834 protein-coding genes, 11 tRNA genes and 1 pseudogene (2 of these 846 only partly in view) are annotated in these 922,746 nt (G+C 33.2%); 380 read left to right on the forward strand and 466 right to left on the reverse strand.

The window, feature by feature from the left end:
• A protein-coding gene (gene folK, locus BTO05_RS07060; RefSeq protein ID WP_087491982.1) for a 2-amino-4-hydroxy-6-hydroxymethyldihydropteridine diphosphokinase crosses the window boundary here: on the reverse strand, positions 1-65 show its 5' end (the start). It extends 1,078 nt beyond the left edge of the window; only the first 65 of its 1,143 coding nucleotides appear in the window; it begins with the start codon at positions 63-65; its stop codon lies beyond the left edge, outside the window.
• Positions 66-136: 71 nt separating this feature from the next.
• Here folK and BTO05_RS07065 point away from each other — a divergent pair, with 71 nt between their 5' ends.
• The 4 genes from BTO05_RS07065 to rpsU all read left to right on the forward strand — a co-directional run bounded on the left by BTO05_RS07065 (position 137) and on the right by rpsU (position 4,851).
• Positions 137-841, forward strand: a complete 705-nt coding sequence (locus BTO05_RS07065) for a queuosine precursor transporter (RefSeq protein WP_087491983.1) — start codon at positions 137-139, stop codon at positions 839-841.
• Between the two features lie 108 nt (positions 842-949).
• Complete coding sequence (locus BTO05_RS07070; protein WP_087491984.1) at positions 950-3,583, forward strand: AsmA-like C-terminal region-containing protein; 2,634 nt, start codon at positions 950-952, stop codon at positions 3,581-3,583.
• Between the two features lie 104 nt (positions 3,584-3,687).
• Entirely contained in the window at positions 3,688-4,551 is an 864-nt protein-coding gene (locus BTO05_RS07075; RefSeq protein WP_087491985.1) for an RNA polymerase sigma factor RpoD/SigA, read from the forward strand.
• 105 nt (positions 4,552-4,656) lie between these two features.
• Entirely contained in the window at positions 4,657-4,851 is a 195-nt protein-coding gene (rpsU, locus tag BTO05_RS07080; protein ID WP_087491986.1) for a 30S ribosomal protein S21, read from the forward strand.
• Positions 4,852-4,932: 81 nt separating this feature from the next.
• Here rpsU and BTO05_RS07085 read toward each other — a convergent pair whose 3' ends face one another.
• Positions 4,933-5,187 carry a hypothetical protein gene (locus tag BTO05_RS07085; RefSeq protein WP_087491987.1) on the reverse strand — a complete coding sequence of 85 codons (255 nt, stop codon included), beginning with the start codon at positions 5,185-5,187 and terminating at the stop codon, positions 4,933-4,935.
• Between the two features lie 104 nt (positions 5,188-5,291).
• Between BTO05_RS07085 and BTO05_RS07090 the strand changes: the two genes are divergently transcribed.
• Positions 5,292-5,921, forward strand: a complete 630-nt coding sequence (locus tag BTO05_RS07090) for a LysE family transporter (RefSeq protein ID WP_087491988.1) — start codon at positions 5,292-5,294, stop codon at positions 5,919-5,921.
• On the opposite strand, the gene BTO05_RS07095 is transcribed toward BTO05_RS07090, so the two are convergent.
• Positions 5,918-6,709, reverse strand: a complete 792-nt coding sequence (locus BTO05_RS07095) for a DUF2797 domain-containing protein (RefSeq protein WP_087491989.1) — start codon at positions 6,707-6,709, stop codon at positions 5,918-5,920. The two genes, BTO05_RS07090 and BTO05_RS07095, sit on opposite strands and share 4 nt — an antisense overlap.
• 102 nt (positions 6,710-6,811) lie before the next feature.
• Here BTO05_RS07095 and BTO05_RS07100 point away from each other — a divergent pair, with 102 nt between their 5' ends.
• Positions 6,812-8,326, forward strand: a complete 1,515-nt coding sequence (locus BTO05_RS07100; protein ID WP_087491990.1) for a GH3 auxin-responsive promoter family protein — start codon at positions 6,812-6,814, stop codon at positions 8,324-8,326.
• Positions 8,327-8,542: 216 nt separating this feature from the next.
• Here the strand turns inward: BTO05_RS07100 and clpX are convergent, their stop codons facing one another.
• The 7 genes from clpX to BTO05_RS07135 all read right to left on the reverse strand — a co-directional run bounded on the left by clpX (position 8,543) and on the right by BTO05_RS07135 (position 14,719).
• The gene (gene clpX / locus BTO05_RS07105; RefSeq protein ID WP_087491991.1) at positions 8,543-9,775 is read right to left on the reverse strand and encodes an ATP-dependent Clp protease ATP-binding subunit ClpX; all 1,233 of its coding nucleotides are present in this window, start codon (positions 9,773-9,775) and stop codon (positions 8,543-8,545) included.
• Positions 9,776-9,828: 53 nt separating this feature from the next.
• Positions 9,829-10,503 carry an ATP-dependent Clp endopeptidase proteolytic subunit ClpP gene (gene clpP, locus BTO05_RS07110; RefSeq protein ID WP_087491992.1) on the reverse strand — a complete coding sequence of 225 codons (675 nt, stop codon included), beginning with the start codon at positions 10,501-10,503 and terminating at the stop codon, positions 9,829-9,831.
• Between the two features lie 88 nt (positions 10,504-10,591).
• Positions 10,592-11,914, reverse strand: coding sequence for a trigger factor (tig, locus tag BTO05_RS07115; RefSeq protein WP_087491993.1), 1,323 nt, complete (start codon positions 11,912-11,914; stop codon positions 10,592-10,594).
• Between the two features lie 76 nt (positions 11,915-11,990).
• Entirely contained in the window at positions 11,991-12,341 is a 351-nt protein-coding gene (locus tag BTO05_RS07120) for a phage holin family protein (RefSeq protein WP_087491994.1), read from the reverse strand.
• Between the two features lie 27 nt (positions 12,342-12,368).
• On the reverse strand, positions 12,369-13,229 hold the full coding sequence (locus tag BTO05_RS07125) for a class I SAM-dependent methyltransferase (RefSeq protein ID WP_087491995.1): 861 nt from the start codon (positions 13,227-13,229) through the stop codon (positions 12,369-12,371).
• Between the two features lie 12 nt (positions 13,230-13,241).
• On the reverse strand, positions 13,242-14,009 hold the full coding sequence (locus BTO05_RS07130) for an alpha/beta fold hydrolase (protein ID WP_087491996.1): 768 nt from the start codon (positions 14,007-14,009) through the stop codon (positions 13,242-13,244).
• On the reverse strand, positions 14,006-14,719 hold the full coding sequence (locus BTO05_RS07135) for a pyridoxine 5'-phosphate synthase (RefSeq protein ID WP_087491997.1): 714 nt from the start codon (positions 14,717-14,719) through the stop codon (positions 14,006-14,008). The genes BTO05_RS07130 and BTO05_RS07135 overlap by 4 nt, the downstream gene beginning before the upstream one ends.
• A 91-nt stretch (positions 14,720-14,810) precedes the next feature.
• Here BTO05_RS07135 and BTO05_RS07140 point away from each other — a divergent pair, with 91 nt between their 5' ends.
• From BTO05_RS07140 to murI, 8 genes are all read left to right on the forward strand, one after another.
• A complete protein-coding gene (locus BTO05_RS07140; protein ID WP_087491998.1) occupies positions 14,811-15,467 on the forward strand; it encodes a CBS domain-containing protein in 657 nt (218 codons plus the stop codon).
• Positions 15,468-15,470: 3 nt separating this feature from the next.
• Complete coding sequence (locus tag BTO05_RS07145; protein ID WP_087491999.1) at positions 15,471-16,349, forward strand: NAD kinase; 879 nt, start codon at positions 15,471-15,473, stop codon at positions 16,347-16,349.
• A 98-nt stretch (positions 16,350-16,447) separates the two neighbouring features.
• Positions 16,448-17,137, forward strand: a complete 690-nt coding sequence (locus tag BTO05_RS07150; protein WP_087492000.1) for a DUF6089 family protein — start codon at positions 16,448-16,450, stop codon at positions 17,135-17,137.
• A gap of 1 nt (position 17,138) precedes the next feature.
• The gene (locus tag BTO05_RS07155) at positions 17,139-17,879 is read left to right on the forward strand and encodes an isoprenyl transferase (RefSeq protein WP_087492001.1); all 741 of its coding nucleotides are present in this window, start codon (positions 17,139-17,141) and stop codon (positions 17,877-17,879) included.
• Complete coding sequence (locus BTO05_RS07160; protein WP_087492002.1) at positions 17,851-20,430, forward strand: outer membrane protein assembly factor; 2,580 nt, start codon at positions 17,851-17,853, stop codon at positions 20,428-20,430. The genes BTO05_RS07155 and BTO05_RS07160 overlap by 29 nt, the downstream gene beginning before the upstream one ends.
• 151 nt (positions 20,431-20,581) lie before the next feature.
• Entirely contained in the window at positions 20,582-21,661 is a 1,080-nt protein-coding gene (locus BTO05_RS07165; RefSeq protein ID WP_087492003.1) for an OmpH family outer membrane protein, read from the forward strand.
• Between the two features lie 36 nt (positions 21,662-21,697).
• Entirely contained in the window at positions 21,698-22,234 is a 537-nt protein-coding gene (locus tag BTO05_RS07170; RefSeq protein WP_087492004.1) for an OmpH family outer membrane protein, read from the forward strand.
• Between the two features lie 66 nt (positions 22,235-22,300).
• Positions 22,301-23,080, forward strand: a complete 780-nt coding sequence (gene murI / locus BTO05_RS07175) for a glutamate racemase (protein WP_087492005.1) — start codon at positions 22,301-22,303, stop codon at positions 23,078-23,080.
• 28 nt (positions 23,081-23,108) lie between these two features.
• Here murI and BTO05_RS07180 read toward each other — a convergent pair whose 3' ends face one another.
• The 5 genes from BTO05_RS07180 to BTO05_RS07200 all read right to left on the reverse strand — a co-directional run bounded on the left by BTO05_RS07180 (position 23,109) and on the right by BTO05_RS07200 (position 32,988).
• Entirely contained in the window at positions 23,109-23,624 is a 516-nt protein-coding gene (locus tag BTO05_RS07180; protein WP_087492006.1) for a gamma carbonic anhydrase family protein, read from the reverse strand.
• Between the two features lie 24 nt (positions 23,625-23,648).
• Entirely contained in the window at positions 23,649-24,383 is a 735-nt protein-coding gene (locus BTO05_RS07185) for a LytR/AlgR family response regulator transcription factor (RefSeq protein ID WP_087492007.1), read from the reverse strand.
• Between the two features lie 4 nt (positions 24,384-24,387).
• Positions 24,388-26,505, reverse strand: a complete 2,118-nt coding sequence (locus tag BTO05_RS07190; RefSeq protein WP_232459717.1) for a histidine kinase — start codon at positions 26,503-26,505, stop codon at positions 24,388-24,390.
• Positions 26,506-26,780: 275 nt separating this feature from the next.
• Positions 26,781-27,791 carry a type IX secretion system membrane protein PorP/SprF gene (locus BTO05_RS07195; protein WP_087492008.1) on the reverse strand — a complete coding sequence of 337 codons (1,011 nt, stop codon included), beginning with the start codon at positions 27,789-27,791 and terminating at the stop codon, positions 26,781-26,783.
• Between the two features lie 4 nt (positions 27,792-27,795).
• Positions 27,796-32,988, reverse strand: a complete 5,193-nt coding sequence (locus BTO05_RS07200) for a choice-of-anchor L domain-containing protein (RefSeq protein WP_087492009.1) — start codon at positions 32,986-32,988, stop codon at positions 27,796-27,798.
• A 134-nt stretch (positions 32,989-33,122) separates the two neighbouring features.
• On the opposite strand from BTO05_RS07200, the gene BTO05_RS07205 reads away from it, so the two are divergent.
• From BTO05_RS07205 to BTO05_RS07215, 3 genes are all read left to right on the forward strand, one after another.
• Positions 33,123-34,025 (forward strand): NifU family protein, encoded by a 903-nt coding sequence (locus BTO05_RS07205; protein WP_087492010.1) that lies wholly within the window; start codon positions 33,123-33,125, stop codon positions 34,023-34,025.
• Positions 34,026-34,224: 199 nt separating this feature from the next.
• Positions 34,225-34,899, forward strand: a complete 675-nt coding sequence (locus BTO05_RS07210) for a hypothetical protein (protein WP_087492011.1) — start codon at positions 34,225-34,227, stop codon at positions 34,897-34,899.
• 70 nt (positions 34,900-34,969) lie between these two features.
• A complete protein-coding gene (locus tag BTO05_RS07215; protein ID WP_087492012.1) occupies positions 34,970-35,782 on the forward strand; it encodes a mechanosensitive ion channel family protein in 813 nt (270 codons plus the stop codon).
• Here the strand turns inward: BTO05_RS07215 and tsaB are convergent.
• The 15 genes from tsaB to cyoE form a co-directional block, all read right to left on the reverse strand.
• Complete coding sequence (gene tsaB / locus BTO05_RS07220; protein ID WP_087492013.1) at positions 35,779-36,453, reverse strand: tRNA (adenosine(37)-N6)-threonylcarbamoyltransferase complex dimerization subunit type 1 TsaB; 675 nt, start codon at positions 36,451-36,453, stop codon at positions 35,779-35,781. The two genes, BTO05_RS07215 and tsaB, sit on opposite strands and share 4 nt — an antisense overlap.
• A gap of 3 nt (positions 36,454-36,456) precedes the next feature.
• A complete protein-coding gene (locus BTO05_RS07225) occupies positions 36,457-37,761 on the reverse strand; it encodes an efflux RND transporter periplasmic adaptor subunit (RefSeq protein WP_087492014.1) in 1,305 nt (434 codons plus the stop codon).
• A 2-nt stretch (positions 37,762-37,763) separates the two neighbouring features.
• Positions 37,764-39,203 (reverse strand): TolC family protein, encoded by a 1,440-nt coding sequence (locus BTO05_RS07230; protein ID WP_087492015.1) that lies wholly within the window; start codon positions 39,201-39,203, stop codon positions 37,764-37,766.
• 49 nt (positions 39,204-39,252) lie between these two features.
• On the reverse strand, positions 39,253-40,422 hold the full coding sequence (locus BTO05_RS07235) for an efflux RND transporter periplasmic adaptor subunit (protein WP_087492016.1): 1,170 nt from the start codon (positions 40,420-40,422) through the stop codon (positions 39,253-39,255).
• A gap of 26 nt (positions 40,423-40,448) precedes the next feature.
• Positions 40,449-41,708 (reverse strand): ABC transporter permease, encoded by a 1,260-nt coding sequence (locus tag BTO05_RS07240; protein ID WP_087492017.1) that lies wholly within the window; start codon positions 41,706-41,708, stop codon positions 40,449-40,451.
• A 1-nt stretch (position 41,709) separates the two neighbouring features.
• Positions 41,710-42,954, reverse strand: coding sequence for an ABC transporter permease (locus BTO05_RS07245; protein ID WP_087492018.1), 1,245 nt, complete (start codon positions 42,952-42,954; stop codon positions 41,710-41,712).
• Entirely contained in the window at positions 42,947-43,648 is a 702-nt protein-coding gene (locus BTO05_RS07250) for an ABC transporter ATP-binding protein (RefSeq protein ID WP_087492019.1), read from the reverse strand. The genes BTO05_RS07245 and BTO05_RS07250 overlap by 8 nt, the downstream gene beginning before the upstream one ends.
• A gap of 135 nt (positions 43,649-43,783) precedes the next feature.
• A complete protein-coding gene (locus BTO05_RS07255) occupies positions 43,784-44,014 on the reverse strand; it encodes a hypothetical protein (protein ID WP_087492020.1) in 231 nt (76 codons plus the stop codon).
• A 2-nt stretch (positions 44,015-44,016) separates the two neighbouring features.
• Positions 44,017-44,562 (reverse strand): DUF420 domain-containing protein, encoded by a 546-nt coding sequence (locus BTO05_RS07260; protein ID WP_087492021.1) that lies wholly within the window; start codon positions 44,560-44,562, stop codon positions 44,017-44,019.
• A gap of 15 nt (positions 44,563-44,577) precedes the next feature.
• Positions 44,578-45,345 carry an SCO family protein gene (locus tag BTO05_RS07265; RefSeq protein ID WP_087492022.1) on the reverse strand — a complete coding sequence of 256 codons (768 nt, stop codon included), beginning with the start codon at positions 45,343-45,345 and terminating at the stop codon, positions 44,578-44,580.
• Between the two features lie 3 nt (positions 45,346-45,348).
• Positions 45,349-46,056, reverse strand: a complete 708-nt coding sequence (locus BTO05_RS07270; protein ID WP_087492023.1) for a hypothetical protein — start codon at positions 46,054-46,056, stop codon at positions 45,349-45,351.
• Positions 46,057-46,122: 66 nt separating this feature from the next.
• On the reverse strand, positions 46,123-46,569 hold the full coding sequence (locus BTO05_RS07275) for a cytochrome C oxidase subunit IV family protein (protein ID WP_087492024.1): 447 nt from the start codon (positions 46,567-46,569) through the stop codon (positions 46,123-46,125).
• A gap of 19 nt (positions 46,570-46,588) precedes the next feature.
• Complete coding sequence (locus BTO05_RS07280) at positions 46,589-47,590, reverse strand: cytochrome c oxidase subunit 3 (RefSeq protein ID WP_087492025.1); 1,002 nt, start codon at positions 47,588-47,590, stop codon at positions 46,589-46,591.
• Positions 47,591-47,626: 36 nt separating this feature from the next.
• Positions 47,627-48,217, reverse strand: a complete 591-nt coding sequence (locus tag BTO05_RS07285; protein ID WP_087492026.1) for a heme-copper oxidase subunit III — start codon at positions 48,215-48,217, stop codon at positions 47,627-47,629.
• Position 48,218: 1 nt separating this feature from the next.
• Positions 48,219-49,082 (reverse strand): heme o synthase, encoded by an 864-nt coding sequence (gene cyoE / locus BTO05_RS07290; RefSeq protein ID WP_087493307.1) that lies wholly within the window; start codon positions 49,080-49,082, stop codon positions 48,219-48,221.
• Between the two features lie 182 nt (positions 49,083-49,264).
• Here cyoE and BTO05_RS07295 point away from each other — a divergent pair, with 182 nt between their 5' ends.
• Complete coding sequence (locus BTO05_RS07295) at positions 49,265-50,143, forward strand: MBL fold metallo-hydrolase (RefSeq protein WP_087492027.1); 879 nt, start codon at positions 49,265-49,267, stop codon at positions 50,141-50,143.
• A 121-nt stretch (positions 50,144-50,264) separates the two neighbouring features.
• Here BTO05_RS07295 and BTO05_RS07300 read toward each other — a convergent pair whose 3' ends face one another.
• The 18 genes from BTO05_RS07300 to BTO05_RS07385 form a co-directional block, all read right to left on the reverse strand.
• On the reverse strand, positions 50,265-52,379 hold the full coding sequence (locus BTO05_RS07300) for an energy transducer TonB (protein WP_087492028.1): 2,115 nt from the start codon (positions 52,377-52,379) through the stop codon (positions 50,265-50,267).
• A 113-nt stretch (positions 52,380-52,492) separates the two neighbouring features.
• Positions 52,493-53,278, reverse strand: a complete 786-nt coding sequence (locus BTO05_RS07305; RefSeq protein WP_087492029.1) for an energy transducer TonB — start codon at positions 53,276-53,278, stop codon at positions 52,493-52,495.
• A gap of 115 nt (positions 53,279-53,393) precedes the next feature.
• Complete coding sequence (locus BTO05_RS07310; RefSeq protein ID WP_087492030.1) at positions 53,394-54,119, reverse strand: energy transducer TonB; 726 nt, start codon at positions 54,117-54,119, stop codon at positions 53,394-53,396.
• A 59-nt stretch (positions 54,120-54,178) separates the two neighbouring features.
• The gene (locus BTO05_RS07315; RefSeq protein ID WP_198295209.1) at positions 54,179-54,577 is read right to left on the reverse strand and encodes a VanZ family protein; all 399 of its coding nucleotides are present in this window, start codon (positions 54,575-54,577) and stop codon (positions 54,179-54,181) included.
• Positions 54,549-54,929 (reverse strand): glycine cleavage system protein GcvH, encoded by a 381-nt coding sequence (gene gcvH, locus BTO05_RS07320; RefSeq protein WP_087492032.1) that lies wholly within the window; start codon positions 54,927-54,929, stop codon positions 54,549-54,551. The genes BTO05_RS07315 and gcvH overlap by 29 nt, the downstream gene beginning before the upstream one ends.
• 60 nt (positions 54,930-54,989) lie before the next feature.
• On the reverse strand, positions 54,990-62,282 hold the full coding sequence (gene sprA, locus BTO05_RS07325; RefSeq protein WP_087492033.1) for a cell surface protein SprA: 7,293 nt from the start codon (positions 62,280-62,282) through the stop codon (positions 54,990-54,992).
• A 5-nt stretch (positions 62,283-62,287) separates the two neighbouring features.
• On the reverse strand, positions 62,288-62,869 hold the full coding sequence (gene ruvA / locus BTO05_RS07330; RefSeq protein ID WP_087492034.1) for a Holliday junction branch migration protein RuvA: 582 nt from the start codon (positions 62,867-62,869) through the stop codon (positions 62,288-62,290).
• 76 nt (positions 62,870-62,945) lie between these two features.
• Entirely contained in the window at positions 62,946-65,234 is a 2,289-nt protein-coding gene (locus BTO05_RS07335; RefSeq protein ID WP_087492035.1) for an NADP-dependent malic enzyme, read from the reverse strand.
• Between the two features lie 51 nt (positions 65,235-65,285).
• Positions 65,286-66,212 carry a tRNA epoxyqueuosine(34) reductase QueG gene (gene queG / locus BTO05_RS07340; protein WP_087492036.1) on the reverse strand — a complete coding sequence of 309 codons (927 nt, stop codon included), beginning with the start codon at positions 66,210-66,212 and terminating at the stop codon, positions 65,286-65,288.
• A 35-nt stretch (positions 66,213-66,247) separates the two neighbouring features.
• Positions 66,248-67,270 (reverse strand): Holliday junction branch migration DNA helicase RuvB, encoded by a 1,023-nt coding sequence (gene ruvB / locus BTO05_RS07345; protein WP_087492037.1) that lies wholly within the window; start codon positions 67,268-67,270, stop codon positions 66,248-66,250.
• A gap of 112 nt (positions 67,271-67,382) precedes the next feature.
• Positions 67,383-69,179 carry a cbb3-type cytochrome c oxidase subunit I gene (locus tag BTO05_RS07350; protein ID WP_087492038.1) on the reverse strand — a complete coding sequence of 599 codons (1,797 nt, stop codon included), beginning with the start codon at positions 69,177-69,179 and terminating at the stop codon, positions 67,383-67,385.
• A gap of 40 nt (positions 69,180-69,219) precedes the next feature.
• Positions 69,220-70,281, reverse strand: coding sequence for a cytochrome c oxidase subunit II (locus BTO05_RS07355; RefSeq protein ID WP_087492039.1), 1,062 nt, complete (start codon positions 70,279-70,281; stop codon positions 69,220-69,222).
• Between the two features lie 25 nt (positions 70,282-70,306).
• Positions 70,307-71,665: a quinol:cytochrome C oxidoreductase gene (locus tag BTO05_RS07360; protein WP_087492040.1), complete on the reverse strand. Its 1,359-nt coding sequence runs from the start codon at positions 71,663-71,665 to the stop codon at positions 70,307-70,309.
• Between the two features lie 21 nt (positions 71,666-71,686).
• Positions 71,687-72,238 (reverse strand): c-type cytochrome, encoded by a 552-nt coding sequence (locus BTO05_RS07365; protein ID WP_087492041.1) that lies wholly within the window; start codon positions 72,236-72,238, stop codon positions 71,687-71,689.
• Position 72,239: 1 nt separating this feature from the next.
• A complete protein-coding gene (locus BTO05_RS07370; RefSeq protein ID WP_087492042.1) occupies positions 72,240-72,782 on the reverse strand; it encodes a DUF3341 domain-containing protein in 543 nt (180 codons plus the stop codon).
• Between the two features lie 5 nt (positions 72,783-72,787).
• Positions 72,788-74,524, reverse strand: a complete 1,737-nt coding sequence (gene nrfD / locus BTO05_RS07375; RefSeq protein ID WP_087492043.1) for an NrfD/PsrC family molybdoenzyme membrane anchor subunit — start codon at positions 74,522-74,524, stop codon at positions 72,788-72,790.
• Positions 74,525-74,551: 27 nt separating this feature from the next.
• Complete coding sequence (locus tag BTO05_RS07380; RefSeq protein WP_087492044.1) at positions 74,552-77,641, reverse strand: TAT-variant-translocated molybdopterin oxidoreductase; 3,090 nt, start codon at positions 77,639-77,641, stop codon at positions 74,552-74,554.
• A 25-nt stretch (positions 77,642-77,666) separates the two neighbouring features.
• Positions 77,667-78,983 carry a cytochrome c3 family protein gene (locus tag BTO05_RS07385; protein WP_087492045.1) on the reverse strand — a complete coding sequence of 439 codons (1,317 nt, stop codon included), beginning with the start codon at positions 78,981-78,983 and terminating at the stop codon, positions 77,667-77,669.
• A gap of 211 nt (positions 78,984-79,194) precedes the next feature.
• Here BTO05_RS07385 and BTO05_RS07390 point away from each other — a divergent pair, with 211 nt between their 5' ends.
• On the forward strand, positions 79,195-79,572 hold the full coding sequence (locus BTO05_RS07390; protein WP_087492046.1) for an SPOR domain-containing protein: 378 nt from the start codon (positions 79,195-79,197) through the stop codon (positions 79,570-79,572).
• A 142-nt stretch (positions 79,573-79,714) separates the two neighbouring features.
• Here the strand turns inward: BTO05_RS07390 and BTO05_RS07395 are convergent, their stop codons facing one another.
• The 6 genes from BTO05_RS07395 to BTO05_RS07420 all read right to left on the reverse strand — a co-directional run bounded on the left by BTO05_RS07395 (position 79,715) and on the right by BTO05_RS07420 (position 85,897).
• Positions 79,715-80,398, reverse strand: a complete 684-nt coding sequence (locus tag BTO05_RS07395; RefSeq protein ID WP_157662554.1) for a T9SS type A sorting domain-containing protein — start codon at positions 80,396-80,398, stop codon at positions 79,715-79,717.
• 7 nt (positions 80,399-80,405) lie between these two features.
• Positions 80,406-80,990 carry a phage tail protein gene (locus BTO05_RS07400; RefSeq protein WP_087492048.1) on the reverse strand — a complete coding sequence of 195 codons (585 nt, stop codon included), beginning with the start codon at positions 80,988-80,990 and terminating at the stop codon, positions 80,406-80,408.
• A gap of 113 nt (positions 80,991-81,103) precedes the next feature.
• The gene (infB, locus tag BTO05_RS07405; RefSeq protein WP_087492049.1) at positions 81,104-83,848 is read right to left on the reverse strand and encodes a translation initiation factor IF-2; all 2,745 of its coding nucleotides are present in this window, start codon (positions 83,846-83,848) and stop codon (positions 81,104-81,106) included.
• A 62-nt stretch (positions 83,849-83,910) separates the two neighbouring features.
• Positions 83,911-85,143, reverse strand: coding sequence for a transcription termination factor NusA (nusA, locus tag BTO05_RS07410; RefSeq protein WP_087492050.1), 1,233 nt, complete (start codon positions 85,141-85,143; stop codon positions 83,911-83,913).
• Positions 85,144-85,154: 11 nt separating this feature from the next.
• Positions 85,155-85,619 (reverse strand): ribosome assembly cofactor RimP, encoded by a 465-nt coding sequence (gene rimP / locus BTO05_RS07415; RefSeq protein WP_087492051.1) that lies wholly within the window; start codon positions 85,617-85,619, stop codon positions 85,155-85,157.
• A gap of 205 nt (positions 85,620-85,824) precedes the next feature.
• Positions 85,825-85,897: transfer RNA gene (locus BTO05_RS07420), tRNA-Gln, on the reverse strand.
• A 152-nt stretch (positions 85,898-86,049) separates the two neighbouring features.
• Between BTO05_RS07420 and BTO05_RS07425 the strand changes: the two genes are divergently transcribed.
• A complete protein-coding gene (locus tag BTO05_RS07425) occupies positions 86,050-89,478 on the forward strand; it encodes a protein O-mannosyl-transferase family (protein WP_087492052.1) in 3,429 nt (1,142 codons plus the stop codon).
• 35 nt (positions 89,479-89,513) lie between these two features.
• Positions 89,514-90,188 (forward strand): polysaccharide deacetylase family protein, encoded by a 675-nt coding sequence (locus tag BTO05_RS07430; protein ID WP_317041887.1) that lies wholly within the window; start codon positions 89,514-89,516, stop codon positions 90,186-90,188.
• Here the strand turns inward: BTO05_RS07430 and BTO05_RS07435 are convergent.
• From BTO05_RS07435 to BTO05_RS07455, 5 genes are all read right to left on the reverse strand, one after another.
• Positions 90,185-90,481, reverse strand: a complete 297-nt coding sequence (locus BTO05_RS07435) for a thioredoxin family protein (RefSeq protein WP_087492054.1) — start codon at positions 90,479-90,481, stop codon at positions 90,185-90,187. The two genes, BTO05_RS07430 and BTO05_RS07435, sit on opposite strands and share 4 nt — an antisense overlap.
• A 134-nt stretch (positions 90,482-90,615) precedes the next feature.
• Complete coding sequence (locus BTO05_RS07440; protein WP_087492055.1) at positions 90,616-91,863, reverse strand: metallophosphoesterase; 1,248 nt, start codon at positions 91,861-91,863, stop codon at positions 90,616-90,618.
• Between the two features lie 43 nt (positions 91,864-91,906).
• Complete coding sequence (locus BTO05_RS07445; protein ID WP_087492056.1) at positions 91,907-94,375, reverse strand: beta-mannosidase; 2,469 nt, start codon at positions 94,373-94,375, stop codon at positions 91,907-91,909.
• The gene (locus tag BTO05_RS07450; protein WP_087492057.1) at positions 94,365-95,054 is read right to left on the reverse strand and encodes a copper homeostasis protein CutC; all 690 of its coding nucleotides are present in this window, start codon (positions 95,052-95,054) and stop codon (positions 94,365-94,367) included. The genes BTO05_RS07445 and BTO05_RS07450 overlap by 11 nt, the downstream gene beginning before the upstream one ends.
• Before the next feature lies 1 nt (position 95,055).
• Positions 95,056-97,344: a beta-N-acetylhexosaminidase gene (locus BTO05_RS07455; protein WP_087492058.1), complete on the reverse strand. Its 2,289-nt coding sequence runs from the start codon at positions 97,342-97,344 to the stop codon at positions 95,056-95,058.
• A 38-nt stretch (positions 97,345-97,382) separates the two neighbouring features.
• Here BTO05_RS07455 and BTO05_RS07460 point away from each other — a divergent pair, with 38 nt between their 5' ends.
• Genes BTO05_RS07460 through BTO05_RS07470 form a run of 3 tightly spaced genes read left to right on the forward strand, consistent with a single transcriptional unit; the run spans position 97,383 to position 103,121 of the window.
• Complete coding sequence (locus BTO05_RS07460) at positions 97,383-100,397, forward strand: GH92 family glycosyl hydrolase (protein WP_087492059.1); 3,015 nt, start codon at positions 97,383-97,385, stop codon at positions 100,395-100,397.
• Positions 100,398-100,422: 25 nt separating this feature from the next.
• Entirely contained in the window at positions 100,423-102,102 is a 1,680-nt protein-coding gene (locus BTO05_RS07465; RefSeq protein WP_087492060.1) for an MFS transporter, read from the forward strand.
• Positions 102,103-102,113: 11 nt separating this feature from the next.
• Positions 102,114-103,121 (forward strand): N(4)-(beta-N-acetylglucosaminyl)-L-asparaginase, encoded by a 1,008-nt coding sequence (locus BTO05_RS07470; RefSeq protein ID WP_087492061.1) that lies wholly within the window; start codon positions 102,114-102,116, stop codon positions 103,119-103,121.
• On the opposite strand, the gene BTO05_RS07475 is transcribed toward BTO05_RS07470, so the two are convergent.
• Positions 103,118-104,530: an aldehyde dehydrogenase family protein gene (locus BTO05_RS07475; RefSeq protein WP_087492062.1), complete on the reverse strand. Its 1,413-nt coding sequence runs from the start codon at positions 104,528-104,530 to the stop codon at positions 103,118-103,120. The two genes, BTO05_RS07470 and BTO05_RS07475, sit on opposite strands and share 4 nt — an antisense overlap.
• A gap of 173 nt (positions 104,531-104,703) precedes the next feature.
• On the opposite strand from BTO05_RS07475, the gene BTO05_RS07480 reads away from it, so the two are divergent.
• Positions 104,704-104,961, forward strand: a complete 258-nt coding sequence (locus BTO05_RS07480) for a hypothetical protein (protein WP_157662555.1) — start codon at positions 104,704-104,706, stop codon at positions 104,959-104,961.
• Positions 104,962-105,072: 111 nt separating this feature from the next.
• On the opposite strand, the gene BTO05_RS07485 is transcribed toward BTO05_RS07480, so the two are convergent.
• Positions 105,073-106,617 carry a ribonuclease E/G gene (locus BTO05_RS07485; RefSeq protein WP_087492064.1) on the reverse strand — a complete coding sequence of 515 codons (1,545 nt, stop codon included), beginning with the start codon at positions 106,615-106,617 and terminating at the stop codon, positions 105,073-105,075.
• A 323-nt stretch (positions 106,618-106,940) separates the two neighbouring features.
• The gene (locus BTO05_RS07490; RefSeq protein WP_087492065.1) at positions 106,941-107,231 is read right to left on the reverse strand and encodes an HU family DNA-binding protein; all 291 of its coding nucleotides are present in this window, start codon (positions 107,229-107,231) and stop codon (positions 106,941-106,943) included.
• Positions 107,232-107,368: 137 nt separating this feature from the next.
• On the opposite strand from BTO05_RS07490, the gene mutY reads away from it, so the two are divergent.
• From mutY to gldD, 4 genes are all read left to right on the forward strand, one after another.
• Positions 107,369-108,409 carry an A/G-specific adenine glycosylase gene (gene mutY, locus BTO05_RS07495; RefSeq protein ID WP_087492066.1) on the forward strand — a complete coding sequence of 347 codons (1,041 nt, stop codon included), beginning with the start codon at positions 107,369-107,371 and terminating at the stop codon, positions 108,407-108,409.
• An 80-nt stretch (positions 108,410-108,489) separates the two neighbouring features.
• Complete coding sequence (locus tag BTO05_RS07500) at positions 108,490-108,927, forward strand: single-stranded DNA-binding protein (RefSeq protein ID WP_087492067.1); 438 nt, start codon at positions 108,490-108,492, stop codon at positions 108,925-108,927.
• Positions 108,928-108,949: 22 nt separating this feature from the next.
• The gene (locus tag BTO05_RS07505) at positions 108,950-110,260 is read left to right on the forward strand and encodes a gliding motility-associated protein GldE (protein WP_087492068.1); all 1,311 of its coding nucleotides are present in this window, start codon (positions 108,950-108,952) and stop codon (positions 110,258-110,260) included.
• Positions 110,261-110,305: 45 nt separating this feature from the next.
• A complete protein-coding gene (gene gldD / locus BTO05_RS07510; protein ID WP_087492069.1) occupies positions 110,306-110,878 on the forward strand; it encodes a gliding motility lipoprotein GldD in 573 nt (190 codons plus the stop codon).
• A 67-nt stretch (positions 110,879-110,945) separates the two neighbouring features.
• On the opposite strand, the gene BTO05_RS07515 is transcribed toward gldD, so the two are convergent.
• From BTO05_RS07515 to uvrC, 10 genes are all read right to left on the reverse strand, one after another.
• Positions 110,946-114,173 carry a TonB-dependent receptor domain-containing protein gene (locus BTO05_RS07515; RefSeq protein ID WP_087492070.1) on the reverse strand — a complete coding sequence of 1,076 codons (3,228 nt, stop codon included), beginning with the start codon at positions 114,171-114,173 and terminating at the stop codon, positions 110,946-110,948.
• A 138-nt stretch (positions 114,174-114,311) separates the two neighbouring features.
• Positions 114,312-115,952 (reverse strand): glucose-6-phosphate isomerase, encoded by a 1,641-nt coding sequence (gene pgi, locus BTO05_RS07520; RefSeq protein ID WP_087492071.1) that lies wholly within the window; start codon positions 115,950-115,952, stop codon positions 114,312-114,314.
• A 2-nt stretch (positions 115,953-115,954) separates the two neighbouring features.
• Positions 115,955-117,250, reverse strand: coding sequence for a peptidoglycan DD-metalloendopeptidase family protein (locus tag BTO05_RS07525; RefSeq protein ID WP_087492072.1), 1,296 nt, complete (start codon positions 117,248-117,250; stop codon positions 115,955-115,957).
• Between the two features lie 14 nt (positions 117,251-117,264).
• On the reverse strand, positions 117,265-118,197 hold the full coding sequence (locus BTO05_RS07530) for a tryptophan 2,3-dioxygenase family protein (protein WP_087492073.1): 933 nt from the start codon (positions 118,195-118,197) through the stop codon (positions 117,265-117,267).
• Positions 118,198-118,199: 2 nt separating this feature from the next.
• Positions 118,200-118,991, reverse strand: a complete 792-nt coding sequence (locus BTO05_RS07535; protein WP_087492074.1) for a DUF3108 domain-containing protein — start codon at positions 118,989-118,991, stop codon at positions 118,200-118,202.
• Positions 118,992-119,135: 144 nt separating this feature from the next.
• Entirely contained in the window at positions 119,136-120,296 is a 1,161-nt protein-coding gene (hppD, locus tag BTO05_RS07540; protein WP_087492075.1) for a 4-hydroxyphenylpyruvate dioxygenase, read from the reverse strand.
• 3 nt (positions 120,297-120,299) lie between these two features.
• Entirely contained in the window at positions 120,300-120,776 is a 477-nt protein-coding gene (locus tag BTO05_RS07545) for a CCC motif membrane protein (protein WP_087492076.1), read from the reverse strand.
• Between the two features lie 33 nt (positions 120,777-120,809).
• The gene (locus BTO05_RS07550; protein ID WP_087492077.1) at positions 120,810-121,967 is read right to left on the reverse strand and encodes a homogentisate 1,2-dioxygenase; all 1,158 of its coding nucleotides are present in this window, start codon (positions 121,965-121,967) and stop codon (positions 120,810-120,812) included.
• 170 nt (positions 121,968-122,137) lie between these two features.
• Positions 122,138-124,378, reverse strand: coding sequence for a patatin-like phospholipase family protein (locus tag BTO05_RS07555; RefSeq protein ID WP_317041889.1), 2,241 nt, complete (start codon positions 124,376-124,378; stop codon positions 122,138-122,140).
• Positions 124,368-126,173 carry an excinuclease ABC subunit UvrC gene (uvrC, locus tag BTO05_RS07560; protein ID WP_087492079.1) on the reverse strand — a complete coding sequence of 602 codons (1,806 nt, stop codon included), beginning with the start codon at positions 126,171-126,173 and terminating at the stop codon, positions 124,368-124,370. Before uvrC ends, BTO05_RS07555 begins: the two co-directional genes overlap by 11 nt.
• A gap of 88 nt (positions 126,174-126,261) precedes the next feature.
• On the opposite strand from uvrC, the gene BTO05_RS07565 reads away from it, so the two are divergent.
• Genes BTO05_RS07565 through BTO05_RS07580 form a run of 4 tightly spaced genes read left to right on the forward strand, consistent with a single transcriptional unit; the run spans position 126,262 to position 129,104 of the window.
• Entirely contained in the window at positions 126,262-126,684 is a 423-nt protein-coding gene (locus tag BTO05_RS07565; RefSeq protein WP_087492080.1) for an ATP-dependent zinc protease, read from the forward strand.
• Position 126,685: 1 nt separating this feature from the next.
• The gene (rimK, locus tag BTO05_RS07570; protein ID WP_087492081.1) at positions 126,686-127,561 is read left to right on the forward strand and encodes a 30S ribosomal protein S6--L-glutamate ligase; all 876 of its coding nucleotides are present in this window, start codon (positions 126,686-126,688) and stop codon (positions 127,559-127,561) included.
• A 14-nt stretch (positions 127,562-127,575) separates the two neighbouring features.
• Entirely contained in the window at positions 127,576-128,544 is a 969-nt protein-coding gene (locus BTO05_RS07575; protein ID WP_087492082.1) for a succinylglutamate desuccinylase/aspartoacylase family protein, read from the forward strand.
• Complete coding sequence (locus BTO05_RS07580; protein ID WP_087492083.1) at positions 128,544-129,104, forward strand: 5-formyltetrahydrofolate cyclo-ligase; 561 nt, start codon at positions 128,544-128,546, stop codon at positions 129,102-129,104. The genes BTO05_RS07575 and BTO05_RS07580 overlap by 1 nt, the downstream gene beginning before the upstream one ends.
• 3 nt (positions 129,105-129,107) lie before the next feature.
• Here the strand turns inward: BTO05_RS07580 and BTO05_RS07585 are convergent, their stop codons facing one another.
• The 16 genes from BTO05_RS07585 to panC form a co-directional block, all read right to left on the reverse strand.
• Positions 129,108-129,866 (reverse strand): phosphoribosyltransferase family protein, encoded by a 759-nt coding sequence (locus tag BTO05_RS07585; RefSeq protein ID WP_087492084.1) that lies wholly within the window; start codon positions 129,864-129,866, stop codon positions 129,108-129,110.
• An 11-nt stretch (positions 129,867-129,877) separates the two neighbouring features.
• Positions 129,878-131,332 carry a nicotinate phosphoribosyltransferase gene (locus BTO05_RS07590; protein ID WP_087492085.1) on the reverse strand — a complete coding sequence of 485 codons (1,455 nt, stop codon included), beginning with the start codon at positions 131,330-131,332 and terminating at the stop codon, positions 129,878-129,880.
• 88 nt (positions 131,333-131,420) lie between these two features.
• Positions 131,421-132,095 (reverse strand): NUDIX hydrolase, encoded by a 675-nt coding sequence (locus BTO05_RS07595; protein ID WP_087492086.1) that lies wholly within the window; start codon positions 132,093-132,095, stop codon positions 131,421-131,423.
• A gap of 27 nt (positions 132,096-132,122) precedes the next feature.
• Positions 132,123-132,737, reverse strand: coding sequence for a lipoprotein signal peptidase (locus BTO05_RS07600; RefSeq protein WP_087492087.1), 615 nt, complete (start codon positions 132,735-132,737; stop codon positions 132,123-132,125).
• Between the two features lie 14 nt (positions 132,738-132,751).
• Complete coding sequence (locus BTO05_RS07605; RefSeq protein ID WP_157662556.1) at positions 132,752-133,414, reverse strand: hypothetical protein; 663 nt, start codon at positions 133,412-133,414, stop codon at positions 132,752-132,754.
• Between the two features lie 8 nt (positions 133,415-133,422).
• Positions 133,423-133,806: a TraR/DksA family transcriptional regulator gene (locus BTO05_RS07610; protein WP_087492089.1), complete on the reverse strand. Its 384-nt coding sequence runs from the start codon at positions 133,804-133,806 to the stop codon at positions 133,423-133,425.
• Positions 133,807-133,810: 4 nt separating this feature from the next.
• Positions 133,811-137,215 (reverse strand): isoleucine--tRNA ligase, encoded by a 3,405-nt coding sequence (gene ileS / locus BTO05_RS07615; RefSeq protein ID WP_087492090.1) that lies wholly within the window; start codon positions 137,213-137,215, stop codon positions 133,811-133,813.
• A 104-nt stretch (positions 137,216-137,319) separates the two neighbouring features.
• Positions 137,320-138,000, reverse strand: coding sequence for a response regulator transcription factor (locus tag BTO05_RS07620; protein ID WP_087492091.1), 681 nt, complete (start codon positions 137,998-138,000; stop codon positions 137,320-137,322).
• On the reverse strand, positions 137,990-138,685 hold the full coding sequence (locus tag BTO05_RS07625; protein ID WP_232459718.1) for a sensor histidine kinase: 696 nt from the start codon (positions 138,683-138,685) through the stop codon (positions 137,990-137,992). Before BTO05_RS07625 ends, BTO05_RS07620 begins: the two co-directional genes overlap by 11 nt.
• Before the next feature lie 68 nt (positions 138,686-138,753).
• A complete protein-coding gene (locus tag BTO05_RS07630) occupies positions 138,754-139,401 on the reverse strand; it encodes a hypothetical protein (RefSeq protein WP_087492093.1) in 648 nt (215 codons plus the stop codon).
• Between the two features lie 10 nt (positions 139,402-139,411).
• On the reverse strand, positions 139,412-139,828 hold the full coding sequence (locus BTO05_RS07635; RefSeq protein WP_087492094.1) for a hypothetical protein: 417 nt from the start codon (positions 139,826-139,828) through the stop codon (positions 139,412-139,414).
• An 89-nt stretch (positions 139,829-139,917) separates the two neighbouring features.
• A complete protein-coding gene (gene radA / locus BTO05_RS07640; protein ID WP_087492095.1) occupies positions 139,918-141,279 on the reverse strand; it encodes a DNA repair protein RadA in 1,362 nt (453 codons plus the stop codon).
• Entirely contained in the window at positions 141,279-142,427 is a 1,149-nt protein-coding gene (locus BTO05_RS07645) for an alpha/beta hydrolase (protein ID WP_087492096.1), read from the reverse strand. The genes radA and BTO05_RS07645 overlap by 1 nt, the downstream gene beginning before the upstream one ends.
• 42 nt (positions 142,428-142,469) lie before the next feature.
• Positions 142,470-143,429, reverse strand: coding sequence for a lysylphosphatidylglycerol synthase transmembrane domain-containing protein (locus tag BTO05_RS07650; protein ID WP_087492097.1), 960 nt, complete (start codon positions 143,427-143,429; stop codon positions 142,470-142,472).
• Positions 143,430-143,436: 7 nt separating this feature from the next.
• On the reverse strand, positions 143,437-143,787 hold the full coding sequence (panD, locus tag BTO05_RS07655) for an aspartate 1-decarboxylase (RefSeq protein WP_087492098.1): 351 nt from the start codon (positions 143,785-143,787) through the stop codon (positions 143,437-143,439).
• Between the two features lie 13 nt (positions 143,788-143,800).
• Positions 143,801-144,664, reverse strand: coding sequence for a pantoate--beta-alanine ligase (gene panC, locus BTO05_RS07660; RefSeq protein ID WP_087492099.1), 864 nt, complete (start codon positions 144,662-144,664; stop codon positions 143,801-143,803).
• A 98-nt stretch (positions 144,665-144,762) separates the two neighbouring features.
• Between panC and BTO05_RS07665 the strand changes: the two genes are divergently transcribed.
• The 7 genes from BTO05_RS07665 to BTO05_RS07695 all read left to right on the forward strand — a co-directional run bounded on the left by BTO05_RS07665 (position 144,763) and on the right by BTO05_RS07695 (position 155,743).
• On the forward strand, positions 144,763-145,572 hold the full coding sequence (locus tag BTO05_RS07665; RefSeq protein ID WP_087492100.1) for a glycogen/starch synthase: 810 nt from the start codon (positions 144,763-144,765) through the stop codon (positions 145,570-145,572).
• A gap of 11 nt (positions 145,573-145,583) precedes the next feature.
• Positions 145,584-147,305 (forward strand): DUF4270 domain-containing protein, encoded by a 1,722-nt coding sequence (locus tag BTO05_RS07670; RefSeq protein ID WP_087492101.1) that lies wholly within the window; start codon positions 145,584-145,586, stop codon positions 147,303-147,305.
• A 7-nt stretch (positions 147,306-147,312) separates the two neighbouring features.
• Positions 147,313-149,160, forward strand: a complete 1,848-nt coding sequence (glmS, locus tag BTO05_RS07675; RefSeq protein ID WP_087492102.1) for a glutamine--fructose-6-phosphate transaminase (isomerizing) — start codon at positions 147,313-147,315, stop codon at positions 149,158-149,160.
• 183 nt (positions 149,161-149,343) lie between these two features.
• On the forward strand, positions 149,344-152,175 hold the full coding sequence (locus tag BTO05_RS07680; protein ID WP_087492103.1) for a TonB-dependent receptor: 2,832 nt from the start codon (positions 149,344-149,346) through the stop codon (positions 152,173-152,175).
• An 18-nt stretch (positions 152,176-152,193) separates the two neighbouring features.
• Complete coding sequence (locus tag BTO05_RS07685; protein ID WP_317041890.1) at positions 152,194-153,750, forward strand: G-D-S-L family lipolytic protein; 1,557 nt, start codon at positions 152,194-152,196, stop codon at positions 153,748-153,750.
• Between the two features lie 191 nt (positions 153,751-153,941).
• Entirely contained in the window at positions 153,942-155,450 is a 1,509-nt protein-coding gene (atpD, locus tag BTO05_RS07690) for a F0F1 ATP synthase subunit beta (protein ID WP_087492105.1), read from the forward strand.
• A 17-nt stretch (positions 155,451-155,467) separates the two neighbouring features.
• Positions 155,468-155,743 carry a F0F1 ATP synthase subunit epsilon gene (locus BTO05_RS07695; RefSeq protein WP_087492106.1) on the forward strand — a complete coding sequence of 92 codons (276 nt, stop codon included), beginning with the start codon at positions 155,468-155,470 and terminating at the stop codon, positions 155,741-155,743.
• 77 nt (positions 155,744-155,820) lie between these two features.
• On the opposite strand, the gene BTO05_RS07700 is transcribed toward BTO05_RS07695, so the two are convergent.
• From BTO05_RS07700 to BTO05_RS07725, 6 genes are all read right to left on the reverse strand, one after another.
• Entirely contained in the window at positions 155,821-156,261 is a 441-nt protein-coding gene (locus tag BTO05_RS07700) for a LexA family protein (protein ID WP_087493308.1), read from the reverse strand.
• 39 nt (positions 156,262-156,300) lie between these two features.
• The gene (locus tag BTO05_RS07705) at positions 156,301-157,557 is read right to left on the reverse strand and encodes a Y-family DNA polymerase (protein ID WP_087492107.1); all 1,257 of its coding nucleotides are present in this window, start codon (positions 157,555-157,557) and stop codon (positions 156,301-156,303) included.
• A 45-nt stretch (positions 157,558-157,602) separates the two neighbouring features.
• Entirely contained in the window at positions 157,603-160,431 is a 2,829-nt protein-coding gene (locus BTO05_RS07710; protein WP_087492108.1) for a lectin-like domain-containing protein, read from the reverse strand.
• A gap of 106 nt (positions 160,432-160,537) precedes the next feature.
• Positions 160,538-160,744 (reverse strand): helix-turn-helix domain-containing protein, encoded by a 207-nt coding sequence (locus BTO05_RS07715; protein WP_087492109.1) that lies wholly within the window; start codon positions 160,742-160,744, stop codon positions 160,538-160,540.
• Positions 160,745-160,747: 3 nt separating this feature from the next.
• The gene (locus tag BTO05_RS07720; protein WP_087492110.1) at positions 160,748-161,272 is read right to left on the reverse strand and encodes a DUF2975 domain-containing protein; all 525 of its coding nucleotides are present in this window, start codon (positions 161,270-161,272) and stop codon (positions 160,748-160,750) included.
• A gap of 3 nt (positions 161,273-161,275) precedes the next feature.
• Positions 161,276-161,785, reverse strand: a complete 510-nt coding sequence (locus tag BTO05_RS07725; RefSeq protein WP_087492111.1) for a DUF2975 domain-containing protein — start codon at positions 161,783-161,785, stop codon at positions 161,276-161,278.
• A 96-nt stretch (positions 161,786-161,881) separates the two neighbouring features.
• Here BTO05_RS07725 and BTO05_RS07730 point away from each other — a divergent pair, with 96 nt between their 5' ends.
• Both BTO05_RS07730 and BTO05_RS07735 read left to right on the forward strand, forming a co-directional pair.
• On the forward strand, positions 161,882-162,412 hold the full coding sequence (locus BTO05_RS07730) for a hypothetical protein (RefSeq protein ID WP_087492112.1): 531 nt from the start codon (positions 161,882-161,884) through the stop codon (positions 162,410-162,412).
• A gap of 5 nt (positions 162,413-162,417) precedes the next feature.
• Positions 162,418-162,834 (forward strand): putative signal transducing protein, encoded by a 417-nt coding sequence (locus tag BTO05_RS07735; RefSeq protein ID WP_087492113.1) that lies wholly within the window; start codon positions 162,418-162,420, stop codon positions 162,832-162,834.
• Here BTO05_RS07735 and BTO05_RS07740 read toward each other — a convergent pair.
• Complete coding sequence (locus tag BTO05_RS07740; RefSeq protein WP_198295210.1) at positions 162,824-164,320, reverse strand: PLP-dependent aminotransferase family protein; 1,497 nt, start codon at positions 164,318-164,320, stop codon at positions 162,824-162,826. The genes BTO05_RS07735 and BTO05_RS07740 overlap by 11 nt on opposite strands.
• A gap of 85 nt (positions 164,321-164,405) precedes the next feature.
• Here BTO05_RS07740 and BTO05_RS07745 point away from each other — a divergent pair, with 85 nt between their 5' ends.
• The 6 genes from BTO05_RS07745 to BTO05_RS07765 all read left to right on the forward strand — a co-directional run bounded on the left by BTO05_RS07745 (position 164,406) and on the right by BTO05_RS07765 (position 170,125).
• Positions 164,406-166,235 (forward strand): TonB-dependent receptor plug domain-containing protein, encoded by a 1,830-nt coding sequence (locus tag BTO05_RS07745; RefSeq protein ID WP_198295270.1) that lies wholly within the window; start codon positions 164,406-164,408, stop codon positions 166,233-166,235.
• 341 nt (positions 166,236-166,576) lie between these two features.
• A complete protein-coding gene (locus tag BTO05_RS07750; protein WP_087492116.1) occupies positions 166,577-167,197 on the forward strand; it encodes a hypothetical protein in 621 nt (206 codons plus the stop codon).
• A 31-nt stretch (positions 167,198-167,228) separates the two neighbouring features.
• Positions 167,229-168,659 carry a flotillin family protein gene (locus BTO05_RS07755; RefSeq protein WP_087492117.1) on the forward strand — a complete coding sequence of 477 codons (1,431 nt, stop codon included), beginning with the start codon at positions 167,229-167,231 and terminating at the stop codon, positions 168,657-168,659.
• 53 nt (positions 168,660-168,712) lie between these two features.
• The gene (locus BTO05_RS07760; protein ID WP_087492118.1) at positions 168,713-168,925 is read left to right on the forward strand and encodes a hypothetical protein; all 213 of its coding nucleotides are present in this window, start codon (positions 168,713-168,715) and stop codon (positions 168,923-168,925) included.
• A 104-nt stretch (positions 168,926-169,029) separates the two neighbouring features.
• On the forward strand, positions 169,030-169,185 hold the full coding sequence (locus tag BTO05_RS13995; protein WP_157662557.1) for a hypothetical protein: 156 nt from the start codon (positions 169,030-169,032) through the stop codon (positions 169,183-169,185).
• A gap of 79 nt (positions 169,186-169,264) precedes the next feature.
• Positions 169,265-170,125 carry a cupin-like domain-containing protein gene (locus tag BTO05_RS07765; RefSeq protein WP_087492119.1) on the forward strand — a complete coding sequence of 287 codons (861 nt, stop codon included), beginning with the start codon at positions 169,265-169,267 and terminating at the stop codon, positions 170,123-170,125.
• On the opposite strand, the gene BTO05_RS07770 is transcribed toward BTO05_RS07765, so the two are convergent.
• Positions 170,122-170,736, reverse strand: a complete 615-nt coding sequence (locus tag BTO05_RS07770) for a hypothetical protein (RefSeq protein WP_232459719.1) — start codon at positions 170,734-170,736, stop codon at positions 170,122-170,124. The two genes, BTO05_RS07765 and BTO05_RS07770, sit on opposite strands and share 4 nt — an antisense overlap.
• Before the next feature lie 7 nt (positions 170,737-170,743).
• Entirely contained in the window at positions 170,744-171,217 is a 474-nt protein-coding gene (locus BTO05_RS07775; protein ID WP_087492120.1) for a regulatory protein RecX, read from the reverse strand.
• Positions 171,218-171,280: 63 nt separating this feature from the next.
• Here BTO05_RS07775 and BTO05_RS07780 point away from each other — a divergent pair, with 63 nt between their 5' ends.
• A complete protein-coding gene (locus tag BTO05_RS07780; RefSeq protein ID WP_087492121.1) occupies positions 171,281-174,274 on the forward strand; it encodes a T9SS type A sorting domain-containing protein in 2,994 nt (997 codons plus the stop codon).
• Between the two features lie 51 nt (positions 174,275-174,325).
• Here the strand turns inward: BTO05_RS07780 and BTO05_RS07785 are convergent, their stop codons facing one another.
• The 4 genes from BTO05_RS07785 to gdhA form a co-directional block, all read right to left on the reverse strand.
• The gene (locus BTO05_RS07785) at positions 174,326-176,740 is read right to left on the reverse strand and encodes a TonB-dependent receptor domain-containing protein (RefSeq protein WP_087492122.1); all 2,415 of its coding nucleotides are present in this window, start codon (positions 176,738-176,740) and stop codon (positions 174,326-174,328) included.
• 25 nt (positions 176,741-176,765) lie between these two features.
• Positions 176,766-177,488, reverse strand: coding sequence for a DNA repair protein RecO (gene recO, locus BTO05_RS07790; protein WP_087492123.1), 723 nt, complete (start codon positions 177,486-177,488; stop codon positions 176,766-176,768).
• Between the two features lie 11 nt (positions 177,489-177,499).
• The gene (locus BTO05_RS07795) at positions 177,500-179,884 is read right to left on the reverse strand and encodes a two-component regulator propeller domain-containing protein (RefSeq protein WP_087492124.1); all 2,385 of its coding nucleotides are present in this window, start codon (positions 179,882-179,884) and stop codon (positions 177,500-177,502) included.
• A 114-nt stretch (positions 179,885-179,998) separates the two neighbouring features.
• Entirely contained in the window at positions 179,999-181,342 is a 1,344-nt protein-coding gene (gene gdhA / locus BTO05_RS07800; protein ID WP_087492125.1) for an NADP-specific glutamate dehydrogenase, read from the reverse strand.
• Positions 181,343-181,564: 222 nt separating this feature from the next.
• Here gdhA and BTO05_RS07805 point away from each other — a divergent pair, with 222 nt between their 5' ends.
• Complete coding sequence (locus BTO05_RS07805; RefSeq protein WP_087492126.1) at positions 181,565-182,386, forward strand: THC0290_0291 family protein; 822 nt, start codon at positions 181,565-181,567, stop codon at positions 182,384-182,386.
• On the opposite strand, the gene BTO05_RS07810 is transcribed toward BTO05_RS07805, so the two are convergent.
• Positions 182,383-183,522 carry a cystathionine gamma-synthase gene (locus tag BTO05_RS07810; RefSeq protein ID WP_087492127.1) on the reverse strand — a complete coding sequence of 380 codons (1,140 nt, stop codon included), beginning with the start codon at positions 183,520-183,522 and terminating at the stop codon, positions 182,383-182,385. The two genes, BTO05_RS07805 and BTO05_RS07810, sit on opposite strands and share 4 nt — an antisense overlap.
• A 189-nt stretch (positions 183,523-183,711) precedes the next feature.
• Between BTO05_RS07810 and BTO05_RS07815 the strand changes: the two genes are divergently transcribed.
• Entirely contained in the window at positions 183,712-184,422 is a 711-nt protein-coding gene (locus BTO05_RS07815; protein WP_198295211.1) for a DUF3298 and DUF4163 domain-containing protein, read from the forward strand.
• Here BTO05_RS07815 and BTO05_RS07820 read toward each other — a convergent pair.
• Together BTO05_RS07820 and BTO05_RS07825 are read right to left on the reverse strand one after the other, a co-directional pair.
• Positions 184,415-185,665, reverse strand: coding sequence for a cation:proton antiporter (locus BTO05_RS07820; protein WP_087492129.1), 1,251 nt, complete (start codon positions 185,663-185,665; stop codon positions 184,415-184,417). The two genes, BTO05_RS07815 and BTO05_RS07820, sit on opposite strands and share 8 nt — an antisense overlap.
• 4 nt (positions 185,666-185,669) lie before the next feature.
• Entirely contained in the window at positions 185,670-186,125 is a 456-nt protein-coding gene (locus tag BTO05_RS07825; RefSeq protein ID WP_087492130.1) for a DinB family protein, read from the reverse strand.
• 81 nt (positions 186,126-186,206) lie between these two features.
• Between BTO05_RS07825 and BTO05_RS07830 the strand changes: the two genes are divergently transcribed.
• The 3 genes from BTO05_RS07830 to BTO05_RS07840 are packed head-to-tail and all read left to right on the forward strand — an operon-like array spanning position 186,207 to position 188,581.
• Entirely contained in the window at positions 186,207-186,566 is a 360-nt protein-coding gene (locus BTO05_RS07830) for an arsenate reductase family protein (protein ID WP_087492131.1), read from the forward strand.
• On the forward strand, positions 186,553-187,446 hold the full coding sequence (locus BTO05_RS07835) for a DMT family transporter (RefSeq protein WP_087492132.1): 894 nt from the start codon (positions 186,553-186,555) through the stop codon (positions 187,444-187,446). Before BTO05_RS07830 ends, BTO05_RS07835 begins: the two co-directional genes overlap by 14 nt.
• A gap of 1 nt (position 187,447) precedes the next feature.
• Positions 187,448-188,581 carry a peptidogalycan biosysnthesis protein gene (locus tag BTO05_RS07840; RefSeq protein ID WP_087492133.1) on the forward strand — a complete coding sequence of 378 codons (1,134 nt, stop codon included), beginning with the start codon at positions 187,448-187,450 and terminating at the stop codon, positions 188,579-188,581.
• Between the two features lie 2 nt (positions 188,582-188,583).
• On the opposite strand, the gene BTO05_RS07845 is transcribed toward BTO05_RS07840, so the two are convergent.
• Together BTO05_RS07845 and BTO05_RS07850 are read right to left on the reverse strand one after the other, a co-directional pair.
• The gene (locus tag BTO05_RS07845) at positions 188,584-189,159 is read right to left on the reverse strand and encodes a hypothetical protein (RefSeq protein WP_087492134.1); all 576 of its coding nucleotides are present in this window, start codon (positions 189,157-189,159) and stop codon (positions 188,584-188,586) included.
• Between the two features lie 26 nt (positions 189,160-189,185).
• The gene (locus BTO05_RS07850; RefSeq protein ID WP_087493310.1) at positions 189,186-189,665 is read right to left on the reverse strand and encodes an acyl-CoA thioesterase; all 480 of its coding nucleotides are present in this window, start codon (positions 189,663-189,665) and stop codon (positions 189,186-189,188) included.
• Between the two features lie 88 nt (positions 189,666-189,753).
• Between BTO05_RS07850 and BTO05_RS07855 the strand changes: the two genes are divergently transcribed.
• The 3 genes from BTO05_RS07855 (at position 189,754) to nadD (ending at position 191,919) form a co-directional block, all read left to right on the forward strand.
• A complete protein-coding gene (locus tag BTO05_RS07855; protein WP_198295212.1) occupies positions 189,754-190,614 on the forward strand; it encodes a YicC/YloC family endoribonuclease in 861 nt (286 codons plus the stop codon).
• A 1-nt stretch (position 190,615) separates the two neighbouring features.
• Positions 190,616-191,206, forward strand: coding sequence for a guanylate kinase (gene gmk, locus BTO05_RS07860; protein WP_087492135.1), 591 nt, complete (start codon positions 190,616-190,618; stop codon positions 191,204-191,206).
• A gap of 134 nt (positions 191,207-191,340) precedes the next feature.
• The gene (gene nadD, locus BTO05_RS07865) at positions 191,341-191,919 is read left to right on the forward strand and encodes a nicotinate (nicotinamide) nucleotide adenylyltransferase (RefSeq protein ID WP_087492136.1); all 579 of its coding nucleotides are present in this window, start codon (positions 191,341-191,343) and stop codon (positions 191,917-191,919) included.
• 107 nt (positions 191,920-192,026) lie between these two features.
• On the opposite strand, the gene BTO05_RS07870 is transcribed toward nadD, so the two are convergent.
• A complete protein-coding gene (locus tag BTO05_RS07870) occupies positions 192,027-192,386 on the reverse strand; it encodes a YraN family protein (protein ID WP_087492137.1) in 360 nt (119 codons plus the stop codon).
• 221 nt (positions 192,387-192,607) lie between these two features.
• Here BTO05_RS07870 and BTO05_RS07875 point away from each other — a divergent pair, with 221 nt between their 5' ends.
• Both BTO05_RS07875 and BTO05_RS07880 read left to right on the forward strand, forming a co-directional pair.
• Positions 192,608-193,666: a helix-turn-helix domain-containing protein gene (locus BTO05_RS07875; RefSeq protein ID WP_232459720.1), complete on the forward strand. Its 1,059-nt coding sequence runs from the start codon at positions 192,608-192,610 to the stop codon at positions 193,664-193,666.
• Between the two features lie 69 nt (positions 193,667-193,735).
• Positions 193,736-195,847, forward strand: coding sequence for a serine hydrolase domain-containing protein (locus BTO05_RS07880; RefSeq protein ID WP_087492139.1), 2,112 nt, complete (start codon positions 193,736-193,738; stop codon positions 195,845-195,847).
• 10 nt (positions 195,848-195,857) lie between these two features.
• Here BTO05_RS07880 and BTO05_RS07885 read toward each other — a convergent pair whose 3' ends face one another.
• Positions 195,858-196,706: a winged helix-turn-helix domain-containing protein gene (locus BTO05_RS07885; RefSeq protein ID WP_087492140.1), complete on the reverse strand. Its 849-nt coding sequence runs from the start codon at positions 196,704-196,706 to the stop codon at positions 195,858-195,860.
• A gap of 115 nt (positions 196,707-196,821) precedes the next feature.
• Between BTO05_RS07885 and BTO05_RS07890 the strand changes: the two genes are divergently transcribed.
• The gene (locus tag BTO05_RS07890; protein WP_087492141.1) at positions 196,822-197,397 is read left to right on the forward strand and encodes a YceI family protein; all 576 of its coding nucleotides are present in this window, start codon (positions 196,822-196,824) and stop codon (positions 197,395-197,397) included.
• Here BTO05_RS07890 and BTO05_RS07895 read toward each other — a convergent pair.
• Positions 197,387-198,301, reverse strand: a complete 915-nt coding sequence (locus BTO05_RS07895; protein WP_317041891.1) for an LD-carboxypeptidase — start codon at positions 198,299-198,301, stop codon at positions 197,387-197,389. The genes BTO05_RS07890 and BTO05_RS07895 overlap by 11 nt on opposite strands.
• A 184-nt stretch (positions 198,302-198,485) precedes the next feature.
• On the opposite strand from BTO05_RS07895, the gene metG reads away from it, so the two are divergent.
• The 8 genes from metG (at position 198,486) to BTO05_RS07930 (ending at position 207,666) form a co-directional block, all read left to right on the forward strand.
• A complete protein-coding gene (metG, locus tag BTO05_RS07900) occupies positions 198,486-200,534 on the forward strand; it encodes a methionine--tRNA ligase (protein ID WP_087492143.1) in 2,049 nt (682 codons plus the stop codon).
• 52 nt (positions 200,535-200,586) lie between these two features.
• Positions 200,587-202,995 carry a hypothetical protein gene (locus BTO05_RS07905; RefSeq protein ID WP_087492144.1) on the forward strand — a complete coding sequence of 803 codons (2,409 nt, stop codon included), beginning with the start codon at positions 200,587-200,589 and terminating at the stop codon, positions 202,993-202,995.
• Entirely contained in the window at positions 202,996-203,898 is a 903-nt protein-coding gene (locus BTO05_RS07910; protein ID WP_087492145.1) for a histone deacetylase, read from the forward strand.
• Positions 203,899-203,953: 55 nt separating this feature from the next.
• On the forward strand, positions 203,954-204,796 hold the full coding sequence (locus BTO05_RS07915) for a helix-turn-helix domain-containing protein (protein WP_232459721.1): 843 nt from the start codon (positions 203,954-203,956) through the stop codon (positions 204,794-204,796).
• Positions 204,797-204,887: 91 nt separating this feature from the next.
• Entirely contained in the window at positions 204,888-205,043 is a 156-nt protein-coding gene (locus BTO05_RS14000; protein ID WP_157662558.1) for a hypothetical protein, read from the forward strand.
• Positions 205,044-205,182: 139 nt separating this feature from the next.
• Positions 205,183-205,731, forward strand: coding sequence for a carboxymuconolactone decarboxylase family protein (locus BTO05_RS07920; RefSeq protein WP_087493312.1), 549 nt, complete (start codon positions 205,183-205,185; stop codon positions 205,729-205,731).
• A gap of 33 nt (positions 205,732-205,764) precedes the next feature.
• Complete coding sequence (locus tag BTO05_RS07925; protein ID WP_087492147.1) at positions 205,765-206,169, forward strand: cupredoxin domain-containing protein; 405 nt, start codon at positions 205,765-205,767, stop codon at positions 206,167-206,169.
• Positions 206,170-206,292: 123 nt separating this feature from the next.
• Entirely contained in the window at positions 206,293-207,666 is a 1,374-nt protein-coding gene (locus tag BTO05_RS07930) for a T9SS type A sorting domain-containing protein (RefSeq protein WP_087492148.1), read from the forward strand.
• A 75-nt stretch (positions 207,667-207,741) separates the two neighbouring features.
• On the opposite strand, the gene BTO05_RS07935 is transcribed toward BTO05_RS07930, so the two are convergent.
• The gene (locus BTO05_RS07935) at positions 207,742-208,074 is read right to left on the reverse strand and encodes a single-stranded DNA-binding protein (protein ID WP_087492149.1); all 333 of its coding nucleotides are present in this window, start codon (positions 208,072-208,074) and stop codon (positions 207,742-207,744) included.
• Positions 208,075-208,324: 250 nt separating this feature from the next.
• Here BTO05_RS07935 and BTO05_RS07940 point away from each other — a divergent pair, with 250 nt between their 5' ends.
• The 3 genes from BTO05_RS07940 to BTO05_RS07950 all read left to right on the forward strand — a co-directional run bounded on the left by BTO05_RS07940 (position 208,325) and on the right by BTO05_RS07950 (position 209,928).
• Complete coding sequence (locus tag BTO05_RS07940) at positions 208,325-208,828, forward strand: GNAT family N-acetyltransferase (protein ID WP_262508179.1); 504 nt, start codon at positions 208,325-208,327, stop codon at positions 208,826-208,828.
• Positions 208,825-209,175, forward strand: a complete 351-nt coding sequence (locus tag BTO05_RS07945) for a hypothetical protein (RefSeq protein ID WP_087492151.1) — start codon at positions 208,825-208,827, stop codon at positions 209,173-209,175. Before BTO05_RS07940 ends, BTO05_RS07945 begins: the two co-directional genes overlap by 4 nt.
• Before the next feature lie 63 nt (positions 209,176-209,238).
• Positions 209,239-209,928 (forward strand): hypothetical protein, encoded by a 690-nt coding sequence (locus tag BTO05_RS07950; RefSeq protein WP_087492152.1) that lies wholly within the window; start codon positions 209,239-209,241, stop codon positions 209,926-209,928.
• Between the two features lie 8 nt (positions 209,929-209,936).
• On the opposite strand, the gene BTO05_RS07955 is transcribed toward BTO05_RS07950, so the two are convergent.
• Positions 209,937-210,416 carry a CBS domain-containing protein gene (locus BTO05_RS07955; protein ID WP_087492153.1) on the reverse strand — a complete coding sequence of 160 codons (480 nt, stop codon included), beginning with the start codon at positions 210,414-210,416 and terminating at the stop codon, positions 209,937-209,939.
• 109 nt (positions 210,417-210,525) lie between these two features.
• On the opposite strand from BTO05_RS07955, the gene BTO05_RS07960 reads away from it, so the two are divergent.
• Positions 210,526-211,338 (forward strand): NAD(P)H-binding protein, encoded by an 813-nt coding sequence (locus BTO05_RS07960; RefSeq protein WP_087492154.1) that lies wholly within the window; start codon positions 210,526-210,528, stop codon positions 211,336-211,338.
• Positions 211,339-211,406: 68 nt separating this feature from the next.
• Positions 211,407-212,099, forward strand: a complete 693-nt coding sequence (locus tag BTO05_RS07965; RefSeq protein ID WP_087492155.1) for a hypothetical protein — start codon at positions 211,407-211,409, stop codon at positions 212,097-212,099.
• 74 nt (positions 212,100-212,173) lie between these two features.
• Here the strand turns inward: BTO05_RS07965 and BTO05_RS07970 are convergent, their stop codons facing one another.
• A complete protein-coding gene (locus BTO05_RS07970; protein ID WP_087492156.1) occupies positions 212,174-212,704 on the reverse strand; it encodes a hypothetical protein in 531 nt (176 codons plus the stop codon).
• Between the two features lie 181 nt (positions 212,705-212,885).
• Between BTO05_RS07970 and BTO05_RS07975 the strand changes: the two genes are divergently transcribed.
• Positions 212,886-213,857 carry an NAD-dependent epimerase/dehydratase family protein gene (locus tag BTO05_RS07975; protein ID WP_087492157.1) on the forward strand — a complete coding sequence of 324 codons (972 nt, stop codon included), beginning with the start codon at positions 212,886-212,888 and terminating at the stop codon, positions 213,855-213,857.
• Between the two features lie 143 nt (positions 213,858-214,000).
• On the opposite strand, the gene BTO05_RS07980 is transcribed toward BTO05_RS07975, so the two are convergent.
• Both BTO05_RS07980 and rseP read right to left on the reverse strand, forming a co-directional pair.
• Positions 214,001-214,074, reverse strand: a tRNA-Asn gene (locus BTO05_RS07980).
• Positions 214,075-214,166: 92 nt separating this feature from the next.
• Entirely contained in the window at positions 214,167-215,507 is a 1,341-nt protein-coding gene (gene rseP / locus BTO05_RS07985; protein WP_087492158.1) for an RIP metalloprotease RseP, read from the reverse strand.
• A 188-nt stretch (positions 215,508-215,695) separates the two neighbouring features.
• Here rseP and BTO05_RS07990 point away from each other — a divergent pair, with 188 nt between their 5' ends.
• The 5 genes from BTO05_RS07990 (at position 215,696) to BTO05_RS08005 (ending at position 219,067) form a co-directional block, all read left to right on the forward strand.
• Complete coding sequence (locus BTO05_RS07990) at positions 215,696-216,376, forward strand: SCO family protein (protein WP_087492159.1); 681 nt, start codon at positions 215,696-215,698, stop codon at positions 216,374-216,376.
• A gap of 76 nt (positions 216,377-216,452) precedes the next feature.
• Positions 216,453-216,680 carry a ferrous iron transport protein A gene (locus tag BTO05_RS07995; RefSeq protein WP_087492160.1) on the forward strand — a complete coding sequence of 76 codons (228 nt, stop codon included), beginning with the start codon at positions 216,453-216,455 and terminating at the stop codon, positions 216,678-216,680.
• A complete protein-coding gene (feoB, locus tag BTO05_RS08000) occupies positions 216,673-218,772 on the forward strand; it encodes a ferrous iron transport protein B (protein ID WP_087492161.1) in 2,100 nt (699 codons plus the stop codon). Before BTO05_RS07995 ends, feoB begins: the two co-directional genes overlap by 8 nt.
• A gap of 2 nt (positions 218,773-218,774) precedes the next feature.
• Positions 218,775-218,933: a hypothetical protein gene (locus BTO05_RS14005; protein WP_157662559.1), complete on the forward strand. Its 159-nt coding sequence runs from the start codon at positions 218,775-218,777 to the stop codon at positions 218,931-218,933.
• Positions 218,930-219,067: a FeoB-associated Cys-rich membrane protein gene (locus BTO05_RS08005; protein ID WP_087492162.1), complete on the forward strand. Its 138-nt coding sequence runs from the start codon at positions 218,930-218,932 to the stop codon at positions 219,065-219,067. The genes BTO05_RS14005 and BTO05_RS08005 overlap by 4 nt, the downstream gene beginning before the upstream one ends.
• A gap of 1 nt (position 219,068) precedes the next feature.
• On the opposite strand, the gene BTO05_RS08010 is transcribed toward BTO05_RS08005, so the two are convergent.
• From BTO05_RS08010 to BTO05_RS08025, 4 genes are read right to left on the reverse strand one after another with little or no spacing between them, the layout of a single operon-like run.
• Positions 219,069-219,497: a hypothetical protein gene (locus BTO05_RS08010; protein WP_087492163.1), complete on the reverse strand. Its 429-nt coding sequence runs from the start codon at positions 219,495-219,497 to the stop codon at positions 219,069-219,071.
• Positions 219,498-219,547: 50 nt separating this feature from the next.
• Positions 219,548-220,213 (reverse strand): metal-dependent transcriptional regulator, encoded by a 666-nt coding sequence (locus BTO05_RS08015; protein WP_087492164.1) that lies wholly within the window; start codon positions 220,211-220,213, stop codon positions 219,548-219,550.
• The gene (locus tag BTO05_RS08020) at positions 220,210-220,683 is read right to left on the reverse strand and encodes a thioredoxin family protein (RefSeq protein WP_087492165.1); all 474 of its coding nucleotides are present in this window, start codon (positions 220,681-220,683) and stop codon (positions 220,210-220,212) included. The genes BTO05_RS08015 and BTO05_RS08020 overlap by 4 nt, the downstream gene beginning before the upstream one ends.
• The gene (locus BTO05_RS08025; RefSeq protein ID WP_087492166.1) at positions 220,684-223,035 is read right to left on the reverse strand and encodes a TonB-dependent receptor domain-containing protein; all 2,352 of its coding nucleotides are present in this window, start codon (positions 223,033-223,035) and stop codon (positions 220,684-220,686) included.
• 103 nt (positions 223,036-223,138) lie between these two features.
• Here BTO05_RS08025 and BTO05_RS08030 point away from each other — a divergent pair, with 103 nt between their 5' ends.
• The 5 genes from BTO05_RS08030 to BTO05_RS08050 are packed head-to-tail and all read left to right on the forward strand — an operon-like array spanning position 223,139 to position 227,764.
• Positions 223,139-224,050 carry a metal ABC transporter solute-binding protein, Zn/Mn family gene (locus BTO05_RS08030; protein ID WP_087492167.1) on the forward strand — a complete coding sequence of 304 codons (912 nt, stop codon included), beginning with the start codon at positions 223,139-223,141 and terminating at the stop codon, positions 224,048-224,050.
• Positions 224,050-224,787, forward strand: coding sequence for a metal ABC transporter ATP-binding protein (locus BTO05_RS08035; protein WP_087492168.1), 738 nt, complete (start codon positions 224,050-224,052; stop codon positions 224,785-224,787). Before BTO05_RS08030 ends, BTO05_RS08035 begins: the two co-directional genes overlap by 1 nt.
• Positions 224,787-225,914, forward strand: a complete 1,128-nt coding sequence (locus BTO05_RS08040; RefSeq protein ID WP_087492169.1) for a metal ABC transporter permease — start codon at positions 224,787-224,789, stop codon at positions 225,912-225,914. The genes BTO05_RS08035 and BTO05_RS08040 overlap by 1 nt, the downstream gene beginning before the upstream one ends.
• The gene (locus BTO05_RS08045; RefSeq protein ID WP_087492170.1) at positions 225,907-227,067 is read left to right on the forward strand and encodes a metal ABC transporter permease; all 1,161 of its coding nucleotides are present in this window, start codon (positions 225,907-225,909) and stop codon (positions 227,065-227,067) included. Before BTO05_RS08040 ends, BTO05_RS08045 begins: the two co-directional genes overlap by 8 nt.
• Before the next feature lie 31 nt (positions 227,068-227,098).
• Complete coding sequence (locus tag BTO05_RS08050) at positions 227,099-227,764, forward strand: hypothetical protein (RefSeq protein ID WP_087492171.1); 666 nt, start codon at positions 227,099-227,101, stop codon at positions 227,762-227,764.
• 60 nt (positions 227,765-227,824) lie between these two features.
• Here the strand turns inward: BTO05_RS08050 and BTO05_RS08055 are convergent, their stop codons facing one another.
• Complete coding sequence (locus tag BTO05_RS08055; RefSeq protein WP_087492172.1) at positions 227,825-228,616, reverse strand: TerB family tellurite resistance protein; 792 nt, start codon at positions 228,614-228,616, stop codon at positions 227,825-227,827.
• A 286-nt stretch (positions 228,617-228,902) separates the two neighbouring features.
• Between BTO05_RS08055 and BTO05_RS08060 the strand changes: the two genes are divergently transcribed.
• The 3 genes from BTO05_RS08060 (at position 228,903) to BTO05_RS08070 (ending at position 230,765) form a co-directional block, all read left to right on the forward strand.
• Complete coding sequence (locus BTO05_RS08060; protein WP_087492173.1) at positions 228,903-229,313, forward strand: BrxA/BrxB family bacilliredoxin; 411 nt, start codon at positions 228,903-228,905, stop codon at positions 229,311-229,313.
• A 215-nt stretch (positions 229,314-229,528) separates the two neighbouring features.
• Positions 229,529-230,113, forward strand: a complete 585-nt coding sequence (locus BTO05_RS08065) for a lysophospholipid acyltransferase family protein (RefSeq protein ID WP_410529713.1) — start codon at positions 229,529-229,531, stop codon at positions 230,111-230,113.
• Between the two features lies 1 nt (position 230,114).
• Positions 230,115-230,765 (forward strand): HD domain-containing protein, encoded by a 651-nt coding sequence (locus tag BTO05_RS08070; RefSeq protein ID WP_087492174.1) that lies wholly within the window; start codon positions 230,115-230,117, stop codon positions 230,763-230,765.
• A gap of 1 nt (position 230,766) precedes the next feature.
• Here BTO05_RS08070 and BTO05_RS14120 read toward each other — a convergent pair whose 3' ends face one another.
• The 4 genes from BTO05_RS14120 to BTO05_RS08085 all read right to left on the reverse strand — a co-directional run bounded on the left by BTO05_RS14120 (position 230,767) and on the right by BTO05_RS08085 (position 236,904).
• Positions 230,767-230,940: a hypothetical protein gene (locus BTO05_RS14120; protein WP_198295213.1), complete on the reverse strand. Its 174-nt coding sequence runs from the start codon at positions 230,938-230,940 to the stop codon at positions 230,767-230,769.
• An 11-nt stretch (positions 230,941-230,951) separates the two neighbouring features.
• Entirely contained in the window at positions 230,952-231,824 is an 873-nt protein-coding gene (locus BTO05_RS08075) for an AraC family transcriptional regulator (RefSeq protein ID WP_087492175.1), read from the reverse strand.
• 393 nt (positions 231,825-232,217) lie between these two features.
• A complete protein-coding gene (locus BTO05_RS08080) occupies positions 232,218-235,589 on the reverse strand; it encodes a VCBS repeat-containing protein (RefSeq protein WP_087492176.1) in 3,372 nt (1,123 codons plus the stop codon).
• Between the two features lie 4 nt (positions 235,590-235,593).
• Positions 235,594-236,904 (reverse strand): vanadium-dependent haloperoxidase, encoded by a 1,311-nt coding sequence (locus tag BTO05_RS08085; RefSeq protein WP_087492177.1) that lies wholly within the window; start codon positions 236,902-236,904, stop codon positions 235,594-235,596.
• A 239-nt stretch (positions 236,905-237,143) separates the two neighbouring features.
• Here BTO05_RS08085 and BTO05_RS08090 point away from each other — a divergent pair, with 239 nt between their 5' ends.
• A complete protein-coding gene (locus BTO05_RS08090; RefSeq protein ID WP_087492178.1) occupies positions 237,144-241,103 on the forward strand; it encodes a T9SS type B sorting domain-containing protein in 3,960 nt (1,319 codons plus the stop codon).
• A gap of 35 nt (positions 241,104-241,138) precedes the next feature.
• On the opposite strand, the gene BTO05_RS08095 is transcribed toward BTO05_RS08090, so the two are convergent.
• The 7 genes from BTO05_RS08095 to BTO05_RS08125 form a co-directional block, all read right to left on the reverse strand.
• Positions 241,139-241,921, reverse strand: coding sequence for an enoyl-CoA hydratase/isomerase family protein (locus BTO05_RS08095; protein ID WP_087492179.1), 783 nt, complete (start codon positions 241,919-241,921; stop codon positions 241,139-241,141).
• Between the two features lie 55 nt (positions 241,922-241,976).
• Positions 241,977-243,431: a sensor histidine kinase gene (locus tag BTO05_RS08100; RefSeq protein WP_087492180.1), complete on the reverse strand. Its 1,455-nt coding sequence runs from the start codon at positions 243,429-243,431 to the stop codon at positions 241,977-241,979.
• Between the two features lie 43 nt (positions 243,432-243,474).
• On the reverse strand, positions 243,475-244,038 hold the full coding sequence (locus BTO05_RS08105) for a CopD family protein (protein ID WP_087492181.1): 564 nt from the start codon (positions 244,036-244,038) through the stop codon (positions 243,475-243,477).
• Positions 244,038-247,124 (reverse strand): WD40/YVTN/BNR-like repeat-containing protein, encoded by a 3,087-nt coding sequence (locus BTO05_RS08110; protein WP_087492182.1) that lies wholly within the window; start codon positions 247,122-247,124, stop codon positions 244,038-244,040. Before BTO05_RS08110 ends, BTO05_RS08105 begins: the two co-directional genes overlap by 1 nt.
• Before the next feature lie 56 nt (positions 247,125-247,180).
• Positions 247,181-248,527 (reverse strand): MATE family efflux transporter, encoded by a 1,347-nt coding sequence (locus tag BTO05_RS08115; protein ID WP_087492183.1) that lies wholly within the window; start codon positions 248,525-248,527, stop codon positions 247,181-247,183.
• Positions 248,527-249,564, reverse strand: a complete 1,038-nt coding sequence (gene hemH / locus BTO05_RS08120; RefSeq protein WP_087492184.1) for a ferrochelatase — start codon at positions 249,562-249,564, stop codon at positions 248,527-248,529. The genes BTO05_RS08115 and hemH overlap by 1 nt, the downstream gene beginning before the upstream one ends.
• Positions 249,565-249,662: 98 nt before the next feature.
• Complete coding sequence (locus tag BTO05_RS08125; protein WP_087493314.1) at positions 249,663-250,562, reverse strand: helix-turn-helix transcriptional regulator; 900 nt, start codon at positions 250,560-250,562, stop codon at positions 249,663-249,665.
• 199 nt (positions 250,563-250,761) lie between these two features.
• Between BTO05_RS08125 and hemA the strand changes: the two genes are divergently transcribed.
• From hemA to BTO05_RS08210, 17 genes are all read left to right on the forward strand, one after another.
• The gene (hemA, locus tag BTO05_RS08130; RefSeq protein ID WP_087492185.1) at positions 250,762-252,012 is read left to right on the forward strand and encodes a glutamyl-tRNA reductase; all 1,251 of its coding nucleotides are present in this window, start codon (positions 250,762-250,764) and stop codon (positions 252,010-252,012) included.
• The gene (hemC, locus tag BTO05_RS08135; protein WP_087492186.1) at positions 252,005-253,582 is read left to right on the forward strand and encodes a hydroxymethylbilane synthase; all 1,578 of its coding nucleotides are present in this window, start codon (positions 252,005-252,007) and stop codon (positions 253,580-253,582) included. The genes hemA and hemC overlap by 8 nt, the downstream gene beginning before the upstream one ends.
• 3 nt (positions 253,583-253,585) lie before the next feature.
• Complete coding sequence (gene hemE, locus BTO05_RS08140; RefSeq protein ID WP_087492187.1) at positions 253,586-254,611, forward strand: uroporphyrinogen decarboxylase; 1,026 nt, start codon at positions 253,586-253,588, stop codon at positions 254,609-254,611.
• 84 nt (positions 254,612-254,695) lie between these two features.
• Entirely contained in the window at positions 254,696-255,484 is a 789-nt protein-coding gene (locus tag BTO05_RS08145) for an EI24 domain-containing protein (RefSeq protein ID WP_087492188.1), read from the forward strand.
• Positions 255,484-256,023 carry a GNAT family N-acetyltransferase gene (locus BTO05_RS08150; RefSeq protein ID WP_087492189.1) on the forward strand — a complete coding sequence of 180 codons (540 nt, stop codon included), beginning with the start codon at positions 255,484-255,486 and terminating at the stop codon, positions 256,021-256,023. Before BTO05_RS08145 ends, BTO05_RS08150 begins: the two co-directional genes overlap by 1 nt.
• A complete protein-coding gene (gene hemF / locus BTO05_RS08155; protein ID WP_087492190.1) occupies positions 256,013-256,915 on the forward strand; it encodes an oxygen-dependent coproporphyrinogen oxidase in 903 nt (300 codons plus the stop codon). Before BTO05_RS08150 ends, hemF begins: the two co-directional genes overlap by 11 nt.
• 93 nt (positions 256,916-257,008) lie before the next feature.
• Entirely contained in the window at positions 257,009-257,998 is a 990-nt protein-coding gene (gene hemB, locus BTO05_RS08160) for a porphobilinogen synthase (protein WP_087492191.1), read from the forward strand.
• A gap of 375 nt (positions 257,999-258,373) precedes the next feature.
• On the forward strand, positions 258,374-259,768 hold the full coding sequence (locus BTO05_RS08165; protein ID WP_087492192.1) for a sensor histidine kinase: 1,395 nt from the start codon (positions 258,374-258,376) through the stop codon (positions 259,766-259,768).
• Positions 259,769-259,864: 96 nt separating this feature from the next.
• On the forward strand, positions 259,865-260,551 hold the full coding sequence (locus BTO05_RS08170) for a response regulator transcription factor (RefSeq protein WP_087492193.1): 687 nt from the start codon (positions 259,865-259,867) through the stop codon (positions 260,549-260,551).
• A 107-nt stretch (positions 260,552-260,658) separates the two neighbouring features.
• Positions 260,659-261,303 (forward strand): hypothetical protein, encoded by a 645-nt coding sequence (locus BTO05_RS08175; RefSeq protein WP_087492194.1) that lies wholly within the window; start codon positions 260,659-260,661, stop codon positions 261,301-261,303.
• 114 nt (positions 261,304-261,417) lie between these two features.
• Positions 261,418-262,536 carry a CNNM domain-containing protein gene (locus BTO05_RS08180; RefSeq protein ID WP_087492195.1) on the forward strand — a complete coding sequence of 373 codons (1,119 nt, stop codon included), beginning with the start codon at positions 261,418-261,420 and terminating at the stop codon, positions 262,534-262,536.
• Positions 262,536-263,009, forward strand: coding sequence for a methylated-DNA--[protein]-cysteine S-methyltransferase (locus tag BTO05_RS08185; RefSeq protein WP_087492196.1), 474 nt, complete (start codon positions 262,536-262,538; stop codon positions 263,007-263,009). Before BTO05_RS08180 ends, BTO05_RS08185 begins: the two co-directional genes overlap by 1 nt.
• Positions 263,009-263,530 (forward strand): DUF4442 domain-containing protein, encoded by a 522-nt coding sequence (locus BTO05_RS08190; protein WP_087492197.1) that lies wholly within the window; start codon positions 263,009-263,011, stop codon positions 263,528-263,530. The genes BTO05_RS08185 and BTO05_RS08190 overlap by 1 nt, the downstream gene beginning before the upstream one ends.
• Positions 263,531-263,542: 12 nt before the next feature.
• A complete protein-coding gene (locus BTO05_RS08195; protein ID WP_087492198.1) occupies positions 263,543-264,697 on the forward strand; it encodes a serine hydrolase domain-containing protein in 1,155 nt (384 codons plus the stop codon).
• A 3-nt stretch (positions 264,698-264,700) separates the two neighbouring features.
• Complete coding sequence (locus BTO05_RS08200; RefSeq protein ID WP_087492199.1) at positions 264,701-267,121, forward strand: penicillin acylase family protein; 2,421 nt, start codon at positions 264,701-264,703, stop codon at positions 267,119-267,121.
• A gap of 1 nt (position 267,122) precedes the next feature.
• Positions 267,123-267,476 (forward strand): hypothetical protein, encoded by a 354-nt coding sequence (locus BTO05_RS08205; protein WP_087492200.1) that lies wholly within the window; start codon positions 267,123-267,125, stop codon positions 267,474-267,476.
• A gap of 13 nt (positions 267,477-267,489) precedes the next feature.
• Complete coding sequence (locus BTO05_RS08210) at positions 267,490-268,203, forward strand: 3'-5' exonuclease (protein ID WP_087492201.1); 714 nt, start codon at positions 267,490-267,492, stop codon at positions 268,201-268,203.
• A gap of 77 nt (positions 268,204-268,280) precedes the next feature.
• Here BTO05_RS08210 and BTO05_RS08215 read toward each other — a convergent pair whose 3' ends face one another.
• Both BTO05_RS08215 and BTO05_RS14125 read right to left on the reverse strand, forming a co-directional pair.
• Positions 268,281-272,915 carry an immunoglobulin-like domain-containing protein gene (locus BTO05_RS08215; RefSeq protein WP_087492202.1) on the reverse strand — a complete coding sequence of 1,545 codons (4,635 nt, stop codon included), beginning with the start codon at positions 272,913-272,915 and terminating at the stop codon, positions 268,281-268,283.
• Between the two features lie 212 nt (positions 272,916-273,127).
• On the reverse strand, positions 273,128-279,001 hold the full coding sequence (locus BTO05_RS14125) for an immunoglobulin-like domain-containing protein (RefSeq protein WP_198295214.1): 5,874 nt from the start codon (positions 278,999-279,001) through the stop codon (positions 273,128-273,130).
• A 166-nt stretch (positions 279,002-279,167) separates the two neighbouring features.
• On the opposite strand from BTO05_RS14125, the gene BTO05_RS08235 reads away from it, so the two are divergent.
• Complete coding sequence (locus BTO05_RS08235) at positions 279,168-280,859, forward strand: ABC transporter ATP-binding protein (RefSeq protein WP_087492203.1); 1,692 nt, start codon at positions 279,168-279,170, stop codon at positions 280,857-280,859.
• Positions 280,860-281,188: 329 nt separating this feature from the next.
• Here the strand turns inward: BTO05_RS08235 and BTO05_RS08240 are convergent, their stop codons facing one another.
• The 7 genes from BTO05_RS08240 to BTO05_RS08270 form a co-directional block, all read right to left on the reverse strand.
• A complete protein-coding gene (locus BTO05_RS08240) occupies positions 281,189-281,842 on the reverse strand; it encodes a CoA transferase subunit B (protein ID WP_087492204.1) in 654 nt (217 codons plus the stop codon).
• A gap of 2 nt (positions 281,843-281,844) precedes the next feature.
• The gene (locus tag BTO05_RS08245) at positions 281,845-282,546 is read right to left on the reverse strand and encodes a CoA transferase subunit A (protein ID WP_087492205.1); all 702 of its coding nucleotides are present in this window, start codon (positions 282,544-282,546) and stop codon (positions 281,845-281,847) included.
• Between the two features lie 88 nt (positions 282,547-282,634).
• Positions 282,635-284,992: a penicillin-binding protein 1A gene (locus BTO05_RS08250; RefSeq protein ID WP_087492206.1), complete on the reverse strand. Its 2,358-nt coding sequence runs from the start codon at positions 284,990-284,992 to the stop codon at positions 282,635-282,637.
• A gap of 2 nt (positions 284,993-284,994) precedes the next feature.
• Positions 284,995-285,492 (reverse strand): gliding motility lipoprotein GldH, encoded by a 498-nt coding sequence (locus BTO05_RS08255; protein ID WP_087492207.1) that lies wholly within the window; start codon positions 285,490-285,492, stop codon positions 284,995-284,997.
• Complete coding sequence (locus tag BTO05_RS08260) at positions 285,476-286,663, reverse strand: stage 0 sporulation family protein (RefSeq protein ID WP_087492208.1); 1,188 nt, start codon at positions 286,661-286,663, stop codon at positions 285,476-285,478. The genes BTO05_RS08255 and BTO05_RS08260 overlap by 17 nt, the downstream gene beginning before the upstream one ends.
• A gap of 155 nt (positions 286,664-286,818) precedes the next feature.
• Positions 286,819-287,373 carry a hypothetical protein gene (locus BTO05_RS08265; RefSeq protein ID WP_087492209.1) on the reverse strand — a complete coding sequence of 185 codons (555 nt, stop codon included), beginning with the start codon at positions 287,371-287,373 and terminating at the stop codon, positions 286,819-286,821.
• Between the two features lie 50 nt (positions 287,374-287,423).
• Positions 287,424-288,488 carry a rhodanese-related sulfurtransferase gene (locus BTO05_RS08270; protein ID WP_087492210.1) on the reverse strand — a complete coding sequence of 355 codons (1,065 nt, stop codon included), beginning with the start codon at positions 288,486-288,488 and terminating at the stop codon, positions 287,424-287,426.
• A 381-nt stretch (positions 288,489-288,869) separates the two neighbouring features.
• Here BTO05_RS08270 and recA point away from each other — a divergent pair, with 381 nt between their 5' ends.
• The 4 genes from recA to BTO05_RS08290 all read left to right on the forward strand — a co-directional run bounded on the left by recA (position 288,870) and on the right by BTO05_RS08290 (position 292,494).
• A complete protein-coding gene (recA, locus tag BTO05_RS08275; protein WP_087492211.1) occupies positions 288,870-289,877 on the forward strand; it encodes a recombinase RecA in 1,008 nt (335 codons plus the stop codon).
• A 103-nt stretch (positions 289,878-289,980) separates the two neighbouring features.
• The gene (locus tag BTO05_RS08280; protein ID WP_087492212.1) at positions 289,981-290,388 is read left to right on the forward strand and encodes a hypothetical protein; all 408 of its coding nucleotides are present in this window, start codon (positions 289,981-289,983) and stop codon (positions 290,386-290,388) included.
• Between the two features lie 25 nt (positions 290,389-290,413).
• On the forward strand, positions 290,414-290,956 hold the full coding sequence (locus BTO05_RS08285) for an RNA polymerase sigma factor (RefSeq protein WP_087492213.1): 543 nt from the start codon (positions 290,414-290,416) through the stop codon (positions 290,954-290,956).
• Between the two features lie 2 nt (positions 290,957-290,958).
• Positions 290,959-292,494, forward strand: coding sequence for an outer membrane beta-barrel protein (locus BTO05_RS08290; protein ID WP_087492214.1), 1,536 nt, complete (start codon positions 290,959-290,961; stop codon positions 292,492-292,494).
• A 99-nt stretch (positions 292,495-292,593) separates the two neighbouring features.
• On the opposite strand, the gene BTO05_RS08295 is transcribed toward BTO05_RS08290, so the two are convergent.
• Positions 292,594-293,340: a lysophospholipid acyltransferase family protein gene (locus tag BTO05_RS08295; protein WP_087492215.1), complete on the reverse strand. Its 747-nt coding sequence runs from the start codon at positions 293,338-293,340 to the stop codon at positions 292,594-292,596.
• A 104-nt stretch (positions 293,341-293,444) separates the two neighbouring features.
• Here BTO05_RS08295 and trpS point away from each other — a divergent pair, with 104 nt between their 5' ends.
• The 3 genes from trpS to BTO05_RS08310 all read left to right on the forward strand — a co-directional run bounded on the left by trpS (position 293,445) and on the right by BTO05_RS08310 (position 295,803).
• A complete protein-coding gene (gene trpS / locus BTO05_RS08300; RefSeq protein WP_087492216.1) occupies positions 293,445-294,416 on the forward strand; it encodes a tryptophan--tRNA ligase in 972 nt (323 codons plus the stop codon).
• Positions 294,416-294,727: a hypothetical protein gene (locus BTO05_RS08305; RefSeq protein WP_087492217.1), complete on the forward strand. Its 312-nt coding sequence runs from the start codon at positions 294,416-294,418 to the stop codon at positions 294,725-294,727. The genes trpS and BTO05_RS08305 overlap by 1 nt, the downstream gene beginning before the upstream one ends.
• Positions 294,728-294,789: 62 nt before the next feature.
• The gene (locus BTO05_RS08310; RefSeq protein WP_087492218.1) at positions 294,790-295,803 is read left to right on the forward strand and encodes a hypothetical protein; all 1,014 of its coding nucleotides are present in this window, start codon (positions 294,790-294,792) and stop codon (positions 295,801-295,803) included.
• A gap of 20 nt (positions 295,804-295,823) precedes the next feature.
• On the opposite strand, the gene dprA is transcribed toward BTO05_RS08310, so the two are convergent.
• The gene (gene dprA / locus BTO05_RS08315) at positions 295,824-296,927 is read right to left on the reverse strand and encodes a DNA-processing protein DprA (RefSeq protein ID WP_087492219.1); all 1,104 of its coding nucleotides are present in this window, start codon (positions 296,925-296,927) and stop codon (positions 295,824-295,826) included.
• A 100-nt stretch (positions 296,928-297,027) separates the two neighbouring features.
• Here dprA and BTO05_RS08320 point away from each other — a divergent pair, with 100 nt between their 5' ends.
• From BTO05_RS08320 to BTO05_RS14255, 3 genes are all read left to right on the forward strand, one after another.
• Complete coding sequence (locus BTO05_RS08320; protein WP_087492220.1) at positions 297,028-297,966, forward strand: SPOR domain-containing protein; 939 nt, start codon at positions 297,028-297,030, stop codon at positions 297,964-297,966.
• Between the two features lie 84 nt (positions 297,967-298,050).
• Positions 298,051-298,560 carry an acyl-CoA thioesterase gene (locus BTO05_RS08325; protein WP_087492221.1) on the forward strand — a complete coding sequence of 170 codons (510 nt, stop codon included), beginning with the start codon at positions 298,051-298,053 and terminating at the stop codon, positions 298,558-298,560.
• A 57-nt stretch (positions 298,561-298,617) separates the two neighbouring features.
• Positions 298,618-298,833: a DUF6515 family protein gene (locus BTO05_RS14255; RefSeq protein ID WP_317041892.1), complete on the forward strand. Its 216-nt coding sequence runs from the start codon at positions 298,618-298,620 to the stop codon at positions 298,831-298,833.
• Here BTO05_RS14255 and BTO05_RS08335 read toward each other — a convergent pair.
• From BTO05_RS08335 to BTO05_RS08450, 24 genes are all read right to left on the reverse strand, one after another.
• The gene (locus tag BTO05_RS08335) at positions 298,830-300,050 is read right to left on the reverse strand and encodes a murein hydrolase activator EnvC family protein (protein ID WP_087492223.1); all 1,221 of its coding nucleotides are present in this window, start codon (positions 300,048-300,050) and stop codon (positions 298,830-298,832) included. The genes BTO05_RS14255 and BTO05_RS08335 overlap by 4 nt on opposite strands.
• 1 nt (position 300,051) lies before the next feature.
• Positions 300,052-300,843, reverse strand: coding sequence for a DUF4292 domain-containing protein (locus BTO05_RS08340; protein ID WP_087492224.1), 792 nt, complete (start codon positions 300,841-300,843; stop codon positions 300,052-300,054).
• Between the two features lie 2 nt (positions 300,844-300,845).
• Positions 300,846-302,207: a tetratricopeptide repeat protein gene (locus BTO05_RS08345; RefSeq protein WP_087492225.1), complete on the reverse strand. Its 1,362-nt coding sequence runs from the start codon at positions 302,205-302,207 to the stop codon at positions 300,846-300,848.
• Between the two features lie 93 nt (positions 302,208-302,300).
• Positions 302,301-303,320, reverse strand: coding sequence for a sugar phosphate nucleotidyltransferase (locus BTO05_RS08350; protein ID WP_087493316.1), 1,020 nt, complete (start codon positions 303,318-303,320; stop codon positions 302,301-302,303).
• A gap of 69 nt (positions 303,321-303,389) precedes the next feature.
• Positions 303,390-303,824: a dUTP diphosphatase gene (gene dut, locus BTO05_RS08355; protein WP_087492226.1), complete on the reverse strand. Its 435-nt coding sequence runs from the start codon at positions 303,822-303,824 to the stop codon at positions 303,390-303,392.
• 2 nt (positions 303,825-303,826) lie between these two features.
• A complete protein-coding gene (locus BTO05_RS08360; RefSeq protein WP_087492227.1) occupies positions 303,827-305,254 on the reverse strand; it encodes a polysaccharide biosynthesis C-terminal domain-containing protein in 1,428 nt (475 codons plus the stop codon).
• An 85-nt stretch (positions 305,255-305,339) separates the two neighbouring features.
• Positions 305,340-305,831, reverse strand: coding sequence for a hypothetical protein (locus BTO05_RS08365; protein WP_087492228.1), 492 nt, complete (start codon positions 305,829-305,831; stop codon positions 305,340-305,342).
• 50 nt (positions 305,832-305,881) lie between these two features.
• Positions 305,882-306,574 (reverse strand): hypothetical protein, encoded by a 693-nt coding sequence (locus tag BTO05_RS08370; protein WP_087492229.1) that lies wholly within the window; start codon positions 306,572-306,574, stop codon positions 305,882-305,884.
• 4 nt (positions 306,575-306,578) lie between these two features.
• Complete coding sequence (locus tag BTO05_RS08375; protein WP_087492230.1) at positions 306,579-310,598, reverse strand: thrombospondin type 3 repeat-containing protein; 4,020 nt, start codon at positions 310,596-310,598, stop codon at positions 306,579-306,581.
• A gap of 234 nt (positions 310,599-310,832) precedes the next feature.
• Positions 310,833-311,693 (reverse strand): ATP synthase F1 subunit gamma, encoded by an 861-nt coding sequence (gene atpG / locus BTO05_RS08380; protein WP_087492231.1) that lies wholly within the window; start codon positions 311,691-311,693, stop codon positions 310,833-310,835.
• A 55-nt stretch (positions 311,694-311,748) separates the two neighbouring features.
• A complete protein-coding gene (gene atpA, locus BTO05_RS08385; protein WP_087492232.1) occupies positions 311,749-313,329 on the reverse strand; it encodes a F0F1 ATP synthase subunit alpha in 1,581 nt (526 codons plus the stop codon).
• 57 nt (positions 313,330-313,386) lie between these two features.
• Positions 313,387-313,923 (reverse strand): ATP synthase F1 subunit delta, encoded by a 537-nt coding sequence (gene atpH / locus BTO05_RS08390; RefSeq protein WP_087492233.1) that lies wholly within the window; start codon positions 313,921-313,923, stop codon positions 313,387-313,389.
• A 5-nt stretch (positions 313,924-313,928) separates the two neighbouring features.
• The gene (locus BTO05_RS08395; RefSeq protein WP_087492234.1) at positions 313,929-314,429 is read right to left on the reverse strand and encodes a F0F1 ATP synthase subunit B; all 501 of its coding nucleotides are present in this window, start codon (positions 314,427-314,429) and stop codon (positions 313,929-313,931) included.
• Positions 314,430-314,502: 73 nt separating this feature from the next.
• On the reverse strand, positions 314,503-314,697 hold the full coding sequence (atpE, locus tag BTO05_RS08400) for an ATP synthase F0 subunit C (protein WP_087492235.1): 195 nt from the start codon (positions 314,695-314,697) through the stop codon (positions 314,503-314,505).
• Positions 314,698-314,735: 38 nt separating this feature from the next.
• The gene (atpB, locus tag BTO05_RS08405; protein WP_087492236.1) at positions 314,736-315,923 is read right to left on the reverse strand and encodes a F0F1 ATP synthase subunit A; all 1,188 of its coding nucleotides are present in this window, start codon (positions 315,921-315,923) and stop codon (positions 314,736-314,738) included.
• A gap of 83 nt (positions 315,924-316,006) precedes the next feature.
• Complete coding sequence (locus BTO05_RS08410; protein ID WP_157662560.1) at positions 316,007-316,408, reverse strand: DUF6168 family protein; 402 nt, start codon at positions 316,406-316,408, stop codon at positions 316,007-316,009.
• On the reverse strand, positions 316,398-316,640 hold the full coding sequence (locus BTO05_RS08415; RefSeq protein ID WP_087492238.1) for an AtpZ/AtpI family protein: 243 nt from the start codon (positions 316,638-316,640) through the stop codon (positions 316,398-316,400). Before BTO05_RS08415 ends, BTO05_RS08410 begins: the two co-directional genes overlap by 11 nt.
• Entirely contained in the window at positions 316,591-316,980 is a 390-nt protein-coding gene (locus BTO05_RS08420; protein WP_232459723.1) for a polymer-forming cytoskeletal protein, read from the reverse strand. Before BTO05_RS08420 ends, BTO05_RS08415 begins: the two co-directional genes overlap by 50 nt.
• Positions 316,981-317,018: 38 nt before the next feature.
• Positions 317,019-319,604 carry a tetratricopeptide repeat protein gene (locus tag BTO05_RS08425; RefSeq protein WP_087492240.1) on the reverse strand — a complete coding sequence of 862 codons (2,586 nt, stop codon included), beginning with the start codon at positions 319,602-319,604 and terminating at the stop codon, positions 317,019-317,021.
• A gap of 177 nt (positions 319,605-319,781) precedes the next feature.
• On the reverse strand, positions 319,782-320,507 hold the full coding sequence (locus tag BTO05_RS08430; RefSeq protein WP_198295215.1) for an ABC transporter ATP-binding protein: 726 nt from the start codon (positions 320,505-320,507) through the stop codon (positions 319,782-319,784).
• Positions 320,508-320,529: 22 nt separating this feature from the next.
• Positions 320,530-322,008 carry a DUF5687 family protein gene (locus tag BTO05_RS08435; RefSeq protein ID WP_087492242.1) on the reverse strand — a complete coding sequence of 493 codons (1,479 nt, stop codon included), beginning with the start codon at positions 322,006-322,008 and terminating at the stop codon, positions 320,530-320,532.
• Between the two features lie 48 nt (positions 322,009-322,056).
• Positions 322,057-322,746 (reverse strand): hypothetical protein, encoded by a 690-nt coding sequence (locus BTO05_RS08440; protein ID WP_087492243.1) that lies wholly within the window; start codon positions 322,744-322,746, stop codon positions 322,057-322,059.
• Positions 322,743-323,465, reverse strand: coding sequence for a hypothetical protein (locus BTO05_RS08445; protein ID WP_087492244.1), 723 nt, complete (start codon positions 323,463-323,465; stop codon positions 322,743-322,745). Before BTO05_RS08445 ends, BTO05_RS08440 begins: the two co-directional genes overlap by 4 nt.
• Position 323,466: 1 nt before the next feature.
• Positions 323,467-323,799, reverse strand: a complete 333-nt coding sequence (locus tag BTO05_RS08450; RefSeq protein ID WP_087492245.1) for a PadR family transcriptional regulator — start codon at positions 323,797-323,799, stop codon at positions 323,467-323,469.
• 134 nt (positions 323,800-323,933) lie between these two features.
• Between BTO05_RS08450 and BTO05_RS08455 the strand changes: the two genes are divergently transcribed.
• The gene (locus tag BTO05_RS08455) at positions 323,934-324,989 is read left to right on the forward strand and encodes a ferredoxin--NADP reductase (RefSeq protein WP_087493317.1); all 1,056 of its coding nucleotides are present in this window, start codon (positions 323,934-323,936) and stop codon (positions 324,987-324,989) included.
• A 23-nt stretch (positions 324,990-325,012) separates the two neighbouring features.
• On the opposite strand, the gene BTO05_RS08460 is transcribed toward BTO05_RS08455, so the two are convergent.
• The gene (locus tag BTO05_RS08460) at positions 325,013-326,035 is read right to left on the reverse strand and encodes a glycosyltransferase family 9 protein (RefSeq protein ID WP_232459724.1); all 1,023 of its coding nucleotides are present in this window, start codon (positions 326,033-326,035) and stop codon (positions 325,013-325,015) included.
• A gap of 131 nt (positions 326,036-326,166) precedes the next feature.
• Positions 326,167-326,775 (reverse strand): DUF4254 domain-containing protein, encoded by a 609-nt coding sequence (locus BTO05_RS08465; RefSeq protein ID WP_087492247.1) that lies wholly within the window; start codon positions 326,773-326,775, stop codon positions 326,167-326,169.
• Between the two features lie 70 nt (positions 326,776-326,845).
• Here BTO05_RS08465 and upp point away from each other — a divergent pair, with 70 nt between their 5' ends.
• Positions 326,846-327,505, forward strand: coding sequence for a uracil phosphoribosyltransferase (gene upp, locus BTO05_RS08470; protein ID WP_087492248.1), 660 nt, complete (start codon positions 326,846-326,848; stop codon positions 327,503-327,505).
• Here upp and BTO05_RS08475 read toward each other — a convergent pair.
• A complete protein-coding gene (locus BTO05_RS08475; RefSeq protein ID WP_087492249.1) occupies positions 327,494-328,411 on the reverse strand; it encodes a DUF6427 family protein in 918 nt (305 codons plus the stop codon). The two genes, upp and BTO05_RS08475, sit on opposite strands and share 12 nt — an antisense overlap.
• Positions 328,412-328,452: 41 nt before the next feature.
• On the opposite strand from BTO05_RS08475, the gene BTO05_RS08480 reads away from it, so the two are divergent.
• A complete protein-coding gene (locus BTO05_RS08480) occupies positions 328,453-328,680 on the forward strand; it encodes a DUF6341 family protein (RefSeq protein ID WP_087492250.1) in 228 nt (75 codons plus the stop codon).
• On the opposite strand, the gene purD is transcribed toward BTO05_RS08480, so the two are convergent.
• Positions 328,675-329,946, reverse strand: coding sequence for a phosphoribosylamine--glycine ligase (purD, locus tag BTO05_RS08485; protein WP_087492251.1), 1,272 nt, complete (start codon positions 329,944-329,946; stop codon positions 328,675-328,677). The genes BTO05_RS08480 and purD overlap by 6 nt on opposite strands.
• A gap of 84 nt (positions 329,947-330,030) precedes the next feature.
• On the opposite strand from purD, the gene BTO05_RS08490 reads away from it, so the two are divergent.
• Complete coding sequence (locus tag BTO05_RS08490) at positions 330,031-331,341, forward strand: phenylacetate--CoA ligase family protein (RefSeq protein WP_087492252.1); 1,311 nt, start codon at positions 330,031-330,033, stop codon at positions 331,339-331,341.
• A gap of 3 nt (positions 331,342-331,344) precedes the next feature.
• Positions 331,345-332,496 (forward strand): glycosyltransferase family 4 protein, encoded by a 1,152-nt coding sequence (locus tag BTO05_RS08495; protein ID WP_087492253.1) that lies wholly within the window; start codon positions 331,345-331,347, stop codon positions 332,494-332,496.
• Here the strand turns inward: BTO05_RS08495 and BTO05_RS08500 are convergent.
• The 12 genes from BTO05_RS08500 to BTO05_RS08555 form a co-directional block, all read right to left on the reverse strand.
• Complete coding sequence (locus BTO05_RS08500) at positions 332,493-333,902, reverse strand: exopolysaccharide biosynthesis polyprenyl glycosylphosphotransferase (protein ID WP_087492254.1); 1,410 nt, start codon at positions 333,900-333,902, stop codon at positions 332,493-332,495. The two genes, BTO05_RS08495 and BTO05_RS08500, sit on opposite strands and share 4 nt — an antisense overlap.
• Before the next feature lie 2 nt (positions 333,903-333,904).
• A complete protein-coding gene (locus tag BTO05_RS08505) occupies positions 333,905-334,900 on the reverse strand; it encodes a UDP-glucuronic acid decarboxylase family protein (RefSeq protein ID WP_087492255.1) in 996 nt (331 codons plus the stop codon).
• Positions 334,900-336,198, reverse strand: a complete 1,299-nt coding sequence (locus BTO05_RS08510) for a UDP-glucose dehydrogenase family protein (RefSeq protein ID WP_087492256.1) — start codon at positions 336,196-336,198, stop codon at positions 334,900-334,902. Before BTO05_RS08510 ends, BTO05_RS08505 begins: the two co-directional genes overlap by 1 nt.
• 12 nt (positions 336,199-336,210) lie before the next feature.
• Positions 336,211-338,166 (reverse strand): polysaccharide biosynthesis protein, encoded by a 1,956-nt coding sequence (locus BTO05_RS08515; protein ID WP_087492257.1) that lies wholly within the window; start codon positions 338,164-338,166, stop codon positions 336,211-336,213.
• A gap of 82 nt (positions 338,167-338,248) precedes the next feature.
• On the reverse strand, positions 338,249-339,385 hold the full coding sequence (locus BTO05_RS08520) for a DegT/DnrJ/EryC1/StrS family aminotransferase (protein WP_087492258.1): 1,137 nt from the start codon (positions 339,383-339,385) through the stop codon (positions 338,249-338,251).
• Positions 339,375-339,992, reverse strand: coding sequence for an acetyltransferase (locus BTO05_RS08525; protein WP_087492259.1), 618 nt, complete (start codon positions 339,990-339,992; stop codon positions 339,375-339,377). Before BTO05_RS08525 ends, BTO05_RS08520 begins: the two co-directional genes overlap by 11 nt.
• On the reverse strand, positions 339,985-340,593 hold the full coding sequence (locus BTO05_RS08530; RefSeq protein WP_087492260.1) for a sugar transferase: 609 nt from the start codon (positions 340,591-340,593) through the stop codon (positions 339,985-339,987). Before BTO05_RS08530 ends, BTO05_RS08525 begins: the two co-directional genes overlap by 8 nt.
• Positions 340,583-341,779 (reverse strand): glycosyltransferase family 4 protein, encoded by a 1,197-nt coding sequence (locus BTO05_RS08535; protein WP_087492261.1) that lies wholly within the window; start codon positions 341,777-341,779, stop codon positions 340,583-340,585. The genes BTO05_RS08530 and BTO05_RS08535 overlap by 11 nt, the downstream gene beginning before the upstream one ends.
• A gap of 14 nt (positions 341,780-341,793) precedes the next feature.
• On the reverse strand, positions 341,794-342,936 hold the full coding sequence (locus BTO05_RS08540) for an N-acetyl sugar amidotransferase (protein ID WP_087492262.1): 1,143 nt from the start codon (positions 342,934-342,936) through the stop codon (positions 341,794-341,796).
• On the reverse strand, positions 342,937-343,692 hold the full coding sequence (locus tag BTO05_RS08545) for an AglZ/HisF2 family acetamidino modification protein (RefSeq protein ID WP_087492263.1): 756 nt from the start codon (positions 343,690-343,692) through the stop codon (positions 342,937-342,939).
• 2 nt (positions 343,693-343,694) lie between these two features.
• On the reverse strand, positions 343,695-344,303 hold the full coding sequence (hisH, locus tag BTO05_RS08550; protein WP_087492264.1) for an imidazole glycerol phosphate synthase subunit HisH: 609 nt from the start codon (positions 344,301-344,303) through the stop codon (positions 343,695-343,697).
• On the reverse strand, positions 344,296-345,498 hold the full coding sequence (locus tag BTO05_RS08555; RefSeq protein WP_087492265.1) for an O-antigen ligase family protein: 1,203 nt from the start codon (positions 345,496-345,498) through the stop codon (positions 344,296-344,298). The genes hisH and BTO05_RS08555 overlap by 8 nt, the downstream gene beginning before the upstream one ends.
• A 98-nt stretch (positions 345,499-345,596) precedes the next feature.
• Between BTO05_RS08555 and BTO05_RS08560 the strand changes: the two genes are divergently transcribed.
• The gene (locus BTO05_RS08560) at positions 345,597-346,733 is read left to right on the forward strand and encodes an O-antigen ligase family protein (protein WP_087492266.1); all 1,137 of its coding nucleotides are present in this window, start codon (positions 345,597-345,599) and stop codon (positions 346,731-346,733) included.
• Positions 346,734-346,766: 33 nt separating this feature from the next.
• Here BTO05_RS08560 and BTO05_RS08565 read toward each other — a convergent pair whose 3' ends face one another.
• The 20 genes from BTO05_RS08565 to BTO05_RS08660 form a co-directional block, all read right to left on the reverse strand.
• A complete protein-coding gene (locus tag BTO05_RS08565) occupies positions 346,767-347,915 on the reverse strand; it encodes a glycosyltransferase family 4 protein (protein ID WP_087492267.1) in 1,149 nt (382 codons plus the stop codon).
• Positions 347,905-349,089 (reverse strand): glycosyltransferase family 2 protein, encoded by a 1,185-nt coding sequence (locus tag BTO05_RS08570; protein ID WP_087492268.1) that lies wholly within the window; start codon positions 349,087-349,089, stop codon positions 347,905-347,907. The genes BTO05_RS08565 and BTO05_RS08570 overlap by 11 nt, the downstream gene beginning before the upstream one ends.
• Positions 349,080-350,594 carry an oligosaccharide flippase family protein gene (locus tag BTO05_RS08575; RefSeq protein ID WP_157662561.1) on the reverse strand — a complete coding sequence of 505 codons (1,515 nt, stop codon included), beginning with the start codon at positions 350,592-350,594 and terminating at the stop codon, positions 349,080-349,082. The genes BTO05_RS08570 and BTO05_RS08575 overlap by 10 nt, the downstream gene beginning before the upstream one ends.
• Before the next feature lie 40 nt (positions 350,595-350,634).
• The gene (locus BTO05_RS08580; RefSeq protein ID WP_087492270.1) at positions 350,635-351,144 is read right to left on the reverse strand and encodes an acyltransferase; all 510 of its coding nucleotides are present in this window, start codon (positions 351,142-351,144) and stop codon (positions 350,635-350,637) included.
• Positions 351,145-351,180: 36 nt separating this feature from the next.
• Positions 351,181-351,693 (reverse strand): GNAT family N-acetyltransferase, encoded by a 513-nt coding sequence (locus tag BTO05_RS08585; protein ID WP_087492271.1) that lies wholly within the window; start codon positions 351,691-351,693, stop codon positions 351,181-351,183.
• Entirely contained in the window at positions 351,677-352,765 is a 1,089-nt protein-coding gene (locus tag BTO05_RS08590) for an aminotransferase class V-fold PLP-dependent enzyme (RefSeq protein WP_087492272.1), read from the reverse strand. The genes BTO05_RS08585 and BTO05_RS08590 overlap by 17 nt, the downstream gene beginning before the upstream one ends.
• A gap of 5 nt (positions 352,766-352,770) precedes the next feature.
• On the reverse strand, positions 352,771-353,862 hold the full coding sequence (locus BTO05_RS08595; RefSeq protein WP_087492273.1) for a DegT/DnrJ/EryC1/StrS family aminotransferase: 1,092 nt from the start codon (positions 353,860-353,862) through the stop codon (positions 352,771-352,773).
• 7 nt (positions 353,863-353,869) lie between these two features.
• Positions 353,870-354,886, reverse strand: a complete 1,017-nt coding sequence (locus tag BTO05_RS08600) for a polysaccharide biosynthesis protein (RefSeq protein WP_087492274.1) — start codon at positions 354,884-354,886, stop codon at positions 353,870-353,872.
• Positions 354,887-354,902: 16 nt separating this feature from the next.
• Positions 354,903-355,466 carry a hypothetical protein gene (locus BTO05_RS08605; RefSeq protein ID WP_157662562.1) on the reverse strand — a complete coding sequence of 188 codons (564 nt, stop codon included), beginning with the start codon at positions 355,464-355,466 and terminating at the stop codon, positions 354,903-354,905.
• A gap of 16 nt (positions 355,467-355,482) precedes the next feature.
• Entirely contained in the window at positions 355,483-356,451 is a 969-nt protein-coding gene (locus BTO05_RS08610) for a Gfo/Idh/MocA family protein (protein ID WP_087492276.1), read from the reverse strand.
• Positions 356,448-357,029 (reverse strand): acyltransferase, encoded by a 582-nt coding sequence (locus BTO05_RS08615; RefSeq protein ID WP_087492277.1) that lies wholly within the window; start codon positions 357,027-357,029, stop codon positions 356,448-356,450. The genes BTO05_RS08610 and BTO05_RS08615 overlap by 4 nt, the downstream gene beginning before the upstream one ends.
• 14 nt (positions 357,030-357,043) lie before the next feature.
• Positions 357,044-358,315, reverse strand: coding sequence for a nucleotide sugar dehydrogenase (locus BTO05_RS08620; protein ID WP_087492278.1), 1,272 nt, complete (start codon positions 358,313-358,315; stop codon positions 357,044-357,046).
• A 97-nt stretch (positions 358,316-358,412) separates the two neighbouring features.
• Positions 358,413-359,273, reverse strand: coding sequence for a dTDP-4-dehydrorhamnose reductase (rfbD, locus tag BTO05_RS08625; protein WP_087492279.1), 861 nt, complete (start codon positions 359,271-359,273; stop codon positions 358,413-358,415).
• The gene (rfbC, locus tag BTO05_RS08630; RefSeq protein ID WP_087492280.1) at positions 359,270-359,815 is read right to left on the reverse strand and encodes a dTDP-4-dehydrorhamnose 3,5-epimerase; all 546 of its coding nucleotides are present in this window, start codon (positions 359,813-359,815) and stop codon (positions 359,270-359,272) included. The genes rfbD and rfbC overlap by 4 nt, the downstream gene beginning before the upstream one ends.
• Positions 359,816-359,817: 2 nt before the next feature.
• On the reverse strand, positions 359,818-360,681 hold the full coding sequence (rfbA, locus tag BTO05_RS08635) for a glucose-1-phosphate thymidylyltransferase RfbA (protein ID WP_087492281.1): 864 nt from the start codon (positions 360,679-360,681) through the stop codon (positions 359,818-359,820).
• Complete coding sequence (rfbB, locus tag BTO05_RS08640; RefSeq protein WP_087492282.1) at positions 360,681-361,694, reverse strand: dTDP-glucose 4,6-dehydratase; 1,014 nt, start codon at positions 361,692-361,694, stop codon at positions 360,681-360,683. Before rfbB ends, rfbA begins: the two co-directional genes overlap by 1 nt.
• A 5-nt stretch (positions 361,695-361,699) precedes the next feature.
• On the reverse strand, positions 361,700-362,806 hold the full coding sequence (locus tag BTO05_RS08645; RefSeq protein ID WP_087492283.1) for a hypothetical protein: 1,107 nt from the start codon (positions 362,804-362,806) through the stop codon (positions 361,700-361,702).
• A 3-nt stretch (positions 362,807-362,809) separates the two neighbouring features.
• Positions 362,810-364,501 carry a DUF6909 family protein gene (locus tag BTO05_RS08650; protein WP_087492284.1) on the reverse strand — a complete coding sequence of 564 codons (1,692 nt, stop codon included), beginning with the start codon at positions 364,499-364,501 and terminating at the stop codon, positions 362,810-362,812.
• Positions 364,502-364,527: 26 nt separating this feature from the next.
• Positions 364,528-366,030 (reverse strand): GH3 auxin-responsive promoter family protein, encoded by a 1,503-nt coding sequence (locus BTO05_RS08655; RefSeq protein WP_087492285.1) that lies wholly within the window; start codon positions 366,028-366,030, stop codon positions 364,528-364,530.
• Positions 366,030-366,896 carry a M23 family metallopeptidase gene (locus tag BTO05_RS08660; RefSeq protein ID WP_087492286.1) on the reverse strand — a complete coding sequence of 289 codons (867 nt, stop codon included), beginning with the start codon at positions 366,894-366,896 and terminating at the stop codon, positions 366,030-366,032. The genes BTO05_RS08655 and BTO05_RS08660 overlap by 1 nt, the downstream gene beginning before the upstream one ends.
• A gap of 117 nt (positions 366,897-367,013) precedes the next feature.
• Here BTO05_RS08660 and BTO05_RS08665 point away from each other — a divergent pair, with 117 nt between their 5' ends.
• On the forward strand, positions 367,014-367,196 hold the full coding sequence (locus BTO05_RS08665; RefSeq protein WP_087492287.1) for a twin-arginine translocase TatA/TatE family subunit: 183 nt from the start codon (positions 367,014-367,016) through the stop codon (positions 367,194-367,196).
• 65 nt (positions 367,197-367,261) lie between these two features.
• Here the strand turns inward: BTO05_RS08665 and BTO05_RS08670 are convergent, their stop codons facing one another.
• The 3 genes from BTO05_RS08670 to BTO05_RS08680 all read right to left on the reverse strand — a co-directional run bounded on the left by BTO05_RS08670 (position 367,262) and on the right by BTO05_RS08680 (position 371,194).
• Positions 367,262-368,239, reverse strand: a complete 978-nt coding sequence (locus BTO05_RS08670) for a DUF4837 family protein (protein WP_087493318.1) — start codon at positions 368,237-368,239, stop codon at positions 367,262-367,264.
• A 22-nt stretch (positions 368,240-368,261) separates the two neighbouring features.
• Positions 368,262-369,935, reverse strand: coding sequence for a LysM peptidoglycan-binding domain-containing protein (locus BTO05_RS08675; protein WP_087492288.1), 1,674 nt, complete (start codon positions 369,933-369,935; stop codon positions 368,262-368,264).
• 71 nt (positions 369,936-370,006) lie between these two features.
• Entirely contained in the window at positions 370,007-371,194 is a 1,188-nt protein-coding gene (locus tag BTO05_RS08680) for a phosphoglycerate kinase (RefSeq protein WP_087492289.1), read from the reverse strand.
• 112 nt (positions 371,195-371,306) lie between these two features.
• Here BTO05_RS08680 and BTO05_RS08685 point away from each other — a divergent pair, with 112 nt between their 5' ends.
• On the forward strand, positions 371,307-372,470 hold the full coding sequence (locus BTO05_RS08685; protein ID WP_087492290.1) for an ATP-binding protein: 1,164 nt from the start codon (positions 371,307-371,309) through the stop codon (positions 372,468-372,470).
• A 31-nt stretch (positions 372,471-372,501) separates the two neighbouring features.
• Here the strand turns inward: BTO05_RS08685 and BTO05_RS08690 are convergent, their stop codons facing one another.
• From BTO05_RS08690 to BTO05_RS08710, 5 genes are all read right to left on the reverse strand, one after another.
• A complete protein-coding gene (locus tag BTO05_RS08690) occupies positions 372,502-373,041 on the reverse strand; it encodes an OmpH family outer membrane protein (RefSeq protein ID WP_087492291.1) in 540 nt (179 codons plus the stop codon).
• A gap of 224 nt (positions 373,042-373,265) precedes the next feature.
• Complete coding sequence (locus BTO05_RS08695; protein WP_087492292.1) at positions 373,266-374,117, reverse strand: class I SAM-dependent methyltransferase; 852 nt, start codon at positions 374,115-374,117, stop codon at positions 373,266-373,268.
• An 80-nt stretch (positions 374,118-374,197) separates the two neighbouring features.
• On the reverse strand, positions 374,198-376,069 hold the full coding sequence (mnmG, locus tag BTO05_RS08700; protein WP_087492293.1) for a tRNA uridine-5-carboxymethylaminomethyl(34) synthesis enzyme MnmG: 1,872 nt from the start codon (positions 376,067-376,069) through the stop codon (positions 374,198-374,200).
• 82 nt (positions 376,070-376,151) lie between these two features.
• Complete coding sequence (ybeY, locus tag BTO05_RS08705) at positions 376,152-376,562, reverse strand: rRNA maturation RNase YbeY (protein ID WP_087492294.1); 411 nt, start codon at positions 376,560-376,562, stop codon at positions 376,152-376,154.
• Positions 376,555-380,121, reverse strand: a complete 3,567-nt coding sequence (locus BTO05_RS08710; protein ID WP_087492295.1) for a DUF4175 family protein — start codon at positions 380,119-380,121, stop codon at positions 376,555-376,557. Before BTO05_RS08710 ends, ybeY begins: the two co-directional genes overlap by 8 nt.
• A gap of 153 nt (positions 380,122-380,274) precedes the next feature.
• Here BTO05_RS08710 and BTO05_RS08715 point away from each other — a divergent pair, with 153 nt between their 5' ends.
• From BTO05_RS08715 to gltX, 3 genes are all read left to right on the forward strand, one after another.
• The gene (locus BTO05_RS08715; protein WP_087492296.1) at positions 380,275-381,318 is read left to right on the forward strand and encodes an alkane 1-monooxygenase; all 1,044 of its coding nucleotides are present in this window, start codon (positions 380,275-380,277) and stop codon (positions 381,316-381,318) included.
• A gap of 101 nt (positions 381,319-381,419) precedes the next feature.
• Positions 381,420-384,020, forward strand: a complete 2,601-nt coding sequence (locus tag BTO05_RS08720) for a hypothetical protein (RefSeq protein WP_087492297.1) — start codon at positions 381,420-381,422, stop codon at positions 384,018-384,020.
• 97 nt (positions 384,021-384,117) lie between these two features.
• Positions 384,118-385,632 carry a glutamate--tRNA ligase gene (gltX, locus tag BTO05_RS08725; RefSeq protein WP_087492298.1) on the forward strand — a complete coding sequence of 505 codons (1,515 nt, stop codon included), beginning with the start codon at positions 384,118-384,120 and terminating at the stop codon, positions 385,630-385,632.
• A 69-nt stretch (positions 385,633-385,701) separates the two neighbouring features.
• On the opposite strand, the gene BTO05_RS08730 is transcribed toward gltX, so the two are convergent.
• Positions 385,702-386,367, reverse strand: coding sequence for a hypothetical protein (locus BTO05_RS08730; protein WP_087492299.1), 666 nt, complete (start codon positions 386,365-386,367; stop codon positions 385,702-385,704).
• Positions 386,368-386,508: 141 nt separating this feature from the next.
• Here BTO05_RS08730 and BTO05_RS08735 point away from each other — a divergent pair, with 141 nt between their 5' ends.
• A complete protein-coding gene (locus BTO05_RS08735; protein WP_087492300.1) occupies positions 386,509-387,438 on the forward strand; it encodes an SPFH domain-containing protein in 930 nt (309 codons plus the stop codon).
• Between the two features lie 73 nt (positions 387,439-387,511).
• On the opposite strand, the gene BTO05_RS08740 is transcribed toward BTO05_RS08735, so the two are convergent.
• Both BTO05_RS08740 and BTO05_RS08745 read right to left on the reverse strand, forming a co-directional pair.
• The gene (locus tag BTO05_RS08740) at positions 387,512-388,000 is read right to left on the reverse strand and encodes a DUF1761 domain-containing protein (RefSeq protein ID WP_087492301.1); all 489 of its coding nucleotides are present in this window, start codon (positions 387,998-388,000) and stop codon (positions 387,512-387,514) included.
• Between the two features lie 96 nt (positions 388,001-388,096).
• A complete protein-coding gene (locus tag BTO05_RS08745) occupies positions 388,097-390,100 on the reverse strand; it encodes a glutamine--tRNA ligase/YqeY domain fusion protein (protein ID WP_087492302.1) in 2,004 nt (667 codons plus the stop codon).
• Between the two features lie 89 nt (positions 390,101-390,189).
• On the opposite strand from BTO05_RS08745, the gene BTO05_RS08750 reads away from it, so the two are divergent.
• The 3 genes from BTO05_RS08750 to BTO05_RS08760 all read left to right on the forward strand — a co-directional run bounded on the left by BTO05_RS08750 (position 390,190) and on the right by BTO05_RS08760 (position 390,935).
• Positions 390,190-390,390, forward strand: a complete 201-nt coding sequence (locus BTO05_RS08750; RefSeq protein WP_087492303.1) for a zinc ribbon domain-containing protein — start codon at positions 390,190-390,192, stop codon at positions 390,388-390,390.
• A gap of 61 nt (positions 390,391-390,451) precedes the next feature.
• Positions 390,452-390,823, forward strand: a complete 372-nt coding sequence (gene folB / locus BTO05_RS08755) for a dihydroneopterin aldolase (RefSeq protein ID WP_087492304.1) — start codon at positions 390,452-390,454, stop codon at positions 390,821-390,823.
• A 41-nt stretch (positions 390,824-390,864) separates the two neighbouring features.
• Positions 390,865-390,935: transfer RNA gene (locus tag BTO05_RS08760), tRNA-Cys, on the forward strand.
• Positions 390,936-391,005: 70 nt separating this feature from the next.
• Here the strand turns inward: BTO05_RS08760 and BTO05_RS08765 are convergent.
• The 7 genes from BTO05_RS08765 to rnr all read right to left on the reverse strand — a co-directional run bounded on the left by BTO05_RS08765 (position 391,006) and on the right by rnr (position 398,286).
• Complete coding sequence (locus BTO05_RS08765; RefSeq protein WP_232459725.1) at positions 391,006-391,467, reverse strand: VOC family protein; 462 nt, start codon at positions 391,465-391,467, stop codon at positions 391,006-391,008.
• A gap of 143 nt (positions 391,468-391,610) precedes the next feature.
• The gene (locus BTO05_RS08770; RefSeq protein WP_087492305.1) at positions 391,611-393,845 is read right to left on the reverse strand and encodes a hypothetical protein; all 2,235 of its coding nucleotides are present in this window, start codon (positions 393,843-393,845) and stop codon (positions 391,611-391,613) included.
• A gap of 102 nt (positions 393,846-393,947) precedes the next feature.
• Complete coding sequence (locus tag BTO05_RS08775) at positions 393,948-394,631, reverse strand: LysE family translocator (protein ID WP_087492306.1); 684 nt, start codon at positions 394,629-394,631, stop codon at positions 393,948-393,950.
• Positions 394,632-394,687: 56 nt separating this feature from the next.
• Entirely contained in the window at positions 394,688-395,359 is a 672-nt protein-coding gene (locus tag BTO05_RS08780; RefSeq protein WP_087492307.1) for a head GIN domain-containing protein, read from the reverse strand.
• Between the two features lie 62 nt (positions 395,360-395,421).
• Positions 395,422-395,721 carry a heavy metal-binding domain-containing protein gene (locus BTO05_RS08785; RefSeq protein ID WP_087492308.1) on the reverse strand — a complete coding sequence of 100 codons (300 nt, stop codon included), beginning with the start codon at positions 395,719-395,721 and terminating at the stop codon, positions 395,422-395,424.
• A gap of 8 nt (positions 395,722-395,729) precedes the next feature.
• Positions 395,730-395,981, reverse strand: a complete 252-nt coding sequence (locus tag BTO05_RS08790; RefSeq protein ID WP_087492309.1) for a hypothetical protein — start codon at positions 395,979-395,981, stop codon at positions 395,730-395,732.
• A gap of 64 nt (positions 395,982-396,045) precedes the next feature.
• Positions 396,046-398,286 carry a ribonuclease R gene (gene rnr / locus BTO05_RS08795; protein ID WP_087492310.1) on the reverse strand — a complete coding sequence of 747 codons (2,241 nt, stop codon included), beginning with the start codon at positions 398,284-398,286 and terminating at the stop codon, positions 396,046-396,048.
• 975 nt (positions 398,287-399,261) lie between these two features.
• Between rnr and rpiB the strand changes: the two genes are divergently transcribed.
• The 3 genes from rpiB to BTO05_RS08810 all read left to right on the forward strand — a co-directional run bounded on the left by rpiB (position 399,262) and on the right by BTO05_RS08810 (position 401,305).
• Complete coding sequence (gene rpiB / locus BTO05_RS08800; protein WP_087492311.1) at positions 399,262-399,696, forward strand: ribose 5-phosphate isomerase B; 435 nt, start codon at positions 399,262-399,264, stop codon at positions 399,694-399,696.
• A gap of 3 nt (positions 399,697-399,699) precedes the next feature.
• Positions 399,700-400,620, forward strand: coding sequence for a cation diffusion facilitator family transporter (locus tag BTO05_RS08805; protein WP_087492312.1), 921 nt, complete (start codon positions 399,700-399,702; stop codon positions 400,618-400,620).
• 238 nt (positions 400,621-400,858) lie between these two features.
• Positions 400,859-401,305: a GNAT family N-acetyltransferase gene (locus BTO05_RS08810; RefSeq protein WP_087492313.1), complete on the forward strand. Its 447-nt coding sequence runs from the start codon at positions 400,859-400,861 to the stop codon at positions 401,303-401,305.
• 5 nt (positions 401,306-401,310) lie between these two features.
• On the opposite strand, the gene BTO05_RS08815 is transcribed toward BTO05_RS08810, so the two are convergent.
• From BTO05_RS08815 to BTO05_RS08825, 3 genes are all read right to left on the reverse strand, one after another.
• Entirely contained in the window at positions 401,311-402,135 is an 825-nt protein-coding gene (locus BTO05_RS08815; RefSeq protein ID WP_087492314.1) for an OmpA family protein, read from the reverse strand.
• A gap of 83 nt (positions 402,136-402,218) precedes the next feature.
• Positions 402,219-403,853, reverse strand: coding sequence for a S41 family peptidase (locus tag BTO05_RS08820; RefSeq protein ID WP_087492315.1), 1,635 nt, complete (start codon positions 403,851-403,853; stop codon positions 402,219-402,221).
• Positions 403,834-404,226 carry a ribonuclease P protein component gene (locus BTO05_RS08825; protein WP_087492316.1) on the reverse strand — a complete coding sequence of 131 codons (393 nt, stop codon included), beginning with the start codon at positions 404,224-404,226 and terminating at the stop codon, positions 403,834-403,836. Before BTO05_RS08825 ends, BTO05_RS08820 begins: the two co-directional genes overlap by 20 nt.
• Before the next feature lie 139 nt (positions 404,227-404,365).
• Between BTO05_RS08825 and BTO05_RS08830 the strand changes: the two genes are divergently transcribed.
• Entirely contained in the window at positions 404,366-406,216 is a 1,851-nt protein-coding gene (locus tag BTO05_RS08830; RefSeq protein WP_087492317.1) for a glutamate-cysteine ligase family protein, read from the forward strand.
• A 3-nt stretch (positions 406,217-406,219) separates the two neighbouring features.
• The gene (locus tag BTO05_RS08835) at positions 406,220-407,434 is read left to right on the forward strand and encodes a succinylglutamate desuccinylase/aspartoacylase family protein (protein ID WP_087492318.1); all 1,215 of its coding nucleotides are present in this window, start codon (positions 406,220-406,222) and stop codon (positions 407,432-407,434) included.
• A 17-nt stretch (positions 407,435-407,451) separates the two neighbouring features.
• Here the strand turns inward: BTO05_RS08835 and BTO05_RS08840 are convergent, their stop codons facing one another.
• From BTO05_RS08840 to BTO05_RS08850, 3 genes are read right to left on the reverse strand one after another with little or no spacing between them, the layout of a single operon-like run.
• Entirely contained in the window at positions 407,452-409,254 is a 1,803-nt protein-coding gene (locus BTO05_RS08840; protein WP_087492319.1) for a M1 family metallopeptidase, read from the reverse strand.
• A 26-nt stretch (positions 409,255-409,280) separates the two neighbouring features.
• The gene (locus tag BTO05_RS08845; RefSeq protein ID WP_087492320.1) at positions 409,281-410,870 is read right to left on the reverse strand and encodes a S8 family serine peptidase; all 1,590 of its coding nucleotides are present in this window, start codon (positions 410,868-410,870) and stop codon (positions 409,281-409,283) included.
• A 12-nt stretch (positions 410,871-410,882) separates the two neighbouring features.
• On the reverse strand, positions 410,883-411,740 hold the full coding sequence (locus BTO05_RS08850; RefSeq protein ID WP_087492321.1) for an MBL fold metallo-hydrolase: 858 nt from the start codon (positions 411,738-411,740) through the stop codon (positions 410,883-410,885).
• Positions 411,741-411,838: 98 nt separating this feature from the next.
• On the opposite strand from BTO05_RS08850, the gene BTO05_RS08855 reads away from it, so the two are divergent.
• Together BTO05_RS08855 and BTO05_RS08860 are read left to right on the forward strand one after the other, a co-directional pair.
• Positions 411,839-414,043, forward strand: a complete 2,205-nt coding sequence (locus BTO05_RS08855; protein ID WP_087492322.1) for an amino acid permease — start codon at positions 411,839-411,841, stop codon at positions 414,041-414,043.
• A gap of 49 nt (positions 414,044-414,092) precedes the next feature.
• Positions 414,093-415,931 carry a cation:proton antiporter gene (locus BTO05_RS08860; RefSeq protein ID WP_087492323.1) on the forward strand — a complete coding sequence of 613 codons (1,839 nt, stop codon included), beginning with the start codon at positions 414,093-414,095 and terminating at the stop codon, positions 415,929-415,931.
• 28 nt (positions 415,932-415,959) lie between these two features.
• Here the strand turns inward: BTO05_RS08860 and accC are convergent, their stop codons facing one another.
• The 6 genes from accC to pdxA form a co-directional block, all read right to left on the reverse strand.
• Positions 415,960-417,309: an acetyl-CoA carboxylase biotin carboxylase subunit gene (gene accC / locus BTO05_RS08865; protein ID WP_087492324.1), complete on the reverse strand. Its 1,350-nt coding sequence runs from the start codon at positions 417,307-417,309 to the stop codon at positions 415,960-415,962.
• An 81-nt stretch (positions 417,310-417,390) separates the two neighbouring features.
• Positions 417,391-417,876 carry an acetyl-CoA carboxylase biotin carboxyl carrier protein gene (gene accB / locus BTO05_RS08870; RefSeq protein WP_087492325.1) on the reverse strand — a complete coding sequence of 162 codons (486 nt, stop codon included), beginning with the start codon at positions 417,874-417,876 and terminating at the stop codon, positions 417,391-417,393.
• A gap of 28 nt (positions 417,877-417,904) precedes the next feature.
• Positions 417,905-418,900: a beta-ketoacyl-ACP synthase III gene (locus BTO05_RS08875; protein ID WP_087492326.1), complete on the reverse strand. Its 996-nt coding sequence runs from the start codon at positions 418,898-418,900 to the stop codon at positions 417,905-417,907.
• A gap of 178 nt (positions 418,901-419,078) precedes the next feature.
• Positions 419,079-419,282, reverse strand: a complete 204-nt coding sequence (rpmF, locus tag BTO05_RS08880; protein ID WP_087492327.1) for a 50S ribosomal protein L32 — start codon at positions 419,280-419,282, stop codon at positions 419,079-419,081.
• Between the two features lie 8 nt (positions 419,283-419,290).
• Positions 419,291-419,833: a YceD family protein gene (locus BTO05_RS08885; RefSeq protein ID WP_087492328.1), complete on the reverse strand. Its 543-nt coding sequence runs from the start codon at positions 419,831-419,833 to the stop codon at positions 419,291-419,293.
• Positions 419,834-419,912: 79 nt separating this feature from the next.
• Positions 419,913-420,953 carry a 4-hydroxythreonine-4-phosphate dehydrogenase PdxA gene (pdxA, locus tag BTO05_RS08890; RefSeq protein WP_087492329.1) on the reverse strand — a complete coding sequence of 347 codons (1,041 nt, stop codon included), beginning with the start codon at positions 420,951-420,953 and terminating at the stop codon, positions 419,913-419,915.
• 93 nt (positions 420,954-421,046) lie between these two features.
• On the opposite strand from pdxA, the gene BTO05_RS08895 reads away from it, so the two are divergent.
• A complete protein-coding gene (locus tag BTO05_RS08895) occupies positions 421,047-421,637 on the forward strand; it encodes a riboflavin synthase (protein ID WP_087492330.1) in 591 nt (196 codons plus the stop codon).
• 4 nt (positions 421,638-421,641) lie between these two features.
• On the opposite strand, the gene BTO05_RS08900 is transcribed toward BTO05_RS08895, so the two are convergent.
• The 3 genes from BTO05_RS08900 to mce form a co-directional block, all read right to left on the reverse strand.
• On the reverse strand, positions 421,642-421,872 hold the full coding sequence (locus BTO05_RS08900) for a hypothetical protein (protein ID WP_087492331.1): 231 nt from the start codon (positions 421,870-421,872) through the stop codon (positions 421,642-421,644).
• A gap of 299 nt (positions 421,873-422,171) precedes the next feature.
• A tRNA-Ile gene (locus BTO05_RS08905) sits at positions 422,172-422,245 on the reverse strand.
• 85 nt (positions 422,246-422,330) lie between these two features.
• Positions 422,331-422,735: a methylmalonyl-CoA epimerase gene (gene mce / locus BTO05_RS08910; protein WP_087492332.1), complete on the reverse strand. Its 405-nt coding sequence runs from the start codon at positions 422,733-422,735 to the stop codon at positions 422,331-422,333.
• A gap of 62 nt (positions 422,736-422,797) precedes the next feature.
• Here mce and rbfA point away from each other — a divergent pair, with 62 nt between their 5' ends.
• Both rbfA and BTO05_RS08920 read left to right on the forward strand, forming a co-directional pair.
• A complete protein-coding gene (gene rbfA / locus BTO05_RS08915) occupies positions 422,798-423,190 on the forward strand; it encodes a 30S ribosome-binding factor RbfA (protein WP_087492333.1) in 393 nt (130 codons plus the stop codon).
• A gap of 63 nt (positions 423,191-423,253) precedes the next feature.
• Positions 423,254-424,459 (forward strand): FtsX-like permease family protein, encoded by a 1,206-nt coding sequence (locus BTO05_RS08920; protein WP_198295216.1) that lies wholly within the window; start codon positions 423,254-423,256, stop codon positions 424,457-424,459.
• A 5-nt stretch (positions 424,460-424,464) separates the two neighbouring features.
• On the opposite strand, the gene dusB is transcribed toward BTO05_RS08920, so the two are convergent.
• A complete protein-coding gene (dusB, locus tag BTO05_RS08925; RefSeq protein WP_087492335.1) occupies positions 424,465-425,457 on the reverse strand; it encodes a tRNA dihydrouridine synthase DusB in 993 nt (330 codons plus the stop codon).
• A 70-nt stretch (positions 425,458-425,527) separates the two neighbouring features.
• On the opposite strand from dusB, the gene BTO05_RS08930 reads away from it, so the two are divergent.
• Positions 425,528-426,049, forward strand: a complete 522-nt coding sequence (locus tag BTO05_RS08930; RefSeq protein WP_087492336.1) for a hypothetical protein — start codon at positions 425,528-425,530, stop codon at positions 426,047-426,049.
• On the opposite strand, the gene BTO05_RS08935 is transcribed toward BTO05_RS08930, so the two are convergent.
• Positions 426,033-426,410: a DUF4345 domain-containing protein gene (locus BTO05_RS08935; protein ID WP_087492337.1), complete on the reverse strand. Its 378-nt coding sequence runs from the start codon at positions 426,408-426,410 to the stop codon at positions 426,033-426,035. The two genes, BTO05_RS08930 and BTO05_RS08935, sit on opposite strands and share 17 nt — an antisense overlap.
• A 1-nt stretch (position 426,411) precedes the next feature.
• Entirely contained in the window at positions 426,412-427,635 is a 1,224-nt protein-coding gene (locus BTO05_RS08940; protein WP_087492338.1) for a M28 family peptidase, read from the reverse strand.
• Positions 427,636-427,680: 45 nt separating this feature from the next.
• Here BTO05_RS08940 and BTO05_RS08945 point away from each other — a divergent pair, with 45 nt between their 5' ends.
• Positions 427,681-428,796: a TolB family protein gene (locus BTO05_RS08945; RefSeq protein ID WP_087492339.1), complete on the forward strand. Its 1,116-nt coding sequence runs from the start codon at positions 427,681-427,683 to the stop codon at positions 428,794-428,796.
• Position 428,797: 1 nt separating this feature from the next.
• On the opposite strand, the gene BTO05_RS08950 is transcribed toward BTO05_RS08945, so the two are convergent.
• Positions 428,798-431,197, reverse strand: coding sequence for a TonB-dependent receptor domain-containing protein (locus BTO05_RS08950; RefSeq protein WP_087492340.1), 2,400 nt, complete (start codon positions 431,195-431,197; stop codon positions 428,798-428,800).
• A 156-nt stretch (positions 431,198-431,353) separates the two neighbouring features.
• On the opposite strand from BTO05_RS08950, the gene lepA reads away from it, so the two are divergent.
• The 13 genes from lepA (at position 431,354) to BTO05_RS09015 (ending at position 444,130) form a co-directional block, all read left to right on the forward strand.
• On the forward strand, positions 431,354-433,150 hold the full coding sequence (lepA, locus tag BTO05_RS08955; protein WP_087492341.1) for a translation elongation factor 4: 1,797 nt from the start codon (positions 431,354-431,356) through the stop codon (positions 433,148-433,150).
• A 64-nt stretch (positions 433,151-433,214) separates the two neighbouring features.
• Positions 433,215-434,345, forward strand: coding sequence for an NAD(P)/FAD-dependent oxidoreductase (locus tag BTO05_RS08960; protein WP_087492342.1), 1,131 nt, complete (start codon positions 433,215-433,217; stop codon positions 434,343-434,345).
• Positions 434,346-434,381: 36 nt separating this feature from the next.
• Positions 434,382-434,831: a 3-oxoacyl-ACP synthase gene (locus tag BTO05_RS08965; RefSeq protein ID WP_087492343.1), complete on the forward strand. Its 450-nt coding sequence runs from the start codon at positions 434,382-434,384 to the stop codon at positions 434,829-434,831.
• Positions 434,832-435,071: 240 nt separating this feature from the next.
• Positions 435,072-435,587, forward strand: coding sequence for a YceI family protein (locus BTO05_RS08970; RefSeq protein ID WP_087492344.1), 516 nt, complete (start codon positions 435,072-435,074; stop codon positions 435,585-435,587).
• Positions 435,584-436,714 (forward strand): NAD(P)/FAD-dependent oxidoreductase, encoded by a 1,131-nt coding sequence (locus BTO05_RS08975; RefSeq protein WP_087492345.1) that lies wholly within the window; start codon positions 435,584-435,586, stop codon positions 436,712-436,714. Before BTO05_RS08970 ends, BTO05_RS08975 begins: the two co-directional genes overlap by 4 nt.
• Positions 436,714-437,424 (forward strand): methyltransferase domain-containing protein, encoded by a 711-nt coding sequence (locus BTO05_RS08980; protein WP_087492346.1) that lies wholly within the window; start codon positions 436,714-436,716, stop codon positions 437,422-437,424. The genes BTO05_RS08975 and BTO05_RS08980 overlap by 1 nt, the downstream gene beginning before the upstream one ends.
• Positions 437,425-438,477, forward strand: a complete 1,053-nt coding sequence (locus BTO05_RS08985; RefSeq protein WP_087492347.1) for a type III polyketide synthase — start codon at positions 437,425-437,427, stop codon at positions 438,475-438,477. It begins immediately after the preceding gene.
• A 58-nt stretch (positions 438,478-438,535) separates the two neighbouring features.
• Entirely contained in the window at positions 438,536-439,333 is a 798-nt protein-coding gene (locus BTO05_RS08990) for an enoyl-ACP reductase (RefSeq protein ID WP_087492348.1), read from the forward strand.
• Between the two features lies 1 nt (position 439,334).
• On the forward strand, positions 439,335-439,769 hold the full coding sequence (locus BTO05_RS08995) for a 3-hydroxyacyl-ACP dehydratase FabZ family protein (protein WP_087492349.1): 435 nt from the start codon (positions 439,335-439,337) through the stop codon (positions 439,767-439,769).
• On the forward strand, positions 439,766-441,040 hold the full coding sequence (locus tag BTO05_RS09000; RefSeq protein WP_087492350.1) for a beta-ketoacyl-[acyl-carrier-protein] synthase family protein: 1,275 nt from the start codon (positions 439,766-439,768) through the stop codon (positions 441,038-441,040). Before BTO05_RS08995 ends, BTO05_RS09000 begins: the two co-directional genes overlap by 4 nt.
• Positions 441,041-441,061: 21 nt before the next feature.
• Positions 441,062-441,313 (forward strand): acyl carrier protein, encoded by a 252-nt coding sequence (locus BTO05_RS09005; RefSeq protein WP_087492351.1) that lies wholly within the window; start codon positions 441,062-441,064, stop codon positions 441,311-441,313.
• Positions 441,313-441,876, forward strand: a complete 564-nt coding sequence (locus BTO05_RS09010; protein ID WP_087492352.1) for a 4'-phosphopantetheinyl transferase superfamily protein — start codon at positions 441,313-441,315, stop codon at positions 441,874-441,876. Before BTO05_RS09005 ends, BTO05_RS09010 begins: the two co-directional genes overlap by 1 nt.
• 1 nt (position 441,877) lies before the next feature.
• Positions 441,878-444,130 carry an efflux RND transporter permease subunit gene (locus BTO05_RS09015; RefSeq protein WP_087492353.1) on the forward strand — a complete coding sequence of 751 codons (2,253 nt, stop codon included), beginning with the start codon at positions 441,878-441,880 and terminating at the stop codon, positions 444,128-444,130.
• Between the two features lies 1 nt (position 444,131).
• Here BTO05_RS09015 and BTO05_RS09020 read toward each other — a convergent pair whose 3' ends face one another.
• The 6 genes from BTO05_RS09020 to BTO05_RS09045 form a co-directional block, all read right to left on the reverse strand.
• On the reverse strand, positions 444,132-445,043 hold the full coding sequence (locus BTO05_RS09020; RefSeq protein WP_087492354.1) for an ABC transporter ATP-binding protein: 912 nt from the start codon (positions 445,041-445,043) through the stop codon (positions 444,132-444,134).
• Positions 445,044-445,111: 68 nt separating this feature from the next.
• The gene (locus tag BTO05_RS09025; RefSeq protein ID WP_087492355.1) at positions 445,112-447,277 is read right to left on the reverse strand and encodes a prolyl oligopeptidase family serine peptidase; all 2,166 of its coding nucleotides are present in this window, start codon (positions 447,275-447,277) and stop codon (positions 445,112-445,114) included.
• 97 nt (positions 447,278-447,374) lie between these two features.
• Positions 447,375-448,364, reverse strand: a complete 990-nt coding sequence (locus BTO05_RS09030; protein WP_087492356.1) for an aspartate-semialdehyde dehydrogenase — start codon at positions 448,362-448,364, stop codon at positions 447,375-447,377.
• Between the two features lie 142 nt (positions 448,365-448,506).
• A complete protein-coding gene (gene mscL, locus BTO05_RS09035) occupies positions 448,507-448,911 on the reverse strand; it encodes a large conductance mechanosensitive channel protein MscL (RefSeq protein ID WP_087492357.1) in 405 nt (134 codons plus the stop codon).
• Between the two features lie 87 nt (positions 448,912-448,998).
• On the reverse strand, positions 448,999-450,105 hold the full coding sequence (alr, locus tag BTO05_RS09040) for an alanine racemase (protein ID WP_087492358.1): 1,107 nt from the start codon (positions 450,103-450,105) through the stop codon (positions 448,999-449,001).
• Entirely contained in the window at positions 450,098-450,745 is a 648-nt protein-coding gene (locus BTO05_RS09045) for a thymidine kinase (RefSeq protein WP_087492359.1), read from the reverse strand. The genes alr and BTO05_RS09045 overlap by 8 nt, the downstream gene beginning before the upstream one ends.
• Before the next feature lie 84 nt (positions 450,746-450,829).
• Between BTO05_RS09045 and BTO05_RS09050 the strand changes: the two genes are divergently transcribed.
• From BTO05_RS09050 to BTO05_RS09065, 4 genes are read left to right on the forward strand one after another with little or no spacing between them, the layout of a single operon-like run.
• Complete coding sequence (locus BTO05_RS09050; protein ID WP_087492360.1) at positions 450,830-451,576, forward strand: hypothetical protein; 747 nt, start codon at positions 450,830-450,832, stop codon at positions 451,574-451,576.
• 3 nt (positions 451,577-451,579) lie between these two features.
• Positions 451,580-451,936, forward strand: coding sequence for a DoxX family protein (locus BTO05_RS09055; RefSeq protein ID WP_087492361.1), 357 nt, complete (start codon positions 451,580-451,582; stop codon positions 451,934-451,936).
• Positions 451,937-452,608: a 16S rRNA (cytidine(1402)-2'-O)-methyltransferase gene (rsmI, locus tag BTO05_RS09060; protein ID WP_087492362.1), complete on the forward strand. Its 672-nt coding sequence runs from the start codon at positions 451,937-451,939 to the stop codon at positions 452,606-452,608.
• 17 nt (positions 452,609-452,625) lie between these two features.
• On the forward strand, positions 452,626-453,198 hold the full coding sequence (locus BTO05_RS09065) for a uracil-DNA glycosylase family protein (RefSeq protein ID WP_087492363.1): 573 nt from the start codon (positions 452,626-452,628) through the stop codon (positions 453,196-453,198).
• A gap of 51 nt (positions 453,199-453,249) precedes the next feature.
• Here the strand turns inward: BTO05_RS09065 and BTO05_RS09070 are convergent, their stop codons facing one another.
• Positions 453,250-453,852, reverse strand: coding sequence for a carboxymuconolactone decarboxylase family protein (locus tag BTO05_RS09070; RefSeq protein WP_087492364.1), 603 nt, complete (start codon positions 453,850-453,852; stop codon positions 453,250-453,252).
• Between the two features lie 66 nt (positions 453,853-453,918).
• Between BTO05_RS09070 and BTO05_RS09075 the strand changes: the two genes are divergently transcribed.
• Genes BTO05_RS09075 through BTO05_RS09090 form a run of 4 tightly spaced genes read left to right on the forward strand, consistent with a single transcriptional unit; the run spans position 453,919 to position 458,483 of the window.
• Positions 453,919-454,350: an OsmC family protein gene (locus tag BTO05_RS09075; protein WP_087492365.1), complete on the forward strand. Its 432-nt coding sequence runs from the start codon at positions 453,919-453,921 to the stop codon at positions 454,348-454,350.
• Positions 454,351-454,380: 30 nt separating this feature from the next.
• Positions 454,381-456,072 carry a single-stranded-DNA-specific exonuclease RecJ gene (recJ, locus tag BTO05_RS09080; protein ID WP_087492366.1) on the forward strand — a complete coding sequence of 564 codons (1,692 nt, stop codon included), beginning with the start codon at positions 454,381-454,383 and terminating at the stop codon, positions 456,070-456,072.
• Between the two features lie 11 nt (positions 456,073-456,083).
• The gene (locus tag BTO05_RS09085) at positions 456,084-457,211 is read left to right on the forward strand and encodes an OmpA family protein (RefSeq protein ID WP_087492367.1); all 1,128 of its coding nucleotides are present in this window, start codon (positions 456,084-456,086) and stop codon (positions 457,209-457,211) included.
• Positions 457,212-457,214: 3 nt separating this feature from the next.
• Positions 457,215-458,483: an MFS transporter gene (locus tag BTO05_RS09090; protein WP_087492368.1), complete on the forward strand. Its 1,269-nt coding sequence runs from the start codon at positions 457,215-457,217 to the stop codon at positions 458,481-458,483.
• Between the two features lie 4 nt (positions 458,484-458,487).
• Here BTO05_RS09090 and BTO05_RS14130 read toward each other — a convergent pair whose 3' ends face one another.
• The 7 genes from BTO05_RS14130 to BTO05_RS09115 form a co-directional block, all read right to left on the reverse strand.
• Positions 458,488-458,643, reverse strand: a complete 156-nt coding sequence (locus BTO05_RS14130) for a hypothetical protein (protein ID WP_198295217.1) — start codon at positions 458,641-458,643, stop codon at positions 458,488-458,490.
• A gap of 19 nt (positions 458,644-458,662) precedes the next feature.
• Complete coding sequence (locus tag BTO05_RS09095) at positions 458,663-459,802, reverse strand: sulfatase-like hydrolase/transferase (RefSeq protein ID WP_198295218.1); 1,140 nt, start codon at positions 459,800-459,802, stop codon at positions 458,663-458,665.
• Positions 459,803-459,868: 66 nt separating this feature from the next.
• A complete protein-coding gene (locus BTO05_RS09100) occupies positions 459,869-460,621 on the reverse strand; it encodes a UDP-2,3-diacylglucosamine diphosphatase (protein WP_087493320.1) in 753 nt (250 codons plus the stop codon).
• A gap of 10 nt (positions 460,622-460,631) precedes the next feature.
• A complete protein-coding gene (locus BTO05_RS09105) occupies positions 460,632-461,084 on the reverse strand; it encodes a 6-pyruvoyl trahydropterin synthase family protein (RefSeq protein ID WP_087492369.1) in 453 nt (150 codons plus the stop codon).
• A 98-nt stretch (positions 461,085-461,182) separates the two neighbouring features.
• On the reverse strand, positions 461,183-461,359 hold the full coding sequence (locus BTO05_RS14135; protein ID WP_198295219.1) for a hypothetical protein: 177 nt from the start codon (positions 461,357-461,359) through the stop codon (positions 461,183-461,185).
• Between the two features lie 26 nt (positions 461,360-461,385).
• Positions 461,386-462,720 carry an MATE family efflux transporter gene (locus tag BTO05_RS09110; RefSeq protein ID WP_087492370.1) on the reverse strand — a complete coding sequence of 445 codons (1,335 nt, stop codon included), beginning with the start codon at positions 462,718-462,720 and terminating at the stop codon, positions 461,386-461,388.
• A complete protein-coding gene (locus tag BTO05_RS09115) occupies positions 462,717-463,217 on the reverse strand; it encodes a GNAT family N-acetyltransferase (RefSeq protein WP_087492371.1) in 501 nt (166 codons plus the stop codon). The genes BTO05_RS09110 and BTO05_RS09115 overlap by 4 nt, the downstream gene beginning before the upstream one ends.
• Before the next feature lie 36 nt (positions 463,218-463,253).
• Here BTO05_RS09115 and BTO05_RS09120 point away from each other — a divergent pair, with 36 nt between their 5' ends.
• Positions 463,254-464,051 carry a universal stress protein gene (locus BTO05_RS09120; protein ID WP_087492372.1) on the forward strand — a complete coding sequence of 266 codons (798 nt, stop codon included), beginning with the start codon at positions 463,254-463,256 and terminating at the stop codon, positions 464,049-464,051.
• A gap of 5 nt (positions 464,052-464,056) precedes the next feature.
• Positions 464,057-464,130: transfer RNA gene (locus BTO05_RS09125), tRNA-Ala, on the forward strand.
• Between the two features lie 4 nt (positions 464,131-464,134).
• On the opposite strand, the gene BTO05_RS09130 is transcribed toward BTO05_RS09125, so the two are convergent.
• The 5 genes from BTO05_RS09130 to BTO05_RS09150 all read right to left on the reverse strand — a co-directional run bounded on the left by BTO05_RS09130 (position 464,135) and on the right by BTO05_RS09150 (position 473,647).
• Positions 464,135-464,974 carry an alpha/beta hydrolase family protein gene (locus BTO05_RS09130; protein ID WP_087492373.1) on the reverse strand — a complete coding sequence of 280 codons (840 nt, stop codon included), beginning with the start codon at positions 464,972-464,974 and terminating at the stop codon, positions 464,135-464,137.
• Entirely contained in the window at positions 464,974-467,718 is a 2,745-nt protein-coding gene (locus tag BTO05_RS09135; RefSeq protein WP_087492374.1) for a PD-(D/E)XK nuclease family protein, read from the reverse strand. The genes BTO05_RS09130 and BTO05_RS09135 overlap by 1 nt, the downstream gene beginning before the upstream one ends.
• Before the next feature lie 64 nt (positions 467,719-467,782).
• Positions 467,783-469,171, reverse strand: a complete 1,389-nt coding sequence (locus BTO05_RS09140) for an OmpA family protein (RefSeq protein ID WP_087492375.1) — start codon at positions 469,169-469,171, stop codon at positions 467,783-467,785.
• Between the two features lie 123 nt (positions 469,172-469,294).
• Positions 469,295-470,488, reverse strand: a complete 1,194-nt coding sequence (gene kbl, locus BTO05_RS09145) for a glycine C-acetyltransferase (RefSeq protein WP_087492376.1) — start codon at positions 470,486-470,488, stop codon at positions 469,295-469,297.
• A 27-nt stretch (positions 470,489-470,515) separates the two neighbouring features.
• Positions 470,516-473,647, reverse strand: a complete 3,132-nt coding sequence (locus BTO05_RS09150) for a UvrD-helicase domain-containing protein (protein ID WP_087492377.1) — start codon at positions 473,645-473,647, stop codon at positions 470,516-470,518.
• A gap of 116 nt (positions 473,648-473,763) precedes the next feature.
• Here BTO05_RS09150 and BTO05_RS09155 point away from each other — a divergent pair, with 116 nt between their 5' ends.
• Positions 473,764-474,372 carry a superoxide dismutase gene (locus BTO05_RS09155; protein WP_087492378.1) on the forward strand — a complete coding sequence of 203 codons (609 nt, stop codon included), beginning with the start codon at positions 473,764-473,766 and terminating at the stop codon, positions 474,370-474,372.
• Between the two features lie 849 nt (positions 474,373-475,221).
• Here BTO05_RS09155 and BTO05_RS09165 read toward each other — a convergent pair.
• The 5 genes from BTO05_RS09165 to BTO05_RS09185 form a co-directional block, all read right to left on the reverse strand.
• Positions 475,222-477,120, reverse strand: a complete 1,899-nt coding sequence (locus BTO05_RS09165) for an amidophosphoribosyltransferase (RefSeq protein WP_087492380.1) — start codon at positions 477,118-477,120, stop codon at positions 475,222-475,224.
• Positions 477,121-477,205: 85 nt separating this feature from the next.
• On the reverse strand, positions 477,206-478,135 hold the full coding sequence (locus BTO05_RS09170; protein ID WP_087492381.1) for a PfkB family carbohydrate kinase: 930 nt from the start codon (positions 478,133-478,135) through the stop codon (positions 477,206-477,208).
• A 68-nt stretch (positions 478,136-478,203) separates the two neighbouring features.
• Positions 478,204-479,652, reverse strand: a complete 1,449-nt coding sequence (locus tag BTO05_RS09175) for a flavin-containing monooxygenase (protein WP_087492382.1) — start codon at positions 479,650-479,652, stop codon at positions 478,204-478,206.
• Positions 479,653-479,660: 8 nt separating this feature from the next.
• Positions 479,661-480,302, reverse strand: coding sequence for a viroplasmin family protein (locus BTO05_RS09180; RefSeq protein ID WP_087492383.1), 642 nt, complete (start codon positions 480,300-480,302; stop codon positions 479,661-479,663).
• On the reverse strand, positions 480,295-480,861 hold the full coding sequence (locus tag BTO05_RS09185) for a phosphoribosylglycinamide formyltransferase (RefSeq protein ID WP_087492384.1): 567 nt from the start codon (positions 480,859-480,861) through the stop codon (positions 480,295-480,297). Before BTO05_RS09185 ends, BTO05_RS09180 begins: the two co-directional genes overlap by 8 nt.
• 180 nt (positions 480,862-481,041) lie before the next feature.
• On the opposite strand from BTO05_RS09185, the gene BTO05_RS09190 reads away from it, so the two are divergent.
• The 5 genes from BTO05_RS09190 to pyk all read left to right on the forward strand — a co-directional run bounded on the left by BTO05_RS09190 (position 481,042) and on the right by pyk (position 485,337).
• Positions 481,042-481,275 carry an acyl carrier protein gene (locus tag BTO05_RS09190; protein WP_013750595.1) on the forward strand — a complete coding sequence of 78 codons (234 nt, stop codon included), beginning with the start codon at positions 481,042-481,044 and terminating at the stop codon, positions 481,273-481,275.
• A gap of 12 nt (positions 481,276-481,287) precedes the next feature.
• Complete coding sequence (gene fabF / locus BTO05_RS09195; RefSeq protein WP_087492385.1) at positions 481,288-482,538, forward strand: beta-ketoacyl-ACP synthase II; 1,251 nt, start codon at positions 481,288-481,290, stop codon at positions 482,536-482,538.
• Between the two features lie 7 nt (positions 482,539-482,545).
• Entirely contained in the window at positions 482,546-483,289 is a 744-nt protein-coding gene (rnc, locus tag BTO05_RS09200) for a ribonuclease III (protein WP_087492386.1), read from the forward strand.
• Between the two features lie 123 nt (positions 483,290-483,412).
• Entirely contained in the window at positions 483,413-483,892 is a 480-nt protein-coding gene (locus BTO05_RS09205) for an IPExxxVDY family protein (protein ID WP_087492387.1), read from the forward strand.
• 5 nt (positions 483,893-483,897) lie between these two features.
• Positions 483,898-485,337 (forward strand): pyruvate kinase, encoded by a 1,440-nt coding sequence (gene pyk / locus BTO05_RS09210; protein WP_087492388.1) that lies wholly within the window; start codon positions 483,898-483,900, stop codon positions 485,335-485,337.
• 61 nt (positions 485,338-485,398) lie between these two features.
• On the opposite strand, the gene BTO05_RS09215 is transcribed toward pyk, so the two are convergent.
• From BTO05_RS09215 to dinB, 3 genes are all read right to left on the reverse strand, one after another.
• Entirely contained in the window at positions 485,399-486,013 is a 615-nt protein-coding gene (locus tag BTO05_RS09215; RefSeq protein WP_198295220.1) for a hypothetical protein, read from the reverse strand.
• 124 nt (positions 486,014-486,137) lie between these two features.
• Positions 486,138-486,500 carry a glyoxalase/bleomycin resistance/extradiol dioxygenase family protein gene (locus BTO05_RS09220; RefSeq protein WP_087492389.1) on the reverse strand — a complete coding sequence of 121 codons (363 nt, stop codon included), beginning with the start codon at positions 486,498-486,500 and terminating at the stop codon, positions 486,138-486,140.
• Between the two features lie 19 nt (positions 486,501-486,519).
• Entirely contained in the window at positions 486,520-487,629 is a 1,110-nt protein-coding gene (gene dinB / locus BTO05_RS09225; protein ID WP_087492390.1) for a DNA polymerase IV, read from the reverse strand.
• A 90-nt stretch (positions 487,630-487,719) separates the two neighbouring features.
• On the opposite strand from dinB, the gene BTO05_RS09230 reads away from it, so the two are divergent.
• Entirely contained in the window at positions 487,720-488,190 is a 471-nt protein-coding gene (locus BTO05_RS09230) for a CYTH domain-containing protein (RefSeq protein ID WP_087492391.1), read from the forward strand.
• Between the two features lie 50 nt (positions 488,191-488,240).
• Here the strand turns inward: BTO05_RS09230 and BTO05_RS09235 are convergent, their stop codons facing one another.
• The 4 genes from BTO05_RS09235 to BTO05_RS09250 form a co-directional block, all read right to left on the reverse strand.
• Entirely contained in the window at positions 488,241-490,154 is a 1,914-nt protein-coding gene (locus BTO05_RS09235) for an OmpA family protein (protein ID WP_087492392.1), read from the reverse strand.
• 19 nt (positions 490,155-490,173) lie between these two features.
• On the reverse strand, positions 490,174-491,076 hold the full coding sequence (locus BTO05_RS09240; protein ID WP_087492393.1) for a type IX secretion system membrane protein PorP/SprF: 903 nt from the start codon (positions 491,074-491,076) through the stop codon (positions 490,174-490,176).
• Between the two features lie 42 nt (positions 491,077-491,118).
• Positions 491,119-493,482 (reverse strand): gliding motility-associated C-terminal domain-containing protein, encoded by a 2,364-nt coding sequence (locus BTO05_RS09245; RefSeq protein ID WP_087492394.1) that lies wholly within the window; start codon positions 493,480-493,482, stop codon positions 491,119-491,121.
• A gap of 115 nt (positions 493,483-493,597) precedes the next feature.
• Positions 493,598-494,542, reverse strand: a complete 945-nt coding sequence (locus tag BTO05_RS09250) for an endonuclease (protein ID WP_087492395.1) — start codon at positions 494,540-494,542, stop codon at positions 493,598-493,600.
• Positions 494,543-494,614: 72 nt separating this feature from the next.
• On the opposite strand from BTO05_RS09250, the gene hflX reads away from it, so the two are divergent.
• The gene (hflX, locus tag BTO05_RS09255; protein WP_087492396.1) at positions 494,615-495,826 is read left to right on the forward strand and encodes a GTPase HflX; all 1,212 of its coding nucleotides are present in this window, start codon (positions 494,615-494,617) and stop codon (positions 495,824-495,826) included.
• A 51-nt stretch (positions 495,827-495,877) separates the two neighbouring features.
• Here hflX and BTO05_RS09260 read toward each other — a convergent pair whose 3' ends face one another.
• The 18 genes from BTO05_RS09260 to BTO05_RS09345 all read right to left on the reverse strand — a co-directional run bounded on the left by BTO05_RS09260 (position 495,878) and on the right by BTO05_RS09345 (position 511,815).
• Positions 495,878-496,786 (reverse strand): DUF3078 domain-containing protein, encoded by a 909-nt coding sequence (locus BTO05_RS09260; RefSeq protein ID WP_087492397.1) that lies wholly within the window; start codon positions 496,784-496,786, stop codon positions 495,878-495,880.
• Positions 496,787-496,883: 97 nt separating this feature from the next.
• Positions 496,884-497,393: a DUF2480 family protein gene (locus tag BTO05_RS09265; RefSeq protein WP_087492398.1), complete on the reverse strand. Its 510-nt coding sequence runs from the start codon at positions 497,391-497,393 to the stop codon at positions 496,884-496,886.
• The gene (locus BTO05_RS09270; protein WP_087492399.1) at positions 497,393-497,719 is read right to left on the reverse strand and encodes an iron-sulfur cluster assembly protein; all 327 of its coding nucleotides are present in this window, start codon (positions 497,717-497,719) and stop codon (positions 497,393-497,395) included. Before BTO05_RS09270 ends, BTO05_RS09265 begins: the two co-directional genes overlap by 1 nt.
• Before the next feature lies 1 nt (position 497,720).
• Positions 497,721-498,143 carry a SufE family protein gene (locus tag BTO05_RS09275; protein ID WP_087492400.1) on the reverse strand — a complete coding sequence of 141 codons (423 nt, stop codon included), beginning with the start codon at positions 498,141-498,143 and terminating at the stop codon, positions 497,721-497,723.
• Between the two features lie 34 nt (positions 498,144-498,177).
• On the reverse strand, positions 498,178-498,693 hold the full coding sequence (locus tag BTO05_RS09280) for a hypothetical protein (RefSeq protein ID WP_087492401.1): 516 nt from the start codon (positions 498,691-498,693) through the stop codon (positions 498,178-498,180).
• Between the two features lie 104 nt (positions 498,694-498,797).
• Complete coding sequence (locus BTO05_RS09285) at positions 498,798-499,871, reverse strand: zinc metalloprotease (protein ID WP_087492402.1); 1,074 nt, start codon at positions 499,869-499,871, stop codon at positions 498,798-498,800.
• A gap of 160 nt (positions 499,872-500,031) precedes the next feature.
• Positions 500,032-501,270: an aminotransferase class V-fold PLP-dependent enzyme gene (locus BTO05_RS09290; protein WP_087492403.1), complete on the reverse strand. Its 1,239-nt coding sequence runs from the start codon at positions 501,268-501,270 to the stop codon at positions 500,032-500,034.
• Positions 501,271-502,584, reverse strand: coding sequence for a Fe-S cluster assembly protein SufD (sufD, locus tag BTO05_RS09295; RefSeq protein ID WP_087492404.1), 1,314 nt, complete (start codon positions 502,582-502,584; stop codon positions 501,271-501,273).
• Between the two features lie 77 nt (positions 502,585-502,661).
• Entirely contained in the window at positions 502,662-503,414 is a 753-nt protein-coding gene (sufC, locus tag BTO05_RS09300) for a Fe-S cluster assembly ATPase SufC (protein ID WP_087492405.1), read from the reverse strand.
• Between the two features lie 4 nt (positions 503,415-503,418).
• On the reverse strand, positions 503,419-503,838 hold the full coding sequence (locus BTO05_RS09305) for a hypothetical protein (RefSeq protein WP_232459726.1): 420 nt from the start codon (positions 503,836-503,838) through the stop codon (positions 503,419-503,421).
• Positions 503,838-504,719, reverse strand: coding sequence for an N-acyl homoserine lactonase family protein (locus BTO05_RS09310; RefSeq protein ID WP_087493323.1), 882 nt, complete (start codon positions 504,717-504,719; stop codon positions 503,838-503,840). The genes BTO05_RS09305 and BTO05_RS09310 overlap by 1 nt, the downstream gene beginning before the upstream one ends.
• A 13-nt stretch (positions 504,720-504,732) precedes the next feature.
• Positions 504,733-506,181 carry a Fe-S cluster assembly protein SufB gene (gene sufB, locus BTO05_RS09315; protein WP_087492406.1) on the reverse strand — a complete coding sequence of 483 codons (1,449 nt, stop codon included), beginning with the start codon at positions 506,179-506,181 and terminating at the stop codon, positions 504,733-504,735.
• 44 nt (positions 506,182-506,225) lie between these two features.
• The gene (locus BTO05_RS09320) at positions 506,226-506,555 is read right to left on the reverse strand and encodes a HesB/IscA family protein (RefSeq protein ID WP_087492407.1); all 330 of its coding nucleotides are present in this window, start codon (positions 506,553-506,555) and stop codon (positions 506,226-506,228) included.
• Positions 506,556-506,713: 158 nt separating this feature from the next.
• Entirely contained in the window at positions 506,714-506,932 is a 219-nt protein-coding gene (locus tag BTO05_RS09325; protein WP_087492408.1) for a hypothetical protein, read from the reverse strand.
• A gap of 108 nt (positions 506,933-507,040) precedes the next feature.
• Positions 507,041-508,099 carry a cytochrome-c peroxidase gene (locus tag BTO05_RS09330; RefSeq protein ID WP_087492409.1) on the reverse strand — a complete coding sequence of 353 codons (1,059 nt, stop codon included), beginning with the start codon at positions 508,097-508,099 and terminating at the stop codon, positions 507,041-507,043.
• 2 nt (positions 508,100-508,101) lie between these two features.
• The gene (locus tag BTO05_RS09335; RefSeq protein WP_198295221.1) at positions 508,102-508,872 is read right to left on the reverse strand and encodes an MbnP family protein; all 771 of its coding nucleotides are present in this window, start codon (positions 508,870-508,872) and stop codon (positions 508,102-508,104) included.
• Between the two features lie 4 nt (positions 508,873-508,876).
• On the reverse strand, positions 508,877-510,211 hold the full coding sequence (locus BTO05_RS09340) for a hypothetical protein (protein ID WP_087492410.1): 1,335 nt from the start codon (positions 510,209-510,211) through the stop codon (positions 508,877-508,879).
• 11 nt (positions 510,212-510,222) lie between these two features.
• Positions 510,223-511,815 (reverse strand): choice-of-anchor B family protein, encoded by a 1,593-nt coding sequence (locus BTO05_RS09345; protein WP_198295222.1) that lies wholly within the window; start codon positions 511,813-511,815, stop codon positions 510,223-510,225.
• A 110-nt stretch (positions 511,816-511,925) separates the two neighbouring features.
• On the opposite strand from BTO05_RS09345, the gene thiL reads away from it, so the two are divergent.
• Complete coding sequence (thiL, locus tag BTO05_RS09350) at positions 511,926-512,984, forward strand: thiamine-phosphate kinase (protein WP_087492411.1); 1,059 nt, start codon at positions 511,926-511,928, stop codon at positions 512,982-512,984.
• On the opposite strand, the gene BTO05_RS09355 is transcribed toward thiL, so the two are convergent.
• Positions 512,985-513,248 carry a hypothetical protein gene (locus BTO05_RS09355; RefSeq protein ID WP_087492412.1) on the reverse strand — a complete coding sequence of 88 codons (264 nt, stop codon included), beginning with the start codon at positions 513,246-513,248 and terminating at the stop codon, positions 512,985-512,987. It abuts the gene before it with no gap.
• 61 nt (positions 513,249-513,309) lie between these two features.
• A complete protein-coding gene (locus BTO05_RS09360) occupies positions 513,310-514,086 on the reverse strand; it encodes an alpha/beta fold hydrolase (RefSeq protein ID WP_087492413.1) in 777 nt (258 codons plus the stop codon).
• A 98-nt stretch (positions 514,087-514,184) separates the two neighbouring features.
• Here BTO05_RS09360 and BTO05_RS09365 point away from each other — a divergent pair, with 98 nt between their 5' ends.
• Together BTO05_RS09365 and brnQ are read left to right on the forward strand one after the other, a co-directional pair.
• Complete coding sequence (locus BTO05_RS09365; protein WP_087492414.1) at positions 514,185-515,735, forward strand: serine hydrolase; 1,551 nt, start codon at positions 514,185-514,187, stop codon at positions 515,733-515,735.
• A gap of 2 nt (positions 515,736-515,737) precedes the next feature.
• Positions 515,738-517,021, forward strand: a complete 1,284-nt coding sequence (gene brnQ / locus BTO05_RS09370) for a branched-chain amino acid transport system II carrier protein (protein ID WP_087492415.1) — start codon at positions 515,738-515,740, stop codon at positions 517,019-517,021.
• Here the strand turns inward: brnQ and BTO05_RS09375 are convergent.
• On the reverse strand, positions 516,999-517,652 hold the full coding sequence (locus BTO05_RS09375; protein WP_087492416.1) for a hypothetical protein: 654 nt from the start codon (positions 517,650-517,652) through the stop codon (positions 516,999-517,001). The two genes, brnQ and BTO05_RS09375, sit on opposite strands and share 23 nt — an antisense overlap.
• 103 nt (positions 517,653-517,755) lie before the next feature.
• Here BTO05_RS09375 and BTO05_RS09380 point away from each other — a divergent pair, with 103 nt between their 5' ends.
• Positions 517,756-519,084, forward strand: coding sequence for an aspartate kinase (locus BTO05_RS09380; RefSeq protein ID WP_087492417.1), 1,329 nt, complete (start codon positions 517,756-517,758; stop codon positions 519,082-519,084).
• Between the two features lie 60 nt (positions 519,085-519,144).
• Here BTO05_RS09380 and BTO05_RS14225 read toward each other — a convergent pair whose 3' ends face one another.
• From BTO05_RS14225 to BTO05_RS09400, 5 genes are all read right to left on the reverse strand, one after another.
• The gene (locus tag BTO05_RS14225) at positions 519,145-519,276 is read right to left on the reverse strand and encodes a hypothetical protein (protein ID WP_262508166.1); all 132 of its coding nucleotides are present in this window, start codon (positions 519,274-519,276) and stop codon (positions 519,145-519,147) included.
• 170 nt (positions 519,277-519,446) lie between these two features.
• On the reverse strand, positions 519,447-520,391 hold the full coding sequence (locus BTO05_RS09385) for a tetratricopeptide repeat protein (protein WP_087492418.1): 945 nt from the start codon (positions 520,389-520,391) through the stop codon (positions 519,447-519,449).
• 40 nt (positions 520,392-520,431) lie between these two features.
• Positions 520,432-520,731, reverse strand: coding sequence for a DUF2188 domain-containing protein (locus BTO05_RS09390; protein WP_087492419.1), 300 nt, complete (start codon positions 520,729-520,731; stop codon positions 520,432-520,434).
• Positions 520,731-522,023, reverse strand: a complete 1,293-nt coding sequence (locus tag BTO05_RS09395) for an aminopeptidase P family protein (RefSeq protein ID WP_087492420.1) — start codon at positions 522,021-522,023, stop codon at positions 520,731-520,733. The genes BTO05_RS09390 and BTO05_RS09395 overlap by 1 nt, the downstream gene beginning before the upstream one ends.
• Positions 522,024-522,125: 102 nt before the next feature.
• On the reverse strand, positions 522,126-522,425 hold the full coding sequence (locus BTO05_RS09400; RefSeq protein WP_087492421.1) for a hypothetical protein: 300 nt from the start codon (positions 522,423-522,425) through the stop codon (positions 522,126-522,128).
• Between the two features lie 204 nt (positions 522,426-522,629).
• Between BTO05_RS09400 and BTO05_RS09405 the strand changes: the two genes are divergently transcribed.
• From BTO05_RS09405 to BTO05_RS09445, 9 genes are all read left to right on the forward strand, one after another.
• Positions 522,630-525,473, forward strand: coding sequence for a VPS10 domain-containing protein (locus tag BTO05_RS09405; protein ID WP_087492422.1), 2,844 nt, complete (start codon positions 522,630-522,632; stop codon positions 525,471-525,473).
• A gap of 180 nt (positions 525,474-525,653) precedes the next feature.
• Complete coding sequence (locus BTO05_RS09410; RefSeq protein ID WP_157662563.1) at positions 525,654-526,904, forward strand: hypothetical protein; 1,251 nt, start codon at positions 525,654-525,656, stop codon at positions 526,902-526,904.
• 98 nt (positions 526,905-527,002) lie between these two features.
• On the forward strand, positions 527,003-527,677 hold the full coding sequence (locus BTO05_RS09415; protein WP_087492424.1) for a succinate dehydrogenase cytochrome b subunit: 675 nt from the start codon (positions 527,003-527,005) through the stop codon (positions 527,675-527,677).
• An 11-nt stretch (positions 527,678-527,688) separates the two neighbouring features.
• Complete coding sequence (locus BTO05_RS09420) at positions 527,689-529,686, forward strand: fumarate reductase/succinate dehydrogenase flavoprotein subunit (RefSeq protein ID WP_087492425.1); 1,998 nt, start codon at positions 527,689-527,691, stop codon at positions 529,684-529,686.
• A gap of 3 nt (positions 529,687-529,689) precedes the next feature.
• Positions 529,690-530,244, forward strand: a complete 555-nt coding sequence (locus tag BTO05_RS09425; protein ID WP_087492426.1) for a hypothetical protein — start codon at positions 529,690-529,692, stop codon at positions 530,242-530,244.
• On the forward strand, positions 530,237-530,614 hold the full coding sequence (locus BTO05_RS09430) for a hypothetical protein (RefSeq protein ID WP_087492427.1): 378 nt from the start codon (positions 530,237-530,239) through the stop codon (positions 530,612-530,614). The genes BTO05_RS09425 and BTO05_RS09430 overlap by 8 nt, the downstream gene beginning before the upstream one ends.
• A 15-nt stretch (positions 530,615-530,629) precedes the next feature.
• The gene (locus BTO05_RS09435; RefSeq protein WP_087492428.1) at positions 530,630-531,376 is read left to right on the forward strand and encodes a succinate dehydrogenase/fumarate reductase iron-sulfur subunit; all 747 of its coding nucleotides are present in this window, start codon (positions 530,630-530,632) and stop codon (positions 531,374-531,376) included.
• Positions 531,377-531,481: 105 nt separating this feature from the next.
• Entirely contained in the window at positions 531,482-532,375 is an 894-nt protein-coding gene (locus BTO05_RS09440) for a M28 family peptidase (RefSeq protein ID WP_087492429.1), read from the forward strand.
• A gap of 63 nt (positions 532,376-532,438) precedes the next feature.
• Complete coding sequence (locus BTO05_RS09445) at positions 532,439-534,211, forward strand: MutS-related protein (RefSeq protein ID WP_087492430.1); 1,773 nt, start codon at positions 532,439-532,441, stop codon at positions 534,209-534,211.
• Between the two features lie 148 nt (positions 534,212-534,359).
• Here BTO05_RS09445 and rpmA read toward each other — a convergent pair whose 3' ends face one another.
• Positions 534,360-534,620, reverse strand: a complete 261-nt coding sequence (gene rpmA, locus BTO05_RS09450; RefSeq protein WP_087492431.1) for a 50S ribosomal protein L27 — start codon at positions 534,618-534,620, stop codon at positions 534,360-534,362.
• Positions 534,621-534,660: 40 nt separating this feature from the next.
• Positions 534,661-535,359 (reverse strand): 50S ribosomal protein L21, encoded by a 699-nt coding sequence (gene rplU / locus BTO05_RS09455; RefSeq protein ID WP_087492432.1) that lies wholly within the window; start codon positions 535,357-535,359, stop codon positions 534,661-534,663.
• 288 nt (positions 535,360-535,647) lie between these two features.
• Between rplU and BTO05_RS09460 the strand changes: the two genes are divergently transcribed.
• Together BTO05_RS09460 and BTO05_RS09465 are read left to right on the forward strand one after the other, a co-directional pair.
• On the forward strand, positions 535,648-536,964 hold the full coding sequence (locus BTO05_RS09460; RefSeq protein ID WP_087492433.1) for a M16 family metallopeptidase: 1,317 nt from the start codon (positions 535,648-535,650) through the stop codon (positions 536,962-536,964).
• A 1-nt stretch (position 536,965) separates the two neighbouring features.
• Positions 536,966-539,053 (forward strand): M16 family metallopeptidase, encoded by a 2,088-nt coding sequence (locus BTO05_RS09465; protein ID WP_087493326.1) that lies wholly within the window; start codon positions 536,966-536,968, stop codon positions 539,051-539,053.
• Between the two features lie 55 nt (positions 539,054-539,108).
• Here BTO05_RS09465 and BTO05_RS09470 read toward each other — a convergent pair whose 3' ends face one another.
• Positions 539,109-539,987 (reverse strand): DMT family transporter, encoded by an 879-nt coding sequence (locus BTO05_RS09470; RefSeq protein WP_087492434.1) that lies wholly within the window; start codon positions 539,985-539,987, stop codon positions 539,109-539,111.
• A gap of 93 nt (positions 539,988-540,080) precedes the next feature.
• Between BTO05_RS09470 and BTO05_RS09475 the strand changes: the two genes are divergently transcribed.
• A complete protein-coding gene (locus BTO05_RS09475) occupies positions 540,081-540,605 on the forward strand; it encodes a cation transporter (protein ID WP_087492435.1) in 525 nt (174 codons plus the stop codon).
• Positions 540,606-540,693: 88 nt separating this feature from the next.
• Here BTO05_RS09475 and BTO05_RS09480 read toward each other — a convergent pair whose 3' ends face one another.
• From BTO05_RS09480 to BTO05_RS09490, 3 genes are all read right to left on the reverse strand, one after another.
• The gene (locus BTO05_RS09480) at positions 540,694-541,056 is read right to left on the reverse strand and encodes a hypothetical protein (RefSeq protein ID WP_087492436.1); all 363 of its coding nucleotides are present in this window, start codon (positions 541,054-541,056) and stop codon (positions 540,694-540,696) included.
• Positions 541,057-541,119: 63 nt separating this feature from the next.
• The gene (locus tag BTO05_RS09485) at positions 541,120-542,520 is read right to left on the reverse strand and encodes a DUF5689 domain-containing protein (RefSeq protein ID WP_087492437.1); all 1,401 of its coding nucleotides are present in this window, start codon (positions 542,518-542,520) and stop codon (positions 541,120-541,122) included.
• A 29-nt stretch (positions 542,521-542,549) separates the two neighbouring features.
• Positions 542,550-545,411 carry a TonB-dependent receptor gene (locus BTO05_RS09490; protein WP_087492438.1) on the reverse strand — a complete coding sequence of 954 codons (2,862 nt, stop codon included), beginning with the start codon at positions 545,409-545,411 and terminating at the stop codon, positions 542,550-542,552.
• Between the two features lie 136 nt (positions 545,412-545,547).
• Here BTO05_RS09490 and BTO05_RS09495 point away from each other — a divergent pair, with 136 nt between their 5' ends.
• On the forward strand, positions 545,548-546,609 hold the full coding sequence (locus tag BTO05_RS09495; protein ID WP_087492439.1) for an endonuclease: 1,062 nt from the start codon (positions 545,548-545,550) through the stop codon (positions 546,607-546,609).
• Between the two features lie 67 nt (positions 546,610-546,676).
• Here BTO05_RS09495 and BTO05_RS09500 read toward each other — a convergent pair whose 3' ends face one another.
• The 6 genes from BTO05_RS09500 to BTO05_RS09525 are packed head-to-tail and all read right to left on the reverse strand — an operon-like array spanning position 546,677 to position 556,747.
• Positions 546,677-547,138, reverse strand: coding sequence for a hypothetical protein (locus tag BTO05_RS09500; RefSeq protein WP_087492440.1), 462 nt, complete (start codon positions 547,136-547,138; stop codon positions 546,677-546,679).
• A 25-nt stretch (positions 547,139-547,163) separates the two neighbouring features.
• Positions 547,164-547,589 carry a hypothetical protein gene (locus BTO05_RS09505; protein ID WP_087492441.1) on the reverse strand — a complete coding sequence of 142 codons (426 nt, stop codon included), beginning with the start codon at positions 547,587-547,589 and terminating at the stop codon, positions 547,164-547,166.
• A gap of 55 nt (positions 547,590-547,644) precedes the next feature.
• Entirely contained in the window at positions 547,645-549,945 is a 2,301-nt protein-coding gene (gene pbpC, locus BTO05_RS09510) for a penicillin-binding protein 1C (protein ID WP_087493327.1), read from the reverse strand.
• 50 nt (positions 549,946-549,995) lie between these two features.
• Entirely contained in the window at positions 549,996-550,304 is a 309-nt protein-coding gene (locus BTO05_RS09515; protein WP_087493328.1) for an antibiotic biosynthesis monooxygenase family protein, read from the reverse strand.
• Positions 550,305-550,309: 5 nt separating this feature from the next.
• Complete coding sequence (locus BTO05_RS09520) at positions 550,310-555,883, reverse strand: alpha-2-macroglobulin family protein (protein WP_087492442.1); 5,574 nt, start codon at positions 555,881-555,883, stop codon at positions 550,310-550,312.
• A 42-nt stretch (positions 555,884-555,925) separates the two neighbouring features.
• Positions 555,926-556,747 carry an SH3 domain-containing protein gene (locus BTO05_RS09525; protein WP_087492443.1) on the reverse strand — a complete coding sequence of 274 codons (822 nt, stop codon included), beginning with the start codon at positions 556,745-556,747 and terminating at the stop codon, positions 555,926-555,928.
• Positions 556,748-556,983: 236 nt separating this feature from the next.
• Between BTO05_RS09525 and BTO05_RS09530 the strand changes: the two genes are divergently transcribed.
• The 3 genes from BTO05_RS09530 (at position 556,984) to BTO05_RS09540 (ending at position 561,204) form a co-directional block, all read left to right on the forward strand.
• Positions 556,984-558,537 carry an aldehyde dehydrogenase family protein gene (locus BTO05_RS09530; protein ID WP_087492444.1) on the forward strand — a complete coding sequence of 518 codons (1,554 nt, stop codon included), beginning with the start codon at positions 556,984-556,986 and terminating at the stop codon, positions 558,535-558,537.
• 109 nt (positions 558,538-558,646) lie between these two features.
• Positions 558,647-560,014 carry a DUF1800 family protein gene (locus BTO05_RS09535; protein WP_087492445.1) on the forward strand — a complete coding sequence of 456 codons (1,368 nt, stop codon included), beginning with the start codon at positions 558,647-558,649 and terminating at the stop codon, positions 560,012-560,014.
• A gap of 2 nt (positions 560,015-560,016) precedes the next feature.
• Positions 560,017-561,204 (forward strand): DUF1501 domain-containing protein, encoded by a 1,188-nt coding sequence (locus BTO05_RS09540; RefSeq protein ID WP_087492446.1) that lies wholly within the window; start codon positions 560,017-560,019, stop codon positions 561,202-561,204.
• 190 nt (positions 561,205-561,394) lie between these two features.
• Here BTO05_RS09540 and BTO05_RS09545 read toward each other — a convergent pair whose 3' ends face one another.
• The 3 genes from BTO05_RS09545 to BTO05_RS09555 are packed head-to-tail and all read right to left on the reverse strand — an operon-like array spanning position 561,395 to position 564,170.
• Complete coding sequence (locus BTO05_RS09545) at positions 561,395-562,528, reverse strand: ATP-binding protein (protein ID WP_087492447.1); 1,134 nt, start codon at positions 562,526-562,528, stop codon at positions 561,395-561,397.
• A 5-nt stretch (positions 562,529-562,533) separates the two neighbouring features.
• On the reverse strand, positions 562,534-563,286 hold the full coding sequence (locus BTO05_RS09550; protein WP_087492448.1) for an SDR family NAD(P)-dependent oxidoreductase: 753 nt from the start codon (positions 563,284-563,286) through the stop codon (positions 562,534-562,536).
• 17 nt (positions 563,287-563,303) lie between these two features.
• Entirely contained in the window at positions 563,304-564,170 is an 867-nt protein-coding gene (locus BTO05_RS09555) for an aldo/keto reductase family oxidoreductase (protein ID WP_087492449.1), read from the reverse strand.
• A gap of 193 nt (positions 564,171-564,363) precedes the next feature.
• Here BTO05_RS09555 and BTO05_RS09560 point away from each other — a divergent pair, with 193 nt between their 5' ends.
• From BTO05_RS09560 to BTO05_RS09615, 12 genes are all read left to right on the forward strand, one after another.
• On the forward strand, positions 564,364-565,365 hold the full coding sequence (locus tag BTO05_RS09560; RefSeq protein WP_087492450.1) for an AAA family ATPase: 1,002 nt from the start codon (positions 564,364-564,366) through the stop codon (positions 565,363-565,365).
• A 95-nt stretch (positions 565,366-565,460) separates the two neighbouring features.
• The gene (locus BTO05_RS09565; RefSeq protein WP_087492451.1) at positions 565,461-566,327 is read left to right on the forward strand and encodes a DUF58 domain-containing protein; all 867 of its coding nucleotides are present in this window, start codon (positions 565,461-565,463) and stop codon (positions 566,325-566,327) included.
• On the forward strand, positions 566,328-568,025 hold the full coding sequence (locus BTO05_RS09570) for a hypothetical protein (RefSeq protein ID WP_087492452.1): 1,698 nt from the start codon (positions 566,328-566,330) through the stop codon (positions 568,023-568,025).
• Positions 568,025-569,029, forward strand: a complete 1,005-nt coding sequence (locus BTO05_RS09575) for a vWA domain-containing protein (RefSeq protein ID WP_087492453.1) — start codon at positions 568,025-568,027, stop codon at positions 569,027-569,029. The genes BTO05_RS09570 and BTO05_RS09575 overlap by 1 nt, the downstream gene beginning before the upstream one ends.
• Positions 569,022-570,059 carry a VWA domain-containing protein gene (locus tag BTO05_RS09580; protein ID WP_087492454.1) on the forward strand — a complete coding sequence of 346 codons (1,038 nt, stop codon included), beginning with the start codon at positions 569,022-569,024 and terminating at the stop codon, positions 570,057-570,059. Before BTO05_RS09575 ends, BTO05_RS09580 begins: the two co-directional genes overlap by 8 nt.
• Positions 570,060-570,106: 47 nt before the next feature.
• Positions 570,107-570,964, forward strand: a complete 858-nt coding sequence (locus tag BTO05_RS09585; RefSeq protein ID WP_087493329.1) for a hypothetical protein — start codon at positions 570,107-570,109, stop codon at positions 570,962-570,964.
• A 15-nt stretch (positions 570,965-570,979) separates the two neighbouring features.
• Complete coding sequence (locus tag BTO05_RS09590; protein ID WP_087492455.1) at positions 570,980-572,755, forward strand: BatD family protein; 1,776 nt, start codon at positions 570,980-570,982, stop codon at positions 572,753-572,755.
• Between the two features lies 1 nt (position 572,756).
• On the forward strand, positions 572,757-573,515 hold the full coding sequence (locus BTO05_RS09595) for a tetratricopeptide repeat protein (protein ID WP_087492456.1): 759 nt from the start codon (positions 572,757-572,759) through the stop codon (positions 573,513-573,515).
• Between the two features lie 24 nt (positions 573,516-573,539).
• Positions 573,540-573,857: a hypothetical protein gene (locus BTO05_RS09600; RefSeq protein WP_232459727.1), complete on the forward strand. Its 318-nt coding sequence runs from the start codon at positions 573,540-573,542 to the stop codon at positions 573,855-573,857.
• Positions 573,858-573,946: 89 nt separating this feature from the next.
• Positions 573,947-575,527, forward strand: a complete 1,581-nt coding sequence (locus BTO05_RS09605) for a SulP family inorganic anion transporter (protein WP_087492457.1) — start codon at positions 573,947-573,949, stop codon at positions 575,525-575,527.
• Positions 575,528-575,547: 20 nt separating this feature from the next.
• Positions 575,548-576,177, forward strand: a complete 630-nt coding sequence (locus BTO05_RS09610) for a carbonic anhydrase family protein (RefSeq protein WP_087492458.1) — start codon at positions 575,548-575,550, stop codon at positions 576,175-576,177.
• A 65-nt stretch (positions 576,178-576,242) separates the two neighbouring features.
• Positions 576,243-577,898: a SulP family inorganic anion transporter gene (locus BTO05_RS09615; protein ID WP_087492459.1), complete on the forward strand. Its 1,656-nt coding sequence runs from the start codon at positions 576,243-576,245 to the stop codon at positions 577,896-577,898.
• A 32-nt stretch (positions 577,899-577,930) separates the two neighbouring features.
• Here BTO05_RS09615 and BTO05_RS09620 read toward each other — a convergent pair whose 3' ends face one another.
• On the reverse strand, positions 577,931-578,449 hold the full coding sequence (locus tag BTO05_RS09620; RefSeq protein ID WP_087492460.1) for a CvpA family protein: 519 nt from the start codon (positions 578,447-578,449) through the stop codon (positions 577,931-577,933).
• A 204-nt stretch (positions 578,450-578,653) separates the two neighbouring features.
• Between BTO05_RS09620 and BTO05_RS09625 the strand changes: the two genes are divergently transcribed.
• From BTO05_RS09625 to BTO05_RS09635, 3 genes are read left to right on the forward strand one after another with little or no spacing between them, the layout of a single operon-like run.
• Positions 578,654-579,010 carry a hypothetical protein gene (locus tag BTO05_RS09625; protein ID WP_087492461.1) on the forward strand — a complete coding sequence of 119 codons (357 nt, stop codon included), beginning with the start codon at positions 578,654-578,656 and terminating at the stop codon, positions 579,008-579,010.
• A gap of 35 nt (positions 579,011-579,045) precedes the next feature.
• Complete coding sequence (gene pheS, locus BTO05_RS09630) at positions 579,046-580,065, forward strand: phenylalanine--tRNA ligase subunit alpha (RefSeq protein WP_087492462.1); 1,020 nt, start codon at positions 579,046-579,048, stop codon at positions 580,063-580,065.
• A 3-nt stretch (positions 580,066-580,068) separates the two neighbouring features.
• Positions 580,069-580,464, forward strand: coding sequence for a hypothetical protein (locus BTO05_RS09635; RefSeq protein ID WP_087492463.1), 396 nt, complete (start codon positions 580,069-580,071; stop codon positions 580,462-580,464).
• A 156-nt stretch (positions 580,465-580,620) separates the two neighbouring features.
• Here the strand turns inward: BTO05_RS09635 and BTO05_RS09640 are convergent, their stop codons facing one another.
• Positions 580,621-581,622 (reverse strand): NAD(P)H-dependent glycerol-3-phosphate dehydrogenase, encoded by a 1,002-nt coding sequence (locus BTO05_RS09640; RefSeq protein WP_087492464.1) that lies wholly within the window; start codon positions 581,620-581,622, stop codon positions 580,621-580,623.
• A 130-nt stretch (positions 581,623-581,752) separates the two neighbouring features.
• Between BTO05_RS09640 and BTO05_RS09645 the strand changes: the two genes are divergently transcribed.
• Positions 581,753-582,700 carry a nicotinic acid mononucleotide adenyltransferase gene (locus BTO05_RS09645; protein ID WP_087493331.1) on the forward strand — a complete coding sequence of 316 codons (948 nt, stop codon included), beginning with the start codon at positions 581,753-581,755 and terminating at the stop codon, positions 582,698-582,700.
• 135 nt (positions 582,701-582,835) lie between these two features.
• Here the strand turns inward: BTO05_RS09645 and BTO05_RS09650 are convergent, their stop codons facing one another.
• The 4 genes from BTO05_RS09650 to mfd all read right to left on the reverse strand — a co-directional run bounded on the left by BTO05_RS09650 (position 582,836) and on the right by mfd (position 589,034).
• A complete protein-coding gene (locus tag BTO05_RS09650; RefSeq protein ID WP_087492465.1) occupies positions 582,836-583,297 on the reverse strand; it encodes a hypothetical protein in 462 nt (153 codons plus the stop codon).
• Between the two features lie 70 nt (positions 583,298-583,367).
• Positions 583,368-584,666 (reverse strand): TlpA family protein disulfide reductase, encoded by a 1,299-nt coding sequence (locus tag BTO05_RS09655; protein WP_087492466.1) that lies wholly within the window; start codon positions 584,664-584,666, stop codon positions 583,368-583,370.
• A gap of 58 nt (positions 584,667-584,724) precedes the next feature.
• On the reverse strand, positions 584,725-585,588 hold the full coding sequence (locus BTO05_RS09660) for a DMT family transporter (protein WP_087492467.1): 864 nt from the start codon (positions 585,586-585,588) through the stop codon (positions 584,725-584,727).
• A 113-nt stretch (positions 585,589-585,701) separates the two neighbouring features.
• Positions 585,702-589,034, reverse strand: coding sequence for a transcription-repair coupling factor (gene mfd, locus BTO05_RS09665; RefSeq protein ID WP_087492468.1), 3,333 nt, complete (start codon positions 589,032-589,034; stop codon positions 585,702-585,704).
• Positions 589,035-589,139: 105 nt separating this feature from the next.
• On the opposite strand from mfd, the gene BTO05_RS09670 reads away from it, so the two are divergent.
• Positions 589,140-589,571, forward strand: coding sequence for a TerB family tellurite resistance protein (locus tag BTO05_RS09670; RefSeq protein ID WP_087493332.1), 432 nt, complete (start codon positions 589,140-589,142; stop codon positions 589,569-589,571).
• A 52-nt stretch (positions 589,572-589,623) separates the two neighbouring features.
• Here the strand turns inward: BTO05_RS09670 and fbp are convergent, their stop codons facing one another.
• Positions 589,624-590,628 (reverse strand): class 1 fructose-bisphosphatase, encoded by a 1,005-nt coding sequence (gene fbp / locus BTO05_RS09675; protein ID WP_087492469.1) that lies wholly within the window; start codon positions 590,626-590,628, stop codon positions 589,624-589,626.
• A 128-nt stretch (positions 590,629-590,756) separates the two neighbouring features.
• Between fbp and BTO05_RS09680 the strand changes: the two genes are divergently transcribed.
• Genes BTO05_RS09680 through BTO05_RS09695 form a run of 4 tightly spaced genes read left to right on the forward strand, consistent with a single transcriptional unit; the run spans position 590,757 to position 595,323 of the window.
• Entirely contained in the window at positions 590,757-591,233 is a 477-nt protein-coding gene (locus BTO05_RS09680) for a GNAT family N-acetyltransferase (RefSeq protein ID WP_087492470.1), read from the forward strand.
• Positions 591,234-592,484 carry an aspartate kinase gene (locus BTO05_RS09685; RefSeq protein ID WP_087492471.1) on the forward strand — a complete coding sequence of 417 codons (1,251 nt, stop codon included), beginning with the start codon at positions 591,234-591,236 and terminating at the stop codon, positions 592,482-592,484.
• Between the two features lie 21 nt (positions 592,485-592,505).
• Positions 592,506-594,335, forward strand: a complete 1,830-nt coding sequence (locus tag BTO05_RS09690; protein ID WP_087492472.1) for a GNAT family N-acyltransferase — start codon at positions 592,506-592,508, stop codon at positions 594,333-594,335.
• Positions 594,325-595,323, forward strand: a complete 999-nt coding sequence (locus BTO05_RS09695) for a carboxypeptidase-like regulatory domain-containing protein (protein ID WP_087492473.1) — start codon at positions 594,325-594,327, stop codon at positions 595,321-595,323. The genes BTO05_RS09690 and BTO05_RS09695 overlap by 11 nt, the downstream gene beginning before the upstream one ends.
• 48 nt (positions 595,324-595,371) lie before the next feature.
• Here BTO05_RS09695 and BTO05_RS09700 read toward each other — a convergent pair whose 3' ends face one another.
• The 14 genes from BTO05_RS09700 to BTO05_RS09765 form a co-directional block, all read right to left on the reverse strand.
• Positions 595,372-595,881 (reverse strand): YtxH domain-containing protein, encoded by a 510-nt coding sequence (locus BTO05_RS09700; protein ID WP_087492474.1) that lies wholly within the window; start codon positions 595,879-595,881, stop codon positions 595,372-595,374.
• 59 nt (positions 595,882-595,940) lie between these two features.
• Positions 595,941-596,327, reverse strand: coding sequence for a VOC family protein (locus BTO05_RS09705; RefSeq protein ID WP_087492475.1), 387 nt, complete (start codon positions 596,325-596,327; stop codon positions 595,941-595,943).
• A gap of 4 nt (positions 596,328-596,331) precedes the next feature.
• Complete coding sequence (locus tag BTO05_RS09710; RefSeq protein ID WP_087492476.1) at positions 596,332-596,790, reverse strand: DUF1801 domain-containing protein; 459 nt, start codon at positions 596,788-596,790, stop codon at positions 596,332-596,334.
• Positions 596,791-596,809: 19 nt separating this feature from the next.
• Positions 596,810-597,316 (reverse strand): DUF4199 domain-containing protein, encoded by a 507-nt coding sequence (locus tag BTO05_RS09715; RefSeq protein WP_087492477.1) that lies wholly within the window; start codon positions 597,314-597,316, stop codon positions 596,810-596,812.
• A 104-nt stretch (positions 597,317-597,420) separates the two neighbouring features.
• On the reverse strand, positions 597,421-597,831 hold the full coding sequence (locus BTO05_RS14260; protein ID WP_087492478.1) for a response regulator transcription factor: 411 nt from the start codon (positions 597,829-597,831) through the stop codon (positions 597,421-597,423).
• A 9-nt stretch (positions 597,832-597,840) separates the two neighbouring features.
• Positions 597,841-598,818, reverse strand: coding sequence for a 2-hydroxyacid dehydrogenase (locus BTO05_RS09725; RefSeq protein WP_087492479.1), 978 nt, complete (start codon positions 598,816-598,818; stop codon positions 597,841-597,843).
• A complete protein-coding gene (locus BTO05_RS09730; protein ID WP_087492480.1) occupies positions 598,815-599,180 on the reverse strand; it encodes a cupin domain-containing protein in 366 nt (121 codons plus the stop codon). Before BTO05_RS09730 ends, BTO05_RS09725 begins: the two co-directional genes overlap by 4 nt.
• A 27-nt stretch (positions 599,181-599,207) precedes the next feature.
• A complete protein-coding gene (gene mgtE / locus BTO05_RS09735) occupies positions 599,208-600,596 on the reverse strand; it encodes a magnesium transporter (protein WP_198295223.1) in 1,389 nt (462 codons plus the stop codon).
• Positions 600,583-601,359 (reverse strand): 16S rRNA (adenine(1518)-N(6)/adenine(1519)-N(6))-dimethyltransferase RsmA, encoded by a 777-nt coding sequence (rsmA, locus tag BTO05_RS09740; protein ID WP_087492481.1) that lies wholly within the window; start codon positions 601,357-601,359, stop codon positions 600,583-600,585. The genes mgtE and rsmA overlap by 14 nt, the downstream gene beginning before the upstream one ends.
• Before the next feature lie 5 nt (positions 601,360-601,364).
• Positions 601,365-601,688, reverse strand: coding sequence for a DUF4286 family protein (locus BTO05_RS09745; protein WP_087492482.1), 324 nt, complete (start codon positions 601,686-601,688; stop codon positions 601,365-601,367).
• A 54-nt stretch (positions 601,689-601,742) separates the two neighbouring features.
• Complete coding sequence (locus BTO05_RS09750; protein ID WP_232459728.1) at positions 601,743-603,548, reverse strand: tetratricopeptide repeat protein; 1,806 nt, start codon at positions 603,546-603,548, stop codon at positions 601,743-601,745.
• A 100-nt stretch (positions 603,549-603,648) separates the two neighbouring features.
• Positions 603,649-604,920, reverse strand: coding sequence for a serine--tRNA ligase (gene serS / locus BTO05_RS09755; protein WP_087492483.1), 1,272 nt, complete (start codon positions 604,918-604,920; stop codon positions 603,649-603,651).
• Positions 604,921-605,071: 151 nt separating this feature from the next.
• A complete protein-coding gene (locus tag BTO05_RS09760) occupies positions 605,072-606,382 on the reverse strand; it encodes an HTTM domain-containing protein (RefSeq protein ID WP_087492484.1) in 1,311 nt (436 codons plus the stop codon).
• A complete protein-coding gene (locus tag BTO05_RS09765) occupies positions 606,376-607,290 on the reverse strand; it encodes a bifunctional riboflavin kinase/FAD synthetase (RefSeq protein WP_087492485.1) in 915 nt (304 codons plus the stop codon). Before BTO05_RS09765 ends, BTO05_RS09760 begins: the two co-directional genes overlap by 7 nt.
• 228 nt (positions 607,291-607,518) lie before the next feature.
• Between BTO05_RS09765 and BTO05_RS14200 the strand changes: the two genes are divergently transcribed.
• Both BTO05_RS14200 and BTO05_RS09775 read left to right on the forward strand, forming a co-directional pair.
• A complete protein-coding gene (locus tag BTO05_RS14200) occupies positions 607,519-610,800 on the forward strand; it encodes a thrombospondin type 3 repeat-containing protein (protein WP_087492486.1) in 3,282 nt (1,093 codons plus the stop codon).
• A gap of 29 nt (positions 610,801-610,829) precedes the next feature.
• Positions 610,830-611,741, forward strand: coding sequence for a type IX secretion system membrane protein PorP/SprF (locus BTO05_RS09775; protein WP_157662564.1), 912 nt, complete (start codon positions 610,830-610,832; stop codon positions 611,739-611,741).
• Between the two features lie 48 nt (positions 611,742-611,789).
• Here BTO05_RS09775 and pth read toward each other — a convergent pair whose 3' ends face one another.
• The 3 genes from pth to BTO05_RS09790 form a co-directional block, all read right to left on the reverse strand.
• The gene (pth, locus tag BTO05_RS09780) at positions 611,790-612,410 is read right to left on the reverse strand and encodes an aminoacyl-tRNA hydrolase (protein ID WP_232459729.1); all 621 of its coding nucleotides are present in this window, start codon (positions 612,408-612,410) and stop codon (positions 611,790-611,792) included.
• An 83-nt stretch (positions 612,411-612,493) separates the two neighbouring features.
• Positions 612,494-613,135, reverse strand: coding sequence for a 50S ribosomal protein L25/general stress protein Ctc (locus BTO05_RS09785; RefSeq protein ID WP_087492488.1), 642 nt, complete (start codon positions 613,133-613,135; stop codon positions 612,494-612,496).
• Between the two features lie 110 nt (positions 613,136-613,245).
• Positions 613,246-614,187 carry a ribose-phosphate pyrophosphokinase gene (locus BTO05_RS09790; protein WP_087492489.1) on the reverse strand — a complete coding sequence of 314 codons (942 nt, stop codon included), beginning with the start codon at positions 614,185-614,187 and terminating at the stop codon, positions 613,246-613,248.
• 136 nt (positions 614,188-614,323) lie between these two features.
• Here BTO05_RS09790 and BTO05_RS09795 point away from each other — a divergent pair.
• The 5 genes from BTO05_RS09795 (at position 614,324) to BTO05_RS09815 (ending at position 619,118) form a co-directional block, all read left to right on the forward strand.
• A tRNA-Leu gene (locus BTO05_RS09795) sits at positions 614,324-614,403 on the forward strand.
• 110 nt (positions 614,404-614,513) lie between these two features.
• Positions 614,514-616,382, forward strand: coding sequence for an FG-GAP-like repeat-containing protein (locus BTO05_RS09800; RefSeq protein ID WP_087492490.1), 1,869 nt, complete (start codon positions 614,514-614,516; stop codon positions 616,380-616,382).
• 10 nt (positions 616,383-616,392) lie between these two features.
• On the forward strand, positions 616,393-616,962 hold the full coding sequence (locus BTO05_RS09805; protein WP_087492491.1) for a HupE/UreJ family protein: 570 nt from the start codon (positions 616,393-616,395) through the stop codon (positions 616,960-616,962).
• A 110-nt stretch (positions 616,963-617,072) separates the two neighbouring features.
• Positions 617,073-617,507: a deoxycytidylate deaminase gene (locus tag BTO05_RS09810; protein ID WP_087492492.1), complete on the forward strand. Its 435-nt coding sequence runs from the start codon at positions 617,073-617,075 to the stop codon at positions 617,505-617,507.
• Positions 617,508-619,118, forward strand: a complete 1,611-nt coding sequence (locus BTO05_RS09815; RefSeq protein ID WP_087492493.1) for a S41 family peptidase — start codon at positions 617,508-617,510, stop codon at positions 619,116-619,118.
• On the opposite strand, the gene BTO05_RS09820 is transcribed toward BTO05_RS09815, so the two are convergent.
• Genes BTO05_RS09820 through BTO05_RS09830 form a run of 3 tightly spaced genes read right to left on the reverse strand, consistent with a single transcriptional unit; the run spans position 619,111 to position 620,522 of the window.
• On the reverse strand, positions 619,111-619,722 hold the full coding sequence (locus tag BTO05_RS09820; RefSeq protein ID WP_087492494.1) for an FAD-dependent oxidoreductase: 612 nt from the start codon (positions 619,720-619,722) through the stop codon (positions 619,111-619,113). The genes BTO05_RS09815 and BTO05_RS09820 overlap by 8 nt on opposite strands.
• On the reverse strand, positions 619,722-619,922 hold the full coding sequence (locus BTO05_RS09825; RefSeq protein WP_087492495.1) for a hypothetical protein: 201 nt from the start codon (positions 619,920-619,922) through the stop codon (positions 619,722-619,724). Before BTO05_RS09825 ends, BTO05_RS09820 begins: the two co-directional genes overlap by 1 nt.
• Before the next feature lie 18 nt (positions 619,923-619,940).
• Positions 619,941-620,522 (reverse strand): MarC family protein, encoded by a 582-nt coding sequence (locus tag BTO05_RS09830; RefSeq protein WP_087492496.1) that lies wholly within the window; start codon positions 620,520-620,522, stop codon positions 619,941-619,943.
• A gap of 101 nt (positions 620,523-620,623) precedes the next feature.
• Here BTO05_RS09830 and BTO05_RS09835 point away from each other — a divergent pair, with 101 nt between their 5' ends.
• Positions 620,624-621,196: a DUF3109 family protein gene (locus BTO05_RS09835; protein WP_087492497.1), complete on the forward strand. Its 573-nt coding sequence runs from the start codon at positions 620,624-620,626 to the stop codon at positions 621,194-621,196.
• A 106-nt stretch (positions 621,197-621,302) separates the two neighbouring features.
• Here BTO05_RS09835 and BTO05_RS09840 read toward each other — a convergent pair whose 3' ends face one another.
• Both BTO05_RS09840 and BTO05_RS09845 read right to left on the reverse strand, forming a co-directional pair.
• A complete protein-coding gene (locus BTO05_RS09840) occupies positions 621,303-623,084 on the reverse strand; it encodes a ribonucleoside-diphosphate reductase subunit alpha (RefSeq protein ID WP_087492498.1) in 1,782 nt (593 codons plus the stop codon).
• A gap of 25 nt (positions 623,085-623,109) precedes the next feature.
• A complete protein-coding gene (locus BTO05_RS09845; protein WP_087493336.1) occupies positions 623,110-624,387 on the reverse strand; it encodes a ribonucleotide-diphosphate reductase subunit beta in 1,278 nt (425 codons plus the stop codon).
• Positions 624,388-625,009: 622 nt separating this feature from the next.
• Between BTO05_RS09845 and BTO05_RS09850 the strand changes: the two genes are divergently transcribed.
• Complete coding sequence (locus tag BTO05_RS09850) at positions 625,010-625,300, forward strand: hypothetical protein (RefSeq protein ID WP_087492499.1); 291 nt, start codon at positions 625,010-625,012, stop codon at positions 625,298-625,300.
• A gap of 228 nt (positions 625,301-625,528) precedes the next feature.
• Complete coding sequence (locus BTO05_RS09855) at positions 625,529-626,281, forward strand: CPBP family intramembrane glutamic endopeptidase (RefSeq protein WP_087492500.1); 753 nt, start codon at positions 625,529-625,531, stop codon at positions 626,279-626,281.
• A gap of 1 nt (position 626,282) precedes the next feature.
• On the opposite strand, the gene BTO05_RS09860 is transcribed toward BTO05_RS09855, so the two are convergent.
• From BTO05_RS09860 to BTO05_RS09875, 4 genes are all read right to left on the reverse strand, one after another.
• Positions 626,283-627,002 carry a DUF6503 family protein gene (locus BTO05_RS09860; protein WP_087492501.1) on the reverse strand — a complete coding sequence of 240 codons (720 nt, stop codon included), beginning with the start codon at positions 627,000-627,002 and terminating at the stop codon, positions 626,283-626,285.
• Positions 627,003-627,054: 52 nt separating this feature from the next.
• Positions 627,055-629,328 (reverse strand): inorganic phosphate transporter, encoded by a 2,274-nt coding sequence (locus BTO05_RS09865; protein WP_087492502.1) that lies wholly within the window; start codon positions 629,326-629,328, stop codon positions 627,055-627,057.
• A 73-nt stretch (positions 629,329-629,401) separates the two neighbouring features.
• The gene (locus BTO05_RS09870) at positions 629,402-630,082 is read right to left on the reverse strand and encodes a DUF2490 domain-containing protein (protein ID WP_087493337.1); all 681 of its coding nucleotides are present in this window, start codon (positions 630,080-630,082) and stop codon (positions 629,402-629,404) included.
• A complete protein-coding gene (locus BTO05_RS09875; protein WP_157662565.1) occupies positions 630,069-630,656 on the reverse strand; it encodes a hypothetical protein in 588 nt (195 codons plus the stop codon). The genes BTO05_RS09870 and BTO05_RS09875 overlap by 14 nt, the downstream gene beginning before the upstream one ends.
• 196 nt (positions 630,657-630,852) lie before the next feature.
• Here BTO05_RS09875 and BTO05_RS09880 point away from each other — a divergent pair, with 196 nt between their 5' ends.
• Positions 630,853-631,212, forward strand: a complete 360-nt coding sequence (locus tag BTO05_RS09880; RefSeq protein WP_087492504.1) for a nicotinic acid mononucleotide adenyltransferase — start codon at positions 630,853-630,855, stop codon at positions 631,210-631,212.
• 75 nt (positions 631,213-631,287) lie between these two features.
• Here BTO05_RS09880 and BTO05_RS09885 read toward each other — a convergent pair whose 3' ends face one another.
• The gene (locus BTO05_RS09885; protein ID WP_087492505.1) at positions 631,288-632,493 is read right to left on the reverse strand and encodes a multidrug transporter; all 1,206 of its coding nucleotides are present in this window, start codon (positions 632,491-632,493) and stop codon (positions 631,288-631,290) included.
• 33 nt (positions 632,494-632,526) lie between these two features.
• Complete coding sequence (locus tag BTO05_RS09890; RefSeq protein ID WP_087492506.1) at positions 632,527-635,382, reverse strand: TonB-dependent receptor; 2,856 nt, start codon at positions 635,380-635,382, stop codon at positions 632,527-632,529.
• 228 nt (positions 635,383-635,610) lie between these two features.
• On the opposite strand from BTO05_RS09890, the gene BTO05_RS09895 reads away from it, so the two are divergent.
• On the forward strand, positions 635,611-636,951 hold the full coding sequence (locus tag BTO05_RS09895) for a deoxyguanosinetriphosphate triphosphohydrolase (RefSeq protein WP_087492507.1): 1,341 nt from the start codon (positions 635,611-635,613) through the stop codon (positions 636,949-636,951).
• Between the two features lie 117 nt (positions 636,952-637,068).
• Entirely contained in the window at positions 637,069-637,251 is a 183-nt protein-coding gene (locus BTO05_RS09900; protein WP_157662566.1) for a hypothetical protein, read from the forward strand.
• Here the strand turns inward: BTO05_RS09900 and BTO05_RS09905 are convergent.
• Complete coding sequence (locus BTO05_RS09905; RefSeq protein WP_087492509.1) at positions 637,228-639,015, reverse strand: 1-deoxy-D-xylulose-5-phosphate synthase; 1,788 nt, start codon at positions 639,013-639,015, stop codon at positions 637,228-637,230. The two genes, BTO05_RS09900 and BTO05_RS09905, sit on opposite strands and share 24 nt — an antisense overlap.
• A gap of 21 nt (positions 639,016-639,036) precedes the next feature.
• Positions 639,037-639,918, reverse strand: coding sequence for an energy transducer TonB (locus tag BTO05_RS09910; RefSeq protein WP_087492510.1), 882 nt, complete (start codon positions 639,916-639,918; stop codon positions 639,037-639,039).
• 77 nt (positions 639,919-639,995) lie between these two features.
• Between BTO05_RS09910 and BTO05_RS09915 the strand changes: the two genes are divergently transcribed.
• Positions 639,996-640,445, forward strand: coding sequence for a nucleoside deaminase (locus BTO05_RS09915; RefSeq protein WP_087492511.1), 450 nt, complete (start codon positions 639,996-639,998; stop codon positions 640,443-640,445).
• Between the two features lie 85 nt (positions 640,446-640,530).
• Here the strand turns inward: BTO05_RS09915 and BTO05_RS09920 are convergent, their stop codons facing one another.
• The 9 genes from BTO05_RS09920 to BTO05_RS09960 form a co-directional block, all read right to left on the reverse strand.
• Positions 640,531-640,722, reverse strand: coding sequence for a cold-shock protein (locus BTO05_RS09920; protein WP_087492512.1), 192 nt, complete (start codon positions 640,720-640,722; stop codon positions 640,531-640,533).
• Positions 640,723-640,813: 91 nt separating this feature from the next.
• Positions 640,814-641,059: a hypothetical protein gene (locus tag BTO05_RS09925; protein ID WP_087492513.1), complete on the reverse strand. Its 246-nt coding sequence runs from the start codon at positions 641,057-641,059 to the stop codon at positions 640,814-640,816.
• 1 nt (position 641,060) lies between these two features.
• Entirely contained in the window at positions 641,061-642,842 is a 1,782-nt protein-coding gene (locus BTO05_RS09930; RefSeq protein WP_087492514.1) for a chloride channel protein, read from the reverse strand.
• 1 nt (position 642,843) lies between these two features.
• Positions 642,844-643,680, reverse strand: a complete 837-nt coding sequence (locus BTO05_RS09935; RefSeq protein ID WP_087492515.1) for a VOC family protein — start codon at positions 643,678-643,680, stop codon at positions 642,844-642,846.
• A gap of 58 nt (positions 643,681-643,738) precedes the next feature.
• Positions 643,739-645,493 carry an aspartate--tRNA ligase gene (gene aspS / locus BTO05_RS09940; RefSeq protein WP_087492516.1) on the reverse strand — a complete coding sequence of 585 codons (1,755 nt, stop codon included), beginning with the start codon at positions 645,491-645,493 and terminating at the stop codon, positions 643,739-643,741.
• 95 nt (positions 645,494-645,588) lie between these two features.
• Positions 645,589-649,125, reverse strand: coding sequence for an efflux RND transporter permease subunit (locus BTO05_RS09945; protein WP_198295224.1), 3,537 nt, complete (start codon positions 649,123-649,125; stop codon positions 645,589-645,591).
• Complete coding sequence (locus tag BTO05_RS09950) at positions 649,115-650,305, reverse strand: efflux RND transporter periplasmic adaptor subunit (protein WP_087493339.1); 1,191 nt, start codon at positions 650,303-650,305, stop codon at positions 649,115-649,117. The genes BTO05_RS09945 and BTO05_RS09950 overlap by 11 nt, the downstream gene beginning before the upstream one ends.
• Positions 650,306-650,324: 19 nt before the next feature.
• Entirely contained in the window at positions 650,325-651,662 is a 1,338-nt protein-coding gene (locus tag BTO05_RS09955) for a TolC family protein (RefSeq protein ID WP_087492517.1), read from the reverse strand.
• On the reverse strand, positions 651,662-652,276 hold the full coding sequence (locus tag BTO05_RS09960; RefSeq protein ID WP_087492518.1) for a TetR/AcrR family transcriptional regulator: 615 nt from the start codon (positions 652,274-652,276) through the stop codon (positions 651,662-651,664). The genes BTO05_RS09955 and BTO05_RS09960 overlap by 1 nt, the downstream gene beginning before the upstream one ends.
• A 119-nt stretch (positions 652,277-652,395) precedes the next feature.
• Between BTO05_RS09960 and BTO05_RS09965 the strand changes: the two genes are divergently transcribed.
• Together BTO05_RS09965 and BTO05_RS09970 are read left to right on the forward strand one after the other, a co-directional pair.
• Entirely contained in the window at positions 652,396-653,370 is a 975-nt protein-coding gene (locus tag BTO05_RS09965) for a polyprenyl synthetase family protein (protein WP_087492519.1), read from the forward strand.
• Positions 653,370-653,717, forward strand: coding sequence for a hypothetical protein (locus BTO05_RS09970; RefSeq protein WP_087492520.1), 348 nt, complete (start codon positions 653,370-653,372; stop codon positions 653,715-653,717). The genes BTO05_RS09965 and BTO05_RS09970 overlap by 1 nt, the downstream gene beginning before the upstream one ends.
• A 14-nt stretch (positions 653,718-653,731) precedes the next feature.
• On the opposite strand, the gene BTO05_RS09975 is transcribed toward BTO05_RS09970, so the two are convergent.
• On the reverse strand, positions 653,732-654,160 hold the full coding sequence (locus BTO05_RS09975) for a hypothetical protein (protein ID WP_087492521.1): 429 nt from the start codon (positions 654,158-654,160) through the stop codon (positions 653,732-653,734).
• 131 nt (positions 654,161-654,291) lie between these two features.
• On the opposite strand from BTO05_RS09975, the gene BTO05_RS09980 reads away from it, so the two are divergent.
• Entirely contained in the window at positions 654,292-654,711 is a 420-nt protein-coding gene (locus tag BTO05_RS09980) for a CBS domain-containing protein (RefSeq protein ID WP_087492522.1), read from the forward strand.
• A gap of 70 nt (positions 654,712-654,781) precedes the next feature.
• On the opposite strand, the gene BTO05_RS09985 is transcribed toward BTO05_RS09980, so the two are convergent.
• Positions 654,782-655,294 (reverse strand): alpha-ketoglutarate decarboxylase, encoded by a 513-nt coding sequence (locus BTO05_RS09985; RefSeq protein WP_087492523.1) that lies wholly within the window; start codon positions 655,292-655,294, stop codon positions 654,782-654,784.
• A 113-nt stretch (positions 655,295-655,407) separates the two neighbouring features.
• Between BTO05_RS09985 and BTO05_RS09990 the strand changes: the two genes are divergently transcribed.
• Both BTO05_RS09990 and odhB read left to right on the forward strand, forming a co-directional pair.
• Positions 655,408-658,164, forward strand: coding sequence for a 2-oxoglutarate dehydrogenase E1 component (locus BTO05_RS09990; RefSeq protein WP_087492524.1), 2,757 nt, complete (start codon positions 655,408-655,410; stop codon positions 658,162-658,164).
• A gap of 39 nt (positions 658,165-658,203) precedes the next feature.
• A complete protein-coding gene (gene odhB / locus BTO05_RS09995; RefSeq protein WP_087492525.1) occupies positions 658,204-659,436 on the forward strand; it encodes a 2-oxoglutarate dehydrogenase complex dihydrolipoyllysine-residue succinyltransferase in 1,233 nt (410 codons plus the stop codon).
• A 413-nt stretch (positions 659,437-659,849) separates the two neighbouring features.
• Here odhB and BTO05_RS10000 read toward each other — a convergent pair whose 3' ends face one another.
• Entirely contained in the window at positions 659,850-660,290 is a 441-nt protein-coding gene (locus BTO05_RS10000; RefSeq protein WP_087492526.1) for a retropepsin-like aspartic protease, read from the reverse strand.
• Positions 660,291-660,338: 48 nt separating this feature from the next.
• Here BTO05_RS10000 and BTO05_RS10005 point away from each other — a divergent pair, with 48 nt between their 5' ends.
• The 8 genes from BTO05_RS10005 (at position 660,339) to BTO05_RS10040 (ending at position 665,462) form a co-directional block, all read left to right on the forward strand.
• Positions 660,339-661,106, forward strand: coding sequence for a TatD family hydrolase (locus tag BTO05_RS10005; RefSeq protein ID WP_087492527.1), 768 nt, complete (start codon positions 660,339-660,341; stop codon positions 661,104-661,106).
• A gap of 1 nt (position 661,107) precedes the next feature.
• Entirely contained in the window at positions 661,108-662,133 is a 1,026-nt protein-coding gene (locus BTO05_RS10010) for an asparaginase (protein WP_087492528.1), read from the forward strand.
• 72 nt (positions 662,134-662,205) lie between these two features.
• Positions 662,206-662,293: transfer RNA gene (locus BTO05_RS10015), tRNA-Ser, on the forward strand.
• A gap of 73 nt (positions 662,294-662,366) precedes the next feature.
• On the forward strand, positions 662,367-663,137 hold the full coding sequence (locus BTO05_RS10020; protein WP_087492529.1) for a MotA/TolQ/ExbB proton channel family protein: 771 nt from the start codon (positions 662,367-662,369) through the stop codon (positions 663,135-663,137).
• A 9-nt stretch (positions 663,138-663,146) separates the two neighbouring features.
• Complete coding sequence (locus BTO05_RS10025) at positions 663,147-663,593, forward strand: hypothetical protein (RefSeq protein ID WP_087492530.1); 447 nt, start codon at positions 663,147-663,149, stop codon at positions 663,591-663,593.
• Positions 663,594-663,599: 6 nt separating this feature from the next.
• Positions 663,600-664,217: an ExbD/TolR family protein gene (locus BTO05_RS10030; protein ID WP_087492531.1), complete on the forward strand. Its 618-nt coding sequence runs from the start codon at positions 663,600-663,602 to the stop codon at positions 664,215-664,217.
• Position 664,218: 1 nt separating this feature from the next.
• Positions 664,219-664,683, forward strand: coding sequence for an ExbD/TolR family protein (locus tag BTO05_RS10035; protein ID WP_087492532.1), 465 nt, complete (start codon positions 664,219-664,221; stop codon positions 664,681-664,683).
• A gap of 89 nt (positions 664,684-664,772) precedes the next feature.
• The gene (locus BTO05_RS10040) at positions 664,773-665,462 is read left to right on the forward strand and encodes a porin family protein (RefSeq protein WP_087492533.1); all 690 of its coding nucleotides are present in this window, start codon (positions 664,773-664,775) and stop codon (positions 665,460-665,462) included.
• Here the strand turns inward: BTO05_RS10040 and BTO05_RS10045 are convergent.
• Positions 665,457-666,014, reverse strand: a complete 558-nt coding sequence (locus BTO05_RS10045) for a hypothetical protein (RefSeq protein WP_232459730.1) — start codon at positions 666,012-666,014, stop codon at positions 665,457-665,459. The two genes, BTO05_RS10040 and BTO05_RS10045, sit on opposite strands and share 6 nt — an antisense overlap.
• A 154-nt stretch (positions 666,015-666,168) precedes the next feature.
• Here BTO05_RS10045 and BTO05_RS10050 point away from each other — a divergent pair, with 154 nt between their 5' ends.
• Positions 666,169-668,064, forward strand: coding sequence for a hypothetical protein (locus tag BTO05_RS10050; protein WP_087492535.1), 1,896 nt, complete (start codon positions 666,169-666,171; stop codon positions 668,062-668,064).
• Here BTO05_RS10050 and rpoN read toward each other — a convergent pair.
• The 3 genes from rpoN to BTO05_RS10065 all read right to left on the reverse strand — a co-directional run bounded on the left by rpoN (position 668,061) and on the right by BTO05_RS10065 (position 673,520).
• Positions 668,061-669,524, reverse strand: coding sequence for an RNA polymerase factor sigma-54 (gene rpoN / locus BTO05_RS10055; protein ID WP_087492536.1), 1,464 nt, complete (start codon positions 669,522-669,524; stop codon positions 668,061-668,063). The two genes, BTO05_RS10050 and rpoN, sit on opposite strands and share 4 nt — an antisense overlap.
• A 132-nt stretch (positions 669,525-669,656) precedes the next feature.
• Positions 669,657-671,090 (reverse strand): asparagine--tRNA ligase, encoded by a 1,434-nt coding sequence (asnS, locus tag BTO05_RS10060; protein ID WP_087492537.1) that lies wholly within the window; start codon positions 671,088-671,090, stop codon positions 669,657-669,659.
• A 27-nt stretch (positions 671,091-671,117) separates the two neighbouring features.
• Positions 671,118-673,520 (reverse strand): efflux RND transporter permease subunit, encoded by a 2,403-nt coding sequence (locus BTO05_RS10065; RefSeq protein ID WP_087492538.1) that lies wholly within the window; start codon positions 673,518-673,520, stop codon positions 671,118-671,120.
• A gap of 195 nt (positions 673,521-673,715) precedes the next feature.
• On the opposite strand from BTO05_RS10065, the gene BTO05_RS10070 reads away from it, so the two are divergent.
• Positions 673,716-676,208, forward strand: coding sequence for a hypothetical protein (locus BTO05_RS10070; RefSeq protein WP_157662567.1), 2,493 nt, complete (start codon positions 673,716-673,718; stop codon positions 676,206-676,208).
• Between the two features lies 1 nt (position 676,209).
• Here BTO05_RS10070 and BTO05_RS10075 read toward each other — a convergent pair whose 3' ends face one another.
• The 16 genes from BTO05_RS10075 to BTO05_RS10150 form a co-directional block, all read right to left on the reverse strand.
• Complete coding sequence (locus BTO05_RS10075) at positions 676,210-677,496, reverse strand: DUF5686 family protein (protein WP_198295225.1); 1,287 nt, start codon at positions 677,494-677,496, stop codon at positions 676,210-676,212.
• A gap of 44 nt (positions 677,497-677,540) precedes the next feature.
• Complete coding sequence (gene frr, locus BTO05_RS10080; protein WP_087492540.1) at positions 677,541-678,095, reverse strand: ribosome recycling factor; 555 nt, start codon at positions 678,093-678,095, stop codon at positions 677,541-677,543.
• Positions 678,096-678,145: 50 nt separating this feature from the next.
• Positions 678,146-678,853 (reverse strand): UMP kinase, encoded by a 708-nt coding sequence (gene pyrH / locus BTO05_RS10085; RefSeq protein WP_087492541.1) that lies wholly within the window; start codon positions 678,851-678,853, stop codon positions 678,146-678,148.
• A 134-nt stretch (positions 678,854-678,987) separates the two neighbouring features.
• Entirely contained in the window at positions 678,988-679,623 is a 636-nt protein-coding gene (locus BTO05_RS10090) for a hypothetical protein (protein WP_087492542.1), read from the reverse strand.
• Positions 679,574-681,307: a hypothetical protein gene (locus BTO05_RS10095; protein ID WP_087492543.1), complete on the reverse strand. Its 1,734-nt coding sequence runs from the start codon at positions 681,305-681,307 to the stop codon at positions 679,574-679,576. Before BTO05_RS10095 ends, BTO05_RS10090 begins: the two co-directional genes overlap by 50 nt.
• A gap of 351 nt (positions 681,308-681,658) precedes the next feature.
• Positions 681,659-682,633 carry a translation elongation factor Ts gene (gene tsf, locus BTO05_RS10100; RefSeq protein ID WP_087492544.1) on the reverse strand — a complete coding sequence of 325 codons (975 nt, stop codon included), beginning with the start codon at positions 682,631-682,633 and terminating at the stop codon, positions 681,659-681,661.
• Between the two features lie 86 nt (positions 682,634-682,719).
• Complete coding sequence (rpsB, locus tag BTO05_RS10105) at positions 682,720-683,526, reverse strand: 30S ribosomal protein S2 (RefSeq protein WP_087492545.1); 807 nt, start codon at positions 683,524-683,526, stop codon at positions 682,720-682,722.
• Positions 683,527-683,737: 211 nt separating this feature from the next.
• A complete protein-coding gene (rpsI, locus tag BTO05_RS10110) occupies positions 683,738-684,124 on the reverse strand; it encodes a 30S ribosomal protein S9 (protein WP_087492546.1) in 387 nt (128 codons plus the stop codon).
• Entirely contained in the window at positions 684,124-684,579 is a 456-nt protein-coding gene (rplM, locus tag BTO05_RS10115; RefSeq protein ID WP_087492547.1) for a 50S ribosomal protein L13, read from the reverse strand. Before rplM ends, rpsI begins: the two co-directional genes overlap by 1 nt.
• Before the next feature lie 197 nt (positions 684,580-684,776).
• On the reverse strand, positions 684,777-685,688 hold the full coding sequence (locus tag BTO05_RS10120; RefSeq protein WP_087492548.1) for a hypothetical protein: 912 nt from the start codon (positions 685,686-685,688) through the stop codon (positions 684,777-684,779).
• A gap of 51 nt (positions 685,689-685,739) precedes the next feature.
• Entirely contained in the window at positions 685,740-686,705 is a 966-nt protein-coding gene (locus tag BTO05_RS10125; RefSeq protein WP_087492549.1) for an L-threonylcarbamoyladenylate synthase, read from the reverse strand.
• Between the two features lie 36 nt (positions 686,706-686,741).
• Entirely contained in the window at positions 686,742-689,591 is a 2,850-nt protein-coding gene (polA, locus tag BTO05_RS10130; protein ID WP_087492550.1) for a DNA polymerase I, read from the reverse strand.
• 90 nt (positions 689,592-689,681) lie between these two features.
• Complete coding sequence (locus tag BTO05_RS10135; RefSeq protein WP_087492551.1) at positions 689,682-690,719, reverse strand: aldo/keto reductase; 1,038 nt, start codon at positions 690,717-690,719, stop codon at positions 689,682-689,684.
• Positions 690,720-690,808: 89 nt separating this feature from the next.
• Complete coding sequence (locus BTO05_RS10140) at positions 690,809-691,768, reverse strand: flagellar motor protein MotB (protein ID WP_087492552.1); 960 nt, start codon at positions 691,766-691,768, stop codon at positions 690,809-690,811.
• Between the two features lie 2 nt (positions 691,769-691,770).
• Positions 691,771-692,151, reverse strand: coding sequence for a hypothetical protein (locus tag BTO05_RS10145; RefSeq protein ID WP_087492553.1), 381 nt, complete (start codon positions 692,149-692,151; stop codon positions 691,771-691,773).
• Positions 692,152-692,160: 9 nt separating this feature from the next.
• A complete protein-coding gene (locus BTO05_RS10150) occupies positions 692,161-692,922 on the reverse strand; it encodes an exodeoxyribonuclease III (protein WP_087492554.1) in 762 nt (253 codons plus the stop codon).
• Between the two features lie 98 nt (positions 692,923-693,020).
• Here BTO05_RS10150 and BTO05_RS10155 point away from each other — a divergent pair, with 98 nt between their 5' ends.
• The 3 genes from BTO05_RS10155 to BTO05_RS10165 all read left to right on the forward strand — a co-directional run bounded on the left by BTO05_RS10155 (position 693,021) and on the right by BTO05_RS10165 (position 697,626).
• Positions 693,021-696,464 (forward strand): hypothetical protein, encoded by a 3,444-nt coding sequence (locus tag BTO05_RS10155; protein WP_087492555.1) that lies wholly within the window; start codon positions 693,021-693,023, stop codon positions 696,462-696,464.
• 97 nt (positions 696,465-696,561) lie between these two features.
• Complete coding sequence (locus tag BTO05_RS10160; protein ID WP_087492556.1) at positions 696,562-697,107, forward strand: DUF3575 domain-containing protein; 546 nt, start codon at positions 696,562-696,564, stop codon at positions 697,105-697,107.
• 57 nt (positions 697,108-697,164) lie between these two features.
• A complete protein-coding gene (locus BTO05_RS10165) occupies positions 697,165-697,626 on the forward strand; it encodes a hypothetical protein (RefSeq protein WP_087492557.1) in 462 nt (153 codons plus the stop codon).
• Positions 697,627-697,701: 75 nt separating this feature from the next.
• Here the strand turns inward: BTO05_RS10165 and BTO05_RS10170 are convergent, their stop codons facing one another.
• Entirely contained in the window at positions 697,702-699,246 is a 1,545-nt protein-coding gene (locus BTO05_RS10170; protein WP_087492558.1) for a glycine--tRNA ligase, read from the reverse strand.
• Between the two features lie 125 nt (positions 699,247-699,371).
• On the opposite strand from BTO05_RS10170, the gene BTO05_RS10175 reads away from it, so the two are divergent.
• Together BTO05_RS10175 and BTO05_RS10180 are read left to right on the forward strand one after the other, a co-directional pair.
• Positions 699,372-700,052, forward strand: a complete 681-nt coding sequence (locus tag BTO05_RS10175) for a ComF family protein (RefSeq protein WP_087492559.1) — start codon at positions 699,372-699,374, stop codon at positions 700,050-700,052.
• 53 nt (positions 700,053-700,105) lie between these two features.
• Positions 700,106-701,716 carry an Ig-like domain-containing protein gene (locus BTO05_RS10180; protein ID WP_087492560.1) on the forward strand — a complete coding sequence of 537 codons (1,611 nt, stop codon included), beginning with the start codon at positions 700,106-700,108 and terminating at the stop codon, positions 701,714-701,716.
• Here BTO05_RS10180 and BTO05_RS10185 read toward each other — a convergent pair.
• Positions 701,700-702,482 carry an amidohydrolase gene (locus tag BTO05_RS10185; RefSeq protein ID WP_087492561.1) on the reverse strand — a complete coding sequence of 261 codons (783 nt, stop codon included), beginning with the start codon at positions 702,480-702,482 and terminating at the stop codon, positions 701,700-701,702. The two genes, BTO05_RS10180 and BTO05_RS10185, sit on opposite strands and share 17 nt — an antisense overlap.
• Positions 702,483-702,557: 75 nt before the next feature.
• Here BTO05_RS10185 and BTO05_RS10190 point away from each other — a divergent pair, with 75 nt between their 5' ends.
• On the forward strand, positions 702,558-703,706 hold the full coding sequence (locus BTO05_RS10190) for a serine hydrolase domain-containing protein (protein WP_087492562.1): 1,149 nt from the start codon (positions 702,558-702,560) through the stop codon (positions 703,704-703,706).
• 133 nt (positions 703,707-703,839) lie between these two features.
• Here BTO05_RS10190 and BTO05_RS10195 read toward each other — a convergent pair whose 3' ends face one another.
• The 3 genes from BTO05_RS10195 to ahcY form a co-directional block, all read right to left on the reverse strand.
• Positions 703,840-704,982 (reverse strand): methionine aminotransferase, encoded by a 1,143-nt coding sequence (locus BTO05_RS10195; RefSeq protein WP_087493341.1) that lies wholly within the window; start codon positions 704,980-704,982, stop codon positions 703,840-703,842.
• Positions 704,975-705,448: a DUF1569 domain-containing protein gene (locus BTO05_RS10200; RefSeq protein ID WP_087493342.1), complete on the reverse strand. Its 474-nt coding sequence runs from the start codon at positions 705,446-705,448 to the stop codon at positions 704,975-704,977. The genes BTO05_RS10195 and BTO05_RS10200 overlap by 8 nt, the downstream gene beginning before the upstream one ends.
• Before the next feature lie 113 nt (positions 705,449-705,561).
• Positions 705,562-706,878: an adenosylhomocysteinase gene (gene ahcY / locus BTO05_RS10205; RefSeq protein WP_087492563.1), complete on the reverse strand. Its 1,317-nt coding sequence runs from the start codon at positions 706,876-706,878 to the stop codon at positions 705,562-705,564.
• 134 nt (positions 706,879-707,012) lie between these two features.
• Between ahcY and BTO05_RS10210 the strand changes: the two genes are divergently transcribed.
• The 8 genes from BTO05_RS10210 (at position 707,013) to BTO05_RS10245 (ending at position 714,428) form a co-directional block, all read left to right on the forward strand.
• Complete coding sequence (locus tag BTO05_RS10210; protein ID WP_087492564.1) at positions 707,013-707,642, forward strand: 4'-phosphopantetheinyl transferase family protein; 630 nt, start codon at positions 707,013-707,015, stop codon at positions 707,640-707,642.
• Positions 707,639-708,364, forward strand: a complete 726-nt coding sequence (locus BTO05_RS10215; RefSeq protein ID WP_087492565.1) for a geranylgeranylglyceryl/heptaprenylglyceryl phosphate synthase — start codon at positions 707,639-707,641, stop codon at positions 708,362-708,364. The genes BTO05_RS10210 and BTO05_RS10215 overlap by 4 nt, the downstream gene beginning before the upstream one ends.
• Positions 708,365-708,367: 3 nt before the next feature.
• Positions 708,368-708,628: a hypothetical protein gene (locus tag BTO05_RS10220; RefSeq protein ID WP_087492566.1), complete on the forward strand. Its 261-nt coding sequence runs from the start codon at positions 708,368-708,370 to the stop codon at positions 708,626-708,628.
• 46 nt (positions 708,629-708,674) lie between these two features.
• Positions 708,675-709,307 (forward strand): nicotinamide riboside transporter PnuC, encoded by a 633-nt coding sequence (gene pnuC, locus BTO05_RS10225; RefSeq protein WP_087492567.1) that lies wholly within the window; start codon positions 708,675-708,677, stop codon positions 709,305-709,307.
• On the forward strand, positions 709,268-709,831 hold the full coding sequence (locus tag BTO05_RS10230) for an AAA family ATPase (protein WP_087492568.1): 564 nt from the start codon (positions 709,268-709,270) through the stop codon (positions 709,829-709,831). Before pnuC ends, BTO05_RS10230 begins: the two co-directional genes overlap by 40 nt.
• 2 nt (positions 709,832-709,833) lie before the next feature.
• Complete coding sequence (locus tag BTO05_RS10235; RefSeq protein ID WP_087492569.1) at positions 709,834-711,387, forward strand: DUF4301 family protein; 1,554 nt, start codon at positions 709,834-709,836, stop codon at positions 711,385-711,387.
• Between the two features lies 1 nt (position 711,388).
• Positions 711,389-711,793, forward strand: coding sequence for an alternative ribosome rescue aminoacyl-tRNA hydrolase ArfB (gene arfB / locus BTO05_RS10240; RefSeq protein ID WP_087492570.1), 405 nt, complete (start codon positions 711,389-711,391; stop codon positions 711,791-711,793).
• Positions 711,794-712,277: 484 nt separating this feature from the next.
• Positions 712,278-714,428, forward strand: coding sequence for a TonB-dependent receptor (locus BTO05_RS10245; RefSeq protein ID WP_087493343.1), 2,151 nt, complete (start codon positions 712,278-712,280; stop codon positions 714,426-714,428).
• Here the strand turns inward: BTO05_RS10245 and BTO05_RS10250 are convergent.
• Positions 714,425-714,856, reverse strand: a complete 432-nt coding sequence (locus BTO05_RS10250) for a hypothetical protein (RefSeq protein ID WP_087492571.1) — start codon at positions 714,854-714,856, stop codon at positions 714,425-714,427. The genes BTO05_RS10245 and BTO05_RS10250 overlap by 4 nt on opposite strands.
• A 149-nt stretch (positions 714,857-715,005) precedes the next feature.
• On the opposite strand from BTO05_RS10250, the gene greA reads away from it, so the two are divergent.
• Together greA and BTO05_RS10260 are read left to right on the forward strand one after the other, a co-directional pair.
• Positions 715,006-715,479, forward strand: a complete 474-nt coding sequence (gene greA / locus BTO05_RS10255; RefSeq protein WP_087492572.1) for a transcription elongation factor GreA — start codon at positions 715,006-715,008, stop codon at positions 715,477-715,479.
• Positions 715,480-715,563: 84 nt separating this feature from the next.
• Positions 715,564-715,956 (forward strand): HIT family protein, encoded by a 393-nt coding sequence (locus BTO05_RS10260; RefSeq protein WP_087492573.1) that lies wholly within the window; start codon positions 715,564-715,566, stop codon positions 715,954-715,956.
• On the opposite strand, the gene BTO05_RS10265 is transcribed toward BTO05_RS10260, so the two are convergent.
• Complete coding sequence (locus BTO05_RS10265) at positions 715,949-717,163, reverse strand: sensor histidine kinase (RefSeq protein WP_087492574.1); 1,215 nt, start codon at positions 717,161-717,163, stop codon at positions 715,949-715,951. The genes BTO05_RS10260 and BTO05_RS10265 overlap by 8 nt on opposite strands.
• Before the next feature lie 213 nt (positions 717,164-717,376).
• Between BTO05_RS10265 and BTO05_RS10270 the strand changes: the two genes are divergently transcribed.
• The 3 genes from BTO05_RS10270 to aat all read left to right on the forward strand — a co-directional run bounded on the left by BTO05_RS10270 (position 717,377) and on the right by aat (position 719,529).
• Positions 717,377-718,240, forward strand: coding sequence for a flavin reductase family protein (locus BTO05_RS10270; protein WP_087493344.1), 864 nt, complete (start codon positions 717,377-717,379; stop codon positions 718,238-718,240).
• Between the two features lie 21 nt (positions 718,241-718,261).
• Positions 718,262-718,639 carry a DUF3127 domain-containing protein gene (locus BTO05_RS10275; protein WP_087492575.1) on the forward strand — a complete coding sequence of 126 codons (378 nt, stop codon included), beginning with the start codon at positions 718,262-718,264 and terminating at the stop codon, positions 718,637-718,639.
• Between the two features lie 260 nt (positions 718,640-718,899).
• The gene (gene aat / locus BTO05_RS10280) at positions 718,900-719,529 is read left to right on the forward strand and encodes a leucyl/phenylalanyl-tRNA--protein transferase (RefSeq protein ID WP_087492576.1); all 630 of its coding nucleotides are present in this window, start codon (positions 718,900-718,902) and stop codon (positions 719,527-719,529) included.
• A gap of 2 nt (positions 719,530-719,531) precedes the next feature.
• Here aat and BTO05_RS10285 read toward each other — a convergent pair whose 3' ends face one another.
• Positions 719,532-720,095, reverse strand: coding sequence for a DNA-3-methyladenine glycosylase I (locus BTO05_RS10285; RefSeq protein ID WP_087492577.1), 564 nt, complete (start codon positions 720,093-720,095; stop codon positions 719,532-719,534).
• Positions 720,096-720,175: 80 nt separating this feature from the next.
• Between BTO05_RS10285 and BTO05_RS10290 the strand changes: the two genes are divergently transcribed.
• Positions 720,176-720,793: a thioredoxin family protein gene (locus tag BTO05_RS10290; RefSeq protein ID WP_087492578.1), complete on the forward strand. Its 618-nt coding sequence runs from the start codon at positions 720,176-720,178 to the stop codon at positions 720,791-720,793.
• On the opposite strand, the gene BTO05_RS10295 is transcribed toward BTO05_RS10290, so the two are convergent.
• The 7 genes from BTO05_RS10295 to BTO05_RS10320 form a co-directional block, all read right to left on the reverse strand.
• Positions 720,790-721,518, reverse strand: coding sequence for a hypothetical protein (locus tag BTO05_RS10295; RefSeq protein WP_087492579.1), 729 nt, complete (start codon positions 721,516-721,518; stop codon positions 720,790-720,792). The genes BTO05_RS10290 and BTO05_RS10295 overlap by 4 nt on opposite strands.
• Before the next feature lie 72 nt (positions 721,519-721,590).
• On the reverse strand, positions 721,591-722,295 hold the full coding sequence (gene truB / locus BTO05_RS10300; RefSeq protein WP_087492580.1) for a tRNA pseudouridine(55) synthase TruB: 705 nt from the start codon (positions 722,293-722,295) through the stop codon (positions 721,591-721,593).
• A gap of 1 nt (position 722,296) precedes the next feature.
• Positions 722,297-723,094 carry an undecaprenyl-diphosphate phosphatase gene (locus tag BTO05_RS10305; protein ID WP_087492581.1) on the reverse strand — a complete coding sequence of 266 codons (798 nt, stop codon included), beginning with the start codon at positions 723,092-723,094 and terminating at the stop codon, positions 722,297-722,299.
• 58 nt (positions 723,095-723,152) lie between these two features.
• Positions 723,153-723,413, reverse strand: coding sequence for a DUF3098 domain-containing protein (locus BTO05_RS10310; protein WP_087492582.1), 261 nt, complete (start codon positions 723,411-723,413; stop codon positions 723,153-723,155).
• A gap of 132 nt (positions 723,414-723,545) precedes the next feature.
• Positions 723,546-723,680: a hypothetical protein gene (locus tag BTO05_RS14230; RefSeq protein ID WP_262508167.1), complete on the reverse strand. Its 135-nt coding sequence runs from the start codon at positions 723,678-723,680 to the stop codon at positions 723,546-723,548.
• Between the two features lie 158 nt (positions 723,681-723,838).
• The gene (locus BTO05_RS10315) at positions 723,839-724,156 is read right to left on the reverse strand and encodes a hypothetical protein (protein ID WP_087492583.1); all 318 of its coding nucleotides are present in this window, start codon (positions 724,154-724,156) and stop codon (positions 723,839-723,841) included.
• 99 nt (positions 724,157-724,255) lie between these two features.
• Positions 724,256-725,134 carry a cell division protein FtsX gene (locus BTO05_RS10320; RefSeq protein ID WP_087492584.1) on the reverse strand — a complete coding sequence of 293 codons (879 nt, stop codon included), beginning with the start codon at positions 725,132-725,134 and terminating at the stop codon, positions 724,256-724,258.
• Between the two features lie 122 nt (positions 725,135-725,256).
• Between BTO05_RS10320 and BTO05_RS10325 the strand changes: the two genes are divergently transcribed.
• From BTO05_RS10325 to BTO05_RS10350, 6 genes are all read left to right on the forward strand, one after another.
• Positions 725,257-728,214, forward strand: coding sequence for a leucine--tRNA ligase (locus tag BTO05_RS10325; protein ID WP_087493345.1), 2,958 nt, complete (start codon positions 725,257-725,259; stop codon positions 728,212-728,214).
• A 28-nt stretch (positions 728,215-728,242) separates the two neighbouring features.
• The gene (locus tag BTO05_RS10330) at positions 728,243-728,581 is read left to right on the forward strand and encodes a hypothetical protein (protein WP_157662568.1); all 339 of its coding nucleotides are present in this window, start codon (positions 728,243-728,245) and stop codon (positions 728,579-728,581) included.
• Positions 728,582-728,740: 159 nt separating this feature from the next.
• The gene (ald, locus tag BTO05_RS10335; RefSeq protein ID WP_087492586.1) at positions 728,741-729,841 is read left to right on the forward strand and encodes an alanine dehydrogenase; all 1,101 of its coding nucleotides are present in this window, start codon (positions 728,741-728,743) and stop codon (positions 729,839-729,841) included.
• A gap of 91 nt (positions 729,842-729,932) precedes the next feature.
• Positions 729,933-730,622: a zinc metallopeptidase gene (locus tag BTO05_RS10340; RefSeq protein ID WP_087492587.1), complete on the forward strand. Its 690-nt coding sequence runs from the start codon at positions 729,933-729,935 to the stop codon at positions 730,620-730,622.
• Positions 730,623-730,719: 97 nt separating this feature from the next.
• Complete coding sequence (locus tag BTO05_RS10345) at positions 730,720-731,427, forward strand: Bax inhibitor-1 family protein (protein ID WP_087492588.1); 708 nt, start codon at positions 730,720-730,722, stop codon at positions 731,425-731,427.
• 191 nt (positions 731,428-731,618) lie between these two features.
• Positions 731,619-732,089, forward strand: a complete 471-nt coding sequence (locus tag BTO05_RS10350; RefSeq protein WP_087492589.1) for a c-type cytochrome — start codon at positions 731,619-731,621, stop codon at positions 732,087-732,089.
• Between the two features lie 9 nt (positions 732,090-732,098).
• Here the strand turns inward: BTO05_RS10350 and BTO05_RS10355 are convergent, their stop codons facing one another.
• Both BTO05_RS10355 and BTO05_RS10360 read right to left on the reverse strand, forming a co-directional pair.
• Positions 732,099-732,569, reverse strand: a complete 471-nt coding sequence (locus BTO05_RS10355; RefSeq protein WP_087492590.1) for an Lrp/AsnC ligand binding domain-containing protein — start codon at positions 732,567-732,569, stop codon at positions 732,099-732,101.
• 63 nt (positions 732,570-732,632) lie between these two features.
• Positions 732,633-733,994, reverse strand: a complete 1,362-nt coding sequence (locus BTO05_RS10360) for a saccharopine dehydrogenase family protein (protein WP_087492591.1) — start codon at positions 733,992-733,994, stop codon at positions 732,633-732,635.
• 81 nt (positions 733,995-734,075) lie between these two features.
• Between BTO05_RS10360 and BTO05_RS10365 the strand changes: the two genes are divergently transcribed.
• A complete protein-coding gene (locus BTO05_RS10365) occupies positions 734,076-734,465 on the forward strand; it encodes a DUF423 domain-containing protein (protein WP_087492592.1) in 390 nt (129 codons plus the stop codon).
• A 64-nt stretch (positions 734,466-734,529) separates the two neighbouring features.
• Entirely contained in the window at positions 734,530-736,146 is a 1,617-nt protein-coding gene (gene pckA, locus BTO05_RS10370) for a phosphoenolpyruvate carboxykinase (ATP) (RefSeq protein WP_087492593.1), read from the forward strand.
• A gap of 82 nt (positions 736,147-736,228) precedes the next feature.
• On the opposite strand, the gene BTO05_RS10375 is transcribed toward pckA, so the two are convergent.
• Together BTO05_RS10375 and BTO05_RS10380 are read right to left on the reverse strand one after the other, a co-directional pair.
• A complete protein-coding gene (locus BTO05_RS10375; protein ID WP_087492594.1) occupies positions 736,229-736,978 on the reverse strand; it encodes a uroporphyrinogen-III synthase in 750 nt (249 codons plus the stop codon).
• Positions 736,979-736,993: 15 nt separating this feature from the next.
• Positions 736,994-737,650, reverse strand: a complete 657-nt coding sequence (locus BTO05_RS10380; protein ID WP_087492595.1) for a DUF4271 domain-containing protein — start codon at positions 737,648-737,650, stop codon at positions 736,994-736,996.
• Between the two features lie 107 nt (positions 737,651-737,757).
• Here BTO05_RS10380 and BTO05_RS10385 point away from each other — a divergent pair, with 107 nt between their 5' ends.
• From BTO05_RS10385 to BTO05_RS10395, 3 genes are read left to right on the forward strand one after another with little or no spacing between them, the layout of a single operon-like run.
• Complete coding sequence (locus BTO05_RS10385; RefSeq protein ID WP_087492596.1) at positions 737,758-738,486, forward strand: polyprenol monophosphomannose synthase; 729 nt, start codon at positions 737,758-737,760, stop codon at positions 738,484-738,486.
• Positions 738,486-739,832, forward strand: a complete 1,347-nt coding sequence (locus BTO05_RS10390; protein WP_087492597.1) for a dihydroorotase — start codon at positions 738,486-738,488, stop codon at positions 739,830-739,832. The genes BTO05_RS10385 and BTO05_RS10390 overlap by 1 nt, the downstream gene beginning before the upstream one ends.
• Complete coding sequence (locus BTO05_RS10395; RefSeq protein WP_087492598.1) at positions 739,833-740,279, forward strand: DUF4296 domain-containing protein; 447 nt, start codon at positions 739,833-739,835, stop codon at positions 740,277-740,279.
• Here the strand turns inward: BTO05_RS10395 and BTO05_RS10400 are convergent.
• Positions 740,276-741,295, reverse strand: coding sequence for an NAD-dependent epimerase/dehydratase family protein (locus BTO05_RS10400; RefSeq protein WP_087492599.1), 1,020 nt, complete (start codon positions 741,293-741,295; stop codon positions 740,276-740,278). The genes BTO05_RS10395 and BTO05_RS10400 overlap by 4 nt on opposite strands.
• 90 nt (positions 741,296-741,385) lie before the next feature.
• Between BTO05_RS10400 and tyrS the strand changes: the two genes are divergently transcribed.
• Positions 741,386-742,684 (forward strand): tyrosine--tRNA ligase, encoded by a 1,299-nt coding sequence (tyrS, locus tag BTO05_RS10405; RefSeq protein ID WP_087492600.1) that lies wholly within the window; start codon positions 741,386-741,388, stop codon positions 742,682-742,684.
• Positions 742,685-742,778: 94 nt separating this feature from the next.
• On the opposite strand, the gene BTO05_RS10410 is transcribed toward tyrS, so the two are convergent.
• The 3 genes from BTO05_RS10410 to BTO05_RS10420 form a co-directional block, all read right to left on the reverse strand.
• A complete protein-coding gene (locus BTO05_RS10410; protein WP_087492601.1) occupies positions 742,779-743,219 on the reverse strand; it encodes a YHS domain-containing (seleno)protein in 441 nt (146 codons plus the stop codon).
• A 44-nt stretch (positions 743,220-743,263) separates the two neighbouring features.
• The gene (locus BTO05_RS10415) at positions 743,264-744,244 is read right to left on the reverse strand and encodes an acyl transferase (RefSeq protein ID WP_087492602.1); all 981 of its coding nucleotides are present in this window, start codon (positions 744,242-744,244) and stop codon (positions 743,264-743,266) included.
• A 73-nt stretch (positions 744,245-744,317) separates the two neighbouring features.
• A complete protein-coding gene (locus tag BTO05_RS10420; protein WP_087492603.1) occupies positions 744,318-746,222 on the reverse strand; it encodes a lamin tail domain-containing protein in 1,905 nt (634 codons plus the stop codon).
• Between the two features lie 233 nt (positions 746,223-746,455).
• On the opposite strand from BTO05_RS10420, the gene BTO05_RS10425 reads away from it, so the two are divergent.
• Both BTO05_RS10425 and BTO05_RS10430 read left to right on the forward strand, forming a co-directional pair.
• A complete protein-coding gene (locus tag BTO05_RS10425; protein ID WP_087492604.1) occupies positions 746,456-747,142 on the forward strand; it encodes a response regulator transcription factor in 687 nt (228 codons plus the stop codon).
• Positions 747,143-748,183, forward strand: a complete 1,041-nt coding sequence (locus BTO05_RS10430) for a sensor histidine kinase (RefSeq protein WP_087492605.1) — start codon at positions 747,143-747,145, stop codon at positions 748,181-748,183.
• On the opposite strand, the gene BTO05_RS10435 is transcribed toward BTO05_RS10430, so the two are convergent.
• On the reverse strand, positions 748,166-749,254 hold the full coding sequence (locus BTO05_RS10435) for a glycosyltransferase (protein WP_232459731.1): 1,089 nt from the start codon (positions 749,252-749,254) through the stop codon (positions 748,166-748,168). The genes BTO05_RS10430 and BTO05_RS10435 overlap by 18 nt on opposite strands.
• 55 nt (positions 749,255-749,309) lie before the next feature.
• Between BTO05_RS10435 and trmB the strand changes: the two genes are divergently transcribed.
• The 7 genes from trmB (at position 749,310) to BTO05_RS10470 (ending at position 753,910) form a co-directional block, all read left to right on the forward strand.
• On the forward strand, positions 749,310-749,984 hold the full coding sequence (trmB, locus tag BTO05_RS10440) for a tRNA (guanosine(46)-N7)-methyltransferase TrmB (protein WP_087492606.1): 675 nt from the start codon (positions 749,310-749,312) through the stop codon (positions 749,982-749,984).
• 3 nt (positions 749,985-749,987) lie between these two features.
• Positions 749,988-750,626 carry a LysE family transporter gene (locus tag BTO05_RS10445; RefSeq protein WP_087492607.1) on the forward strand — a complete coding sequence of 213 codons (639 nt, stop codon included), beginning with the start codon at positions 749,988-749,990 and terminating at the stop codon, positions 750,624-750,626.
• On the forward strand, positions 750,627-750,956 hold the full coding sequence (locus BTO05_RS10450; protein ID WP_087492608.1) for an MGMT family protein: 330 nt from the start codon (positions 750,627-750,629) through the stop codon (positions 750,954-750,956).
• A 109-nt stretch (positions 750,957-751,065) separates the two neighbouring features.
• Positions 751,066-752,211 carry an Mrp/NBP35 family ATP-binding protein gene (locus BTO05_RS10455; protein WP_087492609.1) on the forward strand — a complete coding sequence of 382 codons (1,146 nt, stop codon included), beginning with the start codon at positions 751,066-751,068 and terminating at the stop codon, positions 752,209-752,211.
• Positions 752,212-752,451 carry a NifU family protein gene (locus BTO05_RS10460; RefSeq protein ID WP_087492610.1) on the forward strand — a complete coding sequence of 80 codons (240 nt, stop codon included), beginning with the start codon at positions 752,212-752,214 and terminating at the stop codon, positions 752,449-752,451.
• 68 nt (positions 752,452-752,519) lie between these two features.
• A complete protein-coding gene (locus BTO05_RS10465) occupies positions 752,520-753,575 on the forward strand; it encodes an NAD(P)/FAD-dependent oxidoreductase (protein ID WP_087492611.1) in 1,056 nt (351 codons plus the stop codon).
• Positions 753,575-753,910 (forward strand): 2Fe-2S iron-sulfur cluster-binding protein, encoded by a 336-nt coding sequence (locus BTO05_RS10470; RefSeq protein WP_087492612.1) that lies wholly within the window; start codon positions 753,575-753,577, stop codon positions 753,908-753,910. The genes BTO05_RS10465 and BTO05_RS10470 overlap by 1 nt, the downstream gene beginning before the upstream one ends.
• A 1-nt stretch (position 753,911) precedes the next feature.
• Here BTO05_RS10470 and BTO05_RS10475 read toward each other — a convergent pair whose 3' ends face one another.
• The 7 genes from BTO05_RS10475 to BTO05_RS10505 all read right to left on the reverse strand — a co-directional run bounded on the left by BTO05_RS10475 (position 753,912) and on the right by BTO05_RS10505 (position 758,703).
• On the reverse strand, positions 753,912-754,811 hold the full coding sequence (locus BTO05_RS10475) for a metallophosphoesterase family protein (RefSeq protein WP_087492613.1): 900 nt from the start codon (positions 754,809-754,811) through the stop codon (positions 753,912-753,914).
• A 46-nt stretch (positions 754,812-754,857) separates the two neighbouring features.
• Positions 754,858-755,277 carry a hypothetical protein gene (locus tag BTO05_RS10480; protein WP_087492614.1) on the reverse strand — a complete coding sequence of 140 codons (420 nt, stop codon included), beginning with the start codon at positions 755,275-755,277 and terminating at the stop codon, positions 754,858-754,860.
• Between the two features lie 7 nt (positions 755,278-755,284).
• Positions 755,285-755,533 carry a hypothetical protein gene (locus BTO05_RS10485; RefSeq protein ID WP_087492615.1) on the reverse strand — a complete coding sequence of 83 codons (249 nt, stop codon included), beginning with the start codon at positions 755,531-755,533 and terminating at the stop codon, positions 755,285-755,287.
• 5 nt (positions 755,534-755,538) lie between these two features.
• Positions 755,539-756,717 (reverse strand): acyl-CoA dehydrogenase family protein, encoded by a 1,179-nt coding sequence (locus BTO05_RS10490; protein ID WP_087492616.1) that lies wholly within the window; start codon positions 756,715-756,717, stop codon positions 755,539-755,541.
• Positions 756,718-756,778: 61 nt separating this feature from the next.
• On the reverse strand, positions 756,779-757,495 hold the full coding sequence (locus tag BTO05_RS10495) for a tRNA1(Val) (adenine(37)-N6)-methyltransferase (protein ID WP_087492617.1): 717 nt from the start codon (positions 757,493-757,495) through the stop codon (positions 756,779-756,781).
• Complete coding sequence (rimM, locus tag BTO05_RS10500; protein ID WP_087492618.1) at positions 757,495-758,025, reverse strand: ribosome maturation factor RimM; 531 nt, start codon at positions 758,023-758,025, stop codon at positions 757,495-757,497. Before rimM ends, BTO05_RS10495 begins: the two co-directional genes overlap by 1 nt.
• Before the next feature lie 174 nt (positions 758,026-758,199).
• Positions 758,200-758,703 (reverse strand): 30S ribosomal protein S16, encoded by a 504-nt coding sequence (locus tag BTO05_RS10505; protein ID WP_087492619.1) that lies wholly within the window; start codon positions 758,701-758,703, stop codon positions 758,200-758,202.
• Positions 758,704-758,871: 168 nt separating this feature from the next.
• Here BTO05_RS10505 and BTO05_RS10510 point away from each other — a divergent pair, with 168 nt between their 5' ends.
• The 8 genes from BTO05_RS10510 (at position 758,872) to BTO05_RS10540 (ending at position 769,613) form a co-directional block, all read left to right on the forward strand.
• Positions 758,872-759,939 carry a DUF6252 family protein gene (locus tag BTO05_RS10510; protein WP_087492620.1) on the forward strand — a complete coding sequence of 356 codons (1,068 nt, stop codon included), beginning with the start codon at positions 758,872-758,874 and terminating at the stop codon, positions 759,937-759,939.
• Positions 759,940-760,107: 168 nt separating this feature from the next.
• Complete coding sequence (dnaE, locus tag BTO05_RS10515) at positions 760,108-764,493, forward strand: DNA polymerase III subunit alpha (protein ID WP_087492621.1); 4,386 nt, start codon at positions 760,108-760,110, stop codon at positions 764,491-764,493.
• 133 nt (positions 764,494-764,626) lie between these two features.
• Positions 764,627-764,944, forward strand: a complete 318-nt coding sequence (gene trxA / locus BTO05_RS10520; protein WP_087492622.1) for a thioredoxin — start codon at positions 764,627-764,629, stop codon at positions 764,942-764,944.
• A 68-nt stretch (positions 764,945-765,012) separates the two neighbouring features.
• Positions 765,013-765,942 (forward strand): DUF58 domain-containing protein, encoded by a 930-nt coding sequence (locus BTO05_RS10525; protein WP_087492623.1) that lies wholly within the window; start codon positions 765,013-765,015, stop codon positions 765,940-765,942.
• 76 nt (positions 765,943-766,018) lie between these two features.
• A tRNA-Asp gene (locus BTO05_RS10530) sits at positions 766,019-766,092 on the forward strand.
• A gap of 480 nt (positions 766,093-766,572) precedes the next feature.
• Positions 766,573-766,740: a hypothetical protein gene (locus BTO05_RS14015; RefSeq protein ID WP_157662569.1), complete on the forward strand. Its 168-nt coding sequence runs from the start codon at positions 766,573-766,575 to the stop codon at positions 766,738-766,740.
• Positions 766,741-766,897: 157 nt separating this feature from the next.
• Positions 766,898-768,925, forward strand: a complete 2,028-nt coding sequence (locus BTO05_RS10535) for an ATP-binding protein (RefSeq protein ID WP_157662570.1) — start codon at positions 766,898-766,900, stop codon at positions 768,923-768,925.
• 19 nt (positions 768,926-768,944) lie between these two features.
• Positions 768,945-769,613, forward strand: coding sequence for a response regulator (locus BTO05_RS10540; protein ID WP_087492625.1), 669 nt, complete (start codon positions 768,945-768,947; stop codon positions 769,611-769,613).
• 240 nt (positions 769,614-769,853) lie between these two features.
• Here BTO05_RS10540 and BTO05_RS10545 read toward each other — a convergent pair whose 3' ends face one another.
• Positions 769,854-770,351, reverse strand: coding sequence for a DUF456 domain-containing protein (locus tag BTO05_RS10545; RefSeq protein WP_087492626.1), 498 nt, complete (start codon positions 770,349-770,351; stop codon positions 769,854-769,856).
• A 221-nt stretch (positions 770,352-770,572) separates the two neighbouring features.
• Here BTO05_RS10545 and BTO05_RS10550 point away from each other — a divergent pair, with 221 nt between their 5' ends.
• From BTO05_RS10550 to BTO05_RS10565, 4 genes are all read left to right on the forward strand, one after another.
• Positions 770,573-770,932 (forward strand): BlaI/MecI/CopY family transcriptional regulator, encoded by a 360-nt coding sequence (locus BTO05_RS10550; protein WP_087492627.1) that lies wholly within the window; start codon positions 770,573-770,575, stop codon positions 770,930-770,932.
• A gap of 1 nt (position 770,933) precedes the next feature.
• Positions 770,934-773,270 carry a M56 family metallopeptidase gene (locus BTO05_RS10555; protein WP_087492628.1) on the forward strand — a complete coding sequence of 779 codons (2,337 nt, stop codon included), beginning with the start codon at positions 770,934-770,936 and terminating at the stop codon, positions 773,268-773,270.
• A complete protein-coding gene (locus BTO05_RS10560; protein WP_087492629.1) occupies positions 773,271-774,404 on the forward strand; it encodes a tetratricopeptide repeat protein in 1,134 nt (377 codons plus the stop codon).
• An 82-nt stretch (positions 774,405-774,486) separates the two neighbouring features.
• Positions 774,487-774,996, forward strand: coding sequence for a hypothetical protein (locus tag BTO05_RS10565; protein ID WP_232459732.1), 510 nt, complete (start codon positions 774,487-774,489; stop codon positions 774,994-774,996).
• Positions 774,997-775,050: 54 nt separating this feature from the next.
• Here the strand turns inward: BTO05_RS10565 and BTO05_RS10570 are convergent, their stop codons facing one another.
• The 4 genes from BTO05_RS10570 to BTO05_RS10585 are packed head-to-tail and all read right to left on the reverse strand — an operon-like array spanning position 775,051 to position 778,835.
• Complete coding sequence (locus BTO05_RS10570) at positions 775,051-775,791, reverse strand: Bax inhibitor-1/YccA family protein (protein ID WP_087492631.1); 741 nt, start codon at positions 775,789-775,791, stop codon at positions 775,051-775,053.
• Between the two features lie 3 nt (positions 775,792-775,794).
• A complete protein-coding gene (locus BTO05_RS10575) occupies positions 775,795-776,670 on the reverse strand; it encodes a hypothetical protein (RefSeq protein WP_087492632.1) in 876 nt (291 codons plus the stop codon).
• A gap of 60 nt (positions 776,671-776,730) precedes the next feature.
• Positions 776,731-777,867, reverse strand: coding sequence for a glycosyltransferase (locus BTO05_RS10580; RefSeq protein WP_087492633.1), 1,137 nt, complete (start codon positions 777,865-777,867; stop codon positions 776,731-776,733).
• Positions 777,867-778,835 (reverse strand): lysylphosphatidylglycerol synthase domain-containing protein, encoded by a 969-nt coding sequence (locus BTO05_RS10585; protein ID WP_087492634.1) that lies wholly within the window; start codon positions 778,833-778,835, stop codon positions 777,867-777,869. The genes BTO05_RS10580 and BTO05_RS10585 overlap by 1 nt, the downstream gene beginning before the upstream one ends.
• Positions 778,836-778,863: 28 nt before the next feature.
• On the opposite strand from BTO05_RS10585, the gene BTO05_RS10590 reads away from it, so the two are divergent.
• Genes BTO05_RS10590 through BTO05_RS10625 form a run of 8 tightly spaced genes read left to right on the forward strand, consistent with a single transcriptional unit; the run spans position 778,864 to position 784,275 of the window.
• A complete protein-coding gene (locus BTO05_RS10590; RefSeq protein WP_087492635.1) occupies positions 778,864-779,493 on the forward strand; it encodes an outer membrane beta-barrel protein in 630 nt (209 codons plus the stop codon).
• A 3-nt stretch (positions 779,494-779,496) separates the two neighbouring features.
• A complete protein-coding gene (ruvC, locus tag BTO05_RS10595) occupies positions 779,497-780,051 on the forward strand; it encodes a crossover junction endodeoxyribonuclease RuvC (protein WP_087492636.1) in 555 nt (184 codons plus the stop codon).
• Positions 780,052-780,055: 4 nt separating this feature from the next.
• The gene (locus tag BTO05_RS10600; RefSeq protein ID WP_087492637.1) at positions 780,056-780,484 is read left to right on the forward strand and encodes a hypothetical protein; all 429 of its coding nucleotides are present in this window, start codon (positions 780,056-780,058) and stop codon (positions 780,482-780,484) included.
• Positions 780,485-781,618, forward strand: a complete 1,134-nt coding sequence (gene hemW / locus BTO05_RS10605; RefSeq protein ID WP_087492638.1) for a radical SAM family heme chaperone HemW — start codon at positions 780,485-780,487, stop codon at positions 781,616-781,618.
• Positions 781,615-782,367: a cyclase family protein gene (locus BTO05_RS10610; RefSeq protein WP_087492639.1), complete on the forward strand. Its 753-nt coding sequence runs from the start codon at positions 781,615-781,617 to the stop codon at positions 782,365-782,367. Before hemW ends, BTO05_RS10610 begins: the two co-directional genes overlap by 4 nt.
• A gap of 7 nt (positions 782,368-782,374) precedes the next feature.
• Positions 782,375-782,989, forward strand: coding sequence for a DUF4230 domain-containing protein (locus BTO05_RS10615; protein WP_087492640.1), 615 nt, complete (start codon positions 782,375-782,377; stop codon positions 782,987-782,989).
• Positions 782,979-783,923 (forward strand): alpha/beta fold hydrolase, encoded by a 945-nt coding sequence (locus tag BTO05_RS10620; protein WP_087492641.1) that lies wholly within the window; start codon positions 782,979-782,981, stop codon positions 783,921-783,923. Before BTO05_RS10615 ends, BTO05_RS10620 begins: the two co-directional genes overlap by 11 nt.
• Positions 783,913-784,275, forward strand: coding sequence for an MmcQ/YjbR family DNA-binding protein (locus BTO05_RS10625; RefSeq protein ID WP_087492642.1), 363 nt, complete (start codon positions 783,913-783,915; stop codon positions 784,273-784,275). Before BTO05_RS10620 ends, BTO05_RS10625 begins: the two co-directional genes overlap by 11 nt.
• Here the strand turns inward: BTO05_RS10625 and BTO05_RS10630 are convergent.
• Positions 784,267-785,109, reverse strand: a complete 843-nt coding sequence (locus tag BTO05_RS10630; RefSeq protein WP_087492643.1) for an AraC family transcriptional regulator — start codon at positions 785,107-785,109, stop codon at positions 784,267-784,269. The genes BTO05_RS10625 and BTO05_RS10630 overlap by 9 nt on opposite strands.
• Before the next feature lie 126 nt (positions 785,110-785,235).
• Here BTO05_RS10630 and BTO05_RS10635 point away from each other — a divergent pair, with 126 nt between their 5' ends.
• The 6 genes from BTO05_RS10635 to BTO05_RS10660 are packed head-to-tail and all read left to right on the forward strand — an operon-like array spanning position 785,236 to position 790,944.
• Positions 785,236-786,195, forward strand: coding sequence for a dihydrodipicolinate synthase family protein (locus tag BTO05_RS10635; RefSeq protein WP_087492644.1), 960 nt, complete (start codon positions 785,236-785,238; stop codon positions 786,193-786,195).
• Between the two features lie 29 nt (positions 786,196-786,224).
• Positions 786,225-787,811: an aldehyde dehydrogenase (NADP(+)) gene (locus tag BTO05_RS10640; protein ID WP_087492645.1), complete on the forward strand. Its 1,587-nt coding sequence runs from the start codon at positions 786,225-786,227 to the stop codon at positions 787,809-787,811.
• Positions 787,812-788,822, forward strand: coding sequence for a 4-hydroxyproline epimerase (locus BTO05_RS10645; RefSeq protein ID WP_087492646.1), 1,011 nt, complete (start codon positions 787,812-787,814; stop codon positions 788,820-788,822).
• A gap of 3 nt (positions 788,823-788,825) precedes the next feature.
• Positions 788,826-790,073: an NAD(P)/FAD-dependent oxidoreductase gene (locus BTO05_RS10650; RefSeq protein ID WP_087492647.1), complete on the forward strand. Its 1,248-nt coding sequence runs from the start codon at positions 788,826-788,828 to the stop codon at positions 790,071-790,073.
• Between the two features lie 53 nt (positions 790,074-790,126).
• Entirely contained in the window at positions 790,127-790,690 is a 564-nt protein-coding gene (locus BTO05_RS10655) for a PhnA domain-containing protein (RefSeq protein WP_087492648.1), read from the forward strand.
• A complete protein-coding gene (locus tag BTO05_RS10660; RefSeq protein ID WP_087492649.1) occupies positions 790,690-790,944 on the forward strand; it encodes a DUF1272 domain-containing protein in 255 nt (84 codons plus the stop codon). Before BTO05_RS10655 ends, BTO05_RS10660 begins: the two co-directional genes overlap by 1 nt.
• A gap of 2 nt (positions 790,945-790,946) precedes the next feature.
• On the opposite strand, the gene BTO05_RS10665 is transcribed toward BTO05_RS10660, so the two are convergent.
• From BTO05_RS10665 to BTO05_RS10680, 4 genes are all read right to left on the reverse strand, one after another.
• Positions 790,947-791,417, reverse strand: a complete 471-nt coding sequence (locus BTO05_RS10665) for a YybH family protein (protein ID WP_087492650.1) — start codon at positions 791,415-791,417, stop codon at positions 790,947-790,949.
• A 44-nt stretch (positions 791,418-791,461) separates the two neighbouring features.
• Positions 791,462-792,562 carry a DUF4407 domain-containing protein gene (locus BTO05_RS10670; protein WP_087492651.1) on the reverse strand — a complete coding sequence of 367 codons (1,101 nt, stop codon included), beginning with the start codon at positions 792,560-792,562 and terminating at the stop codon, positions 791,462-791,464.
• A 124-nt stretch (positions 792,563-792,686) separates the two neighbouring features.
• Complete coding sequence (locus BTO05_RS10675) at positions 792,687-796,349, reverse strand: M56 family metallopeptidase (protein WP_157662571.1); 3,663 nt, start codon at positions 796,347-796,349, stop codon at positions 792,687-792,689.
• Between the two features lie 7 nt (positions 796,350-796,356).
• The gene (locus tag BTO05_RS10680) at positions 796,357-796,722 is read right to left on the reverse strand and encodes a BlaI/MecI/CopY family transcriptional regulator (protein ID WP_087492653.1); all 366 of its coding nucleotides are present in this window, start codon (positions 796,720-796,722) and stop codon (positions 796,357-796,359) included.
• A 123-nt stretch (positions 796,723-796,845) separates the two neighbouring features.
• Here BTO05_RS10680 and BTO05_RS10685 point away from each other — a divergent pair, with 123 nt between their 5' ends.
• On the forward strand, positions 796,846-798,048 hold the full coding sequence (locus tag BTO05_RS10685) for a M28 family peptidase (protein WP_087492654.1): 1,203 nt from the start codon (positions 796,846-796,848) through the stop codon (positions 798,046-798,048).
• A 6-nt stretch (positions 798,049-798,054) separates the two neighbouring features.
• On the opposite strand, the gene BTO05_RS10690 is transcribed toward BTO05_RS10685, so the two are convergent.
• Together BTO05_RS10690 and BTO05_RS10695 are read right to left on the reverse strand one after the other, a co-directional pair.
• Complete coding sequence (locus BTO05_RS10690) at positions 798,055-799,305, reverse strand: DoxX family protein (RefSeq protein WP_087492655.1); 1,251 nt, start codon at positions 799,303-799,305, stop codon at positions 798,055-798,057.
• Positions 799,306-800,694, reverse strand: a complete 1,389-nt coding sequence (locus BTO05_RS10695) for a dipeptidase (protein ID WP_087492656.1) — start codon at positions 800,692-800,694, stop codon at positions 799,306-799,308.
• Between the two features lie 124 nt (positions 800,695-800,818).
• On the opposite strand from BTO05_RS10695, the gene BTO05_RS10700 reads away from it, so the two are divergent.
• A tRNA-Leu gene (locus tag BTO05_RS10700) sits at positions 800,819-800,900 on the forward strand.
• A 61-nt stretch (positions 800,901-800,961) separates the two neighbouring features.
• Here BTO05_RS10700 and BTO05_RS14270 read toward each other — a convergent pair.
• A complete protein-coding gene (locus BTO05_RS14270) occupies positions 800,962-801,063 on the reverse strand; it encodes a T9SS type A sorting domain-containing protein (RefSeq protein ID WP_157662602.1) in 102 nt (33 codons plus the stop codon).
• Between the two features lie 149 nt (positions 801,064-801,212).
• On the opposite strand from BTO05_RS14270, the gene BTO05_RS10710 reads away from it, so the two are divergent.
• Positions 801,213-803,591, forward strand: coding sequence for a GAF domain-containing protein (locus BTO05_RS10710; protein ID WP_087492657.1), 2,379 nt, complete (start codon positions 801,213-801,215; stop codon positions 803,589-803,591).
• Here the strand turns inward: BTO05_RS10710 and BTO05_RS10715 are convergent.
• Positions 803,588-804,787, reverse strand: a complete 1,200-nt coding sequence (locus tag BTO05_RS10715; RefSeq protein WP_087492658.1) for a Pycsar system effector family protein — start codon at positions 804,785-804,787, stop codon at positions 803,588-803,590. The genes BTO05_RS10710 and BTO05_RS10715 overlap by 4 nt on opposite strands.
• Positions 804,788-804,968: 181 nt before the next feature.
• Here BTO05_RS10715 and BTO05_RS10720 point away from each other — a divergent pair, with 181 nt between their 5' ends.
• The 5 genes from BTO05_RS10720 to BTO05_RS10740 are packed head-to-tail and all read left to right on the forward strand — an operon-like array spanning position 804,969 to position 812,332.
• Positions 804,969-805,250, forward strand: coding sequence for a DUF427 domain-containing protein (locus tag BTO05_RS10720; protein ID WP_087492659.1), 282 nt, complete (start codon positions 804,969-804,971; stop codon positions 805,248-805,250).
• Positions 805,251-805,254: 4 nt separating this feature from the next.
• Complete coding sequence (locus BTO05_RS10725; RefSeq protein WP_087492660.1) at positions 805,255-806,475, forward strand: bifunctional alpha/beta hydrolase/OsmC family protein; 1,221 nt, start codon at positions 805,255-805,257, stop codon at positions 806,473-806,475.
• A 6-nt stretch (positions 806,476-806,481) separates the two neighbouring features.
• Entirely contained in the window at positions 806,482-807,645 is a 1,164-nt protein-coding gene (egtB, locus tag BTO05_RS10730; protein ID WP_087492661.1) for an ergothioneine biosynthesis protein EgtB, read from the forward strand.
• A gap of 2 nt (positions 807,646-807,647) precedes the next feature.
• Positions 807,648-808,586, forward strand: a complete 939-nt coding sequence (locus BTO05_RS10735; protein WP_087492662.1) for an L-histidine N(alpha)-methyltransferase — start codon at positions 807,648-807,650, stop codon at positions 808,584-808,586.
• Positions 808,587-808,636: 50 nt separating this feature from the next.
• Positions 808,637-812,332, forward strand: a complete 3,696-nt coding sequence (locus BTO05_RS10740) for a metallophosphoesterase (protein ID WP_087492663.1) — start codon at positions 808,637-808,639, stop codon at positions 812,330-812,332.
• 1 nt (position 812,333) lies between these two features.
• Here BTO05_RS10740 and BTO05_RS10745 read toward each other — a convergent pair whose 3' ends face one another.
• Positions 812,334-813,179, reverse strand: a complete 846-nt coding sequence (locus BTO05_RS10745) for a hypothetical protein (RefSeq protein WP_087492664.1) — start codon at positions 813,177-813,179, stop codon at positions 812,334-812,336.
• A 58-nt stretch (positions 813,180-813,237) separates the two neighbouring features.
• Here BTO05_RS10745 and BTO05_RS10750 point away from each other — a divergent pair, with 58 nt between their 5' ends.
• The 8 genes from BTO05_RS10750 to BTO05_RS10785 are packed head-to-tail and all read left to right on the forward strand — an operon-like array spanning position 813,238 to position 820,214.
• Entirely contained in the window at positions 813,238-814,461 is a 1,224-nt protein-coding gene (locus tag BTO05_RS10750) for an NAD(P)/FAD-dependent oxidoreductase (RefSeq protein WP_087492665.1), read from the forward strand.
• 2 nt (positions 814,462-814,463) lie between these two features.
• Positions 814,464-814,868, forward strand: a complete 405-nt coding sequence (locus tag BTO05_RS10755; RefSeq protein ID WP_087492666.1) for a DUF4174 domain-containing protein — start codon at positions 814,464-814,466, stop codon at positions 814,866-814,868.
• 1 nt (position 814,869) lies between these two features.
• Positions 814,870-815,415 carry a DUF1697 domain-containing protein gene (locus BTO05_RS10760; protein ID WP_087492667.1) on the forward strand — a complete coding sequence of 182 codons (546 nt, stop codon included), beginning with the start codon at positions 814,870-814,872 and terminating at the stop codon, positions 815,413-815,415.
• A gap of 33 nt (positions 815,416-815,448) precedes the next feature.
• Positions 815,449-816,525, forward strand: coding sequence for a diphosphomevalonate/mevalonate 3,5-bisphosphate decarboxylase family protein (locus BTO05_RS10765; RefSeq protein WP_087492668.1), 1,077 nt, complete (start codon positions 815,449-815,451; stop codon positions 816,523-816,525).
• A 23-nt stretch (positions 816,526-816,548) separates the two neighbouring features.
• Positions 816,549-817,478 (forward strand): mevalonate kinase, encoded by a 930-nt coding sequence (locus tag BTO05_RS10770; protein ID WP_087493348.1) that lies wholly within the window; start codon positions 816,549-816,551, stop codon positions 817,476-817,478.
• A 4-nt stretch (positions 817,479-817,482) separates the two neighbouring features.
• Positions 817,483-818,385, forward strand: coding sequence for a geranylgeranylglycerol-phosphate geranylgeranyltransferase (locus BTO05_RS10775; RefSeq protein WP_087492669.1), 903 nt, complete (start codon positions 817,483-817,485; stop codon positions 818,383-818,385).
• A complete protein-coding gene (locus BTO05_RS10780) occupies positions 818,386-819,333 on the forward strand; it encodes a carbon-nitrogen hydrolase family protein (protein ID WP_087492670.1) in 948 nt (315 codons plus the stop codon).
• Positions 819,334-819,374: 41 nt separating this feature from the next.
• A complete protein-coding gene (locus BTO05_RS10785) occupies positions 819,375-820,214 on the forward strand; it encodes a pseudouridine synthase (protein WP_087492671.1) in 840 nt (279 codons plus the stop codon).
• A gap of 126 nt (positions 820,215-820,340) precedes the next feature.
• Here BTO05_RS10785 and BTO05_RS10790 read toward each other — a convergent pair whose 3' ends face one another.
• A complete protein-coding gene (locus BTO05_RS10790; RefSeq protein WP_410529715.1) occupies positions 820,341-820,859 on the reverse strand; it encodes a RidA family protein in 519 nt (172 codons plus the stop codon).
• 610 nt (positions 820,860-821,469) lie between these two features.
• Here BTO05_RS10790 and BTO05_RS10795 point away from each other — a divergent pair.
• Positions 821,470-822,225 (forward strand): GLPGLI family protein, encoded by a 756-nt coding sequence (locus BTO05_RS10795; RefSeq protein ID WP_157662572.1) that lies wholly within the window; start codon positions 821,470-821,472, stop codon positions 822,223-822,225.
• A 59-nt stretch (positions 822,226-822,284) separates the two neighbouring features.
• On the opposite strand, the gene BTO05_RS14205 is transcribed toward BTO05_RS10795, so the two are convergent.
• The 5 genes and pseudogenes from BTO05_RS14205 to BTO05_RS10810 all read right to left on the reverse strand — a co-directional run bounded on the left by BTO05_RS14205 (position 822,285) and on the right by BTO05_RS10810 (position 824,935).
• On the reverse strand, positions 822,285-822,956 hold the full coding sequence (locus BTO05_RS14205; RefSeq protein WP_232459733.1) for a tyrosine-type recombinase/integrase: 672 nt from the start codon (positions 822,954-822,956) through the stop codon (positions 822,285-822,287).
• Positions 822,957-823,061 (reverse strand): annotated as a pseudogene (locus tag BTO05_RS14275) (hypothetical protein); the annotation flags it as partial.
• 12 nt (positions 823,062-823,073) lie between these two features.
• Complete coding sequence (locus BTO05_RS14210; protein WP_232459734.1) at positions 823,074-823,457, reverse strand: hypothetical protein; 384 nt, start codon at positions 823,455-823,457, stop codon at positions 823,074-823,076.
• Positions 823,458-823,489: 32 nt separating this feature from the next.
• Positions 823,490-824,515, reverse strand: a complete 1,026-nt coding sequence (locus tag BTO05_RS10805; RefSeq protein ID WP_087492674.1) for a transglutaminase domain-containing protein — start codon at positions 824,513-824,515, stop codon at positions 823,490-823,492.
• A gap of 9 nt (positions 824,516-824,524) precedes the next feature.
• On the reverse strand, positions 824,525-824,935 hold the full coding sequence (locus tag BTO05_RS10810) for a carboxypeptidase-like regulatory domain-containing protein (RefSeq protein WP_087492675.1): 411 nt from the start codon (positions 824,933-824,935) through the stop codon (positions 824,525-824,527).
• 206 nt (positions 824,936-825,141) lie between these two features.
• On the opposite strand from BTO05_RS10810, the gene BTO05_RS10815 reads away from it, so the two are divergent.
• Positions 825,142-825,456 (forward strand): hypothetical protein, encoded by a 315-nt coding sequence (locus BTO05_RS10815; RefSeq protein WP_087492676.1) that lies wholly within the window; start codon positions 825,142-825,144, stop codon positions 825,454-825,456.
• Here BTO05_RS10815 and BTO05_RS10820 read toward each other — a convergent pair.
• Genes BTO05_RS10820 through BTO05_RS10845 form a run of 6 tightly spaced genes read right to left on the reverse strand, consistent with a single transcriptional unit; the run spans position 825,453 to position 832,406 of the window.
• Positions 825,453-826,832 carry a mannosyltransferase gene (locus BTO05_RS10820; RefSeq protein WP_087492677.1) on the reverse strand — a complete coding sequence of 460 codons (1,380 nt, stop codon included), beginning with the start codon at positions 826,830-826,832 and terminating at the stop codon, positions 825,453-825,455. The genes BTO05_RS10815 and BTO05_RS10820 overlap by 4 nt on opposite strands.
• A gap of 28 nt (positions 826,833-826,860) precedes the next feature.
• On the reverse strand, positions 826,861-828,351 hold the full coding sequence (locus BTO05_RS10825; protein WP_087492678.1) for a cellulose synthase family protein: 1,491 nt from the start codon (positions 828,349-828,351) through the stop codon (positions 826,861-826,863).
• Positions 828,351-829,040: a glycosyltransferase family 2 protein gene (locus BTO05_RS10830; protein ID WP_087492679.1), complete on the reverse strand. Its 690-nt coding sequence runs from the start codon at positions 829,038-829,040 to the stop codon at positions 828,351-828,353. Before BTO05_RS10830 ends, BTO05_RS10825 begins: the two co-directional genes overlap by 1 nt.
• Complete coding sequence (locus BTO05_RS10835) at positions 829,037-829,507, reverse strand: toxin-antitoxin system YwqK family antitoxin (protein ID WP_087492680.1); 471 nt, start codon at positions 829,505-829,507, stop codon at positions 829,037-829,039. Before BTO05_RS10835 ends, BTO05_RS10830 begins: the two co-directional genes overlap by 4 nt.
• Entirely contained in the window at positions 829,507-831,099 is a 1,593-nt protein-coding gene (locus BTO05_RS10840; RefSeq protein WP_087492681.1) for a 4Fe-4S binding protein, read from the reverse strand. The genes BTO05_RS10835 and BTO05_RS10840 overlap by 1 nt, the downstream gene beginning before the upstream one ends.
• A 2-nt stretch (positions 831,100-831,101) precedes the next feature.
• Complete coding sequence (locus BTO05_RS10845; protein WP_087492682.1) at positions 831,102-832,406, reverse strand: NAD(P)/FAD-dependent oxidoreductase; 1,305 nt, start codon at positions 832,404-832,406, stop codon at positions 831,102-831,104.
• 212 nt (positions 832,407-832,618) lie between these two features.
• On the opposite strand from BTO05_RS10845, the gene BTO05_RS10850 reads away from it, so the two are divergent.
• Genes BTO05_RS10850 through BTO05_RS10865 form a run of 4 tightly spaced genes read left to right on the forward strand, consistent with a single transcriptional unit; the run spans position 832,619 to position 836,611 of the window.
• Complete coding sequence (locus BTO05_RS10850) at positions 832,619-833,329, forward strand: DUF547 domain-containing protein (RefSeq protein ID WP_087492683.1); 711 nt, start codon at positions 832,619-832,621, stop codon at positions 833,327-833,329.
• A gap of 30 nt (positions 833,330-833,359) precedes the next feature.
• Positions 833,360-834,250 carry a hypothetical protein gene (locus BTO05_RS10855; protein ID WP_087492684.1) on the forward strand — a complete coding sequence of 297 codons (891 nt, stop codon included), beginning with the start codon at positions 833,360-833,362 and terminating at the stop codon, positions 834,248-834,250.
• A gap of 34 nt (positions 834,251-834,284) precedes the next feature.
• The gene (locus BTO05_RS10860; RefSeq protein WP_087492685.1) at positions 834,285-835,295 is read left to right on the forward strand and encodes a glycoside hydrolase family 113; all 1,011 of its coding nucleotides are present in this window, start codon (positions 834,285-834,287) and stop codon (positions 835,293-835,295) included.
• A gap of 59 nt (positions 835,296-835,354) precedes the next feature.
• Complete coding sequence (locus BTO05_RS10865) at positions 835,355-836,611, forward strand: POTRA domain-containing protein (RefSeq protein WP_087492686.1); 1,257 nt, start codon at positions 835,355-835,357, stop codon at positions 836,609-836,611.
• On the opposite strand, the gene BTO05_RS10870 is transcribed toward BTO05_RS10865, so the two are convergent.
• The 3 genes from BTO05_RS10870 to BTO05_RS10880 form a co-directional block, all read right to left on the reverse strand.
• Positions 836,608-837,297: a TIGR04283 family arsenosugar biosynthesis glycosyltransferase gene (locus tag BTO05_RS10870; RefSeq protein ID WP_087492687.1), complete on the reverse strand. Its 690-nt coding sequence runs from the start codon at positions 837,295-837,297 to the stop codon at positions 836,608-836,610. The genes BTO05_RS10865 and BTO05_RS10870 overlap by 4 nt on opposite strands.
• An 80-nt stretch (positions 837,298-837,377) precedes the next feature.
• Complete coding sequence (locus tag BTO05_RS10875; protein ID WP_087492688.1) at positions 837,378-838,271, reverse strand: DUF547 domain-containing protein; 894 nt, start codon at positions 838,269-838,271, stop codon at positions 837,378-837,380.
• Entirely contained in the window at positions 838,268-839,152 is an 885-nt protein-coding gene (locus tag BTO05_RS10880) for a sterol desaturase family protein (RefSeq protein WP_087492689.1), read from the reverse strand. The genes BTO05_RS10875 and BTO05_RS10880 overlap by 4 nt, the downstream gene beginning before the upstream one ends.
• Positions 839,153-839,239: 87 nt before the next feature.
• On the opposite strand from BTO05_RS10880, the gene BTO05_RS10885 reads away from it, so the two are divergent.
• The gene (locus BTO05_RS10885) at positions 839,240-839,725 is read left to right on the forward strand and encodes a DUF962 domain-containing protein (RefSeq protein WP_087492690.1); all 486 of its coding nucleotides are present in this window, start codon (positions 839,240-839,242) and stop codon (positions 839,723-839,725) included.
• Between the two features lie 15 nt (positions 839,726-839,740).
• On the opposite strand, the gene arsM is transcribed toward BTO05_RS10885, so the two are convergent.
• The 8 genes from arsM to BTO05_RS10925 all read right to left on the reverse strand — a co-directional run bounded on the left by arsM (position 839,741) and on the right by BTO05_RS10925 (position 847,565).
• Positions 839,741-840,709, reverse strand: a complete 969-nt coding sequence (gene arsM / locus BTO05_RS10890) for an arsenosugar biosynthesis arsenite methyltransferase ArsM (protein WP_087492691.1) — start codon at positions 840,707-840,709, stop codon at positions 839,741-839,743.
• An 11-nt stretch (positions 840,710-840,720) separates the two neighbouring features.
• Positions 840,721-841,533 (reverse strand): purine-nucleoside phosphorylase, encoded by an 813-nt coding sequence (locus BTO05_RS10895; protein ID WP_087492692.1) that lies wholly within the window; start codon positions 841,531-841,533, stop codon positions 840,721-840,723.
• A gap of 70 nt (positions 841,534-841,603) precedes the next feature.
• On the reverse strand, positions 841,604-842,314 hold the full coding sequence (locus BTO05_RS10900; protein WP_087492693.1) for a T9SS type A sorting domain-containing protein: 711 nt from the start codon (positions 842,312-842,314) through the stop codon (positions 841,604-841,606).
• A gap of 12 nt (positions 842,315-842,326) precedes the next feature.
• Complete coding sequence (locus BTO05_RS10905) at positions 842,327-842,932, reverse strand: TIGR04282 family arsenosugar biosynthesis glycosyltransferase (RefSeq protein WP_087492694.1); 606 nt, start codon at positions 842,930-842,932, stop codon at positions 842,327-842,329.
• A 5-nt stretch (positions 842,933-842,937) separates the two neighbouring features.
• Entirely contained in the window at positions 842,938-843,438 is a 501-nt protein-coding gene (locus tag BTO05_RS10910; RefSeq protein ID WP_087492695.1) for a rhodanese-like domain-containing protein, read from the reverse strand.
• Between the two features lie 10 nt (positions 843,439-843,448).
• Complete coding sequence (gene arsS / locus BTO05_RS10915; protein ID WP_087492696.1) at positions 843,449-844,513, reverse strand: arsenosugar biosynthesis radical SAM (seleno)protein ArsS; 1,065 nt, start codon at positions 844,511-844,513, stop codon at positions 843,449-843,451.
• The gene (locus BTO05_RS10920; protein WP_087492697.1) at positions 844,506-844,841 is read right to left on the reverse strand and encodes an arsenosugar biosynthesis-associated peroxidase-like protein; all 336 of its coding nucleotides are present in this window, start codon (positions 844,839-844,841) and stop codon (positions 844,506-844,508) included. Before BTO05_RS10920 ends, arsS begins: the two co-directional genes overlap by 8 nt.
• Before the next feature lie 141 nt (positions 844,842-844,982).
• The gene (locus BTO05_RS10925) at positions 844,983-847,565 is read right to left on the reverse strand and encodes a phosphoenolpyruvate carboxylase (RefSeq protein ID WP_087492698.1); all 2,583 of its coding nucleotides are present in this window, start codon (positions 847,563-847,565) and stop codon (positions 844,983-844,985) included.
• Between the two features lie 502 nt (positions 847,566-848,067).
• On the opposite strand from BTO05_RS10925, the gene BTO05_RS10930 reads away from it, so the two are divergent.
• From BTO05_RS10930 to BTO05_RS11000, 17 genes are all read left to right on the forward strand, one after another.
• Positions 848,068-849,366, forward strand: coding sequence for a tyrosine-type recombinase/integrase (locus BTO05_RS10930; protein ID WP_087492699.1), 1,299 nt, complete (start codon positions 848,068-848,070; stop codon positions 849,364-849,366).
• A gap of 4 nt (positions 849,367-849,370) precedes the next feature.
• Entirely contained in the window at positions 849,371-850,150 is a 780-nt protein-coding gene (locus BTO05_RS10935) for a hypothetical protein (protein WP_087492700.1), read from the forward strand.
• Positions 850,151-850,227: 77 nt separating this feature from the next.
• Complete coding sequence (locus BTO05_RS10940; protein WP_087492701.1) at positions 850,228-850,521, forward strand: helix-turn-helix domain-containing protein; 294 nt, start codon at positions 850,228-850,230, stop codon at positions 850,519-850,521.
• Position 850,522: 1 nt separating this feature from the next.
• A complete protein-coding gene (locus BTO05_RS10945; protein WP_087492702.1) occupies positions 850,523-851,182 on the forward strand; it encodes a hypothetical protein in 660 nt (219 codons plus the stop codon).
• A 23-nt stretch (positions 851,183-851,205) separates the two neighbouring features.
• On the forward strand, positions 851,206-851,892 hold the full coding sequence (locus BTO05_RS10950) for a hypothetical protein (RefSeq protein WP_157662573.1): 687 nt from the start codon (positions 851,206-851,208) through the stop codon (positions 851,890-851,892).
• A 53-nt stretch (positions 851,893-851,945) separates the two neighbouring features.
• Complete coding sequence (locus BTO05_RS10955) at positions 851,946-852,359, forward strand: hypothetical protein (RefSeq protein WP_087492704.1); 414 nt, start codon at positions 851,946-851,948, stop codon at positions 852,357-852,359.
• Between the two features lie 87 nt (positions 852,360-852,446).
• Entirely contained in the window at positions 852,447-852,623 is a 177-nt protein-coding gene (locus BTO05_RS14025) for a hypothetical protein (protein WP_157662574.1), read from the forward strand.
• 313 nt (positions 852,624-852,936) lie between these two features.
• Complete coding sequence (locus BTO05_RS10960) at positions 852,937-856,011, forward strand: type I restriction endonuclease subunit R (protein WP_087492705.1); 3,075 nt, start codon at positions 852,937-852,939, stop codon at positions 856,009-856,011.
• On the forward strand, positions 856,008-857,636 hold the full coding sequence (locus BTO05_RS10965) for a class I SAM-dependent DNA methyltransferase (RefSeq protein WP_087492706.1): 1,629 nt from the start codon (positions 856,008-856,010) through the stop codon (positions 857,634-857,636). Before BTO05_RS10960 ends, BTO05_RS10965 begins: the two co-directional genes overlap by 4 nt.
• A complete protein-coding gene (locus BTO05_RS10970) occupies positions 857,626-858,957 on the forward strand; it encodes a restriction endonuclease subunit S (protein ID WP_087492707.1) in 1,332 nt (443 codons plus the stop codon). The genes BTO05_RS10965 and BTO05_RS10970 overlap by 11 nt, the downstream gene beginning before the upstream one ends.
• The gene (locus BTO05_RS10975) at positions 858,954-860,918 is read left to right on the forward strand and encodes an AAA family ATPase (RefSeq protein WP_087492708.1); all 1,965 of its coding nucleotides are present in this window, start codon (positions 858,954-858,956) and stop codon (positions 860,916-860,918) included. Before BTO05_RS10970 ends, BTO05_RS10975 begins: the two co-directional genes overlap by 4 nt.
• Positions 860,915-861,892, forward strand: coding sequence for a hypothetical protein (locus BTO05_RS10980; RefSeq protein WP_087492709.1), 978 nt, complete (start codon positions 860,915-860,917; stop codon positions 861,890-861,892). Before BTO05_RS10975 ends, BTO05_RS10980 begins: the two co-directional genes overlap by 4 nt.
• The gene (locus BTO05_RS10985) at positions 861,893-865,189 is read left to right on the forward strand and encodes an McrB family protein (RefSeq protein ID WP_087492710.1); all 3,297 of its coding nucleotides are present in this window, start codon (positions 861,893-861,895) and stop codon (positions 865,187-865,189) included.
• On the forward strand, positions 865,179-866,555 hold the full coding sequence (locus BTO05_RS10990; RefSeq protein WP_157662575.1) for an McrC family protein: 1,377 nt from the start codon (positions 865,179-865,181) through the stop codon (positions 866,553-866,555). The genes BTO05_RS10985 and BTO05_RS10990 overlap by 11 nt, the downstream gene beginning before the upstream one ends.
• Positions 866,556-866,639: 84 nt before the next feature.
• Positions 866,640-868,574 (forward strand): hypothetical protein, encoded by a 1,935-nt coding sequence (locus tag BTO05_RS10995; RefSeq protein WP_087492712.1) that lies wholly within the window; start codon positions 866,640-866,642, stop codon positions 868,572-868,574.
• A 115-nt stretch (positions 868,575-868,689) separates the two neighbouring features.
• Positions 868,690-868,854 carry a hypothetical protein gene (locus BTO05_RS14030; RefSeq protein WP_157662576.1) on the forward strand — a complete coding sequence of 55 codons (165 nt, stop codon included), beginning with the start codon at positions 868,690-868,692 and terminating at the stop codon, positions 868,852-868,854.
• Between the two features lie 12 nt (positions 868,855-868,866).
• On the forward strand, positions 868,867-869,514 hold the full coding sequence (locus BTO05_RS11000) for a viperin family antiviral radical SAM protein (RefSeq protein WP_262508180.1): 648 nt from the start codon (positions 868,867-868,869) through the stop codon (positions 869,512-869,514).
• Between the two features lie 14 nt (positions 869,515-869,528).
• On the opposite strand, the gene BTO05_RS11005 is transcribed toward BTO05_RS11000, so the two are convergent.
• The 7 genes from BTO05_RS11005 to BTO05_RS14035 all read right to left on the reverse strand — a co-directional run bounded on the left by BTO05_RS11005 (position 869,529) and on the right by BTO05_RS14035 (position 877,327).
• A complete protein-coding gene (locus BTO05_RS11005; protein ID WP_087492714.1) occupies positions 869,529-870,863 on the reverse strand; it encodes a TolC family protein in 1,335 nt (444 codons plus the stop codon).
• A gap of 4 nt (positions 870,864-870,867) precedes the next feature.
• Positions 870,868-873,873 (reverse strand): efflux RND transporter permease subunit, encoded by a 3,006-nt coding sequence (locus BTO05_RS11010; protein WP_087492715.1) that lies wholly within the window; start codon positions 873,871-873,873, stop codon positions 870,868-870,870.
• A gap of 12 nt (positions 873,874-873,885) precedes the next feature.
• Positions 873,886-874,956 (reverse strand): efflux RND transporter periplasmic adaptor subunit, encoded by a 1,071-nt coding sequence (locus BTO05_RS11015; protein ID WP_087492716.1) that lies wholly within the window; start codon positions 874,954-874,956, stop codon positions 873,886-873,888.
• Between the two features lie 281 nt (positions 874,957-875,237).
• Entirely contained in the window at positions 875,238-875,621 is a 384-nt protein-coding gene (locus BTO05_RS11020) for a hypothetical protein (RefSeq protein ID WP_157662578.1), read from the reverse strand.
• Between the two features lie 3 nt (positions 875,622-875,624).
• Positions 875,625-876,788: a hypothetical protein gene (locus BTO05_RS11025; protein WP_087492718.1), complete on the reverse strand. Its 1,164-nt coding sequence runs from the start codon at positions 876,786-876,788 to the stop codon at positions 875,625-875,627.
• A gap of 72 nt (positions 876,789-876,860) precedes the next feature.
• The gene (locus tag BTO05_RS11030; RefSeq protein ID WP_087492719.1) at positions 876,861-877,088 is read right to left on the reverse strand and encodes a hypothetical protein; all 228 of its coding nucleotides are present in this window, start codon (positions 877,086-877,088) and stop codon (positions 876,861-876,863) included.
• A gap of 11 nt (positions 877,089-877,099) precedes the next feature.
• Positions 877,100-877,327 (reverse strand): hypothetical protein, encoded by a 228-nt coding sequence (locus BTO05_RS14035; protein WP_157662579.1) that lies wholly within the window; start codon positions 877,325-877,327, stop codon positions 877,100-877,102.
• A gap of 131 nt (positions 877,328-877,458) precedes the next feature.
• Here BTO05_RS14035 and BTO05_RS11035 point away from each other — a divergent pair, with 131 nt between their 5' ends.
• Positions 877,459-880,566 carry an efflux RND transporter permease subunit gene (locus BTO05_RS11035; RefSeq protein WP_198295226.1) on the forward strand — a complete coding sequence of 1,036 codons (3,108 nt, stop codon included), beginning with the start codon at positions 877,459-877,461 and terminating at the stop codon, positions 880,564-880,566.
• A gap of 1 nt (position 880,567) precedes the next feature.
• On the opposite strand, the gene BTO05_RS14215 is transcribed toward BTO05_RS11035, so the two are convergent.
• The 3 genes from BTO05_RS14215 to BTO05_RS11045 form a co-directional block, all read right to left on the reverse strand.
• Entirely contained in the window at positions 880,568-880,669 is a 102-nt protein-coding gene (locus tag BTO05_RS14215) for a S26 family signal peptidase (RefSeq protein ID WP_317041896.1), read from the reverse strand.
• Positions 880,670-880,733: 64 nt separating this feature from the next.
• Complete coding sequence (locus BTO05_RS11040) at positions 880,734-881,411, reverse strand: response regulator (RefSeq protein ID WP_087492721.1); 678 nt, start codon at positions 881,409-881,411, stop codon at positions 880,734-880,736.
• A 230-nt stretch (positions 881,412-881,641) separates the two neighbouring features.
• Positions 881,642-881,714 (reverse strand) — tRNA-Phe (locus BTO05_RS11045).
• A 106-nt stretch (positions 881,715-881,820) separates the two neighbouring features.
• Here BTO05_RS11045 and BTO05_RS11050 point away from each other — a divergent pair.
• The 7 genes from BTO05_RS11050 (at position 881,821) to BTO05_RS11080 (ending at position 889,579) form a co-directional block, all read left to right on the forward strand.
• On the forward strand, positions 881,821-882,546 hold the full coding sequence (locus BTO05_RS11050) for a type III pantothenate kinase (RefSeq protein ID WP_087492722.1): 726 nt from the start codon (positions 881,821-881,823) through the stop codon (positions 882,544-882,546).
• A gap of 2 nt (positions 882,547-882,548) precedes the next feature.
• Complete coding sequence (locus tag BTO05_RS11055; RefSeq protein ID WP_087492723.1) at positions 882,549-883,874, forward strand: hypothetical protein; 1,326 nt, start codon at positions 882,549-882,551, stop codon at positions 883,872-883,874.
• Positions 883,875-883,889: 15 nt separating this feature from the next.
• Positions 883,890-885,257: a tetratricopeptide repeat protein gene (locus tag BTO05_RS11060; protein WP_087492724.1), complete on the forward strand. Its 1,368-nt coding sequence runs from the start codon at positions 883,890-883,892 to the stop codon at positions 885,255-885,257.
• Between the two features lie 7 nt (positions 885,258-885,264).
• Entirely contained in the window at positions 885,265-885,819 is a 555-nt protein-coding gene (gene lptC, locus BTO05_RS11065) for an LPS export ABC transporter periplasmic protein LptC (RefSeq protein WP_087492725.1), read from the forward strand.
• 28 nt (positions 885,820-885,847) lie between these two features.
• On the forward strand, positions 885,848-886,042 hold the full coding sequence (locus tag BTO05_RS11070; protein ID WP_087492726.1) for a hypothetical protein: 195 nt from the start codon (positions 885,848-885,850) through the stop codon (positions 886,040-886,042).
• A 3-nt stretch (positions 886,043-886,045) separates the two neighbouring features.
• Complete coding sequence (locus BTO05_RS11075; RefSeq protein WP_087492727.1) at positions 886,046-887,335, forward strand: hemolysin family protein; 1,290 nt, start codon at positions 886,046-886,048, stop codon at positions 887,333-887,335.
• Positions 887,336-887,434: 99 nt separating this feature from the next.
• The gene (locus BTO05_RS11080; RefSeq protein ID WP_087492728.1) at positions 887,435-889,579 is read left to right on the forward strand and encodes a SurA N-terminal domain-containing protein; all 2,145 of its coding nucleotides are present in this window, start codon (positions 887,435-887,437) and stop codon (positions 889,577-889,579) included.
• A gap of 55 nt (positions 889,580-889,634) precedes the next feature.
• On the opposite strand, the gene BTO05_RS11085 is transcribed toward BTO05_RS11080, so the two are convergent.
• On the reverse strand, positions 889,635-890,546 hold the full coding sequence (locus BTO05_RS11085) for a GYDIA family GHMP kinase (RefSeq protein WP_087492729.1): 912 nt from the start codon (positions 890,544-890,546) through the stop codon (positions 889,635-889,637).
• Positions 890,547-890,549: 3 nt separating this feature from the next.
• On the reverse strand, positions 890,550-891,851 hold the full coding sequence (locus BTO05_RS11090) for a hydroxymethylglutaryl-CoA reductase, degradative (RefSeq protein WP_087492730.1): 1,302 nt from the start codon (positions 891,849-891,851) through the stop codon (positions 890,550-890,552).
• 149 nt (positions 891,852-892,000) lie between these two features.
• Here BTO05_RS11090 and BTO05_RS11095 point away from each other — a divergent pair, with 149 nt between their 5' ends.
• The 3 genes from BTO05_RS11095 to BTO05_RS11105 all read left to right on the forward strand — a co-directional run bounded on the left by BTO05_RS11095 (position 892,001) and on the right by BTO05_RS11105 (position 896,498).
• Positions 892,001-894,232, forward strand: coding sequence for a S9 family peptidase (locus tag BTO05_RS11095; protein ID WP_087492731.1), 2,232 nt, complete (start codon positions 892,001-892,003; stop codon positions 894,230-894,232).
• A 31-nt stretch (positions 894,233-894,263) separates the two neighbouring features.
• The gene (locus BTO05_RS11100; RefSeq protein WP_087492732.1) at positions 894,264-895,856 is read left to right on the forward strand and encodes a peptide MFS transporter; all 1,593 of its coding nucleotides are present in this window, start codon (positions 894,264-894,266) and stop codon (positions 895,854-895,856) included.
• Between the two features lie 90 nt (positions 895,857-895,946).
• A complete protein-coding gene (locus tag BTO05_RS11105; RefSeq protein ID WP_410529720.1) occupies positions 895,947-896,498 on the forward strand; it encodes a thioredoxin family protein in 552 nt (183 codons plus the stop codon).
• Positions 896,499-896,500: 2 nt separating this feature from the next.
• Here BTO05_RS11105 and BTO05_RS11110 read toward each other — a convergent pair whose 3' ends face one another.
• From BTO05_RS11110 to surE, 4 genes are all read right to left on the reverse strand, one after another.
• Positions 896,501-898,537: a ComEC/Rec2 family competence protein gene (locus BTO05_RS11110; RefSeq protein ID WP_087492734.1), complete on the reverse strand. Its 2,037-nt coding sequence runs from the start codon at positions 898,535-898,537 to the stop codon at positions 896,501-896,503.
• A gap of 27 nt (positions 898,538-898,564) precedes the next feature.
• Complete coding sequence (locus BTO05_RS11115) at positions 898,565-899,098, reverse strand: C40 family peptidase (protein ID WP_087492735.1); 534 nt, start codon at positions 899,096-899,098, stop codon at positions 898,565-898,567.
• Entirely contained in the window at positions 899,098-900,207 is a 1,110-nt protein-coding gene (gene lpxB, locus BTO05_RS11120; RefSeq protein WP_087492736.1) for a lipid-A-disaccharide synthase, read from the reverse strand. Before lpxB ends, BTO05_RS11115 begins: the two co-directional genes overlap by 1 nt.
• Before the next feature lie 62 nt (positions 900,208-900,269).
• The gene (gene surE, locus BTO05_RS11125) at positions 900,270-901,046 is read right to left on the reverse strand and encodes a 5'/3'-nucleotidase SurE (protein WP_087492737.1); all 777 of its coding nucleotides are present in this window, start codon (positions 901,044-901,046) and stop codon (positions 900,270-900,272) included.
• 172 nt (positions 901,047-901,218) lie between these two features.
• Here surE and BTO05_RS11130 point away from each other — a divergent pair, with 172 nt between their 5' ends.
• The gene (locus BTO05_RS11130; protein ID WP_087492738.1) at positions 901,219-903,354 is read left to right on the forward strand and encodes a carboxy terminal-processing peptidase; all 2,136 of its coding nucleotides are present in this window, start codon (positions 901,219-901,221) and stop codon (positions 903,352-903,354) included.
• A gap of 14 nt (positions 903,355-903,368) precedes the next feature.
• Positions 903,369-904,463, forward strand: a complete 1,095-nt coding sequence (locus BTO05_RS11135) for an ABC transporter permease (protein ID WP_087492739.1) — start codon at positions 903,369-903,371, stop codon at positions 904,461-904,463.
• Here BTO05_RS11135 and yihA read toward each other — a convergent pair.
• Entirely contained in the window at positions 904,460-905,077 is a 618-nt protein-coding gene (gene yihA, locus BTO05_RS11140; protein ID WP_087492740.1) for a ribosome biogenesis GTP-binding protein YihA/YsxC, read from the reverse strand. The two genes, BTO05_RS11135 and yihA, sit on opposite strands and share 4 nt — an antisense overlap.
• A gap of 63 nt (positions 905,078-905,140) precedes the next feature.
• Positions 905,141-905,905, reverse strand: a complete 765-nt coding sequence (locus tag BTO05_RS11145) for an alpha/beta fold hydrolase (protein WP_087492741.1) — start codon at positions 905,903-905,905, stop codon at positions 905,141-905,143.
• 234 nt (positions 905,906-906,139) lie between these two features.
• Here BTO05_RS11145 and mraZ point away from each other — a divergent pair, with 234 nt between their 5' ends.
• The 16 genes from mraZ to BTO05_RS11225 form a co-directional block, all read left to right on the forward strand.
• Positions 906,140-906,610, forward strand: a complete 471-nt coding sequence (gene mraZ / locus BTO05_RS11150; RefSeq protein WP_087492742.1) for a division/cell wall cluster transcriptional repressor MraZ — start codon at positions 906,140-906,142, stop codon at positions 906,608-906,610.
• A complete protein-coding gene (gene rsmH, locus BTO05_RS11155) occupies positions 906,597-907,493 on the forward strand; it encodes a 16S rRNA (cytosine(1402)-N(4))-methyltransferase RsmH (RefSeq protein WP_087493349.1) in 897 nt (298 codons plus the stop codon). The genes mraZ and rsmH overlap by 14 nt, the downstream gene beginning before the upstream one ends.
• A complete protein-coding gene (locus BTO05_RS11160; protein WP_087492743.1) occupies positions 907,490-907,807 on the forward strand; it encodes an FtsL-like putative cell division protein in 318 nt (105 codons plus the stop codon). Before rsmH ends, BTO05_RS11160 begins: the two co-directional genes overlap by 4 nt.
• Positions 907,808-907,863: 56 nt before the next feature.
• The gene (locus BTO05_RS11165; RefSeq protein WP_087492744.1) at positions 907,864-909,822 is read left to right on the forward strand and encodes a penicillin-binding protein; all 1,959 of its coding nucleotides are present in this window, start codon (positions 907,864-907,866) and stop codon (positions 909,820-909,822) included.
• Positions 909,819-911,282: a UDP-N-acetylmuramoyl-L-alanyl-D-glutamate--2,6-diaminopimelate ligase gene (locus tag BTO05_RS11170; RefSeq protein ID WP_087492745.1), complete on the forward strand. Its 1,464-nt coding sequence runs from the start codon at positions 909,819-909,821 to the stop codon at positions 911,280-911,282. The genes BTO05_RS11165 and BTO05_RS11170 overlap by 4 nt, the downstream gene beginning before the upstream one ends.
• A gap of 4 nt (positions 911,283-911,286) precedes the next feature.
• On the forward strand, positions 911,287-912,528 hold the full coding sequence (mraY, locus tag BTO05_RS11175) for a phospho-N-acetylmuramoyl-pentapeptide-transferase (protein ID WP_087492746.1): 1,242 nt from the start codon (positions 911,287-911,289) through the stop codon (positions 912,526-912,528).
• Positions 912,529-913,860 carry a UDP-N-acetylmuramoyl-L-alanine--D-glutamate ligase gene (gene murD / locus BTO05_RS11180; protein WP_087492747.1) on the forward strand — a complete coding sequence of 444 codons (1,332 nt, stop codon included), beginning with the start codon at positions 912,529-912,531 and terminating at the stop codon, positions 913,858-913,860.
• A 7-nt stretch (positions 913,861-913,867) separates the two neighbouring features.
• Complete coding sequence (locus tag BTO05_RS11185; protein ID WP_087492748.1) at positions 913,868-915,064, forward strand: FtsW/RodA/SpoVE family cell cycle protein; 1,197 nt, start codon at positions 913,868-913,870, stop codon at positions 915,062-915,064.
• Between the two features lie 2 nt (positions 915,065-915,066).
• Positions 915,067-916,179, forward strand: a complete 1,113-nt coding sequence (murG, locus tag BTO05_RS11190) for an undecaprenyldiphospho-muramoylpentapeptide beta-N-acetylglucosaminyltransferase (protein WP_087492749.1) — start codon at positions 915,067-915,069, stop codon at positions 916,177-916,179.
• 24 nt (positions 916,180-916,203) lie between these two features.
• Positions 916,204-917,607 carry a UDP-N-acetylmuramate--L-alanine ligase gene (gene murC, locus BTO05_RS11195; RefSeq protein WP_087493350.1) on the forward strand — a complete coding sequence of 468 codons (1,404 nt, stop codon included), beginning with the start codon at positions 916,204-916,206 and terminating at the stop codon, positions 917,605-917,607.
• Entirely contained in the window at positions 917,594-918,316 is a 723-nt protein-coding gene (locus BTO05_RS11200) for a cell division protein FtsQ/DivIB (RefSeq protein ID WP_317041897.1), read from the forward strand. Before murC ends, BTO05_RS11200 begins: the two co-directional genes overlap by 14 nt.
• A 3-nt stretch (positions 918,317-918,319) precedes the next feature.
• Complete coding sequence (ftsA, locus tag BTO05_RS11205) at positions 918,320-919,645, forward strand: cell division protein FtsA (RefSeq protein ID WP_087492751.1); 1,326 nt, start codon at positions 918,320-918,322, stop codon at positions 919,643-919,645.
• Between the two features lie 46 nt (positions 919,646-919,691).
• The gene (gene ftsZ / locus BTO05_RS11210) at positions 919,692-921,617 is read left to right on the forward strand and encodes a cell division protein FtsZ (protein WP_087492752.1); all 1,926 of its coding nucleotides are present in this window, start codon (positions 919,692-919,694) and stop codon (positions 921,615-921,617) included.
• A gap of 118 nt (positions 921,618-921,735) precedes the next feature.
• On the forward strand, positions 921,736-922,185 hold the full coding sequence (locus tag BTO05_RS11215) for a GatB/YqeY domain-containing protein (RefSeq protein WP_087492753.1): 450 nt from the start codon (positions 921,736-921,738) through the stop codon (positions 922,183-922,185).
• Positions 922,186-922,197: 12 nt separating this feature from the next.
• Positions 922,198-922,271: transfer RNA gene (locus BTO05_RS11220), tRNA-Arg, on the forward strand.
• A gap of 418 nt (positions 922,272-922,689) precedes the next feature.
• Positions 922,690-922,746: the beginning of a hypothetical protein gene (locus BTO05_RS11225; protein WP_157662580.1), read on the forward strand. It continues 135 nt past the right edge of the window; only the first 57 of its 192 coding nucleotides appear in the window; the start codon lies at positions 922,690-922,692; its stop codon lies beyond the right edge, outside the window.

Genomic DNA, 922,746 nt, shown 5'->3' on the forward strand with positions numbered 1-922,746 from the left:
AAGTATTGCAATTTATTGCCCTTATTACTGCCAAGCGCTATGTAAACTAGTTTTGATAGTTTCATTGAATAGACAAATTAACTAAAAGAAATATTAATAGATTATCTTTACCTAAACTATTTATTAACCATTTTTAATGCAGTTAAAAGACAAACTTCTAGCACAACGCATCTATCTCTTTTTGGGTGCACTGTTTATAACATCCTTAGTCGTTTCTAATCTTATTTTTCAGAAATTCTTTCATTGGTATCCAGTAGATATCGAAATCTTTGACTCAAAATTATTTGAAATTTCTGTAGGTATTTTGCCTTACCCAATTACCTTTCTTATTACAGATTTAATAAGTGAAATTTATGGCAAAAAGCGGGCAAACGATATTGTAATTGCGGGTATTTTTGCATCTTTCTTTTCTATGCTTATTATTTATGTTGCTAATGCTGTGCCAGCTACATCGTGGTCTCCGGTGCAAGATAATACGTTTACAATTGTATTTGGAAGTACTGCCATTGCCGTTTTTGCGAGTATGATGGCCTACCTTTTAGCCCAATTTGTTGATATTCAGATTTATCATTTTTGGAAGAAGCTAACAAAAGGCAAACATCTTTGGCTTCGAAATAACTGTTCAACATTTTTATCGCAATTTGTAGACACTGCTACGGTATTACTTCTATTGTGCAGTTTTGGTAAAATTGAATGGGATAAATTTCTGGGTTTATTGGCTGCAGGATTTATTTTTAAAGTCTTAATAGCTGCTTTAGACACACCATTTTTATATTTAGGTGTATACATTTTCAGAAAGCGTTTTAAGCTCAAGGTAAATGATGAAATAAATTTAGTATAACCATAAATCCAAACCCTAAAGTCTTCTTAAACTTGCAACAGATATAAACTATTGGGTTATTAATTTCGTATAGTTATTATAACAACTACGAAAACTACTTCAAAGAAGATGAAAAAAATATTTAAAATAATAGGCATTTCGCTATTAATCATATTGATAATTCTTATCAGTATTCCTTTTTTCTTAGAATCAAAAATTGATGCTATTGTACAAAATTATGCGGACGAAAACCTTAATGCCGAATTATCTTTTGACGATATCAGTCTTAGCTTAATAAGTAGTTTTCCAAAAGCCGAAGTCAGTATTCAAAATTTAAAGATAAATACGCTTGCTCCTTTTGAAAATGAAACATTAGCCTCTGCAAAAGCTATTTCTTTCGAAATGCCAGTAACCGAAGTGCTTAAAGGTTCTGAAGAACCTCTGATTATAAATGAGATTATTGCGGACGAACTATTATTAAGTTTAAAAACAAACACATCTGGTAGTGTAAACTATGATATTGTAAAATCTAAAGACGAAAATCCTAAAACAACAGCATCGTCTTCTGAAGCCTTTAGTTTTGATATTCAGCATTACGAACTTAATAATGGTGCTTTTACTTACATCGACGAGATTGCAAATACAAATTTTTACGCCACAGAAATTAACCATAACGGCAACGGAATTTTTTCTGGTGAGACATCTGAATTAGATACAAAAACTGAAGCTAGGATTAGTCTATCTATCGATAGCACCGAATATCTAAGTAATAATAGTATAAAACTAGATGCGTTAATAGATTTGGACCTAGAAGAAGACAAATACACTTTCAAAGAAAATAAAGGTTTCGCAAATGCTTTGCCATTGGAATTTGAAGGCTTCGTTCAATTAGTAGAAAATGGTCAAGAGATTGACATAAGCTTTAAAAACCCTGAAGCGTCATTTAAAGACTTCTTAGCTGTGATTCCAAAAAGCTATACAAAAGACATTTCTAACGTTGAGACTACTGGAAACTTTACAGTAAATGGTAAAATAAAAGGGCTTGTTTCAGACGAGACCATTCCTAATTTAGACATTAATCTCAATTCTAATAATGCATCATTTAAGTATCCTGAACTACCAAAAAGTGTCGAGAACATAATTATTGATGCTTCGGTAAAAAATAATACAGGAAACGTTGATGATACTTTTGTTGATATTAATACTCTTAATTTTAAAATTGACCAAGACGTCTTTAAATCCGAAGCGCACATAAAAAACTTAACCAAAAACATATTGGTTAATGCCAACTTAGATGGCGTACTCAACTTAGCTAATATTACAAAAGCCTATCCCGTAGAATTAGAAAATCAATTAAGCGGTATTCTAAAAGGAAAACTCAATACGTCATTTGATATGAATGCTATTGAAACTAATGCCTATCAGCGCATAAAAAATAATGGAACGGTATCCGTTGAAAACTTCATCTTTTCTTCTGAAGATATTGTAAACCCTATTCAGATTAACACAGCTGATATGAGTTTTAAACCTGGCACCGTAACCCTAAATAAGTTTGAAGCCTTAACAGGAAAAAGTGACTTGTATGCTACAGGAATCATCAACAACTTACTTGGTTTTTTGTTAAGTGATAAAAAACTTCAAGGTAATTTTAAAGTCACATCAAAAAACTTTGTGGTTTCGGATTTTATGGTTGAAGATGAGACTGCCACAACCTCATCGAATAAAACAACTACTGATAATGAATCTTTAAAAATTCCTGATTTTTTAGATTGTACCATTTTTGCTAATGCGCAAAACGTTGTTTATGATAATTTAAACCTCAAAAATGTTAGTGGAAAACTTCTTATAAGAAATCAAAACGCCAATCTAAGCGATATGACCACAGATTTATTTGATGGTAAATTAGGCATATCAGGTAATGTATCGACTAAGGATAGCAAACCAAAGTTTGATATGGCATTAGGTATGCAACAATTTGATATTTCTAAATCTTTTAAAGATTTAGAAATGCTTAAGGCTCTTGCGCCTATCGCAAAAGTGCTTCAAGGAAAACTAAACTCTACAATCTCAGTTAGCGGGCTTTTAGACGAGAATTTTTCGCCAGATTTAAGCACTATAAATGGCGATGCTTTAGCAGAAATACTAACCACAAATATTATAGATTCAGAAAGCGAAATTCTAAAAGGCATAAGTTCTAAACTCAACTTTATTGATTTAAAAAAATTAGATTTAAAAGCTATAAAAACTAAACTGAGTTTTGAAAATGGACAAGTTTCAGTAAAACCTTTTACTATTAATTACGAAGACATACCAATTGAAATATCGGGAAGTCATAGTTTTTCGAACACAATGAATTATAGTGCTATTTTTAAAGTACCTGCAAAATATCTAGGTAACGATGTCAATAATTTAATGCAGAAAATTAATGATGATGAGGTTGATAAAATTTCAATTCCTGTAACTGCTAATATTGGCGGTACATTTACAAAGCCTAATATCACAACAGACTTAAAAAGTGGTGTTTCTAACCTAACAAAACAGCTAATCGAAATTCAGAAACAAAAATTAATTAATAAAGGTACTGATAAACTTAGTGGAATTTTAGATGGTGTACTAGGAGGAAATAAAACAAAGTCTAAAGATTCGACTAAAGTGGATTCTTCAGCAACTAAAACTAAAGATTCTTTAAAAGAAGGTGTGAAATCTATATTTGGTAATATTCTAAAAAAGAAGAAAAAACAGTCAGATTCGACCAAAATTTGATATTTTTTGTTTGTTTTTAGTCATTTTCAGTTAAAAACCGTTCATTTTCTTGTTTTTCTCATTTATTGCGTTATGTTATAAGAATACAATTTTAAAAACGACATATGAGGCAATTAAAGATTACCAAGCAGGTTACAAACCGAGAAGATAAATCACTGGATAAATACCTTCAAGATATTAGTAAAATTCCATTGATTACAGCAGAAGAAGAAGTAGAACTTGCACAACTTATAAAAAAGGGTAATCAACAAGCCTTAGATAAATTAACAAAAGCCAACTTAAGGTTTGTCGTATCTGTTGCAAAACAATACCAAAATCAAGGACTAAAATTACCAGATTTAATAAATGAAGGTAATGCAGGTTTAGTAAAAGCAGCAAAACGATTTGACGAAACTAGAGGCTTTAAGTTTATCTCTTACGCAGTATGGTGGATTCGTCAAGCCATATTACAAGCTTTAGCAGAACAATCTCGTATCGTAAGACTTCCTTTAAATAAAATAGGAACGATTAATAAAATCCGAAAGGCTTATGCTTATCTAGAACAACAACACCAAAGACCACCTAATGCTCAGGAAATTGCTAGAGAATTGGATGTTAGTGTTCGCGAAGTAAAACAGTCAATGAAAAACTCTGGTCGTCATTTATCAATGGACGCGCCTATAGGTTCTGAAGAGGATTTTAGTCTATATGATGTTATGTCTCAAAAAGATTCCCCAAGACCTGACAAAAACTTAATGGCAGAATCATTAAATATTGAAATTGAACGTGCTCTAGAGACATTGCCTGAAAAAGAAAGTCAAGTCATAAAATTGAGTTATGGTATTGGAGAAAAGCATCCAATGACGCTCGAAGAAATTGGACAAATCTTTGATTTGACACGTGAACGTATTAGACAAATACGTGAAAAAGGTATAAGAAGACTACGGAAATCAAGTAAAAATAGAATACTAATGACATATTTAGGGTAATCTATTCTTACTGAGAGAAAAAAAATAAAAATTTTAGCGCATAATTAATAAGTTGTATTATCTTTGCACACTCTTTAGTAAAATAGACAATACAATATTACAGATATGATTAAGATAGAAATCAAAGAAGGCGAAAACATAGAAAGAGCTCTTAAAAGATATAAGCGTAAGCACAGAAATGTACAAATTATGCAAAACTTAAGAGAGTCTCGTTATTTCACAAAACCTTCTGTAAAGAGAAGAAGAGAAATTCAGAAAGCTTCTTACATCCAAGGTTTAAGAGATGCTGAAAACATATAAGTTTGTTTTATAAAATCATAAAACAGCAAAAGCGACCATATGGTCGCTTTTTTTGTGCCCAAAAGTCTAAAAACAATTGGCTCACAACCTGAAGTTTTCATTTTCGGCTTTAACTTCTATAGGTTCTATTGGGTGGTCTTCATAAAAGTGCTCAAAAGTTTTATCAGTTGTATAGTCATCAGTCAGTACTTTATAAACCATAACTACAATTAAAACCTGACCTATAACCGTAAGGTAAAACACCCAATTGAATGGAAAATCCATAGCACACATTACCGTTATTGTTATCAATAACAATGTTGTCAATGCAACATAAAACATTGGATAAATCTTCATAATACAATTTTTCTAAGATAATTTATAAAAGATTAAACATAAAATGATTTAACGCATTTGTAACAAATCTGTAAGGTGTACCAAACAATTACTACAAATATGCCATGATACTTTTATATCTATTAATAGGGCTAGTAACTTCAATAATTGGAGCATTGCCTCTAGGCGCTTCTAATATTGTAGTTATAAATACAACAATTAAGCAAAACTTAAAACAAGCTATGAAAATAGCATTTGCAGCTGGAGTAGCAGAAGTCATACTTTCATATTATGCTTTAAACTATAACATGTTAGTCAAGGATTTTTTCTTCAGTAATCAATGGCTTCAAGTTTTAATAGCAATCTTATTATTAGGTTTCGGTGGTTTGCTTTTCTTCAAAAAAACTGACTCAAAAAAAACAGTTAAAAGCAATAACTCATTTTTAAAGTCTAAATACAGTAAAGGATTTTTATTGGGATTACTAAATCCACCTGTTTTAGTCTACTGGCTATTGGTATACGGTATAATAAATAGTAATGTAGCTATGCTTTCGGTAAAATCTTCAGTACTAGTGTTGCTATTATTCTTTTCAGGTGTATATATAGGGAAAGTTGTAACACTCTATATATATGGTAGGTTTAGCATTTATATACAACAAAAATTTAGAAATATAAATTTTGTAATTAATAGAATCACAGGTTCTCTATTATTTTCAGTTGGTATATTACAGTTTGTGAAGTTATATTTTATTTAAATTCCAATCTCTACAACCAAACCTTCATTAGCTCTTACATTAAAAACAGTATTGTCCTCAAAAATAAAATACTGTCCTTTTACACCTACTAATTTTCCAGAATATTTACCTTCTTTTTTGATATTTAAGCTTTTGGGTTTTTCAGGATATTGAAGTACTGGAAAATTAAGATGTGTTTCTTCATTATGTGTAATGAAATATTCTTTTGCTTCATCAGGAATGTGTGTCTTTAATTTGTCGCGCCAATCTTTTAGGTTTTCGTCCTCGTTATCATTCTTAAGCATCTTACGCCAATTGGTTTTATCTGCAACGAAATCTTTAAGAGCAACTTCTGTAATACCAGCTAAATATCGGTTTGGTACTTCTACTATTTCAATAGCCTCATGTGCGCCTTGATCTATCCAACGTGTTGGTACCTGTGCTTTACGAGTTACGCCAACTTTAACGTTACTTGAGTTTGCCAAGTACACAATATGCGGCTGTAATTGTACCTTTTTTTCATACTCCAAATCTCGGTCTTCTTTTCCTAAATGCGCTGTACTTAATTCTGGTCTCATAATCCAATCTCCGGCGTTTGGTGTATCAAAAAAGCAGCTTTTACAGAAACCTTGACGGTAAATTTCCTTACTTAACTTACAATTAAGACATTCCTCGCCAACAAAAGTCATATTTACATTTTTACCAAGTAACTGATTAACATGAATAAAATCATTATTAAAAACCAAATAATACTGAATTGGATCTTGAAACTCAGTTTGCATTTTTGTAAGTACACCTTTGTAAACCATAATAAAAATTTACTATTTTTAAAATCTAAACTTTATATTGAAAAGTTAAGGACAACCAACTAAATAATCAAGTTGCGCCTAGCGCATAAAGATAACCAATCCATGCCAATTCCTATTGTAAATTCTATTGCTTCATGGTTTTTGAAAAAACGTTTTCATCAGATTGAATTGTTTTTAAAATATCCTCACGACGTACAAAACGAATTGCTTTTTAGTTTACTGAAAACAGCTAAAGACACCGAAGTCGGAAAAAAATATGACTTTGCTTCTATTAAATCTTACTCCGATTTTAGCAATAGATTACCAGTTGTAAATTATGAAGGTATACAATCACAGATTGAACGTGCAAGATTAGGAGAAAGCAATATCTTTTGGCCAGGTCAAATTAAATCATTCGCTAAATCTAGTGGTACAACTAATGCAAAAAGTAAATTTATTCCTGTAAGTACAGCATCTTTAGAAGACTGTCATTATGCAGCAAGTAAAGATTTACTTTGCATGTATTTAAATAATAATCCTGAGTCACAATTATTCACAGGAAAAAGTTTAAGACTTGGTGGAAGTAAAGAATTATATAAAGAAAACGGAACTGTTTTTGGTGACTTATCAGCCATACTGATTGACAATATGCCGTTCTGGGCAGAATTTAGTAGTACACCAAGCAGCAAAGTATCTTTGATGAGCGAATGGGAAACCAAAATGCAGGCTATTGTCGATGAAACAATAAATGAAAAGGTTACTAGTCTTGCAGGTGTACCATCTTGGATGTTGGTTTTATTAAATAATATTTTAGAAGAAACTGGAAAAGACAGTCTTTTTGATATATGGCCTAATCTAGAAGTTTATTTTCATGGCGGCGTAAGTTTTAATCCTTACATCGAGCAATATCGTGCAATCCTTCCTAAGAAGTCATTTAAATATTATGAGATTTATAATGCTTCCGAAGGTTTTTTTGCCATACAAGACCAAAATTATTCTGGAGACTTATTGTTAATGTTAGACTATGGCATTTTCTATGAGTTTATACCTATGAGTACTTACGGTACTTCAGAACAAAAAGTGATACCACTTAATGATGTAAAGTTAAATACAAATTATGCAGTAATCATTACCACAAATGCAGGACTTTGGCGTTATAAAATTGGGGATACCATTAGATTTGTTAGTATAGATCCATATAGAATAAAAGTTTCTGGGAGAACAAAACATCATATCAACGCTTTTGGCGAAGAGTTAATTATAGAAAATGCTGAAGATGCTCTAAAGAAAGTCTGTAAGCGAACAGGTGCTGAAATTGTTGATTATACAGCGGCTCCTATCTTTATGAAAGGAAAAGAAAAAGGTGCTCATGAATGGTTAATAGAATTTAAAAAAGCACCCGAGAATATGGGTTACTTTTCTGAATTATTTGACAATGCACTGAAGTCTCTAAACTCTGATTACGAAGCCAAACGTTACAACAATATGACTTTGAATAAACCTACTATACATCAAGCACGACCAAATCTATTTTATGATTGGCTTAAAGAGAATGACAAACTTGGTGGACAGCACAAGGTGCCAAGGTTATCAAACACTAGAAACTACATTGATGAGTTGTTGAACTTAAACTCTTAGTCTTTTATCGAACAAAAATACATCTAGATATCTTATAACGAATAATATAACAATTGGTCTAGAATGATTTGTAATTACCGACAGAACAAATACTTTTAAATCAAATTAATAACTGAACCGTTTTTTAGTTTAAACGCATATATGGTATTAATTAATCCACAACATTAAAAAACCCATGAGCTATCATGGGTTTTTCTTTTTTTATGTTTAATCTATTTAAGAAACTGCTTTTAGTTTCTTTAATGTAGACTTAGAGAGTTTCTCTTCGGCGTAAGCTTTAGTCACATTTAATTTAGTTTCGTCCGAACCTGGTAAATGAAACATTGCATCCGTTAGGATTTCCTCACAAAGTGAACGTAGTCCTCGTGCACCAAGCTTGTATTCTATAGCTTTATTTACAATAAACTCTAAAGCGCCATCAGTGATATTTAACTCAACCTCATCCATACCAAACAGCTTTTTATATTGTTTTATTATAGCGTTTTTTGGCTCTGTTAAAATAGCTCTTAATGTTTTAGCATCTAATGGATCCATGTGTGTCAAAACAGGCAATCTTCCTATAATCTCAGGTATTAAGCCAAAATCTTTCAAATCTTTTGGTATGATATATTGTAGTACATTATCGTTATCTACATTGTCATCAGAATTGATAGAGCTATATCCTATAGCTTGCATGTTCAAACGCTTTGTAATAACACGCTCAATACCATCGAAAGCACCACCAGCTATAAACAATATATGTTCAGTATTAACTTCAATAAATTTTTGATCCGGATGCTTACGACCTCCTTTTGGTGGTACATTTACAACTGTTCCTTCTAATAGTTTTAATAATGCTTGTTGAACACCTTCACCAGATACATCTCTAGTTATTGATGGGTTATCGCTTTTACGAGCTATCTTATCAATTTCATCAATAAATACAATACCTTTTTCTGCTTTTTCTAAATTATAGTCAGCAGCTTGTAAGAGACGTGTTAAAATACTTTCGACATCTTCACCAACATATCCAGCTTCAGTCAATACAGTCGCATCAACTATTGCTAAAGGCACATTGAGCATACGCGCAACAGTTTTAGCCATTAAAGTTTTTCCTGTACCGGTTTGCCCAACCATTATAATATTACTCTTTTGAATCTCTATATCATCATCTGTTGGAGGCTGTAATAATCGCTTGTAGTGGTTGTATACTGCTACAGACATTACACGTTTGGTATATTCTTGACCAATTATATACTCATCTAAAAAGGCTTTAATTTCTTTTGGCTTTTTTAGCATTAACTCTGCACTAAGGTCAGCGTTTGTACCTTGCTTAGATTCTTCGATGACTATACCATTTGCTTGTGTGATACAACGGTCACATATGTGAGCGTCTAATCCTGCAATAAGCAAATTAGTTTCTGGCTTTTTCCTACCACAAAATGAACATTCTAATTCTTCCTTTGCCATAATCTTATATTTCTAAGTTTAGTTTAGAAACGTTTAGTCGTTATTAATCTATTTTACTTTCTACCTAATACCTCATCAATCATTCCATACTCTAAAGCTTCAGAAGATGTCATCCAATAATCACGGTCAGAATCTTTTTCTACTTGCTCGTATGACTTACCTGAATGGTTAGAAATAATATCGTACAATTCTTTTTTGACTTTTAAAGTTTCACGCACTGCAATTTCCATATCAGAAACCTGACCTTGAGTACCACTCATTGGTTGATGAATCATAACTCTTGAATGTTTTAATGCAGAACGTTTACCATCTTGACCAGCACATAATAATACTGCTGCCATCGATGCTGCGATACCTGTACATATAGTTGCAACATCTGGTTTTATAAACTGCATAGTATCATAAATACCTAAACCTGCATATACAGAACCACCTGGTGAGTTAATATAAATCTGAACATCTTTATTAGCATCTACGCTTTGTAAGAATAATAATTGTGCTTGAATAATATTTGCTACTTGGTCGTTAACACCAGTACCCAAAAAGATGATACGATCCATCATTAATCGTGAAAAAACATCAAAAATGGCGATGTTCATCTGACGTTCTTCTATAATATTAGGCGTTAGATTGGTAGGGTACATACTCTCAATAATCTTGCCGTAGTAGTTGCTGTTTATACCCTGATCTTTGGTTGCAAATTTTTCAAATTCTTTTCCGAAATCCATATTGTATATTCTGTTTGTCGTTAAAATTAATAAGGCGTAAAATCCAGAGATTTCACGCCTTAAAGATACAATTTATATTGCTAAATGATTAACTGTAAAATTCTTTTACAAAATCATCGTAAGTAATCTCTTTTGTTTTAAGATTAGCTTCTGTTTTATATAATTCTAAAAGCTTTTGACTCATCAATTGCTCGTTTAGTCGCTTTACCTCATCTTGGTTAGATAAAATACGTGCTGCAATATCTTCGAGCTCTTTTTCTGAAGGGTTCATTTGACCAAATTGAGCCATCTGACCTTTAATCATTTGCATTGCAAAAGACTTTAACTCCTCAAACTGTACTTGAAGATTATGTTCTGTAATTAATCTGCCTTCTATTAACTGATAGCGCATGCTTTTTTCAGACTTTTCGTATTCTTCTTTAGCTTGTTCTTCAGTCATTTCTTCTTCACCTGCAGTTTGCATCCATTTCTGTAAAAATTCTGCTGGTAAATCAAACTTAGTAGTGTCTATTAAATACTCAGTAACATCGTTTAAAAACTTTTGATCTCCTTGCTGAGCAAATTGCTTTTCAGAGTCTTCCTTGATTTTTTCTTTAAGTTCAGTTACAGATGTTACAACATCTTTACCGAATAACTTATCAAATAACTCTTGGTCTAAATCTGCCAATTCGCGTTCATTAATCTCAGAAACTTCAAAAGTAACTTCTACATTTAAATCATGGGCGTCATCATGAGACACTTTTAAGAATGTCATTAAATCGTGAGCATCGTTGAATAAGTTTTTTGTTTTGACAGTAATAACATCACCTACTTTGGCTCCTACAAACTTTTTAAGATTTGTTTTTCCTTTTATTTTACTCACTTCAAAAGTTGCTACATTGTCTATACCAGCATCTTCATTTGTAAACTTTCCTGTAATCTCAGAATTTTCAGTGATTTCGTTTTGAGAAACGATTTTACCATATTGTTTCTGGATGTGCTTGATTTGGTTATCAATCATTTTATCATCCGCTACAATCTTATATTGTGTGATAGCTTTCTTCCCTTTTAACTTTACTTCAAATTGAGGTGCTAAACCTAATTCGAACTCAAAAGAAAAGTCATCAGAATTCCAATCTAAATCATCTTGCGCTTTTGGTAATGGATTACCTAAAACATCTAATTTTTCTTCTACCAAATACTTACCAAGCGCATCTTGTATTAACTTATTTACTTCATCTACTAACACAGCTTGACCGTATTGTTTTTTTACCATTCCCATTGGTACATGACCTTTTCTGAAACCAGGAATGTTAGCCGTTTTACGGTAATCTGATAAGATTTTTTCTACTTTGTCGCTATAATCTGCTTTAGCGATATCTACTTTTACAACTGCGTTTAACGCATCGATGTTTTCTCTTGTAATATTCATTGTAATACAATCTAAAATTGGGCTGCAAAAGTACATATTTTTTCGCAACCCAACAATAGTTTTAAGATGTTGATTTTTAGTTTGTTTTCTTCTCTTTAAAGAACGAATACAATATAGATTGAAGAATAGATAATAGAATACTAAAAAGTACTGCTGTCCAAATACCATTGACAGCAAATCCATCAATTAATTTGTCTGCTAACAAAATAATCAACGCGTTAATTATAAGAAGAAATAATCCCAATGTTAGTATTGTTACAGGTAGAGTAAGTATTATGAGTATTGGCTTGACTAAAACATTTAATATTGAAAGTACTATTGCTACAATTACTGCTCCCAAATATCCATCTACTGCTACACCGTTAAGAAAATGAGCTAAAATAAAAACTGCAAAGGCGTTAACTAACAAACGGACGACTAGATTCATGATTATAAAATTTTAGATAATATAAAGTTACGCTTTTTTAAACACCAAAATATCCTGATATTCTATTTTGCTATTGTCTGCGTTCTGTCCTTTCCAATATCCATCTACAATAGTTACAAGCTCAAGGTTAGATTGCTGTAACATTTGCTTAATTTTAGTTTTATGAATGGCAATGTTTCCTGATTTTACATCTTCATTCATTAATCTGTAGTCGTCTTTTTTATAAGGAAAACCAAAATCTTTAAGATTTGCAATATGTGTTTCATCCGTTTCATCATAAAAGAAAAAGGTTGAAAAGCATTGTCCTCCATGCTTTAAAATACGATATATTTCATGAAAATAATGCTGAATCTCTTCAATTTGCATATGCGTAAAAAGCGATACAGAAAACACTTTTGAAAATGATAAATCTTCATAAGGAAACTGAAATTCAGTTGCTTTTAATTCTGAAGTATTATACAAATCGTTAAAGATTGGTACGTATTTGAAATTAAAATTTGAAAAATCTTTACCTAAGCCGTTATTACACCAATCTACGCCTTGTTTTACAACGTCAAATCCGTCATAAGAGCCATTTTCATTTAAATAAGAAGACAGTGCAATTGCTGACCTACCAACACCACTTCCTATATCTAAAACATTATCATCTGGTTGCAAGTCTATGTGATTTTTTAAATGCTCTAAGTGGAGTATCCCTTGCTTTAGATATTCAGTTGCACTCGCTGGAGAGCCTGTATAGATTTGTCCTCGAGATGGTACATACTTATGGGTATTACCTAAAAGTCTGTCTTTTAAATCGATTGGCAAATAATACAACCTGCGTATTTGAAAGCGTTGATTTGATGACAAACCGTACCAAAAATCTCTCAAAAATTGCGTTTTTTTCATAACACCTGCAATTTATAGATTTATAAACTGAACTACAGCATCATAAAAATCTTTTGGATTTTCGGCATGCAGCCAATGTCCTGCATTTGATATTGTTTGAATTTCCGCATCTGTAAAATGGCGATGAATTATTCCTTCATCTGTTGGTCCTATATATTCAGACTTGTCACCTCGAAGAAATAATGTTGGCTTTGAAAACACACTATGGCTTGATAGTGCTTCTCCAACTTCGGACACATGCTCTTTTAAAACCGGTAGATTAATCCTTAAACCTAATTGTCCTTTTTCTACCCAATACAAATTTTTTAACAAGAACATTCTTGTTCCAGCATCTGCTACATAATTAGCTAAAGCTTTATCTGCATCACCACGTTTTTTTAGTATTGAAAAATCTAAATTTGATAAACCTTCTAAAATAGCATCATGATGAACCGGATAATATCTTGGAGAGATATCTGCAACAATTAGTCGATTAACATATTCAGGATATTTGGTTGCAAAGTTCATCGCCGTTTTTCCACCCATCGAATGTCCTAAAAGAATTATATCTTCAAGATTATGAGTTTCGCAATAGATTTTTAAATCCTGAGCCAAAATATCGTAATCAAAATCTTCAGAATGAAAACTTCGCCCATGATTTCGCTGATCCACCAAATGTATCTGAAAACCAAGCTCTGAAAATTGTCGCCCAAGTGTTTTCCAGTTATCACCCATTCCTAAAAATCCGTGAAGGATTATAAATGGCTTTCCTTCTCCAAAAATATTACTATGTAAAATCATGATAGCCGATGTAAGTACATTTGTATTACATTTTCAACACCTAGATAAAGACTTTCCGAGATTAAAGCATGACCAATTGAGACCTCTAATAATCTTTCAATATTTTCTTTAAAAAATTTGATATTGTCTAATGATAGGTCATGACCAGCATTGACTCCTAAATCTAGTTTATTTGCTAGTATTGCACATTCTGAGTATGGTTTTATTGCGTCTTTATTACCTAATCCGTATTGATGTGCAAAAGCTTCAGTATATAACTCAATTCTATCTGTACCAGTTTCTTTAGCACCTTCAATTTGTTTTAAATCTGGGTCAACAAAAATAGATGTCCTTATGTTATTTCGTTTAAATTCAGTGATAACTTCGACTAAAAAATCTTTGTGTTTTAAAGTGTCCCAACCCGCATTTGATGTAATTGCATCTACACTATCTGGCACTAAAGTCACCTGTGTTGGCTTTGTTTCTAAAACTAAATCTATAAATTTTGGAATCGGATTTCCTTCAATATTATATTCAGTATAAACTACAGGCTTTAAATCTCGAGCATCTTGGTAGCGTATATGGCGTTCGTCTGGTCTGGGATGAATAGTCACACCTTCGGCACCGAAACGTTGTACATCTTTTGCAAACTGAACCACATTAGGCATATCGCCACCTCTACTATTTCTGAGCGTTGCAATTTTATTAATGTTGACACTAAGTTTTGTCATTTCTATCTGATTTTAAAGACAAAAATACGAAGTAGAAGACGCTTTTTATGGTTATTTTTAATTAATTTGCATACTCTTATAGAAACGATTTATGCAGTTACAGAGTTACATAATTAACGATATAAAGCCGCTGAACATCAATGACACTATTGGTGATTTACAGCAACTCTTTAATCAATTAACATATTCTCATATACCCATTGAAAAAGAAGGTATTTATATTGGTTGTATACCTGAAACCGACGCGCATTGCTTTGAAGCAAAAAAACTAATCTCTGATTGTAGCTACACTGCTGAGGGTTTCTTTGTCCGTAATTCGACAAATTGGCTAGATGTACTTGAAGCCTTTGCTCAAAATAATAGTAATATTATGCCTGTTCTAAGTGCCGAAAATAAATATTTAGGATACTATGAGCTCAATGATATTATCCACTTATTCAACGAAACACCATTCTTTTCAGAACCCGGAGGTATTTTAATTGTTGAAAAGGGTATACAAGATTATTCTTTTAGTGAGATAAGCCAAATTGTAGAGTCAAATGACGCCAAATTATTAGGTGCATTTATCTCTAAAATTGAAAATGATGTGGCGCAAATCACATTAAAAATTGGTAATACAAGCCTTAATGACGTCACACAAACCTTTAGACGTTACAGCTATAATATCATTGCTGGCCATGAGGACGATAATTATATAAAAAGCTTAAAAGACCGCTCAAAATATTTAGACAAATACTTAAATATTTAAGTTATGAAAATTGCTATATACGGTCAAAACTATCAAAATGAGAATAATCAGAAAGCTTTTGAAATCCTTGTCAAAAGCTTAAAGAATCATAATCGTAAGGTTCTTGTAGAATCAAATTTTCTGAAAACCCAAAAAGAAACTTATCACAACGATTGGTCCTTTGGCATATTTACTGAACTTGACAATTCTTATGACTTACTCATAAGTATTGGCGGTGACGGTACTATTTTAAGAGCGATAACTTTCGTTCGAGATTTAGACATTCCAATTGTTGGCATTAATACAGGTAGATTAGGTTTTTTAGCTACTGTACAAACCAATGAAATTGAAAGTGCACTTTCAGACATCTTTAAGAAGAATTATAAAATTTCGAACCGAACATTACTTTCAGTTGATGTATCTCCTAAAAACAGCTTAGTCACTGAAACCAATTTTGCACTAAACGAAGTTACAATTAGTCGTAAAAACACGACTTCTATGATTACTGTGGAGACACACCTTAATAATGAATATCTAACTTCTTATTGGGCAGACGGACTTATATTATCTACACCAACAGGTTCAACAGGTTATTCATTGAGTTGTGGTGGACCAGTAATCACACCTAATGCTGGTAGTTTTGTACTTACCCCAATTGCGCCACACAATCTCAACGCAAGACCACTTGTGATACCTGACAATACTGATGTCAAATTAAAAGTCGAAGGTAGAGAGGAACAATTTTTACTCTCTTTAGACTCCAGAATAATTACACTACCAAACTCGACCACAGTAAATATTGAAAAAGCTGATTTTAAAATAAAAATGATTGAACTATTGAATGAAAGTTTCATTGATACACTTCGTAAAAAAATGCTTTGGGGAGAAGATAGACGTAATTAGACAATAAATACACATAAATACTGTTTTCTGTAAGACAATTTATATCAAATTGTTATAGAGTAATGTTAATTGTTATATTTGCAAACTTTTAAAAATTTATGAGGTATTTATTAATAATTTTATTATGTCTCACTGGAAGTCAAATAACTAACGCTCAGATTTACGAATTTGGTGTGTTTGCTGGCGGTAGTAATTTTATTGGAGATGTTGGAGCAACCAATTACATATCCCCAAACCAAGTTGCTCTTGGCGGTATTGTTAAGTGGAACAGGAGTCCAAGACATGCCTTTAGAGCATCATTTATTTTTACTAATCTAGAAGCGGAAGACACAAAATCAGATGATCCAAGACGTATCCAGAGAGGATATGGTTTTAGAAGTGGTATTTTTGAAGCCTCATTAGGCATGGAATTCACTTTTTTTGATTTTAACCTTCACGATTTAACCCCAAAAGGAACACCTTATTTATACACTGGAGTATCAGTTGCCAATCATGAAAACTTCTTTTTTGATAATACCGGTCGATTGATTTCTGAAAACACTAAAAGTTGGGCTTATGGTATCCCTATGGTTTTAGGATATAAACAATCTATAAGTCCTCATTTTATTTTAGCTGCAGAAATAGGAGCTAGATACACCTTTTCTGACGAGTTGGATGGCAGCGTACCAGATGCAAGCTTTAGAGAACAATTTGCTTTTGGAAATACTAATAGTAACGATTGGTATGTGTTCTCTGGAATTACATTAACTTACACATTCGGAAAAAAACCCTGTTACTGCGACTTTTAGTATGAACTTTAAAGACCATATAGACACGTCTAAACTACCAAACCATGTAGCAATTATTATGGATGGTAATGGTCGTTGGGCTAAACAAAAAGGCCTCATGAGAGTTTTAGGTCACGAGAGTGGCACTAAAGCAGTCAGAGAAACAGTTGAAGCTTGTGCCGAAATTGGCATAAAACATTTAACTCTTTATGCTTTTTCGACAGAAAATTGGAACAGACCCAAACTAGAAGTACAAACCTTAATGAAACTTTTAGTAAAGTCTCTAAAAAAGGAAATCAAAACACTACAAGACAACAAAATTAAGCTTACAGCAATTGGTAGCTTAAAAGACCTACCAAAAAAAGCTTATGAAGAGTTAGAATTTGTTAAAGAAAAAACAAAAAATAATACACATATGACATTAAATTTAGCTTTAAGCTACGGTTCTCGTGAAGAACTTGTTAATGTTGTTAAGGAATTATCAGTTAAAGTTAAAAATAATATAATTTCCTCTGAAAGTATTGATGAATCGATTATAAATAAGCATCTTTACACGCAATATTTACCAGATGTAGATTTGCTAATTCGCACTAGTGGAGAACAACGAATTAGCAATTTTTTGTTATGGCAAATTGCATACGCAGAGTTATATTTTACCGATATCTTTTGGCCAGATTTTAAGAAGGAAAATCTCGTAGAAGCCATAAAAGATTATCAAAACAGAGAACGACGATTTGGAAAAACAAGCGAACAGCTTATTTAAAAGCATAAACCCAAAAGCATTGAAGAAATTTTACGCTTTAGCATTATTAATCACAATAGTATTCCCTCTAAACTCTTTTGCACAGAGTGGAGATAAGTATACCATAAATGAAATTATTGTAACTGGTAATACCTCATTTAATGCAAGTACAATTATAACATACTCTAGACTAAAAAAAGGCCAGGAAGTATCTATTGGTGGAGACAAGATTGGAGAAGCGGTAAAAAAGTTATGGACTTCTAATCTTTTTAGTGATGTGAAAATTTATTTCATAAACATTACAGATGATGGCAGTGTAGATGTTGAGATTATGCTTGCTGATTTACCAGAGCTTAATAAAGTTCGCATTGAAGGTGTCAAGAAAGGAAAAAAAGATGAAATACTTGATGAAAATAATCTTAAACAAAAAGTAAAGGTTACAGAGAATCTTATCACTACAACCAAAAACTACCTTACCAATAAATACAAAAAAAAAGGATTCTTAAATACAAAAGTAAACGTTATTACCTCTGAAGTTCAAAATGATTCTATAGAGAAAAAGAGGGTTAATATGCTCGTTAGTATTGACAAAGGCAATAAGGTAAAAATTAAATCTATAAATTTTAACGGCAATGAAAAGCTTAAAGACAAAAAGCTTAGAAAAGCCATGAAAAATACCAAGCAAAAAAGTCTCAGCCCACTAAGACTTCTAAAACGCTCTAAGTATGTCGAAGAAAACTATAAAGAGGATTTAGTGAGTCTAGTAGATAAGTATAAAGAAAATGGTTACAGAGATGCTAGAGTTATTAAAGATTCCATTATATATAACGATGACAAAACGATAAGTTTAGTTATTGACGTTGAAGAAGGTGAGAAATATACGTTTGGAAAAATTGATTTTGTTGGAAACACTGTCTACACAGATGAGTTTCTATCTCAGATTCTTCGTATTGAGGAAGGCGATACATATAATGGTGTAGAATTAAAGAAGCGCATTGCAAATGAAGAAAAGCCTGACGGCATTGACATTACAAACATATACCAGAATACAGGCTATATGTTTTCCACCATTAACCCTGTTGAGGTTAGTGCTGACGGAAACATTATAGATTTAGAAATCAGAATTACTGAAGGTAAGCCTGCATACTTTAATAGTGTTAAAGTAAAAGGAAATGATATTACTAATGATCATGTTATCTACAGAGAAATACGGACACGTCCTGGCGAACTTTATAGCCGTGCAAATATTATCAGAACCATTAGAGAATTAGGTCAACTTGGCTTCTTTAACGCACAGGCTATCGTTCCAGACATAAAAAATCCAAATCCTGTTGACGGAACTTTAGATATAGAATACACAGTCGAAGAACAGGGTTCTAGCCAAATCGAACTACAAGGTGGTTACGGTGGTGGTGGTTTTATTGGCACATTGGGTCTATCCTTTAACAACTTCTCATTACGAAATATCTTTAATGGTGAAGCATACAAACCAGTACCTCGTGGAGATGGACAAAGTATGGCTTTAAGACTTCAAGCAAGTCAGTTTTTTCAAACTTATAGTTTATCGTTTAGTGAACCATGGTTAGGAGGAAAGAAACCTTTTCAACTATCTACATCTATATCACATTCAAGACAATTTTTATTTGACCCTCAAACTAGACGCGCAGATAAAAGTAGGCGATTTAATATAACAGGAATTACATTTGGAATATCTACCAGACTAAAAGAACCAGACGATTATTTTCTGTTTTCTCAAGCTTTAAGTTACCAGCATTACGATTTACAGAACTACAATACTGGATTATTTACATTCGGAGATGGTTCTTCAAACAACTTATCATATACTATTGGTCTAACAAGAAACAATACTTATAACGACCCAATCTATCCTACAGGTGGTTCAAACTTTTCTGCTTCTGCAAAATTCTCTTTCCCATATTCTTTAGTAAATGGTGTCGATTATGCAGCTCTAAAAGAAGAAAGAGATGGTCTTGACCCAATTACTGATATCGATAGAATCGGAGAGATTGACCAGCAGCGATTTAATTGGTTAGAATTCTACAAAATAAAATTCAAAGCAGATTGGTACGCAGAAGTTGCAAAGAAATTAGTTTTAAGACCTAGTGTCGAATTCGGTTTCTTAGGAGCATATAATAATGATAGAGGTGTTATTCCTTTTGAGCGTTTCTTCCTTGGAGGTGACGGACTTGGTAATTTTGCTTTAGATGGACGTGAAGTTATTCAGTTAAGAGGTTACCCAAACCAATCATTATCTAGTCAAGATGGTGGTTCTATATATAATAAATTCTCTTTAGAATTAAGATATCCTATAACACTTGGTCAAGGTGCGAAGATTTATGCATTGTCGTTTGTCGAAGCTGGTTCTTCTGTAAACAGCTTTAGAGATTTTGACCCCTTCAATCTTCAAAGGTCTGCTGGATTAGGTGTTAGAATATTTATGCCAGCCTTTGGTTTACTAGGTATTGATTTCGGAAAACCTTTTGATCCGTTACCAGGTCAAAATCAAGTTGGTGGCTGGGAAACTCACTTTATAATCGGTCAACAATTTTAAGTTTGGCACGGTATTTTCAATAGGCTAAATAACATTTCATACTGGTGTTAAAATTTTTAAGAATATATTTCGTTTATTTGAAGAACAACAATAGCTTACAAACTGTTTTGAAGCTGAAAATATCGAAATCAACAAATTAAAACTTATACCTATGAAATTTAAAGTTCTTTACATATTGGCAATAGTTGGTCTAATGAGCTTTACCAGTAATGCACAACGTGTTAATGGAGCAAGAATTGGATACATAGATACAGAATACATTCTTGAGAATGTACCAGATTATCAAGAAGCTAGTTCTCAATTAGAGACAAAACTAACTAAGTGGAAATCTGAAATTGAAAAGAAGTTAGCAGACATAGAAACTAAAAAGAAGGCTCTAGAAAACGAAAAAGTACTCTTAACAAAAGAACTATATGAAGAGCGTTTAGAAGATATTTCATTTGAAGAGTCTGAAATTTTGGATTATCAACAAAAGCGCTTTGGTCCTGGCGGAGATATGGTTATACAACGAACACAATTGATTCAGCCAGTACAAGATCAAATTTTTGCAGCGGTAAAAGAGATTGCCGAAAAGAAAAGTTACGATTTTGTATTTGACAAAAATGCAGATTTTTTGATGTTATACTCTGCAGAGCGTTTTGATATTAGTGAACAAGTTCTAAGAATAATAACAAGGGCATCTACAAGAGAACAAGCAAAAAATAAAAGAGAGCGTAAAGAATTAGAAAAAGAAGAGGCTGTCCCAGAAGTAAGTAAGACTAAGGATGATCGTGCAAAAGCTTTAGAAGAACGTAAAGCTCAACGAGCTGCTGACCTTGAGCAAAAGCGTATTGATAGAGAAAAAGCTTTAGAAGAAAGAAGGGCAAAACAAAACGCAGACAGAGAAGCAAAGAAAAAGGCGGCTGCCGAAAGACGTCAAAAAGCTTTAGATGCTAGAAACAAGACTGAAAAACCATCTGATTCTTCAGCTACAAAAACAGTGTCTAAGACAACAGAAAAAGGTAAAGCAAGCGTAAAAACCGACTCGACAAAAGCGAAAACAAGACAACAGCTTTTAGAAGAAAAACGTAATAAAGCTGTAGAACAAAGAGAAGCAAGAAAGAAAGCTTTAGAAGATAGGAAGAAAAAAATAATAGAGCAACGAAAAAAAGCCAGAGAAGAAAGATTAGAACAATTAAGAAAGAATGATTCTATTCGCAAAGCAAAAGCGAAAAAGAAAGACGACAATTAAAATTTTAAATTAAAAACACGTAAACACTAAATTAAAATGAAACGATTAAAAACACTACTATTAGCAATAACACTATTTTTTGGTGGATTAACAATGGTAAATGCACAATCAAAAGTAGCTCATGTAAATACACAAGAGATTACAAAAACTTTTCCTGCATTTTTACAAGCACAACAAGAAGCTGAAAAAGCTGGGCAAGCAGCTGCAAAAGCTACTGCTGATGCTTCTAAGCCACAATATGATGATATGGTTAAATCATATAAAGAAACATCTGAAAGATATAATAAGGAAGCTGGAACTCAAACTGATGCTATTAACCAAGCACGTGGCAAAGAGTTACAACAAATGCAAACTGCAATTTACCAGCAAGAGCAACTTATGCAAGAAAATATTCAGGTTAGTGCTCAAAAAGCACAATACGAAGCAATGTTACCTGTTAGAAAAAGAATGATGGAAGCCATTGACAAAGTAGCTAAAACTTTAGGTTACGATTACGTATTAGACGTAGCGAGTTTAGTTGTAGCAAACGGTACTGATATTACAGCTGAAGTAAAAAAAGAACTAGGTATGTAATCTATTCTTTTAAGAAAATATAGTTTAAAGCCACTTTTTAAAAAGTGGCTTTTTATTTTTGTAGCTATGAGTAAACAGTTTATTGGCATATTTGATTCTGGTATCGGCGGCACCTCCATTTTTAAAGAAGTGCATAAATTATTACCAAATGAAAACATTATCTACTTAGCAGATAGTATTAATGCACCTTATGGGAACAAATCAGAGAAAGATATACTTAACCTCAGTATAAAAAACACAGAATTACTTATCAGTAAAGGCTGTAAACTTATTATAGTAGCTTGTAATACTGCTACGACAAATGCAATTGCTTACTTAAGGGAAAATTACGATATCCCATTTATCGGTATTGAACCAGCAATAAAGCCAGCATCCTTAAATAGCAAATCAAAGTCTATTGGTATTTTGGCGACAAAAGGAACTTTGAGCAGCGCATTGTTTCATAAAACATCTAAAATTTACACAAAAGAAATTAAGGTTACTGAAAGAGTTGGTGAAGGTTTAGTACCATTAATTGAAGCTGGAAAAATCGAGTCTGATGACATCAAAACTCTACTAAAAAAATTTATTACACCAATGCTCGAAGCTGATATCGACCATCTTGTTTTGGGTTGTACGCATTACCCTTATCTAATTCCTGAATTAAGGAAACTATTGCCCAAACATATTAAAATTATAGATTCTGGTTTAGCGGTAGCACATCAAACACAAGCCATTCTAAAAGAAAACAATCTTCTTAATAATTCAAATTCATCTCCAAATATTCAGTTTTATACCAATGGAGATATTGATGTTTTAGATGCTATTTTGGAATATAAATTTCCGGTAAAATATTTGGATTTTTAGTTAGTAGAAACTCATCAAAATTAATAACCTACTCTTTAAACCAGCTTGAGTATTTGACATAATTATCGGCAATTCTATTAATTTCTCCTGACACTAGTTCTTGGCTAATATCTTTAATTTTTTTAGCTGGTGTCCCTGCATAAATGCTACCTGCTTCTACTATAGTATTTTTAGTAACAACTGCTCCTGCTGCAATAATACTATTACTTCCTATAACGCAATCGTCCATAACAATACTTCCCATACCAATAAGCACATTATCTTTTATTGTGCACCCGTGAACTATTGCATTATGGCCAATTGATACATTATTACCGATAGTAGTAGGCGATTTTTGATATGTGGCATGAATTACAGCGCCATCTTGCACGTTGACTTTGTCACCCAGATTTATATAGTGAACATCGCCACGTAAAACGGCATTAAACCAAATACTACATTGCTTCCCTATAGTAACCTCTCCAACGATTGTTGCATTTTCTGCGACATAACAGTCTTCTGATATTTCTGGATGTTTCCCGTTTACTGGTTTTATTAGTGGCATTTTTTTCTTTGTTTTTAGGTTTATTTACTTAAAATAAGACAACAAATCTGCTTTCTTTGAAGCCGAAACCATAATTTCCTTGCCATTACTTAAGACAACACTTCCGCCTTTACCTTTTAAGTATTTTACTATTTCATCGACATTTACTAAATAACTTTTATGAACTCTTGCAAAATTAGCTTGAGACAGCGCTTCTTCTATATACTTAAGAGTCTTGCTCACAAGTCTCTTTTTATTGTCCTTGAGATAAATCTCTGTATAATTATCGTCAGCTTTACAGAATAATATATTGTTTGTTTCTAAAATCTCAAATCCGTTTTGTTGTGGTATGGTTATTTTTCCTTCAACAATATTAGCTTTTGGGACAAGAACCTGGTCTTGTAAAGCTTCTTCTTTAGTACGAATTTCAGTGACATAATCAACAGCTTTTATAAGTTCGTCTATAGAAATTGGTTTCATTAAATAATACGAAGCATGTGCATTTAGAGCATCAATGGCATAATGATTATATGCTGTAACAAATATAGTTTGGAAATCTATGTCACCCACTTTTTCTAACAAATCAAAAGCATTTCCGTACGGCATTTCGACATCAAGAAAAACAACATCCAAATCATTATTTCTAATTAAAACTAATGCTTCTTCAATATTTTCAGCTTCTCCTAAAACCGAAATATTAGGGCAATATTTTGATAGGTAATTTTTTAAAATATCTCGACTTGTCTTTTCGTCTTCGACGATTATGGCGTTTAACTGCATAGTTTTAATCTTTTTTTAGCGTTACTAAAACCTTTGTTCCAACATCTCCTTTTAAAGCATTGTCATTAATACTAACATCTACTTTATCCTTATACATATCATTTAGTATCTGAATACGTTTTTTAATATTACTTAATCCTTTTGAATTATGCTTTTTCTGGTTCTCTGTTTTTAGAGATTTTGACTTTTCTCTTCCGATACCATCATCAATAATTGCAATACTTATTTCAGTTTTAGATTGCTGTTTTATTTCGATTTTTAACTGCCCTTTTTCAGTTTTGTAACGTAAACCATGCCAAACAGCATTTTCGATATATGGCTGTAATAACATTGGTGGAATATCATAATCTTGAACATTAATAGCCTTATCGACATTTATAGTGTAATCAAACTTATCTTTGAATCTAAAGTGTTCTAATTTTGTATATAGTTCTAGCAATTCTATTTCTTTTTCTAAAGGAATAAAATCTTCATCACTATTTTCTAATACTACTCTCATTAATAACGAAAAATCAGACAGATATTTATTCGCTGTCCTTTCATCATTAGAAGCAATAAAACTATTAACTGAGTTTAAAGCATTAAAAATAAAATGAGGATTCATCTGGCTTCGAAGTGACTTAAGTGCCAATAAATTATTAGCTAATCGTTGTTGTTTAATGTAGTTATACGTAAAGTAAGCTGCTATAAGTAGAAGCGCAAGACCACCAATTAATGAGTAAATAATAATTTGCTGATTTTTACTTTTTTCTAGTGAATATTCGTAGCGTGTTTTGGTAAGTTCTCTGTCGTTTTCTAAACTAGTTATTCTATTCTGGCTTTCTATAACTGAACGCGATAAGCGTCCTGATTGTGCTATCTCTTGTTGTTTTTTGATATACAATTGGTCTACAGATGCCATAAACTCCTGAAATGCTTTTTTTGCATTGTCATAATCACCTAAGTTTTCATAGGCTTCTGCTTTTCTCCTTAAGGCATCTTTTTTGACTTCAATATCTTCTCTTTTATCTGCCTCGATAATACTCTCGTCGTAGTACGGAATAGCTTCGTCATAATTTTTTTGAAGCATCAATGCGTTACCAATTTTGTAATTCTGTTTTTGAGGTGTAATTGGACTATCATTAGAAATTACGGAATCTCTTTCTATTTCTTTGACGTCTGCAACAACCTGCTTTCTTAAATTTATCTCGTTATCATAATCTCGATTTAGATTATTGAATTCAGCTACATTTACTTTTTCTTCAACACCTCTTTTTTTGCTTTCTTGTTCTGCAAGATTTAAGGAATTATCAAAAAAACCTTTTGCTTTTTCAACATTACCGTCAAGATTATAGGCTTGCGCTATTTTAGAATTTAAATCTGTAACCTTAGGTTTTATGATATTATCAGTTGCAACTTTTAATGCTTTCTCATAATTAGTTATAGCTAATTGAGTTTGTTTCTGTTTGACATAAGCATCTCCTAAACCTTCATAAAATTCTATTTTTTGATAATTACTAAGCGATTCTTCGTTAATTTCTTGATAAGTCTTTATACTCTGATTTGTGTTGTTGTTTTCAAAATAAGCTCTTGCAAGTTTTAAACGCGTTTCATTATTCTTATTATTCTGCAAAGCAATTCTATAGTTTGTTACAGCTAAATCTGCTTGTTTCCAAAACATATATAAATCTCCAAGGGTTTGATAGGCATCCGAATTTTGTTTTTGCGATACACTCTTATTTAATGCGTCTGCAATAAATTGAATACTGCGCTCGGCGTCAGTTCGTAAATAAGTATCAGCAGAATCAATAAGCTGATTAAACTCTTGTATTGTTTTTTTTCTTATTGCTTTTTTTGATGGTTTAGTCTCCTGAGGTATAACTTCAATTAGAATACGATCATCACTTTTTATAGTATAAAATACGGTTTGAAAATCTTCATGACTAATTAGTAATTGATCACCAATCTTAACTTTTACCTTAAACGCACCATCATAACCAGTCTTTACATACTTACCACCGTTAACCTCAACAGCAACTTTGGCTATAGGTTCATAAGAATATTTCTCTCTTACAGAACCTCGAACTGTAAAATACTCTTCTTTTCCAGGTTCATTCTTGTTTTGCCCGTAGGATTGAAACAATGTGAAACTGAAAATTATATATAAGAATAGAAATTTGAAATGTTGATGCACGCTGTACCTATTAATTTTCAATAAACTTACAGCCTTTAATTGATTTTAAAAAATGAAGTTTTAATGATTGAATGCATGTATAGCTGAAAATAGTAAGGTTTACTCATCCAAAAGAATACTTTACTCATTTATATGCTCAATTCAGGCAGTTTAATTTTATTATAAAGGAATAAATTCAATGTAATTAATAAAAAAAGCCTCAATACGTATTGAGGCTTTTTTTATTAATTAATTGCAGGGCAATTACATTCGTATTTTTCTCGTCTACAATTAAAATTGTAACCAAGTGTTATCTGATGGAAACCACCAGTATTGAAGTTAATTGTATTTGCTTGGTATGAGTACGTATATGCAAATGTAAACTGATTATAATCCACACCAATAAAAGGAGTGAAATATTGTAATTTTTGACTGCTAACAGAGTTACCATCTAAAAACTGAGCACCATCAAGGCTTCGTCTGTAAGACAAACCGCCCCAAACTTTACCAAAATCTACTTCTCTATACACTTTTGCATTTATATCAATAGATGACTCTTCAGTTGCGTCTCTATACATATACATTAACGATGGCTCAAAACTCCAATCACTACCATACTTGTGAAATACATTACCAGCTGAAAGCAAATAAGTTCTTAGATTATTAAAAGCAAAACCTTGTTCATTAAAGTTAATACCATCATTATTTAATATATTTTTTGCTGTAACATGTGCATAAAAGTCAAGAAAGTGGTAAGACATCCCAACATCGATATTAAAGTTAGTCGCACTTTGCTCAATACCAGCAATTAATTGATCAAAATCACCCGGTGCTAAAAAGCTTGTTTCGTCTAATTTATACTGAATAAAACCAGCACTTAATCCAAAAGAAATCATATTTAAATCTACCTCATTACGAGATAATAGTAAATGATGTGCATAGGTTACGTACGCTCCTGTATTAGAATGAAATCCATTTTCGTCATTATAAACAATAGCTCCGATTGCCGAAGGTCCATCTCCTATTCTACTATGAACACTTAATGTTTGAAGACTTGGTGCGTCGTCTACACCAAACCATTGTTGTCTAGCTGTTAATCTTACTTTAGCACAGTTGGCTACACCAGCCATAGACGGGTGAAGTAGATAGTAATTATCTGTCAAGTAATCTGAGTAAATTGGTATACCTTCTTGAGAGAATCCTAAGAAAGACATCATCCCGATTAAGGCAACTATACAAATTTTTTGTAATCTCATAAGTTTATCGTTTCAGTGTAAAATGGGCTGTTTGTTGTTTCGTTTCACCTGTTAAAGGCTCAATATATTCAATCGTAAACCAATAATCATCTGTTGGCATTAAATTTCCTTGATAGGTGCCATCCCATCCAGAACTTGTTGGACTTAACTGTTTCAACAGTTTTCCGTAACGATCAAATATATAAATTTTTGCGCTAGGTTGTGTACCTATTCCTACGATGTTCCATGTATCATGGTTACCATCACCGTTTGGCGTAAAATATAACGGATAATCTATAACTAAAATCGTGACCGAACCTATCCCACAACCATTGATATCTCTCGCATAAACTGTGCGAACACCTGGTCTTACATTTTCGAAACTACCATTATCTTGCCAAGGACCTAAATCTAAACTATATTCAAAATCGCCCGTGTTAGTCGTCGTAGCTTCAACGGTATGATTACCAGCAAACGCTTGTGAAGTAACCTCAGCAACCACAATTGGCACTTCGCTTTCTAAAACAATAGCCTCATCCACATTAGTACAACGTGTTAATGTCGAAGTTGTTATATCTGTAACAACAACACTGTAAGTCCCACCAACCGTTGGGGTTAAACTAGATCCTGTTTCAGTTGGTAAAACAGCACCATCCAAACTCCACTCGAAACTATAATCAGTAGTTGACAGCTGTGTGTCTAAAACAGGCGGTACAGGTACCACTTCTGAACCATTTGTTGTTGTACATAAAATATATAAGTCATCTAAATCAAAATCTGGTATAGGATTTACTCTTAGAGGAACTGGCTGTACTTCGAAACAAATATCTGGAGATAAATTATTACTCACCCTAACATATATTGTTTGAGGATTACTCAGATTTTCGTACAAAAACGGTAATGGTTGGACATCATTCAATGCGTCATCTTCAGTAAAATGATATGATATTGTATAATCTGTTGGGTCTTGACCGTCTAAAATTTCATCTTCAAGACTATTTAAATCAAACTGAGCGACACCATCATTTTCAATATTATCATCACATAATTCAAAATCTAAAGGCTCGCCATCTGGATTAGCTTGTGCGCCTTCTAAAACTTCAACAAAAAACGAACCTGTACTGTTAGAACATGTCGTTGTATTATCTGTTATAGCATAAAATATTTCTTGAGGATTTACAGTGTTTGTAAATATATCTGGTAAAGGGTTTGCCAAATCATCTGCATCTTGCTGTGTCTCATGAAATGTAACTATAAATTGTGTCGGGTCTTGACCGTTTAAAATTTCATCACGTTTTATCCCTATATCAAAGTCAAAAACATTATCTGTATTATTCTCACATTCCTCTATAGTTATTACTGGAACAACTACCGGTAATGGATTAACAGTAATATCAAAATCTACAATAGCAAAACAATTAGTCAAATTGTCTAGTACTCTAACATATATAGTCTCATTTGAACTAATATTATTATATGCAGCTGGTGTTGCAATCTGATTAGCTACAACATTGTTGAGCGCGTCATCAAAATCTAAAAAGTAAGATGCAGAAAGATTTGCAATTCCGTCAAAAATAAAAGCTTCGTTTTGAGTTAAATCAAACTCTTCTGATAAGTCCCCAATAGTAATATCGTCGCACACTGTAATATCTACCGATTCTGTGTCATTTCTAGGTGTTGGATTAATTGTTGCTAATTCAAACTCTCCTATTCCTTGACAAGAATTATCTGTGTTGTTATCTACCCTAAACGTAATTGTTTGATTAAAAGGAGATGCTGTATTAATGTGGTTTGCAATATCTGGTATAGCATTAGTTTCTGCTAAAGCATCGGCAGTTGTTTCATAATAAGTTACCGTAATATTTTGACCTACAGGAAATACAGCCACAATTTGAGCAGTAGCATCACTAAAGTCAAATATTGAAATACCATCAGTAATGTTATCATCGACTCGTGTATCATCACACTCTTCATATGGCATAATCATAAAACCTGGAGGTATCTGCGTAGTTGCTACAAATAATTGTAATTGTGCAACTCTGAAACATGTGTCTATATTTTCGACTCTTACAAATAAAACATCTGGTGCTGCTGAGGCGTCAGTGTTTGGGTATGCCAATTCGTTTGTTATAGGGTTTGTGCTACTTTCAGCATCTGCTAAAGAAGTATAATAGCTAAAAGTTTCAGCAGTTGCGTTTGTAGAAATCAAATCATTGGCCTCTGTTAGGTTAAAGTTTGAGATACCATCGGTATCGTCATCGCATTGTCTTAAATCTACTGAAGCTGTAATTACAGGAAGTGCATTAACCACTAAATCTACTTGAACCGTTTCATAACAATCTGTATTATCATTGTTAGAAACTCTTGCTATAATTTGATCATTATTTGCAACAGCGTTAGTATAAAGATTTGATAGAGGACTTGTGCTTGCATCAGCATTAGCTTGGTCAAAGTAATAAGTTACAGAAAACTGTAATGGGTCTTGACCATTTAAAATTTCTGTGTCAATCGATGATAAATTAAACTCCACAAAACCATTAGTATCATCTCCATCAGCTGCATCATCACACAACTCATAAGTAAAAGTCGTTGCCGTAGGCTGATTAAATACATCTATTATAAAATCTGTAGTATCAAAACAATTAGCATTAACAGTGTTTTCTATTCTAGCAAAAATTGTTTCTTGTTGGAAAGCTACTTGGTTTGTATAAGGAGACGGCAACGCATTATTAGCAGCGTCTGCATTAACTTGAGAATCGTAAAAAGTAACATCGTATTGAGTTGTAGATTGTGTTCCTAAAACAAACGACTCTAAAGCCACTAAATCAAAATCCCAAAATCCATCATTATCGTCGTCACAAATAAACTGCGGCGGAACAGTATTTGCTATCGCGATTTCATCAACTTGTAATGTAACTGTTGACGTATCATAACAATCTATATTACTATTGTTTTGTACCCTAGCAAAAATATCCTGCATGTTTGCTGTAGTATTAGTGTAAAGGTTTGGCAAAGGATTAAGTCCCATATCGGCATCAGTTAAGCTTATATGATAACTTACCGTAAATTGTGTTGGATCTTGAATCCCTAATATTTGAACATCTATTGCAGGTAAATCAAATTCAACAATACCATTAGTAGCATCACCATCAGATGCATCGTCACAAATTTGATAAATAATATCTTCTGCAGTTACAGCAGTAAATACATTTAATACAAAGCTATCGGTAACTACACAATTACCAGTAGCTCTATCGTCTATACGTATATAAATTATCTCTCCATCAGATGCATTATAATTAGTTAAATTTGGTATAGGGTTATCTCCTGTATCTGCATCAGCTTGTGAGTTATGATACGTTATTGCAAACTCAGATGTGTCTTGACTACCAAAAACAATTGGTGTGTTTTCTGATAAATTAAAAACAGACATACCTGTTGGGCTACAACCTGCTAAATTAATAGCGGGATTAATTAGTTGTGGACTATTTCTAAATTCTACTATAATTTCATCGTCAGTAGAGCATCCTGGCGCAAACTCAACATTTACACTATAGGTACCCGCAGTATCAATTGTCAGAGTTGAGTCTGTACCTGCTCCTGTGATTGGGCTACCATTAAGAAACCAAGTGTGTGTAGCATTTGGTGCTTGTGTATCTAAAGTGACTTCCTCTCCACCACAGCTTGCAGTACCAGCAGCTAAGGTCAAATCGTCTCCTAAATCTCCACCTAAATTAAAACTCCCTGCTTCTATAAAAATTGCAGTGTCAAATATACTATCCAATCCTGCATCTGCAACTACAAGTTTTATTTCATAAGTAGCATCTATTATAAGATTATCTGCTACAGCGGTTAAAACTTCTGTTCTTCCTCCGTAATTGGTCTCACCTATATTATAATCATCAAAAAAAGTAGGATTTGAAGTACAGACAGGATTTTCATTTATATTCGTTACATTGATAGTTGTACCATCTGGTAAGACCGCTAAATTTCTGACAGTGCCATCCGGTGCTGTCAAAATGAATGCAAAACTATCTGCAAAATTGCACTCATCGGTCATGTTATACTCTTCTGACGCCATTAAATATCTGAAGCTAATTATATCAGTTGTAGGTCTAAAATCAAACTTTATGAACGTTGCATCTCTTGAATCTGTAATCCCAACTGCAGCCTCTAAATCTAAATCTTCTCCAAATCCATTATCTGCTTGCACTGTATTTGTAACCGGAGCATTACCACCATCAAAAGCAACTCCATTAGTAATTACAATTCCTTCTTCAAAAGGAAAATTAGTCCCACCACGTGTAAAATAACCGTAGCTTTTTCTTGTTATTTCAGCTGGACCTAAAGGCCCTTCAAAAACTTGAGACTCAAAGTTATCAACCGCTGAACAACCACCAGTTACTAATACGTTCTCTATCAACTCGCTTGGCGTAAAAAATGATTCAGAAAAGGCTCCATTATTTATGGTTACAAAAGGAGGTGCTACAACTACGGTTACCGTTTGTGTATCTGAACAACCCAAAGGGTTATCATCTGAAGCCGTAAACGTGACATTAAAAGTCCCAGATGTATCAAATTGATGTGACGTAATCAATGCTGTATCGGTACCACCAGTTCCAAAGTTCCATAAATAAGATGCATTAGCATCTGTATCAGAAAATACTGCACTACCATTAAAGTTTACTGTTTCGCCTGCTAAAATCTCGATTTGGTTAGATACCATATTTACCGCAGGCGTCGTACTATCAATTGAAGCTGTAATTGTTTGACATGCTGTAGCACATAAAATATTTGCTTGCCAACCTAGAGTATTACCAAAACCATTTGAAGAAAACGTTACAGTCAAACAACCCGATGGATGCGTAGATACAACACGTCCTGGACTTACTGAACCAGAAAAATTCCCGATTACTGGAGATGCTGTACTATCGCCATCATAAATGGTCATAATATCCGAACCGGACTGAGTACTAAACCTTGTAAAGTCTAGGATAACTATCTCACCAAAATTTATTGGACATAAGGTGATTTGAAAATTTTCATTTGACCCGTAATTTCCAGTACTACCTCCAGAATCAAAAAAGCGGTCAGGTGCACAACGTGTAAAAGTACCATTTTGCATTGTTATATCTTGTGCAAAAGACATTGTAGATAGCAATAAAACAATTGCAAAGACTATAGGTTTAAATATGCAATCTGGGTAAAATTTGTTCATGTCAATTGCCCTTTATTTTAAATGGGAGCGAAATTTAAGGATTTTATGCGACTTGTAAAGTTAAAATACTGAGTAAACTTTAGTTAAAGAGATAACGTTTCTTTTATGGTTTTCATATTTTTGCAAAAAAAAGAATGACTCCTACAGAAATTACTATACAACCTACTGCAAACGATGCAATTATAAAGTTTGAAGCTGACCGCTTTATAACGCAGCACAATAGTTACGAATTTAATAACATTGACGAGGCCTCAAATTCTCCATTGGCGCAGCAGTTATTTTATTTACCTTTTGTAAAAAAGGTCTATATCGCCTCTAATTTTATAGCAATTGAGCGTTATAATATAGTAGAATGGAATGATGTACAAGATGAAGTTGCTGAACAAATTAAAACATATCTAAATACTGATGCTCTTGTAATTAAGGAAGAGGTTTCTAAACCTAAAAGTGCCGTAACCGTTTATGCAGAAAGTACGCCAAACCCGAGTGTTTTAAAATTTGTTTGTAACAAAGCTTTAGTAGGACAGATTTGTGAATTTTCTTCTATTGATGATGCTAAAATATCTCCAATGGCAACAGAACTATTTCAATTTCCGTTTGTAAAGAGTGTTTTTATGGACAAGAATTATATTTCCATAACTAAATATGACGTTGCGGAATGGGAAGAAATCACGGTTCAGCTTAGAGAATTTATTAAGTCTTACGTCGAAGATGGGAAACCTGTTTTAAGCAAACCTATTGCAGCGCAAAAAGAAGTTGAAGAGAAAAAATCAGAGACTCAATTCGAAAAACTAGACGATACTTCCAAGAACATTGTTAATATTCTTGAAGAATATGTAAAACCGGCAGTAGCGAGTGATGGCGGTAATATTGAGTTTATTTCTTATGACGATACTTCAAAAAAAGTAGAGGTATTACTGCAGGGTGCATGCAGCGGTTGTCCATCATCTACATTTACATTAAAAAATGGTATTGAAAATATGCTTAAAGAAATGCTTAATGATCAAAATATTTCTGTGAGTGCAATAAATGGTTAAATATCATAAGTAGACTTAAATAGAGTTTATTAAATTTTTGAATTTAAATAAACACCAGGTTGGCACTATTTTTGTTATTTAATTGTTAAATCATAATGCGAAATTGTGTTTTGACTTAATAATGCTTTCATTTATTGAAAAATAAATACACTGAACATTTTAGATTAATCGTAAAACAGAAATATAAAATTTATCAACTATGAAAAAAACAATTTTAGCATCATTATGTCTAGGTTTATTTGGGATATTATCATATGGACAAGGTTCAACTAGTATCGATGTAGCAACAGAAAAACTTTATATGTCATCAGACGCCAGTAGACCAATAGATGCTGTAGGAAGTCCATATGTAGACAAAAATTTCTTACCAGTTAAAGTTAAAGGCTTTGATGGTCAAATTTTCACAGGAAGATATAATGCTTACAATGGTGAAATGGAAATTAATCTTGGTACAAAAATTATTGCATTAGATTCTTCAAAGGACTATGAAGTAATGTACACGCAAAATAACAAGATATACAGAACGTTCAATTACTCTACTCCAAACGGCATTAGTAAAAGAGGGTTTTTAAATGTTGTTCATGAAAATGGTGATAATCTTTTATTAAAGTCAGAGGTTATTAAATATTACGACAAAGTTCCTGCGGCAACAAGCTATCAGACTGATAAACCAGCAAAATTTGTTAAAGAAGGTGATGTTTTTTATCTAAAAAAAGGAAGCGTAATTACACCTCTTCCAACAAGAAAAAAAGATTTACTTAAAGCTTATCCTAAAAACGCAAAAAAAATAAAGACTTACCTAAAAGAAAATAAAATTTCTTTGAAGAAAGAAAGAGATTTGATAAGATTAGCTAGTTACTTAGCTACCCTTTAAAATTAAAAACATATAAAAAAGATGGCTAGAATTAGCCATCTTTTATTGTTAATTATTATTGATATAAATTATGAACACACAAGATTGGATAGATAAAATCTACAACCTGACATTAGAGTTTGGACCAAAGCTAATTGGAGCTTTTTTAATATGGATTATTGGAGGATTTATCATTAAATTATTAATGAAAGGTGCTCACAAAGCAATGACAAAAAGTAATTATGATGATAGCTTAAAAAAGTTTTTATCTAATTTAATTGGTTGGGCTTTAAAAATATTATTGATAGTCGTTATACTTTCAACGGTTGGTATTGAGACAACATCTTTTGCCGCTATTTTAGCAGCTGCAGGTTTAGCTGTTGGTATGGCGTTACAAGGCTCACTAGGCAACTTTGCTGGCGGTGTGCTAATCATGATTTTTAAACCTTTTAAAATTGGAGATTTAATCGAAGTTCAAGGTCAAATAGGAGTAGTAAAAGAGATTGAAATTTTTACAACTAAGTTAACCGGTCTATCTAATCGCGAAATTATTTTACCAAACGGAAATCTATCAAACGACACGATTATAAACTTTACTACTGAAGGTACTAGACGTGTAGATTTAGTTTTTGGAATTGGCTATGATGAAGATATTAAAAAAGCTAAAGAGGTTTTTATATCAGTTTTAAAAGCGCACCCTAAAGTATTAACTTCAATAGAGCCAACCGTAGATGTTATAGAACTTGCTGATAGCTCAGTAAATTTTGCAGTAAGACCTTGGTGTAATACTGAGGACTACTGGCGTGTCTACTTCGATATTACTGAACAAACTAAAATTGCTTTAGATGAGGCTGGTATCGACATACCATATCCTCATGCAGTAGAAATTCAGAAAGAAGGCTAAGTCTTTTTAGGCTTTAAAGCCACAAAATCTTTTAGATAATAAGGTTCAAAATAAGCGACATTTTCAAAGTCGCTTTTTTTGTAATTACTATTTGCCAACTTAGCCATTGTTGACGCTGAAGGTAGTTTTCCGTCTATAAAAATAGCATTATGATGATTGATAATGGTTTTTGTTTTTTCGACGCCATTACCGATAAAATTAACTTTACCGTTTTCTAATTCAGATTGAAAACTAGTTGCATCTATAATCTGTGCCTGTATTTCTCTCTTAATTTTATAATCTGAATTGTAAATCGCAGAATAAACTTCCATTCGTCTAGCATCTAACATTGGGACAATATAACCTTCATCTATGTCAACTTGGTGCGCCAAAGCCTCTAAAGTAGAAATGGAAATTAACGGTTTATCTAGTGCGTAACAAAGTCCTTTTGCTGTAGACACACCGATACGCAAACCTGTATAAGAACCTGGTCCTTTACTAATAGAAATAGCATCTAAATTATTTTTAGAAATACCTGAAGTGTTAATAACGTCCATTACAAATAAATGGAGCTTCTCTGCATGAGAATAACCAGCATTATTATCTTCTTTTAAAACCAAAATCTCCTCATCTTTAGATAAGGAGACTGAACAATTGGTTGTACTTGTTTCTATATTTAGAATTAAAGCCATCGGCTAATCTTCAGATTTTTCTTCTTCGGTAGTTGTCTTTTTATTTTTCTCCTCGATTTTATCTCCAGGCTTCAATGTCTTAGATACCATATTGTATGGTCCAGTAATGATTTTATCACCTTCTTTTAAACCCGAAATGATTTCAATATTAGTATCGTCCTGAATACCTGTTTTTACTACTCTAAGTTTAGCAACACCATTTTCATTTACAAAAACACATTCAAACTTTTCTTCTTCTTTTGAAGAAGGTACGTCTGTCTCAATCTTTTTTCCATAAGTTTTCTTTGCAGAACTTGTATCTGTTTTGATAACAATAGCACTAATTGGTACAGCAACAGAGCTTTCTCTTTTGTCTGTAATTACGTCTACCGTTGCTGTCATGCCTGGTCTAAAGGGAGAATACGCTTCTGGTTTTCCTTCTGTCAAGTCAGCATAAGATTCTTCAATAATCCTAACTTTTACCTTAAAATTAGTCACTTGGTCAGCAGCTAGAGTACCAGCAGCAGAATTAGCTATCTCTGTCACAATACCTTTGAATTCTTTCTTCAAATAAGCATCAACTTCTACAATGGTTGTGTCTCCGATGTTTACTTTAACGATATCATTTTCATTAACATCGACTTCGACCTCCATATTATTAAGGTTTGCTACACGCAAAATCTCAGTACCTGCCATTTGCTGTGTCCCTACAACGCGCTCTCCTAACTCTACATTAAGTAAAGATATAGTACCACTCATAGGTGCGTAAATAGTTGTTCTGCTCAAGTTATCCCTTGCTTCATTAACTGACGCACCTGCACTTTGAACTCCGAAGTATGCAGAGCTTTTTCCTGCTTGCGCAGTTTCATAAGTTGCGATAGCTCTATCCCAGTCTGCTCTAGAAATTACACCTTTATCAAATAAAGCTTTACTTCTGTCGTAATCAGCTTTTGCTTGTTTTAACGTTGCTTCTGCTTGCTCTAAACCAGCTTTTACGTTTTGGTAAGATGCTTGGGTTCTGCTCAAGGCAGATTGAATTAAATCTGGATTCACCCTTACCAAAAGATCTCCCTTTTTAACTTGTTGACCTTCTTTAAAAGGTAATTCCAAAATTTCTCCAGAAACTTCACTTGAAATTTTAACCTCAACTTCTGGCTGGATTTTTCCTGTTGCAGAAACGGTCTCTATTACTTCTTTTAGCTCAACATCCTGCGTGTTAACTTGTTTGAAATTTCCTTTTTTTCCAAACATTCCCGAAGACTTTCCTACTACTAGTAATAGTAGTAAAACACCTACAACTGCTAAGATTATTTTTAATTTTTTACTCATCTCTAAAATTTTAATTCTGTGGCTGGTATTCCGAAAAACAACTCTAGTACTTTAAGTCTAAAAATGTAATCGTATTTAGTTCTATTTAAGTTAATTTTTGAATTATCGTATCTTAATTTTGCTTGACTAAAATCAAAAGCATTGGTTAAACCTTCATCATATCTCGCTTTTGCATATTCGTAAGCTAATTCCTGAGATTCTAAAGCTGTTTCAGCAGCTTCATAAGCTTTTAAAGTTCCTTTTGCATCAACATAAGCTTGATATACATTTGACTCTAAATCTAGCTCTGCTTGCTCTAATTGAAACTTACTTCGCTCTAAATTAATTTTATTTCTTTTTACACTGGCTCTAGTATTAAATCCATTAAATATTGGAACATTTAAACTAAATCCGTAACCTATACCGTCATTTTCATATAACTGGTCTATAAAAGGATCGGCACTAACCTCTATCGTATTAGTGTTAGGAAATTGACTGACTACTGCCTGCCCAGTCCCTTGAACTACACCTATCTGCTGAGTTATTGTTGGATTATTAGCATCGACTACCTGTGAAAAATTTGGAGAGTTGGCATAACGTGTATTATAACCAAAAAATGCTGTAAGAGTAGGTAAATAAGCACCTCTTGAAATCTGTAAATCCTTGTTAGCTAACTCAACATTTTGCTCTGCAATCCTAATCTCTGAACGATTTTCTTTAGCATTCTGAATTATTTCTTCAACTGATTTATCTTCAATTGAATTAACTATTCCGTAGCCCTCATCTTCAATATCAAAATTCTCATAATCCTTAACTAATAGTACTTGCGCTAAGCTAATTAGTGATATTCTAATTTGATTTTCGGCATTTACAATAGACTGTTGCTCGCCAGCATCAGTAGCTTTAATCTCTAACAAATCTCCTTGAGGTAATGTTCCAACTTCTACAAGTTGTTCTGTTTGTTTTATTTGTTGTTTTGTAACCTCATTTTGCGAAACTAAAACTTCTAGATTCGCTTTATTTAAAAGAACTGTCAAATAGCTATTGGCTACCAATAAAGATATATCGTCTTTCATACGAGATAATCTATATTGACTAGCTAGATTAGAAATTTTTGCTCGCTGTGCTTGTCTTATATTTCTTAGTCCATTAAAAACAGTATAGCCAATGTTAATATTACCTGAGGCTGATAGAAATGTTGTGGTTTGAGCATTGTTCGTTATTGGATTAAAACTTAAACCTGTATTCTCGCTAACACCAGCGCCGGCACTAAAAGTAGGTAAAAAATTACCTAATGCAGTTAGAGCTTCGATATCAGTAGCTTCTAAATCTAATTCGCTTTGCTTTACAGAAATATTATTTTCTAAGGCATACTCGACACATTCCTTGAGTGTCCATTTTTTTTGTGCAGTTGCAGATACTCCTAAAAGTAATACCGCTATGATAATGATTGATTTTTTCATGATTATGCTATATGTCTAAGTAATTGTTAAAGTGTTACAAAAAACAGAATTAATTTCTGCCTGCGTATTTTGGTGGTCCTTGTAACTGATTCCAAACTTTTATTTTATCGGTCTCTGAAATACCGCTTTTGACTTCTACAAAGATTCCGTTACTAATCCCTAACTCGACTTCTCTTCTTTCATAATCTTGATCTCCAACTTCGATTTCTACAAAAGGTTTCTTAGTTTTTGTATCGTACTGTACTAAAGCCTCTTTAATAGCTAAAACATTTTCTGCTTTTTCTAAAATAATTGAAGCATTAGCACTTAATCCCGCTCTAATAAATGTTTGTGTCGAGTCTAATTCTTTTAGCGATCCTTCAATTTCAAATTGAATTGCACCATTTTCAGCAATACCTTTAGGAGCTATGTAGTCTAAAACAGCATCAAACTTTTTGTTTTCAATAGCACCGACAGTAATTTCTAGAGGTAGACCTTCTTTAATTTTACCAACTTCACTTTCATCTACTTTACCTTCAAAAATCATCTTAGATATATCAGCCAAAGATGCAATTGATGTTCCTTCGTTGAAGTTATTAGCTTCAATAACCTGATTTCCTTCTTTTACAGGCACATCCAAGACCATACCTGAAACTGTTGCTCTTACTTGTGTTTGAGCAATATTTCCTAATCCTGAAGTGGTTCCTGTTTTGATAATATCATAGTTTTGACGCGATTGCTGTAAATCTATTTTTGCTTGATCTACACGTTGCTTAGCTTGAAGATATGTATTGTTAACCTGATCAAAGTCGTTTGCAGAGATTACACCTTTATCAAATAGTTGTTTCTGTCTGTCATAAAGTGACTTTTGTGTTTTAAAATTAATCTCTGCTGTTTGTAACGAATTACGATTAGATGCAATGTTATTTTTTGAACTAGTTAAAGAAGATACATTTGGTATAACTCTAATCTTTGCTATTAAGTCTCCTTGTTTTACAAATTCGCCAGCCTCAACATATACCTCCTCTATGACTCCAGAAATATTCGGTTTGATTAAAATTTCTTCTTCTGGAACTATACTTCCGGTTGCTACCGTATTAACAATTATAGTTTCCTTTGAAGCTGTTTGTGTAGTATAGGTAACTGGGTTTTCTTGATTTTTATCCCATAAATAATATAGAGACGCCGCAAATGCTAAAACGATGACTACTAATACAATTACTGTGGTGGTTCTTTTCATTTTATTTTATAGTTGATGATAATTATTTATTCTATTCTTAAAGCGTCTACTGGTTTCATTTTTGTTGCGCGATTTGCTGGTATTAAGCCTGCTAATAATCCCGCTAGAACTAATATCGTTAGTGCAACAAAGACTACAGTCATGCTTACACTTGGATTTGCAAAATTTTCTACTGGACCAACACTGTCCAAAACAGAATTCATTCCCCAAATGACCAGGGCTGCAAAGGCAACGCCAACCATACCAGATAGTATTGTTAGAATTAAACTTTCTTGTAAAATTTGACCTTTAATTGTCCATGGTGTTGCACCTAAAGCACGTCTGACTCCAATCTCTTTGGTTCGTTCTTTCACTACTATAAGCATGATATTATTAATACCAATTATTCCAGATAATAAGACTAACGCTCCAACAAAGTATCCAACGATAGCCAAAATATTGAAGAGTCCATTAACCCGTCCAAACTGTTCTGCCAAATCTCTGTGACCAATTGCTCGATCATCATTGGGATGTACGTTTTTCCTTCCTTTAATAATATCAAAGACACGTTCTTTCACCTGGGTGATACTTGTATTATCAAAAGCCGTAATCGCCATCCAACCCACACGATCGCCATAGTTAAATGCCTGATTAAATGTCGTAAAAGGAATAAAAATAGTGTTTGCTTCTTCTTCGGAATCTCCTTGAGAATTTGTAATTTTAAAAGTACCTACCACTTTAAAATTAACACCGTTGATTTTAATATAGCTCTCCATTGGGTCTTCTCCTTTATCATAAAGTCCCTTGACAACATCAGTTCCAATTACACAAACTTTTCGTTTAGAATTGATATCGGAATAACTAATAAAGCGACCATTAATGATGTCCATCGGTTTTTGCTTTATAAATTCGGGATAATCTCCATAAATCTGAAAAGCTCCAGTTCTTGTGCCTCGTGTAACATTATTAGCACCATTATAACCACCTAAGGAATTACGCGGCGATATATATTTTAATTCAGGAATGTCGGCACGTATTGCCTCTACATCTGATAATTTGTATTGTAATCGTTTTCCTTTTGGAACGCCTTTATATGAAATTGAAGTACGCTGTCCCCACATGAACATTGAATTAGTAGCGAAGTTTCCAAAATCTGCCGTTACGCCATTTCGTAAACCGTTTGTTAGTGCTAAGAGTAAAACTAAAATTGTGATACCCCAAAACACACCAAAGGCTGTCAAAAAAGTTCTGACTTTATTTGCGTTTAACGCTTCTAATATTTCGTCCCAACGGTCTTTGTTAAACATGTTATTCGTCTCTAAGTGCTACTATAGGTTTAATTTTCGCTGCGCGATATGCTGGTAAAAATCCTGCAAATGCACCAGCAGCAACCAGTATAAAAACTGTTGTTATTGCTGTTGGAAAATCTACTTGTGGGAATTTTATGAAATCACTTTTAATTTGAGGACCAACAAATTCTAACACTGCTAAGCCTGCAACTAAGCCAAATAGACCCGAGAACATGGTTACAAAAATAGCTTCTTGCAAAATCATTCCGATTATAGAAGATGGTACTGCGCCTAAAGCTTTTCTAATGCCTATTTCCTTAGTTCGCTCTTTGACAATAATTATCATTATGTTTCCTACTCCTACAACTCCTGCTATTATAGTTCCGATACCTATAAACCAAAATACCGCTTTTATTGTGTCTACAAGGGAATATATCTTTTGAGCATTTTCGAGAGTATTTTGAACTCTTATTGCAGCTAAATCATCAGGAGCAATGAAATGTTTTTCTTTTAAATCTCGTTCAATAGCTTCAGTAATATTTTGTGAAAGCGCAACAGCTTCATCTAAATTGTCAGACATCTTTACTGTAAATGACATATTTCTAATATTATCGCTTCCATTAAATGCTCTTCGCGATGAAGTTAATGGGAGGAATACTTGACTTTCTTCCCGCTCACCACCAGGATCACGATATACACCTACTACTTTGAATGAAATTCCGAAAATTGAAATGTATTGATTGATTGGGTTTTCAGTTTTGAATAAGTCCATACTAACCTTATTCCCTATCACAGCTACTTTTTTGCCTTCATTTATATCAGATTGATTTACAAATCTTCCTTTAGAGATATCCGCATTTTCAATAAACTGATTATCTGGCAATACGCCTTGAACTCGGTAATTACCTGTTTCATTTTTGTAAGCGACTTGACCTCCCCAAATACTATAATTAGCACTTCGATATTCTAAGAACTCATCATAGTTATTATTAATAAGTGCAAAATCATCATCTTTCATTTGGATTCGACGACCAGGATTTAATCCTTTATATCCTTTTGTTGTTCTCCTTGTGTTAATACTAATCTGATTAGTAGCATCTTGTTGAAACTCTGAAGTTACACCATTCTCAATACCAGAACTAAAACCTAATAAAATTACTAGAATAAAAATACCGGAAGCAACAGACAAGCCTGTTAAAAAAGTACGGAGTTTATTTTTCCGAAGAGTTTCGAATATTTCTTGCCAGCGCTCTACGTTAAACATACTGTTGTGCCCTAACTTGTTCTACTTTACTATCGTCTATAATTAAACCATCTTTCAAGTTTACAATACGCTTTGTCATTTGCGCAATATCATCTTCGTGAGTAACAACCAGAATTGTTTTCCCTTCGTCATTAATACCTTGTATTAAATCCATAACCTCGTAAGATGTTTTACTATCTAATGCTCCAGTTGGTTCATCTGCTAATAATACTTTCGGCTCACTAGCTAATGCTCTTGCAATCGCCACACGCTGTTTTTGTCCACCAGATAACTCGCTTGGCAAATGATGTGACCAATCTGCAAGACCCACTTTTTCTAAATAATGATGTGCTTTTTCTACACGTTCTTTTCGAGCCATACCACTATAAAACATTGGTAGTGCAACGTTATCAACTGCTGATTTATAGTTTATAAGGTTAAAAGATTGAAAGATGAAACCTAAAAATTCGTTTCTATATTTTGCAGCAACCTTCTCATTTAAATTTTTTATCGGCACACCATCAAGAGTATAACTTCCTTCATCTGCTTCATCGAGCATGCCTAAAATATTGAGTAAAGTAGATTTTCCTGAGCCCGAAGAACCCATAATTGAAACTAACTCACCTTCTTTTACATCGAAGTTTATACCCTTCAAAACATGAAGAGAATTGTTACCCATGTGGTAAGATTTGTGCAAATCTTTGATTTGAATCATAATAAAGATGGTTAATTCATGCAATATTAAACAAAAGCTTAAATGCTTTGTCCTAAGTATTTGTTAAGAATTAACATTTTGATTGATATTTATAAGACGTCTAAATACCAATACTGTTACAGAAAAACCGAGATTTTACGCTTTGGATTTGGTTCTGAAAAATTTCCAGTAGACTGTAAAGCCAATTCCACCAACTAAAATGTATGGAATTGCCATTAAATAAATGATACCATCATTGATACCTTGTGCCGTAGATTGCCCCTCTTCACTCTCCAAAACAGCACGACACATAGCGCATTGTGCATCTACATCTAAACTAAAAAGTAAGATGAAAATAACGGATAATATGACTGTTCTTGTTTTCAATATTATATGTAATATGGAGATATCATTAAGTAAACAATAACACCAGTTACCGCCACATAAAGCCATAACGGAAACGTAATTTTTGCTATTTTTTTATGACGCTCAATGTTATTAGTAATAGCCCTAACATATGTTATTAAGACAAACGGAATAATGATTATAGACAGTAAAATGTGTGTCAATAATATAAAATAATAGATGTACTTAATAACACCTTCTCCACCAAACTTAGTACTATCGCTAGTCATATGGTATGCGACATACATAACCAGAAAAGCAACAGACAATGATATCGCTAGCTTCATTAAATTTTCGTGACGTTTACGATTTCCTTTTTTTATAGAAACAACTGCAAGTATCAACACCAAAGCTGTTAGTCCGTTTATAGTTGCATAGATTGGTGGCAAAAACGATAGCGGTGCTACTTCAATCCCAAAATCTTGAAGTTTTACTCTTGAAAGAATGGCTACTACAATCGGAATAACAATTGCTAAAACCACAATCCATTTGTTATATTTTTTTTCGTTTTGAGTCTTTAATTCTGTCATTTCAAATGTCTTAAACTATTCTTTTAAAAGCTTTGCTATATCTTCTTTAAGGATACTTATTTCTTGTGGTATGCCTTCATCATCAACACCTTCTTCTTCTGAAACAATTCCGTTATAATAAATTAAGGGGTTATTAGGTGATTTCATCCGAGAGCGAATATAACCTTCCTTATCTATCAAAGCGAAATTGCCCGAATGCTCAAACCCTGCTGCATCTTCACCTTTTGCGGTATACAGATAGAAACCTTCATTAGCTAATTTATAAATAGTGTCTTCATCTCCTGTCATTAAATGCCAATTTGGATTGGTTATCACATATTTTTCTGCATAAGCTTTTAAAACCTCAGGTGTATCTGTCTCTGGCATTATCGTAAATGATGCCACTCCAAAATTACTTTGATAGTCTGCAAAGTGATTTTGTATTTGTACCAAATTACTATTCATTCTTGGGCAAATTGTTGGACATGTTGTAAAGAAAAACTCTACTAAATACACTTTACCTAAATAATCGTCATTAGTAATTGTGTTTCCGTTTTGGTCTGTGAAACTAAACGCGGGTACTTTTCTATTACCTCCATCTATGCTAGGTATATAAACCAAGTCTGATTGGTTTTTCTTTTTGGGCGTTTCAATCTGTTGGGTTGTTACATCCACACTTCTATTGTCTTCTCTAGTAATATCATTTGAAGAGACTCTATCTATTATTCGAGGAATAAAAATAATTCCGAAGACTAGTATGATAAATGCAATACCTATATATGAATAATTGGTCTTTTTTGCCATAAGTTATTTTTTTAAATCGTCTGCTCTTCGTTTTGTTGAGTTGAATTTTCCTTTTCTTTTTTGACGATATTCTGTAAACAGTATACGAACATCTTCGCTCATCATATTTTTTAACTCTGAAACATTTATACAGTTATATGCGCTAAGCGTAGTTATAGGTTTTTTTTCTTCTATTTGTTTTTCACTTCTTGTGTCTAATCTACCTCGTTGACTCAAATCTTTATCGACAATAAATACATCATCTGTAGATAGATTATCTTTTAAAGGATTTTCAATTCTTAGACTGTTGTAAAGTGACTTAATTTCTGCTTCTGAACCATAGATATAATGCCAAAAACGTAAATCCTCGTACTTTGCTATTTCTCTATGCAGTGTATTAATTTCTGTTTCTGAACCTTTAGGCACAACTAATACCAATTGAAATTTTTTAAATCCTTTAAACTTGTCATAGACCAGCTCCTTTAAATTGGAAACCATTGTAATATTAGATAATGGATTTTCTCCCAAAAAACCTAAAACTGTAATATGATTGGTTAAAACTATTTCTGATTCATAATCTGATGAAAACTCAACAATTTCATTTACATTTTCATTTACAATATCGAGTGGCGTATAGTTATGTTTTGCCGGGTATAGCATTAATAAAAATGCAACTGGCAAAAAGAATAAAACACTAAGAACGATGTTACGTTTAAGGTTGTTGTTTTTCATATTACAAAAATAAAAAAGGTGGTTTAGAAAAACCACCTTTTAATATCATATTAACTCATTACGAGTTTAAAAATCACGTTTGATTAATGCATCTTCGCTATTATAAACTTCAAACACATAACCACCTTCTTGTAAAAGGATAAATATTAAGTAACAGATTAAGAAAACACCTGTCCAAACTACCATACGACGTAAACTAGATTTCTCATCACGCATGTGCATAAAATCCCACGTAATGTAGTATGCTTTTACTATTGTTAATACAATGAAGATTAAGTTTAAAGGCTTCATGTATATAATAGGTGATAATATAATGTTATATAACGTTGCGAAGAAACCACCTTCCATTGGGTCTAGCCAGGTATGCATCAAAGCTTCTGGCTTATAGATACCTAATACTACTTCTATTAAAGTTACTAAAGTTAAAAACGCTAATACACCCCAAATTTTTTGAGTGTTAGACTTAAATTTCCAAAGTCCTCTGAATATTTCTAATTTATGTGCGTGTGCCATTTTATGCTTTATATAAAAATTAAACTAGGTAGAAGAATGTAAATACAAATACCCAAACTAAATCTACAAAGTGCCAGTATAATCCAACTTTTTCAACCATTTCGTAACTTCCTCTTCTTTCGTATGTACCTAAGATAACATTGAAGAAAATAATAATATTAATTACAACACCCGAGAATACGTGAAACCCGTGAAATCCTGTTATAAAGAAAAAGAAATCTGCAAATAGAGATGTACCATACTCATTAACAACGAGATTAGCACCTTTGACTACCAATTGTCCATTTTCTTTAATTTGTTTTAGAGATTCTTCTCTAGACAATACTGTTTTTTCGCCTTCCTCATTAATAATCTGACTACGAACCAAAATGTTTGGATTAGCCTCTAATCCTTTATAAATTTCATTAACTGAATAATCTGGAAGTGGTGCTTCATCTACAAACCACAAGCCGTTTTTACGCTCATGCTCTGCTCTTTCAGTAGCCATAGTAACAGCAAAATCATCAATAGATATACGTTTAAATTTGTCTTCGCCATCAACAATTACATTTTCTCCAAACTGAAGAATGTTTCCTCCTTTAGTCTGAACCGCTCCGTAATCTCCTTGAATAAATGTTGCCCATTCCCATGCTTGAGAACCAACAAAAATAGCACCTCCAATAATAGTAAGGAACATATAAATTGTTACTTTGGCTTTATTCATATGATGGCCTGCATCTACCGCTAGCACCATTGTCACAGAAGACATTATTAGGATAAATGTCATGAATGCCACGTATATCATCGGTAATTCTTGACCATGCAAAAATGGCACGTGAGTAAATACCTCATCGGCGATTGGCCATTCTTTTATAAACTTAAATCTTGAAAATCCGTATGCTGCCAAAAATCCAGAGAATGTTAAGGCATCAGAGACGATGAAAAACCACATCATCAATTTTCCGTAACTCGCGCCTAGTGGTTTATTTCCACCGCCCCAAGTTTTTCCTTCTGTACCAGTATTTGCTACTGTAGTATCCATAAAACGTATTTAATATTTAAGATTTGACAAAAATAATCAAATTATGTATCTAAAAAAATATAAAAACAAAAAGAGACACACCCAAAGTATATCAATAAAATGCCAAAAATGTGCCGCCAACTCTAGACCTAACATATTATCGGAAGCATATTTCTTATTTAGATTATTTATAATTACAACGACTATGCTAATAAGCCCTGCAATAACATGCAAAATATGTACAACTGCTATGACATAAATAAACGAAACAGTAACGTTACTAGTTGCTCCTGTAAAGTATAATCCTCTTTCAACAAATTCAGAAAATCCCGAAAATTGATTGTATATAAAAAATACGCCCAAAATGAATGTAATTACCAACCAAACTGAGGTTTGGCTAATATTATTTTGCTTCAATGAGCGCTTAGCCAAAATCATAGTAATGCTACTTACAACTATAACGATGACCGATGTTAAAAATGCCTGTGGCAATTCAAAATCATTAAGCCAATCTTCACGTTTACGACTTACAATAAAAGCACTTGTTAACCCAGCAAACGTCATTATTAATGAACCAATACCAAACCAAAGCATCATCTTTTTTGACCGTGCTTCTTTCTCTTTTAATGTTCCTTCTGTTAAATCCATATTAGCTTAAAAATTTATCAGCTACAAATACAATTTGTAATAATGTTATGTAAAAAACGCTGGACAGCATCAGTTGTTTTGCAGCTTTTGGTGTTCTTATTTTAAAAAGTTGAAACGCATAATATACCATAACCATTCCTAGCAAGAATACAATAACAGCACCAACGATAGACAATTTTAGTTCTCCAGTAAATCCAAAAACAGGAATAATTGAAGCAATTACAGTCCAAATCGTATACATAATTATTTGCGCTGCAGTGCCTTTATCTGGTTTTCCTGTAGGTAGCATAAAAAAGCCTCCTTTTTTATAATCTTCATGCAAAAACCAGCCAATAGCCCAGAAATGTGGAAATTGCCAAAAAAACTGAATGGCAAATAAAGTTCCTGGTTCAATGCCAAAACCATTTCTTGCAGCAACCCAACCTAGCATAAACGGAATTGCACCCGGAATTGCACCAACAAAAACGGCAATTGGTGTTTTTGTTTTTAATGGTGTATAGATACACGTATAAATAAATATCGAAATCGCCCCATACATTGCTGTTTTGGGATTGATAATATAAAGTGTTGCAATACCTGCTAATGTGAATGAAACAGCAATAATAAAGGCCGAATTTACAGACATACGTCCCGCAGGTATCGGTCTATTTTTAGTGCGATCCATTAAAGCATCTAGGTCTTTTTCAATAATTTGATTGTAAGCATTTGATGCGCCAACCATGAAATAACCTCCAAAGCACAACAATAATAAGGTTGTAAAACTTATAGTTTCTGCACCCAGAAAATAACCTGCAATCGAAGAAAAAACTACACTAATGGATAATCCCATTTTGGTAATTTCCTTAAAATCTGTCCATACAGACATAACAGAAACCGTAGATTTTATAGTGCTCAATGCTTAGAATATTTGCGATTGCAAAGATAACTAGTAAATTGGTTTTGAACAACGTAAAAGCATAGTTATTAACTAAACTTAAACGTTTTGTGTAAGAATGTTTAATTTTAAGCGACTCATTATCCTTTAAACACAACAATAACAATCAACACATGAAACAATTATTAGCATTATTATTAATATTTACGACTTCAATTGGCTTTGCGCAATCTAGGTTTGATAGTGTAGAAATAAAATCTGAAAAACTATCAGATAATGTTTATGTACTTTTTGGTGCTGGAGGAAATATTGGAGTTTCTGTTGGTGAAGATGGTGTTTTTGTTATCGATGACCAATTTGCACCATTATCTGAAAAGATTTTAGCTGAAATTAAAAAATTAAGTGACAAACCATTAAAGTTTTTGGTGAATACACATTGGCATGGCGATCATACTGGCGGAAACCTAAATATGACAAAAGCTGGCGCAACTATTATTGCTCATGATAATGTAAAAGTACGGTTACTTAAGCCTAAACGCGATGGCAGTAATAATCCAAAAGAAGCCTTGCCAGTAATTACATTTAATGACAAATTAAGTATAACTATAAATGATGAACCTGTTGCCGTTTTTCATGTTGCAAATGCGCACACAGATGGCGATGCATTATTATATTTCACTGGGAGTAATGTGTTGCATACTGGAGACACCTACTTTAAAGGACGCTATCCTTTTATAGATTTAAATTCTGGTGGAAGTGTTAAAGGATATATCGAAGCTGCAAAACGTGGCTTGATGGTTATTGACGAAAACACAAAAATTATTCCTGGTCATGGAACGGTTTCTAATAAAGAAGAATACCAAGATTTTCTAAAAATGCTTGAAACTCTAGAAACAAATATTAGTAAAGCTATTGCTGATGGTAAAACAGAAGATGAAGTAAAAGCAGATACTTATTTAACTAAGACTTACGATGACTTAGGCTACGGTAGTGGCTTTATTAATAGTGAACGCATAAGAACTACTTTTTATAAGAGTTTGAAAGACCAATAAATCCTGAATGTCATTCTGAATTCAATGAAGAATCTCACTCAAGGCTATAAGATTTCTCCTCGCTCACTTCGGCAAGCTCGGTGAGTCGAATACTTCGCGCTGTCGAGATAACAAATGTTTTCTAAAAATCATTATACCAATTGAACAAATCTGTACGGATGCCTAAATTAAACCAAGTGGTATTGGTACGGCTGGTTGTATTCGTTATTACTGTTGGGTCAAAATTACGGTAGTTGATATTTGCAAAAAGTCTAAGATTACTCACTGGGTTAATTATATAACCTGCCATTAACTCACCATGAAAAACAGACGTTTTATTGCCTTGGCCAATCTCAATACCTGTATCCGAAGGTCTATCATTTTCGTTTCCAAAAAGGTTTCCACCATAATACGCATTGTCTACACCATCATTGAAGCTAAACCCTCGTTGACCAAAAATTAATTTTGCATCTGCAAACCAACGCTTGTAATTATAGCGACCTATTAACACCAGTTCTCTAAAGTTTGCGCCCCATAAATGTGCGAGTGGTTGATTGTTATGCGTGTAATTTAAAACCACTGTATTATGCGAGTAAGTATATGGACGTACTTGGTTATATTCCGCCTGTAACAATAAGCCATCAATCCCAAAAGCATCAAAATATTTAGCACCAAGCTGAAAGCCAAATTTATTTTTCCAGCTTTTGTCTCCTCCAGTGACATCTGAAATTGAGAATTCATCTACCAAAAATTGTCCGTAGAGATTAACCTTATTATTCCATTTATATTTTGCCGAAAGACCCAAAATAGCATTACCAGCATCTTGTCCAGAATTAAATTCTGCCGCTCTTAAAAAGATAACTGGGTTGAGATAACTTGCCTCAAATCCACGGTCATTTTGGTTAGACCAGACCACAGATTCGAAAAAACCTAAGTTTAGGCGTTTAGAAACGTTCCAACTTAAATAGTGGTTAGCTACATATTTAGTTAAAAAAGACCCATCAGGAAGCACCACTTGGTCACGTACATCTTTGTTCCACATCCAAGTACTCGTGTATTTTATTTTCCAAAATTTTAAATTTGTTTTTAAAAATGTTGATGGACTCGCTACATCACTTTGAAATAATGAACGGTAGCCATCTCCTATAAAGTTGTTACCATACCCAAACTGAACATTTAAAAACTTAGCTGGCGTATAAGATAAATAGGCCTCAGCTACTGGATAATCATAACCATCTTCCTTAAAACGTTTTCCTATACCACGACCAGGTATTATAGCTGGATCTGGACCAAAGGCTTTTAAACTCTCAGCATATTCGTTAAAATATTGTGCAAATCGTCCTTGACTTTCGTAAAAAGAGGTTGTAAAATTAAATTTCTTACCAAGTCCAGCTTGTATAAAAATACCACGTGTATTATTGTAAGTTGAGCCACCTTCAGAATCGTCACCAACTTGTAAATCAAAAATTGGGTCAATAGTAAACCAGTAATTTTTACTTTGAACTTGCACTAAATGCTCGTCCCACAATTTACGTCCACCCCAAGTTTGGGCGTTTTTTGCTAAGCTTTCTTTTTCTGCTTTAAAATCATAATATGGAGAAACATCGTCATACAAAAATGGTTTTGCTGCTGTATGTGCATTGGTACCTATTGCATTCATGTTTCTATCGAAACGCGCATAGTAAGTATGGGTAAACGGAATATTTAACTGACTACTATATTCGGCTTTATCGTAAGGTTTTAGTGAATTATTAATACTATCTATTTCGTTTGACACAACTGCATTTAGGTCTTTATCCTTAACCTCCTTTTTCTTTTCTTTTGTAACCTCATCTTTTAAATCCATTTCTGATGGACTTAATAAAGGAATATTAATCTTAGTAGAATATTGTACGTATGTTGGCTTACCATCATACATTGCGGGCGAGACTTTAGGCAGTGTATTAAAAACACGTTGTGTTTCAGTTTTTAGTTCTTCATATGCCGCATCTACAAAAATGATTTGAAATTGGCCTTCTTTATCCACTTCGAATAAAAGTTTGACTTCACCTTTATAATTTTCAGTTTTTAAATTTTCAGGGATTTTAAATTTTTCAAAAATGAAACTGTGTAACTGAAACCGAAAACACTCTTTTAAATCTTCAAAAGGTTTTGTTTCACATCCTGGGAAAACTGGTGATTTTTGGTAATTGATTTCGGTTTGAGAAAACCCTTTAAAACTGAATAAAAAAACAACTAAAACGAATATATATTTCATAGGTGTGATGCCGTAATTTACAATCGAAAGATACTATTTTTTTAATGGGACATAAAAAACAAAAACCGCTATTTTTCAATAACGGTTTACTGCTCGATTTATGATGGATGAAATTAATTTTCTACTTTAAACGTAATTGGTAAAGTGTACAAAACATTAACAGGTGTTGTTCCCATTTTACCTGGTTCCATTTTCGGGATTTTGTTTGCCACCTTTAAAGCTTCTTTTTCTAGTTTTGGATGTGGTGCTCTTGTTTGAATATCTGTAATGTTTCCTGCTTTATCTACTTTAAAGTTTACGTAGATTCGTTGTACTCCTGATAGACCATATTCGCTTGCTATACCTGAATTAAATTTACGCTTAACGAGTCGATTCATTTTTTCGTTAAGACATTTCTTGCGTTCTGAATTTAACTCATACTTTTCGCATCCTGGAAAGATTGGTACGAACTCGACATTTATGATATTAAAATCTTCAATTGGTTCTTCAATAGTTGTTAAAGCATCAGGATTAACAAGTTTGTCTGTAGTCAAAGGTTCATCTGGAGTAAGTATTTTTTCTTCAGCTTTATCGAAATCATTCTTTTCTTCGGTAAAAGTGTCTTTGAGTTCTTTACTAGGTGCTTTACTGATTTCCTTTTTAACTTCTGGTTTGTACTCTTTGACATCGACCATAGCAACTTCAATAACCTGATCTGTTGGCTTATCGTACTCGACTACAATTGTTTTACTCTCAAACTCCATTTCAAAAAGGGCAAATGTCCCTAGTAAACACAGGATTAACCCAATTTGAAAATAAAGTGTAGAGTTTTTTTGTAAATTAACCTCGTGCTTTTGAGATTTTCTCACTTCAATACCGCTCTGACCAGCGCTATTGATGTTTTGACTTTGTTTTTTCATAATATATGATAATTAAAATGTTAATATTATGTCAAAGTCACAAATAGCATACCAAAACAAAAATCCCGTCCAATTAATTTTGAACGGGATTTTTAATATTTAGAAATATGTTTCTTTAGTCTTGTACTTGGAAAAGTATTGGTAAAGAATAAGGTACAGTTACAGCCTTACCTCTTTGCTTACCTGGTTGCATTTTTGGTAACAACCCAATAACACGTTTTGCTTCTTTTTCTAATCCTGGATGTGGTGCTCTTGCTCCAACATTTACAATTCTACCAGTCTTATCAATTTTAAAGAATACACTAATACGTTGTCTACCTGATAAACCTAAATCACTTGCTAAATCAGTATTAAATTTTTTGTTTACAAATTTTGCAACTTTTTCAGACATACATTTTTTCTTAGCAGCGTTTCCTTTTTTTCTTTCACATCCAGGAAAAACAGGCACGTTTTCAATTACTGCAAATGGTACTTCAATATCCTCTTCTACCTCTTCTACTTCTACTTCCTCAACTTCAACGATTTCTGCATCTTGTTCAGTTTCTGTAGATTCGATTACAGTTTCTTCTACTTCTTCTTCATCCTCTACTACCTCAATTTCTACTGGAGCAACTGGCGGCGGTGGTGGCGGTGGTGGTGGTGTAACAATCTGTTCTGTGATTGGTACTTCCTCTTCTAGCTCATCGTCTAGATTAAGACCATCTAAAGCAATATCACTTTTATCATAACTCTTGTAGTTAATAGCTAAATTTGTAACTAATAACATTAATACTAAACCAACAGCGAAGAAAAGTGAGCTGTTACGACTGACGTCTGATTTTGGATTCTTTTTAGGTTCCATAATTTTTTGAATTGTAAGTTGCTAATTTAATTAAATATTCCTTAAAAAAACAAAGGATATTAAGATTTTAACTTAAGTTTTCTAACGTAATAAACCACAACAATTGTACCAACTAATACACCGATACAATTAGCAACCAAATCTAAGATGTCGTAATTACGCAATGGATTGATTGCTTCTTGAACTAATTCAAGAATAATTCCGAAGATGAGTGTCGCAATAAAACTATAAAGAATTGCATTTTTTGTATTGAATAATAAGGCGTAATAACCCCATAAAACTGAAAGCCCGAGATAGGCTACAAAATGTAAAATCTTATCCTGAAATTTGATATTTGTTTCTGGAAGAACTGCGTCTGCATCTCCCAAACTAAAATACAATAAAACTATTGTATAAGTAAGAGCAACAAAAAGACAGACTTTTCTGTTCTTAAGCACCAATAAGGGCTTTGTAATCATCCGCAGACATTAAACCATCTAATTGACTTTCATCAGAAAATTTAAGCTTAATCATCCAACCAGCACCATAAGGGTCTGAATTAACCAGTTCTGGTTCGTCCTCTAAGGTCTCGTTAAATTCTGTTATTTCACCACTTAGAGGTAAAAACAAGTCTGAAACTGTTTTGACAGCTTCAACCGTACCAAAAACTTCTTCTATATCTAATGTTTCGTCAAGAGTTTCGACTTCTACGTAAACGATATCTCCAAGTTCGCCTTGTGCAAAATCAGTAATACCAACTGTTGCTGTATCACCTTCAACTTTAACCCACTCGTGGTCTTTTGTATATTTTAACTCTGCTGGAATGTTCATGGTACTATTTTAGTTTTATTAGCTCAACAAATGTAATTTTTTAAACAATGATTTTCAAAATTAATTTCCGAAATTATATCTTAATGTAAAGCCTGATCTAATTGATGTTTGTGGAAATGATGTCGAAATCGCAAAATCTGAGAACGAATAATCAAAGAAGAAAATACCTGTTAGGTTTCTATTTAGCGCATACTCTGCATTAAGTTTCGCTCCCCAAATCGTCTGTCCTGCTGTAATTTGATTGTTTTCTAAATCTAAGTATCTAATAATAGTAAGGTTATCTCTAACGTTAGCATCTAGGGATAAGTTAAGGTCACTGTTAACATTACCTCCTCGGTTTCCTCCTAGTTTCTTGAAAAGTCTTACGTTTTTAATTCTATAACCTAATCCTAAAGTATACTCCTTACTTTGTTCTTCAGTCATTAGATTATTATCAAAACTCAATAATAGCAAACGACTTGTTCTAACCTCTGCAGTGACTTGTAAAGAGTTTTTCATTGTTGCCTCGATACGAATTAATGGACTAAATGATTCTTCAAGATTAATACTACTAAATAAAGTCTCGTTTTTAAAGTTTCCGCCTTGGTCTATTTCGCTAGGATTCTGAGGGTCAAAATCTAAATTTGTTCTAAACTGGTTAATACTGTAAGTCGAACGATAACCGTGTTGTAAAGAAAAACGTTTAAAGTTTTTTCTAAACCACGGCAACTTCATTAATCCTGTATATTTTAATTGCCAGTTAGGAATTGGTACATCTCTAAAAGCACCTAGACTTACTTTCTCTGGGTTTGACCCTTGATATGCCGATAAAAATGCTGGTAACAACACCTTTTGGTTATTCTTACCAAAACCTACAGGAAAACCTTCGGCATCTGTTGGAAAAGTTGAGTTACCATAGAAATCCCTAGCAAGCCTGTTTGCGACAACTAATCTGTTGGCTCTAAAAGCATCAAAAGCTGCAGAGTTGTCAGCATCACTTTTACCGAATGCCGTACCTATTAATGTCGTTGAGATATTAAAGTTTCCAAATGAATTTGGAGTCAATGGATTATAATCTAGTTCACCATCTCCATCTATATCTTCTACTATAAAGTTTTCAGCAAAATTTTCTTGATAATTTCTAGAACCGATTAAATCAATTTTCAAGTCTTTTAAAGGTTCCAAATTAGCTGTATAATCTAATCGTTTATCAGTGTTTGTAGTGTACTGCTGGTTAAACTCTGGAAAAAGTGTTAACCAACCATTACGCGCTACGGTTTGTCTAATATCTCTTTGGCTACCAAATGTAAAGCCTAATGTTGGCTTTACGGTACCTAAAAATCCTGGTGTATTAATATAGCCTGGTAAATAGGTACCATTATTTTCAGTATAATTAATTCCAACACGTTTTACCATTGTTATAATGTCTAAAAAGGCATTACCGATCTTTTTTCCAGTGCTTTTCTTTTTAGGTGAATTTTGGGCATTATTTGATCGACTACCATCCGGATTTCTTCTTGATGATGTGTTACGTCTCGTATTGCTTGCTTTTTTAATACCAAGTTCTTTGTACAACGATTCCATATTTAATGTTGTATTAAGAGTATGCGTATTAGAATTCTGAATTGAATTACCTAAGTTGAAATTTGTAAAAGTTCCATTCGGATTCTCGAACGGAAAATCTAAATTTAAATCAGAACCTTTTTGCCATCTAAAATCACTATTGTATGTATATGTCGATTGTAAGAAACTAAGAATAGGAATCTTGTTTAGTGGCAACTCATAGTTTACTAATATCTGTTGATTTTGAATATTGGGGTCACCTACATCAAAGAGACCATCCCAAATATCTAGTTCAGGATCTTGTCTCCCATTAATACGATCATCTATAAAATAGTTTCGTACAATATTGTTATTACTTGCTGTAAAATTAACACTCAAAGCATCTGTTAGATTATAATTTACAGCGTACTGAAAATCGAAAGTATAGTTACGTCTAAAAACTTCTTCTATACCAATATTGTTTCCTGCAAGTGCAACTTCTCTGAATTTTTGACTATTAAAATCTCTATTAATATCTGTATTGATTGAAAAGTTAGTAGGTAATAGATTTACATTAAAATCTTTTAAAATTTTCCAATATCTACCAGTAAAAAGAGAATCGTTCTTCTTGAAAGGCTCAATCTTCTTTGGATTAAAAGCGTAATTATAGTTAACACCTGCTCTAATATTTTGCTGAAGCGCTCTTTCAATTTCAAAATCTCGGCTTTCAATTTTATTATTAGAATAATTAAATGTTAAGTTTTCGACATCATAAAAACGCTTAGGTTTTTCGGTATTGGTGCGCTGCTTTTTTACACCTATAAAGTTTATACTACGACGTTTGGTGTACGTTTCCGACTGACGCTCTATTTGTTCGGCTTCTTCGGCAGTTGCAGCAGCCTCGACACGAGACTCTAATGTTAAATCATTATAAAATGCATCAAACTGTGGTGTAATTAACTCTTCACTATGTGTATAACTCAATGGTAAATTAATACCCCATTTGTTTGGTAATAATTGTCCTAACTTAACATTTGTTACTACATCAAATCCAATAACATCTTCACGACTTCTTTCGTTAGGGTTTTGCTCTAATCCACCGAAACCTATTGTACTTCTCTTTCCTGAAGCACTTACTGTTGCAAAATCTGCAAAGTTAGTATCCATTGACATTACAGCAGCCCAACCACCTTCATTTTCTAAATCAGACATACGAAGCTCATTAAACCAAACCTCTCCACAAACAGGTGTTCTGTTTAGTCCAGAGTGTTTAAGACCTACCATTAAAACTCTTACATTACCAAAATTAGGATTACCTTTTATAGCAACACGCTTATTTGCAATTCCTCCAGCTGGAAATTCTGCTACGGGTGCCGCACTTAATTGGTTATCAATAACGTCGTAATATGTTGGGTCTTGATTTGCTAATGTTTGCGCAGAAATACCTCTAGACTTTATTTCTTGAAGTAATTCTAAAGGAATATTAATTTCATTCTCTTCTGGCCAGATACGTCGTTCTAAAGATGTAGCTCCATTTGCAATTAAATCACTATTGATTAATGGAATTTCTACCTGATAAAAGTTGTCTGTAAAATCATTACCCAATCTAATAAACGCCACTAATTCGCCATCATCTAAGGCTTGATTTTCCTGGCCTTGGGCATGCAAGAACATACGTAATTTCTTGTATTGACGCATATCCAAGCTAATATTTTTAAATACACCTCTAGAGTCTGTGTCTTCTAAATCACAAGCTTCTAAAACCAAAGACTGCTCATTCTGGCGAATAACATTATTGTTATTATTTAATTCTTCACGTCTTACACCTGGTGGAATAACGTAATTTCCATCATTTTGTTGAATACCAATAATGGCCACATTAAATTCTGCGTTAGCACTATTGTTTAAGGTATTATTATCCAGATCTTGGGTAAAACGTCTCCAATCACTACGTACTAAATCTAAAGTCGCAAAACGCATTACCGTATTTTCTGTGAAATCAGTCAAATACAAACGTGCAAAACGTACAGAACGAATATCTGTAATACCGCCAACAGCTCTTGTTGGTTCTGAGATTGGTAATCTAAATTGATACCAAGTAACATCTCTTGTTGTTCCATTTGGTAAGGTTACAGGAGCTACCTTGACATCATTAATCTGTGGATTATTAGCATTTAATGTTGCTGGTGTAACATCTACTTCGTACTCGAAATAGCTGTTAATGGTATTCATGGTATTATCTCTGTTAATATCCTCAACATCGGGTTGTGTTGTATTACCTCTATTAGTTTGAGAAAATTCATCAGGTGTATTCCCTTCAAAACCATTATAATTTCTGTAACGTTCAAAAATATCACCATCTGTATTTAAGAAATATGTATAGTTATCCAAAGATGGATCAGGTCCAAAATCTAAAGCAGTGCCAGTTTGCTGAGACATAAAAGCAACAATATCTTGTTCCTCGACATCGTCATAACCATCATACCCAACATCTTGATTAACACGCTGCTCTCCTGTTGTCCCAAATGTATAAATCAGTGATTGATTTTGCGGAACTGCATATGGTGTTTGTAAGTTTATATTCTGTAAGAAATCAATATTTCCATCTTCTGGTAAACCATTTTCAAATTGTTTTTTACCATCTTTAAGGACATCTTCAGAAATATTACCAAGGTTAATTGTTAACTTTCCACCTTGACCTGTTGGATTATCTAAAAAGGGATCTTGTACCCAAAATTCTATGTATTCTACATTAGCTTGTTCAAAATCTGTGGATGTAATTTGTCTTGTAATACCTGCCCAACTATCATTAGGGTTAAGTGCTTGATTATTTGCTGCCGAAGGATCAAAATTATAAGGTCCACGATCTGTTGGATAATATACTAAATCTAACGTATTTACAACTGCCTGTTGTCCTTGGACTAAATCAATCTCAGGAAAAATTTCTCTAATAAAAACACGTCTTGTATACAAATCAGAAACATCCTCGTCTGTAATTCCGCTAGGGCGTTGAGTACCGTAAAAGATAGGGTCTATTGTGTACCAGTTTAAAAGTGCACGGTCAAAACCATTTTGAATTCCTAAAGCATCTTCATTTCCTTGAGAGTATACACGACCAAGATTTAAAGGTCTACTTGATAAATTCCACGCGAAAGGTGATAGTAAATCTATATTACCTTGTGTACCCTCAAAATCATCAATATATGCTGTAGCTTCTCCATCAAAATCAGTTCCTTTTGGTGCACCAGGTGCTAGATATGCAAACTCACCTCTGACTGAAAAGTTAGAAACTACATCAGTATCTATATTTGGTAACTTATTAACTAAACGTGTGAAAAATGGTACTTCGGTGGCGAAATTACCGTTTATACCAAAAATGGTATTATTGATTGGCTCGGAGTCAAAATTTGCTTTTTGTGTTATAGGACGTTCATTTAAGTTTAAAAGTGTTCCTCCTAACAAGAAATTCTCATTAAACTGATGCTCTACATTAATACCTGTAAAACGTCTTGTTTGTTGTCCGAATAATGCATTGTTTTCTACATCTACGCTGATTGGTGTATTTGATGCCTTAAGTGATTCATCTAGAATTTCCACACGACCTGCTGCGTAATTCACTGTATAATCAACACCTTCGACTAATAATTGTCCATTTGCAGTAACTCTTACAGAACCTCGAGCAGCATTAAAAGGAATTGGTATTCCACCATTTCCTCCACTACTTTTGAATCTTCCTTTTATTTGAAACTTATTCTTTTCTGAGTCGTCTAAAGCTTGTGTTTTAGTTGATTTATAAAGTAAATCATATACGTACTTTTCTTGATTTGGATTATACGTCGCATCATTATTATAATCTTCGGTCAAATCATTTGGGTCTGATAAAACATCGAACAAATACTCTCCAAAAGGCTGTACTTTTGTAAAGATGATTTTACCGTTTTGGACTAGTACAGTTTGACCATTTACAAAATCAAAAAAACCATCTCCGCCTTCTTGTGGGTCACCGTTAAAATTTAACCTATCTAAATGAAATAATCGAATAAGTGGGGTTTCTTCAATCTCAGTATCATCTGCAGTTACATTTGTATTGTTATCATATAATTGCGGAAAAGGAACTGTAACTCCATTGACTTCAGTCGGTGTAATATAATTTAAAGGTGAAGCTTCAGTATAAAATATATTTAATCTAAAGTCCTCTTGTGATAATTGAAAAGCACCGGTGTCGTAGATGTTTTTCATCATTAAATTCCAGATAGGTTCTTCGACTGCTGTTACTGCACTCTTTAGCATTTTAAGAACTAAGCTTTGATTATTTACAACTTGGTTTCCATTACCAGGATTTACAGTAACGTCAGTAGCATTTACACCATCATTTGCAAATTCACCTACTTGAAATACTTGTCCTCCAACAGTATATTGAAACGCAACAGCTAAAACTTCGTCATTTAACAAACGTTGATTCAAAGAAATGTATCCTAACTGAGTGTTTAACTGGTAATCTTGTCCTTGGATAAGTTTACGTGCACTTTCTAAAATACCATAATCAAAACCTTCGTTTACTGGGATATTGATACCACTTTGCACATTCGTAATATCTCTTACATTATCATTAAGTTCGGAATCAGGTCCACCGATATTAGTAGGGTCAAAATTATTGTTTGGGTTATCAGGAAACCCTTGTGGATTATTACCGGTTGAATTAAAATTAGTAAAACCTGGCGGCGGATTATCTAATCCAATGTCTTCAATTCTTACCTCACCCAAATCCTGCAGAGCAACAATATTACGTACATTCTGAGTTTGATTATTTCTGTTAGTTACCCAAACTTCAATACGAGTTACTTGTACTTGTGTGCTCAAATAAGGATACGTAAGCATAGCCCTATCATAATTCTGCTCAAAATATTGTGCCAAAAAGAAGTGACGGTTCTCATCGTAGTCTCTGGCAAAGAATTCAAATTCTTCCAATGTTCCACCGCCTTGAGCGGTTACTGAACGAGATTCTGATTGTTGTTCAGAGAACACAGCTGTAACTCTAGTTTTTCCAAACTGTAATTCCGTCTTAACCCCAAATAAACTTTGCGCACCAGTAATTAAAGTACTATTAAGTGGCATGTTGACATTACCAACCTCTATCTTTTGAATAATATCATCTTCCGTTGGGGTATATTCTAGCTTTACTAAATTCTGGAAATCAAAAGTTCGTTCTGTATCATATTGTGCATTAACCTGAAGTCTAGTACCGACTGTACCTGTTAAACTCATGCTTATACGCTGATCAAAATCGAATGTGAAATTACTTCGGTTGCGAGGTGTAAATGTTGGATTGTCCTGTTGTGAAAATAAAATTCCTAAATCGACATCTACAGAACCTTGAGGTATTACAGAAATCTTATCACCTCCAAAAATAGTTTCAAAAAATTCTGAATCGACATAAAAATCTGGAAGTAGATTTTTCTGTGCGTCTTCACTGCCTTCTTTTTGTCCAGAAGCAGCGTCTATTTTTTCTTTGTAATACGCATTAAGCTTTTCTCGTTGTACTAATTTCTGAAATTGTGCAGGAGTTAAAATCAAAGGATAATTTACATCGAATTCTCCGATTTTCTCGTTATAAACATACCTGTTTAAAAGCGGATCGTATGTATACTTAGATTGAATACTACCAATTTTTGGTAACTTAATGTCTCCAAATGTAAATGTAGTTTTTGTAGAATCTTGTGCAGCAGAGTTAGTTTGCGCTACAGAAATACCAAAACATAAAAAGCCTATGAGTAATAGGCCATATTTTAATTTGACTAAACTGAAGGAATTATTAGCGTTGGTTGTATTCAAAAGGGTTATAAATTTTTTAGGGCGTCTTTGATTAATGTTTCAACATTTGCATCTGGTTGTTGTGACAAAAGTTTTTCAATAACTTTTTCGGACTGTTTTTTGTTAAATCCTAAAACTTCTAATGCAGATAACGCTTCACTTTTGTTAGTATTGCTTTGACTTAAGGAAACTTCATCAATTCCATAAACCTTTAACACTTTATCTTTTAAATCAAGGATTACACGCTGAGCTGTTTTTGCACCAATTCCTTTTACAGACTGAATAGTTGCAACATCACCCGAAGCTATAGCCTCTTTTACTTGATCTGGGCTTAGAGAAGATAACATTGTACGTGCAGTACTTGCTCCAATACCACTTACAGAAAGTAATAGTCTGAATATTTCTCGCTCAGTTTTTGAGGAAAAACCAAACAAGGTATGGCTATCTTCTTTTACCTGAAGATGTGTATATAATTTGAGATGTTCTCTATCGGGAATTTGACCAAATGTGTGCAATGAAATATTAATCATATATCCCATTCCATTACAATCAATAACTACATCTGTTGGATTCTTCTCAACAAGCTTTCCCTCTATGTGTGTAATCATGTAGTTAAAAAAAAGTTAATGCCTCAAATGTAATAAAATTATTGAGACTTAATAGCCTCAAAAAAGAGGAAAACATTTACTTTTTTTGCTTGCGTTTTTCGCGCTCTTGAGCATCAATTACAGCGATAGCAGTCATATTTACAATTTCATCTACACTAGCATCTAACTGAAGTATATGCGCTGGCTTTCTTAAACCCATCATAATTGGTCCGATAGATTCTGCTTTATTTAGTTCTTTTAGTAGTTTATATGTGATGTTCGCAGACTCTAAATTTGGAAAAATAAGTGTATTTACTTTACGTCCAGCCAATTTTGAAAACGGAAAAATATCCTGAAGCATTTCAGAATTTAGAGCAAAATCGGTTTGCAACTCACCATCCACAATCATATCTGGATTTGTTCTGTGTAAATACTTGACAGCATCTCTCACTTTCTTAGTACGCTCATTATCTGAAGAGCCAAAGTTTGAATATGATATCATAGCCATCACAGGTTCTATACCAAACATTTTTGCAGCATTAGATGTCATTTGTGCAATTTTAGCTAAATCTTTTGCTGAAGGATCTATGTTAATAGCTGTATCACTTAAAAACATTGGTCCTCTTTGGGTCATCATAACGTTTGTTGTAGCAATACGAGACACACCTTTGCCCATACCAATAAGCTCTAACATCGGTTTTACAACACTTGGATAACTTCTTGAATAACCAGAAATTAATGCATCCGCATCACCTTCATTTACCATCATAGCTGCAAAGTAATTACGCTCACGCATAATCTTACCTGCTGAATATTTTGTAACTCCGTTACGCTCATGTCGTTTCCAATATGATTCGGCATACTTATTTTTACGTTCTAATTCCTCGTCTGATTTTGGATCTATAATCAAAACATCTGATTCATCAAACTCAATCTCTTCCATTAACTCCAAGATAGTATCTCTTCTTCCTAATAAGATAGGAATAGCAACGCCTTCTTCAAATACAATCTGAGCTGCTTTTAAAACATCTAATTGATCTGCCTCAGCAAATACAACTCGTTTAGGGTTTGTTCTTGCTCTATTTAATAATAAACGTACTAACTTATTATCCGAACCTAGGCGTTCTAATAAGCTTTCTTTATACTTTGCCCAGTCCTCGATTGGTTCTTTTGCTATACCGCTGTCCATAGCTGCTTTTGCGACAGCTGGTGGTACTTCGGCAATTAGTCTTGGGTCAAAAGGCTTTGGAATAATATAATCACGACCAAAAGTAAGACGTGTCTCACCGTAGGCGATATTTACTTGTTCGGGAACAGGCTCTTTTGCTAATTGAGATAAAGCCTTAACCGCTGCCATTTTCATGGCTTCATTAATTTTTGTAGCTCTAACATCTAAAGCACCTCTGAAAATAAATGGAAAGCCTAGAACATTATTTACTTGATTAGGATGATCACTACGACCAGTTGCCATGATAATATCATCTCTAGTATCTAATGCCAATTGGTAGCCAATCTCTGGGTTAGGGTTTGCCATTGCAAAAACAATCGGATTGTCCGTCATAGTTTTCAGCATGTCTGGCGTCACAATATCTGCCATAGACAATCCAACAAAAACGTCGGCATCTACCATGGCCTCATCCAAAGTATCTATTTTTCGGTGTGTTGCAAACTCTGCTTTTTGACTTGTGAGATTGTCTCGATCATTACGGATAACACCTTTACTATCTAGCATAACGATATTTTCGCGATTTGCTCCGAAAGCTTGGTATAATCGCGTACATGAAATTGCAGCAGCCCCAGCACCACTTACTACTATCTTAACTTCTTTAATATCTTTTTCAGCAAGCTCTAAAGCATTTAATAACGCTGCTGCAGAAATAATAGCTGTTCCATGTTGGTCGTCATGCATTACAGGAATATCTAATTCTTCCTTTAAGCGACGTTCGATTTCAAAAGCTTCAGGCGCTTTTATATCTTCTAAATTAATTCCACCAAAAGTTGGTGCAATATTTTTTACGGTCTCTATAAATTCATCTACATTCTCGGTATCGACCTCTATGTCAAAAACGTCAATATCTGCAAAAATCTTGAAAAGTAAACCTTTACCTTCCATGACTGGCTTAGAAGCCTCTGGACCAATATTTCCAAGTCCTAAAACTGCTGTACCATTAGAAATTACAGCAACTAAATTCCCTTTAGTTGTGTACTTATATACATTTTCTTTGTCTTTATCTATTTCTAAACATGGCTCAGCAACTCCCGGAGAATATGCCAATGCTAAATCTCGTTGGGTTGCATATTTTTTAGTAGGAACAACTTTGATTTTGCCAGGTGTTGGTTTTGCGTGGTATACTAATGCTTCTCTTCTTTTACTTTGCTTACTCATAATTTAAAAATAAATTAAGCTACAAAGATAAGCATTGAGATTTGTTAATAGTTAATCTTTCAAAAACTTAATATTACGTTGTAATCCTGAAAACTTTGTACGCTTTACAGCTGACTTTTTAAAGACTTTTCTGAACGTATCCTCTGTAATTTCCTCCCAATCTTTTTTGGTCATGGATAATAATTCTGGATTTGGGTTGAATAGAGGTTCGTTATGAGATTTACTAAAACGGTTCCAAGGACAAACATCTTGGCAAACATCACAGCCAAACATCCAATCGTCAAATTTACCTTTGAATTCTGTTGGTATATTTTCTTTTAGTTCTATGGTAAAATATGATATACACTTGCTTCCATCTACAACATAAGGTTCAGTTATTGCTTCGGTTGGACACGCGTCAATACATGCTGTACATGTCCCACAATGGTCGGTAACTGGAGAATCATATTCTAATTCTAAATCAATAATAAGCTCTGCAATGAAATAAAATGAGCCTGTTTTTTGACTTAGCAAATTACTGTGTTTTCCAATCCAACCCAATCCACTTTTGGCTGCCCAAGCTTTATCTAAAACTGGTGCCGAATCTACAAAAGCACGACCGTTTACCTCGCCAATTTGTTCTTGAATTATGTGTAGTAATTCTTTCAACTTATCTTTTATGACAAAATGATAATCGGTGCCATATGCGTATTTTGACAGCTTATAAGAATCGCTATTTTGAAATTCTAAAGGATAGTAGTTAAGCAATAAGGATACTACACTTTTAGAACCTTCGACTAACAATGTTGGGTCTAGACGTTTATCGAAATGGTTTTCCATGTAGCGCATATCGCCATGCATATTTTTGTTAAGCCATGCTTCTAACCTTGGTGCTTCATCTTCTAAAAATTCAGCTTTACTCATACCACAAGATAAAAAACCGAGGCGTTTGGCTTCGGTTTTAATGAGTTCTGTGTGTTTTATTTTGTTGTTAATCATTTTTGAGATTCTTCGCTACACTCTGAATAACCATATTAGAACAAACCTCCTTGTGTTGGTCCTTTAATTTTTCCTAGATGTTTGTAAGCTTGCTCAGTGACTTCACGTCCTCGAGGTGTACGCATTATAAACCCTTGTTGGATTAGAAATGGCTCGTACACTTCTTCGATAGTTTCTGAACTTTCACTAACTGCAGTTGCCAAAGTTGTGATACCAACTGGTCCACCTTTAAATTTCTCAATAATAGTAGTTAAGATTTTATTATCCATTTCATCCAGACCATGTGCATCGACATTTAGTGCTTCTAAAGCAAACTTTGATATTTTGATATCAATATTTCCATCACCTTTTATCTGAGCAAAATCTCTAACTCTACGTAATAATGCATTTGCAATACGTGGTGTCCCACGACTACGGCCTGCAATTTCAATAGCAGCTTCCATAGTTATAGGCATATTCAATATCTGAGCACTTCGCTGCACAATTGTTGTTAGTAATTCAGTATTGTAATACTGAAGTCTACTGCTTATACCAAAACGTGCACGCATTGGTGCTGTTAATAATCCCGAACGTGTAGTTGCTCCAACCAATGTAAATGGCGCCAAATTGATTTGAACTGTTCTAGCATTAGGACCAGACTCAATCATAATATCAATTTTATAATCCTCCATAGCTGAGTATAAGTACTCTTCTACTATGGGACTTAAACGATGAATTTCGTCAATAAAAAGTACATCTCGTTCATCAAGGTTGGTTAACAAACCTGCTAAATCTCCGGGTTTATCTAACACTGGACCTGATGTTACTTTAATCCCAACACTAAGTTCATTTGCTAAAATATGAGCCAATGTTGTTTTCCCTAAACCTGGTGGCCCATGAAATAACGTGTGATCTAAAGCTTCGTCTCTTAGGTTAGCTGCCTGAACAAAAATCTGAAGATTTTCCAAAACTTGATCTTGACCAGTAAAGTCATCAAATGAAAGTGGTCTCAATTTCTTTTCGACGTCCAGTTCTTCAGGTGAAAAATTTTCGTTTGTTGGGTCTAAGTTCTCGTTCATGAAATAATTTAGCTCAAATTATGAAGATACTAAAACAAGTTCAGTACAAGCAAATATAAAGAAAAAGCCTTTCTAAATTAGAAAGGCTTTATATATAAGTTGTAGGATGAATTTAATGCTGTAATTCTTCTTCTCCATCTTTCATTGGGACGTTTTGTGGGACAAAATCTTCATCATGACCTGGCTTACTGTAATCATAAGGCCAACGGTAAACATGAGGAATTGCTCCAGGCCAGTTACCGTGCATGTGCTCTACAGGCGCTGTCCATTCCAATGTATTAGATTTCCATGGGTTTTGTTCAGCTTTCTTTCCATAGAAAATACTAACTACAAAGTTGTATAAGAATACTAACTGAGCCACACCAGCTATTAATGCAAATATTGTAATTACACCTTGTGCATTTGTAGTATCATCAAACAATGGAAAGTTTGAATTTGTATAATAACGTCTTGGTAAACCGGCCATACCTATAAAATGCATAGGGAAAAATACACCGTAAGCACAAATTGCTGTTATCCAAAAATGTAAATAGCCTAGATTTTTGTTCATCATACGTCCAAACATTCTTGGGAACCAATGATATACACCTGCAAATACACCATACAATGCTGAAATACCCATTACTAAGTGGAAGTGAGCCACTACAAAATAAGTATCATGAACATTAATATCTAATGCAGAATCTCCTAAGATAATACCTGTTAAACCACCTGTTATAAATGTAGAAACTAAACCAATAGAAAACAGCATGGCTGGGTTCATTTGAAGATTCCCTTTCCAGAGTGTGGTTATATAATTAAATGCTTTTACAGCTGAAGGTATTGCAATTAATAATGTTGTAAATGTAAATACCGAACCTAAGAATGGATTCATACCGGAAATAAACATATGGTGACCCCAAACTATTGTTGATAGGAAAGCAATTGCTAGAATTGAAGCTACCATTGCTCGGTAACCAAAAATTGGTTTTCTTGAATTTGTAGCAATAATCTCAGATGTGATACCTAATGCTGGTAATAATACAATATATACTTCAGGGTGACCTAAGAACCAGAAAAGATGCTCGAATAAAACTGGAGAACCGCCTTGATAATGTAATACTTCACCTTGAATAAATATATCAGATAAGAAGAACGATGTTCCGAAACTTCTATCCATTATTAATAATAATGCAGCTGATAATAATACTGGGAATGAAACAACACCAATTATCGCTGTTACAAAAAATGCCCAAATCGTTAAAGGAAGACGTGTCATTGACATTCCTTTTGTTCTTAAGTTTATTACTGTAACCACATAGTTTAGCGAACCTAATAATGAAGATGCAATAAATATAGCCATAGATACTAACCATAATGTCATACCCATACCAGAGCCACCTTGTGCCATTGGTAAGGCTGATAATGGTGGATATATTGTCCATCCTGCTGCTGCTGGACCAGCTTCGACAAAAAATGATAAAATCATAATTACACAAGACAGGAAGAATAACCAATACGATATCATGTTAAGGAAACCTGATGCCATGTCGCGTGCTCCAATCTGTAGTGGAATTAATAGATTACTAAAAGTACCACTCAGTCCTGCTGTCAAAACAAAGAATACCATAATAGTACCATGTATTGTAACTAATGCTAAATAAATATCCGCATCCATTACGCCATCTGGCGCCCATTTACCCAATAATGCCTCAAAAATTACATTTGGTTGTTCTGGCCAAGCGATTTGCATACGTATCATTAGGGACATCATAATTCCTATAATACCCATAATAATTACTCCAGTAATCAAATACTGTTTAGCAATCATCTTATGATCTTGACTAAATATGTATTTAGTCACAAAAGTTTCTTTGTGGTGATGTACGTCGTGGTCGTCGTGAACGTGTGTTTCTGCTGTTGCTGACATAATCTCTTTTTCTTTTTTCTTAAAACAATTTTTTCTAATACTAGTCTAATAATGAATTTTCGAAAGTCTTTTGTTCTTTCATCCAAGCATCAAACTCTTCTTGTGTCTCAACTACTATCTTCATTTGCATGTTGTAGTGTGATTTTCCACAAATTTTATTACAAAGTAATAAGTAGTCAAACTGATATAATAAATCTTGTCCTGCTTCTTCAATTTCTGCTTTACGCTCTAAACGTAAGGCATTGATATTTTCAACTTTTTCTTGAATATCAGGATTTTGACGCATTTCTGCTGTGGTTACTGTTGGTGTAAAAGAAAATTGGGTTACCATACCTGGCACACAGTTCATCTGTGCTCTAAAGTGTGGCATATAAGCAGAGTGTAATACGTCTTGTGAACGCATTTTAAATAACACTGGTCTACCCTTAGGCAAGTGCAATTCTGTAACAACTACGTCATCTTGAGCATTAGGATCATCTTCATCGACACCTAATATATTAGCTTTATCTAAATCAATTAATCTTACGTTTGCTTTACCTAAAACGTTGTCTTCACCACCATATCTAGCTTTCCAGTTAAACTGTTGTGCATATAACTCTACAACCATTGGGTCATCACTTTCATCGACATTCATAATGTCATTCCAAGTAAATAGTCCATAAATAATTAAACCAGCTAAAACGATTACAGGAATAACAGTCCAAATAGCCTCAAGCGTATTGTTATCTGCATAAAATAATGCTTTTCGGCCTTTTTCTCCTTTGTATTTGTAGGCGAAGTAGTGTAATAAGAATTGTGTTATGGTTTGCACAATAAAGATAACCACCATAGAGATAATCATTAAACTATCAAGTCCTGGTCCATGCTCAGAAGCCGAATTAGATGTTAGCGGTAAATCACCTAAATACATAAAACTAGCAATCGTGATGGCATATATGAAGATTAGAAAAGCAATCATCATATAACCATTAAATCTATTGTCTTTATCGGTCGCTACTTGATTGTTTGAAGCACCAACTTGCGCTAAATCAAAAATCTTAACCATTTGCCACATGGCTACGGCTACAAATAGTACTATTATAAATATTAACAAAGTTGTCATTATCGTTTCAGTTCTAAATTTTTAATTAATAATGAAAGTTTTCACTTTCTTTTAAGAATGGGTTTCCTTTTGCCAATAATGGCGCTTTACTTAGTGCTGTAAACACAACAAATAAGAATATTCCAGCAAATAGGCATATTGCTCCAAGTTCTGGCGCTCCTATAAACCATCTTTCGCTTACCGTTGCAGGCATAATCATGTTGAATACATCTAAGTAGTGTCCACATAATATTACAACACCCGCCATAACTACAAACCAAGGTATGCGCTTGTAATCGCTATTCATTAATAGTAATAGTGGGAATAAGAAATTCATCGCTACCATACCAAAGAATGGCAATGTATAGTCTTCTATACGAGCTACGAAATATGTTACCTCTTCAGGGATATTAGAATACCAGATTAGCATGAACTGAGAGAACCATAGGTATGTCCAGAAAATACTAATTCCAAACATAAACTTAGCTAAATCATGTAAATGGCTATCATTAACAAACTCTAACAATCCTTTAGATTTTAAGTAAATAGTAATTAAAGCAATAACAGTAATACCACTTACAAACATACTTGCAAATACATACCATCCAAATAATGTCGAAAACCAGTGTGGATCCACTGACATAATCCAATCCCAAGACATCATAGATTCTGTATAGATATAAAATACTAAGAAACCTGCTGATATTCTGAAATTCTTTTTAAAGTTACTGTTACCATCAACACTGTCTTGTGCTAATGAAAACTTACGAGAGAAATAACGGTATGCAGACCAACCAGCTAAGAATATAATTCCTCTTGCAAAAAACCATCCTTTATTTAACCAGCTTTCTTTTGCTTGAATAATTTCATCATGTGCAACAACTTCTGGATCCATCCAAATAAAGATATGAGAATCGCCCAAAGCAGCTGCTAATAAAACTAAAATACCACCTGGTAAGACATAAGCTGTAATACCTTCCATAACTCTAAAAAGTACCGGAGACCATCCTGCTTGCGAAGCATATTGTATCGCGTAGAATGCTAACACACCTAAAGCTATCATAAAGAAAAAGAAAGCAGCTACATAAAGTGCAGCATAAGGTCTGTTATGTATTTGATGTAATGCGTGTTCTTCATGAGTCATCTCATGACTTTCCTCGGCATGTGCATCACCATCACCTTCTACAGAGGCTATGATATTTGAATTTCCTCCATCTTGATGTGCCTCTTCTCCGTGAGCTTCCTCACCGTGACCTTCACCATGATGACCATCATTCATGTACTCGGCAATATTATCTTCAGTTACCTGGTGTGCCGAATAAAAACCGTATCCAACACCTGCTAGTCCAACAATAAAAAGGATAAGTGCTGTTAATTTTAATCGATTTGAAATTTTATATTCCATTATATAATCTTTATCTAAATCTTATTTTTCTAATTCTGCCTTCAGTTTTTCAACATAAGCAACAACTTGCCAACGTTCTTCTTCATTCATAAAGTTTGCATATGAACCCATAGAATTTAATCCATAGTATATAACGTGGTAAATACTTCCTTCAGTTAATTCTCTTGCTGCATAACTTGGAACACCAAGAATTTTTTCTCGCTTCATTAAAATGCCTTGTCCTGCACCTTTATTACCGTGACATACACCACAATAAATTTCATATAACTCTTTTCCTCTTTCATAATCAACTGCAGAAGAATCTAATGGACTAGTCAAACCAGCTTTTGCTTCTTCATAACCTGCTGTAGAATCTTCAATTTCATATAAAGAATAACCTCTTGCGATTGTACCTTCTACAGGTAATTGTGCTTCGACACCATTTGCAAATGCATCTGACTCTTGATAGGCTTCATATCCTACAGACTCATACATATTTGGCATGTACTGATAGTTACGTCTCGTTTTTTTGTTACAAGACACTATGGTTACTAGCAATGCTAATGCTACTGTTATTTTTAAAGTCGTCTTCATATTAATGTGCGTCTTCGTCTTTATCTACAATATTAATCTCAACAGCACCTGTTTGCTTCAAAAGGTTTGTTAAGTCTGCTTCGTTATCATGGATAGCTATTTCCATAAGGAACATATCATCCGTTGTTCTTGGGTCTGGGTTTTCAGCTTTTTTGAAAGGCCACATTCTACTACGTAAATAAAATGTGATAACCATTAAGTGAGCTGCGAAAAATACCGTTAACTCAAACATGATAGGCACAAATGCCGGCATGTTTTCTAAATAACTAAAACTTGGCTTACCTCCGATATCTTGAGGCCAATCTTCAATCATTATGAAATTCATCATCACTGTTGCAACAGTAATACCAACACATCCATACAAGAATGCACATATTGCTAAACGTGTTGGAGCTAACCCCATTATTTTGTCTAGTCCGTGAACTGGAAATGGTGTGTATATTTCTTCGATATGATGCTTTTCTGCCTTAACTGATTTTACAGCTGACATTAAAACGTCATCGTCATTATAAATAGCATGAATTACTTTTGAAGCTGCTTCCATATCTATTATTTTAATAAGTTTTTAGCTTGTCCTGCCCAATCATCTCTCTCAGCTCTTCCTGGGAATGATTCTGTAATTGAATCTAACAAGTCGTATTCGTTTTTAGTCATCTTACTTACTTGTAAGAATGTGTAAATACCAATGCTATTTAACACTTCTTCCATTTTAGGACCAACACCACTAATTTTTTTCAAATCATCAGCAGTTTCTGTTGCTGGGTCAAATGTCCCAATGCTTCCTAATAGGTTGTTTACTTTTTCTGAATTATCAGTTGTAACAACTGGCGTCTCAGTTGATGACGTTAAAGTATCATTTGCAGTAGATGTTCTAGCATCTGCACCTGTACCAACTAAACTGTCACCACGTTCTCTAATTTTTTTGTAACGTTCACCTGAAGATTTCAGAATTGTTTTTACTTCGGCTTGTGCTATTACGGGGAATGTACGTGAATACAATAAGAATAGAACAAAGAAGAAACCTATAGTTCCTATAAATATTCCGATATCAACAAAGGTTGGAGAAAACATAGACCATGATGATGGTAAGTAATCTCTGTGTAATGATGTTACAATAATTACAAAACGCTCAAACCACATCCCTATATTTACTACAATCGAAATTGCAAATGAAAACATGATACTTGTACGTAATTTTTTGAACCACATAAATTGCGGAGAGAAAACATTACAAGACATCATTGCCCAATATGCCCAAGCATAAGGTCCAGTTGCCCTGTTTAAGAATGCATACTGCTCATACTCCACACCTGAGTACCAAGCGATGAATAACTCTGTAATATAAGCCACACCTACGATAGAACCTGTAAGCATGATTACGATATTCATTAATTCTATGTGTTGTACAGTAATATAATCTTCTAGACTACACACTTTACGCATGATAATAAGTAAAGTATTTACCATGGCGAAACCAGAGAAAATCGCACCTGCTACGAAGTAAGGTGGGAAAATCGTCGTGTGCCAACCTGGTATAACTGACGTTGCGAAATCAAAAGATACAATCGTGTGTACAGAAAGTACTAATGGAGTTGCTAAACCTGCAAGCACCAATGATACTTCTTCAAAACGTTGCCAATCTTTTGCGCGTCCCGACCAACCAAAACTTAATAAAGAATAAATTTTCTTTTGAAAAGGCTTCACAGCTCTATCTCTAATCATTGCAAAATCTGGCAATAAACCTGTCCACCAGAATACAAGCGATACAGACAAGTATGTAGAAATTGCAAATACATCCCAAAGTAAAGGTGAGTTAAAGTTTACCCATAACGAACCAAATTGGTTAGGGATTGGTAATACCCAATATGCCAACCATGGACGGCCCATGTGAATGATTGGGAACAAACCTGCTTGTACTACAGAGAAAATTGTCATGGCCTCCGCAGAACGGTTAATTGCCATTCTCCATTTTTGACGGAATAATAATAGTACCGCGGAAATTAATGTTCCTGCGTGACCGATACCTACCCACCAAACAAAGTTTGTAATATCCCAGGCCCAGTTTACAGTCTTATTCAGACCCCAAACACCGATACCTGTTGATACCGTATAAATAATACAACCTATTCCCCAAAGAAAAGCTACAAGAGCAATACTAAAAACAATCCACCAAGCGCGGTTTGCTTTTCCTTCGACAGGTCTAGCAACTTCGACAGTTACGTCGTGATAGGATTTTTCTCCTGTTACTAAAGGTCTTCTAATAGGTGCTTCGTAATGAGACGCCATAATTATATATTGATTTCTTTAATTAATTTAAGCTTTTGTATTTCTAACTTTCGTATGGTAAAATACGTTTGGTTTTGTTCCAACATATTCTAAAACATGATACATACGATCATCTTCATGTAATTGAGCGACTTTACTTTCCTTATCATTTACATCACCAAAAGTCATTGCACCATTTCCACAAGCTGCAGAACATGCAGTTTGGAACTCACCATCTTTAACTTCACGTCCATCACGTTTAGCATCCAAAATTGTTTTCTGTGTTTTTTGAATACAGAATGAACATTTTTCCATAACACCACGAGAACGAACTGTAACATCTGGATTTAATACCATACGTCCTAAATCGTCATTCATAAAGTAATCGAACTCATCATTTTGGTTGTATAAGAACCAGTTGAAACGACGCACTTTATAAGGACAGTTATTTGCACAGTAACGTGTACCTACACAACGGTTGTAAGCCATGTGGTTTTGACCTTGACGACCATGAGCTGTTGCAGCAACAGGACAAACAGTTTCACAAGGTGCATGATTACAATGCTGACACATCATTGGTTGGAATACAACTTGTGGATTATCACTTGGATTTTCCATTTCGCCAAACTCACTTAATGAGCTTCCTAAACCAGAAATGTTTTCTTTCTTTTCTAAATCTCCAGTGAAGGTATCTTCAGAAGAGTAGTATCTATCAATACGCAACCAGTGCATATCTCTACTACGTCTCATTTCTGACTTACCAACAACAGGAACATTATTTTCTGCATGACATGCAATAACACAAGCACCACAACCAGTACATGCATTTAAATCAATTGATAGATTAAAGTGATGTCCAATAGAACGATCAAACTCATCCCATAAATCTACATCTGGAGATGTAACAGGAGTTTCAACATGATTTAATGATACTTCAGGAATTGCATTCCAGTATTTTTTATCTTTTGTATTGAATACCTCTAAAGTTGTTTCTTTAATGATATCTCCACGTCCCATTAATGTATTGTGTAATTGTACACAAGCAAATTCATGTTCTCCAGCAACTTTAGAGATAGACACCTCTTGGTTTGCATTGAAGTTTTGATATAATGGGTAGGCGTTTACACCTGTTTGCATTTCTTCTTTAAGACCAGAAGTTCTACCATAACCTAATGATAAACCTACTGAACCTTTAGCTTGACCTGGCTGAATTAACACAGGTACATTTTTTACAGTCACACCATTTACAGTAACATCTACGATGCTTCCGTTAAGACCACCATTTGCAACGTTCTCGTTAATTAAATCTGCTGCATCTGCATCGGCTTGAGAAATTGTTAAATAGTTATCCCAAGACGTACGTGTAATTGGATCAGGGAACTCTTGTAACCAAGGGTTGTTAGCTTGTTGTCCATCACCTAAACCTGTTTTGGTATAAATAGCCAACTCCATTCCACTTGACTTTGCAGAAGCTGCTAACGCTCTAGCTGCATTACCGCTTGGTGTATCAGTTTGTTCAGCATCGTCTGTAGTCGACGTAGTTTCTTCAACTATTGAAGTAGTCGCTACATAAACACCATCATGTAAAGCTTGGTTATAAGAAGCACCGTTTAAGATACTTTCTTTCCAAGTTGCCTTGATATAGTCGTTATATGCTGTTGTGTTATCTGTCCATGTTAATAACACATCCTGAAATTGTTTTGTATCAAACAAAGGACGAATCGTTGGTTGCATTAATGCAAAATGTCCTGTTTTGATTTCAACATCTCCCCAAGATTCTAAATAGTGAGGTGCTGCTGCTATATAGTCACAGTTTAAAGATGTTTCATCTTGCTTCATACTAAAAGCAATTGATTTTGTTTTCTTTAAACCTTCAGCAAAATCAGCTGCGTTTGGTAACGTGTACATTGGATTGACACCAACCATTACTAAAGCACCAACTTTACCAGCTTTCATATCAGCAACTAATTGCATTACTGCTTTATCGTTACCTTGTTTTGTGTTTATTGTTGTTTTAGAGTCAAAAGCCTTGCTTGAAAGTGCTTCGTTAATCTCTAACACTACAGTCTGAGCATTTACATCCTGAATACCAGTCACAACAACACCGTTGCTTCCAGCCTTCTTTAATTCGTTAGCTGCAGCTTGTACTGCTTTGCTTATGTTTTCAGGTAAATCTACTGAAACAGAACCACCAACAACTAAACTATGTAATTTAGCCAAGGCCTTTTTCTGTTCACTAGGTTTCATTGGCACTCGCTTATCAGCGTTTGCACCTGTTAATGACATATTAGACTCAAATTGAATATGACGATTCATTTTTCCATTTTCAGGAATACGTTTCGCTGAATAAGCAGAATCAAATCCACCACCTTGCCAATCTCCTAAGAAATCTGCACCAACAGAAACAATAGTCATTGCTTTAGAAAAATCATAATTTGCTAAAGCACGTTTACCATACTTAGCTTGAAATGCGTCTAAAGCTGCAGATTCTGAAACTGCATCGTAAGATACGTGATGTACATTACCATACTTTTCAGAAAACTCACCAACTAATTTTGAAGTTGATGGACTAGCAAATGTTTGTGTCAAGAATACAATCTCCTTTTCACCAACTTCGCTAAATATCTTTTTTGTGTCAGCATTGAAAGTCTCCCATGATATGGCTTCCTCACCTTTCATTGGACCTTGCACACGTAAACTATCATATAAACCTAAAATCGAAGCGTTAACTCTAGCATTTGCGTGACCATTGGTCATTGCTAATTCGTTATTTTCAATTTTAATCGGTCTACCTTCTCTTGTTTTTACTAAAACACTAGCAAAATCGTGACCGTCTGCAATTGTAGTTGCATAGTAGTTTGCAACACCAGGAATAATCTCCTTTGGTTGTACTACATAAGGTATAGATTTTACAACTGGTCCTTCACAGGCTGCTAAAGATGCAGCTGCTGTACTAAAACCAACATATTTTAAGAAATCACGACGCGTAGTAGATGAAGATTCTAATGTTTCTTTATCTCCTAAAAACTCATCTGTAGGAATTGCTTCTACAAATTCGTTTTGTTGTAGCGTCTCAACAATAGGGCTGTTTTCGTTTAGCTCCTCAACACTTTTCCAGTATTTCTTGTTTGATGACATATAATTGTGAGTTACTTCTTAATTATTAATAATGACATTTACCACATTCTAATCCACCCATTTGCGCTGCAGTTAACTGCTCCACTCCATATTTCTTAGATAATTGCTCGTGGATTTTAGTGTAGTATGCGTTGTCTTTAACCTTTACGTTTGTTTCTCTGTGGCAATTGATACACCAACCCATAGTTAATGGTGAGTGTTGGTACATAATTTCCATATCTTCAACTGGACCATGACATGTCTGACATTCTAACCCTGCAACAGAAACGTGTTGCGAGTGATTAAAGTAAGCAAAGTCTGGTAAGTTATGTATGCGAATCCATTTTACAGGACTTGTTTCGCCAGTATATTTCTGATTTTCAGCATCCCATCCAACGGCATCATACAATTTTTGAATTTCTTTATTATAATCTTTCCCATATTCATTCATTCCTTGGGCATAAGTATCTTCAGAAACTTCTGATATATTTTTATGACAATTCATACAAACATTCAATGAAGGAATACCCGAATGCTTACTTACTCTTGCTGAAGAGTGGCAATATTTACAATCAATTTGATTGTCTCCTGCGTGAATTCTGTGAGAATAATGAATTGGCTGTACTGGCTCGTAACCTTGATCAATACCTACTTGCATTAAGTAACCATAAACAAAATAGCCACTTGCTAATAAAAATAGGATTGAAGTTACTAATACTAAAAACTGGTTTTGAGCAAAAGCTTTCCAAATCGGAGTTCTTTTTTTGCTTTCTGGTATTGCTACACCTTTAGCATCAGCAAAACGCTTTAATGTGCGATTTACTAAAACTAAAGCCATTGCTAATAATCCGAATAATAAAGCTAAAGCTCCAAGGATTATTGCATTTGATGTTGAATCACCGCCACCTGTATTTGGGTCGACATAGTTCGGACACCCAGGCTGAGGATTAGCTACACATGGGTCAATTTTTGGAACTTCAGCAGTGTAAGCTAATATATCTGAAATATCTTGGTCGCTAAAACCAGGGAATGCATTCATCGCCGTTTGGTTGTACTCATTCCAAATTTTGTTAGCGTAAGTATCTCCAGATTTAATTAATGCTGAGCTATTTCTTATCCACTTGTTTAACCATTCTCTATCTAAACCTTCGTCTTCATAAAGTCTTGCTTCAACATTACGTAAAGCTGGACCTGTCATCTTTTTATCAAGTTTATGACATGCCGCACATTGAGAATTAAATAAAGATTTTCCGTTTGCTGGGTCACCTTCTTGGGCCAAAACGGTAGTTGAAAACGTAAGTAATAATATAAAACCTAAACGAAGTATGCTTGAGGTTAGATTACGGTAGATAACGTGTTTCATATGTAATATTGAATTATCTTCTATTTTGGTATGATTTTTTCAGTAAATATGATAAAATCATGGTTCTAAAAAACTCTTGCAAAAATAAGGCATAAAGTCGATTTTAGAAATGTTACTGAACTCTTAATATATAATTTATAAGCGTTCTAAATAACAACAAACACCTTGATTACGTTAATAAAATATAACTTTGTATAATTAATAATTGATTATGAATAAATTGAATATAAAATGTCTGTGTTTTACTGCACTAATATGCTTTAGCTCTTTTATAAATGCGCAAGAAGGCACTGTAAATATTGAGCAATCAAAAGAGATTGACAAACTATTAGAATTTAAAAAAGACATTAAAACAGTTGAAACTTTTAGGATACAAGTATACAGCGGTAACAGCTCTTCAAGAGCAAGTAATGTAAAATCAGAGTTTATGCAAACCTATGGGCAATGGCCTGTTGAGATGATTTTTAATACACCAAACTACAAAATATGGGTTGGTAATTTTAGAGATAGATTAGAAGCTGACAGAGCTTTGTTACGCATCAAAAAAAACTACATGAATGCTTTTATTTTTCAACCTAAAAAAGATTAATTATTTTTTTAATTTAAGTTACAACGAAGAATCTTTTGAAATTTTACGATAATACTGTGTAAGATTCTTCACTTCGTTCTGAATGACAAAAACCATTCAAAAAACTAAAAGCCGAAATCAAAGTTATGATTCCGGCTTTTTATTATTGTATCAAAATTTTCTTTTTTATAACTGAATCTCTTATTTCTATTTTCAAAAAATATACGCCTTTTTTTAGTTGTGTAACATCAATACTATCTATATTGTCTTTAAAAAAAACACGCTTTCCTAAAACATTATAGAGTGATACAAGATACGATTCGTTATTTGTATTAGGCACTAAATAAAGCTTGTCTTTAACAGGGTTAGGATAGACTGAAAATTGATTTTGTAAACTAAAATCATCTATGCTTAATGAGTTTTGTACTGTTCCTGTTAATGAACTTATTGCACCACATTGTGATTGGGTTACGGTGGTTGCTTCTTCCCAAGTACCAAGTGTCAAATCTGGAGGATTAGGTTTTGATGCAGAGTCATTATAGTATAAAACATAGGCCGATGTAAAGCCATCATTACCATCATCTGCTTTAATCTCCCAGCGCATATTGGCATCACTCCATACCATTTGTAATTTACAAAATCCAATCCCACTACAATCTCTAGAACCTGTAGATGGATTAGAAACTGTTTGGAATATATTCCTTTCGTCAACCAAGTTAATCTGTTCGAATATATAATCTTGGTTATCTAGCAAGTTGTTACAAGCATTTAATGTTATCTGTTGCGCACCAACAAAAAGACCGAATACTAAAAATACAACTGTAATACATTGATTAAAAAATCTCATGACTTGTCTAATTTTGTGAAGGAAAAATACCGCTAACACAAATAACATATCTAACACCTAAATAAGGCTGTCTATTTGGTACTGATTGTCCACCACCTGTGTTAGCTATCATATTTGTATTCATGGTTGTAGCTGCACCAACAGATGCGTATTCAGGGTCTAAAGTTTTAGTTTGCGCTGGGTAATTGTTAGCAGGAGAAGAACTGTTTCCATCTGCTGCAACGGCTGTAACACTATGATTATGTGATGGTAATTGAGATACAGTTAAGGTATTTGTTTCATTACCTCCTTTTTGACCCAATACAACATTTGATAGCCCAGGTCCATTACCTATACCAACAGGCACTCTTCCTCTTAAATCAGGTAGTGCAAATGTTGTCTGTCCGTCTCCGCCATAAGTAGTTCCTAATAAAGAAAAAAGTGCTGTATTCTGTGCTATAGGAAGCAAACGTCCATCGCAGCTAAGCCAATCTCGTTGGTCAAAATTTACACCTGTAAGTTTTATATCTCCTAAATATGCCTCTTGCGCACTACAAAATGTAATAGCTCCAAAAATAAAAGCTAGTAAAAATAAATTTGTAATTTTTTTCATGACTAATAGATTTATTGATTTGAATATCATAAAATTAGTCATAAAAGACATAAAAAAAGCACTTATTAAAAAAATAAGTGCTTTGTCTACTTTTTGTCTACTTAAAAAGAAGTCTATTTTAAAGTCTTTTTTACTTCAACTTCTTGGAAAGATTCGATAACATCACCAATAGCTATATCATTATAACCTTTGATTTGCATACCACAATCGTATCCTTTTGACACTTCTTTTACATCGTCTTTGAAACGTCTTAATGCTTCTAATTCTCCTGTATGGACTACGACACCATCTCTAATAATCCTGATGCCAGAACTTCTAAGGATTTTACCATTCATTACCATACAACCTGCAATGTTTCCGATTTTAGAAACCTTGAAAATTTCTCTTATTTCTGCAGTACCAGTAATTTCCTCTTTAACTTCTGGAGATAACATACCTTCCATGGCGTCTTTAAGGTCATTAATGGCTGCGTAAATAATTGAATATGTGCGGATATCGATTTCTTCCTTATCAGCAATCATACGTGCATTACCAACTGGTCTTACATTAAACCCGACAATAATTGCATCTGATGCTGTTGCAAGCAATACATCACTTTCTGTAATTGCTCCAACACCTTTATGTATGATATTTACTTGAATTTCTTCAGTAGATAATTTCTGGAAAGAATCTGTTAATGCTTCAACAGAACCATCCACATCACCTTTAAGTATTATATTCAATTCCTGGAAATCACCAAGAGCTATACGTCTTCCAATTTCATCAAGTGTGATATGACGTTGTGTTCTAACAGACTGCTCACGTTGTAACTGTGTACGTTTCGTTGCAATTTGTTTTGCTTCACGCTCATCAGAAAATACATTGAACTTATCACCTGCTTGCGGTGCACCATCTAAACCTAAGATTGATACTGGCGTTGATGGACCTGCTGCTTCTACGTCATTTCCACGTTCATCTTGCATGGCTTTTACTTTACCAGAATTTTTTCCTGCTAATACGTAATCACCAACTCTTAATGTTCCTGCTTGTACTAATATTGTAGACACATATCCACGACCTTTGTCTAAGAATGCTTCTACGACAGTACCTTGCGCAGCCTTATTTGGGTTTGCTTTAAGCTCTAATAATTCAGCTTCAAGCAACACTTTTTCTAATAATTCTTTTACACCAGTTCCTACTTTTGCAGAAATATCATGTGACTGGATTTTTCCACCCCAATCTTCTACTAAAAGGTTCATTTGTGCTAATCCTTCTTTTACTTTTTCAGGATTTGCATCTGGCTTATCAATCTTGTTAATCGCAAATACAATTGGTACTCCTGCGGCCTGAGCGTGAGAAATAGCTTCTTTTGTTTGCGGCATAATGTCATCATCTGCTGCTGCAACAATAATTGCAATATCGGTAACTTGAGCTCCACGAGCACGCATGGCTGTAAAGGCTTCGTGACCAGGTGTATCTAAGAATGCAATCTTTTGACCATTTTCTAATTGAACACCATAAGCTCCAATGTGTTGTGTAATTCCTCCTGACTCACCAGCAATTACATTCTCTTTACGTATGTAATCTAATAGAGATGTTTTACCGTGATCAACGTGACCCATTACGGTTACAATTGGTGCACGTTCTACTAAATCTTCAGGTTTGTCTTCTACTTCTTCAATAGATTCTTCAATATCTGCAGTAACGAACTCTACAGAATATCCGAACTCTTCTGCAACGATAGTTAATGTTTCGGCATCTAAACGCTGATTCATAGTCACCATCATGCCGAGTGACATACATGCAGAGATGATTTGAGTTACACCAACATCCATCATTGTAGCAACTTCACTTACAGTAACAAATTCTGTTACTTTAAGAATTTTACTTTCTGCAGCTTCAATCTTCTGATCGATTTCTGTTTGCTCTCTACGCTGATCTCTTTTGTCTCTACGATACTTAGCACCTTTACCTTTATTGCTTTTTCCTTGAAGTTTCTCAAGAGTTTCGCGTACTTGTTTTTTTACATCTTCTTCAGAAGGCTCTTCTTTAACAACTTTTGGTCTGTTGTTTCCACCTCGTCCTCTAAAGTTTCCTCCTCTTCTATTATCGTTGTTTGACTTACCTGGATCACCTGGTTTACTAATTCTACGTCTTTTACGTTTGTTAGCATCGCCTCCAGCTTTTGGCTTGTCTTCTTTTTTCTTTTTAGGCTTGTTAAATTGCGTTAAGTCAATTTTCTTACCTGTAATATTAGGACCACTAAGCTTTTTGTACTGCGTCTTAATCTTTTCGTCTACTGGCTCAGAAGTAGATGTAGATTCTTCGGTAATATCTTTTTTAGCTTCAACTGTTTTTGGCTTTTCTTCCTTGACAGGTTTGTCTTCTTTTTTGGCTACTGGCTTATCAGTTTTTGCAGGTGCTTGTTTTTTAGGAGTAGCCTTTTTAGGAGCTTCTACCTTTACCTCTTCTTTCTTAGGTGTTTCTTCTTTTGGCGCTTCTTTCTTTGGCACTTCTGCTTTTGGCTTATCGCCATCCAAATCAATTTTACCAACTTGCTTAGGTCCAGAAATTTCAGCTTTAGCTTTAAGAACTGTTTCCTTTTCAGCGTCTTGCTTAGCCTTTTCTTCGAGCTCACGCTCACGCTTTTCTCTTAAGGCTTCTTTTTCTTTCAGCTTTGCTTCACTGACTTCTTGAGCCTTTTCGCGCTTAGTCGCATCAGTCTGAAATTCATCAGCCAATGTATCATAAACGTCTTGAGTAATTTTTGTATTAGGGCTTTTCTCTATCTCAATGCCTTTAGATTCTAAAAAATCTACAGCACGGTCGAGAGAAATATTCAATTCCCTAAGTACTTTATTAATTCTAATTTGAGCCATATATGCTTTTATATAATCCTAAATATATAGTTTACCAATTAATCTGCAAAAATTGGTGATTTTTAGTCTTCGAATTCTTCTTTTAAAATTCTAATAACTTCAGTAATTGTTTCTTCTTCTAAATCTGTACGCTTCACAAGGTCATTAACATCCTGCTCTAAAATACTTTTTGCAGTATCTAAACCAGCTTTGCTAAATTCTTTAATGATCCACTCTTCGATTTCATCAGAGAACTCACTTAATTCTACATCCTCTTCAGCGCCTTCTCTAAATACATCAATCTCATAACCCGTTAATTTACCAGCTAATCTAATATTATGACCTCCACGACCAATAGCTTTAGATACTTCTTCTGGTTTTAATAACACCTCGGCACGCATGTTCTCTTCGTCTAATTTTAGAGATGTTACTCTCGCCGGACTTAAAGCACGTGTTATAAATAATTGGATATTATTTGTGTAATTGATAACATCGATATTTTCATTTCCTAACTCGCGGACAATACCGTGAATACGAGAACCTTTCATACCAACACAAGCGCCGACAGGGTCAATTCTATCATCATAAGAATCAACAGCTACTTTTGCTTTTTCGCCAGGAATACGAACAACATTTTTAACAGTGATTAAACCATCAAAAACTTCAGGAATTTCTGATTCAAATAATTTTTCAAGGAACAATGGTGATGTTCTAGACATGATTATTGCAGGCTTTGTACCTTTAAGCTCTACACTTTCAATTACGCCTCTTACATTTTCTCCTTTACGGAAAAAGTCCGAAGGTATTTGTTTATCCTTAGGTAAAATAATTTCATTACCGTCGTCATCTAATAAAATGATGGCTCTGTGGCGAATATGATGTACCTCAGCAGAATAAATCTCACCTTCAAGCTCTTTAAATTGCTTGTAGATGTTTGTATTATCGTGCTCGTGAATTTTAGAAATTAAATTTTGTTTTAATGCTAAAATAGAGCGTCTTCCTAGTTGGTGAAGTTTTACTTCTTCAGCAACATCCTCTCCTACTTCGAAATCTGGTTCAATTTTTTGAGCTTCAGATAATTCAATCTCTTGATTTGGCTCTTCGACCTCACCATTTGCAACAACGATTCTATTTCTCCAAATCTCTAAATCTCCTTTATCAGGGTTTATGATAATATCAAAGTTATCGTCATCTCCATATTTCTTCTTCAATGCATTACGTAATACATCTTCTAGAATCGCCATTAGCGTAACTCTATCTATTAATTTATCATCTTTAAAATCTGAAAATGATTCAATTAACGCTAAATTTTCCATATTAACAGGACTTAAAATTTTATTTTAACTTTTGCTTCTTTAATATCGTTTAAAGCAATCGTTGCCTCTTTGGTAACGGTTACTTTTCCTTTTCCTACAGGCTTAAGCTCACGAGCTTTCCATGTTAACTGAATGGTATTCTCATCGGCTTCTACCAATTGACCTTCTGTGGTCTTATCATCGTTAGTCTTAACTTCTAAGTTACGACCAATGTTCTTTTTATATTGCCTAGGCATCGTTAAAGGTGATGCAGCACCTGCTGATAAAACTTCTAAAGAAAAGTCTTCTTCTTCTCTATCTAAATTATGCTCTATTGCTCTACTAATAAACATACAGTCTCCTACCAACACTCCATTATCTCCATCAATTACAACCTTGATAGCGTTATCGGCGCCCATAGTCATGCTTATCAAGAATAAATCTTGACGTTCATCTAATGCATTCTGCAATAATTGTTCTACTTTGTTTTTTAACATACAGCTATAAAAAGAGGGGACTTTTCGTCCCCTCATAATCTTCTTTTCTTTAAACAGTGGTGCAAATATACAATATATATCGAGTTTTGCAAGATGTTTATAGTCTAAAATTCTGAATTGACAACGGTTACAACCCTGTTTTATTCAGTTAAAGATGAAAAACAAAAAATCCTAACTCAAATTGAATTAGGATTTTAAAATTATGTTGGCCCACTAGGGATCGAACCTAGACTCTTTGGTACCAAAAACCAATGTGTTGCCAGTTACACCATAGGCCATCATCTCAAAATGAGGGTGCAAATTTATAACAAAGTTTTACTTGAACAAAAAAAATAAGAAAAATAATTCAAAATACTTAACGTTTGCTTAAAAGTATGATGCTATGTTGTATTTATTAGTAAATTCGCCAGCATCAAAAAGCCTTTGATTTATGACCAATTTTAACTTTAAAAAATGGAACACCATCCTGGGATGGTTTGTGTTTGCAGTAGCAGTAATCACCTACGCCTTAACCATCGAACCTACTGTTAGTTTCTGGGACGCAGGTGAATATATCCTAACTTCATCTAAGTTACAAGTTGGACATCCGCCAGGAGCACCTTTATTTCAAATGCTTGGGGCGTTTTTCTCTATGTTTGCTTTAGAACCTTCTCAGATAGGTGCTTTATTGAATATGATGAGTGCTGTATCTAGTGCTTTTACAATACTTTTTATGTTTTGGACTGTGACAATTTTATTACGCAAACTCGTAAAATATGATTTAGAAAAAGACATGGCGAGCAAAGGCATCGCTATACTTGGAAGTGCTTTAGTTGGTAGTCTAGCTTTTACATTCACCGATTCTTTTTGGTTTAACGCTGTAGAAACGGAAGTTTATGCTATGGCTACGCTTATCATGGCAATTATGTTTTATCTGGCTTTACGCTGGGAAGAAGACATGCATAAGCCTCGTGGTAATCGTTGGTTAATTTTAATTGCATTTGTTATTGGATTGTCTTTTGGAGTTCACTTTATGGGGTTATTGACTATTCCTGCAATTGGACTTATATATTACTTTAAAAATTACAAAACGATTACGATTCAGAATTTCATTTTAGCTAATGTTATTTCTGCAGCAATATTGTTATTTATCTTTAAATTATTATTACCAAATGCGCTTCGCTTCTTTGGCTGGATGGAAGTTTTTACAGTCAATTCTTTTGGTTTACCTTTTCACTCTGGTACCATAATCGCTGGTCTGTTAGTGATTTCTGCATTTTATTTTGGACTTAAATATACACGCCAAAAAGGATTTATACACGCTAATACTTTGGTATTAAGTTTACTTTTTATTTTCATTGGATTTTCATCATGGATGATGTTACCAATAAGAGCAAATGCACATGTAATTATCAATGAAAACGACCCATCTGATGCTCGTGAACTATTAGCATATTATAACCTAGAACAGTATCCTGAAACTCACTTATTTTATGGGCCACAGTTTACTGAACTATATTCTGGTGAAGATGAAGACAAACCTTTTGTAGACGACAAAAAGAACTACGAAAAAAACGAAGAAACTGGAAAATACGAAATCATTAACGATTGGGAAAACGCCAAACAAAATTACAATTCGGAGCATGCCTCTTTACTACCTAGAATGTGGAGTACTGAACATGCCGAAAACTATATGATGTTTACTGGTCTTATTGACTTTAAAGTAAAGCCGAGATTAGGTTCCGACATATATAAAAGTTACATCAATGGCGGTTATCCAGAAGAAGAAGCTAGTGCAAGAGCAAGCTATCAGATGCAGCAAATAAATCAGATGGTTAGCCAATTTAGGAAAGCCGTAGCTGATGGAAAAGTAGATTACGAAGACTACCATAACTTTTTAAAAGAAAATGCACAGTCTTGGTTTGATGTAGAAAAACCTTCATTTATTGATAACATGGCTTACATGATGCAATACCAATTCGGATACATGTATTGGCGTTATTTTATGTGGAATTTTACTGGACGTCAAAACGATATTCAGGGTAAGTATGATGATTTTAATGGTAATTGGATTTCTGGAATTGGTTTTGTTGACAGCCTACATTTAGGTATGAATCAGGATAATCTGCCAAGTGATGTCAAAAATAACAAGGGCCGAAACACTTATTATTTTTTACCATTAATCCTTGGATTGATTGGATTCTTCTTTTTATTTAGCGCTGACAAAAAACGTTTTTGGGTACTATTAGTATTCTTTTTACTAACAGGATTGGCAATTCAATTCTACACCAATATTAGACCTTTCGAGCCTCGTGAACGTGACTACTCAGTTGTTGGTTCTTTTTATGTATTTGCTATTTGGATTGGATTTGGTGTTTTTGCTTTGTATGATTTATTAACTAAACAAGCTAAAAAAAGCGCTATACCAATTGCGGCAATAACTTTAGGGTGTCTGATAGCTGTACCAGGTGTCTTAGCGGCAAATAATTGGGATGACCATGACCGTTCAGGCAAGTATACTGCTAACGCGATGGCAAGAAAATATTTAGAATCTTGTGCGCCAAATGCCATTCTATTTACAATTGGTGACAATGATTCCTTTCCGCTTTGGTATCTGCAAGAAATTGAAGGTGTACGTACAGATGTTCGTGTTGTGAACACAAGCTTATTCCAAACTGCTTGGTATATCGACCAAATGAAAAGAAAGGCATATACAAGTGACCCAATCCCTTCTCAATTAAGTCATAGACAATACCGAGACGGAACTCGCGATTACACTTTTTATCGAGAAATTAATGAGCGTATTGCAAAAGACACTTTGGATATAAAAACCTTTATGGATTTTGTTGGAGATGACAATCCAAAACAAAAACTTAAGTATTTGATTACATCTCAAGGTGAAGACCCAGAAAGGTATCCTTCATATTTTTTAAATTCTAATTACTATCCAACAAAAAATATTAGAGTTCCTGTTGATAAAGCTACTGTGCTTAAAAATGGAATTGTAAAACCAAAAGATGCCGATAAAATTGAACCTTATTTAGATGTTAGAATATCTGGAAGCGCTGTTTATAAAAACCGCTTGTTAATGCTAGATATAATTGCAAATAATAATTGGGAACGCCCAATTTATTTTAGTGGCGGTGCTTTTGCTGATGAAGATTACATCTGGATGAAAGATTACTTACAATTAGATGGCTTATGTTATAAATTGGTACCTATTAAAACACCTGTAGACAAAGCAAACCCTTTTGATATGGGGCGCGTTGACCCAGATTTAATATATGACCTAGTAAAGTCTTGGGATTGGGGCGGCAGTGGTGATGCTATTTATCATGATGTCGAAACTCGTAAAAACGGTATTACCTATCGCGGAAATATTGCTAGACTTATAGAACGCCTATTAGACGAAAAAGAATTGGACAAAGCTGAGGAAATGGCAGATTTAGCCATGGAAAAAATGCCAGTTGATGATTTTGGTTACTACACACTTTTAGAACCATACATATCAACCTATTTTGAAGTTGGTGCTGATGATAAAGCTAAAAAACTATATATGGATGTCGCTAAAAAATATCAAGAAAATCTTGTGTATTATAGTGGGCAAGACATAGGCACTCAAGCAGAAATTATTGATGAGATATTTACAGATATTCAAAAATATCGCTCGCTAGTCGATGCACTTGTTGCTTACGGAGATAGAGATTTTGCATTAGAACAAACTAAGGTTTTCAATGAATATTTAAGTCTTTTTGGCCCATTAATGGGAGATGAAGAATTATCTGAAGAACCTGAAGCTAATATTGATGACCTTCTACAAGATGGCGAAACTAATAGCGAAGATTTGGTGATACCTGCTGAAAAAGATAGCAGTAATTAAATTAAAAATGTCTGGTTGAGCACAATCGAAATCTATTGAACTTCAAAAATTTACAGATTTCGAACAGAGAACTTTATACGACTTTTACAATGAAACTCGTTCCTGCAAAAACCCCAGGATTTATAAAATCTTTATTCCCTAGTTTTATTTGGAATGTTGATACCCAAAAGCAGGAACTATACCTGACGTTTGATGATGGTCCAACTCCAGAAATTACACCTTGGGTTTTAGAACAACTAAAATTTTACAATGCAAAAGCTACTTTTTTTTGTATTGGTAGTAATATTAAAAAGTATCCTGAAATCTTTAAAGCAATCACAGATGAAGGTCATGCTGTAGGCAATCACACTTATAATCATCTAAAAGGCTGGAAGCATAAAACAAAAGCCTACTTGGAAGATGTTTCAAAGACAAAAACTTTAATAGACTCTAATCTTTTTCGTCCACCTTACGGTAAACTAAAAAATAAGCAAGCCAAGAGACTTCTACAACTGGGTTATAAGATTATAATGTGGGATGTGTTGTCCTTTGATTGGAAAGCTTCTATCTCTGAAGAAGAATGTTTTGAAAATATTGTCAATTCAGCTAAAAAAGGAAGTATTATTGTTATGCATGACAGTGTAAAAGCAAAACGAAATTTGAAAGCAGTTTTACCCAAGGTATTGAATTATTATAATGATAAAAGATATACCTTTAAATCAATTAACTAAACATACTCCTGAATAATACCAATAAGTGTATTGGCATCTTGTTCGCCACTGTGGCGCCATTTCATTTCGCCGTTTTTATAGATAATAAGTGTAGGTAAGCCTTTTACTCTTAAAGCTTCAGCAAGTTCTTGGTTTTTTTCTACATCAATTTTTATGACTTTGGCTTTATCGCCAAGCGCTGCAGCTACATCTCTAAGTACTGGATGCATTGCTGTAGATTGCTCGTTCAATTCTGTGAAGAAGTCAAGTAGCACAGGTTTGTCTACATCTATAAGCTCTCCAAATTTTGACATATCATTGCGGTTTTAGTCAAATATATACTTCAAACTTAAGCATTTTTTTTTACTATACTTTGAATAAGGTATTGTATTGCTTTCATTTTGATACAATTATAAATATACAAAATTGTTTAATGCAAAATTAGTATCTAAACATTTTGAGTTTTCTTACCTTTTTTGAGCTCAATAACCGTTATTTCTGGCCAGATACCAACACGACCAGGAAATGCTAAATAGCCAAAACCACGGTTGACATTTATATATTGTCCTAATTCTTCATAAATCCCAGCCCAACGCTTGTAACGCCATTTTACTGGACTCCATTTAAACCAGCCAGGAATTTCAATACCAAATTGCATACCATGTGTGTGACCGCTTAAGGTAAGATGGTAATGGTAATCATCATTGACAACCTCAGCGTCCCAATGGCTTGGATCATGACTCAGTAAAACTTTAAAATCATCCTTACTTACTGCCGATTTTGCTTTTTGTAAATCTCCAGCCTTTTTAAAACCTCCTTTTCCCCAATTCTCTACACCAACAATGGCGATGCGTTGCCCATCTTTTTCTATAAAACGATTTTCATTTAGTAATACATCGAAACCTATATCTTTTTGCAGTGACTTTAAATCCTCCAAATTTCTTGCTTTCTCTTCATCAGAATTCCATCTTACGTAATCACCGTAATCGTGATTCCCAAGGACAGAATACATACCGTCTTTTGCTTTGAGTTTATTAAATACTGGCACATATGGCTCTAATTCTGTGGCTTTATTATTTACAATATCTCCAGTGAACAAAATAACATCACTTTGCTGTTCGTTAATTAAATCTACAGCATATTTTACCTTTTCAATATTATCAAAACTTCCTGAATGGATATCGCTTATCTGCGTAAGCTTATAACCATCAAAAGCATCTGGTAAGTCTTCAAAATGAAGAACATATTTTAAGACTTTAAAATTGTACTTGCCCTTATACATGCCATAAAGAATAGATGTAAAAGGAATAGCGGCTAAACCAAGAGCAATTTGGCTAATAAACTTTCTGCGAGACGGAAAGTGTTTTACACCTTCTTCTCCTTCACTACCCTGCATAAAATAACTGTAAACACCTTGTGGTACTCTAAAAACATCCTCTCCAAACATAATGGCAATAAGAACCAATTTTGGGACTACCATTGCAATTAAAAATCCTACAGCATAAGCATTAGTGTGAGAAAAACCATCACTTCTACTAAATCCAAAAAACTGATAAATAAAATTACCTAATACAGCAATTGTAAAAATCCAATACAATGCAAACCACCAATTACTTTTAGTTATAGTACGTAACGATTGAAACGCATAATAATCTGCAATCGCAACGACAAGAATAAATATAAACCAACGAATCATCTATGAAGTTTAAAAATTCAAAGTTACAAAGACACTAACCGACTTATCTTACAAAAGTGTTAAAGGTTTTAAGCTCCAAGTCATCAAGTGATTTAGCATCTGTTTTAAAATGAATGGCATACGTCTTATTTGGAAGCATGTCAAAAAAGTTATCTGAGAAATGTCCTTTCGTTTTCGAATAGAGAAATACATCTTTCTGAAAGGTTTCGCTTTGCAATTCAATAGTAAATCCATCATCAGATTTTATAATTCGTTGATGTATTTCTGCTTGATATAATTTTAAATCTTTTGGTTTTACAAAAAAATCAATCGCTATTTTACCATTGAATTTAGTAGCTAAATAGACTTCGTCTTTATTGAACTCTAAACCATCGAAATTTATTCGATATTTTTTGTCTTTTGAAAACGGACTAACTTTAATATTTTTACCAATACTCCAAATAGAGTCGTTATTAAAGGTTCTTATTTCTACTTTCAAATAACCCTCTTCTATTTGAAAACTGTCATTTATGAGGAAAGTTTCAATGATATCTCCTTTGATAGTATTTGAAATCAAAACATCCTCAAAACTTTGCTTTGCCTTGTAGTGTAACGCCTTCCAGTTACCCATAAAGTCAATACTACTCCATGAAACAGCTGGCCAACAGTCGTTGAGTTGCCAATACAAAGTTCCCATATTATAAGGTTTAGCGCGACGCTGCGCTTCAATGCCTTTTGTTATGCCGTAAGCTTGCAAAAGCTGACTCATATAAACATAATCTTCAGCATTAGTTGGCACAGGAAAATCGCGTTTCATGTAGTCATCTATCAACTCAAATCCTCTAATATGTTTTTGATGATTTTTAAACCCTTCAGAAGAAATATCTATACTATCACTTTGATTGATATATCTAATAGCTTCATAACTCGGAAACGACTGAAAGCCAAACTCACTCATAAAACGTGGTACATTTTCTTCGAGATGCTCAAACGGATAAGAGTCATGCCAAATCCACCAATCGTGAGCATCGCCTTCGATTTTATATTTAGGATTTCCACGTCCATATTTTGGTGAACTTTCCCAATAGTCAGTATCTGGTAATTTTGAAACTGTATTTGGCAAAATAGAATCAAAAACCTTTAGGTAATTATTCCAAATCTCTTCTTTTTCTTCTTCACTTCTATTCGCCTGCCAACCCCAACGATGCCAACCTTCAGAATTTTCATTATTTCCACACCAAAGTGCAATTGAAGCGTGATTTCGTAGTCGCTTTACATTATCTTCAGCTTCTTGTTTTAGATTTTCTAAAAAGTCATCATCGCCAGGATACATGGCACAAGCAAACATAAAATCTTGCCAAACTAAGATGCCTTTTTCATCACATAAATCATAAAACATATCATTCTCATAAATACCGCCACCCCAAACTCTGAGCATGTTCATGTTTGCATCAACCACGTCATCTAATAGTTTCTCATAATGCGTGTTCGTCACTTTATCTTGAAAGCTATTTTGAGGAATATAATTTGCGCCTTTTGCATAAACTGGTTTACCATTAACCTTAAAATAAAAGCTTTCACCAATACTATCTTTTTCGGTAACCAATTCAATATCTCGGATGCCGTATTTAGTTGAAACGCTATCTAGTATTTTTTTACCATCTTTAACGACCACTTTAATGTCATATAAATAAGGTTCGCCTAGGTTATGTGGCCACCAGAGTTTTGGGTTTTTGATTTGAAACGAGACAACACCTATCATGTCGGAAGGCAATTTCTTATGTAATTGAATAAGTGTATCATTTACATAAACTTCGTAAGAATATTCAGTTGAAGGATAGTCTTCAAGTAAAATATTGAAATCGGCTTTAGAATCGGTTAGTTGTCGGAGCTTTATTTGAGTGTTTTCTTTTCTAAGATGAATATCATTCCAACCAACCAGCTTAATCGGTCGCCAAATACCACTTGTATTTAGTTTTGGTCCCCAATCCCAACCGTATTGAAATTGTGCTTTTCGGGTAAAAATACGGTCACCTTCTGGTAACTCATAAGGCAGTTTTGCTTTCTCAATAGCTTCTTGTTTTGATGTCGATTCGAAAACTATTCGTAACTCATTCTCAGGTTTTAAAAGTGGTTTTACAATTAAATCAAATTCTCGAAATGCGTTGTTGGTTTTTAAAATTAGACTATCATTCAAATACACTGAAGCATAAGCATCTAAGCCTTCAAAATTGAGTTCTAAATTCTTCTTCTCTAATGTTTCTTCTTTGACTGAAAATGTAGTCTTGTATTCCCAATCTTCTTGTGATACCCACTGTACTTTTTCTTCGTTATCGTTAATAAATGGGTCTTCAATAAGTTTGTTTTCTAATAAGTCTGAAAACACATTTCCAGGAACGATTGCCGACTTCCAAACGGTATCATTTACTTTTTTGAATTCCCAGTTTTGGTTTAATTCAATAGTAACCGGAACATCGTATTTTGGTTGGCAACTGAAAGCAAATAAAATTAAAAACAGATAGCTATATCTCATTAAGTATGTCCTTTATTTTTTGAATGTCCGAAACTGTTTGCGTCATCCCAAAAATAGAATGCTCTTGTTCAATTTTTTTAGAAACAGAAGCATGAATTTCCTTCAAACCAGCAGCTTTAAATTTTAAAGTATTTTTAGGTGAAATGCCTCCACCGGATAAAATGATAATTCTGTCGTTAGCAATTTCATGTAACTCTTTTATTAAACCCAAGCCTTCTTCTGCTGATGATTTTTGTCCAGAAGTTAATACACGTTCAACGCCCAGATTAATTAATTGCTCCAATGCTTCTTCTGGATTAATAACCTCATCAAAAGCACGATGAAACGTAAATGCTAATGGTTTTGAAAGCTCTACTAATTCTTTTGTTCGTTTTATATCTATAGTTTTATCAAGATTTAATACTCCAGAAACTATGCCCTCGCAACCTAAATCTTTACATAGTTGAATGTCTTTTTTCATGATTTCAAACTCCGCATCAGAATACACAAAGTTTCCGCTTCGAGGTCTAATTAAAACAAAAACTTGGATGTCTAAATTTTCAACCACTTGTTTCAATAAACCATAAGATGGTGTGATGCCACCAACTGATAATTCTTGACATAATTCAATACGGTGTACACCTGCGTCTTGGGCATTTTTTGCAGATTGATAAGAATTGGCGCAGACTTCTAAGAGCATATTAGTTAACTATAATTTCATCAATAAAGGTCCAAGCATTATTGCCAGTCCCTTGTTTTCCTGATGGGATTTTGCCGTAGTTTTTGACTACTATTTCTATTTGACTAACTATAGTAGGTTCCATTTTATAAGAATGGTTAACTAATATATCTCCCTTATTTTTAATAAGGTTAATGTCATGAATTGTTCTTCCGTCTTCTTGAAGTTTGAAACTAAAACCTATTTCCTCTGGTGCATAAATCCATTGCCCATTTCCGTTATGAAATCGAGTGGAGATTGAGTTAATCTCTTTAGGTGTTTGAAAGTCTATCGTTATAATTATATCCTCGCCCCAAAACCCTAACCACTCTTTATCACCATAGCGCGTATCACTTCCATTAATGCCATTTATTAAACCTTGTGCACCACTACCCGAATAGGCTTTATGAGACGCTTTATCTATGGAGATTTTTGCACCAACAGCTTTATGAAAATTAATGTTTTGAGTAAAAGTTTTTCCGAGTTGTTCTTCTGAATTAAAAACTGCTGCCTTTATAGTTGCATTTTCAGTGATTGGTATTTTAGAAGTATAAGTTTCTGAATTTAAATCAGGCTTACTTCCATCTAATGTATATCGAATGTCTTTTCCTTCTGTAAGCGTTTCTAATTTGTAATATGACTTGTTATTAACTGAAATCATCTCACCTTCTATTTCGTATAAATGGTTCGCATAATTGATATCCAAAACGTCTAGTCGTTTATTGAAATTCTCAACTCTAGAAACAAAATTCTCATAATCTTTATGTTCCTGATTTGTCCACACCACTTCACTCATTGCTAGAATTCTAGGAAATGCCATATACTCTACTTGCTCAGATGTTGGCATATATTCTGTCCAAATATTTCCTTGTGCCCCTAAAACATATTTGGCTTCGCCTGTCGTTAATTCTTCAGGAATTGGATTAAAACTATACACCTTTTCAAGCGGAAGATAGCCGCCAATTGCTGTGGGTTCGTCTTCATTATCAGATTGGTAATAATCAAAATAGCAATGAGAAGTTGGCGTCATCACTACATTATGCCCTGACTTTGCTGCCTCAACGGCACCATTTGTTCCTCGCCATGACATCACTGTTGCATTTGGTGCTAAACCACCTTCTAGAATTTCGTCCCAACCGATAATCTGTTTCCCTTTAGAATTCAAATATTTTTCCATTCGGGTAATAAAATAATTCTGAAGTTCATGCTCATCCTTAAGATCTTCTGATTTTATTTTAGCTTGGCAAGCTTCGCATGTTTTCCATCTTGTTTTTGGTGCTTCATCGCCACCGATATGAATATACTCACTAGGAAAAAGTGCTATTACCTCATCCAAAACATCCTCGAGAAAATCGAAGGTTTGCTCTTTGGTGCAATACACCTCTTCAAAAACACCCCATTTTGTTGCAACTTCAACTTGTTCACCTGTACATCCCAATTCTGGATATGCTGCGATTGCTGCTTGACTATGGCCTGGCATTTCAATTTCTGGAATAACCGTAACAAAACGCTCTTGTGCATAAGCTACAATCTCTTTCACTTGGTCTTGGGTGTAATAACCACCATATTTTTTACCATCAAACTGGTGTGGTTGGTCACTATAATGACCAATCAGTGTTTCTTTTCTGTAAGCGGCAATTTCTTGTAGCTTTGGGTATTTTTTAATTTCAATACGCCAACCTTGGTCTTCGGTTAGGTGCCAGTGAAACGTATTCATTTTCAGTATTGCTAGCGCATCTATATATTTTTTTATAAATGCTACAGGATACATATGCCTGCCGACATCTAGGTGCATTCCCCGATATTTAAATCGTGGTTCATCTTCAATTTGTAGACTTTGAATTTTGATGCCTTTAGACTCCAAACTGCCATTAAGAAATTCTGCTGGTAATAATTGAATTAAGGATTGTACTGCATAAAAAGCACCTTTTGATGAGTTCGATTTTATTAAAATTTCTTTTGAATTAATATCTAATATATAGGCTTCAGGATTTTTAATGCTTTGGTCAAATTCAAATTTTATGGCATTAGATTTACCTGTATTCGCACCAAAAACAGGAGTGACTAATGATTTCCAATAGGACACAGCTGTTTCCAATTCAGAATCATAAACAAGGTCTGTGTCTGAACTTAAATAAAAATCACCTTCTGTAATATTTAAATTATTAGGAGTAGGAATTATTTGAGGTTGAATAACGATTTGCTCATTCTCTTGACAAGCAAAACAAATAAAAACCAAAAATAAAATGATGTACTTTTTCTTGAAATTCATTTTAGTATCTTAGGTGCATTAAAATTAGTAATCTTTTGATGAATCCTAAATTTATTTCTGCTTTCCTTGGCGTATTCCTTTTATTTGGATGCCAAGATGAAAATCCCAATCCAACTGCAAAAAAAGACCAACCGCTTATAAACTACGTGAATACGTTTATTGGTACTGGTGGTCATGGCCACACATATCCCGGAGCATCGGCGCCTTTTGGTATGATGCAATTAGGGCCAGACACAAGACTCGAAGGTTGGGATGGTTGTTCTGGTTACCACTACTCTGATGAATATATTTATGGATTTTCGCACACACATTTAAGCGGAACAGGAATTAGTGATTATGGTGATGTACTTTTAATGCCAACAAATCAACAAATTTTTAATAATGGTGCTGATGGTAAGCCAGGTTATCGTGCCCATTTTTCGCATGATAATGAATCTGCCGAACCTGGATATTATAAAGTACACTTAGATTCTACAAATATTGATGTTGATCTGACCGTTTCTAAACGAAGTGGTATACATAAATATCAATTCCCATCTGCTGATAATCAGTATGTAATTTTAGATTTGGTTCATAGAGATAAGGTTTTAGATGCTAAAATCAAAAAAATATCAGATACTGAAATTGTAGGTTTTAGACATTCTGAAGCTTGGGCAAAAGACCAACGCTTATTCTTCGCGATTAAAACATCTCACCCATTTACGGATGTTTTACAATCGCCAGAAAAAACCGGAATGCCTGGTGGTCGACGTAGCGCTTTAAAATTCAACAACCCAAATAATGACCCTATTTATATAAAAGTTGGTATTTCTTCAGTAGATATTGAAGGGGCACGACAAAATTTAGAAGCGGAGATTTCGAATAAAGATTTTGAATCTATAAAGAGTGAAGTTCAAGATTACTGGGAGAAGCAACTCTCCAAAATTGTAATTGAGTCTAATGCTTCAACTGATGATGTTTTAAATGGAGTTGACAGAATAAATGATCAAGATTTAGAGAACAAGGTCAATTTTTATTCAGCATTATATCATACCATGTTAGCACCAAATCGCTATCAAGATGTAGACGGAAGATATAGAGGCATGGATTTAGAAATCCATAATGCAGAATTTGATTACTACTCAGTTTTTTCTCTTTGGGACACTTACAGAGCAGCACATCCACTTTATACGATTATTGAGCAAGAAAAAACTAATGATTTTATAAATACATTTTTAGCTAAATATGACGAAGGTGGTATTATGCCAATGTGGGATTTAGCTGGTAATTACACCGATTGCATGATTGGTTATCATGCGGTCCCAGTTATAGCTGATGCCTATTTAAAAGGTATTAGAGATTATGATACAGAAAAAGCCTTTGAAGCTATGAAGCATTCTGCTACTCGCGATAAATTTGGGTTGGAAGCCTATAAAAAATATGGCTTTATACCAGTTGATGAAGAAAGTGAATCTGTATCAAAAACTTTGGAATATGCCTATGACGATTGGACCATTGCACAAATGGCAAAAGACATGGGAAAAACTGAAGATTATAAAAATTACATTGAACGTGCTCAGTACTACAAAAATGTATTTGATCCAGAAAGCAAATTTATGCGTGGTCGATTTAGAAATACTTGGTTTGCGCCATTTGACCCGTATGAAGTTAACTTTAATTATACAGAAGCTAATTCTTGGCAATACAGTTTTTATGTACCGCAAGACATTTCTGGATTTATAGAATTGTTGGGCGGAAAAGACCAGCTAGAAAAACAACTGGACGAATTATTTACAGCTAAAACTGAAACATCGGGGCGCAATCAGTCTGATATCACAGGCTTAATTGGTCAGTATGCACATGGTAACGAACCTAGTCATCATATGGCTTACTTGTATAATTTTGTGAACAAACCGCACAAAACACAAGAGCGTGTATACCAAATTTTGACGGAATTATATAATAATGACCCCGATGGCGTTTCAGGTAATGAAGATTGTGGGCAAATGAGTGCTTGGTATGTTTTAAGCTCTATGGGCTTTTATTCGGTTACACCAGGAAGTAATCAATATATTATTGGAACACCTCTTTTTGATAAAGCAACAATAAATTTAGAAAATGGTAAACAGTTTACGGTTATTGCTAATAACAGAAGTGAAACCAATATTTACATTGAAAGTGCAAATCTCAATGGTAATCCGTTAGAGAAAACATTTATTAATCATTCAGATATAATTGAAGGTGGAACTTTAGAATTCACAATGACCGATAATCCTGCTGTTTGGGGTTCAAGAGAAGGTCAAGAACCAAAGACTGAAATTAAAGACCATATCATTTTACCTTCACCATATATTGAAAAAGGTGACATTACATTTAGAGGCAGTACTGAAGTCGTTTTAAATACTTCTGAAAGCGATGCGACAATCTTTTATGCATTAAACGAAAATGAGTTTCAATCTTATAACAAACCGTTTACAATTACAGAAGATACTAAAGTTAAATTGTATTCTGAAAAGGGAAATTTAAAAAGTCCTGTTTTAGAAACACCTTTCTATAAGATTGACCCAAATCTAAGTATCAAGCTAGAATCTAAATTTGCCAATCAATATTCAGCAGGTGGCAATGATGCTTTAATAGATGGCATCAGAAGCACCAAAAATTACAGAACTGGTAGTTGGCAAGGTTATCATAATCAAGATTTGGTAGCAATTGTAGATTTGGGTTCTGAAAAACCGATTAGTTCCATTACATCAAACTATTTACGTGACCAAGGTGCGTGGATTTTTCATCCAACTGAAGTAGAATATTTAGTATCAAAAGATGGTGTAAATTTTATATCCATTGGAAAAAAGAGACTAGACACAAAACAAAAGAATTATAATATCGCTGTAAAAACTGTGGAAATGAGTCTCGTTACAGAAGAAATTAATACGAGATTTAAAAAATCACAACCAAAGTCATATAGGTACATAAAGGTTATCGCAAAAAAATTAGGTGATTTACCTGAATGGCACATCGGACATCCGATGGATGGAAAAAGCTGGATTTTTGTAGATGAAATTTCCGTAAAATAAAAAACACTAACTAATTAATATAATAATGAGCAATCAGCAAACCAACAAATCTGCACTTACAACCTTAGTCACTGTATTCTTTTTCTGGGGTTTTATTGCGGCTTCTAACGGCGTATTTATTCCCTTTTGTAAAACTTATTTTAATATCGACCAATTTCAATCTCAGCTGGTAGATTTTGCATTTTATGGAGCGTATTATATTGGGGCTTTGTTACTATTTGTTATTTCTAGTTCTATTAAAAAAGATATCGTTAATTCTTGGGGTTACAAAAAAGTGATAGTCTATGGTTTATTATTATCTGCAATAGGCGCATTTGTCATGTATCCTTCAACGGCAGGTGCAGAACAAGGTCAAACAGCAGTATTCTATTTTGTATTAATAGCATTGTTTATAGTTGGTCTAGGCTTCTCTTTACAACAAACAGGCGCAAACCCTTTTGCCATTGCACTCGGTGCACCAGAAACGGGTTCTCATCGTCTAAATCTTGCTGGTGGTATAAATTCTTTCGGTACAACTATTGGCCCAATCGTAGTGGCGTTAGTATTATTTGGAACAGCATCTGTAAGTCCTGAAGAGTTAGTTTCTATGATTAAGAATAATGAAATCACCTTAACCACAGTTCAATTATTATACCTAGGCGTCGGCGCATTATTTTTAATTGCTGCTGCATTATTTCATTTTTCAAAAAAATTGCCGGCACTTAAATCAGATACACCGTTTGAACCTGCCAACAAAGCGCGAAATCTCTTGATTGTATTAACACTAATTATAGTAGCTTGTTTTGGCTATATTTTTAGTACGTATTCTGGGGATACCGAAGTGTCTGAATCAGTTGAAAATACGCGCTTAGTATTATTATTTGTAGCTTTAGTTGCTGTAATTGGCTCAGTATTTATAGCTAACACCAGTGCGTCAAAAAAACCTGAAGGTTGGGGCGCAATGAAATACCCTCAACTGGTTTTAGGGATGTTAGCCATATTTACTTACGTTGGTGTAGAAGTCACTATTCAGAGTAACCTTGGCGAACTTTTAAAAACCGTTGCAGATAAGGTTAATAACTTAAATCCTTTAGGTCTTCCAGTTTTAAACGACGCAGGTATTGCGCCTTTTATATCACTCTATTGGGGTGGCTTAATGATTGGTCGTTGGGTTGGTGCTATTACAGTATTTAATCCAACTAAAGGATTAAAAAAGGCGTTATTAATTATTGTCCCATATATTGCATTTGCAGTGATATTGATTGCAAATAGAGCAGGTGGAAAAAGTTTTTCGTCTGATGAAATACTATTTTTTGCAATCTGTGTAGCTGTGCAAATTGGAGGCTTTTTCTTAGCCAAGGATAATCCTGTTCGGACGTTAAAAATATTTAGCATATTAGGAATGTTAGGAATGATTATTGGTTTATTTACAACAGGTAATCTAGCCTTATTTGCTTTCTTATCTGGTGGGTTATTCTGTTCAATTATGTGGCCATGTATTTTTACATTGAGTATTGCTGGCTTAGGAAAATACACGTCTCAAGGTTCTGCATTTTTAATTATGATGATTTTAGGTGGCGCTATCATTCCTCCATTGCAAGGAAAGTTAGCCGATATATTTAATATTCAATCGTCTTACTGGGTTGCTGTTTTCTGTTTTGTTTATTTACTATTCTATGCTTATCGAACAAAAAAAGTATTGGACAAACAAGGCGTGGCTTACTAAATTTATAAAACATGAAACGTAGAAAATTTTTAAAAAATGCTTCGCTTACAGGTGTTGGATTAGCTGTAGGAACAGCTATTACGTCTTGTAATGAACAAGCAGAAGATAAATCAATTCCTGAAAAAGAAAATTCTGAATCCAAAGCAATTTTACCTGTTGTAGTTGCTACATGGCATGTTGAACAAGCCACTGCAAAAGCAATGGATACTTTAAATTCTGGCGGAACGGCACTGGATGCAGTAGAATTAGGTTGTAAAGTTGAAGAAGCCAACGAAAAAGGGCAATCCGTAGGTAAAGGTGGTTTACCTGACCGTGAAGGCAACGTAACTCTAGATGCTTGTATAATGGATAAGCATGGAAATTGTGGAGCTGTGGTATATCTTAAAGATGTAAAACATGCTGTTTCTGTGGCTCGAAAAGTTATGGAAGACACGCCACATGTTATGCTTGCAGGAGAAGGTGCAAAACAATTTGCATTAGAGTCTGGTTTTGAAGCTGAGGATTTATTAACCGAAGCTTCAAAAAAAGCTTGGGAAAAATGGAAAGTTGAAGCCAAATACAAACCCATTATAAATATTGAAAATCATGATACTATAGGCATGCTAGCTGTAGACAAAAATGGAGATATTTCTGGAGCATGCACAACTAGTGGCTTAGCCTATAAAATGAATGGGCGTGTCGGAGACTCACCAATAATAGGTTCTGGATTATTTGTAGATAATGAAATTGGTGGTGCTGTAGCTACTGGTCTTGGCGAAGAGGTTGTTAAAACCGTTGGTAGTTTCTTAATTGTGGAACTCATGCGTCAAGGAAAAACACCGCAAGAAGCATGTGAAGAAGCTATAGGCCGCATCGTCAATAAACCCGGAAAGGATTATAAAGATTTTCAGGTGGGTTATATTGCTGTAAATAAAAAAGGAGAAACAGGTTGTTACTCAATTCATCAATGGTTTAGCATGACTAAGTTTCAAGATGGTATTAATGAGCGCATACAATCCGATTTTTTTAATAAATCTTAAAACCACTTTATCGTAAATTGCGCTAACTTTTCTTTGTAATTAGTATAAGGTGGAAATAATAATTCTGTAATTCCAAATGTATGTTGTTTGACGACTGCTCTTTCATTACTGAAAGCTTTAAAACCATAATAACCGTGTGATTTTCCAATACCACTATTATTTACGCCTCCAAAAGGTAGATTATGGTTCGCATAGTGGATAATATTGTTATTAATACAAGTTCCTCCAGACTTTGTGTTATTAAGAACTGTTTTGATATTAGCTTTATTTTTACTGTAAATGTATAAAGCAAGAGGACTTTCTTTTGCATTTATATAATCTAAAGCTTCATTTAGATTTTTATAAGTGACTATAGGAAGAATTGGTCCAAAAATTTCATCTTGTAAAAGTGTCGCATCATCATTTAAATCTGACATGATTGTAGGTCCAATATATTTCTCAGCTTCATTATAATTACCTCCTACATGTACATTACCATCTTTGGATATACCATCATTTATATGCGTTTTAAGACGTTCAAAATGTTTTGGCGTCACTATACGAGCATAAGAGTCAGAAGCCTCAGGATTGTCTCCATAAAAAGACATTAGCCAGCTTTTACATTCGTTTATAAAATCTTCTTTAATTGATTCATGAATTATAACATAATCAGGTGAGACACATATTTGACCACAATTCATAAATTTACCCCACATAATCTTTTTAGCTGCTGTTTTTAAGTTTGCAGTTTCATCAATTAAGGTTGGTGATTTTCCGCCTAACTCTAAAGTAACAGAAGCTAAATGCTCTGCTGCAGCTTTCATCACAATTTTGCCTACTATTGGTGAGCCTGTGAAAAAAATATGATTAAAAGGTAATTTTAGTAAATCTGTCGAGGTTTGGACTTCGCCTTCAACTAAAGCCACTTCATCTTCATTAAATAAGGTCTCTATAATTTTTTTCATTAGTGACGCACTGTTAGGAGTCATCTCCGAAGGTTTGATAATCACAGTATTACCTGCTGCTATTGCAGATACTAATGGTCCAAAGGTAAGATTGAAAGGAAAATTCCATGGAGAAATAATCAAGCAAACGCCTTTAGCTTCATACTTTATATAAGATGAAGCGCCTAACATTGAAAGAGGTGTTGGCACTTTTTTGTTACGCATCCATTTATGTAAATGATTTTTTGCATGCTTAATATCTCCAACTATCTGGTAAATTTCAGTCATTTCAGACTCCACATATGGTTTGCCTAAATCTTTTGATAGTGCGTCTTTAATTTCCTCTCTAAATGTCTTTTCTATTGCTCGTTGAAGTGCACTCAACTTCTTAATTCGCTGATTATAAGTGCTATTAGAGACTTTAAACTGATTGTTTTTTTGCTTTATGAATAGATTATAATATGGATTATTGGTGTTTTCTGTCATTATATAGTATTGATTTTAAAGGGCTATCGACCGAAAAAGTGTATTTCGTCGATGTTTTAAACAATTGCTTTCCGTTTATCTAAAAGTATACCTGATTGGTCTAAAATTTTCTTTTTAAGACATGAACCTCGCTTATGTTTGTACTGTTGTTAAAAATAAGAACAATAAAACAAATGAAAAACTTAATTCTATTACTAGTATTTTTAACTCTACCTTTAGTAGGGTTTTCACAGACTGAAAAGCCTGTGTCTACTAATAATAATGAATTAGTTGTTTTGAAAAAGGTTGAAGAAGTTGCTCCTAGAAAAGCTAGAGCATCTCGAAACGCCAAATATCTTAAAGTTAATTACAAAAAAAGTAACGATATTATTAGCATCAAAGCTTATCGCAAGAGTCTTAGAGACAAAGTGCGACGCGTAAAATTGTGCTAGAACACAATAATTTAGTTTTAAATTGTAAAATCCTTTTATCATATGATGAAAGGATTTTTTATATAAAAAAAGCCCAATTGAAAATTTCAATTGGGCTTTTATTAATAGATATTATTTGATTTTGTTACCATTTTTATCAAAAAAATGATATTCAAGATAAGTGTAAGCATCTCTAGGTAAAATTTTTACCCATTTTTTGTGTTCAAAAAACCACTTTGAACGTACTGATGGATACCCTTTGGTTAAAAAGGCAGCTATAAAAGGATGCGCATGTAGCGCTACTTTTTTATAGTCTTTTTTGTAAATCCTTTTTAGGTCTTGGTTAATACGCTCGACTACCTTGATTGGTGCTTCGATTTCGTCTCCGCCAATAGCATCTGGATTTACTTCTTTTGTCTTAATATTACGTTCTGGCCTAACGCGTTGTCTGGTTATTTGCACTAATCCAAACTTACTCGGCGGTAATATTTTGTGCTTTGCTTTATCATCTTTCATTTCGTCACGAAGATGATTGTAGAGTTTTTTTCTATTTTCTGCTTTACCCATATCGATAAAATCGATAACGATAATGCCACCCATGTCACGCAAACGCAATTGTCTGGCAACTTCTGTAGCAGATATTAGATTAACCTCTAAAGCAGTGTCTTCTTGGTTTTTCTCCTTATTGGAGCGATTACCACTGTTTACATCTACAACATGTAGGGCTTCTGTATGTTCTATAACTAAATAAGCGCCTTTTGCCATGCTTACGGTGCGTCCAAATGATGTTTTTATTTGACGTTCAATACCGAATTTATCAAAAATTGGCATACCATTTTTGTAGTGTTTTACAATGTTTTCCTTTTTTGGTGCAATTTGATGCACGTAATCTTTTACTTGTCCATACAAAACCTCATCATCGACATGAATACCAGAGAATGAGTCGTTAAAAATATCTCTCAAGATTGAGGATGCTTTATTCATTTCTCCTAATACTTTTGTTGGGTGATGTGCTTTGTAGAGTTTTTTACACATTGCTGTCCATCTGTCCAGCAAATTTTGTAAATCACTATCTATTTCAGCCACTTTTTTACCTTCGGCAACAGTGCGTATAATGACACCAAAACCTTTTGGGGTAATACTTTTTACCAAGCGTTTAAGGCGATCTTTTTCTTCTTGCGATTCTATTTTTTGAGAAACAGATATGCGATTAGAAAAAGGCACCAAAACAATATAACGACCAGCAATAGATAATTCTGAACTAATGCGTGGCCCTTTGGTAGAAATTGGCTCTTTTACTACTTGTACTAATAGTGATTGGTTAGACTTAATGGCTTCTGCAATTTTACCATGCTTGTCTAAATCTTTTTCAAAAGGAAAGTTTTTGAGTGAGTAATCTCTTAATTTCCCTGTGCTTACACGTTTAATGAATTTTAAAAGAGAAGGCAATTGTGGTCCTAAATCATGGTAATGCAAAAATGCATCTTTCTCATAACCTACGTTTACAAATGCGGCGTTTAAGCCAGGAATGACCTTGCGTATTTTGGCGATAAAAATATCACCAACAGCAAAGTTGTTATCCTCATCATCTTTGTGCAATTCAATAAGTTTTCCATCTTTTAATAAGGCAAAATCAACAATATCTGAACTCGATCTTACGATTAATTCCTTGTTCATAATGTAGATTTAAATCTATCTCTTAATTGAGACAGATGGATTTTTACTTAATTTTTTGACACAGGATGTTCCCGAATTAATCGGGATTCCGGTAAATCAATGGTGCAATCTATTAAATACAACCAATGATTTTATATCAAAGAACGTTTTTTTAAAACCGAAAAAAGTAGTTATCTCAACTACTTTTTCGATTTATTTTTTCTTGTGACGATTAGCGCGTCTACGTTTTTTACGCTTATGCGTCGCTACCTTGTGTCTTTTTCTTTTTTTACCACTTGGCATAAATAATTCGTTTTAAATTAATATTTTACTTAGTAATATGTTTAGTTCACCTCTACCTTAGCCTTAACACCTTCTAAAAAGATTTTAGCTGGTTTAAATGCTGGTATATTGTGAGCTGGTATTTTTATTGTTGTATTCTTAGAGATGTTACGTCCAGTTTTTTCTGCTCTTGTTTTTATTATAAAGCTTCCAAAACCTCTTAAATATACATTATCTCCACTCTCCAAAGAAGTTTTCACTTCATCCATAAAAGATTCAACTGTAGCTTGTACATCACCTTTTTCGATTCCTAATTTATCAGAAATTTTAGCTACTAAATCTGCTTTTGTCATTTTGTTTAATTTATTGCGTTACTACTATTTATAGGGGGTTGCAAATATATGTAATTTAATTTCAATATTTCAAACGTAATTCATTAAAATTTAAGCGTATATAGTTTTATGTTTGTAAGCGTATACAGATTTTATAAATGAATTTTTCTAAAAACGTAATACTCTGGTATTCAGAGAATAAAAGAGATTTACCTTGGCGACATACAGTAAATCCATATTATATTTGGCTCTCCGAAATTATTTTACAGCAAACACAAGTTAAACAAGGATTACCTTATTATAATTCTTTTGTAGAAACATTTCCAACAGTTTTTGACCTTGCTAAAAGTGATGAGCAAACTGTTTTAAAACTATGGCAAGGCTTAGGCTATTATTCTAGAGCTAGAAATCTTCATTTTACAGCTAAGTATATTGTTAATGAATTAGACGGCAAATTTCCAGATACTTATAACGAAATAATAAAGCTTAAAGGTATAGGCGATTACACAGCAAGTGCGATTGCTTCTATCGCTTTTGGTGAATCCACTGCAGTTGTTGACGGTAATGTTTACAGAGTTTTATCGCGTTTTTTTGGTATTGACACGCCAATAAATTCTACTAAAGGGATAAAAGAATTTAAAGCTTTAGCTACAGAATTAATAGACAAAAAACAACCTGCAACATTTAATCAGGCCATCATGGAATTTGGAGCGCGACAATGCAAACCTAAAAATCCTTATTGCATCCTTTGCCCGCTTCAGTCAGGATGCGTTGCTTTTCAAAAAAATAAAATTTCAGAGTTGCCAATAAAGTTGAAAAAACTAAAAATAAGACATCGTTATTTTAACTTCTTGGTCATTATTGATAGGAAGAAAAATACAATCATCGAGAAACGTACTGAAAAAGGAATTTGGCAAAACCTATATCAATTCCCGCTTATTGAAACTAAAGATAGTGTTGGCATTTCTAAATTTGAAAAAAAGGTATCAAAGCACAAACTTTTAGAGGATTCCGAATTTGAATTTAGTCTCTTTAACGAAAAAGACATTATTCATAAACTTTCACATCAGCATTTACATACTAAGTTTTGGATTTTAGAGGTTGATCTTATTCCAAAAAAAGGTGTTTCTGCAAAAAAACTCAAAGATTATCCTGTCCCTGCGTTGATTAGTGAGTTTATAGATAAATTCAAGTTTTAAAAAAATACCTATCCTAATTTTTATTATTTTTAATACATATAAGTTGCGTAATTTTGTACGCTACAATAAAAAGAATTATTATGTCTGGAACTTTAAATAAAGTAATGCTTATAGGGAATTTAGGTGACGAAGTAAAGATGCATTATTTTGATGATAAAAATTGCGTCGGACGCTTCCCCATTGCAACTAGCGAAAGTTACATGAGCAAACAAACTAACGAGCGTGTAACAAATACGGAATGGCACAACATCGTTGTCAGAAATAAAGCCGCAGAAATTTGTGAAAAATACCTAAAAAAAGGAGATAAAATTTATATCGAAGGTCGAATAAAAACGCGAAAGTGGACTGATGACAAAGGCATGGAACGTTATTCTACAGAGATACAATGTAATGAGTTTACGTTTTTGACTCCCAAAGGCGAACAACAACCCTCTGCAGCACCAACTCAAAATACAGCACCAAAAACTGAAAACACTTCAGTAAGTGATGCTCCTGATAATGATGATTTACCATTTTAATCTTAATTAAACCTTCATAATTTTGGATCCTGATCCCGGTAGTTTATTGCTAATACTTTCAGACATTAACACTTCGTTTTTTGTGAGTGTTATTTTACTTATTGTTTTACTTCTGTGTTCTGCTTTAATTTCTGGTGCCGAAGTCGCATTATTTTCTTTAAAAAAAGCTGATATTGAAACTGCTGATTCTAAAAATTCAAAAAGTATAGCGCTTATCACTTCACTTTTAGAGCGCCCAAAAAAACTATTAGCCACAATATTAGTAGCTAATAACTTTATAAATATTGCTATCGTAATTCTGTTTGCCTATGTCGGACAGTATTTGTTTTCGTTTATTGAAAGTGAACTCTTAAGGTTTCTATTAGAAGTTGTTTGTGCAACTTTTTTAATTCTACTTTTTGGCGAGATTATTCCAAAAATTTATGCCAGTCGCAATAGCTTAAAGTTTTCTATAGCGTTGGCAAAACCTCTTAGGATATTAGATTTTATCTTTTCTCCAATTAGTATGCCTTTACGCTTTATTACTATTCAAATACAAAATAGATTAGGTAAAGAAAAGTCAAACATAAGTGTAGATCAATTATCACAAGCTTTAGAACTGACTAATGACGATGATACCACAAAAGAAGAACACCAAATACTACAGAGTATTGTATCATTTGGTAATACAGATACCAAGCAAGTTATGCGTCCGCGAATGGATATTTTTGCTGTAAATATTGAAGCAGAATTTAACACTATAATTCCTGAGATTATTAATAATGGATATTCAAGGATACCCGTTTTTGAAGAAAATATAGACCGTGTTATTGGTATTTTATACGTTAAAGATTTACTGCCGCATATCAATAAGAAAACATTTGATTGGAAAGCAATTTTGAGAGAACCATTTTTTGTGCCAGAAAACAAAAAACTAGACGACCTCATGCAAGAGTTTCAAACCAAAAAAGTGCATCTAGCTATTGTTGTAGATGAGTACGGAGGGACATCTGGAGTTATTTCTCTTGAAGATATTATTGAAGAAATTGTAGGAGATATAAGTGATGAATATGATGTAGACGATCTTAATTTTTCTAAGATTGATGACAATAATTATAGGTTTGATGGCAAAACTTCTTTAAAAGATATTTATAAAATTTTAGAGCTAGAAGACAGCATCCTTTTTGAAGAAAGAAAAGGAGAGGCCGAAACCATTGCTGGTTTTATATTAGAAATATCTGGAGGTTTCCCAAGAGTTGGAAGTAAAATAAATTTCGAAAACTACGTTTTTACTACAGAAGCCATTGAGAAAAAAAGAATAAAACAAATAAGGCTAACCATTTTAGATAAGTAAATTTTGTCTAAAATTAAAAGATACTGAATCAAATTCAGCATAATAATGAAGAAAATCCTAATTCCTATTTGTGCTCTATTTTTTATGAGCTGTAATGATGACATATTACCTAAACCTAAAGCATTTCTTAGGTTAGAGTATCCAAACCCAAGTTATAAACGTGTAGATATTCCTGTTCCATTTTCTTTTGAGAAAAATGAATTAGCAAAATCTATATCTCAAATAAAGAAAAATGAAAATGGTCAGTCCTATAGTGTAGATATAGAATACCCTTCGCTTAAAGGAACTGTATATCTCACTTATAAAAAAGTTACCAAAGATAATCTAAGAAATTTATTAAGAGATGCTCAAAACCTAACTCAGAAGCATACGCAAAAGGCAGATGAAATACAAAGTGATGTTTTTGTTAACCCTGAAAAGCGAGTTTATGGTATGTTTTATGAGGTTGGTGGTAATGCTGCATCTCAATCTCAGTTTTATGCTACAGATAGTATAAATCACTTTGTAAGTGGTTCTTTATACTTCTATACAAAACCTAATTACGATTCAATTTATCCTGCAGCTATTTATCTTAGAAATGACATAAAACGTGTTATGGAAAGCCTAGAATGGAAGTAATCACATTATATAACAAAAAAAACGCAACTTAAAAAGTTGCGCTTTTTTTATTTATTGAATTAAGATATTAGAATGAATATCTTAAACCAACTTGCATTTGCCATCTAGATGATTGGATACCGCTATCATCAATTTGGTTAATGTTATTAATACCAGAATCTAAGACTCTGAAGACAGGATCTGGTCCGGCAGTTCTTGTCTGTAAAATTTGAACATTACCACTTGCAAAATTTCTATTACCCCATTCTTTATTTAAAAAGTTAGTGAAGTTAAAAATGTCAAATGTCGCTTGGAACGTGTGTTTTTTTCCGAATGCATTTACAGAGAAGTCTTGAGCAACTCTTAAGTCAATTACATGGCTCCATGGTCCTTGAGTACCGTTTCTCTCTGCATATTGTCCTCTTCTACTACTAAGATATTCATTACCGCTTATTATTGCATCTAATGTCATCCATTCATCATTAGTTGATCCACTGTTGTTAGAATCTTCTAAAGTAATTTCAGTTGCATCAGCTGGTATATAAATCAAAGCGTTATCTCTTGAATCATCATTTAATAAATCTGCTCCATCTCTGTATGTGAAAGAATAAGGTCTTGATTCTGCTCCTTCATAGAATAATCCGATTTTTGTAGAAATGTTTTCGTTCCATTTAAAGTCAAAACCAAAATTACTTGTAATTCTATGTCCTTGATTAAAATCAGATCTTGTTACAGGTAAGTTAGAGTTTTTTCCGTTTACGGTTTGGATATTTCTCCACTGAGAACTATTCTGTGATGATGTTCCATCAAAAATAGCAGTTGTTTCACCATAAGAATAATTAACAGAACCTTCAAGAGCTAACCAATCTGTAAGATTTGTATATGGCTTACGTAAAGAAAAAGTTGTGTTCCATGAATCACCACCACCTGTGTTAGACGCAAGCATGATACGCCCATAAGTAGGATCAACTTCATCTCTTCTATCATAGAATGGTCTTCCATCAGCACCATTTAAAAATCCAGCAGGTCCACCTACATTTAAATTTTCGTAGTAAATCTCTGTTATATTATCTACCCAAAAAGCATCTACACTAGCAATTAGTCCTAGGAAAGGTAATTTTTGATCAACAGCTATATTCATTTTAAATCTCTGGGGTAATTTAAAATCTGGAGCAAATAAATCGATATTACCACCTGTTCCTCCAGAACCTGGAGCTACATGTACAGGTTGGTTATTAATATCTGGGTTAAAGTTTACACCGCCACTAATATTAAAGATATTTGAATATCCTCCAGTAACTCCATTATTGTTGTACGTCCCACCAGGCCATACTAATGGTAATCTAGATGTAAAAATCCCTAAACCACCTCTAATCTGAGTTGTTTTATTTCCTTTAACATCCCAGTTAAATCCTAATCTTGGTGATAAATGTGCTTGAGTTCTAACTCCTTTACCTACTCTTGCTCCTTGTAAATCTTTTCCAGCTGCTTCAAGAATTGGAACAGTAGTATTATTAAAAGCGTCGTTAACAGCACCATCTTCCCAAATAGGAAAATCAAAACGTAAACCAGCAGTTAACTTAAAGTTATCTGAAACCTGCACTTCATCCTGAACATAGAAACCTAATTGTGAAGTATTGAATTCTGATGCACCAGCTGATTCATCTCCCACAACACCTGAACCAACAAGAGAATATCCTTTTTGGTAAAAGTCTACTATATCGTTGTTAAAATCACTTACACTATTAAAGGTGTAATCTCCATAGTTAAAAGCAAAGAATAAATTCTTGATTTTTGCAAACTCATTGTGAGTACCTAAGGTAATTGTATGTCTTCCTTTATAAATCTCAAAGTTGTTCGTTATTGTTAAAACATCTTGGTCGAGTAAGTTAGCCGTAGAGAAAGGCTCCGCACCAAATGTAATAGTACCTGCACCATCATCTATATCAACAGATGGGAATGGATTTCCTAATGGATCTCTATCATCTCTAACTCTAGTATAACCTAATAAGAAATTATTACTGATGTTGTTACCTTGATAATTCCATTCTAAAGAAGATGAAAAAGTCTTCGTATTGAATAACTCAGAACCATTAATGAAAGATATTCTACTATTACTAGAACCTCTTGCTTCTAAATTATCTGCTCCAGCATATCTAGTGCTTAAAGATAATTTATTGTTGTCATTAATGTTCCAATCTAACTTCATTGTTATCTTGTCACTTTCTAATGTTCTTGTGTTATTTTCGAAACCACCTACATCATAACCGTATTGAGACAATATTGAACTAGCAAGTGCATTTATCTCAGCTAGACTAGAATCACCTGTATAGTTACTAAAGTTAAAAGGTTGAGGTGTCTCGTCATTTTGTCTTTCGTAATTTAAGAAAAAGAACAACTTGTCCTTGATGATTGGGCCACCAACACGTACACCGTAGGTTTGTGCTGTAAATTCATCTAATTTCTCTGCAGTTTCACCTGTTCCTACTAAGTCAATAGGAGTTTTACCAGCTAAGTCTTGATTTCTTACAAATCCATAAGCTGATCCAGACCATTCATTACTACCACTTCTTGTAACGGCACTAATTGCTCCACCTGCAAAACCAGAAATCTTAACATCAAATGGTGCTAATTGTACAGTAAATGACTCAATAGCATCTACAGAGAATGGATTCACACCAGTCTGACCACCATTTGTTCCTGAACCTGCTAAACCAAATACATCATTATTAACTGCTCCATCAATATAAATACCATTATATCTGTTGTTTTGACCACCTAACGAAATTGAGAAACCATCATTACCTTCAGTAATTTGAGCCTGAGGAGTCAATCTCACAAAATCTGCAATAGACCTAGATGTCTGAGGTAAAGTCTCTATTTGACGTTTACTAATATTAGTAGCTGCTCCCGTTTTATTAGAATCAAAAATTCCCGTTCTGTCAGCTGTAATAACTACTTCATCAAGAGCACTTGCGTCTTCAACCATTTTAGTACTAATTCTCTCAGAATTACCTAATTGTAAAAAGACATTTTCTCTTGTAACTGTTTTGAATCCTACATAGGAAATTGTAACCTGATATGGGCCTCCAGTTCTCATGTTTGAAATACGGTAATAACCGTCAAAGTCAGTAGCAGCACCATATTTACTTCCTGTTGGAATGTGTATTGCTACTACAGTAGCACCAGGTAATGGCTCTCCTAGATTATCTGTGATTTGACCACCAAGAGAAGAGGTTGTTACACCTTGTGCAAATGAAACTGTTGTAAAAAGTAATACAACAGCAACAAATAAAAATTGAGTAATTTTTTTCATATTTAAATTAGTTGATTAACCCTGCAAAAATACGACTAATATTACTTAAAACATTAACGCAACGTTAAGATATTTTAACAATTTATTAACCGAACAAAATAAGCCTGTAAATCATCAATATTTAGGGAAGATTATTATCTATCTTTTATAAAAGCGTATTAAATTTTGAGTAGACTTATCGTGCGAATTTGGATTCTCATAAAAATTGAGTTCATTTAGTATTGTTTTTGCCAATTTTTTCCCTAATTCCACGCCAAATTGGTCATAACTAAAGATATTCCAAACAACACCTTGAACAAAGATTTTATGCTCGTACATAGCTATTAGTTTTCCTAAACTTTCTGGAGTAAGTTTCTGAATTAAAATGGAAGTTGTTGGCTTATTACCGTCAAAAACTTTAAACGGTAAAAGCATCTTTTTTTCTTCTTCTGATACGTTATTAACATTTAATTCTTCTAAAACTTCTGTTTCAGTCTTACCATTCATTAACGCCTCTGTCTGTGCGAAATAATTGGACATTAACTTATCGTGATGATTTTTATTACCATGCAAAGATTTTACGTATCCGATAAAATCGGTCGGTATCAACTTTGTCCCTTGATGAATCAACTGAAAAAATGCATGTTGTGAGTTTGTACCTGGTTCTCCCCAGATTAAAGTTCCTGTTTGGTAGTTTACCCTATTTCCATCTCTATCAATACTCTTTCCGTTACTCTCCATAATACCTTGTTGCATATAAGTTGCAAATTGATTTAGGTATTGAGTATATGGTATTATGGCTTCACTTTCTGCTTTAAAAAAATTGTTATACCAAATCGTTAATAGTGCTGAAATTACAGGTATGTTTTCTTCAAAATCCGAAGTCTTAAAGTGTTCATCCATTTTATTAGCACCTAAAAGTAAGCTTTCAAAATTTTTATTTCCAACAGCCAAACTTATTGATAAGCCAACAGCACTCCAAAGTGAAAAACGACCACCAACCCAATCCTTCATCGGAAATATATTTTCTTCTGCAATTCCAAATTCTTTTACGCTTTCGATATTGGTGGATACGGCTACAAAATGATTGGCTACAGCTTCTTTTGGTTGTGATTGTAAAAACCAGTCTCTAATAGAATTGGCATTTGATAACGTTTCTTGAGTTGTAAATGTTTTTGAAACAATTACAAAGAGCGTAGTTTCTGGATTAAGTTTTTTTACTATCTCTTGATAATGGTCTCCATCAACGTTACTTACAAAATGTGTATTGAGTTGATTTTTATAAAACTGGAGGGAATCAACTACCATTGCTGGCCCTAAATCCGAGCCTCCAATTCCAATATTCACAACATCTGTAATCTGCTTTCCTGTAAATCCTTTATGATTTCCGTTTGTAACTGCATCGGTAAAATTTTTAATCTTTTCCTTTACAGCATAAACACCTGGAATAACATTCTCACCATCTACAAAAACCTCGGCATTTTTTGAAGCTCTAAGTGCTGTATGAAGCACTGCACGACCTTCTGTTTGATTGATTATATCACCCTCAAAATATTTTGAAATCGCATCCTTTAAATTCAGCTCTTCAGCTAAATTTATTAGTAAAGTCAATGTTCCTTTAGTAATTCTATTTTTTGAAAAGTCAACATAAAAATCATCCCAAATTACTGTTAGTTCACTTGCTCTTTTAGGATTGGTCTTAAAAAGTTCCTTAAGATGACTATCTTTTAATTCTAAAAAATGAGATTGTAGTTTTGACCATGCTTTGGTCGTTGTTGGGTTGGTTACTTGTAATGCCATAGTTATTGTATCTCTGAGAGTGTCTCTTCAGTTTCTGGAGGAAGAGAATCTTCGACCAAAATAATTTTATCTAATCTTTGTTTTATCGGAACCATATAATCTAAAAATTTGACTTTCAAGCTATCCGATATTGGTTTTGCTTCTGGTAATTTTTGTTTAAAAGGGTCGACTTGTTTTCCGTTTTTCCAAAAGCGATAACAAACATGATTTCCGGCTGAGCTTCCAGTGTTACCAACAAGTCCAATTATATCGCCTTGCTTTACAAATTGTCCTACTTTTACTTTTCTCTTAGACATGTGTAGGTATTGGGTTTCGTAGGTTGCATTATGTCTGATTTTTACATACTTACCATTACCTCTTGTATAAGAAGATTTAGTAACCGTACCATTTGCAGTCGCTAAAATTGGTGTTCCATTTGCTGCTGCAAAGTCAGTCCCTCGATGGGCTTTTACGCGATAACCATAATGTGCAATTCGCCTTTTTAAATTATACCTTGAAGATACTCGCCCTCCAAATTTAATAGGTGATTTTAAAAATGCACGTCTTAAGTTTTTTCCTTCTTCACTTAGATAATCAATAACTCCCTTTACACTATCGGTTTCAAATTCAAAAGCATAAAATGGCTTTTTATTATGTTCAAAGTAAGCGGCTTTAACTTGGTCAACACCTGCATAAACACTGTCATCAATATATTTATCTGTGTAGATTACCTTGAATCTATCACCAGGCTGCAAGCGGTTAAAATCTATAGTCCATGCGTAGATATCATTAGCCATTTTATTTGCTAAACGCTGACTTAACCCTTTTTTATCTAAAACCATTGAAATACCACTACCTTGGGGTATGACACCCGATGCTTCTCGTTCAACATATTTAATAGGCTTCTTTCCATTGTAAGTTTGTATCGAATCTTGAAAATCTATAACTACGTAGTCTATTTTATTGGATTGATATATAAAACTTTGTGGTGTTTCTAAACTATCTTTTGCACAAAGTAAAGTGTAGGGTTTTCCGACTTGTAGTCTTCGAATATCAAACGAATCTTTTGCTTTTTCTGCAATTTGAAAGATTTTTGGGTAGCCTAAATTATTACGTTCTAAGATTACTCCGAAACTATCGCCTGACTTTATAGTATCGCGTTTTACAATGAAATCATCGAGATTAAAACCAAATTCGAAGTGTTCTTCAACTTCTTCAATAACAGCTATATCTTCAGTAATTTCTTCTGTTTTATCTTCTTTACATGCCCATAATGTTGCAGCAAAGACTACAAACCAAATTGACCTTTTAAGTTGCATTTATCCTTTTCTATTTAAATATTAGTTCCCCAATTTTGTAATTCTTCTTCACTCCATAAATCTGGAAAGAAAATACGACGTTGGTATTTTGGATGCATATATTTTTTCCAATCGCTTCCTCCAGTAGCTTCTCCATCACCGATACCACTTTCTATATAATGTTTTGCAGCATTATAATGCGCCATTACCCAAGTTACGTTTACCATATAATCATAGTGTCGCATCGCCTTAATTAAGTCTAAATCTTCTTGGTCTTCTTTTGGTAACTCTTTGAAACGTGTCCAAAGGTTTTTGGTATTATAGGTTTCCATGAATCTTAAAAATTCGTCTTTATAACGCTTTTCAAAATTTCTGAGTAATGTCGATTTTTCTCCTGTTTTATGGTCTTTTCCAGCAGCTTGCCAATACAAATGCTCAAAAGCATGTGTGTATGGTGTATTTCTATCAATATCTTTTCGGAATCTATAATCTATAAGATTAATTAGTTCTGTAGAAGCAAACTCAATAAATCTATATTGCGCACTTTGAAAACCACTTGCAGGAGTTAAGGTATATCTAAACTTCATGTATTGCTCTACTTCCATACCTTCTCTCATGATATTAAAAGAAGTCGTTAACATGTCAAAGTATCTTGAAACACGCATAATTTTACTCTCAAAATAATCAGCCTTTAAATCTTCTTTTTCGGCTACTTGAGAAATTTCCCAAAGTATCATTTTAAAAATAAGTTCATTAATTTGATGATAGGCAATAAACACCATTTCATCCGGCAATGTTGTGCGTTGTGTTTGCAATCCAAGCAAACCATCTGTTTGAATGTAATCCCAATAAGTAATTGGTTTACTGTATAGCAATCCTAAAAGGTGGTCGTCAGTATCTTGGTCGATATCATCGTACTTTTGTTGAAGTGCTTTTATAATGTGCGAATAATCTGGTTGGTTGGACATGTTTAATCGAATTGAACTTGAAAGGAATGTTTTAGTCCTTTATATTGCGTAAGGTCAGCTCTTAAAGAACCGACAGCTAAGTCTGCTTTAATTTTTAAAGGTATTTTATTTTTGTCAGCACTGACCCAAAGCGTTAAACTTTCTTCTTCTTTAAAAACACGGCCAGCCATTACGTATGGTCTAAACTTTAATGTCTTTACCTTAACACGATTACCGTTAACTGTAGTCTTAATGGTTTCACGACCTAAAAACTTTAGTTTAAATGGGTAGTTTTCTTCATCAAAAAACATACTTAACTTTACGACATCTCCAACCTTAATCTTATCCGTACTATAGTTATTTCTTAAGTAGTAAAATGCAGAAACCAAATCTTGAACATTAGTATCTATATCTACAGTTTTTAAAGTTTTACGTTTTTTATTATTGACTTCTGCTTTCTTATTGTTGTGATCAAAGGCTATTTCTATATCTTTAGTGTGTCCTCCTTCGTCTATTTTTCTGACAAATTTATATGGTAAACCAGTGTCTTTATCAAAATAAGACTCATAACGATCTCTTACTTTAAAAAACCAATTTATAGCTCCTGTAGTTTTGCCCTTACCAACTACATGGTAAACAGGTTTTCCTTGGTGCTTTTTTTCTTTAATTTGAAGTGTGGCCTCACCTGCTTTTAACCAACCACTATAACTCATACGAAACTTAAACCATTCTCCATCTTTGAAAGCAGATTCTTGCTGTCCAAAACTAGAATGAACGGTTAATAATAGTATTAAAAAAGGTAAAAGCTTTTTCATAATATATGAGTATTGCAAATGTAATTTTTTATCTACACTTAATTTGTATTATTTCTACATTTACAATTACTATTCCAAAAGTATTAAAACTAAAAACACCATCTATCTAAAGATGGTGTTTTAACGTAAATACAACATTGTATATTATAATGTTCCTCTTTTGGCTTGCTCGCGTTCAATAGACTCGAAAAGCGCTTTAAAGTTTCCTGCACCAAAGCCTTTTGCTCCCATACGTTGTATGATTTCGAAAAACAAGGTCGGTCTGTCTTCTACTGGTTTTGTGAAAATTTGTAACAGATAACCTTCTTCATCGGCGTCTATCATTATACCTAAAGCTTTTAGCCTTTCGATATCCTCTTTTAATTCGTGACTAAATTCTTCTAATCGACCAGGAACAGACTTATAATATTCATCTGGTGGCGTTGATAAAAATTCTACACCATTAGAACGTAATTGTGATACAGTTTTTAAGATATCGTCGGTAGCAACAGCGATGTGTTGCACACCTGCGCCTTCATAAAAATCTAAATATTCTTCGATTTGAGAGCGTTTTTTTCCTTCAGCTGGTTCGTTAATAGGGAATTTAATACGACCATTTCCATTAGACATCACTTTACTCATTAATGCCGAGTATTCTGTATGTATTTGTTTGTCATCAAAAGATAAAAAGTTTTCAAAGCCCATAACATCTTCGTACCATTTTACCCAGACATCCATTTGGTTCCAACCTACATTACCCACCATATGATCTATATATTTTAGGCCAGCTGCTGGTGGATTGTAATCAGATTCCCATTTTACAAATCCTGGTAAAAATGCGCCGTTATAGTTTTTGCGCTCTACAAACATATGCACAGTCTCACCATAAGTATAGATTCCTGCTCTGACCACTTCTCCATAATCATCGCTTTCCACAACTGGTGCCATATATGATTTCGCGCCTCGTGATGTTGTTTCTTCATAAGCTTTACGAGCATCTTCTACCCAAAGTGCTACGATTTTGACACCGTCACCATGTTTTACTATATGGTCGTTAATTTTAGATTTACTATTTAACGGTGTTGTTAGCATTAACTTAATTTTATCTTGAGTCAACACATAGCTTACCGAATCTTTAGCTCCAGTCTCTAAACCACGATAAGCATGAGACTGAAACCCAAATGCGGTTTTATAAAAATGTGCTGCTTGCTTTGCATTACCTACATAAAACTCCACATAATCTGTACCTAAAAGCGGTAAGAAATCTTGTGCGCCTTCAAATATTTTTTCTAGTCCGTAATTGACGGATTTTATTTCTTTTGCCATGACTTAGTTTTTATTTATGATTGAATCAATATTAACTGAATCAATTTCTTTTTCAATATTATACGCTTCTGCTTCAATAACTATTGTGTCTGATTCCCATTTGTAATCATCGTATTCACTTGTTTCAAAATCATTCATCTGACCTTGACGAATACCTTCTAGAATAGCTGTAGATAAAAAGGTTCCGTATATCGCAAATATGATAATGAAAAACAAAAACGTAATCGCATTTAGTATTACAGCTATAATATTTATTACTCTTGCTGTGTTAACGTTAGTGTAACTACTTCTCTCATAAGCTTCAGGATTTTCTCTGTATTGCCTTAAACTTTTGTTTGCCATCACTAGTCCAGCAATACTTAGTCCCAAAGGAATAATTGCAGATACTCCATAACAACAACATCCTGCTATACCAAATACTAATGCTATAATACCTAACACCAAAGAGGTTGGATCTGCTGGTAATTTACTTTTAAACATTTAATTATTTTATATTAATTGATTGACTTTATTTTACTCTAACCACGATTTATAATAATCACCATCAGCAATTTTCATAGCTTCTTCAGTAACTTGTAATGGTTTGAATGTATCTACCATTACAGCCAACTCATCCGTTTTCACCTTACCAATACTACGCTCCATCGCACCTGGATGTGGGCCATGAGGTATGCCTGCTGGATGTAACGAAATATGACCTGCATCGATATCATTACGGCTCATAAAGTCACCATCTACGTAATACAATACCTCATCACTATCAATATTACTATGATTATAAGGTGCAGGAACCGCCTTAGGATGGTAATCGTATAACCTTGGTACAAAGCTACAGATTACAAAAGCATCAGTTTCAAAAGTTTGATGTACTGGCGGCGGCTGATGTACACGACCTGTTATAGGTTCAAAATCATGAATTGAAAATGCATACGGATAATTATAGCCATCATAACCCACAACATCAAAAGGGTGTGAGGCGTACACCATATCAAAAATTTCGCCTTGCTTTTTTATTTTAATTAAAAAATCTCCTGATTCGTTATAGGTCTCTAATTCATGTGGTCTTCTGATGTCTCGCTCACAAAAGGGAGAATGTTCTAATAATTGACCAAACCAATTTCGATATCGTTTTGGTGTGTAAATCGGGCGATAAGACTCAACAATAAATAAACGGTTGTCTTCTGTATCAAAGTCTAGTTTATAAATTATTCCACGAGGCACTAATAAATAGTCTCCATATTTAAAATCTAAATTACCTAGATGTGATCGTAATTTCCCAGTGCCTCTATGAATGAATATTAACTCATCGGCATCGGTATTTTTATAAAAATAATCTTTAGTTGAAGTCTTTGGCGCTGATAAAATAATATTACAATCGCTGTTAGTTAAAACTATTTTTCGGCTTTTCAGATAATCGTTTTCTGGTGTTACTTTAAATCCATGCAACCGCAAAGAGTGCATATTATTTGCCTTCGCAATTTTTGGTGCAACACTATACTGTCCTTTTATTTCTTTGACTTGTGTTGGTCGTTGCTCGTGATAGCTGTTTGTTGACATACCATCAAAACCAATGGTACCAAACAATTGCTCATAATAAAAGCTACCGTCTGGTTTTTTGAATTGTGTATGTCTTTTAGGTGGAATTTCTCCGAGTTTATGATAAAATGGCATTTTATAACTGTTTAGTTGTTCTTAGTTGAGTATTTAGCTGTGTAAAAAACTCTATGCTTATAAAGTTACAAAAATGCGTGCTTATTCTGGATTCCTTTTTATAAGGAAATGAAGATGAAGTTTTAAATCTGTCCAGAATGCTTTCATATTTACAAATATCTAAAAATTTATTAGAACCAAAAACCTACATTAAAAAACCAATAACTTTCGTAAACTTCTGGAGAATATATATACTTTGCTTCAATGGGACCTAAAAAAGTTTCTAGTGAATAACCTAAAGCATAGCCAGTGTAATCTGGAGCTGAAAACCATTCGCCATCATCGAAAATATTATTGTCAATATTAGCAAAATTACCTGATAGCATGATGTGATGTTTTTTAAACAACTCATAATCTAAATTAATATCTGCTTTCACAAAGCTATTACCCACAACAGACACATAGTCATAGCCGTAAAAAGAACGGAAATTATTAATAAAATTCTGACCGTATCCACCAAAGGCAAAATCAAGAAAATTTGTAGAGCGATCACCTAGCTGAAAGCCACCTGAAGTACCTAGATTTATTGACAACTTATCTGTAAGGCTAAACGCATAACCAATATCGGCACTAGCAATTGAGAATGGATTAAAATCTCTATTAAATTTGCTAGCAGAGATATACCAATGTAGATTACCATCAAATGAAAAGCCATTATTAGGAAAATACTTATTATCATAAGTATCTACTTTAAGTCCTCCAAAAAGGCTTAAATAATCAGTGTTTTCGAAAGTGAAATCTTCATCGGCAATACTACTATTTAAGGTTTCAGTTGTAATTTTTAATCGCTTATGCTCAAAACCGGCACTTATAGAAAACTCTTTTGCTAATAATGTCTGGAAATATAATTGGTTGGTCTGGTCTTGCAATTCTACATCTACTTTGTTGAGACCCACCAAAAGTGGATCACTAGGTTCTAATAATAAATTAGCGTTTACTAGCCTATCAAACTGGTTATACCTTGATTTTAATCCAATACTAACGTAAAATCCTTTGTCTATAAAATAATCAAAATTATATCTAATATTATCTCCAAGAATAATATCTAAAGATGCAAAATCATTTTTAGAAATTAGTCGCTTCTTGGTAACATTAAGCAAAGCCGCACTTTTATAAAGCCCATCATAATGAAGTCCTAACCTAAGTAGAGCACTATTTTTAGATTCAATAATCCTAGCGTCTAAATCATAAACATCTTCTACTTCTGTTGGCACTAATTTATATCTTAAAGCATCAAAATTGTTGGTTGCTATGAGATTACTAACACCTTTATCTAATTGGTTATAACTAATACTTTCGTAGCCTTTAAGTTTTAGTTTTCCCAAAACATACGAACGCGTGTAACGATTATTACCTGTTACCCTTACATAACCTAATTTTATACTATCCTTAATGGTGATATTTCTTTTTACCGAAAACTCTTTTTGTTGTTTTTTGAGTTTAACAAGCGCTTCTATTTGATTTCGTGCAGCAATCTCTCCGTTTCTTACAATGTCTCTACCTTCATTAAAAGAAATAACTGAAAAATTAGTAATATCTGGTTTTATATAAATATCGGTAAGCTTACGCTTATCCTTCATGTCATTTATAGTTCTAAAATTATTAATCTGAAGCAAGATATCTGGTGCAGACGCTAAAGCTTCTCTATCTTTTAAATCGTCTTGCACATCTACTCCGATAATAATATCCATGCCTTTTGCCCTTAGTTCTTCGATAGGATAATTGTTAGTCACACCTCCGTCGATATAAATTTTATCATCAATTTTTACAGGTTGGAATAAAGAAGGAAAAGCACCGCTAGCTGCAATAGCTTCAGGCAAACTTCCTTTATCCATAATTATAGGTCGGCCAGTTTCAATATTTGTGGCTATACAAAAGAAAGGTGTTGGCAAATCATTAAAGTCATCAACATCATTGACATGTAACATTAATTTGTAAAGCAAATTATAGACATTTTGCCCTCTTGATAAACCCGAAGGTAGTGATACTTTGAATTTATCAAAAGGCAGGCTTATAGCATAACGTTCCGAATTGTTTCGTTCTATTAGGGATTTAGAATTTCTGGAAAACTTATCATTAATAAGGTCGTCAAAATTAATAGACTTAAATATAGAATCTAGTTGCTTCCCTGAATATCCTGAAGCATATAGAGAACCTATTATTGCACCCATACTTGTACCCGCAATATGGTCAACTTTGATACCTAAACTATCAATTACTTTTAGAGTTCCAATATGAGCAAAACCTTTAGCACCACCACCACTTAATACTAAACCAACTTTAGGCTCATCAACATCTTGTGCAGATATCGAAAAGACAAAAAGCATCGTAAATACTAAGATGCATAATGATGTGGATTTATTATTTCTCAATTTCTTCCTTATGATAATAATTATATACTTTACTAGCTCTAGAAACACCAACTACAGCTTCGAGTTCATCTAGTTTAGCATTTGCAATTCTTTTTACAGTTTTAAACGTTTTCATCAAGTCTACTATTGTTTGCTCTCCAACGCCAGATATATTTTCTAATTCAGTTTTTAATGCACCTTTACTTCTTCTGTTTCTGTGATGCTCAATTCCGAAACGGTGCGCTTCATTACGTAATTGCTGAATAATTTTTAGTGTTTCACTTTTTTTATCTAAATATAATGGAATTGGGTCATCTGGATAAAATAATTCTTCCAAACGTTTTGCAATACCTATAGTTACAATCTTTTTCTCCAAACCTAATAACTTCAAACTTTTTAAAGCAGATGATAATTGTCCTTTACCACCATCTATAATAATAAGTTGTGGCAGTGGTTTATCTTCTTCTAATAAACGTTTATAGCGTCTAAAAACAACTTCTTCCATCGACGCAAAATCATCTGGCCCAACTACTGTTTTTATATTAAAATGACGGTAGTCTTTTTTACTAGGTTTACCATTTTTGAAAACTACACAAGCAGCAACTGGATTTGTCCCTTGAATATTACTGTTGTCAAAACACTCAATATGCCTTGGTTCTTCGGATAATCTTAAATCCGCTTTCATCTGCGCCATAATACGATTAGCATGGCGGTCTGGATCAACAATTTTTATTTGCTTCATTTTGTCCATGCGGTAATACTTCGCATTCCGAAGAGATAAATCTAAGATACTTTTTTTATCTCCAAGCTTTGGTATTGAAACCTTTACGTTATCTCCTAGATCTACCTTAAAAGGCACATATATTTCTTTTGAGTTAGAATGAAATCGTTGTCGTATTTCAGTAATGGCTAACTCTAATAATTCTGTATCTGACTCTTCCAATTTTTTCTTTATCTCTAAAGTATGGGAACGTATAATTGAACCGTAGGATAATTGTAAAAAATTGATATAAGCATAAGTTTCATCGCTAACAATCGAAAACACATCTACATTACTAATCTTGGGATTAACAACTGTTGACTTAGCTTGGTAATTTTCAAGAATATCTAATTTTTCCTTGACTTTCTGAGCATCTTCAAACTGCATATTTTCTGCAAATGTTTTCATTTGCTTTCTAAATTGCTGCAAGGAGTCTTTAAAATTTCCTTTTAAAATTTCACGAATAGCAGCCACATTACCGTGGTATTCTTCCTCAGTTTCTAAACCTTCACAAGCACCTTTACAATTTCCTAAATGGTATTCTAGACAGACTTTAAACTTGCCAGCTTCGACCTTTTCTTCTGTTAAGTGGTAATTACATGTTCGTAATTGGTATAAACCTTTAATTAAGCCCAATAAGGTTTTTACGGTTTTCATACTCGTATATGGCCCGAAATATTCAGAACCATCTTTGATAACACGTCTTGTAGGAAATACACGCGGAAAACGCTCTTTCTTAACACAAATCCAAGGATAGGATTTGTCATCTTTGAGTAATACATTATAACGCGGCTTGTACTTTTTTATAAGATTATTTTCAAGCAACAATGCATCACTTTCCGTCTCAACGACAATATGCTTTACTAACTTTATTTTGCGAACTAAAACTCGGGTTTTACCATTATCATGTTGTTTGGTAAAGTAAGAACTGACACGTTTTTTGATGTCTTTTGCCTTTCCGACATAAATCAAATTTTCATCCGCATCAAAATACTGATACACGCCAGGCTGATGTGGCAACGTTTTTATCTGTATTTGTAATGAAGTTTCTGACATTTATCAAAGGTAATAATTCGTATTTATCTGATGTATTTTCAATTGGTTTTATTATTACATTCGCCGCACAAAATTTTAATTTCATTAAATGCCAAAAAAACTTTTGGGCAGAGTTGATAAAATTGACTTCCCAGAATTACAATTATTTAATATAGATGCCAAAATCGATACTGGTGCATATACATCTGCGATTCACTGTTCTGATATTATAGAGCAAAACAACACACTTATCTGTACGTTTAATAGTGAAGGTCATAATAACTTTAAGAGTGAAAAAGTCACATTTACCGACTATAGTTATACAGATGTAAAAAGTAGTAACGGCCACAAAGAAAACAGATACAAAATCAAAACAACAGTAATATTCTTTGGAAAGAAGTATCGAATTAACCTAACTTTAAGCACTAGAGACGATATGAAGTTTCCGGTCTTAATCGGTCGACAATTTTTAAAACGAAAGTTTATTGTCGATGTAGATTTAATAGATCAATCTTATAATTTAAAAAAGTAAAATGAACATTGTAATCCTATCGCGTAATGCCAATCTTTATTCAACGAGTCGTTTAGTTGAAGAAGGCAAAAAACGAGGCCATACCATTGAAATTATTGACCCGTTAAAATGTGATATTATCATTGAGCGCGAAAAACCAACCATATATTATAAAGACAGATATCTGGATTATGTCGATGCTATTATTCCTCGTATTGGAGCGTCGGTGACTTTTTATGGTTGTGCAGTTGTAAGACAATTTGAAGAAATGGGCGTTTTTACCATAGCATCATCTGATTCTATTTTACGATCTCGAGACAAGCTAAAAAGCTTGCAACGCTTAAGTAAGGCTGGTATTGGTATGCCTAAAACTGTATTTACAAACTACTCGCGGGATGTAGAAGAAGTAATTGAGCATGTCGGCGGCACACCTTGTATTATAAAACTATTGGAAGGTACTCAAGGATTAGGTGTTGTTTTAGCTGAGTCAAAAAATGCAGCTGAATCAGTTTTAGAAGCTTTTAATGGTTTACAAGCACGTGTGATTGTTCAAGAATTTATTGGCGAAGCAAAAGGCGCAGACTTAAGAGCTTTGGTTGTTGATGGACAAGTTGTTGGCGCAATGAAACGCCAAGGAAAAGAAGGCGAGTTTCGCTCTAATCTACATCGTGGTGGTTCTGCAGAAATTATAAAGCTCAATCATGACGAACTTAAACTTGCTATGAATGCTGCAAAGGTTTTGAAACTACCTGTTTGCGGTGTAGACATGCTACAATCTTCACGTGGTCCTTTATTACTTGAGGTAAATTCAACACCAGGATTAGAAGGTATTGAAGGTGCTACAGGAAGAAATATAGCCAGAGCTATTATAAAATTTATTGAAAAAAATAGAAAATAGAAACTATTTAATGCATGAGTGAGAAAGACGTTTTAGAAATTTTAGACAAAAAGGTAGGCTTAGGTCAAAGTGCAACCGTTAACTTTAATGTTGCCAAATTACACACACAAAATTCTATTGATGTTCCTGTAATTATAGAGCGTTCAAAAAAACCTGGCCCAACAGTTTTAATCACCGCAGGTATTCATGGCGATGAGGTCAATGGTGTAGAAATTGTACGTCAAATTATCGCTAAAGGTATTAACAAACCTAAACGAGGCACTATAATATGTATCCCAGTAATTAATGTATTTGGTTTTATTCACATGGACCGATTATTTCCGGACGGACGTGATTTAAACCGTGTTTTTCCAGGAAGCAAAAATGGCTCTTTAGCAAGTCGTGTTGCTCACCAATTAATGACTAAAGTTGTACCTCATGCCGATTTGATTTTAGATTTTCATACTGGTGGTGCAGACCGATTTAATGCTGCACAAGTAAGAATAGTAAAAAATGAAGTTGTCTTAGACGAACTTGCCGAAGCTTTTGGTGCACCATTTATTTTCTATTCCAAAAATTTAAATAATTCTTTTAGAAATTCAGCTTACAAAAAAGGGATTCCTATTTTGCTTTTTGAAGGTGGAAAATCATTCAACATACACAATACAATTACTAATACTGGCGTAAATGGGGCAAAACGTGTTTTAAGTCATTTAGAAATGTTGCGGTCTCCTTTTAAAGTTAGTCAACCAAAAAAAGAGGCTGTAAAGATTTTAGATAGCAAATGGTTACGTGCTAGTTATTCGGGTATGTTTAAGCCTACAATATCTATCAACGCTCATGTCGAAAAAGGAGATGTTTTAGGTAACATAACTGATCCTTATGGGAGTTTTAATCATTTTGTGAAAGCGCCGAATAGCGGTTACATTTTTAACATTAACGAGTCTCCTTTAGTTTATCAAGGTGATGCTATTTTTCATATTTCAACAAAGCTAGAAGACTAATGACTAAGGCTGACATACGTAAAAAATATAAAGCACTTCGTGAACAATTAAGCGAGAATCAGATAGAAGATAATAGTCTTGCAATTGCTAACCAGTTATTACAATTAGACATCTGGAATCATTCTTTCTATCACATCTTCTTACCAATAGAAGAGCAAAAGGAAGTAAATACAGAATATATTTTAAACATATTAGCAGGAAAAGATAAGAACATAGTGATATCTAAAAGTAATTTTGAAGACTACTCGATGTCTCACTTTTTACTCACTGACAGTACTACTTTAAAAAAAAATGAATATAATATTCCTGAACCTATTGATGGTATAGCAATTTCTTCGTCACAAATAGATATCGTTTTTGTACCGCTTTTAGCCTTTGACACTAAAGGAAGTCGCGTCGGTTACGGAAAAGGGTTTTATGACCGTTTTCTATCTGAATGCAAACCAGAAACTCTAAAAATTGGTTTGTCTTTTTTTGAATCTGAAGAAGACATTGAAGCTTCTGAAAATGATGTTAAATTGGATTATTGTGTGAGTCCGAATGAGGTTTACCTATTCTAATTCTTATATTACTTTAAACTGTGTTACAAATTCATCTTTTATATTCTTAAAACTATTGGTGCAATATATATGATTAATAGCCCCTTTTAACTCCTCAAATCCATAATTAAATTGACCATGTGTAACATATAGAAATATTTTTGATGCACCTCGACATTTTAAAGCTTCTGCTAAAAATTTAAATGTTCGACCGCCATCAGCTAAATCGTCCACAATTAAGCATTCTTTATCTTTTACATCACCTTGAATACTTATTACTGGTGCCCCATCCACTCTAACTTTATTAGAGGGAACTAAATCTGCATTTAGCTTTTTAGCAATTTCATGAGTTGTCTTATAGGCACCAGCATCAGGGCTTACTAAAACTGGACTACCTATCTGATTAAATGCTTTTTTTACAAAATCTAAATGGGATATTTTTTCAGAGTTATCAATTAAAGCTAATGAGATTGAGCTATGTGGATGTAAAACAAAAATCTTGTCAAATCTCATATCATTAATAAATTTACAAATCACTTTTAAATCAAAAGATTCTCCTTTATTAAATCGTCTATCAGAACGTTGACCAATTAAGCATAGTATAGTTAATGTAGCAACTGTATTTTTATTGGTTGAATTTTCAGCATCCCAAGCTTCCTTTATCGAAGCTGCTTTAAATAAATCTTCATAGCTGTTTCCTCTTATTTTGATATCTAAATCACCACTTTCTATAATTTTAGCAGTTACTTGTCCATCATTAAATCTATTTATTTCGTATTTCATGACTACTATTTTTAAATACTTGCGTTAACTCTATCTCTTATTTCTTGTAAAGTAACTTGATTAACAAATTTTCCATCTTCATAAATCACAAGTAATTCTCCAGTATTTTCTTGTTCTGGAGTTACTTGGTCAACTAAAACATATTCATTATTTACCTTATCTACCTTTACTAATCCTTTTGCAGATTTTTTAATACCATCATCAGTAATTGGATCTTTAAAAATTTCTCTTCGTTCTCCGTTAACAACAACAGAAGTTGCTTTCATGGCAAATCCAAAAGTATCTCTAGTATTAAACTGGTATGTGAAAGATCCTATTCCTAAAACAACGTTTGTACTAGCAAAACCTTTATCACTCAAACGTTGACAAATATTTTCTGCTCTTTCAGTTGTAATACTGTCTCCGTAGATAGCTCCAATATGCGTATCAAGAACTTTAAAACCTTGATTATTTACAGTTCCTCCAAAAATATCCCAAAGCAACTCAATAACACCTTTATCTTTAGGAAGCTTCCCACCTGGTTTTCTTGTCTCCCCACAAATAATATCAACTGGGTCTCCACTATCAGGTCTTATAACTAATTTTCCATCTCTAGATAATACTTCTTCTTTTAATTCTGGTAAATATTTAGTCAATACCTTCCATAAATCCCAAGTATCGCTTACTACAGATAGTATTCCCGTTGGATAAGTATTCATTAAATGCCTAAATGTACCTATTTCGTCATCTTTAGTTCCTGCACACATTACTGAGTGTTCCGTTGCGTTAACAGAACCTACCACAAAACCTTCTGCATTATAATATTTACGTAAACTACTAATCACTGGTAGTGTATCAGAACCTAAAAAAACAGCTCCATGTCCCATTCCAGAAGAAACCGCACTTTGTAAACCTCCCATTCCACGCATTGAAAAATCATGCCCTTGAAAATCAATAAATGCTAAGTTTTCTTTATCTGTTTTTAAAATCCAATTCTTAAATATTCTTTTATAACATAATGCTATTGATGCAGATGTCATAGGTTGCCATAACATGGTAGACAAAATAGTTTCTAAGAAATTAGTAATCCAATAGAATTTTTTATCTGTATTGACCACAGTTACCATTGGCACTCTTACTGGTATTTCTAATCCTTCTGGCAATGATTTAACTTTTATTGGCAAGTATTGTAAATCATGTAATTCTTCGTAGTGACTTACATCATATTCAGCACCTAAATACATGGATAACTCTTCTTTCAACTCATTACAAACTTGTGCCTTTGGTTTAGCGAAAAAATTATCTTGAAAATAATCATGTAACCATTGAAATACATATTGTTGTCCAAATGAAACCACCTTATCACAACCTTTTGGAGCATATTTGTTACTTCTTGGTGTCCAATTAGAATATACTTCTTCTGTTCCTTTTGGATATTGTTGATGGTGTCCAGTTTTATATCCATCAGTTAATAGTAATCCGTTCATAATATTTTAATTTGCGTAAATATTACACAAATATATATTAACAACATCTGTTCTACAAATTTATTTGTGTTTTTTTTACACAAATTGATTAAATATCGAAAATTATACCTTCCTTTTTTAGCTTAAAGTATCTTTTATTGTTGAATCTAAATAGGTTAGCAGGTCTTCCTGAGCCTTTAGATGCTTTTTCATCGAGTTCATCAAGAATGTTAAGGCTCAACATTTTTTTTCTAAAATTACGTCTATCAATTGCTCTATCTAAAAGTGTAGTATATAATTTTTCTAAATCAGAGAAAGGAAATTTGGTGTCTAGTAATTCAAAACCAATAGGCTCATATGTAATTTTCCCTCTTAATCGAGCTATTGCTAACTTGAGTATTTCGTCATGATCAAATGAAAGTAGCGGCAGTTCATTAATTTTAAACCACCTTACCTCTTCTGCATCTGTTGAGGCTAATATTTTAAACGCACTCGGTTTAATCAAACCAAAATAGGCTACAGAAACAACTCTACTCCTTGGATCCCTATTAGGGTTACCAAAAGTGTACAATTGTTCTAAATAATTTATCTCAATTCCTGTTTCTTCTTTAAGTTCTCGTTCTACAGCCTCTTCTAATGATTCATCCTTCAAAACAAATCCTCCGGGAATAGCCCATTTACCTTTAAAAGGCTCGTATTTCCTTTTGATTAGCAAAACTGAAACTCCTTCAGATTCATAACCAAATACTACAGCATCAACTGTTAATTTTATTGATTTTTCCATATTGCCATAGTTTTAAATTATAATCAATTATTTAAAAGCCTTCTTATTGAACACAATCAATATCCCAATACCAGTACTAATAGCAACATCGGCTATATTAAAAACCGGATCAAAAAAAGAAAATTGCTTTCCTCCAAAAAACGGTAACCACTCAGGTAAAATATCATTATAAAGCGGAAAATGTAACATGTCTACAACCTTGCCGTGAAATACGCCTGCGTAGCCACCACTTTCTGGTAAAAACGCAGCAACTTGTCCGTAACTATCATCAAAAAAAACACCATAGAATACCGAGTCTAAAATATTACCTAAAGCACCAGCAAAAATCAGTGAAATGGCAAAGATTAAAGTCTTTGTTTTTTGTTTTTTGATAACACTAAACAACCAGTAACCAATTCCCGAAACAGCACCAATTCTAAATAGCGTTAAAATTAATTTTGCCGATTTATCGTCAATAAACGAAAAGATATCACTCAACTTTGTTCCCCAAGCCATACCATCGTTTTCGACAAACAAAATTTTGAACCACGAAAATACTGCTACGTCTTCTCCTAACTGAAAGTGCATTTTTATATATATTTTACTGATTTGGTCTATCAATAAAATGATAATTATGATGAATATAGATTTCTTTAAAGACATATGAAATATACTTACTATTCTTGTTTTTTTACTGTAATATTTCCGCCATTGGTACTTAATCTCCAAACATTAAACCCAAACATATCACTAGGAAAGTCAACCAGTCCATGATGCGAATCAGTCTGTATTACAGCGTTACTAGTTTTCACAAAAATATTACCATCAATAGTTTTAATATTGGCAAACCTTGCTGTTCCATCAATATTACATCCGCCTTGAATTAGATTAAAACTAAGTTCTTGAAATTTCCCTTTGGCTTCGACCGAACCGATATCGCTTTTAACGGAAAGATCTAAATTTTCAGGCATAGTAATCTCTAAAGTTGCAGCTATAACTTTATGAGCATTTCTTTTATCATCTGGAGTATCTACGATAGAAACACGTTTTAATTTTACAAAAACTTGATTCCCTTTAACTTCTGATACTACTTGGTAATCGTTACCATACTCTCCATCTGATAAAGATTTTAAAGTAATTGCATCAGTTTGTGCTGTAGCCACTGAAATGGTAAAAATTTCGTCTCCATCTACGATTACTTCAGAAACCCCTTTTGAAGAAAATTTATCTTCTCCTCTATTTTGTCCATCCACATAAAGTGAAGTCAAGAAAATAAGGCTTAATAAAAAAGTCTTGAAATTAGTATTCCAAGACTTTGATGTATATGTATTATTTAGCATGCTATAATTTACTTCTGCATGTTCTTAGCTTCAATACTTAAAGTTGCATGAGGCACTAATTTTAAACGTTCTTTATTAATTAACTTACCTGTAACTCTACAAACGCCATAGGTTTTATTTTCTACACGGATTAGTGCATTTTTTAAATCACGGATAAATTTTTCTTGACGTATTGCCAAAGCTGAGTTTGCTTCTTTACTCATAGTAGCACTTCCGTCTTCAAAAGATTTAAAAGTTGGTGATGTATCTTCAGTACCATTATTATGGTCATTCATATATGCACTTTTGATAAGCTCTAAGTCGTGCTCTGCTTTTTTTATTTTCTCTTGGATAAGAACTTTGAATTCCTCTAAATCCGTATCTGAATATCTGTTTTTTATTTCTGAGGCCATATCCTTAGTGTTTTTTGATAAATAGTTTAGTATTTACTTCGTCAAAAGCAATATCTATACCATTTTCTAGGTTATCTACAATTTTTAAATCATCCGTTAAAGTTTCCATCTTTATGTAAGCTTCATTATCGTTTACTGCAGCTATTATATCTGTATGATTTTGTAAGTGCACATCAATTCTATCAGTGACTTCAAAACCTGAATCTTTTCGTAAGTTTTGGATACGATTTACAAGTTCTCTTGCAATCCCTTCTTTACGTAAATCTTCATTTATTGTAACATCTAACGCTACTGTTAACAAACCTTCATTTGCCACAAGCCATCCTTCGATATCTTGCGATGTAATCTCAACATCATCGAGTCCCAATGTAATATTTTTTCCATTAATGTCAATATCAAAACTACCGTTTTGCTCCATTTTGTTAATATCTTCTGCCGAAAATCCATTTATTGCATTGGCAATTAACTTCATATCCTTTCCAAAACGCGGTCCTAATGTTTTAAAATTAGGCTTTATTTGTTTGACCAGTATGTCTGAAGCGTCTTCTAGAAGTTCAATTTCTTTAATATTAACTTCGTGTTTTATTAAATCTGCAACTGCTTCAATTTCATTCTTTTGTTGCTGACTTGCAACCGGAATCATTATTTTTTGAAGTGGTTGACGTACCTTTATTTTCTCTTTAGCTCGTAATGACAATACTAAAGATGAAATAGTTTGTGCATTCTCCATTTTACGTTCTAACGACTTATCAATAGCACTTTCATCAGCAATCGGAAATTCTGCAAGATGTACACTTTCAAAACATTCTTTTTTAGTTACAGCATTTAGATCTAAATACAATCTGTCCATAAAAAACGGAGCTATTGGTGCACCTAATTTTGATAGTGTAACCATACATGTATAAAGCGTTTGGTAGGCTGAAATTTTATCGGTCTGATAATCACCTTTCCAGAAACGTCTTCTACTTAAACGAACATACCAGTTACTTAAGTATTCTTGTGTAAAATTAGATATGGCTCTTGCGGCTTTTGTTGGCTCGTACTCTTCGTAAAACTTGTCTACTTTTTGAATAAGGGTATTTAATTCTGAAAGAATCCAACGGTCGATTTCTGGTCTTTCATCTAATGGAATATCTGCTTCGGAATAATCAAAGCCATCTAAGTTTGTGTATAATGAAAAGAATGAATAGATGTTATATAATGTCCCGAAGAACTTACGTCTTACTTCTTCAATACCATCCACATCAAACTTAAGATTATCCCAAGGATTGGCATTACTAATCATATACCAACGTGTGGCATCGGCACCGTATTTTGATAACGTTTCGAAAGGGTCTGTGGCATTACCTAAACGCTTGGACATTTTTTGCCCATTTTTATCAAGAACTAATCCATTAGACACCACATTTTTATAAGCTACAGAATCGAAAACCATAGTTCCGATAGCATGAAGAGTATAGAACCAACCACGTGTTTGGTCTACACCTTCTGCAATAAAGTCAGCAGGAAATGATTTGTTTTCGTCAATCAATTCTTTGTTTTCAAAAGGGTAATGCCATTGTGCATAAGGCATTGAACCAGAATCGAACCATACGTCAATCAAATCACTTTCGCGTTTCATTGGCTGTCCTGATTCTGAAACTAAAACAATCTTATCTACTACGTTTTTATGAAGATCAATCTTCTCGTAGTTCTCTTCAGACATGTTACCAACTTCGAAATCTGCAAAAATATCTTCTGAAAGCACACCAGCATTAATAGATTTTTGCATTTCAACTTTAAGTTCCTTCATAGAACCGATGCAAATCTGCTCTTTTCCGTCTTCTGTACGCCAAATTGGTAATGGAATTCCCCAAAAACGTGAGCGAGATAAGTTCCAGTCGTTTGCGTTAGCTAACCAATTACCAAAACGACCTTCGCCAGTAGATTTTGGTTTCCAGTTAATACCCATGTTAAGCTCGTGCATACGCCCTTTGACATCAGTCACTTTTATAAACCATGAATCTAAAGGGTAGTATAAAATTGGTTTGTCTGTACGCCAGCAATTAGGATAACTGTGTTTGTATTTTTCAACCTTAAAGGCTTTGTTTTCTGTTTTTAATCTTATCGCAAGCTCAACATCTATCGACTTTTCTGGAGCTTCGCCATCATTGTAATATTCATTCTTTACATATTTGCCACCAAACTCACCCAACTCTGACCTAAATTTCCCTTGCAAATCTACAAGCGGCACAAGGTTATCGTTTTTATCTTTAACTAAAAACGGTGGTATTTCTGGTGAGGCTTGTTTAGCCACTAAGGCATCATCTGCACCAAAAGTCGGTGCAGTGTGTACTATTCCTGTTCCATCTTCTGTAGTTACAAAATCTCCTGAAATGACACGGAAAGCATTTTGCTTGTTTTCGAACTCAAGATTAAAATCTAATAGTTGCTCGTATGTAATGCCTACTAAGTCTTTTCCTTTAAACTCTTTTACAACGTAGTAAGGAATCTTCTTATCTCCAGAATTATAAGTTAACAATTCTGATTTTTCTTCAACTTGATTGAATTTTCCAGCAAATTGTTTTGATACTAAATTCTTAGCTAAAACAACATTCATTGGTTTGAATGTATACTGATTATATGTTTCAACTAAAACATAATCAATCTTAGGACCAACAGTCAATGCTGTATTACTTGGAAGCGTCCAAGGTGTTGTTGTCCATGCTAAAAAATAGATATCACCTTCATTTTGAAGAAAATCTGGCAAACTTTCCTCGTATGCTTTAAATTGAGCTACAACTGTTGTGTCTGTAACATCTTGATAAGTACCAGGCTGATTAAGCTCATGTGAACTTAAACCTGTGCCTGCTTTAGGTGAATAAGGCTGGATTGTATAGCCTTTGTATAATAAATCTTTGTCGTAAATCTGTTTTAATAACCACCAAACAGATTCCATATATTTAGATTTGTAGGTGATATATGGATCGTCCATATTTACCCAATACCCCATTTTTTGAGTCAGGTCGTTCCAGATATCTGTATAACGCATTACTGCTTTTTTACAGGCTGCGTTATACTCTTCTACTGTGATTTCTGTACCAATATCTTCTTTTGTAATACCAAGTTCTTTTTCTACACCAAGTTCGATTGGTAAACCATGCGTATCCCAACCCGCTTTTCGCTTTACTTGATAACCTTTCATGGTTTTATAGCGCGGAAAAATATCTTTTATAGCACGTGCTAAAACGTGATGAACACCAGGTAATCCATTTGCAGAAGGTGGCCCTTCAAAAAACACATAAGGCGGTTTTCCTTCTCTAGTGGTTACACTTTTATTGAATATATCGTTTGCTTCCCAATAATTACTGACTTCATCAGCAACATTTGACAAGTTAAGTCCTTTGTATTCAGGGAACTTTTGGCTCATTTTTCGCATTTCTTATAAGGTTGCGAAAATACTAATTTTTGAGAAATTGTTAAGGAAGAATAGCCGAAAAGTGTCTATCTAAAAAGATAAATGACATTTTGACCTTAAAGTGAGTCATTTTTATGATTTATAATCTTATTCGTTAAAGCATAAACGACTAATCCTGCAATATTTTTGGATTGTGTTTTAAGAAGTAAATGACTACGATGAGTCTCAACTGTTCTTTTACTTAAGCTAAGTTTATAAGCAATTTCTTTTGCAGTAAACTCTTTACATATAAGCTCTAAAATTTCTAATTCGCGTTCAGTAAAGTAGTCATCATCTAGACTTGATTTGACTTTGTTTGCTTTTGAATTGCTTTGGCCTTCTTTGATGTAATTAAATACAATTTCATCATAATAAAATCCCTTTGAATGTACCTCTCGAATTGTATGAAGCATTAATTTTGGTGTGCTGTTTTTTGCCAAATATGCGACTGCACCAATGGATATCATGTTAAGTATAAAGGGCTTACTGAAATAACTTGTTAAGGCTATTATTTTAATACCGTTAAACTCATCCCTAATAAGCTTTGTTGCTTCTACACCGTTAAGATTTGGCATTTTTAAATCTGTAACAATAATATCTGGTTTCGTCTTTGAAGCTCTGAGTTTTACCAATAAATCATGACCATCTTCAGCATCAAAAAGGATTTTAATATCATCTTGACTTTGAATAATTGCCATCAATCCTTGACGGAAAAGCAACTGGTCATCTGCTATTGCAATTCTAATTTTACGCTTCATTTATGGATTGTATTACAAAACGGCTTCCTTGATTAATTACACTATCAATATTTAAATCTGCGTCTAATATTTTTACTCTACTTTTTATATTTTGAAGTCCAATTCCAGCATTTTTATTGACTTTTGACACATTAAAACCTCCGCCATTATCTGAGTAATTAAATTTAAAGCCCTTATTTTTTGACAATAGATTAACTTCGATTTTATTGGCCATACCGTGTCGGATAGAGTTATTAATTAGCTCTTGCGCTATTCGGAAAAGATGAAGCTGATTGGTTTCGGACAACTTTAATTCTTCAATATTATGTGCTATCTCAATAGTCGTGTTTTTACTAAAATCTTCGAACAATTCTTCAAGAGCTGCTTTTAGTCCAAACTTATCTAAAATTGGTGGCAGTAAGTCGTGTGCTATTTGACGAGAACTTTCTAGAGTAGTTGACGTTATGTCTAAAATTTGCTCCAACGTGTTTTTTTGTTTCTCATTTATTTGATTATCTGACAACAATACATTCGTTGTAAGACTTACTACATTTAGCTTTGAACTTATAGCATCGTGCAAATCTTGAGCTATACGTTTTCTTTCTGTTTCTTGAACTGCAATTGAGGTTTGTAATATTTTTTCTTGATTTGCAATACGTAAATCTGCTTTTTCTTTTTCCTTTTGAATAATTTTTCTTCTTGACAAGAAGAAAAAAAATATTACTCCAATAATTATAATTAGTAGAAAGATTACAGCAAATATTAGTACTAATACTAACTTACTTTCTTCTGTCTGAAACTCTTGAACCATTCGAAAATTATTAAACCATAATATATGTATAGAAAAACGGAATTTAATCCTAATAAGATATTAGAAAGATTATCAAAACTATCAATATTATTTGCAAAATTTTGCAATGTAAATACCAAAACACTCACTGTTTTGTACACAATAACTCCTATTGTTATATACACATATTTTAAACTCTTACTTAAAGAATTATATAAATGTACAATTGCTAAAGCTAAGATTGGTAATCCGCAAACTAAAACTTCTATTGGATGAAATGGACTTAACACAAAATATCCAGAAGCGCTTAAAATTATTAAGAAAACTAGTATTGAAGCAAATATAATAATGAGTAAACTTGCTTTTGTTTTTTGAGATTTTTCAATCAATTGCCTAAAGAATAAGGATAAGAATAAAAATTCTCCATAAAAATAAACATGTGAAAAAAACAAATTATATATACCGTTATAATTCATTATCCCTGATACTATTTCAATTAGAGCTATGAAAGTAATATATATACAGAAAATTTGATATGATTTATCACCTTTATGATATGAACTCTTACTTAAAAAAAGAATTGTGATTAAAAAAGGTAATATTGACAATCCATGACTTAAAACAAATTCCATTAAAAATTGTCTATCTGTGGTTTAATGGACTGTTTTCATCGCAACTCTTAGGGCATGGTGCACTAAAATCAAATGCTCCACTTCCGTTTAAATCCTCTTTTTTGAAGGGCGCATCTTTCTCACCTTCTACCATGTCTCTTGCAACACCACTTGCATCTTTTTTAGTACCAACTATTACCAATGTCTGTCCATTTGCATCTTTTTGCTTAGGATTAACAGCCATATATGCTCTGATACTGGAGTCGTCTACATTACTAAGTGAAATACCACCTTTACCATTATCTTGTAGAACTTTCATTTCTTTTAATATATCTACAATAGTTTCACAACTTATTAAAAATGCTTTAGCAGATCCTTCAGGCATGCTGCCCTGATACGTTTTTGTCCAAGCTTTTGCGTCTTCAATTGAGATTAATGTTTTACTCATAGTCTTTTATTTTTGGAATTAATTAATTGAATATTAAAAATACAGAATTTATTTACAAATGTAGATTCAGTTTGTTTTTGTTTTTGTTTTTAAACTAGAAAATCTACTAAATCTTCAATTTTAGAAATTAGTTGAATTTTAATTTTGGTATTCTTCAATGCAATTTTATTGTATTTAGACACAAATATGGTAGAAAAACCCAATTTTTCTGCTTCTAAAATACGTTGCTCTACACGTTGCACAGGTCTAATTTCACCTGACAAACCAACCTCAGCAGAAAAACAATAATCACTTTGCAAAGCCTCGTCTTCATTAGATGACAATATAGATGCAACAACTGCTAAATCAATTGCTGGGTCATCAACAGTTATTCCTCCTGTGATATTTAAAAAAACGTCTTTAGCGCCTAGTCTAAATCCAGCACGCTTTTCTAAAACAGCCAAAAGCATGTTTAGTCTTTTGGCATTAAAACCGGTAGCTGAACGTTGTGGTGTTCCATAAACTGCAGTACTTACCAAAGCCTGAACTTCTATCATTAGAGGCCGCATACCTTCTAAAGTAGCAGCAATTGCATTACCAGACAATTCTCCATCTTTTTCAGAAATAAGAATCTCTGATGGATTACTGACTTCTCTTAAACCTGAGCCTTGCATTTCGTAAATACCAAGTTCATTAGTAGAGCCAAATCTATTTTTGTTAGCTCTCAGAATTCTAAATACATGGTTACGGTCACCTTCAAATTGCAAAACAGTATCGACCATGTGTTCTAAAATTTTTGGTCCAGCTATATTACCATCTTTTGTAATATGGCCTATTAACAATACAGGTGTAGCTGTTTCTTTTGCAAATTTAATAAGCTCTGTTGTACATTCTTTTATTTGCGAGATACTTCCTGGTGAAGACTCGATATAATCACTATGTAGAGTCTGAATAGAATCTACAACCACTATGTCAGGCTCTAAAGCCTCGACTTGCTTGAAAATATTTTGGGTTTTTGTTTCAGTAAGAATATAGCAGTTTTCACTATTAGGCTGAATGCGCTCTGCTCTCATTTTTATTTGTTTCTGACTTTCCTCACCAGAAACATAAAGTGTTTTATAAGGTAATTTTAAAGCGATTTGAAGTAATAATGTACTTTTTCCAATACCTGGCTCACCACCCAAAAGCGTTAATGAACCTGGCACCATTCCGCCTCCCAAAACACGATTAAATTCTGCATCTTGCATATTCATTCGTGTATCTTTTGAGCCATCTATTTCATTAATTTTTAATGGTTTTGAAACACGTTTATTAGCTGAAGCTGCAGGAGTTTTCCAATCACTTTTTTCAGGTTTCTGTATAATCTCTTCTACAATAGTATTCCATTGTTTACAAGCCGTACATTGACCTTGCCATTTACTATATTGACTGCCGCAATTTTGACAGAAAAAGGTCGTTTTCACTTTTGCCATTAGTAACCAAAATCTCTTTTTATAGCTTCAGCTTTTTCTAGCATCAAATTTTTTGTTATACCACCAATCTCTTCGAGAATGTAGCCTGATTGGAATGTTTTCATAGCTTTTTTAGGTTCTCCAATGTTTTCGAGATACAAGCCTTTATAATATTTTGATAAAACAGTTTCAGGATAGTTATCTCTTGCTAATTTTGAAAGTTCTTCATAGTACTCCCATTTTTGTTTCTTTTTTATAGCTGCTGCTATGGCTTTAAAATCATTGACTAAAATTTGCTTTTCTATACCGAATAGGTTCTTAATTTCGGCATATTTGTCCTCTAGATATTTGACAGGAGAACCTTCCAGTTTTAAAATCGACTCTTTGTACTCTTTTCTACTTATGGGCTGAAAAATAAAGAAAATAGATTCTAATGCTTTTGGTATAGCATGTGCTGGCATAGCATAATGTGTTGGCCCATCAAACTCTTTAAACGTATATAATAAATTATTGTTTCCTAAATCTTTTAGCGTATTATCTAAAGATGCTGCACCTTCCATAATATGTTTTACGTCTGTATTTGATACTGCTAGATAATAAAATATTTTTTGCTCCACATTCTTTAACCTTTCGCTTAAATATTTTTCCATGTCCAATGCCAAATCTGGACTGATAGTTACATAAGCATTAAAAATAGGATTTTGTCTTACCAAATAATAATTGATAAAATTTGCTGTTTCGCCATGACCTACTGCGACTCTAAAAGTTTCCGTTTTATATTTATCCTCAATGAAAGGAATGAGTTCTTTACCTACAAATTCAAAAAAATCCGCACCACTTTCAAGAGGAAGTGAGTTTTGTTCTGAATACATTAAATCGTCTTCTCGAGAGTCTACCTGATTAATACCGACTACTATAGATTCAGGAATATCTTCCCAATATGCGTAATAGTCAACATTCCCAGCAACAGCTTCAAATAAATAATCGCCATCAAACACATAAATCACAGGATAAGCTTTGTCATCGTCGTCAGAATAACCTCTGGGCAACAATATTTTAAGCTCTCTATCCTCACCTAAAATACTCGAAGAAATTGTTTGATATTTGGCTTGAGAAAAAGAAATACATCCTACAAATAGGAATAAAAAAACGGCCTTAAACTTAGTCATTGATGATCTGATTTTGGTTGTTAAGGCAAGGTAAAAAAAAATCTATACTTCTTTGTGCTTTCGGTTATAGATTGGTAGATAGATAAGTGAAATTCCGCCAAGGAAAATTATCATTATTGTCTGTGAAGCCCACATAATCCAACCAAATGCTCGACTTGGTGTCTCGGCAATTGCAAAGATTGAAAACGCAATAACAATAGCTTCTGGGAAAGAACCAATACCTCCATTAGTTGCAGCAATACTAAAACTTGCTAGAATAAACCCTATCAAAATCGCCGCCAAGGATACGCCTTCTAATTGAGGTACCGCAAAACTAGTGATGTAAAACATAAGGACATACATCGCCCAAATAAAAATAGTATGAAAAATAAATGCCCACTTCTTTTTCATTTTAAAAATACTAAGAGCTCCTTCTATCAATCCCGAGATAAAGTTTTTGACTTTTAACGCAAATTTAGATTGACTCTTTTTAACAAAAATAAAAATGAATATCATTAATACTAGTCCTATAAAACCTACAATAACTAATGTTGAAGAATTAAATTTTTCAGTAAAAAAATCAACTATAAACTCAAACTCTAAAAACAAAGTGATTAGTATAATTATAAGTAACATAATAGTGTCTGCAACTCTTTCTGCAACAATCGTCCCAAAGGTTTTATCGAACGGAACACCTTCATAATTTGTAATAATTGAAGCCCTAGCTACTTCGCCTGCTCTTGGTATTGTGAAATTAATAAGATATGCCGAATACACAGACATTAAACTATTTGTAAACCTAGGCTTAAACCCTAATGGTTCTACCATAAATAGCCAGCGGTAAGCTCTTGAGACATGACTTAAAATTCCAAAACTAACACCCAAGCAAATCCATAAATAATTGGCGTCTTTGAAGTATTGTACTAATTCTGTAATAGAGATTTTGGATAACGAATACCATACCAAAGCCACGCCTATTAGTAAAGGTAGTGCTACTTTGAGAATTGAACTCTTTTTTTTCAAAAGAAATCTATTTTAAGAGATTATTTTCTTCATTAGGAAAAACCAAAGATGGTTTAAAAAGTTTGGCTTCTTCTATATCCATAAAAGCATATGTAATAAGTATTAAAATATCACCAGGTGCGACTAATCTTGCAGCTGCTCCATTTAATGTTATTTCACCACTATTTCTTGGTCCTGGAATAGCATAAGTATCTAAACGTGCTCCATTATTATTATTAACAATTTGCACTTTTTCGCCTTGTATAATGTTAGCAGCATCCATTAAATCTTCATCAATGGTTATGCTTCCAATATAATTGAGGTCAGCACCTGTAACTTTTACACGGTGAATTTTAGATTTTACAACTTGAATTTGCATTGGGCAAAGGTAATTAATTTAGTGCGATATTATCTATAAGTCTAATATCATCAGCATACACGGCAATGAATGCTCGGTATTCTTTTTTTGTTGATTTTCTTTTAACTGGCTTTAAGGTTTTGATATCAGAAATTAAAAAATATTCGAGCTCTAATAGCTTGTGTTTTTTAAACTGACTCTCAACCCACTCCGTAACTTTTTTAGCACTTTTTGTGCCAAACTTTTCTTTGGCAGATTTTAGAATTTTATGAATAAATGGGGCTGCTTCACGATAATCTGGTTTTAGTCTTTCGTTCCGACTACTCATTGCTAGACCATCTTCTGCTCTATAGATGGCACATCCTACAATTTTAGTTGGAATCTCATGAAGCTCTACCATTTTCTTAACTATCTGTAGCTGCTGAAAATCTTTTTCTCCAAAATAGGCTTGTTCAGGTTTTACGATTTCTAATAATCGTTTTACAATTGTACCTACACCATCAAAATGCCCAGGTCTAAAAGCACCTTCCATTTCGTGTTCTAACCCATCAAATGTAAAACGTTCGGAAACTGTTTTTCCCTCATAAATATCATCAACGCTAGGTGCGTAAACTATTATTCTCTCATCTGAAACTGTTTGCAACAACTTTACATCTCGACCTAATGTTCTCGGATATTTTTCTAAATCTTCAGCATTGTTAAACTGAGTTGGATTTACAAAAATACTAACCACTACAAAATCATTATCGACTAGTCCAAAATTGACTAGTGATAAGTGACCTTGGTGCAATGCTCCCATTGTTGGCACAAATCCAACAGTCGCATCATTAGCCTTGAGGCTAGATATGTATTCAATTAATTCAGTTTTGTTATCAAAAATTTTCAAAGGCTGTAACATAAGTTTAACGCGTGCAAACTTAAGATTTTACTAGCAATTGGCATAAATTTTTGTAATTTTGCATGTTTTTTACTTTGAATTTCTAAATCAATCACTATATGAAAGATAAACGAATATTATATGTGTCCTCTGAGGTTGTTCCTTATTTACCGGAAAACGAAATCTCTTCGATGTCTTTTGAAGCACCAAGAATGGTTAACAAACAAGGTGGACAGATACGAATATTTATGCCGCGATTTGGAAACATAAACGAGCGTAGACATCAATTACATGAAGTTATACGTCTATCGGGAATTAACTTAGTAATTAACGATATGGATATGCCATTAATTATCAAGGTAGCTTCAATACCAAAAGAGCGCATCCAAGTTTATTTTATTGATAATGAAGAGTATTTTAAGCGTAAAGCAACTTTATCTGATGAAAACGGAAAGTTATTCCCTGACAATGATGAGCGCGCTATTTTCTTTGCAAAAGGTGTTATTGAAACAGTTAAAAAATTAAACTGGGCTCCAGATATAATACACGTTAATGGTTGGTTGGCATCATTATTGCCACTTTATTTAAAAGAATTTTATAAGACCGAACCTTTATTTACAGAAAGTAAAATTGTGACATCTATATACAATCAAAACTTCGATGGTACGTTAGATAAGGACATGAAAAAGAAAATAAGTTTTGATGGTTTAGATGAAGAAGCTATAAAATCATTAAGCGAGCCGAATTACATTAACCTAATGAAAATAGCAATAGACAATTCTGATGCAATAATCAAAGGATCACAAGATTTACCAGAAGAATTAGATAGCTATATTGATGGGTTAGATAAACCTACTTTAGGTTATCATTCTCCAGAAGAGTTTGCTGAGCCATACACGGAATTTTACACAAACACAGTACTTCAATAGTATAAATTTTTATGAAATTGAATAAAATTGCCCTAAGAAATATCTCAATAGCTTTTATAATTGCTTTTGGATTTGTAGCATGTGATAAGGATTTTGCATCTGTTAATTCAGATATCATCAATGATGATACGGCTACTAACTTTAACACTACTTCTGAAAAGTTTGATGTTATAAGTTATAATAACCCTTTAAACCCAGTTCAAACAAACGATTTAGGTCTTAATATGCTGGGTGTATACGACGACCCTACATACGGAAGGACAATTGCTAGTGTTTTAACACAAGTAAATACCGGATTAATAGATCCAACATTTGGAGAAAACGTAGTATTAGATTCTGTTGTACTTACTATACCTTTTTTTAGCAGAAATGTTGGAGTAATAGATGAAACATTTATCGATTATGAAATTGACTCAGTACTTCCAAGAGAAGAGAGTTACAGCCCAATTAAATTAAGTATTTTTGAAAATTCTTATTTCTTAAGAGATTTTAATCCAAATGATGATTTTGATAGTAACCAAGCTTATTTTTCTAATAAATCTGCTTCCAGTACTGAACAAATTGGATCTGCTGATTTAGAATCTATTTTAATTGATGAAATTGAATCTTTAACAATCTCTGATAAAGAAGTTATTTTAACAGATGGCGCTGAGCCTGATGCAACAATTACTGAAAGATTATCACCCAGGATCAGGCTTGTTTGGGATAAAGATGTTATAGAGGACAATGATGTAATCACCTATTGGACAAATAAGATAATTGCACAAGAAGGTTTATCTACACTTAGCAACCCTAATAATTTTAACGACTATTTTAGAGGCTTATATTTTAAGGCAGAGCCAGAAGATATGAGTACTAGTGGATCGCTAATGCTTTTGAACTTATCTCAACAAGACGCTAACATTACTTTATTCTATTCTTTTGATTCACCAACTATTGAAAATGAAAGAGATGAAGCCACATATGTCTTAACATTCAGTCCTACACGAGTGAACTTTTTTGAAAATAATTTCACAACAACTATACCTGTCGGTGATGAAATAAACGGTGATGATTTACTATATCTAAAAGGAGGTGAAGGGTCTATTGCTGGCATAAAACTATTTGATGGTTTAAATTCTGACGACGACGACACTTCAGATAATACTTTTGAAGCCTGGAGAAAGCAATACGTTATACTTAATGATGAAGGAGAGTTTGAATCTTCAAGACGTTTAATTAACGAAGCCAATCTAATCTTCAATGTTGCAAAAGATGAAATTATGACAGACGACTCTGGTAATACGCAAGAGCCAGATCGCTTATACTTATACAACAAAACTAATGGCGGACCGCTTATAGATTACCTTCAGGATTCACAAAATAATTCGGCACCATTATTCTCTATACCCAATCACTTGGGAATTCTCGAAAGAGACGATACAAATGAAGGAGAAGGTATTCGTTATAAAATGAGAATAACTTCTCACATAAATAGTTTACTCCTTGACAATGCTGAAAATGTAGAACTAGGTATAGCAGTATCAGGTAACGTAAATTTAGAAGCTACTGTGCCTCAGTACACAGAACAAACAGGAACGGATGAAGAAAATACTGTCCCAGTAAGTAGTATTATTACTCCAAGAGGAACTATACTTCACGGAAGTACTAGTGCTGTTAGTGAAGATAAACGTCTCTATCTTGAAATTTTTTATACATGTCTTGAGACAGACATAAATTGCCCAAATAACTAAGGAATATATGTGTGGAATTGTAGGATATATAGGTCATAGAGAAGCTTACCCAATTATTCTCAAAGGATTACAACGTCTTGAGTATAGAGGTTATGACAGTGCTGGGATAGCACTTTATGATGGTAACAACATCAAGCTTTCAAAAACGAAAGGTAAAGTTGCTGACTTAAAAGAAAGACTTGAAAACGAAATTCCTACAACTGGAAACTTAGGTATTGGACACACACGTTGGGCAACTCATGGAGTACCAAATGATGTCAACTCTCACCCACACTATTCTAATTCTGGAGATTTAGTAATTATTCATAATGGAATCATTGAAAATTATGAAGCTATTAAAACTGAATTAAAGAAAAGAGGCTATACTTTTAAATCAGATACAGACACTGAAGTTTTAATAAATCTTATAGAAGAAGTAAAGAAGAAACAAGATGTAAAACTTGGTAAAGCAGTACAGATTGCTTTAAACGAAGTCGTTGGCGCATACGCTATCGCTGTATTTGATAAAAATAAGCCTAATGAAATTGTAGTTGCTAAACTTGGTAGTCCTTTAGCTATAGGCGTTGGTGATGAAGAATTTTTTATAGCCAGTGATGCTTCACCTTTTATAGAGTTTACAAAAAACGCAATTTACCTCGAAGATGAAGAAATGGCCGTTGTTCGTCTTGGAAAAAAGATAAAAATTCGTAAAATAAAAGATGACTCTTTGGTCAATCCTTTAATGCAAGAACTAAAATTCAATTTAGAACAAATTGAAAAGGGAGGTTTTGAACACTTTATGCTAAAGGAAATTTACGAACAACCTCACGCCATTAGAGATACATACCGTGGACGTTTATTAGCTAAAGAAGGTATTATTAGAATGTCTGGTGTCGAGAACCATAAAGAAAAATTTCTAAATGCCAACAGAATAATCATTGTAGCATGCGGTACCTCTTGGCATGCAGGGTTAGTTGCAGAATATATTTTTGAGGATTTAGCAAGAATCCCTGTTGAAGTTGAATATGCTTCGGAATTTAGATACAGAAACCCTGTAATAACTGACAAAGATGTTGTCATTGCAATTTCCCAATCTGGTGAAACAGCGGATACTCTCGCGGCAATAAAATTAGCAAAAAAACATGGAGCCTTCGTATTTGGGGTTTGCAATGTTGTTGGTTCTAGTATCGCTCGTGAAACGGACGCTGGCGCATATACACATGCGGGTCCAGAAATTGGAGTTGCTTCAACAAAAGCATTCACAACTCAAATAACAGTTCTCACTTTAATAGCTTTAAAATTAGCAAAAGAAAAAGGTGCCATCTCTAAATCAGATTTCCATTTTCACTTAGAGCAATTAGAATTAATACCTGATAAAGTTGCAAAAGCATTACAGTCTGATAAACATATCAAAACCGTTGCAAAAACTTACAAAGACGCGCAAAACTGTCTTTATTTAGGAAGAGGATATAATTTCCCCGTAGCACTTGAAGGTGCCCTTAAACTAAAAGAAATTTCATATATCCATGCAGAAGGTTATCCTGCTGCAGAAATGAAACATGGACCAATAGCTTTAATTGACGAACAAATGCCGGTTTTTGTTATTGCAACCAAAAAGGGACACTACGAAAAAGTAGTTAGCAATATTCAAGAAATTAAATCTAGAAAAGGTAAAATTATAGCTATAGTTACAGAAGGAGATGTTGATGTTAAAAAATTAGCTGACCATACAATTGAAGTTCCAGAAACCCTAGAATCTTTAAGTCCTTTACTTACTACGATACCACTACAACTTCTATCATACCACATTGCAGTTATGCTAGAGAAAAATGTAGACCAACCAAGAAATTTGGCAAAATCGGTAACTGTAGAGTAAAAAACATACATGATTACGTATTAACAAATCCATAAAAAAACTTTGTTTTTTTATGGATTTGTTGTTTTTGCATCTGATTTGTTATCAAAAGATGCTATGCGTGCATAATTTTTTAAGATTTTGTTATCAAGTTTTCATATATTTATTTAAATTGGCAACCTATAAATAAACTAATTCTATAACATGAAGACAACCTTTAAGCTTTTTGTAATGCTTTTATCAGTGATTTCCTTTGCGCAAACCACAGTAAAAGGGACTATTACAGATAACACAGGGCAACCCCTACCTGGCGCTAATATTATAATAGAAGGGACGACAACTGGAACAAGTTCAGATTTTGATGGAAAATATATCATTGACACTGACCAAGCTCCACCTTTTAAACTTGTAATAACTTACACAGGTTTTGAAACTCAGACTATAGAAGTCACTTCTAACAACCAAACCATTGATGTAAAAATGGTTGAGGGTAATGAACTTGATGAGATTGTTATTTCTGCTTCAAGAACACCTGAACGAATTTTTGAATCTCCTGTAACTGTTGAACGTTTTGGATTAAAAGAAGTCAAAAACACACCTTCAGTAGATTTTTATGATGGATTAGAAAACCTTAAAGGTGTCGATATTAACACAAATAGTTTAACTTTTAAATCCATTAACACTAGAGGTTTTGCAAGTTTTGCAAATACACGTTTTATGCAGTTAGTAGATGGTATGGATAACTCTGCGCCAGCACTTAACTTTCCGTTAGGTAATCTATTAGGTATGGTAGAAACAGACGTTAATAGTATAGAGCTCTTACCTGGAGCTGCATCGGCATTATATGGTGCGAATGCATTTAACGGTATTCTTTTCATGAGAAGTAAAAGTCCTTTCGATAATCAAGGCATTAGTGGTTACATAAAAAGAGGTATTACTTCTCAAGAAGCTGCAGGTGATAATGATTATACCGATTTTGGTATTAGAATGGCATATAAATTCAGTGAGAAGTTTGCTGCTAAAGTTAACTTTGGATACTTAAAAGGAACTGACTGGGCTGCTACTAGTGAAGAAGACAGATTTAATAGAGGTCTTACAAGAGCTGATACTGATTATGACGGAATAAATGTTTATGGTGATGAAGTTTCTACAAATATTAGAGATGCTTCAGGTTCAGGACTTATACCTGATGTAGTCGTAAGTAGAACAGGATACAATGAAAGAGATTTAACTGACTATAATGCTGAAAGTATTAAAGCAGACTGGGGATTATATTTCCGACCTTGGGCAAATGATTTTGAAATCCAATATATTGGTAAACTTGGTTTGGGTAATACTATTTATCAGGGTGCAAACAGATATAATATAAAAAACTTCTTTTTACAGCAACACAAATTAGAAATCAGAAACGATAACTTCTTTGTAAGAGGATATGTAACAGAGGATAAGGCTGGAGACTCTTACGATATGGTATTCACAGGAGTAAACATTAACAGAGCATGGAAAAGTGATGGCGATTGGTTTGGAGATTATATAGGAACATATGCTGGTGTTTTATTATCAGGAAATCCGAGTGGTTTAACTGATGCTCAAATACATGCCTTATCTAGACAAGTTGCTGATGAAGTTATAGACTTACCTGGACAAGCAGACAATATTGAAAGATTTTTGCCAGGAACTCCAGAGTTTCAAAATGCATTTAACCAAAGTATAAATGACCCAGACTTAACAACAGGTTCTAAGTTTCAGGACAATTCTAAAATCTGGCATGCAGACGCAAACTATAACTTTAGTCACCTTTGGGATGTCGCTGAAGTACAGGTTGGTGGTTCATTCAGAACTTATAGCTTAAACTCTTCTGGCACCATTTATACTGATGTAGATGGTCCAATTAACTACTCTGAAGTAGGTGTTTACACACAAATTCAAAAATCCTTAGAGCTTTCTGATAATGTTGAGCTAAAACTCACAGGATCTTTAAGATATGATAAATCAGAATTATTTGATGGTTTCTTTTCACCAAGATTATCTGCTGGTTTTACCGTTAATGAAAATCATAACTTTAGAGCTTCTTTCCAAACAGGATTTAGAAACCCTACTACTCAAGATTTATATATTGGTTTAGATGTTGGTCGTGCAATCCTAATTGGTGGTGCTCCTGATAACCCTGCAAGAGATATCAGAAACTACAATGTAGCTAACAATTCACTCAGTGCATTTGGAGCTTCAATTTTAGGTTCAAACTCTGTTAATATAAATGGGTCTGGCGCTTACAATAATTCGTTCTTTGCAAGCTCGGTAGTTGATGGTTTTGCAAATACAGGAAACCCTGCAGACTTACAAATTGCAAATTCTAATCTAGCACAACCAGAACAAGTAACTTCTTTCGAAGTTGGTTACCGTGGTAAAGTAGAAGGTTTTGTAATCGATGCATCGGCTTATTTCAATGCTTACAAAGATTTCTTAGCTAATGAAACTGTGATTGCTCCTTTTTACGGAGATGTTCAGTTAACACAAAATATACCTGGAACATCAACGCCTTTAGCAGTTGCAGCAATTGCTAACGGAGACTTCCAAGCTTACCAAACGTATACTAATTCTGATGCAGATATTAATTCTTACGGTGGTGCTATACAAGTTTCTAAAAAAATATTTAATGGATTTGATTTAAGTGCTAACTACACGTATACAAAATTAGATTTTGACGTTAATGCCAATCCTGATTTTAGAACAAACTTTAACACACCAGAGCACAAAGTAAAGGTAAGCTTTGGTAAAACTGAAGTTATTAAAAACTTAGGTTTCAACGTGGCTTGGAGATGGAGTGATAATTACTTCTGGGAAGCATCTTTTGGAGACGGTGAAGTACCAGCATTTAATGTATTAGATGCTCAAATTAATTACAGAATACCAAGTTTCAAATCTACATTTAAGCTAGGTGCTACTAACTTATTACAAGATGAATACTTTACTGCTTTTGGTACAGGATTTATTGGTTCGCAGTACTACCTTTCATGGACAATTAATAACTTATAATAATTATAAAGACAAATCATGATGAAAAATATTAAACATATAGCGTTGTCTCTTCTTAGTATAGGTTTTATGGCCTGTGAGAACGAAACACTAGACGATTTAAGAAACAGAGGTCAAGAAGAGCCTGTTGTTTTAGAAGATTTTAATGCAGGTTCATTAAATGCTTCTAACTACGTATCTATGGGTAATTCACTTACTGCAGGTTTTGCAGATAGTGCTTTGTACAAAGTATCTCAAGAGAATTCTACGCCTGCAATATTAGCGCAACAATTCCAGATGCTTGCTAACGGTGGTGCGTTTACTCAACCATTAACAAATGATAATATTGGTGGTCTTTTAGCTGGTGGAACTCCGCTTCCTGGTTTTGGGCCAAGACTTGTATTTGACGGATCAGGTCCTGCACCTTTATCTAGTATCGTAGGTCCAATACAACCAACTACAGACATTATTCTTAACAATCCAACTGGACCTTTTAATAATCTTGGTGTACCTGGAGCAAAAAGCTTCCATTTATTAGCGCCAGGTTATGGTGATTTAAATGGTGTTTTTGCAATGCCAGCAACAGCTAATCCTTATTTTGTTAGAATGGCAAGTAGTCCAGGAACAAGTGTTATCGCTGATGCAGTAGCGCAACAACCATCATTTTTCTCTCTTTGGATTGGAAACAATGATGTTTTAGGATATGCGCTTTCTGGAGGTGATGGTTCAGACCCAATAACACCAATGGCAGGTGTTCCTGGTGTTGGTTTCGAAGCATCTTATCAAGCTATTGTAGCTACTATGGCAGGTAATGTTCCTGGCGTTCAAGGTATTTTAGCTAATATTCCAAATGTAACAGCTATACCTAACTTTACAACAGTAACTCACGATATAATACCTCTTGATGCAGCAACTGCAACAGCAGTTAATGGTGCTTATGCACAATATAATGGAGGTTTACAAGCGGCAGCAGCAAACAATATAATTGACGCTGATGAATTAGCTGCTAGGACAATAAATTTTACAGCCTCTGCTAACAACGCAGTTGTAATTGAGGATGAAACATTAACTCCTATTACATTACCTACGGGACCAGGAACATTTGTAACATTACCAAATATAAGACAAGCAACATCTGCTGATTTATTCGTCTTAGCTAGTGCTTCTTTTATTGGAACAGAAGCTCAACCTGGTAATCCTTTATCTGTTAATGGTGTCGCAATTCCTTTAGCAGACAGATGGGTATTATTACCAAGTGAACAAGCAGAAATAGCTGCAGCAACTGCGCAATACAATCAAGTGATTTCTGCAGTAGCTAGTGCTAACGGATATGCATTATTAGATGCTAATACACTACTAGATCAATTAGCTTCTACTGGTATAGAAACTAGTGGACTTGTAATTACATCTGATTTAGTTACTGGTGGTGCATTCTCTTTAGATGGTGTTCACCCTAACTCTAGAGGATACGCATTTATAGCTAATGAAATGCTAAAAGCAATAGATGCTACATATGGTTCTAACTTTGAAGCATCTGGTAATCTAGTAGATGTTTCTACTTACAACACAAACTATTCACCTGGATTATTACAATAAAATAGTCTATTCTCATAAAATGAAAACGCGTTCAAATTGAACGCGTTTTTTTTATATAAAAAAGCTTAATAAAAAAGTCTTTATTTTTTAAATAAAACTCTATCTTTGCAGCGCGAAAAACAGAGGCGTTTCATATCGAAAAATCATTGTTTTTCATTTTTAAACTATTGCAAAACAAAAACATATAAGTAATGTCTAAAGTTACAGGTAAAGTTGCACAAATCGTAGGTCCAGTTATCGATGTAGAATTCGCTGCTGGTTCAGAACTTCCTAAGATTTATGATTCGTTAGAGATTAATAACCAAGATGGTTCAAAATTAGTATTAGAAGTACAATCTCACATTGGTGAAGATACTGTTCGTACTATTGCTATGGACTCATCAGATGGTTTAAGTAGAGGAACAGAAGTTGTTGCAACTGGCGCTCCAATACAAATGCCTATAGGTGGTGATGTTTACGGGCGTCTTTTCAATGTAATTGGTGATGCAATTGATGGTCTAGGAGATTTACCTAAATCTGGTGACGCTGGTCTTCCGATACACAGAAGCGCACCAAAATTTGAAGAATTATCAACTTCTACTGAAGTTTTATTTACAGGTATTAAGGTAATCGATTTAATTGAACCTTATGCAAAAGGTGGTAAGATTGGATTATTTGGTGGTGCTGGTGTAGGTAAAACAGTATTAATCCAAGAGTTGATTAACAATATTGCAAAAGGACACGGTGGACTTTCTGTATTCGCAGGAGTAGGTGAAAGAACACGTGAAGGAAACGATTTACTTCGTGAGATGTTAGAGTCAGGAATTATCAAGTATGGTGATGACTTTATGCATTCTATGGAAGAAGGTGGTTGGGATCTTCAAAAAGTAGATAAAACTGCTATGAAGGATTCTAAAGCAACTTTCGTATTCGGACAAATGAATGAGCCTCCTGGAGCTCGTGCTCGTGTAGCACTTTCTGGATTAACTATAGCAGAATATTTCCGTGATGGTGCTGGAGATGGACAAGGAAAAGATGTACTTTTCTTCGTAGATAACATCTTCCGTTTTACACAAGCCGGTTCTGAAGTATCTGCATTATTAGGTCGTATGCCATCAGCGGTAGGTTACCAACCTACTTTAGCAACTGAAATGGGTGCGATGCAAGAACGTATTACTTCTACTAAAAAAGGATCTATTACATCTGTTCAAGCGGTTTATGTACCTGCGGATGATTTAACGGATCCAGCACCAGCAACAACGTTTGCTCACTTAGATGCAACAACGGTATTATCTCGTAAAATTGCTGAGTTAGGTATTTACCCAGCTGTAGATCCATTAGATTCTACATCTAGAATTTTAACTGCTGATATTTTAGGAGATGAGCATTATGATTGTGCTCAAAGAGTAAAAGAGTTATTACAACGTTATAAGGAATTGCAAGATATCATCGCCATCTTAGGTATGGAAGAATTATCTGAAGAAGATAAAATGGCTGTAGGTCGTGCACGTCGTGTTCAACGTTTCTTATCTCAACCATTCCACGTAGCTGAGCAATTTACAGGTATTCCTGGTGTATTAGTAGATATTAAAGAAACTATTAAAGGTTTTAATATGATTATGGACGGTGAGTTAGATCACTTACCAGAAGCAGCATTTAACCTTAAAGGTTCTATCGAAGAAGCTATTGAAGCTGGAGAAAAAATGTTAGCTGAAGCTTAATCAAAAACTCTAAAACTATGTATTTAGAAATTGTATCACCAGAAGCCACTTTATTTAGCGGAGATGTAACTAGCGTTGCAGTTCCTGGCGTAAACGGAGAGTTTGAAATGCTTAACAGCCACGCTCCTATCGTATCAATACTTAAAGCTGGTCTAGTAAAAATCAGTGGTAATATTTCTTTAGAAGAAGAGGTTGCTGATAAATTTACAATAGAAAATGGAAAAACTATGTTAGCCATTAACTCTGGGACTTTAGAAATAAATGACAATAAAATAATTATCCTTGCAGATTAATTTTGTAGGAATTATTAATCCATAAAAAAACGCGAAGCAAATGCTTCGCGTTTTTTTATTTTATAGGTATTATCTAATTACACTTTTTTAATAACATTTGTTACAATTCCCCAAATAACGAAGGTATTAGCTTCTGTGATTTTTATAATTGGATAATTAGGGTTCTCAGGCTGAAGCCAGACTTCATCATTTGAAACTCTAAGACGTTTTACTGTAAATTCTCCATCCAAGAAACAAACGGCTATCTTATTATTTTCTGGCTCCAGACTTCGGTCTATAACTAATAAATCGTTGTCATCTAAACCTGCTCCAATCATGGATTGCCCACTAACTCTTGCATAAAAAGTCGCTTCCTTATTTTTCACCAACTCATCGTCAAGAGATAAACGTTGCTCTTTAAAATCTTCCGCTGGTGAAGGAAATCCCGCCGAAATTCCGGTATCGAAAAAATGCGCACCATTATCATCAGTACGCTCTGGTATAAAAAATATAAGACTTTCAGATTTTGGAGCTATCATATGCATTCTACTAAATTTATTTTCTAAGTTATAACTTTCTTATTTAACTATCAATATATCTTTAATATTCGTGGTATATCTTGGCGATAAACGTTCTTGGCGCATTTTCCATGTACGTTTTAAATCCTGGTTCCCAAGCCTTATTTTATGATTTTTGTACTTTTTATTTAGTGCATCAATGGCAGACATTAAAGGCTTATGCTTTGGGTCTTCAGAACTAAACAAATCCAATTGATAATTATCTGTTGGTACTAATCCTGTAACCATAACACCAGCTTTTTTGTATCTGATTCCTTTTTTATAAAGTCGCTCTACAGCTTTTACTGCTTGTTGACTAATTAATAAAGAAGAATCTGTTGGGTACGGAAAACTCACCATTATACTTCCGCGATGTTGCTCTGCACCTTCTTTGTGTTTATCACTTCGTAGCATTACAACAATACTATGGCAACTCGATTTTTGTACACGTAATTTTTCGGAACAGATGGTAGCAAAGGTAGAAATTCGTTCTTTTATATAATTAATGTCGTCGTAGGTGTAGTCGAAGCTTCGGGTTGTAGCAATGGCTTTTTTGCGTGCTGGCTCTTCCATTTCAATTTTAGAAATACCTTCTAAATCTTTTTTTAAGCGCCATACGACAATGGATAATGTTTTTCGTACCCAATTATCATCGAGTTGTGTAAAATCATAAGCTGTTTTACATCCTTTGGCTTCAAGTCGTTTTTTTAGTCCACGACCGATACCCCAAACATCACCAATGTCCATCCATTTTAGGGCTTTAATTCGGCTTTTATCAGAATCTATAACGTAGCTGCCTTTGGTTTCATCTGGAAACTTTCTAGCTATTTTATTAGCAACTTTACTCAAAGCCTTTGTTGGCGCAATACCTACGCATGTTGGAATGCCAGTCCACTTCAAAATTCGTTTTCTAATCTTAAGCCCATAGTCTTTTAAATCGTAATTTTCAAAGCCTTCAAACTTTAAAAATGCTTCGTCGATACTATAGACTTCGACTTCTGGCGAAAACTGCTCTAGGATTCTCATAACTCGATGACTCATGTCGCCGTATAATGGATAGTTAGATGATAATACCGAAATATCATTCGTTTTACAGAAGCTCTCCCACTTAAAAATAGGCGCGCCAAACGGCAACTTTATTGCTTTAGCTTCATCACTCATAGAAATAACACAACCGTCGTTATTACTAAGAATAGCAACGGGTCTTCCTTCTAAATTAGGGTTAAAAACGCGCTCACAAGAGGCGTAAAAATTATTACAATCGACTAAAGCATACATAGATTGTAAAGATAAAAGAAAGTGTAAAAAGTTGACCTAATTATTTTAGCGTTTTAATGAAAAATGTGATGAAAATGTTGTTGCATTTCCGTCGTCATTAAAATAATCTGCTCTAAACCAATAGTCACTTGTAGGCATAGGGTTTCCGTTAAATGTACCATCCCAACCTGGACTGTTTGGGCTCATTTGTTTTAATAATTTGCCATATCTATTAAAAATAGTAATGAGGGCTCCTGGTCTATCACGTAGGCAATTGATATTCCAAGTTGGATTATCACTATCGCCATTTGGAGTGAAAAATTTGGGATAATCCAATACAGTAAATGTTTCTGTTGCAATATTACTACAACCATCGATTTGTCTCACTTTCATGATATGGTCGTTACAACCTGTAATATTCATAAATGTATTATTATTCACCCACAGTCCATTATCTAATTGATACTCATATATACCGTTTCCACCAGTCACATTAACCTCAACAATTTGATTACTACTAAATGCTTCCGAAATTAATTCAATAGTAAATTCCAATTGACTAAACGGAATAACATCTATTGTTGCTTCAATACTAGATGCACATTGATTTGGGTCTGGTATAAATGTATAGGTCGTCGTCATTTGGTTATTTATCGGCTCTGACCAAGCACCTGTGACACCTTCCAAGGAAATTGTTGGCAATGGACTTGTGATTTCGTCTTCGCAAATGGATTCTGGTAAATCAAACGTTGGTACTACTGGTGGTGTCACCACAATTTCTAATGTGGTATTTACTACACAACCTTGACCTGTGTCTGGCGTAAATGTATAGATTGTTGTTATTGTATTGTCCAAAGCTGGCGACCATGTCCCTGTTATTCCGTTGTTAGACGTTAGTGGTAATTCTGCCAAAAACTCACCAGGACAAATCGGGTTTACAACATCAAAAGTTGGTGTTGTATTCGGTGTTACATCTATAGTTAATAGTGCTGTATTAGCACACTCATCTATATTTGGCGTAAATGTATAGGTTGTTGTAGCACTATTATTTAGGACTGGCGACCATGTACCAGAAATACCGTTATTGGATGTCGTTGGTAAATCAGTTAAAATATCGCCTTCGCAGATGGTTGCTACAGCATCAAAGATTGGGTCAATCCTCGATGATACTACAATTTGTAAAGTTGTAGTATTAGCACATTCTGCTGCATTTGGTGTAAATGTATATGTTGTAGTTGTGGAATTATCTAAGGCTGGCGACCATGTTCCAGTAACTCCATTGTTAGATGTTGTTGGTAATGGCATCATAGTATCTCCTTCGCATATTGTATCAACGGCATCAAAAGTTGGATCAATTGGTGTATTTACTACAATTTGTAAGGTTGTACTTTCTGCACATTGCATAGCATCTGGCGTAAATGTGTATGTCGTTGTCGTTGTATTATCTAACGCTGGTGACCATGTACCTGTAAAGCCATTGAGTGATGTCGTTGGTAATGGTGTCATTGTATCTCCTTCACAAACAGGATTGACCGCATCAAAACTAGGAGTTGTTGGAGGCGTAACATCAATTTGCAATGTCGTAGTATCTACACAACCTTGACCAGTATCTGGCGTAAATGTATAAATTGTAGTCACCGTATTGTCTAAAGCTGGAGACCATGTCCCAGTAATTCCGTTATTTGACGTTGTTGGTAAAGCAGTGATTGTATCACCTTCACATATTGGAGCTACAGCGTCAAATGTAGGCACGGTTAGTGGTATGACAACAATATCTAGAGTTGTCTGATTTGCACAACTATTAGCGTTTGGAGTAAAGGTGTAAGTTGTCGTCACTGTATTATTTAATGTAGGTGACCATGTGCCTGTAATGCCTTCTAAAGATGTTGTTGGTAGAGATGTTAATGATCCACCTTCACAAATAGGTCCTACAGAATTAAACGTGGGTGTTTCAACTGGTAAAACCACTAATAGAAAATCATCTACAGTAGTATCTCCACAAATATCACTAATAGTCACTGTGTAAATAGTTGTACTGTTTGGAGAAAATGATGGATTAGCAATATTAGGATTACTTACTCCTATGGTTGGTGACCAAGCATAAGTTACACCGCTAGGAATGCTTGCATCTACTTGAATGTCATCATTAAGACATATAGTTTCGTTTTGCAATTGCAAATTATCTATAAATGAAATACTATTAAAACAGACTTGGTGTAAATTAGATTGACCACCTGTTGATCCTACAAAACCAAAAAAGACAGAATCATCTCCAGAAAAAATATTATTCTTTACGTCTTGAATTAAACTCAGCCTTAATTCACAATCAAAATATACATTAAGTCTGTTTATTGCAGCAATCCATTCAATTTTTATCTCATGCGTATTTCCATCTTCAATATTTTGAGATGTAAGACTTGCCTGTATAGGTCCAGCTAAATTTGCACTTGGATTGTTATGAAAAGGATTTCCATCACGTTGGATAGCAATATGGTCAAATATTGGATCCGCTAAAAGACCTTCAGAGGGAATATTATTCTGATAGGTGTCAAATTCTATAATTAAAGACTCCGTTATACCTTCATATCCCATACCGCCACCAGCACTTCCTAACTGAGGCGTTGGATTTCTTTTAAAAACAAGTGCCATACCATCGGCACCATTATTGTCCTTGTTACCAAAGTTATTTTGGTAATTAATAGTGAAATCATTGTCAAAATCTATGGCATTATCATACCAAACGCCTCCAGATTGAAAACCTAAATCTTGGGTAATGATAAAACAATTATTTCCTTGATCTACAGCATCTCCTATTGTTGTTGCATTGAGTTGCGCATGCAGTATAGAACCAGAAAAAAGTAAGAATATGAGGATTATTTGATTTTTTACACTCAACTTTTTTAGTTTAGTGTATGAAGATATTAAACTATGTATTGACGCACAATACAATTAACGTGTTGTATAGTTTATGTATAGTTTATGTATAGTTAATACGCGACAATTAATCTTCAACGTACTCTAAAATGTCGCTTGGCTGGCAATCCAAAGCTTTACATATAGCTTCTAAAGTTGAGAATCGAACTGCTTTTGCTTTTCCAGATTTTAGTATAGACATGTTAGCAGTAGTAATACCAATAATTTCAGCAAGCTCCTTACTTTTCATATTACGCTTAACCAACATGATGTCTAAGTTTACTTTTATGGACATAAGTTATATGGTTAGTTCGTTTTCTTCTTCTACTTGTTTTCCTCGTTTAAAAATCTCTGCTAAAACGTAAAAAGCCAAACCTGCAGGAATTAAAAATGTAAACTCTGCTTTGAGTTCATTGAAAAAATTAAATGTAGACTCTCCAATCGTAGCTAAAAGGAATCTAAGTATTAATATGCCTATGGTGTAGCTTATAAAAATATCTCCAATCTTCTTAAAGTATTTGATGTTCTTATCACTAAAATAATTTCCAGCTTCAACTTCTTTTAGAATAGACAAGAAGTAACTAAAGCCATAAATCAAATAACCTCGCCAAAAGAAAATACCGGCGCTAATAGTATAGTAACTCCATTCAATAGCATTCTTTGAAGTAAACCAAGACGCATTCTTATCTGCAGTTTTTGCCCAATTAGTAAATTTCTCAAACTGATTAAAATCAAACTCCCGAATATCATTTAAAAGTACTGAAACCGCTCCTAGCAAAATAGCCCAAGTAATTATCGTAAGCGTTGTTGTATTATCTTTCATAACCTATATTGTTAAGTCGTTTTCTTCTTTTATAGCTTTAGTATCTCTTAGTACTGTACTTATTAACATTAAAAATAATCCCACAGCTATTATAAATAAATAGGCCAATGTTGTTTCACTTATTCCAATTGTAAATCTGAATTTAAAAAACACATCACTCATTGCATCAATACACCATCCAGAAACTCCAGTTATTACCATAAGTTTTCCAGAAGTCAATAGCAATGTTATGAGTTGACTATTATAAAAATCTTTGTTCAAAAATAATTTTATAACCTTTCTCAAATTCCAAAGTGCCTTGATAAAAATAGCGTAAACGCCAAGTCTTAAGATGGTGTAAAAAATATGCTTTACTTCAGTTTTAAAATTGGCCTTATCCATATCTATACCGATAAAATCCTGTTCTACACCAAAGAGCATCATGATATAAATGAAAACCCCTAAACCAATACCTACGAGAAGAAGTATAATAATAGTATTTAAAATCAAATAAAGTGTTCTTGCAGAGTTCATAAATTATTGTTTTACGATAACAAATATATAAAAATTATTGAAAAACAATAATTTTTATACAACTAAACTTTAAATACAATAGGTATCTTTGTTATAATGATTGAAAAAGAATTCACTATAATAGAACCCAAAAAATCAATTTTTATAAAAATAGTATTAGCTTTGATTTTGGCTACTTACACAACTATAGTGTACTACTTTTTAAATAAAGAAGATTTTACAAATTACATTATCAAACTATTACTTTTAACTCTTGTGGTATTTAATTGGATGGTTATTCCTTATTTATCTAGGAAATCAATTCATCTTAATTTTAGCCATAAAAAAATAAAATACGAACAACGCATTGGCCCAATTTCTATTAAAAAGAAGTGGAAAACTTTAAAAAACTTAAAATATATTTCTGTATTCTCTACTGAAAATGGTTATGAAGTTAATTTGTGGCATAGTAAAAACAAAATTATAAATCTATTCGTTGATGAAGATATTGAAGCTGTGGTCGAAAAGGCTTTTTTCTTTGCTGAAAAATTAGAGATTGACTTACTAGATGCTAGAGAACGTGGTTATCATAGATGGATTAATAAAACGATATATCGCCAAACTAACAAAATTGAATACATAGATTAAAATAAATGGAACAAACCTTTGTTACTATTGCCAAATTTCAATACACATCAGAAGCTCAAATCATAAAAGGACGTTTGGAGGCAGATGGCATCGAAGTATTTTTAAGAGATAACTTTACTATTGACACTGACCCATTGGTAAGTCAGGCTATTGGTGGTGTAAAGCTTAAAGTTTTGGCAAAAGACAAAACTGCTGCAATGGATATTTTACAATCTATAAAAGCCTATTCTTTGGATAATGATGGTAATCCTATTATTTGCCCCAGTTGTGGTCAGAACCGCGTAGAGTTATTTAGCACTATTTCGGATTTTAAATCTTTCTTTGCCTTTATTACTGGTTTTCTATTCGGCACATTGCCTTTTAGTACACGTTATCAATACCAATGTGAAAATTGTAAGACGACATTTCCTATTAAGAATTAAGGAGATTGTTATAAACTTGTTTTAGTTTTTTAATTACAACTTCAATCTCAGTTTCATTTAAATGTCCAAAACCAAAACGTATGGCACAAGTGCTTTTGTCTTGATATAAGATGGTTTTTGGCAAGAATACGTCTAATTTTTTAGCTTCCTCAGAGAGTTTAATTAGTGACATATTATCTTCAAATTGAAGCCATATCGCCAAACCTCCAGAAGGTACTTTAAATCTTATGATACCTCTAAAATAGTGTTCCAAAAAATGACATATACAATCACGTCGTCTCTTATAAGTGATACTATTCTTCTTTTTAAGTCGGTATATTTCACCTTCAGAAATCAACTCGGACAGTATTTGCTCTTGTATTAAATCACCCTGCTTATCTAGTAACTGAAGATAGTTTTTAGCCTCTGAAACAAGATTATCTGGAGCAACTATAAATCCTGTATGAAAACTTGGAAATAAAGATTGACCCAACTTCCCCAGATAAATAACCATACCGCTTGTGTCTGCAGTTGCCATAGGTAACATAGCTGAACCATCAAACTGAAAATCATTATCAAAATCATCTTCTATAATGGCAAAGCCGTAATCTTTAGCTAATTGTAATAACTGTAATCTTCGCTTTGCGCTCAGCGTTACTGTAGTTGGATAGTTTCTATTTGCATTGACGTAGACACATCTTATACTTTTTTTATGGAAGTGCTTTTTTATATAATCAACATCCAAACCATCATCATCGATTGGTACGGTTTTTATCGTCGCACCTGCCTGCTGAAATATCATATTAGACGCATAGTTACTTAACTGACCTACCAAAACTACATCTTGTGGTTGAATTAAGAGTTGTGATACGATATACAAACTCATTTCAGCGCTTCTCGTATTGACGATATTCTTAGATGAAATTCTAAAACCACGCGTGGCATTTAAATAATTACAAAGCTGTGTTTTGAATACCGAAACCAATTCGATATGCGTTGTATTCCATTTATTAATAAGAGATTTTCGTTTCATCGCGGCAGCATACCAACGTGAAAATTGGTGGGTTGGATGTAAACGTAAATCGGGCTTACCATCATTAATTATGTACTTCGAGTTTGTTTTATCTTCGGTCGAAGCCAAATTAAGAGACTGCTGAAACGGAAACCCTGAGTTTTCAGGGTAATCGTAAGCTTCATTTATCTTTTGACCTGAAGCTTTAATCTTTGTAGAATTTTCATCTGGTATTAAAACAAAAGTGCCTTTGTTTGCAATAATATTTACCCAACCTTGTGATGCTAATTCTTCATAAATAGCCACAGCTGTATTCCGATGAATATGTAATGTGTTACTCAAAATACGTGTTCCTGGTAACTTACTACCTTCAACCAAATAGCCACGCTGTATTGCATTTATGATTTGTTGAGCTACCTGAATGTATAAAGGCTGAATGTTACTTTTATCATAAGAAACAAGTTGTTTTATGATTTGTTTAACCGGACTATTCATTATTTTAAAACTGGACTAGTTTAATCGTCCGGAAAGTTACGACTTTTGCAAAAGTTATATTTACCTATTCATAAAAAATAAAATGATGAAAAATACTATCTATTGTATTGCTATAATGTTAGTTTCCGCGCTGCAAATAAATGCACAAGAAAAATCTGAAATAGAAACAGACACATTAAAAGAAGTTATTGTGACTTCTGCTCGTATAGATTTACCATTCAAAAAAAATTCGAGAACCATAAACATTATTACCAAAGCAGATATTAAAAATAGTGCTGCCGTAAATGTTGCGGACCTATTACAGCAAGTAGCTGGTGTAGATATTAGACGTCGCGGTACTGGCGGAAGTCAAGCCGATTTGTTTATTCGCGGTGGCGGATTTGACCAAACTTTATTGCTTATTGATGGTATTAAAATGGACGATGCACAAACAGGTCATCATACCATGAATGCAGCATTACCAATTGAGGTTATTGAGCGCATTGAAATCGTAAAAGGACCAGCTGCCAGAGTTTTTGGACAAAACGCATTTACTGGTGCAATAAATATTGTAACCAAAAAAAATATAGAGAATACTGTTTCTGCTAATATTGAAACAGGATCTTTTGGTCAGTTAAACGGAAACATTACAGCTGGTATAGATTTAGAAAACTCCTCGCATATTGTTCATATTGGTCGTGTGACTTCTGAAGGATACAGAAATAACTCAGATTACGATAATGCCAACTATTTTATAAAAAGCACCTTCAATGAAGACAAACAGCCTATTCAAATGATTGCTACGTTTATGGAGCGTAAGTTTGGTGCAGAAAACTTTTATACTACCAATCCTACTTTCAATGAATATGAAGAAACACAAAATAGTTTACTAGCGTTTACAACAACTTTTAAAAACGATAAGTTTAAAGTATCTCCTCGCATCTATTGGAGACGTAATCAAGATATGTTTTTATTAAGACGTTTTGAACCTGCTTTTTTTAGAAACTTTCACGTTTCAAACAAAGTTGGTGCTGAAGCTAACGCTTCATACGTTTCGGATTTAGGTATTACTGGTTTTGGTTTAGACTTAGCTAAAGTAGACTTAAGAAGTAATAACTTAGGTAACAGAAATCGTTTTATGGCGACAGCGTTTTTAGAACACCGTTTTAAATTAGCAGATGGCAAATTAGATATCACACCTGGTGTAGCTGCAACATATTTTACAGATTTTAAGTTTAATGCTTTCCCTGGTATCGATATCGGTTACTCTATTACAGATAATTTAAGAGCTTACGGAAATGTTGGTTATACATACAGAATTCCAACTTACACAGATTTATTTTATAGTGACCCAGCAACACAAGGAAATCCAGATTTAGAACCCGAAGAAGCTTTTTCTCAAGAAGTTGGTTTAAAATATTTTTCGCCTAAATTTAACGCATCGGTAGCTGTATTTAATAGAGATGCAGAAAATCTTATCGATTATATTAGACCAAATACGACTAATGGCATTTTTACTGCGACAAATATAAGAGATGTTAATACCCAAGGTGTCGAGTTCGATGCATCGTATAATTTCAAAATTAAAGACTTTAATCAAACTTTAGCTTTCGGATATTCTTATTTAGATGACAATATTATGGATCAAAATCCAGATTTATCACGTTACTCTTTAAATACGCTGAGGCATCAATATATCACGAGATTAAGTACACAACTATTTAAAAATGTACGTCAAAATATCGTTTATAAATATGCAGAACGTACTACAGGACAAACCTACAATGTTTGGGATGCTTCATTAGCTATTCAATTAAAGCAAATGGAACTTACTGTAACAGCAAGTAATATTTTCGATGCAGATTATATTGAAGCTGGATTTGTACCAATGCCTCCGAGTAATATATTATTCGGATTACGATACACGTTTAAATAATACTTTATAATAAAAGATTAAGCCTGAAAGAACATCATCTTTCAGGCTTTTTTATTTAAGCAATCCATAAATAATTATTCAGTTATCTGTAACAAAACTCAGATTTTAGCTACATATATCTTGAAAGCAAATTGAGCTATTTATTTCTTAAGCTCAATTTAGTATTGATTAACCATCAAAAACTTCAAAACCTTTTCTGTCTAACAGAAAAAAACGTGCACCTATAACTAAGACTGCATGACTTTTTTGACGGCATAACTCATGCATAATAACTTTCATTTCTACAATCAAAAACTAATTTTCGGTTGTATATTTATTAACTCATCTAAAGCCTTGTAATTATGATAGACTGGTTTTCTAATTTAGAACTTTTTGCAAAAGTATATTGGAGTATTGCACTTGTTGGCTCAGTAATATTCACTATCGTTATGATAATGGCATTTGCCGGTGGTGACGCTGATGATATTGGAGATGTAGATGCAGATTTTGATGGTGATGTAGGTGCAGGTTTTCAGTTCATAAGCTTTAAAAATCTTGTCGGCTTTTTTACCATTTTTGGTTGGAGCGGTATTGCTTGCCTAGATGCAGGTGTATCAAAACCTATAACTATTATTGTTTCTATTATTTGTGGATTAGTGATGATGCTTATTATGGCGACGCTCTTCTACTTCATAAGTAGGCTATCGGACAGTGGTACATTAAATTACAAAAATGCTATTGACGCAATTGGTGAAGTATATTTGACCATTGGAGGTGACAGATCTAGCATGGGTAAAGTAAGTGTTAACGTACAAGGTACAGTTCGCGAACTTGATGCACTCACAGATGCGTTAACCGATTTAAAATCAGGTACAATTATAAAAGTTGTAGACGTGACTTCAAACGGAATCCTTATCGTAGACCAAACCCGTAAACCCATTGAGCCGTCTCAAATTGATGACGGTAATCTAATAGAACAATAAAAATTAATAACCATCTTAAAAATATAACTATATGAAATTACTCAACATTCTACTTCAAGAAAATATTATGGAAGGGCTCGGCGGACCAATGCTACTCATTTTTGTAGTCCTATTTGTCTTATTGACTATTATAATCCTTATAAAACGTTACAAACGTTGTCCATCTGACCGTATTCTAGTTGTATATGGTAAAGTTGGTGGTGGACAATCAGCCAAGTGTATTCATGGTGGTGCTGCTTTTATTCTTCCGGTAATTCAAGATTATGAATTCCTAGATTTAACACCAATTTCTATCGAGGTTAATCTGGTTAATGCACTCTCTAAACAAAATATTCGTGTTAATGTACCATCTCGCTTTACCATTGGTATTTCAACTGAGCCTGGCGTTATGCAAAATGCAGCAGAACGTTTATTAGGATTGGGACAAAACGAAATCCAAGATTTAGCACAAGAAATCATATTTGGTCAATTACGTTTAGTGGTTGCATCAATGGATATAGAAGAAATTAATAACGACCGTGATAAGTTTTTAGCTAATATTTCACAATCTGTTGAAACCGAGCTAAAAAAGGTTGGATTGAAATTAATTAACGTAAACATTACAGATATTGTTGACGAATCTGGCTATATCGAAGCTCTTGGTAAAGAAGCTGCAGCGCATGCTATAAACGCAGCTCGTAAATCAGTAGCAGAGAAAACTAGAGATGGTTCTATTGGTGAAGCAAACGCTGTACAAGATGAAAGAACACAGGTTGCTGCAGCAAATGCTCAAGCTGTTGAAGGTGAAAATGCGGCGAAAATTTCGGTTGCAAATTCAGATTCTTTACGTCGTCAACGCGAAGCTGAAGCTGAGCGTGTAGCTATAGCTGCAGAAAAAGTTCAATCTGCAAAAGCACTAGAAGAATCTTATGCAGCTGAGCAACAAGCAGAACTTGCCAGAGCTGAACGAGAGCGTTCTTCTCAAATGGCTGATATTATTGTACCTGCTGAAATTGATAAAAAGAAAGTGGAAATTGATGCTGAAGCTGAAGCTGAACGTATTAGAAGAAAAGCAAAAGGTGAAGCTGATGCAATATTATTTAAAGCACAAGCCGAAGCAAAAGGACTTTACGAAGTCTTAACCAAACAAGCTGCTGGACTTGATGAAATTGTCAAAGCTGCTGGCAACAACTCTAAAGATGCTGTACTTTTATTAATTGCTGATAAATTACCAGAATTGGTTAAAACACAAGCCGAAGCTATTAAGAATATTAAGATAGATAAGGTAACTGTTTGGGAAAACGGTGGCGGAAAAGATGGCAAGTCTTCAACGTCTAACTTTATATCAGGAATGTACAAATCGGTACCACCATTACAAGAAATGTTTAACATGGCTGGTATGGATTTACCAGAGTATCTTAAAGGAAAAGACAAAAAGGAGATTGAAGCTGATGATGCTACAATTGAAAAGTCTGAAGATTAAATCATAACCTTAAAACGCTACCCGATTGGGTGGCGTTTTTTCAATAAATATAAATGAATAATTTTATTTTTAAAAGAAAACTTCCTCTGTGGAAGTCTATTTTAGGATCACTCCTTTTGGCTGTGGGTATATACTCATTTTTTTCAACTTATAGAGCTTTTATAATTATTGGTTTTGGTATTTTTATGCTTTTAATTGAAGGCTCCGAATTCGATTTTACAGATAGAAAATACCGAAAGACAAAGTCTATTTTAGGGTTACCATAGGCAAGTGGCAACCGTTACCAGAAATAGAATACTTATCCGTTTTTAGAACAACCGAGACTACAACATTAAGACAGACATCTGCAGAAGCAAATGTAAAAACGGAAGTGATTAAGCTAAATTTATTTTATGAGAATAATAAGCGGATTGAGGCTTACAGAACTTATGATATCGAAGACGCATTTAAAAAAGCAAAGGATATAGGAAATTTGCTTGATGTAGATATTCTTGATGCTACAGAAAAAGAATCTAAATGGTTATAACTAATTCGATTGGGTATTTTGTTACAATTATTTAAATTTAAAGTCGTTTTACTAAATTTGAAGTTTAAACTATTTGAAGTTGAAGTTGAATCTACAAGACATATCTAGAGTACAAACTATAACCAAAGAAGATTTTATAAAACACTACTTTAAGCCACAAAAGCCAGTGGTTATTGAGCGTTATATAGAAGACTGGCCTGCTTACTCTAAATGGAGTCTAGATTACATGAAGGAAGTTGCTGGAGATATTACAGTGCCGCTTTATGATGACAGACCAGTAGATTACAAAGATGGTTTTAATGAAGCTCATGCCACTATGAAGATGAGCGATTATGTAGATTTACTAAAACGTGAACCTACTAAATACCGTATTTTTCTATGGAATATCTTAAAAGAGGTACCTCAACTTCAAAAAGATTTTAGCTTTCCAGACTTTGGAATTAGACTTATGAAAAGCCTACCCATGTTATTTTTTGGCGGTAGAGATTCGCATACTTTTATGCATTACGATATTGACTTAGCTAACATTTTTCATTTTCATTTTGAAGGTGAAAAACAATGCATCTTGTTTGACCAAAAACAGAACAAACATCTATATAAAATTCCGCATTCTCTAATTACTCGAGAAGATATTGATTTTGATAATCCTGATTTTGATAAATGGCCTGGTCTTAAAAATGCTAAAGGTTGGATTTGTAATCTTAATCATGGTGAAGTTTTATACATGCCTGAGGGCTTTTGGCATCACATGAAATATATAACTCCTGGATTTTCTATGAGTTTACGAGCTATCGCTCGTAATCCTAAAAATTTAGGCAAAGCAATCTACAATGTGTTCATAATGCGAAGTTTTGATAATGTTATGCGAAGAATAAAGGGTCAAAAATGGATTGATTGGAAGAATGAACAGGCTATTGTAAGGACTAATAAATCTAACTAATCTTTCCAACCCCAGGGTGCATCTGGGTTTTCTATAATAGTATTCAAATCAAAACTAACGGTAAATAGACGGTCAGTACCCAATCTTCTTAGATTGTAAGTAAATGCATTATCATCTAGTGTTATCCACCATAAGTTGGTTGATGCGGCAGGAATCATTTTTTTAATCTCTTCGTCAGCAGAAAACGCTTGTATATTTACTTGTCCACTATTAGTTGTAATACCACCATACATTGTTATTTCATCATCTGTTCCGTCTTTATGCCTATGGTCATGTTTTAGTGAAATTCTATTATTTTTTAAAGTCAATATCCACGTTCGTGATTTATCATCTCCAACAAAAAATGGTATTTTAACGGTCTCTTCATCACAAATCCTAACATGCATTACTAAACGTTTGCTTCCAAATTGTTCGTCATTTTTTGGAGTAATTAATCTACCTTCAAACGATTTTCCACAAAGTTTTTTTAAATTATTAAAAAACGCTAATGCCTCGCTTGATTGAATTATTTCAGTGTCCGCTACGTTATTTATGTCTTTTTTTTGAGATTGTTTCTCTTTAGGATTACATGAAAGCAAAAGGCAAATTAGTATCAGATTTAGATATTTCACAGTGTTATTAATTGATTAATTCATTTATTTTCTCATAAACCAAGTTAGATTCCCATCCTCGATACAATAAATAATCTGCAACTTTCTTTCTTTTTTTATAAACGTTTTTTTCTTTGACTTGACTTATTCGTTTTTCAGTTAATTCTTGTAGTGTTTTATAATAGTCATCTAAGTCAATTTCTTTCAAGCCACTTTTAATAGCATAGTCCGAAATTTGTCTGAATTTTAATTCTCTAATTATTCTATTTTTTCCCCATTTTTTTATTCTAAATTTTCCACGAGTAAAGGCTTTAGAAAAGCGTTCTTCATTGAGATAATTATGTTGAATTAGATGAACGACAATTTGATCAATCGCCTCAGGTATCATTCTCATCTTTCGAAGTTTATCTGTAACATCTTTATGACAACGTTCTTGATAAGCACAGTAATTTTCAAGCAGTTTCTGCGCTTCATCGAGAGAATAGGTTTTTTGAGGGTTCATAGTGTAAAAATAGAATGTAAATTCCTTACTTTGTTTATAATGTGATTAAAATACCAAATCGCTATGATTAAAAAAATACTTAAATTATTTATCCTACTGTTAATATTTTCTTCTTTCAGCTATGGACAAATACTCACTTTTGATTTTCAAGGAAACGTTGGCGACGAAGTTACAGCAAACTCAGATTTTAATGATATTGCCCTAGGTCTATCTACTATTTCGAGAGGTATTGGCCTAACAGCTGCAGCAAATAATAATAGTTTTAATTCAATAAACTGGTCGACAATTGATATTGCAGATGCAATAGCAAATGATGATTATGTAGAATTTACTATACCTGCTCCTACTGGTGGATTTTCTTATAATGTCACTACAATTAATTTTGATTTACAAAGGTCTAACAATGGTTTAACAGCTATAGCCTTAAGAAGTAGTTTAGACGCTTATGCAACTAATATAGATGCAGAAATCACTTTAGCTGATGTTAATTCAGTTCAGGATATTACTTTTAATGTTAATCAATTACAAAATACTGATGCCATTACTTATAGATTATATGGGTATTCAGAAAATACAAATGGTAACGGACGATTTGATGGCCCTAGTAACAATATTGAAATTAATGGCTCTATAAATACTTTCCCAGCTCCTACTTGTAATGTATCAGACGATTTTAGTTCGGGGACGTTAGGCGCAGAATGGACCGATGTCGGCGGCAACTCATCTATAATCAATAGTAGATTAAGTATCGCTACTGGTGGAGCAACGGCATTAGATTACGTTCATCAAGATGTATCTGGAAGTTACAATACGACTCTAAACACATTAACGAATTCTATAAACTGGGAATTTAACATGAGACAAAGTCGAGGAAATCCTTCTGGTTTTAATTCAAGTAATTATGGTGTTGCTTTTGTGTTGGGGGCATCAGACAGTGATTTAACTCAAGGCGATGGTTATGCTGTAGTACTAGGTCAGTCAGGTGCTACAGACAATGTTAGACTAGTTAGTTATTCAAACGGTCTTGATTTAAATGGAAACTTGACAGATATTATCACAGGAGCAGTTGACTTTGGCAATAATTATTTAAGTATTAAAGTAACTTACGACCCAGCAACTGATACTTGGGAATTATTTGTCAGAGATGATTCAGGAAATTTTAGTAGTCCAAGCTCTCTAGATAATACTAACTCTATTGGTAACATTGTAAATACAACTCATACAGGTACTGCTCTAAATCATATTGCTGCAGTGTGGAATCATGCTACTCAAGCAAATGCAACAGCAATATTTGATAACATTTGCATCTCTGTTGATAAATGTTCTAGCTCAACCACATGGGATGGTACTAACTGGAGTGCTGGTATTCCTAACAGCTCTACAGAAGCCATTCTAAACGGTGATTACACAACTAGTGCTACTACTCCAAGTTTTACTGCATGTAGCTTAGTTATTAACGATGGATTTACTCTCATTGTTAGTAATGGTGACTTTATTGAGATAGAAAATGATGTAGCTGTAAATAATAATGCTAGTATTACAACAGAAACTGAAGGAAGTTTTGTTCAAAACGGAGATGGTGCGACAGCAGGTGTATTCGCTTTAGCATCTTTAGGAAGTTCTAATGTTAGCAAAACGACATCTCCTCTAGCTTATTGGTATAGTCTAACCTATTGGAGTTCTCCTGTTCAAGGCGAAAGTACTGACGGAGCTTTATTTGACAGTAGTCGTGTATTTTGGTTTAATGCCAATAATTATTTAGATGCAAATGGTGATAGTTTAGACGATGATGCGAACGCATGGACCAGAGAACAAGGCGATTTCCCTATGACTCCTGGTCAAGGTTTTGCTGGTAGCCATAACGAGCCAGGTTTTATTTTCCCTGGAGTTGGCTATGGTTATATTTTTAGTGGCCCATATAATACTGGTGATATTACATACCCAGTTGTTAATAATACTGCAAATGGTCTACACTGGAATCTTATTGGTAATCCTTATCCATCAGCAATAGATGTTGATGCTTTCTTTACTGAAAATGGAACTGTTGCACCAGGAAATAACACTGTTTATGAAGTGTTATATATGTGGTCGCAAGTAAATCCTGTAGACGCAGGCAATGCAGGTAATGAAGTCCTTAATTATAATCAAAATGATTATATCACTATAAATGCGATTAGCGAATCAGGTAACGGAACTACTGCTGCACCATCAAGGCAAATACCATCGGGACAAGCATTCTTTATACCTTCAGCTTCTAGCGGAGATGTTGTATTCACCAACAGTATGCGTGTAAGTGGAAATGGTGTGAATACTGAATTTTATAGAACATCTAACGCTCAAAATACTAATAACGCAATAGAAAAATTAAATATTAACTTAAGTTCTGATGTTGGTATTTACAGTCAAATATCAGTAGCATATGCAGATTTTGCAACTGATGATTACGACGGAAATGCTATTGATACATTCAGAAATTATGCTGGTAATGCAGGTGTTTTATACTCTTTAGATACTGAAGGTAATGGCTTTTATGTTATTCAAGGTAAAGCCAAAAGTAGCTTAACTGAAGACGAAGTTATTAAAATTGGTTTTGGAGCATATATCTCAACTAACGAAACTTATACTCTTGAAATCGTAAAAAAAGAAGGTGATTTTCTTTCTACTAATCCAATTTACTTAAAAGATAATGATTTGAATATGGTTCACAACTTGGGTGAATCTAGTTATACTTTTAATTCTGATGGCGGTAGTTTTGATGAGCGTTTTGAAATCATATTCAATAATGCAGCCCTTTCTATTGATGATGAAATAATAGCTAAAAATCGATTATCTATAGTAGAATTCGATAAAGACAATGTCGAATTTAGTGTAAAGAATAACATACATACTATCGAATCTATTCTGATATATGATTTACAGGGACGTTTAGTTTATAATCTAGAGGGTAATACTTCAACAGAAGTATTTAACCTTTCTAACTTAACTACTCAAGTATATATCGCTAAAGTTACTTTATCTAATGGGCAAGTAATTTCAAAAAAAGCAATTAAGAAATAAAAAAAACTTATTTAATATTAAAAAGCCTTTTCAGATACGAAAGGGCTTTTTTTATAAGCTATATTTAGCTGATATTATAAGGTTTCTTCCTGCACCTGACATACCAGAAGAATAAGGTCTATAGCGTTGATCAGTTATATTCTCTAGACTTCCAGTAATATCAAAACTATCATTAACTTTATATTGAGCTCTTAAATTTAGTGTATACCACGATGGTGAGAATGGATTTCCATTTTCGTCCTTAGCATAAAGAAAATCTTTACTAATTTCTGATGGAGCTAAATCTTCAAAGGATAATTCTCCATTATAACTGGCATAAAAATCAAACTTGAATTTTCTATATTTCCAAGCAATATTTGTAAGCCCAAAATCTGGTGCTATATGTCTTATAGGATTTTCTGTGTTATTATCTTCTTCGATACCTCCTATAATATTATACTTAGATGTAACTCTTAAATTTTCAGAAAAGTTAATTTCTACTCCAACTTCAAAACCATAAATATTTTCTTTTGATGCATTTTGTATAGATTGTACTGTACTTAACTCACCATCATAAACAATCTCGTTTTGACCATCTAGTGTTGAATTTCTTCGTATAAGTGCATTATCTAAAAAAGTGTAATATGTTGCCATATCTAACTTTACCCAATCATCAAAATTAAGTTTCAGACCCAACTCAGCACCATAAGCATATTCAGATTTCAACCCGTTATTAGGAACAACAACTGATCCGGGTTCTGAATCAAAAACCTTACCTATATCATCAATATTTGGTGCTCTGAATGCAGTAGATGCATTAAAACTCCACTCTATCATCTTGCTAGGAATCCATCTAATCCCTGCAGTTCCAGTTAGTGCTCCCGAATTTATTTCTGTAGTATTAAAAGGAAGATTTAAAAAAGTGTTATTGTCTGTAAAATCTGCATTGGCAATAATATGATTATATCTAATACCAGACTGAAATACAAATTTATCATTTGGTCTATACTTATAACTTGTATAAGCTGCTATAGATTGCCAAGTAGACCCATCTGGATAACGAGATAATGAAGCTGAATTCTGATTTGTTATAATATTTGTTTCAAAACCTTCTGAACCTACCATATTATACAAATATTCCAATCCATAAAATAGGCTTGACTTGTTATCTAATTGCTTCTCTAAATCAAGATTGAATGATAATGCATCAACTGTTTCACTTCGTGTTCTTCTAATTTCGGATTGAAAATTTCTATCTATTCTACTTTCTTGAAAATTTTGATAAGCTGTAGTCGCTTTTATTTTGTCATAAAAATTAGAGTTACTGCTCAATTTAGTCACTGTAAAATTACCCATAAACCATTTTTGTGGTCCATAATTCCATTCAGCTGATCGCAAACCGTTGCCTCCTGGTCTTATTAATCTATCATATCTACCATATTCAGAAGTAGCTGAATAATGCAAGCCTAAATCAAATTTTAAATTATCTTCAGGTTCGTAGTGCACTTTTTGCATTAAGTTTATCTGATTATATCCTGTTGGGTTTTGAACTAAAGGTTCTGGATTATCTACCAATATGTCTGTTCCATTAAATGATTGAACAAACTGAGTTCTTAAATAATCTTGTGGCCCGTTACTACCCATTCTTAAATCTCCAAAATCGGAATAGCTTATACTAGTTAAAAAACCCCATTTTTGATAACCTAAGTTTACGTCGGCATGAATTGTTTTTTCGTTATTTGCTGATGAATAACGTGTTATTGCATTTGCTTTTAAAAACAGCTCATCCTTATATGATAACTGTGGCTTTTGAGTGTAGAAACTCATAACACCACCAATAGCATCACTACCGTAAACGACAGAGCCAGCACCAAGTGTTACTTCTGTATTATTAATTGTAAATGGATCTATGGATATAACATTCTGAACATTTCCGCCTCTAAAAATTGCATTATTCATCCTAACACCATCAACAGCAATTAATAATCTATTTGTCGAAAAACCTCTTATTATGGGGCTTCCTCCTCCCAATTGACTTTTTTGAACAAATATATTTCCAGACAAGGCTAATGCATCTGCGCTTGTTTGCGGATTTGCCTGAAGTATATCTTTTGCACTAAGACTAACAATACGTTGAGGTATATCTCTTTTACTTTGCTCGAACTTTGTTGCTGAAATTATAACTTGGTTTAAGCCTTCGACGTCTGAAACCATTAAGATTTCATAGTTTTTATTAGCTATCTCGGTTTTTGAAAATTGAACTTTTTTAAATGAAAAACTCTGAAAAATAATAATCTCGTTTTCATCAAAAATCTTTAATTCAGCTATTCCATCAATGTCTGTGACTACAGATTTTGTTTTTTTTAAATTATAAAGTACAACTCCAGGAATAGGTTCTGATGAGCCGGCATCTTTTACAATAACCGTTTGTGCGTAGGTAAAAAACGTACACAGAGTAAGCATTAGAGCTATGATTTTAAATTTCATAAAATTCAATACGGTAGTAAATTTACTAGCGAAAAACTTCGCTTAAAACAGTTAATGATTTTGGTCTTTTAAAACCCTCCAAATGTAACTCAAAATATAACAATAGCATACTTAAAAAGTCTTGACGTTCTTTGGCATTCATCATTACAGAAGATAAGGCATCAAAATTTATGCCTTGCATTTGTTTTAGTAGTGTTAAATTTTTTCCTGAAACAGAATAACTCCCTGTTGAAAATGCTTCAAAAGAACCAGACTGTAGGTTAAAAAAGTTAGATTGACCTTGAGAATCATCAGGCTGAAACCCTAAGTATCTTGATAACTTCAATAAAAAAAGAATATGAAAATTAGCATAATGTTCATCATTGTCTAAATACTGAAATGCGATTTCAATGAAATGAAATAAGTCTTCATTTTGCTCCTCTTCTTTTAGAATATTAGATAGTAATTCTGACAAAAACAATACTATTGCACTTTTATAAACATTAGTATGAAGTGTTTTATAAATATAACTCAACTTGATATCCTTTAGATATTGTAAAGACTGATTAGGCTTGTAATTTTCTTCAACAGATAGTTGCATTAATGGCTGAAAATAAACACTCTTACTCCGACTTGCTTTTGTAGATTTTAAGCCGCCTTTGACAAGATAACTCACTGCGCCTCGATGTTTTGTATACGCACGAACTATAAGGTCATAGTCTTTATACTTGATCTTACTTAAAATAATAATGTGTGATTTTATAATCATAATTATTATGATTACCTAATTATAAGAAGTTTCAGTATTTTACTTTCAAAAGTATCCAAATCATTAATAATTATAAGATATACTCCTGATGCGACTATGTTGTTTGCTAAATTTTTTCCGTTCCAAATTCCAGTTCCTCCATCAATAGCAAAGTTTGTTCTTAAATTAGAATTTCGTCTATTGACTCTTGATTGTGCTTCGGCAACAAGATTGCCTGTAACATCAGTAATTTTTACGTTTACATTTTCGGTAAGTCCTACAATCTTTACACCTTTATTAATATCATTTAAATCATTAGCCCCAAGAATATTATACTCTGGTCTTACCGGATTTGGATACGCGTAAGCGTCTGAAAGCTCTTCAACAGTAGCTGAACCACCAGCTCTGAAAGATAATAATCCGTTTGGTGTTGAAAAATATACGGTACCGTTACTATCGTCAATAGAAATATCGTTAATTGCATTTGTAGGTAATGGCGAATTATCTTTTGTGAAATGATAAATAGTAGATTGCCCGTTAGGAGTGACGTAAAAAACTCCTGAGTCAAATGTCCCTATCCACTTATTATTAGAGCCATCTACTTCAATATCCGTAATAGTTTGACTCTCTAATAACTCTCTAGCTAGGCCATCCTCAAGAAATATAATTGGCTCTACAACAACATCTTCATCTTCAAAAAAGCCTGATGTATTAAATAAAACTCTCAGACCAAAAGTAGTACCTATCCATAACTGTCCTGAGTTATCTAACGCTAGAGTTCGTACCCTTGTTGTTGGCAGACCTTCTGTTTCATCTTTTATTTGCTTTATAGTTGGACTCTCATTCTCGTTAAACGCAATAAGTCCATTGGATAATGAGGCTATCCATTTAGTATCTGTATTATTATCAACAGCCAAATCATAAAAACCTAATTCGTCAAAAACTGGGTCTACGATAAAATTCTCAAAACTAAAAGTTCGCCATTGTTGACTTGATGGGTTATATGACTTTAAAGCTAAGTCAACTCTACTAGTCATATTCCATAAATTACCTTCATCATCAAAAGCTGATGCCCCAGTTCTAATATCTACTAAATCGGGAAGTGACGGAATTATTAAAGATTGTAGCGGACTATTCGTTTCATCAAAAAAGTTTGTCGCCTCAAAATTATTAAATTCAAGCATTCCATCTATAAAAGAACTTACAAACACCTGATTTGGATTTTCTGGATTAATAGTGATTTTATTCAATTCACGCATACCTAAAAGACTTTCAAAAGGCTTATTATTCCATTGTTCGTCTCTTAAAATACTAATACCTCTACTATTTAAAGGATAAGGGTTTAAAAGATTAGTATGTTCGCCAAAAGTCACCCAAAGGCCATTTCTGAAAGCCTGAATTCTAAAACCATTATTCAACAACGGGCCATCTGGTCTTATTTCGTTAAAAGTTACTAAATCATTAATATTAGTTTGTAATACACCGAAATTACTTGTCGCTATAAAAATATCTGAATCTAAACTTACCGCCGAAGCAAAATTAGTATCGTATTCTGCTGTTTGATTTATCTGAGCTGTTAAACTAGCTGCTGAATTGAATATAAATACTGAGTCTGGTGTTGTGTATAATAGTTGCCCATCTACTGCTTCAGAATCTAAGGGCAGAACGCTAAAATTAAAAACAGGTGTCAATGCGTCGTTTACAAACTCTATAAGATTTCTATCTGTACGTAAACCATAAAGACGATTCTCGACAGTTTCAATAGACACATAACTTCCTCCTGTAATAGTTTGCCATTGATTCGAATCTATTAAATTTGGATTTGTCAGTGCTCCTTTTCTTATACCATTTCCGCTATTACAAGCAGCGTAAATGAAGTCATTGAATACAGTTGTTTTCTCTACGGGGATTTGGGTGTTATTATTTCCTATAAAATAGGTGTCTCCAAACTCTAAACGCTCTAAATCGTATACTGAAATACCGAAGTCTGTAGAGATATATGCAAATCCATTATCTTCATTAAAATCATTAATTGCTTTGGTACTTGGGTCTATACTTTCTTTTTCTAATATATCTACAATGGTGAGTACACTTTTGTCAGACTCGAAATAAACCTCGATAAGACCATTCTTATAACCAATTAAAAGAAGTTGATTCTCTTCGCTAAATTCTATTGTAGAAATTAATTCGCCAGAAAGTCCCTGAATAGTGGTTATTTTTTCAACTTCATTTGAATTGACATCATAACTAAAAATTACATTTTCTGATGCAGCATATATTTTAAAATCACTTCTTGTAACGTCGACTATATCAAAAAACGAAAAATAATCTTGCCACAAAGCCGAAAAGTCTTGTGCGTTAGTTTTAGCTACAAAACATATAGTAAGAATACAAACGAGAAAGTACCGTTTTAGCATTTGTGATTAAATTTGTTCAAATATATTTATTAGTAACGTTATTTTTCGTGTTATCATATATAAAAAAAGCTCCTACTTTATTTAGTAGGAGCTTTTATTGATTTATAATATATATTATACAACGCCTTGAGCTAACATAGCATCAGCTACTTTTACAAAACCTGCAATATTTGCGCCCTTTATATAATCGATAGAACCATCATCGTTTTTACCATATTGCACACAAGAATCATGAATATCTTCCATGATGTCTTTTAATCTAGAGTCAACTTCTTCTCTAGTCCAGCTTATACGTAATGAGTTCTGACTCATCTCTAAACCAGATGTTGCAACACCACCAGCATTAGATGCTTTTCCTGGAGCAAATAATATTTTTCCCTTTTGGAATTCATGTATTGCTTCTGGTGTAGAAGGCATATTCGCACCTTCAGAAACGCACATACAACCATTTTCTATAAGTTGTTTGGCTTCTTCGCCATTAAGCTCATTTTGAGTTGCACATGGTAAAGCAATATCACAAGCAACAGACCAAGGTCTTTCTCCTTTAAAATATTTTGCGTTAGAATATTTGTCTACATACTCACTAATACGCCCACGTTTTTCATTTTTTAGCTCCATTACATAAGCTAATTTTTCTGAATCAATTCCATCCTCATCTAAAACATAACCACCAGAATCAGAAAACGTTAAGACTGTTGCTCCAAGCTCAATAGCTTTTTCTGCTGCATATTGAGCAACATTACCAGAACCAGAAATCACTACTCTTTTTCCATTAAAAGAATCCCCTTTAGTTTTAAGCATGTTATCGGCAAAGTATACATTACCGTAACCTGTAGCTTCTGGACGGATTAAAGAACCACCCCAAGACTGTCCTTTTCCTGTAAGTACACCCGTAAAAGAATTCTTTAATTTTTTATACATTCCAAACATGTAACCAATCTCTCTTCCTCCAACACCAATGTCACCGGCAGGTACATCTGTGTTATGACCAATATGTCTAGAAAGTTCTGACATAAAGGAATGACAAAAACGCATTATTTCGTTATCACTTTTGCCTTTAGGGTCAAAATCAGACCCACCTTTTCCACCACCCATAGGTAATGTTGTTAAAGCGTTTTTAAACACTTGCTCAAAAGCTAAGAATTTTAAAATACTAGCATTTACAGATGGGTGAAAACGTAAACCGCCTTTATATGGACCAATAGCAGAATTCATCTGAATCCTGTAACCTCGATTGACTTGAAGCTCTCCAGAATCATCTACCCAGCAAACTCGAAAAGAAATTAATCTTTCTGGTTCAACCATGCGAAGTAAGATATTCTTACCATTATAAATATCATGTTTAGCTATGTAAGGAATCACAGTTTCTGCTACTTCCTCAACTGCTTGTAAGAATTCTGGCTCATGACCATTGCGTTTTCTTACTTCATCTAAAAATGCTTCAATCTTTTCTTTCATTTTGAATTATTATTAGTGTATTGTTAATTTCGAGGTACAAAGATACATTATCTGTAAAAAAATTGATTTATTTTTTCAATATTATCAATATATTTTTAACATTTAATTTCTAGCTTAGATTTTTAGAAATCGTAACAATAAAATGCATTTCGTCCGTTTTATTTTGTATTTCGTCGATATTTTTTATATTTGCTCATAATATATTTTTAAAAGACCTAACCTATGTCCATAAATTTGAGGCAATTACTTATTATTTGCGTTGTTGTATTTACTACCTACACGTCGCATTCTCAATTTGGTTTTTCCCACGAAGTTGGAGTTATAGCTGGTCCAGTACAATTTAGATCTGACTTTGGGCAACGTTTTAATGAAGAAAATAATATAGGTAATACTGGTTACGGTATTGGTCTAATACACTACATAAACTTTTCTTATCGAGCAGATTGTAATTGCTACACTGCAGACAATTATTTTAATGACCACTTTAAATTAAGAAGTGAAATTTCATTTAATAAAACTCAATTAAATCACTTTGGTCGTTGGGTAGATTCAAGTCAATTTGGTATTGATGGACAACGATTAAGAGCACATTCAGGTGAAGCAAACAATTTTGATATTGGTATGCAATTAGAATATTTTCCGTTGAGTATTAGAGCTTTCTCATCTCATACGGGCGGCTGGGCGCCTTTTGTAAGTTTAGGTGCACACTATACAATGTCATCTCCAAAGCAGTTTACCACTTTTGGTCGTAATGGAGGACCTTCAGACAATAATATTTTCAATCCGGATAACGTTTATGGCCCATGGATTCAAGCTAGTGATGGTGAATATCCTATTAATACAGATACGATTAATGCTTTTTCTATGGTTGCTAGCATCGGAACACGTTATAAATTAACCATCTTATCTGATTTAATGATAGACTTAAGATATCAATATTACTTTAGTGATTGGATTGATGGCCTTAATCACAAGCTGCCATCCAACAAATATAATGATGTTCTTTTGTGGTTAAATGTAGGGTACATTTATTATCTAGATTAACCAATAGCTTGGTCTAAATCAGCAATCAAATCGCTTTTATCTTCTATACCTACACTTAGTCTAATAAGAGCATCTACAACACCAACTTTTTCGCGTTCTTCTTTTGGGATACTTGCATGGGTCATACTTGCAGGATGACCAGCCAAAGATTCAACACCACCAAGAGATTCTGCTAGTGTAAATACTTTTAAGTTTTCAACAATTTTAATAGCTTCATTATAATCGTTTCCTTTCGCTACAAATGATACCATACCACCAAAATCATCCATTTGAGATTTTGCAATACTGTGATTAGGATGATTTTCAAAACCTGGCCAATAGACTTTTTCAATTTTTGGATGATTGTCTAAATATTCTGCAATTGCTTTTCCATTTTCACAATGACGTTGCATACGTACATGAAGGGTTTTAATTCCTCTTAAAGCTAAAAAACTGTCTTGAGGACCACAAATGGCACCACTTGCATTCTGAATAAAATATAATCTATCAGCTATTTTCTTATCCTTAACAACTAAAGCTCCCATAACTAAGTCACTATGCCCACCAATATATTTAGTGGCGGAATGCATGACAACATCGGCACCCAAATCTAATGGGCGTTGTAAATAAGGTGTCGCAAAAGTATTATCAACCGCTAAGAGTACATTTCTACGTTTTGATACCTCGGCAATAGCCTTGATATCTATAATATTCATCATCGGATTGGTTGGTGTTTCAACCCAAATAAGCTTGGTGTTTTCATTTATATAACCCTCAATATTTTTGGCATTTTCCATACCAATAAAATGAAATTTGATTCCAAAGTCTTTATAAATCTTAGTAAACAAACGATAACTACCACCATATAAATCATTAGTAGAAATCACCTCATCTCCGGGTTTTAATAATTTTAAAATGGCATCGATAGCGGCCAACCCAGACGCAAAAGCTAGACCATAATTTCCGTTTTCTATACTGGCAAATGCATTTTCCAATGCATTACGCGTTGGGTTATGCGTTCTAGAATATTCGTAGCCTTTATGGCATCCAGGTGTCGTTTGAGCATACGTCGAAGTTTGATAAATTGGAGGCATTACTGCACGATAAGCTGGGTCAAGTTTTTGACCACCATGAATTGTCTTAGTATTAAATTTCATCAGTTAATATTTATCGTTTTTTTTTTGTCAGATGGAATTCGCCAATTATAATTTTAGTAGATATTTATCTTGCTATAATGACTCATTTCATAGAAATTGGTTTGAGAACATAACAAAGCTAATCTTAAATTCGTTGTATTCAAACGTAAGCTATACCTTTATTGAATGTTTAACAAAAGTCATTTTAGTTTGAAAAAAATAGCATTATTACTAATTTTTATACTCTTTTTAGTATCGTGTAAAGAAGAAATAAAACCACTTACTTTCGATATCTCTTCTGTAGACAGAAAATTTGAAGCTGATATAGAAGTCTCATATGATGTAGCGAAAGCGAATTCTGATATTGCTAAAACTTTAAATAAAAATATCACTTCGGCAATTTTAAAATCTATACCAAATTCAAAAAACAACACTTCAATTGAAGAAGCACTTACCGCCTTTGATGAAGACTATAAAACCTTTAAAAAAGAATTCTCTGACAGCGAACAAACATGGTCCTTAGCTGTAGAAACAGAATTGCTCTATAAAACTGAAACTATAATTACAATGGGGTTGAGTGTCTATGCTGACACAGGTGGTGCTCATGGCAGTGATACTATTCAGCTTTTGAATTTTAATCCTGAAACTGGAAATTTATACTCTAATGAAGATTTGTTTAGTGATATTGAAGGTTTTAAAAAAATTGCCAAGACTTATTTTTTAGACCATATGAAAAATGAAGGTTCTGATATTTCAGAATTTTTCTTTGGAAAAGATTTTCAACTGCCAGAAAATATTGGATTTAACGACGAAGGTATTATTCTACTCTACAACGTTTATGAAATCGCTTCTTATAATCAAGGCTATACTGAGTTTGTGATTCCAATTGAAAAAGTAATAAAATACCTAAAAATTAGTTAGAATATTTTTTTGTAATTCCTTTAATAATAGGACCTACTGTTAAGCCTTGTCCAATAATAGATACGATAACTACGATATAGGTAATTACTAAAAATAAATCTTTACTCATATCTGCTGTTAAACTTAATGCTAGAGCGATAGAAATACCTCCTCGCAAGCCACCCCATGTCATAATCAATGTTGTTTTTGGCACAAAATCTAATCGTTTAGCAAAAAACTTTATTGGCAGAAATAAAGACATATATCTACACATTAATAATATTGGAATAGCTAAAAGACCTGCATAAACATAACCCACATCCAAAGGTAAAACTAACATTTCCATTCCAATCATTACAAATAAAATAGTGTTAAATAACACGTCAATCAATTCCCAAAATTTATCTACATAAACTTCTGTTATATCGGACATTGATGTTTCTCTAACTGTGTCATTTCCTACTATTAAACCTGCTGTGACCATAGATAGAGGTGCTGACAGATGCCATTTATCAGCTAAAAGTGTTCCGCCCATTACAACTGCAAGTGTAATAATAACCTCTACTTCATAATTGTTTATGGATTTCATTAATCTATAGGCTAACCAACCTAATAAACCTCCAAGTAATATGCCACCTCCAACTTCTTGAATAAAAAGTGTTGCTATTTCAGAAAACTCAATAGCAGCATCAGGTTTCTTTGCAATAGCATAAATAGTCAAAAAAATGACGACACCAACACCATCATTAAATAAAGATTCTCCAACTATTTTTGTTTCTAATTTTTTAGGCGCACCTACCTTTTTAAGAATACCCAAAACAGCAATTGGATCTGTTGGAGAAATCAATGCCCCAAAAAGGAGACAATGAATAAAGTTCACATTAAAACCCATAGCTGTTAAAAGCGGATACATTATTACACCTACTAACAATGTAGATACTAGAACACCAATAGTAGAAAAAGCTAAAATTGGCCATCGCTGTATTTTCAATTGGTCAAAATTAGTATGTAATGCTCCTGCAAAAAGAAGAAAGCTTAACATCACATCTAGCAATAAAGTTCCAAAATTTATATTGGAAATAAAGTCGCGTTCGGTTTGTAAAATGGTGTCATCAAATTGTCCAATAATTACAGCTACTAAAGTAAAAACTATTGTGATTAGCACTAAACCAATAGTGATTGGTAATTTTAAAAATCTCACATTTATATAACCAAAAAGTGCCGATATAACTATTAGTGTTGATGCAATACCAAAATAATCCATAGTCTTAAAGTGATTTAATTAAAGCTAAAATATAACCCAAGTGAATGCCTTCATGAAAATTATTAAATACCAATGCTTCATCTACACTTGTTAATGTACTTCCGGTAGAAACAGTGTATTCTTTATAGTTTTTAAAAGCTCTAGCATTGTAGTCCACTTCTGTTTGGTCTAACGGTGTAAATAATAAATTACGGATTTCATCAACTTCTGATTGATATAAATTACGCTCAGTTTTTGTACCTTTTCTATATTCTGAAATCATTTTATCAGATAAAACGCCTTCTAATCCAGATAATTTATATATTAACAACTGTTGTGTAACAATACAATGTGCAATATTCCAAATAATATTATTTCTGAAACCTTTAGGGACTTTATTCAATTCTTCCAGACTGAACTTGTCTAAAAACCCTTGAAATAAAACTCTATTTTTTCTCGTAATATCTATACCGTAATGCATTCTTATATTTTTATTAAAAGCACAGTTTATTCTTTTTAAAAGAATTTACTTTGCACCTACAAATTACGTCATTATTTAAAGATGAAAAAAATATATCACCTAAGTACTTGCGATACTTGTAAACGAATTATTAAAGAACTTGATTTACCATCAGACTTTATACTTCAGGACATAAAGACTGAAACTATAACTAATGCTCAAATTGAAGAGATGAGGTCGATGACTGATAGCTATGAGAGTTTATTTAGTAAAAGAGCGAGGCTTTATAAAGAGTTAGGTCTTAAAGAGAAAACACTTTCAGAACACGACTATAAAAACTATATTTTAGAACATTACACGTTTTTAAAACGTCCTGTGATTTTATGTAACGGACAAATTTTTATTGGCAACTCCAAAAAAGTAGTCGAAGCTGCTAAAAATAGTATTCATGCAGAGTCGTAATTTTGCAATTGTCGCACTTTTTATGGTGCAATTGCTATATGGTTTAAATTATACATTTGCCAAAAACGTTATGAATGCTGGTTATGTAAAACCATTCGGTTTTGTACTCCTACGCGTTGCTGGTGCTTGTGTATTATTTTGGTTAGTCAGCCTATTTTTACCAAAAGAAAAAATTGATAAAAAAGATTTCTTTCAACTTTTTCTAGCTGCTGTTTTTGGTGTTTTTATAAATATGCTTCTATTCCTAAAAGGATTAGAATTTACGACACCTATTCATGCTTCAACAATCATGACCATTACGCCGATAGTCATATTGATACTTTCGGTTTTTATGCTTAACGAACGTATTACAAAACTCAAGATATTAGGCGTTATTATAGGCTTCATTGGTGCTTTAATTTTAACACTTTATGGGCAATCTGCACGCGAAGCAGATAATGTACCTTTAGGAAATCTCATGATATTTTTAAACGCAGTTTCGTATAGTGTTTATGTGATTTTGGTTAAAAAACTAACCGCAAAATACACACCTTTAACGCTTATAAAATGGTTATTTTTATTTGGGTTAATATTGGTGTTTCCATTTGGTTTTTCAGAATTACGCGATGTACAATGGCAAACATTTACACCATACATTTCATGGTCAGTCGTTTTTGTAGTTGTCGGTGCAACTTTTGGCACATATCTACTAAATCCAATGGCTATTAGTAAACTTAAAGCCTCTACTGTTGGCATTTTTATCTATTTGCAACCTGTAATTGCTGGGCTTTTTGCAATATCTACAGGTGCTGATTTTATTGATACCATAAAAATTGGTGCGATGCTCTTAATATTTTTAGGTGTATATTTTGTGAGTAAAAAAACTAAAACCACAAACTAATTTGTCTTTAAAGACTGAAATATTTAATACGGTAAATAATATACCACAAGCCTATTGGGATAGTCTTAATTGCTGTACAAATATTTACTATTCTCCAGAGTTTTTAGAAGCCTTCGAAAAAGCGAATTCAGATATAGATTTTAATTATGTCTTTGTCACCAAAAATGGAGAAGCCATAACATTTGCAAATACGCAATTGGTGACTATTAGTGTCAAAACTATTACTCAGAATATAAAGATGAATGCTTGGTTAAAGAGAAACATTAACCGATTGTTTTGTAATAATCAAATACGAATTCTTTTTTGTGGAAATGTGTTTTTAAGTGGGGAGTACGGTACATTCTTAAAAGAAGGTGAAGAGAAGATTGAAGCTTTTGAGGCACTAGCTGAAGGTATTAAGCGTCTTTCAAAATCTCTAAAAAAGCTAACAGGCCTTTTTGTGAAAGATTTTAAAAACGAGTCACTTTATATAACTAAACATTTAGATAAGTTTGGATATACGCCCATGCAGGTAGAGCCAAATATGATTATTAGCCTTAAGTCCGAATGGGAAACTTTTGAAGACTATAAAAAGGCATTAAAATCTAAATATCGCGTAAAAGCAAACAAAGCAGACTCTAAAAGTGCTGTTTTAGTTTCAAAAGTGTTTACTTCTGAGGACATTGAAATTCACAAAAAAGAACTGCAAGACTTATATCAAAACACTATTAATAATGCAGATTTTAATGCGCAAATTCTAAACTTAAATACTTATACCTATTTAAAAGAATCTTTTGCAGAAGCCTTTACAGTTATGGGATATTTTTTAGAAGGTAAACTCGTTGGTTTTTTATCCGCAATGAAGAATGGTAACAACCTTGACGCCCATTTTATTGGTATAGATTACAGTAAAAATAAAGCGTTAGCTATATATCCAAGAATACTAAACGACTATGTCAGACTTGGTTTAGAAACAAGAGCTTCTCAAATTAATTTGGGTCGTACAGCATCAGAAATAAAGAGTACCCTTGGCGCAGAACCTGAGGATTTGACTTGCTATTTTAAACACAAAAAGGCTTTGCCAAATTCAATAATAAAATCCTTTGTAAAAAATGTAACTATTAAGACTTTTAAACAGCATGAGCCGTTTAAATAAATTTATTTTTTAGCCAAACGTTTCTCTAGCCAAACTAGTTGGTTCTCTTCAATGAATTTTAATGGTATTATAATTTCTGGATAGCTTTTGTGGTAATCTAGCGAGTATATTTTGAGAAATTGGTTATCAGTTTTATAGTAATTAAGAGACTTCCAATTTTTACTCCATTTTTGTACTTTACTAGAAAATTCGAGTTCTTCTTCATTTAATCTATATTCAATTTCAGAGTTAACCTCTTTTAGTTCATCCAATTTGTCACTAAACAATTTTTCTGCAGCACTTTTATCTTTCTGATTTTTGTATAATCCATAAATACTATACAATAAAACAATAAATCCAATAATTACAAATAGGTAATATTTCTTGTAAGCGACTTGTTCAACTCCATCAGTATATGTTATAATTTTTAAATAATTATCATCTGTAAATAATGGAAATACTAGACTAAAAGCTAAAATGAACTGAATAAGTATTATAGCTAAAGATTTAATTCCAAAAAAATAATTCACATAGTCTTTCTTTATTTTTTGGAAATAACAATCAATTTCTGATGAGTCTATTTTAATTATATTTTTCACAATTTAAAATTACAAAAACAGTATGATTAAATACTCATGTTCTTAGGCTTTACACCATGTTTACGCGTGTCTTCTTTTGTTAGTGTTTTAAAACTTTCAGACTTTGGGAATTTATCTGCTAACTTTTTTAAAGCTTGAGGTAGTGCACAAAGTTTTCGAGTTTTAAGGTCTATCCAACCGCCTTGCATTTCGCAATGCGCAAGATTTACACCTTTATGGTTATAAAAATTATGTTCAAACATAAAAAACATACCATCTTCACTTAATCCAGAAACTTCAATAGTAACTGTGATTGGTGCGCCAATAAAAGACTCTTTGAAGTAAAACATATGCTCATAAAAAACAACTGGACCAATCCCATGTTTCATAATTTCTGCCATAGAAAACCCTTGCTCTGCAAAAAAAGACATACGTGCATGACTCATAAAATTTGTATACGCTGAGTTGGCTAAATGTCCATTTGCGTCCACATCACTCCATCGAATTTCAAATTGTTTTTTGTACATAATTTCATTCATTTTATTGAAGCTGCAAAGATAAAATTAAAACCGTTCTATTTTGTACCTTTGACCAACTTTAAAAGTTCTGTATTACATGATACAATCTATGACTGGTTATGGGAAATCTGTCCTTCAGCTTCCAACCAAAAAAATTACAATAGAGTTAAAATCACTTAACAGTAAAAACCTAGACCTAAACGCACGTATGCCTTCAATGTATCGTGCCAAAGAGTTAGATATTCGTAAGCTTATTGCCAAACACTTAGTAAGAGGAAAAGTCGATTTTTCGCTTTATGTAGAGGTTACAGGTGATGATAGTAGCACAAAAATTAATACAACTGTTGTTAAAGAATACATCAAACAACTAAAAGATGTTATTAATACAGGCGAAGAAACTGAATATTTAAAAATGGCAGTACGTTTGCCAGATGCAATTACAACAGAGCGTGACGAAATTGATGAAGATGAATGGTCAGCTATAGAAACTGAAATAAATAATGCCATTGAGCGTATTAAAACCTATCGTAAAGACGAAGGTGAAACTTTAAAGCAAGATTTTGAATCTAGGATTGCAACATTACGAGATTTACTAAATCAGGTTATAAAAATGGACCCAGACCGTATTGATGGTGTGCGTACAAGGCTTGAAAAAGGCATAGCAGATATCAAAGAAAAAGTGGACGAAAACCGTTTTGAACAAGAGCTTGTTTACTATATCGAAAAATTTGATATTACTGAAGAAAAGGTAAGACTAGACAATCATTTAGACTACTTTATTTCATCTTTAAATTCTGAAGATTCTAACGGCAAAAAGTTAGGCTTTATATCACAAGAAATAGGAAGAGAAATTAATACTATTGGGTCTAAATCTAATTATGCGCCAATGCAAAAGTTAGTCGTACAAATGAAAGACGAACTTGAGAAGATTAAAGAACAAATGCTAAACGCGTTATAAAGTGGCAGAAAATAACACAAGACAACAAGGCAAACTAATTGTGTTTTCTGCGCCATCAGGTTCAGGAAAAACTACAATTGTACGTCATTTACTAAAACAAGAAGAGCTTAATTTAGAATTTTCTATCTCTGCAACTTCTCGCGAAAAACGAGGTAAAGAAGTACATGGTAAAGATTACTACTATCTGTCACTTACAGAATTTAAAAATAAAATTAAAGCTGACGAATTTTTGGAGTGGGAAGAAGTATATAGAGATAACTTTTACGGTACTTTAAAAAGTGAAATCGAACGTATTTGGGCAAAGGGTAAGCATGTTATTTTTGATATTGATGTATCTGGAGGATTACGTATAAAACGTAAATTCCCTGAAAAAACATTAGCAATTTTTGTAAAGCCACCAGACCTAAACGAGCTCGTAAGACGCTTAAAAGACCGTGGCGAAGAAAGTGAAGAAAAAATAAGCATGCGAGTATCTAAAGCACCTGCGGAATTAGCAACAGCACCTCTTTTTGATGAGATTGTTGTTAATAAAGATTTAGAGCAAGCTTTAGATGATGCTTATAAATTGGTTTCAGAATTTATAAAAGATTAAGTAATTTGTCATTCTGAACGTAGTGAAGAATCTCATAATTGTAGTTTATATTTTTTAGATTCTTCGTTTCACTCTGAATGACAAAACGTTATAAATTATAAATATGCTGAAACAAGTTCAGTATTACTAAGATTATGAAAATAGGCTTATACTTCGGAACGTTTAATCCAATACATATTGGGCATTTGACCATAGCCAATCACATGGCCGAGCATAGTGATTTGGACCAGATTTGGTTTGTAGTCACACCTTTAAGTCCTTTTAAAAAGAAAAGCTCATTATTAGACAATTACCAACGTTTAGAAATAGTACATCTAGCCACTAAAGATTATGACAAGTTAAGACCTAGCGATATCGAGTTTGGCCTTAAACAGCCCAATTATACAATAGATACACTTACCTATTTACAAGAAAAGTTTCCAAAAAACAACTTTTCTTTAATTATGGGCGAGGACAACTTAAAGGGTTTTCACAAGTGGAAAAACTACGAGCTTATTTTAGAAAATCACGACATCTATGTGTATCCAAGAATTTCTGAAGGCAGCATTGAAACTCGATTTGATGGACACCCAAAAATTCACCATGTTAATGCACCGATAATGGAAATTTCTTCGACATTCATCCGCAAACAAATTAAAGCAGGTAAAAATATAAGACCATTATTACCAGAACATGTTTGGGCTTATGTAGATGAGATGAATTTTTTCAGATAAACTATAGTCATATTTTTCATTCTGAGTGAAACGAAGAATCTCATACTAAAATCAATATAGATTCTTCACTACGTTCTGAATGACACTCAGATCAAAAACAATTCTTATCAGAAATGATAAAACGCGTTTTCTAAATGCTCAATTTTAAATTTGCCTTTTTCTTTTACAATTGCTATAATATCAAAACGTACCTCAACGTCTAAATCATTCACTGTAACATATTCATCGACAGCTTTAACTAAATTTTTAATCTGTTTTGGTTTTACAAAATCTTGAGGGTTTCCAAAATCTGTTGTGGAGCGAGTTTTTACTTCTACAATAGCCAGAATATCTTTTTTCTGAGCAATGATATCAACTTCAGCTTTTTCAAAACGGTAATTGCGTTCAACTATTTCGTAATCATCCTTTAAAAGAAAATCTACAGCAAGTTGTTCTCCCTTTTTTCCGAGTTCGTTATGTTGTGCCATATGACTAAAATAGAAAAATAGTATTACTTTTAAATTGTAATATAAAACCTCGACTTATCAATTCACTATTTGATTTCCCGTTTAGCTTCGGGCAGAAAAGTTCTTTACTCCTGATTTTCTTTTTTCATGGAATAGTTTTTTCTTTTCTACTATTACGAATTGGCATTCTTAACAAAAACAAGGCTGCTAAATGGCTTAGCCTATTACTGTTTTTATATGCCATGTATATAACACCTTACATGTTAGGTTATTCAGGATGGTATTCAGATAATTTAAGAGTCAATATTTTATTCTTTAAACCATATACAGCGGATATTCTATTCTTTATACCGTTTATGCAAGTTTTGTTGATTGGACCTGTCGTTTACTTTTACACCAAGAGTATATTAAACAAAAGTTTTAAGCTTACAAAAACAGATTATATTCATTTTATTCCAACTATATTATATGCGATATATAGCTTAATCGTTTTTATTACTGACAAACTTATTTTAGACGAATACTACTTTTATGCCGATGGTAGAGATAAAGATTTAGCCAATTGGTATCAAATAACTGGACTCATATCAATGGCATTTTATCTTCTTTTAAGCCTTCGCTATTATTTTGACTACAGAAAACTACTTTTTGAAAAAGTGAGTTATGCTGACACCTTACTTTTTAAATGGATTCGAAATTTCATGATAGCTTTTTTAAGCATTCTAATATTGAGAGTGTTATTTTTTATTATTAATCCCGAATGGGGAAATTTTGGAAGCCAATTTTGGCATTATATAGCATTCTCATTTATATTTTATTATATAGCAGTAACTGGATATGGCCATGTTATAAAACAAACAACGTTAAGAAATGAAAAATTAAAAGTCATCAATGTTTTTGATGATGAAAATTCAATTTTAAAAAAAGATTCTAAAACAAATACTACTGAACCAGACACTTTAAAATGGAGAGAAAAACTTTCAAATTTAATGATTGAAAAAAATCTATTCGAAAATCCTCGTTTAACACTTTTGGACGTGGCAAATGAATTAGGCACCACATCAAAGACTATATCTTCGGTTGTTAATTCTGGTTTTAATATGAATTTCAATGATTTTGTAAACCATTTTAGAATTGAAGCTGTAAAAGACAAGTTAAATAAGGGTGAGCAATCGACTTCTACTCTTTTAGGGATAGCATTAGATTGCGGCTTTAATAGTAAAGCCACTTTTAACAGAGCTTTTAAGAAAAGTATGTCTCTGTCTCCCAAGGCTTATTTAGATGAATTGACTAAAAAATAGGTCTCAAATCAAGATTTGAAGCGTTTGACATGGGTTTTTACTAGACTTTTGCTTTAATAAAAATTCATCATGAAAAAAAACATCACATTACTTGCCGTACTATTTTCAATTTCACTAATTGCTCAACAGCAAATACAACAAATAGATTCAATCATTAACTCAAAAGTTAATGAGAACGACCCTGGTTTGGCTGTTGGTATTATTAAAGATGGTACCATTATTTATGAAAAATATCTTGGTTTAGCTAACCTTCAGCATCAAGTAAAGTTTGATGAAAAAACAAGATCAAATATTGCATCTACAGCAAAACAGTTTACAGCGTTAATGATTTTGGATTTACAGTTAAAGAATAAACTGAATTTAGAAGATGACATCAGAAAATACCTTCCACAACTTTATGAAAATGTTTCTGATGAAATTAAAATTAAACATCTCTTGAATCATACAAGTGGTATTAGAGATTATGTAGAATTATTAGATTTAGAAGGTGATGTTTGGTGGAAAAGATTTGGATTTGGTAATGATGATATTCTAGAGCTATTAGAAAATCAAGTAGATTTAGGATTTAAACCAGGTTCAAAATACAGTTACAGCAATTCTAACTACAATGTACTTACTAAAGTTATTGAAAAAATAACAGGAGAAACTTTTAATAATTATTCTAAAACGTTCTTTGAAAGCTTAGGAATGAACGAAACCTCTTTTGTAGAAAGATATATGAAAGTCATTCCTAATAGAGCAAATCCTTATTCTGATTGGGGAAGAGGAGAATGGTGGGAAGTACCAACTGTAACTAAAACTAATGGCGAAGGTTTTTTGTACACAACATTAAAAGACCAATTAAAGTATGAGATTGCAGTTCAAAACGCAAAAAGAGATAAAAATCTTCTTTTAATTGAAAGTCAAAAACCAATACCTAATAGTAAAATTAAAACTTATGGTTTTGGTTTAGAACTAGAAGATAGATTCGGTAGAACTGCGGTCCACCATTCTGGAGGAACATATGGCTTTCACTCACAAACATATCGTTTTCCTGAAGATAATCTAACCATTTTTGCAATGAGTAATAATGGTAATATTAGTACTAATTTAATTGCACAAAGTATAGCAAAGTTGTTGCTGCCAAAGTCAACTCAAAAACCGAAATATGATTCAAAATTTTATGAAGTAAAGAATCTAAAAGATAAGGTGACTATTTTAGGAAAATACATTTATCCAAATAAAGATAAAATAGTTGAAATCATTGATGAAGAAGGTAAAATATTTTGGAAAGAGCGAAGCTTTACTGTAGGAATAGTGTCTGAGGATAAAAATGTATTTTCTTTCACAAACGACCCAAAATTAAAAGTTGTTTTTGATGAAAATCAAATGACAGAATATTATACTTCAGGTAAAACTATGATTTACAAAAGAATTAAGGAATCATCAAGGTCCTTAAATGATTTAGAGGCCTTGGTTGGCACATATAATAACGAGGAATTATCGATAAATTTCGAACTAAAATTGACCAGAGACAACACCTTACAATTTAAACTATCAACCAATAAAGAGTTTAACGATGTCAGAGTATATAATCAAGCATATTTACAGGTAAATAACTTTTTTTTGAAAGTAAAAGAAGACCAATTTAATAGAGTTACAGATATAATACTTACATATGGTAGAGCAAAAAACATTAGATTCAATAAAAAAACGAACCTAAAATTTCAGCCTAAAATTGAAATTGAAGATGGCTCTATTAGTGTCACCACAATTGGCTCAAGAAATGGTGATACATCAGACATTCTATTAACTAAAAACTATCCTAACGGAAATGAAATATGGTCTAAACGTTTAGGAGGAAGCAGCTGGGACAAAGCAAGTTCAATAATTGCTACAGAAGATGGGTATTTAATTATTGGCTCGACAAGCTCTTATGGGAATGGTAACTACGATATGTATGTTATTAAAACCGATAAAAAAGGAAATCAAATTTGGCAAAATACTTATGGTGATTTTTATAATGAATATGGATATTCTGCTGAAATGACTGATACCGGTTATTTAATAAAAGGAACAGTTCAAAACTGCACGTCCAACTCAGATATTTTTAATAGAAAATGTACAACCAGTGTTTGGTTTGTGTCTATAGATGATAAAGGCAAAGAGTTATCTAATGAAATTTTAGAAAGTATGGAGTAAGCACTTACCGTTATTGAGAAATTACAAGTTTATAACCAATTCCGTGAACATTTTCAATAATTACAGAGTCATCCTCTTTAAGTTTCTTACGTAATTTTGAAATAAACGTATCCAAGCTTCTACCTACGATAACACCATTGTCTTCCCATACACGTTTTGTTAGCTCATCTCGTGTCACAATCTGATTAGGACTAGCTACTAAAATAGCCAAAAGCTCACACTCCTTTTTAGACAGCGTTATCTCTTCAGCTTCTTTAATTAGTTTATTATGTATTTCGTAAAACTTATATTTTCCAATAGCGATGAAGTTTTCTTCGATCCTTTTTTCTGAAGTCTTTTTCATTTTAAAAATACCAAAGGCTACAAAACCAATAGTGATAAATCCAAAAATAAAGACTATAATTTCTCTTGAAAAAGTTGATGCAGAATCCTTAATAAATCGGGCTTCAATATAATAACACTCAAAAGGTAATTCTCTACTTATACAAGGTATAATGGTTTTGTCTTCATTTGCACTCATTTGGTAGCTGTAGGCAACCTCATCATCTTTACATTGTAAAACTTCTACACGATAGTGATTTGGAAGTTCTGACTTTTCAAAATTTTTGCGAATAATCGTAACTAAGCTATCTGGACTAAATGACAAATTTTTCTGAAAAGATAAACGATACTTCAATGGTGTAATCGCTTTGATAGGTAAGACTAAAGATGTTGAATCTTGATTAGCAAGTAGTAATTGATTCCCAACCTCTCGCATAGAAATTTTCACAGTTTCTTCTAATTCTTCATATTCATTATTTGAACAAGAAAAAATTAGAAACAGGAAACAAATAACAGTATAGTTTATAAGGCTTTTCATATTGCTGGTAAATAACACAAAATTTCACGACATTTTACAAGTCTTGACACTTCTTTTACACTTTTTTGACATTCTGAAGCATTGCTACTTCTAGTTTTACCAAAAAATAATAATCATGAAAAAATTATCAATTACATTATTAGTCCTGTTCATTAGTGCAGTAAACCTAGCTCAAGAAAAATTAGATGTTAACACCTCTAAAAGTTCTATTAAATGGAATGGCGAATACGCTTTTTATTTTGGAGGACATAATGGTGTTATCAATTTAAAACAAGGTCATTTCATTAAAACCAAAGGAAAAATAACTGGAGGAGAATTTATTATAGATATGACATCTATTAAAAGTTTAGACATAGATGATGAAAAAGGTCGTGCTAGTTTAGACAAGCATTTAAAGGACAAAGATTTTTTTGAAGTCAATAAATTTCCTATCGCTAAGCTTGTATTTACAGATGTTATTTATGAAACAAATAACGAGCTTAAAATTTATGCTAACCTTACAATAAAAGAGATAACAAGTTCTATTAATTTTAGAGCAGAAATTAATTTTGAAAAAGAAGAAATGACTACCAAATTTAAAATAGACCGTACTATTTGGGGAGTAACTTATAATTCAAAAGAAATTGAAGGAAAACTTAAGGATGGCTTAATTTCTGATGCGATTGGCTTTGAAGTTAAACTTAATCTCTAAATACTACGCTTGAATTAGCTTTGGTAACGGTCAAATCAACCGTTTTACCCAAAACTAAAGCTCGATTGTCTTTTTCGTGACCTGCAGGCATGTTAAAGGCTATTGGAAAATCGTAATCTGATAAGGCATCTAAAATTAGTTGTTCAACAGAAGTACCCCAAAGGGTTGTGTTCTTTCTCATTTTGGACATGTCGCCAACAACTAATCCTTTTAGATTATCAAAATAGCCAGCGCGTTTCATACTTTGCAACATACGATCAATGTGATATTTATATTCACCAATTTCTTCAATAAACAGGATTTTTCCAGAAGTGTCAATACTAGTTTCAGAACCTAACATTGTATGTAATATAGTTAGATTTCCACCAACTAATTGACCCTCAGAATTTCCTACTCTATTATATTCAGAACCTTTTAGATTATAATTCACTGGTTTGCCAAACAAAGTAGATTTAAAGGTGTCTAAAGAGTTTTTAATCTCGCTCAAATCTTTTGTCAAACTTACACACATTAACCCATGTATTGACTGAAATCCTTTGTTATGAAATTGGTTATGCAAAGCTGTAATATCACTGTATCCTATAAGCCATTTCGGATTTTGCTTAAATTTTGAATAATCCAATTTATCTAATATTCTAACCGTACCATAGCCTCCACGAGCGCACCAAATGGCACTAATTTTTGGGTCATCCATTGCTTTTTGAAAATCCTCACAGCGCTGCTCATCGGTTCCTGCAAAATGATTATCTTTACTAAATACATGCTTTCCAACAACAGTATTTAATCCCCAACTTTTTAACAAATCTACAGCTTGTTTAACCTCTCGTTGTCTGTTTTTTAATATCCCTGATGGTGCTACAATTGCAACTGTGTCACCAGCTTTTAAAAATTTTGGCTGAATCATTTCAGTATTTTGTTTTGAAGAATTTTGAGCATAAAAATTCGTTTTAAAAGCAAAACACACCATTAAAAATATAATCAATATTTTACCTCTCAAAATCATAGAAAATGCTTTTTGTAAATGTACATTTTTTTTCTAAATCGCCTTTATATTGTGTACTTTTGTAGCTTGTTAAAAATGAAATTTTATGTCTAAAAGATATACCATAACAGCAGCATTACCATATACCAACGGACCAATACATATTGGTCATTTGGCTGGAGTTTATGTGCCTGCAGATGTTTATTCAAGATACTTAAGACTTACAGGTAACGATGTTGCTTTTATTTGTGGTAGTGACGAACATGGTGTACCAATTACCATTAAAGCAAAAAAAGAAGGTGTAACACCGCAAGATATTGTCGATAAATTTCACGGTATTATAAAGCAATCTTTTGAGGATTTTGGTATTTCATTTGATAATTATTCGCGAACTAGTGCTAAAATTCATCATGAAACGGCATCAGATTTTTTTAAGACCTTATATGACAAAAATGAATTTGTAGAAGAAGTTTCAGAGCAATTTTACGATGCCGAAGCAGACCAGTTTTTAGCAGATCGTTTTATTGTTGGCACGTGTCCAAAGTGTGGTTATGAAGAAAGTTATGGTGATCAATGTGAAAACTGCGGAACAAGTCATAACGCAACGGATTTAATAAACCCAAAATCGGCCATTACAGGTAATACACCAACACTAAAAGAAACCAAACACTGGTTTCTACCTTTAAACAAACATGAAGAATTCTTAAAAGAATGGATTATTGAAGGTCATAAAAAAGATTGGAAACCTAACGTTTACGGACAAGTAAAAAGTTGGATTGACGATGGATTACGTCCGCGAGCCGTAACCAGAGATTTAGATTGGGGGATTCCGGTGCCTGTAGAAGATGGAGAAGGTAAAGTCCTTTACGTCTGGTTTGATGCACCAATTGGTTATATATCTGCAACCAAAGAATGGGCAGCTAAAGAAGGTAAAAACTGGGAAGACTATTGGAAAAAAGATGACACTACTTTAGTCCATTTTATTGGTAAGGATAATATTGTATTTCATTGTATCATTTTTCCAGCAATGCTTAAAGCTGAAGGTTCTTATATCCTGCCCGAAAATGTACCAGCAAACGAGTTTTTAAATCTTGAAGGTAATAAACTGTCAACTTCAAAAAACTGGGCAGTTTGGCTACCTGATTATTTAATAGATTTTCCTAATCAACAAGATGTATTACGATATGCATTAACCGCAAATGCACCAGAAACTAAGGATAACGATTTTACCTGGAAAGATTTCCAAGCTAGAAACAACAATGAATTGGTTGCCATATTTGGTAATTTTATTAACCGTGTAGTTGTATTAACCAACAAATATTACGACGGTATTGTACCAGAAGCATCTGAGTTAACTTCAATCGACCAAGAGACTTTAGCAGCTGTAAAAGCTTATCCCGCCGTGATTGCAAGTTCTATTGAGCGTTACCGTTTTAGAGAAGCAAGTCAAGAGCTAATGAACCTAGCAAGACTTGGAAATAAATATTTAGCTGATGAAGAACCATGGAAAACAATTAAAACCGACGAAGTAAGAACAAAAACTGTAATGAATATAGCATTACAAATAGCTTCTGCTTTGGCAACCTTGTGCGAACCATTTTTACCTTTTACTTCTAATAAGCTGAAAGGAATTTTAAATTCTAAAAATAACTCTTGGATAGACATTACAAACAAAAATATTTTAATAGCTGCTGGTCATAAAATCAATAAGGGTGAATTACTTTTTTCTAAGATTGAAGACACCCAAATCCAAGTACAGCTAGATAAATTAGAAGCTAGCAAAAAAGCTAATGAAGCGGCAAATAAAGTTGTAGAACCACAAAAAGAAGAAATAACTTTTGATGATTTCACCAAACTTGACATCAGAGTCGGTACTATAATCGAGGCAGAAAAAATGCCAAAGACTAAAAAACTTTTGGTTCTTAAAGTAGATACAGGTATTGATACGAGAACTATTGTTTCTGGTATTGCAGAAAGTTTTAAACCTGAAGACGTTATTGGAAAAAAAGTAACTGTTTTGGTGAATCTTGCACCAAGAAAATTACGTGGTGTCGAAAGTCAAGGTATGATTTTAATGACCGAAGATGAATCTGGTAGCTTAGTTTTTGTTAATCCAGACGTTGTGGACGTGAATAATGGATTAAAGATTAGTTAAAACTCTAGCTTTTGGAATAGTTTTTGAGGAGTTTTATAAAAAATTTCTGACAATGAATAAAACTACATTCTTCTTAACTCGGTTTTTATCTTTTATTTTTCTTACTATCACCATCAGTAGCTTCGGGCAGACCACTAAAATAATAGAGTCTTACGAAGATTATAGCGAAGCGCCAAGAGAAATTGCTTACGCACATCTAAATAAATCCACCTACATCGAAGGTGAAATAATGGGTTTTACCGCATATGTTTTTGACAAGTTCACTAAAGAACCTTCAAAGATGACATCTAATCTATACTGCACCATCTCTGATGAAAATGGAGAGGTCTTAAAGAAAAAACTTGTCAAAGTCAAGGATGGTATCGCCGTTAATGCATTTGATGTAGACAGTACTTTATCCACTGGTATTTTTACGTTCAAGGCCTATACCAATTGGATGAAAAACTTTGATGAACAAAATCATTTTGAGCAAACCTTTAAAGTTATTGACGCCGATAATCTTGGTGATGTTAAGCCTATAAGTTCTAGAGATATTGAAGTAGATTTACAGGCCTTAGGTGAAGGTGGTCACCTACTCTATAATGTCTCTAACACAGTTGGTATTATTGCAAAAAACCAGTTTGGGTATGGTATTGTCAATGCTTATGGTTCTATAAAAGACGAGGATAAAAATGTTGTTTCAGAATTTCAATTAAACGATGTTGGTCTCGCAAAAACTTTATTTACGCCTATTCCTGGGAAAAAATACTCAGCACATATTAATCTTAATGAAAGAGAAATCTCTTCTCCAATAAATAATATTGAGTCTTTTGGTATTATCATGAGTTTGACATCTACTTCTGATGTTATTCGGCTTCAGATAAAAACTAATAAAGAATCTCTTCAACGTAATAAAAATAGAGATTATAAAATCGCCCTACACAATGGCAGTGACATGGTCATGTCAGATTTTCAACTTAATGAAAATGGAACTGCAATTTTAAGTTTTCCGAAAAATGAATTATATAAAGGCGTCAATATTTTTACCATTTTTAGTAATAATGACCAACCACTTTTAGAGCGATTATACTTTAACAACTCCTCTATTTTACAAGGCGGAATATCTAAAGTGAAACTGAAATCAGAAACAGATAGCTTAGATGTTAGTCTAAGTCTAGATTTAACAGAAGCACTAAAATCTTCTAACTTAAGTATTTCTGTTTTGCCATCCGAAACAAAATCTTACAATCATCATAATAATATATTAAGCCAATTATTTATTCAGCCTTACATAAAGGGACGCATCGAAAATGGCTCTGGCTATTTTAAAACCAATAATAGAAAAACGGACTATAATCTAGATTTATTAATGCTTACTCAAGGCTGGAGTAGTTACAGTTGGAAAACTATTTTAAGCAATCAAGAACGTGCTTTTATCTACCCATTTGAGCGTGGTATCGATATTGTAGCAAATGTTAGAAAAGAAAAATCTGGTACTTACATCGTTTATCCTTTAGCTGATAATACAACACAGCTTTTTGATGTGCCTAAAAAAGAAGTTGCTTTTACTGTTAAACAATCCTACCCAACAGAAGATGATATTTTTAGAATTGGGTACGTCAATACAAAAAAGAAAAAGTTTAAAGAAAAGCCATCATTATATCTACAATATTATCCATCAGAGTTTCCTGTTTTTAAAAACAACCTAAAAGTCATAGACGAAACATTTTTGGATAGTGATAAGTATTTAAATCCAAATCAACAAAGCGAAGCTTGGGAGAACTCGCAAGATGCTACTGAACTTGATGAAGTCGTCCTAAAAATAGATAAGAGAAAAACCAGACTTGAAGCTCTTGAGAAAAAGGCAACTAACTCGCGTATTGATTTAATACAAGATAATATAAAGCTCAGAAATCTAAGACTTGATTTGTACTTGCAACGCTTAGGTTGGGTTACACAGTTTGATTATTTTGCTGGTACGCTTAGCATTACTAACCCAAGGGTCAATTGGGGCGACCCTGTTCCTTTGGTTTATTTAGATAATGCACTTCTTTCAGCTCAAGGCGTAAGTTCAGACTTTAGTATTTTGACTTTCTTAAATATGGGAGATATTGACTATATCGAATATGAATTTTATGGTTCTGGAGGAGGAATAAGAGGAAATGCGGGATTTATAAAAATCTTTTCTGACCCTAATGGAAGAGCAATTAAGAAGAGTAATATGGTTGTCGCTTACGATGTGCCGTTAAGATTTGCCAAAGAAAAAACATTCTATACCCCAAAATATCAATATTACAATACTGATTTTTTTAAAGAATATGGAACTATAGATTGGCAATCAAATCTTAATTTTAATTCTAGTGGAACAGCAAGTTTTAAGTTTTATGACACCAAAAATGATGAAATTTCACTGTTTATTGAAGGTATGATTAATGAAGACCAATTTATATCTCAAGAAATTAAAATTGAAAGAGAAAACTAAGTGCTTAAAATAGCCTTTCATCCTATTTACAAACATCCACTGCCAGAAGGACATCGTTTCCCTATGGAAAAATACGAGTTATTACCGCAGCAATTATTATATGAAGGTACCTGTATTCCAGACAATTTTTTTGAACCAGAAAGACCAAATGACAAATATATTTTAGCAGTACATGAGCCTGAATATTATTATGATTTACTAAACATTACACTAGACCAACGTGCAGCAAGAAAAATTGGTTTTCCTTTAAGTGAAGTCTTGGTAGAACGCGAAAGGTTAATTACAGACGGGACAATAAAAGCGACTAAATATGCTTTGCAAAACGGTATTGCCATGAATATTGCTGGTGGCACACACCATGCATATACTAATCGAGGTGAAGCATTTTGCATGCTTAATGACCAAGCAATTGGTGCTAGATATCTCCAATCAAAAGACTTATCTCAAAAAGTATTAATCGTTGACCTTGATGTTCATCAAGGTAATGGTACTGCCGAGATATTTCAGAATGATAAATCAGTATTTACTTTTTCGATGCACGGAAAAAGCAATTACCCTTTTCGAAAAGAACAAAGTGATTTGGATATTGCCTTAGAAAATGACACCGATGATGACACCTATTTAAAAATATTAAAGAATACACTTCCCAAACTAATTGACCAGCAGCAACCCGATTTTATATTCTATTTATGTGGTGTTGATGTTGTCGAATCAGATAAATTAGGTAAACTAGGTATGAGTATTGATGGCTGTAAAGAAAGGGATCGATTTGTTTTAGAGCAATGCAAAAGCAACAACATACCTGTCATGTGTAGTATGGGTGGCGGCTATTCGCCAGATATAAAAACCATTGTAGATGCACACACCAATACATTTCGTCTAGCTCAAGAAATTTTCTTTTAAAAGAGATTTTTTGTCACATCTGTAATTTTATATATTTATTTTAGACTTAATGGCCATGACACATCATTTTAAAGATTTTTCGACCGACGCTATTTTAAATATAGGTAGTACATCCATTTTAAAACAATTTGAAAGAGCTAAACAAACTGATCTTTACACCTTTATATGGGCAAAGTCTAATGCTATTGAACTTATTATTGATAGTGTTCCATTTACATTAGAGCCTAATCATATAGTTGCTTTAACACCTATTCAATATTTAGAATACATCAGTGGTAATAACGCCATTGTATACCAGTTTAACCGTGATTTTTATTGTATCAAGGACCACGACAAAGAAGTGAGTTGTGTAGGCGTATTATTCTTCGGGAACTCTAACATTCCTGTCATTTATTTAGATAGTATTGAGTTACCAAAATTTGAAACCTTGCATAGTGTTTTTATTGACGAGTTAGAAACAAAAGATAATATCCAAGCCGAAATGTTAAGAATGCTTATGGCTAGATTTATAATTAAAAGTACACGTTTGCTAAAAGCAAAAGCTGGCATTGTAGAAACTCCTAAAAGTTCTAAAGTCGATTTACTGCGTTCGTTTAATTTTTTAGTCGAACAGCATTTTAGAACAGAACACAGTGTTGGGTTTTATGCAGATAAATTGTTTAAATCTCCCAAAACACTCTCTAATAATTTTGCTAAACTTAATCATAGTCCACTTCAAATCATTCACGAACGTATTATATTAGAAGCCAAGCGACTTTTAATTTACACTGATAAAACAGCAAAAGAGATTGCCTATGAAGTTGGTTTTGAAGATGCTTCTCACCTAAGTCGACTTTTCAAAAAACACACATCACAATCACCATCTACCTTTAAAAAACAACTAAAATCTTCATCTTAGGAAAAATTGACAAGTCCTAAGGCAAATTCTTCATTCTTTACAAAAGCCTTCTGTCGCATCTTTGCATTGTAATATTTAAAACAATAACAAGATGAAAACACACAAATCTATATTTAATCTCATGGAGATTTTTAGAACTACGCCAAAAAGAATATTAAACACAATCACTCCTTCGACACATTGTGCGCACAAATCTATTCATGATTACTACTGTGATTCTGAACAACCATTTGTAAGTGAAAAATAAATATAGGGAGTAATTAACAACCTTAAAGGAAAAACAAACATTCTTTAATCCTTAAAATGATAGCAACTTTGTACCAACAAAAAACAACACTGAAATAGTTTCAGTATTGAAACAAACTACAATACTAAAAAATAAAATTATGAGCACATTTAATGTACCAACAAGAGAAAACGTAAGCGCAAACAACCAAGCAATTTTTGACAACCTAAACAAAGCTTTAGGGTTTGTTCCAAACCTATATGCAACTTATGCAAATAGCGATACAGCTTTAGAGAACTATTTAAATTTTGCAAATGCCAAAACATCACTTTCTGCAAAAGAAAAAGAAGTTGTAAACTTAGCTGTAAGTCAAGTAAATGACTGTATTTATTGTTTATCTGCACACACAGCAATAGGAAAAATGAATGGTTTTAATGAAGCTCAGATTCTAGAATTCAGAGCAGGATATTCTTCTATTAATAGCAAACTAGATGCTTTAGCAAAATTAGCTAAAAACATAACTGAAAATAGAGGTAAAACAAACGCTGATATTTTAGAAAACTACTTTAATGCAGGTTATACAAAAGGAAACCTTATAGACACAATTTCTTTAGTTGGAGATAAGACTATATCTAACTATGTACATAGCACGACTCAAGTTCCTGTGGATTTCCCAATAGCACAACCTTTAGAATTAGAAACAGTATAAACAATTTAAAATAACCCATAACAACAAAATATTATGAAAAAAGTAATTTCAATCCTAGTAATCGCATTAGCATTTACCTTAAGCAGCAATGCACAAGACAATATGAAAAAAGATACAATGGTAAAAGGCGAAAAAGCCCAAGTTGTTTCTTTAGAACAGACCAAAGGTAAGTTTACTCAAGATGCTTTGACCTTAACCGAAGGCTCATATATATTTGAAATATCAAATAATAATGTAGGACATCAAGTTGGATTTGTATTGGTACCAAAAGGTAAAGATGCATCCAAACCAGAAAACCATATTAAAACAGCTTATGTAACAAAAGTTGTAGATAATAATACTAAGGAAACCTCTAAAGTTACTACTTTAAAAAAAGGTGAGTATGTATACTTCTGTCCCATGAATCCAACACCACAATACACGTTAACAGTAAAGTAATACTGTAATAAAAATTAATAAAAGGAGACTTTTTTCTATTAAAAGCCTCCTTTTTATGTTAAATGAAAAGAGAAAATGTTAGTGTTTAGTTATTTTTGCGTCTGAAAAGAAAAATTAAAGATTATGAAATTAAACTACATTTTAAGCCTAACAATATTATTTTCTATTTCTATAAGTTCTGCACAAGAGATTATTGTAATAGACAACTCGTCTCCAGAAAGTCAAACAGCTACTTGTACATTACCCATTACTAATTACAGTAGTGATACATATATTCCGATGCGAGAATCCGTAAAAACTAGAATTGAAAATAGGATAATGCCTTGTGCAACTATTAATGTAAATTATATCAATTTCCCAACAAATGTAATTAATCCATCACTTCCTGGTCCAGAACAAGCTGCATTTCAAGTAGCTGTAGATATTTGGTCAAACCTTATAGATTCTCCAGTGCCAATCACTATCAATGCAAATTGGACAAATCTTGGTGCCAGTACTTTAGGAAGTGCAAGTGCAGAGTTTTTTGCAGAAATTCCTGGCGGAGGTACAAACACACTATACCCAGCTGCATTAGCTGAAAAAATTATTGGTGCTGAAATTAATGGGCCTAACTCGGTAGATATAACATGTAATTTTAATTCACAATTTTCTAATTGGTTCTTTGGTGACGGTGTTAATGATGAAAATGACATTGCTAGTAATGAATTTGATTTTATCTCAGTTGTACTCCACGAACTTGGACACGGTTTAGGTGTTGCAGGGTTTGGTATAAGAATTGGTAATGGGTCTACATCTCCGTTTCAAGGTAATATTAGAAGAGATGTAACAGGAGATTTTTTACCTCCAAACGCACAATATTTTAGCATTTGGGATACCTATATTGATGCGCCAAGTATATTTGGTCTTCCGCAGACTATCTTAGATGAAAATAACTATCCTGATCCTTCTGACGTGATGTTAGCTGCTTTTACAGGTAATGGATTGACATGTAATTCTCCAATAGCTGTAGCACAGAATGGTGGTATTGCCCCAAAAACTTTTGCACCAACCAATTTTAACCCTGGTTCTAGTTATAGCCATTGGGACGAAAGTACATTTAACGGCACTCCTAATGCTTTGATGACGCCACAATTTGGTCAAGGAGAAGTAATACAAGACCCTGGGAATATTACCTTGGGCTTTATGGAAGATATGGGTTGGACTCTATGTCAAGGGTCATTAAGTACTAATGATTTTGCATTAGAAAATATAAAAGTAAGTCCTAATCCTTTTACAAATTCTATTACTATTGAATTACCACCACAAATAGCTAATCAAGAATTTAATATTAGGATTGTAGATATTAATGGTCGTATAATGAACACTACAGATAGTGAAATTAGAAGTGGAGAAATCACAATCTCTAACTTAAGCAATCTTAAAAATGCACTTTACTTTTTAAACATAGAAAGTACTACATCTGATTTAAGCATTACAAAGAAGATTATCAAGAGATAAACTTCTTTTAATGATAATATAAAAAGGAAGCCAATGGCTTCCTTTTTTGCTTTTACTTTCTATTATATAATTCTATTATTTACCAAGCATTAAAAGCTCACTACATACAACTTCTGTAGTGTATCTTTTAATACCATCTTTATCTTCCCAACTTCTAGTTGTTAATTTACCTTCAATAGCAACTTCTTTTCCTTTACCAACATACTTTTCTACAATCTGGGCGGTCTTTCCCCAAGCGACAATATTGTGCCACTGTGTGTCTGTTACTTTTTCGCCTTGCGCATTTTTGTAACTTTCATTTGTTGCGACAGAGAATTTAGCTAACGTTTTTCCAGATTCTAAGTTTACGATTTCTGGGTCATTTCCTAAGTTTCCAATCAACTGTACTTTGTTTCTTAATGTGTTCATGTGTTCTAAATTTTTAATGTTAAACAGTTAATACTATCGAGTTTAAGTACTGAAACTATTCCAGTAGTATTTCGACAGTGCAAATATCTGACGAGATGCAAATTTTAATCGGTAGTTACGTATTTAAATTCGTTTGTAAATATTTGTAGTCGTTTGTAAATGGATATTTCGTATATTACCAATTAAAGCAAACCCTCTAAAATCAGATAGTATTAAAAGAAAATCGATTTCTATAGAAACTGAAAGACTTATTCTTAGAGAATTCAGTAAAAATGATGTAGATGCACTTTTCAAAATGGATTCTAACCCAATTGTACATGAATTTTTGGGTAATAATCCTGTAAAAAAGAAGTCAGAATCTGAAAAATATATCGAAGATTGTATTAATAAATACAAAGACCATGGTGTCTGTCGATTGGCAGTTATTGAAAAAGAAAGTGGAGCCTTTATTGGATGGTCTGGTCTTAGATTTATAAACGATTACAGTTTTAATGATAAAACCAATTTCTATGATGTAGGATATAGGCTTATGCCTGAGTATTGGAATAAAGGCTATGCTACCGAAGCTGGCAAAGCTTCTATTGATTTTGGATTCGACACCTTAAATCTAGATACGATTTATGGTATTACAGAACTTGGTAATATTGCATCGCACAAAGCCCTATTAAAAATAGGCTTAAATTATATAGAAAATTTCAAACATAATGATGGTAGTATTTTAAATTGGTACAACATCAAAAATCAAAAGTTATGAGTAAGACATGTCCGGAATGTGGTGACAAAATTATTGGTCGCGTTGATAAAAAATTCTGCAGTGATGGTTGTAGAAATGCTTATAATAATCGCATTAATAAAGACTCAAAAAATTTAATTAGAAATACCAACAATAGGCTTCGAAAAAACTACAGGATTCTTGAAGAATTAAACCCTGAAAAAAAGACAAAAACGTCTAGAGCAAAACTTATCGAAAAAGGATTTGACTTTAACTATTTTACAAGTATATATACTACCAAAGCAGGCACGATATATTTCTTTGTATATGACCAAGGTTATTTGCCTTTAGATGGTGATTATTACGCTTTGGTAAAACGTGATGATTAAAACATGTAACTTTTACTGATTAATTAGTACCCCATTAATATATATTTACTTTACTATAATTTCATGGATTCAGCAATTTTATTTTCTTTGTTTATTGGTGCAATAATCATAATTGGTTTTGTGTCATATTACTTTAGTAAAAAACAAATACTTATTAGGTCACTATCCAAGATACCTTTAAGAAGAGTAACTAACTTAAGGCAGAATGAAATATCCAAACTTTACGGTAAAGCACTTCATGTTAAAGAACCTTTGATTGCTCCATACTCAAAACGAAAGTGTATTTTTTATCAAATAAAAATCGAGCAAAAAGTAAGTAGTGTTAAGTCGTCTAGATGGAAAACTCTAATCGAAGAAGAGCACGTGCAAGAATTTTTTTTAGAAAATAATGGTGATATGGTAATTGTAAAGCCAACAAAATATCCAGAAAATTATAAGTGCTTTTTAGTTAAAGATAAAAAGCAAAATTCCGGAACTTTTAATGACGCTTCTCCAAGATTCGAGGCTTTATTAAAAGCCTATAACATAGAGAGTACAAATTGGTTTGGTTTTAATAAAAAATTAAAATGCGAAGAAGGTGTAATAGAAATCGGCGAATATATTATAGTAGCAGGAGTAGCGAAATGGAAATCTTTAAGCGAGCCTTTACCTGAATATCCTTACTCAAAAATTGCAGAACTAGAAAGTAATGAGAAGCAAAAACTATTAATAAGTGATTTACCAGAAATATTTAAAAAGAAGACTAAACAATAAGCTTTTAATTAACCTTTAGTGCTACTATTCCAATTTTCTGATTTAAGATATAATGCTGCTTTTAAAATATCTTTTTGACTAATTTGACCTACCAATTTTCCATTTTCAACAATAGGAAAACGTCTTCGTTTTGAACTCAAAAACTTATTTGCTGCGTCAAAAATATCCATATTGCCATCAATAGTTTCGACATCTTTTATCATTCGTTTTTCAACTAAATCCTCTTCTAAAGGCATGTTATAATAACAGCTTTCACTTAATTGTTTAAGGCAATCACCTTCAGATATAATACCTATCAATTCGTTTTTTTCATTTACGACAGGTCCACCAGAAATCTTATTTTTAATAATTGCTTCGACTACCGAATGTACTTTTTGATTAGGCGAAAAGGTAATTAAGTTAGTCGTCATATAATCTTTTACTTTTAGCAACTTGTCCTGAACATTGACTTGCTGCTTACGTGCGCCTTGAAAACTTTTGATACCCATACCTATTGATTTTTGAATAAAACTAAAGTTACTTAAAATTAATTAGTTAAGCAAGGTATAGTAATTATCAGCCTTATCTTTGTCTTTAAAGTATTTCGATTTAGGAAACATGAAAAAAACTCAAATAAGTATTTTAGGATGTGGTTGGCTGGGGTTACCATTAGCACAATCATTAATTAAAAATGGCTACCACGTAAAAGGTTCTACCACTAGTAAGAACAAAAAATTAGAATTACAAAATAAAGGTATTGACCCTTTTCTTATTCATTTAAGTGAAGAGTTAGTTGAAGGAAATATTGAAGGTTTTTTAAAAAAGAGTGAACTTTTAATCATTAACATCCCACCTGGATTAAGAAAAAATCCTAAGAAAAATCACGTCTCAGAAATTGAACAACTCGTACATCATATCGAAAAAAGTGAAGTTAAGCGTGTCCTTTATATCAGCTCTACTTCTGTTTTTAAGGATTATGTTGACTACCCAATAATTACTCATAATACGCTTCCAAACGCTACGTCAAATTCTGCAAAACAATTAATCCAAATTGAAAATCTTCTAAGAATCAATTCAAGTTTTACATCGACAATCTTAAGATTTTCTGGTCTCATAGGAAACGATAGACATCCAGGGAAAATATTATCTGGACGAAAAAATATTTCAAACGGAAAAGCACCCGTAAATCTTGTTCATAGAGATGACTGTCTCTCAATAATTACAAGATTAATAGAAAAACACATTTGGGATGAAGACTTTAATGCTAGTTATCCTAGTCACCCAATAAAAGAAGATTACTATACTAAATATTGTGAAAAAAATAATTTAGAATTACCAAAATTTGATAATAAAGCAACTTCTAAAGGAAAAATTATTGATAGTTCTAAACTGGCACAACTATTGAAATATGAGTATAAAACTGGCCTTTAGGAAATTAATAACATTTTAAGACCTAATACTATTAAATTTCTTAGATTTGGCGCATTAAATTTAAAACAATGAAGAAGATTACAATTGCCTTAGTTATGCTTATTTCAGTAATGAGTTTTGCTCAAGGTAACGCAGAACTAAAAGCCCATTACGAGGCTTATTACAAACAAATGAAAAATCAAGGAGATGTGCAAGGTGTTATTAATGCCATGACACACCTAGATATTTTAACTCCATCCCAAGCACGAAGAGATACGCTGGCTTACCTTTATGTTTCAGAAGGAAAATACATCCAAGCTTTAAACACTATTGGGATTGAAAAAAATGCAACAGACTCTGATTTAAATACAGAAGTAAAAGCAATTTCATTTAAAAACTTAAATGATGTAAAAAGAGCGCTGGAACATTACAATGTATTATTTGACAGAAACCCAAACCCATCTTTGGCTTACGAAATCGCAGATTTAATGATGCAAAATAACGAAGACGTTGCTGCAAAATCTAAAATAGAATATGGTCTGCAAAATGTAACAGATGATATGAAACGTGCTTTTTACGAAACACAACGTCCTTATGAAACATCTTTAAAAGCCGCTCTTTTGTATTTAAAAGCGCTGAATTTATTCAAAGAAAATCAGACTGCTAATTTAGACGCCTCATTAAAATTAGTCAATGACGCATTGGCTATTGATCCTAACTTTAATATGGCAAAACGTACTCGTGAAGCTTTAGAAGCAAAAAAAGCTCAGCCTAAAAACTAAGTTTGCAATACAAACACTAATAAAAAAACCATTGCTAAGCAATGGTTTTTTTATTCTGTAAAACTAAGTTCTTACTAGTCTTCAGGTCGACCTACATCGTTTTTGTCAAATTCTAATTTTTTGTTTATCACAAAAATTAAATTAGAGTTGGCTATTAATAACTCCTTTATGCTCATTAATTTGTTTTCGGTCGAATAATTATCTAAAGTTAAATCATTATTAAGCTTTAAAAGCTTGGTTTCTAATGTTGTTATACGAGAGTTTACTGGATTTGTATTTATATTATTAGGAATATTGACTCTTAAACTATCTAAGAATTTTTTTAAAGTATCTTTTTCAGTTGTAAAGAAAGTGATGTCAGCTTTTTTCAAAAAGGAAATCTGTGTTTCTAATTCCTGAAACTTTGACCAGTCAGAAACTTCGCTTTTAGAATCGTCACTTAAGATATAATCGTTGTACTTAAAGTTTTCAATAGCCTTTACAGATATTTTTTTCTTTTCTTGCTTTACTTCAACATCTAAATTTTCTAAAGTTCCTTCTGTTTTGTCTCCACAGGCAATAAAAACTAAAAAGAAGCTTAATACGATTATATATTTAAATTTCATGAGTGATAAATTTATCTTGATTGTAAAGGTAAATAAACTGATACTTTCTGGATTTATTTCATTTAAAGAAAGTTATATCGATACAGAATGCTAAATTGTTATTAAAAGTCTCTTTTTTTAATTAATTATAAAAAATACACGCTGCTTTCTTAGTATTTTTGATGATACTTAAAAACTAAATATGTCTTCCAAAATATTAATTATAGGTGCTTGTGGTCAAATAGGAACAGAACTCACTTCAAAATTAAGAGAGATACATGGTGTGGATAACGTCATTGCTAGTGATATTAATACGCGTAATCTCGATTTAGTTAACGCTGGCCCGTTTGAAATTATAGACGCAAAAAATTATAATGCCATTCATGATTGTTGTAAACAAAACAATGTGAAAACCATTTACCTTATGGCGGCATTGCTTAGCGCAACAGGTGAAAAATATCCAATGGAAGCATGGGATTTGAATATGAATTCGCTATTTCATGTTCTGAATTTAGCAAAAGATAAAGTCATAGATAAAATATTTTGGCCAAGCAGTATTGCAGTCTTTGGGCCGACTACTCCAAGAGATAATACACCTCAATTTACTGTTTGCGAACCTACAACTGTTTACGGTATTACCAAACAAGTTGGTGAGCGCTGGTGTGAGTATTACAACAAGAAATATGGCGTCGATGTTCGTAGTATAAGATATCCAGGGATTATAAGTCACAAAGCAATGCCTGGTGGCGGCACGACCGATTATGCGGTAGAAATCTATCACGAGGCCATTAAAGAAGGTAAATACGAATGCTTTTTATCTGAAAACACGGAACTACCAATGATGTATATGGAAGACGCTATTAAAGCAACTACAGATTTGATGCATGCATCTTCAGATAAGATTAAAATACGCTCATCGTATAATTTAGCGGCTATAAGCTTCACACCTAAGCAAATTTTTGAAAGTATAAAAAAACACATTCCAAATTTTATAATTACTTACAATCCAGATTTTAGACAAGCGATTGCAGACAGTTGGCCATCATCTATTGATGATAGTGTTGCAAGAAAAGATTGGGATTGGCAACACGACTTTGACCTTGATAAAATGACGCAAGAAATGATAGAGAATTTAGAGAAGCAGGTTTGTCGCGTTGATTTTAATCCTAGATAGTAATCTTAAATTGCCTTTATTATCTAAGCAGTGTATTTGTAAAACCTATTTTAATAGAAAAACAAAAAGCTGGATTATTTAGAATTCTCTAACTAAATTTATAAAACAAGAAAGCCGTAACATATGTTACGGCTTTTTACTTGCTCCTCTTCTAAGACTCGAACTTAGGACCCTCTGATTAACAGTCAGATGCTCTAACCAACTGAGCTAAAGAGGAAGGTTATTTTCGCCAAAGCGAGCGCAAATATAAATTAAATTTTTATTCTCTACCAAAATAAAATTCAAAAAATTTAAGCTTTTTTTATTTTGTTATCTTGTTATTGCTTTAAATATATCATTACCATTAGCAAATAGTACTAATGCAATTAAAATAAAGAATCCTATAACCTGTGCACGCTCTAAAAATTTCTCACTAGGTGTACGTCCAGAAATCATTTCATATAGTAAAAACATCACATGACCACCGTCTAATGCTGGTATAGGCAACAAGTTTAAAACTGCCAACATGATTGATAAAAATGCTGTTAACTTCCAAAAGGCTTGCCAACTCCAAATATCAGGGAAAATATCATATATAGATTTAAAACCGCCAAGTCCTTTATAAGCCTCTGTTTTAGGATTAAAAATCGCTTTTAGCTGAGAAAAATAATTTATAACCGTAGATTTAAACTTCCTCGCTCCTGCTCCAAAACTTTCTCCAAAAGAATATTCTGTCTTTATGACATCATAATAACCCATTTCGGTAAAACGTTTAGCATCAATTAGTCGAAATATATTAAGCATCGCCTCGTCATTGACTTTTAAGTCTCTAATTATAGTTTTGTCATCTCTTAATATTTCGGCGCTTACAGTTTGACCTTTGTAATTTTTAAGCTCACCTTCAAATGCATCAAAATATTCGATTTTCTTACCATTGAGTCCTAAAATCACATCACCTTTCTTTATGTCTACCGAAGCATTAGCTGAAGAATCAGGTACAGACTTTACAATAAAAGGATAACGATATCTAAAAAGGTTTTTACTACCTTCATCAGATAACTGTCCTAAAAAATTCTCTGGTAAGCTAATAACTTTTTCTACGCCATCTCTTTTTACAGTCATTTGCTGCGCACCAATAATGTATTGCCCTATTTCGGTATCCATTTCGATACTCTGATCATTAATCGCTAAAACCTTATCACCTGTTTTAAATCCAGCATCTAATAGTACTGGGTCTTGGATAAAATAACCACCTTTTAGACTGTCTATTTCAATATCTGTATCACCATAAGTAAAAGCAACAAATACAAATATGACATAAGCCAGAATAAAATTAACTGTTACACCACCTAACATAATAATCAAACGTTGCCAGGCTGGCTTAGAACGAAACTCCCATGGCTGCGCAGGCATAGCCATTTGCTCCTTGTCCATACTCTCGTCAATCATTCCTGCAATTTTTACGTAGCCACCAAGTGGTAACCAGCCAATACCGTAAACGGTATCACCAATTTTTTTCTTAAAAAGTGAAAACTTCACATCAAAAAAGAGGTAAAATTTTTCAACTTTAGTTTTAAATAATTTTGCTGGTATAAAGTGACCAAGTTCATGCAGTACGATGAGTAAGGATAAACTGAGTAAAAATTGAGATATTTTTATGATAAATTCCATGTGGTGTTTTCAAAATTTCGATTGACAAAAGTAATGCTTTAAAGGGATTTATAAAATTATTGACTTTCTATTCAACATTTTTTTAACAGCTAATAGACTTCGTGTAACTTTAAACGTTAAATCCTGATAAAAATCATAAATAAAATTTAAGCTAGACTTATCTTTGCATTGCTTAAATAGAAGTTTTTATGTCACTACTCACATTCTTCAATGGCTATAAAAAATTTGCCATTTTCTTTTCGATATTATGCATTGTTATTATTAGTATCATTTTCAGCATATTAAATAAAAAAGAGCAACTTCCTATTTATGAACCGGATATGGTTAATGAAGAAATGGTAGACGAAAGCATTAGACATGTTTCAAAATATCATACTATTGCCGATTTTAGTTTGACTAATCAAAACGGAAAAACTATAACTCAGGACGACTTTAAAGATAAAATCTATGTGGCTGATTTTTTCTTTACAACATGCCAAACCATATGTCCTATAATGACAGATCACATGTATCAAATCCAAAAAGAGATTATTGGCGATGATGATATAATGTTGCTCTCTCACTCTGTAACTCCTGTGAAAGATAGTGTACCGGTACTAAAAGCTTATGCAAAAAAGAAAGGCGTTATTGACCGCAAATGGAATTTAGTTACAGGTGACAAAAAACAAATTTACGAGTTAGCAAGAAAAAGTTACTTAGCAGTTAAAGAAGATGGTAACGGAGACATTTATGATATGATTCATACCGAAAACTTTATGCTTATTGACAAAAAACGTCAGATAAGAGGCTTTTATGACGGTACTCAATCTGAAGATATAGAACGATTACTAGAGGATATCAAAACCTTAAAATCTTTTGGTGGTTCATAAAATATGTTAAGCCTATTACAGACTGAAAATTTTCACTTATTTTTGCTTCTTTAAAATTAATCTAAATAAGAAAAGCTTGACTTTAGCAGAATTAAAACGTGGTCAAAATGCCACAATAATAGATGTTTCCTCTAAAAAGATTCCACTAAAACTCTTAGAAATGGGTTGCTTACCAGGTAATTCTGTAGAGTTAGTTCAAGTCGCTCCGTTTTCTGACCCAATGTATCTTAATATAAATGGAACGCATTTAGCAATCAGAAAAGAAACCGCCAACCACATCCTAATCGAAACCAACGATGCCTAAACAAATCAACGTTGCATTAATAGGAAATCCAAATACAGGAAAAACCTCAGTGTTTAACGCACTTACAGGTCTAAACCAAAAAGTAGGGAATTATCCTGGTATCACCGTTGAAAAAAAAGAGGGTGTTTGCAAACTACCTCGTGGCGTTAAAGCCCACATCATCGATTTACCAGGAACCTACAGTTTAAATGCGTCTTCGTTAGATGAAAGCGTTGTTATAGAATTATTACTCAATAAGAACGATAAAGATTATCCAGATGTAGCTGTAGTAATTACCGATGTAGAAAACTTAAAGCGAAATCTTCTTGTATATACCCAAATCAAAGACCTTGAAATACCAACAATTTTGGTTATTAATATGTCTGATCGAATGGCATACAAAGGTATTTCTTTAGATATTGATACTTTAGAAAGGGAACTCGACACAAAAATCGCGGTAGTTAGTACTAGAAAAAAAGAAGGTATCGATAATTTGAAGGATTTAATTTCAAACTACAAAACGCTTTCTTCAAATGCTTGTTTAGAAACTAGCAATATTGATAAGGATTACTTTAATGGCTTACAGAAAGCCTTTCCAAATCAATCACTATATAAATTATGGTTGGTTATTACGCAAGACGTTAACTTTGGTAAAGTCGATAAAAATTCGATAAAAGATGCATCTGATTTTAAAACAAAGTCCGATACCGATTTAAAACGACTTCAACAAAAAGAAACTATAAAGCGCTATCAGTTTATTAACAATGTTCTTAAAAAAGGACAAACAATTGACTTAAAAACAGCAAAAGACTTACGCATTAAGCTAGACCGGATTTTGACTCATAAGATTTGGGGTTACCTCATTTTCTTTTTGATTTTATTGACCATATTTCAAGCCATTTACGATTGGTCAAGTGTACCAATGGATTTTATAGATAGTGCTTTTGCGTCTTTAAGTGATTGGACAAAAAATACGCTCCCACCAGGTGCTTTTACCAATTTATTAGCAGAAGGTATTATTTCTGGTTTAGGTGGTATTGTGATATTTATACCTCAAATTGCATTTTTGTTCTTATTTATTGCCGTACTTGAAGAAAGTGGTTATATGAGCCGCGTAGTTTTCTTAATGGATCGTATAATGAGACGTTTTGGGCTTAGCGGAAAGAGTGTTGTTCCATTAATTTCTGGAACTGCATGTGCAATACCTGCAATTATGGCAACACGAAATATCGAAAGTTGGAAAGAGCGTTTAATCACCATTTTAGTAACACCATTTACTACATGCTCAGCACGTTTACCTGTATATTTAATAATCATTTCGTTAGTAATACCTGAAGATCGTATTTTTGGCTTAAGCTATCAAGCCTTAACTCTAATGTTACTTTATCTCATTGGATTTGGTACTGCAGTTGGTTCCGCTTGGGTTTTAAATAAAATTCTTAAAATAAAAAGTAAAACATTTTTTGTAGTCGAAATGCCAAACTACAAACTGCCATTATTAAAAAATGTAGCACTAACCGTATTAGAGAAAACAAAATCCTTTGTATTTGGCGCTGGTAAAATCATTTTAGCCATCTCAATTGTACTCTGGTTTTTAGCTTCTTATGGACCTGGAGAAGAATTTAATAATGCCGAAGAAATTGTAACAGAGCAATACGCTTCAAGTAATTTATCGACTGAAGAATTAGAACAAAAAATAGCATCTCATAGACTAGAACATTCATTTATTGGTATCGCAGGTCACGCCATTGAACCAGCAATTAGACCATTAGGTTACGATTGGAAGATTGGTATTGCCATTGTAAGTTCTTTTGCCGCACGTGAGGTTTTTGTAGGTACACTAGCAACTATTTACAGTGTTGGAAGTGATGAAGAAGCAACCATTAAAAACAGAATGGCTGCTGATGTCAATCCTATTTTAGGCGGACCATTATTCAACTTGGCTTCTGGGATTTCACTCCTACTGTTCTATGCTTTTGCAATGCAATGTATGAGTACACTAGCTATTGTAAAACGTGAAACAAATAGTTGGAAATGGCCAGTATTACAATTAACCATTATGACTGCTATTGCTTATATTGTAGCATTAATTGCTTATCAATTTTTAAAATAGTCATGAATACAAAAAGAATTGTAGGTTTACTACTAGTAGCAACAGGAATAATTTTAAATAGATTAAACCTTGAAAATGATTTTGCAGACTTTTTTATGGGAATATTTGTTGGAGCTGGTGTTGTATTATTAATGTCTGGTTTATTAAAATCGAAAAAATGAATACCATCATTCAAAACATATTAGTTTTTTCATCGCTAACTATAGCTTTGATTTTTTTGGTTCGAAAGTTTGTTTGGACACCAAAAAAGAAATCTTCAAAAGCTTGTGGTAATGATAACTGTGGCTGTCATTAATCTACTCAACCTCTTCTTCTATCAATAACTTTAGGGTATAATTTTCTTTTATAATTTGTGTTTCTGGTTTTGGATAAGGTAACAACCCAATGCTTGTAATTTTCAAAGTTTCAGAATTAAATAAATTCCCTTTATTGTTAGGAAAATAACCATTCGGAGTAAAAGTCATATTGTGATTCTGAATAGGTTTCCCTGATTTATAGACGACAACTTTAACAATCGCTGCTCCAGCTTGAACACACATAACACCTTTTGGACATCTCGAATCTGATAAAACATTTACAAAACGGATTACATAATCGTCAAAGGTAAAACTATCTTTAATAGAGATTTCATTTACTTGCGTTCTTATCTCTTTATCAATACTCTGATTTTGTAAATTAATTACAAAAGAAAAAAGAAATATGGAGGTGAAAAATAATTGTTTCATGAACTAAAGACTTAAAAAAATAATAAGTGTGACAAAATCTATTTTGTTAATTATATTTTCTTTAAATACAAATTTTTGGCAACGTTCTGCGACACAACTATTTCATTATTAAACAATTCAATCTTAATAGAATTGTCATAAGGTTCTTTATGCAAAATTGTAATCATTGTGCCTAATGAAATTTTATTACTATCTAAATATTTTAAAAATCGAGTTGTAGTATCATCAACACCCACACATTTATAAGTCTCTCCTACTTCTGCTTTTGTTAAAGTAATTTTTTCAGTGTAACTAAAATTTCCATCTTTATCTGGTATTGGATCACCGTGTGGGTCATGTGTCGGAAACTCTAAAAAAACATCTAACTGCTCAATTAATTTTGAGGATTTTATATGCTCTAACTGTTCTGCAATATCATGAACTTCATCCCAAGAAAAATTTAATTTCTCAACTAGGAAAACTTCCCATAGACGGTGTTTTCTAATAATATTGACCGCCGTTAGTCTACCTTCTTCAGTTAAGTTTACACCTTTATATTTTATGTAAGTAATTAGATTTTTTTCTGCTAATTTTTTTAGCATATCAGTGACAGAAGAAGCTTTGGCATCTATGCGTTCGGCAATTGCATTAGTACTTACTTCTGCATCAACTTGCTGACTGACATGAAAAATAGCTTTTAAATAATTTTCTTCTGTAAGCGTAACATTCTTAATCATAACTGTTCTTTTAAGATACTTAAAAGTTCCTTAGGTGCAATATAACTAAATACACGTTTTTCTATATTTAATTCTTCATCCAAAAAAATTACTGCCGGTAATGTTACTTGTTTACCATCTTTCTTGGCAAGTAACTCCGCCAATTCGTGATTTGGACGACGCTTTTTACCAGCTTGTAAATTCTTAAAAGTTTTACCTCCAAAATGAACATCATTTTTAGTCTCTACATTGAATTTTACAACGTAATAATCACTATTTAGTTTTGTAATAATTTCTGGTTTTGTATACACTTTACGTTCCATTTTTTTACAGTAACTACACCAATCTGCATAAAAATGAATCATTACTTTTTTAGGCGCTTTACTTAATGCAATTTCTAATTCTTCAAAAGACAACCAATTTATAGATTGGTTTTGTGCAAAACCAAAAGCAAAAAAACTAAAAACTAAAACAAAAATTAACTGTTTCATCTAGTGCATTTTACCGATTTTAACGCCAACGAAAAATGTACGTGGTAACGCTGGTCCATAGACATAATCAGAATCTCGAGCAGCTCCTACATCAAAATCATCTTGAAAACTATTAAACATGTTTTTTATACCTGCATTTAATGTGATTTGAAAGTCATTAGAAAAATCAAAATGAGTTTCTGCATTAAAATTAAGGTCAAAAAACGATGATGTTTTATTCAGTTGTAAAAAGCCTGAATCACTTATCACTAAAGGTACTGTCATTTCTCCAGTAAAAGTTCCAGTTACAGATAAACTAAATTTTTCACTTGGTGTCCAATTGGTGTTTAAATAACCATAAACATTAGGATTACGTACAAATTCAGAAACTAACACATCTGTTTCATTGGGATTTGTACCATCAGCTTCAAACAAAACTTGGTCTTCATCATATTCTGACTTCTGCAATGTACCACCTATTTGAAATAACCACTTTTTTGAAGGTGATACTCCAAATTCAAAATTCGTTCCATATACTTTAGCACCTTCTCCATTTCTGACTTCTTCTAAAATGGAACCATTGTCAAAAGTAGCACCTGTACTAACCAAAGTAAATGGGTCTACTAAACTTGTATAAAAACCTTCAAATAGAATATTAGTTTGCGTCGTATTAAAATCTTTTGTGAAATTCAAGGATGCAGTAAATGCATTAGAAAATTCTGGCTTTAAATCATTACTTAGAATTACAAATTGAGGCTCTCCACCAACAGATGAGATATGTAAATCTTCGTTAAATGCTTGCGGTGCTCTAAATCCACGCGCATAACCACCTCTAAATTTTAGATCATCTGTAAACTCATATGCTAATGTAAATCTAGGATTTAATGCTGTTTGTGAAATATCTACATTTCGTTCTACATCTTCAATCCTATAAAAACCGTCCACATTAACATAGTCTAACCGTGAACCAATTAATGCTGAAAACTTAGAGTTTGGTTTCCATTCGTATTGAGCATATACTCCTGTAGAGTTAACTTTCTGGTCAATTAATCTATTATAACCTGCAATTACATCTTCGGTATTGCTGATATTATATTCTATACCGGTCGTTAAAATATCTCTTTTAAAGTTTTTTGTAAACTGAAAACCATTTGCAACTGCCAAATCTTTTGTAATACCATAAGCATTTAAAGCTGCTAGACTATCCTGTGCAGTACGCTCGCCACCAAGTCCACCATAATAACTATCACGGTCTGTATATTGTACAGATGTGTATATTGAATAATTATTGGTATTCTTTTCATTACTAAAATCATAACTCACACCGCCCATTATTGTATTATGTGTTAGCTCTTCCGTGATATCGGTTAAATGAGGTGCCAAATCCAAGCGGTCACCACCACGACGATATTCGTTTAATACTGTAGCATCTAGCGTGATTCGGCTCAAATCTGTAGGCTTTATAAATAATTTTGTTCCAAAAGTTGTATTCTTAAGTTCTACCATTTCGGTAAAACCATCACCATTAGCATCCCAATCATTTCTATTTCTATAAATACCAAAAAACGTTGCACCACTTTTAAGATCATCTGCCACTAAAGATGCGTTAAAATTAAGAACTCTATCCGGAGTATGACCATCTACTAAACCCAGATAACTCCCTATTTCCCATGTGTTTAAAATTGGGTCTTTTGTAATAATATTTACAGTACCGGCAATAGCGTTTGAACCAAATAAAGCCGAACCACCACTTCTTACAATTTCTACACGGTCTATTATTTGTGTTGGGATTTGCTCCAGACCATAAACACTATTTAATGCACTAAAAACTGCACGACTATTTACTAAAATTTGAGAGTAACTACCATCCAAACCATTTAATCTTACTTGTGTAAATCCACAGTTTTGACAATTATTTTCTACTCTAACTCCTGGTGAATAATTCAAGCTTTCTGAAACCGCTAAAGCTTGTGTTGCATTTATTAATTTTTCTCCAAGCGTATTAACAATTATTGGTGCTTCTTTTTTATTAACTCTATTACGAGTTGCACTAACTACTACTTGTTCTAGCCCAAATAAATCTTCAACCAACTCTATCTCTAGATTATTAGAGTTTTCTGTTGTTATCGAAATTGTTTTTTCTTTAACCTTTAGTCCAAGCGATTTTACTTTTACTTTATACATTCCGTAGGGAATATTAATTTTAAAATTTCCTTTTTCATCAGAATATGTCGCATACGCTATAGCGTTGTTAAATATAATTTCAGCATAAGGTATAGCCTCGGTTTTAGAAACCACTTTACCCTTTACAACAACATTTTGCGCAAAACTAAAGCTAAATCCAAAGATGATAAAAAACAGTTTTATTCTCATTTATTATTTTAATTTTTATGCAAATATAAATATATTTTTAGATTAATCTAAAAATTAGTTTTTGTTAGGCTTATTTAGTAGATTTGTGTGAAAATTTTAACGAATGAAAAAATATATTCTAGGTTTATTAATAGTTTCAATTTTAGTTTCTTGTAAAAACGAAACAGAAACCAATGGAAAACTAAAAGTTGTAACGACGACAACAATGATTACCGATTTGGTAAAAAATATTGGTGGTGACTTTATTGAAGTCGAAGGTTTAATGGGTAGTGGTGTGGATCCACACTTGTATAAAGCTAGCGAAGGTGATGTTTCAAAATTGGTTAATGCTAATATCATTTTTTACAACGGTCTACATCTTGAAGGAAAACTTGTAGAGGTTTTCGAAAAAATGGGAAACACAAACAAAACTCAAATTGCCTTGGGTGAAGATTTGGATAAATCACAGCTTATTGGCTCAGATTATTTTGCTTCAAACTATGACCCACATGTGTGGTTCAATATTGCCTTTTTTAAACAGTTTACTAAAAAAGTGACTAAAACATTATCTGAAAAAGACCCAGTTAACACTGCTAATTTTATAGAAAATGAAAAGCAATATTTAACAAAACTGACCCAACTCGAAGCTGAAGTTTCAGCTATTATAAATACTCTTCCAAAGGAGAAAAGAATTTTAGTAACTGCTCACGATGCTTTCAATTATTTTGGAAAAAACTATGACTTTAATGTTGTTGGTCTTCAAGGTTTATCCACTGCCACCGAAGCAGGTGTAAAAGATGTTCAGAGGATTTCAAACTTTATCATCGAAAATAAAATTAAAGCCATTTTTGTTGAAAGCTCAGTACCAAGACGTACAGTAGAAGCTTTAGTCGCAGCCGTAAAAGCAAAAAATCATGACGTAGAGATTGGCGGCACACTTTTCAGTGATGCGCTTGGAAATTCTGGAACAGTTAAAGGTACTTACATCGGAATGTTTAAATACAATGTAAATACCATTGTAAATGCTCTAAAATAATGAAACAAAAAATAGCTGTAAAAGTAGACGATCTTACGGTAGCTTATAACTACAAACCAGTACTTTGGGATATTGATTTAGAAATTCCTGAAGGTGTACTTATGGCTATTGTTGGTCCAAATGGTGCCGGAAAATCTACTTTAATAAAATCAATCTTAGGTATACTAGATCCAATTGCAGGTAGTGTAAGTATTTATGATAAGCCTTATGAGAAACAGCGTCAATTAGTTGCTTACGTACCTCAAAAAGGAAGTGTGGATTGGGATTTTCCAACAACAGCATTAGATGTAGTTATGATGGGAACTTACGGAAGTTTAGGTTGGATAAAACGTCCTGGTCAAAAACAGAAAAAAGCGGCATTAGAAGCTTTAGAAAAAGTAGGTATGCTACCTTTTAAAAATCGCCAAATAAGTCAACTTTCTGGTGGTCAGCAACAACGAATCTTTTTGGCGAGAGCGTTGGTACAAAACGCATCTATATATTTTATGGACGAACCTTTTCAAGGTGTTGACGCTACAACCGAGATTGCTATCATCAATATTCTAAAAGAATTACGAAAAGCAGGAAAAACAGTAATTGTAGTTCATCACGATTTACAAACTGTACCAGAATATTTTGATTGGGTCACCTTCTTAAATGTAAAAAAGATAGCAACTGGACCTGTTAAAGATATTTTCAATGACGATAATTTAACCAAAACTTACGGAATCAATTACAAGGTAAGTATCCAAGAATAATGGACTTAAAAGAATATTTCTCTTTTGTCTTTAATGACTACACGCTTCGAACTATCACACTCGGAACAGCAATTTTAGGTGCTGTAACAGGAATGTTAGGTAGCTTTGCTGTACTAAGAAAACAGAGCCTTTTAGGAGATGCTATAAGTCATGCTGCTCTTCCAGGAATTGCGATTACTTTTTTAATTACTGGCACAAAGGACACTAACATCTTACTTCTTGGTGCTTTGATTAGTGGACTTATCGGTACATTCTGGATTAGAGGTATTGTCAAAAAAACACATCTCAAATCAGATACAGCTTTAGGATTAATCCTATCACTATTCTTTGGCTTCGGGATGTTATTACTCACATTTATTCAAAAACAGCCTAATGCCAATCAAGCTGGTTTAGATAAATATTTATTTGGCCAAGCTGCCACTTTAGTTGAAAGTGATGTTTGGCTCATGGCAATAGTCACAGGACTATGTGTCTTGGTTTTATTACTATTCTGGAAAGAATTCAAAATACTTTTATTTGATGCAGATTACACAAAAACCTTGGGCTTTAATACAAAAACTATAGATATTCTTATTACTAGTTTTATTGTTTTGGCTATTGTTTTAGGATTACAAACCGTAGGTGTCGTTTTAATGAGTGCTATGCTTTTAGCTCCTGCAGCCGCAGCAAGACAATGGACAAATAGTTTGGCAAAAATGGTCTTTTTAGCAGCAATTTTTGGAGCATTTTCAGGTGTATTTGGTACTGCTGTTAGTGCAAGTCAGAATAATTTATCCACTGGACCAGTTATTGTTTTAGTAGCGGCTATTTTCGTTATATTTTCATTTATATTTTCACCAAGTCGTGGCTTACTATTTAAGCAAATTCGATTTATTAAGAATCGTCGTGATTTAGAACTACACAAGACACTAGCTTTTATGCATCAGATTGCGGAAACTCACGAAGATATTTCTCACCCGCACACCATAAAAATCTTAAATAACTTTCAAGGTTATACAAAAGGTACGCTAAAAAAATTAGTAGATAAAGGCTTTGTACAATTGCAAGGCAACATGTGGAGCTTAACAAAACAAGGCTATAAAACTGCAGCAAATTTATATAACCAACAAACCGATAGTAATGAATAGCGCTCAGATAGAAATTCAGCTTATTGCGAGTTTGGTTGCTGTTGCTTGTGCCATTCCTGGAACCTTTTTGGTACTTCGAAAAATGGCTATGATTAGTGATGCAATAAGTCACTCCATCTTACCAGGAATTGTTGTTGGGTTTTTTATTACGCACGATTTAAATTCGCCATTACTCATTGTTTTAGCAGCTTTAACAGGGATTATTACCGTTGTTCTGGTTGAGTATATTCAGAAAACTGGTTTGGTAAAAGAAGACACAGCTATTGGATTAGTATTTCCAGCCTTATTTAGTATTGGTGTGATTATGATTGCCAAAAATGCTAATGATGTTCACCTCGATATTGACGCCGTTTTATTAGGTGAATTGGCCTTTGCTCCTTTTGATAGGTTAATCATAGGTGGAACAGACGTAGGTCCAAAAGCATTATGGATAATTGGCGTCATCTTAATTATAACTCTAACATTACTTATTGCATTTTTTAAAGAATTAAAGGTAAGTACTTTTGACAAAGGTTTAGCAACATCGTTAGGCTTTTCTCCAGCAATTATACATTACGGATTGATGTCTGTATCATCGGTAACTACCGTTGGTGCTTTTGATGCCGTTGGAGCTATATTAGTTGTTGCGTTAATGATTGCTCCTGCTGCTGCTGCTTATTTACTAACCAAAAACTTAAAAAAAATGTTAGTACTTTCAGTTGTTTTCGGGATTTTTAGTGCGCTCTTTGGTTATTGGGTCGCACATTGGTTAGATGCCTCAATAGCCGGTTCTATAACCACAGTTTTAGGTTTGTTATTCTTAGTCGTTTACCTTTTTGCTCCCAACAAAGGCATTATTGCTGTACTCTATCGCGAAAAACAACAACGTACCGAAGTATCTTTAATTACTTTTTTATTACACCTAAAAAACCATAATGAAATTGAAGAACGTCATGTAAATCATCTTCGCGAACATATTAACTGGCAGAAAGTAAGAGCAAAAAAAGTTCTAGATTTAGCCGAAAACAACAACATGATTCGTGTTGAAAATAGCATCGTTTCATTAACCGAAAAAGGTGAGGCATTTACATCCAAAGCCATTGATTATATCATAACCAATGAAGATGCACAAATTGAAGACATGAAAGATAATTTCTTTTTGTTTAGAGGTTGATTTAACTTATCTTTATAGAAAAATAGCCATTATGAAAAAGTCAACATACCTTTTAATTTGTTTTATCTCTATACTAACATTTCAAAGTTGTTCAACTGTAAAAGTTTTAGATTCTTGGAAAAGTGATAACGTTTCTGACTTAAAAAATAGAAATTTTTTGGTCGTTGCTCGTTCTGCAAATGACCAAACTCGTTTGGTTTTTGAAAACGAAATTATTAAACAAATGGAGTCAAATGGTTACAGAGTTACTTCAAGCTTTGCTAAGTTTGGAAATATGAACCCCAATGAAAAACCATCTGAAAGTAATAAAGGTATGATAAAAAAAATGCTTGAGTCCGAAGGATTTGACGGTATTGTACTAACTGTTTTAAAAGATTTAAAAGAAGAAACACGTTTACAAAAAGAAGGTGGTTATTATTCTGGAGGTAATTATTATGGTTATTACCCTAGATATTATGGTGGCTTTTATGGGTATTATCGTCATCCAATGTCTATGACAACTTTAGGTAATTATGTTCCAGAAACTATTACAACTAGTACATCTAAAGTTTATGTTTTGGAAACTACAGTATACGACTTAAAAGCGCCAGAAAACAAACAACTTATTGCTATAGTAACCAGTAAAATAGAGGACCCAGAAAGCGCTAGCGCAGTAGCAAAATCTTATGTAAGTAAATTGTCTGCGAGTCTAAAATAATACTCTGATTTAACCATATAATAGTGTCAGAACCGAGTCTTTATTAAAGATTCGGTTTTTTTATTTAAATCCACGTTCTTTCTGGATGTGCTCATATGCTTCTTGTACTTGTCTAAACTTTTCTTCAGCACCATCATGATGTTCTTCTCCTAAGTGACTTAAACGGTCTGGATGGTATTTTTTAGCCATTTTTCGATAGGCACGTTTTACCTCATCATCAGAAACATTTTTTTCTATTTCTAAGATTTTATAGGCATTATTAGTGCTGTTATAAAACATTGCCTTGATACTCTCATAATCTCGACTACTAATCCCGAGATAACCTGCAATAGTGTATATCTGTTTGATTTCGTCTTTGGTAACTAAGCCATCAGATTTCGCAATCCCAAATAAAAAGTGAAGTAACTGTAATCTTGACGCGTGGTCCATCATTTGCTTAATTTGTAGACAAACCTGACGTGTCGAAATATTCTGTTTTGTGATGCCTTTGAATAATCTAAATGCTTTATTCGCACGGTCTTTACCGTACATATTAGTAAACTGTTGACGTACAAAATCTAATTCGCGTTGGTCTTGCTTACCGTCAGCTTTTATGACAACCGACGCCAAAATAAGTAGGCTTACTTCAAAATCCCCTGAACGGGTTTGTGTGCGTTGTTGTCTTTGTCTTTGATATGTTGGTTGTTTGTATGGGTCGCGTCGACGCTTTTTTCCTGCTTGACGCTCTCCTAAAAGTGGACTAGAATCCGTTGCATTATCTACCACACTACCTAATGCCATACCAACTATTGCGCCTATTGGCCCACCAAAAGACCAACCAATTGCTGCGCCTATCCATTTTGCAAAACTCATTCTTATATTATAATTTTTTTGAAAAGTTAAAGATACTATAGTTAGTTGGTTTATTCACTGTTTTGTTACAATGCCAGCGTTAAGGATGGAGGCATTGTTGAAGCTCCTCGAAGAGAGCGACTGCCAAGAGCCTGACACTACGTAGCTTTAGCGAAGTAGTGTAACGCCCAAACACCTATTGATAAATACAATCGCACCATAACAACTGCTAACTAAAGTACTGTCTGCTAAAGACTATTTTTAGTTATCTTTGCGAAACAAAATTTGATAATTAAAAAAGAAAAATATGTACCCAGCAGAATTAGTAAAACCAATGCGTGAAGATTTGACTAACGTAGGTTTTGAAGAATTACATACAACAGAAGCTGTAGATAGCGCTATTGCAAAAGAAGGAACAACTTTAGTTGTTGTAAATTCGGTTTGTGGTTGTGCTGCTGCAAATGCTAGACCAGGTGCTCGAATGAGCTTAGAAAATGCAAAACGTCCTACAAATTTAGTGACAGTTTTTGCTGGCGTTGATAGAGAAGCAACTGACCAAGCGAGATCGCACATGGTACCTTTTCCTCCAAGCTCGCCTAGTATGGCATTATTTAAGGATGGCGAATTAGTACACATGTTAGAGCGTCACCACATTGAAGGTCGCCCTGCAGAATTAATTGCAGAGAACTTAATGGATGCTTACAACGAGTATTGCTAGTTTTCTAGTTAAGATTTTAAATTTAAACCACGATTTTCATCGTGGTTTTTTATTTTTACGCCATCATGAAGATACTAGCTTACCCAGTCACCGTTTTATACTTTATTTGCTTTGGGTTATCCCTACTCATTTTTCACCCTATACAGTGGTTTTGTTTTAATGTTTTTGGATATAAAGCACATAAAATTAGTGTAGATTGGTTACAGTTTTTTTTAATGCGCAGTCTTAATGTTTTAGGTACACGTTTTAGCTATAATAATCCACACCACATTGAAAAAGATAGACCTGTCATTATTGTAGCTAATCATCAAAGCATGTATGATATACCACCATTGATTTGGTTTCTACGTAAACATCATGTAAAATTTGTAAGCAAAAAAGAATTAGGAAAAGGAATACCAAGTGTGTCGTATAATTTACGTCATGGTGGTTCGGTTTTGATTGACCGAAAGGAACCTTTTAAATCCATAAAAGCTATTGAAGATTTCGCCAAACGTATCTCAAAAAATAATTGGGCTGCTGTTATTTTTCCTGAAGGTACTCGGAGTCGAACAGGTAAACCAAAACCATTTAAAACCAAAGGTCTTTTAACTATGTTTGAGAATGCACCAAATGCTATTATTTTGCCGGTGAGCATTAATAACTCATGGAAAACATTACGTTACGGTAAATTTCCGATGGGTTTAGGTGCTCATATTACTTTTGATTGTCACAAACCTTTAGAGTTGAACCAATTTGAAGATAAAAATATCTTAATAAAAGATATTGAGGCAACCATAACCAAAACTATTATTGTATAATATGAATTCATTGATAGACCAAACTATTGCCTTTGTAAAGACTGAACTCGCTAATGCAGAAGGTGGGCACGATTGGTTTCATATTGAGCGTGTTTACAAAAACGCATTACATATTGCTAAAAAAGAAAACGTAGATATTCTGGTCGTTTCATTAGCAGCTTTGCTACATGACATTGCAGACCCTAAATTTCATGATGGTGATGAAACCGTTGGTCCAAAAATTGCTCGCGAATTTTTATTCAACCAAAATGTTGATAGCAAAATTATTGAGCATGTTGTAGCCATTATCGAGAATATGTCTTTCAAAAATACTTTTGAGACTGGTAAAAAGCTTACATCTCCAGAATTAGAAGTCGTCCAAGATGCTGACCGATTAGATGCTATTGGTGCTATTGGTATTGCACGTTGTTTTAATTACGGTGGTTTTAAAAACAGAGCTTTATATAATCCGGAAATTGAGCCAAATCTTACTATGTCTAAAGAAGACTATAAAAATTCTGACGCACCAACAATTAATCATTTTTATGAAAAATTGTTATTACTCAAAGATAAAATGAATACCAAAACCGGGAAGCTAATTGCTAACGAGAGACATGCTTACATGGAAAACTTTCTGAAGCAATTTTATGCAGAATGGAATGGAGAGCTATAATTTAATTTTCTTTAGCAACTTCTAATGCTGTCATTTTATTCTCGATGACAGACATCTCTTCGCCATACTTAATAATTTCATCGACAGAGAGATTAGAACGCTTATTAATAATATTTAAAATCTCTTCTTGTTTGATTTTATAATATTCTAACGCTTCATTTATTTTATTCACCATTATTTTTTAGGTTATTTAATCATTTGTTTTAATTGACTTCTATATTTAGAAGCACTATTACCTGTAAACTCTTTAAAAAGTTTATTGAAATGAGAAAAATTATTAAATCCGCACTCAAAACTTATATCTGTAATGCTCATTTGACTCTCAGATAAAAGTTTCGTAGCATGCACAATCCTATATTCATTTACTAATTTGGTAAACGTTTTTCCTGTTACTTTTTTAAAATATCTACAAAAGGCTGGTATGGACATACTAACCTTTTCGGATATTTCACTCAGACTAATATGTCTCTGAAAGTTTTCATTAATATGTTTATAAATCATATTAATCTTAGCATTATCTTGAGGTTCTATTTCAAATACGAAACCATCTGCATTTAATACTTTATAATCTTCTGAACATGTTAATTCATTTAGAATTTCTAATAACAATAAGATTCTTTCTATTCCAGATTTAGCAGGTAAATTTTCAATTTTATAACCTAACTTTTTCTTAGTCTTTTTTCCAAATAAAATACCCATTTTTGAACGTTCTAAAAGATGACTAATAGCTATCATTTCTGGTGTATTAAAAAATTCATCTCCTAAAAAGTCTGGCCGAAATTGGACTACGGTTTCTGACCCGTTTAAAGTTAAACGATCCACAAAACCATAATGAGGTAAGTTAGAACCTAAAAGTAATAACTGACTATTATTATAGTAGGATAAGTGATTACCGATATGGCGCTTACCTCTGCCTTTATTTATATAAACCAGTTCAATCTCGGGATGAAAATGCCAATAGGGTATACTCTCACCAACATATGACCCGTGTTTATGCACATGAATAGAACTTCCAAAAGCGGGAGTAATTTTCTCTAATACTGGTTTACGCTTTTTCACAATGGTAACAAAGTTAGACTCAATACAAACAAGAGATATATTCAAAATTATTAAAAAAGTACACTATATTAACCCCGATTAGGTAGTAAAAACAATATTTTATCAATATAGTATATTAATCGAAAATAAATAAGGTAAAATCGTATAGTTTATTTAATATAAAATGGGGTAATATTCTGTAAATATCAGTCAATTTAGTAATTATTTTACTTCAACTTCTCACCGATATTTGTAATCGTAAAACAAATAAAAATGCTATGAAAAAGATTATTTTGTTATTACTATTAAGTCCTGTTTTGTTGATTGTCTTTGTCTTGGTGAGTCCACTGTTTCTATTGCATAACATGGTAGATACAAGACAGTAAAAAGGTTTTTGCTCAAAATCGCAAAACATTAATTGTTTTTTATTTTAATTAAACTCGCAGAATCATTATTTCTAATGACTAAAAGATGTGGTTTCCCAGCAACTATAATCTGTTTTACATGTTGAACATTACCTGAGATTTTTAATCCGCTTTCGACTGCAGAGATGACTTCAAAGTTAGAATTATCTGAGTTGATAAGAGTTGTCCCAATTGAGGCATCGTACCTTCCATATTCTGCATCAGTTCCATAAAAATTTCCACCAACAATTACATCTACTTTATTATCATTATTAAGGTCAGTCACAACCGCGTCATTGAGCACTGAAATTTGCGTGGCACTAGGTAAGTTTTCTGCTTTAAAGCTTTTTCCATTTTGACTAACGTACAGTGTATGTTGAAAATGATTTGCTTTTAAAACCTTTACACCTTGAAGTTCTTGAGGTGTAAAAATATCGTTTATTGTCGCATTGGCATATGGCTCATATCTTAAAAAGCGTTTCTTTAAAAACACCATATGATCTAACATTCTGTCACGATTATGAAGTGGATAACTTATACCTTCGTTATAATTTGTTATAATTGGATCTATACTTCCATTACCATCAAAATCTTTATAATACAATTCTGTTGGTTGTGATTCAGAAGCTTTAAAAATAGAATTTAGTCCCAGATTTCCAGCAATGATATCCTTGTAACCATCGGCATTAATATCTGCGATAGTTATCGAATTCCACCAACCTACTTTTTTATCTAAATTAAAATCTGATGTTCGATTTTTATAAGAACCATTTTCAAACTTAAATACCGAAATAGGTATCCACTCTCCTGCTATTACAAGTTCTGAAACACCATCATTATCTAAGTCAGCAAATTCAGCATCAGTAATCATCCCCAGATTAGAAATTTCTTTTCCCCAAGTCGTTGTCGCTTCTTTAAATAATTCATTCTCATTCTTCAAAAAGTAACTTTTTGGAGATTCAGGATATCTTCCTGGTGTCACACGACTACCTATAAAAACGTCTTTTTGTCCATCTCCATCAATATCATGGATTTTTACAACAGCACCACTTGTAAAAATTTCTGGTAATACATTTCGTATCCTGCTAAAGTTACCTTTGCCGTCACCAAAGTACATTCTGTCTAAATAATTACGAGAATTAGCGCTGCTTTCATTTCCGCCACTTACAACATATAAATCGAGATTTCCATCAGCGTTAGCATCAAAAAATATGGCATCTGTATCCTCATGTGTTTTATCGACTTCAAAATCTAAAATTGATTTTTTTGTAAATGTTCCTGTAGTATTTTGCAGAAATAGTTTTCCAGAAAAATCTTTAGCACCACCAAGATATACATCTTCTAATCCGTCACCATTAATGTCGTCAACTACAACTGCTGGTCCTTCTTCACTGTATTTATGGTGTAATAAAGCTTCACGTTTAAAATCTATAAAATCATTTTCTTTGTGTGAAAATCCACTTTCTAAAAGATTGGTTTTATCCTCGAAGTATAATGCTTTTTTATAATCTACTACATAGGTCGAAGTCGATTTTCTTTCTACTGAGATCATCTGATTTAACTCTGGGTTTTCGATAATCTGCATCTTTTTATCTGGCCAAATAATTTCTAGTTTTACGGCAGATAAACCTTTTTTGACCCCAAAATGTAATTGGTGTTGAGATGACGATAGAAAACCTCTCGTAGGATTATATGTTTCAGTCAAAACTGTGCCGTCAGACAGAGTGAGTTTTCCTATTGTACCAAAGGCTATCTTATTTTTTTTAAACTTAAAATCAACAGAAATAAAACTATTATCTAATTGCCCCTTACCATTATTTTTCATGATGAATGGTACCTCATTAATATTATTAACTACTATATCCAAGTAACCATCGTTATCTAAATCTGTATAAGCAGCTCCATTTGAAAAACTTGGCTGACCACTATTCCATGATTCTGAAACGTCTTCAAAGTTGTTATCACCCTTATTTTTGAATAAAAATGCCGGCACAGGTATACTAGGTATTTCTTGAACCCATTGTTTTAAAGTTATTTCTTTAGCGTTTAATTTTTTTTGAAGCTCATCCATTTTATAACGCGCATAATCGTTATTAGTCACGTCGCGTTTATAACCGTTAGTAACATGTGCGTCCTTAAGTCCATCGTTATCAAAATCAGCCAAAAGTACAGACCAACTCCACTCGGTTTGAGCAACGTTGTTAAGAAAAGAAATGTCAGAAAAAGTTCCGTTTCCGTTGTTGACATTAAGCATGTTTGTGGCATATTGCGTTCCGTAGTCATACTCTACCATTTTTTCGAACTTATCGTAGTTCTGCATCATCATCATCATTTTGCGACGATGATTTTTATTAGGTGCCATGTCTAAGGTTATTAAATCTGGATTTCCATTATTATTTAAATCTGCGAAATCAGAACCCATTGACGAAAATGATGTATGATTAAAGTAGTTTTCAATCTGATCTTCAAATTGATTATTTCCTTTGTTTATTAGTAATCTATCTGGCTTTACATAATCATTACAAACGTAAATATCTGGTTTAAAATCATTATTAAAGTCTCCAATTACTGCGCTAAGACTAAATGCATCGTTTAAAATACCTGCGCGTTTTGACTCATCAGTAAAAGTCGCATCCTTATTGACATAAAATCTATTTGATAAATTTGTAAAGTCGGTTGGTACAGCTGGCACTATTTTGCCAGCTTCATTTTGAGCTACCTTAACAACATTAGCTTCTTTTAGATTTCGAGGGTGATTTAAAACATAGGCATCCAAATCATTATCCTCATCAGAGTCAAAAAAATAGGCTTGTACAGAATATCCTGAATCTGCAAGCCCAAACTCTTCTGCCTTATTAGTAAATGTTAAGTCTCCATTATTAATATATAATATGTTCTTCCTTAATGTTTCATCACTTACTGACGACTTGCAAACATAGATGTCTAACAATCCATCATTATTAACATCTGCCATTGTCACACCTGTTTTAAAACCTTTACCGCCAGTTACTTTAGCAGAAGCTGTTATATCTTTGAATGTGAAATTACCTTGATTTAGATATAGTTTATTACTAACTGTATTTCCTGAAAAATAAATGTCATCTAAACCATCATTGTTTATGTCTCCAATTGCAACACCTCCACCATTATAGAGATATTCGTATGTTATGATATTGAAATTATCTGTTTCAATGATATCATTTTTAAAGTTGATGTTTGTTTGAGAAGGCTCTAAGTATGTGAAAAGAGAAGGTCCTTTTTGCGGCTTTGTTGATTTACTAGTAGATTCAACTTTGTTCTCGCCTTCTTTTTGCTTTTCATCTTTGCAACTAAATCCAATAATTACAAAAAATAAAACTCTTAAATACTTAAAACTTCTCATGGTCTTACTTTAATTTGTTAAGAATAAAGTTTGCAATTTCACGACCTTGTCTTCCACCTTCTTCAACACCTTGCATATAGTGGATACCCCCATAAAAACGACTTAAATTCACTTGATTTGCTGCTTCTCTAAACGACTTAAATGTACGTTTCTCTAATCCAAAACGTAATTGTGTGTTATCTGTAAACTCATAATCTTTTCCGTAAATACTAGTCAGAATTTCTGCTGCCGAAGCTGAAGTTGCACTATGGCCACTTGTATATTCTGGAAAAGGTGGTGTTTGTAAAACAGGTGTCCATTCGGCATCTATATTTTCTTGAATGTATGTAACCGGACGTACTAAATCTGTTTTATACTTTACGTACCAAGCAGCAATAATAGCATCAAACATCGCCATAGACGTCAATGTGTATGCCTTTGTGGTTTTGAAATAATCAGAGTTTTCTTTTGTTGAAATCTGATTAATAATATTAAGCCAATGTCCTGGTGGCGTGAATTTATGAATAGTTGTAGTCATATGACCTTTATGGACGGTCATAATTGGATTACAATCCCAAAACCATGCAATCTTTTCTTTCTCTTCAGTTTTATTCTTAGATTCTTGATAAACCTCATCGACCATTTTATAGAAATCGGAGTCTTTTTCCGTACTATAGTCTGGTAGTTGTTTGTATGCAAAAACATTGGCGCTATCGACAACTATTGTTCGGATATTATCCCAATGAGGCTCTAGACCCGACAAATAATCTGGTGGTGTTTCTCGCCAATTTTGTGGTTTTTTAGTACTTGTAAAACGTGCGTATGTTCGTGTCTCAATATATTTGTCTCTATCTATCCAACTACTAAATTGTTTTGAGATTTCTAAAGCGTAATCCTCAGAATTTTTTATTGCATTTTCAGAAAGCCCTAATTCTAAAGCTTTAGTTTTAAGACTATCATTTAAAGCTTCAAAATGATGCTCAGAATAAATAAGTTTCTTTCCTGTATGAGAAAAAGCCAAAAGCGCTGATAATTCAGGATTCACACCTTGACTTTCTGGTAGCTTAAATTGCTCTAACCCATTGATTTTAGATGTAATCGTTTTTAGGCTATCAGCCCTTAAACTTTGTAAAGTAATATAATGTGCTAAATGGGCATAAGCATACATTCGGCTAGCAACTGGCGGCGTAAATGCATCTTCCATAACTGCTTCTAGCAAAACAGTATTGGCATTATTTAAATCTGTAGCTTTAAAAACTTGAATATCTGACTTTGTAGTGTCTTTACAAGATGAAAGTATAACTAGTATTATCAGTGCAAAAATCCTTGGTTTCATAAGTCTTAAGTTGAAAGATTAAATATACTTAAATATCTAAACTAATCAAGGAGACTGGCCTTTTGAATGTAAAAAAGTTTGGTAGTAAGGGCTAAGAGTTGTAAAAAGATTTTTAAGAAATATTGTAAGAAAAAATTACAAAAATTATTTTTTGATATATGTTAATTATTGACTACTAACATCATTAAAACTTTTAAAACTAGAACTAAAAAGATATCTTGCTAATTAATCAATCAAAAATGCATAGGTTTTTAAAACTAACAATAACTATTCTTCTTCCATTTTTTTGCATCAATTTATCATGGTCGCAAACCGTATTATTTGCTGATGTACCCGTAAGTGACACAGGAACTTCAAATGGAATTGGCCAGGCGAATACAAGTAGAAATATTGCAGTTTCTAACGATGGAATTATTTATGTTGTATTCAGTGGTGATGAAGGCGTAAGAGTTGCAAAAAGTGATAATAGAGGTGCTAGTTTCTCGCCTAGTGTGCAAGTAAGTACAGAGACATTTGTTGAGCCTGAAATTGAAGTTAATGACCAAGGAGTTGTCTTCATTGTATGGGCAAGCTCTGGAAATAGTAATATTTTTTTAAGTAGAAGTCTAGATAATGGACTTACTTTCTCAGTACCTACTCAGGTAAACTCAGATTCTAATTTTGCTGCTAGTATACATATGACTACATATGGTGATAATGTATATATTGTAAATCAATCGGGACAAAATATATATGTAAATTCTAATAACGGTGTTGGGTCCTTTACATCTATTGACCTTCCTGTATATGTGTATGCCGATATTTTAACTGACCAAAATGGTGTTGTTTACGCACCAAGAGATAATCCTGCTTTAGAACTATATAATAGCGTTGATGACGGACAAAGCTTTAATCAAATACCATTAACAAATGATGGAGATATTTATTTTTCGAGTTATACTTTAAGTGATGGTCCTTGCGGTACATTTTTATTTACTTCTGGTGACGGTTCTAATGCGTACAAAATAGATGTAACAACTGGTGTTGCTGAACAATTAGTTTTTGGGATAAATAACTCTAATGTTCAAGGAAGAACTTTGTTTGCTGACCAACAAGGCACTATAATCGATGGTTATAAGGCAGACTCCGGTGATTTAGTTATGAGTATTAGTTTTGATCAGGGTCAAAATTTTGAAACACCGATTATAATTTCAGACGGTGATAGTCATAACATTGATCGAAATACAAATTCTAATGATATCGTTGTAACGTATAGTAAAAATGGACAAGTATTCGTAACTGTATATACAGATTTACTAAAAGATATACAGATTGTAGAACCAATACCAGCTATAGAAACCTGTTCTGGAACTAGTTTTGATTTAGACTTTAACCTTACTGGACAATTTGGTCCTTCTACATTATTTACAGCTGTATTAAGCGATGAGACAGGAAGCTTTGCAAACAGCACTAATGTTGGACAAGTTGTTACTAACACTAACAATACAGTAACAGTTACATTACCTGGAACTTTAGTATCAAGTAACCTATATAGATTACTAATTGAATCTTTAGCAGATTGCACCCAGAGTCAACCAATAACTATTAGTATAGGTAATGTTCAGCTCGGAGACGCAGATGATATTTCAGAATGTGCCGAAGAGAACGGAAGCGGTATATTTGACCTAAATGCTTTAATTCCTGATTTATTGAATGGGCAAACTGGTATTGATATTACATTTCATGAAAGTGAAACTGATGCTGACTCAAATGTTAATCCTATACCAAACCCAGAAGCTTACACAACCACAGGTACAACAATTTGGGTTAGAGGACAAAGCATTCAGTCAAGCACTTGCTTTGGCTCTGCTAATATAGAATTAACAGTTTTTGATTTGCCGGTAATAAACAACAATGTAGCCTTAGAACAGTGTGACACTGACCAAGATGGCATTACCTTATTCAATCTTACTGAAGCAAATAGTTTAATCACCAGTGAAACAACGTATTCATTTTCCTATTATACTTCGGAAAATGATGCAGAAATGGAAAATACAGCAAATGAGATACTTAATTTTACATCTTACGAAAACCCAACAGCGTTAACAAGTGTCGTTTATGCTAGAGCAGAGACTTCAAATGGCTGTTTTAGAATCTCACAAATTGATTTATTCGTTGAAGCCACACAAATACCTAATGATTTTGAAATCATTTATGAAACTTGTGATGACGTTTTATTAGGCACCAATATTGATGGTGTTAGTGCCTTTGACTTTAGTGATGCAACAGCACAAATAGAAAGTTTATTTCCTGTTGGTCAAAATTTGGAAACCACTTACTACTTTAACGAAAATGATGCGTTGGGCGAAATTAATGCCATAAATAACCTTACTGATTTTAGAAATGAACAATCTCCAAACAGTCAAATCATTTGGGTACGTGTAGATAATCAAGATAACAATGGTTGTCAAGGTTTAGGTCCGCATATCATTCTAAATGTACTTTCAGTTCCTGAAAATAATAGCATTGTTGATTACGAATTGTGTAGTAGCAATGGCGAAGCCACTTTTGATTTAACCACAAAAGATGCTGAAGTTATCAATACTCAAACCGAAGTTATTATTGTTAAATATTACAATTCTCAACAAAATGCACTTGACGATATTCCAATTACTAATCCAAACACTTTTTTAAGTACTGGACAAACTATTTATGTGAGAGCTGTCTTTGATACCAACGGTAATAGTGTTGAAGATAATGAAGAATGTTTTAATGCTATTGATATGAGTTTTCAGTTGATTGTCAATCCTAATCCTGTGATATTCGAACCAGATGCTATTGAAATTTGCTCTGTAGAAGTAAATACTATTTATGACCTTACAGAACGTGAGAGTCAAATTACCGGGAATGACACAAGTGTTACTATAAATTATTACGAAACTCAAACAGACCTTGACAATAATATCCCAATAAATGATCCTCAAAATTATCTCAACACACAGCTTAGTAGAGATATTATAGTTGTTGTTACTAATGGAAATAATTGTACTTCTCAAGAAACACTTACCCTAATAACCACACTTTACGATAACTATAATACATCTCTTCTGCCTTTAGAAGAATGCGAAGTAGACAATGACGGTTTTGATAATTTTGACATCACACGAGCAGAATCAGATATTCTAAATCTTCTTGATACAGACACAACAAATGACCTTAGTGCTTCGGATTATACTTTTACCTATTACGAATTAGAGAGTTTTGCTGCAGCAGAAATTGAAAACACAAATAATTCAATTTCTAATCCAACATCTTTTATTAATACTGTAATCACAACCCAAACCATATATGTAAGAGTAACTCCGGCAAATGGTTCAAATCAACAATGCTTTGTTGTAATACCAGTGACTTTAGTAGTTAATCCCGTACCTCCAATTGAGATTGAAGATAATTACGTAATTTGTTTATCAAACGCAGACCAAGTCATCGATAGCGATACTACAGTTCTGCCAATGCCGCCAATAGATACTCAACTAAATACTACGGAATATACATTTCAATGGTACGCAGGTACCGAACAAGAGACAATTGATAATCCTTTAGCTATAGTTATTGCTGGGGAAACTGGACCAACTTTTAGTCCAACACAGGCTGACAATTACACTGTAATTGCTACAAATAATGCAACAGGTTGTACCATTTCTGCAACTACAAATGTGTCAGCTTCTTATCCTCCAGAGTCAATTACAGTTGAATTGATTAGTACTGCCTTTTCTGGAAATAACACCCTAGAAGCTTCAGTTATTGGTAACGGTGATTATGAATTTAGTCTAGATAATGGCCCATATCAAGCATCTGGGATATTTACAGATGTTACTGGTGGATTACACCAAATTTTTGTTAGAGACTTATACAATTGTAATATTATAGCTGTAACAAAAAGTATTATAGACTATCCTTTATATTTTACCCCAAATAATGATGGAAACCATGATACATGGAATATAACAAGTATAGCTAGCCAGCCAAATGCCAAAATCTATGTTTTTGACCGCTATGGAAAATTACTCAAACAACTCAGTCCAACCGGTGCTGGTTGGGATGGCACATACAATGGCAATAATATGCCAACTAGCGATTATTGGTTTTCTGTTGAATATACTGAACCATTAGATGGAATTAAACGAACGTTTAAAGCGCATTTTACCTTGAAACGATAATTTTTTTCAAAGTGACCAGAAGCAGTAGAAAATATTTACTTCCCAGGAAAATCAGCCTTACGTTTCTCTAAAAATGCGGTTGTACCTTCTTTAAAATCTTCTGTACCAAAGCAATTTCCAAATGCCTTTATTTCTGCTTTGTAACCATCAACACCGTCTTTATAATTGGCATTAATTGCAAAAATAGCTTCAGCAATAGCTACTGACGAATTTCGCATAATCTTACTTGCAATTTTTTGACATAATGGTAATAATTCTTCGACTTCCACAACATGGTTGACTAGACCATAACTTAAAGCCTGATTAGCGTCAATCATTCCTGCTGTCATTACCATTTCCATAGCGCGACCTTTACCAACAAGTTGCGGTAAACGTTGTGTGCCGCCATAACCTGGAATTACACCTAGAGACACTTCTGGTAAGCCCATTTTTGCATTATTACTAGCTACTCTAAAATGACAAGCCATAGCAAGTTCTAATCCTCCACCGAGAGCAAAACCATTGACAGCTGCAATAACTGGTGTGCTTAAATTTTCGACAAAGTCAAATAATAATTCTTGTCCTTTAGCTGCTAATTTTCCGCCTTCGGCAACATTAAAGTCAGCAAACTCACTTATATCTGCACCTGCTACAAAAGCTTTTTCTCCACTACCAGTGACAATAACAACTTTGGAATCTTTAGATTGGTCAGCTATATCAAAAGCATGGTGTAACTCTTCAATAGTTACTTTGTTTAACGCGTTGAGTTTACTAGGTCGATTAATATTAATGGTTGTGATACCATTTGAAAATTCTGAGAGTATGTTTTGGTAAGTCATAGTAAAGGTTTTAATTAAAAATTCTGAGATTCTGAATATAGTTCAGAATGTCTAACTACTTTTTAGGAAAAGTCACTGTAAAGATAGTACCTTTTTCATATTCTGAAGAAAAAGAAATACTTCCATCGTAGGTTTCGACTATATTTTTTACCATTGCCAAGCCAAGTCCCATTCCACTTGATTTTGTGGTAAATTTAGGCTCAAAGACTTTAAGTTTATTTTCTTCTGTTATTCCAGTACCATTATCTTCAACTGTAATATTTACGTTGTTTTCATTAGTAAAAACACTCACTTTGATTTTTGGATTATCAGATTCCTCTGGTATGGCCTGTATTCCGTTTTTAACCAAATTAGTAACTACTCTTATAAGTTGTGTTCTATCAAAATTGGCAATAATTTCTTCAGTTTCTGGCTCGAAACTTATATAGTTTTCATTAAAAATATCTAACGCTAATTTCACAACATGCACAACATCAAGTTGTTCACTTTGTTGCGCTGGCATTTTTGCAAAATTTGAAAATGCAGATGCAATCGAACTCATGGTATCTATTTGCTGAATCAACGTATTACTGTATTCAGCGACTTTGGTCTGAATGTTTTTGTCTTCTGGGTCAAACTTTCGTTGAAAGCTTTGCACACTCAAACGCATAGGCGTTAGTGGGTTTTTAATTTCGTGAGCTACTTGTTTTGCCATTTCACGCCATGCTTGCTCACGCTCACTTGTTGCTAATTGTACAGCCGACTCTTCGAGCTCATCAATCATACCGTTGTAAGATTTTACAAGCGTTTCTATCTCGACACTAGAAGATTCTATTTCAATCTTTTTATTTCGTTTTTCCAAGCGAAACTCTGTCATCTTATCACTAATTGTTTTCAATGAACGTGTGATATATTTCGAAATAAAATAAGCTAGAACTATTGCCGCCAAAATCATAACTAAATATGCATATCCTAATCGAAGTAGAAACTCATTAAGCTCGCGATTAAAAATATCGTCATCTTCTAAATAAGGAATATTTAGGATAGCTATATTTTTAAACTTCTTATCTGTTATGTAAGAATACGAAGACTGAAAGACCTTACCATTAATTTCGTTTTTTAAGACATAACGATGCTCCGCTGTATTTGAAAGCTGATTCAAAATCTCTGCTTCCAAACAAACATCAGCTGTATTTTGTTGCAATTTGGCTTTTGAAGATTTTAATAATTGCCCTTCTAAATCATATAAATTCAATTGAAGTCCGTGAATATTAGAGATGTTAAAAATTTCTTCTTTAAAAATAAAGGGTAATTTCTCAGTAATCACTGGGAAAGATGTTTCGTCAATCGCCAAATCGATACTACGTCTTATGGCAGCTTCCTTACGCTCCAACCTATCTGCGTGGTATTCTCTAGCTTCCTCGTTATACTGATAAATAGTTACCGCGCCGATTAAAACTGAGGCTAATAACACCAAAAGTATCATCGCAATGAATATACGAGACCGAAGAGACAATTTTTTTAGCGCCATAAAAGTTTTTAAATTCTTCTAAATATAACAATAATCACGCCAATTAAGCATCTGGATTTTTTGTTCTAATATTTTTATAAATCCTGAAACCTAGCATTAAAAGAATACCTAAAATTACAATGCCTACAACTCCAAAAACCCAATTAAGAGCATCTTTTAGCACCACAAGAAATACAACGGCAAACAATACAAACGTTGCGCCTTCATTCCAAATGCGCATAAAACTTGAAGATTTTTTCACAATATCTTTTTGAAGCTGTTTGTAATATTTGTGGGTCATCAATTGATATATAATAAGCAGTAACACAAACCCTAATTTGACTTGCATCCAAGCGTCTGTAAGATAAAATAGTCTTGGAATAATTATTAAGACCCCAAAAACTATAGCCAAAATACTCGATGGCCAAGTTATAATATACCAAAGACGTTTGGCCATTAGTTTTAATTGCTTTCCTAAGATTTCTTTTTCAGGAGATGGCTTATGAAAAGCTTCTATTTGGTACACAAATAACCTAGGAATGTAAAATAATCCTGCAAACCATGTAACCACAAATATGATGTGTAACGATTTGATATAATAATAGTATTCTGCTAAAAAATCTGTCATTAATCCTCAACAAATAAATAGTTCAATTGTTTTGAGTTGAAAGCTGTATTAAATGCCTTAACCTCATCACTTAAAATAGTATTGAAAGCTGATAATTGGGTTTTAATCTTTCCTGTTAACTCATTTTTTACTGCAATATCTTGAGCCGTTGGTGCAAAATCACCCATACGAACCAAAGAATTTAAATGCCCTAATTTGTTGGTTAAACGTATTGGAAAATTCAATGGGTCTTGTCCGCTTCTGTTCTTGGTTTGGTATAAGGCTTTCTCAATATCACTTAACTTTTCTTTTAAGGCTTTTGCTTTTTCAACCAAGTCTTTTACATTTTCGTCGCCTTTGTATTGCTTTTGGAATGCGCCTAGTTGCTTGTTGACGTTTCTGATTTTTTTAATGGATTTGTGTGCTTCATCCATCGTTTTATTAACGCTTTCAATGAAAGTAAATTGCTGTTCCATATCGGCAACTGTGCTTTCTGCTCTTGGGTCAGCTAAAATTTTGAAGCTTTGAGATTGATCTTCATCATTAACTTTTAGACTTACTTTATAAGTGCCTGGAGTTGCGCGTGGACCTTCTAAACTTGCCCACCACAGAATCATACCTGGCAAACGTTCGGCACCATCGTATGTCATATTCCACACATATTGATTAGCACCTTTTTCAACTTTTAGTTTATTCTTTTTGTCTTTGTTTGAATACGTTTTTATCGTATCTCCTTTTCTATCAAAATACGTTAAAGATACTTTATCGTCGTCCTTCAAATCTTTCAAATTAAAATAAGTAATTACCCCATTTGGGTGATTTGTTCCCGTCGTTTTACTTCCTGCACGTCCGCCACCACGCATCCTATACGTGTCTTTTGGTTTGAATAATAAATTGGTGTTCAAATCTGTATTATATAACTGATGAATCACAGATAAATCATCAATCATCCAAAGGCTTCGACCTTGTGTTGCAACGATTAGATTATTGTCTTTTATCGTTAAATCGGTGATTGGTACAATTGGTAAATTCAGTTGAAATGGTTTCCAGTTTTTACCATCATTGAAGGAAATGTACATGCCAGTTTCTGTACCTGCATACAATAAACCTTTACGTTTTGGGTCTTCTCTAAGCACACGCGTAAAATGCTCATTATTGATACCGTTTGTAATTTTTGTCCAACTTTTACCATAGTCAGTTGTCTTATATAAATATGGTGTAAAATCACCCGTTTTATACTTTGTTCCTGCAACGTAGCAAGTACCTTCGTCAAAAGCACTCGGTTCAATGCTGTTAATCATCATCCAATCTGGCATACCTTTTGGCGTGACATTATCCCAGTTTTTGCCGCCATCTTTTGAAACATGAACTAGTCCATCATCACTTCCAACCCAGAGTAAACCTTCTTTTAATGGCGATTCTTGAGCTGCAAAAATAGTACAGTAATATTCGATAGACGTATTATCTTGTGTTATTGGACCACCAGAAGATTTTAATTTTTCTGGGTCATTTCTAGTTAAATCTGGACTGATGATATCCCAAGATTGTCCTTCATTTTCAGTCACATGTACATGCTGAGAAAATGTATACATTCTGTTCGGATTATGCTTTGAAAATATAATTGGAAAATTCCACTGAAAACGGTATTTCATGCCTTCAGCACCATGTCCCATTGGGTTATCTGGCCAAACATTTATCGCGCGGACTGTTCCTGTTCTATGGTTTTTTCGGGTTAAAAAGCCATCGTAACTTCCACCGTAGACAATATCATTATCTTCTGGATCAACCGCGATGTGAGCGGATTCGCCACCAGCTGTGCTTTCCCAATCGTCTTCTGTTATTGAGTATCCATCTGTTCTGTGCGGAATTCTTATAGTTGAATTATCTTGTTGCGCAGCATAAATTCTGTATGGAAATGCATTATCTGTAGTTACACGATAAAATTGTGAAGTTGGTTGATTGTAATATGTACTCCAAGTTTCGCCACCGTCATATGTGACTTGCGCACCACCATCATCGCCAATGATCATACGGTTTGGGTCTTCGGGCGCAATCCATAAATCGTGATGGTCACCGTGCGGCGCACGATAATTGCCGAAGGTTTTTCCGCCATCAGTGCTTTTGTGATAGCTAACGTTAAGTACGTAAACTGTATTGATATCTTTAGTATCGGCATACAAACGTGTATAGTACCAAGCGCGTTGGCGTAATTTACGTTCGCTATTAACTTGTCGCCATGTGTCGCCACCATCATCACTTCGGTATAAACCACCTTTGTCTTTATTCTCTACAATTGCCCAAACGCGTTGATTATTAATTGGAGAAACTGTAACGCCTATAATCCCTAAAGTGCCTTCTGGGAAACCTTTCATTTTTGAAATCTCTTTCCATGTTTCGCCATTATCAGTACTTTTCCAAAGTGCAGAACCGTCGCCACCTGAATTTAAACTGTAAGGTGTTCTATTAATTCGCCATGTAGAAGCGTATAAAATTCTTGGATTTGTTGGGTCCATTATTAAATCGACAACACCAGCATTGTCATTAGCAAATAAGGTTTTTCTCCATGTTTTTCCGCCATCAGTACTTTTATAAACACCACGTTCTTCAGTAGGTTTATATAGATTACCCATAACACCAGCAAAAACGATATTATGGTTTGTTGGATGAATCGCAATACGTGGAATATGACGGGACTTTGGTAAGCCAGCAGATGTCCATGTTTTACCAGCATCAACTGTCCTCCACATACCATAACCTGAAGATACATTTCCTCTTACAGTTTTTTCACCACCACCAACATAAATAACATTTGGGTCGCTTTTAGAAACGGCTATTGCACCGATACTTCCACCGAAGTAACCATCAGAAATATTTTCCCATTGACGTCCGCCATTGGTAGTTTTCCATATCCCACCGCCAGTTGCACCAAAATAGTATAAGTTTGGTTGATTTGGCACACCTGTTACTGCGGCACTTCTTCCGCCACGAAAAGGGCCAATAAGCCGATATTCTAATCCTGAATAATAAGATTCGTCAAAGTTTTGGGCTTCTAAATTTAAACTGAAAAATGAGAGCAGAACTGCTATAAAGATGGTTGATAATCGCATGATAGTTATATAAGTTAGTTTCGAAATCTAAAAATAAAGAATATTACTTAGAAGTCTTATACGGTCTCCAACTTTAACTTTACTTCACGTCTTAGGAAGTAATAGGTCACGATTGTAGATAATACATCTGATATTGAAAACGAAATCCAAATACCTAATTCGCCAAAGAAAATTGGCATAATATACATCAACGGAATAAAGAAGATTGCTTGTCGTGTTAAGGTCAATATCAATGCTGGAAGCGCTTTTCCTATAGCTTGAAAATAAGCTGCACCAACCAACTGCAATGATAAAATAGGAATCGCTGCAAATGCCCAACGCATATTATTTGGTGTAACATCTGTTACAGCTTGGTCTGTAGTAAACCACTTAGTAATAAACTCTGGAAAAACCATTAAAACAATGAAAATGATAATCGCCAAAACCGTTGCGTATTTTATGGATGTATAAATGACTTCTTTAACACGGTCAAACTTTTTAGCACCATAATTGTAACCCGCAATAGGAATAAATCCTTGAGTAATTCCATAGATAGGAAATAAGGCAAACATGGACATACGACCAACAATTGCATAAGCCGTTACGGATGTTTCACCTCCAAAATTATAGAGTGCATTATTAACTAAAAGAAATGTAACACTAACTACCGCTTGTCTTGCTAAAGTAACAGAACCTAACGAGCCTATTTCTTTTACAATTGGTAAGTCAAATCCTAAATGCGACACATCTAATTTTAATTCAGAATTTTTCGAAAAGAAATACCATAAAATGAATAAAAACGATACGATATATGAACCTGTTGTTGCCCAAGCAGCACCAGCCATTCCATAATCTAAAATATTAATAAAAATATAGTCGAATAGCAAATTTCCTATAGACGGAATCAACATCGCATACATGGCAAATTTAGGCTTACCTTCTGCTCTAATGACACTGTTTCCCATCATCACGAAACCTAAAATAGGAACACCATACAAAATGATTTCATAGTAAATTTTTGCTGGTGCAAAGATGCTTCCTTTTCCGCCAAATGCAGGAATCAACGTATCTACAAACAACAATCCAAAAATGGCAAATGTGACCGTAAATACAAAAGTTAAGGTGAGCTGATTTCCAAAGGTTTTTAAAGCTTTTTCTTTATTGTCTGCACCTAAAGCTCTTGAGATTATGGACGAACCACCTATACCAATAGCCATACCTAAAGCGGCAATAAAAAAAGATACCGGTAATACGACATTAATAGCTGCAATGGCTGTAGCGCCTATCCAGTTACCAACAAAAATAGTATCAACTAAAATATTTAGTGACATCACCAAAATACCAATCGATGCTGGTACGGCTTGCTTTACAAGCAATTTCCCTATTGGTTCTGTCCCTAAATCTTGAGACGATACTTTAGCCATTATACGGTGGCTGTTTCAGGAGTTTTTGCCCATTCCTCAATCATATTTGTGAGCACTTGTGCAAAATCTTCACGCTCATTTAGACACGGAATTACAGTAAATTCTTTACCGCCAACTTCATGGAAAATTTCTTCACCTTCCATAGCAATTTCTTCTAAGGTTTCTAGACAATCGCTAACAAAAGCTGGCGTTACAATAGCCATTTTTTTAGTTCCTGCTTTTCCCATGCGTTCAATAGTACGGTCTGTATAAGGCTTTAACCATGGGTCAAACCCTAAACGTGATTGGAATGTTGTGGAGTATGTTCCGTTTTTAAGACCTAGTTTCTTCGCCACATTAATCGTTGTGATTTCACATTGGTGACGGTAACAAAACTCGTGTTGTTTACTCCCTTTTTTAAAGCAACATTTTCCATTCATCTTACAGTTTCCGTTTGTGATATCACTTTTTCGGATATGACGTTCTGGAACACCGTGATAACTGAATAAAATATGCTCATAATCTAAGTCGTTAAGCACTTCTCCAATACTTGCCGATAAGGCATCAATATAGTCTTGACGTTTATAGAATGCTGGTGTTTGCGTAATTTTTACCTCTGGAAAATGCTCTGCCACCAACTCATCAATTTTAACATCGATTGTTTCAGTTGTTGCCATCGCAAATTGAGGATATAGCGGAATAGTTTTAATTTCTGTACATCCTTTGTCTACTAATTCCTGCAAGCCTTTTTTAATAGTCATACTGCCATAACGCATGGCTAAAGCGACTGGATAATCAACTTTATTCTGAACCTTTTCTTGGAGTCTTTCTGATAATACAATTAGTGGAGAACCTTCATCCCACCAGATCTTTTTATAAGCTTTGGCTGATTGCTTTGGTCTAGTATTTAAAATAATACCTTTTACCAGTAGCGCTCTTGCAAAAGCTGGTAAATCGATAACGCGCTCGTCCATTAAAAACTCACCCAAATATCTTTTTACATCTTTAGGCTCTGGGGAATCTGGAGAACCTAGATTGACTAATAATATTCCTTTCATTCTTTTTCTTTTTCAAATACAAAAATACAATCCAATTTACTAACCAATTAAGGTAGCGGTATTGAATTTTATAATATTAGTATAGTTTTAAGACTTTACTAGTTGGTCTCAGTTATATACTTCTTTGGTGTTGTTCCGTACTTCTTTTTAAATGCTGCTATAAAATGACTCGCTGTACTATAGCCTACTTTTAGACCAACTTCATTAACATTATAATCTCCAGACTCTAATAACTTTCTGGCAACTTCCATTTTATAATCAAATAAAAAGCTAAAAACCGAATCGCCATAAATTTGCTTAAAACCTTCTTTGAGTTTTTTTAGACTTAAATCTATACGGTCAGCCAATTCTTGTAAGGTTGGTGGCTCGGCCATTTCGGAGATGATAATATCCTTGGCTTTTTTAAGCTTAGCTATGTTTTCTTCATCTACCAAAAAGGGGCATTGCTCTATATTAGCATCTTCACTTCTATTAAAAAATAAACTGAGCATCTCATAAGCTTTACCTTTAAAGTATAATGATTTTATTGAGGTATTAAGATTGAAACTTAGCAACTGATTTAAGACTACAGCCATTGACGGAGAGATTACGCCATCTTTATAGTATTTTTTATCTCTATTATCTTCTGATAAAAACGTAACATACGACGCATCTTGCGAGAACAAACCATGAAATTTCTCTAAAGAAATGACTAAAGAAACCAACCAACAATTTGGTTGAACCTCTAAGTTAATGGGTAAATCCCGTTGTGGGTTATAAAGTAATAGTGAAGTGTCTTGATGGATAGGTAAGCGATATGTGCCTTGGTTAAAAACAAAAGTGGCTTCGCCTTTGATACAAAAATGAAACTGTATATAATTGCTATCTATACGGCGTTCGACAATCTCAACACTATCATTATCATTCTTATAAGTTAGTACAAAAAAACCATCTTCAAGATAGGTTTCAGTAAAAGACCCTTGAGCGATACTTTTTGGAGTTAAATTTTCAATTTTCATTTCTTTGTTATTTAGATTCGTTCTAAACAATAAGCTTAAAAACCCTTTATTTTAGTACAAAAGTATGATAATAATCATGTTTTAATAAAAAATAAACTTAAAAAACCCGAAACGACACTTTAAGTTCTTTCAGCGTTATTTTTATATTAAGCTTCAATATATTTTTGCAGAGTTAATTCCAAGTCAGGTAAACGGGCGAATGCAACAACAAAGAAACACTCATTTTTATGCTATAGGTCTCAGCTATAAAAAAGCTGATGCCGAAGTACGTGGTCATTTTAGTTTAAGTGAAGCCGCTAAAACAGCTGTTTTAGAGCAGGCGAAATTAAATGGGATAGAAAGTTTATTGCTGGTTTCGACTTGTAATCGTACAGAAATTTATGGTTTTGCCAAACGTCCATGTATGCTAATTGACTTGCTATGTGAAAACACAAAAGGAACAGTTGAAGAATTTCAAAATGTAGCTTATGTACACAAGAATAATGATGCTGTTTCACACATGTTTAAAGTTGGTTCTGGTTTAGATAGTCAAATCCTTGGCGATTTTGAAATCATTGGTCAACTGAAAGCTGGTGCAAAACGTTCAAAAAAATTCGGTTTATTAAACTCTTACACAGAACGCCTACTAAATTCTGTCATTAGAGCAAGCAAAAGAATAAAAACAGAAACTGAATTGTCTTCTGGAGCAACTTCTGTTTCATTTGCTTCTGTTCAATATATCATGAATAACGTTCAGAATATTTCAGATAAGAATATTTTACTTTTTGGAACCGGAAAAATAGGGCGCAATACATGTGAGAACTTAGTTAAACACACTAAAAATCCTCACATTACCCTAATAAACAGAACCAAAGATAAAGCCGAAGCTGTTGCTGGAAAATTTAATCTTTTAGTTAAAGACTACAATAACTTACAAGAAGAAGTTAATGCTTCTGATATTGTAATTGTTGCTACAGGTGCACAAAACCCAACAATATATAAAACACTTATACAGACTGAAAAACCATTGTTAATTCTTGATTTATCTATTCCAAAAAATGTGAATGAGGATGTGAAGGAATTAGATAATATAACTTTAGTTCATCTAGATGATTTAGCCAAGATTACTGACGAGACTTTAGAAAAACGTAAAGCTTTCATACCTAAAGCTGAAATTATTATTTCTGAAATTAAAACTGAATTTAATGCTTGGTTAGATACGCTAAAGTTTGTACCAACAATACAAGCTATAAAACATAAGTTGACAGATTTAAAAAACTCTGAATTTTCGACTCAGCGAAAAAAGCTAAGTGATTTTAATGAAGAACAAGCTGAGCTAATTTCGAGCAATCTTATTCAGAAAATAACAAATCAGTTTGCACACCATTTAAGAGAAGATAACAATTCTTCTGATGAGAGTATAGAGCTCATCAAAAAAATCTTTCAGTTAGAAACTACCGATAATGTCTAGAATAATTCGCATTGGCACACGCGACAGCCAGCTCGCTATGTGGCAAGCAAAAACTGTACAGTCTCAACTTGAACATTTAGGCCATAAAACAGTATTAGTACCTGTAAAATCAACAGGTGATATTGTTTTGGATAAGCCTTTATACGAGCTTGGTATCACAGGGATTTTTACAAAAACTTTAGATATTGCTATGCTTAATGGTGATATTGATATTGCTGTACATTCGTTAAAAGATGTACCAACAATTTTACCAAAAGGTATTGTACAAGCAGCTGTATTAAAACGTGGGAATATCAACGATACGTTAGTCTTTAAGAAAAATGAAGAATTTCTTTCTGCAAAAGATGCTGTAATTGCTACAGGAAGTTTACGTCGTCGTGCGCAGTGGCTTAACCGTTACCCAACACATACAATTGTTGGATTAAGAGGAAATGTAAATTCCAGACTCGAAAAATTAGAAAACAACGATTGGAATGGCGCCATATTTGCCGGTGCTGGTTTAGGTCGTTTAAATATTACACCAGAAAATTCTATTAATTTACATTGGATGATTCCTGCGCCAGCACAAGGTGCGGTTATGGTTGCTGCTTTAGAAGAAGACGATGAAGTTAGAGAAATCTGTGCAGAAATCAATCATAGAGAAACAGAAATAGGGACAAGCATTGAGCGCGAGTTTTTAAATCGTCTCGAAGGTGGTTGCACAGCACCAATAGGTGCAATTTGTTATGTAAATAAAGATGATGAAGTTCATTTTAAAGGCATTTTGTTGAGCAAAGATGGCTCACGTAAAATTGAAGTTACTAAAGTCGTTCCTCTAGGAAAACATGATGGTATTGCAGAATTCTGTGCAAATTATATTATTGAAAAAGGAGGCAAAACCTTAATAGACCAATTACAGCGTAGTGATAAAACGACGAATATCTATTCTACAAAAACATTGACAGAAGATCAAAAATTATTGTTTCATAACGATGTAGTTTCTGATAGTAATGACGCCATAAAAATAAGTCTCAATCGAATTCATAAGAAGGTCGTTAGAAACGAAATTCAGAATGTTATCATTACGAGTCAAAATGCCGTTGAGGCTTTATTGACTAGTTTTTCTGCGGTAGAATTACAGTTCAAAAATATCTATTGTGTTGGTCGACGAACCAAACGTATGGTTGAAAAGCGTATTGGCAAAGTCACACACATGGCGCCAAATGCAAAAAGGCTAGCAGAATATTTAGTTGAATATATAGACGGTACCGAAGTCACTTATTTCTGTAGTGATTTACGTTTAGACGATTTACCAAACATTCTAACTGAAAATAATATCACAGTCAATGAAGTTGAAGCTTATCAAACCAAATATGATGCTGTAAAATTAGAGAATAATGTAGATGGTATTATGTTTTATAGTCCATCTACAATTGATAGTTTCCTAAAACAAAACAAAGCCAATGGTATTGCATTTTGTATTGGAGAAACAACAGCAAATACTGCAAAAAAACATTTTGAAGACGTAAGGGTTGCTAAAGTACCTACAGTCGAAAGTGTCATAGAATTAGTAAACGAATACTACGCTTAAAACATGATTAAGAACGATTTATTTTTAAGAGCTTTAAAAGGAGAAACTGTAGAGCGTCCTCCGGTATGGATGATGCGTCAAGCTGGTCGATATTTGCCAGAATTCATGGAAATAAAGGCTAAGTATGATTTTTTTACACGTTGCCAGACACCAGAATTAGCTAGTGAAATCACAGTACAACCTATCCGAAGATATGGCATGGATGCTGCTATTTTATTCAGTGACATCTTAGTAATTCCACAAGCAATGAATATAGAGGTACAAATGAAACCTAATTTTGGACCTTATCTACCAAATCCAGTTCGCTCACAAAAAGATGTTGATAATGTTATTGTTCCTGATGTAAAAGTAGAGTTAGATTACGTTTATCAGGCTATAAAAGCAACCAAAGAAAAACTAAACGATGAAGTGCCATTAATTGGTTTTGCTGGTTCTCCTTGGACAATATTGTGCTATTGTGTACAAGGTCAAGGCAGCAAAAATTTTGACAAAGCCAAAGAATTTTGTTTTACAAATCCAATTGCGGCACATGGATTACTTCAAAAAATAACAGATACTACAATAGCTTACTTAAAAGAGAAAGTAAAAGCTGGTGTTAATGCTGTACAAGTTTTTGATTCTTGGGGCGGCATGTTGTCTCCTGTAGATTATCAAGAATTTTCATGGCAATATATTCAGCAAATCATTGATGCTTTAAAAGACGAAACGCCGGTGATTGCTTTTGGTAAAGGCTGTTGGTTTGCTCTAGGAGAAATGGCAAAATCTGGAGCTTCTGCATTAGGTGTTGATTGGACGTGTTCTGCTAGAAATGCTCGATATTTAACTGGAGGGAACATTACATTACAAGGTAATTTTGACCCAACTCGTTTGTTTTCTCCTCCAGCGAAAATCAAGAAAATGGTACACCAAATGATTAACGAATTTGGTAAGGATAAATACATCGTAAATTTAGGTCATGGTATTTTACCAAATATCCCGCTTGACAATGCCAAAACATTTATTGATGCGGTAAAAGAATATAAGTCTTAAATTGCTGATGCTTTTAGCGTAACACATTGTCAATTTATGCGTCTTGTTTAATAGACGAGTTCTATTAAACAAAAAACAAAAAAGATGATTCAAAATATACTCAAAGGACTGCAAGTTTATACTGGTGCTTATAGTTTAATTTCTAAACTGAAATTATGGAAGTACTTTGTAATACCTATGCTTATAAGTCTAGCTGTTTTTATTTTGATTTTTGCATCAGCTTATGGCCTTTCTGATAATTTAGGCGAATGGATTGCAGGCATTTGGCCTTGGGATTTAGGAAAATCTACGTTCACTGCAATTTCAACTTTTATTAGCGGAATCATACTTTTTGCTTTAGGAATCATTATGTACAAACATATAATAATGGCTTTGTCTTCGCCTTTTATGAGTCCTGTATCAGAAAAAATAGAAAGTTATTATACTGGACAGCCTGCAGAAAATTATACCAATGCAACTTTCTCAAAACAACTTTTTCGTAGTATACGTATTGGATTAAGAAATTTAGTAAAAGAGCTTATCTACACATTGCCTATTCTTTTATTAAAGTTTATTCCAGTAGTAAATATTTTTTCTACTGCATTATTATTTTTAGTACAATCATACTATGCAGGTGTTTCAAATATGGATTATACTTTAGAACGTCATTTTAGTTACAGAGAAAGTATTTCTTTTATAAAAAAACATAGAGGTTTGGCAATAGGCAATGGTATTGGTTTTTTACTCTTATTATTTATTCCTGTTATCGGAGTAATACTTGTATTGCCACTAAGTGTAACATCGGCTTCTATTATTACTGTAGATTTACTATTTGATGACGATGAAGGAGAACATATTGGCTTTGAACCTTTTGAAATAATTGAAAACAGATAATGGTCGCTCAATTCAACGGTTACGAAATCAATCCTGTGCATAATGGAGATGCTTGGAAGATTTGCGATTTAGCCGTTGCTAATCAAGACCGCTTTAAACGCTATTTCCCAGAAACTCTTAAGCAAAACTTAAACCCAACATTATCTCAATATTTTGTTGAAGAAAAAGTAAAAGCTTTTGAAAACAAAGAGTTGTTTTTATTCACTTTAAAACATTCTGAAAATCGAAAACTTGCTGGTCTTATCTACATAAAAGAACTTGACTGGGATAAAAAACAAGGTGAATTCGCCTACTGCATTGACTATAGGTTCGAAAACAAAGGCTTAATCTCTCAATCCGTTAAAGCACTATCAAAACATGGGTTTAAAAATTTGGGGTTAGAGACACTACAAATCATATCGCATAAAACCAATATTGGAAGTGTGAAAGTGGCAGAAAATAATGGTTTTAAATGGGTTAAAACTCTTAAAGAAGAATACACACCTCCAGGTGAAAAGCCATTAGATATGGAGTTATTTGAATTATATAATGAAAGATAAATTTTACGAATACATACAAATTTTACAAGACCGTATTACCTCAAAACTTGAAGAGATTGATGGTGTCGCAAGATTTAAAGAAGACATATGGAAACGTCCAGAAGGTGGTGGTGGACGAACAAGAGTTATAGAAAATGGTCGTGTTTTCGAAAAAGGTGGTGTAAATATTTCTGCTGTTCATGGCGAATTACCAAAAACTATGCAACAGCATTTTGGTGTAGTTGATGCCAATTTTTTTGCTTGCGGTTTAAGCTTAGTTTTGCATCCTAAAAATCCAATGGTGCCAACTGTACATGCTAATTGGCGTTATTTTGAAATGTATGATGCCGATGGAAATATTGCTGACCAATGGTTTGGTGGTGGACAAGATCTAACACCATATTATTTATTTGAAGAAGACGCCAAACATTTTCACCAAGTATGTAAAACCGCTTGTGATAAACATAGCTATGATTTTTATCCAAAATACAAAGCGCGTTGTGACGAGTATTTTTACAACGCTCACCGAAACGAAGGTCGTGGTCTTGGCGGTTTATTCTTTGATTATTGCAAAGCCAGTGAGACAATGCAAATGCAAGATTGGTATAACTTTGTAACCGAAGTTGGTGATAGTTTTCTTGACGCCTATGTACCTATTGTAGAAAAAAGAAAAGATATAGACTATACTGAAACACAACGCAATTGGCAAGAAATTAGACGTGGTCGCTATGTGGAATTTAACTTAGTGCACGATAAAGGCACTTTATTCGGGCTTAAAACAAATGGTCGCATTGAGAGTATTCTCATGAGTTTACCACCAAATGTACAATGGGTTTACGACCATAAGCCAGAAGCTGGTAGTGAAGAAGAAAAATTAATTAACGTATTACAAAACCCGACTGATTGGGTTTAGCATTGTCATTCAGAGTGAAACAATGAATCTCTTATTTGTACAGATTCTTCACTGCGTTCTGAATAACAATAAAATAACTTAAAACTTAAAAAGATGTTTCCAATACGAAGAAACCGAAGATTAAGAACAAACGAAGCTATTAGAAGTTTAGTAAGAGAAACATATATCTCACCAAACGATTTTTTAGTACCTCTTTTTATTGTTGAAGGTAAAGGCATAAAAGAAGAAATAGCCTCAATGCCCAATTACTATCGTTACAGTTTAGATTTATTAAAAGATGAAATCAAAACACTTTGGAGTTTAGGTCTTAGATCTGTTTTACTATTTGTAAAAGTCCCTGATAATCTTAAAGATAATAAAGGTACGGAAGCTTTAAATCCAGAAGGTTTGATGCAACGCGCCATCAAAACCGTAAAGGATGTTTGCCCAAATATGTTAGTTATGACTGATGTAGCACTCGACCCGTTTTCAGCATATGGTCATGATGGTATTATTGAAGGTGGAAAAATCATTAACGATGCTACTGTCGAGGTTTTGGCCGAAATGAGTATCTCTCATGCCGAAGCTGGTGCAGATTTTGTTGCACCAAGCGATATGATGGATGGTCGTATTTTGGGGATTCGTGAAGCATTAGACCAATCTAACTTAATAGATGTTGGCATCATGAGTTATTCTGCAAAATATGCTTCAGCTTTTTATGGGCCATTTAGAGATGCTTTGGATTCTGCTCCTGTAGATTTGCAACATATTCCTAAAGACAAAAAAACCTATCAAATGGATTTTGCAAATCGCGAAGAAGCCATACGTGAAACCGAAATGGATATCAACGAAGGTGCAGATATTGTGATGGTAAAACCAGGATTATGCTATTTAGATATTGTTCGCGATATCAGAAATAGTTTTGATGTACCAATTGCTGTTTACCAAGTTTCGGGCGAATACGCTATGCTTAAAGCTGCTGCCGAAAAAGGCTGGTTAGACCATGATGCAGTTATGCTAGAACAAATAACGTCTATTAAACGTGCTGGTGCGAATATTATAGCGAGTTACTTTGCTAAAGATGTTGTGAAATTGATTTCTTAATATCTATTTACTCCGTTAACATAGATGCTTTTCAATTTCATCTAGCCTAACAAAAACAATACATCTCTCGATTTTTAAGGTTAACGCTAGGTTAACCTTAACTGTTTATGTGTGTTTCTAAAATTCCTGTTCTAGATTTGTATCATCATCAATCGTAAAATCAGAACATTATGAGAACTTTAGACAACAATCAGATTTCAAAAAGGCATCAAGAGACAAAGGGTTACAATTGGAATTCTAAAAGACGTTTCAGATAAGCCATTACTCAAACCGATAGAACAGTACTTGGATTTTTCATCAATCAAATAAACCAATCAACCCAACTAAGTACTGTTTTACAGTTTGATTTGTATTTTTAAAGTGTAGACCAACCACATGAAGAAAAAAATAAACGTACTAATTATAGCTGCAATTCTTGGATTAATTGCCCTATCTGTTATTCAAGGATACTTAATTAATAACACCTACAAGCTTAAAAAAGATGCATTTATAAGTGAAACAAGAAAATCTGTATCCAAAATAGATGATTTTTCACCAGCCTTGGATTCACTAACTGACTTCTGGAGAGAAAACTTTTTAGAAAAACTAGCAGATTACAAAATAGGTGTCGCAAAAAAGAACGATGTTGTTGACGGATTGGAGTTTGTCATCGATTCAATTAATGATACTTACCGAAAAGAATATCAAAAAGAATTAGTGAAAAAAAACATTCCTTATGGAATCAAATTTCACAAAAAGGTAAAAGCTGTTATCGTTTTAGATTCCGTGCAAAACGACACGCTTTTTGATACTTTAAAAGCACCTAAACAAATTATAATTGGCGATTTTATTGAAGAAGAGAATGCAATTAGAATAAGTACTACATCTTGGGAAACAGAGCATACATCTAACCGAGTAATAAATGACGTCAATCAAGAAGTTTCATTCTACTTACTTTTCTTAACTGAAGATGAAATTGATATAGCTGGCTGGAAAAACATTGTTTTCAAACAAATGTTAGGATTGCTATTACTTTCTTTAATCATCTTTGCATTTGTTATTGGACTACTCTACTACTCTATCAAAAGTCTTATTACCCAAAAGAAAATTGCAGATATAAAAACAGATTTCGTTAACAATATCACACACGAACTAAAAACACCTCTAGCTACATTAACATTAGCAACAAAAATGCTAAAAAACGATAATGTGAAACAGCAACACCAATTGATGGATAATACCGTGAATACTATCGAACGTCAAAACAAACGCCTACAAAAACTAATTGACCAAGTATTGAATAATAGTTTGGGGTATCGCGAAATTAAACTCAACAAAGAAACTATTGTTATAGAAGATTATATTAATACGGTTTTGGATGATTTTGAATTGTCAGTAAATAACGAAAATATCCAATTAAACAGAACATTCTCTGGTAAGACAAAAATCATAACCATTGATAAATTTTACCTTACTACTGCAATACTCAACATACTAGAAAATGCTGTAAAATATTCAGGTAGTACTCTAAAAATTGACTGTAATGTTATTGCAGATAACATTCTAAAAATTGAAATCAAAGACAACGGTATTGGTATCTCAGATAAAGACCAAAAACTAATTTTTGAGAAGTTTTTCCGTGCTGGAAATAAAGAAATTCATGATGTAAAAGGTCTTGGACTAGGTTTATATTATACCAATCAAATTATCAAAGCGCACGAAGGTGACATAAAACTAGAGAGCAAAATTGGTAAAGGCAGCACATTTGCATTAACTATTCCTTTAAATTAATAAGCTATTATGAAATGAGCATAGTTAAAAGTTTAAATGAAGAATTATTACTAATGCGAATTACATCTGACCTAAAAAAACAATAAATATAAACAGATGAAACAGATTTTATTAGCTGAAGACGATATTGATTTTGGAAATATTTTAAAACAATATCTCAAAATTTCAGGATATCAAGTTACTTGGGAAAAAGATGGAAGAGCAGCTTTAGAACGCTTTCAAAAAGACACGTTTAACATCTGTGTTTTTGATGTTATGATGCCTAAAATGGATGGATTTACATTAGCTGAAAAAGTCATTGAACTTAAACCAGAAACACCCTTTATATTTCTTACTGCCAGAAAGCTTAAAGAAGATAAAATAAGAGGTCTTAAACTCGGTGCAGACGACTACATCGTAAAACCTTTTGAAGCTGACGAGTTGGTTTTACGACTTCAAAACATTTTGAAACGTACCGAAAAAGCTACTGAAGAATTGCCAAAAACAGACGTTTTAAAAATAAGTAACTACAACTTCAATACTAACCGCTTAGAACTCACTTGTGGTGATTACAAACAACAGCTAACACAAAAAGAAGCCGAACTCATCCACTTCTTATTTGAGCATAAAAACCAATTACTAAAGCGCGAAGACATCTTAAAAGCCGTTTGGAAAAATGACGATTTCTTCTCTGGTCGTAGTATGGATGTTTTTATCAGCAGACTTCGTAAATATTTTAAGCAAGACCCTTTAATTTCTATTGAAAGTATAAGAAATGTTGGACTTGAATTTAAGGTAAGTTAATACAACTTCTAGTGTTGGTTAACGCTAGGTTAACGGCTTCTATTTTCTTTTTTTAAGGATAATTGTCTTATACATTTGTATCATAATCAATTAAAAATCGGATAATTATGAATTTTTCAAAAACAAAACACAAACAACAAAGTATCAGGATTATTGATGCAAAAAAAAGCGTTTATTTTACTGCAATAGCATTATTGTTTTCAGTAATATCCATAAATGCACAAAGTACACCTCCAAGTCCACCAACACCTCCAACAGTAAAATCTACTTCTGGAACATCTTACTCTATCTCTATAGACAACGATGATGACGAAACACACAACAGCTCTGTATCCATTTCGCAATCAGATGATGCTTACAAGCTTAAAGCAAGCTATCACAAATCAAAAAATAATGGTGTCAAGAAACTATTATTAGAACAATTAGGGAAAAATGGATTAAAAATAGATGGAAACACCTACCTATGGTCTGATAGCAAAAACGGTAATGAAGTTTTTGAGTGTAAGCTTACAAATGGGCGACTTCGTATTTACTTAGACTTAGATTATACTTCTGAGGCATTTATAGAAAAAGTAAAAGCTATGGGGCAAGAATTAAAATATTATGTTTCTGGCTCAAGTAAAGAAAAGGAAGAAGCCAAAAAAGTAGAACGCGCTAAACGAGATATGGAACGCGCACAACGTGATCTTGAGCGTGCTCAAAGAGATTTAGAACGAAGCCAAAGGGTAGCTGAAAGTGCAAAAAAGAATTAAAGCACAATAGCTTTAAAAATTTGAAAAGCCCACAACTTTATGAGTTGTGGGCTTTTAGTTTATTTTTAATCTTTCATTTCGTAAATTAGCACTAACTAATTCAACATACAATTAATGGGTTTACTCGTTTTCTACGCAGTTATTTCAATATTTTTTTCTTTTTTATGTTCCATTTTAGAGGCTGTCCTTTTAAGTATCACACCAACATTTTTAAATCTTAAGAAAAATGAAGGCAAAGCGTACGCAGCCGATTTAGAAACCTTAAAAAAAGATGTCGATAGACCATTAATTGCCATTTTAACTCTAAATACTATTGCACATACAGTAGGTGCTATCTTAGTTGGTGTACAGGCAAAAGTAGCTTATGCTGAAATGTATGGTTCAGAAACCATCAGTGTTTTTGGAATAAATTTTACAGAAGACCTGATGGTTGGTGTAGTTTCAACAATTATGACGATTCTAATATTAGTCGCTTCCGAAATTATACCAAAAACTATTGGGGCTACTTATTGGAAGCAATTAGCAAATTTTACTACAAAAGCGCTAAATATTTTAATATTCCCGCTCAAATGGACTGGGATTCTATGGATTTTGCAATTGACCACAAAACTTATTGGAGGCAAAGGTCATGGTAGTGTTTTAAGTCGTGAAGGTTTTGCTGCAATGGCAGAAATTGCACACGAAGAAGGTGTCTTTGAGGAAAGTGAGAGTAAGGTTATTAAAAATTTACTCAACTTTAAAGAAGTACAAGCCAAAGATGTTATGACACCACGTACGGTCATGAAAACAGAGAATGAAACCATGACAGTCGAAGCTTTTTTTAATGCAAATTCTAACATTAGATTCTCTAGAATACCTGTTTATACAGACGATTCTGATAATATTACAGGCCTTGTTTTAAAAGTTGATGTTTTTAAAGAAATGGCATTTGGAAATGGCGAAAAACTCTTATCTGAGTTAAAACGAAATATTATCATTGTAAATCGTAGTTTGCCAATACCAACATTATTTGAGCAATTGGTTGAAAGTCGAAACCACATGGCTTTAGTAGTTGACGAATACGGTTCTGTTAGTGGTTTAGTAACTATGGAGGACGTTATCGAAACGCTTCTTGGGCTTGAAATTATGGACGAAAGTGATAATGTTTCTGACCTACAACTATTAGCACGCAAAAGCTGGGAAACTAGAGCAAAACGCCTTGGTATAATAGAAGAAGACAATACCGAAGATTAATGCAAACTTGCACTGTTGAAACGCCTTTAGGTCACGCCGTAATTACTGGCGATATCAATGGTGTCTCTTCAGTTTCAATAAAAGATACAACTGAAGGGTTATCAGAATATATTCCTGAAGATTTACGCGATTGTGTCACCCAACTCAAAGCTTATTTTAGAGAAGAACGAAAAGATTTTGATTTAAAATTAAATCCTTTGGGTACTCATTTTCAGAAAAAAGTATGGCAATATTTACAGCAAATTCCGTTTGGTAAAACATGTTCTTATCTAGAACTCTCCAAAAAAATAGGCGACCCAAAAGCAATAAGAGCTGTAGCAAATGCTAATGGCAAAAATCCACTTTGGATAATTGTGCCTTGTCATCGCGTTATTGGCAGTGACGGCAGTTTAACAGGTTATGCAGGCGGTTTACACAGAAAGCAATGGCTAATTAATCATGAAAGTGAAAACAAACAACAAACTTTATTTTAATGTATAAGTCGGGTACAGAATTTTTAAAAAGATTCATTAAAGTCTCTACAATTTACAAGTATGGCTTTAATTGGTCACCAATGTATAGACGCTCTACTGCAAAACTGATTTCCGTTAGTGACGATTTACATTATGTAAAAATCCGACTAAAACTCAATTGGAAAAACCGAAATTATGCAGGCTCAATTTTTGGAGGTAGTATGTTATCTGCAACTGACCCTATTTATATGATACAATTGATTCAAATACTTGGAAATGATTATGTAGTTTGGGACAAAGCAGTAGAAGCACGCTATAAAAAACCTGCAAAAAGCACTATTTATGGCGAGTTTATCTTCTCAGAAGACGAAATCAGAGTACTAAAAAAAGTCATTGAAAAAAATAACGAAACAGACATTTTAAAAACCATGAGTCTCGTTGATGAAAAGCAGAATATAATTGCTACTTTTAATAAAACACTTTATATCGCTGACAAAAGTTTTTATAAAGAGAAACTCAATAAACGTAAAACAAAAAACTAATACTTACCATTAATGAAATTCCTGAAAAAACTACTAAAAGTTCTAGTCATATTCTTCGGATTATTAATCGCAATCCTTTACATAACAGATACTGATTATTTATTAAAAGCGGTAAGAACCATTTACATGCGTGGTCATACAACTGCATATCTTGAAGATTATAAACACTTTGACAATCAACAAATAGAAGCAAGTGACAATCCACAAACTTGGCCTTATCATCTTGACTACAACTCTAAAAAAGAAACTGAACGTTTAACAAAGGCTAATAAAGATTGGGGAAGCATTGCATACGTAATTATAAAAAATGACAGTATTTGGTTTGAGAATTATTACGATGGTTTTAATCAAGATTCTAAATCCAACTCTTTTTCGATGGCAAAAAGTTATGTATCTGGTTTAATGGGTAAAGCCATTATGCAAGGTCATATTAAAAGTTTAGATCAACCTGTTTGCGATTTTCTGCCAGCATTTTGTGATGGTAAAGCAGCTAAAATGACTGTGGGAGATTTGAGTAGCATGTCTTCTGGTACCAATTGGGACGAAGCCTATTATTCACCATTATCCATAACGACTCGTGCTTATTTTGATGACGATTTAGCAAAAGTTATGAATGGTCTTAAAGTAGTTGACGAACCTGGACAAGCTTTTAAATATGCCAGTGGCGATACCCAGATGTTAGCCATGGTCATCGAAAAAGCAACAGGAAAAAAACTCTATGATTATTTTGAAGAAAGCTTTTGGAAACCCTTAGGAAGTGAAAATGAAACGCTTTGGCAAGTCGATAGCAGAAAAAAAGACTTAGTAAAAGCGTATTGCTGTATTGCGAGTAACGCCAAAGATTTTGCACGTTTCGGAAAACTTTATAAAGACCATGGCAAATGGAATGGTAAACAAATTTTAGATTCTGCTTTTGTAGCTAAATCTGTAGTGCCAAGATTTCCTCAAAGTCCAGAATATGGTTACGGTTGGTGGCTTAAAAAACACATGGGCAAAGACTTTTTTATGATGCGCGGCCATTTGGGACAATATGTATTTGTACAGCCAGAAGACAATGTGATTATTGTAAGATTAGGTCATCAAAAATCACCTGATATTGGCACCAAAACCTACACAGACGACATTAGTCTATATATTGAAGAGGCTTATAAAATGTTAGAAAAATAAACTATGAAATACGTAAAACTAATCCTTTCTTTCACTCTTGCAGCAGGTGTTTTTTATGCTCTAAACACCAAATTTGGAAGTATCCCTGCGCTTGGTAAATTCTTGGCACCAAACCAAGGCATTTGGCAAAATGAAAGCGAAGAAATCATCACAGGAGAAATCTTAATTCCATCTTTAGAGAACGAAGTGACTGTGCATTACGATGCCCAATTGATTCCGCATATATTCGCCAAAAACGATACCGATTTATACAAAGCACAAGGCTATATCACAGCAAAACATCGTTTGTGGCAAATGGAGTTTCAAACTTATGCGGCGGCTGGTCGCTTATCTGAAATTCTTGGCGAGAGCGCTTTAGAATACGACCGCGAACAACGTCGTAACGGTATGCTTTTCGGTGCAGAAAATAGCTTGAATATCATCAAAAAAGACCCAGAAGCTTTAGCTTTATTAGAAGCCTATAGTTCTGGTGTTAATGCATATATCAATAGCTTATCAGCTGAAAATTACCCTGTAGAATACAAATTACTAAGCTATGCACCAGAAGCTTGGAGTACCGAAAAAACAATGCATCTATTAATGTATATGACAGATATGCTATGCGGCCGTGAATATGATTTAGAGTTTACCAATACACTCAAGAAATTTGGTAAAGAACGTTTTGACATGCTATTTCCTGATTTCTATGATATTATTGACCCAGTCGTTCCTAAAGAAACAGATTGGAGTTTTATTGATACCGAAATTACGCAAATTCCAGATAGCGAATTACCAAAAGATTCGGTTTCTATTTCAAAACTAATGGAAAAACCACACCCAAATAATGGTAGTAATAACTGGGCAATTTCGCCAAAAAAATCATCATCTGGGAATGCTATTTTAGCCAGTGATCCACATTTAGGATTAAACTTGCCATCTATTTGGTTTGTGATGCAATTATCTACGCCAGAACATAATGTTTATGGCGCAACATTGCCTGGAACTATCGGTGTGATTATTGGTTTTAACGAGGATATTTCTTGGGGTGTAACAAACGCTACTAGAGACGTTAAAGATTGGTACAAAATAGAGTTTGAAGACCAAAATCGTCAAGCCTATAAGTACAATAACCAATGGAAAAAAACTGAATTACGTCTCGAAGAAATTAAAATTAAAGGTGCCAAGACCTATATAGACTCTGTTGTTTACACACATCATGGTCCTGTAAGTTACGACCGCACATTTCGCAGCGATGATGAACTTAAAGGTTATGCTATGAAATGGGCAGGACATACCGGTCATAACTTCACAGACTTGTTTTATAAGCTCAATCGAGGTAAAAATTATGATGACTACCGTGATGCTATTAAAAATCATGTAGCACCGGCACAGAATTTTATTTTTGCTTCAAAAACAGGTGATATAGGCATGTGGGTACAAGGACAATTTGCTAATAAATGGAAAGGTCAAGGCAAGTTTCTACTTGATGGTAGTAAACCAGAACATGATTGGCAAAGTTATATTCCTTCAAAATACAATGCACACAGTAAAAACCCTGAGCGTGGTTTTTTGAGTTCTGCCAATCAACACCCAACTGACTCTATGTACCCATTTTATGTGTATAATGATGGCTATGACACCTATCGTTCCCGAATAATTAATGATTTTTTAAGGTCAAAAGAAGAATTTGACATTCAAGATTTTAAGGACTTACAGAATAGTAATTTTAACTTGAAAGCAAGTGAAATTGTACCATACCTCATTGAAAATTTAGATGTTTCAGAATTAAATGATGCTGAAAAAGAAGCCTATGATTTAATGAAAGCTTGGGACTTTGATAACCATATAGAGAGTAAAGCACCTGGTTTCTTTTCTAGTTGGAACAATGCGCTTTACAATTTAGTTTGGGATGAATTCGACGTAGAAGACGAAACCTTAAAATGGCCTTTTACTTATCAGTATATGTATATGCTGAAAAATCATCCAAATGATGATTTTATGGATATCCAGAATACACCAGAGAAAGAAACAGCTAAAGATTTAATCAAGCAATCTTTTATTACAACGGTTGAAAAATTAAACAAATGGGCAGAAAAAAATGGAGATTATGACTGGGCAAATTATAAGCGTACTTATGTAGGGCATTTACTCCAAGCATTACCGGCATTTTCAGTACAAAATATCCCAATTGGCGGCGACGGAAATACGGTAAATGCGACTACTAGAAATCATGGCCCTTCATGGCGTATGGTTGTAGAAATGGGAGATACACCAAAAGGATATGGTATATATCCTGGTGGGCAATCCGGAAATCCAGGTAGTAAATATTACGATAATTTTATTGATGATTGGGCAAAAGGGAACTATTTTAAAATCAACTTTATGCAATCTAAAACGGATAGTACTTCAACCACATCTTTACAAACTTTAAAGCCTTCAAACTAATATGAAAAAGAATAGCATTAATTTTATAATAACTATTGTTTTAGCAGTGATTTTATCACAATTTATACCTTGGTGGTCAGTTATGATTTCTGGGTTTGTTTCGGCAGTATTAATTCCTCTTAAAAGAGCTTCGGTTTTCTTTATTCCTTTTGTTGCCATACTCATATTTTGGGCAATTTATGCATTTTCATTAAGTAGTGCTAACGACTATATTTTAGCAAAAAAGATTGCTGTTTTATTGCCTTTGGGAGGAAATGAATATTTACTTATTTTAGTCACTGGATTAGTTGGTGGTATTTCCGCTGGTGTTTCAGCCATGTTTGGAAAGCAACTAAATTTACTTTTTAAGTCTTAAAAATAATCCTACTATGATTTCTAAACTCAATCTTGAAAACATACTATTTCTTGATATAGAAACCGTACCAGAAGTTGAAAATTTCAAAGATTTAGACACTACTAAACAAGAGCTTTGGGAATCTAAATCAAAGTACCAACGGAGAGATGATTATACTGCTGAAGAGTTTTATGACCGTGCTGGTATTTGGGCAGAATTTGGGAAAATTATCTGTATTTCTGTCGGTTACTTTAAAATGGAAGGTGATATAAGAGCTTTTAGAGTCACTTCTTTTTACGGTGATGAAATTACAATTTTAAAAGACTTCAAAAATCTATTAATCTCGCATTTTAGTCAACAAAAACATTTGCTTTGTGCACATAACGGGAAAGAATTTGACTTCCCTTATATCGCTAGGCGAATGATTATTCACAATATAGAATTACCTTATAAGCTTAATTTATTTGGGAAAAAGCCTTGGGAAGTTCCTCATTTAGACACTCTCGAATTATGGAAGTTTGGCGACTATAAAACCTACACATCATTAAAATTATTGACTAATGTTTTAGGTATTCCTTCTCCCAAAGATGATATAGATGGTAGTGAAGTTTACCATGTGTATTATGATGAAAACGACATTGACCGCATCATTATCTATTGCGAAAAAGATACAATTGCTGTCGCACAGATTTTCTTGCGATTACGCGGTGATGAGTTACTCCATGACAATGAGATAAAACACATTTAAAAAATCCTCATTTATAATAAAAAAAGCTCAGAAATTAATCTGAGCTTTTTCGTTGCATTAAAAAATTCTGGTTGGGATTATTTTTTAATGAATTTTTGAGATACAGATTCTTTACCAGTATTTACTTCTAGGAAATACATACCGCTATTTAAAGTTCCAACTTCAATTTGATTAATGTATGAACCACGCAATACTGTTTGTCCTAACATATTTACAATTCTATAAGATGCATTTTCTATACCTGTAGTCTCAACATATAGGACATCTTTAACTGGGTTAGGGTACATTTTCATATTAAATGCATTTTCATCCTCGTTACCAAGTATATCTACTCTTTCGCCAAAAACAACTTCTCCTCTAGAACTTGGACAAGATGTTTCATAGATTTTTACATTGGCAAATGTAGAATTGTTACCAGAACCAGCATCGTTATCATTTATAAATACTAACCTATCCATAACTCCCGTATAAGAATCACCTACAGGAATAACGTATGTTGTTGTTCCGCTAGTATAATTGTCAAAATTAGTAATTCCATAATTCTGTGTTCCATAGAGTTTAAAGTAGAATGAAGATGTTAGTGAATTATCATTTTCAAATCCAATGCCATGAATTTCACCTTCTGAAGTACTACTAAACTCTAACTCAATTACAGTATTTGTAGTAACTGTATATGGGAAATCAATATACTTCCAAGTATTATTACTTAACGTCAATGATGCGCCTCCATTTCCAATAGAATTTGTACCGCTAGCATCTTGAGTTGAAAATGAATTAAGAGTATAATCATTGAAATTCAATGTATCGCAACCAGCTGGTGGATTGGTGCCACCTTCCGTTAAGCTAATATCATCTATCGCTACATCAGATTGCCATGTGCCTCCAGTAATTCTATTGAATCGTAATTGAATACCACCGCCTATATAAGCTGCTAAATCAATGTTAACCGTCAACCATTGATTACCCTGATTACCTGTCTGATTCCATAAACTTGTCCATGTTGCGCCTTCATCATTACTAACTTCTAAGTCTACTGAACCGCCGTTTGTAGAACCAAACATGTGGTACTTAAATGTAAAGTTGGCTTCTGTTACCGATGATAAATCAAAACATGGTGACGTAATAATTGCGCGCTTGTTAGGGAAACCTGTACCATTACCAGATGCTTCTACATAAATATAGTTACTTCCTTGAATTGCACTTGATGGCCCTGTATTATTCGATGGCGTACCATTAGCGTCTACTGTCCAGTTTATATCATCTGCACTAGATTGTGTCCATGCACCAATGCCACTTTCAAAACCTTCTGAATATGGGAAGGTCGAAACTCCGCCTGAACAACCATTTGCAACTTCATTTACATTTATAGTTCTTATTACTGGTGTTGCTGCATTTCCTGCCGCATCATTGACATTATAAGTCAGTGTATAATTCCCAGCTACGTTTGTATTTACTGAACCTGAAACTACGATACTTGATGTTAAGTTTCCATCTATATTATCTGTCGCTGTTGCGCCTGCATCATTGTATGCATCACCTACAGTTAAATTAACTGTTGCTGAACCTAATAATGTGATTACTGGGGCTACTGTATCTGCACTTACAACTACCGTTCTTGTTTCTGATGCTGAGTTTCCTGCGGCATCACTTACACTATAAGTAACAGTATATGTTCCTGCTGTATTTGTGTTTACAGTTCCTGTTGTAACTATACTTGATGTTAAATTACCATCTATATTATCCGTCGCTGTTGCGCCTTGCTCAGTATAAGAATCTCCAACATTTAAATTTATTGTTGCAGCACCTACTAATGAAATTACTGGTGCAGTTGTATCTGGATTTACCGTTACTGTTCGGGTAGCGCTGTCACTATTTCCAGCAGCATCACTTACACTATATGTTATCGTATATGTTCCTGCTACATTTGTATTTACCGAACCTGAAGTTACAATACTCGATGTTAAATCACCATCGACATTATCTGTCGCTGTCGCTCCTAGTTCGTTATAGGCCTGTTGCAATTCTAAAGTTACTGATGGTGACCCATTTAAGGTAATTACTGGAGATGTAGTGTCTGGACCAGAACCTTCAATAACTACTGTATAATCTTCAACTTCACCATAAGTGAAAGAAGCACATGAGTCTACATTAGCATTATAACTCATTGTTACACGCATGCGTGTTGAAACCTCTGACGCCGATGATGGTACTGTAAAACTTCCGCTTACAGGTGTCGTCTGAGAAGGTACTGCAGTAAATACTTGTTCGCCTGCATCTGTAAAATCACCATCTTTATTGTAATCAATCCATACAGCATAGCCTTCATTATATAAAGTGCCAGTCCATGTTGGCGTTACGGAAATTGTATACTGCGTATCCTTTGTTAAGGTAGTAGATATACTCGTAAAGTCGGAATAAAATTGTGCTCCTGATGCATTATCTATAGTATTTAATTGAACACGGCTGATAAACTCATCATTAACATTGGAACTTGTAGAGTTACAATAATTAAGTTGAACATCGGTAGTTGTAAAATTAATTAAACTTGAAAAAGATGAAGTACTAGTATCAGGACATTCACTTCTTACCTGAGCCTCATACTGAGTTAATGCTGCTAAGCCAGAAACTGAAGTAGAAATTCCATTAACATTTACAGTATTCCATGTTGAAGTTCCCACTTGTCTATATCTTAAGTCATAAGATGCTCCTGATACAGCATCCCAAGATAATGTAGCAGATGTTTCTGCTATATTTGAAGCTGTTAACCCTGTCGGAACAATAGCATTACAAATAACTTGACCTGCTATAGAAAAGTTTGCATTCGATATGTCAAAGAAAACATTATTAGAAGCCTTAACCATTATTCTGTTTTGACTACCTTGGTTATTAGGCACTAGTATGTCTTGAGAACCATCATTTGTTACATTAGTTGCTAATGAAATAGGATACGTATCTCCGCCATCTGTAGATAAAAGAATATCAACGTTAGCAGCATTTATTCCATTTCCAGTAGTTCCAGCTACATCCCATGTGACAGTTTGTGTTGTTCCTGCATTCCATGTGACATTAGTATTTGGAGAATTAACAATAAATGGTCCAGCTGTTCCATTAACCGTAATACGAGTGTCATCACTATTATTAGTGGCTCCTCCAGCTCTATTATCTCTTACAGTTAATCTAAAATTTAAAGCACGTGCCACGTTAGGGATTGCTTCCCATTGCCAAGAAGTTGCTCCTGTTTTAATAGTTTGAAGTCTTGGGAAATATCTCTTATTATCAGTTGTTGGTTCAAATGATCTAAATGCCACACCAGAAGTCGCGGTTGTACTTGGAAAAGTTGTTGCTGCGTTATTCTCATCTGCCTGTTCCCAGCAATATGTCAACACATCTCCAGAGTTAGAGTCTGATGCAGTTCCTTCTAGAACAAACGGTGTTCCTTTTGGAATAGTGTAGTTTAATCCAGCATTTACAGTAGGTACAGCGTTGCCAGTATTTGTGTTTGTTTGACAACTTGTAGTCTTAATATAATTTGTTACTTGCTGAATCGTAAACCAATGAAAATATGGATCACTATTACTCTGAACATCTGTAGCTCCTGTAATACCAGCATATCCCATTATTGTAGTTCCACTTCCAGCTTCAAAATGAGCATTAGTACCTTCATTTCTAAATGAAAAAGTGTGATTACCACCAAACTGATGTCCTAACTCATGTGCGACATAATCTACATCAAATGGATCCCCTTCTGGAGTTGAACGAGATGTAAACGCACTTCCTTTTTGACCATTGACACATACACATCCAATACAACCTGCATTTCCATTATCTGAAGCTCTTGCAAATAAATGGCCAACATCATAATTAGCTTCTCCTATTACACTGGTAAGGGTGTTCTGTACTTGACTATTAAAACCTCCATTTGAATAAGGGTCTGAATTAGCATTAGTATAAATAACGTCATCAGTATTTGCAATCAATACCATCGTTGCGTTAAAGTCATTTTCAAAAAGTCCATTAACACGAGTCATTGTTGTATTAATAGCTGCTAAGGCTTGAGCTTTAGTTCCTCCATGATACTGTGTATATTCTCCTGTAGTAGAAACGGCTAATCTAAAAGTTCTTAAAATTCCGTCATCGGCATTTCTTAACCCATTCCCAATTTCCAAAGATTTGTTCATCTGATCAGTAACCTCACACTCAAACGCATCGTTAGAATTAATTCTATTTACTCTATTGTATACAACAAAACTATTTGAATCATTTTTACTTGGTTCTATAAATGTATTACCGTCTTCTGAAGATAATATCATAGCACTAAGCCCATAAGGAGAAAAACTAAATCTTATTTGAGAAGAAGAGTCCTCTATGCTTTGCCCAAAATAAGACCTTATCTCAGGATACCTTTCCTGTAAATCTGGATGCATTGTAGATGCCTCAGTAATTCTAAATTTTTTGATTTCTCCTTTGTGGTTAGGGAATCCTACAATAACATTAGATGTAGAATTAAAATCAGTCCTTGAAGGAGCATTAGTCAGTGATGTTTTTAAAGTCTGTTTATCTAAGCCATAGACTATGTAGTTATTTAAACTTTGATGATTAGACTTAGTTAGAGTAATTTTTGAATTACTATTATTGGTCCATAAATTTTTGTTTTGAGCCCAAAGCATGGTTGAGCTAATAGTAAAAAAGAGTAGTAGTAATTTTAATTTCATAGTAAAAAAATTAATTAAAGGTTAGATGTTCTCTGAAGTTAGAAAAAACTTGCAAGCAAGGAGTTCTAATTCTAAACTTTAAGAGTTTTTAATTGACGATTTACGGTTTTTCCGTAATAATTGTATATAAAAACAGCTGAGTATATTATTAATTGAAAAAAACCAGGCAATCTCTTACCTGGATTTTTTATAATTAAAGGGGAATTAAAAACTTATTTTTTCATAAGCTTTTGGGTTTTTCTAAATCCATTAGAACCTTCAATACTTAACATATAAATTCCACTATTCAGATTTGAAATATTTATTTGCTTCTCGGAAGTAGATGCATTAACAGACCATTGAACACGATTAACCATTTTACCTGTTAAATCGTAAATCTTCAAAGTCATATCTACTGGCCCGTTTTGCATATCTAAACCTAAACCTACGTTTACAGAAGATGATGCAGGGTTTGGATAGAAACGAACTGAACTTTCAATAGTATCTATATTATCTACTAAGTCAGTTAGAACCTCTTCAGCTTGCGTTGTAGTTCCTGCAAATAAATTAATATTATCAATTGCAATATCAGCTTGCCACGTACTTCCCGTAACCCTGTTAAATCTGAGTTGTACACTGTTTCCAATAAAGGCAGATAAATCTACGTTTTGAGACAACCATTGATTTCCTTTATTTCCTGTTTCACTCCATAATGTTGTCCAAGATCCACCGTTATCATTACTTGCTTCTAACGCAATACTTCCCATATCTGTTGCACCAAACATATGATAGTCAAATGAGAACGTTGCCGCAGACTCAGATGATAAATCGTAACATGGCGAGTTAATAATTGCTCGCTTATTAGGATATCCTGTATTATTTCCTGAAGCTTCTACGAATATATATCTTGTACCTTGAGTAGCGTTAGATGGTCCTGTTCCATTTGATGGTGTCCCATTGTTATCTACTGTCCAGTTTAAATCATCTGCACTACTCTGCGACCAGTCGCCAATAGAACCTTCGAAACTTTGACTGTACGGAAATGATGTTATGCCACCAGAACATGATGGTGTTGTTACAACGCCGTCCGTTAAGCTAATATCATCTATCGCTACATCAGATTGCCATGTGCCTCCAGTAATTCTATTGAATCGTAATTGAATACCACCGCCTATATAAGCTGCTAAATCAATGTTAACCGTCAACCATTGATTACCCTGATTACCTGTCTGATTCCATAAACTTGTCCATGTTGCGCCTTCATCATTACTAACTTCTAAGTTTACTGAACCGCCGTTTGTAGAACCAAACATGTGGTACTTAAATGTAAAGTTGGCTTCTGTTACCGATGATAAATCAAAACATGGTGACGTAATAATTGCGCGCTTGTTAGGGAAACCTGTACCATTACCAGATGCTTCTACATAAATATAGTTACTTCCTTGAATTGCACTTGATGGCCCTGTATTATTCGATGGCGTACCATTAGCGTCTACTGTCCAGTTTATATCATCTGCACTAGATTGTGTCCATGCACCAATGCCACTTTCAAAACCTTCTGAATATGGGAAGGTCGAAACTCCGCCTGAACAACCATTTGCAACTTCATTTACATTTATAGTTCTTATTACTGGTGTTGCTGCATTTCCTGCCGCATCATTGACATTATAAGTCAGTGTATAATTCCCAGCTACGTTTGTATTTACTGAACCTGAAACTACGATACTTGATGTTAAGTTTCCATCTATATTATCTGTCGCTGTTGCGCCTGCATCATTGTATGCATCACCTACAGTTAAATTAACTGTTGCTGAACCTAATAATGTGATTACTGGGGCTACTGTATCTGCACTTACAACTACCGTTCTTGTTTCTGATGCTGAGTTTCCTGCGGCATCACTTACACTATAAGTAACAGTATATGTTCCTGCTGTATTTGTGTTTACAGTTCCTGTTGTAACTATACTTGATGTTAAATTACCATCTATATTATCCGTCGCTGTTGCGCCTTGCTCAGTATAAGAATCTCCAACATTTAAATTTATTGTTGCAGCACCTACTAATGAAATTACTGGTGCAGTTGTATCTGGATTTACCGTTACTGTTCGGGTAGCGCTGTCACTATTTCCAGCAGCATCACTTACACTATATGTTATCGTATATGTTCCTGCTACATTTGTATTTACCGAACCTGAAGTTACAATACTCGATGTTAAATCACCATCGACATTATCTGTCGCTGTCGCTCCTAGTTCGTTATAGGCCTGTTGCAATTCTAAAGTTACTGATGGTGACCCATTTAAGGTAATTACTGGAGATGTAGTGTCTGCAATAACATTTACAGTACGTGTCGTAGACGCATTATTTCCTGCAGCATCGCTAACACTATACGTAACAGTGTATGTTCCTGGAGTGTTTGTATTTACTGTTCCAGATGTTACAATACTTGATGTTAAATCACCATCTATATTATCTGTTGCAGTTGCACCAAGTTCATTATAAGCTTCACCTTGATCTAAGTTAATTGTTGAAGCGCCATTCAATGTAATAACTGGTGCTTCTGTATCCGGACCAGAACCTTCAATAACTACTGTATAATCTTCAACTTCTCCATAAGTGAAAGAAGCACATGAGTCTACATTAGCATTATAACTCATTGTTACACGCATGCGTGTTGAAACCTCTGACGCCGATGATGGTACTGTAAAACTTCCGCTTACAGGTGTCGTCTGAGAAGGTACTGCAGTAAATACTTGTTCGCCTGCATCTGTAAAATCACCATCTTTATTGTAATCTATCCATACTGAATAACCTTCGTTATATAAAGTACCAGTCCAAGTTGGCGTGACCGAAATTGTATACTGCACATCTTTAGTTAAAGTTGTTGAAGTACTAGTAAAGTCAGAATAAAATTGAGCTCCAGATGTATTATCAATGGTATTTAATTGAACTCGGCTAATATACTCGTCATTAACATTAGAACTTTGTGATGCACAATACGTAACTGGTACAGCATCGGTAGTAATAGTTGCAGTATTACTCACTGCAGATGTATTTCCTACGGCATCCTTTGCAAAAACTGTAAAAGTATATTGTGTTTCGGCAGTTAAACCTGTTGCCGTAAAATTTGTATTAGTTGAATTTCCTACAACAGTTCCGTCTCTTAAAATGTCATAAGACGCTACGCCAACATTATCTGTAGATGCTGTCCATGATAAATTTGCTGAATTTTCAGTAACTCCTGAAGCAACTAAACTAGTCGGAGCCGATGGTGCAGTTGTATCTGGTGCTTCAGTCGTAACATTGACAACATTACTTAAAACCGATTCATTTCCTGCTGCATCTTTAGCTTTAACACTAAATGCATATGTTGTATTTGCAGATAATCCTGCTGCTTGATAACTTGTTGTTGTGCCAGAAACTGAACCTATAACTGTTCCATCTCTAAATACATCATATCCAGAAACCTCTATATTATCTGTAGAGGCTGTCCAACTTAAATCTGTAGAATTCTGAGTAGTATTTGATGCTGAAAGACTTGTTGGAGCCGTTGGTGCATCGTTATCTACAACTGTTGTTGCTTCAAATTTACCCGTAAATACACCACGTCCATATGTCGAAGCAATAATCTTATTATCAGCATCATTTCCGTTAACAGCCCAATAATCAAGAGATGTTACACTAACATCGCTCATACCATTATAGGCTTGAGACCATGATGGATTTGCATCGTTAAAATTATTTGTTGACCAAATACCTAATTGTGTTGCTAAAATAGCTTCATTTCTATTTAAAGGATTTTGAAGCATATCTCTTACAGGAATATTTGGCAAATCACCTTCTTTATTTTGCCATGACGAACCTCCATTAGAAGTTGCCCAAACACTTGTTACTCCATAATTATGAATAGTAACAAAAATATCATTAGCTGTTTCCCCATATCTTACTGAAGATACTGCACCAACAAATGGTGTACTAATCGTGGTAAATGTTGCGCTTGAGTTTGTAACATTTGTTAATCTTAAAAGTCCACCATTAGCTAAGCCTACGTGCCATGTATTGTTTGCAAAAGGTGAAACACCAAAGGCAGTTGGCTTACCTGTTAAAGCTGCATTTGTTAAAGTTCCACTAGAATTTGAAGCCACATTAATACTCTTTATTCTAAATGTTGAACCTGATGATGAATTAGTCAATAAACGATTAGCATCACTATCATAACCCATTTGGTTTACAAAATCTCCAGAAGCTTGATCACTAGAAAGTGTTGTTGCTCCTCCTTGACGTCTTCCAAGTCCATTCCAAGGTAAATTAAACCTATAAATTTGATTGTAAACATAAGTGGCAATCATATACTGACCGTCTTTATCTACAAATGTGTAAAAACCATCACCGTCACTTAGCTCTTCAGAACCATTAACGCCTGGCGAGGTATTATTCCCTCTAAATCCTTGCGAACCATTATCTTGTGCACCAGCTGTAAAAATAACATTTGAGCTTCCTTGACCATCAGGACCAATTCCTGCTTTTACATATTGCGTCACGTTATAACCGTTAACACGTTTAGTAATTGTAGAACCTGCATTACCTGAGTAATACACACCACCATCATTTCCAAATAACATACGAGATGAAGAATTATTACCAAAAGCAATTGAATGCTGATCGGCGTGTACATTATTAGGTTGACCGAATCCACCATACCAATGCGATAATTGTGACCACGAAGAACCACTATTGGTACTTTTAAATAAATCAATACCACCTACATAAACAATATTATCATTGTTTGGATCCGCTTCAATAACTAAGTCATAAAAAGCTTGACCTCTACAAAAATCATTTGCAGGAATACCTGTGTCTGCATCGTTTGGTAGACTTGTAGAAGAAATGCTTCCAAAACCGTTAGTTGTACTATAAATATGAACTGGTGCAGCACCAGCACCTTGTGTTAAGGCGTATAATTTATTAGGATTAGATGCTGATGGTTCTAACTCAACACGATTAGAATCTGTTAATGGAGAAGCACCTGCTTCTGTCCAAGTTGTTCCGTTCGTTGAGCTATATACTTTTCCTCCACCACTTCCAAAAGCGTTAGAGATTGATCCCATCCAAAGTTTATTATCTGCACCAACTTCTAAATCGTTAGGGATGACATAATATGTATTAGCACCTGACGTATTTGCTTCCATGTTAGCAGACTCTATTCTATTCCAAGTTGTACCTCCATTTGCTGAATGATATAATCCTGCCGTTTGCAATCCTAAATAGTTATTTGGGCTTGATGCATCTCCATAAATTTGCGCACCAACACCAACAAATAATTCAGTATTACCATTATTATTCCATGCTAAAACATCGTTTACATAGAAAAAACCTGACAGGAATAAATTAGTGGCACTAAAATCAAAAGTTGCAGGTCCAGCAGCAGGAATATTTAGAGCACTCCAAGAATTACCGCCATCAGTTGTTACATAAACTCCGTTACCTACAACATCACCAGCAGTATATTGTTCTCCTGTTCCAACAAACCAACGGTTAGAATTATTTGGATCAACAGTTATTGAAGTTACAGCTAAATTTCCAGGAACATTTTGTACACGTGTCCATAAAGAATTGGTATTTGTAATATTGGTATTTTTCCAAAGTCCACCACTAACACCGCCAGCATATACTGTATTGTTGCTTGAGTCATTTGGATCAAACATAATCACGCGTGTACGACCACCAATATCATTTGGTCCTCTCTCTTCCCAAGCATTCCCTGCTTCACCAGGATTTCGTTGAGCTTGTCGTTCCACTCTAAGATTTTCTCTTATAATATTAAGCTCGTCATTATCTAATTTTCCTGTAGAAGGATTAATAGATAATTCCCACATTTGCTCAAAATAGCGATTAGGTGGGAGACCTGCTTGCTTTCGTTTCTTTTTGTCCCAAGTTAGAGTTTCTTTAAATGGTGAGCTTGCCACAACTTTTGCATGTTGTAAACGTTGCTCATCTAGACTTAAATATTCTTTTTTACTTTCATTTTCTGTTGTTAAAGTAAATACACTAATTGCCACTATAAGCAGAGAAACACTACCTAGCAGTAAACGTAATTTTTTAATCATTTTGTAAATTTGGTTAGAGTTAGTAGTCAAAGAAATATTTTCGACAGCTGAAAATTATTAAAATTATGTTAATGAACAATCAAATTCTTAATATTTTCGACGAAACGTTATTAATTCTTTAATTTAACCTGCTTTTTTGTATGGTTTTATTACATTAAATTTACACATGGAAAAGAGCGAAATCCTTAAAATTCAGAATCTTAGCGTAAGTTTTGACTCAAATGAAATCAAAAATGAAGTCATTCATAACATTTCATTCTCTATTTATAAAAATGAAATTTTAGGAATCGTTGGAGAATCTGGTTCAGGTAAATCAGTATCATCTTTAGCAATTATGGGGTTATTACCTAAAGGTATTTCTGAAATCACCAAAGGCTCCATTCAATTTGAAGGTAAAAATCTTTTAAACATAACAGAAAAGGAATTTCAATCCATAAGAGGTAATGACATTGCCATGATTTTTCAAGAACCAATGAGTTCCCTGAACCCATCTATGACCTGCGGTAAACAAGTTGCCGAAATTTTAAAACAACATACAAAACTTTCGAAACCTGAAATTAAGGTGAACGTTTTATCACTTTTCGAAAAAGTGAAACTTCCTGAACCAAAAAATATTTTTTCAAAATATCCTCATGAGATTTCTGGTGGTCAAAAACAACGTGTAATGATTGCAATGGCGATAGCCTGTAAACCAAAATTATTAATTGCGGATGAGCCAACTACTGCATTAGATGTTACTGTACAAAAAGAGATTTTAGAATTGTTGAAATCACTTCAGCTAGAAACAAAAATGAGTGTTCTTTTTATATCTCACGATTTGGCATTAGTCTCACAACTTGCAGACCGCGTTGCTGTAATGTATAAAGGAGATATTGTAGAGCAAGGTGATGTTAACCAAATTTTTATTGCACCAAAAAATAATTATACTAAGGCGCTCTTTAACTCTCGTCCATCAATGAAAACAAGATTAAAACAGCTGCCAACTGTTAGTGATTTTGTAAATGAAACTGTAAATAATAAAATTGTTACTACTCAAGAACGAATAAAAAAGCATACTAAAATCTACAACCAACAACCACTATTGGAAGTCATTGATTTAGATAAAATATACTTGTCAAAAAAAGGTTTTCTAAAACCAAAAACTGAATTTAAAGCCGTAAACCAAGTCAGTTTTAACATTTACGAGGGCGAAACACTTGGCTTAGTTGGAGAGTCTGGTTGTGGTAAATCAACACTTGGGAATGCCATTCTTCAGCTAGATAAAGCGACCTCAGGAATTATAAAATATAGAGGTAAAGACATAACTAATTTGAATAAGTCTAATTTAAGAGCCTTACGAAAAGACATTCAGATTATTTTTCAAGACCCATTTGCATCATTAAATCCAAGACTAACAGTAGGTAGCGCAATTATGGAGCCTATGAAAGTCCATCATATTGGTGATTCAACAGAAGACAGAAAAGCTAAAGTCATTTCTATTTTACAACATGTTGGATTAGATGCTGAAACTTTTAATAAATATCCACACGAGTTTTCGGGAGGTCAACGTCAACGAATTGGTATTGCTAGAACTATTGCTTTAGAGCCAAAACTAATTGTCTGTGACGAATCTGTTTCTGCACTAGATATTTCCGTACAAGCACAAGTATTAAATCTTTTAAATAGTTTAAAAGAAAATTTTGGGTTTACATATCTATTTATATCTCACGATTTAGCAGTCGTAAAGTATATGTCCGACAAGCTTTTGGTTATGAACAAAGGTGAAATTGAAGAGTTTGGTGAAGCTGATTCAATTTATAGTGATCCTAAAAAAGAGTATACAAAAAAATTAATCAATGCTATTCCTAAAGGTTTATAGAAAGAATACCTTTTTGGTTAAATAAAATACGCCAGATATTAATCTGAGCGTATTTTTAAATTTTGAAGGTTTTACTTCAAAAGTAGGTTCTGGTAGATTTGGTTTAGTTTTCATAAGTATTAGTTTATGATAGATTTGGGACAAATCATAAATTAAGTTTATGGTAAATTTGGTTAAATAGGTTTGGGACTGCTAATATGAGATAATATTTCATTTTAAACGATTAAATACATTATTAATCGATGAAATACATTAAATTTTAACATTTAATCAATTTAGAGCATAAAAAAACCATTAAAATTAATAATGGCTTTTCTATTAAAATAATTTTATAGACTCATTTCAGGTATATCTCCTTCAATAATTAAATGTCCATCTGTGGCAATTTTTATTTCATCTACTGAAACACCTGGAGCACGTTCTAATAATTTAAATCCTTGTTCTGTTACTTCTATAACTGCTAAATTAGTTACAATTTTTTTGACACAACCAACGCCTGTTAGTGGTAAAGAACATTCTTTTAAAAGTTTAGATTCGCCACGCTTATTGGTATGCATCATAGCTACAATAATATTTTCGGCACTTGCTACTAAATCCATCGCGCCACCCATACCTTTTACCATACGACCAGGGATTTTCCAATTGGCAATATCTCCATTTTCTGCAACTTCCATAGCGCCTAATATCGTTAAGTCTACATGTTTACCTCGTATCATCGAAAAACTTGTTGCTGAATCAAAGAAACTAGCACCTGGTAACGTTGTAATGGTTTGCTTACCAGCATTAATAATATCTGCATCCTCTTCGCCTTCAAAAGGAAATGGTCCCATTCCAAGAACTCCATTCTCGCTTTGAAACTCTACCTCTATATCTTCTCTTACAAAATTGGCAACTAAAGTTGGTATACCAATCCCTAGGTTAACATAATAACCGTCTTTTACTTCTTTAGCAATTCGCTTTGCGATTCCGTTTTTATCTAGCATAATTAACTTCTTTGTCTTACGGTTCGTTGCTCTATTCGTTTTTCATAAACTTCTCCCTGAAAAATACGCTGAACAAATATTCCTGGAATATGAATTTGATTTGGGTCTAGCTCACCAACAGGTACTAACTCTTCAACCTCAGCAACTGTTATTTTGGCTGCGCCACACATGTTTGGATTAAAATTTCGAGCTGTGCCCTTAAAAATTAAATTTCCTGCAGCATCACCTTTCCAAGCTTTAACAAAAGCAAAATCTGCTTTAAATGCATGCTCTAAGACGTACATTTTTCCATCAAATTCTCTTGTTTCTTTATCTTCTGCAACTTCAGTACCGAATCCTGCAGGTGTATAGATTGCAGGAAAGCCAGCTTGTGCTGCTCGGCAACGCTCAGCTAATGTACCTTGCGGAATTAATTCGACATCTAGCTCTCCACTTAACATCTGACGCTCAAATTCATCATTCTCGCCTACATAAGACGATATCATTTTTTTAACTTGTTTTTGTTGAAGTAAAAGTCCTAGGCCAAAATCATCGACACCTGCATTATTAGAAATACATGTTAAACCTTTATTGTTTCGCTTTACTAACTCGGCGATAGCATTTTCGGGAATACCGCTAAGGCCAAAACCGCCTAACATAAAAGTCATATTATCTGTCACACCGTTTAATGCAACAGTGACATTGTCTACTTTTTTATTAATCATATCTATTGATTATTTGCAGACGTAAATTACAAAAGATTGACATGAATTACTACTACGGTAAACAAAAAAGAAAGTTAATAATTAATGTTTAGAAGTCAATACCTATATCGTCACTAACATCGTTGTCTGTAGGTTTACTGTCTTCATTAAACTCATCACAATTAGTTTCAATTGATAAATTTGAAGGTTTTTCGAAATCTTCCTTTGAAACATTTAAAGTTTTGTCTTCATAGCAAGCTTTCATATACAGCCCCCAAATTGGTAAAGCTGTAGACGCACCTTGTCCGTATGTAATTGTCTTAAAATGTGCAGCTCTATCTTCGCATCCAACCCAAACACCAGTTACTAAATTAGGAACCATACCCATAAACCAACCATCAGATTGATTTTGTGTAGTTCCTGTTTTTCCTGCAATTGGATTTGTTAATCCATAAGGATAACCCGTAAGCATTTCTTTGGTAAATTTTTGGTTTGTACGCCATGTATCATAAAGTCTTTTACCTGATCCACCTTGAACAACACCTTGCATTAAATTCACCGTTACATAAGCAACTTCTTCACTGAGAACATCACGACTTTCTGGTTGAAATTGGTATAATACAGTTCCATTTTTATCTTCAATCCGTGTTACTAAAACAGGTCTATTATAGACGCCTTTATTTGCAAACGTAGAATATGCAGCTACCATTTCGTAAACGCTTATATCTGGTGTTCCTAGTGCTATCGCTGGTACTGGTAAAATATCTTGCTCTACTCCTAATTTCTTGGCCATTTCTACAACAGGTTGTGGACCAATCTCATTCATTAATCGCGCTGTGATGGTATTAGTAGAACTTGCTAAAGCTTCTTTCAATGTTTGAAAACCATCATATTTACCGTCAGAATTTTTAGTCGTCCATGATTCTGGATTTCCAAATTTATTAGCCTCTATAGTAACTGGTGTTCTTGGCAAAGAATCGCATGGTGATAATTGTAGTTGATCAATTGCGGTTGCATATACAAATGGCTTAAAGGTTGACCCAACTTGACGCTTCCCTTGTTTTACCATATCATACTTAAAGTGCTTGTAATTCATACCGCCAACCCAAGCTTTTACATGACCTGTTTGTGGGTCCATGGACATCATTGCTGGTCGTAAAAAAGATTTGTAATAACGCATAGAATCCATAGGCTTCATTACTGTATCTATCTCTGTATATTTTCCATTTTTCCAAGCAAAAACCTCCATTTGAACAGGTTTATCAAAAGATGCAATAATTTCTTTTTCAGATTTACCTAGGTCATTTTTCATATGTCTCCAACGTTCGCTTCTGCGCATTCCTACGTTCATTAGACTTTTAATTTCCTTGTCGTCTAGCTCTAAAAAGGGCGCTGTTGGATTCTTTTTCGGCGTATTTTGTTTGTCAAATGCAGCTTGTAGATTAGGCATGTGTTGTGCTACAGCATTTTCTGCATGTTGCTGCATACGGTAATCTATCGTGGTGTAAATTTTAAGTCCATCGTTATAAAGATTATATTTTTCACCGTCAGGTTTAGGATTGTCTTTAATCCAGCTTTTCATAAATTCAGCTAGATTTGCTCTGAAATATGTTGCTAAACCTTCGCGATGAGATTCTGGAGAATAATCTAAATCTAGTTCTGTTTTTTGAAGCGAGTCCTTTACTGTTTCTGCTATATAATCATACTTAGCCATTTGTGCCAAAACAACATTTCGCCTATTTCTTGTACCAACTGGATTTCTGTGAGAGCGAGGATTGTATAATGAAGAATTTTTAAACATTCCAACTAACATGGCCGATTCTTTTAAGTCTAAATCTTTTGGCTCTTTATTGAAATATATTCTAGAAGCAGAACGAATACCATCCGCATTATTATTAAAATCATAGATGTTGAAATACATTGCTATAATTTCTTCTTTGGTATATTGACGTTCTAAACGGATAGCAATGACCCATTCTTTAATTTTTTGAGTAACTGCTTCTAATTTATTTTTAGATCTAACCCCTACAAATAATTGTCTTGCTAATTGCTGAGTTATGGTACTAGCACCACCTTTATCTCTAAATGTTAATTTCGCAAAAACAGCTCTCAAAAAACCTCTAGCATCAATACCAGAATGTTCATAAAAACGAATATCTTCAGTTGCTACTAAAGCGTCTACCAAATTTTTAGGTAACTCATTAAACCCTATTGGTGTTCTGTTGTCTTCAAAATAAAATTTTGATAAAGTCTTGCCGTCTGACGATATAACTTCTGATGCTAAATTTGTACGCGGATTTTCAAGAACGGTATGATCTGGCATCTCACCTAGAAGTCCCCATGATGCGAATAGGAATAATAAAATGACTGATAAAAATCCTAATCCGAATATCATCCAAAACCATCGGATATATTTTGAAAAATCTTGTGTTTCGTTTGTTTTTTTTGCAGCTTGTTTTCTAGCCATAACTATTTATTTTCTACTCTAAAACCTACTTCTGTTATACCTTCTAAATCATCCACACCATTTACATCTCCAAACTTTCGCATAGCCTGCTGGACTTTAAAAGTGTATGTTCCTGATTCATTGAATACAAATGGAGTTTTATAGCCTTTGTACCACAATTTGTTGTCTTTTATATCCGAAAAACCTTCTCCTAAAAGTGTTCCGTCTGGCGCAGCCATTTTATACTCTAATGTATCTATAAAAGTTTTTCCATTTGGATATTCTAAACCTGTAATTAAATATAAATTACTGAATTTATAGTCGTTATTATTCCTAAGATTAACATACAAGTTATAGGTTTCAGTAGTATCAGGAGCCTCAAGATCAAACGAAATAATAGTGTCTTTATTCCATTGATTTGGCAACGATTGGTATTCATCAAAAACAGCTTTAGTATCACAGGATACTAAAAGAGTTAACGTTAAACACGCTATAAAAAAAACACTAATCTTTTTTGGCATTATTCTTAGGGTTTCGATTTCGCCTTTTGTTATTTCGGTTACGGTTCTTATTGTTTTTACGTCTGTTATTGCGTTTTGGACTATCAAAGCGCGTTAAACTATCTTGACCAACAACGTTTTCGAATTCTGTTTTAGTGTCTTCAATATGTTCTGAAGCATACTCCTCGAGGTTAGCAACTTTTTGTCCTTTTTTATTTTTTTCAATAATTTCATTAGCCTGAGCAGTAGAAAGAATGTGCCAATTCATCCATTCGCCTTCGTAGGCATACCACATCAATCCTTTAAAAATATCTGTCTTTTGGCAAACAGCTGTACCTTTTTCAGTTTGTAGTTTTTTCTCTCTTTTAGGGAAAGCTTTTAAAGCATCTAGGTAAGAGTCTAATTCATAATTTAGACAACATTTGAGTTTACCACATTGCCCAGCAAGCTTTAGAGGATTTAAAGATAATTGCTGGTAACGTGCCGCAGATGTACTAACAGATCTAAAGTCAGTCAACCAAGTAGAACAACACAATTCTCTACCACATGAGCCAATACCACCAAGCCTTGCTGCTTCTTGTCTAAAACCAACTTGACGCATTTCGATACGTGTTCTAAACTCACGCGCAAAAACCTTAATCAATTCTCTAAAATCTACACGTTCTTCAGCTGTATAGTAAAATGTGGCTTTACTTCCATCTCCTTGAAATTCGATATCTGATATTTTCATTTTAAGATTTAAGTCAATAGCAAATTGCCTTGCTTTGACCTTCATCGGTTCTTCTTTATCTCGAGCAGATGACCAGATATCAATGTCTTTTTGGGATGCTTTTCGATAGATTTTTAAGACATTCTCTTTGTCTTCTATATCGATTTTTTTTCGCTTCATTTGCACACGAACAAGCTCTCCAGTAAGTGTAACCATACCTACATCATGGCCAGATTTTGCTTGCGTAGCAACAATATCGCCAATACTTAGCGTTAAATTTTCAGTGTTTTTATAATATAGTTTTCTTCCGTTTTTAAAACGAACTTCAACACCCGAAAAAGGTTCTTGTCCGTTAGGAAGCGACATGTTGGCCAGCCAGTCAAAAACCGTGAGTTTGTTGCAGCTATCTGTACCACAAGTCCCATTGTTTTTACATCCTTTTGGTTGGCCATCTTTGCCAGTTGAGCAACTGTTACAAGCCATAATAATATGTTATATATACTTCAGAATGTTGTAAAATTCTGAAAGAAGGATTCATAAATCTTTAAGAAGTAAAGATAAAATTATTTATCGGACTTGAAGAATATTAAATAAAGAGAATAAAAAAGCCTTTATATAGAAATAAAATAAAAGCAATATCAATATCTCGTAGAGTTTTTTCCGGGAATGATAGACTTCATTTCTTTATTTGTGTTGATTGAAAATTTATAATTGAATATAATTTCACCTTTCGCTGGTTTAAAATCGACAATACCACGTAAATCCAGACCAAAGTTGTCTTTTAAGTCAAAATACCATTTTCTTGTTGGGTGTTTTAAATCTATAACATCAACTTTTCCTAGATTTCTTAAAGAAAATCCTAATGAAGACCCTTTTTGTTCTTTAGGGTAGTATGACACAAATAAATATCTTTTTTTAAGGATTGAAAAGAAAGTTATGTTATCAGTTTTGATATTAAGAATTGTGTCTTTATCTCGAATTAACACCTCATTAAAGATTATAGAATCTTTGTTTTTTGTAATTTTATTATGGTGGAGATAATATTTTTTCCCCTGTAATCTATATTTGGAATAACCATTATAATCATCAATATCTATAACATCATAATTATACAAAGGGTCTACTTGTCCAATAGCTATAGTTGCAAAAAATAAAGATATTACAACAAAAAAGACGTTTTTAGTTATACTCATTCAATTTCTGTTTTATGTAATCATGCTGATTTAGTTTAAAAAATCAAAAACTACTTCTTCAACACCTCAAATATATTTCGCAAATCCTTTTTAAAAGGCAAGTGGTCGGCACGTCCTTTTTTAAAGATGTCGTTACTATTTCCCTGTCCTTTTCGCAACGCTTTTTGCTCCTCAAATGACAATTCTATAATTTCCATACAATTGGTCGAACAGCAATTATTCATTTTTTCTTTACAATTATCACATTGGATAAAAAGTAAATGACAAGCTTCATTAGCACAATTGGTATGCATATCAGCTGGCTCTCCACATTGATGGCAGTTAGAAATTACGTCGTCTGAAATTCGCTCCGAACGACGTTGGTCAAACACAAAATTTTTACCTAGAAACTTATTTTCTAAACCTTTTGCTTCAATTTGCCGTACGTAGTTGATTATACCACCTTCAAGCTGAAATACATTTTTAAAGCCTTTGTGTTTGTAGTATGCACTTGCCTTTTCGCAACGAATACCGCCAGTACAATACATGACTAATTTTTTATCTTCTTTATGTTCTCTTAAATCTTCTTCAATTAAATCCAGAGACTCTCTAAATGTATCAACGTCTGGCGTTACAGCATTTTTAAAATGACCAATTTCACTTTCGTAATGATTACGCATATCTACCAATACGGTATTTGGGTCTTCAATGAGTTCATTAAATTTTTCGGCATTAACATGTACGCCTTTATTTGTAACATCAAAAGTGTCGTCGTTTAAACCATCAGCTACAATTTTATTTCGAACTTTTACCTTTAATTTTAAAAAGGCAAAATTATCATGCTCAACAGCAATATTTAATCTTACGTTTTCAAGAAAAGTAATGGAATCTAGGTGATTTTTAAACACTTCAAAATTATCTGCAGGAACAGAAAGCTGGGCATTAATTCCTTCGTGAGCTACGTAAATTCGCCCAAGGACGTCCATGTCGTTCCAATTTATAAACAAGTGATTTCTAAAAAGTTCGGGGTTTCCGATTTTTGCGTATTTGTAGAAAGAGATTGTCAAACGGTCTTTGCCCGCTTTTTCGATAAGTTCTGCTCTTTCTTTAGCGCTTAAGTTATTGTACAGTTGCATGCTATACTAATGTTTTAAGGTTAAAGAATTTATTTTCAGGTACAAAGGTAATTTTTTAAACGAAAAAAGCACTTTGATTTTTACCAAAGTGCTTTTTTGAGGACTAACTCGTTGTTAATATATAATTACATCATACTAGAACGAGTTAACCTGCATCAGCTTTACAACAGCCGAAAACTAAAACAGCTGCTATTTTGCCTAAAGTTTAAATGAAAATCCAATTTCTAAAATTTTTAACCTTAAACGGAAGCTTTTTCATAGCAATTTTTTCCTTTTTCAATTAGTAGATGCAGAAACTATAAAATGGTTGCGTCTTAAATTGTAATCTGTTAAAAGAAGTATTATTTTTACCTTCAAGATTAATAGCAAAAAACTGAATATATGAGTAGTGAAAAAGATGCAAAATTAAAGGCGCTTAAACTAACGCTAGACAAATTAGACAAGGCTTACGGAAAAGGAACGGTAATGAAAATGAGTGACCAAGCCATTGAAGATGTCGATGCGATTTCTTCGGGTTCGCTTGGATTAGATATTGCATTAGGCGTTGGAGGATATCCTAGAGGCAGGGTTATTGAAATATATGGCCCAGAATCTTCTGGTAAAACTACATTAACGTTGCACGCTATTGCAGAGGCGCAAAAAGCTGGAGGCATTGCTGCATTTATTGATGCTGAGCATGCTTTTGACCGGTTTTATGCCGAAAAGTTAGGTGTTGATTTAGAAAATCTAATTATTTCTCAACCAGATAACGGCGAACAAGCTCTAGAGATTGCAGACAATTTAGTACGTTCAGGCGCTATAGACATTATTGTTATAGATTCTGTAGCTGCTTTAACACCAAAAAGTGAGATTGAAGGAGAAATGGGAGATTCTAAAATGGGACTACACGCACGTTTAATGTCACAAGCGTTGAGAAAATTAACGGGGTCAATCAGTAAAACCAATTGTACGATGATTTTCATTAACCAATTACGTGAAAAAATTGGTGTTATGTTTGGAAACCCAGAAACGACTACCGGAGGAAATGCACTAAAATTTTACGCTTCTGTAAGATTGGATATAAGACGTTCTACTCAGATTAAAGATAGCAATAGCACTGTTATGGGTAACAAAACCAGAGTTAAGGTTGTAAAAAACAAAGTCGCTCCTCCTTTTAAATTAGCAGAATTTGATATTATGTATGGTCAAGGTATTTCTAAAGTTGGTGAAATCTTAGATATTGCTGTTGAGCACGATATTATAAAAAAGGCAGGGTCATGGTTTAGCTATGAAGATACAAAATTAGGTCAAGGCCGAGATGCTGTAAAGGCATTAATAAAAGATAATCCTGAATTAATGGATGAACTAGAAGAAAAAGTAAGGGCAAAAGTCAATGAAATAGAAGCCTAACAAAAAAATCCTGAAAAATTTCAGGATTTTTTTGTTTTTAGACGCAACCATTTAACCCTTTTTGCATCTTGCTTAAAGCAAGCTATAATTTTAAACTAAAAAAATGAAAAAATTACTCGTATTATTTATTTTTGGAACACTACTATCATGTGAGATTAATGATGGAAACGAAATAAACTTTGAATTGCAGATAATGTCAGTTACAGGTGTTGATATACCTGTCGAGTTTACATTAGGGGAAACCTATGAAATTACGGTTGACTATTTAAGACCTAATGGATGTCATGAATTCAATGATTTTATTATTCAGCCTAACGGAAACACAAGAACTGTAGCCGTAGTTGATACCGTCTACAACGACCCTAATTGTTCAGTAAATGCTGAAGAGGCTTCTGTATCTTTCAATTTTTTAGTACTTAGTAATGGCCCATATATTTTTCAGTTTTATCAAGGAACAGGTACAAATGGTGAAGACCAATACCTAATAGTAGAAGTGCCTGTCGTAGAATAAATATTTAACTAAATCCATCAACCACTTGAGTTTAAAAGAACTCATCAGAGACTGTAAAGAAAAGAATGCTAGTGCTCAGAGTCAATTATACAAGCTGTACGCCAGTAGACTGTTCTCCTTGTGCCTAAAGTATTCAAAAAACTACGTAGAGGCTGAAGATAATTTACAAGATGCATTTGTTACTATTTTTAATAAAATAGAACAGTATGAAAATAAAGGCTCTTTTGAAGGTTGGATGAAACGCATAGCTATTAATACTGCATTAAAGCGTTATCGAGAAGTGCAGGTTTATAGCTTAATTGATGAAAGTGCGATTGAAAATGTAGATATAGAAATTGATAATGATGAAGTAGACTTAGATTTTTTACTTCAAATTATACAAGATTTACCAGACCGTTATCGGTTGGTCTTTAACTTATATGTTATGGATGGTTTTTCACATAACGAAATTGCCAAAATGTTAGAAATATCTAATGGCACATCAAAATCAAACCTAGCACGTGCAAGGATGATTTTAAAACAAAAAATTGAAGATTATAAAGCGAGTGTAAATTCGCAATCCTTATAAAAATGAGCGATAAAAAACATATCGACAGACTGTTTCAAGAAAAGTTTAAGGACTTTGAAGTTATGCCAGACGAAAAGCTTTGGGAAGGCATTGAAGCTAGGCTTGACAAGAAAAAGAAAAAACAGCGTATTATCCCGATTTGGTGGAAATTTGGTGGCGTTGCAGCTGCACTTGTACTTATGTTTGCTATTGGTACTACTTTTAATAACACTGACGATACGCCAGTGGTTGTAGATTCTGATTCTAATAATACTGAAATAGAAAACAGTAAAAAATCAGACAAACACGCCACTTTACAAAAAGAAAATACGACTATCGCTTCAGATAACTCGAGTAAAAATGAGTCAAACAAAAAAGAAAATAATACATTAAAAAAATCTAAAGAAGTTTATTCTGAATCACCTGCCTTAAAATATAAATCTAAAGATAATTCATCTTTTGTTGCTACTCGAAATAAAACCCTACCAGAAAAACAGACTAATAAACTTTCTACTATTAACGAAACTAAGTCTAATAGAAATGTTGTTGCATCAACTTCTAATACAGACAAAAATAAAACAGAAACAGAAAACAAAGTTCAGCTTAAATCTCAAGAAGAGATTAAGGCTATTTTAGAATCTAATTCAAATACAAATAATGCTGTTGCAAAAAACAAAACAGCTAACAACAAAAGCAAAAAAAGTGAAAACAGTGAGTCTATTGAAACTATTGAAAATACTACTATAGACAAACAAAAAGAAACTGGTCAAGATATAGAAGAAGCTATTGCTGAAGCAAATACTAATAATGAAGAAGAAAAAGAAATTCGCCGGTGGAGTATTGCACCCAATGTTGCGCCGGTTTATTTTAATTCTTTAGGAGAAGGTTCTTCGCTAGATGCTCAGTTTGATTCTAATAACACCTCTAGTGATTTAAGTATGAGTTATGGTGTAAAAGGAAGTTATGCTGTAAACGAAAGGCTTAAAATCACTGCTGGAATTAATCGTGTTAGCTTTAATAACACTACTAATGATGTCATTGCGTTGTCAGATAATACGTTTTCTGCAAACGCTGCCGCAGCCTCAAGCAGATTGCAAAATGTACAACTCAATAGTGATGTTAATCATGCCTCTTTAATGCTTATTAGTCGCCCAAGAATTGCGGATAACTCGGTGCCAGAAGCTATAAATACATTACAAACCGGAAGCCTAGAACAACGTTTTGGTTTTATAGAGATTCCTTTAGAAATAGAGTATCGTCTAATAGACAAAAAACTTGGTGTAAATCTTAGCGGCGGTTTTAGTACACTATTGCTTAATGAAAATGAAATTCTTGCAGATATCAACGGCCAAAGCACTCTAATTGGCGAAGCTAACAACTTTAATAACACAAGCTTTAGTGCCAATTTTGGTGTTGGACTTGACTATAATTTATCTGAAAAGATTAATATCAATCTTGAACCAAAATTCAAGTATCAATTAAATACATTCAATAACACATCGGGGGATTTTAGACCGTTTTTTATTGGTGTGTATACAGGTTTAAGCTTTAAATTTTAGGCTTTGTTTTAGGTTTTTTTAGTTGGAGTTATTGCAAACTCAAATAAGCAATGATGGCAATAACTTGTAAAAAGTCGCTCAGTGGTTTGAGCGACTTTTTTAATTTATAAGCTTTTGGTCTTTGGATAAATCTTCTAAAATTAATGTTCTAACTGTATTATTCAAGTCTCTAGTATCATCAATAGTTAGTCCTTCTGTAATAAAAAATTTATGGATTTTAACACGCATTTTGCCTGGACTGCCACTGAAGAAAGTAAATGGAAAACGCTTTTTATTATCATAAAACGTCATTGGCACGATAGGTATTTGTTGATTAATGGCCATCCTAAAAGCACCATCTTTAAAAGTATCCAAAACAATAGATTCATCTGGTACACCACCTTCTGGAAAAATACAAATACTCAATCCCTGTTTTAATCTACGTTGTGCTCTCAAAAAAACAGCTTGTCGGCTCTTTGCGCTACTTCTATCAACTAAAATACAAGTACGTTTATAGAAAAATCCAAATAACGGAATCTTAGCTAACTCCTTTTTACCAACAAATACAAACGGATTTTTAACCGATGCTAACATTAGCATAATGTCAGTCATCGATGTATGATTAGCCACAAACATATAACTTGCTTTGGGGTCAGGTGTCTGTAGTCTTTCAAATTTGTAATTATAGCCCATGCCTACCAAAATAAACTTTGCCCAAAAACGAGCTAATTTAAAAAAGTACGGATACCATTGCTCTCTAGATATTGAGATTAATAAAAAAGGTAGTAATAGCAAAATAGGAATTGCCACAAGAACATAGAACCAGATACGGTAAAAAACCCAGAATATATATTTGAAGAATTTCATCTGCCCAAAACTAGACAAATAAATTAAATAGTATAACAGAAAAAATTACCTTTGTTTTTATAGTTTGAATTAAATAGAAATTCCTGTTTTCACAGGGAATGATTATGGCAAGAATACTAACAGGAATACAAAGTACAGGAACACCACATTTAGGTAATATTTTAGGTGCAATACTACCAGCAATTGAAAAAGCAAAAAACGAAGCTAACGATTCGTATTTATTTATTGCAGATATGCACTCGTTAACGCAAATCAAGGATGCCCAAACATTAAGACAAAACACTTACTCTACTGCTGCAACGTGGTTGGCCTTTGGTTTAGATATTGAAAAAACAATATTCTACAGACAAAGTGATGTGCCACAGGTAACAGAACTATCTTGGTATTTAAGCTGTTTTTTTCCATATCAACGTTTGACTTTAGCACATAGCTTTAAGGACAAGGCAGATAGGTTAGAAGACGTTAATGCGGGTTTGTTTACGTATCCAATGCTAATGGCCGCTGACATTTTGTTATATGATGCAGAAGTTATACCTGTTGGAAAAGACCAAGAACAACATATTGAAATGACACGAGATGTTGCATCTCGTTTTCATGCGAAGATTGGCAGTGAAACTTTTGTATTACCTAGAGCTGATGTGCAAAAAGATACCATGCTAATTCCTGGTACTGATGGTGCAAAAATGAGTAAGAGTAAAGGAAATATTATAGATATTTTTTTGCCAGAAAAGAAACTCCGTAAGCAAATCATGTCTATCCAAACAGATAGTACACCGCTTGAAGAACCAAAAGATTGGTCGACTTGTAATTGCTTTGCAATTTATAGTCTGTTAGCAGATGACAAAGCAATTACAGAAATGAAAGCCAATTACGAAAATGGCAATTACGGTTATGGTCATGCTAAACAAGCGCTTTATGAATTAGTCTTAGAACGTTTTTCGGACGCGCGAGAACGTTACAATTACTATATGGCAAACCTCAACGAAGTTAATGCTGCCTTAAAAGTTGGTGCAGAAAAAGCTGGAAATGTTGCTAATAATGTGTTAAAACGTGTTCGTGAAAAAGTTGGGTATTAATGAAAATAGCACCTGTAAATAGAGGCTTTTTACTTATTGGTGTCACACTAACTTTCTTATTAATTATTATTACTTACATTCCGTGGGAAAATTCGAACTACAATGGATTACCAGATTGTTTTTTAGAAATGATTCCAATCAAAATTTTTGAATTTTTAACAATACCTTCTGGTTATATTTTAGATACTTTTTTTCAAGAAAATCAATTCCTAATAACTGTCATACTAATCCACTTACTAAATCTTATTATTTACGGCTTTTTTATAGAAAGGATTCTTACTTTTTTTATTGATAGAATAAAATCCGCATAGCCTCAAACAATATCATAGAAATTCTTAAGTTTATTTGATATAAATCTATAAAGCATCATTTAATGATTCGTTTTTTATTAAAAGCACAAACATTTTGTTTTTTAGCTATTTGTTTTTTTCATAGTAATCTAACTGCGCAAAACAACAATTATGAAGTCTATCATAAAAGCCTTAATAAGGCAAAAAGCTTTAAAAGTCTTGACTCTACCGTGTTTTATTTCAAAAAAGCCTTTAAAGCTGCAGATCCTTTTTCAAAGGATCTAAAAAGTTTAGCCTTCTATTATTACAAAAATAATGACTTAAAAAACGCTGATTTTTATTTTTTAAAGTCAATCGCTTATGGCTATCAGTTTGAGGATGATAAAAACTTTAAAAAACTACCTTATAAAGTTAACTATCAAAATGGGTTTTTATTTAAATATGAAAACTCAGAAAGTCCGTATGCTAATTTTATAAAAACAATGGCTACACGGAATGAAAAAGAGATGAGGAAAAGTCGAAAAAAATTTCTCAGTACTGTAGACCTCGTTCAAGATGAAACTTATGAGGTTTTATTACAAAACGAATATTACTTTCAGCAAGTAAGATTAAAAATATTACCAAAAAAAGATATAAATCAGACAGAATATAAAACAGTAGCTAAATATCTTGGTTCTGGTAATAGTTACATGATGTTAGATTTATTAAAAACAAATAAATTTCCTAACAGAAGATATGTCTCTCGTTTTAGTGACCAATCAATAAATATGTTACTTAATCATGCTGTCGCAGCATTTATAAATAAAGATGATGCAAAAGAGTTTATTGATTTATTATGGTCTGAAGTTGAAAGAGGAAATATAACACCTTACGATTATGCGAAAGCTTATGACCATTACGTAAATTGGTATATCGATAACGAATCTACTTATTATGGAACCACACTTTATATGCCTGAAGGCTATGACAATATGGTATACATGAATGTATTATTTCCTAAAAAGCTCAACGAATTAAGAAACGATATTTGGCTTATAAGTATTGAAGAAATATCGTCTAAAACAGGCTTTCATTTGCCTTTGAATTACAAGAAATAGAATCCGATTTTCTTAATAATTTAAATGACCTCAAACAACTTACCTGGCAAAGGTCTAACTACACCTTTTAGCTCCATATTAAGTAATAGTCCTGCAAGCTTATAAGTTGGCATATTACAGTTTAGCGCGATTACGTCTAAAAGTTCCTTGTCGTTTTCTTTTAAGTAGTTATAGATTATTTTTTCATTAGGTTCTAACTCTATAAATAGTTGTTTTTGTACAGCAGGTTTTTGTTTCTGCTCTAATTCCCAACCTAATAAGTATGGGACATCCAAAGGATTTGATAATAAATGAGCTTGATTGGCTTTAATCAGATTATTACAACCAACACTTTGACTATCAGTTGTTCTACCTGGAACAGCAAAAACATCGCGATTATAAGAATTAGCAATATCTGCAGTTACTAAACTTCCGCCCTTTTCTGCAGATTCTATAACAATTGTTGCTTCGCTAAGACCAGCAATGATGCGATTTCGCTTTAAGAAATTGTTTCTATCAAATGTATCTGTACTCCAAAAGTCAGTGAAAAATCCGCCATGTCTTTCGACATCACTCATGTATTTTTTATGAACTTTAGGGTAGATTTGATTTAAGCCATGTGCTAAACAACCAACTGTCTGCAAATTATGTTTCAATGCAGCTTTATGAGCTGTAATATCTGTCCCATAAGCAAAGCCCGAAATGATTACTGGGTCGTATGGTGCTAATTCTTCAACTAATTTTTCGCAAAAAGCTATGCCGCTTGTTGTTATTTTTCTTGCACCAACAACACTAATTATGTGTTTATTATCAAGATTAATATTCCCTGATTGAAATAAAAGTAAAGGTCCATCAATACAGTGTTTTAACCGTTCAGGATAGCTGTCATCCGTAAAATACGAATAAGCTACATTATTTTCTTTTATGAATCTTAATTCATTTTTAGCTTCTTCAAAGTGAATGCCATCAAACAAACCTTCAATAGTTACCGTACCAATCCCATCGATTTTTAGAATATTACTTTTCTTTTCTCTAAAAACAGCTTCTGCACTTCCACAATGCGCTATTAGCTTTTTAGCGGTGGTTGAACCTATTTTAGGAACATGTTGTAGCGCCAAAATATTTATGAGTTGGTCTTCGGTCATTTAAATTTCATATAAACTTTAAAAATACCATTTTTTACGATGTTAATAAATTAGTACATCATAAGGTTAATGGGAAACAAAATTTTATAAATTTGTGTATATGCAGTTAGAAATTTACATCAGCGATTTATTATACAGATACGATTGTGTTACCGTGCCCGATTTTGGTGCGTTTTTAACAAGTCGCGTATCTGCTAAAATACACGAGTCGACACACACATTTTATCCGCCAAAAAAAGTATTGTCTTTTAATGAGCAACTTCAAAATAACGACGGCCTTTTAGCGAACTATATTGCAGAAGTTGAAAAAGTACCCTATCAAGTCGCTGTAGAAAAAATATCTAAGCAAGTCAAAGCCTTAAAATCTTATTTGATTGAAGGCGAAACTATTTCTTTTAATCATATCGGAGACTTATTACTAAATACAGAAGGTAGTATTGTCTTTAATCCATCTTATCATATCAATTATTTGACGGATGCTTTTGGCCTATCTCATTTTAATAGTATAGATATTACTCGAGAAGTTTTAAAACAAGAGGTCGAAGCTATTGAAGAAAAGGCAGCGATTGTTTTAACACCAGAAAAACGTTCTAGCAATTGGCTTAAATATGCTGCGGCAGCAGTAATAATTTTAGGCTTAGGTGGTTTAGGTACTAGTAAAATATATAATGATTCTATAAACAAACAAAACCAAGTTGCACAACAAGAAGCTAATACACAAATTGAGGCCGAAATACAAGAAGCAACATTTTTTATTAGTAATCCATTACCAGCAGCTACATTTTCAGTAGAAAAACAAATAGGTAATTATCATATTGTAGCTGGCGCATTCAGAATTGAAGCCAACTCTGATAAAAAAGTAGAACAACTAAAAGCCTTGGGTTATAAAGCTCGTAAAATTGGTGCAAATCGCTTTGGCTTACATCAGGTTGTATATTCTAGTTATGAAACTAGATCTGAAGCACAACGCGCTATGTACGGCATTAGAAAAGCACATAATAAAGACGCGTGGTTGTTGGTGCAAGATCTGAATAAATAATTTATTCTATTTAGTTAAAACTTAAGCTAAGTTAATCACCACTTCCTACTTTTTAATTTACCTTTGTCGTGAATTAAATATCTTATGGAAGCAAGAACAGCATTTCAATCAAAAACTATTGTTACAGACCTCGTTTTACCGAGTGAAACAAATCCATTAAATAATCTTTTTGGAGGAGAACTTTTAGCGCGTATGGATCGCTCTGCAAGTATCGCAGCACGTCGTCATTCTCGTAGAATTGTGGTTACTGCTTCTGTAAATCATGTAGCTTTTAACCGTTCTGTTCCTGTTGGAAGTGTTGTGACTATTGAGGCTAAAGTATCTAGAGCTTTTACATCGTCTATGGAAGTATATATGGACGTATGGATTGAGGATCGAGAATCTGGTGAATGCATCAAAGCCAATGAAGCTATATATACTTTTGTAGCAGTTGACGAAACTGGTAGACCTGTAAAAGTACCTGAATTAATACCAGAAACTGAATTAGAAAAAGAACGTTTTAATGCTGCCTTGAGACGTAAACAATTGAGTTTAGTTATTGCTGGAAAAATGAAGGCTTCAGATGCTACCGAACTAAAAGCTTTATTTGAGTAATTAAACTTATTTGCTTTTTTATAGTCTTATTCATTATTAAACCTAAATCTTTTAATGATGAAGAATCTCTTTTTTTTATTTGGCTTTCTCCTATTACTAAATCTTAATTCTTGTGCACGACGCGTTGTGGTTAGGCAACCTACTAATGTAACAGTAATCAAAACTTTACCTCGAAATTATAAAATAGTGCGTGTAAACGGAAAACGGTATTATACTTGGAACGGAAGGCGTTATAAAAAAACCAGAAATGGTTATGTCGTTGTTACTCTCTAATTTTTAGAGAGCCAATATTCAGGATTTTGAGTTGCATCATTTTTATAGACTCTAAAGCCCAATAGGGTTTCTCCAGTTTGTTTATTGGTAAATGCTTCTCCAATCACTTGACCTGTCTCAATTTTATCGCCCGACTTTACATTGATTTTAGACATGTTCATATACACTGTAATGTAACTACCATGGCTAATCATTACAGCTGGATTAGCATTTTTTATGACCATGATTTTATAAACTTCACCTTTAAAAACAGCCTTAACCTTTTCGTTCTTCTCCGTAGAGATGTAAATACTTTTGTAATTCTGTTTTACTGCTTTGTCAGTAATTGAACGTTGTAATCCATATTTACTTTTTATGACACCTCTGTCAACCGGCCAACGCAACTTACCTTTATTAGACTCAAAATTGGCAGCTAACTTCTTTGCTGCAGGTGTTAATACAAACTTACCTGTAGATGTCTTTTTTCCAGCTTTTTTATTTGAAGCTGCAATAGCTTCTCGAATCAATCGGTTTATTTCTTTGTCTATTCGGTCAGCTTCTTGTCGTTTTTTACGAATTTCGGCAGTATGCTTTTTGATGTCTTTACGAATAAGCACCATCAAATCTTGTTGGATTTTCATCTCAGACTCTAAAGCTATTTTTGCCTTTCTGTTTTCTGCGACAAGCTTTTTCTTTATCTCTTTTTGTTTTGATAGTTCTAAATTAAGATTCTGTAAATCTTGTGTTTTTGCTTTTATATCTTCAGCTTGTTTTTTCTGATATGCTTTGTATTGATTGATGTATTGAAGACGCTTATATGCCTGTTTAAAATTGTCAGAAGACAATAGAAACATCACTTTACTTTGCTCAGATTTACTTTTATAGGACTTTACAACCATTTTAGCATAATCTTCTTTTAGCTCTTTTAATTGGTCTCTGAGCTGCGTAATTTCTTTTTGATTACTATTAATGTCGCGTGTCAATTGATTGGCTTGTTCATTAGAGACCTTAATCAAATTTTGACGTACTCTAATTTTGTAGTTGACATCTTCGACTTGAGAAACAACAGATTTCTCCTTTGTTTTATTGGCTCTGTTTATAGAATTTAGTTGCGATATTTCTTTTAAAAGACGTTGACGTTTGGCCTCTAGCTGCTTTTGTTTTTCGCTTTGTGCTGAAACAAATGAAACAGAAAACAATGTCAGTATTGCAATTATAAAAAGACTTTTTAATCGCATATTATTTCAATTCAATTTCTTTATAACCTGAAGGAATTCTGAAAGGAAAACGCACTTCTCCGTTAAGTGTTACAGATCTAATTTCCATATCTATCAAAGCTTCATCAGTATCTTCTACAGCAATAATTTTTATCTCTTTGGGGATAACATTCTTCTCGATATCTTGATATGATTTATAATCAACTTGAAGAAATCTTCGCTTTACAGATTGTGCCATCTGTAAAGAGTTTAGCTTAAAATGTGATGCATTCATCAAGTAAAATAACTCTAATAACACATCTTGTTTTTGAGGTTGAAGGACATAAGAGTTATCCTGAATATTTACATCATGAGGTTGTGCCTTTAAATCATAAATTGCTTGTCCCATAAGTATGTTTTGGACTTTCTGAAAGTCTAATTCAAAACCTACAAAATCACTTAATAATTGATAATTGCCATCAAAATAAGTATTGTCAGTTTTGTTATAAAACTGAACTTGGTCTGGCGTAATCTTCATACGTGCTAAACCTAATGGCGCGCTTAACCATATAACTTCATCTTTTTGCATACGTAGATTAAAGGTTGCACCTTGAGTTTTTTCGCCTTGTGTAATATCTATTTTAGCTCTGGCTTGTAGTGTTTTAAAATCTACGTTATTCTTTTTATGAGCTTTAATCAGTTGTTTAGACGTTAGCTTTGAACTAGCCTCACCTGTAGAAGCAATTGCTTTTGCTGACTTACAACCTGAAACACTGATTGTTAGCAGCGCTAAAATGAGAATTGAAGTAAACTTGTATTTGATAAATTGCTTCATTGTTATTTCTGTGCTTTTATGGCTTGTGCCTTTTTAGCAAACGCTTTAGACTTTGTATTATTATTAGTAAGCTTATATGCTTCACTAAGTTGAGTGTAAAAATCACGTTCCATTACTGGGTTTTCGACCAAGAAATCAAGTCCCATTTCTAAGCTATCAATTGCTTTTTTAGGCTCGTTAATATTGATGTTTGAAACACCATTAAGTAAGTATAAAATAGGCTGAGCTGGATATAATTCTAAAGCATTTTCGCTTTGCTTTAAAGCTTCATTAAATTGTTTAAGTTCGATATGTAACAAAATAACATCTCTCAATAATTTAAAATCACTTGGGTTTTGCTTTAATGCTTCTTTATAATTTTTAAGTGCTTTTTGCTTATCTCCTGTTTTTAAATAATAAGTGCCTAAATTTGATAGTGATTCTGCATCCTTTTCAGTATCTACATTGTCAGTTGCTTCAATTAAATCCTTTTGATATTCTGGATTTTTTTCTACAAAATCAACAAAATCCTGAAGTACTTTTGACTTTACTTTATCATCAATTTCAGGAGTGTTTAAAATCAATTTCATAGATGAAACAGCTTTTTCTATCTCGTTATCATCTAGATAAAACTTGTATAATGCCAGATGCACTAATTTAGATTCTGGCTTAATTTCTAATAACTCTTTTGCTGCATCAAAAGCTTTTTTAGTCTTACCAGTTTGACTGTATCTGTAAATAAGTTGCAAATGATTATTCTCGTTATTTGGGTCAGCAACAATACGCTCTTTAAGATTATCAATGCGGTCACCAGCATCACCTGTTTTACTATAAATTGTATTGCGCATTTGGTCTCTAACCTCGTTTGTACCTAATGTTTGGTCTAACTCGTCAAGCACCTTTAAAGCTTGATTATACTTTTCTTTTTGAATGTAAATCGTTGCCAAATCCATTTTATAATCAGGATGGTATTTGACTAATTGTTTGACCGTTTTTATAGCATTATCGAAATCGTCCTGCTTATAATACACGTCATATAGCTCGTCTAAAAACCACTCGTTATCTGGTTGCATTGAGATGGCTTTTTTAAGAGCCTGTTCTGCCGCTCCAAAATTATTAAGTGCATTATGGTTTTTACCTAACTCAAAATATATAACCGGCTTTGTATCATCTATATCTAAGCATTTTTCAAGAGCTACGATAGCACGTTCATAGTTTTCAATACCTTTTTGTTTCAGTGCTTCAAAGAAATTTTCTTGATAGTCGTCAGTAACATTTCCTAAATCGTCTTCAGGTTCGTCTCCTAGTTTGTTTTGGGCCAACGTAAATATTGGTACCAGAAGAAGTACAGTTAAAAGACTAAATATTTTGGATTTAAAGTTCATGTTTTAGATTCTTCGCTTTGCTCTGAATGACAAATCAACTTTCAAAAGTTATTCAAAATTACAATTAACGAGATTCCTTTTTTTTAAGGACTATTATTCCATTTGTGTATAATCACCAATACTAATTTTGGTAAACTCACCATTATATTTAACGTGATTACCAATCATGGCCTCGTCTAATGTAGCGTTTTTAATAGTAGTTTGCATCTGAATTAAGCTATTTTTAACGACTGAATTTTCGATAGTTGTATCATTTCCGATAGACACATTTGGTCCAATTGTACTATCTTTCAAAACTACATTTTCGCCAATAAAGCAAGGTTCTATGATATTTGAATTTTCAAGATTTACAGAATCGTGAACTAATGTTTCTTCGCCATCTGACTTTAAAAACCCTAGCATTTTTGTGTTAGTTTCAAGAGTCACGGCTTTGTTTCCGCAGTCCATCCATTCGTCAACTGTTCCGGTTTTGAAGACTCTTCCATCCGCCATCATACGTTTAATACCGTCATTAATCTGGTATTCGCCACCATTCATAACGTTTTCATCTAACACTTCTTGAAGCTTCGATTTTAAAACAGCTACATCTTTAAAATAGTAGATTCCAATAACGGCTTGGTCACTTACAAAGGTTTCTGGTTTTTCTAAAAGTTCTACTATTTCTTGTTCGTCATTTAGCTTTACTACACCATAGGCTTCAGGATTCGCCACACGTTTTGTCCAAATAACACTATCGGCTTCTGGGTCTAAATCAAACTCAGCACGAATCAACGTATCTGCATAAGCAATTACTGCTGGACCAGATAAAGATGGCTCAGCACTCATTATAGCATGTCCTGTGCCTAAAGGTTGGTCTTGCCTGTAAATTGATGCTTTTGCGCCTAAGCCCTCGGCTAATTGCTTTAAGCTCGTTACAACATCATCTCCAAAAAAAGCTGGATCACCAAGTACAAATGCGATTTCTTCAATAGGTTGTTTTAAAACCTTTGCTATATCTTTTACTAACCTGTGAACTATTGGCTGACCTGCAACCGGAATTAATGGTTTTGGTACTGTTAAACTGTGCGGTCTAAGTCGTGAACCTCGACCTGCCATTGGTACTATTATTTTCATATAATGTTGATTCGTTTTTTTTAATTGTTTAGTTGAGATTCTTCGCTTTGCTCTGAATGACAATACAAATTATTTTACACCAGTGCTTCCAAAACCACCTTCACCTCGAGATGTTTCAGAAAGCTCATTAACTTCTTCCCATTCTGCACGTTCGTGTTTTGCAATGACTAATTGTGCGATGCGTTCTCCATTTTCAATTACAAAATCTTCGTTCGATAGATTGACTAAAATTACACCTATTTCTCCTCTATAATCGGCATCAACTGTTCCGGGCGCATTGAGTACTGTAATCCCTTTTTTTGCCGCAAGACCACTTCTTGGTCTAACTTGGGCTTCAGTACCAATGGGCAATTCAATGAATAAGCCTGTTTTTACAATGGTGCGCTCCAAAGGTTTTAAAGTTATTGGCTCTGTAATATTTGCACGTAAGTCCATACCTGCTGAAGCTATGGTTTCGTAATGAGGTAAGTCGTGATTGGACTTGTTTATTATTTTAATATTCATGATTACTTTTTTAATAAGTTTTTTAGGTCGTTTTTTTCTAGTAAAACAACTATAAAAACAAAGACACACAAAAATACAGTTCCTATTAAAATATCTCTATCAAATTGGTAATAACTTAAAAATGAAATCAGAGTTCCTCCTACTAAATACAAAACTATTCTTTTGAAATCGTAAGGTACAGGATAATGCTTTCTGCCCAAGGCAACAGAGATGAACATCATTAGTCCATAAGCTAAAAGCGTTGCATAGGCACAAGCCATAAAGCCTAATTTTGGAATGAATACGATATTGAACCCTATCGTAATTACTGCACCAATTAAAGAAATATACATACCGTAACGCGTCTTGTCTGTGAGTTTGTACCAAATGGAAAGGTTATGATAAATACCTAAACACAAGTTTGCTAATAATACAATTGGCACAATGTCTAGAGCGAGTAAATAGCTTTCCTTTTCAATGAAAAAAGGTCTTAATAAATCTATATATACAGTAACTACAATCAGACCCAAGGTTCCTACAATTGTAAAGTATTTTAAGATTGTTGCATAAGTTCCCTTAGCGTTTGCCTTGTCTGAATGGTTAAAGAAAAATGGCTCTGCTCCCATTCTAAAAGCTTGAATAAAAAGCGTCATAAACACCGCTAACTTATAACACGCACTATAGGCGCCATTGATATATTCGCTCTCCATCTCGGGAAGTAACCATTTGTCTAGATTCTCATTAACGACAAATGCCAAACCAGCAACCATTATTGGCAATCCGTAATTAATAAGTTGCTTAAAAATACTTTTATCAAATATGAATTTAGTTTTAAACATATATGGCAAAACCATAAGTAAAACAAAACCACTTGCTGCTAGGTTCGCTATAAAAATATACTCCACAGGATTACTAACACTAAATAGCTTTCTTAGTGTTTCTGAACCATAAGTAACTGATAGAAACAAAACATTTAAAACGACAATAATTAATACATTAACAAGCTTTAGTGCTGCGAATTTTATTGGCCTTCCTGTAACTCGTAGATAGGCAAATGGAATAACAACCAAAGTGTCAATCAAGGTTATTGAAACTAATAGATTATAAAAATCGGTATTGATTCTTAGTGTTTGAGAAATAACATCTCTAAAGACAAAGAAAACAATTCCAAAAACAAACGTAGTTGTCAAAATAGAGATTAATGACGTAGATAGAACCTTATCCTTCTCTTTTTGTTTACTGAAAAATCTAAAGAAAGAGGTTTCTAATCCATAGGTCAAGACTACATTAAAAAATGCCGCTACAATATAGAATTCTGTGTTTTCTGAATAACCTTCGTTTGGTAATACATCTGTATGCAAACGAACTAACAGGAAATTAATTAGGCGAGGCAAAACAATTGCCAATCCATAAATAATTGTGTCTTTAAAAAACTTTTGAAGTACGCTCAAATCCTATAAATAATGCTCTAAAATACTGTTTTAAAACAAAAAAACCTCACTGTTATTGTGAGGTTTTAATTATATAATCTAATAGTTAATTTTTATTTGGAAGCGTAGACATTGGTAACGCATCGGTTTGTCGCTCAATAATATTACCTATTTTATAGTATTTTGTTTTTCCGTCTACAGTATAACTAACAACACACTCGTTATCGTTTAGTGTAAATGGAAAATTCTCATCATTTCCTTTATCACTACTAGCAGTTTCAAAATTATACTTTTCAGTATTTGAAGTTGACAAAAAACGTCCTATAAATAACTGTTTGTTACTTGGCTTTGTCTCTAAATTAGAAATCTTTCCTCTAAAGTAAACACTATCTAAAACTAAATCATTTGATTTTGTTTCAATAAAAATATTGGTGCCTGAGCCTCCTCCTTTTACACCAGCAACCCAGCTTTGGCAGTATACTTCTCCAAAATCAGTAGGTGCCTCTTTCTGTAGTTCCATAGTACTTGCGCATTGAGAGAAGCTAACAGAAATAATTGCTAGAGATAAAAATCTAAATGTTTTACGTATAAATTTCATAATGAAAGCTTTTGTAATAACTATACTATTTCAATAGCCATACCAATATATTAATTAGTGTCAAAAGACCAAATCTGCCCGATGGTTTTTACGCCAGAGTCATCGATTGAATCTACACGCCAAAAATACGTATTTCCTGCTGTTGTAGTTACGTTAGCACTATCAGAAGTTAGTCCTGCAGTTTCTAAAGGTGGATCTGTAGCTAGTCCAAAATACAAGTCATACGTTAATGTATCTCCTACATCAGTATCGCCACCAACCCATTTAAGGTTTACAGTTCCTGCTGAAACTGTACTTTCATCAGCTGGTTCATCTACTGCAGCTGTAAAAGGTGCATAATTAGTAATACCTGGTCCAGAGGTAAAAAATGCTAAGGTTGTTGAAGCTTCTGATTCTTGTCCTTCAGAATCAAATGCAGTGACATTCCAATAATAAGCAACACCTTGTTGGAGCGTTATCGTAATACTGGTATTAGACGTTGTTCTGTTCTCGACAACATTATTAAGGTCTCTATCTGTTGCAATAATAACTCTATAAGTGATTGCATCTCCGTCTGCATCTGAAGAAGCATTCCATTGAAAATTTATAGTGTTGTCAATACATAATAAATCTGCAGTTGGAAACGTAACTTGAGTTACCCTAGTTGGTGCAGAATTTGCTGGTGGACCATCATCTCCACCGCCACATGCAACTAATAGTAGTATCGAAAATAATGATGCTATTAATCTTATTTCTTTTTTCATCTTTTTATTTTTTAATGATTTTAATCATTTCAGCGTTTTCAATATTGAGTCTTACGAAGTATATACCTTTTGTAAGGTTTCCGAAAGGGATGTTTATATACGTGCTGCTTTGGACTGTAAACTGTTGGTTAATAACTTGTTTTCCATGTACATCAAATATTTGTACAACAACTCCATTATCAGGAGCGTTAGGAATATTAATTCTTAAATCATTAATTACAGGATTTGGTCCATAACTTAGTTCCAAAGGTGTTATATCTTCAATCGTACTGCTTAATTTACCTTCACAGGCTATTGAGGACGAAATCTCTATAACACCAGCAGTATTTGTTTCAACATTGAAAGAACTTTCGCTTGTCACCATTATGACTTCATCATTGAATCTTACCGTAAATGGTGCTGTACCAGTATTTATATTAACTGCAGTTGTTCGAGAAGTAACATCATTAGGATTGTTGTTATTTGCAATGCTAAAAACACCTCCTAATGCTGGTGCTGCATCTATGTTGATTTCAAAACATTGTTCAAAATCTCTTCCATCTACGTCAATACAAACAGTATAAGAACCTACCGAAACGTCATTAAACCTTGTGGTGTTATTTGTTCCTGTAATATTTTGAGTAAGATTAACTCCATTACCTATTAAAGTTACCGTATAGTTTACAAATGTTTGTGAAACTGTTATAGTAACTTGACCATTATCTTGGTTCTCACAAGTTTCTGATCTAATCTCTAAAGCAATATTATCAGAGTCTTCGTAACTCTCATCACAAACATCCCCAATACCATTGTTATTTAAATCTTGTTGGTCAGCGTTAGGTGTTTCTGGGCAATTATCTGTTACATCTGGAACACCATCATTATCTCCATCTTGACATACATCACCTACACCATCTCCATTAGTATCGGCTTGATCCGAATTCGCATTATCTGGACAGTTATCATTGATATCTAAGACACCGTCATTATCAGTGTCTTGACATACATCACCTATACCATTTCCGTCTGCATCAGCTTGGTCTGCATTTGCTGTGTTAGGACAGTTGTCAGAAATATTTGGGATACCATCACCATCATTATCTGCAGTTGGATCCTCAAGAAACTGTCCAGAAAAAACACCTCTACCATAAGTAGAAATATAAATTGCATTATCATCTCTTAAATCCATATCAGTAACTCTTACATTAGACATACCGCCTTGTGCAGGTTCCCAATCTGGAGTATTAGCTGAAAAATTCGATGTAAACCAAATGCCTAATTCTGTTCCTATAATGACTTCATCAGGGTTGAATGGGTTTTGTAGTATAGTTTTTACTGGCAAATCTGGTAAATCACCATCTTTTTCAGACCATGTAGTTCCGCCGTCAGGACTATACCAAATATTATTTACACCGTAATTATGTACTGTGACAAAGATTTCATTTTCATTAGCTCCAAATTCTACATCAGAAATACTTCCTACAATGACGTTATCTGAGTCAAGATTAGTGAATTGAGGTGTAATATTAGCATTATTAACTCTTAAAACTTCACCTAAAACTGTCCCCACTAATAATGTCGTTGAAGTTGTAGTATACGGCGATACATTTAACGTTGTTGGTCTACTGGTCAGTATTGCATCACCAAAATCTGTTTTGACAACATCTGCAGACGACGTCTTAATATTTGAATATCTTCTAATAATTGGGTTTCCTCCTGAAGAATAGTTAGAATATAAGATGTCTAAATTTGAATCTAAAGCTTGAGGGTTTATAAATGACCCATTGTTTGAAGTTTCGCTATTAAGAGTTACATTTCCACCGCTAATAAAAAATAAATTTACTGCTCTATTATAAACGAAGTTTGTAATATAATAATCATCAGTACCGTCCTGATCGAAGAAACTATGTGCTCCATCACCTCCAAACGCTGGGCTAGAACTATTAATTCCTGGATTAACACCATTAAATAGCTGTGTCCCATTATCCTGCAACCCTCCAATAAAGTGGTCCGTATCTCCTGCAAAAGTGTCTGTTGGAGCTACACCTATCGTATAAAATTGAGAAGTAATAAAACCGTTATTTCTTGGTTGTATTGTTAAACCTCCTGATGTTGAATAATAAACACCTCCATCATTTCCTATAATTGCCGTAAAAGGGTCGTTCGGCGCAAAAACTATAGCATGTTGGTCAGCATGAACTAATGGTACATTTAATCCTGAAAGATTATTGTTATTGGACCATTTTGATATTTGAGCCCATGAAGATGGACTTCCTAATTGACCACCATTACCAGATTGAAATAAATCTATACCGCCAGCGTATAGTACTTGGTCATCGGTAGGGCTTACCTCTAATACTAAATCATAAAATGCTTGACCCCTTGTAAAATCATTAGCAGGAATACCATTATCAGCGTCATTTGGTAATTCTAAATCGAAAATATCAGACGCAAAACCATCTGTAGTTCCTTGCATGGCTACGCCACCTGGTACCTCGGCAAGAACATAAATTGTTCCTGCATTTTGAGAAGAAACTGCAATCTGAGTTCTATCAGCAGCTGGTACTGTATGTGCCAATTGAAAATTTTCTCCATCATCTGAAGAAAAAATTGCGCCACCACCACCTCCAAATATTGAGCTGTCTATTGTAGACATCCAAATTTTACCATCAGCACCAATCTCAAGATCATTAGGCTCAAGATCATTTCCATTTGCTGCTTGAGGTACGTTGGTTTGAGCCCAAGTTGTACCTTCATCAACAGATTTAAATACACCTAATTCTGTACCTCCTAAAAATGTTGTAACGTTAGATGAGCCATAAAAAGCATCTCCAGCAGCAACATATACTTCTGATACACCATTATTGTCTTTAATTTTAATATCATTTATATGTTGGATTCCAGGCACTAAAGTTCCTGTAAATGTTCCTGTAGCTGGATTAATTGAACCGTCTACAGTAGTTGATTGCATAGCTGCTATTATTAAATCTCCATCTTCTTTAGAAATCATTACTGCAGGGATAGTTATTGTTGGGTCATTACCTGCCATATTTATTGGCGCTCCTCCAACATTATTTAGAACAATTGCACCAATTGCACCTGCATCTTGAGCATTTTTTACTTTGTCTATAAATGGACAGTTTCCTCTTCTTATTAAAGCTATTTTTCCTGTAGCATCAACTCCAAAGCTATTACAACCTTCAGAAGGTATCGTTGAAGTTCCATCATTTGCTAATATAAATTCCCCAGCAACGACTGAATTTGTTTGTGTGCCAAAGTTTGTTGATTCTATTGAATTATAGTCTCCTGCTACACTAACAGGAGATGTTACAGTAATATTTGATGCGGAACCAAATACGGTTGGCCCTGAAACACCTCCTAAAACTCGAGCCCATGTTGTACCCCCATCACTGGACTTCCAAACACCATCTCCACTAACATCGCCATTAGTATATGACTCGCCTGTACCTATATAAAAAATTTGAGGATTATTTGGGTCTGCAGTAATTACAGATACATTAAGGTTATCTGGTAAATCTACACGTTGCCAAACAGTACTTGCGTTAGTTATATCTGTATTCTTCCATAAGCCTCCACTAACACCACCAGCAAAAACGGTTTTGTTAGAGGTGTCGTTAGGGTCAAACATTAAACCTCTAGTTCTACCACCCACATTATTTGGTCCACGAGATTCCCAGTCATCTTCAATTCCATCTCCTGGAACACGCTGAGCAAATCTAGATTGTATTTGCTCTCTAATATCTTCAAGATTTTCAGGTGTTGGTCGTCCTAAAACTGGATTCATGGTTAACTCATATTCTTCTTCGTAGTATCTGTCCGGAGGAATACCCATAGCTTTACGTTCTTTCTTAGTCAACTTTAAAGTCTCTCTAAAAGGGCTTTTTGCTAGATTTTCTTTGTGGAGTTTTACAATTACGTCGTTAGGCTTTACATCAGAATTTTCGTTCTGATTTTTTAAAAATAATGTAAATAGCATTGTTAGTCCAAGAAGAATACTTGAACCAATTAACAGTTTCTTTTTCATTTTATTTTTTTTGGAAATCAAATATCATCAATTTAATTTAATATTGAAAATATGGTTGCGTTATTCTTAAATAGACGTAACCAAATATCATTGATTACAATGAAGTGATAATAATTTGATATACTTTCTGATTATAAAACAATAATCCACAAAAAAACCCCACTTAAAAGGTGAGGTTTTATTTTAAAATTTTTTAAATACTTTAATAAATTAAGCAATACAAAATTATACTATTTAATTATTTAAAGCTTCTGCGCCACCTACAATTTCTAAGATTTCGTTAGTAATTGCTGCTTGTCTTGCTTTGTTGTAAGTTAATTTTAACTGATCTCTTAGCTCTGTCGCATTATCAGTCGCCTTGTGCATAGCGGTCATACGAGCACCGTGCTCAGAAGCGAAAGAATCTCTAATCCCCTTAAATAATTGTGTCTTTAATGATTTAGGAATCAATGTTTCTACAATTTCTTCTTTAGAAGGTTCAAAGATATAATCTAAGTTAGTATTAGCTTCACCTTCAACAGCTACAATTGGTAAAAATTGTTCTGTCATTACAATTTGAGTTGCTGCATTTTTAAAACTGTTGTATACTAACTCTACTTTATCAAATTCCCCTTCAACAAACTTATCCATTACCATTTCGGCAATTTCGGCAACATTATCAAAAGTTAAAGCATCAAATACTTCACTCTTGTTAGCAATAACTTTATCAAGCTTTTCGAAAGCGTCATTTGCTTTCTTTCCTATTGCTAAAACTGAAACGTTTTTATTTGAATATACATCATTAATCAAAACATTCGTTTGCTTGATAATGTTAGAGTTAAAAGCACCGCATAAACCTCTATTTGAAGTAATAGCAATAACCAAAACGTTTTTAACCTCTCTTTGAACAGAATACTTACTTCCAGAGTCGGCATCTAATGTTGCGCTTAAGCTCTGTAATAATTCTGTCAACTTATTAGAGTATGGACGCATTGCAGTAATAGCGTCTTGTGCCTTTTTTAACTTTGCAGCAGATACCATTTTCATGGCGCTTGTAATCTGCATTGTCGAGGACACTGACGATATTCTGTTACGTATTTCTTTTAAGTTTGCCATTCTTTAAGTTATAAAGACTCCTAGTCGAAACTAGGAGTGACATTAGTTTATTTAATTAAGCTCTGTACTTTCCTGATAAGTCTTTAGCAACACTAGTTAAAGTATCGATAACCTCATCAGTTAATTTACCAGCTTTAAGTGTGTCTAAAATACCTCTGTGCTTAGCGTTTAAGAACTCAATGTAATCAGTCTCAAATTCTTTTACTTTTTCTACAGGTACATCCTTTAATAGATTCTTAGAACCTGCATAGATAATCGCTACTTGGTCTTCAACAGTAAAAGGGTCATTCTGAGCTTGCTTTAAGATTTCAACATTACGCTTACCTTTATTGATAACGTTTAATGTCGAAGCATCTAAATCAGAACCAAACTTAGCAAATGCTTCTAATTCGCGGAACTGAGCTTGATCTAATTTTAATGTACCAGATACTTTTTTCATTGATTTAATCTGTGCGTTACCACCAACACGAGATACAGAAATACCTACGTTAATTGCTGGACGAACGCCAGAGTTAAATAAATCTCCATCTAAGAAAATCTGACCATCAGTAATCGAAATTACGTTTGTTGGAATATATGCAGATACATCTCCAGCCTGAGTTTCAATAATTGGAAGTGCAGTTAAAGAACCACCACCTTTTACCATTGGCTTTAATGAATCTGGTAAATCGTTCATTTCTTTTGCAATAGCATCATCGTTAATGATTTTTGCTGAACGTTCTAATAATCTTGAGTGTAAATAAAATACATCACCAGGATACGCCTCACGTCCTGGAGGACGACGTAATAATAAAGATACCTCACGGTAAGCTACCGCTTGTTTAGATAAATCATCGTAGATAATTAATGCTGGGCGACCAGTATCTCTAAAATACTCTCCAATAGAAGCTCCTGTCATTGGTGCATAAACCTGCATTGCTGCTGGGTCAGATGCATTAGCGGCTACTATAGTTGTGTAAGCTAATGCTCCTTTTTCTTCTAATGTTTTTGCAATGTTTGCTACTGTTGATGCCTTTTGCCCAACTGCTACATAAATACAATATACAGGTTCGCCTGCATCGTAAAATTCTTTTTGATTTAAGATGGTATCGATACAAACCGTTGTTTTACCTGTTTGACGGTCACCAATTACCAACTCACGTTGTCCTCTACCAACTGGAATCATAGCATCAATTGCTTTAATCCCTGTTTGTAACGGCTCAGTTACTGGCTCTCTGTAAATAACACCTGGTGCTTTACGCTCAACCGGCATCTCATAAGTTTCGCCAGCAATAGGTCCTTTACCATCGATTGGGTTACCTAATGTATCTACTACACGACCAACAATACCTTCACCTACTTTTACAGATGCGATACGCTCAGTACGTTTTACTGTAGAACCCTCTTTAACTCCCATAGAAGTACCTAATAATACGATACCTACGTTGTCTTCTTCAAGATTAAGTACAATTCCTTCTGCACCACCTTCGAATTCTACTAATTCACCATATTGTGCGTTAGCTAATCCGTAAGCACGTACAATACCATCACCTACAGTTAATACTGTTCCTACTTCATCTAATGAAGCACCTGCTTCAAAACCTGAAAGTTGTTGTTTTAAGATTGCTGATATTTCAGCTGGTTTTACTTCTGCCATCTTTATTTAGATATTAGACGTTAGATGTTAGACATTAGATGCTAACCCTGACGCTTTTTAATTTAATGTAAATTCTCTTTTTAATTTGTTGAGTTTATTTGCAATACTAGCATTGTACTGAATATCGCCAACTCTTAAAATGAAACCACCTAAAATGCTTTCATCTATAATATTTTCAACTTCTGCTTCTTTTCCTGTAAGCTCTTTAATTTTTTCTAAAACCTTAGTTTTAAGGTCTGCTGTTAAAGCTACAGCTGTTGTAACAGTTGCTATTTGACTCCCTCTTAATTGGTCATATAATTGAACGTAACTTGAAGCTACATTACCTAACAATGCCAATCTCTTATTAGAAATCAAAGTATCTATAAGGTTAGTTGTATTAGTATTTACGTTTGTAAAAACTGAAGACAACACCGCTTTTTTGTCTGATGACCTCACAACAGGACTTTGAAGCATCTGATTTAAATCAGTGCTTTGAGCAATAGCGTCAGCGATAGTTTTCATATCGTCATTAACTGCTTGTTCTGCTTTTTGATCTTGTGCTAAGCTTAAAACGGCTTTAGCATATCTTATGGCTGCTCTTGATCCTGACATTTATCTTAGTTTAAAGTTGCTTCACCTAACATCTCTTCAACCAATTTAACTTGGTTGTCTTTGTTAGATAATTCTTTACGCACTACTTTTTCTGCAATATCAATAGATAATCCTGCAACATGGCTTTTTAATTCTGCCATAGCTGCTTTCTTTTCACTATCGATTGCTACTTGTGCTTGCTCAATCATTTTACTTGCTTGTGACTGTGCTTCTTCTTCTGCATCTGCAATCATCTTTGCTTTAAGCTCACGAGCTTCTTTAAGCATTGTTTCTCTTTCTAAACGTGCTTCTTGTAATAACTTTTGGTTATCTGCTTGAAGATTTTCCATCTCTTTTTTAGCATTCTCAGCTGCGTCTAAAGCACCTTGAATACCTTCTTCTCTTTCATTAAGAGAATTCATGATGGGCTTCCATGCAAATTTTACCATTAAGGCAATTAAGATTAATAATAGTACTGTTTGTACTGCAAATAATCCAGGTGAAAAATCGTTTAATAAACTTTCCATAATGTTGTTCTAATTTTAATTTAAACACAATCTGCAACCAACCGTTACAGATTGTGTTTTACTTAATTCTTACTTAAGAAGGGTTTCCTAAGATTAAAGCACCAAATGCTAAACCTTCTAAAAGTGCTGCAATGATAATCATCGCTGTTTGAATTTTTCCTGTTGCTTCTGGCTGACGTGCAATACCTTCCATTGCTTTTCCACCAATTTGTCCAAGACCGATTCCTCCACCGATTACGATTAAACCTGCTCCAATTAAATTGTACATAATAAAATATTTATATAGTTAAATTAAAAAACTCTTATTTAAATGAAATCTGCTCTGACGTCTTCTGCGTCAGGGATTTCTTCTCCATGAGCATGGTCGTGCTCATGGTCATGTTCTGCTACCGCCATACCAATAAACAAGGCAGATAGCATTGTAAAAATATATGCCTGTAAAAAGGCTACTAATAACTCAATAACCAGTATTAACATTGATAGTACAAAAGACAATCCTGTAGCTCCAACAGTACCCAATGAATCTTTCATAACAAACATTATAGCAATCAAAGCCATAACAACCGAGTGACCTGCGGTTATGTTAGCAAATAAACGCACTAACAATGAAAACGGCTTAATTATGAAAGCGCCTGCCAACTCTATAATTGCTAGTATAGGACGAATCCACCATGGAGCTTCTTGCATCCACAACATGTGAACCCAATAATCTTTTGTACCGCTGAATGTGTATACAATCAATGTAAATATTGCTAAACACGCTGTTACGGCTAATTGTCCTGTAACATTGAATCCAAAAGGTGTCAGACCTAATAAGTTCAATATCCAAATAAAGAAAAACACAGTCATTAAATAACCTGTAAACCTTCTATAGTGTTTTTCACCTACGTTCGGCTTTGCGATTTCGTCTCTAACATATAATACTAACGGCTCTAAAACACGTCCAAAACCTGTTGGTATCTGCTTCTTTTTATACTGTCTTGCCAAACGAGAAAACCAAAATAACATCAATAAGCCTACAAGTAAAATACCTATAACACTCTTTGTAATTGAGAAGTCTAATAACTTGTGACCATTTGTTGCATGATGGTCTGCATCAAAACTAACTGATGTAGCTCCAGCCTCTAATTCATATATTTTTGAATGAATTTTAGCAAATTTCTGTCCGTTTTTTTCCACAATAACAGTTCCATCGTCATTGTGATGAAATTCTGATGACATGAATGTTACTAAACCTTCTGATGTCCATAAAATAACAGGTAACGGAAAGCCAACATGTTTTCGTTCTCCAGCATCGTTTGTGTAAGAGAATAATGAAAAATCATGAGAATCTGCCAGGTGATGCTTGATATATGCATCTACCTTTTCTTTTGTATCTATTTGACCGCCATCAGAATTAGCTTCTTTATTGGTGTCTGAAGCAAAAATTGATGTTGGTAAAACTACAAATAATGCTAATGCTAAAAATTTAAAACTTTGTTGAAATATCTTCATTGTTAAAAAATCAAAAAAACCATGCTTTCAAATTCCGTGCAAAAGTACGGATTATTATTAAAATAAAAATGCCTTTTTAAGCATTAAATTTCTGCATTGGTTTCTTTAAGAATTTTAATAACAAAATAGACTTCAGCTATTAAGAAAATAAACAGCGGAATTAATAAACTTAATCGTTCTGAAGTTGTTAATTTTTCTATAGAAAACACAGAATTTTTAAAAGATATAAAAAAGATAACTCCTTTAATAAATAACGTTGGTAAATAAATGTAACCTAGTTGTGATTTTAAAGTTTCTATACCAGAAAAAAATTGAAGATGAATACAAATTAAAGCAGATGACACTGCAAAAAACAAATCCGTATCATAAAAACTGAAACGCAAGCCGATATCATTTTGTTTTAAAATCCAGTCATGGCCGTGCAATAGTAGGAAAAACAAAAGCGCAAAAACTGCGCTGTAAATTATAAGTTGTTTAATCATCATCTTTAGATAATTTTATGACTTGCGAAATTACCAAATACATAGATGCAAATACTGAAAATAAAGTGACGATTTGCTCCCAATAATCTGTAGCGTAATTTTCGTCTAACCATTTGCCTAAATAATTACCAAGAAAAATAGTGCCGCCCATTTGAAACGCCACAGATGTAAATCGAAGATATTTACTAGGCGCTTTGCCCTTTTTCGGTTTTTGAGCTTGCTTGTTCTGCTCCATTAGATAATGATTTTACTGCGCCCATCGTACAAGTTGCATTAAACGTTGCACCTGGTTCAACTGCCAATTTATTCACTTGAACTTCACCATCGATTTGTGCAGAAGACTTTAATGATAATGTGCCTTTAAGTAATAATTTTCCAGAAAATTTACCCTCAATATCTACATTTACTGCTTGAAGTGTCCCTACTATACTTCCGGATTTACCGACAACAACTTTGCCTTCTGTTTTTACATTACCTTCTATAGCGCCATCAATTCTGAAAGGGCCTTTACTTTCAATATCTCCAACAATTTTAGTTCCTTGTGCAATTATATTTTGCTGACTACTTGTATCCATAGTTGATTTATTTTTTTTATTTGAACGCATGGGGGATTTTATTCTGGATTAATATACTCAGTAAGGTTTTTGTGACGTTGAATAATTGCGTAATTAGCTGAAGATATGGTAATATACTTCTTTGTAATTCCTCTAGTTCTCTCTTCTTTATAATCTTGAAGTGTTGGGCCAAAACCTAAAGCCGAAGTTATATATTTTAAGCCATGAACAACAATAAATGTAGTATTCTCATCATATACGTCTGTAGAAAGACTAATATCTGGGTATGGTAAACGTTCCATAACCTTAGACAACTCTTCGGTAAAGTTTTTTATTCCTTCTTTATCTGTACTATCAAATTCGTATACCACATGAAACGAGTTTCCTTCATCTTCTGGCAAAAACTCTTTGTTAGACATCAAAGGTAGTGCGTCTTTAAGAATTTCTTGAGCGCGCTTTCCTTCTTCAGAATTAGGGTAAGTAAGTGCAACATAGTTAACTGCCTCTTCATAAGCATCAATGCCTTTTAATCTTCCTATTGCAGAAGCTTTTAAAATCTCGAACTTAGGCACAAAACCATCACCTTCAAACCGTTTTATATTTTTATCTGCTGAAGCAATAACCGTAGTATATTCTTGGTTTTCGAATTGTCGGTATACATTTTCATAAACCGTTTCAGGGTTGTTTTGGTCTTTTGCTAATTGCGAGTTTGGATTACGTAAAATCTCAGCATATCTAGAATCAGGATGCTCAGCTATTAAATTATTTTTAGCAATCTCTGCTTCTGCTGTTTGACCAAGTAATTCGTATATTTTAAATAGGTTGTATTTAGAAGGTATTATTAATCGCTCTTCTGGATTGCTTTGTAGTAAATTCTCTAGCTTATCTTTAGCTAATTCGTACTCTTTAAAATTCTCCTTATAAATTAATCCTAGTTGATAATAAGCAAAATTACGCTCTGTCGAAATACTGTCTATTACGACTTTGTCTGTTGGTAATCTTTTGATGTAAAATTCAGGGTCATAAAGCTCTAGTTGAGTTACATTTTCTTCTACACCTTTTTGGTTACCATCAGACTCATTTGAATTTGCTCTTGAATTAGATAATCTCCAATTGTCTTGAGATTTACGTTCTCCCCATAATTTTAAAAACTCGTTTCTTCCATAAGAAGCTGCTGTTTGATTATAGAAATAAAAATCTGTGTTTCCTCCATTATTATTCCTTGGTGCTCCAGGAAGATTTACTCGTTGTTGAGGTCTTAGTCCTGCTGTACTTTGCTTTCGACTTGCATCTCTAGCTGCTTTATTCTTTTCGTACTCTGCAGCAATAGAGTCTTTTATTTTAAGCTCCTTGATATACTGGTTAAATACAATAACCTGCTCTTCTTTTGGTAATTTTATAAGATCTAAAACACTATCATTAACTCTTGCAATGCCTTCATAATAGATAACGTCATCGAGGTTTTTTCGTTTTTTTGCTACAACTCGGTAAGGCTTTGTCTTTTCGACCATATTAGTAAGCGTGCTATCATAATAAGCACCTGCAATTTTATACTCTGTACGATCAAAATACATGTCACCAAGTGTTAAGTAATTTCTAGAAAATAACTCAGTATCACTATTTAAGTTTTTATTCGAAGCAATGGATTTGTTGTAATAAACTTCAGCTAAACTATCTCTAGACTCTGCTTGATGGTATCTTGCTATTCGATGATAAATTTTATCTAAATACGGTCTATTTTCTCTATTTTCCTCAAGTTCAGTAAGGTATTCTGAAAACTCTAGCTTATTCCCTGTTGTAGTATCAAAATTATTTGACTTTGCTAAGTGCGCATTGATATAAAATGCTCTTGGTATTTTTCTGTGCATGTCTATGATTATATCATAAGCCATATTAGCACTATCTTTTTTACCAAATTCGTCGTAAAGTTGTCCTCTAATAAAATTATACCGTGCCTTTTGAGCATTAATTTTTGTGGCAACTGCTGCAGTATCTAAATATTTTAAAGCTGTATCCTTTTCTTTTATTGCCAAATAAGCATCTGCTAAAACTGCTGTAATATCGGCTAAATCTTGATCTTCGACATCTTCTTGCTTTAGATGACGTTTTAAATTTTTAATGGTTAATTCTGGGTTGCCCAAACGTAAATTACTTTTTTCTCGCCAAACTTTTACCTGATTAATTTTATCGCTAGTTGGATATCTGTTTAGAATGCTATTGAAGGCTGCTAGTGCAGGCACAAAACGTTGATCGTAGTATCTTGCTTTTCCTAATAATAAATACGACTCGTCTATTTGTGGGTTTTTTTCTTTACCCTCGATAGTCATACTATGCTTTTGAATAGCTTTTGTGGCTTTCTCTTCTGCTCGTTCAAAATCAGAGTTTTCGGCTTTGTTACCTAATCTGACTTCATCTTTGGCTTCAAAACGCTCCACCGGAAGTAGTTCCCAGAAATTTTCAGTGTATGCATTATTAACACTTTCTAAACCTTTTTGTAGGGCGATTTCTCCGTTATACAAAATATTATATTCTGTACCAACAGAATGCCAAGCACGGTTAATAAAATTGTCTTTCTTACGTGAGCAACTTTGAGCAATAACCGCTAATAAAATGACTAATATGGTGGCTTTTGTAAACGTTTTCAAAAGATTGGATTTTGGTTTAAGAATAACGAAAACATAAGGGTTTTGTTATCCTAAGTCGTAAAAATAAACATCTTTTTGAATTTTTAGATGAAATTAATAGGTTTTAAGGATTTCGCTAAGAGATAAAACAAAGAAAGCTCGAGACATACCTCGAGCTTTATAAAATGTAAATGTTCTTTATTCCTCTTCTTCTGAAGTCGAAACTGCACTTTTTGCAAAATGCGCTTCTAATTCTTTAAGTGTTGTTGGGTTTGTTTCTAAATCTTTGACAACTTCTCCTTTTTCTAGGACTACAATACGCTCACACACATCTGTTACATGCATTAAATCGTGACTAGATACTAAAACTGTTACGCCTTGCTTTTCCGCTAAATCTTTTAGGATTTGTTTTAAACGAATCTGTGTTGTTGGGTCTAAGTTTGCGAATGGCTCATCTAAGATAATTACTTCAGGATTACCAATAAGTGCGGCTACAATTCCAGCTTTCTTTTGGTTACCTTTACTTAAATCTCTTAAGTATTTTTTCTTGCCAATGATTTCGCCGTTAAAGAAGTCTTCGAACTTAGCGGTTAAAGCATCAACGTCCGCTTTGTTTTGTCCACGTAAATCGCCAATGAAGTAAAAATATTCTTCTGGAGTTAGGTAGCCAATCAGAAATGTTTCGTCAATAAATGCAGATGTAAAAGGTTTCCACGCTTCGCTTTGAGAAACAACAATATCATTACTTGTAATTGTCCCAGTTGATGGATTAATTAAATCTAGTAAGAGACTAAAATAAGTTGTTTTACCAGCACCGTTGTTACCAACTAATCCAAAACTTTGTCCTTTTGGGATAGTTAATTCGTCTATTTTAAGAACTTGTGTTCCGCTATATGATTTTGATATGTCTTTAGTATGTATCATGGTTGTAATGTGTTGACGTTAATTAAGAATCTTTGCTAAAAGCTGCAATCATTTTGTATTTAGAATCCAAGTATTTTTGGGTAATCATTGCCATAAGCTGTTTGTGTAAAATAATACCTATAACCCCTAAAATTATAAGCGTAGCAACTGCAACTTCAAAGCCTATAAGCCAATCCAATAAGCCAAATAACGCCATTGGAACTAGCATTAACGGAATACCAATAAGCCATTGTACAGCGCCTGTACCTTGATAATTAAAAGCTGCTTTTTTGTCTAAATCTATTTTCTTTCTGTTAAAACTTCCGCCCCACATAATTACATGTGTATTAACACCAACATTATAGACTGCTGCTGCAAAATGTGCGATTAATATTTTCCATCCAAAAAAGACATACGGAATACCTAATACAAACATAATAACGACACTCATTGTCATTAATATCCATTTTGAACGCAAGTACTGCTCGTATTTAATATTCTGACTCATTAACATTTTATAATAACCACTATCCCATGCCGGTATGAATTGTCCGAAATTGATAAGAAAAAAACCTGTTGAGAATATGCCTATAAATGCAGCCATAAACATTTTGTCTGCATAAATTGGTTGTGGGTAGAAAAACAAACCGTATAACAAACCAATTACCATTAAAAATGCCATAGATTTTGTACGTTTATTACGCCAAATTAATTTTAAATCTAACTGCATAAAAGGTGCAATGTCTCCAAATCTTTTTGTCCATGACAGGTCTGAAGTTTCTACATCTTTGACCTTTGTTTTTAGTGATGCGTCTAAAAATAGTTTTTTACGTAATATCTTAAAATTGAACGTATATAAAGCAATAAGAATAAGTAAAGGAATTAGAATGTAAATAGGGTTATTAGAAATGGCTAAAAGACCATTACCAACGATATCTGTGAATGATATAATTCCGAAATAATCTAATCCATATAATCCGCCGACTAATATTAAAATTGGTAGAAGTGGAATATTTAAGTCAGCAGAAAATGCTTCGAGTATAAAGTTTAAAAAGTTAGCAATTAGTGATATGATAAATAATACCGCTAGCCATATCAAAACTTGACTTGTAGGATAACCATTACTTATTAATGAAATACCGAAAGGTATTGTTAGGAATAACGGGAAAAAATTAAAGAACGATAAAGCCGATTTACCTAAAACGAAGTTTACAATTGTAGAGCGTTTAATGGGCAATGTCAATAATGGTTTTACACTCATCACTGGTAATTTTTGCAAGAAAAAGCGCATTGCAATTTCACCTAAAATCCAGAAAAATATAAAACTATTTACTACGACAAAAGGGTCTTGTTCTGGAAAAAATTTAGTGAGTATTTTAAAAAGAAATACACCTAAAAACACAAATATTCCTATCATGTAAAGTGCAAAAAACACTAAAAGAATATTTAAGGCAATATTTTTTTGCCAATACGAAGACCGGAAATATTGCTTCCACTCTAAGTTAAGAAAATGTTTTATCATAGTTGGTTAGATTGTCTGTTGGTGTTAGTAGCTAAAACTGTTTTTTTGTTACAAACTAAATTCTGGATAGGTTTCATTTAGTAAATCTTCAGCCTTATTCGGAATTAGTTCAAAGCTAATGTAGTTAATTAAAACCAATGCTGTAAATGCTAAAGAAAGTGCGGTAATTGCGTATATATTTCCTGTCATTTTTTCTGAAACTGTAAACACATTATAAAGCTGAGATAAAAAAACCAAACTTACGCCACCAGCTTGTTTAAATATCATTTCTTCTAACATCCATTTTTTACCCGAAATTTCTTTTCTTCTTCTAAACTGACGATTTAACTGGATTGATTTATATATCGACCATGCGAAAATTAAAACATAAAAAGTGATTGAAAAAATCTCGATATAATTTGTTGAAAATGCAAAGTAAAACGTCAAAAACAAACCAATGGTAACTACAATTTGTGGTATTTCAAACCACTTTTTTAATTCTTGCCACATGTATTTTCTGTAACGTTTTCTTATCGCTTTAGCCTTTTGTTCAATAGGTTCCATAAATCCAAATATTCCGAACTTTTTGAAGGCCTTATTTTTAGCATCTTCAAATGATGTTTTTGGATTTTCTTGCCATATATTTTCTATATCGTTTGCCAGATGGTCAACAAGTTCTGTTTGCAAGTCGTAATGTTCTACAAAATGAGCTCTTGTAAACGTGTAAAGTTCTTGTATTTGAGAATCTGTTAGTTTCATGAAATCATTGATTTGTAGTCCGCTTGATTTTCTCTTATAATTTTATTGTAGATGTTGAAGCTATGTCTTAAAAAGATAAAGATGAAAAGATAAAATACTATGCCGTAGATATATGGTTTCGGAGTTTGGTCTTCAAAAACTTCATTAAAACCAGCTATGAAAAAATAATTAAAAGATAAAAACAGTGAGCTTAGTGTAAAAGCTAGTTGTACGCGAAGCGATTTTTTACTTGATTTACTAAAAACACCATTAAAAATTTTAAAAGCCTCAGGTGCTACACTTATTATCATTGCTACAACAAATGCTGCTTTCTGATTATATTGAAATATCAAAAAAACTAACAATAAAACCAATATGAATTCTAGAAAAAACTTAGCTGACTTTATGAATGGAACAAATGTTTTCCAATATAGTTTGCGTTGTTTTCGTCCTAGTTCTTTTTGCTTATTTCGTATAAATTTTTTGAACCCGATATTGCTTTGATATAATCCTTTATCAAAAACTTTAGTTTTTGATACGCCAAACTCAACAAACTGACTTCCAAAACTACGGTGTACATCGAGTAATGCTTCATTAAATGAAATGCCCTCGGTTTCAATTTTATCCTCAACAGCCGACACAATGTGGTCTAACAATTCTAAACGCACATCCCAAAACTTAACCTTGTTTTTTATAAGGTAATTATCTATATATTTTATTTCTTCTTTTGTAAGTTTCATTCTAAGCCAGTTTAGGATTTACCAAAGCTTGCATAGTTTTGATATACTCTGCTAATTCTTCGAGTTTACTAACCGTTTCTTTAGTACCTGTTTCAGTCAATTTATAATACTTACGCAAGCGATTATCTACTTTAGCGACCTCAACATCTAATAAACCTTCGGCTTCTAACTTGTGCAAAGCAGGATACAAAGCACCTTCGGTGATTTTTAGTTCGCCTTTGGTTAATGCCTTTACTTTTTGGGTAATCTCGTAACCATACATTTTGTCGTGCTCATTCAAAAGCTTCAAAATAATTGTGGTTAAACTGCCCTTATATAGTTTAGAATTACTCATATCACAAATATATACATAATTTTCTTATGCATTAATTACTTAGGTATGTAGTTTAACAAAAATTAAGACTTACAAGGTTCAGAAACTTTGCATGACTACACATGGATTGCCTATTTTTGCACAAAAATATTGCAATGGCACAATTTCATAAACTAAACATATCATCAATTGACCGTGTTACAGAAAAATCTGTAGAAATCACTTTTGATATTCCTGAAAACTTAAAAAACAGCTTTACATACAAAGCGGGACAATATATAACGCTTAAAACTGAAATAAACGGTAAAGAGGTTCGTCGAGACTATTCGATTTGTTCTTCGGTTAATAGCGGAGATTTAACTGTCGCCATAAAGGAAGTAGAAGATGGTACTTTTTCAGTTTATGCAAACGAAAAATTAAATGCAGGTGATACTCTAGAAGTTGCAGAACCAAACGGTCGTTTTGTTTTTGAAGCTAATGAGGCAAATACAAGAACAGTAGCGGCATTTGCTGCAGGTAGTGGAATAACACCAATATTGAGCATTGTCAAGACACTTTTAGAAGACGAACCCTTTAGTAATTTTATTCTCGTTTACGGAAATAAAAAATTGAACGACGCCATGTTTGCTAAAGATATTCTTGAATTAAAACAGCATTATGGTAATCGCTTTCACGTGCATTTTATCTATAGCCAATCGCAAGAAACGGATGCGCTTTTTGGACGTATCGAAAAAAGCACTGTGAACCTTATTGTGAAAAACAAATATAAAGGTGTTACTATCGATAGCTTTTACATTTGCGGTCCAGAACAAATGATACACACTGTTAAAGATGTGCTGATTGAAAACAATATCAAAGAGAAGAAAATTTTCTTCGAATTATTTACAGCACCAACAGAGGCGACTGATTCGTCAAGCGAAATTGGTGATGGAAAATCACAACTTAAAGTTATCGTTGATGATGAAGAGTTTGAGTTTGAAATGGCTCAAGACGTTTCTATACTAGATGCTGCACTAAAGCAAGATGTGGATGCGCCTTATTCTTGTCAAGGTGGTATTTGTAGTAGTTGTATCGCTCGTGTTACAGAAGGTGAAGCTACTATGCGTCAAAACAATATCTTAACTGATAATGAAGTTGCTGAAGGCTTAATTTTAACGTGTCAGGCACATCCAACAACACCAAAGATTGTTGTGGATTATGATGATGTTTAAGATAGATAGCTAGACTTTTTAGATTAGTTAGATAAAATAGACTCAATATTAGTCACAATACTTTCTACAGAAATACTTCCAGCTGCATTCTCGTAACCTTCAGGTTGTTTGTTGCCGTAAATAGATGTTGGTATTTGAGGATACTTTTCTCTATTGGCGAGCAGTGCATAATCTTTTGGTTGATTAAATGGCATAAACCCTGCAAAAGGATGTGTCACACCCCAAATAGTAACAACTTTCACACCTAGCATTGCTGCTATATGCGCATTACCAGAATCCATAGATAACATAACGTTTAAGTTTGAAATAATATCTAACTCTTCATCTAAACTTAATTTTCCCGCAACAGATGTCGTGTTTGGTGTTTGAGCTTCAATTTGATTGAGTTGAAGAATTTCTGCACTTCCTCCACCAAATAAAATAATATTATTGTTTTTGGCTAATTGATGTATTACCAATTTCATTTGTTCTAATGGATACATTTTCCCTTCAAATGCTGCAAAAGGCGCAATGCCGATAATTGGCAAACTTAAGTTGCTAATAAAAGCTTTTGATTTAGAGTCTAGTTCAACCTTTTTTGGAAAAATCGGATTTGATAAATCTATTGGAAAGCCTAGTTTTTCAAAAACATCAGCGTAACGTTTATAGGTGGTTTTAAGCTGTTCAAACTTTTGACCAGAAACCAATGCTTTCTTTTCTGCTCGTCCTTTGTCTATCTGAATGACTTTTTTACCTACAAAGAATAATTTAAGGATTTTAGTTCGCAAGACATTGTGTATATCTGCAATAGCATCAAAATTTAGATGCCTTAATTCTTTTGATAGTTTATAAAGTCCTAAAATACCTTTATACTTTGCTTTTAAATCTACTTCAAAAACTTCAACATTTTTTATTACTCTAAAAAAAGGAGCAAAAAATCCGCGAGTAACTATAGTAACTTTTACATCTGGGTATTGAGAAGTAAAAGCTCTTATTACAGGAACAGACATTGCCACATCTCCCATAGCTGAAAAGCGTAAAACGAGTATGTGTTTAGGTTTTGGCATGAATTAAAATATCGTGTTGAGCACTTCGACTAGCTCAGTATAAACTAAAGTCAAAATATCACTTTCAAAAGTGAGATTCTTCACTTCGGCTTCGACAGGCTAAGTCTGACAGTTCAGAATGACAAATAAATTTATTTCTGACCTCTTAAAACTGGATTAAGTTCGTCATCGTTGTACATTTTCATTTGTTTGTAAACTTTCATGTACTTGTCGCCATTAGCGATATCATTTAGTAAGTCATCTAAAGCTGTACTTAAATCTACACGTTGCTCTAATAAAACATCTAATTTTTTCTGGCAAGCGGCTTTATGAGAATCACTAGCATCATCTCGTACAGTTTCTAAATGCATGTGGTAGATTTTTAAAGCCAAAATAGATAAGCGATCTATAACCCAAGCAGGACTTTCTGAGTTGATTTTTGCATCAGCTTTAGGCTGTACGTCTTTGTATTTGTCTAAAAAATAGCTATCAATATATTCTACAGTGTCGGTACGATCTTGGTTAGACGCATCAATCATTCGTTTTAATTTAAGGGCAGCTACTGGTTCGATATTTGGGTCTCTAATGATGTCTTCATAAGCCCATTGAACTGTATCAATCCAACATTTTCTGTATAATAAATGTGAAATCACATCTTCGTTCTTATGGTACTTATTTGTAAAAGGCTGGTCAACAGTATTAAGCACTTTGTAAGTCTTAATAACATCTTGAAATATAGTATTTGCTTTTTCTGAAAACATTGTAATAAATTTAGTTCTGCAAATATAGTCTGAATTATTAACTTTAACATTCAATATATAAGACTCACATATGCACATTCATCATCTTTCTGATACGCCTTCAATTTTAAATACATTTTTATCTGAGATTAGACATAAAACTATTCAGAAAGACAGTATGCGCTTTAGACGAAACATAGAGCGTATTGGAGAAGTTTTAGGTTACGAATTAAGCAAATCGCTACAGTTTAATTCTCAAGCAATAGAAACGCCATTGGGAAATTTACAAACCAATTTACATGAAAATGATATTGTTTTATGCTCAATTTTAAGAGCTGGTGTTCCTTTACATAACGGTCTCCTTAATTATTTTGATACCGCAGAAAATGCTTTTATTTCGGCATACAGGCATCATAAAGATAACCCTGAAAGTTTTGAAATTGTGGTAGAGTATTTAGCTTGCCCAAGTCTTGAAAACAAGACATTAATTCTAGCAGACCCAATGTTAGCAACAGGACAATCTATGCTTGCTACTTTTGAGGCTTTAAAACCTTTTGGCACTCCAAAAGAAATTCATTTAGTTAGTGTCATTGGGGCTCAAAAAGGTGTTGATTTTGTTTCCGAAAGTTTTGATGCTGATGCGCACTTGTGGATAGCTGCTATTGACAAAGAATTAAACAGTAAAGGCTATATAGTACCTGGACTTGGTGATGCTGGGGACTTGGCATTTGGAGAAAAATTACAACAATAAGTCTAAGATTGGTACTAAAATTAAAAGTGCCACAAATATTTCTTTAAACCAAAGCTCTTCAACCGTTTCTATATAATTAGCAATAATAATAGAAAATGGCAGCATAAAAAACACAACTTCATTACCAGTTTTAATGGGTGATAATACACCAATTATTAAAGCTATAATAGACGCTAATACTACTAGATTATGAATGGGTTTAAGTTTTTTGTTTTTTTCTGAAATATTCTTGAAATAAAATATCAAGCCCCATATGTACAGTGCTATAACAACAGTAAATCTTATAATTTTGCCTAGGCTATTGTAATTTGAAAAATCTAAATTGTAGCTAAAATCAAAATTACTTTGAGGGAAATATTGATCTTTAAAAATAATATTATAAAGTACCAGTAAAACAAAAACAGTAATAATTCCAAAAAGGGAAACAACAATATACTTCCCTTCATTTTGCCAATAATATCCCAAGGCTACAAGCACTAAAATTAAATACAATAAAGTCCAAGTGTAAAATAAAGAAGATAAAGCAATCCAAAATACAGCATCAAAAAACTTTTTGCTTAAATCACGCTTTGTATGAAGGCTTAATAAACGTCTTAAGGCAAATAACACTAATAAATTAGCGACCATGCTATTAATATTGCCAAAAACTTCAGGGAACACAACAAACAACAAAGTTAATAACATAATGCCATAGCTATGTCTTTTGGTCAAATCGTTTTTTGAAATAATAAAATCTGTAATAAAAACATAAAATAAGCCTATACTTAGTCCTATAAAGCTTAAAACAACAGACGAATTATCGCCATTTGCCTCATCAAAAAAATGAAGTACAAATGCGATAACAAGCACAACCATAACTATTACATAGTTTATAGGCTTTGATTTACTAAAAATACTTGTAATCATCTGCGGAATTTGTATTTTTGCAATGTAAATTTATTAAAGTTATGAAGGATTTCTTTTACGCAATACAAGATTTATTTGTAAATACACTTTTTGCTCCGTTTGATGCACTTAGAGCTTTAGAGCTAGAAAACTGGTTTGCTGCTAATGCAATGTCATGGTTTTTTATGTTAATTGGTATGGTTGCATTTGTATACTGGATGCTACAGCTTAAAAAATTTAACGATAACAACGAAGAAGATAAAAGCGTTTCGTCTCACTCTTATTTATAAGTCGAAACCGATATCTTTTCTATAATATATCTTATCAAAACATAAATTTTCTATGGTTTGGTAAGATTTTTTTATGGCCTCGTTATAGGTCTCACCAAATGACGTAATCGCCATAACTCTACCACCAGAAGTTACAACTTTATCACCCTTTAGCTGTGCTCCTGCATGAAACGGAATAGAATCTTTTATAGTTTCTAAGCCTATAATTTCTTTTCCTTTTTCGTACGCTTCAGGATATCCACCAGAAACTAGCATGACTGTTGTTGCTGCTCGATTATCAATTTCAAGGTTAATATCTGAGAGTGTTTGGTTCCCCATAGCAGTAAATATTTCAACCAAATCTGTTTTAAGTCTTGGCAAAACAACTTCTGTTTCTGGGTCACCCATACGCACATTATATTCAATTACTTTTGGGTCATCACCAACCTTTATAAGGCCAATAAACACAAATCCAACGTATGGCAAATTATCCTTTTTAAGACCTTCGATGGTAGGCTTTACTACTCGATTTTCAATTTTATCTAAAAATTCTTTGGTTGCAAAAGGTACTGGAGATATAGCTCCCATTCCTCCAGTGTTTAGTCCAGTGTCACCTTCTCCAATACGCTTATAGTCTTTTGCTGTTGGTAAAATTTTATAATCTATTCCGTCTGTAAGAACAAAACAGCTTAACTCTATTCCTTCAAGAAATTCTTCGATAACCACTTTTGTACTTGCGTTTCCGAATTTAGAATCAACCAGCATTTCTTTTAATTCTGCTTTTGCTTCATCTAAATTATCGAGAATTAAAACACCTTTGCCGGCTGCTAATCCATCGGCTTTAAGTACATATGGTGGCTTTAAAGTTTCTAAAAATTGATACCCATCTTCTAAATTTGAAGCTGTAAAACTTTGGTAAGCGGCAGTTGGAATGTTATGACGCATCATAAACTCTTTGGCAAATTCCTTACTACCTTCTAACTCTGCAGCAGCTTTTTGCGGCCCAATAACTTTTACTGACTTTAAAGCATCGTCATTTAAGAAAAAATCATGAATACCCTGAACTAATGGGTCTTCTGGTCCAACAACCACGATATCTATATGATTGTCTAAAACTGCTTTCTTTATCGCGTCGAAATCCGTAACAGCAATAGGTAAATTCATTGCAATAGCTGCTGTACCAGAGTTTCCTGGTGCAACAAATAAGGCTTTACATAACGGACTTTGTGCTAATTTCCATGCAAAAGTATGCTCTCTACCACCTGAGCCAAGGACAAGAATGTTCATGAGTTGTGTGTTGTTTGCGCAAAAATAATTGCTTTTACGCTTAAAAAACAATTAATTTACATAAACCTTTAGGCTTCTACTTTTTTGCGATTATTTGACCTTTCATTACGAGCAAAAGGCTTTGATATTAACAAAGCCAAACGGCACTTATCCGAAATACAAAATAAAAATGAAGCCGTATTTGAGATTTATACTCAACAGCAAAAGAGAAATATCTTAGAGTATCATTTGGAGCACAATAATTATTATAAATCTAAATTAGAGAATGTCAATCATAGTAATTGGAATAACATCCCAATACTGACTAAAAAAGATCTACAACAGCCATTAAATCAATTATTATCTTCAACTTTTAAAGAAACCGATGTGTATATTAATAAAACTTCTGGTTCTTCAGGTGATCCTTTTCTTTTTGCTAAAGACAAATTTTGTCACGCCCTAACTTGGGCGGAGATTATAAATCGTTTTTCTTGGTATGACATTGATTTTAATAATTCTAAGCAAGCTCGTTTTTATGGAATTCCTCTTGATAAAAAAGGCTACTATAAAGAAAGAATCAAAGACTTTTTTGCTAATAGATTTCGATTTTCAGTTTTTGATTTAAGTGATATCGCTTTTGAGAAAGTTCTCGCAAAATTTAGAAATACAAGATTTGATTACATTAACGGTTACACAAGTCCTATCGTTCAGTTTGCTAAATTTTTAAATCGAAAAAACATAGTCTTAAAAGACGTTTGTCCCACTCTAAATGCATGTATTGTGACTTCTGAAATGTTATTTGAAGACGACAGAAAATTATTAGAGGACCTATTTGGAATCCCTGTTGTTAACGAATATGGGGCATCTGAATTGGATTTAATTGCCTTTGAAAACCCTAAAGGTGAGTGGCAAGTAAATAGTGAAACATTATTTGTAGAGATTCTGGATGAGAATAATAAACCTATCAAAAATGGCAAAGAAGGTCGTATAGTTATTACATCACTGTACAACAAAGCATTTCCGTTTATTAGATATGATATTGGAGATATTGGTATACTTTCAGAAAAAAGCACTCTAAAACAGCCAATTCTAAAAAAACTTATTGGACGTACAAATGATATTGCCATTCTTCCAAGTGGAAAAAAAGCTGCTGGTCTTACATTTTATTATATTACTAAAAGCATCATTGAAGATGGTGGTAACGTCAAAGAATTTGTCATAGAACAATTAGAAAAACATCACTTTAAGATAAGTTATGTGTCTGACTTAGAATTAACATCTAATCAACACAAAACTATTCGTAAGGCAATGATACAATACCTAGAAGATGGAATAACTATTACATTTGAAAAGTGTAAAATGCTAAAACGTTCTAAAAGCGGTAAATTAAAACAATTTACATCTTACGTTTCTTAAAAAATGAAAGAGGTTTTAATCATATCTAATTATTTTCCGCCAGAAATTGGTGCGGCATCTAATCGTATTTTTCAGTTAGCAAAAGGACTTTCTAAAAATCATAATGTTAGTGTCATTTGTCCTTTACCTAATTATCCGACTGGAAAAGTTTTTGAGAATTACAACGCAAAGGAGACTATCAATAATATTAGCGTTAATAGGCTTTGGGTATCGCCTTCAGTATCCAAAAACAAATTTATCCGTTTGTTCTCAATGCTTTCATTTAGTTTTAGTATCTCTTGGTATATACTTTGGAATAAAATTCCGGAAACTGTTATTGTAAATTCGCCACCTTTGCTCGTGGCATTTACATCTTTATTTTTTTTGCGTTCAAAAAGGCACAAGCTTATTCTTAATGTTAGCGACTTATGGCCTAGTGCTGGTTTTGAATTAGGAGCAATTAAAAAAGGATTTAGTTACAACGTACTTCAAAAACTTGAAAGTTTCAATTACAAAAAAGCACATTTAATTTTGGGGCAAAGCGAAGAGATTTTAACTCATATAAAAACTACTGTACCACAAAAAGAGACACTACTCTACAGAAATTTTCCTGATTTTGAACCACCTAAAATTCATACTGAAAATCCAAAAGATTCAACTAAAATAAAGTTGGTTTACGCAGGGCTATTAGGGATAGCCCAAGGTGTTTTAAAACTTTGTAATAAGTTAGATTATTCTAATATCGAATTTCATATTTATGGTGCTGGTGCTGAAGAAATTCAGATTAAATCCTTTTTGAAAAAAAATCCCAATCTGCCAATATTTTTTCATGGAAGTGTAGGTAGAAAACAACTTCATAAAGAACTTATGAAATATGATGCCACTATAATTCCGCTACTTAATAGAATTTATGGTTCTGTACCTTCAAAAATATTTGAATACTCTCGCTTAGGGCTTCCGATTATTTATTTTGGTGGTGGCGAAGGTGAAACTGTTGTAGAAAAGAATAAATTAGGTTGGGTTGCTGAAGCTGGGAACTATGAGGCTCTCAATTCTATTTTAAATAATTTAAAGGCTTCAGATTTTAGTACAGGCCAAAAACAAAAAATACAAAAAACTGCAATTGCAAATTTTGAAAATAAGCATCAGATTGAAGCTTTTGAAAATTTAATTTAATACGCTTTTTCATCTCCTTTGAGAACGCCTATCATAGTTTTGCCTATAATGTCTAAATCGAGTAATACAGACCAGTTTTCGATATAAAAGATATCGTACTTAACTCGGTTTATAATGTCTTCGTCAGTCTTGACTTCACCTCTAAAACCCTTTACTTGTGCTAATCCAGTAACCCCTGGCTTTACATTGTGCCTGAATATAAAATTGTATGTATCAATTTTTTTTGAGTACGCCTCAGTGTAAGATATCATATGTGGTCTTGGACCAACTACTGACATGTCGCCTTTAAAAACATTTATAAATTGAGGTAATTCATCTAAACTTGTTTGTCTCAAAAATCTTCCAATTTTGGTAACTCTTACATCTTCTTTTTTTACATAATCATTTGCTTCTGTAGAGTCTTTACGAAGCGATCTAAATTTATAGCAATTAAATTCCTTATAATTTATACCATTACGTTTGTGCTTGTAAAATAGTGGGCCTTTTGACTCTAATTTTATTAAAACAAAGAGAATAACACTTAACCAAGATAAGATAAAAACGATGACTAATATTGAGAAAACTACATCGAATATTCTTTTTAAAACTCTATTAAAGGGCTTATTTAAAGATACTTCTTGGATTGATAATACTGGTAAGTAATTATAGAAATCGGTTTTTAAACGTTTGTTAAAGAAATTAGCTCTTTTAGGTATAAACTTAATGTTGCATTGGTTAAGCTCTGCATACTTTACAAAGGTGTTTATTTCATTTTCGGACAATTCGTCCATAGCACAATATATCTCGTCAATGGAATTGTTATTCGAAATAAAATTTACTGCGTCTTGAATATTTCCATTGGGACTTTGAGACGAATTATTGCTATATACTCCTAATAAATCATATCCGTATTCTGACTTAGTCGTAAAAAAATGTTTTAAATCTTTTGCTCCTTCAGTGCTCCCAATAATTAATACACGTCTATGATTTCCGTTAAGGTGTTGTCTGTATTTTTTAAGCCCGAAGAACATTAAAAATTTAACACATGCAATTACCGAAATACTTATTACTAAGTATTTTAAGACTGTAATTTTATTAATTTCTATTCCTCTATAAAACCCAATAAATGCAAATACAATAATGAAAAATATTAGAAATTGTTTTATTAAAAGTCCAAGGATATTTAAGGCTGTTGTATATCTATAAACGTTATAAAATTTAATTGAATAGGCCGATATTAACCATAATATACTAGCATAAAAAACAAAGAAAGTTGCTTTACTTTTTAAGAATCCGATGGACCAATATGGTAAACCAAAGGTTTTAAAATCTATAAAATAAGATGCGAAAAAAACAATAATAGTTACATCAAAGAAAATAAGAGCTGGCCTTAATAACCAAGAATATCTTCCTCTGATGTAGCTCATTTTTAATGTTTATTATAACTAGAAAAATCTTTATGGTTTTTCTTATGAAGTTCTTCTTGACTTAAACCCTTAAAATAATCAAAAGTAATTTTCATTCCTGTCTCTTGAGAAATTTTTGGTTGCCAATCTAATATTTTTTTGGCTAAAGTAATATCTGGTCGCCTTTTTAAAGGGTCGTCTACCGGAAGTGGCTTATGAATTATTTTCTGGCTGGATTTACCGAGTTTAATAATCTCTTTCGCAAAATCTAAAATTGTAGTTTCTGATGGGTTCCCAATATTTACAGGGAATGAGTAGTCAGAAAATAACAGTTTAAATATACCATCAATCTGGTCGTCTACATAACAGAATGATCTTGTTTGTAAACCGTCGCCAAATACCGTTAAATCTTCTCCTCTTAGAACCTGACCCATAAATGCCGGTATTACTCTTCCGTCATTAAGTCTCATCCTTGAGCCATATGTATTAAATATTCTAACAATGCGGACTTCTAAACCATGAAATCTATGATAAGCCATAGTTAAAGATTCTTGAAACCGCTTAGCTTCGTCATAAACACCTCTTGGACCTATTGTGCTTACATTACCAAAATACGTTTCCGGTTGAGGATGTACCAACGGGTCTCCATAAACTTCGGAAGTAGAAGCTATAAGAATTCTTGCATTTTTAGCTTTAGCTAAACCTAATAAATTGTGAGTACCTAGAGATCCGACTTTTAAAGTCTGAATTGGAATCTTTAGGTAATCTATTGGACTTGCTGGCGAGGCGAAATGAAGAATATAATGTAAATCGCCTTCAATTTTAATGAATTCTGTTACATCGTGTTCTATAAATCTAAAATTAGGATGATCATCAAGATGAGCAATATTCCTCTTATCTCCTGTAATAAAATTGTCCATTCCGATTACTAAAAATCCTTCGTTTACAAATTTATCACATAAATGAGACCCTAAAAATCCTGCTGCACCTGTTATTAAAACTTTTTTATCCTTATTCATTATCTTCCTATAGAAACATACTCAAACCCTTCACTCACTACATCTGAGACATCATAAAGGTTTCTTCCATCAAAAATTATTTTTCCCTTCATCAAATCATGAAGCTTGCCAAAATTTGGAGTTCTAAAAATACTCCACTCAGTACAAATTATTAGTGCTTCAGCTTCATTTAAAGCATCATACATGTTATCTGCATACTTTATTTTATCACCTAGTTTGTTTTTTACATTAGGCATTGCTTCAGGATCAAAAGCGGTTATAATAGCATTTTCATCTAATAACTCATTTATAATTTCTAACGACGGAGCTTCTCTTATGTCATCTGTCTCTGGCTTGAAAGCTAATCCCCAAATGGCAATTTTTTTGCCTGCCAAAGTATTATTAAAATGGTTTCTTATTTTAGGAAGCAATACTTTTTTCTGTTTTTGATTAACATCTATTACTGCTTCTAAAATTTGAAAATCATAATCAGAATCTTGCCCTGATTTGTGTAATGCTTTTACATCCTTTGGAAAACAAGAGCCTCCATAACCAATTCCTGGAAATAAAAAACGTTTCCCAATTCGTGAGTCAGTACCCATACCTATTCTTACTTTATCAACATCAGCACCAACTTTTTCGCAATAGTTGGCAATCTCATTCATGAAAGTAATTTTAGTAGCTAAAAAAGAATTCGCCGCATACTTTGTTAGCTCTGCAGACTTTTCGTCCATTACAATCATTGGATTACCTGACCTGACGTATGGTTTATAAAGTTTTTTTATTTTCTCAATAGCCTTTTCGCTCCTAGAGCCAATTACAATACGCTCGGGCTTTAAAAAATCATCTACAGCAAATCCTTCGCGAAGAAATTCAGGGTTACTTACAACATCAAAATCTACGTCAGTATGCTTTGATATTACTGCTCTTACTTTTTCTGAAGTTCCGACTGGGACAGTACTTTTTCCAACAATTACTTTATAATCTTTAATGCGTTTGCCTATGTCTTCAGCAACTCCTAAAACATATTTTAAATCAGCCGAACCGTCTTCGTCTTCAGGTGTTGGTAGTGCTAAAAATATAATTTCGCCATGGTCTAAACCATCTTGAAGTTCTGTCGAAAAATTAAGCCGACCTGCATCAATATTTCTTTGAAAAATTATATCTAAATGAGGTTCATAAATTGGAACCTCACCTTTTTTCATTGTATCTATTTTATCTTTATCAATGTCTATACAAAGCACGTTATTACCAGTCTCTGCCAAACACGTTCCTGTCACTAGGCCTACATAACCTGTTCCTACTACTGTTAAATTCATTTTTTTAAGATTCTAGCTTTTTAAATCTAATTTTTCGAAATCAGAATTCATACTCACGAATTCTGGAACGATAGCTTTCATTTTCTTTACGATTTTGTCCGTCTGCTGATTTTTCGCATAATCAATTAGCTCTCTAATTTCACTATTAATGCTTTCATAATCATATGTTTCAACTTTAGCAATCATGATTTTGTCATTATATGTTGGGAGTGTTGAAGATTTCTCATTTAACAGTTCTTCATATAATTTTTCACCTGGCCTAAGTCCTATAACTTTTATATCAATGTCTTTATAAGGTGTAAATCCTGCAAGTCGAATGATTTTTTTTGCTAAATCAATAATTTTTACAGCCTCACCCATATCAAATATAAATACTTCTCCTCCATTACCCATTGCTCCTGCCTCAATTACTAACTGACAGGCTTCAGAAATGGTCATAAAATAGCGTATGATATCTGGGTGTGTTATTGTTAAAGGACCTCCTTCTTCAATCTGTCTTTTAAATAAAGGCACAACTGAGCCATTACTTCCTAATACATTTCCGAATCTTGTAGTTACGAAACTGGTATACTTCTTTAAATCTTTATCAGCATAATCTTGTAATGCTTGTATGTAAATTTCAGCGATACGCTTAGAAGCTCCCATAACATTACTTGGATTTACAGCTTTATCAGTAGAAACCATTACAAACTTTGCCACATTATATTTGTATGACAAATCTGCAATGTTTTTTGATCCTAGTACATTAGCAAAAATAGCTTCTGAAGGATAACTTTCCATCAGAGGCACATGTTTATAAGCAGCTGCATGATAAACTACGTCTGGTTTATTTTCCTTAAACAACGTCTCTGTTTTATTGAAATCTCTGACATCATTAACAACGGCCTTAAAATCAAGACTTGGAAAACTATTTTTAATTTCTAATTGTATTTGATATAGCGGTGATTCCGCTTGGTCTATAATGACTAATTTTTTTGGTTTATATCCCGCAATTTGTCTTACAATCTCGCTTCCTATAGAACCTGCTCCGCCAGTTACAAAAACACACTTATTGAAGATTTCTTTAGCCACTAGCTTGTTGTCTAGCTTAATTGGGTCACGCTCTAAAATATCCTCAATCTGAATTTTCTCTATTTGACTTGTGATATTTTTGTTTTCTTCTATATCTGAAAGCAAAGGTGCTCTGTAAACCTTAAGGTTGTAATCTAGACACTTATCAATTAAGGCAACTGTTTCTTTCTTTGTTATTTTTTTATCAGCTAATATTAATGCTTGTGCTTTGTGAATTCTTAATGTAACAGCAATATTCCTTTGAATATTTACTATTGGTAATCCTAAAATTTGCTTGCTCTTATTTTTGGCTGTTTTATCAATAAACCCTAAAACTGAGTACCTGTGCGGTTTTTCTGATTTTAACGCACTTGCAATCGTTATTGCATTTTCGTCGGTACCATAAACCAGTACTTTAAGCTCATTCTCTTTATCAGAATAATTTAAATAAACCTCAAAAACCTGCTTAACTAATACTCTAAAAAGAAATAATCCACAAAACGAAATGACAGTATAGATTAATAATGCAGGTATAAAAATGATTTCAGAATCACTATATAAATAAACTATGTAATAAGCTACCAATATTGTAATTAGAGTTGAGATGGAGGCAACTAAAAACCTTACTGCGTCTAGAAAAGTAGAATGTCTAATCAATCCAGAATAAGTCCTGTAAAGAATAAAAAAGGCAATATTTACAAATATTATAACAACTTCTGTGGTCGAAAAAGAAAAATCAAAAACCTGATCTTTTATTTTACTAACAATCAATTTTGTTGTCAATAAGGAAAGAAGAAGTATCGTCGAGTCAAAACCCAAAATAGCCCATCTTGGCAAATAACCTATGTTTTTAAAATCTAGTCGTTTTTTACTAGAATCTAATACTTGATATAATGCTTGCCAAAATTTTTTTAACATCTCTTGGGTTTACTATTTATAGTGCTTGCAAATATCTTAATTATAATCAGAATAGAGAAATTAATTAAATTTTTGGCTTTATCTATGATTCTTCAACTAGCTTTATAACAGTTTCGGAAATTCTATTTCTATCTTGTTCACTTAAGTTAGAACCACTTGGAAGACACAGTCCTTTTGAAAATAGTTGTTCGCTCTCATCATTTCCATAATAGGCTGAGTTTAAAAAAACAGGCTGAAGATGCATTGGTTTCCATAGTGGTCTTGTTTCAATGTTTGCTTCTAACATTGCTTTTTGGAAATTTTGTCTTGTAATTTTAGCACCTTGTTCGATTGTAATACAACTTAACCAATGATTTGAAATTCGGTCATTGTTTGATTCTTGAAAAACCTTAACTCCACTAATATTTTTAAAAAGGTTTTTGTAAAATACATTCATTTTTTGGCGTAGTCCAATATGTTTGTCAAGAACTTCCATTTGTCCTCTTCCAATACCAGCGCTTATATTACTCATTCTATAGTTATACCCAACTTTAGAATGTTGATAATGTGGAGCATTATCTCGAGCCTGAGTGGCATAAAAGATAGTTTCTTTCTTTTGTTCTTTAGTATTACAAATTAAAGCGCCACCGCCAGACGTTGTTATTATCTTATTTCCATTAAAAGATAAAATAGAATAATCACCGAAAGTACCGCATTTCTTGCCTTTGTAAGAAGAGCCTAAAGCCTCTGCAGCATCTTCAATTAGTGGAATTTGATATTTCTCAGCTACTTCTAAAATTTCATCAACTTGAGCTGGCATGCCATAAAGATGCACCAAAATAATTGCTTTTGGTTTTTTTCCTTTTGACACTCTATCCTTTATGGCTTCTTCTAAATGATTTGGACACATGTTCCAAGTTTCATTTTCACTATCAATAAAAATTGGTGTCGCGCCCTGATAAATTATTGGATTTGCAGAACCGCAAAAAGTAAAGGTTTGACACAGAACTTCATCTCCACGAGAAACTCCAAGCTGTAATAAAGCCAAGTGTATAGCAGCTGTTCCTGAGGATAGGCCAGCAACATATTTATTTTCTTTTAAATAAGATTCTATATCAGTCTCGAAACCTATTACATTAGGGCCTAAAGGCGCTATCCAGTTAGTATCAAACGCTTCTTTGACAAATTTTTGTTCAGAACCTCCCATATGAGGAGATGATAGCCATATCTTAGATTTCATATTTCTTTTTCTTTATTATTTTTCCCGGATTACCAACAATTGTAACGTTATCTGGCACATCAGAAATAATAACGCTACCAGCTCCTATGGTTACATTTTTCCCTACTGTTACACCCTGAATGATAACACTTCCCGCTCCTACATGAGAGCCTTCACCAACTCTTGTATTGCCACAGAGAGTTGAATTTGGGGATACATGAACATAATCCTCTATAACACAATCATGGTCAATTGAAGAGGCTGTGTTTATTATACAATGTTTTCCAATTTTAACCGAAGAATTAATTATTGCCCCGGCCATTACTACTGAACCTTTAGCTATGTCTACAGAGGCATCAACTATTGCATTTGGATGTATTAGCTTGCAAAAAACATCTTTTTGAATGGATTCTGCTATTTTTTTTCTAATCTGATTATTTCCAATAGAAATTATAAGGTTTCCTTTAACTTCATCTTGATTAAAACCACTACTAACTTTGATATTAAGGATTTCTTTAGTTGCTTTATTATCATCAAATACTTTGACAACATTTCCGCCATTACGTAAAATCATATCTATAATAACTTTGCAATGACCACTTGCTCCATATAAATAAAATTCATTCATTTCCTAAAAAGGGTGTTGTGGTGGCTTGTCCCTGATTATTTATTCCTTCTGATTTAAAGACTTTAATTACTGTTAATAACAGTATTTTTAAATCCAATATGAAGCTGATTTTTTGCACATACCATACATCATATTCAAACTTCTTTTCCCAACTAATAGCATTTCTTCCATTTACTTGTGCCCAACCAGTTATACCTGGTTTTACGTAATGCCTTGTTTTTTGAAATTCATTATACAAAGATAAATACTCTGGTAATAATGGTCTTGGCCCTATTAGACTCATATCTCCTTTGAGAACATTAAATAGTTGAGGGATTTCGTCCAATGAGGTTTTACGTATGAATTTACCTAAGCCTGTAAGTCGTTTAGCATCTGGCAACAGTTGCCCCTGCTTATCTTTATTATCAGTCATTGTTTTAAACTTAACGACTTTAAAAATTTTTTCGTTTTTGCCTGGCCTTCTTTGAAAGAAAAAAGCGCTTCCTCTATTATAGAAAGTAAGTAAAACAGTAATAATCAGAAATATTGGGCTTAAGAGAATAAGTCCAAAAAGAGATGCGAAAACATCTAATAATCTTTTAAAGAATTCCTTATAAAACATCTATTACTGCTTTTTGATATTTTTCTGCTAATTGTTTGAATAAAAAATTGTTTTTCAAATAATCATAGCCTCTTTCTCCATACTTCTCTAATTCAGAATTTTCCATATTGCTTACCGAATATAGCACTTTACTCAAAGTGTCTGCATCTTCTGCAGGTACAACCCAACCACAATTTGATTTGTGAATAATTGTATTTTCTATATCAGCACACATAATTACTGGCTTAGATGCATTCAAATAGTCAAATAATTTATTTGGCGATATCCCAAATTTATAAAGTTCTATCTTCTTCCAACTTAATATGCAGGCATCCATTTTTTCTAAAAAGCTTTGCACCTGCGGTTTAGGGATCTTACCAAGAAAGGTAATATTACTGCCTGAGATACTTTTTAAATATCCTTCTTGATCTCCATAACCAATTAAACATAAATGTAGATTACTATTTTGCAATGAATTAAAAGCTCTAACTACGACTTCCATACAGTTTGCTTTACCTATTGTGCCAGCATAACCAATTAGAAATTTACTTTTTGGTATATTATTTTCTACTTTAATACTAAGCTCTTCTTGGCTGCCAGACTCATCAAATCCATTTGAAATCCACTCGAAAGGGATGTGTTTTCTGTGAGGCACAACTTGATATACATGATTGTGTGCGTTTGCTAAATTAGATACAAAAAAATCTGCATTGTTGTAACCTAGTTTTTCGCAATATGACAAAAGTTTAATGAATGGGTGAGATTTTGAGTATCCTGCTAATTCTAAAGGTGTAAGCGGCCATATATCTCTAATCTCATGAACTATTTTAACGTCTTCGAATTTTTTCTTAAAGAATTTAATCAATAACAAAGGAAACAATGACATTGTAGAAATTACAATAACATCTGGCTTTTCTAACTTCTTATAATTAAAAAAACGAAGCTTTAGAGCAAAGTGAAATAAGTTTAAAATTCTGAAAATACTAGAGCTATACTTTAAAATCTTTAGGTTGATTATTTTTATTCCGTTCTCATCATTTACTTCATTATTACTGATGTTTTGATGGATATGAGAATAACTTCCTGTAAAAAGAGTTACGCTATTGTTGTGTTTAAGATGATTAGCTAAAGCAAAATGACGATGCGTTTGTCCACATAAACTTGGAGAAGTAATATATTGATTTATGAACCAAACTTTTTTTGCCATTGTATACTTTTAAATTATTTTGAAAGAATACCTTTTTTTCTAAGAAAATTGAGAACTAATTTAATTTTATCAACCTTACTAGCCTTATTTTTAAATTCTAAAAAGCTCTTAGTAGGTTGTTTCATTATCTGATTAAACTCTTTCTCTGTATAATCAAATTTTTTATGAACAAAATCCATATCATGATTTAACATTTCGGCTGAAGGATAGGTTTCTTTTTCAAGTTCTTTAAGAGCTTCTTTTCTTGTTAATTGTCCTGCTCTAATTAAATCTGATACATGGCCTCTTCGTTTATCTATATTAAATTTTTTAGGCAAAATATATCCTTGATAAAATCTTGTATATACAGACTCGTAATGTTTGCCTCCGTAATAAACCCAGTCTAATTCGTTTTTTAAAACTTCCATAGCCTCATCTTTATTGTAATCCATATAATTGAGTATAGATACAACTTTAATTCTCTTTAGAAAGGTCCAATTAAACAAATCAAAGAAAGAAAAATGAGGGTAAGGTTTTAGTGATTGTCCATTACCAAATTTTTTATAGACGTCTTTTATATAAGTCCAATCAGAATGTCCGTAAGACCACATCCTTACTGCCATAGATTCCGTAGCAAAATTCATTCCGCTAATTATATATTTAATTCCTCTCTTGCTTGCTTCCTTAAATAAAAGTGCATTGATAGCGTGATCTGTAGGGATTTCTCCATCTGGAGTTGATGCATTTAAAAAAGCTTTTTGTAAGTCACTAAACACATCCCAATCTATAACATATGTGTGTAAATCAATATCTAGTTTATCTAGAGTTTTTTCAATATTACTTACAGCTAGCTCTGAATTCCATCCATTATCAAAATGAATGGCTAAAGGGTTTAAGCCCATTTCTTTAATGCGATAAGCAACATATGTACTATCTACACCTCCAGAAACACCTATGATACAGTCGTACTCTTTGTTTTTTCCACTAGCTTTTATACTGGCAATAACTTTGCTTAATTCAGTTTTTGCTACATCTCCAGAAAAGGTTCTTGTTTGTACTAGACTATCATATCTTTCACAATGGTTACATACGCCCTGACTATTATATGTTATTTCGGGATCTGACCCATCCATCACACATCTACTACAAATGTTTTGCTTATTCTCTTCTAAATTCATTTAGTTTAGTATGTTTTTTAAATCTTTTTGAGTAGGGTAATTGATTAGTACAGCTCTATGTTTTCCTTTAAAAACAAACATGCTTCCTGCTGCAACTGCAGATGCACCATGACTTATAGCTTCTTTAAAATGATTAAGTTCCCCTGCTCCGCCTAGAGCTACAATAGGGATTTCTAACTGATTTGAAACCTTTTCTATTAATTTTAAATCAAACCCTTTCATAACACTATCATTATCTATGGATTGTAAAATAAGTTCTCCCGCTCCAGCTTTTGCAATATTTTGTATGTGACTATCCAAACTTATCTTGTTTTTCTTTGTTCCAGAGAAAGTATAGGCTTCATGACTACCCCAAATGTTCTTTTTTATGTCTACACTTACTACTATACTTTGAGTGCCATAAATTTTAGCTGCATTTGTAATAAGTTGATAATTAGTAGAAGCTGAGTTTATTATAACCTTCTCAACACCTTGGTCAAAAACTTTTTTTATGTGTTCTATAGTTTTTATTCCACCACCATAGGCTAATGGCATAAAACATTCAGTTGCTATATTCTTAATTTTTGAATAATTAGGTTCTCTATTTTCTTTTGATGCGAAAATATCTAGTATAACTAGTTCATCTACTTCTTTTTCATTAAAAATCTTAACCGCATTTAATGGGTCTCCTAAGTAGGTCTGTGTTTTAAACTTGTGTGTTTTTATAATACCACTACCCTTTAAAGATAGTACGGGAATGACTCTAGTTTTTAGCATTATTATAGATTAACAAAATTTCTCAATACTTCTAAGCCAAATTTATGGCTTTTTTCAGGATGAAATTGTACTCCAAAAATATTATTCTTTTCTAAGGCAGATGCAAACGTGTTTATATAATTTGTTGTTGTTAAAACTTCTTCTTCTGCGTTAGATTTTACGTAATAAGAATGTACAAAATAATATCTCTTTTCTTCTTCGACATCTGTAATAATCTTACTTTCTTTCTTTATGTCTACAATATTCCAACCCATGTGAGGTATTTTCATTTTTTTTTCTTCAGATTTAAACTTAACCACCTCTGCGTTAAACCAACCAAGGCCTTTATGATCTCCTTCTTCAGAAAACTCAGTCATCAATTGCATTCCTAAGCAAATACCTAAGATTGGTGTTTTATCTTCTAGCACTTTCTTATTTATAACATCTATTAGTCCGGAGTTTTTTAGTTGACTCATACCGTGGTCAAAAGAACCCACTCCAGGTAATATAAGCTTTTCGGAATTTTCTATTAAATCTATTGAATTCGTAATCTGAGATTTGTGTCCAATTCTCTTTATCATGTTTTCTATAGACCCCAAATTCCCGGCACCATAATCTATAATACTAATCATTTGTTAATTTATTTTGATTTATTGTTTCTTCTTTATAAACTAATAGTAGTCCTAAAATTAAGAAGAACACCCATAAATCTGTGATATTACTTGACTTCATCGCTTCTAAAAATAAAAACATAAACATAGCTTTTAAAATAAATTTACCTCTAATAATAAAAACTGGAATAAATATAACTAACATTAACATTAACATACCAAAAATACCCATTTCAAACCAAGCTTCTAAAAAGATGTTGTGTGGATACCATCTCATATCTTGACCGTTTGTAACTAAGCCGAAACTACCTATGCCAAAGCCAATAAATATTGTGAATGGAGTGGATAATATATATTCTAAAGTCAAGCTATAATGATTTAGCCTCCCTAGACTAGATTTGTCTTCTGAAATATTTAACAATGATTGAAATCTTCCTATCCCTATTTTTACTATATCTGATATTTTATCATAGTACCTATAAAGTACTATACTTAACCCTATGAGTATAATACAAAGAAAATAGAGTTGTTTTTTCTTTACTTTAAATTTTAAAATAGTCTTAATGAAATATTTGTAATGAAACGTTAATATTGTAGCTGCTGAAAACAGGAAAGAGCCTCTACTTCCCATTCCTATCATTAAGCAGAGTAGTAAAACAACCGAAAGCCACTTTTTCTTAAAGCTCTCGTATATTAAAACTAAAGATAAATTAACTCCAATCCCTAAATAAACAACATTAAACACAAAAAAAGTATTATTGTTTTCTAAACCTCTAAGGTAAAAGTTAGATGGCAACCAATATCTATAGCGCTCATATATAAAAAAGACTCCAAGCGCAACTGAGAAAATCTTTATGATTTTTATAATTCTACCAAGCTTTATTTTTTTAACAAAAACAGGATAGGAGAATAATAAAATATTGATAATAAAATTAGTTGCTTTTGTGTATTTATAACTCGAAGATGGTGAGTATATGAGAGATATAATTATAAGTCCATAGAAAGCTAATAATATAGAAAAGACAACAAAATACGTTTTAGAAACTTGTATCTTTCTGATAAATAAATTAAAGAATATATCTAATACAACTATAATTAAAGTTAATAATGTAAAGTTAATATTTAACAAATAGGCATTAATAAAGTTATTTAATGTACCTGATAGAACAATAATTGCAATTAATATATTTTGAAACCGAATATGTAGTTGCTCCATCACCTATTTAAAAAGCGTATTTAGCTAGCAAATATAATGTATATATAGTGATATACTTTGTTTTTTGGTTATTTTTGGATGACTCAACTACTGTGTTCATGAAAGATAAAATTCAAAAAATATTGCTTGTAATATTTCCTTTTGTATTGCCCTTACCAATACCAGAAATTTATTGTTCTATTTGCCTTGCATTATTTTTAGTTGGATTGTTTTTTGATTTCAATTTTTCATTTAAAAGCATAAAAATGAATTACTTTTTGTTGTTTTCTCTATTATTTTTTTTTGCTGATACCATAGGTAATCTGTTAAGGTTCGATTTTTCTACTCTATTTTTTAAAGATACTAAACTTTCGTTTTTAATTATTCCTTTATTGTTTTTAGGAAAAAGTAATCTGCTTAAAAAAAATTCTTTACTAATTTGTAATGCCTTTGTATTTGGCAGTTTATCTTATGTTTTATACGCTTGGGGTTACATTGCAGACTTTTATCTTATTACTGCTCCAGATTATAGGACTTTCTCTTTAACAGATGGGTATATTGTCTATCAGCTATATAATTATCTGCCTGGAGCAATTCATCATACGTACATTGGTATTTACATTGTTTTTTCTATTTTAATTTTATTAAACCATATTAAACAAAATAGGCCAAGAAAATATCTAAACTTAGTAATGATAATGATTCTTGGTTTTAGCCTTTTTTACATTGGAGGTAAAGGGTCTTTTTTACTTTTATTTTTATTAGTCTTTCTTTATCTAATTAGTTTAAGGAAAGTAGTAATAAATATACTATTTGTATTGTCTTTCTTTGGAGGTTTGTACCTAGTAAAAAGATGGGTAGTTGGGATACGATTGGAGAATAGTATTTCTGTTAGATTAGACTATTATAAATGTGGTTGGGAAATACTTAAAGAAAACTGGTTTGCTGGCATTGGGGCCAAAAATTTTTCCGAAATTTCTGCTCTTATTTGTAACAATGATGTGTTTATACCTCATAATATTTACCTTAGAGTTTTTGTTGCAAATGGTATTCTAGGGCTAATAATTTTATTAGGGCTAATTTTTGTTATTGCTAAAGATGCATTTAGAAAAAAAGACTGGGTTTATATTAGTCTTATAATAATGCTTATCCTTGGCGGTTTAACTGAAGATTTAATCTATAGACAGCAAGGCGTGCTGTTTTTTATATTTTTTATATCTCTATTTTATATGTCAAATAAGCAATCCAAAGTCTAAAAATTGTTTGAATACTTGTATTCGTTAAAACACTTAACTTTTAAATAATTCTAAGTACTTTTCTGATATATCAGCCCAATTAAAATTTTTGCTATGCTCTATTGCTTTTTTAGACATGCTAATGTAATTATTTATAACACTATCTATTTTAGAAACCTCAGAACTTAGGTTTTTAATGTCAATTGCCGCCCCTACTTCGTTTTCGAGAAAAAAACCATCTATTCCTTGCCCTTTAGTATATAAAATAGGTAGACCTTGAGACATTGCTTCTACATAAACTAATCCAAAAGTTTCTGCTTTAGAAAGCATTACAAAAACATCAGCCCCTCTAAATAGGTCTTTTAATCGTAGCTTATCATAAATAGGTCCCAAATAATTTACCCAGTCATGTTTTTCTTCAAGACTTAGTATTTCGTAAGTATAATCACTTTCCGGCCCTATTATAGTATAATTGATGTCTATATTTCTTTTATTCTTAAATTGATTTAAAAAATGTATTGTTTCGTGGATATTTTTATTTTCAGAAAGCTCTCCTACAAAAATAAATTTAAGCGTTTTTAATGATTTTATATTATTTTCTTTTTTATCAGAATCTAACCAAAAATCACTAATTCCATTGGGTATAACTTTTGTTTTTTGCTGTAATTCGTTTATGTTTTTAGAAAACGTCTTGTTTTCTAAAAAAGAGAGATATGCAGGAGAAATGAAAATGATATTTTTTGCCTTATTTAAAATCTTGTTGGCGTAAAACCTGCAATGTATAAAATATTTGTAAAAAACATTAACGTCTGTATTTCTGACAGCTGTTATAAATGGAATGCCATATTTTTTACCAATTTTATATGCAACTCCACCATCACTGTACAAAAAATGAGCATGAACATTATCAATAGAACCCAAGTCTACTTTGGACTCAATATCTTTAAACACCTTACTTATCTTAGTAAAATATCTAAACCTTAAATCTTTACTTAAAATTGAGGAAAAAATAAACGTTACGTTTTTTAAAGACTTAAATTCTGCTTCTAACTGTTCCTTATTGTCGCATGACCTTCCCCTTTTCAAAGGCACATAAACTACTTGTATTACACCTTTTTTATCTAAGGCTTTTACTAAATTAAAATATAAACTAGTATAACAAAAATCGGAACAGATGTGTAAAATTGTCTTTTTACTTGTCATAAAATAAATCTAAATCTTTAAACCTTTCCTGCAATGCATCCACGGCATTATTGATGTCAATAATATTACTCTGCTTTTCTTTAGATAAGAATGTTATACCATACTTGGTTAGTAAATTCTTTACCAAATGCATAGCTCTAATGAAATGTATCCTTATGATGTTTATTTTAATCTTAGTTTTAAAAATAAAAGTTGATGTTTTTAGTTCACTACAATAAACTCTTATTGTACTCTTTATAGTCTTCTTATAATCTGGATTAAAAACAAGACATGATGCATATAAATAACTGTAATTAAAATTATCTACCTCCTTAATATCACTACGCTCCATACTTTTTAAAGCAGATTCAGCCCAAATTGTTGGGCCAGACCAATATTTAGGAACAAAAGCTGACCACTCACTAGATGTGTTTTTGGGTAAAAAAGGTTTATTTTCTAAACTTCCTTTATGTTCGTGTTTTGCGCCTTGTCCTGATGTACTTTTAACGCCAGCGCCAGTAATTACAATAGGGAAATCTATATACACTGCTTTTCTTAAGTGGTTTGCCAAAGCTATACTATTTGCCATATCTGGACTTGGCCCTGGAAAATAAGAATTCGCTTTTTCCTTAACTAAATCAAGAACCTCTTTTCTTACTATTCCATGATAAAGCCTTGGCAACTTTAACATATCTGTACAACCTTTTCTTAATACTTTTTTAAACTGATTTGAAACATCAATAGGTACAACATTATTTTTTGGTTTACTGAAGGTTAATGTGCCAGGATTGTTACTAAAAGAATATTTTCCTGATAAATCTGGCCATATATAATGTGCCTTATTAAAATAGGCAGAATCAATATTGTTTTTATCCAGCCACTCACATGTCTCTATTATTTGAGGAAGTACACCATCATCATCTCCCATGAAACAAATAAACTTACCTGTAGCATTTGATACTGCTAAATCACAATTGTCTATTACAGAAAGGTTCTCTTTTGTATGAAAGTACTTGATTCTGACGTCTTGCTCAACACCTAGATAATTTAAAAACTCATCATTATTTGGTGAGTTATCTTGTATTATTACATCAAATTTTTTTGAATTAAACGACTTTAATAATTTCAAAAAAGGAATCAGATACTCATATCTGTCTTTTGTGGGTATTATTATACTAAGTAGTTTTATATCCATGGAAGTTTATTTTTTAAAATACGGAATTTAGTGTAGAAAATTAATTTCTCGGTTCTCGTGAGAAAAATATAAAATGAAATAAGTAATGGTACAAATACTCCTATACCAAGCCATAACAGTTGTAGCAATCTACTGTCGAAAAATACTGGTATCGACTTAAAGCCAAATGTTATTAGGGTAATTAACAAGCCTGGATATATAAAAAAATTGAGGAAAATATTTTGCGTACTAACTAGTCTCAAAAACTTTAAATTAATTATATGTGTATAAATCAAAGTAATAATTATTTGTACCGCACAAAAAACTGAAGCCGCACCTATAGCTCCATACTTATTTGCAAAAATCCAGTATCCAGGAATGGTGATTAGTAAGCTAGCAATACCTATGTAATTGTTAAGTTTTGTATATCCGTTAGCAATTGCAATATTAAAAGGTATTATTGCAAGAGCAAGCATAGCCATTGCGGCAGACATTATAGAAACTATATGATATGCGTTATTTACTATTTCTTTGTTTTGTGTCCAAATCCATAGTATACTTTTAGAATTAAAGGCAATAGTAAAGGCAAATGAAAATACTATGATAATTACATATTTATAAGCTCTATAAAAAAGAAGTGCTCCCTTTTTTCTATTGTTATTGGTATAAAGCTTTGTTAGTCTTGGTAATATTGCTGCGCTAATCGTTGTTGTTATTGTAACTAAGCTATATGTTAAGGCTACTGCAGCTGTATAATAACCAAGGTTTTCGATACTTAAAATATTACTAATCGCTAGCTTATCCATCTGAGAATTTAATCCAGCCACTAAAGATATTAGCAACATTCCGGATGCAAATTTCCACACTTTCTTAAGTACAGATTTGTATATTTTTAATGAAAAAAAATCTCTCTTAGAAATACCAATTAATTTTAAAATCTGAAATCTTAAAATCAAAACATATATTGTAGTTATTATTGTTTGCCAGACAAAAAAGACTTCTAAACTTTGATAAAAATATAGTAAAATAACAACAGCTCCATTTCTTAAAATACCCCAAGAGATTAACAATGTATTGGCTCTAACTTGCTTTTCTAAACCAAGCATTCCTCCGATATAAAACTTAGATAAGAACTCAAAGCCAATGCTTACACTAATTATTTTTAAGTAATAAGAAACTTTATGTTCAGATATGTCTTTGAGGTTTATCCACTCATTTGCTATAAAATCTGCTGAAACGAATACAATCGCCATAATAATTATAGCTACGGCAAAATAACATGTCTCTAAAGTATTAAAAACCTTTATTTTATCTTCAGGACTGTTTTCACTTGAAGCAAATTCTCTAGACAACGTAGCAGTTAACCCTGAATCTAAGACGGCTAAAAGACCAACTATAACAAGTGTAAGGCTTATTATGGAATAACTTTCTACTCCTAAAAAGTAAATGTAAAGAGGTATGAATAAAAAATTGGATAGTATACTCCAGAACCTTCCTAATGCGTTTGCTATGATATTCTTAAGCACCTCTATTTTATTTTATAACTTAAAATGTATTCTGCTAGAGTTACAATCTAGACTTTATAAGTTTTGCAGGAACACCTCCAACTATTGAATATGTAGCAACATCTTTATTTACAAAAGAGTTGGCGGCAATTATACTACCTTTTCCTATTTTAACACCTGCTGATATTGTACAATTTGCGCTTATCCATACATTATCTTCTACAACTATTTTTTTTTCGATATTTTTTTGCTTTACCATAGGGGTATCTATATCTCCATAACCATGATTAAAAGCAACTAAAACACAATTTGGAGCGACCATAACATCATCTCCGATTATTATTCCTGATTCACTTCCGGATATTGTGCAGTTTTGTGCAATAGAACTGTTATTGCCCATTTGAAACTTCCCCGTGATTCTGACATTAGGGCTTATTGAAGAATTTTTGCCAATTAAGGCGCCTTTTCTCTTATAATATTTGACCCGCATTTTACAGAAAGCATATGTTCCCGGTAAAACCAATAAAAATGAATGCCATAATGCATCAAATAAAAACAAGATTCTTTTCATAGGTTTTAATATTGCTGTAGACTTTTAAATTAAAAGTTAAAAAAGATTACCTTTAAGTTCTATGCTTTCATAGTCTCTATTAAAATTAAAAGTCATAACACTTACTTTAGCTCCTTTTAAGCTTGGTCCTAATTTATTTGTGTCAATCAGTCTCCAACCGTTTTTCTCATAAAACTTAATTAAAGAATCTTTACATAACAATATACCAATTTTACTTTCAGTTTTTAAATACTCTTTCGTGTAATTCATTAATTGAGTACCCAATCCGCTTTTGTGTTTACTTTTAGATACACAAACATTCCCTATGCCAAAAACTTCAAAATTATCTTTATCAATAGTTATTTGTCTTACAACTAAATTTAAATAAGCTATTAATCTACTATTATACTCAACTATGACATGAATATCTTCATCATTAATATTGTTTTTTATCCAATCTAACTGATTCTGAAGTCCATAATTCCAGTTTTCATCTTTTATAGAACATATCGTCTCAAGCTCATCTTGAGGAGTATCTTTATGTTTTGTGTATTTAAAACTTAAAATCATTGTCTTCTAACCACCATCCGCATGGTAAATTTAATTGCGTTCTCTCGAACTCATCTACGCCTGTTAATCGAGTTGAAACATCTTTTTGATTATCCTTAAACACACCATAGGAATCATTTCTATGATGTAATTTACTAACATTAAAGCCTTTGTTTTTTAGCTCTTGATAAAGCATATCTCTTCTGTCACTAACTAAAGAATATACCCAGTAATTTGGATTAATCTCTAATCTATTCCCAACACTTTTAAAGTTATTATCTTTATTAAAGTACGCATCCCATTTTGTGGCATTTTCTCTTTGCTTAGTATACAATCCTTCTATATGCGAAAGTTGTGAATATCCAACTAAGCTAGAAATATTATCTAAGACCAGGCCTAAGCCTGGAATTTTAATGTCACAATTAGAGCTTATTTCTCCATTACTGTCTCTAAATTCTTTTCGGTTAATGCCAAAATCTCTTTTTAAAATTGCCTTTTTATACAATTCTTCATTATTAAATGCTATTCCAAAACCATTGACAGCGTTTGGAAGCCTTACAGCAGTAAAAGAAAAACAGACTATACTTGTATTTGTATTTCCAATTTTTTTATTCTTGTACTCAGCACCAAAAGCTGTTGATGCTTCTTCAATAACAACGACTCCGTGTTGATTTGCAATCTCGTTTATCTCATCTATATGACCAGGGTTTCCTCCCCAATGATAATGTAATATAGCTTTTGTTTTTGAAGTGATTTTAGACTTTAAATCATCTGGGGTTAGTGTCCCTGTAGATGGGTCTACATCTGCCCAAACAACCGTTGCACCTTTAACCGCTATTGGTTGATTAGTCATTAAGCAACTCATGGGAGAAGAGATAATTTCATCTCCTTGTTTTATATCTAAAACATCTAAAGCAAATAAAACTGAATTTCCAGATAGTGTTAAAATAAATTCATTACCAACATAATTCTTTAAACCCTGTTCAAACTTATTTGTAAACTCACCATAAGCTAATTGGCCCGAATTTAATACGCCTGCTATTTTTGCATTAACATCATCGGGCATAAAAACTTTATGTAGTTGCTTTGTCATGTTTTCTATGAATAAAAACGCTTTACGGCTTCAACAATTTTAGTTCTGTCATTAACTTCTAGCCACCATCCACAAGGAATATGAACCATTTTTTTTGTAAATGAATCTGTATGCTTTAAATTACTACTTTTAGAATTAAATATTGAGTGTAAATCGTTTCTTTTATGTAAATCAGAAACCATAATGCCTTCTGCAGCCATACTTTCAATAAACTCTTCTCTGTTTTCTACCTTCATTGTATAAAGCCAATAAGAAGGTTCTGAGTTTTCGTAATACTCAATAGTTTTAACACCATCAATATCCTTAAATTTTTCATCGAAAAACTTGCCGTTTTCAATATAAGGATGTACTAGTTTTTCTATTCTATTTAGCTGAACCAAGCCTATCTGAGCATTCACATTATTCATATGATACTTGTAGCCTTGGGTTGTAATATTATTTTCTTTTCTAGTTTTCTTTTTATCTAACCCAAACCATCTTATTATTTTGGCTTTTTCATAATCCTCTTCATTCCTAAGACATAGCATACCTCCATCAATAGTAGTCATGTGCTTAATAGCCTGAAAAGAAAACGTACTGTATTTAAAATGGTTTCCTATTTTCTTATTTCGGTATTTAGCACCAAGAGCGTGGGCAGCATCTTCTATGACAGGAATACCATAATCTTCTTCTATTTTTTGAAAAGCATCAATGTCTACTGGCATACCAGCGTAATGAACTATCATGATTGCTTTTGTCTTTGAAGTGATTTTTTTTATAACATCCTTAGGGTCTAAATTGCCTGTTCGATAATCTACATCCGCAAAAATTACTTTGGCTCCCGTTTGTAATATTGATGTATTTGTTGGTTCTGCAGTAATTGGTGTACTAATAACCTCATCACCTGCTTTTACTCCTGCTAAAATTAAAGCGATATGAAGAGCAGAAGTCCCTGAATTAACAGATACTGAATAATTATTACCTATGTACTGACAGAATTTTTCTTCAAAAGCATCTACAACTTTACCTTGAGCTATGTAACCGCTATACAAAACCTCTTCTAAAGCTGGTAATAATATTTCTTTTGGTGGTAATCCTGTTTTTACTAAAGGTATCATAGTTGTTTTATAAAGTCGCTAACTCTTCCTTAACATAATCTATTGTTAATAATAATTCCTTTAATTCTTCAACATTTAATTGTTTAGTATTATCGGAATTATATTCATTCTCTTGAAGCTTAGGTCCATCTTTCTGGACATATTTAGTGTAATTAAGGTCTCTCATATCTGCAGGAACACGGTAGTAGTCTTGCATGTCATCTGACTTGGACATTTCTTCTTTACTACATAATGTTTCATACATTTTTTCTCCATGCCTTGCACCTATAATTGTAATCTCATTCTCTGCTTTGAATAATTCTTTTAATGCTTTGGCAAGAGTTATAATAGATGCTGCTGGAGATTTTTGAACAAAAATATCTCCTGGGTTTGCATTTTTAAAGGCAAACATTACCAAATCTACAGAATCTGTCAATGACATCATAAAGCGTGTCATATCTGGATTTGTAATTGTTAAGTTTTTTCCTTCTTTTATCTGTTTTATAAACAGAGGTATTATAGATCCTCTTGATGCCATTACGTTTCCGTACCGAGTGGCACAAATAATACCTTCGTTTCGCCTTACTCTAGTATCTCGAGCTTTAGATATTGCTAATTTTTCCATTAAAGCCTTAGACATACCCATTGTGTTAATTGGATATACTGCTTTATCGGTACTTAATACAACTGTTTTCTTTACGTTGTTATTTGCTGCGGCTTCTAGTACGTTTTCAGCACCAAGTATATTTGTTTCTATAGCTTGAAGGGGATAAAACTCACAAGAGGGGACTTGCTTTAAAGCTGCGGCATGAAATAGATAGTCAACACCATCCATGGCTCTATTAATACTATTAAAATCTCTTACATCTCCAACAATAAAGTTTAACTTATCATTTTTGTAATGAATACGCATGTCTTCTTGCTTCTTTTCATCTCTGCTGAAAATTCGGATTTCTTTAATATCAGATTTAAGAAATTTTTCTAAAACTGCATTTCCAAAAGAACCTGTTCCTCCTGTAATTAGTAATATTTTGTCTTTAAACATCTTTTATAAGCTAATTTTAATACAACTCTACTTCTGCTTCTGGTTGAACAATTTTTTCAGTTCGTTTATCATACAGCTGCAAAACTATTTTATCAAACTCTAAGGTATTATCTGACAGTCTCATTGAATAATAATATCCATTAGCTCCTTTTTGAGTTTTGGTTAAGTCTTTGATGTACCAAGTGTCAAAATTCAATCCAGGCTTGTTCGTTTTTATATAGTCAGTCAAATCCTCAAGGTCTGATGGATAGGTTCTTAATATAATAACATAATTGTCTTTAACTACTTGGGGTAAGTCTTCAGTTATTCTGACTACCGCATAAGTTCTTGTTGTTGGTTCTTGAAAAACAGAAACTCCGGCTATATTTATTACTTCTCCAATAGCTTTATCAACCCTAGCTTCTTCTGATTTCTTGTTGGAATTTATGTACTCTAAAAGCGTAGTAATTGGTTTTATTTCTTCTTTAGGTTTTTCTGTTTCTACAATTTTCATTATTGGCTTTTCTTCTTCTTTTTTCTTTTCAGAATTACAAGAAAACATTAATGAAATTAGGGTGAAAATTAATAAGCTTCTTTTCATTATTCTATTATTAAAATTATTTTTTAAACGGATGTGTTGCTAATTTTTTTCTAGCAAATGGATGATAATCTCCAATTAAACCCTTTGGCTCGGCATGTCTAATTTGATGAACTATCTCAATAGCTTGTCTTGCATCTTCTAAACCATATCCATTTCCGTCAAGAATATTCTCATAAACACGATTATGTAAATCTGTAAATCCCCCACTAAATTCCAACTCTTCTCCTTCAATTGTTATAGATCTAAAAGTTCTTTGCCCTTTTGCTTTTATTTCTTCTGGCAAAACGTCTTCATTAATAGATAAGAACCATCTCACTCTAGCTCTTTCAAGCTCTAGGTATCCTGCTGCTCTATCGTGTTCGTGAATATGTACTGTATTCTGTTTAACATCTCCAAAAATCCATGATAACATGTCGTAAAAATGTACACCGATATTGGTAGCTATACCTCCCGATTTAGACATGTCTCCTTTCCATGATGTGTAATACCAATTTCCTCTAGATGTTAAGTATGTTAGATCAACATCAAATATTTTTTCCTTAGGGGCGGCATCAATTTTCTTTTTTAAATCTATTATACTTTGGTGTACTCTTAATTGTAAAATGTTATATACTTTGTTTCCAGTTTCTTTTTCAATTTTACTTAAGGCGTCCACGTTCCAAGGATTCAAAACCAATGGTTTTTCACAGATTGCATCAGCGCCTCTTCTTAAAGCCATTCTAATATGGGAATCATGTAGATAATTTGGTGTACAGATACTTACATAATCAATATTAGTTTTTTCCTCGTATTTGAGTTTTTCTAAATGTCTATCAAAACGCTCAAATTCCACAAAGAAATCTGCTTTAGGAAAATAACTATCAATTACACCTACACTATCAAATCTATCATATGCTGCAAGCAAATTATTATTGGTATCTTTAATTGCCTTTAAATGTCTTGGTGCTATATAACCTGAAGCTCCTAGTAATGCAAAATTCTTCATTTATTTTTTTTAATCTTAACAACTTTATTGTTTTGTAGCTGATAAACTTCTTTGCTTTCTTGACATATCGCAACTCCATTATCATTAAAACTTAATCTATGACCATACTCACTAACCCAACCAATTTGTTTTGACGGATTTCCAACCACTAATGCATAGTTCAAAATTTCTTTTGTAACAACAGAGCCGGCACCAACGAAAGCAAATTCACCAATATCATTTCCACAAACAATTGTAGCATTGGCACCGATTGAAGCTCCTTTTTTAACGATTGTTTTTAAATACTGATTTCTTCTATTTACTGCGCTTCTTGGGTTAATTACATTTGTAAAAACCATTGATGGCCCAAGAAAAACATCATCTTCACATATTACTCCAGTGTAAATTGAAACGTTGTTTTGAACCTTTACATTATTTCCCAATACAACACCTGGAGATACAACTACATTTTGTCCAATATTACAATTTTCACCGATTATGGAGTCTGGCATTATATGAGAAAAATGCCATATTTTGGTTCCTTTTTTAATTGTAACATTATCGTCGATTACAGCTGTTTCGTGAGCAAAATATTCCATATTTTCTTTTACTTTTATAATCTCTTATCAGCTATTTCTTTAGACAAACTGCCTTTGACATCATACACGACACCAGTTTTGCTTTTTATCTTATTGAAATCTAACTCCAGATATTTCCTGTGAGCAACAACATGAACAATTACATCATATTCTGATTCAATACTAGATATCATTTCAATACCATATTCATTCTTTACTTCATCGTTATCAGCCCATGGGTCATAAACGTCTACGTCCATGCCATATTGCCCGAGCGACTTGTATACGTCTATTGCTTTTGTGTTTCTTATATCTGGGCAATTCTCCTTAAAGGTTATTCCCAACATTAGAACTTTAGCCTTTTTAACTGGTATATCACTCATAACCATTAATTTAAGAATTTCTGTAGCAACATACTCACCCATACTGTCATTTAAACGACGCCCTGCTAGGATAATTTCAGAATGATACCCAACTTCTTGTGCTTTTTGGGCCAAATAAAAAGGATCTACACCAATACAATGCCCTCCAACTAAACCTGGTTTGAAATAAAGGAAATTCCATTTTGTCGCTGCTGCCTCTAAAACATCATGAGTATCTATTCCAAGCTTATTAAAAATTATGGCTAACTCATTAACAAAAGCAATATTCACATCTCTTTGAGCATTCTCTATTACTTTAGATGCTTCAGCAACTTTTAGTGTTGGGGCTAGGTGAGTTCCTGCAGTAATTATAGATTTATATAAATCATCAACTACCTTTCCTATTTCTGGTGTTGAGCCTGATGTAACTTTTTTAATATTAGCAACTGTATGGGTTTTATCTCCTGGATTAATTCTTTCTGGAGAATACCCACAATAAAAATCCTTATTGAATTTTAAACCACTATGCTTTTCCAGTACCGGTACACATTCGTCTTCCGTAACTCCAGGATATACTGTTGACTCGTAAATAACAATATCGTTTTGTTTTAAAATCTTTCCCACTGTCTCTGAAGCTTTTACAAGTGGTGTTAAAATAGGCCTGTTATTTCTATCTACTGGAGTTGGCACAGTTACTATATAAATATTAGAATCTTTGATTTCGTTGACATCAAAAGTGAGCTTTAATCCAATCTTTCCGTTTGTTACTAATACTTTAGACAAATCATTATCGCTAACTTCTAATGTGCTATCGTGGCCTTGATTAAGTTCGTTTACTCTATCTTGATTAATATCAAAGCCAACTACCTTATACTTTTTTGCAAATTCAACTGCTAACGGAAGGCCCACATAGCCTAAACCAATAATTGCAATTTTATATTCCATATCTTACTGTAATGTAAATTATAAATGTCTTTTGATATACAAAAGAATTCTTGTGCGACTGCAAATATCGTTTATTTTTAAAGATATTCTAAAAGAGTTATTCCTTATTCTGAGTTAAGTTGAAATTGTGAAGGGCATCTTTCCAACTATTAATCTTGAAATTAAATATCCTCTCCGTTTTAGATGTGTCTAAAACACTATATTTTGGACGTTTGGCAGCTGTTGGATATTCAGATGTTTTAATAGGTTTTATGGCTACTTTGATATCCCATTTCCTGAATATCTCTTCTGCAAAACTATGCCGACTAGCTTCGCCTTTGTTACAAAAATGATATACACCAAAAGTTTTGCTTCCAGAGTCAATAATTTTACAAATAAAATGAGCTAAATCATTTGCGTTAGTTGGGCATCCAATTTGGTCTTTAACAATTCTTATTTCATTGCTGTTTTGTGCCAAATCTAGCATTGATTTAAAGAAATTTTGATTGTATTGAGAATATAGCCACGACGTTCTTATTATAAAATAAGTCTCCAAATATTCAATAATATTATCTTCTGCTTCGCTCTTTGTTTTTCCGTAAACTCCTAGCGGGTTTTTACTGTCTGTTTCTAAATAAGGCCTTTTTGATTCTCCATCAAAAACAAAATCTGTAGAAATATGAACAAGGTTAACATTGTTTTCTATACAGGATTCTACGAGATTTAAGACCCCAATAGTATTAATATTTTTGGCTATTATTGGTTCTGTTTCTGCTTTGTCTACTGCAGTGTAGGCGGCACAATTAATACAATAATCGTACTCGGTTTTTTTAAAATTACTTTTTACAGATTTAATGTCAGTGATATTTAAGTCTTTAGAGTTTTTAAACACAAAAGAAATTCTAGAATATTCCTTTTCTATAGCTTTAAGACACTTAGCTAATTGGCTGTCTTTACCTGTAACAAGCACTTTTATCATGACTCTACCTCTTTAAATTGTGGTAGTAATAAATCCTTTTCTGATATGATAAGGTCTTTTTTTGAAGCATTCCAGTCGATGGCTAAGCTAGTATCGTTATAAATAATACCAGATTCTGCCTCTTTGTTATAATAATTGTCACACTTATAGTTGAAAATTGTATCGTTTTCTAAAACCAAAAAACCATGAGCCAAACCTCTAGGAATAAACAATTGAGTTTTATTTTCTTCCGATAATTCAATTGAAAAATACTGACCATACGTTTTTGAGCTTGGTCTAACATCTACTACAACGTCTTGAACAGCTCCTTTTACAACTCTAACTAATTTTGCCTGAGCAAATTCTCCTTTCTGAAAATGTAATCCACGAAGAACTCCTTTAGATGATGAAGACTCATTATCCTGAATAAAATTCACAGGTTGATGAGTTAACTTTTCAAACTTAGCTTGATTGAAACTCTCATAAAAGAATCCTCTTTTATCTTTAAAAAGTTGAGGCTGAATAATAAAACAACCTTCTATAAGTGTGGGTTTTACTATCATTCTTAATTGTTAACAAGGCTAAGCAAATGTTTGCCATAACCACTTTTAATAAGTGGTCCTGCAAGCTTTTTTAATTGGTTTGAATCTATATATCCCATGGAAAAAGCAGCTTCTTCTATTGCGCCAATCTTTAACCCTTGGCGTTCTTCAATAACCTCAACAAATTGTGAGGCCTGTAATAATGATTGAAACGTACCTGTGTCTAACCAAGCAGTACCCTTATCCAAGATACTTACTTTGAGTTTTCCTTGTTTTAAATATGACTTGTTTATATCTGTAATTTCAAGCTCGCCTCTTTCACTCGGTTTTATCTGTTTAGCGATTTTTACAACATTATTGTCATAAAAATATATGCCCGGAACTGCAAAATTGGATTTTGGTTTCTTAGGCTTTTCTTCTATTGACACTGCATTTTGGTTATTATCGAACTCTACTACACCATATCTTTCGGGATCATGTACATGGTAGGCATAAACAATTCCGCCGTCTGGATTATTATTTTTTTGAAGTAGTTCTGATAGTCCTGTTCCATAAAAAATATTATCACCTAAAATTAATGCTACTTTATCATTACCAATGAAGTCTTCTCCAATGACAAAAGCTTCAGCCAAACCATTAGGAGTTGGTTGCTCTGCATATTCAAACTTACAACCTAATTGCTCTCCTGAACCAAGTAATTTTTTAAAAATCGGTAAATCTTGAGGTGTTGAAATGATTAATATTTCATTAATGCCAGCCCACATAAGTGTAGATAAAGGATAATATATCATTGGCTTATCGTAAATAGGCATTAATTGTTTACTTATCGCCAATGTTAGCGGATGTAAACGCGTGCCAGAACCACCTGCGAGAATTATTCCTTTCATTAATCTGAGTATTTATTAATATAGCAATGTACAGTTTTTAAAATGCCCGTTTCAAAGTTTTCTAAAGCCCGCCAACCTAATTCAGTTTCAATTTTAGTAGCGTCAATAGCATATCTAAAATCGTGTCCCGGTCTATCTTTTACAAAGGTAATTAAATCTTTGTATGGTTTTTCTTTGGGTTTTAAGTCATCAAGAATGCTGCAGATTTTGTGTGCTATGTATAAATTATCTCTTTCGTTTTTACCACCAATATTATAGGTTTCTCCTGCTTTTCCTTTTTGAAATGCCATGTCAATACCTTTACAATGATCTAATACATACAACCAATCTCTAATATTTTTTCCATCTCCGTAAATAGGAATTTCTTCATTATTTAAAGCCTTGCGGATAATGGTTGGTATTAATTTTTCATCGTGCTGTTTTGGTCCATAATTATTACTACAATTTGTTGTAACGACATTCATACCATAGGTGTGAAAATAACTTCTTACCAAAAAATCTGATGATGCTTTTGACGCACTGTATGGACTGTTTGGGGCGTATGGTGTAGTCTCTAAAAAAAGACCGCTATTACCTAAAGTGCCATAAACCTCATCTGTAGAAATGTGATGAAACCTATTGTTTTCGTAACCTTTTTTGAATTGAAATGGTGCGGTCATCCAATGACTACGTGCCACATCGAGTAATGTAAAAGTGCCTAATATATTGGTGCTTATAAATGTATCTGGGCTTTCGATAGAGTTATCCACATGAGACTCTGCGGCAAAGTGAATAACATGGTTAAAATTATACTTACTAAAAAGACTCCTTACTAATTTTTTATCGCAGATATCACCTTTTATAAAAGTGTAATTTGGCTTATTTTGAACCGAACTTAAATTAGAAAGTTTGCCAGCGTAGGTGAGCTTATCTAAGTTAATTATGCTACAGTCGGGATACGAATCTAAGTAATATTCTATAAAATTTGACCCTATGAATCCCGCACCACCCGTTATGAGAATTGAATTATTCAAAACAACTATTCGAGTAACTTTTCTTTGCTTCCATACTCTTTGATATATTTTCTGACACTTAGGCTTCTAAGGACAAAAAATAGTAAAACGATAAGCATAGATATAACTGGAATTTTGAACTTTAAATCTTTATAATTATTACTGACCAAGGTTGGGCTCTCAAAATCTTTCTGAAGCTCAATAATATTTTGTTTTCTTAACAACTGAGCCTGTAACTCATTTAATTTTTGCTTATTATTTTGTTGTATTTGAAATAACTCAAATTCTTTCGTGTTTATTTTATCTTTATTGTTCGCCAAATTAAGATTCAGAGTGCTTTGTCTAGAATTATCTGAATTTTCATATGCACCATAGTATTTGTTTAAAATCTCAAAGTACTTGACCTGTAAACTATCAGATTTATTTATTATATCCTGAGTGATTTTAATTTCATTCTTTATATTTTCAATTGTCTCTCCTTTTTCATTTAAGAAAAAGGGACTTTTATTGATAGATGTTATTATTGATTCAGATAAGTCATCATAAATATTAGGACTCATCGATGTAACTGTGATATTCTGGATTGATGAGGAACTTAAATCTACATTTCTCAAATAAGAGTCAAAAGATGGTTTGTCTATTGAGTCCATTTCTTTAATATATCGAGTATACTCTTCTAAAAGTTGATTTTTATTTCTTAAGCCTGAAATAGAAAACTCAGTTAAATTAACAACCTTATCAATGGATAAGTTCAATTCTTTAGATAGGTTTATAGAATCAGCAGCTTCAGCTAAATTATTAAGTCGGCTTATGTTTGAATATAATACATTTCCAGTATTATAATTTTGTTTTATAAGCATTGAGGCTCTGTATTGTTTTTTACTTGTTTTGTCTAATAAGTAAGGAATTGCAAAACCTAAAACCCCTGCCAAACCAATAATAATAAAATGTTTCGCTATAACATTAATTATTAAAAATAAGAAAACCACTAATTTTCCTAGAGCATACATTAAAAAGCCAAACAACTTAGAAATTAGCGCTCCTAGTTTTTTAAATAATTTTTCTATGTAAACAAATATCTGTCCTAAATCCACTTCTTCGTTTTGTGGTGTTGGTTTATTATTTTCACTCATAATTTATTGATTAAAAATTTGTTGCAATATCTTTTTTGTTATAACATACGTTGGTTTTACGCCAGTTGACCCTAATCCTCCAGATGCTAGTGTACTCCCAGTTTCTAATGGATTATCACTTGCGTAATAGGCATAACGTACTTTTACATCTTCATTAATGCTGCCTCTTACTTTAGATGCTGCTTGTATTGCTTTTTGGTAATGAGCGCCCTCCATTTCTAAACCAATAACATTCCAAGTAGATTTCTTGAAGAACTTTAAAATTTCTTTGTTTTGAAGCGACGTTCCTAAAACGGTTATCATCGAGCCTTCGTATACATCAACGCCACAATCTACCATATCTGTTTTACTTAACTCATTTTTAAATGGATAATTATCTGCAGTTCCCTCAAAAATATGTGCAGAAGGTATCATGACATCACCTTTACCGCCTTGGAGAATTCCTGATTTTCCCATAATCGAGATAGATTTTACATCTAAATGTACTTTTTTACCATCTACAGAAACTGGTTTTAAAAGCTCGTCCATTGTCTCATAAGCTTGCTCCCCAAAAGCATAGTCCATAACGATAATTACAGCATTATTTTCAGGATTTTCTTGAGTATAATCAAAGTTTACCTTAGAAAAATCTATAGTAGCTGCATCGAAAATCTGAACATCAATATTTGTACCTGATGTGTCTTTTATAAAGGACATTCCGTTTTTAAAGGCATGGGCTTCTACCTTGCTTCTCATGGCTTTATTTTCAGATTGACTTAAATCTTCAAAAACCTCATAAATGTCTTTTTTACCTTTTGACGATTTTAAACTTACCTCAGCAAAAAGTGAGTTCATGACACTATGCATATTGGCACTAATTATATGAATAGGTCGCTTAATTAATCCTCTTTTATACAGTTCTGCTTTAATATCGTCTGCCCAAAATTCCCCATGAATATGATGACCTAAACGCTCCCTTAAAACTGGGCTAAAAGTCACAGTACGTTTATTATTATTCACTGCTTCTTCAATAGCTAGTTTACCTAACCAATAGACAATATTTAAAAAACGTTCTGGTTGAGTGTCGCTAGCAAATTCTGAATATGTCTCAGAAATTTCGTTGAATGTTCTTCCTAAGATATGTGCTGTATGTGTTATAGCTATTTCTCGCTCTTTTTGTGTTAATTTTTTTCCTTTATTAACAGCAGATTCTAGCTTTCCCCAATCTCTGATAGTTGTTCCTTTGTCATCAATTAAAACGCGCTTACTTATCTTGTGAGACTCTACAAAAAGAAATGTCAAATGTGTTAGAATATCATAAATTTCAGAACGTCCACGGGTAATTTCAATATTCATTTGCTCGGCATCAATTCGGTAGCAATTACGTCTTCGTTTAGGAGGAATTATAGCTTTAAAGTGAGAATCGCCGTAACCTTCGTCACTGGTAAGATTAATAAAAGTACACTCTTCAATACCGTGTGGTAAGCGATCTATAACATACAAAAGACCTTCTAACTCAGCTTTCTCATCTGCTATAGAGCCATAAATCTCTGGTCTTAACAGCAATAATGCCTCTCTAAGAGTTTCTCCAGAAACACCCATTGGCTTATAAAAACCTCGATTAAAAAGGTGTCGCATAGTTATATACATACGCTCAATAGCATTTGAGCTTTGTTGCGCACGCGTTCTTTTATGTATTTTTCTAGTGTTATTCATGCTTGTATTTAACCTGCAAATATAAACTATTTAACCATTTTTGTTTCATAGAGTGTTTCTGCAATCTTTCGGTCATTAGCCAATCTTGGTATTTTATTTTGTCCTCCTAATTTACCAATAGATTTCATATAATTTTTAAAACCTTCTTTTTTGATTCTTGTTATTTTTAATGGCTGCAGGACATTTCCGATAATTAAATCTTTGTAATAACTATTTTGACTTTGTAAAGATGTATCAATCGTTTTTGAGAAAATCTCAAAATCTTCAGGCTCATTTTCAAACTCTATAAACCATTCGTGAAACGGTAAACCATCTTCAGGATTAATTTGTGGGGCTACTGTAAACTCATTTATTGAAGCATTTGAATTACTAATAGCTACATTAAGTGCTTCCTCTACTTCCTTTCCAATAACATGTTCTCCAAAGGCTGAAATAAAATGTTTTATTCGTCCAGAAACAATAACCCTGTAAGGCAAAGTACTTGTAAACTGAACCGTGTCGCCAATATTATAAGCCCAAAGTCCAGCGTTTGTAGAAATAATCATCACATAATTCACACCCAACTTTACATCTTTGATGGTAATACGTTTTGGGTTTTCCTGAAAAAAATGCTCGGCTTCTATAAACTCGTAAAACATACCTGAATTAAGTTGAAGCAGCATGCCTTTTTCGTTTTGTTTGTCTTGAAAAGCAAAAAATCCTTCACTTGCTGGATACAGCTCAATACTATCTACTTTTCGGCCTATTAAATTTTCAAATTTTGCTCGATAGGGTTCATAATTTAAACCTCCAAATATAAAAAGGTTGAAGTTTTTAAAAATGTCGCCAACCTTTTTATCCGTCTTTTCTATGAGTCTTTCAAAATACATTTGTACCCATGACGGAATTCCCGAAATAATCGTCATATTTTCTGGTAAGGTCTCTTCGACAATAGCATCAACCTTAGTTTCCCAATCTTCAATACAATTAGTTTCCCAACTTGGTAATCTATTTTTTTGTAAATATTTTGGGACGTAATGCGCTACAATTCCCGAAAGTCGACCAAGTTGAATGCCTTTCTGCTCCTTCAAAATAGGACTTCCTTGAAGAAATATCATCTTACCATTTACAAACTTAGTTTTTCCTGTTTCATTGATATACATCAAGATGGCATTCCTAGCCGCTTCGACATGACTTGGCATACTCTCCTTTGTAATCGGAATATATTTTGAACCTGAAGTTGTCCCTGAAGTTTTTGCAAAATAGACGGGTTTTCCTTTCCAAAGTATATTTTCTTCACCTTCAACAACTCTATCTACATAGCTTTTTAAAGCCTCATAATCTCTTACCGGAACACGTTTAACAAAATCTTCGTGGTTATTGATACTTATAAAATCATGGTCTTTACCAAAAGCTGTACCAGCCGCATCAGAAATCAGTTGCTTAAAAACCTTTTCTTGAGTTTCGATAGGGTTTAGTGACCATTTTTTTATGCCTTTTGCGACAATCTTGGCAAATGGTTTTGCCGCTAATGCTTTTATAGAAATCATTATTGAAAATCAATAAAATTAGTTGGATCTATTGGATAACCTTTGCTCCAAAGCTCAAAGTGTAGATGAGGTCCTGTACTTAACTCACCTGTGTTTCCTGATAGAGCAATCACTTCACCAGCTTTAACTAAATCGCCCTGCTCTTTTGTTACAGAGCCATTGTGCTTATATACAGAAATTAGCTCATTGCTATGTTCTAAAATGATAACATAACCTGTAGAAACAGTCCACTCTGCAAAAATAACAATGCCATCTGCTGCTGCTTTTACGGGTGTAGTTTCAGGAATTACAACATCGACTGCAAAATGCTTTTCCTCTAGATTATAGCCTTCGGAAATGGTTCCATTTACGGGTGGAAATAATACAAAATTTGAGCTGTTGGTCTCAGAGTCAAATAAGTTGTACTTATCCTCTTTGTCAGCTTTTGCTCTAAGTAAAGAATCTTCTTTATTTGGAAAAATATCTTCAATATCCTCAGCTTTTGCGGCTTCTATGATTGAATCTCTGTTAAATTCTGCGCTAGACACATCTCCTGTAAGCACCTTTTTTATTGAAGCATAATAACGGTCGTTAAATAATAGCTGTTGCTGTAAAGAGTCTGCTTTATAAGTTAGTTCTGTTGCTTTTTTCTTAAGAGACGTTGAAGAGTATCCTGGGATATACTCACGTAATGGTGTGTAAGCAATTAAAATCGTGGTAAAACTAACCAACAAAATCCCCGACAATGCTACTAAAACAAATACGTTGAGACGATTTAGTTTAATGGCATAACGCTCCTCAAAGGTGTCTTCATTCAACACCACCAAACGGTATTTGTGAAGTAGTTTTTTTTTGAGTTGCTTTTTCTTTTTCTCTTTTTTAGCCATGGGTTAAACAAAAATATATAAAATCCCCAAAAGGGTAAGTGATTAAATCCTAAAGTTAAACGAATAACGCCGTAATTGAACTTTAATTACTAACTTTGCACACATAAACTATATGTTATGATTTCAGGAAGTATTTTTTTAGCAGTTGGTCCATGGCAATGGGTTATCATTGGTTTGGCTGTAATTTTATTATTCGGAGGAAAGAAAATCCCTGAATTAATGAAGGGATTAGGAAGCGGAATTAAAGAATTTAAAGACGCAAGTAAAGACGATACGTCAGATAAGGACACTAAAGAATAAGCGTCTTTTATATAAAATAAAAAAGCCAACTCAATTGAGTTGGCTTTTTTTATGATTATTTATTACTATTTAATCTTTATAGACTTGATAATAGACTCTAACTCAAAAACATATTCACGCTTATCTAAAGAAGGCGCATAAACGTAACCTTCTGCCACTAAATACCTGTTATTCACCTTGTCTTCAATTGCGTAATTGATAAAAGGGCCACCCATTGGTATTTTATCGTCAGCTATTTTCCAAACACCCCTGATTTCGTAAGCTGGTTTGTTATCAATAATAGATTCATATATAGATGGTGCATAAGCTTTTTCTGTAATCATTTGCATACCATCTTCTCCTGGAATCCCTTTTGCAATCATTGTGTCTCGCATATTAATAATGTCTACCACAGTACCGTCATTTTTTCTGATAGCATCTAATGGGTAGCTGTAAAACATCAAATCCATTGTTTTATTATTACTCAAACTCTTTCTTACCCAATAAAAATCATCTTTTGCACTGGCTATTCTGTAAGCCGAAGGAATATCTACCTTAAAGCCTAAAGCATCTTCCATAGCTTCATCTTTGAGTAATGATTTGTTAATACGTCTCAACTTTTCAGCGACCTCTCTTTTGGTAAAAGCATCAATAATTTTTGCTTGACTTTCTTTTATCTGACTGATAATGTCTTGGTCTGTTTTACCTTTGACTACAACTACTGTTTGAGGTTTTGCATATATATTCTCTTTGATTTCAATGCCTGTTGAGTCTGTTTTTTCAATCTTAAGTATAATACGACTTCTAGTTGCAAATCCACTAAACACTGGTGTTGGTATTTGTTTTAAAGAAAACATCGGTTCCTCAGTTGGTAAACCTTTTGCTGGTGCTGCTAATGTTTGTCTTATCGCTTCACCAACTTTGTCTTCCCATAGTAAATTATCGGCAACAACTGAAATTGAATTAATATTACCTGAAGATGCTGATAAATAACGAACGTTATCTTTTTTTTCATCACAACTAAACACTAAAAGCAAGCAAAAAATAGATACTAATTTTTTCATTTTATTGTTATTTAGAATTGGTTTATTTGGACACCACAAGAGTCATTCCAATTTTGAGTTTGTTACTACTAATATCGTTCCAATCTTTTAAATTCTGAACAGAAACACCATTAAATTTTTGAGCAATACTCCAAAGACTATCTCCGGATTTTACTTTATAAGTTTGTTTACCTGCTTTACTGACCGTCGTTTTAGGCTTTGATTTAGTACTGGATTTTGATGTTTTTCCCCCAGGATTTCTTGGGTAAATGGTAAGGCGTTGTCCAATTTTAAGATTGTTACTTCTTAGACCATTCCAACGCTTTATACTGCTAACACGAACACCATATCTACGTGCTATTTTACCTAAATAATCGCCGCTTTTTACGCGATATCTAATCTTTGTATCATTTTCAAAAAACTGTGGTAATGGCTTTTCACGCTTATCTAACTCAGCCTTGGCAAAGGCGTAAATTTTATCTTCATTAGCAACAAAGCTTCCAATAGCATGACGCGGTAATCGTAATGTATAATTTTCGTCTTTTATATATGGAATAATGTCTAATTTATAAGATGGGTTAAGGTATTGCAACTCCTCAATATTTATATCAGTAACCTCAGCGACTTGATCTAATGTTATCATTTGCTTAACACGGATGGTATCAGTTTCTACATACTGATATTTTGGTCGTTCAGGTTTAAATCCATGTTCATCGGCAAATTCAAAAATATACATAGTAGCCAAAAAAGCTGGTAAATAACCAGCTGTTTCACGTGGAAGGTTTTGTCTAATATTCCAATAATTAGTATAGCCACCAGAACGTCTTATCGCCTTTGACACATTACCTGGTCCTGAATTATAAGATGCTAACGCCAAATCCCAATCACCAAAAATCTTATATAATCTAGCGAGGTATTTTGCAGCTGCTTCTGTAGATTTTATAGGGTCGCGACGCTCGTCGACATAACTACTAACGTCTAAATCGTATTCTTTTCCTGTACCAAACATAAACTGCCATAAACCCGTTGCACCTACTCGTGAACGTGCTCTAGGCTTTAATGCAGATTCTACAATCGCTAAATATTTTACTTCTAACGGAATATCTTCCTTATCTAAAGCTTCTTCAAACATTGGAAAATAAAAATGACTCAAGCCCATAAGTCTAGACATTGAAGTTCTTCGTGTTTTTAAATAACGCTTGATTACATTTTCTAAAGAAGGATTATACTCTACATTAAATGGCGTACGAGCATTAAGTCTTTTAAGTCTAGATTTTAGTGTATCTGTTGATAATTCTGGATAATCTACTGGTTTGTAATCTAACTCAGTAACAGATTTATAAATGGTGTCGTAAAGGGAGTTACTGTATAATTCTTCAAGCCACTTTTCATCTAGCTTAGCAGCATATTCATTATCCTCTAGTTTTTTTATTTTCAAACTATCATTGACTGCAGGTATAGTTTTATCGATTTTTGGTTTGCCATCAATTGCAGCGTTTACAATTACTTTGGGCTTTTCTGCTACTGAATTATTAGAAATAAATTCTTTATAATATGTAATACCTTCAATAATAGTATCAATAGCATAAGTTCTTCCAGCAACAAAATCTTTTTCGGTAATGCGTTTTTTATCCGGATTAGGAATGGAGTCCTGAGAAAGTACAGGAATGCTCATAAACACTATCGCAATGAATAAAAAAAGTTTTTGGATACGCATAAAATATATGTTTTAACAATGCTAACGAAAAACAGCGTTAAATTCGTGTTTTACTCAACAATTTTTAAAATTTAATCCAATATCGCTGCAATCCCTGGTAATGTTTTTCCTTCTAGGCTTTCTAACATAGCGCCTCCACCAGTACTAACGTAGCTCACTTTTTTCTCAAAACCAAATTGCTTTACAGCGGCAACAGAATCACCACCACCAACAAGAGAAAATGCACCATTTTTTGTGGCTTCTGCAATAGAGTTTCCTAATTCTATAGTTCCACTAGCAAAAGTTTCCATTTCAAAAACACCTAAAGGGCCATTCCATAAAATAGTTTTGCACTGCATGACTACATCATCAAAAATTGCTTTTGATTTTGGTCCCGCATCCAAACCTTGCCATCCATCTGGGATTTGTGTAACGTCAATAACTTTTGTTTCAGCGTCATTACTAAAGGCATCGGCAGCCAAGACATCAACTGGTAAATGAATTTTTACATTTTTGGCTTCTGCTTGTTTTAAAATATCTAAAGCCAAATCCATTTTATCGTCTTCGCAGATAGAATCGCCAACGCTTCCGCCTTGTGCTTTTATAAATGTAAATGTCATGCCACCACCAATAATTAAGTGATCTACTTTATCTAAAATATTTTCAATAATCGTAATTTTTGAAGATACTTTGGCTCCGCCAAGTACAGCTAAGACAGGTTTTTCGCCATTGTCCATTACTTTTTTAATGCTCTCAATCTCTTTTGCTAAAAGGAAACCAAAACACTTGTTTTCTGGAAAAAAGTCAGCAACTATAGTAGTTGAAGCGTGTGCACGATGCGCTGTACCAAATGCATCATTAACATATATATCTCCTAATCTTGAAAGTTTTTCTGCAAAATCTCTGTCACCTGATGTTTCTTCAGGATGGAAACGAAGATTTTCTAATAACAAAACGGTTCCTGGCTTTAAATTCTTTGCCAATTCTTCAACTTCTGCACCGACACAATCTTTGGCTATAATCAATTCTACACCAACAATATCTTCTATAGCGTTCTCTAAATGACGAAGTGAATACTTATCCTCAACACCTTTTGGTCGACCTAAGTGGGACATCAATACGCAACTTCCACCATCTTCTAAAACTTTGATGATTGTAGTTTTTGCAGATTGAATTCTTGTTGCATCAGTAACATTAAAATTCTCATCTAAGGGCACATTAAAATCCACGCGGATTAAAGCTTTTTTATCTTTAAAATTGAAGTCGTTTATAGTTTTCATTGGTGTTAAATTTATTAAACAAATATAAGGTCATAAAACGCATTTGACAAGACGCCAACTTTAAGTTATTTCCAAAGTTTTTAAACGCCAAAATAATGCATAGATTTGCTTTATGTTGTTTTCCGAAATTTTAGGTCAAAATCATATCAAGTCTCACTTAACAAAAAGTGCAGACGCGGGTCGTATTCCGCATGCACAATTGTTTGTTGGCCCAGAAGGTTCGGGTACTTTACCGATGGCAATTGCCTATGCACAGTATATTTTGTGTAGTAATACAAATTCTGAAAACACAGAAGGCAATCAAGCTTGTAACCTTAAGTTTAAAAATCTGTCTCATCCGGATTTACATTTTGCATTTCCAGTAACCACTAATGACAAGGTAAAACGCCATCCTGTATCTAGTCATTTTTTAGAAGAGTGGCGACAACTTATTGACCAACAACCTTATGGTAATTTGTTTGATTGGTACAAAATGTTAGGTGTGGATAATAAGCAGGGGCAAATTGGTGTAGACGAAGCTTTGGATATTGTAAAATCCTTAAGTCTAAAATCGTATGAAGGTGGCTACAAAGTAATGCTTATTTGGATGGCTGAAAAGATGAATACTGCATCTGCAAATAAGCTTCTAAAACTCATTGAAGAACCACCTGAAAAAACTGTTTTTATTCTTATTGCTGAAGACGAAGAACAAATTATAAGCACTATTAGGTCACGCTGTCAAGTTTTACACTTTCCGCGTTTACCGGAAGTTATTATTGCAGAATCATTAGTCAAAAAATATAATATCGACCAGGCTATTGCTAATAAAATAGCGCAGCAATCCAACGGAAATTTTAATAAAGCTTGTGACCTTATTTATCAAGATAGTGAAGATATTCAGTTTGAAAAATGGTTTATTGCTTGGGTACGTTCTGCCTTTAAGGCCAAAGGAAATAAGTCAGCAATTAGAGAGTTAATTGCTTGGTCTGAGGATATCGCAAAAACTGGTCGTGAAACACAAAAGCAGTTTTTACATTTTTGCATTAATTACTTTAGACAAGCCTTATTACTAAATTATAAAGCAAACGAATTGGTATATCTAGAGCCAAAATCGGAAAGTTTTAAGCTAGAAAAATTTGCACCTTTTGTGCACGATGCTAATATCATGGATATTACCAAAGAGCTTCAAGATGCTATTTATCATATTGAACGTAACGGAAACTCAAAGATTATTTTAACGGATTTATCTATAAAACTCACAAGATTATTACACAAAAAAAGTCAGGCAAATGCCTGACTTTTAAATTATTAAGTTAAAATAAATTATTTTATTTCTCTTCCTCTGTACTTTCTTCTTCGGTATTGTACTCAGCGTTTAAAGCATCTGTAATTGTTTTAGTTAAATCACTCGCTTCTTCTCCATATATAACACTTCCTGCTTCATTTTGGCCAAATATATATGCGTAACCATTAGTCTTTCCATAATCTTTTACAAAAGCATTCATCTTTTTTACAACAGAGTCCATTTCTTTATTGAAGCCAATCTGAAGAACTTGCTGGTCTTTCTGAAATTGTTGAGTTAATATCTGATTTCTTTGACCTAACTCGTTATATTTTTCTTGAGCCTTTTTTTGTGACATTCTAGACTGCGCTAATTGAAATGCTTTTACCTCTACCTGAAACTCATTCTCGATACTATCCATTCTTCTCTGAAAAACTTCGTTACGTATTTTATAAGTTGCTTCAATATCTTTTTTCATCTGGAATTCGTTAAGAACATCTCCGTTATTTACGAAGCCTGTTTTTTTCTGCTCTTGGCAAGATGAAAATAGAATAGCTATGATTAATAATTTGAATACAGATTTCATATGTTTTTATTTTTAGTTTAAATTTTGGTAAATGTATAAAAGTTGATTGATAATCAATATTAAATATCAATTATTGACCTATTCTATTCCTAATAACTATTTTGATAATTTTTTTCTATCGAAATCGACTTCAAATTATAGGGCTTTCTACTTCTTTTTTTGTCTAGCATATATAGCTTAAGCTGTATGTGCTAAAACTGCCTTAAATCGCTTCGTTTTGTGTTTTAACTCTTTTTAAAGACATAAATTAAAGAAGAATACTCGCTAGAGCGTTTTGCTTTAAGATTAGAACGTAATCCAATCCAAAAAGCTTTAAATGGATTCATAAAACCATTTTTATATTTCTCAGAAAGTAAACTCACATAGAACGCATCGAACAACATTGGTTTTGTAATAACAAGATTGAAGCTGTGTTTTTGAAATAACATTTTGATTCCTTTTTGAGAAAAATGCCAAAGGTGTCTTGGAACATCGTAAGCTGCCCAAAATGATTTATAATGTTTAGCGTCATAACTTTTGTGATTTGGTACAGCTATAACTAATCTTCCTTCTGGTTTTAATAAATGATTAAATATCTTAATATGATCATCTAAATTTGGAAGATGTTCCAACACATGCCAAAGCGTAATCACATCAAAACTGTTGGCCTTTAAGTTTTTTAAATGTTCGATTTTGTAAACAACATTATTGTTTTTTTTATTTGCAATGTTTCTTGCTTTTTCATCAGGCTCAATTCCGGTGATTTTCCAATTGCTACGACTTGCTGTTTCTAAAAAATCTCCTGTTCCGCAACCAATGTCCAAAAGGTTTTTGTTTTGAGCTTTAAAAGAATTAATTAAACCCACTTTCTTTTTTAAAGCTCTTTTTCTAACCAGATGATAAACTTGTTCTAATAAATTTCTTTTTGAATCCGTGTGCGAAATATAATCCTCACTTTTATAATATGCGTCTAAATTTTCAGGAGCCGGTTGAGGAGAAGTTTCTAATATGTCTTCAAACTGATTGTATATCAAATCGAATGTTTCGTTTGAAACAGAGTAATCTTTTACGGTAAGAATTTGGTTGTTATCTTTCATTTGAAACAAAAATCTATATCCAGTTCAGAACAAGAAGTATTTATGTTTACATGATATGTTCCACGTGGAACATCATTATATTATCGTCCTAAATACACTAACAAAACAGAAATATCCGCAGGTGAAACACCACTAATTCTTGATGCTTGTGAAACAGTTACTGGCTGAATATCGCTTAATTTTCCTCTTGCCTCTAAACTCATAGATTGTAATTTTGAGTAGTCAAAACCCTTAGGGATTTTTACATTTTCTAATCTCTGAAGTTTATCCGCATTACTCTTTTCTTTTTCAATATATCCAGCATACTTAACCTGAATCTCTGCTTGTTCTAGGATTTCAGTATCTAAGTTATTTTCTAAAATGTATGAGTTCACAGAGGCAACTTTTCGCATATCAGACATGCTGATTTGAGGTCTTGCAAACAACTTAAACATCTTGTCCTTTTGCCTTACTTGAGCTGAGTTCTTGGCCTCTAAAATTGGATTTATTTCTTTTGGCTCTACGCTGGTATCTTTAAAGAACTGAACGAAATTATCAGATTTACTCTGCTTTTCTTCCATTCTTCTCAGGCGTTGCTCTGAAGCTAGACCCAATTCGTAGCCTCTTGGCGTCAATCTAAAATCGGCATTGTCTTGCCTTAAAAGCGTTCGGTATTCTGCTCGAGAAGTAAACATGCGATAAGGCTCCTCTGTACCTTTGGTAATTAAATCATCTATTAAAACCCCTATATAAGCTTCATCTCTTCTAAGGGTAAAAGCTTCTTTCTCTTGTACTTGTAAACTAGCATTTATTCCAGCCATTAGCCCTTGAGAAGCTGCTTCTTCGTAACCCGTAGTTCCATTAATTTGTCCAGCGAAAAATAAACCATCGACTAACTTAGTTTCTAGTGTATGTTTTAATTGGGTTGGTGGAAAATAGTCATACTCAATAGCATAGCCTGGTCTGAAAAATTTCACATTCTCAAAACCGACTACAGAACGTAATGCTTTAAACTGAACATCTTCGGGTAGCGATGTAGAGAATCCATTGACATAAACTTCGCAGGTATTCCAGCCTTCAGGTTCTACAAATAATTGGTGTCTGTCTTTGTCTGCAAATCGGTTAATCTTATCCTCTATTGATGGACAATATCTTGGGCCTACACTTTTAATTCTTCCATTAAACATCGGCGACCTATCAAAACCTTCTTTTAATAAATCGTGTACTTCTTGACTGGTATAAGTCATGTGACAAGAACGTTGATTTTTTAAAGGTTGAGTTGTATCCAAATAAGAAAATTTATCCGGGTTTTCATCTCCTGGTTGCTCTGTCATTTTAGAATAATCTAAAGATCTTCCATCAACACGTGGTGGCGTTCCTGTTTTCATTCTACCTGAATCAAAGCCGAAATCTAGTAACTGCTCTGTTATTCCTGTTGCTGCTCTTTCTCCTGCTCTTCCTCCTCCAAAGTTCTTTTCTCCAATATGGATTAGCCCATTAAGAAATGTTCCGTTAGTAAGTACTACTGATTTTGCTTTTACTTCAATTCCAAGAGATGTTTTTACGCCTTCGACTTTACCGTTATTAACTATCAATCCAGAAACCATTTCTTGATAAAAATCTAAATTTCTAGTGTTTTCAAGGAGTATTCTCCAATCCTCAGCAAAACGCATTCTATCGCTCTGAACTCTTGGACTCCACATAGCAGGTCCTTTAGATTTGTTTAGCATCTTAAACTGTATTGCAGATGTGTCTGAAACGATTCCGCTATAACCACCTAAAGCGTCAATCTCTCTAACGATTTGTCCTTTTGCAATTCCACCCATAGCAGGGTTACAAGACATCTGCGCAATGTTTTGAAGATTCATCGTAATTAACAATGTTTTGCTGCCCATATTGGCAGCTGCAGCTGCAGCTTCGCTACCAGCATGACCGGCACCAACAACTATAACATCATAAACCTCGTTAAACATAATCTATATTCTTATTGTTCCACGTGGAACATTATTGTGATTAAAATTTTCAGTTTGCAAATATACGCTGAAAATGTGGATATTATATACGCTTAGATAAGTAGTAATCTTCTTTTGAGCGCATCTCTTTAGCATCGTCTTCAGACTTATCTTTATAGCCACAATAATGCAAAACACCATGTGCCATAACTCTAGAAAGCTCTTCGGAAAAAACTACTTCAAAATCATTTGCATTGTCTCTAACTCTATCTACAGAGATATAAATATCTCCATGTAGTTCTTTTCCTACGGAGTAATCAAAACTTATTATATCCGTAAGCGTGTCGTGGTTTAAAAAATTTACATTGATTTTATGTAAATAGTCATCTGAACAGAAGATATAATTGATTTCGCCTTCCCCACAATTTTCCTCTTTTATTAAATCGGAGATCCATTGTGAAAAGTTATTTTCGCCTTCAAGTTTAAAGTCAGTTTCGTAATTAAAGCTAATCATTTGTACTCTTAAAATAGTCTTGCAGTTTCTTTTTGAATTGCGAGCGCAAAGGTAAGGCTTGTCTATTCAATATTTCGGTAGTATTAAAATATTGTTTTGCTGTTGGTATTTGACTGTTTGTTTTGCTATTATATTCTTTTCTGTTTGTTTTGGATTCACGCTTTTCATCTTCTCCCTGAGTGAATGTAGCATTTTCCATTTTTAACAACTGATGCTGCAAATCCATCATCTTTTGAAGTGTCTGGTTGGTAAATCCCTTATTGATAAGGTCAAGCTCAACTTCTTCCATTTGCTTTATTAAATCGCCCGCGTTACCTTGACTGCCTTCTTTTCCTATTTTATCTTGAAGTGCTTGTCTTAACTTTTGTTGTTGCTGATATATTTTATAAAGTTCTCCATTGAACTCTTCGCTACCACCTTCGCCGTAACCATCATTTTTTTCTCCTTCACCATCTTCATCGCCATTCTTTCCGTTCTTACCATCTTTACCATTTTTCCCTTCTGAACCTTTTCCTTCTTTTCCATTTTCACCTTGGTTTCCTTCACCCTGTTTTCCTTCTCCTTCTTTACCTCCAGATTCTTGTCCTCCTTTTTCGCCACTCTTTCCTTGTTGACCTTCTTGTCCACTTTCGCCTTCTTTCTTGCCCTTTTCTCCGTCTTTTCCTTCTTCACCTTCTTTCTCGCCCTTTTCTCCTTTTTCGCCTTCACCAGGCTTTTCTCCCTCTTGCATCTTTTTCATGGCTTCTTCCATCTTTTTATTAAGCTCCTCTTGACTCATAATAATATCTGGGAGTTGCATCTCGCCTTCGCCGCCTTGCCCTGGTTGCATATTCATAGACATTTCCATATTGTCTAAAATATTACTTAACATGTTTGCTAAAGAGTTTGCTGCTGTGACTGTGTATTGTTGTGAAGACACACCTTGATAAATACGATTTTCGGTTAATTGACCTAAGCTCTTATCGATGTTGAAATAGACATCGGTTATCTGAGAATTAATCTTTTCTGAAATTTTTGGGTTTCTTAATGAGAGTGCAAACAAACTGTCGTCTACATGTTCAAAATGTTCTTTTAGTGTGCTTTGCTTGATAATGAATTTGCCATACTGGTTATGGTTAATATCAATCTCATTAAATCGTTCCATTAAATCTTCTTGATCAAAAGAGAATAGTACAAGATTATCTAGTATTTGACGTAACATCTCGACATCTTCTTCTATTTTTGGTCCACCGCCACCACCAGACATCATAGATTGTTTCATCATCTTGCCAAGTTGCTTCATTTTTTTTGCAGCAGCCTTTTGTTTGTTTTTTGCTTTTTGCATTTCACTTTCTTTTTGTGGCTCACTTTTCTCGAGACTTTCTTTTGCTTCTTTTTGGTCTTCTTTTATACTTTCTTCCGTAGGTTTATCTCTTTCTATATCTTCAGGTTTTCTGAGCTTTCTATTTTCACTCATTAACTCATCAATAGCTTTTTGAATTTCTTTAAATTCTTTGTTTAATTTCTCTTGCGCTTCTTTAGTGTTTTCTTTTGGCGATTTTTCAGAAAGTTCTTCTTGTTTTTTAGAAATCTCTTCTAATTCTTTTTGAATTTTCTGTTGTTTTTGAGTGACATAAAAACGCTTTGTCAACTCTAAAAGTTGTTGCATACTGCGTTTCTTGTTTTTATTCTGCTTAGCTAATTCTTCTAGTTTTTGACTGAACTCTTCTTTGTTAATCTTTTCAGTCATTTTTTCTAACTCTTCGAGTAATTTCTCATCTTTTTTGAGTTGCTCTTCATTTTCTTTTAAACGTTCTTTAAGATCTTCTTTAAACTCGTCCTTCTCTCCTTTTTCATCTTTTTCTTTTTGAAATTCTTCTAAATTTTTTTGCAGCTTTTTGTTGAAGTTTTTCATCAACTGCTCTTGCTGTTTTTGACGCTTAAGGAATTCTTCGAATTTCTTTTTATCATTAAAATTTAAAGCTTCTTTTTCTTTTTGAGTTTTAGAAAGTTCCTCAAGTTTTTTGTCTTGCTCTTCGAGTTTTTCAAACGTTTTACTTATATTTTTTATAGTCTCGTTTTGCTCGTTAAGTTGCTTTGTTTCTTCTTCGTCTCTAGTGCGTTTGCGATAGCTAAACACGGTACTTTTTACGTTTTTAAAGTTGTGAATCGCATCGTTATCAAAAACCTCGAAATACAAGTTATAAGCAACGCCGTCTTTGACGTCTAACTGGTCAGGAAATGCACTTACAAATTCAGAAAAATTAGACTTAGAGATGTTAATTGGAATCACTTTTTTCTGAGTTTCGTTATCTGATGAATAATAGACTAACTGCAACTTACGCAAACCATAATCGTCACTTACTTGTCCATAAAAGTAAAGGCTTTGTTGATCTACAGAGTCTTTTTCTACCTTAATATTTAATTCTGGATAGGCGTCTTTTACCACATTAATAGAAAATGCTAGACTCTCGTAATTGGTAAGATTTTCATTACTTGTATTAATACTATAGCTATAATTTCTGTATAGTCGTTTTGAGGCTTCAAACACTCCTGAGTCGTTTCTGGTAAATGAAATTGTATCGTTAGAATAAATATTAACGTCAGAGGTTGATTTGGTGTTAATACTCCAGGTAATATTTGTGCCTTCTGGAATGACAGCACTGCCTGTACTTTTCAAAATTTCATCACGCTTTTGAGTGTGATTTGGATAGTCCAAAATCATATCAAAACCAACTAATGTTGGCACATTTACAACATTTAGCTCATACGCTTTAGACACCACATCGTTAGCTAAGAGAGAAAATGTTATGTCCTCTTTAGGCTGACTGAAGACATATTGAAACTCTCCTGGTATATTTTGTTGTAAAAAGTACGTTTGATTCTTGTAATCTATTTGCACTTGGTCAGGAATAATATTACCAACTGTTTTTACGATAAGTGTAAAGTCTTTATTCTCAATGGCCCGAAGCTTATCGTTAACTACAAAAAACTGAAATGGAGCTGGTGGCTCGTAAGCTGTTTGGTAATTTACAACACGCTCGTAACTATCACTAAACCAATTTATTTTACCTGTTATAAATGATAAAAGCAAAATCACAACAGGAATAGCCGCGTACTTTAAATACTTAAGGCTAGACTTAAAGTTTATTGCCATTTGAAATGGAATCGGTTTTAATTCTGCTGATTTTTGCTCGATACTTGCTAGTAATAAATCGGATTGTTGGTTGTTTTGATTAAGTTGTAGCACATTGAGCAGTTTATCATCCACCTCAGGAAAATGATTCCCGATTAACTTACTAGCTGTTTCGTAGTCAATACCTTTTCGAAGGTTAAAAAGTTTTGCTAATGGGATAATTATAAATCTTGTAAAGAGTGCTAATTCTACCGCTATAAAAGCCCAAAACAATATAGTTCTAGCTGTAGGGTTTAACCATAATAAATACTCAATCAAGAGTGTAATCATTAGATAAAGGACGCCAATAGCAAAAAACAAAATAGCACCTTTAAGTAATTCATTTGTGTAGAATTTCTTGATAAACTGCTGTAATTTGACTTGTATGGTCTTAAAATTGCTCATGCTGACTTCAATAACTTACTAATCTACAATTTTATTTTAAGTGACGATTTCATAAATTTGATAAGTTTCTGTTAATTTAGACTGTTTTGGTGTTAAATTGGGTCAAAATTATTCAATTTCATCATTTTTTAAACAAACACTCTTTAAATACCTATGAAAGACCTCAAATATTTAGCCGCGTTTTCAATTCCTTTGTTTGCTTTTTTAGGTTTATATCTTCAAGGGTATTGGGTATGGGCAACGCCAATATTTGCATTTGTATGCATTCCTGTTTTGGAACTAATATTTCCTGTAGATACAGATAATTTTTCTGAATCAGAAGTTGATAGTCGATTAAAGAAAAGACTTTTTGATTGGCTTTTGTACCTAAATTTACCTATCGTTTTTGGTTTAGTGGCTTACGGTTTGTTTGTAGTTACAAGTTTTAGTCTTGAAACCTATGAGTTTGTGGGGCTAATTATTTCGGTCGGAATTGTGTTAGGAGTTAATGGGATTAATGTTGCTCATGAACTTGGTCATAGACAGACTACAAATGAACGTTTTATAGGCAAAGCACTGCTTATTCCGAGTTTCTATATGCACTTTTTCATAGAGCATAATTATGGGCATCATTTGCATGCAGCTACTCCTGAAGACCCAGCAACGGCAAGGTATAATCAGTCCGTGTATTCATTTTGGTTAACCTCAACATTTCGTCAATATTTTAATGCTTGGAATATTCAAATGAAGCTATTGAGAAATAATTCGCGTTCATTTTTTGGCATTAAAAATGACATGCTTTGGTATAGCTTAATTCAAATTACCTATTTAGTTATGGTTTCGTTTTACTTTGGTTCAACTGGATTAATTTTTGCTTTAGCCTCGGGAGTCGTTGGGTTTATTTTATTAGAAACGGTAAACTATATCGAGCATTACGGCTTATTACGTTTACAAACAAAATCGGGTAGGTATGAGCGTGTAAGAGAGATGCACTCATGGAATTCAAATCACGTTATTGGGCGCATTGTTTTATATGAATTAACACGTCATAGTGATCACCACTATAAATCTTCAAAAAAATATCAAATATTAGACTGCCATGACGAAAGTCCTCAAATGCCCTTCGGCTATCCAACATCAATGGTATTGGCTATGCTACCGCCGCTTTGGTTTAAGATTATGAATAAGCGTGTACCAAAAAGCATGATACTAAGTTAACCAAAGTTTAGATTCTAGATATTTATACTTCAAACCATTGGTGAATTAACCATTACGTCTGATTTTCTTACATTTACAAACTATTATTCAATCAATCAAACATGAAAACCTTTACTAAATACCTTTCTTTTTGTTTTTTAATTCTCTTTTTTTCTTGTGTCAACGAACCCGTAGATTTAAGTATACCAAATGGTGAAGACCCAACACCAATTCTTGTAAATTTTGAAGAAAATTTTGGTTCGCAAGTTACCGCTGATTTCTTTGGGAGAATTGTTGATGAAGACAAAATGCCTCTCGAAGGTGTATCAATCATAATTGGTTCTACAACGACAACCACAGATGCATTTGGTATTTTTTCTATTAAAGACGCTAATGCCTTTGAAAACTTTGCCTACATCACTGCAAGAAAAGCTGGCTATATAGACGGTTCTAGGAGTTTAGTACCGTCAATTACTGAGGTAAATCAAGTTGAAATAATGTTATTGAAAGAAGATATTACTGCAACCATTTCTTCTGGTGTAATAGCTGAGGTTAATTTAGGAAATGGTGCTTCTGTAACTTTTGATGGTAACTTTCAGACAGAAAACGGCGCTGAATATAATGGCGATGTTAAGGTTGTTCTAAAACATTTAAATCCTGATGATAGTGATATGACTATGATGATGCCTGGAATGCTATTCGCACAAAACTCCAACGGTGGTCCGGTTGCTTTAGAAACTTATGGCATGTTGGCTGTCGAATTGTTTTCAATTGGAGATGAATCGCTTCAGCTTGCTGATAATAGTACTGCGCAGATTAAAATCCCATTACCAAATAACACTATAAATCCTCCTACAATAATGCCGTTATGGAATTTTGACGATGAAAAAGGCTATTGGATTGAAGAAGGAGAGGCTACTTTAGAGGGTAATTTCTACATCGGTAGTGTAAGTCACTTTTCGTTTTGGAACTATGATTTTCCTTATCCGTCAATAAATTTATGTATAACACTTCAGGATACTAATGGCAATCTGTTGCCAAATACAGCTTTGGATTTATATTCAGAATTACTAAATATTACCGGGACGTATGGCTATACAAACAATGCCGGTGTAGAATGTGGCTTGGTACCTGCTGACGAAGAGCTTACAGTTAGTGTGTATAGTAGCTTGTGCCAAAACTCACCTTTTACGACTACTATTGGCCCATTTTCAAGCGATACCAATACAACTATTATTGTTGAATTAGAAAATAATGTCACCTTATCAGGAACGTTTTTAGACTGTGACGGTAATGCTATTGAGAATGGTTACGTTCAATTTTTTGTTAATGGTCAGTCACAACTTATTCCTGTTTCTAATGGGGCAATCGATTACACCTTTAACAGTTGTGGTGCTTCGGACTATTCTTTAACGGGTATTGATTTGGAGAACGACCAATCTACTGAAGTTATTACAGGAACTATTGATGCGAATACAACAACAATAGATTTAGGTGAATTTAGTGCATGTACGGCTTTTGATGATGCGGATAACGATTCTATCGCTGATGTTTTAGAGGATGTCGATGGTGATGGTAATCTAGATAATGATGACACCGATGGTGACAGTATTCCTAACTATTTAGATGAGGATGATGACAACGACGGCATAAACACCATAAATGAAGATTACGACGGTGATAACGACCCAACCAATGACGATACTGATGACGATGGTATTGCAAATTATTTGGACGCTAACGATTTAAATCTTTTTGATGCAGAAACTGGAGGTAATGGTTGTGAACCTGTGACTTATGATTTTGGTGCTTTGTTTGCCAACATTTACAATGTGCCAAACACAGATTATGTGTTTTATGAAACTGAAGCAGACGCAACATCAGAAATCAACTCTATAACATTGCCTTATACACTTCCATTTGCGGATGCGGTTTTAAATCCAACAATATTTGTAAAAGCAACAAGTAGCATTACTGGTCAAACAAGAATTGCTAGTACATTCTTGTTCTTAAATTATTTAGACACTGACAACGATGGATTAACTGATTGTGAGGAGATAACAGGTATTGACGACCCTAGCACTAATTTGGTGCCAACTGGAATTAGTGATGAAAATGACCCTAACGACCCTAACAATGTGGTTACAAGCCCTAATGATGGTTTGCTAGAGGTTTGCGACGATAACAACGATGGTTTTGCTGAGTTTAATCTTAGTAGTATGGATGCTTTTTACTTAAATGGTAATGACCCGAGCATTTTTCAAATATCATATCATCTAACTGAAGCTGACGCCTTTAATGATGTAAGCCCACTTCCAATTTTATTTACCAATACTACAAACCCGCAGATATTGCATGTTAGAATTTTTGACAACAATACAGGAAACCTAGATATAGCCCTGTTAACTTTAGAGGTTAACGAATCTCCCATAATTCCGGCAGATTTATCTTTGACTGAATGTGATGTTAATGCGGATGGATTAGCTGCTTTTAATTTAAGTACTATAGATACACAAATAGCTGATGAAAACCCCAATAACGATGTTATCATAACGTATTATAACTCACAAGCTGATGCAGAATCTGGAGTCAACCCAATTGATTCTGCTGGTTTTTCTAATACTGATGTCAGTTCTCAAACTCTTTTTATTAGAGTTGAAAACATAGCCTCTGGCTGTGTTAGTTTAGGAGACGTAAGTTTAGTTGTAGATACAGGCTGTTAAATAATAAAAACTAATTATACTAAAAGCTCTTTTAATTAAAGGAGCTTTTTTTGTTGGCTTCAATTATCAAACTATCTTTGCGCTTTAATTTATAGCTATGTCTAAAAACGTACGTGTGCGCTTTGCACCAAGTCCAACAGGACCTTTACATATTGGTGGTGTAAGAACTGCGCTTTTCAACTATTTATTCGCAAAAAAACATGGTGGCGATTTTGTCTTACGCATTGAAGATACCGACCAAAACCGTTATGTTGAAGGTGCTGAAGATTATATAGTTGATGCACTAAATTGGTGTAATATTCCTTTTGATGAAGGGCCAGGAAAAAATGAAAAATTCGGGCCATACAGACAAAGTGAACGAAAGCATTTATATAAACAATATGCCGATAAATTAATTACTGAAGGTAAAGCCTATTATGCTTTTGATACAGCTGAAGCATTAGACGCTGAACGCAAAGGGCATGAAGCTGAAGGAAAGACTTTCATTTACAACTGGCACAATCGCGAAAAAGGCCGTTTGGTAAACTCATTAGTTTTAACTGCTGAAGAAACACAGGCTAAAATTGATGCAGGCGAAAATTATGTGGTTAGATTTAAGTCACCTCAGGACGAGACGCTTCATCTAAAAGATATTATTCGTGGAGATATTAAAATTGACACCAATGTTTTAGATGATAAAATTTTATTTAAAAGTGACGGAATGCCAACCTATCACCTAGCTAACATTGTTGATGACCATTTAATGGATATCACTCATGTTATTCGTGGTGAAGAATGGTTACCGTCTTTGGCTTTACATAAATTATTGTATAATGCTTTTGGTTGGGAAGCGCCAGAATTTGCGCATTTACCCTTAATTTTAAAACCAACAGGAAAAGGGAAATTGAGTAAACGAGATGGCGATAAATTAGGTTTTCCAGTATTTCCTTTGGAATATAAAGCTCCAGACGGAACTGTTTCAAAAGGTTATAAAGAAGATGGGTACTTCTCTGAAGCTGTCATTAATTTTTTAGCCTTTTTAGGCTGGAATCCAGGAACCGAACAAGAGTTGTTTTCTCTTGAAAACTTGATTTCAGAGTTTGATTTAGAGCGTGTAAACAAAGCTGGTGCACGTTTTGACCCTGACAAAACGAAATGGTTTAACCACCAATACATGCAACAACAATTAGATTTAAATTTAGCTGAACAGTTTAAAGCGCTTCATGCTGAATTATCAGAAATTGACGTAAACTATATTGCTTTAGTTGTTGGTTTGATTAAAGAGCGTGCAACGTTTGTTAATGAGTTTTGGGGATTAAGTCATTTCTTTTTTACGACACCAACGTCTTATGATGAAAAGGCTTCTAAAAAAGCATTAAAAGAAGGTACGTCTGAAATTATGGAAACTGTAAAAGGTCTTGTATTAAAGACTAACGACTTTTCAGTTGAAAATCTTCAAACGAATATTAAAGGTTGGATAACAGATAACGAAATTGGTTTCGGGAAAGTCATGATGCCATTGCGATTGGCTTTAGTTGGAGCGCTTCAAGGACCAGATGTTTTTGATATCATGTTTATGATTGGTAAAAACGAAACTGTAAAGCGTATAGACAATTTAATTAAATCGATATAAATTATTCAGATTCTTCGCTTGGCTCAGAATGACATTCAGATGAAGAAATGAATGCTGAGTATTTACAAATCAAAACACAAACATAGCAGAGAAAACAAACATGTTCTGATTGCCTTTAAAATCAACATCTTCAGAGAATGTTTTATCATTTAGTTTTCCTAAAATGTTTGTAAAGCCATAAATATACTGTCCTCTTATCTTGAAACTGTCAAAACCAGCGGTCAAACCAACTGTTGCATTAACATTAAAATTAGAGATTTCTAATATGTCATTTGCTCTTATGGTATTAAAACCGTCAATGATATAAGTTTCTTTTGTTTCGTCTTCAAGGTCTAAATCACTGTTGTATTGTAGCATTGGTCCAGCATCTAAAGTCAAGTATTTTTTTATGAGTTTGAGATGGCCAACTAAAGCTATCTGCGCTGTAAATATTTTATAATCAACAAATTCTGCCTGAGTACCGCCAAGAGGTAAAGCGGCTATACCCAATTTGTTTTCCCCTAACTGAATGTTGTAACTCACATTATACCAACGGTGCGGTATATCAACAGTTGCAGCCAAACCAACTATCCAACCATTTCCTTTTTCTGTAGCAAAATTGTCTGTATCAATATCGAACTGTGTTAAACCTCCATAAACTCCTATACCGTTTTGGATACGGTAATTTTGAGCCGAGCTAATTGTAACAAAAAGTAGGCTTAAGACGACAAATGTTTGTAATGATTTTATTTTCATAGTAGTTGGGGTTTATTTAAAAGCAAACCTAAGAAAAACTTTAGTCAATCAATTTTATTTTTCAATTAAGTCGACAAGTCTAAAAATATAACTTAAATTTAGTTTCATTTCGTATCTCATTAACCATTAAAAATATAAATTATGCAACCTTACTATTACATTCCTTTTGCCTTTTTTGGAGTCGTTATTTTACTCGGAGCAGTGTTTACCGTAAAACAACAAACAGCTGCTATAGTTGAACGATTTGGAAAATTTTCTAGAATAAGTCATGCGGGTCTAAGATTTAAAATTCCATTGATTGAACGAATTGCAGGTAGGCTTAGCTTGAAAATTCAACAATTAGATGTTATTATCGAAACCAAAACTTTAGATGACGTATTTGTTCGTCTTAAAGTATCCGTTCAATACAAGGTTATTAAAGAAAAGGTTTATGAGGCGTTCTATAAACTAGATTATCCACACGATCAAATCACATCTTACGTTTTTGATGTGGTCCGTGCTGAAGTTCCAAAGATGAAACTTGATGATGTCTTTGTTCGTAAAGACGATATTGCTATTGCGGTTAAAGCAGAGCTAAATGAAGCTATGATGACCTACGGTTATGATATTATTAAAACGCTTGTAACAGATATTGACCCAGACGCTCAAGTAAAAGAAGCCATGAATAGAATTAACGCTTCTGAACGCGAAAAGATTGCTGCACAGTTTGAAGGTGATGCTGCGCGTATTTTAATTGTCGAAAAAGCAAAAGCTGAAGCCGAAAGTAAACGTTTACAAGGTCAAGGTATTGCTGATCAGCGTCGTGAGATTGCTCGCGGATTAGAAGAGTCTGTAGAGGTGCTAAATAAAGTGGGTATTAACTCCCAAGAGGCTTCTGCGCTTATTGTTGTAACACAGCACTACGATACACTTCAGTCAATTGGTCAAGAAACTAACAGTAATCTTATTTTGTTACCAAACTCTCCGCAAGCAGGTAGTAATATGCTTAACGATATGGTCGCTAGTTTTACGGCTAGTAACCAGATTGGTGAGGCTATGAAAAACGCTAAAAACAACAAAAAAGAAGAATAGTGTTCATTAACTTTTTTAAAATAAAAAACCCTCGAAGTACAACTTCGAGGGTTTTATTTTTATTATAAGTAATCTAAACCCATCCACATAAGATTGCTCCCATAATTGTAAGTACAAGTGTCCAGTAACCAACGTTTATAAAAATATGTTTCCATGATTTTCTTTCAAACAAGCCGTTGGTACCCATAATTGGTAATACAATGAATATTCCAGCTAATAAACCATGTAATGCGCCGTGTTTATAAGTTCTAAAATTAGTACCATAGTCGTCCATAAACGCTTGAAAAGATGGTAAGATACCTTCAACAGTTGGGTCGCCACCAATCATTTGTACAGCACCAGTTTGGTGAATGGTTAAAAACTGTAGAAAAAAGGATAATAAAACCGAAAAAATGAGTGATACACCAAAGATAACAGCCATGTTTCCGCTTTTCATCTTTTCTTCAGTCATGCCAGATTCTCGCATCCAAACGTTCCCAAAAAGAGCTGGATTATACCATAAGAATCCTAAAACTAGAGGTACAACAGCAGCAACCGCTATTGCTAAATAATTAAATTCCATTTGATTTGATTTTTAGTTAGTATGATTTAAAAGTACAAAAAAACCTCTAAGAGTATTCCTAGAGGTTTTTTAATCTTATCATTTTAAGAGAATATCTTACGCTATTTCATTTGCCTCAGCAACTAATATTTCGTTTTTATCATCTTTTGCTTTTGCTATAAAATCGTCAATATTAGCATTGCGTTCTAAGCCGTTTTTAAGCTGTTCTTTTAACGCAATCAAAACTGCGACACGTGTGCCTGCTTTTTTTACTGCAGTGCCAAATAATGCCTCTAACTCTTCGTAAGCAACATCTTTGGCTAAGGTTTGTATTTCAGCTTTTGCTTTTTGTTGTTTTTCCTCAGGCAAATTAGTGTACTTTTTTCCTAATTGTTGGATAACACTGATAGCCTTGCGCTTTTGCTGAGGTTGTTTTTGTTGTTGATTTTGGTTTTGTTGTGGTTTTTGCTTTGCCCAACTATCTCTTAAACCAACAGTTTTATTAAACACCAAAGCGCCTGACTTAGAATCGTTATCGACATTGAAATATCCTAAACGCTGAAACTGAAACCGCTCTCCTATTTCTACTTCTGCTAAGCTTGGTTCTAAATATCCTGTTTTTACTTTCAGAGAATTTGGGTTTATGAACTCCATAAAATCCTTGTCCTTATGACTATCAGGAGCTTCATCCATAAATAAACGGTCATATTCCCTGATCTCTGCTGTAATTGCATGTTTTACAGAAACCCAGTGAAGTGTTCCTTTAACACGTTTTTCTGTATCTGTAGAGTACGTACAGTGAATTTCTGTGACATTACCTTCTTTGTCTTTTACAACATCGTTAGCTTGTATGATATAAGCGTTCTTCAAACGTACTTCGCCTCCTATTTTTAATCTAAAGAATTTATTCCCAGCTTGTTCTTTAAAATCTGCTTTTTCAATATAGATTTCTCTTGAAAAAGGAACTTGACGCGAACCTGTATTCTCATCTTCAGGATTATTTTCTGCATCTAACCACTCTTCTTTTCCATCAGGATAATTGGTAATTATAACTTTTACTGGGTCTAAAACCGCCATAACGCGGTTTGTAGATTTATTTAAATCTTCGCGAATACAAAACTCTAAAAGCGAAACATCAATCACGTTTTCACGCTTTGCAACACCTACTTTTTCTATAAACTGTCGTATAGAGTTTGGTGTATATCCACGACGACGTAGGCCAGAAATAGTTGGCATACGCGGATCATCCCAACCTGTTACAATACCTTCTTCTACCAAGCGTAATAATTTACGCTTACTCATGATTGTATAACTAAGATTTAGCCTCGCAAATTCTCTTTGCTTTGGAGGCATTGGCAACTGATTTTTTGAGTAGTCGTATACATTCTCTTTAAACCAGTCGTATAATTTTCTGTGTGGCTTGAATTCTAAAGAACAAAGTGAATGAGAAATCTGCTCGATGTAATCACTCTCGCCATGTGTCCAGTCGTACATTGGGTAAATACACCAATCATCTCCTGTTCTGTGGTGATGTGCATACATAACACGATACATTAATGGGTCACGCATTAACATGTTTGGATCAGACATATCAATTTTTGCACGTAAAACGTGTTCGCCAGCTTCAAATTTCCCATCTTTCATGCCTTGAAAAAGTTCAAGATTTTCTTCAACAGTTCTGTCTCTGTATGGACTGTTAGTACCTACTTGTTTTGGCGTCCCTTTTTGCGCTCTCATAGCTTCAGAAGATTGAGAGTCTACATAGGCTTTGCCGTCTTTAATCATTAAAACAGCCCAATCGTAAAGCTTCTGAAAATAATCTGAGCTGTACAATTCGTTCTCCCACTTATAACCCAACCATGCGATATCTCTTTTGATTGCATCAACATATTCTTGCTCTTCTTTTGCAGGATTGGTATCATCAAAACGAAGATTAACAGGTGCGTTATATTTTTCACCTAGACCAAAACTAATACCTATAGCCTTTGTGTGGCCAATGTGTAGATAACCGTTTGGCTCTGGAGGAAAACGAAAACGAAGATTTTCTTTTGGTAAACCATTAGCTAAATCTTCTTCTATGATGTGCTCAATAAAATTGAGTGATTTTGTTTCTTCTGACATTACAAAAATTTAAAGTGTAAAATTACATAAAAATGTAACAAAAGCCTTTGTTTTTCTACTTATAGCTCGAACCAAAACAACCTAATGTTATGAGTTATATCTGTCCAAAATGTGATAATACCAGCTACGAAGTTGGAGAAATGCGTGCAACTGGTGGCACATTATCTAAAATATTTGATGTCCAGAATAAAAAATTTACTTCCGTAACATGCAAAAAATGTTCTTACACTGAGTTTTTTAAAGCAAAAACCAGTGCATTAAGTAACATTTTTGATTTGTTTACCAATTAAACGCTAGAGATTTTTATAGATAGTTAGACGCTATAGATTTTATAAGTTTTATTTTTGCTTTATGGGAATAATAAAAGTTGAAAACATACGCATTTTTGCTCATCATGGCTGCCTAGCAGAAGAAACTAAAATCGGTAGTGATTACCGCGTAGATTTAGAGGTTAAAGTTAATTTAAAAAAATCTGCGGAATCTGATGAACTCAAGGATACTGTTGACTATGTGTTTTTAAATAAGGTTGTTAGAGAGGAAATGGCAATGCCATCTAAGCTTTTAGAAACTGTAGCTCAACGTGTATTAAATCGTATTTTTTCTGAAGACAAAATGGTTTCAAAAGCAACTATTTGTGTAAGTAAGATAAACCCACCAATTGGCGGTGACGTTGAGATGGTCACTATTAAAATGAACCAAAAACGAAAAAAGCATAGTAAATAGGGTAAAACAGTAAATATTTTTATATTTGCTGTCCTAATTAGGGTGTCGTGGCCGAGTGGCTAGGCAGTGGTCTGCAACACCATCTACAGCGGTTCGAATCCGCTCGACACCTCTAAAAATCCTCAACGATTGTTGGGGATTTTTTTATTTTAAAATTTTAAGAAAATTTAGGTGGGTGATTTTTAGTCTTTAATTTTTAACCATTCGTCGTAGGTGACTATTCTGTTTTCTTCGTTTGATTTTGTTTTGCCTTCTAAAACGCCTATAAATTCTAATTCGTGACCATCTGGATCACTAAAATAAATTGCTATCGCTGGCATCCAAACGAAAACCATTGGACCTTCACTTCCATCATTAAGAAAATTCCAGGATTTGATGTTTTGTGATTTAAGGAAATCTAAAGATTCATTCTGTACCCAAAGTGGGTCACATTCAAATGCAAAATGCCTAATATCAATTTCTTCTTTTGGCTTTTCCCATAAGCCTAACATAAATTGTTTCTCTTCTCCTATCCAAAAGAAAGCAATTTTTCGTTCTTTACTAAAACGACAAAGCTTTAGACCAAGTGTATCTTTATAAAAATCAACTGAACGCTGAAGGTTTTCTACAAATAAATGAGTTTCATAAAGTCCTTTTATCTTCAAATTTATCGGTTTTCTTTAATTGAACGGTCTCGGCTATGAGTAGTTGCGTGGTTTAGCGATTAACTTTGCAAGTACACACCAAGTTGGAAATTCCGCATGAATTTCCAAAGTAGGCGAGAACAAGCAATTACTTATAGCCATTGTTATGTTGCGTTTATTTCGTTTTTAATTTCATTATAGTATTCTGAACAAGCGAAAATGTAAACTATAAAACAACTAGTGATTATATTGACAATTTCTAATTCAGTCCAGTCATTTGCTGAATGTGTGTCATTGTTTCTATAGTAGTAAGAAGTTTGTATGTGTTTACCGAATCTATATTTTCTTGCGTTTCTAAAATCCTTATACCTTTCTTCTGTTGGGTCAATTCTATCGAGTTTATCAATCACAGCTCCCAATCCCTTTTTGTTTGATGTAATAAAGTTATAATCAGGATTGTTTATTAAAAAAAGAATTTTCTTTAATAAAGGGTCTAGACAAGTTAGAAACTGTTTTAAATAGTTTAGTTTATCTACTCTATCAGATGCAGAAAGGTAAAATTTGTTTAAGTTGCCTAATAACCTTTGGTCAAGTCCATCGAACTCGCTAATACCGGTATTGTAAGCAATTAACTCGTTAAACAATTCAATACCTTGCTTCAAATCAAATGAATAACTTGGCGAAGTTTGGTCAGCAAAAGAATCTCTTAAATCACGATAAAGTTTTTCTTTAATTGACTGCCAGTTAAATTCATCTATTGCTAAATTTTCTGAGCCTTGTTGTTTTAACGAGATTACAATTCTATTACCATTTTTGGATTTTATAAAATATTCAGTTTGTTCAAATAATTTATAAAAAGAAACTCTTGTAAAATGCTTATCTAAAGGTTGTAAAGCTTTGATGATTTCAGATGCTAATGCTTGCTTAGACTGTTTTTGATTTAAGTACTCAATAACTTTTAATCTTTGCTCAATTCTATATTCTGGCTCGTGGGTAACCTCACGTTTTTTTCTTTTCGCAAATGCTAGACTAGAATACTTTTGTTTCCACTCAGGCAGTATCCATTTTTCAGATTCAACTTTCAGGCAATCTCTTCCTATTAGAGAGCGTACAGAACTTTCTTTTAATTTAGGTCTCTCTTTGATTACCTCTTGATAAATTTCATCGTAACTACTTGGTTTATCTAATTTGTACAATGCCTTTTTTATGAGTAGCTCAATTTTGACAGAATTTTTTCCCCAAATTTTCAGTCCCCAATATCCAGTCTTACCAAGAGAAGTAAATCTATTGTCTGAGGCAATTGCCAAACTATGCCTATCATATATTTTTGAAGTATTAGAATGAATTAATCTGCGATTTATTTCTGATACAATATTGTCAATATACATTGTATCTCCATTTTCAATTAATACACGGTAAGCTCTATCACTTGCACTCGATAAAAACTCAAATTTCACTTGATATAAATTTATATCTCCATTTTGTATCATTTCTATTTCTGGCAGAATCTCGATGGCTTTGATAATATCTTTATTAGCAATAGTTTTAGCTTTTCTCTTGCAGTTGATAATTACTTGCATCTCATTTAGTGGTGAAATTGATTTTTTTAGTGTTCGTAGAACCAAATCAGCTGTTTTGAGAAATTTTTTCTTTTCTGATTTATCTATAATCAGGATATCAGCAGTTGTAAAATAAGTTTCCACTTTACCACATATGTGTAACGAAAACAAGTCTATAATTAAATTAATTACTTCACCATTTTTATTGTTGTAAGAATAATTTTCTATTAAAAACTCTATTAAGGTCTCTCTACTAAGTATTTTTTGCTCAAAAACCTCTTTCTTTAATTTCACATAGTTATTGCATAGTTCATTAACGCAATTACATCTTAATTCTTCATCTGTTCCTTTTGAGAGAAAAGAGTCGATTTTTTCTAAGGTTAATACCTTGAGTTGTCTAATTCGCTCACTCGTTTTTTGATAATAATCAGAAAGTTCCTCGAGAGTATATTTATCAGAACTATTAAGACCATAATAATGATTAATAATTCCTTTTAGCAAATCACTATTTCCTAAATTTAAGTAGTCACTGACAGTTTCATTAATTAAATCAATAAACGAGTCTGGGTTTAAATTTGGGTAATCTAAAGGGATAGAATATTGTTTGGTCTTCGATTCTTGTAATTCAATCAAGTCAATTAAATTGTGTTCAATATAATCTTGATAACTTTTAAGTTTGGAAACCACTGAGGCACCAATTCCTTTTATTTCAGAAAATTCCAGAATAGCGATATTTGAAACTTCTTGTAAATTAGTAATTCCAAGCAAATCAAATTTTTTCAATAGGATTGATGGAATTGTTTCAAAAACATATTGAATTTTTATATCTGATTTATTCATTTCGTTTGTTTATCCAAATGCAACATAACTAGTTATATCATAACTAATATATACTTTTATCAGTAAATATTAACGGGATAAAACAAGCTTTTAATTGCCTTATTAGTTCTTTACAGGATTAATCTTCTCAATCTGTTCTTTGCTTTTCTCGTACATATCTGGGAAAAGTCCTTGAGACAATAATAAAACTCCAAAACCCAAAATCACTAAAGCAACGATTTTTTTGGTTTTGAAAATACGACGAGGTGTGAGTTTTGTTCGTAAGCGTTTTGCTGCTGCTATTTTTATTAAATCAGTAACAAAATATGTGGTTAGCATGGTTGCAACAAAAACAATGGTACCATTTTCTGAAGTTGTCAAAGAGGTACCAATAACAATAAAACCTAACCAACCTAAAAGCACACCAATATTAATAAAGTTTAGTAAAAACCCTTTGATAAAGAGTTTTCCGTAGCCTTTTTTAATCTCTACTTTATGATATTCTCTTACAATAGACCGAAAAGATTTTGATGTTTTTACGAATGAAATAACGCCATAGACAATCAATAAAACGCCACCAAATATTAAAAAACTTGGGTCGTCTTTTACTTTTTCGACCAATTTATTAGTACTAAAAAAAGCAACTAAGATAAATACAATGTCTGCTAATATTACGCCTAAATCAAATATTAATGCACTTTTAAATCCTTTTGTAGCACTAGTTTCTAGCAGTACAAAAAATACTGGACCTATCGTAAATGCAAGGATTATCCCAAACGGTATGGCTGTTAATATATCATCAAACATGTAAACATCACTAGTTTACACAAATGTAGTAAAGAAAATAAGAATAAGGAAAATGCTTACATGCGTTTTACACGACCTCCAAGTACAGTTTTTTCGTCTATTTCTTTTGGATCACCGTAAATGTAAACATCGCCTCCAGCTCTGACTCTAACCTCGACAAATTCGGTAGCATTAACTCTAGCTTCTCCTGCAGCATTAATAGAAACTTCTGTACTTTCTGTTATAAGCTCTTCTCCATTATATTCTCCACCAGTATAGATAGTTACATCCTGATTTTTTGAAGTTCCTGTAAGATTTATAATTCCTCCTGTAACGGCTCTAACATCCGTATAAGTCGTTTTTACATTAGCAGTAATTTCGCCACCTTCTTGGGCTTTGAATTTGATATCGAATTGGTCTAATGTTCCTTTTACGGTAATCTCCGCACCTTCATTAGCATCTATGATATCTACAGATGTGTAGTATAAAATCACAGTTGTATCGTTTCCGTCATACGATTCTTCAAATTCCATACGGATTTTAAGTTTTCCGTTTTTGTTTAAAACTTGAACATTTCTTCTATTAGCGCCATCTATAACAACTTCATTTTTATCTGACTTTATCATAGTAACGTTAATTAAGTCAAAGGCTTTAATTTCTGTAAACTCTCCTATTTGCTTTACGATTGGACTTTGAGCAAATAGTGTTGTAGTTATTACAACTAAAAGGATGGTGATTATTTTTTTCATAAAAATTGTTGTTTATAGTTATACAGATAGTATAATAAACGAGTTGTTACAGTTTTAATTATTTATACCAACACTTTTACAGCTGTACCTGTTACAGAAACAACAGGATAATTAGTCGTCGTTAACTCAATCTCTACCTTAATGCCAACAATAGCATTTGCTCCTAATTTTTTAGCGTTTTCTTGAATATTTTGAAACGCTTTTTCCTTAACAGTATCAATACTTTCTTGAATTTTTTTATAATACTTTGATGTACTGAAACCAGAAGCTAATGTTTGGTCATTGATGGCAACACCAGTAACTATTCCTAAATAATCCGCTATTTTGAAACCTTCTATAGAGTTTGTTGTTGTTAATATCATGGTATAAATTATAAGTTTTTAGTTTTTTGATAAGCATTCCATAAATCTTGTGGGTTATTTATAGATAAATCTACTTTACCACAAGACCCACAAATCTGTGCTTTTAATGCACCTTTTTCAAATTTATTAAAAAGAATTCTATCTGTTGTTTTGATTTCTATTGATAAATCGTTTTTAGCATTGCCATGACCAAAGTCTACAATCTTCATATCATGCATAATTTTTGACGAACCACAAGCTGAACACATTTCTGATTTCATAATTTACTAAGTTTTATAGTTACAATATATGTCAGAATTGCTAGTATTTTGTTACAACGGCATACTATTCTTCTGGTTTACCAACTAAGAAGAAATCAAGGTGTTTTTTTACTAAATCAGTGTTCTTAACCTTTACAACTACCTCATCTCCTAATTGATATGTTTTATCAGTGTTTTTACCAACCATAGCATATTGGTCTTGATCAAAGTAGTAGTGGTCATCTTTCATGTCACGAACACTTACCATACCTTCACATTTATTTGAAATAATCTCTACATAAATACCCCAATCGGTAACTCCAGAAATTACACCTAAAAACTCTTCGTCCTGGTGATCTTGCATAAAACGAATTTGCATGTATTTGATTGAATCACGCTCTGCTTTAGTAGCTAAATTTTCCATATCACTACTATGTCTACATTTTTCTTCGTAGATATCTTCGTTAGCAGATTTATTTCCATCTAAATAGTGCTGTAATAAGCGATGCGCCATAACATCTGGATAACGACGAATTGGAGATGTAAAGTGACTGTAATATTCAAAAGATAAACCATAATGTCCAATGTTTTGCGTCGTATACTCTGCTTTAGACATTGTGCGAATGGTTAATGTATCGACTAAATTTTGCTCTTTTTTACCAACAACATCCTTTAGTAAATTATTTAAAGATGATGATACACTTGCTTTGTCTTTAAAATTAAGCTTATGACCAAAGCGACTTACCACAGTTTGTAATTGTGCTAATTTAGATTCGTCTGGCTCGTCATGAACACGATATACAAATGTCTTTTTTGGTTTTTGCTTTCCAATAAATTCTGAAACTTTTCTGTTAGCTAACAACATAAATTCTTCAATTAATTTATTAGCATCTCGACTAGTTTTGAAAAATACACCTACTGGATTTGCCTCTTTGTCTAGATTAAATTTTACTTCAACCTTATCAAAAGAAATAGCACCTTCTCGCATGCGTTGCGAACGCATTTTTTTTGCTAATCTATCTAGAACCAGAATAGCTTCAGCAATTTCATTTTCTGTATTATATTCCTTATTTGTTAAAGAAATTTCTTGCGGTATAGTTGTATTTATTTGAGACTTCTCGACTGCGCTCGAAGTGACAGAAAATTGTGAATTTTGTTCAATAATAGCTTGAGCTTCTTCGTAAGCAAAACGTGCATCTGAATATGTGACTGTACGACCGAACCATTCGTCTTTTATTTCGCATTTATCATTCATTGTAAACACAGCAGAAAATGTATATTTTTCTTCATGTGGTCTTAATGAACATGCGCCATTTGATAAACGTTCTGGCAACATTGGTACAACACGATCCACTAAGTATATAGACGTTGCTCTCTCATAAGCTTCGTCATCTAAAATAGTGTCTGGTTTAACGTAATGTGATACGTCTGCAATGTGAATTCCTATTTCAAACAAACCATTATCTAAAACTTTAAAAGATAAAGCATCATCAAAGTCTTTTGCATCCTTTGGATCAATGGTAAAGGTTAAATCTTTACGCATATCTCGACGCTTTTTTATTTCTTCTGGTGTTATAGAAATATCAAGATTATTAGCATATTCTTCAACGTCATGAGGAAATTCTAATGGTAAACCATACTCAGCTAAAATGGCATGAATTTCTGTACTGTGTTCTCCTGGTTTCCCAAGAACTTTAATAACTTTTCCGTAAGGTGAATCGGCTTTTTCTGGCCAATCGGCTAGTTTTACTAATACCTTATCACCATCTTCTGCTTTATTTATTTTGTTAATTGGTACAAAAATGTCTTTATACATCTTGTTGCTATCACAAACTACAAAAGCGAAATTCTTTTTTTCTTGTATCTGAATCGTGCCTACATACTCGCTTTTAGCACGGTTAAGTATGTTTGTAATTTCTCCTTCTTGCTTCCCACGATGTTTACGTTTGTATGCATAAAATTCCACTTCATCTCCATGTAAAGCTTTGTTGGTATTATTTGAAGCTATAAAAATATCTTCCTCGAAATCATCACTAATTATATAGCCATTTCCTCTTGATGAGGCATCAAAAATACCAGTGTGATATTCAGCTGTAACAATAGCTTTAAACTTACCCCTATCTACTTGTTCAATCTCTTGTTTTGAAGTGAGTTTAGCTAAAGTTTTTATAATTTGATTACGGCTACTAGCGTCGTTAACACCAAGTATAGCGGCTATTTGTTTGTAGTTAAAGGATTTGTTTCTTTCTTTTTTAAGTATACTAAGAATTGTATTTGTAAGGTTTGAAATCCCTTTTTTGGATTTCTTTTTTCTTCTTTTTGTCATTTAATTATTTGTCATTTTCATTTTCCTGAAAGTGTCAGGAATTCTTTGTAAATCAACTTAATATCAAGCGAAGTAATTATATTAAGTTTGGTACAAAACTAAGCTATTAATATTTAATGGTATTTCTTTAAGGTTAAATCAACTAAAAATTTCAGTTATCCACAATTATAATATATATATCATTTTTCTTTTAAAATTTAAAAAATAAAATGATGGTTATTATAGGGTGTTAATAACAGGTATAACTTTTTAAAGTTTTTGTAGTAAAAATGACTTACAGTTTTCTATTAACAAGTTATTATAGCATTAAAGACTTATAAATCAAAGATTTTGTAAATACTATTCACAGTTGTTAATAACTGTATTTTACATAAAATTTTTAATAACTAAACTTTTTTTTTAGTTAGTATCTCTAAATTTTAGTCTGATAACTCACCTAAAAAAATAAGCTAACTTTTTTGGTGGTTACGTTATAATTCTGGTTTGTAAAAATTAAATTAGAAACCTAATTATTGTTTTAAATACTTGTGAACAGTTATTAACATGTAATGAATGTTTTTATCATCAGTATTTTAAAAATTTCATAAAAATTATAAAAAGATAGTTATTAGTAGAATTTACGCATTTTAACCTATATATATGTTTTTTATCGGTTAATGATATGTTAGTATAATTTATTATTATCACCTTATTCTTTATTCACCGTTTCTTTGTAGAGGATTTTTTAATAGATTAAAATTACAATGATTCAAAAAGAAGGTTAGAGGTTTTTGTTGATGTAATTGTAATTAAGGTAATTTTAGATAACTTATACAAGTAATCCCCAAAAATAAATTACCCCCATCAAACCCTGAGATTTTATCTTAGGGTTTTTTTAGTTTAATAGGTTATATGTTTTGTATAAGTTACTAAACTATTAGTATAAATAATTACTAGCAATTGTTAACTTTGAGGATATAAATCACTAGTAATATTATGAAAATCGCAATAGGAAACGATCACGCAGGGCCAGATTATAAAGAAGCAATTGTAAAACACCTTATATCTAGAGGTATAGCTGTAAATAATTATGGAACAGATACTTTTGATAGTGTAGATTATCCAGATTTTGTTCATCCAGTTGCAAAAGATGTAAATGAAAATCAAGTAGATTTCGGAATATTAATTTGTGGTAGTGCTAATGGTGTTGCTATGACTGCAAACAAATATCCTAATGTTCGAGCAGGTATCTGTTGGATTAACGAAATTACAGAATTGACTCGTCAGCATAATAACGCTAATATTATTTGTATTCCAGCAAGATATACTGCAATTCCACAAGCTATAAAAATGGTAGATACATTTTTAGATACTGCATTTGAGGGTGGTCGACACCAAAACCGCGTTAGCAAAATTCCTATATCTTGCTAAACCATGGGTCACGGTCATTCTCATAATCATTCACATTCTCATCACGGAGATTTTAATGGCCGGAATCTTTTAATCTCAATAGTTTTAAATATTGCAATAACCGTAGCTCAGATAATTGGAGGTATTGTGTCTGGAAGTTTAGCTTTATTAAGTGATGCGCTTCATAATTTTAGTGACGTTATTTCTTTAGTTATAAGTTATATAGCTAATAAATTAGTTAAAAGAAAAGCGTCTTTAAAAAGAACTTTTGGTTATAAACGAGCAGAAATCTTAGCAGCTTTTATTAATGCATCAACATTAGTTATTGTTGCAATATTACTCATTTTTGAAGCTATTGAACGATTTCAAAATCCTCAAAATATAGAATCTAATTTGGTAATTTGGTTATCGATAATTGCGATTTTAGGAAATGGTTTCAGTGTACTTTTATTAAAAAATAGTGCTGATGGTAATATGAATATGAAGAGTGCCTATTTACATCTTTTAACAGATATGATGGCTAGTGTAGCTGTATTGATTGGTGGTATTTTGATGAAATATTATGAAATATTCTGGGTAGATAGTTTATTGACTTTAGCAATAGCTGTTTATCTAATAATTATGGGCTGGGATTTACTAAAAAATTCTACCAAAGTATTAATGTTATTTACCCCAGAAGATATACCTGTAGATGATATTGTTAAGGATATACAAAGCATTAATAAAATAAAGAATGTTCATCATGTTCATGTTTGGCAACTTAATGAGGATGAAACCCATTTAGAAGCACACATAGACTTTACTGAAGATATTTCTTTATCAAAGTTTGATACGATTTTGCAACAAATAGAAGAAAAACTCTATCATAACTATAATATAAATCACGTTAATATTCAACCAGAGTATGGAAAATGTGATAGTAAGTCAGTAATTGTACAGGATTAATTTAATTCATAGATGATAATGGTATTTGATACCTTTTTTTTTGTAAATGTAGATTCATTTTATAGATTTACGATATATAAATAGTTAATTTTTATATAGTTATATACAATTGTATAATTTATTGGGGGATTAATTATACATATAAAACCTAGAGAATTTTCTCTAGGTTTTTTAATTCTACTAACTTGTAATTCTATATTTTATATTTGGTTTATGTTTATAATAACTTTGATAGTAGATGAGTTTAAAAATTAAAGCAAAAGAGTTTACAGAACTCTCAACTCAAGAACTTTACGACATACTTCAATTACGTAGCGAAGTTTTTGTTGTAGAGCAAGATTGTGTTTATCAAGATATTGATGGTAAAGACCAAAAAGCTTTACATATTATAGGCTACAAAGACCAAAAGTTAGTTGCTTACACAAGGGTTTTTAAACCTGGTGATTATTTTGAAGCATCTAGTATTGGTAGAGTAGTAGTTTTAGAAAAAGAAAGAAAGTATAAATATGGTTATGATATAATGAAGGCATCTATTACAGCTATAAAAAAATATTATAAAAAAGACACCATTCTAATATCTGCACAAACTTATCTGAAGAGATTTTATAACAACTTAGGTTTTTTAGAGATAGGTGAGGAGTATCTTGAAGATGGGATACCGCACATAAAAATGAAAAAAAATTAGTCTTCTTAGTTACCAACTTTAGTAACCAATAGTTCGACTCTTCTGTCCAAACGCTGAGGTCCACCAAGCGGATATTTACGTTTCATACCCACATATTTCATACGTCTACTATTAACACCTTTTCTAAGTAAGTATTCATAAATATATCTGGCTCGCGCTTGAGATAAATTGCGTTTTTTTGTTCTTCCATCAATAGCATCTCGTTCTCCGTTTGTACAGCAGACATGCCCTTGAATTGTAAAAAAGATATCAGTGCGTTTAGTTAATATGGTAGCTACTTTACTTAGTACGTCTTTTGACTCTGGAATAAGATAGCTGTAACCTCGCTCAAATAACAAGTTTTCTAATAATACCTTATCTCCAACTTTTAAATCTCCACTTAAAATTTCTTCAAGTTTTTTAGAGTTAAAATTATTTTTTCGCGCTGGAAAAACAGGAGAAACAATAATTTCTACTTTTCTATTAAGACCTCTTACTTTATCAACATCACTTTCTTTGATAATTTTTAGTAATAACTCTCCTTTTCCGTCTGTATTAGTAATTAAAGATTCGTCAAATTCGTTATTTGTTAGAACCTCTTTGATAACATTTGCTCGATTTTGAGACAGTTTCATATTATAAGAATGACTTCCTCTGTCGTCACAAAAACCATAGATAGAAATTTTTTGAATATCAATAGATTCTATATCATCCAAAAATAGAAGCAAACGGTGCATCTCTGTTTCAGGAATTGAGTACATATCTGTTTCAAAATAAACAATATGCTTTATTTCTTTTTGAGCAATTACTGCTTGAAAACAAAAATAAATAAGAAAACAGAGCCTTTTCATAAAAGGGATTTTATTAAACATCTAGTTTTTTAAAAACAGGATGTTTAGCTATTTCGCCTTATAAATATATGAAAATAAGATTTTTAGTTTAAAATCTTATTGTATTTAGCAGGATTTGAAAGGATCTCTAAGGCCTTTTTGATTTCAGGATTATTTGCTTTGTAGTACTCATAAAGACCTTCTGAATAGAAATAGCGCTTTATAATTTCATCTCTAAGTAAAGCGACTAATTTTTCCTTGTCGTCATTAACTGCTGAGGTTTTATATTGCTCTAAAGCTGAAATTAATTGACTGTATTCTGAAGAAATACTTGAATCTAAATCTTCATTTTTAGCAATATTAATAGCTTTTTCGAAAGCTTTTTGAGTTTTGGTTTCAAAACTAAAATTATTAGAACTTAAGAAGTTTTTAAATTCCTTAAAGTCATTTTCTGAGAACTCAAATTCTTTCAAATTTGCTATTTGATTTTTATAATAATAGTCTGTAGCAAAATCAAAAATTAGATTTTCGTCTTCAATAGCTTTTGTAATAGGAGTTTGTTTAGACGCTACAATTTCTAAATCTGGCTGTACACCACCACCATCAAAAACTGAACGTCCTTTTTTGGTTTTAAAAGCTTTATAGTTTTCTTTTTTAGTTCGTGTAGCATTGCCTTTCTCATCTCTATTCCAATAATCTAGTGCTTGTATACAGCGACCAGAAGGTGTATAATATCTTGAGATTGTAATTTTCATTTGCGTGCCGTAAGTCAATGGTTTTGGACGCTGAACAAGACCTTTACCAAAGCTTCTAGCACCAATAACAACGCCACGGTCTAAATCTTGTAAAGCCCCAGACACAATTTCGCTTGCCGAAGCTGACCTTCCGTCTATTAAAACCACCACAGGAATATCTAAATCAATTGGTTCGCGCTGCGTGTAATATGTTTTATTGTACTTTTTAACTTTAGATTTTGTAGTCACCACAAGCTGGTCTTTTGGCACAAAGATATTGACGATATTTACTGCTTCATTTAATAGTCCTCCTGGATTACCTCTTAGGTCCAAGACAATATTTTTTGCACCTAAGTTCTTTAGAGAATTAAGTGCTTTAATTGTTTGTGAAGATGCTTTTTTATTGAATTTTCGAAGAACAATATAACCTGTATCGTCGTTAATCATTGAGTAGTGTGTTACAGCATTAATTTCTAATGACTCTCGCGTAACCTTAACAGTATTTTCTTTTCCTTGACGCATGAAGGTTAAAGAAACTTCTGTTCCTGCTGCACCTTGTAGCAAATTGCCCGCATCGTCTTTAAAATCCCTAATATCTACATTGTCTATTTTTATAATCTCATCACCAGCTTTTAAACCAGCTTTATCAGCAGCGTAATCTTTATAAGGTTCAACGATGACTAATTTATCTTTTAGTGTTCTTACGTTTGCACCAATACCTGTATAATCTCCAGCATTATTTATTCTTGACGATTGGACGTCTTGTTCGTTATAAAAACGGGTGTATGGATCTAGTTCATCGAGCATGCTTTTAATAGCAACATCCATTAAATCTCCAGGATTGGTATCGTCGACATAGTTCATGTTTAGTTCTTTAAACATGGTGGTAAATATTTCTATTTGCTTAGCTATTTCAAAGAAGTTAGAATTAAAAGCAGTTGTGCTTAAAAAGACCAATAAAATGGCTACAGGTAAGACTATTTTTTTATTTAGAAATCGTTTCATCTTTAGATGTCTTTTTTAAAAATTTTTGAAAAAGAAGTTCTGTTTTGGTACTCAAACTATCAAACGTCGGTTTTTCTTTACCAATGTACAAAATCATAAACGCGAAGGGTGTTGAACTATTGTTAAAGTATTTAGGTCTATTAAAGCGATAAGCTTCACGCATTAGACGTTTTATTTTGTTTCTATCAACAGCATTTTTATGAAGTCGCTTACTAACAGAAACACCAGTTTTTAAAACTGAACCATCTTCAAACTCTGTTTTGAGATAAACTAAACGCAAAGGAAAAACTGTAATTGCTTTTCCTTCTGAGAAAAGTACTTCAATTACCTTTTTACTTTTAAGCTTGTCTTTTTTAGAGTATTTAAAATCCATAAGCTGGTTTTCCTATTTACAAATGTAGCTATATCCTTTTCATAGTCAAGTACATTCAAAAAATTGACATGACAAAAATCATATTAATACCAAGTATTTCAGCATAACTTACATTATTCTAATTAATTAGAGTTAACGTATGGGACAATTAAAAGTAAAACAATTAGAGACTCCAGAGGAAAAAGCGATATATACGCATTACTTAATCAAGGATTTAAAAGCCCTGGATACAATGCTAAAAGAAGGTTTAATTGAAAAAGAACCCATGCGAATAGGAGCAGAGCAAGAATTTTGTTTAGTTACAGAAGACTATTTTCCGAGTAAAAAATGTTTGGACGTCCTTCAAGCTATAGATGACGACCATTTTACTACCGAAATAGGAAAATATGATTTAGAAATTAATTCAGATCCGTTATTACTTAAAAACAAATGTTTCACTGAGCTCCACAATCAACTACAGGCGCTTCTACACAAAGCACAAGAAAAGGCAAAGGCATTAGGTGTAAAAGTACTTTTGACAGGTATATTACCAACACTTAGATACAAACATATTTCTGAAAAATACATGACGCCAAAACCGCGTTATCATGTTTTAAATGAGGCATTAAAAGATTCACGAAGCCAACATTTTAATATTCATATTAAAGGTGTTGATGAGTTAAGTTTGTTTCATAATAGCGTAATGTTAGAGGCTTGTAACACAAGCTTTCAAACACATTTACAAATTAATCCAGATGAGTTTGTAGAAAAATACAATTGGGCACAAACCATCTCTGGACCTATTTTAGCAGTATGTGCCAATTCTCCATTATTATTTGGAAGAGAACTTTGGGCTGAAACCAGAATAGCTTTATTTACCCAAAGTATTGACACAAGAACTAATTCACTAGTTTTTGACGAAAAACAATCTAGAGTTAGTTTTGGAGGTGCTTGGGAAAAAGGTTCGGTGACCGATATCTTTAAGGACCACATTTCTCGTTTTAGAAGCTTATTAACTTCCAACGAGCAAGAAGATAGCTTAGAGCTATTAGAAGGTGGAGAAATCCCAAAACTCAAAGCACTTCAACTTCATAATGGTACCGTATACAAATGGAATCGTGTTTGTTACGGTGTTGGTGGAGGAAAACCACATCTCAGAATAGAATGCCGATACATACCAAGTGGGCCGACATTAAAAGACGAAATAGCAAATATGGTATTTTGGGTTGGCTTAATGTTGGGTCAGTCGGAAGAATATAAGGATATGCCATCCAAAATGGAGTTTAGAGCCGTGAAAAATAATTTTTTTAAAGCTGCTCGCTATGGAATGGAAACAAAATTTAAGTGGATGGGCAAGCTTATTTCGGCAGGAGATTTAATTTCAAAAATCTTATTACCAATGGCTAGAAAAGGGCTATTAAAATCAGACATTAACCAAGCTGATATTGATTTGTATTTAGGTATTATTGAAAATAGAATAAAATCTAAAAACGGTGCGCAATGGATGATAAAAAGTTATAGGAATTTACAAAACACAAAGACTAGATTTGAATCAAGACAGCAATTAACAGCTTTTATGCACAAGCATCAATTTGGAGACAAAACAGTTGATGAGTGGTCTGAATTAAATAGTATTGAACTTAACTATATTAAGCAGAAAAAGATAGTTAAGCATAGAATGAAAACAAATTTATTTATGGTATATGAAAGTGATAGTTTAGAGCTTGTGAGTCATATAATGCAATGGAAAAACATACACCACCTTCCAGTAATTAACAACCAAAAAGAGCTTACGGGACTTATTACTTGGACAGATTTAATAAAACTTGGAAATTTAGATTTGAAATTTACTGTTAAAGAAGCTATGCAAACAGAGCTTATTACAATTAGTCAAGAAAAACCGCTCGATAAAGCAAAGCAAATAATGAAAGACCATCATATAAATTGTCTTCCTGTAGTCCATAAAAAGAAACTATTAGGGATATTGACCACTAATGACTTTAAGGATTAATTAATGATTATATTAAAGGAAAACCCCACTATCGAAAAGCGAATAATTGATCACAAAAAAGGAAAGTTTCGCGGACCAACACTTGTTTTTTTTGCTGGCATACACGGTAATGAACAAGCGGGTGTCAAGGCTTTAAAAAATGTCTTACCTCAGCTTAACGAGCATAATATCTATGGCGAAGTTTATGGTATTTATGGAAACATTAATGCGATTCAACAAAATAAAAGATACATTGACAACGATTTAAATCGTATTTGGACCACAAACCTTTTAAATCAATTAAAAGACAAAGAAAATTATACCAACGAAGAAAAAGAGCAGATTGCTATTTACGAACTCATTTCAGATATTTTATCAAATACCACAGAACCAACCTATTTCATAGATTTTCATACGACATCAAGTAAGACACTTCCTTTTATAACCATTAATGACGCTTTAATTAATAGGAAGTTTTCAAGGCATTTTCCTGTACCTATAGTCCTAGGAGTTGAAGAATATCTTGAAGGTCCACTCTTAAGTTATTTAAACAAAAGAGGTTTTGTTTCCTTAGGTTTCGAAGCAGGTCAACATATAGATAAACAAGCAATATATAATTGCGAAGCTTTTATTCGCTTAACTTTTTATTTATCAGGATTATTAAAAGAAGAAGCTCAAGACTATAATAAGTACTATAAGCAACTCCAATCTGCATCAAAAAAGAGAACAGATATTTATGAAGTAGTTTATAAGTACGATATAAAAGAAGAGGAGGACTTTAAAATGAAATCTGGGTTTGAAAGTTTTCAACCCATTAAGAAAGGCATATTATTAGCAACTTCCAATGATATTCCTATACACGCACCATCAAGTCATGAGTTGTTTATGCCACTATATCAAGAAAGAGGTAACGATGGATTTTTTATTATAAAAAAAACACCTCGCTTTTTTCTTTTACTCTCTTCAATTTTAAGAAAGTTTAGGGCAGATCGTTTATTAACATTACTCCCAGGTATAAAATGGCACGATAAATCTAAAGGTGTTTTGAGGGCAAACCTTAAGATTACTCGTTTTTTAGCTAAATCTATTTTCCACCTTTTAGGATACAGAAACAAACAAGAAGACAAAACACACCTCTTATTATATAACAGAGAGCGCGTATCTAGAAATGATATGTATAAAGACTTAGATTGGTACAAATCAAAAAAAAGACGCCTATTAGACGTCTTCTTTTTATAATTTAAGTAATTGGTTAATTACTTCTTATTATTGTCTCGGTTGATATCAGCCATCATTTGTGATGAATCGATTTCCACAGAAGCTACTTCTTTTGAAGCTTTTAAGGTATAAGTGGGATAAGCCCAAGCCCAATCACCTACGATGGTTGCTTCGGTTGGTTTTTCGCCACGCATCATTTGTAATGGTATATAAAAATCTTCTTTTGAACCGTCTGTGTAGGTAACGGAAAGGTCAATAGGCATAGGCATTTGACCAATGCGCTCTAGAGTTACATTTTTTCCTTCAATCGATTTAACACCATAATCTATTGTATTTGTAGTTTGACCAAAATCGATAAGATACCAGTCCAATTCAAAGTCTGTAATTCGTTCTGCTGTACGGATAATATCCATTGGCTTTGGATGTTTAAATGCAAAATCATTAAAGTATTTTTTTAATGTTTTCTTTAAATTATCTTCACCAATAACATATCCTAATTGAGCTATAAAGACAGCACCTTTTGAATATGCTGCAGAACTATAAGCCCTATTGTATGCATAACGGTCTGCATGCGTTGTCAATGGTTGTTCTCTTCCTGATTTAGCTAAACCAATATAACCACGGTAAGACCCAGATGTTGGGTTGTCTCTAGGCTCATCTCTTAGCGAGTTCATAGCTAAAGCAGAAATATAACTTGTAAAACCCTCATCCATCCACTCGTGTTTAGCCTCATTAGTAGCTAATAAAAATTGAAACCAAGTGTGCGCTAATTCGTGTGCCGTAACGCCAAGTAGACCACCATAGCTTCTTTTTCCTGTGATTAATGTACACATTGCATACTCCATTCCGCCATCACCACCTTGAATCACTGAATATTGTTCATAAGGGTAATTCCCAACATTTTCTGAGAAAAATTTCATCAGCTTTGCAGTATCTGCTTGTAAATCTTTCCAATTTTTTAAGTTTTCAGCAGGTAAATCTTTTTTATAATAGAAGTTTAAAAGTGGCCCGTTTGTAACTTGGTATGTGTCATGAATATAATCTTTATCTGCAGCCCAAGTAAAATCATGAACATTTGGTGCTAAAAAGCGCATCGTTTTTCTTGAACCATTTATTAATGGCTCACCTTGTAAATATCCTGTTCCGCCAACTACATAATCCTTATCAATAGTCAAGGAGACATCAAAATCACCCCAAACACCATGAAACTCTCGCCCGATATACGGGTCTGCATGCCAGCCTTCGTCATCATACTCTGCTAACTTTGGATACCATTGTGTCATAGATAGTGCAACGCCTTCAGCATTATTTCGACCAGATCGACGAATTTGTACTGGAACTTGAGCGTCAAAGTTCATTTTAAAAGTTACTTTTTCACCTGGTTGAATAGGTTTGTCAAGTTTTACTTCTAAAACAGTTCCAACTGTTTCATAATCCAAGGCGGCTCCGTTTTGAGATAAAGAATTAACTTTTATAAAGCCTATTTCGTTTGGTTTGAGCTTACTGATTCTGTCTCCAACACGTCTATCGGGATCTGCAATCGTTCGAGAGCGAACATCCATTTCGCTACCAGGTTGGAACGCATTAAAATACAAGTGATAATACACACGACTCAAAACATCTGGGGAGTTATTTGTATATACCAAAGTCTGGTCACCTTTATATTGATAATTATTTGTATTCATATCAATATTCATCTTGTAATCGACATGTTGCTGCCAATAAGAGCTAGTTGAATTGTTTACTGCTGTTGCTGCTGATTTGGTTGACGTTACCTGTTTTGTTGTATTACACGAAACAAGCAAACACGCTATGATTAGTATCGAAAATATTTTTTTCATCAATCTGAATTTTAATTAATTTAAGATTATAATTTTGAAGCCATTATTAAGGCATTGTATACATTAGCAATACGACCGGTTTTAGATAAGTTTGAAAACGGCTGCACGTCGTTAGAGTCACCACCAACAACCACCTTAGTTGTTAACTGTAGACCAGAACTTAATATCACATCTTTGACTTGTACAGCAGATAAGTTAGGATATTGAGAACGTAATAAAGCAGCTAAACCAGCAATTGCAGGCGCAGCCATAGAAGTACCTCCTTTTGTATCATATTCATTTTCAGGAGTTGTGGAATATACTTGTGCTCCCGGAGCAAATATATCTACATTTTTGTCACCGTAGTTAGAAAAACCAGCAACCAATCCGCTACCATATTTTGGCGCTAAAGCACCAACAGAAATATAATTGTCAGCAACTTCGGTTCCGTTGATATTATCTGAAGGAAAGTTAGGCTCAACATCTATATCCTTACTGTCATTACCAGCAGCATGAACAATTAATACGTCTTTTTCGGCAGCATATTTTATAGCATCTCTTACCCAGTCACTATGTGGAGAGTACGATTTACCGAAGCTTCCATTAATAATTGTAGCGCCATTATCTACCGCATAACGTATTGCCTTAGCAATGTCTTTGTCATATTCGTCACCATTTGGCACTGCTCTTATTGACATGATTTCAACATTATTAGCAACACCATTTGCACCTTTACCATTGTTACGTTCTGCAGCGATTATACCAGCAACGTGAGTACCGTGGCTCTCAGATTTTTTTACAGGTTTAACATTCCCATTTCCATAACCTGGTTTGTCATTAAAATCATCTGGATTATCACCAGTTTTGCGACCCCTGAAATCTGTGTTGTAATTATAATTAAGTTGTTCATTTAAAGATACTGCGTATTCTTTAACTGCTTTAAGAGTTAAGTTGTTACTATATAAAAACATCTGTATCCCTTTGGCTTGACCCATTGCTTGGTCTTTAGGTTGAATTTTTTGTACATCTTCTTCTGTATAATTGTCTTTACCTAAGTGTTTTTTTAACGCCTCTTGAGCTGGTGGAATTTGTTGTAATAAGGCATCAACATTTTGTTTTGTTTGTAGCGCTTCACTTTTACTTTTTTCAATTTCAGCTTTAGCTTCTTCAAATCTAGGATTGCTTTTTTCTCCACTTGCCACCAAACGCGTCATTTCTAATTGCTCATTATAGGTGTCTCCTAAAAAGTTCCAACCATGAATATCGTCTACATAGCCATTGTTATCATCGTCTTTTCCATTATTTGGAACTTCATCTTTATTAGTCCATATAACGCCATCAAGGTCTTCGTGGTCTATATCAATTCCTGAATCGATAACAGCAACGATTACTTTTTTACCTTTTTTACTTTTAATAATTTCGGCATATGCTCTATCAACACCCATTCCTGGAATGGTATCTTTTTCAAGATCTAGGTGACCCCAATTTTCTTTTTCAGCTTTAGTTAATTCTGAAACTTTTAGGGGTGAGGTATCAATATTTTCAATAGGTGTCGAAATTAGTTTTGAAGGCCCACAGCCTACTAAAAATAAAGTTGTTAGGACATAAAAAAATAGTGACTTACTTATATATTTCATTATAATAGGGTTTTAAAAAATATCTTCACAACTATAAACATCATCAAGGCGCACACCTTTTTCTGTGTTTTTAACTGTTATTATAGGATTATGAGCATCATGCTCCAAAAATAAATAGTAATTGTTATCTGCAGCTAAATTTAAGAACAATTCTTTTTCATCGAGGGTTAGTAGAGGTCTAGTATCATATCCCATTACAAAAGGGATAGGCAAGTGTCCAGCAGTTGGTAATAAATCAGCCATAAAACAAATGGTTTTCCCTTTATAATTAATCATCGGAATCATTTGTTTGTCAGTGTGGCCATTTGCAAAAAATATGTCAAAACCTAGTTCAGAATTTTTTAATATTGAATCATCAGGAAGCGATGTGAATTTCAGATGCCCACTTTCTTCCATTGGCAGAATATTTTCTTTTAAAAAAGATGCTTTTTCGCGTCTATTTGGTTCTGTCGCCCATCGCCAATGGTCTTCATTACTCCAAAAGTTAGCGTTTTTAAAAGCGGGCTCTAAAACAGTCTTGTCTTTATTATATTGAATGCTTCCACCACAATGGTCAAAATGTAAATGTGTCATAAACACATCAGTGATATCATTACGATGAAACCCATTTGCAGCTAAAGATTTATCAATAGAATCATTACCCCATAAATGATAGTAGCCATAAAACTTATCACTTTGTTTGTCACCCATTCCTGTATCGATTAAAATCAATCTATCGCCATTCTCGATTAATAGACATCGAGCTGCGATATCTATCATGTTATTAGCATCCGCAGGATTGGTTCGTTGCCATAAAGATTTTGGTACAACACCAAACATAGCGCCGCCATCTAACTTAAAATTTCCTGCCTCTATTGGGTAAAGGTTCATAAGAACGCAAATTAAGAAAAACCGCATAAATTCTAGGAAGGCTTTTAGAATTTATTAGTATTTAAAAAAAGAGTATTTTCGAATAAAAATAGACCAGCTTGAAAAAACTAAATCGAAGCGTAAACTTAACATCGGCAATAGCCATTAGTATTGGTGGAATGCTTGGAAGTGGCATTTTTGTTTTACCTGGAATTGCAGCTGCAAAAACAGGTTCGTCTATTTGGATTGCATATTTATTAGCTGCTATTTGTATTCTCCCTGCAGCATTATCTAAAAGCGAATTAGCGACTTCAATGCCTTCTTCTGGAGGAACATATGTTTACATAGAGCGAACGTTTGGGCCTGTTTTTGGCACAATTGCAGGCATTGGCTTATGGTTGTCTTTGCTTCTAAAAAGTTCATTTGCATTAGTTGGTTTTGGAGCTTACCTTACAGTTTTAGTGAGTATTGACGAAGGTTTTACAAAATATGCAGCACTCTTTTTTCTACTGGTTATTTTATTCCTTAACATATTTGGCATTAAAAAAGTTGGGAAGGTTCAAATAGTTATTGTGACCATAAGCCTTATAAGTTTAGCGGCGCTTTTAATTTTTGGTTTACCAAACGTAAAGCAAGAGTATTTACAACCCGTGTTTTCTAATGGTAATATCGGTTTAGCTTCAACAGTAGCATTTGTCTATATTTCTTATGCGGGTGTGACTAAAATTGCTGCTATTGCTGGCGAAATTAAACAACCAAATGTTAATTTGCCTCGCGCCATGATTTTATCGCTGGTTATCATGTCATTGATTTATGTTTCTGTTGCTTTTACTTTAGTTGGAAACATTCCTATGGATATTTTAGGAACAGATATCAAACCTATTTACACCATTTCCGAAATTTTAGGCGGCACTTATGTTGGTTACGTGGCAGCTGTAGTTGGTGTCATCACTCTCGTGTCTATGGCAAATTCAGGCGTTCTGGCGGCATCTCGTTTTCCGTTTGCGATGGCAATAGATAAATTGCTACCAGAGTTTATGAGTAAAATTCATTCAAAATACTTAACACCAGTCGTTACTATAGTTATGACCTGTATGGTTATGGCTTTAGTTATTTTGTTTTTAGATGTAGAAAAAATTGCAAAACTAGCCAGTGCTTTTATGGTGATGATGTTTATATCTGTTAACGCTTGTGTAATTGTTTTAAGAGAAACAGCAACACAGTGGTATAATCCTCCATATAAATCCCCTTTTTATCCTTACGTTCAATTATTTGGAATAATAAGTGGTATTATTTTATTGATTTTACTAGGTTTTGTGCCATTATTAGCGATTCTTTTTATTAGTGTTTTAGGTTTTTTAATTTATTTAAAATATGGAAAAAAAACAGCAAGAGTTGGTGTTTTACGTAAATACGGTCGTCGTGCAGCATTGTTTTTGTTATACAAAAGAAAGCATAGAAAAAAACTCACTCAAAGTAATGAGGTTACTATTAAAAAAGAGTTTCTTGATGGCAAATTCTTAGATGATGCTGGTGTTGTTGTTCCGCTTTTGGGAGACGAAACATCTCCTGAAATGTTGGTAGAAATAGGAGCCGCTTTAAATACTAAGGAAAAATTACAAGTAGCTAATATCATCGAAGTACCAAACCAGACATTTTTGGAAGCTGTTGTAGATGAAAACCCAAAGGTAAATGCCTTGGCGCGTCGTTTTTCTAGACTAGCACAAAACAATGAAATCAATATCGATTTTGAATCAGTTGTAACACATAATGTTTCAGATACCATATATGAGTTGAGTGACCAAACCCATTGCGATTGGCTTGTTTTTGGCTGGAATGGTCGTGCTAGAACAGGAATTTTAATCAATAACCCAATTGGTTGGTTAATGACGCATATCAACTCAAATTTCGCCCTATTTAAAGACAACGGTGTTCGCTATATTGGTAAAGTTCTTATTGCGTTGAGACCAGGACGAAATGATGAAAAATTTATAGAAGTTGCTGATAGAATTAGCGAATTTTATGGTGCTTCATTTTCTTTTCTTCGTGTTGTTCATGAAGATATCTCGGATGAAGAATTAGAAGAAATAGAAAATGCTTCAACTAAACTTATTGAAAAGTCAAGTGCAGAATCTAAATTAGTTGTTGTAAAGTCCAACAATTCTATTGATACCATTTCAAAAATGTCAGCATCTTATGATTTATTAATTTTAGGTACTCCACAAAAGGAAAGCTGGACAAGTATGCTTTTTGGAACAGGAAAAGATAAGTTTACAGAAAAATCGGCATGCTCCGTATTGCGACTTACAATTAAAGCAAATTAGCGCTCAATTTGTGGTTTCTTTACTAACTTTACTTCTTTAAAACACACATATGTTAGAATTAGCAGGAATTATCATTTTAGGAATCTTGGCGCAATGGGTTGCGTGGCGTTTTAAGATTCCAGCAATTTTACCTTTAATTTTAATTGGACTTTTAGTCGGACCAATCGCACAAGAGTTTTTATCAGAAGATGGAAATAAATGGATTGAGCCTTTATGGGACGGAGAACGCGGGCTTTTTCCCGGAGAAAGTCTTTATTATTTTGTGTCGCTAGCCATAAGCATCATTCTGTTTGAAGGTGGATTGACCTTAAAACGAAACGAAGTAAAAAACGTTGGCCCAGTAATTACAAAACTAATAACTGTTGGCGCTGTGATTACTTTTTTTGGTGCAGGTATTTGTGCTCACTTATTATTTGGATTGAGTTGGGAATTATCCTTCTTATTTGCTGGGTTAATTATAGTTACTGGCCCAACAGTAATTACACCTATTTTACGAAACATTCCGCTGAAAAAGGATGTTTCAGCAGTTTTAAAATGGGAAGGTATTCTAATTGATCCAATTGGAGCTTTGGTTGCAGTTTTAGTGTTTGAATTTATAAGTGTCGAAGGCGATAGTGGTTTTACAAAAACAGCCTTTATGGAGTTTGGTAAAATAGTGCTCTTTGGTACTACTTTTGGATTTACTTTTGCTCATGGACTAGCCTTTGCAATAAATAAAAAATTAATACCGCATTACTTACTAAATGTGGTTTCTTTGTCCGTAGTACTTCTTGTTTTTGTAGAATCTGAGATTTTTGCTCATGAATCAGGTCTTTTGGCAGTAGTTGTTATGGGAATGGTGTTGGGCAACGGTAAACTTGAAAACCTTAAAGAACTGCTTTATTTTAAAGAATCTTTAAGTGTATTATTAATCTCCATACTCTTTATTTTATTATCCGCTAATATAAATATGGAAGATTTGTATCTACTGTACAATTGGAAAACAGCAGCCTTGTTTTTAGTAGTCGTTCTTATAATAAGGCCATTAGCTGTATTTGTTAGTACACAAGGATCTAATTTAAAACTTAACGAACGCCTATTTATAAGTTGGGTTGGCCCTAGAGGTATCGTTGCTGCAGGTATTGCTTCGTTATTTGGAAGCAAACTTTTAAAGCAAGGTGTAGAAGGCGCCGAATATATTACACCTTTGGTGTTTATGATTGTTTTAGGAACAGTATTGTTAAATGCAACCACAGCACGTTTTTTTGCTAAGATTGTGGGTGTTTTTTTAACAAAATCCGATGGAATTTTAATTGTTGGCGCTTCTAAAGTTTCACGTTTATTAGCTCATTACCTTAATGAAAATGATAGAAACGTGGTTCTTATAGACAGTAATCAAACCAATATAGAGAAAGCAAAAGAAATGGGATTAGAGGCTATATCTACAGACATTTACTCAAACACACTTTCTGACAATATAGAGCTTAATGATGTTGGTTATTTAATGGCCTTAACAGGAAGTCCAGATATAAACAAGTATGCTATAAATAAGTTTAGTAAACAGTTTGGTGAAAATGGAGCATTTAGATTGGTTTCTAAAGAAGAGATGAGGGACAATAATAACAACCCAAAAGAAGGCTTGTTTTCTCACACAGACGATTATGAATCACTAATGAATGTTAGTAAAAAATACCCAAGTATTCAAGAAATAGAAATTGAAAATAAAGAACATTATCAAAACATAATAGAATTAACAAAAGCAGACAAGGAGATTATTCCTATTTTCCTAAAAGACGATAATGACGAATTAATAATTATTTCATCTGAAAATAATCAAACAGAAATTGGAGAAAACTGGAAGCTTGTGTATTTAGGAAAGCCTATTGATGTAGAAGAGATTACTGCATAAAAAAAGACCTCTATTGAGGTCTTTCTTGTTATTTGATTTCTTTTGGCATTTCAAAATCTTCCATGAATTTAGTGGTATAGTTACCAGCCAAATAATCTGGATGATCCATCAGTTCTCTATGAAAAGGAATTGTAGTTTTTATTCCTTCAATTACAAACTCATCTAATGCACGTTTCATTTTATTGATAGCTTCTTCACGTGTTTGCGCAGTTGTTATCAATTTTGCAATCATAGAATCATAATTTGGCGGAATGCTATATCCTGCGTACACATGAGTGTCAAGACGAACACCATGGCCACCGGGCGCATGTAAAACTGTAATTTTACCAGGTGACGGTCTAAAGTCATTATATGGATCTTCAGCATTAATTCTACATTCAATAGAGTGTAAATTAGGCGTGTAATGCTTACCAGAAATAGGAACTCCAGCCGCTACCTTTATTTGTTCTCGAATTAAATCAAAATCGATAACCTGCTCTGTAATTGGATGCTCTACTTGGATACGAGTATTCATTTCCATAAAGTAGAAATTACGATGCTTATCAACCAAAAATTCTACAGTTCCAGCACCTTCGTATTTAATGTACTCCGCAGCTTTTACAGCAGCTTCCCCCATTTTTTTACGAAGAGCGTCAGTCATAAACGGAGAAGGAACTTCTTCTGTTAATTTTTGGTGACGTCTTTGTACAGAACAATCTCGCTCTGATAAATGACAAGCTTTTCCTGTTGAGTCTCCAACAATTTGTATTTCGATATGGCGAGGCTCTTCAATAAGCTTTTCCATATACATATCATCATTTCCAAAAGCCGCCTTAGATTCTTGCCTAGCAGAGTCCCAAGCATCTTTTAAATCCTCTTGCTTCCAAACAGCACGCATACCTTTTCCACCACCACCAGCAGAGGCTTTAAGCATTACTGGATAACCAGTTTCTTTGGCTAGTTTTTCACACTCCTTATAATCCTCGATAACACCTTCGCTACCGGGAACACAAGGCACACCAGCAGCTTTCATTGTAGCCTTTGCGTTAGCCTTATCTCCCATGCGGTCAATCATTTCTGGAGAAGCACCAATAAACTTAATATCGTGTTCTTCACAAATTTTTGAAAACTTAGCGTTTTCAGAGAGAAATCCATATCCTGGGTGAATAGCGTCTGCATTTGTTATCTCTGCAGCAGCTATAACGTTAGCCATTTTTAAATAAGATTCATTACTTGGGGCAGGACCTATACAAACGGCTTCATCAGCGAATTTTACAGGTAAACTATCTGCATCTGCTGTTGAGTAAACAGCTACTGTTTTAATACCCATTTCCTTACAGGTTCTAATAACACGTAGCGCTATTTCGCCTCGATTGGCAACTAATATTTTTTTGAACATAACTTTTTGTTTAAAAATTCAACTTCCAAACACCAAATTCCAAGAATTGATTTTGGGTTAGTGAATTGGAATTTTCAATTGTTATGAAGGGTCAACCAAAAACAATGGCTGATCAAATTCTACAGGAGATGAATCATCTACCAATACTTTTACAATCTTACCTGATACTTCAGATTCGATTTCATTAAAAAGTTTCATAGCCTCAATCACACATAACACATCACCTTCTTTGATGTCTGTTCCTACTTCAACAAAAACAGGCTTGTCAGGTGATGGTTTACGGTAAAATGTACCGATTATTGGCGATTTTATAGTAACGTATTTAGAATCGTCAGTTGCTGCAGTTGCAGGAGCAGGCGTTTCTGCTGTTGGAGCAGGAGCCGCTACTACAGGAGCTGGTTGTTGCATCATAGGGGCAGCTGCAACTGGCATTTGTTGAACGATGGTTGTCTCATTTTCTGAGCCAGTTTTAATAGTAATCTTAACATCATCCATTTCTAACTTAACTTCACTCGCGCCAGACTTTGCCACAAATTTGATTAAGTTTTGAATTTCCTTTAAATCCATAGTATTCAGTTATTATAATTAGTTAGTTTTAAGAATTATAGGCCCACTTGAAATAAATGGAACCCCAAGTAAATCCGCCACCAAAAGCAGCGAATATTATAGTATCACCTTTTTTTAGTTGTGATTCGAAATCATGTAGTAATAGAGGTAAAGTCGCTGACGTAGTATTTCCGTACTTCTGAATATTCATCAGAACTTTATCTTCTTCTAGTTTTATTCTGTTTGCCGTAGCATCAATAATACGCTTATTAGCTTGATGTGCCGCTAACCAATTAACATCATCATTGGTTAGATTATTTCTCTTTAATATGCGTTCCGCAACATCTGCCATATTAAATACAGCGTTTTTAAACACTGTTTTTCCGTCTTGGAAAACATAGTGTGAGCCCTCATCAAAAGTATCTTTATTTATTGGATAAGATGACCCACCAAATTGAGCTCTTAAAAACTCTCTACCTTTTCCGTCGCTCCTTAATAATTCATCTTGAAGACCTAAACCTTCATTATTAGGCTCAAATAGTACAGCGCCACCGCCGTCACCAAAAATGATACAAGTTGCTCGGTCTTTGTAATTAATAAAAGATGAATTTTTGTCAGCACCTATCAGTAGTATTTTTTTGTAACGACCAGATTCAATGTAAGCCGCTGCTGTAGACATACCAAACAAAAAACTCGAGCATGCTGCCTCCAAGTCATAAGAAAAAGCATTTGTTGCTCCAATTTGTGTCGCTGTATAAGCAGCAGTTGAAGCTGCTTTCATGTCCGGAGTTGCTGTAGCAACTATGACTAAGTCTATTTCCTTAGGGTTTAGACCACTTTTTTCTAATAGATTTTCTGCTGCTTTGATAGCTAGAAAAGAAGTGCCTTTGCCTTCTTCTTTAAGTATACGTCTCTCTTTGATTCCCGTACGTGTAGTAATCCATTCATCATTAGTATCTACCATTGTTTCTAAAACTTTGTTAGATAAAACGAAATCGGGAACATAGCCTCCGACAGCTGTTATAGCCGCTGTGATTTTACTCATTATTAGCTTTTAGATTAATTAAAAGTATCGAAAAATGATTAAAATGAGCCATTTTTAGGGCATTTTCACCATTTTTAGGCAAATAATTATGCAAATTAAGTGGTTTTTGAGTGATTTGTGGCATTAAAACAAAAAAAACGCCCAAATGTGGGCGTTTTATTGTATGCACGCATAATACTTATGCTAAATTCTCTTCTTCTGTAGAGTTATCTATAAGAACTTGGCCTCTGTAATAAAGCTTACCTTCATGCCAGTGTGCTCTATGGTAAAGGTGAGGCTCACCAGTAGTAGGGCAAGTTGCAATTTGAGGAACAGATGCTTTATAATGTGTTCTTCTTTTGTCTCTTCTTGTTCTAGATATTTTACGTTTTGGATGCGCCATTTTAAATGTTATTTATCCGTTAATAGTTTTTTTAATGTATCCCAACGAGGATCTGTATCCTCAGTGTTATTTTCTTCTGTTTTCCCTTCTTCAGGGCTTAATTCTTCTAATTTATTTAATATATCAGATTGTAATGTGCCGTCTTCAATACCTGGATGAACTTTTTTTGCTGGTACAGCTAAAACTACAAGTTCGTAAATATATTGAGCAACATTGATTTGATATTCTCCATGAGGTACAATTAATATTTCTTCATTGTCATTATTGTAGTCTTCACCAAACTTAACTACAAGCTTAAAAGAATCTTTAATATCTAAATTAAAAGGTTCATTTGTAACATCACAGTTAACATTGATGGTGCCATTGACGGTGAAGGTGAGCTCTAAAAGTGTTGTTTTCTTTTCAAAAAGAAGGTCAACTTTTAGGTCTGCCTCATTAAATTCATCATAATCAAATTCTAAAAAGAACGCATTATCAACTTGATAATCAAAATGGTGCTCTCCTACTTTTAGCCCTACAAATTGTATTGTATACGCTTTCATTGCTTTCATTATCACATTCATTTTGAGCGTGCAAATATAAAACTTTTTTCTATATAGAGGTCTAGATATCAACAAAAAATGTTAATATCTATCGCGACATTTTCTTTAAAGGGTTTTTAGAGTAAAAATTATAATCCTTACGTCGCCTAAAAATCTCAATTGCTGTAAACATTGCACGTTTAAAAGAACTTTCATCAGCTTGGCCTTTACCTGCAATTTCGTAAGCTGTGCCATGGTCTGGAGATGTTCGAACTTTATCTAAACCAGCTGTAAAATTAACACCATTACCAAAGGTTATTGTCTTAAATGGAATTAATCCTTGGTCATGATAAGAAGCGATAACAGCATCAAATTTTTGATAATTATCGGAGCCGAAAAAACTATCTGCAGAATATGGTCCATAAACTAAACTGCCTTCTTTTCTTAATTTTTCTAAAGAAGGTTTTAAAACTGTATCGTCTTCATTACCAATGACTCCATTATCACCCGCATGAGGATTAATGGCTAATACTGCAATTTTTGGTTTTGTTATCGCAAAATCTTGTTTTAGAGAATTCGAAACAGTTGTTATCTTTTTGCGAATTAAGTCTTCGGTAATATGACTAGGAACATCTTTTACTGGGACATGATCTGTCAAGAGTCCAACTTTAAGGTTTTCTGAAACCATAAACATTAGACTATCACCGTCCAATTGTTGATTAAGATAATCGGTATGACCAGGAAATTTAAATTTGTCTGATTGTATATTGTGCTTGTTTATGGGTGCTGTAATTAAAACATCGATAGCGTCTTCTTTTAAAGCTGAAACAGCAGCTTCTAAAGATTTAATAGCATATTCGCCAACTTTTTTATTCTCTTGCCCAAATTGGATATTAACGCCTTCTTTCCAAACGTTTAATACATTGACTTTTCCGTGGGTAAGTTGGTTAATAGAGTTTATTTCATTAAAATGAATTTTACTCGAAAAGTGACGTTTGAAGAAATTCATAACTTTTGAAGAAGCAAAAATAACAGGCGTGCATAAGTCTAATGAGCGACTATCTTCGAATGTTTTTAGGATAATTTCGGGACCAATACCGTTGAGGTCACCTATGGATATACCAACTTTTATAGTGTTTTCTTTTTTCACAAAAGGGATTTTAATATTAACGTGGCTTTATAAGCTTAGTACTTTTTTGTCCTTAACTTTGTAGTACAAATTTAACCATTATAAAATAGAATTATGTTTACTGGGATTATTGAAGATTTAGGAAATGTAAAGGCACTAAATAAGGACAAGGATAATTTACATATTACTGTAAGAAGTAATATTACTGAAGAATTAAAAATAGACCAGAGTGTAGCTCACAATGGTGTTTGCTTGACTGTGGTTTCTATTGATAAAGACGAATACGTTGTAACAGCCATCAAAGAAACTTTAGATAAAACCAATCTTGGTCAATTAGAAGTCGATACTACCGTAAACTTAGAGCGCGCCATGAAATTAGGAGATAGATTAGATGGTCACATTGTTCAAGGGCACGTCGACCAAACAGCAGTTTGTGAAAATGTAAGCGAACAAAATGGGAGTTGGTCCTACACATTTAAATATGATGCATCTTTGAATAATGTAACAATAGAAAAAGGTTCGGTTACTGTAAATGGAGTTAGTTTAACTGTAGTTAACTCTAAAGTTAATGAGTTTTCTGTAGCAATAATACCATATACCTATGAGCATACTACTTTCAAAAATCTTAAAAAAGGAAGTTTGGTTAACTTAGAGTTTGATGTAATTGGAAAATATGTAAAGCGCTTAAATGATTTAAGAGCTTAATTACTTAGTTGAACTCTGATTGTCTATTATTTATAATATATACTCCATAAATAAGAGCAGCTACAAACAAGAAAATGATATAATTGTCTATAGGAAAGCCTGGTCCTGGAGGTGGTCCACCACCACAAGGCATTGGGTCTGAACAACATGGCGCACATGGGCTACCACTAGGACAGCCTGCACAAGGCCCTTGTATAAAGAGTATTAAATTGTAGATTAACGGGGGAATCTTCATTTTTAATTATAAAAGACTAACGCAAATGTAAAAAAAAAAGTGTGCTGCCAAAGTTTTATTTCAAAAAAAACGCCACAAAACGCAAAAAATATCGATAAAAAACATTTTTTTGAAGAAAAACAATGAAAAAGTAGTCTTTTCCTTACAATAGAATTATTAAATTAATAGCTACTGCTAAAATATTATAATTGTTAGATATTATATTAAAGAAAAAGAAAAGCTATCAACATTAATAATTCTCAAATTGTTAATAGCATAAAAAAACTGCTTCAAATGAATGAAGCAGTTTTATTTGTCTGTGGTCCCACATGGACTCGAACCATGGACCACCTGATTATGAGTCAGGTGCTCTAACCAACTGAGCTATAGGACCTGATGGCTTAGCCAACACTCTTCACAAGTAAAGAGTGTGCAATATTACTATATATTTATAAACTCTACAAGAAAATTGTTTCAATTTAATCGTCAATATCTTGGCACAACTCAATAAGAACGCCGTTTGTTGATTTTGGATGCAAAAAAGCAATCAGTTTATTATCGGCACCCTTTTTTGGTTTTTCGTGTATCATCTTAAAACCTTCGTTCTTTAACCTTTCTATTTCTTCTTCGATATTACTAACAGCAAAAGCAATATGGTGAATGCCTTCCCCCTTTTTTTCTATAAATTTTGCAATTGGACTATCTTCTGAGGTAGCTTGTAGCAATTCAATTTTATTTGGCCCGCATTTAAAAAAGGAAGTCATTACACCTTCGCTTTCAACAGCTTCAATTTTATAATGAGGTTTTCCAAATAGTGCTTTGAATAAGTCATTTGAGCTTTCAATATCCTTTACAGCAATACCAATATGTTCTATTTTTTTCATTGTGACTTCAATTTTGTACTGTAAAAATACTATAATACTTAAATAACATCTACTTTTGCAAAATGGAAAGTAATAGACAAAAAAAGATAGCAGGAATTCTTCAACAAGATTTAGTTGACGTTTTACAACGTGCCGCATCTGAAGGCGGAATGAAAGGCATAATTATCTCGGTATCTAAAGTTAATGTTACTGTAGATTTGTCAATCGCAAAAGTATACCTAAGTATTTTTCCGAATAAAGAAGCTGAAGAATTATTAAAGGGAATCCGTTCTAACACACCATTAATACGTCATGAATTAGCGCAACGCACACGCCATCAATTAAGACGTATGCCAACATTAGAGTTTTTTATTGACGATTCTTTGGAATATATAGATAATATAGAGCGTTCATTAAAAGGTGAAGAAGACCCAATTAAAGACGAAGATTTATTAGGTCGAAGAAAAAAATCATAACTCTTTTCTAAAAGCATTGCCTCACCGTCTATTTATATTAATTTTATGCGTAGACATTAGGTAATGAACACATCATTTTACATAGCAAAGCGGTATTTGTTTTCCAAAAGCAGTAATAATGCCATAAATATTATGAGCTTTATTGCTTCTGGTGGCGTTATCGTGGCTTCGGCGGCACTGTTGATTGTTCTTTCGATTTTTGCTGGATTAAAAGAATTCAGTTTAGATTTTTCGAATTTTACTGATCCTGATTTAAAAATTTTACCAATAGAAGGCAAGTCCTTTATCCTTTCTGAAAATGATTTAAAAATCATAAACTCTATTGAAGGTATCTCTGCTACTTCAAAAATAATTGAAGAACGTATTGTTATTAAATCTGAGAACAAGAACCTATTAGCTACCTTAAAAGGAGTTGATGAGCACTACCAATCCGTTACTCAAATAGACAGTATGGTCTCACAAGGCAGCTGGTTTTCTCCCGGGAACAACGATGTCGTTTCAGGTATGGGAATTTCAAATAATCTGTCTTTTGGGTTATTTAATTTTATGAAACCGCTGACAATATATGTGCCCAAACCAGGAAAGGGTCAAAGCAGTAGTTTATCAGGTTACTTTAATTCTGAAAGGGTTACTAATGTTGGGTTATTTAGTGTTAATGAAAATTTAGATAATGAATACATATTTGCTGATATAGGCATGGCACGTTCGTTATTAAACTACGAGGCTAATCAAATTTCTGCAATCGAATTTAAACTAAACCCAGAAGTCGACCAAGATGAAGTGAGAGCAGCTATAGAAGCGCAATTTCCTAATAAGTTTCTTATAAAAAATAGAGAACAACTAAATGATGCCCTATTTAAAATGTTGAATACTGAAAATCTAGCTGTTTATTTAATTTTCACTTTAGTTATAATTATCGCTTTATTCAATGTCATAGGCGCAATAATCATGATGATTTTGGACCGAAAAAAGTCATTAAACACCCTTTTTAATATGGGTGCAGAACCAAAAATGATTAAATCTATTTTCTTTTTGCAAGGCACATTAATGACTGTTCTAAGTGGTATTGTAGGTATTATAATTGGTCTTATAGTTATAGTATCTCAACAGCAATTTGAATGGATTATGCTCACATCAGATTTTCCTTATCCAGTAAATCTTCAACTATCAGATGTGATTATTGTTATTGTAACGATTTTTGGTTTAGGTATAATTGCCTCAAAATTAGCATCACAACGCATCACAAAGGATTTGATAAAAATGGCTTAGATTTTTTAAGCAAATTGATGGTCACCAAATTTCTCTAGAGCCTCATCAAAAGCAGCAAAAACATCTTCTGATGCATCGCTAGTAACCATTTTCATACGGTAAGGTTTAAAATCTGGTATGCCTTTAAAGTAATTGGTATAATGACGACGTGTTTCAAAAACCCCAAGAACTTCGCCTTTCCAATCAATCGACATTTGTAGATGTCGACGTGCAGCTTCCACACGTTCCTGCATAGTGATTGGCCTGTAATGCTCACCAGTTTCAAAAAAGTGTTTGACTTGTTTAAAAAACCATGGATTACCAATCGTAGCACGTCCAATCATGGCGCCATCAAGCCCATAACTGTCTCGCATTTCGGCAGCACGTTCAGGTGTATTTACATCACCATTTCCAAAAATAGGAATGTGCATCCGAGGATTATTTTTAACTTCAGCAATAGGTTTCCAATCGGCATCGCCTTTGTACATCTGTGCGCGAGTTCGTCCGTGGATTGCAATAGATTTGCATCCAACATCTTGCAGTCTTTCGGCAACTTCCACTATTTTAATAGAATCGTGATCCCATCCTAAACGTGTTTTTACCGTAACTGGTAAGTTAGTGCGTTTTACCATTTCGGCAGTGAGTTTTTCCATTAAGCAGATATCTTTTAAAATACCTGCGCCCGCACCTTTACTCACTACTTTTTTTACAGGACAGCCAAAGTTAATATCAATGATATCTGGCTTCGATTTCTCTACAATATCAATGGTTTGCAGCATACTTTCCATGTTAGCACCAAAAATTTGAATACCAACAGGACGTTCTTTTTCATAAATATCCAGCTTCATAACGCTTTTTGCTGCGTTGCGGATTAATCCTTCGCTGCTTACAAATTCGGTATATACAACGTCTGCACCTTGTTCCTTACATAATGCACGAAATGGTGGGTCACTTACATCTTCCATTGGTGCTAAAAGCAATGGAAATTCGTCTAATTCTATGTCGCCTATTTTCACCAAATGTTTAATAATTTGGTGCAAAATTAGGGTTTTTTAGGTAATTCTTTAAGATTGATATAAATTAGGAGCTATGAAATACTTTTTTTCCATTTTTTTAGTAATTGTGTTTGTTGGTTTTGGAGAATCGCAAAGCGAAAAAGAAACTAAAAAACTGCGTTTTTCTGACTATAAATTAGAGTATCCGAGGACTTGGAAAAAGAAAGACTTTTATGGTTACATTCTGTTAAACCGAGAAGAAAATGGTAAATCCTTAAAAAGAGATGTTCAGGTCACAGTTTTTCCGAATCAATTAAAACAAGTTTTTGATAGAAGAAAAATTAAAGATTATTTAATTGAACATGCAAACACGTTGTTTCCACATGAAATGAATAAAACCTTTCTTATTTCGTCGGTAGCCACAGGAAGTAAGTACATGTGTAAAATAGAGTATGAGCTATCACTTGATTATTCTGAAAACACATATAAAAAAGTAGAATATATTAGGCTAGAAAATTCAAATTTAAAATTCTATAGATACATGGCTAAAAGTGAATTATACGACAAATACTATAACGAGGCGATGTCAATAATCAATTCTATTGAGAAGCGATAGACTTTAATACCCAAATACCATAAACCCCAAGTGCCAACTCTCCTATGGTTCCATAAATATATAAGTCTGAAGGAACACCATCTAAAATTATACTTAGTAATCTTCCTAAAGCCATTGGCAGCATAAAACAGACATGACTAATTAACGCTGGTTTATAAAACGATTTCATAAAAACCCCGAAAGTCCACAACGTAACAAACCCAAAATACAAACCCATTATGGCTTTGTTAAAATTGCTTTCGTCTAAAGTTTCGGGTTGGATTTCTAAAAAAGAATTAGGATAAAATCCATAGCTCAAACCAGCACTGAAGACAATAGGTATCGATATCCAAAGGTGTATGTTGTACTTTGTGATTTTCAAATTAAAATTTCACTGTCGTATCTATAACTTCTTCGTCACGCTTTACAGTGATTTTGGCTTCTTGGCCTTTGTCAAAAACAGATAGAGCGCGCATATAGCTCATCATGTCAGTAACAGTATTATCGCCTAGTTTAATAACGACATCACCTTTTTGTAGACCTGCTGCAAAAGCAGGTGTATCTTCACGCGTACCATCAATACGCATTCCTTTCCCATCAAATAAATAATCTGGGACAACACCTAAGCCAACTTTAAAACGAGGTGTTTCTTCGCTTTCGTTTTTAGTTTTTCTGAAAGCCATTTTCCCATTATCGTTAAGATCGTCGATGATTTCAAAAATGTAATCTGAAATTAAATTCATACCATCATAATTCAGCTTTTCAGAATCATCGCCAGGCTTATGGTAATCTTCATGCTGCCCTGTAAAAAAGTGTAATACTGGGATGTCAATTAAATAAAACGATGTGTGATCACTTGGACCAACTCCACTTTCGTTTTCAATCAATTTAAATTTATCATTATTGGCTTTTAATGTCTGATTAAACATAGGCGAAGTTCCTGTACCGTAAACGGCTAAAGTACTGTCTTGTTTCATGCGACCAACCATGTCCATGTTAATCATGTAGTTAATGGATTTGGCTTCAATCGTAGGGTTTTTAGAAAAATAATTAGACCCTAATAATCCCATTTCTTCTCCTGAAAATGCCATAAACAAATAGTTATTTGCATCTTTAGTTTCGGCGTGGTTATTTTTTACATTTAATCTGCTAGCTAAATTTAGCATAACAGCAACACCACTAGCGTTGTCATCAGCACCATTATGCACAGCTTTATCTTTCTCACGATAAAGTGAGCCTTCGCCACCATAACCTAAATGGTCGTAATGCGCACCTATTATAATAGTATTTTCAGCATTATTATTTATAAAACCAAGAACGTTTCTGCCAGTAATTGTACTATCCGCATTGGTTGTAAATTCAACTTCTTTATGTGGGTCTGTCTTTGGTTTAAAGCTGAAATTTTGTAAAAAACCTTCAGTGCCTTTTGGAGATAATCCAATTTCTTTAAAACGGTCTACAATGTAATCCGCTGCTAATTTTTCGCCTTGTGTACCAGTTTGCCTTCCTTCAAATTTATCATCTGCTAAAATATATACATCTTGTCGGATTTTATTTCTACAAGAAAAACAGAGAAATACAAGTATTAAAATCGTTATTCTTTTCATGGCTTATCTTATTTTTGTGCAAAATTAGGCATTAAATATTACAGTATGAAAAAGCTTTTCTTGAGTCTTTTAATAGGAATTTCAATTGTTTCGTGTAAAAATGAAAGCGAAAAATCAGATAAGGTAGCGGTTCAACCTGAAGAAAAACAGTTAGTTGCAGGAAATGATTCTTTAATTTATCCTGAAGAAGTTCATTTTAAATCTATAAGACAAGTCACGTTTGGTGGCGATAATGCCGAAGCGTATTGGAGTTTTGATGATAAGCAATTGGTTTTTCAATCAAATAATGCTGCTTGGAATGTTGGTTGCGATCAAATGTTTTTGATGGATGCTAATGAAACATTTAAGGATAAAACACCACCAATGATAAGTACAGGAAAAGGCCGAACAACATGCGCTTATTTCCTACCAGACAACAAGCATATTATCTATGCATCTACGCATTTGGAGCAAGATGAATGTCCTGACACACCATTGCGTAAGAACGGAAAATACATCTGGCCAATTTACGACAGCTATGATATTTTTGTGGCTGATTTAGAAGGCAATATTGTAAAGCAATTAACTAACGAAATTGGTTACGATGCCGAGCCTACTGTATCTCCAAAAGGTGACAAAATTGTTTTTACATCAACCAGAAGTGGTGACTTGGAATTGTACACAATGAATATTGACGGTAGTGATGTAAAACAAATCACAAATGAATTAGGTTATGATGGTGGCGCATTCTTTTCGCCAGATGGAAGTCAGTTAATTTTCCGCTCGTCAAGACCAAAAACGGAAAAAGAGATTAAAGAATACAAAGATTTATTGGCAGAAGGACTAGTAGAACCAACCGAAATGGAATTATATATCTGTAATGCTGATGGAAGTAATTTACGACAACTTACAGATTTAGGAAACGCTAATTGGAGCCCATTCTTCCTACCATCAGGAGACAAGGTATTATTCTCATCAAACTTTGAGGCAGAGCGAGGTTTCCCTTTCAACTTATACATGATTGATACTGACGGTAAAAATTTAAAAAGAATCACTCATGGTGAAACGTTTGATGCTTTCCCTGTGTTTTCTAATGATGGAAAATATTTAGCGTTTTCAAGTAACCGTAATAATGGTGGTGGACGCGATACAAACTTATTTATTGCTGAGTGGCAAGATTAATTTATTGTAAATCTTTGATTCTATCACGCTCTTCAGCATCTGTAGCACGCTCATTAGTGCTTAGTTTCGTGTTTCCAAATTTGTAGCGGAAGCCAAGTTTTACAAAGCGGTTGTCAATATCTACAAATTGCCTATTAGACTGGTTGAAATAATTTGTTGAAGATTCAGCATCTTGATAGTTAAAAATATCTTCAACACTTAACGAAATAACACCCTTATTTTTTAAGACACTTTTAGTTAAGCTAAACTCTGAAAATAAGCGATCTTCTACTGTAGATAATTGCTGTACATTTTTACCAACCCAAGTTAATGTCAGGGATAAGTTTAAACTATTATCTTCTAATAGAGATAGTGTGTTTTGTAGAATACTATAATTAGACCACTGACTTAAATCTGTAAAGCCTTCGCTAAGGTTTGCTTCTTCAGTAATATTAAAAAATGACGTTACAAAATATATACTCCATCTGTTTTTGGGATAATAAAATGAGAAATCAAAACCGTAGTCAACAGTTTTATCAAGATTTGTAGGTGTATAAGCAAGGATATTTGTGTTATTATTTTGTCTAGGCAATTCATTAATTGCACCGTCATAATTAATGTAATAGGCTTCAACAGTAAAGTATTCTAAAAAACTAGATCCTACAACAAAATGGTCCTGAAAAGTTGGTTGTAAGTCAGGTTTTCCGACAACAATTGTATTTTCATTTATGAAAAACGTAAAAGGATTTAACGACGTGTAACTCGGTCTAGTAATACTACGTTTATAATTTCCGTATAAGCTAAAATTATCTGAAAAGTTATGAGAAATACTTGCATTAGGAAACCATTTAAAATAGTCCTGAGTATTGGTTTGATTTAATGTGGGCGAAAAACCATCAACATTGGTTTGTTCGGCTCTTAAACCGACAACTATATCCCATTTTTCCCAGGATTTACTATAGTTGGCGTATGCAGCAAATACATTCTCGTCATAATTAAATATGTTACTATTGGCAGTATTTATAACTTCAGAACCGTTAATAACATCAACTCTTGTAATGTCACTTTCTGTGTTAATGTTGCTAAACTTTAAACCAGTTTCAAAAGAAGATGAATCATTTATAGGTAAACTATAATCGATTTTTGCTGTGTAAATATCCGTATTCTGATTGGCAACGGTATTAAATTCAGAATCGGGTTGATTTGAGTTGTTTTGGAAAACTGCCTGATTACGGCTGTAATTGTAAATTGTGTAGTGTCCATTAAAAGAAAGACGACTTCCGTTATCAAATTCTGTGCTTAGGTTTAAATCAGAGCCAATATTAAATTTATCATCACGTGATAAATTATTTGCAGTAAAATTTTCTAAAAAATTAGAGTTTGCATCATTTATATCAGTAAGATTTAAAATACGGTATTTGAAATAGGGAGTAAACAAAGCAGTACTTGTGAGGCTTAGCGTTGTTTTATCACTCACGTAATAATCAAAATTAATATTAGCATTATGAGTTTCTGTTTTGGTGTTGCGATCAATATCAGAATTCCAAATTTGATTTATATTTCCATTTGAGTCAAAATAATCAATACCATTTTCTTCTTCTCGATTAATTTTCTGGTTAGTGTAACTGTAATTTAGATTCAGATTTATTTTATCATTTTTAAAATAATGACTTGTAGCCGCATTATATCTCGGAAAAGCACCTTGTGTGTAGTTTGTAGCAACACTTCCACGATAACCAGTTACTAAGTTTTTGCTCATTATAATATTAATTACAGAGCCACTATCTGCATCATAACTTGCAGGTGGATTTGTAATCACATCGACAGATTTAACACTATTAGCTGGTGCACTCTCTAGGAGCTGAATCAGTTCATCCGAAGTCAATTGCACACGACGATTATTTATAAATACCGTGGCAGGAGAACTTTTAATATTAATACTTCCTTCTGAAACAATAATTCCCGGTGTGCTTTTTAAAACCTGAAGCGTAGAGCCTTCCGTTAATGCAGTATTTTCAATATTAAAAGTTAATCGGTCTGGTTTCCTTATAATAGTAGGGCGTTTTGCGTTAACTGTTACTGCTTCTAAAGTTTCAGAATCTTCAACTAAGACTATGTTTTTTAGCCGCACATCACCTTTTATTTCCACAGTTTTTTCTATAGTTTTAAAACCAATAAAACTTATTTTTAAAGTATAGGTTCCATCAGAAAGTGAGGTGAGTTCAAAAACACCATCATCGTTAGAACTAGTGCCTTTTATAAATATTTCAGTATCTAAAGAGAATAGAGTAATATTAGCAAAAGATATAGGTTTTTGTTGTTCATCCACAACTTTACCTGTTAAGGTAAGCTCTTGCGAGAACGCAAAAATGCTGAACATAAAAAGGACAGCAGAAATTAGGGGCTTTAATCTGATTGACATTTTAATTAGTTGAAGTCTGCAAGATATAAATAGTTTTTTACTTTAAAACGAAGAAAATCGGCAGTTAACAGTGATTTTCTTATAACTTTTGATAGGCGAGAGGATTATAAAAGAATTATATTTGCAAATCAAAATTGCATTTAGAAAGAGAGTTACATGAAGAACATCAGGAATTTTTGCATCATTGCGCATATTGACCATGGTAAAAGTACACTTGCCGATAGGTTACTCGATTATACAGGTTCGGTTACAGCACGCGAAAAACAAGACCAATTACTAGATAGTATGGACTTGGAGCGCGAACGTGGGATTACAATTAAGTCCCACGCCATACAAATGGATTATGAATTTGAGGGAGAACAATATGTTTTAAACCTAATAGACACTCCTGGCCACGTTGATTTCTCCTACGAAGTATCACGTTCTATTGCTGCTTGTGAAGGCGCTTTACTTATTGTAGATGCGGCTCAAAGCATACAAGCTCAGACGATTTCTAATTTGTATTTGGCTCTGGAAAATGACTTAGAAATTATCCCTGTTTTAAACAAAGTTGATTTACCAAGTGCCAATCCAGAAGAGGTTACGGATGATATTGTAGATTTATTAGGTTGTGATCCCGAAGAAGTAATCCACGCAAGTGGAAAAACAGGATTTGGAGTTGATGACATCTTAAAGGCTATCATCGAACGTGTTCCTGCGCCAGAGGGTGATCCAGAAGCACCTTTACAAGCCTTGATTTTTGATTCGGTTTACAATACATTTAGAGGTATTGAAACCTATTTTAGAGTTTTTAATGGTGAAATAAAAAAAGGACAAAAAATAAAATTTGTCGCTACAGATAAAGAATATTTTGCAGATGAAGTAGGTACTTTAAAGCTTAATCAAATTCCAAAGCAAAGCGTCAAAGCGGGTGATGTAGGCTATTTAATTACAGGAATTAAAACAGCAAAGGAAGTAAAAGTAGGAGATACCATTACCGATTTTGCAAACCCGACCACAAATATTGTTGAAGGTTTTGAAGACGTAAAACCAATGGTATTTGCAGGTATTTACCCTGTTGATACAGAAGATTATGAAGAGCTTCGCAACTCTATGGAGAAATTACAACTTAATGATGCGTCTTTGGTATTTCAGCCAGAAAGTTCTGCAGCTTTAGGTTTTGGTTTCCGATGTGGATTTTTAGGCATGTTACACATGGAAATTATCCAAGAGCGTTTAGAGCGCGAGTTTGATATGACGGTAATTACAACCGTACCTAACGTAAGTTATCATGCTTATACCAATAAAAATCCTGACGAAGCATTTATTGTCAACAATCCAAGTGATTTACCTGAGGTTACAACTGTAAATCGTGTTGAAGAACCTTACATAAAGGCGACTATAATAACAAAATCTGATTTTGTAGGTAATGTGATGAGCTTGTGTATCGAAAAGCGAGGCATGATTATAAATCAGACCTATTTAACGACCGAACGTGTTGAGCTTATTTTTGAAATGCCACTAGCGGAAATTGTATTTGATTTTTACGATAGGTTAAAAACGGTTTCTAAAGGTTATGCGTCTTTTGATTATTCTCCGATTGGGATGAAGGTCTCAAAATTAGTGCGTCTAGATGTACTATTAAATGCTCAGCCAGTTGATGCGCTTTCTGCATTAATCCACGCTGATAACGCACATAACATTGGTAAAAAAATGTGTGAGAAGCTGAAAGAATTAATTCCGAGACAACAATTTGATATTCCGATTCAAGCAGCAATTGGTGCTAAGATTATCGCTCGCGAAACAGTAAAAGCACTTCGTAAAGATGTAACTGCAAAATGTTATGGTGGAGATATTTCTCGTAAACGTAAGCTTTTAGAAAAGCAGAAAAAAGGGAAGAAACGTATGCGTCAAGTAGGAAATGTAGAAATTCCACAGCAAGCATTTATGGCGGTTTTAAAGTTGAATGATTAAAATCACTATTCTAAAAATATATTTTATAATTTGAAGCCTCTATTTTAGAGGCTTTTTTTGTTCTATGAACTTATCCTATTGGGAAATAAAATCTTGGTTAACCGATGTCGACTTTACAATCGTTGGCAGCGGTATTGTTGGTCTCAACTGTGCTTTGCAACTTAAAAATCGTTTTCCAAAAGCTAAAGTTTTAATCTTAGAAAAAGGCATACTGCCACAAGGCGCGAGTACAAAGAATGCTGGGTTTGCTTGTTTTGGAAGTTTAAGCGAGCTTATTGAAGATTTAAAAACACATTCAGAAGCTGAGGTCTTTAATTTAGTTAACCAACGCGTTGAAGGCTTACATTTGTTAAGACAAACACTTGGAGATGACAATATCGATTATCAAGAACTCGGCGGCTACGAGTTGTTTACCAAAGCAGATGAAGTACTTTATGAAGAATGTTTGCAGCGAAAAGACGCTATAAATAAGTTACTCAAACCAATTTTTAACACATGTGTTTTTAGTTTTAAAGAAGACAGTTTTGGATTTCAAAACATCCAATCAAAACAAGGCTTTAATCAATTTGAAGGTCAGATTGACACAGGTAAAATGATGAGCGCTTTATTACAATTAGTATATCAAAAAGGTATTAAAATATTAAACGCAACTACGGTAGAATCATTTTCAGAAGACTCAAATTCCGTAAAAGTAAAAACCAATCACTTTGAGTTTACAACAAGTAAATTATTGATTGCAACAAATGGTTTTGCTTCTAAATTATTGGACGAAAATTTAAATCTCGATTATCGAGTAAAACCAGCAAGAGCTCAAGTGTTGATTACAGAACCCATAAAAAACTTAAAAATTAAAGGCACATTTCATTTAGAAAAAGGCTATTACTATTTCCGAAATATTGATAATCGCATTCTTTTTGGAGGCGGGCGACACCTTGATTTCAAAGCGGAAGAAACAACAGAGTTAGCGCAAACAGAACTTGTAAAAAACAAGCTCAAAGAACTTTTAGAAACGACAATTTTACCCAATCAAAATGTAAATATTGACCAATATTGGTCTGGGATTATGGGAGTTGGTTCTCAGAAAAAACCAATAGTTAAACAATTAAGTAATAATGTGTTTTGTGGTGTTAGACTTGGTGGAATGGGTGTTGCTATTGGTAGCTTAGTTGGTAAAGAATTAGCAGATTTAGTGTAGAAGTAATAATGATTATTTTTAGTTCATATTAAGATAATGAATATCAAAAAACAATTATATAAAGAATCTGAAACAATTCTCTACAAACGTTTAGAAGTCATTCAGCATACTATTTCTGATATTCAAAAAGCATTACAATCCGAAACTAAAAGTTCTGCAGGAGACAAGCACGAAACTGGTCGAGCGATGCTACAATTAGAACGCGAAAAAGCAGGTAATCAATTAGCAGAATTACAAAAACAAATAGAACTACTTCACAAAATAAATACTGAAGCGTTGCATAACAAAGCCGTACTAGGTAGTATTGTAAAAACTACAGAGTTAAATTACTTTATTAGTGTAAGTGTTGGTGAAATAAAAATAGAACATGAATCTTTTTATGCGATTTCAGCCGCAACACCAATCGGAAGACTTTTAATTTCTAAAGAAGTAGGTGATGTAATTCAATTCAGAACGCAACAATTCAAAATTATTGAAGTTTTGTAAGTCTAACCACTACATTTTAACCATTAAATGATTTTAGTTTTCATAAGCGTTTAAGAGTATGTTGTCATTTCGACAGAGCGAGGAACGAGTGACGAGAAATCTCATAAATTAAGAGATTCCTCTTCGTACCTCATTCGGAATGACAAACGATTCTTAGGAAAGAGTTTCATTTGTTTTTTGACGTTTTTGTAACATAGTTCTATCAATTATTGTTTTAACTTCACGTTACAATTATTTGTTATGAAAAAACTGTTAACGTCATCTCTCTTTATAACACTATTTGCATTTAGTTTTGCTCAAAATTCTTCAATAGAATTTAAGATTAAAAACCTTGGGATTAATGTCGATGGATTTTTCAAAACTTTTACCGTAACCACAAAGTTTGACGATTCTAATACGCTTATAGACTTCAGCAGTGAAATTAAAGTAAAATCTATTGAAACAGGAATTGACAGCCGTGATGAGCATCTGTTAGAAGAAGACTATTTTCACACATCAAAACACCCGTTAATCACCTTAGATGTTGCAGAGTTATACAAAAAATCAAGCAGTAATTACACAGCAAAAGTGAATTTAAAAATTAAAGGAAAAGTAAAACAACTATCAATTCCATTACAATTGGAAATCACAAAGACACATAGAAAAATAACCTCTGAATTTGAAATTAATAGAAAAGACTTCGGAGTTGGTGGCAGCAGTTTTGTTATGAGTAAAACTGTAAAAATTAAGGTGGTTCATGTCGAAAATATTCAATGAGTAAAAACAAGTTTGATGTTATTATAATTGGTGGTGGATTGGCTGGATTAACTAGCGCAATTCATCTGTCAAAACATAACTTTGAAGTTTTACTGATTGAAAAAAACAGTTATCCAAAACATAAAGTTTGTGGAGAATATATTTCCAATGAAGTCCTACCATATCTAAAATATCTAGATTTTGATCCTTTTGAATTTGGTGCAAAAAAGATTTCAGAATTTGAATTAACCACACATAACAACAAGAAAATTTTAGCAAAACTCCCATTAGGCGGATTTGGAATGAGTCGTTACGAATTAGATTTTCAGCTTTTTAAATTAGCATTAAAGACAGGCGTTGAAGTCGTTCAAGATACGGTTACAGATGTTCAATTTGAATCTGATAGTTTTCAAATTTCAACAAAATCAAATGTACAGATAGAATCAAAAGTAGTTATTGGCGCTTATGGGAAACGCTCAAATCTAGACATTAAATTCAATCGTAAATTCATTACTAAAAAGTCACCGTATTTAGGCGTCAAAATTCATGCTTCAGGTGAATTTCCTGAAGAAAAAGTAGCACTGCATAATTTTAAAGGTGGTTATTGTGGCGTCTCAAAAGTGGAGAATAATCATATTAATCTTTGTTATATAACCAATTACGATGCGTTTAAAAAGTTTAAAGACATTGACACGTTTCAACGTGATGTCATGTTTAATAATTCAGAATTAAAAAGTATTTTTCAAAATACTAAAGTTGAGTTCGACAAGCCACTAACGATAAGTCAGATTTCGTTTGAGACCAAAGACCCCATCGAAAACCATATGATTATGTGCGGTGACACTGCAGGTATGATTCATCCATTATGTGGAAACGGAATGGGTATGGCCATTCGAAGTTCGCAATTAGCATCACAGCTTATAATTGATTATCTTCAAGGAAAAATTGAAGAAAGAAAAACTCTAGAAAAACGTTACGCAAAACAATGGCAAAAAACGTTTAGTTTGCGTTTAAAAGTTGGTCATACAATCGCGTATTTATTTCGCCAAGACTGGTTAGCACCGAAGCTCCTGATAATGCTTAGAGTTTTTCCATTTTTAGCACCCTTAATTATAAAAATGACGCACGGGAAACCGATGAAAATATAATGGCAATATTTATTGACACCACACATCGAAGCAATAAGACCGAAATCATGGATGATTTTTCTATGAAAGGCGAGTTGCTTCGTGATACTCTAGATAAACTTGGAAACATTAACAAGTGGCTTGGTGGAAATCGAGTGACTTTAAGTGGTATAAAAAGACTTTTAAAAGAAAAGCCTAAAGACAAAATTTATAATATTATTGACTTAGGATGTGGTCACGGCGACATACTTAGATTAATTGCAGATTTTGGTCGTAAGGAAGGTTATAAATTTAAGCTTATTGGTATTGACGCCAATCAAGATGCGATAGATTATGCGACTGAGCTATCGATAGATTATCCGGAGTTGGTATTCGAAAATAAGGACATTTTTTCTGAAGATTTTCAGAAAATGGATTATGATATTGCATTGGCAACATTGTTTCTACACCATTTTAAAACAGATGAATTAGAAGTGCTATTGAAACAATTAGCATCCAAAGCAAAATTAGGATTAGTCATTAACGATTTGCATAGAAGCGAAGTGGCGTATGGGCTTTTTAAATTATTAAGCTTGGTGATTTCTAACCAGATGATTATAGACGACGGCTTAACATCTATTCTTAGGGCTTTTAAAAGAAAAGATTTAGAAAACCTCAACCAAAAACTAAACCTCAAATCAGAAATCCGTTGGAAATGGGCATTCCGCTACCAATGGTTAATTAAAAAATAAATGGCTGTAAGAATCACATCAGTTGCCAAACAACTGCCTCAACACACTAGAGAAACCAAGGACATTTTACCTTTTGTAGAGCTTTGGCTCGAAGGGCAAGAAGACCGTTTTAAGCGCAAAGTCCTTAAGATATTTGAAAACGCAGCAGTAGATAAGCGATACTCTATTATGGGACCAGAAGAAGTTTTTTTAAACACCTCTTTTGAAGAAAAAAATGATATCTACACAAGAGAATCTATTAAGCTTGCTGAGAAAAGTTTAGTAAAAGCTTTAGATAAAGCGAGTCTCAAACCAACAGATATTGATTATATAATCACAGTAAGCTGCACCGGAATTATGATTCCGTCTCTGGATGCGTATTTGATTAATAGTCTTAAAATGAAACAAGATATTGTGCGTTTACCCGTGACAGAAATGGGTTGTGCTGCTGGGGTTTCAGGAATTATATATGCTAAGAATTTTCTCAAAGCCAATCCTAACAAACGCGCCGCAGTTATTGCTGTTGAGTCGCCAACAGCAACCTTTCAATTGCAAGATTACTCAATGGTAAATATTGTGAGTGCTGCTATCTTTGGAGATGGATGCGCAAGCGTTATTTTATCATCTTATGAAGATGAAAAAGGGCCAGAAATTAAAGATGAGGCTATGTATCATTTTTATGATGCTAATCACATGATGGGGTTTAAGCTGAGGAATACTGGATTGCAGATGGTTTTAGACCAAAGTGTACCGCAAACCATTGCAGACCATTTTCCTAAAATTATTCATCCATTTTTAGAAAGAAACGATTTAACTATTGAAGATATCGACCACTTGGTATTTCATCCAGGTGGGAAAAAGATTGTGCAAACCGTTGAAGATTTATTTGGTAAGCTAGGAAAAAACATTGATGACACAAAAGAGGTTTTACGACTTTATGGAAACATGAGTAGTGCTACCGTTTTATATGTATTGGAGCGTTTTATGGATAGAGATTTGCCAAAAGGCGATAAAGGAGTCATGCTTAGTTTTGGGCCAGGTTTTTCTGCTCAACGTATTTTATTAGAATGGTGACAAATATTAGTATTTGTAATGCTGAACGCGTTTCAGCATCTCATAACTTTAAGAAAAAATGAATAAAGAGTTTCAAAATAAAAATTACTGGGCATTAATCCTTGGCGGTAGTAGCGGATTGGGTTTAGCTACGGCAAAAAAACTAGCCAAACATGGCATGAATATTTGTATTGTGCATCGTAATTCTCGCATGCAAGAAGATGAAATTCAAGCTGAATTTGAAACGATAAAACAAAAAGGTGTTGCTTTTAAGTCATTCAATACAGACGCTTTTAAACCTGAAAAGCGAGATGCTGTTATAGCGGAATTACTAAGTGAGTTTACAGGTGAACACAAAATAAAAACTTTGGTACATAGCGTTGCCAAAGGGAACTTGAAACCAATGGTTTCAGATGAAAAACCAGTATTAAAAACTGATGATTTTGCATTAACTATTGGAGCTATGGGAATTAGTCTTTACGATTGGACTAAAGCACTTTTTGACGCTAAACTATTTGCAGACGATGCAAGAATTATAAGTTTTACAAGCGAAGGCAATAGTAAAGCTTGGCAAAATTATGCAGCAGTTTCAGCAGCAAAAGTAACGCTAGAGGCCATTACAAGAAACATAGCTTTAGAGTTTGCGCCATATGGCATTAAAGCTAATTGTATACAAGCAGGTGTGACTGATACAAGTTCATTACGGATGATTCCTGGAAGTGAAGAAATCATAAAACATAGTTTAATAAGAAATCCAAATAAACGCTTAACCTTGCCAGAAGATGTAGCAAATACTGTTTATTTATTAAGTAAAGATGAAGCCTCTTGGATTACAGGAACTGTCATTCCTGTAGATGGTGGAGAACATTTGAGTTAGTATGAAAACATCAGAAATCATATCATTTTTACCTTATCAAAAACCATTTCTATTTGTAGATGGTATTGATAACATTTCAGAAGAAGGTGTAACAGGCAATTACACGTTTAAAAAAGGCGAGTCGTTTTATGAAGGTCATTTTAAAAATAATCCTATTACGCCTGGTGTAATACTTACGGAATGTATGGCGCAAATCGGACTCGTCTGCTTGGGTATTTATTTATTGAAAGATGAGTTGAAAGGGGAAAATCCTCAGATAGCCTTAACAAGTCATCAAATGGATTTTTATTTACCTGTTTTACCCGAAGAAAAAGTAACTGTAGTTTCAGAAAAAGAAGTTTTTCGTTTCAATAAACTAAAGTGTAAAGTAAAAATGCTAAATAGAAAAGGCGAATTGGTTGCCAGAGGAACAATTTCAGGAATGTTGAAAGCATGAAAAACAGAGTCGTCATAACAGGATTGGGAGTCGTTGCGCCAAATGGCATTGGTGTAACTGAATTTACTGAAGCCTTAAAACAGGGAAAGTCAGGCATCACTTTTCATCAAGAGCTCAAAGACCTTAATTTCTCATGTCAAATAGGTGGTATGCCTAATGTTACGAATGAATTAAAATCAGAATATTTTACAGATTTACAATTACGAGGTTTTAATAGCTCTGGCATTTTATATGGTTGCATTGCCGGAATTGACGCATGGAAAGATGCAGGTTTTGACATGAACCCTGACAGTAAATTAGATTATGATACCGGTTTAATTTTTGGTACAGGAACGTCAGGAGTTGAAAAATTTCGAGAAGCGATTTATAAGCTTGATGAAGGTCAGGTTAGACGCTTAGGAAGTACAGTGGTTTTACAAACTATGGCAAGTGGAGTGAGTGCGTATTTAAGTGGTATGTTAGGCTTGGGTAATCAAGTAACTACAAACTCTTCGGCCTGTACAACTGGTACAGAAGGTGTATTGATGGCTTACGATAGGATTCAAAACGGAAAAGCAAAACGAATGCTTGTTGGCAGTTGTAGTGACCACGGACCATATTTATGGGGAGGTTTTGATGCGATGCGCGTGATGACTTATAAGCATAATGAAAATCCAGAAGAAGGTTCTAGGCCTATGAGTGCTGCCGCCTCAGGATTTGTGCCAGGAAGTGGTGCTGGTGCACTAGTATTAGAATCTTTAGAAAGTGCTTTGGAGCGCGGTGCAAAAATTTATGCTGAGGTTATAGGTGGCGAGGTAAATTCTGGAGGACAACGTCAAGGTGGTACTTTGACAGCACCAAACGCAGAAGCTGTAAAGCGTTGTATTACAAACGCTATTGAAAATTCAGGAATAACATCAAGTCAGGTAGATGTCATTAATGGACATCTTACCGCAACATCAAAAGACACTTTAGAGATTGAAAACTGGTCAAAAGCTCTCAGTAGAAATGGAAACACTTTTCCATATATAAACTCAACAAAATCTATGGTTGGCCACTGTTTGGCAGCTGCTGGCGCTATTGAATGTGTGGCGAGTGTTATTCAGCTCAAAGAACAATTTGTAGCACCAAATATTAATTGTGAGAATCTTAATCCCGAAATAGAAAGAATAATTTCTAAAGAGAAAGTTCCAACCACAAAAGTTGACTATAATATTGACGTTCTAATTAAAGCTAGTTTTGGTTTTGGAGACGTTAACGCATGTGTTTTATTTAAGCGTTTTATAGCTTAACTTTACATTATAAAAAATACCATGACAAAAGAAGAACTAATTGCTAAATTAAAAGGTATCGTTGCGCCGTATGTACAAGACGAAGAAGCCTTTAAAAATCTTTCCGAAGACACAGATTTCGTTAAGGATTTAAAAATAAATTCGGCTAATTTGGTAGATATCATATTAGATATCGAAGATGAATTTGATATTAGACTAGAGAATGAAGACATGGAAAAAATGCTAGATGTTAAATCTGCCATGGCTATTGTCAACACAAAGCTGAGTTCATAATGGTCGGTAACGATATTATAGATATCGCTAAGGCAAAAAAAGAATCTAATTGGCAACGCCCACGTTTTTTAGATAAATTATTTACCATAAAAGAACAGCAACTTATCCGCTATTCTGACAATTCGTTTATTATGGTTTGGCGATTATGGAGCATGAAAGAAGCAGCCTATAAATTATACACACAATTAAAGCCCAGTAGATTTTATAATCCAAAAGGATTCGAATGTAAAATTGAGGGAAAGCATAGTTTAGTCCGTTTTAAAGACTTTGAGTGTTTTGTTGAAACGAAAATAACGTCTGACTACATAGTTTCGGAAGCAAGATTAGATACTATTCCAATGACATCAAAAGTGATTAAGTTTAAAAATTACGAACCAGTATTACAGAGTATTGCCATTAGAAATCAAACACTAAAATTTATAACTAAGCATTTGAGTAAACCAAGTGATAAGATTAGAATTACAAGTTCAGTATTTAATATACCAAGGGTAAAAATCAATTCAAAGCTTATCCCAATAAGCTTAACGCATCACGGAAATTACGGTGCTTTTGTGATAGCATGATATGGAGCGATTAAGAAAAATCATAGCAGCAATCATCAAATTTAGAGTAGCAATTATAGCTGTTTTGGCAATTGCTATGGGGTTTTCGGGTTATAACACGCTAAATAAATTGAGCGTTGACAACTCACTTGGTATTTGGTTTTTGGAAGATGACCCAAGTTATAAAGCGTATATAGATTTTCAGGAAAGTTTTGGTTCGGATGAGATTTTCATTGCCATGCTGCCCGTTGAAAACGCTATTGGCGAAGCCGAAGTGTCGGCTCTAAAAGAGTTGCATCAAAAAATTGAAGCGTTGCCATATGTACAAACGTCTTTTAGCTTGGCAAAGGCAAAATATCCGATTTATGCCAATAAAACCATCAATTTTGATGATTTATACAACCCAAAACGTAGTGAAAAAGGATTAAAAAATCTTTTTAAGAAATTACCAAATATTACATCTCAGCTAGTTACTAAAGACTATAAAAATCAATTCTTTTATATTCAGCTTAATCCAACACCAACTGTTGAGGAAGACCGACAAGCCATTGCCGCAGAAATGCGCGCTATTATAGAGTCTAACTACGAGAATTACTATTTAACAGGACCACCAGTTTTAAACGAAGCATACAGTAAAGGCATATATAAAGAGAGTTTAATTTTTGGTGTCTTAACGGTTTTAGTTATCACTATAATGCTTTTGTTTTTGCTACCTAGCAAACGGTATTTAATTATCTCATTATTGTCTGTTGCCATACCAATAAGTCTACTTTTTGGGTTGATAACGTCACTTGGTTTTGCATTGAATATGATATCGATGCTTATCCCAACAATCCTTATGGTTTATAGTGTAAGTGACGCTGTGCACATCATAAACATTTATCATAAAGAAGGATTAGCAAACAAATCATTAACTAAAGTTGAATTACTTTCAGTTGCTATAAGAAAAAGTTTAACACCTTGTTTTTACACGACTTTAACCACTTTTGTAGGTTACTTTGCGCTGTATTTATCACCATTGCCAGCATTTAAAAATATGGGTATTTTTACGTGTATTGGATTGCTGCTTAGCTTTATTTTGGTATATATCATTACGATTATTGGGTTCAGTTACATGAATTTAAACTTCGAAAAAGCAAAACCATTATTAAGTTTAAAACGTTGGAATCAAACGGCATTTATAGATTGGTTAAACCGTGTAACATCGGATTATAAAAACGGAATAATCATTGGATTTACAGTAGTATTATTAATTGGAGTATATTCAATTTTTCAAGTAAAGATTGATACGAATTCACGCGACCTTTTAGCAGAGGGAAAAGCAAAACAAGACTTAAGAAGCGTTGAGGCAGAACTTGGTGGAAGTAACCGTTTGCAGATTAACATTTCCACAGCCGACGGTAGTGTTATTCTAAAAAAAGACGCCTTAAAAAGCTTAGAAGATTTTCAAGAAAAACTGGAAGTAAACACATTGATTTCTAATCCAGTTTCAGTGGTTAATATCAAACAATTTTTAGAAAAAAGAACACCAGTTTTATTTCAATCTAATGTATCTGAAGATAGGATAAAAACTACACTTTCGGAAGTTGACGCTAAAGACAATAGCTTTTTCAAATTATTTTCTGAAGACCTAACCACAGCAGGATTTACATTAACACTTATGGAAGGCCGAACCTCTCAGCTTAATCAAGTTTTAGAGGATATAAAAGTGGCTTTTGAAGGCTCTTTTGACACTAATGGGTATAAACTTAAGATTAATGGATTTGCAGTTGTTTTTGCACAATTGAATAATTTTATTTTAGAAACACAGTTCAAATCATTTTTCGCAGCATTTTTTGTAGCATTCTTATGCTTGTTAATCTTCATAAAAAATTTTCGAACCACAATTTTAGTTTTGATTCCTAATTTATTACCGTTAACAATTTTAGCCATATTGATGAGTGTTTTGGATATTCCGTTAGATGTAACAACGGCTATGATTACACCGATAATGTTAGGTATTGCCATGGACGACACTATTCATTTAGTCTATAAATACAGACGTAGCAAAACTATTTCTGGAACACCAAAACAGCGTATGGATAATGCCATAAACTATACTGGCGGCGCATTATTTAGCACAACTATTGCGCTTGTTGGCGGCTTTTTAATCATTGCAAGTAGTGCAACACCATCAGTAAGAGATTTTGGGTTGCTTTGTGCAACTACTGTTGCGATTGCTTTGATTACAGATATCTTTTACTTACCAGCTTTATTAAAGAAGTTTGATAAATAATTTATTTGTGTATAGAGAATAATACTCGTGAACCAACTTCAATTTCAGAATCATGATGTATAAACACAGATTTAGAAATATATTCAACTTCAATTAACCAAGTACTACCATTAAAATAACTTGCCTTCACAATGCCTTTTAAATCCGAATTATTTACAATCTGAAGCTGATGGGCATAATAAATTTGGCCATTAATAACATTAAATTCCCCAAAAAACGAAGCTATAAGAGATAGTTTTGGGTTATTATATAAATTTTGAGGCGTGTCTTTTGCTATAATTTTTTTATCATGAAGCACCAGTATATCGTCCGAAAATCCAAGAATATCATTTTTGTCGTGAGTAGCAACGATACAGGTAATATTATTTGCTTTTAGATGTTTAAAGATATTTCTTCGGAGAGATTGTTTTTTAAAATTATCTATGTGACTAAAAGGCTCATCTAGCAAAAAAATTTCGGGTTGTTTTGCTAGTGCACGCGCTAGAGCAACACGTTGTTTTTGGCCGCCGCTAAGATTTTTAACTTTTGTTTTTGCAAAGGCTTCGAGCTCTACAATTTTAATGAGCTCATCTGTGCGTTTTTGTTTTTCTTCTAGGTAAAAACGAGATAAGTGTTTGCCAATGTTTTCTTCAACTGTAGTGTAAGGCATCAAGTCAAATTCTTGGGTGACGTATTTCATAAAATCGTACCCAATGACTAAGTTGTGTTTTGGTCCAAGAATTTGTTCGTTTTTCCAAAAAATTTCACCTTGTGGTAAATCATATTCGCCATAAAGGATTTTTAGAAGGGTACTTTTTCCTGAGCCACTTTCACCAATAACAGCCAAATTTTCACCGGGCTTCAAAGCGAATGAAATCTCTTCTAAAACCGAGTTTTGACCATATCCAAACAAAATATTTTTTACTTGAAGCATTTTACAAAAATACCATTAAAAAAACCCACTTCAAATTGAAGTGGGTTTACTTTAACTATAAATTATTTTTAGTCTTTTAACTTCTCTTTTGGCTTACTAGGTAATGTTTCAAAACCCATATTATATAAAGTGAAACCATAAATATCGGCATATTGTTCTATGGTTTTACTTACAGGAGTTCCTGCGCCGTGACCAGCATCAGTTTCAATTCTAATTAGTGTTGGATTATTTCCTGTCTGTTTAGCTTGTAATTCTGCAGCAAACTTAAAACTATGTGCAGGTACAACACGGTCGTCATGATCACCTGTAGTTACCATAGTTGCTGGATACTCTACGTCTTCTTTTACATTATGTACAGGAGAATAGCCTTTTAAATAATCAAACATTTCCTTACTGTCTTCTGCCGTACCATAATCGTATGCCCAACCTGCACCAGCAGTAAACGTGTGATAACGCAGCATATCTAAAACACCAACAGCAGGCAATGCTACTTTCATTAAATCTGGGCGTTGTGTCATTGTTGCACCAACTAATAATCCTCCATTAGAACCACCTCTAATAGCTAAGTAGTCTGAAGACGTATATTGGTTTTCTATTAGGTATTCTGCAGCAGCTATAAAATCGTCAAAAACGTTTTGCTTTTGCATCTTTGTTCCTGCATCATGCCATGCTTTACCATACTCGCCACCACCACGTAGATTTGGTACAGCATAGACGCCGCCTTGTTCCATCCAGACAGCATTTGTAATACTAAAACTAGGCGTTAAACTGATATTAAAACCACCATAACCATAAAGGATTGTTGGATTTTTCCCATTAAGCTCTAGGCCTTTTTTGTGTGTAATAATCATAGGTACTTTTGTACCATCTTTTGACGTGTAAAATACTTGACTACTTTCGTAATCCTCAGGATTAAAATCTATATCTGGCTTACGGAATAATTCTGAAGTACCATTTTTTATATTGAATTTATAAGTACTTCCAGGGGTCACATAATTGGTAAAAGAATAATACAACTCAGTATCTTCTTTTTTAGCTCCGAAACCTCTAGCAGATCCAACACCTGGTAATTTAATTTCACGAACCAGCTTACCATCATAATCGTATTGTAGTACTTTTGAAACTGCATCTACCATATAATTGGCAAAGAAGTATCCACCACCAGTTGATGGGCTTAATACATTTTTAGTTTCTGGAATAAAATCGACCCAATTTTCTGGAGTAGGATTTGAAGCATTAACTGTAACCACACGTTGGTTTGGGGCTTTCCAGTTCGTCATTATATACAATTTTGAGTCTACATTTTCGATTATTCTTGAATCTGTATCTGTATGGTCAAGTATTGTAACAAAGTCGGAATTGGGTTTGGTTAAATCTTTTATAAAAAGTTTATTTCCGGATGTAGAAACACTAGCTGAAATAATTAAATAACGGTCATCTTCTGTTACGCCACCACCGATATAACGGTGTTTCTCTTCAGGTGTGCCTCCATAAATTAGTTTATCACTAGATTGCGTAGTACCTAGTTTATGATAATATACTTTGTGCTGGTCTGTTTTTGCAGACAGTTCACTTCCTTTTGGCTTATCATAACTAGAGTAATAAAAACCTTCGTTTTTATACCAAGACATACCACTAAACTTGATGTCAACTAAAGTGTCCTCAACTATCTCTTTGGATTCAACATCCATTATTAAAATTTTTCTCCAGTCACTTCCGCCTTCAGAGATAGAATAGGCTAATATTTTTCCATTTTTAGAAAAGCTAGTGCCTCCAAGTGAAATTGTTCCATCTTCTTTAAAAGTATTTGGGTCAAGAAATACTTCTGCTGTACTTGGGTCATCGCCATTTTTGTAACGGTAAATAACATATTGATTTTGAAGCCCATCGTTTTTGTAAAAATAGGTGTAATCTCCCTCGATAAATGGCGAGCCGATTTTTTCGTAATTCCATAATTTAGATAGACGCTCTTTTAATTCTTCACGGTATGGAATATTATCTAAAAATTCTCCAGTAGTTGCGTTTTGAGTCTTTACCCAAGCTTCAGTTTCAGGACTTCTGTCATCTTCTAACCAACGGTAAGGATCATTGACTTGTTCATTAAAATAGGTGTCCGTATGTTCAATTTTTACGGTTTCAGGATAGTCTACTTTAGCGACTTCTTTTGGTTGGGGTTCGTTTTTACAAGACATAAAAAGTACGAGTGCAATAAGCACGTAAGATATGTTTTTCATTATTTCAAGGTTGTTTATTATCCTAAAATTAATGAAAAAAGCATCTTTCAATATGGGAACGATGCTTTTTTAAGATTTATTTATGTAAGCTTAAGAATTAAACTAGATCATTAGCTATTAAGTATTCAGCTATCTGTACTGTATTTGTGGCCGCTCCTTTTCTGAGATTATCACTAACAATCCATAGGTTTAAAGAATTGGGTTGCGACATGTCACGACGAATTCGACCAACAAAAACGTCATCTTTTCCGTGCGCGTACATAGGCATCGGATAGGTATTAACATCTGTGTTGTCTTGTACGATTACACCATCTGTCTCGGTTAATAACTTACGTACGTTTGCTAAATCAAAATCATTTTCAAATTCGATATTCACAGATTCACTATGTCCACCAGCTGTTGGGATACGGACTGCTGTTGCTGTTACGGCTATGGTATTATCATTTAAAATTTTTTGAGTTTCACGGACCAATTTCATTTCTTCTTTTGTGTATCCTGTTTCTTCAAATACATCACAATGTGGAATAGCATTTTTTGCTATTGGATATGGATAAGCCATTTCGCCTTTAATACCAGCAATCTCATTTTCTAATTGCTCTACAGCTTTTACACCAGTTCCAGATACAGATTGGTAAGTAGAAACAACGACACGTTTCATCTTATATGTTGCATGAAGCGGAGCCAAAGCCATTACCATTTGTATGGTAGAACAATTTGGGTTGGCAATAATCTTATCTTGCTTGGTTAGCCGACCAGCATTAATCTCAGGAACGACTAATTTTTTGTCTAAATCCATACGCCACGCAGACGAGTTGTCAATAACAGTCGTACCTGCTTCAGCAAATTTTGGTGCCCATTCTATTGATGTGTTTCCACCTGCAGAAAATAAAGCGATATCTGGTTTTTGATTAATAGCATCAGAAATGCTTATGACCTTTATAGGATTGCCTTTAAACACTATTTCTTTACCAACAGAACGCTCTGATGCAACTAATAATAATTCGTCTAATGGGAAGTTACGTTCTTCCAGCACTTTTAGCATTACAGTACCAACTAAACCAGTGGCGCCAACTATCGCTATTTTCATAATAATAACAATTAAAATATAATAGGGTACAAATGTAATCTATTCATTATTTATTAATGATAGCTATTAAAATTTAAAACAAAAAAGACCCCGATTGTTAAATCGGGGTTTGGTTTAAATATGTAATGTAGCGGTTGCTATATTATTTTTTTAATGAGTCTCTGATTTCAGTTAATAAATCGATTTCAGATGGTCCTGCTGGGGCAGCCTCTTCAGCTGGCTTTTTAGTTTTGTTGTAAGCTTTAACAATCATGAACATAACTAAACCAACAATTAATAAGTTAATTATAGTGTTAATCCATGAACCATATGCTATTACAGCTGCGCCTGCTTCTTTAGCAGCAGCAAGTGAAGCATACTCTTGACCGTCCATCGCATAATGAAGGTCTTCAAAGTTCATTCCTCCGGCAAAATATCCAATAAAAGGCATAGCAATGTTAGAAACAAAACCATTAATAACAGCACCGAGAGCGCCAGCCATAATAACGGCAACGGCAAAATCAATAACGTTACCCGTCATTATAAAATTCTTAAATTCTTTTAACATAATTACATCTGTTTTAGTTAGTATTAATACAGCAATTTAGTTAAAAATTTAACATTTTAAGAAAATTATTTTTTCTGAGAATTTAAATTATCGGTAAAAGACACGTTTTACTCGCTGAGACACGCTAGTAAGTACCTCATATGAGATTGTATTAGTAGATTCTGCAAAACTTGAAGCTTTATGATTCTCATCAAAGATTATGACTTCATCTCCTTCTTGGCAATCTATACCTGTAATATTTATCATAATCATGTCCATGCACACATTACCAATTATTGGTACTTTCTGATTATTTATAAAAACAAAACCTTTTTCATTTCCAAATTGTCTAGAAATGCCATCGGCATGACCGATTGGGATGGTTGCTGTTTTTTCAAAACCAAATGCGGTATACGCTCTGTTATAGCCTACGGTTTCGTCTTTCTCAATTTTATGGATTTGAGAAATGATAGATTTTAATTTAGCTATTGGTTTTAAATTACCATCTTCTTTTTCAGAATTTCCAAAGCCATAAAGTCCAATGCCACAACGAACCATATCCAAATGAGCTTCAGGATAATTAATAACACCAGATGTATTACATAAATGTAACCAAGGTCTATAACCCATTTTAGATGTAAAATCTGTAGCTATAGCCTTGAAATCTTTTATTTGTTGTAATGAAAATTCCTCTTCATTTTCATCTTCACTGGCGGCAAGATGAGAGAACAAAGATTTAGCAATAATAGCTTTAGTTTTCTTTAAATTAGAAGCAATAATATCGATATCATTTTGCCAAAATCCTAAACGATTTAATCCAGTATTAAATTTAAGATGAACCGGATAATCTTTTTGGTTTTCTTGTTCTGCAACACTTATAAATTCTTTTAGAATCTTTGGGCTATAAATACTTGGCTCAAGGCATCGCTCGATTATAGTTTTAAAATTTACAGCTTGTGGATGTAATACTAGAATAGGCGTAGTGACACCAGCATCACGAAGCAAGACGCCTTCGTTTGTATAAGCAACAGCAAAGTAGTCTACATTAAGAGTCTCAAGGTGTTTTGCGACTTCGACACAATCACTCCCATAAGCAAATGCTTTGATTACTGCTAAAAATTTAGTTTTGGACTCTAGTTTATTTTTTAAATAGTTGTAGTTGTGCGTCAGCGCATTTAAGTGAATTTCTAAGATGGTTTCTTGAGCTTTAGACATCAGATTTTTCGTCTTTTGAGTTCAATTCTTCAGCATCTTTAACTTTCATTTGACGTACTTTTTCACGAAGCATAGATTTGTAATATGCTGCACGACTCAAAGGTTCGTATTCGTCAACTTCTCCCAATAAAACTAAATCGTCACTTTTGGCTTTTCGATAACTGTACTGTGCAAGATTTCCGGTCTTTGTGCAAACCGCATGCACTTTTGTAACGTATTCTGCAGTAGCCATAAGGTTTGGCATTGGTCCAAACGGATTACCTTTAAAGTCCATGTCTAAACCAGCAACAATTACTCGAATACCTTTATTTGCCAAATCATTACAAACACTAACAATTTCATCATCAAAAAACTGAGCTTCGTCAATACCAACAACATCACAACCATCAGCCAAAATCGGAATATTTGCTGCTGCAGGTACTGGTGTTGAGCGAATTTCATTAGAATCGTGAGACACAACTTTTTCTTCGTCATAACGCACGTCAACAGCAGGCTTAAATATTTCAACCTTTTGCCTAGCAAATTGGGCACGTTTAAGTCGACGTATTAATTCTTCTGTTTTACCAGAAAACATAGAACCGCAAATGACTTCAATCCAACCAAATTGTTCTTTCTGATTTACCGTATTTTCGAGAAACATTTTGTAATTTTAGCACTAAATCGTGTTCGATTTTCGTTTGTATAAAGGTGACGCAAATTTATTAAAAATCAAAAGTATTTCAAGATGAAAAAGAAATTAGAATCAGAATTAGTTAGCATTGCGCATAGGATTCTAAAACTAACAGGAAAAGAAGACATTAATCGCATGCATAAAGAGGTTGCGGTATTGTATGAGAAGCTTACGGTTTTAAAATTTGCACAAGAAAACTTCGAAGATGATTTACCAACTATCGGTAACGATTCTTCATTTTTCGGGATGTTAGATGCGGCCTTTAACAATAAAATCAGCGATAATATAGAGGTTGAAAACAAGGTATACGTCAATATGGATGAGCGCGAAGACGATGGTATTATGGAGCCTGTTATGAACAAAATAAAAGACATGGTTGCTTTTATGCCAGAAGAAGATGAAGCCATCGAAGAGGTTCCAAAAGTAAGCTCAAACGGACAGCAGGCAAAAACGATTGAGTTTGAAACTATAACCAAAGATTTTGCCAATATTCCTGAGTTTGAGCCTATAGAAGATGCCCAAAAACGTGAAGCTGAGAGTAAAGTAAAATCTTTAAATGACAAGTTGAAATCTGGTGGATTGCAAATTGGACTTAATGATAAAATTGCTTTTATAAAGCATTTGTTTGATGGACAGAGTGAAGATTATGACCGGGTTATATCTCAAATAAACACATCAACTACGCTTCAAGAAGCAGAAGATTTTATACATCAATTGGTAAAGCCAGACTATAATAATTGGGAAGGAAAGGAAGAATATGAAGCCCGTTTCCTTGAAATAGTAGAAGGTAAATTTAACTAACACATGCTAACAAAAAAAATCATTTACTGGGTGTCGACAGCGGTACTATGTGGTATTATGTTGTATTCGGCACAGATGTATTTTAGGAATACTGAAATGGTCAAAGGTTTTTTTGAGAGTTTTAATTACCCAACATATTTCGTGATTCCACTTGCAGTTTTAAAAGTGTTTGGTGTAATTATGATTTTATGGAGAAAAAGCCAATGGCTTACCGAATGGGCATATGCTGGTTTCTTTTTTGATTTGGTTTTAGCTTACATGGCACATCATTTTGCTAATGATGGACAAGAACTATTTGCTTTGATAGCGCTAGTAGCAATTTTTCCTTCTTATTTTTTGGGTAAATATATTAGAGATTAAATGGGAAAACTCTATCTCGTACCAACGCCAATAGGAAATTTAAAAGATATGACGTTTAGAGCCGTTGAGGTACTAAATGAAGTCGACCTAATTTTAGCCGAAGACACACGTACTTCGGGTAAACTTTTAAAACATTTTGAAATTACGACACAGATGCAAAGCCATCACATGCACAACGAGCATAAAACGGTAACACATTTGGTCGAAAAATTAAAATCAGGATTATCAATAGCTGTGATTAGCGATGCAGGTACACCAGCAATTTCTGATCCAGGTTTTTTATTAACGCGTGCTGCAGTAGAAAACAATATTGAAGTCGAATGTTTACCAGGAGCCACTGCTTTTGTGCCAGCTTTGGTAAATAGTGGATTACCAAATGATAAGTTTGTTTTTGAAGGCTTTTTACCTGTAAAAAAAGGGCGTCAAACACGTTTGCTATTACTTGCTGAAGAAACTCGAACTATGATTTTTTATGAAAGCCCACATAAGCTAGTAAAGACTCTAGGACATTTTAGCGAATATTTTGGAGAAGACAGACCAGTTTCAGTTTCGCGAGAATTAACTAAATTATTTGAAGAAACCATTAGGGGAACGGCTAAAGAGGTTTTAGAACATTACACGAATAAGCCACCCAAAGGAGAGATTGTAATTGTTGTTGGTGGTAAGAAATAGTTGTCATTCAGAACGAAGTGAAGAATCTCTTAAAAGAAATTAGCCAGTGCACAATTTGTAAAGCATATTTACCATTAGGACCACGACCTGTAGTAACAGCAAACATAAATTCTAAAATTATAATCATTGGTCAAGCACCAGGAACTAAGGTTCATGAATCCGGAATTCCTTGGGATGATCAAAGTGGCAAAAAACTGCGACAATGGCTCAATGTTACTGACGAGCAATTTTATAATACTGAAAACTTTGCGATTATACCCATGGGATTTTGTTATCCTGGAAAAGGAAAAACAGGAGATTTACCACCAAGACCGGAATGTGCGCCGCAATGGCATCAGCTATTATTGGACAAAATGCCAAATGTTGAGTTGGTTATTTTAGTCGGTGCTTACGCACAGAAATATTATCTAAAAGATAAAGCTAAACGGACATTGACCGAAACTGTAGGTGAGTACAAAAGCTATTTACCAAAGTATTTTCCTATTGCTCATCCATCACCTACCAATCGTTTTTGGCGGGCTAAAAATCCTTGGTTTGAGGAGTTGATTGTGGCGGAGTTGCAGAAGAAAGTAAGGGAAATATTGAATTAGAAACCTCACCATTTCTGATGAGGTTAATCTTATATCTAAAAGCGACGCGATTTAATATTTACTGCCATCATGTTTTCCAACTTCAAAGCCATGCTTTCCTAAATATTGGTTTCCACTTTCAATAGCACCTTCTTCGATGTTTGTTCCCATAGAATCATTCCATCTATTTAAGTAGCCAAAGAGTGAAATAACACCAAGCATTTCTACAATTTCACCTTCATCCCAATGTTTATATAAACGTTCTTTAATTTCTGCATCAACAGCATTTGGCACCATAGACGCTTGCAAAGAAAAGTCTAAGGCAGCACGTTCAGCTTCAGAAAAAGCGGGGTGTGTTCTATATTCCCAAATGTTATCTAATTGTTCTTGTTCTGCACCATAACGTTCCGCAGCTCTAATAGCATGCGCTTGGCAATAACGGCAACCTGTACTGTTACTACTTACCCAGGCAATCATACGCTTTAATGCCGAAGTTACACGACCTTCATTAGCCATTACAGCTTTATTTAAGTTTATAAACGCCTTAGAAATTGCTGGTCTGCGTTGCATCGTTAAGACAGAATTTGGACAAAACCCCAAGGTTTCATTAAAGAATTCTGCAAGTTCTTTGGTTTCTAAATCGTGTTCAGGAGATAACGGAGTTACTAATGCCATATTTGTTTGTTTTAAGTCGTATTTTTGAAAGGACAAGATAATAGTTATAACATAAAATAGTATAAAATGCCAGATAAAATCACAACACACTGGAAAGACGGATTAACTTTTGAATCTGATAATCCAAGCGGAAAAACTGTAGTCATGGATACCAATATCGATGGTCAGGATGAGCGTTATGGATTATCACCAAAAGCGATGATGTTGTCTTCTTTGGCTGGTTGTTCGGCATTAGACGTGATTTCAACTTTAGAGAAAATGAAATCACCTATCGATGATTTTAAAATTGAAGTTTCTGGAGAATTAACCGATGAGCATCCAAGATATTACCATTCGGTAGTTGTGGATTATCACTTCTATGGTACAGATTTAAATAAGAAAAAGTGTGAACGCGCTGTAGAGTTATCTGTTGAAAAATATTGTGGTGTTATGGAAATGTTCAGACAATTTGCAAAAGTTGAAACGAATAATCATTTTCATATTATTATGAAGCAGTAACGGTTTAAAAACTTATTTCCGCAGGAAATTATGCGTTGGACGATAAAACCAAAACCCGAAGCCACCAAAGTTGAAGCGTTGCAAAAAGCACTTCAAGTCGATGAAACCGTAGCAACTTTATTGTTACAACGTGACATTGAAACTTACGAAGCTGCAAAGACGTTTTTCAGACCAAGTTTTAAAGATTTGCACGACCCATATTTAATGAAAGATATGGACAAAGCTGTTGCTAGAATAGAAACTGCTATAGTCGAATGTGAAAACATAATGGTTTATGGCGATTATGATGTAGATGGAACAACATCTGTGGCTTTAATGTCTTCCTATTTAAAAACAAAAACCGAAAATATAGCAACATACATTCCTGATCGTTATGATGAAGGTTATGGCGTGTCTTATAAAGGTATTGACTTCGCTGAAGACAATGGGTTTAGTCTTATTATAGCCTTAGATTGTGGTGTAAAAGCTATTGAAAAAGTAGCCTATGCTAAAGAAAAAGGTATCGATTTTATAATTTGTGACCATCATAGACCAGGTGATGATTTACCAAATGCAGTCGCAGTTTTAGACCCAAAACGTAACGACTGCGACTATCCGTTTAAAGAACTTTGCGGTTGCGGTGTTGGGTTTAAATTGATTTCTGCTTTGGCTGAAAAAGAAGGTCACACTCCTGAAGATTTGGTTCAATATTTAGATTTAGTGGCGACTGCCATTGGAGCAGATATTGTTCCTATTGTGGGCGAGAATAGAGCATTAGCTTATTTTGGTTTACAGGTTATAAATAGTAATCCAAGACCCGGAATGAAGGCTATGATTGTTGAGGTCAAAAAGGAGGAGTTAACAATTACAGATGTTGTTTTTATAATAGCGCCAAGAATAAATGCCGCAGGCAGAATGAAACATGGTAATCATGCTGTGACTTTACTAACCGAAACAGATTTTAATCTAGCAGCCGAGTATGCAGTTGATATTGATCAGTACAATACAGACCGCAGAGAAACGGATAAACGCATTACCGAAGAAGCCTTAATTAAGATAGAAGAAAATAATGAACACGACCGTTTTACAACAGTCGTTTTTGATAAGGATTGGCATAAAGGTGTCATTGGGATTGTAGCTTCTCGATTAATAGAAACGTATTATAGACCAACTTTAGTTTTTACAAAAAGTGGTGGTAAACTAGCAGCTTCGGCACGTTCGGTAAATGGTTTTGATGTTTATAATGCTCTAGAAGCTTGCTCCGAGTATATCGAACAATTTGGAGGACATAAATATGCAGCTGGCTTAACCTTATTACCAGAAAATTACGTCGCTTTTAAGTCGAAGTTCGAAGAAGTGGTAAAAGAAACTATTGACCCAAAACTATTAGTACCAGAATTAAAAATAGATTTAGAGATTGACCTTAGTCAAATAGATGATAGATTAATGCGAATTCTAAAACAATTTGCACCTTTTGGGCCAGGAAATATGACACCGGTTTTTATGACACAAGGCATCAGAGACACTGGTTGGGGAAAATGTGTTGGCGAGGATAAGACACATATAAGATTAACGGCTAGTCAAAATCACAAAGACCAAATTGTATGTATTGGTTTTGGTTTGGGAAATAAAATAGACTTGATCAAAGACAAACAATTATTTAATGTAGCTTATACTGTTGATGAAAATCATTGGAATGGCAATGTGAGTTTACAATTAAAGTTAAAAGACATTAAAGCATAAAGTCTTTTAATATGCGTTATATTTCTATGAAAAATATTTGCACACTCTTTATTCTATTTAACATTCAGATTACATTTTCTCAAAATTTAGTTTTGAACCCAAGTTTCGAAAGGCAAGTGGACGAAAGATGTCGTGTTTATCTAGGCGGTTTTAATAAGACTATTTCAGGTTGGACTATACCAAATATGGGTTCAACAGATTATTTTGATACTTGTAGTGACGACATGGGTTCGAAAAATTATAACGGTTATCAAAAGCCTAAGTCAGGAAAGGCTTATGCCGGTATATATGTTTATACGGATAAGAATTACAGAGAATATGTACAAGGTGAACTTTCGGAAACGTTGACTAAAGATGAAATTTATGAAGTGACTTTTTACCTTAGTTTAGCAGATAAGTCATCTTTTGCAATAAATGATATTGAAGTCTTATTTACTGAAGAAAAATTAAATCCTTGTTATAAGTCTAACAGTTGCGAAAAGGCAATTAAACCAAAGGCCGCTACTGATAAAAAATTCAAAATATATTCTGATAACAGCGATATGTTTTTTGCTGATAAAAGGTCATGGAAAGCATATACCTTTCAGTTCAAAGCCCAGGGTTATGAAAACTTTTTTTCAATTGGGAATTTTTATAGAAATAATAGAACTAAAACTAAAAGAAATTTGTCTTCAAGCCCGTATTTGTTTTCCTATTACTACATCGATGAGGTATCTGTTATACCATTAAATAAGGCATTAGCCTCAGAAGACTCAAAAATAAGTACTACAAAAGAAGAACTTAAGATTGTGGCTAATAAGACCTATACTTTTAAAAATGTCTTGTTTGATTTTGATAAATCTGAATTATTAAATTCGTCTAAAGATGAATTAAAGGGTTTATTTAAGCATCTAAAAGCAAACGAAGAATTAGATATTGAGATTTATGGACATACTGACAACATAGGTCTGGATAAAAGAAATGAAGATTTATCCAAACAACGGGCAAAAGCTGTAGCACAATACTTAATTTTACTAGGAATAAAAGAGATTCGCATCACATATTTTGGTTTTGGAAGTCTTAACCCTATAACAACCAATAAAACCGAAGAAGGGCGTCAACAAAATAGACGCGTGGAGTTTAGGCTCATAAAAAAATAATATTTGACAAAAAACGACCCATACGCAGCGTTACGGATTAAAGAGTTCAATACATTCTTGTTAATTAGGTTTGCACTTATTTTTGGGTGGTCTATGCAGTTTGTAGTTATAGAGTGGCAGGTGTATGCATTAACTAAAGACCCATTGTCATTGGGCATAATTGGTGCTTGCGAATTTATTCCAGCATTTTTAATGGCCCCTTTTGCAGGACATATAGTGGACCAACGTGAAAAACGAAATCTATTTATTCAAACAATTGCAGCATTTTCATTAATTAGTTTTGGCTTGTTTTGGTTGACAACTTCTACTATTGAGGAGAGTTGGTCAAAAAATAGCATCCTTTATTCTATTTATTTCTTAGTTTTTTTTGGAGGTATCCTAAGAGCTTTTTTTAGCCCCACTATTTTTTCATTAGTTGCTTTAATTGTTCCAAAAAAGCTATATCCAAATGCCGCAACTTGGAGCAGTTCGACATGGCAAATTTCACGTGTATTAGGTGTTGCTTTTGCGGGATTTTCAATTAGTTGGATCGGTGTACATTGGTCTTTATGTATTGTTTTTGGGTTGGTGATTTTTTCTTTATTCGTAGTTTTTAGAATCAAAAAGAAACCGATTTTAAATCCAAAAATAGGAGAGCCTATTTTACAAAGCCTCAAAGAAGGTGTCCGATTTGTTTTTAAAACCAAAGCTATTTTGGGTGCTTTAACATTGGACATGATTTCGGTATTATTTGGAGGAGCAGTAGCCTTATTAGCGGTTTTTGCACAAGACATTTTAAAAGTTGGACCACAAGGGTTTGGTATCCTAGTAGCTGCACCATCAGTTGGTGCTTTTTTAACGATGTTAATCACAGCTTACTTACCAATTAGCAAAAATGCAGGTATGAAATTACTTGTTGCCATTTTTGGCTTTGGTTTATGTATTATAGTTTTTGGGCTTTCAACATCCTTTTGGCTATCAGTTGCAGCCTTATTTTTTAGTGGTGTAACAGATGGTGTGTCGATGGTTATACGTCAAACGATTTTACAATTAAAAACTCCCGATAATATGAGAGGCCGCGTATCATCAGTAAACTCTATGTTCGTGGGCTCTTCAAATGAGCTTGGCGCTTTTGAAAGTGGTTTAACCGCAAAGTTAATGGGAACGGCTAATGCTGTTGTCTTTGGTGGTACAATGACCTTAATAACAGTTCTAACTACGGGCATTGCATTACCATCATTTAGAAAACTTGATTTGACAAAAGATATTGAAGAACATTCAGAAGAAGGATAATTGATTACTCTCGGATTTCATTTACTCTATTAATCAATTCATTTAGAATGTCACTATCATTTTGACTTAATGGTAACTGATTTGCGTTTAATAAATTTGTGTTCTCTAATGGGTCAATAGATAGGTTGTAAAAACGTTCAGCTCCATTATCAAAAATCATGTATTTATGAGTGGTATTTCTAATTGTATAATCTTGCACTCCAACAGGACCTCTTTCGGCATATATAGTCCCTAGTCACAGCATTTGTTGAGGTAAGAATATCTTTAAAACTTTTACTGTCATTAATTTCAGAAGTAGTATTCCCTGCTAATTCGGAAATTGTAGCAAATAAGTCTGTAGAATTTAGTAATGCATTTTCAACGGCATTTACCCTTGTAACATTTTTACCAGAAATAACCATTGGGACGTTAACTCCTCCGTTATAAATTGAGCCTTTTGCTCTTGAGCTTAAATATGCCTGTGCTGTTTCGCCAGGCGTACCATTATCGCCAATAAATATTATAACGGTATTGTCTCTTTCGGTGTCACTCATTGAGTTAAGTAGTCGACCTATTTCCGTATCCATTGCTTCTAGCATAGCCATGTAATATGGCAAAGGATTGGCATCAATACTTGCTTGATCAGTTGGGAGGTTTCCTTGATTGTGTAGATTGTTTGGCGGTAAATGAAACGGAGTGTGTGGTGCGTTATATGCCAACCATAAAAACCATGGTTGAGTTTGTTGGTCAACCCAGTCTATAGCTAAATCTGTAAATTTTGTGGTCGTATATTCTGTTGAATTAGAAGTTTGTCCATTTTCGGTAAAATTCCAACTGTTGTATGACTGCACACCACCACTAAGCAATCCTGCATAATAATTAACACCCATATTTGTTGGATGACTTGCGTCATTATTGGCTAAATGCCATTTACCTACCACCGCATGATTATACCCAGAACCGGCATCATCTAAATGAGATTGTAATGACACCTCTGATAAGGGCATTAGGTCACCAACTTCTGTAACACCTGTTCTAAATCCATACTTACCTGTAATGATGCTTCCTCTTGTCGGAGTGCATGTCGGATTTGACCAGAAATTATTAAATCGTATTCCTCTACTCATCATCGACTCTAAATTTGGCATGTTTGGCTTGACACTTCCAACATTGTAGTTAGGTGTTGCGTCTAAGCCTATATCATCTGCTATAATTAATAGGATGTTTGGCTTTTCAGACTGTGGATTAGGACCAGGTCCAGAGTCAGAATCATCAGAAGATTGACAAGCAATTACTAAAACAAAGATTAAGGTGATAATGGTGATTGGGCGAAATTTCATAAATATATTTTTAATTAAGACTCTGAAACAAGGCCTAGGTTTAATTATAATTATGTAAGATGTGTACTAGTATTTTTTCAACTCAAAAGTATCACCATCAAACACACCATAAGTAAAATACTGGATCCAATCACCAATATTGATATACTTAGAATTCTGATTAAGCTGAATTTCTAAAGGTAAATGCCTGTGACCAAACACAAAATAATCACGGTGCTTATCTTCTAATTTTTTGCGACTGTATAAAGCCAACCACTCATTATCATCGCCAAGAAATGTAGCGTCATCGTCACCAGAAATCAATTTATTTTTTACCGAGAAATATTGAGCAATTCGCATTCCAATATCAGGATGTCCCCATCGAAATAACCATTTAAAAAAGGGGCTTAAAAAGACTTTTTTCATACGCTTGTAGCCTTTGTCTCCTGGTCCCAAGCCGTCACCATGACCAATAAAAAAATCTTGACTTCCTAATTTAAACTCCTGAGGTTTATGATATACAGGTATTCCCAATTCTTCTTCAAAATAGCCATTCATCCATAAGTCGTGATTACCAACAAAGTAGTGAATTGGTATACCAGAGTCAGATATTTCGGCAAATTTACCTAAAGTTCTTGTAAAGCCTCTTGGCACAACGGTTTTGTATTCAAACCAAAAATCAAATAAATCACCCAATAGAAAAATAGCTGCTGCATCATGCTTTATTTCATCTAACCAAGCCACAAATTTCTTTTCGCGAGGTCTAGATGCTTCCATAGTTGGCGCACCTAAATGGTTATCAGAGGCAAAGTAAATTTTTTTACCAGTTGGTATATTTATGTGATGAATATTAGTCATTGTCTGAAGCAAACCACTCAGCAAAGCTTGTAGCTGTTTCTTGAAGTTTTAAGGAATGTAACTTGATATGATTAGGTAAACGGTGTTTAATTTTATTTGCAAAATCAATGACCATCATTTCGCTTGTGGGTTGATAATCTGCAAGAATAACATCATGTCCACGTTCTTGAAGTTCTTTTGCCAGTTCTACATGTGGTGTGTTTTTATTAAAAACAGTAGCATGGTCAAATACATCTACAATCTCTTCTTTTACAATTTTTTTAAGGTCACCGAAGTCTATAACCATACCAAACTTAACGTTTGATGTATCGGATATTGGTGTGCCAATAACAGTAACATCTAGTCTATAACTATGACCGTGAACATTTTTGCACTTACCATCGTAACCATATAATGCATGACCAGTTTCAAAAGAAAACTGTTTTGTGATTCTGATATTACTCATTAACGTCTCTTATTTCTGTTTACAAAATACACGATAATAAGTACCAATCCTAACAAAAGGAACAGTCCATTTCCACTAAAAAAATTTAAGATATCCATTTATTCGTTGTTTAATCTTCTCTTTCTACTTCTGTAAATAAAGTATGCTATGATTACTAAAACCACAAAAGGCAAGACAGTGCCAATAAAAACACCAATACCATATGCTGCATCAGGAGCTTCTTTGAGTTTTTGGTCTATCTCTGCGTTTTGTAATAGTAGAATTAATAGATTCATTTAACAGTTTTATATATGGCTCAAATTTAAGGGTTTTGGGCTAGTGGTCTAAATGTTTTTCTTAATTTTATGATTAACGGGAAACCTCTGGCGATAATCCAAAATGTAAAGGCAATAAAAATACCATGTAGTTTTAGGTTAATACTATCTGTATAAAGTATTACTGGAATAAAAACGAGTAGTGTTGAGAAAAGGAGTAGATTTCTTAAGTATTTCATTTTCCCCAAGCCTTTAAAAACACCGTCAAATATAAATGCTAAAGCGCATAAAGGCTGCATAATAAGAACAATCCAAAAGACGTCATAAAACGCGTTTAAAACTTCAGTATTATTACTAAAGATACTACCAATAAAATAATAAAACGCACCACCAATAACAGCAATTATTAGACCTATGAGAATACCATATTTAATTAGTTTATTACTTAAAAGAATAAGGTTTTTATAATCTTTAGCACCTAATAATTTACCAGATAAAATATTACCTGCACTAGCATATCCGTCAATTAAAAAAGCCCCCAAAAACCAAAGGTTTATGGCAATTGTATAAGCGGCAATGTAAGTTGGTCCGTAAGATGTTGCAAAGCTAGTTGCAAAATACAAAGCCACATTTAATGCGATTGTTCTGATGAATAGATTAAGAATCATTAAAGTAAACCTTTTGATTTCTGGATTAAAAGGGAATTTAACTAGTAATGGAATATCTGTCTTTTTAAGAATATAGAAAGCAGATAAACCAGCCATAAGCATTTGAGCAATAACGCTAGCGTAAGCTGCACCTTTGATATGTAAAGGCGGAATTACATCTGCAATACCATAAACCAATATAAAGTCAAAAATAATATTAGCTATAGCTCCAGAAATGGCTATTAACATTGGATAATACGTATTTTGAAGACCTCTAAACGTACCAAAAACTGCAATTGTAAATAAGGTAAACGGAAAGCCAAAGACACGTATTTTGTAGTAATCTACGCTATATTCTAAAATAATGTTTGACGCATTATATAGCTTGAATATTTGAGATGCAAAAGGATACGTAAAAGCAATAATTAGTAGACTTAAAGATGTAATAATAAAAATAGCTTGAGCTGGTAAATTTTTTACTGCTTCTACATTTCCTGCACCTAAATATTGAGAAACTATTGAAGAGATAGCGCTTCGGGTTTGTCCTAAAACCCAAATTAACATCGATAAAAATGTTGAAACAATACCAACAGCTGCTAGAGATTCTGTTGCATTTAATTCAATATTACCAACAATAGCTGCATCAGTTAATGACAATATGGGTTCTGAAACTCCGGAAATTAATGCCGGAATTGCCAGTTTATTAATATTTTTTAATGAAATTATAGTATTCACAGCATTAATTCATAACAATGAAAAGGATATTTACTTTGTTTCGGAAAGTAAATATCACCCAATCGTTTGTAGCCACGAAGTTCGTAAAACTTTTGATTTCTTTTGTTCTGAGAAAAGGTATCTAATCTAATAGACCTATAGTTGTTGTCTATAGCAAACTGTTCTGCAAAATCCATTAGTTTTTGAGCATAACCATTTCCTTGATGTTTTGGGTCGATTGCCAATCGGTGGATGTATAGATTTTTGTCATTTTCTGTAAGCCAATTAATAGGCATGTATTCTTCGTCCATTAAATCCGACAACACTACAGAGCCAATTACAGAATTTTCAAATTCTAAAACATAAAGTTCATTTCTTTTTACATCATTTAAAAAAGCAGTTTTATTTGGGTAGTGTTCATTCCATTGATAAATACCAATACTAATCATGTGTTTTGCACAAGCTTTAGTAACCTGCATTAAGGTATCAATATCGGTAAGTCGAGCTTTACGAATCATTAATAATGTTTACTTTTGTGGTCTAATTCTATTATGATGAAAAATATTTTAGTTCCTGTTGGGTCATCCAAAAACGCAAAAAGTCACTTGCAATATGCTGTTGATTTTGCTAAAAGTTTTGGAGCAAAGGTTTATGTTGTTCAAATATATAATGTTTACACCAAAGCCGGAACTTTAGTGAAGATAGATCATATTTTAGAACGTGAAAGTCAAGCATTTTTAGATAAACATGTTGCGTCTATTGATAAAAAAGGTGTTGAGGTTGTTACAAGAGTCTTTAAAGGAAAATTAATTGACACCATTGAGTTAGCTTGTAAAGCTTTGGATGTAGATTTAATTATTTTAGAACCAAGAACAAATTCAATTAAAGATGAAGTTTATCTAGGAAAAACTTCTGGTAAAATAGTAAAGCAAACACAAATCCCTGCTTTGATAGTCCCAGAGAACTATACTTACAAACCAATGGTTAAGATATTAATGGCCATTAAATCTGCCGTAATTAAAAAGGAAGATGCATTAATTCCTTTAATTGCCATAAAGGATAAGTATAAGGCAGTCCTTAATTTATTAGTTGTAAAGACACCTAATTATAATGAAGGTGATTTAGAAGTCGGTAAAAAACTGTCGAGTCTTATTACAAACACAACAAAAACTAATGCCCAGACAACGTTTCAAGGTGTCTTAGAGCATTACAAGAATCATAATCCAGATTTACTTTGTGTTGTAAGACGAAAGAGAGGTTTTTTCAAAAAACTATGGGAAGATAACACGATACTAAAAAAAGATTTTCACAGCACGACAATACCCGTTTTAGTTTTAAGCGGCTTAAAATAGTTTTCGGGGATGTAGCTCAGTTTGCTAGAGTGCTTGACTGGCAGTCAAGAGGTCGTGGGTTCGAATCCCATCTTCTCCACCTTTTATTTTAAAAAATTTATAGATGCATTCATCATCGCTTTAAACTCTTTTGGAACAGATTTTTCTGTCCACGGATGTTTTACGTTAAATACATGATTTGCACCTTTGATAATATTTAACTGACTTTTGGGATTCCAGTGATTAAGATTTTCTGCTTCAGAAACAGCGATTGAAGTATCACTTTCCCCATGAATAATTAGATGCGGCACATTAATTTTTTTGCATGCTGATTTAATATTTAAATTATCTTTATTCTTAATAAAATCCTCATAAAACTGATAATAATGAGGCATTTGTTGTTTTGTACGTCCGTTAGTCACGTATTTAACACCATCTTTTTTCCATTGTTCTAAATTGCCAAAAGTTGCAGTGCGCTTTTCAAAATCGCATACGCTTGCTAAAGTGACAAGTTTTTTTATTCGATTATCTTCAGCAGTTTTAAGCACAGTAATGCCGCCTCCACGACTATGTCCTATGAGATATATTTTTGTTGTGTCTATCGCTGAGTTATTCTCAAATTTATCAATTGACCAATTAATAACGTCACCCAAATCATTAATCTCTTTTGTATAATTATTATTTCCAAAGGCCTTTAAATCTGGAAAATCTATTGGATTTTCAACAGTGCCTCCATTATGAGAAAAATTAAATTTCAAGAAACAAAACCCAGATTTTGCAATTGTTTTGGCCATTATATTCCAAGCGCCCCAATCTTTAAAACCCTTATAGCCATGAGAAAAAATAATTATTGGCTGCTTCTTTATTTCTGGATTATAAAACGTATCAACAACCATTGGTTTTTGACCATAGCGCTTTATTATAGTATTTTTTTCGATATACATTATTCCAATTCTTTTTCGATAAAATCTATATTAGGATTGCAGATTTCTATAATTAACGATTTAAGTTGAGCTTCAAAATTTTGAAGGGTTTCATCAAAAATTTCGTGGTTTTTCTTTCTGCTATGAGTAGATTCCTTTTCAGCAAACTTTAAAAAGCCCTGTTTTAGATTTTTGAAGGAAATGATGCCAGCTTCAACAGGAAGTTTAATAAGATTTTGTTTTTTCATCATATAAGCATAACAAAGTACTTGGAAAGACTTACTGTACTTTTTGTAATCTGTATTTAATAAATTCCAGTCTACAATTTCGACATTGTTTTGCTCTACCTTACCAGATTTATAATCCACTATTCTTGTCACGCCATTAAGTTCGTCAACGCGGTCTACTTTACCAGTTATATTGATTGGGAAACCAAGTTCTGGGATATTTATAGCAACAGTATTATCTACTTCTATTGCAATTATCTTTAAAGCATTTCCGTTTTTTAAAAGGTCTATTTCAGAATTTAAAAAATTGACGATGTAACGTTTTGCAATTTCGAATATGATAAGATTTTTGCCAGATGTTATATCACCTTGTTTATACTCTTTAGTAAAATGTTTAGTAATAGTTATATCAATTAAAGACTTCATTTTTTTGATGTCTTCAATTTGAAGAAATTTACCTTCAAAAGGTTTATAGAAATCTTCGAGAGAATTGTGTACAACTGTTCCTAAAGTATTAGCTGCAACAGTTTCTTCAACTTCTTCAGTATTTCTAATACCCAAAACCTTCTCAAAATAGAAGTCTATCGGGTTTCGAATGTATTTTGTTAATGATGAAGGTGAAAACCCTTTAGTAGCATAGTTTTTGAGTTTATTAATAATAGTATCATCTTTTTTTATAGTCATTAATTTACTTTCTATTTTTGGGATAGAAGGCGAAATGACTTTATGTTTTATATCATGAATACCCTCGATTTCAAGTTGGGTTATAAAACGACTTTTTTCTCCACCTTTTAAGGCATCGACTTCGGTATTATAAATTAAATAAACATTTTTAGCTCTTTGAATTAAGCTATAAAAGTGGTAGGTATAAACGGCATCTTTTTCTTTGTAGGTTGGTAATTCATTTTCAATTTTTACATCAAATGGAATAAAGGAATTATTGGTTTTCCCACCAGGTAGAATACCTTCGTTTACTGAGGTTATAATTACGGTTTCAAAATCCAACACACGAGACTCTAACATTCCCATAATCTGAAGTCCTTCTAAGGGTTCTCCCTGAAAATCTAAAGTTTCACTATTCAGTAATTCTTTATAAACAGAGAATAGTGTTGAAACGTCATTTATGAATCCAAATTTAGAGTTTAGAGACGCTATTTCATTAAAAAGAGTATTAAAACGGTATAGATATTCTAACTCTAATCTTTTTTCTGTTTTAAAATCATCAAAACCTTCTTTGATACTTTTAATTAGCTTTAGACAGTTGCTTATATTTTTTGTAATAGACACATGCCAATCTTCAAACAGTAACTTTATTAATTCTACATCTGATTCATATGATAATTTTATAATATCATCTACTGATAAATAGGCGATATTGTTTTTATGAATTGTTTTTATGATATGCTCGCTAGATTCAAAAATATATTGAATCATTTGATGAGAAAGAATAGCAATAACGTCTTTAAAATAAAAACGCTTAACCTTTACTCTGTGAATCATAAAAAGCTGCTCAAATAAAGACGCTACTGGTATTGATTTTAAAGGCAAACCCATTGTAACGTTTACTGCATTTATACCAATTGGTAGAGCGTTAAGTACAGGCATTAATAATAGTTCGTCTCCTAGCACAACTGCAGTGCTGTTTAAAGAACTGTTTTCTTTTGATAATTGTTTTAACAAGTTACCAACGTATTTACTTTGACCTACAGACTTTGGGCAGCCAATAATATTAATGTTTTTTCGTAAAGAGTAAGTTGTTGTTATCCAATTAAATGGATTTGTCTTGTAAAATGACCATTTTTGTTGGTGACGCAGGGCAAATAAACTTGCGCTATGATTTTTATTATTAAAAAAATGAGAATCAATATCCCAATACACATGACCTATATTGTTTTGTAATAATTCTTGAATGATTAATTCCTCAGCAGAATTAAGCGCATTGAAACCAAGAAAGACATGTGTTTTTTTTGTGTTCTGAATATAAGTTTCTACGTGTTCTGTAGCCTCTTTATATATTAGACCTTGATAGGCAGTTTCTTCAGAAATTAAGTCATTAGTAAACTGATTGTAGTATCTACTCAGGTTTTTCCAAAAACTAAGATAGTTAGTAACTAATTCTGTCTTCTGAGTCTCTAAAGACCAATGATTTAGTTCTTGAATAGCACCCAAATAATCGAAAATCTTTATCGAATTAATAAGATACCTATCAATTTCATTAAAGTCCTGAACTAAAATTTGAGCCCATTTTGAAAAAGAATCAAAAGGTTCAACTTTATTTTTTGGAGTAATTTTTTTGTAAGACGAATAAAATTCAAATAATAATTCGACACCAGATATCTGTCTTAACTGCGAAAGATCTTGAACAAAATCCTCGATACTTATTATCTCTGGAGCGAAGCAGGTTTCTGAAATAAAATTATTAAGTCTGTTTTTTAAAAAGACACCAGCTCTTTTACTTGGTAAAATAAAAACTAACTCTGAAAAAGAAACGTCCTTTTTTTTTAAATCTTTTAAAACATTTTCTATAAAACTATCCATTACCTAAAAATAAAAAACGCTTCGAATATCCGAAGCGTTTTTTAAAATTTATGTGATAAAAAAACTAGTTAGCTAAGTTAATCTCAACTCTTCTATTTTGTTTTCTTCCGTCTCTTGTTTTGTTAGAGGCAATAGGCTTACTTTCACCAAAACCTTCAGCAGATAATCTAAATTGATTAACTCCGTTAGCAACTAAGTAATCTCTAACAGATATTGCTCTTTCATCAGACAGTCTTAGGTTTAATTTTTCTGAACCAACGCTATCAGTGTGACCTTCAACTGTAAATTTAGCATCTGGGTATTTACTTAATATAGCTATAATATCAGCTAATACTTGCTTAGACTCATCTTTAATTGACGCTCTACCAGTATCAAATAAGATAGTTTTAGCATAAGCATTTAATTGATCTTTTTCTGCTTCAGTTATTTCTGGGCAACCATTATTAGCTACAGTACCAGCAACATCTGGACATTTATCATCTTTGTCTAATACACCATCACCATCTTTATCTTGGTAAGGGCAACCGTTGTTTGCTGCAGGACCAGCTTCATTAGGACAACCATCTTTAGCATCAGCAATACCATCGCTATCAGCATCAGGACAACCATTTAAAGATTTTAGACCAGCAACTGTAGGACAATCATCTTTACCATCAATTACACCATCACCATCAGCATCAGGACATCCATTAAATTCAGCTAATCCAGCTTCGTTAGGACAATCATCTTTAGAATCTTCGATACCGTCATTGTCAGAATCAGGACAACCGTTAAAGGCTTCTAAACCTGCAACTTCTGGACAAGCATCTTCATGATCAAAAATACCATCACCGTCAGTATCAGTTCCACCAAATTTGAATTTAACACCAAATGAATGTTGGAAATGTTTCGCTAATCTATCTTCGAAAGAATGCTTGTAAGATGTTTGTAAGTTTAAAGCAACTTTTTCAGAAACCCAGTAGTCAAGGCCTAAAGTACCATTTAAAGTACCAGCACCAATATCATCTACCCAAGTGTAACCACCACCAACACCTAAGTAAGGGTCAAGAGTGTTTGATTTGATTAAGTCCATGAAACTGTAAGAAACAGTTGCATCAACAGCATAATAATTTAAATTTGGAACACTGTTAACTGATTCATTACCGAAAGCGTCAACAACGTCTCCAAACTTGCTAATTCTGTTAAGACTACCAGCAATTGTAAAAGTAAAACCATCGTCTAAATATCTAGAAACTGCTATTCTCGATAAGAAAGGTAATACATTGTAATGGTCGTTTGCATTAAGAAATTCGTCAAAAAACTCACCTTGAGGAAGAGGCTCTCCCACAGGATAAAAATCAACTGCATTGATACCAAGACCAAAAGCCCAAGGATTGTTCTCATCCTGAGCGTTAGCAGTGCTAAAGCTCGCTAGAAGCACAGCTACAAATAATAATCTGCTAAGATTTTTCATATTCTAAATAATTTAATTTTAAGTGTTAATTGTTAGCAAATGTAAGTTGTTAAATATTATTAACAAAGACAAATATATAAAAATATTGATAGAAAGCCTTTAAATAAAGCCATTCTAAAGAATTTAGATTATTTCTAATCTTTTACCAACTTCAATAAATGCATTAATTGCTTTATCTAAATGCTCCTTTTCGTGAGCAGCTGAAAGTTGGACTCTAATTCGTGCTTTATCTTTTGGTACTACAGGAAAAAAGAATCCTATAACGTATATACCTTCTTCTAACAGCATATTGGCCATGGTTTGTGATAGCTTTGCATCGTATAACATTACTGGTACAATCGCGGAATCACCATCAATGATATCAAAACCAGCTTTTTTCATTCCGGCTTTAAAATAATTTGTATTTGCTTCTAGTTTGTCTCTTAATGAAGTGTCACCTGAAAGCATGTCAAATACCTTAATTGATGCTCCAACAATTGCTGGCGCTAATGAATTTGAAAATAAATAAGGTCTAGAACGCTGTCTTAAGATTTCAATAATTTCTTTTTTTGCGGTAGTGTAGCCACCCATAGCACCACCTAATGCTTTACCTAAAGTTCCAGTGATAATATCTATTCGACCCAAAACACCTTTTTCTTCTAATGTCCCAATTCCCGTTTCTCCTATAAATCCTGTAGCATGACACTCGTCAATCATAACCATAGCGTCATATTTATCTGCTAAATCACAAATTTTATCTAACGGAGCTACAAGTCCATCCATAGAAAACACACCATCGGTAACAATTATTTTATGTCGTGCTCCATTTTTGTTAGCCTCAATCAACTGAGTTTCTAAGTCAGCCATATCATTATTTTGATAACGATATCGGGCAGCTTTACATAAACGCACACCATCGATAATGGATGCGTGATTTAATGAGTCAGAGATAATAGCGTCTTCCTTACCCAGTAAAGGTTCAAAAACACCTCCATTAGCGTCAAATGCTGCAGCATATAAGATGGTGTCTTCAGTACCATAAAAATCCGCTATTTTTTGCTCAAGTTCTTTGTGTATGTCTTGAGTACCACAAATAAAACGCACTGACGACATCCCAAAACCATGAGTATCCATAATGTCTTGCGCTGCTTTTACAACTTCAGGATGGGATGATAAACCCAAATAATTGTTTGCACAAAAATTTAAAACTTTTTCTCCTGTATTCAAGGTAATTTCAGGACCTTGTGCAGATGTTATGATACGTTCTTCTTTAAAAAGTCCAGCATCTTTTATATTTTCTATTTCTTGATTAAGATATTCTTTTATTGCTCCGTACATTATTGCTTTTTTTGTTTTACAAAGTTACTATTTAACTTCTAAAATCTTAATAGTATCGTTAGTATAAACTATCAATTTTTTTTTAATAACATACCCCATTTCTTTTAAGACATTGGAATAGTCGTTTATCTGAGCTTCGTATTTTTTGTTTTCAACCCCAGTTTTATAATCTATAATTACCGCTTTGTTACCTTTTACTACCAATCTATCTGGTCTAAAAAAGTGGCCTTCTTTTGTAATAATATCTTTTTCGTTATATATTAAATAGTCAGTTGAGAAATATGCTGAAAGCATTTTATGATTAATAATTGAAAGTACAATTTGCTTAAGCGATTCTGACTCCGATGCTTTGATATGCCCATCACTCACTACTGATTTAATAGAAAAATCGACATCATGAGGTGTTGTGATTTTAGACATCACTAAATGTACTAGATTACCATATTCAATAGCTTTTTCTTGATCAGTCTCCCATAAAACACCTGAGCTAGTAATGATTCTGAGGTTATGCGATTCTTTGGGAGTAGATATAAATTCGTAGTCTTCTGATTCTTCAGAGACAGCTTGCCCGATAGATAATTTAGTAGGTTCTCCAAAACTGTATTCAGATTGGTTTTCTTTCCATATATTTTCAGAAATAAGGTAATTGATAAAAATCCCCGCGTATGTTTTTTCGTTAACAACACCTTTGTTACTGATGTCTTTTTTTGTGATTATATATAATTGCTCAATTGCTCGAGTCAAGGTTACGTATAACAAGTTAATACCATCTAGTTCTAACTCTGATTGATGTTTATTATGGATGACTTCACCAATTCCGCCGTAATTCTGAAAGTCTTTAGAGTAATTTATCAAGGCATTTTCAAAACCATTGTAGTTTTCCTTTTCTAACGGAAACCATTCTTTCGGCTCTAATTCGCGATAAATATCCAAATCTGCAAAAGGAAAAACCACCACCGGAAATTCTAAACCTTTAGATTTGTGGATAGTCATTATTGAAACTGCATCTAAATTATTGGACATAGTTATACTTAGTGTTTCTTTTTTAGTTTCAAAATAATCCAGAAAGCTTAAAATGTCTGATGCTTGCTTATTGCTATAATCAAAAACAGTATCTAGATAAAACTGAACATAAGCATTTGGCTTTGTTTTACACAATCCAAAACCACGCACCAAACTTTCAGCCATTTCATAAATAGGCATTTGTAATAATCTATTATAATCGAGGTGAATGTCAATCGATCTTAGCTTGTCTAATAATTCTGAAATCGAAAACGACAAATGAGACTTAAAAAATGTGTGCTTATCTTCAATTTCAAAAATTCTTGAAATATTGTTCAGCATTTCTAACTTTAATTTTTCATCATCTGGGCTAACCAATAATGCCATAACTTGATTAAGCAACTGCACTTTTGGTGAATTATTCAATAACAAAGTTTCAGATGAAACAATGCTAATATTGTTATTAGTTAGATAATCCGAAACAGCAATACCTTCTTTCTTTTTGCGTACCAAAACACAAATATCTTTTGGTCTATAGCCTTTTTCGAGACAGGATTTTATTGTCTCAAAGGTTTTTTGAACGTAAGCATCTATTCTGTCTTCGGTATTTTCCCAATCTAAAAATGAAGTATGAACATAACCACCTTTATCTTTTTTTAGTTTTTGAGAAGCCTCTTTATATAGCGACTTATAACTATCTTTTGAGAAAAACTGCTCTGAGATGAATTTAAAAAGCGAGTTGTTAAAATCTACAACGACTTGGTAACTTCGGAAGTTGTTTTCTAAATTTTTGACATCTGCCTGAATCTGAAATGGATGTGTTCTTTTTTGATATAAATCAATAAACTGCTCGGCATCACCACCACGCCATCTATAAATAGATTGTTTGGCATCACCAACTAGCATTGCAGAGCCATTTGTAGACGACAATGCATTGTCCATTAGCGGAATTAAATTTTGCCATTGCATTGCAGAGGTGTCCTGAAATTCATCCACAAAATAATGTTTAAATTTTTCACCCAAACGCTCATAAATAAAAGGTGTTGGCTGATTTTTAATCTCATTACTTATAAGTGAATTAAATTCTGAAATCAACAACTTATTCTCGTCTTCTTTTAAAGTTTTTAGTTCTTTTTGAAGTGCATTTATAACAGAAAGTGGTGTGATATTTTTATAAACTGCTCTATTGAATTTTAAATCAAAAACCCATTTTTTAGTATTTCTAAACGCTTTTGCAAGATTGGGCTGGATACTTTGTATTGTTTGTGCAATGGTATCTGAAACACGTTTTGGATATAATGTATTTCCATCAACTAAATCGGTTTGCCAATTAGGGTCAAAACTAACACTGTAATTCTCATCAGCTAACTTTTCAAAATATTTGGGCAAATAACTTCGGTTAAAATCATCATACTGTAAACCAGCTTCGTCAATCAGTTGTAATGTTTTTTTAGCTTCTTCCTTGATTTTGATCTCAAGCTCAGCTTTGGTTTTTTGCAATGTGCTTTTGAGTGTTTTAAAATCATCAAGTGTTTTCTCTTTGAGTTTATTGATATATGGAATATCATTTTCCTTTAGGAGCAGTTTTCCTATTTTTTTAAAATCATAACTAACATCCCAACTTTTATCGTCATCGGCTTTTTCAATAGCAAAATCTACAAGTATTTGCGTTAGTACCTTGTCTTTTCCTGCTCTGGCAATCAAAGCATCAACAGCTTTAGTCAATAAATAATCTTGGTCAAGCTCTACTTCAAAATTTATAGGTAGTTTTAAATCAAAGGCAAAAGTTCTGATAACACGATGCGTAAACCCATCAATGGTCGAAATATCAAAAGCTCCGTAATTATGTATGATTTTGTGTAGTACAGTTTTTGATTTCTTGTGAAGCTCTTCTGGAGAAATGGAAAGTTCCCTACAAATATCCAAAAACATTGGATGAGGGTTTTCGTCATAATTTTCTTCAGAAAAGGTCTTAAGCATATCTATAATCCGCTTTTTCATTTCACCAACGGCTTTGTTAGTAAAGGTAATGGCAAGGATATTTTTGAAAGCTTCAGAATGCTTTGAAGAAATAAGACGCTTTATGTAAGATTTGGCAAGTGTATAGGTTTTACCACTACCGGCAGACGCGCTGTATATTTCAAAGGTGTGTTGCAACAGATTATTTTTATACCAAAATAGGGAATCTTAATATTTTATTTAGAATTTGTTGATGTCATTATTGTAAATTTGTTAAAATCTAATATTACTAACACTTAAAAAATATAAATATTATGGCTTTTGAATTACCAAAACTAAAATATGCCTATGACGCTCTAGAGCCTCATATCGATGCTCGAACGATGGAGATACATCACTCAAAGCACCACAACGGATATACTACAAAATTGAATAATGCAATTGAAGGGACAGATTTAGCAAATAAATCTATAGAAGATATTTTGACAAATTTAGACATGTCTAATTCTGGTGTAAGAAATAATGGTGGTGGTTTTTATAACCATTCTTTATTTTGGGAGGTTATGAATCCTGAAGATAGAGGTTACTTATCTGGAGATTTAAAAGATGCTATTGATGCAGAGTTTGGCTCTAAAGATGCTTTTATAGAAGCATTTAGTAAAGCAGCTGCAACACAGTTTGGTTCTGGTTGGGCTTGGTTATGTGTACATAAAGGTGGAAAAGTTGAAGTTTGCTCTACGCCAAATCAAGACAATCCGTTAATGCCAGGGGTAACATGTGGCGGAGCACCAATCTTAGGTTTAGATGTTTGGGAACACGCTTATTATTTAAACTACCAAAACAGAAGACCAGATTATATTGATGCTTTTTTTAAAGTCATTAACTGGAACGAAGTTGAAAGACGTTATGCAGAGGCTAAGTAATTAGTCAAACATTATATAAAAAAGAAAACCCAAGCCACACGGCTTGGGTTTTATGGTTTTAAATATTATGAATTCGGCCTTTTAGTTTTCTTCTATTAAAGTCACTTACTCGAGTTTGGTCTTGTTTGTTGATTATAGTATATGCTAATACAGGAACTATAAGAAACCCACCAACTGCGTAAATAACATAATTACTTCTACTTTCAGTTAATATTTGATTTATAGAATATAGATTAAAGGAGTTCCAAAGAAAAATATAAATGCAGCACAGAGTTGTGCTATTTTAGAGGGTTTAGCAAATAATTCATCTACATGAAAGGTAGAATTTTTATTACACTTTTTGCAAAATAAATCTACAGAATCATTATGTGACATAGCAAATTCTACTCTAGTTTTTGTTGATGTAGAATAAGAAATGTCCTCTAAACAATTTTCACATCTTCCGTAGACTTTCATAAAAATGAACTTATATAAAATGAAAAAGGGCGAATATAAATTCACCCTTTTTGCCCCAAATCTACCATAAACTTAACCTACTTATGTTATGGTAAGGACAAATATATGTTAAGCCTAGCAATTAAGGCTTAAAACCTAGACGAAACGCTTAAATATCGGTCTAAACGATGGGTTTTGTGAGTATATGTCTGTGAGTAAGACCTTTACAAGCTTATAGAAATAAAAAAGGACGATACTTATCGTCCTTTTTTGCCCCAAATCTACCATAAACTTAACCTACTTATGTTATGGTGGTACTAATATATGTGTCTAGATTATAACTAGATTATTTTTTGGATTAACTGCAGTAATATCAGCTATATAACAAGGCCTTGGTTATTAATGTGTGCCTTACTAATAAGCACGTTCTTTATTCCCTTCAAAGAAATTAATAAAAGCTCTGTTAACCACACGGTTTCCACCGGCAGTTGGATAATCTCCTGTAAAATACCAGTCACCTAAATTTTTAGGACAGGCTTTGTGTAAATTTTCAACAGGTTGAAAAATGATTTTAACTTCGGCATTGACATCCTCATCACTTAGGAGTTCAGAAATTTTATCTGAAATTTGTTCGTCAGAGAAGTTGTCATAAATCTCTTTAACATAGTTAACGACTTTTTTATCTTTTAAATCGACTTGCTTTAGGCATTTTTTATAAACCTCTTCTACAATGTGGTATTGATTGGTGTCTTTTAAAAGTGCTAATGCTGCTCTAAAAGCAACAAGACCTTCTAAATTTGCCATATCAATACCATAACAGTCAGGATATCTAATCTGAGGTGCAGAGGAAACAACAACAATCTTTTTAGGTTGTAACCTATCCATCATCTTAATGATACTTTTCTTTAGCGTTGTTCCACGAACAATACTATCGTCTATAATCACCAAGTTGTCTGTTGGCTTTATAACACCATAAGTCACATCATAAACGTGTGCCACTAAATCATCTCGACTACTATCTTCGGTAATAAAAGTTCTGAGTTTTACATCTTTGATTGCGATTTTTTCAATTCTTGGGCGTTCTGATAAAATTTCAGTGACTTTTGCTGCAGAAAGTTTTCCGCCACCATCTAATATAGCTTGTGTTTTTCTTTGATTCAGGTGCTCTTCTACAGTGTCAATCATACCGAAGAAAGACGTTTCAGCAGTATTAGGAATAAAAGAAAACACTGAATTTTTGGTATCATAATCTATTGCTTCCAATACTCTAGGCATTAACAAACGTCCTAGTTCTTTACGTTCTTCATAGATTTCAGCATCACTACCTCTTGAAAAGTATATGCGTTCAAAAGAACATGCTTTTCGTTCTAAAGGTTCTAAAATCTGTTTGATAGAAGTTTCGCCAGATTTTTTTGTAATTATTGCGTGACCTGGGTCAAGCTCTTTGACATCTTCAAAACTAACATTAAATACTGTTTGGATTACAGGTCGCTCTGATGCTACAACCACAACCTCATCATCTTCATAATAATAAGCAGGGCGAATACCTGCTGGATCACGTAAAACAAAACTATCACCATGTCCTAACAGTCCAGCCATAGCATAACCACCATCCCAGTTTTTGGCTGCTTTTCTTAATATTTTTGCAACATTAAGACGTTCAGCAATTAACGGAGAACATTCTTCTTTGTTATAACCTTCTTTTTTAAGATTCTTGTAAATTTTTGAAACTGCATCATCTAGAAAATGACCGATTTTTTCCATAATGGTAATGGTATCGGCTTTTTCTTTTGGGTGTTGACCTATTTTGACAAGATTAGCAAAAAGCTCACGAACGTTAGTCATATTAAAGTTACCCGCAACAATTAGGTTTCTGTGCATCCAATTGTTTTGTCTTAAAAACGGATGTACACTCTCGACACTGTTTTTTCCAAACGTTCCATAACGAACATGCCCTAAAAGTAATTCACCAATGTATGGAATATGCTTTTTTTGAGCGGCTACATCATTTTGATATTCTGGGTTTTTGGTAAGGTCATCATTGATACGTTCATTAATCTGAGCAAAGATATCTTGTATGGGTTGTTGTGCTATAGATCGTACACGACTTATATAACGCTCACCTGGTTGTGTGTCAAGTTTTATACTTGCAAAACCAGCACCATCCTGACCACGGTTATGCTGTTTTTCCATCATGAGATACATTTTGTTTACCCCATAAAATGCGCTACCGTATTTTTCTTTATAAAACTCTAAAGGTTTTTTTAGTCTAATTAATGCAATTCCGCATTCGTGTTTTAAAGCGTCACTCATTGTTGTTGTGAGAGTTTGTTGTGTTGTTGAGTATTCAAAAATAATGAATTAAAAAACGCGCCAAAATTAGGCGCGTTAGTTTTTATTAGTTCAATTCGATTTCAAATTGTGTTAAGTCTTTAAATTGCTGTAGGCGTTGGTATATTTCATCATCTGTTAGCGTAAGCATTCGTTCTGTACCGAACTTTTCTACACAGAAAGAGGCTAATGCTGAGCCATATATAACAGCTTTTTTCATATTCTCAAATGACACATTACCTGTTTTTGCAAGATAACCAGAAAAACCACCAGCAAATGTATCTCCTGCGCCAGTTGGGTCAAAAACTTCAGCTAAAGGCAATGCTGGAGCGTAAAACATGTTGTCTTCATTAAATAGTAAAGCACCATGCTCTCCCTTTTTGATGACCACATATTTTGGACCCATAGAATGGATTTTTTTTGCTGCGTTGACTAAAGAATACTCTCCAGATAACTGCCTTGCTTCTTCATCATTTATCGTTATAACGTCCACATTTTTAAGAACGGCTTTCAAATCATCCATTGCAATATCCATCCAAAAATTCATAGTATCTAAAATAGCCAATTTTGGTTTTTTAGACATCTGGTCTAATACGCTTTGTTGTGTTAGTGGATGTAAATTACCAAGCATAACAATATCTGCATCTTGATAATTTTCTGGAACAACAGGTGTAAATGTTTCTAATACATTAAGCTCAGTCGCTAAAGTATCACGAGAATTCATATCGTTATGATATTTTCCGCTCCAAAAGAAAGTCTTACCTTCTTTTACGATCTCAATACCGTCTATATTAACTTTTCTATCTATTAATAGGTCTAAATATTCTTGCGGAAAATCTCCTCCAACAACAGAAACAGCTGCAGCATTGACATTATCAAAATTTGCCGCAGAAAGACCAATGTATGTGGCGGCTCCACCTAAAATTTTGTCAGTTTTACCAAAAGGTGTTTCAATAGCATCAAAGGCAACAGTTCCGACAATTACTAATTTACTCATTATCTGGGTTTAGATTTAAGGTGCAAACTTACGTAAAATATATTCCTTTATAAAGAGATATTCTATGTCTATTTAAAAACAGCAACACCATCATTTACTCGGTCAATTCTTAACATTTTATAGTCTAGTATGTAATTTTGATAAACGCGCCATGGTGCTTTGTCGCCTTGATTGGGCAAAATATTTTTTGCGCGATTAATGTATCCTGAATTTAAATTTAATAATGGCGTAGGTTTAAGATTTTTATCTTTTACAATTGGGCAAATGGTGTCTAAATTATGCTTGTCGATGTATTTAATAACACGAGAAATATACTCGCTAGTCAAATCACTTTTTAGTGTCCAAGAAGCGTTGGTATAGCCTACAAATAAAAATAAATTAGGTAACCCGCTTAACATGGCACCTCTATAAACAAAAGTTTTTGAAACATCGATAGGATTGCCATCTATAGAAATTTTAATACCACCTAGAGGCAAGATTTTAAGCCCAGTTGCGCTGACAATAATATCTGTTTTGATGGCTTCTCCAGATTCTAAAATAATACCGTTTTCGTCAAAATGCGAAATCTTTGCAGTGACGATTGATGCTTTTTTCTTTATCAGAGCTTTAAACAAGTCACCATCCGGAGCAATACAAAAACGTTGTTCCCAAGGTTCGTAATTTGGTGTAAAGTGAGGATTTACAGGGATATCACCTAATTGCTTTTGAGCTTTTTTTGATATAAACTTTCTCAGTGCATTTGGCCATTTCCTACAGGCATTAAAAAAAGCAATGCTCAATAAAATATTTTTGGTTCGGATGGCTTTATGAGCCCATGTCTTGGGCAAGATTTTTTTTAATAACTCAGCAATTTTATCTTTGTTTGGTAGTGCACTTACATATGTTGGCGTTCGCTGAAGCATAGTCACCTGACCTACTTGGTCTGCAATTTTGGGTACAATGGTAACTGCAGTTGCACCACTACCAATAACTACCACTTTTTTCTTTTTAAGATTTAAATTTTCTGGCCATTTTTGAGGATGTATAAATTGCCCTTTAAAGTTTTCTAAACCTTTAAACTCTGGCGTATATCCTTTATCATAGTTATAGTAACCACTACAATTAAAAATAAATTTTGAAGTATAAGTATGCTCTTCTTTGGTGATAACATTTTCAGTTGTAATGGTCCAAAGCGCATTTTTAGAATTAAAGTTACAAGAAATAGCTTTCTGATGATATGTAATTTGGTCTTTAACGCCGTATTCTTCAGAGGCTTCTTTTAAATATGTTAAAATTGAACCTGCATCGGCATACGATTTTGGATTATCCCAAGTTTTGAAAGAATATCCAAACGTGTACATATCAGAATCAGAACGAATACCAGGATATTTAAATAAATCCCAAGTACCACCAAATGTAGCTCTGGACTCTAAAATAATATAGGTTTTTTCAGGATTCTTTCTTTGTAAATGGCAAGCTGCACCAATTCCAGAAAGACCTGCGCCGACAATTAATATATCAAAATGACTACTGCTCATTCAAAAAATTATTTACGACCAAAATCCGCAGGGATTTCTCCCCAAGCTTTTGTTTCCCACTTTACGATTGTGGTCCTGTAATCATTAGTTTCTAACCATTTTATAGCACGATCCACCAATTCAAAAACAGGTTCGTTTTTTTTATTACGTTTCAATTTAGTGTTGCAGTTTTTTTTGCGCACCCAACTCATTGCAGTACGGCTGTCGGTGTACATAATGCGGTCGCTGTTGTGTTGTTTTAAAAATGCTAAACCGTGAACTAATGCCAGAAACTCGCCAATATTATTGGTGCCTTCATCGAAAGGACCTTGGATAAAGAGTTGCTTTTTGGTTTTGGTATCCACACCACGATATTCCATAACTCCTGGATTACCACTTGATGCTGCATCAACTGAAATAGAGTTATAGTTTGGCTTTCCTATTTTTTTGAGTTGAGCTTCTGACAATTCACTTTTAAAGGTTTTTGATTTACCAATGTAGTCTTTATAGTTGCCTTTTAATGCTTTTTTTGCAGCTTCAAACGTTGTAAAAGATTTGTATTGCGCGCCTTCAAAGTTTTTGATTTGGGCTTTACAATCGTCCCAAGTTTCAAAAACACCTATACGATGTCCTTTCCAGACAGTGTAGTATTTCTTCTTTTTTTTACCCATTTAATAGCTTTTCAACCACTTTAGGAAAATGCTCCATTTCTAATTCATGAATTTTTATGGCCACATCTTCAGCTGTATCTTTTTCTGAAACATCACATTTTGCTTGAAAAATAATAGCACCTTCATCATAATTCTCATTGACATAATGTATAGTTATACCGGTTTCAGTTTCATTATTTGCAACAACAGCGTTGTGAACATTCATTCCATACATGCCTTTTCCGCCATATTTTGGTAAAAGTGCTGGATGTACATTTATGACCTTGTTTTTAAAATGTTTTAGAATGTGCTCAGGAAATTTCCATAAAAATCCTGCCAAAACTATTAAGTCGGGATTGTTGTTTTTCAGAATATTTAATACATCATCAGTTTTTGTAAATGCAATTCTGTTAAATGAAAGAGCAGAAACCTCTAGGCGTTTGGCACGATCTAACACTTTGGCATGAGGATTGTTAGATAATATTTGAATAACCGATGCTTGGTCACTGTCTTGAAAAAAATTTATCAAATTTTCAGCATTACTTCCCGAGCCGGACGCAAAAATTACAATACGCTTCATAATCTAGTTATCACGTTAGTTATTCAAACAAAAAAAAGAATAATAATTTACAATTAGGCTCAAAAACTAAATACTTATTTCTATTTTTATCTATGTAAGTCACATTTATTAGGTAAATGTATATTTTAAAATAAAGTTTTTTATTTTTGCCCTCTAATTAAAACTTAAAACTAAAAAATTATGTCAGACATTGCATCAAGAGTAAAAGCGATTATCGTAGACAAATTAGGTGTTGATGAAAACGAAGTTGTAACCGAAGCTAGCTTTACTAACGATTTAGGAGCAGATTCATTGGATACAGTAGAGTTAATCATGGAATTCGAAAAAGAATTCGATATTCAAATACCAGACGATCAGGCTGAAAACATTGCAACAGTTGGTCAAGCTGTCTCTTATATTGAAGAAGCAAAATAAGAAGTTAATTTTATGGAATTAAAGCGAGTTGTAGTTACCGGTTTAGGTGCGCTTACACCCATTGGCAATACCAAAGATGAATATTGGGATGCCCTTGTTAGTGGAAAAAGTGGCGCTGCACCTGTCACACATTTTGATGCTGAAAAGTTCAAAACGCAGTTTGCTTGTGAAGTAAAAAACTTTGAAGTTACTGACTTTATTGACAGAAAGTTAGCGCGTCAAATGGATAAGTTTTCGCAATATGCAATGGTAGCTTCGGATGAAGCTATTGCAGATGCAAACTTAGATTTGGATGCACTAAACAAATACAGAGTAGGTGTAATTTGGGGTGCCGGAATTGGAGGCTTAGAAACATTTCAGGAAGAAGTGTTAAACTATGCCAAAGGTGATGGAACACCAAGATTTAACCCACGTTTCATTCCGAAAATGATTGCCGATATAGCACCAGGAAACATATCCATAAAGCATGGATTCATGGGACCAAACTATACAACGGTATCTGCTTGTGCCTCTTCTGCAAATTCAATGATTGATGCCTTAAACAATATACGTTTAGGTCATTGTGATGTTGTGATTACAGGAGGAAGTGAAGCCGCTGTTACCATTGCTGGTATGGGTGGTTTTAATGCTATGCACGCCATGAGTACTCGTAACGATAGCCCAGAGACAGCTTCAAGACCCTTTGACGCAAACCGAGATGGTTTTGTGTTAGGTGAAGGTGCTGGTGCGATTGTTTTAGAGGATTATGACCATGCAAAAGCTAGAGGCGCAAAAATTTATGCCGAAGTTGTAGGTGGCGGTTTATCATCAGATGCTTATCATATGACTGCACCACATCCAGACGGAATTGGTGTTATCGCAGTAATGAAACATTGTTTAGAAAATGCAGGTTTAAATCCTGAAGATGTAGATCATATAAATACACACGGAACATCTACACCATTAGGTGATGTTGCCGAATTAAAAGCTATATCTGAAGTATTTGGAAGTCACGCTAAAAACATAAATATTAATTCTACTAAATCTATGACTGGGCACTTATTGGGTGCTGCTGGTGCGATTGAGGCAATTGCTTCAATACTAGCAATCGAGCACGGTATTATTCCGCCAACAATCAATCACGAAACGGTTGACGAAAACATAGACCCAGAATTAAATTTAACTCTCAATAAAGCGCAGAAACGCGATATTAAAGTAGCAATGAGTAATACATTTGGATTTGGCGGACACAACGCTTGTGTATTATTTAAGAAACTAGATTAAATCCCGAATGAGTATCATTCGTAACATATTAAAAAATTCCCGTTCTGAAGATGACGGGAATTTTTTTTTACAACTTCAACAGATTTTAGGCTATAAGCCCAAAAAGAAACATATTTATAGAAAAGCATTTACCCATCGTTCGATGAATATCAAGGACAAAAAGGGTAATCCTATTAATTACGAACGCTTAGAGTTTGTGGGTGACGCCATGCTAGGCTCTGTAATTGCTTCTTTTTTATTTAGTGAAGTTCCGCATGGAGACGAAGGTTATTTGACCAAAATGAGGTCTAAAGTCGTCAGTCGCGAGCATTTAAATGAGCTTGGTAAGGAATTAAAACTCATAGATATAGTCACTAGCAGGATACCAACTGAGAATTTTGGAAATAATATTCACGGAAACCTTTTTGAAGCACTTGTCGGAGCAATTTATCTAGACAAAGGTTACAAAGCTTGTGAGAAATTTATTCATAAAAATGTAATACTTCCTCATGTAGACATTAGTAAATTAGAAGGAAAAGTTATTAGTTATAAAAGTTTGCTTATCGAGTGGTGTCAAAAAGAAAAAAAGACTTTTAATTACGAAGTTTATGAAGACACAGGTAATGACTCTTTAAAACACTTTTCTGTAAAGCTTAGTATCGATGAAAAAGTGATTTCAAAAGGTCGAGCAACATCAAAAAAGAAAGCTGAAGAAAAAGCATCAAAACGCGCTTTTTTTGCCTTTCAAAGCCAAATGACAGAACGTCCTTAGTTCTTCTAAAAACAGATAATTAGCGCAAACGTTTTCGTAAAAAGTTAACTTTAAGTTTCACAAAAAGGTAATGTTTGACGTATCTTTATATCTTATATTTACTTAATATTTGTAAATAATAATATGGCACTGCATAAGCTTTTAGTAGATGATTTTTATGATGAGACCTATGTACTAATTGCCCTGCATTGTAGATTAGAGGATTACCGTTTAGCCTATATGATTAATAAACATTTTGGTATTAATCTTGAGCGTAATAAAAAAGATTTGGACCTCAATTATACGTCTTCATCTTACGCGGTATACCAATGGTATAATGAAGCAAACGATGCTACGTGGAGTCTAATAGCAAATATTTGTAAAAAGGAAGAAGAGAGTGTGACAAGTAGTGGCGTTCTTTTTAGCGACGATAAAAAGGTAACAAAGACTTACAATCTACTACCAGAATTAAGACAAGTCGATTATTTTATAAAAATAACAAACGATACTTATCAGGTTAACGAAAAACTGATGATTAGCAAATTACAGAGTATACCTCACATCATAACAAGTTATACTGTAGATTTGGCTAAAATAAAATCCAAAGAACATTTAATTTTTTAGAATTAATGAAGAATAAGAAAACGAAGATAGTTGCAACGCTTGGGCCAGCAACAAGCAGCAAGAAGGTTTTAAAACAAATGTTAGATGAAGGCGCAAATGTCTTTAGAATTAACTTTTCTCACGCCGATTATGATGGTGTAAAAGAGCGTATAAAAATGATACGTGAACTTAATGAAGAGTATGGTTACAACGCTGCGATATTAGGTGATTTACAAGGACCAAAATTACGCGTCGGTAAGATGAAAGAAGAGGTTGTCGTAAATCCTGGTGACGAAATTATTTTTGCAACTGGCGAACGTTTTGAAGGCACAAAAGAACGTGTTTACATGACTTATGATAAGTTTCCTCAAGACGCTAAACCCGGAGAGCGTATTCTTTTAGATGACGGAAAACTAATCTTTGAAGTGGTATCTACAGATAAAAAATCTGAAGTTAAAGCTAAGGTTATTCAAGGTGGTCCATTAAAATCCAAAAAAGGAGTTAATCTACCTAACACTAATATATCACAACCGGCATTAACCGAAAAAGATATAGAGGACGCTATTTTTGCGATTGGACAACAAGTCGATTGGCTGGCTTTATCTTTTGTGCGTCATGCCGAAGATTTAATGGAACTTCAAAAATTAATTAATGAACATACCGACCACAAAATTCCTATCATCGCTAAAATTGAAAAACCTGAAGCAGTTGCCAATATCGATAAGATTGTGGCCTATTGTGATGGTTTAATGGTTGCTCGTGGTGATTTGGGAGTAGAAATCCCAGCTGAAGAAGTGCCATTGGTACAAAAGAAATTAGTACTTAGAGCAAAACGCGCTCGTATACCAGTAATTATTGCTACCCAGATGATGGAAACCATGATTACAAGTTTGACACCAACACGTGCTGAGGTTAATGATGTTGCAAATTCTGTAATGGATGGAGCAGACGCAGTAATGCTTTCTGGAGAAACATCGGTTGGTAAATATCCGGTCCAGGTTATTAGACAAATGGCAAATATTATTCGTAGTGTCGAGGATTCTCCATTAATTGAAGTTCCACAATTACCACCGCATATTCGTACCAACAGATATATTACAAAGTCAATTTGTTATCATGCTGCAAAAATGGCTAATGAGATAGATGCCAAAGCAATTTCTACATTGACAAATAGTGGTTACACTGCTTTTCAGATATCTGCTTGGCGACCAAGTGCACACATATTGGTATTTAGCTCAAACGAGCGTATTTTAACACGCTTAAGTTTACTTTGGGGAGTTACAGCGTTTCATTACGATAAGTTTGTAAGCACTGACGAAACTATAGAAGACGTTAATGCTATAGCTTGTAAAAAAGGCTATCTCGATGTTGGCGATATGCTAATTAGCTTAGCAGCGATGCCAATTAAGGATAAAGGTATGGTAAACACACTAAGAGTTACCGAGATTGAGAGTTGTAGTTTTTAGATTAAGATTCGTAAGTAGGCTATATTAGCAATTAATTATGCACGTTGTTATAAACTGACTTTTATGCTATTTGTTCAATACGACAATTTTCACATTCAGGGTGAGCTTTTACAAAGTCAGCGATTGATTCTTTGATTTTTTCAAATGAATCTTCATAGAAATATAATCCTGTTTCTGTATTTCCTTGCCAATATCGAAGAGTATTATCTTTAATTCCAGCTAATCTTCTTATTTCAACAGCTAAAGCCTCAGAGTCCGAGGTTTTATATACCTCATCTGACAAATTAATTCCGTCTAGATAAACCCCTAATCCTTCTTTTTTACCAAACTGTATTTTTTGTGCTGTTTTCTCTATTAAAAGTCTTGACCCTTTTGGAGCCCCAAGTTCTTCTAGCTTATTAATGATTAGTTTTATTTGACTCTCATTGATTTCATCTGAGTATAGTCGGATTTCAACATCACAATATTCTAATTCTCCAGATTCCAATTGCATAGTTCCTCCACCTGTAACTTCTCCAATTTTGTTAGCTTGAATAAATTCGTCTAATGGGTCTTCATAAATTTCTCCTCTATCGATTGGCATTAGCTTATCGTTTAGAGTTGCTACAATATAATTTCCAGAGTATTCTTCTTTCCCTTTTTTATTAATTCCGAAAAGTTTTTTAATGAAGTTCATATGTTGATTTAGCTTGTTTACAAGATTTCACTGATATGAAATCGTTTTAATGTTTTATGTCAGCCTTTAGATTAAGTTAGTCTAAAATAATGGAAAATCAATTGGACATGATTGTTAATATTAATCATAATCGCTCTACAAAAAACACCACATTATTATTCAAATCATAAAACCCAAACTCGTTAGTATTCCAAGCTGTTTTTAGGTTTAATTTTTCTGGTGTTACGGTTTTTCGTTCTACAAATTCTTCAAAAATTGGTTTTATATCGTCAACCATGATACGTATAACAGAGCCGCCAAGTAATGGATCATCTTTGGTGTCTGCATGCCATTGCAAATGCATATTAATGTTTTCGCGTTGTAATAACGCATACATCTTATCACTATACAATGTTTTAAAACCTATATGTTTTTCGAACCAAGCTATATCGCGCTCAATATTCTGACTTGGTAAAACTGGCGCTACTTCTAAAAGTCTAGTTCTCATAGTTTTCTAAAATTATAAATTAAAACTCAAACTTTAATTGTACACTGACAGATTTTTTCTCTGTTTTTGCTAGCTTTTTTTTGGAGGCTTCTGTGTTTAGATTAGACAATGAAATCCCTAAAAGCCTCACAGAATTATTAAGTTTTTCTTGGTAGAGTAAATTCTTTGCAGTTTCTAAGATTATAGATTTGTCGCTTATAAAATAGGGTAATGTTTTACTTCGTGTTTGCAAAGTAAAATCACTGTATTTTATTTTTAAAGTTACTGTTTTACCAGAGACTTTACTTTTATGTAATCGCCTGGAAACTTCTTCGGCGATATGCTCTAGTTTTTCGAGCATAAATATTTCGGAAGATAAGTTTTCACTAAATGTACGCTCGGCAGCTAATGATTTTCTGGTACGATTTGGTTTGACTTCACTGTTATGAATGCCACGGACAATATGATAATAATAACCACCAGATTTCCCGAAGTTATCAGTTAAGTATTCTAGGGATTTTGATTTTAAATCTTTGCCAGTAAAAATGCCTTTTTGATACATTTTTTCGGCTGTGACTTTACCAACTCCATAAAATTTTCGGATATCTAATGCTTCCAAAAATTCTAAAACATCTTCGGGATTTACGGTTTTTTGTCCATTAGGTTTGTTGTAGTCACTGGCGACTTTAGCCACAAACTTATTAATAGAGATTCCTGCAGAAGCTGTTAAGCCAGTATCTTCAAAAATACGTTGTCTTATCTGTTGCGCGATTATCGATGCGCTAGGCATACCTATTTTGTTTTGTGTGACGTCTAAATAGGCTTCATCGAGAGATAGAGGCTCTACCAAATCGGTATAGCTCAAAAATATTTTTCTAATTTTTTGAGAGACTTCTTTATAACGTTCAAAATTGGTTTTGACGAAAATCAGTTCAGGGCAAAGTTTTTCAGCCAAGCGTCCAGACATGGCACTTTTTACACCAAACTTTCGTGCCTCGTAACTTGCAGCACTAATGACACCACGTTTTCCGCCACCGCCAACAGCGATGGGTTTTCCTCGTAATTCGGGATTATCCAACTGCTCGACAGAGGCATAAAAAGCATCCATATCTACATGAATTATTTTCCGAATTGGTAAATCGTCTGGCATACTGTAAATTTATGAATTCCTGCGCAGGCAGGAATCTTACAAAAGTTAAATTGAATTATAAAAAAATTTCCGTTTTCACGGGAAGATAGCATGACTGAAATAGAACGAAAATTTTTAGTAAAATCTGAGGCTTTTAAAGACCAAGCTTTTAACGCCTACGATATAAAGCAAGGATTTTTGAATAGTGCTCCTGAACGAGCCGTTAGAATAAGACTAAAAAAAGATAAAGGTATTTTGACTATAAAAGGAAAATCATCTGAGGATGGTTTGAGCCGATTTGAATGGGAAAAGGAAATACCCAAAACGGAAGCAGAAGCACTACTGTTACTATGCGAAAAAGGGATTATAGATAAAACCAGATACGAAGTCAAAGTCGGTAATCATACTTTTGAAGTAGATGAATTTTATGGTGATAACCAAGGATTAATTATAGCCGAAGTTGAGCTTAACTCAAAAACTGAAACTTTTGAAAAGCCCGATTGGTTAGGCAAAGAAGTCACTGGAGAGATTAAATACTACAACTCTAATTTGAGTAGACTTCCTTTTATAGACTGGACATAAAAAAACGCTTTGAGATTCTCAAAGCGTTTTTATTTATAGTTAGTATTCTGTTATTGGTTATTTGGACCGCCGCTAATTATAATAAATTCCGAACGTCTATTTTGCTGATGTTCGTCTTCAGTACAATTATTACCACATTTGATTTTAAGATCATTTTCTCCACGTCCAATGGCCTGAATGCGTTTTTCTGAAATACCTTTTGAAATCACATATTGTTGTGTAGATGTTGCACGTCTTTGTGATAGTCTCTGGTTATATGGCTCAGAACCTCTACTATCTGTGTGTGATGCTGCATTAATAACCAAATCAGGGTATTTATTCATGATTTGTACAAGCTTATCTAATTCAAAAGCTGCTGTAGATGTAATATTGTGTTTATCAAAATCGAAGTAAATAGGTGCTAATTCTATTTTGTCTTCAACAATCAATTCTTCAATTGGATTCAAAGAAATTCTAACATCTTGCTCTTCCACACGTTCTGTTTTTTCAGTGATACGTTTACTGTCATAGCCATCTGCAAGAACTTCGATGTCTGAACTTGTGTTACATTCTACGATGAACGTTGTTTTACCTTCGGCATCCGAAGATTTTGTCGAAATTTTATTGCCTTGGTCGTCATATAAGCTAACCGATGCTCCTGAAATTGGCTTGCGATTACTGTCATCTAAGACTTCAACATTTAAAACAACATCACAAAGTGGTTGTAGTTTTTTGATAAGATATACATCGTCACTTCCTTTTCCGCCTTCACGGTTAGAAGACACAAAACCTTCTTCAGAATCTTCGTCAATTGTAAATGCAAAATCATCACCATTACTATTTACAGGGATGCCAATATTACGAATAGGCGCCATCTTGCCATCAATTTCTTCAGTATAAAACACATCCATACCACCAAGCCCTAAATGACCATTAGATGAAAAGTAAAGTGTGTTATTACTACTGATATAAGGAAACATTTCTTGCGCTTCGGTATTTACTTTCTGCCCCAAGTTTTCTGGTGTTCCGAGAGAACCATCGTCATTTATTGATGCTTTGTAGATGTCAAATTGCCCAAAACCGCCAGGCATATCTGAAGCAAAGTAAAGTGTCTTACCATCTGCGCTTACAGAAGGATTTTTAACAGAGTAGTTTTTGCTATTAACCGGTAGACTTACAATATCGTCCCAATCGTCACCAATTTTTGAAGCTTTAAACAAATACAATTGACTATATTTTATTTTTGATAAAGAATCTTTTTCAAAAGCCTTTTCAAAATAACTCTCACGAGAAAAATACATTGTATTTCCGTCAGGAGAAAAGGAGACTAATCCTTCATGATATTTAGTGTTAATGTCTTTGTTTAATAACTGTGCATCTTGGTATGATCCATCTGTATTTTTGTAAAGTGAATAGATGTCTAAAAAAGGTTCGTTATTCCAACCGTAAGATTTACGATTGTCATTACGCGCAGAAGCTATGTAAAGATTGCCTTTGTTTACTGTACCACCAAAATCACTATTCTCAGAATTGAAATCAGCATTTTGAACATTGAATTTTTTTCCTTGTTCTAATATTTTTGGCAAGTAATTTGGGTTGCTCAAAAAGGCTGTAGCTCTATTGTCTGAAGGACGCATCGAAGCAAAACGCTGCATTTGTGTATTTGAAGCTTCATACTTACCATTTGCTTTTAACATTTCGGCATAATTGTATATCATTTCAGGGTTTTCTGAAGACTCTAATGCTTTGGCATACCAACGCTCAGCTTCAACAGTATTAAACATATTGTAATATGATTCAGCCAGACGTCCGTATACATAGGCATCTCCTTTTCCATCTTCAACAAGTTTATTGTAACTCTCTGCAGCTTTTACAAATAGAAAGCGTTCGAATTGCTTATCTGCTTTTTTGGTGCTTGAATTTTGAGCAGTTAAGCTTAAACTACTCATCAATGCTATAAAAAATAATGTTTTAAAAATTTTCATAATGTTTTAGCTTAACTGGTTAGAAATATCTTGGTGAACGTGAAGCACGTTTAGAGAAATTTAGATCGAATAATAACATAACCTCATGAGATGCAGGAGCAAATGCATTAATATCTGATGATACAGCATCGTAGGCATACCCAATTCTCAATGATGGTGAAATAGCAAAGTTTACAAGACCAGAAAACGAATCGTCTAATCTGTATGATGCACCAATCTCAAACTTCTTATAAAATCTTGCATTTAGATTAACATCAAATGATGTTGGTGCATCAAAAGCAGATTTTACTAAAAATGATGGCTTTAATTCTGTATTAGCAGATAAGTCAAACACATAGCCACCTGACACAAAATAGTGTTGTGTTTCTGAGCCAATATTGTTTCCGTTCTGGCTTAAATGTACTGACGATAACATGTTTGGCACTGAAACAGACAAATAGTATTTGTCTGAATAGTAAAATACACCAGCACCAATGTTTGGTGTCGTTTCATTTATATTTTGAAAAAACGGGTCGTTAGGGTTAATAAGTGCGATATTTGCTAATCCTATATCGTGAAATGTTGCACCAGCTTTAAGACCAAAAGCCAGATTATGTTCGCCTCCGAGTTTTAACTTGTATGAAAAATCTACATAGGCGTTTGTTTCTTTTACTGGACCAAGCTGGTCAGCAATAACAGAAAGTCCTAGCCCCATATTATTACCAATACGAGAATGACCAAAAAAGGTACCTGTTTCTGGAGCGCCATCTATTTTTGTCCATTGGTTTCTGTACAACAAACCAAAAGATAAGCTTTCGGTTGAACCAGCATATGCAGGATTAATGATATTCATATTATACATATACTGTGTATACTGTGCGTCTTGCTGCCCTTGCATTTTAAATGCTAAGCACAAAATCAATATTATAGTGAGTTTTTTCATTGAATACGGTTTAAATTTTATTTGGCTTTTGGAGAAAATCAATTAGCGTTGTATATATATCCATCCATTTCGGGTTTCATTATCTGCTAATCGAGCAACATAGAAATAGGTGCCTACAGGTAACTCTCCACTACTTGATTGTCCAACCCATTCATTGGTGTAATTGGTTTTTTTATAGACGGAGCGTCCTTGTCTATTGAAGATTTCGATTTCTAAAACATTAAAAGCTGATAAGTCAAAAGTGTCATTCATAGAATCGCCATTAGGAGAAATACCTTCTGGAAATATACACATGGCATTACTAACCATTGTTGAAACAGTATATACACAACCTTCAGCGGTTGTAATATCTACAAAATATTCGCCATCCTCTGTTGCAGTAAACGTGCTTGAGGTATTGTCGACTGTACTTGCACCAATAGGGCCAGACCATTCATAAGTAACTGTATTTGGGTCATAACTATCATTAATTGGAGATATAGTAATCATATAATCATTTCCATCGCAACCTTGATCAAAAGCTACAAGGCTTGTGTCAAAAGAAGTAACACTTAGGTCAAAGTTTCCTGTAGAAAAACAATCAGGACTTATATCATTCACTAATCTGAAATAAATGGTTTGAGGATTAGATAGATTTTCGTAATTATCTGGATTAGGAATTGAATTTACATCATTATCGGCATCAGACTGAGATTCATAATACGTAACAGACAAGTCTGTTTGACCATTAAATATGGCATCATTTTGAGATGTTAAATCAAAAAAAGCATTGCCATTTGCGTTTTCGCAATTCACTAAATTTTGAAGAATTCCTGCTTGTGGAGTTTGATCAATTACAGATACTGTAACGTCATCAGTAACTGTAGTTTCAATACCATTAGCATTGGTGTAAGTGACTGTCGCTGAGTAAACGGTAGTTTCTGTAGGGCTTACTGTAATATCTGTATCGTTTCCTAATGATGTTCCTTGGTCATCAAACCACTCAAAAACATAGTTTGGTGCGCCGTCTGGGATAAATCGCCACAACTCTTGAAAAGACACGACCCAATCACCAGTGTTTCTTCCTGCAGGAGTATAGCCAACTGTTCCAGATGCGTTTTGTACACCAACAACAGCGAGACCATCATTCCAGGTTTGACACGTAGGTTTTTCTTCGATAATAACATCAATTACGTTTGATGCTTCGTATAAGATGATTTGTGAAGTCGTTAATAATTCGTTACAACTAAAATGAGGAACGTGAACAAAACTAACTTTAAATTGACGCTGTGGAGCAACACCGACAGTTGTAAATTCTATCTGTCCACCTTCACTTGGATCGATATCATGATAAGGTCCAAAAATAGCATTAGTTGGTAAATCTGGTGTTGGTAATAATTCGTCTGGTTCAAAACTCCAAGGGCAAAAATCTCCTGCTAAACTTGTGTCAAATCCGATTAGGCCGTTTGCACCGACAACAACTTGGTTATAAGTAATTCCAAAAAACTCAAATTCGAAACCTAAGTCGATAGGTTGAGACCAGCGGTCATCGATATTTAAACCAGTTGGTGTGCCATCTAAGTTTGCTAACGGGCATTCAAAATCGTCAATTATATAAACGCTAGTATTTGAAGTTAAAGCACTTGGCATAAAAGTTGCCGAAAGGTCTATCTCTTCAATATCACTAGCACAACCAAATACCGCATCTGGTCCAGCATTCACAATATCACATTCTTGTTGTGGACAAAATGCTTGCGATAGCACACCACTTTCTAGAATACAATTGATATCATCAGCATCTTCTACAGTAACATTGACTTCAGTACCGTTTGGAAAAGGACCAAAAGTAAATGAGCCAGCAACAGTTGTAGTCTGAACTGGGCTATTTTGGTCATCAAGTATATTAATACTTTCTGCGTCACCAACATCTGTGACTATAACGTCTATAAAAAATTCTTCATTTCCATTAGCGCAATTACTTACTATATCATAAGCAGCCGTTGGAGACACACATGTTACGCATCTGTAGTTAATTTCCCAAGGCGTAAATGTAGTACTCGATTGACAGCTTATACTTCCATCACTATCAACTTCAATAAAAAGAGAATCACCTGTTGATTGAAAATTAAGACCTGCTAAATCACCTCCATTATCACCACTAAATAAAACAGTTCCAGTATTATCAGCACTGTCATAAACGGTGATATCGTCAAAACCGCTTTCAATAGAACCAGCAAGGAATTCCAGAAAAACAGGAACACCAGTAGTTGAGGTAAATGTGTACGTCGAATTGTCATTGCTGTCGTAACAGTAGCTAAATATATCTGAACCAGCAGCACAGTCTACATCAAAGACAAGGTTTTGTGCATCTAGAGTCTGAAAATTACCAACTAAAATGATAAAAAAGTAAAGTAAAAATGATTTCATAAAAATCTAAATTTGGCTATTAGACTAGCGAAGATAAATTTTTGTTAAAATTTTAACATAAAAGTTAAGATTAATAGGTGAAATACGGTTTTTACTCGATTAAATGTTAGTTTTTTTAGTCGTCTTCCTTTAGCTCTATGTATACAGGAAAATGATCGCTATAACCACCTTTGTAACGCTTACCAACATAAGTTCTAAAAGGCTGTCCTTTAAATTTTCCATGATATTGCGTCAAAAATTGTGAATTAAAAACCTTAGCTTCACTAAGATTAAATTGCGTTGATTTTGAATCAAAAAAGTTTGTAGAAATTAAAATCTGATCAAATAAGTGCCATTCAAAATTATGGTTTAGACTGCCTTTGTCCCGAGTGGATATTTTTTTGAAAGGATTATAAAGTTGTGACTCATTTTCGAGTGATAATAAGCTTTTATCATATGGTGTATCGTTAAAGTCACCCATTACAATTATTTTTGGGTCGTCATAATTTTTCTTTAAGATTTCGACAACTTGGTTTACGGTATTTGCAGCTGCTAGACGTTTGTGTTCTGTCTCTTTTTGTCCTTGGCGACGAGACGACCAATGGTTAACTACAATATGTATTTGTTCGTTATTAAGTCTTCCTGTGACCTGTAAGACATCTCTGGTATAATCACGACTGCCATCTTCTTTTGTAAGATATACTGCAAAAGCTTCAGAATGTGAAACTTCAAAAACATCTGTATTATAAATTAAAGCCACATCAATGCCGCGTTCATCTGAAGAATCATAATGTATGATATCATATTTATAATGCTTTAGATACTTGCTGTTAATCAAATCTTTAACAACGTGTTCATTTTCAACTTCAGCTAGACCAACTATTGCTGGCGGGCTATCTACATCGTCCTCTCCAATTTGCGAAATAACTTGGCCTAATTTACGAAGTTTATTCTCGTAACGTTTTGTCGTCCAACGTTTCACCGAAGTTGGTAAAAAGTCTTCATCATTAGTATGTTCGTCATCTTTAGTATCAAATAAGTTTTCGATATTATAAAATGCAATAGTATGTTTCTCACTCATGTTGCTAAAGATATAATTAATATGAATAATCTGATATGGTGTAATTACCTAAATTTGCACTTTATATAATTTATGTTAGAAAAAAAAGATATCAACCTCGAAAAGGTTGTACTTATAGGAATTGTTACCAAAGAACAAGATGAACAAAGCTCTAAGGAATACTTAGACGAGCTTGAGTTTTTGACGTTTACAGCAGGTGGAGAAGTGGTAAAACGCTTTACACAAAAACTAGATATGCCTAATCCAAAAACGTTTATTGGTACAGGTAAGATGAATGATGTGCAGGATTTTGTAAAAGAAAACGAAGTAGGTACTGTTATTTTTGATGACGAATTATCGCCTGCTCAAGAACGAAACATTAGTAAAATACTTAATTGTAAAATTTTAGATCGTACAAATCTCATTCTAGATATTTTTGCGCAACGTGCACAAACCAGTTATGCACGTACGCAAGTAGAATTGGCGCAATGTCAATACCTATTACCAAGATTAAAGGGTATGTGGACTCACCTTGAAAGACAAAAAGGTGGTATCGGTATGCGTGGACCGGGAGAAACAGAGATAGAAACAGATAGACGTATTGTACGTGATAAAATTTCGCTTCTAAAAAAGAAAATCAAGACCATTGACAAGCAAATGGCTGTGCAACGTGGTAACCGCGGAAAGCTAGTCAGAGTGGCTTTAGTTGGTTATACCAATGTTGGTAAATCTACTTTAATGAATGTGATTAGTAAGTCAGAGGTTTTTGCCGAAAACAAACTATTTGCAACGTTAGATACTACTGTACGTAAAGTGGTTATTGGTAATTTGCCATTCTTGGTTAGTGATACCGTTGGTTTTATTAGAAAATTACCAACGCAATTAGTAGAATCTTTTAAAAGTACTTTGGATGAAGTGAGAGAAGCTGATTTATTATTGCATGTTGTAGATATTTCGCATTCTAATTTTGAAGAACATATTGAATCAGTAAATCAAATTTTAGACGAAATTGAAAGTAAAGACAAACCAACCATTATGGTTTTTAATAAGATTGATGCATACGAAGCTGAGCCTTACGATGAAGAAGATTTAATTGTTGAGCGTACACCAGCCAATTATTCTATTAATGAGTGGAAACAAACATGGATGTCTAAAATTGGTGATAATGCGTTATTCATTTCGGCATTAAACAAAGAAAACTTAGACGAATTTAAAAAACGTGTGTATAAAGAAGTCCGTGAAATTCATGTGACACGCTTCCCGTACAATAATTTTTTGTATCCTGATGTTGAGGATATTCGGTAAATAAAAAAGGCGTCTTAATGAAGACGCCTTTTTTATTATTTTTCTATTTGTTTAGAAATTATAACTCATACCAATAGTATAATATGATTGTAGGTCGTTATCTGCATCGGGTAATGTTGTGCCTTCAAAATTAGCAGCTTCCTGTCTGTTGTTACGTAATCCAAAATCAAAACCAACACCAATACCTTTCCAAAGTGTATAACTAAAAGAATTTATCCATGTCCAGTTAGATAGGTCACTATCTTTATAGCTCTGAAACGCAGATAAGTTTGTTTTAAAGTTTACTTTACCGATCTGTTTTGTATAATCTGCGACGATTTTTGCACCAAAAGAAGAATCGAAAACAGTATCGCCAGAAGAAAATACAAAGTTGTAGTTAGCAGGGTGAATAACAACTACTAAATCCGTAATTGGTGTCCATGTAAAACCAACACCAACATCTAAATATCCAGGATCATTGAAGTTGTTTAAAATTGTTGTTCTGTATTCTACAAGACCTGAAACAGCCCATTTATCGTTTAATCTTTTACCATAAAGTGATGTTAAGTTAAAAACATCTGTTGTTGGCTCAAAATCGTCACTATCAGTGTCAATATCTTTGTTGTCTAATTTTGTCCAGTTTAAATTTACATTCAAACTATTTCTCCAAAAGTATTTGTCTTCAATTTTATTAGCGAAAGCATTTACTGTAAAACCAATACTACCTGAAGCGTTATTAGGAGCACCTTGCGCATACCAATTGCTAAAGTTAGATAAACTACCACCAATAGTACCAAAAGCACCTGTGCGCCAACCTGGTAGAGCATCTATTTCTGCTTGCAATGCATCAGCTTCTCCTTGATATTTGTCAGCTTCTGCTTGCTTTTCAGCTTTTTTTGTTTCTAATTCTTCTTTTGTTTGAGAGTACCCAAAGCTAATAGCAAACACCATGAGTAATGATAAAATAAATCTAGTTTTCATATGTATAAGTTGTTTATAAATTGATATGCAAATATATGCAATACTGTATTATTAGAATTTATTTAATGCCATTCGTATTTTAAAAAAACAGACGAAACTATCTTTTTTTTCGATAAAGAGGCACAGATGAGCAAGCTTCGCCAAACATCAAAGATTTTGCAATTGGTTTTAGTCTTTGAATGAGTAAGACTAAAGCATTTGAAGGAACAGGTTTGTTTGAACAGCCTTTTATAATTACTGGTAAATCTTTGTATGTTGAAACGTCTAAGTCAGAAATTATTTGGCTGTAGACTATAGATTCTAGATGCTCTAAATTACCAATAACACTCAATTTTGCTATATCTTGAAGTTGAACTGCAATAAGCATATATGCCCAATCTGGTACTATAGCATCAGTTGAACAATATAAAGCGACATAATTATCCTTGTATTGAGACCAATCATGATTAGAAACTGAAGCTCTAAAGTCTTTTTCAAGAAGGACAAGACCTTCTAGCAGCCAGTCTTTGATATCAAAAAGTACACGCTTGCCTTCAGGATAGAAATCCTCTAAATCAATAACTTGAAGTTTACTGCTCGCAACTCTATTTATAATTTCGCCTGCCATTACAGCATTCCTAATTCGAGTTTTGCTTCTTCACTCATTAATTCGTTAGACCATGGCGGGTCGAATGTTATTTCGACTTCAGCACCCTTTACTTCATTGATAGATTTTACTTTTTCTTCAACTTCTAATGGTAAGGTTTCTGCAACAGGACAGTTTGGAGATGTTAATGTCATTAATATTTTAACATCATAATCTTCGTTTACAAATACATCATAGATGAGTCCTAATTCGTATATATCTACTGGGATTTCAGGATCGTAAATAGTTTTTATAACCTTAACTATTTTTTCTCCTAATGCATTTGTATCTATAGTTGTATCGCTCATTTTAGTTTAATTGAGTTTGGTATGCGATAGCATACATTTTTAATTGTTTTATCATACTGACCAAGCCATTTGCTCTGGTAGGAGATAAATGTTCTTTTAATCCAATCTTATCTATAAAATCGGTATTTGCTTCAATGATAGCAGTAGGGTGTTGATTTGAAAACGCACGAATTAAAATGGCAATAATACCTTTTGTAATTATAGCATCGCTATCAGCAGTAAAAGCAATCTTATTGTCGTTCATATTGGCATGCACCCATACTTTACTTTGACACCCTTTAATAATATTATCTTCAGTTTTATGATCATCGTCAATAAGTGGTAAAGTTTTGCCTAAATCAATCATGTATTGGTAACGTTCTTCCCAATCCTCAAACATTGAGAATTCGTCAATAATTTCGTCTTGTATTTCCTGTATGGTCATCTTCAAAATTTGGTGCAAAGGTACAAAATCACTCTTATTTTTTATCCATATTAGCCATGGATAACAGTTTATTAACTAATTCTGATATCTCTTTTGGTGGGTTGCCATGATCAAATGTTGGTGTGAATTTTTCGACATCACCATTTCTTATAGTTAAAGTTGCGTGAGGTGCACCGTCGAAAGTATGTTTTTTTGATGGCGGTTCAATTTTTTGTAGACTTACTTTTTCTAAATCATTAAGCATGATTTTAATTTGATTCAAGTCTTCAGAGTTACATTTTACAGTAGTCATGTTTTTTAGATTACGATCATCACTGACTGAAATATTGCCATTAGATATAGATATGTGTCTAAAAAAACCTCTTGATATGGCTTGGTAAGTTATTGAACTGGTTTGATAATGTTTGCCAATATTAGATACTTTATCTGTTTGTTTTATTTCAGACATCTTTTCTTTTGTAACAGCCGTTTTAGATTTGTCAATTGATTTTTGTTGAGAATCACACGATGTACTAAGAAATACAATTAACAAGCTATATAAAATTTTCATATTGATTTGATTTTAAGTAAATATATTACAATTTGAATATATCAGAGATTATGCCAAAAAAAAGAGTGCCAATTGGCACTCTTTTTAATTCATATAAAAAATGATTAATTTCCTACTAATGCTGCACGAGCTCCACCTGGAGCAAAAACAGAACGCATTCTTGCTTTTTGCCCTTCGGTAAATAAGCCCATACAATCATCATCAGAGTAATCCATATAGTTTTCTACCATATCTGTAGACTTACAACTTCTTTCACTTAAATCACAACCATAGTTTGGTGCATCAGAAGAAGGTGTATCAGACACAAAATCATCTTGACGACATCTTCCATCTCCCCAAATATGACGTAAGTTCATCCAGTGACCTACTTCATGAGTTGTAGTACGACCACCATCAAAAGGTGCAGCAACAAAACCTGTAGTTCCAAAATATTGAGGAGACATCACAACACCATCCGTAGATGCATTTCCTCCAGGGAATTGTGCATAGCCTAAGATACCACCTCCAATATTAGCAATCCACATTGTTAGGTAACCTGGTTGTGCAGGATATGCTGCTTTTACAGCATTGTTTGTACCCCAAGCAGATGTTGAATTTGCTTGTCTGTCAACAACTTGTAAGTCAAAATTAATGTCAACGTCAGCACCTAATCCTTGAAATTCAGAACGAACGTCACTAAAATTAGTGTCATTAAAATCTGCATTCAATACTGCCATTTGAGAGTTAATCTGAGCAGAACTAATGTTTTGCTGACTGTTAGAGTATATTACGTAAATGTAAACAGGGATATTAAGTGTTCCTAAACCATCATCAATTGGCTCTCCACCGCCATCACCGCCGCCGTCACCACCACCTGGTCCACCGCCGTTTCCGTTTCCGCCGCCGTTTCCGCCTTTTGGTTTAGCATTAGCCATAAATTTTCTAGAACTTAACTCTATATCATACATTTTTTTGTACAATCCAGGATTTTCATCCAGTTGTCTGTTTAATACTTCCATAGAGCTACAATTTTTACCGTTTGCAACTCTAGCCGTTGTTCCATCATCGGTAGGATTTGTATACAGATAAAAATCGCTCATATCTACTTTTGCTTGCTCTTGCTCTAAACTGTTGTTGTCATCATTACAGCTAGTAAAAAGAAGAGCTAAAACAGCCATTCCAAAAATTGTTTTTTTCATTTTTTTGAGTGTTTTTTGTTAAAATTTTAACGAATATAAAAGAATTTGTTAATTTTTTAACAAATTAGTAGTGTTTATTTTAATTTTTCGATGAAATTCTAAAGGGTATAAAAAAAGCACCTCGAAAGGTGCTAAACATAATCGTATGTTAATCATTGAGTTAAGACAACATCATTACAGATTTTTTTAGTGCAGTAATAAAACTATCAATTTCCTCTTTAGTATTATAAAACATAAATGAAGCACGAACAGTACCTGGAATTTGGTAGAAATTCATGATTGGTTGGGCACAATGGTGTCCTGTTCTTACAGCTATACCCATTTTGTCTAAAATGGTCCCAATATCGTAAGGATGAATATTACCTACATTAAAAGAAATAACTGACGTTTTTTCTTTTGCTGTTCCGTAAATTTTTAAGCCTTCAATTTGCTGAAGTTGGTTTGTAGCGTATTCTAAAAGCTCATTTTCATAAGAAGCTATGGTGTCAAAACCAATGGCATTCATATAATCTAATGCAGCTCCGAAAGCAATACCACCACAGATATTTGGTGTTCCAGCTTCAAACTTATGAGGTAAGTCTGCATAGGTTGTTTTTTCGAAAGTAACCTCGGCAATCATTTCGCCACCACCTTGATATGGTGGTAATTTTTTTAGCCATTCTTGTTTTCCGTAAAGCATACCAACACCTGTTGGGCCACAAATTTTATGAGCAGAGCAGACATAGAAGTCGACATCTAAAGCTTGCACATCTGGTTTTATATGAGGACAAGATTGTGCACCATCAATTAAGACTGCTGCGCCTATAGCATGTGCTTTCTCAATGATATATTCTATGGGATTTATGGTTCCTAATGCATTAGATATATGATTGACAAAAACAAGTTTAGTATTCTCGTTTAAAAGCGCATCAAATTCACTTAAAATTAAGTCGCCATCAGTGTTCATCGGAATGACTTTCAATGTCGCTCCTGTACGTTCGCAAAGCATTTGCCAAGGCACAATATTACTATGATGCTCTAAAGCCGAAACAATAACTTCGTCACCTTTTTTTAATAAAGACGAAAAGCCATTAGCAACTAAATTAATACCATGAGTTGTCCCAGAGGTATAGATAATTTCGTGACTGTGAGCAGCATTAAAATGCTTTTGAATCCTTATTCGTGCTTGCTCGTAAGCGTCTGTTGCTTCTTGACTTAATGCATGTACACCACGATGAATATTAGCATTATAGTTACTGTAATAATCTACAATAACATCAATAACCTGTTGTGGTGTTTGAGATGTTGCAGCATTATCAAAATAAATAAGAGACTTGCCATTAATTTCTCGATTGAGAATAGGGAAGTCTTTTCTTATGGCTTCTACATCAAAAGTTATATGTTTTTGAGTGGTACTCATTTACAAATCAAACCCAATATTAACGCCTAGTTTCTGAGCGATTAATTTTGTTATTCTACTTTTTATTTCTGGTATTGCAACAGAATCTAAAACGTTGTTACTAAACGCATACATTAATAATCCGCGTGCTTCTTTTTCAGGGATACCACGAGAACGTAAGTAAAACATGGCGCTTTCGTCGAGTTGTCCAATAGTACAGCCATGTGTACATCTAACGTCATCAGCAAAAATTTCGAGCTGAGGTTTTGTGTTTATTGTTGCTTTATCGCTAATTAAGATATTGTTATTAGCCTGAAAAGCATTTGTCTTTTGAGCTTCTTTTTCTACAACTACTTTACCATTAAAAACACCAGTAGAGTTAGCATCATAAATACCTTTGTAATCTTGGTGACTCTCGCAGTTAGGTTCTATATGGTGAACTAAAGTATTATGGTCTACATGCTGCTTGTCTCCTATGATTGTAATACCTTTCATAGTAGAGTCGATTCGCTCACCGTTTTGATAAAAATTAAGGTTGTTACGTGTTAATTTTCCACCGAAAGAAAAGGTTTGTACTTTGGCTAAACTTTGATCCTTTTGATTAACAAATGTACTATCTATAAGTGTCGCTGATTGTTTGTCATTTTGAATTTTGTAGTAATCTACAATTGCACGTTTATTGGCAAAAATTTCAGTAACGCTATTTGTTAAAACAGGATTTTCAGTTAAACTTTGATGACGCTCAATAATTTGAACATGAGAGTTTTCATCTACCACAATTAAGTTTCTTGGTTGAAGCATTAATGCTGCTTCTTTACCTGTCGAAAAATGAATGATTTGTATAGGTTTTTCAACAACTTTATTTTTTGGAATATGTATGTAAGCACCTTCAGAACAAAATGCAGTATTTAATGACGATAAGCCGTCTTTTGTAGCTATTTTATTGAAGTAATTATCAATAACTGGCTTGTATTTTGGCTTACTTAATGCAGATGACATTAAACAAACATCGATACCATCGTGAGTAGTCGCAGATAAATGCGAAGAATACTTGCCATCTACAAATATGATTTTATAGGCATCAATATCGTGAATAAAGTATTTTTTTATGTCCTTGTAATCTAAAGCACCAGTTTCTTCAGGAAATAATTTAAAATCATTTTTTAAAATAGATTTTAAAGAGGTATACTTCCAAGCTTCTTGCCTTTTATGAGGAAACCCTTCAGCTTCAAACGTTTTAATAGCATCAATTCTAATATCATGTATTGGCGAATCTACATCGATTGTATTTTCGAAAGCCATGAAAGACGATACTAATTTTTCTTTTAATTCCATATAAATAGTTGTTAGTCGTTTACTTTGTAGTCTTCAGATGCGTACTGCATACAAATGACCGTGTCTTGCAAACGGACTTACGCGTTTATTTCTTCTTTAATCCAATCGTAACCTTTAGCTTCTAACTCATGAGCTAATTCTGCAGTCCCTGATTTTACGATACGTCCATTGTGTAATACGTGAACGTAATCAGGTACGATATAATCTAACAAACGTTGGTAGTGTGTAATAACGATTGTTGCGTTATCTTCAGATTTTAGTTTGTTTACACCATTTGCTACAATACGGAGTGCATCGATATCTAAACCAGAATCAGTCTCATCAAGTATAGCTAATTTAGGCTCAAGCATGGCCATCTGAAAAATCTCGTTACGTTTTTTCTCACCACCAGAAAACCCTTCGTTTAATGAACGTGATAAAAACTTACGATCGATTTCTAATAGTTCAGATTTTTCGCGGATAAGCTTCAGCATTTCGTTAGCTGGCATATCTTCTAGACCTTTGGCTTTACGTGTTTCGTTAATTGCAGTTTTCATAAAGTTAGTGACAGACACTCCAGGAATCTCTACAGGATACTGAAATGACAAAAAGACACCTTTATGAGCACGCTCTTCGGCGCCTAACTCCTCAATATCTTCGCCTTCTAGAAAAATTTCTCCTTCGCTAACTTCGTAATCTTCTTTACCTGCAATCACAGATGCCAAAGTACTTTTGCCAGAACCGTTTGGTCCCATAATAGCGTGTACTTCTCCGGGTTTTACTTCGAGGTTGATACCTCTTAATATTGGTTTGTCCTCAACACTTGCATGAAGGTTATTTATCTTTAACATAGTCTTAATTTTCTATTTTAATAACGTCGTTTTGTTCTGGGTTAGGTGCTTCGACCTTAATTATTTCTTTTATTTCCACATGAAATTTCCATGTGTTTTCTTTATTACTTTCAAAGCGTCTTACTCTTACAGTAACAGGAATCATATCGGTATCTTCTTTTTTGAAAGCCTTTACTTTTTCGTTTAGGGCTTTCATGTTGTCATCGACAACTACACCGTAAATTGTATTATTTGCTGTTTGTATTACCGCGGCGTTTTGACCTTGGTCATATATAAAGTCACCTTTTAGAGTAACTAAACCATCATTTTGGTCGTAAGATTTTGATTCAGATTCTTCAATAGTCGAAGCCTCAGTTTTTGAATCATTTTTACATGAAATAAAAACGCTTGCACAAATCAAAAGGGTAAAAACTTTTTTCATCATTAGTCTAGGTACTTTGGGTATTTTGGTAATCTATTAAAATCATCTTGGCTATGCTGAATGTAAACATCAGCATCGTTTTCTTTTGCAAAAGCTTCAAAAGCATCCATGCTTTTTAAAGTCATGTCTACATCAAAGTTAAAGCTAGGGACACCACGCGAATCTCTATTTTCTTGGAAGTGATACAAATCACCAGTTAGCAAAATGTTACCGGCATTCTCTAGCTTTAAAAACAATACCTGATGTCCTGGCGTATGACCAGGCATTGACTTGATGATAACTGACCCATCACCAAAGACATCGTAATCACCATTAAGCTTTTTTACTTTACTCAAAGGTGCAATTGCTGGGTAATTATCTCCATTTTTTTGTTCTTCGCTAGTTATGAAGTTGTATTCTGTTTCCTGAACCAACCAAGTCGATTCCGTAAATTTTGAAGCAGAACCAGTGTGGTCAAAATGAGTGTGTGAAACTGCAATAAAATCGAAATCTTTAGGCGTTAATTTCAGTTCTGCTAATTGAGAGACTACAGAGTCTTTTCGTGACACAGTAAAGGCACCATTTGGTGTTGTAAAAGGCTCTTGACCAACAAGACTTTCAGCTAAACCAGCATCCCATAATAGTCGTCCTTTTGGATGTTCAATAACATAATATGCATCTGCAAATGTCTTTGTTTGACCTGTGTAAGTTGTGTCTTGAGAGAATACCTCAAGCATATTTACCTTTACAGTTCCGCCATCAAGAGCATAAAGTTTCACACCTTGCTTCTTGTTAGCTTCAGCTTCTTTTTGAGCTTCATTATAGCCGTCTTTGTAACCTTCTTTAAAGTCTTTACAAGAAGAGAAAATTAGTAAAACTAAGAGTAGAACGATTACTTTTTTCATAATTATAAATGTTTTATCCAACAGAACCTTCTAAAGAAATTTCCAATAATTTTTGAGCCTCAACAGCAAATTCCATTGGTAATTTGTTCAATACCTCTTTACTAAATCCGTTAACAATAAGTGCAATGGCCTTTTCAGTATCGATGCCTCGTTGATTACAATAAAAAATTTGGTCTTCACCAATTTTACTTGTTGTTGCTTCATGTTCTATTTGTGCTGACTTGTTTTTTGCTTCGATGTACGGGAATGTATGAGCCCCACATTCGTTACCCATTAATAAACTATCACATTGTGAGAAGTTACGAGCATTTTCTGCACGAGAGCTAATTTGTACCAATCCACGATAAGAGTTTTGAGATTTACCAGCAGAAATTCCTTTTGAGATTATAGTCGACTTGGTATTTTTACCCAAGTGAATCATTTTTGTTCCTGTATCTGCTTGCTGGTAATTGTTGGTTACTGCTATCGAATAAAATTCACCTATAGAGTTGTCTCCTTTTAATACACAAGACGGATATTTCCATGTTACTGCGCTACCTGTTTCTACTTGTGTCCATGATATTTTTGCGTTTTTTTCGCAAAGTCCACGCTTAGTTACAAAGTTAAAAACACCACCTTTTCCTTCTGCATTTCCTGGATACCAGTTTTGCACGGTACTGTATTTTATTTCGGCATCATCAAGAGCAATAAGCTCTACAACGGCAGCATGTAATTGGTTTTCATCACGACTAGGTGCTGTACAGCCTTCTAAGTACGAGACATAACTACCTTCGTCAGCAATAACTAAGGTTCTTTCGAATTGACCTGTACCGGCTTGATTAATTCGGAAATACGTAGATAATTCCATTGGGCAACGCACACCTTTTGGTATATAGCAAAAACTACCATCAGAAAAAACAGCAGAATTTAAAGCAGCATAGAAATTATCTTTTGTAGGAACTACAGTACCTATGTGTTTTTTTACTAATTCTGGATATTCTTTAATAGCCTCGGAAATACTCATAAAGATAATTCCTTTTTCAGCAAGTGTTTTTTTGAATGTTGTTGCAACAGAAACTGAATCGACAACAACGTCCATTGCTACATTAGCTAGTTTTTTTTGCTCGTCAATTGAGATGCCGAGTTTTTTAAAAGTGGCTAAAAGTTCTGGATCAACTTCGTCTAGGCTATCGTATTTAGGTTTGCTGTTTGGTGCAGAGTAGTATGAGATAGATTTAAAGTCTGGCTTTTCGTAATTTACATTGGCCCATTCTGGCTCAATCATTTCTTTCCAAACTTTAAAAGCTTCAAGACGCCATTCGGTCATCCATTCTGGCTCTTCTTTCTTTTTAGAAATTGCTCTAACTATATCTTCGTTAAGACCAACAGGGAAAGTTTCAGAATCGATATCTGTATAAAAACCATATTCGTATTCTTTGGTTTTTAATTCTTCTCTTAAATCGTCTTCAGTATATTTTGACATAATGTTTTTTTTAAAGTCTTCCTTATTGGAAGTTTTATAAAAGGTTACAATGAAAATGATTCACCACAACCACAAGTTCTGTTGGCATTAGGATTATTAAACACAAAACCGGTTCCGTTAAGTCCTCCGGAATATTCTAGAGTTGTGCCGATGAGGTATAAAAAGCTTTTTTTGTCTACAATGATTTTTACACCATTGTCTTCAAAAACTTTATCACTTTCGTCTTGACTTTTATCAAATTTTAAATCGTAAGATAAGCCAGAACAACCACCACTTTTTACGCCAACTCTTATGTAATCTGTAGAAGCATCAAAGCCGTCTTCTTGCATTAATTGCACGACTTTTTGCTTTGCTGTGTCAGAAACTTTTATCATATCCTTATATAGATTTTCTCTAAATAGAGTGCAAAGATACGATATAGCTGCAGTCTTACAACATTTGCTAACATTATATTAAGATATGATTTGATAGTATTTAGCTATACTAAAATGCAAACAAGCTAAGCGAATGCTTATTAAAAGTATTTTAGAAATTAAGCGATTTTTCTTTTTAATAAAAATAGAGCACGAAGCGTACTTTCGAATGTTTTGTCGGCACCACTTGTATTAAAGTTTCCATGCTTATCTATTATAGTAGAAGAGTTACAATTTTTACATTTTAAATGGTCAGTATCACTTTCACCTTCTTGGGGTTTGTAAAAGTTATGACCAAAAATAATACATGATATATTATCAGTGTTAGTAGGTTTCATATTTTCTATTTGGGGAATTACCAATATAAAAAACTACACAGTAAAATAAGTTGAAACACGTATTTTTTCGATGAAATACATAAATTTTATGGATTATGACCTTGAATTTTAATTCTGAAATGAAGGATTATTTATAAAAGAAGGGTCAGAAAGTGTTAGTAAAAATGCCTTTAAATCTGCTTTGTCTTGTGATGAAAGTTGTACACCGCCTTGATCTATATTTTTCATTAATGGATCGATAGTTGCTGAATTTTGTAAGCCTTCGCTGTAGAAATCAATAACTTCATTTATAGTTGCAAAACGACCATCGTGCATATATGGTGCTGTAAATGCTAAATTTCGAAGTGATGGCGACCTAAATTTTCCATTATCATTTGGGTCACCAGTGACAGCACCCAAACCTAAATCCGTAAATGTAGCATCAAGACCGTTGTTATGAAAGTCATTATCTGTCCATAGTGGATTATTAGGGTTACCATGACAATGAAAACAGTCGCCTTTATCTTCCCTCAGAAAAACATCTAAACCATTTAGCTCTTGAGGTGTTAAAGTTGCTTGATTAAGAGAATATCTGTCAAATTTAGAATTTGCTGAAATCAATGTTCTTTCAAACTGAGCAATAGCCTTTGTAGTTAACTCTTTTGTTATGTCTTCGGTATTAAAAGCACGTCTAAATAATTCTGGGTATTCAGGATGATTTGACAATCTATCAACAACATCACCCCAATCACTATGCATTTCTATAGGATTTTCTACTGGTTCTAAGGCTTGTCTTTCAAGGCTTAATTCTTTACCATCCCAAGAAAAACGTTCGTTGTAATTCCAGGCCAAATTAAAAAGCGGCATTGAGTTTCGGTTTCCTAATGTACCGTTGACTCCAGCACTCACGATTCTTTCGTCAGTAAATGCATTTTGTGGACTGTGGCAACTTGCACAAGCTATAGATTGATCACTAGATAAAATTCTATCAAAAAACAAGCGTTTTCCTAAAGCGACACCTTCAACGGTTTGAGGATTATCTACCGGAATTACTGGAGGAATGATATTGTTGGAAAATATCTCAGGAATTTCTAAATCTAATGCAACAGGTGTGTAACCATCATTATCATTATTTGAACAAGAGCTAAAAATTATACTAATAACTAATATGTAGATGGTTTTTTTCAAATTTATTGTGAGACAGATTCTAGGCTAAAAACATTACGACCATTTTCAGACATTAATATTTGAGCTGCAGAATTTGGCATAAGAAAAGTATTCAACTGATTTAAGTCCCAAGTGTTTGGACCTTTAAACCATTCAGCAATGTTCATTTCAATATTAAAAGTTGTATTATCGCCGATAGCGACTGCACCAAGATTAACTGTAAAAAAAGTATCCTGTGGAAAAGTAGGGTCAGCTCCTGGATTATCTACAGCTCTAATTGCATGATAGTTAAAGCCTAGCTGATTGTTGTTTGCGTCTAAATATTCCCCATCGAATTGCATGTAGTGGTAACCGCCACCTAACATATCAGGCACATTAAATGATGCAGAATTTAAATCTATATAATTTTCGCTATTGTCTTCATTATCAAAACCAAAAGTAAAAGAGACATTTCTGTAATCTCCTGTTGGTATTTGAGAGCCTAAGTCAAAACTTAGATTAGTGTCGTTTGTAAGATTTATTAAGTTATAGACATCTAGTTCTATGACTTCGTTATCTGAATTCGTAAAAGTGACATCAGAAATTAAATACCGAAGCCGTTCGATACTAATCGTTTCTCCATTTTCGTTGGTATACTGAAAGGTATTAAAATCTGAGCTCGTTACAGGAGTGCCATCCCAATTATGGCTAAAGTTAAAAGTTGCATTTACATTTGTTTCTCCTGGAGCGTCATCATCACTACAAGAATAGAAACATAAAGATGCTAAGATTAAAAGGGCAAAAATCTTTTTCATAGTTTTAATTTATTTTCAATATCATGAGGTCTGTAAAGCCTCTATTTTCTATAATATCTAAATCATCGCTTGTAGTGTCTCCGACGGCTACAACAGATAGGTCATTTAATTCAGTAACGCCGTAAGCAAAGTCAATATTGCTTCCACCTGCAGAAGCTTCCCACTGAATATTTGCATTGCTATCAATTTTTACAACCCAAACATCATTTTGTCCTTTGTTCTCTGATACATCACCGTCACTACTTCTGGAACTTCCTGTTAGTAGAAAACCATTATCTTCAGTTGTGCTTATGTCTCTGGCGACATCAAATCCACTACCTCCAAATGTTTTTTGCCAAATAAGATTTCCGTCTGGAGAAATTTTAATTAACCAAAAGTCAGCAGCACCATTATTTCCAGAAACATCTAAGTCGTTACTTCTCGTTTCTCCTACGATTACAATATTACCATCAGTAGCTTTTACCATGGCTCGAGCCTCTTCTGTTTGTGTACCACCAAACGATTTTTCCCAAACTAAAATTCCGTTTGAGTCAATACGAATCACCCAAAAGTCATAGGTTCCTTTATTGCCTGAAATATCAGTATCTATACTATCTGAGCCACCAGCTATTATAAAATCGCCGTTGTCAGTTTCTATAATACCTTCTGCTGTGTCAGTGAAATTACCACCAAAGAATTTGGTCCATTCCATATTACCTGATACATTGAGTTTAATAGCCCAGTAATCGCCACCAGCATGTCTAGTTGTGTTTGTTCTTGTATTTCCTTGTCCATTAGATGATGTGACGTCTAAAACACCTGTCAGCAGATAACCAGAATCTGAGGTTTGTATTACCGAAAGTCCCATATCATCACCTTGAAAACCAAATGACTTTTGCCAAGAGATGTTGCCAAAGGCATCTAATTTCGCAATCCAAAAGTCTTGTGAACCATTGTTTTCAGTGACATCAAAATCGTCACTTGCACTAGTGCCAATTATTGCATAGCCGCCATCTAAAGTTTGAATGATATCGCGACCTCTATCGTCGTCTAATCCACCATAAGTTTTTTGCCACTCAATAGCGTTTTGAGCACTAAATTTTATAACCCAATAGTCAAAACTATCATCTTGTTTATCAGTAATATTACCATCATTACTTTGTGTGAAGCCTAGAATAGCGTAACCGCCATCTGCAGTTGCAACTACAGATTGCGCACTATCATTATTGGTGCCGCCTAGAGTAGAAACAGTAGAAATATTTCCATTATTAGCACTTGGGTTGCTCAAGTCTTCAACACCAGTACAACTTGTAATGAAGCTAATTAGTAGGATATATAAAAAAGACTTTTGGGTTTTCATCTTTTTAGACTTTACATACTCTTTCGGACAATAATAAGACCACGCTCGATATCTCCTATTACTATATTACCACTACTAAAATAAGGGTATACACTCCATACTCCGTTAAATTCTGAATCATCATTTGGCAGGTAAGTATCTATAAAATGAGTTTCAGTCATTGGATTTGTAGGGGAAGCAATATTAGAAATATCTAGTATACGCATACCTGCACGATAATTTGACAAGTAGTATTCGTTACCCAAAACATAGCCATTATGATCTATTGCAGCTGTCGGGCCAAAATAGTTTGCTGATGGAACTGGGTTATCTAAATCAGAAAAATCAAATATCAAAGTTTTAGTATTGAATCCAAACTGGCGTTCATCAATCTCATCACCTAATATAAAATAACGTTGATCTTCGGTAAACCAACCTTGGTGTGCATATGCAGTTTGAGGATAAGTGAATTCGCTTATAGGAATAACATTAGATTTATCTGTAACATCTAAAATCACAACTTTATCAGTATTTCCGTTACTTCCTACATAGATTTCTTTACCTTGATAATCCTGATCAGGGCCATTATAAGTAATAACTTGTGCATCGTGAGAATAGCCACCAGCTGTATAGTCTCCTAAAAAAGTCGGATTAAGTGGGTTTGAAATATCAACAAAGATTGGACCACCACCATTAGTAGATGTGCAACCAACTAAGTAGGCAACAGCTTCACTTTCGTTAATTACAATATTATGACAGCTACCAACGCCGTTGTAAAGTGCGTCAACTGTAAAAGTTTGTGGAGTAGTAACGTTTCTTAATCGTGTAAGGTCAAAAACTTGCATACCATGATTACCTACGTTATCAGCAACGATAAAAGCATAATTATCATATACTTTTACATCTCTCCAAAAATTTGTGCCTGCACTTGAGTTTAATCGACCGAGAAACACAGGGTTTATTGGATCTGTAATATCTACAAAAGCGGTCGTATTTGTTAGACCAACTAAAGCATATTCTTTGTTTGTGGTTGGGTCAGTCCAACCCCAAATATCACTACCTTCTATGTTAGAAGCAGTACTGCCGCCGAGTGTAGCGACATCTATAGTTCCCATAACATCAATACCATCACAAGGAAACGGACCAGCCATTCCGCCTTCACATGGAAACAATGGGCTATCTGAGTCATCACAAACATCACCAATACCATCGTTGTCAGCATCTTCTTGTCCTGGATTAGCTATTAAAGGGCAATTATCGTCAACGTCTAAAACGCCATCATTATCATCATCAGAATCACAGACGTCACCTTCTCCATCACTATCAGTATCTAGTTGGTCTGGATTTGCGTTAATAGGACAGTTGTCGTTATCATTTAAAACACCATCGTCATCTAAATCTTCGTCACAAACATCACCTATACCATCGTTATTTGCATCGGCTTGGTCATTATTAGGTGTATTGGGACAGTTATCTACATCATCATCAATACCATCATTATCTGTATCTACTCCAGAGCCATTTGTAGGTGGTGGCGATGCAGGAGATTCTTCATCATTACAACTCAATGTAAAGAGAGTCATCAAACATAGTAGTAATCCAAGGGTAAGTTTTGTGATTTTCATTTGGGTATTTTTTGCAATTTAATTAATAATTAGTAATTGCTCTAAACACTTAACTGAAATTAGACCAATAAATTATGTGTTAATTGCAAAAAGCATAATATTTTTGCAGCATGATAGAAGATAAGAATCCACAACGTACACCATTGAGCGAACTAGGTGAGTTTAAATTAATTGAACATTTAACACAAAACTTTAAGATAAATCATAAATCTACAGTTTTGGGAATTGGAGATGATGCTGCTATTTTAAGTTCAGAGAAAAAGCAAATTGTGGTTTCAACAGATTTATTAGTTGAAGGTGTTCATTTTGATTTAAGCTATGTACCGTTGAAACATTTAGGGTACAAAGCTGTTATGGTCAACTTATCTGATGTTTGTGCGATGAATGCTTTACCAACCCAGATTACTGTTTCTATTGCGGTATCTAATCGTTTTCCGTTAGAAGCTTTAGAAGAATTATATGCAGGTATTGAAACCGCTTCGCGAATGTATAACGTTGATGTTATTGGTGGTGATACAACATCATCTACATCGGGTTTGATTATTTCTATTACAGCCATCGGCGAAGTTGAGGCAGAAAAAGTTGTAAAACGTTCTGGAGCAAAACCAAATGATTTATTAGTGGTTACAGGAGATTTAGGAGGTGCTTATATGGGTTTACAAGTTTTGGAGCGCGAAAAAGAAGTTTTTAAAGTCAATCCTCAAAGTCAACCAGATTTATCAATGTACACTTATATTGTTGAAAGACAATTAAAACCTGAGGCTCGAAAAGACATCGTTGATTTATTAAAAGAATTGAAAGTGAAACCTACTAGTATGATTGATATTAGTGATGGGTTATCATCAGAAGTCATGCACTTATGCAAACAGAGTAATGTGGGTGTTGATGTTTATGAAAACAAAATTCCTTTAGACCCACAAGTTATTTCTACTTGCGAAGAATTTAATATAGACAGTACAACAATAGCGTTAAATGGAGGAGAAGATTATGAGTTATTAATGACAATTTCTCAAGAAGATTTCCCTAAAATAAAAGGCAACCCTAATCTTACTGTAATTGGTTATATGACTGAAGCGGATAGAGGTATGCACTTGGTAACTCGAGGAGATACGAAGATACCAATCATAGCAAAAGGTTGGAAAAATTTTAATGAAACCGAAACGGAATAATTAGGCTGCAGAAGGATTGAGACGTTGTGCTCTCATGCGAGCTAATTTGTTTGAATAGATACGGGACAAAACCGCATTGATATCTTTAAATTTTGGAGTCAGTTCTGTCAACTTACCATTACTATTTGTAGTTAATTCTTTTTTACAGCAAGAGCATTTATATTCTTTGACATGGTGAGTCACTTCTTTTGTGACTTTGTAGTTATGTCCAAAAATATCACAATACAGTTTTTGTGGCATAGGTTTGTTAGTAGAGGTTTTCATAAGTCATTAGATTTGGGACAACTAACTTAAATAAAAAAACCATTTAAAACGCTAAAGAGTATTATTTTTCGCTAAAACGTTTTAAAAAGTAAGATAACTCTGATTTATTATCAATATGACTCATATGTCCACCTGATAGTAATAGGATTTCTGTATCGGTAGATTTTGTTTTTTTCTCTAATAATTCTTGGTCTACAATCCAGTCTTGTTCGCCAATGACTATTGCTTTTTTTCCTTTTACAGATTTAAAAACAGCTAACCTATTAGGTCTTATGGCCATACCTTTATGTCCAGCAATAAATCCTTGTCGACTTGTTTTTAATGCTATTTTTAGCGCCTTATCAAAATCCGTTTTGAACTCTACTTTACTTTCTGCAGGAAAAAGGTTGGTAAAAGACATTCTAACTAAGTTCTCATAATTAGTTTCAGCCAATCGAGCAGCGCGAGCACGAAGAACTTTTCGTTCGTTATCATCTGCTTCAAAGGTCGAATTCATAAGACATAAATCCTCGACCAATTCGGGATATTTTTCAACCAAAGCCAAAGCCACATAACCACCCATAGAGTGTCCTATGCATGCTATTTTTTCAATTTTTAAAGCTTTTAAGACAGAAAATACAGCATCAGCCATATCTCCCATACCATGTATGTATCCAATAGAATCTGTTTGGCCATGACCCAATAAATCGATACAGATGACCTGGTTATTTTCAGAAAGTTGAGGTATAAAAGCCTCCCACATTTCCGAAGTTTCTAAAAAACCATGAAGTAAAACAATTGCGTTTCCTTTTCCGACCGTATTGTAATAAACCTGACTATTTTTATGAGTAACAAACATGTTTACAAAGATAAATTTCTTGTAGACAGATACACACTAATTCATCAATAAGTATTTACTATATTTGAAATCATTCAATATAAAACACAACATATCTTATGGCAATTAAACGCTGGTTTTTACTAATCCTTTTCGCTATTTCATTAACAGCTACAGCTCAGATTGATGAAGCTAAGCTAGATAAACTTGTTCAAGAAACTCTAACGACTTTTGATGTTCCTGGTATTTCTGTTGGTATCCTTAAAGACAACCAAATTATCTATTCACGAGGTCATGGGGTACGTTCTCTGACAACTAAAAAGGCTATGAATGCAGATACCAAAGTTGGTGTTGCTTCAAATAGTAAAGGGTTTACTTGTTTTGCTTTGGCGATGATGGTTGATGCTGGTAAGCTAAATTGGGATGACAAAGTGCGAAAACACATCCCAGAATTTCAATTAGCAGAACCTTGGGTGACTGAAAATTTTACGGTCAGAGATTTGGTAACACATCGGAGTGGCATGTCACTTGGTGCAGGAGATTTAATGTTTTTTCCTGAAGGTAGTGATTTTACAACAGCCGATGTGATTGATAACGTTAAGCATTTAGAACCAGAATCTTCATTCCGAAGTACATTTAGATACAACAATAATATGTACATCATTGCAGGCGAAGTTTTAAAACGTGTTAGCGGCATGTCTTGGGAAGAGTTTATTGAAACCAAGATTATGAAACCAGTCGGAATGGTCAACAGTAAAGCCTCTTACAATCGTGTTACGGATAAGTCAAATATTATTGATGCACACACTTTGGCAGATGGCGAAGTTGTACAAATTCCTCATGATTGGTCACCTTTAGCAAATCCTGCTGGAGGAATAGTAAGTAATGTAAAAGACATGCTAACATGGGCACAATTTTTAATGAATGATGCTGTTACAAAAGACGGTACACGATTATTAGATAAAGATTTGTTTCACGAGTTGTGGCAACTACAAACACCATTACGTGTTAGAGCAAATGATGCATACAATAGTAACTTTAGAGGTTACGGATTGGGTTGGTTCTTGACGGATGTAAAAGGTGGACACAAGCAGGTGTATCATACAGGTGGATTATTAGGTACAGTAACACAATTTACTATGATACCTGATTTGGATTTGGCAATAGTAGTATTAACCAATCAAATGGTGGGCTCTGCATTTAATTCCATTACAAATACCATTAAAGATAGTTACTTGGGTTATAATGATAGAAATTGGTTATCGCGTTATGGTAAAAACAGAAAGGATTATTTAAACCGAATTGAAGCACAAAAGAAAGATATTTTTGCACAAGTTGAAGCTGCTAAAAAAGACAATAGTTTACCAAAACCAAATCAAATTGTTGGCACTTATAACGATGCTTGGTTTGGGAATTTTATTATCTCTCATGATGGCAATACATATACAATTAAGAGTGAACGTTCGTCGCAGCTTGTAGGTGAGTTATTACCATATAATCAAACCACATATATAGCCAAGTGGAATAACCGCAGTTTTGATGCCGATGTGTTTGTCAATTTTGTGTTTGATGAAGACGGAAAAACGACTGGTGCAACCATGAAATACATTACTTCTATCACAGACTTTAGTTTCGATTTTGGAGATTTAGAACTTAAACGCGTCGACTAAAAATGAACAGAACTAAAGAAATTTGGATGAGTGGCTTTGCGCTATTCTCAATGTTTTTTGGAGCAGGCAACCTTATTCTGCCACCACTTTTAGGATTCAAAGCTCTAGATCAATGGTTTATTGTAGCTGCTGGTTTTGCGATTACCGCAGTAATTATTCCAATTACGGCGATTTATGCACATGCACGATTGCAAGGCACACTTTATGACTTTGGCAAAAAAGTATCACCAGATTTTAGTGTCGTCTATTGTGTCTTGATTTATATCATCGCCATTGCATTACCTGCACCTCGAACCGCATCGGTAACTCATGAGATGGCTATCCAACCTTTTTTTGAAACCCCCACATTATTAACCAGCACGATTTACTTTGCTTTGGTATTGGTCTTTGTACTTAATCGCTCAAAAGTATTGAGTATTCTGGGTAAGTTCTTAACACCATTAATTGTCATTATACTGTTGCTTATTATTGGTATTGGCATGACATCAGATGTACCAAGTATAGCTTCAGGAATTTCAGAAGCACCTTTAGTTAATGGTATTTTAGAAGGCTATCAAACCTTTGATGCTATTGGCGGTGTTGTGGTTGGTGCTGTTTTAATTATATCATTAAACCTTCGTGGTCATAACACGTTTCAAGATAAAAAAGAACTCATTATCAAATCTGGCCTTATTGCTGGTGGTGGATTATTTATCATTTATGCAGGACTTATTTTTGTTGGTGCTTTATATGGCAGCAGCTTTAGCGCAGATATTGACCGTACAGCATTACTATCTGGTTTAAGCTTACAAACTTTAGGTAGTATTGGTACTACTTTTTTAAGTGTTTTGGTGGCCTTAGCTTGTTTTACAACAGCAGTCGGAATTATTACAGGTACAGCAGATTATTTTAAAGGCTTATTTAAAGAATCGCAATTGGCATACATTATAACTGCCGTTTTAGGAAGCGTTATTGGTGTTATTGTTGGTAGCTATAATGTTGGCTTTATTATAGACATTGCCTTACCAGCTTTGATGTTTATTTATCCGATTACTATTGTATTAATTATCCTAAATGTATGTCCAGAACGATGGACTTCTGGTTTGGTTTTTAAAGCAGTAGTCATCACAACATTTGTATTTAGTATACCAGATTTTTTAAAGTTTTTTATGAATGCCGAAAAACTACAACCTATCATCGAAGCTGTACCAATGGCAGAGCATAGTTTGGGATGGGTTTTACCAGCTTTAGTGGTATTTGTATTGGTAAATGTATTACAGAAGTCTAGACCGCATTCAGATTCTTAATCGCAGAAAATGCTTGATCTACCAAATGACTTTCCACCAAAACGGTAAATTCATTGGTGGTCGAAATCACTTCGTGAAGCGAAATACCTTCCCAAGCAAAACGTTTAAAAATTTGATAATACAAACCCGAAATCCGCTGATTGTTTTTTGGTAATCGGATGCTAATTGCCGACAATTCATCTTGCGAATCAATCATCTTTTCATTTTTAAAACCTTCTAAAATGATACGTTTTTCAGAAGCCGAAACCACAATATTACTCTCGTATATACCACGCGAAAACCCATAGAAAGATTTGGTATCTAAAGTTTCCATAACAGTAGAATGGCTTTTAATCAAGGTGTCCGAATTTTGAAACGTATAATCAATCAAATTACTACGTACGGTAATATCACCCAATTGTTTTAGCACCGCTTTTAGCTGGTGCGATTGACGCAAATGTACTGGTGGCGAATAACGACGCAATGCCATCATTATGGCACCTGTTTTCACAGGTTTTCCCAACATGTTGCTTACAGGCGTTTGTAATTCTTCTGATAAGGCAGAAAAATTTATGATTTCTCTAAATAAAGCTTCCTCTAAAAAGGGTTGCTTTACCAGTATGTCTTCGACACAAGATGCTATAGTTCTCATCTGTTATATAATTAACAATATGTGCAAATATAAACTATTTCTTCAAAATATTCGTCATCAAGAAACCTGTCCACTTATTTTTGCACTCTAAAATCTAAATAACATGTTAGTATATAAATTTGGTGGTACATCTGTAGGTTCGGTGGTTAATATCAATCACGTTAAAGACATCATCGATAACAATGATAGAAAGATAGTGGTCTTGTCAGCAATGTCTGGTACCACAAATGCTTTGGTCGACATCTCAGAGTTTATAAAATCAAATCACACTGAAGCCGCTATCGCGCGCATCAATACGCTTAACGAAAATTACAATACTGCGGTTTACGATTTGTTGCATGACAAAACGCTAAGACAAGAGGTAAGTGATTACGTAAATCGTATTTTTAAAAATTTAGTCGAAGCGACTCAAAAAGAGTACTCAACCCAATTATACAATTCTATTTTAGCAAATGGTGAGCTACTATCCACTTATATGTTTAGCCGGTTTTTGCAACAAGAAGGTTTTAATGTGGCCTTATTACCAGCATTAGATTTTATGCGTATTGACCGCAATAACGAACCTGATAATTTTTACATCAAACAAAACATAACACGACTTATCAATAGCCAACCAGTGGCAGACATCTATATTACGCAAGGTTTTATTTCTCTTGATGCCGATGGTTACATTACCAACTTGCAACGTGGTGGTAGCGATTATACGGCAACTATCATTGGCGCTGCAATCGAAGCCGATGAGGTACAGATTTGGACCGATATCGATGGCTTTCATAACAATGACCCACGATTTGTAAACGATACCAAAGCCTTATCGCATTTGTCTTATGACGAAGCTGCGGAGCTGGCGTATTTTGGTGCTAAGATTTTACATCCGCAAACGGTAATGCCTGTACGCAGTTTAGATATCCCATTACGATTAAAGAATACGATGGCACCAGATGCACATGGCACATTAATTACCAACCAAATTCATGGCGATGGTATTAAAGCCATTGCTGCCAAAGATGGTATTACAGCGATAAAAATAAAGTCGGTGCGCATGTTATTAGCACACGGTTTTTTAAAGAAAGTTTTTGAGATTTTCGAAACCTACGAAACCGCTATTGACATGATTACAACCTCAGAAATTGCAGTATCCTTAACGATTGATGATACCACAAATTTAGATGCGATTGTCACCAAGCTGCAAAAATTTGCCCAAGTAGAAGTCGAAGATTATATGAGTATTGCTTGTTTGGTTGGTAACAATATTATTTACCATCCAGATACGCCAGAACTCTTCCAAGTATTGCAAGATGTTAATGTACGTATGATTGCTTATGGCGGAAGCAATAATAACATATCCTTGCTCGTTAATACCAGCGATAAGCTAGAAACCTTACAAAAGCTACAGCGTTACGTGTTTAATGGTTATTCCGTATTAGCTTAGTTTTTAGTTGAAGAAAGCGCCGAAAGGCGCTTTTTTATTTTATAGTATCTGCCATACGCTTCATTGTATCTCAACTATGATTTTATGTAATGTTTTAATGGTGTTAGCACTATTGGTAATGCTCATTAAATGTTTAAGTCCATCAAGGAGTACAATTGCTTCGGACTTATCAACTTCAAATTCAATTTTCATAATTCGTTGGTTTTGGTTGGTTAATAAAATTAATAGCAAGCACCATAGCAAAACATACCCAATATTGGGTATTTACTATCGTGCGTAAACAACGAATTAATCGGTAAGCAATTGGTAATTAAATAGCTATGTTAAAACTATATAAAAATTCTTACAGCGCCAAATTAATTTTAAAGCGTTTGCATGCGTAAGAGTTCTGCCTCTGCGGCAATGTAACCAAAGCCAGACCAATTGCCATTAGCAACTAAGTATTGGTACATGGCTACAGCTGTTTCTAACTGGTCATTGTACTGGTGCCAATGTGCAATACCGTAATGGACAGCTTCTTTTGCACCACCAGAATTGTTGGCGTCCAAATCGTTATCATTAAGCTCGCCTTTATAGTATAACAACAGCATGTGGTAGGCTTCATTTTCTATAATGGTCATGGCATCGGCATCAACGGACATAATAAGTGTTTTTGCATCTTGGGGTTGGTCTAGACGCTGTAAAATCATATACAGCCAATGCAGAGACGCCACACGCATATCGTCATTGGTAGACGCATCCAAACATTTTTGAAAATTGGATTGTGCTTTTGACCAATTGGCTTTGAGATAATACGCCAAACCCAAGTGGTAATAAATGTTGGTATGTAAACTAGATACGGGTTGGTTAAGACGGTTAGGTATCCCATCTGGTTCTATAACATCTTCTGTGTCTTGTATAATTTTTGCTGCGGTTTCGAGATGTGAAATGGCTTTATCAAACGCTCTAACTGTAATGTAGCGATGACCAATATGTCTATAAAAACGAGCATCGTCAGGGAATTTTGAGATACCTTCTTCAAAAATGGCAATAGCCTTTTTGTAATCGCCCAAATATGCGGTGCGTCGCCCAAGCCAAACTATAAAATCGGCGTTTATAGGATTGCTATTGTAGGTATCTAATGCTTTAAGGTATTTGCTGACTTTGGCAGAATCTTTAGCTTGCAACTGCGAGCTTAGCAAAGGTGTTTTTAACAAGGATTGCCCTTGCAAAGTGTCAATTTTTACGGTATCGGTTGGTATGGATTTCCACCGTTCTTGGCAACTAAAAAAGCTTGCCGCTATTATAATAAGAATGAGCTGTTTCATGACCAAAAGTTAGTAAAAACCTAGAAACAGCTATTATTTTTTAGTCACTATAATCAATCCGTTCGCGAATGCCACCACTTTCGCGATGGATAATCACCGCTGCTTTTTTGCGTTTGGCAATGGTTTTGGCTTTTCGGATTGCAGTAGATTGCTTACGATGTTTAGAGCTAATACGTTTATTACCTTCGCGACGGACAGCCCAACCATCTTCGTAAGGCACAACATGTTGGTGCCATGTCCTTGTTTTGGTTGCTGAGCCTGTCGAAGTGCCAAAAGCCTCAAGAATGACTCTAAAAATTTCGAGTAAGGCTTCGGTCCAAGATTTGTTTTTGTTAGCCATTAGCTGTTCATAATCTCTTCAATCTCTTCTGCTTCGATTGGGATATTTTGCATCAAATTAAAAGGTGCTCCTGTTTCTTGTACAACTACATCGTCTTCTAGTCGGATGCCAAAACCTTCGTCTGGGATATAAATACCAGGTTCTACCGTAAAGACTTGGTTGGCTTGCATTGGTTCGTGTAACAATCCATAATCGTGGGTATCTAAACCAATATGGTGGCTTGTGCCATGCATAAAGTATTTTTTGTAGGCTGGCCAATCTGGGTTTTCGTTTTGCACATCGGCTTTGTCTAGTAATCCTAAACCTAATAACTCTGACGTCATCAGTTTACCAACTTCGACATGGTATTCCGCCCAAAGTGTGCCTGGAACTAATAATTTTGTAGCGTCATTTTTAACACGATTTACAGCATTATAGACGGCTTTTTGGCGGTCAGTAAATTTTCCTGAAACAGGAATTGTACGCGTTAAATCACTAGAATAATTGGCATACTCTGCGCCAACATCCATAAGGATTAAATCACCAGCGTTGCATTGCTGATTGTTTTCGATATAATGCAGTACGTTGGCATTGTTACCTGAAGCAATAATCGGTGTGTATGCAAAACCTTTAGAACGGTTATTTAAAAACTCGTGCATAAACTCGGCTTCGATATTGTATTCCCAAACACCAGGCTTTACAAAGTCCAAAACGCGACGCACGCCTTTTTCTGTAATATTACAGGCGTGTTGCATGAGGTCTAATTCTATCTGGTCTTTTACAGAACGTAAACGTTGCAAAATAGGATTGCTTTTGGCAACTGCATGTGCAGGATATTTGTCTTTGAGCCATTTTGTAAAACGGTCTTCGCGCGTTTCTGTAACCACACTAGCACGGTAATGTTCGTTGGTGTTGATATATACAGTCTCGCATTGTGTCATAAGCTCAAACATGACTTTTTCCATATCCTGAAGCCAATATACCGTCTTGATACCAGAAGTTTCAAAAGCTTTTGCTTTGGTTAGTTTTTCACCTTCCCAAACTGCAATATGTGCGTTGGTTTCTTTTAAAAATAGAATTTCACGATTTTTTGGATTTGGACAATCTGGGAAAATAACCAGAATACTTTCTTCCTGGTCAACACCACTTAAATAAAAGATATCGCGATGCTGTGCAAATGGTAATGTGCTATCTGCACTTACCGGATAAATATCGTTTGAGTTAAATACTGCTAAACTGTTTGGCTGCATTGCTGAAGCAAAGTTTTTACGGTTTTTTATAAAGAGGTTGCGGTCAATTAAATCGTATTTCATAATCGAAAATAAGTTGTGAGTTTCAAAAATAAACAATCAATTTATAAAGCATAAAAAAAGAGCCTAAAAATAGACTCTTTTCATTTTTATGTTGCTACCTATTTATTTAGCCATGGCTTTTTTGACAACTCCAACAATAGCCATTAAGATTCCACCACCGACACCACCGCCAGCAACGCTACCTAAAATGCTAGTGACGTCCATGCCTGTTGAAGCTTCAGCAGCTGCAGCGCCGCCAAGCCCAAGCATTCCCAGGACTTTTCCGCCAAGTCCACCACCAAGAATACCTGCGACAGAATTCCACAATGTGCCTAAGTCTAAATTTTTAGCAAGTTTTCCGACAACATTTCCACCGACAGCTCCACTGACTAGTTGAATAATTAAAGGTAAATACTCTTCCATTTTTATAATATTTTATTAGTTAATTAACATAAATGTAATTAAAATGATTAAATAAATGTTAAAAAATTATATTATTAATAGTTTAGAATGTGTAAATCGGTGATTAAATAATAGCATACGTCGCGTAACTTTTGTTAAACTTTAGTTTATATCTGGGCGAATTATGTGTTTATTTTTAACTTGAATTCCTAAAACCAACTAACCATGAATTATTCCAAATTATTAGGCTTTATCTTAAGTCTAAGTTCAGTGTTTGCAATAGCACAACAACCAGCGACTTCTGCAGAAACAGTTAAGAATGCTTTAATACAAAAACGACAATTAACTGAAAGCTCACTAGTAAAAAATGTGCCTTTCAAAAATATTGGACCAACGATAATGAGTGGTCGTGTGGTCGATGTTGATGTTAATCCTGATATGCCTTCAGAATTTTATGTCGGTTATGCATCTGGTGGTGTTTGGTACACAACGAATAACGGAACAACATTCGAGCCTATTTTAGACAGTTCTGATACACAAAATGTCGGAGATATTGCTGTGCATTGGCCAACCAGAACTATTTATGTTGGTACCGGAGAGAATAATGCGTCGCGTTCGTCTTACGCTGGTATTGGAATTTTAAAGTCTACAGATAACGGAAAAAACTGGACGAATGTTGGCCTGATGGATGCCCATCATTTTGCACCTATATTAATTCACCCAGAGAATCCTGACGTGGTTACTGTTGGTGTTACTGGACACTTATATTCTGCAAACAATGAACGTGGAATTTACAAAACTACCGATGGTGGTAAAACATGGAAACAAACTCTTTTTGTTGATGACATGAGTGGTATCATTGATTTACAACACAGCCCAAAAAACTATGATGTTATGTTTGCAACATCTTGGACAAAAGACCGTAAAGCATGGAACTTTACAGGAAATGGAAATAATTCTGCCATATATAAAAGTACTGATGCTGGTGATACTTGGACGAGAGTATCGACCAAATCTAGTGGTTTTCCGACAGGTGAAGGTGTTGGTCGTATTGGTGTAGCTGTATTTGATGATAATACTATTTATGCTGTTCATGATAGCCAGTTTAGAAGACCAGACGAGAAGAAAAAATCTGACCGACGCGGATTGACTAAAGATGATTTTAAATCAATGTCTAATGGAGATTTTTTAGCCCTTGAGGATAAAAAACTAAATGCTTTTTTAAAGACAAACGGTTTTCAAGAAAAATACCGTGCCGAAAATGTAAAACAAATGGTACGTAGCGGAAATGTTAAGCCTATTGATTTGGCAAAATATTTAGAAGATGCCAATTCGATGTTGTTTGATACACCAGTAGTTGGTGCCGAAGTTTATAAAAGTACAGATGGCGGAAAAACTTGGAAAAAAACGCATGACGATTATTTGGATGGTATCTATTTTAGTTACGGTTATTATTTTGGACATATCCACGTATCTCCAGTAAATGCAGATGCTATTTATATTTATGGTGTGCCAATCGTAAAATCTAAAGATGGTGGAAAAACGTTTACCTCTATTAGTGCCGAAAACGTACATGCCGATCACCACGCGCTTTGGATAAATCCAAAAAACCCAAACCACTTGGTCAATGGAAATGATGGTGGTGTTAATATTACTTATGATGATGGCGAGAATTGGATTAAAAACAATTCGCCTTCAGTAGGTCAGTTTTACGCGATTAATGTCGATAACGAAAAGCCATACAATGTTTACGGCGGACTGCAAGACAACGGTGTTTGGAAAGGCGCTAATAATGCTCGCGAAAATAAAGCATGGCACCAGCAAGGCCAATACCCATGGAAGTCTATTATGGGTGGTGATGGTATGCAGATTCAGATAGATAATCGCAATTCGGATATCGTTTACACAGGGTTTCAGTTTGGAAATTATTATCGATTAAATTTAGAAACAGGCGATCGTAGATACATTCAGCCAAAGCATACTTTAGGTGAAAACCCATATCGTTTTAATTGGCAAACGCCAATTTTATTGTCACCGCACAATCAAGATATCCTGTATTTAGGCGGAAATAAATTAATGCGCTCTATGAATCAAGGTAATGATTGGGAAGCTATTAGTGACGACTTAACCAATGGTGGTAAAAAAGGAAACGTGGCTTATGGTACATTGGCTTCAATCAGTGAAAGTCCATTTCAGTTTGGATTAATCTATACCGGAAGTGATGATGGTTTAGTACACGTGACTAAAAACGCTGGTGGTAGTTGGACAAATATTTCAAGTTCATTACCAAAGGATTTATGGGTGAGTCGCGTTGTAGCATCAGAGCACAAAAAAGAACGCGTATATGTCACACTAAATGGGTATCGTTGGGATGATTTTAGTGTTTATGTATATATGAGTGATAACTATGGGCAGACGTGGGAAAATATTAGTGGTAACATTCCAGCGTCGCCAGTAAATGTTATTCGTGAGGATTCAGAGAACGAAAATATTTTATATATAGGAACAGATAATGGTGCCTATGTGTCATTCAATCAAGGTGAAACTTGGGACGTGTTTTCAAACGGTGTTCCTAATGTTGCAGTGCATGATATTGTTCTTCAATCAGACGCAAAAGATGTGTTATTAGGAACGCACGGAAGAAGCATTTATAAAGCCAGTATTGCGCCTTTACAAAAGATGAATGCCGATATGAATTCAAAAGCTATTACGCTGTTTGATATGAATCCTATGCGCTATTCTAGCCGATGGGGAAGTTCTTGGAGTCAATGGTTAGATGCTTACGAACCAGAAACGACGATTCAGTTTTTTAGTAATGCTTCAGGAGAAAAAGCCATCAAAATCTTATCGGAAAAAGGTGCAGAGTTAAACAGTATGAAAGTTATTGTCGACAAAGGTTTTAATTACGTAGACTATAATTTAGAATTAACAAATAAAGGTAGAAAAGCCTTAATGAAAGAAAATACAAGCTTAGATATTAACCAAGCGAGTAACGGAAAATATTATTTACCAAAAGGAGAGTATACTGTTGAAATAGATGGTGCAATAACAAAACTAGAAATTAAATAATTGACATTTCTTTTGCATTTTTTTCACATTATTTGAGGTATTAAGTTGTAGTTTGGACCTGTAAACGAGCTGTTAATACTAAAACGTCTTTTTCGCGTTAAGTATAAAAAGAGCTTTTAGTTCACTAAACTAATCATCAATCATCAATCATCAATCATCAATCATCAATCATCAATCGTTATGTTAAACCGCTTTTTACTACTGGCATTTTTATGCCTTTCTATTACTGTATTTTCACAAGAAGAACAAACTGAACAAGTCAAGATTTTTTTGGATTGTGACCGTTGTGATGACGAGTTTCAACGGCAAAATTTAGGAAACGTTCAATTTGTGAGAGATCAAGATTTAAGTGACGTTCATATTTTTGTAGTGACTCAAAGAAACGGTGCTGGTGGTCAAAGTTATGAAATGGATTTTATTGGTAAGAATGAGTTAGAAGCCATTAATTATAAACTAACTTTTTCTACAGATGCAAATATGACAAATGACGAGGTCAGAAAGCGTGTTTTAGAATATTTAAAGCTTGGTCTAGTGCGTTTTTGGATTGCAAAAGGAACTACTTCGGAAGTTGCAGTAAATGTGCCAACTCCAGAAAATGAAGAAGAAGAGGTAGAGGAAGAAGATCCTTGGAATTATTGGTTATTTCGTGTCGGAGCCAATGGCTTTTTTAATGGTCAGGAGTTAAATAGTAGAAGTAACTTTAATGTGAATGCTTCTGCAAGACGTGTCACAGAGAAAAATAAATTTTCACTCTTTTTGCGTTATGGAGAAAATAGATCAACTTTTACTTTTGTGAATGACCAAGACGAAGAGGAAGACTTTAAAGTTTTTAATAATAATAAACGTCTAAATATTAATGATGTTTTAAGTATTAATGATCATTGGTCTTACGGTTTTTTCGGAAGTTTAGGGACTTCAACTTTTAGTAATTTTGATTTATTTGCAACTTTTAGACCTGCTTTAGAATATAGCTTTTTTGATTATGTAGATTCTGCTAAAAAGCAATTAACGATTTCTTACCGAAATGGGATTCGTTATAATGAATATATCGAGCGTACCGTTTTTAATGAAACGGAAGAATTTCTTTGGGAACATGGGCTACAGCTTGGAGGTCGTATTAATCAAGAATGGGGAACTGTTAATGCAGAAGTGTCTTTTAATCAGTTTTTAAATGACCCAACTTTAAACGCAACAAACTTCTTTCTAAGTACCAATGTCCGCTTATTTAAGGGCTTTAATTTTAATGTAAGCGGTAGTTATTCTATTACAAGAAATCAAGTTAATATTCCAGGTGGCGACTTAACGGTCGAAGAATTATTACTACAGCAACAACAATTACAATCTGGATTTAATTATTTTGTTAGCGTTGGATTTAACTATTCGTTTGGGTCTATTTACAATACAATTGTAAATCCACGTTTTGACTTTTAAGTAAAACGATTCTAAATAAGCAATTAGGTATTGGCACAGTTGTCAATACGCCAATTGCACCGTATCTTTGTTAGACTAACAAAAAGATTTATTCGACAATGAGCGGAATTTTAAATTCTTCGATTGGAAGAAAGTTTGCCATGGCGCTTTCGGCACTCTTCCTAATGGTTTTTTTACTTCAACATTTTGCTATCAACATCTTATCTGTATTTAGTGCAGATGCTTTTAATACAGCATCACACTTTATGGGTACGTTTTGGGCAGTACAGTTTATTTTACAACCTATATTAATTTTTGGTGTTATTTTTCACTTTGTGATGGGTTTTGTTTTAGAAATCAAAAACAACAAAGCACGTAAAGTAAGTTATGCCAAAAATAAGGGTAGTGCAAACTCGACTTGGATGAGTCGTAATATGTTGCTGACTGGTGCCGTTGTATTAGCATTTATGGTGCTTCACTTTATTGATTTTTGGATTCCAGAAATTAATACCAAATATATCGTTGGCGATATGAGTGGTATGCACAATGGTGAGTTTAGATATTTCCATGAGTTGGTCGAAAAGTTTCACAGTCCACTTCGTGTTGGTGCTTACATAGTTTCATTTGTATTGCTTAGTCTACATTTATTACACGGATTTAACTCAGCATTTCAATCTATTGGAGCAAATAACAAGTACACTAAAGGACTCAAAGGTTTTGCAAAAGTATATTCTATTGGTATTCCTTTAGGATTTATTTTCATTGCATTATTTCATCATTTAACAGGACACTAAAAACATATAATATGGCTTTAGATTCAAAAATACCTCAAGGTCCACTTGCAGATAAGTGGACTAATCATAAAAATAAAATCAACTTAGTAAACCCAGCAAACAAGCGTCTAATTGATGTCATTGTTGTGGGTACTGGTTTAGCTGGGGGTTCTGCCGCAGCAACTTTAGCAGAGTTAGGCTATAATGTAAAAGCATTTTGCTTTCAAGATTCTCCAAGACGTGCGCACTCTATTGCAGCACAAGGTGGAATTAATGCGGCTAAGAATTACCAAGGTGATGGCGACTCGACATACAGATTATTTTATGATACTGTAAAGGGTGGTGATTACCGTTCGCGTGAAGCAAACGTTCACCGTTTAGCTGAAGTGTCTACAAATATCATTGACCAATGTGTTGCTCAAGGTGTGCCTTTTGCAAGAGATTATGGTGGATTATTAGATAACCGTTCATTTGGTGGTGTGTTAGTATCACGTACGTTCTATGCCAAAGGACAAACAGGACAGCAATTATTATTAGGTGCTTATTCTGCTATGAATCGTCAGATTGGTCGTGGTAAAATAAAAATGTACTCACGTCACGAAATGTTAGACGTTGTGATTGTCGATGGAAAAGCAAGAGGTATTATTGCTCGTAACCTAGTTACTGGTGAGATTGAAAGACATTCTGGTCATGCTGTAGTTGTTGGTACTGGAGGTTATGGAAATGCATTCTACCTTTCAACTTATGCTATGGGTTCTAATGTAACAGCTGCATGGAAAGTACACAAACGTGGTGCTTATTTTGCAAACCCATGTTACACACAAATCCACCCAACATGTATTCCTGTTTCTGGAGATCATCAATCTAAATTAACATTGATGTCAGAGTCTTTAAGAAATGATGGACGTATTTGGGTGCCAAAACATAAAAAAGATGTCGAAGCTATTCGAAACGGGAGTTTAAAGCCTACTGACTTAGCTGAAGAAGATAGAGATTACTACTTAGAGCGACGTTATCCAGCATTCGGTAACTTAGTGCCTCGTGATGTAGCATCAAGAGCTGCAAAAGAGCGTTGTGATGAAGGTTACGGTGTTAACCAGACAGGCGAAGCAGTTTACTTAGATTTCGCGTCCGCTTTTATGCGTTACGGAAAAGAACAAGCTCACGTTAAAGGATTAGATGAAAATGACGATGCTTTAGTAAAAAAATTAGGTCAAGAGATTGTAAAGAATAAGTATGGAAATTTATTCCAGATGTATGAAAAAATCGTTGATCAAAATCCATACGAAACACCAATGATGATTTATCCAGCGGTTCACTATACAATGGGTGGAATTTGGGTAGATTATAACTTAATGACTACAGTTCCTGGATTGTATGCAATTGGTGAGGCAAATTTCTCTGATCATGGTGCTAACAGACTTGGAGCATCTGCATTGATGCAAGGTTTAGCTGATGGTTATTTTGTATTACCATATACAATTGGTGACTATTTAGCGGATGATATTAGAACAGGACCAATCCCAACAGACACAAAAGAGTTTGAAGAGGCTGAGAAGAATGTTAATGAAACTATTGACAAACTCATTAATAACAATGGTTCAAAATCTGTAGACCATTTCCATAAGCGTTTAGGAAAAATTATGTGGAATAAATGCGGAATGGCCAGAAATGAAAAGGACCTTAAAGAAGCAATTGATGAAATTGCTGAGTTAAGAGCAGAATTCTGGAAAGAGGTAAGAGTTCCTGGTGAAGCTAACGAGTATAACGAAGAGTTAGCAAAAGCAGGTCGTGTTGCAGATTTCCTAGAGTTAGGAGAATTATTTGCAAAAGACGCATTGGTAAGAGAAGAATCTGCTGGAGGACATTTTAGAGAAGAATATCAAACTGCCGAAGGTGAAGCGACGCGACGTAAAGAGTTTCAGTTTGTTTCTGCTTGGGAATATAAAGGAGAACCAAAAGATGCAGTATTACATAAAGAGGATTTAGTGTACGAAAACATCGAAGTAAAAGAAAGAAGTTACAAGTAATCAATGAGGCTTATAATTTCCATAATACTAATATTTAGTACCCTAAATAGCTTTTCTCAGGTTTTAGATAAACCATCAGAAGGCAAAGTTTTAGTCTATATCACTCGAAGTAATGATTTAGGCGGAGCTATGAATTTTAGAGTATATGATAAAGACTTGTTTTTAGGAGCATTACCTTCAAGAGCTTATTTCAAATACGAGTGTGAGCCAGGAGAACATCTTTTTTGGGCAGCTTCTGAAAATAGAGATTTTGTTGAAGCAAATCTAGAAGCAAACAAAACCTACGTTATAGATTTAAGAGCTAAGTTAGGGATGTTTATCGCTGCTGTTGGTGTTGAACCATATTCACCAGATAATAAAAGACACGTAAAGAGAGTTAATAAAGTCTTAAAAAAGCATATCAGTGCTAACATAGTCGATAGTAGGAAAACTGAAGAGAAAGTAGAGAATATAGCTAAGGCTATGGAAGCTTATGAAAGAGTGAAGAGCCGTCAAGCAAACAAAATCAAAAAGCTTTTGCCAAATATGAATTTTAAAAACACCGATAGTGATGAATAATAATATTCTAAAATTGAAACTAAAAAGAATTGATCCAGTTAAGTATGCTTTAATAGCATCTATACTTACGGTACTAATAATGCTAATTGTTTTTGTACCAATGATGTTATTGTTTTCTGCAATAGGTCTTGGTGCAGCTTCTTCTGAATACGGAAGTGGTGCAGGTGTTTTTGGAGCATTGTTAGGTAGTGGTGTTTTTATAATACTTGTGCCTATATTTTATGGAGTTCTTGTATTTATAATTACGCTAATATCAAGTTCATTATTAAATTTTATTTTAAAGAAAACAGGTGGTTTAGATATTGATTTTGAAAAAGCAGGTTTAGACATTTCACAACCTGAATCTTTTCTAAAACAAATTGAACAATAAAAAAAAGAGAGTGCTATGAATTTAACGTTAAAAATATGGCGTCAAAAAGGCGCAAATGACAAAGGAAAAATTGTAGACTATCCAATGAGCGATGTGTCTCCTGACATGTCTTTCTTAGAAATGTTGGATGTCTTAAATCAAGACCTTATTGAAAAAGGAGAAGAGCCAGTAGCTTTTGATCATGACTGTCGCGAAGGTATTTGTGGTTCTTGCTCGATGTATGTCAATGGACAAGCACATGGACCAGATTCGATGGTAACAGTTTGTCAATTACACATGCGTAGTTTTAGTGATGGTGATACAATTTTTATAGAGCCATGGAGAGCAACTGCATTTCCTGTAATCAAAGATTTGATTGTAGACAGAAGTGCATTTGATCGTATACAACATGCTGGAGGATTTATTTCAGTAAATACTTCGGGTAATACTCAGGATGCAAATGCTATTCCTATTGAGAAAGAAAATGCAGATAAAGCTTTTGATGCAGCAACATGTATTGGTTGTGGTGCTTGTGTAGCAAGTTGTAAAAACTCATCGGCGATGCTATTTGTATCGGCAAAAGTGTCTCAGTTTGCATTATTACCACAAGGCCAAGTTGAAGCAACAGACCGTGTTTTAAATATGGTTAAGCAAATGGATGAAGAAGGTTTTGGTAACTGTACAAATACAGGAGCTTGTGAGGTAGAATGTCCTAAAGGCATTTCGCTAGAAAATATTGCACGTATGAATCGTGAATACCTTTCAGCAAGTTTTAAAGGTTAATGTCATTCAGAGCGAAAGCGAAGAATCTCAAATAATATTAATTATCCTAAGATAAATTTTATCTTAGGATTTTTTATTTATTTTAATGCTAAATCAACATCAATCATGAAATATATAGTAAAATCTATCATCTGTATCTTATTAGTTCTTCAAATAGGATATGCTCAGGATAATAAATTTAATGAAGACAAGCTTTTAGATAGATTGGAGGTTTTAAGCTCAGATAAATTTGAAGGAAGAAGAACAGGAGAAAAAGGGAATGATTTAGGAAGAGCTTTTATTATAAAAGAGTTTAAAGATTTAGGAGTGGACGCCTTTAATGGAAGCTATGAGCACGCCTTTTCCTTCGATTCAAGAGTAGGAAGCTTTAGTGCAAAAAACGTTTTAGGAATAGTAAAAGGTACAGAATTTCCTGATAAATATATTGTCATTAGTGCACACCATGACCATTTAGGAAAGTCTGGTGACAAAATATTCAATGGAGCTGATGATGACGCTTCAGGAGTTTCGGCATTATTTGCATTTGCTGAGTATTTAAAAAAGAATCCACCAAGACATTCTATAATATTAGCTGCTTTTGATGCAGAAGAATTAGGACTCAGAGGTGCAAAATATTTTGTTGAAAAAATGAAAGAATCTAATATTGTAGCTAACATAAATATGGATATGATTAGCCGAAGTGCTAAAAACGAATTGTACGTAGTTGGAAGTCGATACAATAAAGGCTTAAAAGCTATAATTGAAGAATTTAAAAACCCAACAGATACAAAGTTATTAGTTGGTCATGATGGGACAGATGGTAAACAAGATTGGACTTTTTCTTCTGACCATGGTCCTTTTCATCGTGCAAAAATCCCATTTTTGTATTTTGGAAATGAAGACCATGCAGCTTACCATAAACCTTCTGATGACTTCAAAGACATAACACCTAAGTTTTATAAAAATGCAGTTTCGATAATTATTTCAGTATTTAGAGATTTAGATGCTAAAGGATTATAATTGCACGTTAATATTAAGTTTCAAAGATTTTGTTTTTAGTATATTTCGGCAATAGAAATAACGATGCAGAATCCTTCAGAATTTTACAAAAGTCAACTAGAAAGTCACAACAATAAATCTAAAGCCTTATTTAAAACTTTAAGTCTTTATAGTGTTCTAAGGCTTTCTGTTTTTGTCTTAACTAGTATCGGGATTTACTTTACTTTCAAGCAATGGCAACTTGCAGTTGCTATTGGAATTATAGGAGTTATTATTTTTTTATTCCTACTCTCAAAGTATACCGATTTAAAACTCGAAAGGCAGCGTTTTAAACGTTTAATAAAAATAAACGAAGAAGAAATTGCGATTGCTTCAGGAAATTTCCATGAAAGAAGTGATGGTTCAGAATTTCAGAACCCCAAGCATTTTTACAGTTTAGATATTGATTTATTTGGTGTAGGCTCTTTTTTTCAGTTTACAAATAGGACTACGATAAAAGAAGGTACCCGAAAGTTTGCTCAAAGCCTTTTAGCTAACCAAATTAAAGATATACCTAAACGTCAAGAAGCTATAAAGGAGTTGGGGAAAAATCCAAAGTGGTATCAAAATTATAGAGCCATAGCCCAAGGTGTTGAAGCAGAATATTCTGCAAAGTCCATAATAAAATGGTTAAAGGACTACAAACCATTTTTAAGCAAAACATGGTTTTATATAACGTTAGCATTTAGTTTGCTGTCATTAGTGATAGCTGGTCTTGCAATTGCCGAAATTATTCCGGTAGGATTTTTAGGGTATTGGCTTATTTTGGGCTTAGGAATCACAGTAAAATTCCTCAAAAAAATAAATGAATTATCACAACACTCATCAAAAGCAAAAGATACTTTTAGACAATATGCTTTGCTTCTTAAGCAGATTGAAATAAAAGAATTTTCTTCGCAACTATTACAAGAACAACAGTGTAAAATTCAATTAGAAGGTCAGAAGGCTTCAGCAATTTTTGCAAAGTTATCAAAACGCATAGATACTTTAGACAATAGGAATAATTTGATTTCTGCAATTTTTGGAAATGGTTATTTTCTATCAGACATTAGACAAACTTACTATATTGAAAACTGGATAAAAACCTACGCTGATAAAGTTGAAGATTGGTTTGAAGTCGTGACGTTTTTTGATGCATATAATAGCTTGGGAAGTTATGCGTTTAATCACCAACAATTCTGCTATCCTAAAATCTCCTCAGAATCACATACGATTTTAGCCTCTGAACTGGGACATCCTTTATTAGCCGAAGAAAAACGTATTAATAGTGATTTAGAGCTAAAAGAAGAGGAGTTTTTCATAATAACTGGGGCAAATATGGCAGGAAAAAGTACGTTTTTAAGAACTGTAGCTTTGCATATAGTTATGGCTAATGTTGGATTACCCGTTTGTGCAAAACAAAGCAAGTATAAACCGATTAAACTTATAACAAGTATGCGTACTACAGACTCATTAACTGACGATAGCAGTTACTTTTTTAGTGAGTTAACACGCCTAAAATTTGTTGTAGATACCATTGAAAAAGATAATAATTACTTTATCATCCTTGACGAAATTTTAAAAGGTACAAACAGTACAGACAAAGCTATTGGCTCAAGGAAATTTGTAGAAAAATTAGTAAAGCTTAATGCTACAGGTATTATCGCTACACATGATTTGAGTCTCACAGAAATTGAAAGCCAATTAGATGCGGTTAAAAATTACTTCTTTGATGCGCAAATTGTAAACGACGAGCTCTACTTTGATTATAAACTTAAGCAAGGTGTTTGCCAGAACATGAACGCTAGCTTTCTCTTGAAGAAGATGGAGATTGTTTAATAGCAATAGCAGAGTATAAATGTCATTCAGAGCAAAGTGAAGAATCTCTTTTCAAAACTTAAAGATTCTTCATCCCATTCAGAATTACAAAAACAAAAAACCCTTTCTAATTTAGAAAGGGTTTTTTAATTCTTAAAAGAAAGGTCTACTAAGCTTCAAAAGGCTCAATAGAAACATAAGATCTGTTGTCTTTTTTCTTTGTAAATTTCACTAAACCATCAACCTTTGCATGCAAAGTATGGTCTTTTCCTTGATATACATTTTCACCTGGGTGATGTGTATTACCACGTTGTCTTAAAATGATGTTTCCAGCGATAGCAGCTTGTCCACCAAAAATCTTAACACCTAAGCGTTTCGATTCTGATTCTCTACCGTTTTTAGAACTACCAACTCCTTTTTTATGAGCCATTGTCTTAAGGTTTTATATTGTTATACTTAAGTGATTGCAATTAAGCTTTACCACCATCTAATTCGTCTTGCCATTTTTTAAGCTCGTCCCAATTACCATCTGCAGCTAATTTAGCTTGCTTTGGCCAAGTATCAGTAACATGGTTACCACGAACTCCAGCGATAATTTCGGAAATTGCGGCTGGCTTAGTTTTAGCTAAATCAGCAAAAGTAGCGATACCTGCTTCTACTAAAGTAGATGCGATTTTTGGTCCAATACCTTCAATTTTCTTTAAATCATCAGCTTTACCTGTTGCTTTCTTAGCAGCTGGTTTTGCAGCAGCCTTCTTAGGAGCAGCTTTCTCAGCTTTAGGAGCAGCAGCTTTTGCTTCTACTTTTTTAGGTTCAGCCTTCTTAGTTTCTTTTTTTGGAGCAGCTTTTTTAGCTCCAGAAGCTTTAATGCTTTCGATTACGATTTCTGTTAAAGATTGTCTGTGTCCATTTTTAACACGGTAACCTTTACGTCTTTTCTTTTTGAAAACAATAACCTTGTCACCTTTAAGGTGCTTTAAGACTTTTGCACTTACTTGTGCTCCGTCTATAGCTGGGGCGCCTATAGTTGTATTGTCACCATCACCAATTAAAAGAACGTTATCGAAATTTACTTTCTTACCTTCTTCTGTTTGCAAACGGTTAACAAAAACTTTTTGGTCTTTTTCAACTTTGAATTGATGCCCTGCTATCTCTACAATTGCGTACATAGCGTAACGTTTTTATTAATTTGTTTTTATATCAAAATAGCCTTCTTCTCAGAAAGCGGATGCAAATATACGCTTAAATTCCTAATTCACAAACGTTTTAAATGATTTGACAAGCTTTTAAATACTTAAATAATAACGATGATAAGTACGTCATATTCACTAATAAGATTATTTCACATTTTATTTAGATTGAAAAGTGTATTTGTTCACTATTTTTGTAAGACTTGCTGTAACAAATAGTTGTTTGGCAAGACAAACACTTGAAACTTTTATTAAAAAACACTAAAAATGAAAAAAAGCTTATTAAGTCTAGCGCTTTTGATGTTTGTAGGATACTCTTCTACGGCCCAAAAGGTAGAGTTTGAAGAATTTGATTTAGATAACGGACTGCATGTTATCTTACATCAAGATAATACAGCACCTGTTGTCATTACATCTGTAATGTATGATGTTGGAGGAAAAGACCGTGAAAAGAATCGTACTGGTTTTGCACATTTTTTTGAACACCTTTTATTTGAAGGCTCAGAGAATATTGAACGTGGGGAGTTTATGAAAATTATACCAGCCAATGGTGGAACCTTTAATGCTAATACCTCCCAAGATAGAACTTACTACTACGAAATATTCCCTTCTAACAAATTAGAATTAGGATTATGGCTAGAATCAGAGCGTATGTTACATCCTGTAATAGACCAAGTTGGTGTTGATACACAGAATGAAGTTGTAAAAGAAGAAAAACGTCAAAGTTATGATAGACCTTATGGCAAAATATTAGAAGAGATAGGTCTAAATTTATTTGAGGTACATCCTTATAAAGACCCGAATATTGGCTATATGAAGGATTTAGATGCTGCTACTCTGGATCAGTTCAATGCTTATTTCGATAAATATTATGGCCCTAATAATGCTGTGTTAATTGTAGCAGGAGATATTGATACTGCCAAAACTAAAGAGATGGTTAAGGAATACTTTAGTGAAGTAAAAGCTAGACCAGAAGTGGTTAGAAATTTTCCTAAAGAAACACCTATAACAGAAACAAAAAAGGTTAAAGCTTATGATGCTAATATCCAGATTCCTGCTATCATTGCAGCGTACAGATTACCAGGACAAGCAACCAGAGATGCTTTTGTATTAGATATGATTTCTACATATTTAAGCGGTGGAAAAAGTTCTGTATTGTATAAAAAAATTGTCGATCAACAAAAACAAGCATTACAAGTACAAGCGGTAAATCTTGGACAGGTAGACCATAATATTTTTGCTCTTTTTGCTTTACCTCAAGGAGATGTTCCATTAGATACATTACTTTCTGAAATGGATGAGGAAATCAAAAAAATGCAAACCGAATTAATTTCTGAGCGTGATTATCAAAAACTACAAAATCAATTCGAGAATCAGTTTGTAAGCTCTAATTCTAGTGTTGCAGGTATTGCAAGTTCATTAGCAACATATTATATGTTATATGGAGATGTTAATTTAATAAATACACAATTAGATTTATACAAGTCTATAACTAGAGAAGAAATTAGAGATGTAGCGGCTAAGTATTTAAGCCCAAATCAACGCGTAGAAATTCAGTATTTACCTAAAAAAGATGACAAATAAGATGAAGACATTAAAACTAAAATTAGCTGCGTTTATAGGTATGGCTCTATTGTCATTTGGAGTAAACGCACAATTAGACAGGTCTCAAATGCCAGAAGCTGGACCAGAACCAGTAATTAATTTAGAAGACCCGCAAGAGTTTAAACTAAAGAATGGGATTACCGTAATGGTAGTCGAAAATAACAAGCTACCAAGAGTATCTTACCAATTAAGTATAGACAATAAGCCTTATGCTGAAGGTGATAAAGCAGGTGTTGCAAGCTTACTTTCTGCAATGTTAGGAAATGGAACAACTAATATTTCTAAGGATGATTTTAATGAAGAAGTAGACTTCTTAGGAGCCAATATTTCTTTTGGATCTAGTGGAGGTTTTGGTAGTGGGTTAGTTAAATATTCTGACCGTATTGTAGAGTTAATGGCAGATGCAACAATCAATCCTTTACTAACCGAAGAAGAGTTTAAAAAGGAAAAGGATAAATTAATCGAAAATTTAAAATCGAATGCCAAAAGTTCGGATGCTGTTGCAGGTCGTGTTGTAGGTGCTTTAGCTTATGGTAAAAATCATGTTTATGGAGAGTTTACTACTGAAGAAACTGTAAATAACGTAACATTCCAAGATGTTTTAGATTTTTACAAAATTAGATTTGCACCAAACAATGCTTACATTGTTGTTGTTGGAGATATTTCTGTAAAAGACGCCAAAAAGCAAATGAAAAAATATTTTGGCAAGTGGGAAAAAGTAAATTTAAAAGAGTTACCAGCGCCAGAATTAACAGCAAATGTATCTTCTCCAGAAATCAATTTTGTAGATATGCCAAATGCAACGCAGTCAAACATATCAGTAACTAATAATGTAGACTTAAAGCAAAGTGATAAAGATTATTTTGCAGCATTAATGGCAAATAACATCCTTGGTGGTGGTGGTGAAGGTTATTTATTTAAAAACCTTCGTGAAGACAAAGGTTATACATATGGCGCATATTCTAGTTTAGGAGCTAGTCGTTATGGTGTATCTCGTTTTAATGCAAGTGCAAAAGTACGTAATGTTGTTACAGATAGTGCTGTAGTTGAGTTTTTAAAAGAAATTAAGCGTATCCGTACAGAACCAGTTGAAGCACAAACCTTAGACAATGCAAAGGCAAAATATGTTGGTCGTTTTGTGATGGCTTTAGAGCGCCCTCAAACTATTGCTAACTACGCTCTAAACAAAAGAAGAAATAATTTACCAGATGACTTTTATTCAAACTATTTAGAAAACATTAATAATGTTTCTGTTGAAGATGTTCAACGTGTTGCAAACAAATACTTTAGTTTAGATAACTCAAGAATTGTTGTTGTAGGTAAAGGAAGTGAAGTTTTAGATAATCTTGAGAAAGTTGGTATACCAATTAAATACTATGACAAGTATGCAACAGCCACAGATAAACCAGTATTTTCTAAGCCATTACCAGAAGGTTTAACAGCGTCTGATGTAGTTAAAAATTACGTAAAAGCTGTTGGTGGTGAAGCTAAATTAAGAGAGGTAAAATCTACGTTATCTGTTGCAGAAGTTACTATTGCAGGAGCACCTTTTAAGCCAAAAGCAGTTATAAAACAGATGGCTCCAAATATGTATTCTATGGAAATGTCTGTAGAAGGTATGGGTACATTATACAAGCAAAAGTTTGATGGTAAGTCAGGTTTCCAAGAGCAGCAAGGACGAAAAATTCCTATGTCAGATGATGATGTATCTTCTAGAAAAAAGACACAAGGACTTTTTCCTGAGATATATATGGAAGCTTCAAATATCGAATTAGAAAGCTTAACTGATGTAGATGGTGTAGACGCCTACAAAATAATCTCTACAGAAGACGGTAAAAAAACAACACGATTTTATGCAGCAGATTCTGGTTTATTAATCAGAACTGAAAGTGTGACTGAAGTTCAAGGACAGTCTATAACATCTATCACTGAATACTCAAATTATAAAGAAATTAAAGGTGTTATGATGCCAGGTAAAATGAAGATTACAAATGGTCCTCAAGTTATTGAGATGGACATTACTGAAATTAAAATCAATGAAGGTGTAACTGCCGAGGATTTTAATTAAGAATCTTTAAATACATAAAATCAAAACCGAAGCCAATTAATTGGTTTCGGTTTTTTTATTTCCTTTTTCTGTTAGCAATATAAACGCCAGCTAAGATAATTGCGGTTGCAATGGCTTGAAGAGGTGTAAAAGTTTCGCCGTCAGTTATTCCCCAAATAACTGCAACAATAGGCATTAGATATGTGACAGAAGTTGCAAATACAGGTGTTGAAATTTGTACGAGTTTAAAAAAGAAAACTTTAGCTAATGCCGTCCCAAATATGGATAAAATACAGATATAAATAAGAGATTCATAGAATGCTTCAGATTCAAAAGTCTTAGCAGTAAAAAAGTCCGTAAACAATAAGACTACAAACGCCGGAACAACAATAAACACATAATTACCTGCAGCAATGGTTAATGGTTTTACACTTTGTAAGTGTCGTTTAATAATATTTACGTTAGCAGCATACATTAGCGTAGCTATGATAATGTAAGCTGCATAGAGATAGTTTTGGTTTGGGTTAATATCTGCACCTTTTAGAATTAAGATTGCTGTACCAATAAAACCAATTATAACACCAAGAACTTGACGTTTAGTAGAAGCGATTTTAAAAATCGCAGCACCCATTAAAACAGTATTTAAAGGTACAAGAGAATTTAATATAGAGGTAATTGCACTGTCGATTTCAGTTTCGGCAATAGCAAACAAAAAGGCAGGAAAAAAAGAACCCAAAAAACCAGAAATGATAATCCATTTCCACTTAGCCTTATCAATTTTCTTTAAGCCTTTGTAAGCAAATGCAATTAAAATAATTCCGCTTAAAACGTTACGCAAACCCCCAATCTGATATGCTGTTAATCCTAATAAAGACTTTTTAATCAGAATGAAAGAACTACCCCAAATTATAGATAAAATAATGAGATAGAACCACTTAATGTTAACGTTTTTCATATAATGCTGGTTAGCGGTCACAAAATTCGTTAATTATTTTTCAAGAAACTGTGTATTTCTTAGATTTGTTTCAAACTTAGAATCAATATAGTTATGAAAATATTTAAAAGTGTTATAGTTATTATCGCAGTTGCTTTTTCAGTTATTGCTTGTAAAAATAATGCAGAGCCAGAGGTGAAAACTGTATCAGTCGAAACATCGAAAAAAGAAACAGTGAGTCAGTTAGACCCAAATGCAACTTATGCTAAAGTTGAGTTTAATATTAAAGGAATGACTTGTGCCGTTGGTTGTGCGAAAACTATAGAAAAGAAAATGGCTAAGCTAGAAGGCGTAAAAATGGCTAAAGTCGATTTTGATAAAGAACTTGCTATGGTAGAGTTTGACGAAGCTAAAGTGACACCAAAAACCCTAAAAGAAGCTGTTGCTAAAGTAAGCGACATCTACAAGGTTGAAGAAATTAAAACAGTTGATGTATTCTCAACAGAAAAAAAACAAGAAGCTAAAATGGCTTGTAAGCCTGATTGCAAAATGGACTGCTGTAAAGATAAAGCAGAAAAGTCAAAAATGAGTTGTGCTAAAGATTGTGAAAAAGAATGTTGTAAAGCTGAAAAAGCTTAAAAGACTCGAAAGAAAATAATTATATAAACGCTATCCTCATGGGTGGCGTTTTTTTTACACTTATAATTAAAGAATTATACTCTAAGGATTATATAGCTTGAAAGAAAACATAAGCAAGAACAATAAAAGCAACAGGAACAACGACAAGTTTCCATACTTGTAGTTTTTGCTTTTTTGACTTTGCGTTTAAGACATTTCGGCGTTTACCATTATACCGCATCCAATTTTTTAAGTAAATAAAAAGGATACACAATACAGAAAGGGTAATCGCTTTTTCTAAATTCACTTTACCTATGTTAAGTTGACTAGAAAAAGCAGCGAAGAAACACGCTAAAAGTGCATAAAAAGCAATTTCAGTTATACAGATATACTGTAGGGCTAAAGACATAGCTTTTCTACCAAACTTAGGTTTAGTAACATTAAGAAACGTAATATAGAAAGAGTCAAACATAATGATAAAAATAAAAAAACCGCATCTAGTTTAGATGCGGTTTTTTATCAAACTTTATAATGTTTATTGAACGCTGATTTTTACATCATCAATATCAATAGTCATATTTTGATTAGCAGTATCACTACCTGTATACTTAAATGCTATGTAAGCATTTCCAGTAACAGCAGATAAGTCTATCTCTCCAGAGTTAACGAACGTAAACCAGTTACCAGAATCTACAATATAACTTTTTGTAAATGGCATAGATGTCCAAGTTGCAGTTAATACACCAGCTTCGGTACCATCAAAATCATTAGAATATAAAACTTCCATTGGGTCATGACCTGCATCTGGGAAAGCGTGTTGCATTTCAAAAGTCAATACTTCACCAGTTTGCGCATCCATATCAATACTTGGTGTAATTAACCAACCAATGTTAGAAGAATCACCTGAACTAAAGGCAGAGAATCTTGCAGTTCCGTTTCCACTAAATACATCTTCAGACCATAATCTAGATCCAGCTTCTGCAAAGTTAATCCAACCTGGAGTATCAAAAGTAGTGTTATCTGTAGCCTCTTGGAAATCTGCTCCAAATACTGGGTCACAACGTTGACCAGTCATATCAATTGTTTCTGGTGTATTTACAACAACGTTAAATTCGTCACCAAAAAAGTTTTTCTGTAAAACAGCTATCATAGAACCTTTACCTTCAGGTAATGATAAGGCTTTAAAATCTGCAAAAGTACTAGTTGCAAACGTAGTTGATGTACCAGTAGAACAATCTTCTAAAGTACGCTCACCATCAAATTGGTCAAAACCTTCTGACGCATAACTTAATGCATTTGGGCCAACAGCTTGAGATTTTAGGAACTGTACATCATTTAATTTAATAAGTAAGTTTGTTTTATCATCAGTAAAGTCAGCAACACCAATTTCAAGAGGTGTCATAGTAGCTACTTCAGCAGATCTAAGAATAAAGTCGTTTTCTGAAGGTGCAGGTATTTTACCAATACGGTCTCCGTCTTTTGGTCCAATAGTTAAAACACCATTAGAAATTGCAGTAGATAAACCATTTACTTTTACATATACTTTACGACCTACTTCGTAACGGATAAATAATGGGTTGACATCAACAAGTACTCTAATTCCATCAGTTGGGTTTTCTGTAGCATTCTGAAGTATTATTTCTTCAAAATAATTCCCTCCTTCGTCAGAAGAGATTACATAACCAGTAACAAATTGGTCAGGACCATCAGTAGGGTATGTATAAATTGTATCGTCATCAGAATAGTCTAATGCAGTGTTACCTTGTTCTTGAGCTAATTGGCCAGCTACAGAACTTATTTCTATGGTACTACCTGTTAATACTGGTTCTACAACAGCAGTATTAGGGATACTAAAATCGTCATCCTCTACACAACTATTAAATACGACTAAACCTATTAGTAAAAGGATTAATTTGTTAATTTTTAAAGTTTTCATTTTTATATATTTTATTTTTCTTTTTTCAATTAAAATCTTACGTACATATTAAAATAGTACGTTGTGCCATTTCCGAAGAAGTAACGTGAACCAAAAACAGGGCCATTATCTCTAGATTTATCATCTCTTATCCGTCTAAAGTTAGCTAATCTTGATTGTTCAAAACCACCCGTTCTATATTGTTGATTAAATACATTATTAATAGTAGCAAAGAAACCAATGAAATAGTCATTAATTTTCCACGATTTACCACCAATTATGTTAACTAGCATATAATCATCAAATTGTTCTTGCTTTAATAACTCTTTCGCTAAAATAGGGTCATAGTCATTAAATGTATTACCATCAAAGTCTGACGTAAAGTTAGCAGATCTTGCTAAGTTACTTACATCTATATACGCATTTGAAAAGAAGTTTGTTGTAAGTCCAAAATTCCAATAATCAGGATCTCTATATTCAAAACCTAATTGGAAAGCACGCTCTGGTCCACCTGCGACATGCACATCTTTAAGATTTGTTGTACCATCACCAAAAGTCAATGGGCCATTAATATCTACACTTGTCAAATATAAATTTGGATTATTCTGAAATGTATATTGTCCTACCGAAGCAGCACCTTTTAATTTAATTGTCGGGGTTACTTGTGCTTCAACACCTAATTCAACACCAACGTGACGTCTTTCAACATTAGTTAGTATTTCTTGAACAAAAGCATCACCATTATCAACTCCTAATCCAGCTAAGTCTTCTGTAAAATAGAATCCAATATCTGTTCCGTTTTCAAATCCTGAATAAAAACCAGTAACTCTCGCTTTTAATATTGGAGATCTGTAAATATAACTTACGTCAACAGATTTGATGTCTTCGCTATCTAAACCAATAACTGAAGCATTTGTTTGACGTGCATTACTGTAAGAACTTCTGATTCCTGGTGCTTTAGAAAACATACTACCGTTAACATCAACAAGATGTTTTCCTGTAATTTTATATGTAAATCCGGCCTTCACACCATAGTTAGTAAAATCTAATTCATCACCTTTACCAAACGAACCATTGTTTCCACCACCTTGGAAGTTTCCATTCTCATAAAGTCCATTTCTTTGGTAGCTAGTTTTGGATAAGTTAGCACCTAAATAAAAATCTATTTTATTGTACTTAAATTGTGCTTGAGCGAATGCACTAGCAACAGTGGCGTTTAATTCGTAATTGTATTTGTAACGGTCACCTTCTCTTACTATTCGGTTTGGATTACGCAAATCACTCTGAGCAACTTCTTCAAGAGTTGCACCGGCAGTATTTGGAGTTTCTTCTGCAAAGAAATCTACATCTAAATATCCAGTACCACCTAATAAATCTTCGATACGTGCATAGTTTTGACTATTTAGACTTCTGTAGTTTAAAGCTGCGTTTAAACGAATATTGTCTGCTAAGTCGGCATCTAGAATAGTATTGAAACTTAATTGCTTGTCTTCAATCACGTCCGATTGAATAGCATATAATGAGTTGCCTCCTTGATTTCTCAAAGTTGCATTGGCTTCATAAAGTTGGTTCCAATTTAACTGACCATCATTTACGAAAGCCTCTTGTGCAACAAATGCTTGTTGGTAATCAAATGCCGTTGGGTTAGCGTCTTGTAAAAAGAAACTAGGTAAGTTTTGATAATATTCAGGAGTTGGGTTACGTGCACCACCAATATAAACACTTTCGTTGCCTATAGTTACTAGTCTTGTACCGCCATTATCAATACGTGTATTTGCAATTTCTCCGAATTGGTAAGCCACATTTGTGTTTAAACGTACCTTGTCAGAGATATCCCAAAAGTGGTTAAGCATTAATATTGGTTCTTCAATTTCTCTAATCCTAGAGTTACGTTGTTCACCATTTAATTCTCCCCAAAAAGGGTTATATTCTCTTCCTTTTAAATCAAAAACTTCTTGCGTGATTGCCGTAGAACGACCACGTCTGTTTTGAGCATAAATCCCTGTGAAGTTAATACTGTGTTTCTCGTTAATACGTTTTTCAACGGCAGCAAAAAATGAGTTAGAGTCATAAAGTGTACCATCTACAAAACCTTCATCGCCAAAACGTCTAGATGCAAGAACAGAATAAGACCATCCATTTTTTACTAAACCAGAACTATAACTTGCCATAACTCTACCGGTATAACTTCTATTTGCAGAAGCATAAGATATACGGCCACCTTTACGGTATTTAGAGGCGCGCATTACAATATTATTTGTACCTGCAAGATCACCAAAATTGTAATCATTTGCAGACATACCCATTGTAAATTCTTGATTACGCTGTACATCATTTAAGCCACCCCAGTTTCCCCATTGTGGGCGACCGTTGAATTGTTTGTTCATTTCAATACCATTGATAAGAACTTTACCATTGGCATTATCTAAACCTCTTGGTCTAAAAAATGTTGCACTAAAATCAAAAGCTGCAGCGCTTAAAAAAACATCTCTAGAGGCCTGTAAAAGACCAGAAATATTATCTGTAAGCCCATCGTCTTCACTATTTAAGTTGTCATCAGAGATAGAAATGGTGTACAAATCTTTCTTGTCTGTCGGGTCATAATCCATAGTCATTCCTGAAATGTCAACAGTTTGACCTTCATTAACAACAATAGGATAACGCTTTGTTTCGTAACCCACTTTTTCAATTTTAAGCATTTGTTCTCCCAAGGGAACATTTGATGAAAAGCTGAATTCACCTTTTGCATCTGTAATCATACTTAATTCTGTACCTTCAATAGTTACAGTAACATCAGGAATAGGTTCTCCTGTTGTTCCGTCCAAAACGCTACCTTTTACAAGTGTTTGCTGTGCAAAACTTGAAAGAGAAAAAGCTATTCCAAACAGAAATAATAAAAAACTTTTTTTCATACTTAATTTAATATGGTTTTAATTTAAGAAAGCCTTAACAATATTTTAAAGGCGCACAAAGTTACATTATTTATCGAATTTACATACTTTTGGCATCTAAATTGCTTTAAGCTTTACAATTAGATAATATATACAAATGAGACCAGTAAAACTACTTTTAATATTAATTACACTTTCTTTAACAATAGGCACTTTTGCTCAAGGAGAAAAACGTTTTAAGATTCACACTATAGCTTTCTATAATTTAGAGAATCTATTTGATACTATCAATGACCCCTTAAAGTTTGATGAGGCAAGTCCAATGATGGAGATGGAAGCGTCTAACAGAGGCGAAGTTTACAAAAAGAAGGTGAAAGGTATGGCACGTGTAATTGCAGATATTGGACGTGACCAAAGTAAAAACTCTCCAGCTATTATCGGTGTATGTGAAATTGAAAATCGTAAAGTTTTAGAAGACATAGTAAACGATCCATTATTACTTGGTAAAGATTACGGTATTATTCATATTGATGGCCCAGATGCAAGAAGTATTGATGTAGCGTTATTATATCAGAAAGCATTGTTTCAGCCGATAGATACAAGTTCTCACGAGTTAAAAATTTATGATGACAAAACACGTAAACGAAAATATACAAGAGACCAGTTATTAGTTAGTGGAAAATTAGATGGAGACTTAATACATTTAATAGTCAACCACTGGCCGTCTAGAAGTGGTGGCGAAGCTCGAAGCAGACCAAAACGTGTTGCAGCAGCAAAACTAAATAAACGCATAATAGATTCCTTACAGTCTAATGATCCGTACGCAAAGATTTTTACAATGGGAGATCTTAATGACGATCCTACAAACGAAAGTGTAAAAAAGGTACTTAAAGCAAAATCTAAACAAGGCAGAGTAGGTTTAAAAGGTATTTATAATCCTTTTGAAACGATGTTTAAAGACAAGGGTTATGGTACCACTGCATACCGAGATGCATGGAGTTTATTTGACCAAATAATGGTAACAAAACCATTATTAGAAAAAGATTACTCCTCTTTTATGTTCTACAAAGCAGGAATTTATAACAAGCAATACTTAACAAACAAACGTGGTCGATACAAAGGTTATCCATTTCGTAGTTTTGCTGATGGTGGATACACAGGTGGTTTTAGTGATCACTTTCCGGTTTATGTGTATGTTATAAAAGAGGTTGAGGAATAAGATTCTTTTAGTTTGAAACATTGAAAAGGCTTCAAAATTAATTGAAGCCTTTTTTATTTTGTAAGCTTTATTTATTTAGAAATTTATCAATCCGCCTTTTATTTTCTTGTTGTAATAAAGAAGGATATAAATTCATTAAAACATTAGGAATCATTATTGAAATTGCAAATACTAAACTTACACTAAAGGATTTATAGATGGCAAAAACTGTAACAAAAACGAATCCGATTAAATGACTTATTTCGGAGAGTGTCATTTCATGTCGTAGGTCTATAAAATCTACTTTTTTGTTTTCTATTTTAAGCTTCTGATTAAAAAACCTAAAAAAAGTGTTTTTCACAATCCATTTAAAGTATGTGATTCCGATTGCTTTATTCAAGCTTTTACTTCTAATAAAATTTAAGTTTGATAGTTTTTTATAATACTCTGTTTTCATAAGAATGCTGTTTATTATCATTCCGACTATCCATGAAATAAATGACATTGATATTCCAAAGACAAAACCTAATATTACGTGTTTTGTAATCATATCTTAGAACTGCGACTAAGATATTTTAAAACCAAAGATTCCAAGGAATCATATATAAAACTAATGCAAGAGCTATTGAGTAGAAAATAGCGAGCATCTTAAATTTTGGTTTTGATACTAATTTCTTTTTATGTTTGGAATACCCAATTGTTACCAAAGCAACAGCTATTAGCATTGTTGTTGGATGCTCAATAGCTAACTTTCTTACAGCATCATTTTTCATGACTTCTCCAACACTTAACTCGTCAAAATACCCTTTGGTAAACCATAATACGATACCAATTAGCAACTGAATGTGCATTGTGATTAATGCAAAAAGCGAAATTCTAAAATCTTTAGGGTTAAATTCTTTACCTCCAAAAAATTTTAAAAGAGCATTGAATGTGGCTAGAACTAAAACTAAAAGCACTAAATAAGCCCAATAAGAATGTATAAACTGAACAACTTCCATACGTATATAATTAATTTAGATAAGCAAAAATACACATTTAGAAGCGTACAAGTAATTATTCCGAAATAGTTATTTTATGCTTTAATTCGTTTCCGAGCTCATCTACTACAGTAATAACATGTTCACCAGGTTGAGGTAAGATAGCTATATCATGAATGTCTTTTGTAGCGCCAACATATTTAGTATCAACATACCAGAAGAGTTTTAATTCAGGTTTTGAGTGTGCTACTTTTAAGATTAAGTCGTTGGTGTTTCCATTAAAATCTTTAGGTAAAAAAATAGTGCTTTGTTGACTAGGATAGATAAATTCCATCGATGCTAAAGAAGATTCTACACAATCATTTCTAAAAGCAGGTAGTGCTTTATAAAATGGGTTTTTTGATTTGTAATAATAGGCTTGCAAAGGCGGTAGTGAAAACCAAGCCTTAGCTTTAATATTTGAAATATCTTCACAAGAAGAATTGACTTGATAACGCCCAGAAGTATCTAAATGAATTAATTTATGGTATGGACAAGGTGCTGTTTTTTGCCCACTAATCTGAATAAATTCTGAAGATACATCATCACAAACTGAAGACGCTCGATAACCACTTTTTTTGCAAATTTCGACTTCTAGCATTTCATCATATGGTTTTGCAAACCAATCACTTTTTGGCAATACGTTATAGATGTCAAATAGAATTGGTGCCGCAGTTTGTACGCCGACCAAACCTGGACGACCTTCGCCATCAGCGTTGCCAACCCAAACGCCAACAACATAATCTGAAGTTGTACCAATCGCCCAAGCATCTCTAAAACCAAAACTAGTTCCTGTTTTCCAAGCAATGTCTTGAGAAGAATCATAAAACTCCCAACTGTCATCATCTTCAGGTCTGTTAACTTGTTTCATACTTTCAAAAGTGAGATACGTTGACGCCGCATCAAAGATTGTTTTCTCGTTAGAGAGCTTTCCGAAATCAACAGGCGTTGTATCAGTGATAATTGGTTCAGTAAACTCATCAGTATAATATTGACTACTGTTTTCATTAAAATGATTTAATGTTGATGCCATTGCCGCATAGCTTTTGCATAAGTCCCAAAGATTACTCTCAGCACCGCCCAATACCAAAGACAAACCATAATGATTGGCATTATATTTTAAATCTTTAAGCTCTAGTTGTTTTAAATATTGATAAAATCGATCTAGCCCAAAATCTTTTAGCATTCTAACAGCAGGAACATTTAATGAGCGTGACAAAGCTTTATTGGCAGAAACTGCACCATCATATTCTTTATTGAAGTTTTCTGGTTGGTAACTCCCAAATTGTGTTGGTATATCTGGCACCAAAGTATTCGGTAGTAAATCACCTGCATCTAGCATCGATGCAAATAAAAAGGGTTTTAAAATACTACCTGTACTTCTAGGCTTGTCAATTATGTCTACCTGATTTTGATGCGCATTGTCTGTTGGCGAATTACCAATGTAAGTCAAAACCTTACGAGATTTTACATCCAAAACTAAAACAGAAATATTATAAATTTCATTTTGTTTTAATTGATTATAATGCTGTTTGACTATTGTATTTGATTGTTCTTGTAATGCAACATTTAAGGTTGTTTTTATGCGTTTGCCTTTTTGTTTTTTTGCAATTTTCTGAAGTAAATGCGGTGCAACTTGAGGCAATGGATAGGGTTTTTGAGGTAAACCCTCAGAAATTGCTAATTGGTATGTGAGCTTATCGATTGTACCGCTATCAAATAATTTCTTTAGTAACCGATTCCGTTTTTTAAGTAAGCGTTCTTGGTTTTTTCCAGGATAAATAAGGCTTGGTGCATTTGGTAAAACTGCTAGTGTTGCACTTTCTGCCCAAGATAAATCCGAAGCATTTCTATTAAAATAGCGCCAAGAAGCTGCATCAATACCTACCACATTTCCGCCAAAAGGTGCATGACTTACATAAAGGTTTAGTATGTCTTCTTTTGAAAGTTTAAATTCTAGCCGAGTTGCTAAAACCAATTCTTTTAATTTTTCTAAATAGGTACGTTTCTGTCCTTTTCTAGATAAACGAATGACTTGTTGCGTAATGGTGCTTCCACCACGTTTTACTTTACCAGAACTAATATTTTGCTTTAATGCTTTGAAAATTGAGATTGGATTAAAGCCTGGATGATTGTAAAAATAATCGTCTTCAAACTGAAGAATACAGGTTTTAAATTTCTCAGGAATACTATCCGTTTGTGGAAATCGCCATTGCCCGTCATCGGCTATCAATGCACCAATTAATTTATTAGAATTATTAGTGATTACTGTTGCTGTTGGGTCTTTAAAGAGTTGTTTGGGCAAGCAGAAGTAATACGCAATCAAAGTAATAGCCATGATTGCGCTTTTTATTTTATTGCGTTTTATGTAGCGTATTAACTTCAAGATTATTTTTCAAAATCATATTCTCGTTCTACTTTACAAATTCTGACCTTATACCAGTTATACCATAATTCCCGCCCTTTTTGTTGTGCAAATAAATGCTCTGTATTAGCTTTCCATTTTTTTATAACGTCTAAATTTTCCCAGTAACTAACTGTTATTGCAACTGAACTTCTAGCGCTTTCAATACCTAAAAAACCATCTTGTTTTTTTGCTAATGCTTCCATTTGGTCTGCCATTTCAGAATAGCCTTCAACGGTTTCTGTTTGCATTGAGGTAAAAATGACTGCGTAGTAAGATTTTTGATTATTCATAACTATTATTTTTCTACTGTAACCCAACGTCCTTTATTTCTAACCAAATAGTCATTGTCATACATGGCTTCAGCTTGTGTTCCAGGTAAATAGTAGGTTCCTAAATAAGATGCATTTAATAAAACAGTAAATGTTTTAGTTCCATTTTTACCACGACGATTCATATCAAAATAGAAATTAACGCGATCATCCCTAATATCAGTATATCTTGCTTGACTCACGGTTGTATCTCCAAAATCTGTAAATCTAGTATTCACAATATCCCAACCTGAAGGGAAAATTTGAGTCAAAGCTACATCTTTTACAATTTCATTATTTAAATTAGAAATGCTAACATTAGCCACAAAATCCTGACCTTGTTGTAATTTTGAAACATCTATTTTGTTGCCTTGTAGGTCTTTGTAAATTGTAGAAATTGAGAAACCTCGTTTTACGGAAAGCTCTTCTCCAAGTTTCAACTTACCAGAATTTAAAACCCGTACATAAACTAAGTTGCCGTCTTTGTTTTCAATATTGATTTTATTTAAACCATCTATAACCGGGATTTCTCGTTGCGCAATACCGTTTTTAGTATTTATAGTTTCGGATTTTCCATTTACAGAATAACTTAGATTTAAATCTTTACCACCATTTTTAGATATGAGTTTACCTATAGATAGTAAACTATAAGCTGTTGTCTGCGTACTCATCCAATCGTCACTAGATAATGATTTTCCGATAGCTTTGGCTAAATCAACTGCTTTTGGGTTGTCTATAATTAGCATTGTTTCTAGTGCCATAGCACGATTTCTATTTAAAGAGCCATACGTGTAATAGTTAGATTTTGGAGGCTGAAAATCAATATTTGCTGTTTTTGAAATAGCAGCACTAGCTTCTTTTTGTCCCGCTAAAGCATAAGCTGCAGCTAATCGCCATTTGGCTTCATTAGAAATTTTTGTAAACTCTCTAAGTCTATTCATACTGGCTAAATCTGGACTACCAGCTAAAGCTAACGTGTATAGCCTGTAGGCTTGTGCTAAGTCACTATTGTAATTTCTATAGCTTGGTCTCCAATTTCTAGCAGCTTGTTTTTGATAAGCTAACCAATTGCTCTTAAAAGTAAGCGGAAGGACAAACCCCTTTTTCTCAGCTTCTATCATGAAATGACCAGAATAACTTGTACCCCAATCATTGGCTGTGTTTTCGCCAATCCAATAACTCATGCCACCATTTGGTTGTTGAAAATGTGATAAGCGATTGATACCATTTTCGATATTAGACTGGATTTCTTTTTTCTTTTTTGAGTCTAAATCAAAGATATCTGCTAAGAATAATTGCGGGAACACACTCGATGTGGTTTGCTCTACACAACCATGAGGATAGCGAATAAGATACGCTATGCGCTTTGTAAAATCCATTGGAGGCAGCGTCGAAAACTCGACCGTTGCTGTGTTTGTTCCTGGTACCCCAAATGTTGTAAATGAAACGTTTTGTGTCGCATTAGCCTGCAACTCGTTATCAATAATTTTTGATGATATTGGATTCGGATTTTCGACATCAATCTCGACTTTGTAAGTGGATTTTTCGCCATGACCAGAAGCGATAACTTCAATTGTATTTATGCCTTTAGCTTTAGAAACATCCAATTCAAAATACGCCATCTTTTCATCCGGATTATCAAATTTAAGAGTTTGTAATTTATTTCCTTTTACGGTTACACCATCACTTAATTTTACCTCTAAGTTGACGTTTTTTATTTTATTTTCCATTGCAAAAACTGTAACAGGTAATGTGACCTTTTCTCCTGGACTTAATTTGCGAGGTAAGGTTGCTAAAACCATTAAAGGTTGTTTTACAGGAACAGTCTTTTCTGCATTTCCATAAGATTCATTGGCGTTATCACCAGCTATCACCATAGTGCGAACTGAGCCTACATAATTTGGCATTTTAAGTTGATGTATTTTAGTTTCCTCAGCGTCTAAAATAAAAGGTCCTAAATAGGTAACAACAGGTTTAAAGCGATTTGCTTTTTTGTTTTTTCCTTTAGCAGCACTACCATCACCACCAATCGCAAATACTTGGTCAATGCTACCTGAATAAGCACCAATGACATCATGGAAAATATCCCATGTTTTCACGCCAAGAGCTTCACGAGAATAAAAACTATCCCAGACATTAGGTGTTTTAAAACGCGTTAAGTCTAGTAAACCTTCTTCGACAACAGCTATAGTATATGTCATCGGCTTTGCGTTCTTTTCTGAAACTTTTATTTCGTAGGAGGTTTCAGGTCTAATTTTATTTGGCATTGAAATCTCAGGTGTTATTCGTGTTTCAGGATTTTCAACCAACATCAGAATCACACCATATAATCGAATAGGTAAATCATTTGAGGTTACATCGTGTGGTTGCAATAACGAGATATTAATAAACACATTTGGTGCCATAGCTTCCGTTATAGGAATATCTATTGTTGTCTCACCAGGTTTGGTCTCAACCCATTGATAATCTACAACTTCAGTACCATTTTCAATACTTACTAATGCGCGACCTTCACTTCCTGAAGGAAACGTTAGTTTTGCTGTTTCACCAACATTATAGTTGTCTTTATCAGTTGAAAAAACGAGCATTTTCGCTGCGTCCTTATCTGATGATGGCGCACTTTGCCACCAATTTTTATAGAAATATGCAGTGCGACCAGTTGCATGACCACTTTTTGGATCAAGAATTCGGATTAAATATCGACCTCGTTGGTTATCTGGTATGTTAAGCTTAAAATTAGCCTTACCATTTTTATCGGTGTTAATATTAAATTGCTTAACAGGTCTGTGATAACTACTAGAGACATAGCTCGCCAAATCGTCGTAAGACGAATTCCACCACCAACGCCATTCGACTTTATAGACTTTGACTTCAAGATTTTTACGCTCAAGAGGTTTTCCGTCAGAAGTTAGTGTTGCAATATCAAACGTGTGATTTTCATCTGTAAAATAAGAACCATAGTTATTACCTTCAGGAGATTGAAGACCAACAAAACTTTCGTAAGGTGCATATGGTACCGTAAACGCATCGAGTGAAAAATCACCACCATTTTCGAAAGCTCTCACTAGGAATTGTGCATTAAGCATACCTGGTGCATTTTTTCCGATATTGAGTTTACTATTAATTTTCGTATTGCCTTTTGCATCTAAATTGCCTTCAAAAACTATAGTTTCTTCACTTGTAAAATTTCGAGTTGGGTCATTGAAGACGTAATTTTTATAGCCTTTAAAACTTGTTCTTTTTGTTGCGAATTTGGCCTTAACTTCAGCTTTAATATTTTTAGCTGGTGCGCCATGTAACCAAGCTACATTTAGGTCACCTTTAAGCGGTGTACTGTTGGTGAGAATCTTGTCTTCAAAATCTATTTTAATTTTCAGACGATTAGGCTTAACAGTTTCAATTTTAAGTGTTTTGCTAAATGTGGCACCACCAACTGAAACCTTAGCGTAATAGTTTCCTGTTTTATAATCTTGCGAAGTAGGAACAGTAAAGTTGTAGAAATGATTTACATTATCAATAGATACATGACGATGTACCAATTTGCCGACTGGATCTGTAATTTCTAGTTTAACAGGATGTCTATTTGGTAGTTTATTGGCTTTGTCATTAAGTACAAAAGTTAGAAATAAACTATCTCCTGGTCGCCAAACGCCACGCTCGCCATAAATGTAGCCTTTAAGTCCTCGTTGTAAACTTTTTCCGGAAACATCAAACTTAGAAAGTGATAAAGAATTGCCGTCTAAAAGTTTTACATAGCTAGTACTCTGTCCTTTAGCTACGATAGCAAAAGTAGCACGTTTATCGGTTTCAATTTCTGTAATACCCTCAATATTTGTTAACCCTTTTACAAGTAGTTGCTGTTGAAAATTATAAAGGCTAATACTAACACCAGCTTCTGGCTCAGTATTTAAAATGTTAGTAACTGCAAATAAGTATTTATTGGCATTCCCTTTTTTTGCAATGACTCCTAGGTTAGAACCAATTAGGTTTTGAGCAACTACACGATTTGAATAATTGTAATAGGAATCTGTACATGGATTATCTTTATCTCTCCAGCGGTAATTGGTATTTCTATAATTATAAGTAATGTTGTCCCAGTATTCTTCTTCTAAGCGATTCTGTTCTTCTTCTGAATTATTATCAGAAGCATAGTAGTCGTCTTCGTAATAATCCTCGTAATAATCGTCTTCTTCAGAAGATTCTGAAGATGAATTTGCTTCACAGTCATATAAGGAATAGTCTTTTGTGAAACTTAATTCTACACGATAGATAGCGCCAATATCAGCTGTGAAATAGTTTGACAAATCAATACTGTAAGCTTTCCACTTTCCAGTGTTTTGGACTGTGTCTTCAATTAATGTAATTGTTTGTTTTGCGATGCGCCTACCAACATTTTTAATCCCATATTGGTTATTACTATTAATGTTATTGGTTTGCAAAAATTGAAGCACATTATCTTCAAAAATCTTAATAACGCGTACATCAACTTTACTTAAGTTGACAGCTTCAAAGTTGAATTTTAGTTCCTTTGAATTAGGAAGAATTGTTCCATTACTTAACAGACGTACTTGAGGTTTTAAAGACTCGAAAGTCAAGCGCTCTGAGAGGCTGTTTTTTAATTTAAAGCCTTCTGTATTAATTATTCCGGTAAAGATATCGACTTGTATGTCACCTACTAATTTTGTGTCTGGATATACTTTAAGGACATTACCATCAACTACATATTTAGGATTTTTAGCTTTTTGAACACTCACCAATCCTGAAAAATTTTGCTGTTTCTTTAATGGGTCTGAAAAATTAATCGACAAGTATTGTTCAGGTGATTGATGCACTTCAGTATTAGTAATTATAAAATTGTTTTTCCCAGGAATACTAATTGAGTTTTCACCTTCATTATCTGCGTCAATAGCATCACCGTCCCATTTTATGTCGACTTGACTATCTTCTACAAAACGCTGTACACTGTCTATTTTAAATTCAAAATATTTTGAAATCTCATTGGCTTCATTCCAAACAAGCTTTAAGCCATTTCCCTTTTGAGATGCGGAAACTAATTTTTTTGCATCCTCTAGTTTGATGACATCTGCAGTTCTTAAATACCCTAAAACGTATTGCCATTCTTTGTTATATGATTGTAAATCGGCAGTATTTATATTAAAACTTGGGGTAATTGTTTTAAACTGAAATGTATACGATTTATACTCTTTAGAACTATTTTTAAAAATATCACCTATGTTAACTGTAACAGAATATTCTTTATCACTTTCTAAAATTTCGTCTGGTGTAAAAAGAAGTGTTGTTTTATTTAAAGCTTGTAATTTTCCTTGTACGTAGGGTTTTAGTTTTACTAAATCTGTATCTAAGTCTTGCCCAATTTCCCATGCTTCAACTTCATCTGCGAGCATAATTTTAATAGGCTCTGCTACAGAGACTCTTCCTGTTGTCGTATAGCTTATATAATCTCTAAACTTAAAGATGTTGTCAGTTTCCGTTGATTTCTCTTTACAAGAGAATGCCATAAAAAAGATGGTAAAAAGAGCAAAGACTTTATTGATGTTCATGATTTAGAATATTAATGTGATACAGTTATATAATATATGTTACTAGCTCTTTAAAGGTAATTCAAAGATTACAATTTTTTCTGTCTTGTAGCCATCAATATCTGTCATGATAACTTTGAGTTCAATTTGACTTGGTGTTATATGTGACCAAACTTGTTTTTTATTTTTTAAATAAGTGTTCAAATTAGCTTTATCTATGGTTCCAAATCGTTTTTGGTCTTTTTCAGAAAATGCAATTGTTTTAAAGATGTTACCATTAGAAAATAATAGCTTTAAAGGTTTCCAACTCGATGTATAATGTTGGAAATCTGAAATCTGGGTTTCTCCTTTCTCAGAGGTTACTACTATGCTATTTTTGTAGCGTTGGAATACCTGTATGGTTCTATAATTTTCATGGTGTTTAACCTTAAGATATCTGTCTTCGGGAGACTTGTCTTTTTTCATTTTAAATAAAGTCGCTGCGTCATTATCTACAGATATATTCTGTAATTCGGTATCTGCATTGAGTTTATCTATAAAAACAGTAAACGCATCAAAAGGTATTTTAAGTGGGCGTTCTATTTTTTCTTTGGTTAAATAGCCGTTAAAAACATAGGCGTCTTCAAAATATTCGCCAACTGCAGGGCCTTTTATTTTAACCCATTCGCCAGTTACTTTTTTCTTTTTGTCTTTTACATCTAATGATAAATCGGTGTACTCAATAATTTCTACGGGTGTACCATAATCTAATATACCGACTTTGGTGGCGCCTTGATTTGGTTGTTCTCTTATTACTAATCCGTTTTCTGCTGAAACGTATTGGATGTCTTGGGCTTGTGCTATGCTAGCCGCAAAGCAAACCACTGCTAAAATTCTTAAAAACATAATATTTTTGGATTTTAATTAATACTGATTCTCATCGTGTATGAGAATTCCTTAAAATCAAGATGTAGGCCTATTCTTGTTAATATAGTTACGTTACTATTTTAACATTTAGATTTTAGCCTGTTGTTAAACTGTTCTTAAATTTTATTAATCTATATCAAAAGAGAAGACCGTTTTAAAACAACAATTTATTATTATCTTCGCGAAAAATAATCAGACTAAAAAATCAATATAATATGGGAACAGTAGCTACTGATTTCGGAATAAAGGAAGCGCTTGAGCAATTGGGTGTAAAAGCTGTAAATGAAGGAACGTCTACAGGTTCTGATAATTTCTCTAATGGAGATATAATTGAATCATATTCGCCAGTAGATGGTCAACTTATTGGAAAAGTAAAAACAACGACAAGAGCAGATTACGACAAAGTAATGGACGCTGCTACCAAAGCATTTTTATCATGGAGAGATGTACCTGCACCAGTTCGTGGAGAAGTGGTACGTCAGTTTGGTAATAAACTAAGAGATTTAAAAGAGCCATTAGGAAAACTAGTGTCTTATGAAATGGGAAAATCTCTGCAAGAAGGTTATGGTGAGGTTCAAGAAATGATTGATATCTGCGATTTTGCTGTTGGTTTATCACGTCAGTTGAATGGGCAGACTATTCCGTCTGAAAGACCAGGACACGTTATGAGAGAGCAATGGCATCCAATTGGTGTTGTTGGTATTATCTCAGCGTTTAACTTTCCTGTAGCCGTTTGGGCTTGGAACACTGCTTTAGCTTGGATTTGTGGTGATGTTTGTGTTTGGAAAGGTTCTGAAAAAGCACCTTTATGTTCAATAGCTTGTCAAAATATTATTGCTGAAGTTTTAAAAGAAAACAACTATCCAGAAGGTATTTCTTGTATCGTTAATGGCGATTATAAAGTTGGAGAATATATGACGACAGACACTAGGATACCTTTAGTATCTGCAACAGGTTCTACCAGAATGGGACGTGTTGTTGGTGCAACAGTAGCAGAGCGTTTTGGTAAATCTCTTTTAGAATTAGGCGGTAATAATGCTATTATCATTACACCATCTGCTGATTTAAAAGTGGTTGTTCCGGGAGCTGTATTTGGTGCTGTCGGTACTTGTGGTCAACGTTGTACGTCAACACGTCGTTTAATTATCCACGAATCGGTTTATGATAAAGTACGCGATGCTATTGTTGGTGCATACGGACAATTAACAATTGGTAATCCTTTAGATGAAACCAATCACATCGGTCCATTGATAGATAAAGATGCTGTAAATACCTATTTGTCAGCTATTGAAAAAGCAAAAGCCGAAGGAGGAAACGTTTTAGTTGAAGGTGGTGTTTTAGAAGGCGAAGGTTATGAATCTGGATGCTATGTTAAACCAGCAATCATAGAAGCAGAAAATCATTTTGAAATTGTACAACACGAAACATTCGCTCCAATCCTATATTTAATGAAATATTCTGGAGAGGTAGAAAATGCTATTGCAAAACAAAACGGTGTAGCACAAGGATTATCTTCGGCTATAATGACTAACGAAATGAAAGAAGCCGAAAAATTCTTATCATACGCAGGTTCTGATTGTGGAATTGCAAATGTAAACATAGGTACATCTGGTGCCGAAATCGGTGGTGCCTTCGGTGGTGAAAAAGAAACAGGTGGTGGACGTGAGTCTGGTTCTGATGCTTGGAAAGTTTATATGCGACGACAAACAAATACTGTAAATTATTCTGACGAATTGCCATTGGCGCAAGGGATTAAGTTTGATTTGTAGAAAACATTTAAAATAGAAAACAAGAAAAACCGTTTCAGAAATGAAGCGGTTTTTTTATGCTCCAAAAAAGGAGAATTAAACCTTAAGCTATTAATACAGTCCAAATAAAATGAAGCAGGAACATATAAAGCATTTGTATTGGCGAGCTGGTTTTGGAGTTAAGCCAATAGATTTAGTAGAGAAATCTAATATTTCTAGACGTGAAGTTATAGATGGTTTATTTCGGGCAAGTCAAGAATGGGAGCCTTTAAAAATTGATTTAACGGAATTTGAAAATATAGATTTCAAGACTCTAAAACGTAACCCGAAATTAGCAAAAGAAATACGTCAAAAAAGTCGAAAGCGTATACTTGATTTAAATATAGCTTGGATTGATAAATTGGTTTTGTCAGAGAATGTATTACGAGAAAGAATGACATTGTTTTGGGCTAACCATTTTGTTTGTGGTGATAAAAATGTAGTACATATACAGCAATATAACAACACATTGCGATTACACGCGCTTGGAGATTTTAGAACTTTTGTAAAAGCTATTTCTAAAGAAGTAGCTATGATAAAATATCTTAATCTACGGCAGAATAAAAAGGCAGAGCCAAATGAGAATTTTGCTCGAGAATTGATGGAGCTTTTCACATTAGGTAGAGGTAATTATACAGAAAAAGACATAAAAGAAAGCGCAAGAGCTTTTACTGGATATAGTCAGAATTTCAAAGGAGAATATATTTTTAGAAAGTTCTTACATGACTATGGGCAAAAAGTGTTTTTAGGTAAAACAGGTAATTTTAATGGAGATGATATTATAGATATCATTTTAGAACAACGTCAATGTGCAAAATTTATCTGTAATAAAGTGTATAGCTACTTTGTGAATGAAACCACCAACGAATTTCATGTTGAGTCAATGACAGACGTATTCTATAAGGATTATAATATCGAAAAATTAATGCGCTTTGTATTTACTCAAGATTGGTTTTATGATGCTAAAAATATGGGCTCTAAAATAAAATCACCTATAGATTTCTTGGTGGGTTTATCTAAAACTGTCCCTGTAAAATATAATAATAGAAAAGCATTAATTAAGCTTCAAAAACTATTAGGACAAACCTTATTTGACCCGCCAAATGTTGCAGGATGGAAAGGACATAAAACATGGATAGATGCCAATACTATTATGGTGCGATTAAAATTGGCTTCAATTTTATTAAATGGAGGAATGATAGCTTTAGATGATGAAAAAGACCAAATGAGGCGTCAATTTTTTGAGAAAAACAAAAGAAAGCTCCCAATAAAAACAACTCCAGATTGGTATACTTTTTTGTCTGAATATAAAACTATTCCTAGTGAAGACTTATCATCAGTTTTATTAAGCGGGATTATAAACAAAGGAACTCAATCGCATATAGAGTCGATGAATAAAAGTTCAAAACAAAAGTTTTGTATTCAGCTTATGTCATTACCAGAATATCAAATGTATTAGTTATGGAAAGAAGAGATTTTTTAAAGAATTCGGCATTGGCAAGTAGCTTATTTTTTGTTCCAAATTTTGTGAGAGCATTTGAAGATTTTGACGCTAAATCAATTGGCTATAAACGCTTGGTGATTATTCAATTATCAGGAGGAAATGATGGACTGAATACGATTATTCCTTACACTAATGATCTGTATTATAAGGCCAGGCCGCGATTAGCAATGAAGGAAAATATTATTAAAATTACTGATGATTTAGGTCTTCATCCAAGTCTAAAACCTTTACAAAGTCTTTATGATAGTGGAGAATTATCTGTTATAAATAATGTAGGATATCCAAACCCTGTTCGTTCTCACTTTAGGTCGATGGATATTTGGCAATCTGGCAGTTCTAGTGACGAATATTTACAAAGCGGTTGGATTGGACGTTTTTTAGATAAGCACGGAAAACAACCTTACAATGCTATCGAGCTTGATGAAACATTAAGTTTGGCACTTAAAGGCGAACACTTTAGCGGTATAGCTACAAATGATTATCAAACCTTATATAAAACAGCACGTGACCCATATTTTCAAAAGGTCTTAAATCATTATAATGACCAGCATTTATCAGAGCATAACTTAGGATATCTTTATAAAAATATGATAGATGCTAAGTCGTCTGCTAAATATATTTACGAAAAAACCCAAGTAAAATTATCACAAGAAGATTACCCGCAAAATGCCTTAGCAAAGCAGTTAAAAAATACGGCACAGTTTATCAATTCTGGTTTAGAAACTAAAGTTTTTTATAATGCTTTAGATGGTTTTGATACACACGCCAATCAGCAAAATCAACAAAAAAGATTATTGTCAATCTATTCAGAATCTTTATCAGCTTTTATAAAAGATTTAAAACGAAACGGAACTTTTGAAGACACGTTAATTCTGACTTTTTCTGAATTTGGAAGACGTGTAAAACAGAATGCTGCTAATGGCACTGATCATGGTTCAGCAAACAATGTATTTGTCGTTGGTAAGAATTTAAAAACTGCTGGGATTTATAATAACCTATCATCGCTATCTGATTTAGATGATAACGGCGATTTAAAATTTACAATAGATTTTAGACAAGTTTACGCTACTATTATTGAAAATTGGTTAGGGACAACTACTGATGGGATTATTAGTATGCCTCAAGAAAAACTGAATTTTATTTAAAATAAAAACCTTACCTCAATGCCAAAACGTTGTTGGGAGAAGTAAGGTTATATATGTTGTTGCTTTAATAGCTTTGTAAAGTTAATAAGACATCACTGAAATTCAGATTATTACGGACTAATTACATAAAAATTAGAGCATTAGTTTTTGTTGGCAAAAAAAATCGATGAACGTACCTTTCTACTTTAATCTAATTGTATTTTACTTTTCTTAAAATACGTATTGTCAACTTGTACTCATCGTAAATAGCTTTGCTATAGGACTTTAAAAGTGGTTTGGCTTCTTCTAATTTATCTATTGCATTTTCAAAATCATTTAGATAACAAATAAGATAGGTAGCGGGTAGATTTTTCAAGTCATTAGTTTGACTTGGATTTAATGATAAGCCCTTTTTTAATTTTTCTAGTAAAACGTTGTTAGAGTTGTAAATGTGATGCAAGACCTTTTTATCAAATTGAGGTGCTTCAAATAGTAGCCTAGTCTCAATAGTGTAGTTACCATTATGTCCAAAATCTATAACCGTTTCTTCTAGTTTGTAATATTTGTCATTATCGTTGAAACCTAGCTTAACATATTCAACAATAGTAAAGTAGTTGTCAGTATAAGAAATGGATACTTCATCTAAAGCCGAATAAAAAAGTCGTTTTTGCTCGTTTATTAACTCAATATCTACTCGCGAAAAAAAGATTTCGTCTTTGACTTCTTTTTTTTGTCCAGCCCAGCATAACACAAAATATTCTTTAAATACTTTATAATTTGGATTAAAGTCTTCACGTTTTTTCATGAAGTCAAAAACACCATCTAATGTTAATTCAATATTGTTTAAAGCATGGTTTTCTATAGCTGAGACAATTTCAGAATTCACATCTTTAATTTCGATATCAAAAACCTTTGGCATACTCATGCTACCGTCTCTAAAAAAGACAGCACCGCCATAATATTTCCAAATGTTTTTCCGAAGAGATGTTAATCCTTTATTGGCTCTAATAGTTACTAAGCCAACAACTTTATCATCTGGTAAATGAGGAAAAGGAATATTCTCATATTGTACAATTGGCGGATTAGCGAGATAAGCATTAATCAAATTTTGAATTTTGCTATCATCAAAAAAATCTACTCCAATAATGGTATTGTCAGCATCATCTACCCCAATAACGATATATGAGTTGTTTTTGGGATTACTGTTTGAAAGCGCACAAATGTGCTTAAGAAATTTGGCTTTTCCTTCTTTGTAACTAAGATTAAGTTTTCGCTTTTTGTCATAAAAACTATTCTCGTCATTGTGTGCGAGTAGGTTTTTTATTAAAAGACGTTTATTAATCAAAACATTTAGATTTCTTTCTTAACTATAGTAGAACTCGCTTGTGCTGTACAAAACATTAAAACATCAGCAATATTAACATAGGCAGGTCTACTAATTGCAAAGTGTATGACTTCGGCAACGTCTTCTGCTTGCAATGCTTTATAACCTTTATAAGTGTCATTTGCATTTGAAGCACCTTTATATCTGACTTCAGAAAACTCAGTTTCTACTAAACCAGGATTTACAGCACTCACTTTTATACCATAAGGATTTAAGTCGATACGCATGCCTTCAGTTATTGCTAAGACTGCGTGTTTACTAGCGCAATAAACATTCCCTTTTGGATAAACTTCTTTTCCTGCAGATGACCCAATATTAATAATATGTCCAGATTGGCGTTTAGTCATTCCTGGGATAATGGCTTTGCTTACATAAAGCAGACCTTTGACATTAATATCCATCATAGCATCCCAATCGTCGGTATTACCTGTTTCTATAGGGTCAAGACCATGAGCATTCCCTGCATTATTTATTAAAATATCAATATTTTTAAAGGTATCTGGAAGCGAGGCAATGGCTTCAAACGTTTTGTTTTTATCGCGGACATCAAAATTTAAAGTATGTACATCGGTTTCTCGTGACAATGCTTCTTGAACAATGTCTAAACGCTTTTGTCGCCTACCACAAAGGATTAAATTGATGCCATGTTTAGCAAACTCATGTGCTGTTGCTCTGCCTATTCCGCTTGTTGCTCCAGTTATTAATGCTGTTTTTCTCATATTATTTTTTGAATTTATTATGGCACTTTGTGTCCTTGTGCTGCTACCAAAATCAAGAACCAATCTTCGAGTTCTAAATTTATTTTAGTAGCTTCCATAGCTTGTTTTAATCTTGTTTTGTTTGTAGTACCAACAACAGGTTTAATTCCAGAAGGATGTTTTAATAACCATGCTAACAAAAGTTGATCTTCAGTAGCATTATATTTCTCCATCAGATTGCCCAATTGTTTATGTATTCGTCTAGTTTGTTCAGTATCGTCTTTAAATACTGAGCCTAAAGGCGACCATGCCATTGGTGCTATACCATTACTTAACATGTAGTCTAATGTACCATCATGCATCGCTTGATGGGCTGTTAATGAAAATTCAATTTGGTTGACATCAATATCCATTCTTAGTCCTATCATATCCATTTGCGACGACGTAAAATTTGAAACACCAAAGTCTCTGATTTTTCCTTGTTTTTTGAGTTTAGAAATAGCTTCAGCAATTTCATTAGGCTGCATTAACGGGCTTGGACGATGTAGTAAAAGCATATCTAAATACTCAGTTTGAAGATGTTTTAAAGATTCTTCAACGGACCAAATGATGTATTCTTTACTGTAATCGTAATGCTTAACTTTATTAGAGCGATTATCACTCATGTACTGGATGCCGCATTTAGAAATCAGCTGGATATCTTCACGTTTTATTTCAGATTTTGTAAATGCTTTTCCAAACTCTGCTTCGGTAGTGTAGCCACCGTATATATCTGCATGGTCAAAGGTGGTTATGCCATTAGATATACAATGTTGCATAATAGCGGTCATCTCCTTAGTTGATAGTTGTTTTCCCCAAACACCCCAAGTCATTGTTCCACTAATTATTTTTGAATATTTTGTCATGTTTATACTGAATTAATAGCCTTGTAAAAATATCTAAATTTAATGGATTTGTGAGCTTAAGATTTAGGTTAACACTAATTATCAAAAACATGGGTATTTTTAACCAATCGTTAACAGCATAGGTAGAATAATTTTAACAATTTGCGAAACTGATATCTAGATATAGATAAAACGGTTGAAAAACTTTTAAAATATGGAAGAAACGAATACAATTGATATAAAATCAATTAATGAAAAGATAGAAAAAGAGAGTGCATTTGTAGACTTATTAACCTTAGAAATGAACAAGGTCATCGTCGGACAAAAACACATGGTAGAACGATTGCTAATTGGACTTTTAGGTCAAGGCCATATTTTATTAGAAGGTGTGCCAGGTTTAGCAAAGACATTAGCCATTAATACACTGTCAAAAGCAGTTGACGGAAGTTTTAGTCGTATTCAGTTTACACCAGATTTATTACCTGCAGATGTAGTTGGGACACTAATTTACAATATGAAAGAGAATGATTTCTCTATAAAAAAAGGACCAATATTTGCAAATTTTGTCTTAGCAGATGAGATAAATAGAGCACCTGCAAAAGTGCAATCAGCATTGTTAGAAGCTATGCAAGAAAAGCAGGTGACTATTGGTGACGAAACCTTTGTTTTAGATAAACCATTTTTAGTAATGGCAACGATGAATCCGGTGGAACAAGAAGGAACATATCCTTTACCTGAAGCCCAAGTTGACCGATTTATGTTAAAAACGGTAATTGATTATCCGAAACAAGCAGAAGAGCAATTGATTATGCGTGCCAATTTAAAAGGTACTTGGGATAAAGTTAATCCTGTGGTTTCTGTAGAACAAATACTTAAAGCTCAGAGTTCAGTTAGAGAAGTATATATGGATGAAAAAATCGAAAAATATATTTTAGATATAATTTTTGCGACGCGATACCCAGAAAATTACAATCTTCTTGATTTAAAAGGGCTTATTTCTTTTGGAGCATCGCCTAGAGGAAGTATTAACCTAGCTACAGCAGCAAAATGTTATGCCTTCATCAGACGTCGTGGATATGTAATCCCTGAAGACGTTAGAGCTGTAGTTCACGATGTTCTTAGACACAGAATAGGAATTACTTATGAAGCAGAGGCAGAAAATATAACTTCTGAAGATATCATTAACAAAATTGTAAATGTTATTGAAGTACCATAGTGTTATTATTCCTGTATAAGTAGGAATCTCATTATCAATTTTCATAAATAAAATTTGAAAGATTTCGTATCAATTACGAAATGACATAACCAAAAATGGATACTAAAGAACTTCTTAAAAAAGTACGCAAAATAGAGATTAAGACACGTAGATTGTCTGATCATATTTTTGGTGGCGAATATCATTCGACTTTCAAAGGCCGTGGTATGACTTTTTCGGAGGTACGCCAATATCAATTTGGAGATGATGTGCGTAATATTGATTGGAATGTTACCGCACGAACAAACGAACCTCATGTTAAGGTTTTTGAAGAAGAACGAGAGCTTACCATGATGCTAATGGCAGATGTTTCAGGAAGTAAATTATTCGGAACTCAAAACCAATTTAAAGATGAAATTGTTACAGAAATTGCAGCAACTTTAGCGTTTTCTGCTACTCAAAATAACGACAAAATTGGATTGATTTTATTCTCTGACGAAATCGAACTGTTTATTCCTCCTAAAAAAGGACGCTCTCATGTTTTAAGAATTATTCGTGAGTTATTAGAATTCAAACCAAAAAGTAAAAAAACAAATATCTCAGAAGCGCTGAAATTTTTGTCTAATGTCATGAAAAAGAAAGCTATTGTTTTTATGCTTTCGGATTTTGTGGCCGACGATTACAGACAAACACTTAAAATAGCAGCTGGTAAACATGATATTACTGGTATTCGTGTTTTTGACAGATATGAAGCCGAAATTCCAAATATCGGAATGGTGCAAATGCAAGATGAAGAAACTGGAGAGTCATTATTAGTCAATACAGCATCAAAAAAAGTACGAACTGACTATAGTAAATTTTACAATGAAAAAGTAGAGTATTACAAGGATGCGTTTACCAAATCTGGAGCAGGAACTATAAACTGCCGAGTTGATGAGAGTTATGTCAAAAAACTATTAGGTTATTTTAAAAGAAGAGGATAAATGAGTTACGAATTACGAATTATGAATATGACAACCTCGAGCATGAAATTTCAAGCTACGAGACTTCTTTCTGTTTTCTTTATTCTTTATTCTATTCTCTCTTTCGGTCAAGTTTCGACCGAAGTTGATACCACAAGTATTAGAATAGGAGAACAGATTTCTTATAAAATCAAAGTCGAAACAGATTCAACTAATTTGGTGGTTTTTCCAGAAGGACAAACTTTTTTACCATTAGAAGTTGTTGAAGCCTCAAAGATTGACACTACAAAAAAGGCCTCTAAATTTCAGTTATTACGTGAATATAAGATAACTCAGTTCGATTCGGGTTCTTACTATATACCAAAACAAAAAATAATTATAGGAGATAATCCTTTTTTTACAGATTCTCTAAAAGTAGAAGTCAATACTATAGAGATTGATACTACGAAACAAGGACTTTACGATATTAAACCAATAATTGAAGTCGAAAAAAGTAGTAGTAAGTGGTGGCTGTACATTTTGATTGCTATTGCTGTAATTGCACTAATTGGATTTTTATTATACTGGTTTATCTGGCGAAAAAAACCATTAACAGAAGAAGAAGAGATAGCACTCTTACCACCATACGATCGGGCCAAGTTGGCAATATCTAAATTAGATGAGCAACGTTATTTAGAGCGTGAAGATTTTAAAGGATTCTATTCAGAATTAACCTTTATCATTCGTAAATTTTTAGATGAAAAAGTCTATAATCGCTCACTAGAGAGTACTACAGATGAGTTGGTAGAACGTCTTCAGCTTTTAAAAGATGGTAATCAATTTCCATTTAATAAAGAAACCATTACTAATATTGAAACTATTTTTAAGCGTGCCGATTTAGTAAAATTTGCTAAATCAAAGCCAGATATTGCTTTAGCAGAATTAGATAAGCGAACCATAGCAAAGGAGCTTGATGCTGTGAAACTAACGCTGCCAGAACCTAATGAAGAGGAGAAGTTATTAAAGCAACAATATAAAGAAGAACAAGAGCGTAAAGAAAAGCGAAAGAAAATAATTCTGACTACTGCAATTTCTTTATTCTTAATCATAGCAACATTTATTGGCTTTGGTGCTACATATGGTTTTGGATATGTAAAGGACAAATTATTAGGGCATAGTAGTATTGAGCTTTTAGAAGGTGAATGGGTAAAAAGTGCTTATGGATTCCCACCAATATATATAGAAACACCAAGGGTTTTAAAACGCCAAGAAGTTGAACTTCCGCCAGAAATGAAGGATAAAGCAAAAATTAGTGTTTTTGCATATGGTAGCTTAATCGATGATTTTAATATTGTAACAGGAACAACTTTATTAGGGACAAGAGAAGAACAAGACGGCGAAAAACAGAAGGCATTAAACATCACTAAGGTCATTGAAGGTAATTTACAAACATGGGAAGCTAAAGGTGTTAAGGACATTATTACTAAAAACGAAGAGTTTAAAACACCAAATGATGCGCAAGGCCTAAAAACCTTTGGTTCTGCAAAATTTCCAGGTTTAAAAGAAGGTGATTTTTATGAAGGAGAATATATGTTGTTAAGTTTTACTACTGAACAAATCATACAACAAGTAACTTTAGTTTGGCGAGCTGATGACCCATATGCGAATGATATCGTCCAAAGAATTGTCGATTCTGTAGAACTCAATGAAAACGTAAAACGAGAAGAAGAAACCAAATAATGTTAGAAAGTATCGAATTTTTAAATAAAGAGTTTTTCTGGCTGCTATTGCTTTTGCCAATAGCATTGATTTGGTATGTTTTTAAATCAAAGCGACAGACTGCAGAGTTAAAAATATCTTCAATCCAAGGATTTAAGACTTCAGGCTCGTTTTGGAGTAAATTCAAACATTTACTTTTTGCATTACGATTAATTGCTCTAGCACTATTAATCACAGCATTGGCTAGACCACGAACAGTAGATGTTTCGACAAAAACAAAAACAACTCGCGGTATTGATATTGTTATGGCAATTGATGTTTCTGCAAGTATGTTGGCAAAAGATTTAAAACCCGACCGATTAGAAGCTTTAAAAAAAGTGGCTGCAGATTTTATTAACGGAAGACCAAATGACCGAATTGGGTTAGTAGAATATGCTGGTGAAGCTTTTACTAAAACCCCAATCACAAGTGATAAAAATATTGTGTTACGTTCCTTAAGAGATATAAGATATAATACAATTATCCAGCAAGGAACAGCAATTGGTATGGGTTTAGCAACATCTGTAAACAGACTAAAAGATAGTAAGGCAAAAAGTAAAGTTATTATCCTGTTGACTGATGGTGTTAACAACGGCGGTTTTATTGACCCAAAAACAGCTAGCGAATTAGCTGTAGAGTACGGAATTAAAACCTATACAATTGGATTAGGTACAAATGGTATGGCGTTATCGCCAATTGGTATCAGAGCGGACAATACATTCCAGTATGGGAGAGCACAAGTTGAGATTGACGAAAAGCTATTAAAAGAAATTGCTGATGCTACTGGAGGAAAATATTTCAGAGCAACCAATAATAGAAAATTAGCAGAAATCTATGCCGAAATTAATAAGCTAGAAACAACAGAAGTCGAAGAGAAAAAATATTATAATTACGAAGAAAAATATAGACCATTAGTGCTAATAGCTATATTTTTAATAGTGATAGAATGGTTATTGAAACATACAATTTTTAGAAGCTTTGTTTAGATTAGACGAAAAGATATGGTTTTGGACTTTGCTGGTAATTCCGGTAATTGTTTTGTTGTTTATACTTGTACAAGTATGGAAGAAATCCGCACAGAAAAAGTTTGCTAATTCAACCTTGTTAAAACGTTTAAGCCCAAACCAATCATTATTTAAAAGTGTTTTAAAGTTGATTGTACTTAGTGCTGCTTTTTTGTTTTTGTCATTAGCATTGGTGAATCCAAAGATTGGTACAAAACTAGAAACAGTTCGTAGTCAAGGTGTAGATATAGTTTTTGCTGTTGATGTTTCAAAAAGTATGTTGGCAGAAGATATAGCACCAAATCGTATCGAAAAATCCAAGCAACTAGTAACTCAAATCATTAATAGCTTAGGTAGTGACCGTGTTGGGATAATCGCTTATGCTGGTAAGGCATTCCCGCAGTTGCCAATTACAACTGATTATGCAGCTTCAAAGATGTTTTTACAAAACATGAACACAGACATGATGACATCTCAAGGTACTGCTATACGTGAGGCTATTGAACTTGCAAAAACCTATTATGATGATGAGGAACAAACTAATCGTATTCTAGTTATTATTTCGGATGGTGAAGACCATGAAGGAGATGCTGCAAGTATTGCCGAAGAGGCTAATGAGCAAGGTATCCGAATATTTACTATAGGAGTTGGAAACAAAAAAGGTGGTCCAATTCCAATAAAAAGAAATGGAATTATTCTTAATTATAAAAAAGACAGAAATGGCGAAACTGTCATTACAAAGCTTAACGAAGACACACTCAAAGAGATAGCTGAAGAAGCTAATGGCGTTTATATAAATGGGTCAAGTACAAACGAAGTTGTAGAAACAATTAAAGATTTATTAGATAAAATGGATAAAAAAGAATTTGAATCTAAACAGATTGCAGATTTTAAAGACCAGTTTCAGTGGTTTTTAGGGTTTGGGATTCTATTTTTATTTATAGATATCTTTTTATTAGAACGAAAAACAGAGTGGCTAAAAAAACTCAATTTATTCAATGAGAATTTTTAGTACTATTTTAACGCCTTCACTAAGCGAGCTTTATTAAATTAGAGATGATGAAAAGGACATATAATATAAAAGCATACAGTATAATTCTAGCATTACTAGTTTCAGTTTTTGGATTTTCTCAAGATTTTGAAAAAGAAAGAAAAAAGTCAGAGCGTAAAGCCAAGGATTTAGTTTACGAAGCTAATTCGTTACTAGAAAAAGAAGATTTTATAGCTGCAGAAATGGAATACCGTAAAGCGATTTCTACTCAAGAACGTAATGTTGCAGGTGCTTACAATTTGGCACATTCATACTATAAGAAAGGTAATTTTGGTGAGGCATTATTCAGAAATCAAGAAGCTGCAAATAATGCTAAAACTAAAGAAGAAAAACATAGAGCATTTCATAATATTGGAAATATTTTAATGCAAAACAAAAAATGTAAAGAAGCTGTCGAGGCCTTTAAAAACGCGTTGCGAAATAATCCCAACGACGAAGAAACACGTTATAATTTTGCTTTAGCAAAAGATTGTGCAGAACAGCAGGACCAAGATGGTGGTGGTGATGACGAAAAGAAAGACGATAAAAAGGATGACCAAAAAGACGAAGATAAGGATAAAAAAGACCAAGAAAAAAAGGAAGACGAAAAGGAAAAAGATAAAAAAGAAGAAGACGGCGATAAGGACAAGAAAAAAGGTGATGACGAGGAAGATAAAGATGGTAAAGAAAAAGATGAAAAGAAGGACGATGGAAAAGGCGATAAAGAAAAACCTCAACAAAAACCAAAACCTCAACCAGGAAAAATGTCACCTCAACAAATAAAAAATATTCTTGAGGCTATGAATAATCAAGAGCAAAAGGTTCAAGAAAAAATCAATGCCAAAAAGCAAAAAGGAGCTAAAGTTAGAACAGAAAAAGATTGGTAATTGCAGTTGGCTAAAATGAAATTCACTAAAAACATATTACTATTATTATTTGTATTTGCTTCTAGCTTAGCGATGGCTCAGGTGAAATTTGAAGCCAAAGTCAGCAAAAAGAAGTTAGGAGCTAATGAACGTCTCAGAATAGATTTTGAAATGAATCAAGATGGAGACAACTTTGTACCACCTAGTTTTGACGGTTTTACTGTTGTTGGTGGTCCAAACACTTCTGTTAGTAATTATTGGTCCAACGGAAAACGTTCCTTCACAAAAACCTACAGCTATTTTTTATCACCTAAAAAACAAGGAAGCTTTACAATTAAGCAAGCTCAGATTGAGATTGATGGTCAAGTTTACAAAACATTTCCTGTTATTATAAAAGTCACAAAGGCGATAGAAAAACCTAAAGATCCAAACGACCCAGCTTACATTGCATCACAGAAAATCCATTTAGTTGCTGAGGTCTCAAAAACATCACCATATCTTAATGAAGCTATAACGGTGCTTTATAAATTATATGTAGCGCCAAATATTGCTGCAAATATATTGGGAGACAAGCAGACACCACAATACGAAGATTTTTGGAATCAAAATATAGAAGTTAGAGCATTTAGACCTCAAAATGCTCAGTTCAAAGGAGAGGATTATCGCTACGTCATTTTAAAGAAAGTGGTGCTTTATCCCCAAAAAACAGGAAAACTCAAATTAGAACCTTACGTTATTAATCTTAATATCGATGTCCCGACAAGTCGTTACGATATTTTTGGTAACCGAATTGTCAGAAAAGTACAACAGAGTATAGCCTCTAGTACAAGAATCGTAAACGTAAAACCACTACCAGAAGAAGGAAAACCTGCTGATTTTAAAGGAGCAGTTGGGGATTTTAATTTTAGCGTGACATCAACAAAATTAAGTTTAGATGCAGGGGAATCACTTGAAGCAAAAGTTAGAGTTTCTGGAAGAGGAAATCTAAAATTATTCGAATTACCTAAACTTACTGTACCAAGCTCTTTAGAGGTTTATGAACCAGAACATAAGGAAAACGTAAGAACAAATCTAGCAGGAATGCAAGGAGAAATCTCAGACTTTTATACCATTGTTCCTCAATACAAAGGTAAATACCCATTACCAGAAGTTTCGTTCTCTTATTTTGACCCTAAGTCAAAAACATACAAAAGACTCACTTCTGATGAGCTTGTCATTGACGTTGTTAATGGACCATCATCGGTTAATACCGATACAGCTTCAAATAATGTTACTAATACCAATAAGCAAGCAGTCACTACAAATTCTAATACGTTTTCATTTATTAAAACAAATGCAGCTTGGGTATCAAAAAGTGAAAAGCCTTTTTTTAAATCAAACCTTTTTTGGACGCTACTTTTAGTGCCATTTTTGTTGATTCCACTTGCCATTTTTATAAGGCGAAATCAAGAAAAGCGTAATGCTGATATTGTTGGTAATAAACGAAGAAAAGCGGATCGCTTGGCTAAGAAGTATTTAAGTGATGCAAAAAAGGCCCTAGGAAAAAAAGAAGCATTTTATATTGCTTTAGAAAAAGCATTTCATAATTATTTAAAAGCAAAATTACATATAGAAACTAGTGATTTTAATAAAGAAAAAATTAAGAGCTTATTAAGTGAACGTAATGTGGAGTCATCAGTGGTTTCGGAATTCATTTCTATTTTAGAGAATTGTGAATTAGCTAGATATACTCCAATTACTCAGGTAACAATGCAGAATGATTATGACAAATCGGTCACAACAATTGGAGCCATAGATAAACAAATAAGATAGTATGAAGGTATTTTTAATTCTATTATTTACTTGTTTTAGTATTTATTCAAATGCTCAGAACGATGACCTTTTTAAAGAAGGAAATACGCTATACAATCAAGGAAAATATTCTGAAGCTATAGATAAATATGAAACCATATTAGACTCAAATGAGCACTCGGCGGAACTATATTTCAATTTAGCCAATTCGCATTATAAACTTAACAATATTGCACCTAGTGTATATTATTTTGAAAAAGCAAAGCAATTAAACCCTAATGACAAGGATATAGAAAACAATCTTGCATTTGCACAAAATATGACTGTTGATGCTATAGATAAGGTGCCCGAAGTAGGATTTTCAAGAATATTTAAAAACTTAGTAAATACGTTTTCATCTAGCATGTGGGCAAAAATTGCTATCTCTGGTGTTTTAGTATTTGTGATTTTATTTTTGTTATATCATTTTACATCTGCAACATCACAAAAGCGTATTGCTTTTGTGATAAGCATTTTAGGACTTTTGATTGCATTATTCTCTTTAGGTATTGCTTTTCAAAAAAACAGTCTGGAAAAGAAGAATAATCCCGCAATTGTATTTGCACAAGAAACTAGAGTTAAAGCAGACCCTAATAAGACTAGCGAAGAAGTTTTTAGACTCCATGAAGGAACCAAAGTACAGGTTTTAGAAAGCTATGAAGATTGGTATAAAATAGAGATAGCCGATAAAACAACAGGTTGGATAATTTCTGAAGACATAAAACTGTTAAAGTTTTTTTAAAAAAAAATTAACAAATTAAGATTTATGAAATTGTATATTCGAGTCTTTATGGGAATCAACCGACTTCAAAAAACTGCAACTTTTTTCGCATTACTATTTGTGATAATAGTATCTGCACCGACTGTAATTATGTCGATAGATGATAGTATTGATGTGACTTTGTTTTATGGAGAAAATGAAGAGGAGGAAAAAGAAAATTTAAAACTTCTTTTTGATGTTATTTCTTTAGATTCGGAAAGCCAAGATATTAGTAAGACTACAACAGATAGTGATGTATATACATTTAAAAAATACTCCAAACCAAATCTGAATTTGATTTTTCCACCTCCGGATTATATTTAGATTGCAAAAAACTTACCAACTAAGAACCATAACGTTCACATTTTTAATTAAGCTTTAGGGTTATAACTAAAGCATATCATCTTTATTATATGTTTAAAACATTAAAAAATGACATACCAGCGAGTATTGTCGTATTCTTTGTAGCATTACCTTTATGTTTAGGTATTGCATTAGCTAGTGGAGCACCACTGTTTTCAGGATTAATTGCAGGTATCGTTGGTGGTATTGTAGTAGGTTCTTTAAGTGGTTCTAAAATCGGTGTTAGTGGTCCCGCAGCTGGTTTAGCAGCAATAGTATTAACTGCAATTGGCACTTTGGGAGGTTATGAAAACTTTTTAGTCGCTGTTGTATTAGGCGGGATTATTCAACTTTTGTTTGGTGTTTTAAAAGCCGGAATTATTGGTTACTACTTTCCTTCGTCTGTAATTAAAGGTATGCTAACAGGCATAGGAATCATTATTATCCTAAAGCAAATCCCGCATTTTTTCGGATATGATTCAGATCCAGAAGGTGATTTTGCATTTTTTCAAGTAGATGGTCAAAATACTTTTTTAGAAATCATTAATACGATTAATCATATTCAACCTGGTTCTGCTTTAATAGGTCTTGTCGCATTAGCAATATTATTGCTTTGGAGCAATGTGTTGTCTAAAAAGGGAAAAATTTTCGAGATAGTGCAAGGACCTTTAGTTGCTGTAGTCATAGGTATTGTTTTTTATGTTCTAACACAATCTAATGAAACACTAAGTATAGAAGCCTCACATCTTGTAAGTGTACCAGTACCTGATGGTTTTGATTCTTTTATAGGTCAATTTAGCTTTCCTAATTTTTCTGCAATCACAAATCCTGAAATATGGATAGTAGCATTTACAATTGCTTTAGTAGCTAGTTTAGAGACATTATTGTGCGTTGAGGCTACAGATAAGTTAGATCCTCATAAGAATGTAACTCCTACTAATCGCGAACTTTTAGCACAAGGAACAGGAAATATTCTATCAGGTTTAATAGGGGGTTTACCAATAACACAAGTAATAGTTCGAAGTTCCGCAAACATTCAATCTGGAGGTCGCAGTAAAGCTTCTGCAATTATTCATGGTTTTCTTTTATTAATATCTGTTATTCTTATTCCACGTTTGTTGAATATGATTCCGCTTTCTGTATTAGCGGCTATATTATTAATTGTCGGCTATAAATTAGCAAAGCCAGCATTATTCAAAAAAATGTATGATTTAGGTTGGAAACAATTTATACCATTTGTAGTAACCGTTGGTGGTATTGTATTTACAGATTTACTTAAGGGTATTGGATTAGGTTTGGCTGTTGGGATTATAATTATTTTAATAAAAAGCTATCAAAACTCTCATTTTTTACATAAAGAAGGTGAAGATGTTGATGATGGTAAAATAAAAATGACATTAGCAGAGGAAGTTACTTTTTTCAATAAAGGTGCTATTTTAAAAGAATTAGACCGATTACCCGAAAATTCATATTTAGAATTAGATGTTAGAGAAACACGTTATTTGGATAATGATATTATAGAAATTTTAGATGATTTTGCTTTTAAAGCAAAAGAAAGAAATATAACAATAAAGCTAGTTTCGGAAAGAGGCATAGTTGAAAACCCTGAGAGTTTTATTGAGTTTTTTAAACTTGAGAAAATATCACAATAATCCTTTAAATATAATTACTGATGAAAAATATAGCAATAACAAAAGATGTACAAAGTGCATTAACACCAGATAGTGTTTTACAAGATTTATTAGACGGAAACAATAGATTTGTCAATAGCAATTCTCAAGCTACTGATAACAAAGCTTTAGTAAGTCAGACCACAGGCGGACAATACCCAAAAGCAGTTGTTTTGTCTTGTATCGATTCTCGTGTACCAGTCGAAACAGTTTTAGACCAAGCAATTGGAGATATCTTTGTGGCTCGGGTAGCGGGCAATTTTGAAAACGTAGATATTTTAGGAAGTTTAGAATACTCATGCAACGTTGCAGGCAGTAAGTTAATCTTAGTCTTGGGTCACGAAAGCTGTGGTGCAGTAAAAGCAGCTTGTGATGGTGTAGAGTTGGGTAACATTACAGAAATGTTAAGTAAGATTATGCCAGCTGTAAGAAAATCTGCTGTTGAGGTTGAAGGTGAAGCTAATTCTTCAAATAAAGCATTTGTTGCTAAAACAGTTGAAAATAATGTGAAATTAACTATTGAACGCATTAGAGAAAACAGTCAAATTTTAACTGAAATGGAAGATAATGGTGAAATTAAAATCGTTGGAGGCGTTTATAGTTTACATACAGGTAGAGTAGAATTAGTCTAAAACCAAAGTGTAAACACAAACTATTCTATTAGTGTGTTCTAAACCAGTATTTAAATCTTATTTCTATGCTTTCAAATTTTTTTGATTTTAAAAACCTTAAAGGAGATTTCACAGGTGGATTAGTTGCAGGAGTTGTGGCTTTACCATTGGCGTTAGCTTTTGGAGTTCAATCTGGAATGGGAGCAACTGCTGGATTGTATGGTGCAATTGCGGTAGGTATTTTTGCTGCAATGTTTGGTGGTACAGAGACTCAAGCGAGTGGACCTACTGGTCCTATGACTGTTGTTTCTGCGGCATTGGTAGCAGCAGCTATCGAAATTACAGGAAGTTTAGAAAATGCAATGAGTATTATTTTACTAAGTTTTCTACTTGGAGGACTTTTTCAAATAATTTTTGGATTTTTAAATATTGCTGGATACGTAAAATACTTTCCTTACCCTGTAGTATCAGGGTTTATGAGTGGTGTAGGTCTCATTATTGTAATTCTACAGTTATTTCCTTTTGCTGGATTAGACTCTGCAAAATCTACAACTGCCGTAGTTAAAGATTTCCCGAGATTATTTGCTGAATTTAATATATCAGCATTGCTTTTAGGCGCCATTACTATTGCCGTATATTTTGTATTTCCCAAAATAAATAAAGCCATTCCAAGTGCTTTAGTTGCTTTAATTGTAGCTACATTAATTGCTTATTTCTTTAAAATGGATGTACCCTTAATAGGTGAAATACCATCAGGACTACCTTCATTTCAACTAGGCGGTATTTTAGAAGTCGATTCTAGTGCTTGGGGAATTATTATTGAATATGCAATTGTTTTAGCTGTACTTGGGAGTATAGATTCCTTACTAACTTCAGTGATTGCTGATAATATGACCAAGACAAAGCACAATAGTAATCGAGAGCTTATTGGTCAAGGTATTGGTAATATGTTAGCAGCTGCTATTGGAGGAATTCCTGGTGCAGGAGCTACTAAAGGAACTGTTGTTAATATCAATGCAGGAGGTCGAACACGTCTGTCAGGTATACTTCATGGAATTTTTCTATTAACTGTTTTACTAGGATTAGGGCAATTAGCATCACTTATTCCACTATGTGTTTTAGCAGGACTATTAATCCCAATAGGATTTAAGATAATAGATTTTAAAGGTTTAAAGCATCTTCTTAAAGTCCCAAGAGCAGACGCCGTTGTTTTAATTTTAGTTTTAGCAATAACAACCTTTGGTAGTTTGATACAAGCTGTTGGAGTTGGTGTTGCGCTGGCGTGTCTTTTATTTATGAAAAAATCTGGAGATATTAGCGAGAAAGGTTTAGAGGTTGGTGCTGTTGCTGATATTGATGGTTCAAAACCATGGCAAGACGAAATTGAATTCTATGAAGATTACAAGAAAAAAGTTATTATTAAGCACTTATACGGCCCTTTATTCTTTGGTTTTACGTCTTATTTTAAAGATCAGATAAAAGCATTGCCAGATGAGGTAGAGGCAGTAATTATGAGAATGGACCGTGTCCCATACATAGATCAGTCAGGTTTATATACTTTAGAAGATGTTATATATGATTTGAGAGAACAGAATATTGAAGTTCTTTTAATTGGTCTTAAAGAGCAACCAAAAGATATGTTAGAAGCGGTAGATGTTATCCCAGATTTGGTACCTCTAGAAGATGTTTTCGAAAATATTGAAGATGGTTTTGTTTACCTAAAAAGTAAACTCAAAAAGTAATAATAGGGAAAGTCGCTGTAAAGCGACTTTTTTTATGCTTCCTCTTCAGGAGCTAATTCTAGTTCTTCTCCGCTTTTTATCAGTGTTGGGAAAATCATTGGAGCCAAAGATTTAACAGGTTTGTAAAGAATACTTTCCTCTAATTCTTCATCTTCCATAAAAGGTAATGTGTTATTTAACTTATTAAAAACAATAAGTAATACACTAAGAATTAAACCAATCTTTAAAGCGCCAAAGACACCACCCAATAATTTATTAAGCATACCAAGGGCAGCAAAATCAGCAAGTTTAGTTAATGCTTTTCCGGCTAGACTTATTGCCAACACGATGATAACAAAAGTTATAGCAAAAGCTACGATATTCATAGTCTTTTCATCCCAATCTACTTTTGGTTCTAATAAATCAGCAACAAAATAACTAAAGTGAATTGCGCCAAAAACACCTAAAACTAAAGCGCAAAGCGAAGCAATTTCTACAAAAAGACCTTTCATGGCACCTCTAATTAATCCAAATAATAAAAGGGCACCTAAAACAATATCAATGATACTCATAACACTAGCGGTTTAAAACAAAAGTACATGAATTTTTTAAGTTGAAAATTTTATAAAATCAACTGAATAAAATTCATGAACTAACAAAGTGGTTACTTCTATTAGATGAAATTTTGAAGGTTATATTCTGCAAAATTTCGTTCTTCTAGAAAAAATATAAATTAACTTTGTCAATTCTATAACGCAATTATAGATAAGTAAATTATGGCAAGAGACGAACAATTAAAAGAACGCTGGGATTTGGTGGTAGAAAAGCTTTCTACACAGTTTGCAGATGGCGATGCTTTAGACCTTGATTCTATTATATATCTTATAGGTGTTCAAGAGCTTGGTCAGATTCATCGTGATTACAAAAAAGATCACAAATTAGATCTCATGCACATTGCCATTTGTAAGCTTTTAGAACCTTATGGTTTTTATGAATTCGATTTTGTAGACGATGACGGTTGGCCACATTATAAAGTAAAGGCGCAATTGCCTCATCTAAAAGCTGGTGAGCAAAGCGTTTTAATGAAAGAAGCAATTGTCAACTATTTTGTAGAAACGGATTATATCGAATAAGATTTTTTAAATTTGCGGATTCAATTGATGGAAGTATGATAGATAAGTTAAAAGAACTCATTGCAGAAGCTGAAGCGTTCACTACGCAATCAAAAGACGAAGTAGAACAGTTTCGAATTAAGTATTTAGGGTCAAAAGGCCTTTTGAAAGAATATTTTGCGGAGTTTAAAAATGTAGCAAACGAGCAAAAGAAAGAGTTTGGACAAACCATAAATCAGTTAAAGAAAACAGCTGAGGACAAAGTAAATGCTCTTAAGGAAGTTCTCGAAAATCAAGAAGAAGACAATGGACTTTATGGAGATTTGTCTCGTCCAGGCGAGCCTATAGCACTTGGAGCGCGTCATCCAATATCGATTGTAAAAAATCAAATTATAGATATATTCTCTCGTATTGGTTTTAACGTAAGTGAAGGTCCAGAGATAGAAGACGATTGGCATAATTTTACAGCACTAAACTTGCCAGAATACCATCCAGCAAGAGATATGCAGGATACGTTTTTTGTACAAACAGATCCAGACATATTATTACGTACACATACAAGTTCTGTACAAGTGCGTTATATGGAAAATAACAAACCACCAATACGTACAATTTCTCCAGGTCGTGTGTATCGTAACGAAGCTATTTCGGCGCGTTCGCATTGTTTTTTTCACCAAGTAGAAGGTTTATATATCGACAAAGATGTAAGCTTTGCAGATTTAAAACAAACGCTACAATACTTTACAACGGAGATGTTTGGTAAGTCTAAAATCAGATTACGTCCATCGTATTTCCCATTTACTGAGCCAAGTGCCGAAGTAGATGTTTATTGGGGTTTAGAAACCGAAACTGACTACAAAATGACCAAAGGTACTGGTTGGTTAGAAATTATGGGTTGCGGAATGGTAGATCCAAATGTTTTAGACAATTGTGGTATTGATTCTAAAGAATACTCTGGTTTTGCCTTTGGTATGGGTATTGACCGTATAGCTTTATTATTACATCAAATAAGCGATATCCGTTTGCTAAGTGAAAACGATGTGCGTTTTTTAGAGCAGTTTAAGTCGGCATTATAGATTTTGAAAAAAGACATTCAAATACCAGAAGTAAATGATGTTTACGTAGCTGTTGTAAAAGAATACAACGAGACCTACAAAACTGAGGATTGGAATGCCTATATCATTAACGATAAAGATATCGATTTAGAAATGGTAATCATTGTGACGAATGGTTATAACGAGACTAAAATCACATCGACTTTCCGTAAAAAAATAGATATTCTTCCTAAAAAAAGTTATGCAAAAATTGAATTAATTCAAGAAGAATTATTTGTATTAAACAACCAGTTTAAAGTGTCTTTTTTTGAGGGAAACAAAATGTTTGATAAGACATATCTTTTCAGGAAAAATACAATTAATGTAAAAGCACTGCAGTCAATTCCTTTAATGGAAGCTAGAGGTGTTTTGGTGAAGTAAAAAAGCCCTTTTGTCCTACGGATATTTTCCCAGAGGGAAAAATTATAGCATCAAAAAACCAATCCTAGATTTTCGTTTTAAGTGAGTATCAATGATTTTTATATTGTACGATTCCACAAAGATTTCCTTCTCCTCTGGAGAAAATAGAAGAGACTATTAATCCAACTTATCCGTCAGTTTTTTGAAGACTTTCTTTGGGTTTTTATTCTCATATAAAATTGAATAAACAGCTTTTATTATAGGTAGATTGGTCTTCTTTTCATTATTCTGGTTTAGAATAAAAGCACTTTTTGTAGCATAGTAACCTTCAGCTACCATATTCATTTCCATTTGTGCAGACTTTACGGTGTAGCCTTTACCAATCATATTTCCAAACATTCTATTTCTAGAAAAAACGGAGTAGCCTGTCACTAACAAATCACCTAAATAAGCCGAGTTGTTAATGTTACGTTTCATCTTGTGCATTTTTTTTATAAAACGCTTCATTTCACGGATAGCATTACTCATCAATACACTTTGAAAATTATCGCCGTAACCTAAACCATGAGCAATTCCTGCAGCAATAGCGTAAATATTTTTAAGCATTACAGCATACTCGGTACCAATAATATCATCGCTAATTTTTGTTTTAATGTAATTGCTAGATAGTACATCGGCAATAGCTTGCGCTTTTGAGGCGTCTGCACATGATATTGTTAGATACGACAAACGCTCAAGAGCAACTTCTTCGGCATGACATGGTCCTGCGATAACACCAATATTTTCGAAAGAAATATTGTAATGATCATGAAAATGTTCACCTACTAAAAGTCCAGTTTCTGGTATGATGCCTTTTACAGCAGAAACCACAACCTTATTGCTAATGTCAACGGTTAGTTTTTGTAACTCGGTATGAATAAATGCAGATGGAATCACAAAAATCAGTACATCTGCCCAATCAGCAATTTCGTTAATATCATTACTAAGCTTTAGTTGTTCGGTATGAAACTCTACTGAGCTTAAATAATTAGGATTGTGTTGCTCTTTTAAAATATGTTCTTTGGTGTAAACACTTCTCATATACCAACCGATTTCGTCAAGATTTTCGCAAAGCATTTTTACGATTGCTGTTGCCCAGCTTCCTGAGCCAAATACGGCGTATTTTGTGGTTTTATCCATGTATTGAAATTAATCTTCTTAATTCAAAAGTACATAAAAAAAAAAGGCTTTCAAACCTAGGTCATATGTAGGTTTTTGAGTTTGGCACGTGTTTTGAAATTCTACTAATATAATTTTAAATATGTGGATTATGAAAACATTAAAACTACTTTTCGGATTTGTCCTAAGTGCAACACTACTAACATCATGTGTTGTAGATGAGGTAATTATTACAGATAATAATCCTCAGCCAATAACATTAAATCAATTGCTAAACTCGTATGAGTTATGGTACGTTGATGTTAACGCTACACAAGGTTTTGGCGAAGTGCCATTTATGCAAGTAGCATTTACATTATCGTTCAGAAACGGTACTTTATTTGCAAATAATAATTTGGTTGGTTTAGGAAGTCAAGGCAACGGATTTGGTATAGATGTAGGTACATATAATACCTTTAATATGCAATTAGATGTTGATCATGATTTAGATGGCTTTGATTCTTTTGATGTATTTCAAATAGATAATAATACGATTGAATTGTACAACCCATTCACAGATACATCATACTTTTTGGATGGTTACCAAAGATCTACGTTTGATTATGATTTTGTTTTCTATGATAACATTCATTATTTCTTACAAGAGTATGAAGCATGGGAAAAAACATTCACCAGTAATTTTGGAGCATTAAATGATTTTGATAACGAAAACTATTTACAGTTTTTAGCTGCTGGTAATGATTCAGAATTCCGTAGCTCACAAGATGCTAATATTAATAACCCAAATAATATTTTCTGGGATTTTACAGGAGTATATGGTGTTGGTAATATATCAGGAGATTTGTACGAAAAAACTTTAACACTTGATTATGACTTTTTCAGCAATGAATTCTTCAATCTTAGCGTTATAGATGATGGGACAATAGAATTGCTACACGCAGATTCTGGTACCGTATATGAATTTAAAGGTCGAGGTTATATAGAGTTCTTACGAACTGAAAATGCTCAAGGCCGAATGGTACAACAAGAGAATACTTTTAAGAAACGTAAACAAAAAATGGTTAAGAAAGATAACCCAAGAACAAATACACGAAGCTAAATTTTGGTTGGTTATTTAGTTTCAAAACGCTCAGTCGACATCTGTTGATTGGGCGTTTTATTTTCTATTAAATATAGAATTAATATGGAAGCGTAAATTAATCAATTCTAAGATGAGATAATTCGTCTCCTAAATCTAATCTTCTTTTTTATGTTGATTTGATTTTTGGACTAAATAGTTGAAGAAATCTTTGTCTCTTCCTTTTTCACTTGATACAGGAAAGTCTAATTCAAACTCCTTTGATTCAACGAATATATAACTGTCTTCATATAATGATTCATTATACATGACATCAAGATTAGTTATTTCACTGAATGGTATTATTGTTTTTGGATATTCCCATTCCTTATTATAAGCAACAAGATTCTTGTCAGTAACAAAGTATAATCCTTCTTTGATGTCATTAAATCCATCAGAATAAAAGTATTTTATTTTTTCATTAGAACTTAAAAGACCAAGAGTTTTAATTTCATCAATATATTTTTTTGGAACTTGACGACCAAGGTATATATATGTTTCTGGACCATCGCAACTTGTAAGTAGGATTATAGATAGAAGTAAAGATAAAAGCTGACTTTTTTCAAAATATTTTAACATGGTTGGAATTGATTATTTGGCTTAGTAATAATCTTGATAACTCTTATTATGGTTTTTTAAAATCTCATTTCTATTTCCCAAAAAACGCTTCTAAACCTTCAAAATCATAAGGCTTAGCAATAATCTTTTTATTAGCATCTAAAACGAAATACGTTGGTGTAGCTGCTATCGCAAATGTTTGCACTAAAGGATTTTCCCATTTACCAAGACCAATACCATGAACAAAATCAGGGTATTTTTTTATTTCTTCGGTCCAGTTTGTGGCGTCATTTTCTAATCCATAAGCAATGACTTTAGTGTTTGAGACAGAAGTTATCAAATCTTTTACTTTAGGTAATTCTTTTAAGCAATGACCGCAGCCACTACTCCAAAAGATAAGTACGTAATACTTATCGCCTTTTAGCTCAGAGAGTTTTAGTGAAGGTTTTGTTTGGATTTGAAAATCAGGAGCTAAAGCACCGACAGATGTGTTTTTGTAACTTAGTAATTGCTGTTCTAAGATTTTATTTTCTGTAGACTTTGCAATTGCTAACAAATAATTGTTAGATATGTAATTAGCCATATCATGATTTTCGCGACGTTTAAACTCTTGCCATAATAATTCTAATAACGGTGATTGTATTTTGGCATCAGTGCTTTTAATTGCTTTTGCCACGATATCAATATGTTTTTTGTAAGTGTCGTTATCTGTAGCTGCTGACATACCAAATACAAAACCACTAACGCGGTCAGTTATTAAACTAGAGCTTTGCAAAAACGGATTATTAAAATCTATATTTTTAAAAAAGTTAGCTTTAAGATTTTTAGAATATGTTGTTAAATCTTCATAAGCTTCAGGTGTGTAAGGTTTATTAGCTTTAATAAAGGCTTCAACCAACTTTCCTTTAGCTAAATCTTCGTAGGATACTTGTGTTTCTCTTAGTGTTTTAAAGATAGAATTGAACGCGTTTTTATCTGTTCCGCCTTTGGTATAAAAATTACTGATGGTTTGGTTAACAACATCCATACTGTTTAGGTAAGAATCCCAAAGCTTATTTTCTGTAGACTCGGTGAAATTAACACCTTTATCCATACTAAAAGTAAAAGTAACATCTTCCTTTCCGTTGTAAACCAAGTCAAAATTATTTTCTTCTGGTGGAATGGCGTAAACAATTTTATAGATACCTGGATTGGCATTAGCATCTAGAGCTAATGTAAAATTACCTAGGCTATCTAATTTTGCACGTTCTACATAATTAGCACCATCAGGTGTGGCTTCGTATAAAAAGGCATAGGTGTAATCTTCAGTAGGAGAAAATGTGCCACTAATATTGTGTTGTGCAATCAATAATGTTGGTAGTAATAGAAACAGAAAGACTATCTTTTTCATGGAATTTTTTTTATAATATAACTTTGCAAGACGCAACTATCACGCCAATTTAAAACATTTATTTTTTCTTAGACCTAATACTTTCAATAATTACAGTTGCTAATATTAGACTACCTCCGAAAAAAGTATTCAATGTAGGTATTTCATTTAAGAATAAAAAAGCAATAATTATTCCAAATATTGGTTGTAAACTACCAATAATACTAGCCGTACTAGCCTTAAAATATTTAAGACTATTTACAAACATGGTGTGCCCAATTGCGGTTGTTAATAAGGCAAGAATAATGACATACGGATATTGCGTTTTTATATTTACGGTGCTTTCAAAAAACAATATGGGTACCAATAGTATAGCTATTATTGCTACTTGATAAAACATCAGCATTGTACTATTATACTTTTTCACTTCGCCCTTAAGAATAAGAATACGTAAGGCATAACAAAACGCAGATAACACACCGAATAACACACCTTGTAGTTGGCTGCTTTCTAGATTAAATTCTGGTGCTAAAATATATATTCCTGTAAGCACCATTAACCCCAGAACAATATGAATTGGGTCTAGTTTTGACTTTGAAAATAATGGTTCTAAAAGCGCAATGATTACTGGAAAGGTAAATATTGAGAGCATACCAATAGCTACGTTAGATAATTTTAAGGAAATAAAATAGGTAATCCAATGTGCGCCCATTAGAACGGCGCCAATAAAAAAAGTACGTCTATCTTTTCCGTTAAGGATTTTTAGACTAATGCCCTTGTAAACACAAAATACAAGCAAAAATATAGCTGCTAAAGCTGAACGCCACCAAATGACTACAGGCGTTGGCATATCTATAAATTTACCTAAACTGCCTGATGTACTAATAAACAGTGTCGCAACTGTTAGCCAGAACAAATGTTTAAGGTGTTTGTTTTGCTTCATATTATATTTTAAAGATAAATCGTATCATTTCTACAAAAAGAGGAATGACTGACAAGAAATCTCAATAGCATGAGATTCCTCCTCATTCTTCGTTCGGAATGACAAAAGTATTATTAATTAATTTCGGAAAGTAAATTCAATGCCTGTTGGGTAGATTTCACATTTTGAAACGAAATTAATAGGCGTAATCCTTTACGAGTCTGCTTTTCTTTCATTATACATTTTGTTGCATTAGCTTGAACATATTGTAATACTCTCGAGAAATTATCACTTTGATAAAATTGACTCTGCTGGTCTTGGATAAAATAACCAATCAGTCTACCTTGTTTCATGATTAATTTTTCTACACCAATTTCAGTAGCAATCCATTTTAATCTCACACTGTCAAATAAATCCGAAACTTGAGCTGGTAATTCTCCAAAACGATCAATAATTTCTGATTCAAATTTTTGTAAATCTTCTTCTGTTTTTATCTCGTTAAGCTTAGTATATAGATTTAAACGCTCTGTAATATTATTTACATAATCGTCAGGAAAAAGCAATTCAAAATCTGTATCAATTGTAACGTCTTTGACAAATTTCTTTGGTTTACCATCATCTTTATATAAATCTGCAAACTCAGATTCTTTAAGTTCTTCAATGGCTTCATTTAAGATTTTTTGATAGGTATCAAAACCAATATCGTTGATAAATCCGCTTTGCTCACCACCCAATAAATCGCCAGCACCTCTAATTTCTAAATCCTTCATAGCGATATTAAATCCGCTACCTAACTCTGTAAATTGTTCTAAAGCTGTGATACGTTTTCTGGCATCAGAAGTCATAGCAGAATATTCTGGTGTTATAAAATAACATAATGCTTTTTTGTTACTTCGACCAACACGACCACGCATTTGGTGTAAGTCGCTTAATCCAAAATTATTGGCGTTATTTATAAAAATGGTATTTGCATTAGGTACGTCTAATCCACTTTCTACGATGGTTGTACTGACCAATACATCGAAATCTCCATTCATAAAAGCCAGCATTAACTCTTCTAGCTTTTTGCCATCTAATTGTCCGTGACCTATACCGATTTTGGCGTCTGGTACTAATCGCTGAATCATTCCAGCGACTTCTTTAATATTCTCTATTCGATTATGAATAAAAAACACTTGTCCACCACGTTGAATTTCGTAACTCACAGCATCTCTAATCGTTTCTTCACTGAAGCGAATCACATGACTCTCAATCGGATAACGGTTTGGTGGCGGTGTTGTAATCACCGATAAATCTCTAGCAGCCATTAAACTAAATTGAAGCGTACGAGGAATTGGGGTCGCTGTCAATGTCAATACATCGACATTTTCTTTAATGGTCTTTAGCTTTTCTTTTACTGCTACTCCAAATTTTTGTTCTTCATCAACAATTAATAATCCTAAGTCTTTAAATTTTACATTTTTGTTAGCGAGTTGATGTGTGCCTATAATAATATCTACACTTCCTTTTTCAAGACCTTCTAATGTTTCGCGTTTTTGTTTGGCAGTTCTAAAACGGTTAACGTAATCTACTGTAACAGGAAAATCTTTTAAACGTTCTTTAAATGTTCTCGAATGTTGATAAGCCAAAATCGTTGTAGGTACTAAAACAGCGACTTGTTTTCCGTTATCTACAGCTTTAAAAGCTGCTCTGATAGCAACCTCTGTTTTACCAAAACCTACATCACCACAAATTAGTCTGTCCATTGGGCGTTCACTTTCCATATCTGCTTTAATATCTTCTGTAGAGCTGACTTGGTCTGGTGTGTCTTCATAAATAAAAGAAGCTTCTAGCTCGTGCTGCATGTTACTGTCCGGAGCATACTGAAATCCCTTTTTTAATTTACGTTTAGCATATAATTTTATGAGATTGAAGGCAATCTCTTTAACACGTGATTTGGTTTTTTGCTTAAGTGTTTTCCAAGCTTTACTACCTAACTTGTATACTTTTGGCGGTTTACCATCTTTACCATTAAACTTAGTGATTTTGTGGAGCGAGTGGATGCTTAAATACAAAACATCACGCTCTCCATAAACTAGCTTTATAGCTTCTTGTTTTTTGCCTTCGACATCAATTTTTTTAAGCCCACCAAACTTACCAATACCATGGTCTATGTGTGTGACATAATCGCCAATTTCGAGATTAGTCAACTCTTTCAAAGTAATGGCTTGCTTTTTGGCGTAGCCATTTTTAAGATGAAATTTGTGATAACGGTCAAAAATCTGATGGTCTGTATACACCGCAATTTTTTGTTCAGTATCTATAAAACCTTGATATAGTGAAAGTACAACGGTTTTGTAATGCACTTCTTTTTCGGCATCATCAAAAATATCATGAAAACGTTTGGCTTGTTGCTCACTTACACAAGCAATGTAGTTTGTTATACCATCTTCATGATTGTTATTTAAATCGTCAATTAGAAGATTAAATTGCTTGTTGAATGATGGTTGAGGTTTTGTGTTAAAAGTAATTATCTCATCTCTGTCTAAGGTTGAAGCTCCAAATTCAACTGTTGTATATTCCAAAAACTGACGCTTCAATAATTCCGAATTACAGAATAATTCATCCGGAGAAGCATGTTTGATATCTTCAGAAAGTGCTGCAAAAGCTTCAACGGCTTTTTCATAAAAAGTATCAATTCTTGAAAATAATAAAGATGAGTTTTTAGAAAAAACAACCGTTTTGGATGAGATATATTTTAAGAAGCTTTCGCGTTTTTCTTCAATAAATTTATTTGCAACGTTTGGGATGATGCTCACCTTTTTGATGCGTTCAGTAGATAATTGGGTTTCGACATCAAAGGTTCTAATACTATCTACTTCATCTCCGAAAAATTCAATTCTGTAAGGTTCGTCGTGTGAAAATGAAAAGACATCTACAATACCACCACGAACAGAAAAATCACCAGGTTCTGTTACAAAATCAACACGTTTAAACTTATATTCGAACAGTACCTCATTAACAAAATCAATACTTAAATCGTTCCCAACTGCGACCTTTAAAGTGTTTTTTTCAAGCTCCTTTTTAGTAACTACTTTTTCAAATAATGCATCTGGATATGTGACAATTATTGCTGGTTTTTTTCTGGAATTTATTCGATTTAAAACCTCGGCTCGTAATAGTACATTAGCGTTATTAGTTTCTTCAATCTGGTAAGGTCTACGATAACTTCCAGGATAAAAAAGTACGTCCTTATCGTTAATGAGTTGCTCTAAATCGTTAAGATAATATGCAGCTTCTTCTTTATCATCAAAAACTAATAAAAAAGGTTTATCAGTAGTTTTAAAAACTTCAGAAATTACTATCGATAACGATGAGCCAACTAAGCCTTTTAAGTGCGTGTTTCCTTCAGATTTGGCAATAGCTATTTGCAGATTTTGTGTTTGCAAAGTCTGTATATAGGTTTGGGTAATTGTGGTTTTACTCAATGGCCTTATTTTAAGATTGCAAATATAAAATATTTTGATGCTTTATATATCAGAAATCTTTTATTAGAATTATATTTGTGGCGACTAAAAAAAACAATAATATATATGTCATTTTCAGATTTATTCGAAAGCGGATTTCAAAAGCGTAATCAAGACCATTTTGCAGCAATTGTTAGAGTAGCAATGAGTGATGGTATTATTAATGATGCTGAAAAAGAATTCTTGGACCGCTTAGCTACGCGTTTAGATATTACAGAGCAGGATTACAAGGAAATCTTAAAGGATTATAACTCTCACCCAATAAATGCACCACATTCATATGATACACGTTTAGAGCGTTTGTATGATTTAGCACGCATGGTTTGGGCAGACCATATCGAAGGACCAAATCAAGTTAGTTTATTAGAAAAGTTATCTATAGGCTTAGGTTTTAACCAAGATAATGTAAAGTATATTGCTGATAAGGCATTAACACTTGTGCATTATGAGGTTGATTTAGAGGAATTTACAAATAAAATGAAAACAATGAATCAGTAAATTAAAAGATTCATTTTTTAGATATAAAAGCGAGCAGAGATGTTCGCTTTTTTTATGCGTTACGCATAAACTCTTTTGCCTTTTCTACCATGTTTTTGCTGCCGCAAATAAAAGGTACACGCTCATGAAGTTCGGTTGGTACAATATCCATAATTCTTGTAAAACCGTCACTCGCTTTTCCGTTTGCTTGTTCAGCGATAAATGCCATTGGATTACATTCGTAAAGTAAACGTAATTTTCCTTTTGCCGCCATTGAGCTTTTAGGGTACATATATATACCGCCTTTTATCATATTACGATGAAAATCCGAAACTAAAGACCCAATATATCGAGACGTGTAAGGTCGGTCACCTTCTTCCATTTGACAATACTTTATATAATCTTTTATGCCTTTTGGGAAGTGAATATAGTTACCTTCATTGACAGAATAGATATTACCATCTTCAGGAAATTGCATATCTGGATGTGATAAGTAAAAAGTACCAATTGCAGGGTTTAGCGTAAATCCATTAACACCATGACCAGTAGTATAGACTAACATTGTCGATGTACCATAAACAACGTAACCTGCAGCGACTTGTTTATTTCCTTTTTGTAAAAAATCCGCAATAGTAACAGGCGTTCCAACAGGCGTTACACGTCTGTAAATCGAAAAAATAGTACCTACAGAAACATTGACATCAATATTAGATGAACCATCAAGCGGATCGATTAAAACGACATATTTGTTCTGATGATTTTCATCTTGACTATTAATAGCAATAAAATCATCCTCTTCTTCACTTGCAATACCACAAACAATATTTCTTTTGGTCATGGTTTTTATGAAAGTATCATTAGCGTATACATCTAATTTCTGTTGGTTTTCACCCTGAATATTTGTGTCACCAGCATTACCGATAATATCTACTAATCCAGCTTGGTTTACTTCATAGTTGACCACTTTAGCTGCTAAACGAATAGAATTTATAAGACGTGATAACTCTCCGGAAGTATATTTAAAAGACGATTGATTTTCGATAATAAACTCACCTAAGGTCTGATTGCGATGCGACATGTATGAAGAAATTGATTTAATTCGAAACAAATATCGTATAATTTAACCAACTATAACGTTTTCGTTATGTAAATAAATTAAAAACTAAAGCGACTTTGAGTTATATTTGAAAAACCTATTTATACAATATGAATCAACCAAGATTAGCAACAAAAGAAGACATGTCAAGAGTTTATGAACTCATTAAAGAATTGGCAATTTTCGAAAAAGAACCTGATGCAGTCGAAGTTACCGTTAATCAACTTATTGAAGATGGATTTGGTGATGAACCCAAATTTGTTTGTTTTGTAGTTGAGATTGACGATAAAGTCGAAGGTCTGGCTCTTATTTATACAAGATATTCCACTTGGAAAGGCGAAGTTATTCATCTTGAAGATTTAATTGTATCTCAAGCTTTAAGAGGAAAAGGACTTGGCACTGTTTTACTTGATGAAGTCGTAAAATATGGAAAACAAAAAGGCGTAAAACGCATTAGTTGGGAAGTGTTGGATTGGAATGAGTCAGCAATCGAATTTTATGAAAAGAAAGGCGCTAATGTTATGAGAGATTGGGATGTAGTACAAATGGATAGTGCAGCTATTGATAAATATATAAGTAAATTATAAGTGAAAGTTTTCAAATTTGGTGGGGCATCGGTAAAAGATGCAGAAGGTGTAAAAAACGTAGCTACGGTTCTAAAAACAGTAGGTTATGATAATACACTTGTTGTGGTTTCTGCAATGGGAAAAACCACTAACGCTATGGAATTAGTCATCAAAAACTACTTTGAAAATAAAGCTGAATTACAAAGTGCTTTACTAGACGTTAAGAAGTTTCATAATCAAATTTTATTAGACCTTTTTGACAATGAAAGACACCCAGTTTTTGCTAGTGTAAAACGACTGTTTTCAGAACTTGATGCATTTTTAAAAATCAACAAATCTCCGGACTATAATTTTGTTTACGATCAATCGATTGGCTATGGCGAGTTAATTTCGACAACAATAATTAGTTATTATCTTAATGAAATTGGCTTAAAAAATAATTGGTTAGATGTACGTTCATTTATAAAAACCGATAATTATTACAGACGTGCTAATGTAAATTGGGAAGAAACACAAAGCAAAATTATAAAGAATTTTGATACTACCATTTTAAATATTACTCAAGGCTTTTTAGGAAGTGATTCTAACAATTTTACGACCACATTAGGACGAGAAGGTAGTGACTACACAGCTGCTATTTTTGCATATTGTTTAAATGCAACAAGTGTAACTATCTGGAAAGATGTGCCTGGTGTTTTAAATGCCGACCCACGTTATTTTGAAAACGCGCAATTGCTCAATCAAATATCCTACAGAGAAACAATTGAGTTGGCTTTTTATGGCGCTTCTGTGATTCATCCAAAAACGCTTCAACCATTACAACGTAAGGAAATTCCATTGTTTGTAAAATCATTTTTAAATCCTGAAGTAGATGGTACTAGTGTCAGCAAAGGCAAAACATTAACTCCAGAAATTCCATGTTTTATTGTGAAGAAAAATCAAGTTTTAATTTCATTATCATCCTTAGATTTTTCATATATAGTTGAAGAAAATATAAGTGAAATTTTTAGTCTTTTGCATTTATATAAAATGAAGGTAGATGTGATTCAGAATTCGGCGATTAGTTTTTCGGTGTGTTTAGAAAACACTTATAATAATCTTGAAAAATTGCTTCAACATCTTAAAGCAAAATTTAATGTAACATGCCACAAAAACGTAAATCTATATACTATTAGGCATTTTACTGATGAGGCGATTTCAACTCTAGAAAAAGATAAAACCGTGTTGCTTAAACAATTAACCCAAGAAACCGTTCAGATAGTAACTACCTAAACATTTACTACATTTGCTTATATGTCTAAATCATCAAATACAGGGTTAGTATCCGCTAAAGAAGTTGCAAAAGCCATTAACGCTGACAAGTATGGTTTTTTAGGAACTTTTGCAGGATGGATTTTGATGAAAGTTCTAAAAATATCTTCTCTTAACCGTGTTTATAATCGTAATAAACATTTAACAGATCTTGAGTTTTTAGATGGACTTTTGGGCGATTTTCAGATTAAGTTCGAAATTCCTGAAGAAGATTTAAAACGTTTACCAAAAGAAGGACCATATATTACTGTGTCTAATCATCCACTCGGCGGAATAGATGGTATTTTGTTATTAAAATTGATGATTGAACAACGAAGTGATTTCAAAATTATAGCAAATTTTTTATTGCACCGAATTGAACCATTAAAACCCTACATAATGCCAGTCAATCCTTTTGAAGACAGAAAGGATGCTGCAAGTAGTATTTCTGGATTTAAAAATGCAATAATGCATTTACGTGACGGTCATCCACTTGGGGTATTTCCAGCAGGAGAAGTGTCCACATACAAAGATGGAAAATTAGTCGTTGATAAGCCATGGGAAGATGCTGCCATGAAATTGATTCAAAAAGCTGAAGTGCCAGTTGTCCCCATTTACTTTCATGCCAAAAATAGCCGACTGTTTTACAGACTTTCAAAAATCAGTGATACACTTAGAACTGCCAAATTACCTTCAGAATTACTAACACAAAAGCGTCGTGTGATTAAAGTAAGAATTGGTAAACCGATTTCTGTAAAGGACCAAAAAGAGCATTCTGGTTTAAAAGATTTTTCAGATTTTATTAGACAGAAAACTTACATGTTATCCAGAGCTTTTGAAGATAAGCCAAAGATATTAGACAACCTTCAATCGCAATTAAAAGTGCCAAAACAAGCTAAACGAATCGTAACACCAGTAGACTCTGAGGTTATGATTGACGAGGTTGAGGCTCTTAAAGAAAAAGATTGCCGTCTTTTGACTAGTAAAAATTACGAAGTGTATTTGGCTTCTGCTAACGATATTCCTAATGTTTTAAGAGAGATAGGGCGACTTCGTGAAATTACGTTTAGAGAAGTAGGTGAAGGCACAAATGAATCTATTGATTTAGATAATTTTGACACCTATTACCACCATATGTTTTTATGGGATAGTGAAGCAAAAGTCATAGCAGGTGCATACCGAATGGGATTAGGCTCGAAGATTTTTGCTGCTCACGGTATAGATGGTTTCTATCTACAGGATTTATTCCGTTTTGAGCCAGAACTCTATAAAATGATGAGTCAATCAATAGAAATGGGACGTGCTTTTATCATTAAAGAGTACCAACAGAAACCAATGCCTTTATTCTTATTATGGAAAGGTATTGTACATACAACATTACGTTTCCCAGAGCACAAATATTTAATTGGTGGCGTGAGTATTAGTAATCAGTTTTCAAATTTCTCAAAGAGTTTAATGATTGAGTTTATGAAATCTCATTACTATGACCCATACGTTGCACAATATGTTCATCCTAAAAAAGAATTTAAGGTAAAGCTTAAGGATGCCGACAAAGACTTTGTTTTTGATGCTACTGAAGCCGACTTAAACAAATTTGATAAGATTATCGATGAAGTAGAACCAGGAGCTTTAAGGCTTCCTGTTTTACTGAAAAAGTATATTAAGCAGAATGCTAAACTAGTTGCATTTAATGTCGATCCACTATTCAATAATGCGGTTGATGGCCTCATGTATATTAAAATTGCTGACTTACCAGAAAGTACGGTTAGACCAGTAATGGAAGAGTTTCAAGCAGAGCTAGAACGAAAATTCATGGATAATAATGACAAGTAAAATTTATTTTATTTTACTTCTTTTTGCTTCTTTAACTACGTATGCTCAAACTTTAAAAGGTAAAGTTTTTGATGCTATAACAAAAGTACCATTAGAGTCTGTTTCTGTCTATTTTGACAATACCACAATCGGTACAACAACAAATGATTTAGGTGAATTTTCTATAACGTATAATGATGCCGTACAGTCCACCTTAGTGATATCTTTTTTAGGATACGACAAAGTTTTTATTAGAGATTACCGTCAGAAAAAGAATATTATAATAGAGCTCAAAGAAGCTGTTGCTCAATTGGACGAAGTTGTAATAAATACTGATGACGGGATGTCCCGTGAAATGAAATTAAAGTGGTTTCGAAAAGAGTTTCTGGGAAAGTCAAGCAACGGAAAATCTTGTAAAATCCTCAACGAAAAAGATATCAAACTTCGTTTTGATAAGAGAAAAAGAACAATTACAGCATGGAGCAATAAACCAATTATAATCAAGAATAAAAACCTGCAATACGAAATAAGCTTTGATATAATAGATTTTGAAATACAATTAGGAAGTTTTAATGCTTCCTCAGTGATGTACACAGGAACTTGTTTTTTTAAAGATTTAGATATAAAACAAACAAAAAAAATAAGTCGTAAAAGAGAAAAGACTTATGAAGGCTCAGTACAACATTTTGTTCGTGCTTTGTATAATAAAGATTTAGCTGCGCAAGATTATGTTTTTGGAAAAAAAGGATTTATTGTAAAGCCTTACGATTTTTTTACAATTTCTAAAGCAGATTCAGAAGGTCTTAAAAGGGTTAAACTTTTGGATAACAGCTTGGATATCTATTATAAAGATGTTCAAGAATCCGTCATAGAAACTACCATTTCAGAATTTCAAATAGATAAATACGGTAATTATATGCCGATACAAAATGTACTTTTTGGAGGCTATTTAGGAAGACAAAGAGTTGGCGATGCGTTACCTCTAGATTATGGTCTATCTAAAAACTAAAAGAACTCAAATTTTTTTTGAGCTCTTTAGATTTTATTTAAATAAAAATTATAAAGCTTTAAACCATTCTTGGAATTGGTTTCCTAATAAAAAAGAAGGTTTCTTATCTCCGCTTAATGAGCCAATTAAGCTCATAATCCATGCTACAAGAATCAATAAACCTAGAGCCCATCCTACAATCGGAATCCAAACGAAAAAACTTAGTAAGAAAAACCCCAAATTCTGTCTTATGTAAAAAGAACCTAGTTCAGTTTTATCACTATTATTCATTACTAATGCTATTATCCAGCCAATCCAGTAAAAGTGAGAAATAATACCAATGTTTTTTCCTTCGCTCAATAATTCTTTCGCTTCATCAGCAAATTCAGACGCTTTTTCTTTTGCTTCACTAGCAAACTCGGAAGCCTTTTCCTTAGCCTCTTTTCCTAATTCTTTGGCATCATCTGCCAATTCACTAGCTTTTTGGCTTATTTTTTCTCCTGCTCTTTTTGCACTTTCTTTAGCATCACCTATCATATTATCTAGGTCGTCACTTAAATTTTTATTTTCTTCTGACATAATTCTTGTTTTTGATTAATAATTAGTTAGCTTTTAAAATTACTAAAAAACAAATCAAATTATTTGAACGCCTCATCAATTGGCTCCCATAATTCTATCTTATTGTTTTCATTGTCAAGTATCCAAGCAAACTTTCCGTACTCATATGTCTGTATGTCACCAACAATTGTTACACCTTCTTCTCTTAAAGTTTTTATAAGAGACACCAAATCTTCGACTCTGTAGTTAAACATAAAGTCTTTTTTTGAAGGTTCAAAATAGGTAGTGTCGTCTTTAAAAGGACTCCATTGTGTTGTGGCATCTTTGTTGTTTTTGTCTTTCCACCAAAAAGTGCTACCATAGTCATCTGTGTTAAAACCAAGATGTTTTTTGTACCAGTCTTTTGATGCTTTTGGATCTTTGGATTTAAAAAATAGACCACCAATTCCTGTGACGCGTTTTTTCATGATTTTATTTCTTTTTTATTGCAGTTTCGTATATGTCAATGTACTCTTCGCAAGTCATTTTTCTTACTAGTTCTCCGATTAAATCAAACGGAATTTCATCCATCTTTTTAAATCTAATACAACTTTTTCCCATATCTAATTTACGTTTGCAATGTTTGGGATATTCGTTTACAAACCAATCATGTAATTCGGGTTTTGCGTAAATACCACTATGATATAGATTTACTGAGTTTTTTTGTGATGCAAAACTCATAAATGGCAAAGGAATTTCAGGATTACAATGATAGCCATCTGGATAAACTGAATGTGGTACATAGTAACCTATCATTTTATAAATCATACCTTCCTCAAAATCTTTTGGTAAGTTATCGTTTATGACTTTTCGTAATTTTTTTAAAGTGTCTTGACGGTCTTCAGGAACTTGACTAATATAATCTTCTGGTGATGTTGATTCGTATTGCATTGTTAGATTGATTTAGTTTTTATTTACGTTGAAGGATTAATCCCGATATTAATGAAATAATCAAACCGATAATAAAAACAGTCAAGCTCATTAATACGAAATTGAATAATGGATTTCCAAAAAGTTCTTGTTGAGATTCTAGTTCTGCGACTTTAACTTTATAAGCTTCAGCAGGTAATTCTTTTTCAATTTTTTCTATGGAATATTTGTAATACTCCGTTGAGAATTCAGGGTTTATAACCTCAGTATAAATAATATTAATAAGTCCGAAAGTAAGTGAGGCTAATAAAGTGATTAAAAGTCCAATTTTTAGAGCCTTGCCAAAACTGATGACTCCATTGTTTTCTTTATCGCGATAGCTTTTAATTCCAAAGAAGACAAATGATAAGGATAATACTATGGTTGTGTATCCGAAAATTTCACTAGTTGAAAAATCCATTGCGTCTTCAAACAGAAAAGAAATCCCGAATAAAACAATTAGTAATAAACAGCTGTAACCGCCAAATTTAATGATTGTGCGTTTCATGATTTTTAGTTTAAGATTAGGTCACAAATCTATTGTCTTATAGCTGTTTTGGGGTCATACTAAAGTACCAAATAAACCTAACTTTGGTTTAAAAGTATGATTTTTTAAATAATTCTGAAGTTTTTTGCAAACTGGACAGCTTGGGTTCTTCGTTTGGCATTGAGCTTTAAAAGTAAATTAGAAACATGTGTTTTTACAGTGCTTTCTGAAACAAATAATTTTGCTGCAATTTCTTTATTAGATAGACCTTCGGAGATATGTTGTAGCACTTCATATTCACGAGTCGTAATTTCTAGAGCATTAATTTTATCGTAATCAATTTTGTCTTGAAGTGATTCAGTGCTTCTTTGATATTTTTTATTAATAAAAACGCCTATGACGAAAAATACAATGGCGATTACTGAAATAATAATTTCAATGGTAGTACTACCAGAGTAGATACTATATTTACTAAACTGAAACAGTAATAGCAAAGCCAAAATTAGTAATCCAAAAACAAGTATGGTTTTCTTCATACTATAAAATTAGCAAAATTTTGCTTTGATTCTATCTACGATAGTTTGGGCAAGCTTTTCTTTACTTTCAATGGTCCAACCGGCTACATGAGGCGTTAGGATAACATTATCTGCATTAATAAGATATTGAAATGCTTCTGGTAAATTTGATTTTTTGCCTTTTCGCATCCATCTATATTTTGGTTCTTCTATTTTGAATAAATTCTCGAATGATGACTTTTCATATTCTAATACATCTAAACCAGCGCCTAGAATTTTCTCAGAATTTAAAGCTGATACCAAATCTTCAGTCACAACGCTTTTACCACGAGCCGTATTAATTAGCCAAAATGATTTTTTAAAGCTGTTGATGAAGTCAGTATTAACCATATTTAAAGTCAATGGAGTTTGCGGTGTATGTAAACTCAACACATCTACTTTTTCTTGAAGTTTTTCCAATGATACTTGCGTACAATTTTCATCGCCAACATTTTCTTTTATATCATAACACATCACTTCTACATCAAATCCTCTTAGTTTTTTAGCAAAGGCTTTTCCCATATTTCCATAGCCAATTAAACCTATAGTTTTACCATCTAATTCTAATCCACGATTAGCTTCGCGCAACCATTTGCCTTGCCTTACTTCCTTATCTGATTTGTTTAGTTTATTTAATAACGAAAGAAGCATACCTAAAGCATGTTCACCGACAGCATTACGATTACCTTCTGGGGCGTTAAAAAGTGTTACACCTTTATCTTCGGCGTAATCACAATCTATATTCTCTAGACCAGCACCAACTCTGCCAATGAATTTTAAGTTTTTTGCAGCGTCTAAAAATGGTTTATCAATGCTAAAACGACTGCGTATAATAATTCCATGATAATCAATAATTTTAGCTTCAATCTCTTCTTTAGAAGACGTATAATCTTCATGATTGGTAAACCCTGAATCGTTAAGTTGATTGAGAAGTAATGGATGATTAGAATCGATGTGTAATATTTTCATATCCAAGGATATTCGGTTTGTGTCATCTCGTCTTGCACTTTCCCTGTATGAGCAGTGTCTAATTTTTCAAATAAAAGTAGATGTACTTCCTCATCATTCTTGGTTGATGGGTTATGTTCTACACCTTTTGGGACAACAATCATTTCTCCTTCTTTAACTATTTCTGTACGGTCACGAAACTGCATGTAAAGTGTCCCTTTGACTACTTGAAATAACTCGTCTTCGTTCTCATGGCTATGCCAAACAAATTCGCCTTTAATTTTTGCAAGAATTACTTGCATGTCATCTACTGTGGCAATACGGTGAGGATGCCATTGTTTTGAAAAAAGTTTGTGTTTGTCTTTGATGTTTATTGCTTTCATGTAGTAAAGTTACGAAAGCAGATGTAATTAAATACCCAGAATAAGTCTAGCTATCCAGAAATAAAGCAAAATTCCTAGGATATCATTACTAGTGGTAATAAAAGGACCAGTTGCTATTGCGGGGTCAATACCGCGCTTGTCTAAAAATAGAGGAACAAAAGTACCAATGAGACCAGCCATAATAATTACAGCTACGAGTGAAATAGAAATAGCAAAAGCGGTTTGAATTTCTCCTTTGATAGCCCATACAAAAAGAAATAGGAAAACTGCTAAAATAATACCGTTTAAAGCGGCTAGTAACATCTCTTTTATGAGACGATTATTTACGCTTCCTTTAACATCATCATTGGCTAGACCTTGAACAATAATGGCGCTAGATTGTACACCAACATTTCCTGCCATTGCCGCTATTAATGGTGTAAAGAAGAATAGAACAAATGCTTTTCCTGTGAAGGCATCTTTGAAACCTTCCATAATTATGAAAGCACCAATACCGCCGATGAGTCCTAAAAATAACCACGGTAAACGCGCTCTAGTTAGTTCAATAATACTATCATCTGCCTCGACGTCTTGTGTAATACCTGCTGCTAGTTGGTAATCTTTCTCAGCTTCTTCTTTAAGGACATCGACAATATCATCAATGGTAATTCTTCCCAGAAGTGTTTTTTCGTTATCAACAACAGGAATAGCTTCTAAATCATACTTTGCCATAACTTTAGCAACTTCTTCGACATCTTCATTCACATTGACAAAATCGACATTATCTTTTGCTATGTCTGCTATTCTTTCTTCACTTTTTGCAGTAATTAAATCTTTTAAAGATAAGCGACCAATTAGTTTTTCGTCCTTACTAACCACATAAATCGAATGTACTCTAGAAACATCTTTGGCTTGACCACGAATACGACGTAAACAACCTGCAACAGTCCATGTGCCATAAACTTTTACCAATTCTTTTGCCATAAGTCCACCGGCAGTATCTTCGTCATAAGCTAAAAGTTCTTGAATTTCGGCCTTGTGTTCTTCGTCTTCAATTTGCGATATAACGGCTTCTTGACGTTCTTCCGGAAGCTCAGCAATGATATCTGCAGCGTCATCGGTATCTAGTTCTTCAACTTCTTCGGCAATTTCTTTAGCAGAAAGATTTTCTAGTATTTTTTCACGAACATCCTCATCTAATTCGGTAAGAATATCAGATGTAGTTTCGCTATCTAAAAGTTTAATGATATATATAGCCTCTTCGAAATCAAGTTCATCTAAAATCTCGGCAATATCAGCGTAGTGAAACTCATTTAAAAGTGTTTTTAGCGCCTTATCATCATTACCAATGATTAGTGCTTTTACATTTTCTATGAGCTCATCAGTGAGCTGAAATTGTATGTTTTCTTGAAGTTCTTCCACCTTAGTTTTCGTCATTCTGAATTAAAGTGGTCAACTCAATAAATTGGTCTACACTCAATTGTTCTGGACGTTGTCCAAAGATAGTATTTGCTTTTAAATTATCGGAAAGATTAAAAACTTTTAAACTATTACGTAACGTTTTACGTCGTTGTTGGAAACCTGTTTTTACAACTCGGAAGAATAATTTTTCATCGCAAGGCAACGTATAATTCTCTTTTCGGGTTAATAGTAGCACGCCAGAGTCTACTTTTGGTGGAGGGTTAAAAACACTTGGCGGTACTGTAAAAAGGTATTCGGCATTATAAAACGCTTGCGTTAAAACAGATAGAATTCCGTAAACTTTATTACCTTCTTTTGAGCAAATGCGTAAGGCAACTTCTTTTTGAAACATTCCAGAGAATTCAGGAATTTGGTCTCGTATTTCCAAGGTTTTAAAAACAATTTGAGAAGAAATATTGTAAGGGAAATTACCAATAATTGCAAATGGTTTGCCCTTAAAAACTAAGTTGAGGTCGTACTTTAAAAAATCTTTTTCATAAATTCTATCCGAAAGATTTAGGTAATTATTTTTAAGATAATCTACAGATTCTGTATCTATCTCAACAACATGTGTTGTTGTATCTTTCTCTAGCAAATATTTAGTTAAAACACCCATTCCAGGACCAATTTCCAATACATCGTCATAGCTTTTTAGGGATAAAGTATCTGCTATTTTTTTAGCGATATTTTCATCCTTTAAAAAGTGTTGTCCTAGATGTTTTTTTGCTTTTACTGACATTAATTTTATTTAAAATTTACAGCGTAAGTATCAACGACTTCGAGTTCTGTTCGGAATGCTAGCATTTTGTCTGCAAACTTTTTTAAACCTTCTTGTCTTAATGCATCCGCATCTTCTTGATAATATCTGTCTAATGCTTCACGTGAATAGGATCGGTATTGAATTGAATATGTTTGTCCACCCATTTCTTCTTCTACCAAAACTCTAGAAAATGTTGCGCCGTCAAATTTTCCTGTAGCTAGTACCTTTGGAATGTGCGCTTTTATCCAAATAAGCCACTCGTCATGCGCAGAATCTTCAATGTTTACAGTTACGTTATAAATAATCATAGATGATAAATTCAATATTTAAATTACAAGGCTCAAAGGTAGCTCTTTTGGAATTTAATTTATCGTGTCTCCTCGAAGCATTCTGAATTTCTTTCGAGCTTCGACAAAATAAATACTGTCTTCGTGGTTAAAGATTATTTTTTTGTAAAGTGATTTAGCTTCTTCTGGCTTGTCAAGGTATAAATTATAGAGTTCTGCCAAATAGTAATAGGCATCGTCAATAAAAATATCTTCGCGATAGTCCGCTATAATCTTCTGATAGTTGGCTTCGGCTTTTTCAAATTGATTTAGCTTCTCATGAAGTTTTGCTTGTGTGAATAATGTTTCGTCTATAATGCTTTCACCATTATGTTCCATCAAAATTTTATCTAACAGTTTTATAGCATCACCAGTTTTATTCTGAAATGCCAGTAAGTCGGCCTTTGCGTAATATTTTAATGCAGTTTGCGTGGTATCGTCCCACTTGTTATCAGAGATCAAGAGTTTTAAATCCAGAGCATCATTGGCAATCAATTGTGAGGTGGATGCTTTTAAAACTTTTAGTTGAGATTCTGCCCAATCGAAATCGCCTTTATAATAGCTGGTCTTGGCAATTTTATAGGCAGCCTCTTGAGCAATGGTACTGTTTTTTAGGCTTGTTTTTATTTGTGTGTAAAAAATAAGAGCTTCATTAAATTTTTCTTGAAGGACCAAAATGTCAGCCAAACGTAATTTTACCAAACCTTCTTGAAAAGGCGAAATATCTAATTTGTAAGATTTTTTTAAAAAATCAGACGCCTCTTTAGGTTTGTTTAAATTGAAAGCCAAAAACTGTCCATAAGATAATTGTAAGGACAATGTAGATTCTAGTTTTCCAAAATCATTAAATAATGATAAATAGGTTTCATTAATTTTTTCTAACTCTTTTTGTGAAGCATTTTCGGCTTGAATTTCTAACAAAGATTGATGTGCTAAAAGCAAAATGTCTCTTTCTTGAGAAGTCTCGAGTATATAATTAAAAATGTCAGTAGCTGTCTCGATATCATCATCGTCTTTAGAAGTAATGGCTAAGTCTATAATCCTATCTAAGCTTTCAGGATTACGTTTGTAAAGTGCCTTTTCTTGAACAAAAGATTTGTTGTATTGTTTTTCTTGGACATACAACCAACTGAGCATTTCGTACCAATATGAGTCGGGACTAGATTGAATTTTTTTAAGTAATAAAACACGAAGTGATTTGTTATTCTCTGTGTCTTTATTTTCAGACACAAACTGGCTCAGATTTCGTTTAATATTGTTTAGTGCGTTGGGTTTAAATTCAACATAATCAATATAATTAGAAAACATGTTTTTTACATCGCCCAAATCTCCATAAATCCGAGCTAACTGAATACTAAAGTTTTTTTCGGGTAATAAATTAGTTGCCTTTTTATAGGCTTTTATGGCTTGTGGTAACAAGGAATGCTTCTCAAAACGTTGTCCAAGTCCATAGATGTATGTTGGTTTTTCGTCAATAGTACTTATTGCTTCTTGGTATAAGGTTTCAGCTTTTGAAATACTATCCATGAGTTGATAGTTATAACCAAGTTCAACAAGCATTATAGGTATTCTGGTTTTTTCGATACGTTTTTCTAAAAGTAATTTAGCATTCTCATATTGTTCTAGTTGCTGGTAAGTGCCCACCATCTTATATACATAAGTGTAAGAGTAAGGTTTGGCTTCATACAACTTTTTATAAGTCAATAATGCTTTTTGAAACTCACCACGATTGTAATAGCTGTCCGCTAAATCTAATTGTTTTTTGTCTGCACGTTGTGCTGTTGCAGGAGCAAATAGAAATAGTGCTATGGAGAAAAATAATATGTGCTTAATAGACGTCATAAGTTGTAAATATAACAAATGGCGCGTTTAGATATTGTAAATGGTATCATAAAAAAATGCCCAAGATCTCTTGAGCATTTTTATATAAAACATATAATGTCTAGCTTATAATATCAAAGCCAGTATAAGGAATCAAAACCTTAGGAATTTTAATACCATCCTCAGTTTGATAATTTTCGAGAATACTAGCTAAAATTCTTGGTAAAGCTAAAGAGCTTCCGTTTAAAGTATGTGCTAATTCATTTTTACCATTGCTATTTTTAAAACGCAGTTTTAATCGATTAGATTGGTAAGTTTCAAAATTAGATATAGAAGAAACTTCTAACCAACGCTCTTGCGCGCCAGAAAACACTTCAAAATCATAAGTCAACGCAGAAGCAAAGGTTAAGTCTCCTCCACAAAGTCTAAGAATTCTGTATGGTAATTTGAGTTCTTTTAAAATATCTTGAACATGAGATACCATATTGTCTAATGCTTCGTAAGATTTTGACGGATGTTCTACACGTATGATTTCCACCTTGTCAAATTGGTGTAAACGATTTAGACCACGTACATGCGCGCCATAACTTCCAGCTTCACGTCTAAAGCAAGGTGTATAGCCTGTAATCCCAATTGGTAAATCACCTTCATTAACGATGACATCTCTAAAAATATTTGTCCCAGGAACTTCTGCAGTTGGTATTAAATACAAATTGTCTTCTGTTACATGATACATTTGACCTTCTTTGTCAGGCAATTGACCAGTGCCAAAACCTGATGCCTCATTTACTAAGTGAGGTAATTGATATTCTGTATAACCAACACTTGTATTTTTATCTAAAAAGTACGCAATTAAAGCACGTTGTAATCGCGCACCTTTTCCTTTATAAACAGGAAAACCGGCACCGGTTATTTTATTACCTAATTCAAAATCGATGATATCGTACTTTTTTGCCAATTCCCAATGCGGTAATGCACCATCATATAATTTAGGCATTTCACCATCACGAAACGTTTCTAGATTGTCTTCATCCGAATTACCGTTAGGGACAATTGGATTTGGTACGTTAGGTATTTTGTATAATAGTGTGTTTAAAGCTTCAGATTTTTCAGTCAATTCTTGCTCAACTGTTTTTATAGTTTCTTTTAGCTCAGATGTTTTTGCTTTCAGCTCGTTTGCTTTTTCTGGCTGACCTGATTTAAATAAGTTTCCTATTTCTTTGGAAATGGAATTCATTTCAGCCTTTGTCGCGTCTAATTTTGTTTGCAATTGGCGACGTTCTTCATCAAAATTTAATACATCTTCAATCATTGGCTTAGCATCAAGATTTCTGATGGCCATTAATTTTATGATGCCTTCGCTGTTTTCTCTTATGTGAGATACTTGTAACATTGCTGATTTTTTATTTGGGCGTTACCTAAAGGTCGGGCTTTACATTTCAATCTTTTGCAGAAAAAGCAAAAGGATTTTCATAGCAATCCCTAACGCGGTTAGCAAGTGACAAAAGTACTAAGATTTTGTGGCTAGTAAAATAAAATGAAATCTATTTTGAGGGTAGAATCCAGGTATTGTGTTTAAAATAATTCCACTCCGCTTTTACTAAATCAATTTCTGGATTAATAAATCGTTTTGAAGGTTTGCCGTTAACGCTAAGATAAGATGTCGCAAAGATTGAAATATCTTTACCTTCAGCTTCAAATTGTTTATTTAATCTTTGAGAAAACTGCCATATAAAATCTGGCTTCGTTGCTAAGCTACGTTGCTGTTTTCTACTAAGGTAATCGTCGAGTTTTATTGGAATTAAGTTGTTAGTAGCGTTATCTACTACCCTAAAATATATGCTTCCGCTTTTGGCGCGCAACATCATTCGCCACGAAAGGCGATGTCCTTCCTCGGTCCATAATACATTATCCTGAATGAAGTAGTGACGAAGTGGTAATCCTATTTGTATAATAAAATAAAGAGCAAAAGCGATTTTGAAAACACTTTGATAATTTGGTGTTTTTACTTCATTACCGACATATAATTCTTTGTTCTTTAAAAATAAATTCCTGACTGTTTTTGCATCAAAGAAAAACAAACAAAACGCCAATGAAAGGTATGGAAAGATGCCAATATGAAATACAAATGAATTAAAAAGATGAAAGAAGATAGATGCGTAAAAAATATATTTTCGAGTCGGCTTAAAAAGTAGTAGAGGTATAACCAAACCATCAAATAAAATACCAGAATATGCTATAAAATAATGAACACTTTCATTTTGAAGAAATTCGCCAACTACAGGAAAGTGAGATTTGCTTTGCATCAATAATTTAATTACTGATGCATCTAACCAATCCGGATATATTTTGGCAAGAGAAGCGTATGTGTAGACAATAAAAAGCTGAATAATAAATACCCATCGACACCAATTAGGCATTGATATGCTTTTGAGTTTTGGATTAAGTTTTACATCTAAAGAGGCATATCTGTTTGCTGGTAAAACAGCCATTATAAAACTCAACAAAAACAATAGATAGTAGTGGTTATTATATGATGTTTTCTGCATGAAATAAGTACCAGTCCACATGAGCGCAAATCCAAAAGCACTTAACCTGTACTTATAACCTAGCATAATGAGTACACCAAAAATCCCCATTACACTATAGTATATATACATTCCGTTTCCTGATAACGGTTGTAACCAATCAAAGCCTAAAAAATTGAAGGTAAATTGAGGGTCAATCAGTGTTTTTTTTACCCAACCAGTAAAAATGGCCCCAACAGACTCCAAAAAACATAATAGACCAAATAGTATTCTAAAAACAACTAATGCGCTGTTGTCTATATGTTTAAATAAGAACGAATTCATAATAAAGAGTCTATGTATAACAAGGCATTTTTTCTGTCATCTTTCAGCTGCTTTTTTAAAGCCTCAACATTTTCAAATTTATGTTCATCTCTAAGTCGCGTTAGCATTTCAATGACTATTTGTTGACCATATAAGTCTTTCTCAAAATCAAAAAAGTGAACTTCAATAGAGTGTGGCTTGTTTTTTATAGTAGGGTTATGACCGATATTCATCATGCCGTAAACGATAATACTATCTATTTTTGCTTTTACGATGTAAACACCATCTTTAGGAATTAATTTATAATCCTCTTCGATATAAATGTTTGCAGTAGGAAAATCTATTGTTCTTCCAATACTGTGACCTCTTACAACTTTTCCTGTTAAAAAATAATTGTAGCCTAAATATGAGTTTGCTAAAGCAACGTTTCCTTGGTCAAGTGCTTTTCGAATTTTAGTAGAGCTAACAGTAACCTCTTCGATATCTTTAGCTGAGATTTGTTCAATTTCGAAATCAAACTCTTTTGAAAACCTTATAAGGTCATCTATATTGGCACTTCGATTTTTACCAAAATGATGATCGTAGCCAATAACAATATGTTTTGTGTTTAGCTCATCAATCAAAATGCCTTTGACATAGTCTCTGGCAGATAAGTTTGCAAATTCTTTTGTGAATGTTTTTACACATATTAAGTCGACACCAAATTTCTCTAGTAGAAGCCTTCTTTCAGATATAGTATTTATTAATTTTATAGAGTGGTTTTGTTGGAGTACCATTCTTGGATGTGGAAAAAAAGTTAATACACTAGGTATCAGTTTTTTCTGCTGAGACAGTTTCTTTAACTTTTTTAATATTTTTTGATGCCCCAAATGCACGCCATCAAAGGTTCCAATTGTTAAAATTTTACTGAAATGACCGTTATTTAATGACATTGAGAGAAATATTCGATTTTTGTTAAGGAAATGTAAAAAAAAAGTATAAATTTGATGCTAATTTAATAATCATATATTAATCCATATGGCAAAAAAACTACATTTAATACACTTAACTAAACATTTAAACTTTTTTTTAACTAACCTTTAGGTTTGGTCTTTTATAAAGCACGTCTTAGTGCCTTTTTGAAAGGCTTTTTTTTATTACATTAATTAAACTCACTTCAAATGAAAAAAAATCTTTACTTTTTAGTAGCTGCATTTTTCATGATTACTTCTGGAGTTTTCGCCCAAGAGCGAATATGTGCTTCAGCAGAATTATTAGAACAGCAGTTGCAAGAAAACCCTACTCATGCTGAGAATTTGGCAAGATTAGAAACGCTTACACAACAAAGAGCAAACAACTCACAAGCGAGAAGCAATGCAACTGTATTGTATGTTCCGGTAGTAGTTCATGTTGTTTACAATAATGACGACCAAAATATTTCTGATGCTCAAATTCAATCACAAATCGATGTGATTAACAAAGATTTTAGAGGCACAAATGTTGAGTTTCCAGGATTACAAGCAACGTGGCCTCAGGCTGCAGATATGGAAATTGAGTTTTATCTAGCACAGATAGACCCAGATGGTAACCCAACAAACGGTATTACGAGAACTCAGACTGCAACTGCTTCTTTTGGTTTTGAAGAATCAATGAAGGCTGATGCTACTGGTGGAAAAGACCCTTGGGATACTTCTCTTTACTTTAACTTCTGGACAGTTAATTTTTCTGGAGGTTTATTAGGTTTTGCTCAATTCCCTGGTGGATCGCCAGATACTGACGGTATTGTTATGGGATATAACTTCTTTGGTTCATCTGATGATGATGACGGAAGTTTTGTATTATCAGCACCTTTTGACAAAGGTAGAACAACAACTCACGAAATGGGTCACTTCTTCAACCTAAGACATATTTGGGGTGATGGTCCATGTGGACAAGACGATTTTGTCGGCGATACTCCTGAAGCCGATGCTTCAAATGGCGGGTGCCAAACGGGATCTTCATCTTGTGGATCTGTTGATATGGTAGAAAACTATATGGATTACAGTGACGATGCTTGTATGGGACTTTTTACTGAAGGTCAAAAAAATAGAATGCGAGCAACATTAGAACCAGGAGGTCCACGTGCAGCACTTGTGCAATCTCCTTTTGCTTTTGGGATTACTTTAGATGATACTGAATTAGACATTTGTACGCCTGATGATGCAGTTTACGGTTTTACATATAATGCCGATGCCTCGTCTACAGATACTGTTACTTTTTCTACTATAGATTTACCAGCTGGTGCAACAGCGACATTTAGCCCAACGTCTGTTAGTTCAGACGGAGAAACTGTAGTTATGACAATTTCTGGTACTGCTGGTGTTGCTGTAGGTTCTTATGACTTTACAATACAAGCTACTGATGGTTCAGATGTTGTTCCTGCAGTTGCTACTTTAAACGTATTTGACGCTACTTTTGACCCTATTGTTCAGGGCTACCCTAATGGAGGAATTACTGGTGTGCCACCAATGGCAGAATTCACTTGGAGCGAAGACGCTAACGCATCTGCTTATGAAATTGAGATAGCTTCTGACGCTGCTTTTACTAACATTGTCTCTGGAGGTGTTGTTACCGAAGCATTATTTGTCCCAATGGGATTAATGACAGAAACACCATATTGGTGGAGAGTAAGATCTGTGAATGATTGTGGACAAGGTGCATTTTCATCTACTAATTTTGAAACTGGAACTATTGAATGTGGTGTTTCTGTTTCTACAGATACACCAATAGACATTCCTGATGGAATTTTCTTTGTAGGGCCTGGAGATCCAGTATCTTCTATATTACAGGTTACTGATGTGTCTGAGATTACAGATGTAAACGTTACTATTAATGTATCTCACACTTGGGGTTCTGATTTAACTATTACACTAACTAGTCCTGGAGGTACCGATGTTATATTAACTCAACAAAATGGAGGAAATGGAACTCAGTATATCAATACTGTTTTTGATAGTGATGCTACAAATCCAGTTAGTGGAGGCTCAGGTAATTTTACAGGTACATTTACCCCAGACGGTGACTTATCTACATTAAACGGAGAAATTGCTGCAGGAGACTGGTTATTAACAGCTCAAGATGCAGTTTCTGCGGATACTGGATCTATTGATAGTTGGTCTATCGAAATTTGTGGAGTGCCGTTACCAGATGCTGATGATGATTTAATACCAGATAATTTAGATAACTGTCCTTTAACAGCAAATAATGACCAGTCAGATGTCGACGGAGATGGTTTAGGAGATGTCTGTGATGATGATATTGATGGTGATGGAATACTTAATGCTGATGATAACTGTCCAAGCACTGCAAACGCCGACCAAGAAGATCTTGATGAAAATGGAATTGGAGATGTTTGTGACGTAGTATGTACTGTAGCTACTTATACAGGTGAGCCAGTTCCTATTGATGATGATTCTGCTCAAGCATTCCAAGATTATGTGTTAACTGTTAACATTGAAGAAAATTTAACAATTACTGATGTAAATCTAACTGTTGATATACAACACACTTGGGCTAATGACTTATTAATAGCTTTATTTAATCCAACAGCACAAGAATTTGTAATCGTTGCTGATGGTCCTGGAACTGGAGATGGTGATAATTTTACAGACACTATTTTCAATGATGATGCAACTATTGACATCGCTGATGGAGTAGCTCCTTTTACTGGAGAATTTATTCCAGAAAACCCACTATCATTCTTCAACGGTCAACAATCAATTGTTAATGGAGACGGTACTTGGTATTTATTTGTGAGAGATAATTTCCCTGGATCAGATGGAGGTCAAATAAACAGTTTCTCTGTTGAAATTTGTGGTATCAGAGATCCAGAAGACTTTGATTCTGACGGTATCTTAAATGACGATGACAACTGTGTTATCGTTGATAATACAGACCAAGCTGATAATGATGGAGATGGTGAAGGTGACGAGTGTGATGATGATGATGATAACGATGGTATCTTAGATGTTGATGATAATTGTCAGTTTGTTGCAAACGCTGATCAATTAGATAATGATGGAGATGGAGAAGGTGACGAGTGTGATGATGATGATGATAATGATGGTGTTTTAGATGTTGATGATAATTGTCCATTTACTCCAAATCCGGACCAATCCGATGTTGACAATGATGGTAAAGGTGATCTTTGTGATGATATTACTGTTAACGATGTAGTAACTCCTAATGGTGATAATATCAACGATACTTGGATAATACAAAGTATTCAATTGTTCCCAGGAACTACGGCTAAAGTTTATACTAAGACAGGAGCTGAAGTGTTTACGTCTGGTGATTACTCTAACGATTGGGCAGGAACTAATCAGAATGGTAATCAATTACCTGCAGGTTCTTACTACTATGTAGTTGATCAATCAGGTAATGGTGAAAACATTATTACAGGATGGTTATTTTTAACATACTAATTGCATATAAATTAAATTAAATGAATACAATGAATTTTTATAAAAACACTTTAAAGATAGTTGCATTGTTGTTGTTTGGCACTTTATATGCACAACAAGAACCTAACTATGCTTTATATAGATATACTATGAACGCCATTAACCCTGCTTATGCAGCGGCCGATGGTACTACAAGCCTGACTTCTAATTTTAGAAGTCAGTGGATTGATGTTCAAGATGCGCCTGAAACTCAAACTTTCTTTTTTCAAACACCTTTGACTGAAAATTTAGGTATCGGATTGTCAGTAGTTAATGATAATGTTTTCGTTGAAAACAGAACTAGCTTTAATGTTGACTTTTCATATAAGTTACAGCTAAGCGAGTCCACTAATGTATTTTTAGGCTTAAAAGCTGGAGGTAGAACTTATAATGTTGACCAAGGTGGCTTTAGTAATTTTAGTTTTAATTCTGGTCAAATCGATCCGGCAGTAGCTAATATTGATACTGGTTTTAGACCTAATATAGGGATTGGTGCTTATTTAGTTAATGATAAGTATTTTATTTCATTATCAGTTCCTGGCTTATTATTAAGTGAAAGAGTTAACGTTGACAATGGGATGGTCAGTATAGCTAATGAGAAAGCACATTTCTATTTATCAGGTGGTTACAATTTCGATTTATCTGATAAAGTTGAATTTAGGCCTTCAACAATGGTTCGTTATGTTAACGGAAATGGAGTTGCAGCAGATATGACAGCAGCATTTAGATATAATCAGCGTTTTGAAGCTGGAGTTATGTATAGTACTGATTCAGTGTGGGCTGGTACTATTATGTTTAACCTTGCTGATTGGATGGATTTCGGATATGCTTATGGTGGTTCTGCAAGAAGCGAACTAAGTACATTTAATGACGGCACTCATGAAATATTGGTGCGTTTCAATTTCCCTAAAGCATCTAATTAATATTGTTTTAAATTACAAAAAAAAGCCTCTCATTTTGAGAGGCTTTTTTTATTTACCATTATAGTTGTTCATAGTATTTTTTAGTCCAGAGAGAACAAAAGATTCAATTACTTCAGAACATATTTTTAAACGCTCTTTTAATTTTTTATTTTCCTCTTCAGACCAATTTCCTAAAACATAATCAACCTGCTTTCCTTTTGAAAACTCTGCGCTAATACCAAATCTAAAACGATTATATTTAGTAGTTTGAAGCTTGTCTTGTGTATCTTTAAGGCCGTTGTGACCGCCATCACTACCTTTTGATTTTAGACGTAAAGTACCAAAAGGTAAGTTAAGGTCATCAGTAATAATTAAAAGGTTTTCTAAAGGTATTTTTTCTTTGTTCATCCAGTATTTAATCGCCTTACCACTTAAATTCATATAGGTGCTAGGTTTTAACAAAACTAGAGTGCGACCTTTAATCTTATGATAAGCGATATCTCCCAGTTTATCCGTTTTAAAAGTAAAGTCATTAGAAGATGCATAGTGACTTAAAATTTTGAAACCAATATTGTGTCTTGTGCTTTCGTATTTTTCTCCAATATTACCTAAGCCTACGATTAAGTATTTTTTCATACTGTCAATTTCTTTTTTTTCGGCATTAAAAAATGCTAACAACCATTTAAACATTACTTTAAGATTTATTCAAAAATAAAAAAGCATTCCAGTTTAAAGGAATGCTTTTTTATATTTCTAAAATAAGAATGTCTTAATTATTCTTGAGTTGCTTCAGTTGCAGGAGCATCTGCTGCTCCTTCTTCTGTAGCTCCTTCTTCATCTTCTCCTTCTTCTTCTTCATCAACGACGGCTAATCTACTTCGTCTTACTTGACAAACAACAGTGTTGTCAGGGTGTAATAATTTGTAAGCATCATTTTGAAGCTCTGTAATGTATAATTTACTACCAATTTTAAGAGGCGTAATATCAATCTCTATAAAATCTGGGAGGTTAGCAGGAATAGCTTTTACTCTTAATTTACGGTAAGGTCTTCTTAAGTTTCCACCATTCATAACACCTTTAGAACTTCCTACTACTTTTACAGGAATATCCATTGTAATTTCTTTATCGTCAAAAATTTGATAAAAATCTACATGAATTATTCTATCAGTCACTGGGTGAAACTGAATGTCTTGCATAATTGCATTGATTGATTCACCATTATCAAGGGCAATCACAACTGTATGCGCATCTGGTGTGTATACAAGTTTTGAAAAAGCCAACTCTGGTGCAGAAAAATGCAATGGTTTATCTCCTCCGTATACGACGCAAGGAACCTGACCAGCATTACGTAAGGCTTTTGTTGACTTTTTGCCTACGCTTTCTCTTTGAGATCCATTAATTGTAATTGATTTCATTTTAAAAAATTAAATTATATAATATTAAATACCTCATTTTGAGGGCTGCAAATGTAATAATATATTATCGAATATGCACAGAGAAAACACAAATTTTAAAACTCTAAGTCTTACATTACAAATTTAGAACTTATAGACTTATTGTGGTGTACGTTTTGCATGACCTCTGCGAATAAATCGGCACAACTTAATACACGTAGTTTTTCACTCTCTTTAGTAAGAGGAATAGAGTTAGTAACAATTAGTTCTTCTAATTTAGAATTTTCTAATTTTTCATACGCACTACCAGATAAAATTGGATGAGTACAAATGGCCCTAACACTAAGCGCACCTCGCTCCATCATAAGGTCTGCAGCTTTAGTAAGTGTACCAGCAGTATCAACCATATCATCAACTAACACTACGTTTTTACCTGTAACATCTCCAATAAGTTCCATATGAGATATGACATTAGCTTTTGCGCGTTGTTTATAACAAATAACAACATCGCTTTGTAAAGCTTTTGAGTAAGCATATGCACGTTTTGAACCACCCATATCTGGTGAAGCAATAGTAAGGTTGTCTAGATTTAAAGATTTTAAATAAGGTAAAAATATAGTTGAAGCAAATAAATGATCTACAGGTTTTTCGAAAAAGCCTTGAATTTGATCTGCATGTAAATCCATAGTTATAATACGAGTTGCTCCAGCTGCTTCAAGCATTTTGGCTACTAATTTTGCTGCTATCGGGACTCTTGGTTTATCTTTTCTGTCTTGTCTAGCCCAACCAAAATAGGGTAATACGGCTGTAATGTGTCTTGCTGAAGCTCTTTTGGCAGCATCGATCATCAGTAGCATTTCCATTAAATTTTCGGGACCGGGATTTGTTGAACCTATTATAAATATTCGGGTGCCACGAATAGATTCTTCATAAGAAGGCTGAAATTCACCATCACTGTATCTTGATGTGATGACATTACCTAGTTTTACGCCATAAGCGCTGGCAATTTGTTCTGCTAAATATCGGCTTTGTGAGCAAGTAAAAATCTTTGCTTCTGTGGTTTCGTTAGGCATTTTGTTGTGTTGTTGTTAGTTGTATAATTATAGAGTTCAAAGTTAGAAAATTATTTCGCTAGCAAGAATAATAAAGCGCACAATTTTAGTTGTTTTAACTCATTAATTTTATTTATTTTTGCAATCTAATTTAAAAGCTCAAGTGGCGGAATTGGTAGACGCGCCGGATTCAAAATCCGGTTCTTAGGAGTGCGGGTTCGATTCCCGCCTTGAGTACTGAAGGCAAATCAAAATATAACTTGATTTGCCTTTTATATTATCATTTAACTAAGTTTAATTGAAAAAATATAGATAATTATTTACTTTAGACAACCCTAGTAAATATTATGATAAACTCATTTAATAAAACATTTAAAATTATTGGCTTCAGTGGGCTAGCCTTGTTTTTTTTCACAAGCTTCAACTTATATTCTCAATCATTTACTGATGTAACATCTGCTAAAGGCGTAATCGATTTGATAGATACCGGTGTTGATCCAGTTATCGCTAGAGTTTACGGTGGTGGTGCCTCTGTTGTAGATTTTGATAATGATGGAGATTTAGATTTTTTTGTGGGTACAAATTTTGGTCAAACAAGTCAGCTTTACCAGAACAATGGAATCGGAGAGTTTCAAGAAGTAGCGAGTAATCTAGGCATAACAAACACCAACAGAATCAGAGTCGGTTTATGGATTGATTACGATGGAGACGAGTTGTTAGATTTAATTCTAGTAGGAGACTGTTTCAAAGTTTCATCTGGTTGCGTTGAGCAATTAGATATTTATACTTACAGGCAAACCTCAGGAGGACAATTTATAGAGGAAGCAAATACTGGTTTAGACTTCAATGGTAAGTATAACACCTCCTTAGATACCGAAAAAGTTGTTGGAGGTGTATCAGCTGCAGATATTAATAACGATGGTTGGTTAGATGTTTTTGTATCGGTATGGGGAGCTGAGTCTACATTGTTTCTCAATAACGGAAATGGTACTTTTTCTGATATTAGTATTACAAGTAATCTAGCGCAAAGTAGTATGTTTAGGTGGCAACCAATATTTCATGATTTTGATAGAGATGGTGATATTGATGTGTATGTCAATGTAGATTTTGATTCTAATGAATTTTGGTTAAATAATGGCGACAGTACTTTTCAAAATATAGCAAGCTCTATTGGTGCTGATCATCCATTTAACGAAATGGGCATGACACTAGGTGATTATGACAATGATGGAGACTTTGACATTTATGCAACTAATATTTCTAGAATTGACGATGGAGAAACACAACCAAGACATAATATCTTGCTTAGGAATGATTGGTCTCAAAATAATACTTTAGGTTTTACAGAAATATCTCAAAACCCAGGAATTGATGTTGGTGCTAGTGGCTGGGATTGGGGTACTACCTTTTTTGACTCAAATAATGATAGTTTTGTAGATTTAGCTTCTACTAATGGTTGGCCACAGGTAAATTGGTCACCTGACCCATCAAAACTATGGTTAAACGTTGATGGTCTATTGTTTTCGGATATATCAAACACTGCAAATTTTAATGATAACTGGGAAGCAGCATCTCTTGTAGCTTTTGATATGGAAAGGGATGGCGATTTAGATTTGCTACAATCAATGAAGTTTAATTCGGGTGATTTAAAAGCTGCTAGATTATATGAAAACGATTATTCTTCTGATGCAAGCTCTAATAATTATTTGGTAGTAAAACCGAGGCTAAATGGCAGTAACCATTTTGCTATAGGTACTAAAATTTCAGCAACTTTCAACGGTGTCACTAATATTAGACTTATAACTGCAGGAACAAGTCATTTTGGTCAAGAACCAGCAGAAGCTTTTTTTGGAGTTGGCAATAATAGTTTTATAGACGAAATAAAAATCGAATGGCCGAATGGTACAGAAACAATTGTAAATAATATTACTTCTAATCAGGTTATAACTATCATGCCTTCTGGTGTTTTAAGTACCAATCAAAATGTAGAAACATCTATTAAAATTTATCCAAATCCAGTTTCAGATATATTATCAATAGAAACTAATAGAGATATTGAAAAATATAAAATTTATAATCTACTTGGACAAAAAGTACTTGAAAATGATTTCTTAAAACAGATAAACGTATCTAAACTTTCGACTGGGACTTATTTTATAAACTTTTCAAATGATTATGATGGCGTCAATGAAACTTTTCGTTTCATAAAAAAATAAATACTTAAAAATGAACGATTTTTTCTTTAACGTAAAATACGGACTTAACCATGTATTGGACATTAATGGTTATGATCATGTGTTGTTTTTAATACTACTAGCTGTACCTTATATTTTTAAGGATTGGAAACGAGTTTTAGTACTTGTTTCTCTTTTTACAATTGGGCACACCGTGTCGTTAATATTAGCAGCATATGACATGGTTTCAGTAAATGGTAAATTAGTTGAATTTTTAATACCTGTTACAATTCTTGTTGCCGCTATTTATAATGTGTTTACAGGTGGTAAAGAAGATAAAAATAAAAAGGTAAGTGTCTTATTTTTTGCAGCATTAGCATTTGGTATTATACATGGATTAGGTTTTGCAAGAGAGTTTACTATGGTATTTGGTGATACAGACAATAAACTTTTAGCATTGTTAGAATTTGCTTTGGGTATAGAGCTAGCTCAAGTTATAATTGTGTTTGTAGTCCTTTTTCTTGGTTTCTTATTTCAAACGATATTTCGTTTCTCTAAACGTGATTGGGTAATGGTTGTTTCTTCCATAGTTATAGGTTTAGTTATACCTATATTATTTTAAAATAGCATATTATAATACAACTTAAAGTTTGTAAAAACTTTAACGGCAAGCCATTGCTTATAAAATACTAAGCCGTTATATTCGTTAATTACAATAATTAGAGAATCTAAATGGCTCAAGACCAAAAACAATTAAGATACGATAAAGCATACTTACGCATGGCTCAGGAATGGGGCAAATTATCACACTGTAAGCGTAAACAAGTAGGAGCAATTATTGTCAAAGACCGTATGATAATATCTGACGGTTATAATGGTACTCCAACAGGTTTTGAGAATTATTGCGAAGATGATGATGGCTACACGAAATGGTATGTGTTACATGCCGAAGCTAATGCAATTTTAAAAGTAGCTTCTTCGACTCAATCTTGTAGAGGAGCAACATTATATATTACACTTTCTCCATGTAAAGAATGTAGTAAACTTATTCATCAAGCAGGGTTTGTAAGGGTTGTGTATTCTGAAGCCTATAAGGACGATTCTGGATTAAAATTCTTAGAAAAAGCAGGTGTTCAGTTAGATTTAATTCAAGAAGTAAAAGCATAGATGTCCAATACAAAAAAGTATATACCATTAATAATAGGCGTAGCTATTGCTATTGGGGTCTTTATTGGAGGTAAGCTTAATTTTACAGATACTTCTGATCGTTTATTTACAACAAATAGTAAAAAAGATAAACTTAACAGACTTATAGATTATATAGATTACGAGTACGTAGAAGATATTAATACAGATAGTATAGTAGATGTTACTGTAAATGGTATTTTAGATAATTTAGATCCACACTCTGTATATATTCCTAAAAAAGATTTAGAACGGGTTACAGAGAATATGCGTGGCGATTTTGTTGGTATAGGCATTAATTATTATCCTTATAAAGACACATTAGCCGTCATAAGACCTACTGAAGGTGGTCCAAGTAAAAGAGCTGGAATAAAAAGTGGTGATAGAATACTTATGGCAGATGGAGATTCTATTTTTGGAGAAAATTTCAATACCGAAAAAATTAGTAAAAAATTAAAAGGTAAAAAAGGAACTAGGGTTAAGCTTAAGGTGTATCGTCCACAGACTAAAGAATATTTAGACATTACTGTAAGAAGAGGAAGTATTCCAATAAAAAGTGTAGATGCATCTTATATGCTTACAGATAATTTGGGTTTTATAAAAATGAATCGTTTTGCCGAATCTACTTATGAAGAATTTAAATCAGCATTAGACGGATTGCAAGATGAAGGCACGACTAAATTAGTTTTAGACTTAAGAGATAATCCTGGTGGTTTTTTAGGTATTGCAGAGCGTATTGCAGACGAATTTTTGGAAGACGATAAACTTATTCTTTTTACAAAAAATAAAAAAGGAAAAATAGAAAACACATTTGCAACAAGTCGAGGCGATTTTGAAGAAGGTGAAGTCTACATTTTAATAAACGAAAGTTCTGCGTCTGCAAGTGAAGTCATAGCTGGTGCACTACAAGATAACGACAAAGGTGTAATTGTCGGAAGACGTTCTTACGGAAAAGGATTAGTACAACGCGAAATGGCCCTGGGTGATGGAAGTGCTGTTAGATTAACAGTTTCAAGATACTATACACCAACAGGACGTTCTATCCAAAAGCCATATAATAACGGAGAAAGCAGAAGTTATTTTAGAGATTATTATAAGCGTTTAAGTAATGGAGAACTCATGAATTCTGAAAACATCGAAATTGAAGATTCGTTAAAATTCACAACACCAAATGGTAAGGTTGTTTATGGGGGAGGCGGAATTATCCCAGATATTTTTGTGCCTTTAGACCGCTCTTTTGATAACGAAACAATAAATTATTTAAGACGTTCGGGTCATTTTGGTTTTTTTGTTTTCGAAGAATTAGATAGAAATAGAGCTATATATGACGGTGTGGCTAAACGTGATTTCATAGATAACTTTTTTGTAAGTGATGATATTGTAGTACGTTTTCAAGATTACGTAAATAGACAAGAAAGTACTAAAATTAGCTTTGTAGCCTTTAACGATGTAATAAAGCGTTTGATTAAAGCGACTCTAGCAAGACAGCTATACGACGATAACGCTTTTGAGGAAATTATTAATAGAAGCGATATTATGATAGATGAGGTTATTCTTCTAAGCCAAGATAATCCTGAAGAAACGACTAACTAGAAATCTTATCATGCACTTTAGTATGCTTACCAGCATTCCAAAGTGTAAGAATGTCAGTTGCTACCTGAGCGCCACTACCACTAGCAATTGCAAATTGACTTCTTCCTCCAGCTAAAGTTCCTGCTACGTAAAGACCATTTTCGACTAAATAGTTTTTATTTTTTAACCAAATTCTATCTTTTTCGATAGCAGCTTGTGGATGTGGTTCCACGTAAGTTTCAAGACCTTTTATGATCAGTAAATTAGTGTAACCAACTGCAATAACTATGTTTTTAGAGGTGTAGCTATTTTTGTTTGTTTCTACCGTAAAACCTTCAGGATATTTAGAGATTGATTTTACTTTCTCCTTTTCAATTTGTGTTACATGTGGATATAAGTCTTGTAACTGCTGTTTTCCACTTTTTAGAATGTCTTTTCCCAAAGTTTTAGGTGGTAAACCTAAAACGTTATTAAAAAGTGCATTTTGTAAATGCGATGTTTTTTGGTGCGTAATAATACCAATCTGTTTATCGGCGGCAAATGGCTTTGATATTGCAGAGCCTAATACTAAAGCGCAAGACATTCCTGCGGCACCACCACCTATAATCAAAGCATCAAAATCCATTATTTACGTTTATCTAATTTTTCAATTTTCTTTGAAACTCTAAAAATTTGAAGTAGTGTAATCACACAAAGTGAACAAAAAATTGTAATCAGCGCAGTTGCACTTTCACCTTGTAAAAGGGCATCAAAATTTAGTTTAGTAGCATTAAAAATAATTAATGCAAAAGCTATGACTGAGGCAATAATTGTGAATATTTTCATTTTTAACGGGTTTTATGACTAAGCTAATAATTCTTTAATATTAGCAGTAAATAATTTTACTGCTATAGCTAACAAAATTACGCCAAAAACTTTTCTTATAATCTTAATTCCGTTTGGGCCTATAATTCTTTCAATTTTAGATGAAGTTTTAAGGACAATATATATTACTATAACATTGATAATTACAGCAACGATAATATTCTCAATTTTAAATTCAGCTCTAAGAGAAAGCAATGTTGTTAAACTTCCTGGTCCAGCTATTAGAGGAAATGCAAGAGGAAAAACAGAGGCTGTAATAGAATTACTCTCTTCTTCTTTATAAAGTGTAATTCCTAAAATCATTTCTAGAGCAATAAAAAATAAAATAAAAGCACCTGCAACTGCAAAAGAATTTACATCTACACCAATAAAATTTAAAAGACGTTGTCCAACAAATAGAAAAATAATCATAATAATCCCTGCTATAATGGACGCTTTTTCACTTTGTATATGCCCCACTTTTTTTCGTAAATCTATGATAATAGGTATGTTTCCGATAATATCTATTACGGCGAACAATACCATAAATGCTGTAAAAATTTGTTTAAAATTAAATTCCATATTGTCTGATTTTTATAAGTTTTTCAAAATCGCCGCAAAGGTGCGATTAAATTGCAGATTTTCAATATTAAATTACCGTAAAGTTTAACTATTTTTACGCTATGTTTCAACTCGGAAAAACCATTGTTTCAGAAGATATTATCGAAAAAGATTTTGTCTGTAATTTATCAGCTTGCAAGGGCGCATGTTGTATAGATGGCGATGCTGGTGCTCCATTAGATGAAGCTGAAGCAAAAATCCTTGAAGAAATTTACCCAAAAGTAAAACCCTTTTTACGTAAAGAAGGTATTGCCCAAATCGAAAAGCAAGGTACATCCATCACGACAGCTTTTGGCGAATTAGAAACACCATTAATAAATGGCGCAGATTGTGCATATGTCATTTTCGACGATAAAAAAACCGCACTTTGTGGTATTGAAGAAGCCTACAATCAAGGCGAAGTCAGCTGGAAAAAACCTGTGTCTTGCCATTTATATCCAATTAGAGTAAAAGATTACTCGGAATTTTCTGCTGTGAATTATGACAAATGGGAAATTTGTGACGATGCATGTTCTCTTGGTGCAGAATTACAAGTCCCAGTCTATAGATTTGTTAAAGAAGCTTTAATCCGAAAGTTTGGTGAAGATTGGTATGCGGAATTGGAAACTGTTGCTAAAGAGAAGTTTGATAAATAAAAAGGAGACTCAAATAGGTTATCCCTAAATAAAAACGGTCACTCTAATTATAAAGTGACCGTTTTGTCATTTGAATATTTTTTATTCGTATTTGCAACACTGTTGCTTAACCTTCACAACTTGCACATTCCTTCTTTTGTTTGAATTTTTGTGCAGCATTCATACTGTGTTGGTAGTACAATGATTTAAGACCTAATTTCCATGCTGTTACGTGGATTTTATTAATATCCTTAACTGGCATATCTGGGTGTACAATTATATTTAAAGATTGTCCTTGGTCGATATGATTTTGTCTATTTGCCGCTTGGTAAATGATATCCATTTGGTCAATTTCAGGATAAGTTCTAAATACCGCTTTTTCGTTTTCAGTTAAAAACTCTAAGTGTTGTACAGAACCATCACGGTCTCTGATTGAACGCCAAACTTCAGTTGTATCCTGACCTTTTTCAGCCAATAATTCTTGTAAGAATGGGTTTTTAATCGTCGTCTTTAACTTCGCAATATCTTTTACATAAATGTTAGACCAAATTGGTTCAATACCTTGAGATACTTGACCTAAAATAAATGCCGATGATGTTGTTGGTGCAATAGCATTTAAAGTGGCGTTACGTCTGCCGTAACCTTTAAGTACTTTTGGCTCACCAAATTTAGCAGCTAATTCTTCTGAAGCTGAAACTGATTTCTCTTTAACGACTCTAAATATTTCACTATTTAAATCAAATGCTTCTTTACTGTCAAAAGCATGCATTTTTGATTGTAATAACGAGTGCCATCCTAAAACACCCATACCAAGTGCTCTATTTTCTTTTGCGAAGTTATACGCACGTTCCATAAATAAGAATGTTTGTCTATCTTCTCTACTATCCGAATCTCTATAAGATTCTAATTTTTCTAAAAATTCTGTAATTACAGCATCTAAGAAATATACCATTGTTTCAACAGCATCGGTATCTTTCCACTTATCATAGTGTAATAAATTCACACTACTTAGTACACATACAAATGACCACTCATCGTTAGATGGTAACATGATTTCTGTACACAAGTTACTTGCGTAAATTGGATGATTTTTATCTCGGTAAACATCAGCAGCACCTTTATCAGCATTGTCGTTAAAGAAAATGTATGGGTAACCCATTTCGCCACGACGTTGTAAAATTTTGGCCCAAATGCTTCGTTTTTCTTGGTCGCCAGCAATCATTTCTTCCATCCAAGGGTTATCTACGGTTACACCATGAGTTAAGCCTTGGATTGGGTTTCCTTCTGTGCCTATTTCTAAAAATTCTTTAATATCTGGATGACTTACCGGTAAGTACGGCGAAAAACGACCACGACGTACAGAACCTTGACTTACAACATCTACCATACCTTCAAACAATTGCATGATATGTACAGCACCAGATGCTTCTCCATTGTTTTTTACAGCAGCACCACGATGACGTATTTTTCCAAAGTAGCCTGATGTTCCGCCACCGAGTTTGGACATCATACCAACTTCAGATTGAGTATATAAAATATTACCCATATCATCATCTACATGAGATCCAAAACAGCTAATTGGTAAACCACGCTCTTTACCAAAGTTTGACCATACTGGAGATGCTAACGAATAAAAACCATGTGACATGTAGTTATAAAACTTGTCCGAAAAACCAGGCATTCCTAAGATTTGTTCAGCACGATCTGCAACTTCTCTAATACGTTGTTCTGCAGTTACACCTTCAATTAAATAACCAGCACCTAAGAATTTACGACTGTTTTCGTTTAACCATTCAAAATTACCTTCTGGTAAGGTTTTATATTTTTTTAGAGCTTCTTTTCTAGCGTCTTTTAGAGGGTTTGTAATTGTTGTTGCTTGTTGCTGTTGTTCAATGGTTTTTTTATGCATGGTTTAATCGTATATGGTGTGGTTATTAAAATAAGTCGTCGCCAGTAAAGCTTTGTGCTTTTTTACTGTAGTTAATAGAGCGTTTTACGAAGAAATCGCCGTGTTTTGTTCCAATAATCTCGTCATCAAACCATTCTGTTTGGTTTAATAGTGTTTCGTTAACTTGGAAAACAGTATCAATTCCGATACTTTCTAATGATTTGTTGAATCTGTTTTTAAGGAATTCAATGACAACTGCTTTTGGTAAAAAGTCTAATTCGCCATCTTCAAAAATCCAGTCAACCAATTCGCTTTCTGCTTCAAAAGCTTGATTACACATATCTTGTATGGTCGTGTGGTACTCAGCCGTAAACCATTCTGGGTGTTCGTCTCTTAAAATCTTAATTAAATCAATCCCAAAATCACCGTGAATTTGCTCTTCTTTAGAAGTCGCTTCAACAACGTTAGAAACTCCCTTCAACATGTTTTTGTGCTTGTTAAAAGCCATGATGATTAAAAACTGAGAGAATAACGATACGTGCTCAATGAATAATGAGAATAATAAAATTGCTTCAGCATATTCTTTATTATCATCACTTTTTGAATTTTTTAAAGCTGTTTCTAAATACTGAACCCTTTTCATGATTACAGGCTTTTTCTTTAAGGCTTTAAACTCTTTATTCAATCCTAGGATTTCTAATAGGTGTGAATATGCATCTGCGTGACGCACTTCACTTTCTGCGAATGTAGAACCTACTGAACCAATTTCTGGCTTTGGCATTCTATGGTATAAATCGCCCCAAAAGCTTTTTACTGCAACTTCAATTTGAGAAATAGCAAGCATTGTATTTTTGATAGCACTACGTTCTGTATCTGTTAATCTTGATTTAAAATCCTGTATGTCGCTTGTAAAATTAAATTCCGTATGTATCCAATATGAGTGGCGAATTGCAGGAACATACTCGTACAATTGTGGGTATTCGTAAGGTTTTAAACTTACACGTTTTTCAAAAATGTCAGTTTTTCTTTTTTCCGCTTGTTGGTTACGGTAAAGGATATATGCCTTTGCAGCCTTTAAAAAACCAGTAGCCATCAGGGTTGTCTCTACATTATCTTGAATTTCTTCGATTGTAGGAATGTAATCCGCATCCTTTATAGTACGTACTTGTAAAGCTTCGTAGACACTTAAAGCAACGTTTTGTGCGTCATTTTCTGTACCATGATTCACAGCGGTCATTGCTTTTAAAATTGCGTTAGTAATTTTATCTAATTCAAATTTTTTGGTCGAGAAATCTCTTTTGACTACGAAATCAATTTTTGACATAATATTAAGTTTTGGATTATTAATCGGAATGTAAAGATTCAAATTTTTGCTTTTAAATTTGAAGTACTTTACAAATGGTTCTCAACATTTTATTAACATTGATTATTTGTCCTAGTGTTTACGGGAATTGTTTGGCGAAATTTTTTTTAATTTTTTTTAAAAGTTGAAATTTTAACACTTTTCAGGTGTAAATTTTAACAGAAATGAATTCCTGTTTTTTTTGGCTATTATAAAAAAATAGCTTTCAAAGTTCTATTTTAATCAGAAAACATTTTTATTTAAAGCGCTGACAATTAGTTATTTAAAGTTATTAAGGCTGTATAGTGTTTTGTGTGTGATGATATGTAGATGCTTTCTGGCTTTTTGAGCATTTATGCTTTAAGTGTTAAAATTTTTTAAGTACTGATATTAGAGAACATTCAGCATTAAAATTGAAAAGTGTATTAGATTATTTTATTGTGAATTGGTTTTAAAAAAGGATGAAGAGTACAACAAATAACTGTATTTTAAGTGTGATTTTTGGATTAGTATACTTAATAAATCAAATGGTAGGATTTTTTATTACTAAGAGTTTGAAAGCCTCAATTCTTTCTTATATTGGGCAATATATTAAAGAATATAAATGGAAGAAATAAGTAATTTAGAAAATACCCAGCCAGTTTGTTCAATATGTAAAACGATAGTAGATGCGGAAAGTATTTTTTGCAGTTCTTGTGGCTTTCCTGAAAATGGTACGGATAAAGATGTTGCTCAGTTTCATGCAAAGAATGCTATGAAAAAGAACCAGCATATGGATGCAGATAAAAAAATTAAATCTGCCAGAAATACTCTATATGTTATGGCTGGTATTACTATAGTTTTCGCAACTATAACTTTTTTTTATAAATCAAGATTCAGCCACATTAATTACTAGTTTTATACTAGGAGTTATTTATTTACTTCTAGGTTCGTGGACATCAAAAAAGCCACTTATTGCAATTCTCTTAGGATTATTCCTCTACTTAACGACAATCATTATTTCTGCGATTGTTGCACCTGAAACGATTATCAAAGGCATAATTTTTAAAATTATAATTATAGCTTATTTGGCAAAGGGTGTTTACTCCGCATCCTCAATAAAAAAATAGTAAGACATTTATTTATGCAAAATTGTACAAAGTGTAATCATACTTTAAATATTGAAGCCAAATTTTGCACACAATGTGGAAATGTTTTAGCTAAATCAGGTATTGAAAATAGAACCGAGTCACTCAATTTAGTTATTGTTTTCTATGTTGTTTTTCTGTTTTTTGCTGTAATATCACATTACATATATGAAGCTTCTGAGTCTAGTCTTGGCTTAGATATTATGATAGAAAGTATATTTGCTATCCTTGTAGTAGGCTTTTCTATTTTAGACTTTAAAGGAATTTTGAAGCTGTATAAACTTCCTATTATTAGTAAAGAGATTATAGCTATTTCGTTATTAGCACCTGTGTTTTCAGCAATATTTGTCTCTCTTTCTGTAGGATATATTAATGAGCTGTTATTTGACTCATCTGGCATCAATTATTACAGTGATTATATATATCTAGAAAACCCATTAGCTTGGTCTATTCTGTTTGTAGCAATTTTACCTCCAATATTTGAGGAGTTAGCTTTTAGAGGTTTTTTATTTAACGAATTGAGTAAAGTTGTTAGTGAAAAAGTAACGATAATCGGTACAGCATTTATATTTGCTTTAGTACACTTTTCATTTATTTCACTAATATGGATTTTCCCATTTGGGTTGCTACTAGGTTATTTAAGAAATAAATATAAAACACTATGGTATGGAATAGTTATCCATTTCATACATAATTTAATAGTATTACTTATAGACTACTACAACTATAATTCTGAATTTATTATTTGAGTTAGTTACCCAAACTATCAGTCCCCAAATACTTGTCATCTTTATTATAGTACCAAGCGCGTACTTTAGGCATTTTAATGCCATTTACGGTTTCTTCATCTGTAAGTAGTATGTATTCACCAGAATCTGGTTTTACATTGCCTTTATCATCCGTTTTATAAAACTGATAAACTTCCATAGCATAAGTCTCTGGGTCAAAGTAAAAATACCAAACATCACTACCGACAGCTTTATCGTAAGTTGCTTTTAATACCAAATAGTCTTTTCCTTTAAATGTTTTGCGCTCAACTTTTGCATTAATATTAGTGCCTTTGTCTTTAAGCTTCATTGGCAATCCGTATAAATACGTATAGTAGTTTTTATACATGTTTGCACGTTCGCAAGTCATCTTTTTCTCTTTTGCTGTGGCTTCATCTAATTTTGTAGTATTATAAAATAAAGAGCAGTTACTTTTGTCTACAGTATAGGTTTGTGTATTACCATCTCTATTTGCAGTGACACTAAAAAACTCAGTAGGTAGGCTTATGTTTATATCACTAACTCTTGGACTCTGATTAGGTGTGGTCATTGTTACTTTAAAGTTACCACTAAAACTTGGCCAATTATCACTTGGGTCATGATAATTAATGGCTTTTTCAAGGAGTTCAGAACCACTAATGTTTTGAGAGTTTATAGTAAAGGCCATACCAATAAATAAGAAAAGAGAATAGCGTAATTTCATAGATTGATGTATTAATTTCAATCAAATATACAAAACCAAATAGCGATGTTATTTACGCTTCGCTTGGTGGAATTGTTGCAGGTTCCACAGAACTATCGTGAGAGTTAAAGTATTCTTCTAAAAGATTCATTATTCCTGTTAGTAAGTCTTTAGTTTCAAGTAACAGGCCGAAGTAAAGTGTAGTGTTCTTTGGACTTGATTCTTCGTTTCTAGTTCTCTCAACCTGTTTCTGAATTTTGTCTTTAACCAAATTAAACATAGACGCTTTATTATTTAAAATGGCCCCAATTTCTGCAAAGGAACGTGATTCGAAGGCACTTTCTGTGGCGATGAATAATTGTTCTAATTGCTCATCTAAATCTTTAAGTTCTTTAATCTGACTAAATTTAAGCTTCTTATGATTGTTGTTTATGTGCTTGTGACTAACCTTCGAAATGTATTCTAAAGATTGTGTTATATCTTGTAAATAACCTAAAATATTGATATAGAATGCACTGGCAGATAAACTAGGTTCTTCAAGGTTTTTAATGAAGTAAAAAATATTATCTCTCAGTTCATCTATCTCGTCAGAAAGTTTTTGAATTTGTTTTTTATTCTTTTTAAGAACAGCCAAATTCTGAGTCGCTAAACCATTTATAGCTGATGTGTAAATCTTGTTTCCACGTTTTACAACTTTTCCTATGGTTGCAGCACTCTCATGAATTACACCTTGTGTTGAGCTACTTTCAGATTTTTGAAGTTGATCCTCTTCTTTTTGAACTTTATTGTTTTTTCTGTGTGAAATATAATTTTTGGTAAGTAATACTACCGCTAAAACAATTAAAGCAGTTAGTGCATAGCCTTTACCATAATACAAGATGACTGCCATAATTGATGCAGCTACAAATGCACTAAAAGCAGTAAAAAACCAACCGCCAATAACATTTAGTACACCAGCAACACGATATACAGCACTTTCGCTTCCCCAAGCACGATCTGCTAGTGATGTACCCATAGTTACCATGAAGGTTACGTAGGTTGTAGATAGTGGTAGTTTCATCCCAGTAGCTATAGAAATCAAGACACTGGCAACCATTAGATTTACTGCTGCTCTGACCAAATCAAAAGCTGGCGCTTCTTGTGGGCTCACTTTTGCTACAGGCTTTATAAATTGTTTGTCTGTCCATTGTCTATACGATGCTGGTAAAAGGGAGTTTACACTATTTGATAAGCCTATGGTTAATCTAACAATATTTCGTGAAAGGAAATTAGGTTTAAAACGTTCTTTTCCTTCATCTTGTCTGGCCAAATCAACAGAGGTTTTAACGACTGCTTTAGCTTTACTCGAAAACCAAAGTGTTAGTACCATTATCAAACCAGCTATCAATAAAAGATAAGGTTGTGTCTGTACAGGTTCGCTCAAAGAAACCATGGCCAAATCTGAAGGGTTTACACCACTAATAGACCAAACTTCATATGAGTTATATGCTGCAATTGGCACACCAATAAAATTGACAAGGTCATTACCGGCAAAGGCTACTGCCAAAGCAAATGTTCCGACGACAATAATTATAGCATAAATTTTTGCATTGAATAATTTCACTGCTAAATAGGATAGAATAGTAAACACCAAAAAGCTTATAATTACAAATCCGACAGGATTAGTATTCAGAAATTCTTTAACTGATGGCGGCATAAAGGTTGCGTTTTTCAACCCTTTTACGATTATAAAATACATGATTGAAGTCACAGCAACACCACTAAAAATAGCACTATAAAAAATTGGTTTTTCTTCAAACTTAAAGGATAATAAAATCCTTGATACATATTGCACAAGAGCTCCTATTGTAAATGCAACGACAACAGACAGCAATATCCCAAGAATAATTTCAATAGCTTTTGAGTTGTTTATATAGTTTGTCAAATCGGTAATTGTCTGACCACTATCTGAGCTGTATATTTTTATGAGAGCAACTGCAACAGATGCACCAAGTAGTTCAAAAACTATAGAAACTGTTGTAGAAGTTGGTAGTCCGAGTGTGTTAAAAAAGTCCAGAAGCAGAATATCCGTAATCATGACTGCCATAAAAATAATCATGATTTCATCGAACATGAATTCTCCTGGATTAAAAATACCTTTCCTTGCTACTTCCATCATACCACTAGATGTCATTGCACCTACGGCAACACCAATACTAGCAACAATCATAATAGTTTTAAAGGAAACGGCTTTAGATCCAATAGCTGAATTCAAGAAGTTTACAGCATCATTACTAACACCAACGACTAAATCTGCAATGGCTAAAAATGCTAGTGCTGCTAGCATGTATATGTATAGGTTGTCCATGTATGCCTAATGATAAAAAATTGTATGCAAAATAGCTCAAATATTTTTAATTCAAAGTTATCTAAACGTTATTTTAGACCTTTAAAATAAAAGAACTTAGGATAAAAAGTCGATGTTCAGTTGCTATATTAAAAGCTTCAAAACGGTACTCTAATCCAAATTGTAACTTTGATTTTTTTGAAATTACCCAACCGATATTTCCTGTTGTTTTATAGTCTAATTCGGGTTTTATTATTTCGCCTTGACTTAGTAGAGCTTCCATAGATAACACTAAATAAGTCTCACCAATATCTAGTTTAACACCATTAAGTGGTAAGTCTAGTGCAAATCGATAACGTGAGCGTAGTATGGTTAAATCTGATAGGATTCGTTGTTCAAATCTAAAACGATGTCCAAAACGCAAAGCTTCATTTCTTTTTGTATAGTTAAACTGCTGCGTAAGTCTTAATTCGTTACTTCCACCATCGATGGATGCTCTATTTCTATATTGAACACCTAAGCTAATGCTGTGATTGTAATTAAGATTTAAGGTCGAAAAGTGAACAACATCTATTTGCCTATTTTCAAAATCTAAATTTTTGTCTTTATATAAAAAGTAACGTGAACGTAAAGCAAAATTAGTTTTATAATTATCAGAAACCTCATGATTTACAGAGAAAGCCGTTTCTCCAAGACTTTCAAAATTTTCCTGAGCTCTTACTTCATAGAAAAACAAAAAGCACAGAAATATTACAAGTAACTTAGTATAAGACATAATCATAGGTTGACGGATTAACAACTCTAAAGCTCTGAAAAATACCAATATGATTAAAAGTGAATTCTCTTAGTTCTCTTTTGTCCGGAGTTGTTATTTCTGTAATAATTTCAAAATTGCTTGGCGATATGATTTTTTTTGAAAGTATTCCTTCTACAAATACTGAAGCTTCAGTGTCTGATGTGGGCAGATATTGTTTCTGTATTTTTATGAATTTGTGCTTAGAAAATGAATTCTCAAAATACCGTTTTATCTTGATTCTCGCGTCTATATCAATGGCCTTGAGTTTTGAAAGGACTTCAATATCCTCTAACTCACCATATTCTGAAAACTCAATACTGAAGCTATTTTTTTGGTATTTCAGTTTAATTTCAAAACTATTTTTACGACCATCTGTTTCTTTATAAAACTTTAAGCGTTTGATTTTTTTTGGTAGTGTACCTACAATTTCTCTAACACTATTTGGTAGTTCAGAAAGCTTAATACGCTCCTCTTTTTCATTTTTAGTTTGACTTATAACCAAGCACGAATAAAAAGAAAAAACTAAGGATAGGATAAGTAGTTTGTTTTTCATTTTCAGAAAGCAATAATCAAAAGTATAATAATTAATTACAGTTTAAAAAGTTGTAACACGTCTTTTTGGTAACATTATAAATCGCTAATAATCAAATATCTAAATACCTAATGTTAATTTAATGTTACTTAAATCTTGTTTTAATGTAAAATTAATGTTATGTTTGTTATGTAATAATTAATAAACCCAGATTGATATGAAAAAGATATTTATAGTAGCCCTACTATTTTGTGTAGCATTCTCTTATGCACAAAAAGACAGAACCTTAACACTTAACGAAGAAACAAACCTTATAGAGGTTACTTATTTTCATGACAATGGACAAGTGAGTCAGACAGGTTTTTATACAAAAGAAGGAAAGCTCCAAGGTGAATGGTATAGCTATTGCCAAGAAGGAAATAAAATTGTTTCAGCTAAATATGACGAAGGAAAGAAAGTCGGTAAATGGTTTTACTGGGAAAACAATAATTTAAAGGAAGTTGACTATTCTAATAATGCTGTAGCAAGTGTAAGCGAATGGACAAACAAGACTACAGTAGTGGCAAACAACAAATAATAATGTAGTCCATATATAGAATAAAAAAGCATCCCAAGTGGGATGCTTTTTTATTAATAGAAAAGTCTAACTCAATTAGTTTCCTACGGTCCAAGTTGCACCCCAAGTTGCAAAATCTGTACCAGTAGCATTTCCAATTCCAGATATGAAATCTGAATCTGCGAAAGTTTCACCAGTATCATTTTTAACTTGTAAAGTGACATCTGTAAAAGTTACATCAGTAACGCTTAAGTCTCCATTTAAAACCCCTGTTCCTGTTGGGTTATCGCTCATTGCTCCAGCATCACCATCTAAATCAAAGCCTTCTGCAAAACCTTCTAAAAGAACGTTTGTAAAGATCCCTTGTGTACCAGCTCTAAGTCTTATTGCTTCATTACCTGTACCTGAACCGTTACCAATTATTGTTAAGTTTGTTACAGTTGGTTTTGACCAGAATATTGGACTAGAGTTATTTCCGATATCTGTATTGTAACCATCTGCTTCAATACCTTTATCATGCTCTGCACCGTGCTGTACGTGAGCATTAGTAATTATACCTGAGTAACCTTCTGTCCAGTCGATAGAATCATCTTGTGAGTTAACTACAGAAACGAAATCTACATTTACTGTTCCTCCAAAGAATTCTACACCATCATCTTTTCCTTCAAAAACTTGAATGTATTGAACAATAGTTGTGTTACCAACACCATAAAAAGATATACCGTTATTTTCTGACTGTCCATCAGCTGAACCACCAGAATACTGAACTCTCATGTATCTAATTATTCCTGAATCATCAGCAGCATTAGTTCCACCATATGGTAAGCCAGCGATTTCTGAAGTTGCAGTTGCAGTTCCTGTTACAGAATTAATTGGTGCATCACCTAATAAAATAAGTCCACCCCAATCACCAGCTTGTGGTGCAGAAGCATCAGAAGTCAAGACGATAGGATTATCCGCTGTTCCGTTTGCATTTATTTTTGCACCTTTTGAGATAGCAATGTAAACATCTGAACCAGCAGCTAAAGCTTCAATAGTTATACCTGCAGGTATTGTTAGTGTTGTCCCAGCACTCATGATTAAAGAACCATTAAGCTTGTAAGTATTATTTGCATCTAAAGTTAAATCTTCAGTAAATGTCCCTGATAGGAAAATTGTTTGTGGGTCAGTTGGATTAGAACCACCACCATTGTTGTTTGTTACACTATTGTCGTTAATTACGATATCGGCAGTGTCGTCTGTAGTACATGAGCTTAACAAAAGACCTGCAATTGCTAAACAAGATAATAGATTACGTTTCATTGTTTTGGTATTTAATTTTTAAGAATAGTTGTTTTAAAATTTATATTTAAGGCTAAAGCCTGAATTGATTCCGCGTTTATAATCGGTAACGTCTTTACCATTTGGAGAAGTCACTAATACATCTCCAATCGATGTGCCTTCTCTTAAGTATTGAACAGTTGGATTTAATAGGTTTTGAATACCAACACTTAATTCCAAATTTTCAGTAAGTTTTCCTTTAAGAATAAAGTCTAAAGTTGGTATACCTTTTTCTATTACATTACCTAGCTGTCCAGAACCCAATGCGTCAATTCTATCTGCGAAGTAAGAAAATACTAAGTTGGCAGATGGTTTAAAGTTTCCAATTGTTGGAGAGTAGCTTACATCGGCATTGATTAAAAAAGGTGATGCACCTTGTAGTTCTTCTTCGTCTGTATTAAAGCTTACACTATATGTACCAATAATAGAGTTATATAAGTCTTGATTTGTGTACATATAAGTTGCGTTAAGACCTACAGCTAATTTTGAGTTATCATCTTCATCTACTAATATATTTTTTCTTATTTCAGCTTCTATTCCAAATACTTCAGCTTTTTCACCGGTTCTAAAGAAACGCTGTGTTCCTGTTGCATCAAAAGCAACTACTTGATTGACAGGGTCACTGATTCTTTTATAGAAACCACCTATAGAAATGATTTCAGATTTACTCATAAACCACTCATACTTTAAATCAAAATTTAAAATTTCAGAATATGAAGCATCATTTACATTAGTATATTGAATATTACTACCTGATTGACGACCTAATAAATCTGGGTTACCACCAATTCTTTGGGAAATACTTTCGTAAACAAATGGAGCAACTTCTTTAAATTCAGGAAGAGATATTGTTTGACTTGCCGAGAATCGTAAGTTCTGGTCATCGTTTATTGCATATTTTATACTTAAACTAGGTAAGAATACAGTTTCTTCAGCTTCAACAGAACTATTACCTAATTGACCTAAGTTTATTACGTCGTAGGCAATTTCTTGATCTATTAATTCAAAACGTACACCAGGAACAATTAACCATTTTTCATCTTTTGATTTAATTTCTGCATTGGCATATGAAGCAAAAATATCCAAGTTACCGTTATAGGTGTTTTCTGGTAAACCAGGTCTGTTAGTGTTACTTTGGCCAGGAATTGGATTAATAACTTGTATATCATACAAGCCGCCAGAGCCAGGATTTAGGGTTAAGTTATTTAAAGTAAATATAGAGTTGAAATTATTAACATCACTTACCGGTGTGTTTGGGTTAGTGATATCATAACCAAATCTTATGTTTTCAAAATTACGCTCTTTAGCTCTACCGCTAAAACCAAAATTTAATTTAAAGGTTTCGCTAGGCTCATAGGATACATTAAAACGACTATTATATTCTTCATCGTTGATATCTTGGAAATAACGTTGGTTGTCAAAAACAACATTACTGTAAAAAGATGGATTTGTAGAAGTATCATTATCCAAAGCAAACTGATAATTTTCTATACTTATACGTTTACGGTCTGGTTCGTGTGCATTAACAACGTTGTAGCCAAATCCCCAATCAATATCCCATTCTTCAAATCTATGTCGGCCTAATAATTGGTTGACGTAAATTAAGTTTTGGTTAAACTGAACATTCATTTGATAGAAACCTTGGTCAGTATCTAAAATTGCATCACGGTTTCTACCACTACCATCAATACCAAAATAACCTACTCTATCTGAAGAACTGTTTATAAAAAGAGAGTTAAATTTGAAAGAGTGTGTATTATCAAGCTTATAATTAGCCGATACCATACCTGTAGTTTTTGTAGAGTACTCAAACTCTTCAGCATCTTCAAATGCTTTCTTTTCAACATTTGTATAATCTACGTTAGAACCTCTACGATATTCAAACCCATTTTCGAAAGAACCTGTCCCATAAAAACTAAGTCTAGATCCATTTTCAAAATCAAATGATTTGCCAAAAGAACCCCCAAAATTAATATCTATTGGTGTAGCTGCGTTTGCTGGATCAAAACCATGAGATAAAATAACGGCAAATGGGTTATTGTCATATCTATTGTAATAACCAAAATAGCTTGTGCCTTCGCTCTTAACAAAGGATTTATCAATTGAGTTAGAGTTTACAGAAGAACCTACATAAAAATCAAAGAAACCATTTCCTTTGTAATCTTTTGATGTTACATCTACGTTACCAGCAGAAAAGTCTCCGAAAAATTTTGAAGAATATGCTTTACTAATCGAAACATTTTCAATGATATCAGAAGAGAAAAGATCTAAATCAATATTCTTTTTGTTTACATCATTTGACGGTAAAGAAAGGCCGTTTAATGTTGTATTTAGGTATCTATCACCTAAACCTCTAACATATACATTACTTGAACCTTCTTGTTTGGATACACCTGAAATTTTTGCAACGGCACCAGCTGCATCGCTAACACCTTTTCTAGATAATTCTTGAGAGCCAATACTTTGTTTTATTTCTGTTGCTTTCTTCTGATCCAATAACAAAGCGGCTTCAGTTTCTTTTTTTGCTGTTGTTTTGATAACAACTTCGTCTAATGAAGCTGCACTTGCAAACATGATAACATCTAACTTAGTGTCTTGTCCAGCAATAACTTCAACTTGTTTTTCAATAGTTTCATATCCTACAAAACTAAATTGGAAGGTGTAAGTACCTGGGTTAAGATTTTCGATTTTGTATAAGCCGTCAATATCAGAAGTAACACCTGTTGTTGTTCCTTTTATTAAAACATTAGCAAACGGTAACGGCTCATTATTATATTCTTTGTCGATTAACTTACCCGAAACCGAACCAGTTTCTTGAGCTTGTGAAAATGCAGTTAATAATAAAATAAATAGTATTGTAATTTGTCTCATCAGTTATTTAAATTGATGGTGCAAAGAAACGTCGCATTTCTAGTCTAAAGGTTAATCAAAAATTAATGATTGGTAATAAAAAGGTTATCGAAAAGTTATGCGAATATTAACAGCTGTTACCATTAGTAAACAATTTGGTAACATTAAAATTGTTAGTAGATTTTTGATTTTGCCCAAGTTCTATTTTAGCAATTTATATATCTTGTGGTTTTGCTAAAAACAATAGTTATGAATTGGGAACAACTGCTTTCATTAAAGCGCTTTGGAGATACAAACAAACGTTTACGAAAAGAACAAGACGAAACACGTTTGGGTTTTGAAGTTGACTATGATCGTATTATTTTTTCTTCAGAATTTAGGAGTCTTCAGGATAAAACACAAGTCGTTCCTTTATCTAAAACAGATTTTGTACACACAAGGTTGACACATAGTTTAGAAGTTAGTGTTGTTGGACGTTCTTTAGGACGCCAAGTTGGTAAGCAATTATTAAAAAAACATCCGCATCTAACAAATATTCATGGTTACCAGTTTAATGATTTTGGTGCTATTGTGGCTGCAGCTGCATTGGCTCACGATATTGGAAATCCACCATTTGGACATTCCGGAGAAAAGGCGATAGGTGCTTATTTTAAGGAAGGTCAAGGACAACATTTAAAGAAAGAATTATCAGAAAAAGAATATCAAGATTTTTGTGATTTTGAAGGTAATGCTAATGGTTTTAAAATTTTAACCGAAAGTAGAGAAGGTCGCGAAGGTGGATTAAGATTAAGTTATGCCACTCTAGGTGCGTTTATGAAATACCCAAAAGCCTCTTTGCCTAAAAAGCCAACATCTCATATTGCAGATAAAAAATATGGTTTTTTTCAGAGTGAAGTTGAAACATTTTCGGCAATTGCTGATGAATTAGGATTATTAGTTAGAGATAAAGACGAAAAAAGGTATGCTAGACATCCATTGGCATATTTAGTTGAGGCTGCTGATGATATTTGTTATACAATTATTGATTTTGAAGATGGAATTAATCTAGGTTTAATTGAAGAAGAGTATGCTTTAGAATATTTAATCAAGCTCGTAAAAAACACCATAAACACCAAGAAATATAATGCCTTAAAAACTACTCAAGACCGAGTTAGTTATTTAAGAGCTTTGGCTGTAGGCACTTTAATTGACGAGGCCGTAGAAATTTTCATGAAAAATGAAGAGAAGATTTTAGCAGGTGAATTTGAAACCGGTTTGCTAGATGTGTGTAGATACCAAGCTCAAATCTCTGACATCATAGACATAAGTGTAAAAAACGTTTATCAATCTGCTGAAGTTGTTAATAAAGAGATTGCTGGTTACAAAGTTTTGGATGGTTTACTGAATGTCTTGGTTAAGGTTGCTGTAAATTCTTATTTCGGTAAATTATCTAACTATGATAAGCTAATTATCAAGGTACTTCCAGAAACCGTAAAACTTGCAAATGTATCTTTATATGAAAATATTATGGCTATTTGTTTGCATATATCTAAGTTGTCTGATACCAATGCAATGCTATTATTTCATAGATTAGGCGGAAATTCAATATAATTAAAACACTGGTAATCAGTTATTTAGTTTTTTATTTATGCATTTAATCGATAAAATTTGTTTTTTAACGATATAATGTGTTCTTTTGAAATGTTAGAACCCCAAATCTACCATCAAATGAAGAATAATGTACTTAGTGCCTTCGTGGTTTTTTTCGCAGTTGTTGCTTGTTTGCTTATTATTGATGACATGTCACATAACATAAGTAGTAAGAATTCAGAATCTTTAGATGCACTCAATCAATCCGAACAAACCAATACCGAAAATCTTGCGACTTTAGATTTTGAGACTGAGGATTAAATTACCTAGTTTTTTCTTTAAACTCTGTTCATCAATGTCATTAACTTTTTTCAGTTCGTTTACTGTACCGTGTTCTGTGAATTGATCTTTAATACCTAAAATCTCGATTTTAGTTTTATAATTATTTGAATTTGCAAATTCTAATAATGCACTACCAAAACCACCAATAATAGTTCCATCTTCTATGCTAATAATTGCCTTATATCTTTTGAGAACTATATTTAGTAAACCAACATCTAGCGGTTTTACAAAGCGCATGTCGTAATGCCCGATATTTTCAAATTCAGGATTATTTTCAATAACGTTATTAACTGTATTTACTGTTGTGCCAACAGATAATATGGCTATATCTTTTCCTTCATTAAGACAGATACCTTTTCCTATTTCAATAGTTTCAAAAGGAAGTTTCCATTTTAATAAAATATCACGTCCACGAGGATATCTTATAGCAATTGGAAAGTCAATTCCATGTTGAACGGTATACATTATATTTCGAAGTTCAATAGCATTACGAGGTGCAAAAATCACTAAGTTAGGAATGCATCGTAAATAGGCTAAGTCAAAAACGCCATGATGTGTTGCGCCATCTTCACCGACTAAACCAGCCCGATCTAAACAAAAAATCACAGGTAAGTTTTGTATTGCCACATCATGAATAATCTGATCGTATGCACGTTGTAAAAACGTTGAATATATATTACAATAAGGAATTAAACCTTGAGTTGCCATACCAGCCGCTAATGTTACCGCATGTTGTTCTGCAATACCAACATCAAATGCACGTTCAGGAATTTCCTCCATCATATACTTTAAGGAACTTCCAGTAGGCATTGCAGGTGTAATACCAACAATTTTTTCGTTTTGTTTTGCTAATTCTACGATTGTTTGGCCAAACACATCCTGAAATTTAGGCGGTTGCTCGTCAGCTACACATTTAGTAATAAGCTCACCAGTTTTGGCATCAAATTTTCCTGGGGCATGATATTTTACTTGATTCTCTTCGGCTTGTTTTAGACCTTTTCCTTTAGTTGTAATTACATGGAGAAACTTTGGACCTTTTACAGATTTTAAGCGTTCTAATTCTGAAATTAACTTTGGTAAATCATGCCCGTCAATTGGTCCAGAATAATTAAAATTTAAAGCTTCAAAAATGTTATCTTGTTTTTGAGTGCCTTTTTTTACGTTGGTTAGGTATTGCTTTAGAGCACCAACACTTGGATCTATACCAATAGCATTATCATTTAAAATCACCAACAAATTCGCATCTGTAACACCAGCATGATTTAAACCTTCAAAAGCCATTCCGCTAGCTATAGATGCATCTCCGATAACAGCGATATGCTGTTTATTTAAATTTCCAGAGAGTTTTGAGGCTATTGCCATACCTAAAGCTGCAGAAATTGATGTCGAAGAGTGCCCAACGCCAAAAGTATCGTATTCACTTTCATCACGTTTTGGAAACCCGCTAATTCCTCCAAGTCGGCGATTGGTATCAAAAATTGCTTTACGACCTGTTAGAATTTTATGCCCATACGCTTGATGACCAACATCCCAAATGAGCAAATCTTCAGGTGTGTCAAATACATAGTGCAATGCAATTGTTAATTCTACAACGCCAAGACTAGCACCTAAATGACCTTCTTTTGTAGCAACAATATTTATGATAAAGTCACGTAACTCTTTGGCAAGTTGAGGTAAATTATCTGTTGATAATTGCTTGAGGTCTTTTGGGTAGTTGATGTTATCAAGAAGTATTTTTTCCACTACACAAAAATACGTCTTTTATTAGTCTTCAATTTTAAAAGTTATAGGAAGATTGTAAACTATAGAAGCTGTTTTATCATTGTGTTTTGCAGGAATAAATTGAGGAAATAATTCTATAACACGTTTGGCTTCCTTTTCAAATACTGGATGTGGTCCTCTTATTTTAATATTTTGAATTTTACCTTGTTTATCAATTTCAAAATGGGTAAAGATTCTTTGAATTCCTGATAAGCCTAAATTTCCTTGATTAATATTAAAATTCTCTTGTACCAATTTACTTATGCTTTTATGAAAATATCTTTTTTCATCTTTTTTTGATAAATTCTTTGGAGTGTCCTTAAACCTCGGTTTTGTATCTACTAAATGATAACTAAAAGGTTCTCCTGTCGGCTCAATTACCATTAGACCATCTACTATTTCAATAACTTTACCAGTTAAAATATAATCTTCAATGGGTATATCTGATGGTTTCTTAGCTTTCTTATCCAGTGGATCTTTCAAAACATCCTTTTTAGTTTCTACAGAGTCAACCTTTTTACTCACAATCTCGATAGTTTCAATTTTTTTGATATTTCCTTTTTTATCAGAACAGCTTAAGATTGAAGTTCCCATAGCAATCAACAATGCTAATAGGAATAGTTTATGAAAACTCAATTGCTGTTGAAATATAGTTTCAGGAAGTTGAATATTAATAGTATCTAATTGTGTTTGCTTAATATGTCCACAAATGCGTTGATGCTTATTCTCACTGATATAATCTTGAATTTGATTCACATCCATTTTGGTAAAATCAACTACAGTTTTGGTACATGATTTACAAAAGCGACCTTTTTCATTTGGTGTCATAGTAGACCAATCTTCATGACAAGGTTTTGGGATAGATAATTTGTAGAATGTTTTCATAACGGATTGATTTCTGAATAAGCATCAATTTTCTTGCCGTATTTTTTTTACTAAATTGAAACTGTATTTTTACAACCATGATTAATCCATTTGACGATACATATTTTATGAAAAAAGCACTTCAAGAAGCTGAGTCTGCTTTTGATAAGGGCGAAGTACCTGTAGGAGCTGTTGTTGTCATTGACGATAAAATTATTGCGCGTTCACATAATTTGACTGAATTATTAAATGACGTTACTGCACATGCCGAAATGCAAGCTATAACATCTGCCGCTAATTTTTTGGGAGGAAAGTATCTTAAAAATTGTACATTGTATGTAACTTTAGAACCTTGTCAAATGTGTGCAGGAGCTTTGTATTGGAGTCAGATTTCTAAAATTGTTTATGGCGCAAGTGACGCACAACGTGGTTTTAAAATTATGAACACTAAATTACATCCAAAGACTAAAGTAGTTAGTGGTATTTTAGAGGAAGAAGCTTCTGACTTGATGAAACGTTTTTTTATAGAAAAAAGAAATTTGAATTGAAGTTGGTCACTGAGCAGAGTCGAAGTGAAACAAAAACGCCCAACCTTTCGGTTGAGCGTTGAAACTATAAAGTATATCTCTTAACTTATAAAACAGTAACGTTAGCCGCTACCATTCCTTTACGTCCTTCTTCTTCTGTGTACTCTACGTTGTCGCCTTCGCGAAGTTCAACCCCATCAAGGTTTGATACGTGTACGAAGATGTCTTTTCCTGTTTCTTCGTTTGTAATGAATCCAAATCCTTTTGAATCATTGAAAAATTTAACTGTTCCAGTCATTATAAATATAAATAAAAATTAAAGTGCAAAGATACAGTTAAAAACATTACCAATGTTAATAAATCGTTTTATTTCAAATTGTTAGGTGTTTTTAATATTTGTTACGCTTCTGGTTTTCACGCATTTTATCCAAATTTTCCTTTGTAATCATATAGTCTTTAGGGTCTTTGTCTTTCCAACGGTAATAAGAAAATAAAGGAAAAACAACAAAGAAAATTCCCAATACACCGAAGCCAATAAGCTTTTTTTGGTTAGGAATATCTAAGAAATAGCCGCAAATTATACTAGCTATAGAGGCTAATAAGGCAATAAGTGTTATGATTTTTAGGATTTTCATATCAGGATGTGAAATTAATCAATTCTTTGCGGTAAGCTGTAAGTAATTTAGATTTTGAAACGAATCCGTAGTATTTTTCATTTTTGATAACTGGTAAATTCCATGCATCAGAATCCTGAAACTTTTGCATTACTTTTTGCATGCTGTCTTTTTCGTAAATAATAAATTCTGGCGGACGATTCATAAAAGTTGCAACTGTTGTAGAATCATAAAGCGTCTGATCAAACATTACTGTTCGGATATCATCTAACAAAATTATACCCATAAAATTTTGCGCATTATCAGTGACAGGAAACAGGTTTCTACTAGACTTTGCAACACCTTTTTTAAGCATATTACCTAATGTCATTTCTGGTTGGAGTACAACAAAATTTTGTTCAATTACACTATCTAACTTCATCAATGTCAGTACACTTTTGTCTTTGTCTTGGGTCAAAAGTTCACCTTTTTCGAGTAGTTCTTTAGTATAGATTGTATGGTCTAAAACGTTTTTATTTATGATAAAAGCCATTGAAGCTGTAATCATTAATGGGACAAAAAGTTGGTAGCCACCAGTAATTTCTGCAATTAAGAAAATGGCAGTTAGTGGTGCATGTAATACGCCAGCTATTAATCCTGCCATACCAATTAATGTGAAATTCGCTTCTGAAACCGAAAAACCTAAGCCGCAATTGTTTATAATCTTAGCAAAGAGGTTTCCCAGTGAACTTCCCATTACTAATGTCGGAATGATAATTCCACCAGTTCCGCCAGCTGCAAAAGTTGTAGTCATAGCAATAGCTTTAAAAACTGTAATACCAAAAAGGAGCGCAATGACAACCCAAATATTATCAACGTAATCATCAAATAATGACGAGCCTATAGCTTTAGTGTCGTTACCTAACATTAAATCGTTGATAAACCCAAAACCTTCCCCATAAAGTGGCGGAATAAAATATAGCATTACACCAATAGCCAAACCACCAATAATAAGTTTGTGTCTAGCAGATTTTAACTTATTAAATAGCGAAGTAATTCCGAAATAGATTTTGGTAAAATAAATAGAAGCGATTCCTGTTCCAATACCTAAAGCGATATAAAACAAAGTATCTTTAATTTGAAACTTTTCTGAAACTGTAAAGTCAAAAAGCACACTATCACCAAGAAAAAAATACGATGTAATTACAGATGAAACAGAAGCTATTAAAAGTGGCAGTAATGAAGCAAAGGTTAAGTCTAAACTAAATACTTCAATAGCAAAAATAATAGCAGCGATTGGAGATTTAAAAATAGAAGCAATGGCACCTGCAGAAGCACATCCTATTAATAAACTTCGCGTTTTCCTATCAATATGAAGTAATTGTCCTAAACTAGAGCTTATTGCCGATGCTGAAGCTATTGCTGGTCCAAGTAAACCTACAGAACCACCAAATCCTACAGTTAACGGTGCTGTGATTAAAGGCAGATAAATCTTTCGTTTATTAATTAGTCCATTTTGTTTTGATAAGGCGTATAATATCGACGGAATCGCATGCTCGCTAGATTTTTTAGAGACATATTTTACAAACAGATACACTAGAAGCAAACCTATTACTGGTAAAACAAAGTAGATGCTGTTAGCGGATAGGAGTATGCCTTTTTCGAAAACAGCTTCTATAGCATAAGTTATATTTTTGATAAAGACTGCAACTAAACCAGCTAATAAACCAATGATTAAAGCCAATAAAAACACAAAATTCTTTTCGGAAATATGTTTGTATCTCCAAATGAGTAAGCGTTTAAAAAATTTTGATTTCCTTGGCATTTTACAAATATATAATCAATGGTAATTCTGGTCTTAAATCAAAAGATTTGCCTTGAATACTATTATCAAAATAAATTTCCATTAAATGTGCTTTACCATTTTTTACTTTTAAGTTTTTAATTCCGTTTAGTGCTTCAATGGTTTTTGAATTTAAGTCTAAATTATTAGAAGTGATTATAATGTCAGTCACTTTTTTAGTACCATTTACATGATTGTACGTGTCTCGATAATAAGAAACTTCGTCAGGGATAACGTCTTTAAGGTCATCGAATGTTTTAAAGTTTTTCGTTTCTATTTCTGGATAAACAACAAATACCGAAGGTTCATTTAAATTAAGTTTAGAGTTTTTGGCAGCGTAAATACTCGCCTTTGGTGCCATCCAATCTTGATGGTAGCGTATTTTTTCAAATGGAATTTTTTCAACGGCATAGTCTTTTACTTTTAATGCAATACTAAAAGGTGAAGCGCCATTTTTTTGAAAGTTTGAACGTTCTATAAAATCAAGGTTTTTATTTTTTTTAATATTTTCTTCAAGCTCATTTTGGTCGTGCACAAAAATGAATTCCAAATACGTATTTAAAAAATTGAAATACCGTCCAGATGTACCTTGTCCTTCGTGAATCATTGAAAGCGAATCAGGAACTGCAGTAAAACCAATAGCTTTTAATTTTTCTTTTGCTTTCGTAGGGTTTTCAACCCAAATATTAAAATGGTCAAGTTGTAAGTCGTTAGAAATGGTATCAGAGACATCGCTTTGCTTTACATCTTTTATTTCTTTCTTACATGAAGAGATACCAAGCATCAAAAAAATGATTAAAAAGTAATTCTGAATTTTCATCTTAACGGTATGTTATTGAAAGTAACAAAAAATCCTGCGAATTGCAGGATTTTGAAGTTTATGATTTAAGATTAAGTTTTAAACTTAATTCTGTGAGTTGCTCATCGTCAATTGGCGCAGGTGCATCAATCATAACGTCTCTACCGCTATTGTTTTTTGGAAAGGCAATAAAATCTCTAATGGTTTCTTGTCCGCCTAAAATGGCAACCAATCTGTCTAATCCAAAAGCGATACCACCATGTGGAGGAGCACCATATTCAAAGGCATCCATTAAGAAACCGAACTGTGCTCTAGCTTCTTCTTCAGAAAAACCTAAGTGCTTTAGCATAATAGCTTGCGTTTCTTTATCATGGATTCTGATAGAACCACCACCGATTTCATTTCCGTTTAATACTAAATCGTAAGCGTTGGCTTTTACTTCGCCAGGTTTTGAATCTAACAATTCTAATTGACCTGGTTTTGGAGATGTAAATGGATGGTGCATTGCGTGGTATCGTTCTGTATCTTCATCCCATTCTAATAAAGGAAAATCCATTACCCAAAGTGGAGCAAATTCATCAGGTTTACGCAAGCCTAAACGTTCTGCTAATTCCATTCTTAAAGCACTTAATTGAGCACGCACTTTATTGGTTTCACCTGAAAGTACACAAATTAAATCCCCAGCTTTTGCGGCAGTAACTTCTGCCCATTTAGCCAAATCATCTTGGTCGTAAAACTTATCTACTGAAGATTTATAAGTACCATCATCATTAACACGACAATATACCATACCTAAAGCACCAACTTGTGGACGCTTTACCCAATCAATCAGTTTGTCTATTTCTTTTCTGGTATAACTATTTCCTCCAGGAACAGCAATTCCAACAACTAATTCTGCCGAATTAAAAACGTTGAATTCTTTATGTTGAGCTACAGTATTTAGCTCGCCAAATTCCATTCCGAATCTGATGTCTGGTTTGTCGTTTCCGTATAGGCGCATCGCATCATCATAAAGAATACGTGGAAATTTATCGACCTCGACACCATTAATTTCTTTTAATAAATGACGAGTCAAACCTTCAAATGTGTTTAAAATATCCTCTTGCTCAACAAACGCCATTTCACAGTCAATTTGTGTGAATTCTGGTTGTCTGTCGGCACGTAAATCTTCGTCTCTAAAGCATTTTACGATTTGAAAATATTTATCCATGCCACCAACCATAAGCAATTGCTTAAAGGTTTGAGGCGATTGTGGTAATGCGTAAAATTGACCTTCGTTCATACGAGAAGGCACCACAAAATCACGCGCACCTTCTGGTGTAGATTTGATTAAATAAGGTGTTTCTACTTCAATAAAATCATCGTTTGATAAATAATTTCTAACCGCTTGCGCTACTTTATGTCTAAAGATTAAACTCTCTTTTACAGGATTACGACGAATATCGAGGTAACGGTATTTCATACGTAAATCATCACCACCATCAGTTGTATCTTCAATCGTAAAAGGTGGTGTTTTTGAGCCATTTAGAATATTTAATTCTGAAACTAATACCTCAATATCACCAGTTGGAATATTTGGGTTTTTAGACGCGCGTTCTTGAACTTTTCCAGTTACTTGAATTACAAATTCGCGACCTAATTTTTGAGCGTTTTCTAAAATTTCTTTTGCTGTTTGCTCTTCATCAAAATACAATTGTGTAATGCCATAACGATCACGCAAATCTACGTAAACCATAAATCCCTTATCTCTTACACCTTGCACCCAACCACTGAGTGTCACTTCTGTATTGTTATGTGACGCTCTAAGCTCACCACATGTATGACTTCTGTACATATTAAAATATTAAGGTTGCAAATTTAAGGAAGTTATGAGACTATCAATAAAAAATCCGAAGACATTGCTTCGGATTTTTATGCTTTTTAACAACTCTACTTGTCTAAAGCAAGCTGTCTATCACTTTCATTTAATACATTTTGTTCTCCAGTTTGACTATTTGAAGATGTTTTTCGGCGTAACCACATCTTTAAGCGCATACTCAAATAGAAAAATATTGGTACTACAATTAGGGTTAGGAATGTTGCTATGAATAATCCATAGATTACAGTCCATGCTAATGGTCCCCAAAAAACAACATTATCTCCACCCATATATACATTTGGATTAAAATCTGCGAATAATGTGAAGAAGTTAATATTTAATCCAATTGCTAAAGGAATAAGTCCTAAAATAGTCGTAATTGCAGTTAATAATACTGGTCTTAAACGTGCTTTTCCAGCTTTTACAATACATTTAAATAAATCGTCATGTTCTAGGTAATCTGATTTATCCAAACCTAAATCAATCTTTTTTCTATCAATTAGAAGTTGTGCGTAATCCAATAAAACAACACCATTATTTACAACAATACCTGCAAGTGAAATAATACCAACCATGGTCATCATAATTACAAATGCACTTCCTGAAATTACCAATCCGCCAAATACACCAATTAGACTTAAGAAAATCGCCAACATAATAATTGTTGGTTTTGAAACCGAATTAAATTGAAAAATTAAGATGAAGAAAATTAAACCCAATCCTGTAAAAAACGCACCCATTAAAAATGCCATTTGTTTGTTTTGTTCTTCAATTTGTCCTGTATAATCAATTTTAATATCAGTAGGTAATTTTCTGAAACTGGCCATTTCATTCTGAATTTTTGCTACAACAGCACCAGCATCTGTTTCTCCCGGAGATAATGCAGAATATACAGTAACGACACGTTTTGTGTCTTTATGCTTAATAGCGCTAAAACCAGAATTATTTTTTTGTTTAGCAACCGTAGATAATGGGATTTCCTTTATCTGTCCAGTATTGTCTCTAAACGTGATATTCTGATTAAATAATGCACTAGTGTTGTATCGTATATCTTGGTCAAAACGCAAATAAATATCAAAATCATCACCACCTTGCTTATAGATTCCAGCTTTTGCTCCAAAAATAGAATTACGTAATTGAGTTCCAATCTGTGCAGCACTAATACCAAGCTCGCCCGCTTTTTTACGGTCAATCTCCACTTGCATGGTTGGTTTGTCTTTATTGACATCAATTTTAAGCTCGTCAACACCAGTGATATTTTTAGCGTTAATAAACTCGCGCATTTCTTCGGCAGTAGCAATGAGTTCGTTGTAATCGTTACCTTCAATTTCGATATTAATTGGAGCACCAGCTGGCGGGCCATTCGCATCTTTTTCGACCGAAATTAAAACCCCAGGAAAAATACCAACCAATGCTTCTTGTACTTTTTGACGTAAAATTTCACTGTCTTCACCACGACGATATTTGTACTCGCGCATGGATGCTGTGATTTTTGCTTTATGAGGCATTTCTGCAGAGGATCCACCATCTGTTTGTGGATTTCCAGCACCTTCACCAACTTGTGAAACAGCACTTTCCACCAAGAAGTTTCGCCCATCATCCATGTATTGACTTTCGTTAATGACATCGTAAACGCGCTTTTCAATTTGATTTGTAATTGCGTTTGTTTTCTCGATATCTGTACCTTCAGGATACTCTATATAGACAATAATTTGGTTTGGTTTGTTATCAGGAAAGAATTCAATTTTGGTTCTTTGTGATGCTACTGAAGCACCAAAAGCCATAAATGCACCTATTAACAAAAGAAATGTAATACCGCTTAAAACATAAGGACGTTTTTTGGACAATGCGCCGTTAAGCATGCGTTCATACCAATTTTCAAGCTTTACTAAAGATTTATTCTGAAAATTATTCGCCATTCTACGAATCAAAAAACGATATGCCCAAAGCATAATAGCAGTAAAAATCATTACTGTTCCTAATCCACGATACGAGCCGCCAAAAATTAAAATAAGCAGCCCAATGCCTGCAACAATAATGGTTGTCTTTATGATTTGTTTAATTGGCATTTCCTTGTCTTCCGTTTTCATAAACTGTGAGACTAAAACCGAATTAAAAAAGATGGCGACAAATAAGGAAGACCCTAAAACAATGGACAATGTTATTGGTAGAATTTTCATAAACTCACCCATAATTCCTGGCCAAAATGCTAACGGTACAAAGGCAGCAACTGTTGTTAAGGTTGAAATTATTATAGGAAACGCAATTTCTCCAATCCCTTTTTTTGCGGCTTGTAGTCGTGTTAAACCTTCTTCTTCCATAAGTCGGTACACATTCTCAACAACTACAATACCGTTATCTACCAACATACCAAGACCCATGATAAGCCCGAAAAGCACCATGGTGTTTAAACTGTACCCAATAAGATTTAAAATCATTAAGGACATAAACATTGACATTGGTATGGCAAAACCAACAAATAATGCATTTTTAAATCCAAGGAAGAACATTAAAACTGTTACCACCAGAATAACCCCAAAAATGATATTATTTACTAAGTCATCAACCTGGCCAATAGTTACTGAAGACTGATCGTTGGTAATGGTAACTTCTAGATTTTTTGGAAAGTAATTATCTATTGCGTTTTTGGTAATAATGGCAATTTGTTCTGAAGCGGCTACCATGTTTTTTCCTGCACGTTTTTTAACGTCAAGCATAACTACAGGTTTACCAGATTTACGTGCAAACGTAGTTTTATCTTCCTCATGGAAAGTTACTTTTGCAACATCTTTTAGGTAGATTGAATTTCCTTTTTCAGTTTTTACGACGAAGTTTTCAAGCTCATCAGGTGATTCGATTTCACCAATTATTCTTATAGTACGTCTTTGACCAGATGCTTTTAAGTTTCCGGCAGATTGTGTAACGTTTCCATTACCAATAGCGCCTAAAATATCATTAAAGGTCACTTGCGCTGCCATCATTTTGTAGATATCCACTTCAACTTCAACTTCGCGATCTTGTGCACCACGAATGTCTGCTTTTTTAATTTCTGGTAAATCTTCAATTTCATCTTGAAGATACTCGGCATATTCCTTTAATTTTTCAATTGGGTAATCACCAGAAATATTAATATTTAAGATGGGCATTTCTTCCGAAAGGCTCAATTCAAAAACATTAGGTTCAACTTTTGCACCATTAAACGTTGGCCAATCTTCACTTGATGTTTCAGAATCTATTTCGTCTTTTACCTTTTGCTTGGCTTGTTCAACGGTTATATTTTCGTCAAATTCAACAATTAAAATTGAATAATCTTCTTGAGATGTTGAGGTTAGTTCAACCAGATTACTGACCGTTTTTAGTTTGTCTTCTAATGGGTCAGTCACAAGTTTTTCAATATCCTCAGCAGTGTTCCCTGGATATACAGTACTAACGTAAATTTTAGTCTCGTTAACTTCTGGAAAGTTTTCTCGAGGCATGCTAAAAAATGCAGAAATCCCTAAAAAGAAAAATACAGCAATTAGTACATACATTGTGGTTTTATTATTAATTGCCCAAGATGATAACGCGAATTCTTTATCTACATTCTGTTTGTTCTTTTTAATTTCCATTGTTATTTTCTGTATAATTAATAACCTCTACGGTTTGTCCATCACGGACACTACGCGCACCTTCTTTTATAATTTCTGAATTTCCGTCCAAACCTTCTAATACTTCAATAACATCGCCTTGTGTTTTTCCGGTTTTAACGATGATGCGTTTTGCTTCACCTTCATTGTCCGAGTTTTTATCACTAATCACATAAACATATTGTTGTCCATTAGCATTTTCTGAAATGATACTTTGAGGAATTAAAATTGCTTCTTCATTGGTGTAGTCGTTAATTTTTAGACGCGCTGTAAGGTTAGGTTTTATGTTTTTTTCTTTATTTGGAACTGCAATTTCAACATTAAACGTTCGGTTTGCTGGGTTAATAAAGTTTCCAGCTTGACGTACTTTAGCACTGATAGTTTTATTCAGAATCGGGAATTCAACTTCTACATTTTTCCCTTTTACAACATCCGATATATAGCGCTCTGGAACAGCAGTTTCAATATACATATCGTCTAAGTTTACGATACGCATTAATTGCGATTGTCCTGCGCCAACGACACTTCCTTGCTCGGTAATCACATCGTCAATAGTACCTGAAAATGGTGCTCTCACATAAGTTTTTGCTATTTGTTGCTTTAGCTGATTTACGGCTTGTGTTTGTGCTTCGTAACTTGATTTTGCTTGTAAATATTGAATTTCGCTACCAATTTTTTGATTCCATAAACGTTTTTGTCTATCAAAAGTTGTTTTTGCTAGGTTAGCTTGAATTTCTATTTGCGCCAATTGTTGACTTAATCCGCCATCATCAATTTTAGCAAGGGTTTGTCCTTTGCTTACTTTTTGCCCTTCTTTGACATAAACACGCGTTAAAATTCCTGAATATTCTGGAAAAAGCACCAAATTGTTTTTTGTACTTACACTTCCTTGTAGCTCTACATAATGTATAAACACTTCTTTTTGAGCTTTAAAACTTGTTACAAGTGGCACATTTTTAGTTGTATCTAAGCTCGATATTTTTTCGTCTAAAAGACTAAGCTTTCCTGTGATTTCTTGCTGTTGGGCTACAATTTCGTCGCGTTTTTTTCTAATGTCTTCAAGGTTATTGGATTCAATAACGCTCTCGACAGTTTTCTTTTTTTCTCCATCACAAGCAAATATTAATAAAGAAACTAAGGTTAATTTTAATATATTTTTCATTTTAGATATGTTTTGAGTTTTAGTCAATTTTGTTAGTGATAGTTTCTAATTCAGCCTTTGCGTTTATGACATTAAGCATGGTTTGTAAAAGTGTTTGTTGAGCGGAGTACAATTGTGTTTGTGCTTGTCTCAATTCAAAACTAGAACTAATGCCTTCAAAAAACTTTGTTTGATTTTTTTGTTCTATACGTTCTGCAAGTGCAAGATTTTGTTTTTTATTTGTGTAGTCTTCAATCGCAAATTTGTAGTTGCTTTTTGCAGTTTCTATTTGAAGATTAAGACGTTGTTGTGTTTCAGTTAAATCATCTTTAGATTTTTCTAGATTTATTTTAGCACGTTGTGTTGCAGCACTTCTTTTTCCTGAACTAAAAATGGGGACATTTAAATTAACTCCAACAGAAGAAAATCCAAACCAACGATTATTGCTATCTAAAAAAACAAAGTCGTCTGAAAAACTATTATAACCTCCGTTTAAAAATGCACTCAATCTAGGAATTGCTTTACTTTTTTCTAGTTTAAGTAGTAATTCTTTAGATTTTGTGTCATTAGCTGCAATTTTATAATCTATCGTAGTTTCAACATTATTTTCTTGAGTTAAGGTTTCTAAAGAAATATTTTGAATTGTTAATGTCTCTAGATTATCGGTAAGATTTAGAGTTGTATTAAATTCAATTCCCAAAGTAATATTAAACATTTGGTATGCGATACTTCTTAATCGTTTAGAGTTATTAAGATTACTTTTAAGGTTGGATAATGTAATTTGAAGCTGTTCGACACTCTCTTCTTCTTCCAAACCATTTTCATATATTTTTTGAGTTTCATCTAGATTTTTTTCTAAAACAGCGATGTTTTTTTCTAAAATAGAAATACTCTCTTCAGAAAGCAGCACATTTCCGTAGGCATTAATAACTGCTTTTCTTACTTCTAAATCGGTTTTGATTTTTGCATTTTCTGAAATTTCTAAAAACACTTTTGCAGATTGAAGACCAACTAGATAAGAACCATCAAATAATAGCTGATTTAAAGTTGCAGTAGCAGTTGCTGTTTGTTGTGTACCAAATATTACCTCGGCAAATTCTCCTGGATTACCTCCAAAAAATTCCGCAGGTACAACTGAAACTTGTTGCTTTAAAAAGTTTTGATAATTAACAGTGGCGTCTAACTGAGGAAGTCCAGTGGCAGTAGTTTCCCATTTTTGTTGTTTAGCAGCATCGATATCACGAGTAGCATTTTTTGATTGTCTATTGTTTTCTAATGCATAATTAATAGCTTCTTGTAAACTAAAACTACTTGGTATGTCTTGGGTATACCCAAAACTAAAAGCAATTAAAAAACATATACTTAGTAAGTTTTTCATTAGTGTTTTGTGATTGGTTTTTTGTTGATGAATTGATTTAATATATTAAAGCCTTTGTCGGTCACAATGGCTCTTAAGTGGTATTCTAAATAGTTTTCCATAAGATATTCCATGTTGAATTTTTCTCGTGGAAAAATAGCTTCGTCTTTAATGCCTGTCATTCCATTAAAATATAGCCTAGCTATAAACTCTACATCAATGTTTGATCTAAAAACACCGGTATTAATGCCTTTAGTTAAACTTTCAGAAACAGATTCGTGCATCTTTTCAAATTGTTTAAACTTTAGAACATCATGAATTGCTGGATAGTATTTTTTTAATTGGTATTGTGGCGATGCTTTTTCGTTTTTGAGATGTTGCATTACAAACATTTTGATGTCGTATAGCTCTTCAATCGGATTAATAGCTTCGTCACAAATACAATCAATCCCATTACATATATTTTCGAATAATGTAAAAGTGACAGCTTCAACTAATTTAGTTTTATTGCTAAAATGGACGTAGATAGTTTTCTTGGATATACCCATTTCATTGGCAATATCATCCATTGTAACACTTTTAAAACCAAGTGTTAGAAATAAATCTGAAGCTTTGTGAATTATATTTTCTTTCATAATATGATGGCAAAAATACACTAGGAAACTTAAAATACAATATAAGTTTCCAAAGTTTTAATGATTTTTTAACATTGGTAATGTTGAATTTAAATTGACTGAAGCTGTATTTTTGTATTATGAACTATATCCAAAAGTATCAATCAGCTTTTTTGGCGCATTTAGATAATTATGTCAAAGAGCGTCATCCAAAAAACCTTTATGATCCAGTCAATTATATACTAATGCTTGGAGGAAAAAGATTAAGGCCAGTTTTAACACTTTTAGCAGCTGACTGTTTTGAAATCGATTATACCAAAGCTTTGGACGCAGCTTTAAGCGTTGAGGTATTTCATAATTTTTCTTTAGTTCATGATGATATAATGGATGATGCACCATTGCGACGAGGAAAAGAAACTGTCCATGAAAAATGGGATATAAATACAGGAATTCTTTCTGGCGATGTTATGCTTATTATGGCATATCAACTATTTGAAAATTATAAGGCTGAAACATTTCAGTCTTTGGCCAAGCTATTTAGTAAAACAGCTACCGAGGTTTGCGAAGGACAACAATACGATGTTGATTTCGAAACAAGGAATGATGTTACTATACCCGAATATTTAAAAATGATTGAGTATAAGACGGCTGTTTTAGTTGGTGCTGCTATGCAAATGGGAGCTATAGTTGCTGAAGCTAAAGTCGAAGATCAAGAAGCAATCTATGATTTTGGACGTTATTTAGGAATTGCTTTTCAATTACAAGATGATTACCTAGACGCTTTTGGAAACCCTGAAACATTTGGTAAACAAGTTGGTGGTGATATAATTGAAAACAAAAAAACATACTTATACCTAAAAGCTCTTGAATTTGCCTCTGAACAGGACAAAATTCAACTTTTAGAATTGTTTAACACTCAACCCGTAGATATTCCAGAAAAAGTAGATGAAGTTAAACGTATATTCACTGCAACAGGAGCAAAAGCAGCTACTAAAGAAGCTGTTGAGCAGTATACCGAAAAAGCGTTTTCTCTTTTAAAATTGTTGAATATTTCTGAAGATAAAAAGAAAGTTCTTAAGCAATTTGGATTGGGACTAATGACTAGAAATGTATAATGCAATTACCAAAATCTTTTGAGGCTTTAGTAGATGAGGCAAACAGACTGAAACTATATAAAGCTTTAATTATTCAATTGAATAAAGATTTATCATTAGCCAATATAGATTTAGAATTTAGTGATGAAGTTTTACCAACAAGCTTGAAATTAATACTAAAAGAAGAAATCTATAATCTCATCCAAAATAGATTTACGGAATATCTTAACCTATTGTATATCATTGATGTTGCCGAGGCAAAAGTTAGAGATTTAGATGGTGATGATACCATAAAGCTTTCTGAGGATATTACATTTCTTATACTTCAGCGCGAATGGCAGAAAGTTTGGTACAAGGCCAATTATTAAAAGTTTATTAGAAGCTATTTACTATCAAGAAGATATTCTAGTTTTTCTTCTTTTCTAGCATTTTTTATAATATTAATAATCTGTTTTTTTAGTCGGTCATAATCTATTTTATACCTGTTGACAGTTATTTTAATTGATTTGTGCTCGCTAATAAAAGCATCTTGATTTTGCTTGTCATTTTCTTCAATGCAGTCTTCTAGGAATCCGATATGAGAATTTATCATTCGAGTAATAATATTATTTCGCTTTTCTGACCTGTTTATAGCATCTATAATTTCTTCTTTTTCGATTTGAGTATAATCATTTGTAGTTGGTAAAATCACATCTTTTATGGTGTCCAAAAGAAATAAGTATTCAGTTTTAATAAAGTTTACAAACGACAACCAATCTTTAGATTCGTCATGCATTTTTTCGGGATTAAAAAAAGGAACAGTAGTTGTCATGATATTTTAATTTATAAAATGTGAGCAATAGCTCTAAATTACTGATAACTAGTGTCTAAAAATATGATTTTTATCATGTCATTTTATGGTGTTTTCTACTAATTTTAAAGAGCAATTTTAAATTTTGAGTTATGGAACGAGGAGTACCAATTTCTAAGATAATGACCAAAGATGTTATTACTTTAAATCTAAAAGACGATTTGGAAACTGCAGAGATGTTGTTTAAGAAAAATAGTATCAGGCATATTCCAGTGGTTAAGGATAGAACTATAATAGGTATGTTGAGTTATACAGATTTGTTGAGGATTAGTTTTGCAGATGCTACTGATGAGTATGATAGTGAAGTAGACACAATAGTATATAATATGTTTACTATTGAGCAGGTTATGGCAAAAAATGTTGTCAGTGTTCCATCGTCCACAACTGTAAAAGAGGTGGCTAAATTACTTGGGGAAAGAGAATTTCATGCACTACCTGTATTAGACGACGGTAAGCTTGTTGGCATTGTTACAACAACTGATTTGATTAATTATTTAGTTGAAAAACTATAAATTAATTATTAAATTTTCCTTTTGCGGCAGTTTATTAATTCTGCTAAGTGAAGTTTGACCATTACTGAATTTAAAACCAAAACCTTACAAAAGGCAACCATGGGTCTGCATAAATGCTTTCATCCTCGTCATAAAGCACATCGTATCTAACGCCAAAAGTTACATTTCCTGTTCGATAACCAGCGCCTAAAAATAAAGCTGTAGCCCAAAAATTATCTCTTTCGTTAGAAGAAAATATACCTTCAAACGATGTGTTGACATTGACTTGCTCCAATTCTACGGAAAGTTGTAATTCAGGAAATGGATTGGTTAAAGCAATAACACTTCCACCTAAAATAGTTGAGTTAAAAACATCTTTTTGACTGCTGTAACTTCCGGTTAGGCCTAGGCCAGCTGAAAAATAGGGATTAAAGTCATAAACGGCTTGTGGTGCTAGTGTTCCGCTAAAAAAGCCATTCCCAAAATTTAGTCCAATACCACCACCAAATCTGACATTGTTCCAAAAACTGTTATTGTTTTCAATTTGTGAAAAACCAATAAAACTAAAAAAGATAAATACTATTGAGATTAAAAGAGACTTCATTCTAAGAAATTAATTAAACAATTCTTATAAATATACTAAAAGTGCGACTAAAAAAGGTAAAAGTTGTACTTTTGTCTAAACTTTGTTGAAACGAAAACGTCTCAAAAAAACAAATGGATAAATATTCCTTTCTTAACGCAGCACACACAGCATATTTCGCTGATTTATACGACCAATATCTTAAAAATCCAGATTCTGTAGAGCCAAGTTGGCGTGCCTTTTTTCAAGGGTATGACTTTGGTGCAGAAAGTTATGGTTTAGATGGTGAAATTGTAGAAGGTGTTTCGACTCAAATTCCTGAGCATGTTCAAAAAGAATTTCAGGTTATAAAACTCATCGACGGCTACAGAAGTAGAGGCCATTTGTTTACAAAAACAAATCCTGTTCGAGCAAGACGAAAATATGCACCAACTTTAGAAATTGAAAATTTTGGTTTATCAAAAAATGATTTACAAACCAGATTTTCTGCAGGAGAAGTTTTAGGATTAGGTTCGGCAACACTGCAAAGTATTATTGATCATTTAGAACGTATTTATTGTGATTCTATTGGTGTAGAATACATGTATATACGCCAGCCAGAAGAAATAGATTGGATTCAGAATAAGTTAAATATAAATGATAACCATTCAAATTTTTCAGCTGAAGAAAAGAAAAATATTCTTAGAAAATTAAATGAAGCTGTTTCTTTCGAAACCTTTTTACATACAAAGTATGTTGGTCAAAAACGTTTTTCCTTAGAAGGGAATGAATCATTGATTCCTGCTTTGGATGCTATGATAGAGAAGGCAGCAGATTATGGCGTTAAGGAGTTTGTAATGGGTATGGCACACCGTGGTCGTTTAAGTACATTGACCAACATCTTTGGAAAATCTGCAAAAGATATCTTTAGTGAGTTTGATGGAAAAGATTACGAAGAAAAAATCTTTGATGGAGATGTAAAGTACCATTTGGGTTGGACGAGTGACCGTGAAACAGATACAGGTAAAAAAATAAATTTAAGTATAGCACCAAACCCATCACATCTTGAAACAGTTGGAGCAGTTGTAGAGGGTATTTCGCGTGCAAAACAAGATAAAAAAGAAATTGAAGATGCTTCACAAGTACTACCAATTGTAGTTCACGGAGATGCAGCAATTTCTGGCCAAGGTTTAGTTTATGAACTGGTCCAAATGGCGCAGTTAGATGGTTATAAAACCAACGGAACAATTCATATTGTGGTAAACAACCAGATTGGTTTTACAACAAACTATTTAGACGGTCGATCAAGTACATACTGTACAGATGTTGGTAAAGTTACTTTATCTCCTGTATTACATGTCAATGCCGACGATGCTGAGTCTGTTGTTCATGCTATTTTATTTGCTTTAGACTTCAGGATGCAATTTAACAGGGACGTTTTTATTGACTTGTTAGGTTACAGAAAATATGGACACAATGAAGGTGATGAGCCAAAATTTACACAGCCGCTATTATACAAGGCTATATCAAAGCATCAAAACCCTAGGGATATTTACGCAGCAAAACTAATTGCTGAAGGTATTATCGATGAAGGTCATGTTAAGAAAATTGAAAAACAATATAAGGACCAACTTGAAGAAAAATTAGTGGATTCGCGTAAGATTGAAAAGACTAAAATTTCTCTATTCATGCAGGAACAATGGAAAGACTTTGTACGTGTAGATGAAAAAGAAATGGTCAAAACGATTGATACAACAGTATCAAAAGATTTACTTCAAAATATTACCAAAACTATTTCTAACCTACCAGATGACAAAAAATTTATTCGTAAAATTCAGCGTTTGGTAGAGTCACGTCAAACTATGTTTGATGAAGATAGATTAGATTGGGCTATGGCAGAACATTTGGCATACGGATCATTACTATCAGAAGGTTTTAATGTTCGTATTTCAGGTCAAGATGTAGAGCGTGGTACATTTTCACATAGACATGCGGTTGTCAAGGTTGAGGATAGTGAGGAAGAAATAATTCTTCTAAAAAATGTATCTGAAAATCAAGGACAATTCAATATATACAATTCATTATTATCAGAATATGGAGTTGTCGGGTTCGATTATGGTTATGCTATGGCAAGCCCAAAAACATTGACAATTTGGGAAGCACAATTTGGTGACTTTAGTAACGGAGCACAGATAATGATTGACCAATACATTTCGTCTGGAGAAGACAAATGGAAAACCCAAAACGGATTAGTAATGTTGTTGCCTCACGGTTACGAAGGTCAAGGAGCAGAGCATTCTTCAGGTCGTATGGAACGTTATCTACAAGGTTGTGCAAAGGACAACATGTTTATTGCCGATTGTACGACACCAGCAAACATGTTCCACTTATTACGTCGACAAATGAAGGCTAATTACAGAAAACCTTTAATAGTTTTCACACCAAAAAGTTTATTACGTCACCCAAAAGTAGTTTCTAGGGTAGAAGACTTTGCAAACGGAAATTTTCAAATGCTAATTGATGATGAAAATGCAAAAGCTAGTAAAGTAAAAACGTTAGTTTTTGTTACTGGAAAGTTCTTTTATGACTTACAAGACGAACAAGAAAAATTAGAAAGAGACGATATTGCATTGGTAAGAATTGAGCAATTGTTCCCATTACCTGTTAATAAGATGAGAGAAATACTCAAGAAATATAAGAATGCTGACGACGTTGTTTGGGCACAAGAAGAACCACGTAATATGGGAGCTTATAGTCATATGCTAATGCATTTTGATGAAGCAAAACAATGGCGTTCTGCAAGCAGAAGGCCTTATGGTGCACCAGCAGCAGGAAGTTCGGTGCGTTCAAAAATGCGTCACCAAGAAGTTATAGATTATGTTTTTGATAAAAGCAAAAACAACCAGAGATAAATTAAAAACAACTCAAATTAGAGCTTAAATACATAAAGCATGATTTTAGAAATGAAAGTGCCTTCACCAGGCGAATCAATTACAGAAGTAGAAATTGCAGAATGGTTAGTCCAAGATGGCGATTATGTAGAAAAAGACCAAGCCATTGCTGAAGTGGATAGCGATAAGGCAACTTTAGAATTACCAGCGGAAGCAAGCGGAATAATTAAGCTTGAAGATTCAGATGGTAATAGATATGAAGAAGGTGATGCTGTTGTTGTTGGTGCAGTTGTTTGCTTGATTAATACAAGTGCAGCTAAACCAGAAGGTAGTTCTGATGAAACTCCAAAAGAAGCTAAGGAAGAAACACCTAAAAAGAAAGAGTCAAAGCCAGTAGCAAAAGATACAAAAACATATGCTACAGGCAGCGCAAGTCCAGCAGCAAAAAAGATTTTATCAGAAAAAGGAATTGAAGCATCATCCGTTTCTGGTTCAGGAAAAGACGGTCGTATCACAAAAGAAGACGCTATAAACGCAGTGCCTTCTATGGGTACACCAACAGGTGGAAACCGAAGTACTTCTCGTAGCAAAATGTCAATGTTACGTCGTAAAGTAGCTGAGCGTTTAGTAGAAGCAAAAAATACTACTGCAATGTTAACGACTTTTAATGAAGTCGATATGTCTCCAATTTTTGATTTGCGTAAACAATACAAAGAAGATTTTAAAGCAAAACATGGCGTTAGTCTTGGGTTTATGAGTTTCTTTAGTCTAGCAGTTGTTCGTGCATTAAAAATGTACCCAGCAGTTAACTCAATGATTGACGGAAAAGAAATGCTGACTTACGATTTTGTAGATATAAGTATTGCTGTTTCAGGACCAAAAGGATTGATGGTGCCTGTGATAAGAAATGCAGAAAATTTATCATTTCGAGGTATAGAATCTGAAGTTAAGCGATTAGCAATTAGAGCTAGAGAAGGCGAGATTACAGTAGACGAAATGACAGGAGGTACTTTTACAATTACTAATGGAGGTGTATTTGGTAGTATGTTATCAACTCCAATTATCAATCCTCCTCAAAGTGGTATTTTGGGAATGCATAACATTGTTGAGCGTCCAGTTGCTATTGATGGTAAAGTTGAAGTAAGACCAATTATGTATGTAGCATTATCTTACGACCACAGAATTATTGATGGTAAAGAATCTGTAGGTTTCTTAGTTGCTGTAAAAGAAGCTTTAGAAAACCCTGTAGAGTTATTAATGGATAACGATATTAAGAAGGCTTTAGAAATGTAAGTCTTATTAAATATATAGTTTAAAAAAACCTTCACTAGTTGAGGGTTTTTTTATTTCATAAAAAAAGCGCAATTCCCCCAAATTGCGCTTTAATATTTTAGATACCCTATTATATCTAAAAGCTAACTAAACTAAAATTAACTAAAAAAGACTACAGAGACATTTGCTACTATTATAGCAACAGTACTTACAATTAGTAGTAACACAAATATTTTACTGTTGTTATTTTTCATACTTAAATAATTTCCTTGTAAGAAATATTATTGATTGTTAGCAATGTAAATTTCGGAATAATATTTCAGCTATCTATACGTATAAATACTGATATTTAATTTTAACATTTATAACAGGTTTTTTGGTTAAATAGCTAAAAATCAAAACTTTATTAAGGTAGCTAAAAAAATGTATTAAAACTATAGTTTTAAATAAAGGTATTTTTTGTCATAGTCAATAATCCCTTTTCCTTTTTTTAGTATATCGGCACCGATGATACCGTCAACAGCATCAGCATTGTGATTTAAGAGACCTTGATTAACATGGGTAAGATTAAATAGTATTAACGGTATGCGCTGTTTTTGCCATTTACCTATTTTTAAAGTATTAGATTTTGAGAGTTTCGTTACCATATCAGAAGCTCCTGCACCAACAGCCTTAATTTCCGAATCTACAACTTTAAGATTAAAGTGTTCTATTGCTTCAAAACCAACGCAACTACTAGATGCACCAGTATCCAAAATAAAGCGTCCTTTAATACCATTAATGATAGCTCCAATTTCAAAATGATTGGTTTTGGTAAGTTTTAGCTTGACTTTTGAGTATCCTTTTTCTATTAAAAAATCTTTAAGCGTTTCCATTTTTTCACTTTGTGTAAATATAATACTATAAACAATTATTTTTGCGGTATGATAATTACAGATACGCACACCCATTTATATAGTGATTCCTTTGATGAAGATAGGCAAGCGATGATAAAGCGAGCTATAGATTCTGGAGTAAAACGTTTTTTTATTCCTGCAATAGACTCTAGTTACACAAATGCTATGTATAAGTTAGAAACCGAATTTCCTGATGAGGTATTTCTAATGATGGGTCTGCACCCTACATCTGTAAAAGATAATTATAAAGAAGAGCTAGACCATATACAAGAGCAATTTCAAAAAAGAGATTTTTATGCTGTTGGCGAAATAGGAATCGATTTGTATTGGGATAAAAGTACTTTAGATATTCAGATTGAGGCTTTTAGATTTCAAATTAACTTAGCTAAAAAATACAAACTTCCGATTGTAATCCATTGTCGAGAAGCTTTTGACGAAATTTTTCAAGTTTTAGAAGAAGAAAAGAGCGATGATTTATTCGGAATTTTTCATTGTTTTACTGGTAATTTTATACAAGCAAAGCAAGCTATTTCGTATAACATGAAATTAGGTATTGGAGGTGTGGTGACTTTTAAAAACGGTAAGATAGACCAGTTTATCAATCAAATAGATTTAAAACATATAGTTTTAGAGACTGATTCACCTTATTTAGCGCCCAAACCTTATCGAGGAAAACGCAATGAAAGTAGTTATATAATTAAGGTTCTAGAAAAATTATCGGAACTTTACGGTATTTCAGAATCTGAGATTGCTGAAATCACTACACAAAATTCAAAAGCCGTTTTCGGAGTTTAATATGGAAAAACCAAACATACTTTTAATTTATACTGGTGGTACTATTGGGATGATAAAAAATCCTGATACAGGAGCTTTAAAGGCTTTTGATTTTAGTAACCTTTTAAAACGAATTCCTGAATTAAGACTACTAGATTGTGATATAGAGACGGTTTCTTTTGAAGAACCTATAGATTCATCTAATATGAACACCAAATATTGGTGTGACATTGCCGATATTATAAAAGATAATTATAGCAAGTTTGATGGTTTTGTTGTTTTGCATGGTAGTGACACTATGAGTTATTCTGCTTCTGCATTAAGTTTTATGCTCGAAAATTTATCCAAGCCAGTAATTTTTACTGGGTCTCAATTACCGATTGGAGATTTACGTACCGATGCTAAAGAAAATTTAATCACTTCAATTCAATTGGCTTCACTTCATAAAAAAGGAGAGCCTGTAATTAGAGAAGTAGGGCTGTATTTTGAATATAAGTTGTATCGTGGTAACCGAACTACAAAGATTAATGCCGAGCATTTTGAAGCATTTGAGTCTTTAAATTTTCCGCATTTAGCAGAATCAGGTGTGCACCTAAATATCAATAAAAAGTTTTTATTAAAACCTAATATAGAGGCTTCTCTGAAGGTAAATAAAAAGATGGACTGTAATGTGGCTATATTAAAACTATTTCCAGGAATTGCAAAACCTATTTTAGAAGCTGTTTTAAAAAGTAAACTTATTAAAGGGTTAGTTTTAGAAACATACGGTTCAGGAAATGCAACAACAGATTCATGGTTTATAGATTTGTTAGAAAAAGCTATTAAAAGAGGTGTCTATATTATTAATGTAACACAATGTTCTGGTGGTAGTGTAAGAATGGGACAATACGAAACGAGTTCTCAGCTCAAAAATATCGGAGTCATCTCAGGAAAAGACCTAACAACTGAAGCAGCAATTACTAAGCTCATGTATCTCATTGGTCAGAATATTAGTCGATTAGAATTTCAATCCATATTTGAAAGGTCTTTGCGTGGCGAAATGTCCTAAAATTAACGCCTATAATTTTAGTGTTTGAAGATTTTTTTGTTATTTGGCGTTCTGTAATTTTAAGAGACTTACAGAGAGGTGGCCGAGTGGTCGAAGGCGCACGCCTGGAAAGTGTGTAAACGCCAAAAGCGTTTCGAGGGTTCGAATCCCTTCCTCTCTGCTGATGTTACTTAAATAGTTACATATTTTTTATATCTTTAACACTTTAACTAATAAAATTAAGATTCAAGACAATGAAAAGATTATTTTCTATCCTAGCCATTACATGTTTAATGGCAGTTGGAACTGTTAATGCAAACGCAACAACAACAGTAGCAGCCGCAACAACAACCGTTGCAAATGTAGCCCAAGAAGAAGCAGCAGATGCTGAAGATTTAGGGTTTCATCAAGAATTAAAAAAGAGATTTATTGAAGGTGGTCCAGGATTCATGGGCATCGTTTTATTATGTTTAATTCTTGGTTTAGCTATTGCTATTGAAAGAATTATCTTTTTAAATCTTTCTACTACAAATTCAAAAAAATTAACTCAAAATGTTGAAGACGCTTTAGCATCTGGAGGTATTGAAGCAGCTAAGGAAGTTTGTAGAAATACAAAAGGACCTGTTGCATCTATCTTTTATCAAGGTCTAGACAGAGCGGACGAAGATATTGACGCTGCTGAAAAAGCTGTTGTAGCTTACGGTGGTGTACAAATGGGTCAGTTAGAAAAGAATGTATCTTGGATATCATTATTTATCGCATTAGCACCAATGCTTGGTTTCATGGGTACAGTAATTGGTATGATTAAAGCCTTTGATAAAATTGAAGCCGCTGGTGATATGCAACCTTCTTTAGTAGCAGGTGGTATTAAAGTAGCACTTTTAACAACAGTATTTGGTCTTATTGTGGCTATTATACTTCAGATTTTTTACAACTATATCATCGCTAAGATTGACAGTATTGTAAATGATATGGAAGATTCTTCAATTACATTAATGGATTTATTAGTAAGACACAAAAAATAAGAGTTAGGTATGCATAAAATTTTAAAAATAGTAGCTGCTATCTTAAGTCTACTTGGCATTGTATTCTTAGTAAGAATCATTGCTAAAGGAGATGATGAAATAGAAGCAGCTGCATTAGCAGGAGATACTGCTATCATAGACCCAATGGCCTTTGTTACTTATGTAATATTAGGCTTAGTTTTAGCTTTTGTTTTATTTTTTGTAATAAAGAATTTATTTACAAACACAGCAGGACTAAAAAATACGATAATAGGACTCGTAGCCTTTGTTGCGGTACTATTAATAGCTTATTTAGTTTCCGGTGGAGATGTTACACAATATAAAAATCAAGACGAGTTTGCTACTCCAGGCCAATCTCAAATGGTCGGAGCTGGATTAACCGCATTTTACATTTTGTTAGCGGTAGCAGCTGCAGCAATGATTTTTTCAGGAGTTAAAAAAATAATCAGTAAATAGTAAATTATGGCAAAAAGAGCAGCACCAGAGGTTAATGCCGGTTCAATGGCTGACATTGCTTTCTTACTATTGATATTTTTCTTAGTTACAACAACTATTGAAAAAGATAAGGGTATCTTAAGAAGTTTACCTCCAATCGATGATTCTCAAACTGAACCACCTATAATCAAGCAGAAAAACTTATTTACAATTCTCGTAAATAGAGATGATAGATTATTGGTAGAAGAAGAATTAATGGACATCAAAGACCTTAAACAAGCAGCAATAGATTTCTTGGATAATGGTGGTGGAGTTAATGCGGAAGGAGCTTCTTGTGATTATTGTAAAGGAAAACGAGATGAGTCATCTTCTGATCATCCTGATAAAGCCATTATTACGCTAAAACACGATCGTGAAACGAGTTACGGTAGATATATTGAAGTCCAAAACGAATTGGTGGCAGCATATAATGAGCTAAGAGAAAGAGAAGCACAACGTATCTTTAATCGATCTTTTGCGTCTATGTTAGAAGAGAAAGAAAAGAATCAATTTAATAAAGACGAAAAGCTTAACGATGATATCAAGAGAATAAAGGATATGTTTCCTTTAAAACTCTCGGAAGCAGAACCAGATAAAACTAATTAGTATGTCTAAGTTTAAGAAGAAAAAAGGTGGTGAATTACCGGCGATATCGACGGCATCTTTACCAGACATTGTATTTATGTTATTATTCTTTTTTATGGTAGCTACCGTAATGAGAGATAACTCTACAATGGTAGAAAATACTTTACCTGTCGCAGATCAGATAGAGAAGCTTAAAAAAGACAGAACTATGTTTATCTATGCAGGTAAGCCTAGCGAGCAATACAGTAACTTAGGTACAGAAGGACGTATACAAATTAACGATTCGTTTGTTAGTTTAGACGCTATTCAGCCAGCAGTTTTCGAATATATTACCTCTCTTAATGAAGAATTAAAGGATAGAGTTGTAGTGGCTCTAAAAGTTGATGAGAAAACAAATGCAGGTATTGTATCAGATATTAAGCAAGAGCTAAGAGAAGCAAATGCACTTAAGATTATGTACATTACTGGTAAGAAAAAAGAAGAATAAAAATATCTTAATTTTATAAAAAGCGTTATGATACTATCATAACGCTTTTTTTATGCGTTTTACTTATTGAAATTTAATAGCTTTACAGTATGAGATTGTTTTATTTTTTACTCTTTTTATTTTCTATTCAATTTAGTTTATCACAAGATAGCTTGTCTGTAGAGATAGATGACAGATACCGTGAGGATCAATTTTATGCCTCTATAACTTATAATCTTTTGTCAGACAATCCAAGCAATATATCCTCAACAGATTTTTCTACAGGTTTTCATTTTGGATTTATAAGAGATATGCCAATAAATAAAAAACGAAATTGGTCAGTCGGATTAGGTTTTGGTATCTCTTCGAATTCTTATAATCAAGATTTATACATAACAGAGGATTCTAATGGCGTAGCTTTTACAGACTCAGACATTAACTTTGGTAATGTTAGTAAAAACAAATTCTCGACCTATCTCATTGATGTACCTTTTGAATTACGGTGGCGTACTTCTAATGCAACAGATTACAAGTTTTGGCGTATTTACCCAGGATTCAAATTCAGCTATTTAGTGTTTAGTTCTTCACGACTAGAAAGTGAATTACAAGACATAAAACTGTCTAACATTGATGCCTTTAATAGACTTCAATATGGATTAACACTAAGTGCTGGTTATGGTACATGGAATTTTCAAATATATTACGGTCTTAATCCTATATTTGATGATGCATCATTATTAAATGGTCAGTCTATAGACTCAAAAGCGGTAAGAATTGGAATAATGTTCTATATATTATAACCAAAGCCTAAACAGAAGAAACTGGGGTAATATACCAACCAAAGATCCAATAATTAGTTCAAGATAAGTGTGTGCTTTTAGATGAAGGCGAGACGTAGCGATTGCTCCTAATAACACCATCATTAGAGCAATAGTTCCATTTATATTAATATGAAAATGTATACTTAAAGCTAGAGCAAACATAAAAAAACCAGAAGCAGCTAACATATGAATACTAGCTTTTATTTTAAAGATTGCCAAAACAAAGCAAATAAGAGTTGATACTAAAACGCCTATGAAGAAGTAATTTAGTTCTTCAATTTCATTTGATGGAAAGACTCTTGAAATTACTAGACTTATTATTAAGGCATTAATTAAAAGGGGTAGTTTTCTTTCGTTGGTAGTTTTTAGGTAAATACTTTCTACTTTTTTGAGAGTTCTCAGTAAATAATAAACTAGGATTGGAAGTATTACAGTCAGCAAAACCGTAGAAAACACCTTAGCATCTCTTACAGGTTCAGGTATAAAACGTGGTGTTTTAGAAAAGTAAAAGATGACACCTAATAATGGCATTATTAGTGGATGTAAGACGTACGATATACTTTTTAAAATGAAATTCATATACTATCAAACAAAAGTAATTTATTTAAATTCAAAATAATAGGTTTTTATACTATTGATAGTAATCACAATTTATTAATTTTCAATTTCAGAAATTTAACTCAGAATGAATTCAAAATATTTACTTTCTACTCTTGTTTTTATATTTATAATCAATCTTTCTTTTTCACAAGACGACAATTATAGGATTGTATTTCCTAAAACAGAAGCAGAACGCAATAAGGCCTGTAATAATTGTTTTAAAGTTTTTAGTCAAAAACCAAAAGAGGTAAAGTTTTCTATAATAAACGAAAATGGCAGCTTATATTTTGAAACTAATGACAAAAAATGGTTTAATCAAATTTTTAAAAACTCCACTGATGGTCTAGCACTAGATGTAGTTGCAAAAGATATTTATAGTTGTGATATTACCTCAATCGAAAACAGTCAGATAAACGGAATATTAATTAAACCAGTATATGCGCAACGTCTAAAAAGTGGATTGCTAGCTAACGGTAATAATCGATTTAGAGTACTGGTTGGTAAAATCCCTTCTGAGCTTAAAGGAATGGAGTTAGAGTATAATATTCTCTTCTTAGGAAATAAAACCTTATGTAGATACCAGGTCATATATAATCTAAAGGCCTATAAATGGGATTTACTAGACATGGGTATGTATCTAGATTCTGTAAGTTTCAAAAATCAGAAATTGGTTAGTAATGGAGAAGATAACGTCAAAATTAGATACAAAACTTTAAAGTTTAAAATACCTTTTGAAAAGAATAAAGCGGTGTATTCGCCAGAAGATATAAAGCCAGTTTATGACTCTCTTAATCTTACGGACTTTAATATAAAAACTATAAATATAAAGGCTTATGCATCCGTTGAAGGAAGCCTGGAAAGAAATATCGAATTGCAAGAAGGACGCGCAAATAGTATCGCAAAAGCTATACAAACGTACCAGAAACCAACAATTAAAACTACTATTTCTTCTTCAGAAAATTGGGTAGAATTTTTAAATGACATTGAAGACACTAAATACGAAAACTTAAAAACATTAAGTAAAACTCAAATCAAAAAGAAATTGATTGGAGCATTTTCTAGCGAAATGGAAGTATACTTAAAAAATCATCGAAAAGCCTTAATAACATTAGAACTTGAGAAAAAAGATAAATACAAAACTATGCCAGCTAATCAGTTGGTATCTTTATTTAATAAATCTATAAAAGAAAACCAATTAGATGAAGCCAATTCAATTCAGAATTCTCTTTTTGAAAAGATGAAGAATAGTGAGGTATCTCCTGATTTATTACAACAGCTTGAAGTGCCAATGCAACTTAATTTAATCAATTTTTTAAATAAAAATAGCGCTATTAAATACCAGTTAAACGAAAGGCAAATTGTAATAGTGAGAAATGAGCTTGAAGCATTAAAAAACTTAGACCCTAAAAATCCAAAAATTAGATATAATCTAACAGCGATAAAATTTAAGATATGGAGATATAATATTGAAAAAATTAATCCAGCGTTATTTAAAGACGAAATTTATAACCTTGAAAAATATAATATTTCAAAATCGTTAATTAACAGAATGCTAATCAATTATCATATCATCCAGAGTGAAAATTTTAATCGACAAAGAGATTACGCGAACAAGGATAAATCTGTAAATTATATAAAATTATTGTACGAAAAAGTACCGTTAACAGATTTTGATTATTTCAGTTTAGCTCAGTTTTTATCCTATTATGCAAACGTCGAAGCAGCAGCAGATTTACTATCCGATAAAGCTAGACAAATAGAGGTTGACGAGGATTTATTATTTTATTACTTAAACCTTACTCTAATTAATAAAGAGCTTACTAAAACAGACGAATATCGAACAATAATGCTTAATGCCGTTAACCTTAATAAAGAGCGTTATTGTCAATTATTTGCTGCTGCGGAGAATGACGGTGTGACATTTCAGCTTCTAAAGGATGATTACTTAAGAGCTAATTATTGCGAGAATTGTAATAACTAAATCTTTTTTCGTAATCGTGCCACAGGTATATCTAATTGCTCACGATATTTTGCAACAGTTCTTCGCGCGATAGGGTAACCTTTCTCTTTTAAAATACCTGCTAATTTATCATCAGTTAAAGGTTTTTTCTTGTCCTCTTCTTCTACTACAGTCTCGAGAATTTTTTTAATTTCTCTAGTCGAAACTTCTTCACCTTGGTCATTAGTCATGGACTCAGAGAAAAATTCTTTAATTAATTTTGTGCCATAAGGTGTATCGACATATTTACTATTTGCAACACGTGATACTGTAGATACATCCATTTCTATTTCATCAGCGATATCTTTAAGTATCATTGGCTTAAGATTACGCTCGTCACCAGTTAGGAAGTATTCCTTCTGATAATGCATGATAGAACTCATCGTCACAAAAAGTGTTTGTTGACGTTGTCTTACAGCTTCAATAAACCATTTTGCAGCATCTAATTTTTGCTTGATAAACATTACTGCATCCTTTTGAGATTTTGTTTTCTCTTTAGATTCTTTGTAACCTTTAAGCATGTTGTTATAGGTTCTAGAGACATGTAGCTCAGGAGCATTTCTTCCGTTTAAAGTTAACTCTAATTCACCATCGATAATTTTAATAGCAAAATCAGGGACCACATGTTCAACCATTCGGTTACTACCTGCGTAGGAACCACCAGGCTTTGGATTAAGATGCTCTATTTCTTCGATTGCATTTTTAAGTTGCTCTTCGGTAATACTAAATTTCTGAAGTAATTTTTTATAGTGTTTTTTTGTAAACTGCTCAAAAGCTTTATCAATAATCTTAGTGGCTAGGGCAACATTAGGATGCTGTTCTTTTCTGTTAAGCTGAATACTTAAACATTCTTGAAGGTTACGTGCACCAACGCCAGCTGGATCTAATTGATGAACAATACCTAAGACCTTTTCAACCTCAGACTCTTCAGTATATACATTTTGTGTAAATGCCAAGTCATCTGTAATATCAGATAATGACCTACGGATATAGCCACTTTCATCAACACTACCTACCAAAAACTGAGCAATTTCATACTCTTGGTCACTTAGCCTAAATGTATTTAGTTGGCTTATTAAATGTTGGGTAAATGAAGTTCCTGCAGCATATGGCACAGATTTTTCATCGTCATCTGCACTGTAATTATTGGCATGTGTTCTATAATCAGGGATTTCATCATCACTTAAGTACTCATCGACATTGATATCTCCTGCATCTATGGTGTCGTTATCGTTATAATCATCCTGCGAGTTGTCAAATTCGTCAAACTCATTCTCCTTTGCATCGCTTTCTTTTCCAGTATCCAATGCAGGGTTTTCTTCCAACTCTTGCTTCAAACGTTGTTCAAAAGCTTGTGTTGGCAGTTGAATCAACTTCATGAGTTGAATTTGCTGGGGCGATAGCTTTTGAGATAACTTAAATTGTAAGTACTGTTTTAACATCAATTGGTTGATTTAGTTAAAAATATAAAAACAATCTAAAACTATACCGTTATTAGATTGTTTTATAAAAAATTTAAAACTTTTTTTGAAATGGTTTCTCAAACGCCTGAAATAAAGCAGTTTAGGTAAGTACTAAAATTCAGCATTTTGTGGCGTACGAGGATAAGGAATCACGTCTCTAATATTACTTATACCAGTAGCAAACATTACAAGTCGCTCAAAACCAAGTCCAAAACCTGAGTGTACAGCAGTACCATATTTACGTAAATCTAAATACCACCACAATTCTTCCTCAGGGATATCTAGCGCAGCCATTTTTTCTTTTAAAACTTCTAAACGTTCTTCACGTTGCGAACCACCAACTATTTCTCCAATACCTGGAAACAAAACATCCATAGCTCTTACGGTTTTTTCATCTTCGTTTAGACGCATATAAAAGGCTTTTATATTTGCTGGATAATCAAATAAGATTACAGGACACTTAAAGTGTTTCTCTACTAGGAAACGTTCGTGTTCAGATTGTAAGTCTGCGCCCCATTCGCTTATAAGATATTTAAACTTCTTCTTTTTGTTTGGCTTACTGTTTCTAAGTATATCAATAGCTTCGGTATAGCTTACGCGCTTAAAGTTATTGTCAGTAACAAACTTTAATTTTTCTATCAATCGCATTTCGCTTCGTTCAGCTTGTGGTTTCGTTTTTTCTTCGTTGAATAAACGTTCGTCTAAAAACTGTAAATCTTCTGTATTATGTTCAAGTACATATTCAAGCACAGATTTCATGAAATCTTCTGCCAAATCCATATTACCTGCCAAATCCATAAAAGCAACTTCTGGTTCAACCATCCAAAATTCTGCAAGGTGACGAGAAGTATTTGAGTTTTCTGCCCTAAAAGTTGGTCCAAAAGTATACACTTTACCTAAGGACATTGCATATGTTTCTGCTTCTAATTGTCCTGAAACAGTAAGATTAGTTTCTTTACCGAAGAAATCTTGAGTATAATCTACTTGACCTTCTTCAGTAAGTGGTGGATTTTTAGGATCTAAACTGCTTATGCGAAACATTTCGCCAGCACCTTCAGCATCACTACCTGTAATGATGGGTGTATGCATATTATAAAATCCATTTTCTGTAAAATACTTATGAATAGCAAACGAGAGAGATGATTTGACTCTCATAATTGCACTAAAAGTATTTGTTCTTGTTCTTAAATGGGCATTTTCTCTCAAAAATTCAAAAGAATGCTTTTTTGGTTGAATTGGATATGTCTCTGCATCGGAATCACCTAAAATTTTGATAGAAGCGACAACTATTTCTACCTTTTGACCTTTACCTTGGCTTTCTACTAATTCACCGGAGATATGCAAAGCTGCACCAGTTGTAATTCTCTTTAAAAGCGCTTCATCAAAATTTTCAAAATCAACAACACACTGAATATTATTTATTGTCGAACCGTCATTAAGTGCTATAAATCTATTGGCTCTAAACGTACGAACCCAACCTTTTACACTGACTTTTTGTAGCGTAATATCTTGTGATAATAATTCTGATACAGTTTTGGTATTCATTTTTTATATTTTTTAAAAAATCGTAATCTAATTTTTGTCATCGACATCATCATCATCTTTCGGGATAATGTTAATCGATGGTTCTTTTAATACTTCTTTATTAGCGATGCTACGTTCTAATGATAATAATAGCGATGGCAATAATAATAAATTTGAAAGCATTGCAAAAAGTAATGTTGCAGAAACTAGTCCACCTAAAGCTACTGTGCCTCCAAAGCTCGAAATCATAAATACTGAAAACCCAAAGAATAATACTATAGAAGTGTAGAACATACTTACACCTGTTTCTCTTAAAGCAGCATATACAGATTTGCGTATCTTCCAGTGGTTGGCCTGTAATTCTTGACGATATTTTGCTAAAAAGTGAATAGTGTCATCAACCGAAATACCAAATGCAATACTAAACACTAATATCGTTGAAGGTTTTATAGGAACACCTAAATAGCCCATCATTCCTGCAGTAATAAGTAATGGTAATAGATTAGGAACTAATGATACCACAATCATTCTGATGGACCTAAACATATAAGCCATAAAAATAGAAATCAAAATGATAGCTAATGTCAGTGAAATCACAAGATTTCGAACTAAATATTTTGTTCCTTTTTGAAATACTAATGCCTTACCAGTCATGGTAACTTCATAGCGCTCTTTCGGAAAAACTTTATTTATTTTATTCTGAAGGTCTTCTTCAATACGTTCCATTTTATCAGTGCCAATATCCTTCATAAACGTCGTTATACGCGCATATTGACCTGTGCTATCAACAAAATTTTTCAATAAGTCTACATCTGAGGAAGATTTTTTGACATAAGAACTTATGAATAAGTTTTCTTGACTGGTTGGTAATTGATAATATTTTGGATTGCCATTAGTGTAAGCCTGTTTTGCATATTTCACCAAACTAACAACTGATATCGGTCTTGATAGTTCTGGGATTTCTTCAATAAGCTCTTCGAGCTCATTCATTCTTTTAATTGTAGAAAGTTTCATGACACCTTTTTTACGTTTGGTATCAATCATAATTTCTAACGGCATGATGCCATCAAACTCAGATTCAAAAAATCTAATATCTTGGAAAAACTCAGTCTTTTTTGGCATATCCTCTATAAGACTTCCAGATATTACAATTTTATTTATTCCTAGTAGGCTAACAATTAATAAGATTAATGCGGTAACGTAAATAGTAATTTTACGATGTTTAACCATGCGCTCCATCCAATCTACAAATCCATTAATCCAACGTTTATTTAGATGTTCTAAGTGTCGAGGTTTTGGATAAGGTAAAAATGTATAGAGTATAGGAATTATAAGTAGACATAGTATAAAAATAGAAAGTATACTTAATGAGGCAACAATACCAAATTCTTTTAGTAACTGACTTTCTGTAAAAATAAATGTTGCAAAACCTGATGCTGTTGTGACATTTGTCATTAGCGTAGCATTACCAACTTTTGTAATAACACGCTGTAGAGACTTTATTTTATTGCCATGAAGTCTAACCTCGTGTTGGTATTTATTAATTAAGAAAATACAGTTAGGTATACCAATAACAATTATTAATGGCGGAATTAAAGCTGTAAGAACTGTTATCTCATATTTAAGTAAACCTAAGATTCCAAATGTCCACATCACACCAATACAAACAACAATCAATGAGATAAAAGTTGCTCTAAAAGACCTAAAAAAGAGAAAGAAAATTAATGACGTTACAAATAAAGCGGCGCCGATAAAAAGACTAATCTCATCTACTATATTTTGAGAGTTTAGTGTGCGTATGTAAGGCATTCCTGAAACACGAACATCTAGTTTCGTTGCAGTTTCAAACTCAGCAATTTTATTTTTTAGCGTATTGATAACAAACTCTTTTCTTGCTGGGGTATTTACAATTTCTTTTTTCAAATAAACTGCTGTACGAATAGTTTTTGTATCCTTATTAAAAAGAAAGTTATCATAAAAAGGATATTTTTTAAAAAGCTCCTCTTGTAATTTATCTATCTGCGCAATTGATGAGATTGAATCTTTGATAAAAGGTTCTAAATCAAACTTTTCTTCCTTTGTGTTTTTTACTAATTTTTGTAAATCTTTAATTGATAAAACTGTTTCAACTTCGTTTTTGTAAGATTTGAAATCTTCAGAAAGTTGGTTCCAGGCATTTAGTTTTTCGATAGAAAACAAAGTAGAATCTTTTACGCCTAAAACGATGAGATTTCCTTCTTCTCCAAAAACTTTAAGAAAATCATTGTAAGTTAGATTGACTTCGTGTTCGTCTGGCAAGAGATTTGCTTCTGTATAAGTGAAACGCATATGTTTCCACTGCATACTAAAAAAAATAGTATACAAAATCACAGTAATGAGAATTGCAATTTTGTTGCGCAAAATTAATCGTGCAACTGTTTCCCAAAATCCTGTTGTCAAAAGTTTAAACATGAATAAGCAAATGAGCCGCAAAGGTAGAAAAAACGTAGATAATCTCTGTTAAAATTGAGGTTTATTAATAGTTTTGATTGAGATTGATTTTTATGTTTTGACTTCGGATTAAGATGTGGGATGCCTCATTTATTTTAACAGAGCCTTAGTGTCAAATTTTCCGAGTGATTATTAAATTTAATGAAATTAAAATCTATGAGAAAAGCTTTAAAAAACTGCTTATTTTTTATATTATTTAGTAGTAGCTTGTTTTCTCAAAATAAACGGGATTACAGCCAAAATGCATTAGCTGAGAAAATCTATCTTCAGCTTGGCCATAAGATTTATACTACAAATAAAACCGTGTGGATTAAAGCCATCTTAGCAAACGCAGCAACGCATAGTACTGAGCTTTCGAGTGGTGTTTTATATGTTGACTTAATTAATTTTGAAAATGAAATTGTCGAATCTAAGATTATTAAAATCTTTAATGGTGTTGGTCAAGGGTATTTCGATTTAGATAGAAGCTATAAAAATGGTACATATCAGATAAGAGCTTACACAGAATGGAATAAAAATTTTGGACATAATTTTGTCACTAAAAAAGAGATTTCTATAGTCTCAGAAATCAGTACCAAACCAAAAAGTATACTAAAAAATGAAATCGAAATAAGAAAAAATAGGAATACAAAAAAGGATTCAATAGTATTAAAATTTTTTCCAGAAGGTGGAAAAATAATAGCAAATCTTAAAAATAGAATAGGCTTTAGGGCTAGTAAAACTAACGGCAAAGGTATTTTTATAAAAGGTAAAATTATTGACAATAATGGCAAGGTTATTACCAATTTTGAAAGTAATAATCTTGGTTTAGGAAGTTTTATTTTACCTAAAGTATCCGTATCTGAAATTTACCAAGCTAGACTTCAAAATCCCGAAAAAACTACAGTCTATCAATTACCTGAAATTCATTCTAAAGGACATTTGTTTTCTGTTACATCTCAGAATGACTTTATTTTAGCAACTGTAAAGCATAACAAAAATTTAAATACCGGCATTAAACTTTCTGTTACCCTTAGAGGAAAGACTTATTTTAAAAAAGAGGTAACCTTAATTCAGGGCAGATATATTTTCTCACTTCCTAAAAGTCTTTTTCCAGAAGGCGTTCTAGAGATTAAATTACATAATCAGTCATCTATTCCAGTTGCTGAGAGACTTTATTTTAATAATCGTAAATCTTATAGATTAAATTTAGATTCAAAAATTACTAACACCCAAATTTCTAAACGAGATAAAGTAGATATTATCCTAAAAACGAAAAACCAGAGAGATTCAATAGTCGAGACAAATAGTTCTGTATTGGTTTTAAATAAAAACTTGTATGGAGAATTTGAATCTATCAGAGAAAATATTTTAACCTATTTTTTGCTAAGTTCTGAGATAAGAGGGAAAATAGAAAAGGCCTCTTCTTACTTTAAACAAAATACAAATCTAAATATTGATGACCTAATGTTAACACAAGGTTGGCGAAATTATAAATATAGCGCATCACCAAAAAAGCTGCTGTATTCTATGGAAAGTGGACTTCAGATAAGAGGTGTTATTAATAAAATAAATCCAAAAGCTAAGTTTAATAATCTTGATATTTTATTGATGACTTTTGGAGATGATTCATCAGTTTACACAGGTAAGGTTGATGTACCTAGTAATTTTAATTTTCAGATTGACGATTTATATGGTGGAGAGCGAAAATTAGTTTTAAAACCATCAGGAATTTCTGAAAAAGAAAGTAAATATTATAAAATATCGCTTACCAAAAAGAAAGTGCTTAAGCCAAACTTTATCGTTAATGAGATTGAAAATTTTGTAGTTAAAAATGACAGTTTAGTAAATATTATAATAGAAATTAATGAAAATCAAAAACGTATCGAAAATAAATATTTTACAGATATCACTGGTGTAAATCAGCTAGATGAAGTTATTATAGATGCTTATAAGATGACTCCTAAAAGAAAAGAAGTATTTGATAAATATGGTAAACCAGATGTGGTTATTGATGGAAAGGAGATTAATAAAAAGACTAATAAATATTCAAGAGGATTGTATAGTAATTTAATTGGTTTTCATGAAAAAGTTTTCATTAGAAAAGATTCTCTTAGAAATTATTATGCTGAAACCACCAATGGCGGAAAGGGTCATGTAAATATGGTTTTGGTTGATGGGATTGCTGTAATCCCAGATGATTATCTATTAATCCAAAGAATAGACCCTAAAGAAGTAACCAGTTTTGAAATTATCGATAACCCTTCGAGAGCAAGACAGTTGTACGCAACGATTTATGGAACATATCCTTATGGAGAATTTCAATCAAGTATTATATCTATACACACAAATCAAGGTAAAGGCCTCTTTGGAGCCTTAGATGTAGATAAGAAATTTAATGTACAAACTATTGAAGCATTTTCGATAGAAAAAGAATTTTATGTTCCAAACTATAGCGATGATTTTGCAAGAAGCTTACCTGAACCGGATTTTCGTTCTACGATTTATTGGAATCCAAATATTATTAATAAAAAAGGAGAACCTATAAATATTAGTTTTAGCCACTCTGATGATTCGGGAGATTTTCTTGTAATTATTGAATCTATTTCTAAAGATGGAAAAATTGGCTATAAAACTCTTGAATATAACGTGTCAGAAACTGAAGATTGATTTACAAAGAAATATTAAAAGTAAATTTTACAGCAATATTATCTTCGAAAGTAGGAATATGATAACCACCATACCTATAAGCAAAACTAAGTCCAAACGCCCAAATAAGTTTATTAATTTCAAATCCAGATTCTGAGTATAGTTTATCTAAAGTCCCAAAGTTAATACCTTGATGCTTGTCTATACTCCTCATGTTACCCAGAGCATACCTAGATATCAAAACCAATTGCGGTTGATACCTTTCTGAAATTTTAAAAGGTTTAAAGAAATGTTTAAACTGAAAAGTTGCAAAGCGGTCACTAAAAAATTCATTAAAAAACATAGTTTCAAAACTGTTTAGGCCAGCAACAGAAAAGCGCTGTAAAATAGTTTCTTTAGTTATGTTGTTAGGGTAAGCATGATAAAGATGAGTCAAAGGCGTTTCTCCTTCTGCCATTCCAGCAACTAAAGTTAGTCTTGTAAATGACTCTGTGCTATGTTGTATTTGATGTATAGATCTAAAGTCTATTTTTGTAAAATTAAAATCGCTGTTAAATACATCTGAAATACTTTGAGTGACTTGGGCTGTAAATTTCGGATACCCATCCAAGCTTTCTTTAACACGTCTATCAATGATTTCAAATTTACTAAAAGGACTCCACTGTAAACTTAGTTGCGCAGTTGATAAATTAAAAGTATTGAAAGATTCACCATTATTTATAAAATTATAATTGTAAGTAGGATTGATTCTGCTAACAGATAACTGAGTTTCAGATAAAAGATGGTTGGTTACTCTATGTTGTAGCGATATTGATTTGGTGATGTGCCTGTGAAATAAGTCAATATTTAATAGACGTGGTTCAAAAAACGAAAAAAAGCGTTTGTCAGTTAAAAATTTTGAACTGCCGGTTTCTTGTAAATCATCTGTATAAGTAAGATTTACCCAAGTGTCTGTTTTTTCATTAACTCTAAAGCCACCACCAAAACTATATTTTGAAGTTTTGTCTGCAAAACCATATACTAAGTATCCATTTAATCGAAACTTATCTGAAAATTGGTCACTTGTAATTCCACCAATTCCTGTTCTAAATCCTTCAAATTGATTAAATTTTACGAGATACCTTAGGTCAAAATTAAAATACTTTATAGGAAAATAGCCTAAGCCGATATTTTCTAAAAAGACCCTTTTCTTTAAAGAGTCTTTCTTTTTTTCTTTCGACTGTTCTTCAGTCTTATTTTGTGAGTCTACTTGAGCAAAAGCACAAAATGATATGCATAATAAGAGTATTGCAAGAGTGCGCTTTAGCATTAAAATTAATTTTGGTTAAGGGACGACCAACAAGATATACGGACCTATACCGTCATAATCTCTTTTTCTTTGTTACTAAGAATTTGATCTACAAGAGTAACGTGTTTATCTGTAAGTTCTTGTACATCTATCTCTGCATTTTTTTGTAAATCCTCGGAAACATCAGATTTTTTGATGTCATTATTAGCTTCTTTTCTAGCATTACGAATACCAACTTTTGCATCTTCAGCTTCAGCTTTTGCCTGCTTAGCCAAATCTCTTCGACGTTCTTCAGTTAAAGGTGGTACATTGATAATAATAGTGTCGCCATTATTCATCGGGTTAAATCCAAGGTTAGCAACCATAATACCACGTTCAATTTCTTGAAGCATACTTTTTTCCCAAGGTTGTACTGTGATCGTACGACCATCTGGTGTATTAACGTTTGCAACTTGACTTAACGGTGTTTGAGAACCATAATAATCTACCATAACACTACCTAACATTGATGGACTAGCTTTACCAGCTCTAATATTAACCAGTTGCTTTTCTAAATGCTTAATGGCAGAATCCATTGCTTCATTTGCAGTATCAATAATAAATTGAATCTCTTCGTTCATGATAATTAATTTTTAATTCTAATTTGAAGTTATCAAAATTTAAACCAATTTTAAAAATTAACTTCTGTACCAATATTTTCGCCAGAAACTACTTTAAGAAGATTCCCTGGTTTGTTCATATCAAATACAATAATTGGTAATTTATTTTCCTGACTTAATGTAAATGCTGTGGTATCCATAACTTTAAGTCCTTTTCGCAATACATCGTCAAAACTAATATGGTCAAATTTAATAGCGCTACTGTCTTTTTCTGGATCAGTATTGTAAATACCGTCTACACGTGTGCCTTTTAATATAACATCGGCTTCAATCTCAATAGCTCTTAAAACTGCTGCAGAATCTGTAGTAAAATAAGGATTACCAGTACCACCACCAAAAATTACAACACGTCCTTTTTGAAGATGACGCAAAGCTTTTCTTCTTATAAAAGGTTCTGCAACTTCGTTAATCTTAATTGCAGATTGTAAGCGTGTTGGTATCCCAGCATCTTCTAAAGCACTTTGTAAAGCCAAACCGTTAATAACCGTTGCCAACATGCCCATATGGTCACCTTGTACGCGGTCCATACCATTGCTTGCTCCTGCAACACCTCTAAAAATGTTTCCGCCACCAATAACGATAGCCACTTGTACACCTTGGTCAGTTATAGTTTTAATATCATTGGCGTATTCTGATAAACGCTCTGGGTCAATACCGTATTGGCGATTGCCCATTAAGGCTTCACCGGATAGTTTTAGAAGTATTCTTTTGAATTTCATTATCGAATTTGAAAGTTGAGCAAAATTAAACAATTAATATTTGGTTTGAAAGGTGAATTTTCTGTAATACAAAAGCTCTTATTTTAAATAAGAGCTTTTAAAGTAATAAAGATATTCAATTTCTAAAACATATATTACATACCAAAGTTGTTGATTTTAGATTCTAATATCCATTTATCATTAATTTTTCTGAAAACATAAGCTTTCCACTTAGTAGATAAAATACCATATTTTTCTGCGTGAATTATAAATAGGGCATCTTTCTTGCTGTTTAAGAATGGTTTGGATATTCTATTAACACAACCGGAATCAAATCCAAATTCTAAATCGGATTTTCGAGTATTATATAGATAATCTTCACTATAACTTAACTCATTATCTATAATAGATTTTATTTCTTTTTTAGAAAAAGAAACATCTAAAGCACTGTATTTTTTTTTCCAAAATTTAATCCTTTCTTTGCTGGGAATACTATCTATATAATATTCGTTAATAGTACTATCTAAAGCAATAGTGCTTAAAAAAGGTTTGTTTCTAGTTCTGAAATCATAATATTTTTGTAAACGAGACTTTATGTTGCCCTTATCATAAATATCTAATAAACAAATGGTAGAATCTTTACGTTCAAAATCGTTAACAATGATTTCAAAAACATGAGATAGATGATTTTCTTGTGATAAAGTTACCTGACTGAAAAAAACTGCTAAAAGTAAAATACTTTTAGTTACAAGTTTTTGTGCCTTTTTTGTTGCCTGTATTGGTGTTTTCATATGCTAAAAGAGTTTGTGCTTCTAATTGTTGTGGTCCTGTAAGACTGTTTGTAAATATATTATTGCCATTAAGTGTGCCCCATACCAATTTCTTTGCATAGACCTCATCCACGCCATTGATATTATTGTAATCACTATATTCAACAATAGCATCTGCTATATCGTCAATAAAATTGGTGTAGATATTATGCGCTTCTTGTCCATATGCTTCTTTAAAATCAGCATTGTCTGGGTCAGACAAAAAATTATCCATTGCTGTTTTTAGAGCTGTATAAGTTGGGTATTCTGTAAGCAAAGTGCCATTATGGTATAGACTTATCATATAGGCATGTACCAATTCGTGATAAAAGGTAATTACAAAACCCAAAGTCGTTGCTGTATCGAGATGGGTATTACTAAACTGAAGCATTACCACATCGTTAAGAATAGTGCCGTTTTCCAGTTCTACGCCATCTTGAAGATTTATGGACACAACTGCTCCAGCGTTATCATTTGCAGATATCTCCTCATCTAATAAAACCAATTTATTATTAGAAGATGGTACAAAAAAATGATTCCATATTTTTTCTGCAAATTCTGAGTCTTCTCTAATTTTAGAAATAGATTGAAAAACTTTTAATGCTTGACATTGTTTATCCATGCCTATCAATAATCTTTCTATAGTTTCAAAATCACTTCCATCAGTAATAGCATCAACTGCAAACTCAATAAATTCTTGTGCCTCAGAATTACATTCATTAGCTTGAAGAGATGTTTGCAATTGCACTTTTTGATCATAAGTGGCTAAACTATAAAACCAATGACTTAAATCTGAATTAAAATTTGCAGGACTATTTAGTTCTAAACAATTTATCAAATAGTTGTCGAGTTCCACATCATAGCAGTTGCCATTTTCGTCAACTAATAAGCCGTTATCAGGGTTGTTCACATCCTCACAAGGTGCTACATAATTTGGCGCTGTAGGTGTGTCGCCACCGCCGCCGTTACTATCTCCAGCATCTATAATTGGGTTAGCGTCTGCAACTTCCGTACATACAGTTGTTGTTTGGTTATACAGTGGCCAATCTACGCATCTAGGACCTGCAACATGGTCCCACTTAAAAGTGCAATAAATTGTAGTGACACTTTTGCATCTTTCTCTGAGGAACATTGCATTTAAAGAACCATCATAGTCAATACTTTGTTTATTTATTTGCCCAACGTAAGGTATGCTTCTATTTTCTGATACATTTTCTAAATAGTCGTCAGATGGATAATAATTTATTATAAACGCATTTGTGTCTTCTTCTTCGACAAACTCAACGACTAGGTTACTAAAAGAATTTATAGGTTGATTGTCCTTGATTATTTTAAGTGTATAGCTAATGCTCCTATCTCCTATAATTTTAATAATGTCAGTTTCAATTGCTGTAAATGAATATGAATCTTCAGTATTGGTTCTGTTAGTAACACTAATATTATTATATTCAGAAATTTTAATTCTTTCAATATAATTTTTTAAAATTTCCGAATCATTTAAATTTATATAGGAAATTCTGCTTTCAGAATTTAGGTTATTATGATCGGTATCATTCTCAAAAATTTCGGTGTCATTCTCACAACTAAGATTTAAAACCAAAATAGTGGTTAGTAAAAATTTAAATAATAATTTGGTGCTTTGGTGCTTTGGTGCTTTAAAATTCATGAAAGATTAGATTGATTTATTAACGTTTCAAACATAAGTTGTATTGTAAAGTATACAAATCACTAATGAGTGAAACATGTGTTTAGTTTAGTGAACAAAACTAAAATAAAAGTTTCGTCCATTTATACGTATAAATACTTGTTTTCAATTTTAATATTTATGAATGTAAATCACTCATTATCATAAAATTAATTGATTTTTAGTAAGTGTTTATTGTTTTAATGTCTTTTTAAAGAAGTCAATTATAGAGATTCAATTTTACCAAACTAAGCTTAATAATATAATAACTCTAAACAAAAAATCCTTTCATCATGTGACAAAAGGATTTTATTTATTTAAACAGGATATTTATTATCCTACTGTAGCACGTTTAAAACCTGTTACTTCTACTTCACCATAAGTGGCAACATATTGAGCAACAGTTTTCTTTTCGTCTTTAATAAACGCTTGGTCTAATAAACACTGTTCATTATCTAAAGTCGTGTTATCAGAGATAAAACGCTCCATTTTACCAGGTAAAATACGATCCCAGATTTGTTCTGGCTTACCTTCAGCTTTTAATTCAGCTTTTGCATCTTCTTCAGCTTGAGCTAAAACTTCAGGAGTTAATTGAGACATAGAAATGTACTTTGGTACATTCTTTAAAGTCTTACCTAAACGTCCTAATTCGATATTATCTTTTTCGATAACTGCGATACGAGCTTCAGTTTCTGAAGCAACATATGCAGGATCAAAATCTTTGTAAGATAATGTTGTCGCACCCATTGATGCAACTTGCATAGCAACGTCTTTACCTAAAGTCTCGATGTTATCTACAACTGCAGAAAAACCTACGATTGCAGCAATTTTGTTAATGTGAACATAAGACCCAACGTAAGCTGCTTCTAATACTTCAAAAGCGTTGATGTCAAGTTTCTCACCAATAACACCAGTTTGCTCAACTAATTTTTCAGCAACAGTCATTCCTCCAAAATCAGCAGCTAAGAAATCTTCTTTATTAGCGTGGTTTAGTGCGATATCTCCTAAATCACTTGCTAACTTCAAAAAGTTTTCGTTTTTACCAACAAAATCAGTTTCGCAACCTAATACCAATGCAATACCTTTAGTGTTGTCAGCATTGATTTTTGCAACAGCAGCACCTTCAGAAGAATCTCTGTCAGCTCTCTTTGCTGCAACTTTTTGACCTTTTTTACGTAAAACTTCGATTGCTTTATCAAAATCACCACCAGCTTCAACTAGTGCTTTTTTACAATCCATCATACCTGCACCAGTAGCTTTTCTTAGCTTATTTACTTCTGCTGCTGTAATTTTTACTGTGTTTTCCATAGTATATTAAAATTTGAAAAAGCCGTTTAATTATTTTCTGTTCTGAAAAGAATTAAACGACCCTTAAATATTGTGTAATTCTTTGTTTATTCTTCTTCTTGAGCTGCAACCGGAGCTGCTTTTTTAGCTTCAGGTTTTGCTTCTGCCTTAGCTTCAGGTTTTGGTGCTGGAGCTGCTGCTTTGGCTTCTTTCTCACTACGTTCAGCTTTTCTTTCGTTTAATCCGTCTGCTACTGCAGAAGTAACGATAGATAAAATTTTGTCTACTGATTTAGATGCATCATCGTTAGCAGGAATTAAATAATCAACTTCACGAGGATCAGAATTTGTATCAACCATCGCAAAAATTGGAATATTTAATTTTTGTGCTTCTTTGATTGCAATGTGCTCACGCATGATATCCACTACGAATAAAGCACCTGGTAAACGTGTCATGTCAGAGATAGAACCTAAGTTTTTCTCTAATTTAGCACGTTGACGGTCAACTTGTAAACGCTCTTTTTTAGATAAAGAGTTGAATGTTCCATCCTTTTTCATTCTATCAATCATAGCCATTTTCTTAACAGCTTTTCTGATAGTTACAAAATTTGTTAACATTCCGCCTGGCCAACGCTCAGTAATGTAAGGCTGGTTTACAGCACCTGCTTTTTCAGCAACGATGTCTTTAGCTTGTTTCTTAGTAGCAACGAATAAGATTTTCTTTCCAGAAGCAGCTATTTTTTTCATTGCTTCTGCAGTTTCTTCAATCTTAGCTGCAGTTTTGTAAAGGTTAATGATATGGATACCGTTACGTTCCATATAAATGTAAGGAGCCATGTTTGGGTTCCACTTACGTGTTAGGTGACCGAAGTGTACACCTGCTTCAAGTAATTCTTTTACTTCTACTTTTTCCATTTTGTAATAGTTTACGTTCTGTTGAATTAGCAATGGTTTAGTGATCGCTTACGCTTGCCTTAACCATTTAGATGCTAAACTAAACTCTGACTCTGCAGTCATGAGCAACAATAACTGGTTTAATATTTTGTCGAAATATTCGACGATTTCAATAAAATAAAATAATTCAGAATCTGAATTAACAGATTCTGAATCAAGTGTTGTTTGGATATTAACGTTTCGAGAATTGGAATTTCTTACGCGCTTTCTTCTGTCCGAATTTTTTACGCTCTACCATTCTTGGGTCTCTCGTTAATAGACCTTCTGGCTTTAATACTAGTCTGTTTTCAGGGTCAAGCTCGCACATTGCACGAGATAATCCTAAACGTATTGCTTCTGCCTGGCCGGTGATACCACCTCCATATACGTTAACAGTAATATCAAAGTTGCCATCATTGTTAGTCAAGGCTAAAGGTTGGTTTACTTTGTATTGCAATGTTGCAGTACTAAAATAATCCGCCATGTCTTTTTTGTTCACCGTGATTTTGCCTTTTCCTTTAGCAACGTACACACGAGCAACAGCCGTCTTTCTACGGCCAATTTTGTGAATTACTTCCATTAGTTAATTTCGTTTAAATTAATTGCTTTAGGCTTCTGCGCTTCGTGAGCGTGCTCAGTACCTGAAACAACTGTTAAGTTTCTAAAAAGAACAGCACCTAATTTGTTTTTAGGTAACATTCCTTTTACTGACTTTTCTACTAATCTGCTTGGGTCTTTCTCAAACAATTCAGTAGCTGTCAGGCTTCTTTGTCCACCTGGATAGCCTGTGTGACGGATATAACTTTTATCTGTCCACTTGTTACCAGTTAAGTTGATTTTTTCTGCATTAACAACAATTACATTGTCACCGCAATCAACGTGTGGCGTAAAATTAGGTTTGTGCTTACCTCTTAAAAGTATTGCTACTCTTGAAGCTAAGCGACCTAAAGTTTGTCCTTCAGCATCAACTAAAACCCACTCCTTATTAACGGTAGCTTTGTTAGCTGAAACTGTTTTGTAGCTTAATGTATCCACACTAATTTGATTTATGTTGTACCACTATAGTACAATTGATTAAACATTCCTCTTCCGAAAAAGAGTTTGCAAATTTACGATAACTTATTGGATTGGCAAACCTTAGCGAATGTTTTTTTGCGCTGATTTTCAGGTTTTAAAATCAAGTATTTTTTAAATGAAGTATTTGAATTCTATGAAAGTTAAAGTGCAGTAATTTAAAATCCATTTTTTCTAATAGTATGCAATTCTTCCATTGTAAAAATACCAGCTTCAGCAAGTTTTACAAATTCATCTGTAACCGAAGCGTCAAATAAGATAAGGTCATCGGTATTTACTGTAACCTTTATGCCGTGGTCAAATAATTGGCGTATGGTGTGTTTTTCGATATTTGAAACAGCGCCTAATAATACATTACTTGTTGGGCAAATATTTAATCGAATATTATTTTCTAGGATAGAATCCATTGTTCTTTCAGAGTCTACTGCTCGTAAACCATGTTGTAACTCATCTGGGCTTAATAATTTTATCGTGTAATCGATGCTTTCATAATCTGAAAATTCTCCAATATGAACTTTTCTTTTTAAACCCAAATCTTTTGCCATATCGTAAAAACGAACAAAAGGTTTTAAGTCTTTTCCAACTTCTTGACCATATAAATCTACAGAATGAAAAACACCGCTTTCAATACACTTTATACCATCATTATATACTTTTTCGTATTCTAAATCTTTATTAATGCCTAATTCTGGTTTAAAATCTATTTGGGATTCATATTTTTCTTTTAGATGCTTAGTTATCTCGATAACTTTTTCAATTTTACCATCAAAAAAGCGAGACAAGTTTAGATCTACACTAGCCTCTAATAAGGTCACATTATCATCAATAGCACTTTCGATGGCTATTTCCATAAAGTTAATAACGTCTTCACCTTCAACCATAATAGTATTAAGATGTCCGTAAATAAAATCAATCATTCCGGTAAGACCATCAAAGCTTTTTGGAAAGGTTAAATTTGCCTCAGGATATTTTTCTTTAAATCTTTTCTGAGAGCCAGCCAGATGTAAATGACTATGCACATCTGCTTTCGGCAATTTTAAAAACAGGTCTCTTATTTCCGAGTTATTCATAATAACATAAGATTATTTGTCGAATATAAGATTTTAAATAATCAATTTAAGCTATTTAGTAGCACGTTCTAAGCGGTCGTTTATAGATTTTCCTAAGTCGTGATTAGGAAAACGCTGGACAATGATAATATCTAGATTTGCTGCGTCAAGTTTGTGTAATGCATCATAAAGATGAGAAGCAGCTTCTTGTAAATTTTTATTTACTGAAAGACTTATTTGCTGTTTTACAGCATTATTTTTAAAACTAGAATTTAAAGATAAAACGCCGATTTTTAAACCTTGGTTTTCTGAAATAGCTTTAACCAAGTCATCTACTAATATTGTTTTTGTCGTTGGGGCATAATGCTTCGCTAACATACCTGGGGCTTCAGGCTTGACTTCAGTTTTTTTAGTAGAATTCTTAACCTCAATCTTACCAACTATACTTTCGATAGCTTCAATAGAGGTAGAACCTAGCCTGTAAATAATAGGTTCATTATCTTCAAAACCAATAATGGTAGATTCTATTCCACTTTTACAAGCGCCACCATCAAGTACCATTTTTATTTCGTTTTTAAAATAACCTTCTACATGTTCAGCAGTAGTTGGACTAATACGGTTAAATGGATTTGCACTCGGTGCAGCCAATGGAAAATCTAACTGCTTTAGCAACTCTAAAGTCGTTGGATGATTTGGGATTCTAACTGCAACAGTATCTTTTCCTGCTGTTATTACATCAGGAATGACAGCCTTTTTTTTAAGAACAAGAGTGATTGGTCCTGGCCAAAAGGCTTTAGCTAAAAGTCTTGCTTTTTCAGGAATATGAGCAACAATTTTTTCTAGATAATCTATTGAAGGAATATGAACAATCAATGGATTGAAAAAGGGACGCTGTTTGGTTTCAAAAATAGAATTAATTGCTTTTTTACTAAAGATGTTACCGGCTAAACCATAAACTGTTTCTGTTGGTATAGCAACAAGTTCTTCAGCATTTAGTAATGTAACTGCTTTTTGTATGTCTTTAGAAATAATGCTCATAAATAGATTGCAAAGCTACTTCAAAAAAATGAAGTTCTAGTGCGCCTCCAACCAATTATCACCAATATCTAAGTCTACATCTAACGGTACAGACAATTTATAGGCATTTTCCATTTCTGTTTTGATGAGTGTTTTCATAGCATCTAGTTCAGGCTTATAGATGTCAAAAACCAATTCATCATGTACTTGTAACAACATTTTGGATTTGTAATCAGACGCTTTCAACTTATTATGAATATTAATCATAGCGATTTTTATAATGTCTGCAGCACTTCCTTGTATAGGTGCATTTACAGCATTACGCTCAGCTGCTCCGCGAACTACAGCATTGCGAGAATTAATGTCTTTTAAGTATCTGCGACGACCCAACACAGTTTGTACATAACCATTATCACGAGCAAAATCTACTTGCTTACTCATGTAGGCTTTTAGTTTTGGATAGGTTTCGTAATAGGTGTCAATCAATTCTTTGGCTTCACCCCGAGATAAATCGGTTTGGTTACTCAAGCCAAAGGCCGAAACCCCATAAATAATTCCAAAATTTACCGTTTTAGCATTGCTACGTTGCTCACGTGATACTTCTGTAATAGGTGCATTAAATACTCTTGAAGCTGTTGAGGCATGAATATCTTCTCCGTTCTTAAAAGCCTCAATCATGGTTTCTTCTTCACTTAGTGCCGCAATAATTCGTAATTCTATTTGAGAATAATCCGCAGCTAAAAGCGTATAATTTTCATCACGAGGCACAAAGGCTTTACGCACTTGACGTCCACGTTCCGTTCTAATAGGAATGTTCTGTAAGTTGGGATTATTACTACTTAGACGACCAGTAGCAGCAACAGTTTGCATATAATCGGTGTGTACACGCATTGTGCTTTCTTCAACCTGAAGCGGAAGTGCGTCTACATAGGTGCTTTTGAGTTTTGCTAAACCACGATAATCTAAAACATCTTTAATAATTTGATGATCTTTTGCTAAATAACTCAGAACATCTTCTGCCGTAGAATATTGACCTGTTTTGGTCTTTTTTGGTTTGTCAACCAATTTCATTTTTTCAAATAAAATAATGCCCAGTTGCTTTGGAGATCCAATATTAAATTCTTCACCGGCAGCTTCGTAAATTCGTTTTTCAAGTGTTTGAATATCATTATTCAAATCTTCGGATAATGAATTTAAAAAGTCCTTATCGAGATTGATACCTTCAAGTTCCATATCTGCTAAAACACGAAGTAGTGGCAATTCGATTTCGTTAAATAATTTTTGTGTATTGGCTTCACCAAGTTCTTTTTCAAAATGTTCTTTAAGCTGCAACGTGATATCAGCATCTTCAACAGCATATTCAGTTTGCTTATCTAAAGGTACATCTCTCATTGAGAGCTGGTTCTTTCCTTTTTTGCCAATCAATTCAGTAATCGATATTGGTTTGTAGTTAAGGTAAGTCTCAGCAAGTACATCCATATTATGGCGCATGTCAGGATTAATCAGGTAATGTGCTAGCATTGTGTCAAATAACTTTCCTTTAACATCGATATTATACTTTGCTAAAACTTTAATATCATGCTTAAGGTTTTGTCCAATTTTTTCGATGTTTTCATTTTCAAAGAATGGACGTAATTCTTCAATTAAATTTTGAGCCTTGTTTTTATCTTCAGGAAAAGGCATATAAAACCCTTTACCAGTTTCCCATGAAAATGCAATGCCAACCAATTCAGCAGTTAAAGGATTTAGTCCTGTGGTTTCAGTATCAAAACATACCGAAGTCTGATTCATTAGGTTTTTGACAAATAGTTTAGTTGCCATTCCTGGTGCGATACTTTGGTAAAAGTGAGAACTGGTTTCTACAGTATGTCTTGTGTATTCAGAAGTTGTTTCGTCAGAAGTTGAAGTGTCTCCACCAAATAGTGAAAATTGTCCAGCGCCAGCAGATTTTTGTTCTTTAGGAGTGGCCTTTACTTCAGTTTTCGTTTCTGTTGTTGTAGAGCTACTGTTTGCAGTTGGTACTTCTGTTGAAAATGTTTTCAAGAAGTTATCTGTTAATCGTCTAAACTCTAAATCCTGAAATATTTCTTTTACTTTTTCAATATCTGGATGGTCTAACTCAAAATCTTTAGCATCAAAATCAACAGGAACATCTAACATGATGGTTGCTAATTTTTTTGAAAGTAATCCAAGCTCTCCATTAGCTTCTACTTTTTCTTTCATTTTACCTTTTAGCTCATGCGTATTGGCTAATAAACCTTCCATACTTCCGTAAGCTGCTAAAAATTTCTTTGCTGTTTTTGGACCAACACCAGGTAAACCAGGAATGTTATCTGATGCATCACCCATCATTCCTAGATAGTCTATCACTTGCATTGGGTCAGTCACTTCAAATTTTTTCTGAACTTCGGGTATTCCCCAAGTTTCATAACCGCCACCAAAAACGGGGCGGTACATAAAAATATTATCAGTTACTAATTGTGCAAAATCTTTATCAGGTGTCACCATGTAGACTTTATAGCCCTCTTTTTCCGCTTGACGCGAAAGTGTACCTATAACATCATCAGCTTCAAAACCTTCTTTTACCATGATAGGAATATGCATGGCTTTAAGAATATTATGAATATATGGAATTGCAGTTTTTATACCTTCTGGTGTTTCGTCTCGATTCGCTTTGTAGGCTTCAAACATTTCAACTCTGTCGACACTTCCGCCTTTATCAAAACAAACTGCCAAATGGTCTGGACGTTCACGTTTTATAACATCTAAAAGTGAATTCATAAAGCCCATTATTGCTGAGGTGTCTTCACCTTTAGAATTAATTCTAGGGTTTTTTATAAAAGCATAGTAGCCACGGAAAATTAGAGCGTAAGCATCTACGAGAAATAGTCGTTTTTGGTCGGACATTATATTTGTTTTTGTAAGTCTATAAAACTACAAAAAAACCCGAAGCTATTGGCCTCGAGTTTTTGATATTATTTTAATGTGGTATATGAATTACGGTGCAGGATTTGGTATCTCAGCGTGTACTTCATTAATCGCTTTTATAACATCATCTGACAATGAAATATTGATGCTATTAATATTTTCTTCAAGTTGTACTAAATTAGTTGCTCCAATAATATTACTCGTTAAAAATGGACGCTCATTTACAAAAGCTAGAGACATTTGTGCTAAGGTCATCCCGTTATCTTCAGCAATTTTTAAATAACGTTTCGTAGCTTCAGTAGCTTGTTCTCCGCTATATCTTGCAAAACGAGGAAATAATTTTAAGCGTGCATTATCTGCTGCGGTCCCTTTAATATATTTTCCAGAGAGTACACCAAATGCCATTGGTGAGTATGCTAGTAGTCCAATATTTTCTCGGTGGGCAACTTCAGCCATAGTACTATCAAAAGGTCTACATAATAATGAGTATGCATTTTGAATTGTAATTGGTCTTGGTAAATTATGTTGTTTAGATTCATGTAAATAACGCATTGTTCCCCAAGCACCTTCATTAGAAATTCCTATTTGTCTTACTTTTCCTGACTTTACTATTTCGTCAAGATTATGAAGAATTTCATTGAAGTTATCTTCCCATTCGTCATTAGTATTATGGACATAATCTCTAACGCCAAACATATTAGTATTACGTTCTGGCCAGTGGATTTGATATAAATCCATATAGTCTGTTTTTAGACGCTTTAGACTACCTTCAACAGCTTCGCTAAGTGCTTCTTTACTGAAACCTGTGGATCTTATGTGTGCGGTGTAATCACCTGGGCCAGCTATTTTACTTGCTAAAACAATCTTGTCTCTATTGCCTGTTTTTGCGAACCAATTTCCAATAATACGCTCGGTTTCGGCATAAGTCTCTGCAGTTGCAGGAACAGGATATAACTCAGCAACATCAAAGAAGTTAACACCTTTGTTTAATGCTAAATCCATTTGAGCAAAACCTTCGTCTTGTGTGTTTTGATTTCCCCAGGTCATAGTGCCAAGGCATATTTTACTAACTTTTATATCTGTATTTGGAAGGTTGGTATATTTCATTGTGGTAATTAAAAAATTTTAACAAAAATAAGAAGACCTTTCAGGTTATTAAAACTTGAAAGGTCTAAATCTATGTTAAGGTTTATGTATTAAATATCATTCAATAGTTTAGAAATTTCATCTAATTTTGGTGTTAAAATTACTTCAATACGTCTATTTTTTGCTTTGCCTTCTGAAGTATCGTTAGTGGCAATAGGTGCATACTCACCACGACCAGCAGCAGTAAGATTTTCAGCATTTATTAAAGAATTCTCTTTTAGAATTTTTACAATTGAAGTTGCACGTTTGGTTGATAAATCCCAATTACTACTCAATTGTGCATTACCTTTATAGGGCACGTTATCTGTATGACCTTCTATCAAAACTGCAATGTCAGGATTCTCTGCAAGAACGCTACCTAATTGCTCTACCGCTTCACGACCTTCGCTACCAACAGACCAACTACCTGAGTTAAAAAGGAGTTTGTTTTCCATAGAAATATAAACCTTTCCATCACGTTGCTCTACAGTTAATCCTTTACCTTCAAAATTGGTTAAAGCTTTTGAGATGGCATCTTTGAGTTTAGTCATTGCCGCATCTTTTGTTGCGATAACATTTTCTAATTCTGCAACTCTTTTTGAACCGGCTTCCAATTCTTTTTGTAGTTTACTTAGACGCTCACTTTCTGCTATTAAAGCTTGCTCTTTAGCTTCGAGTTGCGCTAAAAGCTCTCTATTCTTTTTTGAATTTGCTGCAATTGATGCTGAGCTATTTTCTTCTAAAGCAGCATATGAGGCTTTAAGATTTTCTAAATTTGATATAGATGCAGCTAACTCAGTTGTTAATTGATCACGTTCTTTAACTGCGTCTGCATATGCTTTTTGCAGTTTGTCTAAATCATTTTCAAGCTTGTTTTTTGCATCTGAAAGTGATTGATTTTGGTCAGATAATTGACGGTGTTCTTTTTTTAAATCAGCATATTTATCTTCTAAATCTGTGTATATTTTTTTGGATACACAAGATGAAAATAGGATTAAACCTAAGGCTAAGATTGAGAGTTTTTTAATCATTTTTAATTGTTTGAAAGATTTGAGATGTTTTTATTCTTTTTGCTTCTGGCGTATTTGTAAAACATAAAACTGCCAGCTACAATGTTAAAACCTAAAAACAAACTACCCACAATAAGTAGTTTATAAAAGTTTGAATTGGCTTCAGTAAACTCAGATAATTCTGAAATTAAAGCCATAACTAAATATAAATTGATGATAACAAATAAGCTTGATATTAATAAACCCGAAATTGTTTTTTTTGAAATAATTTGAAATGTCAAAATGCTCATCAAAATAATAGCATACGGATTTATAACAAGTCCTGCGAGCGTCCAATAATAAATAGTTGCAGCCAGAAGATATAATTCTGGACCAAGTTGTAATAGTTGTTTAACTCTAGTCATGTTTATTGTTTAAAATTCTAACTCCAATAAAATAGGACAATGGTCACTATGTACTGCTTCGGTTAGTATAACGCTTCTTTTTAAATTTTCTTGTAACGGTTTTGTTGCTAAAGCATAATCTAAACGCCAACCTTTGTTATTAGCACGAGCGTTTGCTCTATAACTCCACCAAGAATATTTCTGTAATTCTGGGTTGAGATATCTAAATGTATCTACGAGTCCGCTGTCTAAAAAGTTGCCCAACCACTCACGTTCTTCTGGTAAAAACCCTGAAACACCTTTCATTTTTGGGTTATGGATGTCAATGGCTTCATGACAAATGTTATAATCACCACAGATTACAAGTTTTGGGAAGTCTTTTTTTAGTGAATTAATATAATCTTGGAATTCATCCATATAATTGAGCTTAAAACTCAGGCGCGCATCATTAGTTCCAGAAGGCAAATACAAACTCATAACAGAAACCTTGTTAAAATCAGCTCTAATGTTTCGTCCTTCAAAATCCATTGATTCTATTCCGGTTCCGAACTCTACATGATTTGGTTCTGTTTTACTTAAAATGGCAACACCACTATAGCCTTTTTTTTGTGCGCTAAACCAGTAGTTGTATTTGTATCCAGCTTCAGCAAAAACATTCAAATCTAGTTGGTCTTCTTGTGCTTTTATTTCTTGTAAGCATATGACATCAGGGTCAGTAGCAGTCAACCAATCAATAAATCCTTTTTTTAATGCGGCTCTTATACCGTTGACGTTGTATGATGCTATTTTCATATCGAATAATTAGTTCAGTTTCAAAAATAAATAATACTGTACTTTTACAATGCTTTTTATTGTGAAATATGTCTTAAATAAAGGCGTTACTGTTCTATATGCGAATACTCATTACTTTTATTATTATTCTACTTTCGTTTACTGCGGTATCACAGGAGAAGTCTAGTAATTATAAATTAAAAAAATTCGCAGTCAAAGATTCGATTTTAATTGACTCAGTAAGTATCAATCCCAGTTTATTTAAAGTAAAAAAGAAATCAGGAGAACTAATAGATTCAAGTTTATACACTATTGATTTTTCGAAATCTATTTTAAAATTTAAACCTTCAGTAAACACAGATACTATCTTAGTTGAATATTTACGCTATCCAAATTTTATTACAAAAACATATCGTCAATTAGATGATAATATAATTGTCCAAAATACTGAGGCAAGACAAAAATTATTTCAAATTCAGAATAGAAAACCTAAAAGTAATTTTACACCTTTTGATGGTTTAACGACATCTGGAAGTATCTCTCGAGGTGTAACCATTGGTAACAATCAAAATTCTGTTTTAAATAGTGAATTAGACCTTCAGATTTCAGGAAAGTTGAGTGACAAAGTATCCTTAAGAGCATCGATTCAAGATGCAAACATTCCCTTACAGGAAAGCGGATTTTCGCAGCGATTGGATGAGTTTGACCAGATTTTTATCGAATTATTTAGTAAGGATTGGCGTATACGTGCAGGTGATATTGATTTGGAAAACAATACAAGTTATTACAATAGTTTTAGTAAGCGTGTACAAGGACTTTTTGTAAATGCTAGTTTAAGTGATAAGACGTCGGTTTTTGCTTCTGGAGCATTGGTGCGAGGACAGTTTACAACTAGTCAATTTACAGCACAAGAAGGCAATCAAGGACCATATAAGTTACGAGGCCCAAATAACGAGTTGTTTGTGCTTGTGGTTTCGGGTAGTGAAACCGTTTATGTCAACGGTGTACCTTTAGAACGAGGAGAAAACAAGGATTATATTATTGATTATAATGCAGGTCAGATAGTATTTAACTCTACATTTCCGATAACATCTGAGATGAGAATTACTGTCGATTATCAATTTAGTGAACGGAATTATTCGCGATTTACAGTTTATGGTGGTAGTCAATTTGAAACTGAAAAACTAAAGTTAAATCTCTCGGTATACTCTGAGAGTGATGCTAAAAACCAGCCTTTACAGCAAAACTTGTCGACTGAACAAGCGCAAATTTTAGCAGCTGCTGGAGATGATATGAGTTTAATGACGGCACCATCGGCAGTCGAAGAAATTTTTTCTGAAAATCGAATTCTATATCGAAAAGAACTGTTTGGTACTGAAGAAATATTTGTTTTTTCTAATGACCCAAACGACCAGTTATTTAGTGTGCGTTTTACATTGGTAGGCAATAACCTAGGAAATTATGTTTTAAGTAATGACAGTACAATTGCTAATATTTATGAATTTGTACCGCCAATAGCAGGAATTCCTCAAGGAAATTTCGAACCTATTATTCAACTTGTCGCGCCTGAGCGTTTGCAAATTGCTACGCTAAACGGAACATATACCCCAACAGAAAAAACAAATGTCTTTTTTGAGTTAGCAGGTAGTAAAAATGATTTGAATTTATTCTCTAGCGCGGATGATAATAATAATGATGGTTTTGCAGGTAAATTTAAAGTGCAGCAAAAGCTAATAAAAAAAGATAGTGCTTGGAATGTATCTGCTATTGCTGATGTTGATTATCTGCAAGATAATTTTAGAACCGTACAACGTTTATATAGACCAGAATTTGCACGTGATTGGAATTTGGATAATTCTGAAGCCAATCAAGGCAATGTGAGTTTGGGAGACCAATTACTTTTTAATTCTGGTGTTCAAGCATTTCATTACAAAAAAGGAAGACTAGCTTATAATTTTGAACACCTGAATTATTCAGAAGCTTTTAATGGTAATCGACATAATCTAAGAGCTGATTTACGATTGGGAGATTTTTCGATATTCTCACAGTCTAGTGCTTTAACTAATAATTCGAGCTTAAATACTTCTAATTTTGTTCGTTCATTTAATCGCGTGGTTTATGGTAAAACCAATAAATGGGCTGGTGCAAAATTAGCTTTAGAAGATAATAAGCAGACAGAAAAGGCAACAGGAAACTTAACTGCCTTAAGTCAAAAATTCACGTCTTACGAAGCTTTTGCTGGTGTTGGCGATAGCACAAAAGTATTTGTCGAATTAGGTTATATTCATAGACTTAACGATAGTTTACGAAACAATAATTTACAGCGCGTTAATACTTCAAACACCTATTATTTAAAATCAAGATTAATTCAGAATAAAACATCAAATCTTCAATTGTTTGTTAATTACCGAACTTTAAAAGCAGAAGGTAATACCTCTCAAGATGAGCAATCTCTGAACAGTAGACTGAATTATAATCAACGTCTATTCAAAAACGTTTTAATCTTAAATACAAGTTACGAAACCAATTCTGGGACATTACCACAACAAGATTTTACCTTTGTTGAGGTAGAACCAGGCCAAGGAAATTTTACTTGGATAGATTATAACGACAATGGAGTTCAAGAACTAGGCGAGTTCGAAACAGCAAAATTTGCTGACCAAGGCAGTTACATTAGAGTACTATTACCTAACCAAGTTTTTATTCAGACGCACCAAAATCGTTTTAGTCAAACCGTAACTTTTAATCCACAACAATGGAATGTTTCTGAAAATAAGCAGAAAAAATTCTGGTCTCATTTTTATAACCAAACTTCATTTTTAGTAGATAACAAATTACGTCGAAGCGGTAGTTCATTTAATTTAAATCCATTTGAAGCTTTGAATGACGAAAACGATAATGATTCCAATAGATTAGGTCTTAATTTTAGTTTAAGAAACGTGTTGTTTTATAACCGCGGAAAGCAGCGCTACACAACATCATACACGTATTTAACTAATAAGAGTCAAAGTCTATTATCAATTGGTGCGCAGCAGAATAAAATAAGAAGTCATCAAGTTAATTTTAATCACAAGTTTCTAAAAAGTTGGTTAGTAACAACAGAAGCTAGTTTAACTAACAATGAGAGTTTTAACGAAAGCTTTGTTAATCGAGACTTTAAAATTGATGAAACCCAATTTCAACCAAAGTTGTCTTACATATTTAATGAAAATGCCCAGTTTGATGTTTTTTATCAATACACTAATAAGAAAAATACAATAGGAAATTCTGAAGAACTACTACAAAACAATTATGGGTTTTCCTTCACCTACAATAATGCTCAAAAAGTCGCATTAACAGGTGAGTTTAATTATTTTCAGAACGACTATTTAGGTAATGCAAATACGCCAGTAGCGTTTCAGATTTTAGAAGGTTTGCAACCTGGAAAAAACTTTACATGGAGTGTTATAGCACAGAAGAAGTTGACCAAGTTTTTAGATTTAAACCTTAATTATTTCGGGAGAAAAACAGAAACTTCAAAAACTATTCATACTGGTACTGTACAATTGAAAGCTTATTTTTAAATAATTTGATTTTTTAACGCAACCTTTTATATAATTAAACATCTTTGTGATAAGATTCTTACATTATTAATCAAAAATTCAATCAATTCTATCTTTTATGAAAAAAACAATTTTACTTCTTTTAGCAGTCTGTGCTATGTTTTCAGTGAATGCACAGGATAATTCTTCAAACGATGGTACTCAAAATTTTAATGAAGTAAAACTTAATGCACTATATTTAGTTGTAGGTGCTTTAGAGTTAACTTATGAGCGTACACTAAATGAAGAGTCTGGTGTTGGAGCTTCAATATTTATTCCTTACGAAAACGGAGATGACATTGACTTTGATATTAATTATTATTTTTCTCCTTACTACCGTTTATATTTTGGAAAAAAATATGCCGCAGGTTTCTTTGTGGAAGGCTTTGGACTATTAAGTGGATACGATACAACTGAAGTTAATTTTTCTAGTCCTGATCCTGTAATTAGAGAAGGTAACTCAACAGCTTTCGCTCTCGGTATTGGTGTTGGAGGAAAATGGGTTACTAATAGTGGCTTTATTGGTGAGTTAAATTTAGGTATTGGTCGTAATATTATTAACGCAGATGATTTCACAGATGATTTGGTTGGAAAAATTGCTATTACTGTTGGATATAGATTTTAAGATTTACTGTTATTCAACTTCTTTAATTTTTATTAAATCTTTTTGTACATTATGTCTATGAAAAAGGGTTTAATAATTATATTATTTTTTTGTTTTACAAAAAGTGATGCTCAAGTAAATGAAGATATTTTATATTTAAAATATGATGAAAATATATCTATTAACGAATATTACGATAATTTTAAAATCTTACATATAGATTTAAGATTTACGATAAATAACCAAGGTGAAGACGCAAGACCCACAACGTATAAATACCGGATAAACAATATTTCTCTAGATGGTGATTTAAAATTTAATGAAATAAAAAATATAGTTTCTGACGAAGATTTGAAAAATATAAAGCTTACAACTATAGATGATTTAAGAAAACTAAATTCTTGTGATTTATTTTTTTTATTAGCAGACAGTAAAATATTTCTGATAAAAGATAAGGAAAATATACACTACAAATATGCTTTAAGCTACAAGAGTACAGCTAGAGGTATTGAATATTTTGACAATGGACTTCGCTTTTGATTCTTCTATGTATTAAATCACAAAACGCCCAAACTCTTAAGTCTGGGCGTTTTGTTTTTTAGTCTATGATTGATGCTACATTTTCATCAACCATTCCTTAACATCAACTTCTTTTTTGATGATTGTTTTTAAGTCTTCAATTTTTACACGTTGTTGCTCCATCGTATCTCTATGTCTGATTGTTACAGTGTTATTCTCTAAACTTTCACCATCAACGGTTATACAAAACGGTGTTCCGTTGGCATCTTGACGTCTGTATCGTCTACCGACGGCATCTTTTTCGTCATAAGTCACGTTAAACTCCCATTTTAAATCATCAATAATGTCTTTAGATAATTTAACTAAAGCTTCATCTTTTCTAACCAATGGCAAAATAGCTGCTTTAGTAGGCGCCAAAACCGCAGGTAATTTTAAGACAGTACGTGTTGTGTTATTTTCTAACTCTTCTTCTTGTAACGCATTAGAGAATACTGCTAGGAACATACGGTCTAAACCGATTGATGTTTCTAAAACATAAGGTGTGTAATTAGCATTCTCTTCGTGGTCAAAATACTGTAGTTTTTTGCCAGAATGTTCTTCGTGTTGTTTTAAATCAAAATCAGTACGACTGTGTATACCTTCTAACTCTTTAAATCCAAACGGAAATTTAAATTCGATATCTGTTGCTGCATCTGCATAATGCGCTAATTTTTCATGGTCATGAAAACGGTAATTATCTTCGCCCATTCCAAGGGAAAGGTGCCACTTCATTCTAGTTTCTTTCCAATGTTTAAACCATTCAGCTTGTGTACCTGGTTTGATAAAAAATTGCATTTCCATCTGCTCAAACTCACGCATTCTAAAGATAAATTGTCGTGCAACAATTTCGTTTCTAAAGGCTTTTCCTGTTTGGGCAATTCCAAACGGAATCTTCATTCGACCTGTTTTTTGTACATTCAAAAAGTTGACAAATATACCTTGCGCCGTTTCTGGTCTTAGATATAAATCCATCGCTGAATCCGCAGAAGCACCTAACTTTGTACCAAACATTAAGTTAAATTGCTTAACATCGGTCCAATTCTTTGTTCCAGATATAGGGCAAACGATACCTAATTCTTCAATTAAAGCTTTTACAGCTTCTAAATCTTCAGCTTCAAGAGATTTCCCCATACGAGATAAAATAGTATTTATCTTCTCTTGGTAACCTAAAACACGTCCGTTAGTTGCTAAAAATTCTTCTTTATTAAATGCTTCTCCAAAACGTTTGGCTGCTTTTTTGACTTCCTTTTCAATTTTGTTTTCAATCTTAGCGCAATAGTCTTCGATTAAAACATCAGCGCGATAACGCTTTTTAGAGTCTTTGTTATCTATTAATGGGTCATTAAAGGCATCGACGTGACCAGAAGCTTTCCAAGTAGTTGGATGCATAAAAATTGCAGCATCAATACCCACAATGTTATCATTCATCTGCACCATGGCTTTCCACCAGTAGTCGCGTATATTTTTTTTGAGTTCGGCCCCGTTTTGTGCGTAATCGTATACAGCACTTAAACCATCGTAAATCTCACTACTCTGAAATACATATCCGTATTCCTTTGCGTGTGAGATGACCTTCTTAAATTTATCTTCATTATTTGCCATGCTGCAAAAATATAAAACCGTTAGAATTAACGGTTGGTTTTTGTGAATTTATAGTAGCCTCAAAAATAAATATTACATTTAAGTGACGAAGTCATATAAATATTGTTTTTATATATCAGTTTTAAGTGTTTCAAAACCTAATTAATCTTTTCTTTCCTCAAATTTGCGAAGCTTGTAAGATACCATTACAGGACAACGAAAAATCTGTTTGTATTACATGCAGACATGAATTACCTGTAACTAATTTTCATTTTGAAAATAATGACGCTGTTAAAAAACTCTTATATGGTCGAGTAGAATTAGAAAATGCTACCGCTTTACTTCACTTTTCTAAAAAAGGATTAGTACAAGAACTATTACATAATTTAAAGTATCGAGGACACGAGCAAATCGGTAAATTTTTAGGAGATTGGCTTGGCGGTGAGCTTAAAACCCTACAAGCTTACCAAACTATAGATGTTGTAGTGCCAGTTCCAATTCATAAAAAATCAAAAAGAGAACGAGGTTATAATCAGGTCACAAAATTTGGAGAGCAAATAGCTAAAGCTTTAGAAGTCGATTACTTTGAAGATGCACTAATCAAAACATCCTATACAAAGCGCCAAGTTTTTAAAGATAGGATTACTCGATTTGAAGATGTAAATAAGAGATTTAGAATAGGCAATACTTATAATCTGTATAACAAACATATTCTATTAGTTGATGATGTTATTACAACAAGCGCCACTATCGAAGCTTGTGCGTTACTTCTACAAACTATTCCTGATGTGAAAATTAGTATTGCTACTATGGCAATTGCAGAATAAATTGTTCGTTATTAATAGAATTAAGTTGTTAATTTGCTTAAATTTTTAGGTCAATGTTTAGAAAGTCTTATCGTATATATTTCGGAATTGCAGCACTACTTCTCTTTGCATTAGGTTGTGCGAGTCGAGGTAGGCCTTCTGGAGGAGAAAAAGACGTGACACCACCTGAAATTATTAGTGAAAGCCCTAAAAACTATTCTACAAATTTTAAAGGCGATGAAATCCGAATATACTTCAATGAATATGTAAAGATTAAAGATTTGCAAAAGCAATTGATTATTTCGCCGCCGATGGATACTCAGCCGCAAATATCACCTCAAGGTTCGGCAAGTAAATACATTACGATAAAAATCAAAGACACCTTAGCTGAAAATGCAACATATGCATTCAACTTTGGGCAAAGTATTGTTGACAATAACGAAGAGAATCCATTTTCGTATTACCGATATGTGTTCTCGACAGGTGATACTATTGATTCGCTATCTGTAAAAGGTGCTGTCTTTGATGCTTTAGGAAGAAGTGCAGACCCATTTGTTTCAGTAATGCTTTATGAGGTAGATACGGCATACACAGATTCTATTGTATATAAGCAAAAGCCAAAGTTTATTACCAATACACTTGATAGCTTAACAACGTTTAGTATTGATAATATTAAAGCAGGAAAATATATAATGGTTGCTTTAAAAGAAGAGAATTCTAATTTTACGTTTCAGCCAAAAACTGATAAAATAGGATTTTACGAAAACGAAATTACGGTGCCAACAGATTCGTTTTATAATATTACTTTATTCAAAGAAGAAGCCGATTTTAAAGTATTAAAACCAAGTCAAATTGCAGAACAACGTATACAATTTCCTTACGAAGGCGAATTAGAAACTGTAGATATTGAGGTGCAATCAGACTCTATCAAAAATTTAGAATACAGGTTAACAAGAGATAAAGAAAAAGATACATTGTACTATTGGTTTAAGCCAAAAGTCGAAATCGATTCGACTTTATTTTTGGTTAAAAATCAAAACTTCACAGAAACTTTTAAATACAAATTTAAATCTGCAGAAAAAGACTCTCTAGTGATTAGTCCGTTAAAACGTGGTGGACTTAATTTTAATGAAGTTTTTACGCTTGAAGCAACAACACCTTTTAGTGAAATTGATACAAGTAAGATTACGCTAATAGATAAAGATTCCTTAAAAGTCGCCTATAGCGTAGAGTTCGATAAGATGTATAATCGATATAAGTTTAATGTAGACTTAAAAGAATCCGAAAAGTACAAAATGCAATTTTTACCTTCTGCTATTACTGATTTTTATGGCGAAGTAAATGATACATTAGATTATGCTTTTAACACTCGGAAAAGAGCAGATTTTGGTAGTATTAGAGTCAATATAGTCAATGCAACACTGCCATTAATTGTTCAACTTACCGACGAAAGTGGAAAGGTTTTATATGAAAAATATACAGAAGAGTTTACTACAATAGATTTTGCAGATATTGAAGTAAAAAAATATCAAATTAGAGCGATTTTTGACACTAATAAAAACGGAAAATTTGATACTGGGAATTATCTAAAAAAGATAATGCCAGAGCGTGTTAGTTATCATCCTGATATTATAGATGTTAGGGCAAATTTTGAATATGTCGAAACGCTTATTCTAAAAGACTAAAGTTATCGCGGTCATTCAAAAAATTAAGTTTATCTCTATATGTCTTGATTTCGGACTTATTTAGAGTGATAACCTCTGTTGTTTCTTGATTTGGTTGTATGTTACTCAGCTTTTTCCCTAGAATATCATAACAAGCAGAATGACCAGAATATTCATGCCCAGAATTGTCTACTCCAACACGATTAACACCTATGCAAAAACTCATGTTTTCAATAGCTCTAGCTTTTAGTAAAGCGTCCCAAGCATTGATCCGCGGTTTTGGCCAATTGGCGACGTATATAAGCAAGTCGTAATCTTCGGTGTTTCTTGCCCAAACAGGAAAACGTAAGTCATAGCAAATTAAAGGACAGATTTTCCAACCACGAAACTCAATTATAGTTTTAGAGATACCAGATTTGTATATTTTGTGTTCACCTGCTAAAGTAAAAGTGTGACGTTTGTCATATGCATTGACTTTGCCGTTTGGATGAACAAAAACTGAACGATTATAAAAGGTATTGTTTTCTGAGATGACCAAACTTCCCGTAATAGCTGCATCTTTTTTTGAAGCTAATTGTTTTAACCAAGTCAAAGTTTTGCCGCTCGCGTCTTCTGCAACACTAGAAGCATTCATTGTAAACCCTGAAGTGAACATTTCGGGTAAAATGATAAGGTCTACTTCCGAAGAAATAGCTTCGATTTTTTGAGTAAAATTTTTACGGTTCTCCTCAGGATTTTCCCAGACTAAATCTGATTGAATTAGAGCAATTTTTAAATTATTTTGCATGTTTAAAATTAAACAATTTGAAAGAGATTTAAAATTAAATCTGTAATTTGAAGCGTTATAAAATACTTTTAACTCATGAAGAATCTTTGCTTTTATTTAATCTTGTTTTTAAGTTTTAATTTAAGTGCACAAGTCAAGTATTTCCCAGAACGAAATGCGCCTTGGATTGAAAAAACACCAAAAGAGTTAAAGGTCGACTCAGAATGGTTAAATGATGCTGTCGATTTTGCTAAAAATAATGAGTATTCTGGCTCAAGAGATTTACGTATCGCTATTTTAAAAGGATTTGCTAGAGAACCATTTCATGAAATTTTGGGACCAACAAAAAAGCGTGGCGGACCAGCTGGATTAGTTTTAAAAGATGGTTATATAGTTGCAAAATGGGGAGACACAAAACGTGTGGATATGACCTTTAGTGTTACCAAAAGTTTTTTATCTACAGTTACTGGTCTTGCTGTTGATAAGGGTTTAATTAAAAATGAAACCGATTTCGCAAAAGAATATGTTTGGGATGGTACATTTGATGGTCGTCATAACTCTAAAATTACATGGCAACATTTATTGCAACAGAATAGCGATTGGTCTGGTGAGCTTTGGGGTGGAAAGGATTGGGCAGACCGACCACCAAGAGAAGGTGATTTGGATGATTGGAAAAACAGAAAATACTACAAACCAGGTACAAAAATGGAATATAATGATGTTCGAGTCAATGTTTTAGCATATTCGGCATTGCAAGTTTGGCGAAAGCCTTTACCTCAAGTTTTAAAAGATGAAGTTATGGACAATATTGGCGCGTCAACCACTTGGCGTTGGTTTGGATATAATAATGCATGGACAACTATTGATGGACTAAAAATGAAATCTGTTACTGGTGGTGGCCATTCTGGTGCAGGTTTATTTATTTCGGCAGAAGACATGGCACGTTTTGGATTATTGTTTTTAAATAACGGCAAATGGAAAAATGAGCAACTGATTAGTAAAGATTGGATTGAGCGCGCGATTACACCTTCAAAACCAAATATAAATTACGGTTATATGTGGTGGTTAAATAAAAAAGGACCGCGCCATTGGGAAAATGTATCCGAGGATATCTACTACGCAGCTGGTTTTGGTGGTAATTTTATCGTTGTAGATAGAAAGCATAACGTCGTTGTGGTTACACGTTGGCTAGAGCCATCTAAAGTTGGTGAGTTTATGCAGAAGTTGACTAAGGCTTTGAATTGATTCTTAATCAGTTGTTGTCATTTCGACAGAGCAAGGAACGCGCGACGAGAAACCTTTAGGTTCAGTGTAAGCTAAATCTCATAACTATTGAGATTCCTCCTCATTCTTCGTTCGGAATGACAAAAAAATAAGCTTAAATTTTATTCAAAATTTCAGCAGCTTTTACCAAAGTTTCGTCTGTTTTTGCAAAGCAGAAACGTAACACTTTATCATCTTGATTATTTTCATTAAACACAGAAAGCGGAATAGAAGCAATACCAAAATCTGTAGTTAAGTGCTTTGCAAAATCAACATCATATTCATTAGTAATCTCTGAATAATCTAACACCTGAAAGTAGGTGCCTTGACTTGGTTTTATTTTAAATTTTGAATCTGAAATTAAGCTTAAAAATAAATCTCTTTTATGCTGAAAGAAATCGTTTAACCCCAAATAAGTATTGGCATCTTGCATGTAATCTGCAATACCTTTTTGTGATGGATGGTGTACCGAAAACACATTGAATTGGTGCACCTTTCTGAATTCTTCCATTAAGGTTTCTGGACCACAAGTATAACCAATTTTCCAGCCTGTGTTGTGAAACGTTTTTCCAAAAGAAGCTGTTATAAAACTACGTTGCTTTAAATCGTTAAATAAACAAGCGCTTTGGTGTTGCTCACTATCAAAAACGATGTGCTCGTAGACTTCATCGCTTAAGACAATAATGTCGGTGCCTTTAGTTAATTTTTGAAGCTGCAACATATCTTCTTTTGACCAAATTGTTCCGCTTGGATTATGAGGTGAGTTAATCATAATCATTTTAGTGTTAGATGTCACCTTTGTAGCTACTTCTTCCCAATTAACTTTATAGTCTGGTGCCGATAATTGAATCGGAATTGCTTTTCCACCGTTAACCTCAACCGCAGGTTGGTAACAATCGTAAGCTGGTTTAAAAATGATAACCTCATCATTTGGTCTTACAAATGCTGAAATAATGCAATAAATCGCCTGTGTTGCTCCAGCAGTAACTGTTATTTCTTTTTCAGGGTGATAAGAGCTATTGTAAAGTAATTGATATTTATTGGCGATGGCTAATCGTAAATCCAAATTTCCAACCATTGGCGCATATTGGTTATAACCAGAATTCATGGCGTTACTCACCAAGTCTGTTAGCTTTTGGTCACTTGGATAATTAGGAAAACCTTGAGATAAGTTAATGGCGTTGTGTTGGTTTGCCAATTTACTCATAACTGTAAAAATGGTAGTACCGACGTTTGGGAGTTTGGACTGATTACGCATGTCTAACATTTAATATATCATTAATAATCTTCAAATGATGGTTAGTATGTATTTCCAAAAAACGATTGACTCTTTTTTTGTTGACATGTCCAAATAATGGATGCTTAAAAAAAGCATTGTCATTTAAATCTTTTATAGTTTTGACATTTACTTTAGCTTCTTCAATTTGGGAGATAAGGTCTTCTTTTAAAATAACCTCAGGTGGTTTTACATGTTTTGGGGCTTTAGCTTTTCCTCTTGGAAATATTCCTAAAGTAAAAAACACTTTACCTAAAAAGCTAAAGTTCTTTTCATAGTCATTAGGGTCAGAAGACTGTAAGGCCTTAGATACGTTATTAATCACCTTAAGGCTATGGTCAATTTGCCAACCAATTGTAGCCTTTGAGACTTTTGGGTTGTTGGTTTCGTGATTTGCAATATGCGCTTCTAAGGTGTTGATGTACTGGTTTATCTTTTCGGAGCTCATAGATGCCATTTTAGTTTAATTGTGAAGTTACAATTTATATTATTTAAACTAAAAACCCTCACATTTCTGTAAGGGTTTTGTTTATAATTTAAAAGCGAAACGCTTATGATAAATTAGTATCTGTAATGCTCTGGCTTATATGGACCTTCAACAGTTACACCAATATATTCTGCTTGGTAGTCCGCTAATTCAGTTAACTCAACACCAATTTTTTCTAAGTGTAATTTAGCTACTTTTTCATCTAAATGCTTTGGTAACATATAAACATCATTTCCGTATGCTTCACTGTTGTTCCAAAGTTCGATTTGTGCTAAAGTTTGGTTAGTAAATGAGTTACTCATTACAAAACTTGGGTGACCAGTTGCACAACCTAAGTTTACTAAACGACCTTCGGCAAGTATAATGATATCTTTTCCGTTTACGTTGTATTTGTCCACTTGTGGTTTAATTGTGTCTTTAGTATCGCCAAAGTTTTCGTTTAACCAAGCCATTTGGATTTCGTTATCAAAGTGACCAATGTTACAAACAATAGTCTTGTCTTTCATAGCTTCGAAATGCTCGCCACGAACGATGTCTTTATTTCCTGTCGTAGTAATTACGATATCAGAATTGCCAACAACAGTTTCTAGTTTTTTAACTTCAAAACCGTCCATTGCCGCTTGTAGCGCACAAATAGGGTCAATTTCAGTAACAGTAACTATAGAACCTGCACCTTTAAAAGAAGCAGCTGTACCTTTACCAACATCACCATAACCACAAACAGTTACGCGCTTACCTGCTAACATAACGTCAGTTGCACGACGAATTGCATCTACTGCAGATTCCTTACAACCGTATTTGTTATCAAACTTAGATTTTGTTACAGAGTCATTAACGTTGATTGCAGGCATTGGTAATGTACCATTCTTTACACGTTCGTATAAACGGTGAACACCAGTTGTTGTTTCTTCAGAAAGTCCTTTAATATCTTTAGCTAGGTGAGGATATTTATCTAAAACCATGTTAGTTAAATCTCCACCATCATCCAAAATCATGTTTAAAGGTTGTCTGTCTTCGCCAAAGAATAATGTTTGCTCTATGCACCAGTCAAATTCTTCTTCAGTCATATCCTTCCAAGCATACACAGCAGTACCAGCAGCAGCAATAGCAGCAGCAGCTTGATCTTGTGTAGAGAAGATGTTACATGAACTCCATGTTACTTCTGCTCCAAGCGCTTGTAAAGTTTCGATTAAAACAGCAGTTTGTATAGTCATGTGTAAACATCCAGCAATACGAGAACCTTTAAGCGGTTGCTCGTTTTTGTATTCTTCACGTAAGCTCATTAGACCTGGCATCTCTGCTTCAGCTAATTCGATTTCTTTTCTTCCCCAAGCCGCTAACGACATGTCTTTTACTTTGTTTGGAACGTAAGCAATAGTCTTTGTACTCATTTCTTTTTTATTTCTGATGTTTATATAAAATTACAGTCTTGTGAAAGGAATTTAAATTGGTTAAATTCGCTTTTTACAATAAGTAATTCTGCCTTAGGCGGTGCAAAGATAATACATAACATTAACATTCCTAAATGCCGCTGTATAAATCCATTAGCGTTAACGCACAAACTACTGTTAAAATTTGGCAGATTGATGAGTCTTATGACGAATTGATGGCACCTTTAGACTTAAAACCGAACAGTCTTGAGCGGCTTTTAGGCATGAAAAGTGAGTTGCATCAACGTGGGTTTTTAAGCGTTCGTCATTTACTTCGTGAATTTGGTTACACAGACCAAGATTTGTTTTACGACGATAACGGAAAACCGCACCTCAAAGATGGTAAGCACATTTCTATTACACACAGTTTTACGTTTTCTGGAGTCATTGTTAGTGATGCTGAAGTAGGTATAGATATCGAAAAACAACGTAGTAAAATAGCAATCATTGCTAAAAAATTTATTGATTATGAATTTAACTATTTAAAACCTGAAGCTGAAGATTATATACGAAAGTTGACTGTTATTTGGGGAATTAAGGAGTCACTTTATAAATTATTTGCAACACCAGGCATGTTGTTTAGAGAACATTTTTTGGTTATACCGTTTACGTTTGAAGATGCAGAAACTGTTTGTTGGATAGATTATAATGATAGTAAATACAGGTATAACTCTCATTATTTAGAGTTCGAAGGTTTTACTTGTGCTTATGTTATAGCAGAATGAGTTCGATATATCAAAACATAAAATCTTCTACAAAAAGGCAAGAAAAGCTTTTGGCAGTTTTAATTGACCCTGATAAAGCAAATATTGAATCGATTGCTTCACTTTGCGAAAAAATAAAAAGGTCAATCGCGACCCATATTTTCGTTGGTGGTAGTGAAGTTGAAGAATTTGAAACAGAAAAACTTGTCGTAGAATTAAAAAAGTACACAAAGCTTCCTATAATATTATTTCCTGGAGATGTAACACAAATAACTGATAAAGCAGATGGTATTTTGTTTTTGTCTTTAATATCAGGACGAAATTCAGATTATTTAATTGGCAAGCATATTGAGGCAGTTTCTAAACTATCTAAAACAACTTTAGAAGTTATACCAACAGGTTATGTGTTAGTTGAAAGTGGAAAGCAAACAGCTGTCGAACGTGTTAGTAAAACAAATCCGTTATCTCACAATAATATTGAAGCAATTATTGATACAGCTAAAGCCGGAGAATTATTAGGCATGAAATTAATTTATCTCGAAGCTGGCAGTGGCGCAAATTATCCTGTAGGTTTTAAAACAATTTCAGAAGTAAAAAAAAGGCTAGATATTCCGCTAATTGTTGGTGGCGGTATCCGAACAAAAGATGCGATTGAGTTAGCTCACAAATCGGGAGCAGATATGGTAGTTATAGGTACCGCTTTTGAGCAGAATGATGATTTTTTTGAAGAATTAAAAAATTAAGAAATGAAAATATCGGTAGAGTTAACATACACACCTTTAAAAGATGATTACGAGCCACATATTATTGCGTTTATAAAAGCTATAAGAGGATCCGAGTTTACAGTTTTAGAAAATCCATTGAGCACTCAGGTTTATGGTGATTACAATAAAGTAATGCCTTTTCTTCAAACTGAAATTGAAAAAGCATTTTCCAATATAGATATTGCTGTATTGCAAATGAAAATAGTAAAAACAGATCGAAGCGATTATGAACCACATTTTTGATTTTCCTGTAAGGTTTTGAAAACCTTGTAGGTATATTATATAAATTATGAATAATATATTTGATTTCTTCCTAAATGCATATCAAAACACACCAACGTTTCAAATTATTTTAGAAGCTATTGCTTTAGTATTTGGTATTGCAAGTGTTTGGTTTGCTAAACAAGAAAATATTTGGGTATATCCAACAGGTATTATTTGTACAGTAATCACAGTTTATTTACTATATATCAATCAGTATTTTGGTGACATGATGATGAACTTTTATTATTCCGTAATGAGTGTTTTTGGCTGGTGGAATTGGTCTCGAAAAAAAGGAAATAAAGTTTTAGTGCCCATTTCTAGTACAAATCAAAAAGAAAAATGGGTTGGCTTTGGTATGTTTTTACTGACAATGTTAGTAACATTTCTTGTTTATAAAGGTTTTGATTACGAGTTGAAGATTCCTAATTATATAGACATATTTACTTCAGGTATATTTTTTACAGCGATGTGGTATATGGCTAATAAAAAATTAGAGAATTGGACACTATGGATTATTGGTGACCTAATTACTATTCCTCTATATGCTTACAGAGGTTTAGGTATGTTATCTTTACAATATCTTATTTTTACAATCTTAGCAATTTACGGCTACTTAGCATGGAAGAAAAACTTAAACAACAACCTGCAGACTGTATAAAAGTCGTCCTATTTGGTCCTGAATCTACAGGTAAAACAACACTTTCTATTCAGTTAGCTAGATATTATAATTCGGTTTGGGTACCAGAATATGCACGTGAGTATTTACAAAACAAGTGGAATAATGAGCGTAAAACTTGCGAGCCAAAAGACTTATTGCCTATAGCTATTGGTCAAATGAAACTTGAAAATGAATTGGCTCAAAAAACGGATTCTGTATTAATTTGCGATACAGATTTACTAGAAACAAAAGTATATAGTGAAGCTTATTATCATGGAGGTTGTGATCCCATTTTAGATAAGTATGCTCAAGAAAATAGGTATGACTTATATTTTTTAACTTATATTGACACACCTTGGGAAGCAGATGATTTGCGAGATAAGCCTGATGAAAGAGAACGTATGTTTAAAGAATTTGAAAAAGCTTTAATAAAAAATAAACGCCCATATGTCTTGCTTAAGGGCGAAAAAAAAGAGCGTTTAGAAAAAGCGGTTTCTCATATTAATGAACTATTGAAAAAATAAAATTGAAATTTAGTAAAGAAGACATAAAACAAATTGAGGATTATGGTTTGACTGAAAAAATAGTCAATAATCAAATTTCTCAATTCAAAAATGGAGTTAATTATTCTAATATCCATTCTGCGGCAACTATCGGAGATGGTATTTTGGAAACTTCATACTTGGAAGTAGACGATTATGTGAAACTGTATGATACAGAAAGAGATTCAATTTCTATAGTAAAATTTGTACCAGCTTCTGGTGCTGCAACCCGAATGTTCAAGTTTCTGTTCGATTTTCTAAAGGAATATAATCCAATACTTCAATCTTTAAATGCATATATAAACAGAAATGCTCTTAGAGACTTACCGTTGTTTTTAATCGCGTTAGAAAAATTTCCTTTTTACAAGGCGGTTTTAAAACAATTAGAAAAAACTAATGTCGATTACGCAAATTTAAAACCAAATCAAAAAGCTCATGTTATTGTCAAAGCTATGCTTGAGGAAAATCAGTTAGATTTTGGGAGTTATCCTAAAGGCTTATTTCCATTTCATAAATACAACAACGATATTTCTACTGCCTTTGAAGAACACCTTTTCGAAATGGCATTTTATGGTTCAAGAAAAAAACCTCTTAAGGTACATTTTACTATTTCAGAAAAACATAAAGACAAATTTACGGCAGAGTTTAAGCGCATTGAAGAGCGTGTTGAAAAAATCACAGGCTTTCAATATGACATTTCATTTTCTTATCAGCACCAATCTACAGATACTATAGCACTCGCAAAAGATAACGAGCCTTTTAGAAATGAAGATGGAAGTTTATATTTTAGACCTTCTGGTCATGGCGCTTTACTAAAAAATTTAAATGCTATAGACGCAGATATTATTTTCATAAATAACATTGACAATGTAGTTGTTAAACACTACAAAGCAGAGGTTGCCAAATATAAAAAACTGTTAGCAGGTATTCTTTTAAAAACTAAAACTTCAGTATTTGGCTACATAAAGAGTCTTAAAAGCGATGTGCTATCAGAAGACGACCTTAATGAAATTGGAGATTTTTTATCTAATAAACTGAATTTTTCAATTTCCGAAGAGTTCGAAAAATATTCTCATAAGTATAAAATCGAATATCTTATTGAGGCTTTAAACAGACCGATACGTGTTTGTGGAATGGTTAAAAACGAAGGTGAACCTGGTGGTGGACCATTTTGGGTAAAAGATGAGTCTGGTCGTTTATCACTTCAAATTGTAGAGTCAGCACAAGTAAATAAAAAGGATAAAGAGCAAAAGCAAATATTGGCAAATGCAACATATTTCAATCCTGTAGATATTGTATGTTCAATTAAAGATTTTGAAGGTAATGTGTTTGATTTACAGGAATTTGTAAATCATAAAGCCGCTTTTATAACGATGAAAACTAAAGTAGGAAAGGATGTAAAAGCACTTGAGCTTCCTGGTTTGTGGAATGGTAGTATGGCATATTGGAACAGTATTTTTGTCGAAGTACCTGTATTGACTTTCAATCCTGTGAAGACAGTAAATGACTTATTAAAACCGTCTCATCAACTCAGTTAAGATGGACTTCTTACGATTAATAAATCAGGTTGATTATAAAGCCGTTCGTAGTTCAGGAAGTGGCGGCCAGCATGTAAATAAAGTAGCTACAAAAATCGAATTATACTTCGATTTTGAAGCTTCACAATTTTTCAATGAAGAAGAAAAGAATAGATTAAGAGAATTTCTTCAAAACAGATTAACAAAATCTGGAATTTTAATTTTAAGTTGTGGAGAAACCAGAAGTCAACTCAAAAATAAAAATAGAGTAACAAAGCGCTTTTATGAGTTGCTAGAAGAAGGTTTAAAAGAAGAAAAAGAACGTAAGCCAACTAAAATCCCGAAAGCAGTAAAGCGTAAGCGCTTAGCAAATAAAAAAAGGAATTCAGAAAAAAAGGCCAATAGGAAGCCACCAAAAATAGATTAGTTTCATTTCCCAAAAAATAAATAGTAAATCGTTATTCAATAAATTGAAAATCCTTATATCTTTGCAGCGTTCTCAAAAAAGGGGTGCTGTAAAAAGCTGAGATCATACCCATTGAACCTAGAACAGATAATGCTGTTTAGGAACCGAGCGTAAAAAAAATGTCTATAAGATATTTTTAGCGAGTGCGATTAGGTCATCAATGTTGGTTTTTACTTCTGGATTTATTGATGATTATTTATACTAAATTCAGGTGCTTGTAAAAATCCAATTTTTGATTTGTTGTTCGAGCTATGCTCATTAAACCAATTATTTAAACAAGAATAATTGCCTCTTTTTATTCGATTATTTAGTCATAATCGACATGAAATCTAGAATTCACAAAAATCAATCAGTTAGTGATATAATACCATTAACTAGATTCAGTACCTTCTTTCAAAATAAAAAAGTAGGTGCTAAAAAATTATTTACTTTTATTTGTTTAGGGATGATTTCCCTAGCTTCTTTTTCACAGGAAAAAAAGCAAGATTCCACTAAAACCGAAAAATTAGATGCCGTTTTAGTAAAAGCTGTGCGTGTTGACGCAAAATCACCAATTACGCACACTAATGTTACCAAAGAAGAAATTGCAAAACGTAATTTAGGACAGGATATACCTATTTTATTAAATTTCTTGCCATCTGTAGTAACTACCTCAGATGCTGGTGCTGGTATAGGCTATACAGGTATTCGTGTTCGTGGTGTTAGCTCACAATCGACTAACGTTACAATTAATGGTATTCCATATAATGATGCCGAATCTTTAGGTACATTCTGGGTGAACTTGGGAGATTTTTCGTCTTCAGTCGAAAGTTTACAATTGCAGCGTGGTGTTGGTACTTCAACAAACGGTTCAGGTGCTTTTGGTGCCAGTATCAATGTATTGACAGATGCAGTTTCTAAAGAAGCAAATGGTCAAATAGCAAACTCGTTTGGAAGTTTTGGAACCCGAAAACACACTGTTAAGTATAGCACAGGATTATTAAATGACCATTTCGAAATTGCTGGACGTCTATCTAATATTTCTTCAGATGGATATATCGACCGTGCATCAACTGATTTGAAATCTTATTTTCTTCAAGGGTCTTATGTAGATGATAATACGTTAATAAAAGCCGTTTTATTTGGTGGAAGTGAGGTGACTTACCAATCTTGGTTTGGTATTGATAGAGCAACATTAGAGTCTGATAGAACGTTTAACCCTGCTGGTATTTATACGGATGATGATGGTAATACTCAGTTTTATGACAGAGAAGTTGATGATTATATGCAAGACCATTATCAGTTGCACTGGAATCAGCGTTACAACAGTCAATGGTCAACTAATCTAGGTCTAAATTACACATATGGACGTGGCTTTTTTGAGCAATTTAGAGAAGATGATGATTTTGCAACTTATGGATTTCAACCATTAACCGTAAATGGGCAAACAGTAAATACTACAGATTTGGTTCGTCGTCGCTGGTTAGATAACGATTTTTATGTTATTAACGCAAGTGCGAATTACAAGAACAATAATCTAGATATGATTTTCGGTGGGTCTTTTAGTCATTATAATGGTGACCATTTTGGCGAAGTTATTTGGGCTGAGTTTGCAAGCCAAAGCGATATTAGAGATAGATATTATGATGGCAATGCTGAAAAAAACGACTTGTCTGGATTTGCAAAAGCAAACTTTAGACTCAACGATAAAATAAAGCTATACGGAGATTTACAAGTTCGTAACGTGACTTACAAAACATCAGGCATCAACTCAAATTTGACTTTATTTAATGTAGATGAAAGCTTTACTTTTTTTAATCCAAAAGTGGGTTTAACCTATGAATACAATGATAATAACGATTTGTATTTTTCTTTTGCAAGAGCAAACCGAGAGCCTAATAGAGATGATTTTGAAAGCAACGCAAATATTAAACCAGAACAACTTAACGATTTCGAATTAGGATGGAGACATAAAAAAGGAAACTTTAGCTTTAATGCTAATGGTTATTTAATGCTTTATAATGAGCAGTTAGTACTATCTGGTCAGATTAATGATGTCGGTGCACCAATTAGAACAAATAGTGGTGAGAGTTACCGTTTAGGGTTAGAGTTAGAAGCTATTATTCCGGTAACTCCGAAATTAACCTTACAACCTAACGCAACATTAAGTAGTAATAAAAATGTAGAAACCATTACATCACTTAATGGTAATCTAGTTAATCTTGGAAAAACAGATATAGCTTTTTCGCCAGAATTAATTGCGGCTAATGCTATTGTTTATGAACCAATAAAAAATCTACAAGTATCTTTATTGAGTAAATATGTTGGAGACCAGTTTATGGGAAATACAGAAAACTCAGAATCTAAATTAGATAGCTTTTTCGTTAACGATTTAAACATCATTTATACTTTAGAAACAAAATCAATTTTTGATTCAGTAGTATTTACTGGTTTAGTAAATAATATTTTTAACGAAAAGTATGTGTCTAACGGCTACTTTGGGTCTTTTGATTTTGATGATGCTAGTAGTCCAACAGGCATATCTACAGGATTTTTCTCAGGTTTTTATCCTCAAGCTACAACTAACTTCTTATTAGGCGTAACACTTAATTTCTAGTTAGTAATTATATATTGATTATTACCCACAAAATCGACCCTGTACGGCAATAAGGTGCAGGGTTCTGGGTTTTCACCTAACATTTGTCCAGATAAAAGCTCGTATTCGTTAGCATCTTCGCAACCACAAGTTGCAGTAAGTGCATTTACCGAAAGTAAAGAGCAATTAGAAAACGCATGATTTGGGTCTGCACCATCCCAAGCCCGAAGTGTTTCGCTGCCTGTTCTAGCAAATATAATTCCACCATTACCTTGACCTTCAAGGCGAACAGAATTACCAGTGAATTGTAGTTGGCTAAACTGAGGCAGGTTTAGATTTATTGTAGTATTGACATTGACGTTAAGTAAAAAATTACAATTATTAAGATTGTTATTGTTACTACATCCAAAAATTATGACACTTAGAGATAATAATAAGAACTTTTTCATAGTAGTTTTTTAGTATTTTTCTTTTGCTGCAATTTACAATAATTCACACATCCGATAAATATTTTATATATTTGTATTGTTATCTCGTGGAAGCGGGATTTTTTTATGCTGAAACTATTCAGCATATTTTTATTTAAAACGAATGAGTTATGAGTAAAGTATCTTATTATACAGCAGAAGGATTAAAAAAATTAAGAGAAGAGTTAAATCAACTCAAAGATATAGAGCGACCAAAGGCATCGCAAGCAATTGCTGAAGCAAGAGACAAAGGTGACTTAAGTGAAAATGCCGAATATGATGCAGCCAAAGAAGCTCAAGGCATGTTAGAGATGAAAATTTCTAAAATGGAAGAGACTCTTGCTAATGCTCGTGTCATAGATGAATCTCAGTTAGATACTTCTAAAGTTTTAGCATTATCTATTGTAAAGATCAAGAACCAAATCAATGGTATGGAAATGACATATACCCTGGTTGCAGAAAGTGAAGCTGATTTGGCATCGGGTAAAATTTCTGTAAATTCTCCAATAGGGAAAGGGCTTTTAGGTAAGTCTGTTGGCGATGTTGCAGAAATACAAGTGCCTAATGGTATTATAAAGTTTGATATTCTCGAGATATCAAGATAAAATAGATTAGAAAAATATTTAAGATTCCTGTTTATTAAGTTAAACAGGAATTTTTATATTTACTAGACTAAAACCCCTAAGATTATGGCGACGATATTCACGAAAATTATTAATGGTGAAATCCCATGTTACAAAGTTGCCGAAACAGAAGATTTCTTGGCTTTTTTAGATATAAATCCTAACAGTAAAGGACATACACTTTGTATTCCAAAAAAAGAAGTCAATAAGATTTTTGACTTAGATAAAGAAACTTACCTAGAGCTTATGGCGTTTTCTCGACGTGTAGCAAAAGCCATAGAAAAAGCTATACCATGTGAGCGCGTTGGTATGTCAATTATTGGACTAGAAGTGCCACATGTACATGTACATTTAATCCCATTACATACCATGGAAGATGCACGCTTTAAAAATAAGGCAAATTTAACGGCGGGAGAATTTGATGATACTGCAAAAGTTATTGCAGCAAACATTAGCTAACAGTTTTTAATACTATTTGCATAGTTGTGCCTTTATTTAATTCCGAAGTAAGCACTTTAACTTTTCCGTTGTGATAGTCTTCAATAATTCGTCTAGACAAGGACAAGCCTAAACCCCAACCTCTTTTTTTTGTTGTAAATCCTGGGTTAAAAATAGTATTGAATTGACTTTTTGGAATTCCTTTTCCGGTATCAGAAATATTTATAAAAACAAGCCTTTCGCGTTGTGTTAGCTGTAGACTTAGTTTTCCTTTACCTTTCATAGCGTCAATTGCATTCTTGACTAAGTTTTCAATAGTCCAACCAAAAAGCTGCTCATTAAGTTCTACTTGGATTTCTCGTTCAGGTATTTCAATATCAAATTCAATAAGCTTAGATGTTCTTGATTGTAAATAGGTTATTGCATTTTTGGTTTCTAATGCAATATCAGCTGTTTTAAGTTCTGGAACAGAACCAATTTTGCTAAAACGTTCAGTAATGGTTTGCAGTCTATCAACGTCTTTCTCTATTTCAACAATGTAATCTGGATTAATATTTTCAGATTTTAAAATTTCTGTCCAACCAATTAAAGATGATAATGGCGTACCAATTTGGTGAGCCGTTTCCTTTGCCATACCTGTCCAAAGTTTATTCTGTTCTGCAACTTTTGAACTGCGGTAAAAGAAATAAACTACTGCTGAAAAAAGTAGAATTATAAGTAATAACGCTAATGGATAATATTTTAGATTATTAAGTAAAGGTGAGGTTCCATAATAAAGTGTTTGCTTTAAATCATCCATAATTAGTGGTTGATTTTCATTTTTAAATTTTGCTATTAAACGATTTTTATATTTTTCAACATAGTTGTCATCAATACTGTCGTTATATATTTGAGCGAGTTCGTTTTTTTCAGAAAGTCTAGGTTTTGCAAAAATATTCCTGTGCAAAATGATATTGTTTTCATCATCTGCAAGAATCATTGGAGCAGTTATATTGGTTTCTAAAACAATGTAATCAACGACTTTATTGATATTTATATCTTCTTCAGAGCTAGCTAGTTCAGTCGCATATTCGGAATAAGCAATTGTCCAGCTTTTCATTTTAGAGCGTTCTTCAGACTTAAAATGCTGAAAGAACACATATGTATTCCAAAGGATTAAGGAAACTATGATAAAAGAAGAAATAATTATAATCCAACGGATTACATTTCGGTTCAGGTTAATACGCATTAATCGTTTAGTTATCGGTTTTTAAATATAATGTAAATCTTATAAAAATATTGTCTCAATCGTATTGCAATTTATCGGTTAATATTTATTGTTTATGGTGGTCAGATGCTCTTTGCTATTAAGACTATTGCGATATATGATAAAAAAGTTAACATGCGCGTTTCGTTTTAATACTTTGACAATATGGTTATCTTTGGTAAAAACGAAAAATATATGGTATCGTACCAACCAAAAGACCTTACAACGGCTAAGCTGCATAGTTATTTACTAAGCGCAGTTGCTCCAAGACCAATTGCTTTTGCGAGTACAATTGACGAGCAGGGTAATCCTAATTTATCACCATTTAGTTATTTTAATGTATTTAGCACCAATCCGCCGATTTTAATTTTTTCGCCAGCAAGACGTGTACGAGATAATACAACCAAGCATACTTTAGAAAATGCTGAAGTTGTAAAAGAAGTAGTTATTAACACGGTTAATTACGATATAGTTCAACAAATGTCATTGAGTTCTACCGAGTATCCTGAAGCTGTTAATGAGTTTGAAAAATCAGGTTTGACGATGTTAAAGTCAGATTTTGTAAAACCATTTAGAGTTGCAGAATCACCAATACAGATTGAATGTAAAGTCAATGAGATTGTAAAACTAGGTACTGAAGGTGGTGCAGGAAATTTGATTATTTGCGAGGTTTTAAAAATCCATATGTCTGATAATATCTTAGATGAAAATGGCGTTGTTAATCAAGAAAAATTAGATTTAGTTGCTCGTGCTGGTGGTAGTTATTACAGTAGAGCAAGAGATGGTTTTTTCGAAATTCCAAAACCATTATCGACTTTAGGAATAGGTGTTGATATGTTACCCGAATTTGTTAGAAAAAGTTCAATTTTAACAGGAAATGATTTAGGAATTTTAGGTAATTTAGCAGCTTTTCCAAGTGAAGCTGAAATAGATAACTATTTAAACACTACAGGAAAGTCAAACAGTCAATTAGAAGCTGAAAAAAAAGCTAAAGCACTAGTTGAAGCAAACCAACCAAATGAAGCATTAATTGTGCTTTTGGCAAATGATAAAAACTAAATAATATCAATAATTAATACAATGGAAGTACAAGGAAGAATTAAGGTGATTGGCGAAACTCAAACCTTCGGTAGCAATGGTTTTAGAAAACGTGAGCTTGTAGTAACAACAGAAGAACAATATCCACAACACATTATGGTGGAGTTTGTACAAGACAAAACAGACTTATTAAACAACTACCAAGTTGGGCAACAAGTAAAAGTAAATATCAACTTGAGAGGTCGTGAGTGGACAAATCCACAAGGAGAAGTTAAGTATTTTAACTCAATTCAAGGATGGAGAATTGAAGCTGCGCAAACAGAAGCTCCTAGTGGCGACATGCCTCCAGTAGCACCAGCAGCAGCTTTTGAGCCAGCTAAAGATTTAAATACTGAAGACCATGATGATTTACCTTTTTAATTAAGTTTTAAAACTAAAAAAAGAGCCCGTTTTAAACGGGCTCTTTTTTGTTATAATAAAAAAGTCCCGATTAATAAATCAGGACTTAATGTTGTGGTTTTAGGTTTACCTTTACGAACAAACTCAAAAAAAAGCAATGATGAACAAAATTCGTAACATAAAGGTTACATCAAATATGAGAAAAAAAGCTAATTTTCCAAAGCTAATCCTTTGATTTAACACTGTTAAGCTTAACTACAACGTTGTAGTTGATTAAAAAAATGTATTTCTTAAACGATAAAATAGAATTTCCACAGGTTTCAGAAGCATCATCCGAAGGCTTATTAGCTATAGGCGGTGATTTATCACCAGAAAGATTACTACATGCTTATAAAAATGGAATTTTTCCTTGGTTTGAAGATGACGAGCCTTTATTATGGTGGTCGCCAGACCCAAGGTTTGTTATTTTTCCTGACGAACTAAAGATATCAAAGAGTATGAAGCAACTCTTTAATAAAAATAAGTTTACGACTACTGTTAATCAAGATTTTAAAGCAGTAATTACAAATTGTTCTCAGGTATATCGAGAAGGTCAAAAGGGGACTTGGATAACTGATAACATGATAAAAGCTTACACAAATCTACACGAGCTAGGATATGCTATATCTGTAGAAGTATGGGAAGGCACTGAATTGGTTGGTGGTCTTTATGGTGTAGATATTGGTAATAAAGTATTTTGTGGAGAAAGTATGTTTGCAAAGGTTAGTAACGCTAGTAAATATGGATTTATTGAATTTATAAAAAACTCCAATTATCAATTAATCGATTGCCAATTGCACACCAATCATCTTGAAAGTTTGGGTGGCAAAGATATTTCTAGAGATGAGTTTTTAAAGTATTTACAATTGTAAGTTTAGACTTCATTGTACCTAAAACAGTTAATCTCATGATCGTTAACCATTCCTGTAGCTTGCATGTGAGCATAAACCACTGTCGAGCCCACAAATTTAAATCCACGTTTTTTTAAATCTTTACTCAACGCATCACTCAAAGGTGTATTCGCTGGCGCATATTTGTAATTTTTAAAGCTGTTTTTGATAGGTTTGCCATCAACGAAATTCCAAATGTATTTTGAAAATGAACCAAATTCTTCCTGAACTTTTATAAACGCTTTTGCATTAGAAACTGTAGCATTTACTTTTAATTTATTTCTAATAATTCCTGTATCTTGAAGTAAATCTGCAATTTTATCTTCGTCATAGTTGGCTATTTTATTGTAATCAAAATAATCAAAAGCCTTTCTAAAGTTTTCTCGCTTGCGTAAAATGGTAATCCAACTTAATCCAGCTTGGAAAGTTTCTAGAATTAAAAATTCAAACAACTGATGATCATCATAAACGGGAATACCCCATTCTAAATCGTGATACGCTTCATAAAGTGTATCGCCAACGCACCAACCACATTTGTGTTTTTTCATAATTGTAAGCTTTTGTGAATTATACTACTAATGTAACAACTGTTGCATTATTTTAGGCAATAGAACCTTAATTTTGTAGTATGGAAACTTTACAAATAAATATGATAAACGATATAATCGCTTCTAGCTTAGAAAAAAGTATGTCTTATGACCAGTATAGAGATTTGGTGAATGAGCTAACCGAAAATAACTCGACCACAGGTTCAGAAAAGACAGAAGCCTTAGCAAATTACACAGCATTAAATAATAGGCGAATGAAACGTTGGGATAAAACGGTAAAAGTATCTGATGATACCAAAGCTACCGTCCAAAATTCTAAAAAAAACCTAACATGGTTGGTGCTTACCGAAAGTTGGTGTGGTGATGCAGCGCATATCATTCCAGTAATAAATAAGGTTGCAGAACTCAATAAAAATATCGATTACAGAATTGTACTTCGTGATAAGAATGAAGCCTTGATGAATGAATTTTTAACCAATGGCGGAAAATCAATCCCAAAGCTTATAATGATTGATAACGATACTAAAAAGGTTGAAAATACATTTGGACCAAGACCATCTGTAGCTACACAATTAGTAAACGATTATAAGGCACGCCATGGAAAATTGACACCAGAGTTTAAAGAAGATTTACAACGTTGGTATAATAAAGATAAAGGGCAATCTGTTATTGAAGATTTGCTTAAGGTTTTAGCTTAGTTTTTTCCTTTAAAATAGAAGGTTATCGAACCTATTTGGTCGGTACGGTTTGACGTATTAAATCGTACCGATTTTGCATATGCTATAGCATGTTCAATTAAACATTCGTTATTACTATTTGACGAACCATTAATATAGGCCTCAAAAACATTACCTGTATTATCTACTTTAATGTTTACAATTATTTTTCCTGAAGTTTCGCACAAATATCTTGGCGTATCATAGCTCAAAAGTCTGCGGTCTTTTAACGAATAGCTTAGTGTACTTCCACCTTTAGCGTGCTCGGCAATGCCGTTTTGCTTTTTGTCTAATAAATCTTGAAGCTTTTTATAAGATTTGGTATCTTTTTGTTTTAATGCATAAGCTTCATTAGTTCTGTATTCAGAATTAGTTACTGTTTCTATTTCTTCTCTCTCAGCTTTATTTTCTTCAAGACGCTTTGTGGTTTTTTCAAAATCGTCTGCGCTTATAGTTTTAAAGTTCTTCATGAGTTTTTTGTACTCTTGGTCTTCATTAAAAGCTTTGTTAGTAGTAGGTGATTTTAAATCTTGAATTTCCTCAAGTTCTTTCTGAATGTCTTCCTCGGTTTTAGGTTCTATTTCGTAAAACGTTTCTGCAATTGCATCTTTAGTATTTGTGAGTTGAATACTAAACATACCAAACGCAACAATACCTGTGATAAGGCTTGTTATAATTAGCGCTTTGTATTTTTCTATGTAATGCATTTAGTTTGTTTAGGACAAAAATCATACCTAATTGATATACGTATATAGTATGAAAAAGGATTAGTAAAAGGTTTAATCTTCCTCTTTCTTAGGTAATGTTGCAATAAATGCTTCAGGAGTTAGACCATCTTCAGCTTTAAAAACACCAATACGTGTACGTCGTAATACCGAGAGATGTGCACCAGAATTTAATGCTTTTCCAAAATCATGAGCTAAAGAACGAATGTAAGTACCTTTGCTACAAACAACTCTAAAATCTATATTATTCCCACTGATATTGGTAATTTCAAACTCAGTAATTTCAACTTGTCTTGATTTTATCTCTACGGTTTCGCCAGCACGAGCAAACTCATATAGACGCTTTCCTTCTTTTTTTATTGCTGAAAATATTGGAGGAAATTGTTCAATTATACCTGTAAATTGAGCTGTGATTTTATGTATGAGTTCTTCAGTAATATGTTCCGTAGGAAATGTTTCATTGATTTCGGTTTCTAAATCATAAGAAGGTGTTGTGCTTCCTATGACAAAAGTGCCTGTGTATTCTTTTTCTTGACCTTGAAACGTATTAATTTGCTTTGTCATTTTACCAGTGCAAATCACCAATAAGCCTGTTGCTAATGGGTCTAATGTGCCAGCGTGACCAACCTTTATCTTCTTGATATTGTAAGCTTGACGAATCGCCCATCGCAATTTGTTAACAGCCTGAAATGATGTCCAAGTCAGAGGTTTGTCTATTAATAAGACCTGACCGTTTTTAAAGTCTTCTCCAGTTTTCATGTTAGTAATTGAATAAAGAAAATCCTATGGCAATAAGCCCAACAATGACGCAGTAAATTGCAAAGTAGCTAAGCTTACTCTTTTTAACTAAAGATATCATCCAAGTACATGCAAAAAGTCCAGCAACAAAAGCAGCAACAAAACCAATACCTAAAGATGTAAAGTTTGCCGAGTCATAAGTCAATTCTCCACCAAGGATATCTTTTGCAATTTTCCCAAAAATTAAAGGCACAACCATTAAAAACGAAAATCGTGCGGCTTTAGTTTTGTCATTTCCTAATAATACCGATGTCGATATGGTTGCTCCAGAGCGAGAAATTCCAGGTAACATAGCCACAGCTTGAGAAATTCCGATGACAAATGCGTTTTTGAAACTTACTTTTTTCTGAGTGTCTTTTGCTTTATCAGCTAAAAATAAAAGTATAGCAGTAACGATTAGCATACAACCTACAAGTAGAATGTTTCCACCAAAAAGCGCTTCGAGTTGCTCTTCAAAAAATAAACCAACAATAACTGCAGGAATCATAGAAACTGCAATTTTTGTTGCAAACTGCGAATCTTCGTTCCATTGAAATTTAAAAATTCCTTTTAAAAGAGATAAAATATCTTTTCTGAATACAACGATGGTACTTAGTGCCGTTGCAAAATGAAGTACTACTGTAAATAATAAACTTTCTTTTGGTACAGAATTATCACCCAAAATAGCTTTTCCTAACTCTAAATGCCCACTTGAAGACACTGGTAAAAACTCAGTAAGCCCTTGGATTATTCCTAATAAAATTGCATCAATTGTATCCATGAAACAAAAGTATTAAAATACAGTTACTGAAAAATTAAAACGCAATGAAATATTAAACTTAATCCTTTTTCTTATCAGGATTTAAAAGAATAGCATAAACCTGAATACCAAAACCAATCAACACTAATGTTGGTGCCAAACGGATACGTCTCCAATGAAAAATAGACTCGTCAAATACATTTGGGTCGTCACTGCCACCACCGGCCATTAAGATAAAACCAACAGCAATAAAGGCTAGACCAATGAATAACCATTTGTAGTTCTTCTTCCCGAAGATGAATGTACTTTTTGCTGATTGTTTGCGTTTTTGTTCGCCCATGATTTGTAGTATAACTAGTGCAAAGTAAACATATTATTTAAAATTTTGGAGTTAAGAATATCAAAAAATAAATGCTCAGTATTGAACTTAGCAAATCAATACTGAGCATTTATAGTATTAAACACTTAAAATTTAATAGACTATTTTTTTGTAATGTTCTTTTGCAATCTCTTTTTTTGATTCTTTTTCAAATTCTGAATTTGCATTTACTAAAACAAAAGCGACTATTCCGACTAGGCAAATGCCTACAAATAATATACGATTCATATTCAAAGGTTTTTAGAGGTTAAACTTTTTCTTTGGTTAGCGTATAGTTATGTCATTAATTTTGTTTTGTATTTAGATTATAGATAACTCAAGAGTTGTTCCGAAATTGTAAATGAAGTGATAAAGTGATGTTAAATTTTTTATAGTGATTTATATTTTTAGTCGAAAAAGGATTGAATTCTATAAGTTAAAATAACCAGAGGTTTCAAATTTGAAGGTTTTCCATATTCAAACTCAGTTTCGAATTCTGTTTCTAAATATCGAAAAAGTTTATCACTACATTTAATCTCTCCTTCAAGCCAATTAGACCAGCCAAACATAATTTTTTTAAACCCTTTTCTAAGAATTAGGAAGTCATCATCAATTCCAGCATTGAAACCATTATACTTTGCTGTCAATTTCCAACCTTTATTTCTTAAACCAGAAATTATACTTTTCCACTTTTCCGTTTCAATATTTATAGCCGTTTTTTTCAATAGACATTAGTCTTAATATGTAGTTCTTCAAAAAGAATTGTTTTAATAGGATATTAAATCAGTATATCTTCTATTGTCTAAGTTTCTCTTTTCTTAAAATTAATAATACAACTGGTCTGTCTTCAAATTCAAGAAGCGTTGTGTAGCAATAAACGTACTAATCCAAGTAATAAGAATCCCAAGAAGAAAAATACCAACAAATAGGGCAACAATCCAAACCATGTTTTTAAGTAACATCAGTTCTGGGAATGTAATGTCTAGATAGTAAAGCACAACTGCCATACCAGCAAGAGCCAACAAAGCGCCTATAATTCCTAATTTTACACTTTGCCATACAAAAGGCTTACGGATAAAACGTTTTGTCGCACCAACCATTTGCATGGTTTTGATGATAAAACGTTTAGAATATACTGCCAATCGGATTGAGCTATTAATTAAAAGTACAGCAATTAAGGTAAAAAGTCCACTGATAATTAAGACCCAAAGCGTTATTTTCTTGACGTTATCATTCATCAATTCTACCAAGTCGTTATCGTAGTCTATCTCATGAATAAAAGATTTTTCAGAAATAGATTCTGAAATTTCAGTTAATTTTTCAGTAGTTACAAAATCAGCTTTTAGATAAACGTCTATAGAATTTTTTAGGGGATTATAACCTACTAAATCCATAAAATCCTCACCATTTTTTTCTTTCAATATTTCCGCAGCTTCTTCTTTAGAGACATAAAGTGCTTCTTTAGAATAGTCTGCTAAAGCCAAACTTTTTTTAAGCTGATTAACTTCAACCTCTTTTGCGGTGTCATTCAAATAGATAGTCATTACCACTTGTTCTTTAAAATGGTCGGCTACTTTTTTAGAGTTTATGACTAATAATCCCAAGCACCCTAAAAGGAATAATACCAATGCAATACTTATCACTACAGAGATGTATGATGATATTAATTTACGTTTTTGGTAAGAGTCAAAAGATGAGGCCATGAATGGATAATTAATACGTAAAAATAAAAAACAATTTGTTTATGCTGAGTATTACAACGTTTAGTTTTTAAATGTGTTGTAATAGCCCTAAATTTGGCGCTTATTTCAAGGAAAATACTGTGATGCGATACGATTTCAATCAGATTGAAAAAAACTGGCAAAAATATTGGTCAGATAACAAAACATTTAAGGCTTCAAATACCAGCGATAAGCCAAAGTATTATGTACTAGATATGTTCCCTTATCCAAGTGGTGCAGGTTTACACGTTGGGCATCCGTTAGGTTACATTGCCAGTGATATTTATGCGCGTTACAAACGCCACAAAGGATTTAATGTATTGCATCCTCAAGGTTATGATAGTTTTGGTTTGCCTGCTGAGCAGTACGCAATTCAAACGGGTCAACATCCAGCAATTACTACAGAAGCGAATATAAAAACCTATCGTCGTCAGTTAGACCAAATCGGATTTTCTTTCGATTGGAGCAGAGAAGTACGTACAAGTAATCCTGAATATTACAAATGGACGCAGTGGATTTTTATTCAGTTGTTTGAGTCTTGGTTTAATAATGAGACCAACAAAGCTGAAGATATTAAAACATTAATATCCGTTTTTGAAGCTGAAGGAAACGCAACTGTCAACGCAGCTTGTGACGATAATATAGATCCATTTTCTGCTGAAGAATGGAATAGTTTTTCATCCGAAAAACAACAAGAAATACTACTTAAATACAGACTAACCTATTTAGCGGAGACCGAAGTTAACTGGTGTCCAGCTTTAGGAACTGTTTTAGCAAATGACGAAATCGTAAATGGCGTTTCAGAACGTGGTGGTCATCCGGTAGTGCGTAAAAAAATGACACAATGGAGTATGCGTATTTCTGCTTATGCCGAGCGTTTACTTCAAGGTTTAGAAACTATTGATTGGACAGATTCTTTAAAAGAAAGCCAACGCAATTGGATTGGAAAATCGGTTGGCGCTTCTGTGACGTTTAATGTCAACGGTCATGATAAAAAAATAGACGTTTTTACAACGCGACCAGATACAATTTACGGTGTAAGTTTTATGACCTTAGCACCAGAGCACGATTACGTGTCTCAAATAACAACACCAGAACAAAAAGAAGCTGTCGATGCTTATGTTGATGCTACCGCAAAGCGAAGTGAACGAGAGCGTATGGCAGATGTAAAAACTATTTCTGGGGTATTTACTGGTGCATATGCAGAGCATCCTTTTACAAAAGAACTAATCCCGATTTGGATTGGCGATTACGTTTTGGCAAGCTACGGAACAGGCGCAGTTATGGCAGTACCTTGTGGTGACCAACGTGACTACGATTTTGCAAAGCATTTTGATATTGCAATACCAAATATTTTTGAAGGCGTCGATATTTCTGAAGAAGCTTATGGTTCAAAAGACAACGTTAAGATTGCAAACAGTGATTTCTTAAACGGAATGAACTATAAAAAAGCATCAAAACGTGCGATATACGAATTAGAGCAAATTGGTCAAGGCGAAGGAAAAACCAATTACCGTTTGCGTGATGCAGTCTTCTCTAGACAGCGTTATTGGGGCGAACCTTTCCCAGTATATTACGTCAACGATATGCCGCAAATGATTGACAAAGCACATTTGCCAATTGTTTTACCAGAAGTCGAAAAATATTTACCAACGGAAGAAGGTGAGCCGCCATTAGGTCGTGCTGATGTTTGGGCTTGGTGTACAGAAAGCAATACTGTTGTTAGCAATGACAAAATAAATAATACAACGATTCATCCCTTAGAGTTGAATACCATGCCAGGTTGGGCAGGAAGTTCATGGTACTTTTTTCGTTATATGGAAGAAGCCAATCGTGACGATGTTTTTGCAAGCGAAGAGGCTTTGAATTATTGGGAAAATGTAGATTTATACATTGGTGGTAGCGAACACGCCACAGGCCATTTATTATACTCGCGTTTTTGGGTAAAACTATTGAAAGACAGAGGTTTTGTTGGTGTTGATGAGCCTTTCAAAAAGCTGATTAACCAAGGAATGATATTAGGGACGAGTGCTATCATTTATAGAATTAAAAGTAAACAATTTATTAATCCAGTTTTCTTTAGTAAAGATTTCATTCAGAAACTGGTTGATAATAAGTCATCAATGACAGATTATCCTGAATATAAAAAACTTGAAAAAGCTTTGTTCGATAGTGTTGTTTCTAAAAATGGAATTAGAAGTATTTTTACAACGGTAGAAACAAATTGGGAACAATTTATTCCAATTCATGCAGACGTATCATTTGTAAATTCCTCAGATGAATTAGATATAGAAGCTTTTAGAAATTGGAGAGCTGAATTCAAAAATGCGGAATTTATAACTGAAGAAGATGGAACTTTTAAAGTTTCTAGAGATGTCGAAAAAATGTCAAAATCCAAATACAATGTCGTCAATCCAGATGATATTGTAGAACAATATGGCGCAGACAGTCTAAGACTATACGAAATGTTCCTTGGGCCATTAGAACAATACAAACCTTGGAATACAGCAGGTATTACTGGTGTGCATAATTTCTTAAAGAAACTTTGGAAATTGTATGTTGGTCAAGATAGTTTAAATGTCAATGATGTTGAGCCTTCAAAAGACAATTTAAAAACACTACATAAAACCATTAAAAAAGTAGAAGAGGATATTGAGAATTTCTCATTCAACACATCTGTGTCTACATTTATGATTGCGGTTAATGAGTTGACAGCTCAAAAGTGTACAAGCAAAGATATCTTGCAACCATTGTTGATTTTAATTTCACCTTATGCACCACATATCGCTGAAGAATTATGGTCACAATTAGGAAATAATGAATCGATTTCTACGGCACCTTTCCCAATTTTTGATGAAAGTCATTTGGTAGAGAGCAACAAAAATTATCCAATTTCGTTTAATGGTAAAATGCGTTTTACTTTAGAATTGTCTTTAGACTTATCAAAAGATGAGATTGAAAAGATAGTATTAGCACACGAAAAAACGCAAGAACAATTACAAGGTCGCACACCTAAAAAGGTAATTGTTGTACCAGGTAAAATTGTAAATATTGTAGGGTAATGTCATGAATTGGCTTAATAAAAAAAGATTGAAAAAGGTTGCTGTTATTTTAATAGCAGCCTTTTTTATTAGTCAATTGTTACTACTTATTTTCGAAAAAGACTTTGCCCAAGCCGAATGGCAAAGTAAGCCGCAAGAACGTTACCAAATGGTTGACGATATCATTGAGTCGCAATTATTCATCGGAAAGTCACAAGCAGATGTAATAACTCTTTTAGGTCAACCAGCATTGACTTTAAATAACCAAAAACTTCAATTGATTTATAGGCTAGGAAAAGCACCTAGTTTTTTTGATAATGACGAAGCCGAATTGGTAATTACTTTTCAAGACAAAAAAGTGATAAAGGTTACGGAGAATAAGAACTAACTTATTTTAATCTGCTTCAATAAAATTACGGATTTCATAATATTTATTCTTTAAATTATCACATTCGTAATTATTTTAAATATCTCATTTTAAGACTATTCGTTTTAAAATTTAAATTTAAATTCAAGTCCAATTACTAATCTCAACACTACAACGAGTATGAAAATTGGAGTTCCAAAAGAAATCAAAAACAACGAAAACCGAGTCGGTATGACACCTTCGGGCGTTTTCGAATTAACAAAAAGAGACCACACTGTATTTGTGCAAAAAGATGCAGGATTTGGAAGTGGATTTTTTGATCAAGATTATAAAGATGTTGGTGCCATCGTTTTAGATACTATCGAAGAAGTATATGGGTCAAGTGAAATGATTGTAAAGGTCAAAGAACCTATAGCAGAAGAATACCCACTAATAAAATCGCATCACGTCGTATTTACATATTTTCACTTTGCATCTAGTGAGCCTTTGACTAAAGCTATGCTTAAGAGTAAAGCTGTTTGTATTGCTTATGAAACAGTAGAAGATGCTGATGGTACTTTACCACTTTTAACACCGATGTCAGAGGTTGCTGGTCGTATGGCCATACAACAAGGTGCTAAATATTTAGAAAAACCTATTAAAGGTCGTGGCGTTCTATTAGGTGGCGTTCCAGGAGTGCCACCAGGTAAAGTTTTAGTTTTAGGTGCAGGAACAGTGGGAATTCAAGCTGCAAAAATGGCCGCAGGTTTAGGTGCGCATGTGACGATTATGGATATTAATATGAAGCAATTACGTTATGTTAACGATGTGATGCCAAGTCATGTAGTAACGGAATTTTCAAGTGAGTATAATATCAGAAAACGAATTCAAAATCATGATCTTATTATAGGAGGTGTTTTAGTTAAAGGTGCAAAAGCACCTAAGCTAATAACTCGTGATATGCTTAAAGAAATGAGACCAGGTACTGTTTTGGTGGATGTTGCTGTAGATCAAGGTGGTTGTATAGAAACCACAAAAGCAACTACACACGAAGATCCAACTTATATTATTGATGATGTGGTACATTATTGTGTTGCTAATATGCCAGGTGCAGTGCCTTATACATCGACTTTGGCATTAACTAATGTGACTTTGCCTTATGTTTTAAAACTGGCAAATTTAGGTTGGAAAAATGCACTTGATAAAGATAAAGTATTAGCAAAAGGGCTTAACATTGTTGATGGTAAAATTGTATATGATGAAATTGCAGAAGCTTTTAATTGGTCAATTGAAGCAATGTAGCGAAGTCTAAACTGACAAAATTTCTTAACAAGTATTTGGCGCACTTTTTGTATTATAATTAGTAATTTTAAAATATTAAAAAGATAAAATTATGTTTGGATATTATATATTAATAGGAGCAATAGCATTGGTGAGTTGGTTAGTTAGTAACAAGCTAAAACAAAAGTTTGCATTCTATTCTAAACGACAATTACAAAATGGAATGTCTGGTCGCGAAATTGCCGAAAAGATGTTGGCTGATAATGGTATTTATGATGTTGAGGTGATATCAGTTAGAGGACAATTAACAGATCATTATAATCCGAAAAACAAAACAGTAAACCTTAGTGAAGCTGTATATAACCAGCGTAATGCCGCCGCAGCGGCAGTTGCTGCACATGAGGTTGGTCATGCAGTACAACATGCCACAGCTTATGGTGCTTTGCAAATGCGCTCGCAATTAGTACCAATTGTTAGTGTAACTTCTGGCATGAGTCAATGGCTTGTTATCGGTGGATTAATATTAGGTGCTACAGCTGGTTTAGGATATTGGGTTGCTGTGGCTGGATTAGTATTTATGGGAGCAGCTACATTATTTAGTTTTATAACATTACCAGTAGAATACGATGCTAGTAATCGTGCTTTAGCTTGGTTAAAAACTAAAAACATGGTAAACCAACAAGAATATGAAGGTGCAGAAGATGCACTTAAATGGGCTGCAAGAACTTATTTGGTTGCTGCGATTGGTGCTTTAGCATCCTTATTATATTGGGCACTTCAAGTGTTTGGAGGTCGTGATTAATAAATATTTAAAAAACAAAAAAGGCTCTGAAATTTCAGAGCCTTTTTTGTTTCTATTTAAGAAATCACTTACATTTATAAAAAACTAATCAATTTTTATGGAAAATCAAGTGCAAGGTCCAATTTTAGTTGGCAATTTAGAAGATAGTCAAAAGGCAACTTTCTATCGCAAAACATACATGCATGTGGCATGGGCAGTTTTAGCATTTACTATACTCGAGTATATATTTATTACAATGTTTGAAGACACTGTTGTAAATCTAATAAACCTAATGTTTGCCAATAACTTTTCATGGCTAATCGTATTAGGTCTTTTTTGGGTAGGAAGTTCAATGGCAGATAAACTAGCACATCACGAGTCTCGACAGACGCAATACATGGGCTTAGGTTTATACGTGTTATTAGAAGCGATTATCTTTTTGCCAATGATTTATTATGCAGCTTATTCATCTACTGGTACTGATATGTTAACGCAAGCAGTTATAGTTACACTTTGCCTTTTCGGAGGATTGACAGCAGTTGTATTTATGACTAACAAAAATTTTTCGTTTTTAAAAACAGGATTAGTAATCGCTAGTTTTATTGTTGTAGGATTAATTGTAGCAGGAAGCTTGTTTGGTTTTAATCTAGGCTTATGGTTCTCAATGGCTATGGTCGTTTTCGCTGGTGCAGCTATATTATACCAAACTTCTAAAGTAAAATATGAATATACAGAAGATCAATATGTCGGTGCAGCCTTAGGTATTTTTGCAGCTGTAATGTTATTGTTTTGGTATATCCTTCAGATATTTATGTCAAGAGATTAATCATATAGACTACAAATAAATTTAAAAAAGGTTCTGAAAATTCAGAGCCTTTTTTATTTGCATTAATATAGTATCTAAAAGAATTTAGACTGGTTATAAATTGTTAAAAATAATTCTGTTATGTGACAAATGTCACAGAGTAGAATAACTTGATTTCGGATATTTATTGTACAATTAAATCCAAATCAGTTATGAAAAGAGTTTTTATAATTTTAGTCTTAGTTTTTGGTTTGTTAAGCTGCAATAATTCCAAAAATTTCTCTGATGTATCTCAAGAAGTGAGTTACTCGACCCAAAAATCACATCCAGGAAAAACACTTTTGGAAAACAAATGTTACGTTTGTCATAGTCCAACAGCAACCCACGATAATAGATTGGCGCCACCTATGATTGCCGTAAAAAAACATTACATAAATGATAAGACTACTAAATTAGATTTTACTAATGCTATGAGAGCTTGGATAAAAAATCCTAATGAAGTTGACGCCAAAATGTTTGGTGCTGTTAGACGATTTGGAGTTATGCCAAAAGCTGAATATTCTGATGAGGATATTACTCAAATAGCAGATTATATCTACGATAATGATATAGAATCACCAGAATGGTTCGAAGAACATTACAAAAACCGAAAAGGAAAAGCAAACAAAGGAAAGCGAAACTAAACCTAAGGATTAGATTTTTATTTGTCTGTCAATCTGTTGTTGTAAGGATATAAAAGTTTCAGTTCGCGACACACCAGTTATACTCTGTATTTGCGTATTCAAAACATGCATTAAATGTTCGTTGTCTTTTGATAAAATCTTAATAAAAATACTCCAATTTCCGGTAGTATAGTGACATTCAATAACTTCAGGAATACGTTTTAATTGTTTTACAGCTTCTGGATTACTAACGGCTTTATCTAAATATACGCCTACGAAAGCCATAGTTGTATATCCTAAAATTTTAGGATTTACGATAAATTTTGACCCAGCTAAAAGACCAGATTTTTCAAGCTTACGAAGACGTTGGTGTATTGCTGCACCTGAGATTCCGACAGCTCGTGCGATTTCTAAAATAGGTGTTCTTGCATCTTGCATTAAAGCACGAAGTATCTTTTTGTCAATACCATCTATGAAAATACCTTTATCGTTAACTTTCATTTTATATTTAGTTTAAAACTGAAAGTTAAAAGTACTAAAAGAATCAGAAAATGTAACTTCAATTCAGACATTTAGTGGGTTGTAACCCAAATACTCTACTTCTTTTTCTGAAAATTGAATATTGTACTCGGTTAATTCCTTAAGGATAGGCGTATAAATTTCTTTGGTTATTGGTATTTGAACACCAGGTGTTTTTATTTTGCCGTTAAGTACAGCAAGAGTCGCCATAGCAACAGGTAAACCAACCGTTTTTGCCATGGCAGTATATGTTTGGTCTTCTCCAATAGCAACCATAGTAGCATCAATTTGATGTCGTTTTCCGTCAAGTTCGTAGCCAAATTTATGATACATAACAATCATGTCTTTATCGTCTTGACTTAAAGTCCAACTATCCATTAATATCTTTTGTAGAATTTGTGCAGGAGTCGCTTTTTTCAGTTCTACCATTTTAGTACTACTGAAAATATTTAGTTCTAGAAACTTATCCCAAACAATGTCGTCTTGGTCAATTTTTAAAGCGTGTCTAAACTTTAATTCTACTGAATCTGTTGGACTGTAAGGTAAAAATGCATTTACAAAATCGCGATAGCTCATATTTTCACTGTCATCTATAGTATAGCTGTCATCTGTCATTCCTAATTGTACAAAAACATTCCATGCGCGACTAAATCCAACGCGACGCATTGTACCACGATACAATGTTTTTACATGATCTAATCCGTAAACATGTTGATATTTTAATGAGTCTCGATTGGCATATGCTTCAAAACGTCCATAGTTGTCTATTTCTAAGAATTCTGTGCGCCTAAATAGCCTATTATAAGGAATATATTTAAACTGATTTTCTTGTAAAAATTTTGCAGCGCCACCTTGTCCAGCAGTAACAACATTTCTAGGATTCCATGTAAATTTATAGTTCCATAAATTATTATCACTTTCAGGTGCAACTAAACCACCAGTAAACGATTCAAACAAAATCATTTTACCTCCATTATCTCTAATACGGTCAATAACTTGCATGGCACTCATATGGTCAATGCCTGGATCTACACCAATCTCGTTCATAAATACCAAGTTGTTGGATTTGGCGTCTTCGTCTAAAGCTTTCATTTCTTCACTAACATAAGATGCTGTAACCATATGCTTCTTGTACGTAATACAATCCTTAGCAACCTCGATGTGAAATCTTGCAGGTAACATAGACACCACTATATCTGCATTTTTAATAGCGACTATACGAGATTTGGCATCAAAAACGTCGAGATGGATGATTTTGACTTTAGTATCACTAACCATTTTCTTTACATTATCAACGTTGAGATCACCAATGGTTATTTGTAAATTTTCTGAAGTTGATTTATCAACTAAATATTTTATTAGATATGAGGATGATTTTCCTGCGCCGATAATTAAAATCTTTCGCATAGTGGCTTTATATGAGTAATTTTGTATAATACGAATGTAGTAAATTGAAATTCGATTTAAGATTTATAAAGCCAAATATTTATGAACAAAAAATTATTGATTACAGCTGCGATTTTTGGAATTTTAGGAATTATCTTAGGTGCTTTTGCAGCTCATGGTTTGGAGAAATTAGTGGATGCAAAAGCGATAAAATCTTTTGAAACAGGTGTTCGTTACCAAATGTATCATGCCTTTTTCTTATTGATTTTAGGAAATACATCCTTTATGAGTCAAAAAGCAAAATCATATATTCTTACATTAGTTGTTTTAGGTGTGTTTTTCTTTTCTTTTTCAATTTATGGATTAGCTACTAATGCATTAACATCCTTTGATTTTAAGGCCATTGCCTTTGTTACACCAATTGGTGGATTGCTACTTATTTTGGCTTGGTTGGTATTGTTAATTAATATCTTAAAAACTAAGTTGGATTAACAGTTTTTAAGAGCCTATTTTAAAATAAAGTTTTACTTTTGCCGAATAACACAACAAAAAAAATATGGTAAATTCAGACCAATCTACGAAAACGATTTCGTTAGAAAAGTACGGAATTAAAAATGCAAAAATCAACTACCAATTATCTCCCGACGAACTACAATCTAGAGCCGTAGAAAATGGACAAGGTGTAGAAACTTCAAACGGAACGCTTGCAGTAAATACAGGCGAATTTACAGGGCGTTCTCCTCAAGATCGTTTTATTGTAAAAGATGATATTACTAAAGACCGTGTTTGGTGGGGCGATATTAATATTCCGTTTGATTCGGATAAGTTTCAAAAGCTCTACGATAAGGTCGTAGATTATCTTTCAGAAAAGGAAGTGTATGTTAGAGATAGCTACGCCTGTGCAGACGAAAACTACAAATTAAACATCAGAGTTATTAATGAGTATCCTTGGAGTAACATGTTTGCTTATAACATGTTTTTGCGTCCTACAGAAGATGAGTTAAAAGATTTTGTACCAGAATGGACTGTTGTTAATGCTCCAGGTTTTATGGCAGACGCAGACATTGATGGTACGCGTCAACACAATTTTGCGATTTTAGATTTTACAAGAAAAATTGCCTTAATTGGAGGAACTGGATATACAGGTGAAATTAAAAAAGGAATTTTTTCTGCATTAAACTTTATTCTTCCAGTATTTAAAAACACGTTACCGATGCACTGTAGTGCCAATGTTGGCGAAGATGGTGATACAGCAATTTTCTTTGGTTTATCTGGAACAGGAAAAACAACATTATCAACAGACCAAAACAGAAGTTTAATTGGTGACGATGAGCACGGTTGGACAAGCGAGAATTCTGTTTTTAATTTTGAAGGTGGTTGTTACGCTAAAGTAATTAATCTTTCTGCGGAGCAAGAGCCAGAAATTTATGGAGCTATTAAAAAAGGCGCTATTCTTGAAAACGTCATTCTTGATGATAATAACAATGTCGATTTTGCTGATACATCGATAACTCAGAATACTAGAGTAAGTTATCCTATTTATCATATAGAAAATATTAAAAAACCTTCAGTAGGTAATAATCCTAAAAATATTTTCTTTTTAACCGCAGATGCGTTTGGTGTGTTACCTCCAATCTCTAAGTTGACACCAAGTCAAGCAGCCTATCATTTCATTTCTGGATATACAGCTAAAGTAGCAGGAACAGAAGCTGGTGTTGTAGAGCCACAACCATCTTTTTCGGCGTGTTTTGGAGCACCTTTTATGCCGCTTCATCCTACAAAATATGCAGAGATGCTCAGCAAAAAAATGAAAGATGCTGGTGTAAATGTTTGGTTGGTTAATACCGGTTGGACTGGTGGACCTTATGGTGTTGGAACTAGAATAAAATTAAAATATACACGTGCAATGATTAATGCTGTTTTAGAAGGTCATTTAGGGCTTTATAATTACAATGATTATCATATTCACTCTGTTTTTGGAGTTGCACAACCAAGAACTTGTCCTGGAGTACCAGATGAGGTGTTAAGCCCAAGAACAACTTGGGATAATGATGAAGCTTATTACAAAATGGCTTTTAAATTATCTAATGAGTTTAGAGAAAATTTTAAACAGTTTGAATCTTATGCGTCAGAAGAAATTAGACGCGGTGGACCACAACGCTATACTTTTTAGTATTAGTATTAGAAATACTAATAAAAAAAAGCGATTCAGTAATTTCTGAATCGCTTTTTTTATTTTATAATAATTTAAAGGACTATTTACCTTTATTAACTTGGTCAATATACTTTTTTAAAGCCATAGTCATTGAAGGTGTTTCTGGTGTTGGTGCAGCAATATCTACACGAAGTCCTTTTGCTTCAACAGCTTTAATTGTTGTATTTCCAAACACTGCAAGACGTGTGTCGTTTTGTTTAAAATCTGGAAAGTTTTTAAATAAAGAATCTATACCTGATGGACTAAAGAATACTAAAATATCATAAGTTACATTCTCTAAGTCAGATAAATCACTTATTACAGTTTTATAGAAGGTAGCTTGTGTCCATTTTACACCAAGATTATCTAAAGTACTAGGTATAATTGGTTTTACCTTGTCTGTAGTTGGTAATAAAAAGGTTTCGTCTTTATATTTTTTTATTAATGGAGAAAGCTCTTCAAAAGTACGCTTACCAACATAAATTTTTCGTTTTCTGTAAACCACATATTTTTGTAAATAGTAAGCTACAGCTTCTGATTGGCAGAAGTACTTCATTGAGTCTGGCACTTTGAAACGCATTTCTTCAGCAACTCTAAAAAAATGATCTACAGAATTTCTACTTGTTAATACAATAGCAGAAAATTTACTTAAGTCAATTTTTTGTTGTCTAATTTCTTTGGCTTCTACGCCTTCAACATGAATAAACGGTCTGAAATCTACTTTTACCTTTTGACGATCTTGTAAATCGAAGTAAGGTGAATTTTCAATTTTAGGCTCAGGCTGTGACACCAATATCGTTTTTACTTTCATATGCTAAACGCTTTTTTACCCGAAATAATCTTTAATTACCTTATACAAAATAACATAAGGTCCAATTTCGAGAGCGCAAAGATACAATAAAAAATAGAAAAAATTAGAAATAACAGCTTTTTGATAGAGTTTCAAGAATCTTAAAAAACCACTGATATTAATTAATAATAGTATAGTGATTGTTGAATAAAGTACTAGTTTTTTATCCAATTTGCTGAATAATAACAGAATATTAGTAAGCAATAATAATAGTCCAGAAATATTTTTATAAGTAGATTTTTGAAATAAATAAATTTTAGCAAATTCTGAAAATTCAAAAAAATGAGCAACAAGACGTTCTATCAAAGCCTTTACAATCAAAGTAATTGCTATAACAGAGAAAAGAATTAGGAGCAGATAATTATTATCAAATACGTTTGAGTCTTTTAAATGTGAATAAGAAAGGAAAATAAAGATACCTAGTGTTACAATAAAATTTAAGAATAATAGACCAGTGAAAACATCTATTTTTCTTTGTTCTTTGGCATATATCTTAATATACCTATCGTTCCATATTACAGCTAAAAAATCGATAAATCTAGTTGCAAACAATTGGCGTGCAGTCACAACAATAACAAAGCAGCCTATGATTAGACTGATATATAAATCTTGAGTGAAGTATTCTCTTAGCATTAGGCTAATTTAAGAAGAAAAGTCTAAAATTTGATTTATAACCTAAAAGCCAAATAAACAGTATAGAATAATTCAAAAACTTTACATTTGCTAAAATTACTAAGCCAATGAGTGATGCCATAGTCATCATACCAACTTACAACGAGAAAGAGAATATAAAATCCATTATTGAAGCGGTTTTTTTATTACCCAATGATTTTCATGTTCTTGTTGTAGATGATAATTCTCCCGATGGGACAGCATCAATAGTTGAAGAACTAAAGACTATTCATAAGGATAATTTACACCTATTAAGTAGAGAAGGTAAAAACGGTTTGGGTACTGCATATATTGACGGATTTAAATGGTGCTTAAAAAAAGATTATCAATTTATCTTTGAGATGGATGCTGATTTTTCTCATAATCCTAAAGACTTGGTAAGATTATACGATGCAGCAAATAATATGGGGTCAGACGTTATCGTAGGTTCACGCTATATAAAAGGTGTTAATGTAGTTAATTGGCCGTTGACACGAATTTTGTTATCCTATGGCGCGTCATTATATGTGAAACTAATAACAGGAATGCGAATACAAGATCCAACCGCAGGATTTATTTGTTATAAAAGAGAAGTCCTAGAGGTCATAAATCTGGATGAAATAAAATTTATCGGTTATGCGTTTCAGATAGAAATGAAATTTAAAGCCTACAAAAAAGGTTTTAAAATTCTTGAGATTCCAATTATCTTTACAGACCGAATTAGGGGTAAATCAAAAATGTCAAGTGGAATAATTTCTGAGGCTATCTTTGGGGTGATTAGTCTTAAGTGGAATAGCCTTTTTAATAAAGAAAAATAATGAGTAAGCAAACACTTATAAAAAATGCAAAGATTGTCAATGAAGGCGCAATCATCGAAGGAGATATATTAATTGAAGATAACATAATCAAGGAGATTGAAAGCTCAATAAGTGTAAAGTCTGCTGATGTAAATGTAATTGATGTTGAAGGAAATCACGTGTTCCCTGGAATGATTGACGATCAAGTACATTTTAGAGAGCCAGGATTAACTCATAAGGCTAATATCGAAACAGAATCAAAAGCTGCTATTGCAGGAGGAATTACTTCTTTTATAGAGATGCCTAATACCAATCCGCAAACTACAACTATAGAGAAATTAGAAGAAAAATTCGATATAGCTAAGCAATCTTCATATGCTAATTACTCTTTTATGTTTGGTGGTACCAATGATAACTTAGAAGAAATTTTAAAGGTTGACCCAAAATCTGTAGCAGGATTAAAGTTGTTTTTAGGTTCATCTACAGGTAATATGTTGGTCGATGATCCTGATATATTAGAAAAAATATTTTCGAGTACTGATTTAGTAATTTCTGTGCATTGTGAAGACGAAGCTACAATAAGAGAAAATTTAGCTAAAGCAAAGGCTCAATATGGAGATGACATTCCTATGGAAATGCATTCTGTAATTAGAAGCGAAGAGGCTTGCTATTTGTCGTCTTCAAAAGCTATCGAGCTGGCCAAAAAAACAGGAGCACGGTTACACGTTTTTCACTTATCAACGGCAAAGGAAACAGAGCTTTTTACAAATAAAATTCCGTTGAAGGACAAAAAAATCACAGCCGAGGTTTGTATACATCACCTTTGGTTTTCAGACCAAGATTATAAAAGAAAAGGTAGTAGGATAAAATGGAATCCCGCTGTGAAAACTGCCAATGACAGAGACGGACTATGGAAAGCACTCTTAGATGACAGAATTGACGTGATTGCCACTGATCATGCTCCACATACCACTGAAGAAAAAAATAACCCATACACAAGTGCACCGTCTGGTGGACCACTAGTTCAGCACGCTTTCGTAGCACTGCTAGAAGCTTATCATAATCAAAAAATATCCTTAGAAACAATAGCTCAAAAAACAGCACACAATCCTGCAATTTTATTTGATGTCGAAAAAAGAGGCTATATAAAAGAAGGGTATTACGCCGATATAGTTATCGCAGATTTAAATAGTCCTTGGACGGTAAACAAAGATAATATACTTTATAAATGCGGTTGGTCTCCGTTTGAAGGAAATACTTTTAAAAGTAGAATTACACACACATTTGTAAACGGTACTTTAGCTTATAATAACTTTAAGGTTATGGACGTTAAAGCAGGACAGCGATTGACTTTTGATAGAAAATAAATGAAACAAAGCATAAGCATATTATTGATTTCTATTGTTTTTTTGGCTTGCGAGCCAAAACTAAAGCCCGAAAAACCAGATAATCTTATTGCAAGAGATAAAATGGTTAACGTCTTGCATGATATGTTTGTTGTTAGTTCGGCAAAAGGTGTAAGTCGCTCAAAACTTGAAGTCCAAGGATTAAATCCGGAACAATATATCCTTAGAAAGCATAATATTGACAGTCTTCAATTTGCTACAAGTAATGATTATTATGCACATGATGTAGAAACTTATAAAGCTATAATCGAAGAAATCAAAGTCAAGTTAACGACTGAAAAAGAAAAATTTGTAGCGATAGAGAAAGAAGAGCAGGAAGAAAGAAAGAGAATAAAAGATTCTATCCAGAAAAAAATGCAAATTCAAAAAGCTAACCCAAATTTAGACGCGGCTAAGAGTAGCAATTAATTCTTTAAGTCCTTCAAATAAAGATTTGATACTCTTTTTATACTCTCATCAACAGGTGTGAATTCAAAATCTAGTGCTGTTTTTATTTTAGAATTATCATGCTTAGTAATTGACGAAAGTGTTTTGGCTAATTGTTTTGACAATTGTCTTCGTTTACCAAATACTTTATGCTTCAACCAATCTAATCGCCATAAAACATTAAGTTGCCACGACTTAATTAAGTTCTGTTTTTTTGAAATGCCTAAGGCCTTAGCCGTTTTAGAATTAAAATTTTTAAATAAAAGATTTTCAGCAATAAGTATATAACCTTCGTTTTTAATAGCACTTTCTGTAAGTAGAATCATAATTTTAGTAACATCCAAAACATCAACATAGCCTGAGCCACCTTTGGTGTAAAAATTTAATCCTTTGTAAATCTGATTAAATAGACTTCCGCTTCCGCCGCTATACCAAAAACCTGGGCCTAAAATTATTCCCGGATTAACAACAACGACATCTAATCCTTCCTGTGATCCACGCCAAACCTCTAACTCTGCACCATACTTTGTAATAGCATAAACACTATTGTCTTCTTCAGGGTTCCAAGTGGTATTCTCTGTTATTAATTTTTCAGGATTATTAGTTTGCCCTATTGCAGCAATAGAACTTACATAGCAAAGTTTTTTTATATGATTGCTAATACTAAGATTAACTATATTGGCTGTACCTTCAATATTGATTTGGCGTAAGGTTTTGTATTTATCAGGTTCAAAAGAAATGAAAGCCGCACAGTGATAAACAGTATCGATACTTACAAAAGCATCTTGAAGTTTTGGGATATCAGTAATATCTACATCAATCCATTCAATCTTATTATATAATTCTTCCCAATTTTCAGAATAATAAGAAAACACGTGTTTTGTAGCTTCTAGCTTGTGGGCGCGTCTGAATGTAGCTCTTACTTTTTCACCCTTTTTAATAAGTTTATATAATAAATGAGAGCCTACTAATCCTGTTCCGCCTGTTACTAAAATCATAAAGCTAATTTACGCTTTTTTGCATTTGCCTTTTGTCTTTTAAAGCGGAAACATATCTTTGCCAAACTAATTTTTGAATTTTAATATCCAATGGGAAAGAATTTTGTTGAAGAATTGAAATGGAGAGGTATGTTACATGATAGTATGCCAGGTGTCGAAGATCACTTAGGTGAAGCCATGCGAAGTGCTTATGTAGGATTTGATCCAACGGCCGATTCTTTGCATATTGGTAATTTGGTGCCTATAATGCTATTAGCACATTATCAGCGTTGCGGACATCAGCCAGTGGCTTTAGTTGGAGGTGCCACAGGTATGATTGGTGACCCATCTGGGAAATCTAGTGAGCGTAATCTGTTAGATGAAAAAACGCTAAGACATAATCAAGAAGCTATAAAAGGACAGCTAGCTCATTTTCTTGATTTTGAAAGTGATGCTCCGAATGCTGCAAAATTGGTTAACAATTACGATTGGATGAAGGAGTTTTCGTTCTTAGAATTTATTCGTGATGTTGGTAAGCATATTACCGTAAACTATATGATGGCTAAAGATTCTGTAAAAAATAGAATTTCTGCAGAATCAACAAATGACGGTATGAGTTTTACAGAATTTACATACCAATTGGTTCAAGGTTACGATTTTTTGCACTTATACAAGGCAAATAATTGTACAATACAAATGGGTGGAAGTGATCAATGGGGAAACATAACCACAGGGACAGAATTGATAAGACGCATAGGAAACGGTAAAGGTTTTGCAATTACTTGCCCATTAATCACAAAAAGTGATGGCTCTAAATTTGGTAAATCTGAAGGAGGAAATGTATGGTTAGATGCTAAAAGAACTTCACCATACAAATTTTATCAATATTGGTTAAACTCAAGTGACGAAGATGCTGAAAAATATATCAAGATTTTTACATTTTTAGGCCAAGAAGAAATTGAAAGTATTGTTACAATGCACAAAGAAGCACCTCATCAGCGTGGATTACAAAAAAGATTGGCTGAAGAAATTACTAAAATGGTACACTCTAAAGCTGATTTTGAAAATGCAGAGCGAGCATCAAACGTTTTATTCAGCAAAACATTTAAGGCAGATATAGCTACAATTGATGAGAGTACATTTTTAGATGTTTTTGAAGGTGTTCCACAAGCAGAACTGCCTAAGTCAGATTTGGACAATGGTTTAGATATGATTGCAGCACTAGCTGCTAAAACAGAATTCTTAAAGTCTAATGGCGAAGCAAGACGAGCACTAAAAGAAAATTCTGTATCCGTAAACAAAGAAAAAGTAAAAGAGGATTACATTATTTCTTCTGAAGATTTGATTAATAGTAAGTATGTTATTCTTAACAAAGGAAAACGTAATACTTATATCATTAAAGTTATTTAATTAACAATAAAAAAATGCCCAGAATAGATTCTGGGCATTTCAACCAATCAATCAACTTTCAACTATTTATTAATTTTTCTTTTTCATAGAAATATTAATTTTTAATAGCTTCCCAATTTTGGTCGGCTTTTTTCTGTAAACCTTTCACATTATTTTTTTCCCATTTTTTTAAGGTATTTATTCCCCAAGAATTGTAAAATAAATAGAGTTTTCCATCTCGTATTTCAAAGGTTTCTGCGTCAACACTTACCTTTTTAGAGTCAATAGCCACAGCATATGCGCAATAACCTCCATATTGCGGAATGTATTTTTCTGGTGAGTTTAAAAAAATGTCTAAGTTTTTCTGAGAAACAAACTTATATTTTACATTATCGTGAGTTGCTATAAAACTTTTTTTGCCTTCAATAGCATTGTTCTTAAAATATTCTACCACGTCATAACCTTCGGCAACATAACCTTTTTTTAGATTGTAATCTATAGATTGTGCATTGCTAATAGTAACAATAAAGACAAGAAATATTGTACTAATTTTCATAATATATAATTTAAGTTTTTTATGTCGAAATAAAATAGACTTACTTACAAAACCATAAGATTACAACCACGAATATCAGAGTTATCAAACCGACCAATAATCTCAAAAGTATCATCTTCTAAAACTTTTCCTAAATCTTGAGTAGCAATAAATGAGCACGAATTGATATTAGCTAAATCAACAATATTTATACCTCCGGACTTTTGATATGTATTTACAGTAAGTGCGTCTTCTGTGTCACGAGTAAGGATTTTCATCCAAGGTGGACATTTAAAAATGCCATGACCTTTTGAGTATGCCTGACTCAAAAGTTCAGTCATGCCATATTCGCTATGTATTTGGTCTACACTAAATCCTCTTTTTAATGTGTTATGCAATTCAGTTCTAATCATTTCTTTTCGTCGACCTTTCATGCCACCAGTCTCCATGATAATAGTGTGTTGTAGATTAAAATCATATTTTTCAACTAAGTCAAGTAACGCAAAAGAAACACCGATTAAAATTGTTTTTTTTCCTTTTGATTCAAGCGATTTTAAAGTATCAGCGAGTTCATCTATGTTATTGAGGTAAAAACCACTTTCAGGATGTTTTGATGATTTTATAATATCATCCGCCATATAAATTAATGACGAACCATCGCGTTCTAAATAAGAAGGTAGTAATGCTAAAATGACATAATCTTCAATTTTACCATAAAAATATTGAAACCCTTGTCGAAAACTTTCTTCGTATATTTTTAAATCTGTAACATGATGCTGACTTGTTATACTTCCAGTTGTACCAGAACTTGTGAACGTTTGTTGAATAGATTTTTTTGAACTTAAAACCTCATGAGTTTTAAAAAACTGTATAGGTAAAAACGGAATGTCTTCAATCGCTGTGATATCTGCTGGATGTTTATATAATAAATCACAAAACGAGCGATAGACCAGATTATTTTCAAATTGAAATTTAAAGACCTTTAAGGCTAATTCTTTAAATTCTTCATCTGATGAGATATTGAAAATTTTATCCGTTTCTATCATGATACAAAATTAAGCAAAACAAAAAGCGCTACCAATCGGTAGCGCTTTTTTAGAATATTAAATTTTATATAGATTATCTAATCACTAATTTTTTAGTGCTAGTCGCTCCGTCTTGTGTTAATCTTAATAAATAGATACCACTTTTTAAGTTAGAAACATTCAATTTGTTATTCGAAATTGTTTCGTTCTTAACTTGCTTACCTAAAATATCAAATACAGAAACTGCAATTGGAGTTGCATTTACAGAAGAAATAGTTACTTCTCCAGTATTTGTAGGGTTAGGGAAGATTGAAAACTTATCTGTATTAAAATCATTAGTTGATAAGGCAAATGCATTAGCTCCACCTGGAGTTCCTAAATCACCAGCACCATAAGTATTACCAGCAGGTACAAGACCCCAATTAGCACCATTGTCGTTATCTAGATTGTTAAATCTTGCTAATAACGTATTAGATAGTTCCATTGCATTACCAGAAGTTGCAGGTGGGAAAGTTCCATCAAAAACAACTTGGTCAATAACCGTACTTGAGCATTCTATAATGATACCATCAGGATTGCCATTACCTAAAGATACATCTCCTTCATAAGAATATACACCACTAATACCACCGTTGACTGCACTGTCTCCATTAATAGCGAATACAAAGTAACCACCAGCAGGAACAATTGCAGAAGTTGAAATGGTATGAGTTTCAGTGGCAGTTACGTCATCTTTTATTACCCATCCTATCATATCTATATCACTTGAAGTGTTGTTATAAACTTCAAAATACTCACCAAATTCATCACCAACTGCAGAAGGGTTTCTCATAACTTCAGAAATAAAAACATCACCTGGATTTGCGCATGTTACAGAAACGCAAGTTGGACTACTAATATTTTCAAATAAATTACAGCTACTGTTAGCTGAATCACCTGATATGTTAAATGTAAAATCAACATCTTCATCTACCATAGTTATTAACATAAAGCCACTAGCATCAGTAGTAGGATTTCCATTACTAACATCTAGTGTGCCTACACCGCCAGTATCAACTGTGTAATTAGAAGTTCCACCACCTGTAAAATCTATTCTAGTTGTGTAAGTGTCTACTCCAGAAGTTACTGCATCACATGTTATGATTGGTTCCTCTAAAACTAAATCACATGGGAACTCAACGTTAAAAGATATCATATCAGAATCAAGAAGCATATTACCTGCATCTCTTAATTCAACAGTAACATTGTAACTTGTTCCATCTGTTGTAGCAATTTGAAAAGGAGTTGCTGTAGGAGCAACACTACTAGGAGAACCCATATTTACAATTACATTTACAAATTCATTACCCGCTAAATTATTCGTTGACCACTCAAGGTTTACTGGATTAGTTCCAGAAGGTAAATTAGCACCATCTGATGGCGATGTAATAGAAATTGTTGCTGTTGCTGTACCAAATGTTTGCCCTGTATTTACCGATCCATTGGTTTCAGCCACATTACTTGCCCAAGTAAAATTTTCATAAGTAGTTCCAGATCCAGTAAGCTGTAATGACTCTCCAACTGCTGTGCCGCCTCCTTCAGAAACTCCTATATCTGTTGAGGTAAGTCCGTCTGCAGGACCTCCAACGGCTGTTATAACACCTTCGTAACTTAGAAACTGAATTACATTTCCCATATCATCAACTAAAGCGATTGCATCAGGTGAACCGTTTTGTAATGCGTTAGAAGCAAAAATAAAGCCTAATGTCCCATATCCATTATCTTGATTAGGTATAGTTCCTGATAAACTTTCAGTACCATAAGACCCGCTATTACTTCCGTTGTATTTTTCTATTGACCAACCAGTCAAGTCAGTTCCAGCAGGACCAGCTATTTCTAAGCCTTCATTAACGTCAGAACCACCATTGTCATAATGAAGCTCATTAACAAAAACTGTAGTCTGCCCAAAAGAAGCAGCAGACATTAAAATTGTAAAAAGTAAAAAGTAAAGTTTTTTCATAATTAATTAATTGTAGTTATAAGTGTTTCAAATATAAGAAGAATATTGGCTTTAAGTAAATGATATTAAGCAATTAAGGTGTGATTTTACATTTATTTAAAATTAACTTTTCTTTATCGGATAAAAATGCATTTTTATCCGATAAATGTTAGGTAATTGTTACTATTCTATAATCTATTAATTTATTTAGGAGTTATAATTATATTTACCATAAGATATAATTCTACTTTGTTTTGAAAAAAAGAGATATTAAAATTTTATTGGTTGACGACGAAGCCGATATTTTAGAAATAGTCGGGTACAATCTAACATCAGAAGGTTACCAGATAATCACTGCTACTAATGGTGTTGAGGCAATCGAAAAAGCTAAAAAGCATAAGCCGCAGTTGATTATACTAGATGTGATGATGCCAGAAATGGATGGTATTGAAGCATGCGAAAAACTTAGAGGGATACCTGACTTAAGTAACGCCATCATTACTTTCTTAACAGCTAGAGGCGAGGATTACTCACAAGTAGCAGGTTTTGATGCAGGAGCAGATGATTATATCACTAAGCCTATTAAACCAAAAGTATTGGTTAGTAAAGTCAAAGCATTACTAAGACGTTTGAAAGAGTCCGATAATCCATCGGATGCAATTATAAAAGTGGGTAACTTAGTCATCAATAGAGAAGAATACAAAATCACAAACAGAGGAGAAGAGATTATTTTACCTCGAAAAGAGTTTGAATTATTATCTTTATTGGCAACCAAACCAGGTAAAGTGTTTAAGCGCGAAGAAATCCTTGATAAAGTATGGGGAAATGAGGTTGTTGTCGGTGGAAGAACCATTGATGTACATATCAGAAAACTTCGCGAGAAAATCGGAGATAAATCTTTTAAAACCGTAAAAGGTGTTGGTTACAAGTTTGTTGACTAAATGCAAAAGGCCTTAAAAAAATCTTACAAGTTTGCACTAAAAACTGCTGCCTTAATCACGGTATCTGCAACGGTTTTTATGGCGCTATTTTTATACTTTTTCCATACCTTAGACAAAGAGTTTTTAGTCTTTCCATTTGCTTGCTATGCAATTTGCTTTATCGTAATCCAGTATAGAGTCGAGCATTTTATTTACCGACGTGTCAAGAAAATTTATGATGATTTGACTTTGTTAGAATCTACAGATTTAAGACAGCAGCCTATAACTACAGATATGTCTACGCTTACAAAAGAGATTGATAGATATGCCAGAGATAAAAAAATAGAAATAGAAACACTTAAAGTTAGAGAAGAATATCGAAAAGAGTTTTTAGGAAATGTATCTCACGAGTTAAAGACACCACTATTTACAGTTCAAGGCTATATCGAAACACTTTTGGATGGTGCTATGGATGACGAAAAAATCCGAAAAAAATACTTGAGTCGTGCCAGTAAAGGTGTTGAGCGATTAACATATATACTAAAAGATTTAGATATGATAACCAAACTCGAAGTTGGTGATTTAAGTCTAGATTTCGAAGAGTTTGATATTGTAGAATTGGTGCAAAATGTATTTGATTTGTACGAGATGAAAGCTTTAAAAAAGAATATTACACTCACATTTGATACAGATTATCCTAATCCTATTTATGTTAATGCAGATAAAGACCGTATTCAGCAAATCCTTAGTAATTTAGTAGTAAACTCTATTAAGTATGGTTTAGAAAGAGGTACAACCGAAATAAGTATCGAAAATCTTATAAAAAATAAAGTCATTGTTAGAGTTACTGATAATGGTGAGGGCATTTCTAAAGAACACATTGCCCGACTTTTTGAACGTTTTTATCGCGTTGATAAAAGTGGTTCTCGTAAAGAAGGCGGGTCAGGTTTAGGTCTGTCAATAGTAAAACACATTATTGAAGCACACAATGAAAGAATTTATGTCGAGAGTGAAATTGGTGTTGGTAGTGAGTTTTCTTTTACTTTAGAAAAGGTCAAATAATTTCTTAAAATTCGTTTGAGAATTTATTTGACTAAACCCAGAGTAAGCGGTATTCCATTTTAAGTCTGTATACGAAAGAGTTTCTTGTCTGACAGAAGGAACAATGTGGTTTTTAGTTAGTTGTTCTGATAAATAAATCTGTTCAAATTGCCCAGGTGTAGGTACGAAAATAGCTTTCTTCTGCATTTTTGCTAAATCCATTATTGATGTGTAGCCAGAACGAGAAACAATCAGTTTACTAGAGTTAATAGTAGCTTCAAGTTCCTTGCTAGTCATGTAATTATAAATCGAAAGATTTTCGACTTGTGTTATTTGCTGCTTTTTATCAATAATACCTCTTACAAATACGACGTTTTCCTCTTTATCTCTAAGTTCAAGAAGCAGTTTTTTTTCAAGTTGGGTACGTTGAGGTTCTGGGCCAGATAAGATGACCAAAATATCAATATTTTTCTTATTTTTTTTCTTGTTAAATCGGCTAATCGGCCCAATATATTTTACATTGTTAAGCATACGTTTAGTATGGCCTAAATCACCACTAAGATTTGGTTTTTCCTCAAAATCTGGCACCCAACATTCGTCAAATCTTTTAACTATATCTTGATGCCATTTACTACTCAGCCAAGTCGTTTTACCACTAAGAACATTTAATTGATGTGTTATGTAAACTGATGGAATTTTATGATGTCTAATTCCAAAACGGTTATCAGAAATTATACCATCAATATTTTCAGTCTCGACCAATTGCTTAACATATTTTTTTTCACTTCTAATAGTTTTAAGAATATGCGGTGAGGCTTTTAAAAATTTTGACCTCAAACGATTGCTCTTTTCAGAATAAGAAATATTATAAGAAGGTAATTCGAAAGATTTTAAGTTTGGAAATTCTTTTTTCAGCAATTCTAAAGCATTTCCATCTGAAGCCAAAACAGGTTCAAAATCATGTTTTATTAGCTCATCAATTATAGGAATACATCGGGTTGCGTGACCTAATCCCCAATGTATCGGTGCTACTAAAATGCGTTTCTTTGGTTGAATTGATTTCAGAGTCTCAATATTTTTCAGATTTCCCACCAAACAAAGGTAAACCTAAAATCTTTGTTTAATTTTGCTAAAAGATTAAATAACTGTGGGAAGTAAAAATAAATTAAAACGCTTTAAAGAAAACGAAACGTTCGAAAACGTATTTCAACCTTTAAGAGAAGAGCTTACAGAAGGTGATTTTAAACCAAAAGGTAATTGGAATGCAGCTGTTTTTAAGAACGATAATCCAATAGTATTAGAGTTAGGTTGTGGTAAAGGTGAATACACTGTTGGCCTAGCTAAGCGTTATCCTAATAAAAATTTTATAGGTATCGATATCAAAGGTGCGCGTTTTTGGCGAGGTGCAAAAACAGCAATAGAAGAAAATATACCTAATGCTAAATTTATAAGAACTCAAATTGAACTTATTGATTATGTGTTTGCCGAAAACGAAGTTGATGAAATCTGGATTACTTTTCCTGACCCACAAATTAAATACCAACGAACTAAACACAGAATGACTAACCTTCAGTTTTTGGAGCGTTATAAAAAGGTGCTTAAGCCAGCAGGTATAATGCACCTAAAAACAGATAGCGAATTTATGCATGGTTATACACTAGGTTTACTTCACGGTGCAGGACATGAAGTGCAATATGCAAATCATAATGTATACAAGCAAGAAGGTAGTCCAGCCGAAGTTACAGAGATACAAACGTATTATGAAAGTCAATATTTAGAGCAAGACAAACCAATTACGTATATTAGATTTCTAATCAACTAGCTTTTGAGTATTACTATCGTCTTTTTTCTTGGACTTTTTGTGGCGCTTATCGGAGTAATTCCGCCAGGACTTTTAAACATGACAGCTGCAAAAATAAGTCTAAAAGAAGGTGCAGGTAGAGGCGTAATGTTTTCTACAGGCGTATGTTTAGTTGTGTTTGTTCAAACATATATTGCGGCAATTTTTTCGAGATATTTAAGTAATAGACCAGATGTAGTAGAGATATTGCAACGTGTGGCCTTTGTGATTTTTGTACTTATAACCGTATATTTTTTAATTTCTGCATCCAAGCAAAAAGATGAAGCTAATCAAATAGTAGAAGCTGAAATTAAGAGTAAAAAAACGCGTTTCTATTACGGGATGTTTCTTTCTGCACTTAATGTATTCCCAATTCCATATCAAGCATATATGACTATTACATTAGCATCTTTTGGTATTATGGATTTCGAAAGATTAAGTATTATAACTTATGTTACAGGAGCTTCAATGGGTACATTTGTAATGCTTTATGTCTATATTTTCTTCTTTGATAAGATAAAAGATAAAGCATTTACTTCGCAAAAGAACATGAACTATATCATAGGTGGTGTTACAGGTTTGGTTGCATTAGTAACATTTATTAATATTCTTAGAGAAACATAGATGAAACCAGAAACACTTGGCTTTTTTGAGCGTGTTTACGAGGTTGCTCGACAAATTCCTTATGGAAGAGTAACAAGTTATGGTGCCATAGCAAAATATTTAGGCGCAGCCAGAAGTGCGAGGATTGTAGGTTATGCAATGAATGATTCTCAAGGAAAAGATGTCCCAGCACATCGTGTGGTAAACCGAAAAGGTTTACTTGCAGGTAAACATCATTTTGAAGGTACCAACCTTATGCAACAGCTATTAGAAAATGAAGGCATTAAGGTTATAGATAATCAAATTCAGAATTTAGAAAGTATTTATTGGGAACCCTCAAAAGAACTTTAGATTAGAGTTATTAATTCCGTCTATTTAACTATAATTTTCTTTAAGCCTAGCACTTCATTCTTCAAGCTTTAATACTTATCTTTGCATTTAGAATTAATCTAGATAAAAAGTGAAGCTTAACAAACAAGATATATTTAATGCACTGAAGACTATCACAGTTCCTGGCGAAGGTCAAAATATGGTTGATAGTGGTGCCGTAACAAATGTTATGACTTTTGCGGATGAAGTCATTGTAGATTTGACAATAAAAAATCCAAGTCTTCAAGCGCGTAAAAAAGCAGAAGTTGAAATTCTTCAGACCATCCACCGCGAAGTTTACGAAAAAGCAAAAATAAAAGTCAACATAAAGGTAGAAGCTCCAAAAGCAGCTGCAAAACAAACTGACGAAATTAAAGGAAAACCAATTCCGGGAATTTCTAACATAGTTGCAGTAGCCTCTGGAAAAGGAGGCGTTGGTAAATCTACAGTAACTTCAAATCTAGCAGTGACTTTAGCTAAAATGGGATTTAAAGTTGGTGTTTTAGACGCAGATATTTATGGGCCATCTATCCCAATAATGTTCGATGTCGCTTCGGAAAGGCCATTGTCTGTTAATGTCGATGGAAAGTCAAAAATGAAGCCTGTAGAAAATTATGGTGTTAAAGTCTTATCAATAGGTTTCTTTACTAAAGCAGACCAAGCTGTAATTTGGCGAGGACCAATGGCAAGTAAAGCATTAAATCAAATGATATTTGATGCTGCTTGGGGTGAGTTAGATTTTCTACTTATAGATTTACCTCCAGGAACAGGAGATATTCATTTAAGTATCATGCAAGCGCTGCCAATAACAGGAGCTGTTGTCGTTAGTACACCACAAAATGTTGCCTTAGCAGATGCCAAAAAAGGAGTTGCTATGTTTCAGCAAGACAGTATTAACGTTCCTGTTTTAGGAATTATTGAAAACATGGCATATTTTACTCCAGCTGAATTGCCAGAAAATAAATATTATATATTTGGAAAAGAAGGCGCAATGCATTTAGCAGAAGATTTAGATGTACCTTTCTTAGGGGAAGTGCCTTTAGTACAAAGTATTAGAGAAGCTGGAGATGTTGGCCGTCCTGCAGCTTTACAAACAGCTACTCCTATTGAAGAGGCTTTCGAAGAATTAACAAAAAGCATTGTTGAACAAGTTGTGTATAGAAATGAAGCTTTACCAGAAACTGAAGCAATAAAAATCACAACAATGGCAGGTTGTTCTGCTGTAAAAAAGAAATAGATGAGCACAGAAGAACTAAGATTAAATGTAGAGAAAGCATTGGACGAAATACGTCCTTTTCTTCAAAGTGATGGCGGCGATATTTCTTTACTATCAATCGAAGATGATAAATTAGTAAAAGTGCAGCTTCAAGGTGCCTGTATATCTTGTAGTGTCAACCAAATGACCTTAAAATCTGGAGTTGAAATGACTATTAAAAAGTATGCACCTCAAATAGAAAAAGTAATAAATGTGGAATAGATAATGTGATAAAAGTCACATTATAGAAAGAAGCATAGCATTAGTTTTGTTTTCAATATTATAATTCAATGATTACTACAGATATAATTATTATAGGTGCTGGCCCAACTGGGCTTTTTGCCGTTTTTGAAGCAGGTTTATTAAAGTTGAAATGTCATCTTATAGATGCATTGCCTCAACCCGGTGGTCAGTGTTCTGAGATATATCCAAAAAAACCCATTTACGATATTCCAGCCTATCCAGAAATTTTAGCGGGTGATTTGACCGATAAGCTGATGGAACAATGTAAGCAATTCGAGCCTGGCTTTACACTAGGCGAACGTGCCGAAACTATTGACAAACAAGAAGATGGTTCTTTTATTGTAACTACAAACAAAGGTACACAGCACAAAGCACCAATTGTTGCTATCGCTAGTGGTTTAGGGAGTTTTGAGCCTCGCAAACCATTATTAGATAATATATCAGATTTCGAAGATAAAGGTGTAGAGTATATTATCAAAGAGCCAGAATTGTATCGCGATAAAAATGTTGTTATTGCTGGTGGTGGAGATTCGGCCTTAGATTGGAGTATTTTTCTAGCTGATGTTGCGAAAAGTGTCACTCTCGTTCACAGACGTAATGAATTTCGTGGGCATCTAGATTCTGTTGAAAAAGTACAAGAATTAAAAAATCAAGGAAAAATTAACCTAATTACACCAGCCGAAATCACTAAAATTATTGGTGGTGAAAAAGTTGAAGCTCTAGAAATTACCAAAAAAGGAGAAGAACCAATCCTATTAGAAACCGACCATTTCATTCCACTTTTTGGCTTATCTCCAAAACTGGGACCAATTGCTAATTGGGGATTAGAGATAGAAAAAAATGCAATTAAAGTAAACAACGCTTTAGATTATCAAACAAATATCCCTGGTATTTTTGCTATTGGTGATGGTAATATATATCCAGGAAAATTAAAATTAATTCTTTGCGGTTTTCATGAAGCTACGTTAATGTGTCAAGCAGCGTATCAGATTATTAATCCTGGCAAACGTTTTGTGTTAAAATACACAACAGTATCTGGCGTAGATGGATTTGACGGTACGCGTAAAGAGGCTCCAAAAGCTGTTGTAAAAACAATTGATTAGTGGATAGCAAAGACATAAACATAACAATAATAGATCGCGACGGTGTAACTCATAATATTGAAGCGCCTACCGACATGGCTATGAATCTTATGGAAGTCGTTCGTAGTTACGAGCTTGCTCCAGAAGGAACGATAGGTGTTTGTGGCGGTATGGCAATGTGTGCTTCATGTCAATGTTATGTAAAATCTAGTCATGATTTGCCAGAAATGCAAGATGACGAAGAAGCCATGCTTTCAGAAGCTTTTTACGTAGAGGATAATTCGCGTTTAGGTTGTCAAATTCACATCACTCCAGAACTTGAGGGTTTGGAGATTGAGTTAGCTCCCGAGAGTTAGTCTACTCTGTTTTATACTGAGTTAATTTGGTCGGACCTTCCAAAAGAAATCTGTCTATTTTAAGTGTTCCGTCTTCAGTTGTAATTATTTGCCATTTGACGAGTGATATTGCGCCATTTTCAATTTCTAATCCAGTAATACTTCTAGGATGTACACAACTACCATCATTAAAAAAAGCTATATCGCCAGGTTCAGGAAAACGTGGTCTATGCGTATGTCCAGCGATGGTAATTAGATTTTTGTTTTCGGTAATCCATTTTTTTGTTCGACGCTCTACTTTAATTAATTCCTTATAATTCTTTGCAGGACTTGTTGGGTCAGCAATGCCCATTACATTTAGTGGCTTCCATAACACTCTAACCATAAAACGACTCCATTTCCAGAAAATGTAGTTCCACCAATCGGCTTGATGTCCATGACACATAAATAATTCTTGTCCAGTTTCAGAATGTTTTAAAACGATGCCTTCATGGTATATGATACCACAAAATAAATCTTTGTTTTCACCAGTTTTTGGGTCAAAATAAGTATTTAGATGCTTCTTAACGAAATTTTCATTACGATATACCATATCATGATTACCCCAAATCATATGTAATCTGCCTTCATCATGAAATTGTTTCATGAGCATGTAGACATTTTTATGAGCGTTTAGTATAGACTCAAACGAAAGATTTTCCCAAAGCTCGTCACCATCGCCTAATTCAGCATAATTAAAACCTTTATTGTAATAATGCTTTAAGGCATGAAAGTAAATATTTCGATTATTTGCAAAATCATCCGCAAAACTATTATCTCCACGATGACAATCACTAAATAATATGTATTTAGAATCATCATTAAATGAAAGTCGTATTGCTTCCTTATAGGCTTTATTTAATCTTTTTTTTGCTGAAAACATTAGGTTTAAATGTAAATAAAAAAAGCTTCCATATTGGAAGCTTTTTTTATTTTTTTTGAATCAGTTCACCTCCGTGAAATGGACAATATTTCCATTTTCCATTATGGAGCTTATTCGTTTGAGGGCATTTTTTTTCTTCTAATAAACTTCCTAATGGCAAATTATTTGTTGAGACAAAATCTCCTAATTCAAACTCTAATTCACCCTTCTTGTAAACGTCTATAGGCTCATTTGGTTTAAATAGGTAAAACTGCATATTATCTCCCATTTCTCCTAGCATACCAGCTATCATAGGTTTCATAAGAGTTATGAAATTTTTAGTATCAGGGTCAATTTCATTATTTTTCAATAGCTTCAACAATTTGTTATTGTACTTTACTCTAAGTTGAGACTTTATAGTGTCTTCATCGTCATAGGTTATGCCTCCAAAGATGCCGATTTTACCCTTTAGAGCAATTACAATCACATATTCCTCATTCCTCTATTATTTTTATAATCTCTTGGGACTGAGCATCAGTAGTAGTTGGGTCTTGTGAGAAAACAACTTCCCAATACTCAGTTGGTACCCACCATACAAATTCTATATAATCCATATTGTCGCTACTGAATTGGGTCTCAGAAATTAGCTTGTCTATGCTAACTTTTTCGAAATCTTTTTCTTGGCTGTTTACAGAAAAAAGAAATGTAATTGTTGCGAATATTGATATAAATAGTTTTTTCATAAATTTTATTTAAAAGCATTAAGACCAGTTACATCAAGCCCTGTTATTAGTAAATGAATGTCATGAGTTCCCTCGTAAGTAACAACACTTTCGAGATTCATCATATGGCGCATAATAGAATATTCGCCACTTATACCCATACCACCTAACATTTGTCTGGCATCTCTAGCAATAGTTAATGCCATATCAACATTGTTACGCTTAGCCATTGAAATTTGTGCTGAGGTGGCAGTACCGTTTTCGCGCATTACTCCTAATCGCCAAGCCAATAATTGTGCTTTTGTTATTTCGGTAATCATCTCAGCAAGTTTTTTCTGTTGTAATTGAAATTGTCCAATAGGTTTACCGAATTGAATACGTTCTTTACTATATCTCAAAGCCGTGTCGTAACAGTCCATTGCAGCACCAATTGCACCCCAAGCTATACCAAAACGTGCAGAGTCTAAACAACCAAGAGGTGCGCCTAATCCAGATTTATTTGGTAATAAGTTTTCTTTTGGCACTTTAACATTATCAAAGATAAGTTCACCAGTTGCAGATGCTCTTAGTGACCATTTGTTATGTGTTTCTGGTGTTGAAAAACCTTCCATACCACGTTCTACGATTAGACCGTGAATTCGTCCTTCTTCATTTTTTGCCCAAACTACAGCAACATTACAAAAAGGAGAATTTGATATCCACATTTTTGCACCGTTTAAAAGAAAATGATCTCCCATATCTTTAAAGTTTGTGACCATGCCGCCAGGATTACTTCCATGGTCTGGCTCTGTTAATCCAAAAGAACCTATCCATTCACCACTGGCTAATTTTGGTAAATATTTTTGACGTTGTTCTTCATTTCCGTATTTCCAAATAGGATACATCACTAATGAACTCTGAACAGAAGCTGTACTTCTTACTCCAGAATCGCCACGCTCAATTTCTTGCATGATTAAGCCATAAGAAATTTGGTCTAATCCTGCACCACCATATTCTTCAGGGATATATGGTCCAAAAGCACCAATTTCTGCTAAACCACCAATAATAGATTTTGGGAACTCTGCTTTTTGAGCAGCTTCTTCAATTATAGGTGATACGTCACGTTTTACCCAATCACGAGCAGCATCACGTACTAATTTATGTTCTTCGGTAAGTAATTCGTCAAGATTATAATAATCAGGAGATTCGAATAAATCTGGCTTCATGTTTTCAATTTTAGTTGAATAACAAAAATAACGAAAACGTTTTCATTGCCCAATTTGAAAACTACATTTTAAGATAAAAATCTTTAGTAAGATTTATATAATCTTCGGTGTAATTATGTCTGTCGTTTTCAATAATCAATTCCGAAGTTTTTAATTCTTCATCATTAAAAGAAAACTCGATTAAACTTCGCTTTACTTCAGCTTCAGGATTTCCTTTGACATGCAGTATTCGTTTTGGAGATAAACCCACTTTTGATGCTAGTTCAACTAATTTCTCTTCTTCTTTGTTCGGAATGACGACTGAAAAAACACCACCTTCTGCTAAAAATTGAGAGACAGAAAAAATTAAATGCTCAAAAGGCATTGCATCTTGAAATCGAGCCAAATCTCTAGAGATCTTCTCGGTTTTATAATCTTCAGAATAAAAAGGAGGATTACAAATAATGATATCGTATTGCTCTTCAATTTCTTCAGTGTATTCTAAAAGTGAGGCGTGGTAGCAAAATAATCTATCACTCCAGGGTGAATTTTCAAAATTATCGGCACATTGCTCATAAGCATTATCGTCAATTTCAATGGCTTCTATAACTTGTGCGTTGCTTCTTTGTGCTAACATTAAGGATAAAATTCCTGTTCCGGCACCAATATCTAATATTGAAAATGGTTGATTTCTGATAGATGTCCATGCGCCAAGTAGAACACCGTCAGTTCCAATTTTCATGGCGGAGCGGTCTTGATTAATCGAAAATTCTTTGAATTTGAAAGGTTTTATACCCATTAATCTTCAAGATATAAATCGATTAAACCTTCAGGAGTTTTTACAAACACTGTTTTGTTTTCTCTGTCGACTTTGATAATAAACTCATCATTCATTGGGATTAATATTTCAACACCGTTTCTGTCGATTTCAAATAAGGCTTGCGCAGTACTATCGTTAATACCTTTTATTGTTCCTACATCTCCAAATCTATCATCCTTAATTGTGAAACCAATAACTTCATGAAAGTAAAATTTATTTCCTTCTAGTTTTGGAAGAAAATCTAATGGTAAATATAAATCGCATTTTAGAAGCGCATCTGCATCAGCTTCGTTATCTACATCTTCAAAATCTAAACGTAATAAATCAGATTTATGGAGTTGAGATGATTCAACGAAAAAAGGAACTAAATTTCCTTTTAAATCAATAAATATAGCTTCGAGATTATCATATAAGTCAGGTTCGTCAGTATCTAACTTTGCTAAAAGTTCTCCTTTAAAACTATACTTTTTTACAATTTTACCTAAATAAAAACAGTCTTCTTTTTTCATGACAAATTTATTTGTCATCCTGAACTTGATTCAGGATTTTGTTATAGTTTAAATTATGAAGATACCGCCATTCAGCGGCATTTGTTCATTCATGTATTTTAAAAAGTTAAAATACTATTTCACAAAAAAACCCAGACTTTAAAGTCTGGGTTTAAAAGTATAAAAATTAATTTTTTATTCTTCTTCGTTAGATGCTGTAGTTTCTTCGGCAACTTCTTCTTCAACAACTTCAGGAGTTGCTGCAGCTATACGTGCTTCATTTACTGCTTTTTCAGCGTCTAATGCTTTTGCTCTTGCATCTGCATCTGCTTTTGATAAGCCATCTGTTTTTGCTTGAACTTTAGCGTTTTTCTCTTCTAACCAAGCTTTAAATTTTTCTTCAGCTTGCTCTTCAGTTAAAGCGCCTTTTGCAACACCACCAGCTAAATGCTTTTTAAGCATTGCACCTTTGTAAGATAAAATTGCTCTCGCAGTATCTGTAGGTTGTGCTCCGTTTTGCATCCATTGCACTGCACCATCTACGTCTAATTCGATAGTTGCAGGGTTGTTGTTTGGATTGTAAATTCCTAATTTTTCTAGGTATTTACCATCTCTTTTTGCGCGAGCATCTGCCGCTACAATCCAATAAAAAGGTTTTCCTTTTTTACCGTGTCTTTGTAATCTAATTTTTACAGGCATAATAATTAATTATTTGAGGTTCTCGACCTCTGTTATTAATGAGGGCGCAAAGATAGTATATTTTTTTAATTTTCAACACTTTATATTCTTTAAACATTTCTCGAAAAAAAAATATACTTTTGAAGACAATCAAACGTTGTAGACTTACTTATTTCAAAGTAAACAAATATGAACAAAAATATCCTACTTATTTTTTTTATAACACTCTTTTTTGGATGTGTTGATGATGTAGAGTTTAATAACCCTGCTATACAGGCAAATTTTGAAGGACAATCCTGGATTGGAGTTGCTCGAACTGCAGCAATAAAAGATGGGGGATTAATAATAAGAGCTACGCGTGGTACAGAGGTATTATTATTGTTTACAACTAGGACAGATGTAGGCACTTATCCCTTAGGAGCAAACAATCAAAGTGAAGCAAGGTATATTTCTGCTGATGGTACAGTATATTCTACACTTAATTCGCCTGACCCTTCAATTCAGGTTTTTCCATCTGATGGACTTATTAAGACTTCTAATATAGACTCTGTAATGAATACAGCAACCGGAACTTTTAGATTTAATGCTTTTACAGCAGATGGACTAAACTCTGTTAACTTTATAGATGGTGTGTTTTTTCAAATTACTTTAAGACAGGATATTGCTGAAGAAACAGGAGGATCAACTTGTGCGCTAGCAACGGACTCAGTTTCAGCCTTGAATGCTCAAGTCACTGCAGAAACTCCAAGTGCCATGTTATGCGAACAATACTTAACAGCCTTGGAAATACAATTGTTGTCTTGTGATGATTCCTCTGGAGATATACAACAGACTATAAACAATTTGGATTGTAATGATGATGATGCAGATGGTATACCAAATTCTTTTGAGGATATTAATATGGATGGTAATCTAGATAATGACGATACTGATATGGATGGTATACCTAATTACCAAGACGCTGACGATGATGGTGATAGTATTGATACAATCAATGAAACTGGCGATACAGATGGAGATGCTATTCCAAATTATTTAGACAATGACGACGATGGAGATAGCATTTTAACCATTTTTGAAGACCCAATTGCCTTGCAGAATACAGATGGCGATGGTTTTTTAGACTATTTAGACGCAGACGATGATAATGATGGAGCACTAACTATCGATGAAAATCCTGACCCAAATGGAGATGGAAATCCAGATGACGCACAAGACACTGATATGGATGGTATTCCGGATTATCTACAAATCTAATAACAATTTATATTTCGTAAAAAGCCACATTAAATGTGGCTTTTTTTTGTTTACAAGTGTTTATAACTTTACTTCAAAAAAGTATAAATTCTATGTAAGTTTATAAACTAGCTTTTTTTAAACAAGGGTCTTGTCAATCTTCTGATTGTCAGACATGAAAACGGATTTATGTATTTAATTTTCGATACCGAAACAACAGGTCTGCCAAAACGTTGGGACGCCCCAATAACAGATACAGATAACTGGCCAAGAGCAATACAGATTGCTTGGCAATTGCACGATGCTATGGGTAACTGTATCGAGCATCAAGATTATTTGATAAAACCGGACGGATTTAATATTCCCTACGATGCCGAAAAGATTCATGGTATTTCAACAAAGTTAGCGCAAGAGCAGGGTATTGCTCTAGCAGAAGTTTTGGAAAAATTCAACATTGCAATGTCCAAAACAAAATTCATTGTTGGACAAAATGTAAAGTTTGACTTAAATGTAATGGGTGCAGAGTTCGTTCGTGGTAATGTCTCAAATCAGCTTCAGGAACTACCAGTTTTAGATACATGTACAGAGCATACAGCTAGTTTGTGTCAAATTCCTGGTGGACGTTATGGAAAATTTAAATTACCTACTCTAACAGAATTACACCAATTTTTATTTGATACACCTTTTGGAGAAGCCCATAATGCAACAGCAGATGTCGAGGCAACTACACGTTGTTTTTTAGAACTATTAAGAAGAAAAGAATACACAATAGAACAATTAGGAGTTCAGCCTGATTATTTTGAGGAATTTTCTCAAGCTAACCCTCTAAAAATTGAAGGGATAAAGCTTAATCATACTAATCTTAAGCGTGAAAGTGAAAAGATTAATCAGCGACTTCAGAAAGAACAAACAGAGTCTGTCCCTACTTCAACTAATAAAGAAGCAGCTTCAAAACTTGCAGGTGCTCAGTTTGTGCATTTACATAACCATTCTCAATTTTCAATATTACAATCTACTATCAGTGTCAAAGATTTAGTTGCAGCCGCAGCTAAAGAAAATATGCCTGCAGTTGCATTGACTGACCATGGTAATATGATGGGAGCATTTCACTTTGTGAGTGCTGTTTCTAATCATAATAAGGCTATAATAGCTAAACATGCCGAGGCAGAAGAAAGTGGAGAAGAGAAACAAGGTCAGATTATAAAACCAATTATAGGATGCGAGTTTTTTGTTTGTGAAAATCACTTAGATAAATCCCGAAAGGATAATGGTTATCAAATTGTACTGCTGGCAAAAAATAAAAACGGTTATCACAATTTAGCTAAATTATCTTCAACGGCATTTACAGACGGTTTCTATTACGTTCCAAGAATTGATAAAAAACTAATAGAACAATACAAAGAGGATTTAATTTGCCTAACAGGAAATCTGTATGGAGAAGTTCCAAGTAAGGTTTTAAATATTGGTGAAAATCAAGCAGAAGAAGCTTTGCTGTGGTGGAAGAATACTTTTCAGGATGATTTGTATTTAGAGCTGATGCGTCATAATCAAGAAGATGAAAACAGAGTTAATCCCGTATTAATTCAGTTTGCGCAAAAGCACGATGTAAAATTGATAGCATCAAATAATACATATTACGTTGAACAAGAAAATGCTAACGCACATGATATTTTACTCTGCGTAAAAGATGGCGAAAAACAAGCAACACCAATAGGACGAGGCCGCGGTTACCGTTACGGATTGCCGAATCAAGAATATTATTTTAAGTCTTCAGAAGAAATGAAGGCTCTTTTTAGGGATATTCCTGAAGCTATTGTGAACATAGAAGATGTTGTCGATAAAATCGAAGCTTATGAATTGGCGCGAGATGTTTTATTGCCAGCGTTTGATATCCCCGACGAATTTAAATTTAAAGAAGACGAAGCTGATGGTGGAAAGCGCGGTGAAAACGCTTTCCTGAAACATCTTACATACAAAGGTGCCGAAAAACGCTATGGTGAAATTACACCAGAAATCAAAGAACGACTAGATTTTGAGCTTTCCGTAATTGAAAACACAGGCTATCCAGGGTATTTCCTAATTGTTGAGGATTTTATACGAGAAGCACGAAACATGGATGTATCTGTAGGTCCAGGTCGTGGTTCCGCAGCAGGTTCAGTCGTTGCTTATTGCCTTTGGATTACCAATATAGACCCCATTAAGTACGACTTACTTTTTGAGCGTTTCTTAAATCCAGATCGTGTAAGTATGCCAGATATCGATATTGATTTTGATGATGAAGGTCGTGGTCGTGTGATGCAATATGTGATTGATAAGTATGGGGCTAATCAAGTAGCTCAAATAATCACTTATGGGACTATGGCTGCAAAATCTTCTATTAGAGATACAGCACGTGTTTTGGATTTACCATTAAATGAAGCTGACCATATAGCCAAGCTTATACCTAATATGTCAAAGCTTGGCAAAATTTTTGGGAAAAGCGAAAAAGAACTTGCAGGAAAATTTAGAGCCGAGGACTTAGAAAAAGTCAATGAGTTACTAAATATATCTGATGGAGAGGATTTGCAAGCAGAGACAGTAAATCAAGCCCGAGTCCTCGAAGGTTCTGTAAGAAATACAGGTATTCACGCTTGTGGAGTTATTATTACACCAGGAGACATTACTAATTATGTGCCAGTTTCTGTAGCAAAAGATTCTGATTTATATGTGACGCAATTTGACAACTCAGTTGTTGAGAGTGCAGGACTGTTGAAAATGGATTTTTTGGGTTTAAAGACGTTAACCCTTATAAAGGATACCGTAAAAATTGTAAAGGCCAAACATAATGTTACACTTGACCCTGAGAATTTTCCACTCGATGATGAGAAGACTTATGAACTTTTTCAGCGCGGAGAAACTGTAGGGATTTTTCAGTATGAATCTCCTGGTATGCAAAAGCATATGAAGCATCTTAAGCCTACTGTTTTTGATGATTTAATAGCTATGAATGCACTCTATCGTCCTGGTCCTATGGAATATATTCCAAGTTTTATTAGACGAAAACATGGCGAAGAAGAAATTATATACGATTTACCAGAAACCGAAGAGTATTTAAAAGAAACTTACGGTATTACAGTATATCAGGAGCAAGTAATGTTACTTTCACAAAAGCTAGCAGATTTTACCAAAGGTGAGGCCGATGTACTTAGAAAGGCTATGGGTAAAAAGCAAAAAGCAGTACTTGATAAAATGAAACCTAAGTTTATTTCTCAAGCAGCTGCTAAAGGTATGGATGAGAAAAAACTTGAGAAGATCTGGAAGGATTGGGAAGCTTTTGCAAGTTATGCCTTTAACAAGTCTCACTCTACATGCTATGCTTGGATTGCATACCAAACTGCATACTTAAAAGCGCATTATCCTGCGGAGTATATGGCGGCGGTATTGTCAAATAATATGAATGATATTAAGTCTGTAACCTTCTTTATGGAAGAGTGTAAACGTATGCGTTTACCAGTTTTAGGGCCAAGTGTAAATGAAAGTTTTTATAAGTTTTCTGTAAATAAAGATAATGCCGTGCGTTTTGGTATGGGAGCCATTAAGGGTGTTGGTCATGGCGCTGTAAAAACCATTGTCGAAAACCGAAAAGAAGAAGGTCATTATAAGTCGATTTTCGATTTAGCAAAACGTATAGATTTACGTGCAGCCAATAAAAAAGCATTCGAAGGTTTAGCTAATGCAGGAGGTTTTGATTGTTTTGAAGATACACATCGAGCACAATATTTTGCTCATGATGGTGATGGTATTACATTTTTAGAAAAAGCTGTAAAATACGGTGCTAAACATCAGGAAAACGAAAATTCAGCACAAGTTAGTTTGTTTGGTGAAGCTAGCGGTGTCGAGATTGCCGAACCTCAGGTTCCGCCATCTGAAGATTGGGGAACAATGGAGAAACTTTCTCGAGAAAAAGAAGTTGTTGGAATATATATATCAGGTCATCCATTAGATGATTTTAAAATTGAAATGAAGACTTTTTGTAACGGGGTTATTGCAGATTTTAATGATTTGGAAGCCGCTATTAATCAAAATATCAAGTTTGGAGGTGTTGTAACAGATGTTCAACATAGAGTTAGTAAACAGGGTAAAGGTTGGGCCATATTCACTATAGAGGATTATACTGATAGTTTTGATTTCAGAATTTTTGGAGAAGATTATTTGAAATTTCGACATTTTTTAGTGCAAAATTCCTTTGTACACGTTCAAGCGTTTGTTAAAGAAGGTTGGGTTAATCGAGATACAGGAAAAAAAGGTGATCCACGTATTCAATTTAATAACTTTCAACTATTGCATGATGTAATGGATACGTATGCAAAAAAACTATCAGTACAACTAAATGTTGCTGAATTAAAATCAGATACTATTTCTGATTTACAGCAAATGTTCAGAATGCATGAAGGTACTAATTCTTTAAATTTTGTAGTCTACGATAACGAAGACAAAATAAAATTGAATATGCCTAGTCGTAAGCAAAAGGTAAAAATATCTCAGGAGTTATTAAATACATTGAGTGAACATCATATAAAGTATAAGTTGAATTAAAGTTTAAAAAATCTCATAATTCAAACCAATATAACCATAGTCAAATCAAATACATGCAGTGTAAGGTTTGGTGTAATTTTTGACTAATATTGCATATTAACACGTATTAAAATACAATTAAAACATAAATATTATGGCATTAGAAATAACAGATGCAACATTTGAAGAGCAAGTATTAAATAGCGATAAGCCAGTAATGGTAGATTTCTGGGCAGCTTGGTGTGGTCCTTGTCGCATGGTTGGTCCAATTATCGATGAGATTAGTACTGAGTATGACGGCAAAGCTGTTGTAGGTAAAGTAGATGTAGACGCGAACCAAGAGTTTGCAGCTAAGTATGGTGTAAGAAACATACCAACGGTACTAGTGTTTCAAAATGGAGAAGTAGTAGGTCGTCAAGTAGGTGTTGCACCAAAAAACGCTTATGCAGAAGCTTTAGACGCACTTTTATAACAAAGACATCTAAAAGAAATGATAAAAGGTTTGCCAAATAGGTGAACCTTTTTTAGTTTCGGTAATTCATGGATTTACAAAAAGAACTTAATAAAGCAGGTGGCTTTAAGAATTTAGAATTATTAGCAAAACAAGTTGTTGAAGGTTTTATTTCGGGGATGCATAAAAGTCCCTTTCATGGTTTTTCGGCAGAATTTGCAGAACATAAAATTTACAATCAAGGAGAGAGTACAAAACATATAGATTGGAAACTTTATGCAAAAACAGATAGACTATATACCAAGCGTTATGATGAAGAAACAAATCTTAGATGTCATATTATTTTAGATAATAGTGCCTCTATGCATTATCCAGACTCTGCAGGGACTTCAATTAATAATTTAAACAAAATAGCATTCTCTTCTTTAGCTTCTGCTTCTTTAATGTATATTCTAAAAAAGCAAAGAGATGCTGTAGGTTTAAGTATTTATAGTGATAAATATGATTTCTATTCTCCTGAGAAAGGAAGTGAGCGACATCATCAAATGTTATTATCAAAGTTAAGCGATGCTGTTATTCATAAAACAGTTTCTAAGACTACTGAAACGTATAAATATTTACACCAAATAGCTGAAAAGATTCATAGACGCTCATTGATATTTGTATTTACAGATATGTTTCAAACTTCTCAGGACGACGAAAAAATATTTGAAGCACTAAGACATCTAAAGCATAATAAGCACGAGGTCGTGATGTTTCACGTATTTGATAAATCAAAAGAACTCACTTTTGATTTTGATAATAGACCAAAACGTTTTGTAGATGTTGAAACAGGAGAAACAATAGACCTATATCCAGATACTATAAAGGAAAACTATGAAAAAGCTGTATCTGAATATTTTAAAAATTTAAAATTACGATGTGGACAATATAGGGTCAAGTATGTGGAAGCTGATGTAAATACTGGTTTTAATCAAATATTGACCACATACATGATAGAGCGTCAAAAATTTGTATAAATAAACTGATATTTTTTTCTTTTTTTATTTGCGGAATTAAAAATGCAGTGTATATTTGCCCTCGCAATTACGCAACGGTCTGGTAGTTCAGCTGGTTAGAATATCTGCCTGTCACGCAGGGGGTCGCGGGTTCGAGTCCCGTCCAGACCGCAAATTGCATAAAAGCTCTAAGAAATTAGAGCTTTTTTATGCAAAAGATGTTGTGTTGTTCTAGGAGAAATCCTAGAGTAGTTGTAAAATCCCTAAGCGATTAGGATTTTACCAATGAGAAGCTTTCCTTTTTTTACTAAGTAAAAATAGGGATGCTTTTTTGTTTTTATAATGCTTCATAGAACTCATAAAACAGATAAATAAGACTATTTTGACACAAATAATGTATTTAAACGGTAAAAAAATACATTTAATCGATAATTTGTCGTTAGATAATTCTATTTTAGGTAAATTGCGTGTTCTTAAGTATTGCCCTAAATCACTTACTCAAGAAATTTTAATCCATTGAAACCCTAACAGTTCTGTTAGGTTAAATCCTTTTTAGTACGATTGTTTGAAAATTTACTCAAACACTTTGTGTCTTATTTGTTTTTAAGACATTATTTAAACAGACTAATTATTTAACTAAAAAGAATACTTATGAAAGCTTTAAAAATCTCCCTATTATTAGTAGTCGTTGTTGTACTTACTGTTTCTGTAATTTCAAAAGATGCAGTTGTACAAGACGATATAAATACTTACAAGGAATACACTCCTAACAAACTAGTTCTAGATAAGAAAAAGAGAAAAGTTTCTACGGTATCTTAATACTTATTTAAGTTTTTATATTTGATTGATTTTATTTCTGTTTTATAAAAACTAACTAAAAAATACAAGTCCTTAACTAAAAAAGTTAAAGGACTTTCTGTTTTATTTATAGGTAAGTGTATTGTTTTTATATATTTTTGAGAAAATCACTTATGATTTGATAAAACATCGATTATTATCATTATTTATTTTACTATTCCTAAGTAATCCTCTTCTTAGTCAAGAAAAGAAATTACTTGATTCTGTGAATAAATATTATTTGTATTCTCAAGATGTAAATAAAAATTGGGAATCTCGATTAAAATCAGCTTTGAAGTCTAAAGATTTTTCTGATGAATTAGGAGTTGACTCTATTAAAATTCGTGTACAAAGATCTCTGTCTGTTACTCTATATTATAACGAATTATACGATGAATATATTAAGCTTAATCAAAAGAATTTTAAATTAGCTCAAAAACTCAAAGATACCTCTGCAATACAAGCTGCCTCTAAAAATCTTGGGTTATATTATCTTTTTTTAGAACAGATAGATAGTTCTTACTATTATTTTTCTAAAGAGTTAGACTATTTTAAAAGTAATGATATTTCCTTAAAAAAAGCAGAAACTCTTTCTGCTCTAGCTGACATTCAACAAGAAGAAAAATTATACAGTGGAGCAGAAGAAGATGCGATTGCTGCAATAAAAATTTTAAATCGGCTTCCGCAAAATGAAGACACTTTATATTTGAATTGGAGTGTATATAATCTTCTAGCGATTATTTCTAAAAACACTCTGAATAAGAATAAAGCTTTAGAATATTATGATAAATCTATTTCTTTTTCGAAAGAAATGAAGGAAGGATTTTCATATGAGATTTTTTCTATTAACAATAAGGGTAATGCCTTCAGGGAATTCGGTGAATACTCTAAAGCTCTTGAATTATTTTTTGATTTAGTTGAGCAAAAAGAAAAGTACAACGAGGAGGAACCAGACTTCTATCCAACACTATTATTAAATATTGCTAAAACAAAATTTGAATCTACTGATTATAACTTTGGAGAAGTAGAAAACTATCTCAAAGAGTCATATCTTTTGTTTGAAGAAATAGACTATCAATATGGAGTTATGGCAGCTTCTTTAGAATTGTCTAGACTACATTTAAAACATGAAAATCAAGAATTAGCCAAAGAGTTCGGTAAAACAGCTTTAAAGATTTCAAATGAAGTCTCTAACAACGAATATAAAATGGATGCTTTATTAACTCTCTCCTATTTATATAAAGGAGAAGAAGGAAAAAATCTATTGAGACAACATATAAATTTATCTGATAGTCTCGAAATTGCTGGGCGTTTAGTGAAAAATAAATTTGCAAGAGTAAAATTTGATACAGATCAAATCGAAGCAGAAAATGAGCAAATTTCTAGAGATAATTTTTACTTATTACTATTATCTGCAGGGCTCTTACTTACCGGAATATTAGTTTATGTAGTTATCTCTCAACGAGCAAAGAATAAAGAATTGAAACTTGTACAAGAACAACAAAAAGCTAACGAAGAGATTTACAACCTAATGCTAGGTCAGCAAGATAAGGTTGAGGAAGCTAGAGCTCAAGAAAAGATTAGAGTGTCAAAAGATTTACACGATGGTGTTTTAGGTCGTCTTTTCGGAGTAAGGCTTAGTTTAGATAGCCTAAACTTCTCTGACGGAAAAGAAGCGATGATGAATCGCTCTAACTATATTGGTCAACTAAAAAATATTGAGGACGACATTAGAAAGATATCTCATGAAATGAACGCCGATTTTGTTTCTGGTTCTGGATTTATGGATATCGTTACTGAGCTTATTGAAAATCAAACAAAAGCTTATGGATTTACATATGACTTTAATTATACAGATGATTTTAGCTGGGAGTTTGTTCCAAATAAAACCAAGATTAATATATACAGAATTTTACAGGAGTCAATGCAAAATATCTATAAACATGCCGAAGCCAAGGATGTTAAAATTGATATTTTAAGAGAAAAAGATGAGATTAATATCTACATTGTAGATGACGGCAAAGGCTTTGATACTTCTAAATCAAAAAAAGGTATTGGTTTAAAAAATATGAATTCCAGAGTTGAAGACGTTAATGGCAAAATCTTATTTTCCTCAGAATTAGAAAAAGGCACCACAGTACAAGTAAAAATCCCCTATATAACTTAATTAACCTGCTAACCAAAAGATGCAAGAATTTAAAATCTTAATGGTAGACGATCATCCTATTATCATAGAAGGATATATGAACGTCTTGATGGCTACAAAAGCCGAAAACCAAACCCTTAAAATAGACACTGCCAATAACTGTGATATGGCAGAAATAATGATTAATCGCGCTGCGAATAACATACATTACGATATTTGCTTTTTTGATATCAGTCTACCACCATCAAAAGATGGTAAATACACTTCAGGAGAAGATTTAGCTATGCTGGCAAAGAAAATGATGCCAACAACCAAAGTTATTATTTTGACGATGTTTAATGAGTCTTTCAGGATTCATAATATAATTCGCGAAATAAACCCAGATGGGTTTTTAATTAAAAGTGATTTAACGTCCATGGAATTGGCAGATGCTTTTCAGCATATAATTAAATCACCACCATATTATAGTAGTACAGTACATAATTACGTAAAGCAAACGTTGACAAGCGAAATTTATGTAGATGATATTAATAGAAAAATCCTTTATTTATTATCTCAAGGTATAAAAACCAAAAGTCTTCTCGACCACATTTCCTTATCTATGAGTGCTATTGAAAAACGCAAAAAGCAACTAAAGCTATTATTCTCTGTCGAGGACGGAAAAGACGAAACTTTATTAGAAATGGCGAAAGAAAAAGGTTTTATTTAAAAAAAATAAGCACTTTTTAGAGCTTAAAAAAAACGCTTGAAGGGATTGCCAATGATAGAAACTACGGTTTTTCCGCATCAAGTCTACGGTTTTTCCGTAACAAAAAGTCAAAAGTCTTACTTAAATTTGTACTAATCAACAAGAATTAATTAATCCCTCATTTAAGCAATTGTTGAATTAATAGCTTTAAAACCTGATAGAAAATCGACCGATGATTACTCTATCAGGTTTTTTAATACGCTATATCCAACTTCCAGAATGGCTTGCGACTTTTGAGATAAATAGCCCAAGGTAAACTACAGCTATAATAAACTTTAAAAATGTAGATGTTATAAAACCTATAAAAGAGCCAAAAGCAGCTTTAGTTGCTCTATTAACATTATTTTTATGCATAAGTTCACCTATTACCGCTCCAAGAAAAGGGCCAATAATTATTCCAAAGGGAATAGCAGATAAAAGACCGACTACTAATCCTAACGATGTCCCAATCATTCCAGATTTACTGCCTCCAAAACGTTTGGTACCAACAACAGGTATGATGTAATCGAGGATGAATATAAGTAAGGCTATAATAAAAGTTACAATTAGAAAAGTTGAGCTAATCACAATTCCATCAGAGTAACTCAATACAAAAAGGCCAAACCAACTGGTTAATGGACCAGGTAAAACGGGTAAAAAACTACCAGCTAAACCTAGAAGCATTAATAATAAGGCGCTTATGATAATTACTAATTCCATATAAGTTTTTAAAAATTCTATAATATAAGACGTTTTATAGTGTTAAAAGTTACAATTATGTAACTAAAAAATTAGTTTAAACTAAAATATTAGTTATATTAGCATTATTATTCAACTAAATAATTAGTTAAAATGAAATAACCATGATTAGTTTTTCAATCATTAGTAAGACTATAAAACGGTTATTACATGTGACCTTTTAAAGAAATAAACAGAAACACATGAAACAACTCACAAAGGCAGAAGAAGAAATAATGCAAACATTATGGCAGTTGAAAAAGGCAAATGTCAAGGCAATAATAGATGTTTTACCTTATCCAAAACCTGCATATAATACCGTGTCCACAATTGTTAGAATATTAGAATCAAAAGGGTTTGTAGATTATGAAAAGCAAGGGAAAGGTCACGTATACTTCCCTATCGTGGATAAAGAGTTGTATAGTAATCAATCCTTAAACAAATTAGTTGATAATTATTTCCAAGGGTCTTTTAAAAGTATGGTCTCGTTTTTTGTAAAGAAGAATGATGTTAATGTGCAGGATATTGAAGCTTTACTAAAAGAAATAAATAAAACGGAATAGTATGTTGTATTATATTTTACAAATTATAGCATTTCAGGTTGTTTTTCTATTGGTTTATGATGTGTTTTTAAAACGAGAAACGTTTTTTAATTACAACAGAATTTACCTTATAGGTACTGCAATCTTGTCCTTTTTTATTCCATTTATAAAACTAGACACCATAAAGGCAGTAGCTCCTAAAGACTTTGTGATTGTTTTACCAGAAGTTATTATTGGTAACCCTATTAATGTAGTATCAGATTTAGATAAACAAGTTGCTCTACAATCTGGAATTGTATTGAATGAACCTAGTATGCCTATTTGGCAAATTATTTTAGGTATAGGTATGGTTTTAGCATCCTTATTTTTTCTTTTTAAACTGCTAAAGCTATATTGGTTAAAATCCAATAATCCTAAACGATGGGACGGCAATATTCTAATCGTTAAGCTGCTAAAAAGTAGTGCTGCATTTTCATTTTTTAATACGGTGTTTTTAGGCGAAAAAATATCAGAAAAAGAGCAACCAACAATCTTAAAGCATGAGTTGGTGCATGTAAAGCAGTGGCACAGTCTGGATTTATTGGTGTTCGAAGCAATGCGAGTTTTACTTTGGTTCAATCCTTTAGTTTATATGTATCAAAGCCGTATCAAAGCACTACACGAGTTCATTGCCGATGAAACTGCTGTAAAACAAAATGGAAAAATATCTTATTATAATCAATTACTCAATCAAGTATTTGAAACCAATAATTTTTCATTTACCAACACATTTTTCAAAAAATCATTAATCAAAAAACGAATAGCCATGTTACAAAAATCGAAATCAAAAAAAGTAGCATTAATTAAATATGCATTATTAATTCCAATGTTATTTGCAATGCTAATTTATACTTCTGCTGAGGTAAAAGCCCAAGAACCAGAAGTTGAAGAGATTACTGAAGTTATTGAAATACAAGAAATTGATGAAAAAGCATTGATAGAAAAGTATTATAAGCAGATGAAAGCTTATCAAAAAGCAAATGAGTTTTCTAAGATTATGGATATGACAGATTTTGATATTTTAAAATTTAGAATGTCCTTGGATGAATTTGCCAGATTGAAAGCTTTCACAAAAATCACATTTATTGACAGAATAGAGCCTAAATTAGAAAATGGAAAAGCTACTGATAGTGAAAAAGAAATTTACAAAAAATTTACTTCTAACAATGAAAGTTATCTAGAGTATATTAAAAGAACAAATACTGACGAATATGGTCATAAATGGGAAAGTAGAACCAAAGGAAGTACTTTAAAATTATATGTAAAAGATTTAAAAAATAAATCTAAGTCAGAAGAAGCAAGATTAAAAAAGAAAATAGATTTGATATTAAATGATTCTTATTGGGATTCAATATTTATTTCTGACGGAAAGCAATCGTCTAGAATAGAAATGAGTGATGTATCAGGTAATACAAAAACTGTAACTGAAGTTGAAGAAGTTCAAGTCAAAAATGTAAATGAAACTATCGAAGTCCCATACGCTGTTATAGAAAACGTTCCAACTTATCCAGAATGTAAAGGTTTAGCGACAAATGAAGAGCGAAAAAAATGCACATCAAACGCAGTTGCAAAATTTGTAAACAAAAACTTTAATACAGACTTAGCTATTTCTCTTGGCTTATCCGGTCGTCAACGCATCTCAGTATTTTTCAAAATAGATAAGCAAGGTAATATTACATCTGTTGGAGCAAGGGCGCCACATCCAGCGTTGGAGGATGAAGCAGAACGTGTTATTAGATTACTACCGCAATTTATTCCAGGAACACAAAAAGGAAAACCGGTTATTGTACCTTACAGTTTACCTATCATTTTTCAAGTTCAAGGTAAAGCAAATGATAGTACTGCAACACCTATCTATAATAAGTTTAAAAATACTTTGAAAGATAGTCTACAAAATACAGAAGTAAGAGAAATCGAAATTCAAGAAATAACTAGAGATAATGAAGTTCCATACGCTGTCATAGAAAATGCGCCAACTTTTCCAGAATGTAAAGATTTACCAATTGATGAAGAGCGTAAAAAATGTACGTCACAAAAAGTGGCAATGTTTGTCAATAAAAACTTTAATACAAATCTAGCAACATCCTTAGGCTTAGTTGGTCGCCAGCGTATTTCAGTATTTTTTAAAATAGACAAACAAGGTAATATAGCAACTGTAGGAGCTAGAGCACCACACCCAGCTTTAGAAGAAGAGGCCAAACGTGTCATAAGACTTTTACCTCAATTTATACCAGGAACACAAAAAGGAGAACCAGTTGTTGTACCTTATTCATTACCAATATTATTTCAAGTAGCACCTGATAAAAAAGAAAAAAACTAAATGCTCAAAAAACTAACAATCCTAATTTTTTGTATACAATTTAATGCCGAAGCTCAGACTTCGGCATTGGCTATTGGCGACAGTTTATTCGCTAATGGAAAGTATACAAAAGCCATAGAACAATATCAAAATCATCCAAATCAAAATGAAGTTTTCGACAAAATTGCAAAAGCTTATTTAGCTATTGGAAATTTTGGTAAAGCTTTAGAGAATTATAAAAAAAGTTCAGATGCAAATCCTGATAACGCATTAATTAAGTTTGAATACGCCAAGTTGTTGTCGCGCTCAAAAAAATATAATGAAGCTTCAGATTTGTTTGAAGAGCTTATCTATATTGATTACCGAAATCCAAATTATCACTACCAAAAAGGTGTTGTTTTAGAAAAATTAAAAGATTCTACAGCATTAAACCGTTTTCTGTCGACTTATGATTTAGACAAAACACATCAAAAAGCTATTTTCAAAATAGCAAAACACCATTTGATAAAGCGCAACCATCAAATATCGCATCGATATATTGACAAAGGTTTAGAGAGTTATCCTGAAAATGTTGAGTTAATAAGCTTAAAGGCACAAAACTATTACCACCAAGATTACCAAAATGAGGCTAAGTTGTGGTTTAAAAAATTATTGGAAATTGGAGAAGAGTCTGAATTTATTCATGAAAAATTGAGTATTCTTTATGCCAAAAACTCTGATTATGAAGATGCTATTTTTCATCGAAAAAAAGTATTGAATTATAACCCGTATGACGCAACTTCAATATACCTTATTGGTACATACTACGAAAGGTTAAAAGATTTTGAAAAAGCTGAAGAATACATAAGCAAGTCGTTAAAACTTCAGGATGTATCACTAAATGCCGAATATGTTCAATTGGGTAGAGTTTTAAACAGGCAAAAAAAACACAAAGCTGCTATCAGCGCCTTTCAAAAAGCAATAAAAGAAGACCCTTCTGATACATTTACAAGATTTAGTATAATACTTACCAAGGAGCAATTCTATGCAGACAAAGAAGCCGTAATAAAGCTTTATGAGGACTTTATTACTAAATATAAAGACGATAAAATGGCAAAATTTGCCGAAATGCATCTTAAAGAGTTAAAACAAAAAAACTTTTTAAATAAAGATTAGCGTTTATTAGAATGTCATACTGAGCTTGTCGAAGTACCTCTTATGGTGTAACTTCTTTCAAATTACATTTTAGCATCTTTTGATGAAAAATTGTACTTTTCCGTTTCAGATAATATTAATGAAACGTTTTGTTGTTTTTATTGCGATACTCTTAGTGTCTTGTGACTATTTCGAAAAGAAAAAAATCAAAGCAAAAGATATCGTTTCTCAAGAATTAGAGACTATAGATTGGAATGCTGTAGACGAATATCCAAGCTTTTCGGTATGCGATTCTGTTTCTGAAAAAGTTGAAAGAAAACAGTGTTTTGAAACGACAATTTTAAATCATGTCAACAATTATCTTTCAAAGCAAAGTATCGTCATTTCTGAAGATGTAGAAGATACTATATCAATAAAGTTCAGCATTGATAAGCTCGGTGAAATTTCAATATTAGATATCAAATCAAAGCCCGAAACAATCCAAGTTATTCCTATAATAGATAGCCTTTTGTATGGTAGTATTAATACTTTACCCAAAATATTTCCAGCGGTAAAAAGAGGCCAACAAGTTAATACAGAGTTTGTGTTGCCCGTTGTGGTTTCGATAAAGTAGTGTTTGTCATTTTTACAGAGCGAAGAATGAGCGGCGAGAAATCTCAATTTTAAATCATTTCCATCGAATTGCAAACTTTTGGAGCAATCGTAAAGCTTCAACGTACAACCAAATCAAAGTAGCTAATAATCCCCAAGTTGCTAACCATTCTTTTTGTTTTGGTGCTCTGTTTTTATAACGCTCTATGTAGTCAAAATCTAAAAGTAATGCGAAAGAAGCTACTATTGCAGCCAATATATTAAAACCAATAGCCAGCCACGACGTACCCCAAATAAAAGTTTTGATGCCAAAAAAACTGAGAATCCAAGATATTAGATATACTACCATAATGCTTATAGTAGCTGTGATAATAATACTTCTAACCTTTTTGGTAACCACAATAATGCGAGTTTGATAAAGCAATAACATTACAAAAAAAGTAACAATAGTAACGCCTATGGCTTGGTACGGTAACTCCGGAAAGTGCTTGTGAGCATATGCAGAAAATCCTCCAAGAAAAAAACCTTTAGCGATTATGTAAAGCGGTACTAAAAAGCCAGCCCATTGTGTGCGAAAAGAAATAATAATACTAATAATAGCTGCAGCAAGCATACCACCAAGTGTAAACCAGCCAGTGTCCATACCTTCAACACTCAATTTCCAGATGTAAGATGTGATTGCGGCTATAACCAAAATCCCAAAAAAGGACTTGACAAAGACGCCCCAAACCGTCATTTTTTTATTCGAATCTCGACCATCATCCCAAAAGTAGTCGTTAAAAATAGGGTTTGAAGTACTCGAATTTCTTATGCTCATATATTATAAATTGAATTTATAGCCAACCATAAAATCAGCAGGAAAATTGTCGCTGTTTTCTAATCCAAACGCAAAGAATCTGTCATACAATATGGATATATATCCGTTATCTGAAACTTTAATATCTGTGCCAATACCAAAAATAAAAGGAACATCAAATTCTGTTTCGTTTTGTCTAATATCTACACTATTATTTGCTGGATTTGGATCTATAATATCAACTGAAAAACTATTAAACGTAGCAAATCGTGTTTGTGCATAAATATTAAAACTGTTTTTTCGTATGAACCTAAAACGATAACCTAATGAAAATTCTAAACTTTTATAATCGCCATCAGAACCAAATGTGTTTCTGACTTGTAATAAGCCCGAATGCATTGGGTTATCTGTGTCTCCGAACAATTCTAATTCTGCCGCTAGTTGCGGATAAGAACTATTATCATTTAAATTCTCTACCAACGGATGATTGGTGACACCACCAAATAGGGTAAGCCTAAAATTAACTTTTAAGTTTCTATCTTGAATATTATAATTAATATCAGCACTTTTATTGTACTTATCTATAAAACGTTTTAGACTACCTGTCGTAAGTTTTACAGCGTCAGCACTATTGTCAGAGGTTAAGTTTTTTAAAACGACGATATATTCTTTGTTATAAGTTCGGCCTTCACCTTTAGTACTTTTAAGTTCTGTTATTGTTCCGTCACTAGTCCTAACGAAGTAGCGGTATTGACCATCAGTAACAGTCCAAAGTAAATCTAATTTACCATCGACTTCTGTTTTTAATTCTAATTTTTCGCCTTTTACAGTATAGATTTTTTGTGCAAATCCAATACTTGCAAAGGCTAGAAACACATAAATTATAATTATTTTTTTCATGGTTATAAAGTTTAAAGTTTGGGGTCTTTTGCTAAAACTAGCAAAAATATCTGTAAATCTTTACTTTTTAAATGTTCGACCTTTCCATTTATAAGTTGAAAATGGTAAGATTGCCAAAATATAAGTAGTTACAATAGGATGAATAAAACTAGCAAAAACATAAGATAACAAAACAGGTTCTTGTTTGTAAAAACGAGCACTTTTGAAGATGAGCAATAAATCAATACTAAATTTTATAAGAAATATTAACACTACAGTCTTTCCAGAAAGTACCTCGAAAACATAAAGCGGAATTAGACTCACTAAAACCAAATTTGTTAACAAAACTATTAATCCTATAAACTTCGGAAACCATGATTTGTATTGACTCGTTTTTGAAGACCATCGTAAACGTTGTTGTAAATACTCTAAAAACCCTCTAGTAACCTTTGTGGTTACAATTGCATTTTTAGATTTTAAAAAATGTACTTCAGAATTATCTTTTTTAAAGAATTTTTGAAGTAAAAAAACATCATCTCCACTGGCAATAGTAGCATTATCGTCAAAGCCATTGACTTGCTCAAAAGCTTTTTTTGAATACACAAAATTTGCACCATTACACATAAATGGTTTATTAACACCAAAACTACCAATTGTCACACCTTGTAAGCTCAAAGCATCTAAGATTTGAAATCTTGTAAAAAAGGAAGATAATCCAGTAAATTTAACTGGTCCTGCAATAGCTATTGCTTTATTTGTTTGTATGAATTCATCAAAACTATCTAACCAATATTTAGGTAAAACACAATCAGCATCAGTAGTAACTATCCAATCGGTTTTTGCAGTTTTTACTGCAGAAGTAACGGCATCTTTTTTTGGGGAGTTAGTAGTTCTTTTATTGTCAATTATTTTGATGTCACATTGAGCTTGTCGTAGTGTACTAGTAAACTTATTTATTATTTCTAAGGAATTATCATCAGAATTATCATTTACCAAAATGATTTCAAAATGTGAATTTGGGTAATTTAAACCTTGAATAGATTTTAGTAAAACAGGAAGATTTTTAGCTTCATTTCTAAAAGGAATAATCACCGAAAACTTGGTCTTAGGTTTTAAGTCTTGGAGTTTAAAATCTTCAACTTTATTAAAGCCACTATTGAACCATGCTATTATAACAAGATAGGTAAAAACAATAATAAAACAAATAGAGAACAGCATTAATCTTCAGTTTTAAGAAGTTTAAAATTAAGAACAAAATAGCTTCCAAAGATACTAGGTAAAATAAAATTCAGTAACCACATCAATGTAGATATACTAAGTATAGTTAACTCATCAACACCTGCATAGCTAAATAAATAGACGGCAGCACTAGTTTTAATTAATACGTCAAATACAGCTAGTGATGGGACGATTGATGCTAATAAGTACATGCTACTTATAATAATCATAGCGGTTTTATAAGCGATATCGACACTGAAAATTTGTAGTAAAAAATAAAATTGAAATGAAAATATGGCATACCTAATTAGTGATAAACCAAGGTTATAGGTATGAATTTTTTGAGGTAAATTTTTAATAAAATCAATAACACGTTCTATAGAGAATCCTTTGATTTTAAATCGTGATTGCTGCAAACCAAAAACTGTAAATACACCCAGTATTCCTATAATTATAACAAAACGAGATACTTTTTTTATATTCAATTCCATATCATAAATCGAATAGAACATCATAAAACCTATTAGCCCTAGTATTGTAGTAACTGCCATTTGACTTGTATTACCCATAAGGTTTAATAGGACAATTCGCTTTCTGTATTGTTTTGCAAAGTAGATAGCTTTAGCGCCATAATCTCCAATCCGGTTTGGAGTAATTAATGAGGCTGTTAATCCACCAAGACTTTGCTCTAAAGCTTCAAAAAATGTAATTTTTTTAATTGTACTAACTAATATTTTCCATTTCAAGATTTCAAAAAACCAATTAAAAAACGTCAAAATCAATAGAAAAAGGACGTTTTTTGCAGAAAAAGCATCTGTTTTGGTCAAAAACGAGACGAATTTTGAAAAATCAAGATTTTCGTTTTGTAACAATCTGTTATAGATGTAATACGATGCGCCAACTATTATACTTAGTTTAATTATCGCAATAAAGAATTGCTTAGATTTGTATGAAAGCTGTCCGTACACATTACAAATTAAACCAATTTATAAGACTATGCGATCACAATTTTTAAAATACATCTTAGTGTTTCTTATTTTGGGAAATGTTAATGCACAACGTAAAGAAATAAGTACTTGGAGCGCTCAGGTTTCCTTGGGTGTGAATTCGCCGTCAAAATCAGGATTTATAGATTCAGCTCCTGCACAAAGTCTAAATTTACCGACAGTAAATTTAGGAGTGCAACGTATGTTTAGTAGAACTTTAGGTGCTAAATTAGACTATGGATTTAACCGTTTTAAAAGTGAAAGTGACACTCAAGAATTTAAGGTCAATTACTCAAGGATAAATGCTCAGTTGGTTTATAATCCGTCGGAGTCATTAAATTTTTTGCCCCAACCAATGCAATTGGTGGCACATGCTGGACCAGGATTCTCTTTTGCAAAACCATTAGGAACTTTAGATGATAATAAACAATCTTACCTTAATTTTAATTTAGGTGTTGAAGTGCATTATCGCATCAATAAAAAAGTAACAATATATTCAGACCTATCTTATGTCTATGGTTTTTCAAAATTAGAAGACTATAATCCCGAGATATTAGGTTTGGGTGCGTTTAATGGAAATGTTTTTAATCTATCCTTTGGAGTTTCAATAGCCTTAAGCGGTTGTTATTATTGTGAATAATTTATGGCAAACGAAAAAATAATTTTAGGTATTGACCCAGGAACTACCATTATGGGATTTGGACTCATAAAAGTGGTTGGAAAAAAAATGGAGTTTTTACAGTTGAATGAACTTCAACTCAAAAAATATGACGACCATTACTTAAAACTAAAACTTATTTTTGAAAGAACAGTAGAACTTATCGATACACATCACCCAGATGAGATTGCCATAGAAGCGCCGTTTTTTGGTAAAAATGTGCAAAGTATGCTTAAGCTTGGTCGCGCTCAAGGCGTAGCCATGGCTGCAGGTCTATCTCGCGAAGTACCAATTACAGAATATGCACCAAAAAAAATAAAAATGGCGATTACTGGAAACGGTAATGCAAGTAAAGAGCAAGTTGCAAAAATGTTACAAGGTATGTTGGGTTTAAAAACAATCCCTAAAAATCTAGATTCTATGGATGGCTTGGCAGCAGCAGTTTGTCATTTTTACAATCAAGGCCGAGTTGAAGTTGGAAAAAGTTATTCTGGTTGGGCAAGTTTTGTGAAACAGAATGAAGGTCGAGTTAAGAAGTGATTTCATGTCAAGAAAGTTTCAAATAATTCTCTATTTAGTTTTAATACTAGGTGTCTTAGTTCTTTTTAAAGTAACTGATGAAAAAAGACAAATTTCTAGAAATGGTGAGACTGTAGAAATATTGGTGATGAAATTTCCAGATTGTGAGTACAGAGGTAAATATGATACTAAACCTAATATTAGATTCAGTTTAGAAGGTGAAACCTTCAACAGGAGCATTAAAAGTAAATACTGTAAAATTCTACATAGAGATTATTTTAGTAAAAATATTAGAGGAATAAAAGTTTTGACCAATAAAGAGAGAAATCTTTTTGTCTTTCCGTATGAAGAGTTTACAACCGAATTGATATGTTTTATTTTAGTTGAATTAATTTTTATTTCTTGTTTATTGAAGATAATATTTAGAAAAGAAAAAGGCGAAGAAGAAAACTAAATGTCTGGCATCTACATCCACATACCATTCTGCAAACAGGCCTGTCATTATTGTGACTTTCATTTTTCGACATCTCTAAAAAAGCGAGACGATATGGTTGAAGCTTTGGCTAAAGAAATAGAACTTCGCAAAAAAGAATTTAAAGAAATAATAGTAGAAACTATCTATTTTGGAGGCGGAACACCTTCAGTTCTAAACAATAAAGAATTAGAGTTTTTAATAGATACAGTTTATAAAAACTATAAGGTTTCAGAACAACCAGAGATTACTATCGAAGCCAATCCTGATGATTTGTCTAAAGACAGAATTGAGGAATTATCAAAAAGTGCTGTAAATCGTTTGAGTATAGGCATACAATCTTTTTTTGAAGACGATTTAAAACTCATGAATCGTGCACACAATGCAGAAGAAGCAAAAGAATGTTTAGAAGAAGCTACAAAACACTTCGATAATATTTCAGTGGATTTAATCTACGGTATCCAAAATTCAACTAATGATAAATGGCTGCAAAATATCGAAACTGCATTGAGTTTCGGGATACCACATATTTCGAGTTATGCACTGACGGTCGAGCCAAAAACTGCGCTAGCATCTTTTATAGAAAAAGGAATAATTGACGATGTAGATGATGAGTTAGCGCACGAGCAATTTCATATTCTAAAAGATAAATTAGAAAAAGAAGGTTTTGTACATTACGAATTGTCTAACTTCGGAAAAAAAGGTTTCTTTAGCAGAAATAATACAGCTTATTGGCAAGGCAAATCATATATTGGTATTGGACCTTCGGCACATTCATTTAATGGAAAACAACGTGGCTGGAATGTTCGGAATAATTCAAAATACATAAAATCAATTTCAGAAAACGTACTGCCAATCGAGATTGAAGACCTCACTACAACCGACCGATATAACGAATATATTATGACAGGTTTGCGTACCATCTATGGTGTTTCATTACATAAGGTCGAAACCGATTTCGGTGAAGATTATAAAACCTATCTTTTAAAAACTTCAGAAGCTTTAATACATCAAGATTTATTGTATATTAAAGACGCGCGCATACACGTTACTAAAAAAGGACAATTTTTAAGTGATGGTATTGCCTCTGAACTGTTTAAAATTAATCTCACTTGATTACAACAATACAACTTAAGACTAGAAAAATTAGAATAGATTTATCACAGCCTTTAGATATTTCTATTCCCATACGTAATGGAGAAAAAAATGTTAATGCTTGGTATATTGGACCACCAAAAATAGAACCAGAACAATTTGATGAAGATATTGTAAGTGTCTCCGAAGGTGCTTCTGTAAACTTCAATACAATTACATTTAATCCGCATTCGCATGGCACTCATACCGAAACTGTTGGACATATAGTAGAAGAGAATTACTCTATAAACAAAACTCTAAAGCAGTTTTTCTTTTTAGCAGAAGTGATTACGGTTGCTCCAGAAAAATTGACGGATGATTTGGTAATTTCTGCAAAACAACTGCGTTTTGCAATTGGCAATAAATCTCGCGAAGCTATTGTTGTCAGAACAATTCCTAACTTAAAGGATAAAAAAACGATGCAATATTCTAATACCAATTGGCCATACTTAACCCAAGATGCTATTGAATATTTAGTCAAAAAAGGAGTAAAGCACTTACTCTTTGATCAACCAAGTGTAGATAGAGAAAAAGATGGTGGCGAGTTACGTGCGCATCATACATTTTGGAATACTAAAGGAAGTATCAGAAAAGAGGCAACAATTACAGAGTTTATTTACGTACCAAACAAAGTAGACGATGGTATGTACATGCTCAATCTTCAAATTGCACCTTTCGAGAATGATGCTACTCCAAGTAAGCCTATTTTATATAAAGTTTTAGATAATTAAAAATGATATGGAAACATTCTTCATAATAATTATTAGCATTTTAGTCACTTTGGGCATAGTAACCATAGTAAGGCAATGGCTAAGTAAAAAGAAAACAAATGAGCAGTCTATTATATTATTAGACAAGATAAAACGTGTTTGTAAATTCATAACGGTCGAAGGTGATTTTGCTGAGATTTACCACTATGAAGACGTCAAGGAAAAATTTCTAAAACTCATTACAAGTAAAAAGAAAGCACTCGTGGTTATAAATGCCAAAGCACATGTTGGTTTTGATTTAAGTAAGCTAAAAATGGATGCCAATGCCACCACAAAAAAAGTTGTATTGACTCATTTTCCACAACCCGAAGTACTGTCTATTGAAACTAATATCAATTATTACGATAAGCAAGACGGTATGTTTAATAAATTTGAAGCTTCAGATTTGACGGAACTGCACACTAATGCAAAAGCACATATACAAGAAAAAATTCCTGAAAGTGGTTTGTTTAATGTTGCTCGAGGCGAAGCATTAGAAGCTATTCAACTTATAGAGAGTATTGTGCAAACTATAGGCTGGAAATTGGATTATTCAGCCCTAAAAATAGAAGAACAGGATAAAAAGTTATTAGATGAAAAATAGACTAAAGCAAAAATATATCTACTACGGTATTTTAGTTGTATTGGTCTTTTTTATTCAAAGTATTTACTATTCTGACATTCCATTAGAAAAACTAAAAGAAACTTATGCTAATGAGTTTTCTCAGTTTATAGAAATTGATGGTATGCAGGTGCATTTCAGAGACGAAGGAAAAGGGTTTCCTATAGTATTAGTCCACGGCACAGCGGCTTCACTTCATACTTGGGATAAATGGGCTCAATCACTTAGAAATAATTATAGAGTAATACGTTTAGATTTACCTGCATTTGGTCTTACTGGACCAAATTCTTCAGGCGACTATTCGATTGACACATATACCAAATTTCTTGATGACTTTTTGATTAAACTTAATATTCAAAAATTTCATTTAGCTGGCAATTCCTTGGGTGGTAATATTGCATGGAATTATGCCGCTGAGTATCCTGAAAAAGTTGATAAACTGATTCTAGTAGATGCAAGTGGTTTACCCACAAATAAGCCACAACCTTGGATTTTTAAAATGGCTAAAACTCCAGTTTTAAATACATTGTTTCTTGGGCTAACACCAAAAACTATCATTAGAAAAAATTTAGAACAGGTTTATGAAGATGATACAAAAATAGATGATAATCTAGTTACAAGATACCATGATATGGCATTGAGAGAAGGAAACAGGCAAGCATTTATAGATAGAGCTAAAACAGATTTTAAACTCGGTGATTTTAAACAAACCGATATATTAAAAGGCATAAAGACTGAGACATTAATAATTTGGGGTGAAAATGATTTATGGATTCCTTTAGATAATGGTAAACGCATGAATAGTTTAATTAAAAATTCTAAATTAAATATTATTAAAAACTCTGGACATGTTCCAATGGAAGAGAACCCAGAAGAAAGTCTTAAACTATTAAAGGACTTTTTAAATGAATATTGAAGACTATAGAAATTATTGCATGAATAAAAAAGAAGTGACCGAGCATTTTCCTTTTGATAATGACACTTTGGTTTTTAAAGTTTGCAATAAAATGTTTGCACTAGCATCACTAAAAAAGTGGGAAGAAGGCAATGCGTTTATAAACCTTAAATGCAATCCTGATTACGCTCAAGAACTCAGGGCAGAATATGATAGTGTAAAACCGGGTTATCATATGCACAAACAACAATGGAATAGCGTTTATATTCATACTGGTGAACTTTCTCCAAAACTTATAGCTTCTTTAATAGACCATTCTTACGAAATGGTCATTAAAGGCTTACCTAAAAAATTGCGAGACCAATTAGAGTAGCTTTCTAAATGCTGAAGGTGTTGTCTGTTTAATAGCCTTAAATTGTCTGTTAAAGTTTGCGATATTATGATATCCAGAATTAAAAGCGATTTCAGAAATGGACATATCCACATCTTCATTTAGTAGTTTGCAGGCATGCGCAATGCGCAACTCATTTAAAAAAGAAAAATATGTTTTGTTGGTACGTTTTTTAAAATATTTACAAAAGGCGCTTTTTGTCATATTGGCTATATCTGCAATAGAGTCAAGAGAGATTTCTTTCTTAAAGTTGGTCATGGTATAATCATAAATAACTTGTAGTTTTTTACCATCTGCTAGATTATAATTTTTGTCATATACAAATGAAGATAAGGACTCGTATTGTTTGCGAGAAACAATTTTCATGATATTTAGTAACGTTATAAAACGCTCTAGTTTGTTAGCTGAACTTAAGCTTTGAAATAAGGATTCAATTTTCGTGGTGTGACGACTAATTTTAAAACCTTGTGCAGCACGTTTAAAAAAAGGACGTAATGTATTCAGTTCATTTAATTCAAAGAAACGAGTTCCAAATGCGGGTTTTGTAAAAAATAACGTCAGCATAGATGATATTTTAATCTTACTATTATCGCTTTTAAAAACATGTGGTAAATGACTACCAATGACTAAGACATCTCCTTTTTTATAACTATTTACAGTATTACCAACAATCAAAGTGCCTTCACCTTCAATAATAATACTTAGCTGAATTTCTTCATGCTGATGCAATTGATTATAAAAACTCTCACCAATATCTTCCTGATAAATAAGTACATCATCTTTTGGCTTCGGAATTTTAAACGGAAGTACTTTCATAATACTAAATTAATCTAAAATTGAATATATATTATAATTATGGATAATATAGTATTGAAGTAAGACAAAATAGAATTATACTCTCAATTCAGATAGCTGTAAGTTTATACAATTAAAATTTACAAAATGAGTTTAAAATGGGAAGGTGTTATGCCAGCGGTATTTACATGGCTGAAAGAATCAGAATCTGGTAGTCTTGAAATTGATTTTGATACAACACAAAAACAGGCCGTAAGTATTTTACAAGCTCAAGGAAAAGGTGGAAGTAGAATGAGCGGACTTGTTGGTTCTGGTACTTTGGGTGAGAATAGCTACCTAAATACTAAACAGCGTCTTTCTTTGCTTAAATCTCTTTCTGAGGTTGCTAAAGAATACAATGTTCCTTTAATCAGCGGAGCTTCTGCAGAAACTAAGGAAGAACTTGCCAAAATCGTTGAAGGACTTGCAAAAGTCGGAGTAGATACAGTCATGGTTATGCCTCCAAAAACCAAGGCGATTCCTTCTGAAAAGGAAATGTATGATTACTATGCGCTTTCTGAAGCAACTGCAAAAGATGTAGGCGTAACAATTATGCCGTACAACAATCCTGATGCAGCCGGTTATCATGCGCTCTCTAATGACCTACTTATGAGACTTTCTGTTCTTCCTAAAGTAGTTGCTCTTAAAATATCGACTATTGATGTTTCAATTATTGAAACACTGATGTTAGAGAATAAAAATTTAAAAATTTTGGCAGGCGTAGACACAGTTACTGTACACGCAGGACTTGCTGGAGCATGTGGCGGAATTACAGGTGTAGGTTGTATTTTTCCAAAAGCTAGTGTTACTATGCAAGAGTATGTTTTAAAAGGAGAATGGGCTGAAGCAAATAAAATTTCTCAGGCTTTAAATTCCTTATCTTATCTGGATGCTCAGCCGCTGCTTATGGAATACCTTAAGCTTGCTATGGGAATACATCATAATGATGTTTCTGGAGGTCTGCGTACCTTTGGTAAGAAATTAACTAAACAGCAAATTGACGATGTCCGTGCTAGATATTTCCTGGCAAAAGAAAGACTTGAAGTAATGGACTTAATAAGCGAGTAAGTAAAAAAACATTTAAAGAACAAGTAACTATGATTACAGGAAAAAACTATATAGGAAATCAACAATCTGCAAAAGGTACCAAAACGTATAAAACATTTAATCCACTATTAAATGCCGAAAACGAAACAGAATTTACAGAAGCTACAACAGAAGAAATCAATGAAGCGTTGCAATTAGCAACAGATGCTTTTGCTGAATATAAGTTTACTTCTGGAGCAAAAAAGGCAGAATTTTTAAATACAATTGCAGATGAAATTTTAGCCTTAGATGATAAACTCATAAGCACATATTGTTCCGAAACTGGATTAGCAGAAGGAAGAGCTAAAGGAGAACGCGGAAGAACTGTAGGGCAATTACGAAGCTTTGCGGATTTAGTAAAAGAAGGTTCTTGGGTAGAAGCAACAATAGATACTGCACAACCAGATAGACAACCAATGCCAAAATCTGATATTCGTAAGTTATTTGTGCCACTTGGACCAGTTGTTGTTTTTGGTGCAAGTAATTTTCCATTAGCCTATTCAACTGCTGGTGGTGATACAGCTGCGGCTTTAGCTTCAGGATGTCCTGTGATTGTAAAATCACATCCAATGCACGCTGGAACTGGAGAGTTAGTAGCAAGTGCAATTGTGGCAGCTGCTGAAAAAACAGGAATGCCAAATGGTGTATTTTCAAATATAAACAGTAGCGGTATTGATGTTGGTGCCCAGCTTGTAAAACATCCACAAGTCAAAGCGGTTGGTTTTACTGGAAGTATTAAAGGTGGTCGGGCATTGTATGATATGGCTGCAGAACGTAAAGAACCAATCCCAGTTTTTGCTGAAATGGGAAGCATCAACCCAGTTTTAATATTACCAGAAGCATTAAAACAACGAGGTGAAGATTTAGCCAAAACATATGCAGGTTCAATCACATTAGGAACAGGACAATTTTGTACAAATCCAGGTTTAATTTTAGGTTTAAAGAGTGATGAGTTATCTCAATTTGTCATCAATTTATCTGATGAAATTGTAAAAATTGAACCATCATGCATGTTGCATCCAAAGATTCATAATGCATATCAGAAAAACAAGGAAAATACCATATCTCAAAATCAAACAGAAGTTGTAGCTAATTATTCTGGTGATGTAAAAACCAACCATGCAAGTCAAGCGATATTGACTGTTGATGGTGACACGTTTTTAAATAATACCACTTTACATCAAGAAGTTTTCGGACCATTTTCTGTCGTAGTACAATGTAAAGACACCAAACAATTAGAAACTATAATCATGCATCTAGAAGGACAATTAACCGGAACTGTAATTTCAGAATCTGGAGAAGTGGATAATTATTCAGGAGTAATTTCGGCATTACAAAACAGAGTTGGTCGCTTAATTTTTAATGGTGTACCAACAGGCGTTGAAGTTTGTCCATCTATGGTGCATGGTGGTCCATACCCATCGTCGACTGATAGTCGTTTTACAGCTGTAGGTATTCATTCAATAAAGCGTTGGGTAAGACCATTCAGTTATCAAGATTGGCCCAATAATCTGTTGCCAGATGAATTAAAAGATGAAAATCCTTTAGGTATTTCGAGATTAGTAAATAATCAACATACTAAAGCAACAACAGTATAAATGGCAAAGAACACTTTTGTTTGTATTGATGCGCATACCTGCGGAAATCCAGTAAGAGTCGTCAAAAGTGGTGGCCCAAAACTTGTGGGAAGTACCATGAGCGAAAAGCGCCAGCACTTTTTAAAGCAATACGATTGGATACGCAAAGGTTTAATGTTTGAGCCTCGTGGTCATGATATGATGAGTGGCTCTATCTTATATCCACCACACAACCCAGAAAATGATTTTGCCATATTATTTATTGAAACTTCAGGATGTTTGCCTATGTGTGGTCATGGGACAATTGGTACTATTACCATTGCAATAGAAGAAGGTTTAGTAAGACCAAAAGTACCAGGTAAAATAAAGATGGAAGCACCCGCAGGTTTGGTAGAAATCGACTATCAAATGAAAGGTAAAAAAGTTGAATGGGTAAAACTCACTAATGTAAAAAGTTATTTAGCGACAGAAAACCTAACTATTAATTCTCCAGATTTAGGAGAACTCGTTTTTGATGTTGCTTATGGTGGGAATTTTTACGCCATAGTTGACCCACAGAAAAACTTTTCTGGAATTCAGGATTTTACAGCGAGTCAAATTATTGGGTATTCACAAAAATTGAGAGCATTAATCAACGAGAAATATCCAAATCAGTTTATTCATCCAGAGAATGAAACTATAAAAGACGTCACGCACATGTTATGGACTGGAACGCCACTTGATGAAAATTCTAACGGAAGAAATGCTGTGTTTTATGGTGATAAGGCGATTGACAGAAGTCCTTGTGGTACAGGGACTTCGGCACGATTGGCGCAATTATTTGCCAAAGGAAAACTAAAGGTAAATGAACCTTTTATTCACGAAAGTTTTATTGGTAGTAAATTTATTGGTCGTGTAGAAGAAGAAACACGTTTAGACGAAAACTTGGCGATTATTCCAAGTATTCAAGGTTGGGCAAAAATTTATGGGCAAAATACCATTACGATTGATGATGAAGATGACCCATATGCACACGGATTTCAAGTGATTTAAAAAATGAGTAAAAGTGTAATCATAATTGGCGGCGGCATCATTGGTTTATCAACCGCGTATTACCTTCAAAAAGAAGGATGCGATGTCACAGTTGTAGATAAGTTTAATTTTTCTGCTGGCGCATCGTATGTCAACGCAGGTTACATTACACCAAGTCATTTTATTCCATTATCACAACCAGGAATTATTACAAAAGGACTAAAATGGATGTTTAATCCAGAAAGTCCCTTTTATGTCAAACCAAGATTGGATACAGATTTCTTAAAATGGGCTTGGGCATTTAAAAAATCTTCTACAAAAGTTAAAGTCGAAAAAGCCATTCCAATTCTTAAAGATATTAACGTATTAAGTCGCGACTTATATGCTGAAATGAAAGCGTCTGGCGATTTTGATTTTCATTACGAAAAGAAAGGTTTATTGATGTTTTATAAATCTGATGAAGTTGGCGAAGAAGAATGGAACGTTGGTCAACGTGGAATCAAAGAAGGTCTAAACGTTGAAAACCTATCAACTTCAGAAGTAAAAAAATTAGAACCAAATATAGATTTAGACATTAAAGGTGCTATTTATTTCCATTCGGATGCACACATGACACCTAATGCTTTCATGAAAGATATGTATGCATATCTTAAAACAAAAGGTGTCAAATTTTGTTCAAATGAAGCTGTTGTTGATGTAGAACTATCAAATAATTCAGTTTTAAAAATCATTACAGATAAACAAGAATTGAAAGCTGACGAAATAGTTTTGGCAGCAGGAAGTTGGAGTCAACAACTATCAAAGAAATTAGGAATTGATATTTATGTTCAAGCAGGAAAAGGTTATTCTATTAATGTAGAGCGACCAACAGATATCACTATTCCGTCGATATTATGTGAAGCAAAAGTTGCGGTGACGCCAATGGATGGTTTTACAAGATTCGCTGGTACTATGGAAATTGCTGGGATTAATCATGGTATAAATCCTGTTAGAGTCAATGCCATTGCAAAAGCAGCGAAAAACTATTATCCCAATTTAGAGATTCTTAAATCAGAAACCGACCATGCAAAATGTGGATTAAGACCATGTTCTCCAGATGGAATGCCTTATATCGGAAAATCTTCAAAATGTAAGAATCTTACAATAGCGACTGGTCACGCTATGATGGGTTGGAGTTTGGGTCCAGCAACAGGTAAACTAGTTTCTGAAATTATTAAAGACCAAAAACCATTTATGAATATAGACGCTTTTCATCCTGACAGAAAGTTCTAAGAAACAAGTCGTCTTAAGAGATTAAAATTATCTTTGAGGCTTTAACACCTATTATGACTTCACAAAAAGACCTTAAAGAACGCAGTAATAATCAATGCGAATTATGTAGTGCAACAGAGAATTTGTCTGTTTACGATGTACCTAATGCAAGAGATACGGGAATTTACGCCTGTCAAAATTGTATTGACCAAATGGAAGATTCAGAAAAAATTGAACCAAACCATTGGCGTTGTCTTAACGATAGTATGTGGAGTGAGCATGATGGTGTAAAAATAATGGCTTGGCGCATGCTTAATCGTGTCAGTCAACCTTGGGCAGAAGATATGTTGGGTATGATGTATATGGAAGATGATGTGTTAGTAACGGCAAAAGCTTCTGGTGATGGTGAAGTCGATGAAAATCAAATTATTCATCGTGATGTTAACGGCGTAGTTTTAGACAATGGTGATTCGGTGGTATTAATTAAAGACCTTAAAGTCAAAGGCTCAAGTATGGTTGCAAAACAAGGTACGGCTGTTAGAAACATTAGATTAGATAGAGATAACTCTGATTATATTGAAGGTAAAGTAGGGCCAACTTTGACCGTAATTATTACTAAATATGTGAAGAAGTTGTAATGCTACAAATAAGACCAACATGCGAAAACTGTAACAAAGCATTACCATTTGATGCCGAAGATGCTATGATATGTACGTTTGAGTGTACATTTTGTTCAGATTGTGTAACCAAACTAAAAGCCGTTTGTCCTAATTGTGGTGGTGGTTTTGAAAAACGACCAATACGTCCTGAAAATTTACTTGAAAAATACCCAGTATCAACAGAAGTAGTTTATAAACCAGTAGATTTTGAAGCACATTTTAAGAAGCTATAAATCTAACACGACATATCCGCAACAATCTTCCACTGGCCATTAATCATTTTAAAGATGATAATGAAAACACCATCAGCATCTCCAGCTTCGCGTTTTAAATGATATTCACCCATAACCCAAAAGTTATTATTTTCAATTCGTGAAATATCATTAATAACAAAATTTAAAGTTCCAGTTTCTGCTTTTGTTGGATAGCCGCGTTTATAGTTGTCTAATGTGTTTTGCCAACCTTTGGTTAAGCCACTGCTGCCGTAAAATTTAAGCGAATCGCTTTTCCAGTAGCCTTGCATAAAACCTTCGAGGTCGCCATTATTCCAAGCGATTTCTTGGTTATTCATGACTTTTAGGATAGCTGCTTTGGCTGTATTGTAATTTGTTGATTCTACAACAGTAACATCTCCTACATCGGCTCTAACGCTAATGCATGTGTATGATATTAAAGCTAAACTGAAGGCAAGAATAAATTTTTTCATTTTTAGATAGAATTATATTTCAACCTAAAAGTAATAACTAAATATTAAAGCGCACCTTTCTGATTCTTAAAAAAAGCATCAGCTTGTAATTGCATTAATTCACGTGCTTTTTTGTGCTTATAATTGATAACTTCTTCTTCGTCAGCTATGTCGTTGTAAACTTTATTGTTAACTTCATTATCCGTTTTTAATAATAGTTTACGTTCGTTTACTTTTTGTGTTACCCACGTTTTAATAGTGGTTTCTTGGTCTTGTAATCGAAAATCAAATTCACCTTTAGGAGATAGTAGTTTGGCAAATATTGGAGATGTTTCAATAGCTAAGAATAATAAGAAAATAAAAAATGAAGGCAACCACGGTAAAGTTCCTAAAGCATTAACACGTGCCATCAAACCGTCAAAATTATCAATGACAGGTTGCGAAGTTTCTACATCACTTTTTTGAGTGTCTTGAAGCGATTTTATTTCAGTTTCTATACTTGCAATTTTTACTTTATTATCTGTTTTTAACTGTTGTAAATCGGCTAAAGCCGCGTCGTGTTTTTCTCGTTTTTCTTTGTATACAGGACCTTTTCCTAAAAGCTGAGTCCCAGCTGTGCCTTCCGCTTCAGAAATGTAAGTGTCGTATAGTGTGTTGACCTCAGTCTCTTTAGTGTCTATTTCTGTTTGAAGTGCAACTATATCGTTTTGCAATTCAGTAATTCTTGGAGTAAACTGCTCTGCAATTTGGTTTTGATTTGCTAGAGTTAAATCGTTTTTTTGTTCTAATAATACTTGATTGATTTCTTTTTCGAAAATCTTTAATTCTAAAGGTTTTGATATGACTACAGCAATAATTATTGCTAGTAATAGTCTAGGCGTGGCTTGAAGAATTTCATCTATTATACTGTCTCTTTTCTTAATAGTAGAGACTATATAGCGATCTAGATTGAAGATAAGTAATCCCCAAATAAGACCAAAAAAGATAGCAGAATATAGTGTGTCAAAAACAGTATATAAAGCATAACTAGCAGCTATAGTAGCCATTACTGCAGTGAAAAATACTGTAGCACCTATGCCAGCATACTTGTTTTGTTCTCCGATGGAACATTCTTTAAGAATATCTGTGTCTGCACCAGAACAGATGATGAAAAATTGTTTTAGCATGATGATTGTTTTTTGATTGTGATGATTGTTGGTCTATTAGAACGCTAAATGTTTGGTTTTGTTACAGTTTTAATCAAAAAAAAGCCTCTTAATAGAGACTTTTTTTGATGTAAATATTAAAGATTTATTTATTCTTTTTCATTATTGGCGGTGGTGGTGGCGGTAAAGTTTCTTTTTCTTCTTTAGTTAATTCCTTAAACTTTTTATAGTAGGTCTTTCCGCCTAGTGTAATCTTTACATAAGGTCTAATAGGTGCAATAGGTCTTTCTACTAATTTTTTATTCTCTTTTGAAAGTCTAAAATACATGCCGCCTAAGTCAGAAAATAAGGCGTCCATTTCTTTCTGTTGAGATTTACTTTTATTAATATAATGTGGCTTCTGATTTCTTAAAACCTCATAATGCTTATATTTTTTTAGATAAGATTCTATATTAACGAACGAATCAGTACTTACGTCATTATAAGAATCAGGGTTTGGACCACTTTTTACATCTATACTAGTTCCTTTTATTCCTATCAAACTTGTTCTAATATTAACTACTGGCGGTGTTATTGTTGATGCCATTGTAGCTTGAGGGTTCTTTTTAAGAATCCTCTTAGCTTTTTTAAAATCAATTTCTTTATTGTCTAAATAAAACTTAGCTCCAATACTACTTATAGCTCTGATATATTCAATTCTATTATTCTTAGTAAGTTTTGGGATTGTATTCTCAACATTATTAGATATTAATACTATAAAACCGCTATGAGGACTATTATATGGATACAATCGCATTCTTGAATCTTTTTCAATTAAAGAGGTAGCTTCATTTAGAGACAAATGTGTATTGTAATGAGGAATTTTATTTGGTTTTGCATCTATTTGAGTAAAAATTACATCAGGACCATCTATTTTTTTTAGATAGTTGATCATTGCTTGTTGATTGGTATTTGGGCCACCTTTGCTTTTAGACTTTTTTGGAGCTGGCGGCGGTGGCGGTGGAGGTATTCCTTCAGTTTGTTTCTTCTGCGCCTCGGTAAATGCTTCGTACATGTCTCTGTAATATTCATAGATTTCAACCGTCATATATTTAGGGTCGGGATTATCTCCTTTGATAAAATTAATCCAATCGTTGTAGGCTTTTACGTGGTGTTTCCCAAGCTTTCCTTTAGCCTCTTTTGGAACTGGCGGTGGCGGTGGTGGCGGAACATCAAAATCAGTTTTTATGGTTTTTGGGGACTTTGGTGCGGGCGGTGGCGGTAAAATATTACCTTTATTATCAGTAATATAGCCATCCTTATTATAGTAAGTTTTTTTTCCTTTGTAAATGATATAATAATGAGATTCTCCGTTTTCTAAAACTTCATAACCAGATTTAGCGCCTTTACGGGTATTTTTTATAATGTATTCTAAGGTTTTCTTTTTACCTTTTTTGTACTGTTTTACTTTTGTTGGCGGTGGTGGTAGCGGTGGAATATTTGGAAATGCTTCTGCATTTATTTTCTGCTTAGAGGACAATCTATTATAGATTGATTTGTATTGATTTATATCTTTTAATTTTATGATGGGATAATCAAATTTATCTTTGTTTTGTTCCGCTTTCTTAATCTTTTGATTTAATGCACTTGCCCAAGCATTATATTCTTCAACTTCTTTTTTTGTTGGTGTTTTTTGTTGTTTTGCAGATTGTGGCGTTACTGAAACTCTAGTCTGACCTTCTTTTATTTCCATACCAGGAAATAGCATTTCTTCAGCGTTTTCTTTTTGTTGCTTGGTCATCCTTTTGTAAATATTAAGAGACTTTACTAGGTTTTCTTCTTCAATTGGAGGGTACCAAGTTGCATCTTTTGATAGCTTTTTACTTTTACTATTTACCTTTTTTGCCCAAGTATTATATTCTGCAATCTCTTTTGCTGTTGGTGGTTTATGTTGCCTAGAAGTTGTATTTCTGTTGCTTAAGAAAGGCTTATTCCCTTTACTTTTAATCACCTCTTGATTTTTGGTAACCAAACGGTGAAAACCATAATCTAAAAGAGAATTGTAAATAAACCAAACTTCGTCATTTGATTCTTTATCTGTAAAACTCACATGGATATTAATAATCCTATTTCGTATTTCTGATGATATATCTTGATGTAATTTATTAACTGTAGAAACGAAAGAAGCTTTGTTAGTCTTAACTCCATCTACTTCATAATTTTCATTACCTAATACTTTTATACTAATACTTCTAGCTGAGTGCGAAACCTTTACCGCAGGAACTGGAGGAGTAGTTTTTATATTATTTATTTTCAACTCCTCAGGAGAAAATGTTTTATAAATAGCATCAGCTTTCGATTTTAGAATTATTAATTCTGAGTTGTCGATTTGATCTCCTTTTAAATAATTTGAAATAGCATTAGAATATTTATCAGTAGCTTTTTTATATCGTTTTAATTGCGAGTCTTTATAAGTAGATTTAAATCCAGCTTCGGTGTAAAGATGATATTGATTTGGTTGAGGAAATTTTTTACTGCGAGCATTTTTAAAAACTCTAGAGCCAGAAACGTGGACAAAATCCTCGACTTTATAATTGTTTAATTCTGAATTTGAAACATGTTTATTGTCAATCCAGACAGCATACTCTTTGGTATTTTTAAAGGCTTCAAATTGAGTACTTGTAGGTTTCCTAGGCTTTATTTTAGATAGATTTGGCATAGGTATTATTCTATCCGGATATTTCTCAACAGACTCACGTTGACTGTCAGACATTAACTTGTCATAAATAACAATTGCTCTTTCGTAAGCATCGCCATATATGGTATTAGTCTCTTTAAATTTTTTGATGAAGTCCTTGTATTCATTCATTAATATTTGAGAGGCTTCCGTTTTCTTATTAAGAACTGAATTCTCATTTGACACTTGTGCAGAAAGTCTATCTTGATAACCTTCTTCAATTTCAATAACCTCTCTAGCGCTAAAGCTATAAGCTAAGACGCCTAAAATAGTTAAGGTTAGTAGGCTCAATAGCCAAATCTTTGATTTTGATGTTTGTGTTTTCATAACTGTAAATCGTTTTTTGATGGATGAATAATTGATGGCGTTAGCCAAGATGAAATCTTCGTCATTTGATGAGTATGACAATAATGTATTTTGATAGTTTACGGGTTCGAATCCGTTTTTGATAACAGCTTGATCGGCTAAAAATTCGTGATTAAGTTTAATTCGTGTTTTATACAACCAGATAAAAGGTTGAAACCAGAATACTATCTGAAGAAGCTCTATAAAAAGTACATCTAAACTGTGTTTTTGTTTCGCGTGGGTTTCTTCATGTAGTATTACTTCTTTTGGAAGTGCATTATTTTCGAACTTTGATTTATTTAAAAATATGTAATTAAAAAAAGTGTGCGGGTTGATTAGTTGTCTGAGTAAAACAAAAGTTATCGAGGCTGCCTTTTGCTTTTCATTAGTGTTAATAGTTTTAAAAATTTGAGTTAAGTTTTTGAAAAATCTAAATGCAAAAACTGAAACGCCAATACTATAAATAGCCCAAAGTATACGTTCTAAATTCCAAAAAGGAGCTTCAATTATTTTTAATGGTTCTAATGCAACAAAAGGAATAGCTTCATTAATAAATAAGTTACCATCTAGAGGTTGAACGTAAACATATTCTGGAATGCTTATTAGTGGAATGCATATTGCAGCCACTAGAGATGTCAATAAATAAAAGCGTTTAAAACGATGAATACTTTCGCGTTCTAAAAATACCATATAAAGTATCCAGAAAATCGCCAAAATAGCTGTTGATTTTAATAAGTAAAATTCCATAGCGTAATTATTTTTTCTTGATTTCTGAATCAATTATTTTTTTCAGAGCTTCTAATTCCTTCTTCGTTAAATCTGTTTTTGTGGTAAAAAACGAAGCAAACTGTGAGGCACTATCATTAAAAAAGTTTTTGATCAGTCCATTAACATGCTTAGAAAAATAGTCTTCTTTTTTTACTAGCGGATAATACTCTCTAGATTTTCCGAATGTTTTATAGGCAACAAAACCCTTATCTATCATGCGCTTTAATAATGTTGCGATTGTTGTAGTCGCAGGTTTAGGTTCTGGATACACGTCCAACAAATCTTTCATAAAAGCTTTTTCTAGCTTCCATAAATGTTGCATGAGTTGTTCTTCAGTTTTTGAGAGTTGCATGTTCTACGTTTTTAGAATTAACTCTACAAATGTAGAGTATAAATTCTTATTTTCAAAATTTAATTTAATTTCAAAAAAACTTAATTATTATCTTTAGCATTAATAACCCCAAATTAAATTAAAATGAAAAAGGTTTACACATCGTTTTTCTCACTAGTATTTACGTGTTTTTTTGCTAATGCACAATTTGTAGAAGATGTTATTAATGCTATTCGCTTAGACAGTCTAGAAAGAAAAATCTCTGACTTATCAGGAGAAACTTCGTCATCAATTAATGGTGCTAATACTACAATAACAACTAGAGTTTCTTCTAATAATGATTTGGCTGCAGAATATATTAAAGATCATTTTGAAGCACTGGGTAACATATCTATTAATGATCAGGCCTACAATGGAGGTTCTTTTGGTACAGGAAGAAATATTATAGCAACACAAACCGGTACTACAAATCCAAATGATGTTTATCTCATTTGCGCACATTATGATTCTGTAGCTGCTTTTTGTGCTGATGATAATGCTACTGGGACTTCTGCTGTACTAGAAATTGCGCGCATTTTATCGACATACGAAACTGAAAATACCATAGTCTATGCATTGTGGGACCAAGAAGAAAATGGGTTAAGAGGTTCTAATTTTTATGCAGAAGAAGCTTCTAATGTTGCTAATGGTGGTGCCAATAGAGTTAATATTGTTGGTGTTGTAAACATGGATATGATGGGTTATGACGGAGATCCAGTAGGCTCTGCAGGTGACAATCAGTTTGATATTGATTTGAATTTTTCAACTTCATCGACTGCTATTAAAGACGATTTACTAGCTCTTGTAACTACTTATAATTTTGATTTAAATCCTATTGTTGTTCAACCAGGCACACCAGCTAGTGATCACAAACCTTTTTGGGATGAAGGCTATGGTGCTGTGTTAGTTGGCGAGTCTTGGGAAACTGTTGACCAGACACCTTTTTACCATACAAGTAGTGATAAATTAGCGACTCTAGATTTGCCTTACTATCATGAAATGGTAAAGCTCGTAGCTTCTTATACGGCAACTAAGGCGAATATTATAAAGGTACTTTCTTCTGAGGAATTATTAAATAGAAAATTTAGTATTTATCCAAATCCAGTAGATTCAATTTTAAATATCGAAACCGCTATTTCAGAAACGTTAAGCTTAGAATTTTATGATATTAATGGAAAAGTGATTAAAAGACAATCAATAAATAAGGATAACAGTCAGGTCAATATTTCTGAGTTTACCAAAGGTATTTACTTCGTAAATATAATTTCTAGTTTAGGAGAAACTACTTTTAAATTTGTAAAAGAGTAGGGAAGTTTATTTGTTATACGGACGCTCATTTATCCAACGGAAACCTCTTGACTTAAGAGGATATTTGTTTAAATCTTTTTTTATTAGAGTAATTACAAGACTATCATTTTCTAAAGTGCCAAATAGTTTCAGATATTTAGAATTTTCTAATGTATACTGAAAGTTTAAACTATCCTTAATTCCATATTGACTATAAACCGATATCCTATTGTCTAAGGTATCGGTTATAAAAGTATGATTTACTAATTTGTCTGTCATTGTTTTTACTATAGCCTTATCCTTACGCTCAATTAATAGATAACGCCAACGATGTGAGTCTGTAACCAAAGGCGGAACGGTATCATTATTTCTAACAAAAGTTTTAGTCTCCCAAATACCATAGAGTTCGGGTCTATGATTTACATCACTAATATTTAAGTTTCCTAAATAACTTAGGATACATCCTACTACTAATATTATAGGAAGAAGTATTAGTTTTAAGTTTCTAGTAGTTTTATGAAAGCTCTTTGTATTAATAGGATAATAGAAATCATAGGATTCAGCAGGTTTGTTTTTTATAAAAACTGCCGTGAATCTTTTAATATCGGTCATAAAAATAACACCTGCTATGACTATTAAATGAATTGAGAATAATTTTACTGGTATGTCAAACATCAAATTCATCATAGCAACTTGGGTCATTACACCAATTACGATAAAAGCGCCAAGTGTTGCAGTTCTTCTCCATATTAGTAATACACCTCCAAGAATTTCCATAATTCCAGCAAACATTCCAAAACCTTTAGAAAAACCCATATAAGTCCATGCCAAACCCATTGGAGAGTATTCACCTAAAGGCTGAAGTAATTTAACAAAAGAGGGTTCTTGAAATTGAATTTGAAAAATTTTCACAAAGCCATACAGGAACATTGTAGCTATGAGAAAAACTCTCAGTGTCACTAAAAACCAGTAGAGAAATATATTGTATTCTTTTCTTTTTTTCTGAAGTATGGTCCAAATTGCGGTTACAACTATAGCTAAAACAAAGTTTACAAAAAGAGTGATATAGGCATAAGTATTATCACCGCTACCATAGCCGCTAACTTCAAAGTTATAAGTTAGGTCAAAAATAAATTTCCCTATCCATTTAAATAGTGATTCAAATAAACCACTAGTAAACATCAATAAGATATATAGCAAAAAATATGAACATACAAGCCTAAAGACAACTTTGCTTTTAGTAGACCATTCAGCTTTGTATGTTTGTGAGAGTAGCATCTATTTTTTTAGTTCTGTAAAGTACTTATAAAAGTAAGGAATAGTCTCGATACCTTTTAAATAATTCCAAATACCAAAATGCTCATTTGGAGAGTGAATAGCGTCACTATCTAAACCAAACCCCATAAGAATAGTTTTACTTTTCAATTCTTGTTCAAATAAAGATACGATAGGAATACTGCCGCCGCTACGTTGAGGTATTGGTGTTTTTCCAAACGTTTTTTCATAAGCTTTTGATGCAGCTTTATAGCCAATACTATCTATTGGAGTTACATAACCTTGTCCACCATGATGCGGAGTAACTTTTACTTTCGCTCCATTTGGCGCAATACTCTCAAAATGAGATTTAAATAACTCTGTAATTTCTTCCCAATCTTGATTTGGTACTAAGCGCATGGATATTTTTGCATAAGCTTTACTTGCAATAACTGTTTTTGCACCTTCGCCAGTGTAACCGCCCCAAATACCGTTAACATCTAATGTAGGTCTAATGGAGTTACGCTCGTTTGTTGAGTATCCTTTTTCACCGTAAACAGCATCTATATCTAATGCTTTTTTATAATCTTCTAAAGAGAATGGTGCTTTTGCCATTTCGGCACGTTCAGCATCTGATAGATTTTCTACTTTATCATAAAAACCAGGAATGGTAATGTGATTATTCTCATCATGGAGTGAAGCAATCATTTTAGTCAAAATATTAATTGGATTTGCTACTGCACCACCATATAAACCAGAATGTAAATCACGATTTGGTCCAGTTACTTCGACCTCTACATAACTTAAACCACGTAATCCTGTAGTTATTGAAGGAACATCTTTGGCTATCATCCCAGTATCGGAAATAAGTATAACGTCGTTTTTAAGTTTTTCACGATTTGCTTTTACATAATGTGCTAGATTAACGCTACCGACTTCTTCTTCGCCTTCAATCATAAACTTAACGTTGCATGGCAATTCGTTTTGAGATGTCATAAATTCCATAGCTTTAACATGCATGTACATTTGCCCTTTATCATCACAAGCACCACGAGCAAAGATTGCACCTTCAGGATGTAATTCTGTATTTTTTATAACGGGCTCAAAAGGAGGTGAATCCCATAAATCTAGTGGGTCTGGTGGTTGTACATCGTAGTGACCATAAACCAAAACTGTCGGCAAGTTAGGGTCAATGATTTTTTCGCCATAAACGATAGGATAACCATCGGTTTCACAAACTTCAACCTGTTCACAGCCTGCTTTTTCTAAACTTAATTTTATAACATTAGCTGTTTTTAGGACATCATTTTTATAGGCTGAATCAGCACTGATTGACGGAATTTTTAGTAAATCTACAAGTTCGCTAAGAAATCTCTCTTTGTGGTCAGATATATAGGATTGAATACTAGCCATATTTTATGGTTTTGATTAGTAACAAAAATAAGAAATCAGGAATGATTATTAATTGATTTAAATGAGTTTGATTATTGAAAACATTGTTTATATTTGCAACCCAATTTGAATAAATTGGATTATTGCGGGAGTGGTGGAATTGGTAGACACGCTAGACTTAGGATCTAGTGCCGCGAGGTGTGAGAGTTCGAGTCTCTTCTCCCGCACAAAATAAAAAAGCTTCTCTAATTGAGAAGCTTTTTTATTTTAATAAATATTAAACTAATCTTAAATCTTAATTAGTTTAGAAGTAAAAGTCTGATTACGGTTATTTTTGATATTAACCATATAAATACCAGATTTTAAATCACTAATATCAAAACCAAAAATTTAACTTGCCGAAGGTGGAGGTTTTGCTGCAAGATTAACTAAGGAGTAATTTTCCTGTTTTTTTGGTAACAAATTCTATGTAAGATAGTCTAACAAAAAACGACTATTTTAAATATTCGTAACTTTGCAACTAGAAAAAAAAGTTAGATTTGGACATTAACGATAACATAGAGTCACCACTTATTCTTAAGGTCAGTTTTAATAAATATTTGAATCAGTTTCAAAGACTTATTAATGCTGACAATGATTTTATTGCTGCAAATGCAAGGCGTATACTAAAAATTGCTGATGATAATCCAGTATTAAGAGATGGTTTTAGCGACACGTCTTTATTTAAAACTTATGAGACTGAAATAGAGAGTTTACTTCAAGACGCATTTAGTCCATTACTAACAAATAATGAGATTAAAACAGCTTCTGTACCATTTCATGATCTTATATTTAATTCATCTGAGCGTTTCAAATCTATTTTAAAAACAGCAGGAGAAGGGTTTGAATTACAAATAAAAAATATGCCTGTAGATCAGAGGTATATAATAGCCTGTACAATTATTCTTAACTTCTGTTACGGATATAATCTTAATTTTAAAAGACCATTTTTTTACGAAATACCTGACGCTAATGGTATTATGCGTTATTATAAAATTCTATATAATGCAGATTTTACAGAAATAGTACCTAAAAAGAATGTTCCTAAAATAACGGATGAAGATTATCACCAATTATTAGATAATTTTGAAAACATAGACCTTTGGAAAGAGAAATTTCCACCAAACAGTTATGAGTTCAAAGGTTTTGTAATATCTAATATTTTTGATGTTACTGATGATCAATCTATATCAAATATTAAGTCCACTTTAATAGGAGAAGATAAAAGAAAAGATGAGAGCTTCATGGAAAATTTTCATGAGATTTTTCGCTCTCTACTTGGTTTAAAGGACATTAAAGTGGGGTTTTCTATTTATAACGAAGACGAAGATACGTTTGAGCGTGTTTATGGAACAGGTATGAATAGCTTTTTACTTAACGAATTAGAAACTGCGGAATGTTCTGACTCATTGTGTAGCTGGTCTTATAATAGATTACTTAAAGAAAAGAAATACTTTTCAGTTTCTGATGTAGAGTTAATGTATAAGCGTTCTGAAGATCAAGCGCCACATGTAAGAGTACTTCATGAACAAGGTATACAAAGTGCCATATTTGCCCCAATAGCAAATGATCAAGGTTTAATGGGTATTTTAGAAATTGTATCAGAAGAACCTAAGGTACTTAATAGCATTAACGCTAATAAACTTGTGGATGTGATGCCGTTTATTGTTTCAGCCGTTGAGCGTAGTAAGAATGAAGAGGAAAATTTAATTGAAGCCATAATTCAGCAAGAATGTACCTCTATTCACTCGAGTGTGCATTGGCGTTTTGAAAAAGAAGCTCGTAATTTTATAAAAGACCAACTCAATGGTCTAGAACCAAACTTCAATAAAATAGCGTTTGATAATGTATATCCACTTTATGGACAAATTGATATCAAAGGCTCATCAGAAGCAAGGAATTCTGCAACCCAGAAAGATTTAACACTGCAATTAAAGAAAATTGAAAAAATAATAAAAGAAGCTTCTAAATCAGATAGTCTGCCTATATATGAACAGTATCGTTACCAGCTAAAACGATTTTTAGAAGATTTGAAAAATAATTTTCAGGTAGATAGCGAGCAGCGTATTTCAGCCTATATAAAAGAAGACATTGAGCCAGTTTTAAAGCATCTTCACACAGATGAAAATTTAAAAGCTCAAATAGATGATTATTTTAAGGCCATTGATTTACAAACCAATGCTATATATTATCACCGTAAAGATTATGATGATACCATTTCTATAATTAATAGAGAAATGGCTTCGGTTTTAGATACCAAGCAATTAGAAGCTCAAGATATGTATCCTCATTATTACGAGCGATATAAGACTGATGGTGTTGAGCATAACATGTATATTGGTGAGTCAATTACTAAGGAAAATAGTTTCAATCCAATTTATCTTTACAATCTTAGATTGTGGCAATTGCAGATAATGTGTGAAATGGAAAATACCTATTATCAGATGCAAACGCAATCAAAATTTCCAGTTCACTTAGACGTTGCATCAATGATTTTAGTATTTAGTCAACCACTGTCTATAAGCTTTAGAATGGATGAAAAGCAGTTTGATGTAGATGGTACATATAATGCTAGATACGAAATTGTAAAAAAGCGAGTTGATAAAGCGTTTATAAAAGGCACAAACGAACGTATTACTCAAAAAGGGAAAATTACAATAGTATATTCTCAAAAAGAAGACGAGAGAGAATATTTGAGATACGTTAGATTTTTACAATCAAAACATTATTTAGATACAGATGTCGAAATTTTAGAGCTTCAGGATTTGCAAGCAGTAACGGGTCTAAAAGCAATTAGGGTAAGTGTATTATACCATAAAGAAGATAATGACAAAGCGTATTATACTTATGATGATTTAATGAAAGAAATAAGTGCCTAAGCTGGGTTTCCTGATACTGCAAAAGATATAGCAAAAGCTATTACACTTATGACTAAGCCTATTATAAATACAGTATAAGTTGTTCGCAGTAAGTTGTATTTTCTGTTTAATACTAATCCTAAAAAGTATAAATCTTTAGTAAGAGAACCATAAAGATAGTCTTTGTCTTTCATCATTTCGGTCATAGCCCATTCAAACTCATCGAGTTTCATTTGATGAAAATTTCCAAAGAATAAAAGATTGACCTTTTTGTTAGCAACATCTTCTTTAGTAAACTTACCTTTGGTCACATTTGGCCTAGTAGCCATAACAGAAAGTACAATAGACGCTACTGTAGACGTCATAAAAATAAGTGTCGGATAGATTAGATATGTATTTGAAGGATTATCTAATTTTGGTAATAAATTAGACAAGGCAACAGATATAATAATTGCATTAACAGATAGTAAAATATTGGCTTTTGTATCCGCAATATCGCTGAGTGTTATATGATTTCTTAATGCAACCCGGAACATGGTCTCAATGCCACGGTCTGGTAAATCTAATTTCTCCTTTTTAAATTTTAATTCTGCCTTTTTCTGTTTTAGTTTTTCAGTAGATGCTTTGATTTTGTTTTGACTCTGTATAAGATTAGCTAGATTTTTACCTTTTCTACCTTCCCATTTACTTGCTGCTAAAGAAGAATAGAAAGTATGGTTGGTCAAAAAGTTAATATTCTCTTCAATCCACTCTGATTTAGGTATTTTTTTACCCAAAGTTAATTCCCACTCTTTGCGTAATAAGGATGCGTAATTATCATAATTTTTACTAGATATATGAGCACAGTCAGCATCTCTAATAATACCTTCGAGGTTAGTTTTAGGCTCATAAGCCATTTCTGTTGCAAGAATGATTTTAGAGATTGCTTTAATATCTTCTTCAGAACCATTATTTTCTTTTAAAAAGGCTTTGGCTATTTTTGCGCTTTCTTTTTCGTGTCCTTTTATGGTTTTTGTAAATCCTGTGTCATGAAACCAAGCTGCTAAAATAAGCTGGTGTTGTTCGGTTTCGGAGAGATTACTTTCTTTAGCTAAATCTTTAGCCTTATTAACAACACGTTGAGTATGTGCTAGATTATGATATACAAACTTGGAGTCTAGATTGTCATTTAAGAACTTTGTTACAAAATCTTCAGCCTTTTTTATAAGTGTTTCCATAGAAAAAAATAATGACGAATTTAAGAATTATTTGTGAGCAATAAATGAGCCATTACTCTAACTTGTGATTATTAAACATTTTTTTGAAAGGAATTATACCTGTTATCGACTTATTTTTTATACACTTTCAAGACCGTTCAACTAGCAAATTTTCAGTCCAACCATTCTCAAACCGATATCAATGAAAGCAATTTGGAATAACAAGATAATAGCCGAAAGTAATGATACCATAGTCATTGAAGGTAATCATTATTTTCCTCACAATAGTATCAATAAAGCCTATTTTAAAACCAGTGATACGCATACAGTCTGCCCTTGGAAAGGTACAGCTTCGTATTATACCATAGATGTTGATGGAAAACAAAATCTCGATGCTGCTTGGTTTTATCCTGAGGTTTCAGAATTGGCAAAGCACATAAAAAACAGAGTTGCGTTTTGGCGAGGTATAACCATTCAAGAATAGTTACATGAAAAGTCAAAAACTAAAAATCGAAAATCGAAACGGAATTACGTTGCATGCTCATTTAGAGTTACCAGCAAATCAAAAACCAAATTACTACACCATTTTTGCACATTGTTTTACTTGTAGTAGTAGTTTGAGTGCAGTCCGAAATGTAAGCAGAGCATTAACTCAAGACGGTTTTGCGGTGGTTCGTTTTGATTTTACAGGATTAGGTAGAAGCGAAGGTGAGTTTGCGGACAGTCATTTTTCAGCAAATGTAGACGACCTATTAGATGTACACGCTTATATGACTCAACATTTTGATGCACCTAGTTTATTAGTTGGTCATTCCTTAGGTGGTGCAGCAGTTTTAGTCGCAGCCTCAAAAATAAAAGCGATAAAAGCAGTTGCAACAATCGGAGCTCCTGCAGACGTAGAACATGTAAAACACTTGTTTTCTCATGGAATTGATGAGGTGAAAGAAAAAGGAGAAGCTCAGGTAAATATTGGTGGACGTCCTTTTAAGATAAACACCAGTTTTGTTGAAGCTTTTGATAAGACAGACTTACCAAAGATTGTTAAAGATCTCAGAAAACCATTGTTGATTTTGCATTCTCCAATAGACACCATTGTAGGCATAAATAATGCTGAAAAATTATATATCAGTGCACATCATCCCAAGAGTTTTATAACGTTAGATGATGCAGACCATTTATTGTCTAAAGAACGAGATAGTTTGTATGTAGGAGAAGTTATCGGTACTTGGGTGAAACGTTATTTTCCTCAAATAGAAAATACAATGTTAGATACAGAAGGTGAGCAGCTAGTTGGTCATCTAAATATAGTCGAAGATAATTTTACGACTTCCATACAAACAAAGAATCATACAATGATTGCTGACGAACCTGCTAGTATTGGAGGTAGCGATTTTGGTCCTTCACCATACGAATACCTAAACGCAGCTTTAGCCGCATGTACAGTCATGACACTAAAAATGTACGCAGAGCGTAAGAAATGGGATTTACAAGAAGTCTTTGTGTATATTTCGCATTCTAGAGTTCATAGTGATGACTTAAATGTAAGCGTAGATAAGCCAAAATATTTAGATCATATCAGCAAAAAACTAAAATTTGTTGGTAACTTAGACAATCAGCAAAAAGAAAGATTGAAAGAGATTGCATCGCGTTGCCCAGTTCATAAAACAATTGCTAGCGAAGTTATTTTTGACACAAAAATATTAGACTAATAAATTTTGGAAACACAAACTGCAACAGAAACATTAAAAGACCGTTTTTTAAAGATTAGAGAAAAAACAGAAAGTATTTGTGCGTCTCTAGAAATTGATGACTTTTCTACTCAGCCAGTGGACTTTGTCTCACCTCCAAAATGGCATTTGGGTCATACGACATGGTTTTTTGAACAGTTTGTATTATCAGAATATAAAAAAGATTATCGTCTTTTTTGCGAGGACTTCGCTTACTGTTTTAACAGTTATTATAATAATGTTGGAGATCGTATTTTAAGAGCAAACCGCGGTAATATGACACGTCCAACAACTAATGATGTATTTAGTTACCGTAAATATGTAAGCCAACAGCTTGCAGAATTTTTAGAAGAAGATATAAATGCAAAAGTTTCAGAGGTTATTGAAATTGGTTTGCAACACGAGCAACAACACCAAGAGTTATTGACTTATGACATAAAATATATATTAGGTAATCAGCCATTTTTCCCGGTTTTAAAAACAGATATTCAATTACAACCAGAAAAAGACAAAGGATTTGTTGCTATTAGCGAAGGTATTTATGAAATAGGTCATAAAGGCAAAGGGTTTAGTTTTGATAACGAACATGGGGTTCATAAAACATATATTCACGATTGTGAAATATCGAGTACTTTAGTGACTAATGGAGAATTTATAGAGTTTATTGAAGATAGTGGTTACTCAAACTTTAATCTATGGCATGCAGATGGTTGGGATTGGGTAAAAACAAATAATATTAAAGCGCCAATGTATTGGTATAAGCATAAAGGTGTTTGGAAACATTACACATTAAAAGGTCTTGTTGAGATTGATTCGAGCTTGCCAATAAGCCATATCAGTTTTTATGAAGCATGGGCTTTTGCCGAGTGGAAAGGGATGCGTTTACCGACCGAATTTGAGTGGGAAGTTGCTTCGAAACATCTTAATTATGGTCAATTATGGGAATGGACCAATAGTGCTTACTTACCTTATCCAAATTATCAAAAAGCTGAAGGTGCTATAGGCGAATATAATGGTAAGTTTATGGTTAACACAATGGTCATGAGAGGCGCATCACTTGCAACACCAAAAAATCATAGCAGACCAACTTACAGAAACTTTTTTACACCAGATACCAGATGGCACTTTTCTGGAATACGACTTGCTAAATAAATATGACTGATACATTCGCAAAAGATGTGCTTGCTGGACTTACGGCAAAAGAAAAGCACTTATCTTCAAAATATTTTTACGACGATAACGGAAGCCGCATTTTTCAAGAAATAATGAATATGCCAGAATATTATCTCACCGATGCTGAGTTTGAGATTCTGTCAATGCAATCCAAACAAATTATAGAGGCTCTTAAGTTTTCAAAACCATTTAATATAATAGAATTAGGTGCAGGAGATGGTTTTAAGACATTCAAACTATTAGAAAATTTAGTAAATAATAAGATAAATTTTAAATATGTACCTATAGATATTTCGCAAGAAGCTATGGATATTTTAACTAAGCGACTTAAAGAACGTCTTCCAGATTTAAATATTAAACCACAAGTCGGTGATTATTTTGAAATCCTAAAAGTCAATAGAGAAAGTGTTTATCCTAGCTTATTATTGTTTTTAGGATCTAACATTGGTAACTACCAAAACGATAAGGCTATAGAACTTCTTAAATTGTTTAATGACAATATGAAAGATGGAGATAAGCTTCTTATAGGGATGGATTTAAAGAAAAATCCAGTAATCATTCATAATGCTTATTATGATAAACACGGTATAACCAAACGCTTTAATCTCAATTTATTACTTCGTATTAATCGAGAATTAGATGCAGATTTCAAGGTAGATGATTTTGACTTCTACTGTCATTATAATCCTGACAATGGAGAAGTAAAAAGCTATATTGTTAGTCTAAGAGAGCAGAAAGTTAATATCAAAAAGCTTAATAGAATTATCGATTTTGGTTACCATGAATTGATATGGACTGAGCTTTCTAAAAAGTATAGTTTGCAAGATATTAGGCTATTAGCAGAAAAAACAAAATTTAAACTCAACCATAATTTTTTAGATTGCAAACATTTCTTCACAGATAGTCTCTGGGAGAAGTAATCCTATTTTTAATTATCTTCGAGATAATTATTCTAACCAATATTTCTAACATGAAGAGAAATTATAAGTTTAGCCTTATTCCTCTGTTGACTTTTTTTTTAAGCGGTTGTGCAACTATGCAAATGCAAGTAGACCAATCAAAAATAGTTCAATATCCAACAGATAAAGAGTTATTACATTCTTTTTATTTACTTGGTGATGCTGGTAATTCAAAACTTGGAGAAACTGATTTGGCTATCCAAGATTTTGAAAAAGCTTTAAATAATGCAGCTAAAAATAGTACTGCAATTTTTCTAGGAGATAATATTTATCCTAACGGATTTACTACAAAGGATAAAGAAAAAGAAGAATTAGCAAAGCATAGAATAAAAGTACAGACAGATGCTGCAAAGAACTTTAAGGGTAATACTATTTTTATACCAGGAAATCATGATTGGTATAGTGGACTAAAAGGTCTTAAAAAGCAAGAGAAATTTATTGAAGATGCCTTAGGAAAAAACACTTTTTTACCAGAAAATGGTTGTCCGATTGAGAAAGTAAAAATATCTGAAGATGTAATTTTATTAGTTGTAGATTCTCATTGGTACATAACAAATTGGGATAATAAACCGACAATAAACGACAATTGTGAGATTAAAACACGAATAGATTTTTTAGATGAAATAGCTAGTGAAATAAAAAAAGCTAGAGGTAAAACTACACTGATAGCAATGCATCACCCAATGTTTAATAATGGTGCACATGGAGGTCAGTATTCATTTAAAAGTCATGTAAAGCCATTTCCTATTGCCGGAACTTTAAAGAATATTGCAAGAAAGACAGGTGGAGTAATTGATGTAGACCTACAAAATAAAATGTATAATGAACTTCAAAAACGTGTTACCAGTCTTGCTCAACAAAATGATAAAGTAATATTTGTTTCAGGACACGAACATAATCTTCAATATTTAGTTGAAGCAGGTCTGCCTCAGATAATAAGTGGGTCAGGTTCTAAAGTTAATGCAGCAAGACTTATAGGTAACGGACAATTTGCATACGGTGCTAACGGATATGCTCGTTTAGATGTCTTTAAAGATGGTTCTTCATTTGTTCTCTTTTATGAAGCAGGAAAAGAAGAAGCTGTTTTTCAGACAGTAGTTTTAAAAGCTAATCAAGAACTAAATTTAGCCAATTATCCAGATGATTTTCCTAATGAAAAAGTAGCTTCAATCTATACAAAAGAAGAAGTTGATAAATCAGGCTTTTATAAATTTCTTTGGGGTGATAGATATAGAAAACAATTTGGTACAAAAGTGAAAGCACCAACCGTAAGCTTAGATACCTTATTTGGTGGTGTAAAACCTGTTAGAAAAGGAGGCGGAAATCAATCAAAATCATTAAGGCTTGAAGACAATCAAGGACGTCAGTATGTTATGAGAGCTTTAAAAAAGCAAGCCTCTCAATATCTACAAGCATTAATATATAAAGATGAATATATTGGAGATAAACTAGATGATAATTTTGCTTCTGAATTGTTGCTAGATGTATTTACAGGAGCACATCCGTATGCACCATTCTTAATTGGTGATTTATCAGATGCTATTGGAGTATACCATACAAACCCAGTATTGTATTATGTGCCAAAACAAAAAACACTTGGAAGTTTTAACTCAGATTTTGGTGATGAATTGTATATGATTGAAGAGCATACTTCTGAAGGTCATGATGATAAAGCAAGTTTTGGATATAGTAATACGTTATTGAGTACTACAGATATGATGAAAAAAATCCATAAGGATGAGGACATTATAATAGATGAAGTTGCTTATATAAAAGCACGCTTATTCGATATGCTTATTGGTGATTGGGATAGACACCAAGACCAATGGCGTTGGATAGAGTTTAAAGAAAATGGGAAAAAGGTATATAGACCGATGCCTAGAGATAGAGATCAGGCTTTCTCTAAAATGAGTGATGGATTTCTTTTAACAACAGCTGTAAAATTGATTCCAGCTGCCGGTTTGCTCAGAGAATATAATGAGGATTTAGTTGATGTAAAAGGCATAAATGTTGAACCATATCCTTTAGATATGGAATTAATTGAGAATTCTGTAAAGTCGGTTTGGGATGAACAGGTTGCTTATATTCAAAAGAATATTACAGACGAAGTTATTGAAAAAGCATTTTTAAACATGCCTGTAGAAATAAGAGACGCAGACGCTGAAGAAATTAAAAGATTATTAAAAGCACGAAGAGAGAATCTTCAAAAAATATCGGATAGATATTATAGATTAGTTAATAAATTTTCAGTAATAACAGGTACTAATAAAGACGATTGGTTTGATATAGAACGTATGCCTGAAGGTGTGACTAAAGTTACTGCTTACAGAATTAAAGATGGTAAAAAGTCAGATGTCTTTCATGAGCGTGTTTATAATAGAGACGAAACAAAAGAAATTTGGATTTATGCATTAGATGATGATGATGTATTCAATGTATTTGGAGAAGGAAATCGATATATTAACGTAAGACTTATTGGTGGTCAAAACAATGACACTTACGACATAAAGAATGGTAAGAAAATTAAGTTTTATGATTACAAATCAAAAAAGAACACAATAGTTACAGATAAAGGGTCAAAAAAATTAACTGATGATTATGAAACTAATGTGTATGATTACAAGAAGTTAAAAAATAGCACATTACAAACCTTGCCATCAATAGGAGCAAATCCGGATGATGGTTTTAAGATTGGTTTTGTAAGTACGCTTACTAACTATACGTTTGAGCGTAATCCATTTTCTTCTCAACATTCAGTATCAGCAGGATATTTTTTTGCGACTAATGGCTTTGATCTAGGATATAGAGGTGAGTTTGCAAATGTTATAGGAGAAGCTAATTTAAAGATTGAATCTAAGTTTACGAGTCCAAATTTTGCACGTAACTTCTTTGGTTTTGGAAATAGCACACCAAATTTAGAACCAGATAATAATTCTATAGATTTAGATTTTAATAGAGTAAAAATTAGAACATTCGATATTTCTCCAGCCTTAGTTTGGAGAGGACAATACGGATCCACATTTGAGGTTGGCGCTTCGTATGAGTCTAATGAAGTCGAAAGAACTTCTGGTAGATATCTAGAAACTATTACTGCTCCAACAGACGCAGTTTTTGACAAGCAAGATTTTTATGGTGCTCATGCAAAATATATTTATGATGTAAGGGATAATAGTGTTTTCCCAACCTTAGGTATGATGTTTGGTCTTGAGGCTGGTTTTAAAAATAATGTAAGTACTTCAAAAGGATTTGGTTATGTAATTCCTGAGTTAGGATTTGATTATAAGATTACTAATCAAGGAACAGTAGTGTTAGCTACTAAATTACGAAGCCAGATTAACTTAGGAGATGATTTTGAGTTTTACCAAGCAGCAACATTAGGTGACTCAGAAGGATTACGTGGGTATAGAAGAGAACGTTTTTCAGGGAAGCAATCTTTTGTTCAGAGTACAGACTTAAGATTTAACCTTAGACGTAAATCATCTAATTTTTTACCATTTAATGTAGGTTTCTATGGTGGTTTCGACTATGGTCGTATATGGATAGATGATGGTAGAGTTCTAAATCCAATGTTTAATGAAAGTGGCTGGAATACATCAGTAGGTGGTGGTATTTTTGTGAGCGCTTATAGCATGTTTACAGCTAACGTCTCTGCATTTAGTAGTGATGACGGCTTGCGTTTAGCTTTTAAATTAGGATTTGGTTTTTAATTTAATCAATCTTAAATTCATATAAGTTTCCACCAGTTACACCCAAGTATTCATCAGCAATATAAAGTGTACTATCATTTTTAAAAACAACACTTTCTTTCTGAGAAGCATATTCAAACTCATAACGTTTATAATCTGATTCAAAGAATTTATTGCCTTTCAATTTTGAAAACACTAAAACAGAGTTTTCAGTCAAAAGCGCTAGTTTATTGCCTTTTGTGTTGATATCGGCTGAGGTTACCCAACATTCAGACTGGTTACATGTATTAAATGTATCTATATATTCAGCTTTATAGTTTCCTTTTGTTGAAGGCAATTTGTAAAGGTTTGTTTTACCTGGCTTTTTGGGTGCACGACTTTTGGTAAAGAGGTAAAGCGAATCATTATAAAAGAAAAAAGCTTCACAATCAAAATGACGTTTACTTTTCTTTGGAGGAAATTTCTTTTGTTCTGGATAAGTAAAACTAATAACCTTTGGTTTAATAGATTCTTTATTTTTAGCTAAATCCTTTGCCGTAATCTTTAATATAGAAAGTTGCTCGCTATTATTGTCATTGTTACCAAAATTACCAATATAGATATTACCTTTAGGGTCCGTAGTTAAATCTTCCCAGTCTCTGTTTTTGGCTTTTATTTTTATGGCTTTTATTATCTCTCCAGCAGTATTTAAGCAATATAGAATAGGTTTATTACCGCTATCATTAACCATCCAAAACAAGTTATTTTTGGTGTCAGTTTCTAATCCAGAAACTTCGTTAAGGTCAATAGGTAAATCCATAACAACTTTAAGTTCTCCAGTTTCACAACTAAGAACCAATAAGCAAATAATAAAAAAGTATTTACGCATAAAGGCTTCAAAATTTATAATGCTAAATTTACAGCGATAATTTTAAGCAACTGACTTTTTGAAGAATTTTAATACAGATTTAGATATTGCAATTATTGGCGGTGGCGCTGCAGGTTTTTTTGCTGCTATTAATATTGCAGAGCAAAATCCAAGCCTTACAATTGCTATTCTTGAGCGAGGTAAAACAGGTTTACAAAAAGTAAAAATTTCTGGAGGTGGTCGCTGTAATGTTACACATGCCGAGTTTATGCCTTCTGAACTCGTTACGAATTACCCAAGAGGTGAAAAAGAGTTGCTTGGACCATTTCATACATTCATGACTGGCGATACTATTACTTGGTTCGAAGAGCGTGGGATAGAATTGAAGATTGAGGAAGATGGTCGTATGTTTCCTGTGTCTAATGCTTCGCAAACAATAATTGATTGTTTTATAAATGAAGCAAAAAAGCATCATGTGAAAGTGATGTATAATTATTCTGTAAAATCAATTAGCGCTCAGGAATATGGATTTACATTAAAAACCAATAAAGAAGATATTTCCTGTAAAAAATTAGTCATAGCTACAGGGAGCAATCCGAAAATTTGGAATATACTTTCAGATTTAGGCCATGCCATTGTTCCGCCAGTACCGTCATTATTTACCTTTGATATTAAAGACGAACGTATTAAAGATATTCCGGGTGTTGTTGCAAAAGACGTTGAGGTTAAGGTTTTGGAAACGGATTTAGAGTCCGAAGGACCATTACTAATTACCCATGTGGGTATGAGTGCGCCAGCAATTTTAAAATTGTCTGCTTTTGGAGCTGTTGAATTAGCAAGGCTGAATTACAATTTTAAAGTTGCTATCAATTTTATTCGCTATGGTGGAGAACAATGTATGGATGCTTTAAAGACTATAAAGCAAGATTTTGCTAAAAAAACAGTCTCTAATTCAACGCAATTCAACTTGCCAAAACGCTTATGGAAAAAGTTAGTTATAGCTTCAAATATTAATGAAACAGAGCGTTGGGCAGATTTAAATAAAAATCAATTAGAAGCACTTGTAGACCAGCTCACCAATGCCGTTTTTAAAGTTACAGGAAAAAGCACTTTTAAAGAAGAATTTGTAACTGCTGGCGGCATAGATTTAAAAGAAATTAATTTTAAAACTTTTGAGAGTAAACGTATTCCGAATCTTTATTTTGCTGGTGAAGTTATCAATGTAGATGCCGTTACTGGAGGATTTAATTTTCAAAATGCCTGGACGAGCGCTTATATTGTTTCTCAATCAATTAATAGCTGACTATGAAATATCTTGTATTAATACTCCTTTTTTCTGGTTGTCTTTTTGCCCAAGATGTAAAGTCACATCTTTGGAAAGATCGTGTTATTGTTATTTCTGGTAATGAAGCTGCACGCGATACTATTGACGCTCAATATCAACGTTTCGAAAACCAGTTAGAAAAATTAAAAGACAGAAAATTAGTGATTTACATGTGTATTAATAAGTTCTGTGTTTACTACGATTCAAAATCAAAACCAAAAATGTTTAATCGAGAAGAAACATCAGAGAAATTCAGTATTAATTTGTTTGGTTTAGACGGCGGAAGTAAATTTTCTTCAACTAAAATAATAGAGCCAAAATTAATTTTTGACCTCGTTGACAGTATGCCTATGCGAAGACAAGAACTGAGAAATAAGCAAAATTAATATGAATGTTTTTGTTGTTTTACTAAGAGGCATTAATGTTGGTGGTCACAGAAAAGTGCCTATGACTCAGTTGCGAGAGTTGCTCTCAAATTCAGGTTATGTTAATGTACAAACTTACATTCAGAGCGGAAATGTTGTGTTGCAATCATCTTCTGATTCAAAGGCATTAAAGCAAAATTTGGAAGAAGCTATCTTAAATCATTTTGGTTTTGAAGTCACGATTTTGGTAAAAAATAATACTGAATTAAAAGCGATTTATAAGGCTTGTCCTTTTCAAAATGAAGAAAAAGAGAAGAGCTATTTTATGTTCTTAGACACATCGCCTAATACTGAAGGGCTTGCTGAAGTATCAAAACTAGAATACATCGGAGAGAAAGTTAGTATTACAGAAAACTGTATTTATTTCTTTAGCGCCAATGGTTATGGGCGTGCAAAATTCAACTCCAATTTCTATGAGCGTAAGCTAAAAGTTAATGCTACAGCAAGAAATTATAAAACGATGCTAAAATTATTAGCAATGGTAGAAGAAGCTGAAGCTAAGCTCTAGAATTTACTTATTTTTGCATCAGAATTTAAACCAATGACAGAGCAAGATTTTATTCTTAAAGACTATAAAACCAACGTTGAAAGCGGAAAAGTAAAATGGGAATCACCTAGTAATATAGCTTTGGTGAAATATTGGGGAAAAAAGGAACATCAAATTCCAGAAAATCCATCTATCAGTTTCACACTATCTAATTGCAAAACAATTACTGAAGTCACTTATACCAAAAAAGAAGGTGATGATTTTAGTTTTGATGTGATTTTTGAAGATAAAAATAATGAGGCTTTCAAGCCAAAAATCCAAACCTTTTTTGAGCGTATTGAAGCTTATGTCCCGTTTTTAAGATACTATCATTTTAAAATTGAAACGTCTAATACGTTTCCGCATAGTTCTGGTATTGCATCTTCAGCTTCAGGTATGAGTGCCTTGGCTTTGTGTTTGATGAGTATTGAACGTTCACTGAGCGGAGTCGAAGTGAGCGAATCTTATTTCAATCAAAAAGCGTCCTTTTTAGCGCGTTTAGGCTCAGGGAGTGCTTGCAGAAGTATTGAAGGCGAATTGGTAGTATGGGGAAATAATAAATCGACAGAGAGTTCAGATTTATTCGGCGTCAAATTTACGGAAGACATCCATCCAAATTTTCAAGACTATCAAGATGCTATTTTATTAGTGGATAAAGGTGAAAAGCAAGTCAGTAGTACTGTTGGGCATAAACTAATGTTTGGTCATCCTTTTGCCCAAAAACGCTTTGAGCAAGCTCATGAAAATTTAGCAGAATTAAAAGATGTCCTCATTTCAGGAAATCAAAAGCGATTTATAGAAATTGTTGAAAGTGAAGCTATGACGCTTCATGCGATGATGATGACAAGTATGCCATATTTTATACTAATGAAACCAAATACGTTAGAAATCATTAATAAAATTTGGCAGTTTAGAGCAGAGTCAGGTTCTAATATTTGCTTTACTTTAGATGCTGGTGCTAACGTACATGTCTTGTTTCCAAAGGCTGAGCAAGAAAAAGTTTATGAATTCATTAAGACCCAGTTGGTTGGTTATTGCCAAAATGGTCACTATATTTGTGATAACGTCGGAAAAGGTGCTCAAAAATTATGAGTATTCTAACAGACAAAGAAACTATGAAAGGTCCCCTATTTTATTCTAAAATTCTGTTATTCGGTGAATACGGAATTATTAAAGATTCTAAAGGATTATCAATTCCATATAATTTTTATAATGGCGCGCTCAAAGTTGATGAAAATCCATCTGAAGAAGCCATAAAATCAAATCAAAGTTTAACCCGTTTTGCAGTCTACTTGAAAGAGATAGATACTGATTTGGTTAATTTTGACACAGAAAAACTTCAGGGTGATGTTGATGCTGGTATGTACTTCGATTCTTCAATACCACAAGGTTATGGTGTTGGTAGTAGTGGTGCTTTAGTTGCTGCGATTTACGATAAGTATGCAACAGATAAAATTACTGTTTTAGAAAATTTAACTCGAGAAAAACTTTTAAAACTAAAGTCCATTTTTTCAGAAATGGAGTCTTTTTTTCATGGTAAATCCTCTGGATTAGACCCACTAAACAGTTACTTAAGTTTACCGATACTAATCAACTCAAAGGATAATATTGAAGCTACAGGTATTCCTTCTCAGAAAACTGAGGGTAAAGGTGCTGTATTTTTGTTAGACAGTGGTATCGTTGGAGAGACTGCCCCGATGGTAAGCATCTTCATGGAAAACATGAAAAATGAAGGTTTTAGAAGTATGCTTAAAGAGCAGTTTATAAAACATACAGATGCTTGTGTGGATGACTTCTTAAAAGGCGATATTAAGTCTCTATTCAAAAACACAAAGCAATTATCTAAAGTTGTACTTAACAACTTTAAACCAATGATTCCAAAACAATTTCACGAACTTTGGAAAAAAGGTATCGAAACTAACGATTACTATTTGAAGCTATGTGGCTCTGGTGGTGGTGGCTATATTCTTGGTTTTACAGAGAATATAGATAATGCAAGAGAAGCTCTTAGAGGTCAGAAATTAGAAGTCGTTTATAATTTCTAAATCCATGTTACCGAAGGCTCAAAAACACTTCATTTTAAAGGTTTTTAGTCTCTTTTCTGTGGTACGCGGTTATAACATACTTGTAGTTGTCATCGCTCAATATTTAGCAGCTATATACATATTTGCCCCAGATTTACATTTTAAAGATGTATTATTTGATATTAATATACTGATGTTGGTTTTGGCATCTTCAGCTACAATTGCTTCGGGTTATATTATCAATAATTTTTATGATTCGGAAAAAGACTTAATCAATCGTCCAAACAAAAGCATGTTAGATCGTTTGGTGAGTCAAAACACTAAGCTTTCTATATATTTTACACTTAATTTTCTTGCAGTAATTTTTGCGAGTTATGTTTCTTTCAGAACAGTACTATTTTTTGCGTTATATATTTTTGCAATTTGGTTTTATTCTCACAAGCTCAAAAAAATGCCAATTACAGGCAACTTGGTTTCAGCGATACTAACTGTAACACCTTTTTTTGCTATTTTTATCTATTATAAAAATTTTGAATGGGTCATTTTTATGCATGCCTTGTTCTTGTTTTTGCTTGTATCAATGCGAGAGTTGACAAAGGATTTAGAAAACATAAAAGGTGATTTAGCTCTCAATTACAGAACTGTGCCAGTAGTTTATGGAGAAAATGTCGCCAAATATTTACTCACGGGTGCTATATTAATCACTTGTTTTTCAGCATTTATTCTAATTGTTTATTTCGAAATTGGATACATGTATTATTTCTTTTATGCAAGTGTAATTTTACTGCTTACTTTTCTACTACTGTTATGGAAATCTAATTCAAAAACACATTATCTATGGCTTCATAATATTCTGAAGTTTATTATTGTTGCTGGGGTTTTTTCCATATTACTTATAGATATTAATCTTGTTTTAAATCGATTATAAATGAATACGACACTAAAAATTGCCATGGCGCAAATTGCTCCAGTTTGGTTAGATAAATCAGAAACACTAAAGAAAATCGAGAAATCAATTTCTGATGCAGCCAAAGAAAATGCCGAGCTTGTTGTTTTTGGTGAGGCTTTACTACCAGGTTATCCATTTTGGTTAGCTCTAACTGGTGGTGCTGAGTGGAATACAGATGTCAATAAAAAGTTGCATGCACATTATGTAAGCAACTCTATTTGTATAGAAAAAGGAGAATTAGACTCGGTATGTAAACTAGCAAAAGCAAATAAAATGGCTGTGTATTTGGGTATTATGGAGCGCCCTGAAGATCGAGGCGGACATAGTATTTATGCATCATTGGTTTATATCAACGAAAGAGGAGAAGTGCAATCTGTACATCGTAAACTACAACCAACCTATGACGAGCGTTTAACTTGGGCACCAGGTGATGGTAATGGACTAAAAGTACATTCGTTAAAAGCATTTACTGTTGGTGGACTTAATTGTTGGGAAAATTGGATGCCGTTACCAAGAACTGCATTGTATGGGCAAGGCGAAAATTTGCATATTGCAGTATGGCCAGGAAGCGACCATAATACAAAAGATATTACTCGTTTTATTGCCAGAGAGTCACGTTCTTATGTGGTTTCTGTATCGAGTTTAATGGCAAAAACAGATTTCCCAAAAGACACACCTTACTACAACGAAATCGTTAAAAACGCACCTGATACTTTAGCCAATGGCGGTAGCTGTATTGCTGGACCAGATGGCGAGTGGATTGTAGAGCCAGTCTTACATAAAGAAGGACTTATCTACCAAACGATAGATTTTAATTGTGTATTAGAGGAACGACAAAATTTTGATGCTGTCGGTCATTATTCACGTCCAGATGTTACTAAATTGACAGTTAATACAGAGCGTCAAACAACTGTAGAAATAAAATAGCACATGTTAACTATTGTCTTACCTTTGCAAAAAATTAAGCAATGACCAAACAGCAAGGCAATAAAGGAAAAGGGAAACCCGCACGTAATCAAAAAGATAGTGTGGGCAAAAAGCCATTTGTAAAAAGAAATGCGCCTTTTAAGAAGAAAGCTGCACCAAAAAGAGCATCTAATCCAGATGAGATTAGATTAAATAAATACATAGCTAATTCTGGAATGTGTTCGCGTCGCGAAGCTGACGAAAATATATCTATAGGACTAGTTACCGTAAACGGAAAAGTAATTACAGAAATGGGTTACAAAGTAAAGTTAGGTGACGAAGTAAAGTTTGATGGGAGACGAATCAATCCAGAGCCAAAAGTTTATGTATTGCTTAATAAACCAAAAGGTTTTGCAACCACGACTGCCGAAGGTAAAGGCAGAACAGTAATGGATTTGGTATCTAATGCTACTAGCGCAAAAATAAAACCTATAGGCAGATTAGGGCGTAACTCTTTAGGGTTATTGTTATTTACTAACGATGACGAAGTCGTACAGAAGTTTACCAATTCTAAAAATGGTGTAGGACGATTGTTTCAGATTGAATTGGATAAGAATCTAAAGTTTGAAGATTTAAAACAAATCCAAGAAGGTTTTAAGGTGCAAGGAAAACAAGTTGCTGTCGAAGAGATAAGTTATATTGAAGGAGAACCAAAAAACAAAATCGGGATTAAAATCAAGAACACAGGAAACACAATTCTGCGTACTATTTTTGACCACTTTAATTACGATATAGTAAAGATAGACTGTGTAGCGATTGCGCACTTAACCAAAAAAGATATACCAAGAGGACATTGGAAACACCTGACGATTCAGGAAATAAACACTTTGAAGATGATTTAAAAAAAAAGCTGAAAATTTAATTTTCAGCTTTTTTTATTCTTAAACAGCAGAAAGCCTTAATGGTCTAAAAAAAAATCTCCTTCGGAGATTTAGAAAGCTATACACGTTGTTATGTATCCGTACTTTTTATTTCGATTTATGTACTTCAAGTTCGATTTCAACCATAAATTCGGGCAACGCCAATCCTTTTACCTCAAGCCAAGAGCCAGTTGGAAATCCGTTTTTATAAATTTCAGCTCGATATGCTGATTTTTCTAGCATTTGTGCCATATCGGTTGTAAAAATATCTTCCTTTACCACATCGTCAAATGTGCAGCCAAAGTGTTTTAATATTTTTTCCAAATCAGCATAACAGTTTTTCATCTGCTGTTCTATATCGCCAATTGCAGTTGGGTTTCCTTCATCGTCCATGCTTACTGCTCCAGAGACTTTAATACTATTTCCGATTTTTACAGCGTGTGAATATCCGTAAGCTTTCTCTACCTCAGGTCGCAAGAGAAAATATTCAGGTTTCTCGAATTCAACAATTACTTCTTTTTCAACTTCTTTTGATTCTTCCTGTTGCTTTTCTTTACAACTTTGGAATCCAAAAGCAAAAGTCAAGAATGCCATGAATAATATCAGTCGGTTGGTTGTTCTATTCATAATTTTAATTGATTACTGATTATTTTAGTTTGTTTTCGAATTTTCAATTATTAAGTTGATTTTCGTTTTTTGTATGAAGCACAACGTCCACTGTGTATGGCGAGTGAGGCGCGCCTCACGGGAAGCCATAATTGCGCCTCATTTGTTATACATACAGTTGTGTGTAGTTTTGTGAGGAGTTCTCGTAGACTTGACTAAATATACAACAAATTAGGGAGGCGTGATTAACAGTGGACGTTGGTATGTAATTAGTAGAAAAGGAGCGTTTGCAAAACGCGATTCTACGTGCCGCAGGCAATTACATACCAACGGTCTTGTGTATGGTTAGTTGCGTGTTTCAGCAACTAATTTAGTAAACAAAAACGAACGCGAGAAAATTCCGAAGGAATTTTCCAAGTAGGCACTTACCCAAGCAATTAATTATACACGGTGTTGTGACCAGTTTTTATTAATTCAATTTCAAGTTTTTTCTCAAGATTGGAGTTTATTTCATGTCTAATATTGTTTAGAGATATTCAAAAATTAAATATACATTAACTATAGTTAACACAAATTAACTCTTTCTTATAAAATGATTCTTTTCTTTGGAATAATAATTAAAAAAAAAATTATGATTGATTTTAAATTAACACTAACACTCGTTATATTTCTATTTGGAAACCTAATTAATGCTCAAAATACTAGTGAGAAATATTTAGTTAGTTATCTAGAAAAAAGAATTAGTAGCGAAAAAGGACTTAAAAGAATAGACAAATTTCCAAACCTTTTGAAAGAAAGAATGTTGAAACAAATCAACGAAGGTGAAGAGAAATTCCTTTTTATAGATAATTATGAATCTGTTTATTCATTAAAGAAAATGATAAAAAGAAAAGAAACAGTTATAGATGAGGTAAGTCCAGAAGAGACTATAGAAACGACCTCAAGTTTGGCTACAACCGAGTATTTCAAGAAGAGTAATGATTCATTGCTTGTGTTAAAAAAAAATATTGGTGATGATATTCACATCATAAAAACAAATTTGTACCCATTCGAATGGAAACTAATTGACGAGGCTAAGGAAATAAATTCGATAAATTGTAAGAAAGCTACAACAGTTGATGATAAAGGTAACGAAATAGAAGCCTGGTATACAGAAGATATTCCAATATATAATGGACCTTCAATTTATGGCGGACTACCAGGATTAATAATCCAACTAAAAACAAAAAATCGTTTTTTCAACGTGCAAACTATAGAGAAAACAAATACTGAAGAAAAAATTGACTTTCCATCTACAAAAAATTCCATAACGATGGAAGAATTTAAGATACAGTTTAATTCAAAGAATGATTCTGGGTGGCATGTTAAGAATCAAGGAAAGATATAATTAATTCAATTTCTTCTGAAATTGGTTACAACTAGTTATATACCAGTAAATATATGGTTTTATCTGTTTATTTTACGGGATAAACCTATATTGTTGTTTGTTTTATCCGTAAGTTTTTTTACTGCGATATCCAGTGGATTTGTTATTTGCATTAAATCTTTTTTTGTAACATGTGTATAAATCATAGTAGTTTCTGGCCTAGAATGTCCTAATAAGACTTGTATATATCTAATGTCTACACCATTTTCTAACATATGTGTAGCATAACTATGTCTTAATACATGAGGTGTAACTTTAATTGATGTTTGTGCTTTTAAACTATTTCGTCTTAAGAAGTTTCTAATACTTTCTGCACTATATTTCGTGTTATTCTTACCTTCAGCAAAATAATTTACTGGTTTATACGTATTAAGGTAATTTAATAGAAGTGGTATAAAGCTTTCGGCCAAATTTACATAGCGGTCTCTACGGCCTTTACTTTGCGAAACCAAAATCTGTTTTCTATTTATATTAATGTTCTTTAGTTTTAGATTAATTAGTTCACTAACTCTGAGTCCACAGGAGTAAAGTAACGCTGTTATTGCTCTATGTTTTAAATTTTCTGTGTGCTGTAAAAGTGATATAACTTCATTTTGAGACAAAACTTTGGGTAGTATTTTATCTTTTTTTGGACGTGTTAGTTGTAAATTATTAATCTGAGTTGTAGGTTCAAAAACAATAAATAATTTCACTGCACTTATAAATTGTCTTTGTGTGCTAATGCTATATTTTTGCTTTATAAAAACTGTTTCTATGAAAAGTTCAATATCTCTATTGGTTAAATCTGACAACAATTTCTTTCCGTGAAATTAAATAAAATCGGCAATAAAGTGTGTATATGTGTTAATCGTACTTTGGCTATAACGTTTACCTTTTAGGTATTTGTAAAACCCGTTAAGGCTATCTTTTTGATTTTGATTTAGGTTTCGACTTTTAGTGCTATTTTGCTTTTTAGAAGTATTGTTATATGATGTGAAATCTAATTTTGCAAAGTCCTTTAAATAGGTTTCGATTTGTTTTAAATTAGCCTTGCTATCATCTAAATACCATAATTTTTTGCTGCTACTCCATCTGGCTTTAGTTAATGTTCGTGTAATTTTTATAATTTTTTCGTTGTAATTAAATTTTAAACCTATCCGACTTTCTCCACGATGAAAAAATCTAACAATATCGATATTTGGGAGTACTTCCATATGGATTAAAAATACTAAAAATATGTTTTGTGTTACAAAAACCGTTTTACCTTATATACGTAACTAGCTACAAGTTGTTCGTTGATACTTAGATGGATATCATAAAACCCATATTTTTTTAATACATAAGAAAGCGAGAGTTTTCGGTTCTTAAACTCTAGAGTGTCTGCTTTGATTGTTTTTGTATTTATACCATCATCGAAGGTCAATGTTACTGTTTTTGGCTCAATATTTGGCTTTAGCGTATATTCTAAATTTAGAGTGTAGTTGCGAGGCACCTCATTATATAGTTTATTAGGAAGCTTATGTTCGGCTAATATTTTGTAAGCTTCGTTATACACAATTGGCGCCTCAAAAAAACTGGTGAATGTTGGTAATGGCCCGTCAAGTAAAAACCATTGTTGCTCTAATGGAAAATGGTTAATCGCAAAGAGTTTTGGTGTGGCTAAAAATAAACCGTCATTATATTCAAATTTAAACCTGCCATTATTTAAATCTTGTACGCCACTGGCCCAAGTTGGGTCACAGAGGTACCATTTATTGTTTAGTTTTACGGCGTTCCAGCTATGGTTAGGGTAGCGTAAATCTTCAGGATTTCCTGAGCTTGTTTTGCCAAATCCGTTTATGATATTACAATCGATATTGGCTAAGTTGCTTAGCGTTTTAACCATGTAGGCATAACCGGTGCAAATGGTGCGCTTTCTTTTGAGTAAAGTCTTAAAGATTCGTTTTTTAAATTTCTCATTCCAAGCCTCTAACTTTAAACTATCTTCTTGGTAGCGTTTACGTTTGCGTTTGTTTTTTGCATAAAGATTATAGTCGTTTTTTACATTAGTACACACCCATAAATAAATAGCCCTAAAACGCTCTACATCGGTTTCAAGGCCATTGGTAAGATTGTATGTTAACTCTTGTAAATTATCTAAAGATGCACCTTTATTTACCTTAGCAAGGCTATCGGCTTTTTTAAAATTTATGTGGTCAAAATCCCAAGATTGTGCTTGACTCTTTAAGACACAAACTAAAAATAACCCACAAAAAAAATAAAGATATTTCATCTAAATAGTCTAGCTCTTTTTTGGACGTTTACTCTTAAATCTTTTGTTGGTGTTAACAGCACTTAATACATCTATTGGCGCTTCTTTCATAAAGATTTCGACATAGGTAGAGGTTTCTTTTACCGTTAGAGATTGTTTTTCATAACCCAAATAGCTAAAGATTAAGACATCTCCTACCTTTAATTGTGACGGAAATGTAAAGCTGCCATCTGTTTTTGATACGGTACCAGTTTTGGAGTTTTTAAGGTAGATGCTTACACCATCTAAAGCGCCAATTTCGCTATTAATGACACCTTTTACTGTTACAGATTTACTCTGTGCTTGTATTGGGTTACATAAAATAGCTGTTAGAAATAAAAAACTTAAAATAAATAAGGACTTACCAAAGATGTTACTCTGTTTTGTGTGCATTGTTTTCATAATGTATATATTTTGTTTCACCTAAAACTAAAGCCTCTCAGCTTTACTTTCAACTAGCGATGAGTTATCGTTGATTATGGTTTAGTAAAGATAGTATTTTATTGAGTTATCGCTTTATCGAAAAAGTAGCAAAAATTAATATTAAAATGATTTTTGAATACTTTTCCTTTATAAATTAGTACTACTAAAATTATTTCTTTTTAGATATGAAAGACAATTTAAGACGTGTTATTGTTGACTTTAAGAAACTAACACCAGAAATTTTGGCATTGCTTGTAGAAAAGTATCCTGATGGTTATGACGACAAGCATATCATTGAATTTAAAAATGCTAAAAATGAACTTATTGAAGCTGTAGAAGTTACTACTGAAGACACTAAATATTTAGTAAAGGTTAGTACTAAGTTAGCTGTAACTATGGAGAATTATGACGAGGATGATTATGATGATTATGGCGATGATGATCCAGAAGCAGTAAAAGCACCTGAGGATATAAATGACGATGTCGATTTAGGAGATTAAATTCTAATCTTACGCCTTAGTAATACTTCCCAAATAAAGGCTGAAAATACTATGGTATATTCCAGAGCTATAATCCATAAATTTTCAGACTTATCGGCATTACCAATACTTATATATGCTAAATAACTGAGTATAATAGCAACGCTCCATATTAGTGGAAATCTATAATTTGTAAATAAACATAATATAACTAAAGTCGCCAAATACCATGGGTGGACAGTAGTGCTCAAAAACAAATAATAAGTAAAAGCTATGAGAATAGAGCTTGTTAATTTGGGTATTGTGATATTTTTTCTGAAGAATGAAAAATAAAGGATAATTAGTAACGCCACAACAGGAAGAATTTTACCAATAGTTTTAATCTCATTGTAACCTGTAATTGCATAACCTATTTCTCTTGCTAGGTAATATATACTTGCGTTAAACTCAAAATTATTAAACCAAAGTCCTACAGTTTGGGCATAATTATCAATAAATTTCATGGAGAAGAAAGGAAGAAATAATGCCATGGTTGAACCAATCACTATGACGTAAAATAGAACTAGATTTGTCATTCTGAGCGAAGCCGAAGCATCTTTTTTCCTTTTCCAGAACCAACCAAAGAAAATTGGTAAAAACATTAACGGAATTAACTTGACAGAAATCGAACAAGCAAAAATGACTGCTGCTAATTTCCACCTATTAGTTTGGAGCAAATATAGACTCCATACAAGGAAGAAAATCATAACACCTTCAAAATGAAGATTACCTGTAAGCTCAATAATTATAAATGGATTTAGCATATACCACCAAATACGACTCGAAGGTAATTTTAAGGCTTCTAAGAGCTTCTTTCCGAAGTATAGCGTTCCTATATCGGCAGCTATGATTAATACTCTTAAAGAGACGATTGCTCCTGTAATACTTTTACCCGAAAATAAAGCAGCTATATAAAAGCAGAATTGATTAATCGGAGGATAATTGGTAAAATGTGATGCATTCAAAGTACCCATACCGTTATACAATTCTTTTGCCTGTTCAACAGGAAATTCAGAATTCTGAATAAATGAATCTGGTGTATATAAATAAGGATTGAAACCTTCAAAAAGCATGCGTCCATCCCAAATAAAACGATAAAAATCTTGAGATAGATTTGGGATTGCAGGTAAAAAAACTAGTCTCATAAGAATTGAGGCAATAACTAGTAAGCTAAAATTGAAACCTGCAGATTTCTTTAAAAAATAAGCGCAAATAAATAGTGCAGTATAAAGCAGAACTAGTTTTGCGGCTTCAGTCCTAGCTAAATCATAAGCAAAACTTGCATACAAAATTAGACTCACCAAAATACATAGTAGTGGCGCTTTATGAAATTTAAATAAGCTTGGGTTTAATAGCATTGATTAAAGATAATGCAAACTCTGGATATTATGCCTTAGAACCTAAAGACTTAAAAAACACATAACCAAAACCAATAAAAAGCATTAAGTGAAAAGGGAACAATCCAAAGTCACCACCTTGGTCACCAACAATAAATGCACTGTACATACCAAAACCAAAATATAGCATTAACCCACCTTCGATAATAACATGTGGCGATACCTTTTTGCGTAGGTATTTGTTGTCTTTCCAAGAATCTTTTAAAGTACTTATGTTGAATTTAGGTGTTCTTACAAACTCACTACGTTTGCCTACATGTCCTTCTAAAACGGCTATTGTGTTATGCAATGAAAATCCCATGGCTATCGAGAAGAATGTAAAAAACATCCCAATATAGCTAAAGAATTTTTTGAAGCCACTACCATAGATACTTTTGTACATAAACCAGTAACACACAAAAAAGATGATTGTACTAGTTACAAAGAAACTCATGATGTAAAAGTAGTTACGAAGGTGTGCATATTCGTTTTTAATATACAACATTGGTATACTAAGAATGGCAACTGTAAATATGCTTAAAAACATGGTGCTATTCAATAAATGAAGCAGACCATGTATCTTAGTTTTAGCAGAAATATTTTTTGATTTTACAACACGCCAAAGCATTTTTCTAAAGTTCTCAGCACCACCTTTATTCCATCTAAATTGTTGTGAGCGTGCTGCGCTTATTACTACTGGCAGTTCTGCAGGAGTTTCGACATCTTCTAGATATTTAAATTCCCAATTTTTTAATTGTGCACGATAGCTTAAATCTAAATCTTCGGTTAATGTGTCGCCTTCCCAGTTACCAGCATCGATAATGCAGTCTTTTCGCCAAACACCAGCAGTACCATTAAAATTGATAAAATGGCCTTTGCTATTTCGTCCTACTTGCTCTAAAGTAAAGTGCGCATCTAAAGCAAATGCTTGAATTTTTGTTAGTAAAGAGTAATTACGATTAATGTGTCCCCAACGTGTTTGTACGACACCGATTTTTTCATTTTTGAAGTAAGGGATTGTTCGTTTTAACCAGTTTGGTTGTGGCAAGAAATCAGCATCAAAAATGGCAATAAATTCACCTTTTGCAATTTCTAAACCTTCCTTAAGAGCACCAGCTTTAAAACCTTGTCTATCTGTACGTGTAATATGAATAATATCTAGGCCAGTTTGGGCTAGTTTTTCAATATGCTTGCGCGTACTTTCAACAGTTTCGTCAGTAGAATCATCAAGAACTTGAATTTCTAATTTCTCTCTTGGATATTCTATTAGAGCGATATTTTCTAAAAGTCTGTCCATAACGTACATCTCGTTAAAAACAGGAAGTTGTATGGTTACATAAGGGATTTCATCAGAATTTGATAAGTCAAATTTTTCACAAGTATCTTTTTTCTTCTTAGAAGAAAGGTAATTAGATAACAAGTTTAGTTGTGCCAAAGCATACATGAAAATTAGCATGATGGCAATCGTGTAAATGACTATTATGATGTATTCTAAGAGCATTATTTAAAACTGTATTTAAAAATCCATGTCAGGATTTTTACGCCTGCAAATATAGCACCTTTTACCGTTCCTGAAACTTTTGAGACGCCTATTCTGTTTCGGTAGTTTACTGGGATTTCTCTGTAGCTATATTTTTTCTTTAAAACTTTGAGTTGCATCTCAACAGTCCAACCATAAGTTTTGTCTTCCATTTCTAAGGCCAAAAGTTTATCGTATTTTATAGCTCTAAATGGACCAAGGTCTGTAAATGTTGACCTAAACATAATCTTCATTAAAGTTGTAGCTAGCCAATTGCCAAAAATTTGAGGACCAGTCATACTACCAGTTTCACGTAAATTTTTATCCCTAGCGCCAATAACAAAATCTATATCTTCTCCAATTATAGGCTTAACAATTTTGGTTAATTCTTCGGGATAATCACTGTAATCACCATCTAAAAAAACGATTATATCTGGCCTAATAGTTTGCTGAGAAACATAATCCATACCTCTTAGACAAGCAAAACCATATCCTTTTCGATTTTCTACTAGTACCGTAGCACCCGCTTTTTTGGCATTTATTTCTGTATCGTCAGTAGAATTATTACTAACGACAATAACTTCATTAACGTAATTGGGTATATCTTTTATAACATGCGGAATAGATTCTGCTTCGTTATATGCAGGAATGATGACTTTTATATGGGTCATTGTAAATCTCTTAGTCTATTTTCTTTTTTGAATGACCTAAAATCTGTCCATTCTTTTATTTTTTTGCCCAAAGAATATTTTACAGCTGAAGCGAGTTTTTCATTTTTGTACATTAGACAATAGCCGTTTTTTTTACTAGCCTTTAATTGACATTTATGAATAACTAATCCTTTGCTATTATAAAAAATCCACCATTTAGTTTTTTCATTATTCTGAAAATGTCCTTCACTTTCTAGGCTGCCATCCAATCTATATAGTTTCCAAAATTTTGTTTTTTGTCCATTACTATAATGCCCTTCAGCTTTTAATTTTCCATTAGAATAATATGTACGCCAGTATTTGGTTTTTTTACCATTTTCTATCCAACCAGCAGATGCAATGGTACCATCTTCAAAATAATTTTTTTGATAGCTTTTTTGTGCAAATGCAAAGCTACAAATAAGACTAAGAAAAACTACTAAACGCATTATTTTTGATTTACAAGTTCCATTAAGTCAACATCATTACCTAATAAAACTTCTGTCGGATTAATACGTCCTTTCATACTATCATTCTCTAACTTTAACACACCTCTAGGACAAACTGCAGAACAAATGCCACAACCTACACAGCTAGAGCGTACAATATTTTCTCCTTTTTGAGCATAATGACGTACATCGATTCCCATTTCGCAACTGTTAGAGCAGTTACCACAAGAAATACATTGGCCACCATTAGTTGTAATTCTAAATTTTGAAAATAAACGTTGTTGAAATCCTAATATGGCTGCCATAGGACACCCGAAACGACACCAAGAACGACTTCCTAAAATAGGATAGAATCCAGTTCCTATAACACCAGAAAATATAGAGCCAATGTAAATACCATAAGCTGAACGTAAAGCACCACCTTTTATATAAAAAACATGATCTGTAGTCCCAGTAAAATGCATGATTAGTAATAGTGCTATTACCGAAAAGAAACCTATGGCGCCAAATTTTGCGTCTTTACCTAATTCTTGTCTCTTAAAATACATGACACCTGCAAATATCAGAGTCAAGAATCCTATGACTAGTGAAATAAATACACCACGTGTTAACCAAAAATCATTTTTATCATACCCTAAATAAGTATATATCATAGCAGTTGTCATAACAACCGAGAAAACGAGTACCAAATGAATCAACCAACGTTCTATTTTCCATGCAGACATTTTTTTTGAGGATAAATGTCTAAAAGAATCACCTGCAGTTTCTGCTAAACCACCACAACCACAAACCCAAGAGCAATACCATCGTTTTCCGAATTTATAGGTTAATATTGGTGTAATTATGAATATTGAAATGATACCAAATAGTATTAATGCCAAACCTATATTTCCATTTGAAAGAAAGCCGTTTACAGACCATTCATCAAAAATATAATAGTTAAGTGGCCATACACTTTTTAGGTCATAATATGGTAAATCATTATTCATGACATACATAAATTCCGGAATCAAAAAGGCAAAGCCTAATTGAAAAAACATTACAGAAAAAGTACGTAATTGTTGGTATTTATTGTGTCTGTATTTAAGGATAAACTTATAGCCAAAAGCTAAAATAGCTAATGTGTAAAGTGTACCGTAGACAAACCATTGGCTGGCATCTCTGCCAGATAATAATTGACTTAGCGGATCAAAGAGTGAGATTAACCCTGTGTTACCACCATCAACACCTTGATCTAAGCCTAGATATTTAGGGTAAAAGTAAAGCACTATATAAAAGCCTGTTAAGACTAAACCTAAAACCCATCCCCAAACACCTCTAGACGAAATAGATTTGAACCATTGTCCGTCATTTTTAATACCTTCTAATTTAGTTAGGTATGCTTCACGAGAATACACAATAATTCCACCAGCAATTAGTAATAATGCAGATGTTAAGAATATCCCTTTATTTGGAAAGTTTGTGTTTAATAATGCTAAAACAAAAATAAAAAGGCCTACAATTCCTGTTGCTAATGCTATTTTCTGTTTTGTTGTGATGTCTAAAGCATCTGGTTTTGCTAAGGACATGCTATGATTTATTTTGTTACTCATAATTATGCAGTTTGTAGTTGTTGGTTGTAGGTAGTTAATATTTCTGTTTCAAAACGTTTGTAAAATTCTGGATCAAAATTGGCTTCAGTAAGATTGTTCATCACAAAGTCTACATCTTTTTCTTCACTTAACCAGCGGTCAAAAACGTCGTGACGCATTCGAATACCAAATGTATTGATGCCCAAAAATTTATTAGTGTTTTTGTCGAAGGCAACTGTTATACACTTAGTGTCGTCTTCGTGTTTCCAATGAAAATGCTTTTCGTTTTCTGGACGACCTCGTTCTCCAAAAACCCAACCATAAGTTTGGTACTCTATATCCAGAAATTTTGCGGAGTTAAACCAATGTCCTGGCTTGTATTCGATACGATTACCACAAATAGTTTGGGCTAACGTTTCGCCCATCATACGTCCAGTATACCAAACTGCTTCGATTGGTCTTCGGTTACCAATAGCTTCATGCTGTTCTGCACAATCGCCAATAGCATACACGTCTTCAATATTAGTTTCTAAAAATCGATTCACTTTTACACCACGACCAGTTTCAATCTCTGATTCTTTTATAAAATCAATATTAGGAGAAACACCAGCCGTTAGGCCTACAACGCTGCATTCTAATTCCTCTCCGGTTTCTTCAATGATAACCGATTTTACTTTGCCATTTTCATCAGCTTTTATCTCTTTTAGATTGGTCGAAAGTCTTAAGTCAATATGATGATTTTTTATATGACGATTAATCATCTCACTTTCACCTGCAGGTAAAACGCCATTCCAAAAACTATTTTCTCGCACTAAAAAAGTTACAGGTATACTTCTGGAATTTAGCATCTCTGCCAATTCAATCCCAATCAATCCGCCACCAACGATAACAGCTCTTTTACACGTTTCCTTATTTGGCGCATATTTTTCGAGATTATCCAAATCTTGTTTGTGATACATACCCATAACACCATCTAGGTCTTGACCTGGCCAACCAAATTTGTTTGGTTTACTTCCTGTAGCAATAACTAATTTGTCATATTCAAGAGTATCTCTATTTGCAAAAAGAAGTGTCTTAGATTTCGTTTCGACAGTTTTTACATATCCTTTTTTAAGTTCGATTCTGTTCTTCTCCCAAAACCAATTTCCATAGGGTTGTGTGTGTTCAAATTTCATATGGCCCATATAAATATACATGAGTGCTGTTCTTGAAAAAAAATAGTCTGTTTCTGCGGAAACTATAGTGATTCTCTTATCGGATAACTTTCTTATATGACGCGCAGTTGTTACGCCAGAAATTCCGTTGCCGATGATGACAATGTGTTCCATTTGATTTGTGATTATTGATTGTTAGTTAGTGCTAAGTCGCAATGAAAGATAATAACTTAATCTGTATCTATAATTTAGAAACACTTTAAATAGGAAAAAAGTGTAAGGAATAATTATTTAAAGAGACGTGAAAATTCTTTCAATAAAAATGTAAGTACACGTATTTATGGTCGACAGAAGTGGCGTTACAATAACTAAGCAACTTAAAAATCATGAAAACATATATTTTAATAATAATTGCCCTAATCGGGACAAATGTGCAAAGTCAAAGTCTAGATAAATTCTTTTCACAAGCAGACGCTTTTTTTAAAACTAATGTAAAAAATGGTAAGGTTGCATATGCCGAGATACATAAAAACCAGACAACTTTAGATGCTTTATTAGAAATTGCCCAAGATGTTTCAGTATCCAAAAATGATGCAAATAACTATCAAGCCTTTTGGATTAATGCCTACAATCTCTCAGTTATTAAAGGGGTTATTGATAATTATCCAACAAAATCACCATTAGATGATGCTGATTTTTTTGACAAGACCACATATAGTTTAGCTGGTAAAAATATTACACTCAATGATATTGAACACAAGTTATTACGACCAGTGTTTAAAGATCCGCGTTTTCATTTTGTATTGGTTTGTGGTGCGAACGGTTGTCCACCACTAATTAATAAAGCCTATTTGCCAGCAACTCTAGATGCGCAACTAGAAGAACAAACAGTTAAGGCTATTAATGGAAGTTTCTTAAAAGTAAATATTAAGAAAAAGAGAGTCTCAGCTTCAAAAATTATGGAATGGTATAAAGAAGATTTTACCATGCATGGAAAAACAGAAATAGATTTTATCAATAAATACAGAACCGAAAAAATACCAGTAAAATCTAAGTTAAGCTACTTTGAATACAACTGGAATTTAAATAAACAATAACAAACTCAAACACTAAATAACAGACCAAAAATGAAAAAAATAATAGTATTTGCAATAGCATTAATCGTAAGTTTTACTGGATTCTCTCAAGAAGATGAGGAGCCGACAAAAAGTGTAATTCAAGAATATACACCATCAATTTTATTAAAAAAAGGGCAATGGGACATCAAGTGGTTTAATAACCTCTATACAGAAACAAAATCAACATTTAATGGTGTAGAGAGTGATATTGATAGAAATAATTTTTTTACTTCTAGTGTCGATATTTTCACAGGAATTTCAAATAGTAACCGCGTTAATATTGGTTTGCTTTTAGAGTTTCGCTCAAACGCTATTAACGGAAGAGACGCTTTAGATGTATTCTCATTTGATGGAGAACGCGGAACGGCACGTTCGGGATTTACCTCATTTGCGCCAGCAATAAAATTTAATCCAATAAAAAGTGTGTCAAATTTTACAATACAGACCGCTTTTCATATTCCATTAATTGATAACGAAACTGAAGATGGTGTGTTTTTAGACCAAGATGGCTTTATTTTTCAAAATAGATTTTTCTACGATTATAGTTTTCCAAGCGGTGACTGGCAATTATTTACTGAGTTAAATACTGAGTATAACTTTGGCGAGCAAGACAGTTTTGCTTACAATAGTTTACGTTTAACACCAGGTGTTTTCTTGAGCTATTTTCCAAGTTCTAAATTTACAGTCTTAGGATTTGTTCAGCATTTACAGTTGATTTCTTTCGGCGGAAACGATGCTGGTCAAAATGATTTTAGCCAGGATGCTTCTATTTTAGGCGCTGGTGCAAAATATCAGCTTACAGATGAATTGAATGTAGAATTCCTGTATTCTAATTTTGTGAGAGGAAATGATACAGGCTTAGGGCAAACTTTTAATATAGGTTTAAGAGCTTTATTCTAGAAATCATTTTATTTTAGGAGCTTAAATCTATATTATGATTAGAGTTAGGCTCCTAATTTGTTTTCTTTTTTCAATTTTACTCTCATCTTGTTCAGGCCAAAATGAAAAGGTAAATGGTGTCAGTTTTGTCGCTTACGGAAACCCAGTTGATGAGACGCATACAGAGCCTGTTGTTTCTAAAATCAATGCTAATTTTGCGGCTGTGATGCCGTTTGGATTTATAAGAGATATAAGTAACCCAGAAATAATTCATAACACCGATAGACAGTGGTTTGGAGAAACTAGAGCTGGTGCAAAGCAATATTCTGAAGAATTAAGAAAGCAGAATATCAAAATAATGGTTAAGCCACATATTTGGATACGTCGTGGCGAGTTTACTGGGTTTTTGGATATGAAGTCTGAAGAAGACTGGAAAAAACTTGAAGAAACCTATACCAGTTTTATTCTTGAATATGCTGATTTAGCTCAAGAAATCAATGCTGAAATTTTCTGTATTGGTACAGAACTTGAAAATTTTGTAGCTAAACGACCAAAGTATTGGGACGTTTTAATCAATAAAATTAAATTAGAATATAAAGGAAAACTAACCTACGCCGCTAATTGGGACGAGTATAAACATACACCATTTTGGAGTAAATTGGATTATATTGGTATTGATGCTTATTTTCCTGTAAGTGATGAGCAAACACCAACTTTTGAAACAAGTATGAAAGGTTGGAATAATCATAAGCCACAGATAAAAGCATTATCTGAACAAAACCAGAAGTCCGTTTTGTTTACAGAATATGGTTATCGAAGTGTAGATTATGCTGGCAAAAAACCATGGGTTTATGACCGTAGTATGACGGTAGTAAACATGGAAGCACAAGTTAACACTAGCAAAGCTTTGTACGAAACCTTTTGGAAAGAAGACTGGTTTGCAGGCGGATTTTTATGGAAATGGTTTATCGATTATGATAAAAGCGGTGGTAAGGATGACAATCAATTTACACCACAAAATAAGCCAGTTGAAAAGGTTATAAAAAATTATTATTCGGCATATTAGAATAAATCATCGTAAGGAATTTCTATATTTTGTGACCAATGGTTTAACAAACCATATCAATGAAATATTTTACACTATTATTCTGTTTTTTTGTCTCTATATCTAGTGCTCAAAAAATTGTAGATGTCAAAGTACAAGGCAATAAAAAGCTTAAATCTTCATTTGTAAAAAAGATAGCTTTGGTCAAAGCAGGTACAGTTTTAGACTCTACGCAACTCGAAGAAGATATAAAACTACTCAAAAGGTTACCTTCAATAGCACATGCATATTACCAAGTATTTCCAGCTAATAAGCCTAATGAATACAATGTGTTTTATAACATCGAAGAGAATTTTACTATAATTCCTTCTGCCAATGTTTATACAACTAATGACGATGAGTTTGCCTATCGTTTGGGCTTGTATGAGTTTAATTTATTTGGTCAAAACATGACTTTTGGAGGGTTTTATCAAAAAGATATTTATGATTCTTATGCTATAAACTTTAGAGCTCCATTTTTGTTTAATAGAAAATTGGGTTTAGCTATTAATTATCAAGATTTAACAACGCAAGAACCTGTTTTTTTTGATGGTACGACTGCAGATTACAAATACAATAATGAATCTATAGAAGTTTTGGGTTTGTTTCAGCTTGATTTCACAAATCGTTTTGAGTTAGGATTAAATTACTTTACGGAAGATTATGAGTACCAATCTGGTGCAACCAACCCTAATGTTCCGCAAGATTTGAGAGTTAAAAAGTTATTGTATAAGCTTATTTATGAGTATAACAATCTTAATTATGATTATCAATATATAGAAGGTTTTAGAAGCATTTTTAATTTTCAATATGTGACATCAACTGATACGGCTCAGTTACCAGATTTTTTAATTGGATGGAATGATTTTCAGTACTTTAAACGGTTTGGTAAAAAAGGCAATTGGGCAAGTCGATTGAGATTAGGATTATCTACAAACAACGATACACCTTTTGCACCTTTTGCAGTAGATAATAATTTGAATATTCGAGGTGTTGGAAATTTGATTGACCGTGGAACAGGTGCCATTGTTCTTAATACAGAGTATAGATATACATTATACGAAAAAGGTTGGTTTGCATTACAAGGAAATGCTTTTATAGATGCTGGGAGTTGGCAAAATCCAGGAGGTGATTTGGGCGATTTTGTAGATTCTGATAACTTAAGAATTTATCCAGGCGTTGGATTACGCTTTATTCATAAAAAAATCTTTAATGCTATTTTTAGAATTGATTATGGTTACGGTATAACACCAAACGCTACTAACGGGTTTGTGTTTGGGATTGGACAGTATTTTTAAACTATATACTTCTTGTAATAATTATACAAGTCATTAGCAGATGCCCCAAACCATTTCTTGACATAAATTGTCCAAAAGTGATATTGTAACTTCCATACGCCATTTTTTTCGTAAAGTCTTGCTGAAGTTCTTATCGTTTCTTTAATAACTACAAACTCCTTACGTTTATAAAGTTCGTTAATAAGAATGTTATCTTCATAAATGGTATAAGTTTCGTCAAAACCACCAATATCTTCAAACAAAGCTTTAGTGATAAATTGGCTTTGGTCACCACCACGACAAGCACGCCAACTAAATTGTGTTAGCCAACTCGCTAATCGTAACCACCAATGATTACTATCAAATTGAAGTCTAAAACAGCCAGCGTTATTTCCTTTTTTGACTTCACCTATAATATGTTGGTCGTAATTTAAAGGCGGAAATGAATCGGCATGTAAAAAGTATAAGATATTTCCTGTAGCGGCATTAGCACCTCTATTCATCTGTTTTGCGCGACCTTTTTCTGAGGTTAGTAACTTTATTTTTAGGTCTAGATTTTGAATAATCTCTGGAGTGCCATCAACGCTTCCACCATCGACAACTATAATCTCATTGATATTTTTTAGGTCCGCACAATCCACTAAATGAAACAATAACTCTTCGATTGTTTCGGCTTCATTTAAAACAGGAATAATTATGCTAATCATAAGGGTTTATCTGTTATGCTGAATTTATTTCAACATCTTAAAAAAGAGATTCTTCACTTTGTTCAGAATGACAATTATTTTTAATCGTTTAAATCCCAATTGTAATCTTTAAAAGACTTTTTCGCTTTTGATGAAATTTCGACTTCAGTATATTTATTTAAGAAATCTATCAAACTACCATCGGTTTTGAAATCTTTTGCAAACCATTTAAATATTTTTGACAACCTAAGGTTGTTTTGAGAAATCTCATTTCTGTCTGAATCAGCTAAGAAATCTTTTGTAGCTTCGGTTAATTGCGCTTCTAAATTTGAAGCTGTAAAAGCTTTATTTTGGAGTTTTGGACAAGAAAAGGATGCGCAAACTATTGCAAAATGAATTCGCGGCTCGTCCATTTTACGAAGAATTTGATGCTCAATATCATTGAGATTTAGCCATTTCTCACCAAATTTCCATAGTCGTTGGTCCCAAGGTTTATCAATATCTTTTATACTTTTTATTGGATAATTTCTGAGAATTAAATCTATGGTTAATGCGTTGTAAGCGTTAATCCAATAGGCAAGTTTTTGTTCTTTTGAAGCGTTATTATTGGGTAAGCTGTCTTGTAAAAACTTAATATAATATTGAAGACCTTTAAAGTCTTTCCTAAAACTCTCATAATTGACATTACCATTATCGGATACATTTTTTTGTAAGAAGTTTGTCCAGAAATCATCAAGGCTATCAAAAGTATGTTTGGTTAAATCTTGATGAAACCCCAATGAGTCAGGTTTAATTATCTGATTAGGATTATAATTGTCAGGTATATCAATTATTTCTTCGGTTTCATAAGGTGCCTCAGGTATAATCTCAACTTCGGATTTTTCAACCACATCTTTCTCAACTTTTTCAGTAGGCTTAGAACTTTCTATAACTTTTTTGCTACTTCCACATGCAGTAACTAAAACTAGAAGTATAAAGAGTGTTATTTGTTTCATTTTTTCTTTAAAGGATACAATTCTTGAGTTAAAAAATCTTTTGGAAAATTTTCATCTCCGCTAAAACCCAATTCAATATCACGACCATTATGTGGTACGTAATTGGTTTTAAAAAGATAATCCCAAATACTCAAGGTTAGTCCATAATTAACACCATAACTTACATGTTTTGGTAATTCTTTAGCATGATGCCATATGTGCATTTTCGGATTATTGAATATGTATTTTAGTATTCCATAATCCCAGCCTAAGTTTGCATGGTTTAAGTGGCCAATTGCAATACTAAAGAAATAAACAATCGCTACATCCTGAGCATCAAACCCTCCAATAATCGCAAGCGGAATGTATAATAGCGATTTGTAAACTACTGGTTCCATCCAATGGTAACGTAAATGAGCGGCAAACCCCATTTCTTTTACAGAGTGATGTACTTTATGAAAATTCCATAAAAAAGGTATGCGATGAAGTAGACGATGTGTATTCCATTGTACAAAATCTGATACTAAGAAAAATACGAGTAAACCTAACCATTTTGGCAAATTATCAACATCAAATAATTGAAGGCTTCCTATGCTAATCCCAATACTTTTTAAGACGTCATTAAAAAATTCTGAAACCGTATTTGATAACGCAATAAGAATTATAAGATTAAGAATAAAGAAGTTAAAGAACATATAAAATGTATCTAGCCAGAAATCCTTTCGAAAAATAGCTTGTCGTTTACGCCAAGGAAAAGCGATTTCTAATAGCCAAACTGCAATAGAAATAATGATTAATCCATAGAAAAAGTTATCCCAGTGATTGAGGTCTATTAATTCATATTTTAAATAATTCCAATAATTAGAATATGAATTTTTAAAAATGTCTAAATACTTTTCCATTTAAGACTATTGTCGAAATTACTTAGTAAAAATAACACATTTAAATAGTATTACTATCTTGTAATCCTTAATTAAAGCGATTATAAAATGCGAAAAACAGATAGCCTTTTATCTGAATATGGCGAGAGTCACCAAACAACTTTTAATAAGCGTGTTCATTACATTTGTGTTCCTGCTATTTTTCTAAGTCTAATAGGTTTGTTGGCTTGTATACCAACTGGAGGGTTTTTGGTGGATCAAACACCAACTTGGATTGAACCTTATTTACATTTTGGAACTGTGGTAATTATTTTGGGGCTATTGTATTATTTACGTTTATCGTTCACGCTTTTTATAGGTATGTTATTATTTTCAGCATTGGTTTTGTACATTATACACATTATAGAATATTCTGAGATTGCACCTCTTTGGGCCATTATGGTTGGTATTTTTGTTATAGCATGGATAGTTCAATTTGTTGGTCATAATCATGAAGGTAAAAAACCTTCGTTTTTAAAGGATGTCCAATTTTTGATGATTGGTCCGGCTTGGACTATGAGTCATTTATTTGAGGCAATAGGTGTAAAATTTTAAATAATATAAAATAGTTTAGCAACATCCGCCACCATCGTAATGGTATGTAGATTCGCTAATAAATATATCGTCTCGCCCTAAATCAGCTAATGCTCCTGCTGTTTTATCACAAATAGCGATAGGCTGATTTTTTAAAAGAATATGTCCTTTTTTGTCATCAAAAAAATCGTCGCTACCATAATAAATTGCAGCTTTTCCTGTAAAAATACATGGACCATCTTCTGGCATTGGGTCTTTAATAGCAGCAACTTCAATCGACTCAATATAAATTAACTCATCAGTTGGGTAATTCTTAGGGTCAAGAATACGGTAAGGCTTTCTTGCTCTTATTTCGATTGTCCCAAAACCTGCGTCTGTTAATGCTTTTACATATTCTGCAATAGGCAAACTTCCGCTAAGGCATAATGCTCTTAACCTATCATCATTTCTTAGTGTGTCGTTCATTGGTTGCTCACATGTCGGGTCACTCATTACTAAACGTCCATGAGGCTTTAAAACACGATACATTTCATCAATGGCGCGTTTTAAATCTTCAGCTTTAAAAATATTAAATAGACAATTTTGTGCTGCTACATCAATAGAGTTGTCTTCAACTGGTAAGTTTAGTGCATCTCCTTTTTTAAGATCTACAAATTCACTTTTAAACCAATCGTTTTGAGCCTCGGCTTCAATAAAATTTTTACGAGACGCTTCTAGCATTTCGTCTACGACATCAACACCTATTACGCCTCCTTTTTGGCGATTAAAATATGAGAACTGTAACAATTCCATGCCGCCACCAACACCAACATAAAGCATTTTAGGGTCGTTGGTCAAATCACGAGCATTTACAGTACTTCCGCATCCGTAATTCATCTCCTGCATGATTCTTGGTATCTTTAATCCTGGTAATTCCCAAATAGGGTTTGTTGTACAGCATAGGCCTACATCTGGTGTTAATGCTGCTTCTTTATATAAATCGTTTGTTGCTTCTAAGTAGCTCATAAATCTCTTTCTTATAACGTTTTTATTAATTCTTTAAATAAGGTAATCATATTTGGTTCTGCTTTGCCAGCCATTGCAATAATTTCGGCAATATCTACAGGTTTTAAATTATCTGGGTCACATTCGTCGGTTAAAACAGAAACGGCAGCAACTTTTAAATTTAGATGATTTGCAACAATAACTTCGGGTACTGTACTCATACCAACTGCGTCCGAGCCAATAATTTTTAACATTCGATATTCTGCACGTGTTTCTAACTGTGGGCCAACCACAGATGCATAAACACCTTTGTGTAATTTAATACCATTTGTTTTTGCAATTGCTTCAATTTTTGAATTGATTTCTAAATCGTAAGGCGCACTCATATCAGTAAAACGCTCACCTAGTTTTTCTACACCTTTAAATGCTAGTGGCGAACTGCCTTGCAAGTTAATATGGTCGTCGATAAGCATGATTTCACCTTTTTTGAAATCTAGATTTACTGCACCTGCTGCATTTGAAACTAAAAGTGTTTTGATACCTAGTTTTTCCATAATACGAACCGGAAAAGCTACATCTTGTAATGTATAACCTTCATATACATGAAAGCGGCCTTGCATAACCACTACTTTTTTATCAGCTAAAATTCCATAAATCAGTTTGCCTTTATGAAACTCAACCGTTGCTGTTGGGAAATTTGGGATATGATTATAACTAGCTTCTGCAATAACTTCTATTTCATTAATAAGCTGTCCTAAACCTGTACCAAGTATAATCCCGACTTCGGGTTTGTCAAAGCCTTTGCTTTTAAGGTATTCTGTACTTTCTGTTATATATTTTGTCATGATAAAAAAATCGTAGTTATAGCTTCAAATTTATCTATAACTACGATTGTAAGCAATTTTAAAAGTATAATTATTCTATAATTAATCGTTTTGTTGTTTGCTTGCCTTCAGCTTCAATTCTTACGAGATAAATTCCAGTTTTAAGATTATTTAAATCAATGTCAGAATTTAAAGACTGAACTGTTTTATAAACCTGTTTACCTAGCATGTTATAAACTGAGATTTGAGCGTCTTCATTTGTCGATGATTGTAGTGTTACATTTCCTTTTGAAGGATTTGGATATAGAGCTAGACTATTCAAAGTATTTTCGTTAATACTTAGACTCGCACAATCAGCTCCAGTATTTGCGCCAAGGGCAACATGTCCCCAACGTTCATTTATAGCAATACACTGTATAACAATAAAATCAAAGTCGGCTAATGTAGTTGATGGTGGTATAGAAAAAGTCATCATACCCGTTATAGGTGCTGTTCCAGGTCCACCAAAACCACCAGCATCGTTTTCTAATTGACCAGATATCTGAATAGCATCAGAACCAGGCGTCGCAATGTCATCAGTTTTAGAGATGTAAACTCTTAAATCTGCGCCTTGTACTGTAGCAAAATTGCTTTCGAAAATAACGTCTTTATCACCTGAAGTCGTAAATGTAATATTAGCATCTCCACTGATACTATACATTGGATCACTCTGAACAAAACTGCCGCTTCGTGAGCATTGAGCTTGTGTAAATTGAAAAGAAGCCATAAAAGTTACGGCTAAAAAAAGTAGTTGTTTTTTCATGAGAAAGTTGATTTAGTTTTTAAACAAATAGTTAAACTCTTTATAGGGTTTTAAGTCCTCTAAATAGTCTATGTCGTTTAAAGTTTCTAAAACATACAGAGATTGCTCAAAAAAATCTTTTTTTGTTTTTTTTAAAACTGTCTCTGTACCCCAATTCTTATTTTTAAAGACGTTTTTATTCAGATTTTTCATACCTAAAAGGTAGTAGCCACCATCTTCTGCTGGACCAATGACAGCGTCATTTTCTTTTAGTTTTTTGTAGGCGTTTTGTATAATTTCTTCTTTTAAGTCTAGTAAGTCACTGCCAATAATAATTACTTTTTTAAAACCTTCAGAAAATAAAGTTTGAAAAGCATTCTCCATGCGTTCGCCAAGGTCATCTCCATATTGTAATTTTTTATTGAAAAAAGCATTGTCCCAAATATCGTTTTGCTGAATATTTTCAGAGTAAAATACAAATCGCTCTGCATCTACTTTTTTGGAAACATTTGCAGTATGCTGTAGTAGATGTTTGTAGATTTTTAAAGCTTCTACATCACCAACTGATTTTGCTAATCTAGTTTTGCATTTACCAAGTTCTGGGTTTCGTGTAAAAATAATCAAGGCACAATCAGTCATCCTTTTTAGTTTTTGGGATAAACCTTAATTCCTTTTTTTACCCATTTACTCCATTCTTCAGAAAAAGCATGAATACTATCGGTTATTTTTTCTCTATCGTTATAGACTTTAAAGTTGTTGTTTTTCCATTCAAAAATTCCGCCATAAAGATTTCTAACGTTTGTGTAGCCTTCTTTTTTAAGTTTTTCAGCAATATCTTCAGATCTAATACCTAATGAGCAATAAACCACGATTTCTTTGTTTTTATCGGTTATAGTATCCGTTACTTTTTTTATATCAAAATTATCATAACCGATACAAATAGCATTCTTTAGATGACTAACAACATATTCGTTAGTTTCTCTAGCGTCTAACAGAATGGCTTGAGTTTTTGGCATTGCCAACTCCTGTACAGAAATATATGGAATGGTTTGCTGATTATTTTCCTTCAATAATTTGTTTAAATCGTCTTGGGTAAAACCTAAAGTTGAAATAAAAATGAATATGTAAAACAAGTTCTGTTTCATATACGTAAAATTATGCAACAACGCCTTGACAGCTACTTCCTGCTCCTGCTGTACAACCATAGCAGTGTTGAGAGATTACTATATTTCTGCCTTCAAGTAGTTCTGTTTTATATTCAGATATATGCTTTGCTTTACTATTTACTGGTAATTCTAACATCTGGTTAAAATCACAATCAAATAAGTATCCATCCCAACTAACCGATAATGTGTTTGTGCACATCACATTTTGAACAGCAGCAGGATTATATGCTTCGACTAAGGAATACATATAGTCTTCATAATTTTCTGAAGCAATTAAATAATCTAGGAAACGTGCAATTGGTAAATTTGTAATAGCAAAAAGATTATGAAATTGAATACCAAAATCTTCCATCAAGGCTTTCTTGAAGTCTTTTTCCATTGCCATTTGGTCACCAGGTAAAAATGCGCCACTAGGATTATAAACTAAATCGAGTTTTAAGTCACTATCAGGCATTCCGTAACCAACAGCATTTAGTTCTTGCAGCGCTTTTATTGACATGTCAAAAACACCTTCACCACGTTGCTTATCTGTTTTTCCTCTTGTCCAGTGCGGCATGGAACTTACCACATGAATATTATGTTTTTTGAAAAACTCGGGTAAATCGTAATATTTTTTATTGGCTCTAATAATGGTAAGGTTAGAGCGTACAATAAAATCTTTGATACCAATCTTTGAAGCTTCTTCTACAAACCATCTGAAATTTGGATTCATTTCTGGAGCTCCACCTGTTAAATCTAGTGTGTGTGCACCAGTTGTTTTAATCACATCCAAAATCTGTTGCATGGTCTCTTGTGTCATTATTTCCTTCCGGTCAGGACCTGCATCAACGTGACAATGCTCGCAAACTTGATTGCACATATAGCCTACGTTAATCTGTAGAATTTCTAAGGTATTAGCTTTAAGCGGAAACTGATTTGTTTCTGAAATTTTATTCTTAAATGTTGGTAATTCACCATTTGCAAAAATACCATTTGATAAAATCTCTAGTTGTTTATTTGTATTCGCTAAATCACTATGTCTTTTTTGTAGCGATTGCGTTTTTAATTTACCCATCTAACTTATTTACTTTATTCATCATCTGCACACCATGTACTAATGTAGCACCACTTTTTATAGCAGCCCCAACATGTATGGCTTCCATCATTTCTTCTTTGGTTACGCCACGTTGTAGACCGTCTTTGGTATAGGCGTCAATGCAATAAGGGCATTGTTCTGTATGTGCAACAGCTAAAGCTATTAAAGACTTTTCTCGAGCGGTAAGTGCGCCTTCTTCAAATACTTTTCCGTAGTATTCAAAGAATTTATTTCCTAAATCCTCACTCCATTCGGTAATTTTCCCAAATTTTCTTAAGTCTGCTGGGTCATAATATGTTTTAGACATAAATGTATTTAGTTTTATAAAAAACAAGATAGTATTTTAAGACGAAGTAAAAAGCTAAAGCTTACATAAAGAATTAAGAAATTATTGCAAGATATTTTTCTTCAAAAAAACATAGATTCTTTATTCTTTTTGTTGTGCCATTTATGCTGAATTACGGCTCGCATTAATATTGCCAAAGAGTGACCGTGTGACCATACTTGCATAAATTTTTAATTGCTCATCGTCAGGTTTAGCTCCATTTTTTTCTAGCTCTTGAATCTTTTTTAATGCATATTGTTGGATTGTCAATAAAGGTAGAACAATGGATTCTCTAACTGCAATAGAAGCTTTACTTGAAGGTTCTTCTTGCATCAATTCTTTATAGCCAGTTAGTTTTAAAATCAAACGTTTTGAGGTTTCATATTCCTCATTAATGATATTCCAAAAATCACCATATTCCTCATCTTCTGACATGTATCTTGTTAAATCAAAAAATGATTTTGATAAGGACATCATACTATTGCTAATGAGTGTTTTAAAGAATTTAGATGTTTTAAAGAGCGTCTGTACTTTTTCAAATTGTCCTGTGTCTTCATAATGTTTTAAAGCAGTACCAACACCAAAAAAGCCAGGCACATTTTGTTTTAACTGGCTCCAAGAGCCTACAAAAGGAATAGCTCTTAAATCTTCAAAAACTAAGCCTTTGGCTTTACCGCGCTTTGATGGACGACTACCAATATTTGTTTTAGCATAATATTTAAGTGTACTCATATGCTCTAAATATGAAATGAATTTTGGATGCGCTTTAAAGTCTGAATAAGCTTTATAGCTACGTTCGGATAAGTCATTCATTATAGCTCTGTTCTCTGGCTGCATACTTAAATCAGAATCATTTAATCGATTATGAATGCCAGAGCTAATCAATTGCTCTAGATTGTATTGTGAAGAATCTAATGTCCCAAAATTAGAACTAATGGTCTGTCCTTGGATGGTTAATTGTACTTCTTTGTCCTCAATTGTTGGACCAAGCGAAGCATAAAAATTGTGTGTTTTTCCGCCACCACGTGCAGGTGGTCCACCACGACCATCAAAGAAAATAACTTTTACACCATGTTCTCGAGATACACGGGTTAGGTTTTCTTTGGCTTTATAAATGGCCCAATTAGCCATTAAATAGCCTCCATCTTTAGTGCCATCACTAAAGCCTAACATTATAGTTTGTTTGTTTCCTCTTGTCTTAAGGTGTGCAGCATAATTAGGATTTGTATATAACTCTTCCATAACTTTTGGTGCATTTTCTAAATCTGTAATGGTTTCAAAAAGAGGTCCAATATCTACTGTTAATTCATCTTGAAAAGCAACCAATTTAAGCATCGCAAATAGTTGCATGACGTTAAGTGTGGTTTGGTTATTGCTTATAATATATCGGTTTGCCGATTTTTCACCATTTTCATCTTGTATGGTTTTAATGACTTTCATAGTTTTTAAAGCCTTTAATGTTTCTTCATCCTTGATTAAGGATAAGTCAATTTCGCCTTTAATCTTAGATAGAATTTTTATCTGCTCTTTTTCAGTTAAATCATGATAGTCTTTTGGAAAAATTGAATCTCCGTTTTCAATAGATGTATTAACCATCTCGTTGAAAAACTGATTATGTTTTCTGCTGTCTTGTCTGATATCTAGGTTAGCTAAATGAAAACCAAACAAATGAATTTTATTAATAAGACTATTGACCTCGTTGATGTAAAGTGACTGATGCTTTTCCGTAATAATATCCTTTATGGCTTGCATTTCAGAAGCAAAATGATCGGCAGTCAATTCTGATGACTTATTGGTAATAATTGCCCAAAGCTCGGTTTCTAAATCAATAATTCTACTTTCTACACCATCAAAAGTTAGTTTTCTTCTTAAGCGTCTTGCATCTCGGTAATAATTTTTTATAACTGTGATACGTAATCTCCTAGCAACTTTCAATGTTGTTTCTGGTGTGACAAAAGGATTTCCATCTCTGTCTCCACCAGGCCAAAAACCAATGTTTATAATGTCATTTTCGATATGTTTCCCATCAAAAATATTCTGCTGAATATAATCGTAAATTTGACCAAAGGACTTGTAGAATACATTTTCTAGATACCACATTAAACTCACTGCCTCGTCATAAGGAGATGGTTTTTTATGTTTGTAAAATGGCGTTTTTCCTAGTTGGGCTAATAAATCGTTTATTTTGAGTAAATCATCATTCCTAATAGCTTGGGATAATTCTGTAATTATGCCTAAAACAGAGCCTGGATAAAATTGAGTTGGATGAGCCGTTAGTACAATACGAACTTTAAATTCTTCTAGATATTTTTGAAGTAAATCTAATTTGTTTTCCTTAGATACAGCTTCCTTTAGGCTTCGTAGCGTTCCAATGCCGTCCATGTTATTTACAACCGGAAAAGCTGCGTCCTCAATAGCATCAAACAGGACAACTTGTCGTTCTATGTATTGAATAAACCGGAATAATAAATCTATTTGACTCTCTGGAGAACGTCTGGCTTGATATTTTTCAAAGAAGGTTTCAATAATAGTTGTCGGGTCATCTTGGTTAGCAAAACCCTTTTTGCATGTCGCATGGAACAAAGGTAATAATGTGCCTGTTCTTTTGATAGTATCAAATGGTAGCGTCACAAAAATACTATTGTAAATTTGATATTTTGATAATACATTTTGATTGAATCTCGTGAGCTTTGGTTGTGTTGGCATTAAATTATAATGTTTTTTGTTTCTAATAGTCTATATTTTAGAAACTCGTATTTGTTTTCGATAGTTTGTAAACAAAAAGTTAAAGTTGACTTCGTATTTTTATTAAATATCAATAAAAAATTTGATTTTATTGTGTTAAGATTTGATGTTTTTTTTAATAAAAAAATACTGGTAAATATTTGGTAAAAAAGGGTTGTTTATATTGTGAATCCTTCAATATAAAATGTGTATGACTTATTTATATTGTTAAATGATTAATCTTAAAAGATTCAAAAACCAAAAAACCCAATTCAAACGAATTGGGTTTTTGATGGTGGTGCCTCCAGTACCACTTTTTAGTTTAATACATGTTATTCTATTTTAACTATAATTATTTAAAACCCTTTATTTATAGGGTTTAAATTGTGTATTTCATATAATTGAGTAAATTTGATATAACAACGAATAAACAATATGTTGTCCCTTTTGTTGTCCCCCGATTTAATATTGAATTTATTTTTTTATGAGTACAGCTATAAAGTCCACTTCTGGAACAATAAAATATAGACTTAAAGAAGTCAACTCGAAAAAGGAGACATCTATTCTGCTAGATTATAATTACGGAAGAAATAATAGGATAAAATTTGCAACAGGCTATAAAGTCTTACCAAAGAATTGGGATAAAACCAACCAGAGAATTAGAGCAGTCTCATCTATTAAAAATAGAGAGAAAGTAAATAGCGACTTACAGCTCTATTCATCAGAGTTTTTGGCAGCCGTATCTAAGCTGAATGAAAATGATAAACAAAACAAAAAATTACTTAAAGAGACCTTAGAACGAATTGTTAGGGGTGAAGTAAAAGATGTAAAAATTATAAAGACATTTTTTGACTTTGCAGATGACTTTATTGAAAGAAAAGAAAATCAAGCTAAGAATATTTCTGCGGTTAAACTAAGTCCCATTACTGTTAGGTCATATAAACAAACTGTTAGTAGACTTAAAGAATTTAATGACGAGTTGAATTATAAGCTTGATTTTGCCTCAATAGATTTGAAGTTTTACTATGCTTTTTTAAAGTATATGGAGGATAAAAGCTATTCTGTTAATACTATTGGTAAACACATAAAGAATTTAATTACAATTTTAAATAGAGCGACAGAAGATGGCGTAAACTCTAATCTGAAATATAAGCATCGGGAATTTAAGCCAGTTTCAGAAGAAACAATTTCCATTTATTTAACCGAAGCTGAAATAAGTGCTCTGTATAAAGCGGATTTATCAAAAATGAAAGACTGGGAATTGGCGAGAGATATTTTTTTAATTGGATACTATACAGGTCAAAGGGTATCAGATTATAACGGTATTTCACAGAATCAAATAAAGATTTTTGATGGTAGGAAGGTGTTTGAATTTAAACAGAAAAAAACTGGAAAGAAACTGTTTGTTCCTGTTCATCCTAAGATTCAAGAAATAATGGATAAGAGATATAAAGGAAAGCTACCTAGAAAATTGAATGAGCCAGACATAAATGAATATATTAAAGAAGCTGGCCGCATTGCAGAAATAGATGAGCCTATTACAATAAGAAGAACAGTTGGCGGAAAAGAGGTCATAAAGAATATCGCAAAGTACAACTTGATAGTAAGTCATACGGCAAGGCGCTCTTTTTGTACCAACGCTTATTTATCAAAAATGCCTACTATAGATATTATGGCAATAAGCGGTCATTCTACTGAGCGAGAATTTTACAAATACATAAAAATAACTCCCCAAGAGAGAGCGATTAAAATTTCTGAGTCTACTTTTTTCACCAAAATTTAAACAAATGAATTACAAAGACATGTTTACATTTAAATCAGAGGACAGTCATGAAAAAGATATTTATTTCCTCGAAGATTTTGATTATTTACTTGCATTAAATAAGTCTGAGCAAATTAGTTTTGAAGACGATTTTTATCTGAAAGTTTTTTTGAAAAAACTGTTGTTCGAATTACCAAGTTTAGAAATAAACGATTTTTTACAAATCCAGTTTGAAAATTCAGAACATCCAGAAGTTTTTTGTGATTTTGTATTTCTTGAAGTAATCCCAGCAATTCAAACGATTATTAAAAACGCAATGATAAGTGGTAATGGAATAGAATATTATAAAGCTGAAAAACTTGAAGGAGAATTTATTATTTCTGAGAATGTTATAAAAAACAGAAATTATGACTTTAGGTTGTTCTACCATCAAGCGGCAATGTTTGAATATGTACCTAAGTTCAAAAGAATAATCAAAATACTTAAAAAGCTCACTAAACAAAATGATAAAAACATAAATAATGGTCAGATTATTACTTGGAAAGCATCTCCAAATGTTCTAGGTTATTTGGTAAGTGAGTTAGCGTCTAAGGGTTATCTCAAAACACCAATATATCAAGGAAAGACAAACAACAGTGAGTTGACCAGACAGGTTCTAAAATCATTTAAGTTTACTTGCAAAACACCTTCATTTGATGGTCTGAAGCCATACGTTATAAGAGGTTCATCCCAGAATGAGGATTTAGATTATAAATTAAGAAATCTAGGTTGGGATATTCCCAAATATGATGACGATTCCAAATAACAATCGATAGTTGCTGATTGTTCTACTTCATTAAATTCTTATAAAATTTGTTCCATTCAAACTAATAATTTAATTGGATGGAATCTAATGAGATAAGAATATATAATATAACACCAAATTCGCTAGAAGAATCTGTAGAGCGCGCTGTTACCAAAGCTCTTGGCATTTTAACTCAATCTGATATTAAAGATTATAAGGAGGAGACTAAGGACGTTCTGATGACCGTTGATGAGACAATAGAATTTCTAAAATGTTCCAAACAAGCTTTATGGAACTGGCGCAAGAACGGTATACTTCCAAGCTACAGATTAGGTAATCGTGTCTATTATAAGAAAAGTGATATTTACGAGAAACTTGTAAAGCAGTGCTAGTATGATTGGATATGTGCAAATTCACCGACAGATTATGGATTGGGAATGGTATCAATGCCCAAAGGTTTCTAGACTGTGGTTTCATCTCATTCTCAAAGTAAACTTCAAGGATAAAAAGTGGCAGGGAAAGCTAATTAAAAGAGGTCAAGTTATTACATCTAACGAGAAGTTGGCTAATGACCTATCACTAACCATACAAGTTATTAGAACTGCGCTTCAAAAACTTAAAGATAGCGGTTGCATAAAGATAACTACAACAAACAAATACACGCTTATAACCGTTGTTAATTACCATCATTTTCAATCTTCAGAAGCTTCTAATAACAACCAGAATAACATTCAGAAAACAAACAAACAGCAAACTAACAACACTAAATCAACAACAACTAAAGAAGGTAAAAAAGAAAATAACTTAAATAAAGTAAAAATTAATGAGAGGCGTAATATATTCAAAAACAAAGTTTTTGCACTCACAACGTTTAATTATAAAGTTTTAAATGATTTTTTTAAGTATTGGAGTGAGTTAAATGCGAATAAAACTATGATGCGCTGTGAAGCCGAGAGGTTTTTTGAAATTGAAAAGAGATTAGAAAAATGGAATAAAACCGAAAAGTTTTCTAAAGGGTTAGTTTCCATAAGTAATGAAGACGATAATAGGTAATAGAAATGAGAATAAGTAAAATAATGATACTAAACGACCTTATAAGTTCAAGAAACATGATGCCACCAGAAATAAAAATTTCAATTAAAAAAGAGGATTTGTGGAATGATTTTAACGCTATGTTTCGCAAAATGTATAAAAAAGGCTTTACTCAAAATGACCAGACATTAGCCAATCTTAAAACTCTATTTTATTATTTTTTACGTGATGATAAGTTTTTTGTTCAGGAAAATATCCATGCTAATTTAAGTGTTCCATCTTTTGATAAAGGTCTTCTAATTGTTGGAAGCTACGGAGTTGGGAAAACCGCATATTTAAAAGTTTTTGAAAAAATATTTTACTCAAATCCTCATTTAAGATTTAGAGGTTTTAATACCAAATCAATCGTAAGTGATTACGAACTGTGTAATACACCACTAGATAAAAAACTACTTAAAAATAAGATGATGCGAAAATTACTTTTTATAGATGACCTAAATGCTGAAAGAGTTGCTAATAACTATGGTAAAGTAGAACTAATGGAAGAAATATTATCTGAACGCTATGCTAATAATCTAAAAACCATTGTGACTTGTAATTATACCAATAAAAATAGAAGTGTTGAGGAAACTTTAAGCGATTTTTCTAAAAGATATGGTGGTAGATTACATGATCGCATTTTTGAAATGTTCAATATTATTGAATTTAAAGGTAAAAGCATGAGAAGATAAAAACGTTAAATAAAGCGTTATTTAACGTTTTTCAGTCCAAAAAATAGCATAAAATGGGAAAATTAAGCTTTTGTAAACATTGTCAACAACAATTTGAGTCACGTAGAAGTAATCATTTATACTGTACACCCAGTTGTAGGACAAAAGCCAGTTATCAAAGAAACAATTATAGATATGTTTCAGGGCATTATGAGAAAACAACAGAAATTAATTCTGAACAATTAGCCTTACCAGTGAATAATGAATTATTGTTAGCGGTAAAAGAATTAGAAAAAAAAATTGAAATGTATAGTCAAAAAAAGACTATTAATACAAATGGAATAACGGAGGCTGCTATTGGGAATGCAGCTTCTGATGCAACAATTTATGCGGTAAAAAAACTTTTGGCACCTAAAACATTACCTGCTACAAAAGGAGATATAGACCGGCTCTTGTATGAATTAAATGAATTAAAAAAGAGTATATAGTTTTCATTCAGTTGAAATCGCATCACTAAGTCAAACAATCTCCAAATAAATAGAATACTTTTAAAAACAAACAGAAATAAATCACAAATGAAAACACCCAAAAAAATAATTGATTTATTAATTAAAGATGACCCACAATTAATTGAATATGTTTATCGAAAATATTGGGTTAATGATAAATTATCTAAATCAAAAAAACTTAAAATTGATGAAAACGAGGTTAGAAAATATTTATTAAAGAATGTTTTTAATATTACTCGATAAATTAATGTTGGCATAAAAAAATTAACTAAGACCTTACCTTTATATAATCATGTGTTTAATTATCAGTAATCGAGTCTTCAAGGGTCATTCATAGAGCACCAGCATGCTTACATTCTATGGCTTTAAACTTTTCCAGTGTGCTTCGTTTTTCTTGAAGAGCTCATATCTCAAATAATTTTCTTTTTTAGTGTATTGCAGCAGGATTAAAAATAGGATTTATTTATAGTAAAGCTTTTGTGGGAACGAGGGCTTTTTCTATCTTTAAAGTCTCCCACAAATTTAGTTGTTACTTTACAGTACTTAACCAACACTTATGGCATTTAACGAAGACTCAAGAGTAAAATTACCTGCAATTCTGCACTTAACCCAACTGGGGTACACATACCTTTCATTAAAGGATAGCGTATGGGATGAAGAAACCAATATGTTTACGGATATATTTAATGAAGCCATCCATCGTATCAATCCTGAATTACTAGAGAGCGATATCGAACGTTTGTATCAAGAAATCAGTCTAGATTTAGAAAACGAGGATTTAGGAAAAGCATTTTTCGATAAACTAATCAGTCGCTCTGGTGTAAACTTGATTGACTTTGAAAATTTTAAAAACAACGACTTTCATGTGGTCACCGAGTTGACTTATAAAAATGGAGAAGACGAGTTTCGACCAGATGTTATCTGCTTGATTAACGGAATGCCATTGGTATTTATTGAGGTAAAGAAACCCAATAACATGAATGGTGTGATAGCAGAGCGCGACCGCATCAATAAACGCTTTCAAAATAAGAAGTTTAGGAAGTTTGTGAACTTAACCCAGTTCATGATTTTTTCAAACAATATGAAATATGATGATGACGAAATTGAACCTTGGCAAGGCGCTTATTATGCATCACCATCCTATTATAAACCACAGTTTAATTATTTCAGAGAAGAGATAGGATTCAATTTATCTAAAGAATTGAAACCATTGGATGCATCAGTTGAAGATTTCCTGCTAAAGGATACCAATTACATCAGTGTAAAAAACAATCCTGAATATATTACCAATAAGAATCCCGATTCACCAACGAATCGTATTCTAACTTCAATGCTGTTAAAAGACCGCCTGAAATTCATTTTGCAATACGCTTTTGCTTATGTGAAGGAAACTACTGGTTTGCAAAAGCACATTATGCGATATCCGCAATTATTTGCTACAAAAGCGATTGAAGAGAAATTGGATAAAGGCATTCGTAAGGGGATTATTTGGCATACACAAGGATCTGGTAAAACGGCTTTGGCATTTTACAACACGCATTTTTTAACGGATTATTACCAAAAGCAACACATCATACCCAAGTTCTATTTTATCGTAGATCGATTGGATTTATTAACCCAAGCGAGAGATGAATTTACAGCACGTGGTTTAAAAGTGCATACAGTTAGTTCAAGAGATGAGTTTGTGGCTGACCTTAAAAAAACATCAGCTGTAAATAATGATAAAGGGCAACGCGAAATTACCGTTGTAAACATTCATAAGTTCAAAGATGACCCTGAAGTAAGCACTACCACAGATTACAACATCAACGTGCAACGCGTTTACTTTTTAGATGAGGTACACAGAAGTTATAATCCACAGGGTAGTTTTTTGGCTAATCTTGAGGAATCTGATAGAAACGCTATAAAAATTGGTTTGACCGGAACACCATTGATTGGTAAAGATGTAAAATCCAAGGATTTATTCGGTGGTTATATCCATAAGTACTATTACAACAAGTCGATTGCGGATGGTTATACGTTGAAGCTAATCCGTGAGGAGATTGAAACCGAATACAAAATCAAGTTCAAGAAAATTCTTGATGATTTAGATATTAAAAAGGGCGATATTGATAAGCGTCGCTTGTATGCGCATCCTTCTTTTGTCGCACCAATGCTGGATTATATTGTCAACGACTTTGAAAACTTTAGACGTCTTAAAGGCGACCCAAGCACAGGCGCTATGGTGATTTGCGATAGTAGCGACCAAGCCGAAGAATTGTATAAAATATTCAATGCAACATACAGAGATGCTGACGAAGCCGATAATCAATTGCCAATGGCGGCAGAGCCTGAACCAGACTATCTGAGAAAACTCAAAAACGACTATAAAGTCAAAAAGGCCGCACTCATTTTATATGATGCTGGTAGCAAAGAGGAACTAGAAGCTTGGCGAGACGATTTTAAGGCTGGTAAAATAGATATCCTCTTTGTCTATAATATGTTATTGACTGGTTTTGATGCCAAGCGACTAAAGAAAATCTATTTGGGTCGTGTTATAAAAGCGCACAACCTTTTACAAGCCTTAACTAGAGTTAACCGTAAATACAAAGACTATCGCTATGGTCATGTAGTGGACTTTGCTGATATTTCAACGGAGTTTGAAAAAACCAATAGAGATTACTTTAACGAATTACAGAGCATTTTAGGAGATGAGATGGAAAGCTATTCTAACCTCTTTATGACCAAAGAGGAAATGACTGCTTCCATTAGAGACATTAAAGAAGTGCTTGCTGATTACGATTTAAAGAACGCCGAAAATTTCTCTTCTCAAATCTCACAGATTTCAGACCATGGCGAAATGCTACAAATTAAAAAGGCGCTAGAGGATGCACGCTCGTTGTATAACACCATTCGCTTACTGGGTGAATATGACTTATTGGAGAAGATGGATTTTACCAAGCTAAATGCTTTACGTATTGAGGCCGTAAACCGATTGAACCTTATTAATGCCAAAGAGGCGTTTGATAACAACGAGGAAGTAGGCAACCTGCTCAATATGGCTTTAGAGGACATTGTTTTTGATTTTCATAAAGTTGGTGAAGAAGAATTAGTGCTTGCTGGAGAACTTAAAGACACCTTAAAGAAAACGCGCGAAGCTTTAGGTGGTAGTTTTGATAGAAAAGACCCAGAATGGGTAAGCCTTTATGAAGAGTTACGTCGATTGTTTGATGATAGAAATCTCAATGAAGTATCCCAAGCCGAAATGCAAGAGAACATCACTTCATTACGTTCAATACATGAGCGCATCAAAGAATTAAACAGACGTAACGATTTATTAAAAGAAAAGTACGAAGGCGACCCTAAATATGCTCGTGTTCACAAACGCTTGTTAGAAGCTGGTAAACCTTCTAAACTAAAAACGGTTATTATTGAAGCTTTACAGCAAATTAAAGAACAAACCGATTTGGCGGTACTCTCGCGTAACGATAGTTTAAGTAACGAAAGTTATTTTGCAAGCCAGGTAGCACGATTGGTGTTTGCCGAATTTCAAAAGTCTTCACAGACCAAACTGGATGTGTCAACCACCAAATTTATAACACAATTAATAGTAGACGAATACCTTAACGAATATCACGGAAAATCCGCATGACAACAGAAAACACACAACGCTTTACACAGCAAACCAAAGACCTCATTGACGAACTCAAATCCGTTTGTGCCAGTTATGGCTTAGGCAATGATGGTAACGAATTTAAAATCATTAGCCAGATTTTTCTATACAAGTTTATAAACGACCGTTTCGCTTATGAGATAAAGAAATTAAAACCAGAATTGGAAGGTACGGACAATTGGGAAGCACAACTGGCAGAACTAGCCGAAGCAGATTATGAGGTTTTACAGTTTGAAATGAATGCTTCTACGGCCTTTTTGAAACCACACCAGTTGTTGGGTTATTTGTTTCAACGCCAAAATGAACCTGATTTTGCCAAGTTGTTAGACGATACCTTAATGGATATTGCCGCTGATAATAACGAACTTTTTGCCGTAAAGACCGAAGATGGACAAAAGGTGCAACTCTTTGACCGCATTACCGAATATGTGCGTAGTAAGCGCGATGCCTTTGCTGTAGCTTTGATTAATAAACTGGTGATTTTCAATTTTGAAAACATCATGGAAGAAGGCTTTGACTTTTTCTCAACCATTTTTGAATATTTAATTAAAGATTACAACTCTGATGCAGGTGGCAAATATGCCGAATACTACACACCACACGCCGTTTCTAAAATCATTGCTAATATATTGGTACCAGAACCAGTGAGCAACGTCACTATTTACGACCCAAGTGCAGGTTCAGGGACACTTTTAATGAATTTAGCACATGCTATTGGGCCAGATAAGTGTACGGTCTATTCACAAGACATATCTCAAAAATCGTCTAACCTATTGCGATTGAATTTAGTGCTGAACCAATTGGTACATAGTATTGAGAATGTGATACAAGGCAATACCATGACCGACCCTTACCATCGCAAAGATGGTGATGTCCGCAAGTTTGACTATATCGTAAGTAATCCACCGTTTAAGTTAGATTTTAGCGGTGATGTGGATGTGCTTAAGAAGAAAGAAAACAAAGTGCGTTTTTTTGCAGGCATACCCAATATACCTAAAAAGGCCAAAGATAAAATGGCAATTTACACACTGTTTTTACAGCACATTATGTATAGTCTTAATGAGACAGGAAAAGCTGCAATTGTTGTGCCTACAGGATTTATTACGGCGCAATCTGGTATCGATAAAAAAATACGACAAAAACTGATTGATAATAAAATGTTGGCAGGTGTGGTAAGCATGCCATCTAATATTTTTGCTACGACAGGTACTAATGTATCCATTGTGTTTTTGGATAAAGAAAACAAAGAAGATGTAGTCTTAGTAGATGCTTCTAATTTAGGAACCACGGTAAAAGAAGGTAAAAACCAAAAGACAGTATTGAGTGTTACTGAAGAAGACCAAATCATTAAAACATTTACAAATAAAGAAGCTATTGAAGATTTCTCAGTAGTGGTAAAATATGATGATATTAAAGCCAAAAACTATAGTTTAAGTGCAGGCCAGTATTTTGAAGTAAAAATTGAATATATAGATATTACTACAGAAGAATTTGAAGACAAGTTGAAAGACCACGAACACAATTTAGATAGGTTATTTTCAGAGAGTACTCAGTTAGTAAGTGAAATTAAGAGCCAATTAAAAGTTTTAAAATATGAAGGTTAATGTAGGACAAGACTTATACTTAAAAGGACGAATTGGCTGGAAAGGACTAGCTAAATCAGAATATCTAGAAAAAAGTGGTTACAGAATTATAAATGGATATTCTTTAAAAGACGGATATATTGATTGGAAAATTGCAGGCTATATAAGTCAAGAAAGATATGAAGAGTCGCCAGAAATTAAACTGGAAATAAATGATATTCTAATTTCAAAGGACGGCACAATTGGAAAAGTTGGAATTGTTCGAAAATTAGAAATACCTTCAACAGTAGCATCTGGAATATTTGTTTTAAGAAACATCGTCGAAGATTGGTTAGATACCGAATATTTATTTCAATTTTTGAAAAGTTCCAATTTTAAAAATTTTATTAATCGTGTTAAGGCAGAAGGTTCAACTATTAATCATCTTTATCAAAGAGATTTAGTGAGATTGGAAATTGATATTCCTGATATTATAGAACAAAAAAGAATTTCTAAAGTTTTAAAAAATATTGATGACAAAATAGAAGTCAACAACAAAATCAATGCAGAGTTAGAAGCCATGGCAAAAACCATTTATGACTATTGGTTTGTACAGTTTGATTTTCCTGATGCCAATGGCAAGCCTTATAAATCTTCTGGTGGTAACATGGTGCATAATGAAGAATTAAAACGTGAGATTCCGGAGGATTGGGAAAAGGGCGTTCTGGATGATATTGCAAAAATTGTAAGAGGTGTTTCTTATAATAAACATGATATAAAAACACCGAATGATGATGGCGTCACTCCAGTTCTAAGAGCTACGAATATTACCGGAAACATCATAGACTTGGAGAATATGGTCTATGTTCCAGATGAGTTTGTTAGTGAAAAACAATTAATGAATAAGTATGATGTTTTAATCACAATGTCTAGTGGAAGTAAGAACCATATTGGGAAAAATGGACTGTTCTACTTCAAAACAAAAGTTGCTTTTGGTGCATTTTGTGCAAAATTAGAGGCAAAAGAAGATTTCCAGTTTTACTTATCAAGTTACATGCAATCTGCCTTTGTTTCTGAAACTATTAAAAAAGAATGTTTAGGCACAAGCATCAACAATTTAAATGGTTCATTAGTTAAGGGATTTAGACTTGTAAAACCGAATGAACAAGTATTAAAAAGCTTCAACAAAAAAATGAAGCCTATCCACGATAAAATCGGAAATAACCACAAAGAAAACCAAAAACTCGCTGCCTTACGCGATTGGTTATTACCCATGCTTATGAATGGGCAGGTTACGGTTGGTGAGGCTAAGGGAGAATTGGGTATGGTCGGGGAGGATAATACTAAATATGGTGATGTATGAGGTTAGCGGCTGTTTTTATTCCTAATGGCGTATTAACATACGTGTTTGGTGAAAATCATAAAGGATATACACTTAATCTAGGTGGTAAATATAATTATGAGTTTACAGAGATAAATAATTTACCAGTTTTAAAAGAAAAACTACCTAACCCAAATTTTATTAAAGGTTTTTGGGGGTCAAATTTATACTTGGTTTCGGCTATAGTTGGAGCTAACGGAACAGGTAAGACTTCTATTTTAAATGTCTTTAGAAACAGGTCGTTCTGTTTTTTTATTTATGAAAATGAAAAAAATGATACGTATAAAATTGGTGATAGTACTGATAACATTTTTGATATTATATACTATTCTCCCTTTTTAAACATACAAAATCATGACTATGTAAATTCTAATTTCAAAGATGTGTCTAAGTATGAGTTAATGTTAGAAGATACTGAATATGAGAACATAGAATTATCAGCACAGCTGGAATTGCATAATTCGGAAAATTTAAAACGATGGATAAAGTTTAGACAGATGTCTAATATTGAGTTTTTTTTAAATTATGTTGCATTACCTGTTTTTAATAAAATTAATGTAAAGATTAATTTCGTAGGACCTCGTGTTCATGATACACCTTATAAATTTAGACCATTTTTTGAGCGCTTTAAAGTTATAAAGGACGAGGAAGAAATTGCGAAATTTGACAAATTACGGGAACTAAACCCTATAACGAATGAAAAGAAACGACCGCGACTATTTGGCAATAAAATAAAATTGGAGTTACAAATAATTGAGCGGGTTATAGATAAGGTTCAAAATATTCTTGAAATGTCAGGAAATAAATATTTGAATGAGGGTTATATTAATAATAGTTATACTCCAGATAGCTCAGATTTCAAAAAAAATAAAGATTTAAAAAGCGCTTTTTATTTTTTTATAGATAATGCTTTTATTCAGCTGAGTAAGGGTAGTCAGAAAATATTCTTACCTACTAGAGAGATAAAAGACTTACTCGAACTACTTCTATCTCATATTCCTGAAAAAGATGTTGAAATTGAGAATTGGACAGAACTACAAATATCATTTAAAGACGCACTACAGCTTTTAGATGCTTATGAAAACTTTATTATTTCATTTAAAGATAACTTTAGCTTAGATAGAAAAATTTTACTAACATTTCGACCAGATAAAAACTTGAGTTCTGGAGAAAAGGGTATGTATAATTTATTTTCTTCTTTGTATGATTATCAATTCAAAGTTGATAAACAAATTTTTAACGAGTACAATAGATATTCGACTAAGGATGTGGCCAACGATAATTATTTATTACTATTAGATGAGGCAGATATGGGATTTCATCCTCAATGGAAGAAAAAGTTTGTAAAATCAATTTTAATGTTATTTAGAATTATTTTTCCTAACCAAAAAATACAAATATTATTTACAACACATGATCCTTTAACGTTGTCAGATATACCAAAAAGTAATATTGTTTTTCTAGATAAAGACAAAAATTCAAAATTAACCTATGTTTTGCCTCAAGATAGAAAAGTTTCAAAAAGAAGTTTTGGAGCAAATATTCATGACCTATTAGCTGACAGTTTCTTTTTAAAAGATGGCTTTATGGGAGAATTTGCAGAGTACAAAATCGGAGAATTACTAAGAAACTTGAATTTTCTCATTTTAGGAAATGAAATTGAGGATTTAAATAATAAGGGTAATAAAAAAAATAGAGAGCTTTTAAAAATAAAGAAAGCTGAATTTATGAGGTTAGAGAGTTTTGTTACCTCGAAGGATGAAGACTACATAAAGTCTGTAATTGATATTGTTGACGAGCCTATTTTGAAGTTTAAGCTTGAAGAAATGTATGATCGAGCATTTCCTAATAATGTAGATAAAAAGGATGCGTTATTTAGAGCAAAAGATATTCTCGGAAGAGCTGGACTAGATATTGATGATTTAATTGATGATGTAACATGATTTACTTAGGAGATCAATTTAATGCATTGAATGAGTATAGTAAAGTAGCTGTTTGTTGGCTTGGTGTAAAACTTAAAGGTAGAAATACTTACAACTGCGGAGATTCTACATGTGTTTTTTGCAATGGTAATGGAAAAAAAAGGTCAGGCTTAGATCAAGATTTTAGGAATTTATTTACTGATAGCGTAATACACGAGTTGGTAACGGCCAAACCTATCAGGCTTTTTCAATTACATAATATTTTACTTACAGAATATGTATCTATTCCAGGAAAAACAGTAAATAATTTTAAAAGATATTGTAAGCTATTGTTTGTAGATTCTGGATACACAAATTGGTTTCTAAAAGAGAAAAAAAACTATTGGCTTGCTAATTTATTAGATCAACATACATGTACTTATTGTAATAGAGAATACATATTCATTTATAAAAACAAAGCTGGAGGTAAAGGGATGGTGCCACAATTTGATCACTGGTTTGCAAAAACAGATTATCCGTTATTAGGATTGTCGTTTTATAATTTGATTCCATCTTGCGCGACCTGTAACGCTATCAAATCTACAACTACTTTTAATTTAGTAGATCACTTACATCCGTATGTTGACACTAATATTTCATCGTCATATATGTTTAGTTATTTACCAATAAGTGTGACAAATAATCAATTAATATTTAAGAATAATTCGCTTTTTAATTTCAAAGGTCTTGATACGGTTAGTGCTCTCAATTTACCTTTAATCTATGAAGGCCACTCAACTAAAGAATTACAAGATTTAATTGATTTGCGATATAAGTACTCAGATAATTATCTAAACATACTTTTAGAAAAAACGTTTGGTCATCTTGATATTCCAAAAGAAGAAAGATATAGGTTAATTTTTGGAATTGAATTAGAAGAAGAAAAATATCACAAACGGATATTCAGTAAGTTTAAAAATGATATAATTAAAGAATTACTTTCAATAAATAATTAAATGTCAAATATTACTATAGATAACTTAAAACAACAAGCAACGTTACTTAATCTTCTAAGTAACGACGAAGAAGCGCTTTTTAATTACTTAAATACTAACCAAGATAATCTGGATGAAGTTATACAACAGTATAAACCAGAAAACGAGTTTAGGCCTGTAAATACATTACGTTTTTTAATAGCCAACGAACTTAAAAAAGGTAATAAAATAAACGCTGAGGTTATTAATCAATTAAAACAAGCTTTAGAAAATAGAGATGTTTCAGGGTATTATAGTCTTAGCGAAATAGTGAAGCAAAGCTTGATAAATTATAAACAGAGTAAGGTTGGTATGTTTCCCAATTGGAAACAGGTGTATAAAATATTATTTCCATTTATTCATAATCAATCCGATAATGAGCAAGTAAAAGCATCTCTTAATCAGCTGGCTGATGAAATTATTACTTCAAATCAATTTCAAAATGTTACTAAGCACATTGTTAGTTTCCAAGGTCCACAAAATTATGGGGCAGATCATGCATGGGTGGCCATAATACCAGAGTCTTCGCCAAGTGTTCAGTATGCATATCAAATGTTTTTTGTTGTAGATGTAAATGGTTTGGGTGGTGGCATCCATAAAGGGCATAATTTGACAAAACAACAATTTGAAAATCAAGATTTAAAATTTAATAGTTGGGAAGATTATTTAGAGCATACTAAAAATACCAAAGAACAATGGATACAGCTAAATTCTGATATCAATTTTCTTTTTATAAATGATGAAAAAGCATTTGTAAAAACACTTAAAAAAGTTGAGGCATCTTCAGTGTTAGATTATTTTAAAATACTCGATAGACTAAAGGAAGATTTGGATATTCAGGACGAAGAAAAACTAGTCTTTAGTATTGCAAAAAATCGGTTGAGTTTTCAAGTGGGTAAACGCTATTGTCTAAATGTAAACAAGCAACTATTTGACTTTATTTCTTATAATGACTCAGATGGTCATCAAAACGAAAATAAAGAGGTTTTTAGCGGTACAGAAACTGCATATCTGTATAAGAGTAGAAGTGCAGATATTGTTTTTAATAATTATGAAGAGATAAAAGGTGCTGTTGCGATAGAAATTGATAGAGATAATCATGCCTTAGCCAAAACCTATGATAACAGTGCCTTTAGGAAAGCTGTTTTTGATAAGGACTACAGGTTAAAGTTTATTAAAGGTGATTTTTATAGCGATAAAATAATTTTAGATGGACAAAGAATATTCAAAATTTCAATGGGTAAAGACTATTTTAATGATGAAGCTATCGAAAAAGCAATTAACGAAAAGTTAGTTTTAGTTCATTCTGAAACTAAACCTAAAGGACGTTCTAAAATATCTCAGGCTGATATTTTTATAAATCAAATTAGAGATGGTGATTTTTTCTATTTAACCCATAGTAACAAGAATGTAAAATTAATTGGAAGTATAACTTCTCCTTCAAAACCAGCTACTTTCAATAATATGCATAATTATGGTTGGTTAGAAAGAAGTTTTGAACCATTAATAACGCCAATTAAAGAAAGTGCATTTAACGGAAAAGGTAAGTATTGGACTCCTAATACAGTTACAACGTGTTGGGAAATAAGTGAAGATGAAATTGAGGAAGCTAATAGAGTTTTATTCAAGCCTTTTTTTAACATTGAATTTATAAATAATGACATGGAAAATAAATTTAAAGAATTTTTAAATCTTTCATTGTCTGAGGGAACTGTTAAAACTTATCTCTCAGCAATAAGGTCCTTAGAAAAACTTGCTAAATCTGAAGGTCTTAGAACTTTTAAAATTTATGAGATAACAAATGTTTCAGCTTTTCAGGACTTTTGGACGACATTGAAAAAGATTCAATCATATATAATAACTAATGATAAACACCACAATAGGTATAGTTCAGCACTTCTGAAATATGAGGAATTTTTATATTCATTAAAGAATACCGTTATAACAAATAGAAAATATATAGCACCACTAAACCAAATCTTTTATGGTCCACCAGGAACGGGAAAAACCTACAATACCATTTTAGAATCTGCTAAAATTATCACACAAAATCCAGATATTAGCTATACAAAAGCATTAGAGGTTTTTAATGAAAATTTACGAGATAAAATAGAGTTTATAACGTTTCATCAAAATTATAGTTATGAAGATTTTATACAAGGTTTACGTCCAGATGTAGAGCAGAAAGCATTGAGCTTTAATAGAGCAGATGGGGTATTTACCAAAATGGTAACTAATGCATTGTTTGAGTACTATAAAGAGTATCAAAAAAAGCAAAAGCAAGTGCATAATACTGTGGATGCAAAAATAGACTTAAATGATGCTTTTATCGAGTTTATGAATACTTTAGAAATTGGTCAGCAATTTAACACTAAAACAGGAGGAATAGTTAAAGTTTATAATTTTACAGATAGACAGAACATAGAATTTAGACCAATAAATGGAGTCAAGTCATATTTAGTTTCTGCCAATCGTTTGCTCAAACTATATAAAGTTTATGACGACATAGACAACATTAAAAGAGTTAATGAAGATATTAGAGAGGCAATAGGAGGTTGTAATTCTACGATGTATTACGTCGCTCTAAGAGAATTTATCGACTTCTTAAAAAAATATAAGGAGAGTGTAGATGAGTTTGTAGATGAAGAGGAAGAATACGATTATGATGATATTACTTATCGGAGAAAAAAGGAGCTGTTATCTAATTTTAGTTTAGAAGAACTAAGAAGCGTATCCAAGCATGAAGTTTCAAAGTATGTTATTATTATTGATGAAATAAATAGAGCAAACATTTCTAGAGTTTTCGGTGAGCTTATTACGCTTATAGAAAAAGACAAACGCTCTCATGGTAAAATACCACTTAAATCAATTTTACCATCAGGAGAGTCTTTTATTGTGCCATCTAACTTATATATTATTGGTACAATGAATACGGCAGATAAGTCTATTGCACTTTTAGATATTGCATTACGAAGACGTTTTGAGTTTGTGCCAATGTATCCAGATTCTAAATCTACAGAAGATAAAGTAGTAAAGGATTCAAATATTTTAGATGCTATCAACGAAGAAATCATAAATAGAAAAGGACATGATTTCACTATCGGTCATTCTTATTTTATGGGAGAAGACTATGACTTAAAAAACACTATTGATAATAAAGTAATTCCTTTATTACTAGAGTATTTTATGAATGATTTTGAGGAAGTGAAAAAAATTATGAGCGCAGCAAACATAACTGTTGATGGTTGGCCAATGCAATATATACCTAATGACAACTAATCTTTTCGAATATCAAAATAACGAAACCTTTTCAGAGCGTCATTTTGATGGTCTGGAAGAGTTTTTAGACGATATTTGGTCAAAAAGAGAAAAATCAAATTACTACTTTAATGAAGAAGACAATAGAGTTGAGCAACAGCGTTTTGTTCAGTTTTTACATAAATCAAAAACACTAAAGTCTAATAAATATGTTGGTGTTGTACATTACGAAGGTCAAACAATAAATCTACTCCCAAAAATATTCTATAATGGAAAAGATCCAGAAGCTTATCAAGTAAACGCTATTAATAAACATATTTTGTGGTGGTTGAGTTATTGTAGAAAATTAAAATTTCCTAACTACCTATCTGCCTTAAACACTGAGAAGGCTGACTTTTTTGAGATACTAATATATCTTTTTAGTAAGTACACAAGAGAATTATTAAACAGCGCTATTTATCAAAAATATACAGAGGTAAATAAAGAACTCTCTTTTGTAAAAGGACGTATAGATTTTGGTGCTTACATAAACAAGAACTTATCAAGAGGAAGGAACCATAAAATTAGTTGCGAGTTTGATGCCTTTGAAATGGATAATGAGTTTAACAGATGTGTGAAGTTTGTTTCAAAACTATTATTATCTGTTACAAAAGAACCTCAAAGTAAACGGTTTTTAAGCGATGTTTTGTTTATACTTGATGAGGTTAAAGACGTTAATGTTTCGTCTGACAAAATGAAACGTATGAGTTTTAACCCAATGTTTTCCGATTTTGAAACTATTCGAGATTATTGTGTTTTGTTTTTAGACAATAGTGTGTCGTTTAATTTTAAAAACGATTTAAAACTATTCGCATTCTTGTTACCAATGGAATATGTGTTTGAGGATTTTATATTTGGTTTTATTGATAAAGAAATCGATGAGATAAAGGCTAAAGATCAGGATAAATCTAGGTATTTAGCAGAAGGAAATAAATTTCAATTAAAACCCGATTTATTGTTAGAATTTGATAGTCGAAAAATTATTGCTGATACAAAATATAAAATTGTTTATGACGATATAACAGATTCGAAAAATGGAATTGCACAAACAGACTTGTATCAAATGTTAGCCTATGCTGTTAGATTTAAAGTAAAAGAAGTTGTGTTGTTTTACCCAAATACGATAACTATGCGAAAACCAAATGATTCAGTATTGTTCTTAGTTGATGAATTGGCAAAAGGCGAGAGAGTTCAAATTAAATCGTGTCAATTACCTATCATAAATTTTAAGTTATTCGATGTAGATTATGTAAATGAAAAATCGATAGATTTGGAGTTTACAACTCAAAAAGAGCAATTGAAAATAGAGCTAATTAAAAGCTTAATGGCAGGAAATGCTAATAAATAGTTTGGGAGAAAAAAGATTCTATTTATCTTTACGGTCAAGATAAGCAAGAACTATTTCCAATAGTCAACTTTAAACTTGTTTATCATGTCAAACATTCAATACAAAAAAGAAGCCCAAAACCTTTACAAAAGCAATAAGCTTTTTGAGGCTTACAGTTGTGCTTGGAAATTATCTTTTTCAGATTTTATTACTTGGTATACTAATCCTCAAAAAAGAAGAGGATTGTCTAAAAGTCAAACTTTTTTTAATAATTCTTTTTTTTATAATTCATTCTTAATTACCAAACCGCCTGTTTGGCTTCAGCATAATGATGCAATATTACTTTGGCATCACTATTTAGATTCGCAGAAAGAAATCTCACTTGAATTTGAATTGTATGTAGCTCATAACAATGCAATACTTTTTATTGAAGGATATAAGAATAGAAAAACCTTCTTAGATAGTAGTCGAATAAAATTGCTCGAAAGGAAACAATTGCCAGAACCCATTATAAATGAACTTAAAATCTGGGATAAATTCAATAATATCTTAAATTCAAATTGGAGTGATGTTCTCCAATTAACTGATAAAATAAATGCACAACCTCATGAATTATGCATGTCAATTTTTTCAGCCTTTGAAGCTTTTATTTATCAAGACTCTGATAATAAATCTAGATGGTACTTTGCAGTTGAGGCTTTAAGTTTACTCGTGGCATTTATTCAAAATACATATGATTTTTCAGATATAAGTGTTGATTCAGACACTCTTAATAAGTCATACCTTGAAAGCGTAATTAATCCTAATGCTATTGAACTTTTTAATAAAACTTTTGACTACGTCTTGTGTCGAAATAACGTTTACAGATATGCTCACGAGCCAGGACTTAATGTCGTATTTGATGAAAACAATATAGTTTTCAAAGAATCCGAAGATTTTAATAAACAGTGGCAACGTGATGAGTATAGATATTCAGTTAATGAAAATTTGTATTATGCTTTTGGAGAACAATTGTTTGACGAAGTGAAGAAGAATGAAAAAATCAAATTTATAAACGGTAATAAAGATTCAAATAATCAATTAGGTAATGCGCGACAATTTGCAATCAAACAGGCAATAATTGACTTAGGTGTTCACGATGAGGACTTGAAAAACTGTAAGCTTCCTAATCTTAATTTGATTATTTCTTTTATGCATGGTATTGCATGGCGCAAATTAGAAACTTCAGAGAAGCCTTTGCATAAAATCTCGCGTACAAGACGCAATAAATATTCACAAGGTATAGCAGAGCTGAATTATAAAAGTCGTTTTTCAGAGTTTATAATAATTAGTGATAAAAGCATCTTGTTTCAGGCAGCTGAGGCTTCTGGACTTAATTTGGCAAAACGAGAATTTGATCAATTAATTGATGCGTTCTCTTTTAACTGGATTGTTAAAAAATTTGATCCTATTACAATGCCTCTGAGTTTGTGGCAGAAACCATTCGTTAAATTAGGCAAACATGTTCTTTCTCCATTAAGTGTGTTAACTGGATTTACTGGTCTTTACACGATTTCAGAGTCAATTTTAAAAAACTTTAGACCTGGTGATGGAACAAGAATAGAAAATAGGTTAAAGGAGGTTTATCAAAATACAAGCTGGAAAACATTACTACTTGAAGATAATCAAGAATTTGGCGATATAGACGTGTTAATGGAAGATGAAAAAAGCATTGTGCTTATGCAGATGAAGCGCACGACTCAAAAAACAAATATGTTTGAACTTCATAATCAACTGCGGCAAGATAAAAAAGCATTTAGTCAACTCTTAGAGGCAAAAGAAAGTATTGACAGTAACAAGAACATTCATCTTTGGTACGTAACTACAGCATTTGAAAAGGTTGGTACATGGGAGAATGATGTTTATCGTGTGAGTTATCAAGACTTAATTCATACGAAGCGGTTGTTAGATTCTGGAAGATTACGTCTTAAAAGTCTTAGTAGTTTTATAGAAATGATAGAGTCAGACTATCTGTATAATTTACGTAAACAAGATACTTGAATTAGAGTTCCAATAAAGGATAGAAGCTGCATGTAGGCTTAATTTTAAACTATCTTTTATGAAAACTAATGGTTTTATCCCAAGCGTAAATTTTCACTTGTGGGAACCGTGTAACATGCGTTGTAAATTTTGTTTCGCAACTTTTCAAGATGTAAAACAGACTATTCTGCCCAAAGGACATCTGTCAGAGTATGATGTTCTAAAAGTAGTCGAAAGCATTGCTGCCACAGGATTTGAGAAAATAACTTTTGCAAGAGGAGAGCCTCTACTTTGTAAATGACTACCTAATTTAATAAAAAAGGCAAAGCAATTAGGTATGACGACTATGATAGTGACAAATGGTAGTCATTTGTCTGAAACTTTCTTGAAAGAAAACACTCTTTATTTAGATTGGATTGCTCTAAGTGTTGATAGCTTGGAAGAAGGAGACAATATAAAAATTGGAAGAGCTATTCTAGGAAAGCGCGCATTAGATAAATCTTATTATTATGAAATAGTGGACAGCATTAAAAGGTATGGTTATGGGTTAAAAATTAATACAGTAGTTAATAGGGTAAATTATCAAGAAGATTTAAATGCTTTTATCAATTATGCAAAACCAAAAAGATGGAAGGTGTTGCAAGTATTACCTATTTTAGGTCAAAATGATGTTAATATTGACGATTTTAAAATTTCTAAGCACGAGTATCATTATTTTTTAAATACTCATAAATGTATAAAAACAATTGTGCCAGAATCGAATGATCAGATTAAAGGGAGTTATGTGATGATAGATCCAGCTGGACGCTTTTTTGATAATGCACAGGGAACACACAGGTATAGCAAACCCTTTTTAAAAGTTGGAGTAAAAGAGGCTTTAGAAATAATGGATTATGATTTAAAAAAGTTTTTGAATCGAGGTGGCATTTATGATTGGAAGAACAATTTAAATCAAACTTGATAAAATATTATTCTTTAATTACTGTAATATTCCAAAACCTTAATCTTAAACAAATAATCATACTTAGCTTTAACAAGCTCAGATTGTGTTTTAATGTAGTTTGATTTACTTTCAAGGAAATCAAAATTTGAAATTAATGCATCTTTATATTTTTCTGAAACTATGTTAAAAGCTTCTTCTTGTGTTGAAGCTGCAACTTTAGAAGCCTCAAGAGTTGCTTTCGCCGTAAGCAAATCATTGTAAGCTATCTCAACTTTGTTTTTAAGCTCATTCTTTTGGTTCTCTAATTCAATCTTTCGAGTTTCAGCTTCAAACTTCGATTTATTGTAGTTTGATTTTGTTTTAAATCTGTTAAAAATTGGGACACTAAGATTAAGACTTAAAAAATGGGTGCGGTTATTATCTAGTTGTACAAAGAAACCATTGTCAATAAATTGCATTGTTGTTTGATCAAACACAACATCGTCTTCGCCTAAAATCCCAAAATAATTACTTCCATAATTATAACTAAAATTAAGCTTTGGGTAGAAATTTGATTTGGCTATTTTAATGTCTTGCTCACTAATCTTTTGATTGATTTCGGCAGATTTTAATTGGGGATTAACTTCCAAGGCATCTTTTATTATTAACTGAATTTCCGTATTAAATGCAGAACTCTCAAAATCAGATAGACTGATATCTTCAACATCAAAATCTTGAATTAAGTTGATATCCAATAACTCCCTTAGTTTAATTAAGCTCGTTTTTAAATTATTCTCAGCTATTAAAACCTCTTTTTTATCTGAAGCAAAAGTAGATTGAAGTTGCAAATACTCATTTTTACCAGTTAGTGCCTGACTGTATAAACTACCTAAGCGTTTCTCTTCTAATGCACTAATTTTAACCTGCTCTTTTGCAACCTCTAATATCTCTTTGTTAAATAAAACAGTTAAATAGTTATTGGTGATATTAATCGATAAATCTAGCGCTAGAACATCTATATCTAACTTCCCTTTTTGTTCTGTGAGTTTTGCCTTGTTAAGTGTATATTTATTTAAAAAACCACTAAAGACATTTAGCGATGAGGACAAGCTAAAACTATTAAAGCGACTTTCTCTTTGACCTACACCAGTAGATACATTGAAAGAATTTCCTAAACTATAACCTTGAGATGCGTTAAAATTTAAATCTGGATAATAATTTCCTTTAGCAACTTTTACATCTTCAGCAAAAGATTGATTTTGATTTTGCTGTTTTGCTATATCTATATTATTAGTTTTTGCGTGATTGATACAGTCTTCTAGAGTCCATTTCTTTTGAGCGAAGGAACTTATTGTAAAACAAAATAATAGGTATGTGATTTTTTTCATGAATTTATTTTTTACTCAAAGCAGCATAAACTAAAGGTATGAAATACAAACTAATAAAAGTGCCAATAAGCATGCCTCCAATAACGGTTAATGCTAGAGGCTTTTGAAGTTCTGCGCCTAGCCCGTCAATAAACAAAAATGGTGTTAAAGCTAAGATTGTAGTTAAAGAGGTCATTAATATTGGTTTTAATCTTAGTTTGCCACCCTTTTTTATGGCTTCATTTACTGATAGTCCTTTTTTGCGTAGCATATTAATCGTATGGATTTTAAGGATACTATCATTAATTATTACACCACTCATTACTACGATACCAATAGCGGCCATAACATTAATAGTACCTCCAAAGAGCCATAATAATAGTAGTGCGCCACCAATATCAATAGGTATTTCTAGTAATATGATTAGTGGTTGCCATAAAGACTCAAATTGAGCTGCCATAATAAAATAGAGTAGGAGTAAGGCTACAATTACAACGATTATGAGTTGTGAGTTTAATGCTTTTAACTCAAGCCAACTTCCAGAGAATCGTACATTAAAATCTTTAGAGGATTTAAATTGGTTTTGGATTCGATTTATATCACTCTCTATATTATCGCTAACATTTATCTTGTATCCTAAATACTCTCCATTTCTGTTAGCTTTTATGCTTTTGTATTGTTCAATATTGTTGACCTTTATAAGATTTTTCACAGGGATATTAACCTCATTTGTGTTCTTAACAAACAACGAATTTATGATATTGTCGAACTCTTCACTTTCATAATTCAGTTTTATAGGAATAAAACGCTGAGCTGTTTTAAGATTATCAATAAAGTTTTCGTTAAAGGCTGTTTTTAGTTCATTGACTAAACTATTATAATCAACATTGTACAGTAATACATTTTCTTGAATAATCTGTATGGACGCTGTTTGTTTTAAGGGTATTTCGTTACTGCTCTTATCAGAAAGTAAGTTGTTTACTGTATTTAAGTTGTCTTCAGTTGGGACTTCGAGAGAAGATTTTGAAAATACTTGCGCGGTTAATTTACTTTTGTCAGTACCAAATATATATTCGAAAATAGTCTTAGGTGCTTCAAACTTAAAACTACTTGAAGGATAGACCTTTTTTATGTTTGTAGATAGTTTTGATTTTATACTATTTATCTCATTAACTGTTTTGGTTTTTATGTAGATTGAAGCTTCAGATAGACTTTTGGTATTATCACGTTGTAATAGATATTGTTGCTCTCCAGTCTGAGAGAAATCTAACTCAATTTCTGGTATATCTTTTAAAAATTGTTGAATCCTGTTTTGGTTTTCTTTTACGTTGATGTTTTCATTCCAATCTATAACCAAAATAGTTTCATTTTGGTTTATCTCAGGCAATTGAGAGTAATCCATGGTTTTAAAAAAGAAAATAGCCATTACTATTCCTGCCATAGCCACGGTATAGACTATCCATTTTTTGCTAAAGAAATAGTCATATCCTTTCTCGTACCAATCTTCAATATGTTGAGTTTTGGTATTAAATCGCAGCCATTTTTCGAATTTAAAATCTCTGTTTTTAAGTTGTTTGTATATAACAGGTATTAAAACAATAGAAACTATGAGTGAAGCAAATAGACCTATAGAAACAGCTAGAGCTTGGTCGTAAAATAAAGCCCCAGTAATCCCACTTAAAAATAATAATGGAAGAAACACAGAACAAGTGGTTAATACAGAACTTATGAGCGGCGTAATAATTTCGTTAGTACCTTCAATGCAGGCATTTGCTAGATTATGACCTGACTCTAGTTTTTGAGTAATATTGTCTATAACGATAATAGCATTATCTATCATCATACCTACACCTAGAATTAAGCCAGATAGAGATATAATATTAATAGACAACCCAAAAAGATACATCAAGAGTAAGCTGATAATTAAAGAAACAGGTATACTTATAGATATAATTAAAGGCGATTTTATATCTTTTAAAAAAAAGAACATAATTACAATTGCTAATAAACTTCCAATCCATAAGCTCGATTTTAAATTATCAATAGATAGTTTTAAAAGTTTGGTTTGGTCTTGGGTTGTTGTAAATTCTAGATTTGGATAATCCTTTTTAAAGGCTGTGGTAAGCGTTTCTAAAGCTTCTTTTAATTCATAAACTCTGGCATCGGCTTGCTTAATCATTGCCAGTGCGATAGCACGCTTGCCATTTATAAAAACAAGACCTCTTTCTTTTTCTGGAACAACAGTAACCATTGCTAAGTTTTTAATTTGAAAGAGTTTTTTATTAATATTTAGATAAATATTCTCAATATCTTTTTTTGACCGAAGTGGATTAGAGAACTTAAAATTATACTGATAGATACCATTTTGCACTACCATATTGCCGAACTCAAAATTATTCTGTTTAATGGTATTGATAAGCTGGTCAGCCGAAATATTAAGACTTTGAAGTTTGTTTGTATTTGGCGTAATAATAATCTCAGAAGCTGTTTGGCCACTCATATCTGCCAATGCAATATCTGGCAGTTGCTCAATACGTTTTTTAATAACCGTTTCAGAGAACTCGCTGAGTTCTAAAAACCGATTATCTGAATATTCGTTTTTTAAAGATATCGCGAGATTAAGTACAGGGATATCTGTAACCGATGCTTTAATAACCTTTGGTCTGTCTAAGTCTTTAGGTAAGTAATTGAGTGATGCATCTACTTTCTCGTTAGTTTCTATAAAGGCATAATCCGTATTTGTACCGTAATCAAAAACTAGTTTCAGTGTAGCAAAACCATCTCTTGTCTCTGTTTCTATATCTTTTAAGTTAGCGACTTGTAACAACTGATTACGTAAAGGCCTAACGACATTTGTTTCAAGCTCTCTAGCAGTATTGTTGGTATAAGAGAGCTGCACCGTAATTTCAGGTATAGCAATATCTGGCATTAAAGCTGTGGGTATGCGTGTAGAAGCTACAATACCTAATAGTAAAAAAGCAAAAGTTGCCATAAATACAGCAACTGGTCTATGAGTTAGGAATTTTACCATGCCTTAATTTAGTTAATTATTGGCATTATTTAGTTTTACTCTAGCATCATGCGCTAAATTCATGTTGCCAGAAACAATAATAGTATCTCCTATTTTTACACCTTCTCTAAGGGCGTAGCTATTACTATTTTCATCTAGTATTTTTACATAATTCCATTTAGCTACACCATCTTGGTAAGTAAACACAACCTCTCTGTTTGAGCGTAGTACTAGTGCTTCTTTTGGTATAACAATAACATCATCTATAGACTTGCTTGAAGTCACTTTAACGTTCGTGCCATCAAATAAAGAGTTATCACTACCTTTTATTTTTGCCTTGACTTGTATGAGACCGTTTTCATCCACCAAAGGATTTATTTCTGTAATACTGCCTACATATTTGTTTGCTGTATCAGCAAACGGAATAATTGAAACTTCTTGGCTTTTAGATAAAAATTGTAGCTCATTTTCTAGAACATTGAATACGACTTCTAGATTCTTGGAATTTATGAGTGTACAAAACACATCTGATGAAGTTATAAAATCACCCGTTTTTGTTTCTATACTGGCAATAATCCCAGAAAACGGTGCTCTAATTATAGTTTGGCTGTAGAGTAATTGCGCATTCTCTAATGCGTTTTCTGCCTCAAAAAGTCCACTTTTTATTTTAAGATTTTTAAGAATAGTTGCATCAATAGATTCATCATTAGATTTACCAACGCCATAGTTTATTTTTTCTTCCTGTAACTTACTTTTAGCTTTATCCACTTCTATTTTAGCCTTTCTCATTTGATTAGAAAGCATAGCATTATCTAAAATGGCTAAAGTTTGACCTTTATTGACCTTTTGCCCGTTTTTAACCTTTATGGAAGATATGCGTTCACTAGTTTTAAAACGGAGTTCTGTTTTTTGTAAAGCTTCTATATTACCGTTAGATATTATCTGTTTTTTAAATGGTATAGATTTAACTACATTAACAGATACAGTTATGCCTTCAGAGTAGGTATTTGATACTGATTCTAAATCTTGTTTGTCTTTTTCTTTAGGCGGGTTGCAATTAAAGAAAAGAGTAAATATGAAAAGAAACTTAATTTTTGATTTCATAAATCTAATTTAAAGAAAAGCTATAAATACTTGCTGTATTTATAAATTATTTTATTGTCATTTCTTAGATTATTTATAATGTCGAATGGGAATTTTATATGATTTAAGATAATCCTGTCATTGTAGTCTCAATACGACCCCAATAAAGATTGCTATATCGAACAAGGAAATAAATTTTACGATCCGTTAAAAATTTTAAAAATCAGCAGTTAGGTAATCCAAGTTTTTATTAGATCTTTCCTTATAAGATGTATGAAAACCAATTTTTAAAATTAAAAACTTTAGAAGTATGTTATATTTTTATTTGAATCCACGTGAATTTCAAAAGGGCCATTTTTGTTGAACTTTTCTCTTAACATTAACAATAAATTAAAATTTTCTAGTTCTTTAATTTCAATATTTTCAGTGATTTTCAATAACCTTTTTTTATAAGTACTTGGATATCTTGAGAAAATATATATCGTATGATTTACATTTTCACTATTTTCTAATTCTAAAAATTTATTATAACATGAGCTACAATCATTATCTGAAACTATATGAATAATATTTTTCTTAACCTCATAATCCTCAATAAGAGAAATTACATCTTTTTCAATTAAGTTATTTGGATTGCAAGAGCATAACAGAATCATTAAGCAAAAAGGATATTTTTTTAAACTCATTCTTTATTCTTCCGTTGGATTTAGTTCGTAAATATAGAAGGTAGATGTACCATTATAATCATCTGATTCAGAAATTGGTTTTGAAAATATAGCTTGATTTTCAGAATTAATATGAATTGGAAACCCATATTTGCTTGGTAGAAGAATATCTGAAGATTTCTTTTGACCATTTTCTAGTTTGTGCAGCCAAAGTTTACTTTTAGGTGCTACAAAATTTGGTCCAGTAAAATCATTTTTTTTGAAATGTTCTATAAGCTTATCTCTTTCAATAGCTTCATTATATATAATGAAATCAAATTTTTCATTTTTATGATAGCCTACGATTGTTGAATTCATGAAAAATTCCATCATTGCCATATTTTGGCTTGAGTTAGATGTGTTGTTAAAAGGTTTCTTTAGGGGCTTGTAGTGATCTAAATCTAAAGATATAATGCTCTTTAAATTTGTACTATTTATATCAAACAAGTATAAATTTGAATCATTAGAATTTATTAGTGAATACTCCATTTCATTCTTATTTATTTGATTGAAATAAATAAAAGGATAGGGGTAATAAAAATCTTCATCTTTTAAATTTAAATCACTTTCAGGAAGCGGAAATTCAGCAAATCTAGTTATTGAGTCACTTTGAGTATTAAATTTTAGGAGTAATTGATGATTCTGATTATAATAACTCCTTTTAGAATTGTCGCCTTGCGGTTTAGTTACTGCTACTAAAGTAGAATCATTTAAAAATTCAAAATTCGATAAAGGAGCGCTTGTGTTATTGTTATTTATTTGATAGGTGTCCTTTAATAAACCATTTGAGTTATACACTTTAATTTTATTTACACTAGATATTCCTACCAGACTATCTTTGATAAAATTCAGTGTGTATGGTTGTAATGACGCCATGAACTCATCATAACCATTCCCATATTTGTTGAATTTTTTTTGTTTTTTTTTAGCAATATCAAAAATCACAATATCATTACTTATCATATTGTAGGCTAAAATCTTATCCTTATTTATATCTGCTACTATGGCTTGGGGTATCCCAATTTTAAAAGAGTCTATAATTCTAATATTATCTGAGCTATCATAACGTTTATTATTATTTTCGGTATTACATGAAGCAAGTAAAAGGATTGAAATAAATAAAATTGAAAGATTTAAAGTTTTCTTCATAAATAAATTAATTTAAAAAAGTCAGTAATATTTAAATATTACTGACTAACACATATAAAATATATTTTAATGTTAAGGTGCATCTGTAATCGCAGGTCTACAAGGAATATAACAAATGATTTCTCCAGAGCCATTGCATACAACAACAACTTGTAAAACTTGCCAACTCCATTCTTTATGTGCTTTTACAGGACATGTCATCCCTGGGGTTTGAGCATTTAGCTTTAAATTAGATGAAGCTAACATAAAAATAAAAACAGATAAAGTAAGTAAGATTTTTTTTAAATTTGATTTTATCATAAGGCTTATATTTACTGTATTGATACGATAATAGGTTTACAAGGTCTGACGCACACTGAGTTTCCGGAATTGTCACAAACCATTACCATTGGTCTACTTGGAATTGGTAGGTGTTCCCAATGCCCTTGCGAATAACAATATTCCGTCCCACCGCTTTGTGCTACAACAGTGCTTGTTGAAATTAAACTAACTGCAAAAAAACAAGAAATTACAGTGATAATAAATAAAGATTTTTTCATTGTGATTATATTTTTGATAAAAATAGAAAATAAAAATCATTTAGCATTTAAAATTTAATGTACAGAAGGTGATCAATATGCTTACTTGATAGTGTTTAATTAATTAATTAAGTTTGTTAAAAAATAGTCTTTTGAGAATATCCTCTTTTAAAATATTCGCTTTTACAATTATCTTAATTATCACAGGTCTTTTTGTTATACCTCAACTTTCTGTAAAACTAAATTCGAGTAGGAGCTTACCATCAATTACTGTTTCTTACGTTTGGCCTAATGCATCACCATATATTTTAGAACGTGATGTAACATCAGTTTTGGAAAGTGGCTTTAGTATTATAAAAGGATTACAAAAGTTAGATTCTAAATCATCTAAAGGTAATGGAAGTGTTACCTTAAATTTTGATAAGTATACAGATATTGATATTGCTCGTTTTGAGGTTGCCACAATAATACGCCAATTGTATAAACAACTTCCTGAGCGTACATCTTACCCAGTTATCAGTGCTAATAGACCTAATGACGAGACCCAGCGCGCTTTTTTAAGTTACAGTATTAATGCTAAGGACACGCCTTATGATATTCAAGAAACTGTAAAAACACAGATAGAACCTGTAATTGGTGCTATGAAAGGTGCAGATAAAACCACGGTTTATGGTGCTAACCCTAAAGAATATTTACTAACCTATAATACTAATTTACTAAAAACACTAGAGTTTCGTAAGCAGGATATTATTACAGCTCTAAATACTTGGTTTGGTAAACAATCCTTAGGAGATGTTGTTTACAATGAAGAATATATTACATTGTCTATACAACCACAAAACACCACCGTAGATTGGCATATACCTATTAAAAAAGTAAGTGATAGACTGGTCTATCTGGATGAAGTAACGACTGTAAAAGAGCAGGAGCAAGAGGCTACAAGCTATTACAGGATTAACGGTGAAAATGCCGTTACATTATCTGTTTACGCTACTAAGAATGCAAATACAATTGCGTTGGCGCATGCTATTGACAAGAGGCTAATTGAATTAGAGCAAAATTTGCCTCAGGATTATAACCTTATTAAATCTTATGATAGCACGATATATCTTGAGGCTGAGCTTTCTAAAATATATGAACGCTCGTTATATACTGTAATAATTCTATTACTATTCATTTTGTTAATAAGCAAAAGTATTAGATATCTATGGGTTACTATACTAAGCTTAGTAGCAAACATAGCTATTGCATTTTTACTATACTACGCGTTTGCTATAGAAATACAGTTGTATTCCTTAGCCGGTATTACCATCTCACTAGGACTTATTATTGATAATAGTATTGTAATGATAGACCATATAAGGCATCAAAACAACAAGAGCGTTTTTGTGCCTATTCTAGCTTCAACATTAACTACTATTGGGGCTTTATCTATTATTCACTTTTTAAATGAAAAATATAAAGTTAATCTGATTGATTTTGCATTGGTTATTATAATTAATCTAAGTGTTTCTTTGGGTGTTACTCTATATCTCATACCTGCTTTGTTAGAAAAGCTAAAACTCCCTAGAAAAAAAGAAAAACAATGGGCTTTAAATTTAAAACAGAAGTTTTATAAGAGTTACCAAAATACTATTAGGTTTCAGTTACGTTTTAAAAAGATGAGTATTGTAGTTATCATTCTTATTTTTGGTCTCCCAGTTTTTATGTTGCCGCAAAAGTTAGATGCTAATGAGACTTGGTACGAGAAGACCTATAATACTACTCTAGGTAATGAATGGTATCTCGAAAATGCGCGCCCTTTTTTAGACAAGTATCTGGGTGGGTCATTTCGGTTATTTAGTTATTATGTATTTGATAGTGCCTATTATGGTCGTAATGAACAGACAAAGCTTTATGTTTCTGCATCGATGGAGAAAGGAGCAACAGTAGATCAAATGAATACTGTCTTTATTGAGTTGGAGAATTATCTATCTCAATTTGGAGAGATAAAACAATACAATACGTCTGTGTATGGTGGAGATTACGCTACAATTGAGGTTGTGTTTAAAGAAAAATATGAGGAATCCTCTTTTCCATTTTTATTAAAATCTAGGTTGATACGAAAAGCTTTAGACTTTGGAGGTATCGATTGGAATATCTATGGTGTAGGAAATGGGTTTAACAATGGAGGTAGCTCGAATGAGCCTGTAAAATTCTCTGTAAAAGCCAAAGGTTATAACTATGATGCATTAAATGTTTGGGCAGATAGTTTAAAAGTAGCTTTGTTAGAACATCCGCGTATTCAAAAAGTCCTGGTTAGAGAAAATAGTGCTTATGCAAAAGCACCATCTTATGAGTATAGATTTACACTAGATAAAGAGCGTTTAGCCTTAGCAAGCGTATCTCCTCAACGCGTAGTTGATGAACTTAAAGGGTTAACCTTGTCTAAAACTCAGGATATTTCTTTAAATATTAAAGGGAAATACACCCCTATACGTTTAGAGTCTAATGATGCTAAAGCTTACGATATTTGGCATATAAAAAATACGCCTTTAGATAGTTTAAGCAAACCAATAGTGCTTAAAGATATTGCTAAGGTTGTTAAAGAACGTGAAGAAGAAAATATATATAAAGAAAATCAAGAATATCTCCGATTAGTAGAGTTTCAATACACAGGTGCAGCTAAGTTTGGCTCAAAGTTTTTAAATGAAAAGCTAGAAGAATTAGAAACAAAATTACCCTTAGGCTTTACTTTTGAGCGTTCTGAGCAGCAATGGTATTTTAATCAAGATAAGAATAGCAACTATGGTTTTTTGTTAGTTCTAGTATTAAGTATTATTTATTTGATTTGCTCTATATTGTTTGAAAGTTTAAAACAACCCTTTATTATTTTAAGTGTCATCCCCATTTCTTTTATCGGTGTGTTTTTAACGTTTTATTTATTTGATTTTAATTTTGATCAGGGTGGACTAGCGAGTTTTGTTTTACTAAGTGGAATAACTGTAAATGCATCAATATTTATTATTAATGGTTTTAATAAATTACGAAAAACTTTTCCTGAAAAGGATAGTATATTACTCTATATAGAAGCTTTTAAGCAAAAGATTTTTCCAATATTATTGACGGTAGTTTCTACAATACTTGGATTTATCCCATTTGTAAAAGATGGACAAAATGAAGTCTTTTGGTTTGCTTTGGGTGTTGGTACTATAGGTGGTCTAATTTTTTCTTTGGTCGGGATATTATTTTATTTACCTGTCTTTACTTTGAAAAAATAGATTAAAACGCCTTAACTACTTTCCCTTGTATATAACTTTCTGGAACAAAACCATAGCTTCGTGAATCGATAGAATTGTGTCGATTATCTCCTAACATAAACATAGAATCAAATAATTAGTGATAAGGATAGTAAAAAAAACGGGTTTAACGTATCTACTTATAGTCATTAGATATACCCTTTTTCTTTGGCTATTAGTATAAGTTCGCGGTTACAGTCATCCTTTACTTTAAAATACCTTTTAAGCTGACGTTTTCTTTTTTCTATACCAGACTTTGACATTGGTATGTATTTAGGCAAATCTATGTTTTTTGTGCCATTAGACATTTCATTTAATATTTGAATATCTACCTTATCAATTTTGTAGCTTTGATTTGATTTATTGTTTAATAGTTTGGTTATTTTATTCCCATAATAGACTTTATTTTGTAAGAGCTTAATAACAGCAGTAATAAAATCTAAGGATGATATCTCTCCTTTGAGTAAAAACCCTTCTGGTTTTAATGAGTTTAAAACACTATTAATTCTAAAAGCGTCATCATAAGCTGTAAGCACTAACAATTTGGTTTTAGGAGAAGTTAATCGTATCCATTTACCTAAATCTTCGCCAGTATTCATGTTACTAATACTACATTTTGGAATGCTTAAATCTAATACAACTAAATCATAGAAAGTTTCTTTATTTGTTTGCTTAATTTTTTCAATAGCACCTTTAAAATTGGTAGCATAGTCTACATTTAGTTTAGCATCACTAAAATTTGAAAATCCAAATTTTAAAGCTGTTTTGTAGCCGTCGATTATCATTAAATGGTCATCGACGATTAAAATAGAATGTTTATTTTTCATTTATAAAATAGGCTAAAACAAATTTTAGTGGGAGATTAAGAATTGCCTAAAATTCTATCTATGTTAAACAAATTTTTGTATAAATGTAATTAAAATCACACAAAAATTAATTATATCTATTATTATTTAAAAATAATATTCTATTAGATAAAAATCAGATTAAGTGTCCCTTTTGTTGTCTCCTTAAAACCAAAAAACCCTGTAAATCAAATGTTTACAGGGTTTAAAAGTGGTGCCTCCAGGAATCGAACCAGGGACACAAGGATTTTCAGTCCTTTGCTCTACCAACTGAGCTAAGGCACCAGTTGCTTCATTACTAAAGCGGATGCAAATATAAATTCATTTTTAGTATTACCAAAAAGAAAATAACAAAATTTGATTTTATAAATTTGTCTTTTCTTAAGTGCCTATGAATCTTATAGTAGACGTCGGTAATACGCGTGTGAAATTTGCAGTTTTTGATAATAATCTTCTCAAATGGAAGAAGAGTTTCCTGCTTTCTGACTTAAAAACAGAATTTGAAGCTGTAATAAAACAATTCCCAAAAACTAAAAGGGCGATAGTATCTTCTGTAGGTCGCTTATCTAAAAAAGATATTGCTATCATAAAAAAAGATTTAAAACTCCTTGAATTAGATTCAGAAACAGAAGTTCCTTTTCAAAATAATTATAAAACACCAAAAACTCTAGGTGTTGATAGAATTGCCTTAGTTAGTGGCTCTGTGCTAAAATCCCCAGATCAAAATGTATTAATTATTGATGCTGGCACTTGTATTACTTACGATTTTATTACAGATAAAAATGTATACCTAGGCGGTGCTATATCTCCAGGGCTAAGACTACGCTATAAGTCTTTGAATAATTTAACAGCAAATTTACCGTTGTTAGAGACTAAGGTTCCAAAAAGGATAACCGGTAATACTACAGAATCATCTATTCATTCAGGTGTAGTTTTAGGAACAATCTATGAGATTGATGGTATTGTTAAGGCATACAGCGAAAAATATTCAGATTTAACAGTTATTTTAACAGGAGGAGATGCCAAAATGTTGTCTAAACAATTAAAAAGTAGCATATTTGCCAACTCGGATTTTCTGCTTGAAGGTCTAAATTATATTCTAGAATTTAATTCGTAATAATGATTAAAAAATTTGTTGTAGTTCTTATTGCAATAGTTGGTTGCTACTCTTATGCTCAGCAAGGTACTGCATCACCATATTCTTTTTATGGTATAGGTAGCTTGAAATTTAGAGGAACTGTAGAGAATCGTGGAATGGGTGGTATAGGTTCTTACATTGATAGCTTACATATCAATTTAAGAAACCCAGCTTCGTATGCAGGCAAAAACTTAAAAGCTGACCCTTATAATGGTGAGAGTAGACCAGTTAAGTTTTCAGTTGCTGGTTCATTTAGTAGTATAGGATTAGAAAGTAATACCGAATCGGAAAGTGCAGGTACATCAACATTTGATTACATAGCTGTATCAATTCCTTTAGGAAGATTTGGAGCAGGTTTTGGTTTGTTACCTTTTACTTCAGTAGGTTATAAACTTCAGGATATTAACTCAGCTCAAAATAATAGAATAGACTATAGATATGAGGGCGAAGGAGGTCTGAATAAAGCTTTTTTTAGTTTAGGTTATCTTGTGAATGATAATATATCAGTTGGTGTAGATGCTAATTATAATTTTGGAAATACTCAAAATAGTGCTATTCAATTTGTTTATGACAGCGATGGAAATATCGTACAATTTGCAACAAGAGAAAATAACCGTTCAGATTTAAGTGGTCTCAACTTTAATATCGGAGCTGCATATAAAGGAAAAATAAACGAAAAATTAGAGTTATCAGCAACAGCAACTTATTCACCAGAAAGTAGCTTAAATTCAATTAATGACCGCTCGATATCTACACTAATAGTCTCTACTCTTGGTGATGAGTTTGTTCAGAATACTATAGATGTAGACTTAGCAGCAAGTAATTTAGATGAAACAGAATTAGATTTGCCATCTAGATTGTCATTAGGGCTTGGTATAGGCCAAACATCGAAATGGTTTATCGGAGCCGAGTACGTAGCTCAAAACACGAGTGTATTTAATAATCCAATATTTAGTACAACTAATTCTTCTTTCGAAGATGCGTCATCATTTGCTATTGGTGGTTTTTATTTGCCAAACCACAGGTCGCTTTCAAGTTACTTTAAACGAGTTACTTATAGAGCTGGAGCAAGATTCGAAAATACTGGTTTAGTAGTAAATAATGAATCTATTGATGAGTTTGGCATATCTTTTGGATTAGGATTACCAATAGGACCACAGTCAGGATTGTTTTCTGAAGTAAATCTTGGTTTTGAGTATGGACAAAGAGGTACTAAAAACAGAGATTTAATACAAGAGAAATTTTTTAACTTCAATGTCAGTTTATCGCTAAGTGACAGATGGTTCCAGAAAAGAAAATATAACTAACAAAAAATTAGAAAGATGAAGACTAAAATTACATTAATCCTTATAGCTCTTGTCTTTGGCTTTAACACAAGTTACGGTCAGCAAGACGAAGAGTGTATGAATCACCTGTCTATTTTCAGTTCTTATGTAAAGAACAAAAAATATGACGAAGCCTATGAGTCTTGGATGAAAGTGAAGACTAAATGCCCTCAATTTAATAGAAATATTTATGTAGGTGGTGAAAAAATCTTAGATCACAAAATCAAGAATGCAACAGGTGCAGAAAAAGTACAGTTTATTAAAGATCAGTTAGCCTTATTTGATGATTACAATAAATATTACGCATCTAAGCTTCCGTTAGGAAAATTACAATACGAAAAAGGAAATCTATCTTATACCTTTAAAAAGGAGTTAGGTTTATCTGATGAAGAGCTTTATAAGATTTTTGATAAAGGATATACAGAAGATTTAAAGAACTTTAAAGATGCAAAAGCTTTATATACATATTTTACTCTTAAGGTTAATATGTATGAAAAAAGTTCAAAGTCAACAAAAGATACTCAAGACTTATTTGATAAGTATGATGATATAACTGATAAGATCGAATATGAGGTTGGTAAAGCTTCTGAAGGCTTGAATAAAATTATTACAAAAGAAGAATCTGGGGCAACTTTAACAAAAAAAGAAGGTCAGTATAAGCGCTTTTACGAACAAACTCTGAGTGCTTATGATAAAATCTCAGGAAGTTTGGATACAAAAATTTCTGAATTAGCAACTTGCGAAGTTCTTATTCCTTTATATCAAAAAGATTTTGAAGAAAATAAAAATGATACAAAGTGGTTACAACGTGCAATGAATAAGATGGGACAGAAAGATTGTACTGATGATCCAATGTTCGAAAAATTAGTAGCTCAGAAAAATACTGTTCAGCCTGATGCAACAACTGCATACTACTTAGGTGTTTTGAACGAGAAAAAAGGCAACATGTCTGAAGCTAACAAATATTATACACAAGCAGAAAGCCTTGAAACTGACCCAATTAAAAAGTGGAAATTTGTTTATGCAAGAGCTGATAAAAACAGAAAAGCAGGTAGATTAGGTAAAGCAAGACAATTATACAGAGAAGCATTAAAGCTTAACCCATCAAACAAAAATCCTTATTTAAGAATTGCAGGTATGTATGCATCAAGTGCCAATAATTGTGGTTCTGATGCGTTTGCTAAAAGAGCCGTGTATTGGGCAGCAGCAAATGAAGCAGCAAAAGCTGGTGGTTCTGGTGCTAGTGCAGTAAAAAGATACAAAGCTTTAGCTCCTGATAAAACTATGGTTTTTTCTAAAGGAATGAATTCTGGTGATTCAATCAAAATTGGATGTTGGATTGGAGTTACTGTTCGTGTACCTTAATAACTAAATGAAAATAAAAAAAATACATATTATATTTAATACAGTCACGGCATTAGTCGTGACTGTATTTTTTTCATGTAAAAATAACTTCAAGGATGTTCAGCAAGTAGGTGTATTACAAAACGAGCCTGTTGGAGTTGCAGATACCATTAATTTAAAGTACACAGATTCTTTTCAGTTAAGAGCAAATTTATTGAGTCCAAAAATGCTCGATTATTCTAATCGTGATTTTGCATTCTCAGAATTCCCAAAAGGAGTGGAGCTAATAATTTATGATAATGACGGTAACAAGAGTAGAATCTTTGCCGATTATGCCATAGTTTACAGCGAAACAGATTTAGTGGATTTAAGAGGTAACGTCATCTTAGCAACTCATAAAAAAGATTCGTTGTTTACCGAACAGATGTATTTTGACCAGACAAAAGAATGGGTTTTTACAAATAAAAATGTCCGATTACGCTCTGAAGGAACAGATATCAACGGCATTGGCTTTGATTCAGACAGAAACTTTGAAGAATACGAGATGTTAGCTATGCAAGGTGATATCGAAGTCAATAATTAACTACCTTTGTGCTTTAATATTTAGAGTTATGCTTAAAGCACTAAAATTTTTTCAATACGCATATATCATATTCGCAATAATGTTTGCCTGGGACGCCATTTCAAATTGGTCAACAGACAGAAGTCGTAGTTATATATCGTTATTATTTGCAGCACTTGCAGTATTTATGTTTTTCTTTCGTAAGCGTTTCAGAAAAAAGTTTGATGACCGTCAGAAAAAATAATCTATGACGACTGATGCTATAATAATCATTCTTTCATTAGTATTATCCGCCTTTTTTTCAGGAATGGAAATTGCTTATGTTTCGGCAAATAAAATTCACATAGAGTTAGAGAAGAAACAAGGTGATTTTTTAGGTAAATTATTAGGAAAACTTACAGCAAAGCCATCAAAGTATATTACGACGATGCTCATTGGTAATAATATAGCTCTTGTAATTTATGGTTTTAAAATGGGTGAGGTTTTGGTACAATGGTTCAAAACTTTTATACCGTCAGAGTATAATATTATTAATTATCTGTTTTTAGATTTAGAGTTATTATCACAAACTGTAATTTCTACTTTAGTCATTTTACTTACAGCAGAATTTTTACCAAAAGTGTTTTTTCAGATTTATTCTAATACTTTACTTAAGTTTTTTGCGCTTCCAGCTTATATATTCTATCAATTATTTTCATTTATTTCTGAATTTGTAATTAGGATTTCAGATTTTATATTAAAGACATTCTTTAAAACTGAAGGTGATGCAGTAGAATTGGCTTTGACAAAAGTCGAGTTGGGGAATTTTATTACAGAGCAAATGGAGTCTGTCGAAGAACACGATGAGGTGGATAGCGAAATTCAAATATTTCAGAATGCACTTGAATTTACTGAAGTAAAAGCTCGCGAAGTTATGGTGCCGCGTACCGAAATAACAGCAATAGATATTTCGGATTCTATTGAAAATTTACGTCAGTTGTTTGTAGATACTGGATACACTAAAATTTTGGTTTATAAAGATTCGATGGATGATATTTTAGGTTATGTACATTCTTTTGAGTTATTCAAAAAGCCAAAAAGTATCAAGTCTATTTTAATAAAAGTAGTATTTGTTCCAGAAACAATTTTGATTAAAGATGTACTAAATTTATTGACCAAAAAGCGTAAAAGTATTGCTGTAGTTATCGATGAGTATGGAGGTACATCAGGCGTTATGACCGTTGAAGATATAATAGAAGAGTTATTCGGTGAGATTGAAGATGAGCATGATAGCGTAGCTTTAACGGAAGAGCAACTTGCTGAAGATAGTTATAATTTTTCAGCCAGATTAGAAGTCGATTATCTTAACGAAACCTATAAAATCAATCTTCCTGAGGGAGAATCCTATGAAACTTTAGGTGGATTAATTGTCAATCATACCGAAGAAATTCCTCAGTTAAAAGAAACGATTATTATCAAAAACTTTAAGTTTACAATAACAGAGGTTTCATCAACAAAAATTGATAGTGTTCATCTTAAATTAATACCTGAAGATTAATCCCTTTTTATTAGACCAAAAAAGAAGCGACATCCTTTTATTATTTGGTATAAAATGTTATTTTCGCACACTTAATTTCAACAAATTATATACCATAAAATGGCAGTTTTAAATAAAATCAGACAGCGTTCGCTAGTATTAATTTTAGTAATCGCATTGGCATTATTTGCTTTTGTTATTGGAGATGTTTTTAGAAACTTAGATTCTAATGGCGGTCCTCAAGACATTATAGCAACAGTAAACGGTGAAGACATCAAAAGAGAACCATTTATGTTTGCAGTGCAAAATATGCAGCAACGTACAGGTCCAAATACTTCAGAAACTCAAGTAAAAAACAATATTTACAACCAAGAGTTAAGACGTATAATAATGAATTCTGAGTTCGAAAAATTAGGGCTAACTGTTGAGAAAGATAAAATGCGTCAATTGTTAGAAACAAGTTTTGGTAATTATCCAGAGTTTCAGAATCAAGACAGTATTTTTGATGTTAATAAGCTTAATGCGTTTATTGCCAACTTAAAAGATATTCAGCCACAAGGTGCGCCTTTAAGTACTTTTACTATCAATTATGCGCAGTGGACTAACAATGAGCAATCATTAGCTAATAACTCATTAACGCAACAGTATTACAACTTAGTAAAAGCTGGTGTCAATGCAACTGTAACTGAAGCTGAAGATGATTATGCAGCTGGAGCTCAAACTCTAGATTTAAAATATGTTCAAGTTCCATATACAACGATTGCAGACAGTTTAGTGACTGTAACCAAGTCAGACATTAAGTCGTACATGGAAAGAAACAAAGAAACTTACAAAGTAGATGCTACTAGAGAAGTTTTATTTGTTGAGTTTAAAGAAGAAGCTTCTGTTGAAGATGAAGATGCTATTAAATCTGAACTTTTAGCTCTAAGAAGCGATAGACCAGAATTTAATGAAACAACTAAAGCTGTTGACACTGTATTTGGTTTTGATAACACTAAAAATATCGAAGCTTTTGTAAATTCTAATTCTGATATTAAATATTCAGCTGACTTTTTTAGACCTGCGCAATTAGGTGCTGCTAAAGACAGTTTGTCAAATACAGCTATTGGCGAATATTATGGGCCATATAAAGATGCTGGTTACTACAAGTATTCTAAAGTATTAGATAAGGCAAGCAAAGCTGATTCTGTAAAAGTACGTCACATTTTAATTCCTTTCGCTGGTGCATCTAGTGCTGGACCTGATGTTGTAAAAACAAATGAAGAAGCAAAAGCAACGGCAGACAGTATTTACAATGTATTAAAAGGTAACCGTTCTAAATTTACAGATTTATTAGAATTATCTTCTGATAAAGTGAGTAATGAAAAGGAAGGTGTTATAGAATTTGCATACAACCAAGGATTTGCACCTGCTTTTAAAGCGTATTCTTTTGATAATAAAAAAGGAGACATGGGTGTAGTTGAAACAAGTTTTGGTCACCACATCATCGAAATACTAGACCAAACAGCTTTCAATAACACATTACAATTAGCAACTGTAGCACGTAAAATAGAGCCTTCAGAAAAAACAAACGATGATGTTTTTAACGCAAAACAAAAATTTGAAATTGCTGCTGAAACAGGAGATTTTAGAGAATTAGCTGCTGAGCGTAATCTTGCTGTTAAGCCAGTAACTTTCAAAGAGCTTGACGAGAACATTCCTGGATTAGGAAGTCAAAGACAGGTAGTGCGTTGGGCATTTGATAACGAAACTAAAGTTGGTGACTACAAGAGTTTCACAGTAGCTGGTGTTGGTTTTATTGTTGCACAGTTGGTTGATGTTAATGAAGAAGGTTTGATGAGTGTAGATGATGCTACTGCTACAGTAAGTACAGCTGTTCGTAATGAGAAGAAAGCAGAAATGATTCGTGAAAAAATTACTGCTGGTGCATTAGCTGATATTGCTACTGCACAAGGACAAACTGTAAAATCTGCAACTGGAGTTACAATGAGTAACACTACTTTATCTGGTGCAGGTGCTGAACCTAAAGTAATTGGTGCTGCATTTGGATTACAAGAAGGTGAAGTTTCTAAGCCTATTGATGGAAATAGAGGTGTATATGTTTTAGAGGTTACTAAAGTAAATGAAGCTACTAAATTAGAAAACTATGCTGCTATAATAGCACGTTTAAGTAATACTCGTAAAAACGGTGTACAAACTAAAGTATATTCTGCACTTGAAGCTGCTGCCGAAATTGAAGATAATAGAGCAAAAACAGTATACTAAAAATATATTACTTATAAACATAATGGAAAAGCCTTTGCAATATGCAAAGGCTTTTTTATGCTTTTATCATTTTATGATATGGGATTACTGTAGGATAACCTTTAGCTTCAAAATAATTTTTAGGATTATTTTTTGAAGTAACCATTATAAAATCTCCACCCCAAGCACCTAGACTTTTTATAGCACCTTCGAAATCCTTAAAAAGAGCTTCTTTAACTGGTTTTAGATGTATTATTTTTGAAATGATAGACTCATGCTCAATTATTAAGGCATTAAAATCGTTCAAATTTTCGCAAGAAATCATTTTTTCTGTAATACTATTAACTTCTAATATTGAAGCTTTTAAATCACCTTTAAAGTTCCTGTAAGCTACTATGCCTTCACGACTATTTTGCTTTTGATTAAGATAAACAAAATAAATATTCTCTTTAAAACTAGGGTCGAAATCAACTTCAGTAACTAAAGGATTTTTGTCTCTTAATTGGTAAGTGATAGCATTGTCATTTTGAGCACAAGCAATATCATAGCCACTACCTCCAAAAGTCAGTTCTAATAATTTGTAAGCATCAACATTTGTCCAATTGGCAATATTATTAATTAGAGTAGATGAAGTACCTAATCCCCAACTTCTATTAAAATCTTGAGTAGTATTAATATCGAAACCGTTATTAAGTTTGAAGAAATTAGGGTTTAGAGAATTTACACTCCTTAATATCTCAATAAGTCTTTGCGATATTTCATTACTGGATGTGTAATCATTAGATAATATATTTTTAATTAAAAACTTGTTATTAAACCAAATGTCATTGTGCTCATCAAAGCTTTCCCAGATTATATAATTGCTATTGTTATTTTTTATTAAAAGTTGCTGACCAAAAGACGTAGGCAAGGCTAGAGCTTTTGCGCCATCTAGAACTAGATATTCTCCAGTTAACAGTAGTTTTCCGTTGCTTTTGAATTTAGTCATCAATTACGCTCTCAATTTTTCAATGGCTTCGACTACAGCATTATGTGTGACTGTATTGTTTTTAAAATGGTCAATAAGCCGTTTTTTTTCGGTGTCGTTTGCTTCAAACTGATTTAAGATATTCATTAAGTGCATCTTCATATGTCCTTGCTGTATTCCAGTCGTAGTCAATGATTTTAAGGCTGCAAAATTTTGAGCCAATCCAGCAACAGCGACAATCTTCATTAAATCTTTTGCAGATGGCTTTCCTAGCAACTGCAATGCAAATTTGACTAATGGATGTAAACTCGTCAATCCACCTACGGTACCAAGAGCTAAAGGTATTTCTAGCCAAAAAGTAAAAGTATCATCATTAATACGACAACGGGTTAAGCTTGAATATTTACCATCTTTAGAGGCGTAAGCATGCACTCCGGCTTCAACTGCTCTAAAATCATTTCCAGTAGCTAAAACCACAGCATCAATACCATTCATAATGCCTTTATTATGTGTTACAGCTCGATGAGGTTCTACTTCGGCAATCGAAACTGCTTGTTTAAATTTTTCTGCAAACTCTTCAGGATTAGGTATGTCTTTGTCTTTTAAATCGCTAATCTTACAGCTAACTTCAGCTCTGACTAAGCATTGCGGAACATAATTTGATAAAATGCTCATCACAATATTTAAGTCTTTAATATTATGAGATTTTGCTTCATTCTTAAAAGTTTCAGCAAATTGCTCTAGACAAGAATTAATGAAATTTGCTCCCATAGCATCAAGCGTTTCAAAAGTCGCATGTAGCTGATAGTAATTGTCTAATTCTTTGGTTTTGTCACGTAATTCGATATCTAAAATTCCACCACCGCGACGCTCCATGTTTTTTGTAATCGAAGAAGCATCCGAGATAAGTTTAGATTTTATAGTATTAAAATAATTTTCCAATTCGGTTTTATCGCCATTAAATGTAAAATGAACTTGTCCGATTTTTGTAGTTGATATTACTTCAGCTTTAAAGCCACCACGTTCATACCAAAATTTTGCAGCTTTGCTAGCTGCTGCAACTACTGAGCTTTCTTCAATAGTCATAGGTATGGTGTAAAGTGTATCGTTAATCAAAAAGTTTGGTGCCACACCAAGTGGTAAATAGAAGTTAGTGATAGTGTTTTCAATAAATTCATCATGCAATTTTTGCAATTTTTGATTAGAATTCCAATATTGAGTCACTAAATCACGAGAGTTGTTATCGTTGTTAAAGTAAGTCTTAAGTATCCAATCAACTTTTTCGGTTTTGGTCAATTTAGAAAATCCAGAAATGGTCTTATGCATGATTAATTTTATTTAAAAACACAAAGATACTAGGATTGGTATAATATGTGTTGCATGTTCTGCAATATTGCCGATTTACTGTTAATAATTCGGGTTTTTTGCATATTTTTTAGTAAACTTGGCATTGCTTTATTAAATAACGAAGATTAATGAACTACACACGTTTTTTTGCCATTATTGGTTTTTTGGTTACGACTCTTGTAACTGCTCAGAATAAACAGATTAGCTTAGAAGAGATTTGGAATGGTACGTTTAGAACCGAAGGTATGCAAGCGCTACACTCAATGAATAACGGTAAGCAATATTCGGTTTTAAACCTTGATAGATCAAGCAGAACAACATCGATTGACATATACGATTATAAAACTTTAGAAAAAGACAATACATTATTAAGCTCATCAGATTTATCTGAAATTGGAGCTTTTTTTGATTATAGCTTTAGCGACGACGAAACCAAGATTTTACTAACTACAAAGTCACAACCTGTATTTAGACGTTCGACTTTAGGTGAGTATTACATATACGATACCAATACAAAAAAACTGACTAAGCTAAGTGACGACTTAGTGCAAGAACCAACATTTTCTCCAGATGGAAGAAAAGTAGTATACGGTTTTCAAAACAACTTATACGTTAAAGATTTAAGTTCTGGTGAAGTTAAACAATTCACTTTTGATGGTGAAAAGAATAGCATAATCAATGGTATTACGGATTGGGTTTACGAAGAAGAATTTAGTTTTGTCCGTGCTTTTGATTGGAACGTGGATAGCAATAAAATTGCTTTTATAAGATTTGATGAAACTGAAGTGCCAGAATTTTCTATGGATGTTTTTGGTTCAGGATTATATCAAACACAACAGGTTTTTAAATACCCAAAAGCCGGTGAAGCAAACTCTAAGGTGTCTTTGCATTTATATGATTTAGATACTGACAAACTTTCTGAATTGAAAGCAAATAAAGATTATCAAGATTTTTACATTCCAAGATTAGAATGGACAAATGATGCTAATATTTTGAGTGTTCAGTATATGAATCGTCATCAAGACGAATTAGATTTATGGATGATTGACACATCAAATTCTAGTTCAGCTTTAGTTTTAGCAGAAACTGATAAAGCTTATGTCGACGTTACTTTTAATCTTACTTTTTTAAAAGACAATAGTTTTATTTGGACAAGCGAGAAAGATGGATATAATCACATTTATCACTACGACAAAAACGGAAAGCTTATCAATCAAGTAACTGATGGAAATTGGGAAGTGACTAATTACTATGGTTTTGATGAAAAGGCCAATACTATTTTTTATCAATCAGTAGAAAACGGTTCAATAAATCGTGATATCTATTCTGTTAAATTAAACGGAAAAAATAAAAAACGCTTATCAAAACGAGATGGAACAAACAGTGCTTCTTTTAGTGCTGACTTTACTTATTTTATAAACACACATTCTAGTGCTACTTCTCCACAAGAATATACACTTAATGATTCTAAATCAGGAAAACTGATTAAAAGTATTAAAGACAACGATAAGTTGGCAAAGAAAGTCACCGATTATAAAACTTCAAAAAAAGAGTTTAGTACGATTTCAGTTAACGGAAACGACTTAAATATGTGGATGATAAAGCCAGCAGATTTTGATCCAAATAAAAAATATCCGCTTTTTATGTATCAGTATTCTGGACCAGGTTCTCAGCAGGTAGCAAACCGTTGGAATGGTGCAAATGATTATTGGTACCAGCATTTAGCGCAAGAAGGTTATATTGTAGCTTGTGTAGATGGAAGAGGAACAGGGCTTAAAGGTGCAGAGTTTAAAAAGGTAACTCAAAATGAATTAGGTAAATACGAGGTTGAAGACCAAATTGAAGCGGCTAAAAAGCTTGGTGCTTTACCTTACATTGACGAAACTCGAATGGGAATTTGGGGTTGGAGTTATGGTGGTTTTATGAGTAGCAATGCGCTTTTTAAGGGTAATGATGTATTTAAAATGGCGATAGCTGTTGCGCCGGTAACCAGTTGGAGATTTTACGATACTATTTATACAGAACGTTATATGACAACACCTCAAGAAAATCCAAACGGATATGACGAGAACTCTCCAATAAACCATGTCGATAAACTTAAAGGAGACTTTTTATTAATTCATGGATCTGGTGATGATAATGTACATTTACAGAATACCATGCGTATGGTTGAAGCATTAATTCAAGCTAATAAACAGTTCGATTGGATGATTTATCCTGATAAAAATCATGGAATTTATGGTGGTAATACAAGATTACATTTATACACAAAAATGACTAATTTTATTCATAAGACACTCGGAGATAAACGAGAGAAGTCTGAAAATAAGGAAAAGTCGAAATCTAAAATTAAAGGATAAACTAACTAAATACTAACTAATATAATTATATATGGAATTTAAATTTGGAGGTTCTGAAACGAATCAAAAGACAGTATTAGGTCATCCATCTGGCCTTTTTGTTTTGTTTTTCACAGAAATGTGGGAGCGTTTTTCTTATTACGGTATGCGAGCATTGCTTGTGTTATTCTTAACTGCAGCTATCTTAGGTGAAGGCGGTTGGGGCTGGGAACGATCAGAAGCATTAGTCCTTTATGCTTGGTATACAGGCTTGGTATATATAACACCAATTATTGGAGGTTTTATAGCTGATAAATTAATGGGGTATCGAAAGGCTGTCGTATTAGGAGCTTTACTAATGACACTAGGTCATGCTTCAATGGCTTTAGAAGTTACAGCTGATACCTTTTTCTATTTAGGATTAGGATTGCTTATTATTGGTAATGGTCTATTTAAGCCAAATATTTCTTCAATTGTTGGTCAATTATATAAAAATCAAGGAAAAGAAAAAGATGCGGGCTATACTATTTTTTATATGGGTATTAATGCAGGTGCGTTTTTAGGTATTCTTTTATGTGGTTATATAGGTGAATCTGTTGGATGGCATTATGGTTTTGGACTTGCAGGTATTTTTATGTTTTTTGGAATGTTACAGTTCTTCTATGCTCAAAAAATATTTGGAAATATTGGTTTGTCTCCAAAAGATGCTGAAGACTTAGACGATGTTATAGAGGATTCTATAGAAGATACAAAAGATGCTATTGAAGCAGTAGCTGACCATGCATCAAAGTCTAAAGTTACAGCTGATAGATTAAAAGTTATTGGTGTATTTTCTTTCTTTACTATTTTCTTTTGGTGGGCCTTTGAACAAGCAGGTGGTTCAATGACCATATTTGCTGCGGACTATACTGATAGAGTTTTAGAAGGTAGCGGAGCTACAACATTTAAAGTATTTAATACCTTATTAACCGTAGTGCCAATGTTAATAATAACATGGGTTTTAGTAATGCTCTTTAAACAAACTTTTAAGAAATATGCATTATCCAACATGTTCTTAGGAACAAGTTTTGTGATTATTTGGGGAATAGTTATTTGGATGCTTGTGAGAGAGTTTAATGCAGAAGTGGCTGAAGTAAAAGCATCTTGGTTTGGTATTCTTAATTCCTTCTTTATAATTGCTTTTGCACCATTGTTTTCTAAAGTATGGGAAAGTAAATATAATCCAAGTGGTCCTGTTAAGTTCGCGATTGGATTAATTTTATTAGGTCTTGGTTTTGGTATTTTGTCATACGGCTCAATGGGAATTCCATTAGGAGCTAAATCAGCTTCAGTAAGTATGATATTCCTAGTTTTAGCATATTTATTTCATACACTTGGAGAACTTTGTGTATCTCCTGTAGGTTTATCTTATGTAAGTAAACTAGCGCCGCTTAAGTTGGTAGGTATGATGTTTGGTATTTGGTTTGTAGCGAATTTTATAGCAAATTTTGCAGCAGGTATTACAGGTAGTTACATTGACCCAATTGTTGAGGAATATGGAATGGCAACTTTCTTTTTGATATTTACAGCTATACCAGTTGGGGCAGGAGTTATAATGTTGATTTTAAACAAAACATTAATCAGAATGATGCACGGCATCAGATAAATATAAATAATAGTTAAAACAAAAAACGCTCTACATAGGGCGTTTTTTATTTTGTAAGTTTGGTCTAGTAATTGCTACAAACTGATTATGATGAAAAAGATATTTTTAGGAGTGTTTGTATTGCTAATGGCAATCAACGTATCAGGACAAGAAATAAATTGGATGACTTTTGAGGAGGCAATTGCGCTGCAAAAGAAAACTCCAAAGAAGATTATGGTAGATATGTATACAGTTTGGTGTGGGCCATGCAAAATGCTAGACCGTGATACATTTAAAAACGAAGATGTGGCAAAATATGTCAACGAGCATTACTATGCCGTAAAGTTCAATGCAGAAGGTAATGAGGAAGTGAATTTTAAAGGCGAAGTCTTTACCAATCCTCAATATGATCCAGCTAAGGCCAAAAGACGAAACGCACCACACCAGTTATCTAGATATTTTAGCATTCGTTCTTATCCAACAATTTTGTTTTTAGACGAAGAAGCAAATTTTATAACTCCGGTTGTAGGTTACAAAACACCTCAACAATTAGAAGTCTTTTTGACTATTTTTAAGGATGATAAATACAAGGAGATAAAAACGCAAGAGGCTTTTAATAAATACTACGAAACCTTTAAACCAACATTTTCTAAAACTAAATAAGATTATTTTCTTAATATAAAAGCTCCCTTTTCATATGTACTATGAAAAGGGATTTTTTTATTTATACAAGTTGCTTTCCAACGTTGTACATACGATTTGTGATTACTAGCGTCTGCGATTATATACTCCGGTCTTAATGAGTCAATCAATCGGTTAAGATTCACTTTAGGAGAATTAGTAAGTAAAACATATTTAGGTTTTAACTGCTTTAAATTATATATACCTAGACTATCAATAATTAATAAATAGTCATTATCAATATTATAAATAGAGTTTAAACTATCAATGGAAATGGATTTTATAAAATTACCAACTTTATAATTTTTAAATAGTTTATCAGACTTAATTTTAGTAGTGTCAAAGTTATGCGTAAGGTGTAGATTTTGATTCCTTTTTTCGCCTACAATGGTTGCTCTACTTTTATTAAAAACCACAAATTCATAAGTACTGTTTTTATATTTATTAAAAAGTATGACACTTGAAAATAGTAGAATACTCAGTAATGCGTAATTCAATGATTTTACTGTTTTCTGTTTCCAAAGATATATACCACTAATCAAAATAAGATAACTTGCTATTACATGATAGAAACTAAATGATATATCTTTTAAAAGAAAATTTTCGAACTTTGCAACCCAAGCAATAAATGTATTTAAAGTTTCTATGATAAAGCCAAATCCCCAAACAGCAAATTCTGGTAATTTATCCACTAATGCCAACGCGATTACTAAAATGCCTAAACCTAGAATGGCACCTAGGATTGGGATAATAACCAAATTAGATACAAAAAACAGCCCTGGAAATTGATGAAAATAAAATAACCCAAGCGGCGCAACACCTAGTTGTGCTGCGATAGTTACAGTCAAAATCTGCCAAAACTTATCAAAAACTATATTTGGAGCTTCCCAAAATTTGTAAAGTATAGGTTGTATACTTACAATTGCCAAAACGGCAACGTAACTCATCTGAAAACCAACATCAAAAATATATATAGGATTTACCAATTGCATAAGAAATATAGAGATACTTATCGTATTATAAATATTGGTTGGGCGTTTGAGAAATTGAGCACACGTAATAATGCTAAACATTGTTACAGCTCTTGTTACGGATGGTGAAAGTCCAGCAATAAAAGCAAAACACCACAGAATCAGAATAATCAACACTGGTTTTATAAGGTGCTTTCCATACTTAAAACGGTGTAAAGGCTTAAATAACCAGGTCAAAATGATAAAAATTATACCAACATGTAAACCAGAAACTGCTAAAATATGTATAACACCAGCATTGACATAACTATTGTATATTTCAGGGCTAATATCCTGTCGTTGCCCTAAAAGCAATGCGTTTATAATAGATAATACGTCAGGTTTAAAACCATATTTTTCTAGTTTATTATTAATTGTAATTCTAAAACTATCAGCATAGCCATTGATTGATTTTGACGTGTTTTTTAATCGAATTATCTCATCACTGTTAAGGTATAGCTGATGATGAATATTTCTTTGTTTTAGATAGTTGTTATAATCAAATTGATAAGGGTTTTTTGGTTTGACAACTTCAGTTAGTCTATCGTTGGTAAAGTAAATATGGTCTATTTCTAAAGTTTTGGGAATCGAATCTTTTTTTAGATTTATAAGTATTTGTCCAGATGTTTTTTGGTCGTTAAGACATAAAACTTCAGCGACATACTTCGTGTTATATATATCCGGTTTTAAGCGCTTTGTTACTTTAAAGCTTAAATTATTATAGCTTTTAAAATCATCTTCGGAGTTTGTGTAATGCGAAGATTGTAGTGTTTCATCATGAATTTTTGTAGCAAAAACTCCAATGGAAACGAAAGTTAAAAACACAAAACTTCCAAAAACTAATGTAAGTTTATTGCGTTTTGAAATAAAGAAACTTATACAAAATCCTACAAATAATATCGAATATAAAAATAAAATGATTCTTGGCTGTATATTAAAATAAAAGCCAATTAGGACTCCTAATGTTAGGTAAATAGTTAGTTTTATGATATTAAAATTGAGTAACTTCATTACAGAAAGTTACTACAAAATTTTTATTTATAGATATCGCCTAGCTTGAACATAAGCGAGATACCAATAGCGTTCTGAGATTTTTGATATCATAACGCCACGACTCGAAGACGCATGAATAAATGAGATTTCACCTCGATTTACATGTGTTACTATCCCAACATGATTGACTTTTCGGCTATTCTTTTTTGTTGCAAAAAATACTAAATCACCTTCCTGAATTTTTTTTATATCAATCCAATTGCCAGTATTTGACAAGTCTCTTGTGGTTCTAGACATAACAATGCCGTTCTCGCCAAATGCGTTATAGATTAATCCACTACAATCAATACCACGTTTACTATTACCGCCATATTTGTATTTAGTCCCTTTATAAGATTTGGCTTCTCTGATAATAGCTTCTGCAGTTTTTGAAATTGATTTTGATGAAGACTTCGGTTTTTTTGTAACAACTTTTGTTGTTTTATTTGAAGCTCTTTTTTTACGTTGTGATTTGTTCTGGGCAGATTTACAACTGCTTAACGAAATAATTATGATGAGTAGGACGTATATTTTCTTCATTAAGCGATAGCCTTGTATATCAGTTTTGCAGTGTTTTCACTGGCGCCTTTTCCGCCAAGCTTCTTCTCCAGTTCAAAATAATCAAGAAATAATTGCTCTCGTTTTTCTGAGTTTAATATGGATTTTAGTTCTTTTTTTAGACGCTTAGTATTCAAATCGCCCTGGATTAACTCGGTCACAACTTCACGGTCCATAATTAGGTTAACTAAGGATATAAATTTCAATGTAATTATACGCTTAGCAATTTGATATGAAATAGTATTTGCTTTGTAACAAACCACTTGCGGGACTTTAAATAATGCGGTTTCTAGTGTTGCTGTTCCAGAAGTTACAAGTGCGGCAAATGAAATGCTGAGTAAGTCATAAGTTTTATTATCTACAAATGCGATGTTGCGTGACTGAATTATTGATTGATAGAAACTAAAATCTTGACTTGGTGCTCCTGCAATTACGAATTGATAGTCTGAAAAATCATCGACTACGCTTAGCATGACATCAAGCATCTTCTTAATTTCTTGCTTTCGACTACCTGGTAAAAGCGCAATAATAGGCTTGTTGCTGAGTTTATGTTTTTTTCTAAAGACCATTTCATCAACTAAATTTCGGTTAGATACAGCATCGATAAGCGGATGTCCAACAAAATTTACATTATAGTTATACTGGTCATAAAAAGGCTTTTCAAAAGGTAAAATGGTATACATCGCGTCAACATCACGCTTTATTTTTTTAACACGACCTGCACGAGACGCCCATACTTGTGGTGAAATATAATAATGAGTTTTATAACCTTCTTCTTTTGCCCATTTGGCTATTCTTAGATTAAAACCAGAGTTATCTATAAAAACAATAACATCAGGTTTGAAAGCTTCAATGTCTTTTTTGCATGACTTTATAAAACCTAAAATGGTTTTAAGATTCATAATTACTTCAGCAAATCCCATAAAAGAGCGCTCTTTATAGTGAGTTACTAATGTACCACCAACAGCTTGCATTAAATCACCACCCCAAAATCGAATGTCTGCTTTTTTATCTTCTTTGAATAAAGCCTTCATAAGATTGGATCCATGTAAGTCTCCAGAAGCTTCACCAGCTATGATATAATATTTCATCTATATTTTGATTTACTGTCATTTCGAGCGGAGTTGAGAAATCTCTATTAAATTTATATGTTTTAAGATTCAAAATCCCAAGAGTTTAGTTGCTGTATGGCATGATGAGCTGTCAAATCAAATTGCACAGGCACAACGGATACATAGTTGTTTTCTAAAGCCCATTCATCTGTATCTTCACCATTATCCATGTTAACAAACTTACCAGTCAGCCAATAGTAATCTCGTCCCATAGGATTTGTGCGTTTGTCAAACTCTTCTTCCCAATTAGCACGTGCTTGTCTACAAATTTTTATGCCTCGTATATTTTCTTCTTCTGTATTGGGTATGTTCACGTTAAGAACAACATCTTTTGGTAAGCCATTATTTAAGACATTAAGCGCTATTGTTTTTACAAAAGCTTTGCTATGTTCAAAATTAGCACTCCAATTATAATCCAGTAACGAGAATCCAATTGCAGGGATACTTTCGATGCCAGCTTCTAAAGCTGCACTCATTGTACCAGAATAAATAACATTTATGGATGAGTTAGAACCATGATTAATTCCAGAAACACATAGGTCAGGTTTTCTGTTTAAAACCTCTCTAACTGCTAGTTTTACACAATCTGCAGGTGTGCCAGAGCAACTATATTCAGTTTGTGGGCCATTGTCGATTTTTACTTTTTCGACATGTAACGTCGAGTTAATAGTTATCGCATGTCCCATTGCACTTTGCGGGCTATCGGGTGCAACTACGACAACATCTCCGATTGTGTTCATAACACTAATTAGAGTTCGAATTCCTGGAGCAGTTATGCCATCGTCATTAGTTACAAGAATTAAAGGTCTTTTTGACATTTATGGAGTTTTAGATTCCTTTCACAAAAATACTAAAATAGCGAGTAAAAGCTAGAGTCAGCTGGTTTAACAAAAAATTAGTAGCAGTTTGGTTTTATGGCACGGTTTTTTCGTCTATTTTAGTCAACTATATGTTGAAAAATGTTTTCAATTTTAAAAAAAAAGAATACACATGCGAGGGAAATACAAATTTTTATTGTTAGCACTACTAATAGCATTTGCTTCATGTAGCTTTACAAGTAAAGTCGATGCAGGAGATGGAGATAAAGATAAGTTGTTAGTTAGGTTAATTACGTATTTATTAGATCAAGGGCATTTTGCACCTCAAGATATTAATGACGAGTTTTCAGTTCGTGTCTATGATGATTACATCAAGCAGTTAGACCCTTTTAAACGTTATTTCTATCAGTCGGATATCAAAGAGTTTGAGACTTACAAAATCGAATTAGATGATCAGCTAAAAGCTTACGATTTGTCATTTTTTGACATGACTCACAAACGTTTAATCGAAAGAATTGAAGAGTCTAAAGAAACTTTCGGGAAGATTTTAAACAAGTCTTTTGATTATACTAAAGACGAGGAATTTGATTCTGATTATGATGAATTAGATTACGTAAAAAACAAGCGTGAAATGAAAGAGCGTTGGAGAAAACAACTTAAGTTTTCTACGATTGCTAATTACGACGAAGCTATTGAGAACAATAACATAATGGCTGAAGAGGATGATAGTGTTGAATTGAAATCTGAAAAAGAATTAGAAGCAGAAGCAAGAGAAACAACAAGAAAATCGCTAGAAGAGCTATACACATATATGGAAGAGCGCCAACGAAAAGATTGGTTTGGCGTTTATATAAATGCTGTTGTCAGTGAGTTTGACCCACATACATTTTATTTTAATCCAGAAGATAAAGACCGTTTTGATAGAGATATGTCAGGTAAATACGAAGGTATTGGTGCGCGTTTACAGCGTAAATTAGATGTTATTTCTATTAGTGAGTTAATTAGTGGTGGTCCAGCTTGGAGACAAAATGAATTAGAACCAGGTGACCAGATTTTAAAAGTAACACAAGAAGATGAAGAAGAAGGTGTTAATATTATTGGTATGCGTCTCGAAGATGCAGTAAAATTTATTCTGGGAGAAAAAGGAACAACCGTTACATTAACAGTAAAAAAAGTTGACGGAACTGTACAAGATATTTCTATTGTTCGTGATGAGGTCGTATTGGAAGAAACTTATGCAAAGTCGTCGACGGTTATGAAAGACGGAAAAAAATACGGTCTTATTAATCTACCGAGTTTCTATGATAACTTTGACTCTTCTAATAGAATTAGTTGCTCTATCGATGTGAAACGGGAAATAGAAGCACTAAAGAAAGAAGGTATAGAAGGTGTTATTTTAGATCTAAGAGATAATCGCGGTGGTTCGTTAGGAGCTGTTGTAGATATGGCTGGATTGTTTATTGAAGAAGGTCCAATTGTTCAGGTAAAAAGTACTGCAGAACCAAAAAGAATTTTAAAAGATACTGATAAGTCTATCGTCTGGGACGGACCTTTAGTGTTAATGGTAAATGAATTGTCAGCATCAGCTTCAGAGATTTTAGCAGCAGCTATGCAAGATTATAAACGTGCAGTTGTAATAGGAAGTGAGCAAACTTTTGGAAAAGGGACAGTTCAAAGAGTTGTAGACTTAAACAGAATGGTCCGTAATAATTCTAATGGAGATTTAGGGGCAATTAAGTTTACTACTGATAAGTACTACAGAATTGATGGTGGCTCTACACAACTTAAAGGCGTAAAGAGCGATATCATTGTTCCGGATCGCTACAAATACATAGGAATAGGAGAACGTACACAAGACAATCCATTGTCATGGGATAAGATTGATTCTGCGGATTACAATCTATGGGAAAACTATTATGATTATGATGCGGCTATTTCTAAAAGTAAAAAACGTATCGAAAATAACGAGCAATTAAAGTTAATTGATGAAAATGCAAAATGGATAAATGACATTAGAGAGAATGAAACATTTTCGTTGAATTATGAAGCTTATAAAAGACGTTTAGAACTTAATGAAGAGCAAGCTAAGCGTTTTGAAAAATTATCTGACTATAAAACTGACTTAACTTTTAACTCTTTACCTTATGAGTTAAAGTTGGTTGAAAAAGACTCAATCTTAAAGGAAAAACGCAAGCGTTGGCACGTAAGTTTAAGTAAAGATGTTTATGTAGAGGAAGCTTTAAATGTGCTTAACGATTTAAAATTATCTTATGCTATAAAAAGTAATGTAGCAAAAATGAAGAACTAAAAGTCTGACAATACATGTCAAAAACTAATAATTCATTATCACAGTTAGCGCTCCAAAAATTCAAAAAGAATATTTGGGGCGTTTTCAGTTTTTGGGTAATTGTTGCTATCGGTTTGATGTCTGTTTTTGCTTATGTTTTGGTGCCAGATAATTCAAAAAATGCAAATCAGATGCATTTGTCAATTCATTCAAAATCACCTGGTTTTAAAGTCGAAATGTTAGAAGTTCCTAGTGATATTAAAGATGAAACTTCATTTGTATCTAAACTATTCTTTGGAAAAAATAGTACTACAACAGAGATTCCTATTTCTGATTATAAGGTAGAAAAAGAAAAATTGATGTATACCGAATACGCTTCTGATGGTTTGATAGGTCAGAAAAAAAGTTTACCCTTGACCATTTTCGCTGACAACAATTATATGAATTTTATAAAAGAAAGAACTTTTGTTTTTGGTACAGATAAGTATGGTCGAGATTACTTAAGTCGTATTTTAATTGGTGCACGTATTTCTTTTTTTATAGGTTTTGTGGCTGTTTTTATTTCTTTAATAATTGGCCTTTTTATGGGAAGTTTAGCAGGTTATTATGGCGGAAAAGTAGATGTATTTATTATGTGGGTTATTAATATCACATGGTCAATACCAACATTGCTTTTAGTCATAGCCATTACGCTGGCCTTGGGTAAAGGTTTTTGGCAAGTCTTTATTGCCGTAGGTTTAACGATGTGGGTCGAAGTTGCTAGAGTAGTGCGTGGTCAAATTATTGGTGCAAAACAGCTGCAATATGTTACTGCGGCAAGAGCTTTAGGTTTTACAGATTTTAGGATAATTACCAAACACATTTTACCTAATATTATGGCGCCGCTTATCGTGATTTGTGCGGCTAATTTTGCAGCAGCTATATTAATAGAAAGTGGATTAAGCTTTTTGGGTATTGGTGCGCAACCACCTATGGCTAGCTGGGGAGCTATGATAAAAGACCATTATAATTACATCATATTAGGTAAGCCTTATTTAGCTCTAATTCCTGGTATTTGTATTATGGTTTTGGTAATGGCTTTTATGTTAATTGGAAATGCATTACGTGATGCTTTAGATGTTAAGAGTTAATTTCCCTTTCTCAGCTGCTCAATCTCTTCATTAGTCTCACCAATAAATCCTAAAACATCTTCTTTACCAATAGTTTTGCTAGACGATGTTACAAAATGCGGTGGTAGTTCTTCCCAAAATTGCAATAGATTATTACAGTAATCTTCAACGTGTCTTTCTATGGTCTTTGGCTTTAGTTTGTCAGCTTTTGTAAAAATGATAGAAAAAGGTATTTCATGTTCACCTAAGTATTGCATAAACTCTAGGTCTATCGGTTGAGGTTTGTGTCTAATATCAATTAAAACAAAGGCAGAAACTAACTGGGTACGTTTTTCAAAATAATTAGTAATAAATTTTTGAAATGTCTTTTTTGATGACTTTGAAACTCTTGCATAGCCATAACCCGGCAAGTCAACCAAAAACCAATTTTTATTAATTAGAAAATGATTAATAAGCTGTGTTTTTCCTGGTCTTCCAGAAGTCTTTGCTAAGCTCTTGCGACTAGTCAACATGTTTATTAGCGAAGATTTTCCGACATTACTTCGACCAATAAATGCATACTCAGGAAATGGTTGCGTAGGGCATTTTGAAACTTCTGAGTTACTTATAATAAATTCAGCTGATTTTATTTTCATAGCGCAAAGTTAAGCATCTTTATATAAAAGAACTTGTGTTGAAAATGTTGTAAGTGTTAGTTTTTAAAACCTTCTAGATTCTAACCAGCCAAATAGAATATCGTTAAACGCATTAGGATGTTCCATCATAGCAGCATGACCACATTTGTCAATCCAAAATAATTCTGAATCAGGTAATAATTCATGAAATTCATCTGCAACTTCTGGTGGTGTTACGGTATCATTCTTTCCCCAAATGATGCAAGTAGGAGTTTTCATTTTTGGCAAATCCTTTGCCATATTGTGTCTAATGGCACTTTTTGCAATTGCTAAAGTTTTTATGAGTTTGTTTCTATCATTTACGGTTTCATAAACTTCGTCAACAATGTCTTTAGTTGCTACTTCAGGGTCGTAAAATACGTCTTGGGCTTTTTTCTTGATGACTTCGTAATCACTACGTTTTGTGTAACCACTTCCCATAGCGCTTTCGTAAAGCCCAGAACTACCAGTGATTATGAGACCTTTTACTTTTTCAGGATATAGTTTTGTGTGATATAGTCCAATGTGTCCACCTAGTGAATTTCCTAGTAATAATACACTATCATAACCTTTGAAATCGATAAATTTCTTTAGGTAATTTGCAAAAGCTTTCACATTAGTTTTCAAAAGTGACATAGTGTAAAGCGGTAATTCTGGAATTACTACTTTATAACCTTTAGCACTGAAAAAATCAGTAACGCCATCAAAATTACTAAGTCCACCCATAAGTCCGTGAAGTACTATGATTGGTGTTCCTTCGCCTACTTCGATGTATTTAAAATCTCCTTCTTCCTTTAAAAGGTGTGCCATGCAAATTAGTTAGTATAGTTTGAAACAAATATAGTTAAATACTTGGGATTATAACTTCTATATCTGCTCACATTTTATTCAAAATATCGACGCTTTATCGTTAAGTGTTAAGTATGTTTTTTGTCGAAAAAACAAAAACTTATTAACAAATGTGGTAGAATGTGGTAAAATGTGGGTATTTTTTCGATATATTTGATTTGCAAATTGAATTGCAACCTTTTTTGACCCAATAGATTGAACGCATTAATAGGAACATACGAAGTAAAAGCAGATGCCAAAGGAAGGCTTATGCTGCCAGCTGTTTTAAAGAAACAGTTGGCTCCTGTGATGCAATCTGGTTTTGTGTTAAAAAGAGCTGTTTTTCAGCCATGTCTAGAGTTGTATCCAATGCCAGAATGGGAAAAGTTGATGCAAAAAGTAAATAAGCTCAATCGTTTTAATAAAAAGAATGATGCTTTTATTCGTCGCTTTACAGCTGGTGTCAAAGTTGTAGAGGTTGATGCTACTGGTCGATTATTGATTCCAAAAGATTTACTAGCGTTTTCTGGTATAACCAAACAAACTGTTTTGGCTTCGGCAGTTAACATTGTTGAAATATGGGATAAGGATAAGTATGAAAAAGCTATTGATGACGCAGCGCTTGATTTTGCAGATTTAGCTGAAGAGGTTATGGGACAAGATGATAGTGAACATGGAGTATCATAATGCAGTTTTACTAAAAGAAACAGTCGATGGTCTTAATATAAAGCCAGATGGTGTTTATGTTGATGTCACTTTTGGTGGTGGTGGCCATAGTCTAGAGATTTTAAAAAGGCTTGGGCCAAATGGAAGACTTTACGCTTTTGATCAAGATGCAGATGCATTAGGTAATGCTATTGATGACGATAGATTTACACTTATAAACGAAAATTTTAGATATGTAAAGCGTTTTTTGAAATTTCATGGCGTAAAAGAAGTTGATGGAATCCTTGCTGATTTCGGGGTCTCTTCTCATCAGTTTGATGTTGCGGAACGAGGGTTTTCTACAAGGTTCGAAGCAGATTTGGATATGCGGATGAATCAGGATAGCGCACTTTCAGCTTTCGATGTCGTAAATACTTATGAAGAAGAAGATTTGAAACAAGTATTGCTTCAATATGGTGAGTTAAGGCAAGCGCCAGCAATGGCAAGAGTGATAGTTGAAGAAAGAAAAAATCATGAAATAAAAACAAGCGAACAGCTTAAGAGAGTTTTAAAACGCTTTCTAAATCATAGAAAAGAAAATAAAGTATTAGCTCAGATTTATCAGGCTATACGAATAGAGGTAAACCAAGAGATTGAGGTTTTAAAAGAATTGTTGCAGCAAACGCCAGAGATATTAAAAGTTAATGGTCGGTTAAGTTTTATCTCTTACCATTCTCTAGAAGATAGATTGGTAAAACGCTATATAAGAAACGGTTTGTTTGAAGGTGAACCAGAGCGAGATATGTTTGGCAATTTCGAAGTGCCACTAAAAAAAGTAGGAGGACTGATAGTTCCTTCAAAAGAGGAAATTAAAATTAATAACAGAGCACGAAGTGCAAAACTAAGGATAGCAGAGAAATTGTGAAAAAAAGTATCTACGGCATATTAAGAGGTACATTTCTAATCAGTGATGATTCGTTCAAAAATTGGCGGGTCATTCTTTTTATTTCTGGACTAGCCATAATTATGATTGCAAGTGCTCATAGTGCAGACAAAAAAGTATTTGAAATATCAAGGTTAAGTGACGAGGTTAAGGATTTACGCTCGGCTTTTGTTGATGGTCGCTCAAAACTGATGAGATTAAAAATGGAATCTACCATTATAAAAAAAGTAGAAGAAAAAGGGTTGGAAACTTCAAAAGTTCCGCCTAGAAAAATAAAAATTATAGCACAAGATTAACATTGGCAACAACAGAAACTAACATATTAAACAGATTGTACTTCGTAGCAGGCTGTATGTTTGTCTTTGCACTTGCCGTTGTTTTTAAGTTGTGTACAATTCAGTTTGTCGACGGTGATAAATATCGTGCGATGGCGCAAAAACGTTCTGTTAGAGCATTTGATATTCCTGCGAATCGTGGTAATGTGTATTCTGCTGATGGTAGCTTGCTTGCGACATCTATTCCAAAATATAATATTGGTATAGATGCTGTAACGTCTTCAAATAAAAATTTCAATAAATACATAAAACCACTTTGTGATTCATTGTCAGTTTTTACAGGAAAGTCTTCTGGTAGTATTGAGAAAAAAATAACAAAAGCAAGAAACACAAAGGATCAGTATTTGTTATTGCTTAAAAATCTATCCTATTCGGAGTTTGTAAGAGTTCGGGATTTTCCGCTTTTTAAATTAGGATCTATACGTGGAGGTTTTGTGTATGATCAAACAACAAAACGTGAACATCCTTTAGGAGGCATTGCTGAGCGTTCGATTGGATACGAACGGAAAGACGAAAACAACTATTACACACGTGTTGGTATAGATGGTGCTTTTGGTAAGGATTATTTACGAGGTAAAAATGGTAGACGTCTTAAGCAAAAAATTGGAAAAGGTGAATGGAAACCTATTAGGGATGTCAATGAAGTAGAGCCACAGAATGGCTATGATATTTACACAACCATTGATGTAAATGTTCAAGATATAGCACACCACTCTTTGTTAGGTCAGCTGGAAAAGTATGAGGCTGAGCATGGCTGCGTAGTAGTAATGGATGTGAAAACAGGCGAAATAAAAGCTATTTCTAATTTGGGTCGTAACCGTGAAGGTAAATATTACGAGCGTCTTAATTATGCCGTAGGCGAAAGTCATGAGCCAGGTTCTACTTTTAAAGTTATGGTAATGATGGCAGCCTTAGAGGATAAGGTAATTGATACTTCTACTGTAGTTGATACTAAAAACGGACGTAAAAGATTTTATGGACGTGATATAAATGATTCTGGAGCTGGTCATGGAAAAATTTCTGCGGCAAAAGCTCTAGAAGTTTCTTCGAATATAGGTCTGGCTACTATTATTGATGATAATTATAAAGACAAACCTCTTAAGTTTTTAAATAGACTTTATTCGTGGAGATTAAATGACACATTAGGTGTTTCGATTATTGGAGAAGGTATTCCTGATATACCTAAACCAGGTGATGAGATCTGGAGTAAAAATGCATTGCCCTCTATAGCTTATGGTTACAATATGAAATTGACACCTTTGCAAACATTAGCTTTTTATAATGCTATAGCTAATGATGGTCAGTTGATTAAGCCAAGGTTCTTAAGAGCAGTTAAAGAGTTTGATAGAGATATAGAAGTTTTTGAGAAGGAAGTATTGGTAGATAAAATTTGCTCCGACCAAACACTTTTCAAAATAAAAGACATTCTAAAAAATATAGTAGTAAGAGGAACAGGAAAGAAGCTGTATTCTGAAACATTTTCAATGGCAGGAAAAACTGGCACAGCCCGAACTGACTATGGAGATTACGATGCGTGGTTAAAAGACCGAAAATATGTGTCATCATTTGCAGGATATTTTCCGGCGGAAAATCCTAAGTATTCATGTATAGTGGTTATACATAAACCAAGCACTAAAGTTGGTTTTTATGGCGCCGATGTCTCTGGGCCAGTTTTCAAACGAATCGCACAAAAAATATATACCGACACACCTTTAATTGATGAGATGCAGTCTGTCGAATTTAATAATCCTCAGGTTGTTCAAGATTTTGAGAAATTCAACTCAATTTCAAATAAATACAAAACCATTATGCCAAATTTAGTAGGTCTTCCTGCTATGGATGCTGTTGCGTTTTTGGAGAATATGGAAGTAAAAGTAAAAGTAAAAGTAAACGGAAGTGGAGTCGTTACATCACAATCTATTTCAAAAGATATAAAGCTTAAGTTTAATCAAACCATTGTTTTAGAAGCATCTTGAAACCTTTAAAAGACATATTGTATAAGGTTACTATTAACGCAGTTGTGGGTAGCACTAGCATTGCTATAAATAAAATTGAATTCGATTCACGAAAGATAGAATCTAATGATGTTTTTGTAGCGATTGTTGGTGCTATTTCTGATGGACACGATTATATCAACAAGGCTATTAGTGATGGTGCTAAAGCAATTGTATGTCAGATGTTACCAGAAGATTTGGTGGCTGATATTACATACATAGAAGTCGAAAATTCTAATAAAGCTTTAGCCTTTATGGCAGCCAATTATTACGAAAATCCTTCAGAAAATTTAAAGTTAGTCGGTACAACAGGAACTAACGGAAAAACTACTGTTAGTTCTCTATTATACCAGTTATTTAAAAAAGCAGGTTATAAAGTTGGGTTGTTATCTACGGTAAAAATTATGGTAGATAATACAGAGTATAAGGCGACACATACCACGCCAGATTCTTTAACTATAAACAAGTACTTACAGTTAATGAGCGAAGATGGTGTAGAATTCTGCTTTATGGAAGTGAGTTCTCATGGTATTCATCAAAGTAGAACTGAAGGGTTGTATTTTACTGGCGGAATTTTCACAAACTTATCTCACGACCATTTAGATTACCATAATTCATTTGCGGAATATAGAGATGTGAAGAAAGCGTTTTTTGATGCTTTGCCAAAAACGGCATTTTGCTTGGTGAATACTGATGATAAAAACAGTCTGGTAATGATCCAAAACACCAATGCAAAAAAATATACTTACGCTTTAAAAACGTATGCAGATTACAAGGCTCAAATCTTAGAAAATCAATTTGGAGGATTGCTTTTAAAGTTGAATGATAATGAGGTTTGGACAAAACTAATTGGAAATTTTAACGCCTATAATTTGTTGGCAATTTATGCCACTTCAGAATTGTTGGGGTTAGATAATGAAGAAAGTTTAAGATACATAAGTGAGTTAGAAAGTGTAAGCGGACGTTTCGAATATTTTGTGTCCGAAGAGAAAATTACAGCTATTGTTGATTATGCGCATACACCAGATGCACTAAAAAACGTGCTAGAAACTATCAATGCGATACGGACTAAAAACGAAGAATTGATTACAGTCGTGGGTTGTGGTGGTGATAGAGATGCCGAAAAAAGACCTAAAATGGGACATATAGCTTCAGCTTTAAGCACAAAGGTCATTTTTACAAGTGATAACCCTAGAACGGAAAATCCTCAAACAATTATAGAAAATATTGAAGCTGGTGTAGAACCTCAGAATTTTAAAAAAGTAGTTTCAATTTTAGATAGAAAACAGGCTATAAAGACGGCGTGTCAAATGGCGCAACCCAATGATATTATTCTTATTGCTGGTAAGGGTCACGAAACCTATCAAGAGATAAATGGTAAAAGATCAGATTTTGATGATTATAAAGTCGTAGCGAAATTATTAAGGCAATTGCAAAAGTAAAACTATGTTATACTACCTATTTGATTATTTAGAAAAACAGTTCCAGTTTCCTGGAGCAACACTCTTTGGGTTCTTAACATTTAGGGCAGCTATCGCGATGATTTTGTCTTTGTTGATTTCTATTGTTTATGGAAAAAGAATTATCAAATTTCTTCAGAAAAAACAAGTCGGTGAAACAATTAGAGATTTAGGTTTAGAAGGTCAGGCCGAAAAAGCAGGGACACCAACAATGGGCGGCTTAATCATAATCCTAGCAACATTGATACCAGTGTTGTTACTAGCTCAATTGGCAAACATATATATCATACTGCTAATTGTGACTACGATTTGGATGGGAGCAATTGGTTTTATAGATGATTATATCAAAAAATTTAAAAACAATAAAGAAGGTTTAAAAGGACGGTTTAAAGTCCTTGGACAAGTTGGTTTGGGTATAATCGTTGGAGCAACATTATATTTTCATCAAGACGTAACGATGAAGGAAAAGTTACCAATTGAGCAACAAAAAGTACTGCTTGCTGAAAATCCAGACATAGAGCCTTTTAAATTATTTGAAGCTGAAGAAAAGTCAACAAAAACAACAATTCCTTTTGTTAAAAATAATGAGTTCGATTATGCAGATTTGATTACATGGATAAGTCCAAGTTTAGAAAAATACGCATGGGTTATTTTCATTTTAGCAGCAATATTTATAATTACAGCAGTGTCAAATGGTGCAAATTTAACAGATGGTATTGATGGTTTAGCTGCAGGAACTTCAGCCATTATTGTCCTCACCTTAGGAATCTTTGCTTGGGTTTCTGGTAACATTATTTTTTCAGAATATCTTGATATTATGTTCATTCCAAGAGTATCAGAAATTACAATTTACATCGCTGCATTTGTTGGAGCATTAATTGGATTTTTATGGTACAATACATATCCGGCGCAAGTATTTATGGGCGATACCGGAAGTTTGACCATTGGAGGAATTATAGCTGTTATTGCAATTGCAATTCGTAAAGAATGGTTAATCCCTATTCTGTGTGGAATATTTTTAGCAGAAAATTTGTCAGTAGTCATGCAAGTCAGCTACTTCAAATACACGAGAAAGAAATTTGGTGAAGGCAGGCGCATTTTTAAGATGTCGCCTTTACATCATCATTATCAAAAATCAGGATATCACGAAAGTAAAATAGTCACAAGATTTTGGATTATCGGAATTCTTCTAGCCATTTTAACCATTGTGACATTGAAAATTAGATAGATGAAAAGGCTAGTGATTCTTGGTGGAGGAGAAAGTGGAGTTGGTACAGCACTTTTAGGAAAAGCAAAAGGATACGATGTTTTTGTTTCGGATAAAGGCGAAATAAAAAAGAAATATAAGGAAGTTCTTATACATAATGAGATTAAATGGGAAGATAAACAGCATACAGAATCAAAAATTTTGAATGCAGATGTCATAATGAAAAGCCCTGGAATTCCTGATAAAGTGAGTTTGGTTCAACAAATTCGCGAAGCTGGAATATCGATCGTTTCAGAGATTGAGTTCGCTTCAGATTATACAGATGCGACTTTAGTTGCAATTACAGGAAGTAACGGTAAAACAACAACTGCAAGTTTAGCACATCATATTTTAAAACAAGATCTTAATGTTGGTTTAGCAGGAAACATTGGAGACAGTTTCGCAAAGCAAATCTTAGAGGGAAATTACGATAACTATGTGCTAGAGATAAGTAGTTTTCAGTTAGATGATATAAAAGATTTCAAGCCAAAAATTGCAATTCTCACAAACATTACCCCAGATCATTTGGATCGCTACGATTATAAGTTTGAAAACTATATCGCTTCAAAATTCAGAATTGTAGAAAACCAAACGGAGGACGATTTTTTCATTTACGATGCAGATGACCCAGTAATTGAAGACTGGATGAAATCACACGTCATTAAATCTCAAAAATTACCATTTTCATTAACTAAAGTTGTTGAAAATGGAGCATATATAAAAGACAAAGAAATAATAATAACTATAGATAACAATCAAATAATTATGCCAATAAAGAAACTAGCATTAGACGGTAAACACAACGTTAAAAATGCAATGGCTGCATCAACGGCCGCTCATTTGCTTAAGATTAGAAAGCAAACCATAAGAGAAAGTTTAGAGAACTTTCAGGGTGTGGAGCATCGTTTAGAAAATGTACTTAGAATTAATAAAGTGCAATACATAAACGACTCAAAAGCTACTAATGTTAACGCTACTTATTTTGCATTAGAGAGTATGCAAGCGCCTACAGTTTGGATAGTTGGTGGTGAAGATAAAGGTAACGATTACAAAGAGCTTTTTCAGTTTGTGAATGAAAAAGTAAAAGCAATCATTTGCCTAGGTGTCGATAATGGAAAACTTATGGAGACTTTTGGGAATATGGTCGACGTAATTATAGAAACTCAGTTTATGAGTGAAGCTGTAAAAATTGCTTATAAAATAGCGAGTGCAGGTGATAATGTGTTGCTGTCTCCAGCTTGCGCAAGTTTTGATTTGTTTGAAAACTATGAAGACAGAGGTAGACAATTTAAAGAGTCGGTTCGTAAATTATAAATAATTAATGCAGACTTTGTTTCAAAATATAAAAGGGGATAGGCTTATATGGGCGATAGCTGCTTTGTTGGCTGTTTTCTCATTTTTGCCTGTGTTTTCTGCTGCTAGTAATTTGGCATATACTGGTGGTTCAGGAAGTACATTTCCTTATTTGTTTAAACATGGTGTGCATCTTTTTTTAGGATTTAGTATTATGTATGCTGTTCATCGCATACCCTATCGTTACTTTAGAGGTTTGTCTATGGTTATGATTCCTATAGTTATAGTTTTATTGATTGTAACAGTACTTCAGGGTACAACTATAGATGGAGCTAATGCAAGTCGATGGATTAAAATTCCAATTGTAAATATGTCGTTTCAAACATCAACATTGGCATCTGTTGTTCTAATGGTATATGTGGCGCGTTATCTATCTAAAATCAAAGACAAAGAAGTAGGTTTTAAAGAAACTATTTTGCCATTATGGATGCCGGTTTTTGTTGTACTAGCCTTGATTTTACCAGCTAACTTTTCAACCACAGCTATAATTTTTGCTATGGTAGTTTTGTTGACTTTTCTCGGAGGATATCCAATTAGATACTTAATGGTAATCATTGGTTCGGGAATAATGGCGTTAGTTTTATTTGTTTTAGTAGCCAAATCTTTTCCAGATGTAATGCCTAACCGTGTCGATACATGGATAAGTAGAGTTGAGAATTTTGCCAATGGTGAAGACACGGAAGAAGATTACCAAATTGAAAATGCTAAAATAGCTATAGCAGTAGGTGTGACGCCACAAGGTCCAGGCAAGAGTAAGCAAAAGCATGTATTACCCCAATCGTCATCAGATTTTATTTTTGCAATAATAATAGAAGAGTATGGGCTTTTCGGAGGTGTGTTTTTACTTACAATGTATTCTTGGTTTTTATTTCGGATTGTTATTGTGTCTCAAAAATCAGATACCATTTTTGGAAAACTTTTGGTACTTGGTGTTGGTTTGCCAATCGTATTTCAAGCATTAATCAATATGGCAGTTGCAGTAGAGTTGTTTCCAGTAACAGGACAGACCTTACCATTAATAAGTAGCGGAGGTACATCAATTTGGATGACTTGTTTAGCTATAGGAATCATAATAAGTGTTAGCGCAAAGCGAGAAGAAATAAAAGCAAAAGAAGGTGAAGAATCGGAGGATAATCCTTTAGATATTTTATCAGAAACAATATAAGATTGAGTCAAAATAAATCAACATATAATTTTATTTTATCTGGTGGTGGAACAGGCGGGCATATTTATCCTGCAATAGCAATTGCAAATGAATTAAAGTCACGGTTTCCTAATTCAAAATTTTTATTTGTTGGTGCAAAAGACCGAATGGAAATGGAAAAAGTTCCACAAGCAGGCTATAAGATTGAAGGACTTTGGATTTCTGGTATTCAACGAAAACTGACTTTAAAGAATTTGATGTTTCCTTTTAAATTAATGTCAAGTCTATTTAAGTCTAGACGAATTATTAGTAAATTCAAACCAAATGTTGTAATAGGGACTGGTGGTTTTGCAAGTGGTCCTTTACTGCAAGCGGCAAACTCAAAAAATATTCCAACACTTATTCAAGAACAGAATTCATATCCTGGAATTACAAATAAGCTATTAAGTAAAAAAGCAAATAGTATCTGTGTGGCTTATGAAGGTTTGGAGCGTTTTTTCCCAAAAGAAAAAATTGTTTTGACAGGTAACCCAATCCGAAAAGACTTAATAGAGATTGAAAGTAAAAAGGTTTCAGCTCTGAGTGAATTTAACTTAGATGAAAATAAAATTACACTTCTTGTCTTAGGTGGAAGCTTAGGAGCAAGACGTGTAAATCAACTCATTGAAAGTAAGCTGGAATTTTTTAAAAATCACGATGTGCAATTAATCTGGCAATGCGGAAAATTATATCACGAGCAGTACAGTAAATACAAAGTACAAGATAATGTACAAGTACATGCGTTTCTAAATAAAATGGATTTAGCTTATGCGGCAGCTGATATTATTATCTCTAGAGCAGGTGCAAGTTCTGTCTCTGAACTTTGTGTCGTTGGTAAACCTGTGATTTTTATACCATCACCAAATGTTGCAGAAGATCATCAGACAAAAAATGCGCAAGCAATAGTTAATAAAGATGCAGCTATTTTAATTAAAGAAGTACAGCTAGATACTGATTTTGATAATGTATTCGAGCAACTTTTAAAATCGAAAAATACAAGAAATAACTTAGGTAAGAATATTAAGAAATTAGCATTAGTTAATGCAACTATCGATATAGCAGACGAGGTAGAAAAGCTTTTGAAAAGCCTATCTTAATCTTCCCAGAGGGAAGAAATGAATATGAGTAAACAAGAGAAATATACATACAACAGTGAGCAAGTCCTTTCCTCTGGAAAGGATTTAGGAAAGGCCTTTGTCTATTTCATAGGAATCGGCGGTATAGGCATGAGTGCTCTGGCGCGCTATTTTGTGGCTAATGGAAATAAGGTTGCTGGTTATGATAAAACACCTTCGGATATTACAAAAGCTTTAGAGAATTTGGGTGTCTCGATTCATTTTGAAGATGATATAAATAGTATTCCGGCTGAATTCAAAAAACAGTCTTCAACCTTAATAATCTATACACCAGCTATTCCCAAAACACACTCAGAATTCAATTACTTTTTAGATAATGGCTTTAAGGTGAAGAAGCGTTCAGAGGTTTTGGGTGATATTACTAAAAATACATTTTGTTTTGCTGTTGCTGGTACTCACGGTAAGACTACGACAACGAGTATACTTGGGCATTTACTAAATGAATGTAGTGTAGAGATGACCGCTTTTTTAGGAGGAATCAGTGAAAATTATAACTCAAACCTTATCGTTAACGGTACTAAAGTGACAGCTGTTGAAGCCGACGAATTTGACCGTTCATTTCTAACGCTGTCACCAAATTATGCATGTATTACCTCAATGGATGCGGATCATTTAGATATTTATGGAGATGCTTCAGAACTAACAAAATCGTTTAAAGATTTTACAAAAAAAATAAAGCCAAATGGAAAGCTATTTGTTAGAAATGGTTTGCCAATTGAAGGAATAACATATGGTATTGAAGATAATTCAGACTATACAGCACAAAATATTAGAATAGAAAATGGAACTTATATTTTTGATGTAAAAACCCCAGAAACTATTCTAAAAGATTTCAGATTTAACCTACCTGGTAGACATAACTTGTCTAATGCATTGATAGCATTGGCGATGTCTGTAGAATATGGTCTCCCTCGACCACAGCTCGCCAAAGCTTTAGCATCTTACAAAGGCGTAAAGCGAAGATTTACATATCAGATCAAAACTGATGATTTAGTTTTTATTGATGATTATGCACATCATCCAGAAGAAATTAATGCAGTACATCAAGCAGTTAGAGAAATGTATCCTGAAGAAAAGGTACTAGCAATATTTCAGCCACATCTTTTTTCTAGAACTAAAGATTTTGTAGACGAGTTTGCAGAAGCTTTGTCTCAGTTTGATGAAGTGATACTTCTAGATATTTATCCTGCAAGAGAATTGCCAATCGACGGTGTTAATTCTTCTTGGTTATTAGGAAAAATATCTAATCAAAACAAAGTATTAAGTGGTAAAAAAGAGTTAGTACAAAATATTAATGCCAGTTCTGCCAAAGTTATTTTAACCATTGGTGCTGGAGATATAGGAGAAGAAGTAAAAACGATTAAAAAAGCATTGTGTGTTGAAAGTTAATTGTGGTTACATAAAAGTATTGGTTTTACTAGTGATAGTAGGGTTTTTGTATGCTTTTACAAATACCAGAAATAAGTCACGCATCATCACAAAACCAGAGGTGAAATTTTCAGGTTCGGCTAACTTATTTCTTACACATGATAATGTTAGTAAATTGTTAATACAAAATCCAAGTGGTCTTAATAATGACACTAAAGATATTATAGATTTGAATGTATTAGAATCTGCCCTAAATTCTAATCCAATGGTGAAAAATGCAGAGGTCTTTATGTCGGTAAATGGAAGGTTAACTGCCGAAGTTGAACAAAAAAGACCAATAGCAAGAGTATATACAAACGCTTCATACTATATTGATGATGAAGGTTCGTATATGCCGCTATCAACAAATTATTCAGCAAGAGTGCCGCTAGTAACAGGTACGGTTTATAAAACCAAGCTAGATAAAATTTACAAAATTGCAATGGTTATAGATGCAGATGAGTTTCTAAAGCAGCATGTCATAGAGATTAATCAAGATGCAGACCAAAACATAAGTTTAAGATTGCGGAAATACGATTTTAGACTAAACTTTGGAAGCTTAAACAAGCTTGAAAAGAAGATAAATAATTTTAAAGCTTTTTATAAAAAAGCAGTAAATGATAAGACAATAAACACGTATAGTAGTGTAAACTTAAGGTTTGATAACCAAGTGATATGCACCAAAAAATAAATTATGGAAAAGCATAATATTTCGGTAGGATTAGATATAGGAACCACAAAGATTGTGGCTATGATTGGTCGAAAAAATGAATACGGAAAAGTTGAAATTTTAGGCGTTGGTAAATCTAAAAGCTTAGGCGTTCATCGTGGTGTTGTAAATAATATTACACAAACAATTCAATCTATTCAGCAAGCAGTTCAAGAAGCAGAAGTTGCCGCTTCAGAAAAAATAGAAGGTGTTACTGTAGGTATTGCAGGTCAGCATATACGCAGTTTACAGCATAGTGATTATATCACAAGAGCAAATTCGGAATTGGTGATTGATGAAGCCGATATTGATCGTTTAATTAACCAAGTTCATAAACTTGTAATGCTTCCTGGAGAAGAGATTATTCATGTTTTACCACAAGAATTTAAAGTCGATGGTCAGGCCGAAATTACTGAGCCAATTGGGATGTATGGTGGAAGATTAGAAGCAAATTTTCATGTCGTTGTTGGTCAAGTATCTTCAATACGAAATATTGGGCGCTGTGTAAAAAGTTCTGATTTAGAATTAGAAGGTATCACACTTGAACCATTGGCTTCAGCAAATGCGGTTTTAAGCCAAGAAGAAAAAGAAGCAGGTGTAGCTTTAATTGATATTGGTGGTGGAACAACAGATTTAGCTGTTTTTAAAGATGGAATTATTCGTCATACAGCTGTAATTCCTTTCGGTGGAAATGTTATTACTGAGGATATCAAAGAAGGTTGTTCAATCATCGAAAAACAAGCCGAATTATTAAAGATGAAATTTGGTTCAGCTTGGCCAGGAGAAAATAAGGATAATGAAATTGTATCTATTCCAGGTTTAAGAGGCCGTGATCCAAAGGAAATTACACTCAAAAATTTATCTAAAATCATCCATGCTAGAGTTGTGGAAATTATAGAACAAGTCTATGTAGAAATCAAAAACTACGGACACGAAGAACAAAAGAAAAAGCTTATTGCTGGTATTGTATTAACTGGTGGCGGAAGCCAGTTAAAGCACCTTAAGCAATTAGTAGAATATATTACAGGTATGGATACCAGAATAGGCTATCCCAACGAGCATTTAGCTGGCGGAAGTGATGAAGAAATTGCAAGCCCACTTTTTGCAACAGCTGTAGGTCTAGTTATGGACGGTTTACAACGTCAAGACCGAAAATTAGCTGAAGAAATAGAAGAAGGCAGCCCTGTAAATGAAACTGAAACTATTGAGTCAAATCAAGAAGAAATATCAAAAGAAGTACAAAAAGAACGTCGTTCGTTTTTAGATAAACTCACAGAAAAAGTGAAAGATTTTTTAGACAACGCCGAATAAAATATAATTAATCAATCCATAAATAAAACCCCATAACAAAGTTAATATGAGCAACAGCAACGAATTTGGGAATATTGCCTTCGACCTTCCAAAAAATCAATCTAATGTCATTAAAGTCATTGGTGTTGGTGGTGGCGGAAGCAATGCAATTAATCACATGTTTCAACAAGGCATCAAAGGTGTAGATTTTGTTATTTGCAATACTGATGCACAAGCCCTCCAGAACAGTGGTGTGCCAAACAAGATTCAATTAGGTGTAAACCTTACAGAAGGACTTGGTGCAGGTGCAAATCCAGATGTTGGAGAACAATCTGCAGTCGAAAGTTTAGAAGACATTAGACGCATGTTAGATACCAATACAAAAATGGTATTTATAACAGCAGGAATGGGTGGTGGTACCGGAACAGGAGCCGCACCTATTATTGCAAAAATGGCTCGAGAATTAGATATTTTAACTGTAGGTATTGTAACAATGCCATTTCAGTTCGAAGGTAAAATGCGTAACCAGCAAGCTCACGAAGGTATAGAGAAACTAAGAGCGCAAGTAGATTCTTTAATTGTAATCAATAATAATAAACTTCGTGAAGTTTATGGGAACCTTGGTTTTAAAGCAGGATTCTCAAAAGCAGATGAGGTCTTAGCAACTGCTTCACGAGGTATTGCAGAAGTTATTACGCATCACTATACACAAAATATTGATTTACGTGATGCTAAGACAGTACTAAGTAAAAGTGGAACAGCAATAATGGGTTCTGCAACAGCTTCAGGTCAGACACGTGCTCAAGAAGCGATTATGAAGGCTTTAGATTCACCATTATTAAATGATAATAAAATCACAGGAGCCAAAAATGTATTGTTGCTTATCGTATCTGGTTCTCAAGAGATTACTATCGATGAAATTGGAGAGATTAATGACCATATCCAAACAGAAGCTGGTCATGGCGCTAACATTATAATGGGTGTTGGTGAAGATGAATCACTTCAGGAATCTATATCTGTAACGATTATAGCAACAGGTTTTGATATTGATCAACAAAACGAAATTTCAAATACTGAGGCCAAGAAAGTTATCCATGCTTTAGAAGAAGATTTTAAAGAAGAGGTTGAAGTTCAGGGTATTGAACCAGCTATTATATCTCCAGATATTGTTTTAGAGAAAGAAGCCATTGAAGCACCAATTATACATACATTAACTGAAGATGACTTTGAGGAAGAATCTTCAGTAATTGAAAATGAGCTTATAAAAACAACTGATGCTATCAAAAACATCAATGTTATTTATGATGAAGTTTTAGATGCAAAGCCGGTCACAGAAGAAGATTTTATCATCACTCCAATTAAGCAAAACGAAGTTGAAGTGTCTGATGAAGAAAAGGAAGAAGAGCAAATCACTTTGACTTTTGATTTACCACTATCTCAATTTGATGGAGAAAAAATTGAAGAACCAGAGACAGGAGATGAAAAAATGTTATTTCAACTTGAAGAAGAAGTCAAAGAAATTACAGTTACAGATCCGATAGAATTAATATCTGTTGATGTTGTAAATGAAGAAGGAGAGAAGCGTTATGTTTTAGATGACATTTCCTCTTCAGATACAGAAACAACTACCCAAGCTAAGAAAGAAGTTGAAGTAAAAGAAGAAATTGTTTTCGAAAAGAAGACATTACCTGCAGAAGAAGCTGAAGAAGAAATTCAAGGTGAAATCGACCCAATGAATAGTCCAATTTCTGAAATCTTAAAAGCTAGAGCAGATGAGCGTCGTAAGAAAATGAAAGACTTTAATTACAAGTTCAATAATGCAAAAATTGACGAAATAGAAAAAGAACCTGCGTACAAAAGACAAGGTGTTAATTTAGAAGACGCTCAGCACTCTTCTGAGACAAATGTATCTCGCACTTCTGTAGGAACAGACGATAATGACGACATTCAGTTAAGAAGTAATAATTCTTTCTTACATGATAATGTCGATTAATGGTTAATCTATTGAAGTACTAATTAAGTACAAGTATCAAACCCGAAAAGCCCCTCAGCTTTTCGGGTTTTGTTTTAATAGTTTAGTATCTTCGCAATCCAAATTAATAATTAGAATTATGAGTTTACAAGCAGATATAATGACCGCAATGAAAGCGGCTATGAAAGAGAAAAACCAGACCGCTTTGGCTGCACTAAGAGCAGTTAAATCTGAGATTTTATTGGCAAAGACTTCTGGTGGTAATGGTGAATTATCCGAAGAAGATGAGATTAAAATTTTATCTAAACTCGTAAAGCAACGTAAAGACAGTGCGTCGATTTTTACAGAGCAAAATAGACAAGATTTAGCAGAGCCGGAGTTAGCTCAGGCAGAAATAATTAGTCAATTTTTACCCGAGCAATTAGATGAATCTGCCATCACAGTAGTAGTAGAAAAAGCAATAGCTGATACAGGAGCCCAAGGTATGAAGGATATGGGTAAAGTTATGGGTATAGTTAATAAGCAATTAGCTGGACAAGCTGACGGTAAAACAATATCTACTATAGTTAAGACAAAATTAATGTCTTAAATCGTATACTTAGGCCTCGTAGTTCAACTGGATAGAATATCAGATTTCGGCTCTGAGGGTTGGAGGTTCGAATCCTCTCGAGGTCACGAATAAATAGTTTAAACGAAAAAATGCCGAGTTTGCTCGAGTATTTTTTAGTTTAAACTATTTTCAAAGCGGAACGCTTTAGGAAGCGCGAAGCTAATCCTCTTGAGGTCAATTAATCCTAATATCTTTAAATAGAGTTATTAGGATTTTTTATAAGACGTCATCTATAAATATTTACAAGTTAACTATTCAGACTGTTTATTCATCGAAAAACTATAATACAAGGGAGTTAACAATTTAATATTGCGTGTAATAATTAATACCATTATTCATGTTAGCAGATTTAATCCCTTTATTCACAGTAATACTTTTTTAATAGTAGTATTTTTATTTATTTACAAAAATTCTTTACTAACTCATCCAGAGGTAAAGAGTCTTTCCTCTGAGAAACCATTTAAGTCCATAAATGATATGGACATGTCTTATTTAAATCAAAGTCTCAAAAACTTAGAATATATTAGTCAATTTGAACAT

Origin of the sequence: Winogradskyella sp. PC-19 (genome assembly GCF_002163855.1) — a bacterium.
GTDB lineage: Bacteria > Bacteroidota > Bacteroidia > Flavobacteriales > Flavobacteriaceae > Winogradskyella.

Excerpts from the sequence above, each read along its gene's own strand:
- BTO05_RS07065 (WP_087491983.1), top strand. The coding sequence starts at position 137 with ATGCAGTTAAAAGACAAACTTCTAGCACAACGCATCTATCTCTTTTTG.
- BTO05_RS07070 (WP_087491984.1), top strand. The coding sequence starts at position 950 with ATGAAAAAAATATTTAAAATAATAGGCATTTCGCTATTAATCATATTG.
- BTO05_RS07075 (WP_087491985.1), top strand. The coding sequence starts at position 3,688 with ATGAGGCAATTAAAGATTACCAAGCAGGTTACAAACCGAGAAGATAAA.
- rpsU (WP_087491986.1), top strand. The coding sequence starts at position 4,657 with ATGATTAAGATAGAAATCAAAGAAGGCGAAAACATAGAAAGAGCTCTT.
- BTO05_RS07085 (WP_087491987.1), bottom strand. The coding sequence starts at position 5,187 with ATGAAGATTTATCCAATGTTTTATGTTGCATTGACAACATTGTTATTG.
- BTO05_RS07090 (WP_087491988.1), top strand. The coding sequence starts at position 5,292 with ATGATACTTTTATATCTATTAATAGGGCTAGTAACTTCAATAATTGGA.
- BTO05_RS07095 (WP_087491989.1), bottom strand. The coding sequence starts at position 6,709 with ATGGTTTACAAAGGTGTACTTACAAAAATGCAAACTGAGTTTCAAGAT.
- BTO05_RS07100 (WP_087491990.1), top strand. The coding sequence starts at position 6,812 with ATGCCAATTCCTATTGTAAATTCTATTGCTTCATGGTTTTTGAAAAAA.
- clpX (WP_087491991.1), bottom strand. The coding sequence starts at position 9,775 with ATGGCAAAGGAAGAATTAGAATGTTCATTTTGTGGTAGGAAAAAGCCA.
- clpP (WP_087491992.1), bottom strand. The coding sequence starts at position 10,503 with ATGGATTTCGGAAAAGAATTTGAAAAATTTGCAACCAAAGATCAGGGT.
- tig (WP_087491993.1), bottom strand. The coding sequence starts at position 11,914 with ATGAATATTACAAGAGAAAACATCGATGCGTTAAACGCAGTTGTAAAA.
- BTO05_RS07120 (WP_087491994.1), bottom strand. The coding sequence starts at position 12,341 with ATGAATCTAGTCGTCCGTTTGTTAGTTAACGCCTTTGCAGTTTTTATT.
- BTO05_RS07125 (WP_087491995.1), bottom strand. The coding sequence starts at position 13,229 with ATGAAAAAAACGCAATTTTTGAGAGATTTTTGGTACGGTTTGTCATCA.
- BTO05_RS07130 (WP_087491996.1), bottom strand. The coding sequence starts at position 14,009 with ATGATTTTACATAGTAATATTTTTGGAGAAGGAAAGCCATTTATAATC.
- BTO05_RS07135 (WP_087491997.1), bottom strand. The coding sequence starts at position 14,719 with ATGACAAAACTTAGTGTCAACATTAATAAAATTGCAACGCTCAGAAAT.
- BTO05_RS07140 (WP_087491998.1), top strand. The coding sequence starts at position 14,811 with ATGCAGTTACAGAGTTACATAATTAACGATATAAAGCCGCTGAACATC.
- BTO05_RS07145 (WP_087491999.1), top strand. The coding sequence starts at position 15,471 with ATGAAAATTGCTATATACGGTCAAAACTATCAAAATGAGAATAATCAG.
- BTO05_RS07150 (WP_087492000.1), top strand. The coding sequence starts at position 16,448 with ATGAGGTATTTATTAATAATTTTATTATGTCTCACTGGAAGTCAAATA.
- BTO05_RS07155 (WP_087492001.1), top strand. The coding sequence starts at position 17,139 with ATGAACTTTAAAGACCATATAGACACGTCTAAACTACCAAACCATGTA.
- BTO05_RS07165 (WP_087492003.1), top strand. The coding sequence starts at position 20,582 with ATGAAATTTAAAGTTCTTTACATATTGGCAATAGTTGGTCTAATGAGC.
- BTO05_RS07170 (WP_087492004.1), top strand. The coding sequence starts at position 21,698 with ATGAAACGATTAAAAACACTACTATTAGCAATAACACTATTTTTTGGT.
- murI (WP_087492005.1), top strand. The coding sequence starts at position 22,301 with ATGAGTAAACAGTTTATTGGCATATTTGATTCTGGTATCGGCGGCACC.
- BTO05_RS07180 (WP_087492006.1), bottom strand. The coding sequence starts at position 23,624 with ATGCCACTAATAAAACCAGTAAACGGGAAACATCCAGAAATATCAGAA.
- BTO05_RS07185 (WP_087492007.1), bottom strand. The coding sequence starts at position 24,383 with ATGCAGTTAAACGCCATAATCGTCGAAGACGAAAAGACAAGTCGAGAT.
- BTO05_RS07195 (WP_087492008.1), bottom strand. The coding sequence starts at position 27,791 with ATGAGATTACAAAAAATTTGTATAGTTGCCTTAATCGGGATGATGTCT.
- BTO05_RS07200 (WP_087492009.1), bottom strand. The coding sequence starts at position 32,988 with ATGAACAAATTTTACCCAGATTGCATATTTAAACCTATAGTCTTTGCA.
- BTO05_RS07205 (WP_087492010.1), top strand. The coding sequence starts at position 33,123 with ATGACTCCTACAGAAATTACTATACAACCTACTGCAAACGATGCAATT.
- BTO05_RS07210 (WP_087492011.1), top strand. The coding sequence starts at position 34,225 with ATGAAAAAAACAATTTTAGCATCATTATGTCTAGGTTTATTTGGGATA.
- BTO05_RS07215 (WP_087492012.1), top strand. The coding sequence starts at position 34,970 with ATGAACACACAAGATTGGATAGATAAAATCTACAACCTGACATTAGAG.
- tsaB (WP_087492013.1), bottom strand. The coding sequence starts at position 36,453 with ATGGCTTTAATTCTAAATATAGAAACAAGTACAACCAATTGTTCAGTC.
- BTO05_RS07225 (WP_087492014.1), bottom strand. The coding sequence starts at position 37,761 with ATGAGTAAAAAATTAAAAATAATCTTAGCAGTTGTAGGTGTTTTACTA.
- BTO05_RS07230 (WP_087492015.1), bottom strand. The coding sequence starts at position 39,203 with ATGAAAAAATCAATCATTATCATAGCGGTATTACTTTTAGGAGTATCT.
- BTO05_RS07235 (WP_087492016.1), bottom strand. The coding sequence starts at position 40,422 with ATGAAAAGAACCACCACAGTAATTGTATTAGTAGTCATCGTTTTAGCA.
- BTO05_RS07240 (WP_087492017.1), bottom strand. The coding sequence starts at position 41,708 with ATGTTTAACAAAGACCGTTGGGACGAAATATTAGAAGCGTTAAACGCA.
- BTO05_RS07245 (WP_087492018.1), bottom strand. The coding sequence starts at position 42,954 with ATGTTTAACGTAGAGCGCTGGCAAGAAATATTCGAAACTCTTCGGAAA.
- BTO05_RS07250 (WP_087492019.1), bottom strand. The coding sequence starts at position 43,648 with ATGATTCAAATCAAAGATTTGCACAAATCTTACCACATGGGTAACAAT.
- BTO05_RS07260 (WP_087492021.1), bottom strand. The coding sequence starts at position 44,562 with ATGACAGAATTAAAGACTCAAAACGAAAAAAAATATAACAAATGGATT.
- BTO05_RS07265 (WP_087492022.1), bottom strand. The coding sequence starts at position 45,345 with ATGGCAAAAAAGACCAATTATTCATATATAGGTATTGCATTTATCATA.
- BTO05_RS07270 (WP_087492023.1), bottom strand. The coding sequence starts at position 46,056 with ATGAAAAACAACAACCTTAAACGTAACATCGTTCTTAGTGTTTTATTC.
- BTO05_RS07275 (WP_087492024.1), bottom strand. The coding sequence starts at position 46,569 with ATGGCACACGCACATAAATTAGAAATATTCAGAGGACTTTGGAAATTT.
- BTO05_RS07280 (WP_087492025.1), bottom strand. The coding sequence starts at position 47,590 with ATGGATACTACAGTAGCAAATACTGGTACAGAAGGAAAAACTTGGGGC.
- BTO05_RS07285 (WP_087492026.1), bottom strand. The coding sequence starts at position 48,217 with ATGGATTTAACAGAAGGAACATTAAAAGAGAAAGAAGCACGGTCAAAA.
- cyoE (WP_087493307.1), bottom strand. The coding sequence starts at position 49,082 with ATGTCTGTATGGACAGATTTTAAGGAAATTACCAAAATGGGATTATCC.
- BTO05_RS07295 (WP_087492027.1), top strand. The coding sequence starts at position 49,265 with ATGAAACAATTATTAGCATTATTATTAATATTTACGACTTCAATTGGC.
- BTO05_RS07300 (WP_087492028.1), bottom strand. The coding sequence starts at position 52,379 with ATGAAATATATATTCGTTTTAGTTGTTTTTTTATTCAGTTTTAAAGGG.
- BTO05_RS07305 (WP_087492029.1), bottom strand. The coding sequence starts at position 53,278 with ATGAAAAAACAAAGTCAAAACATCAATAGCGCTGGTCAGAGCGGTATT.
- BTO05_RS07310 (WP_087492030.1), bottom strand. The coding sequence starts at position 54,119 with ATGGAACCTAAAAAGAATCCAAAATCAGACGTCAGTCGTAACAGCTCA.
- BTO05_RS07315 (WP_198295209.1), bottom strand. The coding sequence starts at position 54,577 with ATGATTACAAAGCCCTTATTGGTGCTTAAGAACAGAAAAGTCTGTCTT.
- gcvH (WP_087492032.1), bottom strand. The coding sequence starts at position 54,929 with ATGAACATTCCAGCAGAGTTAAAATATACAAAAGACCACGAGTGGGTT.
- ruvA (WP_087492034.1), bottom strand. The coding sequence starts at position 62,869 with ATGATTACACACATAGAGGGAAAGCTTGTTGAGAAGAATCCAACAGAT.
- BTO05_RS07335 (WP_087492035.1), bottom strand. The coding sequence starts at position 65,234 with ATGAGTAAGCAAAGTAAAAGAAGAGAAGCATTAGTATACCACGCAAAA.
- queG (WP_087492036.1), bottom strand. The coding sequence starts at position 66,212 with ATGATTAACAACAAAATAAAACACACAGAACTCATTAAAACCGAAGCC.
- ruvB (WP_087492037.1), bottom strand. The coding sequence starts at position 67,270 with ATGAACGAGAACTTAGACCCAACAAACGAAAATTTTTCACCTGAAGAA.
- BTO05_RS07350 (WP_087492038.1), bottom strand. The coding sequence starts at position 69,179 with ATGTCAGCAACAGCAGAAACACACGTTCACGACGACCACGACGTACAT.
- BTO05_RS07355 (WP_087492039.1), bottom strand. The coding sequence starts at position 70,281 with ATGACAACTTTGTTAATATTTATAATAGTACTATTTGTAGCCGTAGCC.
- BTO05_RS07360 (WP_087492040.1), bottom strand. The coding sequence starts at position 71,665 with ATGGAATATAAAATTTCAAATCGATTAAAATTAACAGCACTTATCCTT.
- BTO05_RS07365 (WP_087492041.1), bottom strand. The coding sequence starts at position 72,238 with ATGAAGACGACTTTAAAAATAACAGTAGCATTAGCATTGCTAGTAACC.
- BTO05_RS07370 (WP_087492042.1), bottom strand. The coding sequence starts at position 72,782 with ATGGAAGCAGCTTCAAAAGTAATTCATGCTATTTATAATGACGATGAC.
- nrfD (WP_087492043.1), bottom strand. The coding sequence starts at position 74,524 with ATGGCGTCTCATTACGAAGCACCTATTAGAAGACCTTTAGTAACAGGA.
- BTO05_RS07380 (WP_087492044.1), bottom strand. The coding sequence starts at position 77,641 with ATGTCATCAAACAAGAAATACTGGAAAAGTGTTGAGGAGCTAAACGAA.
- BTO05_RS07385 (WP_087492045.1), bottom strand. The coding sequence starts at position 78,983 with ATGAAACACGTTATCTACCGTAATCTAACCTCAAGCATACTTCGTTTA.
- BTO05_RS07390 (WP_087492046.1), top strand. The coding sequence starts at position 79,195 with ATGAATAAATTGAATATAAAATGTCTGTGTTTTACTGCACTAATATGC.
- BTO05_RS07395 (WP_157662554.1), bottom strand. The coding sequence starts at position 80,398 with ATGAGATTTTTTAATCAATGTATTACAGTTGTATTTTTAGTATTCGGT.
- BTO05_RS07400 (WP_087492048.1), bottom strand. The coding sequence starts at position 80,990 with ATGAAAAAAATTACAAATTTATTTTTACTAGCTTTTATTTTTGGAGCT.
- infB (WP_087492049.1), bottom strand. The coding sequence starts at position 83,848 with ATGGCTCAAATTAGAATTAATAAAGTACTTAGGGAATTGAATATTTCT.
- nusA (WP_087492050.1), bottom strand. The coding sequence starts at position 85,143 with ATGGAAAATTTAGCGTTAATTGAATCATTTTCAGATTTTAAAGATGAT.
- rimP (WP_087492051.1), bottom strand. The coding sequence starts at position 85,619 with ATGTTAAAAAACAAAGTAGAACAATTATTGCAGAATGCATTAGATGAA.
- BTO05_RS07425 (WP_087492052.1), top strand. The coding sequence starts at position 86,050 with ATGACCAATTTTAACTTTAAAAAATGGAACACCATCCTGGGATGGTTT.
- BTO05_RS07435 (WP_087492054.1), bottom strand. The coding sequence starts at position 90,481 with ATGTCAAAATTTGGAGAGCTTATAGATGTAGACAAACCTGTGCTACTT.
- BTO05_RS07440 (WP_087492055.1), bottom strand. The coding sequence starts at position 91,863 with ATGATTCGTTGGTTTATATTTATTCTTGTCGTTGCGATTGCAGATTAT.
- BTO05_RS07445 (WP_087492056.1), bottom strand. The coding sequence starts at position 94,375 with ATGAGATATAGCTATCTGTTTTTAATTTTATTTGCTTTCAGTTGCCAA.
- BTO05_RS07450 (WP_087492057.1), bottom strand. The coding sequence starts at position 95,054 with ATGCTCTTAGAAGTCTGCGCCAATTCTTATCAATCTGCAAAAAATGCC.
- BTO05_RS07455 (WP_087492058.1), bottom strand. The coding sequence starts at position 97,344 with ATGAATTTCAAGAAAAAGTACATCATTTTATTTTTGGTTTTTATTTGT.
- BTO05_RS07460 (WP_087492059.1), top strand. The coding sequence starts at position 97,383 with ATGAATCCTAAATTTATTTCTGCTTTCCTTGGCGTATTCCTTTTATTT.
- BTO05_RS07465 (WP_087492060.1), top strand. The coding sequence starts at position 100,423 with ATGAGCAATCAGCAAACCAACAAATCTGCACTTACAACCTTAGTCACT.
- BTO05_RS07470 (WP_087492061.1), top strand. The coding sequence starts at position 102,114 with ATGAAACGTAGAAAATTTTTAAAAAATGCTTCGCTTACAGGTGTTGGA.
- BTO05_RS07475 (WP_087492062.1), bottom strand. The coding sequence starts at position 104,530 with ATGACAGAAAACACCAATAATCCATATTATAATCTATTCATAAAGCAA.
- BTO05_RS07480 (WP_157662555.1), top strand. The coding sequence starts at position 104,704 with ATGAAAAACTTAATTCTATTACTAGTATTTTTAACTCTACCTTTAGTA.
- BTO05_RS07485 (WP_087492064.1), bottom strand. The coding sequence starts at position 106,617 with ATGAACAAGGAATTAATCGTAAGATCGAGTTCAGATATTGTTGATTTT.
- BTO05_RS07490 (WP_087492065.1), bottom strand. The coding sequence starts at position 107,231 with ATGACAAAAGCAGATTTAGTAGCTAAAATTTCTGATAAATTAGGAATC.
- mutY (WP_087492066.1), top strand. The coding sequence starts at position 107,369 with ATGAATTTTTCTAAAAACGTAATACTCTGGTATTCAGAGAATAAAAGA.
- BTO05_RS07500 (WP_087492067.1), top strand. The coding sequence starts at position 108,490 with ATGTCTGGAACTTTAAATAAAGTAATGCTTATAGGGAATTTAGGTGAC.
- gldD (WP_087492069.1), top strand. The coding sequence starts at position 110,306 with ATGAAGAAAATCCTAATTCCTATTTGTGCTCTATTTTTTATGAGCTGT.
- BTO05_RS07515 (WP_087492070.1), bottom strand. The coding sequence starts at position 114,173 with ATGAAAAAAATTACTCAATTTTTATTTGTTGCTGTTGTATTACTTTTT.
- pgi (WP_087492071.1), bottom strand. The coding sequence starts at position 115,952 with ATGGCATTACAAGTAACCAACCCAACAACGACCAAAGCATGGTCAAAA.
- BTO05_RS07525 (WP_087492072.1), bottom strand. The coding sequence starts at position 117,250 with ATGCAACTTAAAAGGTCAATTTGGTTTGTAGTCTTTGCTGCAACATTA.
- BTO05_RS07530 (WP_087492073.1), bottom strand. The coding sequence starts at position 118,197 with ATGTCCAACCAACCAGATTATTCGCACATTATAAAAGCACTTCAACAA.
- BTO05_RS07535 (WP_087492074.1), bottom strand. The coding sequence starts at position 118,991 with ATGAAAAAGCTTTTACCTTTTTTAATACTATTATTAACCGTTCATTCT.
- hppD (WP_087492075.1), bottom strand. The coding sequence starts at position 120,296 with ATGGCAAAAGAAATAAAATCCGTCAATTACGGACTAGAAAAAATATTT.
- BTO05_RS07545 (WP_087492076.1), bottom strand. The coding sequence starts at position 120,776 with ATGTTTAAAAGTAAATTACCAGCAGATCCAACCTCTTTGGTGTTAGGT.
- BTO05_RS07550 (WP_087492077.1), bottom strand. The coding sequence starts at position 121,967 with ATGCCATTTTATCATAAACTCGGAGAAATTCCACCTAAAAGACATACA.
- uvrC (WP_087492079.1), bottom strand. The coding sequence starts at position 126,173 with ATGTCAGAAACTTCATTACAAATACAGATAAAAACGTTGCCACATCAG.
- BTO05_RS07565 (WP_087492080.1), top strand. The coding sequence starts at position 126,262 with ATGCCAAAAAAACTTTTGGGCAGAGTTGATAAAATTGACTTCCCAGAA.
- rimK (WP_087492081.1), top strand. The coding sequence starts at position 126,686 with ATGAACATTGTAATCCTATCGCGTAATGCCAATCTTTATTCAACGAGT.
- BTO05_RS07575 (WP_087492082.1), top strand. The coding sequence starts at position 127,576 with ATGAGTGAGAAAGACGTTTTAGAAATTTTAGACAAAAAGGTAGGCTTA.
- BTO05_RS07580 (WP_087492083.1), top strand. The coding sequence starts at position 128,544 with ATGACTAAGGCTGACATACGTAAAAAATATAAAGCACTTCGTGAACAA.
- BTO05_RS07585 (WP_087492084.1), bottom strand. The coding sequence starts at position 129,866 with ATGAAATACGAAATAAATAGATTTAATGATGGACAAGTAACTGCTAAA.
- BTO05_RS07590 (WP_087492085.1), bottom strand. The coding sequence starts at position 131,332 with ATGAACGGATTACTATTAACTGATGGATATAAAACTGGACACCATCAA.
- BTO05_RS07595 (WP_087492086.1), bottom strand. The coding sequence starts at position 132,095 with ATGGAAAAATCAATAAAATTAACAGTTGATGCTGTAGTATTTGGTTAT.
- BTO05_RS07600 (WP_087492087.1), bottom strand. The coding sequence starts at position 132,737 with ATGTCTTTAAAGAAATCTATATTCATCATAATTATCATTTTATTGATA.
- BTO05_RS07605 (WP_157662556.1), bottom strand. The coding sequence starts at position 133,414 with ATGCTAAATAATACATATACATCAAAGTCTTGGAATACTAATTTCAAG.
- BTO05_RS07610 (WP_087492089.1), bottom strand. The coding sequence starts at position 133,806 with ATGGCCTCAGAAATAAAAAACAGATATTCAGATACGGATTTAGAGGAA.
- ileS (WP_087492090.1), bottom strand. The coding sequence starts at position 137,215 with ATGAGCCAAAAGTTCCCTGAATACAAAGGACTTAACTTGTCAAATGTT.
- BTO05_RS07620 (WP_087492091.1), bottom strand. The coding sequence starts at position 138,000 with ATGAAGCGTAAAATTAGAATTGCAATAGCAGATGACCAGTTGCTTTTC.
- BTO05_RS07630 (WP_087492093.1), bottom strand. The coding sequence starts at position 139,401 with ATGGAATTTGTTTTAAGTCATGGATTGTCAATATTACCTTTTTTAATC.
- BTO05_RS07635 (WP_087492094.1), bottom strand. The coding sequence starts at position 139,828 with ATGAGTAAAACATTAATCTCAATTGAAGACGCAAAAGCTTGGACAAAA.
- radA (WP_087492095.1), bottom strand. The coding sequence starts at position 141,279 with ATGGCAAAAGTGAAAACGACCTTTTTCTGTCAAAATTGCGGCAGTCAA.
- BTO05_RS07645 (WP_087492096.1), bottom strand. The coding sequence starts at position 142,427 with ATGACTAAGTTTAAGGCCGTTTTTTTATTCCTATTTGTAGGATGTATT.
- panD (WP_087492098.1), bottom strand. The coding sequence starts at position 143,787 with ATGCAAATTCAAGTTGTAAAATCTAAAATTCACCGTGTAAAAGTTACA.
- panC (WP_087492099.1), bottom strand. The coding sequence starts at position 144,664 with ATGTTACAGCCTTTGAAAATTTTTGATAACAAAACTGAATTAATTGAA.
- BTO05_RS07665 (WP_087492100.1), top strand. The coding sequence starts at position 144,763 with ATGAAAGATAAACGAATATTATATGTGTCCTCTGAGGTTGTTCCTTAT.
- BTO05_RS07670 (WP_087492101.1), top strand. The coding sequence starts at position 145,584 with ATGAAATTGAATAAAATTGCCCTAAGAAATATCTCAATAGCTTTTATA.
- glmS (WP_087492102.1), top strand. The coding sequence starts at position 147,313 with ATGTGTGGAATTGTAGGATATATAGGTCATAGAGAAGCTTACCCAATT.
- BTO05_RS07680 (WP_087492103.1), top strand. The coding sequence starts at position 149,344 with ATGAAGACAACCTTTAAGCTTTTTGTAATGCTTTTATCAGTGATTTCC.
- BTO05_RS07685 (WP_317041890.1), top strand. The coding sequence starts at position 152,194 with ATGATGAAAAATATTAAACATATAGCGTTGTCTCTTCTTAGTATAGGT.
- atpD (WP_087492105.1), top strand. The coding sequence starts at position 153,942 with ATGTCTAAAGTTACAGGTAAAGTTGCACAAATCGTAGGTCCAGTTATC.
- BTO05_RS07695 (WP_087492106.1), top strand. The coding sequence starts at position 155,468 with ATGTATTTAGAAATTGTATCACCAGAAGCCACTTTATTTAGCGGAGAT.
- BTO05_RS07700 (WP_087493308.1), bottom strand. The coding sequence starts at position 156,261 with ATGATAGCTCCAAAATCTGAAAGTCTTATATTTTTTATACCAGAGCGT.
- BTO05_RS07705 (WP_087492107.1), bottom strand. The coding sequence starts at position 157,557 with ATGTATGCTTTAGTCGATTGTAATAATTTTTACGCCTCTTGTGAGCGC.
- BTO05_RS07715 (WP_087492109.1), bottom strand. The coding sequence starts at position 160,744 with ATGTCCATAAAAGTAAACTTAGACATCATGTTGGTTAAGCGTAATATG.
- BTO05_RS07720 (WP_087492110.1), bottom strand. The coding sequence starts at position 161,272 with ATGAAAGATAATACAACAACGCTTACGATAATTACTTGGGCTATTTTG.
- BTO05_RS07725 (WP_087492111.1), bottom strand. The coding sequence starts at position 161,785 with ATGAACTCTGCAAGAACACTTTATTTGATTTTAAATACTATTATTATA.
- BTO05_RS07730 (WP_087492112.1), top strand. The coding sequence starts at position 161,882 with ATGATTGAAAAAGAATTCACTATAATAGAACCCAAAAAATCAATTTTT.
- BTO05_RS07735 (WP_087492113.1), top strand. The coding sequence starts at position 162,418 with ATGGAACAAACCTTTGTTACTATTGCCAAATTTCAATACACATCAGAA.
- BTO05_RS07740 (WP_198295210.1), bottom strand. The coding sequence starts at position 164,320 with ATGAATAGTCCGGTTAAACAAATCATAAAACAACTTGTTTCTTATGAT.
- BTO05_RS07745 (WP_198295270.1), top strand. The coding sequence starts at position 164,406 with ATGAAAAATACTATCTATTGTATTGCTATAATGTTAGTTTCCGCGCTG.
- BTO05_RS07750 (WP_087492116.1), top strand. The coding sequence starts at position 166,577 with ATGATAGACTGGTTTTCTAATTTAGAACTTTTTGCAAAAGTATATTGG.
- BTO05_RS07755 (WP_087492117.1), top strand. The coding sequence starts at position 167,229 with ATGAAATTACTCAACATTCTACTTCAAGAAAATATTATGGAAGGGCTC.
- BTO05_RS07760 (WP_087492118.1), top strand. The coding sequence starts at position 168,713 with ATGAATAATTTTATTTTTAAAAGAAAACTTCCTCTGTGGAAGTCTATT.
- BTO05_RS07775 (WP_087492120.1), bottom strand. The coding sequence starts at position 171,217 with ATGAACCCTCAAAAAACCTATTCTCTCGATGAAGCGCAGAAACTGCTT.
- BTO05_RS07780 (WP_087492121.1), top strand. The coding sequence starts at position 171,281 with ATGATTAAAAAAATACTTAAATTATTTATCCTACTGTTAATATTTTCT.
- BTO05_RS07785 (WP_087492122.1), bottom strand. The coding sequence starts at position 176,740 with ATGAAATTTAAAATCATAGCTCTAATGCTTACTCTGTGTACGTTTTTT.
- recO (WP_087492123.1), bottom strand. The coding sequence starts at position 177,488 with ATGATTATAAAATCACACATTATTATTTTAAGTAAGATCAAGTATAAA.
- BTO05_RS07795 (WP_087492124.1), bottom strand. The coding sequence starts at position 179,884 with ATGCTAAAACGGTACTTTCTCGTTTGTATTCTTACTATATGTTTTGTA.
- gdhA (WP_087492125.1), bottom strand. The coding sequence starts at position 181,342 with ATGAAAGAAAAGATTGAAGCATTTTTAGATGAAGTAAGAAAACGCAAT.
- BTO05_RS07805 (WP_087492126.1), top strand. The coding sequence starts at position 181,565 with ATGTCCATAAATTTGAGGCAATTACTTATTATTTGCGTTGTTGTATTT.
- BTO05_RS07810 (WP_087492127.1), bottom strand. The coding sequence starts at position 183,522 with ATGAAATTTAATACTAAGACAATTCATGGTGGTCAAAAACTTGACCCA.
- BTO05_RS07820 (WP_087492129.1), bottom strand. The coding sequence starts at position 185,665 with ATGGATTATTTTGGTATTGCATCAACACTAATAGTTATATCGGCACTT.
- BTO05_RS07825 (WP_087492130.1), bottom strand. The coding sequence starts at position 186,125 with ATGCATTACGGTATAGATATTACGAGAAAAAATAGAGTTTTATTTCAA.
- BTO05_RS07830 (WP_087492131.1), top strand. The coding sequence starts at position 186,207 with ATGAAAAAAATATATCACCTAAGTACTTGCGATACTTGTAAACGAATT.
- BTO05_RS07835 (WP_087492132.1), top strand. The coding sequence starts at position 186,553 with ATGCAGAGTCGTAATTTTGCAATTGTCGCACTTTTTATGGTGCAATTG.
- BTO05_RS07850 (WP_087493310.1), bottom strand. The coding sequence starts at position 189,665 with ATGTACAAAAAACAATTTGAAATTCGATGGAGTGATGTGGACGCAAAT.
- BTO05_RS07855 (WP_198295212.1), top strand. The coding sequence starts at position 189,754 with ATGATACAATCTATGACTGGTTATGGGAAATCTGTCCTTCAGCTTCCA.
- nadD (WP_087492136.1), top strand. The coding sequence starts at position 191,341 with ATGAAAATAGGCTTATACTTCGGAACGTTTAATCCAATACATATTGGG.
- BTO05_RS07870 (WP_087492137.1), bottom strand. The coding sequence starts at position 192,386 with ATGGCACAACATAACGAACTCGGAAAAAAGGGAGAACAACTTGCTGTA.
- BTO05_RS07875 (WP_232459720.1), top strand. The coding sequence starts at position 192,608 with ATGTATATAACACCTTACATGTTAGGTTATTCAGGATGGTATTCAGAT.
- BTO05_RS07880 (WP_087492139.1), top strand. The coding sequence starts at position 193,736 with ATGAAAAAAAACATCACATTACTTGCCGTACTATTTTCAATTTCACTA.
- BTO05_RS07885 (WP_087492140.1), bottom strand. The coding sequence starts at position 196,706 with ATGAAAAGCCTTATAAACTATACTGTTATTTGTTTCCTGTTTCTAATT.
- BTO05_RS07890 (WP_087492141.1), top strand. The coding sequence starts at position 196,822 with ATGAAAAAATTATCAATTACATTATTAGTCCTGTTCATTAGTGCAGTA.
- BTO05_RS07895 (WP_317041891.1), bottom strand. The coding sequence starts at position 198,301 with ATGATTCAGCCAAAATTTTTAAAAGCTGGTGACACAGTTGCAATTGTA.
- metG (WP_087492143.1), top strand. The coding sequence starts at position 198,486 with ATGTCTAAAAGATATACCATAACAGCAGCATTACCATATACCAACGGA.
- BTO05_RS07905 (WP_087492144.1), top strand. The coding sequence starts at position 200,587 with ATGAATAAAACTACATTCTTCTTAACTCGGTTTTTATCTTTTATTTTT.
- BTO05_RS07915 (WP_232459721.1), top strand. The coding sequence starts at position 203,954 with ATGACACATCATTTTAAAGATTTTTCGACCGACGCTATTTTAAATATA.
- BTO05_RS14000 (WP_157662558.1), top strand. The coding sequence starts at position 204,888 with ATGAAAACACACAAATCTATATTTAATCTCATGGAGATTTTTAGAACT.
- BTO05_RS07920 (WP_087493312.1), top strand. The coding sequence starts at position 205,183 with ATGAGCACATTTAATGTACCAACAAGAGAAAACGTAAGCGCAAACAAC.
- BTO05_RS07925 (WP_087492147.1), top strand. The coding sequence starts at position 205,765 with ATGAAAAAAGTAATTTCAATCCTAGTAATCGCATTAGCATTTACCTTA.
- BTO05_RS07930 (WP_087492148.1), top strand. The coding sequence starts at position 206,293 with ATGAAATTAAACTACATTTTAAGCCTAACAATATTATTTTCTATTTCT.
- BTO05_RS07935 (WP_087492149.1), bottom strand. The coding sequence starts at position 208,074 with ATGAACACATTAAGAAACAAAGTACAGTTGATTGGAAACTTAGGAAAT.
- BTO05_RS07945 (WP_087492151.1), top strand. The coding sequence starts at position 208,825 with ATGAGTAAGACATGTCCGGAATGTGGTGACAAAATTATTGGTCGCGTT.
- BTO05_RS07950 (WP_087492152.1), top strand. The coding sequence starts at position 209,239 with ATGGATTCAGCAATTTTATTTTCTTTGTTTATTGGTGCAATAATCATA.
- BTO05_RS07955 (WP_087492153.1), bottom strand. The coding sequence starts at position 210,416 with ATGGGTATCAAAAGTTTTCAAGGCGCACGTAAGCAGCAAGTCAATGTT.
- BTO05_RS07960 (WP_087492154.1), top strand. The coding sequence starts at position 210,526 with ATGAAAAAAACTCAAATAAGTATTTTAGGATGTGGTTGGCTGGGGTTA.
- BTO05_RS07965 (WP_087492155.1), top strand. The coding sequence starts at position 211,407 with ATGAAGAAGATTACAATTGCCTTAGTTATGCTTATTTCAGTAATGAGT.
- BTO05_RS07970 (WP_087492156.1), bottom strand. The coding sequence starts at position 212,704 with ATGAAATTTAAATATATAATCGTATTAAGCTTCTTTTTAGTTTTTATT.
- BTO05_RS07975 (WP_087492157.1), top strand. The coding sequence starts at position 212,886 with ATGTCTTCCAAAATATTAATTATAGGTGCTTGTGGTCAAATAGGAACA.
- rseP (WP_087492158.1), bottom strand. The coding sequence starts at position 215,507 with ATGGAATTTATCATAAAAATATCTCAATTTTTACTCAGTTTATCCTTA.
- BTO05_RS07990 (WP_087492159.1), top strand. The coding sequence starts at position 215,696 with ATGTCACTACTCACATTCTTCAATGGCTATAAAAAATTTGCCATTTTC.
- feoB (WP_087492161.1), top strand. The coding sequence starts at position 216,673 with ATGCCTAAACAAATCAACGTTGCATTAATAGGAAATCCAAATACAGGA.
- BTO05_RS14005 (WP_157662559.1), top strand. The coding sequence starts at position 218,775 with ATGAATACAAAAAGAATTGTAGGTTTACTACTAGTAGCAACAGGAATA.
- BTO05_RS08005 (WP_087492162.1), top strand. The coding sequence starts at position 218,930 with ATGAATACCATCATTCAAAACATATTAGTTTTTTCATCGCTAACTATA.
- BTO05_RS08010 (WP_087492163.1), bottom strand. The coding sequence starts at position 219,497 with ATGAAACAATTATTTTTCACCTCCATATTTCTTTTTTCTTTTGTAATT.
- BTO05_RS08015 (WP_087492164.1), bottom strand. The coding sequence starts at position 220,213 with ATGATTAAGAATGTTACGCTTACAGAAGAAAATTATTTAAAAGCTATT.
- BTO05_RS08020 (WP_087492165.1), bottom strand. The coding sequence starts at position 220,683 with ATGAAACAGTTAATTTTTGTTTTAGTTTTTAGTTTTTTTGCTTTTGGT.
- BTO05_RS08025 (WP_087492166.1), bottom strand. The coding sequence starts at position 223,035 with ATGAGAATAAAACTGTTTTTTATCATCTTTGGATTTAGCTTTAGTTTT.
- BTO05_RS08030 (WP_087492167.1), top strand. The coding sequence starts at position 223,139 with ATGAAAAAATATATTCTAGGTTTATTAATAGTTTCAATTTTAGTTTCT.
- BTO05_RS08035 (WP_087492168.1), top strand. The coding sequence starts at position 224,050 with ATGAAACAAAAAATAGCTGTAAAAGTAGACGATCTTACGGTAGCTTAT.
- BTO05_RS08040 (WP_087492169.1), top strand. The coding sequence starts at position 224,787 with ATGGACTTAAAAGAATATTTCTCTTTTGTCTTTAATGACTACACGCTT.
- BTO05_RS08045 (WP_087492170.1), top strand. The coding sequence starts at position 225,907 with ATGAATAGCGCTCAGATAGAAATTCAGCTTATTGCGAGTTTGGTTGCT.
- BTO05_RS08050 (WP_087492171.1), top strand. The coding sequence starts at position 227,099 with ATGAAAAAGTCAACATACCTTTTAATTTGTTTTATCTCTATACTAACA.
- BTO05_RS08055 (WP_087492172.1), bottom strand. The coding sequence starts at position 228,616 with ATGAGTTTTGCAAAATGGATAGGCGCAGCAATTGGTTGGTCTTTTGGT.
- BTO05_RS08060 (WP_087492173.1), top strand. The coding sequence starts at position 228,903 with ATGTACCCAGCAGAATTAGTAAAACCAATGCGTGAAGATTTGACTAAC.
- BTO05_RS08065 (WP_410529713.1), top strand. The coding sequence starts at position 229,529 with ATGCGCAGTCTTAATGTTTTAGGTACACGTTTTAGCTATAATAATCCA.
- BTO05_RS08070 (WP_087492174.1), top strand. The coding sequence starts at position 230,115 with ATGAATTCATTGATAGACCAAACTATTGCCTTTGTAAAGACTGAACTC.
- BTO05_RS14120 (WP_198295213.1), bottom strand. The coding sequence starts at position 230,940 with ATGGTGAATAAAATAAATGAAGCGTTAGAATATTATAAAATCAAACAA.
- BTO05_RS08080 (WP_087492176.1), bottom strand. The coding sequence starts at position 235,589 with ATGAGAAGTTTTAAGTATTTAAGAGTTTTATTTTTTGTAATTATTGGA.
- BTO05_RS08085 (WP_087492177.1), bottom strand. The coding sequence starts at position 236,904 with ATGAAACCAAGGATTTTTGCACTGATAATACTAGTTATACTTTCATCT.
- BTO05_RS08090 (WP_087492178.1), top strand. The coding sequence starts at position 237,144 with ATGCATAGGTTTTTAAAACTAACAATAACTATTCTTCTTCCATTTTTT.
- BTO05_RS08095 (WP_087492179.1), bottom strand. The coding sequence starts at position 241,921 with ATGACTTACCAAAACATACTCTCAGAATTTTCAAATGGTATCACAACC.
- BTO05_RS08100 (WP_087492180.1), bottom strand. The coding sequence starts at position 243,431 with ATGGCGCTAAAAAAATTGTCTCTTCGGTCTCGTATATTCATTGCGATG.
- BTO05_RS08105 (WP_087492181.1), bottom strand. The coding sequence starts at position 244,038 with ATGACAGATTTTTTAGCAGAATACTATTATTATATCAAATCGTTACAC.
- BTO05_RS08110 (WP_087492182.1), bottom strand. The coding sequence starts at position 247,124 with ATGCGATTATCAACCATCTTTATAGCAGTTCTGCTCTCATTTTTCAGT.
- BTO05_RS08115 (WP_087492183.1), bottom strand. The coding sequence starts at position 248,527 with ATGGCTAAAGTATCGTCTCAAGATTTAGGGACAGAACCAATAGGGAAA.
- hemH (WP_087492184.1), bottom strand. The coding sequence starts at position 249,564 with ATGAAAGGAATATTATTAGTCAATCTAGGTTCTCCAGATTCCCCAGAG.
- BTO05_RS08125 (WP_087493314.1), bottom strand. The coding sequence starts at position 250,562 with ATGAAAATTGAAAATTTAACTCCAAAAAGTATCGCTCAAGGGTCTTTT.
- hemA (WP_087492185.1), top strand. The coding sequence starts at position 250,762 with ATGCAACAACAAAGAAACACTCATTTTTATGCTATAGGTCTCAGCTAT.
- hemC (WP_087492186.1), top strand. The coding sequence starts at position 252,005 with ATGTCTAGAATAATTCGCATTGGCACACGCGACAGCCAGCTCGCTATG.
- hemE (WP_087492187.1), top strand. The coding sequence starts at position 253,586 with ATGATTAAGAACGATTTATTTTTAAGAGCTTTAAAAGGAGAAACTGTA.
- BTO05_RS08145 (WP_087492188.1), top strand. The coding sequence starts at position 254,696 with ATGATTCAAAATATACTCAAAGGACTGCAAGTTTATACTGGTGCTTAT.
- BTO05_RS08150 (WP_087492189.1), top strand. The coding sequence starts at position 255,484 with ATGGTCGCTCAATTCAACGGTTACGAAATCAATCCTGTGCATAATGGA.
- hemF (WP_087492190.1), top strand. The coding sequence starts at position 256,013 with ATGAAAGATAAATTTTACGAATACATACAAATTTTACAAGACCGTATT.
- hemB (WP_087492191.1), top strand. The coding sequence starts at position 257,009 with ATGTTTCCAATACGAAGAAACCGAAGATTAAGAACAAACGAAGCTATT.
- BTO05_RS08165 (WP_087492192.1), top strand. The coding sequence starts at position 258,374 with ATGAAGAAAAAAATAAACGTACTAATTATAGCTGCAATTCTTGGATTA.
- BTO05_RS08170 (WP_087492193.1), top strand. The coding sequence starts at position 259,865 with ATGAAACAGATTTTATTAGCTGAAGACGATATTGATTTTGGAAATATT.
- BTO05_RS08175 (WP_087492194.1), top strand. The coding sequence starts at position 260,659 with ATGAATTTTTCAAAAACAAAACACAAACAACAAAGTATCAGGATTATT.
- BTO05_RS08180 (WP_087492195.1), top strand. The coding sequence starts at position 261,418 with ATGGGTTTACTCGTTTTCTACGCAGTTATTTCAATATTTTTTTCTTTT.
- BTO05_RS08185 (WP_087492196.1), top strand. The coding sequence starts at position 262,536 with ATGCAAACTTGCACTGTTGAAACGCCTTTAGGTCACGCCGTAATTACT.
- BTO05_RS08190 (WP_087492197.1), top strand. The coding sequence starts at position 263,009 with ATGTATAAGTCGGGTACAGAATTTTTAAAAAGATTCATTAAAGTCTCT.
- BTO05_RS08195 (WP_087492198.1), top strand. The coding sequence starts at position 263,543 with ATGAAATTCCTGAAAAAACTACTAAAAGTTCTAGTCATATTCTTCGGA.
- BTO05_RS08200 (WP_087492199.1), top strand. The coding sequence starts at position 264,701 with ATGAAATACGTAAAACTAATCCTTTCTTTCACTCTTGCAGCAGGTGTT.
- BTO05_RS08205 (WP_087492200.1), top strand. The coding sequence starts at position 267,123 with ATGAAAAAGAATAGCATTAATTTTATAATAACTATTGTTTTAGCAGTG.
- BTO05_RS08210 (WP_087492201.1), top strand. The coding sequence starts at position 267,490 with ATGATTTCTAAACTCAATCTTGAAAACATACTATTTCTTGATATAGAA.
- BTO05_RS08215 (WP_087492202.1), bottom strand. The coding sequence starts at position 272,915 with ATGAAATTAAAATTACTACTACTCTTTTTTACTATTAGCTCAACCATG.
- BTO05_RS14125 (WP_198295214.1), bottom strand. The coding sequence starts at position 279,001 with ATGATTAAAAAATTACGTTTACTGCTAGGTAGTGTTTCTCTGCTTATA.
- BTO05_RS08235 (WP_087492203.1), top strand. The coding sequence starts at position 279,168 with ATGGAAAAGAGCGAAATCCTTAAAATTCAGAATCTTAGCGTAAGTTTT.
- BTO05_RS08240 (WP_087492204.1), bottom strand. The coding sequence starts at position 281,842 with ATGCTAGATAAAAACGGAATCGCAAAGCGAATTGCTAAAGAAGTAAAA.
- BTO05_RS08245 (WP_087492205.1), bottom strand. The coding sequence starts at position 282,546 with ATGATTAATAAAAAAGTAGACAATGTCACTGTTGCATTAAACGGTGTG.
- BTO05_RS08250 (WP_087492206.1), bottom strand. The coding sequence starts at position 284,992 with ATGGCTAGAAAACAAGCTGCAAAAAAAACAAACGAAACACAAGATTTT.
- BTO05_RS08255 (WP_087492207.1), bottom strand. The coding sequence starts at position 285,492 with ATGCCAAAAAAGATTAGTGTTTTTTTTATAGCGTGTTTAACGTTAACT.
- BTO05_RS08260 (WP_087492208.1), bottom strand. The coding sequence starts at position 286,663 with ATGGCTTGTAACAGTTGCTCAACTGGCAAAGATGGCCAACCAAAAGGA.
- BTO05_RS08265 (WP_087492209.1), bottom strand. The coding sequence starts at position 287,373 with ATGAGTATAACTAAAAACGTCTTTTTTGTTGTAATATCTTTATTTTTT.
- BTO05_RS08270 (WP_087492210.1), bottom strand. The coding sequence starts at position 288,488 with ATGCAACTGTACAATAACTTAAGCGCTAAAGAAAGAGCAGAACTTATC.
- recA (WP_087492211.1), top strand. The coding sequence starts at position 288,870 with ATGAGTAGTGAAAAAGATGCAAAATTAAAGGCGCTTAAACTAACGCTA.
- BTO05_RS08280 (WP_087492212.1), top strand. The coding sequence starts at position 289,981 with ATGAAAAAATTACTCGTATTATTTATTTTTGGAACACTACTATCATGT.
- BTO05_RS08290 (WP_087492214.1), top strand. The coding sequence starts at position 290,959 with ATGAGCGATAAAAAACATATCGACAGACTGTTTCAAGAAAAGTTTAAG.
- BTO05_RS08295 (WP_087492215.1), bottom strand. The coding sequence starts at position 293,340 with ATGAAATTCTTCAAATATATATTCTGGGTTTTTTACCGTATCTGGTTC.
- trpS (WP_087492216.1), top strand. The coding sequence starts at position 293,445 with ATGGCAAGAATACTAACAGGAATACAAAGTACAGGAACACCACATTTA.
- BTO05_RS08305 (WP_087492217.1), top strand. The coding sequence starts at position 294,416 with ATGAAAATAGCACCTGTAAATAGAGGCTTTTTACTTATTGGTGTCACA.
- BTO05_RS08310 (WP_087492218.1), top strand. The coding sequence starts at position 294,790 with ATGATTCGTTTTTTATTAAAAGCACAAACATTTTGTTTTTTAGCTATT.
- dprA (WP_087492219.1), bottom strand. The coding sequence starts at position 296,927 with ATGACCGAAGACCAACTCATAAATATTTTGGCGCTACAACATGTTCCT.
- BTO05_RS08320 (WP_087492220.1), top strand. The coding sequence starts at position 297,028 with ATGCAGTTAGAAATTTACATCAGCGATTTATTATACAGATACGATTGT.
- BTO05_RS08325 (WP_087492221.1), top strand. The coding sequence starts at position 298,051 with ATGGAAGCAAGAACAGCATTTCAATCAAAAACTATTGTTACAGACCTC.
- BTO05_RS14255 (WP_317041892.1), top strand. The coding sequence starts at position 298,618 with ATGAAGAATCTCTTTTTTTTATTTGGCTTTCTCCTATTACTAAATCTT.
- BTO05_RS08335 (WP_087492223.1), bottom strand. The coding sequence starts at position 300,050 with ATGCGATTAAAAAGTCTTTTTATAATTGCAATACTGACATTGTTTTCT.
- BTO05_RS08340 (WP_087492224.1), bottom strand. The coding sequence starts at position 300,843 with ATGAAGCAATTTATCAAATACAAGTTTACTTCAATTCTCATTTTAGCG.
- BTO05_RS08345 (WP_087492225.1), bottom strand. The coding sequence starts at position 302,207 with ATGAACTTTAAATCCAAAATATTTAGTCTTTTAACTGTACTTCTTCTG.
- BTO05_RS08350 (WP_087493316.1), bottom strand. The coding sequence starts at position 303,320 with ATGAAAATAATAGTACCAATGGCAGGTCGAGGTTCACGACTTAGACCG.
- dut (WP_087492226.1), bottom strand. The coding sequence starts at position 303,824 with ATGAATATTAAAATAATAAACAAGTCCAATCACGACTTACCTCATTAC.
- BTO05_RS08365 (WP_087492228.1), bottom strand. The coding sequence starts at position 305,831 with ATGAAATTTATACGTAAAACATTTAGATTTTTATCTCTAGCAATTATT.
- BTO05_RS08370 (WP_087492229.1), bottom strand. The coding sequence starts at position 306,574 with ATGAAAAAAGAAATAAGATTAATAGCATCATTATTTTCGATACTACTA.
- BTO05_RS08375 (WP_087492230.1), bottom strand. The coding sequence starts at position 310,598 with ATGAAAAAGAAACTGTTAATTGGTTCAAGTATTCTTCTTGGACTAACA.
- atpG (WP_087492231.1), bottom strand. The coding sequence starts at position 311,693 with ATGGCAAACTTAAAAGAAATACGTAACAGAATATCGTCAGTGTCCTCG.
- atpA (WP_087492232.1), bottom strand. The coding sequence starts at position 313,329 with ATGGCAGAAGTAAAACCAGCTGAAATATCAGCAATCTTAAAACAACAA.
- atpH (WP_087492233.1), bottom strand. The coding sequence starts at position 313,923 with ATGTCAGGATCAAGAGCAGCCATAAGATATGCTAAAGCCGTTTTAAGC.
- BTO05_RS08395 (WP_087492234.1), bottom strand. The coding sequence starts at position 314,429 with ATGGAAAGTTTATTAAACGATTTTTCACCTGGATTATTTGCAGTACAA.
- atpE (WP_087492235.1), bottom strand. The coding sequence starts at position 314,697 with ATGTACAATTTAATTGGAGCAGGTTTAATCGTAATCGGTGGAGGAATC.
- atpB (WP_087492236.1), bottom strand. The coding sequence starts at position 315,923 with ATGAAGATATTTCAACAAAGTTTTAAATTTTTAGCATTAGCATTATTT.
- BTO05_RS08410 (WP_157662560.1), bottom strand. The coding sequence starts at position 316,408 with ATGATGATTAAACAACTTATAATTTACAGCGCAGTTTTTGCGCTTTTG.
- BTO05_RS08415 (WP_087492238.1), bottom strand. The coding sequence starts at position 316,640 with ATGGAGCAGAACAAGCAAGCTCAAAAACCGAAAAAGGGCAAAGCGCCT.
- BTO05_RS08420 (WP_232459723.1), bottom strand. The coding sequence starts at position 316,980 with ATGGATACAAGTAGTCAGCAAAATATAATTGCACAAGGAACTAAAATT.
- BTO05_RS08430 (WP_198295215.1), bottom strand. The coding sequence starts at position 320,507 with ATGATACATACTAAAGACATATCAAAATCATATAGCGGAACACAAGTT.
- BTO05_RS08435 (WP_087492242.1), bottom strand. The coding sequence starts at position 322,008 with ATGATAAAACATTTTCTTAACTTAGAGTGGAAGCAATATTTCCGGTCT.
- BTO05_RS08440 (WP_087492243.1), bottom strand. The coding sequence starts at position 322,746 with ATGAAACTAACAGATTCTCAAATACAAGAACTTTACACGTTTACAAGA.
- BTO05_RS08445 (WP_087492244.1), bottom strand. The coding sequence starts at position 323,465 with ATGAAACTTACAAAAGAAGAAATAAAATATATAGATAATTACCTTATA.
- BTO05_RS08450 (WP_087492245.1), bottom strand. The coding sequence starts at position 323,799 with ATGAGTAATTCTAAACTATATAAGGGCAGTTTAACCACAATTATTTTG.
- BTO05_RS08455 (WP_087493317.1), top strand. The coding sequence starts at position 323,934 with ATGGCACAATTTCATAAACTAAACATATCATCAATTGACCGTGTTACA.
- BTO05_RS08460 (WP_232459724.1), bottom strand. The coding sequence starts at position 326,035 with ATGCCAAAACCTAAACACATACTCGTTTTACGCTTTTCAGCTATGGGA.
- BTO05_RS08465 (WP_087492247.1), bottom strand. The coding sequence starts at position 326,775 with ATGTTTTCAGAAAAAGCAAATACTATATTTCAAGATGTTATTAAGACT.
- upp (WP_087492248.1), top strand. The coding sequence starts at position 326,846 with ATGCACATTCATCATCTTTCTGATACGCCTTCAATTTTAAATACATTT.
- BTO05_RS08475 (WP_087492249.1), bottom strand. The coding sequence starts at position 328,411 with ATGATTACAAGTATTTTTAGTAAATCAAAGCCTATAAACTATGTAATA.
- BTO05_RS08480 (WP_087492250.1), top strand. The coding sequence starts at position 328,453 with ATGAAGGATTTCTTTTACGCAATACAAGATTTATTTGTAAATACACTT.
- purD (WP_087492251.1), bottom strand. The coding sequence starts at position 329,946 with ATGAACATTCTTGTCCTTGGCTCAGGTGGTAGAGAGCATACTTTTGCA.
- BTO05_RS08495 (WP_087492253.1), top strand. The coding sequence starts at position 331,345 with ATGAAAGAGGTTTTAATCATATCTAATTATTTTCCGCCAGAAATTGGT.
- BTO05_RS08500 (WP_087492254.1), bottom strand. The coding sequence starts at position 333,902 with ATGAGCTACATCAGAGGAAGATATTCTTGGTTATTAAGGCCAGCTCTT.
- BTO05_RS08505 (WP_087492255.1), bottom strand. The coding sequence starts at position 334,900 with ATGAATAAGGATAAAAAAGTTTTAATAACAGGTGCAGCAGGATTTTTA.
- BTO05_RS08510 (WP_087492256.1), bottom strand. The coding sequence starts at position 336,198 with ATGAATTTAACAGTAGTAGGAACAGGTTATGTAGGCCTAGTGACAGGA.
- BTO05_RS08515 (WP_087492257.1), bottom strand. The coding sequence starts at position 338,166 with ATGTTAAAAAAATTTTGGCAAGCATTATATCAAGTATTAGATTCTAGT.
- BTO05_RS08520 (WP_087492258.1), bottom strand. The coding sequence starts at position 339,385 with ATGAAATCTAAGATATGGCTATCATCTCCTCATATGGGAGGTTCTGAA.
- BTO05_RS08525 (WP_087492259.1), bottom strand. The coding sequence starts at position 339,992 with ATGAATGAATTTTATTTATATGGAGCAAGTGGTCATTGCAAAGTTATT.
- BTO05_RS08530 (WP_087492260.1), bottom strand. The coding sequence starts at position 340,593 with ATGTTTTATAAGGAATTCTTTAAAAGATTATTAGATGTTTTCGCATCT.
- BTO05_RS08535 (WP_087492261.1), bottom strand. The coding sequence starts at position 341,779 with ATGGCAAAAAAAGTTTGGTTCATAAATCAATATATTACTTCTCCAAGT.
- BTO05_RS08540 (WP_087492262.1), bottom strand. The coding sequence starts at position 342,936 with ATGAATTTAGAAGAGAATAAGCAAAACATTTGTAGTAGATGTGTGATG.
- BTO05_RS08545 (WP_087492263.1), bottom strand. The coding sequence starts at position 343,692 with ATGCTAAAAACTAGAGTCATTCCCGTACTATCTTTAAAGGGTAGTGGT.
- hisH (WP_087492264.1), bottom strand. The coding sequence starts at position 344,303 with ATGATTAGTATTATAGATTATGGTGCCGGGAATTTGGGGTCTATAGAA.
- BTO05_RS08555 (WP_087492265.1), bottom strand. The coding sequence starts at position 345,498 with ATGGAGCAACTACATATTCGGTTTCAAAATATATTAATTGCAATTATT.
- BTO05_RS08560 (WP_087492266.1), top strand. The coding sequence starts at position 345,597 with ATGAAAGATAAAATTCAAAAAATATTGCTTGTAATATTTCCTTTTGTA.
- BTO05_RS08565 (WP_087492267.1), bottom strand. The coding sequence starts at position 347,915 with ATGACAAGTAAAAAGACAATTTTACACATCTGTTCCGATTTTTGTTAT.
- BTO05_RS08570 (WP_087492268.1), bottom strand. The coding sequence starts at position 349,089 with ATGGATATAAAACTACTTAGTATAATAATACCCACAAAAGACAGATAT.
- BTO05_RS08580 (WP_087492270.1), bottom strand. The coding sequence starts at position 351,144 with ATGAAAAGAATCTTGTTTTTATTTGATGCATTATGGCATTCATTTTTA.
- BTO05_RS08585 (WP_087492271.1), bottom strand. The coding sequence starts at position 351,693 with ATGATTTTAAGTTTTAAATACACAAAACATAAAGATACTCCTCAAGAT.
- BTO05_RS08590 (WP_087492272.1), bottom strand. The coding sequence starts at position 352,765 with ATGACAAAGCAACTACATAAAGTTTTTATGCCCGATGATGTTAATGCA.
- BTO05_RS08595 (WP_087492273.1), bottom strand. The coding sequence starts at position 353,862 with ATGATACCTTTAGTAAAAACAGGATTACCACCAAAAGAAATATTATTA.
- BTO05_RS08600 (WP_087492274.1), bottom strand. The coding sequence starts at position 354,886 with ATGTTTAAAGACAAAATATTACTAATTACAGGAGGAACAGGTTCTTTT.
- BTO05_RS08605 (WP_157662562.1), bottom strand. The coding sequence starts at position 355,466 with ATGAAAAGAAGCTTATTAATTTTCACCCTAATTTCATTAATGTTTTCT.
- BTO05_RS08610 (WP_087492276.1), bottom strand. The coding sequence starts at position 356,451 with ATGAAGAATTTTGCATTACTAGGAGCTTCAGGTTATATAGCACCAAGA.
- BTO05_RS08615 (WP_087492277.1), bottom strand. The coding sequence starts at position 357,029 with ATGGAATATTTTGCTCACGAAACAGCTGTAATCGACGATAATGTTACA.
- BTO05_RS08620 (WP_087492278.1), bottom strand. The coding sequence starts at position 358,315 with ATGGAATATAAAATTGCAATTATTGGTTTAGGCTATGTGGGCCTTCCG.
- rfbD (WP_087492279.1), bottom strand. The coding sequence starts at position 359,273 with ATGATAAAAGTGCTTGTTACAGGTAAAGACAGCCAATTAGCTAAGTGT.
- rfbC (WP_087492280.1), bottom strand. The coding sequence starts at position 359,815 with ATGATAGTAAAACCCACACTTATAGAAGGTTGTTTTATTATTCAGCCT.
- rfbA (WP_087492281.1), bottom strand. The coding sequence starts at position 360,681 with ATGAAAGGAATAATTCTCGCAGGTGGTTCTGGCACGCGTTTACATCCG.
- BTO05_RS08645 (WP_087492283.1), bottom strand. The coding sequence starts at position 362,806 with ATGAGTGAAAATAATAAACCAACACCACAAAACGAAGAAGTGGATTTA.
- BTO05_RS08650 (WP_087492284.1), bottom strand. The coding sequence starts at position 364,501 with ATGAATAACACTAGAAAAATACATAAAAGAACGCGTGCGCAACAAAGC.
- BTO05_RS08655 (WP_087492285.1), bottom strand. The coding sequence starts at position 366,030 with ATGATTTCTATAAAAGCATTAGCGGCAAAACCATTTGCCAAGATTGTC.
- BTO05_RS08660 (WP_087492286.1), bottom strand. The coding sequence starts at position 366,896 with ATGGCTAAAAAAGAGAAAAAGAAAAAGCAACTCAAAAAAAAACTACTT.
- BTO05_RS08665 (WP_087492287.1), top strand. The coding sequence starts at position 367,014 with ATGATTTCAGGAAGTATTTTTTTAGCAGTTGGTCCATGGCAATGGGTT.
- BTO05_RS08670 (WP_087493318.1), bottom strand. The coding sequence starts at position 368,239 with ATGAAAAAATTAGTATCTATTTTTTGCTTGCTTTTAGTGTTTAGTTGT.
- BTO05_RS08675 (WP_087492288.1), bottom strand. The coding sequence starts at position 369,935 with ATGCGTATCCAAAAACTTTTTTTATTCATTGCGATAGTGTTTATGAGC.
- BTO05_RS08680 (WP_087492289.1), bottom strand. The coding sequence starts at position 371,194 with ATGAAAACTATAAACGACTTCAATTTTAAAGATAAAAAAGCTTTAATC.
- BTO05_RS08685 (WP_087492290.1), top strand. The coding sequence starts at position 371,307 with ATGTTGTTTTCCGAAATTTTAGGTCAAAATCATATCAAGTCTCACTTA.
- BTO05_RS08690 (WP_087492291.1), bottom strand. The coding sequence starts at position 373,041 with ATGAAATCTGTATTCAAATTATTAATCATAGCTATTCTATTTTCATCT.
- BTO05_RS08695 (WP_087492292.1), bottom strand. The coding sequence starts at position 374,117 with ATGAAAGATAACAACCAAATTCTTACCGTAAAAGATTACTCTGTTTCA.
- mnmG (WP_087492293.1), bottom strand. The coding sequence starts at position 376,069 with ATGTTTAACGAGGTTTATGATGTTATAGTTGTTGGTGCCGGTCATGCT.
- ybeY (WP_087492294.1), bottom strand. The coding sequence starts at position 376,562 with ATGATTAGCTTTAATTACGAAACTGACTTTAAACTTGAAGGCGAAAAT.
- BTO05_RS08710 (WP_087492295.1), bottom strand. The coding sequence starts at position 380,121 with ATGAGCAATTTTAAGACCATACAAGTCAAATTACAGCAGTTTATCAAG.
- BTO05_RS08715 (WP_087492296.1), top strand. The coding sequence starts at position 380,275 with ATGAAAGACCTCAAATATTTAGCCGCGTTTTCAATTCCTTTGTTTGCT.
- BTO05_RS08720 (WP_087492297.1), top strand. The coding sequence starts at position 381,420 with ATGAAAACCTTTACTAAATACCTTTCTTTTTGTTTTTTAATTCTCTTT.
- gltX (WP_087492298.1), top strand. The coding sequence starts at position 384,118 with ATGTCTAAAAACGTACGTGTGCGCTTTGCACCAAGTCCAACAGGACCT.
- BTO05_RS08730 (WP_087492299.1), bottom strand. The coding sequence starts at position 386,367 with ATGAAAATAAAATCATTACAAACATTTGTCGTCTTAAGCCTACTTTTT.
- BTO05_RS08735 (WP_087492300.1), top strand. The coding sequence starts at position 386,509 with ATGCAACCTTACTATTACATTCCTTTTGCCTTTTTTGGAGTCGTTATT.
- BTO05_RS08740 (WP_087492301.1), bottom strand. The coding sequence starts at position 388,000 with ATGGAATTTAATTATTTAGCAATAGCGGTTGCTGCTGTTGTACCTCTA.
- BTO05_RS08745 (WP_087492302.1), bottom strand. The coding sequence starts at position 390,100 with ATGTCAGAAGAAACAAAATCACTCAATTTTATTGAGCACATCATAGAA.
- BTO05_RS08750 (WP_087492303.1), top strand. The coding sequence starts at position 390,190 with ATGAGTTATATCTGTCCAAAATGTGATAATACCAGCTACGAAGTTGGA.
- folB (WP_087492304.1), top strand. The coding sequence starts at position 390,452 with ATGGGAATAATAAAAGTTGAAAACATACGCATTTTTGCTCATCATGGC.
- BTO05_RS08770 (WP_087492305.1), bottom strand. The coding sequence starts at position 393,845 with ATGAATAAATCAGATATAAAAATTCAATATGTTTTTGAAACAATTCCA.
- BTO05_RS08775 (WP_087492306.1), bottom strand. The coding sequence starts at position 394,631 with ATGTTTGATGATATATTAACAGCCATACCGTTTGGGATAATCCTTGCA.
- BTO05_RS08780 (WP_087492307.1), bottom strand. The coding sequence starts at position 395,359 with ATGAAAAAAATAATCACCATCCTTTTAGTTGTAATAACTACAACACTA.
- BTO05_RS08785 (WP_087492308.1), bottom strand. The coding sequence starts at position 395,721 with ATGATATTAACAACAACAAACTCTATAGAAGGTTTCAAAATAGCGGAT.
- BTO05_RS08790 (WP_087492309.1), bottom strand. The coding sequence starts at position 395,981 with ATGAAATCAGAAATGTGTTCAGCTTGTGGTTCGTCAAAAATTATGCAT.
- rnr (WP_087492310.1), bottom strand. The coding sequence starts at position 398,286 with ATGACAAAAAGAAGAAAAAAGAAATCCAAAAAAGGGATTTCAAACCTT.
- rpiB (WP_087492311.1), top strand. The coding sequence starts at position 399,262 with ATGAAAATCGCAATAGGAAACGATCACGCAGGGCCAGATTATAAAGAA.
- BTO05_RS08805 (WP_087492312.1), top strand. The coding sequence starts at position 399,700 with ATGGGTCACGGTCATTCTCATAATCATTCACATTCTCATCACGGAGAT.
- BTO05_RS08810 (WP_087492313.1), top strand. The coding sequence starts at position 400,859 with ATGAGTTTAAAAATTAAAGCAAAAGAGTTTACAGAACTCTCAACTCAA.
- BTO05_RS08815 (WP_087492314.1), bottom strand. The coding sequence starts at position 402,135 with ATGAAAAGGCTCTGTTTTCTTATTTATTTTTGTTTTCAAGCAGTAATT.
- BTO05_RS08820 (WP_087492315.1), bottom strand. The coding sequence starts at position 403,853 with ATGAAACGATTTCTAAATAAAAAAATAGTCTTACCTGTAGCCATTTTA.
- BTO05_RS08825 (WP_087492316.1), bottom strand. The coding sequence starts at position 404,226 with ATGGATTTTAAATACTCTAAAAAAGACAAGCTTAAAAGTAAAAAGGTA.
- BTO05_RS08830 (WP_087492317.1), top strand. The coding sequence starts at position 404,366 with ATGGGACAATTAAAAGTAAAACAATTAGAGACTCCAGAGGAAAAAGCG.
- BTO05_RS08835 (WP_087492318.1), top strand. The coding sequence starts at position 406,220 with ATGATTATATTAAAGGAAAACCCCACTATCGAAAAGCGAATAATTGAT.
- BTO05_RS08840 (WP_087492319.1), bottom strand. The coding sequence starts at position 409,254 with ATGAAAAAAATATTTTCGATACTAATCATAGCGTGTTTGCTTGTTTCG.
- BTO05_RS08845 (WP_087492320.1), bottom strand. The coding sequence starts at position 410,870 with ATGAAATATATAAGTAAGTCACTATTTTTTTATGTCCTAACAACTTTA.
- BTO05_RS08850 (WP_087492321.1), bottom strand. The coding sequence starts at position 411,740 with ATGAACCTTTACCCAATAGAGGCAGGAAATTTTAAGTTAGATGGCGGC.
- BTO05_RS08860 (WP_087492323.1), top strand. The coding sequence starts at position 414,093 with ATGTTAGAATTAGCAGGAATTATCATTTTAGGAATCTTGGCGCAATGG.
- accC (WP_087492324.1), bottom strand. The coding sequence starts at position 417,309 with ATGTTCAAAAAAATATTAGTTGCCAATCGAGGCGAAATAGCGCTACGT.
- accB (WP_087492325.1), bottom strand. The coding sequence starts at position 417,876 with ATGGATTTAAAGGAAATTCAAAACTTAATCAAATTTGTGGCAAAGTCT.
- BTO05_RS08875 (WP_087492326.1), bottom strand. The coding sequence starts at position 418,900 with ATGAGTAAAATCACAGCGGCTATAACAGCTGTCGGAGGCTATGTTCCC.
- rpmF (WP_087492327.1), bottom strand. The coding sequence starts at position 419,282 with ATGGCGCATCCAAAACGTAAAATATCTAGAACAAGAAGAGACAAAAGA.
- BTO05_RS08885 (WP_087492328.1), bottom strand. The coding sequence starts at position 419,833 with ATGAAAGCAATGAAAGCGTATACAATACAATTTGTAGGGCTAAAAGTA.
- BTO05_RS08895 (WP_087492330.1), top strand. The coding sequence starts at position 421,047 with ATGTTTACTGGGATTATTGAAGATTTAGGAAATGTAAAGGCACTAAAT.
- BTO05_RS08900 (WP_087492331.1), bottom strand. The coding sequence starts at position 421,872 with ATGAAGATTCCCCCGTTAATCTACAATTTAATACTCTTTATACAAGGG.
- mce (WP_087492332.1), bottom strand. The coding sequence starts at position 422,735 with ATGAAAAAAATAGAACATATTGGTATTGCTGTAAAGGATATTGAAAGC.
- rbfA (WP_087492333.1), top strand. The coding sequence starts at position 422,798 with ATGGAAAGTAATAGACAAAAAAAGATAGCAGGAATTCTTCAACAAGAT.
- BTO05_RS08920 (WP_198295216.1), top strand. The coding sequence starts at position 423,254 with ATGAACACATCATTTTACATAGCAAAGCGGTATTTGTTTTCCAAAAGC.
- BTO05_RS08930 (WP_087492336.1), top strand. The coding sequence starts at position 425,528 with ATGAAATACTTTTTTTCCATTTTTTTAGTAATTGTGTTTGTTGGTTTT.
- BTO05_RS08940 (WP_087492338.1), bottom strand. The coding sequence starts at position 427,635 with ATGAAAAGAATAACGATTTTAATACTTGTATTTCTCTGTTTTTCTTGT.
- BTO05_RS08945 (WP_087492339.1), top strand. The coding sequence starts at position 427,681 with ATGAAAAAGCTTTTCTTGAGTCTTTTAATAGGAATTTCAATTGTTTCG.
- BTO05_RS08950 (WP_087492340.1), bottom strand. The coding sequence starts at position 431,197 with ATGTCAATCAGATTAAAGCCCCTAATTTCTGCTGTCCTTTTTATGTTC.
- lepA (WP_087492341.1), top strand. The coding sequence starts at position 431,354 with ATGAAGAACATCAGGAATTTTTGCATCATTGCGCATATTGACCATGGT.
- BTO05_RS08960 (WP_087492342.1), top strand. The coding sequence starts at position 433,215 with ATGAACTTATCCTATTGGGAAATAAAATCTTGGTTAACCGATGTCGAC.
- BTO05_RS08965 (WP_087492343.1), top strand. The coding sequence starts at position 434,382 with ATGAATATCAAAAAACAATTATATAAAGAATCTGAAACAATTCTCTAC.
- BTO05_RS08970 (WP_087492344.1), top strand. The coding sequence starts at position 435,072 with ATGAAAAAACTGTTAACGTCATCTCTCTTTATAACACTATTTGCATTT.
- BTO05_RS08975 (WP_087492345.1), top strand. The coding sequence starts at position 435,584 with ATGAGTAAAAACAAGTTTGATGTTATTATAATTGGTGGTGGATTGGCT.
- BTO05_RS08980 (WP_087492346.1), top strand. The coding sequence starts at position 436,714 with ATGGCAATATTTATTGACACCACACATCGAAGCAATAAGACCGAAATC.
- BTO05_RS08985 (WP_087492347.1), top strand. The coding sequence starts at position 437,425 with ATGGCTGTAAGAATCACATCAGTTGCCAAACAACTGCCTCAACACACT.
- BTO05_RS08990 (WP_087492348.1), top strand. The coding sequence starts at position 438,536 with ATGAATAAAGAGTTTCAAAATAAAAATTACTGGGCATTAATCCTTGGC.
- BTO05_RS08995 (WP_087492349.1), top strand. The coding sequence starts at position 439,335 with ATGAAAACATCAGAAATCATATCATTTTTACCTTATCAAAAACCATTT.
- BTO05_RS09000 (WP_087492350.1), top strand. The coding sequence starts at position 439,766 with ATGAAAAACAGAGTCGTCATAACAGGATTGGGAGTCGTTGCGCCAAAT.
- BTO05_RS09005 (WP_087492351.1), top strand. The coding sequence starts at position 441,062 with ATGACAAAAGAAGAACTAATTGCTAAATTAAAAGGTATCGTTGCGCCG.
- BTO05_RS09010 (WP_087492352.1), top strand. The coding sequence starts at position 441,313 with ATGGTCGGTAACGATATTATAGATATCGCTAAGGCAAAAAAAGAATCT.
- BTO05_RS09015 (WP_087492353.1), top strand. The coding sequence starts at position 441,878 with ATGGAGCGATTAAGAAAAATCATAGCAGCAATCATCAAATTTAGAGTA.
- BTO05_RS09020 (WP_087492354.1), bottom strand. The coding sequence starts at position 445,043 with ATGCTTCAAGTAAAAAATATTTTGTTTGGATATGGTCAAAACTCGGTT.
- BTO05_RS09025 (WP_087492355.1), bottom strand. The coding sequence starts at position 447,277 with ATGAAAAACATATCTTACGTGCTTATTGCACTCGTACTTTTTATGTCT.
- BTO05_RS09030 (WP_087492356.1), bottom strand. The coding sequence starts at position 448,364 with ATGAAAATAGCGATAGTTGGCGCCACTGGTTTAGTTGGTACTGTAATG.
- mscL (WP_087492357.1), bottom strand. The coding sequence starts at position 448,911 with ATGTTAAAAGAATTTAAGAATTTTATAATGACGGGTAACGTTATTGAT.
- alr (WP_087492358.1), bottom strand. The coding sequence starts at position 450,105 with ATGTCTAAAGCTCAAGAAACCATCTTAGAAATTCACTTAAATGCGCTG.
- BTO05_RS09045 (WP_087492359.1), bottom strand. The coding sequence starts at position 450,745 with ATGTTTCTCGAAAATACGGTAAATCAGAAAGAACAATTTGGTTGGATT.
- BTO05_RS09050 (WP_087492360.1), top strand. The coding sequence starts at position 450,830 with ATGAAAAAGAAATTAGAATCAGAATTAGTTAGCATTGCGCATAGGATT.
- BTO05_RS09055 (WP_087492361.1), top strand. The coding sequence starts at position 451,580 with ATGCTAACAAAAAAAATCATTTACTGGGTGTCGACAGCGGTACTATGT.
- rsmI (WP_087492362.1), top strand. The coding sequence starts at position 451,937 with ATGGGAAAACTCTATCTCGTACCAACGCCAATAGGAAATTTAAAAGAT.
- BTO05_RS09070 (WP_087492364.1), bottom strand. The coding sequence starts at position 453,852 with ATGGCATTAGTAACTCCGTTATCTCCTGAACACGATTTAGAAACCAAA.
- BTO05_RS09075 (WP_087492365.1), top strand. The coding sequence starts at position 453,919 with ATGCCAGATAAAATCACAACACACTGGAAAGACGGATTAACTTTTGAA.
- recJ (WP_087492366.1), top strand. The coding sequence starts at position 454,381 with ATGCGTTGGACGATAAAACCAAAACCCGAAGCCACCAAAGTTGAAGCG.
- BTO05_RS09085 (WP_087492367.1), top strand. The coding sequence starts at position 456,084 with ATGCGTTATATTTCTATGAAAAATATTTGCACACTCTTTATTCTATTT.
- BTO05_RS14130 (WP_198295217.1), bottom strand. The coding sequence starts at position 458,643 with ATGATTTTTGATAATGGAGCTGAACGTTTTTACAACCTATCTATTGAC.
- BTO05_RS09095 (WP_198295218.1), bottom strand. The coding sequence starts at position 459,802 with ATGAAATTTCGCCCAATCACCATTATCACCTTAATCTTTGTTTTAGTA.
- BTO05_RS09105 (WP_087492369.1), bottom strand. The coding sequence starts at position 461,084 with ATGAGTAATATCAGAATCACAAAACAGTTTTCTTTTGAAACTGGTCAT.
- BTO05_RS14135 (WP_198295219.1), bottom strand. The coding sequence starts at position 461,359 with ATGAATCTATTAATTCTACTATTACAAAACGCAGAGATAGACCAAAAA.
- BTO05_RS09115 (WP_087492371.1), bottom strand. The coding sequence starts at position 463,217 with ATGATTCGTAAAGCTCGACTTACCGATATTGATACCTTAATGCAGGTT.
- BTO05_RS09120 (WP_087492372.1), top strand. The coding sequence starts at position 463,254 with ATGAAAAATATTTTAGTTCCTGTTGGGTCATCCAAAAACGCAAAAAGT.
- BTO05_RS09130 (WP_087492373.1), bottom strand. The coding sequence starts at position 464,974 with ATGTATATCGAAAAAAATACTATAATAAAGCGCTATGGTCAAAAACCA.
- BTO05_RS09135 (WP_087492374.1), bottom strand. The coding sequence starts at position 467,718 with ATGGATAGTTTTATAGAAAATGTTTTAAAAGATTTAAAAAAAAAGGAC.
- BTO05_RS09140 (WP_087492375.1), bottom strand. The coding sequence starts at position 469,171 with ATGAAAAATCTTAGCAGATTATTATTTGTAGCTGTGCTTCTAGCGAGC.
- kbl (WP_087492376.1), bottom strand. The coding sequence starts at position 470,488 with ATGTACGGAGCAATAAAAGAATATCTTAATCAAGAAATAGAAAATATA.
- BTO05_RS09155 (WP_087492378.1), top strand. The coding sequence starts at position 473,764 with ATGGCTTTTGAATTACCAAAACTAAAATATGCCTATGACGCTCTAGAG.
- BTO05_RS09165 (WP_087492380.1), bottom strand. The coding sequence starts at position 477,120 with ATGAGTGACGCTTTAAAACACGAATGCGGAATTGCATTAATTAGACTA.
- BTO05_RS09170 (WP_087492381.1), bottom strand. The coding sequence starts at position 478,135 with ATGAGTAAATTAGTAATTGTCGGAACTGTTGCCTTTGATGCTATTGAA.
- BTO05_RS09175 (WP_087492382.1), bottom strand. The coding sequence starts at position 479,652 with ATGAGCAGTAGTCATTTTGATATATTAATTGTCGGCGCAGGTCTTTCT.
- BTO05_RS09180 (WP_087492383.1), bottom strand. The coding sequence starts at position 480,302 with ATGGGTAAAAAAAAGAAGAAATACTACACTGTCTGGAAAGGACATCGT.
- BTO05_RS09185 (WP_087492384.1), bottom strand. The coding sequence starts at position 480,861 with ATGAAGCGTATTGTAATTTTTGCGTCCGGCTCGGGAAGTAATGCTGAA.
- BTO05_RS09190 (WP_013750595.1), top strand. The coding sequence starts at position 481,042 with ATGTCAGACATTGCATCAAGAGTAAAAGCGATTATCGTAGACAAATTA.
- fabF (WP_087492385.1), top strand. The coding sequence starts at position 481,288 with ATGGAATTAAAGCGAGTTGTAGTTACCGGTTTAGGTGCGCTTACACCC.
- rnc (WP_087492386.1), top strand. The coding sequence starts at position 482,546 with ATGAGTATCATTCGTAACATATTAAAAAATTCCCGTTCTGAAGATGAC.
- BTO05_RS09205 (WP_087492387.1), top strand. The coding sequence starts at position 483,413 with ATGGCACTGCATAAGCTTTTAGTAGATGATTTTTATGATGAGACCTAT.
- pyk (WP_087492388.1), top strand. The coding sequence starts at position 483,898 with ATGAAGAATAAGAAAACGAAGATAGTTGCAACGCTTGGGCCAGCAACA.
- BTO05_RS09215 (WP_198295220.1), bottom strand. The coding sequence starts at position 486,013 with ATGAACTTCATTAAAAAACTTTTCGGAATTAATAAAAAAGGGAAAGAA.
- BTO05_RS09220 (WP_087492389.1), bottom strand. The coding sequence starts at position 486,500 with ATGAGAACTAGACTTTTAGAAGTAGCGCCAGTTTTACCAAGTCAGAAT.
- dinB (WP_087492390.1), bottom strand. The coding sequence starts at position 487,629 with ATGCCAGACGATTTACCAATTCGGAAAATAATTCATGTAGATATGGAT.
- BTO05_RS09230 (WP_087492391.1), top strand. The coding sequence starts at position 487,720 with ATGACTGAAATAGAACGAAAATTTTTAGTAAAATCTGAGGCTTTTAAA.
- BTO05_RS09235 (WP_087492392.1), bottom strand. The coding sequence starts at position 490,154 with ATGAAAATTTTTAAAACATTATTTTTTATAGCATTGATGAGTAGTTTA.
- BTO05_RS09240 (WP_087492393.1), bottom strand. The coding sequence starts at position 491,076 with ATGAAAAAACTCACTATAATATTGATTTTGTGCTTAGCATTTAAAATG.
- BTO05_RS09245 (WP_087492394.1), bottom strand. The coding sequence starts at position 493,482 with ATGAAATCATTTTTACTTTACTTTTTTATCATTTTAGTTGGTAATTTT.
- BTO05_RS09250 (WP_087492395.1), bottom strand. The coding sequence starts at position 494,542 with ATGAGTGAGAAACATACTATTGCATTTTATAATATCGAAAACTTATTT.
- hflX (WP_087492396.1), top strand. The coding sequence starts at position 494,615 with ATGTTAGAAAAAAAAGATATCAACCTCGAAAAGGTTGTACTTATAGGA.
- BTO05_RS09260 (WP_087492397.1), bottom strand. The coding sequence starts at position 496,786 with ATGAAAACTAGATTTATTTTATCATTACTCATGGTGTTTGCTATTAGC.
- BTO05_RS09265 (WP_087492398.1), bottom strand. The coding sequence starts at position 497,393 with ATGGCAGGCGAAATTATAAATAGAGTTGCGAGCAGTAAACTTCAAGTT.
- BTO05_RS09270 (WP_087492399.1), bottom strand. The coding sequence starts at position 497,719 with ATGAGCGATACAACTATAGATACAAATGCATTAGGAGAAAAAATAGTT.
- BTO05_RS09275 (WP_087492400.1), bottom strand. The coding sequence starts at position 498,143 with ATGACCATACAGGAAATACAAGACGAAATTATTGACGAATTCTCAATG.
- BTO05_RS09280 (WP_087492401.1), bottom strand. The coding sequence starts at position 498,693 with ATGAAAATTTTATATAGCTTGTTAATTGTATTTCTTAGTACATCGTGT.
- BTO05_RS09285 (WP_087492402.1), bottom strand. The coding sequence starts at position 499,871 with ATGAAAAAAACAATTTTTGGAATGGCTGTTTTAGCTCTTCTTTTTACT.
- BTO05_RS09290 (WP_087492403.1), bottom strand. The coding sequence starts at position 501,270 with ATGAGTACCACTCAAAAACATATAACTTTTGATGTAGAAGCCATAAGA.
- sufD (WP_087492404.1), bottom strand. The coding sequence starts at position 502,584 with ATGGAATTAAAAGAAAAATTAGTATCGTCTTTCATGGCTTTCGAAAAT.
- sufC (WP_087492405.1), bottom strand. The coding sequence starts at position 503,414 with ATGTTAAAGATAAATAACCTTCATGCAAGTGTTGAGGACAAACCAATA.
- BTO05_RS09305 (WP_232459726.1), bottom strand. The coding sequence starts at position 503,838 with ATGATGAAAAAAGTTTTTACCCTTTTGATTTGTGCAAGCGTTTTTATT.
- BTO05_RS09310 (WP_087493323.1), bottom strand. The coding sequence starts at position 504,719 with ATGAAAAAAGTAATCGTTCTACTCTTAGTTTTACTAATTTTCTCTTCT.
- sufB (WP_087492406.1), bottom strand. The coding sequence starts at position 506,181 with ATGTCAAAATATACTGAAGACGATTTAAGAGAAGAATTAAAAACCAAA.
- BTO05_RS09320 (WP_087492407.1), bottom strand. The coding sequence starts at position 506,555 with ATGATAAAAGTTTCTGACACAGCAAAGCAAAAAGTCGTGCAATTAATG.
- BTO05_RS09325 (WP_087492408.1), bottom strand. The coding sequence starts at position 506,932 with ATGAAACCTACTAACACTGATAATATATCATGTATTATTTTTGGTCAT.
- BTO05_RS09335 (WP_198295221.1), bottom strand. The coding sequence starts at position 508,872 with ATGAAAAAGATTTTTGCCCTTTTAATCTTAGCATCTTTATGTTTCTAT.
- BTO05_RS09340 (WP_087492410.1), bottom strand. The coding sequence starts at position 510,211 with ATGAAAACCCAAAAGTCTTTTTTATATATCCTACTAATTAGCTTCATT.
- BTO05_RS09345 (WP_198295222.1), bottom strand. The coding sequence starts at position 511,815 with ATGAAAATCACAAAACTTACCCTTGGATTACTACTATGTTTGATGACT.
- thiL (WP_087492411.1), top strand. The coding sequence starts at position 511,926 with ATGATAGAAGATAAGAATCCACAACGTACACCATTGAGCGAACTAGGT.
- BTO05_RS09355 (WP_087492412.1), bottom strand. The coding sequence starts at position 513,248 with ATGAAAACCTCTACTAACAAACCTATGCCACAAAAACTGTATTGTGAT.
- BTO05_RS09360 (WP_087492413.1), bottom strand. The coding sequence starts at position 514,086 with ATGTTTGTTACTCATAAAAATAGTCAGGTTTATTACAATACGGTCGGA.
- BTO05_RS09365 (WP_087492414.1), top strand. The coding sequence starts at position 514,185 with ATGGCAATTAAACGCTGGTTTTTACTAATCCTTTTCGCTATTTCATTA.
- brnQ (WP_087492415.1), top strand. The coding sequence starts at position 515,738 with ATGAACAGAACTAAAGAAATTTGGATGAGTGGCTTTGCGCTATTCTCA.
- BTO05_RS09375 (WP_087492416.1), bottom strand. The coding sequence starts at position 517,652 with ATGAGAACTATAGCATCTTGTGTCGAAGACATACTGGTAAAGCAACCC.
- BTO05_RS09380 (WP_087492417.1), top strand. The coding sequence starts at position 517,756 with ATGTTAGTATATAAATTTGGTGGTACATCTGTAGGTTCGGTGGTTAAT.
- BTO05_RS14225 (WP_262508166.1), bottom strand. The coding sequence starts at position 519,276 with ATGAAAATTGAATTTGAAGTTGATAAGTCCGAAGCAATTGTACTCCTT.
- BTO05_RS09385 (WP_087492418.1), bottom strand. The coding sequence starts at position 520,391 with ATGAAACAGCTCATTCTTATTATAATAGCGGCAAGCTTTTTTAGTTGC.
- BTO05_RS09390 (WP_087492419.1), bottom strand. The coding sequence starts at position 520,731 with ATGGCTAACAAAAACAAATCTTGGACCGAAGCCTTACTCGAAATTTTT.
- BTO05_RS09395 (WP_087492420.1), bottom strand. The coding sequence starts at position 522,023 with ATGAAATACGATTTAATTGACCGCAACCTCTTTATAAAAAACCGTAAA.
- BTO05_RS09400 (WP_087492421.1), bottom strand. The coding sequence starts at position 522,425 with ATGGAAGAGTATTTACCTTTAATTATTCAACTAGTCAGTGGAGCTGTC.
- BTO05_RS09405 (WP_087492422.1), top strand. The coding sequence starts at position 522,630 with ATGAATTATTCCAAATTATTAGGCTTTATCTTAAGTCTAAGTTCAGTG.
- BTO05_RS09410 (WP_157662563.1), top strand. The coding sequence starts at position 525,654 with ATGTTAAACCGCTTTTTACTACTGGCATTTTTATGCCTTTCTATTACT.
- BTO05_RS09415 (WP_087492424.1), top strand. The coding sequence starts at position 527,003 with ATGAGCGGAATTTTAAATTCTTCGATTGGAAGAAAGTTTGCCATGGCG.
- BTO05_RS09420 (WP_087492425.1), top strand. The coding sequence starts at position 527,689 with ATGGCTTTAGATTCAAAAATACCTCAAGGTCCACTTGCAGATAAGTGG.
- BTO05_RS09425 (WP_087492426.1), top strand. The coding sequence starts at position 529,690 with ATGAGGCTTATAATTTCCATAATACTAATATTTAGTACCCTAAATAGC.
- BTO05_RS09430 (WP_087492427.1), top strand. The coding sequence starts at position 530,237 with ATGAATAATAATATTCTAAAATTGAAACTAAAAAGAATTGATCCAGTT.
- BTO05_RS09435 (WP_087492428.1), top strand. The coding sequence starts at position 530,630 with ATGAATTTAACGTTAAAAATATGGCGTCAAAAAGGCGCAAATGACAAA.
- BTO05_RS09440 (WP_087492429.1), top strand. The coding sequence starts at position 531,482 with ATGAAATATATAGTAAAATCTATCATCTGTATCTTATTAGTTCTTCAA.
- BTO05_RS09445 (WP_087492430.1), top strand. The coding sequence starts at position 532,439 with ATGCAGAATCCTTCAGAATTTTACAAAAGTCAACTAGAAAGTCACAAC.
- rpmA (WP_087492431.1), bottom strand. The coding sequence starts at position 534,620 with ATGGCTCATAAAAAAGGAGTTGGTAGTTCTAAAAACGGTAGAGAATCA.
- rplU (WP_087492432.1), bottom strand. The coding sequence starts at position 535,359 with ATGTACGCAATTGTAGAGATAGCAGGGCATCAATTCAAAGTTGAAAAA.
- BTO05_RS09460 (WP_087492433.1), top strand. The coding sequence starts at position 535,648 with ATGAAAAAAAGCTTATTAAGTCTAGCGCTTTTGATGTTTGTAGGATAC.
- BTO05_RS09465 (WP_087493326.1), top strand. The coding sequence starts at position 536,966 with ATGAAGACATTAAAACTAAAATTAGCTGCGTTTATAGGTATGGCTCTA.
- BTO05_RS09470 (WP_087492434.1), bottom strand. The coding sequence starts at position 539,987 with ATGAAAAACGTTAACATTAAGTGGTTCTATCTCATTATTTTATCTATA.
- BTO05_RS09475 (WP_087492435.1), top strand. The coding sequence starts at position 540,081 with ATGAAAATATTTAAAAGTGTTATAGTTATTATCGCAGTTGCTTTTTCA.
- BTO05_RS09480 (WP_087492436.1), bottom strand. The coding sequence starts at position 541,056 with ATGTTTGACTCTTTCTATATTACGTTTCTTAATGTTACTAAACCTAAG.
- BTO05_RS09485 (WP_087492437.1), bottom strand. The coding sequence starts at position 542,520 with ATGAAAACTTTAAAAATTAACAAATTAATCCTTTTACTAATAGGTTTA.
- BTO05_RS09490 (WP_087492438.1), bottom strand. The coding sequence starts at position 545,411 with ATGAAAAAAAGTTTTTTATTATTTCTGTTTGGAATAGCTTTTTCTCTT.
- BTO05_RS09495 (WP_087492439.1), top strand. The coding sequence starts at position 545,548 with ATGAGACCAGTAAAACTACTTTTAATATTAATTACACTTTCTTTAACA.
- BTO05_RS09500 (WP_087492440.1), bottom strand. The coding sequence starts at position 547,138 with ATGATTACAAAACACGTAATATTAGGTTTTGTCTTTGGAATATCAATG.
- BTO05_RS09505 (WP_087492441.1), bottom strand. The coding sequence starts at position 547,589 with ATGGAAGTTGTTCAGTTTATACATTCTTATTGGGCTTATTTAGTGCTT.
- pbpC (WP_087493327.1), bottom strand. The coding sequence starts at position 549,945 with ATGGCTATTACTTTGATTGCGTATTACTTCTGCTTGCCCAAACAACTC.
- BTO05_RS09515 (WP_087493328.1), bottom strand. The coding sequence starts at position 550,304 with ATGAATAATCAAAAATCTTACTACGCAGTCATTTTTACCTCAATGCAA.
- BTO05_RS09520 (WP_087492442.1), bottom strand. The coding sequence starts at position 555,883 with ATGAACATCAATAAAGTCTTTGCTCTTTTTACCATCTTTTTTATGGCA.
- BTO05_RS09525 (WP_087492443.1), bottom strand. The coding sequence starts at position 556,747 with ATGTTTTTAAGAATTTTAGCAGTGGTTTGCTTTGCGGCTAGCATAGCA.
- BTO05_RS09530 (WP_087492444.1), top strand. The coding sequence starts at position 556,984 with ATGGGAACAGTAGCTACTGATTTCGGAATAAAGGAAGCGCTTGAGCAA.
- BTO05_RS09535 (WP_087492445.1), top strand. The coding sequence starts at position 558,647 with ATGAAGCAGGAACATATAAAGCATTTGTATTGGCGAGCTGGTTTTGGA.
- BTO05_RS09540 (WP_087492446.1), top strand. The coding sequence starts at position 560,017 with ATGGAAAGAAGAGATTTTTTAAAGAATTCGGCATTGGCAAGTAGCTTA.
- BTO05_RS09550 (WP_087492448.1), bottom strand. The coding sequence starts at position 563,286 with ATGAGAAAAACAGCATTAATAACTGGAGCAACAAGCGGAATAGGCAGA.
- BTO05_RS09555 (WP_087492449.1), bottom strand. The coding sequence starts at position 564,170 with ATGACAAAATATTCAAAAATAATTAGTGGAACAATGACTTGGGGTGTT.
- BTO05_RS09560 (WP_087492450.1), top strand. The coding sequence starts at position 564,364 with ATGGAAGAAACGAATACAATTGATATAAAATCAATTAATGAAAAGATA.
- BTO05_RS09565 (WP_087492451.1), top strand. The coding sequence starts at position 565,461 with ATGGATACTAAAGAACTTCTTAAAAAAGTACGCAAAATAGAGATTAAG.
- BTO05_RS09570 (WP_087492452.1), top strand. The coding sequence starts at position 566,328 with ATGAGTTACGAATTACGAATTATGAATATGACAACCTCGAGCATGAAA.
- BTO05_RS09575 (WP_087492453.1), top strand. The coding sequence starts at position 568,025 with ATGTTAGAAAGTATCGAATTTTTAAATAAAGAGTTTTTCTGGCTGCTA.
- BTO05_RS09585 (WP_087493329.1), top strand. The coding sequence starts at position 570,107 with ATGAAAAGGACATATAATATAAAAGCATACAGTATAATTCTAGCATTA.
- BTO05_RS09590 (WP_087492455.1), top strand. The coding sequence starts at position 570,980 with ATGAAATTCACTAAAAACATATTACTATTATTATTTGTATTTGCTTCT.
- BTO05_RS09595 (WP_087492456.1), top strand. The coding sequence starts at position 572,757 with ATGAAGGTATTTTTAATTCTATTATTTACTTGTTTTAGTATTTATTCA.
- BTO05_RS09600 (WP_232459727.1), top strand. The coding sequence starts at position 573,540 with ATGAAATTGTATATTCGAGTCTTTATGGGAATCAACCGACTTCAAAAA.
- BTO05_RS09605 (WP_087492457.1), top strand. The coding sequence starts at position 573,947 with ATGTTTAAAACATTAAAAAATGACATACCAGCGAGTATTGTCGTATTC.
- BTO05_RS09610 (WP_087492458.1), top strand. The coding sequence starts at position 575,548 with ATGAAAAATATAGCAATAACAAAAGATGTACAAAGTGCATTAACACCA.
- BTO05_RS09615 (WP_087492459.1), top strand. The coding sequence starts at position 576,243 with ATGCTTTCAAATTTTTTTGATTTTAAAAACCTTAAAGGAGATTTCACA.
- BTO05_RS09620 (WP_087492460.1), bottom strand. The coding sequence starts at position 578,449 with ATGAGTATCATTGATATTGTTTTAGGTGCCCTTTTATTATTTGGATTA.
- BTO05_RS09625 (WP_087492461.1), top strand. The coding sequence starts at position 578,654 with ATGGCAAGAGACGAACAATTAAAAGAACGCTGGGATTTGGTGGTAGAA.
- pheS (WP_087492462.1), top strand. The coding sequence starts at position 579,046 with ATGATAGATAAGTTAAAAGAACTCATTGCAGAAGCTGAAGCGTTCACT.
- BTO05_RS09640 (WP_087492464.1), bottom strand. The coding sequence starts at position 581,622 with ATGGATAAAACCACAAAATACGCCGTATTTGGCTCAGGAAGCTGGGCA.
- BTO05_RS09645 (WP_087493331.1), top strand. The coding sequence starts at position 581,753 with ATGAAAACATTAAAACTACTTTTCGGATTTGTCCTAAGTGCAACACTA.
- BTO05_RS09650 (WP_087492465.1), bottom strand. The coding sequence starts at position 583,297 with ATGTTAAAATATTTTGAAAAAAGTCAGCTTTTATCTTTACTTCTATCT.
- BTO05_RS09655 (WP_087492466.1), bottom strand. The coding sequence starts at position 584,666 with ATGAAAAAGATAGTCTTTCTGTTTCTATTACTACCAACATTATTGATT.
- BTO05_RS09660 (WP_087492467.1), bottom strand. The coding sequence starts at position 585,588 with ATGAAGCAAAACAAACACCTTAAACATTTGTTCTGGCTAACAGTTGCG.
- BTO05_RS09670 (WP_087493332.1), top strand. The coding sequence starts at position 589,140 with ATGTCATTTTCAGATTTATTCGAAAGCGGATTTCAAAAGCGTAATCAA.
- fbp (WP_087492469.1), bottom strand. The coding sequence starts at position 590,628 with ATGTCGCATCGCAATCAGACCTTAGGTGAGTTTATTATCGAAAATCAA.
- BTO05_RS09680 (WP_087492470.1), top strand. The coding sequence starts at position 590,757 with ATGAATCAACCAAGATTAGCAACAAAAGAAGACATGTCAAGAGTTTAT.
- BTO05_RS09690 (WP_087492472.1), top strand. The coding sequence starts at position 592,506 with ATGTCTAAATCATCAAATACAGGGTTAGTATCCGCTAAAGAAGTTGCA.
- BTO05_RS09695 (WP_087492473.1), top strand. The coding sequence starts at position 594,325 with ATGACAAGTAAAATTTATTTTATTTTACTTCTTTTTGCTTCTTTAACT.
- BTO05_RS09700 (WP_087492474.1), bottom strand. The coding sequence starts at position 595,881 with ATGTCAGAAGAAAATAAAAATTTAAGTGACGACCTAGATAATATGATA.
- BTO05_RS09705 (WP_087492475.1), bottom strand. The coding sequence starts at position 596,327 with ATGAAAAAACGCGTCACAGGAATTGGTGGTCTATTTTTTAAATCCAAA.
- BTO05_RS09710 (WP_087492476.1), bottom strand. The coding sequence starts at position 596,790 with ATGCAATACGAATCAACATCACCAGAAGATTATATTAGTCAAGTTCCT.
- BTO05_RS09715 (WP_087492477.1), bottom strand. The coding sequence starts at position 597,316 with ATGAAACGCACAATCATTAAATTTGGCGGTTACAGCTGTTTATTACTA.
- BTO05_RS14260 (WP_087492478.1), bottom strand. The coding sequence starts at position 597,831 with ATGAAGAAAACCATACTTGTTTTTGGATTACTAATTTTGGCTTTGCTA.
- BTO05_RS09725 (WP_087492479.1), bottom strand. The coding sequence starts at position 598,818 with ATGAAAATATTACACATCGATTCTAATCATCCATTACTTCTCAATCAA.
- BTO05_RS09730 (WP_087492480.1), bottom strand. The coding sequence starts at position 599,180 with ATGAAAGCAATAAACATCAAAGACAAACACAAACTTTTTTCAAAACAA.
- mgtE (WP_198295223.1), bottom strand. The coding sequence starts at position 600,596 with ATGACGAAAACTAAGGTGGAAGAACTTCAAGAAAACATACAATTTCAG.
- rsmA (WP_087492481.1), bottom strand. The coding sequence starts at position 601,359 with ATGTCAGTAAAAGCAAAAAAACATCTAGGACAACACTTTTTAAAGGAT.
- BTO05_RS09745 (WP_087492482.1), bottom strand. The coding sequence starts at position 601,688 with ATGATTATTTATAACGTAACTGTAAACATTGAAGATTCTGCGCATGAC.
- BTO05_RS09750 (WP_232459728.1), bottom strand. The coding sequence starts at position 603,548 with ATGACGTCTATTAAGCACATATTATTTTTCTCCATAGCACTATTTCTA.
- serS (WP_087492483.1), bottom strand. The coding sequence starts at position 604,920 with ATGTTACAAGTATCTCACATAAGAGAAAACAGCGAAGGCATCATAAAA.
- BTO05_RS09765 (WP_087492485.1), bottom strand. The coding sequence starts at position 607,290 with ATGTCATTAAATAACGGTCATTTCAGTAAAATTTTAACAATTGGAACC.
- BTO05_RS14200 (WP_087492486.1), top strand. The coding sequence starts at position 607,519 with ATGAAAAAAAATCTTTACTTTTTAGTAGCTGCATTTTTCATGATTACT.
- BTO05_RS09775 (WP_157662564.1), top strand. The coding sequence starts at position 610,830 with ATGAATTTTTATAAAAACACTTTAAAGATAGTTGCATTGTTGTTGTTT.
- pth (WP_232459729.1), bottom strand. The coding sequence starts at position 612,410 with ATGTTTAAATGGTTGTTAGCATTTTTTAATGCCGAAAAAAAAGAAATT.
- BTO05_RS09785 (WP_087492488.1), bottom strand. The coding sequence starts at position 613,135 with ATGAAATCAATTACAATTAATGGATCTCAAAGAGAAAGCGTAGGCAAA.
- BTO05_RS09790 (WP_087492489.1), bottom strand. The coding sequence starts at position 614,187 with ATGCCTAACGAAACCACAGAAGCAAAGATTTTTACTTGCTCACAAAGC.
- BTO05_RS09800 (WP_087492490.1), top strand. The coding sequence starts at position 614,514 with ATGATAAACTCATTTAATAAAACATTTAAAATTATTGGCTTCAGTGGG.
- BTO05_RS09805 (WP_087492491.1), top strand. The coding sequence starts at position 616,393 with ATGAACGATTTTTTCTTTAACGTAAAATACGGACTTAACCATGTATTG.
- BTO05_RS09810 (WP_087492492.1), top strand. The coding sequence starts at position 617,073 with ATGGCTCAAGACCAAAAACAATTAAGATACGATAAAGCATACTTACGC.
- BTO05_RS09815 (WP_087492493.1), top strand. The coding sequence starts at position 617,508 with ATGTCCAATACAAAAAAGTATATACCATTAATAATAGGCGTAGCTATT.
- BTO05_RS09820 (WP_087492494.1), bottom strand. The coding sequence starts at position 619,722 with ATGGATTTTGATGCTTTGATTATAGGTGGTGGTGCCGCAGGAATGTCT.
- BTO05_RS09825 (WP_087492495.1), bottom strand. The coding sequence starts at position 619,922 with ATGAAAATATTCACAATTATTGCCTCAGTCATAGCTTTTGCATTAATT.
- BTO05_RS09830 (WP_087492496.1), bottom strand. The coding sequence starts at position 620,522 with ATGGAATTTAATTTTAAACAAATTTTTACAGCATTTATGGTATTGTTC.
- BTO05_RS09835 (WP_087492497.1), top strand. The coding sequence starts at position 620,624 with ATGTTTCAACTCGGAAAAACCATTGTTTCAGAAGATATTATCGAAAAA.
- BTO05_RS09840 (WP_087492498.1), bottom strand. The coding sequence starts at position 623,084 with ATGCATAAAAAAACCATTGAACAACAGCAACAAGCAACAACAATTACA.
- BTO05_RS09845 (WP_087493336.1), bottom strand. The coding sequence starts at position 624,387 with ATGTCAAAAATTGATTTCGTAGTCAAAAGAGATTTCTCGACCAAAAAA.
- BTO05_RS09850 (WP_087492499.1), top strand. The coding sequence starts at position 625,010 with ATGGAAGAAATAAGTAATTTAGAAAATACCCAGCCAGTTTGTTCAATA.
- BTO05_RS09855 (WP_087492500.1), top strand. The coding sequence starts at position 625,529 with ATGCAAAATTGTACAAAGTGTAATCATACTTTAAATATTGAAGCCAAA.
- BTO05_RS09860 (WP_087492501.1), bottom strand. The coding sequence starts at position 627,002 with ATGAAATTACGCTATTCTCTTTTCTTATTTATTGGTATGGCCTTTACT.
- BTO05_RS09865 (WP_087492502.1), bottom strand. The coding sequence starts at position 629,328 with ATGGACAACCTATACATATACATGCTAGCAGCACTAGCATTTTTAGCC.
- BTO05_RS09870 (WP_087493337.1), bottom strand. The coding sequence starts at position 630,082 with ATGTCTTATACTAAGTTACTTGTAATATTTCTGTGCTTTTTGTTTTTC.
- BTO05_RS09875 (WP_157662565.1), bottom strand. The coding sequence starts at position 630,656 with ATGAAAAACAAACTACTTATCCTATCCTTAGTTTTTTCTTTTTATTCG.
- BTO05_RS09880 (WP_087492504.1), top strand. The coding sequence starts at position 630,853 with ATGAAAAAGATATTTATAGTAGCCCTACTATTTTGTGTAGCATTCTCT.
- BTO05_RS09885 (WP_087492505.1), bottom strand. The coding sequence starts at position 632,493 with ATGAAACGTAATCTATTATCTTGTTTAGCAATTGCAGGTCTTTTGTTA.
- BTO05_RS09890 (WP_087492506.1), bottom strand. The coding sequence starts at position 635,382 with ATGAGACAAATTACAATACTATTTATTTTATTATTAACTGCATTTTCA.
- BTO05_RS09895 (WP_087492507.1), top strand. The coding sequence starts at position 635,611 with ATGAATTGGGAACAACTGCTTTCATTAAAGCGCTTTGGAGATACAAAC.
- BTO05_RS09900 (WP_157662566.1), top strand. The coding sequence starts at position 637,069 with ATGAAGAATAATGTACTTAGTGCCTTCGTGGTTTTTTTCGCAGTTGTT.
- BTO05_RS09910 (WP_087492510.1), bottom strand. The coding sequence starts at position 639,918 with ATGAAAACATTCTACAAATTATCTATCCCAAAACCTTGTCATGAAGAT.
- BTO05_RS09915 (WP_087492511.1), top strand. The coding sequence starts at position 639,996 with ATGATTAATCCATTTGACGATACATATTTTATGAAAAAAGCACTTCAA.
- BTO05_RS09920 (WP_087492512.1), bottom strand. The coding sequence starts at position 640,722 with ATGACTGGAACAGTTAAATTTTTCAATGATTCAAAAGGATTTGGATTC.
- BTO05_RS09925 (WP_087492513.1), bottom strand. The coding sequence starts at position 641,059 with ATGAAAATCCTAAAAATCATAACACTTATTGCCTTATTAGCCTCTATA.
- BTO05_RS09930 (WP_087492514.1), bottom strand. The coding sequence starts at position 642,842 with ATGCCAAGGAAATCAAAATTTTTTAAACGCTTACTCATTTGGAGATAC.
- BTO05_RS09935 (WP_087492515.1), bottom strand. The coding sequence starts at position 643,680 with ATGAAAATTCAGAATTACTTTTTAATCATTTTTTTGATGCTTGGTATC.
- aspS (WP_087492516.1), bottom strand. The coding sequence starts at position 645,493 with ATGTACAGAAGTCATACATGTGGTGAGCTTAGAGCGTCACATAACAAT.
- BTO05_RS09945 (WP_198295224.1), bottom strand. The coding sequence starts at position 649,125 with ATGGAAATTAAAAAGAACAAACAGAATGTAGATAAAGAATTCGCGTTA.
- BTO05_RS09950 (WP_087493339.1), bottom strand. The coding sequence starts at position 650,305 with ATGAAAAATATATTAAAATTAACCTTAGTTTCTTTATTAATATTTGCT.
- BTO05_RS09955 (WP_087492517.1), bottom strand. The coding sequence starts at position 651,662 with ATGAAAAACTTACTAAGTATATGTTTTTTAATTGCTTTTAGTTTTGGG.
- BTO05_RS09960 (WP_087492518.1), bottom strand. The coding sequence starts at position 652,276 with ATGAAAGAAAATATAATTCACAAAGCTTCAGATTTATTTCTAACACTT.
- BTO05_RS09965 (WP_087492519.1), top strand. The coding sequence starts at position 652,396 with ATGAACTATATCCAAAAGTATCAATCAGCTTTTTTGGCGCATTTAGAT.
- BTO05_RS09970 (WP_087492520.1), top strand. The coding sequence starts at position 653,370 with ATGCAATTACCAAAATCTTTTGAGGCTTTAGTAGATGAGGCAAACAGA.
- BTO05_RS09975 (WP_087492521.1), bottom strand. The coding sequence starts at position 654,160 with ATGACAACTACTGTTCCTTTTTTTAATCCCGAAAAAATGCATGACGAA.
- BTO05_RS09980 (WP_087492522.1), top strand. The coding sequence starts at position 654,292 with ATGGAACGAGGAGTACCAATTTCTAAGATAATGACCAAAGATGTTATT.
- BTO05_RS09985 (WP_087492523.1), bottom strand. The coding sequence starts at position 655,294 with ATGAAGTCTCTTTTAATCTCAATAGTATTTATCTTTTTTAGTTTTATT.
- BTO05_RS09990 (WP_087492524.1), top strand. The coding sequence starts at position 655,408 with ATGGATAAATATTCCTTTCTTAACGCAGCACACACAGCATATTTCGCT.
- odhB (WP_087492525.1), top strand. The coding sequence starts at position 658,204 with ATGATTTTAGAAATGAAAGTGCCTTCACCAGGCGAATCAATTACAGAA.
- BTO05_RS10000 (WP_087492526.1), bottom strand. The coding sequence starts at position 660,290 with ATGGAAACGCTTAAAGATTTTTTAATAGAAAAAGGATACTCAAAAGTC.
- BTO05_RS10005 (WP_087492527.1), top strand. The coding sequence starts at position 660,339 with ATGATAATTACAGATACGCACACCCATTTATATAGTGATTCCTTTGAT.
- BTO05_RS10010 (WP_087492528.1), top strand. The coding sequence starts at position 661,108 with ATGGAAAAACCAAACATACTTTTAATTTATACTGGTGGTACTATTGGG.
- BTO05_RS10020 (WP_087492529.1), top strand. The coding sequence starts at position 662,367 with ATGAAAAGATTATTTTCTATCCTAGCCATTACATGTTTAATGGCAGTT.
- BTO05_RS10025 (WP_087492530.1), top strand. The coding sequence starts at position 663,147 with ATGCATAAAATTTTAAAAATAGTAGCTGCTATCTTAAGTCTACTTGGC.
- BTO05_RS10030 (WP_087492531.1), top strand. The coding sequence starts at position 663,600 with ATGGCAAAAAGAGCAGCACCAGAGGTTAATGCCGGTTCAATGGCTGAC.
- BTO05_RS10035 (WP_087492532.1), top strand. The coding sequence starts at position 664,219 with ATGTCTAAGTTTAAGAAGAAAAAAGGTGGTGAATTACCGGCGATATCG.
- BTO05_RS10040 (WP_087492533.1), top strand. The coding sequence starts at position 664,773 with ATGAGATTGTTTTATTTTTTACTCTTTTTATTTTCTATTCAATTTAGT.
- BTO05_RS10045 (WP_232459730.1), bottom strand. The coding sequence starts at position 666,014 with ATGCCATTATTAGGTGTCATCTTTTACTTTTCTAAAACACCACGTTTT.
- BTO05_RS10050 (WP_087492535.1), top strand. The coding sequence starts at position 666,169 with ATGAATTCAAAATATTTACTTTCTACTCTTGTTTTTATATTTATAATC.
- rpoN (WP_087492536.1), bottom strand. The coding sequence starts at position 669,524 with ATGTTAAAACAGTACTTACAATTTAAGTTATCTCAAAAGCTATCGCCC.
- asnS (WP_087492537.1), bottom strand. The coding sequence starts at position 671,090 with ATGAATACCAAAACTGTATCAGAATTATTATCACAAGATATTACGCTA.
- BTO05_RS10065 (WP_087492538.1), bottom strand. The coding sequence starts at position 673,520 with ATGTTTAAACTTTTGACAACAGGATTTTGGGAAACAGTTGCACGATTA.
- BTO05_RS10070 (WP_157662567.1), top strand. The coding sequence starts at position 673,716 with ATGAGAAAAGCTTTAAAAAACTGCTTATTTTTTATATTATTTAGTAGT.
- BTO05_RS10075 (WP_198295225.1), bottom strand. The coding sequence starts at position 677,496 with ATGCTAAAGCGCACTCTTGCAATACTCTTATTATGCATATCATTTTGT.
- frr (WP_087492540.1), bottom strand. The coding sequence starts at position 678,095 with ATGAACGAAGAGATTCAATTTATTATTGATACTGCAAATGAAGCAATG.
- pyrH (WP_087492541.1), bottom strand. The coding sequence starts at position 678,853 with ATGAAATTCAAAAGAATACTTCTAAAACTATCCGGTGAAGCCTTAATG.
- BTO05_RS10090 (WP_087492542.1), bottom strand. The coding sequence starts at position 679,623 with ATGAAAACACCAATACAGGCAACAAAAAAGGCACAAAAACTTGTAACT.
- BTO05_RS10095 (WP_087492543.1), bottom strand. The coding sequence starts at position 681,307 with ATGAATTTTAAAGCACCAAAGCACCAAAGCACCAAATTATTATTTAAA.
- tsf (WP_087492544.1), bottom strand. The coding sequence starts at position 682,633 with ATGGAAAACACAGTAAAAATTACAGCAGCAGAAGTAAATAAGCTAAGA.
- rpsB (WP_087492545.1), bottom strand. The coding sequence starts at position 683,526 with ATGGAAAAAGTAGAAGTAAAAGAATTACTTGAAGCAGGTGTACACTTC.
- rpsI (WP_087492546.1), bottom strand. The coding sequence starts at position 684,124 with ATGGAAGTAATTCACAAAATTGGCCGTAGAAAGACGGCTGTTGCTCGT.
- BTO05_RS10120 (WP_087492548.1), bottom strand. The coding sequence starts at position 685,688 with ATGAATAACTCGGAAATAAGAGACCTGTTTTTAAAATTGCCGAAAGCA.
- BTO05_RS10125 (WP_087492549.1), bottom strand. The coding sequence starts at position 686,705 with ATGAGCATTATTTCTAAAGACATACAAAAAGCAGTTACATTACTAAAT.
- polA (WP_087492550.1), bottom strand. The coding sequence starts at position 689,591 with ATGTCCGACCAAAAACGACTATTTCTCGTAGATGCTTACGCTCTAATT.
- BTO05_RS10135 (WP_087492551.1), bottom strand. The coding sequence starts at position 690,719 with ATGAAATATACCAACCTTCCAAATACAGATATAAAAGTTAGTAAAATA.
- BTO05_RS10140 (WP_087492552.1), bottom strand. The coding sequence starts at position 691,768 with ATGATTAAAAAACTCTCAATCTTAGCCTTAGGTTTAATCCTATTTTCA.
- BTO05_RS10145 (WP_087492553.1), bottom strand. The coding sequence starts at position 692,151 with ATGACTAGAGTTAAACAACTATTACAACTTGGTCCAGAATTATATCTT.
- BTO05_RS10150 (WP_087492554.1), bottom strand. The coding sequence starts at position 692,922 with ATGAAAATAGCATCATACAACGTCAACGGTATAAGAGCCGCATTAAAA.
- BTO05_RS10155 (WP_087492555.1), top strand. The coding sequence starts at position 693,021 with ATGCGAATACTCATTACTTTTATTATTATTCTACTTTCGTTTACTGCG.
- BTO05_RS10160 (WP_087492556.1), top strand. The coding sequence starts at position 696,562 with ATGAAAAAAACAATTTTACTTCTTTTAGCAGTCTGTGCTATGTTTTCA.
- BTO05_RS10165 (WP_087492557.1), top strand. The coding sequence starts at position 697,165 with ATGAAAAAGGGTTTAATAATTATATTATTTTTTTGTTTTACAAAAAGT.
- BTO05_RS10170 (WP_087492558.1), bottom strand. The coding sequence starts at position 699,246 with ATGGCAAATAATGAAGATAAATTTAAGAAGGTCATCTCACACGCAAAG.
- BTO05_RS10180 (WP_087492560.1), top strand. The coding sequence starts at position 700,106 with ATGTTTAGAAAGTCTTATCGTATATATTTCGGAATTGCAGCACTACTT.
- BTO05_RS10185 (WP_087492561.1), bottom strand. The coding sequence starts at position 702,482 with ATGCAAAATAATTTAAAAATTGCTCTAATTCAATCAGATTTAGTCTGG.
- BTO05_RS10190 (WP_087492562.1), top strand. The coding sequence starts at position 702,558 with ATGAAGAATCTTTGCTTTTATTTAATCTTGTTTTTAAGTTTTAATTTA.
- BTO05_RS10195 (WP_087493341.1), bottom strand. The coding sequence starts at position 704,982 with ATGCGTAATCAGTCCAAACTCCCAAACGTCGGTACTACCATTTTTACA.
- BTO05_RS10200 (WP_087493342.1), bottom strand. The coding sequence starts at position 705,448 with ATGAGCTCCGAAAAGATAAACCAGTACATCAACACCTTAGAAGCGCAT.
- ahcY (WP_087492563.1), bottom strand. The coding sequence starts at position 706,878 with ATGAGTACAAAGACTATTGCTTACGTTCCAAACAAAGTAAAAGACATG.
- BTO05_RS10210 (WP_087492564.1), top strand. The coding sequence starts at position 707,013 with ATGCCGCTGTATAAATCCATTAGCGTTAACGCACAAACTACTGTTAAA.
- BTO05_RS10215 (WP_087492565.1), top strand. The coding sequence starts at position 707,639 with ATGAGTTCGATATATCAAAACATAAAATCTTCTACAAAAAGGCAAGAA.
- BTO05_RS10220 (WP_087492566.1), top strand. The coding sequence starts at position 708,368 with ATGAAAATATCGGTAGAGTTAACATACACACCTTTAAAAGATGATTAC.
- pnuC (WP_087492567.1), top strand. The coding sequence starts at position 708,675 with ATGAATAATATATTTGATTTCTTCCTAAATGCATATCAAAACACACCA.
- BTO05_RS10230 (WP_087492568.1), top strand. The coding sequence starts at position 709,268 with ATGGAAGAAAAACTTAAACAACAACCTGCAGACTGTATAAAAGTCGTC.
- arfB (WP_087492570.1), top strand. The coding sequence starts at position 711,389 with ATGGACTTCTTACGATTAATAAATCAGGTTGATTATAAAGCCGTTCGT.
- BTO05_RS10245 (WP_087493343.1), top strand. The coding sequence starts at position 712,278 with ATGATTTCCCTAGCTTCTTTTTCACAGGAAAAAAAGCAAGATTCCACT.
- BTO05_RS10250 (WP_087492571.1), bottom strand. The coding sequence starts at position 714,856 with ATGAAAAAGTTCTTATTATTATCTCTAAGTGTCATAATTTTTGGATGT.
- greA (WP_087492572.1), top strand. The coding sequence starts at position 715,006 with ATGAGTAAAGTATCTTATTATACAGCAGAAGGATTAAAAAAATTAAGA.
- BTO05_RS10260 (WP_087492573.1), top strand. The coding sequence starts at position 715,564 with ATGGCGACGATATTCACGAAAATTATTAATGGTGAAATCCCATGTTAC.
- BTO05_RS10265 (WP_087492574.1), bottom strand. The coding sequence starts at position 717,163 with ATGCGTATTAACCTGAACCGAAATGTAATCCGTTGGATTATAATTATT.
- BTO05_RS10270 (WP_087493344.1), top strand. The coding sequence starts at position 717,377 with ATGGTATCGTACCAACCAAAAGACCTTACAACGGCTAAGCTGCATAGT.
- BTO05_RS10275 (WP_087492575.1), top strand. The coding sequence starts at position 718,262 with ATGGAAGTACAAGGAAGAATTAAGGTGATTGGCGAAACTCAAACCTTC.
- aat (WP_087492576.1), top strand. The coding sequence starts at position 718,900 with ATGTATTTCTTAAACGATAAAATAGAATTTCCACAGGTTTCAGAAGCA.
- BTO05_RS10285 (WP_087492577.1), bottom strand. The coding sequence starts at position 720,095 with ATGAAAAAACACAAATGTGGTTGGTGCGTTGGCGATACACTTTATGAA.
- BTO05_RS10290 (WP_087492578.1), top strand. The coding sequence starts at position 720,176 with ATGGAAACTTTACAAATAAATATGATAAACGATATAATCGCTTCTAGC.
- BTO05_RS10295 (WP_087492579.1), bottom strand. The coding sequence starts at position 721,518 with ATGCATTACATAGAAAAATACAAAGCGCTAATTATAACAAGCCTTATC.
- truB (WP_087492580.1), bottom strand. The coding sequence starts at position 722,295 with ATGAAAACTGGAGAAGACTTTAAAAACGGTCAGGTCTTATTAATAGAC.
- BTO05_RS10305 (WP_087492581.1), bottom strand. The coding sequence starts at position 723,094 with ATGGATACAATTGATGCAATTTTATTAGGAATAATCCAAGGGCTTACT.
- BTO05_RS10310 (WP_087492582.1), bottom strand. The coding sequence starts at position 723,413 with ATGGGCGAACAAAAACGCAAACAATCAGCAAAAAGTACATTCATCTTC.
- BTO05_RS14230 (WP_262508167.1), bottom strand. The coding sequence starts at position 723,680 with ATGAATCGTATATTATTTGTAGGCATTTGCCTAGTCGGAATAGTCGCT.
- BTO05_RS10320 (WP_087492584.1), bottom strand. The coding sequence starts at position 725,134 with ATGGCCTCATCTTTTGACTCTTACCAAAAACGTAAATTAATATCATCA.
- BTO05_RS10325 (WP_087493345.1), top strand. The coding sequence starts at position 725,257 with ATGCGATACGATTTCAATCAGATTGAAAAAAACTGGCAAAAATATTGG.
- ald (WP_087492586.1), top strand. The coding sequence starts at position 728,741 with ATGAAAATTGGAGTTCCAAAAGAAATCAAAAACAACGAAAACCGAGTC.
- BTO05_RS10340 (WP_087492587.1), top strand. The coding sequence starts at position 729,933 with ATGTTTGGATATTATATATTAATAGGAGCAATAGCATTGGTGAGTTGG.
- BTO05_RS10345 (WP_087492588.1), top strand. The coding sequence starts at position 730,720 with ATGGAAAATCAAGTGCAAGGTCCAATTTTAGTTGGCAATTTAGAAGAT.
- BTO05_RS10350 (WP_087492589.1), top strand. The coding sequence starts at position 731,619 with ATGAAAAGAGTTTTTATAATTTTAGTCTTAGTTTTTGGTTTGTTAAGC.
- BTO05_RS10355 (WP_087492590.1), bottom strand. The coding sequence starts at position 732,569 with ATGAAAGTTAACGATAAAGGTATTTTCATAGATGGTATTGACAAAAAG.
- BTO05_RS10360 (WP_087492591.1), bottom strand. The coding sequence starts at position 733,994 with ATGCGAAAGATTTTAATTATCGGCGCAGGAAAATCATCCTCATATCTA.
- BTO05_RS10365 (WP_087492592.1), top strand. The coding sequence starts at position 734,076 with ATGAACAAAAAATTATTGATTACAGCTGCGATTTTTGGAATTTTAGGA.
- pckA (WP_087492593.1), top strand. The coding sequence starts at position 734,530 with ATGGTAAATTCAGACCAATCTACGAAAACGATTTCGTTAGAAAAGTAC.
- BTO05_RS10375 (WP_087492594.1), bottom strand. The coding sequence starts at position 736,978 with ATGAAAGTAAAAACGATATTGGTGTCACAGCCTGAGCCTAAAATTGAA.
- BTO05_RS10380 (WP_087492595.1), bottom strand. The coding sequence starts at position 737,650 with ATGCTAAGAGAATACTTCACTCAAGATTTATATATCAGTCTAATCATA.
- BTO05_RS10385 (WP_087492596.1), top strand. The coding sequence starts at position 737,758 with ATGAGTGATGCCATAGTCATCATACCAACTTACAACGAGAAAGAGAAT.
- BTO05_RS10390 (WP_087492597.1), top strand. The coding sequence starts at position 738,486 with ATGAGTAAGCAAACACTTATAAAAAATGCAAAGATTGTCAATGAAGGC.
- BTO05_RS10395 (WP_087492598.1), top strand. The coding sequence starts at position 739,833 with ATGAAACAAAGCATAAGCATATTATTGATTTCTATTGTTTTTTTGGCT.
- BTO05_RS10400 (WP_087492599.1), bottom strand. The coding sequence starts at position 741,295 with ATGATTTTAGTAACAGGCGGAACAGGATTAGTAGGCTCTCATTTATTA.
- tyrS (WP_087492600.1), top strand. The coding sequence starts at position 741,386 with ATGGGAAAGAATTTTGTTGAAGAATTGAAATGGAGAGGTATGTTACAT.
- BTO05_RS10410 (WP_087492601.1), bottom strand. The coding sequence starts at position 743,219 with ATGAAAATTAGTACAATATTTCTTGTCTTTATTGTTACTATTAGCAAT.
- BTO05_RS10415 (WP_087492602.1), bottom strand. The coding sequence starts at position 744,244 with ATGATAGAAACGGATAAAATTTTCAATATCTCATCAGATGAAGAATTT.
- BTO05_RS10420 (WP_087492603.1), bottom strand. The coding sequence starts at position 746,222 with ATGAAAAAACTTTACTTTTTACTTTTTACAATTTTAATGTCTGCTGCT.
- BTO05_RS10430 (WP_087492605.1), top strand. The coding sequence starts at position 747,143 with ATGCAAAAGGCCTTAAAAAAATCTTACAAGTTTGCACTAAAAACTGCT.
- BTO05_RS10450 (WP_087492608.1), top strand. The coding sequence starts at position 750,627 with ATGAAACCAGAAACACTTGGCTTTTTTGAGCGTGTTTACGAGGTTGCT.
- BTO05_RS10460 (WP_087492610.1), top strand. The coding sequence starts at position 752,212 with ATGAGCACAGAAGAACTAAGATTAAATGTAGAGAAAGCATTGGACGAA.
- BTO05_RS10465 (WP_087492611.1), top strand. The coding sequence starts at position 752,520 with ATGATTACTACAGATATAATTATTATAGGTGCTGGCCCAACTGGGCTT.
- BTO05_RS10475 (WP_087492613.1), bottom strand. The coding sequence starts at position 754,811 with ATGTTTTCAGCAAAAAAAAGATTAAATAAAGCCTATAAGGAAGCAATA.
- BTO05_RS10485 (WP_087492615.1), bottom strand. The coding sequence starts at position 755,533 with ATGAAAAAACTATTTATATCAATATTCGCAACAATTACATTTCTTTTT.
- BTO05_RS10490 (WP_087492616.1), bottom strand. The coding sequence starts at position 756,717 with ATGAAGCCAGATTTATTCGAATCTCCTGATTATTATAATCTTGACGAA.
- BTO05_RS10495 (WP_087492617.1), bottom strand. The coding sequence starts at position 757,495 with ATGGGTATAAAACCTTTCAAATTCAAAGAATTTTCGATTAATCAAGAC.
- rimM (WP_087492618.1), bottom strand. The coding sequence starts at position 758,025 with ATGAAAAAAGAAGACTGTTTTTATTTAGGTAAAATTGTAAAAAAGTAT.
- BTO05_RS10505 (WP_087492619.1), bottom strand. The coding sequence starts at position 758,703 with ATGCCTGTAAAAATTAGATTACAAAGACACGGTAAAAAAGGAAAACCT.
- BTO05_RS10510 (WP_087492620.1), top strand. The coding sequence starts at position 758,872 with ATGAACAAAAATATCCTACTTATTTTTTTTATAACACTCTTTTTTGGA.
- dnaE (WP_087492621.1), top strand. The coding sequence starts at position 760,108 with ATGTATTTAATTTTCGATACCGAAACAACAGGTCTGCCAAAACGTTGG.
- trxA (WP_087492622.1), top strand. The coding sequence starts at position 764,627 with ATGGCATTAGAAATAACAGATGCAACATTTGAAGAGCAAGTATTAAAT.
- BTO05_RS10525 (WP_087492623.1), top strand. The coding sequence starts at position 765,013 with ATGGATTTACAAAAAGAACTTAATAAAGCAGGTGGCTTTAAGAATTTA.
- BTO05_RS14015 (WP_157662569.1), top strand. The coding sequence starts at position 766,573 with ATGAAAGCTTTAAAAATCTCCCTATTATTAGTAGTCGTTGTTGTACTT.
- BTO05_RS10540 (WP_087492625.1), top strand. The coding sequence starts at position 768,945 with ATGCAAGAATTTAAAATCTTAATGGTAGACGATCATCCTATTATCATA.
- BTO05_RS10545 (WP_087492626.1), bottom strand. The coding sequence starts at position 770,351 with ATGGAATTAGTAATTATCATAAGCGCCTTATTATTAATGCTTCTAGGT.
- BTO05_RS10550 (WP_087492627.1), top strand. The coding sequence starts at position 770,573 with ATGAAACAACTCACAAAGGCAGAAGAAGAAATAATGCAAACATTATGG.
- BTO05_RS10555 (WP_087492628.1), top strand. The coding sequence starts at position 770,934 with ATGTTGTATTATATTTTACAAATTATAGCATTTCAGGTTGTTTTTCTA.
- BTO05_RS10560 (WP_087492629.1), top strand. The coding sequence starts at position 773,271 with ATGCTCAAAAAACTAACAATCCTAATTTTTTGTATACAATTTAATGCC.
- BTO05_RS10565 (WP_232459732.1), top strand. The coding sequence starts at position 774,487 with ATGAAAAATTGTACTTTTCCGTTTCAGATAATATTAATGAAACGTTTT.
- BTO05_RS10570 (WP_087492631.1), bottom strand. The coding sequence starts at position 775,791 with ATGAGCATAAGAAATTCGAGTACTTCAAACCCTATTTTTAACGACTAC.
- BTO05_RS10575 (WP_087492632.1), bottom strand. The coding sequence starts at position 776,670 with ATGAAAAAAATAATTATAATTTATGTGTTTCTAGCCTTTGCAAGTATT.
- BTO05_RS10580 (WP_087492633.1), bottom strand. The coding sequence starts at position 777,867 with ATGCTGTTCTCTATTTGTTTTATTATTGTTTTTACCTATCTTGTTATA.
- BTO05_RS10590 (WP_087492635.1), top strand. The coding sequence starts at position 778,864 with ATGCGATCACAATTTTTAAAATACATCTTAGTGTTTCTTATTTTGGGA.
- ruvC (WP_087492636.1), top strand. The coding sequence starts at position 779,497 with ATGGCAAACGAAAAAATAATTTTAGGTATTGACCCAGGAACTACCATT.
- BTO05_RS10600 (WP_087492637.1), top strand. The coding sequence starts at position 780,056 with ATGTCAAGAAAGTTTCAAATAATTCTCTATTTAGTTTTAATACTAGGT.
- hemW (WP_087492638.1), top strand. The coding sequence starts at position 780,485 with ATGTCTGGCATCTACATCCACATACCATTCTGCAAACAGGCCTGTCAT.
- BTO05_RS10615 (WP_087492640.1), top strand. The coding sequence starts at position 782,375 with ATGGAAACATTCTTCATAATAATTATTAGCATTTTAGTCACTTTGGGC.
- BTO05_RS10620 (WP_087492641.1), top strand. The coding sequence starts at position 782,979 with ATGAAAAATAGACTAAAGCAAAAATATATCTACTACGGTATTTTAGTT.
- BTO05_RS10625 (WP_087492642.1), top strand. The coding sequence starts at position 783,913 with ATGAATATTGAAGACTATAGAAATTATTGCATGAATAAAAAAGAAGTG.
- BTO05_RS10630 (WP_087492643.1), bottom strand. The coding sequence starts at position 785,109 with ATGAAAGTACTTCCGTTTAAAATTCCGAAGCCAAAAGATGATGTACTT.
- BTO05_RS10635 (WP_087492644.1), top strand. The coding sequence starts at position 785,236 with ATGAGTTTAAAATGGGAAGGTGTTATGCCAGCGGTATTTACATGGCTG.
- BTO05_RS10640 (WP_087492645.1), top strand. The coding sequence starts at position 786,225 with ATGATTACAGGAAAAAACTATATAGGAAATCAACAATCTGCAAAAGGT.
- BTO05_RS10645 (WP_087492646.1), top strand. The coding sequence starts at position 787,812 with ATGGCAAAGAACACTTTTGTTTGTATTGATGCGCATACCTGCGGAAAT.
- BTO05_RS10650 (WP_087492647.1), top strand. The coding sequence starts at position 788,826 with ATGAGTAAAAGTGTAATCATAATTGGCGGCGGCATCATTGGTTTATCA.
- BTO05_RS10655 (WP_087492648.1), top strand. The coding sequence starts at position 790,127 with ATGACTTCACAAAAAGACCTTAAAGAACGCAGTAATAATCAATGCGAA.
- BTO05_RS10660 (WP_087492649.1), top strand. The coding sequence starts at position 790,690 with ATGCTACAAATAAGACCAACATGCGAAAACTGTAACAAAGCATTACCA.
- BTO05_RS10665 (WP_087492650.1), bottom strand. The coding sequence starts at position 791,417 with ATGAAAAAATTTATTCTTGCCTTCAGTTTAGCTTTAATATCATACACA.
- BTO05_RS10670 (WP_087492651.1), bottom strand. The coding sequence starts at position 792,562 with ATGCTAAAACAATTTTTCATCATCTGTTCTGGTGCAGACACAGATATT.
- BTO05_RS10675 (WP_157662571.1), bottom strand. The coding sequence starts at position 796,349 with ATGGAATTTTACTTATTAAAATCAACAGCTATTTTGGCGATTTTCTGG.
- BTO05_RS10680 (WP_087492653.1), bottom strand. The coding sequence starts at position 796,722 with ATGCAACTCTCAAAAACTGAAGAACAACTCATGCAACATTTATGGAAG.
- BTO05_RS10685 (WP_087492654.1), top strand. The coding sequence starts at position 796,846 with ATGAAAAAGGTTTACACATCGTTTTTCTCACTAGTATTTACGTGTTTT.
- BTO05_RS10690 (WP_087492655.1), bottom strand. The coding sequence starts at position 799,305 with ATGCTACTCTCACAAACATACAAAGCTGAATGGTCTACTAAAAGCAAA.
- BTO05_RS10695 (WP_087492656.1), bottom strand. The coding sequence starts at position 800,694 with ATGGCTAGTATTCAATCCTATATATCTGACCACAAAGAGAGATTTCTT.
- BTO05_RS10715 (WP_087492658.1), bottom strand. The coding sequence starts at position 804,787 with ATGGAAACACTTATAAAAAAGGCTGAAGATTTTGTAACAAAGTTCTTA.
- BTO05_RS10720 (WP_087492659.1), top strand. The coding sequence starts at position 804,969 with ATGAAAGCAATTTGGAATAACAAGATAATAGCCGAAAGTAATGATACC.
- BTO05_RS10725 (WP_087492660.1), top strand. The coding sequence starts at position 805,255 with ATGAAAAGTCAAAAACTAAAAATCGAAAATCGAAACGGAATTACGTTG.
- BTO05_RS10735 (WP_087492662.1), top strand. The coding sequence starts at position 807,648 with ATGACTGATACATTCGCAAAAGATGTGCTTGCTGGACTTACGGCAAAA.
- BTO05_RS10740 (WP_087492663.1), top strand. The coding sequence starts at position 808,637 with ATGAAGAGAAATTATAAGTTTAGCCTTATTCCTCTGTTGACTTTTTTT.
- BTO05_RS10745 (WP_087492664.1), bottom strand. The coding sequence starts at position 813,179 with ATGCGTAAATACTTTTTTATTATTTGCTTATTGGTTCTTAGTTGTGAA.
- BTO05_RS10755 (WP_087492666.1), top strand. The coding sequence starts at position 814,464 with ATGAAATATCTTGTATTAATACTCCTTTTTTCTGGTTGTCTTTTTGCC.
- BTO05_RS10760 (WP_087492667.1), top strand. The coding sequence starts at position 814,870 with ATGAATGTTTTTGTTGTTTTACTAAGAGGCATTAATGTTGGTGGTCAC.
- BTO05_RS10765 (WP_087492668.1), top strand. The coding sequence starts at position 815,449 with ATGACAGAGCAAGATTTTATTCTTAAAGACTATAAAACCAACGTTGAA.
- BTO05_RS10770 (WP_087493348.1), top strand. The coding sequence starts at position 816,549 with ATGAAAGGTCCCCTATTTTATTCTAAAATTCTGTTATTCGGTGAATAC.
- BTO05_RS10775 (WP_087492669.1), top strand. The coding sequence starts at position 817,483 with ATGTTACCGAAGGCTCAAAAACACTTCATTTTAAAGGTTTTTAGTCTC.
- BTO05_RS10780 (WP_087492670.1), top strand. The coding sequence starts at position 818,386 with ATGAATACGACACTAAAAATTGCCATGGCGCAAATTGCTCCAGTTTGG.
- BTO05_RS10785 (WP_087492671.1), top strand. The coding sequence starts at position 819,375 with ATGACCAAACAGCAAGGCAATAAAGGAAAAGGGAAACCCGCACGTAAT.
- BTO05_RS10790 (WP_410529715.1), bottom strand. The coding sequence starts at position 820,859 with ATGAATAGAACAACCAACCGACTGATATTATTCATGGCATTCTTGACT.
- BTO05_RS10795 (WP_157662572.1), top strand. The coding sequence starts at position 821,470 with ATGATTGATTTTAAATTAACACTAACACTCGTTATATTTCTATTTGGA.
- BTO05_RS14210 (WP_232459734.1), bottom strand. The coding sequence starts at position 823,457 with ATGGAAGTACTCCCAAATATCGATATTGTTAGATTTTTTCATCGTGGA.
- BTO05_RS10805 (WP_087492674.1), bottom strand. The coding sequence starts at position 824,515 with ATGAAATATCTTTATTTTTTTTGTGGGTTATTTTTAGTTTGTGTCTTA.
- BTO05_RS10810 (WP_087492675.1), bottom strand. The coding sequence starts at position 824,935 with ATGAAAACAATGCACACAAAACAGAGTAACATCTTTGGTAAGTCCTTA.
- BTO05_RS10815 (WP_087492676.1), top strand. The coding sequence starts at position 825,142 with ATGAAAGACAATTTAAGACGTGTTATTGTTGACTTTAAGAAACTAACA.
- BTO05_RS10820 (WP_087492677.1), bottom strand. The coding sequence starts at position 826,832 with ATGCTATTAAACCCAAGCTTATTTAAATTTCATAAAGCGCCACTACTA.
- BTO05_RS10825 (WP_087492678.1), bottom strand. The coding sequence starts at position 828,351 with ATGCTCTTAGAATACATCATAATAGTCATTTACACGATTGCCATCATG.
- BTO05_RS10830 (WP_087492679.1), bottom strand. The coding sequence starts at position 829,040 with ATGACCCATATAAAAGTCATCATTCCTGCATATAACGAAGCAGAATCT.
- BTO05_RS10835 (WP_087492680.1), bottom strand. The coding sequence starts at position 829,507 with ATGCGTTTAGTAGTTTTTCTTAGTCTTATTTGTAGCTTTGCATTTGCA.
- BTO05_RS10840 (WP_087492681.1), bottom strand. The coding sequence starts at position 831,099 with ATGAGTAACAAAATAAATCATAGCATGTCCTTAGCAAAACCAGATGCT.
- BTO05_RS10845 (WP_087492682.1), bottom strand. The coding sequence starts at position 832,406 with ATGGAACACATTGTCATCATCGGCAACGGAATTTCTGGCGTAACAACT.
- BTO05_RS10850 (WP_087492683.1), top strand. The coding sequence starts at position 832,619 with ATGAAAACATATATTTTAATAATAATTGCCCTAATCGGGACAAATGTG.
- BTO05_RS10855 (WP_087492684.1), top strand. The coding sequence starts at position 833,360 with ATGAAAAAAATAATAGTATTTGCAATAGCATTAATCGTAAGTTTTACT.
- BTO05_RS10860 (WP_087492685.1), top strand. The coding sequence starts at position 834,285 with ATGATTAGAGTTAGGCTCCTAATTTGTTTTCTTTTTTCAATTTTACTC.
- BTO05_RS10865 (WP_087492686.1), top strand. The coding sequence starts at position 835,355 with ATGAAATATTTTACACTATTATTCTGTTTTTTTGTCTCTATATCTAGT.
- BTO05_RS10870 (WP_087492687.1), bottom strand. The coding sequence starts at position 837,297 with ATGATTAGCATAATTATTCCTGTTTTAAATGAAGCCGAAACAATCGAA.
- BTO05_RS10875 (WP_087492688.1), bottom strand. The coding sequence starts at position 838,271 with ATGAAACAAATAACACTCTTTATACTTCTAGTTTTAGTTACTGCATGT.
- BTO05_RS10880 (WP_087492689.1), bottom strand. The coding sequence starts at position 839,152 with ATGGAAAAGTATTTAGACATTTTTAAAAATTCATATTCTAATTATTGG.
- BTO05_RS10885 (WP_087492690.1), top strand. The coding sequence starts at position 839,240 with ATGCGAAAAACAGATAGCCTTTTATCTGAATATGGCGAGAGTCACCAA.
- arsM (WP_087492691.1), bottom strand. The coding sequence starts at position 840,709 with ATGAGCTACTTAGAAGCAACAAACGATTTATATAAAGAAGCAGCATTA.
- BTO05_RS10895 (WP_087492692.1), bottom strand. The coding sequence starts at position 841,533 with ATGACAAAATATATAACAGAAAGTACAGAATACCTTAAAAGCAAAGGC.
- BTO05_RS10900 (WP_087492693.1), bottom strand. The coding sequence starts at position 842,314 with ATGAAAAAACAACTACTTTTTTTAGCCGTAACTTTTATGGCTTCTTTT.
- BTO05_RS10905 (WP_087492694.1), bottom strand. The coding sequence starts at position 842,932 with ATGACTGATTGTGCCTTGATTATTTTTACACGAAACCCAGAACTTGGT.
- BTO05_RS10910 (WP_087492695.1), bottom strand. The coding sequence starts at position 843,438 with ATGAAACAGAACTTGTTTTACATATTCATTTTTATTTCAACTTTAGGT.
- arsS (WP_087492696.1), bottom strand. The coding sequence starts at position 844,513 with ATGGGTAAATTAAAAACGCAATCGCTACAAAAAAGACATAGTGATTTA.
- BTO05_RS10920 (WP_087492697.1), bottom strand. The coding sequence starts at position 844,841 with ATGTCTAAAACATATTATGACCCAGCAGACTTAAGAAAATTTGGGAAA.
- BTO05_RS10925 (WP_087492698.1), bottom strand. The coding sequence starts at position 847,565 with ATGCCAACACAACCAAAGCTCACGAGATTCAATCAAAATGTATTATCA.
- BTO05_RS10930 (WP_087492699.1), top strand. The coding sequence starts at position 848,068 with ATGAGTACAGCTATAAAGTCCACTTCTGGAACAATAAAATATAGACTT.
- BTO05_RS10935 (WP_087492700.1), top strand. The coding sequence starts at position 849,371 with ATGAATTACAAAGACATGTTTACATTTAAATCAGAGGACAGTCATGAA.
- BTO05_RS10940 (WP_087492701.1), top strand. The coding sequence starts at position 850,228 with ATGGAATCTAATGAGATAAGAATATATAATATAACACCAAATTCGCTA.
- BTO05_RS10945 (WP_087492702.1), top strand. The coding sequence starts at position 850,523 with ATGATTGGATATGTGCAAATTCACCGACAGATTATGGATTGGGAATGG.
- BTO05_RS10950 (WP_157662573.1), top strand. The coding sequence starts at position 851,206 with ATGATACTAAACGACCTTATAAGTTCAAGAAACATGATGCCACCAGAA.
- BTO05_RS10955 (WP_087492704.1), top strand. The coding sequence starts at position 851,946 with ATGGGAAAATTAAGCTTTTGTAAACATTGTCAACAACAATTTGAGTCA.
- BTO05_RS14025 (WP_157662574.1), top strand. The coding sequence starts at position 852,447 with ATGAAAACACCCAAAAAAATAATTGATTTATTAATTAAAGATGACCCA.
- BTO05_RS10960 (WP_087492705.1), top strand. The coding sequence starts at position 852,937 with ATGGCATTTAACGAAGACTCAAGAGTAAAATTACCTGCAATTCTGCAC.
- BTO05_RS10965 (WP_087492706.1), top strand. The coding sequence starts at position 856,008 with ATGACAACAGAAAACACACAACGCTTTACACAGCAAACCAAAGACCTC.
- BTO05_RS10970 (WP_087492707.1), top strand. The coding sequence starts at position 857,626 with ATGAAGGTTAATGTAGGACAAGACTTATACTTAAAAGGACGAATTGGC.
- BTO05_RS10975 (WP_087492708.1), top strand. The coding sequence starts at position 858,954 with ATGAGGTTAGCGGCTGTTTTTATTCCTAATGGCGTATTAACATACGTG.
- BTO05_RS10980 (WP_087492709.1), top strand. The coding sequence starts at position 860,915 with ATGATTTACTTAGGAGATCAATTTAATGCATTGAATGAGTATAGTAAA.
- BTO05_RS10985 (WP_087492710.1), top strand. The coding sequence starts at position 861,893 with ATGTCAAATATTACTATAGATAACTTAAAACAACAAGCAACGTTACTT.
- BTO05_RS10990 (WP_157662575.1), top strand. The coding sequence starts at position 865,179 with ATGACAACTAATCTTTTCGAATATCAAAATAACGAAACCTTTTCAGAG.
- BTO05_RS10995 (WP_087492712.1), top strand. The coding sequence starts at position 866,640 with ATGTCAAACATTCAATACAAAAAAGAAGCCCAAAACCTTTACAAAAGC.
- BTO05_RS14030 (WP_157662576.1), top strand. The coding sequence starts at position 868,690 with ATGCGTTGTAAATTTTGTTTCGCAACTTTTCAAGATGTAAAACAGACT.
- BTO05_RS11005 (WP_087492714.1), bottom strand. The coding sequence starts at position 870,863 with ATGAAAAAAATCACATACCTATTATTTTGTTTTACAATAAGTTCCTTC.
- BTO05_RS11010 (WP_087492715.1), bottom strand. The coding sequence starts at position 873,873 with ATGGTAAAATTCCTAACTCATAGACCAGTTGCTGTATTTATGGCAACT.
- BTO05_RS11015 (WP_087492716.1), bottom strand. The coding sequence starts at position 874,956 with ATGAAATCAAAAATTAAGTTTCTTTTCATATTTACTCTTTTCTTTAAT.
- BTO05_RS11020 (WP_157662578.1), bottom strand. The coding sequence starts at position 875,621 with ATGAGTTTAAAAAAATATCCTTTTTGCTTAATGATTCTGTTATGCTCT.
- BTO05_RS11025 (WP_087492718.1), bottom strand. The coding sequence starts at position 876,788 with ATGAAGAAAACTTTAAATCTTTCAATTTTATTTATTTCAATCCTTTTA.
- BTO05_RS11030 (WP_087492719.1), bottom strand. The coding sequence starts at position 877,088 with ATGATAAAATCAAATTTAAAAAAAATCTTACTTACTTTATCTGTTTTT.
- BTO05_RS14035 (WP_157662579.1), bottom strand. The coding sequence starts at position 877,327 with ATGAAAAAATCTTTATTTATTATCACTGTAATTTCTTGTTTTTTTGCA.
- BTO05_RS14215 (WP_317041896.1), bottom strand. The coding sequence starts at position 880,669 with ATGTTTATGTTAGGAGATAATCGACACAATTCTATCGATTCACGAAGC.
- BTO05_RS11040 (WP_087492721.1), bottom strand. The coding sequence starts at position 881,411 with ATGAAAAATAAACATTCTATTTTAATCGTCGATGACCATTTAATGATA.
- BTO05_RS11050 (WP_087492722.1), top strand. The coding sequence starts at position 881,821 with ATGAATCTTATAGTAGACGTCGGTAATACGCGTGTGAAATTTGCAGTT.
- BTO05_RS11055 (WP_087492723.1), top strand. The coding sequence starts at position 882,549 with ATGATTAAAAAATTTGTTGTAGTTCTTATTGCAATAGTTGGTTGCTAC.
- BTO05_RS11060 (WP_087492724.1), top strand. The coding sequence starts at position 883,890 with ATGAAGACTAAAATTACATTAATCCTTATAGCTCTTGTCTTTGGCTTT.
- lptC (WP_087492725.1), top strand. The coding sequence starts at position 885,265 with ATGAAAATAAAAAAAATACATATTATATTTAATACAGTCACGGCATTA.
- BTO05_RS11070 (WP_087492726.1), top strand. The coding sequence starts at position 885,848 with ATGCTTAAAGCACTAAAATTTTTTCAATACGCATATATCATATTCGCA.
- BTO05_RS11075 (WP_087492727.1), top strand. The coding sequence starts at position 886,046 with ATGACGACTGATGCTATAATAATCATTCTTTCATTAGTATTATCCGCC.
- BTO05_RS11080 (WP_087492728.1), top strand. The coding sequence starts at position 887,435 with ATGGCAGTTTTAAATAAAATCAGACAGCGTTCGCTAGTATTAATTTTA.
- BTO05_RS11085 (WP_087492729.1), bottom strand. The coding sequence starts at position 890,546 with ATGACTAAATTCAAAAGCAACGGAAAACTACTGTTAACTGGAGAATAT.
- BTO05_RS11090 (WP_087492730.1), bottom strand. The coding sequence starts at position 891,851 with ATGCATAAGACCATTTCTGGATTTTCTAAATTGACCAAAACCGAAAAA.
- BTO05_RS11095 (WP_087492731.1), top strand. The coding sequence starts at position 892,001 with ATGAACTACACACGTTTTTTTGCCATTATTGGTTTTTTGGTTACGACT.
- BTO05_RS11100 (WP_087492732.1), top strand. The coding sequence starts at position 894,264 with ATGGAATTTAAATTTGGAGGTTCTGAAACGAATCAAAAGACAGTATTA.
- BTO05_RS11105 (WP_410529720.1), top strand. The coding sequence starts at position 895,947 with ATGAAAAAGATATTTTTAGGAGTGTTTGTATTGCTAATGGCAATCAAC.
- BTO05_RS11110 (WP_087492734.1), bottom strand. The coding sequence starts at position 898,537 with ATGAAGTTACTCAATTTTAATATCATAAAACTAACTATTTACCTAACA.
- BTO05_RS11115 (WP_087492735.1), bottom strand. The coding sequence starts at position 899,098 with ATGAAGAAAATATACGTCCTACTCATCATAATTATTTCGTTAAGCAGT.
- lpxB (WP_087492736.1), bottom strand. The coding sequence starts at position 900,207 with ATGAAATATTATATCATAGCTGGTGAAGCTTCTGGAGACTTACATGGA.
- surE (WP_087492737.1), bottom strand. The coding sequence starts at position 901,046 with ATGTCAAAAAGACCTTTAATTCTTGTAACTAATGACGATGGCATAACT.
- BTO05_RS11130 (WP_087492738.1), top strand. The coding sequence starts at position 901,219 with ATGCGAGGGAAATACAAATTTTTATTGTTAGCACTACTAATAGCATTT.
- BTO05_RS11135 (WP_087492739.1), top strand. The coding sequence starts at position 903,369 with ATGTCAAAAACTAATAATTCATTATCACAGTTAGCGCTCCAAAAATTC.
- yihA (WP_087492740.1), bottom strand. The coding sequence starts at position 905,077 with ATGAAAATAAAATCAGCTGAATTTATTATAAGTAACTCAGAAGTTTCA.
- BTO05_RS11145 (WP_087492741.1), bottom strand. The coding sequence starts at position 905,905 with ATGGCACACCTTTTAAAGGAAGAAGGAGATTTTAAATACATCGAAGTA.
- rsmH (WP_087493349.1), top strand. The coding sequence starts at position 906,597 with ATGGAGTATCATAATGCAGTTTTACTAAAAGAAACAGTCGATGGTCTT.
- BTO05_RS11165 (WP_087492744.1), top strand. The coding sequence starts at position 907,864 with ATGTTTGTCTTTGCACTTGCCGTTGTTTTTAAGTTGTGTACAATTCAG.
- mraY (WP_087492746.1), top strand. The coding sequence starts at position 911,287 with ATGTTATACTACCTATTTGATTATTTAGAAAAACAGTTCCAGTTTCCT.
- murD (WP_087492747.1), top strand. The coding sequence starts at position 912,529 with ATGAAAAGGCTAGTGATTCTTGGTGGAGGAGAAAGTGGAGTTGGTACA.
- BTO05_RS11185 (WP_087492748.1), top strand. The coding sequence starts at position 913,868 with ATGCAGACTTTGTTTCAAAATATAAAAGGGGATAGGCTTATATGGGCG.
- murC (WP_087493350.1), top strand. The coding sequence starts at position 916,204 with ATGAGTAAACAAGAGAAATATACATACAACAGTGAGCAAGTCCTTTCC.
- ftsA (WP_087492751.1), top strand. The coding sequence starts at position 918,320 with ATGGAAAAGCATAATATTTCGGTAGGATTAGATATAGGAACCACAAAG.
- ftsZ (WP_087492752.1), top strand. The coding sequence starts at position 919,692 with ATGAGCAACAGCAACGAATTTGGGAATATTGCCTTCGACCTTCCAAAA.
- BTO05_RS11215 (WP_087492753.1), top strand. The coding sequence starts at position 921,736 with ATGAGTTTACAAGCAGATATAATGACCGCAATGAAAGCGGCTATGAAA.